This window comes from Pedobacter sp. D749 (genome assembly GCF_019317285.1).
Lineage (GTDB): Bacteria > Bacteroidota > Bacteroidia > Sphingobacteriales > Sphingobacteriaceae > Pedobacter.
Genome location: NZ_CP079218.1, coordinates 4,152,334 through 5,075,079 on the forward strand (window position 1 = coordinate 4,152,334; position 922,746 = coordinate 5,075,079).

Here is a 922,746-nt window from a genome sequence, read left to right on the forward strand (position 1 = left end):
AAGAATCATCAATAGACACATTTTTCTTACAAGCTGCAAAGCATCCTGCCAGGCATAGCAATAAAATAATATGTTTAAACTTAACCATCATCCGCAAAAATAAGCTTTTAATACGGATGCTACAATTTTTAACCTATTTTAACAATTTTAAAGAGTATAAAGAGCAAAGAAGTACTTTCAAAAAATTGATAATCCAAATTTTCTTTGAATTCTTTGGTCTTTAACCTTATTGTGTATTAGACAGCTGTATGGTAAAATCTAATACTGAATTGCCTGGAATAGAACCTACGGCTCCGCTTCCATAACCTAAACCTGGTGGAACAATTAACCTGATTTCACCACCTTTTTGGATTTTAGGAATACCTATTCTCCAGCCTTGTATTAATTCTGCCAGATTAAAGGTCTGCTCTTTGCCACCGCCATTATCAAACACAGTTCCGTCTAATAACCTGCCTTCGTATTTAATGGTGATTTTAGTATTGCTGGGATAAGTAAAAGAACCCGAACCAGGTTTAATGATCTGATAATATAAGCCAGAGTTATCTCTAACGGCATTGATATTATTTTGTTTAATAAAATCAGTAATCTGTTTTTCAGGATCCTCATCTTTTTTACAAGATGAAACTGCAACTACACATAAAAAGAGTATGGTGAGGAATCTAAATTTAATCATGCGCGAAAATAGGATTTTAATAGCATAAAGCTAAGGACTTATTATTTTTTCAACTTCTGTCATGCTGAGGCACGAAGCATCTGTTTCATCGGCTGCAGATGCTTCGTGCCTCAGCATGACAGCATTATGGATTCTGCAAGAAAAAGGATAACCTTTCAGTCAGAGCTAATTGTTCAGCCTTTGTGGTACTATTAACCCGAATCTCCAAAGCCAAACACAAAAAAAAGGTTTAGCGCTTGAGTAATGGACCCAAACCCCAAACCTTAAACCCTACACCTAAACCTACCTTAAAAAATATATTTATTTGCTTCAATAAGCTGTTGTGCAACTCTTTGACGGGCATCTTTAACATTAAACGGCTCTACTTTTGTAAATCGACGCAAGCCAACCAACATCATCCGTTGCTCATCACCTTCGGCAAAAGCCCAAAGTGCTTCTTTACCTGCTTTGGCAACACCGTCAACCGCTTCTACTAAATAAATTCTTAATAGATCCAATTGGCCTGCAACTGCTTCCTCTCCACGTGTGCTTGCCAATTTTTCTGTTCTCAAGAGTGCAGATTCTAGCACATAAACATAACTCGCCATGTCGGCAATGTTCATTAAAATTTCCTGCTCTTTGCTTAAGGTCATCATTAACTTTTGAACCGCAGCACCAGCCACCATTAAGGTTGCTTTTTTCAAATTCGAGAGTACTTTTTTCTCTGCAGCAAATAAGGTGGTATCTTCTTCACCAAAATCAGGGATGCTCATCAATTCAGCGGCAACTGCGGTAGCTGGCGTCATTAAATCCAACTCGCCTTTCATGGCGCGTTTCAGCATCATGTCAACGGTCAACAAACGGTTAATTTCGTTTGTGCCTTCGAAAATCCGGTTGATACGTGCATCGCGGTAAGCCCTATCCATTGGCGCATCGGCACTAAATCCCATTCCACCGTAAATCTGCACGCCTTCATCTACTGTGTAGTCTAATGCTTCAGAGCCCCATACTTTTAAAATGGCACACTCTACCGCAAATTGCTCTACAGATTTTAACCTGGCTTTGCCCGATTCCATTCCGCCTGCAACCAGTTGATCGTAGGTATCATCAATATTTTGTCCGGCACGATAGTTTGCCGAATCAACAGCATAAAGTTTAGCAGCAATTTCTGCAATTTTGAAACGAATGGCACCATATTTAGAAATTGGGCGACCAAACTGGATCCTTTCATTCGAATAATTAATCGCTGTGTTCAAAGTTGCTTTTGATGCACCAATAGCAGCCGCAGATAATTTGATACGGCCAATGTTTAAAATATTTACCGCGATTTTAAATCCATTTTCCCTGTCACTCAACATATTCTCAACAGGTACCATGCAATCATTAAAGAAAACCTGACGGGTTGAAGATCCTTTGATCCCCATTTTGTGCTCTTCCGGATTCATGGTGATGCCACCGAAATCTTTCTCTACAATAAATGCAGTTAAGTTTTTATCATCATCAATTTTCGCGAAAACGATAAAAATATCGGCAAAACCACCATTGGTAATCCACATTTTCTGACCAGTAATGATATAGTGTTTACTATCTTCACTTAATTTGGCCTTGGTTTTACCAGAGTTCGCATCCGAACCCGAGTTTGGCTCAGTTAAGCAGTAAGCTGCCTTCCATTCGCCCGAACCTAACTTAGGGATATATTTTGCTTTCTGTTCTTCGTTACCATAATATAGAATCGGCAAAGTGCCTATGCCTGTATGAGCAGAAAGTGCTACAGCAAAAGAGTGGCCTGCACCTACCACATCTGCAACCAGCATAGAAGTATTGAAGTTTTTACCAAAACCACCGTACTCTTCCGGTACTGAAACGCCAAGAATACCCAGTTCGCCAGCTTTGGTTAAAAGTGTTGGCATCAATTCAGGATCTTCCTGTTTGTCAATTTTGTCTAAATTGGGATAAACCTCGGCCGCAAGAAAATCGCGACAGGTTTGTGCAATCATCTGCTGCTCTTCATCAAATTCTTCAGGGATAAATACTTCCTGATAAGTGGTATCCTTAATTAAGAATTCACCGCCTTTAATTGTCTTTTTTTCAGTTGTTTCCATTTTAATAGTATCTAGTAATGAGTATCTGGTATCAAGACAAAGCTTAACACCAGATATCACCAAATTTTAATATTGGGCAGCTATTATCAGGTATCAAAACTGCGTTCAAAACTTGATATCGCTTTATTATTTTTTTCTATTATTTCCTTTTATTCAATCCGGACATTTTATACTCAAACCTTAATGCTTACACTTTGATACTTCTATCCAAAGCATAAACCATTTTTTGAATCTCAGTAGTTTTCTCAATCAAATCGGCTGATAATTCATCATCTAGTAATTCAAGTCGATTTGAAATAATCAATTGTGTCTCTAACTCAAAAGCTGAACCTTGGCTTATGTTCAAAAAATATTTGAATTGAGCACCACTTCCTCTACCAGAACCCTCAGCTATATTCGAAGGAATTGATACCGAACATCTTTTCATTTGCGAAATCAATCCAAATCTTTCTTCATTCGGCAAGAGCGATGTCGCTTTATAAACTTCAACAGCTAAGTCGATTGATTTTTTCCAAACTTTTAATTCTTTAAAATTGTGCATATTTATTAGTATTAGTGACTGAGTAATATGTTGGGATGATTTATTAACTGGTTTATTCACCTTGCTATTAAATCTTGATACTACATACTCATATCTCGATACTATCTAAAAAAGTTCAAATATCCCCGCAGCACCTTGCCCTGTTCCTACGCACATGGTTACCATTCCATATTTCTTATTTTGTCTTTTTAATTCGTTCATAATCTGCACGGTAAGTTTTGCGCCGGTACAGCCCAGCGGATGGCCGAGTGCAATTGCACCACCGTTTACATTAATTACCTCTGGATTTAAATCCAATGTTCTGATTACGGCTAACGATTGTGAGGCAAAAGCTTCATTCAGTTCAATTAAATCGATATCTTCTTTTTTCAAACCTGCTTGTTTTAATGCCTTTGGAATCGCCTCAATTGGGCCAATACCCATGATGCGCGGCGGAACACCTGCGACACCATAACTTACCAACCTGGCAATAGGCTCGGCATTCAATTCCTTCATTTTCTTTTCAGAAACCACCAAAACAAAGGCTGCACCATCAGATGTTTGCGATGAATTACCCGCAGTTACACTTCCAACCGCATCGAATACCGGTTTCAGTTTCGCCAACTTTTCTAAAGTAGTATCAGCACGCGGACCTTCATCGGTATCAACCACATAAGAACGGGTTTTCTTTTTTAGGTTGGCATCAAGATAATTTTCATTTACCGTGATTGGCAGAACACCATCTTTTAAATGACCGTTTTTTATCGCATGAATAGCTTTCTCATGAGATTTTAACGAAAATGCATCCTGATCTTCACGACTCACATTATATTCTTTAGCAACAGCCTCAGCGGTTAAGCCCATGCCCCAATACCAATCTGGATTGTTTTTTGCCACCTCTGCATTAGGCACCAGTTTCCAGCCACCGAAAGGCATTCCACTCATTACCTCAACGCCACCTGCAATGATACAATCGGCCATGCCAGCCTTAATTTTAGCAACTGCAGTGGCAATGGTATCTAAACCCGACGCACAGTAGCGGTTCACCGTAACACCAGGAACTTTATCGGTATCTAAACCCATTAGGGAGATCATACGGCCAATATTTAAGCCTTGCTCTGCCTCTGGTGTAGCGTTACCTACTATTACATCATCAATCTGTTCGTTATCTAAATTCGGAACTGATGCCACTAAAGCCCTGATTACCTCTGCGGCTAAATCATCTGCTCTTGTAAAACGGAATACGCCACGGGGTGCTTTACCCACTGCTGTACGATATCCGGCTATAATATATGCTTCCATTGTTTAGTATCTAGTAGTTAGAATCAAGTATCCAGACTTAATTCTAGCATTATTATTTTATTTGTTATTTACTATGAGTAATTTTTTTCGACAATCGTATCTTGATACTTGATACTCTTATCTTGATACTGATATCTTAATATTCAACTCACTAATTCCTCAACGGTTTCCCTTTTGTAATAATACTCTGAATCCTTTCCAAACTCTTCCTTTCACCCGCAAGTGATAGAAAAGCTTCTCTTTCCAGATCCAATAAGTATTGCTCGGTTACTTCTGTTGGCGCAGATAAATCACCACCACACATTACATAACCTAATTTCTCGGATATTTTTTTATCGTGTTCAGAAATAAAATGCCCGGCGTACATGCTGTTTGCACCTGCATAAACAATTCCTAAACCTTGCTTTCCTAATACTTTAATGTCGTTACGCTGAACGGGTTTGGTATATCCTGCATCGGCCAGTTCTATCGCTTTTGCTTTTGCATCAGCCAATAAACGGTTCCGGTTCATTGAGATCGAGAATTTATCTTTTTGCAGATAACCCAGTTCGTAGGCTTCGTAACCCGAAGTGGAAACTTTAGCCATTCCTATGGTTAGAAAGCGATCTTTCAAGGCATTCTGCACAATCTGATCGTCTTTATATTCATCAGATGCACGTAAAGCAAACTCTTTAGTACCGCCGCCGCCAGGGATAACGCCCACGCCAAATTCAACCAAACCCATATAAGTTTCGGCGGATAGCTGCACGTGATCAGCATGCAAGCTAAACTCGCAACCACCGCCTAAGGTTAAATTATGTGGTGCTACTACAACCGGAATAGAAGAATAACGGATGCGCATTGAGGTATTCTGGAACATTCTGATCGCCATGTTCAATTCATCCCACTCCTGCTCCACCGCCATCATAAAAATCATCCCCACATTTGCTCCGGCAGAAAAATTTGCCCCATCGTTCCCGATCACCAAACCGCGGTAATCTTTCTCGGCCATATCAATGGCTTTGTTGATACCTGAAATTACATCACCGCCAATGGTATTCATTTTAGTGTGGAATTCTACATTTAGAATGCCATCGCCCAGATCAATAATGGAAACACCTGAATTTTTCCAAAGGGTTTTATTTTCACGTAGGTTATCTAAAATGATAAATTCATCTGTCCCCGGTAATGCTTTATAGGTTTTAGAAGGAATATCGTAATATTTTTTAACGCCATTTTCTACTTTATAGAATGAAGTATTTCCGGCATCAAGCATTTCGTGTACCCAAGCCGCAGCTTTATTACCATATTGCTCCATTCCTTCGATGGCTTCTTTTACACCAACGGCATCCCACAATTCGAATGGGCCAAGCTCCCAGCCAAAACCAGCTCGCATGGCATCGTCAATACGATACAATTCATCAGAAATTTCAGGGATTCTGTCTGATACATATTCAAATAAACCGAAAGAAGAATGACGGAACAATTCACCTGCCTTATCTTTTCCTTTGGCAAAAATCTTCATCCGCTCACGGAGGTTCTCCACCGGTTTGGTCATTTCTAAAGTCGCCGATTTTACTTTTTGCTGAGGCTTATATTCAAGGGTTTTTAAATCTAACGCCAGGATTTCGGTTTTACCGTCAGCAGATTTGGTTTTTTTATAGAAACCTTGTTTAGTTTTATCGCCAAGCCATTTGTTCTCTTCCATTTTTTGCACGTATGCAGGAAGTTTAAACAAATCGTGTGCTTTATCATCCGGACAGTTATCATAAAGCCCTTTAGCCACCTTAATCATGGTATCTAAACCTACCACATCAGAGGTACGGAAAGTAGCCGATTTTGGTCTGCCCAACGCTGGCCCTGTAAATTTATCAACTTCTTCTACTGTCAGATCTAATTTTTCAACCAAATGCAACAATGCCATAATGGAATAAACACCTACACGGTTTGCAATAAAGGCTGGCGTATCTTTACATAAAACAGTTGTTTTGCCTAAAAATTTATCACCATAATGCATCAGGAAATCAACAATTTCTGGCTGAGTATGCGGCGTAGGAATAACCTCCAATAATTTTAAATAGCGGGGCGGATTGAAAAAGTGTGTTCCGCAGAAATGCGATTTAAAATCTTCACTTCTTCCTTCAGCCATTAAATGAATAGGAATACCAGAAGTATTTGAAGTGATTAAAGTACCTGGTTTACGGAATTGCTCTACCTGCTCGAAAACTTTTTTCTTGATATCAAGATTTTCGACTACGACTTCAATTACCCAATCGTAATCGACAATTTTCGACATATCATCGTCGAAATTTCCAGTCTTGATTTTATTTAATGCTTTTTTGGTATAAACTGGCGATGGATTTGTTTTTACAGCCGTTTGCAAAGCTGTATTTACAATTCGGTTTTTTACAGCTGGGTTATCCAGTGCTAATCCTTTTGCCTGCTCTTCAGGGCTCAAATCTTTAGGGGCAATATCCAGTAGCAAAACCTCAACACCAATATTGGCGAAGTGGCATGCAATACGAGAACCCATAATACCTGAACCTAGAACAGCAACTTTATTAATGCTTCGTTTCATCAGTATATATTTTTCTTTTATGGTCCGATGTAACCTGTTATGTAAAATTACACAGCAGATTTCATGATTATATTTATTAATCTACAGTATAGGCTACTGTGATATCATTTAGTTTGATAAGCAGGTTAATAAAAGTCTCTTTTTCTTTTTTCGAAAAATGCTCATCAAGATATTCATTAAATTTTCGAACAACCCCCTTGGCCAAATGTTTTTTCTCTTTCCCAAAATCAGTCAGAAAAACCTTTACCGAACGTTTATCACCTGCAGATGTTTCACGGTAAATGAGGTTAGCCTCTTCCATATTATTTAACATCCTAGACAAACTGGTTGCCTTAACCCCAAGCAAGCCAGCTAAATTAGAAACTGCAGTTCCTTCAGCATCATCAATATTAATAAGCATGTAACCAATGGCCTGGGTAATCCCAAAACTAGATGCCATTTGATTGTACTTATTAAACATATTTTGCCAGGCAAACTTAACATGGTAATCTATGGTTTGTTGTTGTTTCATTTTCACTAATTTATTATGCTTGCATAACAAAGCTAATGAATGTATTTTGTTAATGCAATAGAAAAATTCAAAATATTTGTCAAATTTTTCTTATCATAGTCATACACAAAATGAAAACACATTATATGTTAAAAATGAAACAAATACTCTTGTTTAGTCTGTTCATATTATGGGCTACAATTTGCCAAAGCCAGGTATCTTATTTCGGAAAAGCCCTGTTAAACAGTCAAAAATTAGAGATTTTTAAAAAAACAACCACCTTATTTACTTTGCAGTATGCTGATTATGCTGAGCTGGAAAAATTTGATCAGGCCATTAAAAAAAACTGGACCATTACACCATATAAAATTATTAAGCCCGAAGAGCTGGCCCGTTATGATACGCTTGCAAATTATTCAGTTTTTCATTTTGATGCTTATGCAGAGGAGTCGGATAGTACATCCAACCTGAATATAATTTATGCACTGAAATTATTAACACCGTCTAAAAAACCAAAAGTAAAGGAAGAAAGTATATTGGCAACAGTTGCGCTTTTTGCTGACCCTAACACCAATCTGCTTGTCAGAACGCAAGACCAACAATATGGAAGCAAAAAAAGTATAAAAAATAATATTTTATCATATTTCTATAACAAGTCTAGTTTCTTTAACTGGTCGCCAGGCTTTTTAACGGGTTATTTAAAACAGATTAATGATGGATTGCTTGCAAATGAAAACTGCAGTATAGATTATCAATTTTATAATAAAGTACGCTTACCTGAATTGGCAAAGGAAACACTTTATATACCCCAATATATTAAGGAAGTGTTTTCTTCAAGATTAACACTTTTACCAGCATCAGGTATTATTGCTGAACCTTATAATTACAAACTTAAATTCATATCGTACAAAGAACTTGATAGTTTAATTCTGAATAAAACTGCCAATGTTAAATATGTAGTTTACACACAGCGATCCAGCGATAAAATAATCAGTATATATGATAGCAAAGACGATAAGATTATTTATCAGCGCTTTTATCCGCAATCAACAAATTTTGAGATGAATGATTTAAGCGAGATTAAAAAGGTAATTGTTTCACTTAAATAAGTTGAATTCAAATAATATCTATTGCGCTGTCATTCTGAACGCAGTGAAGAATCCCTGACAAAAGAGCCACTAGTTTTATTATTTCAAAAGACTGTTGCGTTAGAGTTAGTTTAACAAAGATCCTTCACTGCACTACCATTGACAGACTCCAATAGAGTGGTCGTCATCTCTACCGCAGCAACGCGAAGTGGAGAGATCTCTCAAAACAGATTTCTCGACTGCGTTGCACTCCGCTCGAAAGGACGGTAACACGAGGAATTTTTACATGTAGATTAATTACTGTTATTTATATTGATTTTTATAAAATAAATTACCCCTCAGGATGACAAATTCGTTTTTATGAATACTAAGCAAAAAACAGCTGGTTATTATAAACAAAACCTCTTAAACCAAAAAAGTCCCGATTTTCATCGGGACTTTTTAAATGCTGTTAAAAACAGACTAGTAAAGTGTAAACTCTACACGACGGTTTTGTTGACGGCCTTTTGCTGTTTTATTGGTAGCAATTGGTTGGCCCATACCGTAACCTGTAGCTTCAATACGCGATGCATTTGCACCTTGAGAAACTAAGTAAGCTTTTACAGATTCTGCTCTATCTTTCGATAAACGCAAGTTTAATTCTTTTGAACCTGTATTATCTGTATGACCAGCTAATTTTAAGCTAAAGTTTTTCTGAATCAATAATGCAGCAACTCTGTTTAAAGAGGCATAAGATTTAGAACGGATGGTTGCTTTACCTAAATCGAATTCCAAGTTTTTAATCGCTTCGTTAACCACTTTACGATCTTCTTCAGTTACGATTACTTTTTCTACAACTTTTTCAGGAGTTTTTAATGGACAACCAGCACCATCAACAACAGTTCCTGCTGGTGTATCCGGACATTTATCTAATTTATCAGCAACACCATCTCCATCTGTATCTTTCAGGATGTCGTTCATTTCTGAACGTAGTTTTGCATTCTCAGCTTTTTGAGCATTCAAATCAGATTTTAAACCATCTGCGGTTTGTCTTGCTTTTAATGCTTCATCATAAGTTAAAGCTACCGGATTATGGAAAGCCAATTGTTTTCCGGTACCTAAAGCAAATTCTAAACCAGCATATGCATAGTTGTATTTATCATTACTGCCTCTGTAGTAACCGTCTAAGTTGTCGCCATCAAGGAATGTAATTGTCCAACCTAAATCGAGGTTAACCGCATCAGAGATTTTAAACTTAGCACCTAAACCTACAGGAATAATCAATTCGTTGATATTTTTATCACCTGCATATAAAAAAGTACCAGCTGCTGTGGTAATAGTAGGTTTATAACCTGCAATACCAGCACCGGCAGAAGCATAAAGCTGTAAAGCATTCTCTTTTTTAAACATATCGATATTGAACATGTTTACTACAGCATTTAAACTTCCTGAATAAGATAATTGAGTATCAAAATCTTTTACAGGAGAGTTGTTTACCATACCATTTTCATAAGGCTCGGTATTATCGCCTTTTAATTTACCACGAACTCCATCTAAGCGAAGAGAGAAATAAGGTGTAAATTGTTTTTTAATGTAAAGGCCATAACCGAAACCTGATTTGTTATTACTGAAATCATTTTTTCCACCCAATGGTGATAATGGTGTAAGTACACCGGCGTTTACGCCGACAGACCAGGTTCTGAAAGTTGTTGTTGAAGTTGCAGGGCTATCTTGAGCTGAGGCAACCGACCCAATTAATAAACCAGCAAGTGCAACTGGTAGGGTTTTGAATAATTGTAGTTTCATAATTTTATGTATAACGTTGGATAGCGTCTCTCAGTCTTTACAATTGCCATACCAAAAATACAATTGGGTAAAAATACTTATCAACTTTTCAACACTAATTACCTATGAAGCAAACGTGTAGAAATAAAAAAAATAGTTAAAAAAGTAAGCACACCGCTAAAAGCGCCTCATTTTATGGATTTCCATAAAAAACTTAAGTTTCAGCATTCAAAACCTGTTTAACTGCCATTTTACAGATCAATGCTGATACCGGGGATTTCTGAATAACAGATAAATATTTACAATTCTCTTCTTGGTCGATTATCACCTGATATTGTATCTACTTTATTATATATCAATTGATATCACCGGCAAATTTCCATCTGGTACTAAAATTTTCTGGCAATTGCTGGTTGGTTAATAAGGCTCTTACCATTTCTACGGGCATATTATTTTCGTGCAATATGCGATTATGAAACTCAACATTGGTCATTTTACCGCTTTCTACCAATTCTTTGTGCAACGCCCTAAATTGTAATCCGCCTAACATGTATCCAATTTGATACAACGGCCCATACCCACCGGTAAACGATCTTCGTACTTCAGCCACTGCATTGGCACGCTCAAAACCAACACGATCTACTAAAAAGTCGATACACTGCTGAGGTGTCCATTTACCTAAATGGTAATTCATCGAAAAAACAATACGCGCACAACGGTGCATGCGCCAAAAAAGCATTCCAATTTTATCTCCCGGAGATTTTGCGAAATTCTGGTCCCACAGCAACATCTCCCAGTACAGCGACCAGCCTTCCGTCCAGAAAGGAGTACCAAATACTTTGCGATAAGGCTTGTAGCGGCTTTGCATAAAATATTGAAGGTTGTGTCCCGGAATAAGTTCATGAAAAACTACGGCTCTTGAAAAATGCCTGTTATTACCGCGCAGGGTCATCATTTTCGCATCTTCGCTCATGTCTTCTGTCGGATAAGCAATTAATACGGATTCGCCACCCAGAAAAAACGGAGCAAATAATTGTTCCTTCGGACTTAACATGCGCATGCGCCAGCCTTCTTTGGCCAGGGAAGGAATGGCGATGAGTTTATTTTTTTCTACAAAATTGATGGCTTCATTGGCTAGTTCATAAACAAGTTCAGGCTGTTTACCTAATTCAGGGTAATCGGTTTTTACCTTTTCCAATGCTTTTTTCCAATCGTTACCAAAGCCCATTGATTGGGAGGCTTTTAGCATTTCGGCATCACACCAGGCAAATTCCCTCATTGCAATAGCCTCAATCTGCTCAGGTGTATAAGCAATCATCTCATCGTTTAAACTGCTTAATAGAGCCGTTCTTCCTATCGGATTACCAATAATACCACTTCCATCATCTTTGGCATTAGAGGGTTTAGCTATTTTATCCAGTACAAGAGCGTATTCCTTTAATGCGTCTACTACATCCGGATAAACTGCTTTTGTGGCTTTGGTAAATTGCGGATCGTAACCATCATAAAATTTATAAGCTTCAGTAAATACAGCCAGGTATTGATTCACAGTTTGCTCTGCCCAGGAAGCCTGTACCGGTGTCACAATCAAATCTTTATTTTTTACTGCCTTTGTGGTTTGCTGAATAGCCTCTTTCAGTTGTTCAAACTGTTGTTGAATAATTTTACCGTCTTGTTGTGTACCAATTCTTCGTTTTGCCTCAAAATCTAATACTGTTTTGGCAAAAGGCAAAGTAAAAATATTGCTTTTAAATTCGGCGTATTGCTGTTGCAAAATGGCCGAATCTGATCGGATATTGCGTTTAAGCAAAATATAATCTACCCTTTCGTTTGCAGTTAGCTTTTTAAAAGGCAATGCCCTTAACTGTTTTTGCCATTCGGTATAAAAGCTTTCCATCCGCGTAAAGTATTCATCTGATCGCTTGAGCGTATATTTACGGTTAAGCATGGTCTCGTCTGCTTGGTATTGATTAATCAGTGGACTTACCAGGCTGGCTTCATTAGTTTGAGCGTGTGATTGTACCGCAACGGTTAGAAACAAAAATATAGAAAATAGTTTGCGCATAGCGATCTGGTCATTTTGAATTGGTTGATGCAATATAACTAAACCACTAAGTATTGCTGCAGGGCAGCTATGTAACTTATTTAAAGATATTAGATTAAATTAACTCAGGCAGATCGTACTTTGTTACGCTAAAATGGCTTACCAGCCAATAGCTTTATCATCCCCTCTCGGGTCGGCACCACCCTGATAGTTACCCCAGTTTGTCCTTAAAATGGCATCAACCCTCCCAATTGGGCCTCTTTGCAAGATTTTATAACCTTTAGCTTTTAATTTTTCTATTGATAAGCTATCGATAGCATCTTTTTCTATATACACCTCATCCGGCAGCCATTGATGATGAAACTTTTTAGCAGCCACAGCAGATTGCATAGACATGTCGAAATCGATTACATTAATAATGGTTTGAAATACGGAAGTGATAATGGTTGATCCGCCTGGCGTACCCACCACCATAAATAGTTTTCCATCTTTCTCCACGATGCTCGGCGTCATAGAGCTTAACATTCGTTTATTAGGTGCAATGGCATTTGCTTCTCCCCCTACCAAGCCATACATATTGGGTGCTCCAGGTTTAACAGAAAAATCGTCCATTTCGTTATTCAACAAAAACCCAGCCCCTTTTACGGCAACTAACGATCCGTAAGAACCATTTAAAGTAGTGGTAATGGAAACGGCATTTCCATCGCGGTCTACAATGGAGAAATGTGTGGTTTCTTCGTGTTCTGCACCTTTTATTTCGCCGGCCAAAACAGCACTGCTTGGTGTTGCAGCTACCCAGCTAAAGTTTGCCATACGGTTTTTGTTATAGTCGGCGCTCAACATTTGTTGTTGTGGAACAGCATAAAAATCAGGATCGCCTAAATGTGTTGCCCGATCGGCATACACTCTTCTTTCAGCTTCTACCATTACCTGTACGGTTGAATCGGCATTGTGCCCCCATTTTTTTAAAGGATAAGGCTCTACAGATTGGAGCAATTGGATTAAGGCTATACCTCCACTCGAAGTAGGCGGCATGGTAATAATTTTATAACCTCTATAATTCCCAGTAATGGGCTTGCGCCAGGTAGCGTGATAATTTTTTAAGTCTTCTTTTGTTATAAGTCCTTTGCCACGCTTCATTTCTGCCACAAGCGAATCGGCCACAGCGCCTTCATAAAAACCTACCCTGCCTTTTTCCTGTATCTGTTTTAGGGTATTACCCAATTCTTGTTGAATCAGAAGATCATTTTCCTGCCAGGTTTTTTCTAAATTTACAAAGGCCGTTCCATTTGGATTAAAATCCATAAATTGTCTATGCAAACTATTCAATTCACCAGCCTGCCGTTTGGTAATTTTAAAACCGTTTTGCGCCAGGTCTATTGCTGGCTGCAATACCTGAGCCCAGGAAAGCTTTCCATATTTCTTGTGCGCCTCCACCATACCATCTACTGATCCTGGTACGCCCGCAGCTAAATGTCCATATAAACTTTTATCTACAATTGGATTGCCGGCCGAATCGAGATACATATCTCTGCTTGCTGCTGCGGCTGCTTTTTCTCTAAAATCTAAGGCATTTATTTCGCCGTTTGCACCCCGGTAAACCATAAAACCTCCCCCACCAATATTCCCCGCGTTTGGGTAAACCACAGCCAGCGCAAACTGAACAGCTACAGCTGCATCAACTGCATTTCCTCCCTTTTTCAAAATAGCGATCCCCACCTGTGATGCTTCGGGATGGGCAGAAACCACCATTCCATTTTTATATTCACCACTGTTGTTTTTGCCTAATTGCCCGGTTACACAACCAGCCAATAACAGCACAACACTTAGGTATATTAATGATCTTTTAAAGTTATTGAGGGGCTTTATAGCTTTCTGCATCCTTATATATTTTTTCGATTACCGCATTGTTTTTTTCGGTAATTACCTTTCTTTTTAAACTTAATTTTGGGGTAAGCTCGCCACCATCTATGCTCCACTCTTTAGGTAACAGTGCAAATCTTTTTACCTGTTCCCATTTACCAAAACCTACATTCGCAGCTTCGATAACCTCGTTATATTTAGTGAGTACCTGTTCGTTTTTAATAATCTCTTCATTCGACGTAAAGGTAATGCCTTTTCTGCCTGCCCAGGTTTTTAAGGTTTCGAAATTTGGAACAATAAGTGCAGAAGGGAATTTTCGGTTTTCACCCAGAACCATAATCTGTTCGATAAAAATTGATTCTTTATATTTATTCTCCAGCATTTGTGGGGCAACGTATTTACCGCCTGCTGTTTTAAACATTTCTTTTTTACGGTCGGTGATTTTTAAAAAACGACCATCAACCAATTCTCCAATATCTCCGGTATGGAACCATCCTTCCTGATCAACCGCCTCATCAGTTAAGTCAGGTCGGTTGTAATAGCCTTTCATTACCTGATGTCCTTTGGTTAAAACTTCACCATCTGGCGCTATTTTAACTTCCACACCTTTAATTACTTCACCAACGGTACCAAACATGGTTCCGCCTAAATGGTTAACCGTTATTACTGGTGAGGTTTCGGTTAGTCCATAGCCTTCAAAAACAGGCATACCAGCCGCCCAGAATATTCTGGCTAAACGCGGATTTAGTGCCGCCCCGCCTGATACGATCACTACAATTTCGCCGCCCAATGCTTCCTGCCATTTTTTGAAAACCAGCTTACGGGCAATCCCCAGTTTGAAGTTATACCAGGCACCCGCATCAATAGTATATTTTTCTGCTAAAGCTACCGACCAGAAGAAAATTCCTTTTTTAATTCCTTTTAATGCTTTACCCTTTTCCATTATCTTATCATACACTTTTTCGAGAAGTCTTGGAACGGTAGAGAACACATTAGGTTTTACATGTTGAATATCGGCTACAATAGTTTCCATACTTTCTGCATAGTAAATTTCTGTGTGATTGAACAGATACAAATAAATGATCATCCGCTCAAAAATATGTGATAAAGGCAGAAAACTTAAGCCTTTTTTAACGCCTTCTGGTATAACTACAGCCGAGTTTACAAAATTTGCGACTAAGTTATTATGCGTTAACATTACTCCTTTAGGTGTTCCTGTTGTACCAGAAGTATAAATTAAGGTTAAAATATCTTCGGGTGTTACTTTTGCACGATATTCTTCCAAATTAATATCGGTACTCGCCTTGCCCAGTTCAATTAACGTATTCCAGTTTTCAGTTTCCGTAATTTCGTTAAAGCTATAAATCTTAATATCCGGATTTATGGCATCGGCACAAGGTTTAATTTTTTTATACAATTCTTCATCAGCTACAAAAATAATGGCGACTTCTGCATCTTTTAGAATAAACTGAATATCATGCTCGGCTAAAGTTGGATATAAAGGAATCTGATAAGCTCCGATCTGGTTGGCTGCAAAATCGGCAATATTCCACTCAGGCCGGTTATGAGACATTACCGCAACCCTACCACCTTTGCCTATACCATTTTTAATTAATCCACGACTTAGGTTATCTACAGCATTACAAAAATCGACTGTACTATAATTTATCCATTTTCCGTTAATTTTTCCACTAATGAATTCCTGCTTAGGATTTTCGAGGCTGTATTTCAAAAGATCAAAAACCCGTTTAATTTCTGCCGCCATATGAATTGTATATTATTTGGTTAAGTTAAAAAAATCAAACATAATGATTGCTACCTATTATGCCTTTTTAATGAAAATAACACCTCGTAGTTATTAAAACGCTGTATTTACTTTCTGTTAAAATATTTTAATAAACTTAGTGATTACAAAATTACTATGCAAGCATTGTTTTTGTCCAACTGAATTTTTACCTAAAAAGTATAATCGGCATTAAAGTTGCTAGGGGATATACTTTAATTTAATAAAAAAGTACTATGAGAAAATTATTTACAATTTTAGGATGCATTGCATTATTCGCATTAACAACAACTAACGTTAAAGCGCAGAATTACAAAAACGCAATTGGTGGTCGTTTTGGAAGTTACAACGGTGTTTCTTTTAAAACTGGCCTAAATAAAGGCGCTATGTTAGAGTTAATTGGAAATTTTAGAAGTAACAGCGGTTTTAGCTGGGTACAATTAACAGGATTATATGAAGTTTATAATCCAATTAAAGGTGCTGATGGCTTAAATTGGTACTACGGTGGTGGTGCAAGTGTTGGCTCTGTGAAAAATAAAGTTATTGATGAAAGCGACATTTACTTAGGTTTAAATGGTGTTTTAGGTTTAGATTATAAATTTAAAGGCGCTCCAATTAACTTATCATTAGATTGGATTCCTACTTTAAGATTAACTCCTGATACTGATTTTTACAGTGGAGACGTTGGTTTAGGCGTTCGTTTTACTTTCTAAACATTAGAAAAAACCAAAAAAAACGCTAAGAAAACTTTTCTTGGCGGTTTTTTTACGTAAAACTTTTAATGCTGGAAGATTCGGTTCAGGTTTTGATATACTTCCAGGCTAGCGTATTGCGCTGGGCGCTAAGCGTAAATTAAAAACATAAAAAATCCCGTAGGAAATTAATCTTACGGGATTTTTTATACATACTGTTTTAACTTTAATTGATATTTTAATTATTGATAACACAAGGTAAGCCGTGTTTGGAAACTCATTGCTACATTTTTATTGTTACACCGTGCAGGTACCCAGTTCGGACAGGTTTCTAATAATTTGATCAGGTTACGATCCAATTGCGTATAATCTTTAGGTAGTTTGTTGGAAATACCAACGTTTTTTACACGGCCGGAAGCATCTATTATAAAAGTTGGAAGAACAGTTGATTGTAAACGTCCATTATTTACTCCATTTAATGAAACATTTGACATAAATTTATAAAATTTAGCAATTCCGCCTGGATACTTTGGCATTGTATCTACTTCTGAATACACGAAGAACTTCAATTGTTTGTTATAATAACCCTTACAAGATGCTTGTTGTGCAAAAACTTGATTATCCTTCAAAAATGAAAAGGTTAAAAGGCATAATATAAACAGAAAGAGCTTTATCATATTCGGTATTTGTTAAACAAATATCTTCAATAAAAAATCCTGTAAGAAATTAATCTTACAGGATTTTTTGTGCCTTGACTAAAGACTCAAGACTGAGGACTTAAGACTACGGACTAAATACCCGTCCATTTTTTTAACACTGCTTTTTGTGCTGGAGTCGCATTTTCGCTTACTGTGGTTTTTAAACGCACACTAGGATTTTCTTTCAAGGTTAAAGAGATTTCTTTTTCAAGACCGTCGCGTCTAACCTTAACTTTCAATATATCGCCAATATTCTTTTTACCTACCAATGGGATTGCATCTAAAGAAATCATCGGGCTTTTTAACCTTACCATTGCTAGTGCATCACTTAGTGAGGTATCATCTAAACTGAGTACCACATCATTTACGTTTAACCCGCTGATCCAGGCCGCAGAATTTCTTGTGGTAGAAGTAATCACCAAACCATCGTTGGTCAACTGGCCAGCAGCACCTGTAACTGGTTTGCCTGGAGTAGCATTCTCAGTCGATACATTTACACCCGCATAACCGAAGTATTTTACATATTCAACATCATCTACTCCATTCACATATTTTGCCCAGAAATTGGTAAAACTGATTCCAGCTATTTTCTCTACCATTGCTTTAAACTCTGCATCGGTGTAACCGCGTTTTAGAGTTTTGCATTGCAGGTACATGGCTTTCATTACATCATCTAAGCTTTTAGCACCTTTGGTAGCGTTGATAATTTCGAGATCCATTAAAATGCCAATCACTTCACCTTTATTGTAATAAGAGATTGAATTGTTTTTGGAGTTCTCGTTCGGGCGGTAGCCAATAATCCATGCATCATAACTAGAAGAAGCTGCCGATTGGTATTTCGCACCCGGGGTATTTAAAACTGTACCTATACCACCTGCTAAATCTTTCAAAAATTCGTCCACGTCGGTAAAACCGGCACGGTGCAAATATTTGTTCTCATAATAAGAGGTAAAACCTTCCGCAACCCAAAGATTGGTGGTGTAATTTTCGTTATCGTAATCGAACGGACCTAAAGCGACAGGGCGCAAACGTTTCACATTCCATAAGTGATGATACTCATGTGCAACCAAACTTAAAAAGCCTTTATATCCTTCAGCAGTATTGTAAGCATTTCTTGTAGCGCCTAAAGTGGTAGAGTTTAAGTGCTCTAAACCACCTCCACCTTTTAAGAAATTATGAACAATGAAGAGATAATATTTATTCGGGTTTTCGCCATAAACTGCAGTTTCTTTTTCAACAATTTTAGTCATATCTACTTTTAGCTTCTCTTTATCATAATTACCGCCACCATACATAGCTACTTCGTGGCGAACGCCCGCGGCAGTAAATTCGAAAACATCCTGGTTACCCACTTCAATAGGACTATCGTAAAGAATATCAAAATCTGTGGCTTTATAAGTAAACTGCTCACCGGCAACCGGAGTTAAACCAGTAGAAACTTTGCTCCAGGTATTGAAAGGAATAATTTTTACCGTACTTGGCGATTTGATCATGCCATCAGGATGCATAAAAATACCTGTTGGGGATAAGAAAGCATGAGATTCGTCGATAAATGGTGTACGCACTGAAATTTCAAATGCGTAAACCCGATAATTGATCCGGATATTGGTAGCCTTTGCCGAGAAAATTCTCCAGGTATTTTTCTTTACCTTTTCAACCTTAACGGCTTTACCTGCTGCAGTAGCCTTAAATTCTTCTACACTTTTTTCAAACTCGCGCACCAAATAGGAACCTGGTGTCCAAACGGGCATTTTTACATCTACATAATCTTTTACCAAGCCAGAAATATTCATCTGAACTTCAGCATAATGTGCCTGCGGTTCTTTAAAAGAAACCTCAAAGCCTATTTTTACCTGCGCCTTCGCTGCCATAATACACGTTAGTAGTAAAACTAAACTTAAAATTGATTTTTTATTAAACATATTCACTGTGTTTTGCTGCAAATTTAAATTTATTGATGAGTTTTTAATATAAAATAGCTAAATGTGGTGTAAAATAGTTGTTTCTGTCCGTTTGCGTGAGGTATTCGGCGATTGGCGGAAAATGGCTAGAACTTAGCACGGAACGTCATCAAAACTCAACTTATTGAGTTAGACTTATTATCTTGCACCCTAACTATGGATTTCCGACTTCAGACTTCGAACTAAAATCGGTAACATCCTTAATACAACAAATTTAGGACTAAACTATTTGAATATTTTTACGCTCTAATTCTAACATTAATTCAATTTAATGTTAGGATACGCACAACACAAATCATAAACATGAAGAAAAGATATATTATCTATGCTGTTTTAGCTATAGGCCTGGCCTATCTGGTCTATTACAGAATTAACGCAAATAAAAAACTTGAAGGAAAAGGTGGTGCATCTGCAGGAGCAGGAAAAGGTAAAGACGGTGGTAAAGGAGGTTCTTCTGCGCCTTTGGTGGTTGACGGAATTATAGTTAAGCCGGTATCATTTGACAACGACCTGGAGATAACCGGTGCCATTGATGCAAACGAATCGGTTGTATTGAAAAGTGAAGTATCAGGATTGGTTACCGGAATTTATTTCCAGGAAGGTACAACGGTAAGCAAAGGAAGTGTGCTGGTAAAAGTAAACGACAGAGATATACAGGCGCAATTGCAGGATGCGCTGACCAAACAAAAGCTCTCGGGCACAAACGAGAACCGGGCAAAACAATTGTTGGCCAAAGGAGCAATCAGTCAGGAAGAATACGACACCTCACTTGCAGATTTAAAATCGTTGCAGGCACAAGCGCAATTAATCAGGGCACAATTGGCAAAGACCACTATCAGAGCACCTTTTACCGGCAGAGTGGGTTTACGCAGCATCTCTGCCGGCACTTATTTAACACCTGCAACGGTAATTGCCAACCTGGTGAGTACCAATCCGGTTAAAGTTACCTTTTCTGTTCCGGAGAAATATGCAGGGCAAATTAAAGTGAATTCTGAAATCATATTTACTACCGATGGTTCTTCCAAAGAAAATAAAGGAAAAGTTTATGCGATAGAGCCAGGGATTAATGCCACTACGAGAACATTACAAATCAGGGCATTGGCACCAAATGCAGACAATGCTTTGTTACCCGGTTCTTTTGCGAAAATTAAACTGGCTTTAAGTACGGTACAGAATGCCATATTAATTCCTAATGAAGCTGTTGTCCCGGTTTTAAAAGGCAAGATTGTTTATATCCAAAAGGATGGTAAAGCAAAGGAAGTTAAGGTAGAAGCAGGTACCCGTACCGATGAAAACATTGTGATTACATCAGGATTAAAAGCTGGCGACACGGTGTTAACCACCGGATCGATGGCCTTGAAGAAAGATGCTCCTGTAAAAGTTCATTTGGTTAAAGAATAATTATGAGCATCTCAACCACGAGTATAAAAAGGCCGGTTCTGGCCATTGTGATGAACTTATTGATTGTCCTTTTCGGGATAATCGGGTATACCTTTCTAGGTGTACGGGAATATCCATCTATCGATCCAACGGTGGTTTCGGTAAGAACCTCTTATCCTGGAGCCAACTCCGATATTATCGAATCGCAAATTACCGAACCTTTAGAAAAATCGATCAATTCTATCGATGGGATCAGAAATATCTCTTCATCAAGTAACCAGGGAACAAGTAATATCACCATAGAGTTTAACCTCGATAAAAATATTGAGGAGGCCGCTAATGATGTTCGTGATAAAGTATCGCAAGCTGCAAGAACTTTACCTAAAGATATTGACGGGTTACCTGTTGTAAGTAAGGCAGATGCCAACTCTGATCCGATTTTATCGATGACGATCCAGAGCGATAAACGCAATACACTGGAGTTAAGCGATTTTGCTGAAAACGTAATTGCCGACCGTATCCAAACCATCCCGGGGGTAAGTAGTGTACAAATCCAGGGGCAAAGGAAATATGCCATGCGGATCTGGATGGATCCAAATAAACTAAGTGCTTACGGCTTAACCTCTCAAGATATTGTTACCGCCTTAGACAATGAAAATGTAGAGCTTCCATCAGGAAAAATTACCGGAGCTACTACCGAGCTAACGGTTAAAACTTTAGGAAAACTGACCAACGAAAGCGAGTTTAACAACTTGATCCTGAAAACAGATAGCAACCAGGTAATCAAATTAAAAGATGTGGGTTATGCCGTTTTAGGGCCAGAAAACGAAGAAACCATTTTGCGTGAGTCGGGCAGACCGATGGTGGCCATTGCCATTATCCCACAACCTGGAGCTAACTATCTTGATATCAGTAAAGAGTTTTACAAACGTTTTGATAAATTAAAAGCTGACATTCCACAGGACATTAAGCTAAAAGTAGCTTTAGATAATACTTTGTTTATTAAACGTTCGGTAACAGAGGTAGCCGAAACCATTGGTTTATCACTGGTACTGGTAATCCTGATCATTTACTTGTTTTTTAGGGACTGGGCCATTGCTTTCAGGCCGTTGATCGATATTCCAGTCTCCTTAGTTTTCACTTTCTTCATCATGTATGCCTTTGGCTTCTCCATAAACGTATTAAGTTTACTGGCCATTGTACTGGCTACAGGCCTAGTGGTAGATGATGGTATCGTGGTAACTGAAAATATCTTTAAAAAGGTTGAAGAAGGTATGTCGCCTTTCGAGGCCGCGATAAAAGGATCAAATGAAATCTTTTTTGCCGTAATTTCGATTTCTATTACACTTGCTGCAGTATTCTTACCCGTAATTTTCTTACAGGGTTTTGTTGGCCGTTTATTCAGGGAATTTGGTGTGGTAATTGGCGCTGCCGTATTGGTATCGGCCTTTGTATCCCTCACCTTAACCCCGATGTTGAATGCCTACCTGATGAAAAAAGGCGGACATAAACCATCAAGGTTTTACAATTGGACAGAGCCTTATTTTGTAAAGCTGAACGATGCCTACGAATCGAATTTGAATAAGTTTTTAGATAAAAGATGGCTTTCCATCCCGATTATTCTGGTATGTATGGGCTTAATTTTCTTATTCTGGAAGATCCTACCTAAGGAAACTGCTCCTTATGATGATAGAAGTGCAATCAATATCAACGTAACCACACCAGAAGGTGCATCTTTTACCTATACGGATAAGTTTATCATGAAGCTGAACCAATTGGTGATTGATTCTGTTCCGGAGAAAAATGTGAATATTACCATCACCTCACCGGGTTTTGGTGGCTCGGGTTCTGTAAATTCTGGTTTTGTAAGGATGGGTTTAATCGATCCGGAAGAACGTGAACGTTCGCAAAAAGATATTGCGGATATGCTTACCAGGGTGACTAAAAAATATACCGAAGGTAAAACCATCGTTAACCAGCAGCCTACCATTTCCGTTGGGCGCCGTGGGGGATTACCAATCAGTTATATTATCCAGGCACAGAATTTTGAAAAGCTACGTGAAAAAATCCCGTTGTTCATGGATGCAGTGGCCAAAGACCCTACATTTACGGTTTCGGATGTGAACCTGAAATTTAACAAACCCGAAATTAATCTAACCATAGACCGGGATAAAGCCAAGAATTTAGGGGTTTCTATTTCTGCCATCGCCCAAACCTTAAATCTGGGTTTAAGTGGGCAAAGGTTTTCGTACTTTTTTATGAACGGCAAACAGTATCAGGTAATTGGTCAGTTTGATCGGGGCGACAGAAAAGATCCATTGGATTTGAGCTCGGTTTACGTACGTAACGATAAAGGCGAACTGGTTCAGCTCGACAACGTCGTTACTGCTAAAGAAGAAAGTAGTCCGCCACAACTGTACAGAAACAACCGTTTTATCGCAGCAACTGTTTCGGCAGGTTTAGCACCAGGAAAAAGTATTGGCGAAGGTATAGATGCGATGGATGCCATATCTAAAAAAGTATTGGACGAAACTTTCTCTACTGATTTAAGTGGAGAATCGCGCGATTTTAAAGAAAGTTCATCAAATACTTTCTTTGCCTTCGGTTTAGCCCTCCTATTGGTTTATTTAATCCTTTCGGCACAGTTTGAGAGTTTTAAAGACCCGATTATCATTATTTTAACGGTACCAATGGCCGTTGCCGGTGCATTTTTATCACTGTGGCTCTGCGGACAGAGCTGGAATATTTTTAGCCAGATCGGAACCATTATGCTAATTGGCCTGGTAACCAAAAATGGTATTTTAATTGTCGAATTTGCCAACCAATTAAAAGAAAAAGGCACTCCGATACCAGAAGCCATCCGTGAAGCTGCTGTTTCGCGTTTACGTCCAATTTTAATGACCAGTTTGGCCATTGCAATTGGTGCTTTGCCTATTGCCTTAGCTTTAGGTGCCGCTGCAAAAAGCAGGATGAGTATGGGAACCGTAATTGTAGGTGGAACATTGTTTTCACTGGTATTAACCTTATTTGTAATCCCGGCTATTTACTCTTATTGGGCAAAGCCATACAAACCAAACAAAGAATTAAAAGAAGCCCATCGTTTTGAACAAGAAGCTTTACACACAGAAGAATAAGATGAGCAAGAAATTAAAAATATTGATCCTGTTGTTAAGCCTATCGCTTTCGGGCTTCGCACAAGAGCAACTGAGCTTACAAGAGGCCATCACCATTGCCTTACAGAATAATTACGACATCAAAATCAGCAAAAACCAGATCGATATTGCAAAGAACAACGCCAATATTGGTAATGCGGGGATGTTGCCCAATTTAACCGGAAGTTATACTAATGGTGGAAGTATCCAAAACACCCGTCAAACGCCTGCTACAGGCCCTGACCGGGTAATTACAGGTGCAAAAAGTACCAATAACAGCTATGGTGCTGATTTAAACTGGACCATTTTTGATGGTTTTAGCATGTTTGCCAATTATGACCGTTTGAAAGAATTGCAGAAGCAGGGCGAATTAAACTCCCGCTTAACCATTTTAACCACCGTTGCCGATGTAATTAATGCATATTATGATGTGGTGAGGCAACAACAACTGGTTATTGCTGCTGATAGTGCTATGGATGTTTCGGTATTGCGCACCAGTATCGCCAAAACCAAATTACAGCTTGGTCGTGGTTCTAAACTGGATGTATTAACTGCACAGGTTGATTACAATACGGATACTTCAAATTACCTGCAAACCAAAAATGCTTTACAGGTAGCTAAAATTCGTTTAAACCAATTAATGGTTCGTGATATTGGAACAACATTCTCTGTAGAGCCTAATATAGATGTAGATAAAGGCATCTTATATAGTAAAATGGCCGAAATGGCCGGGCAGCAAAACCCAAATGTGCAAAATGCATTTATTAATCAACGTATTGCTTCCTTAAATTTAAAATCTATACGTGGGGCTCGTTACCCGTCAGTTAGCCTAAACTCTGGTTACAGCAGGGCAAACAGTACAAGCCCAACAGGTTTTAACCAGAAATTTGCTGCTAATGGATTTACTTATGGCGTAACGGCAAGTATCAACTTATTTAATGGTTTTTTACAAAGGCAAAATGAGCGAAATGCCAAGATAGATATTGAAAACTCGAGTTTAACCTTAAGCAAAACCAAACTCGATGTAAACTCGCAATTGCTCACAGCTTATCAAAACTACAGCACTTACCTTGATCTGATTAAATTAGAACAGCGCAATGTGGATATTGCAAAAGAAAACTTAGATATCACTTTAGCAAAATACCGTTTAGGTAGCATAGCCCCTTTAGAACTAAGAGAAGCGCAGCGTAATGCCATCGATGCGCAAAACCGTTTCATTGAAATGCAGTATCAGGCCAAAATAGCCGAAACGAACTTAAAAGCAATTAGTGGAAATATAGATTTATCTAAATAGTTTACTGGTTTATATGTTCATTTGTTCAATAGTCATTAGCTCATTGGTACTTGTCCATTCCTTAGTCAATGGCTGACTGTTGCACAAATCAAATGGTTCGCTGTACTAATTATTTTATTGTAAAATGGATCCGTGTGCCGAGCACTAAACCCAACTGGTTCATTGGTAATTGATTGATCATTTTTTACTACTGACTGGTTATTTATTCACCTAAATAAAGTGGTTTAACAGAAGTAACGAAATTATTTCAAGTATAAAATTTCTATAATTAATTTTTATATTTAGTGCCATGATACTTGTTGCAGATAGTGGCTCATCAAAAACCGATTGGATGGGCTATCACAATGGCGAAACCATTAAATTTAGCACTCCTGGAATAAACCCTTATTTCTTAAGTGAGCAAGAAATAACCAAGCTGATTTCTAAAAATGAATCTTTATTACAATATGCCGATGAGGTAAAAGAAATCTACTTTTTTGGAGCCGGTTGTTCTTCTCCCGACAAACATGAAGTAGTCTCAAATGGTCTGTCAGCCGTTTTTGGTAATGCTTTTATTTCGGTAGACCACGATCTTCTGGGTTCGGTATATGCTACCTGCGGAAATGCCGAAGGTTTAAACTGTATTTTAGGTACGGGATCGAATATCTGTTATTTCGATGGAAAAAAAATCCATGATGGACACCATGGCCTGGGCTATGTTCTTGGCGATGAAGGTTCTGGTACTTTTTTTGGAAAAAAAGTGCTTTTAAGTTATTTGTACGATAAAATGCCATTAACGTTAGCTGCAGAATTTAAAAAGTCTTTCCCTGCAGAAAAAGAGCAAATTATTACGAATGTATATCAAAAACCTTTCCCTAATATCTATCTGGCAGGCTTTAGCCGCTTCATGGCTGATCATAAGGACCATCCATTTATTCAGGACATTTTAAGAAGCGGATTTCAGGAGTTTGTAGATACGAATGTTAAAGACTATCCCAAACACAAAAATGTACCTTGCCACTTTGTAGGCTCTATTGCCTATTATTATCAGGATGCGCTTATTTCGGTATTGGTAGAAAATGGTATCGAGCCAGGTAAAATTTTACAAAAACCGATAGATGAACTGTTTAATTTCATTTTACATAAAGAGGGCATCATACAGCAGGCCAGCTAAACCAAAATATACTTTGCCATAATAAATTGTTAAAATATGTTTAAGATTGTAAACATATCCACGAAAACTTTTGTTATACTTTTAACAGCATATAATTGCACACACATATGAAGAGAATACTGGTAGTAGATGACGATATTGAGGTTTTAGAAACCATACAATTAATACTGGAAATCGGAGGGTTTAAAGTATCAGCACTGAATGATGGTGAAGAGATTTTTAACAGAATTGAAAAATTCAATCCAGATTTAATCTTACTTGATATTTCCCTCGGGCATATTGATGGGCGTGTATTATGCGAACAATTAAAATCCATTGAAAGCACTTCTAAAATTCCAATTTTACTTATTTCTGGCTTATACGATCAAAAAGATTTTACAACCTTAAACTACGGTCAGGACGATTTCTTATCAAAACCATTCCAAATGGATGTGTTGCTTAAAAAGATTAGTAAAATCCTATCATTGGAAGAAGATAAACCAAGTTTTCATTTAAATTAATTTCCATTCGGATCCAAAATATTAGCCAGAAAGACTTTAATCTTCCTGGCTTTTTTATTTTATCTTGTATCTATCTTAAAACAAAAAACTGCATATCATGAAACCAAGTGAAGAATGGTTAAAGACCTGGAATGAAAAGCGTAACCTGCTGGCTTGCCCAAACAACCTTAACGATTATTTCGAAGAAACAACTGTAGGAGGAAAAAAAATCGATCATCTTGAACTTGGTAGCGTATCCATTCCAACAGGAGAGATTTTGGTACGCGATCCATTGGTTTATATTCAAAAAGATGCCGAGCCTTATCTGATCAAAGTACCAACGGGCGAATTCCCCGTTACTGCCGCTGTAGTGGTGCCTGATGATGATGATTGTGCCCGTTATGCCGCGGTTAAGGTGCAGTTTACCGCTCATGATGCCATCAGGTTTGAAGAAGCATTAATCGGAACGGAAGACCTTGTTGATTTTAATGAAGGCGAATTTTTCGGGTTTAATGTGGATGCGGGTTTAGGATGTGTTTTAGATAAAGAAACACTAAAACATTTCTGTGCTTTTCAGGATAAATTTCACAACGAAAATCCAGGTAAAAATCTATACGATGATCATTTCGCGATACTTTTTGCCGCTAACTACGCCGAAAATCCTATTTATCAACGCGAAGCCGGCGACTGGATCAACTGGAAAATCCCAGAAACAGATTATCACATCCCATTTTTCCAGAGTGGCTTTGGTGATGGCACCTACCCTGTTTATTATGGTTTTGATGTTGAAGATAAGGTGTGCTCGCTAATTATCCAGTTTATTGATATTGAATTGGCTTATGGTGAGGAAGAGTAAATTACGATTACTAATGATGATCTGTGCGGCAATATTATTAAGTTAAGCCAAAAATGATTTAACCACAGATAGGAAGGATACACACAGATATGAAATCTGTGTGTATCTGCGGTTAAAAACCCTTATCTTTTTAACTTAAGTACATTGGTCTGTGAGGACACAGACCTCGGAATCGACTACAGAAGAAAAGGTCTTCGACTCCGCTCAGACTGACAACGACTGTGATTAACTTAACAACATAGTGGAAATAAAGACTATGGAATAGGCGCTATGAATGGAAACCCCTCCTACTGGCACAGCACTAACGGATCTAAACCCGATGGCACTAATGCCCCCGATTTTCATCGGGGCAGAAGGTACAGCGGGGCTAATATTGATTGAAATACCGGCTTTGCTTTCCAAATGATTATAAAACTATGAAATAAAAAGAGTGGCAAGAGTAAATAATGATATTTGTAGCGGTCTGTGAGGACACAGGACCAAGGATTAGATTTCTCGGCTGCGTTGCACTGCGCTCGAAATGACGATCGCTTTTGAATCTTTACCAAAAAAATAATCATTCCTCTACATCCATTCTTTCTCCATCTTACGTTTTCCATCTTACATTTCCCATCGCACCTTCCTACTGTCATTTTGGCAAACAAATTCTTTTGGAACAACCCTTGTTATGCTCGATATAGATTTAAACAATTTATTTACATATGAGCATACAGGAAAAAGGAAATATTTCGATACATACCGAAAATATTTTCCCGATAATTAAGAAGTTTTTATACTCTGATAACGAAATTTTTCTTCGTGAGTTGGTTTCTAATGCAGTAGATGCTGTCCAGAAAATTAAAAGACTAGGTTCATTAGGCCAGTTTAATGGCGAGGTTGGTACACCATTGGTACAAGTTTCGGTTGATAAGGATGCTAAAACCATTACCATTAGTGATAATGGTTTGGGAATGACGGCCGAAGAGATTAAAAAGTACATTAACCAGGTTGCATTTTCTGGCGCAAGTGAGTTTGTAGAGAAATTTAAAGATGCTAAAGATGCCAATGAAATCATCGGTAAATTCGGTTTAGGTTTCTATTCGGCCTTTATGGTTGCAGATTTAGTGGAAATTCAAACTTTATCATACCAGGATGGCGCCGAGCCTGCACGCTGGGTTTGTGATGGAAGTACAGAATTTGAAATTACTGAAGGCACTAAAACTACCCGCGGTACCGATATTATCCTCCATGTAAACAAAGATTCGGAAGAGTTTTTAGAAGAAAGCAAACTGCAGGAAATCCTTAATAAATACGCTAAATTTTTACCAGTTCCAATTAAGTTTGGTACTAAAACAGAATCGGTTGAAGATGGCGTAGATGAAGAGGGTAAAGCTAAATATAATGATGTTGAAGTTGATAATATTATCAATACCACTAACCCGATCTGGACAAAAGCTCCTGCAGATTTGTCAGATGAGGATTATTTAAACTTTTACCGCGAATTATATCCATTTAGTGAAGAACCATTGTTCTGGATCCACTTAAATGTTGATTATCCTTTTAATTTAACAGGCGTATTGTATTTCCCTAAGTTGAAAAACGATTTTGAAATGCAACGTAACAAAATCAAATTGTACTCGCGCCAGGTATTTATTACCGATGAAGTAAAAGATATTGTTCCTGAATTCTTAATGTTATTGCATGGGGTAATCGACTCGCCAGATATTCCTTTAAATGTATCGCGTAGTTTCTTGCAGGCCGATAGCAATGTTAAAAAGATCAATAACTATATTACCAAAAAGGTTGCCGATAAATTAGGTGAGTTGTTTGCTAAAGACCGTAAAGCGTATGAAGATAAATGGAAAGACATTGGTCTTTTTGTAAAATACGGTATGATTAGCGAAGAGAAGTTTTACGACAAAGCCAAAGATTTTGCTTTGGTGGGAAATACTAAAAAAGAACTTTTCACGCTTCCTGAATATAAAGAAAAGGTATCTCCTTTGCAGACTGATAAAAACGGAACAGTAGTGTATTTATATACCAATGATGCCGCGAAACAAGATGCGTTTATCCAGTCAGTCAATAAAAAAGATTATGATGTTTTAGTGCTGGACTCGCCAATCGACAATCACTTTATTAATCAGTTAGAGCAAAAATTAGAAAAAACATCGATTAAACGTGTTGATTCGAGCGTTGCAGATAAATTAATTGAGAAAGACGAGCAGAACGAGCATGTTTTAACTGAAGACCAGGTAAAAGAAGTAACGGCTATTTTTGAAAAAGCCATAACCAAACCAGGGATGCAGGTAGAAATTGTGGCTTTACATCCTGAAGAATTACCCGTAACCATCACTATGGATGAGTTTATGCGCCGGATGAAAGATATGGCTGCTATGGGCGGTGGAATGGGCTTCTATGGCCAGATGCCAGACAATTACAAGGTTGCCATTAATGGAAACCACAAGTTGATCAGCAAGATTTTAAATGCTGATGAAGCAGAACAAAGCACCTTGGCTAAACAAGCAGTAGATTTAGCGCTATTGGCTCAAGGTATGTTAACCGGAGCAGAGTTAACCGCCTTTGTAAGCAGAAGTGTAGAATTAATTTAATCAGGAAGTCCTGTCATTATTTAGAGGGAGAAACTGAATCAGTTTCTCCCTTTTCTTTTGCTAAAACGCATAAAAAAAAGTCCTGATCAGATCAGGACTTTTAGATGGAATTTTTTGGGAACTCTTAGATTAAATTAATGTGGTTACCTTTTGGCTACTACTTTAGTTTTCTGATCTACATTGAAATAGTCTTTATGATCTTCTATCATTTTAGCAATAATAGCTGCTTTGGTATCCGTTATTTTAAACTCAAACAATGGCTCTTGATTTTTCTTTGATCTCACCATTTTCTCTGTATAAAAGCGATAAACCAAGCCATTCGTTAGTAAGCCATATTTTGCTTTTGTTTTACGGAAGTATTTGGATAGGCGTGAATCGTGAATATCCAAATTATCGTTGTGGTGTTTACATTCTACGAGAATTGCAGGCTCACCATCTTTCATAATAGTATAATCAACTTTTTTACTTTTTTTAACCCCGAAGTCTAGAACAGCTTCAGATTGAACCTCAGAGGGGTCAAATCCCAAGATTTGGATAAAAGGCATAACTAACGCATTCCGTGTTAAATCCTCAGATTGAACTTGTGGAAGCATTTTCTTAATTCTTACGGCAAACTGCCCGATTTCGTCTTTCAATTCCATATTGTTATCTATTTTAGGTAGTTAATTTTTTAAATTATATTGGTTAAATACCGAATTTGCAGTGATAATAATTTGGTCTAAACTTTGTTTGTCAAAAAAGTTTCTGTTCAACATATCAACCATATAGGTTAATTTGTTGATGTCATTTGCCTGCATCGTAAACTGAAAACTTTTCATACCGTCTTTTATAGCTTGTTGTACGTAATTACGTACAACCAAAAAAGATTTCCTGAACGCATATTCGCCATCTAACTGGCCCTTAGCAGGCTTCTGTCCATCAAGATTACTATATTCATTTTGCATTCTCTGATACATATCTGAATTGATTCCTTGATTTTTCAGAACCCCCTTGTAGTAGACTTTATTCAGTAAATACTCGTATTCGTTGTTTTTCATGTGGATGCTTGGTAGATGTAGGGAATATGTCTTTGCTTTTTGGTATTTCTTTTTTTCTTTAATCTAACCCAGTATTGTATGGCCTGTTTTTAATTTTATTATCTACAGGCTACACAAGATTGGGCAGGCAGATGTTTTCATAATTAGTAGTTTTCACCGCTAATTATTTTGTTTTTGGCAAACAGTTTAAAGATTATAAAAAGAACGGGTGCAGATAATTTTTTTACATCAACCCCGTAGAATATTACACGAAACCCTGGTTTTTTTTAGACAAAACCGGATATGAGTTTTTTTTGGGTGCAATTGTTAATTCAATTCATTTTTATTTAACTTGCATTCAAATCAAATAAACCCACATATTTATACTCATGAATCTAAAATGCGTTGTTATAGACGACGAGCAACATGCAATTGAAGTATTAACTGACCACATTGCAGAAATGCCTGGTTTAACAGTTTTTAAAACTTTTACCAGCCCTGTCCAGGCACTTACTGAGATAAGTATTGAGGACGAAATTGATTTATTATTTATGGATATTGATATGCCGGGAATCAACGGATTGGAACTGGCCAAAAATATCAGAGAAAAAGCAAAATATTTAATTTTTACAACCGCTCATCCTGATTATGCTTTGCAAGCATTTGATGTACAATCAGATCAGTACTTATTAAAACCTATTTCTTTTGCAAAATTTGCATTAGGTATTGATAGGATTTTAAAAAAGGAATCCACTAACAGTAGTAAAACTACTACGAAAGAAGCTGATCAGGTTGCGGCCCTTTACATCAAGGGCGACCATAAATATGCTTTTTCCAACATCGCTATTGACGAAATACTTTATATCAAAGCACTCCAGAACTATATACAGATTATTACTAAGTCTGAAATCCACACGACCTATCTTACACTTAAGGAAATTGAAAAGGCCTTAGAAAGCCATCCTTTTATCCGCGTTAATAAATCGAACATTGTGGCTAAATCGGCAATCAAAAAAGTAGATGGAAATATAATCCGTTTGGTAAATAATGAGATGATCCAAATTGGCGAAGGTTACAAAGAAGCTTTCTTCGGTTATGTACAAAGTAGTTTGTTAAAATCTAATCGAAATCAATAAACTACTAAAGGTCCACAATCCAGCTAGTCATTACTATTGTGTGGCTTTGGTCACCTGTAGGGTTAGTAGTAAAGTTATTTTGACCTTTAACATTCTTATAAACGAAAATAGTTTTTTTTGCAAGTTTAGTAGTGTGTTGTGCTTTCATGATATTATATATTAATAAATATTTATTGTTGTAATTAATTTCTGTAAAGATGCAGCCTAAAATTAACCACAACCATTTTTTTACACAAAACCCCAATTTTAGGAGATAAAAACCCTATTTTAATAGATTTAAAGCGAAAAAATGACTTTTTCAACCCTCAAAACATTATATAAAAAATATAAACTTCACCTGCTTATCTGGAGTATTTACATCATATATGAAGTATTTATTTTGGGTTATGCATCTAAACAATTCAAACCGCCTGGTATCTATCTTCTTATATATATCACTAATATTTCTGTTTTTTATTCACATTCATTTTTATTAAAAAAAGTATTAAATAAAAAGAATCGAGCCTTCAAATTCATCAAGGTTTCAATACTAATATTTTCCATGTTAATAGCTTATATTTTAATAAGTTATGTACTTGTATTGTTATTTGGAAAAATTGGGATAATAGAAAGTGAAAATTGGGACTTTATTGGCCGAAATTTTATATTATCATGTATTTATAGGGCATTATTATTTATAGGTTTTTCTACTGGCTACGTTTATATCATTAAATCATTTCAAGACCAAAAGAAAGTAGAAGCACTGGAACGTCAGAACCTGGTTACCCAAATAGAAAAACAGGCATTAGAGAACGATCTGGTTCAATCGCAAAACAATTATCTGCGCAGTCAAATCAATCCACACTTTCTATTTAACACGTTAAACTTTATCTATAACGATGCCCGCAAAAAGGCACCCATGGCAGCAGATGCCATTATGAATCTGTCAGAAATGATGCGTTATGCCCTAAAACGCCCTGAAGCTTCAGAGATGGTTCCGCTGAGTGAAGAAATTGAGCAGATTGAACACCTGATCAATCTCCATAAACTGCGAACGGCTAATACCATCAACCTGGAACTTGAAGTAACGGGCGATATGTTTGGATTAAGATTTCCTCCGCTTATCTTATTAACTTTGGTTGAAAATATATTTAAGCACGGAAATATTTCACACTCTACCCAACAGGCGATCATTAAAATCACTTACGAAGGAGACAAGCTGAATATCAGCACCATAAACATGATTAATGATAATAAAGGCAAACAGACAGAAAGCCATCATGTAGGGATTGACAATGTTGGCAAGCGCCTGAGCAGTTTTTATGGTAATGATTATATATTCAGGTATTATAAGGATCCACTTAACCGCTTCATTACAGAAATAGATGTGACTGTGGTTAATCCGTTGGCCAGGTTAAACCGCTAAATTTTTGTTGCATTCTGACGCTGAATATCTTTTAGTAAAAAATAGTATATCACCATTTCATGTGTTCGCTGATCTTTGTTAAAGAGTCTGTTTACGTGCATGTGTATTAAATCGGTTAACAACTTTAACACATTTTCAGGCGCACATTGTGTAAGAATCCTGATAAAAGAGTCTGAAAACACACTAAAGCCCTGCTCCTGTTCTACTGTTAACGCTGTCCATTCTGTTTTTCGAAACTCCTGATAATGAACATTTAATTGTTTAAAATCGGTTGCGTCTAACCGATGCTCTTCATTAAAGTTATCAGACATTAATCTCACAACCCTATTGATGGCGGCCTTATCTATAAGATTAGCTCCGATAATTTTTGCGACCAAAAGGCTGCACAATTTATATTTGTTAAAATCATCTGTCTGGGTTTCTAAAAGCGATACTACAAATGCACTATCTACAGCGAAGTGCCGTTCAACATCTTCAATCATATTACTGCCATAACGTTCTAGCTCACGCTTGTAGGTTTTAATCTGTACATCAGACACCAAACCTGAGTTTAAAAGCGATTCGAGATCATCCATAAGCCTTGATATTAACAGCTGCCCATCTATAGGATTGTTTAGTTGAATCCTAAACCGGATGTGGTTTCCGTTTTCATTGTAACGGATAAAAAACCACGATTTTACCTGATCTGAATGAGTGGTCAGGAATGGTGCTATGACTTCCGTCAAAATCTGATCGCTACGTTGCTGATGGCAATAAATTTCAAAATAAAGCCATTCTTTACCTGGCAGGAAAAATCGGGTTACCCCGGCATTTACTGATATTTCTACCAAGCCACGATAAATTTGCTCATCATGACTTATACTCAGAACAAACTGTGCCAGATAGGGCTTAGCTGCTTCATCAACCACGATACTATTTTGAGGGATTAGTATTTCTTCAATATAAGTACTGCCTTGTTTTTGTACGTATTGTAGAAAAGCATTGATATCATCGTCGTTTTGCAGGGCAAAGCATAAAGTTTGATCGGACATACCGGCTTTAAAATATTCGCTAACGCCTAAATTGTTTAGGTATGATCTACATTCTGCGATGGGTAGCAACTTTTGATCGGGCCCTAACAGGACTTCTTTTTTAATTTTCCATTTATTACTGCTTAAAACTATATTCTGATATTGTAACCTTGGGTAATAATCCAAATCAGGGTAAATGGTATCGAGCGGAAAGGAAAGATTTGTTTGCAAGCCTTGATGTTGCAAATCGCACAATAACCTAAATACAGAAAGATCTGAACGGATGTAGTTGTAGGCAGAAGCCATTCTTGGCACCAGCCGTTTATTTAACTGCTTAGAGCGAAGGATAATCTCTGTACCCCGAACTGAGATTTGTATATCATTTAAAGCAAGTGGCGCGGTTGAGGTATCAAAATTTAATATCGACAATTGATGCCCGTAGATTAACTTCCGCCGGTTTACATTATCTACATTGGCTTCTACCATATAGGCCACATCAAAAAACAACACCCCGGGATTTGCTTGTTGTTCTGCGGATGCAATGTCTTTAGCGTACTGCTCTACCTCCCCGGATGCCATGGTAAACCTTCCATTTAGCGCATTTGAGGTTACTCCACCGATCTGTTCTATAAAAATCAAATCATCATGAACAGACATTACCATACTGAATGAATTCGGTAAAGGTGCTGTTTTTTGATTCGGTGTCAAGACAAGTTTGTTCAGATAAACTGTTTTGCCTTTCTCAAATTTTTGTTTAGTCAGGTAGGGTTTTAGTGCCGTTCTAATATTTTCCGTCCCTACTTTTTTGGGTGGCTTATTGTTAAAGCGCGTGATAAACCCGCTATTTTGCCCAGATTGCTCCAACTCATCGTATCCTACACCCATTTCAGGATCAAGCGCCAATAAAAGCGGTACCTCCCGATCTTCGAATTTTTTCTTAAACCGAACCTGGAACTGGCTAAGGGCATCACGATCTTTAGCAGGCATTATATTATGAAGCATACTGATCAAACCTGGAATGGCCTGAAGCGAACGTTCATTAATAACACCAGATAAAGCTATGCGTTCCGCGATAAGGTATTTTGGTAACTCAGCCGTATTAGCAAGCCCTAATCGCTTAAAATAATCATCTCCGATAATATTGGGATCGTAGTTGGTAAAGACAAGCTGTAAATCGTGCATATCCTGCAGCAACCCAAACAGTGCCTTTACCTCAGTATCACTTAAATTTAATTGTTTTGCCAGGTCATTAAACCTGAGTGGCTTCAGGCAAGCCGTTAATATTTGTATTACAAAATCGTCCTGATCCAGCTCGGCCAGTTCGAAAACACCATCAGTACATGCTATATAGCGGATACTATTAGGTGTTAAATAATAACTGCTGTTACTAAATATGAGGCAGTTCTTTTGCAACAGATCTGCCAAAGGCAATTGAATATTATTTTTGTGAGGCCAATCAATCAGTTCTCGGACCTTTAAAGCTTCTTCAACTACTATTCTGCTTTCGGATGGTTTAATGGCATTACTTAACAGACTAAAACTAGCAAAAGTGCCATAAGGGGTGGCTCTGAATTTCGCACGGTTAAAATATTTCCAGATGGTAAAATAAACCTTAGGTGGAAGATCTTTGAGTTCATTTGCCTTTACTTCTTTTATGGTTTCGTAAAAGGCTGCGGAAGATATTGAAATGGCCAGTTTTAATTCCTCCCAACAATCTGCCAGTTCGGATTGATATGAAAATTTAGGTGTTCTAAAAATTACGGTTGGTTGGATATTCAGCTTCATTGTATTTAAATGATGCGTGAAAATTACAAAGATTAATTTAAAAAGTTATCAATTGACAGTTTTCAGTTTACATCTAACTGCAAATTGCCAACTGAAAACTTTTTATGCGGTTAGTATGGATTTACACCCCTTCATTAACCAAGGATCTTTCATTTTAGTGGATTGAAATCCACAGCACAATAGGTCGGGATTACAAATCCCAACCAGCCCGATAAAAAAAGCCATCTTCTTTTTAGGAAGATGGCTCGCCATGCAATGTCATTAAGTTAAGTACTGTAGTCGCTAGTCTAAGGTGTAATTTATTGTATAAAAATCAATATGAGTGACGTACAATCGTTTCCCTTGTCCTACGGCTCAGTCTTGCCTCGGCTCGCCGCCGCCGAAGGGCTCTTTCTTTTTGGCATCAAAAAGAAACAAAAACTGCCGGCTGAAAATTTTTCTTTTAAAGCCGCTTGTTCGGCCAGAAAAGTGCAGCCCGAAAAATTTGTTAGGCCGGATTTAAGTAGAACGGGAATACCGTGCTCTGGCCTAGCTGGATGGAAATGCAAAAGCAATTAAAATACTGATTAATAATAGCTTACAAAACAACGTCAACGATAGCATAGTCGAAGACTTCTTAAGATTGATAATTCGCAAATAAATACCCTTCGACTACGCTCAGGGTGACATCTTTTTGCGCTTTATCCTTTAACTTAATGACATTTATCGCAGAGCTGTTAGTATATCTTATTTTTTAGTTACTTTAAATTCTGTTCTTCTGTTTTTAGCTCTTCCTTCAGGATTATCCTTTTTCTTGCGTTTTACAACAATTTCGTTTGGCGCAATCGGCATCGATTCTCCATATCCTTTAGAAGTCATTCTGGCAGCGGCAACTCCTTTACTTTCCAAATAATCTGTACAAGATTTAGCTCTTCTGTTCGATAGGTCTAAGTTGTACTCATCTGTACCAATATTATCAGTATGAGAACCTAGTTCTATTTCCATTTCGGGATTATCTTCCATAATCGGGATCAGGAAATCTAATACTTTTTTAGAAGGTTCAGTAAGTTCTGTACTGTTAAATTCGTAATAAACATTATCCAAAGTTATCGGGATACCCAATTTGAAAGGGCTTAAACAATAATCTTTATAAATCAAGGTATCTGCCTTTGCCAGTTCTTCGTAAACGTAGTTTTTAGTAATTGAGAAATAATTATCTTTTGCAAAAAGCAATTTGACCGGTCTTTTCGAATCTACTTTAAAACTGTAAATTCCATCGGTACCTGTAGTTATTTTCTGTGATCCTTCTGCATTTGTTAAAGTTACAATGGTACCTGCCAAAGGCAATTTAGTTTTACAATCGGTTAAAAGGCCTGCAACAGAAAGGTATTCTTTTTTCACTTCAAACACCTCCAAACAACAAGATGATTCGCGATCAGAACTAATGTATCCTTTTGTTCCTTTATCATCAGTTGCGGTAAAGTAAAGATCATCTTTTGAAGAGTTGAACGGATAACCGAGATTTTTAGGCTCAGACCAATTTACCAGATCGCCCTCTGACTCAAAAAAATCAAGGCCACCGAAACCAATACGTCCATCGGTACTGAACAATAATTTTTTGGTTAATGAATTATAATACGGTGCACGTTCGTCATCTCCGGTATTAATGGTTGATCCAAAATTTACAGCCTGCCCTAATGACCCATCTTCACGTAAAGCACAATACCAAAGGTCGAATTTACCATAACCACCACTTCTATCAGACGAGAAAAGAAGGAATTTACCATCGCTGGTCACAAAAGGTTGTGAAGAATTAAAATCTCTACTGTTTACCTGTAAACCAACGGGTTGTGGATCTGCCCATTTATCACCAGTTTTTTTAGAAGAGTAAATAGCATATTTTTCTTTATCCTTCCAGGCGGTAAAGTACATTGTATTTCCGTCAGGGGTAAAAGTAACCGCAGCAATTTCCATGTTTTTAGGAAAATTGATATCGATTTTTCTTACTGCTATATCTGCCGAAGTTAATTCGCCTTTAGCTGCATAGATATTGTTGATGAATGGATTGGTTTTAGTTGATACCTGAATTTCTCCGGCATCTGTTTTAACCATATCTTTTTTACTACCCACAGCAACCGGACGTGATGAAGTGAAATATAATTCGTTATTGATTATAACGGGCGCATAGTTAGATCCTAAACCATTTACATTGCCAGGTACTTTTTTAACCTGCACTATGCGTGGAAAGCGCATTTCTTCGATTGCAAACTTACACGACTCAATTTCCTTTTGTGCTTCTTTAGCCAAAGCATCGCCAGGATTTTTCTGGATAAACTGCTGAAAAGCATCAATAGCCGGATTAAATTTTTTATTTGCCCTTAAGCTTTCAGCATAATAATACAGCGCCTTTCTAAAACGAGTATTCGTAAAGGTTATCGCTATAGCATAATATTTTTCAGCCTCATTAAATTCCCTATACAGCCTGCTGGATTCTGCAAGGTTATAAATTGATCCTTCATAATCTTCTATCACTTTATCATCAGAGGCTAATTTTCTTTCTTTACCATAAGGTAAAATGGCCTGGGTACTATCGCCGGTAATTTTTAAGGCCTTTTTATAAAAGGTAGATGCTGCATAATAATCCTTATTTTCGAAATAGGTATCTGCAACCTTTTTATAATTTACCACATACTGTGCGTTTGCAAAACCGCCAAATGCCACTAACAAAAAGAGTAATATTTTTTTCATCTTTCTAAACTTGTTTTCAATGGTGCTGAAACGATCATGGTTTTAAAGCATAATAGTTTCATTTGAATAATTATAATCTTGGGCAAAAGAAGTTTGGACCAATGATACCATTACGGCCAATTAACGAGATGGAAAGCTCTAAACCACCGTTACTGTTAGAGGCACGGTTAAAAGTAGAGGTATTTACATCATAACTTAAGCCGAAAACCATGTTATTTAATTGTAAGCCAACAAAGGCAATTGCTGCATCTTTATTGCGGTAGTTACCACCAAATAAAATATTTGCAGATGGATTAACATTAAGCTGTGCATAAGCACCCAACGAAACTTCGTTTGTATTACCCTGGTACATAAACAATGCATTGGGTACAATATCCAACAACTCCGAAGCCTTGATTCTTGCCCCACCATGAGCAGTAAAACGAATCGGAATACGTGAATTTGAGCCAGAGAAACGATCCATGGGGCGGTTTAAGTGTGCTGCACTTGCGCCTAAGAAAACGTTTACACTTTTGTTCGGGTTACCATCGAAGAACATAATACCTGCGTTTATATCAGGAACCAGCGATGATTGAGAAGAAAGCGTTTCGCCATTCATACCACCATCATAACCTGAAACTGGATTAAACTGATTGCCAAACCTGGCCTGAGAGAAATCGAAACTACGGTTAATTATACCTGCCTGTAAGCCAAAGCTCACCATCTGCAAGCCCTCGGCACCAAACCGCAAACGGTATGAGCCTGATACCAGGGCAGAGAGGTAGTTAAAATCCAGCTCTCCAGCCCTTTGATTTAAAATGGTTGCACCAAATGCCAGGTTCTTTTTGGGAGCCATATCGAAAGATGCTCCACCTGTTAAAAAAGAACTATTTAGCGCACTCCATTGTTGTTTAAAGTTTACGGTTGCACGGTAATCGCCATCTATTACACCCGTTAATGCCGGGTTAAGGTATAACGGATTTGCATAGTATTGTGAAAAATGCGGATCAGTTTGCGCAAAGGACTTGGCTGTACACAGCAGCAATCCTAGCACTGCAACATATATTTTTAAAGCCGATAGTATTTTCATGGTCTTTGATTTTATCTGTTTATTATTAATCCTCTTCTTATCTAATCAGCGTAACTGTACCTTTTCTCATTGATGTTGTTCCATTAGTGAATGTAATATCAACCATGTACACATACACACCGATTGGCTGATTTACACCTTTAAAGGTTCCATCCCATCCGTTTGCTACATTGTCTGATTGGAATATCAACTGACCCCATTGCGTGTAAATATTCATTTTCGCGCTTGATATGGTATTACCGTAGATTAAGAATATATCGTTTTTACCGTCGTTATTTGGTGTAAATGCATTTGGTATATAAACCTGATCTTCAAAAGGATTAGCTGCTTTACCAGTTGCTGAACCGTTCTGACTGGTTTCACACTCGGTCTGACCTTTTGCCCTTACCAGGATACTTACATTTTGATCTGGTTTCAAGCCCGATACCAGGTAAGTTGTTCCGGTTGCCCCACTTGTAGGATTAATCCAGGTTAAACCATTATCTAATGAAACCTGATATGATATAGCACCTGCAACCGCAGCCCATCCGAACGTAACACTGTTTGATGTAGTACTTTGTACAACGACTACTGGTTTATCTAATACCGGCAGTACCGTTACTGTAACTGCTGTTCTTGCTGGACTTGCACAGCCACCTACTGCTACTGCTTCTACATAATAAATTGTAGTAGCACTTAAGTTTGGTGGGGTAAAAGTTATACCTTCTGCCAATACCGCTCCGCCTGAACTTGCAGCGTACCATCTGTAAACTAATCCTGTTACCGGGTTATTTACAGTTAATATCGTTGAGCTACCTGAACAAAGTGTTCCATTTGCGGCTGTTACTGATGCTGGCGCAACTGGTACTGGTAAGGCAATTACATTTACCGGTGTTCTTGATGATGAGATACAGGCGCCATTTGCTCCTTCAACATAGTAAGTGATGTTTGCATTAACCGCAGGTGTTGTAAAGTTTACACCTGTTCCTGCCAATGTTCCACCTACCGCTGCTGTATACCAGTTATACATTACACCTGTTTGAGGGCTTGTAACGGTTAATGTAGCTGAGCTTCCTATACATACATTAACTAATGTTGATGCTACTGTTGGTATAGTTGGTTTTACGTTAACTGCTACTGTTACTTTAACACGGCCTCCGTTGTTGTTACACCCACCTGTTCCGATTGCTGAAATATAGTAATCTGTTGTTGTAGCTAAAGCTGTTACATTGAATGTAGTACCAGTAAATAATAAATTACCTCCAACTGCTTCATCGTACCATTCGTAAGTAACACCTGCCTCTGCATTGGCTATTGTTAGTGTGGCTCCATCTCCTGAGCATATGCCTCCGTTTGGAGCAGATACTACCGGGCTGTTTGGTAAAGCATTTACAGTAATGGCTACCACTCTTACTGTAGCTGCAGTATTTTCACATTTATTATCGCCTTTAACCGTTACATAATATGTTGTGCTTGCAGCTAATACCGGGGTAGTAAATACCGGGCCGGTAAATACTACTGTGTTTAGTGCCGCATCGCTATACCATGTAAATATTGGATTGGTTACTGTTGTACTTGTAGCAGCCAATGTTGCTGTTGAGCTAGCACATATTGATGTTGATCCGTTTACAGCTATATCTGTTGCCGCAGCAATTGGATTAACAGTAATGGTTACTGTTTTCGCATTAGCTGCAGTATTCTCACATTTATTATCGCCTTTAACCGTTACATAATACGTTGTTGTAGTGGTTAATACCGGCGTTGTAAATATAGGTCCGGTAAAGGCAACACTTGTTAATGAAGCATCGTTGTACCAGGTAAATACAGGGTTGGTTACTGTTGTCGAACTGGCATTGATTACAGCAGTTCCGGAACCACATACACTCGCTGGTGTAGATAAGGTAATATCTGCCGTTGTTGCGCCAGCATTAACATTTACGGTAACCACTTTTGCATTTGCCGCAGAACTTTCACATCTGTTATCACCTTTCACTGTGAGGTAATATTTAGTGGTTGCGGTTAACGCTGGTGTATTAAAGGTTGCGCCTGTAAATACTGGTGTTGTTAAAGCAGCATCGCTGTACCAGGTAAATACCGGGTTAGTTACAGTTGTGGTGCCCGCCACTAAGCTAGCCGACGATCCTGCACAAATGGTTGCATCAGCCGCAGTAACATCAGTTGCAGAAGCTACAGGGTTAACTACAATGTTAACAGACTTAGCTGTGACTGCACTGTTTTCGCATTTATTATCACCTTTAACCGTTACATAATAGGTGGTATTGGCAGTTAATGTTGGTGTAGTAAATACTGCTCCTACATAAGCCACGTCAGTTAAAGTTGCGTTGGTGTACCAGGTAAATACCGGATTGGTAATTGTTGTGCTACTTGCCGTTAGTACTGTTGCAGATCCTCCGCATATGTTGCTTGATCCATTTACCATAACATCACTTGCGACAGCTATTGGGTTAACTTTTATGGTAACTGTTGCTGCATTTGCTGCAATGTTTTCACATCTGTTAGTTCCTTTTACGGTTACATAATAAGTGGTTGTAGTGGTTAATACCGGCGTAGTAAATATTGGTCCGGTAAAGGCAACGCTTGTTAATGAAGCATCATTATACCAGGTAAATATTGGATTGGTTACTGTTGTTGAGCTTGCATTAATTACAGCAGTACCCGATCCACACAATAAAGTTGGTGTAGATAAAGTAATGTCTGCGGCAGTTGCAATCTGATTCACATTTACAGTTACCACTTTTGCAGTAATACCTGAGTTTTCACATTTGTTATCACCTTTAACTGTAACATAGTATTTAGTTGTTGCCGTTAATACCGGGGTAACGAATGATGTACCCACGTAAGCTACTGAAGCCAGGGTCGCATCATTGTACCAGGTGAAAACTGGGTTAGTTACTGTTGTAGTACTAGCTACCAAAGTAGTAGCCGATCCTGAACAGATGGTTGCATCATCAGCTGTAATATCCGAAGCAGTTGCAACAGGATTAACCGTAATGGTAATTACCCTTGCAGTACCAGGTGCATTTTCACATTTATTATCACCTTTTACAGTTACATAATAAGTGGTTGTGCTGGTTAATGCCGGCGTAGCATAAGTTGCCCCCATGAAACTTACATTGGTTAAGGCGGCATCACTGTACCAGGTAAATACCGGGTTAGTTACTGTTGGCGATGTTGCACTTAATACAGCAGATGATCCCGCACAAACTGATGTGCTTCCACTAAGGATAATATCAGTAGTAGTGGCCAATGGATTAACCGCTACAATTACTGCTTTAGCATCTGCAGCATTGTTTTCACATTTGTTAGCACCTTTAACAGTTACATAATACGTAGTTGTGGCTGTTAATCCGGTTACGGTAAACGTTGGGCCGGTAAATAACACGCTGGTTAACGAAGCATCGCTGTACCAGGTAAACACTGGCTGCGTTACCGTGGTGCTCGAAGCCATTAACATTACGGTAGAACCTGAACAGATTTGTGCATTGCTCACTGCAATGTCAGCAGCGGTAGCAAAATTCTTAACGGTTACGGTAACTACCTGAGCGTTGGCTGGTGAATTTTCACATTTGTTATCACCCTTAACAGTTACATAATAAGTAGTGTTTGCATTAAGTGCAGGTGTAGTAAAACTAGCGCCAACATAGGCTACTGTAGTTAAAGCAGCATTACTATACCAGGTAAATACCGGGTTAATTACTGTTGTGGTTGAAGCAGACAGTGCCGCTGTAGATCCTTTACAGATTGGGGTAATTCCGCTAATGGCAATGTCTCCATCAGTTGCCGCCGAATTAACCGTAATGGTTATCGTTTTAGCGTTTGCTGCAGTATTCTCACATTTATTATCGCCTTTAACCGTTACATAATAAGTGGTTGTGGCATTAAGCGTTGGCGTAACAAAGCTAGCCCCAGTAAATGCTACAGTAGTTAAAGCTGCATCACTGTACCAGGTAAATACCGGGTTGATTACGGTTGTACTTGTTGCATTTAAAGTAACTGAAGCGCCACCGCATATGGTACTCGTTCCCGCTAAGTTTATATCAGCTAAAGTGGCAACAGGGTTTACTGTTATCGTAACCTCTTTTGCATTACCAGCTGTGTTTGCACATTTATTTGTTCCACTAACAGTAACATAATATTTGGTAGTTACACTAATGGCTGGTGTATTAAATACTGCACCTACAAAAGCTACCTGGGTTAAAGCAGCATCGCTATACCAGGTAAACACCGGACTGGTTACTGTTGTACTGGCCGCAGTAAGTACTGCTGTTCCAGAAGCACACAACGATGTAGTTCCGCTTATTGTTACATCGGCAGCAACTGCTGATGGATTAACGGTTATAGAAATTTTAGCACGTGTAGAGTTTGAACAACCCGCTCCACTTACGGCTTCAACATAATAATCGTATGTTCCTGCTGCGAGGGATGCAGATGTAGTAAAGCTACTGTTGTTGGTTACCAACATATTTCCGGCTACAGCCGCATCATACCAGTTATAAGTTACTCCTGCAACGGCTTGCACACTTAAAGTAGCAGGTGAGCCGATACAAGTTGTAGTTGGGTTATTAGTTGATGGAATCGGCGCTACTGGTGGAGTTAAAATAGTTACTGTTACTTTGGTTCCTGGAGTCTCGCAACCATTAGCAGTTGCCGTTACTGAATAAGTATAAGTTCCGGCAGTTAGGCCCGGATCTGTTGTGAAAGTTGCCCCATCTTTTCCTGTTTGATAGGTTGAGCCTAAGTACCATTTGTACACTACGCCTGCTTGTGGGTTCTGCACACTTAATGTTGCGGATGAACCTTGACAAGCACTTGCTGTAGCAGCATTAACTGTTGGTGTGGTGATTACACGTTGTGCATAATCTAAATTAACAGATGTTAATGCCCCTAACAAACCTGAACCTAACCTCAGTTCTGCTCCATCAAATTTACTGGTTGGAACGAAAGTTAATATTGCAGATGTACCGCCAGATAATAATTTTAAGCTAATTAACGGGTTAGCAATAGAAACTGCATCGTTATTGCTGGTTGTACCCTGGAAAGTAGTTACGGTTAAGTTATTTAACACTCCTGCCGAAAGCAATGTCCCTGGAGTGGTAATTTTCACTCTTAAGGTATCGCCTACATTTGATAATCCTGTAAAGCCAACCTGGTGATAAACAGATGCACCAAGTAATCCCACTGGGATAACCAAACTGGATCCTGTATTAATATCATTATCAACCGCAAAAGTAGGGTTAAAAACACCGGCTAGTAAAGCTATCCCAGTTACGCCACTTGTAACTGTTGTTGTAGCTGCTCCACAAGGCGTAGTTATCGGTGTACCGTTAGGAATTACAGTAACCGTTACGGTTGCCCTGCTTGTTGCAGTACAGCCTCCAGGTATGGTAGCCTCTACATAATAAGTTGTTGTTGCACTTAATTGTGGTGTTACATACGTTTCACCAGTATGTACCGGAACTGTACCGTTTGCAGTAGTGTACCAGTTAATGGTTGCACCTGCTGTACCAGAAGTTGCCTTTAATACCGCAACAGCACCTTCACTGATAGTGATAGAAGGTGGTGTAATTATCGGAACATCAATAGTTCCTAAAATAACTTTACCTTCTGTTCTTGCTGATGAAGAACCACAGCCATTAACTGCTGCAACAAAATAACTGGTATTTGCAGTAATTAAAGGTGTTGTAAAGTTATCGCCGGTGAATACTAAGTTTCCCCCTACCGCAGCATCGTACCAGTTATAGGTTGTACCTGCAATTGGATCTTTAACCTGGAAGGTAGCTGATGTATTCGGACAGGTATTAACTGATGCCGAAAGCAGATCAGGTGTTACCGGTGCAGGGTTTGTAGTTACGTTTACAATTGTTTTATAGCTTACACAGCCTGTTGCAGAAACTGCTGCAACATAGAATTTGGTATCGCCTGTTAAAGCCGGAGTAGTAAATGTGATACCATCTTTTCCACTTATGTAATTACCGGCAGCATCATACCACCTGTAGGTTAAACCTGCTGATGGATTACTTACCTGCAATTGAGCGGTTGAGCCTAAACAAGCAGTAACGTTAGCAGCTGTTACTGTTGGTGCAAGCAAAATGCGTTGTGCGTAATTTAAGTTGATTGAAGTTAATGCACCCAATACACCTGAGTTTAATCTTACTTCTACTCCATCAAAAACGTTCGTTGGAACAAAAGTGATTAAGGCCTGTGTATTACCGCTCAACAACTGAACATTTAATAAGCTATTGTTTAAAAATTGCGAATCACCATTGCTGTTCGTTCCAACATAAGTGGTGATGGCCGCATTAGCTAATAATGAAAGCGACAATAATTTTCCTGGCGATGATACCAATACACGCACGGTATCACCAACAGTAGATAGTGACCCAAAACCAACTCTTTGATAAACTGATGCCCCAAGCGCTCCAACAGGCATGACCAGTGAAGATGCGGTTTCAGTATCGTTGTCAATCGCTAAAACTGGATTAAATACACCTGATAATAATGCTACGCCTGTAACACCACCAACTTGTGTTGTTGCGGCTTCGCATGGTACTGGATTTGGCGATCCATTTCCATCAACGGTAATGGTTACCTGAACACGGCTTGCCGAAGTACAACCATTGGTAGAAACCGATTCTACATAATAAGTTGTAGTAGCCAACAGCGGCGGTGTAACATAAGTAGCACCCACATAAACAGGTATAGTTGAAGTATTAGAAGTATACCAATTGAAAGTATTGGTTGGATCTGCAGAACTAGCCGTTAAAATTGCAGTTTGTCCTGCACCCACTGTTGATGAATTGGCAGTTACCACAGGTAAAACCGGACGAGGATTTACTGATACCGCAGCTGCTGCACGTGCAGCACTTGTACAGTTTCCTTGAGAAGCTTCTACATAATAAGTAGTGGCGGCTGTTAAGGCCGGAGTTTGGAATACTGCACCTGTGAAAACCAGGTTTCCACCTACCGCTGCATCGTACCATTTATAGGTTACTGCAGCATCTGGATTGGCAACTGATAAAGTTGCTGATGATCCCTCACAAACATTGGCAATTGTTGCCAATACTGGTGTTGGTAATGCTGGTGTAACGGTTACAGTTACCGGAACTCTCGTTGTGTTTGGACAACCGGCTTTGCTTACCTGAATATAATAAGTTGTAGTAGCCGTTAATGCTGTTGTAGTAAATGTTTCGCCAGTGGCTAATTGTGTGCCACCAGTTGCGGCATCGTACCACGCTAATGCCGTACCACCGTTTGCTGTTGCAGTTAAAGTTGCTGTACTTCCTGCACAAATGGTTTGTGCACCTGCTGTTACCGTTGGGTTAGGATAAATTACAGTAGCACCATAAATATCTAAACTGGTTAATGCCGATACTAATGCCCCAAAGCTTACCTGTACCCTATCGTAAACACCTCCGGCTAAAATGGTAGCCGCGAAACGAGAACCTGAAAGTAATTGAAGATTTAATAATGATGAATTTAATTGAACTGATCTAACCACTGTTGATCCGTTCAATACGTTTACAGTAACATTACCCAGTGCCGTTAAATCTAATAAACCACCTGGTAAAGCTAAATCTAAACGGATGCTATCAGTTGCAGTTCCAGCGTTAGGGAAAATTAATTGCTGGTAACCTGATGAACCAACACCTACTGACAACGATATCCGGGTAAAATTAGACGGATCCGCATCAGTAGAATTTCCGGCTCCGGTTATTCCGCACAATAAACAAATTCCGTTTATACCTGTGTTTTGCAAATTAGCAGCGTTACAGGCGGTACTACCACCGTTGTTTAATACAGTAACAGTTACTGGTACTCGGCTTGCACTTTTACAACCGCTGGCATTTGTAGTCTCTACATAATAAGTAGTAGTTGCCGATAATGTTGGGGTGGTAAATGAATTACCAGCACCTACCTGTGTTCCACCTGTAGCAGCATCGTACCATTGAATGGTATTTCCAGCGTCTGCTGTTGCCAATAAGGTAGTAGATTGACCTGCATTTATTACCTGGTTATTCGTAGTTACGGTTGCGGCAGTTGCTGGAGGGTTAACAGAAACGTTAACCGCGGTTCTTGAACTTACTGCAGTTCCTGATACTGCCTCAACATAAAATACGGTTGGAGCGGTAACTGCAGGAGTTACAAAAACACCTGTGTTATTAGTAACCAATGGTGTACTGCCGGTAGAAGCATACCAGCTATAGGTTACACCAGCTTGCAAATTGCTTACACTTAGTGTAGCCGGACTTCCAGCACAAACAGTTGCTGCAGCAACCACTGGCGCATCAACCGTTACAGTTAAGCTATAAGTTGTTGTTGCTTTGTTTCCGTTTGCGTCTGTTGCAGTTAAAGAAATTGAAAAGGTTCCACCTAAAGTTGGTGTTCCTGTAATTTCTCTTGTTGCGGTATTAAAACTTAATCCCGGAGGAAGGTTTGTAGCTAAATAAGTATATGGTGCTGTTCCACCGGTTACCGCTGGTAAAGTTTGTGTTGGGTAAGGTGTGCCTACAATACCATTAGGTAAAGTAGCACCTGGTAATGACAACACACCTATTACTTTAAGCGCGTAGGTATTACTTGCTGTTCTGCCCTCACTATCTGTAGCGGTAACACTAATCGAATAATTTCCGGCCTGTGCAGGCGTTCCGGAAACCGCTCTTGTTGCTGGATTAAAAGTTAACCCTGCCGGAAGATTGTTTGCTACATAAGTATATGGCCCAACGCCACCGGTTGCCGATGGCAAGGTTTGCGTGGCATAAACTGTTCCTTCTGTTCCATCAGGCAAAGTTGCTGCAGGTAACAATAAAGGATCAACTACTACAATTGTATAGTTATTGGTTGTTGTTTTTCCATCGGCATCTGTAACTGTTACCGGTATGGTGAAAGTTCCGGATTGCGTAGGTGTTCCGGTAATTTCTCTTGTTGCCGGGTTAAAAGCTAATCCCGGAGGAAGACCCGTTGCAGCATAAGTATATGATGTTGAACCACCTGTTGCAGACGGAATAGTTTGGATAGGATAAACTGTGCCAGTTGTTCCATTAGCTAAAGTAGCCGCCGGTAAAACCAACGGATCGGTTACTTTAAGCGTATAGTTAGCTGTAATCGTATTGCCATTAGCATCGGTTACTGTTACCGGAATCGTAAATGTTCCGATTTGAGTAGGCGTGCCCGTAATTTCTCTGGTGGCCGGATTAAAAGTCAATCCCGGAGGAAGCGCAGTAGCTGTATATGTATAAGGCCCGGTTCCACCTGTTGCAGCTGGAATTCCGTTTGTTGTATATGGTGTGCCTGTTACACCGTTAGGCAATGCTCCGGGAGCTAAAGCTAAGGCTGGCGTTACCGTTAAAGTGAATGTTGCAGTTGTACTACAAGCCTTTGTATCAGTTACTACAACATCAAATGTTGGATTACCTGCGGCAGTTGGCGTTCCACTTATCAGGCCACTTGGCGATAAAGTTAAACCAGCTGGTAAGGTACTACCTGCAGCTAAGGCATAAGTATAACCTGGTGTTCCGCCAGAAGCAACAGGAAGCTGCTTATTGTATGGAGAGGCAATTGTTGCATTTGTTAAAGTTGTACCTGCAAATACAATTGCCGGATTAACGGTAATACCTACCGGAACCCTTGTTGTATTTGAACAGGTCCCTTTAGTTACCTGAACATAATACGTAGTAGTTGTTGTTAATGCCGGAGTAGTAAAGTTTGCGCCTGTTCCCACTTGTGTTCCACCTGTTGGCGCATCGAACCAGGTTAAGGTCGTACCACCATTTGCAGTTGCACTTAATGTTGCAGCGCTGCCTGAACAGATCGATTGTGCACCAGCTATAAATGTTGGGTTTGGATAAACTACCGTTGCGCCATAAATATCTAAGCTCGTTAAAGCGGAAACCAGTGCACCAAAGCTTACCTGAACTCTATCATAAGCGCCACCCGCTAAAACAGTTGCTGCAAAACGATTGCCTGATAATAGTTGAAGACTTAATAATGCACCGTCTAATTGAACTGTTTTTACAACCGTAGTACCATTTAATACCGTAATGGTTACATTATTTAAAAGACCAACATCGGCTAAACCGGTTGGTAAAGCCAGGTCTAAACGGATGCTATCTGTAGCAACACCTGTAGAAGGGAAAATTAATTGTTGATAACCCGTTGCGGTAACGCCTACAGCAAGAGAAATCCGGGTGAAGTTGTTTGCATTGGCATCAGTAGAGTTACCTGCACCATTTATAGCACATAATAAACAGATCCCATTAATACCGGTATTCTGATTGTTTGCTGCATTGCAAGCTGTTGCGCCGCCGCCATTAATTACAGTTACAGTTACCGGAACGCGGCTTGCACTTTTACAGCCATTGCTGCTTGTGGTTTCTATATAATAAGTTTTGGTTGCAGATAAGGCTGGCGTAGTGAACGAAGTCCCTGTTCCAACCTGCGTTCCCGCTGATGGAGCATCAAACCAGGCAATGGTATTTCCAGCATCAGCAATAGCGGTTAAAGTTGTAGTTTGTCCGGAGTTGATTACCTGGTTATTAGTAGTAACTGTGGCTAAAGTTGCAGGTGGATTAACTGAAACCGTAACCGATGTTCTCGAACTGATTGCTGTTCCGGAAACAGCTTCTACATAAAATACAGTTGTTGAACTTACTGCAGGCGTTACAAAAGTACCGTTATTGCCAGTTACTAATGGTGTACTTCCTGTAGAAGCATACCAGTTATACGTAACGCCAGTTTGAAGATTGCTTACAGTTAAAGTAGCCGTACTTCCGGTACATACCGTAGCTGAAGCCACAACTGGTGCATTTACCGTTACGGTTATGGCATAAGTCGTTGTTGCTTTATTATTGTTAGCATCTGTAGCTGTTAAAGCAACATTATAAGTACCACCTTGCGTCGGTGTTCCGGTAATTTCTCTTGTTGTCGGATTAAACGACAATCCCGGAGGAAGGTTTGTTGCTGCGTATGTATACGGAGACGTTCCACCTGTTACAGCCGGTAATGTTTGCGGTAAGTAAGAAGAACCAACAATACCGTTAGGTAAAGTTTTTGTTGGTAAAATTAAGGTACCATTTACTTTTATTGGATAAGTGTTACTTACTGTTTTACCCTGACTATCGGTAACTGTAACACCAATTACATAATTACCTGCCTGGGTTGGTGTACCAGTAACCTCTCTTGTAGCTGGATTAAACGATAATCCGGCAGGGAGATTAGCACCTGCATAAGTATAAGGACCAACACCACCTGTTGCAGCCGGGAGAACTTGTGTAGCATAAGCAACGCCCTCTGTTCCATCTGGCAAAGTTGCCGCTGGTAATACCAATGGGCTATTTATAATAACACTATAATTTGTAGTTACCGTTTTTCCATCAGCATCTGTTACTGTAACGGGCACTGTATAAGTGCCAATAGTTGTTGGTGTACCGGTAATGGCTCTGGTTGATGGATTAAAAGTTAAACCTGGAGGAACACCTGTTGCCGAATAAGTATAAGGCGTAGTTCCTCCGGTTGCACCTGGAATAATCTGTGTAGTATAAACCGTTCCTGCAGTACCATCAGCTAATGTTGCTGCAGGTAAAAATAAAGGATCAGTAATTTTTACGGTATAATTAGAAGTAATGGTATTACCGTTTACATCAACAACCGTAACTGGTATCGTATATATTCCAGGTTGGGTCGGCGTTCCGGTAATTTCTCTTGTTGTTGGATTAAAAGTTAAGCCAGGAGGAATACCTGTTGCGGTATAAGTGTACGGCCCTGTTCCACCAGTTGCGGCTGGGATAGTCTGTGTTGGATAAACAGTTCCTGTTAAACCATCAGGTAATGCGCCTGGTATAAGTACCAATGCTGTGGTAACCGTTAAATTATAATTCGCGGTTGCCTTACAACCTTTGGCATCAGTTGCAACTACAGAAAAAGTGTAAGCATTGGCTACGGTTGGTGTTCCGGTAATTACGCCAGTTGATGACAAACTTAAGCCTGTTGGCAGTGTACTTCCTGCAGCCAGGGCATAAGTATAACCCGCTGTTCCACCTGTAGCTACATCTAACTGTTTAGCATAGGCAAAACCTGGAGTGGCATTTATTAATGTTGCCCCATTAAAAATAATTTGTGGATTTACGGTAATTACAACAGGTATTCTTGCCGATTCAGTTGTACAGCCTACTCTTCTTGCAGCAACATAATAAGTTTTAGTAGCCGTTAATGCTGGTGTAGTAAAAGTACCATTAAAAGCAACTGTTTGTAATGCTGTCCCTCCTTCTATTGCTTCATACCATCTTAATTCGTTGGCATTTGGAGTAGTAGCGTTTAAAGCTACTGTAGTATTATAACATGCAGCAATTGCTGTACTTGCTGGCGTTGGCCTGCCCGCAGAGCGGATTACTCCATAAACATTGATAGTTTGTGTAAGGTTTAGCGCAACTACAGAACCCAATGTAACCTTCACCCTGTCGTACACTACATTTGTACCTGGAGAAAAAGGTATCGATACTGGTTGCCCGCTATTTAGTAAGCCTAATAAATCCAGATTTAAAGTATTTGGGAATGAGCCTGTATATACCTGGGTACCGCCATTATATGCGGTTATAGAAATGTTTTGTAAAAGCCCTGCTGTTAGTAACGCAGGAGAAGCACTAAGTCGCAGGTTAATATCCTCACCAGGATTTGATGCTGTTGCAAAATAGAAATTTTGGCTAATGGATGATCCCACGCCAAGTACCCCTAAACTAAGTTGAGAAAAATTATTTGGATCTGAATCTATTGCCCTTTCACTATTTGTTACGCCAGAACTTCCCAGCTGTAAGGCATCAAGCGTAATCCCTGTTCCTTCATAACCTGTAGCAAATGCCTGGGCACAAGGATCAGTACCAGAAGTATAAAAAGAATAATAAACCTTTGTACTATTAGCAACTGAAACCAAAAGTGCATTGGTTACATCTTTTATAAATACCCTATCATAAGCCTGTGTAGGAGTTATCGCGATATAAAAAAAACCATTTGCATCTTTTACCAAACGCAGATTATCTGAAGAAAATCCGTTAACACTGTTACCGCCAATTGGGGGAACTGCAGAAGCACCGTTTCTGGCGCCCACCTGAAATGAATGGTTTCCAAGAACTACTGTTCCGCCTACATTGGCCAGCAAGGTACCCAAACTTCCACCTAATAAACTGTTCAGTACATCTCCGTCAAAATCTATTCTGATATAAGATGTTATTCCCCCAGCTACAGCTGCCGGATATTTTAATTCCAGTTCGCCACTATAAGAGCCTATACCAACGGCAATTCCGCCATACGAATTAACCGTAGCAAACGTATTGTCGTTTAAAGTTGCATTTAGTGCATTGTCCACTCTGCTCTGAGCAGATACAGTATTTGCAAAAATTTTAGTTTGAGCATACGATTTAGTATAGAAGAGCGTTAATAGAACGATGAATGCAACACAAGTATTGCGAATTATCCCTATTCGGGATGAGAAAGTACGGGTTTTCATCATGTCAGGCGTTATTTAGAAGACTTACTATGTACTACTGTTTGGTATTTTTTTTAGGTGGCATTATATTATCATGACAAATCTAAATCTACAATAGCTACCTATCCTATCCATTACTATTCATTTTTATCTGGTTGCATTTCATTCATTTTATTCATACACGGCTTTCTTAATGAATAGATTTCTTCAATTGTGAAATTATGATGACATTAGCTGAAGTCATCCCATCTGTTAATTAATGAACGCTAACGACCTCCTTATAGAACTCCGGAAGTTTGTCCTTTTAAAATCAGGTTTGAGAAATATCGACCCGGCTCATTGTAAGATTATATCTGAATATGTATATCAGGAAACCAAAAACTACGTAAGTGAAACTACGATCAAACGATTCTTTGGCTTTGCAAACACACTACATAAATTTTCCTTATTTACTTTAAATAGCCTGTCGCAGTATATAGGTTATAACGACTGGGACTCCTTTTGTAAGGATAAGAAAAACCAAACTACCTCTGTTCAAAGCATCTGGCAGGATTTAAAGCTTAAAGCACATGCCCTTACAGAAGTATCGTTAATTGCTAAAAAAAATAATTCAGGTGTCCCATTTAATGCTACTGCGAACAGAAGTTTTTTTTATCCTGACTTTGATTATTTCTTAAAAAACAATTATCAGTTTACAACCATAAGTGCCCAACCGGGTCAGGGGAAATCAATACTGCTTGCACACATGGTAGAGCATTTTTTCTTTTCAGAAAATGCCCCTTATAAAAACGATATTGTTTTACTAATTAACTCTGCTAGCCTTAATACCATTATTCAAAATGGAGGTACTGTAAAAGAGTGGTTTTTAAAAGAATTTAAATTTGGAAGCCTAAGCGAATTAATCAGTTTTTTTAAAAAAAATCCTGAAAAAAAGGAAGGTCGTTTTATTATTATTGTTGACGGTATTGATGGACATTTAGCCAAAAGTCATTATTTTAAAGCATTTATAGACTTCTTATATAGCATAGAAGAAAATAATTTTGTTAAGCTCATATTTGGATTGCGAACGGATAGCTGGATTAATCTTCAGCCTGCTATTTATGGTTCTGCATCTTTAACTAAGGCCTGGTATATGGGCTTATTTTATGATGAAGACACGCTAAGTAATGTACCATCGTTAAATGTTGAGGAGGTACTCTACACCTTAAGCCAAATAGAAAACAGGATTATCAATCGGGCAGACGTGAGTTTACCCCTGTTAATACAATTTAAAACACCATTCTGGTTACAGGTGTATTTCAAACTCAAAGATGAGCAACAGCACCTTGAGCTGAATAACCCCTTGTTATGTTATGAATTAATTAGTTATTTTTTAGAGCGGCGCGTATTTATGGCAAAAAAAAGCACCGAAAAAATATTTCTCCTCAAAAAAATAAGTGATTGCATTTCAGAAGGAAATAAGAAATTAAGGGTTGCTAAAGAAAAAATTCTGAGCTACATCAATTGTTATCCCGATGCATACGCAGAGCTTTTAAATGCTGGGATTATCATCGAAGAAAAAAGGTTAAGTACAACCATTCCTACAGAAATTGTCCGCTTTTTAAACGACGATATTTATACCTATTTTCTATTTATACAGATTACCGATAAATTTGAATATAAACCAGGGAAAGTATTTTTCGAACACATCTTAAACAGTTTCCCTGGTCAACCCCCCCAAAGAGATCATATCCTTAACTGGTCGATCAGATTCGCGATCAACCGTAACGAAATTGCTGCTTTAAAAAACATCTTTAAACTGCCATTTTCAAACCGTGAAAAGAACAGTGCTTTTGATTTTATTTGCTCTGTATCGAAATACGAACTCAGCAAACCCAATTCTAACTTCAACAAGTTGAGCATTGGTATCGATTTTATCGACCTTATGACTACAGGGCGGACGATGAGCAACCTGTATAAAGAAACCATCAGAAACATATCGGAAAATGTACTGAATGAAGACGTTCAGATTATGTTGCATGTAATAGAATGCAACCTTAATCTTATTGATGTAGATAAAGTTGGTTTAGCCAATACCATGCAACTGTTAAAGAGAAATTATAAAAGATTAAACGAACTGTTTCCGATTAATCCTTACGATTTAATCCTTTATTTTTATAACAACCTGATTAATAAACCTAACGAAAGCAAAAGTCTCGAAGATAAAATTGTAAAACTTTGCCAGGAGATAGATCAAAGTAAACCACGGAGAAATGAAGAGATCACCTCTGCCGAAATACTCTCTTACAGATTGGTATTGAATGCGTTATTTTCTCAGAAAAATTATGCAGGATGCCACCGTTTTATTATGGCCATATTGAATAAATATCCCAATATTTTTTACGTAAGACATTCGGTATTTTCTCCTTTTTTATTGCTTCATTTAGGGCAAACCTACATCAAGCTCAACTATTTTAAAAAAGCGCAGCGCATTATGCAATTCGTAGATAAAATCATCAGCAGCGATTATACTTATTATACCAACTTTATATTGGCCAGCTTTAATGTTTTTAAAGCCAGCTTTTATAATGCCACGCATCATTACGAACAAGCGCTTATAGAAACTAATACTGGCTTGAGTATTACCAGAAAGAATAATTTTAAGATGTTGCAAATAACCTTACTGTTAAGTAAGATCGATACCCTAAAACATACCGAAGAATCAGAAGAAGTATCAAGCGTTATTAAAGAACTCCTAAACTTTTTAAATACTCATAAACTCTCCATGCCCGATTATTCTAACCTAAGCAGTCATGAGTTCGATCATACCTTTAAGATTTTAAAATCTTACCGCAGGCACCAGAACCAATAAAAGAGGCCTTCTTCTCCAAAAACTATATTCTCTTAATTCCTAATTAAAAACTTTTCCCGGTTTGGAGCGCAAGGCCTGTACGAAATACTAAATTTCTTCCCGTTTTTCGCGTTTACGCTTCGCTTCCTCGTACCTCGTTGCTGCAGGGTAAATGCTTCAACCGGGGCTAATGTGGCTAATACAGTTTTTCATTTTTGAGGCTTTAGCGTGTACAAACCCTTGTGCCTAAACCCGACAGCAGCGAAAATACTTTTTGTTACAGCAACCCTGAATCTGCTGTCATGCTGAGGTACGAAGCATCTGTAACCTATGAACAGATGCTTCGTACCTACCATTGACGTTGTTTTAAAAACTATTATTAATCAGCCCTTTAGCTGCTTTAGTATTTCCCTCTAGCTAGGCCATAGCACAATATCCCCGTTCTGCTTAATCCGGCCTAACAAATTTTTCGGATTGCACTGCCTAAGCCAACCCACTAACTTCGAAAGAAAACGGCGAAGCCCTCATGAATGCAGCTGAAAGTTATAACCAACAAATGAATAAATTTTCAGCCGGTGTTTTTTGTTTTTTCATGTGTATTTATGTTTTTATTTGCATTCAAGCTAGCTTCGCTGGTCTTTTTAACACCAAAAAGAAAGAGCCCTTCGGCGGCGGCGAGCCGAGGCAAGACCGAGCTGTAGGACAAGGGAAAACGATTATACGTCACTCATATTGATTTCTATACAATAAATTACCCTTCAGCATAACAGTAGCACAAGAAGATTGAAGTGAATGGCGGGACAGCAAAATGCCAGGAACTGCTGCACCTTCATTTCCTGATCATAAAAACATGATTATTCTAATATCCTGAGTTAGATAATTATTTGCTAAAAATTTATCGTCCTGCTGAATTTATTTCAGCATCTTTTAGCGTGAAAGACCCTGAAATAAATCCGATAGCTATCGGATCAGGGTGACGACCGCTTTAACAGAAAACTTGAATGCCACAAAATGAGATTTAATAATAGAACTCAGGTTAATAGGTTCTTCTTTAGTTATTGTTATCTTATTTAATCAAATTATAAAGTTCATCCAGTTTAGGAGAAAGCACGATCTCTATCCTTCTATTTTTGCTTCTTCCATCTGCATTTGCATTTGTACCTAAGGGCTGAAATTCACCTTTACCAGTTGCCGTCATCCTTACACTTTCTACTTTTTCGTTCTCTGTTAAATAACGTACAACAGAAGTAGCCCTCAACACACTTAAATCCCAGTTGTCTTTAATCTGCCCCAGATTATTTATTTTCTGATTATCGGTATGCCCCTCAACTGCAATGTTAATTTCAGGCTGCTGTTTTAATACATTGGCCAATTGCGTTAATGCCTGTTTACCCTTTTCATCAATGATGATACTTCCAGAGGGGAATAAGAGTTTATCGGTTAGCGAAACATATACTTTTCCATTTTTAATTTCAACAGTTAAACCGCTTTTAGTAAAGCCCAATAAGGCCTGCTGTAGTTTCTCTTTGAGTGAGTTGGTGGCTTCATCACGTTTGCGCAGCACCTCTTCCACTTCTTTTAAACGTTTCTCGCGGGCAGCTAAATCGCCCGATAGCTTGGTGATCTCACTTGAAGAATTATTTTTAAGTTTTTTATAGTTCGCATCAACGGTGTTGTAATTACTTTGCAAATCGCGAAGCTCTTCAGCCATTAAAGTCGTATCCTTTTTCAATTTTGCTACTTCTTTTTCAAGGTTTTCGATTTTGATTAAACCTTCATTAAATGCGGTATATAGTGAGTCTTTGGTTCCCAACAAAGCTTTATACTTTTTTGGAGATAATACAACACAAGAAGTAAAGGAAGAAAGAAAGAGGAGAACGGCAAAGGCAAAAAAGGTATTTTTCATGTTTAAAGTTTCAAGAGTTTAGTATGTGGTATTCAGTAATAAGTATTTAGTAACAAGTATCAAGAAGGTATTCTGTTTGATCATTGCTAATTGGTTATTGGTTATTTTTAATTAGTTATTGTTCTATAGCATTTCGTAAAAATGCAACTAATGGCTGTACTGTTTTAAAAGAACTTATCAACTTATTAACGAGGTTCGGTTTTAAAAATTCTTCATCATCGATTTTTGTGGTGGCTTCGAAGCTTTTCAGCTTTAAAAATTCGATGTTTGGATCTGCAGGATCATAGCCTTTCGGTGCATTTTTAAGTGCATTATCCACACCTAGTTTAAAGTTTTTCTTAAAATCCTTGCCGTTGATAATTTCTTTAAAATCGCCAATATTATAATCAATCTCCTGTCTGATCAATTTTAAATGCGATGCTTCAGGCATCCAGTATCCACCGGCAATAAAGCTTTTTCCTGGCTGGATGTGCAGGTAATAGCCTGGTTCGTTCCCTCCTTTGCTTTTGGCCGAAAACCAGATACCGAAATTATTTTTATAGGGATCTTTATTTTTGCTGAAACGCACATCGCGGTAAATGCGCAAAAGGCTTTTTTTAGGATCAGCCTCAGCCGACAGCAATGGATCTACCTTAGCCAGTTCAGGGATTAATTTTGCTACAAGTTCGAGTACATCGACTTTTGCAGCTTCATAAACATCTTTATTGGCAGCAAACCACTCGCGGTTGTTGTTTTCGGCAACGTCTTTTATAAAGTTTAGGGTTTCTTTTTTTAACATTGCTAAAAATTGAAAGATTATATTAAAATGGTTGATCGTTCATGGTCAATAGGCTAAATGCCCATCAAATACTCCCAACAATCAACTTTTACTTATTGACTTCTGGCTCCCGACTTACTTATCGTAATATGGCTTATACTTAATGTTCGGCGATAACACATGGAGCAGTATAATTCGTGAATACCGATAGTTAAACGGGTACAGAATAAAACAGCCGGCAAAAATAACAATCAGGTAAGGCCAGAAAGTTTCATCAGTAAGCGGACCAAAAACTAAATAGGTGAGAAAACTGGCAAACAGCATTTCGATTACATTCATGGCATAACTAACGTACATGGCTGCATAAAAGTAACCGGGTTCAATTTCTATCCGTTGTGCACAATGCCCGCAAATTTCTTTGGTATGCTGAATGTTCCAGCCGTACATACTGCCTGTAAAAATAGCTCCTCTGCGGCAATGCGGACATTTACAATGTACAATGGCGTAAAGTTTCGAGGTAGTTTGCTCAGACATACTTTTAATTTAAATTAAAAGGTTCCTTTTTCATATTAAGTTGAACGTTCTTTTTACGATACTTTTTATACCAAACCACACCAACAATTACGGCCATTAAATAGGGAACAGACAAAAGATACAAAACACCCGTATTCAAACCCGCCGTTTGTGTATTGCCGTTTTTAACACCTTGTTCGGCATTAATGGTACACATCGAACACTGGGCATTAACATTTTGGCTTACCGCAAAGGTAAATACCAAAACAAACAGGATAAAAATTGCTTTCTTCTTCATGGTTTACAAATATAGGAATAAACGGGTGGAGGGGTTTAAAAATTATGTCATAAAAAAACCTCACTTTTTAGGGTGAGGTTTTCGAGAGGCAGCTATTTTACGAATTTTATCCCTTAATGATTTTAACTCCATACTCTTGGATAGAATATTTCCCATTAATATCTAAAACGGTAGGGCCAAATATATTAGGTTGAAGAACTAATGGATAGATTGATGCTTCCCAACTATTTGGGATACCAAAATATTTACCATAAACGAAATCTACATATGGAATAATTCCACTAGGTAATATTCCACCGTAGCTCAACAATTTATTCCCTCTCTCGGATCTATCCTCAGGAATTACTAGTTCACCATTTACCGTATATACAGACAATATGGTCGTACCATAAACAGCTATCTTATTCCTTACTCTTTCGAAGTCAAGAGCTGACACTGGGGTTTGCTCTCCAAGTAATCCAAAAAAATACTCCATCAAATCTTTCTTCATATCAGCGGGAACTATACATGGCAGACATTCAGTTGCAGGATAAATTGGCTTACCAGGCCCAGTACTTATATTTCCCATGAGATTTGTACCCGCCAACATTTCATCCATACACGAATCATAAGCATCATTACTACCATATGATGTGTTAAGTGGATCTGTAAAGCCAATAAAACATCCTATTGTTCCACCAACTTCGTAATTCACCTCAGAAAAGTTTTTCTCCGATTTAATTTTCTTACTAGAAACAATTGGTTTAGCACTAATTTGTTTTACTTCCTCTTTTTTGCAGGAAAGTGATAAACCTAAAAAGGTGATCATTAAGATCATTTTAATCTTTTTCATAAAATATCTTTAGATATGTTTAAAACTAATTAAGAAGGGGTTCAGGGTAAGAAAACCCTCACCAAAAGGCAAGGGTTTACAAGATTTAGCTAACGCCCTATTGAAATGTGATCCAACTTCTTGCATCTTTTACTGACACCAAATCGAAACCACTTCCTACCCGGATTACGTAAAAACCTTTAGGATCAACAAAATTTTGAGTTGTTTTATCAATAATTGTCTTCGCCGATGCATTTCCTGTAGAACCGACAATCGAAGTTACCGTGTTTAACAAAAAGCCGTTAGCTGTTATTGTAGATGTAATTTTTGATGAATAAGGAAAATTGCCAGCAGTAAAACAAACAAAATTTCCTTTGTTAGCTCCAGTAACATAATAATCTAAATCTGTAAAATCCGGAATCGTATTTATCCCGTATGCGTCTATAATGCCATCAACTGTGAAGCCGTTGTACGACTCCCACCAACTACTCCTAGGCCTTCCCGTTGCAAGAAAGCTTAATGCATCGTTTTTGTTATAGTCAATAGGAGAAATGGCTTCTTTGATTTGTAACGAGACTCCTCCATTTGTACTCGCACTAATAAACCCGGTAGATGCATCAAAAGTTACTCCACTTAATCCTGTAATTGTTGTGGATCCGATCATGATTGGATCAAACAAAACCAGTGAAGTGCCTGAAACAAAATAATTACTTGATGATGATTTTAACACACCTGCTTTATCAAGATAATTAAAACCAAAGATTCTTCGGTTGGGGTCAATCTTCACTTCGCAGTTAATCCCGCCAATTGTAGCTTGCTTAAAATAAGTTCTTAATTTAGAAAAGGTAGTAAGTACAGCCTCAGGTGCGGTAAATGCCGAAGCATTATCGGCAGCAGATTTTGACCTTACCAAAATCAGCTTGCTTTTATTAAAAGTGCCTTCCAATTTTATGGTATCGGCACTTGCTGAAAGAAAGGCAAATTCGAAATCTGAATAATAGCCTTCGCCTGTTTCGCCTCCAATAACGTCTGGTGTTGGGTCTGCTATCAAATGTAATGTTGAATAGGTATCAAACAATAAAGTTGGTCTTTGCAGAGCCTTTAAGCGGTAAGAACTTTCGTTTGGTGTTGGCTCATAATCTGCCGACATTGTGGTCCTGTTCTTATCCGTAAAACTGAATAAGAATGTAGCAAGGACTTTAGTATCTGTTAATAAATAACCTTTCCAACCAAATTGCGCTCCAGCCAACTGAGTTTTATATGCCGTTAGCGTTTCAGACAAACGGTCATCAACGTTGCCAAGTATCGGATCCGTTTTGTCTTTTTTACAAGAGCCTAAGGCCAATGCAAACAAGAATAAATATAATAAATGCTTTTTCATCAATTTTATTTTAAATTATTACAATGTGCCAAATAGGTAAGATGTAGGGTCGTTTGTTTTCACAAGTCCACCGAATATACTTTTCGATTGAGGAACGATATCATCAACCCAACGTATTGTAAATTGCTGCCCCTTAAAGTAGTTTAGTAAAGTTGGGATAGCAGCCTCTATTGCCCTTGCGTTGGCATAAGTTACGGTTGTTGGCTGCGGATTTGAATAGGCTAATGTAATGTTTCCATTAATATTGGCTATATTAAAATTAAAATCAGCATTAAAACCCACGCCTAAAGCAGCAGTAGGATCCATAAAATTCACCCTTAAAATTACTTTATTGGCCGAAGTAAAAATTAAAGAAATGTTATCGATATAATAACCAACGCCAGTTTGTAAGCCCGTATTTGCTGTGTTATAAGCCGCTAGAAACTTTGTTGACAAACCTGTTAATTTTTGAGGATTTACCGTAATTGTACTATAAGTTTTGGCTGGGCCCAATAAACTATTAAAATCTGCGGTTGGAGATTGCGATTCTATAGCAGCCTGGGTTCTGGTCTGTAGGTCAGCAATGTCGATACCCCAGCTATCTTTCATATAAGATGTTACAATAGCTTTCTTTCTTAATAACTTCGCTCTTCCATCAGCATTTTGTTCGTAAATTCCCTTGCCGTTTCTTTTAATGTATACACCATCATAGACAAATAGATTGTTTACAATATTGTCGAAATTAGCTTGCCCACCCTCTAACAAGGTTGATAGCGTTTCAACAAAATCATCATCTTTATTTGATCTTGAATAGGGTGTAATAAAGCCCTTACCCCAAAAATCTGCCTCGTACATAATTTTATCTAAAGCGGCATTTGTTGAATATGCTCCTCTAAAAATATTAAACCATGTTGCAGTATAATCGCCTGGAGTTATTCTTTGGTAATCAGGAGTTACCGCAATGTTTTGGTTAAGGATGTGACCAAATTCGTGATGCATGGTATGCAAAATTTGTCTAACTGCGGCCTTATTGTCCTGATCAAAAGTATTTAAATCAAGTAATACAATTTTTCTTCCCGATTCTGCTGTACCAAGGGTAATAGTGCCATTGCTGTTATAAGAAGGGCTACCTGCCAGATAAAACTGTTTCTGGCAATACTCTTTCATGAAATCTCCGCCTTTTACAGCTACATAAGGGTCGATCCAAGTTTTCTTAATGATATTCATTACCGGTATCACAAGATCTTCCTGAATTGGGACTACGTTTTTATAAATCTCACCTAGCTCAGATCTATCCCATTTATATTTAACCTCTATATTATATGGAGTAGTATAATTTGTACTGATCCACTCATCTATTGGTCCTTTGGTCCATGTATCTCCACCCAAACCAACTATATTCGTACTTAAATCATCTTTTTTGCTACATCCTGCCAAAAAGATTGTGGTCAATGCAACTAATGATATGCTTAATAATTTCTTTTTCATAATATTCTTATATTATAATTAACGAGGATTGGCAGCTAATCCAGCTGCAACTGCATCTTGAGGAATTTGAACTAATCTACGCGGGTCATCTGCACCCAATGAAATTTTAGTTTTTCCATCAAGGCTATTGTGTTCAATCGGGATTTTTAGCCTTAATACGTCAAGCCATCTCAAACCTTCGTGCATAAATTCCTGACGTTTAAAGTTCAAGATTGTAGCCACCAATGCGTCCTTAATAGATAATGCTGGAAAAAATGCTGTTGCTTTAGTTTCGGTAAATTTATCGGCAGTTGCAGAATAGCCTACAATTCTTTTTGATAAATAAGCATCAATATCTGCAATTGTTAACGCATTATTATTACCTAACATCGCGCTGGCCTCTGCTCTGTTAAATAAAACCTCTTCAGTTGTGAATAAAGGAACCATATTATAACCGTCGCCAAAATTGGCGCTGATGGTTTCTTTCACAAAATGTTCTCTGAATTTTGGAATGTTATACACTACATCTGTACCACCAAAAATTTTATTTGAAAATGCAAAAGCCTTTTTACTTGGATTATTTGCTGCTGTAAAAATTGGTAGAATAGAAGAACTTAAACCATAATTATAGCCTGCATAACTACGCCCCCAATACGAACTTGCTTCTTGCAACAATAAATTAGCGGGCTCTGTAGAATTGGTATACAAGGCCTGCAATTCATAATAACCTAATGCATTATAAGTGGTATTCCAAGCTCTTAAATTATCAGAGATTGTTGTTTCAGGAAAAACTGCATTAGCGTGATCGATTACTTTTTGATAATTTTTTTTAAATAAATAAAAACGTGTAGCAAAAGCATGGGCTGCCTGCGTAGTAAAGTGGTATTTAGGTACTCTATATGAATTGTTTTTAATTAAAGGTAAACCCTCCAATAAATCCTTTTCTATGTTAGCATACACGCCAGCAACAGTTCCTCTAGTGTAGTTACCTTCAACTATTTTCTGTGGTAATGTTACGTATGGAATTCCTGGATCAGAATCTGCAGTTGCCGGATCGTAAGCTTTAGCAAAAAACGTTACTAACATAAAATGTACATAAGCCCTGGCAACTAATGCTTCTCCCCTACTTGCAGAATATTCTGCAGTATTTCCAGCCTTATCAATGGCCTCCAATGCATAATTTGCAGCAGCAATAGCTTTATAACAAGAGTTCCAATAAAATGGTGGTGTATCTACCGATGTAGCATCTATTTGATCTATATAATTCCATGGAGAAGAATTTGGTAAATCTCTACCTGTTGTACCTTTATCACCGGCATTGTCGCTCATTGCCTCTGCAAAGGCAAGATAATTGCCGTGTGGATATGCATTTGCTAATAATTCGGCTACTTTAACAGAACTGTTTAACTCTGTTCGATCATCTGGTTGATGCTCTAAAAATTTCTTACAGCTCGAAGATAACAGTAAGCATGAGCATGCGATATATATGAATATTTTATTCTTTTTCATTTCTTTTCAATTTAATTAGAAGCCAACTTTTAGAGAAAGTGTATACTGTTTTGGAATTGGTAACGCTACACCACCTGAGGCAAAAAATTCTGGATCCTGTCCCTTAAGTTTTTTATCAGAATAAATCAACCAAAAATTATTTGCCACTGCACTTATTGATGCGTTGTTTGCGCCAATAGTTTTTAGGATTCTTGCAGGCAATGCGTACGACAGCGATAATTGTTTTAAACGAATAAAACCTCCATCTGCCACCCTGGCTGTTGAGTAGTTATAAGTATTATAGGGATACGTTCCATCAATATTAGCTGCTGCTTCAACATCAGGGATAGATGGGACGTTTGTTTTTAATTCATCACCTGGTAATGTCCATCTATCTTTAAACTCATTAGGCAAGGCATCTAAATCTGAATATGAAGTGGCAAAAACTGGGTTTAGCCTAATTTTATTTCCTGCAGAGAAGGTAAATAAAGAGCTAAAAGTAAATCCTTTATAACTCACACTATTGTAAAAACCACCTGTCAATTTTGGGTCTGTTGGACCTTCATATTTTAGGTATTTAGTTTCAAGGCTTTGCATATAAACATCACCACTTTTCTCACCTTTTTCATTGATAAATTCAGGAATTCCCGTATCATGATTTAAACCGGTAAAATCAACAGAGTATAAGCCACGGTATGGAAAGCCTTGCTGAGGTCCACCATCTGCAGTTACCAAACTGAATATACTCTGAGGGCTCGAAAGTTTAGTAACCTTGTTTTTATTATAGCCAAAGTTAAAATTACTTCTCCAGCTCCATTCAGTAGTTTTAATAATTGGCCCACTTAATGTCACCTCGATACCTTTAGTATTCATATCAGCATAATTCGCAGTAGTTAAATACTGTCCGCCAATCCCTGAAGTTCTTAATGGACTGATTAAATCGAACCCATTCCTGTTATATAAATCAACAGTTAGATTTAATTTATCTTTAAAAAAGCCCAGATCAAGACCAATGTTAGTTTCATATTGCTTTTCCCATGTTAAATCGCGGTTCTCAATATATTCAATATTCATAACAGATTCGTTTTCACTCGTATACGGCCTTAAGGCACTTCCATTCCTTAAAACTAATGCTGAGTTGGTAGCACTACCCAAACTTGCTGTTAAACCATATGTGGCTCTAATAGTAGCGCGGTTTAAGATTTTCTTCAATCTTTCATTTTCGAAAAATTTCTCTCTATCTATATTCCAGGCACCAGAAATATTCCAGGTAGGTAACCACCTAGCCGTAGCTGAACTTCCCAATTGGTTTGAGCCATCATATCTACCTGTAGCATTAAATGAATATTTACCATCGTAAGAATAGGCGGCCCTTGTCATAAATGCGGCGAAACGATCGTATCTGTGATTCATTGAATAATAATTCAAATTATTCAAAGTAGCCTGTTTCACAATATTTGGATCAATAAATGGAACTCCACCTTTATCGTATTGATAACCGTAACCAATCATGCTCCTGGTTTGACGATCAGCCATTCTCATTTCCTGAAAAGCATAAACATTAATTAAGTGCTTCTCATTGATAGTATTATCATACTCTATAGAGTTCCTAACCATATACGATTTAAGAAAATCGTCAGTTGTATTGTAAAATCCACCATAAGGAAGCACGACAACTGGTTGTAATTCCGGATGTTCAGGATCACGAAACAAGAATCGATTATTATCTTGAATATAAGAATCACCATTCGCTCTATAGGCGTTTGCCATATTAGAGTTTTCTTTTACTTTATGCTCATTACCACTTTTTACATATCGCATCGATGCTAAGAAATCGTACTTAAAGTGCTTTACAAACCTATAGCCTAAACCACCTTGGAGTTTAAAATCCAACATACTTAAGTCCAACGAATTATTATCCAGTTCATTCAGGATATTAAAATTGGCGAAATTTCTTGTAAAGTTTTCCCTGTTCCCGTTTTGATCAAATGCTGTTAAAGTTCTACTCGTATTTAAAGCATAACTAAAAGGATTAATATCAAAATCTCTGGAGTATGTTCCTTCAACGGGATTGCTAACACGTCCCACAGTGCCAGGTGCTTTTTGGTTACGGATTGATCCTGTAGTAATAAAATTAACTGAAAGTTTATCTGAAAGATTAAATACAGCGTTAACATTTGCAGTATAACGTTCCACATCATTTCCAATAGCCCAACCATTATCGTTTAAATAACTGGTTGAAAAATATAGTTGGGATTTTTCAGTTCCTGATGAAACACTAATGGCATGCTCTTGCATTAAAGAGTTTTTGAAAAGTACATCAAACCAATCTGTATTTGCAGTTGCATAGCGAGATAAGAATGAATTTCTTGCTTCAGGGGTATTTGCTAAAGCAAATGTACCTGAACTTGCATCGTACGTATTAATTAATTGATACATTTTGGTAAAAACACCACCGTCTGCTGCTCTCGAAGCACTAGAATGATTTAACCATCCTTTGCGGGCCAGCTCTGAATAAACAGACATTTGATCAGAAGAATTCATAATGTTATAACTGTCATACGTCGGCTTTAAATAGGTAGAAAAGTTACCTGTATAAGAGATTAGCGGTTTACCAATACGTCCTTTCTTTGTTGTGATAACCACAACACCATTCATTGCGCGTGCACCATATTGTGCAGTCGCAGCCGCATCTTTTAAGATATTGAATGATTCAATATCGTCAGCGTTTATACCAGCTACAGAAGATCCAATCAACGTACTTACATCTCCTGATGATAACTGTTCATTGGAGATATTAACAACATCCTCCAAAATCACACCATCAACTACCCATAAAGGTTTATTATCTCCAGTAATTGAGGTTGCACCGCGAACACGGATTTTTGGTGCAGCTCCAAAAGTACCAGATACATTTTGTACTGAAACCCCAGCTACACGACCTTCGAGCATACGACTTACGTCTGTAATACCATCTTGTTTAACATCAGCTCCTTTTAGTGCTGTGGCAGCTCCGGTAAATAATTTCTTGTTTAAATTCTGATAACCTGTTGAAATAATATTTACATCTTTAAGTTCATTTGCATCTTCTTCTAATACTACATTTATAGATGTTTTAGATCCAACCTCAACCTCTATTGTTTTATATCCAATAAAGCTAAAAACCAAGGTAGCACCTTCTTTAACCGAAATAGCAAAATCTCCGTTACTGCTGGTAGATACCGCATTTGCTACCCCTTTTTCCTTTACACTCACTCCAGGCAGTGCGGCTCCGTTTTTATCCTTCACTCTTCCGGTTACCTTTACAGCAACAAAATAGCTCAGCACTTTATCAAATACTGATTTTTCTTTTACTGTAATCAGAACCGTCCTATCCTCAATAGCATAGCTAAGGTCTCTGCCTGAAACAATTTTGTTCATTACTTCTTCAACCGTTAAGCTGTTAAAGTCAACATTTAAAGTGGTTGAGGTTTTAATTTTATTGGTTGATAAAAGAACATCATAACCAGATTGTTTTCTGATCTCTTTAAAAACCTTTTCTAAGGTTACATTTTTTTCTTTTAACGTAACCAGCTGGCCAAATGAAGCTGCGCTTACCTGCATTAAAGAGGCAAGCAGTATGACCGTAACTAACTTCATAATCAATAGCAATTTAGGTATGTAGCGTCGGTGCGTACATAAAATTTCAATATAAATTTTGTACATTTAATAGTCTGTTTTTTTTGCGAAGCGCAATGAAGTTTGGACGCCAAAAAGCGTTTCGCGGATTATCCAAGAAATAATTGATTTTTAATCGATTCCGGTTTACGGAATAGCTAAACAGATAATAAAGGGGTGTTGCAAGCACTCCTTTTTTTATTCATTTATCTTCGAATCGTCAGGAGGTTTGTTGAGGTCTATTCATAATTTGTAAGGTTTAGGTTAAGGTTGATTAAGTTGTTTTATTTTTAGAGATAAAGGTTAGTTATGGCTTCATCTGTTATCATTTATTCTTTGTGAACAATTAATTTATTGCCCTTAATATCAAAATGCACTTCCCCTGTTTGTTCAAACTTGGTCAGCACTTTTGATATTTTTTCGAAACGGCTTACCGTTCCATAATACATCACATCTTTGGCCTCAGGATCGGCATATTCTATTTCTACATTATACCAACGGGCAACTTTACGTAAAATGCTTTCCTGCCTTTCGTTATTAAACATAAAATAGCCCTTTTTCCACGCTATTGCTTCTTCAACATCCACTTCTTTTATGGCAATACCCGAAACAGATACCAGGGATTGTTCTCCAGGTTTAAGTATTTCGCTCTCATTGGTATTTTTATGCAAAACACGCACACTTCCTTCCAATAAAGTAGTTTTAGTTACCATTTCATCTTTATAGCTGTTAATGTTAAAGTGTGTTCCCAATACCTCAACAGCCTGTTTATCGGTCTCTACAATAAAAGGATGTGATGCATTTTTAGCGACTTCAAAATAAGCTTCACCATCTAATTTAACTACACGCTGTTTTGCGGTTCCAATGTTTAATGAGTATTGAATTGAAGAGGCTGCATTTAGCCAAACCGTAGAACCATCAGGTAGCTGGATTTGCCATTCACCTCCATTTGGGGTCGAAATGGTATTTAATCTGGTATCATTTACATTTTCTGATCCGGCAACATTATACACCAATTGGCCATCTGCAGTTTTAGTGATAGAGAAACCAGCTTCTTTTGCTATATCGCCTTTCATCGCATCTGAAAGTGAAATTTTCTTTCCGTCAGCCAGTGTAAGAATAGCTTTATTTTTTCCAGGCGCTACATCAGTTGCAAAAACATGCTCTTTCTTTTTCTGCAGAGAGAGATAAGCCGTTAAAGAAAATGCAATAAAAACAACAGCAGCGGCAGCCCATTTTAAACTATTCATTAAAATTCGCTTAGGCGACCGGGTTGGCTTGTCTATCGTCAGAATTTTATGGAGAACAGGATTCCATTTTCCCTCATCAACATGAACTGCATGCACTTCTTCTGCGATAATCATTTTCACGATTTCGTCAGAAAGTAGTGATGTGCTGTTTTCGGCCAAAACTAAAAGTTCTTCCTTTTCGGACTGACTTAAGGCCTTAGCTGTAAACTGTTGTAATAGATAATGTATACGTTCCATAAAGATTCTGATACTAAGAAGCAGCAAAACAAAATTAGGACTATCGGAATATTAATTTTTTCTATTTTATTCTCAAAAAGAAAAAAACAATTGGAAAAAAGAACACAATTCCGTGTTGATCGAGGTGTATACGTATCGATTTTAAGGCAATTACGAGTGCATTTTTAACTGTATTAGGAGAAATATTAAGTATTTCTGCTATTTCAGGGATAGTTTTACCATCGCGCCTACTCAATTGGTATATATTTTTTCGCTGATCAGGCAATTTATCAACTGCAACAGCAATAATCTTAGTTACCTCATTTAAATTAATAGCTTCCACAGTGTTATTATGGCTATTTTGTTGCTTAGCCGTAAATGCATCAACAACCCTATCTTCTTTTAATTTTTTACGCAGGTAGCTTAAACATTCATTAGAAACATATTTATATAAATAGGCTTTAACATGATCTACTTCCGCTAATTTATCGCGATTAAGCCAGACTCTTAAAAATGCATCCTGAATAATTTCTTCGGCAGCATCATCAGACTTGGTGAACTTAGCAGCAAAAATATGGAGTACAGGAAGATATTTGAAGAATAAAACAGAAAAGGCCTGCTCATCTCCCTCTACGATTTTTTCTATAAGCTTACGTTCATCTTCTATCCTTCCTTGCGCCATAAATTAGTCGATTGGTTATTCATATACAAAGTATATGAATACCTCTGTGTGATATGATATACATAAAAGTGAAAAAAAAATTGGGTTAAAGCAAATATCTTCTGCAGGCAAAACTCCTATAACCAAAAAAACCTTACGTTTTTAAGTAAGGTTTTTTAAATTTTTCATTATTAATATATCTCTAGTATTGATAATATGGCGAAATCATTAGATAAACTACCACACCAGTTATAGCAACATACAGCCATAACGGAAATGTTATCCGTGCAATTTTTCTGTGACGATCAAAACGCTCGGCTAAAGCCCTCACGTAGGTAACCAAAACCAGAGGAATAATTGCAATTGACAATAAGATATGTGTTAATAAAATAAAGAAGTAAGCATATTTTATTGCACCATCCCCCCCAAACTTAGTAGAGGGCGTAGTCATATGGTATGCGATATACATTACTAAAAACAATAAAGAACAACCTATAGCTGTTTTCATTAAATTTTGGTGCAATTGTATCTTTCCATTTTTTATTGCCCAAACAGCAATAACTAATAGTATAGCTGTAATCCCATTTATGGTAGCGTATATTGGTGGTAAAAAAGGCAAGGTTGGCGCATCAATACCTAAATCTTTTAACTTTACTACAAATAAAAAGGCTACAGCTACTGGTATTAGAATTGAAAGAATAATGATCCACTTATTATATTTTTTCTCAATCGGACTATTTTCCATGAATATTAAATCTTTTTATTATTATTATTTTGCTTCGAACCCGGACTAGAGGCTTCGGACTCTTGACTAAAGACTGCAGACTAAACTACCTACCATCTTTAACGTTCCTTAGGTATTCGGCAATAAGTACTTTTATTTCATCCTCCAGCTTAGCATTTGCTTCAGCACTATCTGCATCATAAATACCCCGTATACGGTGTAAATTATCAATCAGCACTATCTTATTGCTAAATATAAAGCTGTTCTTTCCATCGGACTCATTTGCTATTACATCAAGTAACAGGCCTTGCCTGATCAGTGGATAGGTTTGTGCAGTATCGCCAGCTAAAAAGTCCCACTTACCTTCTTTTGCTTTAAAATTAGCTGCAAAATTTTTGATTAAACCTATATCAGCCGGATCAACAGATAGGCTTACAAATTTAACCAGGGGCTTCTGTTCATAGCCATCAGATAGTTGTTTGATGTATTTACTTGCCTGCTGTTTCTTCGCTCCGGCATGAAATAAATTTAATACCACAATCTTGTTCTCAAACGATTTCCAGCTCACCGTGTCGCTATGCTGGTTTACGAGTTTAAAATCAGGAACCAGGTGGTAAATGGTATCTGGTATCTTCTTGCCCTTTACAGTATGAAAAGTTGTAGCAACAACCTTTTCACCAAAGATGGGTAAACTCTTATACCTGTTTTTTGCGAAGTGCGGCAATAAGTAAAAAAACAAAAATCCCGGTATAGCTAAAATGCTTACCAGGATTATTACCTTTTTTATAGGGTTTCTTTTCATTAATGGTTCATCATGTGGATGTTTAAAAACCCACCTTCTATCAGCATTAAAACAATAAAGTAACCAATAAAAATAAATGAAACGGTTAATGCAAGCTGCAAGCCTAATTTCTCATATTTTAAGTGCATAAAGTAAGCAACAATATAAAAAGCCTTTACAAGTGTTAAAGCAATATAAATATAGTTACCTACATGTTGAGGAATATGATGACCAGGAATTGCCCATAGTGCTATGATAAACTCAATTGCAGTAATTAAAGTTAAAATACCGGCTACTTTCCAGATTTTAGCTTTATCCAATCCTGCATGTTCTCCATGCTCGTGTCCTTCTGTTGTATGTGAGTGATCTGACATATTAAATATTTTATATAATTGAAATTAAACCAAATAGAAGAATGTAAATACAAACACCCAAACTAAATCTACGAAGTGCCAGTATAAACCAACTTTTTCTACCATTAAATAATGGCCTCTTTTTTCGAAAGTTCCATTAATCGTCATGATTAAAATAATCACATTGATCATTACCCCACTAAATACGTGGAAACCGTGGAAACCTGTAATGGTAAAGAATAAGTTTGCAAATTGTTGCGCAGCAACCAAAGAAACTGGCCCATCAAATAAATGTTTTAACTCTTCAGCAGATGGAATTGTACCCCACCAGAAACCTTCATGGTGTAAATGGGTCCACTCTAATGCCTGACAGCCTAAGAACATAAATCCTAAAACAATTGTAGGAATTAACCACGCAATTACTTCTTTTTTAGAACGACGATGTCCGGCCTCTACAGCCATAACCATAGTTACTGAGCTTAAAATCAGGATAAAAGTCATGATACCCACAAAAACTAGTGGAGCACCTGTATCTTTAATACCAGGGATAGATTGGAAAACCAAATCCGGATCTGGCCATGTTAATTTAGAAAAACGCTGAGCGCCGTAGTAGATCAATAAAGATGAAAAGGTAAAAGCATCTGATAATAGGAAAAACCACATCATGATTTTACCATATTCTACCGACCACGGAGAACGACCACCATTCCATGGTCCGGTTTTAACTTGATCTAATTGTGATACTGCATTCATTTGGAAATAGTATAATAGTTTGTTAACAAATTTAACGGTTCAAAAGTAAAAAAACATACAGATATATCCATAATATATCTATAAAATGCCAAAAAATAGAAGCAATTTCCATTCTGTACTGGACTTTCGCAATGGGCAGGCTTTTGTAGCTACCAGCTAGTGCATTAATAATAAGGCCTACTCCAGCAATAATATGCAAAAGGTGCATCCCGGATACCACATATATAAATGATATTGCAGCATTATTTCCTACCAGGGTAGCTCCGGTTCTCACCATACTTCCCCAGGCATTAAACTGCATTACACCAAAGGCGATGGCCAATATTACGGTAATACAGAGCATGTTGCGCTGTAAGCTAAAATTTAGTTTTTTTAACGCTCGCGAAGCTAACACTAAAGTGATGCTGCTTGCAATAATAACCAAACTAGAGTAAATAAAGGCATCGGGCAACACCAAACCGTGTCCCTTTCCTTTTGAAGCCGCAAATACCAGATAATAACTGGTAAAGCCTCCAAACATGATTGTTGACGATACGACAAATAACCAAACAATAAATTTCCTTGGTTTAGGGTCAAACGTATCCTGCATCTTTTCCATTGTTAGCACCATAAATTATTTTGCTATAAAATTTAATAATAAGCCCAACTGTACAGCCGGGATGTAAAAAAACGAACAGAACATCACTTTCTTCGCGTCGATCAGTTCTCTGTTCATTAAAAGTTTAAAAGCCAGCCAGCTAAATATAAGCCCGGCTACTAATGATAAGCCAGCAATGTAATAACCACCAAAACCATAAATGGTTGGCAATAAACTTACCGGGATTAAAATCAAGGTGCTTAAAAAAGTAAGCAGTGCTGATGTTTTATCTCTTTTCTTTGTTGGTAGTAGCCTAAAACCAGCTTTTTTGTAATCATCATCCAGCACCCAGGCAATGGCCCAGAAGTGTGGAAACTGCCATACAAACTGGATTAAAAATAAGATAACAGCAATGTAATAATCAATTTCGTGGAACATCTCTGCCTTTAAACTACCAAAAGCAGCTAAATAACCAATAAGCGGTGGCAATGCGCCTGGAATTGCTCCTACAAAAACAGCAATAGGCGATTTTCTCTTTAACGGTGTATAGGCAAAAGCGTATAGCAAAATTGAAAATACAGATAACAAACCTGTTTCAAGATTTAAATGACCCAATAACCAGGTACCTAGAAAAGCCATAAATACCCCCAAAATCAGTCCCTGTCCGGTTGTCATCCTACCAGCAGGCATCGGGCGGTCTTTGGTTCTCGACATTAATTTATCTAAATCTTTCTCAATAATTTCGTTAAAGCAGTTTGCCGCTGCTGTAACCAAAAATCCGCCGGCTATTAAAATTAACCAGTTTCCCCAATTGATAGTAGGAATAAGATGTCTACCCACCTGCATTTTCTGCCCAATCAAAAAAGAGATCGACGCCGAAAACACCACCGTAAACGATAGTCTGAATTTGATAAGCTTAGAAAAATCTGAAAGATATTGCTTCAATTTTCTTAAATATTATTGTTTATATGTACTTGTTCTGTAAACCAATAAGTACAGGTAAAACTGTAAACTAAATAGCAGCGTAGAAAACAAAATATGTAATGCCTGCGCTACCGGCGGGAAAGCAATGTATGCTAAAGCTAAACCACTTAATAACTGAACTAAAAGCGTAATTAAAATAAATCTGGCTGTTAACAACGGAGCAGCTTTACCACTAAAACGATCAATAACCATTTTATAAACCACACCATTGGTGATTATTACCAATATAGCCAAATCGCGGTGATAAGAAAAAACACTTCCTACTTTCGATATCCATAATGCTTTACCACTATAAGCCAGAGACTTTGCAATTACATCAACAGCTTCCCTCACATCAGTACCCAAAACGATCTGAACAATACTGACTACCAATGTAAAGAACAAAAACCCTTTCAGCCATAGTATCCTATACATAATTACCGAAGGTGCTTTATTCAGCTGTTTCGCATAATTGTAGGTATATATAGATATCGCTAAAATAACCAGTGCTAAAAGCATGTGTACCGTTACTACCCATTGTGCCAGATTGGTTGATACCACTATGGAACCTAACCAAGCCTGATAACCTACTACAAAAATGTTCAGGATACTTAGCAAAATAATCCGTTTTGCTGTTTTACGGTAAGTAAAAGAATAAACGGCTGTTAAAAACAGGAATATTCCAGCTGCTACCCCAGCTAATCTGTTTAAGTACTCCGTCCAGGTTTTAGCCGGATTAAACTCTTCGGGTACAGTAATGCTCTGATCGTGCCTGATACTATCAGCTAAGGCTACTTTACCCATACTTTCTAAATACCTGGCAAACTTTTCATTCTTTTTTAACCTGCCTGCAACATATTTTTCTTTATAGTTGGCAGGAAGCTGAGATACATCAGTTGGCGGAATGTAACGATCGAAACATTTTGGCCAATCCGGGCATCCCATGCCTGATCCGGTACTGCGGACAATACCACCGGCAAGTATAACCAATAGTGTAACTATGATGGTTATAAGATTAATTCGAATGAAACGTTGTTCTGATCTGCTGACCATATATCTATTAAGATGAAAAGGGTATCCGGATAAGCAGAAACTTAATCAGATACCCCTTTTAAAATTGTTTTTAAGCTTAAACTAGCCTTTGTTTTCTTCAACAGGATTGGCTAGTTCCCAATCTTGCTGTATTTTTTCTGCTTCTTGATTTCCTTCAAAATCGTGAGGTAAATTAGAGCTCATGGTTTGCGAGAAAGGAACAGTTTGAGGAATAAAGTCCGCATCATGTCCTGGTTTGCTATAATCGTATGGCCATCTGTAAACAGTTGGGATTTCTCCTGGCCAGTTACCATGTAAGTGCTCAACAGGTGCAGTCCATTCTAATGTGTTGGATTCCCATGGATTTTGAGGTGCAACTTTTCCTTTAAAGATTGAATAAAAGAAGTTAAACAAGAACGCTACCTGAGCAAGTGCGGCCATAATAGCTGCCCATGTTACAAAAACGTTAACAGTTAACCATTTCTTCATGAATTCGAACTCAGTAAATGCATAGTAACGACGAGGTACACCATCCAAACCTAAGAAGTGAAGCGGGAAGAATACCAGGTAAGCTGCAATAAAAGTTAACCAGAAGTGTAAATATCCCAATTTAGGGTTCATCATTCTACCGAACATTCTTGGGAACCAGTGATAAACACCTGCAAGCATACCAAAGATTGCTGCAGATCCCATTACCAGGTGGAAGTGGGCAACAACAAAATAAGTATCGTGTAAGTTAATATCCAACGAAGCATTTCCTAAGAAAATACCGGTTAAACCACCAGAGATAAAGAATGAAACTAAACCAATAGCAAATAACATTGCCGGAGTGAAACGGATATTACCACGCCATAATGTAGCCAGATAGTTGAATGTTTTTACTGCTGATGGTACCGCAATGATCAACGTGGTAATCATAAACACACCACCTAACAATGGGTTCATACCGGTTACAAACATGTGGTGACCCCAAACGATGAATGATAATACGGTAATACCAATTAACGAGTAAACCATTGCATGGTAACCGAAGATCGGTTTACGTGAGTTTACAGAGATAACTTCAGATGAGATACCCAATGCAGGCATAATTACAATATATACCTCAGGGTGACCTAAGAACCAGAATAAGTGTTGCCATAAAATTGGAGAACCACCTTCATTTGGCAAAATATCAGTACCCATTACGATATCTGATAAGTAGAAACTTGTACCAAAACTACGGTCAAATACCATTAACACTACTCCAGCCACAAGAACAGGGAATGATAAGATACCTAAAATAGCGGTTAAAAAGAAAGCCCAGATGGTTAATGGCATTTTCCAAAGGTCCATACCTTTAGTACGCATGTTTAAAATTGTACTTACGTAGTTAATACCACCCATTAAAGATGATGCTACGAAAAGTACCATACTAATTAACCACAAAGTCATACCCATTCCTGAACCTGGCATTGCCTTGGCAACAACAGAAAGCGGTGGATAAACTGTCCAACCACCTGATGCAGGACCTGTTTGGATAAAGAATGATGACATCATGATCACACAGGCCATAAAGAAGAACCAGTATGAAAGCATGTTTAAGAATGGCGAAGCCATATCTCTTGCACCGATCTGAAGTGGGATCAATAAGTTACTAAAGGTACCACTTAGTCCGGCAGTTAATACAAAGAATACCATAATGGTACCGTGAATGGTTACCAAAGCCAGGTAAAAATCTGGTTTAATACGACCGCCTGCAGCCCATTTACCTAAAAATGTTTCTAAGAAAGGGAAGTTTTGATCTGGCCATGCCAATTGAATACGGAATAAAATGGATAAGCCCATTGCTATTACCGCCATAATAATACCGGTAATCAAAAATTGCTTGGCAATCATTTTATGATCCATACTAAAGATGTACTTTGAAATCAAAGTCTCTTTATGATGCCCATGATCAGCGTGATCGTGATTGTGTTCGTCGTGTAATGCTATTGTTGACATAATTCTTTCGCTCCTGCTTAATATTATTTCTTTAAAGCCATTTGGTTAGTTTTCACAGCTGCTGAATCTTTAGCTGCTGAATCTGCTACTGATTTTACAGGTGCAGGTGCCACTGGCAAATTAAATTGTTTTCTTAAATCGTCGTTTAAGTATGTTTTCTGCTCTGCAATCCAGGTTTTGTACTCGGCCTCAGAAACTACCCGTACCACTTTCTGCATATTGTAGTGACCGGCACCACAAATTTTAGCACATAAGAAAAGGTAGTTAAAGTTAGGATCGTTAGTCTCTTGCTGCATTTCTGCAGTAGTTTTTGTCGGCGTAAACTCAAAGAAAACGCGCATACCCGGTACGGTGTTTAACTGTACCCTGAAGTGTGGCATATAAAAACTGTGAATTACATCCTTACTGGTCAAAATAAGTTTAACTGGTTTACCTACAGGCAGCACCATCTCATCTGCCATTTCATCATCACGAGAGTTGATATCTTTAAAATCGATACCCAATGTATTGCTAGCTGTAGTTAACTTGTAATTTTTGTTACCAACTATTCCATCAGCACCCGGGTAACGGATAGACCATTTAAACTGCTCAGAAGTAACTTCAATTTGTAATGGCTTGTGGTTTGGATCTTCAACTTTAAAGAAAATAGATCTCCAGGTTAAGAAACCCATTAATACCAAAACGGTTAATACTAGAGCCGGAACGATTGTCCAGATTTTTTCGATTGTATTATTGTGTGGGTAGTAGTAAGCTTTTCTTTTAGCAGAGTATTTATAGATATAAGAAAATCCGAATAATAAGATGTGTGTAGCTACAAATACAATAGTGGTAATGATTAATGTTAAATTAAACATTTCATCAATTTTCTTTCCGTGCTCAGATGCTGCAGCCGGAAGTAACATTGATCCATGCACTGTATATTCCCAATATACACCATACAAACCGATCACTAAAAACAACGCAAATAAACTTGCGTGTACCCCGTTCCAGTTAATACCAACAGGTTTACCTTGTGCTTCGCGGCTTAACTCATATACTTTTATTGCTTTACCAATAATGGCAATGAACAAGCATACAGCAAGGAAAACCAGAATATAAAATATTACCGATTTATAAACCTCGCCCATATCAACCTTCGGTGCCGCGGCAGCACCTGCTGCTGCATCTTGCGCAAATACGCTAGTGTTTGCAAAAGCAGTAATCAATACTGCTAAAGCTGCGGTCGTTTTATTCGTTATAAACTTTCTTAAACTCATTTTCTTAAAAGTAGTACGCTGTACTGCTAATTATAATAATAATTAAATATTTGCTTTATCCTATCACCACTATAGTTGATGATGCAAACTTTCTTGTAATAATGGGTGATTCTTTGCAATTAAAGGTTTTTTACTTAATGATGTAAGAACCGTAAAGGTAAACAATCCTACGAAACCTATTGCAGTACCAATTTCTACAATTCCGAAACCATTATGTCCTTCTTCTACTGCACCCGGCATAATCATTTGGTAATAATCTACCCAGTGACCTAATAATACCACGATAGAAACGAATAATAATTTTGCATCCGTCCTTTTGTTATCTCTATCCATTAACAATAATACCGGCGCTAAGAAATTCATGGCCAGATTTAAGAAAAACCAGAATTTATAATATTCAAAACGTTTGTAGAAGTATACAGTCTCCTCAGGCATGTTTGCATAGTAGATCAATAAGAATTGAGCAAACCATACATAAGTCCAGAAGATAGAGAAACCAAAAATAAACTGACCTAAATTGTGTAAGTGGCTATTGTTAACCCATTGCATATAACCTGCTCTTCTCAATAAGATAATGATAATAGCAATAGTAGCTAAACTGCTTACCCACATTGCGGCAAAGTTATACCAACCAAACATGGTTGAGAACCAGTGTGCTTCTAATGACATGATGGTATCGAAAGCAAAAATCGGTGTTGTAAAACCGTAAATTACCAGGAATACACAAGCATTTTTAAAGCTCTTTCTGTATGAATTTAAGCCACCAGTTAAATCTTCATTATATGAAAACTTAACAAACATCATTGCGAAAATACTGTAAACACCTAAAAACAATAATTGACGACCTAAAAAGAAAGGCTTATTTAAAAACACAGACTTACCGGCAATAATCGCATCATAATGTTCAGAACCTTTTTCTGCTAAACCCTGAGTTGCCCAGTGCTTATAAAGATAAGGTACGCTAATACTTTGTCCGTGTTCTACAATTGTATGCTCCATAAATAAACCTGCAGATACGATAGCAATAAGTATGACTGCTGCAATTGGCAATGTTTTGGCCATTGCCTGCGGTACACGTAAAATTGATGCAGACCAACCTGCCTGAGCAACAAATTGAACAGCTAAGAAAAACATTCCCGACATACAAACGCATGCGAAGTAATATCCCATAAGCAACAGGTTGGCGAAAGTGCGCTCTTGAATGCCACTTAAGAAACCAAAAGCAACAGCTGCAACACCTAAAGCGATACCAACTATACTTAATGTTTTTACTTTACCTGTAAACTCAAACTGTTCACTAAAATTAATATTGTGAGTTCCCATTTATATTCTGCTTTACTTATTGTTGTTTTTGTAATTCCTGAACATACATCACCACTTTCCAACGATCTGTTGGTGAGATTTGCGAAGCATGCGAGCCCATATTATTTACACCGTATGTAATGGTGTGGTAGATTTTACCGGCAGTAAGTGCTTTCATATCTCCACCTCTTGATGAACTTCCTGAGAAGTACGAAGGTACACCACTAAATTTCTCAATTTTAACCAAGTGTCCTTGTCCATCGCCTTTTTCTCCGTGGCAAGGACTACAGAAAACGGTAAATAAGTGTTTACCCTGAGCTAAATTAACAGTATCTACTGGTAAAGGGTTAACCATGCTCACTCCTGCTGCTTCGTAACCTTCTTTTGTATTAGGATACTCATCATATTCGGTAAAACCTACCGGTTTAGTATGTGCAGGTGGCAACTGAGCTGTTTTACCATCTTTAAAATTTTTGTTCGGCTGATCCGGATTGTAAGCAATCGGATCATACATGTTTCTGGCATATTCTAAACCAGTACTGCGTTTATCTTTACAAGCAGAAAAGGTAGCTGCAAAAGCGATAGCTAAAAACGCCGTGTAAACAAATTTATTCTTATTCATAGCTAATGTACTTCCTTTCATTATACTTTATTTCTAAAGCACCTGCATCTTTTAATAATCCATCAATTACAGTATGTTCTATATTGTCTTTTGCATCAACTGCAATCACAAAACGATCATCAGTAGCACGTAAATCCATCACTCTTGGTGCTCTTCCCGGAAATAAGTGAGTAGATGCATAATAAGTTAACACCATACCGAAAGCACAGAACAATACTGTAAGCTCGAACATTATCGGAATAAAATCCGGTAATGCAAATGATGGTTTACCACCTATGTTTACTCTCCAATCGATTACTGCGCAGAAATAAATCAAAGCGAACGCACAGCAAGTACCGGTAATACCAAAGCAAAATGCTGCGATATCGATTCTAGATCTTTTAATTCCTAATTTGGCTTCTATTCCGTGTATAGGCATCGGTGTATATACATCATGGATACTGATGTTATTTTCCTGAAGTTTTTCGATGCCGTGCATCATTTCATCAGGATCGCCAAAGCTGCCTAAAATATATTTGATATCACTCATTGTTATATTTTTGCGTAATCTTCTTGTTTAACACTATCAAATTTTTCTAAAGACTCTATGTACTCAGCTACATATTCTTTATTCTCATGCCCTTCTTTAATCTGTTTCATTTTGGCTTGCTCACTTGCAGTTTTCAATAATAATTTAACCTCTGCTATAGCGATTGATGGCAATACTCTTAAGAACAATAAGAATAAAGTAAAGAACAAACCAATTGAACCTACGAATACACTGATATCAACCCAGGTTGGATAAAACATTGCCCAACTTGATGGAATATAATCACGGTGTAATGAAGTAACGATAATTACGAAACGCTCGAACCACATACCCACGTTTACCACGATTGATAAAATCCAGGTCGCTTTAATGCTTAAACGGATCTTTTTGAACCATAACAACTGTGGAGAGATTACGTTGCAGGTCATCATCATCCAGTACGACCACCAGTATGGACCAGTAGATCTGTTGATAAATGCATATTGCTCGTACTCTGAACCTGAATACCAGGCGATGAAGAACTCAGTTAAATAAGCCACACCTACGATTGATCCGGTTAAGATGATGATTTTATTCATCGACTCAATGTGGAACATGGTGATGTAGTTTTCTAAGCCTAATACTTTACGTGCAACCAATAATAAGGTTAATACCATCGCAAAGCCTGAGAAGATCGCCCCAGCCACGAAGTATGGAGGGAAGATGGTGGTGTGCCATCCTGGAATTACCGATGTTGCAAAGTCCATTGATACAATCGTGTGTACCGAAAGTACCAGTGGTGTAGAGATACCTGCTAAAATTAACGACACCGCTTCGAAACGCTGCCATGTTTTAACGCTTCCACTCCATCCAAAAGAGAAGATAGAATAGATTTTTCTACGTGTACCCACTGCACGGTCGCGGATGGTAGCAATATCTGGTAATAAACCTGTGTACCAGAATAATAATGATACAGAGAAGTAAGTAGAGATCGCAAACATATCCCACACCAATGGTGAGTTAAAGTTTACCCAAAGTGATCCGAATTGGTTTGGTAAAGGTAAAACCCAATAGGCTAACCAAGGACGGCCCATGTGTGATACAACATAAGTTGCGGCACAGATTACGGCGAAAATGGTCATCGCCTCTGCCGAGCGGTTGATGGAGTTACGCCAGTTCTGACGGAAAAGTAATAGTACAGCTGAAATTAGTGTTCCAGCGTGACCGATACCTACCCACCATACGAAACCGGTGATATCCCAAGCCCAACCAACTGTTTTATTTAAGCCCCATGCACCGATACCGTTCCAGAAAGTATAGCTTACCGCTACTACCCAAAGTAAAGCACCTAATGAGGCAACGATGAAACCAATCCACCAGGCCTTGTTCGGCTTGTTTTCTACCGGGCCTAAAATATCATCCGTAATTTTTGCATACGTGATGTTATCGCCGGTAATTAATGGTTCTCTAAGTATTGATTCGTTATGTCCTGACATAATTTGTATTTTCTTTATACTAAAGCTTACGCTTGTACTGTTGTATCTGTATTTCTAATTTTTGTCATGTAGCCGATACCCGGTTTCACATTGATCTCTTCTAATACGTAGTAGATACGCTCAGAACGTAATGCTTTTGAAACCTCTGAATTTGGATCGTTTGCATCACCAAATACAATTGCATTTGCTGAACAAGCTTCCTGACAAGCCATTTTAATATCGCCATCTTTTAATGGACGTTTCTCCAGCTTAGCTTGTAATTTGCCACCTTGTATACGTTGAATACACATAGAGCATTTTTCCATTACCCCTCTTGAACGTGTAGTTACATCAGGGTTTAAAACCAATTGGGTAAACTCGTTATTTAAATAGTTATCGAAACGTGAATCGTTCCAGTAGTTAAACCAGTTGAAACGACGTACTTTATACGGACAGTTATTTGCACAGTAACGGGTACCTACGCAACGGTTGTATGCCATGTGGTTTAAACCATCACTTGAGTGTACAGTTGCCAATACTGGACAAACTGTTTCGCAAGGTGCGTGATCACAGTGTTGGCACAACATTGGTTGGTGAACCACAGAAACATGATCCAGGTCTTCTAACTTGGCAATTTCTTTCTCTTTGGTTACATCACCATCTTTAGTTTCGTAGCTGTAATAACGATCGATACGAATCCAATGCATTTCACGACGACGGCGAACCTCATCACGACCTACAACAGGAATGTTATTTTCTACGTTACAAGCAACAATACAAGAACCACAACCTGTACAAGCATTCAAATCGATTGCCATAACCCAGTTGTTACCTGGTTTTTCGTATTGATCCCAAAGATCGTAATCTTTATGCTCGCCTTTTTCGTTACCAGCACCAGGATTTTTTAAGTACTCTTTGAAAGTAGCTTCTTTAATCACTGCACGGCCCTCGAAAGAGTGGTGAGTTTGTGTTTGAGCCAATTCATAGTAACCGCCTGTTGGGGTAATGGTTACCGAAGTAGCATATTGGAATGTTCCATTTGCAAAAGAAACAAAAGGGAAAGCATTTTTACCCACATCGTTACCTGCTTTACCAACTTTGGTACGGCCATAACCTAATGCGATAGATGCAGTTCCTTGCGCTTGTCCTGGCTGGATCAATACCGGAAGATCTACTGAATATCCGTTGCTACCTTTAACCGTTACAACGTCAAATTCTTTAACTTTTAATTTCTCAGCAAATTTTGGTGCAAGTGCAACATAGTTATCCCAGGTTACTTTCGATACCGGATCAGGCAATTCTTGTAAGAATGCGTTGTTTGCATTTTTACCATCACGCATTGGGATGTTTTCGTAAACCTGCAACTGAACATCTTTATCTAAAGCTTTGCTGCTATTTACAATTGAAGTAGCAACTTGTGCTAACGATTGTGTGAATGAATAAGCACCAGCAGCTTTAGCTGTTGAAGTAACTACACCCTTTTCTAAAACCTCTTCCCATTTCAAACCAACAGCTGGTAGCATTTTAGCTTCCCAGTTGCTGCGTACAAACTGATAGTAGTCTTTAACAGGAGCATCAGCCCAGGTTAATAAACTCTCTTCAGCCTGGCGGCTATTGAAAACAGGATTGATGGTTGGCTGAACGATTGAATAATACCCTTCGTAAGCGTTTGCATCACCCCATGATTCTAAGTAGTTATGGTTAATCGCAATAGCATCACAAGCAGTAGCCGTTTCATCTGCACGATCAGAGAATGAAATTTTAGCAGGAACCTTAGCTAATGCCTCAATAAATGCTTTTGTATTTGCAGCATCGTAAACCGGGTTACTGTTCAAGAATAAAACAGCGCCAACTTCTCCACGGTTCATTTCAGCAACTAAGCCATTAAATTCGGCATCGTTACCTGCATATAAATAACAAGGGTTATCTAAATCAATAGTAGTACCATAACTTCCGATAGCGGCGTTAATGGCATTTACTAAAATCTGAGTAGAAACATCGTTCGAACCGCAAACCACAAGGCCTTTACCTTTAGCTTGTACCAATTCTTTAGCTACCAGTTTAATTACTTTATCGGCAGTAGTATTGTTACCTAACGTTCCGCCAGGTAAAGCACCACCGGTAATTGCATTATATAAAGCAATTAAAGCAGGTCCTTCTTCCGATAATTTAACCGGAACACGGGTATCTGCATTGGTACCTGTTAAGCTCATTCCACTTTCGAACTGAATGTGGCGGCTCATTTTTTTATTTTCTAACGATTTGTAGTTACGGTTAGCAGTATATTGAGCAGTAAACTCTTCTCCGCTAATCCAGGTACCTAAGAAATCGGCACTGAAACTTACAATTAAATCAGCCTTATCAAAGTTGTATTTAGGTAAAACTGCTTTACCGAAACTGTTTTGGTTAGCCTGAATAATACCTGTATAAGAAACCGCATCATACTGAACCAATTTAGCAGCAGGATATTTTGTAATAAACTGTGCAATAACGGCATTAGTTGACGGGCTGTTTACAGTTGACGCTACAATGCGGATTTTCTTTCCACCTGCCTGTGCTTTTGCCAACTCACCTTTAACAAAGCTGTCGATTTTTGCCCAGGTAGTTTCTTCAACTTTTCCATCTTTTACCAAAGCAGGTGCTTTTAGTTTAGATACATCATATAAATCTAAAACCGAAGCTTGCGCTCTCGCATCTGTACCACAGTTAAACTGACCCGCGTTTGGATTTGGTTCAATTTTAATTGGGCGTCCTTCTCTGGTTTTAACTAAAATACTCTGGCCATTAAAGCTCGAAGTATAATAGTTAGGAATACCCGGAGTAACCTCTTCAGGTTTTACCAGGTAAGGAATAGATTTATGAACAGGGGCAGTTTGACAGGCTGCTAAAGTTACTGCACCTAAACCAAAACCCAACGCCTTTAAAAAGTCGCGGCGTGGGGTAACGGTACTTAACCCTGCTTCATTTAAAACATCTTCTATTGGAAGTGGCTCGGCGAATTCGTTTTTGTTATTCTTAACAAAATCGGGTGTATTGTTATACTCCTCTAAGCCTTTCCAGTATTTTTTGTTGCTTTCCATTTAAGCTATATTACTGTTTATTCGAACGTTCTTACTAAACTCTATCTATTAATAGTGGCATTTACCACACTCTAAACCACCCAATAACGCTGGTGTAATTTTCTCGCCTTTTTTAATCTTTTCGTGCGCTTCGATCACCTTAGCGTAGAAAGCATTATTTTTCTGACCAGAAATATCTGTTTCTTTATGGCAGTTAATACACCATTTCATGGTTAATGGAGAATATTGGTAAATTTCTTCCATAGTATTAACCGGACCGTGACAAGCGAAACATACAGGTTCTGTTGGTTGCAATCCTTTTGCTTTACGAATGGCATCTTCTGCAACAACTACGTGCTGAGAGTGATTGAAATATGCAAAATCAGGAAGGTTGTGTACACGTACCCACTCCATTGGTTTAGCTTTACTTTCATCGTACTTCTGAGTTTCAGGATCGTAACCTAAAGCATTGTAGATCTTTTTAATCTCAGGAGAAATCTCACCTTCATATTTATCTCTTGCCTGAACAGCTTTATGGCAGTTCATACAAACGTTTAATGATGGGATAGTTGCATTTTTAGATTTAAATGCTCCATTGTGGCAATACTGACAATCGATCTGATTGATACCCGCATGCAATTCGTGTGAGAATTTAATTGGCTGAACTGGTTGGTAACCGGTATGAACACCAGTATTCCACATGCCCATCCAACCGAATGAACCTAAACAGATGATTAAACACAAGATAAAGAACATCACAAATTTCTTGTTCTTGAACATCTTGCGCACACCAACCTTTAATGGCACATCTTCTTCAATCTCGATACCTTGTTTTTGCAGGATCAAACGTTCTAATAATTTAGAAGCGCGACCTAAGATTACTAAAATAACAATCGCCAATACAACGATAGCTACAATACCTGCAATTGATAAACCTGAAGTTGATTCGTCTTTTGCTGCAACAGCACCACCCGGAGGATTAGCCACTTTTGGCTCACCTTCTTTAATGTATTGTAAGATGTCTTTAACTTTCGTTTCGTCTAACTCAGGAAAAGAAGTCATTGCAATTTTTCCGTTTTCGTTAAAAAGTTTAACAGCATCAGGGTTACCAGAAGCAACTAAGCCTTGCGAATTTGGAATCCATTTTAAAAGGAACTCTTCAGAGTGACGATCGCTTACACCAGTTAAGGCCGGACCAACCAATTTAGAATCTAACGCGTGGCACGAAGAACATTTTGCTTTGAAAAGCGTTCTTCCCTCTTTAGCATCCTGCGCATTTACGGTAGAAACCGCTATTACGGAAATTGCTGAAAACACGAATAACGACTTCCAAACGCTTTTTAAAATCATCGAGATATCTCTCATAATGAACACTTTATACTTATTTAATTTACTTTTTGTTGTGAAATTGATGCTGAACTAGGGGTAGCCCCACCAAAACTTGAACAAAAGTATAACTTATTAATAAATCCCATGACATAATAGTGACTTGAAATACAATTTATAATCATTCTAAACAAATGCCAATTCAAGCCACTCAGGCAATAAAAATGCCCATTTTTGATAGATTATCTCCAATGGGCATACCATAAACCAATTTGGTTTATTTATTTTTTCTGATTATTGTTTTAATATCCAGGCAAACATTAACGGTGCAACAATTGTCGCATCACTTTCTACGATAAATTTTGGCGTGTGGATATCCAGTTTACCCCAGGTAATCTTTTCGTTCGGTACGGCACCAGAATAAGAGCCATAAGAAGTGGTCGAATCGGAGATCTGGCAGAAATAACTCCAGAAAGGAATATTTTCCATTTCCATATCCTGATAAAGCATTGGTACCACACAGATCGGGAAATCGCCGGCAATACCACCACCAATCTGGAAGAAGCCAATTCCTTTACCACCACTGTTTGCAATATACCAATCGGCTAACCAGCCCATATATTCAATACCACCTTTTACTGTGGTTGCAGTAAGTTCCTTTTTCATTACATAAGAGGCGAAGATGTTACCCATAGTAGAATCTTCCCATCCTGGTACCACAATTGGCAAATTCTTTTCTGCCGCAGCTAACATCCATGAATTTTTAGGATCAATTTCATAGTATTGCTCCAAATCGCCACTTAAAAGCATTTTGTACATAAATTCATGCGGAAAATAACGCTCACCTGCAGCTTCAGCATCCATCCAGATTTTATGGATGTGCTTCTGCAAACGGCGGAAAGCTTCTTCTTCAGGAATACAGGTATCGGTAACGCGGTTATAATGGTTCTCTAAAAGATCCCATTCGTCCTGCGGACTTAAATCGCGATAGTTTGGTACACGTTTATAATGGGAGTGTGCTACCAGGTTCATAATATCTTCTTCAAGGTTTGCACCTGTACAAGAAATAATAGCCACTTTATCCTGGCGGATCATCTCTGCAAGTGAAATTCCCAATTCTGCAGTACTCATTGCACCAGCAAGTGTGATCATCATTTTACCACCTTCATCTAAATGCGTTTCGTATCCTTTAGCCGCATCCATCATTGCCGCAGCATTAAAATGGAGGTAATTACGCTCCATAAACTGAGATATTGGTCCTCTTGTATTGCTCATTTCGTTTTGTATTGTTTGCCGCAAAAATAGGTATTTAGGCCGAAAGGTGAAAACGTAAAAGCGTTTAGCGTTTGGGGCATGGCGTTTGGCGCATAGCACTTAGGGCACAGAGCCTATTTACTTATAAAAATTAGAGTTGATCATCCCCTCACGGTTTGGCATCCTGAGCGTAGTCGAAGGATCTTTTATTTGAAAAGCAGTTTTAGTGTAACTATTAAAGTTAGTCCGGCTTTCCAGTACAAGTCCTCGGTTCGTACCTCACCTGTGGGCTTTCCCCTACAATCCGGTTTAGGTGGCGGCTAGGAGAGGTAATAATACAGGTTCCAATTTCCAATGATAAATTTCAATAAAAGTGTCGTCATCTCGACTGAAACGCAGTGAAATGGAGAGATCTATCTATACAGATTTCTCGACTGCGTTGCACTCCGCTCGAAATGACGTTTTGGGTGTTTGGAATTGGGATTGAGCAGTTGCCAGATACAATTAAACAATTAACCAGTTAACCAACTTCTTACTAAATTTCCTTTTCTTTGCAGTAATGAAACCATCATGAGCAAACCACTTACAATACGAGGATATGCTCATGATAGCTTCATCGCCTATAAAATCAAAAAAACTTGATGAAAAAATATTATCTGATTATTTTCCTGGCGCTCGTTTCAGGAAGTTCATTCGCACAAATGAAACTGATCAAAAAGATGCTCTCAAACGAAAAAGATACTACCCGTAAAGCAAGCTTTTTACCTTTACCAGCCTTTGGCTATAGTCAGGAAACAGGATTTGAGTTTGGCGTGGGTGCGATTTATTCTTTTTATGTAGACCGTAAAGACACACTGAACCGCAGTTCCAATTTCGCGTTGAATACCACCTACTCCACTAAAAAGACAGCTAATTTTATGCTAAAAGGTGATATGTGGACAAAAGGAAACAAATATCACTTTATTGGCGATATCCGTTTTAAAAACCAGCCCTTTAACTTTTATGGTATCGGCAACAACGCTAAAAAGATAGATGAAGACAAACTAGACCAAAGGGTTTTTAAAACACTTTTTGATGCCGAAATGAACACTTTACCCAAAGCTTATACAGGTGTTTCATTAGGTTTTGAGAATTATCATTTTATAGACAAGCAAGCCGGAGGCATTTATACCACTAACCCACAAATTTTAGATAAAGATGGTGGTTCGGTCGCATGGATCGGCGCATCGCAGAGTTACGATACCCGAAACAGCAACAACTACCCTACCAAAGGTTTTTTCGGGAGGGCAACCTACCAATATGCACCTGATTTTTTTGGTGGAGAAAGTTTCAATGGATCACAGATCAAACTAGACCTCCGAGGTTTCTTTAGTTTGGCACCAAAAGTGGTTTTGGGCGTACAGGGCATTTATTACACCATTCAAAGCAAAAGCACGCCATTTTATTTATTACAACAGTTAGGCAACGACCAAATGATGCGTGGTTACTACAGTGGCCGCTATCGTGATGAAAACCTTATGGCGGCACAAGCCGAAATCCGCTACCGTTTTATGAACCGTTTTGGGATCGTGGCTTTCGCCGGTACGGGTAAAGTATTTGCTAACGGCCAATTTAATACCGATGGATTAAAACCAAATTTTGGTGTTGGTGGCCGTTACTTTTTCGATCCGGCTAAAGGTTTGAGCGTTAGGCTAGATTATGGTATAGGAGAAAAATTGCCAAATGAAAAACGCCAGGCCGGGTTTTATATCAGTTTGGCAGAAGCGTTTTAGGGATGGGTAATGTAAGAGGGAAAATGGATGATGGCATTTTGAGTTCTTCCCATCTGTCTTGTCATCCTGTGGGATAATTTATTGTATAAAATCAATATAAATGATAAAGAAGCTTTAGGAGATAACTACCTCAAGTAATCGTCATTTCGAGCGGAGTGCAACGCAGTTGAGAACCACGAAGTGCTCAGCGAAGCTAAATCTGCCTAGATAGATCTCTCCATTCCGCTGCGCTTCAGTCGAGATGACGACTTTTCTTTGTATCTATCATTCATAACGCAATCGAAAAATTTTAATCATAGATACACACGGATCAACACAAATCCCTTCCATCATCCATATTACATCTTCCATAATTAATTATTTCTCCTCCGCTCCTCTTCATTCCCTAACTTCCTATCCTGCTGTTTAATCTTTTCATTGCCAAAATTATAACGGAAGGTGATCCGAAGCTGACGGCTATCGTAATAGTTATTGTACTCTTGCTTGATGTCATTTACCAGACTATTAAAACGGTACCGGTTTGTTTTTAAGACATCACTTGCCGTTATCGCCAATTGTATTTTTTTATTAACGAATAAAGCTTTAATTCCCAGATCAAGGTTATATTGAGTTTTATTTTGATTCAATCCCTCAATTGTTGGGAATTGGTGCCAGAAACTGGCTTCGCCCAAAATGGTTTTAGATTGGTTAAACACAAATTGATTGAGCGTAGAAAAATAAACACCAAATCCGTTCAGGCTACTTTGGGTTTGCGCGATGCCAGAATGGGATATTGTGTAAAAAACATCCGCTTGATTGATACTCTCCCACCATTTCAAAGGATTTAGCGTAATGGCATTGCTGAATTGATAATGATACCCTGTAATAAAGTTAACGGGTTTGGCAGCCTGAATATTCGTACCAGCATCAATAAAATTGACATCATTAAAGCCGTTTGTGGTATGGCTAAAAGATAGTGTCGTGGTGAAGATATTATTGTAAGTATGAGAAATTTCGATGTTGTCGTTATACGATGGCTGTAAAAAAGGGTTTCCTTCGGTATAAGCATATTGGTTGCTGTACCAGCGGAAAGGATTTAGTTTGCGATAAGCAGGCCGGTTGATCCGGCGGCCATAATTAGCAGAAAAAGTGCTTTTGTTATTTACAAGGTAACCGATGTAAAGCGTAGGAAAAAGCCTGAAATACTCACTTCGATTTTGTTCATTAACCGAAACGCCATCAATCTGTGTGTATTCTCCTCTCAGACCAGCCTGAAAATCCCAGCGCTTTAGGCTTTTATTATAGTTAATGTAGAGGGCCTGTGTGTTTTCCTGATAATTAAAGAGATTGGTTTGGCCGGGTTCCAGCTCATAAACCGTATTGCGGACTTTATAAAAAGCAAGATCACTCTCGTTATGGATAAAACTCAATTTTGCACCAAAAGATAGCTTAAAGGTTTTATGAGGCAAATCTATATCAGCCTTTACGGTAAATAAATCTATATTTTGTTTACTGGCAGATAGATATTCGGCAAAAGAATTCGGGCTCATTATTCCATTTTGAAAATAACTGGTATTGTTAAAAAACCTTTCTTTATCATCCATGTATTTAAACCAATCGCCATTTATAAGCAGCTGTTTTCCTGCAGAATCTAAGGCTTTTTTAAAATACACATTGGCGGAATTATAATGAGATCTGATTTTGGCATTGGCATCAGAATTCAGCACTGAATCTAAACTACCTGTTTTATTATAAACAGTGGTTTTAATATTTTCTTCAGAATGGAAGTTGGTTAACCCACCGTTGTACGATAATCCTAATACCGTTTTTGGAGAAGTCTGATAATCCATTCCGATCTGTCCACTGGGCACCGTCCTAAAATTCCGGTCTTTATTTACAATGTTCCAGGTTTGGTTGGGATAAAAAACATCACTCTGCTCAAAAGGAACCAGAGATCCTTTCCGGATATTAAAGTTTGTGGAAAGCGTAATTTTATTTTTCCTGTAACTTAAACTCCCACCTGCAGATACCGTTGGATGAATAGCTTTTGTAAAAGCGGTATTTATCGACCCCTTAAATCCTTCGGCAGCAACTTTCTTTAGTACAATATTGATCAAGCCATTATTTCCCTGTGCGTCGTATTTTGCCGGGGGATTGGTAATCACTTCAATCCTGACGATGTTATCTGATGAAATTGACTTTAAATAATTAGACAGCTCATCATCAGATAAGAGCACCAATTTATCATTAATCATAATATTAACAGCACCTTTGCCCACCAATGAAACCCTATCATTCAAAACCCTAACTCCTGGCACTTTAGAAAGCAGTTCCAAAGCATCTGTTCCGATGGCAGAAACACTGTTCTCCACATTAAAAACGGTCCTATCGATCTGTTTTTCTATTAACGCTTTTCTGGCACTGATTTGAACGTCAGGAAGCTTATTTGTATTTTCCTGGAGTTGAATGTTAATCAGCGTATCTCTGCTTAAGCTCAGTAACCTGTTCTCAACTTTGAAATTGAGTGCAGCATAAGTGATCTCATATTTTCCAGACTGCAAATTGCTGAACTGGTAAAACCCGAGGCTGTCTGTTTGTGTATAATTGACCTGATTTTTAGCGTCTGAAATTTTAACAGTAATGAATGGCAAAGTTTCATGCACCTGGTCAGTTACCTTCCCTGAGAGTTTAAGTTGAGCATCGCAATTGATGATGATAAAAAATAAAACAAGAAAGCCTAATGTTCTTATCATTCAAACTATTTGTTGCCCTGCCAAACTTCAACTTTACCATTAATATCAAATTCACCATAAGAACCAATCGCTGTTATTCCGGTTAGTTTGTTTCGAAGGATAAGATTTTTAGCCGTTATTTTTTCCGTATTCTTGTTATAGGTAGCTGCCTCGGCTGATATGGTAAAATTTTTATAATCCAATTTTGCTTTCCCATAAAGCGTAACAATTGATTTGTCTCTACTCATCTTTACAGAATCCCGGGCACTATAAGCTACATCTGAATTGTCGATATTATCAATAAAAGCAATAGAATTAATCAATTTTTCAAGATCATTGCCTTTTTTAGTTTCATCACCGATATCAATACGATAATCTCCTTTTTTTAGGTCAAACGTCATGAGGTTAGACTTTACCATAACGCTTTGTTTAGAATTTTTAATCGATGCATTTTTGGCGATCATTTTATTGTTAGCCTGATCCAACTCAACATACCTGGCTTCTAACCTGCAGTTGCTAATGTCGATAACCACATTTTCCAGATAAGAAACTTTGAACTGCACATCACCGGTTATTTTAGAAAACGAGATGATTTTAGGCGTAACTGGTTTGGCAACTTCAGTTGGTTGATTTTTTACTACAGCTACTTTCTGTTTCCCATCGTTAAAGTAAAACCGATTATAAAGTGCTTCATTTTTGATTGTATATTTTTTAGGCTCAGAATACAGCACAATCATTTTATCGGTAGCATAAATATTTTTTGCCACCAATGTTTCGCCGATAAATTTAACCAATACCTCGTCGCCTACTTTAAAGTTATCATCCTTTATATTTTGAGCCTTAAGATTTAAGTTGATGGTAAAAAGGCCATCATTCAGAACGATCTTTTCAATCTTACCATTAATGTCTTTTTCTATCGTTTTAATTTTAGATGAGGCAGAACGCGCTTTATTGGCTTCATATAAAAAGGCATAATGTTCTATTTTTTGCTCGTAAATTAAACTTCCGTCAAAAGTGGTAATCTTTGTTGCATTATATATAGGTCTATTAGTCTCTGCGATAACTTTTCCATTTTTATCCATTTTTCGCATATTAAAGCCTTTAACTGATGTATAAACGATAATTTCATCTCCAACTTTAATCTTTTCTTTAAAAGTGGTGGCTTCAATCGGGTAAATCTTTCCATCCGATAATAAATGGAATGTATAAAGACCTATAGTTTCTTTTTTAATGTTAAGGACTTTCCCCTTCAAGGCTCCTTCGTAAAAGTCTTTCGAAGGTTTGCTTTTATCTTTTATATTTTGTGCATACACTACCTGAACGGCAAATAGCCAGACCAATCCCACAGCAACGGGGATGGCCAATAAGTAAATTAATTTTTTCATGTTTTTAGATTTAGCGTGGAACAACATTTTAATACGGGCTTTAATCGGGCTCTTCACAAAGTTGTGGATCAGCGGCATATTACTTTTGCTTATCGCCAGTTTTAAGAGTAGGTTGGCATATGCCTCACTGCCACAATCTGCTGAAGTAATATCATCTGCCTCATATTCATGCACCTGCTCTAAAGCTTTATCATATAGGTAAACTATGGGATTAAACCATAAAACGGATTTGAAAACCATTAAAATAATTTTATCTATCGAATGATATTGCCTGGCGTGTACCTGCTCGTGTTTAAGCAGAACCGATAAATCCGTTGCACTTAAATCCGCATCATTTATAAAAACATAGTTAAAGAAGGAGCAGTTGGTAAAACCCTCTGTTTTGGTAATCAGCTTTAGTCCACTACTATTTTTGGTATAATTCCCTGTATGTTTAAGCAAAACGAATAAGCGCCATAGGCAAAGGAGCAATAAAAGCAAAGCGATGCCACTATAAGCATAAGCCATTATGCCCACCCAATCAGTTTTAGATGTCACCTCTGGCTGGTATTCGACCATAACAGGCTGAATAAGTTGCACAGGGGCAGGTTGAATTGGTTTTAAATCAGGCATGTCTACAAGCTCAGTTTCTAACATGGGCATTTCACGTTTAACCTCAAACTGCAAAGCAGGAATAATAAAACTCAGGAACAAAGAAGCCAGCAAATAAAAACGGTTGATTTTAAAGAAGGTGAGCTTTCTTAAAACCACCAGGTAAAAACCAAAAAACAATGCCGTACAGGCAGTAACTTTAAGCAGATAGGTTAACCATTCCATAACTATAATTATTAACAGCCCCGTTTAGAAAAAGCTATAAATCCGTCCAAAATCAAATTACTGATTCTCCGGATATTTTTTTCCTGATTAATATAATTTAATGTTTTACTGTCGGATATATTGCCGAGTTCAATTAAAACTGCCGGCGCCTTTGATTCTCTCAATAAAAATAAACTTCCGTTTTTTAAAGAATCTCTTACTTCCATTCCGTTAAGCTGCTTTAACTTGTTTAAAATGCCAGCTCCCAGATCTTCCGCAAGTTTTATATTGCTGTTCTGTTTCGAAACATACACCTCAATACCATCGAAAGGTACAGGTGCATCTACCTGTGTTACATTATGATGAATAGATATAAATGCTGTAGCTTCTCCCTTAGGCAAACGGTCTCTAAGTGATAAAAATTTATCGGTACTCCTGGTTAATATTATTTTTATTCCTCTTTTTCCGGCTTCTTCCTGCAGTATTTTCACCGCCCTTAAGTTCAGGTCTTTTTCTTTTTGTCCATCAAGTGCAGAACCAGCTCCGTCTTTCCCTCCATGACCAGCATCAAGAACCAAAACAGGTTCTACTTCATTAAAAGCAGGATTTGGATTAACCTTAATGTTGCTGTTTAAGTAGTTCATAGCATAAACATTCGGCTTTACAGGTGCATCTGCAGAAGCCTGATTCCCTGTCGATTTTTTCTCAATAATAATTTCTTTTCGGTTTATAAATGCCATACAGCAAATCATTAATACCGGAATAATGGCTACATAGGCAAGCTTTTGCAGTTTTGCGTTTGGTTCTTTGTACAACATCATGATCCTGTTTTTTAGTGGAAGTTTACTAAAACTATTCATCGCTAAATTTTGGGCTGGCATAGCCAGGTTTAAAAGTAAAGAAGCATAAACCTTCTTATCTGCAACTTTAGCGGTTTCACGGTCGGCCAGAAATTCGTGGTTATGATCAATGGCATTCCGCCAGAAATAAATAATGGGGTTAAACCAAAGGATTGCCGCAACGAAATTGACTAAAAGTTTGTCGACGACATGCAGTTGCTTCACATGGACCGATTCATGTTTTATCACCAGATTCCTTTCTTCATGTTGTAAAGAGGAGTCTATAATAATCTGGTTAAAAAATGAACAGTTTTTTATGGTAGATTTCTCATTAACCAGGATAACGGCCCCGCTTCTGTTAATAGCATGTTTACGCAGCTGGATATGAATAATTACCATCACAAACAGCATTCTAAAAACAAAAAAGACTAAAATTGAGCAATAACCATACATAAGCACTTGATCCCAGTTTAGGCTATTATTGGTGGCGCTACCTTCGTCCAGAAAATCCTGCTCAACAACACCATCATTGCTATAGGCTATTTTTGATGGAATCTCCTGGTTAATTATCATTATTTCATGGCGGTTTTCGATAGTAAGCGCCGGGATACCAAAACTCAACACCAACATCAATAATAAATAAACACGGTTCAGGTTAAAAAACGTGAGCCTGGCCAGCAATAACTGATAAGCGGCAAAGAATATGAATGTACAGGCCGAAACCTTCAATAAATAAATTAAAATCATGGTTTCGAATCCTGGTTAATGATTTTCTTAATTTCTTCTATATCTTTTTCACTTAGTTTTTCCTCTTTTACCATAAATGATAACAGGCTGGTTGGAGAATTATTAAAATAGCCGGCAAAAAGCTTAGAGAAAGTAGTTTTGGCATACTCATCTTTTGTAATGGCCGGAAAATACTCGTATGTTTTCCCATAAGCCTTATAGTTAACATAGCCTTTCTTCTCTAAAAGCCTGACAATTGATGAGATGGTATTATAAGGCGGTTTAGGTTCGTCTTCAAGTTCATCAATAATATCTTTCACAAATGCCTTCTGCAGTTTCCATAAAACCTGCATAATGCGCTCTTCTGCTTTGGTTAATTCTTCCATACTCAAATCTATAACTTACTTTTCAGTTTTACAACTAAAAAACAAGTTATATTACTGAAAAATCAGTTTAAAATCATAATAATCTGATATACAGTGTTATAAAATTAAAATATACACCTATTTGAAAATGAATGACCTGTGGCTCTTGGCTATTGGAGTCCTGCCATTCGCTTTACTTCGTTACACTACGTGTTCGCTGCTGTCAGGTTTATGACCGAACGGCTTGCCCCTGGTATGGAGCCAAAAGCATTTAACTGTTGTTTCTAAACCCGATCGAAGCGGGATGCCGATTCTTCATCGGCAGAAGCGGGAGCGGGACCGAAACCTGCTAAAAAAACCGGACTGCTCATTTCCTAATCCTAAGCATTAACACTTTTTATTTGAAAATGAACGGACTGTGGTTCTTGGCTCTTGTAGCCCTGCCATTCGCTTTATCCCGATGAAGAATCGGGATGCTCGCTTCTGTCAGGTTTATGACCGAACGGCTTGCCCTGGTATGGAGCCAAAAGCATTTAACTGTTGTTTCTAAACCCGATCGAAGCGGGATGCCGATTCTTCATCGGCAGAAGCGGGAGCGGGACCGAAACCTGCTAAAAGAACCGGACTGCTCATTTCCAAAAAAACTGCTATTACTAAGAATCAGCTAAGGCCAGACCAAACTGACGAAGTTCTCCTTCGCTCAGGCATTTCTAAACTTCGTAAGTTTTCCCAGAAAGAAATTACTTGCTTAGCCCTGCCAGTGCATTAATGGTTAATGCTACAATAACAGTATTGAAAATAAAGGCGATTAAACTGTGCAAAAGGGATAGTCGTCTGATCTCCCTATTCGAAATTTCGACATCAGAAACCTGGAAAGTCATGCCCAGAACAAAAGAAAAGTAAGCAAAGTCGATAAAATCAGGTTCATCATTGCCTGGAAACTCCAACCCCGAACCATCTTTTTCCGATTTTTCCTTCTGCTTGCCGCCATAATACAAATGGGCATAACGCATGGTAAAAGTAGTATGCACTAAAAACCACGATAAAAACATGCCAAGTATGGCAATGATTAAATCTAGCGGTTCAATATCCTTGTTAATTAGCAACAGAATTACCGCCAGTAAACCTGCAAAGGTAGAAACCACTACAATAACAAAAATTTCGCCACGGGTTTCATCCTGCATTTTGGCTTTTAAATGAGTTTCGGCAGAAGAGGTATGAAAAAACATATACCAATGGAGGGTATTTAACACCACACAAAAAACATCCCACCCAAACATAATATGCGTAAGGGTATCCATTTTACAAAGAAACGAAAGCAGGTAAGCTGCGATTCCTGAGAAAAGGCTAAGCAGCAAAACAAAAAGTGCTGATCGTTTTTGAATGCCTGCTAATTTCGGTTCCTGCATGGGTTTAAAACTTAAGTTTAAAATGTTCTTTAACCTGCCCCTTTTTAAAATAAACCAATCCAATCCAAAATAAATCGATGGTTACCGTAACATCAGGGTGATTTTTAATTTCAGTCCAGGCTTCTTTCATTCCTTCGCTCCAATAAATATCGTCAAAAATGAGTAACGAATTTTCGGTAACTTTTGGCAGGCACCATTTAAAATAATTCAAAGTAGCATCTTTCCGGTGGTTTCCGTCGATATATACAAAATCGAGGCTGGGCTGGCGGGCAATAATATCGGGTAAAATCAAATCAAAGTTGCCCACATGGAGTTCGATATTCTCTAAATCTAAATCCTGGAAATTTTTCCTGGCTACCTCTGCAGTCTGCGGACAACCTTCTATGGTAATGACTTCGGTCTGTGGATCTGTCTTAGCAAGATAAGCAGTGGTAATGCCTAAACAGGTACCCAATTCAATTGCACTTTTTGCCTCGGTATTTTTAGCTAACCGATAAATAAGCTTGGCTAACTTTGGGCTTTTTAACGCATTCTTGGCAATTTGACTTACCTTCTTGGTACGGCTCTTATTAAGGTGAGAACCCGCTCCAAGATCTGTAACGTTGATTATTGAATCGTCATTAAAAAGTTTTTTTCGTTGCTCTTCTATATTTTTGTATTCAGATTTGTCGTTAAAGTCGTAAATTACCTCATCAGCGAGCTTGTACACAAATGGCGAATGCGTTCCGTGTCTGCTCTTAGCTGTTAAACGGTGTTTAAGGTAATCTTTAATAAATTGAAATAGCATAATATTGCAAAAGTAATTAAACGCCGCAAACGTATGTATGTTTTATGGAAAATATCGCAGAGATAAGTGCTTTAGTAAAACTGTTGGATGATCCGGACGAGGAAGTATTCCAGCATGTAGAAAAGAAACTGCTTGAATATGGCGGTGAAGTAATCCACTATTTAGAAAATGCCTGGGAACAATCTTTCGATGGCTTGATGCAGGAACGCATTGAAAATATTGTCCATCAAATCCAGTTCAAAACCGTTAAAGAAGACCTAAACCTTTGGTATTTAAGTGGTGCTTTTGATTTATTACAAGGCGCCCTGATTATAAACCGTTACCAATATCCTGATTTAGATGAGCAAAAAGTAATTAACCAAATTGAAGAGATAAAAAGGGATATCTGGTTGGGGCTGCAGTACGAAATGAGTTCGGTTGAGAAAGTAAAACTAATTAACCACGTGTTATACCAGCAATATGGCTTTGGCGGCAACACCAAAAACCATCACGATCCTCAAAACTCTTACTTAAATCAGGTTTTAGAAAGCAAAAAAGGCAACCAGATTTCGTTGGCCATTATTTACTCTACCCTGGCCCAAAAATTAGATCTGCCAGTATATGGGATTAATTTGCCACAGCATTTTATTTTAGGTTACATTGATGATAGTAAGCAAGAGGGCGCTGAGTATGGTGTGCTATTTTATATCAATGCCTTTAACCGTGGTAATATTTTTGGCAAACATGATGTGGATCAGTTTTTGCGTCAACTTAACTTAGAAGCTTTACCTGAATATTATAAACCCTGCAGTAATACCGATATCATCCGCCGCGTAATCAGAAACCTGATTTCGGCTTATGAAAATGCCGGAGCAACCGAAAAAGTAGCTGAATTAAACGAACTCCAAAACATTTTAGCAGAGAACAGCATTTAAATTCCCCCACCCTGTGTACAAAAATATTTATAATTTACCTAGAATTTGCCTGATGGCTTTAATGCTTTTCGCTGGTAGCCTAAAAGCGCAAACAGTAAAACCCAACGTAATTGCCTATTATAGCGGACAAAACACGGTAATAGATCGCTTCCCGATTGAAAAACTGAGCCACCTGATTTACAGCTTTGGACATTTAAAAGGTGATAGTTTAAACATCACATCTGCTGAAGATTCGGCTTTGATTTCGAAAATGGTTAAGCTCAAAAAACGTAACCCCAATTTAAAGGTTATGATTGCCATGGGGGGCTGGGGTGCCTGCGCTAATTGTTCAGAAGTATTTAGCAGAGCTGATGGGCGAAAAACATTTGCTGAAACAACTAAAGCACTTTTAGATTTCTTCAAGGCCGATGGTATAGATCTCGACTGGGAATACCCGGCTATTTCGGGTTATCCCGGGCACAGGTATACGCCTGATGATAAGCATAACTTTACTTTATTGATTAAAGAACTGAGAGAAAAGCTCGGCAAAGAAGCAGAGATTAGTTTCGCAGCCGGAGGATCTCAAAACAGCATCGATTCTTGCTTTGAATGGGATAAGGTAATGCCACTGGTAAACCGGGTAAATGTAATGAGTTACGATCTGGTAGGTGGATATGCATCGCAAAGTGGACATCATTCGCCTTTATATTCTACCCCACAACAAACTTTATCCGCCGATTATGCTGTAAAAGCTTTAATTGGTTTGGGTGTACCTGCGCAAAAAATTGCTTTAGGAGCAGCATTCTACGCCCGTATTTTTGAAAACACAACCAATGCGAACCAGGGATTATACCAGCCTACAAAATTTTTAAGCAGCCTTGCCTTTAAGGATTTCAACAAAAAGTTCTCAACGAAAAATGGCTATACCTATTATTGGGATGAGGTAGCGAAAGCTCCTTATTATTATAATCCGAAAACCCGGTATTTCGTCACTTTTGATGATCCAAAATCAATTTCATTAAAAACCAAATATGTAATTGATCAAAAATTAAATGGCATTATGTTTTGGGAATTAGCTAATGATTTGTATAGCAATGGCTTACTTAATGTAATTGATAAAACGATAAAAGATTATAAGGAACTGCCGAAGGTTACCACCCAATAATTTTGTGCCATACCTACACCAGCTTCACTACTTTTAGCATCCATCATGGCTTTACAATGGCTTACACTATTTTTCCACGCGGCAATCACCTGATCCACATCAGAATATCCTTTGGCTAAATTTTCTGTCCTAAAATGGCCTTTATAACCTGCATTTAATGTACGTTCGGCGGGAGTACCGCCATCTGGAGATAAATGATCAAAATAGTTTTGTTCTGCCATGTCTTTTGCATGCATTATTGCCGCATTTTGCAACTGGTTATTTGAAGATAAGCTGGGTACCGGGGGCATATATTCAGCACCACAATTACATCCGCTCTGTCTTAGCAGATTAATCCTGTTAATCAATAAAGCAACATTGTTTTGTGGCGTTGTTATTTCATCCTTTTTGCACTGCGTTAGTAAAACACAGAGCAATATACCGCCAAGAAAGAATAAATATTTGTTCATATTTTATTTATGATACAATGGAGGCAGCTGCAATGCTGCCTCCAAATTAATTTTTATTTAAGCAATTAGAAAGCTCTTTCTCTACCCAGGTAAATATTTTTGCCAGTGTACAAAGTATTACCAGACGGACCAGGAGCGCCACTATCTCCTTCCATTTGCATGTTGATGATTAGCCACATGGGCTTATTTACCGAATTACTCATGGTATGCTTGGCCACCCAAACATTATCAATGTAATAATGGCAATCTACATCCGTTGCACTTACTTTATTGTACCAGCATTTATAATTGTGGTAAGAGCCTGCGTTAGAAACTGCAGTAAGTTTATTTTCCCAACCACCATCATAAGTGTTTTGCCAATTGGTATTATTGCCTTTAAATTCCATAATATCGCTTTCTGGTGGCCACGAATTAACGCCCGTAATCCAGAATGCAGGCCAGGTACCTTTACTAGTTGGCACGGCAAAATCTCCTGAAATGGTATAACTGGGAAACTGATCGTTAATAAGCACCTGTTGCTTGGCATGGCATGCGCCAGAGTTATACCAAATGGCCACATTGGTAAAGCCATTAGCTGTACTGTTTCCAGGTGACGTGGCTAAACGGGTAGCTTTAATTGTTAATACGCCTCCGCTTAAAGAGATTTGATTGTGGTTAGAAGAACTACCCACCATGCGTGCCGAACCATTATGATCAGTACCCCAGGGATAGTTGTAATTCCATTGTGCCTCAAAATTAGCGTAGCTGGCAAAAGAATTGCCATCAATTAATGTTTCCCAGGCTTTAACCTGACCATTTTCGGATTTAATTTCAGCCTTATCTTTTTTGCAAGATAAAAGCCCGGTAAACAAGCATACCAATAGCAGGCACCATTTCGTTGTTTCTTTTCTCATTTTTTTTGAATTAGGTAAATATTTGGTTAATTGTAAAAGCATTACGTTTGACCTAACTTCATAAAAACTGAATACAAGCATATTAAATTCAAAACTGTAAATCTGCTTATATATTTTTACGTATGTGGTTAGATCATTTGCAGCATCAAAGTCAAAAATGACATATACGTAAGCAAATTTATACAAACCATAACTAAAAAATAAGGGGTTAAATCGTAAAAATAGAGTGGTAAAATGGGATTTATAGCTTGTTTACTGAAGAATGTAAAAACGATATAAAAGCAAAAGCCTGACCACAAATCATGATCAGGCTTTATTTAAATGTTTAAATTTCTATTTGAGTGATCAAATAAGTTTAAAGTGGCTTAAATTAAATCAGGTGAAGAGGTTAAAAATCATTGAGGATATCAAAATTTCTCTTTCTTCATCCAGGTAGCCAATAAGTTAAACCAGTCTACATCTGAAGTTTTATTAATCAGACCAAAGCCATGTCCACCTTTTTCATATAGATAAATATCAGTATCTACCTTATTCTGCTTTAGTGCCTCATTCATTAAAACACTATTTTCATAAGGAACGGTTTTATCATCTTTAGCATGTACAAAGAAAACAGGGGGTGTTTTTTTGTTCACATTTTTATTTGCCGAGAAATAATGTTTTAAACTGTCAGCAGGATTTGGCCCCAATAAATTCTTCATGGTACCAGTATGTACTGATTCTTCGAAACTAATTACAGGATAAATTAATGCAGCAAAATTTGGTCTCAGACTTACCTTTTCAGGATCAGAAATTTTAAGATCGTTATAATGAGCAACCAAAGTTGATGCAAAATGTCCACCTGCAGAAAAGCCCATAATTCCAATCTTACTGGTCTTAATCCTATATTTTTTCGCATTTTTTCTAACCAGGTAAATGGCTTGCTGTGCATCTTGCAACGGCCCATAGGTTTTATCAACCATAATTTCATCGCTCGGCAAACGGTATTTCAATACAAAGGCAGTTACTCCAATGGCATTAAAGCGTTTAGCTACATCAGTACCTTCATGACTAAAGGCCAAAGCCCCATACCCCCCACCCGGGCAGATGATTACCGCTGTACCAGTGGCAATGTCTTTAGGTGCTTCGAAAACAGTTAATGTAGGTATTGATACTTTGGTAATACTTAAAGTGCCATTTGAGCGGACTTCGGTATTTTCTACATAGGTTGCTGGCGTAGGTTTTGCACCTGGAATGTCGCCAGTATACAACGGGATTACTTCTTGTGCTTTCACATCCATCACTAAAATGGCTAGAATTAACAGGGTTAAACAAAATTTCATATCTATTTTATTTCTTTTTTAGTAGATCTAAGATAAAACAATAGCGATTTAAATTCCTCATCAGTCATTAAATGGATTGGAATAAAAAATGACGTATGCATCATCACATTTGTTATGCTGATGTATTGATCATAAACTTTGAACGATGTGAGGATATTCCATTTTGCGAAAGATCGATAATTATCGGTAATACCTTCTATGCCTTCATCAGTAATTATCAACTTACGCGTGTTTGAAGGAAATGCCAGATTCGTAGTATTTTCAAACTTAATCCAAAAACTACGTTTTGCCCTTAATAGCCTAATAAAAGCACTTAAAGCAACAACCCAACAGAAAATTAATACACTTAAATCCGTCTCTTCATTCCTTACAATGTAGTGCAAATAGCCGTACATAACAATTCCTAACACGAAGAAGACTAATGAAACAATTTTAAGTCTCTTGCTAAACGTCTTCCAGATTATCTGGTTTGACTCTAATAAGCTTTTTTTTACATTAAAGTCTTCGATAATGATATCCATATCTAATTCCTTTGCTTATATCTGATCGAAATACATTTGTTAGAACTCCATTAAATAAGCCTTTAAAAAGTCGTTAATATCACCGTTTAAAACTGCATCAGGATTGGAGGTCTGGTAATTGGTACGGTGGTCTTTCACGCGCCTGTCGTCTAAAACATAACTCCTGATTTGCGAACCCCACTCTATCTTTTTCTTCGATCCTTCTACCGCAGCAATGGCTTCATTCCGTTTACGTTCTTCGATCTCATACAATTGAGATTTAAGCAACCGAATCGCATTCTCTTTATTCTGTAATTGCGATCGCGACTCCTGGTTTTTAATAATGATACCAGATGGTTTGTGATATAAACGCACAGCTGTCTCAACTTTGTTCACATTTTGTCCGCCGGCACCGCCTGCCCTGAAAGTTTCGAACTCGATATCAGCTGGGTTAATATCAATCTGAATGGTATCATCCACTAAAGGATAAACATATACCGAGGCAAAAGAAGTATGTCTACGGGCATTCGAGTCGAAGGGAGAAATACGCACTAAACGATGTACCCCATTTTCGCCTTTCAGGTAGCCGTAAGAAAAATCGCCATCGAATTGAAGCGTTACTGATTTTATCCCTGCAACCTCCCCTTCCTGGCTATCCTGTTCGGTAATTTTGTAACCGTTCTTTTCACCCCACATCATATACATCCGCATCAGCATGTAAGCCCAATCGCAGCTTTCAGTTCCTCCAGCTCCGGCAGTAATTTGTAATACTGCAGAAAGCTGGTCTTCTTTGCTGCGCAGCATATTTTTAAGTTCGAGTTCTTCTACAGCAGTTTTGGCGATCTCGAACTGATCCTGAAGCTCAGCTTCTGAAGCATCTCCCGATTGAAAAAACTCAAACATCACCACTGCATCCTCAACCGCGTTGCTGGTTTGGTTAAAGCCATCTGTCCATTTTTTCTTTGAACTGATTTCGGCAAGAATTTTTTCTGCTTTTTTAGGGTCGTCCCAGAAATCGGGCGCCATTGTTAATTTTTCTTCTTCGCGGATAGCGTAAAGTAGCTCATCAACGTCAAAGATACCTCCTCAGCGACGTTACTCTGTCCCTTAAATCCTGAATATTTTCTTTGGTCATGGAACAAATATATAAAATCGCTTTGAGCATAGCGCATGGCGGAAAGCAATTTCAATTAAAACTGATCCTTTACTATTTGTTAAACCAATTTATTTTCTTTATTCATGCACCATGACTAATAAACCAATGACAAATGAACTAATGAACCTCTTATTTTTTCATCGACATATAATCCAGCGTTAGATTAGAGAGTAATTTAACCCCTAAAACGAAACCGCTTTCATCAAGGTAAAAATCTGGTGTGTGGTGCGATGCTGCTTTCAAAGGATCTTTGCCTTTTGGCATTCCTCCTAAAAACACAAATAAACCAGGTACTTTTTCCTGGAAAAAAGAGAAATCTTCTGCACCGGTAACCGGTGGTTTTAATTTCACGTGATTTTTACCTGCTGTTAATTCCATGCTTGGCAACATCTTTTCGGTTAGTGCAATATTATTAAAGGTAACCGGATAATGATTACTGTAAGGAATTTTCACTTCGGCTGTTGCGCCACCTGCCTCAGCTGTTTTCGTAGCGATGGTTTTAATCCTTTCGATAAACATGGCTTCATCTTCCTTACTAAAGTTGCGCACTGTACCTAACATCTCAACCTTTTCGGGGATAATGTTCGATCGCACACCACCATTAATGGCACCAATGGTAACCACTCCGGGGTTTTCGGTCACGTTTAAATTCCTACTTACAATGGTTTGAAGGCTATTGATAATCTGAGCGGAAACCACCACGGGATCGATACTGCTCCATGGGTATGCCCCATGTGCCTGCCTTCCGGTAACAGTAATCTTCATATCGTTAACTGCAGCCATTGTTCCACCCGGGCGATAAGTTACATCACCAACTTCAGTTTGAGAATTGATGTGTAAACCGAAAATCACATCAACTTTAGGATTTTCGAGCACACCTTCCTTAATCATTAATGCTGCGCCACCTTCATCTCCCACAGGCACGCCTTCCTCGGCAGGCTGAAATATAAATTTCACAGTCCCTTGAATATCTTTTTGCATAGATGCCAGCACTTCTGCTACCCCCATTAAAATAGCCACATGACTATCATGTCCACAGGCATGCATTACACCAACCTCTTGACCGTTATACTGGGTTTTCACTTTCGAGGCAAACGGAACATCTACCCGCTCGGTAACCGGTAAGCCATCCATATCAGCACGTAAAGCCACCACAGAACCTGGCTTCCCTCCTTTTAGCACACCAACTACTCCTGTTTTGGCTACGCTGGTGGTTACTTTTATCCCTAAAGATTCTAAATGTTTTGCAATAATACCGGCTGTTCTTACTTCGGTATTTCCCAACTCTGGGTGTTCGTGAAAATCGCGCCGCCAGGCAATTACTTTTTGTTCAATGGCATCCGCTTTTTTTGAAACCAATGGCCTTAAATCTGATTTTTGTGCAAAAGAATTTAACGCCAGTAGCGAAAAACCGATCAGGGATATTTTCTTCATAAATGAATGGTTTAGTTTAGGTTGCCCTAAGCTAAACAATTTTAGGGAGAGATGGAATTTGGTTTTATCTGAACAGGTAACAACAGGAGTCTGCAAGTATCGGCACTAAGGTTTCCAAAATGGATTTTAGAGTTGTCAACTTTAATGGCAGGTTTGCTATTAAAGTTGACAACTCTTCTTAGTTTAATCAACATTAAAAATTCTTATTGATTTAGAACAATAAAAAGACAATTTTAAATTTTTGCTTTATTACTTTTACAAAAAACAAAGATTATGTTACCTAAAATAAATTTCACAGAAACTGAGGCATATAAGTATTTAGCCGATCATTTTATAGATATTAATCAAAAAAGCATTAAAGATCTTTTTGCTGAAGATGCAGATCGTTTCAATAAATTTTCTGTTTTTTTTGAGGATATTCTACTGGACTACAGCAAAAACCGTATCAGCGATGAAACATTAGCACTATTGATTCAATTGGCACGCGAGTGTAAACTGGATGAAGCGATAAAATCAATGTATAACGGTGATAAGATTAATGAAACCGAAGACCGTTCGGTACTTCACATCGCCTTACGTAATTTAAGCAATACACCAATTTTAGTTGATGGCAAAGATGTAATGCCTGAAGTAAATGCAGTATTGGCTAAAATGGAGAAATTTAGTAATAGCATCATCAGTGGTGAATGGAAAGGTTATACTGGCAAAGCCATTACTGATGTGGTAAATATTGGAATCGGTGGATCGGATTTGGGGCCTGTAATGGTCACCGAAGCTTTGAAACATTATAAAAACCACTTAAATATTCACTTTGTTTCGAATATTGATGGTACACACATCGCTGAAACATTAGCGGGTCTGAATGCCGAAACAACGTTATTCCTGGTAGCATCGAAAACTTTTACCACGCAAGAAACCATGACGAATGCACACTCTGCCCGTACCTGGTTTTTAGATAAAGGTGGCAAAGAAAGTGATATTGCTAAACACTTCGCAGCATTATCTACCAATGCCAAAGATGTTTCTGCTTTTGGCATCGATACCGAAAACATGTTTGAGTTTTGGGATTGGGTTGGCGGTCGTTACTCTTTATGGAGTGCTATCGGCTTATCGATCTCATTAAGCATAGGCTTCGATAATTTTAAACAATTATTGGCTGGTGCACATGCAACTGATAACCATTTTAAAACTGCCGAATTTGAAAGTAACCTACCGGTAATATTAGGTTTGTTAGGCGTTTGGTATATCAATTTCTATAATGCAGAAACGCAGGTTATCTTACCTTACGACCAATATATGCATCGTTTTGCTGCTTATTTTCAACAGGGAGATATGGAGAGTAATGGCAAACATGTTGATAGAAACGGCAACGAGGTTGATTATGAAACCGGGCCGATTATCTGGGGCGAACCAGGTACAAATGGTCAGCATGCCTTTTATCAGTTAATTCATCAGGGTACGCGGATTATTCCTGCAGATTTTATTGCTCCGGCGCAGAGTTTAAACCCACTAGGCGATCATCACCCTATCTTACTATCGAACTTTTTTGCGCAAACAGAAGCATTAATGAACGGTAAAACCGAAGAAGAAGTAACAGCCGAGTTGAAGAAAGAAGGTAAACCTGATTCAGAAATTGAAAAAATTGCACCGTTTAAAGTATTCGAAGGCAATCGTCCAACAAACTCAATATTGTTGAAAAAAGTAACGCCATATACTTTAGGTAGCTTAGTAGCCATTTACGAACATAAAATATTTGTTCAGGGAATTATCTGGAACATCTTTAGTTTCGATCAGTGGGGAGTAGAACTTGGCAAACAATTGGCCAAAAAGATTCTTCCTGAACTGGCTGACAACGAAAAAGTTTCGAGCCATGATAGTTCTACCAACGGATTAATTAACCAATACAAAACCTGGAGAAATTAAAGCTGCAGTACGGCAAAAGTAGGTGTACTGATGTTTTTAAATAAACAAATATCACTTCCGACAAAAAGAAAATTGATTATACAACACCAAATTGGGTTTACTTGTGAAAGATAAGCGTACCATTACCAAATGGTGCGTCTGAAATTAGGCAAATTACAAGAAAGTTGGCAATATGCTATTTCCACTTACTTTAACTCAATCGGTGGTGAGTCCACAAGGTTTTCAGCTGTAATTAAAGACATTAAAATCAATCCACCCTTAAAGGCCGAAGATTTTAGCTAGGTTTTAGATAAATTTATCACGAAAGCCGTTCCGATGTAAAATCGGAACGGCTTTTTTTTGTTTTTTTTATTCCCGCAGGCAACCAATTCTTAGAAAGCTACGTAACGATTAAGATTTCAGCAGAAATTACATAAAACCATGCTTATTATAAATAACAATTATACTTTTCAAACAAACAGAACATAAATTTTAAAAAAACGGCCGTTCCTGTAAAATTTCATTGAGCGCAATCATACATGAATATATAGAAATGAATCTTCCACCAATTTTAATCTTAAATAAACACCTATGAAAAAACAAAATTCAATCTTTTTATTAGCCGTAATTACGGCCTTACTATTTGCCTGCTCAAAAAGGCAGGCTGAGGAATTAAAACCAGCAGCTCCTACAGGTCCAACAGCGGTAACCACTGCCAATGTAACCTACAACAATTTTGCAGGCGCACTATTTCAAACTAAATGTAATAGCTGCCATGGCCCTAATGGGGGATTGAAAGGCGTATGGGCATTAAATGGTTTAGCCTCTATAAAAAATGATGCGCGAGTAGCTAATGCTGTTCTGGTTACCAAAACAATGCCACAAGGTGGATCTCTAACAGCCAATGAAAGAGAGTTATTACAAGCCTGGGTTGATAAAGGTATGCCAGAATAACAAATAAACATTAACGCTAAATCAAGATGTTTCCATTAAAAATTTAAACAAAACACCGATGCAAAAACTATTTTTCACCTTAATAGCCTTGTTATTATGCACAGGCATAAAAGCGCAGATCTGGGTAAGTAAAAGCGTAACTTCTTCATTTTTTTCTTCCACACCTGTAGAAGATATCGATGCACAGAGTAAAACAGGTGCTTCGGCACTTAATACCAAAACCAACGATATCATTTTCAAAATCAACAATACTTCTTTTCAGTTTAAGAAAAAACTGATGCAGGAGCATTTTAACGAAAATTATATGGAGAGTGATAAGTTCCCAACTTCTGATTTTAAAGGAAAAATTGTAGAACAGATCGATTTTTCAAAACCGGGTACTTATCCCGTTACGGTTAAGGGTAACCTGCAGATCCATGGCATAACCAAAGAATATACAACAAAAGGATCGTTAGTAATTACCGGCGATGAGGCAAAAGCTACATCTACATTTAATGTAAAACTGGCCGATCATGGTATCAAAATCCCAACGATCGTTTTTAAACAGATTGCAGAAACCATACAGGTAAAAATGACCGCTATTTATCAACCCAAAAAATAAAACTTATGAAATTTCGTCTAAAATCTCTTTTATATCTATCTATTACCCTCTTGCCTACCTTAGCTTTTGCACAAGATTCGCTCGAAAAAGCATTGCAAATGCCTGCTGAAAAAAAGAATGTACAGGCTACTTTTAAGGCAACCAAACTGATCAACATCCAAACCAATGAAACCATTTATAAAAATGAACTGGATTTTAGGGTAGATCACCGTTTTGGCGATATTGCAGGCAGTGCAGGTGGTACCAAAAACTTTTTTGGGCTGGATCAATCAACAGATATCCGAATTGGCTTTGAATACGGAATCAGCGATAGGCTTTCCGTTGGTTTATCAAGGGCAAAAGGAGCCGGTGTGGTAACACAGCTTTACGAAGGGAATTTAAAATACCGTTTGCTGGAGCAAACCGCCGATGATAAAGTACCTGTTGCAGTAACCTTATTCGGCAGCACTACCGTTTCTGCAGCGAAAGCTTCAACCGACCCCACCGCTGCAAATGCATTTAGCGAATTCCAGGATCGCTTAACTTATGTGGTTCAAGCCGTAATTGCCCGTAAGTTTAATTCAAACTTTTCAATGCTGATAATGCCATCGTATGTACACCGCAATTTTACCGTTTTTGGTGATCAAAACGATATGCTTGCCTTGTCGGTTGGTGGCCGTATCAAAATTACCAAACGCATGGCTTTTGTAGCCGATTATACCATTCCATTCAGGGATAAAAATAAAGAGGCTTATCTCGAAAGTACATTGGGAACGAAATATTACAAAACACTTGGTGCCGGACTTGAGTTTGAAACCGGAGGGCATATTTTTCACCTCAATTTCACTAATGCTACCGCAATACAGGAATCGCAGTTTATTACCGATACGAATACTTCGTGGCTTAAAGGGCAATACCGCTGGGGCTTTAGTATAGCACGTAGGTTTTCTTTTGATAAGAAAAAAGCAAAATAGATCAGATTCAAGCAAAGTTTATCCGCTTACTGTTTTAGTAAACACATTGACCGCAACAGCTTAAGCTTTTGTTTTTGAGGATAAAGCAGTGCCAATTGGTACTGCTTTATTATGATTAAACGGTCACGCTCTGGCCTTTTACATCAAAAGCATCGCGTAAACCTATGGCAAGTACATTAAAGGCATATACCGTAAACATAATGGCTAAACCGGGCAAAACGGCGAGGTAAGCTGCGTCCATAATGATATAACCATAATGTTCTTTAATCATGCTCCCCCAGCTTGGCATGGGTGGTTGCGCACCAAAGCCTAAAAAGCTCAAGCCGGTTTCTAACAATATAGCAGATGCAAAATTGGATGAGGCAACCACTAAAATCGGACCGGCGATGTTTGGCAGTATGTGTTTGATAATGGTTCGGCTAGTGCTAAAACCTAAGGCTCTGGCAGCTTCAACAAACTCTACTTCTTTTAAAGCCATCACCTGCCCACGTACCAATCGGGCCACATCTACCCAGGTTGATAAACCGACTGCAATAAAGATCTGCCAAAAGCCTTTCCCCAAAGCGAAAGATATCGCAATAACGAGCAGCAATGATGGTAACGACCAAACCACATTCATAAACCAACTGATGGCTGCATCTATCCTGCCACCAAAATAACCCGCAATGGCTCCTAAACTCACGCCAATAAAAAGAGAGATCAGAACAGCCATTAAACCTACAGATAACGAAACTCTTATACCTAAAATCAACCGGCTTAATAAATCCCGGCCATAAATATCAGTCCCTAAAATATAGGTGCGTGTATAGATGTTATTTTCTTCGAAGAGCGCTTGTGGTGTTCCTATTTTTGAAGGTAAAACACAATTTGAACATAAATCTTTTAGTTCATACCTGGTTTCTTTGGCTTTTTCATCCTCACCAATATATTCCTGTACAAAAACATCTTTATCTTTTATCTGGTAAGAAGTAATCGGGATACTTTTAAAGCTTGGTGTCTGCCCATTCAGCATCCGCTCAAAAAAGTTAAGCTTTTCTATTTTAGGGTTCCGGCTGATAATTAAAAATGTAAATGTACTCCCCGGTTTCTTTTTATTTAATTGAAGAATCTGAATATTTGCATTTGGAGAATCGTCTGGCATAATCAGGTAGCCTAAAATGCCCATTATCATTAACAGTAAAATAAAAACCAATCCGCCGAAGGCAAATTTATTCCGTTTAAACTTTAACCATACTTTTTTTGATGGGCTATTATCCATTATCTAACCATTCTGCCTTTCCAATTGTATTTTCCGCTATTTCCGGCAATGCCGATGTACACCATGTAAATTACATGAAGCACATTTAAAACAGGTATTAAAATGAGTAAACTGCGCCTTTTAGCAAAGCCCGTTACATCCCATAAAAATAATGTTTCTAAAACCATTTTAACCAATAATTGATAAAATGTGACGGTTAAAAACCCCGGAATAAAAAGTCCGGTGATAAAATTTGCAAGAATGGATAGATTGAAGATCCAAATCAACACTCCCAAAACGATAATCGCCTTGTTTTTATAACGGGTACTCTTTGAAGCCCAACGTTTGCGCTGCTGTATAAACGAGCCTAAGGTTTCTTTTGCATGGGTGTACACAATGGCTTCTCTATTTTTAAGGAAACCAATCTGATCTGGATATTTGGCCGCAATTTTATGCAACAGCAGCTCATCATCGCCTGATGCCAGATCATCTATTCCCTGAAAGCCACCAACTTCATAAAAAGTTGTTTTTTCATAGGCCAAATTTGCACCATTACAAGTAGATGGCTGTTTGTTTCCTATGGTAGATGCGCCTAAGCCAATAAGATAAAGAAATTCTAAGGACTGTAATCGCTCAAAGAAACTTTTCTCCTGAAAATAAGCTACAGGCGAAGAGATCATTTTATAGTTCTTTTGCTCGTATAAGTTTACAATGGTAACCAGCCAATTATGTCCCATCCTGCAATCCGCATCAGTGGTAATGATCAGATCGCCGGAGCAGGTGCCGATAGCTGTTTGTATGGCTTTCTTCTTATACGAGTTTAATGCCCTATCCTCATTTAACTTAATTAGTTTCACATTACTGTCGGCATAGCTCAACACAATTTCCGCTGTTCTGTCAGTAGAATGGTCATCAATAATAATAATCTCTGTTAGAGCTTTAGGATATTGCTGAGCAATCAGGTCATTAATCGTTTTGGCAATATTCTCTTCCTCATCCCTTGCCGCAACTATAATAGAAACTTTGGTTCGGGGATCAGATTTTTGTGGTATAAAATAGACCAGGTTATGCCATCCTCTGATAAAATTAAGCACTAAAAAACCATAAATTAAGGTTAAAGCAGCAGATATAAGACTAATTAGATTTAAGATTTCCAAAAAAATTGAGTTTAAAAACGAAATAAGTGCCTAAGATAGCAGGAATTATAATATTTATGAGCCAGATACTTGCGGTACATGCAATAACAGCCACGTGTTGATCGGTTACATGTTTAAACAGCTCAACTGCAGTGACACTTCTAATACCAACATCGAAAAGATCCAGTGAAGGCAGTGCCGATTGTACCAAAAATAGCAAACAGGTCATCATCACAATATCTGTATAGTGCAATCCAGGCACAAGCCAGATAAATAGAATAAAATATTGCGAACTGAATATCAGGTAACGGGCAAAACAATAAGTAATAATCTTTAATAGTTCCCTTTTTTTGTACCTGGCCAAAATGCTATAAAATTTCTTATATTTTCTGGTGAATTTGAAAGATAATAAAATCCCGTTTAACCAACGGATGTTAAAGTAAAAAACCAGAAAAAACAGGCAAAAAATTATCACGAAAAAAACCAAAGCAATAAATATTACCCTATCAATTGGGATAAAGCGGTATACGAAAAAGCAGGCTGCAATGGCTCCGAAAACATTGGTTAGCACCAATTGACCAATGCTGCCCACACTCATGGCCACTATCCCGACAATTCTTCTTCGGGGAGAGAGGAAAAATACACGACCTCCATATTCTCCTAGTCTGTTGGGTGTAAAAATAGCAAGTGTTAAACCACAGAAAACAGATTCGATGGCCCTGTAAAAACTGATGGGTTCGATATGGCTCATTAAGTATTTCCATTTACCGGCCTCTAAAAACCAATTTACAAACATCAGAAATACCACTATCCCGATTACGGTGATTATTTCTATCTGAGGGATATCTTTTAATAGTGTACTGAAATCGTGAAGATTTTTATTTGCAACGAGCTTATGGTAAATAAACCAAAAGGCAAACATTACAATTGCAACTTTGATAAAAAGCGATAATATTTTTTTGTTCTTGCCTGTCAAGATTATCTTTTTAGTTTGCAAATATGCTTAATATTGCTGTAATGTTGAACGAAAAAAAGGAACGGGTGATTATGGGCATTGATCCAGGAACGGCGGTGATGGGTTATGGCGTAATTTTAGAAAAGGGAAATAAAACGGAATTGATCAGTTTGGGAGTGGTTAAAATGACCCACTTAGACGATCCATTCCTCAAACTTCAACGGATATTCGAAAAAACAGTGGTTTTAATCGATCAATATAAACCTGATGTTCTGGCTATCGAGGCACCATTTTATGGTAAAAATATTCAGGTGTTATTAAAACTCGGCCGTGCGCAGGGCATTGCTATTGCAGCCGCGTTGTCCAGAAATATTTCAGTTACCGAATATTCTCCACGTAAGATCAAACAATCCATTACCGGTAGTGGTAATGCCACGAAAGAACAGGTAGCAGCCATGCTGCAACGCTTATTAAATTTTAAGGAAACACCCGAATTTTTAGATGCTACCGATGGTTTGGCTGTTGCTGTTTGCCATTCTTTTCAGAAAATTACCACAGGTGGTAAATCAAAAACCTATTCGGGCTGGGAATCTTTTGTAAGTGATAATAAAACTAAGGTTAAAGGTTTAGTGGTTAAGGCAAAGAAGTAATCTTAAATGAATTCGTGGTTCGTGAGTCTCCGATCATAAGAGTGAAGCAATCTTTCTTGGTAGAGAATAAAATGGTCCGTACCGACACGGACCATGGCGCGGTAATGAAATAGCTATTTATTGTTGGGGGCCTGACCAATCCTATTTTTAGTCGCTTCTTCCATTATTAATTTATTCCTGCGAATAAAATATTTTATAGTGAAGAAGACTGCAAAACCAACCAATATTAACATCCATAAATTAGAAATTGCGATAATGATTTCTTTAAAAATCGTCCATCCGTTTACAATACCCAACCAAAGCCTGTTTACAAATGCCGGGCGGTAGTCGTACAGATTGTCATTGGCCACAATCATGGTTTTTACTGTATTGTCCTGGTAAAAATTAAGGGTAATGGTACTAAATTTCACACGGCTATCGATCTGCATGTTCTCAATTTTCTTATCTACATAATCATCTTTTATATAAAGAGACGATTCGACGTTGGCACTTTTTTTCGAGGCTACTTTATTAATTTTTTCAATCGCATCTACTCTGTTCTGCGCCTTTAATTTATTGGCTAAATAAACAATACTTTGATCATCCATCTTCATCGATTGGTGATCGACAAAAACAGCCATTCTTGCAATGGTATTGGTAAATTCATCCAGCTTCTCTGACGGAACTTTTGCCACCAGATAACCCTGGGTGCGATAGGAAGTAATTTCTTTTAGTGAATCGGTAGATTGTTTAACCTTATCGGTTTCCTGGATGGTACTTTCGATCGAGAACTCTGCAACAGTTCCCCCTTCTGATCTAATGGTTTTGCTAAGCTGTTCTTTCGTGTTTTGAACATCTTTCACCCTAAACCGCATATCAGCGGTTTTGATGATTTTCTCAGCGGCAGTACTATCTGCAGATTCTTTGCTCAACGGCTCCAGCACCGCGGTATCAGCGCTTGCATACTTTTCATTCGATTTCTGGCAGCCAAAAATTGTTAAAACTATGGCTATAGCAATAATATTCCTTTTCATGATTGTGTGGGTCAAAATAAATAATCATTTTAAATATTTGCTTCAAATGGCCATAAGAAGTGTAGCGTAATTGGTTAGTTTTAACGCTGTATTTACCCTTAATACGAAAATTATGTTTAGGTAACCCAATGTTGGGTTTAGTGACATGAGAAGGGTGTTTTAGCGGTTTTCCAGCTAGTATAAAACTCCTCAGGTTTAAAGAAGTTTTATGGTGTTTTTTTTGAAAAGCAGGTTACTGTGTATATCGGTTCCGAAAGCCCTGCCATCCGCTTTATCCCGATGAAAAATCGGGATGTCCGCTCCTGTCAGGTTTAGATTACACGGGTCTACTTCTAACCCCCTACTATTGCTCTAATTTTATTTAAACCTATCAGGTTCTAAAAACCTGATAAGTTTGGAAGGTAAACAAAAAAGCCGGTCATGTTCATTCATGACCGGCTTTATATTTTGATAGTAGAACGCTTATGCGTCTAATATTTTGAATACACCTTTAATAGCAATAATTGCACCAATGAACAAAACAATCCAGGATGCTAACGACACTTGCCATGAATCGTAAGCGAAACGTGCGTAAGTACCCACCATGCAAACCAGTACACCAAAAATCATTAATTTATAAATTCCTGGCTGGTTAGCCGTTTTCATACTTTCTGTATTGTGCTTTAATTCGTTGTTCTCCATAATGTTTATTTTTATGATGCTGCAAAAGTAATACTTATTGCTGAATAATTATAAAACTTAGTAACTTTTTAATCGTTCTAACCTTTGTTTCGCTTTATCTTTATCACTAAGTTTTTCTCCCTGATACAAAGGCTTTTCCCAATCCCCGTACATTGGGTTGGGCAACACGATATACTTTGTTCCAAACAGGTGCTGATTTGTGTTTACCTGCTCAAAGGTATTTTTATTTTCCCGATAAAAAATATTACTGAAATCGCTTAAATTATCGCCACATAGCAATAGAATATTGTGCGTTTCTGTAATTTTTTGGCGGCGCGGTTCTTTATTTGAAGTTCCTTTTGAAACCACTAAATGCGCATCATCTGCATAAGGAAAGCCAAAATGTTGAAGATTTTTCAATGTTGCAGTATAATCCTTTTCATCGCGATTACTCACATAAAAGGTTTCGATGTTTTTTGATGCTGCAAACTTTAAAAAAGCCAATGCACCCGGAACAGTATCGGCTTGGGCCAGATTGGTCCATTCTGTCCAGTCTTCAGATACATAACTTAGTCCTTTTTTAATTTCGTGCCCCTGAAAAGCAGAATTATCTAAAACGGTTTCATCAATATCGACAATTACACAATTTGGTTTTTTACTGGTATCGGCCCATAAAGCTTCTTTTAACGATAAACTGGCAAAGTTATAAGCTTGAAAGCATAATGCCCTATATTCGCCCGAGGTTTGCTGCCAAAGTACCGCATTGGTATAATCCCGTGCAGGATTTTGGGCTTTAACAAAAAACGGAACAGTTAATAAGATAATGAGGATGTGTTTTTTCATGAATTGATATTAGGCTACAAAGATATTAAAAGCCAATAATTAACCGAACCAAAAAAAATCTATAAAATTTGAAACAAAATACATTTCCGTCATAGAATAACTACTAACCTTAGCCAATAATCAGAATAATTTTCCTATGAATTAAATTTTTAGTTATAAAAATAACTATTTTTGGGTACACACAAATAAAACCAATTTAATATGAAATCTAAAAGCTTACTCGGGGTAGCTATTGCCCTATTTTTTCTTGCCGCCTGCAAGAAGAACGATCCAATTGATCCAACTATAGAAAAACCCGATCCTATAGAGTCTTTAAGAGATTCAGCTTCTTATACCATTGACGGGAAAACCTATAAGTCTATTGGTATTGAAAAAGGAGGTACATTTACAACCCAATCAAATCTCAAAATTACTTCAGGAGTAAACTTCAATTATGAATTAGAAGGAGACAAAGATTCTCTACTATTTGTAAGAGAATTTACTATTAGAGCAAGCTATACTAATATTACGATTTCATTTATTAAAATATATAATAAAAATGAAACCGAAAATACAAATGAAAATAATGGTGGATATTTAAATTATCCAAAAAATAAAACAGAGATATTCGCTCCTGGTTTTTATAAATATTCAACAGACTTTTTTAGAAAAAATTCTACATCTGGAATTGCATTTACAGTCATCAATCAACAAGGTGTATATAAATCGTATGGCCAATCAGATTTAGGTAAACCTGCATCTGTATTACAAACTGATCAAAATGGTTCGAAATTTGAAATTATAAGTTTGAAAAAACGAAAATCAGGATATCTATTAGAAGTTAAATTCAATGTAAATATTTTTGACGAAAATAAAAAACAGCTGAGAATAGAAGATGGATATTTAAGATTAAGCGTATTAAAATAACTGATATTCATTTATAAAGCAAAAGTCCCAATTCAATTTAGAAATGGGACTTTTTTTTTTGCAAAAACATTTAACGGTTCAAAAAAGTTCCCCTATCAGCTTTCGATATTAATGATGTTTCCGCATCTGGGTAAGCATGTGTAAAAGTTGCAGGAATTTTATTTTTCCCTCTTTCGCTCCATTTAAACTCGACAGCCAAAAGTTTTTCTTTTGTTTTTTCTATATAATCAATTTCCTGTTGTTGCGTGGTACGCCAGAAAAAGCATTCAGCTTCTATCTGGTGCTGGTGTAAAAACTTCATCCGTTCAGCAATCATATAATTTTCAAATAGTGCACCAACATCATTCCTGTTTGCTATCGGATTAAAATTCCGTGTAATGGCATTTACAATACCTGTATCATAAAAATAGATCTTTTTATTTTTTTTAATTTCGTTGCGCACATTACCTGCAAAGGCAGGTAAGCTAAAAACCACGAAAGATTTTTCGAGTAGGCTGATGTACTTATCAACGGTTTTCTGATCTGCCTTTACCAATTGTGCGAGTTCAGAAAAGTTAACTTCGCTCCCAACCTGCAAAGCCAGGGCCTTTACAATTTTTTCGAAGAGTAGCGGCTTTTTAACATCTTCCAAAGTAAAAAGGTCTTTATATAGATAACTATCTGCAAGTAATTTTAAGTGCTCTTCTGCGTTCTGCGGATCGTTAATAATCTCGGGATAGGAACCATAAATTAAACGTCGCTCCAGCGATCTTTCTTCGGTAATAAAGTCAGTATCATTTACCAGCTCTGCGTATGAAAATGGCAAAAGCATCATTTCATATTTTCTACCGGTTAAGGGCTCGTTTATTTTCCCTGATAACTCAAATGCTGATGAACCCGTAGCAATAACCTGAACAGGCTTAAAGCGATCCACAATAATTTTAATGAGCAAACCTACATCATTGATTCTTTGAGCCTCGTCTATAAAAAGTACTTCGTAGCCAGCGAGCATTTGTGCTATTTGTGCCGCATTGGGTTTAGCCAAAGCTTCGCGTACGTCAGCATCATCCCCGTTAAGGTACAGGGTCTTTTTAGCCACCTTAGCTAATAACTGTTCAACAAAAGTTGTTTTACCGGTTTGGCGTGGCCCAAAGATGATAAAGGCTTTCCCTTTAAAAAGCCTTGCAAAAGCATAATCCAACTGTTTACGAACAATCATAATAAAAGATTCTTATACAAAAGTATAATAATTTTGGATTACAATCCATAAAAAACATAATAATTTTGGATTACAATCCATAAAAAACATAATAATTTTGGATTTTGATTTAATTACTTATAAAAAAGCCCATCTCAATTAAGAAATGGGCTTTGTATTATTTGACTGAAGACTAAAGACTTCCGACTATAGACTAACTTATCCGTTCAATGCGGCTGCACCACTTACAATCTCAGTTAACTCAGTTGTAATTGCTGCCTGACGTGCCTGGTTGTATGAAAGTTTTAAAGCTTTCAATAACTCACCTGCGTTTTCAGTTGCTTTATCCATTGATGTCATACGTGCACCATGCTCAGAAGCATGAGAATCTAACACGGCTTTGTATAACTGGATTTTAATTGATTTAGGAATTAACTGCTCTACAATTTCTTCCTGAGAAGGCTCTAAAATGTAATCAACATTTGTTGTTTTCTTATCGACTTTTAGATCCACTGGTGCTTCTTCTGCTTTTGGCAAAGGTAATAACTGCTCAGTAGTAATAAACTGTACTGCTGCGTTTCTAAAACGGTTATAAACCACTTCTACTTTGTCAAACTCACCTTTAATAAAACCAGCCATAATCGCATCCGTAATTTTAGTTACGTTTTCGAAAGTTAAGGCCGAATATACTTCGTTATTGTTACCGATAACATTGTATTTACGTTTTTCGTAAAAATCCTGGGTTTTCTTACCGATAGAAATAATGCTAACATTACCGTTTTTCAACTGTTCGCTATATTTCTCAGCAATTAAATTGTTGGCCGCTTTAATTACGTTCATGTTAAAAGCACCAGCCAAACCGCGGTTTGATGATACCGTAACAATTAAAACCTTATTGGGCTCACGCTCCTGGATAAAAGGCGATGACGATCCCTCTAAACTTGCTGACAGATTACCTAAAATCTCTTTCAGTTTAGTTGCATAAGGACGTAAAGCGATAATTGCATTAGTAGCACGTTTCAACTTTGCTGCCGAAACCATTTTCATAGCTTTGGTAATCTGCTGTGTTGATTGTACCGATGCAATCCGGTTTCTTACTTCTTTTAAATTAGCCATTCTTTATTTCGTGAGTATCAAGAATCGAGTATCAAGTATCAAGATTAAGTTGAACTTCGTCTTGATACTTGATACTAACTACTCGATACTTATTAATATTTACTTGAAATCTCTTTTGCCACTGTATCTAAAACACCAGTAATGGTATCATCAAATTTACCAGCTTTTAATGCTGCTAAAGTTTCAGGGTGACGCATTTCCAATTGAGTTAAGAATTCGGTTTCAAATTCTTTTACTTTATTGATTGGAACACTACGCATTAAGTTTTTAGTACCAGCGTAAACAATTGCAACTTGTTTCTCAACAGTAAATGGAGAGAATTGTGCTTGTTTCAACATTTCTACGTTACGTGCACCTTTATCCAATACTGATTTTGTTGCTGCATCTAAGTCAGAACCGAATTTCGAGAAAGCCTCTAACTCGCGGTATTGAGCCTGATCTAACTTTAAAGTACCTGCTACTTTTTTCATCGATTTGATCTGTGCATTACCACCCACACGTGATACCGAGATACCTACGTTAATTGCCGGACGGATACCTGAGTTAAACAAGTTCGACTCTAAGAAGATCTGACCATCAGTAATCGAAATTACGTTGGTTGGGATATACGCTGATACGTCACCTGCCTGAGTTTCGATAATTGGTAAAGCTGTTAATGAACCACCACCTTTAACGATATGTCTGATTGATTCAGGTAAATCGTTCATAGCTTTAGCGATATCATCGTTAGCATTGATTTTTGCCGCTCTTTCTAACAAACGACTGTGTAAGTAGAAAACGTCACCTGGATATGCCTCACGGCCCGGTGGACGACGAAGTAATAAAGATACCTCACGGTAAGCAACTGCCTGTTTAGATAAATCATCATAAACAATTAAAGCTGGTCTACCTGTATCACGGAAAAACTCACCAATTGCAGCACCTGCAAACGGAGCATAAAACTGCATTGGAGCAGGATCTGCAGCCGAAGCAGCAACAACAACTGTATATGGTAAAGCGCCATTTTCTTCTAATGTACGTACAATGTTAGCTACAGTAGAGTTTTTCTGACCGATAGCAACATAAATACAGAACACTGGCTGGCCTGCTTCATAAAATTCTTTTTGATTGATAATGGTATCAATACAAACGGCAGTTTTACCAATCTGACGATCGCCAATAACCAACTCACGTTGACCACGACCGATTGGAATCATTGCATCGATTGCTTTAATACCTGTTTGTAAAGGCTCGTTTACCGGCTGACGGTAAATTACACCTGGTGCTTTACGCTCTAAAGGCATTTCGTAAGTTTCACCCAAGATTGGACCTTTACCATCTAAAGGCTCACCTAAAGTATTCACTACGCGGCCAAGCATACCTTCACCAACTTTAATAGAGGCAATTTTTTTGGTACGTTTAATCGTATCACCTTCTTTGATCTCGTCTGAAGCACCCAAAAGTACCACACCAACGTTATCTTCTTCAAGGTTTAATACAATACCTTGTAAGCCGTTTGCAAATTCAACTAACTCTCCCGATTGAACTTTAGTTAAACCGTAAACACGGGCAATACCGTCGCCCACTTGCAACACGGTACCAACTTCTTCCAGTTCGGTTTCTGATTTGAAGCCCGCCAATTGCTGTCTGATAATTGCCGATACTTCGTCTGGTCTTACCTCTACCATAATTTTACTTTATATCTTTTTGTAAATGTTTAGTGCTTAGCGCATGGCGCTTGGCATTTATTCGCCATCCGCTTATCGCAATATTTTTTTTGTTTGGCGTTTGGCGCATGGCGTTTTACGCTATACGCTTATCGCCTCGCGCTTACTGCGCAAATTCTTTTTTAAGTTTACTTAAACCGCTGGCAATACTTGCATCAAATTGCTTATCGCCAACTTTTAATATAAAACCACCAATTAGCTTCTCGTTAATTTTTTCGTTAACAATCACCTGGTTGGCACCTAATTCTTTTTTTACAATCGCTATAATCTGTTCTTTAGCCTCCGGGCTTAAAGTAGATGCAGTAGTTACATCAGCAGTAACAATACCCTTAATTAAATTATATTGTTGTATAAACTGTTTTGCTGTGGCAAATAAAATCGCAGAACGACCTTTGCTCACCACAATCTTGAAAAACGAGATGGTTAGTTTGCTTACTTTATCTGCAAAAATTCCGTTTAAAATACCAGTTTTCTTATCTAAAGGTACAATCGGGTTTTTTAATATTGCTTCTAGTTCAGGGGTTTCATCAACCACTTTTTCAAACAAAACCATATCATTATAAGAAGTTTCTAAGTCGTTGTTTTCAACGGCTAAGTCTATTAATGATTTGGCGTATCTGCCTGCAACTTTAATTTCTGACATATCTTTTGGGTTGGCGTTTAGTGTTTGGCGTTTGGTACGCTTACCGCTTTACGCAATACGCTTAGTTTAATTCAACGTCTTTTAACAAGTTTGCAACTAAAGCTTCCTGCTTGGTTTTATCATCTAACTGAGTACGTAAAACACGTTCTGCAATTTCTAATGATAAAGAAGAAACCTGGTCTTTAACTTCAGCTAAAGCGGCTTTCTTTTGGTTTTCGATTTCGATTTTAGCTTTCTCAATCAATTTAGCACCTTCTACCTGAGCTTGTTTTTTAGCTTCGTTCAAGATACCATCTTTCAAGGTTTTAGCTTCCTTTAAAATCTCATCACGTTCAGCACGTGCCTGTTGCATCAAATCCTGATTCTGACTGGTTAATCGTGCCATTTCCTGCTTCGCTAATTCAGCTTTGTTAAGGGCCTCATCAATGCTTTGCTCACGTTCGTGAATGGCACCTAAAATAGGTTTCCATGCGAATTTTCTAAGTAATATTAATAGGCAGATGAATGCTAAAGCGGTCCAAAAAACCAAACCTATGCTCGGGGTTACTAAATCCATTTTATCTAATTTTTTATTCTTAATACTTTAATAAGGCAGGGTAAATAACCAATCGTTAAATACCCTACCGAAATTTTTCAGTTTGAATTATTGAGGATTGTTACCTAATAATGCAACTACTACACCGAATAAAGCAGCACCCTCAATAAGGGCAGCAGCGATAATCATTGCAGTCTGAATTTTTGATGCAGCTTCTGGTTGACGAGCAATACCTTCCATTGCTTTACCACCTACTTGACCGATACCGATACCTGCACCGATTACTGCTAAACCGGCACCAATTGCCGCGATTGAACCTACCATAACTAATTTAATTTATATTAATTTGTAAAAAATAGTTTTCTATTAATGATGCTCTTCCACTGCCATACCAATAAACAAGGCAGTTAATAATGTAAAAATAAAGGCTTGTAAAAATGCCACCAACAATTCCAACACATCCATAAACAATACGAATGCAACTGAAACCGGAGCAATAGCCAATGTTTCGAAAATAAAGATTAAGGAAATTAAACTCAATACGATAATGTGACCGGCAGTAATGTTTGCAAACAAACGCACCATTAAAGCGAACGGTTTTGAAATGATACCGATTACCTCTACAACAACCATTAAAGGCCATAACCAAAACGGAACATCAGGTAAAAAGATGTGTTTCCAATAGTATTTGTTACCATTGATATTCACAATAATCATAGTACCCAAAGCCATCACAAAAGTTAAAGCGATATTACCGGTTACGTTAGCACCGCCTGGAAAAATTGGCACTAAACCTAATAAGTTGTTAAATAAGATAAAGAAAAACGTAGTCAACAGGTAAGGCATAAATTTAGCGTATTTATGTCCGATGTTTGGTTTAGCAATATCATCTCTTACGAAAATAATGATCGGCTCAAAGAATGACTGCAAACCTTTTGGGGCTTTACCTACACGTTTTTTATAAGCTCTCGCCACAGCAGCAAACACAATCACAATTACAAATATAGCTACAAACATTGCTGCTATATTTTTTGTAATAGATAAATCGATTACTGTATCAGATGCGTTTTCATCAATCTGACCGTCTGCACCAACAACTTTAATGTTTTTATTAAACATATCTTTCGACATGCTCTGTTTTAAACCTGTTACCAAACGGTATTTATTGTATTTACCTTGATAATCTTCTTCGCCATGATGAAAATGAGCTGAAGAAAATACCTCCAAACCATTAGCTGTATATAAAATTACCGGAAGAGGCAATGAAGTATGCCCCCAAAGATGCCACATATGCGAATCGGCAATGTGTTCCATAATTACTTTGGTAGGCTCGAATTTTTCCTCACCATGTTTAGCATCAGCTCCGTGCTCACCAGAAGTTGCATGTGCAGATTCAGCTACAACACTATCAACAGGTACAACAGCGCTATCAACCTGAGCGAAAGTATCAATTTTGATAGATAAAAACGCGATTAAAAGCGTAAAAACAATAGTTAGCCTTTTAACTTTAGACACAAAAACTCGGTTACAATCCATTTATTGGCAGTTTTTTACTTTAAATTTTGGTGGCGCAAGTTACGTAACAAACAGTAAATTTCAAAGGCCGTAAACAATAAATATAAAGAAAAAAAATTAAGCAGAAATACTAGCCCAATTCCCTTTGCTTTTATACTGTAAATCAGCACAAAAGCCATACAAAAAATCATCTTCACTGCAATTGATCCCATAATGGCCATTATACCCACTTCAGGATCTCGTTTTACACCGATATCAACCAACATGTATGCGATGTATGTGACACCTGCCAAAAAGCCAAACATCACCCAAAAATTGTTTACCAATAACTGTTTATCGGGAAATAATAAAGGTAAAACGGCAACAACGCCTATTAATAAGCCTACAAAAATGAAATAGATACTGGTAAATTTGGCTAGAGTCAAGGTATAAATTCTTAGCAGATAAAAACTTTTGCAAAGATAAGGTTTTTAGTATCAAGTAACTAGTGAGAAAAGAATTATTGTTAGATTGGTGAAGTGTTTAAATTGGTTAATCGGTTAACTGAGGTAAATACCCTATTGCTGAATTGTTAAATTGATTAATTGTTGGCTGCATCTTGTTCAACAATCTAACAATACAGCCATTTAGCAATTATTTTGTCGCCTGCCTGATGGCCTGATATAAAGCAATCCCTACACCTGCCAAAGCAAAAGCAGCAGTAATTAAGTTAGTTTTACTGTTTCTATGTTCATCGATCTTATAACCAATAAAAGTAAGCAGACCAATGGTAGCAATCATTTGGAAACCAATGGCAGAATATTTGGCGGCTGCATTTACCTTTTTCTTTGCATCTTCTTTCCGATTTTCCATTTTTTAATGCAATAATTAAATTAACTTTGAATAATTAAAATTTGTTGACAAATAAAATGTTTTTCTGCATATATTGTTAATTGTATATTAACCTAAGAGATTATCATACTTGAAAAATTACGCTAGCAAAAACCTAAATCCCTTTTTCATCTTTTTTAGTGTCCTCCTTATTTATGGCTGTGTCGCAAATAAAGATACAGCGGTAGATCGCAGGTTTCAGAACTTAACTGCAAGGTATAACTATATCTACAATGCTAATGTTTTACTAAGCGAGTATAATGAGGGTATGTTACAAAGTTATGCCGATAATTACGAAAAAACCCTATCCGTCTACCTCGATCCTGAGCCACAAATAAATTTGGTTTTAACACCTGGCGTTGCCAATAAACAATTGGACGATGTGATCACAAAAGGACAAACCATCATAAACGATAAAAGTTTTAGCAACTATATTGACGATGCCTATATGCTTTTAGGTAAGGCAAATTACCTGAAAGGCAATTATTTTATCGCTTCTGAATATTTCGATTATACGGCAAAAACCTATAATAATGATTTAAAAACATTCATTATGGCGATGAACTGGAAAGCGCGTAGCCAAATGCAATTGAACAATATGGTGCTGGCCGATAAAATTATCGACACCATGTTGCGTGCTTCTGATGAATTAAAAAAAGATCTGGCAGAACCTTTAGCTACTGCCGCTCAAATGCGTATTTATAAGAAACGCAATAAAGAAGCCATCTTATTTTTAGAATCGGCAATTGCGCTACCGGCCGAACAACAGCTTCGTATCCGCTGGCGTTTTATATTGGCGCAATTGCAGGAAAAAGAAAAAAATCTTCAGGATGCCTACGCTAACTTCACCAAGGTAGAGAAAAGCAATGCCCCTTTTGAAATGTATTTTCATGCCAATTTAAACCGCATTAAGCTGAAAGCATTATTAAGTGGCGTTAAGCTAAATAAAGAGGAACAGCTTTTAGCATTACTTAAAGACGATAAAAATTCTGACTATACCGATCAGATCTATTATCAGGTTGGAGAGCTTTTTTCTGCTGAAGGAAACTTTGTAAAGGCTGAAGAGAATTACCATAAGTCAGTTTTAAAAAGCACAAGAAACCAAACTCAGAAGGCCTTATCTTACTTAAGAATTGCAGATTTAAACTTTAAAGAGTTCAATAACTACATTAAAGCAAAACTGTATTACGACAGTACGGTAATGATTTTACCTAAAAACTTTCCTGATTACGATAATATTGTTAAAAAGGCCGATAATCTTCAATATTTAACAGATAGGTACACAATTATTACTAAAGAAGATACCGCTCAGGCCATTGCCAAACTTCCTGCCGACCAACGCGAGGCAAAGGTAAAGGCTTACTTAACACCAAAAGTAGAGGTGGTAAATACCGGGGCTGTAATTAACAACCAGTTTTTAAACGACCCAGATTTTCCTAATCAATCGCTAAATGCTTCGAATAATGTTGCTGGAAATACCTTTTATTTCAATAATAATGCAGCAATAAGCAATGGCTTTGGTGACTTCAAAAAACGTTGGGGTAACAGGCAACTGGAAGACAACTGGCGCCAGAGTGTACGTTCATCTGCACAGGAAACCAACCAGGTTTTAGCTGGCGGAAAGGTAGCTACAGAAATTATACCTGCAAATGGGCAAACGAATGCGGCTGCCACCGACCAAACTTCATTAGAAAAGCAGTTTTTGGATGCTTTACCTACTACACAGCCGCTATTGGCAATATCCAATCAAAAAATTATTGATGCCTATTTCGAAATTGCCAGTTTTTACCAACAGGAACTGAACGATAAACCAGAGGCCAATAAAATATACCTGGAACTAATTAAAAGATATCCTGAAAACAATCACCTCGTAGCTATTTATTACAGTCTTTACCTCAATTATAAAGGTTTAGATGAAGCAAAATCTGATCAGTACAAACAATTGGTGCTTACAAAATTCCCTGAATCTAATTTTGCGAAAAATATTTTAGACCCAACCTATTCTGCAAAGCAAACACAGATGGAAAACATTGCCATCAACAATTACAATGCAGCTTTTGATGCTTATGCAAGAAAAGATTATGCCAATGTAGTAAAGCAGGCTGATGATAATATTTCAGCTTTCCCAAATAACGATCTGGCACCGCAGTATGCTTATTTAAAGGCAATAGCAGTTGGCCGTACCGCAAAAGTTGATGCCTTATTGACTGAATTTAACCTGATCACCACCAATTATCCAAATGATAAAATTATTACGCCATTGGTTCGTGATCATTTAAAATACATCGAGGCCAATCTGGATGAATTTAAACAAAGGCCGGTTGCCCTTATTGATTTTGATGCAAATGAACCCCGTTTTGTAAGTCAGGCCGCCCCGGTTGCTGTTCCAACAAAGCCTTTGGTAGTTGAAAATTCTGTAGCAAAAAAGGCTGAACCAACTACGGTGGCCAAACCTGTAGAGGTTAAACCAGTTGATACAACCAAACCTGTCAGTATTTTCAGTGCTGCAAAATCAGAAGAGTATTATTATGTAATCGATGTAGCTGATGCCACTTTAACCTTAAGTTCATCGCGTTTCGGGATCGGTCAGTTCAACCGCGGAAATTATCCCGACAATGATTTGGAACATAAATTGGTAGAACTGGATAACGATCAGTTGATTTACATTACAAGTTTTATCGACCTTGAAGATGCTAAACTTTACGAATCGAGCATTACAGGCCAGCTAAAGAACATTATGAAGGTTCCGGCCAACCTGTATAAAGCTTTTATCATTAGTAAAGAGAATTTTAGTAAGCTTACCGATAGACAGCGGATTAATGAATATCTGGAGTTTTTAAAAGACAATTACTAAAAAAACAACATGAAACTGTTTTTTATTTCAGTGCTGTTCATTACGGTTGTTTGCGCTTGTAAGTTTGCTGAAGATGGAAAAAACAGCGGGAATAAAAGTGTAAAACCAACATTAAAGATTAGGTATCTCCACGAAAAAGACCCGGATTTTGACCTGCTTAATAATTACATTGTAAATATTGGCAAAGGAAAAACAAAATTATTGATCGATGTTAGGACTAAGTCTTTGGAGCATTATATTTTTGCATTCAAAGAAAACATCATCAAAATAAGTAATTACGGTGGCGATAGTGTGGATGTATATGGTTTAGATGATAAACCGGTGAGAAAGGATTACGTTGAGCCGGTTTCCGATACCACAAAAATGCTAAGTGCATTTATAATTAAAGAACAAAACAATAAATATATAAAAAAGTGCACTTTCCAAGATTCGGGTAGCGAACTTTATTATCCTACCTTTGAATATAAATATTGCCTGGCAGATGATATAGATAATGACGGACAACCCGAATTCTATTTAACTTATTTTGGTGAAAGCGACGGATTAGATGCAAAACCATTAAAAGTGATTACCTATTATCATTTCGAAAAGGTAAAAGCAACAGCATATTATCCGGCAGGGAATGAAGAAGATGAATATTATATAGATTACGACAAAAACTGGAAAACACTGCCAAAAATAATTCAGAAAAAAGTAAACCATATTTTGGAATCGCGGAAGAGTGAAACAAAACTATGACTTAATGAATTATAACAACAAATATATTAACCTGATTTATTAAAATGAACAAATCCCTTTCTGCACAAGAAACAAAAAGATATAGTTTACTCATCTGGAAAATACTGATCGGCGGAATTGCGCTCTTCGCTATTTTCATTTCTATGATCGGTTTAGGTCTGTTTGGTGCCCTACCCTCTTTCAGGGATATTGAACACCCAAAAAGTAACCAGGCATCCGAAATTATTGCCGAAGATGGCCGCCCACTAGGTACTTATTTTGTTCAGAACAGATCGAATGTTACTTATAAAGACATTTCAGAAAATGTAATTAACGGTTTAATCGCAACAGAGGATACGCGTTTTAAAGAACACTCCGGCATAGATTTTAAGCGTACGTTCACCATTATCGGTTATAATTTAATCGGCAAAAAACAAGGTGCAAGTACCATTACTCAACAATTGGCTAAAAATCTTTTTCCACGCGAATCTAACCTTAATTTTTTCTCCCTGGTATTAACAAAATTCAAAGAGTGGATTGTTGCCGTTAAACTGGAACGCAATTATACCAAAGAAGAAATTATAACCATGTATTTAAATACGGTTGATTTTGGTAACCAGGCTTATGGTATTAAATCGGCAGCCAGGGTTTATTTCAATACCACTCCTGATAAGTTAACCTTAACACAGGCCGCAACTTTAGTTGGGATGCAAAAAGGAATTACCATGTATTCACCAACCCGCCATCCTGAGCGTTCAAGAGACCGTAGAAATACTGTAATGGCTTTGATGGTTAAGGCTGAACTCTTAACCCAGGCGGAATTTGATGAACAAAAAGATAAACCGCTAAACCTGCATTTTAATGCCGCCACTGTTAATGATGGTATTGCACCATACTTCCGTTCGGTATTGAAAAATGATATCAGAAACATTTTTCAGGAGCAATCGATTACCAAACCGGATGGTACACCTTACGATTTAGACCGTGATGGTTTGAAAATTTATACCACATTAAATTATGATATGCAGGTATACGCCGAGGAAGCACAAAAAGAATATATGAAAGTGCTACAAGCACAGTTTATCGCCAGCTGGAAAGGCAGAAATCCTTTTAAGGATAAAGCTTTACAGATTGAGCAGGGCGTTAAAAGATCAGATCGTTATAAATCCTTAAAACTGGAAGGTAAATCAGACGATGAAATTAAAGATGATTTCAACACCAAAACAGAAATGACCATTTTTACCTGGAAGGGTAACATTGATACGGTAATGAAACCGATCGATTCTGTACGTTATTACAAAATGCTTTTGAGGAATGCCATGATGACGATGGACCCAACCAATGGACATGTGAAAGCATGGGTTGGTGGAATTAATTACGAACACTTTAAATACGATCAGGTTAAAATGGGAACCCGTCAGGTAGGTTCAACAGCAAAACCATTTACCTATGCGGTAGCCATTGAAAATGGTTATTCACCTTGTTACACCGTACCAAATGTACCGGTAACTATAGATGGTTACGGTGAACCATGGACGCCAAGAAATTCAGGCAAACCACTACCGGGTAGTATTACTTTGCAAAAAGCATTGGCTTACTCGCAAAACTTTGTTACCGCTTATTTAATGAAACAGGTTGGTCCTGTTGCGGTATCTACATTAGCCACAAAAATGGGAATCCCTAATGTTCCGGCATTTCCATCTATTTGTTTAGGTACGTTCGATTCTTCTGTTTATAATATGGTAGGCGCTTACGGTGCTTTTGCCAATAAAGGCACTTATACCAAGCCGATTTATTTATTAAGAATTGAAGATAAAAATGGTGTGGTACTATTTTCTCAAAAGGAAATACCAAAACCTGTAATGAGTGAAGAGGTTGCTTATGTAATGACCAGAATGCTGAAAGGTGTGGTTACCAACGGAACCGGATCAAGATTGAATTATAAATACAAGGTAAATGCACCGATCGGAGCAAAAACAGGTACTACGCAAAATAACTCTGACGGTTGGTTTATGGCCATTACCCCACAATTGGTAACTGGTATCTGGACAGGTTGCGAGGACAGGGCTTTCCACTTCATTAGCACCAGCCAAGGTGAGGGTGCAAATACTGCTTTGCCAATTTTTGCAGGTTTTATCAAAAGAGTATATGCTAATCCGGCCTTAAAAATTAGTCATGCTGATTTTGAGGCGCCAAAATCTGGTGTTTCGATTACCTACGATTGCAACCAATACCAGCAACAGGAGGAAGGTGCAACCGAATTGGATGAGAAGTTGGGTTTTTAACGTTTGGCGGTTGCGTGAAGGATAGCAGTGAAAATCCTTTTGTTGCCGACTCGGGCGTGGCCGAAGGCAACAAAAGATTGTAACGGATAGACTGACCCTTTGCGCAGCTTAGGGACACGCCCAAATTGTAAAATGTTTCACTTTGGTTCATTTTAATCAAAATTATCCCTCTCGAATCCTATTTTTGTAAATAATGAGCAGTTTCGACCATAAAACAGCATTAACAGCTATTCCACATAAACCCGGTGTTTACCAGTATTGGGACGCAGATGGAAAGCTCATGTACATTGGTAAAGCTAAAGACCTGCGCAACCGTGTAGGTTCATATTTTAATAGTGACAGAAATCAGTTTAATGGCAAAACAAGGGTACTCGTTTCCAAAATCCGGAAAATTACCTTTACCATTGTTGATACAGAGATTGATGCCTGGCTACTGGAGAACAGTCTGATTAAAAAACATCAGCCGAAATTCAACATTAACTTAAAAGACGATAAAACCTATCCGTGGATCATCGTTAAAAATGAGAACTTTCCCCGCATTTACTGGACACGTAAGGTAATAAAAGATGGCTCCACCTATTTCGGTCCTTACGGCTCGATAGGCATGATGCACACAATTTTGGACCTGATTAAGGAAACCTATCCGCTTCGTACCTGCAGTTTGCCCTTAACAGAGAAAAATATAGCTGAAGGAAAATTTAAAGTTTGTTTAGAGTATCAGATCGGTAACTGTAAGGGGCCATGCCAAAATTACCAGACTGAAACCGACTACGATAAAAACATCGGTGAGATTAAAGAAATCCTGAATGGCAAAATCGGGAATGTAATCCGGGATGTTAAAGGAGTCATTAAATCGGCATCAGAAAATCTGAACTTCGAACTGGCGCATCAATATGCAAGGAGATTAGAAGTACTGGAGAAATACCAGAGTAAATCTACCGTGGTAAATAGTGCCATTACCAATGTAGATGTGGTGAGCATTGCTTCTGATGAACGTTATGCTTTTGTGAACTACCTAAAGGTGATGAACGGAACTATTATCCAAACACAAACCATTGAGGTTAAAAAGCAGTTGGATGAAAGCGACGACGAGATTTTAACCTTGGCGATGTTAGAGTTCAGGACAAAATTTAACAGCACCTCGAAAGAAATTATTGTTCCTTTCGAACCCTCATTAGAAGATGAAAGTTTAAAATTCACCGTTCCTAAACTGGGCGAAAAGAAGAAACTTTTAGAACTCTCGCAAAAGAATGTACTGTTCTTTAAAAAAGAGAAGCTTAACCAATATGAAAAGCTGAATCCAGATTTACGTACTGACCGGATTTTAAGCACCATGCAGAAGGACCTGCGTTTGACGCAGCTTCCAAAACATATTGAATGTTTTGATAACTCCAACTTTCAGGGGAAGTATCCGGTTTCGGCAATTGTGGTATTTAAAGATGCCAAGCCATCTAAAAAAGACTATCGCCATTTTAATGTAAAAACGGTTGAAGGCCCTAACGATTTTGCGACGATGGAAGAAGCTGTTTTCCGTCGCTACAGGCGAATGTTGGACGAAAACCAGACTTTGCCACAACTCATCATTATTGATGGCGGCAAAGGCCAGCTTTCGTCGGCTGTTAAGAGCTTAAAGTTATTGGGAATAGAAAATAAAGTGACGGTGATCGGTATTGCGAAACGTTTGGAGGAACTGTTCTATCCAGGTGATTCTTACCCTTTGTATTTAGATAAAAAATCGGAAACACTGAAAATCATTCAACAACTCCGTGATGAAGCCCACCGCTTCGGAATTACCTTTCACCGCAAGAAACGCGATCAGGGTACACTTAAAACTGAACTTGAACAGATTGAAGGTATTGGAAAAACAACTGCCGATAAGTTATTGACTCATTTTAAATCAGTGAAAAAGATTAAAGAAGCTACTGAAAAAGAACTGGCAGAAGTGTTGAACAAAAAACAGATGATTACCCTTCAGGCCTATTTTAATCAGGAATAGACGCTTTAAATCTGATTCCGTAAAAGAAGAATTAAGATTTTTCCTGCTACGGCCGAAATAACAATTTATATCTGCAATTCTATGATCGATCTCCACCACACAAATCCGTCATCTCGACTAAAGCGCAGCGAAACGGAGAGATATATATGAGTAGGTTTTCTTAAAATTTAAAATCCTCCACTATATTGAAACCATTATAAACAAAAAAGCTCCGATTTTCATCGAAGCTTTTTGTAAAATTTTAATATTCCCAAAGACCTTGTTCGTAATCGAGAACAGATTTTTTAATTCTTTCTGATTCGTACAACCTTTCCCTTGGATCGCTAATAATGTCTCTGATTTTATTGTCTCCGGGGTTTGACTCTTTTACAATATAACTGCTGAATAAGCGGCGAATAAAGAAATCATCGAAACTTAATGATGAAGCATCATTATTGGTATTAATCAAACGTTTCTTTGTTAAAATCTCTCTGGCTTCCGGATAGTATACCCAAAATACAGGTTGCCATTGTTTGGAAACCTCGTTGTATTTTAATGGTGCTATACCCACAATACGCGGTTCGAAAATAGAACGTTTGGTATCGAAAATCCAGTCTTCTTTTATTCTGAATTTTAGGAATAACTCCGGGTTAAAATCATTAACAACCGTAGTAACCATTCCGGTTTTATTGTTCGAAACCTCTGCTGTTCCTAAAGCTGATTTAGCTGCAGAATCTGCAGACATTGGATTAAGGAAAGCATCATCTTCGTTTAAGGCACTATCAATTGGCGAGTATGCTGTTAGTTCATCTTTTTTAATTGCGGCAATCAAAACATCAATTAGTCGTGATTTAGGCGATTTTAAGGCCGAGTTAACTGTATCACGTAAGTCAATTTCTCTCCAGATCCGTTTTGCATAAAAAACATCCTCTTCCCTCACATCAGCCAAAGGAACCATTTCAGTACTATCAATGTCCTTACGGGCATAGAAACCATCTTTAGGTGGTACCTTTAGTTTCTTTTTAGCTGTTTTAACGGGAGCTTTCACCGTATCTGCTGCAGGAGCAGCAACTACTGGCGCAGCCTTCTTTGGCGCTAATTTGGTTGGCTTTTTTTGTGCAAAAGCAAACGCGGTTAACAAAACTAAAACAGCAATACTTAAAGTCCTTTTCATCTTCTTTTTATTTTACACTAAACGCTAATGAAGGCAAAATTCTTTGACGACCATCTGGTCCCACAGAAACAATATCTTCAAAAAACACCCTTGTTCCAGGGGTAATTGAGTTTATAGCACCTTTAACAGCACCAGCGAAATTTCCACCACTACCAGCAATGGTAACAGCATCGGAACGTGGTTTAATAATTGTTAATTTATAACGTTGTATTTTAAACTTAACATCGAAAGGAAAATCATCCAGATCTGCTTCAATTTCAGTTTCGCTTTTTAACTGTACCGAAGCGATATCACCTCCAGCGCGGCCACCAACTTTAGCAACAGGAGCTGGAATGGCTTTCACCCTGAATTTTTGTGAACCTAAGCTAACTGTTTTGCCAGCGTTATTTGCAGATACATTAATGGATACTTCCTGACCAACCATGCTACCTGGAACGTTTACATTAAAGTTCCCGTTGCCTCCACTCATCGAACCTCCGGAAATGGAAGCGCGCACACTTTCTAATGGGAAGCCAGCGGCTGAAACCGTAAATGGATTGGCAATACCTGCATAAATTACATTCAATTTGGTTGAAGAAACGGACGCTGATGGTTTTGCCACCTGATAGGTTTGCGGTTGAGTTTTGTATTCCTTTACCTGGCCATCAGTTTGACGAACGCGAACAGTACCGACCCAGGTGAACTGACCAACACTACTGGTACCGCCTGTATAAGTTCCTTTACCATCTTTAACGGATAATTTACTTCCATTAACGGTAATATCAGGATTCGATCTCGAATCACTAGCTGTTAAAAATACTTCAGCAGTATAGGGTTGACCCTGGATTACATAAGAAGTAGGTGCTACTGCAACTGCTGCAAACTGATCCAGATTAACCTGTGCTTTATCCATATTTCCGAACAATTTCTTTACAACTTCAGCTTCAGCATTTTTAGTATCTGTTTGCAGTTTGGTTAAAATTGTCATGGCGGCGGTTAATGGCGTTCCTTCACCGAAGTAAGTTTCTTGCCAGTTGCCCTTTCTTTTTCTTGCCGGATCTTTAGCTTCAAGAGAGAAAGAAACATTCGCTCTATCTGCAGGATCTAATAAAGAGATTAATTTCTCTCTGGTCGCATTGATTCTCTTCTTTAGCTCATCGGCTTTCTTTTGATTAATCATGATATTTTGTGCAATATCCTGATTAGATCTATTTACCAAATCCTCAGTTTCAGGGTCAATTCCGTCACCTGCCTGAGTAAATTCTTTTTTAATACTTTCAATATAATTATTTAAGTCATCAGCGGCTTTCTGAGCTTCTTTAGCCTTATCATAGATAGGCTGAGCACGTGCCGGCTCTTCTTTTAACTTCGAATTTTCGAAGGCAGAAAACAGCTGATTAATACTTGTATTTACATTATTTTTAGATGTATCCAAACTATCGTTGATATTCTTGAATGCATCTAAAATGGTATCTGATACGTTTAAGGCGAGCATGGCTAACAATACCAAATACATGATATTGATCATCCGCTGCCTTGTTGTTTCTTTTCCGCCTGCCATATTTGATGTAGCTTTTCTTTAAAAATTAAAAACTAAACAAATTATACACGAGGGCTATTCATAGCCGATAACATATTGCCATAAATTGCATTAAGCGATGACAGGTTTTTAGCCAGCTTATTCACCTCTTCTTTAAACTGTTTAGAATCTTCCATCGATTCGCTAAAGTTCTGCATGGTTAATGATAAGTTTGAATAGAATTCGTTCATCGATTTTAGATGTGCACTCGAATCTTTTAATTCCACTTCGTAAACAGCATTTAAAGCCGATAAGTTCTTAGCCAAATTGTTAACCTGATCGTGGTAAGCCTGAGAATCTACATTGCTTTCGCCCATTGCTTTTAAATTAGCCGTAGCTTTTTCAAAAGATGCACTTAAATTATCAAAACCAGCTGAAGCTGTTTTAATCTTACCTGTAAATTCATTTGTTGCAGTAGATGCATCTGCAACATTAGAAATCGTTGCTACCTTATCACCAAAAGTACGCAAGCCAGCACCCAGGCTTTCAATCAATTCCGGACCAATTTTAGCATCAGACAACATTTTATCTAAAGCTGCTGTATTGGCTGGAGCAACTGCTGCAACAGGCCTGGCTGAAGCTGTTGGTAATTCTCCTTTAAAATCTGCTTGTAGTTCAGGATAAACTCTTTCCCATGCTGGTTCTGGCTCTGGCGGGAAGAAACCTGTTAAAAAGAATAAAAGCGCTTCTATACCAAGACCAATACCAATCATATAGTTACCCATAATTCCACCAATATGTAGAATTTTAAATAACGCTCCGATAATTACAATACTTGCTCCCCATGAAATCGCTACGTGTAACCAGCCTGGTTGTTTCTTTGCTGCCATAAATTTTGAAGTTTTTCTTTAGTTTTTTTTTGTTCGGTTTAACGTCTTAAATCGGTGCCAGGGTAAGATGAAACGCACCTGAAACCTATATATGACCTTTGTGTATCCTGATATTCGTATGTTGCTACAGCGTTTTGAAGAAAATAGCCTGTATCTTTCCAGGAACCGCCTTTAACAACTTTACGTTTTTTGTATTTGCTGTCGTTTGCACCAGCATCATAAGTAAAGTTCGGGTTCAGGTCATGCAATAATGGACTAGCCCCTTTATTATATGCAGTTAAAGTCCATTCGGAAACGTTACCTGCCATGTTATACAAACCATAATCATTAGGAAAATATGATCTCACGCCTACGGTATAAATACCACCATCGCTCGAATAATCACCACGACCTGGTTTAAAGTTAGCCTGCAAACATCCTTTTGTATTCCTGATGTAAGGACCTCCCCAAGGATATTTGGTTTTGGTATTACCGCCTCTTGCAGCATATTCGAATTCTGTTTCAGCGGGTAATCTATAGTCTGACCTTGATCCTGCTGGCAATTTTCTTGCTGTAGCAACTCCATCGTACAATCTTGTTCTCCAGTGAGAGAATGCTTTTGCCTGCTCCCAGCTTACACCAACTACAGGATAATTATCGTAAGAAGGGTGGTTGTAGTAACCACGTACCATAGGATCGTTTTGTGAATAAGAATAATCTGTTTTCCATACCATTGTATCAGGGTAAATAGCAACGGTATAACGATCAATATAATCCTGGCGCTTGCTGTTTGGATCTTTATGTCCAATAGCAGCTTTCTCCATATTTAACTCAGCATAAGAATATTCGAATTTACGAACATCTAATTCTTTCTTGCCCGGAAGCGCATCCAAACCTGAGTAATACATACCATCCAATTGGCTGACTTGGGCTGCTGCTGCGCCCCTGCCTTTATTACGCCAAATGTTGGCACCGTTTGGTCCAACTTTTTTCCAATCGATATATTTTTCTCCACCTAAAGCAGCTGCAGCATTTCCCCTTGGGGTAATCATAAATTGTTGCGGGTTGCCCATCATCACAATTGCAATCGAATCGCGTACCCAGTTGGTAAACTGGCGGTATTCTGCATTGGAAATTTCAGTCTGATCCATGAAGAATGCACTAATGGTAACCATTTTACTTGGTCCATTCTGAGAGAAAGTAATATCTTCATCCGAACCTCCTAGCGGGGTATGTCCTGGTGGTACATAAACCATTCCTAATGGGATTCTATCGTTTTTAAATTTTCGGTTATAAGCACCAACCAGCTCACCTTGACCACCCTGGCCACAGCTTGCTAGCATTACAGTTATACCTACAATAGCTAGAAGGTAGATTTTCTTCATATGTTTATAGTGTGCATAGCACGATTAGGAGCAATTTTATCAAAAATCACTGAAATTATCTATAAAAACAAATTTTAAATAAAATGAACAACTTTATACGTTTCCTACAGTATGCGTAACCCTCTTATTAACAATTAAGTTACGCATTTAATGTGTCGACTTATAATAAATTGCTTATCGTATTATTTATTAGATATTTTAATATAATTTTCAATGGCCATTGTCATTGATGGAACGCCTGGGGTTGGCGCAGCAATATCCACTATCAAATCCATATCGGTACAAGCTTTACTGGTATTGGTTCCAAAAGCTGCAATCCGGGTGTTATTCTGTTTAAAATCGGGGAAATTTTTAAACAAAGACTGAATACTTGATGGACTAAAAAAAGCGATAACATCGTAGAATACTTCAGCTAAATCAGATAGATCGCTTACTACGGTCTTAAATAAAACTGCAGGTGTAAAATTATACCCACTTTTTTCCAAAAACTTCATAGTGTCTTCGGTAGCCATATCAGAACAAGGATATAAAAACTTTTCGTTTGCATGCTTTTTTAACACCTCTGCTAAATCAGCTGCAGTTTGTTTACCAAAAAAGATTTTACGCTTTCTATATTGGATATACTTTTGCAAATACAAAGCAATGGTTTCAGAAAGACAGAAATATTTTAATTCTGCCGGCACCTCATAACGCATTTCTTCACAGATTCTAAAAAAATGATCTGCGGCATTACGGCTGGTAAAAATCACTGCCGTAAAATCGGCCAGGTTAATCTTATCCTTTCTAAAGTCTCTTGCTGGTACACCTTCAACATGAATAAAAGACCTGAAATCAACTTTTAAGTTGTGTTTTTTGGCCAAATCGTAGTAAGGAGATTTTTCTGTTTCAGGTTTTGGTAAAGTAACCAAAATACTTTTTACTTTGCGGATTCTAGAGTCGTTCTTTTCTTGCATTTTCCTTTTCCTGCTACAGTCCTATCGTTTTAATTAGTATTAAGACGGGACATATTTCGAGGGCGCAAAAGTACAAAAATAAATGCATTTTAGAAAACTTATTGTTAGAAAGTATCGTTATGCCAGCCCGCAAAAGCTGAAATGTAAAAATGATGCCTAATAACAAGAATGCCAATACGATATAAACTGAACCATATTTAAGTGGTGATAGGGCAAAAGCAACCACCAAAGGAATAAACAGTAATGAGGCATTGAAGTAGCTGAGGTATAAAATTGAGATATATTCGCCTACCGGTTTCTGTACATTAAATAAGTAACCTAAAAAGCGCAGGAGGATTAATTTTAGCGCATAAAAAACAATAATAGTGACAGATATACTAAAGAAAAATTTAAATCCATCTTTTGCCTGGTACATATCATTCCACTGGGCCACCAGAAAAAAGAACATCCCAAAAACGAAACCAAACTGCACAAAAAGCAACAAAAATGGCCACGAACTGAACAGGTTATCTTCTTTGTTAATATTATTCAGAATCCTGTTACTGAAAAACGATTGAACGATTGCCGATAGTTGCTTCGAAAAAGCATTTTTTAGAATCGCAAAGATAATGAGCATACCAAAAATAAAGCCCAGCAAACCTACATTTCCCTTGGGAATTTTTGTACCCAACTGGTAAGGATTAGCTTTTTTCTTTAAGTGCTGGTATTTCTTGTGCCATGCCCATAAATCCAGTTTTGGAGAAAGATATTCCTTTTCAATAGTATCTAAAAGTGCGCTTTTATTAATTAAACTCTCAGGAAGTACCCAGGTGTGGCGAATTAAAGAATCGGTAGCAAACTTCTGTTTGGCCAATGTTGCAGAATCGGGCCGATATCTTTTATATTGGTATTGATTTGCAGCTATACTATCACTTTGAACAGGATTTTTTTGTGCTGCTACAAAATTAGCAACGCATACAAACGCAAATAAAAAGAAAATAAATTTCGGCATGCTGTAAATCAAAACTTAATGATGCAAAAGTAGTCGAATAATCATGGTTTACCTAAAGAAAATAAATGGATTGATGAAGAACTTATTTAGGAACTATGACTACACATCTAAAAAGTAAAGCTATTACTTGACAAAAACAATCCAAAAGTAAAGCTATTACCTTACTTTTTATGAATTAGTAATTTTATAGCCCTAATCACCGATCATATATTTATGACAATAAAGAAAATTTAACTTCACTATCTTTGCATCAATGTCTGGTATCTATATTCATATCCCTTTCTGTAAAAAGGCTTGCCACTATTGCGATTTCCATTTTAGCACCTCACTAAAATATGCTGACGAAATGGTGGAGGCTATTTGCAAGGAAATCAGAATGAAAAAAGACCGGATTAGCGGTCAGGTTGGAAGCATCTATTTGGGTGGTGGCACTCCCTCAATTTTATCTCAGGTGGCTTTGCAAAAAATTTTTGACGCCATTAACCACACTTTTTCGGTTGATGCAAGCGCTGAAATTACCATCGAAACCAATCCTGATGATTTAACCGCGCAGAAGTTAAAAGAGCTAAAGCAATTACCGGTTAACCGCTTTAGTGTGGGAATTCAATCTTTTTATGATGAAGACCTGATTTGGATGAACAGGGCACACCAGGCCCAAGAAGCAGAAGACTGCATCAGGAGAAGTCAGGATGCTGGTTTTGAAAACTTAACACTTGATCTGATTTACGGATATCCCTTATTAACGGATCAAAAATGGCTGAATAATATCCAAAAGGCAATTGAGCTTGAGGTTCCGCATATTTCGGCCTATTCGCTCACGGTTGAACCCCGGACAGCTTTAGCTCATGCCATAAAAAGCAAAAAACAAACGCCCGTAAGCGATAACCAAAGTGCAGCTCAGTTTGTAATTTTAATGGATAAACTGATTGACGCCGGATTTGAACACTACGAAATTTCAAATTTTGCTAGGCCAAACCACTATGCCGTGCACAACACCAATTACTGGAAAGGCGTAGATTATATTGGCATCGGTCCATCGGCACATGGCTTTAACGGACAGAACCGGTATATGAACCCTGCTAATAATGCCTTGTACATGGAAACATTGGGTAAAGGCAAGCTTCCTGAAATTGTTGAAGAACTGAGCTTAAACGACAGGTTTAATGAATACATCATGACTTCGCTCAGAACCATGTGGGGAACTGATTTACAAAAAATAAATGCCGATTTCGGTAAAGATTTTTTAGAAGAGACAAAACATAATCTTAAAAATTTCGAAGATAAAGACTGGCTGGTGATTGATGGCGATAAGATTTGTTTGAGTCAGAACGGAAAATTGTTTGCCGATCATATTGCTTCGGAATTATTTATTGTAGGAGATGAATGAGTGAATTGAGAAGGATTGAATTAGAGAATAACTGATTAGTGATCAAAACATTCACTCATTCAAAACTCAATCATTCAATAATTAATTAAAATATATGTCAAAAATTGTATGGATTACAGGCGCATCATCAGGTATTGGCGAAGCCCTGGTATATGAATATTTTAAAGCAGGCAACAAACTGATTATTTCAGGAAGAAACCGCGACGAATTGTTCCGCGTTAAAGGAAACTGCCAAAATTCCTTTAATGTCCACGTTCTACCATTTGATTTAAGCGAAACGACTACACTCGAAAACAAAGCTGCCGATGCCATCCGCATTTTTGGAAAAATAGATTTATTAATCAATAGTGGCGGTGTAAGTCAGCGAAGTTTAGCCTTAGAAACCAACCTGGAAACTGAACAACAAATTATGAATACCAATTTTTGGGGAACAGTTGTACTCAGTAAAGCGGTTTTACCCTTAATGATAGCCAACGGCGGTGGACAGATCGCTGTAATCAGTAGTCTTGTTGGGAAATTCGGCACGAAATTGCGTTCTAGCTACGCAGCATCAAAACATGCCTTACATGGTTATTTTGACTCACTCCGATCGGAGATTTACGACAAAAATATTGATATCACGATAATTTGTCCAGGCTTTATCAAAACAAATGTGACCTATAATGCACTTACCGCAGATGGTAAACCTTTAAATGAAATGGGCGATGCTCATGAAAATGCCATGACACCTGCTGAATGTGCCAAACAAATTGTACAGGCTGTCAGCAACAAAAAAGAAGAAGTTTACATTGGTGGAAAAGAAACAAGAGCGGTTTTATTGAAACGCTTTTTTCCAAAGATTTTTTCTAAAAAGGTGAGAACAGCGAAGGTGAATTAGGGAAGCGATTGGCGGTTAGCGTGACTAGCAAAATTTACAAAGAAGCTGACTTTAGTATGAACCAAACTACCTAAACCCAATTGCAGCGATATCCTTTTTTGGCTATTATTCTGAGGAGTAATTAATTTTATAAATCAATATGAATGACAGATTTTTTAGCGAATATAGGCTGCGAGAAATCGTCATTCCCAACTCGATTGGGAATCGTAATGCTCATGAATGCCGATAAAAAAATAATGAATAAGTAATGCAAGCGCTATAGATTAAAACATGCACGGGAACGACGACCATTTTATTGAAGATTGAGTAGTAGAAAAACAGCCGAAAGATTAAGCGAAAAATGGGATTAGTCTACCTAAAGAACCATTACCACAACTTTACAAATCAAAAAAAACAAAAATTAAAAACCTAATAACCAATAGATTAAATAATAATTTTAATTTCTAAAAACCAAGCATCTGTAAGCCGTCGTAAATGGAATCAAATAACAGAAACTTAAAATTAGAAATAATGAAAAATTTAATCTTATCAGTATTCGCCGTAATTACAATGGCTTTCACAACACAAGTTTACGCTCAAAAAAATCCAATGGTTGGTGGCGCAGCTATGTATGCAACTAAGGATATTGTAGACAATGCTGTAAACTCAAAAGACCATACTACACTGGTAGCGGCAGTTAAAGCAGCTGGCTTGGTAGAAACTTTAAAAAGTGCTGGTCCTTTTACTGTTTTTGCACCAACAAACGCCGCATTTGATAAACTTCCTGCAGGCACTGTAAACAACCTGGTTAAACCAGAAAACAAAGCAACCCTGACTAAAATTTTAACTTATCACGTTGTTGCCGGTAAAATGGATAGCAAAGCAATTGCAAAAGCAATTAAAGCAGGCGGTGGCAAAGCCGAACTTACAACAGTACAGGGTGGTAAACTTTGGGCCTGGATGGAAGGCAAAAAATTAGTTCTAAAAGACGAAAAAGGTGGTATGAGCACTGTAACCATTGCAGATGTTTACCAGAAAAATGGCGTGATACATGTTGTTGATACTGTTTTAATGCCGAAATAAATTTCAGACATCCTTATAATCAGTGTAAAACGTTCTGACTTTTGTTAGAACGTTTTTTTCTTTTATAAAAAACCTTTAAATAACTAGTTGTTTTCATAAACGCTAATAAAACACAAAAATATTTCCTTTTCCACATCATAATTTTGACTTTTTTTGATGAATTGTCAGTTTTTTTTCAAGTTTTTGTATTTGTAATATTTAGTGTTTTTTAACTATTTAATTTTGCTGCATTAATAGTTTTTTAACATGAAATTCAATTTATCTCCGATAGATGTAGTTGAAGACATATCTAAATCAGATTTCGAGCTGAACTACCTTAAACCACGTAAACCTCTGGTGATAAAAAATATGGCAAAAAAATGGCCGGCTTATCACAAATGGACGTTGGAATATATGAAAGAAGTTGTTGGCGATAAAACTGTTCCGCTATACGACAGCTCTAAAGCTGATCCTTCTAAACCGATAAATGCATCTGCTGCCGAAATGAAATTCGGCGATTATATAGATCTGATTAAAGAAACACCAACCGATCTGCGTATCTTTTTATTCGATCCGATAAAATTTGCACCGAAGCTTTTGCAAGATTACATTGCACCGAAGGATTTAATGGGCGGTTTTTTGGATAGTTACCCCAATATGTTCTTTGGCGGTAAAGGATCCGTAACATTTTTACACTACGATATTGATTTAGCACACATTTTCCATACCCACTTTAATGGCCGAAAGCATGTGATCTTGTTCGATTATAAATGGAAAGAACGTTTGTATCAGATTCCTTATGCCACTTATGCACTAGAGGATTATAATGTAGAGAACCCCGATTTTGATAAATTTCCGGCATTAAAAGGTGTTCAGGGAGTTGAAGCTTTTTTGGAACATGGCGACACCCTATTTATGCCAACCGGATACTGGCACTGGATGAAATACCTTGACGGATCTTTCTCCATTAGTTTACGGGCATGGGACAAAAGCTGGGCGGTAAAAGCAAAAAGCTTGTATAACTTAACTTTACAGCGTAAATTTGACGACTTTATGAAAGCCAACTACCGCGAAAAGTACATGCACTGGAAAGAAGAGCTCGCGGTTAAAAGAGCAAGTAGAGCACTAGAAAAGAATTTACCGAAATAAAAATCATAGAATTATTGAATGATGGAATGAGAGAACGATCTCCCCACCTAAAACATTCACTCATTCAAACATTCAACTATTAAATAGATGCATCCTAATATTATAAAAATCCAGGAAAGAATTGAGCCACTAAGGCAAGAAATCATTAACCATAAAGTTTATTCGGCCATTAGCGAACTGGAAGATCTCAGGATTTTTATGGAGCACCACATCTTTGCCGTTTGGGATTTTATGTCTCTGCTTAAGGCTTTACAAATTAATTTAACCTGTACTACCTTACCCTGGTTCCCGGTAGGCGATCCTGTTACCAGGCAACTAATTAATGAAATTGTAGCAGGTGAAGAATCGGATGTTGATGCAAATGGAGCTATTAAAAGTCATTTCGAGCTTTACTTAGATGCAATGAATCAATGTGGTGCCAATACCAAACCGATCAATACCTTCCTGGATGGGTTAAAAAATGGAAAAAGCTTTAATGATGCTTTCGAAATTGCCGGAGTACCTGCAACTGCAAAGGATTTTGTTAATGCCACTTTCGAAACCATTAACAGTGGAAAAACACATTTACAAGCTGCCAGCTTTACCTTTGGCCGTGAAGACTTGATTCCAAACATGTTTTTTAGCATGGTAAACGACCTGAACAGTACACAGGCAGATAAAGTTTCGATTTTTAAATATTACTTAGAGCGTCATATTGAAGTAGATGGCGACCACCATAGCCATTTGGCACTTTCCATGACGGAGAAACTTTGTGAAAAAGATGAAGCTTTCTGGATTGAAGCAGAAAAAACCACAAAACAAGCCTTACAAAAAAGGATCGACTTGTGGAACGCTGCCTATGCCGAGATTGTTAAAAATAAAGTTGAAGCGTAATTATTAAATTGTTAAGTATTTGCTAATTTAGATTACGTGATTTTAGTCACATTTACCTGTTAACATCAATTTTGTAAAATAAAATTTACACATTTGTTGTTCGGCACAAATAACCGATTTTAAGCGCATGAGTTTCATTTTAAAACCTGTTGATATCGTTGAGAGCATCACTCCCGAAGATTTTAAGAAAAATTATCTGAAAACCAAACGTCCGTTAGTAATCAAAGGCCTAACTAAAGATTGGCCTGCCAGAGAAAAATGGACGACTGAATATCTAAAAGAAATTGGTGGCGAGCTTGAAGTTCCACTTTACGACAACTCCAAAGCCGATCCGTCAAAACCAATTAACGCCGCTACGGCACACATGAAATTTGGCGATTACCTTGACTTAATCAAACGTGAGCCAACCGAACTGCGGATATTCTTTTTTAACCTGTTTAAAAAAGTACCTAGCTTAATCAATGATGTAAAAATCCCTAAAGATTTAATGGGTGGCTTTATTGAAAGTATGCCTGCGATGTTTTTTGGTGGTTCTAACTCGGTAACGTTCTTACATTACGATATCGATTTACCACATATTTTTCATACCCACTTCGGCGGCAGGAAACATATTGTCTTATTCGATAATAAATGGAAAGACAGATTGTATTGCCTGCCAAATGCAACCTATGCTTTGGAAGATTATGATGTGGCCAACCCTGATTTCGAAAAATTTCCGGCACTAAATGGTGTTGAAGGTTATGAAGTTTTCTTAGAGCATGGCGATACTTTATTTATGCCAACCGGAATGTGGCACTGGATGAAATATCTTGATGGTTCATTCTCACTAAGTTTAAGGGCTTGGGACCAATCGATTACACGTAAGGTAGCCAGTGTTTGGAGTTTATTTACACATGGTGCAATTGACAGTTTGATTAAAATGACTTTCAAAGAAAAATACGCCCATTGGAGAGAGAAAAAAGCTGTTAAAATAGCTGAAAAGGCTTTAGCCAAAGGCAGACCATAAAAACACTAAAAATTAAAATACAACGGGGCATTGGTAACGATAGCCCCGTTTTTGTTATCATTGCAACTCACAGTGCAAATTAAAAATCAGATTACGAATGGATACCAATATACTTACTGAAAAACAAAAAATGCTGGCAGGCAAAGCTTATCAGGCAGGAGGCGAAGAACTATCAAAAGAAAGATTAAAAGCACGTGAAATTGTTTTCGAGTTTAATAACCTCGCACCAAAATTTATCAAGCAGCGAAAAGAATTATTAAAAAGGTTATTCGGAAAAACAGAAAGAATGTTTTATGTAGAACCTCCGTTCAGGTGTGATTATGGCTATAATATCGAAATTGGTGATAATTTTTATGCAAACTTTAACCTTGTTATTTTAGATTGTGCTAAGGTAAATATTGGTAACAGCGTTTTTATTGCACCAAATGTAGCCATTTATACTGCCGGCCATCCAATGCATGGGCATTTAAGAGATCAGGAATATGAATGGGCACAAGAAGTTACTATAGGCAACAGCGTTTGGATCGGTGGAAACGTAGTAATTAATCCAGGTGTCAAAATTGGATCTAATGTGGTTATCGGATCAGGAAGTGTGGTTACAAGGGATATCCCGGATAATGTTTTTGCTGCAGGAAACCCATGTAGGGTAATCCGCCAGTTAACAGATGAGGATAAAGATTATTATTATAAGGATTTTAAACTGGGTGAATAAATTCATCATCTCCTAACTTTAGAGACGTTAATAAAAACGGCGTCATCTCGATCCGATAACTATCTGATGAAACGTAGTGGAATGGAGAGATCCATCTAAACAGATTTCTCGACTTCGTTGCACTCCGCTCGAAATGACGACCCGGGGGAGCTTCGTTACCGATGTAACCTGTAAACAGGTAAGCATACCATGAGTGAAAAATAGATAATTAAATCGGTACAAGATGCACTCAGTTTATAATGAATTCATTTAAATAGCTGAAATTTTAGGTGTTTTTTTTACCATATAAGACATTTAAGGTCACATAAGATTACATGTTCTTATATAATCTTAAATGGCAAATTTTATGCACAACCCTGCAAATGGAAGTTTAACAACTTAGATGTTCTCAGGTGCCTGAGGTGGTTAATTAAATAACGGAGCCTTTATTTTTATCACCACCTGAGCCACCTTAGTTCACCTGAGTATTGCTATCTGCACAGTATAAATCTCATAGTATGCAGCAGGCACGAAACTAAACGTCACCCCAATTTTTTCAGGTAAGGGCTTTGATTATCACTCCAAATGATGACACGAGGGGGAAATTCGTTACCAACACAACTTTGTCTCCCTCATCCATTTCCCATCCAACATCATCCATCCTTAGCTGCTATGATCGGCAACTACTTTCCATTCGCCTTTAATCTTTTTAATTAAGAGGGTAAAATAACCTTTAAGTTCGTCTTTTTCGCGTTTAACATTCCAGCTGCCTAATACAAAAGCCAGATCAGGATTTAAAAAATCGACTTTTTTAATTCCAAACACTAAAAAACCCATTGCCGATTTATCCGGATAGCCTTTTTTATAATTATCAAGCGTTTTTTGCCAGCCGTAAGTTGGTCCGCTTTTACCTACAAAAAGTAAACTATCTGATTTTTCATAACCCTGCATAAAAGATTCCACATCTCCTTTGTTCCAGTCTGTACGTTGCTTTTCGAGCAAATTAAGTATGGCCTGTTTATCTTTGTCATTTTGAGCAAAAGCGCTAAAGGAAACTAAAAACAATGCAATTACAAGTATTTTTTTCATGGTTAATTGAGTTGAGGTAAAAATTAAAGATATGAAACAAATTATTTTGTTCAATGCGTAAAAATTCTTTATTTACGTATCTATAAATCTTCTATGCAAAATAAAGTAATCACAATTGGCGAAATACTATGGGATGTTTTTCCAGAAGGCAAAAAAGCTGGCGGCTCGAGCATGAACGTTGCGCTTAATTTACACAAACAAGGGATAGAGAGCCGCTTTATTAGTGCCATAGGAAATGATGAAAACGGCAAAGAACTATTCAATTTTCTAGCCGGCAATCATTTTGCAACAGATTTGATCCAAGTTAACCATGAATTACCAACCAGTACAGTGGTGGTACAGCTGGACGAAAATCATCAGGCTACTTATACCATTAAACAACCCGTAGCATGGGATGAGATCAAAATCACAGAGGAAAACACATTAGCTGTAAAACAGGCAGATGCATTAGTATATTGTAGTTTAACCTGCAGGGAAGAAAAATCTAAAAAAACCATTCTGGCACTTTTAGAAAATGCCAGGACCAAAATATTCGACATCAATCTCCGGGCTCCTTTTTATTCAAAAGAATTAATTGAGGAGCTGTTGGCAAAAGCAGATATCCTTAAAATAAACGAGGATGAAATTGTTTGGGTAAAAGAAACATTTGGTTTAACGGGAAATACTGATGAACAGTTGTTAAAACAGCTTTCCAGTCAGTTCAATATTGAAATCATCTGCCTGACATTAGGTGATAAAGGTGCTTGTGTTTTAAAAGAAGGCAAACTGTTTAAACACCCTGGTTACAAGGTACAGGTGGCCGATACTGTTGGTGCAGGAGATGCCTTTTTAGCCACATTTATTGCCTGCTACCTGCAAGGTTACCCCATGGAAACCACTTTGGATAATGCCTGCAAAGTTGGCGCATTTGTAGCATCGCAGCCTGGTGCAAATCCTGAATATAATAAAAAGATTTACCACATGGCGCTGGGATAAGATCTTTAGGTTTTTGAAAAAGGTCAGATCAGCTGGCAATTTTTAGTTTAGACCTCGCAGGTTTTAAAAACCTGCGAGGTCTTTGCGTCGCACCAAATATGACACCGCGCTTAAATTAATGCAAATCGAAACTTTTATCTTCGATAAATCGTTAATATAAGCACATGAGAGGTTTTCGTTTTTCTGATTATAAGCCGGGCGACGCGCCAAAGGGTGGGTTTGATGAGTTGCTGAAATTATTCAGCGAACTGCTGAATTATACAGCCGGAGATGCGGCGGAGGCTTTAAGCTGGCTGAACGAGCTCGACAAACAATATAAATTAACCAATAATGATTATGGCATCGGTAATTTTATAGACGATCTTAAAGACAAAGGTTATCTTACGGAAGACAATCAATCCGGAGAGTTTAAAATTACGGCCAAAACCGAGCAGACCATCCGCAAGTCTGCCCTAGACGAAATTTTTGGCAAACTGAAAAAATCTGGTCGCGGTAACCACAACAGTAACCAATCTGGTATTGGCGAAGAGAAAAATGCGGATAGGCGGGAGTATAGTTTTGGCGATAGTTTAGACCAAATTGATATGACAGCCTCTATCCAAAATGCTCAAATAAACCATGGAATAGGCGATTTCACATTAACCGACAGAGATTTGGAGGTAGAGGAAAAGGATTTTAAAACTTTAACTTCTACGGTATTGATGATAGACATTTCGCATTCCATGATATTATATGGCGAAGACCGCATTACCCCAGCAAAAAAGGTTGCCATGGCTTTAGCCGAGCTGATTAAAACGAAGTATCCTAAAGATACTTTAGATATTGTAGTTTTCGGAAATGACGCCTGGCCGATTAGTGTTAAAGACCTGCCTTATTTACAGGTTGGCCCTTACCACACCAATACTTATGCAGGATTAGAATTGGCTGCAGATTTACTCCGCAGAAGAAAAACCCATAATAAACAGATTTTCATGATTACGGACGGAAAACCAACCTGTTTAAAGGAAAATGGCAAATACTATAAAAACAGTATGGGTTTGGATAGAAAGGTAATTAACAAAACCCTGAACATGGCGGCGCAATGTAAGCGTTTAAAGATTCCAATTACGACATTTATGATTGCGAAAGACCCTTACCTGCAACAGTTTGTGCGCCAGTTTACAGAAATTAATGGTGGCAGGGCTTTTTATAGCTCGTTAAATGGCTTGGGAGAGTACATCTTTGAAGATTACATTAAAAATAGAAGAAAAACTGTAAAATAGTCGAAATTCTTTATTCCGAAGTCGGAAGATATAGTGCAATCGCTAATTATCCAAGCCTCGGACCTCAGACTTTTCGGACTTTCAGATAAATAAAAAAAAATGCAAGAAAAAACATTAGGCGAATTAAAAACTACAGGATATAAATCAAGATCGGTAAAAGAAGAGCTCAGAGAAAATCTGATTAAAGTCCTGCGTGATAAAAAAACAGAATTCGAAGGCATTATTGGTTATGATGAAACGGTAATTCCTGAGCTACAAACGGCCATTTTATCGCGTCATAATATTTTACTTTTGGGCTTACGCGGACAGGCAAAAACACGTATTGCCCGTTTAATGGTAAACTTACTGGACGAATATGTACCATATGTTGCCGGAAGTGAAATTTTTGATGATCCGTTGAACCCAATTTCATGGTATGCTAAAAACGAAATTGCCACAAAAGGTGACGACACCGAAATTGCCTGGTTGCACCGCAGCGAAAGGTATACTGAAAAACTGGCAACACCAGATGTTACGGTTGCCGATTTAATTGGAGATGTTGACCCCATAAAGGCCGCTACCCTAAAGTTAACCTATAATGATGAACGTGTAATCCACTTTGGTTTAATTCCACGTGCACACCGCAGCATTTTCGTAATTAATGAGCTTCCAGATTTACAAGCACGAATCCAGGTGGCATTATTTAATATGTTACAGGAAAAAGATATCCAGATCCGCGGTTTCAAATTGCGTTTGCCTTTGGATATCCAGTTTGTATTTACAGCAAACCCTGAGGATTATACCAACCGTGGAAGTATTGTTACGCCGCTAAAAGATAGGATTGAAAGTCAGATTTTAACCCACTACCCAAAGACGGTCGAAATTTCGCGCAAAATCACCTTCCAGGAAGCCAAATTAACGGCTGACCAGAAAGCCAATATCGAGGCTGATGGGTTGGTAAAAGATTTGATAGAGCAGATTGCTTTCGAAGCACGTAAAAGTGAATATATCGACCAAAAATCAGGTGTATCGGCAAGATTAACGATCTCTGCTTATGAAAATTTAATCAGCACCGCCGAGAGAAGAATGCTGATTTCAGGCGAGAAAAATACTTTTGTACGTTTATCTGATCTTGCAGGAATTATCCCGGCTATAACGGGTAAAATAGAATTGGTGTACGAGGGAGAACTTGAAGGACCAGCGCACGTAGCAACAACCTTAATAGGCAAGGCAGTTAAAACGTTATTTGCACGTTATTTCCCCGACCCTGAAAAGGCAAAGAAAAGTAAAACGGCAAATCCTTATACTGAAGTAACAGAATGGTTTACCGAAGGTAATAATGTTGATGTTACGGATACTTTAACCAATTCGCAATATAAAAAGGCATTGATGCTGGTACCAGGCTTATATGATCTGGTAAAGAAGTTTCATCCTAAATTAAGCGAAAATCAAACGCTGCTCTTAATGGAATTTGTATTACATGGTTTAGCCGAATATTCACAACTAAGCAAAAACTTTTTGAATGGTGGCTTCGGCTTTTCGGATATGTTTGGCAGTTTATTTAATGCCGAATTTGACGAAGAAGAAGATGAAGACGATTTCAGATAATATTGAATTTCTCTAATTTGATTAGCTTTGACAAATTCTTCCACTAAAGAAGAATCTGTCGAAGCTTTTTTATTTACAAACCCAAATATATAATGGGAAGATTACCTTTTATTATTGCCGCCTGCATTTTTATTATTGCATTTGATATTTACTGCTTTAAAGCCATAATTGCTGTTTTTAAAAAATGGAAACCTGGCACAAAAAAAGCATTTGGCATTGCCTACTGGACATATAGCGCATTGTTGATTATTGGCGTTTTCGCAGGAATTTACCTTAATCTTTTCCTTACGCTTAGAGCCATCATTCTAGTCGCTTTCTTTTTAACAGTAGCCTGTAAAATGGCGATGCTGCCATTTCTGATTCTGGATGATTTACGAAGATTATTCATCAAACTTTTTAGAAAAAAACAAATCATAGAAGATCAGCCAATTAGCGAGGCAGAACCCATATCACGTTCACAATTTTTGGTAAAAGCAGGCTTAGTTGCCGCTGCCGTTCCTTTAACCTCTTTAAGCTGGGGCATTATTTCTGGTGCTTATGATTACCAGGTGAGAAGAGTTAACTTAATTCTTCCTAATCTGCCAAAGGCATTTGACGGCATTACTATGGGGCAAATTTCTGACATTCATTCGGGCAGTTTCTACAACAAAACCGCAGTAAAAGGCGGTGTGGAAATGTTATTGGGAGAAAAGCCTGATTTTATCTTTTTTACCGGCGATTTAGTAAACAACCTCACCAACGAAGTAAGGGATTACCAGGATATATTTTCGAAAGTTAAAGCACCACTTGGTGTATATTCATCATTAGGAAACCACGATTATGGTGACTATTATTTTGGGAAGGAATCATCGCCAGCCAAAGTAAAAAACCTGAAAGATATGGTTGATGTTCACAAAATAATGGGTTACGACTTATTGATGAACGAAAACCGGAGACTAAAAGTAGATGGAGAAGAAATCGGCATTTTAGGTATCGAAAACTGGGGAATGGGCCGGTTTCCAAAATATGGAAAAATGGAACTTGCTGTTCAAGATACAGATGATTTACCTGTCAAACTTTTGTTAAGTCACGACCCATCGCACTGGCGCGGAGAGGTTTTGCAGAAGTACCCGCAAATTGACGCCATGTTCAGTGGCCACACGCACGGCATGCAATTTGGTGTTCGTTTAAAAGAATATCAATGGAGCCCGGTGCAATACATTTACAAAGAATGGGCAGGTTTATATCAGGAGCAAAAACAACAGCTTTACGTTAACGTTGGCTACGGCTTCCTGGGTTATCCAGGTAGAGTTGGAGTTTTACCAGAGATAACTATTTTTACTTTGAAAAGAGCTTAGACTAAAAATGATTGAATTTCGAATGAGTGAATGATTGAATATTTTGGTATGACGCCTAAACATTCTCTCATTCAAAACTCAATCATTCAATCTTTTTCTTATCCCGCGTTAAAGCGATAGCCTACCCCTCTAACAGTTTGTAGCAACTGTGGATTGTCAGGATTTAATTCTATCTTTTTACGCAAGCGCACAATATGCATATCAAGCGTACGGGTGTTTACATCAGAGTTGTAGCCCCACACCACCAACATTAGTTCATCACGGTTGATTACTTTGCCCGGGTTGCGCAGGAAATAAAGGAGGATGCGGTTTTCCAATATCGTTAATTCGATCTTTTTTCCATCCCTAAACAATGTATGGATGTTAGGATGATGTTCCATATTGCCAAAACGATGAATTTCGGCAGAATCTTTATTTACAATAAATTTCACCTTGCTCTCTAACATGGCTACCAAAACATCCATATTAAATGGCTTGGTGATGTAATCAGATGCACCAAAATTATAAGCATCAATTTTATCTACATCCTGAGCCTTTGCGGTCATCATAATCACCAGGTTTTCGAAACCTTGCTTGCGCACATTCTCACAAACCTCTGCACCCTGTTTGCCAGGCATCATCCAATCTAATAAAACAATATCAGGCTGATCGGCTAAAATCATTCTTTCACCAGCTTCGCCATCATTTGCTTCAAGCATAGTATAACCTTCAGCCTTTAAACGGTGGGCGACCAGAAAGCGAAGATTTTCATCATCTTCTACGATTAATATTTTTACTTCTTTAGACATTTATGTGTGTTTATATTGTAATATTGAAATGTTGCCATGCTTGAAGGTTAATTCAACTTCACAACCTTCCAACCTTTAACTTTTCAACCTCTAAAATTTAACTATTGTATGGCAGCACGATTTTAAACTCCGTACCGCTCCCTACTTTACTTTTTACAGAGATTTCTCCCTCCATAAAGTTAACCAGTTCTTTGCAAAATGCCAAACCCAGACCTACGCTACCCATTTGGTTATATTCATTCTGTATCCTGAAAAACTTCTTAAATATATTGTTTAATTCTGACGATGCGATGCCTATCCCTTTATCGGCAAACCTGAAAACCAGTACCCCTTTAATCAGTTTTGCACTGATGTGTAATTTTTTCTGTTCTGGTTTTGAATATTTGTAGGCATTCTCTGCCAGGTTATCGAACAAACTCCCTAATAACACCGGGTCGGTGATAAAGGTTTTAAAGCCAACCACCTCGTATGTTATTTTAAAATCGGGGTGTTTTAACGTATGCGATTCGATCGTACTTTCAATAAAATCAACAATATTAACTTCTTCCTGGTTCAATTTAATGGCCTTATTTTCAATTTGCGTAAAGGCCAGTAATTTATTCATTAAACCATTCAGTTTATCGGCTTCTTCGTCCAGTATCTTACCATAGAGCTGCTGCTCCTTTTGGCTTAATGTGGCAGCACTTTTAATGTTGTTTCCTGCAATCTTAATTACGCTAACGGGTGTTTTAAACTCATGCGTTAGGTTATTCACAAAATCGTACTGCAACTTAAACATTTTACTATTGATGTTCAGATTACGGTAAATCAAAAAAGCAACCAATAAAAGCACCCCATATACCAGCAATAGCACCAGGGCAATTGGCATGAAGTAAATAAAAATTTCTTTCTTGATATAAGATTTTGATGAAATGAGGTATAACTTGAAATCAGAAAATGCACCCGGCAGCGCTATTTCTGTATTAATATTTTCGTCTGAGGTATCAATCGGATCATACGTTAGGGGTTCAATCCTGATCGTTTGGTACAACAATGGTCTGGTATTGATGATTTTAATTTTATGCGCATCAAGATTAAAAACCAGTACATCCTGTTGATAAACAGGTGCCGGATTTAACTTCCGCCTGATCATCTCTTTATAAACCCTTAAATCTTCACGTCGGGGAATATTTAAGTAAGTGATTTTATTTTCATTAGAATTAACAATAGAAAAGTTGGTAAACAGTTCTTCTTGTGTAGGTACTGATACGGTATCAAGATCCTCCACAAAAGTAGCAAGTTTAATCGCGATTGCATTAAAATCACTTCCCACATTAAAAGATCTAGTATCATCTTCTGAATACAACTTTACCGAATCGGGCTTTACCCCTTTCCCAAACTGGAAAATAGCTTTTGGACCAATACCCAGGTGATTTGCATTGATCCCATCTTTAACAGGAATGTTCTTTACTTCTGTATCGTAAAAAGTAACCTTCGAGATAAAAGGATATTTTAACATCACAGTATCTACAAATTTTGCTGCAGTGGAAGAATCCAGATAGCCATTGTAATAAGAAATCTCAGGCATTTTATTCTGGAAAAAATCATTATAAGGCTTAATACTCTGTTCCAGCACATTTACCTTTTCGGAAACAAAATCATTCTCTATCGATTTTTTGCTATAGTTGAACGCAAGAAAAAGCGATAGGATAAAAAGAATGGAGATGAGTACAATGAAGGTTACACCTAAGGAGAAATTTTTACGGTAACTGCTTTTCTTATCTAAGGCCATACCTATTTCTTACCTAGATTTTCTTTTAAAAACTCTTCCAGGGCTTTGTACAAAGCCGTTCTGCTTTGCTGGCGCACTACAGGATCAGGGCCTTCCTCTTTTTCGATATAAGTAACCTGAACATTTCTTTTTTTAAGTTCTTTGATAAACTGTACGCCTTCTGCTACATTAACACTTGGATCTTTAGGGTTTTGGGCAATAAAAACAGGAGATTTAAACCGGTCTGCATGAAAAACAGGTGAAGCAAAACGCATATAATCGGTTTCGGTTATCGGATTGCCTACAATTTCATAGTACATCTGTAATTTGGCCTTTAAAAACGGAGGAAAGGTTTTCAGGTAACTAAAAAGGTTAATCACACCAGAATTTGATCCGCCACATTTATAAAGATCGGGATTTTTATACAAACAATTTAAAGCAATATAGCCCCCAAAACCATTACCGTAAATGGCAATTTTTTTAGGATTGGCAATTTTTTCTGTAACCAGCCATTTAACACCATCGTTAACATCCTCCTGTATTTTATCGCTCCATTGTTTAAAACCTGCCGCAAAAAATGATTTTCCATAACCGGTAGAACCGCGGTAATTTACCTGCAAAACGGCATACCCTCTGTTAGCTAAAAATTGTACTTCAGCATTGTAACCCCAGCTATTTCTCGATTTAGGACCATTGTGTGGCAGCACCACTACAGGTAAGTTAAGGGCCTTTTTATTTTTAGGCAGGGTTAAATAGCCATTAATGGTTAAACCATCGCGGCTTTTGAAACTGATCGGCTTCATGGCATTCATATCTTCCGGTTTAATGGAAGGACTTACATCGGTAAGCTTTTTAAGCCTTTTATCAGCGGCCGTGTACAAATAATAAGACCCAGGATTTTTATCGGTAAAGGTGCGTATCACAAAAACTTTATCCGTTTTATCCCTATCCATAATTACCCATTCGGTACCAGGTAAAAGTTTATCAATCTTTGAGTAAGCTACTTTTGTACTGTCATCAAGGTAGAATTTTTCTCTTTTCCAGGTTTCGCAGGTTGCAAACAGCATTTTTTTCCGGAAACGGGAGTAGGTTGCATCTACCACGTTTAAGGTATCGTTTGCAAAAAGAACCTGTTTTTCTTTACCGTTTTTTAAATCAAGCGCTACCAGTGCATTTTTATCGCGGTTAACGCTTGAGATCGCATAAAGTACATTGGGTTGATCTTCTGAAAAGGCAATTGGCTGAAAAGTAGTTTCGAAATTATTGGTAATTACGGGTGCAAAAGCCTGATTTTCCTTTTCGCGGTACATCAAAGTTTCGTTCACTCCATCGCTGGCAATGGCAATTTTAAGAACACCTTTACTATCGGTCATCCATTTAGTAATATTACCAGGATTTTTTGCTGCGATCTCCATTTTTCCATCACGCACGTTTAAGCGGTACACATCAAAAACGGTCGAATCGCGTTTATTGGAAGCTACAATAATATATTTATCGTCAATCAGCTGATCCTCTATCACCCTCAGCCTGTTTTTTTCATTGGCACTCAACTGAACCTGCTTGCTCCCATCTTTATTGATCACAAAAATATCAGACCTGCGTTCTTTAGATCCATCCTCGGTATAATAAATCAGTTCATTATTGCTGGTCCAGAAATGGAAACTGATATTCTTCCCATTCAGATGGGTTAACTGAATGCTATTTCCGGTGGCAAGATCCTCAGCAAAAAGATCAAGTTTTTTATCATGAAGCTTTAAATAAGATAAACTTTTCCCATCTGGAGAAATGCGATAGTAAGCTTTATCCTGCGTTTTAAAAAAATCGTCTACAGGAATAGTATCATGGTTTGTGCCTTTACAAGCGCAAATCAATGCAACCATTAACAAGAGAAAAATCCTTTTTAGCATAAATAAATTCTTTATGGGATGGCAAAAATAAGCATCACAACTACTTAACCCCGATTTACACCAACAATGTTACCTTATGCAATCAATAATAAGTCGTGGTTCAATTTAGTATTTATAAAATATCTACAAAATAAAATACAGGTAACATTTAAAATACGTTTAATATCAATTGGCGGTTTGGCGAAAGAAGTATTAAAATGTTACATTTAAAACTTATAATTTAGGGTTTATGAACCGCTTGTTTTTCATCGTAGTCTTATTTCTATCGCTTGGGGCCAATGCGCAGATCTTTCGTCCAAATCAGCAGGTTGCACCAGATGAAAGTAGTCTGGCTATTCAATATTATCAGGATGGAGAATATGAAAAGGCCATTGTGTTACTGGAAAAACTCTATGCTATCCCCAATAACGAAGCTTATTTCGACATTTATTTCAATGCCTTGTTAAAATTGAAACGTTATGATGTTGCAGAGAAGGTGGTTAAAAGGGAAATTAAAAAAAATCCACAAAGCGAGCTTTATCCCATAGCCCTGGGCAAACTTTACCAGGAAAAAGGTGATGTACAGGCGGCCAATAAAATTTTTAATGAAGTAATTGCGAAACTCCCAAAAGAAGAATTTAGGATCAGAAACCTCGCCAACAGCTTTTATCGTTTCGAAAATTATGATTTTGCTGTTCAAACCTTTAAACAAGGGCGAAAATTGCTGGGTAACGAGCAGGCTTTCACTTTCGAACTCTTGAACATCTATCGTTTTAAAAAGGATAAACCCATGCTCATGCAAGAGTATCTTGATGTACTTGCAGCAATGCCACAGCTTTTACCACAGGCAGAAGCTGTACTATCTTCTATTTTTGAAGATAAAAACGATTATCAAATTTTTCAGATAGCTATTTTAAAAAAAGTACAGAAAGAGCCTGATGCTGAAATTTATATCCAGTTACTTACCTGGAACTATATTCAACAACAGGAATTTGACATGGCCCTGCGCCAGCTTATCGCATACGATAAACGTACCAAAGCTGACGGGGGTACCCTATTTAACGCCATTTATACCTTTGTTGATAATGGCGCTTATGAAACAGCGATTAAAGCCTACGACTATCTGCTAACCAAAGGGAAAGATAATCAGTATTATCTTCCTTCAAAAATAGAAATGCTGAATACCAGGTATAACTTACGTACTATAGGGAAATATACAGTCGCGGATCTTGATCTTCTGGCGAAAGATTATCAGGCATTGTTAAGCGAAAACGGCAAGAACAGGAACACACTTTTTGCCATTAAAAAACTGGCAAACTTGCAGGCTTATTATTTAAATCAACCTGGCAGTGCTGAAAAAGAACTGGAAGAAGCAATAAAAATGCCTGGGATTAACGATCAGGACTTAGGCCAGCTAAAACTCGATTTAGGCGACATTTACATTTTAACCAACCAACCCTGGGAAGCTTTTTTAGTGTACGAGCAGGTAAGCAAACAGTTCGAAGGTCAGCCTGTAGGCAACGAAGCCCGTTTCCGCAGCGCCAAACTCTCCTTTTATCAGGGCAATTTCGAATACAGCAATGGTCAGTGTTTGGTTTTAAAGGCCGCTACTTCACAACTGATTGCCAATGATGCATTAAACCTGAGTTTATTGATTAGCGATAATATCCAAACACCAGCTGATAGCAATGCCTTAAAAATGTATGCTGATGCAGAAATGCTTTTATTTAGAAATCTACCCGAAAAAGCGGTAAAAAAAATGGATAGCATTGCAATTGCCTATCCTCAAAATAGCTTAACTGATGCAATAATGATGAGTAAAGCGCGAATTTTTATTAAAGCGAACGATTTTCAAAAAGCTGCTGATATCCTTAAAAAAGTAACCGAAGATTTTAAAGAAGGAATCTGGACAGATGATGCACTATTTACACTGGGTGATCTTTACGAAAAGAAACTGAACGATATTGCACAAGCGAAAATATATTTCCAGAAATTAATTACAGATTATCCCGGAAGCATGTTCAGCGCTGAGGCCAGAAAAAGATTCAGGAATTTAAGGGGAGATGGGGTTTAGTTAGTTCAGTGGTTCATTAGTCATTGGTTCATTCGTAATGGTTAATGAACGCCAACACCTATCTCTATTAGTGTTTCCAATCCCAAACCACTACATTCCATTCTACATCGCTACTATCTGTATAAGTATAAATCACTTCAAATCCGATACGCTTGTGTGCATTCATCGATCTTAAATTAATACTGGCAATTTCGGTGATGGCGAAATCGTACTTCTTTTTAAAGTAATCTTTATAGACATTGTAGCATTTATCAAATAAGCCTTTCCCTCTGTAATCGTGCGCTACGCAAACCTGCCCAACTACAATATAATGATAATTAGAAATGGATTTCCCCTGATACATGATGTGATCGAAACTTTCGTACATTTCAACCAGTCTTGGAATGTCATTTTTAGATTGTTCGGTCATGGCCAACACATAAGCAACAAGCAATTCACCATCTTTTGCAATAATATTGGGTTCATGCTGATGCATTTTTTCCAGATCATCAAGCGAGTGCGAAACCGTAACAAAGCCTTGCGCTTTAATTTGCTCTGGTGTTAAATCCTGTTTTAGGTTTTGCTTTTGAAGTTCAAGAATTCCTTGAAGATCTTTAGTTAAAGATGTGGTGATGGTAATCATTATGATACTGCAGATAACTTATGCTTCCATTACAATGATAGTTAACATTAACAACAAAATGAAGCAATTATCCTACTAAAATTAAAACCTTGGCAAGGTGATTAGCCCATAAATGTAATTACGTGTGGAGTTATCTGTTTTTGAGTGGCGTTATTTTGTATCACTAAATAAAAGGTACCATGAATTTAACTGGATAATAACATTTGAAGAATAAAATCTGCTTTACTCAATTTTTTAACATTTATATATTATTTACCTTTGTTGCATGTTTTTATATAATGTTACGCTCATCCTCGAAGATGCAGCAGCCGAAGAATGGTTACAATGGATGCAGGATATTCACATCCCTGAAGTGATGGCAACAGGTCTGTTTGTTTCTAACCGTTTATTAAAAGTTGTTGATTCACCTAATGAAGGGGTTACTTACTGTACACAGTACGTTGTAGAAACATTAGATAACTACAACAAATACCAGGAAACATTTGCACCAGCTTTACAAGCCGAATTAAACGAAAAGTTTAAAAACCGTTTTGTAGCCTATAGAAGTTTGATGGAGTTCGTATCCCCAACCCCCTAAAGGGGGCTTGAATAACTAGAAATATAAGTCCCCTTCAGGGGATTTAGGGGTTTAGCTTCTCGTTATTTTTATGCCTGTCGGCATCTCGAATACTCTTTTTCTCCAGGTTCTTTTCTAAAGCATCGGTAAGGTTGATACCCGTTTGATTAGCCAGACAGATTAAAACAAACATTACATCAGCCATTTCATCGGCCAGGTTTACAGTTTCATCACTCTTTTTAAACGACTGTTCGCCATATTTACGGGCCATAATCCGTGCAACCTCCCCAACTTCTTCCATTAAAATGGCGGTATTGGTTAATTCGTTAAAATAACGGATACCTGTAGTATTAATCCAACGGTCTACCGTTTCCTGTGCTTCGTTAATGGTCATTTTTTTCTTCTTCTATTTCTGATTTTATGATACCTGTAACTTCTTTTTTAGCGCCTTCCAGTAAAAAAACTGTCGCACCTTTTTCCCTGGCATAAGGATTTTTCAATTCGCCAATTTTTGTAATTTTATCAAATAATGGCTGCTCTCTCTTCCTTTGAGGGTCTTCATCACCAGCCCATTCTATTAAAATTAAATTTTTAACCGGCTTATCCATGTTAAACCAATACAGGTAATCGGCATTGTACGATACCGCATTGATATTTTTATATTTCGAATAATAGTTAATTGCGCCGGCCTGTCCATAATTATCGGCACGTATCAACAGAGTAGATTTATCTTTAACTTTTCCGTAAGCGGAATCAACAAGTGCAGCCAATTCTTTCCAGCCCTGCATATCGGCATAATCCTGCGGCAACTCGTGATTTTTTCCATCTTCCCAGCGCAATGCCCCTACCCGCTCGAACCTTTTATGGTGCGCAATAATTTCGTCAGGACTATAAACCGGCATCAAAAGTGGTAACAGGTAAATAAACGTACCTATATTAAAAGCGAACAGCAAACCCGTAAGTATAGGTTTCTTCGCTAAAACCCGACATAAATAAACAGCACCAAAAGCCAATAAAACCGGGTATAAACCCAGGGCATAATAATCTTTTGCTTTAAAATAGCTAAATACGATTAGGGTAATGATGTAGGTCAAAATAATCCAGCTGTATTTCCTGAAATCTTTATAAAAAATCAAACTTCCGAGCCCTGCCAGAAGGATAAAAATCGAACTGATAAAAAAGAGAAACTGTCCGGTAAAAAAATCGATCCGGTTTACATGTACCAATTGCGTGGCCCGCAAAAGTTTCATGTGGGTTAACACAGGGAAGTGATGGTTAATCTGCCAGATTATATTGGGAGAAATAATTAAAAGTGCCAGTAAAACTGATAGGTAAAGGTGTTTATCGGCAAATATTTTCCGATTTGAAGTAATAATGATAGCTGGTAACAATCCAATAACCAGAAAAAGGACATTATACTTGTTTAGAAACCCCAAAGCCACAGAAACAGCAAAAGCATACAGATATTTGGTTTCTTTTTGATCGAAATATCTCAGCAAATAATAGAATATCGCAGTCCACGATAAAACATCGAAAGAGTTAGGCTGGTAAAGGGTATTTAGCCTAAGCAGAGAAGAACATATACAGGCTACGGCAACCAAACATTTGGCCAATAAATTCCCTTTTAAAAAATCGACAATTTTCCAGCAATACAATATGGTTATGGCCCCCATTAATGCAGGCACGAGTTTTACCATAAAAATACCATTGCCAAAAGCTTTAATCAGCCATGAAAAAAGCGAGGTTAGAGGCGGAACTGAGGTAAAACCTGCAGCTAAGTGGTTGGCCTGATCTAAATGCAGGAATTCATCACGTTGTAATTCGTAAACCGAATTAACCAATACAAAAGATAAAATTAGTTTTAGCCCTAAAAAAATTACCAGACAACCATATTCAGTTAAACGGCTCGGGTTTTTATCCTTCATATTCGCTTAGGTTAAAAGTTTTGGAATAAATTAATATTGTTTTTTGACCATTCAAGGCTTAATAAGTTACGCCATAATGTTCAAAATTATTCCTTATTTTTTGTATCAATCAAAATCGTAACCGGACCATCATTTAACAAAGCTATTTTCATATCGGCACCAAAAATTCCGGTTTTTACTTTTTTACCCAATAAAGCTGATAGTTTTTCGATCATTTTCTCATATAGCGGAATGGCTACATCTGGCCGCGCGGCCCTTGTAAAACCTGGACGGTTCCCTTTTTTGGTTGCGGCGAATAATGTAAACTGGCTGATCAGTAAAATATCTCCGCTCACGTTGGCAAGTGCTTTGTTCATCATGCCATTTTCATCACCAAAAACACGCATGCCGATAATTTTCTGTGCTAACCAATCCAGATCTTCTAAAGTATCGGCATCCTCAATTCCCAATAACACTAAAAATCCAGTTTCAATTGCTCCTGTAATCTCACCACTAACGGTGCAACTTGCTTGTGTAACTCTTTGTAAAACTGCCCGCATTTTATAGTACTTTTGCTAATAAAATTGATATGCGCAAGATAAGTATTTTAGTTATTTTTATATTTCTCTTGTTTGGCTGCAAACAAAAAACAGTTGTTAACCCTACATTTTATTATTGGAAAACAGATTACCAGGATAAGAAGGCAGAAACGGCTTACCTCAATCAGTTTAAATCAAAATCTTTGTATGTACGGATCATGGATGTAGATTTTAATCCGGACCTGCAACTTCCCGTACCTGTTTCGCCCATTAAATTTTCGGATCCCATACCTAAAGAAACCGATATTATACCTGTAGTATTTATTGTTAACCAGGTTTTTAATAAGATTGACACTCTGCAAACTATCGTAATGGCCGATCGAATTGCCAAATTTGTAGCTGCAAAGGTAAAACAGGCCGGAAAGCCAGGTTATCGTGAACTTCAGATTGATTGCGATTGGACCAAAGGCACCAGAAACAGGTATTTTAAATTTCTCGAACAATTAAAGGCAAATCCGCTTTTAAAGGGAAAGACCATTTCGGTAACCCTGCGCCTGCATCAGGTTAAAAATATTGTATCAAGCGGTGTGCCGCCAGTAGAAAAGGCTATTTTAATGTGTTACAACATGGGTAACCTGCGTAAATACGGTGATCAAAATTCGATATTGGATCAGCATGAAATGGATCTATACCTCAAAGATTACCTTGAACAATACCCCTTGCCACTTGATGTTGCCTTACCTCTTTTTGAATGGGCGGTGGTATTCAGGAACGGAAAATATGCAGGTATTTCTAAGCGGATTGGCAAAACTCAGATCGGTGACAAGAAGCTTTTTAAACAGCGTGAAAATTCCATTCTATACGACTTACTGACTGATTATCCTGCCGCTGGGCTGAAAAAAGGAGATGTGGTAAGATGGGAACAGGTTTCCGCTAAAGATTTACTTGCTACCTCCAAATTTTTATCCCGATATTTGGGTCCAAGAGACCGGAATCTCGTTTTCTACCATTTAGACACCGACCTTTTAAAACATTTTACCAATGAAAACCTTCAAAAAGTTATCGCTAGTTTTTAGTGTATTCCTGATTACCTTTTTCGGCGAAATTGCCGTAAATCTTGCCTGTGGCGGTGAAATAGATCCTTACGATTATTATATCACTTATTTTCACAACAATGTTGAAGGAGATGAATATTCTCCTTTTGCCTACAACCAGATGGCTTACCTGAATAGCGAAACGGATGTAGAAAGTGAGCCAGATATCAATAGCCGCGAATGGGCTAAATACCTTAATGTTAAAAAAGAGGATGTATTAAAGGTAATGTATAAAACAGACAGTGCCACTGATGTAAAGCTGGTAAATTTTGACGGCAACATTTCACAACTACCCGATAGTTTACAACAAAACAGTTTTATTCAAGCGTTAAGCAAGCGCAAGGAGCCCTTAAAGTATTATCTTTTCGCCAAGAGCTGCGAACCTTTAGCCAATGTAAATTTCGACCTTTGGGATCCAAAACCACGCGATACAGCCGCAATGACTGACAAAGCCAAAGAAGCTTTAAAATTAACGGAAGCTGCAAAAGACGATTTTCTAAAATTACGTTATGCTTACCAGTCTGAACGTATGTTCCATTTTGCAGGCCTACATACGGAGAGCAAATCAACTTACGAAACGTATATTAAAACAAGTAAGGTAAACAGTGCAATTAAGGGTTGGGCATTGGCATTATATGCCGGATCGATTCGCAGGTTGGGTAATCCGGAAGAATCGGCCTTTTTATTTTCAAAGGTTTTCGCCAGCAATCCGGAGCGAAGGATACAAGCTTATAAAAATTATTACTATACAAGTTCGCCCGTTCAAGGTGCTTTAAAATATGCCAAAACCAATAACGAAAAAGCCAATATCTGGGCCATTAACGGATTCGGAAATGCCGATTCGGGAATAGAAAGTTTGAATAAAGTGTATCAGTACGAACCGAAAAGCCAGCTGAACGGAACATTACTGGTACGCGAAGTAAATAAGTTAGAGCAAGATCTTATTGAAGCAAACGACATTGCCAAAATTGGTTATAACTATTACTTTTCTGATAATGGCAATCCTAAATATAGAGACAGTTTAAAAAATATCAACTTAAAACACCTGAATGAAATCAGGAATTTTGCCGTAAAACTGGCCACGGAGAAGAAATATCCACAGCCAGAATTGGGTACATTAACAGCTGCCTACTTATCGTGGATGGAGAATAAAGATTTCATGGCTTCAAATTACCTTGCGCTATTAAAACCTGATAAATTACCTGAAAGATTGCGCGACCAATATCGCATTACCGATTTATTAATTAAGGCTAAAAACATCAAAAAAGGCAATCCTTTTAATGAAAATGACCTATTGCCTACTTTAAAATGGCTGGACGAAAAACGTTTCGCAGAAAATAAAAGTCAGTCAAACGGACAGTATTATGATAACGATCAGGCTGAAAAGCGCTTTAGCAGAACGACCAGGAATTTCTACCAACAAATATTGGCACCAGCTTATTTGAATATGGGCGATACTGCAAAAGCAGCACTAGCAATGGTTAAAGGTGATCTAACATTTAAAACCCTGAAAGAGAACTCTCTTTTCCAGAATATGAGCTACCAGAGCATTGCTTTTTGGCAGAAAAACTTAAGTCCGAAAAGTATGCAAGGCTTAGCTGTTTATAAAACCAAATCCACCGGTAACGATGTTACCGGTTTATTGGCTTCGGCTTTAAATCAGCTTAAAAACGATGATTTTTATGAGCTTTATGGCACTACTTATCTGCGTACGCATCAATATGATAAAGCGGTGCAAATGTTTGCAAAGGTTTCGCCAGCTTATAAATACTTCAATCCGGAGAACTGGTACGGAGATGAATCCAACGCAAAACTTTATGCCAATCCTTTTATTGAGACTATTAACGATTTCCCTAAAAAGTATGTAACAGCCAAAGCATCTATTACCAAAAAGGCTTTTGCTGCAGAAATGCTCCGCTTGCAGAAATTAACCATTAGCGATAAAAAGAATGCTGCGCTTTACTATTATAAAATGGCTAATGCCGTTTACCAAACCGGTTACTATGGCAACAGTTGGTTTTTAATCAGTTACGATTGGTCATCATACGACAATAGTAACCCGTCAAAATATGTATACGATGGCGATTACAAAAAAGCGCAAACCGCAAAAGCATGGTATTTAAAGGCCAGGGCACTAAGTACCAATGTCGATTTTAAAGCAAAATGCACCTTTATGCTGGCAAAATGTTTGCAAAAACAAATCATCATGAATGCAAACCCACTTTCATTTTATTATTACGATAAAAAAGATGTGAAATGGAGAAACTTCATCAAGGCAAATTATAATAACCCTTATCTTAAAGAATTAAGATTTAATTATGCAAAAACGCCTTTTTATGCTATTGCAGCAGGAGAGTGCAGTTATCTAGGAGATTTTATTAAGCCAAAAACACAAAACTAGGCCGTTCGACAATACTCTGGGTGACAAACGAGTGCTTTAACTGAATTAAGTACGAAAGATTATTGCTGTTTCGTTTCTTGCACACTTAGGTACTTAGACCTGAAGCCAGATGGTGGTTCGCCGGTTTTAATCAAAAACAACCTGCTAAAGTATGCAGGATCGTCATAGCCTAAGCTATAAGCGATCTCTTTTGCAGATTTATCGGTATGTACCAGAAGCCGCTTTGCCTCTAATATTATCCTGTTCTTAATGATTTCGTTCGGTTGAGGAAGTCCCAGCCGCTTAAATCTATGGGTGAGGGTTTTTGGTGCGATCAATAACAAGTCGGCATAGTCGGCAACATTATGCTTTTGTTTATAGTGAGCTTCAACCAATTGTGTAAATTTCCTAAAAAACTCAAGGTCATTATTGGGCCTGGCCGCCATCACCCCTTCTAAGTGCTGTACTTTCCATAACCGGGTCGACTTGATCAACAGCTGTTTAAGATATGTTCTGATCATTTCTTCCAGCGAGCCATCCTTCAATTCAAATTCGTCTTCCATCCTAGAAAACAGGTATTCAATAAAAGTAGCATCCTGCTCGGGTATCACCGTCATTGGCATATTGTTGATATTATTAAACAAGAGCCCATCGCAGGCAACTTCTTCATCATGCAACTGTATGCAATAAAAGTCGCGGTTATAAAAAACTAAGCGACCAGGTTGCCCGCCAAGTGTTTCGATGCTCAGTACCTGATTTGGACTGATAAAGAATAGTGTCGGACCAGAAGTGTTATATATATTGAAATCTACTTTTATTTCAAATCCTTCGTTAAGATAAAGCACCTTGATATAGGATTTATATGCTTCAGAATTAATGACTTCGAGACTTTGTAAATCAACACTTAACATGCCGATGGTTTTAAGGTTTTCGTCAAAAATGCTTTGGTTCATAATATCGCTAATCAGGTGAGTTAAAGATAAAATATTCTTTGTGATGATTTTAATACTGGCTAAAACAAAAATTCCCTGCAGGTAATTACAAACCTACAGGGAACCATTGTGACTATTTTTTCGCAAATTTCTCAAGTTCATTATTAAATTTATCCATTTCCTCTACAAAAAGTGCATGTCCGCTATTCTCGAATTTTACAATGTATGAGTTTTTCAAACCTTTGTGTAATTGCTCTGCCAGGGTAAAATCAATCAATTGATCTTTTGTACCCTGGAAAATGGCTACAGGGATAGTGATATTTTTAAGTACAGGACGAAGGTCAAGGTCGCCTAGAGCAGAAATAGATTCGGTAACTACATAAGGGCTTGCTGATAGATTGATATTCTCTAACCATTTCTCTGTATTTTTTGGAAGTGTTGTGCCTTTGGCCGCAAATGCAGCACCTAATCCACCTATCATGTCTTCTCTGTTGGTCAAAGTTTGTTTGATCAGTCCGGCAGCACCTTCTTCAGATATTCCGTAGTTGTAATCTGCACGTTGTTTCCATGATGGTGCCGCTGCTGCAAATAGTGCCAGCTTGCTTACATGCGCGGATTTATATTTATTTACATAATGGATGGTAACGGCACCCCCCATAGAGAAACCACCTAAGACAGCATTTTCTATTTTTAAGGTATGAAGAACCGCATAAATATCATCAGAAAAAACATCAAAATTGTATTTTCCATAAGGCTTATCAGATTTACCGAAACCACGTAATGTAATACCGATTACCCTGAAACCTTTTCTTACCAGGTACTGATATTGATATTCGTACATTTCATCGCTAAGTGGCCATCCGTGAATCAGTACAATTGGTTGTCCTACGCCAAGATCGGTTACATGAAGTTTCACACCTGGTTCAACTTCTATATATTCTGCTCTTCCGGCAGAGGCAGGGGTTCTTTTGGTTTGTGAAAAAGCGAATTGGCTTGTAATTAAAGTAATGATCAGGCTTGTTGTTAAGATTAGATTTTTCATTGTTGCTTTTTTTAAATTAATGTTTGAAATATTTGTTGTTTGTTGACAATACAAAGGTGGGGAGAATGCTGGCCCCAGGGAATGGACATAAAGACAAGTGTCTTGTACATTTTTCCCATCACAAATATTTTTCACACTAATCAGGCTATTTATCTATACCATAGTATGGATTTTTAGCAATCAATTATGCTACCTTTTTCAGCTTTCCAAATAAATATTTGCAATATATTACAACTAAAACAAGTAAACTACAGAGATTAAAAAAAGCCCATGCTGTTTACCAGATGGGCTTTTAGTAATTTTATAAATTAGACATTCTAAATCAAAACTATCTTGATCTTAGAATTACGATTGGATGAATTCTAAAATATCTTTGTTAATTGTTGCTGCTTCCGTAGTTGGCATACCGTGAGGAAATCCCGGATAGGTAATCAGTTTACCATTTTTTAGCAATTTAGCAGACTTAACGCCGGCATTTTGATAAGGAACAATCTGGTCATCTTCCCCATGTAATACCAAAACCGGAATATCAACAGCTTTCAAATCCTCATTAAAATCAGTTTCTGAAAACGCTTTAATACCTTCGTAATGTGCCACTATACCGCCCATCATGCCCTGTCTCCACCAGTTTCTTTGCACACCTTCTTTTACAACTGCACCCTCCCTGTTGTAACCGTAGAATGGGAAAGTTAAATCGATGTAAAACTGCTGTCTGTTATTAAGCGTTTGATCTCTGATGCCATCGAAAACAGACATTGGTACGCCATCCGGGTTGCTTTCACTCTGCACCATTATTGGTGGAACTGCACTGATTAATACTGCTTTTTTAGCTCTTTCATTGGCATATTTATTCACATAGCGGATTACTTCGCCACCACCTGTAGAATGCCCGATGTGAACAACGTCCTGTAAATCCAGAAATTCGACCAACTCAGCGGCATCAGCAGCATATGTTTCTATATCATGGCCATAAATATTCTGGCTGGAACGGCCGTGACCTCTTCTATCATGCGTGATCACTCTGAAGCCTCTTTGCAGGAAAAAAATAACTTGTGCGTCCCAGTCATCTGATGATAAAGGCCATCCATGGTGAAACATTAAAGTCGGTCCCTGACCTTGATCTTTGTAAAAAATCTCTGTTCCGTCTTTTAATTTTAGCGTACTCATAATCTTAAGTTTTTAGTTTTTGTAAATTAATTTATTTTGAAGGTTTTATTTTATTCTTTGTCAAAAGTAGTCTGGTAAAAGTCTATAAATCTTGACCTATGATATAATTGTCTGATGTTATTGAGCTAATTTAAATTTCTTTAGATTTGACTCGGTTATTTTATATCTGCACCAACCAGTTGAAATAAGTCCTCAGCACCGCCTTCAAACTTTTTACCATTAACATAGAATGAAGGTGTTCCATTTACTCCGCTTACCACTCCACTTTCAAAATCTTCATCAACTTTGGCTTTCAATACTGAACTTTTCAGATCACTTTTGAATTGAGGAATATCCAGTTTCAATTCTTCTGCCAACTCTAACAGTAAATGCTCATTCAAATTTTGCTGATTTTCGTAAATGGCATCATGCATCTCCCAAAATTTATTCTGTAAAGCCGCTGCTTCCGCAGCTAGTGCCGCAGCTCTTGCATATTCGTGCATCTCAGATAGTGGGAAGTTCCTGAAAACGAATTTAATCTGACTTCCAAACTGATTCATTAATTCTTTAAGAACAGGATAAGCGGCGCCACAATAAGGGCATTGGTAATCTCCGTATTCTACGATAACAAGATCCGCATTTAAATTGCCTTGTGCATGGTCGGTATTGCTGACCGCTGGTTTTAGTGACATATTATTTTGTTTTACTAAGGTTTTGTATTTAATAATTGGATTGGAATGAACACTGAACTGATGAGCAATAAAGATGCGGGAAGAATCAGTGTCCAGTTCGCCAAAACGGGAAGTAGAAAAGTAGCACCAGCTGCACCCGATAAAAACCCAGCCCATAAAAGCAGTAAAAGGATTGAACTGGATTTGCTTTGTTTTCTTTCGATTTCGTTATTGGTCATACTCCATATCGCTGTATTTCTAGCCAAACTGTTCAATGTACCTGTAACAAAATCCGTGTTTATCTTCTGGTTTCCCACTGAAGTTACGATCGTATTCATAATTCCCATTGAAAAAGTAATGATCGCTATGGATTGGCCAACGTTGATGGTATGATAAAAAGTAAATATTGTATAAGAAGCCAATACCCCTGAAACGATAAAAACAGGCAATCTTTTCATTTTGTTTCTTTTCCAGAAAGCCAGGCAGGTACCCGCATAAACTCCAAGGAGAAAAAACGCAATTGCAGTCAGCGATGTGAATACAATACCCGAATTTCCTTTAGCCAGAGCGGCACCTAATTGTGTCGTGTTCCCACTCATAAAGGATACATAGGTTTTCCACTTGATCAGCCCCGTTGCATCAATATATCCAGCAATCAGGGCAAGAAATATCGCGAAACGCTCCTGCATCCTCGCAGTGTCTAAGGAAGCGTACAAGCCCGATGTGGGAATTATTGACTGTTCCATCTGTAAGAAATTGGACAATTAGTTAATGCTACTGACGAACAATTAATTATTAAAAGCTGCAATTGCTTTCGTGATTCCTTCACCGGCGGTAACGAAGAAAGCGGGGCCAGCCAATAAAGTTATTTTCTTTATGGGTTTCAGGTTCGACATCTTTTTATTCTTCAGGTAAACCTGGGTCCGGTAGGCATTGATTGCTCCGGTAACACCATATCCTGCAACTTCTGCAGTTGGTGAATCTATCCCGGCATCTTTCAGATCAGATGCAAAGGCATATTCTGTAACGCCAAGGCGCAATGCTTCTTCCATTCCAACGGTGGCAACCTGCTGCATTAGTGTGGGAGTGAACTTGTTCCGGTCGCCCAATCCGATAAGCAATAATTTTTTCGCGCCAATGGTTCCTGAAGGTGGTGTGATTAATATAGTTTCTAATGAATGACCTGCGAATTTGCCGGATTTCCTGAGGTCTGTGATAAGTCCATTTAAACTTTTATCCAGATGAACCATTCCATTAACAGCTTCTGGTAAAGCGGGTGGCGAATTAAAGATATCACCTTCCGTATATTCAAAAACACATGCGATTTGCAATTGGGTATTTTCGGTTGAAGGTCCCTGCACCATTCCTTCGATGGCAATGCCGTCAACTTTTCCCCAGATTTTCGAGGTGTTTACAGCTGCTGTTTGTGTGGTTGTCTGTGCAAATGATAATTGTGGTGCTGTAATAAGCATCGATACATATAAACCAATGTAAGCTGCTTTTTTAAGGGTTCTGATAATCATAACAAGAGATTTAATGGATTAATAAATGATTGAATTACTTTTTAGGTTGAATGAATATTTTATCAGTCGGAAATTTTTCTATTTCAGATGCTTTCAAACCGAAATTGGTAACAACCACATCTTTGGGATTTCCGGAAAGCCATTGGCTTAAATCAATTGATTCGTAATGACCGCTGTTGAACCCAATCAGAATCTTGCAAACTGTGTCGCCTGTATTTTTGATATAATGCCCTGCGCCCATCGGAACATAACCTACATCGCCAGCGCTAAATTGATCGGTAACAATGGTACTTTCTGCCAGGAAAACAGACATCTCTGCTTGTCCGGAAATATAATATTGCCACTCATCTGCATTGGGGTGCCAGTGCATTTCCCTAAGTGCACCTGGTTGAAGCTCTAAAACAGAACCGGCCATAGTGGTACTGATCGAAAATTCCTTACTCGAAACCAATCGCTGTAACCCGCCTCCAGGCACAATTCTTGGCTGTTGAGCATGTAAAGGGTAACGATGGAAACTTGTTAACTGAATATCTGATTCGTCAGGACGGGCAGAAGCATTGAATGACAATTCATCAGGAACCAAACCTGCTGCGAAATAGGCTTCTTTTTGTGGTAATGCGGCAACTTCTTCTAATGTTAAACCCAAATTCTGGGCAACTATCTCAGGAGGAACAGATGAAACAAAATCTGTAACACTGAAGGTATGGTCTTCAGAAAAATTACCATTATCAAAAATCAAGATAAAGTGGCATTCTTCCGTTCCGGTCGCCTGGATCGAGTGACCGTATCCTTTTGGGAAATACCATACATCACCCGGTTCAAAATTATCAATATAACTATGGCCATCAGGATGAATAATCGTTGTACGAACAGTTCCCGAAATTACGTAGGCCCATTCTGCAGCATTGGCATGCCAGTGTAATTCACGCATACTGCCCGGTTGCAATCTCATTGAAACTCCTGCAATGCCGATTGAAGCAGGAAAGTCTGTAACTGACGCACCTCGTGTTGTTCCACCATCATTGGTGCGGGGTACTTTTTTTTCCAGTTCGTATTTAAAGTTAAGTGATGCTGTATTCATAACGGTCTTTTTGGTTGATTAAATATTTTTTTTGTTTTCCTGCTGTAAATCTATCGCAGAATCAAAGCCTTTTAATTCTTAATTCGGTGAACAGGCAAAAAGAATCGTTGGAATATGAGATGTTGCTTGCTAACTGCGCTAAAAACAAAAATCACCGCCATACAGCAGTGATTCTTTAGATCTAATGATAAATAAATTGGACTTTAGCTATTATCAGCTCATTTAAACAGCCATTTCTTAATCAGCCTGGTATAATTTGGCATCACCACATAAACCATCAGCAAAACAATACAACCAGAATTTATAAAGGCATCAAAATAATGGTTAAGCGGAATGCCCAGCCATCTTAAAATTGGCAGCAACAAAACCGGAATAATTAGGGATAAGGGATAAATTGCCGACCAGGTGACCAGATACTGTTTCCAGCGAACGGGTACCTTATGACCTTCATTTTCTGCATTGAAAAGAAAATCCAGGCCGGATTTTATTTGATATCTGTCATTCTTTCTGAAGAAAGGGCTTGCCTTTTCAATGAGGTGCTTCCGGTCTTGTGATTCCATCCAGCTTTTTAGGTTTTCAATGGTATCAAAGCGGATAATAACAGTATAAACAAATGTCAATTTGGGAATAGGCCTTACGATCTGCAAATCGATAAAGCCTGTTGCGTGTTTAGAAACAGGTAAGATTTCATCTAACCATTTTTCGTATTCTTTTTGTTTACATTCCAGTATATGGTGGGTAATTACGACAGAGGCACCTGAATTTTCCATAGGAAGACGCGTTGATAAATCTAATTGAAAGCCCTTTTATATTGCCATGGCACTTCGATGTCCATTTCCAACTCCTTAGCCGAATGGATAGCAAAATAAGGATCCCGCAAATGTTCCCTGGCAATGACAACGAGATCAGCCTTGCCATCAGCAATAATCTCATTTGCTTGTTTTGCATCGGTAATCATGCCTACAGCGCCTGTGGCAATGCCCACTTGTTCCCTGATGGCGGTTGCAAAAGGAACCTGATAGCCCGGAAAAACCTTATCCCGACTTACATTTGTAAATCCTCCGCCAGATGCGGTAATAAAATCCACCCCGTTTTCTTTCAGTATTTTGGAAAGGGCAACGCTATCTTCCAAAGTCCAGGCATCTGCAGTATCTATGTAATCTACTGCGGAGATTCTAACCAGTAACGGCATGCCCTCTGGAATTGCTTTTCTTACTTCCGTTACGGTATCTACCAAAAGACGGATCCGGTTTTCAAAAGTCCCGCCATATTCATCCTGCCTTTTGTTAATAACTGCTGAATAGAACTGATGAAACAAATAACCGTGGCCGGCGTGAATTTCAATTGTATCAAAACCAGCTTCGACAGCACGACGTGCGGCATCAACAAATTTTACTTTTAATTCATCAATCTCGGCAATTGTTAGCTCCTGCGAGCGTACACCATTCAGCTCTGTTGCAGAACAGGTTTTTACAACCCAACCCCCTTCTTCCACGCTTAAGGGTTTCATACCTTCATTGGGGTGTTTCAGGCTGCCCTTTCCTCCGGCATGCCAAAGCTGAATACCGATTTTACTATCCTGTTCGTGAACAAAATCCACAATGGTTTTCCAGGCATTTTTTTGCTCATCATTCCAAATACCTACATCGCTTAAGGTCGCCAGTCCTTCAGGAGATACTGCCGTACATTCGGTAATGATTAAACCTGCACCACCAACGGCACGGCTGCCCAAATGTACCAGATGCCAGTTTCCCGGGATTCCGTTCTGTGCACTGTATTGCTGCATAGGGGATAATACGATCCTATTTTTTAAAGTGAGATTGCGAAAGGTTATGGGTGAAAATAGATCCATTTTATTTTTCTTTTATAACTGTTGTAAAAAATTTTTAGCTTCAGCAACTGCAATGGTTAAAATACTTTTTAAATCTTCTAAAACCTGCTGTAATGATGCCTTTTGTTCGGCCGCAACTTCAAGCACATCCAGTTTCTCTTCTAAGATTGTCAATAATCCCATCATGGCAATGCTGGTTTTAAAATCATGGGCCCTATGGTTTACTGTTACAAAATCATGGCTTTGATAGGCGCTTAAAAGCTCCTGCAAATGAAGTGGTACGTTATCAATAAATTGTTGGGTAACGGTTTTTTCGAAATCTGTATCTCCACCGCTTATGGAACGCATATAAGCAAGATCGAGATACTGAAAGCGGATGGTGATTTCTACCGCTTTTTTTTCTTTTTGTTGTGCATTTTCAAGGCCAAATTCGGATATAAACTTAAACAATTTTTCCTCATTAATCGGCTTGGAAAGGTATTCGTTCATCCCGCGACTGAGGCATTTTTCTCTTTCTCCAGCCATTGCATGTGCCGTCATAGCGATGATGGGAATGTCTGATTTCAGCACATCGCGTATGTGCTGCGTGGCTGCATATCCATCCATCTTTGGCATTTGGATATCCATCAACACCAGGTCGTAGGTTTGAGCGGAGAGTTGTTCAACTGCTTCCAGACCATTGGATACAATATCAAAATCGATATTCCATTGCAATAATAAGTGCTGCATTAAACTTTGATTGATGGCATTATCATCGACAACCAAAACCCGCAATGGCGCATTTGATTTATCCTTAAAATAACTGGTATTTACAGCCGGTATTACAGGGAGTTGATGCTCAGCAATGTCATAAGGAATATGAAAATTAAAGGTCGTTCCTTTTCCCTGTTCGCTGCTTACTTCAATATTTCCATTTTGTAACAAAATCAGATTTTTCACAATAGATAAACCCAAACCTGTACCTCCGTAATTTCGGGTTATCGAATCTTCGCCCTGGTTAAACCGTTCGAAAACCTCGTTTAATTTTTCCTTATCAATGCCTATTCCAGTATCAGCAACCTTGAAACCGACCGTTATTTTACTTCCTGTTTGTTCTTTTTTATATACTTCAATATCGATTTTCCCGTGCTGGGTAAACTTAATAGCATTACCTATCAAATTAACCAATATTTGAGTCAATCTTGTGGCATCGCCGATTAGTGTATCTGCAACGGATGAATCTATTTTGCTTGATATGGTCAAACCCTTTTCTCTTGCTCGCTCCTGAAAAAGCGTTTCCAAAGAATTGATTAAACCATTGATACTAAATGTTCCCGGCGTGATGCGCATCATGCCTGCTTCAATTTTGGAAAGGTCTAAAATATCATTGATGATAGCCATTAAATTTTCTCCTGAACGCTGGATAGAAGAAACAAATTCGGCAGAAGTCGTATCCATAGGTCTCTTTTGCAGTAAGTTGGTAAACCCTAAAATACCGCTTAAAGGTGTTCTGATTTCGTGGCTCATGTTGGCCAGAAAATTTTCTTTTGTCTGCGCAGCCACCGATGCTTTTTCCTCAGAAATGGCCAGTTCTTCAATCAATAAATGTTGACGGCGAAACTGGCGGACGATATGGTATCCGATGATGGCGCCACTTACAACAAGCAATGCCAGGATGGAAATGTCATAGAGCCTTGCCTTTCTCCCCATTTCTTCGCTCTGTCTGCTCAGTTTTACCATATTCAATTGCCGGCTTTCATAAATTTTCGCCGTAATTGATGTGATTTCATTGGAAATTCTTCTCGCCCGCGGATTGGCGATGGAACTTCGATCGTCCATGTTTCCAATAGAAAGATAGCGACGTAAAAGTTTCTCCTTGATTATTTTTTTGTCCAATGCCAGAACGCTTAGCCGATGGATCAGCGCTTCTTCCCTTGTATCAACATTATCTTTTGAAAGCGAATCGAGAAAGTTTTCTACCTGGTCTACCTTCTGGTCTACCCCTTCCAGGTGTGTCGTGTCATTTGTAGCTATAGAGGCCCTTATTCTACTTTCCACACCTAAAATATCTCTGTCAATCTCCCTCAGGTGATTGCTGGAACGCAATTCCTTTAAGAGTATGTTGTTGTTGTTGATCAGGGCCCTGGTATTCCGGGCCGAATTAATTTGCAACGCGATGAGGAGAATCGAATCAGCAATGAATGTAAACACAATCAGGTAAGCAAAACGTTTATTGCCCATCACTGTAGAGATATTGATCATAAACTAATGTATAAATTGATGATAGGAATGCCTCAGATCAAACGCATTTCACGGCTAAACAAATGAACACCTCAATTAAAAAACATTCATTTTTGCATTGAGTGTTTTTCGATAGGCATCGGCAACAGGAATAAATTTTCCATTGATCACGACCCCGCCATCCTGCAATGTGTCTATTTTGCCAACCGCTACAATATAAGAGCGGTGAACCCTGATAAAATTATTTTTCAGCAGGCGTTCTTCAGCAGCTTTCATTGTACCATGTATGGCAAACATTTTTTCTGAAGTATAGAACTTTACGTAATCACCCATTGCTTCCGCATAAAAAATATCATCCAGGCTCAATCGTCTCGTAATATTTGAATCTCTGACGAAGATGAACTCTTCCTTATCAAACTGCACATGCTCTTTTTTACTGTCTAATATAATCTGGGCTTTACTAACGGCCTGTAAAAACCGGGCCGGCGTAAAAGGTTTCAACAGGTAATCAGCAATATTCAGTTCGAAAGCTTCAAGCGCATATTCCTTTTTTGAAGATGTAAAAATGATAATAATATCCTTGCTTACCAGGTTTCTGGTCAATTCTATTCCTGTCATTTCGGGCATTTCAATATCCAGGAAGATCAAATCGACCTGATTGTTCTGCAAATGGTGATAGGCTTCTATAGCATTATTGTATTCATTTACAATAACAAGATTTGGGATTTGTTTCGCCAAATGGGCCAAAGTGGTTCTTGCAATATCATTGTCGTCAACAATCAGCGCTTTCATAGAGATAGTTTATTTGTAATTCAAATATAACTATTCCATTTATTTTATTCTTTTCAGAATCAATTATCTGAAGTAAGAACGGATCATCCAGGCCATTTCCTCGTGTGTTTCCATTAGTCCGGTAATAAAATCGCTGGTGCCATAATCTTTATATTTTTCCGCAAAAGGAACGATATTGCCACGCAAAAATTCGATGATGCTTTCGTGGTCCCTTAAGAGGTCTGCCATATAACCTAAACCATCATTAGTTCTTTCGCTGTATTCTGTAAGGTGAGTAAGTTCTAAATAAGTTTTCATTGTTGCAGGTGCAAAATGACCGATTTTACGCATACGTTCGGCTACACTGTCGGTTAATTCATCGAGTTGTTTGTATTGATTTTCAAAGAAAATATGGTTTGCGTGAAAATTATCACCTGTAACATTCCAATGTGCGTTTCTTGTTTTGGTGTACAATACAAATTCATCTGCCAATAATTTAGCTAATTCTACAGCAACTGCATCTGTGTTTTTTTCAGTAATTCCAATGTTAGTTTTCATGATTCAAAGTTTTTTATTTAAGCGATATTGCTCTTTTCATGGTTTAAAGATGCAGCAGGATCGGCTTAAAATCATTTGGCTTTCGATAAACAGGCAAAATGAATCGTTGAATGGTTGGTTAAAAATGTTGGTACTATTAGCTCATGCTTGCCTTTTATTTTATTTATTCGATTAAAAAAGATAAACTGAAAATTATTAAAGACTGATTATATTAACCTATCATCTAATAGATTTAGCTAAATAAAAAACATCGTACTTATTTATTGGCTGGGCTGTAGCGTCAGCCGACTATCGTCCGTTTAAGTAGCAAAACCAACTAAACATGAAATTTCTAACCAACACACTAACCTTATTTATTTGCCTAAGCTTTGCGTCTATCCTGTTGTTTTCTGGCTGTAAAAAAGAAGAAGTCACCGCTGCCCAATGGGGAGAGCGTGCTATAGCCAAACATAACGAGATCCTGGCGCTATCGGCTAATATACCATGTAGCCAAAAAGCCCAAACAGCAGTACAAACCATCCAACGCGATTGCTCGGTCCAGTTTTTCCCTGTTTTATCTTCCGACCTGCAAAAATATGAAAGGCTTAAAAAGGAATACCTCGATCTGATTGACAAACAATATGCAGCCTGGTACAAAGAGGGACTTATTGTCGAACCTTGCTTTGAAATCCTGTGGTCCACCGACCAGCCAATCAGGCTCGACTGTAAAGATGATAAAGTTTACCTGATTACCGCGGAAAACCTACCGGTTGAAGAAGCAAAATCACTAATCACCACCACCAAAAACCAAATAGACAACCTGACCGCCGCATTAACCTGTACCAGTGATGCAAACTGGAGTTTTACCAGATTGATCAATCAACAGACCATGAGCATGGAATATATTCCCTTTTCCCGCACAACAGACTTTAAAGAACTTCAGGCAAAAGTCTCTTTATATAACAGGCTAAACCTCAATGTGATCAAAGCCGAAAATAAGGGGAATAACTTCACAAATGTAAAAACGGTAGAGAAAATTGATTGCGTGGACGGCAAACCGGTAATTAAATTCAAAAATTAGCATTATAGCAAGTTTAGAGGACATCCTAGTTCAGACACTAACTTATGAGATCTAACTTGTGTTTAGCAGGCAAAGTAGAGAGAAAGCCTCCCCTTTCTATTTGCCTTTTTATAAGTAAGATCAATGAATTGTAAGGGTGTCTTTATGGAACTTTCTGACCAAACTCAATAGTAAGTTTGATCTACTAAGCAACAATTCTAATAATTGGGAAGCAGGTTAAAAAAAAAGAATGTCAGATGATATGGAGGTAAGTGCATCCCTGGAAATTTTACAGGTACGCCAATCAATAAGAAATCTTTTATTGGAACCATATTTGTACAAGTAAAGAAAAATTAATCATGAGCGTTAAACAAAATTTATTTGCCCTATCCATATTGCTAACCGGTCTGTACAGCTGTACGCAATCTAAACAAGATAGTTCCGCTAGCAACCAAGCCGCAGCAGACAGCACCGAAACCTCTATAAAAGGTTGTTACCTTCACACGGTCAACAAAGACACTTTTCAACTCGCCATTACCGCCGTTAATAAAAATGATATAGAAGGATCAATTATTTATAATTTTTCAGAGAAAGATGATTCTAAAGGCACTTTCAATGGTCATTTTGACGGAAAGATCTTAAAAGGTGACTATACTTTTCAGTCTGAAGGAAGCACATCTGTACGTGAGGTGATATTCAAAAAAACACAAACGGGTTTTGTTGAAGGAACCGGCGAAGTTAAAGTTGTAGACAACAAAGCGGTATTCTCTAAACCTGACTCGATATCTTATGAAAATGGTATAGCCTTTACAAAAAGTGAAACTTGCCTGCCTTAAATTTTGATAACTGGTTTGTTTGTGCAAAGATTGGTGCCGAATAAACTCTTATTTACAAAATTAAGATATCCGACCTTACTTACATTTCCGTTTAGTATATCTCCATGCAGCATTATTACCTGGAACTCGGTTTTTCATGAGCTATACAGGCATGTATTATGAGCCGTGCAGGCAAATTGCACATGATTTAAATTCAGAACTTTAAATCATGAAAAATAGCACAACAATTCAATTAGGCCAAAATGGGCCTTTAGTATCCAAACTTGGTTTGGGCTGTATGCGCATGTCCTCTATCTGGGGTGGATCTACCCCTAACGAGACGGAAAGCATTGCTACGATCCATGAAGCATTGGATAATGGCATTAATTTGTTGAACACCGGCGACTTTTACGGAGCTGGTCATAATGAGATCCTGGTGGGCAAAGCCATCAAAGGAAGACGTGACGAGGCGTTTATCAGCGTAAAATTCGGAGCGATCTTTCATAATGGACATTGGCTGGGACTAGATCTGCGTCCCATCGCCATTAAGAATTTTATAAACTACTCACTAACCCGTTTAGGGATCGAAACCATTGATTTATACCAACCCAGCCGGATGGATGACAGTGTACCTGTAGAAGACATCATCGGCACAGTCGCTGATCTGGTTAAAGAAGGTAAAGTTCGCCACATTGGTGTATCAGAGATCACGGCAGACCAGCTTCGCAAAGCCAATAGCGTCTACCCAATAAGTGCACTGGAGATCGGGTATTCACTGGCCGAGCGTGGGATTGAAAGCGACTTGCTTCCGGCGGCTAAAGCATTAGGTATTGGTGTGGTGGCTTTCGCTAATACAGCCGAAGGTTTATTAACTGGCGACATGAAAGCTCCGCTTGCCGAAAATGATTATCGTAATCACTTCTCTCGTTTTCAGGGCGAAAATTTAGTTCATAACCTGGAAAAAGTGGAAGTTTTAAAGCAACTGTCTGCCGATAAAGGTTATACACCAACGCAGGTGGCGATAGCCTGGGTAAAAGAGCAGGGTGACAACATTATGCCCTTAGTAAGCATGAGCCGCAGATCGCGCTTGCCTGAAAATATTGCAGCGATGGAAATTGTATTTACGCCGGAAGAAATGAATACTTTAAATGCTACTTTTGCAACAGGCGCTATCCAGGGCGGCACTTATTTACAACGCTAAATGATTAGTCCAGCAGAAATTCTTCCCGGTGTAATATTCTATTCTTACCTTTCTGCAGAGCGGAAGGAGAAAGCATGTTTTTGGAATCACCATACCTTGATCCTACAGGTCTCTGGACAGTTTACGTTAGAAACCTCTACGCAAACCATTTCAATGACCGCCGGGGAAATGCTGCTGATCGGAAAAAATCAACTGGGTACAATTACCAAAACACCGCTGCCAGGTGCAAACTACGAAACCATCGTGATATCCCTGCAGGAAGATCTGTTGCGCAGAATCGTGTTAGAAGAAAGGCTTAAAGCAGACCAGAAATATGTTGGTCCGCCAAATATTTTAATTCCTTCTAATGAATTCCTGCAAGGTTATTTTCAATCCATTGTTCCCTATGCACGTAGTTCAGGTGCAGAGATGACCGACGAAATGGGCATCCTGAAGGTAAAGGAAGGCGTCAAATTGCTGATGCTTGCCATGCCGGTGTTACTTAATTTTTTATTTGATTTTTCAGAACCATATAAGATCGACCTGGAAAAATTTATGCTGCATAATTTTCATTTCAATGTCCCTGTCGAAAAGTTTGCGCAATTAACAGGTCGCAGCCTTGCAGCCTTTAAAAGGGATTTTATGAAGACATTCGGTGCTCCACCCCGTCACTGGCTTCAGGAAAAACGGCTAAATGAGGCTAAACACCTCATCGAAGCTAAACATCAAAAGCCATCAGCTATATACCTCGACCTGGGCTTTGAAAGTTTATCGCACTTCTCCCATTCTTTTAAGAAAAAGTTCGGAAAGGCCCCAACTGAGTTCATGTAGAAATAAACACAACCTGTTAAATAAGGAAAAACAATTCAGTCCATCTTAACAACAGCCAAAATGTTGCACAATGGCCCCGCTTATTTCACTAGCTTTGGCTCAGAGATACCATACACATGAAGAAGATCCTGATCGCTTTAGCCCTTTTTACCACTACCTTCACAATGGCCAGGACACCCGTAAGATCGACCATCGATGAGCGCGTGGAACTGTTCAGTATCATCTTCCGGCTTGCGGGAAACCCCGAGTACAACATGAAGTTCGCAAAGCACTATATCGCCGACATCAATGCACATTTTGCCCCTTACAAGAACGAACCCGTAATTAGCTTTGCAAAGGAACTTGCAACGGAAAAGAACATGGGCTTCTCAAAGGTGATGTTCCTTGCCGTTCACTTAAAAAAGTCGAAAAACGGCTTCGCCATGATCCCTGAGCAAAACAGTAACCTCATTGGAAAATGGGATCCTGCTGATGCCGAAAAGTTCGTCGGGCTCGTGAACAGCTTTTACCGCCGCTCCGGTTTCAACCTGTTCTTTAGAGCCCATAAAAAACGCTACACCCAGGCCACGAAAGACTTCGACCAATCCATCGATGGATTCGACCAGCAATGGTACCTCAACTATTATGGTGACCACCAGGTCGATTATAGGGTAGCCATCGGACTTGGCAACGGCGGTGCGAACTACGGCCCCAGCGTTACCCCAATCGGAAGCAAGCGAAGGGTCTACGCCATCATGGGCTCATGGACCTTCGCCGCTGACGGCACCCCGATTTTCGCAAGGGAAACCTATCTTAGCTACCTTATCCATGAGTTCAATCATTCCTTCGTCGACCATATCCTTGAGCAAAGCCCAAAGATCGATTCTATGCTTATTGCATCAGGAGAAATTCTATTGGCAGCTAGACGCAAAGAAATGAAATTAGAGGGCTACGAGGACTGGCACAGCCTGATCAATGAATCACTTGTACGCGCCTCCGTCGTTCGTTATATGATAGACCATAAACAAAGTCAGAAGGAAATCAATAACGAGATCGCCAAACAAAGAGAAAAAGGTTTTACATGGATGGAAGACCTGGTACAATTGCTTGGTGAATATGAAACCTCAAGAGTAGACTACCCGACCTTTGAGCGTTTCTACCCACGGCTGACCACTTTTTTCGAAAAGACCGCAAAGAACATCAGCCGCTAACGAAAATCGACAAAACTTTTTGAGGGTTAAGAGAAATATGATAAGCAAACAAAACCCGACTATTTTCGAGAACAAATCTATCCGCTTTTTACTCGGCAATAAATATTTTCTTTTTGGCAATGTCAATGGTCAAAACATTTCCCAACCAATCTATACTGGTTTTACCTTCGTAAATCAGTCCGTCAACAAATGCAACATCAAGCCCTTCTACCCTACGCAGGTTATTCACTGTATTTAATTTGGAAAGCTTACCGATATAATAATTATTCTCCTTCTTAAAATCGCTTTTTACAGGGACTACTTTAAAATCTGCTTTATCTAGAGTTAAGGGTTCCATTAACTTCGAACTGAACCAAAATGATTTTTTTCCGGCTCCACTATCCAATAATGTCTGGATTTTCAAAGTATTATTCAATTTTATATAGGTAAAAATATCTAAGGCCCTGCCTGCATAATCTGCTATCTGAATATCGATGCTTTTTTCATTTTTTGTTGCTTTATCAAAAACAATCTTTTTGTTGAGATAATCAATCGTAAGCGGTGTGTTGATGAAGGGTTGCAGCGAAATAATTCCATCAATATCCCCAAAATCTAAATCGACAATTGCGTATTGCTGATCTTTAAATTTTTTGTTATTCATTTCAAACCCCGTCGCATTGTACAAATCAAGGTTCAACTCTTCTCCTGTCGCTCTGTGCCCGACAAAAAAGTTGCCTGTTTTTTCATTCTTGAGTTTTTGAGAAAATTTAGTAAAAATAGCATTAAGCCCTGCTCCGGTATCCAGAATAAAATTCCCCTCCACATTATTTATTTTTGCCTTAATGATAATATGCCCGCTGGTATTCATGGTAAAAGGCATTTGTGCATTAATTTTTAAAGAAAGAAATAGTAAGATAGAAAGGATGGTTACCGTAAATAGTCTTTTTCTCATTGTTATTTTTTTAATGATTTGTTAGCTTGTTGCGATGGCTTTATTTGCTTAAAACAAATATACTTTATTTCTAAGCAATCAGCTCAGTACAAAAAGAGCCGGATCAGGCAAAAAAATTGGGGAGTTTGAGAAGTTTATGCCAAACAAAAAGCGTAATGCATCAAATAATCCATGATCTACGCTGATTTACAGCGAAATAAGTGATAAAAAAGAAGGGCAAGCGACCGTTTTACCGTGCTTGCCCTATTGGCTCCCTCTGCTGGGCTCGAACCAGCGACCCTCTGATTAACAGTCAGATGCTCTAACCAGCTGAGCTAAGAAGGAGTGCTGGTTGTTTCCTAAAACGGGGTTATTTACACTTTTCAGTACAACTACCCTTGTTCGTTTTGGGAATGCAATATTAGGGCTTTTAAATTATTTATGCAATATTTGCAGTGAAAAATTTTAAAAAAAAATTAATACATATATATGAGCCTGATAATCATAGGTACTGTAGCTTTTGATGCTATTGAAACTCCATTCGGAAAAACAGATAAAATTGTTGGTGGTGCTGCAACGTACGCAAGTTTAGCCGCTTCTTACTTTTATAATAAAGCAAAAATTGTAGCGGTAGTGGGGGATGACTTTCATCAATCAGACATCGACATCTTAACCAAACACGGTATTGATACCGAAGGACTACAGGTTAAAACAGGTGAAAAATCATTTTTCTGGTCAGGTAAATACCACAACGACATGAACAGCCGCGATACTTTAATTACGGAATTGAATGTATTGGAAAATTTCGACCCGATTATCCCAGAGAGTTATCAGGACTGCGAATACCTGATGTTAGGCAACCTAACCCCACAGGTGCAGCAAACGGTAATTAAACGTCTTAAAAACCGCCCGAAATTAATCGTAATGGACACCATGAACTTTTGGATGGATATTATGATGGATGATTTATTGGAAACCATTAAAATGGTAGATGTATTAACCATCAATGATGCCGAAGCACGTCAGTTGTCGGGCGAATATTCATTGGTAAAAGCAGCGAAGAAAATCCTTACCATGGGTCCAAAATATTTGATCATTAAAAAAGGTGAGCATGGCGCATTATTATTCCATGAAGATCAGATTTTCTCAGCCCCAGCCTTGCCTTTGGCAGAAGTATTTGATCCTACAGGTGCTGGCGATACCTTCGCAGGAGGTTTTATCGGTTATTTGGCTAAGGTGGGCACAATCAACTTCAATAACATGAAAAATGCAATCATTTACGGTTCTGCACTGGCTTCTTTCTGTGTAGAGAAATTTGGAACAGAAAAGTTATTAAATTTAACCGATGAGGAAGTTGCAGCGAGAATACAAGAATTTGTAAGCTTAAGTGCTTTCACTATAGAAGTTTAACATAAATTAATTGTCATCCTGAGCCTGTCGAAGGACTTAACACGAGTTGTTCGACAGGCTCAACATGACATATCTTAATTGTAACGTTAAATCTACACCAACAAAAATCAACTTAGTGTAGCCAATATTGCTATCGGAACAAATTTTTCAAAAACAGCTTCGGTGTGCGGTGCATCAGGCAGCTCGTCAGTTAAATCTTGTCCGGCCCAGTGCTCATAATGTTTACCGTTCCGCCACAGCCTGCTATCGGTCATATCGTAGATCAAACCTTTATAAGCCACCCAAATCTGAGGTTTGTCCTGTCCGTTGCGCAAAGCAAGTTGTTGTTTGGTATAGCTGGGTAAATCCATTTAAATTAATTTCGGGCTGAAGATAATCAAAAAGCTTTTTAAGCATATAAGATTATGTTTTCTTTAATGTCTTATATGGTTAGTAGCTATTATTTTTAATGCAAAAAGTCAATGCAAAGTTCTCTGTCCCAATATTCATAAATCAATTTTCATATTTTGGAGCGCAATGCTTGTACAAAGCAATAAGTGTGTTCCCGTTTACGCTTATACGCTTCGCTGCCTCGTACCTCGTTGCTGCAGGGTATCGGCTTCAACCGGGGCTAGTTGGCTACGACAGCATTTCATTTTTGCTATTGCAGTGTGCAGAAACCTCGTTAATAAACCCGATTGCAATGGAAAGCCCACAGCGCAGCGAGGACTTGGAATGAAAAGCGGGACTAAACCCAGCCAAGAACTACTGAATATTTGTTTTCCAAAAAAATACAATCTTATCTTACGCCTGGCTTTTATCGCCCTTACTTTTAAAAACTTCGTACAGGTAGATATTCATCAATAATAGTCCCATTAAATAAAAATGGTCTTCGAAAGGAATGGTCCCCACTCTAAAACCAAGATTTTGCTTATCGTTGTACATCACCACAGGTATAGAAGTTAAAAATCCATTTACAATATAGAAAGGAATAAGCGAAATCAGGTAAGCCCTGTAGAACTTGTACATAAACCGAAAATCGACATTTACATACTCTACATAAGCCAGTACTATAAATAAAAAGCCAAAATTGATCAGCGTATACCACCTGTTATAACCAAAAAATAAAATGGCCACACAAAGCCCCAGGAACAGATTACTTATTGCGAAGCTATACTTCTGCAGTTCGTTTTTTGGAAAATAAGCATTCAGACATTCGTAAATAAACACACAGGCATAAGGAACCGTTAAAAAGAATAGAATTTCTTCTAAAGGTAGCCCCAAAAAGTTTACCCCAATAAGGTAATCAGGATTAAAAGACCATACCGCAAGCTTGGTAAACAGGATATCCCAAATTAAAAATATAATACCAGTAAGCAATATTGCGGGAAATACAAACTTCCATTTGCTAAAAAAATGAACCTTTTTATCGAATGATAAAACCAGTGGAAAAAAAATTACAGCAATATTAATAAGTAAATAGATATACTTCATTCTAAAGGTGTTTGGTCAAAATTTTAACTTCAGCAGAACTGCATTTTTTACTGTCTATCATAAATTTAGCTACGTTTTTAACCAGTTCACGATCGGCAAGACCAAAGTTTTCATTTTGATAATGTTTAACGATCTCTTTTTTATCCTGAACCAAATCTTTACTGAAACCGAGAAAGGAAGGTGTATAAAATTCAATTGAAAACCGCATAAAACGGATCTCCAGATTTTCCTTGTCCATATCTATAGCTTTTTGCATTGTTTTTAGCGATTGGCTCACATACTTGATCTTGTTATACGGATTCCAGGAATGTTTGGCTTTGAGCGCCTCCAGGGTTCCGGTGTAGCCGGTTATCAGGGCTGTTTTATTAGGTAGTTTGTTCAAGTTGGCAAATAACGAGTCGGTTAGCTTTGGGTTTTCCACCGCCTTAACCATATTAATTTTTAATATCGCAATTTCTTTAGTGGATAACTGAGCATAAGTAACATGGCTTGCTGCAAAGAGCAGTAAAAATATAATGCGTATTTTAATCATGGTTATGGGCAAAGGTAAGAAAAGCTAAGCGCTTTTGCTTCCACTGTCATCCTGTGGCGCAAAGGATCTACAACCTATGAAATACAACACTTAAACGATCAATCAAGGTTACATAATATTACTACTACTACAAAAGAAAGATTCTTCACTGCGTTCAGAATGGCAAATACAGAATGACAAAAAACCAAAACAAAACCCAATAAAATTCCTTTATTTACATCATGGAGAAAAAAACCACAGTTACCATCATAGGTGCCGGTTTTGCAGGCTTGGCTGCGGCAGCTTTATTGGCCAAAGATGGTTGTGATGTTACTGTTATAGAAAAGAACGAAATGGCCGGTGGCAGGGCCAGAACCTGGGAAAAAGATGGCTTTCTGTTTGACATGGGGCCGAGCTGGTATTGGATGCCAGATGTTTTCGAAAACTACTACCAGATCTTTGATAAAGCAGCGTCCGATTTTTATGAACTGAAAAGGCTAAATCCTTCTTACCGCATTTATTTTGGTAAAAGTGATACTATTGATGTTCCAGCAACATTAGATGACCTATATGCTTTATTTGAAAAATTAGAGCCCGGCAGCAGCGACAACCTAAAACATTTCCTCGATCAGGCGAAGTATAAATACGATGTAGGCATGAACGAATATGTTTTCAAGCCCTCGCATAGTGTAATGGAATATTTCGACCCACGTTTAGCTGTTAGCGGAATCAAACTGCAGCTTTTGGGCAATATGCGCAAGCACGTACACCAGTTGTTCAAAAACGAGCGTTTAAGGAAACTGTTAGAATTCCCAGTCCTATTTTTAGGTGCCACACCACAGAACACACCTGCGCTGTATAGTTTAATGAACTATGCCGATCTTGTTTTAGGTACCTGGTACCCTATGGGCGGCATGCACAAAATTGTGAATGCCATGCAGAAAATTGCCGAAGAGCAGGGTGTGAAATTTATTTTCGATACAGAAGTAACCAAAATTGAAGTAAAAAACAACCTTGCAGAATACGTAATTACGGATAAAGGAAATTTTAAAAGCGATTTTGTAGTGGGTAATGCAGATTATCAGCACATCGATCAACATCTTTTTGAACAACCTTACCGTAATTACAGTAAAAAGTATTGGGAGGAGAGAACAATGGCGCCTTCCTGTCTATTATTCTATATCGGCCTAGATAAAAAACTAGACAATATATTGCACCATAATTTATTCTTCGATGAGAATTTTGATCAACATGCTGAAGAAATCTACAGCAATCCACAATGGCCAACAAAACCATTGTTTTATGCCTGCTGTCCATCGGTTACCGACCCGGGCGTAGCGCCAGAGGGTTGCGAAAACCTTTTCTTTTTGGTTCCGCTTGCACCCGATTTAAAAGATAGCGAAAGCAAAAGGGAAGAATATTTTAATTTATTGTTAAACCGCTTCAAAAATTTAACCGGAAACGACATTAGTGGTAACATTCTGTTTAAACGGAGTTACGCCATGAACGATTTTGTTGAAGATTACCACGCTTTTAAAGGAAATGCGTATGGATTAGCAAACACTTTGAAACAAACTGCTTTCTTAAAACCCAAAATGAAAAGTAAAGTAACAAATTTTTTATATACCGGACAATTAACCGTTCCAGGCCCCGGAGTGCCACCTGCAATCATCTCCGGACAAGTGGTAGCAAAAGAAATAAAAAAAAAGTTAAAAAAAGCTTGACAAATTTAAAATTTCCCCTATCTTTATAACCACAAAACAAAAACACTGCAATAACGCTTCAAAACACATAATCACTTGAGGTTTGCATTTGTTTCGAAATAAGAGAGAAGGCAATTTGTTGAAAGAAAAAATAAGAATCAACTAACCAAATATATGATAAGTAAAAAGGCCTGGATTTTCCAGGCCTTTTGCTTTTTAGGGTATTTTGGAAAACTTTGCTCAAAAGTTCAGGCTTCATCACTGAGTTTCAAATTTATTGCAACGCTTCCTATACCCGTCAGTTCGAGCGAAATGCAACGCAGTCGAGAGCAACGTAGCACTCAGCAAAACTAAATCTGTTAGGATAGATCTCTCCATTCCGCTGCGCTTCAGTCGAGATGACGTTTCTTTTTGAAGTGATAATAAAAAAGGCCCAGATAAATCTGAGCCCCTGGTTTTTCAATAGATGTATCTTAAACCAATTCTACACTGGCAATTTCTTTTGAGTAAGTTTTAAGGTATTTTTTTAATATACCTCTTGCTACATGGATACGTGTTTTAACTGTTCCAATTGGAATTTCTAACATATCTGCAATTTCATGGTATTTATAACCTTCAAAATAGCGGATAAACGGCACATAATATTCTTCAGGTAATTGAGATAATGCTTTATCAATATCGCCTAAAACAAATTTACTTTCTGCCTGATTTTTGGTTGCACTATATGAAAGGTTTGCAGAAGAGATGTCTTCGCTCTGCGTAATTAAAGTATTTGTTTTAACTAGTCGGCGATAGTTGTTAATGAAAGTATTTTTCATGATGGTAAACAACCAGCCTTTTAAATTCGTACCCTCTTTAAACTTATTGTAATAAGTGATCGCTTTCAGCATCGTATCCTGAACCAAATCATTTGCGTCTTCTGCGTCTTTCGTAAAATTTAAAGCATAAGATCTAAGTGATACCGAGTGATGATTAACCAGATGATTGAATTCAAATTTTGTCATGATATTTAGCTTTAGGAGATTAAAAACAAATCAATTATTGTTCATTCGCTTAAACTCAAACAAACTTAATACCAAACTTTTCTGGCACGGTGTTAAAAGCGTCCAACTACCTAATAGTCAGCCTTCGTCACAGAATATTTACTTCTCTTTCTAAAGCGACTCCAAAAGTAGTCTTTACACTGTCTATTATTTGTTCAGAAAAATTATACACTTCTGTACCAGTTGCGTGCCCGTGGTTAACTAAAACCAAAGCCTGGTTTTTCCAGGTACCTGTTTGCCCAACTACTTTACCCTTCCAGCCACACTGTTCAATTAACCAGCCTGCCGCCAGTTTAATTTTATCATCAGCTGTAGGATAATGCACCACATCGGGGTGTTTAGCCACAATATCTGCAAATTCATGTTTTTCGATCACCGGATTTTTGAAGAAACTACCAGCGTTACCAATAGTTGATGGATCGGGCAGTTTACTCACACGGATATGCGATACAGCAGACGAAACATCTGCAATATTTGGATTTTCGATTCCCCTGTTCAACAGTTCGGTTTCAATTGCACCGTAAGAAGTATTAATTTTTGCCTCGGAAGACAAACGGAAAGTAACAGATATAATAATATACTGCCCCTTCAACTCGCCTTTGAAGAGACTTTCACGATAGCCGAAATGACAATCGGCATAACCGAAGGTTTTCATTTTTCCGGTTTTAATTTCAAATGCGATACAGCTTTCGAAAACGTCTTTCAACTCTACGCCATAAGCACCAATATTCTGTATGGGCGAAGCACCAACTGTACCCGGAATCAGGCTTAAATTTTCTACCCCCGCAAAATGATGTTCAACACAATAGTTTACAAAATCGTTCCAAACCTCACCCGCACCAGCAGTTACCAAAACTTTATTATCAATAACTTTAGATTGGATGCCCTTGATGCTGATTTTAATCACTAAACCATCGTAATCCTTTGTAAATAATACATTGCTACCTCCGCCTATCACTAACAGCTGCTGAGATTTTACAAGCTCGTTTTTAAATAAACTAACCAGATCTGCTTCAGAGGATATCTCAGCAAAATAACTAGCCTTAACATCTATACCAAATGAGTTATATGGTTTTAGAGAAATATTTTCCTGGATTTGAAGCATATTGATTTTGGGTTATGCTGCAAAAGTAAAATAAAAAATAATTAAGGAACGATTTTGGTAATCTCCTTATCAAAATTAAAGCTTAAAATTTCAGGCTTATCTCCGGCTACAGCTACACCAGAAAGTTTCCAGCCAATAAAAGCAGGTTTAGTTTTAGCCAACTCCAACAAATGGTATCGCTCTTTAGTTAATCTGGCACTGATTAACCCTACGCTATCCGACTCTGCCTGACTCAAATGCTCAATCTGGCTTTCTAATTCAGCCAGGGTAATATCCAACTCGTTTCCCTTTTTGATACTATCGGCATAAGCCTGGGGAGAAATATTGTACAGACTGTCCAATTTTGAACCGTCAAAATTCAAATCCTGGTTACTGGTTTCGTATTTCGATTCCACAAGTGCAATGGCGCGGTCTTTATTCGTCTTTTTGCCACAAGAATATAAGGTTGAAGAAATAATTACAAGAAGAATGAACTGATAATAATTTTTCATTTAGTATAATTTAGCTTTTTAATACTGCTTTCCGCACAAACAACAATCCAAAAGCCTTTCCCTTCTCTTTACTCCTGTTTTTATGATGAATTTTGTGTGCCTTCCGGACAGCCTGCAAATAAGCATTATTACTTTTAAAGGTTTTAAAACGACGGTGTACAAACCAATCATGCACTACAAAATAAATCAGGCCATATAAAGTAATGCCTAAGCCCACAAAAAACCGGTAGCCAAAGCCATCCCGATCGACGTACATTAAATAAAGTGATAGTCCGGCAAATAACACCGCAAACAGATCGTTCCATTCAAAAAATGATTTTGCCTTTTGGTGATGGCTTTTATGCATAAACCAGAGTGGCCCATGGAATAAATACTTGTGTATAAACCACGATAAACACTCCATAAAAATAATGGTAAATAGTAAAATAAGGATGTTAATGAATACAGACAATTTTTCTAAATTATTGGTTTTTAAAGATATAAACAGTCAAAGATGCAAAATTATGTCATTACACTGTAAGCTTAATATTGTTTTTAACAAACTTTTCATGACAAATCATTTTTTAGCACTATTTTTGACTAAAATATTAAAAAAGTCAGAAAGTAGAAAAGTAAAATGATTGTAGCTGATAAAAAGAGAGAGCAAATTATTGATGGTGCTATAAAACGCTTTATCCATTTTGGTATTGGTAAAACCACGATGAATGATATTGCAGAAGATCTATCCGTATCGAAACCATCTCTTTATTATTATTTTCCGGATAAAAAGCATTTGATTGTGGGAGTCATCGAAAGAGTCTTTAACGATTTCTTTGAATTGATTAAAAAGAAATACAACCCTGATTTGCCTGTCCAGGAAATTCTTTTTAATACCATTGATGTGCGGAACACATTTTTCCAAAAATATTACATGCTCCGCATTACGGAGGGCATTCCGGATTTATTAAACGATGAGGTGATTAAAGGCAAACTGCATTCGCTAAAAGAATCGGAAAAGGAATTTTTCGCAGAGATTTTTAGCCAGGCTAAATCAAAAGGAGAAATTGAGCATGATGATACAGCGCATGTTGCCGAATTATACCTGGAAAGTTTGATGGGCCTTTGTACCATGTGTATTATGGAAACCGGCAAGGACCTTTTCCCCGAAAAAAAAGCATTAAATAAAATGACGTTAAAGCAAAAAAATCTGACAACCATATTTATAAGAGGTTTAAGGTGTGTAGACTAAAAGCGTGACGTTAGCATCAATAAACAGCCTAAAATTAACAAGGCTGAAAAAACAGAGAAGAACCCAAAAACAAAAAAACAATACATTATGCTTAGAGTAAAAATGGTAAAATTAATGCTCATACTTATTATCGGCTCGGCTTTACCGCAGTTGGTAGTTGCTCAGCAGCAAATTACCTTAAAAGATGCGCTCACCTTTGCGCTCCAAAACAACACCAAGGTTCGGAATGCGAAACTGGATATTGAAGGCGGGCGGTATAAGGTAGAAGAAGTTAGGGCTCAGGCCTTACCTCAGCTTACAGGAAACGTAGGCTTAACCTATAACCCAATTATCGGCCAATTGGTTGCTAACTTTGGCGGCCAAACACAGGCAATTAAATTAGGTCAGAACTGGAATTCGACTGCAGGTGTTCAGCTTTCGCAGCAATTGTTTAACCAACAGGTTTTTACCGGCCTGCAAGCTGCACGTTCCAGCGAGGAATATTACAACCTTACTTCGCAATACACAGAAGAGCAGATTATCGAATTGGTTGCCAACAATTATTACCAGGTTTTGGTAAACAGACAGCAGCTAAACGTAATTGATACGAACATTAAAAATGTTAACATTGTAGAGAAAATTGTTTCAAACCAATATAAAAACGGTTTGGCCAGAAAAATCGATGTAGACAGGATTAATGTTAATTTAACCAACCTGAACACCCAACGTGAACAGGTGATTAATGCGATTACCCAATTGGAAAATCAGTTAAAATTTTCGATGGGGATGCCGGTTTCTACACCGATCAGTTTACCTGATACCGAATTAACTGAAGTAACTACTTTACCTGTTTTTACAGATTCTATTGATTTGGCGAACAGAACTGAGGTAAAACTTTTGGATAACCAGGATAAACTTTTATCGCTGCAAAGAAAAGCCTATGTTGCCGAATATTATCCATCGCTGGCTTTAACGGGCAATTATACTTACTCCAGTCAGAGCGATAGTTTCGACTTTTTAAAATCTAATGCAGCAGCAATTGGTTACGGGGCATCAGCAATTGGCTTAACCTTAAAAATTCCTATTTTCAATGGCTTTTTAACACGCTCGAAAATCCGCCAGGCAGATGTTGATATCAGAAAAGCAAAAGAAAGCAGAAAAGAATCTGTAAACTCTTTAAACCTTGCCTATGAAAATGCAAAGATTCAATTGCGCAACAACATCAATACTATAAAATCGCAGCGTAAAAATGCTGATTTAGCTCAGGAAATTTACACAAGCACCCAAAATAACTATAATAATGGTTTAGCTTCATTAACCGATCTTTTGGACACGGAAAATGCGCTTACATCGGCACAAAACAGCTATACACAGGCTTTATTAAATTATAAAATCGCCGAAATACAATTAATCAAATCAAACGGAAATATTAAATCGCTAGTACAATAGAAATGAAAAGAGTAATTACCATAATCATCGTAGTTGTTGTTGCACTTGGTGCAATAGCTTATGTTTTAAGTAACAATAAAAAGAAGAACGAAGAAAAAACTGCTTTCATTGCTAAAGGTGGTGGTGCCGTTGCCGTTCGTGTTGCTCAGGTAGAGCGTAAAGCTGTAAATTTAGATTTCAGTGCAAACGGAAACTTTATCCCTAAACAAGAACTTAACTTCTTATCAGAAAATGCTGGTCGTGTTAAGGCTATTTATGTAGATGAAGGCGACCGCGTAAGTAAGGGACAGGTTTTAGCCCGCGTTGACGCTGAAATCATCAATACAGATAGGGAAACTGCTGAAGCGACCTACCAGAATGCAGTAAGAGATGAGGCCAGATACCAAAGTTCATTCTCAACTGGTGGCGTTACACAACAACAGTTAGATCAGGCTAAATTGGCCACGAGAAATGCAAAATTGCGTTTACAGGCTTCGCAAAGAAGACTAAGTGACGCAAACATTAAATCGCCAATTAACGGCATTGTAAACAAAAGATACATCGAAGTTGGTGCTTTCGTAAATACCCAGGGTACACAATTGTTTGAGTTAGTTGATGTTTCCAAATTAAAGCTGAAAGTAAACGTTAACGAATCCCAGGTTGCCAACCTTAAAATCGGCGATCAGATCGAGATCAAATCTTCGGTTTTCCCAACTGATAATTTCTCTGGTAAAGTAACTTTCATTGCTGCTAAAGCTGATGCAACCCTAAACTTCCCTATTGAAATTGAAGTAGAGAACAGCCATAAAAACACTTTAAAAGCCGGTATGTACGGAACTGCAATATTTAAGTTCCCTAAACAAGCGCCTAGCATCCTTATTCCACGCACATCATTTGTGGGCAGTGTAAGCAGCAACCAGGTTTTCGTATTGGATAAAGCTAGCAATACTGCTAAAATCCGCAATGTTGTAGCAGGCCGTATTTTAGGAGATAATGTTGAAATTCTTGATGGCTTAAAAGAAGGTGAAACTGTAATTACCAGCGGTCAGATTAATTTAGCTGAAGGTACTGCAGTAAGTATCGTAAAATAAGTTAGAGAGATTTTTCGGCTTTTAAAACGCGGTACATCAATCGCAAAACGCAATACTAATTAAAATGAAGATAACAGACATATCTATAAAAAGGCCTTCGCTGGTTATTGTGGTGTTTACCGCACTTACCTTGCTTGGGCTACTAAGTTACTTTTCGTTGGGTTATGAATTACTTCCAAAATTCTCTAACAACGTAGTATCTATTTCAACCATCTACCCTGGTGCATCGCCAAATGAGGTTGAAAATACCGTAACCAAAAAAATTGAGGATGCGGTATCATCGATGGAAAATATTAAAAAGATCAACTCTGTATCATTTGAGAGTTTATCAACAGTTACCATCACCTTAACAGATAAGGCCAACATCGATATCTCAATGAATGATGCTCAACGTAAGGTAAATGCCATTCTTTCTCAATTGCCAGAGGATGTAAAAACACCATCGTTAAGTAAATTCTCGTTAGATGATTTACCGGTAATCACCATGACAGCTTCGGCAAATATGGATGATATTACTTTTTACGATTTAATTGATAAACGTATAGCCCCGGTAATTTCGAGGGTAACGGGTGTTGCTCAGGTAAATTTAATCGGCGGTTCGGAACGTGAAATTCAGGTTTCATTAGATGCTGATAAATTACAGGGCTATAACCTTTCTGTTCCACAGGTTCAGCAACTGATTTTAACTTCAAACTTAGATTTCCCTACCGGAAGTGTTAAAACACAAAATCAGGATGTTTTAATTCGTTTATCAGGTAAATACAGAAGCATTGAAGAATTAAGAAATCTGGTTTTAACCACCTCGAAAGATGGTGCGCAAATTCGTTTAGGCGATGTAGCAGATGTTCAGGATTCGAAAAAAGAAACCGAAAAACTGGCACGTGTTGATCGTAAAGCATCTATTGCAATTCAGATCATTAAACAAAGTGATGCAAATGCGGTAGAGGTGAGTAAAGGTACCCATGCCATTATTGCTAAACTTAAGGATGAATATAAAGCCAACAACCTTGATATTAAAATTGTTAATGATAGCTCGATTTTTACTTTAGAATCTGCAGATGCCGTTATCCACGATTTAATCCTGGCAGTTGTTTTGGTGGCCTTTGTAATGCTTTTCTTCCTGCACAGTTTACGTAATGCGTTAATTGTAATGGTATCAATCCCAGCATCATTAATTGCAACATTTATTGGTATCAACTTATTTGGTTTTACGCTGAATTTAATGTCGTTACTTGGACTTTCCCTCGTGGTAGGTATCCTGGTGGATGATGCGATTGTGGTACTGGAAAATATCCAGCGACACATGGAGATGGGTAAAAACAAAGTAAGGGCAGCTTCTGATGCAACAAGAGAAATTGGATTTACCGTAGTATCGATTACTCTGGTAATTGTGGTGGTATTCTTCCCTATTGCAATCAGTTCTGGTTTGGTATCTAACATCTTACGTCAGTTTTGTGTAGTGGTAATCATTGCAACATTGCTATCGTTAGTGGCTTCATTTACCATTGTTCCATTACTTTTCTCACGTTTTGGAAAGTTAGAGCATATAGAAGGCAAAAACATATTCGGCCGTTTTATCCTTTGGTTTGAGAAACAGCTTAAGAAATTTACGATCTGGATTACCAGCATCTTAACATGGTCTTTAAATCATAAAAGACGTACCATTGCAGCGGTAGTAGTATTATTTATTGCGGCAATGTGGTTGGCTGGAGCAGGTTTTATCGGATCGGAGTTTTTCCCTAAATCAGACAAAGGTGAGTTCCTGATTCAAATTGAATTACCTAAGGATGCTCCTTTAGAACAAACCAACTTCTTCACCCAAAGAGCAGAAGCTTACTTAGATAAACAGCCAGAAATTGTACAGTTAATTACAACAGTTGGTCAGGCCAGTGGTGACTTTGGAGGAACCCAGGCAACAGCATACAAATCAGAAATAAATGTTAAGCTGGTAGAGCGTGATAAACGCAAAGGCATGTCTTCAGATATTTTCGCAACAAAAATGAGCCGTGCTTTAGCAAAAGAACTTGTTGGTGCGAAAGTTAAAACGGTACCGATTAGTATTTTGGGTATTGCAGAAAATGCACCTATCAGTTTGGTGGTAATGGGCTCTAACCTGGATAGTGCTTTAAAATATGCAGAAGGTGCTCAAAAGCTACTTAAAACAATTCCAGGAGCAACAGAGATTAAATTATCGGTAGAAAAAGGAACGCCAGAGATTAACGTTCAGGTAGACCGCGATAAGATGTCGGCAGTTGGCCTAACGCTACAAACTGTAGGTTCTACCATGCAAACCGCTTTTGCAGGCAACACCGACGGTAAATACAGAAAAGGTGAATACGAATATGACATCAACATTCAATATCAGGATTTTAACAGAAAAAATATTGACGATGTGCGTAACCTCATTTTTGTAAATGCTGATGGCAAACAGATTAAGCTATCGCAATTTGCAACCATTACCGAAGGTTCAGGACCAAGTCAGCTAGAGCGTTTAAACAAATCTACTTCGGTATCCGTTCAGGCACAATCAATCGGTAGGCCAACAGGAACCGTGGTTGCTGAGTTTCAAACGAAACTTCAGGAAATGCAAAAAAATGGTAAGCTAAAAGCACCAATTGGTGTAAGTTATACCTGGGCTGGAGATCAGGAAAACCAGAGTGAAGGTTTCGGTACCTTAGGTATTGCTTTATTGGCCTCGATTATTTTGGTTTACCTGATTATGGTTGCGCTTTATGATAGTTTTGTTTATCCATTTGTGGTGATGTTCTCGCTACCACTGGCTTTAATTGGAGCTTTCTTAGCACTAGCCTTAACTAATAACTCTATCGGTATCTTTACTATTTTAGGTTTTATTATGCTAATGGGATTGGTGGCGAAGAATGCAATCATTCTGGTCGATTTTACCAACCATATGAAGGCAGAAGGTAAACCCACCATAGAAGCGTTAATCTTAGCTAACCATGCACGTTTACGTCCAATTTTGATGACTACGATCGCCATGATCTTTGGTATGCTTCCTATTGCATTGGCAAGTGGTGCAGGTGCTGAATGGAAAAACGGTTTGGCATGGGTTATTGTTGGTGGATTAACCAGTTCGCTATTCTTAACCTTGATCGTTGTGCCAGTTGTTTACTTAATTTTCGATATTATATTGGAGAAACTAGGTTTCAACAAAAAAGGAAAAACGATTGATGAGCTAATGGTAGAACCATACGATCATAAAGATGTACTTGAATATGATGTAGATCTAAAACATTAATAAACATCCATATTAACAATCAATTTAGCCCCGATCCCAAATCGGGGCTTTTTTGTGGAGTTTCAAACGTAACGCCGCCATGGTTCGTGTCCTCACGCACCATTTCTTTTTTGCCACGGAAACGCAGAGACACGGAAAATTTTGCCAATCCAATACCTCGCCATAAATTTGTGACTCTACGAACCACTTTATCTTTTACCACCCAATACTTAGAAGTTTTCATGCGCAGATAATTCTACAATACCGTATCCAAACAAATTATGCAACAACATTGTATATTAGGGATTATGTTCAAAATCATTCTTAGCCTTTTTCTCAGTTGCTTCACTTTTCTGCTTAAAGCTCAACACCCTCCTGTTTTCCAGGCCATGACTACAGATTCGAGCTTTGTTAAGGTATCAAACTTAGATATCACCCTGGTAAAATACAGTTACAAACCTAATGGTATTAAATTTTTAGTCGTACATGACAATGAAGATACTGGTGTAAAAGCAGGATTTGATTATATCCGTTGGAGTGGCGGCGAACTCATCGATAGTCAATATGGTGGTGTAAGAGATTATTATTTTACCTATATGGATGATCAATATCGTATAGACCCTAACGCTATTTATACCGAAATAGGTGTAAAAACAAGATTAAAAAAAGATTTTTTCAGCTCTAACGAAGCAGAAAAAGTAATACTTAATGCAGGCAAACAAATTGTCGATTTTTACGATCCAAAAGCCACTGGTTATTTTTTAACCCTCCATAACAATGCCGATGGTGGTTTTGGTATTTCTTCTTATTTACCAGGTTACGATTTAGCCAGCACCGCTGATTCTGTTTACATCAACTTCCAGATGGATGGTGATGATCTGATTTACGTAACCGAGCCAAGATTATTCAGTAGCTTAAAAAAGGCCAATGTGAATGTAATTCTTCAATCTAAATTTGTTTCCAATGATGGCTCCCTTTCAGTTTATGCCATGCAAAATAATATTCCTTATATTAATGTAGAAGTGCAACACGGGCATCTGGAAGAAAACTTGAGGCTGATCGAGCTCGCAGTTGCCACACTGAAGGAACATGGATTGGTGAAGAAAGAATAGCTTACTAAGCATTTCCATATTCCCTTACTAACTTATTTAGGTAAACGTCGTGCGCTCCAAATGAAAATGATTGTTTTAAAATTAGGAAATGATTGGCCTGTGGTTATTGGAGTGCAACGGTCCCGCCTTATGCTTTACTCCGTTGCACTTCGTATTCGCTCCAGTCGGGTTTAGAAACAAAGGTTTCTGCACCCTGCAACCCTGAAAATGAAACACCGTTTTGGCCAATTAGCCCCGGTTGAAGCGGTACCCTGCAGCAACGAGGCACGAGGAAGCGAAGCGTACAAGCGTAAAACGGGAAGGAGCCTTCTACTATGCACAAGCAGCGCGCTCCAAATAATGAATACATTGTTATTTAAAAATGAAAGCCCTATTTTATTTCTCTGTTAATCCATTCAAATTGTTAAGCCGATTACAGTCTAGTTTATCTCCTTCATTTTTGTTATAAGGAAAGTTATTAACAAACCAAATACTGAAATAATCCCGAAAGAATAACGCAGGCTGGATAATTGCGAAACATAACCAATTAATGGTGGGCCAAACAAAAAAGCAAAATAACCAATACTCGAAACCATGGTTATGGCTTTACCAGCAGGTACTTTTTTATTGTTGCCCGCTATGCTATATACCATGGGTACAATACTAGAAACACCAAGACCAATAAGCATAAAGCCAAAAATGGCAACAATCAGATTCGGGAATATTACGGCAAGTGCCATACCTATGGATATAATGGCACCACTGATCTGCAACAGGTTTTTCCGTCCAAATTTACCGATCAAATATACACCCAAAAACCTTCCGCTTGCCATCATAAACATGAACGATGCATAACCAATGATAGCCCTATTATGAGGCAACTTTACCACATCTTCGAAATAAATAGCGCTCCAATCGAACATTGTACCTTCTGTAGCCATACTACAAAATGCAATAACCCCCAATAACACTAAAATACCTTGTGGCATGGTAAAAAACCTGGTCTTCTCCATCACGGCATCTGGTTTATTATAGTTTAGCAACTTTTTCCAGTTAAGAGTTACATTGGTTAAAGATATCAGAGCAATAATCCAGAAATGGGTATACATGCCTAATTTTAGGTTAACCAAACCGAGCGCAATTAATGCACCGGTTAAATTCCCCATACTCCAGGCGCCATGAAAAGAACTCATAATGGGTTTGCCGTAATAGTTTTCGCCGGCAACACCCTGTGTATTTAAAGCGATGTTACAAAGATTACCAGTGATCCCAAATAAAACCAAAAAAGCAGCCAATTGCCAACCAGTGGTGGCTAATGCTAAAAAAGTTAAGGCAATTGCATATAATGGAGCAGTTGCCATGAGCATTTTCTTACTGCCAAAATGTGTGGTCAGTTTTGCAGAAAAAAACATGGTAATGATCTGTCCTGCAGGCAATGCAAAAAGGATAGAGCCTAATTCTGCATCGTTTAAACCCATTAAAGCTTTAAAAGTTGGAATCCTACTTGCCCAACTTGCAAAACAGACCCCTTGCATAAAGTAAAAGGCTGATATGGCTAAACGGACTTGTTTTGGAGAGCTTTGTGCTATTACAGGTTTGTCTTCTTGTTTGCTTATAATTTCCTGTTCTTGCGTACTTTCTTCCAAAATGATGTTTTAAATTATAGATTAAACTACAAAGTTCTTTAAATCTATTGGAAATACCGACTATTTTTTGACTTTATATCAAAATATTTGCACCACACAGGGTTAAAATATTAGACTTTCCATTTTTCGAGTTCATATGCACTGTCCCAAAACATCCATTCTAAGCGGGTCGCCATTTCGAAAACATCCAGCATTTTTTGTTGAGTTGCGGCATTGGCCTGTGCTGCCAGTTGATTTGTAATATCAATTGCTTGTTCTACTGCAGCAGCAAATTCGATTCCGGCATACATATCAATCCATCTTTTATAGGGATTTTGATCGTTGGTCTGTTGTGCGAAAATATGATCGCCTACTGCTTTATAAATCCAAAAGCATGGCAAAACAGCCGCTACTGCTATTTCTACATTGGCATACGCAGCCTGACTAAGAATATAATTGGTGTACAAAAGTGTAGATGGAGTAGGTTTCACTTCTTTTGCCAAACCAAATTCTATAAAGTAACTTTCGTGCAAACTACGCTCGGCAAAAATAGCACCTGTAGAAAACCCGGCAAAAGCCATTACCGAATCTGCATTTTGCATACGCCCACTAATGGCGCTTAACGTCCGCCCAAATTCTAAAAGGTAATAGGCATCCTGTGCTAAATAGAAGATAAATTTTTCTTTTGGTAAGGTACCATTGCTCAGCTCCGTATTAAAGGGCATGGTTAAAATTTTATTATAGATAGGTTTAACCCGTTCCCAGGCATCGTCGCTCCACTTCATTGGATAATTAATTTTAAAGGTTCGAAAAAGTGGTTTAACGGCCCATTACCTTCACCTGTTTTTACTTCACTACCAGTTTGTAAGGCCTGGCTGATGTAGTTTTTTGCATTTTTAATTGCGGATAATAAATTGTTGCCCTTCGCCATTTCGGCAGCTATAGCTGAAGAAAGTGTGCAACCCGTTCCGTGTAGATTTTTAGAAGCAATAAAAGCACTTTCCAATACAATAGGTGCATCTTTTCCATAAATAAAAACATCATAAATCACTGGCCCTGTTAAATGTCCTCCTTTAATCAGCACAGCATTTGCTCCTTTTTCGATGATTTTCTCCCCTGCCGCAATCATATCATCGAGGTTATTGATTTCTTGTCCCGAAAGGATTATGGCCTCATCTATATTTGGTGTAACCAAACTAACGATGGGGAATAATTTTTCTACCAATTGGTTAACGGTATCAGGTTCGATTAAGCGGTGACCGCTGGTAGCGACCATTACCGGATCTAAAATAACAGGAACAGATTGATTGTAAGCTTTTAGTTCTTTTTCAATCACCTGTACCACTTCGGCACGGTTAATCATCCCAATTTTAATGGCCACTGGCACTATATCATCCAATACAGCCTGTAACTGATCTTTAATCATTTCCGCGGGAATACCATGTACTGAACGCACCCCTAGCGTATTCTGTGCAGTTACCGCCGTAATTACCGATGTACCAAAACAGCCCAGGGCCGAAAAGGTCTTCAAATCGGCCTGAATACCAGCCCCGCCCCCACTATCTGAGCCGGCTATTGTTAATACATGAATATAATTCATTGCTAAGACTTCATTTTTGTTGTACAACTTCAGGAGTCTTCAAATGCAGAGGCATTTTATGCAATTATTGCAGACAAACTAATTTCCTACGCCGGCATGATCCGGATCAAGTTCATTTGAGATTGAAGGCTGGAGGGATTTAAGGCTAAAGGGCATTACCCTCTACCTTTTTACCTTCTACCTTTAACCTCAAAATGGGTATATTCTCAGCCAACTTATTTGAAGGCACCCCTAAAGTTTTATTTTGTAGCGCAATATAGGGCTTAGTTTTTATTCTTTGTTTATAGAAATGAATTATATGCAAAGAGATGCCTACTTAACAGCGAAAGGCCTGGTAAAGTTGACAACAAAAAAAATCCCGATATAAATACCGGGATTAATAATATATGTTTACCAATCAGCTACTGAAACAAGTTCAGTATGATGGTTGGATAATAATTAAATATGTATCGCTCTGTTATCAGTTGCCGCAAGTGCAGCTTCTTTTAAGGCTTCGGTATAAGTTGGGTGCGCATGGCAGGTACGTGCAATATCTTCTGCAGATGCGCGGAACTCCATTGCAATAACAGCTTCAGCAATCATATCCGCAGCACGCGGGCCAATCATATGTACACCTAAAACCTCATCAGTTGAAGCATCAGCCAAAACTTTAATGAAACCATCAGTATCCATACTTGCTTTCGCACGTCCGCTGGCTTTGAAAGGGAAAGATCCTGCTTTATATTTAGTTCCTTTTTCTTTCAGTTGCTCTTCTGTTAAACCAACAGATGCAACTTCAGGCCAGGTATAAACAACCCCCGGAATTAAGTTATAGTTGATATGTGGTTTTTGTCCTGCGATGGTTTCTGCCACATAAGTACCTTCATCTTCGGCTTTGTGCGCTAACATTGCACCGGTAATTACATCTCCAATGGCGTAAACACCATCAACCGAAGTCTCTAAATGCTCATTTACAGGGACTTTTTTTCCTCTTTCTTCTACTGTGATTCCTATTTTATCTAAACCCAAACCTTCGGTATATGCCGTACGGCCAACAGCCACGATGCAATAATCCGCGTCGAAATTTACGGCTTCACCTTTCGCATTTTCTGCAGTAACCGTTACTGTTTTACCATTATTTGTAGCACCGGTAACTTTATGATTCATAAAGAATTCCATGCCCAGGTTTTTCTTCAATACGCGTTGAAGTTCTTTACCTAAACTTGCATCCATTGTGGCAATGATGGATGGCAAAAACTCAATTACTGAAACTTTTGTGCCTAAACGGGCGTAAACAGAACCTAACTCCAAACCAATAACACCGCCACCAATTACAACCATCGACTTTGGAACTTCTTTAATATTTAAAGCCTCTGTTGAAGTAATGATACGTTTTTTATCAACTGGCAAAAATGGCAAGGCTGTAGGCTTAGAACCCGTAGCAATGATTACATTTTTAGCGGTTAAGGTCTCCGTAGAACCATCAGCCTTCGTGATTAAAACTGTGTTTTTATCTACAAATGAACCAACGCCTTCATAAGAATCGATTTTATTTTTCTTGAACAAATAAGTAATACCGGCCGTATTTTGTGCAACAACATCGTCTTTACGGGCGATCATTTGTGGCATATTTACTTTAAGGCTTTTTAAATCGATACCGTGAGTAGTAAATGTATGAGCAGCATTATGAAAATGCTCTGATGAATCTAACAAAGCTTTAGATGGGATACAACCAACGTTTAAGCAAGTACCTCCAAAAGTTTTATATTTTTCTACTACTGCAGTTTTTAAACCTAACTGAGCACAACGGATTGCGCCTACATAACCGCCCGGCCCTGAACCGATAACAACGACATCGTATTGCATAATTTCTTGAGAATTTTGATTAGCCAAATGTAGGGAAAAAAGGCGGAAAGCTGAAAGTCGATTAGGCTATAGAAATTGCTTATTAGTCATTTGTTTATCAGTTATGGCTTATAACATTAGCTCATGGTTCAATATAAGGCTCAATAGGATATTCTTTAAAAGTTCAGAAGTCTATAGGCTGTCTAGCATAGACAAACATTTTACTTTAAAAGGATAAAATGTTTAATCTAACCCAATGAAACTAATACCCCCTCTTAAACCGATTGCCCAAAAGTGAGTAAATTGCAATCCGGATCGAGCATAGCAAATTCCTTTTGCCCCCATGGTTTTGTTTGCAAATGCCCATTCGGATGAATGCTTTGTTTAGTATCCAGCATCCATTTGTATAAACCCTCTATATCATCTGTACGGATATAAACCTGACCATAGTTTTCTTTCGGGTCAAGTGTTTCGAATAAAAAAAAGTGAATCTGAACATGATCTTTTTGCACCATGAGGTAATCCTTAAAATTGTCGACCCCAATATCTTTAAAGCCTAATTTATTCACATAAAAATCTCTGGTGATTTCTTTATCACGCATTGGAAGTTTCGGATTGATTTCTGTTAGCATATTTTTTTATTTCAAAAATGAGGAATTTCCTCAAAAGCAGCACTTGATCGAAATCATGAAATTCAATAGTTCGCTCTAACCCTGCTTAGTGTTTCGGGAGTTATTTTGAGATAGGAAGCAATCATTTTAACCGGAAAAACCTGTACAATGAGCGGCTTTGCATTTTTTATATAATTATATTTTTGAACAGGGCTTAATGCATTATCAAAAAGGTAAGTCCGGTGATGAGCTTGATCAAAAACTCTACCCAGGCTTAAGAAAGACTGCGACCTGGCTATCAACTCGTGCAGGTTGATTAAGCTCAATTCAATGACCTCCGCATCCTCAAAAGCTTTAATCGTAGTGCCTGATGGTATTTGTCCTATCAAACTCGGGTGATTAAACATCCATTCATTGGGTAAGTGAAGATCAATGATTTTCTCAGTTTCATAATCAGACAGAAATTGAACAAAAGATCCGGACAGGATGAAATAGACAGATTGGCAAATCTCACCCTGGCCCAATACCACATCGTTTTTCTTAACTATTTTTCGCAGGACTTTTTCTTCAAAAAGAAGCAAATCATGAGATGAAAATGTTCCGACACTGACTAAAATCTCTTGGGCTGACAGCATAAACTAAATTATTCAGAGGATGGAGTACCAAAACAACTTATTGATGAGCGGTTTTTCTGATAATTAAATAACCAACAATCAAATTTGGAATCCAGCACAGCCAGGCAACCACCAGATAAGCTTTTGAAAAATCACCATAAATAATGGTCAAAATTGGTAGCCAGATTCTTAATGTTACCGCAGCAAAACAAGCGGCATAACTATAAATCATCATCTTTTGATGTTTTTCAACTTCTCCTTCTTTAATATGTAAATAAGCTTTTAAAGTAGTGTAAAACCAAATGATACCTAAACAAATAAATCCAGCGGATGAAATCCATCCACCTGTTGCAAAAAAACCAATATAAATACCAGCTAATGCACTAAGCAGCACAGCAACCACATAAACCTTACCCAGTTTTCGGTGTAATGCCATTCGCCTGTTTCGCATTTTCGAACTGAATTGTGTCCAACCGATTAATAAAGCTATTCCTCCAAAAATGATATGCGTATAAAAACCAATGTTCCAGAAAGTATTGCTTAACAACTCAACCGTCTTTGAATTTAATAAGCCAAATTTTCTATCGATCAAAAAGTAAATCATTGGATAGAGCCCAATTAGCAACGCGAAAGTTGCAAATAAAATCCATAATCCTTTTTTTACCATATTAAGTTCTTTTGCTTTATGCTAAGCTAGTTAATTTTCAAGAACTAAATCAATTCCCTCTTCTGCATAAATTCTTTGGCATTTGCAAAACTGAGGAAAAGCTCATCAGCAATTTTTAGTTTTTGGTGTGCCTGTACATTGTTCTGAATGGCGTAACAGGTTATGCCCGCTGCAAGAGCAGATTTTACTCCATTCACGGTATCTTCAAAAACGATGCATTCTTCTTTTTCTACACCTAAGCGCTCTACACAAAGGTTGTAACTTTCGGGATCAGGTTTTGATTTGCTAACATCTGTTCTGGTAATAAACAAACTGAAATATTTAGCCAAACCATTTCGTTCAAAAACAGCTTCAACATCAATTTTCGGACTAGCCGTAACCACAGCAAGTGTAAGCCCTTTTTCATAGGCAAATTGAATAAATTCTAAGGCATACGGCATTAATTCAATATCAGTCGTTCTAAAACCATCAAAAGTTATCTTTTCTCTTTTATTGATAAAGTCTTCTAACTCTTCTTTGATTTTATACCGGTCTATAATCGTTTTTGCATTTTTCGGCAGCGGAATCCCCGCATAATTGCTTAACCAATCTTTAAATTCGATATTCACATTATAGGGACATAAAAATGTATTCCAACAATCGAAATGAAATTTCTCCGAATCAATTAATGTACCATCTAAATCGAAAAGCAGGGCTTTTATTTTACGCATTATAAATTTTTAACTGAAATTAGTTTATGGGATGATCTCGAAAAGGAAAAACTGCTGCACCTGCGATTTTCCAAAATTATTATCTACACAAAATATTAAAGAATGGTGTCCGTTTGCAAGTTTTGGACCAAAAGTTACTCCTTCAAAATTATCGATGTGCCTGTTTAAGGTATCAAAATCGAAAAGTAGTTTTTTGCTAAGTGGTTTTGGTGGATTTTTAAGGAAAGATGCATTATCAATCTCATTTTCTGCATCATTCAAATCAACCAGGTAAAGTTTTAAAAAAGCATGGTCATCGTGCCCTTTTGCCCAGGCCCTTTCCATAACCAAAAGTGTATGATTGTTAATGGCTAGTATTTCAGAAATCCCATTTACATTCCAATCGTTTTCAACAGTAGGTTTAACTGGCAATGCGCCCAGGTTATAAGCATATTGGGCGATATTCTTTTTAGTTCCTACATCAAACTTTAAAATCCGGGTTAAGGCTTTATCATATTCAAAAGCAGCTTGAGGGCCATCCTGGTAAAGTGGCTCTTCTAAGCTGGCATATAATGTTTTGTACTGATCAGCATAAGTTAAGCCTTCAAACAATGCATTTTTTCGTGGGCCGCTCTCTGTTTTAGTAAAGTGAAAACCCTTAGGTATTGGAATGGTATCTAAAAATTTTCCGGTGGTAGAAATAAAAGTTAAACCGGGTTGAACAATGGTAGTATCACCGTTTTTAAACAACCTCTCCCCTTCGCTGCTCCAGATCAATTGTTTGGTAACCGGATTATAACGGACGGATTCTCCATCTGGCTTTACACTTTTATCCGTGCCATATTTGGGATATTGTTTCCCGTTTTCCTGTAAGAGGTACGTAACTCCTGTAATTCTGATGGTATCGATTTTATTTTCTTTGAGATCAATCTGTGCAGTGTAAATCCTTGCCGGACTAAATTGCGACGGATCATCACTGATCAGATAATACTGGTTCTTTTTTGCATCATAATCAATCCCCGACAAACCACCAACAACCGTATTTTGGAAAATCGGATTTAAGGGCATAATGTATTCATCCAGAAACTTTATAGACGAAATACTGGTTTCATGTTGCTTAACCTCCACATGTTTGGCTATTGAGCAGGAGGAGAATACAACAGCAAAAAGGCCATAAAAAAAGATGAGTGGGCGTCTGGGTTTCAAATCGAAATGTTTAAGCCGTAAAAATATAGAATTTTGGCTATTCACAATATTTCATACTGAATTTATTTCAATACGTGGCTTTTCACTCACTACGGGTCAGAGTCTTCTCGTAAGCAATTTTCCCCAATTAGAAACTCAGTGGCGTTGGATATTCCGATCTGACAAAAATTGAATTATAGATACTGAAACAAGTTCAGTATGACGTACAGCGAGAATTAAACGAAACAGTCGGATGATATCATCCGACTGCACATTTATATCCTGCAACCTTAATCATCTAACTCCTTAATGATAAAAACAAACTCATCATTTAGAAATAAAAAATGCTGATCCCATTTTAATAATGACCAGCATTTAATTTATAATATTGAATAGTTCTAAAACAGCTTACCAATTACACGGTAAGTAATATTTGTTCCGTCAACTACTTCTTCGTAATAAACATCATCAGGTGAAACAAAATATTTTTCATTTTTAATTGTCACTTCTCTGCATCCTTCAGGCAACTGGTTAATAATATCACCAATGTTATGTGCATCAACCGAACCTTCTGTCGTATTTAAAACGCCATCTTTTCCAGCCACGATATAAACTGTTTTACCATCGGCATTTTCTTTTTGGGTATAATAAACGCCTTTGTATTCGTAATAATCAATCCCATTAATGGTTACCTGATTTGCTTCAGATGGTAAATTCGGAACTTCAGCACCAACCGGTGGAGTTACCACTTCGTATTGATCGTTATTTTGCTGATAGAACAATCCTCCGGAATAATAAAACTGTGTTGGGCCATACCAGAATGGATAATAGCCGTAAGGTAGTACACCAATCCGGACACCTAAAAACGGCCTGTAAAAGTTGTAATAACGGTAATATGGTCTATAATAAGGCCTTCCATAACCAAATCTGTAACCATAACCTGGCCTACCATATCCCGGACGATAACCTGGCCGGTTATAAGCATAACCTGGTCTGCCAGAACGGATACCTGCAGAAAAGCTCCCTCTGCCTGGCACGCGCATAGCTGGCTGACGGGAAAAAGAGCCACCACCTCTTGACGAGCCAATTGAGCCCGATCTGCCTCCGCCGAAAGAGCCTCCTCCACCTCCGCTCCTGCTTGGCCGCTGCGCAGAAACACTTTCGATACTCAAGGTTGCGATCATCGCTGCTGCAGCGAAAACAACCAATCCTTTATTTAATAACCTGTTCATTGTTTTGTGTTTATGTCGATTGTCTATATGACGGTGAAAACTCCTAAAAGATTACCCCTTAACACTATTTAACTAAATTTTGATAAAGTGATGACGAAAACAGCTTTATAAATATCAGTAGTATGAAATTTGCAAACGAAAAAACAAAATACCTTATCCATCCCACATTTTTGATTATTTAACCACAAAGACACAAAGTTCTTTTTGCACAGCAGGCTTCTGACTTAGGTCTTCCGACTTTCGAACTATTCCATTATTCATCACACATCTTACATCGTTTACCGCTAAGACACAACGTTTTTTGCATACTTAGCTTCTGACCTCAGTCTTACGACTTTCGGACTACTCCCATTATCCATCACACATCTTCCATTATACATCTTTAACAAACCTTTTACGAGCTATTTTTTCTTATCAATCGTTAATCACCTATATTTAAATTTTATTCCTAAAAACCAGCTTAAATGAACCTTACCAGAATTTTCAGTCTTTTATTTTGTCTGTTTATTTCTAATGAATTGATGGCTCAACAAACCGATTCAGCTTATGTTAGAGAAAACTACACCAAAATAGAACGCCAGATCCCCATGCGGGATGGGGTTAAGTTGTTCACTTCAATTTACATACCTAAAAACCAGTCCAAAAAATATCCATTTTTAATAAACCGTACGCCTTATACTGTTGCCCCTTACGGCGAGGATAAATATAAGCTTAGCCTCGGCAATTTTCCAGCCATGATGCGCGAAGGATTTATTTTTGTTTACCAGGATGTACGCGGCCGTTGGATGAGTGAGGGGACTTTTGCCGATATCCGCCCTCAACTAACTGGTAAAAAGTCTAAAACCGCTATTGATGAGAGTACAGATACTTACGACACCATTGATTGGTTGATTAAAAACGTAAAAGGCAACAATGGCAATGCCGGTATTTATGGTATTTCTTACCCCGGTTTTTATTCTACCACTTCATTGCCAAATGCTCACCCGGCGTTAAAGGCCGTTTCTCCACAGGCGCCAGTTACTGATTGGCTTATGGGTGATGATTTTCACCACCGTGGTACATTATTCCTAATGGATGCTTTCAGTTTTATGGGCAGTTTTGGTGTGCCGAGGCCTAAACCGATTACACCAGATAAAGGACCTAAAGGATTTCAATTCCCCATTCAAGACAATTATCGTTTTTATTTAGAAGCCGGATCAATTAAAAACCTTAAAGACCGCTATTTTGCAGACAGCATTAAATTCTGGAACGATTTATTTAAACACCCCAACTTAGATACTTTCTGGAAAGCACGTTTAATTACCCCGCATTTAACCAATGTAAAACCTGCGGTAATGGTTGTGGGTGGCTTTTTCGATGCTGAAGATGCTTATGGAACATTTGCCACTTACAAAGCCATCGAGAAACAGAATCCTGGCGCCAATAATATCCTGGTTGCAGGTCCATGGTTCCATGGCGGCTGGGTGCGTAGTGATGGTTCTTACTTCGGCGACATCCCTTTCGGCAGAACCACCAGCACCGATTATCAGCAACAGTACGAGCTGCCTTTCTTTAAACATTATTTAAAAAACGAAGGCGACTTTAATGCTGCAGAAGCCAATATCTTTGTAACCGGAAGCAACGAATGGACAAAATTCAACACCTGGCCTCCACAAGAGGCTGAAAGCAAAAACCTGTATTTACAGCCAAACGGAAAACTCAGTTTTGAGAAAGTGGGCAGAACCGATAGCTGGGACGAATATGTGAGCGACCCGAATAATCCTGTACCTTACCAGGATGGGATTCAGGCCAAACGTACCCGCGAGTACATGATCGACGATCAGCGTTTTGCTGCACGACGCCCGGACGTTAAAACCTATCAGACTGATGCCTTAACTGAAGACATTACCTTAACTGGTCCTGTTTTAGCTAATTTAGTGGTTTCTACTACCGGAACAGATGCCGATTATGTAGTTAAACTGATTGATGTTTATCCTGAAGATGCGCCAAATCCAGAGCCTAACCCTAAAAACCTGATAATGGGCGGGTATGAAATGTTGGTGCGCGGAGAAATTATGCGTGGTAAATACCGCAACAGTTTCGAAAAACCTGAAGCTCTTGTTCCTGGCGCAATCACCAAAGTAAATTATCCGCTGCCAGATATCGCGCATACCTTTAAAAAAGGACATAAAATCATGATCCAGATCCAAAATTCATGGTTCCCTTTGGCTGATCGTAATCCGCAGAAATTTATGGATATTTACCAAGCAGAGCCACAGGACTTTCAAAAAGCAACACACAAAATTTATCACGATGTACACAACAGCTCGTTCATTACCGTTTCTGTGTTAAAATAAATGTTCAGTGCGTCGTTATGCGGTTCGTCATTCCCAACTTGATTGGGAATCTTAATGCATTACGATTCCCGCCTGCGCGGGAATGACGCCTAACATTAAAAACAAATTCTTAGCTTATTATTGTAAAAAATGAAATACTTTAAATTCATCATCATCCTGCTTTCAGCCTCTTCAGCTTTTGCGCAAAGCGATTCAGGGTATCCAGAAACAAATTATACCAAAAAAGAAGTATATATCCCCATGCGAGATGGCACCAAACTTTTTACGGCCATTTATACCCCAAAAGATGCCTCAAAGGATAAAAAATATCCGATGATGATGCAGCGCACCTGTTATAGTGTTGCCCCTTATGGCGAAGACAAATTTCCGGCACGTTTAGGTCCATCCGAACTGATGATGAAAGAAGGTTATATCGTGGTGATGCAGGATGTACGCGGCCGCTGGAAAAGTGAAGGTACATGGACCAACATGACACCCGTAATCGACAATAAAAAATCGAAAAAGGATGTTGATGAAGGTTCTGATACGTATGACACAATAGATTGGTTGGTTAAAAATGTGGCCAATAACAATGGCAAAGTGGGTCAGTGGGGCATTTCTTATCCAGGTTTTTATACCGCAGCCGGGATTTTAAGCAATCATCCTGCACTAAAAGCATCCTCGCCGCAGGCACCAATTTCCGATTTCTTTTTTGATGATTTCCACCACAACGGATCATTTTTGCAAAGTTATTTTATGACCTTTCCGGTATTTGGTGTGCAGAAAACGGATACAACTTCTAAAGCCTGGTACAACAACCAGTTAATCCTACCAAAAACAAAAGACGGCTATCAGTTTGCTTTAGATCTAGGCCCTTTAAGCAATGCAGACAAATATTATAAGGATAATTTCTTCTGGCAAGAAACTGTTAACCATCCAAACTACGATGAGTTTTGGCAAAAACGTGGATTGTTAAAACATTATAATACCGTTAAACCTGCAGTGATGTTAGTTGGCGGCTGGTACGATGCAGAAGATTTATCAGGACCGTTAAATATTTACAAAACCATCGAAAAGAAAAACCCTAACGCTTATAATACCATTGTGATGGGGCCATTCGGACACGGCAGATGGAGCCGCGAAACCGGCCACACGATGCACAGCAATGTATATTTCGGAGATAGCATTGCCACTTTTTACCAAAAAGAAATTGAAGCTAAATTTTTTAACCATTTCTTAAAGGGCAATGGAGATAAAAACTCAGGCCTGCCAGAAGCGTATATGTTTGATACCGGAAAAAAGCAATGGGAAACTTTTAGCAAATGGCCAACAGAAAAAGCAAGCAAACAAAAATTATACCTGGGTGCCGATGGTAAACTAAGCATGACCTCTCCTACAGCTGCAGGTTCTGTTAACTACATTAGTGATCCTTTAAAACCAGTTCCTTATACAGAAGATTTAACCACTACACTGGGTTTTACCCCGCATAATTACATGAGCGAAGATCAACGTTTTGCAGGCAGAAGACCAGATGTTTTGGTGTACCAAACTGATGTATTGGATAACGATATTACATTGGGTGGCGAAATCATGTCGCACCTTAAAATTGCCTCTACTGGCACAGATGCCGATTTTATTGTGAAACTGATCGATGTATATCCAGCCGATGAACCTAACAATCCTTATATGCCAAACAAGAACATTACCCTGAGCAATTACTGGCAAATGGTACGTTCGGAAGTAATGCCGGCCCGTTTCCGCAATAGTTTTGAAAAACCGGAGGCTTTAGTAGCCAATCAAAAAACAGAAGTAAACTTCCAGTTGCAGGATGTATTGCACACCTTTAAAAAAGGCCACAGGATTATGATCCAGGTGCAGAGCACAGCTTTCCCCTTATTTGCCCGTAATCCACAAAAATTTGTAGAAAATCCCTATAAAGCAACTGAAGCAGATTATATTAAAGCCACACAAACGGTTTTTAATGATAGTTTTATCGAAGTTGACGTAATAAAATAAATTTAATCGCTCACGCTCGTTTCCAAACGAGCGTGTAATAACCAATCGTTTTTAACGATTCATAAAAAACTTCCATGCCTCGGTTCATGCCCCCACGAACCGAAGGCCAACGGTCAATAACGAAACAAATGAAAAAACTATTTATCCTTTTCGCGCTTGCTTTCAGCCTTCCAGCCGCAAAGGCACAAATGCTGGCTAAAAACCAGGTAAACTCCAGTGCTGATAGCCTCCGTGGAGCACTTACCCCTTTACGTACCTGTTACGATATTAACTATTACCACTTAGACGTAAAAATCGATATTGATCAGAAATCCATCTCCGGAAGCAATGAATTTGCTTTTACCGCTACGCAAGATTTTAATAAATTACAGTTCGACCTTTTTGACAACCTCAAAGTAGAAAAAGTAGTATATAAGGGTACTGTTTTACCTTTCAAAAGGGAATATAATGCTGTTTTTGTAACCTTCCCAAAAGCGGTAAAAAAAGGAAGCAAAGATAAATTCACGGTTTTTTATTCTGGTAACCCTACTGTGGCCAAAACTCCACCATGGGATGGTGGCCTTATTTTCAAAAAAGATGCTACAGGTAATCCATTTGTTTCTGTAGCCTGTCAGGGGCTGGGCGCAAGTGTTTGGTGGCCAAATAAAGATCACCAAAGTGATGAGGTAGACAGCATGTTGATCAGCATTACTGTTCCTAAAGCTTTACAGGAAATATCTAACGGGAGACTGAGAAATACGGTAGATAAACCTGATGGTTACAAACAATATAATTGGTTTGTCTCTAACCCCATCAACAACTATGATGTAACCTTTTACATTGGCAAATACGCCCACTGGCAAGACAGTTATAATGGCGAAAACGGCAAACTGAGTATCGATTACTGGGCGCTACAAACGGATAGCGCCAAAGCCCGCCCGCATTGGGATGCTGATGTTAAACCCATGCTAAAATGTTTCGAATATTGGTTCGGTCCTTACCCATGGTACAAAGATGGCTACAAGCTCGTTCAGGCACCACATTTAGGTATGGAACATCAAAGTGCAGTAGCTTATGGCAATCAATTTAAACCGGGTTATCTGGGTAAAGATTTAAGCGGCACCGGCCACGGCTTAAAATGGGATTTCATCACCATTCACGAGAGCGGACACGAATGGTTCGGGAATAGCATCACCTCAAAAGATATTGCCGATATGTGGATTCATGAAGGTTTTACCAATTATTCGGAAGTTTTGTTTACCGAATGTAGCGAGAACAAAACTGCTGCCGACGAATATGTAATCGGATTACAGAAAATCATTCAAAACGATATTCCAGTGATTGGCCCTTACGGCGTAAACAAAGAAGGTTCTGGCGATATGTATCCAAAAGGTGCAAATCTGGTCAGCATCATCCGTCAGCTCATTAACAACGACGAGAAATTCAGACAGGTTCTCCGCGGATTAAACAAAACTTTTTATCATCAAACCGTAACTTCTGCCCAGATCGAAAATTACATTGCTAAACAAAGTGGTTTAAAACTGGATAAGATTTTCGACCAGTATTTACGTTATACAAAAATCCCGGTTCTGGAATATAAAATTGATAATGGCAACCTCTCTTACCGTTGGGTAACCGATGTTAAAGGTTTCGATATGCCTGTACGTGTAACCTTAAAAACTGGCGCCTTTACTTTAATTAAACCCACAAACGATTGGAAAACCATTAAAGTAGATGCCAATATAAATACAGATAACTTTAAACAAGATCCGCTGTTTTATATTAACCTCAAAAAAAGTTAATCCTCGTCCAGACTTACGAAGTTTCCCTGGCCCGATAGCTCGGCTAACTTCGTAAGTCGGCCACCAAAGATAATTTTCAACTTGTGCAACTTTTCTTAAATTCAACCGTCTTATAAGAAAAAGACCACTTAATTTAAAAAAATAAAATCTATAACCATGAAAAAAGTATTTGCAATATTATTGGCATCATTAACCTTAACCGCTAGCATTAATGTAATTGCGAAAGATCAGATCAGCATCAGTACTTCAAAAAATAATGGTGACGACAGAGAGGTGAAAAATTTCAACGGTGTTGCTGCAGCCGGCCCCATAAATGTAATTGTAACTTTGGGAAATAGCGAAAGTTGTCGTTTAGAAGGCGATGCAGAGGCAATTGCTTCAATCGTTACCGAAGTAAAAGGCCGTGTTTTGGTCATCCGTCCGCAAACCAGCATTACCAGCTGGTCCAGAAAATACGAAGGTAAAAAAATCACAGCCTATGTATCAGCCAGAGAATTGGCAAGTTTAACGGTTAGTGGTGATGGAAGTTTAACCGTGAATGGAAAAATCAGCACGGGTAGCCTAACCACAACCGTAAGCGGTTCAGGTAACATCAAAGCAACAGCCGATATAGATGATTATAGTGGTGTAATTAGCGGTTCAGGATCCATAAACATCACTGGCGGTGCCGATCGCGCTAAAGTGGTAATCAGCAGTTCAGGTACATTTGCCGGTAAATCTTTTTCAACAAAAACATTAAATAGTACCATTAGCGGATCAGGAACCGTAAATATTGCCGTTAGTGAAAGCATCAGGGCTGTAATAAGCGGATCAGGAAACGTAAATTATTCTGGTAATCCAACTGTCGACAAAACCATTATTGGCTCAGGTGGGGTAAGGAAAATGTAAAATCAGATTCATCATCATACAAGGAATGCCCCGAAGAAATTTGGGGCATTTTTTATATCTCTTTAACCACCACCATGGTTTATGTCTTCACGAACCACAATTCTTAGTGTATAATCTATATATACAGAAAATGACCGTTAACAGCATTTGGCGGTCTTCAGCCCTGTTTTTCATTCCAAGTCCTCGCTACGCTGTGGGCTTTCCATTCCAATCAGGTTTAGGAACAGAGGCTTGTGCTCCGCAACCTTAAAAATGAATTATTGCTCTGCCTACCTAGCCCCGGTTGAAGCGGTACCTAACATCATTAAGTTAAGAGTTTTAACCAAAGATGCACACAGATAAACACGGATTTTAATATCTGTGTGCATCCTTTCCATCTGTGATTAAATTATTTTGCTTGTGCAGAATGAAGTAAAGCAATAGTTTTACATCTCTTTACAATACCTCCACAGCCATGGTTTGTGTCCTCACGAACCATATTTTTTCGCATTAACTTACCCCCAAATATAAAATACTACTCCAGCCAGCTAGCCAAGGTTGAAGCGGTACACTGCAGCAACGAGGTACGAGGAGGCGAAGTGTACAAGCACAAAACGGGACGAAACTTATTGCACAAGCACTACGCACCAAAAAAAATGTTTTCTTTATCCCACAAAAAACATATTGATCTGTTTTTGATTTGAAACGATTATCTTCGTTTATCTACACCTCAACCATGAAAAAAATATTTTTAGCCTTTCTATTAGTCAATAGCATTAGCCTTGCTTACGCGCAGGATAAAATGCTCGATAAAAAATACCGTCCGCTAGTGATCGGTTTTACCAATGCTGTCAAAAGCGGAAATATGGAAAAGCTGAGTAGCAAAATCAAATACCCTTTAAACAGAACATATCCTATTCCGCCGATTAAAAACAAACAGGAATTTGTAAAGCGTTACAAAGAAGTTTTTGATGATAATTTAACCAAAAAGATCATTAGTGCTAAAATAGAAACCGATTGGAATGACGTTGGCTGGCGTGGCATTATGTTGTTACACGGAGAATTATGGCTTGATACCGATGGGAAATTAATTGCCGTTAATCACCAATCGAGGTTAGAAGCCAAAGAACAGGCCAGATTGATAAATATTGAAAAAAGCAGTCTTCACCCCTCAATCAGCAATTTTGTACAACCGGTTCTTGTTTTCGAAACAGCCCAGTACCGAATCAGGATTGATGACATTGGCAACAACAATTACCGCTATGCCGCATGGCCGGTAAAAAGTAAAATGAGCGATAAGCCCAAATTAATTTTAACCAATGGCAAATTTACACCTGATGGCAGTGGTGGAAACCACAATTACCAATTTAAAAGCGGCGACAATTTATATACCTGTTTCATTACCGTGATGGGCGAAAAAGGCGCTCCTCCTGCTCAATTGGTGATTAGTAAAGATGGGAAAGAAATACTATCACAACCTGCGAAAAAAATCACTCTTTAATTGAAATAGATGCTTACCGAAACACTAAAAAAACTTTTTAACCGTGATCTTACCAGGCTAAAATCCGAAATCGAAGCTTACCAAAACGAGGCGAATCTTTGGCGTATAGATTGCAACATTGCAAACTCGGCCGGGAACCTTTGCCTCCACCTCGTGGGTAACCTAAATACTTACATCGGTGTGACCTTAGGCGGTACCGATTATATCCGGAACCGAGAACTGGAATTTTCTTTAAAAGATATTCCGAAAAAAGAGTTGATTAAAATGATTGAAGCAACTATAAGCGTTGTTAACGAAGCTTTGGATCGGGTAAGCAACGAACAGATGGAGGGCGAGTATCCAATACTGGTATTTGAAGAAAAAACATCTACTGAATTTTTACTCGTTCACCTCACCACACATTTAACTTATCACCTGGGGCAAGTTAATTACCACAGAAGGTTGTTGGATGCTTAATTCGATCCGTCATTGCGAACAGAAGCGTAGGACCGAGCGTAAGAGTGAAGCAATCTTTCATACTAGTGATCCTTGCTATAAAGATTGCTTCCCCGATAATCGGGGCAGGCTGTTGGCTGAAAAAGCCTTCTCCGTGTCTCCCGTGTTTCCGTGGCAATTTTAAATGGCGCCCAAAACAAAAAAGGAGGCTTAAGCCTCCTTCCATATCTTTTTAAAACTGAACCCCAATCAGCCACATATTCTCAATGTAATTAATCTTCTGACTGGCATGATCATACTCATCCCATCCTGTGGTATGTACATTGGTTAAATTGGTAGCGCCAAATTTGGTTGTATTCTGTAAATAAACGTTTTTCCAAACATAAAACTTAAGTCCGATTTTAGCCGAAACGCCATATCCAGAAATGTTCCAATGATTGTTTCTGCCCAAACCAAATAAACGTACATCAGAACGTGGCACCATAATTCCACCACCTAAACCCGTTTCTAAAGTTAACGAAGTATTTCCACCGGGTGCTACCCAGATATCATCATAACGTTCTACCTCAATATTGGCATAGTTAAAACCATCAGTATGCTCATAAGTGAGCATGCTTTCTTTAACATTTACAAGTTGTCCATTATAATCGTCTGCCAATGCACCAGTAGCCACATTTTCAGGAGTAATATTAGCTCCTATATGTCCGGTAATGGCTACAGTTTGTGGAATATCCATTACATATTTCATGTGGTCCCAGCCAATAGAAATACTATAATTATCTTTGATAAAATACCCTACACGGATATTGTACTGTGGTACAGTGATTAAACCCGGATTTAAATAAGCCCAGCTTAGCTTCGATTGTCTATCATGTGCGACTACGTCTTTTAAAGTAAAATCGTAGTTGGGTCCCTGAAACCTGATATCACTTTTTCCATACCATGAACTGTTGTATCCCCAGTGAAAAAAGAAATCACCTTTACGCGAAAAATTCCTTTTATGTTCAGGGTTGAATAAGCTTTTTGAAGTTGGTATATGGTCTGTTGTTGAGCTTTGAGCCTCTTGTGCCTGCATCCGCTTGCCAAACAAGAGTGCTAAAAATAGAATGGTAAATCTTTTCACCTGGCAAAGTGAGTAAAAAGACCAATCATTTACAACAGGTTTAACATTTTGCAAGAGTTGTTATACAAAAAATGACTTTAAAACATTAAAACCTGGTGTAAATGGCCAGCTGAATAATGTTATTTACCGTATTATTGGAAACACCATGTGTAGCCTGGTTCATATACCCGGCTTCCAGATCAAACTGCTTCGAAAAACGATAACCCGCAGCCAGGTATAACCTGTTTTGATCGAAAACACTATTGTTGATTTTATCCTTATTTTGAAGATTTAAAAACACCTCGTTCTGCAAAGCCAAAAATGGACCTTTTGTAAACGTTGGCTGAGTTTTTTGCAATGGCTGGACTAACCTTAAGAAATAACGGAAACGCTGCGAAAAAACATCTTCAGCCGAACGACCTATAAAACGTTGTTCTAACCTAACCCTGTGACTGGCAAATGCCGAGCTGATTTTATGACTGTAAATGTACTGTTCAAAGATACGGTGTTCGTGAAACAGATTGTTATTGCCACCTGTCAGATTCATATCAGTAGTTTGCCACAAATAACCTAAAGCTACATTATGTTTATCATTAATAAAATATTGCAATGCAGGCCGCACCAAAGTATTTCTCACATAACTCCAATCATCGGCTGAACGAACCTGAACATCAAATTGCAATCCCCATTTATCATTAAATTTGGTGTTATTTAAAAACATAAACCAACCCGAATTTTGATGTTGAGTTTGTGCATATAGCTTTCCAGCAGCCATGATGAGAACCAACGTGGCAGATAATAATATTTTTTTCATAAAAAGATAAACCGGTTTTACCTGTGTGTCGCTAAATTAATAGAATTATAGCAAAATTAAAGAAGAGTTGTTAAATAGTTAGAAAGTCGGAGGTCCGGAGCCCGAAGTCTCATTTAATAATCTCTATAAGCCCAACTTGTATTTTTGTGGTTAATTAGCCCGAAAGTCAGAGGTCCGGAGTCCGAAGTCTAATCACCAAATAAATATGCTTAGTAACTATACCTCTGTGTTCTCTGCGCCTTTTCTCCGTTAACTCGGTGTTAAAAATGACACCAATCTCATCTACTTCTTTGCAAAAACCTTTGCGATCATTGCAGTTAAAAACAAATTTCATTTAACGTTAAGCGATTAAAAATTTATCTTCGTTAAAGATTTGAGCATTAAGACATCTTAATTGCGCTTATTTTTAACATTACAAAACGTAAAATAGAACAAAAATGATTATCGAACCTAGAATGAGGGGCTTTATCTGTTTGACCGCACACCCTGATGGTTGTGCGCAAAACGTAAAGAATCAAATTGAATATGTAAAATCTAAAGGAGCTATAGATGGTCCTAAAAAAGTATTGGTAATTGGTGCATCAACCGGTTTTGGTTTAGCATCGCGTATTACTGCTGCTTATGGATCAGGGGCTGCTACAATTGGCGTATTTTTCGAAAAGGCACCTTCCGAAGGTAAAACAGCATCACCAGGCTGGTACAATAGTGCGGCTTTTGAAAAAGAAGCACATGCAGCTGGTTTATATGCAAAAAGTATAAATGGTGATGCATTTTCTAAAGAAATAAAAGAAAAAACTTTAGCAACGATTAAAGCCGATTTAGGTCAGGTTGATTTAGTGATTTATAGCCTTGCCTCTCCGGTAAGAAAACATCCCGACACAGAAGTATTACACCGTTCAACTTTAAAACCTATCGGAGGCACTTACACCAATAAAACGGTCGATTTCCACACGGGTAACGTAACCGAGATTTCTATCGAACCTGCTACGGAAGAAGATATTGCCAATACAGTTGCCGTAATGGGTGGCGAAGATTGGGCCATGTGGATTGATGCCTTAAAAGCAGAAAACCTGCTTGCAGAAGGTGCAACAACAGTAGCATATTCGTACATAGGCCCGGCTTTAACCGAGCCGGTATACCGTAAAGGAACTATTGGCCGGGCTAAAGATGATTTAGAAGCAACTGCATTTACAATAGCCGATAAATTAAAGGATATTGATGGTAAAGCTTATGTATCAGTTAATAAAGCATTGGTTACACAGGCGAGTTCTGCAATTCCGGTTATTCCGCTTTACATTTCATTGTTATATAAAGTAATGAAGGCTGAAGGCGTTCATGAAGGTACTATTGAGCAGATCCAACGTTTATATGCTGACCGCTTATATACCGGCAATCCTGTTCCTGTTGATGAAAAAGGAAGAATCAGAATTGATGATTGGGAAATGCGTGAAGATATCCAGGCTAAAGTTGCCGAACTCTGGAAAGAAGCTACTACCGAAACGCTACCAGCAATAGGTGATTTACCAGGTTACAGAGCTGATTTCTTAAGCCTATTTGGCTTCGAAATTGATAAAGTAGACTATCAAAAAGATGCTCAGGAAGTGGTAGAAATTGAAGGTTTAGTAAATTAAGTTTCAAGAGATGCGTCATTCCCAACTTGATTGGGAATCGTAATGCAATCTTTAAGATTTCCACGTGCGTGGAAATGACGAATTTAAAACACACTTACAAACGGCTGGCTTTAAAGCCAGCCGTTTTTTATTCCCTAATAAAATGAATTTCGACTTACAGCCCACACTAGAAAACGATTTAATTAAAGTAGTTCCGTTAAAAGAGACTGACTTCGAAGCGCTTTTTGCAGTAGCTTCCGATCCGTTAATCTGGGAACAACACCCCAATAAAGACCGCTATAAAAGAGACGTTTTCGAAAATTTCTTTAAAGGCGCTATAGAATCGAAGGGTGCTTTTATTGTATATGAAAAAGAAACCAATAAAGTTGTGGGCAGTTCCAGATACTACGAATTAGATGAAACAGAAAATTTTGTTGCCGTTGGCTACACTTTTATATCCCGCGAGTTTTGGGGAAAAGGACATAATAAGGCTTTAAAATCTTTAATGTTTGATCATGCTTTTCAATTTGTGGATAAAGTAATTTTACATATCGGTGCTACTAATTTCCGTTCACAAAAAGCGACAGAAAAATTAGGTGCCGTTAAAATCGCTGAATTAGAGGTAGCCTATTATGGTGAGCCCTTAAAATGGAATTTTGTTTATCAGGCAGATAAAGAAAAATGGCGAAACCGGGCATCATAAAAATAAACTACAGATTTATTTTCCCTATCTGTGTTCATCCTTTTTATCTGTGGTAGAAAAATTGAGAAACAATTGCCACGGATGTTAATCTTCTTGAGGTGCCGTCCTTTCGAGCGGAGTGCAACGCAGTCGAGAAATCTAAAAATATCGATCAATCCGCTTTTTTCTGGCAAACATCTTGTCTAATTATCTGTTGTTACCATAATGACAAGCGCATAACCGAATAAAATCGTGTTTGTGCTTTAGTATTGTTATCTTTGTATAATTCTCCATTCCACTCACCTTTCAAAACAAACAATTAAATAAAATATGGCTAAATCTCAGGCAACATACAGTAAAAAAGAGAACGAAAAAAAACGGTTAAAAAAACAAAAAGACAAACAAGAGAAAAAAGAAGAGCGTCAGGCTAATGCCAAAAAAGGTTTAGCACTTGAAGATATGATGGCTTACGTTGACGAAAACGGAAACATCTCTTCTACTCCACCAGATCCGAAGAAAAAGAAAGTAATTAATACAGAAGATATTCAGATTGGTATTTCAAGACAAGAGGATATCATCGATGAAAATCCTGTTAAAAAAGGAACAGTTACTTTCTTTAACGACAGTAAAGGTTACGGTTTTATTAAAAACACTGAAACACAAGACAGTATTTTCGTTCACGCAAACGGTTTAATCACCCAGATTAAAGAAGGTGATAAAGTTACGTTTGAAGTAGAAATGGGTCAAAAAGGACCAACTGCTGTTAAAGTATCAAAGGTTTAACAGCCAACAATTCAATTCTTTTGCAATTCCTAATTGCAAAACATGATTAAAATTCTGCAGAAAACTCTGCTGCGCCAGGTTTTATAATCCTATATAATTCCGTCTATTTAAGCATAAAACCTAGCGCATAATTTTCTTCATTCTTATTTCTACCCTTAATAGAGGCTGATAAATTTTGCCAGAATTCGCTTCTAAAAATAGAATCTTAGAATTATTCCAAAATTTATACATCTAATTGCATTCTAATTTATTTTTCCCCAGCACGACAGAGGATAATTTATAGTGCTGTAAATAAACCGAATAGGCTTATTAAAAGGAAAAACTGTAGCCTTTGGGTAAGGATAAACGTTTATGAAATAAAAAATATATAATCCCGGTGTGGAATTTGTGTACGCTTTACATCATTACAGTACACACAAAGAAAAATAGATATGAAAAAGTTAATAACACTTGCACTGGTTGCATTTTTAGGTTTATCGTCAGCGATGGCTCAACAAGTAGATTTACGCAGAAAAATTAATGTTAGCGGAACTGCAGAAACAGAAGTAACACCAGATATTATTTATATCGGTATTTCACTAAAAGAATATTTAAACGGAAAGAAAAAAGTAGACATTACGGAACTGGAAAAACAACTGTTTGCCGCTGTACAAAAAGCGGGCATTGCAAAAGAAAACTTAACCATCAGCAATTTAAGCAGCTGGAACTATGAAACAGAGAAAAAGAAAAATCCTGATTTTTTAGCCAGCAAACAATACCGTTTAAAAGTGAGCGACCTGAACAAATTCAATGCAATATTAGAAGCAATTGATGCCAAAGGAATTGCCAATACAAACATTGAAAGCTACGATTATTCTAAAATTGAGAGTTTGAAAAAAGAACTTAAAATTAAAGCTTTATTGGCGGCAAAAGAGAAGGCAACTTACATGGTAGAAGCATTAGGCGATAAATTAGGCAGTGTAATTGAAATACAGGATGGCGGAGATAATGTAATACAACCGGTTTATAGAACTTTTGCGATGAAAGCTGAAATGTCGGATGCTGCTGGCGCTCCTGAAATTGATTTCAAAAAAATCAAGCTGAATTTCACAGTAAATGCTGTTTTCGAGATTAAATAAGAATTTTAATAGTTTAAATTAATGCTTTTCAAAACCTACCAGAACATTTTGGTAGTTTTTTTGTTAAGTATTGGTTGAACACTAAAAAAATTAGATATTATGAAAAAATTCATTTACACGTTAGCCTTGGTATTCTCGTTAGGTATTAGTTTTAATTCAGCTCAGGCTGCTGATAAACCTGCGAAAAACCCAACAGAATTAACTGCAGAACAAGCAGTGAAACTGGAAAGAATCAAAACCCGTGTTGAAGAGATCAGAGACATGGATAAATCAAACTTAACAAGAGCAGAACGTAAAGCTTTACGTAGCGAGTTAAGAGAATTAAAAGGTCAGGCTCGTGCTGTTTCTGGAGGTGTTTATCTTTCAGTTGGTGCAATCATTATCATCATTTTATTGTTGATCCTGATTTTATAATCATACAAAAAACACATCTATCTATAAAAACAAAAAGCTTTGCATTAATGCAAAGCTTTTTTTATTAGAAATATCGTCATTGCGAGAAGGCTTTTTCAGCCGACGAAGCAATCTTACTACAAGAGAAACTTCGTTTTCTTTAATTAATCGCCAAATACCAAAAGGTTTTGCTACAGTATTAAGATTGCTTCGTGCCTCGCAATGACGATTTATCTAAGATTAATCAATCATATCAAACCCAGTATACTTCACCAAAGCTTCCGGAATTTTAATTCCATTCTCAGTTTGGTAGTTTTCTAAAATCGAAGCCACTATACGTGGTAAAGCCAACGCACTTCCGTTTAATGAATGTGCCAGTTGCGCCTTACCTTCTTTTCCTTTAAAACGCAGTTTTAAACGATTACTCTGGTAAGTTTCGAAATTTGAAACAGAAGAAACTTCCAACCAGCGTTCTTGCGCTGCACTCCATACTTCCATGTCATATGTCATAGCAGAAGTAAAGCCCATATCGCCGCCACATAAACGCAATACGCGATAGTGCAAACCAAGTTCTTTCAATAAAGACTGAACATATTGGCTCATCTCTTCTAAAGTTTCGTAAGATTTATCCGGATGCGTAATCTGCACTACTTCAACCTTATCAAACTGGTGTAAACGGTTTAAACCACGTACATGAGCACCATATGAACCCGCTTCTCTACGGAAACAAGGGGTATAAGCAGTATTTTTAATTGGGAGATCTTCTTCTTTAACAATTACATCACGGTATAAATTGGTTACCGGAACTTCGGCAGTTGGGATTAAATATAAATCATCAACAGTTGAATGATACATCTGTCCTTCTTTATCAGGTAACTGTCCGGTACCAAAACCTGAAGCCGCATTAACCAAATGAGGAACCTGCATTTCTTTATAACCTGCCGCAGTAGCATGATCTAAAAAGAAATTGATCAATGCACGTTGTAATCTTGCTCCTTTTCCTTTATAAACCGGAAAACCAGCACCAGTAATTTTTACGCCCAATTCGAAATCGATAATATCATATTTCGCGGCAAGTTCCCAATGCGGCAAAGCTTTACTTGGTAACTGGGCAGGTTCGCCATGCGTTAAAACTACCTCATTTTCTTCTGCAGTAGAGCCTTGTTTTACCAAATGATAAGGCAAATTAGGCAATTGAACAATTAAATTGTGTTGAGCAGCTTCCAACTCATTCAATTTATCGCTTAGGTTTTTGATATTTTCTTTGTGAGAAGCAGTTTTTGCTTTAATCGCCTCGGCTTCTTCTTTTTTACCAGTACGCATTAAATCGCCAATCTGTTTGGCAGCTGCATTCGCTTCAGCAGAAATATTATCCAGGGAAGTTTGTGTAGAACGGCGGTCCTCATCAATTTTAATGATTTCATCTACCAGTTCTGGTTGTTTAAAATTACGGATACTTAAACGTTCTAAAACTTTCTCTCTATTTTCGCGGATATAGTTAACTTGCAGCATTATTTAATTTTTTAAGCAAAGATAATAATTAAGTCGTCATTGCGAACGTAGTGCGGCAATCTCTCCACAAAAAGATTGCTTCGTCGTTCCTTCTCGCAATGACGGACACAGAAAAATATGGATGGCAAACTATTTCTCGTACCAACGCCTATAGGCAATTTGGAGGATATGACCTTCAGGGCAATCCGTATATTAAAAGAATGCGATCTGATTCTCGCTGAAGATACCCGTACCAGTGCCCCAATGCTGAAACATTTTGGCATCGATAAAAGAGTTTTCTCGCACCACCAGCACAATGAACATAAGGCCACTTCAGAAATTATCAGGTTTTTAAACGAAGGACAAAAAATTGCCCTGATATCTGACGCCGGAACACCAGCCATTTCCGATCCAGGTTTTTTCCTGGTACGCGAGGCCATTAAAAATGATATTGCCGTAGAGTGTTTACCTGGCGCAACAGCTTTTGTACCTGCTTTGGTTAATTCAGGCCTACCAGCCGATGCATTCTGTTTTGAAGGTTTTTTGCCGGTAAAAAAAGGCAGACAAACAAAATTTAAAAAATTGGCAGAAGAAGACCGCACCATTATACTTTACGAAAGTCCGCACCGTTTATTAAAAACTTTAGAGGAGTTTGCGCAGTATTTGGGTGCCGACAGGCAGGCGTCGGTAAGCAGAGAACTGACCAAGATGTTCGAAGAAACCGTGAGAGGCACTTTGGTAGAAATAAAATCACATTTTGAAAACAATACTTTAAAAGGAGAATTTGTAATTTGCATAGCGGGGAAACCCAATGTTAAAAGCAAAAACAAATATGAAGATGCTGAAGAATAGCATTAAAACGTAACCACACAACAATTTAAAAATATTATGAATAGCATAGATAGATTTCTGAGTGACGAGCAAGACCCAAAAGCGGTTGAAAAAGTTATTGGAAAATTAAACGACCTTTTAACCATGGGCGAAGAACTTTTATATTTAGCGGTACAGAAAAAACCTGCTGTAAACTTGCTGCCAGATAGCATCGCGATTTCGAACAAGCGCATTTTTTATTGCGAGCCTGGTAATTTAGGTTTAACCATGAACTTTAAAGATATTTCGTGGAAAAGCATTAAAGAAGTTTCGTTTAAGGAAGAATTTTTTGGTTCTAAATTTATCTGTGTACCACAACATGGGGAAAATATCGTAACTGAGTTTATTCCGAAAGTACAGGCGCGTAAATTGCATCAGGCTGCGAACCAGCAATTGGAAGAATATAAGGAAATTCTCCGTCAGCAAAAATTGGAAGAAAACCGCGCAACGGCCTCTCCCATCAATTTAAATGCACAGCCTTTGGCCGAAATTCCTGCTTACGAACCAACTCCTGAACCAGTAGAACCTGTTATTCAAATAGCCGAAGTTGTAGAAGAGCCTGAAGATGAAGCCACTTTAAAATTACGCAAGCTTAAAACTTTGTACGATAAACACCTGATTACCCAGGAAGAATACGAAGCTAAAAAAGCAGATATTTTAGATAGTTTGTAATTCATACTGTCATGCTGAGGCACGAAGCGTTCCTAACACAGTTGCACTGTACTTACATTAGCCAAAACAAAGTCAGTTCTTTGTCGCTTAGAGATTCTTCCTGCGTCAGAATGACAAGTAATTTTATATGAAATCTAAACAAACTTACCTCCTCGCCCTCTTAAGTGCATTTTTACTTTGGCTAGCCTGGCCACCAATGCCTTTTACCTCACCTTTGTTGTTAATCGGTTTGGTACCTTTGCTCATTGCGCTCGATTCCATTTCAGGTAACGCAGAAAAAAAACAGGGAAAAAGAATTTTCCTGACTGCAGGTTTAACTTTTTTAGTCTGGAATACGGCATCAATTTATTGGGTATATAATGCGATAAATGCTTATAATGGCCCGGCAGTAGCACTTCCCGTTTCGTTAATCCCTTATGGTTTAGGTGCACTTTTAATGACCTTTGCTTTCTGGTTATACTACAGGTTGGGCAAATATGTAAATAAAAAGATCGCCTATCTTGGCTTAATTGCCTTTTATATCGCTTTAGAATATCTGCAGCAAACATGGGATTTAGCCTTCCCATGGATGACTTTAGGAAATGGTTTGGCTGGAATGCACCAATTGGCGCAATGGTACGATTATACCGGTATTTATGGTGGTTCATTATGGATTTTAGCGAGCAATATTCTCGCTTTTGAAGCTTACAAAAAACTCAAATCCCAAACTGGCTATTTAAGATTTAGAACTGCAGGAATCTGGGCTTTAGTCGTGATTATTCCGATCAGCATTTCATTAACTAAATATTTTAATGCTGAACAGAAAGGTACACCGAGTAATGTTGTGGTGGTTCAGCCTAATATCGATCCTTATCAAAAACTGGAGAATATCCCGCCTGCAGAACAAATTAAAATTTTAACCCATTTATCCGATTCGATCGGGCAATCCAATACAGAATATTTTATCTGGCCGGAAACTGCCATTCCAAATTACGCAGATGAAGATAGGATCAGAAGCAATAATGATTTCATCAACCTGCAAAGCTTTTTATCAAAGTATAAAAATGGGACATTGATCACTGGTATAGAAAGCATTAAAATTTATCAGGACAAAAAAACAATAACAGCTAAATTTGATAATCAGAAAGGCCTTTATTTCGACAATTTTAATACAGCGATGCAAGTAGAAAACTCTGCTAATGTCCAGTTTTACCATAAATCTAAGCTCGTTCCCGGGGTAGAAAAAATGCCTTTCCCAAAAGTATTTTCATTTTTAGACGGTGTTTTTGCTCAATTGGGTGGAACAGTTGGCGGCTGGGGCTGGCAAGAAAAACCAAGTGTACTTTATGCGCAAAGTGGCATCGGTGCTGCACCAGTGGTTTGTTACGAAAGCTTATGGGGCGACTGGATTGGCCAACAGGTTAAAGACGGTGCACAATTTATTGCCATTATTACGAATGATGGCTGGTGGGGAAATACCACAGGAAAAGACCAGCACATGATGTACGCCAAACTGAGAGCTATTGAAACCCATCGGGATGTAGCCCGCTCGGCAAATACCGGAATTTCGTGCTTCATCAATCAACGTGGCGATGTAACACAAAGTACCAAATGGTGGACCAGAACTGCGCTAAAAGCCAATATCAACCTGAATGACGAGATTACCTTTTATGTAAAAAGTGGAGATCTTATTGCAAAAATCTTGAGTCTTATAGCTATTGTTTTAGCTTTGATCATTCCGTTTAGAAAATGGATCAGGAAACCTAGCCATGCTTAAACAACAATACGATTTCATTTTATCATCCAGAAATACCCTTTTAAATTATATCAAAGGCATTTCAGAACAGGATTTCTTAACCAACAACAGTTCGTTTGGCAGAGGATCCATCAGAAATTTGTTGGTTCATATCTGTCAAACCTATTGCGCGTGGATTGGTGAAAGAGCATTAGGTGTTGAACAGGAGTTTTTACCTTTCGAAAATTACCAGACCTTACAAGACTGCCAAATTTATTTTAACCAGGCAGATAAATATATTGGCTTATTTATCGAAAAATTTAAAGGGAATGAGCTGCAGGAAGTGGAATTGCAGAGAAATGGAGAGATTTTAACGTTAAATCCATTGCAATTGTTTACCCATGTTATTACCCACGAATTTCATCACAAAGGGCAAATCATGTCGTTAAGCAGGCATTTAGGCTACATACCCGTTGATGCCGATATTATCAGATAAAAATTATGCAACAAATAAAAAATCTCCGCTGGTCGGTATTGCTCTTGTTATTAACTTTAAATTTTGGTTGCGATCAGATTTCTAAAAAAATTGTGCGTAATGAGATCAGCGACTACGAACATATCAGCATTATAAAAAACCATTTTACCTTAACTAAAGTAGAAAATAGTGGTGCGTTTTTAAGTCTTGGCGATAATATGCCCTATATTTTCAGACTGATTATTTTAACAGGCTTACCGCTATTATTTTTGGGCTACGGGTTATATTTTCTTTTTGCCAAACGCAATTTACCGATGACTATGCAAATTGCTTTGTGTTTTTTGATAGGTGGCGGTATTGGCAATCTATACGACCGGATTGTACATGGATCGGTTACCGATTTTATGCATATGGATTTTTACCTCTTCCAAACAGGTGTTTTTAATTTTGCTGATATTTCGATTATGATAGGTGTTGGCATATTGCTTTTTCAATCTTTAAGAAGCAAGATGGTTAAAGAAGAACCAATAGAAGAGGTTGAATAACCACATTATTTCTTAACAAAGATTGTCTCGTTTAAGCAAACATATTTTTATCTTTAGGTGTTAAACAATCTAAAAATAAAATCCAATCATGAAAAGAAATGCAACAGCCGTATGGCAAGGTTCTATTAAAGAAGGTAATGGTAACATCACTACACAAAGCACCACTTTAAATAATACTCAATATTCTTTTAATTCTCGCTTTGCAGAGGGTGTTGGTACAAATCCGGAGGAATTAATTGCGGCTGCACATGCAGGCTGTTTTACCATGAAACTATCTGCTAACTTAACTGAAGCAGGGTTTACAGCTGATAAACTGGAAACTAAATGTGAAATTAACCTTGATCCATCTAAAGGTGAAATTGTAGAATCACATTTAACCCTAACCGCTTCTGTACCTGATTTAACACAAGAAAAATTTGATGAACTGGTAGCTGATGCAGAGAAAAACTGCCCGATCTCTAAATTATTAAATACAACTATTACAGTTGATGCTACTTTAGCTTAATTGTGATGGCGGACCGGTAATAGATCGTCATTTCGAATGTAGTGCAACGCAGTCGAGAAATCTGTCTGGATAGATCTCTCCATTCCGCTGAGCTTCAGTCGAGATGACGCCCCGTCTACAGTTCACAGTTTAAACAAGTAAACAGTTTTCAATTGGCAATTCACAATTTAACAATCTCAACAATTGAACAATTAAACCTTAAACAGCTAAGCCATGTATTTCCCTACAATTGGCATTCTTCTTCCCATACCGAAGGCTTTAGGCGATACCCTTAAAATAGGTGGCGTTTGGTAACGTTTAAATTCGGCAATATTTACCATCTTTAAAATACGCAACACCAATGCCTCATCAAAACCCTGGGCAATAATGGCTTTTGAGCCCTGTTTCTTTTCGATATGCTGATATAATATTTTATCTAAGATCTCATATTCAGGCAACGAGTCAGAATCTTTCTGATCAGGTCTCAATTCTGCTGAAGGTGGTTTAACAATGGTATTAACCGGTATAATTTCCCTTTCCTTATTGATGTATCTGGCCAGCTCGAAAACCTGCATTTTATATACATCGCCAATTACCCCGATTGCGCCGCACATATCGCCATACAAGGTACCATATCCTACTGCACATTCGCTTTTATTGGATGTATTCAGTAAAATGTAACCAAATTTATTGCTCATCGCCATGTTAATAATGCCGCGGATACGGGCCTGAACATTTTCTTCAGCAAGGTTAAAAGGCAAACCCTTAAAAGCTGGTGCCAGTATATGATCAAATGCTTCTGCAACTTCTTTAATTGGGACAATTTCGTGCATGCAACCAATATTATTAACCAAATCTAAAGCATCTTGAATAGAATGGTCGGAAGAAAATTTAGAAGGCATTAAAACGGACATTACATTTTCCGGACCTAGCGCCCGACAAGCCAGGGCACATACTACGGCTGAATCAATTCCGCCGGATAAGCCTAAAACCGCTTTACTGAAACCAGATTTCCTGAAATAATCTTTTATCCCTAAAATCAATGCATCGTGAATCTGCTCAATATCAGTTAATCTTTCCGACTTCGGGTATTTATTGCGTACACTTTCAACCTCTTCCAAGTCAAAAACCTGAAGGTCTTCTTCAAAATACTTCATCTCTGCTTTCATCTCTCCATCAGCATCGAAAACCAAAGAACCGCCATCAAAAATAATTTCAGTTTGCGCACCAACCTGGTTTACATAAAATACAGGCAGGTTATACTTTTTTGCATTGTCGGCCAATACTTTTATACGTTCATCATCATGGGTATAAGAAAAAGGAGATGCAGCAATATTAATCATCACATCAGGTTGCTCCTTAATCAGCTCATCCATTGGATTAGAAACATATAGTGGATTATCGTTGATATTCCACAAGTCTTCACAAATGGTTAAGGCAATTTTTTTTTCCTTGAAATCGATACAGCTAAACTGTGTGGCAGGTTCGAAATAGCGATATTCATCAAACACATCGTATGTTGGCAATAAGGCTTTTTTAACAATTGCCTTAACTTTTCCTTCTTCTATAAAATACGCTGCATTATACAGGTCTTTTCCCTGTAAGATCTCATTTTTAACCGGTAAACCGACAATACATGCAATATCTGTACAATGTCTGGCTATTTCCTGGGCAGCACCTTCGCACAAGGCGATAAACTCATCAAACTCTAAAAAATCTCTTGGAGGATAACCACAGATAGCCAGTTCGGCAAAAACAACCAAATCAGCTCCTTTATCTTTAGCCAATTGAATATTTTCCGTTATTTTTTTTGTGTTGGCTTCAAAGTTTCCAATGTGGTAATTAAGTTGTGCTAGTGCTATTTTCATGGTTGTAGTATCAAGTATTAGGAATTGAGTATCAAGACTATTGCGCGGCTAAAAAAATACACCGAAATTAAGTGCCAGATAATGATTTCTAACATCCCTGGCTTTATCTGTTACAATGTTAGTGAAACCGTTATTAAAAGTTAAACCCGCTACAATACTGGTATTGCCAGAAATATCAAATTCGCCACCTCCACCGATGATTAATCCGGCACGGTAAAGTTTGATATTATCAGATACGTTTAAATTATCGCCAACAACCATACCGCCTGTAACTGCATCTTGCTTAGCACTGATATTGAATGAATTAGACAAACCAAACTGACCATACCAGCGTTTTCCGTCAGCCTTTACTGTTTTTAATTTAATGGTTAAAGGCAGGTCTACATATTGTAACTTATATTTTAAATCGTAAGCTTTTGGGGTAGTGCTACTACTCGTTGCATAATAAGGCAGCACGTTCGCCTCCGTACTTTTACCGTTAATAGAAGTAATGGTTAAAGCGGTAGAAAAACTATAATTAGGAGCAAAATTAAAATCGCCCATTAATCCGTAAGAAAAACCCAAAGCTATTCCATCTGTTTTCCCCTGTTCAGGCTTAATCCAACCAAAAGTTGGAGTAGCAGTTAGGCCTAACCTAAAGCCATAATTGGTTATAGGAAAATTTTGCGCCCATGCGCCAATACTTAAAACAGACAAAATTAAAATGATTGATATTCTTTTCATGCTATAAGTGTTTATATATATTTGTTGTACATGATGTATAACGTTAAACACTGGCAAATTTATCTAATTTTTCTTTTTGCCATCACATTTATTTCCTGTAAGCAAAGCAACAGACCTGATGTAAGCAATATACAGGTAAACATTAAAATCGAAAGATTTGATAAAGAACTATTTGCCGGAAAAAACAAAAACATCATTGACATAGACAAACAGCTTGGCTCGAAATATGGTGTGTTTTATGACGATTTTATCCACCGGATTCTTGACAGTAAATACTCAAACACCGAATCTTTAGCCAATTTATATAAAGATCAGGCCTATACCGATTTAAGCAAAGAAGTAGATAGTGTTTTCCCAAACTTAAAAGTACAGGAAGAGGGATTAAACGAGACTTTTAAATACATTAAATATTATTATCCAAAAGCGAAGATTCCAAAATTTATTTCTTTTGCTTCAGGTTTTGCTTACCAAATGCCAGTAGGCGATAACTATCTGGGTATTGGCTTGGACATGTTTCTGGGCAAAGACAGCAAATTTTATAGAGCGATTGTACAAAGTGTACCCCTATACCTTTCGAGGAGATTTGCACCTGAATATATTGTGCCACGTGTAGCCGAGACGTATGCACATGAAGAACTGTTTGCAGAGCCTGATGACAATAGAACCTTGTTATCTAAAATGATCTTTCAGGGAAAGGTTTTATATTTTTTAGATCAGGTACTGCCCGAAAACTTAAGCGATTCTATCAAAATCGGATATACTCAACAACAATTAGACTGGGTCCAAAATTTTGAGGGTGATATTTGGGCATATTTTTTAGAGAACAATTACCTGTATGAAACCGACTACCAAAAAATCCAGGTGTTTTTATCTGAAGGACCTTTTACCCCTGGTTTAGGCGAAAATAGAGATTCGGCACCAAAATTGGGTGTATGGATGGGTTGGCAAATTGTTAAGAAATACATGAAGGCGCATCCTGATGTTACTTTGCAACAGTTAATGGCAGATAATGATGCGCAAAAGATTTTAAATCAATCGAAGTATAAACCTAAACAACAGCGATAGTTATCAGTTTGCTGTTTTTAATTATCAGTTTTAAAGGCCAAAACAATACAACAATTAAGCAATAAAATTGATCATTTGAACTTTTAAGTAATCATCCTAAATTAAATCTATGAAAGTTGGCATTGTATTATCAGGTGGAGGCATTAGAGGAATAGCTCATTTAGGGGTTTTAAAAGCCTTTAGCAATTTAGGCATTACCTTTAGTCACATTAGTGGAACAAGTGCAGGAGCCATAGCCGGAGCCTTTTTTGCAGCTGGTATAGATCCGGAAGAAGGGTTAAATATTTTCCTTAAAACCAAACTCTGGCGCTTTGTACGCCCGGCTGTGGGTTCACTAGGTTTAATTAATATTGAGAATACTGCTTTAATTTTAAAAGAATATTTTCCGGAAGATTCAATTGAAAAACTAAAAATACCTTTAACCATTGCCGCCGTAAACTTTAGTGAAGGCCGGTTGGTTTATTTTACAAAAGGGCCGCTTATCAGAGCCATTCATGCCTCTAGTTGTATACCTGGCATTTTTAAACCCATTATGATTGATGGTCAGATGTATGTGGATGGCGGCATTTTAAATAATTTCCCGGTCGAACCTTTAATGGATGAATGCGATTTCATTATAGGCTCATCCTGTAACCACCTTAAGCCAGTTGATAAAATTACAGGTATTACCAATTTAATGGGCCGCGCAGGTATCATGTCGATCAACCACGATATGGAAAGAAAGGCTAAATTTTGTAATGTATTGATCGAACCAAAAGGTTTAGGGGCCATTAGTACGTTTGATATGAAACGTGCTGAAGATATTTATTGGCTGGCACACGAAGAAGCTTTGATTACGATTAAAAATAGTCCGACAATCTCTGAACTGATCACGAAATAATCGATCATATCAATTAGTCTATCGCTTGCTTTTTTGTATTATTAAGAGTACAATAAAATAAGTTAAATTACCCATTTAATTTATTTTAAAAAATACACATACGCAATAAAAATATTACAATTTTCTTGGTGTTGATATAATATTACTTTACTTTAGGATTGTACTTTGCAAACGCAGAGGAAATTAACCTAAATGTCTATTATGTTTTTCAACCAAATTATTCTTTTCCAAAGAAGAAGGATTCCTGTATTCACTATTTTCTAAATGAGTTTCAGTCAAAAATCAGATCATTATTAACCTAAAAAAACCTAAACATGAAATTTTTAAAATTAAATAGAACCTTATTAACTGCACTTGCCTTATCTACAGTATTATACGCTTGTAAAAAAGAAAGGCCTACAGAAACTGCAGATTTAGAAAAACCAGAAATAGCTGCTGTTAATCCACTTGGTAATATTCAGATCTGCACAGAAAAATCTTTAGATGGCACTACCCCTAGAGGCGCGGTGCTAAAATCTACAAAATGGACTCCAGGAACTACAATCAAGGTGAGTTTAAACGGAAGCACAGCAGCCATCAGGGCTAAAGTAATCCAATATGCAAAGGCTTGGGAACAGTATGCCAACATTAAATTCAACTTTGTAACAAACGACAATACAGCCAAAATCAGGGTAAGTTTTGTAGATGGAGATGGATCCTGGTCTTATATAGGAAAATCAACGCCTAGCACCGGTGCTACCATGAACTACGGCTGGTTTACTGCAAGTACAGCAGAATCTGAATATAGCCGGGTAGTAATCCACGAGTTTGGCCATGCCTTAGGAATGATCCATGAACACCAACACCCATTGGTAGCTATTCCCTGGGATAAACCTGCTGTTTATGCTTATTACGCAGCTGCTCCAAATTACTGGAGCCAGGCAGAGGTAGACAATGCCATATTTGCAAAATACACTACTACCCAAACCAATTATAGCGCTTATGATAAATATTCAATCATGCATTATGCTATTCCAAACGAATTAACCATCGGTGATTACGAAGTGGGATGGAATACTGTACTATCTCCTACTGATAAGACATTTATTGCTTCAGTATATCCATTTTAAAAATAAAAAAATTACACATAGTGGTATAATTGACCACTATGTGTAATTTACTGCTATAAAATAAAAAATTAGATATGCAGATCGCTTTGCAGATTTCCTTTATCAAACTATTTTTTGCCTGCGCAATCCTTATCCTATTCTGTAAAGTCGTATCAGCACAAGACACTCCTCAAAAGTGGAGCGTAAAACCGTATATCGGTCTCCAGCAATCTAAATTCGATTGGTCTATTGCCGGCAATGCAGCCGGAACCAGTCCAAATGTACTATCAGAACTGATCTGGAAAAATCTTAAAGGGCCTGGTTTTGGCCTGGACATCAAATACAATATTACCAGGCGGTTCAGTGTTAAAGCCATCAACCAATACAGTAACATAACTAAGGGTGAGGCAGAGGATACCGATTATGCAGATGATAACAGGCAAAATGCTTTTTATTTCGATCTGCTCAACGCAAATAAAGGTTACTTATACGATGCCGGTTTACAGTTCAGTTACCAACTGCTAAAATTTGGCGATTTTAACATCAATCCAATTGTTGGACTTTCATACCATCAACAAAAATTCCATCTGTTAGAAAGTGCAAATAACCCTGACAGCAAAGGCTTAAACTCTACATATCAAGCAAGATATAAAGGATTCGATTTTGGAGCAGAACTCGTTCTTAAAATGCAGAAATTCAGTATAGGTGCTACAGTATTAGGCGGTTTTTATACTTATTCGGCAAAAGCCAACTGGAATTTAATTACCGATTTTGCAAAACCTGTAAGCTTTACACATAAGGCAAATTCCTTTTCGTTAAGTGGCGATATCAACCTTGCTGTACCAGTAAACAAAAGTTTATATGTAGAAGTTGACTATAAGATCAATGATATCAACACTTACTCTGGTGTAGATAAAGCTTATTTTAATAGCCGGGCAACAGAGGAAACTCAATTTAATGGTGCAAATTTCAGAAAAAATGCTGTATTATTAGGGCTAAATTTCAGCTTTTAATTTTAATACTACCCCATTGTCCTCGTTTGTAACGAGGATCAAAGAGAATGGCGATTTTATCGCCAAGAGGAAACAATTCTTGTGACTGATGCAACCACATTACAAATGTGGTTCTCCACAATCCTCGTTACAAACGAGGATTATATTAATTAGTTTTTAAGGCCACCAAACGTTCACCTTCCAATACCGGAATTGTTTTGCACAGATTTAGCTGCAAACAGAAAACAACATCTTCCTCTATATTCAACTGCGCCAGGCGATGGCTGTGCGATGATTTGTGAAGGTATTTTCTCAGATCTGCTTTAGCCAAAGAATACAAATCTTCAGCAGCCACGCTGGAATCATCAAAATGTTCAAAATTTTGGCGGAGATTAGTTACCACCGCACCTGCAAAAAGGGTATCCTCTAAATTAAACTGATCTTTCCAACCTGCGCAAAGTAAAAGCACATTTTTATCCTGGCTTTTCAGATAATCGCAAAGCGAATCTAAATTAAGGAATGATCCGATCACAACCTGATAAGCTCTTTTTTGTGCCAGATGCAAAGCTTTGGTACCATTGGTAGTGGTTAAAACAACTGTTTTTCCGTTTACTTTTTCATGGGTATAAGAGAACGGCGAGTTACCAAAATCGTATCCTGCTACCACCTCTCCATTTCGTTCTGCTGCCAATAAAAATCCGCTATCGCGATAGTTTAAACAATCTTCCACCTGGGCCACTGGAATAATGGCTTCAGCACCATTATCTATCCCGTAAGTGATAGATGAGGTAGCTCTCAAAATATCAATAACCACGACAATGCTTTGCTCAATATCGTACAAATCGATTAAGGCTGGCGTTAAACAAACTTCTATTTTTTTTGACATAGGTTTAGTATCCTGTATAAAGTATCAAGTAGCAAGACAAATTCCATCTTGCTACTTGATACTGGCAACTTATCTATTTATAAAAAGGAAACTTAACCACTTTAGCTTTAATTGGCGTATTGCGGATTAAAATAAAAACTTCAGTTCCTTCTTTAGTGAAATCTTTTGCGATGTAGCCCATACCGATTGCTTTTTGCAAAGAAGGTGCCTGGGTACCGGAAGTTACTTTACCGATAATATTTCCTTCGGCATCAGCAATTTGATAATCATGGCGTGGAATACCACGGTCGATCATTTCGAAACCAACCAGTTTTTTTTGAATCCCAGCTTCTTTTTGTGCCAATAACGCCTCCGAATTGGTAAAAGATTTAGAAAATTTAGTAATCCAGCCTAAACCGGCTTCAATTGGTGAAGTAGTATCATCAATATCATTTCCGTATAAACAGAAACCCATTTCTAAGCGCAAGGTATCACGAGCACCTAAGCCAATTGGCTTAATGTTGTATGGTGCACCCGCCTTAAAAATAGCATCCCAGATCTGATCTGCATATTGGTTTTCGAAGTAAATCTCAAAACCACCAGCTCCGGTATAACCTGTTGCAGAAATAACCACGTTATCAACACCAGCAAAGGTACCTTTAACAAAAGTATAATATTCCATTGATGCCAAATCAACATCGGTTAAGCTTTGTAAAGCATCAGCCGCTTTTGGTCCTTGAATGGCTAAAAGAGAGGTTTGATCAGAGATATTGTGCATTTCAACATCTTTCGAATTGAATTGTTGAATCCAGTTCCAGTCTTTTTCAATGTTAGATGCATTTACCACTAACATATAGGTTTTATCGTCTATTTTGTAAACCAAAAGATCATCTACAATACCACCATCCTGATTTGGCAGGCAAGAGTACTGAACTTTTCCATTATATAATTTAGAGGCATCATTACTGGTTACGCGTTGAATAAGATCTAATGCATTTTCGCCTTTAAGAATAAATTCGCCCATGTGGCTTACATCAAAAACACCTACACCGTTACGAACAGTTGCATGTTCTGCATTAATACCTTCATAAGTAACAGGCATATTGTAACCTGCAAATGGAACCATTTTAGCGCTTAAAGCGATGTGTTTTTCTGTTAATGCGGTGTTTTTCATCCGTAAATTCTATTTTTATGATAATGAAGCCAGTATAGCTGATATTCTGTAATTATAACAGCTTTATTTGTTATTCTTCTTGGGGTGCAAAAGTACTAAGAAAAAGACAAAATTTTGAGGTTATTTTAAGGAGTTTTTGGACGATTTTCTAATCATCCGTCCTGCTGAACTTGTTTCAGCATCTATTATAGTGGCACTCAGAGTTGACAACTTTCACTCTTGATGCCTATTAAAGTTGTCAACTCTGAAATTCACCTATACACGCACCAATTCTTCGTAAATCTTCAGCATTTTACTAGAGATTAAATGCACACCATGGTCGTTTTCGACAGTCTTACGGGCGTTCTCTCCAATCTCTACCCAACGTTTTGGATTAATGATACATTGTAAAATTGACCGGTAAAATTCATCAGCGGTATCAGCAATTAAAATGTCGTGGCCATGCCTGCAATTAATTCCCTCAGCCGCAGTAGTGGTGGCAATGATGCATTTTTTCATAGCCATGCCTTCAATAATTTTTACACGCATTCCGGTGCCAGAAATTAAAGGAACAATCATAATCGCTTTAGAATTCATAAACTCTACCGCATCGAAAACTTCTCCCTCTACAATCAAATTTTCTGAATCGTACTCGAAGAAATGTTTTTGCATGTTTTTCCCTGCGATATAAAAACGAAGATCTTTATTTAGTTTTTCAATATCGGGCCAGATATCATCCAAAAACCATTCTAATCCTTCCTGATTTGGCCTCCAGTCCATTGCACCTAAATGAAAAAGTGTGGGAAAACTGGTTTTGGTTTTATCTACCTTGTATCTTTCTAAATCAATGGCAACCGGAAAAACCGACATCGGAATTTCGCAGCCAAACCTTAATATACTTTGCCGATCGGGCTCACTAATGGCAAAAATATGATGGAAACGGTTAATCTGATCGGTTTCATACGCCTTAAGCCGCTGGGCTAAAAAAGCCAGGTATTTACGTCTGATTAAAAACTTTTCTGAATGAGAAAGACGTTCCCAAAGGGTAAATTCGATATTGTGTGCCCGATAGATGACCCTGGCATTACTGTTTGCCTTAACCACATCCAGATAAGGAACAACAAAAAGCCCCTCAAATTGAATAACATCGAACACATTTTCGCGTAAGAGGTTTTCTAACTGACTTGCGGCATCCTCGCTGTAATACCTGGAAACATTATAAGATTCGTTGGTGAAAATATTAAAAAATGCAGACCATACATTTACATCGGTATCTAAATCACAGGTATGATATTTAATCTGTTCAAAAATAGGATCGTAAATATCTTCAACATCAATTCTTCCTTTGGTAGGGTTGAGGCTAAACAAAGTGATATCTGCACCAAGTTGTAGTAAGCCTTTTATGGTATTGTAAACCACAATAGGATAACCACTATTTGGCGGAAAGGGAATCCGCTTGGTAATCAACAGAATTTTCACAATGCTGTGAAATTACGAAATTTTAGGCGTTTTTTGAAAACAGATCCAACTGAGGATCGCTTACATTAAAAGTTCTGCGATGAAAAGGTGATAATCCGATTTCAATTACAGCCTTACGGTGTGCAATGGTTGGGTATCCTTTATTCTGCTGCCAATTGTAATGCGGAAAATCAACGTGTAGGTTAGTCATGTATTCATCCCGGTGCGTTTTTGCCAGTATAGAAGCCGCTGCGATGTTTAAATATTTACCATCGCCCTTAATGATACAGCTGTGCGGAATCTGCGGATAGGTTTTGAAGCGATTGCCATCAATTACCAGATATTGGGGCTGGGTATGTAATTTTTCTATTGCCCTGTGCATGGCCAAAAAAGAAGCATTTAAAATATTGATCTGGTCTATCTCTTCGTGATCACAAGAAGCTACAGCCCAAGCTAAAGCTTCCTGTTCTATTATCGGTCTCAAAGCGGCCCTTTGCTCATGCGATAATTGCTTAGAGTCATTTAATCCTTGTAACACAAAACCTTTTGGCAATATTACCGCCGCAGCAAAAACAGGACCAGCGAGGCAACCTCTTCCAGCTTCATCACATCCCGCCTCTAAAAATTCTTCCTGATAACAGTTTAATAACATATTGCAAATTTACTGAAATAGAGATAGTAAGGAAATTATTTTGTTCAACATCTTTTAAACATTAATTTTAAGGATAAAGGATTTATAATGCATATCATTAAATTAACGCTTATTTTTTGCCTGTTATGTTTTACGTGTTGTGCACAAAAGAAAAAATACGACATCATAAAGCCACCTGTGGAACCGCCCTCAAGAGCAGACTATGATGTTTTAGAAAAACGCATGGCTTGCATTTACCGGAACAAATATTCACCTGCACAAAGATTAAGATTTTTCCCATTTAACCAATACAAAAAGGTGATGTTGATTTCTTTTGAACCACCGGAGTTAATGGCTGAAATCATTTATAGCGATACCACTAAGGCTTCGATCAACACTCCGATTAAGGAAGAAGTTTACCATACATTATTGCAAAAAAAACAAAAATTAGATTTAACAAGATTAAAAGAAAAGAAGATTTTATCCGCTTTAGAGGTGAATAAACTTACCGATGTACTTTATAACTTTGGCTACACCTCTACCAAAAGCTACAAAGGGTTATTGATAGCTGAATCGGAGGGATATAGATGTTATGAGCCACGAAATGCAATTGTATTTTTAGATGAAAATGGCTTAGTAGCCGAATATATCGAGATCTGTTTTGAGTGCTATAACAGGAAAGAGAGTTCAGAAAAAATGAAGACTGGGCAATTTTGCAATGAAAAATATGATCTGATTAAAAAATACTTCCGTGCTACGGGTATTAGGCATGGCACAGCCAAACGTAAATAACAATTTAAACCATGAAATATAATGAAACCTTGGCGCTCTGCGTAGCCGAACGTTTAATGCATCTACAAGATGTACAGGAAAAAGAGATGTTCAATGGACTTATTTTTATGGTGAATGGTAAAATGTGCATCGGTGTTTCTAAGAATAGTATGATGGTACGGCTCGATCCCAATAGCCTGGAAAACTTATCGGATAAAGATGGCTGGCAGCAAATGGTAATGGGCAGCAGACCAATGAAGGGTTATGTTTCAGTATCAGAAGATGTTTTGGGAAGAAACGATGAACTCGATTTTTGGGTAAACCTTGCCCTGGATTTCAATCCCCATGCCAAGGCATCAAAAAAGAAATAACCATAAACACAATCTGTTGCCCGATCCCGCTGTTCAAAAACTAGCAAGAGCCATATTTTTTGATTAATTTTATATTAACTAATCAAATATTATGAAAGAACGAGCTATTATAGCAGCATTTCTGCTATACATTTCATTCACCATCCAGGCTCAGGTTAAAAGAACCAGTACATCAACAGAAAGGAAAGAAACAAATACGCAATCCTTAAGAAATCAGGCCCCAGAGGGACATTATTGCGATTACTGTAAATTAAATTACCCGGAATCGCATTTCCCTTGCATTATGAAATCGATTAAAGGCAAGCTGGATGTGACTACTGGCGAGGTAAGTTTTGTGGCCGGGCAACCAATAGGTGGCATTGTAGTTAAAGGCAGCAAAAACCTGGAGAGCAGTCCCCTTACACTTTTAACCAATCAAAATGGAGAAATAGAATTTAACAATGCCAGCGCAGGAAATTATAAATTTATCATTTCAGTACCTTCCACTAATCCCAAATCGCGGGTAGCAGGCTCCCCAATCGGGGGAATAATTGTCAAAGGCGGTAAAAATCCTGGCGGCAGTTTAATCACTTTAATTACCGACGAAAATGGCGAAATAGAACTAAATAACCTGCCTGTTGGCACTTATAAATTCACCGCATTCGGCGCTTCGGCAACTGAGAAAAATAATTCATTATATAAATCGAGTTATTCTGAAAAGGTAAATCCTTTACATAAAAACTAAAATTGTTAAATTCACGTTACCTTTCATTTTTTGGCACTATTATGGAATCTTTCAAATCTGTGCATCTTTAAATTATCACACATTTAAAACACACATTATGAAACGTTTAAATTTAATATTGAGCCTCGCATTTCTTTCGATAGGACTTCATTCTTTTGCCCAAACCAATAAAGAAACTACAGTAAAAATTGTTGCGGATAAAAATTACACTTTTATTGCCAACACAGCCGTACCGATGTCAAACAATGATGTTAATAGAGTATTGGCAATGATGCCAGGCAGTCAAGGGGGCTCTTCAATAAACCTATCTGGATCGCAATACGACGTGAAGGTTACTAAAGACAGTATTGTTGCTTATCTGCCTTATTTTGGAAGATCTTTTTCCGCTCCAATGGATCCGACACAGGGTGGCATTAAATTTACTTCAAAAAATTTCACCTATACTGAATCTAAAAATAAAAAAGGAACCTATATTATCCAGATTAATACAAAGGATGTAACAAGAGAAAATTATCGGTTTACCATCAATATTTCGACCAATGGTTATGCTTCGCTAACAGCCAGCAGCATGAATAAACAGCCCATCATTTTTAATGGTTATTTAGACGAGCCGAAGAAACAGGATTAATACGTGAATCGTCATTGCGAGAAGGAACGACGAAACAATCTTTCATGCTAGCGAATCCTTGCTATAAAGATTGCTTCGTCGGCTGAAAAAGCCTTCTCGCAATGACGATCATACTTATTTCTTAATCAGTTCGATCTGAAATATATGTGGCCATTTTTTACCGGCTACAAAAAGTCTTTTACCTGCTTTATCGTAAGCAATTCCATTTAATACATTATTGGCCTTTTCATCTTCAGTTTTAAAGTAATCAGCAGGCAACAAGCCTGATAGATCGATCTTGCTTTCAACAGCCCCAGTTTCTGGGTTGATGATCATGATTTCATTGGTTGTATATACGTTTGCATAAATTTTACCATCAATAATTTCGAGTTCATTCAGATTTTGAATCGGGCCCTTATTATCAAAAACATCAATCGAACCAATTTTCTGATAGTTATCCTTATTCAGAAAAAAGATTGTGTTAGAACCATCGGTATTTAACACTTTCTCTCCATCAAAAGCCAGGCCCCACCCTTCTCTGCCTGTGATGTAAGAAAACTCAGATAATTTCTTGAAAGTAGCTTTATCATAAACAAAACCCACTTTTTCGCGGTAGGTTAACTGAATAATTTTATTGCCGATTACCGTGATGCCCTCGCCAAAATATTGCTTATCCAAATCTGCTTTCTGAAGTATTTTACCTGTTGATGGTTCTACTTTACGCAGACTCGAATGGCCATAATCGCCGGCACTCTCGTAGAAAAAGCCGTCATGATATTCTAAACCTTCTACGTACGAAGAGGTATCGTGAGGCAAGGTCTTAATCACTTTATAAGTATACTCAACTGACGCCTGGGCCGCTAACACATTAATATTTGAGGTTAAATCCTCTGATTTCCCACCACCAAATATTCTTGCAGTGATCAGGTGATTACCCAATTTTAAACCCGCTGTTTTAAGTTTGATGGCTGAAGTATCTGCTTTTGAAACTACTTTAACAGTATCGATCAGGTAAACTACTGAGTCTACTTTCTGCTCAGCGCCAAACTGCACTTTCACATCAAATTCGTTACCAGCAGGCACATTAAGACCGGTTAATGGGGAAATAAAGCTACGGTAAGTTGTGGTAGAACTGTCTTTACAAGAACTCACGAATGCAAGCGCAATTCCGATAAATACGAAATTTTTAATGGGGTTAATCTTCAGGCCAAAACGCATCTTCTATATGGTTTAATTTATAATTTTTATTTTTTGTAAAGGTAATTGCAATAATATCAAAACGGATATCATTTTGATGATTCATGATCTCAATATAGGCATTAGCGGCCAATTCCATCTGAATTTGTTTTGCTTTGTGTACAAATTCTTCTGGCTCGCCAAAAGCAACAGAGCTCCGGGATTTAACCTCTACAAAAATTATAATGCCGTTTTTATATGCAATTAAATCGACCTCGGCTTTACCATGCGTCCAGTTTTCATCTAAAATCTCGTATCCATTATCTTCCAGATATCGCTTAGCAATCCGTTCACCTTCTCTACCTAAATCGTTGTGTAATGCCATACCTAATTATTGAATGAGTGAATTTTGAATGAGTGAATCTTTTCAAATGTATTTCTATTTTCCAATTCTATCCTTCAATATTCTATCATTCACTAATTTATTTAACGATCACAGAACCCAGAAATTTAGAAATTTCTCTTTCTACACCTTTAATCACGCCATAACGCTGCATTAAAATCATTTGGTTATCCTCGTTTTTTTCTTCCTTAATTTCTTTCAACAGGTTCATCAATATTTTTTCGACTTTACGTTTTTTGAGGTGAAAAATACCACCTAAAATAGTCGCTTTTAAATTCATCGTTTCATCTTTAACATAGATCAGGTGTTTATTTAACCAGTTTTCACTCAATGCATATTCTGAAGTTGAAAGTGTAATGGCCAAATCAGCGATATCCCTATCCTCATGTTTAACAAAGTGGTTCGACGTAGGTAATCTACCGTTGTCGATTTCTGATTTATAATAATCAATAATTCTTTTGCAAAGTGGATCATCAAATTCTACATCGCTCAGGTTCTGCATGATGAATGAACCGATGTACATATCATCAATTTTATCCCAGTTTACAAACTCGTGCCCGAAAGCCAGTAATAAACGGACAATTTCCTTTTCCTGATGCTCATTATCTTCTACAGGCTGCTCATGGCCCATCGGACCTGCGCTGTCATCCCATAAATCATCTGGCGGACCAAGCGGTTCTGGCGCACCCGAAGAATATGGTTTCGGACTTGAAGAAGGCGTCGCACGCTGGTTATTATCAAAGCTTTTTTTGAGCTTAGCCGAACGCATTTTATTTAATTCGCTCAGTAAGATATGCTCATCAATTTCGAGCAAACTGCTACACTCGCGGATAAAAACAGATGCTTTGATAGGATCTGGAATTTTAGCAATACTTTCTACAATATCCCGGATAATACCTGCTCTTTTGATCGGATCGTTGCCCGCATCTTTAAGCAGCACATTCGCCTTGTATAAAATAAAATCTTTTCTATTCTCCTCAAGATAGGTTTTAAATGCCCCGGCCCCCACATGATGCATATACGAATCAGGATCATGGCCATCGGGAAAGGAAACGATTTTAACGTTCAGCCCTTCTTCCAAAATCATATCCAAGCCACGAAGTGAGGCTTTAATACCAGCAGCATCGCCATCAAATAAAATGGTAATATTCTGGGTAAAACGGCCAATCAGTTTAATCTGCTCTACCGTTAACGAAGTACCTGATGAAGCCACTACGTTTTCTATTCCAGCCTGATGAACCGAAAGTACATCCGCATAACCTTCGGCCAGGTAACAGTTATCTAAATCACGGATGGCTTTTTTGGCATGAAATAAGCCGTAAAGCACATTCGACTTATGGTAAATCTCGCTTTCAGGCGAGTTTACATATTTTGGAACGTTTTTATCCGTTTTTAGCGTTCTGCCTCCAAAGCCTATAATCCGGCCGGTAAAGTTGTGGATAGGAAACATTACCCGGCCGCGAAAGCGATCGTAAATTTTACCATTATCGTTTTTGATCGATAATCCGGTAGCTTCTAAAAACTCTAATTTATGACCCGCATTGGTTGCGCTTTGCGTCATCGCATCCCACACATCAGGAGAATAACCAACCTCGAATTTTTTTAGGATGTCTTCTCTAAAACCACGCTCTTTAAAATAGCTGAGGCCTATGCCCCTGCCCTCGTCTGTTTCCCAAAGCTGCTTCACAAAAAATGCAGCGGCATACTGCGAAACTACGTAAAGGCTTTCTTTAGCGCTTTGTGCTTCAGCATCTTGAGGGCTTAATTCGGCTTCCTCAACTTCTATGTTGTACTTATTGGCTAAAAATTTAAGTGCTTCCGGATATGAATATTTTTCATGATCCATAATAAAGCGCACCGAATCGCCCCCTTTACCACAACCAAAACATTTATATATGCCTTTAGTTACAGATACGTGAAAGGAAGGTGTTTTTTCGCCATGGAAAGGACAATTACCAATTAAACTGGTTCCGCGTTTTTTTAAGTGCACAAAATCCCCAACTACCTCCTCAATACGGGCGGTATCCATTATCTTATCTATCGTTTCGCGGTTTATCATACTTATTATTGTCCGTCATTGCGAGGAGGCACGACGAAGCAATCTTTTTTGCTATTATATACTTTTAATCAGTTATCGCCTTGCAGGAAAGAGTGCTTCACTCCACCACATAAGCCCTTACTTCAGTTCGCAATGACGTAACTTATTATATTTACCTATTCTTCCACTATCTCCCATAAATCTTTCCATTCAGGATTCATAGATTCTATTAATTTTATTTTTTTTTTTCGGCTTCCACCCTTAATTCTCTTTTCTTCTGCAATTGCTTCCTCTATCGATTCATAAGAACAAAAATAAATAAGTTTGTCCGCATTATATTTGGCAGAAAAGGATTTCGGATATGCTTTTTCTTTATGTTCTTTTATCCTAAAAATAATGTCAGACGTAACTCCAGTATAAAACGTAGTGTGCGTAAAATTAGTAATGATGTAAACTGTTCCGCCGCATTCCATTATTATATTTTAAAATCTACTGTTAAACAGAAAGATTGCACCACTTCACATTCCCTTACTCGGTTCGCAATGATGCTACAAAATCGTCATTGCGAGAAGGTCTTTTCAGCCGACGAAGCAATCTTTTATGCTATTATATACTTTTCAATCAGTTATCGCCTTGCAGGAAAGATTGCTTCACTCCATCGCACATTCCCCTTCTTCAGTTCGCAATGACGAATATATTCTATTTAACCAAAGGCAATAACTGATCAGCCACCAATTTATTACCGGTTTCGTTCAGGTGTACTCTATCAACGGTTAAAATGCCTTTTTCTTTATCTTCCGGATTATTTTTTGCTTCGTATTCTGCGAAAATCTTTCTTAAATCGCATACCGGAAGATTATTTTTTGCAGCCAGTATTCTAATTCCTTCAGCATATTTATTCAAATCGGCATCTAACTCATTAGTACCATCTTTTTTCTCGCCAACAACTGATGGGGTAACCAATGCCACTTTGCTGCCTACACTTTGGATTTTATTGATCAAAGCCTGATAGAACTTTAAATATTTATCATAATCGGTTCCGGTATGAGATGATTGTTTATGCCAGACATCATTAATACCCACATAAATCACTACTAAATCAGGTTTCTTGTTCAAAACATCATCTTCTAAACGCAGATAAAGATCATAAACCTTATTGCCACCTATACCGGCACCAATTACGTCGTATTTTGTAGAATCGAGTGATTTTTTGATCAGGGTTATATATCCATTTTTAGAAACACCCTGTTGGGTAATCGAATCGCCGAAAAAGATAATTCGTTTTGGTTTAAATGTCATTGAGGTTAATGCAATTAAGCAAAAGCTTAGTAAAATACTCGTTTTTATTACTTTTTTCATCGTGTATAATTGGTTAGGTTATTTTTTATCGGTCTTTTTAAAATCCAGGTCCTGAAAATCGAAACTGAAATCGGTTAACGGAGATATGGCTTCTATTTTAAAACCATCGGCCAGGGCATTGTTACCTAAACTGAAATTAACAAAGGCATCAGCATCCAAACTTCTGTCATACCATTTTACAATAAAGGTATTTCCCTTATAGAAAGTCATATCACCTCTCAGTTTTGGTGCATTTTTAGCCTGAAAATGCATTTTACCGTTTACTTCACTAATGGTTACTTCGCCAAACCACGAATCGTGGAAAGTACCAAAGTAATTTTTAGCATCAGGTTTCGATGTCGATAATTTTTGTTGAGCTGCAATATCACTCCAAACTTTGGCGACCATCTCATTAGCTTGTTTTTCGTTTCTTAATCTGTTATCGTTGTAGGTTTTAATCCTATCCTGACCTTTAACTCCTAAATAACCATCTTTGATCGAATTGGTTATTGCATTAAATGCGGCTCCAGACTGCTGATTGGTTAACACAATGATCCCGAGTTTCAGTTCAGGAAGAATGGTTACCTGCGTTACAATTCCTGATAAACCACCTGTATGTGTTGCCTGAAAATTACCGTTAACATTACTCAAAAACCAGCCTAAACCATAGCTACTAAAAGCTGCCGGATTACCGCCTGCAATTATGGTTTGCGGGGTCCAGAGTTCTCTTGCTACTGCAGGGCTGAATAACTTTTTATCAAGGGCTTCTCCATATTTACCACCGTTAATCATTGCCATTACCCATTTGCTCATATCGGCAACGTTTGAGTAAATTCCTCCTGCTGCATTGGCAATTTCGCCAAAGCTTAAGCCAACGGGAAGCAGTTTACCTTCGTAAGGTGCATGTCCATCAATTACGTTCGATTTATCTTTTAAACGGTACCATGAAGCAGCAGTTTTAGTCATGCCTAATGGTTTAATGATTCTTCCTTCGATAAAATCTTCATAAGTAGCTCCCGAAATCCTTGCTATCACTTCTCCGGCAACAATGTACATCAGATTATCGTAATCATATTTGGTACGGAAAGAGGAAACAGGTTTTAGATAACGAAGGTTATGAATCAGTTGCTTTTTATCTACCGTTGATGAATCAGGCCAGATCATTAAATCACCTGCACCCAAACCTAAACCGCTGCGGTGTGTAAGCAGATCGCGGATTGTAAATTCACTGGTTACATAGGCATCGTACATTTTAAACTCCGGAATTACATCGGTCACTTTTGTATCCCAGGTAATTTTCTTTTCATCAACCAGCATACCTAAAGCGGCCGCGGTAAAAGCTTTTGTGTTTGATGCAACGCCAAAAAGGGTATTTTCATCAACCTTTTTATTGGTTTTGATTGAGCTAACACCGTAACCTTTTAAATGAATAATTTTACCATCTTTGATTACAGAAACCGCAATTCCGGGAACATTAAAGGTATTTAACGTTTTTTCAACCACGCTATCGATCTGTTTTGAAGAAAGCACCTGTGCCTGCACATGGATACCCAAAAACAGCAATAAAGCAATGGATATTTTGAATTTTACAGAAGAAAAAAGTTGCATATTAATCGGTTTAAATAATCGTTTAAAGATAATAAATCTTTTAGGCGATAGTTGAATCCTTATTTGCCCTTTTCGAGTTTATAATCTTTATGTACGATTAAAAAACTTGCTCTTTCTTCTTTCTTAAAAGGGTAATCCCAGTTACCCTGATAGGTTATTTTGGTTGGTAATTTATCCTCTCCGAAATAACCCATTTCTATATTCATCTGCACATCAAAATCAAACAGCATATTGCTGTATTTCATGTCGACATAACGGCCAAGAATATTAAAATTGCGTTTATCAAAAATGGTAACCAATTCTTTAATCATAATTCCATCTTTTGTCCAGCTGCTCAAATCAGGCTTAACTGAAACCTTGAAGCGATACACTGGTATAGAATCAAGATAAGTCCCGCTGGTAAAACCATAATCATAATATTGCCGCATATTGGCCGAAAATATTTCAGTTTTACTGCCTATAAAGGGAACTTTTACAGGTCTGCCTGGATTAAAAATCAAGGTTTTCAGCTTGTCTTTATAACTTTCATTTGTTCCACCCTTTCCATCAGGCTTGGGTGCATTGGGTACAAAATCAGTATTATAAGCATTCATAAAAATGTAATCGAACATTTCTACGGTATATAACTGGTATTTCCCGTTTTTCTTGTAAATTTTTCCGGTATCCTGTTTTACAAGGTATTCCATTTTATATGGTCCGTTATTGTTGTGACGGATTTTACGGTATATTTTCCCATCAACCTTGTTCTTTTTATCGTAACTGTAAATCCTGTTTTCGGCGATAAAAGTATAACGTTTCATATCCCTAAACGACTGATAAAAGGAAGTATCATACATTACCTTTCTGATAAATGTTTCTACATTCAACTTTTCGGCCTTAATATTTACAGCCGAATCGAGTACAATGGTTTTAATGGTATCCGGATTAAAACGGTCGATTTCCTGAGCAAAACCTTTATAAAAGAGCGGGATTAACAGTAAAAACAGAAAGACTTTTTTCATGCAAGTAAGGTATGTAAAATGGAAAATGTGAGATGGATATGTAAAACGGATGATTGAAGATAGATGATGGAACTTGAACTCCCCCATCATCCATCTTAACTATTTACATTTTCCATCCTAATTTCCTAGTTGTTTTAAAGCAATATAAGCCATTAATCCGGTTGATATTTTCAAGGCATCTTCATCCACATCAAACCTTGGTGTATGCACTGAATATTGTGTGTCTTTTGCTGCATTCCCAGTACCTAAACGATAAAAACAGGCATCTGTTACCTGCGAGTAGAAAGAAAAATCTTCAGCAGCCATCCAGATATCTAAATCGACTACATTTTCTTTACCCAAAAATTCTTCAGCAAAGGCTCTTGCATTTGCCGTTAGTTTTTCTTCGTTGATTAAAAATGGATATCCTCTGTGAATATCAAAATCGCAGCTTCCGCCCATGCTTTCAGCAATGCCTTCGGCCATTTTTTTCATGCGTTTGTGTGCTTCATCCCTCCAGTCTTCATCCAAAGTTCTGAATGTTCCTTCAATTTTTACTTCATTCGGAATAATATTGGTTGCACCGTTGGCAATTACTTTACCAAAAGACAGCACTGATGGAATACGTGGGTCGGCATTGCGGCTCACCACCTGTTGCAAAGCAATAATGATATGTGAAGCGATTACAACCGGATCAATATTTTGGTGTGGTTGTGCGCCATGGCCGCCTTTCCCGGTTACTGTAACATAAAGTTCGTCTGTAGAAGCCATGTAAATACCCGAACGGAAACCCACTTTACCGGCATCAATTAATGGCATTACATGCTGACCAACAATATGATGTGGTTTTGGATTTTCGAGTACACCTTCTTTGATCATGATGCTTGCTCCACCTGGCAAAAGTTCTTCTGCGGGCTGAAAAATCAGTTTGATGGTTCCACCGAAATCATCTTTCAACTGGTTTAAAATATATGCTGTTCCCAAAAGTGAAGAAGTGTGCACATCATGTCCGCAGGCATGCATTACGCCATAGTTTTTAGAACGGTAAGGCTTGTCGTTTGCCTCATGGATAGGTAATGCATCCATATCTGCACGTAAGGCAATAACTTTTTCAGATGGCTGGTTACCTGTAATTAAACCTACTACACCGGTATTGGCGCAGTCGGTATATTCAATTCCCCATTTCTTTAATTTATCCTTAATGAACAATGAAGTTTCAAATTCTTTAAAAGATAATTCGGGATTGGCATGAATATGTTGACGATAACCTACTACATCGTTAAAAATGTGAGCGGCCAGTTCCTGTACTTTATTTTTGATCATTGGTTGTTGTGGTATCTAAAGTTGGTGCATTTATTTTTTCCCTAAAAATAAACAGTGTAGGGAAAGTTGGTCTGAGTTCGTTGATAAGGCGCTGCGCCTCTAAACGGCTTCTGAAATCACCCACCCGAACGTAATAGTTAGGCTCTTTATAAGTGAGATAGGTATTTAACTGAGGGTATAATCCTTTGAAACGTGCCTGCTGATTAAAAACTTCACGCCGGTCTGATCCATAAAAAATCTGTACGCGGTAACCATAGCCAGAAACAATTGGTTTGCCTGGTTTTACCTCACCTGAAGTTTTATAAACTTGCAACCGTTTGGCAATTAAACTATCGATTAAAGGATCTTTTATAACGGTTACTTCGCCCTTTTGTGCAAAAGCAGTTATGGTAAGAAATAAGCAAGATATAAAAGTTATTGTAGTTTTCATGAGCAAAATAATTGGCATTTGATGAGGAGATGTATCGTCTCACTTCTTCTTAACAACAAGAATGCCGAAATCATTGCAAAAATCGGCATTCTTTATGGGTTAAGCAAATAGTTATTATTTGGGAGGTTTTGGTTCGTCCTTTCGAGCGGAGCGCTGCGAAGTCGAGAAATCTTTTAAATAGTTAGATCCGTTTAAAAATTAAATAAAATTTATTTTGTATGTCAGTCTGAGCGTAGTCGAAGACTATTTAAACGCATTAATAAAACAATCGACTACGCTACCATTAACAGAGAATCCATTAGCACGGCCGTCATTCCCGCGCAGGCGGGAATCTTAAAGCACTTGCATTACGATTATTCATAAGTTTCCCTTGTTTCAAAGGCATTCATGAGCACTCCGTGGTTCCCAATCGAGTTAGGAATGACGATCTCGCGCAGCCTACCATTTGCCAAAAAGATATGTCTTTAATATTGATTTTATGAAAAATTATCCCTCAGTGTGACAGCAAAAGGCCATTTATATTTGTTATAAAAATTTAAACAGGGTCTTAATGTTAATTTAAAGATTTATCCATTCCGCTGCCGATGAAAAATCGGCCTGCTTCAGTCGAAAGGACGATCAACTATATGATGATTACAATAAAAAAACCCAGATTCTTTTTCGAAACCTGGGTTTTTAGCATTATTTCAGATAAGTTATAATTAATTAGTTTTCTTAGGTTCTAAGGTAAATTCATAAACTTTTGGATCGTATTTCATCATTGCACCTGTAGCGGCATCAACAGCCCAACCAATCATACCCAATAAGTTTAGTACAGCGACAGGGTTAAAAGTAGTTACGGGCTGGAATGTTTTGGTTTCGTAACCATCAAGTTTTAATGAGACGGTCTGTCCGGTAAATCCTTTTTTTAAGGGTACTGCCATAGGTGTTACCCCTGCTTTAACCCCATCTACTTCGATAGTAGCGGCCGGAGGATTGGAATTGATTTGAACGGTTTGTTTTGTACCCGTAAAAATAGTCGCGCAGCTCGATAGCAGCAATGTCGCTGAAACAGCGGCAATGTTAAAAATTCTTTTCATTTTGTGTGTGTTTGTGTGTGTTTCCTACTCTTATGGCTTTTCAGTTACGCCCCGTTTTTTATGGTTTCCGGATTCCATTTTTAAGTTTATTCGTCAGTAAGAAATTGCCTACCAATTACAAATTGACCGTCCCTAAATATAAGGGTTAATTTGAGAATTAAAAATTTAGTTTTAAAAAAAGCCCCAACAAATGTTGAGGCTTGGTAAAGCATTATATATCGTGATTATAAATTAGCGCCGTGGCAATTTTTGAATTTTTTACCGCTACCGCATGGGCAAGGTTCGTTTCTGCCAACGGTTGCTTCCTTGCGGATTGGCTGTTGCGGAACAGCTTCACGTGTATCTCCAAACTCAATACCTGGTTCTTCTCTGCCAAACTCTTGTTTAGTAGTTTGCAACTTCGGTTGTTTTACCGGGGCTGGTGCCTCTCTCACCTGGTCTGGCTCTTGCTGAACCGGGATACCACCTTTATATAAGAAACTCACTACTTCTTTATTTACTGCGTTAAGCATGTTTTTAAATAAGTTGAAAGCTTCCATTTTATAAATTACCAATGGATCTTTTTGTTCGTAAACCGCATTTTGTACCGATTGCTTCAAATCGTCCATTTCGCGTAAATGCTCTTTCCAGCTATCATCGATTAAAGCTAAAACAATGGTTTTTTCGAATGATCGAACCACCTCTTTTCCTTTATTGTCAATTGCTTTCTTTAAGTCAACAGCGACCTGGATACCACGGATACCATCTGTAAACGGCACCACAATCTGTTCGATATGCTCTCCGCGCTCTTCGTAAACCTGGGTTAACACCGGTAACGATTGTTGAATAATGGCTTCTGATTTACGTGCATAAAATGCTTCTGCTTCTTCAAATAACTTTTCAGTTAACTGAGGGATATTGGTTGAAGAGAAATCTTTTTCGGTAATGGCCGTATCTAAAGAGAAGTTTTTGATTACTTCCAGTTTGAAACCATCATAATTTGCTTCTTGTTTATATTCGCTTACGATATCTTCAGCAACATCGAAAACCATATTGTTCATATCCACATCTAAACGTTCGCCAAATAAAGCGTTTTTACGTTTAGCATAAATTACGGTACGTTGTGAGTTCATCACATCATCGTACTCCAATAAACGTTTACGGATACCAAAGTTATTTTCTTCTACTTTTTTCTGCGCACGCTCGATAGATTTGGTAATCATAGAGTGTTGGATCACTTCACCATCTTCGATACCCATGCGTACCATGATACCAGAAATACGCTCTGAACCAAATAAACGCATTAAGTTATCTTCTAACGAAACGAAGAACTGAGATGAACCTGGATCGCCCTGACGACCAGCACGACCACGTAACTGTCTATCTACACGACGAGACTCGTGACGTTCGGTACCTACAATGGCTAAACCACCAACTTCTTTAACACCTGCACCCAATTTAATATCGGTACCACGACCAGCCATGTTGGTTGCAATGGTTACGGTTCCGGCCTGACCAGCTTCGGCAACAATATCGGCCTCTTTCTGGTGCATTTTTGCGTTCAATACATTGTGTTTAATTCCCCGGAGTTTAAGCATGCGGCTTAACAACTCTGAAATCTCTACAGAAGTGGTACCCACCAATACCGGGCGACCTGCTTTTGGCTCAAGTCGCCCTGTTTCAGGATTAACCGCAGGAATTAATGCGCCTTTAGCATCCAATTTAGGTACAGCTCTACCTGTTTGGTCGTATTTAACAACCGGCTTGCCATCTTTCTGTTTTACATTACCTTCTTTATCGGTTTCATATTCGGTCTCGTAATGAGAATACGGGAAAACCAGGTATTGTATCTCCTCAGCAACAGCATTATATTTTTCTCGAACAGTACGGTAAACGTAATCCTGCTCATCAATCCTCGAAATATTTCTGTTGGTTGGAATTTCTACTACGTCTAATTTATAGATCGACCAAAACTCGCCGGCTTCTGTTGTTGCGGTACCCGTCATACCACAAAGTTTGTGGTACATACGGAAATAATTTTGCAAAGTTACGGTTGCATATGTTTGGGTAGCATCCTCAACTTTTACATTCTCTTTAGCCTCAATTGCCTGGTGTAAGCCATCAGAGTAACGGCGGCCATCCATAATACGACCTGTTTGCTCATCAACAATTTTAATCTTTCCTTCATCGATGATGTACTCCACATCAATTTCGAATAAGGTATAAGCTTTTAATAATTGGTTTACCGAGTGAATACGTTCTGCTTTTACAGAATAATCGCGCATTAAAGCATCTTTTTGAACCACTTTTTCTTCTAAAGGCAGATCAGATTTTTCTAATTCGGCAACCTCAGTACCTACATCAGGCAATACAAAGAAATGTGGATCTTCGCCCGATTGGGTAATCAATTCGATACCTTTTTCAGTTAATTCAACCTGGTTGTTTTTCTCATCAATATAGAAATACAATTCAGAATCTACCTTTGGCATATTCTTAGATTGATCTGCCATATAGTGGTTTTCGGTTTTTAACAACAAACCACGAACACCACTTTCACTTAAAAACTTAATTAAAGCTTTATTTTTTGGCAAACCGCGGTATGCACGCAATAAGGCTAAACCACCTTCGCCTTCTTCCGTTCCGCTGTTACCTGCGTTGATTAATTTCTTCGCTTCGTTTAATGCCTGGGTTACATACGCTTTTTGTGCATTAACCAAACGCTCAATGCGTGGTTTCAACTCATAAAACTCGTGTTCATCTCCACGTGGGATCGGACCAGAAATAATCAAAGGGGTACGGGCATCATCAATCAAAACTGAATCGACCTCATCCACCATGGCAAAATGCAGCTTGCGCTGTACCAATTGATCTGGTGTTTGCGACATATTGTCACGCAGGTAATCAAAACCGAACTCGTTATTGGTACCGTAAGTAATATCCGCGGCATAAGCTTTTCTTCTTTCTTCAGAGTTTGGCTCATGTTTATCAATACAATCAACACTTAATCCGTGGAATTCGAATAATGGACCATTCCACTCACTATCACGACGGGCCAGGTAATCATTCACCGTTACAATGTGTACACCTTGTCCGGCTAATGCATTTAAATAAGCTGGCAATGTACTTACCAGGGTTTTACCTTCACCAGTAGCCATTTCGGCAATCTTACCACTGTGTAATACAATACCACCAATCAACTGTACATCATAATGTACCATGTTCCAGGCTACTTCCGTTCCGGCAGCATCCCATTTATTAGCCCATTGTGCCTTATCGCCAACAATTTTAACATTGTTTTTTCTTGCAGCATAATCTCTGTCAAACTGGGTAGCAGTAACCTCTAAATAATCGTTTTCGCTTAAACGACGAGAAGTTTCTTTAATTACAGCAAAAGCTTCAGGAAGGATTTCCAAAAGCACTTTTTCCAATTCTGTATCGCGGTCTTTACCTAAAGCATCAACCTGATCGTAAATAGCTGTTTTTTCGTGAAGATCTAAACTTTCACTTTCTGCATCAGCTTTTAAAGCTGCAATTTTTCCATCGATCTCGGTTAAGAAATCAGAAATTCTTTCTTTAAATTCTATTGTTTTACCACGTAACTCATCGTTGCTTAATGCAGACAGCTTACTGTATTGCTCGTTAATTTTGATAACCAATGGCTGAATAGCCTTTATATCTCTTTCTGATTTACTTCCGAAAATCTTCGCTAAAAATCCTAACATTATATTTTAAATCGTATTTATTATTAAAAAATGGTGTGTTTCAACAACCAAGCCATTGTCTTTCTTAAGTCAGTTTGGCAGTTATTGATATAAATGGGGGGCTTAAATCTTGTAAAAAGATTTTTTTGAGGAAAGGATAACTAGGGACTGTTATTCTTTGGTTTTTTCCTGATTGTTAAATCAGCAATTACCTGATTTACGCTAACATATTTTGCAACTTTTACCGGAGCCTGCGTTCCAATTAAAGCAAGCCTGGTATAGGATAATAAATAAGGGTTACGGTCTTCGTTTAGTTGAACCGAGCTTTTACCTGTAGCGTTTACGCTGATATTATGCTCATTACAATACTCATTTAATATCCTTAGCCCTTCAACGCGTTCGGCTTTCGCCAAATGTGTTAAGCTAAAAAATACAAGTGATATGGTAACGAGGTGTTTCATTAATAGCGGCAAAGCTAGTTTTAATCTTTTATAAAAAGAAATTACAGCTTAGCAAAAAGTGTACCTCAATCTTCCTGTCATTCCGAACGCAGTGAAAAATGTTTAATTCACTGGGTAGATTCTGAAACAAATTCAGAATGACGGATCGCATACGAAAGACTCTCCTCCATCACCCATCCTACATCTTCCCTCTTCCATTATTTAAAAACTACTTCAGTGGCGCCATAACCAAATTTTTCTTTCCTCGCATCCATGTATGTTTTTACATGTGGATTTTTGCTGATCAGTTTATGGATTTTATCCCTTAAGGTACCGTTACCTGAGCCGTGAATGAAGACAATTTTATCAAAATGATGTACAACCGCAGCATCCATCGACGTTTGAAAATGATTGATCTGTATCTGCAACATTTCGTCTGCTTCTAAGAAATGATGATCGTCCCTCAGTTTTTCGATGTGCAGATCAATTTCTTTTTGAGGAGCTTCAACCGTTCTTTTCTCTTCTGATGATTTAAAAAAACTTTCCTTTAATTTCTGTGGATCGATGGATACCGGAACGAGATCATCCAAACGGATGAACCAACCTTTATTCCTCAATTGAGGCAATTCCTTTTGTTCGGTACTAAAATCTTTTGCCCTAAACTTCTTACGGATTACCAATGGGTCAATCGGTTTCACATCAGCTTTGCTGAATACCAAAACCTGAAAGTTAAATTCCGGCCAAAGATCAAGATCAGCTAACGATGCAGAATAAACTAAAGTGGAGCCATAAGATGCGATTACCCCATGAAAAGCACCAGCATATTTTTCTTTACTTTCGGTGGTTAGGCTGACCAATAAAATATTCGACGAATGGTTTTGCAGGTGGAAATGCACCACATTACCAGCCTTATCATCGGTAGCAACGGCAACATAAATGCCATTTTCAATTTTGTTAATGCTGGGGATATTTGCCTGAATAGGCTTGGGAGCATCCAACTCTTCGGCTACCACACCATGACCGTGTACAGAAGTTAAATTACTTACCGCAACAGGAATTTCAAAACCATCCTCATCGGTAACACCCAAAGTTTGGCTATCAATAATTTTCGTTACATAACCCTCACGTTTTTCATCAACAAAACGCACAAAATCTCCCAGTTTAAATTTCATTTCTATTATTTTTTAACCACAAAGGCACAAAGTACACAAAGATTTTTAAGCAGTTTGTATTAAAATGTCGTGCATGAAGCTATTACTCCTTTGGTCTTTCAGCTTTTTGGCAGGGGTTTTCAATCTAATTCATTGATTCAATCATGAGATGTAGTATCACACATCACATCTTCCGACTCCAGACTTTCTACTTCTGACTCAATTAATGCCTTGTATCGTTACCATGATAAATACTCAGGTAACTTTCATATCTCGAAACCGCAATTTCACCTTCATTTACGGCTTCAATAACAGCACAGCCCGGTTCGTTAACATGTTTGCAGTTATTAAAGCGACAATCGTGCGAGGTTTTGAAGATTTCTCGAAAAAAATGTCCTAGTTCTTCCTTCTCGATATCGATCACCCCCAGTTCTCTGATACCTGGCGAATCTACAATAAAACCGCCCTGCGGCAGTTCGAACATTTCGGCAAACGTAGTGGTATGTTGGCCCTTATCGCTCCAGTCTGACACTTCACCTGTTCTTAAATCGCGATCGGGCATTAAAGCATTGATCAGACTTGATTTTCCCACTCCTGAGTGACCTGATATCAGGGTAATTTTATCGGTAATCAATTCCTGGATAACCGGAATGTTAATGCCTTTTAAAGCTGAAACTTCGTAGCAGGCGTAGCCGATATTTTCGTAGATATCTTTAAACTCCTGAAGAATTTCCAATCCTTCTTTACTAAACAGATCGAGTTTATTAAATACCAATACAGCTGGAACATCATAAGCTTCAGCAGTAACTAAAAAACGGTCGATAAAACCTAAAGAAGTACGAGGTGAAGCGAGTGTAACCACCAGCATGGCCATATCCAGATTGGCGGCCAGTATTTGCGCCTGTTTGCTCAGGTTGATCGATTTGCGGATGATGTAGTTTTTACGCGGCAGCATTTCGTTGATCAAACCCTGATTGCTATCCTTTTCCAGATCAAATTTCACCCTGTCTCCAACCGCAATCGGGTTGGTGGTTTTAAGTCCTTTAATCCTGAATTTGCCTACAATCCGGCAATCGTAGCGTTCACCATTATCGGCCAAAACACTATACCAGCTCCCTGTAGATTTAATAACTAATCCCTGCATATTTGCGGTAAAGGTATGAATATGATTTCATTGGTAGAAGTGGCCTTGCCGGATAAAAGTTTGCTTACAGGCAAAAAGAACAAGCACTTTTAACTATATTCTTTGTTATCTACCAAATATCTTACATAAATACAACGCTTTAAAAGGCAAAAAACCTAAATTTGCGACAACAAAAATCAAAAATATAATGAGTTTCAGAATAGAACACGATACCATGGGCGAGGTGCAGGTACCAGCCGACAAATACTGGGGTGCACAAACCGAACGCTCACGCAATAACTTTAAAATCGGTCCGGAAGGCTCGATGCCAAAAGAAATTATCCACGCTTTTGGATACCTGAAAAAAGCAGCAGCGCTTGCCAATACCGAACTGGGTGTATTATCAGCAGAAAAATCAGATTTGATTGCTAAAGCCTGTGATGAGATTATTGCTGGTCAATTGGATGATCAGTTTCCGTTGGTGATCTGGCAAACGGGTTCAGGTACACAAAGTAATATGAATGGCAACGAGGTGATTGCAAACCGTGCTCACGTAATAAACGGTGGCTCATTAGCTGACGATAAAAAAGTACTTCACCCTAATGATGATGTAAATAAATCACAATCATCAAACGATACTTACCCAACTGCAATGCACATTGCAGCCTATAAACTTACGGTAGAAAATACCATCCCAGGTTTAGAGAAATTAAGAAATACTCTAGCCAAAAAAGTAGAAGAATTCAGTACGATTGTTAAAACCGGCCGCACACACTTTATGGATGCGACCCCACTTACTTTAGGACAGGAATTTTCTGGTTATGTACAACAGATTGATAACAGCATCAGGGCAATTAAAAATGCTTTGGTTATGGTTTCTGAGCTGGCTTTGGGCGGAACGGCTGTTGGTACAGGCTTAAATACGCCAAAAGGATACGATGTTTTAGTGGCTAAAAAAATTGCAGATTTAACTGGTTTACCTTTTGTTACGGCTCCAAATAAATTTGAAGCGCTGGCTGCACACGATGCCATGGTAGAACTTTCTGGTGCATTAAAACGTACTGCAGTTGCTTTAATGAAGGTAGCTAATGATGTGAGAATGTTAAGTTCTGGCCCACGTTGTGGCATTGGTGAAATTGTAATTCCTGATAACGAACCGGGATCTTCAATTATGCCTGGTAAAGTTAACCCTACACAACCAGAAGCTTTAACGATGGTTTGTGCACAGGTAATTGGTAACGATGTTGCTGTTTCAGTAGGCGGCATGTCTGGCCATTTTGAACTGAATGTATTTAAACCTTTAATTGCAGCCAATGTATTACAGTCGGCCCGCTTAATTGGTGATGCCTGCGTTTCTTTCACTGATAAATGTGCAGAAGGAATTACCGCTAATTTGCCAGAAATTGAGAAACATTTACAAAATTCTTTAATGTTGGTTACGGCTCTGAATCCACATGTGGGTTACGAAAATGCAGCTAAAATTGCGAAGAAAGCACATAAAGAAAATAAAACGTTAAAAGCAGCAGCTGTAGAGTTGGGCTTGCTGACCAACGAACAGTTTGATGAGTGGGTACGCCCGGAAGACATGGTTGGAAGTTTAAAATAAGCGAAGGAGATCGTCATTCCCAATTCAATTGGGAATCTTAAAGCATATTGCATTAAGATTCCCGCCTGCGCGGGAATGACGATACTTTTAAAAATTACAGTTTTAAATCAATATGGTTAATTAAAAAACACAGGTAATATGAATTCAATACTTTCTAACCTTTTAAGCTTGACATCCATCATTTCACCTTGTGTTGTATTTGGAACCTGCTGTTTTTTTTTAATGAAAAAATCTTCAGTTGAAGCCATTTTAATGACTATTGGATCGGGTATTGGTCTGTTCATTACTATATTTTATGCTTTTTTAATGCCTTTACTAATGGCCGCGCAAAATTTAGCTTATACAGAAGTTTCTAAATACTATTCTATTGTGGGTATTATCAGTTTTATAGCCAGCCTTTGTTTTGCAGCAGGTCTTTTAATTCTGGTTATCAATACTGTTAAAAAACAAGCAGTAGTCCACAATCAATTCCCTAAAAGCACCGATTATAACCATGAGTAAACCGCAATTAGGATTAAGGCTTTGTTATATTTTCCTTTTTACATTATCCATATTACATATAGCTTGTAGCCCGCGGCCTAATGTACAGGGCAAAGGCGAAGAGTTTATGCAAGGTGTTTGGAATGAAGATTCAGTCGCTTTTAGTAACAAATTAAGCAATTACACACAACACCATTTCAAGTTCACCTGCGATTCTGTTTATATTGATATGGTTACCCATAGCAAAGTAAATTTTTACGAGGATTCTTGTTATAACAATGGCATTTGGAAAGAATATGCCAAAGGTGTTTATGTGGTTAAAGGTGATACGTTATTTATAGGCGCAACCTTTACACACGCTAATTATAAACAAAAAATATCAGGATGTTACCGCATCGGTCGCTACGAAAAAAACTTCCTCATCAACAAAAAAACTGCAGATACCTTAACTTTAGAAAGTTTGAGCGATCAGCGTGAAATTAAACTAACACTTAAAGAGAAAATTACCTGCATACCTAAAGAATTATAAAAATGATTTTAACATCAATTAAACAAAAATTAATCCTTGCTTTAGCTGTGGGGTTTTTAGCCTATTTACCTATTCGGGCAAATGCATGGGGTACCATCGGCCATCGTGTTGTTGGCGAAATTGCTGATAGTTACTTAAAGGCTAAAACACGCAAGGCTATTCAAAGTATTTTAGGTTATGAAACTTTGGCCATGAGCGCCAATTGGGGCGATTTCATTAAATCAGATTCTACTTATAACTATATGTACAACTGGCATTTTGTTAATCTTCCGGCAGGACTGAACAAAGATGGCGTTTACAACTTTTTAGAAACGGAAAAATCGCCTAACCTTTACAACAAAATTCCTGAGCTAATTGCTATACTAAAGAAAACAAGCAGCTCGGCAACTGAAAAAAAACTGGCTTTGCGCATGCTGGTTCACCTGGCAGGAGATTTATGCCAACCTATGCATGTTGCCCGTAAAGATGATTTGGGCGGTAACCGCGTTTCGGTATTGTGGTTCAATGAAAAATCCAATATCCACAGGGTTTGGGATGAACAGCTTATCGAATATCAACAGTTAAGTTATACAGAATATGCTAAGGCAATTAATCACCCTTCGGCTATTCAGTTAAGCAACTGGCAAAATACAAATCTTAGAGATTGTATTTATGAATCGTACGGTATCTGCAACAAAATTTACGCAAACACAAAACCAGATTCGAAATTAAGCTATCGTTATAATTTTGACTGGGTGGATACCCTTAATGAGCAGTTACTAAAAGGCGGCGTGCGTTTGGCTAAAATGTTAAACGATATCTACGGATAAGCCTTTCTGTTAAATATCAGATGCCCCAATGCTTCCAGGCTTGGGGCATTTTTTTTGCCAGTGTAGCATATCAACTATAAAATCCGTTTAATTAGACAAAACCAATTATAAACCATGAAAAAATTAATACTTATTTTAACTGTTTGTTTAGCGTTCGGCTGCAAAAAAGATCTCGACAAAACATTAACAAAAAAAGACTGGCGCATCGAATCGATTACGGTTAGCCCGGCAATGACAATTGGCCAAAAAACGAGTACCAACTATATGGAACTGATGGGTCCAAGCAGTTGTGTAAGTAATTCCATGATCTCTTTTTCATCGGAAGGAACTTACGTTTGGAGTTCAAATGGAGCACTTTGCGATCTGTTATCTGATACAAGCATTAAAACCTGGAGAAGAGATGGTGATCAGATTTTTTTATCTTATGCACCACAATCGCCATTAATATTAAGTGGAGATAAACTTACCCAAACCACTTCTACTCCACTACAAGAAGGAATTATTTATACATTTGTTTATGTATATAAATCCAGATAACATTGAAAATTTTAATGGTTTGCCTCGGTAACATCTGCCGTTCGCCATTGGCTGAAGGCATTATGCGACATCTGGCAGATGAACAAAACTTAAATTGGGAAATCGCTTCGGCAGGAACAGGCAATTGGCATATCGGCAAAGCACCTGACCATAGAAGTATTTCAGCAGCTCAGGCATTGGGTTACGATATCAGCAAACAACGAGCGCAACAATTTAACCACTTAATGTTTGCCAGGTATGATCTTATTTTGGTTATGGACCGGAATAATTTAGCTGACGTACAAAGTCTCGCTAAAACCGATGAGGAACGAAAAAAGGTTAAACTTTTCCTTGATAACGGCGAAGTTACAGACCCATATTGGGATAATACCCTGTTCAGCCCTGTTTGCAAGCAGGTTGAAGAAAGATGTAGGAAAATTATCAAACAACTTTCTTAAATTTAAGGCACATTATCCATCACTAACCAAGTTAAAGAAATGAAAAAGTACCTGTCCTTATGTTTATTAGTTGCAACAGTAATTTTATTCCAAAGCTATACCGTAGCAAAGAAATCGGCAAAAGTTTTAGTTTTCTCCAAAACAAAGGGCTTTAGGCATAACTCCATCGAAACCGGAAAAGAAGTGATCCAAAAATTAGGTACCGAACATCATTTTGAAGTGGATACTACCGAAAATGCCGATGTTTTTACAGAAGATAACCTTAAAAAATATGCCACTGTTATTTTCTTAAACACCACAGGCGATGTACTGGACAATAAACAACAGGTTGCTTTCGAAAGATATATCCAGGCTGGAGGAGGCTATGTGGGTATCCATGCCGCAACGGATACAGAGTACGATTGGCCTTGGTATGGTAAATTGGTTGGCGCTTATTTTATAAGTCACCCCGCTGTTCAGGAAGCCAGATTTATCATCAAAGATAAAAAACACCCATCAACCAAATTCCTTACCGATTCGATATGGATGAGAAAAGATGAGCTGTATAATTTTAAAGATATCAACCCGGATATTAAAGTGCTGATTAATTTAGACGAGAAATCGTATACTGGTGGTAAAAATGGCGATTTCCATCCCTTTAGCTGGTACCACAATTTTGACGGTGGAAGAGCTTTCTACACCTGCATGGGCCATACTAAAGAAGGCTGGGCTGACGATAAGTTCCAGAACCATTTATGGGGAGGTATTGAATACGCAATAGGCGGGCAAAAGAAACTCGACTACAGTAAAGCCCATTCGAAATTCTAAAAATTAGGTTGCGCTTGCTGAAATAATTAATCGGCAAGCCCAATCTATCTTATAATAATAAAATGATATTTTATGACTTATTCTTTTTCAGGTTAACCAAATAAATATAATTCAGCATACAGAAAGAAGCCACAGCCCCGAAAGTATGCCATAAAAAATGCGTGCCGATACTCAATATATCCCATTTATCTGCAATTCGGAAAGTTAAAGCAAATATGAAAGCGATTAGGGAAAATCCTACCCATTTGCCATTTTTCCAGTCTGTTTTAATTAAGTACCCAAACACCGGAAATAAAACCAGCGCGGCCATAAAAGCATAATTAATATTGATAAAAATCTGAAAATCGCCATTGCTAAAGAGTCGCCGCACATAAAACTGAAAGAAAGCATAAACCGCTACAATTAAAACGGCAAAATACCATTTGGTTAGTTTGGAAAGAAAGTAGACACCGGCCGAAAGGCACAAAAGCATAATCGGCATCCAATCCATCATGATAAAGATTGGCCAGCGCCTTAAGCCGTGATAAGTGGTACCTCCAATCCCACCAATATAAAGCAGCACCAACGCAATACTTAAAAAAGTGTGTTGTTTAAAATTACCCCATAGCTTAATCGTCCAATACACAGCTATAGCCAGGAAAAAGCAACTTGTTATGGTATTAAAAGGCTCTGGAAATAACTGATTCAGATTGGTTTCGGTGTACATTGTACCACCATCTGGAGGGTTCTGGGTAAAAGCGCTCATGAATAAATAACGTAAGGAGAAATTAAATGTTTCATGGATCTATGTAACGATCAAGATGTAAAAATAATTTCGTTTTTACACTTTCAAAAGGTTAAATATTGGTTAACGCTTACCTTAGCCATGGTAAATATTTGTACTTTAGTTTTAACTAAGCTATACAATTATGAAACCATTATTGATCCTTTTTTTACTCCTTTCAACTGCTATTTACGCCCAAACACCGCCTCAACCTTATGGTGCATTGCCTTCAAAAAGGCAGTTGGCCTGGCATGACATAGAAGTTTATGGCTTAATCCATTTTACACCAACTACTTTCGAAAATAAAGAATGGGGATACGGTGATGCTGACCCTAAAACATTTAACGCGACAGATTTTAATGCCGACCAGATTATTAAAGCCGCTAAAGCAGGTGGATTGAAAGGGATTATTTTAGTAGCCAAACACCATGATGGCTTTGCCTTATGGCCAACTAAAACTACAGAATACAATATCAGTAAAAGCCCGTTCAGAAAGGGAAAAGGAAATTTAGTTAAAGAAGTAGAACAGGCGGTACGCAAAAACGGTTTAAAGTTTGGAGTTTATTGCTCGCCATGGGACAGAAATAATGCAAGCTATGGGACAGATAAATACCTAGCTGTTTATCAGGCACAGTTAAAAGAGCTTTACAGCAATTTTGGGGAACTTTTTATGAGCTGGCACGATGGTGCTAACGGTGGCGATGGCTATTATGGTGGAGCAAAAGAAAAACGCTCGATAGATAACACAACTTATTACGACTGGAATAACACCTGGGCAATTACACGCAAAATGCAGCCCATGGCCAATATTTTTAGCGATATTGGTTTAGATATCCGCTGGGTAGGCAATGAAGATGGACATGCGGCACCAACTTCCTGGGCAACCTTTACACCAATGGCACCTGATGGAAAAAGCGTAGCAGTGCCCGGGCAAGCCAATTATCCGCAAAGCCCCGAAGGAATTAGAAATGGCAAATTCTGGATGCCGGCAGAATGCGATGTTCCTTTAAGGAAAGGGTGGTTTTATCATGCTAATGAAAAGCCAAAAACCCCGGAAACGTTATTCGATCTGTATTTAAAAAGTGTTGGCCGTGGGGCAGGTTTAGATCTGGGTTTAGCACCAGATACCCGTGGACAACTTCATGATGATGATGTAACTGCTTTGAAAACTTTTGGCGACATGGTTAAACATACTTTCGAGAATAACCTAGCGAAAAATGCATCGATTAAAGCGAGCAATAGCAGAGGCAAAAAGTATGATGTTGCCAAGCTGCTTGATGGTAAAAAAGCGAGCTACTGGGCCACGCAGGACGAGATCCATCAGGCAAGTTTAGAATTGGATTTGAAAATTGCTAAAACCTTTGATATTATCAGCCTGCAAGAGTACATTCCCTTAGGTCAGCGAATAGAGGCGTATACTATTGAAATATTTGAAAATAATATCTGGAAAAATGTTTACAATGGCACGAGCATTGGTGCGAAACGCCTGATTAAATTGGATAGCCCTGTTACTACCAATAAAGTAAAAATAAACATTATTAAATCGCCTGTTTGCATTACTTTAAGCGAGATTGGGCTATATAGAAAATCAGCTTAGCGTTACCATTTATACTCACTAGAACCTGCTTCGCCCCGAATAATATTAACTTCATTCGTAAGCTGTTCTATTTCATAACGGTATTTCGATGATTCTTCGAGATATTCTTTACGTAAAAGCGAAGAGATTTTGATGGCCAGATTGGTTATTTTACCATCAAAACCTCTTCGGTAGCTTTCTTTTTCTTCTAATTTGAGTTTATTCATTTCGGCAACAATCTGTTTATTTTTCTGCCAAAGCCGTATGCCATATTGCTCAATTGTTTTCACTTTTTCTGCTTTCGATAAATCGTAAGGAATAGAATAAACCTTATTAAAATCAAATGAATTCTGCTCAAATTGGAACTGTAATTTGTAGAATTTTCTATTTTGATAGTTAGGTGTAAAAATCAAAACAATGGCCGAAAATATCAGCACAATAATGCCCGTTAAACCGTATTGCCAATTGGTGGTTATTTTCCATCTCCAAAGTTTTTCATTAAAAATCACATAACATATTACAAATCCAGAAATTAGCCCACCAATATGGGCGCTATTATCTACTTTGCCGTTTATACCATTTAAAAGCATAATAGCCGTAACCAGAATGGTACTGATCAATAAGGACTTGTTGGCATTTTTCTCGAAAGCTTTACTTAGGATTAAAGCCATAAAGGCGCCAAAAACGCCCATAATAGCACCTGATGCCCCAGCCATAAAACCATATTTATGAAAGATGAGACTCACCAAACCACCGCATATTCCGCTAAGTAAATAGGTAATCAAAAATTTAAGCGAACCAAGTTTATGCTCAACCATTAAACCGATATAAACCAAGGCATACATGTTAAAAAATAGATGCGACAAACCTAAATGAACAAATTGATGGGTAATTAACCGCCAATATTGCCCCTCTAATACCAGCTCTCGGTTATTTGCTCCAATGTTTAAGTAGGCATTGGTAATTACTTCAGGAATAAGAGAATCTTCGGCCCTCAATTTAAGCACAACAGAAATAAACAACAGCGTAAAGCCAAAATAAAGAACATTTAAAATTATCAGAATCGGGGTAACTAGGTATCCCTCTTGAGGAAAAAAAAGATATAAAATATTTTTAATTTTATTCTTGGCGGTTAATGGCGCCTTTTCAAAATAAGTGTCATCCTGAGTAGCAATTAAAGCATGGAATGTGGCTAAACTTTCATCCCAGATATTTTGCAAATGGTACTGGACATACTCAAATTCATGGAAAAATTTTTCGAGATTTAAATCGTTTTTCCCATAATCGTTAAACCACATCTGAATACCTACACACTCACTCTTTACTACAGCGAAATTCCCGTGGATACGGACAGAGACTTCTTCACTGTACGACTGGAAAGATATTGGCGTGTAAGCAATTAGCCCACTCTCAGAAACATGACTAAGGCTCCAGCCTAAATTTTCAATAGCCTGCCTGGCTATAATTAAATATTTGTCTGCCGGAAAATCGGCCAATGGAATATACTTTTCAATTTTAGGCGAGTAACCCCAACTGATTGACATAGCGCGTTTAGATTTTTTTCGCTACTAAGATAATATAAGGTGATAGATTTTTGCTTTCGAATGGGATAATCTTTGTAAATACTTTTCCAGTCAGCCAAACTGCTTTCTTAAATAAACGAACACCAGCAGATTTCTGGCTCTCATTTTCCAGCCATACACTAAAACGACCAAAATAGCCCGATTTTACTTCTTTAAGTCCGGCTTGTTCGCAGATCGATTTCAACAAAGCCGGATCCATGCTATTAATATTATGTTTATCGTAGTTTTCCTTATCGAAATTCTTTTGGAACCAACCATTAACAGCCTTAAAATTCGGAAGCGTGATAAATAAAGTGCCGCCCGGTTTTACAAAGGCAATGTGGCGGTTAATAATGTCGGCAGTATCATTAAAATGTTCGATCAAACCGCAGCTTAACACCATATCATACTGTTTATCTGATACATAATTAAACAAGTCAGCTTCAACAATGTGAATATCCTTTTCGGTTAAACCGTTTTTTGCTAAAAGTTCATTAACAACGGGTGGGTGAACAAAGTAATCTAAAAGGGTAACATCAAGCTTGAAGTACTTTTTCAGAAACACAGCATAATAACCCGGGAAACCGCCCAGTTCAATAGCAGTTTTAACATTGTCTTTTTGGATGACATCTGCCAGTTGTGCATGAAATAAATAGTTTGAAGGTAACTGAACCGCAAGTCCTTTTTTACTTTCCCAATAATTTACCCAAAAAGCCCTGTCGGTTAATAAATTTGCCATGTTATTAAATAATTCCAACCCCAAAGAAACGGAAAGTATGTTAAAGTTGAAAGGTTTCGATTGCTCGATTGTTAAATTGTTTTATTGCTAGATTGTTCGGCAAATAGCTAGAAAACGAAAATTGTTTTATGATCGGTAGTCAACAATATAACAATCCGACAATAAAACAATCTTTCGGCAAATGATCGATTAACCTTACTTCAAATCCTTCAAGATCTCTGCTACTGCTTTTTCGAGTTGAGGATCTTTATCAGCCAGACGGTCTTCGAAAGTATTTTTCACAAAAATATCGGGTTTGACACCTTCTTTTTCAATGTTCTTGCCATCCATAGTATAACAGCCCCATGATGGTAAACGGTAAGAAGAGCCATCAACCAAACCTTTAGCGGACGTGAAAATAATCCAGCGGTAAGTTTCCGTACCGATAATTTTGCCCAGTTTTAATTGCTTAAAGCCTGCTGCTGTCATTTCAGCATCACTTAAAGATTGCTCGTTAACAAGTAATACAATAGGCTTAGCTGCAGGACCGAAGTTACTCTGTGGTGCCATTTTGCCTCCACGGTATTTCCATTGTAAATAAGGACGTTGAGAAAGGAATTTCAACACATCATCATGCACGTTTCCGCCGGTATTGTAACGGAGATCGAGGATAATGGCTTCCTTATTTTCTTCCTGTGCAACCATATCCAAAAGGAAAGTTTCCAGCTCGCCACCGCCCATGTTTTTCATATAAGAATAGGCAATCCGGTTATTGCTCCATTTGTCTACATTCTTATGGTTCTGGCTAATCCACTCGTCATAAAGATTTCCGCGCAAAGTGCCAGAACTTTCAGGATGTACATTTACATAAACATCCTTTCCATTGCGTTTAAAGGTTAACGTCATTTCCCGATCCAATGATGGCTTACTGAAATAATAATCGCGGTCTATTTTTTCGTCTACCTTAACGCCATTCACTTCTGTTAAAATATCCCCGGCTAAAATATTTGTTCCGGTACGGGCAGCATTACTTTTAGCGGCAATACGTTCTACCTTTAAAGGATTTTCGTTATCGAAGATGATCCCTGTTTCATTGGTAATGTAATTAAGGTTTTTGCGTTCCTCTGTACCTGCACTATTAAAACCCATGTGTGAAGAATTCAGCTCGCCAAGCATATCATTCAATAAAATTCTCAAATCACTCCGGTTATTTACATAGGGCAAATAAGCAGCATAACGTGTCCTCATTTTATCCCAATCTACGCCATGAAATTTTTCGTCGTAAAAATTTTCGTCTAAACCTACCCAGGTTTCATAAAACATCTGGTTAAATTCAGCATTTAGGTTTCTGGTAAATTTATAACCGTGGTCTACCCGATCAAGTTTATTTCCTTCCAAGCTATATTTGTTGATTGTCCCTCTTGATAAAACGAAAAATTTATCCCCTGCCGAAATAATGGAGTAATCACCCCCATCGGCAACTTTTTCAGTTTTATTGGCTTCGAAAGGTTCGATAGTAGTACGGTAAAGTCCTGGCGCACCTCCTTCATGGTTAGATGAATAAAATACATAAGTTTTATCACCCTTTGCAAAAGCATCTGTTCCGTACTGACCTCCAAAAGAAGGCCCAACCAGCTCTATCCGGTCTAAAATATCCTGTGTGTTAATGGTAATTACATTGGCAGGCTTAGGTGTAGGTTTAACTTCGGTTTTCTTTTTAGCTGTATCTGCCTTTGCCTTTTTACCATTTTTATTATCAGTTATTGCAGGCTTAACTTCCGTTGGTGCAGGTTTTGTTTCTTTAAACAAATCGTCGAACTTATCAGAACGATAAGGTTCATCATAATTATTCAAAGCCATACGGTAAATATGCGCATTCTGCATTCCCGTTGGATAAGCTGGTTTTGTACGCGCACTGGTAAAGAAAATATACCTGCCATCTGGCGACCACGCTGGACCGGTTTCCGTAACGCCGGTATTCGTTAAGTTAATGGTTTTATTGCCTTTAATATTATGCACCATGATATCCTGCTCAAAATTACGGTAAACGGTAAAAAGGACGTATTCATCATTAGGCGAAAAACTCGGTGCGGCGTTCTGTAAAGCCCAAAACTCGTCGGTGACTAATATCTTTGCGTCGAAAGTTTTAAGGTCCATCAGTTTGAGCTCATTTCTTCCGCTCAGATATACCGCCATCGTTTTGGTTTTATTTAAAGTGATGTCGCGCACATTTGCTTTATCTTTGGTAAGCTGTTTTACCGATCCTTTGCCATCACCAGTAATGGTAAACCAGTTCTGATAACCATTGGCCGTTTGGCTGAACAAAATCGTTTTGTTATCGGCCAGCCATTTACATTCAAGAGCACGTTCGCCACTATTGGTAATTTTGCGAATAAACTTTCCATCGGCATCACTCACAAACATGTCACCACGTGAGATAAAAGCCATTTTTTTCCCATCAGTAGAAACATCGAATGCAGAAATATTTCCGCGGACATCATACTCTTGCTCTTTACTCAACACTTGATTGCGCGAAGTGCTGATATTTACTTTTTCTGTCTTTTTTGAAGCTACATCATAAATGTACAATTGATAATCTTTTTCAAACACAACGGTAGTTCCATTGGCAGAAACAAATGGACGTTTAATAGAGGTATCAAAATTGGTTAGACCTGTTTTCTTGCCATTAATGAAAGTATATAGGTTATATTCATCATTTCCCTCATCCGACACAAAAAATACATTTCCCTTCTGATCAACACTCGTCCAGAAATCTTTCCCAATATAATCGGTGTAACGCTTATAGCTTTTTGATTTTGGATTGTATGATTGAATATCTGGGTTATAAGCCCCTTTATAATGTTTGCGATTGGTGAAACGGTAGCTCTCCCAGGTATCGTTAAAGAAAAGCTCTCCCGTTGGCGATTCGGCAATGTGGTGCGTAGTATTGAAATAATTGTCGAATAAGCGAACAGCCGTACCACCGCTTACATTTACTTTATAGCTCGAAAAAGAATTATAGCGACCAGAAGTGAAATAAATTGTTTTCGAATCCCAGCTCCAGTTGTCTACTTCATCCGCTGCATCGTTAAAAGTTAACTGTTTAATGTCACCACCTGTTAAAGGCATTACATACACATCATAATTACCAAACTGATTGGATGAAAAAGCCATCCATTTCCCATCAGGAGATATTTTCGGGTTAATTTCTTCCCCCTGCATGGCGGTAATCCGCGATGCAATACCTCCTTTTACCGGAACTTTCCAGATATCGCCATCATAGCTGAATACTATTGTTTGCGCATCTGGCGTTAAAGCAGGGTATGCTGCAAAGTAAGTTTGACCTTGAGCAAATAATGAATGAATGGGCAGTAAAAATGCGAATGTTGCAAATGATTTTAAAAGGGATTTGATCATGATTTATTTTGTTTGGCTTTTGATGCCTTAAATTACACAACAGATTTTATATTCGTAAACAATAAAATGTATTTTTGATCGATTTGAAAGTAGTACACCTAAATACCTATGATGGAAATGGCGGAGCAGGACGTGCCTGTTTGCGCTTAAGTGACGCCCTAAAGGCGAGTGGAATCGATTCAAAAGTATTGGTTTACTATAAATTTGGTCAAAACCCCAAAATAGATACTTTCAGCAATTCACCCTTTCAAAAAGCCAAGGCCGTTTATAACATCCTATCAGAAAGATATTTCGCCAAATGGCTCAGCAAATCGGTGAAAACGCCCTTTAGTCTGCAATGGTTTGGCCGTTCGGTTATAAACCATCCTGATGTTAAAAATGCGGATATTATCCATTTACATTGGGTAAACCATGGTTTCCTTAATCCTAAGTTTTTGGCCCAAATTGATGAACTGGAAAAACCCATTGTATGGACTTTCCATGATAGCAACGCTTTTACAGGTGGATGTCATGTACGTTACGGATGCGAAAATTTTCACCAGCAGTGTGGTAATTGCCCGATTCTGAAAATCAGTGGAAAAAACGATATTTCGCACAAAACCTGGCTACGTAAACAAAAAGCTTATACCGAATTAAATTTTCATATTGTGGCACCGAGCAAATGGATGGCCGCATCGGTAAAGTTCAGCAGTTTATTGGGTACCAGAAAAGCAACTGTTATCCCTAATACCATCGAAACTAAAATTTTCAAGCCCTATGTGAAATCAGAGGCGAAGAAAATTTTAAAAATCAATCCTGATAAGTTTGTATTGATGAGCGGATTTATGCCTTCAAAAAACGACAAACACAAAGGAACGCCCTATTTAATCGAGGCGTTGGAAATTCTATCGCGCAGGGCCGGAATACAAAAAGAGAATATTGAACTTGTTATTTTCGGAAACAAGGAAAATGCAGAAATGCCAGAATTCCCTTTCAAAACCACCTTTTTAGGCACTATTAATAAAGACGATCATTTAGCGAAGTGTTATTCTGCCGCCGATGCTTTTATTACACCTTCCCTTGAAGATAATTTACCCAATACCGTAATGGAAAGCTTGGCCTGCGCTACGCCTGTTGTTGCTTTTACCACCGGTGGGATTCCGGATATGGTGAAACACATGCAGAATGGCTACCTGGCCGAATACCAGAATGCCGAAGATCTGGCAAATGGCATTGAGTGGCTGTATCACCGCCCAAATAAAGAAGATATTCAAAAGGCAGCAAGGTTGAGTATTTTAACCGATTTCTCTGAAGAGGTTATTGCTGCAGAGCATATCCATCTTTACGAAACATTGATTGATTTACAGCCAAAATAACTCAATATCTTAATAAAATTTACGGTTTCTATTTACAATTCGGTTGGCAAAATCACATTTTCTTTTCTATAAATAAAAATTTGGTCAATCTTTATTAAATTTATAGCAACTGAAACTGTTTAATGGAAAGCATCGCAAATTATTCTGAAAGTATTAAGGCATTAAAATCGGCTATTTTATCAAGCCGGTATAAAGCTGCTACTTTAGTTAATAAAGAACTTTTGCTGTTATATTTTACGGTTGGTAAATTTATTTCGGAAAAGACAAAGAAAGAGAAATGGGGAGCAAAGGTTATTGATAACCTCTCTACCGATTTACAGGCCGAACTACCAGGTTTACGAGGATTCTCAGCTACAGGCATAAAAAGAATGAGGTTCTTTTTTGAATCCTGGGAAGAATATTTCCTCACCAAGCCATCGGCAAAGGGACAATTATCCATCATTGATATTGAAGAAATTGTATTTAGACCAACACTGTTGGACCAAATTGAAAACACTGATAATGAGATAATTAAAATTAGACCAACACTGTTGGACCAAATTGAAAATCATTTTTTTAAACTAAGCTTTTCACATCATGTAGAGCTCATCCAGGCTACTGAAAATTTAGAGGAAAAGATATACTACATCCAAAAAACAGCTACAGAATTCTGGAGCTTAGCTACCTTAAAGCATCAACTTAAAAACAAATCTTTTAGCAATTCGGGTAGTTTACCAAATAACTTTTTAAAAACGATTTCTAACGAAGAGATAAGGAACAAAGCGCTACAATCTTTCAAAGATGAATACCTGTTAGATTTTATTAATATAGAAGATACTGACGAGCCAGATGAACGGGTTTTGGAAAGTGGAATAGTACAGAATATTAAAAAGTTTTTAATGTCGTTAGGAACCGATTTTGCCTTTATTAGCAATCAATATAGGTTAATTGTTGAAGACGAGGAATATTTTTTAGACCTTTTGTTTTTTAACCGCCGTTTACAATGTTTGGTTGTTTTCGAACTAAAAACCGGAAAATTCAAACCTGAGTATTTGGGCAAAATGAATTTCTATTTATCTGCTCTTGATGAATATGTTAAACAGCCACACGAGCAGCCATCAATCGGCATCATACTTTGCAAAGAAAAGAAAAACAAAATTGTAGAATTTTCATTCCGCGATTTTAACAAAGCAATGGGTGTTTCTACCTACAAAACCAGTGCAACATTACCCAAAGCATTTAAAGGTTTAATCCCAGATGCTGAAACCTTTAAAAAACTAATGGATTAACCCATGTCCAAATTAACAATCATCACCATTGTATATAATAACGTTCGCGATATCGAACGTACCATTCAATCGATCCTTAAACAGACCTATAAAAAAATCGAATATATTGTAATAGACGGCGCATCAACTGATGGTACGCTACAGGTTGTTGAGCGTTACAAAGATCAGATTTCGAAAATCGTATCAGAACCCGATAAAGGCATTTATGATGCCATGAACAAAGGTTTGGCCCTGGCAACAGGCGATTATGTATTATTCATGAACTCAGGTGATGAGATTTATGACGAACAAACAGTAGAAGATGTTTTTGCCTCTGCTCCCGGTGCCGATATTTACTACGGGGAAACAGAAATGTACAATGATAACTGGGAAAATTTAGGCCGTAGAAGGCACGAAGCACCAGAAGAATTTAATTGGACGAGCTTTAAATATGGCATGAACATCAGTCATCAGGCCATTTATATCCGCCGCAGCATTATTACTCCTTACGATTTAACTTATAAATATAGTTCCGACATCGATTGGATTATCAAAGCAGCAAAAAAAGCTTCAAACATTGTTAATGTGCACCGTTATGTAGCCAAATACCTGGTTGGCGGCATGAGTAAGAAAAAACACCGTGAAAGCTTAAAAGAACGGTTTAAAATCTTTACCAAATATTATGGTTTAGTACCGAACATCTTTAATCATATTATCATTGCAGGTAATTTAGCCTTATATTTTGTGAAGCACCGTAAGACAAATGATTAGGTATTTAGCCCAATATGTTAATATCGAAGTATCGTCATTTCGAGCGCAGCCGAGAAATCTATGTAAATTAATTTAGTTCAAAGATCTCTCCATTTCGTTGCACTTCAGTCGAGATGACGCCGCCCTATTAGATTCTGTTAAATGGTTTGGGCTATATAAGATGCTACCCTAATTTCAAATTTATAAAAACAATAATTTCTCCAAACTGTCTTTAATACATCACCTATTAAAAATTAAAGATTATGGGACAATTAAGTAACCGCACTATTGCTGTACTTTCAGAAAGCGGATTTGAAGAAGTAGAATTAACCGAACCAGTTAAAAGGTTAAAAGAAGAAGGAGCCACCGTTCACATTATCTCCTCAAAAAGCGGAAAAATAAAAGCCTGGGATCAAGACCACTGGTCGATAGAAGTTGATGTAGACAAAACCATTGCAGAAGCAAATGCTGACGATTATAATGGTTTGCTTTTACCAGGTGGCGTAATCAATCCTGATCAGCTACGTGTTAACGAAGATGCGATCGCGTTTGTAAAAGCATTTTTTGCTGATGGAAAACCAGTTGCCGCCATTTGCCATGGCCCTCAAACTTTGATTAATGCAGATGTAGTGCAAGGCAGAAAAATGACTTCAGTGAAAAACATTTCACAGGACCTGATCAATGCCGGAGCGATATGGTCTGATGAAGAAGTAGTGGTAGATCAAGGTTTGGTTACGAGCCGTACACCTAAAGATTTACCTGCTTTTAACGATAAAATTGTAGAGGAATTTGCCGAAGGTGTTCATGAAGGGCAACACGCCTAAAAACTTTGGACGCTCTTTCTAGATTCACTCAAAAACGGTTGGCAAATTGCCAGCCGTTTTTATTTTAACCTGTTCTTTTGTGCCGTCAGATGTTACCATCTGATGGAGCATTATTCTTTATAAAATGGAATTAACTGACAGAACCGTTTTCAATGTTGGATGTAACATCCAACACCACTAAAAAGGTCAGTGAGGATTAAACAATTCTTTGTAATTACCCTTTATATTTTGGATCGTTTTTTCTGAAGCGTTCAGCTATTTTTGCTAATTCTGCATCATTTAATTTAGAGGTCTTTTTGAGCGCATCTGTAAAGGCCTTTATCTCTTCCTTAGAAGCAGGGCAACCAATGATATTTTGACCTTTTACTTCCAATCCCGTTCCCTCTGGACGGAGATGTGAATCAACAATTAATTTGCCATTGGCATCAAAAATAAACCACACCGGAATGCCGAAACCATCACTTTTGTACTTCTTCAACAATTCGGCAGCACCAGGATTTTCAAGATTTTCTTTTCCTTTCGATTCCAATACCGTTAAATGCTCAATTACGTAACTTTTCTCAAAATAAGCTTTAATTTCCGGATCGTTCATGCTATCATCCATTTTATGGCACCAGCCACACCAGGAAGCATGAAATAATACAAAAACATACTTCTTTTCTTTTTTCGCTTTGGCAATTGCGCTGGTTAATATCGCATCGGCACTTGCAGGTGGTACTTCAGGTTTAAAAGCAGTACTAACGAATAAAATAAAAAAACTGTAAAGAATTATATTTTTCATAACATAAAGGTTTGATTTTGAGAGGTAATTTAACCAATTATTTCTTAAAGCTTTACCTGCCTGATGATATTTTTAATATTCAGTTCAATAATATCGGTCATGGTTTTACAGCGCAGATAATTCGTATCCTTAAAATAATCGCTCATGCCCTGTTTTAGCAAAGCGATATTTTCCGGTGTGGTGAGTTCTTCTTTGTTCGAAACGTCGCGGAGATCAGTTAATCGATGTCGCTCGCTCCTCACCCGGTGCACAATAGACGAGCGTTCTTCCTGCTGATATTGCAATACAGTTTTCTCCGTCAATTGCTCCATGCTCATTTTTACATAAGGCAGGTTCTCTTTAAAAAACTGGGGCAAATAAACCTTCAGGTTGCCTTCGTAAAACTGCTGATCAAAATCTATAGCGCGGATACGGAACTGGATATCATCAAAATCTGGTGTAATTTGTACTACAAAATTATAAGCACGCATGTCGCCCAAAAGCATAATCAAACAGCGCTCATTAAACTTCACAAACTCTTTTGCAATACGGGTTGGGTTAAACTCTGGAGTATACAACTGTCCTTTTGTAAAAACATCTCCTGGAATCCCGGCAATATGCTCTTCTACCAAGGTATTGCCATCTACCAGGTAATTTACCTGATTTGGTGACAGGATTTCTTCCATCTCTAAACCGTAAATCCGAGAGGCATCCGCTTTTTTAATGTAGAAGTAATCATAAACATCATTCAAACGGTTTACAATCCGGATACGGAAAGGATGGGTATTGCCAAAAGTGCAATACTCTATTTTATCGATGTATTTATGTTCAACAATACGCAGGTTACCCGATGCTTTAAGATTTGCATAAATTTCTTTCAAACCATCGTGCAATCTTTCAATTAGATCCTGCGCATAAATCGGTCCTTCCCAAAGCGAGTCTTTACCAAACTTATCCATTAAAGGAAAAGCCTCGTTAAACTGCATCAGATCATTATAACCGATGGGCAATTTGGCCTCGCGCTGATAAGTGCGCAAATATTTCTGCAAAGCAGGTGTAACCGGAAAAATCGGCTTCTTTTTTGAAATTTTTACATCGTTGTTTTCCATGCAGAGGCAATGTACTGTTTTATGGAAATATGTATATATTTTTTTACCACAAAGTTCACGAAGAAATATCACAGAGAAAACAGAGAATGTTTAAATGTGAAATAATATATTGGCCACGAAAGCACGGAACACACGGAAATATTATCTATTCCTGAGTCCGTAGCGAACGAATAGTCTGCTTAACTCATTCTTTCTCTTTGAAAACTCGGTGTTCTCAGTGGTTATTAACCCTTCGGATAACTGAATGGGAATCTACTCAGATACCTGCTGATTTTACGATAAGGATAATTACCTGCTCCATGATCGGCGAATTGCACAATAATAGTATTCGTTTTCGGATCAATATACAGCCTTTGTCCCAGCATACCTTCAGCAGCATAATCTCCCTTGTCCCCTTCCTGCGGAATCCACCAAAGGTAATGATGAGCTGATTTTTGCCAGCCTTTTGCAGATGCTGGTTTTTCAGCACCAATGTTAACGGATTGATTTACCCAATCTTCAGGAACAATCTGCTTTCCATGATATTTCCCTTTATTCAAATATAAACGCCCGATTTTAGCAAAATCAATCGCCGTTACCTGAAAACGGCTGGCAGTATTGGTTAAACCGTTTACCTGATCTAATCCCCAGGTGGCGTTATATTGCGTACCAATCTGCTTCCACACCTTGGCTTCAAAATACTGCGCCACCGATTTACCCGTTGCCTTTTTTAAAACCCAACCCAATAAAATCGGATCGATACTTTTGTATACCCAAACCGTACCGGGCTTATTTACCAGTTTAACTTTCATCAACTGCGCTTTCATATCATCAGTATAATAATATTTGGCTTCATCAGAGAAAAATGCCTTTACAATCCCACCCAACGCATCCTGAAATTCAAGTCCCGATTTCATCTCCAGAAGATTTTTTAAAGTAATTTGCGCAAAGGCAGGGTTCGATTTTAATTCAGGAATGTATTGTGTTACTTTATCATCTAAGCTCTTAATACTATGATCTGCCAATGCCTGACCGATAGCAATAGAAATCATACTCTTAGCTCCCGAGAATATACTCTTTAATGTACTATCACTATAACCCTTATCATATCGTTCATATAAAACACTATCATTCCTAATTACGATAAAAACATTGACCTGTCCATTTTTTAAATAGTCTTTTAAGGAAATGGATCGGTTATTTCCATCTAATACATGAAGTGTATCCAGATCATTCCTTTGTTTTATAGGTCTGATAAAATGAAAAGCCGAATCACTTTTATGTGAAACTTCCTGCGGAAAAATTTTATAAGTTTCGGCACTAGGCGTTCTATATCTTAATACCCTTCTGAGGTATGGTTTCCAGAGCAGGAGCATAAAAAGCAATAAAAAGAAGGAATATATCAGGATTAAGAGTGTTTTTTTGAAGATTTTCATCAGCAGCATTTATGTTCTCAAATATAAAATATTTAAAAATTATGCTGTACAATATTAGATATCACTTAAAACAAAGTAATGCCTTAAGCCATTGTATCCATTATAATCTGATCTTCGGCAGTAACTTTCGAAACTTTCGGCACTGGTTTATATTTCCACCTTCGGTGACTCCACAACCAATAAGCCGGCGCTTCTTTGATCATATCTTCCAAAAAGTGGGTATGCATTTCAGTGATTTCAAATTCAGCAGTTTCATCAGGATTTAAACAGATCGGAACACAGTCTACTTCGTAATAGCCCCTTTTTAAATGATTTATCTTTAGGTAAAAAACAGGACGATTGGTTTTTTTAGCAATTTTTTCTACACCCAATTGGATCGACGATTCCTGGTTTAAAAACATGGTCCAGTAGTTTGATTCATCTTTTGAAGGAGCCTGGTCACTTCCAAAAGTAAACATGGTCGCCTCATTTTTACTCGATTGAATAGCCCTCAAAGTTTGACGCATCGACACCATATTGTTACCGAATTTACTTCTCATGTTCAGGAACCAATTGTCAAAAGCTTCACTACTCAATGGTTTATAAATTGGGTAATGTCTGCCAGAAAAGTTTAAACCAATAGCCATGCATACCCATTCATAATTGCCATAATGTGATGAACAGAAAATTACGCTTTCGTTATTTTTAAGATAAGCTTCTACCAGATCGGTATTTTTAAATTTTACCCTTTTATTTAATTCCTTTTCAGAAATGCTTTTCATTTTGATCACTTCGATAAAAAGTGAAGCCAAAAATTTATAGAACCGTTTTTCTATAGCATAAAGTTCAGCGGTGGTTTTCTCTGGAAAAGCATTAACCAGATTTTCTTTAACCACTTTTCTACGGTAGCCAAAAACATAAAAAATTAACACATAAAATACATCTGCCAATCTATATAAAATAAATAGCGGAAACAGCGAGAGCATATTTAATAAAAATATACCCATTTTGGATAACCCTTTATTAATCATGATGGGAACGATTAGTTTGCTTGGAAAGACACAAAATTAAAGCTGAGGGCAAAATTAATTGCCATCCGATTGTTAGTTTTTTATTCCCATAAGTTTTATGAAAAAATGCTGACAGAAAATGGCAGATATGATTAAAAATCAATTGGCAAACTATGCAACTCAAGTTCCGTTCTTCCAAATAAAAAAGGCCCATACACTATGCGAATGACTGTTAAACCTATGAGCACAGACCTGACGATTCTAAACCTTATTGCAGCGGTACCCCCGATTTAAGCACTATTTTTTGTTTTTTTATGATGTGCTTGCTTGTTTCACAGGTTTCATCGGGGATTTAGCGAAAAGAAGGACTGACTTTAAAAAAGGTATTCAAATTGCTTTCCTAATTATTTTTACACCTCCTAAATTCGCCCTAGACTTGATTAAACAAAAAGCAAACTTGTTTTTCTATTTCTGACCACCTAAGCCATCTTAGTTCACACTAGAAATAGACACCCAGCTCAGATGTTCTTAGATGCCTCAGGTGGTAAAACAGACAGCAATTTATTATGCTCTATTATTAATACTAATTGGTAAAACGCAAAAAAGCCCCGATTTACATCGAGGCTTTAGTAAGCTATATTGTAAATGCCCCTTTAGGGGATTTAGGGGTTAAGTGTACTATCTACCGTTATTTTTACGTTGCTGCTCTGTTAAAAGAATTTTACGTAAACGCATGCTTTGCGGCGTAACTTCGATATACTCATCAGCCTGGATATATTCCATAGCCTCTTCCAACGAGAATTTAATTGCAGGTGCGATACGAGCATTATCATCTGTACCAGAAGCACGCATGTTGGTTAATGCTTTTCCTTTAACGATGTTAATAACTAAATCGTTATCGCGGATGTGCTCTCCTAAAATCTGACCTTCGTAAATATCAGTTCCTGGATCTACAAAGAAACGACCTCTATCCTGTAATTTATCAATAGAATAAGCAGTAGTCATACCTTTATCCATAGAGATTAAAACGCCATTCAAGCGACCAGGAATTACACCTTTCCAAGGCTCGTAAGCTTTAAAACGGTGAGCCATAATCGCTTCACCAGCAGTAGCAGTTAATACGTTGTTACGTAAACCGATAATACCACGAGACGGAATTTCGAATTCTAAATGTTGTAAATCCCCTTTTGGCTCCATAATCAGCAACTCACCTTTACGTTGGGTTACCAATTCAATTACTTTACCAGAAACCTCACCCGGTACATCAACGATTAAAGTTTCAATTGGCTCATGTTTTTTACCATCGATTTCTTTAACGATAACCTGTGGCTGGCCAACTTGTAACTCGTAACCTTCACGACGCATCGTTTCGATTAATACCGATAAATGGAGAATACCACGGCCATAAACTAACCATGAATCTGCGCCTTGGGTTTCAACAACTTTAAGTGCAAGATTTTTTTCCATTTCTTTCATCAAGCGATCTTTGATACGTTGAGAAGTAACTAATTTACCTTCTTTACCAAAGAATGGGGAGTTGTTAATGGTGAACAACATATTCATTGTTGGCTCATCAATGCTAATCACTGGTAATTGCTCTGGCGCCTCGAAATCAGCGATGGTATCACCAATATCAAAACCATCAATACCCACAACTGCACAAATATCGCCAGAACTAACTTCCTGAGTACGGATTTTTCCTAAACCTTCGAAAGTGTAAAGTTCTTTAACTCTTGTTTTAACGATTTTGCCATCACGTTTAATTAAAGTAACCGGTTGGTTTTCTTTAATTGTACCACGGTGAACACGACCGATTGCAATACGACCTACGAAAGAAGAATAATCTAACGAAGTAATTTGCATTTGTAAAGTTCCATCGTTAATTGGTGCAGGTGGAATATTAGCCACAACCGCATCTAACAATGCGAAAATATCTGTAGTTGGTTTCTGCCAGTCAGTACTCATCCATCCTTGTTTAGATGAACCATAGATTACCGGGAAATCCAATTGATCTTCAGTTGCCTCAAGGTTAAAGAACAATTCGAAAATCTGCTCATAAACCTCTTCCGGGCGACAGTTTTCTTTATCCACTTTGTTTACCACCACGATTGGTTTTAAACCTAATGCCAAAGCTTTTTGCGTTACGAAACGTGTTTGAGGCATTGCACCTTCAAAAGCATCGCAAAGTAAAAGTACACCATCAGCCATTTTTAATACACGCTCAACCTCACCGCCGAAATCCGCGTGACCAGGTGTATCGATAATGTTAATTTTTACGTCTTTATATTGTACCGATACGTTTTTAGATACGATAGTGATCCCACGTTCACGCTCTAAATCGTTGTTATCTAATATCAATTCTCCTTTTTGTTCGTTATCACGAAAAACAGAACAAGAGTGTAAAATTTTATCAACCAAAGTGGTTTTACCGTGGTCAACGTGTGCTATAATAGCTATATTTCTAATCTTTTGCATAAAATGCGCCTATAAATTTGGCGCAAAGATAGTGTTTAAAAATGGTATTTCTACTATATGGCTCGCTATTTAATGCTATGATAATGTTGTAATTATCTCATCTTTAATTAGAAAAGCAATTGTAGTAGCACTTAGGTTGGCTTCGGCCCCGCTGTGCACTATAGTCCTCATAAAAAATTCGGAGCTGCCGTTTCCATCGGGTTTAAATCACTCGGCTACTCATACTATTAATGTTTTCAAACCAAGTGCTAATCAGCCTTAATTAGCGCTCATCCATTCCGAATAAGAAATCACCCCCAGTTCCGGCTTCGCTTCTCCTTCCAAAATGGCAATAAACTCCAATGCATGCCCATCAGGATCGTTAAAATAAATAGCTAAAGCCGGCATCCAGGCGAAAACCATAGGTTCGTGATTTCCACTTTTAAGAAAATTATAAGGCTGAAGGCCTTTAGATTCGAGAAATTGAACTGATTTATTCAGCACATCATCCATCTCACAACGGAATGCAAAATGCCTGATATCAATTTCGGCTTTTGGTTTTTCCCAAATCCCCAACATGGCTTCCCGGGGTTTGCCGATCCAGAAAAAGGCAATTCTGCGTTCTTCTTCATAATGGCATTGTGTTAAACCTAAAACATTGCTATAAAATTCGATCGATCTTTCTAAGTTCTCTACGTAAATGTGTGTTTCAAATAATCCTTTTATCATGCTGTTAAGATAGGAATAACTTAAAGCCGCAAAAAATCATGTTTTTCGATACTGCCATCAATAAAATCGATAGACAAAATTATTCTGCAAATTGGGTTACCAAAAATGCCGCTGGTGTATTAATCGTAACAAACAGATCAGAATGAATAAAAAGGTTTTAAAATATACAGGCAGATTTTTAATGGCTTTTATCGCATTGATTGGGATTTACTTCCTCACTGCTTTTTGCTGCTCACGTATTACCGTAAATGCCAATCCAATAAACCCAAAAGAAATTGCCATTTATATTATGACAAATGGCGTACATACAGATATTGTGGTTCCTGCGGTCACCGAACAGATCAACTGGACAAAAGAAATAAATTATCTAAATACGCTTGAAGCCGATAGCACTTATCAATTCCTGGCTATAGGTTGGGGTGATAAAAAATTCTACCTCGAAACGCCGGAATTTTCTGACCTTAAATTAAGCAATGGCTTAAGGGCAATATCCGGATTAAGCACATCGGCGATGCACACCACTTATTACAAAAACATACGGGAAGATGCCAGCTGCAAAAAAATTATGATTAGCCATTCGCAATACAAACAACTTATTAAGTATATCTTAAATAGTTTCAAAAAAGATGCAGCAGGCCATTTGATCAATGTGAAATCAAACATCCATTATGATATTGGCGATGCGTTTTATGAAGCAGAGGGGAGTTACAGCATTTTTAAAACCTGTAATACCTGGGCAAATGCAGCTTTAAAATCCTGCGGTCAACGCAGTTGTTTATGGACGATATTTGATACCGGCATTTTTTTGAAGTATAAATAGCCATGCGAACGATCGTCATTCCCAACTCGATTGGGAATCTTAAAGCGCTTGTATTACGATTCCCGCATGCGCGGGAATGACGACCATACTAATCGATTCTATCACTAAACCTCAAACGCCCAGTCCAAAAAGGCTGGCATTACACTTTCCCAGGTTGGAACATCGTGTTTGCCACCAACTTTTTCATAATAAAAAACATTTTCTGGTCTTTTGTAACCTTTATTCAGGAGGATTTTAACAACATCAATGGTATCATCTATCGAATCGATGATCATATTTTTATTCCTGTCGGCCTTTTCGTCTTCTGTTCCCGTCATTAACCAGAATTTCATATCCGGCTTGGTAGAAGTATTTTCCAGCTGCTGGTGCATAATGCGGTCGGCATCGGTATAACCCTCGGCCAGGTCTTTTTTTCTCCACCAGAATGCACCCGAAAAAACACCGATAGCATCAAAAGCCGAAGGATTATTCCAGGCAATATCAAACGCAGATAAGCCACCCAAAGAAAATCCTGCAAAACCTACCTTGCCTGTTATCGGCATCGCAATTTTCTTTTTAACGAAAGGTAAAAGTTCCTTGATCACAAAATCGGTGTATAAGTCAGCCTTTGCACCCCGGCCTTTAAAATCAGGAACCCCAGCAACACCATACTCCATCAGTCGTTCTTCCGAAGCCTTAATGGCCACAACAATTAACCTATGGTTTCTTTTACCATGGTGCGCTTCTTCCAAAATCCGGCGGAAATTCATTTTGGCCACATCCTGTCCGTCATTTAATAAAAGAAGCTCTATTTTCTCATTCCCTAGAATACCATCAGGTGTATAAATATCTATTTCTACCTCATGCTTTAAGTAAGCAGAGGGTATTTTAAAGTTGCTTGTGTTAACTTTTACCGATAAAATTGTGGTGTACATCATAATCAAATCCCCTATCACGTGGCTATTGCCTCAGAATTAGGCTGCAAAGGTACAAATCTCTGTAAACTATTAATTATCATGGGTTAATTTTTACAATAGCGTTTAATTTGTATTATTTTACTCTTTAAACAATTCCTTTTGTAGATTTTAATTTATACCTTAATCATTCAATTTTTATTATGGTTAAAGAAGAACATAAGAAATGGTATAGTCCGAATTTAAACGGCGAAATCGACATGCTCATCTTTGGTCACGGTGGTATACCTGTCCTACTGTTCCCAACAAGTATGGGTCGATATTTTGAAACTAAAGATTTCAAATTGATAGATTCTGTTGAGGGATTTATCAACGAAGGAAAAATCAAAATTTATTGTCCTGATGGCGTTGACAAATTGAGTTGGTACAACAAAGGTATCCATCCTGCCGACAGGGTCAAAAACCACATTTGGTACGACAAGTATTTACTGGAAGAGGTAGCGCCTTTGGCAAGGCACGGAACCGGACATAGTAAAATTATTACAGCTGGCTGCAGTTTTGGAGGTTATCATGCAGCAAATTTCGCTTTCCGGCATCCCTGGTTGGTTAGCCATATGTTCAGCATGAGTGGCGCTTTCGATATCTCCGGCCAACTTGACGGCTTTTACAACGATGATGTTTATTTCAATAACCCTGTAGATAACCTTTTAAACAACAGCAACCCAGAACTGCATTACATGAAAATTGTGTTGGGTACAACAGACCGTGATATGTGCAGACCAGATAATGAGCGCCTATCGGATATTTTAAACAAGAAGGGCATTGACCACTGGTTAGATATCAGACAAAATGCTGATCATGATTGGCCTATCTGGAGAGAAATGTTTCCTAATTATATTGCACAGCTTTAGTTTAGTCTAAAGTCGGCAATCTTAAGTCCCGAGTCGATTTAGGATATAATCATCAAACAATTAATCGATTAACCAGTTAAGCAATTAACCATAATGCTTAAACAATTAAAATTTAAAATTTACCAATGAAAAAAATAGGGATTTTATTCGGACAGGAGCGCTCTTTTCCTGAAGCCGTAATCGAAAGAATTAATCAAAAAGCAGAAAAAGGCATTACCGCCGAAGCTGTTAAAATCGATAAAATATTTCAGAATGTGCCATTAGGTTATTCCGTAATTATCGACCGTATTTCGCAGGATGTACCATTCTACCGCGCCTCGTTAAAAAATGCCGCCATTACCGGAACTGCCGTAATCAACAACCCATTTTGGTGGAGTGCCGATGAAAAATTTTTCAATAACGCGCTGGCCGAACAGATTGGTGTACCCGTACCCAAAACAGCATTAATACCTTCAAGAGAGCATCCTACTGGTACCACTGGTGAATCGTTTTCAAACCTCACCATGCCTTTAGATTGGGATGCCATTTTTGAGTATACTGGTTTTCCCGCCTATATGAAACCTTACGATGGTGGTGGCTGGAGAGATGTTTATAAACTTCATGATAAAGAAGATTTTTTTGATAAACACAGTGGCACCCAACAGCTGGTAATGCTTTTGCAGGAAGAAATTATTTTCGAAGAATACTTTAGGTGTTATTGCATAGGCGGCAAATACGTTCGTATTATGCAGTACGACCCACGCAATCCACATCATTTACGTTATGCAACAGAAGGTAAATCACCCGATCCGAAATTACTTAAAACAGTAGAAGAATACACCCTGAAGCTATGCAAATACCTGGGCTACGATTTCAATACAGTTGAATTCGCTGTGCGTGATGGAGTGCCTATTGCAATCGATTTCTGTAACCCTGCCCCCGATGCAGACATTAAAAGTGTTGGTCAGGAGAATTTTGATTGGGTTGTAGAAACCACAGCCAATTATGCCATAGAAAGGGCTAAAGCACAAAAAGACGGACAAGACAATTTAACCTGGGGCGAATACATTAAATCGTCAGTTGGTGGTAAACCATTAATAGCTAACTCAAATGTTGCTAAAGTAGCCGCACCAAAAAAAGTTACCGCTACTGAAAAGGCTAAAACTGCAACAACAGATAAAGCGCCTGCAAAGCCTAAAAAGGCAGCGGCAAAAAAATAATTGGGATTTAAATTCTAATCAATATAACATGAATGAGTTTACGCTGGGCATAGAAGAAGAGTACATGGTAATTGATCCCGTTACCAGAGAGCTTACTTCCCACGATCAAAAAATTGTTGAAGCTGCCCAAAAGATTCACAAAGACCAGGTTAAAGCAGAAATGCACCAGGCAGTAGTAGAAGTTGGAACAGGTATTTGTAAAACCACCACAGAAGCGCGCAAAGAGATTTCTCAACTGCGTTATACCGTTTCGCAGCTTGCCGGAGAACAAGGCTTAAGGATTGGAGCTGCTGGTACACATCCCTTCTCGCACTGGGAAAAACAGTTAATTACCGAACATCCCCGTTATAACGAGATTGTGAACGAATTACAGGAGGCCGCACGTTCTAACCTTATTTTTGGGCTGCATGTACATGTGGGATTTCAATCGCGCGAGTTGGCCATTCACATCGCCAATCAGGTTAGGTATTTTTTACCGCATGTTTTTGCCTTGTCCACCAATTCGCCTTTCTGGGAATCGCGGAACACAGGTTACAAATCTTTCAGGACTAAAATTTTCGACAAATTCCCACGTACAGGCATCCCTGATATTTTTAACAGCATTGAAGATTACGATAATTATGTAAAACTGCTTATTAAAACCAATTGCATGGATAACGCCAAAAAGATTTGGTGGGATATCCGTGTGCACCCATTTTTTGATACCGTAGAATTCAGAATATGCGATTGCCCAATGCTGATTGATGAAACCATGGCTTTTACCGCATTATTTCAGGCATTATGTGCTAAACTGTATAAACTTCGTTTGCAGAATATGGAATTTATCAGTTATTCAAGAGCATTGATCAACGAAAACAAATGGCGGGCTGCACGTTATGGGATTGATGGCAATTTGATCGATTTTGGTAAAGAAATGGAAGTTAATTGCCGCAATCTCGTTTTAGAATTATTGGATTTTGTAGATGATGTGGTGGATGATTTGGGCTGCCGCGGAGATATTAGTTATGTGCATAAAATACTGGAGCATGGCACCGGTGCAGACAGACAGTTGGCTGTTTACCAGCAAACTGGTAGCTTTGAGGCAGTGGTAGATTATATTACTACTCAAACACTTATTGGTGCAAAGTAATTTTATAATGGATAAAAGAGCGTTAAAGGTAGCCGTTATTGACATGAATAACGGCGCACCTAATCAGGGTATGCGGGGAATTCAGGAAGTTTTATCCCGTTTTAAAAAGGAAAATAATATTGATTTAAGCTTTGATATTTTTGATCTAAGGCAAAAAGGAGAAATCCCGGACATTGGTTACGATGCTTATATTTCTAGCGGCGGACCAGGGAGCCCAATTGAAAGTAAAGGCGAACAATGGGAAAATGCTTTCTTTAATCTGCTTGATCAGATTGAAGTTTTTAACCAAAAAAGCGACGAAAGAAAAAAATATGCTTTTTTAATCTGCCATTCCTTTCAATTGGCTTGTAGAAAATATGAGTTGGGCAATGTAACCGAAAGACGGTCTAATGCTTTTGGGATTTTCCCGATTACCTTGACTGAAGACGGAGAAAAAGACGAAATTTTTAATGGCATCACCAACCCTTTCTTTTCTGTCGACAGCAGAGATTGGCAAGTAATAGAACCAGATTTTGCTGCTTTTGAGAAAAAAGGCGCAAAACTGTTAGCTATCGAAAAGGAACGTAAACATGTTGATCTTGAACGCTGCATGATGTCGATCCGCTTTTCGGATGAAATCATTGGCACACAGTTCCATCCAGAAGCCGATCCGGTGGGTATGAAGATGTACTTACTTCAGGAAGAAAAGAAAAAAGCAATTGTTGACATGCATGGCGAACAAAAATACCTGGATATGTTAAACAGTTTAGACGACCCGGCAAGGATTGTACTTACGCAAAGCGTTATTTTACCTAACTTTTTACAAAAAGCAATTGGGCATTTGCAAGCGGTGTAAAAAAGGCCGTCATTTTGCTTAGTCGTCATTTCGACTGGAGCGCAGCGGAATGGAGAAATCTATTAAAAAAGTATATGATAAACGTCGATAGATTTCTCCACTACGGTCGAAATGACGATCCTCTTTTGTAATGACGGATTCGGTAACAGAAATCAAACACAAAAACCTATGATACCTTCTCAACGCCAAAAATACAACCAACAGTTTACTACAGAAAAGTATCAGAACTTTTTAAACGAGCTTAGTCAGGGTTATCCCTCAATTCCTTTCCGGGTCGCAGAAACACCTGTTTTTGTTCCGAAAGCTTTAAAAGAAAAATTAATTGCAGCAGGAGAAGAAATTATAAACCTGATTAAGCAACCCAATTTTAAAGCGCTAACTCAAAAAGCAATCCCTTCAGACTGGAACGTACCTAATGAAAATGAACAGCCACACTTTTTAACTTTCGATTTTGGCATTTGTAAAGATAAAAATGGAGAACTTACCCCTATGTTGATCGAAATGCAGGGTTTCCCCTCGTTATATGGTTTTCAGCATCATTTGGCTAAAACTTTTAAAACGAATTTCGATATAGATTCTTCCGTAAATTATTTTTTAAACGGTTTTAACGAAGAAAAATACATTAAGCTGCTTAAAGAAGTGATTATTGGCAAACATCAGCCAGAAGAAGTGGCCTTGATGGATGTGGATGCACCTAACCAAAAAACAGCCATCGATTTTTTTGTCACCCAAAAATTATTGGGCATTAAGATTTTGGCACTGGAAGACATCAAAAAAGTAGGCAAGCAGCTTTTTTACGAAAAAGATGGCAAAAATATCCAGTTGAAAAGAATTTATAACCGTTTAATTTTTGACGAAGTAGCAGATAACGCCGAAATTTTTAACAACAGTTTCGATCCGCGCGACGAACTGGATATCGAATGGGTAACACATCCCAATTGGTTTTACCGGATCAGCAAATACACCATGCCGTTTTTAAAAAGCGAATTTGTACCCGATACACGTTTTTTAAATGAGGTAAAAACGATTCCCGGCGATTTAGAAAACTATGTATTAAAGCCGCTATTTTCCTTCGCCGGCATGGGCGTTATTATTGATGTAACCGAAGCGGACATTTCCAACATCAAAGATCCTGAAAACTGGATTTTACAAAGAAAAGTAAATTACGAGCCGGCCGTACAGGCACCTGATGGTGGGGTAAAGGTCGAGATCAGGATGATGTACTTATGGCCCGATGGTGGTGAACCTCATCTCTGTATTAATTTGGCAAGGTTAAGCAAAGGAAAAATGATCGGTGTCCGTTACAATGCCGACTTTGACTGGGTTGGTGGCACAATAGGCTTTATGGAATAGTTCTCCGTATAACCGCAAAGAGGGCAAAGGGAAGACGCAAAGCAGACATACTTTTGTCAGCCTGAGCGAAGTCGAAGGCAACCACCGAGCGCACAGAGAAGAGGTACAGAGGATCACAAAGAGTAATCTTTCTTAAGCCAATGTTCGTGTCTCCACGAACATAAACAATTATTAACTCAATAATCATTCAGCCACGGAAACACGGACGGCACGGAAAACTATGCTAAATAACCCCAGTATAAAATTTGCTTTCTGTTGTGGTAAAAACCTGCTAAAGAAAAAAGAATAGTAGACAACGATACAATCCTTACGTGTTTTCTGTGAATCCGTGGCAAAATATCTCACCCCCCCTCTGTGTCCTCTGTGTAAAACTCAGTTATCTCGGTGGTAAAATGTATTAAATAAAAAACGCAACGATACAATCGCTTTGCTTATTCTGTCAATCAGTGGCAAAACACCTCAAAATCCGCTCTGTTAACTCCGTGTAAAACTCGGTTATCTCTGTGGTAAAACTTAGCGTTTCTTTGCGAAATGCTTTGCGCGCTTTGCGGTTAACTATTGATAATGCTCCAATATATTTACATTCACCTGAACACCAAAACACTAAAAGCCCTTATATTTGTATCATGGATATTCAAACGATTTTAGTCTTTTTACTTTTTGCGGTAGCACTGGTATATGTTGGCCGTTTGGTGTTTAAATCTTTACAGGTAAAAAAAGATGGTTGTGGCGGTAATTGCAAATGTGGTGTAGATTTTTCCGATATTAAGCCCGTAAAAAAATAACATTCCATCTTTATGATTCATCAGTTCCAAAAATACTTACAGGAAAAAATAGAGATCACTGATGAACAGTTCGAAAGCATATCGTCTGTTTTAAAGATTAAAAAATTCGAGAAAAACGAAATAGTTCAATATACCGGCGATAATTTCAAACACGGATATTTTGTGGGCAAAGGTTTGTTGCGTGCCTATTCGATTGATGCAAAAGGTAAAGAACACATCCTTCAGTTCGCCCCAGAAAACTGGCTGGTTTCTGATCGTAACAACATGAATAATGAGCCATCGATATTCTTTATCGATGCTATTGAAACAACCGAAGCGGTATTAATGCCTAATAATTTCATGGAAGAAGCAGCCAGAAAGGTACCTTGCTTACAGCCCATGCAAATCAAACTGTTAAATAATTCGATCCGCTTTATGCAGAAAAGAATTAACATGTTATTAAGCGCAACAGCGGAAGAAAGATACCTTGATTTTATTAAACTTTACCCTAACCTTACACTCCGTGTACCACAATGGATGATCGCATCCTATCTGGGCATTACACCCGAATCGCTTAGCCGCGTGAGAAAGGAACTTGCAAATAAACATTTCAGACCTTAGAATGAGTTAGTGAATGACTGAGTTATTGAATGACTGAATTTTGAATGAGTGAATGGCATTGTCAAATCTCACCTTTCAACGTTTCAACCTTTCTCTCATTCTATAATTCTATCATTCCATCATTCTCTCATTCCATCATTCTCTCATTCCATCATTCTATCCTTCTCTCATTCAATTATTTCCCTTTCTTACCATACATCAATATCTAATAAAAACCTGCGCTGTACTTTTGTGTTGTTAATATTAAACATCTCAAAAAACAAAAGATATGGCAACTACAAAATGGACATTAGATCCAACCCACAGCGAATTACAATTTAAAGTAAAACACTTAATGATTACTACTGTAACAGGTAGTTTAAAATCTTTTTCAGCAGAATTATTGTCTGAAGGTGATGAATTTGAAAATGCAGAGATTTCTTTCAAAGGTGATATCGGCTCGCTCGATACCGGAAACACTGACCGCGATAACCATTTAAAAAGTGGTGATTTTTTCGATGCAGAAAAATTTGCACACATCGAATTTAAATCCAGTTCGATAGAAAAAGATGGCGGCGACTACATCGTTAAAGGCGATTTAACCATTAAAGGCGAAACTAAACCTGTAAAATTAACCGCAGAATTTGGTGGCATTGCTACCGATCCATGGGGAAATACCAAAGCAGGTTTTACCTTAAGTGGAAAAATTAACCGTTCTGAATTCGGTTTAACCTGGAATGCTGCATTAGAAACTGGTGGCGTAATGGTAAGTGAAGAAGTTCGCATTTTAGGCGAATTACAGTTTGTGAAACAAGCGTAGCGCGTAGAGCTAAGCGTATGGCGGCACTATGCGCTTAGCCCCATGCCTTATCTAACTATAAAAGGTAATGGAAACAAAACAAATAGAAAAAGTGCTAAAAGCTCCGGCGCCACATATGGTTGGTGATGGGTTTAGGGTACACAATTTTTTTCCAAGCGGATATCAAATCAATATGAGTCCTTTTTTCCTGATGGATTATGGCTCAAAGATCGAATTTTCAGCAAGGAAAGAACCACGGGGCGTTGGTGTTCACCCCCATCGGGGCTTCGAAACGGTAACGATTGCCTATCACGGCGCGGTTGCCCATCACGATAGCTCTGGAAACAGTGGCGTGATTTATCCTGGCGATGTACAATGGATGACTGCCGCGAGCGGCATATTACACAAAGAATATCACGAAGAACAATACAGCCTGAATGGCGGCCCGTTTCAAATGGTTCAACTTTGGGTTAATCTACCTGCGAAGGATAAAATGGGTAAACCGAGATATCAGGCAATTAAGCAGGCAGATATGGCCCATTTTGATTTACCAGCAGACGGAGGAAAAATTGAAATTATTGCAGGTAATTATAAGGGCATAAAAGGCAATGCAAACACTTTTAGTCCTATAGAAGTTTATAATGCCCGGCTAAAGAAAGGTGGCGAAGTTACTTTTAACTTCCCAGAGAATTTTAATACCGGATTTATGGTGATTGAAGGCTCGATTAAAATAAACGGACTGGAAACCGCAGGAGCAGATGATTTTGTCCACTTCAGCAACCAAGGCACAGAAATTAACATCGAAGCTTTAGAAAACAGTGTAATTTTAGTTTTGAGCGGAGAACCAATCAACGAACCAGTTGCTCAGTACGGTCCATTTTTAATGAATACTGAAGCCGAAATCCATCAGGCCATTGAAGATTACAACCAAGGCAGGTTTGGTTATTTAGAAGAGTAACGGAAAATCTTTATCCTGAACTTGCTTCAGCATCCACCATACTGAATAAATAAATTAGCCGACATTTTTGTAATTGTCGGCTTTTTTGTGACTTTATATTACAACAGAGTCCTATCATTGCGTTATGTTAAGCTGCAGTCCTCCACAAGCACAGAACTGTACATTTCCAAAAAACCTTTTATACAATTGGCGCGGGAAGTTATGTCGCTAATTAAATTATTTTCTGTAAAAATGGTTTTAGGAGCGCAAGGACTGTACAATAAACATCGTTTGTTCCTTTGCTATGCTTGTACGCTTCGGCCGTCGTACCTCCGGGCCTGCAGGGTACCGCTCCGCCAAGGGCTAAACTGGTTAGGCCTTTGGAAGGAAAACCCCTCATAGTAGCAAGAACAGGAATCATCTAAACCCGATAGTACGAATGCCGATTTTTTATATCGGCAGTAGGGATAGCGGGGCTGCAGTCCTCCATAAGCACAGAACTGTACATTTCCAAAAAAACTTTTATCCAATTGGCGCGGGAAGTTATATGGCGCTGATTAAATTGTTTTCTGTAAAAATGGTTTTAGGAGCGCAAGTACCTTGCAAGAAACATCGTTTGTTCCTTTGCTATGCTTGTACGCTTCGGCCGTCGTACCTCCGGGCCTGCAGGGTACCGCTTCGCCAAGGGCTAAATAGGTTAGGCCTCCGGCAAGGAAAACTCTTCATAGTGGCAAGACCCGGAATAATTAAAATCCTAAATCAATTAATGATAAAGAGTATCCAAAAATTCATTCTTCAATCAATAAAATAGTATCTTAGAGAAGAACTAACGATCTAATTTCACGGCGCTTAATTTTAAATCATTCATCCAATCTTCATACTCGTTAGTGACATTTGATTAATAAATCAGAAAAGAAAAATGTCCGGAAAACAAATATTTCAAACTGAGACTAAAAGGCGCTGGCATGCATTTACATGGGTAAGCCGTACTTTTTTTTTAGTCTTCATTATCGCAATCATCTGCGTAGCGTACACGCTGTCTTCAGTACAGGCACCCAATTTGCCTTTTATCAACACAAATACACCATTAACACAAAAACAATTAGAGAAATTAAAAAAATCGCAGCGGTATAAAGATTTCACCATAGAAAAATCTAAGTTGCAAAAGATCAAAAAAGATCGTGAACATCGCATTTTAACCCATCGTGGCAATTACAAGCGTATCAACATGGCCTTTTACGTAAGTTGGGCGGCAAGTAAAGAATCATCAATATCCGATCTAAGACGCAACATCAGCCATTTGGATATGGTGGCTACAGAATCGTTCTTTTTAAATGGTGATTCTATTGTAGATAAGGCAGATACAGCGGCGTTAAAAGTAATACATGCCGGCAAAAAATCGGCTCTTGCAGTGGTTTCAAATTATAATAAAGACCATTGGGATGGTGCAGCAGTAAGAAGATTACTAAATGATCAACCTGCTCAGCAAAAATTGATCAACGATCTAATAGCAATTACAAAAAAATATGGCTATAGTGGGATCAACATAGATTTTGAAGAACTAAACCTCCAAAATAACGATGGTTTTAACGCTTTTATGAAGAATCTATATACTCAGTTTCATGCTAAAAAACTGATTGTTTCTCAGGATATTTCACCCGAAAACGACGATTATAAGCCAGAAATCCTTCAAAATTACAACGATTACCTTGTAGTAATGGCCTATGATCAGCATACCGAACAAAGTAATGCAGGCGATATTTCCCATCAGGAATGGGTAGAAGAAAAACTTGATGATATTTGCAGTAAAGTTGATGCCGGTAAAGTAATCCTTGCCTTAGCTTGCTACGGTTACGATTGGCCAAAAAATAGGATTGGGCAGCCGGTTACTTACGAGCAGGCCATGACAACGGCTGTTAATTATAAAAGTAAAATAAACTACGATCCGGCTTCTGCCAATTTAAACTACACGTACAACGATGGCAGTGGGATTAAACATGAAGTTTACTTTACCGACGCAGCAACCTATTTTAATTTAATCCGAAAAGCTGATGATTGGGATATTGCTGGTATAGCCTTATGGCGTTTAGGTTCGGAAGATAAACGTTTATGGTCATTTATTTCAAATGATCTTAGCCTGGACACACTAAAGAAAAAGCCCTTCGATTTACGCAAAATTGCTTCGTTAAATATGGGCGGAATCTCCTATTTGGGTGATGGAGAAATACTGGATCTCATTTCTACTCCTACGCCAGGTAGTGTGAAATTCACTTTAAATAAAGAAAATTTCTCTATTGCCGATCAAAAGTATATCAGACTTCCGGAACAATACGTAATTAAAAGGTTCGGAGAGGCCGACAAAAAAATCGCTTTAACTTTTGATGATGGCCCCGATCCTGTTTATACTCCACAGGTGTTGAATATTTTGAAACAGGAAAAAGTACCTGGCTGTTTCTTTGTGGTTGGCATTATGGCTGAAAAGAACATGGAATTGTTAAGGCAGGAATATAATGATGGTTACGAAATTGGAAACCATACCTTTTTTCATCCAGATATGTCTGCTATTGGTCCAACCCGCGTAAAATTTGAGCTGAATGCAACCCGTAGGTTAATTGAGGCCGTTACCGGACACAGCACAATCCTTTTCCGCGCGCCATTTAATGCCGATGCCGAGCCACAAAACATTTCTGAAATTTTACCCGTTGCACAAAGTCGCAAAGAGAATTACATCAATATAGGAGAATATATCGATCCCGAAGATTGGCAGCCGGGTAAAACTGCCGATCAGATATTTAATGAAGTAGTGAAGCAACAGGATAATGGCAATATTCTTTTATTGCATGATGCCGGCGGAAACCGTGAAGCGACTGTTGCGGCTTTACCCCGGATTATAAAATTTTTTAAAGCAAAAGGTTATACATTTACCACGGTAGGCGATTTAATGGGTAAAAAAAGATCAGAACTCATGCCTGCAGTAAAATCTACCGCAAACAGTGGCTTTTCTGGCTCTGGTGATTACTTTTTCATCAATTTCTTTTACTACGGAAATATGATTTTAAACATTGTATTTTCTGTGGCGATTGTACTTGCGATCTTAAGGACCATATTTATCGCCTACTTAGCGATCAGACAGCGAAAAAGAGCAAAACGCACTGTGAGTAAATTAATCCAGCACCCTTCAGAAAAGGTAAGCATTATCATTCCGGCTTACAATGAAGAAGTTACTGCTGTGCAAACCATTAACAGTCTTTTAAAAACCACTTACCCTGATTTTGAACTGATTTTTGTAGATGATGGCTCAAAAGATAAAACCTTTGATATCATTAATGAACACTTTGGCAATCACCCTATGGTAAAGGTTTTCCGTAAAGAAAATGGAGGTAAAGCGTCTGCTTTAAATTATGGTATATCAAAAGCTACTGCTGACTTTGTAGTCTGTATAGATGCCGATACGCAATTAAAACACGATGCGGTTACCGAACTGATGCGCTATTTCTATAACGATAAAATAGCAGCCGTAGCCGGCACTGTGAAAGTTGGAAATGCCAATAACATCATTACTAAATGGCAATCAATCGAATATATCACAGCTCAAAATATGGATAGAAGGGCCTTTGATTTATTAAACACGATTACTGTTGTACCGGGGGCAATAGGTGCCTTTAGAAAAAATGTCATCCTTGAAATTGGTGGTTTTACGATCGATACCCTTGCTGAAGATTGTGATTTAACCATGCGCATTTTAAGGGCAGGTTACAAAGTTAAAAACTGTGACAGTGCAATTGCCTATACCGAAGCACCAGAGACAGTAAATATGCTGCTAAAACAACGTTTCCGCTGGAGTTTTGGGGTAATGCAAAGTTTTTGGAAAAACAGAAAAACATTGCTTAACAAGAAGTATGGCTATTTTGGAATGGTAGGAATGCCAAATATCCTGATCTATCAGATTATTTTGCCATTATTTTCGCCGCTTGCCGATCTTTTTATGCTTATTTCTTTAATCAGTGGTATCTTTTCACTAAGCGCTATAAATAATTTAACGTTAACCGGATTTTCAGGAATTTTAAGCCTCCATAATGGTTTTGGCCAGGTACTCTTCTATTACATTATCTTCATCTTTGTAGATATGATCTTTGCTGCAATTGCTTTCCGGATGGAGAAAGAAAAGTATACCAATTTACTTTATATTTTCCCTCAGCGTTTTTTCTGGAGACAATTGATGTATGTTGTGCTCTTCCGTTCGTTCAGGAAAGCAATAAAGGGCGAGTTGGAAACCTGGGGTACGATAAAAAGAACAGGAAATGTTAAGGAACAGGTAGCCTAATACAATCCGATCCTTTAAAAGAAGTCAAGTTTAATAGCGAATGTGTTATAAAAAACCTGACTTCTTTGGCTACCGCCTCATCCATAATAATAACATTATTATTAAAGTAAAAATATTTAACCAGAATCCATTTCCCTTTAGAGGTTTCTTAACTACACTTATTACCGGATTACCGGAACATGGGATGGCTGGCAGCAATTATTTTTTAGATAGCCTGATACACCTCCGATCTTCTAAAAGAAGTCAAGTTTAATAGCCAATGTGTTATAAAAAAACTTGACCTCTTTGGCTATCCACCTCATTCATATAATAACATTATATTAAAGGAAAGATATTTAACCAGAATCCTGCACTATCTAAAAACAGAAGTTTTTTACTTTTCGATTAAGCAAACCGCATAAGAAACAACGCCCTCTTCTCTACCGATAAAGCCCATTTGCTCGTTTGTGGTTGCTTTTATTGAGATATCTTCAGTAGAAATTCCAATAGCATCAGCAATGTTTTGTTGCATGGCAGGAATATGTGGATTAATTTTTGGTGCTTCTAAACAAAGCATGGCGTCAATATTGCCAATACGCCATCCCTTTTCAGCCAGTAATTTAACCGTTTCTTTCAGCAGGATTAAGCTACTAATACCTTTCCACCTGTCATCTGTATTTTTAAAATGAAAACCGATATCACGTAAATTGGCCGCTCCTAAAAGTGCGTCGCAAATGGCATGAAGTAAAACATCAGCATCCGAATGTCCAAAAGCACCCTTGTGATGATCTAATGTAACACCACCAACAACAAAAGGATGCTGATCTTTTAATTGATGCACATCAAATCCGAAACCTACTCTAATTTTCATGTTTATTTGCTTTAATCTTTTTTATCTTTTGCTTTTATTTTCGCCAAAGTTAAACAATAGACCAAAACGAAGGGTATTTGCAAGTGGACTAGTCTGTGCATTTGCAATTAAATAAGAGAAATCAATGTTAAAAACATTGTATTTTAAACCAAGTCCTAAGGTAAAATAGCGGCTATCACCTTTCATTGGGCTCTGATAGTTGTAGCCTGCGCGAACCGCAAACTGTTGATTATACCAGTATTCAAGACCTGTTGAAATTCCGACTTCCTTCAGTTCTTCGCTAAAACCACCAGGTGCATCACTAAATGAGCCAAAAATTCCGGCGGGTACCGAACGGTTCGGATCTTTTCCACTTACAATGTTATTATTCGAATCGTATATAGGCTGGGTTGGTACCAGCAATTTGTTAAAATCAAGCGCAAAGGTTAAAGTACTCAAATCGTCTACAGTAAATGTAGATGCACCTCCGATTTTAAAATTGGTGGGTAAAAAGAAATTCTCTCCCCCATCGGAATAGCTCATTTTTGTTCCGATGTTGGAAATATTAGCACCAGCAGAAAGAATAGCCTGTTTACCAAACAACGTTGTGGCTGTTTTATACAAACCAGAAACATCAACTGCTACTGCATTTCCACTATGTACCTGCCCCGTAGAAGAAAACTGACCGGAAGCCAAATTTGAATAAATATATCTTAATGAAGTTCCCAGTGAAAACTCTTTACCAAAATTACGGGCAAAAGAAACATCAAAAGCCAATTCATTTGGATTGGAGATCCCAAGATCCTGCTGGTTAATGTCTGTAAGCTGAATGGAGCCTAGAGAAAAATATCTTAAAGATGCGCCAATGGTATTGCGGTCATCCAATTTATAAAATCCACTTAAATAAGCGAGATTAATATCGGGCACCAAACTTTTTAACCATGGACTATATGACACTGAAAAGCCATAAGGTTTATCTAGAAAAGCAAGTTTAGAAGCATTAATACTGGCTGAATTTACATCACCAGCTACGGCTACGCCAGCATCACCCATTGCACCGGCACGGGCATCGGGCGTAATGAGCAGAAATGGAACTGCCGTTACAATGTTGTTTGCCTCGCTACCATTTGTTTGAGTATTGCCTATAGTAACCTGCGCGTTTGTTTTACCAAACACCAAGGCCATAGAGAGTGCAGAAAAAGCAAGTTTACTGATGTACTTGAAATTCATCCTTTAAAGGTACGTAATTTTAGATCTTGGTGTTTAGCAATAACTGGGGAATATATCAGTAACGTAAAACCAAAACTTATATTTCACCAAAATACGAATTCTATGATTATTTACTAATTAAACCTACGATTTTTTACACACGGGTGTTAGTGAAAAGCTATAAGCACAAAATTAATAGCGATTTAGTAAATAATTTAATCCATTTTTTTTACGATTTAACCGCGGCTAAACAATAAGTAAACATTAATAACATTATCAAAATGTTATTGTATTATATCTTACTTCTAATTATCATAACCAGTTTTAATCAATTATCATGTTGTAAAATCTCACATCTAAGCAAGTTTTAATTGACCACTAAAACAATACAATAATTTTAATTTAAAAAATTTATCTTGCTTATCTATAATTATTTAGCAAAAATTTCGTTGAAAAGCAAACAGACGCTATATCATAAAAAAAGATACATTACGGCTTAGTATATAATCAATATTTTATTCTCATATTATTTATATATTCATTTATAATTGTTTAATTTTATCGATTGAATCCCTCTAGGGATGATATTCTCCGATATACTATATGAAAAAACTATTACTATATTCTTTTACTTGTTTATCGTTAGCCGCCTTGCTTTCGGGTTGTAGCTCAAAAAGCGAGAGTTCTAGCAAAACAGGTATTCCTTATGCCAATAGGAAAAGTAAAAACAACCAATCTGGTGCTTTTGCTGTGGCTACCCAATATAAAAGAGCACCAGGGCCTGGTTTGATTCCAATTGAAGGCGGGGTTTTAGTTGTTGGTGGTAGTGCCATCGATGTGCCAGGTGTTGAGCCAAATATTTACAATTATAAAAGACAGGTTACTGTTCCATCCTTTTACATGGATGAAACTGAAGTATCGAATACCGATTGGTTAGAATACTTACACTGGATCAGATACAACTATCCTGAAGATCGTGAGTTTTATTACAATGAGCTTCCTGATACTTTAGTATGGCGCCGTGCATTATCTTATAACGAACCTTACGTAGATAATTACCTAAGGCACCCGGCTTACCGTGACTATCCTGTTGTAGGTGTTTCATGGGAGCAGGCATCACGTTATTGTGAGTGGAGAACTTCAAGAGCCAACGAATTTATTCTACGCGAAAAAGGAATCTTAACTGATTATAAAACTTTAGCTGGTAACGGAAAAGGGAATGCCGCTACTACAGCTGCAGCGGCTCCAAAACCAGACAAACCTTTTAATACTGATGCTTATTTAAATGGCCAGTATGCTGACAAAGGCAAAAATGCACCGATCGATTATAATACTAAATCAGGTGCTGCTACAGCAACTGCCGGAGCAGCGACAGCCGCAACAGGCGGAAGAAATAACCAACCGAGACGAACTGCAACGCTTGAAGATGGTGTAATTATGCAACCTTACCGCTTACCAACAGAAGCAGAATGGGAATATGCTGCTTTAGGTTTAATTGGGAATACTGAATACGAGAATATCAATCAGAATAAAATCTACCCTTGGAATGGTTTAGGTGTTAGTTCTGCTAAAAAGAAAACCAGAGGTATGATTCAGGCCAACTTTAAAAGAGCTCCTGGTGATTATATGGGTGTTGGCGGTTCGCTAAACGATAAAGGAGATTTAACCGTTCCGGTTATTCAATACACACCAAACGATTTCGGCTTATATAATATGGCAGGAAACGTGAATGAATGGGTGAATGATGTTTACAGAACAGCAACATTTACTGATGCGGATGCCTTTAACCCTTACCGAGGTAATTATTTCACCAATAAAAAGTTAGAAGATTCTCAAAGCGGTAAAATTGCATTAGATAAATATGGGAATCCGATTAAGGAAAATGCTTACGCTGGAAGAAAACAAACCTGGGCCGAAAAACAGGCACAAGCGAAGCGTTCTGATTCGATTTCAAAATCAACTGATCCACAATCTCCAGTAGCCTCAACCAGTTATCAAGCCGATCAAAGAGGTTATCGTGACAGACAAAATACTTTACTTAATGAAGAAGGTGTAACGCTTGTAAACGATAAATCAAGAGTTTATAAAGGTGGCTCCTGGAATGATATGGCTTATTGGTTAAACCCGGCAACCCGTCGCTTTATGCAACAGGATGAATCATCTGCTGAAGTCGGCTTCCGTTGTGCGATGACCATGCTTGGTGCTCCAGAAATTAATACTGTCGGCAAAAGAAGTTTTAAAAATCCTCCTCAAAAACCTTACAGGGTAAGTAGAGGTAAATAAAAAAGAAAAGTTCCGGATAAAATCGGGACTTTTTTTGTGGTTTTATATTTTGTTAGATAATTTAAGTTTGACGGATCGTCATCTCGATCCGATAGCTATCGGATGGAGCGCAGCGGAATGGAGAGATCTATCTAGACAGATTAGCTTCGCTGAGCACTTGTGGTTCTCGACTGCGTTGCACTCCACTCCTCTTCTTTTATTTAGACGGATCGTCATGCTGAATTTATTTCAGCATCTTTCCTGCTTAAAAGACCCTAAAGTAAATCCGATAGCTATCGGATTAGGGTGACAACGCTACTTAATACCTTCGTGATAAAAACACGTAGCTACCTAAACTGAACCAAAATCTGGTTCTTCTCTACTTTATCTCCCTGTTTAATCAAGATCTTTTTAACCACCCCATCTGTTGATGATTTTAAAATATTTTCCATTTTCATGGCTTCCAGCACCAAAAGGTTATCGCCTTTCTTTACTTCAGCGTTTTCTTCAACCAAAACTTTAAGTACTAGACCAGGCATAGGTGCTTTAATTTCTGAAACTTTATTAGCCGCTAAATTATCCAGACCAAGTTGTTTTAATAAAACATCAAACTGATCTTCAATGCTGATCTGATAAATATTACCATTAACCTTTATTTTACAGGTTTTATTTGCTTTGTTTAGCTCAACCAGCTCTGTATTAAAAGATTTATTCTGGTATAAAACATGCGTACTATTATTCGCAATTGAACTCAGATCGAGTTGAACCTGTTCTCCATTTACAAAAAAAGCTGAATCCTTATTCTCAACCTCAAATAAAAACTGATTGTTTACTTTTACTTTATACATAAGCTTATTGAGTTAAAGCATACTGAACTAAATTAGCGCCCATTTTAAGTGCTTTTGTCCGCGTTTCCTGAGTATCCTCAGGATAAGTACCAAAGTCTTCCCAACCATTGCCCAAATCGCACTCATAGGTGTAATAACAAACAACTCTTCCCTTGTAAATCAAAGCAAATCCTTGCGGACGTTTATTATCATGCTCATGGATTTTTGGCAAGCCTCCCGGAAACTTAAACTTCTGATTATAAATGGCGTGATTGGCAGGTAATTCGACAAAACTAAGTTCCGGAAATACCTTTTTCATCTGTGGTCTGATAAATTTGTCTAAACCATAGTTATCGTCTATATGAAGAAATCCTCCACCAGTGAGGTATTGTCTTAAATTTTTGATTTCCTGATCACTAAAAACGACGTTTCCGTGGCCAGTCATATAAATAAAGGGATAATTGAAAATCTCTTTTGAGCCTACTTCTACGATGCTTTCTTCAGCATAAAAATTAGTCTTCAGATTAGTATTACAGTATGCAATTAAATTGGGCAAAGCTGTTCTGTCTGCATACCAGTCGCCACCGCCGCTATACTTTAATTTTGCCATACGGTAAGTAGGTGGAATGAAAGCGAAAAACACAAAGCTGAAAGCTAAAAGACCAAAGCTTAAAGACCAAAGCTGAAACCTGGAAAACAGAAAACTAAATACTGAAAACTTCAAATTGATTATCGGTTAAGGTAATTGATTTCAAAACAAACAGATAAAGCAGCAGTTTCTGTGCGTAATCTGTTATCACCTAAAGTTAATGCTTTAAAGCCTTTGTTCAAAGCCAAATTAACTTCATCAGGTGTGAAATCCCCTTCGGGACCGATAAGAACTAAATATTTTTGATGAGGAGTTACAAGATTGGAAATATATTGCTTCTCACCGTTATCAATGCAATGGGCTATTAATTGCTCACCATCAAAAGGAACTTTTAAAAAAGTATCTAAAGAAACAGCATCATTTAATTTTGGATGATAAGCTTTTATCGACTGTTTTACGGCAGAAGTAATCACTTTGTTTAAGCGGTCCTCTTTAATTACCCTACGCTCCGACCGATCGGTAATAATTGGCGTAACCTCATCAATGCCCAATTCTGTGGCTTTTTCTAAAAACCATTCTATCCGATCAATATTTTTTGTAGGAGCAACGGCAATATGCAGATAGTGGTTTCTTTTATGAAACTCAGTTTCTACTTTTAAAATGGATAAAGAAACCTTTTTTGGATTATCGGAGGTGATTTCAGCAGTGTAAAAGCCACCTTTACCATCAACTAAGTTAACAATTGAGCCAGTAGTAAGGCGAAGTACCCTAATGCAATGTTTGCTCTCTTCTTCGTTTAGGGTGTAAGTATTGTGGGTTATATCTGGTGTATAAAAAATATGCATAGTTGAAATTAATGATTATCAACCATATCTGCTTTATTGATTACCAATTCTAATTTAATGGTTTCGATGTTCTGTTCTGTCTTTTTAAGGATGGTAAACAGATAACCGTAAGATTCATTACTTTCACCTACCTCGGGAATACGTTCGAAGACGTGAGAAACCAATCCACCAACCGTATCAAAATCTTCATCCTCTGGTAAATCGTGAGGCAAATGTTCATTTACATCATATACAGTAGCGAAAGCATTTACGATAAATTCATTATCAGAAACCTTTTCTACCAGTGGTTTTTCTTCGTCATATTCATCCTGTATTTCTCCTACAAGTTCTTCTACAATATCTTCTAAGGTAACCATACCCGCTGTACCGCCAAACTCATCTAATACAATAGCAATCTGTATACGATTGCTTTGCAATTCGCTCATCAGATCGTTAATCTTTTTAGTTTCTGTAACGAAATAAGGTTTACGTATGATATCATTTAATGTCCAGTGCTGGTTACCTGCTGCAACCAATGGTAAAATGTCTTTTGCATGGATAATCCCGACAATTTTATCCATAATCTCATCATAAACAGGTAAACGCGAATAGCCTTCTTTAATGATGGTATCAATTACTTCCTCTTTTGGAGAAGTGAGTTCAATACCCGAAATCTTGGTTCTAGGTACCATGATATTCTTAACCACGCGCTCATTAAAATCGAATACGTTTTTAATCAGCTCATGTTCATTATTATCTAATGCACCGCTTTCTTTACCCTGATCGAGCAGGTAATGTAATTCTTCAGTGCTGTGAATTGATTCGTGACCACCTGAGGTATCGATACCGAAAGGTTTAAGGATTATTGCAGCCAAACTGTTCAGTGTCCAAATTGCAGGCCGCAATACTACGTAAAATATCTGAAGGGGAATGGCAACGAAAAGCGTTGTTGCCACTGGTCTTTGGATAGCGAACGATTTCGGAGCAAGCTCACCAAATACAATGTGCATAATGGTAATGAGCGAAAAAGCAACGATTGTTGATGAGGTATGGATGGAAGCATCGCTTAAGCCCCATTGTAAACTATCGAAAAGATTTTTAAAGATAGTATGCATAACGCCTTCACCTACCCAACCAAGGCCAAGAGATGCAAGCGTTATACCTAGCTGTGTGGCGGCCAGATATCCGTCGAGATTATGAATAATCCCTTTGGCCATTTTGCCAACACGGCTGCCTGTTTTTGCCTTAATCTCGATTTGTGATGCGCGGACTTTTACAATTGCAAACTCTGCAGCAACAAAAAAACCATTAAGTAACACCAAAAATAATGCAAAGAACAATCGCCAGCCAACAGAACCTGTATCAGGTTCTTGTAAAGCAACCAAAACTACGTTTGTGGGCAGGATTGCACTTAACTCAAAATTTAAAAACAAACATACCGTGGGTAAATCCATTAAGCCAATTCTCTAAATGTTGTGTTATAAAGTTCTATGCTTTCTTTAATTACTTTATGCGCATAACGAACACCAAGTAAATGTTCGATAGTTACATTTTTATCTTCTAATGCTTTATAATCCTGAAAGAAACGAACAATCTCTTTCATTTGATGAGGAGGCAATTCATCTAAATCGTTGATGTAATTTACAGACATATCGTGAGCAGCTACAGCAATGATTTTATCATCCTGTTCTCCATTATCAACCATGTGCATTACACCTACTACTTTAGCCTCAATCAATGTCATTGGATATACATCCACTGAGCAAAGCACTAAAATATCTAATGGATCTTTATCATCACAATAAGTTTGTGGGATAAAGCCATAATTTGCAGGATACATTACTGACGAAAAAAGAACCCTATCCAATTTAATCAGACCTGATTCTTTATCTATTTCGTATTTTGCTTTTGAACCTTTTGGAATTTCAATAATTGCATTTACAATCTCTGGAAGGTTTGAACCAGGAGATACGCTATGCCACGCGTGATGATCGTCTTTCGCCATTTTTAATTTAAATCTGTTTTATCCTCTTCAGGGCCACTTACTACTTTACTTTTTACAAAGGTAATTAATAATGGTATAGTTGTAATAAGGATAAAGCCAATAATAATATATAATAAATAATCGTTTATTTCTTTTTCAAATCTTCTGCCTAAAAAATAACCCAGCAAAGTTAAGGAACAGATCCAAAGTACCCCACCTAAGATATTATATAAAGCAAATTTTTTGAAGTCTAGTTTTACAACACCAGCAAAAATCGGTGCAAAAGTTCTAACAATTGGTACAAATCTTCCCATTATTAATGCAAAGGCACCTTGTTTTTGATAATACTCCTTTGCAGCTTTTAAATATCTCTTCTTAAAAAAGAAACTGTCTTTTCTGGTGTATAATACCGGGCCAGTTTTCCGACCGAACCAATAGCCGGTAAAATTCCCAGAAATAGCCGCTATGCATAAACCAGCCAAGAGTACCGCAATGTTCACATCAAGCTTACCTGTCGCCACAAACATTCCCGCTAAAAACAATAAATAATCACCGGGAAGAAAAAAACCAAAAAACAGGCCAGTTTCTGCATAGATAACGAATACGACTAGATAGAATCCGCCTTCCCTCAATAATTTCTCGGGATCAAGTAGCTGATGCAGGTTATTCCAAAAATCGTGCATATTCAATTATTCGTAAAACTACAAATAATTATTAAACAACAGCATACCTATATCAGGTTTAAAATAATTGCAGGATAAATACCCAAAACTAATGTAATTGCAACAGAAACCAATAAAACCACTTTGTACTGTGCCGGGGTTGAAAGTTCTGTTTCTGCACCGTCTTTAAACCACATGGCTACAATTACCCTAAAATAATAATAGAAGCCAACCAGTGCATTTAAAATCGCAAATGCAACAAGAAGGGTTTTATATTCGGTCATTACATTCAGGAACATTAAATATTTCCCTATAAAGCCCGCAGTAAGCGGAATGCCCGCCAATGAAAGCATGGCTACGGTTAAACATAATGCTACTAATGGATTCCGTTTCGCCAAACCATTGAAATTTTCGAAGCTATCACTACCCGTCTTTTGTTTCACTAATATTAATACCGCAAAAGCGATAATTGATGCGAAAGTATAAGCCGCTGCATAAACCAATACATTATTGCCAGAATTTTTGGTCAGTACAATCAGCGAAAACAACAGGTAACCCGCATGGGAAATACTTGAGTATGCCAACATACGCTTGAAGTTCTTTTGGAACAGAGCAGTTACGTTTCCGATGAATAAAGTTAAACAAACAATCACCATAAGTGGCGCAACCCAAAAATCGTGAAGTGGCGCAAATGCACCAGCAAATAATCGTAAGAATGCAGCGAAGCCAGCAGTTTTAACCACGGTACTCATAAAAGTGGTGATTAAAGACGGCGCACCTTCGTATACATCCGGAGTCCAGAAGTGGAAAGGAGCAGCACCAACCTTGAAACATAAACCAATCATCATCAGGATAACACCAGGATAAAATATTGGAGAAACAGTCTGACTATTTACCAGATAAGCTTGTATTTTATCTAAATCAAATGAGCCTGAAGCGCCATAAATTAAGGTAATACCAAACAACAGAAAGCCTGTTGAGAAAGCACCCATCAGGAAATACTTTAAAGAAGCTTCATTAGAGGCAAAATCCTTTTTACGGATACCCGCCAAGATGTATAAACTCACCGACATGATTTCCAAACCTACAAACAGCATGGCCATATTTTTATAGGATACCATCATAATCATGCCCGCAAGTGCGAAAAGAATTAAGGTATAATATTCGGCTATGTTATCGCTTTTGCTGTGAAAATAGTTCTGTGTTAATAAAAAGATTAAAAGTGTACCGATAATACAGATCCCAGAAAAGGCCAGGGCAAAATTATCCGTCTGCATCATTCCAAAATGAACAGCATTGCCGTTCCAGGCGCAGAAAGTAAACCCCAGTGCAGTAAGTAAGCCAACAACGGTAAGTGGTAGTAATGCTTTATTTGCCTTAAACAAACCTGCATAAAGCACTATAAAAGCTGTTATACTAATGGTTATAATAATATTCATTGCTTAATTTACTGTGTTTAATTTTTGATTTACCTGTTCTAATAAATGTTGTACAGATGCCTCTGTTAAATGCAAAATTGGTTTTGGATAAACACCCAAAACAATAATCAGTGCACAAATGGTATAAAGAACCAATTTTTCAGTTCCTTTAATATCCGTGAAAGTGATGGTTAAGCTATTGGTTTCGCCGAGCATTACATTTTGATACATACGTAACATGTAAACTGCACCGAAGATAATGGTCAAACCAGCGATTGCAGCTGCCCAGATACCATAATTATAAACGCCCATCAGTAATAAAAATTCACCAATAAATCCGTTTGTTCCCGGTAAAGCAACTGTTCCTAACACGATAATTAAAAATGCAATGGCTAATTGAGGTGCTATCTTCGCAATTCCGCCCAACTCTTCAATTTTATTTGTTTTTACCCGGCTAAAGATGATATCTAAAACGAAGAATAAGCCTACTACGTTAATACCATGACTCAACATCTGAACCATAGCGCCCTGCATACCTTGCTGGTTAAAAGCGAAGATACCTGCTGCGATCAATCCAACGTGTGCAATTGATGAATAGGCTACCAAACGTTTCGCATCCTTCTGTGTAAAAGCAATTAGCGAGGCATAAACAATACCAATGATCGATAAAATAATAACTAATTGCCCCCAGTCATGGACTCCTGTTGGTACAATTGGCAATAACCACCTGATTACACCATAAATACCCATTTTCAACATGATACCTGATAACAACATGGTTCCCTGTGCTGGTGCCGCAGTATACGTATCGGGCTGCCAGGTATGGAAAGGAAAAATCGGCATCTTAATGGCAAAAGCGATAAAGAACGCCCAGAAAATCCATCCCTGTTGTACACTATCTAAATTTAAAGCGTAAAAGGCTTGAATATCAAAATTGTGTGCCGGGTTTTGAAGATATAGGTAAATAATACCCATCAACATAAATAATGAACCTGCAATGGTATACACGAAAAATTTCATGTTGATGCGGATACGGTCTTTTCCTCCCCAAATGGCACAGATAAAGTAGATTGGAATTAATGCGGCTTCCCATCCAATATAGAACAAGAAAGCATCCAATGCGGTAAATACCAATAATAAGCCAGTTTGCATAAATAAAATCAGGGCATAAAAAGCAGCCGGATTTTTATACTCATGGTTATAGCTCGATAAGATAATAATCGGTACCAGTAAGTTGGTAAGCAATACCACCAATAGGCTAATGCCATCAATACCTGCGTGGAAATTAATGCCCAGATCAGCAATCCATGGCAGGTTAACCTCAAACTGGGTACTTGCATTTGGAATGAAATTACAGGCGATAACCAAAGCCAGCACCAAAGAAGCCACCGAAAATACGGTAGAAACGATTTTAGCCGACTTACCAGCAAATGCAGTAACAATTGCACCTACAAGCGGAATAAATATAAGTAGTAAAAGTTGTTCCATTATTTAATTTTGAACCCTTTTTATATGTAATAAAATGTATATGCAAGCAATGCGATGATACCAAATACCATCATAAATATATAGAAACCTACGTTTCCACTCTGTAACAAACGTACACCTTTACTGGCTTCGTTTGTGCTCCATCCTAGTCCGTTCACAATTCCATCGATAAATTTATTATCAATGATTCTGTAAAAGAATTTCGACAATGCATCTAAAGGTTTAGTGATGATGAAATCATAAATCTCATCCAGGTAAAATTTATTATAAGATAATTTTGCCAATGGCGAACGTGGCGCTTCATCAGCAACAGGAACGCGTGCTCCCTTTACATATCTGGTGTAAGCAAATAATAAAGCTATTACAGCTGATGCTACCGAAACACCCATTAACGAATATTCTGTAGTATGGCTTAAATCTAATTCGTGTTGTGCAACACCTGCTCCCGCTAGCCAATGTGCTAACCACTCGTTTCCACCAAAAACATGAGGAAGATTAATTGCTCCACCAATTGCAGCAAGTACAGCTAAGATGATTAAAGGTAAAGTCATCGCTGCTGGCGATTCGTGTATGTGGCTTTCCTCGTGATGTGTTCCACGGTATTTACCAGAAAAGGTTAAAAACATCATTCTGAACATGTAAAATGCGGTTAAGAATGCGGTTAATACCCCTACTCCCCATAAAATCGGACTCGCCTGGAAAGCATGTGCTAAAATTTCATCCTTTGAGAAGAAACCCGAGAACGGTGGTAAACCTGCAATAGCAATAGTACCGATCATCATGGTGGCAAAAGTAGTTTTAAGTTTTCCCCTTAATCCACCCATGTGGCGCATATCCTGATCATGGTGCATGGCATGGATAACTGAACCTGCACCCAAGAATAATAAAGCTTTAAAGAATGCATGGGTTAATACATGGAAAAACGAACCTGTATAAGCGCCAACGCCAAGACCCAAAAACATATATCCCAATTGAGACACCGTTGAATAAGCCAATACTTTTTTAATATCAGTTTGTGTTAAGGCGATAATTGCTGCAACTAAAGCAGTTGCTGCACCTACAATGGCAATAATGTGCTGAGTAAGCGGCGCAAGATCGAACAATACGCTTGAACGCGCAATCATATAGATACCAGCGGTAACCATCGTTGCAGCGTGGATTAAAGCTGAAACTGGCGTTGGTCCGGCCATGGCATCTGGCAACCAGGTAAACAATGGCAATTGAGCCGATTTACCACAGGCACCGATAAATAACAAAATGGTGATTAAAACCAGCGTATCATTACCAGGCAACATATTTGCAGCCTGAGGGAAAACTTTAGCAAATTCTACACTACCAAAAGTGGTAAAGATTAAGAATACCCCCAACAAAAAGCCTAAATCACCAATACGGTTCATTACAAAAGCTTTTTTAGCTGCTGATGCATAAGCATTATTGGTATACCAGAAACCGATTAATAAGTATGAGCATAAACCAACACCTTCCCAACCGATGAACATGACAATGTAATTAGAGCCCAATACCAATAAAAGCATAAAGAACACAAAAAGATTCAGATAAGCGAAAAACTTACCAAACCCTGCATCATCATGCATATAGCTGGTGGAATATAAATGGATCAGGAAACCAATTCCAGTGATGATCAAAAGCATGATTGAACTTAATGGATCAACCAGGAAAGATAATGGAATGTGTAATGCGCCTGCACTGATCCAATCGAATAAAAATACTTCGTGAGATCTTTGTGTATCGCCTTGTAAACTAAAGAAAATAACTACGCTGATAATAAAGGAGGTTAAGATTACCCCGCTTCCAATGATGCCAACAAGTCCTTTAGATAAAGAGTTTCTGCCTAGCCCATTAATTACAAATCCTAAAAAAGGAAGTAACGGAACCAACCAAATCAATTGTTCTATTGCCATTCTTATTATATATTTACCACTTAAGGCGATTTAAAACATTAATATCTATCGATTTCGTATTTCTGTAAACCATTACGATGATGGCTAAGCCTACTGCAACCTCTGCAGCTGCCAATGCCATAATGAAAAATACGAAAACCTGTCCGGATGGATCGTTGCTATGAACCGAAAACGCAGTTAAAAGTAAATTAACGGCATTAAGCATCAGCTCAACCGACATAAAAATTACGATGGCATTTCTACGGGTAAGTACACCTATTACGCCAATAGAAAAAATAATGGCACTTAAATAGATGTAGTGATTTAGCGGAACGCCTGCTGCTTGTGTGAATAAATTTTCCATTATGCTTCTACCTCATCTCTTTTAGATAATAAAACGGCTCCAACCATTGCTGCCAATAGTAATAGAGATGACAATTCGAATGGCAATAAGAATGGCCCAAAAAGCTCCTTGCCCAGATTTTCTACCAATCCCAATCCTGGATTTTTCAAAATTAATGGACTGGTAATACTTGCCGATTTTAAAGAACCAATTAAAGTTACTACCAAACACCCACCTGCAATTACGCCTACAATCTTGATCAATGGAGATTTACTTGGTTCGGTTTCGTTGTTCAGGTTAAGCAGCATCAGTACAAAAAGGAAGAGTACCATAATTGCGCCCATGTAAACAATAAAGTTTACTACTGCCAAAAACTGTGCGTTTAAAAGCACATAGTGAACAGTGAAAGTAAAAAAGGTAAGGATTAAGTACAATACACTGTGGATTGGATTTTTTGCAAAAATCACCAGCAGCGAAAAGATGATACTTAATGTGGCTACGAAATAGAATACTTGTGTACTCATTAATTGTTTATTTATTTATGTTCCATGGTTTGTGTCTCCACAAACCATTAATTATCTTTCGTTTCGTGAAGACACGAACCCAGGCCTAATGGCTTTCTTGTTTAGTCCTTCGACAGGCTCAGGATAACAATAATTATTTTTTCATTTCTAATGGTGCTTCTACCAGCTTATCTTTTCCGTAAATAAAATCTTTCCGTAAATAATCAGCAGGTACAATCGGTCCATCTAAGTAAATTGCTTCTTTAGGGCAAGCTTCTTCACATAATCCACAGAAAATACAGCGTAACATATTGATTTCGTAAGTTGCTGCATATTTTTCTTCGCGGTATAAATCTTTCTCCTCAGGTTTGCGTTCAGCGGCAATCATGGTAATGGCTTCAGCAGGACAAGATAAAGCACATAAACCACATGCAGTACAGCGTTCTTTACCATTCTCATCGCGTTTTAGCGAATGCATCCCCCTAAAGTTGGTAGAGAATTCGCGTTCTACTTCAGGATATCTTATAGTAGCCTCTTTTTTAAATAAGTGACTGATGGTAATGCCCATACCTTTAGCAATTGCTGGTAGGTACATCCTTTCCATAAAGCTCAATGGCTTTTGTTCCAGTACTTTTTTCTTATTACTTAATGATTCCATAATTAAAACTTCTCAATAATCGCAATCACAACACCTGTTATTATAATATTGGCAATAGCCAAAGGTATTAAACCTTTCCAACCTAAATTCATCAATTGATCGTAACGGAAACGAGGGATTGTCCAACGTACCCACATAAAGAAAAAGATGAAAGCACATATTTTAGCAAAGAAAACTGCTGTTCCAAAAAGTGGTGCCCAGGTTGGACCTAACCATACTGCCATCGAATCCATACCAGGGTAATTGTAACCACCCCAGTATAAAGCTGCCATTACCGCCGATGATACAAACATATTGATATACTCCGCAAATAGGTAAAAACCTAATTTCATTGAAGAGTATTCTGTATGGTAACCACCAATTAATTCTGTTTCACATTCAGGTAAATCGAATGGCGCACGGTTGGTTTCGGCAAATGAGCAAACCATAAAGATTAAAAACCCTAGTGGTTGATATAACACATTCCATCTCCAGCCATGTTGCTGATCAACAATTTCTTTTAAGCTTAAGGTATTCGTCATTAAAAGCAAAGCGATGATCGATAATCCCATTGCAATTTCATAACTGATATTCTGTGACGCTGCACGAATGGCACTCAACAAAGAATATTTGTTGTTGGATGCCCAACCACCAATCATTACACCATAAACACCTAAAGAAACTACTCCGAAAATGTATAAAACACCAACATTGATATCCGCAACTTGTAAAGAAACTGTTTTACCTGCAATTAAAACAGGGCTACCCCATGGAATAACTGCAGTACCAATACAGGCGCAGAGTAAAGCTAAACCCGGACCAGCGATAAATAAAAACCGGTTTGATGAGGTTGGAATAATTTCCTCTTTCATAAACATTTTTAAGCCATCGGCCAATGGTTGTAAAATACCAAATGGGCCAGCTCTATCTGGTCCTAAACGATCTTGTAAATATGCAGCAACCTTACGTTCTGCATAAGTAGAATACATGGCAATAACTAAACTGATGCCGAAAATTACAGCTACCAGGATAAATTTTTCTATAACAAAAGCGCTATCCATTAGTATTTAACTGTTTTATGTAATTCAATTTCATTTGCAGCCTGTAACGCCTCATTTGGCTGAATTACGTGCAAAGGTTTTAATGTTTCGTAGTGGTTTGATGCAATTACCGAAGTATCATCAATGTGCGTTGGATGTTCAATTACCCAATCAGCAGTTGCTTTTTTATCGAAGCGGCAAGTATTGCAAATAAATTCTTCTACTTCTCCAAACTGATCTTTACGGGCCGTAACACGTAAAACATCTGCTCCTTTATACCAAAGTGTTACTTTACCATTGCATTTTTCGTGATCGCAATCGCGGTGTGCATCAACTGGTTTGGTAAACCAAACACGGTTTTTGAAACGGAAAGTTTTATCGGTTAAAGCACCTACAGGGCAAACATCGATTACATTTCCTGAGAAATCGTTATCAACAGCCTGGGTGATGTAAGTAGAAATTTCAGAATGATCGCCACGGTTTAAGATACCATGAACACGTTTGTTCGTAATCTGATCGGCAGTGAAAACACAACGGTAGCACAAGATACAACGGTTCATGTGCAACTGGATCTTATCACCTATATCGATACGTTCAAAAGTACGGCGTTCAAACTCATAACGTGTTTTTTGCAAGCCATGTTCGTAGCCCAAATTCTGCAAATCGCACTCTCCTGCCTGATCACAAACAGGGCAATCTAAAGGGTGATTAATCAATAAAATCTCCACAACGCCTGCACGTGCTTCCAAAACTTCTGGTGAAGTAATGTTAAGCACTTCCATCCCATCCATTACGGTTGTGCGACAAGAAGCCACCAACTTAGGCATCGGGCGAGGATCTTTTTCCGAACCTTTTGTTACCTTAACGATACAGGTACGGCATTTGCCACCACTTCCTTCTAACTTAGAATAATAGCACATAGCTGGCGGAACAATATCACCTCCGATCTGCCTTGCAGCATTCAGAATGGTTGTTCCGTTATCAACCTCTACTGTTATCCCATCTATCGTAACCTTAACTTTTTCACTCATGGTTAATGATATTCTTTTATTTTTTGTACTTCTAACGTCATTACGAGGTATGAAGCAATCCTTTTTATTCAAGCCATGGTTCGTGTCTCCACGAACCAGTTCATTTCGCTTTCTTCTCGTGAGAACACGAATCGGGGCGCTTTTTATAAATTCTTATTTTATAAGATCGCAAATTGCGACCTTAAGATCTTATTTCTCTTCCGCTACCGGAGCTTTTTCAATCGGTGTTGCATAATTTGCAATACCGTAATTTTGGCTCTGGCTTTTAACAGGTTCTTTAATGTGCCATTCAAATTCATCTCTGAAGTGACGGATTGCACTGGCTACTGGCCAGGCTGCTGCATCACCTAATGGACAAATGGTATTACCTTCAATTTTGCGTTGGATATCCCACAGTAAATCTACATCTTCCATTTTACCATGACCATGTTCGATTTTATGCAACACTTTTTCCATCCATCCAGTACCTTCACGGCAAGGCGAACATTGTCCACAGCTTTCATGATGATAAAAACGGGAGAAATTCCAGGTATTGCGAACAATACACTGATCTTCATCAAAAGCAATAAAACCGCCAGAACCCATCATGGTTCCGGTAGCAAATCCACCTTCTGATAACGATTCGTAACTCATTAAACGAGGTTCGCCGTTGGCATATTTCAAGGTTAAATTAGCAGGCAAGATAGGCACAGATGATCCACCTGCAACCGTTGCCTTTAAACGTTTACCATTGGCAATACCGCCACAATACTCGTCTGAATAAATAAACTCTTCTACTGGTAAACCTAATTCAATTTCATACACGCCTGGTTTCACCAAATTACCGGATGCAGATATTAATTTTGTACCTGTACTTCTACCGATACCAATTTTAGCATATTCATCTCCACCATCATTGATAATTGGAACAACAGCAGCAATCGATTCAACATTATTCACCACAGTTGGACAACCATACAAACCTGCAATTGCCGGAAATGGTGGTTTAATACGTGGATTACCTCTTTTGCCTTCAAGCGATTCTAACAAAGCAGTTTCCTCACCGCAAATGTAAGCGCCACCACCTGGCTGAACATATAATTCTAAATCGTAACCTGTTCCTAAAATATTTTTGCCCAACCATCCGGCAGCTTTAGCTTCAGCAATTGCTTTTTCTAAAATGCGGATCTGCGGCATCATTTCGCCGCGTACATAGATATAAGAAACCTTTGCACCTAAAGCGAAACTCGAAACAATCATTCCCTCAATTAAAGCATGAGGGATGTAAGTCATTAAATAACGGTCTTTAAAAGTTCCTGGCTCAGACTCATCAGCATTACACACCAAATAACGTGCAACACCTTCAGGTTTAGCCAAAAAGCTCCATTTCATCCCCGTTGGGAAACCCGCACCACCGCGACCGCGTAAGCCTGATTTTTTAACCTCTTCAACAATCTCTTCAGGTGTTAAAGTTTTCAGGGCTTTTTCCACAGCACGATACCCGCCTTTTTGGCGATAGACTTCAAGTGTATTGATGCCCGGTACATTTATATGCTCAAGTAGTAATTTACGGCTCATTATTTATAGATATGAGATGTGAGATATGAGATTTTAGACCAATTGCCTATTCTCATATCTCATATCTAGTTTCTCAAATCTTATTTATTTTTCAAATCTTCAATCAATTTATCTACACTTGCTTCAGTCAGGTTTTCGTAGAAAGTATATTCCGGGCTTATTTGCAACACCGGTCCGTAACCGCAGGCAGCTAAACATTCAACTCCTCTAAAGCTGAATAAACCATCGGCAGTAACTTCACCTTCTTTAACACCTAACCTGTTTTCCAGGTGGCTTAATATTTTTTCGGCACCAACCAGGCAACAAGGGCCGGTACGGCAAACCTCTAAAGCATATTTACCTTGTGGTTTTAAAAAGTACATGGTATAAAATGTGGCCACTTCATAAACTTCAATTGGCTGAATATTTAAATATTCGGCAACTTTATCCATCGCTGGTGTACTTACCCAAAGGTATTCAGCCTGTACCAGGTGCAAAAGTGGCAACAATGCTGATTTGCTTTTATCTGCCGGATAACGGCCTTTAACTTCATCAAATTTGGCCAGCAATTCTGATGAAAACACTACAGGTGTTTGTTCTTCTACTTTAAGCATCTAATTCTCCTGCAATAATATTCATACTACTCATGTTGATAATGGCATCAGACAACAACATGCCTTCGCTCATTGGTGCAAACATCTGGTAGTTTATAAAACTTGGTCTGCGGAAGTGTAAACGATATGGTGTACGGCCTCCATCATTAATCAGATAAAATCCTAATTCACCATTTCCGCCTTCTACAGCATGATAAACTTCTGCTTTTGGGGCATCAATCTCACCCATCACAATTTTGAAGTGATAGATTAATGCTTCCATATTATTGTAAACTTCTTGTTTTGGAGGAAGGTAAAATTCAGGAACATCGGCATGGAAAATACCTTTTGGTTCTGTTTTTAACTTCACAAGCGCTTGTTCGATAATGCGGATACTTTGCCACATTTCCTCGTTACGCACTAAATACCTGTCGTAAATATCTCCACTTGTGCCTACCGGAACCTCAAAATCGAAATCCTGATAAGAAGAATATGGATCGCTTACACGAACATCATAATCTACACCAGTAGCACGTAATAACGGACCCGTCCAGCTATATTCTAAAGCAGTTTCTTTAGTTACCTCTGCAACACCAGCCGTTCTGTCAATAAAAATACGGTTACGTGTTAACAGATTTTCGAACTCTTTTAATGCTTTAGGGAACTCTTTTAAAAACTTATCGATTTTAGCAAATGCGATATCATTGAAATCCCTTTCGAAACCACCAATACGTCCAATATTTGTTGTTAAACGTGCCCCACAAACTTCTTCGAAGATTTCGTAAATGTGTTCGCGAAACTGAAAAAGGTATAAGAAAGTGGTAGTAGCTCCCGTATCCTGACCAATAATCGTATTACAGATAATGTGATCGGCAATACGCGAAAGTTCCATAATGATTACCCGAAGATAATCTACACGTTTCGGCATTTGAATATTTAACAACTTCTCAACCGTCATGTGCCATCCCATATTATTAATAGGGGAAGAGCAATAGTTTAAACGGTCTGTAAGTGGGGTAATCTGATAAAATGGGCGATGCTCGGCAATCTTTTCGAAAGCACGGTGAATGTACCCGATGGTAGAAACGCCGCTTACAATACGTTCACCATCTAATTGCAAAACGTTTTGAAAAACGCCGTGTGTTGCAGGGTGCGTTGGACCTAAGTTTAAGGTTACCAGCTCACTTTGCGGGTCGTTATCTGTAAATACCGGATGGTTATGATTCATAGTTTACCTTCCAAAAAATTCGTCTTTTTTATCTACTCTGTTCGGATCTTCCAATGGATATTGCTTCAGCATCGGGTGAACACCTAAATCATCCATATTTAAAATACGGCGTAAATCCGGGTGACCTTCAAATTTAACCCCGAACAAATCGTAAGTTTCGCGTTCCATCCAGTTGGCACCTTTCCAAACGGTTGTCGCTGTAGGGATAGTTGGATTTTGCTCTGAAATGAAAACCTTAATCCTGACCCTGACTTTCTCTACCATGTTATGCAGATGGTAAACAACAGCAATACCGTGGTCTTTACCTGGATAGTGAACTGCTGTGATATCAGTAAGGAAATTGAATTTTAATTCTTCTTTAAGATGCGAAAGCACATTGATGATCACATCTTTATAAGTTACAAAGGTTAGTAAACCATAAGGCTCAGAAACGGCAGTAACTTTTTCGCCAAACTTTTCAGTTAGCTTAACGTGGATATCGTTATTTAGTGTCGTTTCTTCCATTATTTAATGCCATATTGACCTAAAAGTTCCTTGTAATAATCAGAATTTCTTCTTCTGCCCGATTCGCTTTTCACTAAATCCTGAATACGCTGAAAACCATCTAAAATAGCTTCAGGTCTTGGCGGGCAACCCGGAACGTAAACATCCACAGGGATAACCTCATCAATACCTTGCAATACGGAATAAGTATCGAAAATACCGCCACTACTTGCACAGGCACCAACCGCCATTACCCAACGTGGCTCTGCCATTTGGATATAAACCTGTTTTAATACAGGAGCCATCTTTTTAGCGATAGTACCCATAACCATTAAAACATCTGCCTGGCGTGGAGAAAAGCTTAAACGTTCAGCACCGAAACGACCTAAATCGTAATGAGAACCCATGGTTGCCATAAACTCAATTCCGCAACAAGAAGTTGCGAAAGGTAATGGCCATAATGAATTTGAGCGGGCCAAACCAATCACTTTATCAAGAGAAGTGGCAAAAAAGCCAGATCCTTCAATTCCTGGAGGCGCATCAACTATATTAATTTCACTCATGTTTATAAACAAAAAATGCTCATCCCTTTGCAGAATGAGCAACAAATTTACAATATTTTAAAGGCAAATAAACTAGCTTTACTTGATTTAGAACCTTTCTAAATAATTAAAACAACCATAAGTTAGTGTAAGTGATACACATTTCAGTTTTCAGCTGGCAATTTTCAGTTTACAGTTTTAAACCCGGAACTATTAACGGCCAATTATGAACTGATAACTTGAACTTGATTAGTTCCAGTCTAAAACTTTTTTCTTGATTACGTAGATAAAACCAAGCAATAATGTACCCATGAAAATGAACATTTCAATCATTCCATCCATCCGTAATGCACGGAAATTAACTGCCCATGGATACATAAAGATCACCTCTATATCGAACAGTACAAATAGGATAGCTACTACAAAATATTTGATAGAGAAAGGCTGGCGGGCATTACCTACTGATTTTATACCTGCTTCAAAGGTTTCTAACTTATCACTCGTTTTGCGTTTTGGACCTAAAAAGTGAGTAGCTACCAATGTGGTTACCACAAAACCTAGAGCAACAATTACTTGAAATATAATTGGTAAAAAATCTATAGATGAACTTTGAGCTTGCATAATTATTATTTTGTGATGCAAAAGTAAAAGAAAAAGGCAGACTAACCAAACTCTGCCTTTTCTAAATTATTTAACTTTTTAAATTATTTGCCTTTACCTTTTGTCTTTGAAGCAGCTGCAGGTGACTGCAACTCTTTAAGCTTAGCCGCAGCAAAAGGGCCTTGTGGATCTAGCGCTATACTTTTGTTTAAGAAATCTATAGCTTTTGCTTTATCTTTATCAGCGTAATAAGCACCAAGATAATCGTAAGATTCTACAAGGTTTGTTTTATTTGTCGCTTGTTCTTCAGGCTTAACTAAGCTAATGTATTTTTCAAAATATGGAATAGAAGCATATTTTGGATTAGCTTTATCTTCTAACAAGTTAGCAATTCTCGCTCTTGTAAAATAACCTAAAGCAAATTCTGGAGAAACTTTATTTAAGTGACTCAATGCTGAATCTGCCTCAACCAATGCAGCTGTATTTAATGGTTTTTTATCTTTTTGAGCAAAATAACCTTCCAAGAACCTTGTTTGACCTACGTAGTAATAGTTGGTTAACGAGCCTTTACCATTTGGATTGTACTTAATTGCTAATGTATAAATCTCTGCTGCCTTACCATATTTTTTGGCTTTATACAAAGCTAAACCGGCTTCAGCTAAGGCATCAGCGTTAGTAGAATCCATTTTAGCAGCTTCTATAATATTAAGAACACCTAAGCTATCTTGACCAGCTTTCAATTGTGCTTTACCTAAATACAGGTAATCGTTACCTAAAATCTTTGTTTTATCTTTTTCTTTTGCAAAGAAATCAGTTAAGCTGGTTAAGGCCTGAGGATAGTTTCCATTTTCGTAAGCTGCCCAACCTTTCATCCTTGAAACAATGTTACCTTTAGGATCATTTGCAGGAACCTGCAATGCAGTAGCTACTTGTTCTAAGGTTTTGAAATCTTTTGCATAAAATAAGAATTGAGCATAACGTAATTGAGATTCCAAAGACTTATCTGTTAAATCCATGTACTTTTTATAATTCTCAATCGCTTTTGCTGCTTTTTCTTTATCTGTACCAAAGCTACTCCATTGTAAATATAACTCACCTAATTCGCGATAAGCAGGGCCATAGTTTGCATCAGCAGCAATTACATCCTGTAATTCTTTTTCACCTTCAGGAAAAGCCCTGGATTCTTTATACATTTTACCAATCTGCGTTTTAGCTCTTCTGTTGTTAGGATCAATATCACCAACACGCATGTATGGACCTAATGCCTCAGAATTTTTCTTTTGTAATGCATAGGCATCGCCTTGCGCCAGGAAAACTTCAGCATCTTTATCTTTAGAATCTAATTCGTCTGCTTTAGTAATGTTAGCTAAAGCATTAGTGAAATCAGGTTTTGATACATCATCACTAGGTTTATCCTGTGCTAAATAAGCTTTACCAATATACAGGTAAGTTTTGTAATTCTTTTTATCAAGTTCAACAGCTTTGTCGAAGTTTGTTTTCGCAGAGGTTGGATTATTAGACAACATATCTGCTTCACCTAAACCAATTAGGTTTAAGTTGTTTTTCGGATCTGCAGTAATACCTTTGGTAAATACAGCTCTTGCAGAGTCGATATAACCGGTTTTTAAATAAACCAAGCCAAGATTGTAATAATTATCACCATCTGAAGCTTTTGAACTCACCAATGATTTAAGCATTGATGATGCTTTTTGATACTGCTCCGCGTCGATGGCTTTTTTCGCGTCATTTAAATCTTGAGCAAAAACTGCAGAACCCATCAACACCAAACCTACATTTAAGGTTATTGCTTTCTTTAAAATTTTCATCGGATATTCTGTTTTTTATTTAATAAAAATGAAGTGTCTCTTTAGATTTACTTCGTGGTTCAATTTATAAATTTTAATTTAATTTCCTTTAGTCAGGTTAATTTGTCTTGGCATTAACTTATGTGGGCCAAGTCCGGATTTAAGTACAATCAGTTGTCCTCTCTGACTTCTTAACCATGTTGCAAATCCTGTGCCTAAACCATCTCTTCCTTCGCAATCTATAATATTTATATTTCTTAAGAAAGGATAAACGCCGTTAATCAGGTTATCTTGAGTTGGTTTATAGAACTGATCATCTCCTACCTTTCCCTTTACATTCTTGACCCCTAATACTTTTATCTTCGAAAGGTATTCGCTCATCTCTGTATCTTTTCCTGTGATCCAATTCACGCCCAAAATACCAATAAAATTTTTATCTTCTGCAATAAGTTTAATTACTTCTTTGCTTGAATTTTTTGAGTAAACACCCGTAGCTGGAAACTGGCTGATATGGGCCAACTCTTTAAAATACTGAAAGGTACTAGAATAAGCGTTATCAAAGACCAGTTTTTTATCTGATTTCTTCCCTTGCAAGATATCAATTACCTCATTAACGTTAATTGTACTATCGATATTGCCCTGATTTGTAATTAAAGCAATACCATCAATAGCAAAACGCGAAGAGTTGATCTTAATATTACGCTGATTATAATACTTCTCTTCTGCTTTAGTTAATAACCTTGGTAAAACAATTACCCTTACGCTATCATTCAGGAATGAAGGTAATAATTTTTCTTCAGGTTTAACTGTCGCCTCAAATTTTGCATCCGGGTAATCTAAACCAAAAATATTGATCTGATCTTGAACTATCGGCCCAACACTTTCATCAACCAATATTTTTAAAGTACCACTTGTTCTGGTTTCTTTAACTGCATCTGTCTTGTTTTTACGTTTGCATGATACGAGTAAAGCTAGTACACAAAATATTAAAAGGAAATTTTTCATTGAAATGATTAATCGCGCCTACCCAGGCTTAAAAGTCTTACAAAAGCATAAATAATTAAGAAGATACCAATTGCGATACGACCCCATTCCGGAATAGTGCTTAAACGAAGTGCAATAGGTTCATAAAATATGAATGCCAAACCCAATACCACGTAAAACACAAACATGATAAGGCCTAAAATGAGCAAAAACCGCTGTTTAGGCGATTTTTGCTTAAAAATATCAAAATTTAACATCTACTATTAGTTCAATGTAAAGTTAACGTTGATGTTGTATTTTACCCTTACAGGCTTACCATTTTGAATACCTGGATTCCAACGTGGACTCGCTTTTAATACACGGATGGCTTCTTCATCAGTTCCGCTACCCAAACCACGGGTAACTGTGATATCTGTTAATTTACCATCTTTTTCAACAACGAAAGATAAAAACACTTTACCTTGAACGTTGTTCTCCTGTGCCATTGGCGGGTATTTTATTGCTTTACCTAAGTAGCCATAAAATTTAGCTATACCTCCAGGGAATTCTGGTTGTTTCTCGATACTAACAAAGTCATAAACTTTGTTATCATCAACCGCAACGGCAGCTTCTCTTTTTGGTCCTTCACCTACTGGTTCAGCGATATTAATCTCTGCAGTTGGATCACCTTTGATATCTCTCTGACCTGGATCAGCTTCCTTCAATTTTTCAACCGTAGGTGGTTCATCACGAACCTCGATATCGGGTTTTACAATTGGAGGTGGCATTTTCACCTGATCTACCTTTGGTGGCGGTGGCTCTACCGGTGGTGGCGGTGGAGTTTTGGGATCCACTGGTGGTGGTGGAGCTAAAATTACTTCCTGTGCTTTTACCTGATCTTCCTGTTGATCCATTGAACCTTTGATAAGGCTATAGATTTTTGGAGAGAAAAATAATACAAGGAAGATAATAGATCCAATAATTAAGGCTTTGGTGGTATTTGCACCATTACTTTTACGCAATTGATACGCACCATAGGTTTTGTTTTTATCTGCAAAAACCACTTCAAGCCATTCTTTTCTGAATATATCTAACTTCGACATAAAATTGGTTTTACTGATTATAAAATTCCTTTTTCTTTCATGAACTGTTTCTCATTATCAAGGATGTTATCATCGTCGATCTGACGAACCTTAACTTTAAGAATTTCCAACTCATCCATCATATCTACAAAGTTTTGGAATGTAGAACCTGATGTTGGTTTTACCAGTACAACAAAGTCTCCAGCAACGCCTGAGGCGTCAGCTGCTTTTCTATTTTTAACAATAGCATCTTCGATTTGTGAACCAGATTCGATGGTTGGGGCACTTTCGCCAGCTACTCCCATGTACCATGCTACTTTATTGCTTTTACCTAATAAAATAGTCATTGTTTTACTTGCTTTCAGTTCCAATCTGTTCTCAGGTACCTTTTCGTTTTTATCCGGCTTTGCAATATCCATCGCTTGTGGCGTAGAGATTACTGTTGTTAAGATAAAGAATGTTACCAAAAGAAACATTAGATCCACCATCGGAGTCATATCAACTCTTGGGGTGGCTTTCTTCCCGCCTGTGTTTAATTCTGCCATTTCTTATTTCTTTTTAGCTTCAGAGTTGGTAACCAATAAAAACTTGTTTACACTTTGTTTCTGAAGTACATCAATAATCTTTTTAACTACCGGATATTCTTCTTTTGCATCACCTTTAATACTGATACGCATATCCTGATTATTAATCTCTTTAGTTGCTCTACGGGCGTTCAACACCCATGCATTCAACTGGTTGTCAGTCGAATCTGAAGGTATTCCAGGTTGAACCCCTGGTTTCATACGATCAGCACCATTTAAGGCAATAAGAGATTTTAAACTCTGGATCGGAACACCGAAACTTCCTATCGAAGAAAAGCGTTGTATTTCTAACGGAGTGAACGATATTTTGTACTGTTCGCCCATTAGTTCTAATGTTTTCGCTCTTACTTTGACCCCTGCTACTTCAAAGAAAACTTTCCCCTGCCCAATGGTTAATATCGCATTGTTTTCTACGGGTACCTTAAACTCATACGTTGAGGAAGGTGTAGAAACGGCTAGTGGTTCTGGTTGCCTTGCTGTAGCAGTTAAGATGAAGAAAGTAAGTAACAATGATGCCACATCACACATGGCCGTCATATCTGTTACTGTACTTGTTCTTTTAACTTTAATTCTAGGCATAATATTTTTTACTAGTTTTTAATAATGATGATCTTTTTTCCGGTTTTCCATAAAGCCGGTAAAAATTTTTTCAAAATTCTTATTTATGCGAACTAGCGTATGTTTGAACGATGCTGAAACCAGCCTCATCGATTGCGTATGTTAACTTGTCAATTTTAGAAGTTAAGATGTTGTACATGATAATTGCCACAGTAGATACCAAGATACCTGTTGCAGTATTGATCAATGCCTCAGAGATACCTACCGCTAATGCTGACTGATCTGGAGCACCAGAGTTTGCTAAACCGGCGAATGCACGGATCATACCTGTTACTGTACCCAATAAACCTACTAATGTACCGATTGATACCAAAGTTGCAATTACGGTTAAGTTTTGCTCTAACATTGGCATTTCTAAAGCTGTAGCTTCTTCAACCTCTTTTTGAATTGCAACAATTGATTGCTCAACATCCATGTTGGTATCAGCTTCAACTTCGCTGTATTTTTTCAAACCAGATTTAATTACGTTAGCAACTGAACCTTGTTGTTTATCACACTCAGCTTTTGCAGCTTCGATGTTACCTGCGCTTAATAAACCTTGTACTTTGCGGATGAAAGTATCTAAGCTAGATTTTCCACTTGCTTTACCAATAACGATGAAACGTTCGATAGAGAATACAATTACCACTAATAGTAATCCAACTAAGATTGCTACGATAGGGCCTCCTTTGTAAGCTGTTCCAAGATAGTTACCAGGTAATGGTAATTTCTCTCTGTCACCATCGATAAAGTTACTTCCTTCTCCGAATACGAATCTCCAAACACAGAATCCAATGATAATACAAATTGGAATAACGAATGTTGCAAATACATTTGAAGCACTAGAAGAGCTCTCTTTTTTAACAGTTGTTGGTTTTGGTGCGTTTGCCATTTTTTTTGAAATTTTAGTTTTAGTTCTTGTTTTTAATTTTTAGCTGTTTTTTTTCTTTTGTACAACACTCAACGTTTCATATCCGAAATTGTTGCGAAAAACAAATTTATAAATTGATTTTAAATTACAAATTAATAAATCAATAAGCAATTAAATCGTTACTTAGAATTTTGTTTCGGTAATTCACCATAGGTGTATAACAAAAAAATTGCCCCAGCCGAGGCAATTCTTTCACAATAAAAACTAAAAAAAAATCGAATTGCAAATTTTTCGTTCAAAAAATGCATTTTAAAGTGCATTTAACATAATTTTAACGCTTCGTGTCTGCTTTTTGGTACTTTTGTCAGTTCAAACTGCTTAAAATTTTCTGAGAAGGCATCTGCCAGTTGATAAGCTTTTAAAAAATATTCTTCCTGATTACCCCATGTTTTAGAAGGGTCTAAAATATTATCTGGCACACCCGGACAAATTAGGGGCATCATTAATTTAAACACATGATGTTGTTTATAATGGTGGTGATTTAAATCCCCGTTTAATGCAGCTTTGATCATTGCCCGGGTATAACTTAATTTCATCCTTTTACCAACACCGTAAGCTCCCCCACTCCATCCTGTATTTACCAGCCAAACGTGTACCTGGTGCTTTTTCATTTTCTCGCCGAGTAAAGCAGCGTATTTTGAAGGATGCAATGGAAGAAAAGCTTTTCCGAAGCAAGCAGAAAACGTTAACTGAGGCTCAGTAACACCAGCCTCAGTTCCCGCAACTTTAGCGGTATAGCCACTCATAAAGTGAAACATGGCCTGCTCTACGTTTAATTTTGATATTGGAGGCAATACACCAAATGCATCAGCGGTTAGGAAAAAAATATTTTTCGGCACTGCGGCAACAGATGGCAGGATAGCATTATCAATATAATCTATAGGATAAGCTACACGCGTATTTTCTGTTTTATCAATATTGGAGTAATCAACATCTTTTGTTCCTGGGAAAAAGTTGATGTTTTCTAATAATGAGCCAAATTTAATCGCCTTAAAAATCTGAGGTTCCTTTTCTGCTGTTAAATCAACACATTTTGCATAACAGCCACCCTCAAAGTTGAATACGGAATCGTTACCCCAGCCATGCTCATCATCTCCGATTAAACCACGTTCGGGATCGGCAGACAAAGTGGTTTTACCCGTTCCAGACAAACCGAAGAAGATGGCAGTATCTCCATCTTTGCCTACATTGGCCGAACAGTGCATAGAAAGTGTATTTTTATATACTGGAAGAATGAAATTCAGCACGGAGAAGATTCCCTTTTTAATTTCGCCTGTATAACCTGTTCCACCGATCAAAATCATTTTTTTAGTGAAATTGATGATGGAGAAATTTTCCTGACGGGTTCCATCAACAGCAGGATTGGCCAGAAAGCACGGAGCGGCAATAATCGTCCACTCTGGACTGCCTACTAAAGCATCTTCATCAGGACGGATGAATAAATTGTGAGCAAAAAGATTCTGATAAGCTGTTTCAGTAATTATGCGGATGGATATTGCATAATCCGGATCAGCACATGCCGAAGCATCACGTACATAGATTTTTTTGTCGCTAAGGTAACTGGTCAGCTTATTGAATAACTGGTCAAATTTTTCAGGACTGATTTTAATGTTTACATCTCCCCACCAAACCTGGTCTTCGGTTATACTGTCGCACACGATAAACCTGTCTTTAGGCGAACGTCCGGTAAATTTACCGGTATCAATGGCCAGCGCTCCCGATGCCGCCATTGTACCTTCTTTATTTAATAATGCTTCATCAATCAACTCTTTTGGAGACAACTGGTACTTTACAGCAATGTTCTCGCCTAGATTTAAATAGCTTAAATCTGGCGTTTGCAGTTTCTTTTTGCTCATAACAATAAGTTAGTTAGTGGAGCAAAGGTAAAGACTTATGTTGCACAAAAACGAGTTTTAAAACATAATTTTTTACATATTGTAGCAAATACACTATGATTTAAACACCTCATTTACAATATATTAAAAAGTATTTTTGATTATAAAAAATTTTAAAAAAATACACTAAGTTAAATTTGGTAAATGGTTTTAGCGTGTTTATTATTTCAAAAGATAAGACCAGACTTTAAATACTTATATATCTTTAATAACAGAGTAAAAGATTAACATACCATCTGGAAATGAATTAAAGATTATACTTTTATCTGGTAACATGATCAAAAATGAACTGGGAAATACTTAGAAAAAAGATATATTATATTGATGGCTCTTTAAGGGATATCTATGTTAAAAATACTAGCATGGAAGATTGGGAGAAATGGATAGATCTCATCAATACTAAATATGAATTGAAATTTTATAATATCCACACGGGTGAAACTGAAAGCCAGATTGATAAAAGCATGGTATTCGATTATTGGAATGGAAAAACAGACTTATTGAGTAATGTTACCATACATTTGAAAGATATCCTAATTAAGTGCTACTTTTTCGGTGGCGATGAAATTGAAAATGATATTACCCCTTCAGAAATTAATTCGATCGAAGACCATAATAGGCTGGTGGATTATTTAAAAGATGTTTCTGCCTGCTTAGGTAAAGAAGTTATTTTAACTCCTGAAAATTTTTCGGAAGACGATAAGAAATTAATTATTGTTAATGAAAACGGAATAGAGCTAGATTTACAGGATTATCCGAATTTACAAGATTGTCCAAGTCTTAATTACCTAAATCAGGATAAAATTAAAAAAGATAGCACAAAGAGTTTATCAATCATCTCGTTAGCAATCTTATTATTATTAATCTGGAATATAGTCCCAATAATACAGGCTAGAATACAGTTGGTCAATGATTTTATCCCTTACAATATTATTTATGAAGTAGCCAAACCTTATATCTACATCAGTTCTGTTTTGATTTTTGCTAACATTACAGCATTAATATTATTCTTCCTTAAGAAATACTTACCAGTTGTTATTTTGGGTAATATTACTTTTTGTATTTATGTAGTATATATATATTTGAAGTAATTATACTCGTTTATACCCCCGCCCTGCGGGCACCCTTCCAAAAGAGGGGAATAATTAGACGCAGGAAAGGCAACGCACTTCAATAGTAGCACCAACCCGTATTAAATAAACCTGATAAAAGCGGCAGCTCCCGATATCACCAACAACAAAACAGCACCACCATCGGGACTAAAGCGGTTAGCAGGACTGCACTACCCAAAAAGCTACTGCAGCATCTTTTATAAAAAGGATAAAGATTGTAATACCTTTAATTATTGAAAAATTTAAAAGGAGAAGTGATTGTAGCGTCTTTAACCACCCCGCCCTGCGGGCACCCCTCCAAAGGAGGGGAATAATACGGCTATTTCATTTACTTAAACGTTTTAATAGAAATTTCGAAATAAAATTGAAAAAACATTTGCATTTTAAAAAAATAATCTCCTACTTTACGGTGTACAAAGTACACAAAGACAAGATGAATTTTAACACTTCGATTATTACAACGATTATTATTACCACCGGTATAAACCAGCGGGGCTAATTTGTTGTAAATTGAAAAAACATAAAACACAGAGAGCGTCCCGATGAAAGTCGGGACGCTTTTTTTTTAACCATGCTGAATGAAACCTGTACAAACGAGCATTTTAAACCATAGATCGGTGTAGCAACAAACAGTTAAACCCAATATAAACTAATGAAAGTACTCAAATTCGGCGGCACATCCGTAGGTTCGGCCGAGAACATTAAAACCCTCTTACGCCTGGTTGGCGAAGAAAAACAGAAGAACAGCCCGGTAGTTGTATTATCGGCAATGAGCGGCGTAACCAATTTGCTTACCGATATGGCCGAAATGGCCGAGCGGGGTGAAGATTACGATGCCCATTTAAAAGAAATCGAAGCAAAACACTTTGCTGTAATCCGCATGCTTTTACCAGCGGCTGCACAGAACCCTGTGTTTACACGCCTAAAAATCTTTTTTAACGAACTGGAAGATCTACTACAGGCAGTGACTAATCTGCGTGAACTGAGCTTGCAGACCAAAGACCAGATTTTAAGCTATGGCGAACGTTGTTCTACTTTTATGATCAGCCACATTGCTTCTCAAAATTTTGGTGATGCGCTTTATGTAAATGGTTCTGAACTGATTAAAACAGACAGCAACTTCGGTCAGGCTAAAGTAGATACTGAATTGACCGAAATGCTGATCAACAATTTTTACCAGGAAAATAAGGATAAGGTCCTTTTTGTAACCGGTTTTATTGCCAGTAATGCGGCAGGTAGGGTAACTACATTAGGTCGTGGTGGGTCTGACTATACCGCAGCCGTTTGGGGAGCAGCCTTAAATGCAACGGAAATAGAAATCTGGACGGATGTAAATGGTATGATGACGGCTGATCCAAGAATCGTAAAAAAAGCCTTCTCTTTACCAGAGCTGAGTTATACTGAAGCTATGGAATTAAGTTATTTTGGTGCAAAAGTGATTTATCCGCCCACCATGATCCCTGCTTTTATGAAAAAAATACCGATTGTGATTAAAAACACATTCGAACCGGATTTTGCAGGAACCTATATTAAAAGTGATGTAAAAACTTCAAACTTACCTATAAAAGGAATTTCTTCTATTGATCAGATCAGCATTATCAACCTGACCGGAAGTGGCATGGTGGGTAAGGCAGGTTTTAGCGGAAGATTATTCTCACTACTTTCGCGCGAACAGATTAATGTGGTATTGATTACCCAATCTTCATCAGAACATAGCATAACTTTCGCAGTTAAACCAACGGACGCTTCGCAGGCCATTTCCCTGATCAAAAAAGAATTCGAACTGGAGCTAGATGCTAAAAAACTGGAACTACCAGAGGTTGAAAGTAACTTAGCGGTATTGGCTATTGTTGGTGAAAACATGAAACGTACCCCAGGCATGAGCGGTCGTTTATTTAATGCGCTTGGCCGTAACGGTATTAATGTTAGGGCTATTGCACAGGGCTCTTCAGAGTATAACATCTCGGTAATTATCAGCAAAGATGATTTATCTAAAGCCGTAAATGCAGTACACGATGCTTTTTTTACCGACCTGAAAAGAACATTAAATGTTTTCTGCCTGGGCACCGGAAACATTGGCAAAACCTTATTTAACCAATTGAAAGAGCAAATGCCATTCCTGGCAGAAAATAATGACTTACAGGTTAAGGTTGCAGGCATTAGCAATACAAGAAAAATGATTTTCAATTCTGATGGTCTATCGTTAGAAAATTGGGAGTCGGAATTGAATGCAAATGGTGAACAGGCCGATTTAGCTGGCTTTGTTGCTAAAATGAAAGCTTTAAACTTACCCAACTGTGTTTTTGTAGATAACACCGCAGCGGAATCGCCGATAGCATTTTATCAAGGCATTTTTGAGAGCAGCATTTCCGTAGTAACCTGCAATAAAAAAGGAAATTCGGCAGATTATGCCCAATATAAATCATTCAAAGATACCGCCCGTAAATTCGGTGTCGATTTTTATTATGAAACCAATGTTGGTGCCGGCTTACCTATTATACGCACACTAAAAGAATTAATGATGAGCGGCGATAAGGTTGCCCGGATTGAGGCTATTTTATCAGGAACCATTTCTTACATCTTCAATAATTTTAAGGGTGAAGCTGGTTTTTACGAAACCGTAAAAGAAGCACAGGAATTGGGTTATACTGAGCCAGATCCACGTGACGACCTAAACGGAAAAGATTTTATGCGTAAAATGTTAATCCTTGCACGCGATGCGGGTTATCCATTGGAAGCCAGTGATGTGAAAATCGATAACATTTTACCTGAAGCCTGTTTAAATGCAAATTCTGTAGAGGATTTCTATTCTGAATTGCAAGCGAACGCTGCTTATTTCGAAAACCTGAAGAATACCGCAGCCAATGAAGGAAAGGTTTTACGCTATATCGGTAAACTGGAAGATGGCAATGTAGAAATCAGCTTGCAAATGGTGGATGATACTCATCCTTTTTATATGCTATCTGGAAGTGATAATATTATTTCTTTCACTACAGATCGTTATAAATCTCGTCCATTGGTGGTTAAAGGCCCAGGTGCAGGTGCTGAAGTTACCGCTGCCGGTGTTTTTGCCGATATCATTAACGTAGGTACTTTAAACAACTAGTACCATGAATCCGGTTTTAGCACATAAAAATGAAATCCTAAGCTTGGTTGGTCAGGCAATGATTGATTTTGAAAGCATCACGGAAAAATCGTGGAACGATAAACCGCAGCCCTCAAAATGGTCTAAAAAAGAATTATTGGGTCATTTGATCGATAGTGCATCGAATAATATCCGTCGGTTAATTATAGGCCAGTATGAGCAGGGTGTTAAAATTGTTTATCATCAGGATGAATGGGTGCTTTATCAAAAGTATCATGAGACAGCTATCGCCGATGTTAAAATGCTTTGGAAGTTGTTGAATAATCAGATTAGCCGGGTAATTGAAAACATTCCGGAAGAAAAGCTTCAGAATAACTGTGATACCGGAAAAGGAAAAACAGAACTGCATACACTTTCTTATTTTATTGAAGATTACGTGATGCATTTAAAATATCATTTAAACCAAATAACTGCTTAACACGAGCTAAGCCAATTAATAATGAAAAATAGTATAAAAGTTTTCGCTCCGGCAACGGTTGCAAATGTAGTGTGCGGTTTCGACGTACTGGGTTTTGCCGTAAACGAACCAGGCGATGAAGTTGAGATGCGTTTTACCGACACACCCGGAGTGGTGATCAAAAAAATTACCGGTGATGATGGCCGCCTGCCTTTAGATGCCGCTAAAAATACAGTTAGTGCCAGTGTTCAGCATTACCTGCAGCACATTAACCGTTTAGATGTTGGTGTAGAAATTGAACTGCACAAAAAAATGCCTATTGGTAGTGGACTGGGCTCAAGTTCGGCCAGTACTGTTGCTGGTTTATTTGCCATTAACAAACTGATGGGCGACTTATTAACAGCTAAAGAGCTGGTTCATTTTGCCATGAAAGGTGAAGAACTTGCCTGTGGTTACGGCCATGCAGATAATGTTGCCCCTGCCTTATTGGGCGGTTTTGTACTGGTAAGAAGTTACGAACCACTTGATGTAATTTCTTTACCTACTCCAGCAGGAATGTATGTTGCAATTGTTTACCCGGAAGTTGATGTACCGACTAAAGATGCACGCCAGATGATCCGCAGTAAGGTTGCCCTAAAGGATGCGGTTACCCAATGGGGAAACGTTGCTGGTCTGGTAAGTGGATTGTTCATGAATGATTTCGACTTAATTGGAAGAAGCATGAAAGATGTCCTGGTAGAGCCTACCCGCTCAATCCTAATCCCAGGTTTTGAAGAAATGAGAAAACTGGCGATGGAAAATGGCGCAATCGGTTTCGGAATTTCAGGTTCTGGTCCTTCTGTTTTCGCCTTGACCAAAGATGAAGAAACAGCGAGAAAAATAACCAAATCGCAACAGCAGCACTTACATAAAATAAATATTAACAGCAAAGCTTTTGTTTCTCCAGTTAACGCGGAAGGACCGAAAGTTATGTAAATATGTAAAATGGGAGATGGATGATGTAAACCACATTTTCCATCATCCATCTTACCTCATCCATTCTAAACAATGAAACTATACTCAACCAACAATAAAGATTTACGCGTTTCTTTTAAAGAAGCCGTTTTTAATAGCATGCCGCAAGATAAAGGTTTATACATGCCTGTAGAAATCCCGCAGCTTGATGCCGATTTTATTGAAAATATTGAAAAATATTCTTTACCGGAAATTGCTTACAAAGTAGCTTCAACACTATTAAAAGATGAAATTCCGGCCGAAGATTTAAAGGCTTTAATTGATGATGCCATTAATTTTGAAGCCCCTGCTGTAAAACTGGATGATAAAACCTTTGTGCTCGAATTATTCCATGGTCCATCTTTAGCTTTTAAAGATTTTGGTGCCCGTTTTATGAGCCGTGTGATGGCTTATTTTTTAAAAGATGGCGAACAGCTGCTAGATGTATTAGTTGCTACTTCAGGTGATACCGGCGGCGCAGTGGCTTTGGGTTTCCTCGGAGTACCTAACACCAGGGTAACGATCCTTTATCCGGAAGGGAAAGTGAGCCCGATACAAGAACTGCAGTTAACTACGAATGGCGAAAATATCAGGGCAGTTGAGGTTAAAGGTACTTTCGATGATTGCCAGGCTTTGGTAAAACAGGCTTTTGCAGATGATGAACTGAATGACAAATTCAGGTTGACTTCGGCCAATTCAATTAACATTTCGAGATTAATTCCGCAAACCTTTTATTATTTCAATACTTACGCCCAACTGAAAAAACAAGGTTTTAAAGATATCGTATTTTCGGTTCCTAGTGGAAATTTCGGAAATATTGGCGCAGGTTTACTGGCCTATAAATTAGGATTACCTGTTAAACAATTTATTGCAGCTACCAATGTAAACGACACCGTTCCACGCTTTTTAGAAAGTGGCGTATATGAAACGAAGCCATCTACACAAACTTATTCAAATGCGATGGATGTAGGCGCACCAAGCAATTGGGTCCGCATTATGGATCTGTTTGATCAGGATGTAGTGGCAATTAAAAATGTGGTTACATCCTACCGTTTTACTGATGATGAAACATTAGCAGGCATTAAAGAACTTGACAGTAAACTAAATTATGTTGCCTGTCCGCATACTGCGATAGCTTATTTGGCAATTGAAAAATACAGAAGCGAAAATCCAACAGATGAAAGTGCGGCCGTTTTCTTATCTACTGCACACGCCTGTAAATTCCCTGATATTTTCCCGGCAGATATTGCGGCTAAAATCGAAATCCCGGAGCAAGTAAAAGCTTTGGAAAGTAAACCTACACATGCAGATCAGTTAGGTGTGGATTTTGAAGGATTTAAAAGTTATTTGCTTAAAGGGTAATAATTAGATTGATCGTCATTTCGAACGGAGTGCAACAAAGCCGAGAACCACAAAGTGCTCAGCGAAGCTAAATCTGTCTAGAGATAGATCTCTCCGTTCCGCTGCGCTACAGTCGAGATGACGATTTATAAAAATGCAAATCCATACCAACTCCTGACCTATCTCTAAAGTTAGCCGGGATTTGTAATCCTTAACCAGGAAGTCAAACACAAAGGTCCGGACTATAAATCCGGACCTACTTGAAAATATTTATTTAATTAACAGAAGCGAAAGCTGTAGAAGTAATGCTAACATTATTAAATGTAGCGCTCCCTGAAGTGGTGGTAATCGCTTGTCCATTAAATCTAAAAGTGCGTGAACCTGGGGCTGCAGTATAAATAATAACAGTATAGGTGCCGGCCGTCAACGGACCATATGAGCCTCCACTTGGGCCAAAATAAGCACTAACAGGAGTAGGTCCGTACAGGTAAATAGATCCGTTATCACCAGTTCCATTACTTAAATTTAAACCAATGCTAAAAAATTTACTGGCATTACTTTCAGCCTTAGTATTTTGCAAAGGTAACACAGCCAGCACTGTACAAAACAGGAATAATTGAATAAGCTTTTTCATAATAATTGTTTTTAATTGTAGATTTATATTTGGTTAATTATATAAAAATAAAAATTTAAGCGTTACGTAGGATCGTTTTACTTATAAAAATAAAAAAAGGTCGGAACATTACTCCGGCCTGAATCAGCTATAAAACTGAAAAAGCTATTTTGTGTTTCTGGATTTTAAACTGTTTACATCTGCCCTTAATTGTTCTATTTGCTTTTATACTTCCAACCAGGAGCGGGATTAAACTTTGGTATTGTTTAACGTTAGTCGGGATTTGTAATCCCGACTTTTTAACTAAGGATTTGTAATCCTTAATTAAAAAGAAAAAAATACATTTGCGGATTACAATTCCGGATCAACTTGAAATAAAAAAATCCCGATTTTCACCGGGATTCATTATTATTTAGCACTTTGTTGTGATTTTAGTGTTTTCAGCTCCCGCTGAAGTGCTTCAATCTGTTGCTGTTGCTCCTTAATACTGGCTACCAAAAGCGGGACTAAACTCTCGTAATCTACCTTGGTAATAGTAGCATTTTTAAATGCATTTTTGCCCGATGCATAACTTTTTGCCTGTACAGAAACAATTTCAGGAAAAGCGTCTTTAGCTTCAGCGCCTACAAAACCATACTGTGGTTTGGCAGATAGCTTTAGTTTTTCGGCCCAGGTTTTATCGTAATTAAAACTTACCGGTTGCAACTTGGTCACCTGAATAAGGGCATTTTCTACCGGCTTAACATTATTTTGCACAACTTCCTGTGCACTGATTTTTAAAGAAGCAGCGATTAATAACACTGCAAATGAAATTGCTCGTTTCATATATATTAATTTTGAAATTTTAAAACAGACTCTTTATTCCACAGGACTTGCAGAAAAAAATAAACACCAAAATATGTTTATACGGAGGGTGGTGGAGTTAGAACTTCAGGGAAGTATGCCAACTGGAAAAAATGACCAGGAATAAGTATCTTTTTTGAAGTTTGAAGCGGAAAATATAACGTTTCATGAAATACAATCTGTTGTACTACATATTCGGTTTCTACTTTCTTTTCTTCCTTCTCTGTCGCGTCATCGTTTGTAGATAAAACTTCAACATTATCGGTAGAATAGCTTAAATACGAGATCATATTACTTACCTTAAAAAACAAGGCTAAAGCAACACAGATAACGACCACATATTTAAAAGCATTTAATTTCATTGTCGCAAATATAAAGCTGTTCAGCTTTAAAACAATAATTTTAAGGTTAAAGTTCTGTAAGAATTTGAAATATTGGGCAGATGCTATCCACAAGTTTACGAGAGTAAGGATAGATTGTTCCGACTATGGGTTTGGATCAGACCTCGCAGGTTTAAAAACCTGCGAGGTCTTTTTACTAAAAAATAGCTTTTGCGATCTTTTTGGTCTGTTCAGGGCGGCCCATCGTATAAAAGTGAAGCACCGGAGCACCGAAATCGATCAATTCTTTACATTGTTTGATCATCGCTTCTGTGCCAATTTCTTTTGCCTCATTATTGTTTTTAGCATGAGATAGCGCATCGGTCAATTCATCAGGTAAATCAATATGAAAAATCTTAGGCAACACATTTAACTGCGATAAGGTGCTAATCGGCTTTAATCCCGGAATAATCGGAATGTTAATATCGTTTTCCCTGCATTTCTTTACGAAATCGAAATATTTCTGGTTGTCGAAGAACATTTGCGTTACGATAAACTCCGCACCTGCCTCTACCTTCTTTTTAAGGTATTTGAAATCCGTGCTCATATTAGGTGCCTCAAAATGTTTTTCCGGATAACCAGCTACACCGATACAAAAATCACTTTTAAAGGTTTCTACATCTTCGTGCAGAAATTTACCTTCGTTATGGTTCTTGATGTGCTCGATCAGGTCAGTAGCGTAACAATGTCCGCCTGGAGTTGGCACAAAATTCCCATCTGCCTTACGGGCATCGCCACGCAAAGCCAAAACGTTATCAATCCCCAAAAACTGTAGATCGATCAATGCATTTTCGGTTTCTTCTTTGGTAAATCCACCACAAATAAGATGTGGAACGGCATCAACTTTATATTTATGGATAATGGCTGCACAGATGGCAATAGTACCCGGACGTTTACGGTAAGATACCTTTTGTAGCAAACCATTTGCCTGTTCTTTATAAATATAATCTTCGCGGAGCGAGGTTACATCAATAAAAGGGGGATTAAACTCCAATAGTGGTTCTATCGCATCATAAATCCATTGTATACTTTGCCCTTTAACAGGTGGCAATAATTCAAAAGAGAACAAGGTTTTACCCTTCGCGTTTTTTATATGGTCTGTAATCTTCATACCCCAACCCCTAAAGGGGCTTTAAATTTTAATTTGTACGTATTCCCTCCCCTTAAGGGGCCGGGGGTTAATAAGCTAAATTCGGACTTAACCACCGCTCCACTTCTTCAATTGGCATATTCTTTCTGATGGCGTAATCTTCAATCTGATCTTTGGTAATTTTTCCCAATCCAAAATACCTCGAATCCGGATGTGCGAAATAAAACCCACTTACCGCAGCTGTTGGATACATGGCATAACTTTCTGTTAAATGCAATCCGATTTTATTCTCTGCATCAAGCAATTGGAACAAAGTGCCTTTTTCGGTATGCTCAGGGCAGGCAGGATAACCTGGCGCCGGACGAATCCCTGCGTATTCTTCCTTAATTAATTCCTGATTGCTTAGATTTTCATCCTGTGCATAGCCCCAATACTCTTTACGTACACGTTCGTGCATCCGCTCAGCAAATGCTTCAGCTAAACGATCGGCCAATGCTTTAGCCATGATACTGTTATAATCATCGTAATTGGATTCGAACTCATTTACCAGTTCATCAATCCCGATACCAGCAGTTACAGCAAAACCACCAAAATAATCCTGAATACCACTTTCTTTCGGAGCAATGAAATCAGATAAAGCATAATAAGGCTGCCCATCTACCTTTTCGGCCTGCTGGCGAAGAGTGTGAATCGTAACGGAAGATGGTTGATGTAAGCTAGATGATGGGGCTTCACTTCCATTTTCCATTTTACCTCTTACATCCAAAACAATATCGTCTCCTACCGCATTTGCAGGCCAGAAACCAATTACAGCTCTTGCCGTTAATAGTTTTTCGTCCAGAATGCGTTTTAATAAAGTCTGTGCATCATCAAAAAGTTTCTTTGCTTCATCACCAACATTTTTATCATCGAAAATTTTCGGATAACTTCCGCGGAGTTCCCAGGTATGGAAAAATGGTGTCCAATCGATGTAAGGAACCAGTTCTTCTAAGGGATAATTATCAAAAACCCTTGTACCTGTAAATTCCGGAACAGGTAGATTGAGTTGAAAATCGATCTTAAATTTATTCGCTCGTGCTTCTTCTAAAGTTTTAAAACGTTTATCCGATCGTTTATTTAAATGTGCTTCGCGGGCTTTATCATATTCAGCTCTTATTCCAGCAATATATTCATCTCTCGTATCAGGATTCATTAAAGTACTACAAACGGTAACACTTCTGGAAGCATCCAACACATGGATGGCGGGACCTGAATAATTAGGTGCTACTTTTACCGCAGCGTGGATCCTGGAAGTAGTAGCTCCACCGATGATCAAGGGAATGGTAAAACCTTCGCGTTCCATCTCTTTGGCAAAGTGAACCATTTCATCCAGTGACGGTGTAATTAAACCGCTTAGACCAATAATATCAGCTTTTATTTCTTTAGCTTTTTTGATGATTTCCTGTGCCGGAACCATCACGCCCATATCAACAATTTCGAAGTTATTACAAGCCAATACCACGCCCACAATATTTTTTCCAATATCGTGTACATCGCCTTTTACGGTGGCCATTAACACTCTTCCGGCAGATGAACTCTGATCCTGATCGGGATTATCCAGTTTTTCCTGTTCGATAAACGGCAATAAATAGGCTACCGCTTTTTTCATTACCCTCGCCGATTTTACCACCTGAGGCAGGAACATTTTTCCGGCACCAAAAAGATCACCGACAATATTCATTCCGTCCATCAATGGTCCTTCAATTACCTGAATCGGCCGGGCATATTTTTGTCTGGCTTCTTCCACATCATCATCCAGGTATTCCACAATTCCTTTTACCAGTGAATGTGATAACCTTTCTTCAACAGGACCTTTTCTCCACTCTTCATCTTTAACAACCTCTTTGCCTTTTGATTTTACGGTATCGGCATATTCTACCAAACGCTCCGTAGCATCGTCTCTTCGGTTTAAAAGCACATCTTCTACTCTTTCTAATAATTCGGGCGGAATTTCCTGATAAACCTCTAACATTCCCGCGTTTACGATCCCCATATCTAAACCGGCCTGAATGGCATGATAAAGAAATGCGGAGTGCATCGCCTCGCGAACGGTATTATTCCCTCTGAAAGAGAAAGAAATATTGGAAACCCCACCACTTACTTTAGCGTGAGGCAGGTTTTCTTTGATCCAACGGGTGGCATTAATAAAATCGACGGCATAATTATTATGCTCTTCTAATCCGGTTGCAACGGTTAAAATATTTGGGTCGAAAATAATATCCTCTGGCGGGAAACCAATTTCGTGTACCAAAATATCATAACTCCTTTTGCATATTTCTTTTCTACGCTCATAATTATCGGCCTGTCCCTGTTCATCAAAAGCCATTACAACTACGGCAGCACCATATTGCATAATTTTGCGGGCACTTTCGCGGAATTTATCTTCCCCTTCTTTTAAGGAAATCGAGTTTACAATTCCTTTTCCCTGCAAACATTTTAAGCCATTTTCAATAACCGACCATTTAGATGAATCGACCATGATAGGCAATTTGGCAATGTCCGGTTCAGAAGCGATGAGGTTTAAGAATTTAGTCATTGCTGCTTCCGAATCCAGCATCCCTTCATCCATGTTTACATCGATTACCTGTGCACCGCCTTCAACTTGCTGCAAAGCAACGGCTAATGCGGCTTCATAATCGCCACCCAAAATCAGTTTGGAGAATTTTGGAGATCCGGTAATATTGGTTCTTTCACCAATATTTACAAAAATACTATCCGGGGTGATGGTTACAGGCTCCAATCCGCTTAAACGCATGTATGGTTCAAGAACCGGTATTTTACGGGGCTCAGCTTTTCGGGCATTTTTAGCAATACAGCCAATATGATCTGGCGTGGTACCACAACAACCTCCTACTATATTCACAAAACCGGAAGCAATAAAGTCATCAACCAGATGTGCGGTTTCATGCGGCTGCTCATCGTAAGCACCAAACTCATTTGGCAAACCCGCATTTGGATAGGCGGAAACATAACATCCTGCTTTTGCCGCTAACTCTTCAATGTGCGGACGCATTTCTTTAGCCCCCAAAGCACAGTTAAAACCGATACTTAATGGTTTTGCATGCATTACAGAGTTCAAAAAAGCCTCAGCAGTTTGCCCTGAAAGTGTTCTACCCGAAGCATCGGTAATGGTACCAGAAATCATGATCTCCAGTTTACGCCCAATTACCTCTTCATATTTTTTAATGGCTACAATAGCCACTTTAGCATTCAAGGTATCGAAAATGGTTTCGATTAATAATACATCGGAACCGCCATCTACTAAACCACGTACCTGTTCGTAATAAGCTGCTTCGAGCTCATCAAAATAAACCGCCCTAAAACCAGGGTCGTTTACATTCGGCGACATGGACAGGGTACGGTTGGTTGGGCCAATAGCACCGGCAACAAAACATTTACGGTCTGGATTTGCAGCCATGAACTCGTTAACAGCTTCTTTTGCCACGCGTGCACCTTCAAAACTCATTTCGTAAGAAAGGTCTTCCATCTGGTAATCGGCCATGGAAATGCGCTGCGTACTGAAAGTATTTGTCTCAATAATATCGGCACCAGCGGCCAGGTACTCCAGGTGTATTGTTTTAATAATATCCGGACGTGTGATGTTAAGCAAATCATTATTGCCTTTTACATCACAGGGATGGTTTTTAAATCGTTCCCCTCTAAAATCTTCTTCGGTTAAGGTATATCGCTGAATCATGGTACCCATTGCACCATCAATCACCAAAATACGTTTTTCTAATTCTTCTCTTATACCCATTTGTTGTGTAAAATGTGGGATGGAAAATGGAAAATGGCAAGACACATCATACATCTTCCATTATACATCATTACATCCTAAAAGGCTTATTTAAAAAGTTGGTACGTGAATCGTAATCCTAAACTTATCTGTTTCTGCTATTTGCAGAATAGAATTTAGCACCTTGTATGGTTACAGGTTGCTAAGACTTCGTTGGGTCTAATCCCTCCGTCTTTCTTAATAAGCATACAAAAATGCAACAAAGCAACATCAATTCCAAAAATTATCGCTTCGGCACCAAATAAAATTACAAAGGCCACGCAAAACTGCGCAGCCTTAAGAATATTGTTCTGTTAATGATTACTTTCTGCTTCCGAAAATACGAAGTAAGAAAAGGAAGATATTTAAGAAATCCAGGTATAAAGACAGTGCTGCTACAATTGCCATTTTTTTAGATTCAATCTGAAGAACCTGTTCACCGCTAGCTTCGATCCCTTCGCCAATTCTTTTTATTTTTTGTACATCATAAGCGGTTAATGCCGTAAATATTGCAATACCAATAAACGCCATAAACAAACTGAATTGTTCGCTTTGAACAAACATATTTATTACACTGGCAATCACTAAACCAATTACGCCAACCATTAAAATCGGCCCAAATTTACTTAGATCGATATTGGTGGTATAGCCCATAAATGCCATAATTCCGAAGATACCTGCGGCTCCTGCAAAACAGCTCACTACTGAACCTGAAGTATAGGTTAACAAGATAAAACTTAAACTCACTCCAGTTAATAATGAATAAAGCACAAAAACGCCAATTAATGCTGGCAATGATAATCTGCTTAAACCGAATCCCATTAATAAAACCAATCCGAGTGGTGCGAACATCGCTACATAACCGAAAATTGACATGCTCACTTTACCGGTTGCTGGATTAATATTTAAAAGGTACTGCATTAACTGCTCATTGGTACCAAATAAATAAGCTGCTACAGTTGATAAACTCAACGCCACAAACATCCATAAGAAAACGTTTGCAAAGAATTTTTTAGAAACAGATTTTTCCTGTACAAAAACACTGTTGTCCTGATATTGATAATTTTGTTGTTCCATTTTAAATTTTGTGTATTTAACTATATAAAAATAAATATTTAGTTTAATCTTTTTGTCAGCAATTCTTCAACTTTTTTAAAGAACTGCAGTGGTTTTAATGTTCGCCAAGGCAAGTCATCAAATGCACCACCAAAGTTAATGTAATAATCGATGTTATTATCGCGAAACTCGGTGATAACGTGTTCCTGAAAATTCACCCCAACAATCCAGCCATCTTCTACTTCCTGAAACCATTCTTCGTAATAACTGTCATCGGAGGCATGGAAATTCAGTATATTTTCGCCGATCAGGATAAACTTATTAATGCCTTCATCCATCATCAGCTCTAAAATATCGCGCTTCATCAGCATAATGTCGTTGTTAATGGCATCGTTCCACTCGCCTATAAACTCGATAACGGCATAACTGCGATCATAATCAGCATATAATACCTTCATATATAGCGTATTAGAACCGAACTCATCCCACTGTGGGTGCAATAAAAAGTTATAAATCTGCTTATCGAAGTAAAGTTCTGAATATTCGGTATTGTAAAATGGCGAACGCTCATCTTCTGCCGAAATATAATCATCTCTCCACTGGTAATAAGGCTCAATTTCGTGCATAATTTTCTAATTATTGAATGAGCGAGTTTTGAATGAGGGAATGATTAATGCTACTTTTACATGCTATCACTCACTAATTCTTTCATTCACTCAATCCATCCTTCTCTCATTTCTTAGTGCCCTGCTTCAACAGCTTTTCGCACACTTCCATAACGGTTTAACAATTGGGCAGCTTCATCGTAGCCAATATTCAGTTCGTCGGCCACCATTTGTGTACCTCGATCGACCAATTTATGGTTAGTTAACTGCATATCGACCATTTTATTGCCAACTACACGCCCTAACTGAACCATAACGGTAGTGCTTAACATATTTAATACCATTTTCTGCGCCGTACCGGATTTCATGCGGGTTGAGCCCGTAATAAATTCAGGGCCAACCACCACTTCAACCGGAAAATCCGATTCTGCAGCAATAGGTCCGCCTGCATTACAAACAATACAGCCTGTTAAAATACCATGCTTACGTGCCGTGTTTAATCCACCGATTACATATGGCGTAGTACCTGAAGCTGCCAGGCCAACTAAACAATCTTTTTCATTAATGTCAAATTCCTTAAGATCTTTCCAGGCCTGTTCGGCATCATCTTCAGCAAATTCTACCGCTCTTCTTATCGCAGTGTCTCCGCCGGCAATAATCCCTACAACCCAATCAAAAGGAACCCCATAAGTAGGCGGACATTCTGAAGCATCTACCACGCCTAAACGACCACTTGTGCCTGCACCTATGTAAAAGAGACGGCCTCCCTTTTTCATTCGCCCCGCAATGGCCGATGTTAATTTTTCGATTTGAGGCAAAGATTTTTCGACTGCAAATGCTACAGTTTTATCTTCGTTATTAATGCCCTGCAAAACTTCTAACACCGACATCTGATCAATGTGGTCATAGTTAGATTCTTGCTCGGTAACTCTATTCATAAATTTAATTTTGATAAAATTCGGTAAATTCTTTTTAAAAACTACGCTATAAATTCAAAAAATCTGACATAAATTTTAACCAATCAATTCATTGCATTAATTAATGTTAAATATTATAAACAAAAGACATGAAAATGCAGTTAAAAAATATATCAACTCGCTAATTTTCATAAATTTGCGGTAACGCCAATGAAAAAAAACACCCGCAACAACATATTGATCGCTGTAAGCTATTCTGTAATTTTAATAGTGGGGATGTTTTTGGGCATAAAATTCATTAAAGATCAAGGCTTTGGCGTTAAAAAAAGTCCTCAATTAGCCAATAACAGCGACGAAAAATTAAACGAAATCTTACATATCATCAATGGCAATTACGTTGATGACATCAATACCGATTCGCTTCAAAACTTACCTATCGATAGTGTTTTACACCAACTCGATCCACATAGTGTTTACCTGCCTCCGACTGATGCGCAAGATATGACCGATAACCTGGAAGGAAATTTTGAAGGCGTAGGCATAGAATATTACATGCTTAACGATACCATGATGGTTACCGGTGTGGTTAAAGACGGGCCAGCGTACCAGGCGGGAATTAAACTGGGTGATAAGATCTTAAGTATTGATACCGCAGTAGTAAGCGGCCGGAACCTACCCAAAGATCAACTTACAGGTCGTTTTAAAGGTAAATCCGGAACTGGCGTGAGTGTAGTGCTTTTACACCCGGGAGTGCCACAAAGTAACCGCATTATGGTTACCCGTGGTAAAGTAAACATAAGTAGTATTGATGCAGCATATATGATTAACAACGAAACTGGTTATGTTCGGATCAGTAAGTTTGGCGCCAATACTGACAACGATTTTTCTGCTGCAGCCAATAACCTCAAGGCAAAGGGCATGAAAAAACTGATTCTTGACCTGCGCGATAACGGGGGTGGTTATTTTACAGCAGCAACAGGCCTGGCCGATCAATTTTTGGGTGAGAACAAACTCATCGTGTATACACAGGGCAAACATGAGCCACGTACCGATTATTTCTCTACCGGCACAGGGGCCTTTCAAAATGGCAAACTCGCTGTACTTATTAATGAAAATACCGCATCAGCCAGTGAAATTGTAGCTGGAGCCATCCAGGATTTGGGACGCGGGATTATTGTTGGCCGCCGCTCTTTTGGAAAAGGCCTGGTACAAGAACAATTTGCTTTTGGCGATGGCTCTGCACTGAACTTAACCATTGCTAGATATTATACCCCATCTGGCCGGAGTATCCAAAAATCGTATAAAAAAGGTTACGACGCCTACAAACACGAATTGGATGAACGTATGATGGATGGAGAGCTTACCGGAGACCGGACCTCTTTTCAGGATTCTATTGAGAAAACTGAAGGCGTAAATATTCAGCCGAATAAAAAAAACAAACCAATTGGCGGTATCCAACCAGATATATTTGTGAAATTAGATACAAATGGCTACAATAAGTTTTATAGTAATCTGGTGAGCAAGAAAATACTTTCTGATTACGTATTTAATGTACTTACCAATAAATACAGCGCTAGTTTTGTAGAACAGAATATTAATATCTTCACCATAAACGATAACGACTTTAAGGACTTTATCGGATTTCTTCAACGCAAAAACATAACAATAGATCGCTTTCAACTGTACAATTCGAAAAATGTGATTTTAAATGATCTTAAAGCTTTGCTTTGTCGCTATTATCTGGGCGATGTGGGCTACTACAAAGCAGCAAACCAAACCGATAATGCGGTAAGACAAGCACTTCTTAACCTTCAATAAAACAGGCTTAAAGAGATTGGTATTGCTGCGTGGCTAAATGCGGATGCTATCACCGTAAAATCTCCCTGCATATTGACCTATTGATTACCAATCTTAAAGCTGAAATGGTATTGCAGGATTGACACCATACAAACATTTCAAGACACCCTGATGTTTAATAACAATGTTAAATCAGTAATTACACATTAAACAGCTTAGATGAAAATAATAATTGTAGGCGCAACAGGCACACTGGGCAAAAAAGTAGCCGAAGCTTTTGCGCAAAAACACGAGATTATCCGTGTAGGAAATACCAAGGGTGATGTCCAGGTTGACATTACCGATGAAACATCGATTAAAAATATGTTTGAGCAGATTGGTGCTTTCGATGCGCTGATCAGTACGAGCGGTAAAGCTCCCTTTGCGCCTTTAAATCAGATGACGGGCGAAGTATTTAAGCATGGCTTACTGGATAAATTATTGGGACAGATTAACCTGGTGTTAATTGGTCAGCATTATATCAATAAAGGTGGTTCATTTACCTTAACTTCCGGGATATTAGCCGAAAATCCCGTCGCTGCAGGATCAGCATTGAGCACCATAAATGGAGGTTTAAATGCATTTGTTTTAGCTGCTGCTCCAGAGCTTGAAAATGGGGTTCGTATAAACGCCATTAGCCCTAATGTGGTTGAAGATTCTCCTGCGTATTTCGATTCTTTTCCCGGAGAAATTCCGGTTAGCATGGAGAAAGTGGTTAAAGCTTATGAGAAAAGTGTATTGGGCATCTTATCAGGCCAGGTAATAAAGGTTTATTAGTAATGTTCGGTATTTCAAAAAAACAAGACGTTTTTTTAATAAAAGCTTATTGTAAAATTTAGCTTATTCAAAACCCAAAGTTTTATATTAGTCTATATAACAAACTCAAGCATGATAGAAACCGAACGCCTCATTTTAAAACCACTAACGCACGATCAGCTTTTAAAATATATCAAAGATGATCATTCTTTAGAACAAGAATTTGGCCTTCTACCAACCAAAAAAAACATTTCTCCTTCACTTCAAGAGGCTTTGGAACAAACAATTTTACCTAACGTTTTTGATAAGGACAAAGATTATCTATACCATACTTTATGGACCATCATATCTAAACCCGACCATAGAATGGTAGGTGATATCTGTTTTGTTGGCGAGCCAGATCCAAATGGCGAAATCGAAATAGGTTATGGCACTTATGAGGAATTTAGAGGCAAGGGCTTTATGACTGAAGCTGTTGGCCGATTAATAGAATGGGCCAGGGAGCAACCTAAAGTGAAATCGGTTTATGCAACCACGATTAAAGACAATGTGGCCTCTTATTCTATTTTAGAAAAAAACAACTTTATCCATATTGGAGAAGTAGATGATATGTTAAGCTGGAAAATTGAATTGAAATGATGTGCAGGCAAGGATTAATGTTGTCACCGAGACACGGAAAACCACGGAATAGAATACGATTTACCGAAAGGACAGATTGCCAATATAGAAATCATTCTCTTACGATCGTCATCCTGATCCGATCGCTATCGGATTTATTTCAGGATCTGATTAGAACAACATTCTTGCCGTCAATCTGAATTTGAAATTTCATCTTTGGAGTCTAGACTTCGTGGATTTGAAATCCACAAAACAGTGCGACGAGATTACAAATCTCGACGAACAAAATATCACCTTTGCAATACGCTACAGCACAATCTCAAACAAACTTAAACTGATTCCTTCATAGTGTTTCGGCAGTCCATCAGTTTTTTCCATGCTTACTACCCCAACATAATCAAAACCACAACTTGTATAATATTCGAGCAGTTTTTCATTATCCGCCCAGGTATCCATTCTGATAAATTTAATGCTGTTTTTTGCGGAGTAATCTTTAGCCCATTTAATAATTTCTTTTACAAAAGAATAACCCCTAAATTCAGGATGGGTTACAATCTTGTGGATATAAATCGCATCCTGATCCCGCTCGCCCCAAATTAATTGGTCGTTAAATGTAACGGCAAATACACAGGCAACAACTCCATCTACCAAGATTTTATATTGACGGTTTTCATCAATTTCTGTTTGCACCATTTCTCTGCTAAAGCCCTGCCAGTGTTTGTTAAACACTTTCTTTTGATGTGCAATAGCCATATCATAAAACTCAAAAATGGTATTGATGTCAGCTGGCTGGCTATTTTGTACTTGTAATTGCATGAAGCAAAAGTAAGGGTATTTTCTGACCAGTAATAAGGAGAATCGTCCTTTCAACTGGAGCGCAGCGAAATGGATAAATCTTTAAATCCAGATAGTTGGGATTTGCAATCCCGTCTTTGCAGTTTAGACTTTCGTGGATTTCAAATCCACAGCGCATTACGACGAGATTACAAATCTCCGCGAACAAAAAATTATCTGCTGTCATTCTGAACGCAGTGAAGAATCCCTAGCCTACAAAACACTGCCATCCAAACTTTAACAACACGAACGTTAGTAAATTCACTCAAGTACACTGTAAACAACAGAAAGATTCTTCACTGCGTTCAGAATGACATGAATAGCAAAACAAAACAGGGCTGCTTCTTTAAGAAACAACCCTGTTTTTAATTATGGGAATTCGGACCTTAAGCCTTATACCTTCAAGCCCTCAACCTTAACTTATTTCTGTCTGAAATAAATCTGGATCGGTGCACCGGAAAAATCGAAGTTTTCTCTCAATTTATTCTCGATGAAACGTTTATACGGATCTTTAATGTACTGTGGCAAGTTGCAGAAAAAGGCAAACATTGGTGAAGTAGCATTAATCTGGGTGATGTATTTAATCTTAATGTGTTTTCCTTTTAATGCCGGCGGTGGGAATTTCTCAATCAGCGGCAACATTACATCATTTAGTTTAGATGTAGGAATTTTCTTGCTACGGTTTTTATAAACTTCTAAAGCGGCTTCAATTGCTTTAAAAATACGCTGCTTATTTATTACGGAAGTGAAAACGATCGGCACATCGGTAAACGGGCGAATACGCTCATGAATCTGCTCTTCGAAAGCTTTCATCGTTTGTGTATTTTTTTCGATCAAATCCCATTTGTTTACCAAAATTACAATCCCTTTTTTGTTCTTTTCGGCCAGGTGGAAAATATTAATATCCTGACTTTCGATTCCTTCTACGGCATCGATCATTAATACCACAACATCAGCTTCTTCTAAAGCTTTAATGGTACGCATTACTGAATAAAACTCTAAGTTTTCTTTAACCTTTGTTTTTTTACGTAATCCGGCAGTATCGATCAGCATAAACTCATGACCGAACTGGTTATAATGGATTTTAATTGAATCGCGGGTGGTACCTGCATTTGCAGTAACGATATTACGTTCTTTACCAATTAACGCATTAACCAAAGATGATTTACCAACATTAGGACGACCAGCAATGGTAATTTTAGGCAGTTGGTTTTCTTCTTCCGGAATATCTTCGAAATTTTTAACCACCTCATCCAACAACTCTCCTGTTCCGGAACCAGTCATTGATGATAATGCATATACTTCGCCCAATCCGAAACCATAAAAAGTATGGATTTCGTTATATAAAGCGGTATTGTCTACCTTATTTGCACAAACATAAACGGGCTTATTACTTCTGCGCAATACCTGAGCAATATCATCATCTAAATCGGTAATACCTGTAGTTACATCAACCATAAAGATTAATACACTGGCTTCTTCGATGGCGATCATTACCTGCTCGCGGATTGCCGCTTCGTAAACATCTTCTGAGTTGGCTACATAACCACCAGTATCAATTACGGTAAATTGTCTGTCGGTCCACTCACCTACTCCATAATGCCTGTCGCGGGTTACGCCGCTGATATCATCTACAATTGCCTTACGGCTTTCTGTTAATCTGTTAAAAAGGGTACTCTTGCCTACGTTTGGCCTGCCTACGATGGCTATAATATTACTCATGGGTGTTCTTTTGATAGTTAATGGCTTATAGTTAATGGTCGTGGTGTTCAGGCAAGCTGCTCAAACTATTTGGCTATCAGCCATTGACTATCAACTACTAACCGATTCATTTCGGGCTGCAAAGGTACGGTTAATTATCGTAACCAAAGCTTTTTAAGTAATTCTTTTTACTTCTCCAGTCTGGAATTACCTTCACAAACATTTCTAAGAAAACCTTATTATCTAAAAACTTCTCGATTTCTAAACGTGCTTCGGTACCAACCTTTTTTAGCATACTCCCACCAGTACCGATTAAAATATTTTTTTGCGAATCACGTTCGACCACAATTTCTGCCGTAATCCTGATCAAAGCACCTTTGCCATTTTTCATTTCCTCTTCTTTAAAACTCTTTACAATAACTTCGGTACTGTAAGGAATTTCTTTCTGATAATTAAGGAAGATTTTTTCGCGAATAATCTCTGAAACGAAGAAACGCTCAGAGCGGTCGGTTAAATCTTCTTTGTCGTAATATGGCGGATGCTCTGGCAACATTTCCAACACGCGATCCAATAATCCGTCAACATTGTGTTTATGTAAAGCTGAAATGGCATAAATAGCAACCGGATTTAGCTTCTCCTGCCAGTAGGCAATCTTCTCATCAACCTGTTCCTGTAATGCTTTATCAATTTTATTAATCAGTACAATTGTAGGGATATTACGGTTCAGAATTTTTTCCAGAACGTCTTCCTCATCGTGCTCTTCGTTGATATCGGTCACGAATAAAAGTACGTCGGCATCGGTCAAAGATCCGTTTACAAAGCTCATCATACTCTCTTGTAAACTGTATTTTGGCTTAATTATACCCGGTGTATCAGAGAAAACGATCTGATATTCTTCTTCATTTACGATCCCTAAAATGCGATGCCTTGTGGTTTGTGCCTTAGGAGTGATAATGCTAAGTCGCTCGCCTACAAGCACATTCATGAGGGTAGATTTACCTACATTTGGTTTACCTATTATACTAACAAAACCTGCTTTATGCGCCATTAAAATATTTTTAAAAAAAAATTTGCAGCACAAAGAAACGAATTATATCTTTGCATTCCAATTCGGAAACAGAGTTAAGGATTTAATTCAAAGAAAAAACGAGTTGTATAGAGTGCGGGGTGGAGCAGTTGGTAGCTCGTCGGGCTCATAACCCGAAGGTCGCACGTTCGAGTCGTGTCCCCGCTACCAATTCAGTTGGTAGTTCTCAGTTGGCTTTTTAATTGCACACTGAAAATTGGAAATTTAAAAACTGAAAAAATGGCCCGTTCGTCTAGGGGTGAGGACGCCAGATTTTCATTCTGGAAACAGGGGTTCGATTCCCCTACGGGCTACAAGTCATTAGACTAAATCTAGCTAAAACCCTGTAAATTATTGATTTGCAGGGTTTTTTGTTTTATAATTATCGTCGAAGGACACAAAATATTCAAATATTCGCAGAATTAAAGTGAGCAATCCAGTGTTGCGCTATGAAAAGCTAGTGAAGTGGGGATTGCAAATAATTATTGAGCACAAAAGCAGAACGAATGCATGAGTTACTGAAGGCATTCAAAAGTGGCACTTACCGGGCTCCCCATATCCGTCGGGTATATCCCAATGGCGTACCGATTGAAAGCGTATCCAGTATGCTAGGTCACACCAATATCAAGACCACGTAGCACTATGCGAAAACACTGGATATAAAGGTGAGCCAGGATATGGCACGCCTTAAAAAGAAGTACAGGGCTGCATAATGACTCTTATTTGTGACTGCAAAGCGTGTCCACAAATTTTAATGAATAAAATCTTAAATTTAAATATTATGATGAACGATCAGATTATTTTATTATATATCAAAACGGCGGATGAGCAAACATCAATTGATGTAAAATTGATTGCTGAAACAGTTCGGAATTAGTTGCGAATATTCGTCTAAATATTGATGCTTATACTATATGCCATATACTTCTCTTAAAATATAGATCTACTGACCACATCATCAATACATAAAATAATAAGAAAAAAAGGGGCAGTAAATAGGATAAAAAGTCCATAACCATTTTTTAAGCCTACATCACTTAATATCCAGAGCATTAAATCAAAGCTGAGCACAAATACACCATAAGTTACGAGTGTGACTAAGAAAGCCCCAATCAAAACTGCAAAATTAACTCTTAAAGGATATCCTGTTCTTCTTTGTTTTATCCACCTAAAGCAAAAAAGCAGCCAGCAAAAATGAAATTAATGGTAGACCAATTGGATGAATAAACAGCTGGATGATGTAAGGGAGAAAGTGGAGGAATGGATGGTGAATTACAATTACCATCGACCACACCAAGCATTGAACTCAAATCTCCTGTAGATTTATTGCAGGAAATTTGAGGACAATTATACTTTTGAATGGTCTGAAAAACAGGGGAGCTTGCTATATAAGATTGATGGCAACGTAAAGATCACTTGTATGCTGTCCTCATTTGAATAATTAAATGCCTGTTCCTTGCTCTTGCATACTTTAAAAATCTCTTGCCAATTCGCGTGCAGACAGAATCTGATATCAGCTTTATCTCGTCATAGATCGGATGTATGTAGTATAGGGGGATTGCGATCAACCAGTTTACTTTAAATTAAGAAAGAAGTTTACCTTACGTCTTTCAGGTTCACCTTTAATTGCTCACCATTTTCTTTAATGGTAACCACGGTTTCTATATTTGCATTAGCACCTGTAGAGGCACTGGCTGTGTTATAGACAGGCGAAGAAGAAAGTACCGCGCCGCTAGGGTGCATTAAATAAGAGGCGCCCGCATAATAACTGTAAGTATAGGAATGTGTATAGCCGAAGGAGGTCATTAAGAGATATTCTCCTGGCATCAGGTTCGTAAATTCGAAGTGACCCTGATTATCATACACTTTGGTGGTCTTAATACATGCGGAAACATTCGGATCAATAGGCACTTCAGGCAGTTTTTTACCTTTCTTTATTTTCTTGTTCACTTCTTTCCACTCCTGAATATAAGGAGAATTTGGGAGGATGGATACTACAGTTCCCTTTGGCGCATACTGGGCTTTATTGATGTTGACGATTGCAATGCCTCTTGAGGAATGATCTCTCGCGAACGCTGTACCGAGGATCACACTATTTCCTTTTTCTACCTTGGCCAGCGCCTCTTCCTTATTGAATTTGTTTTTGACAGGCTGATAGTCTAGTTCATCGTTTACACAAATTTCCCACATCCCTTTGCCCATAGACATTTCCCGTTGCCAGATAGCATGGTTTTTCTTATCAATTACATAATTATAGATGCCACCCGAACTTTCTTCCAGTACAGTTACCAGCCAGCACTCATGATTGCCGGTTTTAGGTGAGCGGTGCACATAGCTTTTTACTTCTTTAATGGTATAATAGGTTATTACCTTGTCTGATTTACCATCATAATAAAATTCTGGTACTCTGGCCGTGTAACCCGTTTTGAGAGGGAGGGCTGTAAAAAGATGTTCAGATAGATTATAATCTACATATTTCTCTTTTGGACTAAAACTTACGGATTGACCTTTTCTATTGTCGAAATAATCAAGTTTACCGTTTACCGTTGCGCCGAAAGTTAACTTAAACGTATTTTTTGGGCCTTCAAACTGGTAAGAAATTGGTGCCATCGTTTTCCCATCAGCCACTGATGTTGTTTTTTTATACCATTTATTCGCTTCATCCTTGTAATCAGCAACCAGTTTAATTTCGCTGCCTGATACCGAAAGCTCATGGGTAAATGATCCTTTTTTAGTCCACGAGGTATCTTTAACATAATAAATGATATATAAGGATTTGCCCGGAAGTAATTTGGAGGTGTTGACCTCTTCGCTTCCCGGAACTACGAGTTTCTGGGCATACACATTAACCGAAAATAAAACAGAGAGCATAAAATAAAACGGAAGTTTCATAGACTTATCATTAATAAAGTGAAAATAAGTTTTTTTTTCAAAAATAATACTTAAGCAATTGTTTACCAAAAATTAGCTAGATCATCCATGACATATTCTTTAAGGAATTTAAAACAACCTGCCTTGACTGATACCTCATACTTACAGGAAATGTAATATTGACGTATGTGGTACTGGACATTTATTTTATTTGAAGAAAATCGCTGACTTTGGCTCTTCCAAGGGAGTTAATTTGCGTTTATAATTTATTTAATAAGCTCAAAAGGTTGTTAATAAATCTTATTTGCTTTTGAAAAGCTCACCCGGGCATTACTCATTTTTTTCGCAGCCTGGATTATGCGATCATTAATATTCAGCCGTTTATCTGTTAGGGTGTATAATATTTCTGTTGCTTTTTGGGCATTGGCTTTGTCATTACTTGCTATGTCCATCAAAAGCTTTGCCTCCCTTATATCTATATCCTTAAGTGTTAGAAATAATTTATAGTAATTTAAATTGACATTTTTAAAAGATTTAGCCTCAGGTATGTTATTGATATCCATTTTTCCAATCTTATTACACAGCTCTTGCATGAGTGCCCTTTGCTCCTTGGCTATTTTAAGTGCGGCTTCAGGTTTTTTTTCCTGTATAGCCCTTAAGCGTGTACCCTCCAGGCTATCCGCTACTAATATTTTGAAAGCTTGTTTTTCTATGGAATCTGTTTCATTTCTAAATTTTACAGCATTTTGTGATCTGCACGAAGCAAATAACAAAACGAGTGATATGGCTATTAAATTATTCATAAATATTTAACCGTATTAATAAATATATGCAATTATATTATTAAAAAATGGCTATTTATCATGGATGTATATTTTCTACATCATTTTTATAAGTACCCCTATAGGCCGAAATAATATATAAAAAGATAACTGCTTAAAATGAGAAAGTACACTAAAGCCTCATTAATCGTCATTGTTTTCTATAGTCTAATTTCAGGGAGGCTTTTGCCTTCACGACAAGAGAGATATAGATCCAAATAGTACGAGCCAAACTTTTATAACGTGAGTTATGGATCTTATTTTTTCAATTATGCATTTACATTTGGCTAAGCCAAAGCAGAAATCCCCGTTCTCCCGATCCCCGGCCTAACATATTTTTCGGCATTTACAGTCAAAGCCTTACCACTGACTTTAGTAGAAAAATTTTCAGCCGGCAATTTTTGTTACTTTTTGTTGTCAAAAAGTAAAAAGCCCGTTTGGCCAAGACAAAAAATATAGCGGAAAAAGCATTAAAACCTATTTTTTATGAAAAAAAATAATTTTAAGACCCATAATTCACGTTTTATATCATTATAAGTTTGCCCAACCGCACAATAACTGCACGCCAGTATTGACAGCAATACTGAAAAACAATTGCGGATAAGCTTGATAAACATATCAAGATAAAAACACGCCGCATATACCGTCATGAATAAAAATTTGCTTTTTCTTAAATCTTTATGGAAATATCAGGGGCATGAAACAATAATGCTTCCTGCCCCTGAAAGTGGTGTCCGGAATTTTGTTGCCTAATACAATAAAGCCGTACTACCAGTTAAAATTGGTGAAAGGTAGTAATACTTTTAGCTGGAAGCGTATACGTAAATCCAGTACCTGAAACAGCAACTGACCCTATCGAAGACATGTTTTCATTACTCGATGTGCGATGAATATTCAGTGAAGTAACACCACTAACATTAGCAACCGAAAAAGATTGGCTTACAGCCGAAGTGCCTGTATTAACAGCCACAATTACCAATCCACCTCCCCGGTAGGCTGTTAAATAAATGTTAGGGGTAGGATTATAGGTACAGGCAATTCTTTGTTTTCCTGGTCTTATCCATTTGGCAAACTGACCACCGGTGTAGCCGGCTTTGTAAATTGTACCACTTTGATTAACCAGGTTAACGCTTGCATCATTGTCATTAACCCACCAAAAGTAGTAAGCACTAAATTGATTGTTCATACAATCATTAATGTTTTTAGCTAAAACTAAACAGTTATCCATATTGTCACGGCTATCGGCAACATAGTATTCTGTCATCCAAATGCGTTTTCCTTTATTAAGTGCATTTTGGTGTACATAATTACCACCACCGTAAAGATGTCCGGAAACATAAGAAATTTTAGCCACAGCGGTTGCATCGTTCAGTGTTGGGTCAGTATAGGTATCATTAAAATTAATGGCATCAGCACAAACAATGGGTTTCCCAATATTTGATCCGCCAGCTTTAATAATATCACGTATCTGAGATCCATCCAAATTTCCATCTTCCGACGAACCATCAGGCTCATTCTTTATAGACACAAAATCACATTTTATGGCTGAAGCAGCACTACCCAGCCAATTGCAGAAATTAACATACTGGTTAGATGGAATAGTATTGCCCGACCGGTAAGCGGTAGGTATTTTCCAGGGGCAGCCTAACACTCTAGCGCCCCGGGCATGTGCCGCAGCGGCATTGTTCGTTTCATCTGTCCATGCATTATCCTGGTCGAAGCGAACCCTTAACAAAGAAAAGCCCAGTGTATTATAAAGTGCATCATTTTTAGCTGTAGTAAGCGTACCACACCACGCACTGGAAAAGCCAAGCCCATCAATGGTTTGATAATAGGTATTACCATCAATAGTTGCCGCCCCTTTTAACTGTGGTTCAATATTCTCTTCAATCTGCTTTTTTTCTTTATTTTCTTCAATTTGCTGTTTTTCTTTTGCACAGCCTTGTAGTAAAAATAGCGTAATAGCGATAACACAAATTTTAAATTTCATGATTGTTTTTTTAGGTTTTTTAAAGATAGATAGTCACTTATTTTGAATAAATTATATAAAGGTTACTTACTTGAATGTCCTCCTTTCTTTTAGTGTCTGCAATTTGGTTGAATAAAATATATTTGATATTTCTGCCTGGCTATCATTGGTAAATGATGTATGTGAATATGTGTAATCATTCATAACCTGTTTTATTTGAAATTACCAGCCTTTTAAAGGTTTTGGCTAAAATATCTTCGATTAAGCTTACACAACAATTCATTAACGCTATAACTGTAAATGTTTCCTTTTATTTTGTTACAATTTCCTAAAGGTCTCTTTTGGCATTGACTATTGAAAATGTTTACAACCTATGTATTTCTCTCGTAGATTGTTAGCTGATTTTATGCAATTGTTAAATCTGTATTATCATTATAAAACATTGTCTTATGCCAAACTATAAGGAACAGTTTTCAAACGCTGCATAATTTTACCACTCCATAAAAAAATACGTTTTGGCATTCTCTCAAAAGTATGTTCAAACAATAATTTACTATACACCTAATGTTAAAATACAAATAATACATTTTTTATTATACAAAAAATTAAAATAAATAATACATATTTATTAGCTATAAAACTGGGCACATCTAAACTTAAAGCGTATATTTTTTAACTAAAACTTGTAATTACGAATATTCAAAATCATCACCAAACGAATTGAATGCATCTAAAAGCCAAATCAACGATTGATTAGCAGTTCAAATGTATTGGCTTATCATTTTAATGTATAGCAATTTTTATTAAATTTTAAGTTCAAATGTTCAATAAACATTAACTCCCATCATTAGCATTATATAAATGAAAACATCTATAATTTAGCCATATACGTCTTATTAATTATACAAAAATAATTTCCCTATTCCAGTTTATTTATAACTGAGGTTCACCAGAAATACTTTACAGTTGATGTGACATCAAAATTATTCCAGATAGTATGAAGATTGACAATCAACTGAGATGCAAGTTCTTTTCTTTATTTTCCTTTTGCAAGAGCAATACAAAAGTCAGCTGCAGCAAAAATAATCCACTACAAATCAAGCAGATAATTTAAAAATCCAATAAAATTTGGCGAAGCCTTTTGAAAAGCAAAAATATTATATACCTTTGCACTCCTTCAAACAAAGAAAATTTGAAGATATAGAGTGCGGGGTGGAGCAGTTGGTAGCTCGTCGGGCTCATAACCCGAAGGTCGCACGTTCGAGTCGTGTCCCCGCTACCAAAGAGTTGAAAGACACTCTAATTATTTAATGGCCCGTTCGTCTAGGGGTGAGGACGCCAGATTTTCATTCTGGAAACAGGGGTTCGATTCCCCTACGGGCTACGATCCCGCTTTACGATAAATAAAGCGGGATTTTTGCTTTTTATCGAATCTTCCGACGAAATCAAATCCAAAAACAATATCTGAAACAGAATAGTTTTCGCAATAATTACTCTTCAATATTTTATAATTACATTTTAAAGTTTAATTTTATTCATAAAACATCAAGGCATTATTGTGCTGATCTAATAAATTAAATTAACACCTCACACCCCATCTAAAACGCAACTCATGAGCTCCGTATTCAGAACATCCTATGCACCGGATGTAAAACCCGTAACCGAAGAAAAATTAAAAGAAATCCTCGGACAAAGAAAATGGCAAACCGTGGAGATTAAAATCTCGCATGAAGACCTCAAGGATAACATTCGTTTTTTAAACGATGCCGTTGTGATCAGAGAAAGCCGTGAGGGTGTTCCCCTGATGACTACCACAGCGATTTACGGACCTATTAAAAAAGGCGATAAAGTAGTTTTAACACCGAATGAAGGAACAGGTGTAAATATAATCGCAACAAATCCATCTGAAGTAACGCTGATTACGCAATTGGAAGCCCTGGCTGAAAGCCATACCAGCGTTAAGGAAGGCAATGCAGTATTGGTCCATTCCAACTGGGTAAGCAGTGAAGATGGCGGGAAGCTACCCAATCTCGACCCCTCATCAAACGTATTTGGCGCTACCGGCTCCTTATATGTGAATGAAAATGCAGTCATTTTCCCGGTGCTGGATGTTACCCATCCAGATTATGAAGAAACGCTTGCTTATTATGGCGCAAAACTGCTGAAACCGGAAGAAGCATTTTATCTGGGTTTTGAAGACACTTTATTTGGTATGGAATACGACACCTCCCTGCCAGATTATATCCGCAATTATGCCCTCTCTCCTATTGGTGGTGGTGGCCTGTTTGTTGAGCACCATCCTTTCCCACATATTTTTCTTCCCAAACCAACTATAAATGGAGAAGTTTTTTGTGAAGCGAAGGTTACACTGGGTCGCAAAGTTGAAAATGCAGCAAAGAGCGACCCTCAAATTAGATTTACTACGTTCAGGATCCCTGCTGATGGATCGGCACTAGCCATTAAGCCCTCTACCATCCACAATGATAGTTTTACGAACGGAAAATTAGCTGTTTTTGTGGCCAATACACCTGCAGATACGGTCGCTTTCAGGCAAACTGCACCATTTGCGAATATCGTGGTAAAGGATCATGACCCCAAGATCGAAATCCCTCAAACATCGAACTTTTAGTCTGCCGCGCAGGAGTTTGGAATGAAATAATTAGTACTCACAATGCTGCTGCCATTAAACCCTGTGATCTACAATCACAGGTGTTTTACCCGTAGTAGCATTAGTATAAAGATTTAAATCACTACCTGCTAATACCTCTAAGTTTTTCACCTGGTAACCAAATATTTCATAGAGTTGCTGAAGTTTTAGTTCAATATATTGTTCTTTGACCTTATCCATGAAATCGGTTACCAGCAAAAATTTTATTCCCATATGTCCTTCACCAGGAACAATCTGGATCTGAAACCTTTCCACACCCGCTAAAACAATATTAAAATCATCCAGTTCGTAATTGCATTCGTTAAACATAAACGACCGGTGTTCACGCCCTTTTAACTCCAGGTAAAGTTGCCCGTCAATATCAAGCCATCTACCGGTATCACCGGTATTGTATCTAAAAACGGGGAAACGCTTCCGGAACAAATTGCTTACCAGCAAATTGCCATAACCATCAGCATCTGGCGTATGGATTTCAACAATCAAACCATCAATTACCCTGAACAATGATGGCGATCGGCTATAATCGCACCAGGCCCATATCCCCGTTTCTGCAGAACCATATAAGGAATAGATCTGCCGGGTTCCGAAAACCTCCTCGAAAAGTTTGATGTGTGAGGATGGCAAAAACTCGCCACCAAATACAAGATTGGTGATGGACAAACTAAGCTGATGCTTTTTAAGGTATTGTGCAAAAAGGAATAATTTTGAAGGTGTACCCAGTAATAAATTGGGTTTAAAATTTAAAGCCATCTGGTAGGCATCTTCGTAGGGTAAACTGGCACTTGCTACCAATGCGGTTGCACTGCAGCGCTCCAAAAGATCGTCCATAATAGCAGCTGTACGGTACATATCCATGTAACCAAACATATTGAGTGCAATGGTTTTTGGGGTAAATACCCCGGCTTGTTTTAATGCGGCGGCAAGTGCTGCACGCTGTTCCAGATTTTCTGCAATATCAACCGGAAAAACTAACGGCTTTTGGGTAGACCCGCCAGAACGAACCAAATAAACACCTTGTTTCTGGCTATGCAGGTCAAAATGATCATTTAACAGATTAATCAATTCCTTTTTACCTATTATGGGGGCATTTTGATAATTTTCGTGGTTAAGATAATAGGATTTGAAAAGTTCAGACTGCCTGACAATCTGATAGTATTGATTAAGGAGTGAATAGATCATTTTTAAAATTTATCTTTTGATGAGCAGATAGCCAATGTATTTTGGCAAAAAGCTACGATAATGCCATAAAAACCGTGCTTTTTGGGTATTTGATGGTAAATTTTGTAAGGCGTGTTTATACCAGCGTTCACCAATCATGCCCATTAGCAGGCGGTCGTGCTTATCTTTACTGTTTACATACCTTGAAATTACCGATGGCAATTCGATCTGTTTAAAATGGCTATATTTTTTCCGCGAAAGGCTCCCCGGAACCTCGTTAACATAGAGATAGCCACCGGTTTGCAAAGCTATTTTACCAGGCACCTTGTTCAGTATGCCTTTTAATACCCGGTACCAAAAGTCGATACCTTCATTTAATTGCGCTTCGGCCTGGTATTGGTTATTGGCGATCCATTTACTTTTTACGATTACGTTGCTGCCAACCCCCATTATAAAATGCGGATCGCTAACTGCCATCAAAGGATCTTTAATCAGGTATAGCTCCTTATCAAGCGGCCCCAGGTACTTTTTTAATGGTTCCAGATCTGGATATATCTCATTACCTGGCATAAAAGCGATATTGAGTACCATAAAATCGAGCTGATGCGCTTTAAATGCATTTGAGGCTATTTCCAGCAGCTCTGGATGATATTCGTCATCAGCATCTAAAAAACTGACTAACTCACAATTGGTAGCGGCAAAACCAATATTCCGCGCATTACCCGGACCTTTATTTTCAGTGAGTTCAATCACTTGTATCCTGCAATTACCGAAGCGGGAAATATGATCACGCAAAAAATCATGAACTATAGAAAGACTATTATCTGTACTTAAGTCGTCGACAATAATCAACTCATCCGGCAGTTTACTTTGCCGGATGAGCGAATTTAACGTTTGGCTAACATAATCAGCTTTATTAAACAGGGGTATAACGATGGCATGTGTCATGTTTTATGATGTCGACATCATTGCGGGAAAAATAACTCCCCTGCCCTGGTGAACATTAACCACACTTTCTGCCGAACCGCGGAACAAACCAGGGCCAAAAGACCTGTTATTGTAACACAGCAGCATCCCTACTAAATTGATCAGGCTTTTCTCAGAACCAGTATCGTATTTAAACCAACGTTGGGGCACGTATTGCTGGATCATATATTCAGGCCATTGTTTGGCGATAATATCAGACCAAACTGCGGCTTCACAATCACTTTTCACATACATATCGATACCACGGCCACCACTGTTGCGCTTTAATACCCAGTTTAATGAAGAATTGCTTACCTCTATCCGTTTTTCGGCGGTATGCAAGGCATAAGTAGGGATTAAAAAAGAGCGTAAAAAGAGGTATTCCTCTTCAGAAAGGTAATCTCTCATAATCACTTCATTATACAGAACAGCGAGTATACGCTTATCGTGCACTAAGATCAGCGTACGCACATCGTTAAAATAATTTCCCTTGCTGATGATCAATTTCAATACTTCAGGATCAAAATTGCGCAGTTCTTCCCGATCCATTTCCAATATAAACTGGTTAACGGCTTTGTCTTGCAGCATTAATTCACCATTTTGGCAGCTTAGCTGAGCAGGGCTTGCAGAAATATAATTCAAGCCCTGTTTACTGAATTCATTTAACAGGTAAAATACCTCTGTACCCTTTTCTTTCTCATGCACCAGCACGATAGGCTCACGATTGTTAAACCGGTCAAAAATGGTGTTAATAAAGTCGCGCTGATGAGGAACGGCCTCTAATAAGGGCAAACTACTATCTTCAGAAATCACGTTAAGGTAATAACTCAACATCCACCCATTAATTGGATACCTTGCTCCTATTTCGCAGATTTTAATACTGCCATCTTCTGCCTGCAAAAAATCGGGGCGGTACATGCCCACTTCGTAAGGCTGTGCGTTTGCAATACTCAAAATATTGTTCAGGCGTTCATCAAAATTATAGATTGCACGTATCCTTTCATCGGAAAAATAGGCCCTTACTACACTGGTTAACGCTTTGTTCAAAACCTGACACAGTTCCTCCATCCGCACAATTTCGCCACGGTTTACAGCAACTGGCACTGGAGAAAATGAATCGGCACCATTGCAGGGTATTTCGCCGAGGTGTTTCATCAGTAATTCATTCAGTGTTTCCCTGCTACAGATCGTCTGTTCTTCTATAAGCTCGCCCGTCATAATTTATGCCATTTCTTCATCAGACATCACGGGTTCTAAGCTGGCACTAATGGTTTCCATTACTGCTGCTTTTTTACTCAAATAATCGGCAACGATTTCTCGTAAATCGTAATCAGCCAAATTAACATCCATCGCCTTAACATAATAATTAACGGCATTTACGGCATAAAAGAAATGGTTTTTCTCCGTTGGTCCACAGTGTACGGTTATCCAGGCCAAAGTATGCTTCAGGGTATCTTTGTCAAAGCCAAAATCATCTTCCAGCCAACGCGTAAACTTTGGCAATATAAATTCCACTTCGCCATGCGTATAAATTTCGTGTACCAGTGTGGTTAAAAGGCCAATCAATAAATCTTTATTGCGCAACGAATTCTGGTCTTTCCAATATTTAAAAGCACGGGCACTTGGATCAAGATATTGCCTCAACAACCATCCATCATCGCCGCAGGTATTTGTGGCCATGGTATAAAATAGATCGGAATGTAATACTTTACCAACAACAGCCAGGTCTTCATCAACAATCCTGTTCAGGCTTGCTACTGATCTGAAAAGCTGCGCTTCATCTGGCACAGGTAAGTTTTTATGGATCAGCATCGTCATGCGGTTACTCAATCCGGCAACAGTAACTGCACTATTATTGGTTTGGCTCCAGCTATGAAAAAAAGGTTTAAGGTGATCCCTATCATGCAGAATTGCCGTAAGTTTTACAAAACTGTCTTCGATTGTTGTAAAATGTTCGGCCTGTTGAGGGAAATAGGCCAGGAGTTGGTGCTTCAATGGAGACTCTTCCATCCCTTCGAGCACAGGAATAATAACTGACAATAAATTTTTCACAATTGTTTGGTTTATGGTTTATTAAAAATGTAAATTAATAAAGATAAAAATATTCTTATTTCGTTTAAAACAGAAAGCCTATAGGAAGAGTTAGCCTTTTTATCACCACATCAAAATTTCAGATACGATAACTAAGCAAATACAAATCAAATAACTGATATATAAATATTTACAGTTAAAAAATTAAATTAAATCTAATAATTGGAATAACTAATGAAAGTGCGTGTTGCATTTTGATGAGCAGCTTTAAGGTTTGGGACGATTGAAGTAGATTTTGTTTATACATAGATACGGAATTATTTTTAATAAAAAATAGACATGATAAATAAATCCTTAAATTACACATAAACACATTACAAATTACAATTAAGTATTATATATCATACAAAATATTTGATTAGTATGATCATTTTTTTTAAACACAATATTCTAAAAAAGGTAATGCCTAAGTTTTTACAAAAAATCAACGTATATTTTTATGTGCCCTATTAGATTTTTCTTTCAATTTGTATTAAGCCATGCAGACATTCAACCAAAATCAACAACTACCTATTTACACGTTAGAACCCGATGAAATTTCGGGCAATAAAAACTTCAGGCTATATCAATTTGAAGGAACTTTGCCAAACCAATCAGAGTTGCTTATTCCCCATCGAAAAGATCACTATCTTATTGTTTTGATCAGACATGCAGATAGTCGCCAATGGATCGATATGACGCCTTATATCCTTAAAGATGACACCGTTTACTTTTCGGGACCAAGCCATATCATTGTAAAAGAAGGCTTTAAGCAGTTATGGAGCACCGGCATTGCTTTTACAAAAGAGTTTCTTTCGCTCCAGGAAAATGCTTCATTAAGTAAACTACCGATTATTGAAAACCTGCACAATGGACATGAATTAGCCTTAACCGAAGCTGACCTTAACTTTGTTGAAGACATCCTTACCAAAATCAATACCGAATATCAAAAGCCCGGCGAATGGCAACAACGTATGCTTACCGCCCACCTTACTGTGCTGCTTACCTATTTAAGCCGGCTGTATACTGAACAGTTTAAAGGAAGTGATCATTCCGCAGATAAACTTTTATTGAAAAGTTTTCAGGCCAAAATAAATGAATGTTATCGCGAACTGCGCGAAGTGGGCGAATATGCCTCGAAATTGAATATTTCTGCCGGACATTTAAGCGAGGTGGTGAAAATACAAAGTGGCAAACCTGCCATTAAACATATCCACGAACGATTGATACTCGAGGCCCAGCGTTTGTTGTTTCACACTCAAAACCCTTTGAAAGAAATTGCCTTTGATTTAGGTTTCTCGGATACTTCCTATTTTAACCGATTCTTTAAACGCGAAACGGGCATTACACCTGCAGACTATAGGGTCAGCATCCGCGAAATGTACCATTAATACCGCTAGATGTGTTCCACCCGGGCTAACCAATACTTCTAAATTTGTACCATAAACATTTAAAATTATGAAAACAGCACTGATTACAGGAGCAAATAAAAGTATTGGTTTTGAAACCGCGAGACAATTATTACAACAAGGATACTATGTATATGTAGGCTCCCGAGATATTAAAAAAGGCGAAGAAGCCGTAAGCCAGTTAAAATTAGAAGGCTTAAACAACGTAGCGCCTATAGAAATTGATGTAGATAACATCGAATCTGTACAGGCTGCCGGAACGCTACTCACAAAGAAAATTAAGGTGCTTGATGTATTGATCAATAATGCAGGTATTAGTGGTCCTATGCACCCAGCTTTGGAAACAGATATTAATGTCTTCAGGCAGGTATTTGAAACTAATTTTTTTGGCGTAATTACAGTCACCCAAACTTTTATGGATTTATTAAAGCAATCAGCAGCACCAAGAATCGTGAACGTTACATCTGGCTTAGGTTCACTTACGCTACACAATGATCCGAACTGGAAATACTATGGCGTAAAGCCAGCCGGTTATGTTTCTTCGAAAGCTGCACTTAATGCGTATACCATTCTATTGGCCAATAACCTGCTGAATACCCCTTTTAAGGTGAATGCGGTTGATCCTGGCTATACTGCTACAGATTTTAATCATCACTCTGGCCCGGGAACAGTGCCTGATGCCGCAGCAAGGGTGGTGAAAGCGGCAACACTAGGAACAGATGGGCCAACAGGTCAATTTTTTAGTGATGACAATGCGCCTGAAACGGGAATTAGTCCGTGGTAAGTGTGATTGCTATTAAGATGTAAATTTTCTTTAGTAGCTTTTTATATCATTTAAAAGAGGTTGTCTCATAAATATAGTTGTCATACTGAAGGGTAATTTATTGTATAAAAATCAATGAGTGACCTACAATCGTTTCCCTTGCCCTACGGCTCGGTCTTGCCTCGGCTCGCCGCCGCCGAAGGGCTCTTTCTTTTTGGCAGCAAAAAGAAACAAAAACTGCCGGCTGAAAATTTTTCTTTCGAAGCTAGTAGGTTGGCTTAGGCAGTGCAACCCGAAAAATTTGTTAGGCCGGATTTAAGCATAACGGAGATATCGTGCTATGGCCTAGCTGTGGGGAAATACTAAAGCGGCTAAAGTGCTGATTAATATAATTTGCAAAACAACATCAATCGTAGCTTGTTGGAGGACCTGTCTAAATATAGTTTAAATTAGGAAATCGCGAAAGACTTCAGCCTTTCTCAAAATGATTATTTATTTATGAAAGATTAATTCGCACAGAGACTGAAATTTCTAAGAAATTATGAGTCAGGCTCAACTCCTTTAAATAAAATTACCTCCCCCTGATTTAGCATTTAATATCTTTGCCAGATGGAATACGTATTGGATAATCCCATTTATCATGCCTTAACTTCTGGCCATAAGCACCTGGCAAAAGGTGTAGAAACAGTAAAGTATTACACCGAAGATGTTACTGCATTTGCCGGCTTAAAAAATAATTCGCAGGAGAATTTAAATACCCTTTACCGGATTAGCCCTGCAGAAAGCCTTTTTGTTTTTTTCGCAAAAACACCGGTCGAAATTCCAGAACAGTGGAAATTATTGACACATATCGATATGTACCAGTTTATTTTCCGTGGAGTAAAAGTTCCTGATACAGATGGAGCGGAGCTCACAGATCTTGATCAGGAACATGTTGCCGAGATGATTGATCTTGTGGAATTGACTAAACCAGGACCTTTCCTGTCCAAAACTATAGAATTGAGCAATTATACGGGCATATTCGTCGATGGGAAACTGGCATCTATGGCTGGTCACCGTTTTTTCCCAAGCCCCTACCGCGAGGTAAGCGCGGTTTGTACCCATCCCGATCATTTAGGAAAAGGTTATTCCTTTAAGATCCTGAAAGAGCAGATCAAACGCATATTGCTCCGCAATGAAATCCCTTTTCTGCACGTGAGGAACGATAATGAGGCTGCTATCAAGCTTTATCAGAAACTGGATTTCGAAATCAGGACCGATATGATTGCCTACGTGATCAAAAAAGAGGCTTTATAGGTTCAAGAGAGAATGTTTCTAAATAGAAATCAGTAAAAAAATTACGGTTTTTATGGCTTAGTTTTGCCAGACAAATAACAAAACATGTCTAAAACAAAACTTACCATTAACAATAACGGCTCTGTTAAAATTGAGGGCGATTTCGAAATTGTAGATAGAAACGGAAACGTTTATGGCCTACAGGGCAGAGAAGTTCTTTCGATCTGCCGTTGTGGTTTATCAAAAAACAAACCTTTTTGCGACGGCGCACACAATGGCCACTTTGAGCATGAAGCCATTGCATTCGATCTTCCTCCTAAAAAAGTTTAATAAAAATCATTTAAAAGCATCGATCTTACAAGGTTGGTGCTTTTTGCTTCAGGTATAACGATGAAAATTAATTACCAATCTGTGATGGTGACCTGCCATAAGCCTTTTTAAATGCAAAAGAGAAATGCGATAAATCTTTAAAACCGACCTCGAGGTAAACATCTGATGATTTCCAGCCCTTTTCTGTAATAAGATAATAGGCATCATTTAAACGCTTTTTCTGTAGCCAGCGGTTCGGCGAAAGGTTAAAAATCTTTTCAAAGTCTCTTTTAAATGTGGCTAAACTTCTTCCCGTTAAATAAGCAAACCGGTTAATATCTACATTGAACTTATAATTGGCATTCATATAAGCTTCCAGATCGATTTTTCCAGGCTCCGAGAAATCAAAAAGCACATCTTTAAGCGCCGGATTGGTCTGCAATAAGATTATGACCACTTCCTTAACCTTTAAATCAACCAAAACCTGGTTAAACCCGTTATTTCCGTCTAAATACGGCCATAGCGAATCGATATAATTCTTCAGCAAGCTATTCGCCTCGAGTGCTAAACCTTTAAGATCATGATTAGGCTTTTGCATATGCAAATCATATTCGTTGCTAATGCTGTGCAAAATATCCTGATTAATATTGATGCTGATGGATTTAAACTCCCCACCTGCAGGCGGATATTTAGTATACCTTGCCAGTTGGTTACGCCTGAAAAATCTAAAATCGCCATCAGAAAACACAAATTTCTCACCACCGATAAAAATCTCAGAAGTACCTGCAATAACTAATCCTACCGAATGATTGGGAATAAACTGTTCGCCCTCGCTACTTTTTTGTGAATAGCAGGAATACAGGATCTCAGGACGTTTGGTTTGATTTGGCATGTTGATCAAATTTAAGATTTTATAGTGAGACATCGTCATCCCTGTACAGACGCTATCGTGTGGACACATCTCTGGTAATTTATATTTAGAGTCGTTGTATAGATCGATCGTCATGCTGAATTTATTTCAGCATCTTTCCTGCTAATAGCAAGCTTTGATATCTTAAAAACTATACTTTGGAGATAAATGTTTTTTTTCCGCTCTATGCCGCGGTGGCATGGTACTTTGGAGCGCCAAAGTACCCAAAGCGCTTCGTCAATCCAGCAATGAGCCTTTTGCACAATCTCACGCGCATCAAAAAAACAGCGACACTTCGTTTTGTGTTCAATGTTTTTTAAAATTAAATCTTCGGTTATGAACACAAAACCACTGCGTTTCAGGTTTGTTAATGCAATTTTTACTGTTGTGCACCTGTTTTTTTGATTTCCCCGGCTCTTGGGATTGACAGCGTCCTTGGTTAAAATCCGTGCTTTATTAAAGTTGGTTAGCATTATGCCTAAACTATTCTTTAAAAAAGATGTGTCCAAACGATAGGTGCAGATGGGGATCTTAATGCAATAAGCCATAGCAATGGCATTAAGACTCCCAATAAAGCTTATAATTAAGCACTTCGAAATACGAATGGATATTAATAGATTTTCGTACTGCGTTGCATACCATTTGAAATGACGATACAACCAGTTATTTCTTTATAAAAGATTTACCCAGATCAGTAGCTAAAAAATTCTCTGCTTCATCATGATCTGTTGATAAACTTACCGCCATCCATTTTTCCATTTCTGCAGTTCTGGCAGCATCAGCATGTTTAAGCATTCCAATGGCTTCACTTCCAAATACCAGGTGTACCGGTGGTTCAGGATTTTCTACAAGCTCCAGCATTGCTCTGGCTGCCTTTTCCGGATCACCCATCGGTACAAAATTACCACTCTGAAAAAAATCAGCTCTTTTCCCTACCGTATTTTCATACCCTGCGATATGTGGTGCATAAGACATAGAAGCGCCTGCCCAATCGGTACGGAAACCACCAGGTTCTACACTGGTTACATAAATACCCAAATCAATTACTTCTTTCGCCAGCGCTTCACTAAAACCACTAAGGCCAAATTTTGCTGCCTGATAAATACTCACCCCGGCATTCCCTACACGTCCGCCTATTGAGCTGATCTGAAGAATTCTGCCCGAACGTTGTTTGCGCATAAATGGCAATACTGCCCTGGTAATCTCTATCGGTGCATATAAATTTGTTTCGAGCTGGCTGCGAACCTGATCTTCGGTAAAAGCTTCGGCAGCACCTACAATACCAAAACCAGCATTGTTGACTAAAACATCTATTTTACCAAAGTGTGCAATGGCAGATTCAACAGCCAAGTGAACCTGATCGTAATCGGTAACATCTAATGTAATTGGCAGAATCTGATCGGTATATTTTTCTACAAAGCCTTTTAAAGCATCAGTATTTCTTGCTGTTGCAGCAACCAAATCACCTTTTGCCAGTACCTGTGCGGTTAGGTCACGTCCTAATCCACGTGAACTACCGGTTATAAACCAAACTTTTTTCATTTTTTCTATATTTTATGAATCAAAGGTAGGTCGATAATTAAGGCAAAGCTTTGCTTTAAGGCTCAATTTACTTTGTTAAAAAGCTCAACTGGTTTGCCAGAACTTTTAATTACAAACTGCTGTTATTTTAATCAGGTAGAATACAATGGGCTATGGCGAAAGAAAAGAAAAAAGGAAGTAAGAAAAAGAAAAGTGGAAAAAAGAATAAACTTGGGGTTAAAAATTCGCTGGTAAACAATATTAATGCCCGAAAGAAGAAAAAAAAATCAAGATCGAAGAAGAAATCAACCATCAGTAAAAAGGCTTATAAAAAAATGCAGAAAGGATGGAAAAAATAGCCGTTTGTTTTATTGTGGCTAAACTCATTTAGTTTACTATCTAAAAGATACTAGTATCCCAAAGGATAGTGATATCCTTTATGAAAGCTTATACCTTTGTATTATGGGACCGAGAAAAGAACACCACAATAAAGAAACCTGTACTGCAAGTTTAAACGCGGTAAAAGACGCACTATACGTGTTAAATGGCAAGTGGAAACTTCCCCTGATTATTTCTTTGCAAGAAGGACCGCAGCGCTTTAATGAGATCCAAAAATCGCTTGGAGAAATTACGCCCAAAATATTATCGAAAGAACTTAAAGATCTGGAATTAAATGAATTTGTGATCCGCAAAGTATTCTCCACCACTCCGGTTACCGTAACCTACGAACTTACCCCGTACAGCGAATCCTTAGATAAAGTAATTAATGAATTAAGAGATTGGGGACTAAAACATCGCGAACGGTTAGTTAAGAATAGAAAAACCGAATCGGCTGTAGGAGAGATAACAGCTTCTCTTTAGGAGTTAGATTTAACCTTACAGGCCATCCATTCTATCAAAAAAAGCAAAAAACTGATAATGATAAAATTCGGCTATCTTTGTACAAAATAAAATCGATGGCGGTATTACATAAAAAAGAAGAAAAAATTCAGGCAGTGCTGGGTAGGTTGCCTAAAAAATATACAGACGAACAATTTGTAGAGATGTTTATCAGACTCTACTCTAAAGATTGGGGCAAAATAAAATCAGCTTATATTAAACAATCTCAGGATAAAGAACCTGGAACCATCATCAATATGCCGAAACCAGAGGTATATTTGCGACAGATCCTGGCAAACTATCTACAACAAGATCATGCTCCGAAAGCAGCAGAGGTTAAAGAAGAACCTGTTGTTGAAATACCAGTTACCGAAGTTAAAAAAGCGAAGGCTCCAGCTAAGAAGAAAGAAGCTGTAACTGAAGAAGCGCCTGCCGAGGTTAAAAAAGCAAAAGCACCCGCTAAAAAGAAAGCTGAAGCAGTTGAAGAACCGACTGTAGAAGTTAAAAAAGCTAAGGCGCCTGCAAAGAAAAAAGCGGAAGCAATTGAAGAGACTCCAGTAGCCGAAAAGAAAGCAAAACCAGTCGCAAAAAAACCGGCAGCAAAAAAATAAAAAATATTTTACATTAAATATAATAAATCACCTTTTTGGTTGTTTATATATATGAGAGCGTTAATTTAGATGACGGGGATAGGTCGGTATGATTTATCCCCGTTCTTTTTTAGCCGTTTTTGCCCTTGCATATCTCTTTGTCATTCTGAGGGATAATTGTTTCATAAAATCAATATTAAAGACAGATCTTTTTGGCAAATGGTAGGCTGTGAGAAATCGCCATTCCCAACTTGATTGGGAATCGTAATGCAAGTGCTTTAAGATTCCCGCCTGCGCCTATCGTGTGGACACATCTTTGTTAATTCCATATTTGTTTTTTAGTACACATTCATTAAGTCGGTCATCTTTCCTGCTATTAATACCCTGAAATGAATCCGATAGCTATCGAGATCAGGGTGACGACACTAATACTAAAATACCTAAAGAATAGCTCTAAAAGCCACATTATTAATCGAACTCAAGTTAATACATAAACATTGTCTTTTCCGCTCTATGCCGCGGGGCATGGTACTTTGGAGCGCCAAAGTACCCAAAGCGCTTTGTCAATCCAGCAATGGGCCTTTTGCACACCCTTACGCACATCAAAAAAACAGAGGCACTTCGTTTTGTGTTCATAATTATTTAAAGTTTTAAATTAGCGTTTATGAACACAAAACCACTGCGTTTAGGTTTGGCAGTAGTATTTGTTCCTTTTTACACCTGTTTTTTTGATTTCTCCGGCCCTTGGGATTGACGGCGTTCCTCGGTAAAACCTGTAATTTATTAAAGCAAGCTACCAAAACGTATAAAAACCCAAACCAAAAGATGTGTCCCCACGATAGGATGAATCGGGAATGACGACCGTTCTCTAAATCTATCATATTACAATCTGTAAAAAAACATTACAACGAAGAATTTTTCACCATTTATCAAGTTTTACATCCAATTGTAAACTTTATTCTTTTAATTGGCATATCGGGAAAAGTCGATATACATTTGTACCATGGATCAGGTAGAAATATTCAAAGCCCTTTCGAACAAAACACGTTTACAGATTTTAGGTTGGCTAAAAGAGCCGGAGCTTAATTTTCCGGAACAGCCAAATGCAGATTTTGAAAACGTTGGTGTCTGTGTTGGGCAGATCCAGATTAAAAGTGGTTTATCACAAAGTACCATCTCCGAATACCTGTCTATTTTACAGCGTGCCGATTTAATCAGTTCCACGCGCGTAGGTCAGTGGACTTATTACAAACGCAATAAAGAAGGCTTAGAAAAATTAAGCGAAATCATCAATACCGCATTATAATTTAGCAATATATATGAACACAGATAGTTTATTCAGGCCATTTAGCCTTAAAACATTAAATATTAAAAACAGAATAGTAATGGCCCCAATGACGAGGTCATTTTCTCCTGGTGGCGTACCAACGGCCGATGTTGCCAGCTATTATGCAAAAAGAGCAGCAGGCGAAGTGGGTTTAATTTTATCAGAAGGAACCGTAATTAACCGTCCATCCTCTTCTGCCGATCCCAACATTCCCCATTTTTACGGTGCTGAAGCTTTAGCAGGTTGGCAGCATGTAATTAACGAAGTTCACCAGGCTGGCGGGCAAATGGGGCCGCAGATCTGGCACCAGGGTATTCATGCAAACCATGCGTCTGGCTGGTTGCCAAGTGCTCCATTTGAAGGCCCGTCATCTTTTAACAGTCCTGGTTTCGAAAACGGTGTACCGATGACAGATGCGGCTATTGCCGATACGATTGCGGCTTTTGGTCAGTCAGCAGCTGATGCCAAAGCTTTAGGTTTTGATACCGTTGAAATACATGGTGCACACCAATATTTGATCGATCAGTTTTTTTGGGATGGTACAAATAACCGCACCGATATTTATGGTGGCAAAACCTTAGCCGAGCGTACCCGTTTTGCCGTTGAAGTAATTAAAGAGGTACGGAAAAGGGTTGGTGAAGATTTCGCCTTAATTATTCGTTTATCACAATTTAAACCTGCTGCCTACGATTTTAAACTGGCTAAAAATGAGCAGGAAATGGAACAATGGTTAACCCCACTGGCTGAAGCCGGAATTGATATTTTCCACTGTTCGCAACGCCGTTTCTGGGAGCCAGAGTTTGAAGGTTCTGACTTAAATTTTGCAGGATGGGCTAAAAAAGTAACAGGAAAAACCACAATCTCAGTAGGCTCAGTTGGTTTGGACGGCGATTTCTTTGGTGCTTTCGCAGGGCAGAGTTCACAGCCTAGTTCATTAGACGAACTGGTACGCAGAATGGACCGTGGTGATTTCGATTTAGTAGCCGTTGGTCGCCCGCTTTTGGCAGATCCGAACTGGGTAGAAAAAATTAAACATAACCGCATGGAAGAATTGAAAGGCTTTAGTAAAGAAGCTTTAATGGAATTGGTATAAAACCATATTTTTTCTTTTTAAACTTAGAAAAGCATCTCGAAAGGGATGCTTTTTTTGATAAGGAGCATCGTCATCTCGACTGAAGCGCAGCGAAATGGAGAGATCTGCCCGCGCCTTCAGGTGTAACATAATGCTGAGTTTACGAATAATTTTTATGCCACGGAAGCACAGAGGGCACAGAAATTTTCTTGACAATTTGAAAAGCAGTGCCTGCAATGCTTCGGTTGCTTCAGCCCCGCCCTTTGCTTAATCCCGACTGAAAAAGTCGGAATAACGCTGTCGGTCGGGTTTATTTTACCTCTGACAGCAGCAATGCCGTGGCCACCTAAACCCGATTAAAGCGGGATGCCAATTCCTTCAAATTGGCAGAAGCGAAAGCGGGACTACAACCACCCAAAAGCTTCTGCAATTGCTTTCCAAAACCCAAAAGAGGTCCTCCTCTTGGTACCGGGTTTCGTCATCTCGACTGGAGCATCGCGGAATGGAGAGATCTATCTAGGCAGATTTCTCGACTCCGTTGCACCCGATATTGGGTTCGCTTATAATGACATGACGAATAGAATTTCAATTTAAATCCCAGCCTTTTTCCTTAAATTCACCTCTTTAAAATTGATCATCCCATGTCGAACATTAAACTCATTATTGAAGAAAGACCCGCAAATATTGGCAATTTTATGGTTGGCAGGTTGTTGCCTTTTAGAGAGAAACGCATGGTTGGTCCTTTTTCTTTTATCGACCACATGGGGCCAGCTGCAATGAGCGATCACGAAAACCTCGACGTTCCACCTCACCCACATATCGGCTTATCTACCTTAACTTTCCTGTTTGAGGGCGAGATTACACATAAGGATAGTTTGGGTTCAGATATTGTGATTAAACCCGGACAGGTAAACTGGATGACCTCGGGCAGTGGCATTGTACATTCGGAAAGAACTCCTGAATATCTCCGCCATACCGATAAAATGCTCCATGGCTTACAGATTTGGGTGGCTTTACCTAAAGATTTAGAACAAATGGAACCTGAGTTTTGCCACGTTGAAGGGGCCGACATTCCAAGCTGGACTCAAGATGGCGTTAATTTTAAACTGATTGCAGGAGAAGCTTTTGGTCACAAATCTCCGGTTCCGGTATACAGCCCTCTGTATTTTTTAGAGTTAAAAAGCACTGATCGTCAGAAAGTGAATATTGGCGATTATCTTTTCGGTGAGAGTGCTCTGTATATCTTAGAAGGCGCAATAGAGAGCGATGGGCATATTTTCGAACCCCGCCAGATTTTAATTGCCAACGATGCCAAACTGTGCGAATTTACCATGCACGCAAATACCACAGTTTACATTTTCGGCGGCGAGCCTTTCCCTGAAGAACGTTTTATCTACTGGAACTTTGTTGCCTCGGATAGGGAATTAATTGAAAAAGCCAAAATTAAATGGCTGGAGCAAAGTTTCAAACCCGTTCCTGGTGAAACAGGTTTTGTGCCTTTACCAGATCCTATTAAAAACATTAAACATTAGTTCCGTTTAAACAGGTTCATATTTACCGAAACGGCAACACCTGTGGATGATAATCTAGAGTTTCCATAGCCAATATCCGTTAACGGGATTTTCATAAATGGTTTAGCGCTTATACTTAAATTATTATTTATTTTATGCTGAAACTCCACACCGACATTGGCGATACCTAAATAATGCTGGTTCTGATTTCTTACTTCGAAATCTGCAGGACCTTGGTAAGCGCCATTATAAGAATAGCTGTATTTCTCTTTTAACATTAAATAACTAGATAGGCCTGTACTTACAAAAATAGAATTTCTACGGCCATTAAAAACTTTATAGTTTAAATTTATCGGAATATCAATAACATCGCAATTCGCATGAATATTTGTTGGTTTTATGCCGAATACATAGTCTGTATTGGGATTATACAAGCTAAAATCCGAATCGTAAATTTTCTTTGCATAGGCAGCCCCGGTAGTAACACTTAATTTTTTCGTCAGGATTACAGTCGCTTCTATGCCGAAACCACCACTTAAGCTACTTTGCCCGGATTTTTGCACGCTGGTTAAATCTGGCGCAGCCAGAATGCTCAACACAAACCGTGATTTTTTCTTAAAAATTGGATCTTTAATTCCTGGTATTTTTCCTTTGACAGATTCAATTGTAAGATTTTGTTTTTCAAATTCTACTGGTTTTGTTTCAGCACTTATTTCAGGATTATAAATAACATTGGCTAAATAGTTGATCGCATTACTGCTACCCATTTCTACAGATTTAATCGAAATTTGATTCGTAAACCCTATTTCGGCTCCTTTTTGGGAATTCCTGGCTTTATTTTTATTATTATTTCCTGCCAATAAACTTATTCCCCCATTTTCGTTTGAAGTGGTTTCATCTGCTGGCTTATTAATTAAATTGTCTTTATCATTTAAAAGCTTATCACTTTTTTTGTTTGTTTCTCTTTTTGTTTTAACCAGTGGCTTGTTCTTAGACTGATCAGCTTTCGGTTTAACCAATAAAAACACCAGCAGCAACATTGCGGCTATCCCAGCCACAGCAGTTAACCAAATTAGGGGCACAACCCTCCTTTTTGGTGTTGGATGCAATCTCTCCTCCAGATTATCCCAATCTAAATCATTAAAAGGCAGGTCGGGGTTTTCCAATCCATCCTTAAATAATTTATCAATATCTTTTCCCTCTTTCATTGCATATTTGTGTTTAACCTTACCTGTAAAAGGTTTCTATCTACTTCCGAATTCCTTACCTGGTAAGTTTTCGCATCTGTAGCTTTTAACATTTCCTGTAATTTTTGCCTTGCCTTAAACAGGTTAGATTTTGATGTACCTACCGATATCCCAAGCATTTCGGCAATTTCTTCATGGCTGTAACCATCTATTGCAAAAAGGTTAAAAACGGTACGGTATGCCGGACTGAGCTTTTGAACTAAGGTTAATAAATCATTGTAGGCAAGCTTATCGTATATAGAACTTACCTGCACAATATTTTCATGATCCTCAATATCTACGTGATCAGCAAATTTTAAATTGGCACGATAATAATCAATGGCAGTATTGGTTATTATGCGCCCAAGCCAGGGCAAAAAAGCCTTAGAAGGCTCATACTTGGTTATATTTTTAAAAGCTTTAAAAAATCCATCATTCAATATACCTGCGGCATCTAACCGATCGTTTGTATAACGCAAACAAATGCCCATAGCAAAGCTATAGAAATGTTTGTATAGTGCTTTCTGACTATCTCTTTCATTTCTAATGCAGCCCTGAATGTATTTTTGTATAATTCCTTCACTATCGCGGCTAGCGGTCACAAGTTCTCCTTTCAAAATAAATTACGATGAGGAACAACGAAAGGTTGCTTCAAAAATTACTTTTTTTTAAAATATTTTATATTATTCATTTTGGTCTAAAAATCTCCATTATACAAGCAACCATTTACAACTTGGGGGCGTAATAGCAGCATATCAATTTTTATTAAAGTTAAAACTAAAAACGAAATGTTATGCTAATCTACTTAAAAAGAAACCTATTGGCTGTTGTATGTGTAGCCATGGTATTTATGGCCTGCAAAAAAAATAATTCAGAAGACCCTACACCCGCGGGTAATAACAAAAAAGGTATCCAACTGGCAACAGATGCGAAATTCGGATCCGTAATAACGGATAAAGACGGCAAAACCCTATACTTTTTTGCAAACGATGCTGCAGGTACGCCAACCTGTACTGATGGTTGTGAAACCGCCTGGCCACTTTACTACTCAGCAGATGCCAGTACCGATTTAAACCTGAACAAAGCAGAAGTTGGTGAGGTTACCCGCGCTGACGGCCGTAAACAAAGCACTTACCGTGGTTACCCGCTTTATTATTACGCTGGTGATGCCTCAAAAGGTGAAATTAAAGGTGATGGTGTTGGTGGCATCTGGTTTGTAGCCAAACCCGATTATTCGTTAATGCTGGCTAATGCACAATTGGTTGGAGTAGTTGATGGCAAAAATATCAATTACACCAGTACTTATGCTGTTGGCGACGGAAAAACCATTTACTTAACCGATAGCAAAGGACGTACGTTGTATGCTTTTGCACCAGACAAAAATGGCGTAAATACATACACCAAGAGTGCAACACAAGAAGGTATTTGGCCAGTGTATGAATCTGAAGTGCTTAACGTACCTTCTGCGATAACAAAAACCGATGTTGGTGTAATTACTGTAGCTACAATTAGCAAAAAACAGTTAACCTATAAAGGATGGCCATTGTACTACTGGGCATCAGATGTAAAAAGAGGTGATAACCTGGGCATAGTAATCGGAAGAGGGCCAGGTTTAACTTGGCCTGTATTACAACTAAATGCTACTGTTGCCCCTGCACAATAAAATATTTGAGTTAGGCGGGTTAGGACGGTCGGCTGTGTTTTCGCAGCCGGCCTTTTTTATACAGCTAATAAAGCCTGCTTAATTTTCTCAGCAGCCTCAGCCAATTCTTCGTTCGTTGGTTTTAATTTTTCTTTGCTAAAGTTCATATCGCTTACACTATTCATCGGTATTAAATGGATATGTGCGTGCGGAACTTCTAATCCGATTACCGAAACACCTACCTTTTTACAAGGGAAAGCAATTTTTACACCTTTGGCCACAATCTTCGCGAACATCCATAAACCAACATATAAATCCTCATCCATATCGAAGATATAGTCGGTTTCAATTTTAGGGATCACCAATACATGCCCTGCAGTTAATGGATGAACATCTAAAAAAGCTAAATATTCTACAGTTTCGGCTACAACATGTGCAGGGATTTCGCCTGCGACGATTTTTGAAAAGACAGTCATAAGGTGGAAGGTTAAAAGGTGGAAGGTTTAGGGTTAAGCGTTTGGCGATAGGCGTTTTAATAATCGCTTACCGCCAAACGCTATTCGCTTATCTAGAAATTTCGAGCACTTCAAACTGCATTTTACCTGCGGGTACTTCAATTTCGGCAAACTCGCCTACCGATTTACCCAATAATCCTTGCGCAATCGGCGATTTTACAGAAATTTTCCCGGTTTTTAAATCAGCTTCACTTTCTGCCACCAACTGGTAAGTCATGGTTGCACCGTTTTTAACATTTTTTATTTTTACGATAGACAATGCCAGCACTTTTGATAAATCCAATTTAGACTCATCAATTAAACGTGCATTTGCCAGCGTATTTTTTAATTTTGAAATTTTTGCTTCATGCAAACCTTGCGCTTCTTTAGCAGCATCGTATTCTGCATTCTCCGATAAATCACCTTTATCCCTTGCTTCTGCAATTGCTTTAGATATAAGCTGACGACCGGTGGTTGTTAAATAATGAACTTCCTCTTTTAATTTATCTAACCCTTCTTGGGTGTAGTATGTTACCTCTGTCATTGCTCTATTAATTTTATTCAAACGCTATAAAAAACAAACAAGACTATATAGTTGGTTTGCTACATAGTCTTGCTTCAATTATAACGAAGATAAAATGTGGAAATTACAAAAGCAAATAAATACTCATGATTTTTACGATTTAAGGATTAATGAGATTTAATATACCTTAAAACAGGATGATGGAGAACAGATACGAATCAACACCAACCCTTTAGACTTAACCACTAAACGCAACATTAAATCACAAACTCACTTAAAATCCAATCATTAGTTTTAATTTAGCTTAAATTATTCTTAAAAAATGAAAAAGTTATTTTCTATCGCTCTGCTCCTCAGTCTGGGCGGATATATGGCTTCGGCCCAGGAGCTCTATATGCCCCGGAATATCAAAGCGGCATACGCCAAAGGCACACGCTCAATGAATGGAAAACCCGGTCAAAATTACTGGCAGAACCATGGTAAATACAACATGGATATTAAGGTAGACGCCGAAACCAAAGTAGTTAGCGGTAAAGAAGAAATTTTATACAGCAACAACAGTACCGATACCTTAAAAAACCTGGCCATCCGCTTTGTAAACAACCTGCATAAACCAACTTCGCCAAGAAGTGGCGCTGTAAGTGAAGACTTTTTGAGTACGGGTCTAAATATTATCGCTTTTTCGGTAAATGGCGAAACCTATAAAGTGGATAGCAAAAGCTGGGGAACAGTTGGTAATGTACCGCTAAGGAAACCTTTATTGCCAAAATCGAAAATTACAGTTAAAATAGAGTGGGATTACCCGTTATCAAAAGAAAGTGGCCGTGAAGGGCAGATTGACCCCAACTCGTTTTTTGTAGCTTATAGCTATCCGCGCATATCGGTATACGATGATTATAATGGTTGGGACCGCATTCCACATACTGATAGAGCCGAGTTTTATAACGATTTTAACGATTACGAATTCTCCATCAAAGCCCCTAAAAACTATGTGGTATATGCCACAGGAGATTTCCTGAACCCGGATGAGGTGTTACAACCCGAAATTTCTGCACGTTTAAAAAAATCGTACAATGGCGATGAGGTGATCCACATTGCTACCGAGCAGGAAATGAAGGATGGTAAAGTAACCCAGCAAAAAGACTGGAATACCTGGAAATTTGCGGTTAATCACATTACAGATGTTACTTTTGCCTTAAGTAACCACTATGTTTGGGATGGCGCGAGTGTAATTGTAGATAAAAAAACCAACCGCAGATCGAGCGCTCAGGCAGCATATAATCCAACCACCGGAAAAGACTTTGTTAACTCGGTTAAATACAATTTGAACGCTTTAGACTGGTTCTCAAATAATTGGCCTGGCATCCCCTATCCTTATGTAAAAACGATTGCTTTTCAGGGTTTTGCTGATATGGAATACCCAATGATGGTAAACGATTCTCAGTTTGGCGATCCTATTTTTGCACAGTTGGTTCAAGACCACGAAGTGGCGCATACTTACTTTCCCTTCTATATGGGCATTAACGAAACCCGTTACGCTTATATGGATGAAGGCTGGGCCACTACCTTCGAATATTTAATTGGTATTGCCGAGCACGGCAAGCAAGCTGCTGATGATTTTTACAAGAAATTTAGAGTTGATGAATATATTAACGATAAATCTACAGAAGAAGATCAGCCGGTAATTTCAATGTCCGACCAGGTTTCGGGAGCTGGTTATGGAAATAACTCTTATGGAAAAGCGTCGTTATCTTACCTTGCGTTAAAGGATATGCTTGGAGATGCCTTATTCAAAAAAGCATTACATACCTATATGAGCAACTGGAATGGCAAGCACCCAATTCCATGGGATTATTTTAATTCGATGAATGCAGGTTCTGGCCAGGATTTAAACTGGTTTTTCCAAAACTGGTTCTTTACCAACAACTATCTTGATTTAGCGATTAGCAAAGTAACGTCTGCACAAGGAAAATCGACAGTAGCTGTTAAAAATGTTGGTGGTTTTGTAATTCCTTTTGATGTAGTAGTCACTTATGCTGATGGAAAAGTTAATACCATACACCAAACACCAGCGGTTTGGAAAGCAAACCAGAAAGAAGTTAATATTATAGTTAACACCACTAAAAAAATAACGGCAATCAGTTTGGATAACGGCATATTTGTAGATGCTACGCCGAGAGACAATGTTTGGGAAGCAAAATAATTAACAGCTTGTAATTTTCAGTTGGCAGTTTGATATAACTGCCAACTGAAAATTGTAAACTGAAAACTGCAAACTAGTAACTCAGAACCGGCTCGTGTTTAACCGGGAAATTCAATGAATTGGCAATAAAACACATTTTGTTTGCTTCATGATGTAGCGATGCTGCAAGTTCGTAATGTGCCTTATCGGCTATTAAAACCTGCGGATGAAGCGTAACTTCTTTAAATCTCCCGCTTCCATCAGCCAATTCTTCCATTGTACCTACTGCTTCATCTTTATAATCGATAACTACGATTTCGTTCTTAGAGCATAGATGCAAATACCAGAGCATGTGGCAACTCGAAATTGATGCCAATAAGAGGTCTTCGGGATTATATTTAGATTTATCGCCCAAAAAGGCAGAATCTGATGAACCGGAAATATCAGCCTTGCCTTTTACTGAAATAACATAATCGCGATCGTACGAACGGTAATCCATCGTACCCGAGCCTTTATTGCCCGTCCAGGTAACTGTAGTTGAATATAAGTGATCTTTCGGCATGATAAAATTGGTTAGATTATATAGCCAATTTAAGAAAATAAAATGGAGATTTCCTGTTTTTTGCGCCTACTTCCAAACCTATGAGGTTTCGAAAACCTCATAGGTTTTTATAGGTGGTGAATATTATTTGAAAAGCAGGGTTCGGTTGTACTTCGGTTCCGAAAGCCCTGCTATCTCTTCAAGTCCTCGCTGCGCTGTGGGCTTTCCGCTCTATCAGGTTTAGTTAACAAAGACTTTCGAAGTCTGCAGAATAAACCTCGCAGGTTTTAAAAACCTGCGAGGTCTTGATTAGCTAAAACTAAGCCCCTTTAATTTTTCAGCTAAGACTTCCGAGATCTTACGGTACGAATCAAAGGTCCAGCCACCCACATGTGGTGTTAAAATCACTTTTTCGTTATTCTTTAATTCATTATACCAGGGCTGTTCACCTAAGGCAGGGAATTTTTCTGTCTGTAAAACATCTAGCCCTGCCCCTAATATCTTTCCAGTTTTTATCGCGTTAAGTACCGCTGGCGTGCTCACAATTTCACCCCTGGCGGTATTGATAAAAAAAATAGGCTTCTTGAAGTGGAAAAAATATTCATCATCAACCATTTGTTTGGTTTCTGCAGTTAGTGGAATATGCAAACTGAGCACATCACTGTGTTTTACAATTTCTTCCATGCTTACTTCACGGGCAAAAGCATCGCTAAAACTTGTTTTATATTTATCGTAAGCCATTACATCCACCTCAAAACCTGCCAGTTTTTTCGCAAAACTCTGCCCCATAAAGCCATAACCAATAATCCCGACTTTTTTGCCTTTCAGTTCATAACCGCGGTTTCCTTCACGGTCCCAAATACCATTTCTGATTTCCATATCGGCCCTGCGGAAGTTATTCATCAAAGATAAAAGCAAACCTGTAGCATGTTCGCCAACAGCATCACAATTGCCTTCGGGTGCATTAATCAATTCAATATTTCTTTCAAAGGCTATTTTATCATCAATATTATCCAAACCAGCCCCTGCCCTGGCTACAAACTTTAAATTCGGAGCAGCAGCAAAAATTTCGGCATCTATCCTAAATTTAGTCCTTACGGCAATACCAGTATAATCTTTTATTTTATCTAAAGTTTGTTGACGGGTAATCTGCGGTTCATCATCAACCTGGTAGCCCATAGCTATGGCCTGTTCTTTAAATACAGGGTGCAAATCATCAACAATTAATATTTTATTCATAATGAACAAAAGTAACATTTTGCACATTCACCAATTGTAATATTCCATCATTGTTTTAGGCAAAACTGAAAACTGCTAACTACGAACTACCAACTGTAAATTAACCCACAAAAATATTACTATAAAATGGCTGTAATAAAATAGTTACGGCCCATTTATTAAACTTACTTGCCGTTACTTTGTCTCCCTTTATAAAACACACGAAATTTTATTTTTAATGAGAATTTTACAATCAAGAACAATACAAATTACCCTATTACTGCTCACCCTTTCATTTAGTCTTTTTGCACAAACAGGCGGAAATGCAAAAATTACCGGAGTACTTAAAGACGCCAAAACACAAGAAACCATTCCTTTTGCCACAGCAGTCTTAATTAATAAAGCCACAGCAAAAAATGCAAAAATAGTTCAAACAGATGTGAATGGTGCATTTGTAATGACTGAAATCCCTACCGGGACTTTTACCTTTAAAATCAGTTTTGTTGGTTACCAAACCATGGTTAGGGACAATGTAACGATAACTGCCAGTACTGGTACCTTAAATTTTGGCGACATTAAAATGAATGCGGCAAAAGGAAATGTACTGAGCGAAATTACCGTGACCGGCCAGAAACAAGGCATGCAAATGGGGATCGATAAAAAGATTTTCGCGGTAGATCAGAGCGTAATCAGCGAGGGTGGTTCTGCCGGCGATTTATTGCAGAATGTTCCTTCTGTTTCGACAGATATGGATGGCAATGTGAGTTTACGTGGCTCTGCAGGTGTTAAGGTATTAATTGATGGAAAGCCATCTTTAATTGCAGGCGGTAATGTAGCACAGATTCTTCAATCCATACCTGCCAGCTCCATCGAAAGTGTGGAGGTTATTACCAATCCATCGGCAAAATACGATGCTGAAGGCCAATCAGGCATCATTAACATTGTTCTTAAGAAAAACACAAAACTTGGGTTTAATGGTTCAGTTGCTTTAACAGCAGGTAACCGCGATAATTATAATGCCAATACCAACTTAAGTTTCCAGAACAGTAAAGTTAATATTTATGGAAACTATGGCTATCGTTACGGCAATCGTGTTGGAGGTGGTTTTCAGGACATTACCTATAAATCAGATTCATTGAGAACAAGATTTGCCAGTCAAAATACAGTTTCCAACTCATTGGATAAAGGACATAATGCCAAAGCGGGTATTGATTATTATTTAGCCCCTAAAAGTGTAATTAGCTTATCAGGCGGTTTTAATTCAAGAGATAATGAGCGTAACGATCAGCTCGACATCAGACAATTAGATAAAAACCAGTCGCCAGTTCTGCTAAGCAACAGAACCAATAGCACCGATGGTTTTGGAACAAGTTATGATGCAAATTTAGATTATGTACAAAAGTTTAAGAAACCGAAGGAAGAATTAAGCTTTAATTTTGGTTATTCTTACGGCACCAATAATAGTAATCAGTATTATAGCACAAACACCACTAACCGCAATGGTGTACCCATTGATGAGACTTTAAGTTTACAACGTGTATTTAATACCGGGAACAACACCAATTATAATATTCAAACGGATTATGCATTGCCAGTAGGTAAAGCGGGTAAAATTGAAGTAGGTTACCGCAGCCAGATCCGCTTAGGGGAGAATGATCAATATGCAGATTCAATCCTAACCAATAGCAGTATCTACATCAGCAACAATAAGTTAATTAATGGTTTTGACAGCAAAGATCAGGTGCATGCATTGTATTTCAATTACCAGAACCAGATTAAAGATTTTGGTTATCAAATAGGTTTAAGGGGAGAAGATGCGCGTTTAGATACCCATTTGGAAGGCTACACGAACAATGTATTAACCACTGCGGAAGGAAACATCCATTACAAAAGAATATACCCAAGCGTGTTCTTAACTCAGAAACTGAAGGACGATAACCAGCTCCAATTGAGTTATACCCGTCGTGTAAACCGTCCTCGCCCATGGGATACCAATCCATTTTTAGATGTTTCTGATCCATTAAACTACAGAGGCGGTAACCCTAATTTATTACCGGAAGATGTACACTCTTTTGAGTTAGGTTATAGTAAATACTGGAAAAAAGTAACCTTAACTTCAAGCTTGTATTTCCGTCAAACCAACGATGTGATCCAACGCGTAAGAAGTACACCAGTTAATGGAATTATTACTTCAACCCCTCAAAATTTAACAAACCAGATTAATAGCGGTTTAGAATTAATTGGCCGTTTTGACCTGGTGAAAGCTTTAAACTTCACTACCAACGTAAACTTGTACCAGGCCAAGTTTGCTGGTGATGCACGATTTGACATTCCATCAAGCAGTGGCTTTAGCTGGAACGCCAACCTAACCGGAAATTTAACAGTAGTTAAAAGTCTATCGCTACAGGTACGCGGCGACTATAGGGCACCAGAAGTGATGGCACAGGGAAAACGTAATGCGATGTATGGAATTGATGGAGGAGCCAAATACGATTTCCCGAACAAAAAAGCATCTTTGAGTTTCAATGTCAGAGATGTATTTAATACCAGAAGATGGAGCATGACCACTGAAGATAGAGCCACAATTGTTGATTTTGAACGCCAGTTTCAGGGAACAATGGGGAATTTAACCTTCTCTTACCGCTTTGGAAAAACTACATTTACCGGTACGAACAAAAAGAAGAAAGAAGAGCAGGATAACCGTCCTGATGAAGGATCGTTCTAATTTTATCAAAGGGTGCTTAGAAAATTTAAGCACTCTTTTTTTATCCTAAATTCTCTTCAATACAAGTCCTTTCTTCTTAAAACTATAACAAGTTGTTATCTTGCGACCATGGAAGAGATTAACCCCTGGAAAACGCTCGAAAGTGAGGTAAAATACGACAACAACTGGATTCGTTTAACCGAACACCAGGTCATTAATCCATCTGGTGGGCAAGGAATTTACGGCACCGTTCATTTTAAGAATCTGGCCATCGGAATCCTTCCTTTGGATAAAAACTACAATACCTGGCTGGTAGGCCAGTACAGGTATGCACTAAATGCCTACAGCTGGGAAATTCCTGAAGGCGGTGGACCATTCCATGAAGCGCCATTAGAAAGTGCAAGAAGGGAATTACTGGAAGAAACAGGAATGAGTGCCAGAAACTGGAAAGAGATACAAAGAATGCACTTATCAAACTCTGTAAGCGATGAACTGAGCATAATCTATGTTGCTACTGATTTGATTCAAGGTATCGCGATGCCAGAAGAAACGGAACAACTCGTGATAAAAAAATTACCATTTGATGAGGCCTATCAAATGGTTTTGAATGGACAGATTACCGACTCGATGAGCGTAGCTGCAATCTTAAAAGCTAAACTGATGATGTTAAATGGTGAATTATAACCGGGGAACCACCAAATGTTCCTAACGGAACAGAAAAAATATTATATATTTTTTCTACCTAGCATATGTCCCGATGGGACATTGCATGATCAGATGTTAAAATTAACTATATTAATCTACTGAGCAACCCCTGAATATTAGTCATCCCAAAAAATTATTGGTATCCCAGAGGATATCGGCTTATTAGTTCTTTTAACAGTGGATTGTTGTAATTTACCATTAACCTCAGTTCGGTTAATATTTATTCATACTGACTAGTTTAAGCCCGTGAAACTAAGCGCGATCGTCATGCTGAATTTATTTCAGCATCTTTACTGATAAATAGACCCTGAATTAAATTCAGGGTGACGGCTATGAACGAAGAATGTCCGCAGTATGCCTTTAAAGGATATTAATAATCGAACTGAGGTTATTACCTAAAAATATTGCGTAAGCACTTGTTCTATTAAGCCATTTGCTTTAAATTGCTGATGCAATCCCTAAATATTAAATCATCCTAAAATCATTAATATCCCAGAGAAATATAGGCTTATTAGTTCTTTAACAGTGGGTTGTTATAAAATTTGCCTAGTACTTAAAAATATATTGTATTGGCACTTGTTCTATAAAGCCATTTGTTTTAAATTGTTGCTGCAATCGCAAAATATTAAATCATCCTAAAAATTATTGATGTCCCAGAGAAATATCGGCTTATTAGTTCTTTAACAGTGGGATTATAAAATTTGCCCAATACCTAAATATATTGCGTAAGCGCTTGTTCTATAAAGCCATTTGTTTTATATTGCTGCTGCAATCCCTAAATATTAAATCATCCTAACAATTATTAATGTCCAGTATGGACATTTCCTCGGTAGAAATTGCAGACGGCAATTTCCGTTCCGTAGGAACGTTTGATTATGATTTAAATTTAGAACGCTATGCCGAATACCTATACCCAATTACACATTCAGTTTGTTTTTGCTGTTAAATTTCGTGCTTCATTAATTCGTCCGGAGTGGAAAGAAAGGCTATTAAAATATCTCACAGGAATATTTCAGGCAAATAGCCATAAAATGATACAGATTAATTGTATGCCCGATCATATTCACATTTTTATTGGCATGCGGCCACATCAGTCTATCTCTAGCCTGATCCAGAATGTAAAAACTGAAAGCTCTAAATGGATTAATGATCAACGATTTTGTAAAACAAAATTTGCCTGGCAAGAAGGTTATGGTGCATTTTCATATTCGAAAAGCCATATTCAACAGGTCATTCAGTACATTCAAAACCAGGAACAGCACCATAACAAGGAGAGTTTTTTACAGGAGTACACCAGTTTCTTAAAAACATTTGAGATTGAATACGAAGAAAGATATATCTTCAAAGAACCAGAATAATTTATTATTATCTTTGCCACGTATTAATCAACCAAATGAGCAAGCTTTTCGGATATATTTTAAGCCCTATTTTTTATATTTTCTTTGGATTAACACTTTGCATCTTCCATCCTATACAATGGCTTTGTTTTAAGCTTTTTGGATATAAAGCGCACAAGGTTTCGGTAGATATCCTTAATTTTTTTCTGACCTACTGCCAGATTTTCCTTTTCAATTCAATCAGTTTTAAAAACGAATATGAGCTACCAACAGATAGACCGATTATTTTTGCAGCAAACCACCAAAGTATGTACGACATCCCTTCGTTAATTTGGTTCTTAAGGAAACACAGTGCAAAATTTATCTCTAAAATTGAGCTTACCAAAGGCATTCCATCCATATCCATTAACCTGCGTTTAGGCGGTGGGGCAAACATCAACAGGAAAGACAATAAGCAAGCCATCTCTGAAATCATAAAACTTGGCCGCAGAATGAAAGAAAATAACTGGAGTACTGTTATTTTCCCTGAGGGAACCCGTGCGAAAGATGGTCAGTTAAAAACATTTCAATTTGGGGGTATTGCTACCATATTAAAAGTAGTTCCTAATGCTTTGATCGTTCCGGTGGCGATAGAAAATTCATGGAAGATTGTCCGCTTTGGCATGTTTCCGTTAACCACAGGAAATGCTTTAAAATGGACTGTTTTAAAGCCGATAGAGCCTGGAATAAAAACGGCAAACGATATAACCTTAGAAGTAGAAAACGAGATCAGGAAAGTTTTGGGTCAGCCGATGGCACAGCCAGCTACTTTATAATTTTATTAATCACATTAAGGATCCTTCGATTTCGACACCATAGACAGATTTCCATAGGATGGTCGTCATCTCAATCCTATAGCTATCGGATGTAGCACAGCGAAATGGAGATATCTATATAAACAGATTTCTCGACTGCGTTATACTCCGCTCGAAATGACGATTTGTTGGTTAGATACTCGGTATTTCTGTGAATCCGTGGCAACAAAACGGTTAATTGATTAAGCGCTAAACGCCTAACGCCAATCGCTCTAAATATTCTTATTTCCAATCACCCTGAAAAATTCATCACGGTAAGTATCTCCAACCGGAATAATTTTTTGGTTGATGGTAATTCGGCTACGCTCAATACTTTCAATCTTATCCACCGCTACAATATAAGATTTATGCACCCTGATAAACTGGCTTTGAGGCAAAGCTTCCTCCATCTTTTTCATGCTTTGTAAAGTAATTACACGTTCATCCTTTGTAAAAATTGAAATGTAATCTTTTAAACCTTCTATGAATAAAATATCGTGCAGATAGATTTTTTGAATCTTATGTTCCGTTTTCACAAAAATATAATCCTGAACAGGGTTTGGTGAGCCAGAAAATGGTGCAGGAGTAACAATCGGCTGGGCCACACTGGCAGGAGTTTCAACCGGTTTTACCTGATTGTGAACTTTTTCTACCGCTTTATAAAAACGATCGAATGCAATTGGCTTTAACAGGTAATCGGAAACATTAAGGTCGTAACTTTCTAAAGCGTACTGTGGGTAAGCGGTAGTTAATATATAGTGGCATTTATTACCGGCAATTTTTAAAAACTGGATTCCGGTTAACTCAGGCATCTGAATATCTAAAAACACAAGATCAATCCCTCCGCCCTGAACAATCTGTAAAGCTTCAATAGGGTTTTCGCACCTTTTAACCATGGTTAAAAAAGGTACTTTCGAAATATAATCCTGTAGAATATCAAGCGCCAGAGGCTCATCATCAACAACAATGCAGTTTAAGTTCATTTTAGGTTATTATTTTAATTAATGATTTTTAATCCGGGTTATGGTTAGTTACCGGATTATATGTCAATCATCAGTTCGCAGGTATAATGGGTAGCCGAATTTACAACATTTAATTTATATCTGTCGGGATAAACCAATTGTAATCGTCGTTCTACATTGGTTAAACCAACTCCACCCTGTGCATCTTTATTCTGTTGGTTCTTTTTGTTCACTACACTAAAATGCAAAATTTTCTGATTGGCAATAATATTGATTTTTACAGGTTCAGCAGGATCGGTTACCACACCATGTTTAAATGCATTTTCCACAAACGAAATCAGCATTAAAGGAACGATTTTTTGATTGTCAATTTCGCCGTTTAAAGTAAGTTCTATATAGGCACCATCTTTAAACCTTATTTTTTGCAGTTCAATATAACTTGTTAAATAATCTACCTCTTTGCTTAATGCTACGGTTGGTGTATTGCTTTCATAGATCATGTAACGCATAATCTCAGAAAGCTTCATAATCGCATCGGCTGTTTTATCCGATTTTTGATAGGCCAGCGAATAGATGTTATTAAGCGAATTAAAAAGAAAATGTGGGTTTAACTGCGACTTTAAAAACTGGAGCTCCATTTCGCGGCGCTCACTTTCTAAATTGCGCTGAATCCTTTCGCTTGCAAACCAATCAATGGTGAATTTAATGATGCAACTGCAGATCAAGAAAAAACCAGACAAAAACGTAACCATGATCACAAAACTATGAACTGGTATTTCCATCCGCCTCCCTTTAGCACTCACAGTCGTTAATACATCATCTGGATACAATACTGCTATGGCTGTTTTAGCAATGACAGATACAGCAATTAATAATAGAAATGCCAATACGTATATAAAATATTTTTTCCTCTTCTTGATCAGTTCAGGAATTAAGAAAATATAATTAATGTAGAAAATTGAAATATTGATTATTCCATATACTACATAGCTGATAAAATAGTCATTTATCGTATGCTTTGAAGTGTCGAATACGTTGACCCCAACTATGAGCATTACAATAACTGTCCAAAAAATAGCATGTAATATTAAAGGCCCCTTATTTTGTTTCATTAGATCTATATTAAATAATCATGAAGTTAATATTAGTTGAAAAAACAGATATTCTTTCATGCATCCAAAATAAATAAAGTTTTATCGATTTACTTACACAATCTACCAACGGGCATTTTTTTTCTACGAACGGCCCAATAGGCAAATTTTATCGACAAACGCCAAAAATGTCTGTTGATCTATAATCTTGAACACTTGGTATAATAGATTTTAGCAGGTTGTTTTTCTTCAGTTTCTTTGAATCATCAAAACGAAAACAAAATGAAAACATCATCAGCAATCAACTTCAAAAATCAAACAGTAATTACCGATGGTCTTTTCGCAACCTCTCAAATAAAACTATCGATCATGAAAAAATTAGCAAACGCCTCGCCATTTTTACTTTTATTATTACCTGTATTTATGATGATTATTTTAACGCTTACCGTTAACACCAATCAGAATGATGGCGAAATAGCTGTAAAAACTACAAAAACATCTGGTTCTATTGTGAAACAGGCAACTGCTATTTTCAAATAGGAATAATGGGTAATTACGCTATCGAAACCGTAGGTCTGAACTTTAACTTTGGCAACCAGGCTATAGTAAAAGATTTGTCGTTACAAGTACCAAAAGGGAGCATCTATGGTTTTTTAGGCCCGAATGGAGCAGGCAAAACAACAACCATAAAAATCCTGTTGAACCTGCTGAAGTCGCCAGCCGATCAGGTATTTATATTTGGTAAGGAAATAAACAGTAATCGCATCGCGATTCTTAAACGCATAGGTGCTTTGGTTGAACAACCAGCCATTTATGGTCATTTAACAGGAAAAGAAAACCTGGTTAACCGTTGTATCCTGTTAGGCATTAAAAAAGCAAAAGCTGATGAAATGCTATCGCTAGTGGGCTTGGCAGAAGCAGCAAATAAAAAAGCCAGCAAATATTCGTTGGGTATGAAACAGCGTCTAGGCATAGCGCAGGCACTAATTTCAGATCCTGAATTACTGTTATTGGATGAACCTACCAATGGTTTAGATCCAAATGGCATTATCGAAGTTCGGAACCTGATGATCGATTTAGCTACAAAACACCAAAAAACAATACTGGTTTCAAGCCATTTATTGGCGGAAATAGAAAGAACAGCAACCCATGTTGGCATTATAAACAAAGGTCAATTATTATTTCAGGGAACGATTAACGAACTTCATCTACTCAGCAAACCGATGCTCCAAATCGAGGTCGATAATACCGAAAGTGCAGGTGCTTTTTTAACAAATTCTGGTTATGAAATTGTCGCAAAAACAGATAAGATGATCACCCTGCCATATGCTTCATCACAAAAAAGTGGAGAACTAAACACATTGTTGATCCAAAATGGTTTTACGGTGAGCAGTCTTTATCTGCAACGAAAAGATCTGGAAAATTTATTCTTGGATATTACTAAAACAAACTAACATGCACGCTCTTTATATTTCTTTAGTATCAGAATTTTACAAATCCCGAAAAACTTTAGCTTTCTGGGCAGCCATATTATTACCCATTATTATTTGCGGCTTAATCAGCTTTGGCTTTTATTACGACGCTGAAAAAATCATCGCCAACCATTATCCTCCAATGCTCTTATGGGCACATTATAGCGGTGCAGCACTCGGCGTAATGGGATTTTTGATCATGCCCTTTTATGTCATATTCATGGCCTTTTCAGTCAATAATATCGAGCATAAAAACGATACCTGGAAAATGTTATTTGCCCAACCCTTAAATAAATTTTCGATTTATGCGGCAAAATACCTGTATGCAGTATTGTTAATATTTATCTGCTTATTCTTATTTGCTACACTTACTTACACATTTGGCCACATATTACAGGTATTAGTCCCTAAGTTTAATTTTAATCAATACAACCCATCAAATATTCTGATTAACTCCTACGCTAAATTATTTTTAGCTTCTTTAGGCATTTTATCGCTACAGTTTATATTAAGTTTGTTATGGAGCGATTTCCTTAAACCAATGGGCATTGGTTTTGTTGGCACCATTATGGGCATTATTACAGCAAATGTAGGCTGGAAATATGCCTACCTTATCCCCTATTCGCTACCAACACTGGCTTTAAGAATATCGAAAGTAAAAAAAGGTGCTGATCCGTTAGCTCTCCCTGTTTTTACGCAAGAAATATGGACAAGTTTGATTTATGCTTCGGTTCTTTTCATCATTGGCTATTTTATTGTAACCAAAAAAAGTATTAAGTAATCCCGCTTAAATCATCAACAGAATTCAAAGCATATCCGAATAAACATACCTTACAAACAAAAGCCTGCTAATTTGACTTTAGTATCAAATAGCAGGCTTTGCTGTTTAGAATGAGAGGTTATACGTATCTTTAACTCTTATAGAGATAATATTCTTTCTTTGAATGCCCAGACAATTAACTGATAAGAATTTTTAAGATCAAGCTTTCTTACCATGTTTCTTCTGTGCGTATTAACCGTATGCTCGCTAATAAAAAGCATTGAGCCAATTTCTTTACTGTTGTAGCCCATCGATAACAGGTTTACAATTTCGACTTCCCTTTCGCTAATCGAAGTATGATTTTCCTGCAATAGGGTATTATTTATCATTTGAGAGAGTTTAATGGTGATTTTTTTTTAATAATCAAGTTTTATTAAAAAACAGACTTATTCTAACATCAGTTCAAATTGTTTGTTTTAATGAAATAGGCGACATTTGTTCTACAATCACAAAACGTTCAGTTGTTATTGTAAACCAAAATTAGGGGCAGGAGCCTATTTGATGTTAGTGCAAAATGCCCTAAATAGAAAGGTATTTTTACGGTATTTAGATTGTTTTAATCTTCGCTCCATTCAAACAATTTATAAAAATATTTATTTTGAGAATAGGGATATATGTATCTATTCGATAAGGATTTAGTCGCACTATCTGTGGATAAAAATGAGTTTCCAAAGCAGAGGAACTCTTTTTCTTATAAATCTAATTCTCATAAGTCAACACTTACTAATTAAATAGACTTAAATCAATTATTTATCTTCAAATAAACAAAAAAGCATAATTTAGTATCTTAATTTATCAATAAAATAATGTTCGAAAAAGACGCTAAAAACAGTACGAAAAATACAATACCGGTAGGTATTGCCAGCCAAATGACGGCAGCTTTCCGCAAAAGCCAGAACGCAGAAAAAGGTACTTTTACCAAAGCAGCCTGGTTTCCCGCAGAGCAAATTATATCATTAACAAAAAAATTGACAGAATTTGATGGGGATGGTATCAGGATTTATTTTGGAAGATATACTGATGATATCATTAATCAGATCAATAAGTTGGACTATGGTGATAAAATACCTGCTAGTTATGCTGAAATGGATACATTACTTCTTGTGATAACCAAGATAATTGAAGGCAAGCCCAGAACGGATTACTTTATTGATAATGGCGATATATATGGCGGTCCGATTCCATTACCTACTGACCCTTACAACAGATCTTCCTTATGTCCAGAGGTATGCGATAACGACAGTCAATTAATGCTATAATTAAATAAATGACAGTGAAAACTGCAACGCATTTTGACATACTAAACAGCTTAAAACTTATTGCATCAACCGGCAGCTCTTTTATAGAGCTGCTGTGCCTTATACTGGCAATATATTGTTTAGCCAAAGATAAGTCAACATTTTGGCTAATAACGATATGCTATATGGCTATAGTAATGTTGACTGAAATAGCTGGAAGGTATTTTGCTATAACATATCATACGAATTTATGTGTTTACAATATTTATACAATATTTGAGATTTCTTTCATCACTTATGGATTTTTCACTTTCACAAAACAACACAGAAACATAAAACACTGGCTAACTGCAACATACATAGCAACAATATTAATCTATACAATATTTACTTTTAGGTATGGTATAAACATTTACAATGCTTTTACGATAAGTATAGCGTCTGTGATTTTTGTAATCTATGGTCTATTATATTTTTACTTGTTGCTCAAAGACGAAAATTATATTGATTTAAAGTTGCACCCTGCATTTTGGTGGGTCGGCGGAACATTAATATTTTATTTCGGAAGTACACTCGCCAATTTTTTTGATGATATTATTCAGCAAAAATTCTTAGGCAAATATAACACAAGAGTAATAATCTATACTTCACTAAATCTTTTTTTATATGGCTTTTGGGCCTATTCATTTATATGCAGAGCTCGTCAACGGAAAACATGTCCCTAATAATATTGGCATCATTTGTTTTTCTTTTGATGCCAATATTTCTACTACTTTATATCAGATCTTACAACCGGCATAAGAAGAACCATTTTCTGGAAAAGCAGCATATGCAGCAAAAATTTGAGTCCGAAATGCTTCAAACCCGCATTGAGGTACAAGATCAAACAATGCAAAGTATAGCAACAGAATTACATGATAATGTTGGCCAGTTGCTCAGTCTTACCACACTCACCTTAAACTCTATAAATTTAAATGATGGAGAAAAGGCCAAAAAGAAAATCGATAATTCACTAACACTAGTTAATAAATCTATCAAAGAATTAAGGGAGCTGGCCAAGCTGTTACATGGAGAACAATTGGTAGAAAATGGCATTGGCCATGCGATAGATCAGGAAATTAACTGGCTTAATAAAGCAGGAACATATGAACTCAAAGTTAATAACCAATTGGCAGATCTTCAGATCACATCTCCTGATAAGGATCTGATCATTCTTCGTTTATTGCAGGAAATTATCAATAATATTATAAAACATGCTCAGGCAAAACATATACAGATCGATTCTTATCTCGAGAATAGTGCTTTACATTTAAAGGTAAGTGAGGATGGTATAGGCTTTGATTCAGATATGATTAAAACCAAAAAATCGGGAATGGGGCTAAATTCAATTTATAAAAGAATTGAGATGATCAATGGAAAATTAGCACTAAATTCGGTGCCTAGCGAAGGCACGTCTATTTCAATTGAAATCCCCTACCCTTAATTATGCAGAACCAAAGTATTTCTATTGCAATTGTTGATGACCACACCCTCTTCCGCTCCGGATTGGCTAGTTTATTAGCAGAATTTGATGAAATAGAAGTTATGTTCGAAGCCATGAACGGAATCGATCTTCAAACTAAAATTAATCAGCACGCTGAAGTCCAGCTTATTTTAATGGATATTAACATGCCTGTAATGGATGGTTTTGCCGCCACCAAATGGGTTAAAGCCAACCATCCAAATGTTCATGTACTTGCACTAAGCATGCTCGAAGATGAAAAAGCAATAATTGGGATGCTCAAAGCTGGTGCCGGAGGCTATATGCTAAAAGAATCTACACCATCTGATTTATTAAGGGCAATTAAAGTAATCATAGATAAAGGATTCTATGTAAATGAGCTCGTATCAGGCAGGCTTTTGGTGGCTTTAAAAGACAATGGAATTAAACCAACATTTTCTGAAAGAGAACTTACGTTTCTGCAACATTGCAGCACTGAGCTTACCTATAAAGAAATTGCTGACCTCATGAATGTCAGTCCGCGTACCGTTGACAACTATAGGGAATCTCTTTTTGCTAAACTAAACATGAAGTCGCGCACCGGATTAGTGGTATATGGCATCAAAAACAACCTAATTAACATCTAGCGTAAACAATAATCAAATCATTGTATTACAGATAAATACACTTAAAAAATCATACAATTTATTTGTAAAGAATAATCCCTAAGTAAAGAAATTTGCACCAAATTTACTTTTCAAATAATTATTAAATAAAATTTGCATAACTAACTAATTAGTTTTAACTTTAATTAAGGCAATTCATTTGCCATCATCCTTATTATTATTATTAACTATTATGGAAATTAAAGATTTAACCAAAGCCGAAGAGCAGATTATGCAGGTTTTATGGCAGTTGGAAAAGGCATTCGTTAAAGAGGTTATTGATGAACTCCCCCTTCCTAAACCGGCTTACAATACCGTATCAACCATTATTAGAATTTTAGAAACCAAAGGTTTTATTGGTCACGAAGCCTTTGGTAAGGCTCATCAGTATTACCCTTTAATCAGTAAAGAAGAGTACAAGCGCCATGCAACAGAAAAGCTGTTAGGCAATTACTTTGAAAATTCAGTAGAGAGTATGTTTTCTTTTTTCGTTAAAGAAGAAAAACTGGATTTAAGTGATGTTGACGAAATTTTAAAAATGATTAATAAAATTAAACATAAGCCAAAATGAGTTTTGCCCACTACCTATTACAGGTGAACTTATACTTAATTGTTTTTTTCGGTTTTTACAAATTACTGTTAGATAAGGAGACCTATTTTACTTTAAACCGCATTTATTTAATATCTGCGGGTGCATTATCCCTCTGCATACCATTTATCCGTTTAGAATGGCTTACGGAACAGAAAGCGGCGCAACAGGTTTATACTTCAGTTAATTGGGAAGCTGTATTAGCACAGGCAACAACTGTAACAGAACGTAACACTGGTTTTAACTGGGGAAATGCATTCGTTTACATTTATTGCGCAGGTATTTTTTTCTTCTTAGGTAGATTGGTATTTAATTTATTAGCAGTTAAAAAACTCATTACTATAAATAAAGCTGGCTCAGCTTTCTCTTTTTTTGGCAAAAAAGTAATTGATCAGGAATTACCACAAATGGATGTGATTGATATTCATGAAGAAGCACACATCAAACAATGGCATACCCTGGATGTTTTATTTTTCGAGATTATAGGGATTATTACCTGGTTAAACCCGGTGATTTATCTTTATAAGAAAGCCATTAAAAATATCCACGAATTTTTAGCTGACGAACTTGCTGCCGAATTTCAGGGTGATAAAGCTGAATATGCGATGCTGTTATTGAGCAAGTCATTTGGTATTTCACCAAATACCTTAACAAATGGCTTCTTAGAAAAATCATTGATCAAAAAAAGAATTTTCATGCTTCATAAGGAACGATCTAAAAAGATAGCAATTATGAAGTATGGAATCTTTATTCCGCTATTTGCCCTTCTCATTGTATTTTCATCGGCTACTGTTCGTAAAAACGAGAAATTGTTATCCATTACCGATCAAATCCCTATGGATAAGCCCATTGAACTGGTTGAAAACATGGTTACAGCTCCAGAGAAGATAACTATTGCACCTAAAATTTCGGTTGATGGCAAAACAGATCCAAAGTGGACAGGATTTTATCAGTTTCTAGGCAGGCACATCAAATACCCAACTGCAGCCAATAGCGATCAGATTCAGGGAAATGCCCAGATAAGGTTTAATTTAAAAGGTGGAAGAGTTACCAATGTTACATCAAATGTAGAACTAGGCGCTGGCTGTGATGAAGAAGTGATGAAAGCAGTTTTATCTTATAAAGGATTTAAAACTGTAGCTGATGGTAAATATGCTTTAACGGTTAGCTTTAGAATTCCAGAATCTTCAAAAGCGTTCAGGAATAAATTGTTACCTAAATCTGGCGAATATGTAAATCTGAACAGGATTAATATCATGTCTTTTCTGCCTAAAACTACTGACACCGAAACCAATGTCATTAAATCTGAAAATACAGATAAAGTATATGATTTCGTTTCGATTGATAAACAGCCGGAATTTCCGGGTGGCGTAACCCAATTTTATAAATACCTGGGTGGCAGCATTAAATACCCGAAGATGGCGCTGGATAATAATGTGCAAGGTAAAGTTTTCCTTAGTTTTTTAGTTGAGAAGGATGGTTCATTAACAGATGTCCAAATTACCCGGGGTTTAGGAAGTGGTACAGACGAAGAAGCAATGAGGGTTATAAAAGAATCGCCAAAGTGGAACCCAGGCATCCAGAACGGCTTAGCAGTAAGAGTTAAATATAATATTAACGTTAATTTCAAACTCAACGACCCTGTACCTGTAAAAGACACTAAAACAAGTAGCATTACCGGTGACAAGATCAGATTAAAAGATGGCAAAACTCTTAATGCGCTAATCATTGTAGATGGCGTTAAATTATCAGATAACAGTCAGTTGAATACGATAAACCCAAACAGTATCGAATCAATAGAAGTATTAAAAGATCAAACTGCAATGAATCTATATGGGCCAAAAGCCAGGGGTGGTGTAATTTTAGTTACCAGCAAAGGCGCAAAAAGCAATGTTTTCAGGCCACTTAACTCAAAAGAGCTTTCGATAGATAAGAACATTGATTTTTTCGAACTCAAAAGAAAATTTTAACTAAAATTTAATATGAAAAACGTAATCATATTTACCATGCTGATGGCCTTTAGTTTAGCCGGTTTTGCCCAAAAGGCAGATAGTACCAGAACACCTAAAGTTACACTCAGGGGAATCTCAACATTAGATACTGAACCTTTAATTGTAATTGATGGGAACAAACAATATATAAGAGGCACATCATCACTTAGCAATGTAGACCCCAATAATATCGAAGCTGTAAATATCTTAAAAGACAGTTTAGCAACAGCAAGGTATGGCGCTGATCGTTTTGCAGGTGTAATAGAGGTTAAAACCAAAAATGGTTCTCTGAGTAATAATTATGGACTTAAAACCACTCCGATAAAAACTGGCGATTCCAAATTAAAAGGGAAAGTATCGGGATTTAACGTGCGTCCATCAATACCAAATATTGATACGCCTGGAGAAGTAAGATACTTATTGAACAGAGATTTTGACCCTAAGGCAAAGCCACTTTATATTGTTGATGGGAAAGAAGCTTCAGGAATAAACAATTTGGATCAGGAGTCTATTGAATCAATAGAAGTGCTAAAGGATTCATCTGCTATAACTTTACATGGTGATAAGGGCAAAAATGGAGTGGTGATTATTACCAGCAAAAAACCAAAAGCAAGTCCCAGGAAAAACTAAATAATCAATATTTTAACAAAAAAACAATGAGAAAGCTAATCTTTTTAGCCCTAACGGGCATCGCTATGTGCTTAAATCAAACAAAAGCACAAGACAATTCAAACAAAATTTATGATTTTACTTCCCTGGAAAAGGTACCCGATTATCCTGGAGGCATTAAGAAATTTTATGAATTCTTAGGTCGCGAGATTAAGTATCCGGAAGTAGCAAAGAAAAATAGCACACAGGGAAAAGTATTTGCTTCTTTTGTAGTAGAGAAAAATGGGGCGCTAACAGATATTCAAATTACCAAAGGCCTCACAAAAGAAACGGATGACGAGGCCTTAAGAGTATTGAACAAATCGCCAAGATGGAATCCTGGGTTGTTAAATGGAAAACCTGTTCGTGTGAAATACAATATCAATATTAACTTTAGTATGAAGTAAATCCGAAATTGGCAATTGGCTTAAACGCACAAAACCCCAGCAAAATTGCCGGGGTTTTATGTTTTCTCTCCTGTCTCGGAAGACTAAATTTAGAAAAATTTTAATGCATATACAAATATTACAGAATAAAATTTCCAAATACGCAAAAATTTAATATGCAAACATAAGATTATTGCCACTTTCGCAAACTTTTATTTCGAGCCAATCTGATTATATAAGCTTTCGATTTTCAAATCGAAAGTTTCATATGTTTTCATAACAGTTGGCGGATGTTAAATATGTATCAGTTTTAATCACCAGTTTGCGAATAAACCATTAAATATTAATTCGCATATTTCCATCTGATAAAGTAAGGAATATGATAGTACCCTAGCGGCTATGAATTGGTAAACTAAAAAGCCCCCACAATGTGGAGGCTTAAGAACCCGGCACTTAAGCCAGGTGCACAGTATATTTTTAAATGGTTTCTTCTGAAATAAATTTTGCAGATGCAAAATCACGGTTCATACGAGCAATGTTTTCTAAAGAGATTCCTTTAGGACATTCGGCCTCGCAAGCACCAGTATTCGTACAGTTACCAAAACCTTCAGCATCCATCTGTGCAACCATGCTTTGTACCCTACGGTAACGCTCTGGCTGGCCTTGCGGCAATAACGCCAACTGAGAGATCTTCGCGGAAACGAATAACATTGCTGAAGCATTTTTGCAAGTTGCCACACAAGCACCACAACCAATACAAGCTGCCGCTTCGAAAGCTGCATCTGCCTGCATTTTAGGAATTGGTAAGTTATTGGCATCTTGTGCATTACCTGTATTTACCGAAATAAAACCACCAGCAGCAATAACTCTATCAAATGCAGAACGATCTACGGTTAAGTCTTTTATTACCGGAAAAGCAGCTGCTCTCCATGGCTCAACAACGATGGTATCGCCATCTTTGAAAGAACGCATGTGCAACTGACAGGTAGTAACCAGATCTTTTGGCCCGTGTGGACGCCCGTTGATAAACATCGAGCACATTCCGCAAATTCCTTCGCGGCAATCGTGATCGAATACAACTGGTTCTTCACCTTTGTTAATTAATTGTTCGTTTAATACATCGAACATCTCTAAGAAAGACATATCCGGTGAAATATCGGCCAATTTATAATCTACCAAAGCACCTTTGGTATTGTTATTTTTTTGACGCCAAACTTTTAGCGTTAAGTTCATATTTCCTGTACTCATGATATTGAGATTTAAGTATCAAGTAATGAGAACCAAGTATCAAGATTTAATTCAAGTCTTGATACTTGATACTTACCATCTTGCTACTATTTATAACTTCTTTGTGCAACTTTAATATTTTCAAACTTCAATTCTTCTTTGTGAAGTTCGAAGTTTACACCTTCTTTAAATTCCCAGGCGGCTACGTAAGCATAGTTCTCATCATCACGTAATGCTTCACCTTCTTCTGTCTGATACTCTTCACGGAAGTGACCACCACAACTTTCGTTACGGTTCAAAGCATCAATGCACATCAACTCGCCCAGTTCGATAAAATCAGCTACACGACCTGCTTTTTCGAGTTCGGTATTTAACTCATCAGCTGTTCCAGGTACACGAACATCGCTCCAAAACTCAGCGCGTAGTGCTCTGATTTCCTGAATTGCTTCATTTAAACCTTTTTCGTTACGGGCCATACCACATTTCTCCCACATAATGTGGCCTAAACGTTTGTGGAAATGATCTACTGACTTAGTTCCTTTAATATTTATCAGTGTATTTAAAATGCCTACTGCTCTAGCTTCAGCCTCTGCAAAGGCAGGGTGATCAGTAGGAATTGCTTTTACCGAAATTTCTTTCGACAAGTAAGCTCCAATAGTGTAAGGAAGAACGAAATAACCATCAGCCAAACCCTGCATCAAAGCAGATGCCCCTAAACGGTTAGCACCGTGGTCTGAGAAGTTAGCCTCACCTGTACAATATAAACCAGGTACAGAGGTCATCAGGTTATAATCAACCCATAAACCGCCCATGGTATAGTGAACAGCAGGATAGATACGCATTGGGGTTTCGTAAGGGTTCTCACCGGTAATCTGCGCATACATATCGAACAGGTTACCATATTTTGCCTTAATTACCTCAGTACCTAAACGCATGCAGGTTTCTTTGTCAGGATTGTGGTTACCTGCTTTAGAAGCTTCGATTTTTCCGTAGCGTTCTGTATTTGCTTTAAAATCTAAATATACAGCCAATTTAGAAGCTCCTACTCCATAACCTGCATCACAACGCTCTTTAGCTGCACGGGAAGCCACATCACGAGGAACCAGGTTACCAAAAGCAGGGTAACGACGTTCTAAATAATAATCTCTTTCATCTTCAGGAATTTCTGAAGCTTTGCGGTTATCATCTTTCTTTTTAGGCACCCAGATACGTCCATCGTTACGTAACGATTCAGACATCAGGGTTAATTTAGATTGGTGATCTCCAGAAACCGGAATACAGGTTGGGTGGATCTGCGTATAACAAGGGTTTGCAAAATAAGCACCTTGTTTGTGCGCTTTCCATGCTGCTGTAACGTTACTTCCCATCGCGTTGGTAGACAGATAGAATACGTTTCCGTAACCACCTGTTCCTAATACCACTGCATGACCAAAATGACGTTCGATTTCTCCTGTAATTAAGTTACGTGCAATAATGCCGCGTGCTTTGCCATCAATTTTAACAACCTCAAGCATTTCGTGGCGGGTATACATTTCCACTTTACCCATACCAATCTGGCGTTCTAAAGCAGAATATGCACCTAATAATAACTGCTGCCCAGTTTGACCTGCAGCATAGAAAGTACGTTGTACCTGTGTACCACCGAATGAACGGTTATCTAACAAGCCACCATACTCACGTGCCAAAGGCACACCCTGTGCCACACATTGATCTATAATATTAGCACTTACCTCAGCCAAACGATGCACATTGGCTTCGCGGGCGCGGTAATCGCCACCTTTAATCGTATCATAGAAAAGGCGATAAACGCTATCACCATCATTCTGATAGTTTTTTGCTGCATTAATACCACCCTGAGCAGCGATTGAATGTGCCCTACGTGGTGAATCCTGGAAGCAGAAACATTTTACTTTGTAACCCATCTCGGCTAAAGTAGCCGCTGCCGAAGCACCTGCTAAACCCGAACCTACAATGATTACTTCAATAGTTCTTTTGTTCGATGGGTTTACCAAAGGCACAGAAGACTTATATTTTGTCCATTTGCTGGTTAATTCGCCTTCTGGAATATTTGAATTAATATCTGACATATCTTTTGTGCTAAAAATTATTGAATAAGACCGAAATAAACTGCAATCGGCATGGCTGCGAAAAGGATCGAAATAATAATCGAATACCAAACGCCAGCTCCTTTAATTATACCATTATATTTTGAGTGGTTCCATCCTAATGTTTGGAATGCAGAAGCAAAACCATGCAATAAGTGATAGCATAAAGAAAACATAGCCAAAATATATACGGCAACCCTTACCGGATCCTGAAATTTTTCTTTCATTACCGCATAAAGATCTTCATGTCCGTTGGCATCAACTGTTGGGATGCCTGTAAAACGGGAAACTACCCAAAAATCTTTCAGGTGAACCACCAAAAAGATCAGCAAAAGCGTACCTAGCAAGCCCATAGAACGGCTGTACCATTTACTGTTTGCCTTACCATCGTTTACGGCATACTTAACCGGACGTGCTTTCTGATTTTGCAATGTTAAACGTAAAGCCTGAAAAATGTGTGCAAGCAAACCAATAAATAACACAATCTCGCCAGCCCGGATAATCCAGTTGGTGGCCATAAAATGTGCGCCTACGTTAAATGTCAAACCACCGTCGCTAATAAAAATTAAAGCATTAATACCGCAGTGTACAATTAAAAAAAGTATCAGGAACAAACCTGTAATACCCATTATGAATTTCTTCCCTATTGATGAAGAAAACGCATTTCCGAAACCACTCATTTGATTAGGATTTATATCTAAATTTCTTGCAAAAGTATCTAATTATGAGTTTAATTTATAAACGATTATGACAAAACAGCGATAAAACATTTATTTAGAAACATTCTAAAGCATATCCGGAATTAATCGAAAGAATAGGAGATTATTTAAGGTTTCGCTTCTGAGTATTGGTATGTGCAACATGTCCTAACGTTTTTTAACGATTAAGGAATTAGGCCGTCACGATTTAAAGCTCAAATGCATTGTAGATTATCCATGCAGGCTAATAGCTGCGCATAAATGACTGGCAAAACACTATAAATCGCTTTAATGGTAATAATCAAACTATAGACTTCAGCTCGCTAATTAATATCCCTTCAAATGTATACTACAGAGGTTTTTCATTCGTAGCGTCACCCTGAATTTATTTCAGGGTCTGTTTAGCAAGATTGTCATGCTAATTTCAAGGGCTCAAAATTAGTCAATATAAATATTAATTGAATTGAGGTTATAAGAAAGACTTAACTTTTCAAAAAATAATGGCATAAAAAAAAGTCCCGATTTTCATCGGGACTTTTTACGATTTATGTGTTCGAGTTTTCTTAAGCTACTTTAACATTTACCGCGTTTAGGCCTTTTCTACCTTCTTCTACATCGTAGTTTACGGTATCATTCTCGCGAATGTTATCGATTAAGCCTGAAGCATGAACAAAAATTTCGGCATCGCCATTAGATGGAGTGATAAATCCGAAACCTTTAGTTTCATTAAAAAATTTTACTGTTCCTTGTTGCATTATATTGTATTTTAATTTTAATCAAAGATAGAGTTAAATACCTATAAATCAATTTTTTATTTTTTTATTGTAGAATATATACTAAATACATTGACTATTTGCCTTTTAAGCCCTATTAGCGGCCAAATTTAATCCATTAATTTTTGATGTACCACCCGGTTTTATCCATAAAACATGTTCAAAACAGGCCTTGTCCAATCGCTTTTCTGCGTAAAAAAACATAAACAACAAAATGAACTACTTTTTCCCAACTGTTAATTATTGATGAATAACATTGAAAATCCTGAACCAAAAGTTACCTTACAGCAAAAAGCTTAAATTTAACTATAAACAAGATTTTCGTGCTGCTCATAATTAACCATCAGGTTTTCTGTAATTTTTACAACTAATGTTTCGTGGGCTTTGGCAGTATAGCTTAAGATTAGCAAATCACCAACGATTTCGTGTAAAATTAAATCCGGACTTGTATAGGTAATCGAAACTATATGCGCTGCTTTATTTAACAGATCAGAATTATAAATATGTAATTCGGCACAATCGAAAAGGACCGGATGATCTTCAATATCATTTAAAACAGGTATTTTATGTTCTAAAGCTGCAATGCTGTCCATAACTGAATACTGAAGTTTTTGATTTAGCGTGTTAGCCTTGTCATTCGCTTGCTGCATCTGAAAAAAGGTATGCAGGTGTTGATCCAAGCTATATATTTTGGATCTTTTTTGAAATTCTTTGTAAGTATCATGAAATATCCGCCTTTCAAAATCCGTTCTGCACATGAAATTGAAATATTGTTTTACACTTAGGTTAATGTTAGCTAAAGCCATAATATTCGGTTTTTGTTGCTGATTCAAATGAAACTATAAAAAAATAATTTAGCGTATCGGTAAAGGTTGATTATCAATCGGTAGTAGCGAAGCTAAATCTTGATTATGAAAAACGGATGAATATTAGTTAACGTATAAGAAACGTTGCTGACCAACAAAGATTTAAGATATTTTAACAAATAACCTTTACACTATACTCAAATCAATTGTCATTTTTGAACGTAGTGAAGAATCTATATCCGATGGAACACAGACGTAACATTCAGGATATTAAATTCTTCGCCTTAACCTGTGTTCATCCGTGGGCAAAAAAGATAAACAAATAGCCCTAGATAAGGTAAATTTAAAAATGCCATTGAACTATAGTAACATTGACTGACTCCTATAAAATGGTCGTCATCTCGACTGTAGCGCAGCGAAATGGAGAGATCCATTTAGCTAGATTTCCCGAAATGATGATTCGTTGATCGAATCTCACACCAAGATCCTTCACTTCGTTCAGGATGACAAATAATCTGTGGCAAAGAATATAACGCCATGGTCTTTATAGCCCACCAGTATCTACTACTTTGCGAAGAAATCTGCAGGCTTTGTGCTGCTGAATGCAGCAAACATGATCATGAACACTGCAGACAATGTGCTGTGGCTTGCGAAGAATGTGCAGATGCTTGCCACGCTAACCACGAGCCTATAAATCAAGACTAAAAAAAATGCTTCCCAGGTTTAAACCCGGGAAGCATTTTAAACTATTTATTACTATTAATTATTGTGCAGGGAAGCTGTAGTTATATGAACCTTGCTCACCAACACCAGAAATACTAACCATATTGTTTCTTCCTAAAGGCAATGCTTTTTGAACATCGGCCACAGAATTTACAGGTTGTCCGTTTACTTTGGTAATAATTAAACCTTTTTCCACCCCAATATTATCGAAAGCTTTTCCGGTGGTAACTGATGTTACAACCACACCACTGTTAATGCCATATTTCGATTTCTGCGCTTGGGTAGCCGGAGCGAAAGTTGCACCCAATTTACTTACTTCGGCACCTTTACTTGCATTATTATTTGCAGTTAAACCTACACTGGCTTCGCCTTTAAGGGTAACTGTATAGTCTTTCAAGGCACCATTACGCAGTACAGTTAATTTAACTTTATCGCCAGGGTTTAAACGACCAACTCTTTCCTGAAGATCAGGTGAATCGTTAATTACTACACCATCAACTTTTTTAATTACGTCGCCTGATTTAATGCCCGCCGCAGCAGCACCGCCGCCAGCAACTACATCATTCACATACAAACCACTGATTTCGTTGGTTTTAATACCTTCAGGTTTTTCCTCACCACTTAATGGTACAAAGTTAACGCCGATGTAACCACGTTTAACTGAACCATATTTCATAAAATCGTCAACAATTTTACGGGCTAAGTTAACTGGGATTGCAAATCCATAACCTTGATTATAACCGCTTTGTGAAGCAATTGCAGAGTTGATACCCACCAGTTCGCCATTTGCATTTACAAGGGCGCCACCGCTGTTACCAGGATTAATGGCCGCATCTGTTTGAATAAATGATTCGATACTGGTATTTGCCGGACGATCTGGTCTTTTACCAGTACGTTGGTATTCGCGGTATTCCTCTTCGGTAATTTCATTGCCTTGTTGCTCACGACCAATAATACCAATGCTACGATTTTTTGCACTTACAATACCAGCAGTTACCGTAGTATTTAAATCCAATGGGAAACCAACGGCTAAAACCCACTCTCCAACCTGCACATTATCTGAGTTACCCATTTTTACGACAGGCAAACCCGTTGCATTTACTTTAATTAATGCTAAATCCGTATTCGGATCGCGGCCAATTACTTTTGCTTCTACTTTACGCCTATCTGTTAAAACCACCTCAACCTTCTCTGCATTCTCAACCACGTGGTTGTTGGTAACGATATAACCATCCTGACTGATAATTACACCAGAACCTGATGCTGCTCTTGGCTGACGTTGCATCTGACGACCGCCGCCGCCGAAGAAATCTTCCATCATGTCAAAAGGAGAAGAAGAACCCTGCCCTTTCGATGCCGAGTAAGTTGTTTTAATGTGAACTACACCCGGCGCAACTGCTGCTGCGGCCTGTGTAAAATCTGTAGCACCTGCTGATGATACTTTTAGTGGATTATTGGCGAAATACAAATTCTGTTTTTCAGTAATGGTACTGCCTGTTTGGTTACGCTCAACTAATTTGTAACCTCCAATTGCTGCTGCCCCACCTATAAAAGCAGCTAACACGGTAATTCCTAATATTTTTTTCATGTTTCTGTATATTGTTTGTTAATGGTCATGAAGCTATTAAAAGTTTAGTATTGCTTTAAAATTGTTAGCTTTTAATGGTTTCATGTGTCTGTATGTTGTTTTTTAGCCATGATTTATTATAAACTAATTTGCCAGCTAATGGTTTAGCTTATAATATTCATTTTGTTAAATGTTGTTGTTTGCGGGAGCGTTTTTCATTTTGATCTAAGCAGGATGCTCCAGCAGTTTTTATCTGCTTAAATTTTCTTTAGTAAGTTTATTCAAATTTAATACCATATAAACGATATTTGTATCCTAACAGCACTTAGTTTTGTGTTAAAAAATGTTAAATTAAAAAACACAATCCGCTTATTACCTTTTGCAACTCAAATATTGCATTAAAAAATGAAGCTTTCATGAAAATTAATTTTTATAAATACCAGGGCGCAGGCAACGATTTCATTTTAATAGACCACACTACAAGTCCGTTAAAAGATATTGAAAATCAACTAGTTGAACAATTATGCCATAGAAGATTTGGCATTGGCGCCGACGGGTTAATGTTCATTACAAAGCACAAGGATTACGATTTTGAAATGCATTATTTTAACGCAGATGGTAAACTGGGCAGCATGTGCGGAAATGGTGGCAGATGCATTGTTGCCTTTGCCAAACAGCTTGGCATTATCGACCGCGAAACAAACTTTTTGGCAGTAGATGGGCCGCATTATGCCAGAATTTCAGAAAATGGAGAATGGGTTGATTTACAAATGATTGATGTAGATACGATTACCGAAGATGGCGAAGCTTACGTATTGAATACGGGTTCGCCACATTATGTTGCTCTGCAAAGTGATTTAAAAGATTTTGACGTTTTTACCGAAGGAAAGAACATACGTTACAATACAACTTATTCAGAAAAAGGTATAAATGTAAACTTTGTTGAAGATAAAGGTGATCATTTATTTGTTCGTACTTACGAACGTGGGGTTGAAGATGAAACCTATGCATGTGGCACCGGCGTAACGGCGGTGGCCATGGCTATGGCAAAACATAAAAACCAGACCGGTCATATTAAAACCGATATTAAGGTTTTGGGAGGTGATATTAAAATAGAATTTGATTACGATGGTAAAGCATTTACCAACGTATTTTTATGCGGACCCGCCAAATTGGTTTTTGAAGGAGAAGTGGAGTAGTCTTTTTTTATAAACCTCTTAAGTTTACTCGTAATCCAAATATCTCGTGTAAAACATACACTAACAACGCTTTTGTTTGTTAAAACAAACAGGATTAATCGTTTAAAAATTGCATAATAACAAGCAATTTTAACAGCATTTAACATCTGTCTCAAGATATTTACACATTCATTTCTGGCTTAAAACAACACTTAAAATTCTAAAAAACAGCAATTTAAAGCAAGACAGGCACAGTTTAGAACACGAAATAAATCAATCGATTGATTAAATGACAGAATTTGGACAGATTTATTTTTGGTTAGGCGCTATTTTTGGACAATTATTTGCGGAAATTGAAGTCCTAAGTTTTGACGACGCTCTTAATTCCGGAAATTCATATTTATACACACACAGAAATAGTCCATGAGAAAAGTAACAACTCTCTTTTTTAGCATGAGCATGGGTATGCTCTTAGCATCCTGCGGAAACAACGATGCTGCTAAAAAAGCCGCAGCTGCAGCAGCAGCTGGTCCACAAACTTACCCGGTTTTTACCGTAACTACACAAAACACCACTTTAGATTCTGATTATCCGGCAACGATTGAAGGTATCCAAAATATCGACATCCGCCCAAAAGTTGACGGTTTTATCGAAAAGATTTTTGTAGATGAGGGTGCAGTGGTTAAAAAAGGTCAGTTACTTTTCACCATTAATGCACCACAATACGAACAACAGGTACGCACAGCAAGAGCAGCCATCAGTAGTGCCGAAGCCGATGTTAATGCTGCCCAGTTAACAGTAAATAAAACCAGGCCTTTGGTAGAAAAAGACATCATCAGCAAATACGATCTTGATGCTGCTCAATTAACACTTCAAAGCAGAAAAGCAGCATTGGCACAGGCAAAAGCCGAATTGGTAAATGCGCAGGTTAATTTAGGTTATACTTCTGTTAAAAGTCCTGTTGACGGCGTAGTTGGCAGTATTCCTTTCAGAAATGGAAGTTTGGTAAGCAGTACCAGTACACAACCCTTAACAACAGTTTCTAACACCTCAAAGGTTTATGCTTACTTCTCTTTAAACGAGAAACAGCTTTTAGATTTTTCTAAAACCTATAAAGGGAACACTTTGGCCCAGCAGATGAAAAACATCCCTGCGGTTAGTTTGGTGCTTGCCGATGGAACAGTTTATGCACAAAATGGTAAAATCGAATCCATCAACGGACAAATTAACACCAGCACAGGTTCTGCAAGTTTAAGAGCAACCTTTCCCAACCCTACTTCTTTATTAAAAAATGGAGCAAGTGCTTCTGTAAGAATTCCTCAACACATTGAGAATGCAATTTTAATTCCTCAGAAATCGACTATTGATTTACAGGGCAAAAAATTCGTTTATGTTCTGGGCGATTCTGCTAAAGTCATTAACACCGAAATTGAGATTATGGATTTGGCCAAAGACAAATTCTATGTCGTAACTAAAGGACTTAAGGCTGGAGATAAGGTTGTTTTGGAGGGTTTCCAATCCTTAAAAGATGGAACGAAAATCAAACCTGAAGAGAAAAATGCCGATTCAGTTTATGCTGATATCAAGAAATAACAATATCATGTTGCCAATCACACTATTGTAGTGTAATCAATATTAATTATGTTTAAGAAATTTATAGAAAGACCGGTTTTATCAACGGTTATATCCATCATCATCGTTATACTCGGTGTTTTAGGTTTAGCTACGTTGCCGGTTTCACAATACCCGGAAATTGCCCCACCAACGGTGCAGGTTTCTACTTCTTACCAGGGTGCCAATGCCGATGTGGTAATGAATAGCGTTGTTGTTCCGCTGGAAGAGCAGATCAATGGTGTGGAAGACATGACCTACATGACTTCTACCGCCAGCAATGATGGTACCGCTACAATTACAGTAAACTTTAAACTGGGTACCAATCCCGATCTTGCAGCAGTAAACGTACAGAACAGGGTTGCCCGTGCTACCAGTTTATTACCTGCAGAGGTAACCAAATCGGGGGTAATTACAGCTAAAAGACAGGCGAGTAACGTATTGATCTTCGGTTTATATAGTGATGACCCTTCTTACGATCAGAAGTTTTTACAGAACTATGCAAACATCAACATCATCCCTCAGATTAAACGGATCAATGGTGTGGGTGATGCGAGTGCATTCGGAACATTGGATTACACCATGCGTATCTGGTTAAAACCTGATGTAATGGCTACTTACGGTCTGGTACCGAATGACATTAGCGTAGCCCTTGCTGATCAGAATGTGGAGGCCGCCCCAGGCCAGTTTGGAGAGCTTGGTGATCAGGCATTTCAATATACCATAAAATACACCGGTAGGTTAAAAGATGAGGCCCAATTTGGCAACATTATTATCAGGACTACCGATAATGGCCAGATTCTCCGTTTAAAAGATATTGCAAGGATCGAATTAGGTGCACAAAGTTATGCCAGTTCGGTTAAATTTAACGGAAAACAGGCTTTGGGTATCGCCATCAACCAAACGGCAGGTTCAAATGCAAAAGAGGTAATCGAAAATTCCATCAAAACCCTTGATGAAGCTCAAAAATCTTTTCCAAAAGGGGTGCATTACTCAACTTTGGTTAACGTAAACGACTTTTTGGATGCATCGATTGAAAAAGTGCTTCACACCTTAATTGAAGCATTTATTTTGGTATTCTTAGTGGTATTTATCTTCTTACAAGATTTCCGTTCAACTTTAATTCCGGCGATTAGTGTACCGGTAGCGATTATCGGAACATTCTTTTTCCTGAGTTTATTTGGATTTACCATCAACTTACTAACTTTATTTGCCCTCGTGCTTGCCATTGGTATTGTGGTGGATGATGCGATTGTGGTAGTAGAGGCTGTACACGCCAAGCTGGATGAAGGTTATACCGATGCCAAAAAAGCGACAATTGATGCCATGGATGACATTAGTGGAGCAATTATTTCGATCACTTTGGTAATGGCTGCCGTATTTATCCCGGTGAGTTTTATCTCCGGATCATCTGGTGTATTTTACAAGCAGTTTGGTTTAACACTAGCCATTTCGATCATTTTATCGGCCATTAACGCCTTAACTTTAAGTCCGGCATTATGTGCTTTATTCTTAAAGCCGCACCAAGAAGAACACAAAAAATCTAAAAACTTTTTAAACCGTTTTTACGATGCTTTTAATACTTCATTCGATGCCGTAACTGGAAAATATAAAAAATCAGTAAGCTTTCTTTCCAGAAAAAAATGGATCGTTGGATTGGCTATTGCATTCTTTGCAGTCGTATTGGTTTGGACAATGAACACCACACCGAAAGGTTTCGTGCCAAATGAGGATTTGGGAACCATCATGAGTGATATCTCATTACCAGCGGGAACTTCACAAGAGGAAACGAGTATTATAATTACCAAGATTGACAGTATTGCGCACAAAATCCCTGAAATTCAAAACACGTTAAGGATTGTGGGCCGTAGTATGATCAGTGGTTCGGGCAGTTCGTATGGTATGGTAATTTCGCGTTTAACCCCTTGGGATGAACGTAAAGGCCGCGATGTAAAAGCCATAATTGGCGAGTTGTTTGCAAAAACAGCAGGCATTAAAGGTGCTAAAATTATTTTCTTCGCTCCGCCAACTATCCAGGGTTTTGGTACCAGTGGCGGTTTTGAGTTCCAGTTACAGGATAAAACCGGCGGAGATATCAAAAAATTTAACGAAGTTGGAAATGGATTTTTAGCTGCTTTGAGTAAACGTCCTGAAATCCAATATGCATCTACCTCTTTTAACCCAAATTTCCCACAATATCAGATTGATGTAAATGTGGCAAAGGTTAAACAGGCTGGTTTAACGGTTAGTGATGTATTGGGTGTAATGCAGGGCTATTATGGTGGTGTTTATGCATCAAACTTTAATAAATTCGGTAAACAGTTCAGGGTAATGTACCAGGCAGATGCCCAGTATCGTGCAAACGAGCAAACGTTGACCCGTATTTTTGTTAGAAATTCGGCTGGCCAAATGGCACCGGTATCAGAGTTTATTACGTTAACGAAAGTATATGGACCACAGGCCATTTCGCGTTTCAATTTGTTTACTTCAATTGCGGTAACAGGTAATCCAAATCCGGGCTATAGTTCGGGGGATGCTTTAAAGGCTGTTCAGGAAGAGGCTGCTAAAAATCTCCCGGCAGGCTACGGCTATGAATTTTCTGGCTTATCACGTGAGGAGATGGCTGGCGGAAGTCAAACGGTCTTCATCTTCTTACTTTGCGTAATCTTTGTTTATTTCTTACTCGCTGCACAATACGAAAGTTATATTTTACCATTAGCGGTATTATTCTCTTTACCAGTTGGTTTAGCGGGTGTATTTGTATTTGACAAAATTTTCGGGGTAGATAATAACATTTATACGCAGATTACCCTGATCATGCTTGTGGGACTACTCGCCAAAAATGCCATTTTGATCGTAGAATATGCGGTAGACAGGAGAAGAAAAGGTATGAGCATAGCCAATGCAGCAATTGATGGTGCAACAGCACGTTTACGCCCGATTTTGATGACCTCGTTCGCCTTTATCCTTGGTTTATTACCTTTAATGTTGTCATCTGGTGTTGGTGCAGCGGGTAATACCTCAATTGGTACCGGAGCTGTAGGTGGTATGTTGATCGGAACAATATTTGGAGTTTTCGTAATTCCGGCCCTGTTTATCATATTCCAGTCTTTACAGGAGCGCATCAGTAATAAATCGCCTTTTAACGAAGGTATTGATCATGAACAAACGCCAGAGGAATATGAATTGGCTACTGCGAACAGCAAACATTAATATTAAGAAAATGAATTTTAGATATAAGCATTCCCTTTTAACCGGTTTAGCCATTGTTACCCTGAGTGCCTGCGTAACTAAAAAATACGAACGCCCCCAGGTAACAAGCGAAGGTTTATACCGCGATAATAGCACAACAGATACCACTACGATGGCAGATCTGCAGTGGAAAACGTTGTTTTCGGATACCACATTACAATCGCTGATCCAACAAGGGATAAATGAAAATTTGGACCTGAAACAGGCTATTGAACGGATTAAAATTGCCGAAGCAACACTAATACAAAGCCGTGGAGCATTGTTACCAACCTTACAGGCTGATGTAAACGTAACGGATAACAAACAATCGCAGGCCTCCTTAAACTTTCCTCCCGGGATTAACATTAATTTAGAAACTCAAACCTATAAAGCACAGCTGAGTACCAGTTGGGAAGCCGATATATGGGGGAAACTAACAAGTGCAAAACGTGGTGCATATGCAACTTTATTACAAAGCGATGCCGCAAAAAGAGCAGTCCAAACGCAATTAATTGCCACTATTGCCAACAATTATTATACATTATTGGCACTCGACAAACAATTGGCCATTACTGAACAAACCATTAAGGTTAGAACGCAGGATGTGGAAACCATGAGGGAATTAAAACAGGGAGCTGTAGTAAATGGTGCGGCAGTTGTACAAAGTGAGGCCAATTTATATGCGGCCCAGGTAACCGTACCTGATTTAAAAAGAAGCATCAAAGAGGCTGAAAATGCACTAAGTGTTTTGGTTGCCAAAGCGCCAAACATGATTAATCGCACCACTTTAGACCAGCAAACCCCTTATGCGAATTTACAAACCGGGGTTTCTGCACAATTGCTAAAAAACCGTCCGGATGTGATCGCTGCTGAATTTGGTTTCAGATCAGCTTTCGAAAACACAAACGTAGCAAAAGCTTATTTTTATCCTGCTTTAACGATTACTGCAGCAGGAGGATTATCAAGCTTACAATTACAGGATTTCTTCAGCAAATCTATCTTCTATAATTTAGTAGGAGGTTTAACGCAGCCAATTTTTGCAAGAGGAGCAAACAAAGCCCGCCTAAAAACAGCTGAAGCTAATCAACAGATTGCTTTTTATAACTTTCAACAAACGCTGTTAACTGGCGGACAGGAAGTGTCAAATGCATTGTATGCTTACCAAACTGCTGCAGAAAAAGAGGAAACAAGGGCTAAACAAATCGCCTCATTAACCAAAGCCGTAGATTTTACTAAAGAATTATTGCGCTATAGCTCAGCAACTAACTATACTGATGTTTTAACTTCAGAACAAAGTTTGTTAACCGCTCAATTAAGCGGGATTAATGATCGATTGCAAAAACTACAGTCGGTTGTTAACCTTTACCGTGCATTAGGCGGTGGCTGGAAATAAACATAAAATTAACAAGCACATTTAAGGCATTCTGAATTTCAGGATGCCTTTTTTCATTCCATTCCATGGCCTGTGTCCCCACAGGTCATCGCGTTATGCTTTTGCCATGGAGACACGGATAACACGGAGGATTTTTTCCATATTGAGGAATAATTTATTTTATAAAAATCAATTAAATGATTGGGAATTCTATTGAACTGATAGGCCTCCGCCAGGAATCGTCATTCGCAACCAGTATGTTATCGGGTTATTGGAATCCATAATGCAAGCGTTTTGAGATTCCGCATGCGCGTGAATGGCGCTGCCCTGCCAAAATCTACATATCGAATGCAGCAGGGTTATACCGTTACGTTAAAACTTCCTGCTTGGGCAGACTACCTCATTACGATTATTTATAAAATATCCAATGTAATTAGTGGTTGCCGTTATTTACCGAGCGTAAACCAGAGGTATTTACATCATAAAAATAACTCAGGTTTAAAATCCATACATTTTTTATCCCAAAAACGGTCAGTTCTTTTGATGTAATCTCAAAATATTGTAAGTTTAAAGTTTTTTAAGCGGCTTAGCTTACAAAAATTTTATATCCATCAATGTTACGTGTCGATAGTTCTAAAGCCTGTAAAGTGGTGTACTCTTTGTGCAAACATGAGTACCTGGGCTATTTAATTGAGCCACACGTAGTTCAGCTTAATCCACAGGGCGATTTTTCTTTTACCTACCAACGGATTTTTACCCACACAGCAGAAGAGTTTAATGCCTGCTTAAGTGACATCGATTATAAGCTGATCAAAATTTTAGATGATATTGAACAGGATTCGCTGATTAAAAAGTATTACAAAAAATTAATCAGGCCTACTGAATTCTTCACCAAAATTTTCGACGATAAGTTTTATGAAAATGTTCGTCCTAAAATTGAAAAGAAACTTGCCGAAGCTTTAGAAATCTTAAAGGTTAAAAATGAGCTTTATGTAATGGATAAAGATGGCTGGCCCGTTGAACGTAAGATTGAACTTGCTGATGAGCCTGCATCCATCCTGTTCCATTTCCGGAGAAATGAAACTGAAACCCGTTATTTTCCGACCATCAAGTATCAGAACCTGCGGATTGAGTTTATGTTTAAAGAAGCGCAGATTATCAGCAACAAACCTGCCTGGTTATTGCTGAACGATGTGTTATACTTTTTTGATCAGGATATTGAAGGAAAAAAACTACAACCGTTTTTAAATAAACGTTTTATTGCCATACCGAAAACAACCGAAGCTACCTACTTCGAAAAATTTGTTGCCCCTTTAATCGAGAAACACCATGTGTATGCAGAAGGTTTCGAAATCAGGACAGAACAGTTCGAGGCTACACCTGTAATCAAGGTTTTATATGTAGATGGCGGTCTTTCGCAAATCCAGTTGTACTTTAAATATGGCGAATATACTTTCCCTGTCGAAAACGCACATAAAGTAACCGTTCGTTTAGAAAAAACGGCCGATAACTATATTTTCCACCGCATTAAACGTTCGGCTGAATGGGAGAAAAAACAGTTTAATTTATTGTTATCTTTAGGACTAAAAAAAACGAGTTCATTATTCAGTAACCTTGAAGTAGCTTCAGCGGATGAAAATCCGAGCTATGGAGCAATAAATTGGGTAAATGAGCATATCGAAATCTTAGAGGCATCGGGTTTTGAAATTGAACAGGCCACCGGGCAGAAAAAATTTGTATTAGGGGCCAGTAAAATCGATCTGGAAGTTAAGGAAGGAAACGATTGGTTCGATATCCATGCCGTGGTTTGGTTTGGCAAATATCAGATTCCTTTTCTATCGTTAAAACAGCATATTTTACATAAAAAGCGTGAGTTTTTATTACCTGATGGAGAAGTTGCCATTATCCCCGATAAATGGTTTACTCAATACGGCAGCCTGTTTAGTTTGGCAGAAGCCGGCCAAACGCTCAAATTAAAGAAACACCATATCGGCTTAATCAACGATCTGGCCGAAGATAGTTTGGCTAATGTTACCCTCGAGCGTAAACTTCAGCGTCTTTCGGATTTTGAAGATATAGCGGATACGCAGATGCCCGTTCACTTTAAAGGAACTTTGCGCGATTATCAAAAGGCAGGCTATAACTGGTTTAGCTTTTTACGCGAGTATAATTTTGGCGGCTGTTTAGCTGATGATATGGGTTTGGGTAAAACCATCCAGACCTTGGCCATGCTGCAAAAAGTTAAAGAAGACGATCAACTGCTGGACACACAAACCACCTCGCTGATCATTATGCCCACCTCTTTAATTTATAACTGGTTAACAGAGGCAAAAAAGTTTACACCAAAGCTTAAAATATTAGCCCATACAGGTACCAACCGCAATAAAGATGTCGCTAATTTTGCTAATTACGACATTATCATCACTACTTATGGAGTTACGAGGGTTGATGTGGATGAAATGAAAAATTTCTATTTCAATTATATTATTCTCGACGAAAGTCAGAACATTAAAAACCCCGCATCCAAATCATTCAAAGCCGTTAGAAGCTTAAAATCGAAAAACAAACTGATTTTGAGCGGTACACCGGTAGAAAATTCAGTAAGCGATTTATGGTCACAGTTAACTTTCTTAAATCCAGGACTCTTGGGCACCCAGGCATTTTTCTTCGAAGAATATGTGCAAGCGATCGAAAAGAAAAAAGACGAAGAAAAAGCACGTAAACTGCAATCAATCATCAAACCTTTTGTACTCCGCAGAACGAAAGAACAAGTGGCCGCAGAGTTACCGCCAAAAACGGAGCAGGTAATTTATTGCGACATGAGTGAGGACCAGGCCGCTTATTACGAAAAAACCAAATCGGCCTATCGTAACGATCTATTGCAGAGCATGGATGATGGAACTTTTGCGAAAAAACAGGTGCAGCTTTTACAGGGCTTAACCGCTTTACGCCAGCTGGCCAATCACCCTGTGATGATCGATGGCGAGTACATCTCCGATTCGGGCAAATTTGAAAATGTAATCCACACTTTAGATAATGTGCTTAAGGGCGGACACAAAGTTTTGGTTTTTTCTCAGTTTGTAAAACACCTGGATATCTTTAAAAAACATTTTGAAGCAGAGCATATACCATTTGCTTATTTGGACGGATCAACCCGTAACCGTGGAGAGATCGTTTCTGAATTTCAGCAGAATACCGACTTAAAGGTTTTCCTGATTTCGATAAAAGCCGGTGGCGTAGGTTTAAACCTTACACAGGCCGATTATGTTTTTATTTTAGATCCATGGTGGAACCCTGCAGTAGAACAACAAGCTATTGACAGAACGCACCGTATCGGTCAGGACAAAAAAGTTTTTATCTATAAATTCATCGCAAAAGATACTGTTGAAGAGAAAATCCTGGCTTTACAGAACCGCAAAAAATCGTTGGCAAACTCTCTAATTACCACAGAGGAAAGTTTCTTTAAATCGCTGAGTAAAGAGGATATTAGGGATATACTGAATTAATCGCCAGAAATTTTGCCACGGAGGCACGGAAATCACGGAATTAGGATTTGCATTCTTTTATAATTCTGTATATTTAGCCACATCCCAAGTTAATAAGTTTAAACCTTTGTTAAGTCTCTTGGTATGGAAATCCGTCAATCAAACTTCCCGTTAAAAAACGAAACTGATCTAATCATTAATGCAGCTATAGAAATCCATAGCCATTTAGGGTGTGGGTTCTTAGAAATTGTTTACAAAGATGCCTTTTGTATAGAACTAAAAAACAGGGGTTATTTTTACGAAAGAGAAAAGTTATACCAAATTTATTACAAAGGTATTCTCCTACCCCATAGCTTTTATGCCGACTTTATTATATTCGATGCGGTAATATTAGAAATTAAATCAAAAAGTGCCCTTGCAAGCGCCGATGTAGCACAAACTCTAAACTACTTACGATGTTCAGGATGCAAAGTTGGGCTCATTTTAAATTTCGGCAAACCAACCCTCGAAATTAGGCGTGTTGTTTTATAATTCAATATCTATTTTATACAAATTAAGATTGCGCTATAGCAAATAGATAAATGTTTCCGTGTTAATCTGTGTCTCCGTGGCGAAACAAGAGACACGTAAATCCAAATTTTTACAGCACCTATATATTTAAATTTCTTTTCAAAACTCATTCCCTCCTAACTTGTTATACTGTAGAACATAATTTTAACCACCATGACAAATCAAGATTTTAATACTGCAGTAAATAATGTTAAAGAAGCCTGGAAATACCCGGAATTATTCGAAAACGTTTCAAAATCTGAGCGTTGGTTATCAGGCGCAGCAGGAACATATTTACTTTTTAAAGGCATTACCAGCATTTTTTCACATCCTGTAATTGGATTAACTGGTGCCGCAATTGGTGCAGGACTATTGTATCGTGGCATTACAGGTTATTGCCCAATGCGCGATTTAGCAGAACAACGCAGGGAAGATGTTGCCCCTGACGAAGTAATTATCAGTGAAACCTATGTTGTTGACGATTTAGGGTAAAATTTTAAATACTAAATTTCCATTTCTTAATAAACTGGTTAACTTTAAACAGTTAAACCACAATCATGAACAAGTACACACTATTATTTATTCCAGCACTTTTTGCAGGACAAGCTATGGCGCAAGATAAGAAACCAGACCCTGCCAATGATCCAAAAACAACGGAGGTTTGGGAGCCGGTTCCTAAAATTGTTACACCAGGTAAATTGCCTCAAGATGCACCATCTGATGCGATCATTCTTTTTAGCGGTAGAAATTTAGATGCATGGCATTCTGTTAAAGACCCATCTAAACCGGCTGCGTGGACAATTGACGATGGATTTTTTACCGTAAAAAAGGGAACAGGTAATATCGAAACCAATAAAAAGTTTACCGATTACCAATTGCATCTGGAATGGAAAATCCCTGAAAACATTTCTGGCGAAGGTCAGGCACGTGGAAATAGCGGGGTATTTTTAGCTTCAACAGGTGGTGGTGATGATGGTTATGAAATCCAGATTTTAGATGTTTATAATAACAAAACCTATGTGAACGGACAAACAGGTAGCATTTATAAACAAGCAATTCCTTTAGCTAACGCCAACAAAAAACCTGGCGAATGGCAATATTATGATATCATTTGGAACGCGCCACGTTTTAATGAAGATGGAACAGTACAAAAACCAGCAAGTGTTACCGTATTTTTAAATGGCGTACTTTTACAGAACGGATTTATATTAAAGGGTGCAACGAGGTATATTGGTGCTCCTGAATATAAAAAACATGGCCCTTCTTCAATCAAATTACAAGATCACGGAGACCCAAGCCCTGCAATCAGCTACAGAAACATTTGGGTTAGAGAACTATAATTAGATGGTCCTCGTTTGTAACGAGGATCGACGAGAATTGCGATTGTATCGCTTAAAGGAATAATAGTCACATTAAAAATGTGAACCTCATACATCCCCGTTGCAAATGGTGACGATAGCGAATTATAATTTCAACAAAACAACAATAAGGAACCTGCAGGCCAAAAGCTTGCAGGTTTTGTTTTATACAATAATTTGACTGATAATTGTAACCAGATTATTTAAGGTCGGATTTTTTATGAACAAAGGCAGATTAGAAGCATTTAGCGATGGTGTAATTGCAATTATCATCACCATTATGGTTTTGGAAATTAAAGTTCCCGAACATGGCGAAACTTTAGCAACCTTAAAACCACTCTTGCCAAAGTTTATCAGTTATATCCTAAGTTTCATTTATGTTGGCATTTACTGGAATAATCACCATCATCTATTACATGCCGTGAAAAAAGTAAATGGATCAATGCTTTGGGCTAACCTAAATTTCCTCTTCTGGCTTTCACTATTTCCATTTGCAGCCGGCTGGATGGGAGAACACCACTTTGCCTTATGGCCTGTTATTCTATATGGTGTTGCATTACTTCTTGCAGCCATTTCCTATACCTTATTGGTAATTGTGATTAAAAAAACCGAAGGTCAGCACTCTTTGGTGGTACACGCCATCGGTAATGATGCTAAAGGAAAATTCTCTTTGCTATTTTATATTGCAGGTATAGGATTAAGTTTTATCAACCCCTGGATTGGTGTTGCGCTTTATTTCGTAGTCGCCTGCATCTGGTTTATTCCGGATAGAAGAATTGAAAATGCCATGCGTGAGCAAGGTTTAACTGATGATAATAAATGAGTCCCATATACAACTCCCGGCTGATCATTTCAGCACCTAAACTCATTAAATGATCGTTTGGCAACTGACAATCGATCAAATCGATATTCATTTTACTTAAAAAAATAAGCGCAGCTTTTGAGGCATTACTTACATGGCTAAACATACTTTCACCGCAAAATACACGGTTTACTTTCAAACCATATAGGCCTCCTACCAGCTTATCTTCCAACCAAACCTCTACACTGTGTGCGTAACCCTGTTGATGGAGATTGATATAAGCTTCTTGCATTTCATTGGTAATCCAGGTACCATCCTGTCCTTTTCTTTCCGTATGAGCACAACTTTGGATCACCTCAGCAAAAGCCTGGTTAAAGGTAATTTTGAAAACCTCCTGTTTTAAAATTTTCTGCATGCTTTTACTGATTTTGATTTTATCAGGATAAATTACACAACGCTCATGTGGCGAATACCAAAGGATCGGTTCACCTTCGCTAAACCACGGAAATATACCATTAGAATAGGCAATTAACAACCGCTCTGTACTTAAATCGCCTCCAATGGCCAGCAAACCATCTTCTTCTGCCAAAGCCGGATCCGGAAAGCCTGGGTGATCATCAAGTAACTGAAAAAACATATACAAAAATAAGAAAGAAAACAAAGATTAAACCCTGACGTTTTAAATTAGTCATATTGTAAAACAGTCTATGATGAGCACAAAAGATAATTTCTTGAAAGTAAAACATCTTTACAACCGGGCCGGCTTCGGGGTTTCTTATACCGACTTACAAAAATTAAGCAAAAAAAATCTCGATAAAGTGGTCGATAATCTGATTAAAGATTCCCAAAAAGATGATCCAATTAATTTAATAAACGATTTTGAATCAAAACGGCAGCTTTTGGTACAGGCAGGTTTATATGCTAAAAAAGACCTGACGGATGATGAAAAGAAAATGCGTCAGCAGATTATACGCGAGCAAAATGAAGTGAGCCGCGACCTGAATATTGCCTTCATTACCAAGATGATTAATACAGATGCTCCCTTAAGGGAAAAGATGACGCTCTTTTGGCATGGTCATTTTGCCTGCCGCAGCAATAATCCATTCTTTGCACAACAACTAAACAACATCCAAAGAGCAAATGCTTTAGGAAGCTTTAAAACTTTGTTGGTAGAGGTGTCAAAGTCGCCAGCGATGCTGCAATACCTAAATAACCAACAGAATAAAAAAGGTAAGCCAAATGAGAATTTTGCCCGCGAACTGATGGAACTTTTCACTTTAGGAAGGGGAAATTATACCGAGCAGGATATTAAAGAATCTGCACGATCATTTACAGGCTGGATGTATGATAAAGATGGCTCATTTATTTTCAGGCAAAATCTGCACGATACCGGAACAAAGACCTTTTTTGGTAAAATCGGGAATTTTGAAGGCGAAAACATCATTGATATTATTCTGGAAAAACCAGAAACCGCGCAGTTCATTGCCAGGAAAGTGTATCAATTCTTTGTTAATGATAACCCCAATGAAGCACATGTTAAAGAACTCGCCACACATTTTTACAATTCGAAATACGACATTGCTGCAATGATGAAAAAAATGTTTACTTCCGATTGGTTTTATAGTCCGGAGAATGTAGGCACAAAAATTAAATCGCCAGCTGAATTTTTAGTGGGTTTAAGTCGAGAGTTTTATGTTACTTATAACAAACCACAGGTTTTAATACAGCTGCAAAGCAGTTTAGGGCAATATTTATTTAATCCACCTAATGTTGCGGGCTGGCCTGGCGGACAAAGCTGGATTGATAGTTCATCGTTAATGTTAAGGATGCGGATCCCATCGCTTGTGTTAAATGATGGAGAAATCGATTTTAGTGGTAAAGCCGATCCTGAAGATGAAGCCGTAATTGCTTTAAGCCGCACGGCTACCACCAATGCAAATGCCAATATGAAACCAAAATCGTATGTAAACGCAAATGCAAACTGGCCTAAATTTTTAAACACTTTACCAAAAGGATTAACACCATTAGCGCTTACCGAGTTTTTACTGCAACCGAAATTAAACAATAAAATTACGACCATGGTAAGTGATAATAAAGGACTGCGGAGTACTGCGGTTGAGATTACGAGCATGCCGGAGTATCAGTTGTGCTAGATGAATATTGGTTAATGGTTTGATGGCTCATGGTTGATAGCCATTTGGCTAAACGCCCAAGCCATGAACCATCAATTAAAAAACCATGAACCATCAACAAAAAAACTTTACACCATGAACAGAAGAAATTTTTTAAGAAATACAGGATTTGTTGCAGCAGGTTCGCTATTCGTTCCGGCTTTTATGAAACCGCTTGAGGCCATGGCACTTGATGAGTTGAGCCTTTACAAAAACCTCGTTGTGGTACAGCTCTCTGGTGGAAATGACGGTTTAAATACAGTTATTCCCTTTGGAAATGACATTTATTATCAAAAAAGGAATAGTATTGCCATTAAACCTGAAGAGGTAATTAAACTGAACGACATGCAGGGCTTAAATCCCAACATGGCTGCCTTGCAGGAAATATACGATCAAGGCTGGATGACCATCATTAATGATGTTGGCTACCCCAATCCGGATCGTTCGCATTTCCGCTCCATGGATATCTGGCAAACCGGTAGTGATAGTAATCAATTTTTATCAACCGGATGGATTGGCCGCTATTTAGATAGCAATTGCCAAACCTGCAAATTCCCTTATACGGCTATAGAAGTTGACGACTCACTTTCTCTGGCCATGAAAGGCCAAACCAAAAAAGGAATTGCACTAAAAGATCCTGCAGCCTTATTCCGTAATACGAATGACCCGTTTTTTAAGGCCATGTTGCAGAATGATAAGGAACATTTAGATGAAGATAATTTAGGTTATTTATACAAAACCATGATTGAAACTTCGTCTTCTGCCAGTTATATACAAAACACCTCCAAAGTTTATCAATCGAAATCCACTTATCCAACTTCGGGTTTTGCTAACCAATTGAAAACGGTTTCAAAATTTATCTCTTCGGGATTAAAAACCAGAGTTTATTATGTATCGCTAAGCGGTTTTGATACACACGTGAATCAGATTGGACAACAAGGTAATTTGCTTAAACAATATAGTGAGGGCATGGCTGCTTTCTTAAAAGATTTAAAATCGAATAATAAACTTGAGGATACTTTGGTGATTACCTTCTCCGAATTTGGCCGCAGGGTAGAACAAAACGCCAGTAACGGTACCGACCATGGAACGGCAAATAATATGTTTGTTTTCGGTGGAAAATTAAAGAAAAAAGGGATTTTTAACGCCGCACCAAACTTAAGCGATCTCGACACCGGCGATTTAAAATATCAACTGGATTTTAGGCAGGTTTATGGTACCATTTTAGATAAATGGCTGGATGTAAACAACGCTGATATTCTGAACAAAAAATTTAATACGCTGGATTTTATATAGGACTTGGCAAGGTAGTGTTATAAATCAATATGAATGACAGATTTTTAGGGAATTATAGGCTGCGAGGAATCGTCATTCCCAACTTGATTGGGAATCGTAATGCAAACGCTTTAAGATTCCCGCCTGCGCGGGAATGACGGCCGTATTAACGGAGCGTCCGTCAATGGTAGCCTGTCGAAGGACTGTTAAAAGCGTTTCGACAAACTCAACATGACAGATTAAATCAACTTATTTGTTTGTAAGCTCCAGCTCATCTAAAGTTCCTTTAGTTTCCTGAAGTTCCTTTAATTCAGCTTTCTTCTTTTTAATTTCGGCATCAATATCATCAACACTGTATTTTGGTAAGGATATGATTTTGCCATTGGTCGTAATACTCGATGCAATTAACTCCAGTTTCAGATCAAAATCAGCAAGTTTTGGATTAGTAAGGGGATATTTAACATTTTTCCACTTCGCTGGATTATTTTCTTTTGCTTCTCTCAGCATTACATTTCCATTCATGCTATCACCGGGATTTAAGGTACCAACCTCTTCCGCATCACCCCAAATCTGAGAGACAATCACTTTTAGTGTCGATATTTCCCTAACCTCTACCTTAACAGCTACACCTCCGGTTAGTGCTTGTTTACCTGTATAGGCATACTCAATATCCAATTCCGGAACTTTTTCTCCAAAAAAGTCATCTTCTGTTATGGTCAGGCTGGTCACTTTAAAGATATCCAGTTTCTGGTTATTAACAATAAGCTCCTTCTTCTGGATTTCGAGTGTATCGATCTCAGCAGATACTTTTGCGATTTCTTTTTTGTTATGGGCCTGCAAAAGATCTTCAGCCAGATTTACCACCGACGAATACCTTAAGCCATCAATCATTTCCAACGAAATTTTATCGAAAGATTTTCCCTTATATTTTTCGGATTCATTCCATTTTAAACGCATTGATTCTAAGGCGATCACCCTAAGGGCTTTCTCTAAATTTACCTGTTCTTCCTTATTTAGGTTTTTTACGATTCTAGCTTTAGAAGCTTCGAATTCTTTTTCAGATTTCGCGTTAAACTTTTCGCCACAGCCCGTTAAGGCGACTACAATAAATGCACAAAATACAATGGCGACCGATAATTTATTCATAGGTTAATTTTAGATGAAATAGATCATTAAAACTTTAAACGTTTAGGATAGGCTATAGTTTTATTTCCTTTTCAACACGTATACAGGCCGGTTTGATGACTGGTCTACCTGCTCTGTGTAAACACTAAACAACGCATATCCGTAAGCTTTCATCTTATTCACCGCATCAATTGCTGAATTAAATTCGAGTTTTTTATCATTGTCATCCCTGATGTATTGTTCGCTATAATCGCCAACCTTTTGCCCGTACTCCAACGCGATCCATTGTTTGTCTGCTAAAAAACTCTTTGTTGCCCTGATCTGAATATAATCCACATGGATATCGGTCAATTTCACGCCATTTACATTTTGGGCTTTGGCACGGGACAGTCCAAAGCAAGCGACGAATGCCGCAGCAAGAATAATTTTTTTCATGTTGTGTTTCTTTTGTGTGTGATTCTAAATTACGAAGAAAACAAGCAGAAAGCATTAACAGACTGTAACAAAATTCTCCGTATTAAATCTTAAACTAAAAACACAATGAACTTTTTAGGCAATATTATCTGGATTATTTTTGGCGGCATCTTTATTTTTTTCGAATACATTATCGGAGGCTTAATCCTTTGCCTAACCATTGTAGGAATTCCTTTTGGCATTCAATGTTTTAAATTTGCCATCGTAGGCCTGGCTCCTTTTGGCGTTAAAATAACCGATACATCTTCGAATACGGGCTGCCTGTCTACCATCATGAATTTGATCTGGATTTTATGCGGTGGTTTCTGGATAGCCTTAACCCACTTGTTTTTTGGAATCCTGCTTTGCATTACCATTGTTGGTATTCCATTCGGACGCCAGCATTTTAAGTTGATGAATTTAGCTTTTACACCGTTTGGGAAATCGATTTCTTAATCTGAATAAATCCAGGTAATTCCGTCATTTCCACAACTTATTCGTCATTGCGAGAAGGCTTTTCAGCCGACGAAGCAATCTCAATCGTCAATTAATATATAAGATTGCTTCGGCCCCTCGAAATTTACATTTCGTTCTATTACTCTATCATTCTTTTGAAAAGCAGGATTCTGTGTTTATCGGATCCGAAAGTCCTGCCATCCGCTTTACCGCTCTGCGTTCGGTGCCCGCTCCTGTCAGGTTTATTGAACTTTGGCCTGTTCCCATTGGCAAAAAACATTGTGCTTAGCCCCGATTGAATGGACGCCCACGATATTTCATCGGGGCAGGAAGGAAAGCGGGACTACCGCGACCGAAGAGCACAATAATTGCGCTCCAAAAACTACCGGATAAGCCCTATGGATTTAGAATGTTCAATCGCTTCCTCACTATTATTAAATAAACACGCACTCACCCCTTTATCTTCCACTTTTTTAAGCAATTGTTTGGTTTCTAATTCTTTTTCAGGACGTATATTACGGATATAGACTGCTTCGATATTTTTAGGATATTTCTCCACTATTGTGGAATAAATTGTTGGGTCCTGCTGCGAGTTATCACCAAAAAACACAAACTTCTGATTCGGAAAGGCATCTAAAATCCGCATTACCCTCAACAATTTGCCCTCATGCCCCGTTTTACCTGTTCTAACTAAATCTTTCCATCGTTTTAAGGTATTTAAAAGGAAAGCACCATTTGGCAGTTTATTAAACCTGAAAGTCTCGACCAGATAATCATATAGGTTCCATTCGCTGCTGCTTACATAAAAAAAAGGATTGGGCTGATTTGCATCGGTATGCGACAGGGCCAATTGCTGGTAGTGGGTGGCTGCATCCGGAAAGGTTTTACGGGTATGTGGATTTTTGATAAATAACTCTCTCAGCCTTCTTCCAATAGTTGCAGAATGAGAAATCATCACGGTATCATCCACGTCAGAAATAAAAGCATATTGCGTAATGTGTGGCACATATACCTTGCCTTCTCCGGCACTTAAAACTGTTCCGTCTTTATCAACAACTTCCACTTTTACAAAATGCCAGCCTGCAGGCACATCGTGCCGGGCTTTCCATTCGAACTTAAAAAAGCCATCTCCTTCGGTTTTATTGTAAACAACCTGATCAAAAAATTGCAAACGCACCTCAACAAAAGCATAAGGTTTTAGGATAAAGAGCTTTAAAAGATGTACAATGTTAACAAACAAATTATTGCTGTAAACCTGCTTTGTTTTTGCCTTGCGTTTAAAAACATGACCATAAACAACCAAATTGTGCGTGTGGCCATAACCGTGATATACTTTAACACTAACAGATTTATTCATCTGTATTAAAACAGAGTTTACCAAAAGTTGTTTGTTGATGTATAAACCATTAGGTAACACATGAAATTATTATTCATCATCAACCCGGGCTCAGGCAGTCATGATATTAACTTGAAGGAAGTAATTTCTACCTATTTCGAATCAAAAAACACAGAAACCGATCTTTTTGAACTACCAAAAGACTGCTCTTTAGAAAAGATAAAGGAGCGGATTAAAAGTTCAAAAGCAGATCGTGTGGTAGCAGTTGGTGGCGACGGCACCTTAAAACTGGTAGCTGAATGTCTGTTACATACCGAAACTCCCATTGGTATTATCCCTGCTGGTTCTGCTAATGGGATGGCCAAAGAATTAGGCATACCAACTGATATTGAACTGGCTTTAGCCATTTTAGATGAAGGCCGTTTGCAAAAAATCCATGTGGTTAAACTTAACGATGAAATCTGTATTCATTTGTCCGATTTAGGTTTTAATGCCTACCTGGTGAAGAAATTTGATACCCTGCCCGAACGTGGCATGTGGGGTTATGCAAAAGCCACCTGGCATGCCTTATGGAACCACAGCAGAATGGAGGTGCAGTTGAAACTTAAAAACGAAACCATTACCTCTAAAGCAGCCATGGTAGCCATTGCCAACGCAACCATGTATGGCTCGGGATTAAAGATAAACCCAGACGGGAAATTAGACGACGATCTTTTCGAAGTGGTTTTGGTAAAAGATTACTCCTATCTTGAAATATTAAAAATATGGATTACCAAATTGCCCTTTAATCCAAAAAAGATAGAAGTGTTTCAAACCGCTGAGGTTAAGATTTCCTCAAAACACAAAGCTCACTTCCAGGTTGATGGAGAATACATTGGCAGCGTAAATACTGTTGAAGCAAAAATTCTCCCGGCAGCCATAACAGTGGTTTTACCAAAGGCTTCAGAAGGATGAGCGATGAATTTTAATGGTAAAATACAACCTGAAGAATTCAGCAATGAAACAGATCCGAAATAAAATATCAAACCATCTTTCGCCAAGGTTTAACACTTCGGGTAAATAAGTAATAAAGCCAATAGAAAATACCCATACCACCAAACGGAATGGAAACTGAATATAATAGGTAATAAAACCGAATTTCTTAAATAAGATTAAACCTGCTGCCGATACAAAAAGCGATACAAACAAAGGCAACAGTAAAATAACTTTGGCCTGCGAAAGAATCTGATCAGGTATTTCGTTCAGGTGTGTTAAAATCTGCCAAAACTGTTTAGCAAGCAACAGGATACTGATCATATCCAATAAGGCAAAAAATCTGCTGGCGTTTTTCATTTACTTACAATACTTTGCTAAATAATCATCAGCCATTTTACTTCCCATATATTTAACAAATAAAAAATCCTCACAGGCACCTTGATTGTCGCCTTGTTTAATTTTCTTTAGTGCCATTTCTATTCGGTCGCTCAGATACTCATCATCAATGCCCAGCTGGTTTTTAATGGCAATAATCTGAGCTTCCTGCCCAGGTTTTGCCTGATCGATATTTTTATAGAAGTTAATTACAGAGTTGGTTAAACCTTCTTCAGCCAGATAAGTGCGGATTGCTTCCTGAATGGCTTCGCTTGATTTTCCTTCACAATTGTAACCCGATAGCACAAAATTTACGGGTGCTATAATCGAAACTGTTGTATCGTAACCCGCCGGAACCTGCCATTTACCACTGCTTAAACGTACCAAACGCAGGGCCTCCTCGTCCAGGTCAGACAGTATTCCTTTGCTCACTTTTGAAAAATAAACCTTGCCTTGTGCATTAAGCTTAAAACTTACGTTTACCGTTCCCTGAATACAATTATCTTTAGAAAACTGGGGATAAATGGTATTTTCTCTTAAGAAGTTTGTAAAACCACTTTTACCAGATTTAAACTGAACCTGGCCAATGGCCCATGAACAGCAGAAAAGTAAACTAATGGTGAACAGGTGTTTCATTGTACTAATTTACTAAAAAAAGCTGAAAGCATTTTACCACAGAGGAACACCGAGTTTTTCACAGAGAAAATGAGAAATTAATTTAAATAGTAAAATCGTCATCCCGCGCAGTCGGAAACCTTAAAGCGCGAGCTGGTGGCTATCGTTGTAAGATAGCTACCCCAAAATCGGAACAAGCTGTCGGTTGAAAAAGCCTTCTCAGCATTGACGATCCTCGCAGCACATCATCACAAACAAATCTCTCTGTGGCCTCAGTGCCTTCCACTTTGTGTTCTTCGTGGTTAAATTTTCTAACATCATATTGCCACGGAAGCACAGAAACGCGGAATAAATCATCGATAACTTTATCACAGAGACGTCATCTCGACTGCAGCGTAGCGGAATGGAGAGATCTATAATATATTTGTGGTTAAAAACTAATAAAAAGTATTCCTTAAAATTAAATTCGGATCAGGGCAATTGGCTAAATACTTTTCCCTTTCGCTAAACTTACAAACGCCCGGAAAATCTCCTTTTAATCCTTCCATATTTTCGATCAATTGAAAATGAAGGTGTGGCGGCCAGTAACCATTTTCTTCCTTTGTTCCCAAAGTTGCAATTTTTGCCCCGGCAGGAATGAATTTACCTTCCTTAAGACCATTTAACGAATCCAAACTTAAATGCCCGTATAATGCATTAAATTTAAAACCATCTATTTCATAAGCTAAAATAATGGTTGCGCCATAATCACCAAAGTTGCTGTTATTGGCAAAACTTTGCACAGTTGCATCGTAAAAATTGTAGATTGGCGTTCCTGCCTGCCCCCAGATATCTACACCTAAATGTAACCTGCGGGGTTCTTCTTCAGTATCAAAATGTGCGCTTCTCGAATAAATAGTGCGGTGTTCGTTGTATCCACCAATTCCGTAACGGGAATTGTTTTTAGCCAGCTTTTCATTTACCCAATTAGAAAACAGGTCGGTATCATCTAAAATTTCGTCTGTTAATTCCGTATTGGCCACTGTAAAATCCAAAGGCAGAAGCCGATCGTGTTTTACATCAAAATCAACAACTTTTTGGATCAATACAGCATTTGATTGAATAACCTGCTCGAAAGTTTGCATCTGAAATTATTTAAAGATATATACGAAATTATAAATGTAGTGCGATAAAGCACCGCCGATTACAAACAGGTGCCATAATTCATGACTGTGCATCCACCTGGAAAGCTGTTTATCCTTTGCATAATAATAAGTTCCGCCAATATAAAAAATGCCTCCAAGCAATAACCAGAAAATTGCACCGATAGGCAAAGTCCCAAGCATTTTCTGTAGCAAAGGAACAATCAAACAACCCATTAAGATATAAATGGATAAAGATATGGCTGTACTTTTTAACCGGTTGAAGATTTTGAGCAGACAACCTATAATGGCAATAATCCATACAATGGCGAACAAACTCCACCGCAGCCAGCCATCAAAAACCAGTAAAGCAGTTGGCGTATAAGAGCCTGCTATCATCAGGTAAATGCAGCAATGATCAAATTTTTGCCAAAAGCGCACACCATAATCACTAGCCGGATAACCATGGTACATGGCGCTTACACCAAAAAGGATAAAGGTGCCAATGCTATAAATCCAGGCAGCGGTATATTCAACAGGCGTATTGCATTTCTGAAGCAACATATAGCCGGCCGGAATTGCAATTAATGCCGGGATAAAGTGTGTGAAGAAATTAACGGGTTCCCTTAGCTTCCTCACAAAAAATTATTCGCTGTCTTCGTCTTTTTGTCGGGGCTCTTTGGCAATTTTATCAAAAAGATGATCCATGCGCTCAACATACTCATTGGTATCATCCACAAAGAAAGTAAGTTCTGGCACCACTCTTACCTGGTGACGGATTCTGCTTCCCAATTTATATCTGATCTCTCCGGCATGCGAATTAACGGTATTGATTGAAAGTGAGGTATTACTGGTGTTAAAAAAACTCAGGTAAACTTTGGCTACGGCCAGATCTGGCGAAACCCTTACGCGGGTAATGGTTACCAATGTATTAGGCAAAAATGCAGCACCTTCGCGCTGAAAAACCTGTGCCAACTCCTCTTGTAATACTCCTGCAAATTTCTGCTGACGTTTACTTTCCATAGTGTTATAATTATCAATTACCAATTATCAATTATCAGACCATACAAGGTAGATAATATTAAATGATAAGGTTTTAAAATTATCAATAGCCAATAATCAATTATCAGACCATCAATAGTCTGCTAATATTAAATGATATCAATAATAAATATTCTAAAAATGTAAAACTGTTGAACCCACAACCCGAGTTCGATTAATATTATTCTAGGGCGATCGTCCTGCTGAATTCATTTCAGCATATCAACTGCAAATAGACCCTGAAATAAATTCAGGGTGACGATTCTAAGTTAAAAACACCTAGAAACATCTAAATATCATCAAACTGAGGCTTATATTTAAAGCTGTAAGACTTATTTCCGCAATATATTGACGGAATTTAATCTAATATAACAAATTGCTATCATACGGATACCTCGCTACATGCGCAGCTTTAACCTTATCGTACAATAATGTTTTAAACTCTTCCAGGTTTTCTTTTTCTGTAGCCGATATAAACAAAACCGGCACTTTATCATGGCTCATCCAGCTTTTTTTGAAGTCTTCTAAAGTAAGCTTGCCATCATCCTCTTCATTGTCGACCTCTGGCGAAACATAAGCATCGATTTTATTGAAAACTAAAATAATGTCTTTATCAATTGCCCCGATATCTTTTAGGGTTTCGTTAACCGTATTGATCTGATCTTCGAAGTTTGGATGCGATACATCAACCACATGAATCAGCAAATCAGCTTCACGCACTTCATCTAACGTAGATTTAAAACATTCTACCAAATGATGAGGCAGCTTGCGGATAAACCCAACGGTATCAGAAAGTAAAAAAGGCAAATTCTCGATCACTACTTTACGAACTGTCGTATCTAAAGTGGCAAACAATTTATTTTCTGCAAATACTTCCGATTTCGACAGCATGTTCATGATGGTAGATTTACCCACGTTGGTATAACCAACCAAGGCCACCCTAATCAACTGACCACGATTTTTGCGCTGCGTTTCGTTTTGCCGGTCGATATTCCTTAAACGCTCTTTTAACAAAGAGATTTTATTTAAAATAATCCTTCTGTCACTTTCTATCTGCGTCTCACCCGGACCACGCATCCCGATACCACCTTTCTGGCGTTCCAGGTGGGTCCACATACCCGTTAAACGCGGCAGAACATATTGCAATTGTGCCAGCTCTACCTGCGTTTTTGCCTGCGCAGTTTGTGCCCTGTTGGCAAAAATATCAAGAATTAAATTACTTCTATCTAAAACCTTAACCCCAAGCTCACGGTCGATATTACGCAATTGCGACGGCGATAATTCGTCGTCAAAAACTACTACGTCAATTTCTTCCGATTTTACGTACGCTTTAATTTCTTCCAGCTTACCTGTACCCACAAATGTGGCACGCTCTGGCTTAAGCATTTTTTGCGTAAAAACCTTCTCTACCTTCCCTCCTGCTGTATCAACCAAAAAGGCCAGCTCATCTAAATATTCTTTTGTTTGGGCTTCTTTTTCGCCAGGTGTAACCACTCCAACTAAAATTGCCCGTTCCTGCACTACGGCAGTATCATATGTTTTTTGTTTTCCCATGTAATTAGGCAAATATACGAAATTTGCGAATGTGTAAATCCATTAACAAACCATGTTGATGCAATAAAAATTTTAAAGCCCTGTAGCGAAAAGTACCGATCATTGCTATGAAAGCATAACTGATGACAATACGACCAATCACAACACCAAAATACCCTCAGGTGACTTAGGTGGTCAAAATATTTTTTTTAGGAAAACAGCGATCTGTGCATTTCGGTTGCAAAAATCCTGCTATCGCTTCAATCCTCGCTCGTACCTCGCTGTGGGTTTTCCGCTTTATCAGGTTTATTTAACAAAAGACTGGAGCGCTTAGTTTAGAGGCAAAGTGCAATATAAACCTCGCAGGTTTTGGAAAACTGCGAGGTTTAACGAGACTATATCTGCGCTACAAATTCTTTAATAGCAACACCAGGATTATCCGTTTTCATAAAATTCTCTCCAATTAAAAACCCATTAAACCCTGCATTTCTTAACTCTTTAATCGTTTGCGGATTACTGATGGCGCTTTCTGAGATCTTTAAAAACTCATCCGGGATTTTGTTCACCAGTCCGAAGGAAGTCTGGATATCGACCGTAAAGTCGGTAAGGTTTCTATTATTTACACCAATAGCATCGAGGTTCGGGCAAATGCTTCGCTCCAACTCTTCCAGGTTATGCACTTCTAAAAGCACATTCAAGCCTAAGCCTTTGGCAAATTTCCCAAAATCGTTAATTTGCTGAGGGGTTAAAATTGAAGCGATCAGCAGAATAATATCAGCACCCCAGGCTTTTGCTTCCAGGATCTGGTATTCATCGATCATAAAATCCTTTCTTAAAATCGGAATATTATTTGCCGCCCGGGCAGCCAGAATATCATCGGTTTTACCACCAAAAAAATCTACATCCGTTAATACCGAAAGTGCAGATGCGCCTGCAGCGTTGTAAGCCTGAGTTACCTCTGCAACATCGGCAATTCCGTTAATTAAACCTTTTGATGGCGAGCGGCGCTTAAACTCTGCAATAATCCCCGTACGGTCTTCAGCCAATAGAAACTCCTTAAAAGAATAAGGCGTTCGGTTAAAATGCAACGAATTTTCTAAATCCTGAACAGAAACCAAAGCTTTTGCAGCAGCAATTTCTTCTTTCTTACGTAATACGATTTTATCTAATATGTTCATTTTAATAATTTTTCATGCTGACCCGATAGCTATCGGATTTGTTTCACCATCTAAAAGTTAACTCATCCCAGTAAAATCCTGAATCAAGTTCAGAATGACGACCGGATGAATAAAGCGCTAAGGAGTCGACGTTAGCCAATTCTCCATCATCTGTTTGCCATGTTCCGTTAATACACTTTCGGGATGAAACTGTACACCGCGTACATCAAACGTTTCATGTCTTAACGCCATGATTTCGTTTTTATGATCTCTGGCCGTAATTTTTAAACATGAAGGGAAATTATCTTTACTCACTACCCAGCTATGGTAGCGACCAACATTTATAGTTTGCGGGCATTCCCAAAATAAAGGCTCATCGCCATCTACAACGGTTATCGGTGTAGCTATTCCGTGCATTGGCCTGCCTAAGTTCAATAAAGTGCCTCCAAAAACTTCGGCAATGGCCTGTTGACCTAAACATACGCCAAAAATACTTTTAGTTGGCGCATAGGTTTTGATTACATCCAATAACAAGCCCGCCTCTTCCGGAATACCCGGACCCGGCGAAAGTAAAATTTTGTCATACTTTTCTACATCGGCCAGCTCGAATTTGTCGTTTCTCCAAACTTCGGCTTCGTAACCTACTTCGTTAATTAAATGCACCAGGTTGTAGGTAAAACTATCGTAGTTATCAATTACTAAAACGGTTTTTTTATCTATATTTTCCATTATATTTTGTCCTTATTTACATCATCCATCTCACATCATCCATTTTACATCTTCACTAAATCCCCTCTGCCATCTGCAACGCTTTACGCAATGCGGCAATTTTATTATTTACTTCCTGCATCTCATTTTCAGGAACAGAATCGGCTACAATACCAGCCCCTGCACGGTAATGCAGTTCATTATTTTTGCTCATAAACGTCCTGATCATGATGGCGTGGTTAAAATCATCATTGAAACCCATAAAACCAATGGCACCGGCATAAAAATTCCTGCCCAGTTTTTCGTTTTCATCAATCAACTGCATGGCTTTGTATTTTGGCGCACCACTTAAAGTTCCTGCCGGATAGGTATCGGCAACGACTTTAAAAGCACTTACATTTTCCTGCAAATGACCACTTACTTTACTCACCAGGTGGATCAGGTGCGAATAGTACTGCACTTCTTTAAAAGATTTTACTTCAACACGGTTACAGTGTCGGCTTAAATCGTTTCTGGCCAAATCAACCAGCATGACATGTTCGGCACTTTCTTTCGGGTCTTGCTCTAATTTTCGGGCCTGTTCGGCATCTTCAATGTCGTTTCCACTACGTTTAAAGGTTCCTGCGATGGGGAAAATGTTAGCTGAATTGTTTTTGATGGTAATCTGTGCCTCCGGTGAAGAGCCAAATAATTTAAAATTACCGTAATCAAAGTAAAACAGGTAAGGCGATGGGTTTATCGAACGCAGGCAACGGTACACATTAAATTCATCGCCAGAAAATGCTTGTTTAAATGCTCTTGAAGGTACAATCTGAAAAACATCACCCCGGTAAATGTGCTTTTGAAGTTTCTCCACCAAATCCATAAAACCCTGATCGGTTAAATTCGAACTTTCCTCACCACGCAGTTGGAACTTATATTCGGGATAATTTTTATTCTGGATCAGGTATTCCATTTTTTCAAGTCCACCTTCTTCTTCTCCTTCGAAAGTATTTTTGAACAGCGTAATTTCGTTTTTGAAGTGATCGATGGCAATGATATAACGGTACAAGTGGTACTGCATCTCCGGAATCTCTTCACCTTCAGGGGTTGCGGAAGTAAACTTGATATCTTCAAAATGCTGTACGGCGTTCCAGGTAAAATAACCGAATAATCCGCTCGAGATAAACTTGATTTCGGGCAGTTCAGTTTCCTTAAACTTATCCTTAAAATCAGCTATTTCATCAATCAGGTTTTTACTCTCGGTAATTTCTACTGCTCCATCGGGGAAATAGGTTTCCAACCGTGATCCCTTTAAGATAATTCCGGCAACAGGATCGGCACAAACAAAACTCATGGAGTTTTCTCTACTGTGGTAATCTGAACTCTCCAACAAGATGCTGTTCGGATACACATCACGTAAGCGTAAATAAATGCTCACTGGCGTAGTGGTATCGGCAAGCATTTTTTTGTAGGTCGTATTTATTTTATACATGATAAAGGTAAAATGGTGTAAGGCTTATGGTTTGCATTCTCGTATTTTTTCAACAATAAAAAGCCCGGCGTGTGGTTCTACGCCGGGCTTTAATGGTTCTTTAATAAGGTTTAGGTTGATAAACTATATTTTGTTCATACGCAGCCAGCGCAATTCATTCGAATTACTTTGCCAAAGCCATGTATGTATATTGTTGATCATGAGCCACAAAAATATAAAGAATTTTGAAAAACCGAAATATTTATGAAAATAATTGAGCGAACGGTTAATTTTCTTGAGAGAATAATACTTTTGAGTATTGTAATTTTTAACCTCGAAGTGTGCTAAGGGAGGCACATAGTACGCAAAGGTTTAATCTTCACGTTTTAATAAACGATCGTCATCTCGACTGAAGCGCAGCGAAATGGAGAGATCTATCTCGAGACAGATTCCTGGGCTGCGTTGCACTTCGCTCGAAATGACGGTTCGGGGGAGCTTCACCACCAATGACGACTCAGCGGTCTTCGTGGCCTTCCTCTGTGTACTTTGTGGTAAAAAAACGAATAAAAAAATCCCGCTCTTTTAAAGCAGGATCTTATATTAATTGCAAGAATATCCTTTTAAGAAACTCCAAAAAACGATCTTCCGGGAACGGCCTTAACCATTAATAGAATAGCTATAATAATTAAAATTAGCGCTAATCCGAAGAAAATAGCGATGGCACGATGTTTGGCAACAGCTTCAGTTAACTTTTTCGACTTTGCATTACCTACTGTGATTAAAATAATTGCAACGACCATCATCGTGATGTGCTCCATTTTAAAATAACGCACCGCTGGTGCACCCGCACTGCTCAACTTATACCAGCCTTCGCTAAAATAAAGCACCAAACCAATTAACAATTGAATGTGTGCACTGATTAAAGCGAAAACATTTAGCTTTCTATCGCCTTCCGTATAGGTTTTATTGCCAAACCAGCCAGACAATGCCTTAACAACGGCAATAATTAGCAAAAGAAAAACCACATAGCGCCACCCAGAGTGGGCACTTTTTAAAATATCGTTCATATTAATAAATTTCTATGATTCAAAAATAGACATTAATTGTAAAAAATAGGATATTCAACAGATTGAACGCTTATTTATATTAGTTTTAAACAAATTAAAACCTAAACTTATTATGAAGAAAATTTTACCTGTCATTTGGCTGGTATTTTCTGCTACATTTCTGTTTGCACAGCAAACCTCCTTCCCTGTTAACGGCTCTTTTGATACCAGACCAGGAATGTTTGCCTTCACCAATGCAACGATAGTAGTAAATGCCAATCAAACCTTAACAAATGCAACCCTTTTAATTAAAGGACAAACCATTCAGGCTATTGGAGCAGGCTTAACTGTGCCCAAAGGTTATGTGGTGATTGATTTAAAAGGAAAATTTATTTATCCATCACTGGTTGATGCTTTTACGAGTTATGGTCTGGCCGAGGCACCTGCACAGCAACGCAGTTTCGGCGGTCAGCGTCAATCTATTTTTGTATCCACCAAAAAAGGTGCATATGGCTGGAATGAATCCATCAGGCCAGAAACTTATGTAAAAAGCATCTTTTCTACCGACAGCAAAAAAGCGGATGAATTACGCAAAGTTGGTTTCGGGAGTGTAAATGTAATTAACCGCGACGGTATTGCACGTGGAGTTTCTGCTGTGGTAACTTTAAACGAGGGCGCCGACAATAGCGTATTTTTAAAGGACCAGACCGCAGCAAACTATTCATTTAACAAAGGAAGTTCATCAAACGATTACCCGACTTCGTTAATGGGTTCTATTGCCTTATTACGCCAAACCTACTACGATGCACAATGGTATGGCAAACAAAAAGATGAATATAATATCTCGCTGGATGAATTTGCCAAACAACAAGCCATGCCACAGATTTTTGAAGTTGATGGCTGGCAAAACATTCTGCGTGCCGATAAAATCGGGAAAGAATTCGGCAAGAAATACATCATTAAATCTACCGGCGATGAATACCAGCGCATTAATGAAGTTAAAGCTACCGGAGCAAGTTTGATCATTCCCTTAACTTTCCCTAAAGCTTATGATGTGGAAGATCCGGCAGAAGCCAGAAATATAACCTTATCACAAATGAAAGGCTGGGAACTGGCGCCAACCAATCCCGCAGCATTGGAAAAAGCGGGAATTAAATTTGCCTTGACAGCATTTGGATTAGAAAACAGCCGCGATTTTTGGGCGAACATCCGCACAGCGATAGAAAATGGTTTAACTGAAAAACAAGCATTACAATCGGTTACTGAAATCCCTGCCTCGCTTTTGGGCATCAGCGATAAAGTTGGTTCCCTGGAAAAAGGAAAAGTTGCTAACTTTTTAATCTCATCTGATAACCTGTTCAAAAACGGAAACATCATTTTCGAAAACTGGGTACAGGGCAAACGTTTCATCGTAAATAAGATGGATGTAAGCGATGTACGTGGCACTTACAATTTAAATGTTGATGGTGTTGGCGCTTTAACCTTAAAAATTACCGGCACTGGTGGCGGATCTACCGCGGTAGTTGAAAGAGCTGGTGCAGATAGCGTAAAAACTACGGCCACCTTTACCAGAAATGGCGATTGGGTAAGCATCAATTTCAACTTAAAGAAAAATCCGATAGGCGATATCCGTTTAAGTGGTTACATCACTTCGGCAAATCCGGTTACCTTAAAAGGCGAATCGGCATTGGCTGATGGTGCTACAGGTAAATTTACCGCAACCTATAAAGAAGCAGCGAAAGAAACACCTAAAAAAGAGGAGCCTAAAGCTACTTTGGCCTTGGGACCGGTCATTTATCCTTTCTCGGCCTTCGGTAGTACCGAGCTCCCTAAACAAGAAACAGTACTGATTAAAAACGGCACCGTTTGGACGAACGAAAAAGACGGCATCCTTCAAAATGCGGATGTACTTTTAGAAAACGGAAAGATTAAAGCGGTTGGTAAAAACCTTTCGGCTAGCGGCGCAAAAGTGATTGATGCTACTGGTAAACATGTTACCGCAGGCATTATCGACGAGCACTCGCATATTGCCGGCTCCGGAGGAATCAATGAAGGTGCACAATCGGTTTCTGCCGAAGTACGTGTTGCCGACATCATCAACTCAGAAGACGTAAACATTTACCGTCAACTGGCTGGCGGTGTAACCACTTCTCATATTTTACACGGTTCAGCAAACCCGATTGGTGGCCAGTCGCAATTGATTAAATTACGTTGGGGTAAATCGCCAGAGGAACTGAAATTTGCAGGTGCCGATGGGTTTATCAAATTTGCGCTTGGCGAAAATGTTAAACAGAGTAATTTTGGTACCGGCGCCCGTTTCCCGGTTACGCGTATGGGTGTTGAGCAAACTTTTGTGGATGAATTTACCCGGGCAAAAGAATATGCCAAAGCGCTTTCGGTAAAAGGAAACAGCGTACGTAAAGACCTTGAACTTGATGCCATTGTAGAAATTTTGAATAACAAACGTTTCATTACCTGCCACTCTTATGTACAAAGCGAAATTAACATGTTAATTCATGTAGCTGATAGTTTGGGTTTCAAGATCAACACCTTTACGCACATTTTAGAAGGTTATAAAGTGGCCGATAAAATGAAAGCGCATGGCATTGCAGGCTCGACCTTTTCTGATTGGTGGGCTTATAAAAACGAAGTAGCTGAGGCTATTCCTTACAACGGAAAAATTATGCACAATGTTGGTGTAACCACTGCTTTTAATTCTGATGATGCAGAAATGGCCCGTCACTTAAACCAGGAAGCGGGCAAATCAGTTTTATACGGTAATGTACCTGAAGAAGATGCCCTGAAATTTGTAACGCTTAATCCGGCAAGGATGCTGCATATTGACGACAAAGTGGGTAGCTTAAAAGCAGGCAAAGATGCCGATGTGGTGATCTGGACAGCCAATCCGCTTTCTATTTATGCCAGGGCGGAAAAAACTTTTGTAGACGGTATTGCCTACTGGGATATTGATAAAGACATGCAGGTAATTAAAACACAACAAGCAGAAAAAGCACGTCTGATCCAAAAGATGTTAGAGAACAAAAGTAAAGGTGGCCGTACCCAACGTCCAATGGGTGATGCACCACGCCTGTACAATTGCGAAACTTTAGAAAACTATTCAGCAGAATTAACCGAGAAAGAACATGCACACTAACAGATATCTACTCAGCCTGGCTTTATCGGCAACAAGCCTGATGTGTTTTGCACAGGCAAACATTTCGCCGGCTAAAAAACAAAGCAAAACCATTGCCATAACAGGTGCAACCGTACATGTGGGCAATGGAACGGTGATTGAAAACGGAACCATCCTTTTTGGGAACGGAAAAATTATTTCGGTTACGGCTAACGGACAAGTACCACAGGACGATGTAATGCGCATTGCAGCTACAGGTAAACATATTTACCCGGGTTTTATTGCAGCCACCACCAATTTAGGTTTAACAGAAATTGAAGCGGTAAAAGCAACCCTGGATTTCCAGGAAATAGGCGATTTTAATTCGCACATCCGCTCCATCGTGGCTTACAATACCGATTCGAAGGTTCCGGCCACCTTGCGCAGTAATGGTGTGTTAATGGCACAGCCAACGCCACAGGGCGGTACCGTTTCAGGCAGTTCATCAGTGGTTCAGCTTGATGCCTGGAACTGGGAAGATGCCGCACTCAAAACCGACGATGCCATGCATATGACCTGGCCGGTTACACCTCGTTTTAGAGGCGGCTTTGGAGGCTTCGGCAGACCACAGTTATCGCCGGAAGTGTTAGCAGAAAGAACGCAGGCTGCAATTGCGCAGTTGACTTCGTTTTTTGCTGAAGCAAAAGCCTATTCTGAAATGGGTAAACCCGAAGTAATCAATACCCGTTTCGAAGCGATGAAAAAGGTTTTCTCGGGAAATGAGAAATTATTTATTGCGGCAGATAGTCAGAAGGATATTGTTGCAGCAGTTAATTTCGCCAGGAAATTTGGTATCACCCCGGTAATCACCGGCGCAGATGAAGCGTATCTGATCATCGATTTCCTGAAAGACAACAACATTACCCTGGTGGTGAAACAGCCTCATGCCTTACCTAACAACAATGATGATGATGTAAACATGCCTTATAAAAATGCTGCCGTATTGGCTAATGCAGGTTTAAACGTAGTATTGAGTATTGATGGTTACTGGCAACAGCGCAATTTGCCTTTCATGGCGGGTACGGTTACAGCCTGGGGATTGGATAAAGAAAAAGCGCTATCTACCATCACCTTAAACGCAGCAAAAGCGATGGGTGTAGATAAGACCACTGGAAGCATTGAAACAGGTAAAGATGCTACGTTTTTTATCTCTGCCGGCGATGCATTAGATATGCGCACCAATAAAGTAGAACAGGCTTTTATTCAGGGCCGGGATATCAACCTGGATAATCTGCATAAACAATTGGATAAGAAATTTAGCGATAAATATGCTGGTGAAAAGAAGTAGCTAAAATAGTTTAACAGAAACGGTCAATATTAATTTATTGGCCGTTTGTTTTTAGTTAGTGTCTCACCAACCGAAATATCCAACAACAAATATGTGAGACACCAGCTGAAATATCCACATACATCTTCGTAAGACATCACCTGAAATATAATAAATCAGAAATTTTTAATTTAACATCAATCAGAAAATCGAACAATTTGCAAACCATTTCATAATATAAAATCACCATCAGCTTAACACTACAATAACACCTTTGCGGTCAGATAACAAATCAAAAAACTGATCATGATTAAAAATTTACTAATTGCAGTGATGCTGTTTTTATGCTATTCCAGTAATTCGGCTATGGCACAAACCACACAAGCATCAATCTCGGGCATTGTAACGGATGAACAAAAGAAACCCATTCCAGGCGTTTCCATCCAGATCCGGAACAACTCAACAGGTTTTACCACTAAAACTTCTACTAATGCACAAGGTGAGTACACTTTTAAAGAACTTCCTTTGGGCGGACCTTACACGGTTAAAGCCATCTACATCGGTTACGCCGAACAAAACAGAATAGGCTACATGTTAAACCAGGGTGATGCAGTAAAGGTTGCCATTAATATGCAGGAAACTGCTCAAAACCTCGGTGGTGTAGAGATTAACGGATCTTCGTTAAGAAATAAAGTGCAACAGTTTGGTGCATCTACCGAGATTTCATCTAAAACGATGAACTTATTACCGGTAAACGGCCGTAATTTCTCGAGCTTAACAGATTTATCTCCACTATCGGGAGCAAGTGGTATTGCGGGCCAGCTGGGCTCCTCTACCAACTTTACTATTGATGGTATGACGGCAAAAAACCCTACTTCAGCAGGAAGTACAACAAGCCGTAGCGGTGCGCCATATTCCATCTCTATCGAAAGTGTTCGGGAGTTTAAAGTAGTTACCAACCAATATGATGTAAGTTTAGGCCGTGCCGGTGGCGGTACAATTAGCGCTGTAACCAAATCAGGTACGAACCAGGTTACAGGTAGTGCATTCGCTTATAACAGAGCTGATTTTTTAGCGAGCCAATACGACATCAGGGGGAACAAAAGAGTGAACGATTTCTCTACATACCAGTATGGATTTAGCTTAGGCGGACCAATCATAAAAGATAAATTACATTACTTTGCCGTTTGGGATCATCAAAGAGATTCTCGTCCTTTAGTTATTGCCGATATCAATTCATCAGAAGATGAGGCCCGTTTCAACGTTACTAATACAACATTAAAAGACTTTTTAACTGTTGCCAGAAATAAATATGGCGTGGCCAATACACCTCAATATGGTTCATTCGACAAAAAAAGAGGAACCGATGCTGGTTTCTTGCGTTTAGACTGGCAAATTGATGACAAGAACTTATTAACTGTTCGGGATAATTATACCAATGATAGAAATCCACTTGGACTTGCAGATAATACTGCAATCAACTTTTACGAAAGTTACGGAAACGATAAAAATGTTGACAACAGTTTGTTAGCAACACTTCGTTCTACAGTGAGCAGCAAGGTTACCAACGAGTTAAAAGTACAGCATTTATATACTTTCCAGGCCAGTACACAGAACGATGAGTTGTCTTACGCCATACCAAGAGCAGTTGTAAATAATGTTCCTTCTACTTTATCAAACGGTAGTAATGTAACTACTGCCATCCAGATCGGCGGTCACCGTTTCGGCCAGGAAGGTTTTACCAATAACGTTTTTCAGTTGGTTGATAATATTTATTATAATACTGATAAAATTAAATACACCTTTGGTATAGATATTATGTACACCCATGCAAAATCATTGTATGGCAGTGAAGTAAACGGAAGGTTTGAATTTACTAACTCAGGTACAAAAGAAGCTGGAAACGTACAAACTTCAGTACAAAATTTTAATAATTTAATTCCTAACCGTTACTACAGGGAAGTACCATTGGTAGCTGACCCTACTGTAACCGGTAACTTATTGAACTCAGCCATTTATGGCCAAATGCAAACCAAATTGGGTAAAGGTTTAGATTTTACGGGAGGTTTACGTTTAGATTATAGCAAATACCCAACATCGCCACTTAACCAACAGTTATATGATGCGATTGGTGTAAGAACTGATAATGAATTAAAACAGTTTTTAATTCAGCCACGTATCCAGTTGGACTGGGATATTAACGAAAAACATACTGATTACGTTCGTTTAGGAGCAGGTATTTTCGGATCAGATGTGAACAACTACGTAACCATTAACAACCTTACTTTTGATGGAAAACATTTTGGAACGGTTGATATAACTAATGGTATCCCAACACCAGATTTTGCAGGCTATAGAAACGGTACTGCTACAGCACCTGCATTACCGGGCGCACAAGTGGCAACTATAAACACTTATGCTGATGATGCAAAATTACCAGTGGTTTATAAAGCCAACTTATCGTACAACAAATTAATCAACGATAAAATACGTATCGGCATTACCGGTTACGCAACATTAGCCCGCAATAACTACATGTATGTAGACAGAAACATGGCGGCCAATCCATACTTTACTTTAGCAAACGAGGGAAATAGAGGGGTATTTGTGCCTTCAATTCCATCAAACGGAGTAGCAGATTGGAAAGCAGGCCGTTTAACAACTAACACCTTTGGTAGAGTGCTAGAATTAAACAGTAAGGGTAAAGTAAACCAGTTTGCCATTGTTGTTGATGGTACCTGGAAATACTTTAAAGATGGAGAAATTACGGCAAGTTATACCTGGAATGATGCAAAGGACAATACTTCTTACAATGGTAACGTAGCCAATTCTGCAACTTTATCTTTGCCAGTAGTTGATGATCCAAGGAATTTAAGCAAAATGACTTATTCTAATGGTCAGTTCCGTAATAAGGTAATTATTTATGGTACATTACCATCATTCCATGGCATTAAAGCGGGTGTGCGTTATTCAGCTATTGGCGGTACAAGATATAGCTTACTTTCGGGAAGTAATACCAACGGCGATTTCGTATCTACAAACGATCTGGCTTTCATTTTCGACAGAAATAACCCAAGTACACCTGCAAATGTTCGCAATGGCTTACAGGCATTATTGGATAATCCACTTGCAAGCCAAAGTTTAAAAGATTATATCCTAAAATACGAAGGTACATTTGCAGAACGTAATGGTGGTATTAACGGTTTTTACGGTACGATTGATTTAAGATTGGCTTACGTGTTTAAATTCGGACCAGGTAAAAAACAAAGTGTTGAAATTTCTGGCGACTTGTTTAACGTGGCCAACTTATTTAAGAAAACCTGGGGTACTTCAGAAACCTTAGCTACACAGGCTATTTACGGTTTAGGAATTCCTGCAGTAAAAGACGCTGCAGGCAAAGAAATAACTCCGGCAGTAGCCAATTACGATACAACTAAGCGTCAGTTCAATTACCGGATCAACAATAGCGGTTTAGTGATACCATCGGGTAATCCTTGGCAGGCACAAATCGGTTTACGTTACGGATTTTAAACAAATGTTAGCTAAGTATCTTAGCTTAAAGTCATAAAAAAAGGGAATGGATTTTTATCCGTTCCCTTTTTTTATGTTTGTATTTAAAAACAACAAAACTTTAATGGGATTATTATTAGACTACCTGAAAAACCACAAGTGGATTGTGGTTCTGGCGTTATTGCTTGCAGGTTTCAATATTGGCTTTTCTTTAATGGACCCTTACTTCACCGGAAGGATTCTGGATTTATACATCAACAAAAGAGCATCTTTTAGTGATAAAAGCACCTATATCTGGGGCGCTTTAGGTTTCATTGGCCTTGCCATCGGTGCAGCAATGGTATCGCGTATTGCGAAGAACTTTCAGGATTACTTTACCAGCGTAATCGTTCAAAAAGTTGGGGCAAAAATGTATGCAGATGGTTTACAGCATTCTTTAAAATTACCCTACCAGGTTTTCGAAGATCAACGCAGTGGCGAAACACTTGGTATTTTACAAAAGGTACGTTTAGACTCCGAAAAGTTTATCACCTCGTTTATCAGTGTGCTTTTTGTAAGTTTAATTGGGATGGTTTTCGTAATCGTGTATTCGGTTTCGATCAGCTACAAAGTAACATTGGTTTATTTCGCTGCAATCCCGATCATCAGTTTTGTAAGCTGGTTTTTAAGCCGCAAAATCAAAACCATTCAACGTTCTATTGTTGGTGAAACTACGGCTTTGGCAGGTTCAACAACCGAATCGCTAAGAAACATCGAACTGGTTAAAAGTTTAGGCCTGGCCGATCAGGAGATAGAAAGATTAAACAAAACCACTTACAAAATTTTAGGTTTAGAACTTAAAAAAGTGAAGTATGTGCGTAGTATGAGTTTTGTTCAGGGTACTACGGTAAACCTGGTTAGAAGTTCTATGATTGTTGTATTGTTATTGTTAATATTCGACAATACCATTTCTCCGGGACAGTATTTCTCTTTCTTATTCTATTCATTCTTTCTTTTTGGTCCTTTGCAGGAATTAGGGAATGTAATACTCGCCTGGCGTGAGGCTGAAGTTTCGTTAGGTAACTTTAAAAAGATCTTAAGTACACCAGTTGATAAAAAACCTGAAAATCCAACTTCTATAGCAAAAATTAAGGATTTAACCTTTAGCAATGTGGGGTTCAAACACCTAACAGCTAATAGAAATGCTTTAGAGAATATTTCGTTTAAAACCCATCACGGGCAAACCATTGCATTTGTTGGTCCATCGGGTTCTGGAAAAAGCACACTGGTAAAACTATTGGTGGGTTTATATCCGGCAAAAGATGGTGAGATTTTATATAATGGTATTCCAAGTAACGATATCGATCTTGATGCCTTACGCGAAAAAATCGGTTTCGTAACACAGGATACACAGCTGTTTTCGGGAACGATAAGAGAAAACCTGTTATTTGTAAACCCTACAGCTACAGATGAGGAATGTTATAAAGTATTAAATCAGGCTGCTTGTCAAACTTTATTGGCCAGGGCTGATAAAGGTCTGGATTCGCTGATCGGTGAAGGTGGCGTGAAGGTTTCGGGAGGAGAAAAGCAACGTTTATCAATCGCCAGAGCGCTGCTCCGTCAGCCAGATATTTTGGTTTTTGATGAGGCAACTTCTTCGCTGGATTCGATTACGGAAGAAGAGATTACCAAAACCATTCGTTCGGTTTCAGATTTAACCGATCACATTACGATTTTGATTGCGCACCGTTTATCAACGATAAAACATGCCGATAAAATTTATGTTTTAGAGAAAGGCCACATTATTGAGCAGGGAAAACATGAAGAACTAATTGCACAAAATGGCTTATATCAGGCCATGTGGCGCCAACAAATTGGCGAAAGGATTGTTGAAGCTTAAGGAACAATATTCTTAATCATGTTACTGGCACAAGTAGAGAGCAATCACATCGCAATTATCATTGTTATAGCAGCTATATTATGGCTGGCCTTAATATTAACCGCATTGTACCATATATCAAGAAACAGCAGCATGGGTTTTACGGTAAAAGTACTCTGGTTTATCATTATTCTTTTCGCCCCATTTCTGGGTTCGATTATTTACCTCATGTGGGGCAAGAATAAGAAGTTTTAATTTTTGCCATGGTCCGTGCCTTCAAGGGCCATTTTTTGCTTTTCACCATAAAGACACAATAAATAGTTAATTTATTATTGATTCCAGAGTTGTCAACTTTCTAACAAACTGCTTATTAAAGTTGACAACTCTACACGGTTTTTTGGAAAGCAATTCCAGTAGTTCTTCGGTTTGGTTCTGTCCCGCTGTTCCTCCTGCCGATAGCTATTAATAAAAGAGTAATGATACGCTATCGGCATCCGTGCCATCGGGTTTAGGTAGCCAGGGTAAATGTATAACTGACGTTTTTTTAACTGCTATATGTTTTGCATGAGGGATAGCAGTGGAAATCCTTTTTTGATTTTTCTTCAAAAAAGATTGCAACGGATAGCCCGACCCTTGCGCAGCTTGGGGCATGCCCAAATTATTTGAAAAAAAATAGAACTTATCAGTAATTAAACATGAATTTCAGAGTTGTCAACTTTCTAGCAAAAGGCTATTAAAGTTGACAACTCTTTTAGTAACTAAACAGCCTTGGTGGTTTGCTCATTAATATCCTGCAAACTTAGCCTGGTTAACGACTTCGTTTTTAACCAGGTAATAAATGCGATCCCTATGGTCATACTTCCACCAAAAACGACCGCTGGAACAGTTCGCATTAATTTAGCGGTCAAACCAGATTCAAAAGCACCAATTTCATTTGACGAACCTATAAACATGCTATTTACAGCTGATACTCTTCCTCGCATCTCATCAGGCGTAAGCAATTGCATGATGGTTTGGCGTATGATCACACTCACGCTGTCGAATGACCCTTCCAGAAACAAGAAAAACAGCGTTAAATAGAAACTCTTAGATAGCCCGTAGCAAATAATACTTAAACCAAATCCGGTAACAGCAATAAGCAGGTTTCTCCAGGGCTTGCCCATTGGCGAAAAACGGGTCATTGCCAACATGGTAATCACAGAGCCTGTTGAGGCCGCAGCACGCATAAAGCCTAATCCCTCGGCTCCTACTTTTAAAATATCATTAGCGAAAACAGGCAGCAGAGCTACAGCACCGCCGAAAAATACCGAAAATAGATCCAGGCTCATCGCCCAAACCATCATTTTGGTTTTAAACACAAATTGTATCCCTTCTGTTAAGCTTTGCCCAATACTCATTTTAGGAAGGAATTTAGGCGGGTGCACTTTTAGAAAAAAGATACAGATTAATGAAATGAATATAAATGAAATAATCACGATATAGGTTATGGTAATCCCCAAAAAACCATAGATTAAACCTCCTGCTGCAGGACCTAATATTGATGCCAATTGCCAGCTGGAACTACTCCAGGTACTTGCATTTGGATATATCTCTTTAGGAACAATAGAAGCCTGCAAAGAGAAGTTTGCTGGACCGAAAAAACCTCTTGCCAGACCAATACAAAAAACCATACCATATAAAATTTTAACAATCCAATCATTAGATAGATAGGGCTTCATGTAAATGCTCGTTACGATCAGCATAGTTACCGAGCATAAAAATACAGTCGAGAATATTTTAAGCAATAGTGCTCTTTTTTCACTTTTATCTGCAATATATCCACCATAGAGTGCAATTGCTATTGCTGGAATGGCTTCGCAAAGTCCAATTAATCCTAGTGCAAGAGGATCCTTAGTTAAATGATAAATGTAGATACCAAGTACAATAGCTTGCATTTGATAAGCAAAAGTAAAAAAGAATCTCAGCCCGATGTAAGAACGAAATTCTTTATACCGCAAGGCAGCGAATGGATCTTGTTTAACGATTATGGGGTTGGAATTTGACACTGAGAAGAGTTTATCTGCAAAATTAAGCTTTGAAAATTAAATACTGGAATGGACAAAGACTTAAGATTGCTTGTTTTTCTATTGAAAAGTAAAAATATCAAATCATAAATCTTAAATGTTATTCCACAAAAAACCCGATGAATAGCCTTACACTATCCATCGGGTTAAATTTTAAATGATACGTTTAGTATCCCGGGTTTTGTTCGAGTGCGTTATTTTTGTTTACTTCATCGCGGCTAAATGGCCTGAAATAAAGTTTATCGTTCCAACTCCTATTTTCCTGTGCATTTTCTACAACTGGGGTGTAGGTATAATCGTAAACGGTATTATCGTAATGGTAAGGTGCCGACATAGTTTTGCCAAGTTTAAATTTACCAGTAACCTTAATATAAGTGGTTTTTCTGCCCAATGTTTCACCTGCAATTAACCACCTGCGGGTATCATGATAACGTTGTTCTTCGTAAGCCATTTCAATACGGCGTTCGTGACGGTAAACCTCTCTAAGTCCATCCTGATCTGTAGCGGTTACAGCTGGCATACCTGCTCTGAAACGGATTTTGTTTAACCAGGTAGTAGCATTACTTAATTCTCCAAGTTCTATACTCGCTTCGATATAATTAAAAACCGCTTCAGTATACCTAAAGAATGGCCACGGTACATTCTGCGACATCGAAGCATCAACAATAGCTGGATCCGGGTCGATAAATTTATGGTAATAATATCCTGTCCAGCTACCATTCCAGTTTTCGATTGAGCTTGCACGCGTATCTAAACCTTTAAAGTCAATTCTGCCAGAGTTATCCATTAAATCATAAATACCGGTCTGGATCTGGTTAGCCGGATCAACATCACCCGAAGCTTTATCACGCGGTTTCCAACCTGCACCATCGTATAAAATGGTTGCATAAAAACGAGGGTCTCTATCCTGATAAGGATTAGCTTTTTGTGTGGTATTTGTCCAGCTAAATTTGCTACCATCTTTCATCTCATAATCATCAACCAGCAAGCCGATAGGTGTATTTCCTGCCCAGTTATGGTAACCATTCGGGCCATTTTGCTGTGCATGTTTAATATTGTTCTGGATGATAAAATAACGGGCAAAAATGAGTTCTGATGCTGCAGTAGCATCTATTCCCGGTGCCTTACTTGCTCCACCCATGGCAATGCTTTTATAATTTAGCTGGCCATCTGTTACCGTAGCGGGCGCAGAAAGATTTAATTTATAACCTGTACCCAGATCCATCACGGCTTTAGCAGCTGTTTGTGCCAAACGGTAACGGTCTGCCTGGCTGCCACTGGCATAACTTAAAAAATCTAATTTTTGGGCAGCAATGCCTGTAATTTTCGAAGTAAGTTTTGCCCTGTCATGCAGGTCGCTTGCAGCATAAATTAATACCCTTGATTTTAAGGCCAATGCAGCAGTTGCAGTAGTACGCCCCTTATCTAACGTTTTACCTGTTAACAACCTGCTGGCTTCATCGCAGTCTTTAACAATAAAATTTACACACTCTTCGTACGTATTCCTTTTTACGTTATAGTTATCATCTAACACATAAACTTTTGTAATAAGGGGTACAGCGCCATAGAAACGCAATAACTGCTGATAGTAGTAAGCCCTTAAAAAATACGCCTCGCCCAATAACTGATCTTTTAACGATTGGCTGCTCAAACCATTATCGCCACTGGTTATTTTTTCGATCGTAATATTACAGGCCCTGATGCGATTGTACATTTGTTTATATGCCCAGGTATCGTCTACCCAACCTAATGTAGAAGGATTAATTGTAGCATTATTAACCAGATCTATACCACGGGTTGGGTGGGTAAACAGGGCTTCATCTGAAACAGAAGCCAACATTTGTTCAGAGAAACCTCCAACACCCAATCCGTTATAGATATCATTAACGAATGCCTGTGCAGTTGCAGGATCTTTCCATACTGATTCTGCAGGCACCTGGCCAGGGGATTCTACATTTAAAAAATCTTTTTTACAGGATGCTGCAAAAATGGTAGTGAAAATTAATATATAGAGCTTTATATTTTTATTTATTGCTTTCATATTCTTGATTGTAACGGTTAAACTTGATTACACTTTAAAAAGCGGCTTTAATACCAAAATTGATTACCCTGGCCTGTGGATAATATTGGCCACTCGAATTTGGTGATTCGGGATCCCATATCTTGATTTTATCCAGCGTAGCCAGGTTTAATCCGTTCGCATAAACCCTTACACTATTTAGTCCTACTTTTTCTACCAGTGTATTTGGCAAGGTATAGCCTAACTCTACGTTTTTAAGCCTGAGGTAATTATTGCTCCGCAACCAATAAGTATTGTTTAATGCATTATTGCTATCGGTATAATAGGTAGCACCACGGTTTGATAAACGTGGATTTACCGAACTTGGATTATCAATGCTCCACCGGTTTAGATATGACCACTCCAGGAAATTACCAATATCGCCAGATTCGGTTATACCCACAATCTGCATCCCACCGGTTGCGCCCTGCACGAGTACCGACAAATCGAACCCTTTATATTGCAGGTTTAAATTGAAACCTCCGGTAAAAGTTGGTGTGCCGTTTTTATCCAGGCGGATTTTATCATCGGCATTGATTTTACCATCACCATTAATATCCTTAAACTTCATATCACCAGGACGTAAGGTGCTGGTTAGCGCACTATAATTTAATGTATTGGCATTAATTTCTGCCTGATCTTTAAAAACACCATCATAATCGTATACTAACCAGGAGTTGGTTATACGACCAGTTGAGTACTGCCATTCAGGAGCACCAGGGGTTTCATCCCAAAAAATGATTTTATTTTTCGCATAACCTCCGTTTACACTCACTCCAAAGTTTAAATCACCAACCTGGTCATTGTAGCTCAATTTAAATTCAAAACCTTTGTTGTTTACCTTTCCCAGATTTACAGGTGGTAAACGATCGGTAATACCCGAGCTTTCAGGCACTGAACTACCCCTGCTAATTAGAATGTTTGTACGTTTATTATAGAAATAATCTAATTCAAGTGATAATTTATTATTTAGAAAGGATGCATCTAAACCTACGTTGGTATTATTGGCTACTTCCCATCCAAAGTTGAAATTAGGTACTTTGCCTTCTGTTAAAGTTTTAGTAACAAGATCGTTAAACGTATAGGTTCCAAAATTCATTAAACTGAGGTATTGGTATTCTTGCAGCGCATCTCCGAAATATGCCTCAGCACCCATTTGGCCATACGATGCTCTCAGTTTTAAATTGTTTACGAACTTAACATTTTCCTTGAAAAAAGGCTCTTCTGATAAGCGCCAGCCAACTGATACCCCTGGAAAGAAACCGAAACGCCTATCGGTTGGGAAGATGTAAGAACCATCTACACGCCACAAAAATTCGGCAAGGTATTTTTCCTTATAGTTATATCCTACCCTTCCAAAATAACTTAAACGTGCCCTCTTGAATAAGTTGTTTGGATCGCCGGGATTATTACCTAATGATTGCTCGCGTTCATCACCAGCCAATAATTCCTGAACAGATTGTGAAATAAAATATCTTCTGAAAGCTGTAAAACCATCATTGTCAACTTTTTCGCGGGTTACCCCAGCCATCAAACCAATATTATGATCACCAATTTTTTTATCATAATTAACCATTCCGGTCAGGTTGATGGCCAATTGCCCACCAGCAGTTTCCCTTAACCTCGGATCGGTATATTGCGACCTTATGGTACCCGTTAATACTGGCGTTACACCATCGGCCTGAAAAGTTTTTTTATCCCAATCGTAAAGTGTCCAGGGTAATTGCCAGTTTTTCTGTCTGCCAGAATATTTATCTATTGCAGCTATACCTGTTACCTTTAATCCTTCCACGCCAGGAATTTTAATTTCTACTTTACCGGTAGTTTGAAAGTAATCTCTAACATCTTTATTAGTTCCCGTTAAATCTGTAGTAGATACTACCGGGTTATAACCATATTCAATATCTTTTCCGGGCTTGCCATCTGGCCATATTGCAATTTCATTTGGACGTCCCCTCATTAAAAACCTGAAGATATCACTAGCTCCAACTGTTGGAAAATTACGGTCTTCCTCTCTGGCCGATACCCCTAACGTTGTGGTAATATATTTACTCAACTTTGCTTCGAGATTAAACCGCATATCGTACTGTTTGTAGCCTGTGGCAGAATTTTTATAATATCCATCCTGATCCAGATAGCCCAGAGAAACCAGGTATTTTACATTTTCACTACCCCCGTTAATCTGAACATTATGCCTTTGCTGAGGCGACCAGTTCTGAAAAGTCGTTTTAAACCAATCGGTATTAGGGTATCTTAGCGGATCTGAACCATCGCCAAACTTCCTGATCTCATCAGCTTTATAAGCGGCATTAATAGTTTTTCCGGTTGTAGAAGTATAAGAACCGGTAGATTTAAAACTGTTCCATGCAGCCGACCATTCATTTGGATTAATATCCGAACCAAAGATATTCAGCTCATTCAGAATTTCGGCATATTGTACGGAATTAGCCATTTTCGGTATGCGTGTAGGCTGTTGCAAGCCATAACTAAAGTCGTATGAAAACTGTGGCTTTCCTGATTTACCCAATTTAGTGGTAATTAAGATTACCCCGTTAGCCGCTTGCGAACCGTAAATAGCAGCAGATGCATCCTTTAATACCGATACACTTTCAATATCGTTTGGATTTAACCTTTCGATACCACCTGCACGGTTAGGGATACCATCAATTACAATTAGCGCATTATTGTTTCCAAGCGAGTTTGTCCCACGGATTCTGATGGTAGAACCGTCGTAACCAGGCTCTCCACTCCCCTGTAAAGCCGTTACACCCGGTAAGCGCCCGGCTAGTGAATTGGTTAAGTTTACCGATGAGGATTTAGCGAGTTCAGTACCTTTAACCGAAGCAACCGCACCAGATACAACCGCCTTTTTTTGGGTTCCATATCCTACTACTACTACTTCAGATAAGTTTTGGTTATTCTCTGATAACCTTACATTAATGTTGGTTTGGCTCTTTACCTGAACCTCCTGATCTACGTAACCTACGTAGGTAAATACCAGCGTTGCATCCTCAGGCACCTTAATGCTAAAATTTCCGGAGCCGTCGGTTACTGTAGTTGCTGTGCCTCCCTTCAACTTCACGCTTACGCCTGGAATTGGGCCCTTAGCATCTGTAACCTTCCCCTTCACAATAATATCCTGGAGGGGTATTTTGTAAAAATCAAAGGGTTCCTTTTCATGCAATGATGTTTCAGCAGACATGCTGGCAAGTGGAGAAAAGACCAGACAACCACCGCAAACAAGAAACATGCTACTTCTGGCAAAAGTCCTCAATAGATTTTTTTTCATAGTTTTTAATTTATTTTGGTTAGATATTGATTGTAATACAATTTAATATTCATGAGTAATCACGAACTGTCAGTATTTGCATTATTATAACTTGATTTATTGAGTTAATTACCTACATCAATCCCTGAGAGAACTGTTGCCCTCTGATAGATAGTCAATAAATCGCGTAAACCTTATGAATCCCCTTATCTGACACACAACTAATTATGATAAAATAAAACTACTGAAAGGTACGCCTGACATAGACTTGTCAACTAAACAGTTCATAATTGGTTACACGCAATATAGGAATATTAAGAATTTAAAAAAGGGGGTAAAATAATAATTGTAAGGGGCTGAATCGTAAAAAAACCATTACAAAACTACGGCAAGTAAGACAAATAATACAATAGCGAATTTTATTGTAAAAAGGAGAGAAAAGAAAATTATAATATTAGAAAATTAAACTCAATAAAAATTAGCTTATCTTATCAAAAGAAATTCCTCTTTCCAGCTTTTGCAGATATGCCTTTAGAATAGCATTTTCAGGTTTTTCTAATTGGGGATCTTCCGAAAAAAGTTCAATAACCGTATTCCGTGCTTCAGATAAAATTATCTGATCTTTAGCCAGATCTGCAAGTTTTAGATCAAGCACACCGCTTTGCTGTGTACCTGTAATATCTCCGGGACCACGAAGCTGAAGGTCTATTTCAGATATTTCGAACCCGTTGTTGGTCCGCACCATCGTTTCCAAACGGATTTTACCTTCCTTACTGAGTTTGTTACCACTCATTAAGATACAAAAAGATTGTTCTGCCCCGCGGCCAACCCTGCCACGCAACTGGTGAAGCTGTGAAAGACCAAACCGTTCAGCATTTTCAATCACCATTACAGAAGCATTAGGGACATTAACACCTACTTCAATTACAGTTGTAGCCACCATAATCTGACTTTTACCATCAATAAACTGTTGCATTTCGAACTGTTTATCCGCATTTGGCATTTGTCCATGTACAATACTGATCTGGTAATCGGGTCGGGGAAATTGGTAACTCAGCTGCTCAATTCCAGCTTCGAGATGTAAAAGATCTAATTTCTCGCTTTCCTTAATTAAAGGATAAACAATATAAACCTGCCTGCCTTTAGCAATTTCCTGCTTCATAAAACCAAACATTCTAAGGCGTTGGCCTTCAAAAAGGTGCTTTGTTTCGATGGGTTTTCTGCCCGCAGGTAATTCATCAATAATAGAAACATCAAGATCACCATATAAGGTCATTGCCAAAGTACGTGGAATTGGTGTAGCCGTCATCACAAGGATATGAGGAGGGATAATATTTTTCCGCCAAAGCTTAGCACGTTGTTCCACACCAAAACGGTGTTGTTCATCAATTACAACCAGCCCTAAATTTTTAAACTGAACCTTATCTTCAATCAATGCATGCGTTCCAATCAAAATATCGATTTCTCCATTCTCCAGTTGTGTGTGCAAAATAGTACGTTCCTTCTTTTTTGTATTTCCGGTAAGAATAGCAACACGCACCAGGTCTCCAGATACAAGGTCCGTAATAGAGGCATAATGCTGACGGGCCAAAATTTCGGTCGGAGCCATCATACAAGCCTGATAGCCGTTGTCATTTGCCAGAAGCATGCTCATCAACGCAACAGCTGTTTTACCACTCCCCACGTCGCCCTGAACAAGCCTGTTCATTTGCACACCACGTTGTGTATCAATCCTGATTTCCTTAACCACACGTTTTTGAGCATTGGTTAACTCGAACGGCAAAAATTCCTTATAAAAACGGTTCACCTTTTCACCAACTTTATCAAAGGTTGCACCTTTAAATTTTAATTGACGCAAGTGTTTATTATGCAGAAGCTGCAACTGAATAAAAAACAGCTCCTCAAACTTTAACCGTCTTTCAGAAGCGTTTAAGTCTTTTTGATTTTTAGGAAAATGAATGTTCAGCAAAGCCATCCTTTTATCTGGCAGCTGATATTTATCGATGATGTATTGTGGTAAATTTTCGGGCACCTGAGGTATAATCTGATCTAACAGGCCAGCGATTAAACGCTGCAGACCCTTTGAATCGAGATTAAACTTTTTAAGCTTCTCTGTTGAGTTATAAACCGGCTGCAAAGTTAAATTTCCTCTTCCCACCTGTTTGCGCTGATACAGCTCCATTTCAGGATGGGAAATACTGAATGTTCCGTTAAAGATGCTTGGTTTCCCAAAGGCGACGTAAGCTGTGCCCACGGTAATATTATCGTCAACCCATTTTAAGCTCTGGAACCAAACTAGTTCCATGATTCCGGTTTCATCTTTAAAAACAGCAATAATGCGCTTAGCCCTTTTATCGCCTATTACTTTTTTACTGATTACACGCCCGATAATCTGGATATACTGCGAATCAGGATTGATCTGATTAATCTTAAAATATTTTGTACGGTCTATATACCTAAAGGGATAGTGCGCAAGCATATCCTGATAAGTGAATAAGGCGAGATCCTTCTTCAAAACATCGGCACGACTTGGCCCAACGCCTTTCAAAAACTCAACAGGTGTATCTAATACCGAATTAAACAAAGTATTCTACTATTTCTTGTAAACAACATTTTTAGCAAAGCCGCATTAAAAATAACGATCGGTAGCAGCAAAAGCAAATAAGCAAAAAATTGATGCAGATCTATTTTCTCTTTAAAGTAGAAAAATGCGCCGTTAAAAGCAACAACTGGATTGAGATATATTAAATACCCGGGGCAGAAGAGGCATTCTCAGTAAGGTACAGGTATGTCGGAGAACCTTTTATGTAAGCAAAGGTTAGACATTGCTCCCAAGCTAATGTAAGGAACAATGTCCGCAATAAATATTTACTCTTGTTTTCTGTAAATTAACCAACAATGGCAATTACAGAGATTTCAACATTAACGTTTTTAGGTAACACCGAAACCTGAACTGTTTCGCGAGCTGGAAAATCAGCAGTAAAATACTGTCCATAAACTTCATTTACCTGAGCAAAGGTACCCATATCACTTAAGAAAATAGTAGACTTTACTACATTCTCAAAGGTTAAACCTGCCTCAAGCAAAACGGCTTTAAGGTTGCGCATCACCTGGTGAGTCTCCTCTTCAATATTGCCAATATTTAATTCTCCATTTTCAGGATTAATGGCAACCTGGCCCGATACGAATAAAAAATTTCCGGCTTGTACAGCCTGGCTATATGGTCCAATTGGAGCTGGAGCACTGTTTGTTTTAATAATTTGTTTCATAATTAGGGTTATTTAGCAAGCCACTGAACAAGCTTGTAGATGATACCTGCAAGAAAAATTAAGATGGCCAATGCATTAATAAAATGCATAATTCTCAGATTGATATTATTTGGCCTGTTTGGATCCTTTTTTCTAAAGAAGTACATGATACAAACTTAGCTAAAAAGCTTAACACAGAAAACTAAAAGGCATAAAAAAAGTCCTGATTTTCATCAGGACTTTTTTAAATCTTATATTGAAATACTAGTTTCTAGCAGTTTCAACACGACGGTTTTGGATACGACCTTCTTCAGTATCGTTAGAAGCAATTGGATTAGCTTCGCCATTACCTTTAGTAGCAACTTGACTAGCGTTAACGCCAGAGTTTACTAAGTAAGTTTTAACAGAGTTAGCTCTGTCTTTAGATAATTTCAAGTTATATGCAGCAGTACCTTCGCTTGAAGCGTAACCGTTTACAGTTACTTTACCACCGTTTTCACGTAACACTGAAGATAATTTATCTAAAGTAGGGTAAGACTCAGTTTTTAAAACTGAAGAGTTGAAATCGAAACCGATTTTTTCGAAACCTGTTACATTGCTAGTTGCAGTTGTATCAGCTACCATTTTAGGAAGTGGACAACCTGAACCATCAACAGCAGTACCAGCAGGAGTTCCTGGGCATTTGTCGAATTGATCAGCAACACCGTCACCGTCAGTATCTTTTTTCAAATCTTCAACAGATTTCTCAACAGCAGAAACACGGTTTTTCAATGCTTCAACTTCTTGACGTAAAGTTGGATCTTTTAACTCATCGTACATAGTAGCTAATGGGTTAGTCCACTCTAAACTTGGTTTAGCAGAAGAACCTAAAGAGAATTCTAAACCAGCATAACCGTAAGAGAATTTATCTTTAGTTTGACCTTTTGCATAAACTCCATCTAAGTTATCAGCATCAACAAAGTTCATGGTGTAACCTAAGTTAAAGTTAACACGCTCAGAAACTTTGAATTTAACACCAGCACCAACTGGAATGTAGAAACCTTTTACGTAATCTTTAGCATCATGTCTGTCATCAGCAGGACCAACAGCACTACCTTTCCAGTCGATAGTTTGACCAGCACTAGTAGTAATTTTTGGAGCATAAGCCATATAACCAGCACCAGCAGTTAAGAAGAAACCTACTGAATTCTCACGACGTAAGAAATCGATAGAACCTACATTTACAACACCACGTAAATCTACAGCATATTGTAATTCAGTTTCAAAATCTTTAACTGATGAAGTAATACCTTCGTTATTACCTGAAAGTTTACCACGAGTTCCGTTTAATTCTAAACCGAAAGAGTGACCTAATTGTTTACGGATGTTTAAACCGTAACCTAAGTTAGCATCCCATTTGTTGAAGTCATTAGAACCGCCGATAGCAACAACTGGCATTAAAACACCACCGTGTACACCAATAGACCAAGTTCTGTACTGTCCTCTACCGCCAAATACCTTGACAGCAGAAGTGGTTGCAGGAGCATCCTGAGCGACAGCAAGAGAAGCAACTCCTGTTAATGCCACTAAAGAAAGCGCAACACTTTTCTTTAAAGTAGAATAATTCATAATCTTTTTTCTTTTTTAAGGGTTAAACAATTTAATTGATTAATTTTTCAGTGAAGGCAAAATTAATCAAAATTTTAAATTTTCAAACTTTTATACAAACTCCGTTCCAAACTTTACCGTAACTAATCATTTTATTACATTTGGCCATTACCAATATAAAATACCATTTCCATGAAATACCCTACCATTGATCAGTCATTATTTATTTTAAATAGAAAAAAATATGCTAACAACTTAAAAAACAATTCACTAGCGATATTTAACTCAAGTGATGAATTCCCCAGGAGCGGTGACCAAAGTTTCGTTTTTAAGCAAAATCCGGATTTATTTTATTTATCAGGCATTGATCAGGAACAAACAATTCTGCTATTATATCCTGATTGTCCTAATCCTTTGTACAGAGAAGTCCTGTTTTTAAGACAGACCAACGACTATATCAAAGTTTGGGAAGGATATAAGTACACCAAAGAACAGGCAAAAGCCGCCTCTGGCATCCAATCAATATATTGGTTAGAAGATTTTGACAACATTTTACATAGTATTGTTAACTATGCTGAGCATATTTATTTAAATACAAATGAGAATGATCGGTACGCCCATGAGGTTCCTTATCGCGATATTCGTTTCATTGAGAAAATGAAATCAAAATATCCATTGCATCATTATGAACGCTCGGCGCCAATTATGAGAAATTTACGTGCCGTTAAATCAGATGTAGAGATCGAATTAACTAAAAAGGCGTGCACAATAACCCGCGATGCTTTTATCAGGGTATTAAAATTCACCAAGCCTGGGGTTAAGGAATATGAAATTGAAGCAGAGATTATACACGAATTTATCCGTCAGGGCGCAACAGGTCATGCCTATACACCTATTATTGCTTCCGGTCATAATGCAAACATCCTCCATTATAACGACAATAATCAGGTTTGTAAAGATGGAGACGTAATACTTTTCGATTTTGGTGCAGAATACGCCAATTATAATGCAGATATGAGCCGGTCTATTCCGGTTAATGGCCGGTTTACGCAAAGACAAAAGGATGTATACAATGCCGTACTGCATGTAATGAAGGCGTCGATTAAATTAATTGGCGAAGGAACTATATGGAATACCTACCACGAACAAGTTGGCGAGATTATGACAGAACAACTGATTAATCTCGGGCTTATTTCTACAACTGACGTGAAGAATCAAACCGCAACGTGGCCAGCTTATAAAAAATATTTTATGCACGGCACTTCACATCACTTAGGCATAGATGTACATGACTTTGCAGGAAGATATACTCCATTTGCCAATGGGAACATTCTTACGGTTGAACCAGGCATCTATATTCCGGAGGAAGGCTTAGGTATCCGTTTAGAAAACAATATCCTCATCACCGCAAATGGGAATATAGATTTAATGGCCGATATTCCATTGGAAGCTGAAGAAATTGAGGAGATTATGAATAGTTAATTTCAGTTAGCAGTATTCAATTTGCAGTTTACAGTTAAACAATTAGCAATAAGGCAATCTCAACAGTTAACCATTACCAAACTCATCGGCAAAACGATAAATATTAAAATCATCTTGTTTTAAGGCTGCCTGAACTTTTTCTCGCAGCCTTTTTTTATCGATATGCTGCATTTTTTGATGCTGTATGAGTTTCCATGCTTTTTCTGCAAATAAAAAAGCTCTTCGGTTATCATTAAAAACCTCTGGTTTGATCATCCATTTACACAATTCGTCGATACCTATATTTTTATCAGCAACAGTTTTTAAAATTGGAATAGCCTTTACCCCCTGATGAACTATTTTTTTTAGATTATTGGCAAAAGTATCTGCTCCTTCCCTATCCGCCTTATTAATCACAAAACAATCAGCAATTTCCATCAACCCTGATTTGATATTCTGAACTTCATCTCCGGATTCCGGCACCAATACAACAACAGTTTTATCTGCCAATCCGGCAATTTCTACTTCCGATTGCCCAACTCCAACAGTTTCAACAATAATCAGATCAAAATTAGCTGCTTTTAAAACGTCAACCATTTCGATTGTTTTTGCCGAAATGCCGCCCAAAGCACCACGTGTAGCCAAAGATCGGATAAAAACATTCGGATTATTAAACTGGCCCGCCATCCGGATACGATCGCCCAGCAAAGAGCCAAAATTAAATGGAGAGGTTGGATCTATCGCCAATATGGCAATGCGTTTCCCCTCAGCAACTAAATGATCGGTTACCACATTTACCAAAGTACTTTTGCCAGCACCGGGAGGTCCGGTAATACCCAGAACGGGAACGTTAGCCTTACTATCTAAATCTCTTAAAATCGAATCTGCAGGTTTAATATCGTTTTCAACAAGCGTTAATGTTCTTGCCAAAACCTTATAATTGCCCGCCTTTACTTCGCTTAAAATGGATAGATGCGTATTCATCAATAAAACTATCTTTGTACAAATTAACAAAAATTATCAGCTACAAGGCGCCCAATAATGAAAGTTACCGGTTTTACATTTTTAAGAAATGCTATTGTTAACGACTACCCTGCAAAAGAGGCGATACTTTCTGTGCTGCCATTGTGCGACGATTTTATCGTCGCACTGGGAAACTCTACAGACCAAACTTCTGAAATGGTTAAAAGCATTGATCCTAAAATCAAAACAATTGACACCATTTGGGATGAAAGTATAAGGGAAGGTGGTCGTGTTTTTGCTGATGAAACCAATAAGGCACTAGCTGAAATAGGGAAAGATACCGACTGGATGATCTACATTCAAGGTGATGAAGCCATACATGAAGATTATCTCCCCTTGATTAAAAAAGAAATGGAAGATGAACTTAACAATAGCAATGTTGAGGCCTTACTCTTAAAGTATAAACATTTTTATGCCTCTTATGATTACCTGGCCGAATCCAGGCGTTGGTACAGAAGAGAGGTTAGGATTATCAAAAACCTTCCGGGAGTTCACTCTTACCGGGATGCCCAGGGCTTCAGAATTAACGACAGAAAACTTAAGGTTAAGCTAATTGATGCTTACATTTATCATTATGGCTGGGTAAAACCACCAAAAGGATTACAAGGTAAAGTGCGCAACTTTAATCAGTTTTATCAAACGGAAGAGTGGATTGAAGAAAATTATCCCGTTCAGGATACCTATGATATGCACAATGCCGATCGATTGGTCCATTTTAAAAGCACCCATCCTAAAGTAATGCAGGAAAGAATTGCGGCTGCGAACTGGAAATTTGAAAAAGATTTAACCAAAGAAACCCCTAAAATGAATTTTCGCAGAAGGGTTTTACAAAAAATTGAAGACTTAACCGGATTACGTTTATTTGAGTATCGGAATTATAAAATTGTAAAGTAGACTACAATTTAAATCTATTTATATTTGCATCAAATAACATTTTAATGAAAAAGCCCAACGTTTTAGTAACTTTTGATTCGATGAAGGATGCCAATTGCGGCTATTTCTCGTTTGGAAAAGGGTTGGGTGATGCCTTAATCCATGAAAACAAAGGAAAATTTAAATTAAAATTTTATCTTTTTAAACACACGCAATACCTTTTTAATGGTTTGGTTGACCTCATTTATCTATCCAGGTTAGACCGGTTATTCTTTAAAGGGAAAAATGACTTCGATGTTGTTCATCTTTCTGATCAAACCTGCAGACTAAGACCGAGTAAAGTAAATGCAAAAAAAATAATGACTGTTCATGACATGAACAAGGTGCATTTAAAGTTTAGCAAGCCACACAGAATTCAGGTATATCTAAAAAAACTAGGCAAGCTAATAGCACAGTGTGATAAAATTGTATGCATATCGCAGTTTGTTGCAAATGATGTGAAACAATATTTCCCTGAATCAGCAAATAAAATCAGTGTAATTTATAACGGGGCCGATAAATTAGTTTCAGATGAAAATCATCAGCCAGCTTTTAAACCTGGAAAGAAATTTCTATTTACCATTGGGTTGCTCTCCGTACAAAAAGGCTTTCACTTATTACCTGCATTATTAAAAGATAACGATTTCGAACTGGTAATTTCCGGAAGAGAAACACCTCACAAACAACGAATTTTAGAGGACGCAGAAAAATATAACTGTTTGGATAGGGTACATATTACCGGGCCAATCTCTGATGAAGACAAAGCCTGGTACTATAAAAACTGTGATGCTTTCTTATTTCCTTCAGTTGCCGAAGGTTTTGGTCTTCCTGTAATCGAAGCCATGCATTTTGGGAAACCTGTGTTTCTGTCTAAATTCACTTCTTTGCCTGAGGTTGGTGGAGATGTTGCTTATTACTTCGATAATTTCGAACCTGAACACATGCAGGAAGTATTTAACAAAGGTATGAGTGATTTCGCCAAAAATAATCGTGCTAAAGAAGCAATTGCCCAGGCAGAAAAATTTTCGTGGGAAATTGCAGCCAACCAGTATCTGAATTTATATCAGGAATTTTTGAAATAACAAATTAAGTTGTAATAACAATGCCTAGCCAGTATGATACAGGCTAAATAATTAAATCCCCACAGTTAGCGCAATCCCCCCTTAAAAGGGCGCTTTAATCCATTCTAAAACCCAAGAATTGTAATTTTAATTTTGTTGGGTTTCACGATCTTATTCATATGTATGAAAAACCGTACATTTGCTCGGATTTTATTATATTTTTTCCCGACCAGGTACTTCCTGGGTTCTGTTATATATACAATACTTAATGAAAACTTATTTTCGTTTATTATCATTTGCGAAGCCTATTGAAAAGTTTGCGATACCTTATATTATTGCAACCTTACTTTCAATTCTATTCGGAACCTTTAACTTGGCTTTGTTATCGCCGCTGTTCGAAACACTTTTAAATGCAAACAAGCAAGCTTGCCAAACGCCAAGCTTAACAGATAAAGCAGCCTCCTCATTTAGCTTATTGGGCAAGTTAAGAGATTTTGTGAATTATTCAATAAAGGTTAACACTATAGAAAGTACGCTGATGTACATTTGTATTATCATTGTTATCTCTGTATTGCTTTCCAATTTATTCAGGTATTTTTCTCAGCGTTACATGGAAGATTTAAGAGTTCATACGTTGCTAAACTTTAGAAAGCGGGTCTTTAATAATGTGATGAATCTCCATGTAGGATATTTTAACAATGAGAGAAAAGGCGATATTATTTCTAAAGTTGCCTCTGATGTGCAGGTGGTCCAATTCACGGTTACCAATACATTACAGGTTGTTTTTAAAGAACCCGTAACACTAATCGTATATGTTATTCTTTTATTTAATATTTCAGCAAAGCTTACCTTATTCTCTTTACTGGTAATCCCAATTTCTGCATTTATTATCAGTAAAATTGTAAAAAGGTTGAAGCAGCAGGCAAAAGAATCACATGAATCTTTTGCGAAAATGATTGGCTTTTTAGATGAGGCATTAAGTGGGGTTAAAATCATAAAGGCCTTTAATGCAACGGAGCGAATTAAAGACAAATTTAACCAGGAAAATATATACTACTCCAACTTAACACGCAAAATGGTTAGACGCCAACAACTTGGCTCACCAGTATCTGAATTTTTAGGTGTTTTAATGATTTCTATTATCGTTTGGTATGGTGGATCATTAATATTGCATAATGATAAAAATGCCTTAACAGCATCAGATTTTATTGCTTACATCGCTATTTTTTCCCAGGTAATGCGTCCTGCAAAAGCATTAACAGATTCATTTAGTGGAATTCATTCTGGAATTGCAGCAGGAGAACGTGTTTTAGATCTGATAGACACTAAACCATTGTTGGTTAATGAACCAGATTCGAAAATTATTGATGATTTTAACAATACAATCAGCCTTCAAAATGTATCATTCAGTTACGGGGAAAAACAAATTCTTAACTCAATAACATTCGACATTGAAAAAGGGCAAACAGTAGCACTTGTAGGTCCATCCGGAGGTGGGAAAAGCACGTTGATGGATCTGCTGCCTCGTTTCCATGATCCAAAATCTGGAACGATTAAAATTGATGGCCACGATTATAGGGAGCTTACTGTTGAAAGCATTCGGGCACAAATGGGAACTGTTAATCAGGAATCTTTTCTATTTAACGATACTATTTTTAATAACATTGCCTTTGCTAAACCAGAGGCCACAATGGAAGAAGTTGTTGCCGCAGCAAAAATTGCAAATGCGCACGATTTTATAGAGAATACCGAGAACGGTTATCAATCTTTTGTTGGTGATAGAGGAAATAAACTCTCTGGGGGACAAAAACAGCGCGTGTGTATTGCAAGAGCTGTATTGGCTAATCCGCCTATCATGTTGTTAGACGAGGCTACTTCAGCCTTAGATACAGAATCTGAAAAATTAGTTCAGGATGCTTTAAATAATTTGATGAAAAACCGTACTTCAATTGTAATTGCGCACCGTTTAAGTACAATACAACATGCCGATAAAATTGTGGTAATTGATAAAGGTAGCGTAGTAGAAACCGGAAGCCATAATGAGTTAATGAATCAAAATGGCTTATATAGACGTTTAATTGACATGCAGACCTTTAACGACTAAACATTTAGATGAGGAGAGTTTTATTTTTTATGCCTGATAATCCGCTAAAAAAAAATGCGGGGAACAGAACCAGGGCTTTAAGCATGTTGAATTACTTTAAATCAAGAAATTTCGAAATTGATTTTGTTAGTGAGTATTTTACCGGACGCTGGAGTGAAACAGATATTAAAGCTTTTGAGCAATCAGGCCTGGCCAATACTACTTATGTAATTAAAAAAAAGCCTTCCAAAAAAAATATACTCTATTATCTCCTTTTTTATAAACTACCAAATTTTTTCTATCAGAATAAGGCCTGGTTTTTTCCGCTTCAATTCCCTGAATTGGTGACCTTAAGGTTTAAGAGGGTGTTCAAAAAAATTTTAAAAAACAACGATTACGATTATATCTTTATTAACTATGCCAGCTGGGCAACATTGGTAGAAAATAACGACCTGACAAAAAAAGCGATAAAAGTAATTGACACACACGATTTTATAACTGCTCAACTTCAAAAAAAAAACAATATTGGCCAATCTTTTAAAGAAGAAATCAGAAGAATTTCATTATTTGATATTGCTTTAGCCATTTCTGTTGAAGAGCAGTATGTTTTTAGTCAGTTTTGTAAAAACAAGGTTGTTTTAGCACCAATGATGCTTGATCAACCAGAAAATTTTCATGCCGCTAAAGAAAAATCGTTTGATCTGATTTATGTGGCCAGTGATAATATACATAATCAAAAAGCTGCCAATTGGTTTTTTAGCCATGTATACCCGTTATTACCAACCAGCGTACAGATATGCATCATTGGACAAATAAACGAGCATCTTTCTATAAAGGCACCTAATATTGTTTCCGTAAACTTTGCCGAAGATTTATCAACCTATTATCAAAATGCTAAAGTAGCGCTATGCCCTATGCTAACAGGCACAGGAACCAAAATAAAGGTAGTAGAGGCACTATCTTATGGCTTACCGATAGTTTGCAATACCAGAGGCATTGATGGCTTGATCAATAAAACCAACAATGGCTGTTTGGTAAGTGATGACCCGGTTGAATTTGGAAATAATATTATGAAACTACTAACAGATGAATTGGAATATAAAAAACAGGCAGAAAATGCATTGGCCGCTTTTAACACCAATTACGAAAAGGAACACTGTTATAAAAATCTTGATACTGTTTTTGAAATAGTTTAAATCTCAGCACATTATGAAAAAGATTGCCGTTATTGTACCTATTTATAAAGAAATAAGCTATTTAGAGGAAATATCCTTGCAGCAATGTTTCAAAGTTCTGTCTAAATCCTATCCAATTTTTTGTGTAAAACCGAATTCTTTAAATCTAAATACCAAGTATTCATTTAATAACTTCATTAGTTTTGATGATGCGTATTTTAGAGATATTGCTGGCTACAATAAGCTCATGTTATCAGGAGAATTTTACGAAGCATTTTTAGATTATGAGTATATCCTGATCCATCAATTAGATGCTTTTGTTTTTAAAGATGACCTAACTCTTTGGTGTGAAAAAAACATAGATTATGTTGGAGCTCCGTGGCTCAGACATAAATATCCTGATGTGATCAAAGCAGTAAAAAATCGCATTTTGAGCTACATTCACCGAAAATTCGATATTAAAGAAAAGAACACGCTTGCTCCAACCGACCTACAACGGGAGTATAAAGTAGGAAATGGTGGTTTATCCCTACGCAGAACACAGCTATTTTATGATTTAACCCAACGCTTTCAGGAAAAAATAAAAGAATATTCTTTGAGTCCTGCGGCCAACTTTAATGAAGATGTTTTTTGGAGCATAGAAGTAAACAGAAAGAAAACAAATTTAAAGATACCCTCATATAAGGAAGCCGTATATTTTGCGTTTGAAGTGCCTGTAGATCGGGCTTTCGAACTCACTAACAATTCGCTGCCTTTCGGATGCCATGCATGGAACAAAAACCTGGAGGTATGGAGGCCTATATTTAAAGACTTTGGATATGCTGTTTAATTACATTTTTTATACATTGACCTTAATAAAGACGGGAATCTATGGGCGAAATCTCGAGAAATTAATCCTCTTATATGGATTGAATCGATTTTTCAATTTGCAGGATTTAATAATTAAATGATGAATATTCCATTAATTTCGATTGCAGTATGTACTTACAATGGAGATAAGTATTTAAGGCAACAGCTTGACTCAATAGTTAATCAGACTTATCCAAATCTTGAAATTATTATAGTAGATGACGTTTCTTCTGATAAAACGATGGAAATCTTACACGAATATGATTGTATGTACACCATGATCAGAGTAATGAGAAATGAACTAAACTTAGGTTATGCTAAAAATTTTGAAAAAGCAATCGGACTTTGCAATGGTGAATATATTGCGCTATCGGATCAAGATGATATTTGGGCGCACGATAAAATTCAATTACTTAAAGATAATATTGGGGACAAGGTCATGATTTATCATGATTCTGAATTTATTGATCAAACAGGCCAGTCGATGAATAAGTACGTATCGGATGTATTCAATATGTATGAAGGAAATTCATCACTTCCTTTCCTTTTCGACAATTGCGTTTCTGGTCATGCTGTTATGTTCAAAAAGTCGTTATGCAAAAATATATTCCCGTTCCCCGAAAAACTTTATCATGATTGGTGGATGGCATTCATTGCTGCTGAAAACGGTGGAATAAAATATTACGACCGTGCATTGGTTCATTATCGTCAGCATACCAATTCGAATACCGATATGCTAAGTATAAAAATAAAGCCCGAAAGCGACAAAAAAAATCATATTCACGAAATAAAACCTAATTGGTTAATTACTTGTATGAAAAAATCGAGTGTTAGAAAAGTATACATCAAAGACTTATTAAGCTGTTTCAACATCGACTATTCCATAAAAAACCCTATAAAGTTATTTTTTCTACTCTTTAAGCACTACAAGCTTTTATTTTATCAAAAAAAGAAAGGAAATATAAGTAAAATCAATTACATTAGAAAAATGTGCTTCTCATAATTTAGCGCATTGTATTTTTTATATCTGTTATGTTATACTTTCCAGGATCTCCTCCAGAATTGAGATCTGCTTTTCGATCCGGTATTTAGCAGCCTCATTTTTAATCTTATCCACACTAAATTTTTCTGGTTGATTTTTAACAATCGTCATTGCTCCTACCAGTTCATTAAAGTTTCCTTGTTCTACAACTATCCCTGTACCCTCTTTAACAAATTCGCTAATCCCTCCAGAATTAAACCCAACAATTGGTTTACCTAAAGTTGCCGCCTCTAACATAACCAAAGGAAAAGAGTCTTCTCTTGATAATGACAGGAAAGCATCTCCACAGTTCAGATAATTATAGTAATCGTCCGCTAGCGCCCCCGTAAATTTTACTCTTCCAGGAAACTTAGATTCCAAGGTACTCTTTACATAAAAAAAAGTACCCCTTTTTTCTTCCCCACCAATCCAAAGAATTTTGACATTTTCATCGAGCAGATTTAAAAGGGGTATCAAAAAATCAATTCCTTTTATTAAAGTTGTTGTTCCTGAAACTACCCAAATAAAATCTTGTTTACTAAATCCCAAATTCGATTTTACCTCATCAGCAGATTTTCTAAAGGATACCTTATTTTGATCAATGAAGCCATAAAGGAGCCTTACATCTTTACCACCCATATCATTAATTTTCTCACATACGGCTTCCGAACACCCGATAAAACTAGTAGAATAGTTAATGATTTGTTTTAAATTATCGTAAGTAATAAAGTTATAGGCCATTGGCAGCTCATGAAAATGAGTAATAATCTTTACTCCCAACTTAGCTGCTATTGTATAGATTTCTGGATTTACAATAGTATTGAAATACCAAAAATCAGCATTTGTTTCCTTTTGTAACTGCTTCAGTTGATATTCGAGAGGTTTGATTTTTAAAATTTTTAATATAGCCCTAAAAAATCTTACCCCTCTATTCCTATTCTTTTTATATGGTATCGAATGTTTAATATGACTAGGTAAGCTATCAACGAGGGCGCCCTTTTCACTGCAAAATAAATGCGATTTAAACTTGTCTTTATTAAGATTTAATAACGAATACCATAATAACATTTCAGCTCCGGTCCGTCCTAAGTTTTGTGTAATAAATATAATCCTTTTCATTTGTATGGTTACTTGACTAGCACCTTTTTCGAGCATTATCGGATGCAAATTAATTTAAATAAAATAAATAAAGTATTATTAAAAGTATTTAGTCTATATTTTTATACTTTGTGAATATTTAGCACTTAAAGTACAATAGCGATATTAATAAGTTTACGGCTAAATTTAATGATGAATATCAGTTGATTACAATCTTAAAGATCCTTAGTATTTTTGGCAATCATATACTTCAATATTAACTCTATTTTTCGATGGCAAACAATCATAAAAAATGCTATTGTCTCTAAAAACTTAGCTGCTCCAATTACGATGATACGGATGTTCACACAATTAGATGGATCAAAATATGAAAAACCCTAAGATTACAGTATTTATGGCGGCATACAATGTCGCAGCGTTTATATCAGAATCGATTTCCAGCATCCTAAATCAAACCTTCAATGATTTTGAGCTGCTGATTGTTAATGATGGATCTACAGATGCTACTGTATCTATTGTAGAAAAGTTTAATGACAGCAGAATTAGGCTTATTCATAATGATGGGAACAAAGGGCTACCAATTACCAGAAACAGGTTATTAGCACTCGCTAGAGGCGAATATATTGCTGTATTGGACAGTGACGATATTGCTTATCCAGATCGTTTACAGGCGCAACTTGAATTTCTTAATGAACATTCTGAAATTGCATTATGTGGAGGCCATGCAAATATTATTGACGAAAATGGAATCGTACAAAATAGGAAACTAATCGTACCAACGGGCGAAAATGTAAACATGGCATTACTATTTCAAAATCCATTTGTCAACTCTAGCACTATGTTTAAAGCTAACGTTTTTCGTGAGCTTAATGGCTATAAAGACTTTGCCTTATCTGAAGATTTTGACCTATTTGTTAGAATTTCAGAAAAGTATCCTGTAACTAACCTTGATAAGTTTCTAGTAAAATACAGAATACACGGCAACAATATTACGATAAAAAGGTCTGACGAGCAATATAAGAGTGAGCGCGAAATCATTAAGAACATGCAGGAAACCTTGGGAATGCCTTCCAACTCAGCGCTAATAGATCTGCATATGGAATTATTTACGGCAAATATCCATATAGGTAATTATGCTAAATACTATCCGCTCTTTAAAGAAATGAAAATGTCTAATCAACAATCGAAAAGATACAATACTGATGGATTCAACTGTTTTCTTTTTAACAAATGGCATGAAATAATTAGCCTTCAGAGAACGAATAAACACGCATTAAGCTCGTACTTTAAAAAAGATTTATTTTCTTGGACCTACTTTAATTTTAAAGCGTTCAGGAAAGTATTTAAAACCAGTTTTAGGGGACTATTTAATTAATTTCCTACCGCCCATTTCATCTTAGTTTTACCTATAAGCCTGGCCAGATAAAAACTTAAAATATAAGTCACTAAAAATCTTAACAATAATATCCCGATATTCTCCCATACGTTATACGCCAGAACATTTAATTTTAATGGTTGAAAAATTAAGGGGAGTACACGTTCTATAATAATCACGTGAATCAAATATACACCAAAAGTTGTTTCACGCGGATACAAATTCTGCTTTATCCAATTTAAATTCCCAATCTTCAGCAATAAAGTAAACATTACCAATGAATAAATAATGTTACTGATACGCAATGTATTGTATGCATCTGATATACCTATACTATAAAGATATCTGGATTCTCCAATGGCTATAACGAAAGTAACAATGACTAAAACCAGCATCTTTAACCACGATAGAAATTTTATTGTCATCATTATTTTATCATAATAGCGGTTAAAATAAACCCCAAGCCATAAATAAAAAACAAAACCAAAAAGTGCAGTGGTGTGGTTTGTTTCTATCCACCCTTCATAAAGATTTACGCTATAAAATAGTGACAATAACAAAAGCACTAGGCCGAACCAAAGGTTATACAACTGTTTTTTAAAAACAAGTAAGATTGATATACAGATTAAAAAATTAAGAATGAACCAATATGGACTAAACAAAATTATTTGAGAAAAAAGCGTATAAATGTAAAGACCAAAATTTGATATCAATAAGCCTCCATCGCTACCTTTAGTATAAGCAATATACCTATCTAAGGCCGTTAAGAATATCAACACCAATATCCAGAATAACCATGGTCCAATAGTTTTCTTAAACCTATTTTTTAGGTATTGAAAGGGTGAATACTCTTGAAACTTATGGTTGATCAAAAAACCACCAATCAGAAAAAAAGCTATTGTACTAAATTTAAAAGATTGAATAACGCAACCTTCAATAACATTTTCGAAAGGCTTATCATAATGATTGAAGGCAACTATTGAACAATGTTCAATAACAATACCGATCATAGATATACATCTAATTGTATCAACAAAGTCAAAATTCTTTTTTACAGGAGCTACTTCTTTCGTTAATTTAGTATTCATTAAATGGTTATAGTAATTGAACCAACAAATATCTACAAAAAAAACAGCCCCAATAACATATTGAGGCTGTTTTAACATTTATGTATGTAAAATATTACAGACTAACATTTTCTAATTAGCATTCCGAAATGCGTAAAACTTAGTACCATTCTCAATCCAACCACTCCCTGTAGGATTAAGAGTTAGATCGTAAAAATATCCATGCGTAGGTTGATTAGGGTGATAAAATTGATACACCGGAGCACTGCCCTCGATTTGGCTATTGTATGCGTAGAAAACAGGATAATTTGTTGGTGCCCATATATTAAGATCGATTGTATTATCTCTTGTTAAACAATATATAGATCTTGTTCTATGTTGCATTATATATACTGGAACAGAGCCAGGTTTTTGACTTTCATAAACATAAATCGGATCATTGATGACACGGCGCCACGCTCCAGGATTTTTAGCTGGGAAATTAGGATCAATGGTATAAATATGACCAAGTGCTGGTGAATAAAAATCATATAAAGGCAGTTTTGCAGAACTTAATTTAATTTGTCTATTACTTATATATGTATCTACTGCCGCCTTTACTTGCTCCTTTTTAACTGGATCGCTTATAAATTCATAAATCGGAACTGATCTATTTATACCAATCAATGATGCATTATTAGCATTGATGCTTTGTTGCCAACTAACAAGATTTATAGATTGAGAAGTATTTCCTAACGCATCTCCCGAAAAACTAGTTCCTGAGTTATTTCCACCATAGAAAGTTCCCTCAAATAACTTCTCTGTTGTTTCGTTTGAAATTGTTGTTTTTTCTTCTGTACTTAAATCTGTACTTAGGTCTATACTGAATATTTTTGCTATACCAATAGAGAATCCCGCCTTTATAGACTTTAATTTTTTATCAAAAGTAGACTCTTTAACAACAGACCCTCTATAGTCATACTTCAAACGCCCCCCTATGTCGATACCAAGTAAAATATGCGTTCCGTACGTTTGTACTATTTGCTCTGCGCTGTAATTAGAAAGATACGCTGCAAAATCAGTCGTTAAATAATTTCTCAATAATTCAACTGTAACGTCATCTGTAAAATCTATACTTTTTATCCTATACCACGACTCATAAGTTGCATAAGAATATTTTCCATTATAGGTAGTACTATTCTGTTTATCATTAGTCAAGGAGAAATTACCTGTAGCGTAAAGGCTCGTATCAGATTTATCATCTCCACGCGTTCCTTTGCCACCAAAAGTTTGTTTCTTATTAACTTCATTCACGTAATCATAAGCATTGGCCCCATAATATACATTATATCCTCCTTTTGTATCTGTGGGTGTAACAATTTTAGTGGGGTAATCAGCATAAAACCTAGTTAGGTCAAAAATAGATACCTTCGAGGTATTTTTTCTCTCAAATAATTCCCCTGTTACATCATAACCATGTCCTAATAGATCCCATTTTCCATCACCAGCAATCGCTAAATTTTTATGATTACCTGTAAGTCCTTTCTCTTCTGCAAGTTCATTTTTCTTGCAACTGCTAAACGCTGCTGTAATTACGCACAGCAGGCAAAGAATTTTTAATTTGTAATTGTTTTTCATCAGTATTTATTTGTTGTTTTTTCACAAAACTACTGACAAGAAAAATTAATTATGACAAGGCAGGGTTATCAATATGATAATTAATAATAAATTGTAATAGAATTAAACAGATAAATTGATAAAATACAGCACACAAAATATCCTGATTTATAACTAAAAGAATTTACGTTAGTTCCCTAAATGAAAAGCTTGTTAAAACACCCGAATCTGGACCTTATGAATAAACAATATACGGTTTGTTGCTTTTGGTTTAAGAAAGAATAAAGTGATGATAAAAAAAGGGTCTCAACTAATTATTGAGACCCTTTTAAAATTTGACTATGTCTAGTCAATTAAAAAATCTGTGATATTTTTCTAATACACAATTTGTCATTTTTAATAATATGACATTTTTAAGCTAACCTAACTTTAGTTTGGAAAAGCATAAAATGCAATACCGTCATTCGTCCACTCAGCATTATAAGGATTATTATTTAAACTATAATAATGATCACGACCAACAAGAACAGAACGATTATTCGGAAATGGTAGTCTTTGAAAGCGCGACCTTACAAATGAATATACAGGTACAGTTCCCGCGACATTTGTTGTATATGCATAAAACAATATGCCATCTTGACTATATCCTCCCCATCCTGGGTTTGGATCAGTCCAAAGTATACGGTCATTTAATTGTCCATTATAATGTTGATAAATAGGAACAGCGTTATTATAAGGAGTTGAATAGGCTCTAAACGGCTGGCCATTTGGGCGCCAAGCATCACTTAGATATTGAAGGTGCATATTCGAATTTATGTTATAAGCGTGCTTGTCTAAGCTAGGAGTATAAAACTCATAAATTTCTTGAGGAGCTAGCGTTATTTGCCTATCAACGATATATTTTTCAACGGCGATTTTAACCTGCTCTTTCTTCACCGGGTCGCTAATAAATTCATAAATAGGAGCAGACCTATTTATACCAATCAATGATGCATTATTAACATTAATGCTTTGTTGCCAACTAACAAGATTGATGTTTGTAGAAGTATTTCCCAAGGCATCACCTGAAAAGCTTGTTCCCGAATTATTACCACCATAGAAAGTACCTGCAAATAATTTATCGTTCGTTTCGTTTGAAATTGTTGTTTTTTCTTCTTTGCTTATATCTGCGCTTAAGTCAATACTGAATATTTTTGCAATACCAATAGAGAATCCTGCTTTTATAGCACGTAATTTTCGATCATAAGTTGACTCTTTAAGAATAGAGCCTTTATAGTCATATTTCAAACGTCCTCCTATGTCAATACCTAATAAAATATGCGTTCCATATGTTTGCACTATCTGTTCTGCACTGTAGTTAGAGAGGTAGGCCAAAAAATCAGGTGTTAAATAGTTTTTTAATAATTCAACTGTAACGTCATCTGTAAAATCTATACTCTTTATCCTATACCATGATTCATAAGTTGCATAAGAATACTTGCTACTATAGGTGTAAGTATTTTGTTTCTCATTTGTCAACGAAAAATTATTTGTAGCATAAGCACCGGCTTTATCTCCACCAACAGCAGTAGCACCAAATGTTTGCTTGTTATTAACATCTTTCACATAGTCGTAAGCAGAAGCACCGTAATAAACGTTATATCCACCTTTTGTGTCAGTTGGTGTAACAATTCTAGTAGAATAATCTGCGTAAAATTTGTTTATATCAATAATAGAAACCTTCGAGGTATTCTTTCTTTCAAATAATTCACCTGTTACATCATAACCATGACCTAATAGATCCCATTTCCCATCTCCAGCAACTGCTAAATTATTATGGTTACCAGATAGACTCTTCTCTTCTGCAAGTTCATTTTTCTTGCAACTGCTAAACGCTGCTGTAATTACGCACAGCAGGCAAAGAATTTGTAATTTGTAATTGTTTTTCATCAGTAATTATTTAATATTTTTTCACAAAACTACCGACAAGAAAAATTAATTATGATAAGGCTAGGTTATCAATATGGTAATTAATAATAAAACGCATTAGAATTAAACAGATAAATTGATAAAATACAGCATACAAAATATCTTGATTTATAATTAAAAGAATTTACGTTAGTTCCTAAAATGAAAAGTTTGTTAAACATCCGAATCTGGAGCTTATGAATAAACAATCTACGGTTTGTTGCTTTTGGTTTAAGAAAGAATAAAAAGTGATGATAAAAAAGAGCCTCAATTATTATTGAAGCTCTTTAAAAATATAAGTAATTATTACAGTAAAATCTATTATAATGGAATATTGAACACTGGGCCTTCATTTACAAAGGCTCCGTTTCCAATTGTTGGTACATTACCTGTTCCCAGATAATGATCGCTATTCCTTGAACTATAAAACATATAAACTGGCCTTGTATTAGGCGTATTTTTAGGATATGCATAGAAAGCTATTCCCTCATTAATAAAATCCCCATTACCGATGGTAGGTTGGTTACCTAAGCCATAGTAATGATCAGCATTTCTTGAACTATAATATACATAAACAGGAACCGCACCATCAGTAGGCTTAGAAAATGCATAAAAAACAATCCCTTCATTAATAAAATAGCCATTACCGATGGTTGGTTGATTACCCAAGCCAAAGTAATGATCACCACCTGTTGAGCTATAGTAAGCATATACAGGAACTTCACCTAATTCTTTAATCTGCCTAGCAATTATATATCTTTCAACAGCCTCTTTTACTTGTTGTTTCTTAATCGGATTTTCAATGAATTCATAGATAGGTACAGCATTATCTATAGCCACTAAAGCACAATTTTTTGTATTTACACTCTGCTCCCAGCCAGATATATTAACTGATTCGGAGGAATATCCATTTGAATCAAATGAGACACTCCTGCCAGAATTTGTTCCTCCGTAAAATTGTAAACCAAAAGATCTTTCCCTACTTTCATTAAAGTTTCTAGTCATTTCTTCATTAGTTATTGTCGAAGAAATATTTATACCAAATTTTTTAACAAAAAAGCCTAATGCTCCTTCAGCCGACGTTGTTTTCTTTTCAGTAGTCGTTTCGTTTACTATTGAGCCGCTAAAATCGAAAACTAATCTTCCTCCTAAACTAATATTTGTTAAAACATGTGTACCATATCTTTCTACTAAAGCATCGGCACTAATAGTATTGACATTGCTTAAAAATTCAGGAGTTAAATAATTTTTAAGTAGGTCTATGCTAACATCTCCATTAAATTGAATAATTTTTACTCTATAAGTTTCCTCAAATCGAGCGTATGAATATTTGCTCGAAAAGCTGTATATATTTTGATTTTTATTCTTAGATGTCAAAGAGCCTGTAAAATATGACTTTCCATCCTCTGTGGGAGATTTAGTTCCTGCAGTAACTGATAAGCTAAAATTTCTTTCTTTTATTACGTCTTTTAAATACTCATTAGCAGTAGCACCATAATAATAATATTGTTTTCCTTCAGTAGTTGTTGGAGTATTAATTCGATTGAAATAATCTCTTTCAAAACTTTTCATATCTATAACAGGCGCATCTGAAGCATTTTGAAGAGCCAGTGGATCTCCCGTCATATCATAACCATAGCCTAATAAATCCCATTTCTCGTCGCCAGCAATGGCTAAGTTTTTATGATTACCTGTAAGTCCTTTTTCTTCTGCAAGTTCATTTTTCTTGCAACTGCTAAATGTTGCTGTAATTACGCACAGCATGCAAAGAATTTTTAATTTGTAATTGTTTTTCATCAGTATTATTTGTTATTTTTTCACAAAACTACCGACAAGAAAAATTAATTATGATAAGATCAGGTTATCAATATGATAATAAATATTAAGAGAATTAAACAGATAAATTGATAAAACATAAAATACAAAATATGATTTTAAAAAAATCACAGCTAATGCTTTAACTTCAATCTATTTTCAATCATCCCAATTGAATCTTTATCAATGAGCGCTAATGGCATCCTATTTAAATTTAGCCTCAAAATACTTGCACTTTTTTTGGGATGCAATTGTATTTTACCATCAATTGCAGCAATAGCCGCTTTTAAACATGCTTCTTCAGTATCGCCTAATGTTGGGTTGTTTGGCATCGTAACATTCAAATCAGGTTCCATGCCATTAAAATAATCAGACCATCCTTGTGCATTTTTAATGAGGAAACTGCTGAGATAAACCGAGTATTGATCGATATTTATTCCGAAGAAACCAACCGGTTTTCCATAAGTCTTTTCGCCGATCAACTTCACATTGAAATAAGGTTTCAAACAGCTGATCAATAATTCACTCGCTGAAGCCGTCTGACCAGATACTATAATGTACACATCTTGTATTGATTCCAAGCTTCCCTTTTTATTGAATTTATATGTATTGCCACTTTCTGTATAATCAACATCGGCCAGTGTTGCTAAGCGTCCATTATACATAATGGTTTTTCCATTCTCGTCTAGGTAGGGCTGATGACGCAGAATTGTTGCCTTACCGCTTTGAAGTATCTGATTAAATTGTTCTGAATACATTATTTTGCCATTTAATGTATTGGGTGCAATTAAATTGGCAACATACTCTGCTGTTTCAACATAGCCGCCGCCATTAGAACGTAAATCTAAAACCAGATATTTAGGTTTATCCACTGAAATTTCATCAAAAACCTGATCTAAATTAGATTTAGAGATGCTTAAGGATGGAAATGAACCTATTGCTACATAAGCGATAATCTTGTCGTCTAAACGGATAAGGCGTTTAGCCAACACAGCTTCTCCGTTGATTACCCCGGCACGATTCCCTCCACTGGTAGTTCTTCCTATTTGAAGGTATGAATATTTAGGTACACCGTTATAGTTAGAAATTTCGAATGGCTTACCAGTAGCCTGGTTAAGTTTAAATTGGGAAATATCGAAAAGTTCATTTCTAAATGCACTTATTTCAGATTGGACTTTACTATATTTTTCTCTTGGTTTAAAAGCGGCATAACCAGGTAACACATCATTCCATAAATAAACCTGTTTTGCATATAAAAAAACAGAATCAAGCGTAAATTCAGTTCTTGTACCTGTAGTTGGTGAAACAATTTCCTCCTTATCTATCTCGATCGGCCTATCTTTTTTACAGCTAGCGCAAGCCACTATTAGAAATAAAACGAGAATCCCTTTTATGAATTTATAATTATACGTACAACCTGTATTATAGATTTTCAATTTTTTAAAGCTAAAGTTTAAATTAAAATACAACAATCCTTTTGATTATTATTTGTTTTTCGACAATTTAAAACCTACACAAATAAACCGATTTTATTTGCTATTTTTGACAATTCCTTATTATCATTATTTACATTATTAATATACAATAGGTAAATAATAAAAATACATAGCCGTTAACGTTTCTTAATATGTTAGATATAGGGGTTACCTTAAGAAGGTACAGGGATAAGTATAGTTATACACAGCAATACGCTGCTGATGTAATCGGAATAAGCAGGGTTGCTTATCGAAAGTGGGAAAACAATGAAGTAGATTTTTCACTCTCGCAACTGGGCAAAATTGCCGAACTCTACGAAATCTCCATTCAGGACATCATCACTCAATCAGCCTTTAAGAAAGCTAAGATAATTTCCCAAAAACAAAAAGAGCATCCGTATTTTGATGTATCATCTGGTCAATAAACTATAACCTGATAGCCTCTATCGAATCATTATTTGTAAGTATCTTACAAACACATTCCAGATTGAAATCAGGATAAGCCTCTACAAATTTTTTATACTTATTAGGTTTAAACTGGACATCGTTATATTTAACCTCGTAAGCAAGACCCTTTTTTAATTGTTCTTCTACCACGAAATCCACTTCATTACCATCCGCAGTGCGCCAGAAATGTAAATTGTCTGAATCATGCAACTGCCTTAGCCTGCAGTAAACATAATTCTCGAGCAATTCGCCTTTATCTGCTCTATCGTTTAACTTCGTAAAATTATTTAACAAAACATTGCGCAAGCCATTATCATTAAAATAACTCTTTGGCATTTTGGTTAATTCTTTTCTCACATTACCATAAAAGGGAGAAAGCAATTGTACTATAAAAGTTTTCTGCATTAAATAAATGTAGTTTTCTACCGTAGAACTGGCCATTTGCAATATATTTCCCAGCTCATGATTATTCACCAGATTGCCTGTTTGATCGGCTAATAACCTGGCCAGTTGAAAAAACTTAAGTTCTTCCTTAATGCCTGCTTCTAAGGCATCTTTCTTCATATAGCTGTTTACAAGCTCTTTAAGCATTTCTTGCTTTTCCTGTTCCGTATCTGCTAAAACAACAGCAGGATAACCACCGTAAACCAAATATTCATCAAACAGTGCATTTATACGGTTACGCTGGAGCCCCTGGTAAGTAACTCTTTTTTTCATTTGCTCCCACTCAGCGATTAAATCATCCTCACCTTTAAAGTGCAAAAATTCATCAAATGCCAAAGGAAAAAATTCAAATACCTTTTTTCTTCCCGCTAAACTATCTTTAAAACTCTTATCAATGTAAAACGCACTGCTACCTGTAGCGATGATTTTTAATTTTGGTGAATACTTATCGTATAAAAGTTTTAAAAAATTACTGGGGTCTTTTGCATACTGAACTTCATCGATAATAACATATAACCGCTTATCTGCAGGAAAATCGGCCGGCAATAAGGTATAATTGAAAATATTTTCGGGATGGTGATTTACGGCCTCTAAAATAACAGGATCTTCGAAGGTTAAAAAATATACTAGCTCGTTATCCATTTGCAATTGCTCTGCCAGCTGCTTAACAAGCGTGGTTTTACCAATCTGCCTTGGCCCTATAATAATGGTGTGCTGAGGATTATTAAGGTGATTTTTTAGAGATTTTAATGCAGTTGATCTTTCCATATCGATAATTGACAAATACAAATATCGATAATTTTAAGATACAAATTCAATATTATCCGATAATTTTAAGATAACAACTCAATATTATCCGATAATTTTAAGATAAACACTCAACGTTAACAAAAAAAGTGGCCCTTTCGAGGCCACTTTAAATCATATTCTTAAAAGCAATTAAAGCTTTCTTGCTACTTCAACTTGTTCGTAAGCTTCTACGATATCGCCAACTTCGATGTTGTTAAAGTTCTGGATGTTTAAACCACACTCATAACCTTTATTCACCTCTTTCACATCATCTTTAAAGCGTTTTAACGATGCCAGTTCACCTGTATACACTACAACACCATCTCTAACGATACGGATCTTGCTGTTACGAGTAATCTTACCATCCAATACCATACAACCTGCAATGGTACCCACTTTAGTGATTTTGAAAGTCTCACGAATCTCAACGTTAGCCACAATTTTCTCTTCAAATTCTGGATCCAACATACCTTCCATCGCCGATTTAATCTCGTTGATTGCATCGTAGATGATAGAATATAAACGGATATCAATTTGCTCAGCTTCTGCAAGTTTACGTGCACCTGTTGATGGACGAACCTGGAAACCGATAATAATCGCATCAGAAGCCGAAGCTAGCAATACATCAGACTCTGAAATCTGACCAACACCTTTACTGATGATATTGATCTGAATCTGCTCAGTTGATAGTTTCAACAATGAATCGGCTAATGCCTCGATTGAACCATCCACATCACCTTTAACAATGATATTAAGCTCTTTAAAGTTACCGATAGCTAAACGACGACCGATTTCATCCAATGTAATATGTTTCTGCGTACGCAATCCCTGCTCGCGTTGTAACTGCATCCGTTTGTTTGCAATATCACGTGCTTCGGTTTCACTTTCTAAAGCATTAAATCTGTCACCAGCCGTTGGTGCACCTTGCATACCCAAAACCTGTACCGGTTGTGATGGACCTGCTGAATCTACTTTAGCTCCACGCTCGTTGGTTAATGCTTTTACACGTCCGCTGTAACTACCTGCTAAGATTGGATCTCCCACTCTTAACGTACCGGCCTGAACCAACACTGTGGTTACAATACCACGTCCTTTATCTAATGCTGACTCAATTACAGTACCTGTAGCTCTCTTATTCGGATTTGCTTTAAGTTCTAATAATTCAGCTTCTAATAATACTTTATCTAAAAGTAAATCAACATTTAAGCCACTTTTGCTTGAGATTTCCTGTGATTGGTATTTACCACCCCAATCTTCAACCAGGATATTCATTACCGATAACTGCTCACGTACTTTATCTGCATTTGCCCCTGGTTTATCTACTTTAGTGAAAGCAAATACCAATGGTACGCCTGCTGCCTGTGCGTGGTTAATCGCCTCTTTTGTTTGAGGCATCACTGCATCATCCGCAGCAATAACAATAATGGCAATATCTGCTGCCTTAGCACCACGTGCACGCATCGCTGTAAAGGCTTCGTGACCTGGTGTATCTAAGAAAGTTACCTTTTTACCGGTTGGCGTAGTTACCATGTAAGCACCAATGTGCTGGGTAATACCACCTGCCTCACCAGCAACCACATTTGCTTTACGGATATAATCCAGCAATGAGGTTTTACCGTGATCGACGTGTCCCATAATCGTAACAACCGGAGCTCTTTCGATTAAATCTTCTTCTTTATCTTCCTCTTCAATTACGTTCTCTTCATCTTCATCTGGTTTTACGAATTGAATTTCGTAACCAAACTCATCTGCCACAATTGTTAAAGTTTCAGCATCTAACCGCTGGTTAATGGAAACGAACATTCCAAGACTCATACAAGTACCAATAATTTTGGTAACTGGCACATCCATCATGCTCGCTAACTCATTAGCCGTAACAAATTCTGTTACTTTTAATATTTTCGATTGCGATTCAAGTTCGTTTGCGGCCTCTTCTGCATTATAAGCCACATCATCACGTTTCTGACGACGTAATTTAGCGCGTTGTGCAAATTTACCAGATTTACCCGCACCACTTAAACGGGCAAGTGTTGCTTTGATCTGATCTTGAATTTCTTTCTCAGTAGGTTCTTCTTTTGGTCCGCTTGGTGTAGCATTTCTATTTTGGAAACCTGGTCTGTTATTGTTGTTATTTCTATTTCCCTGATAAGGAGTTCCGCCTTGTCCGGCTGGTCTGTTACCCTGATATGGAGTTCCACCGGCTGGTCTGTTACCTTGATAAGGTGTACGAGGTTGCCCTGGTGTACCACCTTGGCCCTGGCCCTGACCTGCAGGATTATTCTGTCCTTGCTGCCCTTGACCACCGTGTTGACCTGGCTGGCCAGGTGCTCCCGGAGTTTTTTTGCGTTTACGCTTACGTTTAGCGGCTTCACTATCGCTAGATGATGCTACCGGACCGTTTCTTCTATCCGGTGTTGTTGGTAGAACAATTTTACCAACGATGTTCGGACCAGTTAATTTAACGCTACGTGCTTTAATTACCTCAGACTCGTTGCTTACCGGTTTTGCTTCAGCTGGTTTTTCTTCCACTTTAGGCTGTTCAACTGGTTTTACAGGCTCAGTCGCTTTAACCACAGGTGTTTCTGCAACTGGTGCTGGTGCAACAGGAACTTCTTCTTTTTTAACCTCAACCGGTTTTTCTTCCGTTTTAGGTTGTTCTACTGGCTTTACAGGTTCTGGTGCTTTAACCACTGGTGGTTCTGCAACAGGCGCTGGTGCAACAGGCGTTTCTTCTTTCTTAGCCGGGCGTGTTTTCGGGTTAAGATCATTTAAATCGATCTTTCCTACAATTTTAACGCCTGGTAATCCGGTTTCCTCTGCTTTTTCTTCTGCCTTAGTTTCTTTTACTGGCTCTGCTGCTGCCGCAGGTGCTGGTGTTGGCGCTTCTGCCTTAGGTGTTTCTACAACCTTTGGTTTTTCTACCGGAGGGGTAAATGATTGAGTATTTTTAATTAAAATCTCTTCATTTTTCTCAAAATCGGTATTTTTCTTCGGCGCTTCTACTGGCTTTTCAGTCTCAGGCTCGTCACGACGTATTTTACCAATCACTATTTGTTTGGCTTCTTCTCTTACGATCTTATCTCCCTGATACTCTTTTAACAAGGCATTATACATGTCTCCCGTAAGTTTAAACATAGGGCTTTTCTCGGCAGAGAATCCCTTTTTGTTTAAAAACTCAACGGCCGTACCCATGCCTATATTAAGTTCTTTAATAGCTTTAATTAAAATGATTGGTTTGTCGTCTGACATTTAGCTCCTGTTATTGTTTTTTATTTAATACAAAAGTAGTGTTTATTTGGCAATTACACCACTTATTCAAATTCTGACTTCAAAATTTGAACCACTTCTTTAATGGTTTCCTCTTCAAGGTCGGTGCGTTTCACTAAATCTTCTACTGTAAGTGCTAGTACACTCTTAGCAGTATCGCAACCGATAGCCTTTAATTCATCAATGATCCAGCTATCAATCTCATCTGAGAATTCTTCTAAATCAACGTCCTCATCGCTCTCTTCTCCAGCTTCACGGTACACATCAATTTCATAACCGGTTAATTTACCAGCCAGTTTAATATTATGTCCGCCACGTCCGATTGCCAATGAAACCTGATCTGGTTTTAAGTAAACCGATGCATGTTTGGTTTCATCATCCAATTTAATAGAGGTGATTTTTGCCGGGCTTAAAGCACGGGTAATGTATAATGAAATATTATTTGTGAAATTAATCACATCAATGTTTTCATTTTTCAACTCGCGAACGATACCGTGGATACGTGATCCTTTCATACCTACACACGCGCCAACCGGATCGATGCGGTCATCATATGACTCAACAGCAACTTTAGCACGCTCCCCTGGCTCACGAACAATTTTCTTAATGGTGATTAAACCATCGAAAATTTCCGGAACTTCCTGTTCGAACAGGCGTTGTAAAAATTCTGGTGCTGTTCTCGAAATGATAATTTTCGGATTGGCGTTGATCATTTCCACTTTAGAGATTACTGCTCTTACAGAATCACCTTTTTTGAAATAATCAGCCGGAATCTGCTCTGTTTTAGGCATTAAAAGTTCGTTACCTTCATCATCTAAAACCAAAGTTTCTTTCTTCCAAACCTGATAAACCTCACCTGTTACAATTTCGCCTACCCTGTCTTTATATTTTTTAAAGATTTCGTCTTTCTCTAATTCCAATACTTTAGAAACCAATGTTTGGCGTGCTGCTAAAATTGCCCTGCGACCAAAACTCTCTAAGGTAATCTGTTCGATATAATCATCTCCCACTTCTAAAGTGTTATCTAATTTAGAAACTTCAGCAAGTTCAATTTCTAAATCATCATCTTCAGAAAACCCATCTTCCATTACTTTTCTCGTTCTCCAGATCTCCAAATCCCCGTTATCCGGATTTACGATAACGTCACAATTTTCGTCTGTTCCGTATTTTTTACGCAACATGCTACGAAAAACTTCTTCCAGCACACTGATCACCGTTGGGCGATCTATATTTTTGAAATCTTTAAACTCCTGAAAAGAGTCGATCAAATTAATTGTTGTAGTACTCATTTTTACTTAAATGAAATTAACACACTTGTTTCTATTATATCATTAAACGGAACATCTGTTTGAATTGCTACCGCCTTTTTCCCTTTTTCTTTAACCGACTCTTCAATCTGCAGGTTATTTTCTGTAACCGCTAATAGTTTTCCCTCTTTTTTTAACCCTTCTTTAAGCTTAATGCTTACCGTACGGCCAATATTTTTATTGTACTGACGGATGAGTTTTAAAGGCTCGCCAACACCTGGCGAAGAAACTTCTAAATTATAAGCCTGTTCTATTGCATTTTCTTCTTCGAGATGAAAACCAACATGCCTGCTTATGGCCACACAATCCTGTATGCTAATCCCTTCGTCGCCATCAACATGAATAATTAGTTTATTGTTTGGCAACATTTTTACTTCAACCAAAAACAGTTCTGGCCGATCTGCTATTTTTTCCTCTACGAGGGCTGCAACTCTCTTTTCTACCTGCATATTTTAACCTGATTTCATAGAAAAAGGGGACACTGTCCCCTTCTCTTTTCTTCGATTACGATGCAAATGTAGTAATTTTTTACAAAAAATCAAACACCTGCACTAATTATTATGCTGATTATTACCGTTTAAGTGTTTGTCGCTGCGCTTTTAGGTTCTGTTTACCTTTCCCCATCATCAGATCGCCAGCGGTTGCAAATTTTACCCCAATATAACTTTCTACCAGATACTCTTTACCCTTAAGAAAAGGCTGATCGGGCCTGAATACGAGCGAATCACCTAGTATCTTGATCTTGCCGGGCACTTCCAGCTCATCCTGAATACTATCCAGCTCTCCTGGTTTTATCAAAACCGAAATCACATTAAGTGTATCTGCATTAGCTTTATAGGCATTTTTAACCTGTAAGAGGCTCGCCTCATCAATATTTTTAATTACTATTGATGCACTATCGCCAGCAAACTTAATTACCGGTTTGTTGTTTGTATTCGAACATGAAAGTGCAAACATGGAAACAGCAATTAAAACCGTGTATTTTAAAAAGCATTTAAACATTTACAAAAATAAACAATTATGAGATTTATTATTGAAATCCTTTTAACAGGACTGGCGTTTTTTGTCGGCGCAAAACTGGTGCCAGGGGTGAGTATTGATGGCTTCGGAAATGCCATTATCGCCTCGGTGCTGATTGCTCTTGCAAATGCAACGATCGGATTCATCCTTAGGCTATTAACTTTTCCAATCAATTTCTTAACCTTAGGGTTGGTATCATTTATCATTACCGTTTTAATGATTTTACTGGTTGATAACATGATGACCTCTTTTAACACTTCAGGTTTTATTGCTGCAGCATTTTTAGCGATTGTAGTTGCTTTGATTAAGGCGATATTTAGTGCTGTTGCCGGAGAGAAGGAATAGTTCGGAGTCGTGAGTCTGTAGTCATGAGTCGAATTGGACTAAGGACTACAGACTTTGACTAAAAGACTACCGGATAACTTCTCTAGATATCACCATTTTCTGGATCTCAGAAGTTCCTTCGTAAATCTGGGTAATTTTAGCATCGCGCATTAATCGCTCCACGTGGTATTCTTTAACGAAACCATAACCACCGTGCACCTGTACCGCTTCAATGGTTACATCCATAGCAACTTTCGAAGCAAATAACTTGGCCATAGAACCTGCCTGAGTATAGGGTAAACCCTGGTCTTTTAGCCAGGCAGCCTTATAAACCAACAACCTTGCAGCTTCAATCTGGGTGGCCATATCGGCCAGTTTAAAAGCAATAGCCTGATGTTCAGAAATGGGTTTCCCAAACGATTTACGTTCTTTAGCATACTGGGTAGCTAACTCGAAAGCACCTTGCGCAATGCCTAAAGCCTGTGCCGCTATACCAATCCTGCCCCCTTCTAATGTTTTCATGGCAAATTTGAAACCGAAGCCATCTTCGCCTATTCTATTTTCTTTAGGTACTTTAACATCATTAAACATCAGCGAATGCGTATCAGAGCCACGGATACCCAATTTATTTTCTTTTGGCCCAATGGTAAAACCTTCCATGCCTTTCTCTACAATAAAGGCATTTATACCTTTATGCCTTAACTCAGGGTGCGTTTGTGCAATAACCAGGTAAGTTGATGCAGTACTTCCGTTGGTAATCCAGTTTTTGGTGCCATTCAATAAATAATAATCCCCTTTATCTTCTGCTGTTGTACGTTGTGAGGTAGCATCAGATCCCGCTTCGGGCTCTGATAAACAAAAAGCACCTATTTTTTCGCCTGCAGCCAATGGCTTTAAATATTTTTCCTTTTGGGCCTCACTCCCATAAGCCTCTAATCCGTAACAAACCAAAGAGTTGTTTACCGAAACCACTACTGAGGCAGAGGCATCGATTTTAGACAACTCTTCCATCACCAGCACATAAGAAATGGCATCGAGTCCGCTTCCATTATATTTTTCACTCACCATCATCCCCAGGAAACCAAGTTCTCCGAGTTTTTTTACCTGTTCGGCCGGAAATTTCTGATGCTCGTCTCTTTCAATCACGCCAGGCTTTAATTCTTGCTGCGCAAAATCGCGGGCAGCCTGCTGAATCATTATTTGCTCTTCACTTAATTCAAAATGCATAACATTTATGTATAAAAGGTTAGTAAATCAAATGTAGCATTTCCGATCGAAATTACTATGGCTGCATAGCAATTTATTTTCATTTTATTTTACCTTGCTGCAAAAGCTTTGCTTAGGGATTTGGTTTGTTAACCAAAATAGTTGCACAATTTAGGCCACCTAAATCCGGCAGTAGTGGCAGCTCCAGATCCTTCATCTGGACTATAACGGATGACGGGACAGGAATCGACCTATAAGTTACTTCCCTGCTTTCCTAAACAAATATTTAATTGTTATTTTTTTGGAAAGCAAGAGCGGCAATACTTCGGTTTGGATAGCCCTGCCCTTTGCTTAATCCAGACGGAAGAATCTGGATAACGCTGCCGGTCAGGTTTATTTAACTAAAGACAGTGTACTATGGACAACCAAAAAGATATAGCGGACAGCTTGTTAAAACGCCCACAGAAGAATTATTTAATTTCTTTCTTAGTCAAGATCAAGAACAAACTTAAACTCCCTAAAACCAGAATCAATAAAACCTGCGAAGAATGGATAATGGTTGAGTAAGCCAGGCCATCTTTAAAAGATATGCCATACAAAACCAGTGATTGGGCAACCATCCAATGAAAAACACCTATGCCACCCTGAACAGGGGCTGCCATTGCAAAACCTGAGAAAACAATTGCTGTAAATGCAGCATTAAAATGTAATCCGGAAGTAGCTTGAATGGAAGAAAAAGCAAAATACATGGAAAGTGAGTAGAAAAGCCAAATCCCCAGGGTATAGGTTAAAAACAAACCTTTTTGTTTTAGCTTGCTGTATGAACCAAATCCTTGTCGCAGGTTTACAAAAATGCGCAAGAATTTTTTACTGAATTTTTGACGGAGAAAATATATCGCAATAGCAATGAGCAGCAGTATAAGAACACCTGCGCCAACTAACCACAAATAATTAATAGCACTTAATTTTTTAATGAGATTGAGATATATGGTTTGATAAAGAAAATCGGCTACAATATCATACTGAAAAATAAGCATGGCTAAACTGGTAAGAAAAAGTACCAGTACATCAAACAGCCGTTCGGTAATTACCGTACCTATGGAAGCAAACATGGGCACCTTTTCTGCTTTATGTATAACGGAACAGCGACCAATCTCTCCGAAGCGTGGCAAGGCAAGATTGGCCAAATAGCCGATCATTACCGCGTGGTATGCATTCCAGAAACTTACCTGGTAATGGATAGACTGATAGAGCATCTGCCAGCGCAAAGCCCGTAACACATGCGCAATTAAAACAGCAATAGCTGAAATTACCACCCAAAAGTAATTGGCTGTTTTAATTTCCTGCCAAATCTTTTCTAAATCCTGACCTCTAAAAGCTAAATATAAGACTCCTATTCCTATTAAAAACAGGATGATGTACTTTAGCGCTGTTTTGAGATCGAATATCACAAGGTTATTTTAGCAAATGATTGTTATCGTCAGGAAAAACCAGTATTGGATTATATTTTTTGGCATCTTCTATTGGCAATGAGCCGTATGACATGATAATGAGGATATCACCTAATTGCGCCAAACGAGCCGTGGCACCATTTAAACAAATGGTTCCGGTTCCGCGTTCGCCTTTAATTACATAGGTTTCGAAACGCGCACCATTATTATTATTTACAATCTGCACCTTCTCATTAGCGATAATGTTAGCTGCATCCATTAAATCCTCATCTATCGTAATACTGCCTACATAGTTTAATTCGGCTTGTGTTACCCTAACACGGTGTATTTTCGATTTTAATATTGTGATAACCATTTTGCAAAGTTAGTAATCAGTTTGGAGTTTCACTAACGGAAGATGTAAGTGAGATGTAATATGGAAAATGGATGATGAAAAAGGCCAATAGCCAACTACATCATCCATCTTACCTCTCCCATTTTCCATCACTTTATAATCATATTATCGATCAATCTCGTTGAGCCTACCTTTGCAGCAACGAGCGCGACAAGATTATTTTCCTCTTTCGATTTGGCGGGTTCAAGCGTATCGCTATTGGCTATAGTAAAGTAGTCGAGTTCTACACCATCTAAATTATTATAGACCGATTTTGCTTTGGTTTCTAATTCTTCTAATGAATATTCATTAAAATGATCGATCACGAATTGCAGCGATTTACTGAGTACCAGTGAATGCTTGCGATCGCTGGCTGATAAATGAATATTGCGGCTACTCATGGCCAGGCCATCATCTTCTCTAATTATCGGGCAGGTGATAATGGTAATAGGCAGCTTAAAATAAGCCAGCATATTCTTGATCATCAGTACCTGTTGAAAATCTTTTTGCCCGAACATGGCCACATCAGGCTCAACGGCATCGAACAGTTTTTTTACAATCTGTGTTACCCCTTGATAATGGCCTTTCCTAAATTCACCTTCCAATAAAAATTCGGCATTGCCTAAATCAATATGCCAGGCTTCATCTGCTCCTGCCGGATACATTTCCTCTACATCGGGCATAAACACGCCATTACAGCCTGCGTCTTCGAGCATCGCTAAATCGTGCTCAATGGGGCGCGGATATTTCTCTAAATCTTTTGGATCGGTAAACTGTGTTGGGTTTACGAAAATGCTGCAGATAATGATATCGGCATTTTGCTGGGCCAGTTTTATCAAAGATATATGGCCATTGTGCAGGGCACCCATAGTAGGCACTAATGCTATTTTTTTAGCTGATGCTTTTAAAGGTTTTAAAAAAGCTTTAAGCGCTGCTTTGGTTTTAAATATTTCCAATTTGGACAATCTAAATTAAAGCCGTAAAGGTGTAAATTAATCTAAACGAAACCAAACAAATGCTTGCTATATTGATAAATAGTATTATTATGCTTACCTTTGCAGCTCATTATCTTTTATTTAACTTAATATTTTCTTAGAATATGGAGATGGCAAAAACGAAGCTGCTGATTGTTACACACGAGATGTCGCCTTTCCTCGAGCTTACTAAAATTTCTGAAATTACGCGCCAATTACCACAGGCTATGCAAGAAAAAGGATTCGAAATCCGCATCTTGATGCCAAAATTCGGTAACATCAACGAAAGAAGAAATCGTTTACACGAAGTAATACGCTTATCGGGAATGAACATCATTATTGATGACAACGATAACCCTTTAATCATTAAAGTAGCCTCCATCCCAGCTGCACGCATGCAGGTTTATTTCTTAGACAATGAAGAATATTTCCAACGCAAACAGGTATTTAGAGATGCCAGCGGAAAATTCTTTGATGACAACGATGAACGTACAATTTTCTTTTGCAAAGGTGCATTGGAAACGGTTAAAAAATTAGGTTGGGCACCGGATATCGTTCACTGCCACGGCTGGATGAGTGCATTGGTTCCTGCTTATATCAAAACTACTTATAAAAACGATCCTACTTTTAAAAATTCTAAAGTAGTGTATTCTATTTATGAGGATGGCTTTACAGAAAAATTAAATGCCAATTTCGCTACTAAAGCTGTAATGGCGAATATGACTGAGGATGACACTAAAGCATTTTTACCATCTGATTGCGACAGCATGCACACCGGCGCTATAACTCACTCAGACGCAGTGGTTTTAGCAGATGAAAACTTAAGCAAAGATGTGTTAAAATTTGTTAAAGATTCCAATAAACCAACATTAGCTTTTAACTTAACCGAGAATTTTGAAAACTTCTATACTTTTTATGAAGAAATTTCAAATGATGAATTGGTTTCAGTAGCTTAATCAGGTATTATTATTTAAAATATGAAATTTACAAAACAAGACTTATTAACCCTGTTGATAGGTCTTTTTCTTTTTGCATCGTGTAAAAACCCAGATGGTGTTGGTTTAGATGTTGATCCAAATGCTGCCATTACCGGAACCCTGGTAGTATCTCCTGTAACCACACAATTGGTCGAGGAAACTGCGGCAAACACCTTAGGTTTAAACCGCTATCCACTAGGTTACATGACTGATCCTGTTTTTGGTAAAACAGAAGCTGGTATAGCCATGACCGTCTATCCTGTCGTTAACACAGATTTTGGAACTGCACCTCAGCTTGATTCGGCCGTTTTAGTATTAAAATTCGATGAATCCAGCACGCTAACCAAATTTTATGGCGATACCACCAATTCTAAGTACAGTATAGATGTATTTCAACTGGCCAATAAGGTAACCACTTATAAAAGTTCAGATGTTCAATCCATCAACAATACTTTATTGGGGAATTTTACCGGCAAACTGGCACCGAATACTAAAACTAAGGTATTTGATGTTATAGCAGGCAAAGACACACTAAAGACGGTTCCGGCACAGATCAGAATTCCTTTAAATAAAGCATTTATCCAAAACGCCATACTCAATCAGGGTACAGCAGGAACCGCAACTGACACTAAGTTTATAGAATCATTTAAAGGTTTGTACGCACAAATCAACAAAACATCTTCTACGGGTGTTGGCGGAATTGCATTCTTCAACTTTTCAGGAACTGACTCTTACCTGCAACTGGTTTGGAAAAAAACGAACTCCTCTAATGGCGTAGATACCACAAGTGTAAATTTCCCTATAGGAAAACTGGTTCAAAACTCCACCGGAGGCTCTTCAATTTCGGGAGTAGCGGCCAATATTAAACACGATTATGCGGGCACTCCTGTACAGGAGCAGATTTCAAATCCGAATCCTTCGGCTTCATACAATGTAACTTATTTACAGGGTTTAGCTGGTGTAAAAACCAGGTTAACGTTCCCGGAACTAACAGGTTTTACCGGCACTTACGGAAAAGCAATTATCAATAAGGCAGAGTTAGTTGTAGAGATTGGTGAAAATGCGCCGGCATACCCTTTTAATGCTGCTCAACGACTTTCTTTATATCGTTGGGATATTGCACACCAGCCTGCAAACATACCTGATTTTACCACATTTTCTGGCAGCGCTTCTGGCGGGGCAGCACTTTTTGGCGGTTATTTCGATTCGTTAAAGAAACGTTATATTTTTGTTGTAACCAGTTACGTTCAGAGCTTGATTGATAAAAACATGGAAGATTACGGCACATTCCTGGCACCCACATCATATACTGATTTTCAGAATGTTCCTAGTGCTACTTCTGCTGAAAGGTCGATTATAGGCGCCAGCAATACAACTGCAAATAAGATAAAACTGAATATTTATTATACTAAAATCAATTAACGATTTTAGTATAATCGCAAAAACTCCTGCCAGCAAAACCGGCAGGAGTTTTTTTATATCCTTATTTTAAGGCAAAGAAATAATAAGTGTATAAAAAAAAGCTACCTGATGAGCGCTAGCTTTTTTATGTATTTTTAGCTTTTAATTAAAACGGAAGATCTCCATTTTCATCTGACGGGCCGATTGTAAATTCATCATCAATTTTAGTTTCAGTGTTTTGATGGATTGGCGTTGTCGGACTTTGCTCAAAATCGCTTTTCCTACCTAACATCGTAAAGTTTTCAGCTACAATTTCTGTTACATATTTTTTAACCTTTTCTTTATCCTCAAAGGATCTTGTTCTCAACTTGCCTTCAATATAAACCAACTTGCCTTTCTGAAGGTATTTCGAAGCAACTTCTGCTAAGCCTCGCCATAATACAATATTGTGCCATTCTGTTTGTTCTACCCGCTTACCGTCTTTGTTATATGTTTCCGAGGTAGCTAATGGAAAACTGGCTACGGTTACGCCACCATCTAAATGTCGCACTTCAGGGTCTTTGCCTAAATGGCCTACTAAAATAACTTTGTTAATCCCAGACATAAATATTTTTGGTTAGTTGTTTCGTTTTCTAAATGCGCACCGAATAAGATGGTTAGTTACTCCATTTTGTCCTCATAAAAATATTCCAGAACAAAATCATGGATTACTTTTGGCTGCGGTAACTCATCTAATTTACTTAAAGAAACCCAATTAAGTTCCTTTTGTTTATTAAAGTTAAATATATAATTTTTTAATGCAAAAAATTGTATATGGATTATTTGGTGAGTTAACAAGTGCTTTTTTTTGCTGATTAACATAAAATCTGCACTGCTACCGAAGGCATTTCTCACCATATCAGCGAAAAAGACACCATCTGCATCTTCAGGTATAAGCGTTTCTATGCTTGGAAAATCGTATAAATGCTGCCAAACATCACCAGCCTGCCGTTCTCTTACCAACACCTGTTCTCCATTAAAACAAACAAAATAATTAATATAACGGTGCTTTTGTGCCGCCTTTTTTAACTTAACAGGAAGCGCATTTACCATTTTATGGTTAAAGGCATAACAGGTTTGGTTAAGCGGACAAATACCACAATTTGGCGATTTAGGCTTGCACTGCATGGCCCCAAATTCCATTATCGCCTGATTGTAAAGGGCAGGATCATCCTGATAAAGCAGTTCATTTGCCAAAGTAAAAAACTCCTTTTTCCCTGCCGGAGAATTGATTGCGGTAGCAATGCCATAATACCTGGAAAGTACCCGGAATACATTTCCATCTACCACAGCACGTGCCTCTCCGGATGAAAAAGAAGAGATTGCAGCAGCTGTATATTCACCAATTCCCTTTAATTTTATCAGTTCATCATGCAGATTTGGGAAGATTCCACGATAATCTTTCACCACAGTTTGAGCAGTTGCATGCATATTTCTTCCCCTCGAATAGTAGCCCAATCCCTGCCAAAGCTTCAAAACTTTTGCTTCGGTAGCATTGGCAAAATCATTAACAGTAGGAAAATTCTCTAAAAATTTATTGAAATAAGGAAGGCCCTGCTCTACCCTTGTTTGTTGTAATATAACCTCTGATAACCAGATGGTATAAGCATCATTGGTATGCCTCCAGGGCAGATCTCTCTTGTTAAGCAGATACCAATTGATGAGTTCATTTTGAAATGTCATTAGTGCAAATTACGGTCTATTTATCCGATTAAAAAAAAACTTGCAATAGCCTGATAAGTCTAGCAATAAAAAAATCATCTTTTATTTCCCTATCTCATTAAAAAGCAATACTTTTGCAACCCCAAAACAGTAGTAATATTAAAACATAATATATAATAAATAATAAAATATGACTAAGGCAGATATTATTTCAGAAATATCAACAAAAACCGGAATTGAGAAGGTTGATGTACAGGAAACAGTTGAGGCATTTTTCAAGGTTATCAAAACCAGCATGATTGGCGGTGAAAATGTATACGTTAGAGGCTTCGGGAGCTTTGTTGTTAAAAAGAGAGCGCAAAAAACTGCGAGAAATATCTCAAAAAACACTGCAATAATTATCCCTGAACACTTCGTTCCTAGCTTTAAACCAGCAAAAGTATTTGTTGATAAAGTTAAAAGTAATTCAAAAAAAATTAACGTAGAAGCCTAAGTCTTATATATATGAATAGCAACATCAGATCAAAACAAACCATTGTTATTGGAGCGATTGTATTGCTTGTTGCATTCTTATTTACAAGAGACATTAAGGGTTTAGTTAAACCAACTGAAGAAAATGGAAAAATGCCTTCAAGTGGCCCAATGGCCGGAGCAGCTTCTCCATCTACAGCATCGGTATTAAACCTCGAAACTTCGTCTACTGCTGCAAAAAATGTGATCAATAAAAATTTGGCCACGGATATTACAGCTTTAGAAAACAGCTACAAAGGCGCAAATGGCACAGAAAAGATCGAACTTGCCAAACAACTGGCTCAGAAATGGGACGATGTTGAACAAATTACTCCATCTGCCTTATATTTAGAAGTTGTTGCCGAAGGCGAACCATCAGCAAAATCGTGGTTAGCGGCCGGAAATCAATTTATAAAAGCTTTTGAAAGCACACAAGATAGCATAGCGCAGCCTGCTTTATTGCAGAAAGCCAATGTATCTTATAAAAATGCATTAGAGAAAGACTCTACAAACATTGAAGCTAAAACGGGCTTAGGTGTAACAATAGTAAACGGCTTAGGCGCACCAATGCAAGGTATTGCAATGTTGCTGGAGGTTGTGGCTAAAGAACCTAAAAATGTAAAAGCGAATATGAATTTAGGATTGTTCTCTATAAAATCAGGTCAGTTTGATAAAGCAATTCCTCGTTTTAACACCGTAATTGCTATAGCTCCAACTCCTGAAGCCTATTTTTATTTAGGAACAGCTTTAGAAAATTTAGGCAGAAATAAAGAAGCAGTAAATGCTTACCTATCAAGCAAAAAATTAGCGGCTAACCCAACCTTAGCATCATTCATTGATAAGAAGGTAGCTGAACTAAAGAATAAAAATTAATTAACAGATTAATAAAAACATTTAAAACTTAAAACTATGCCAAGCGGTAAAAAAAGAAAGAGACATAAAATGGCTACCCACAAACGTAAAAAACGTTTAAGAAAAAACAGACATAAGAAAAAATAGTTTCTTATTTTGATTAAGCCAATTAAACCTCATAGTAAACACTATGAGGTTTAAACCATTTATATGATTTTTTATTGTATATCTTCTGGCTATATCACTGTTTTTATTTACTATCCATTTGTTAATAGGCGAAAGCCTTAAATCTGTAGCTGTTGGTAAAAGAATTAATTATCAATTCGACTCCTGCCGGAGTTACCATAGCGTTGATTGAAGACAAACAACTTGTTGAGCTTCACAAAGAACAAATCAATATTAACTACGCTGTAGGCGATATTTATTTAGGCCGCATTAAAAAAATTATGCCTGGCCTGAATGCTGCTTTCGTGGATGTTGGTTATGAAAAAGATGCTTTTTTGCATTACTTTGATTTGGGCCCTCAGGTGCAATCTTTAATTAAGCTAACGAAGATCAAGCGTAATGGCTCGGTTACAGGCACATTATTAGACAATTTAAAGCTGGAAGCCGATATTAATAAGGCAGGCAAAATTTCTGATGTGCTCAGTAAAAACATGCTCCTACCTGTACAAATTGCCAAAGAGCCAATTTCTACAAAAGGTCCACGTTTAAGTTCCGACATTTCGATTGCCGGCAGGTATGTGGTACTGGTGCCATTCTCCAATACCATATCTGTATCAAAAAAAATTAAAAGTAATACCGAACGTAATCGTTTAAAGAAGATTATTGAAAGTATTAAACCTCAAAATTTTGGGGTCATAATCAGAACCGTTTCTGAAGGCAGAGGGGTTGCCGAAATGCAAAAAGATCTTTTAGATTTAATTGCTAAATGGGAAAATTTCATTAAAAAATTGCCTTCTACCGAACCTTCTAAAAGAGTTTGGGGAGAAATGGACAGATCATCGACGTTAATTCGTGATATTCTGAACCCTGATTTTACAAACGTTTACGTAAGTACACCAGAGCTGTACGATGATATCCGTTCTTATGTTCACGATATTTCTCCTGAAATGGAAAAAATCGTTAAACTGTACAAACAGAAAGAACCCATCTTCGACCATTTTGGTATAGAAAAGCAGATTAAAAATGCTTTCGGAAAAACAGTAAACTTACCAGGTGGTGCTTACCTTGTTGTAGAGCACACTGAAGCACTCCACGTTATAGACGTGAACAGTGGAAACCGTACTGCCAGTAAAGAAAATCAAGAAGAGAATGCTTTACAGGTAAACAAAGAGGCGGCTAAAGAAATTGCCCGTCAACTGCGCTTGCGCGACATGGGCGGTATTGTGGTAATCGATTTTATCGATATGCACAAACCAACAAACCGTAAAATACTATTCGATTATTTGCGTGAGCTGATGTTATTGGATAGAGCCAAACACACTATTTTGCCTCCAAGCAAATTTGGTTTGGTACAAATTACCAGACAACGTGTTCGTCCGGAAATGAATATTGTTACGGTAGAAAAATGTCCGGCCTGCGATGGGACCGGAGAAATTAAAGCGAGTATCGTTTTAATGGATGATATTGAAAACAACCTTAATTATATTTTAAGAGAGCAAAATGAAAAAGGCGTTACACTTTGTGTACATCCATACATTGAAGCTTATATTACAAAAGGCATTTTCAACCTTCAACGCCGCTGGTTCTTTAAATATGGCCAATGGATTAAAGTTAAAGCGCAATCATCGTATCATTTAACTGAGTTTCACTTTATCTCTGCTAAAGACGAAGAGATAAAATTATAACTTAAAAAATTAACTGAAAGCCTGGATTTTAATCCGGGCTTTTTTGTTTAAGTAAATTTCTAACCTAAAAGTTTATCAACAAAGGTTCTTCATTTCATAGTGATGTTTCAAACCTCGCAGGTTTTGAAAACCTGCGAGGTTTAACCTATAACGCGATTCGGGCAAAAGATTAATTGTTCAAAAAAATAAAACCACTTTCAATCCTGAAAGGTTAAATTCGTAATCTAAAATTTTAATCAATTGGCAAAATCAAAAAGTGCATTTTTCTGTCAGAGCTGTGGTTACGAATCGGCAAAATGGTTGGGTAAATGTCCGTCATGTAACCAATGGAATACCTTCGTAGAAGAAATTGTAGAAAAAAACTCAGCATCTGTTCCAACCTGGAAAAGCGATACCGCAAGCCGTAAGCTAAGCAAGCCAAGCAAGGTTGATGAAATCCAATCGTCAACCGAGCGGAGAATATTAACGGGCGATAAAGAATTAGATCGTGTATTGGGTGGTGGATTGGTAGAAGGATCGCTGGTATTGATCGGTGGTGAACCAGGTATCGGTAAATCGACCCTGATGTTACAATTGGCTTTAAATTTAAAGGGTAAAAAACTGTTGTATATCTCTGGCGAAGAAAGCGAACAGCAAATCAAAATGCGGGCCGAAAGGATTCAGGAAAGCCCATCGTCTAACTGTTACATCCTGACAGAAACTTCAACGCAGAATATATTTAAACAGATCGAAATTCTGGAACCTGAAATTTTGGTTGTAGATTCTATCCAGACTTTGCACTCCGCTCATATCGATTCAACCCCAGGCAGCGTATCACAGGTAAGAGAATGTACAGCCGAATTATTACGTTTTGCAAAAGAAACCGGTGTACCAGTTTTCCTCATTGGCCACATCACTAAAGATGGCGCCATTGCAGGACCGAAAATACTCGAACACATGGTTGATACGGTTTTGCAGTTTGAAGGCGACAGGCATCATGTTTACCGCATTTTACGCTCAATTAAGAACCGCTTTGGGGCTGCTGCAGAATTGGGCATCTACGAGATGCAGGGAAGCGGTTTAAGAGAAGTCTCCAATCCTTCTGAGATTTTGTTGTCGCAGCGTGATGAGGAGCTGAGCGGAATAGCTATAGCTGCAACCCTGGAAGGCGCCAGACCGATGTTAATAGAAACACAGGCGCTGGTAAGTTCGGCAGCCTACGGAACTCCTCAGCGCTCTGCAACAGGTTTCGATACCAAAAGAATGAATATGCTCCTGGCTGTTTTAGAAAAACGCTGTGGCTTTAGGTTAAGTACACAAGACGTTTTCTTAAATATTGCTGGGGGGATTAGAGTAGAAGACCCTGCAATTGATCTGGCTGTATTAATTGCCATCATATCATCGCATCAGGACATTGCCGTATCTTCCAAAAATTGTTTCGCTGCAGAGGTAGGTCTATCAGGAGAAATAAGAGCGGTAAACAGAATTGAACAACGTATTGCTGAAGCAGATAAATTGGGTTTCGAAACAATTTATATCTCTAAATACAATTTAAAAGGTATTGCCATAGAAAAATACAACCTTGAGATTAAAGCTGTAAGTAAAATAGAAGAAGTGTTCAGCCTTGTTTTTGGGTAAATAAGAAGTGGGGAAATAACTCAACAACATTACTCATAAAGAAGACAATATTCTACATTTCTACAATTTTATCTGTTATCAATAAAACTATTACATAAAATATAAATCACTGAATATAAGATAATTAAATACAACTAATACGAATATTTATGTTTTGGTTTCTGGTTTGCCTATAAAGTTAGATGTATATCATAGCATTTGATATACACAATTATAGGGATGATTTTCCTCGTTAACGGATGTTAACGAGGTTTTTTATTTTCAGTATTTAGAAAAATTTTAAATAACTTTGATTAGATCATAACCGGATAATTATAAATTCATGAAAAAAATCATTCTAAGCTTGAGTTTTTGTCTTTTGACGGCACTTTCATTTGCTCAAACCACATACACAGGTCAAAAATTTGGAGAAGAAGTTAAACCAGGTGATGTAAAACCAGCTGCCAGGATGGAAGCTGCAATGGGTGACAAAAAAACTGTCGACATGAAAATTGAAGGCAAAGTAGTGGATGTATGTAAGAAAAAAGGCTGTTGGATGACATTAGAAATGCCTAACGGTGATCCAATGCGGGTAACTTTTAAAGATTATGCTTTTTTTATGCCTATGGATATTGTTGGCAAAAAAGTAGTTTTGGATGGCTTAGCAAAAAAACAAACCATCTCTGTAGAAACTTTACGCCATTATGCCGAAGACGCTAAAAAATCTCCTGAAGAAATAGCTAAAATTACCGATCCTAGAAAAGAACTTGCATTCGAAGCTAAAGGCGTAGTGATTTTGGATAAATAACAAGAAGTAAGAGGAAAAGAAGTCCAGAGGTCGGAAGTCTAAAGAGCCAAATTTTACTAAATAAATTACCAATAATAATATCCTATAGGAAAGTCGTCATCTCTACTGAAGCGTAGCGAAATGGAGAGATCTATAATAGATTTCTCGACTGGGTTGCACTCCGCTCGAAATGACGACATTCTAAACAAAAAATAAACCCCGATGCAGATTCTGTATCGGGGTTTATCTTTTATGTTTTTCGGGTTATAAAACCCAGTTCCACCCAAATTCGTCGGGTGCTAAACCGTAACGAATATCGTTCAGTTTTTTAGCAATACCATTAGAAATATGTCTGGTTGATGGATCGGTCAATTTATAGATCTGACCATTATAGCCCATTTCGCCTACATGCGTTACTGTAGCTGCAGTTCCTGCGGCAAAAGCTTCGGTTAAGCTTCCATTTTCAACTCCTTCAATTACTTCTTTAACAGAAACCCTACGTTCTTCAACTTCTACTCCTGCATCTTTAGCCAGTTTAATAATGGTATCACGCGTTACACCATCCAAAACAGTACTGCGTACTGACGGCGTAATTAGTTTACCATTAATTACAAAAAGTAAGTTGGCTGTTCCTGCTTCTTCGATAAATTCATGGGTTACTGAATCTGTCCAGATCAATTGATCGTAGCCTTCTTTTTTAGCTTGCTCAAAAGGATATAACGAACGCGCATAATTCCCAGCAGTTTTGGCAAAGCCGACACCACCTTCATCCGCACGTGTAAATTCAGTTTCAATTTTAACCTTTAATGCACTGCTATAATATGGACCTGTTGGCGTGGTTAATAAAGCAAATTTATAGGTATCAGACGCTTTAACACCTAAATAAGGATCCATAGCGAACATTACCGGACGGATATACAAAGCGTAATCTTCCTGATCAGGCACCCATTTCTCATCAACATTGATTAATGCAGCCAAACCTTGCATAAAAATTTCTTCAGGAATACCTGGCATCGACATTCTTGCAGCTGATTTGTTAAAACGCTCGAAGTTTTTATCAGCACGAAACACACTAATCTTTCCATCTGGTTGGCGATAGGCTTTTAATCCTTCGAAAATCGCTTGTCCATAATGAAGCGCAGAAATTGCCGGACTCATTGGAATCGGGCCATAAGGAAGAATCTGTAAATTTTTCCATTCGCCATCTTCATAGTCGGCAGTAAACATGTGATCGGTAAAAACCTTACCGAACGGTAATTGTGAAAAATCAGTAACAGTCAAACGTGTTTGATCTGCCTTTGTGATTTTTATATCTAATGTCTCGGTCATTGTATTTGAATTTTGAATGGGTGAACGATCGAATGATTGAGTGTTTACACCCTCATCTCTAATTCAATAATTCCCTCGTTCTGTCATTAACTATTTTGCGCAAATTAAGAAAAAACAGGCTTTTTTAATAGCTTTTTGCAATATTAATCTTTGTTTTTGAGTGTTTTAAGTACACTAAGCACCCATCCTTTACCCCATTCTTCCATTTGCTCTTCTGTCCATAGAAATGGGTAAAAGATTCTTTTCTGAAAACGCGGAGGCAGATACTTTTGCCAGTTGGTTCCACCTGTTGCCGCAATATCAACAGGATCTTTCTCCAGATAACGTACAGCCGATTTGTAATGCGATAAAGGCCATTCTACATTAACATACAGGTCCAGCTTACGTAATTCTTCAGCAAGTGCAGAAACATCGGCTCCATTGGCTTGTAATTGGTGGTATAAAGCGGAGAAATTGGTTAAAGTACGATCTTTTGCCAGTTGTAGAAACTGAGCCGCATACTTTTTAATAAATTGCTTTAAGGTTAAGGTTTGCTTACCCGAAGCCAGTTCGGTTGCACCGAATTTCCAATAAATATTTTCGAATTGTTCTTCTATTGTTGCAGTGCTTAGTTCTTCACGTCTGGATTTGTCCACCAGTCGGATAAAATCCGTAGCGCAGATCTCAATCATCCGGTACTGTCCCGACTGGAATCCACTAGCAGGCAATAACGACATGCGGAATTTCAAAAACTGTTCTTTTTCCATACCATCAACCATCACTTCAAAAGAAGTGGTTAAGGCGTTGAAATAAGCATTGATCCGTTTTACGCGTGCCGTAAAAAATTCGACAGTTAAATTTTCATGCTCCGCAATCTGTCTGCATTCGTGCAGTGCAAGCTTAAAATAAAGTTCAGTAATCTGGTGGTACATGATGAAAATCTCTTCATCAGGTATTGGTGTTTTAGGGCTCTGCAAGCTCAGCAAAGTATCCAAATGGATATAATCCCAATAGGTTAAGAAATCGGCATATAATAGTCCATCGAGGTATGATGCCATATCTTGCCCCATTGCCGTATATTTTTCCTGTAGTTGGTGTAGTTTGTCTTTTATTTCGGGTGTAAAATCCATGGTTTAAAGTTAGCTGCACAAAGGTGATAAAGATTTTGCAACAAATAACTAAATTTTATACATTTGGGCCAATGGCGATGGGGTACCGCCAAAACCGCCCAAACAGGCTGATGACTCCTACGATTTTATTTAAAATTGAATACAAATGCCTGTTAAAAAACTAACAGAAGGATTTCTTCTGTCTATCAAACACTTTATTAAACTCGATTTCGGATTAATCTTAATCAGCACTTTAAAGTGGCTATTGATTTCTGCAATATTGGGTGGAATTATCGGCTCTGCCTCTGCCCTGTTTTTAGAAACTTTAAATTGGGCAACCAGTTATCGTGAGCAACACCTCTGGATTATTGCTTTTTTACCAATCGCTGGTATAATCATTGGTTTGGCATACCATTATTGGGGGGCAAAGGTTGTTAAAGGAAACAATCTATTGATCGAGGAATTACAATCTCCTAGGAATGTGATTCCTTTGATTATGGCACCGCTCATTTTTGCGGGTACAATCATAACCCATTTATTTGGCGGATCGGCTGGAAGAGAGGGCACAGCGGTGCAAATCGGAGGAGCCTTTGCCGATCAATTTACGAAACTATTTAAACTTAAAGCCAGAGATCGAAAAGTGATCCTCATTTGCGGGATCAGTGCTGGTTTTGCATCTGTTTTTGGAACACCATTGGCAGGTGCGGTATTCGGATTGGAGGTTTTTGTTATTGGAAGTTTAACCTACAGTGCAATTCTTCCTTCCTTTATAACGGCAATTATTGCGGATTACGCTTGCAAAGCCTGGGGCGTTGGCCATACGCATTATTCTATAACCGCTGTACCAGAAGTGGATTCGATAAACCTATTGTTATCTTTAGGTGCAGGAATTTTGTTTGGTCTTACGGCGAGAAGTTTCTCTGCGTTAAACCACGGACTATCCAACCTTTTTGCTAAAATTAAATATCCACCATTACGCCCATTTATTGGCGGAATTATTTTAATCGCCATTATTTACCTGATCGGAAATACAAGATACATAGGACTGGGTATTCCGGTTATTTCAGAATCATTTATGCAGCGAGAAGCATATTATACCTTTGCAATTAAATTATTTTTGACTGCATTTACCTTGAGTGCCGGATTTAAGGGAGGCGAAGTTACTCCACTCTTTTTCATTGGCGCCACATTAGGCAGCTTTTTGAGTTTCTTTATCCCTTTACCGGTTAGCCTGCTAGCGGGCATGGGTTTTGTAGCTGTTTTTGCAGGGGCTGCTAACACACCTCTGGCTTGTATTTTTATGGGTATAGAATTATTTGGTGCCTCATCAGGAATTTACATTGCCTTAGCCTGTGTTACTGCCTATTTATTTTCTGGCCATACCGGGATTTATCACTCGCAAACGATAGGCGCACCTAAACATTTGTTATTGAAGAGGCATCAGTTTTTGAGGTAGCTTTGACAACCTTCTCAACAAGAGGCCTGTAAGGTTGTCAAAGCTTATCGAATTCGTTTAACAATCTTTTAAAGATTTACAAAATTTGGCTTTGACAACCTTCTAGTGCTCTGCAAAATAAGGTTGTCAAAGCTCATCTAATAATATAGCCCCATGAATATCAGAATGAAATTTTAAATATGCTGCTTTTCCGCCAAACCAGTCCAATACTTCTTGTTTCTTTAGTTTGGTATCAATTTCCAATAAAATCCGATTGTATGAACTCCACTTCCAATCTCTAAAATCTGCTACAAGTTTGTGTTTCTGTGGATTTGCATGAATATAATAAATGAGTCTGCTTAAATAGAATTCATCATTTATCTCGGCGCGTTTAAATGGTGTCTGAAATAATGTCCCTATTCTCTTATGCTGAATATTAAATGCTAACGCATAGGATTGAAAAAATATTCTGAATTGTTTGCTTACAATATCATGCAATGAAAAATCACCATTTGGGTCTATAGAGGCTAAACTTTCTTTAACCCGGATTAGCAGATGAAAATGATTCCCTAATAAACAAAAAGCATAAACATCTAAAACATTTGAAAGGTACTGATCAAGTTTATTGAGAAAAAATCTATAATTGGCATCAGATTTAAAAAGTGGTTGCCTATCTATAGATCGGTTATAAATGTGATAGAATTTTCCTTCTTCAAATTTAGTATAGTAATGTTCGGTTTTTGCCATAAGAATATTGCATAAACCAATAATACTAAAAATCAGCTATAAAAGCTTTGACAACCTACTGGCAAATAGCCTATAAGGTTGTCAAAGCCTTCGATATACGACTATTAATACAACACCCTAAATTTTATTGTTTGCTCAATCTTTTTAAGTGATTTAAACAGTTGTTTATCGTACTGTGCATTGATATCGGTAATGGCATAGCCAATTTCAGGATTGGTCATTAAAAACTGGCTCACAATATTAATATCGTGTTTGGCAAAAACAGTATTAATTTTCGCCATGATGCCCGGAACGTTTTTGTGAATATGGATTAAACGGTGCGATTTCTCAATTTTTGGCAATTGTAAGTTCGGGAAATTGCTGCTCAGATATGTTGCTCCGGTATTCATAAAATCGGCAACCCGTTTCGGGATAAAATCGATGTTGCGCGGATTATTTTTCGGATCATCGAAAACCACAATACCTTGTGTTGTGCACAAACCCAGGTCTATTTTATTTTTTGCATTACCTAAATACCCAATAGTTTTCAGCTTAGCAGCATTTTTTAACTGTTCTTTATCTATTTTCTCGCCATCAGCTAGCAGGATAATCCCCACATCTTTTACATATTTGTCTTCGAATGAGGTTTTATGACGAATAGATAAACCGTCATTTTTAAGAATGGATATGGTTAAAGGATCAACATCTCCAATTACCAAACAAAGAATTCTGTTTTTTGGATAAGAAATTGCACGCGGCAGATCGTTTACATACAAAAACTCATCGAAGCTTGGTGTTACATGGTCTGCTTTGGAAACAATGCTTTCGCGGGCAATATTCTCTGTAAATGCAAAAAATTTATTGATGATCCCGCTTTCGCGCAACTGGAAATCAGAATAACCATCACCTATACCAAATAACTCGCCTTCGAGTTTTAAATGCTGAAGTAATTTTACTTTACCACCTTCTTCACTTAAAGGATTGGCATGATCGTAATCTATAATTTTGCCATCTCCGGTGGTTACAAAGGTATTGGCATAAATATTTTCCTTTTTGATGTGATATTGGCTTACTACAGGTGTAATAAATTCCTTAAACCCACCAGATACAATCAGTACCTCATCGGCATGTTTCTTAAAAAACTCGGCATTACGCGAAAAGGAAGTAGATACTTTCTTTTTTAAATGTTTAATGAGTTGTTTTAAATGATCTTCATTGGCTTCAAGCAGCTTAACACGTTGTGCCAAACTTTCGGAGAAGGAAAGTTTTCCTTCCATGGCAAAATTGGTGTAATCTTCAATCTTCTGGAAAATCGCCTCTTTATCCGGGTGGTTCTTTAGCGAAATTCGGGCTAGTTCATCAAGTGCTTCTACCTGTGTAAAGGTACTATCAAAATCGATGATGTAATAGGCTTTTTCTTTGGGCATTATCTTAAATATTGGGTAATTTCTTTTATGCTTTCAGCAACCGGCTTAAAAGTAATACCTGTTGCCGTTTTCACTTTATGGTTATTGTAATAACTTAGGGTTAAACTGCTCTTTGCAGCATCTTTGGTGATAGAAGGCTGTTTGCCAGTAAATATAGATGCAAATTTTAGTGCTCTCCAGGCAATTCCAAGCATCCATGGTTTAGCTTCTTTTGATGGTGCTTTAACGTTAAAACCCTGCGCAATTTCGCTGAACAAATCTTTGTAATGATAATCGTCTGCAGAAACGATGTAGCGCTCTCCCGAGACTTCAGCATCCATTAGCAGGATCATCGCTTTGGCTACATCTTCAACATCAACAAAACCCGAAGCTCCATCAGTATAAAATGGGAAACCATCTTTTACCAATTTAAAAATTGCTCCACTCCCCTCAAAACCCGCATTTTTGCCAATAATGACCGATGGGTTCACAATAATAGCGTCTAATCCTTCGGTGATGCCACGCCAAACCTCCATCTCTCCTTCGTATTTGGACAAACCGTAAGCATGTGCTTTTGCATCATACTCCCAAAAGTCTTTTTCGGTAATTTTATGCCCCTTTTTTGCATTGCCCAAGGCAGCAACTGAACTTACATGCAATAGTTTGCAATTATTTTCGGCAGAAAGGTTTACAATATTCGATGTACCTTCTATGTTTACATGAAAAAGCTGCTTTTTATGTTTGGGGTTAAACGATACGAATGCGGCGCAATGGTAAACTTTAGTAATCCCAGTAAAAGCATCTTCTAAAGTAGCAAGTTCATTAATATCGGCTTCGAACCATTCAATCAAAGTATTATTTTCGATCAACGCAGGGATTTTAGATTTCTCCCGCTTCAGCGCCCGAACAGTTAAACCATTGTTGGTTAGCTGCTTAATTAATTCAGATCCTAAAAATCCAGTTCCTCCGGTTACCAGTATCATTTTATTTTTTTTCGGGCTATATGTGAAAATACGCATTCAAAAATAGATATTTGAGCCGAGAGTTTTAAATATATGTCATTAACGGATTTCTTTTCCCCAATAAACCCCGATAGTTTTACGCCAAAACAAGGATTTTTTACAAGTCAGCTGGGATTAAAAGCGCAGATTTACACCGAATCGTTTCCAGATTTTGAAGAACATACTTACGATCTGGCCATTTTTGGCGTACTGGATGGAAGAGGTGCCGTTAACAATGAAGGTTGTGCCCTGGCACCCGATTATTTCAGAGAGAAATTTTACAAACTTAATGAAGGCGCTTTTAGCAGTCGGATTGTCGATTTAGGTAATATTAAACACGGTGCAACCATTTCCGATACTTACATCGCCATCAAAATGGTGGTTTCAGAACTGATCAAAAAAGACATTATTCCCATCATTATTGGTGGCGGACAAGACTTAACCTATGGCCAATACCTGGGGTATGAAGATTTAGAGCAAAAAGTAGATCTCGTTATTATAGATAATCAATTTGATATTGGTGATGATGACAATGAGGGAATTGCTACCCGATCGGATTGTTATCTGAACAAAATTTTCTTACATCAACCCAATTACCTTTTCAATTTTAGTAATGTAGGCTATCAAACTTATTTTGTAAATCAAGAAAGTTTGAGTGTTATGGATAAATTATATTTTGATGTACATCGTTTGGGTGAGTTTGCCCAAGATATTACGTTAACGGAGCCCATTATCCGAAATGCAAACATGATAAGCTTTGATCTGAGTGCCATCCGCTCTGCCGATGCTGCAGCAAATGCGAACACCACGCCGAATGGTTTTGATGGCGAAGAAGCCTGTCGCATTGCCCGCTATGCAGGCATGAATGATAAATTAACCTCAATCGGATTTTACGAGTTTAATCCTGCTTACGACAATAACGGACAAACAGCTTTCTTACTTGCCCAAATGGTATGGTATTTTGTGGAGGGCTACTACGCTCGTAAAAAGGATTTCCCGCTTACGCCTAAATCGCAGTTTATAATCTATCGAACCAGCTTAAAGGATGGTTCCGGAGAAATGATGTTTGTAAAAAGCAAAAAATCAGACCGTTGGTGGATGCAGGTACCTTATCCGTCTGGCCAAACTAAAAATGAACGTTACCACCTTGTACCTTGCAGATATGATGATTACCAAACTGCTGTTAATGGTGAGATGCCCGATTTATGGTGGAGAACCTATCAAAAACTGAATTAAAATTCTATGTAATTTCAAAGTAGAAGCTATGTAATTTCAAAGTTAGTATTGTGTTTTTTTATTTTTTGCCCGAAAACCAGCACAAAGGATTACAGTCTTATGAGCAGTCTATCATAATTTTACACAGCTATTTACGTTTTAGCCATACAGAATTCTATATTTGAACAGGATTTAACCAACCTCATAAAAACATCATGATTTTCAAAATCAAAAAGTAAAATCAACAAATCATGATAACTAATGAAAACAATTTTATACAGATGAAAAAATTATTATTATCAGCAATGGCTTTATTGCCACTTGCAGCATTGGCACAGAAGCCATTTACAGTTAATGGTGACATAAAGGGCCTAAAAACCGGAGATAAGGTTTACCTTATATATCAAACAGAAGGCAAAAGCATTACCGACTCAGCAATTGTAGCAAATGGTGCTTTTGCTTTTAAAGGAACATTAGCCAGCCCTGCTCAGGGGAGTCTTTTCTTAAACAAAAATCCTTATGTTAATCGTCCGGCACAGGGTGAGAAACTAGATGCACTATCGCTATACGTAGAGCCAGGAAATATAAAGCTATCTGCAGCAGATTCATTAAAAAAAGCAACAATTACCGGTTCCGCTGTTAATGCTGATGCAGCTAAATTAAAAGCATTAACTAAACCTGTAGCAGATAAACTTGCTGCAATTAATGCAGAATATGCGGCTTATACACCAGAGCAAAAACAAGATAAGGCTGTTATGGAGGCTTTAGGCGCTCGTTATGAAAAAGAAGCTGCAGGATTGACACCATTGTTATTGCAGTTTGCTAACAGCAACCCAAAATCATTTATAAGCTTAAATTCAATTAATGAGCTGGCTTCAGATCCAGATCAGGCGGCTGCAGCAGAGAAAACTTTTAATGCACTTTCACCTGAGCTTAAGGCAACTTACACGGGCAAAAAAATTGCTCAAATATTCGAAGCAGGAAGAAAAACAGCTATAGGTGTGATGGCTATGGATTTTACTCAGAATGACCCTGATGGTAAACCCGTTAAATTATCTGATTTTAAAGGAAAATATGTACTGGTAGATTTCTGGGCTTCATGGTGTGGTCCATGCCGTCAGGAAAATCCAAATGTGGTAGTAGCTTACAACAAATTTAAAGATAAAGGCTTTACTGTTTTAGGCGTTTCTTTAGACCGTCCGGGCAAAAAAGATGCCTGGTTAAAAGCAATTGCTGACGACAAATTAACATGGACACATGTTTCTGATTTAAAATTTTGGGATAACGAGGTAGCTCAAATGTATGGCATTCGCTCAATTCCAGCCAATTTCTTAATTGATCCAACAGGTAAAATTATTGCTAAAGGCTTAAGAGAACAAGCTTTACAAGATAAACTTCAAGAATTATTAGGAAGTAAATCGAAATAAAAAAGCATTCAAACAAAGAAAGTCCCAATTTTTAGTTGGGACTTTCTTTGTTATAGGAAAACTTATTAAGCAGATTTTAAGAAATCCAATACGTTAATGAAATAATTTTCAAGTCCCTGGTAAGGGTCTTCTCCAGGAATCCACGATGCGAATTTCCAGTATTCCCAATCTGTATTTTCGATTATCGGTGGGATTAAAAGGAAATATTGTTCTTCCGTCAGGCCACCGATTACAATACTTCTAGCCAGTTTAATTCCTACATCGAGCAATTCTATATGCTCAGTCCAGATTTCGATTAGCTGTGGGTCAACATCTTTTAGAAATGCTACATCACTTATCTTGGAAAACGATGGATCACGTTTTCATTTGGTGTAGTAAATCCATTGGTAATCAACAGAAATTCTTTATAATCCGCTGGAAGCGTTACTCCCAGCCTTATTTCAGCTTCTTGTATTTCGGCTGAGGTGGCGGGTTGATTGCCCAGCCATTTTGTTTCAGTCTGCTCAGTTGTAAAACTAAATTCTCCTTGTTTAATCGACGTTTCGGAAATCTTCTTAAGTATTTTCTTCAACTTATAATCTTTTAAATCAAGTCAAACCCGATATCTTCCCTGAAATATTTCCCGTCGAAATAAATTCTCCCAGCATCAGCAGTTGCCGATTGTAAAGCAGTAAACAAATCTTTTTGCAGACTGGTAATCGCAATTACCCTTCCTCCATTTGTTTTTACCACATCATTTTCTAATAACGTACCGGCATGAAATGCATTAGAATGACGTAGGTTCTCGATGCCCGAAATGGCTTTACCTTTCAGGTAATCGCCTGGATAACCACCTGCCACAATCATTACAGTAGCGGCCGTTTGCTCAGAAATAACCAGATTAACCTGGTTTAATTGTTTATTGGCTGTAGCTAAAAATAGCTCTACCAAGTCGTTTTCAACTCTGGGTATCACACTCTCTGTTTCAGGATCGCCCATACGTGCATTGTACTCAATTACAAAAGGCTCCTCTCCTACTTTAATCAGTCCGAAAAAGATAAAACCTGTATAATCGATATTATCTTTCTTTAAACCATCAACCGTTGGTTTAATAATGCGTTCTTCTACTTTAGCCAAAAATTCTGGTGTGGCAAAAGGAACAGGAGAAACCGAGCCCATACCACCAGTATTTAAACCAGTATCGCCCTGGCCAATCCTCTTATAATCTTTAGCAGAAGGCAGTGTAATATAATTTTCACCATCAGTTAAAATAAATACCGAAAGTTCTATCCCGCTTAAAAATTCTTCAATGACTACCGTTGCCCCAGCTGCACCAAATTTACCGCCAAGCATCAGTTTTAATTCTTCCTGAGCTTCGATGGTTTCAGTGCAGATTAACACCCCTTTACCAGCTGCCAAACCATCTGCCTTTAAAACTACCGGTAAAGCATGGTTTTGCAGATAAGCCAAACCATCTTCCAAAGTTTCGGGCGTAAAAGATTTTGAAGCCGCAGTAGGAATACCATGGCGCTCCATAAACTGTTTAGAGAAATCTTTGCTTCCTTCTAAAATGGCGCCCTCTTTTTTAGGTCCGATAACAGGAATGTGTGCAATGGCTTTGTCGGCAAGGAAAAAGTCATGAATACCATTTACCAGCGGTTCTTCAGGGCCTACTACAACAAGTCCGATGTTTTCGGTAAGCACTACTTTTTTAATGGCATCAAAATCGTTTACATTGATGTTGATGTTTGTGCCATAAGCCCCTGTACCACCGTTACCTGGAGCAATAATTAGTTTATCGCAGTGCGAAGACTGGCTCATTTTCCAAGCGAATGCGCTTTCTCTGCCGCCTGAACCTAAAAGTAAGATATTCATATCGGCAAAGATAATATTTTACCATCAAGTAGCCCAGTATGAAGAGGTAAGACTTTACGATAAAGCACTTTTGCTTTAAACTGTTCAGTATTTAAAAAAAATGAAGAGGAATACGAAACTAAAATATGCCCAAAGAATAGAAAACATGGCGTGGACGGTGGTTTCGAATAGCTTACCTTTCCATAAGTCCTTGGAATAAACAAAGAATTGAATAAAGAATCTCGTAATCCAAAATAAACCCAAACCGAGCGATATTTTTCTTCCAAGATCGGTATATATTAATTCGTTTGATGAGGTTAAACAGAGTAGTCCCATTAGGAATACGGTAAGGGCAACAAAAAATGTATGCACCAACATCATCTGCCTATTTATTAAACTCAGTAATTTAAGTTCAGTTTGCCAATTAAAATATTTCGGGAAAATGACGTGAATGAGTGCTAATGCAACCAGAACAACACCAACTATTAATAAGTGTATCTGCATTAAGGGCAACAGTTAAAAATAGACATAAATGGGGTGAGTTTAGTTTCAGAGAACGAAGAAAAACCTGCCGCTTTAAATGCTTTTTGCCAAATCCCCCTTGAGAAAAAATGAGTAAAACCTATAGAAAAAGCCATAAAATTGGGCAAATCACGTAAATGTTCTACCATAACTATCTTGCCCGTTGGTTTGCATAGCCTATAACATTCTTTTAAAAAAACAATCTTCTCTTGTTGAGATCTTATTTCATGCGCTGCCAACAACAGAAATATGATATCGACGGATTTATCGGACAAAGGAATCAAATCCGTTGTGATCTGCTTTGTATCAGGAAATAGTAAACTTACTTTTCTCGCTCTGGTTATTGCCTTTTCGGTATGCTTTTCTGGATTGTAAAAATCGAAAACTTTTAAAGTTGCTTGCGGAAAATAATCTTTTAGAATGAAACTCGTTTCATCGAACCCGGCGTTAATATTTAAGATTAAATCTGGACTGGAATTGGAAATACCTATTTTCTTTAGCCAATCGAAATTATAATATCCAGAAAAATCGTAAACATATGCAGATACGATTAATGGAATTAAAAGACCGTAAAGAAAAGCTAAAATGATTATCCAAAATAAGACAACAGGCCATGGTATTAATATTTGACTAATTATCACTAACAATAAAGCAACAAAACCAAATAGGTAAAAATGCCGGTTAAAACTTAAAATGTTTAACATACCCTGAAATTTTCTTCTTTTTACTTCCATTTTTCAATTTTTCCGCTCTTCCAATAATAAGGAATATTTTGAATGTCAAAGGCATTTGCCAAAATCGGATCTTTTAGATTCAAAGAATTTAAAAACCCAAAGTTATAATTGACAATTTTAATCGGGGCTGGTTGCCAGTTCTGCCTAACGCCCTCTATAATTAAAACTTCTTTGTTTTTTTTATTGTAGGTAAAAGTAAAGGGTAAAGGCCCGGCAAATCTTCTGGCTTCCTTCCAATCGGCAAATGGCGAATTTTCGGGCAAAGCAACTTTAGGATCTGTTTTATCTATTATGATTTTAAAATTAGACTTGGTGGAAGTAATTTCTTTAATATTTTCTCTGTCAATTATTGTAATATCCGTCGTGGTATAATTATAATGTGTAAAAATATTACCCATAAACTCCATTTTCTTTTTATTTGTTTCTGATTTTAAAATATAGAGACCACGCAGACTTTTACCCGCTTTGTTTGTATAACGCACAAATACTCGGTATCCAATAAGAAAAAAATCGTTACCCATAAATTGGGGGAAGACTTTGGGCCTCAAATTTTTGGTCTGAACCATTGCTATGGCAAGGAAAGCCCATTTATCTTCAAAGGTATCCAATGTTAAGCATTCCGGAATAAGAGGTTCTAGCGCTGCTTTTGGGACAGCAAACGTTAATACAAGGGAATTTTCAAAAAATGCATCGACTGCAAAGGGGTGGTTTTTAAGAAATGAGAACATGCTGCTTGCTGTATTATTTTTTGTTTAAATAAAACCCATTGATAAAAACAATCAGAATAAATATAAATGCAAAAAGTGAATTAAATTTCCCCCAAAGCAATAAATCTGGCGCAAAAATAAATTCGATAACATTCATTGTGGCAATTACTACAATCTGAACAATAGCATTTAGCCTGGTTTTGAAACGACTTAAAATCCAGATAGCCATCACAATTTCTGATATGCCGATAAGAATTGTTAAGCTATGGCTATAGGTGGAGGTTAAAATCCTGGCAACAATCTGTTCATGGCGAGGAACAAGGCCTAATACCTTACAAAACAATCCATTTGCAAGCCAAACTAATGCGATAAACCAAATAAGTATTTTTCTAATTAATAATTGGTTTTTGCAATTGATTACGGTTACCATATTGCATTATTTAGCGCTCCGCGTCATTTGCTCAAGCATATCCCACATTTCGTTCGGGATGGCTTCCAAACCATTCATCTGGCCTGCCCCCTGCAACCATTCGCCGCCATCAATGGTAATTACTTCTCCGTTAATGTAGCCTGAAAAATCGCTTACCAGAAACGCCGCTAAATTGGCGAGTTCCTGATGATCGCCAACTCTTTTTAACGGGACACGGTTTTTAAAGTCGAATTTTTTGGCTAAATCACCAGGCAATAAACGCTCCCATGCGCCTTTGGTTGGAAACGGGCCTGGAGCAATAGCATTGGTACGAATACCATATTTACCCCACTCTACGGCCAAAGATCTTGTTAGTGCTAAAACACCACCTTTTGCACAAGCCGATGGTACCACATAGGCTGAACCTGTAAAAGCGTAAGTGGTAATGATATTTAAAACTGTTGCAGCTTGTTTTTCCTTAATCCAGTGTTTACCAAAGGTAAGTGTACAGTTAACCGTTCCTTTTAAAACGATATCGATAATGGATGAAAAGGCATTTGCGGATAACCGTTCTGTTGGTGAGATAAAATTACCCGCAGCATTGTTCAATAATACATCAACCGAGCCAAATCTTTCTAAAGTTTTGGCCAATACGTTTTCTACCTGTTCAACCTCCCTCACATCGCAGGCTACAGCCAATACTTTGCCGCCGGTTTTTTCTTCCATTTCGTCGGCAGTTTTTTGTAATACATCCTGCTTACGGCTGGTGATCACTAAATTAGCACCTAACTTCAAAAAATAAACGCCCATCGCTTTCCCAAGTCCCGTTCCTCCACCTGTAATTACAATGGTTTTTCCTTTTAAAGCATCTTCTCTGAGCATGGGTGAATTATAATTGAACATAATATTTGGTTAAACTGGTTAATTGTTTAGATTGTTTTATTGCTATATTGCCGGGAATGGTTAATCGGTTAATTGTTGTGATTGGCTAACTGTAGAAGTTCGTAAATTGCTAACTGGAAACCGACAACTGCAAACTGATTACTTTCTCTGCAGGTTAGCTAAAATTGTTTTTAATATATGGCGCGTTGCAGGCGACCACCACTGTGCCAACATTTTCTCCAGCGTAGCCGATTGATCAGCAGATACCGCAGCAATGAGTTCTTCGCGAATATTCACTTTACTTTGCGACCAGGTATTACTTTCGAGCTCCATGTATTTTTTAATCTTGCGCTCGGCAGCCGTTAACAAACTTTCATTTTTAACCAGTTCATCAACCAAACCGACTTTTAAAGCTTCTTCGGGACTGTAAAGTTTACCCGAAAGCAAACTACGGCTTGCTTCAGCTTTACCTAACCAAAAGGCATACAACTGAAAGATACTATTCGGCACAATAATACCTACCGGAACCTCATTAAGCCCAATAATATATTGTCCTTCTGCCATTACCCGGTAATCGCAGGCTAATGCCATTACACATCCGCCAGCCGGGTTATGGCCACTAATTGCGGCTACCATTGGTTTTTTAAACGAAACCATATTGGCAGTAAAGCCCAGAAACAATTGCCAGAAAGATTTAGCCTCCTCTTCGTTATAGTTATAAAGTTCTACCAAATCCAATCCTGCAGAAAAGAACGGCGCTGTACCGGTTAAAATTACACCGCCAATGTTATCATCCGCAGAAATATTTTTAAGCATATCATCAAGCTCGGTAATCAACTCGCGGTTTAAGGCATTCGATTTCCCTCTATCTAATGTGATGGTTGCCAGGCGATCTTTTACACTTACTTTTATTGTATTCATATTTAAATAGTATCAAGATTTGAATATTCAGTATCAAGGTTTAAGTATCGGGTATCAAGATAAATATACCGCAGCATAAGCTATGCATGCATACTAATTCAAATTTATCTTTTTTTATCTATTTCACATCATAAGTGTAAACTTTTCTTGCCAAATGCCCTGCAGCGTCGATTCCTTCTATTACTACGCGGTAGGTTCCAGGCTCATCTGCATTATAAAATTCGAATTGTGCTTTTCCATCCTTATCGGTAACAACCTGTGGGTTCCAATAAATAGTAGTTCTTAAATCGGTCCTGCTGGCTGAGCTTGTTGCATCATATTTTGGTGAATAAAACTCTCTTGAGACCGTAAATCCTTTTGGATTAAAGGTTACAATTCCTGGAGCATATCTATCGGTACTTCTTCCACCGTCACCACGTTTGGTGGTAATAATAATTACACCTCCGCCGCCTTGCGAACCATAAATAGCGGTATTACCGATACTTTTTAGCAACTCGATAGATTCTACGTCGTTAGGCGTAACGTTATCCAGAAAATCGGCCTCCATTTGCATTCCATCAACAATAATACGCATTGGTGTGTCTTGACTACGCATTAAATATGGCACATTCCCCCTAAATATTACACCTGGTAAACGACCCTGCAAACATTGAGATAAGGTAACACAAGTGGATAATTGATCAGCAGTCATAATAAAATCGGCCCTACCGGCACCATTTAAATTGGATGAATTTTTCGCCGGATTTTTCTTTTCAGTAATCGTTACCTCTTCGAGTTTAATGGTCCGCTCCAGCAAACCCAAACGGGTCATCTCATTAAAATAGTTATCACTTTCTTTAATATACTTCATCAAAGTATTGTTCACATTGATATCGATATCGGCTCCATTTTTATTCTTGGTTACAATCTGCCCTGGAACAATGTCAAGATTAATATCTACAAATTTGCGTTCTGTTTTAGTTCTTGCCTGAACCACGAATTTAGTGCTGTCGCCAAAACTTAAATTATCGAAAACAAATTTTCCTTCGGCATTTGTTACCGTATCCAAAATGTACATGGTTCCTTTTGTGGCCATCAGCATTACTTTACCACCGGGCACAGGTTTATTGCCTTTCATCACCGTTCCGCTAATGCTGATAGACTGTTCTGGCTTATAGGTAATATTCGGACCAACATTATTGATAATATTTTTCCAAAGAAATCTTCTCCAGCCCTGGGTAAGCATGAGGTTGTCGAGTTCTTTTTGTGTTTGAAGATCGTCTTTTAAGAAGTAATGGTTGGGATTCTCTACATATCCGGTCAGATCAGAGGTAAGCAACAATGAAGTGAGTATATTCGATTCATTGTTTTCATCAGGGCTAACCTTTGTTGCATTGGTAACCGCAACAGAAAAGCTACCTAAAACAGGCTTATTCTCATTATTTGCATTGAAAGTAAAAGCTGCTTTTCCTCTTTTTGAGGCAGCTACTTCAGATGCATTAAGCGATACATCAATCAGTTCGGCCTTATTGTTTATAAAAACAAGGCGTTCTGCTAAAGGTTGATTATTGCCCGAAAACAATGTAAACTGAACAATACCGGCTGGGAGGTTCTTTTTTGGAATATTGGCTACCAGCACCTGTTTATCCATTTTAGCTTTAGAACCATAATATACATTGCCTCCATGCTGGCCTACAACTTTTAGTTCAGCTCCATTTACAAGATCGGCACTGGCCATAATTTTAACTACCACTTTGCCGGTATCTAAAGCATTTACAGAAAGGGCATACCCACTTTTAACGGCTACCGGAAGTTTAATTATCTTTTCAGATCCATCTTTAAACTTAACTTTTGCGGTATAAGATTTACCTGCCTGACTATTAAACACGAAATTTCCCATGCCCAGATAATTGGTAGAAAAAGAAGTAACTTCATTTCCTGTTTCATCCAGAATGCTGCCTTGAACATCCTCACCACGGCCATTAGTGCCAACGGCTTTGATAGCCACTTTTTGTGGCAGTTCTTCAATAAGGGTACCTCCTTCCGGCATAAACTGTACATCTACATCATTAGAGGTTGAAGTAATCGGGATAGATTTGATCACTTTTTGTTTATTATCAAGCGTTATGGTTGCAATAATTTTTCCAGATTTATTTTGAAATGGCTGATTATTAGTAAAACTAATCACCGCATCACCTGTTAAACTGGTTTTAACTTTTCCTTTGTTAACCGAGCGGTAATCCAACTGCACATCATAACTCACCTCATTTTCGCTATAAGCTACACCATTTTTATCTTCGAAATGAACTGTTGCTATAACTTTATCAGCGTTATTCTCTTTTGTAAAGTTATAGGTGGTCTTTGTAAAAACTTTGTTAGCCCAGCTATTTCCGATCTTAATTGTCTTATCATAAAAGAATTCTGCACCAAAATTCCGCATGTAATTGGTATAGGCCCTAATTCTATAATTGCCCTCGGCCAGTGAATCTGTGAGCTTAAAATCGCCCCAGGTAATTCCACCCATAATGGGTAATTTAACCATTTTTTTTAACGAATCTTTTTCATTAATCAGCTCTACATACAGGATTTTGCTGATGCCCGAAGGAGCCGAAGTCTTGGTATCCACAACATAGGCTTTGAACCAAATATCATCTCCAATGGCATAATAAGGCTTATCTAAATGAAGATGGACTTTTTCCTGAGGATATTTACTCGTATAATCTTCTAGTTTTTGCAAAAGCTGACTAAATGGATCATCATCCATTTTGAATGCGCCAAAAATAATAAGCAGAGATAGAAAACTGATTGCGAGAGTAATTTTGAGTTTCATGTGGTTATTAACAAATAAATACGTGTCAAGGTACAAAACCTAAGGCATACTTTTATGAAGTTAGCATGAAATTTAGCCTGACTTCTAAGCTTTTAGTTAACCGCTATAAAACGCTTAATTATAAATATACAGGATTAGAATCAATATCATAAGTTAAGAATTTTTAACCACAGATGCGCACAGATAAACACGGATTTTCATTATTTTATGCAGCCTTTCTATCTGTGGTTAAATCATTTTTGCTTGTGCCGAATGGCTTAACTTAATGACATTGGGTACGAGAGGCATTATAAGCTGCCCCATTTTTATGAAAAGATATCCTTGCACATTAAGTGATTTGGAAATGAGGGGTTCCGAGCGTTTGGCAGCATCAGCCCCGCTTTACGCTTTACTCCGCTGCGCTCCGTGCTCGCTTTAATCGGGTTTAGGAACGATGTTTAGTGCCTTGAGAACAGACTGCGAATCATAAACCCGACAGCAGCGGCGGCTCCCGATCCTTCTATCGGGACCACAGCGAATGGCGGAGCTTTCGGTACCGATGGATGCAGGACCCTGCTTTTCAAAAAAATATCAATGATTTTTCTGCTGTTTGGTGAGCCACTAAACATGGAATCAGATTAGAAAAAAAATCTGGAGTTACCAGCGTCAATCAGGTTTAGATAGGCTAGGTTTTTGCAACTATGCTAGGTTGAGCGGTGTGCCAGAAAAACTTACGAAGTTGACCCCGGCTTAGGCTAAGCGAAACTTCGTAAGTTTAAAACAAAAAAAGGCGTTTTGCAATGCTGCAAAACGCCTTTTATAAAATTTATTTGATTGATTATATGCCGAAAGCAGCTTTAACCTGATCTACGTAATCTAATTTCTCCCAAGTAAATAAATCAACCGTAACCGTTTTTTCTTCACCGTTTGGTGTTCTGAATGTTTTGGTAACCGTTTCTGGTGTACGGCCCATGTGTCCGTAAGCAGCAGTTTCGCTGTAAATTGGGTTTCTTAACTTTAAACGTTGCTCAATAAAATAAGGACGCATATCAAAAATTGATTCAACAATTTTAGCAATCTCGCCATCAGTTTTACCTACTTTACCTGTTCCGTAAGTATTAATGTAAATACCCATTGGTTTTGCAACACCGATAGCGTAAGATACCTGAACCAAAATTTCGTCAGCAATGCCGGCAGCTACTAAGTTTTTAGCGATGTGACGGGTAGCATAAGCTGCACTTCTATCTACTTTACTTGGATCTTTACCAGAAAAAGCGCCACCACCGTGAGCACCTTTACCACCATAAGTATCAACAATAATTTTTCTGCCGGTTAAACCTGTATCGCCATGCGGACCACCGATTACAAATTTACCGGTTGGATTAATGTGGTATTCAATTTTGTCGTTAAATAAATGTGCGTAAGCAGGATTGCTTTTGATGATTCTTGGAATCAGGATGTTTACCAGATCAGTTTTGATTTTGGCCAACATTGCGGCTTCTTCATCAAAATCATCATGCTGTGTAGAAATTACAATGGCATCGATGCGAACTGGTTTATTGTGATCATCGTATTCTAAAGTAACCTGGCTTTTCGCATCCGGGCGTAAATAAGTGATTTCGTTATTTTCGCGGCGTAAAACTGCCAGTTCCTGTAATAATTTATGAGAAAGGTTTAATGCCAGTGGCATGTAATCTTCCGTTTCGTTGGTTGCATAACCAAACATCATGCCCTGATCGCCTGCACCTTGTTCCTCTTTGCTGCTTCTGTCTACACCCTGGTTAATGTCTTGCGACTGCTCATGGATGGCCGATAAAATGCCGCATGAGTTGGCCTCGAACATGTATTCGCTTTTGGTGTAACCAATTTTCTTGATTACATCACGTGCAATCTGCTGTACATCTAAATATGTTTTAGATTTTACCTCACCTGCTAAAATAACCTGACCAGTAGTTACCAAAGTTTCGCAAGCTACTTTTGATTCTGGATCGAAAGCCAAAAAATTATCAATTAACGCATCCGAAATTTGATCGGCGATTTTATCTGGGTGACCTTCAGAAACAGATTCTGATGTAAATAAATATGACATTTATTAAATAATTAATTATGAGTAAACAAATTTATAATTGCCAAACCCCTTGAAAACAGGTGTTGAAATGATTGAAAGGAGGCATTAGCAATTTTTTTAAGTGGTTGCAATCCGGTCCCGTGGTATCGGGATAGCAAATCAATCCACTTTTTACTGGCGCAAAATTAGCATATTTTCTTTATTTCAAAAATTATAGATTATTTTGTGCACTCAATCTTACACTTTGCACACAAAGATCAATATCCTCTTTATCATAAACCCCATCTCTGGTGGGAGGGGAAAACTGCGTATTCCAGATTTTATCGACAAATACCTGGATAAGGAAAAGTTTAGTCCCAATTTCGTTTTTAGCGAATATGTTGGTCATGCCGGCGAGCTGGCAGACGAAGCGTCTATCAAAAATTTCGATGTAATTATTGCTGCAGGTGGCGATGGCACCATAAATGAGGTCGCTACAAAAGTGTTAAAGCATAATAAAATTTTAGGGATTTTGCCACTGGGGTCAGGTAATGGCCTTGCCCGCTTTTTAAATATTTCCAAAAACTTAAGGTATGCGCTGTCTATTATCAATAATTTTAAGATTGATGAAATTGATACGGCCGAGTTTAACAAAAAATGTTTTTTTAATCTGGCTGGAATGGGATTTGATGCCCACTTGAGTTCTGTTTTTTCGAAAGATAAAAAACGCGGATTATCAGGTTATGTAAAACTGGGTTTTAAAGAGGTTTTTAACTACAAGGCGCAAACTTATCAGCTGAATATCGACGGTACAACATATACCAGAAAAGCCTTCGCCATCAGTATTGCCAATTCTTCACAGTATGGAAACGATGTTTATATTGCACCAAATGCTTCGGTAAAAGACGGGTTGCTGGATGTTTGCATTATCAAACCATTCCCGATAATAAAATTGCCTGTTTTAGGTTATGTAATGTTAAGGGGCAAAGCAGAAAGTTCCGGTATGATTGAAATTATTAAAGGAAAAAATATTAAAATTATAAGGGAAACGGCAGGAGCGGTGCACGTAGATGGCGAGCCATTGGAGATGGGCGTTGTAATCGAAGCAGTTATTAACCCACTCTCGTTAAAAGTGATTGTTCCTTGAGTATAGCGCTAAGCGTAAAGCGGTTGGCGGAGATAATTGATCGGTTATTAAGCCATGGACTATCAACCATTGACCAATTTAGAGTTGAGCGTTTGGGGTTTGGAGTCGGGCGTCAATTAACCAATTAACGCAATAAACTAACTCTCATCCATTTTACATCTCCCACATTACATTATAAGCATGAAACCAAAGAAAAACAGTTTAAGCGATCTTGGCGGAATTATGTATTCTACCAATCCCGAATTCGAATACGAAGAAGAAGTTGATGATACCGTTACCTCGCCGAATAACCAGCAGGATTTAAGGGTAATGCTTGATAAAAAGAATCGTGGCGGTAAAGCCGTAACGTTGATTACAGGTTTCAGGGGCCGCTCAGAAGATTTAGAAGTATTGGGCAAAATGCTGAAGACCAAATGTGGCGTAGGCGGTTCTGTTAAAGATGGTGAAATTATGATTCAGGGGGATGTGCGCGATAAAGTGATGGGTATTCTGCAAAAAGATGGCTATAAAGTGAAAAAGGCAGGAGGATAATTGAAAAAGCTGTCATCCTGAGTGAAACGAAGAATCTTTTCTTGTTCATCGCGAGGCATAAAAGATTGCTTCCCCAAAAAGTTGGAATTTCTCTTCGCAACTGCGAGGCACGAAGCAATCTTGAAGCACTCGCGCGTAAGCGGTCGTTTTAAGATTACTTCCTCGTTCCTCCTCGCAACGACGAATCTTTGTTTTTAAACCTTACATTTTTGTACTTTTGCGGCTATGTCAGTTATTAAACCCTCATTAGCAAAAGGAACCCGCGATTTTACTCCGGTTGAAATGGTAAAACGCAACTTTATTTATGATACTATTAAAACGGTTTTCAGGAAATACGGTTATGCTGAAATCCAGACGCCGAGTTTTGAAAATCTTTCTACCCTAACCGGAAAGTATGGCGATGAAGGTGATAAACTGATTTTTAAAATTTTAAATAGCGGCGAATTTCTTAAAGATCCAAAAAAGAAATCGTTCGATTTTGCTGAAGAAGATAATAGCAATAAATTAATCCCTTTAATTTCAGAAAAAGCCTTACGTTACGATTTAACTGTACCTTTTGCACGTTATGTGGTAATGCACCAGCACGAAATCACCTTGCCTTTTAAACGTTTTCAGGTACAACCCGTTTGGCGTGCCGATCGTCCGCAAAAAGGTAGATACCGCGAATTTTATCAGTGTGATGTGGATGTGGTGGGATCAGAAAGTTTACTGAATGAAGCTGAATTTATTTTGATTTACAATGAAGCCTTAAGCAAATTGGGGCTAAAAGATTTCAGCATAAAAATTAATAACCGGAAAATTTTATCGGGTATTGCCGAGGTCATTGGTAAACCTGATTTAATTATTGATATGACAGTTGCCATCGATAAACTGGATAAAATCGGTTTAGATGGTGTAAGTAAAGAATTGCTAGAACGTGGTTTTACTGAAGCCGATTTGGAAAAACTCCGTCCGGTGATTTTATTGGAAGGTACCAATGAAGAAAAATTGGCCAGTCTGAAAGAAGTTTTAGCACAATCTGAAACCGGTTTAAAAGGTATTGCTGAAATTGAACAGGTTTTTGAATATGTAGAAAGCCTGATTGCTTATGGCTTGCCGTTAGTTGCCAAATTAGAACTCGATATTACTTTGGCACGTGGCTTAAATTATTATACAGGCTGTATTTTCGAGGTTAAAACCAACGAAGTGGCCATGGGTAGTATTGGGGGCGGCGGCCGTTATGATGATTTAACAGGTATGTTCGGTTTAAAAGATCTAACCGGCGTGGGTGTTTCTTTTGGTGCCGACCGTATTTATGATGTATTGGAAGAACTTAACCTGTTTCCTGCCTCAGCAGAAGTTGGAACCAAAGTATTGATCAGTAATTTCGATGCAGAAGCTGAAAAATATGCTTTGCCGATTGTGCAACAATTTAGAAATGCCGGTATAGCTGCAGAGTTATACCCAAGTTCGGCGAAATTGAAGAAACAAATGGCTTATGCCGATGCAAAAAAAATCCCTTATGTAATATTAATCGGAGGCGATGAAATTGCCAGTGGCGAACTTACATTGAAAGATATGCAAAGCGGTGAGCAGAAAAAACTAACTGTTTTAGGTATACTGGAGTTGTTGAAATAGAAGTTTAATTAACCACAGAGATCGCTGAGTTTTCACATAGTAAACGGAGGCTATTGGCTATCCCTAACTGGAAACAACTCAGTGACCTCTGTGCCGTTTCTCTGTTGCCTCTGTGGTTAATTCATCGTCCAACCCGCAATAAAATCGGGAAATGAACATCTTTCTCTGCATCGTCACCCCAGGCTTCTTTTAGCTCGGTAAACAGGTACTCGAGTGGATTGCGATCATTGGCTTTTTTGTAATGCTGCAAGGAAGACCAGGTATTTAAATAGCCAATTAACTGGTTAAAACTCCATGTGGTTTTGATCTGAAAATGTGGTGCAATTATTTCTTCAAAAGGAAATGGAATGGTTTTATAACCTTCTTCAATATAGCGACGTTCATTATCCCAGTATTTGCCTAATATATCTTCATAAAGTTTATGGATAACCTTATCTACTTTTTTATCGATAGACATAATCCCATAACCAATTACTGCAAAAAGTCCGCCTAGTTTTAGTGTTCTCTTTACTTCTGCGTAAAATGCTTCAAAATTAAACCAGTGGATGGCCTGTGCTACTGTAATCAGATCAAAACTATCATTACCAACCGATATTTGTTCTGCTGGTTCAACTTTGTAAGTGATATTTGGCAACTGTAAAGCATTTTTTAATTGATTTTCGCTAATGTCTGTTGCATAAACCGATCCGAAATGCTGAGCCAACACCCGAGCAACCTGGCCATTCCCTGTAGCACAGTCCCAGGCAGTTTCTTTGTTTTTTAGCAGACTAAAAAGATAATCGTACAATTCCGGCGGATAAGTTGGTCGGTATATGGCGTAATCGGCAGATTGGGTAGAAAAGTTATCTTTCATTTTTATTAATGATTGAATGTTGAATGGCGGAAGGAGTAAATGTAATCGCGATGAAAATAACTCCGCTCTTTCTTTATAAAATTATTATATTTTTGATTAACAACTGGGGTTAATTTAAGTTTCATATTGGGTTATTGAATCATTCATTCAATCACTTACTCATTCTCTCATTCAATATTATACTATGGAAAAAACAGGACAAAAAGACGAAATCAAGGACGTAGAATACCGGCTGAAATCTATTTTTGGTGGTTCGGTTGGCAATCTTGTTGAGTGGTACGATTGGTACACCTATTCTGCTTTTGCACTTTATTTTTCTCCGGCTTTTTTTCCGAATAGCAATCCAACGGCCCAGTTATTGAATACTGCAGGCATTTTTGCCGTGGGATTTTTAATGCGCCCTATTGGAGGTTGGTTATTTGGTAGCATTGCTGATAAATTAGGCAGAAAACGCGCGATGACACTTTCTGTGTTAATAATGGCGATAGGTTCGTTGATTATCGGTTTAACCCCAGGTTACAAACGAATCGGTATAGCCGCTCCACTGTTGCTTGTATTTGCAAGATTGATACAGGGCTTGAGTACCGGTGGCGAATATGGAACCTCTGCTACTTATCTAAGCGAAATGGCCACCAAAAAGCACCGTGGCTTTTATTCAAGTTTTCAGTACGTAACCTTGATTGGCGGACAATTATTAGCTTTAGGGATTCAGCTGATCTTGCAGAACTGGTTACTTACTCCTGCCCAGTTACACAGTTGGGGTTGGCGCATTCCTTTTTTTATTGGTGCTGTACTCTCTTTTATTGCGTTATATCTGCGTAGACATATCAATGAAACGGCAGCCTTTAAAAGTAAAAATTCAGAAGACAAAAAAGGAGGCATCGCTGTACTATTGAAATATCCGAAAGAGATTTTTACGGTTGTAGGTTTAACTTTGGGCGGTACAATTGCCTTTTACACATTTAGTACCTATATGCAAAAATTTTTGGTGAATACGGTTCACCTCAGTAAAGAGACCTCTACAACGTTATCATTCATTTCGTTGCTGGTTTTTGCCATTATGCAGCCTTTGTTTGGTTTGTTATCTGATAAAATCGGTAGAAAGCCCTTGTTAATCGGTTTTGGGGTATTGGGCACTTTATGTACCTATCCAATTTTAACAGGCTTAGCAGGCGAAACCAATACCACAATTATTTTTTTATTGATGATCGGTGCCTTGATTATTGTAAGTGGCTATACAAGTATCAATGCTGTGGTTAAAGCCGAGCTGTTCCCTGCTGAAATCAGGGCTTTGGGTGTGGGTTTGCCTTATGCTTTAACCGTTGCTATTTTCGGTGGCACGGCAGAATACTTTGCGCTTTGGTTTAAAAATATCGGTCACGAAAACTACTTCTACTGGTATGTAACCGGATGTATTTTGATTTCGCTGGTTTTGTATACGACTATGAAAGATACGAAGCACCACTCGAAGATAGAGGATTAGATTTTTTGTGCTATCTGTCGTCATTTCGAGCGGAGTGCAACGCAGCCGAGAAATCTAGCTGGATAGATCTCTCCTAAATAGTCCTCGTTTGTAACCATAGCCGTTAACTTAATTTTTAAAAGTAGATTTAAAATTAGTAAAAAGACAGGGCTTCGCCATTGTGCGAAGCAATTAGATTTTTCCCATATTTGTTTTTTTAGTTAAAAGGCGGCTAGTTCTTGGTGGAAATGCCGCCTTTTTCTATATTAAAAATACTATTTTTTTTAAAATAATGTTCCTTTTCTTAGGGAAAAAGCGCATTATTTCTATCACCGGATATTATTTCCGGAAGCTCACTGAATATTCTTTCACCAGAGCTGGACCGCCTGCTTGATACTGATAAAGTAAGGGCTACCGCACGCAGTGCAGGTTTCATGAAACGGTCTTCGAAGCTTGCCCCTGAACATTTCCTGGAATGCCTGATGTTCGCTGATCAGGAACATGGGCAGCTCAGCCTCCAGGATTCATGTGATGACATGGTGCTCCATAACGGTATCCGCGTGAGCAAGGTTGCACTGCATAAACGCTTTAACCAGAGCAGTGTGGAATTTGTCCGGGCTGTTCTTTCCGATCAGATGCAGGCCAGGATGGATTTTGTTGACGCCAGGGACTGGTCAGCCTTTTCTGCAGTTATCATCGCTGACTCCTGTAAATTCCATCTTCCAAAGGGGGCTTTCAGAAGCCTATCCACCCATGGGGCGTTTTGCAGCAGGGAATTCACTTATGAATATCCAGTATGCATTTGATATAAAGAGTGGCTGCTGGAAAACCCTTGATTTCACAAGGGCAACAGAGAACGACCAAAGATATTCGGGCGTACACATTGACCGTATAGGCAAGGGTGAACTGCACATCAGGGACCTGGGGTATGTTACCCAGGGCTATCTGTCGGGGATTGTTGAGCGGCAGGCTTATTTCCTAAACAGACTACATCCTTCCTGTAGGCCCTTGGAAGGAGAAACGGGACAGTACATCGACTGGGCAGAAAAATACCGGGCCATGGTCACTGCAGGACAGAACATAAGTGAGCTTGGTGTAACCATTGGTAAGGGTAATGAAACGGTAAAATGTAGGTTGGTAGCCGTACCTGTACCCCGGGCAGTATGGGAAGAACGGATTAGAAAAGCGAACGTCCAGGCAAAAAGACAAGGTTATGCACTAACTGATGAGTACAAAAACAGGGCAAGGTTCAGTCTGTTTATAACCAATGTTGGAAAAGATAAGCTGGGGACCGAAATGGTGGCGGAACTATACCGTTTGAGATGGCAGATAGAGCTTATGTTCAAGAACTGGAAATCACTTTTCGGGATCCATAAAGTAAAAGCGGTGAAGAAAGCCCGTGTTGAATGTCAGCTTCTCGCTAAATTGCTCAGGATAGTAATAAACTGGAAAATATACAGGTGTGTCGATTCTATAGCCGTTCAGAAGTTTAAAAACCAAGCCTGCTCAACATGGAAAGTCTTCAAGCACCTTAGAACAATCACAGAAGTCATCAGGAGAATGGCAAGAAAAGAAATTAGTGTCTTAAAATGGTATGATGAATACGTATGCCCAATAATCAAATCACTTCTATTAGAACCTAAAAAAGGCAAAAAGCCAGCATTCCAAACGTTAAATGATATATTTAGAGCTTAAGTTAACGGCTATGGTTGAAAACGAGGACAATGAAAGTTTTATGCACATAACTAAGATGATCTCAGGTGACTAAGATGGTGAATAAAAATGAACAGCTTTAATAAATGAAAACTACAAATAATTACTCACCTCAATTAAATTCATATCCGGATCGCGCAAATAAATAGAAATAATTTTACCATTTGCTCCCGTCCGTTCTACAGGCCCTTCTTCAACCTCGATACATTTTTCTTTCAGTTCATGCATCACCTCAGGAAGTGGAAAATCGGTAATAAAACATAAATCGGCCGTACCCGGCATCGGTTTAAATGCTTTTGGCTCAAACTCACTTCCATATTGGTGAAGATTGATTTTTGATTACCAAACTTCAGCGCTTTTCGGTTTTTACCAAAGTCAATAATTTCCATTCCCAAGGCAAGACTGTAAAACCTGCAGGTACTTTCTAAATTAGCAACCGTAAGTACAAGATGGTCTAAGTTTTTAATGTTCATAGTAATAAATTAGAACTAAAGCACTTGTCCTTTTGTTTTAGCTAAACCATCATTTAGGGTTTATGTATTCGATATTTGGTTAGTAAATTATCGACAAACAAAATACTCAATTTTTATATATTTACCATTATGCAAAACCTGCCTCCTTTAGCCGAACGTATGCGCCCACAAAATCTCGATGAATATGTTGGGCAAAAACATCTAGTAGGAGTTGGAGCGGTGTTACGCAAAGCGATCGAAAGCAGTCAGCTGCCATCCATGATTTTTTGGGGACCTCCGGGAGTAGGAAAAACTACTTTAGCCTATATCATTTCGCAGGCATTAGACCGACCCTTTTTTAATTTGAGTGCCATTAACAGTGGCGTGAAAGATATCCGAGAGGTAATCGATCGGGCTGCGCAGCTAAAAGATAGCTTTCTGGGTTTGCCCATTTTGTTTATTGATGAGATCCATCGGTTTAGCAAATCGCAACAGGATAGTTTGTTGGGCGCAGTTGAACGGGGTTTGGTTACTTTAATCGGTGCAACAACTGAAAATCCATCATTCGAGGTTATTTCCGCTTTGCTTTCCCGTTGTCAGGTTTACATTTTAAAATCACTCACAGAAGAGGAATTAGTCGGTTTGTTGCAAACAGCCATTAAAAAAGATGCTGTTCTTGCCGAGAAAAAAATCACGATAAAAGAGCATGAGGCCTTAATCCGGTTATCTGGTGGTGATGCACGAAAGCTCTTAAACGTACTAGAAATTGCCATCAATGGCATCGGTGGAAATAAAATCGTGCTCACTAATGAGAATGTGCTGGCCCATGCACAACAAAACCTCGCGCTGTATGATAAAGCAGGAGAACAGCATTACGATATCATTTCTGCATTTATTAAATCAATCCGTGGTAGCGACCCCAACGCTGCGGTTTACTGGTTAGCCAGGATGATTGAAGGTGGAGAAGATCCTTTATTTATTGCCCGCAGGTTATTAATCTTATCTTCAGAAGATATCGGCAATGCTAATCCGAATGCACTTTTGTTAGCCAATAATTGTTTTACGGCGGTTAATGTTATCGGATACCCGGAGGCAAGGATTATCTTATCACAATGTGTAACCTATCTGGCCAGTTCTCCAAAAAGCAATGCCTCTTATGAGGCCATTAACAAAGCGCAGGCTTTGGTTAAACAGACCGGGAATCTACCTGTACCTTTACATATCCGCAATGCACCGACCAAACTGATGAAAAATATCGGTTACGGGAAAGATTATCAGTATTCGCATGGATACGAAGGTAATTTTTCACCCCAGGAATATTTTCCGGAAGAATTAAGCGGCACAAAACTCTATGATCCGGGTAAAAATGCTGCGGAAGAGAAACTGCGCGAAAAGCTAAGGCAAAATTGGAAAGACAAATACAAATATTAGTGTAACATTTTTTCCCAAATGCATACTAATTAGGTATATTGACTAAAAATCAAATACCTAAACTAAATATGTTGAGTACTTTTTTAAGCCATCAAAGAAAATCTTTCTGGCGTTCGCGGAACAGAGGCAGTAGTATTGCTGGCCAGATTGTTTTGGGTTTCTTTATGTTATACTTTCTGGCTATTGCCGTTGGCGTAGGCTTTGGAATGTCTCATTTCCTGCCAAAAATTTTCCCAAACAAAGAGGTCATCTCCAGTTTTAACGGCATTATCCTTTATTATTTTGCATTCGATTTTATCATGCGCCTGCAGTTTCAGGAGCTGCCAACCTTAAGTATTATTCCTTATCTGCATTTGAGGATTTCGAGAAGCAAAATCATCAGTTTTTTAAATGTTAAGGCACTATTTTCCGCATTTAATCTTTGGCCGTTTTTTATTTTTCTGCCTTTCTGTTTCATTAAGATTTTGCCTGAATATGGAGCACTGGTTCTGCTGATGTATCTCGTTTCGATATTTTCGGTGATGGTTTTCAATAATTACCTGGTGTTATACATTAAGCGGAAATCAATCACCAATACACTTTACACCTTTTTCGGGCTGGTTGTAATTGCTGCTTTTGCTGCTTTAGAATATTATAAGGTAATTTCTATTATGGCCGCATCCGATTTTGTATTCAAAGCCATCATCACACATCCTTTATATGGCTTTGTGTTTACCCTGGCAGCTTTAGCTATATTTTACCTTAACTCTACTTTCTTACGTAAAAACTTATATGTAGAAGAGTTAAGTAGTAAACAAGAGAAAAAGGGCAGTACCGACTATGCTTTCCTTAACCGGTTTGGCAAGGTTGGCGAACTGGCTGCTTTAGAGTTAAAATTAATTCTCCGTCACAAACGCCCCCGCTCTGCGGTAATTCTGGGGTTCTTTTTCCTCTTTTATGGATTTATCTTCTATAAGGAAAAAGCAATCAATAGTGATGCTTTTGGCCAGATGATGTTTGGTGCTATTTTTATGACTGGCGTTTCTATCATTATTTATGGCCAGTTTATGTTTGCCTGGCAAAGTGCCCATTTTGATGGCATATTGGCCAACAAAATTAATTTTAAAGATTACATCAAGGCTAAGTTTTTGCTTTTTACTATAGGATGTACCATTATTACCCTATTGGCCAGTTTTTATGGTTTTTTAAGTCCTAAATTATTGCTCTTGCATTTAGCCGCTTATTTATACAATATTGGTTTTGGAACAGTAGTCGTGCTTTACCTAGCTACTTTAAACTATAAACGCCTGGATATTACCAAAGCCGCAAGCTTTAACTACCAGGGAACTGGTGCAACCCAATGGCTTTTAATGTTTCCTTATGCACTTACACCTATTTTAATGTATTTACCCTTTGGCATATTAAATAAACCCTATTGGGGATTGGCTGTAGTAGGCATATTCGGTTTGATTATGCTGTTGATGCGGGGCTTCTGGGTAAACTACATTGCAAAAAGACTTGAAAAACAACGATATAAAATTGCCGAAGGCTTTAGAGAATAATTATGATTTTAGAAGTTAAAAAATTACAAAAAGTTTATGGCGATAAAACCGTTGTAAACATCGAAGATCTACAGATTGCTGCCGGAGAAACCGTGGGTTTAGTAGGAAATAACGGTGCCGGTAAAACTACTTTCTTTAGGATGCTTTTAGATCTGATTCGCCCAACCACAGGCGAGGTTTTATCGAAAGGCCAAAATGTTATGCAGAATGATTCCTGGAAAGATTATACCGCATCATTTTTGGACGAAGGTTTCCTGATCGATTATTTGACGCCTGAAGAGTATTTTATTTTTATTGGCAGTTTACACAATTTAAGTGTCGCCGATGTTTCTGCATACCTTAACCAATATGGCGAGTTTTTTAATGGCGAAATTCTCAATAGTGGTAAATACATCCGCGATTTTAGCAAGGGAAACCAGGTTAAAGTGGGTATTGCTGCCGCTTTAATGCAAAAGCCAGAGATCTTAATTTTGGATGAACCTTTTGCCAACCTCGATCCAACCACCCAGATCCGCTTAAAGAATTTGTTAAAAGCACAGGCAGGCAACATGACAACTTTTATCTCCAGTCACGATTTAAACCATGTTACCGATGTTTGTAGCAGGATTGTTCTGGTAGAAAAAGGGAAAGTGATCAAAGATTTTAAAACGGACGAAAATACTTTAAAAGAATTGGAGAGTTATTTCTCTGCATAGTTTTTGTACTAAGAATGATACAATATGTCTGGGTTCAGATTTATCTGAGCCCTTTTTTTGTCTGCGAGATTGCTATTTGTAGCTTAATTGGTCAAAAAACATGGTTCCAATAGTTTTTGGCATTGTGTTTGAATATGTCGGGTAGAAATTATAAATCTATCATATCATGAGTATTTCAAAAATAAAAATAGCAACATTAAGTATAGGATTAGCAGTAGGTTCGATGGCATTCCAAAGTTGTGATAGTTTAACTAAAACACAAAAAGGAGCTGGTATTGGTGCTGCAGCGGGTGGTGTTATTGGTGCATTAATCGGTAAAAAAGCTGGTAATACAGCCGTTGGCGCTTTAATCGGTGGTGCTATTGGTGGTACAGCGGGTGCTTTTATCGGTCGTAGAATGGACAGACAGGCGGCTGAAATTCAAAAAGCCATACCTAATGCTGAAGTTATTCGTGAAGGAGAAGGTATTATTGTAAAATTTGATAGTGGTATTTTATTCGATTTCGATAAAACTGCTTTAAAAGATGCAGCTAAAACCAATATTCAGAGTTTAGCTTCGTCACTAAATCAATATCCTGATACAGATATCAAAATTATCGGCCATACCGATAGCCGTGGTACAGAACAATATAACATGGGGCTTTCAGAAAGAAGAGCAGCTGCTGTAAAAGCTTATGCCGTTTCTCAAGGTGTTCCATCATCAAGATTAGTTACCATGGGTAAAGGTTTTGCGGAACCGATTGCAGATAACACTACTGACGCAGGCCGTGCAGCTAATCGTCGTGTAGAAATTGTAATCGTGGCTAACGATGCATTAAAAGCATCAGCGCAAAAACAAGGATAATACCGCACATTCCCTCTACCTATGAGGTCATTATATATGCAGCCCTGGTGTACATTCACCGGGGTTTTTTGTGTTTAAGCGTTGGGTTGTGGTGTCTGATGTTTCCATCTGACACTGCTAGTTTATATTCTCATCTTTTTTTGAAAAGCAGGTTCCTGTTTGTATCGGTTCCGAAAGCCCCGCCATTCGCTTTACCGCTCTGCGTTCGGTGTCCGCTACTGTCGGGTTTAGTTAACTTAGGTTTGGTGCTGGCCAGGCAAACTTCGTAAGTTTTTCCAGCGCACCTGCAACCCCAAATAGCTGCACCAGCAGAATTTTTTAAACGGGATTGAAGCGGCATCCTCCCGATCCCGATTCTTCATCGGATTGGGAGATACAGCGAAAAGCCCGACTAAAGTTAAATAGATGTGAATGGCCTTGCTTTGCAAAAAAAATATATGATGCTTTCCCTGTTCGTCGCCCTGAATTAATTCTTCAGTTTACATCCACTGTTTTTTGTTTTTAAGCGTTGGGTTTTGTGGTGTCTGATGTTACCATCTGACACTGCTAGTTTTTATATTCTTTAGTTTTTTGAAAAGCAGGTTTCTGTTTGTATCGGTTCCGAAAGCCCCGTCATTCGCTTTACCGCTCTACGTTCGGTGTCCGCTGCTGTCGGGTTTAGTTAACTTAGGTTTGGTGCTGATAAGGCCAAACTGACGAAGTTTCGCTAGCCCAAGCCGGGGCCAACTTCGTGAGTTTTTCCAGCGCACCTGCAACCCCAAATAGTTGCACCAGCAGAATTTCTTAAACGGGATTGAAGCGGCATCCTCCCAATCCCGATTCTTTATCGGATTGGGAAATACAGCGAAAAGCCCGGCTAACATTAAAAAAAGCAGATGATCCTGCTTTCCAAAAGCTTTAAATAAATCTTCGAATAGATTCGTGTTAGATAGGAACATCCAACACCGTGAGGAAATTAGTCTGCAGAATAAATATCTTCGAAATAACTCACTACAAGCGATTTCATCAGCATTTCCTGCTCCAACATGGTATAAGGCGGAATGGCTTTGATTAATTTCCAGTGCGGCCAACCATCCTGATCCAAGCCCTCTAATTCATAAAAGCCCATTTCGCTCAATAAACGGCAGGTAGCAATGTGCATCAGTTCTTCTTTCTGGCGTTTACTGTATTTCTTTGGACCTTTGCCCAATTCCTGAACGCCGATGAGAAAAAGCATCACCTTTAAATCAGGAAAATCGGAATCAAATTCAGTTGAAATCCTTTCCTGTAAAACTTTCCATTTGGCATTAATCTCCGACGGCTTCATATCTGCAAAGATAGTGTAAAAACGTGTAAGCCTTAAGTAAAACGTTTAGGCTTTTTAACACTTAAGCTTGAATGGTAATGGTATTTTTGGTTACATTTATAACCTATGGATACGAATATCAATAAAACAATTCATGCAGGTTTATTAGCTTATGGCATGTCAGGTAAGGTTTTTCACGCGCCATTCCTAAATGCACATGATGGTTTCAATCTAAAGGCCGTAGTAGAGCGAAGCCATAAAAATGCAGTTAACGATTACCCCAATATTATTAGTTACAACAGCGTTGATGAACTTTTAAACGATGAAGAAATTGATTTAGTGGTGATTAATACCCCAAATAACCTTCATTACGAACATTCGAAAGCCGCATTAAATGCACATAAACATATTCTGGTTGAAAAACCTTTTACCGCTAATACTGCACAGGCTAAAGAACTTTTCGAACTGGCCGATAGCGTTGGCAAACAGATTTTCTTTTACCAGAACCGCCGTTGGGACAGCGATTTTACTTCGGTAAAAAAAGTGCTCGATAGTGGCAAGCTGGGTAAGCTGGTTGAAGTTCATTTGCGTTACGATCGTTACCGCAATGTAATCGGACCGAAGGCATTTAAAGAAAAGCCGGTAGAGGCCAGCGGATTGTTATACGATTTGGGCCCACACTTGTTAGATCAGGTGATCAGTCTATTTGGCAAGCCATTGAATTTTCATAAAATTTTGGGTAAAAACAGGGCAGGTACCTTGGTTGATGATTATTTCTCGATCCAATTGAGCTATCCCGACAATGTAAATGTTTTTGTAACCTCGAGTATGTTGGTGGTAAACCCACAGCCAGGCTTCATTTTACATGGCGTAAATGGTAGCTTTATTAAACAAAGAACAGATATTCAGGAAGAACAATTGCTGGCCGGCATGAAATTAACTGATCCGGGTTACGGCGTTGAACCTGCAAATAAAGATGGTTTATTAACCACTATTGATGCAGATGGGAACAAAACCGAGGAGACTATTCCATCTGAAGTAGGAAGTTATCTGCCCCTTTTCGAAGCTGTTTATCAGGCGATAATCAATAATCAGCCATATCCGGTTACCAGGGAAGATGTTCTGGTTCAATTAGAAATCATAGAAAGCTAACCTCCAATTCGTACAATCTATTAGATCGGTGTAATCACCTTAAATCTGCGTAATCACTCTAATCTTTGTAATCTTTATTATGAACTCGTTGCCATTTGCTTATTTAATCCCTATTTTTTTGATTGCCCTTTACCTTGTCCTTAAAAAAAAGAAGGTTGCTGTTGAGCCTTTGACGGATGTGGACAGAAAAATACTCGACGACTATGTCGGTTACTACCATAATCTCGACTCGACTGATAAACTTAGGTTTGAGCAAAAGGTAGCAGCATTTTTTAGTACGGTTAAAATTGAAGCGGTAGGTTTGGAAATGACAACTTTAGATGAATTGCTGATTGCTTCGAGTGCCGTGATTCCGATTTTTGGTTTTGATGACTGGCAATACAAAAACTTAACCAGCGTCTTATTATATCCTGATACTTTTAACAAGGATTTTCAATTTGATGGCGGGGAAAGGAATATTATGGGTATGGTGGGTACAGGTTATATGAACGGACAGATGATTTTATCGCGTTCGGCGCTGCGCCATGGTTTTTCTAAAAGTGCCGGCAAAGAAAATACAGCGATACACGAATTTGTCCATCTTTTGGATAAATCGGATGGGGCAACTGATGGCGTTCCTGAAAATTTATTGGCACATGAGTACACTTTACCATGGATTAAAATGATGCATGAAGAAATGGAAAAAATTGAGGATAACAAGTCTGATATTAATCCTTATGCCATCACCAATCAGGCTGAATTTTTTGCCGTGGTTTCTGAATATTTTTTTGAAAAGCCTGAACTGTTAAAAGATAAACATCCCGAATTGTATTTTCAGTTAAGTCGCATTTTTGCGCAACAGCCTGCCGGTTAAAATGAATTATCGAATGAGAGTATTGGCAACCATAATCTGTAGTCTGATTTCGATCAGCAGTTTTGCGCAGAAAACTTATGTATTAAGGCAAAATTATCCAACAGGTTATCGGTATGATTTCTCCATTAACTCTGATCAGATCATCAATCAGAAAATTGGCGGTCGGGATGTGCATTTAACCCAAAATATAGGCACGGATTATACTTTCGATATTACCGAAGGCCACAATGGAGAAAAAGATGTGAAAGTAACCTACAACAGGATTTTTATGAAATCGATTGCGATGGGCACTACAATGACCTATAATTCGGATGAGCAGGACAGCACCAAGAAAAATCCATTTAGTGGCTTAAAGGGCGCTTCTTTTTTTATGACGGTAACGCCAGACGGAGGGATAAAAACCGTTGCGGGCATTGATAAAATGCTTGATAATATGGCGTCAAAAATGACCACAGATACCAGCCAGGTAAAACAGATCAAAAATGCCTTAAGCAAACAGTTCAGCGAAGAAGTGGTGAAACAGACTATGGAATCATCGTTTAAGATATATCCGGAAAGAGCTGTTAAAATTGGCGATAAATGGACGGTTGATACAAAACTGCAAATGAGTATGCCTATAGAAACCATTACGGAATACACTTTGAAAGAAGTGAAAGATGGGATTGCTACCCTGAGCGTAAAAGGTGCATTAGTATCAAAAGGAAGTTTTGAGGTTATGGGCAATAAAATGGAAACCGATTTAAATGGGACCAACTCAGGGGAAACATCTATTGATATTAAAACTGGGATCGTGCTGAACAGTCACCTGCGTATAGAGTTGTATGGGAAAATGAAATCAATGGGCCAGGACATTGATTTTGATATGCAGGGTATTAATAAAATCGTGGGGAAAGAGGTGAATTAATTAGGTTTATAGTTGGATCGTCATCTCGACTGAAGAGCAACGAAACGGAGAGATCTATTTTTACTGCTTCATTTTCTTTTGACCACCTAAGCCAGCTTAGCACATCTAAGTGTTAGATTTACCTGGACTTTCATAGATATTAGACCTCGCAGGTTTAATTCGGAGTGTTTGATGTTTTTAGTGGCCTCATTCATGGCTTCGCCGTTCTGAAGCCTGCGAGGTCTTTTAAAATTACAAACTCCCCGTTAATGCCACCAGGAATTCTGTTGGAATTTCAATATGCGGAATATGGCCACAGGCATCAAACTCGATAATTTTAGCCCCTATAATTTTGGCAGCTGTCTGTTTGCCTAAAAGTTTGTACTGGCCGTGTAAAGCCTGTTGATCAGGTGTAAGTAAACCTTTGCCCACAATGGTTTTATCTTCTTTGCCGATAAATAAAACGGTAGGTACCTTTAAATTCTGAAACTCGTAAACTACAGGCTGTTCATAAATCATGGTGTAAGTTAGCGCGGCAACTTTAGCCCAGCGTGGATAATCAGCACTGTTGGTTACCCCTCCGGCAATATCAACCAGGTATTCGTATTCAGGTTTCCAATACGTAAAATAAGAGCCCTGATAATATTTTCTTACACTTTCTGCGGTAGTTTTTAGTTCGGTTTGGTATTGCTGTGCAGTGGTAACGTAAGGAACAAAAGTTTTATAATCTTCTAAACCTATCGGATTTTCAAGCAGTAGTTTTTGGGTTGTTTCGGGGTACATTAAAGCAAAGCGTGTGGCCAGCATACCACCCATACTATGGCCTAAAACCACCGTTTTTTGAATACCTAAGGTATCCAGGAGTTTTTTGTTCCAGGCCGCCATCTGGTGGAAACTGTAATGGATAAATGCTTTTGATGATTTTCCAAAACCAATCTGATCAGGAACAATAACCCGATAACCAATATTGGTTAATGCTTTAATCACGTTGCCCCAATAATAACCGCCAAAATTTTTTCCATGGAAAAGAATTGCTGTTTTGCCGTTTGCATTTGCAGTAGGTGCAACATCCATATACCCCATTTTAAGGTCTTGTCCTTCGGTGTTAATAGAAAAATATTTAACAGGATAAGGGTATTTAACGTTATCTAAGGTGATAGAAAGGGTATCTGTTTTTGCCTTTACGTGGCTAAGAACAAATAAGCTCAGGGAAAGTAAAAGGAAGTATCGCTTCATTGATGGCTAATAATGTAAAAAACTAATTGGCTCAAGTTAAACTTTTGCCAATTAGTTAGCTTAAAAATCATGCCCTTTTTACATAACCAGAAGAAAAGGTATGTGAAAATACATTATTGAATAAAAAATCCCGATACACGAATCTTATCTGGATTAAAATTATTACTTAAACAGCTGTTTAAGTAAAGGCGTTGGGATCTGTAAAGTTGTAGCATCGGAGAAATCGCCGACAAAGGATTTTACATTAACATTTTGCAATTGTACTCTAGAGGTATCTGTTGTTTTAATACTCAGATTATCAAAAGGGAATGGTGTTTTGTTGTTTTCATCCATATTTCCGATTTCAACTTCTGAATTATTTGCAATAACATACAGATCCTTAAAAGAATTTGTATAACCGCTGAATTTAGTTTTATTTAGGTTAAGGTAAAGTTTGCCAATCTTAGTTGGGTTAATTACACTTATGGTTTTTCCTTTTGCATCGTTGTTCGTAATATCCCCACTTAAAAATAGATCTTCAACATTATCTAAGTTTAAGGTTACAGCATCAGAATGTGCACTAAATTCCAAAATGTTTGAATTTGCAACTGAAACTTCGCTGATCTTCGGGCAGTAAATCACAATAACAATTTTTTCAATGCCATTATCCTCACTAAAATTTTTAATCGATAGTTGAAGTACACCTTTTGCATCTACCTCATACTTTAAATCATTTTTAAACTTTTCTTGAATCTTAAGTCCATACTGGTTATCTTCTTTTACAAAAAGTTGTACACTAAAACCCTTTGCATCTTTAATCTGAACTGCATTGAAAGGCGATTGCAATGAAATGCTAACCCTTTCTTTCGATTTTTGTTCAAAAGACTCATTGTTGATGTTTTGTGTTCCTAAATAGGTATCCTCAGGACCTTTTTCCGTATAATTTACCTTGATATTTATGCCTACCACTAAGATTGGGACAACAATTAATAGCACCGCGAGGCTGATTAATAATTTATTGCTTGTTTTCATATTTTTAAGCGTTAAAATTTTCTTTTATAAATGTTTCGTATTTGCTTTTCAGTTCATCAAATCCAATATTTAATAAATAAATGTTCCTGAATAATACCGGAAGTTCATCATCCATAAATAAAACTTTTCTGTAGCTTTTCACATGTTCAATGGCATCATCACTGACGAAAAAGCCGATTCCCCTTTTATTATTGATAATGCTTTTATTTTGTAGCAATTCGTAGGTACGCATTACTGTATTTGGGTTAACTTCAAGTTCAATCGCTAATTCCCTAACTGAGGGTACTTTTTCTTCGGCTTTCCATTTTCCGAGCAAAATATGTTCACAAACGTATTCTGCAATTTGAAGGTATATTGCCTTATTATCTCTAAATTCCATATCTATACCTTGTAATTAAACTTCTTTTTCTTTTAGACGGATGTAAGTAATCGTCCAGATAATTAGGGTGATAATGCTTGTTACCAATAAAACTATTAGCAAAATCCAGTCTCTATCTTCTTTTCTAAAATTATGATGATTGGCAACTTTACCTTCCATTAACCACATAGAAAGTTTAACCACGAGGTAAGATGCCAGGCCTGTAAAGACCATTACAGATAGCGCTGTTTTAATATAATGGAAACGATTAAAGTAGACCGATCCTAAAAGGAATACGCTGGTAATAAGAAAGGGAAATGCGAAAAAATAGCTGCAATATTTTCTATAACCTTCATCGTTAAATACCTGATAATTAATAGTTTCAACTGGTTTAACAATAGCGTTATTGGGTGACAGTCCTTTAAAAGCATCAAGGTGACCATTCAGGTATTTTACAAAAGCGAGATCTGTTAAATAAAAGATCAACAGGTAGCTAAACAAACTTATTATTGCAGTGTAAACTACCCCTGCCAGAAATTTTTCGAATACCGATGCGGGCGTCATCAGTTCTAAAATTGCTCTTGATTTTTGACCCAGCAATGCAAAATAGCTGCTGGCAACAACGCTTATAAAAATGAAACCCAGCATTAAAAATAAACCATATCTGAAACGCATATCAAGGTCGCCGTCGTAGTCAAAATTATTGCTCTTAAGAGGCGAGGGTATACTGTAACTGTAAAGCCCTACCACAATTCCCAACAATACCACAAGGCTGATCAGGTAAATTTTTCCAAAATCAAGCCATTGTCTTTTAAGCAATAAGCCAAATCGATTAATATTAAATGTGTTGTTCATCGCTTAACTGAATAGAGGTTTAAATTTGATTTTTTCTGCGAGTATGGCATTAAAAAGTAGCTCCATATCTAATTTGCTTTCTTCCTGGTGGTAGTTTGGCATTACAGCGTTATAACCAGAGAGGGATGGTTCAGCATAAATAATGCTGTCATCAATTTCTTTTACTTTTTTAAAGGTTAATTTTGCAGTAATTTCTTCTACTGTTGCTTTAAGGGCAATATCGTTCTCATCAAGCATAATCACTGTGTCGATCAGGTTATCCAAATCTCTAACCTGGTGCGTAGAAATGATAATACAGCGTTCATCTGTCATTGCTGAAGCCATAATTTTTCTGAACTGTGCTTTTGATGGAATGTCTAAACCATTAGTAGGTTCATCCATAATCACGAGTTTAGCCTGGGTGGCCAGACCGAAGGCGATAATTACTTTTTTCTTCTGTCCATAGCTCATATTGATGAGTTTCTGTTCAACCGGAATATCAAATTCTTTAATCAGATCAGTGAAATAGTTATGGTCGAAGCTTTTATAGAAAGGGGCGTTGGCTTTTATATACTCATCAATTTTTACCGATGGTAAATAAAATTCTTCCGGAATAAAACAGATCTGCTCTAAAAGTGCGGGCTGTCTTTTCGCAGGGTCATAACCCATTACCTCCAACGTACCGCTCTGTGCATACACCAAACCAGCGAGGTTTTTTAATAATGTTGATTTGCCTGCGCCGTTTTTACCGAGCAAACCGTAAATATGGCCGTTGCTTAACCGCATGCTCATATTTTTAAATAATGGCTTATGCTTACTGTAGCCAAAATTAAGATTGTTAATGTTGATCATATCTACTGTATTAGTTAAATAATACACTAAAGTATGATGTTGTTTTGTTATCTCCAAATTTTTGGTGAAAAAAGTTTAGCGAGCGTCAGGCGAATAGCGTGAGGCGTTTTCAGTCATACGCCTAACGCTCCACACTCTCCGCTCTTCGCCCTCTGCTTTCCGCCATTGAAAGGTAAAATATCAGTCTAATAATTGTTGCATTAAAACATCCTTAATGTGGAGATTGTATGTTTGTAGTACATCGATATTTATGGATAAAAAATGGGCATATTTACTTAGCCGCTTAGCAATTGGTTTAAGTTTTTTCGGACATGGTTTGGTGCGTTTACCAAAACTTGCTGGTTTTAGTAAATGGATGGTGGGGCAATTTTCGAAATCGTATTTGCCTGATGCATTGGTTATTTCTTTCAGTTATGTTTTGCCTTTTGCCGAATTTATTGCAGGCTTAATGATTATCTTAGGTTTATTTACCAGGCAAGGGTTATTATTTGCCGGAGTGATTTCGTTAGCGCTAATTTTCGGAACAACGTTAATTGAGAACTGGGAGGCACTGCCTTCTCAACTTATCCATGTGGCATTTTTATCGGTACTACTCGCTTACCTGCCGCATAACAGTTATGCGGTTGATCAAATCATTAAAAAATAATTATGGAATACAGAAAAATTGGAAACTCAGATTTAGAACTTTCGGTAATCACATTTGGCGCCTGGGCTGCTGGCGGCTGGATGTGGGGAAGCACAGATAGAAACGATGCCATTAATGCAATTAAAGCCGGTTATGATTTAGGGGTTACTTCAATTGATACGGCACCAATTTATGGTCAGGGAGATAGTGAAGAAATTGTAGGCGATGCAATAAAAGGCATTTCACGCGATAAATTACAATTAGTAACCAAATTCGGGATGCGTTGGGATCTGGCCAAAGGTGATTTCGGCTTTAAGAGTAAAAACAATGATGGAAAGGAGATCGACATTTATAAATATGCCGGAAAAGAAAGTGTAATTTACGAATGCGAGCAATCTTTGAAACGGCTGGGTACCGATTATATAGATCTTTACCAGATCCACTGGCCTGATGTAACCACACCGATCAGCGAAACTTTCGAAGCCGTGAGCAGGTTAATTGAACAGGGTAAAGTGCGTTATGCAGGCGTATGCAACTATGATGCAGCGCAATTAAAAGAAGCAGATCAGACTTTAGAAATTATTTCTAACCAGATCCCATTTAGTATGGTAAACCGTGGTGTTGAAGAGGAAACTGTTCCATATTGTATCGAAAACAATAAATCGGTTCTGGCTTATAGTCCGATGGAACGTGGTTTATTGACCGGAAAAATGACTGCTGATTATAAGTTTGAAGAAGGCGATCATCGTCAGGGTAATAAATTTTTCTCACCGGAAAGTATCGAAAAAACAAATGCGTTTTTGGCTAAAATAAAACCGTTGGCCGATGAGAAAAATGCTACCTTATCTCAGTTGGTGTTACGCTGGACGGTTGAACGCCCGGGCATAACCATAGCTTTGGTTGGCGCAAGGAATGAAAAACAAGCGGTACAAAATGCAGGAGCGATAAACGTAAAATTAAACGCTGAAGAAATTCAGTTCATTAATACCGAATTAGAGAACGCCGGTTTTTAATTGTAATATAACCACAGAGTACACGGAGTTTTTCACAGAGAAAAGCATTCGGTGTGCTCTGTGTATTTCTCCGTGCCCTCAGTGTTAAAATATTAAAAAGATATGTCCAAATTATTTTCTCCTTTAACCATAAAGGATGTAACCCTAAAAAATAGAATTGTGATCTCGCCGATGTGCCAATATTCGGCTATTGATGGCTTTGCCAACGATTGGCACCTGGTGCATTTAGGAAGCCGTGCTGTTGGTGGTGCAGGTTTAATTATCCAGGAAGCTTCTGCGGTAACAGCTGATGGAAGAATCACTTATGCCGATCTGGGCATCTGGAAAGATGAACATGTAGAAAAACTGAAACAGATCGTTTCTTTTATTCATCAGAATGGTGCTATAGCTGGGATTCAGTTGGCACATGCAGGCAGAAAAGCCAGTTGTGAGGTGCCGTGGAATGGTGGCGAACAGATTGCTGCGGGCGAAAACAGCTGGAAACCGGTTGGTCCATCGCCAATTCCTTTTAAACAAGGGCAGGTTGAACCACACGAATTAACGATATCGGAAATTCAGGATATTGTTTTTGCGTTTAGGGCAGCAGCTAAACGTTCATTGGATGCAGGCTATAAAGTAGTAGAAATACATGCTGCACATGGTTATCTACTGCATCAGTTTTTTAGTCCGCTGAGCAATAAACGTACAGATGTTTACGGTGGAAGTTTCGAAAACCGGATCCGTTTAGTCATTGATGTGGTTGAAGCTGTGCAATCGGTATGGCCCGAAAACCTGCCTTTATTTGTCCGCATTTCGGCAACCGACTGGACAGAAGGCGGATGGAACGAAAATGACTCATTGCAATTGGCTGCGGTATTAAAAGATCGGGGTGTAGATTTAATTGATACTTCTTCGGGTGGAAATGTACCTGATGCCTTTATCCCAGCCGGACCAAATTACCAGGTTCCTTTTGCTGATAAAATCAGAAATGAGATCGGCATTTATACCGGTGCTGTAGGCGTAATTGTTGAGGCGCACCAGGCAGAAGAAATTCTGGAACAGGAAAAAGCCGATTTAATTTTTATTGCCCGCGAATCGTTGCGTGATGCTTATTTTCCAACACATGCAGCCCAGGTATTAGGCGACAATACTGAATGGCCAAATCAGTATGTGAGGGCAAAAAGGGAAACGTTTAAAAAGTAGTTGAGGTGGCAGCGACTCTCCTTCAGGTTACCGTCATTTCGAGCGGAGTGCAACGCAGTCGAGAAATCTGTCTAGATAGATCTCTCCATTTCGCTACGCTTCATCCGATAGATATCGGATCGAGATGACGACGATTTATCGTAGAACATACTTAAACCAAAAAGCGGAGCTGATCGTGAGATCACTCCGCTTTTTGGTTATAAAGAAATTAATGATTTTATTTAACCACCTGGAAAGGAATATACAATCCGAAAGTGATGTTTCTACCAGGGTTGTAAACGCCTAAATTCAGGTTTTCCTGGTCAAAGCGACCTGGTTTAAACCTGCTTAAAGCATCATAATATTTCTGGTTTAACAGGTTGTTTGCCGAAACCGATAATTTAACCGGTTGTTTGCCTAAATTAAATGTAGCGCCGATACCTGCATTTAATAAGGTATAACCGCTGGTAGGCGTTTCAAAAACATCATCCACACGGGTTTGTTTAAATGCAGAGTTGATACCTACAGAAAGGTATGCATCATTTGTGCCTTTAAGTTTAGGTTCGAAACGCAGCTCATTTCTCAATGTTCCGGCGGGAATAAATGAAAGCGGTCTGTTTAAAGTATTGTTCTGTGCATGAACATATCCAAATGTGTTTTCGAAATGGATAAACGGAACCGGGTGGATGGTTAAGCTGGCCTCAGCACCATAAAGGTTGGCATTTACCTGTCCATAGCGGTAAACATCATAAAGTGTACCTTCAGCTACTCTTTGTTCCCCATTGGTAGATGCGTAAATATAATTGTGAATATAGTTGTTGTAGATACTTGCACTTGCACTCACAATTTTTCCTTCATATTCTAAAGCGGCATCCACCTGATAACTGCGTTCTGGCATTAAATTGGAGTTGCCTATTTCATAGCGGAAAGTTCCTTCATGTACACCATTTGATGCTAATTCAGCTGGATTTGGTGCACGGAAAGCAGAACCCGCATTCGCTTTAAAGTTCCATTCTTCGTTAAATTGATGCGTAAAGCCTAGTGCACCACTCACATTAGAAAATTTATTCCGAAAAGGTGCAAATTGCTCTTCATTATCTACGAATAATTGTTTCCCATTATTCTTTCTATAATCGTAACGGGCACCAATACTAAAGGTATTGTTCTCCCAATTTTTCTTGGCATAAGCAAAAACACCAATACCATAAGTATTATAATTTGGTATCAAAAATTCATCATTTGCTTTGTTTTCACTGTGACCTGCATCAGCGCTTACACCAAATACAGGTTGCCATCCGTTCGTTTCGTGGATATAGTATTTTAAATCGGCATTGTAGGTTTTAAGATCGAAGAATAATGATGGATCTGGACCATCTTCCAACTCGCGGCGCTGGTTCTGTTGATAACCAAAATCAGCTTTTAAATTGCCATTACCGATAATGAAATTGTTGTTCAAGGCAATTTTAAAGTGCCTGATATCCTGACGCGGATATTCTAAAGTACGACTCTTATTATCTTTGTTTGTGAAGGAACTACTGTCCTCTCTCACGAAATTTCCATTCGCATCTAAAGTAGGATCGTAAAAACCGATATTATTATGAAAGTTGGAAACATTTAAGTGAGTATAACCCCAGCTTTTGTTCAAGCCCACCATACCGCTTAAATCGGTTTCGTTAAAGCCGGAATTTGGGAAGTAACCTTTAGGCGTTTTAAAAGAATAGGCATTTTTATAGGTTCCACGGGCTCTCCAAACAAAGCCGTTTTCGTTACCATTTAACATTAATGAGTTAGCGGTAAGTCCGTTGTTAGTAGAGTAATTGCTAATAAATTCACCTTTTACCTGTCCTTCTGGTGCTGAACTAGGCTCTAATAAGTTAATTACACCCCCAAGTGCATCCGAACCGTACATTAATGATGCTGCACCACGTAAAACTTCGATACGGTCTGATTTAAACTGATCGATTTCGATACCATGTTCATCGCCCCATTGCTGGCCCTGTTGTTTAATTCCGTCATCTAAAGTTACAATTCTGTTGTAGCCTAAACCTCTGATAACAGGTTTGGAAATAGAAGGTCCGGTAGTGATCTGTGATACTCCAGGGATTTTGGTTAATGCATCAATTAAATTGGTGGAAGGCTGCAAAAGCTGATCTTTGCCCACTATTGCCGATGAAGCACTATTTCGTTTGCTCGTGCTACTGATTAAACTTCCTGTGATTACGATCTCTTTTGTTTCTATTGCAGTAGGCTGTAAAGAAAATTCTAATCCGTCTGCGCTGGCAAAATTTACCACTTGTGTAGCGGTTTTGTAGCCTACGTAATGTACTTCAACCAGGTAACTTCCTCTCGAAGGAAGGTTATTCAATGTAAATTCTCCATCATTGTTGGTTACGGCCGAAACCTTCAAATCCGGAATAAAAATGGTAGCACCTGGTAATGTTTGTTTTGTACTGGCATCAATAACCTTACCTTTTATATCTTTTAGCAAGGCAGCGAAAGCGGTATTGCTTAATAATGTATATAGAATTACCAAGCCAATAAGCTGTAATTTTTTCATGTGTTGTGTTTAAATAAAAATGATCGGAAAGCCCAATAAATAGCCTTTTTGAAGCTAGTTTAGGTTTCATCTAAAAAAATGGTTTAGCGCGTTTGCGCTCGAAATGAAAAAATTAAGCTAATGGGGGACCGCGTAAGCAAGTGCGCTTTATTTCGGTAAAAGCATTCTTTAACGTAGGTTCGGTACGGTTAAAGATTTTAGCTGATAAGAAGATTTTGTAAATGTGGTGCGTTTGCACATAGTTTTTTTCAAAACTCGCATTACAGATTAAACAGGTATCGCCATGGGCCTGTACGTGACTAACATGTTTACAGTTAACCTCTTTCTCCACAACCGGAAGAGGATTATGGTGGTGAAGTACACTCCAGGGAGTTAAAGCAATAGCAAATACAATCAGCATAAATACCGATAAATATTTTTGAATGTTTTGTCTATGCTTTTTCAACAGGCCAAAAGTAGTAATTCTTAATCAATTATATATATTTACAAAGTAACATTGTATTTATAGTGGTATGACCCTTTATTTAATCGATAGTTTAACGTAAGCGGTACAATAAATTATTCAAATATCAATTGCAAACCTATTTTGTTATGATTTGCGATACAGAAAACAAATAATTAATGAAGTTCATCAGGAAAAATATATTCAATGCTTTATTTGTCATTTTCCTATTGGTAATTGTTTTTGTACCCGATGCAAAAGCATTTTTTATTAAAGGATTGATGGAGATTGGTTTTTATAAGCCTACTGTTGAAACGCCGAAAGAAAATGTTGCAGGTCTCAACGGGATCCGGTTTAAAGATGTTGAAGGAAATCTGATTGATCTGGGTGATTTAAAAGGGAAGATTATTTTTCTCAATTTTTGGGCAACCTGGTGTCCGCCATGTAGGGCCGAAATGCCTTCAATTAACAAACTTTATACACAATTTAAAGAGGATAAAGATATAGTTTTTATTTTTGCAGATGCTGATGGTGATTTTGCTAAATCGGGCAAGTTTATGTCCGACCGTAAATATGCAATGCCAATCTATAAAGTAGATAGTGATATTCCAGAAAAAGTATTTGCGGGTGCCTTGCCCACAACTGTCATTTTTGATAAACAGGGCAGGCTATCTTTCAGGCATGAAGGCGTGGCAAATTATGCCGATCAAAAGATTATTGATTTCATTAATAAATTAAAAAGTAGCCGTTAGTTTCTATCAGTCTTATCAACTTTAAAATTTTAATCAATAAAATTTGATGCTGAAAATGATTTCTGTATTTGAGTGAATGTTGAACAATAGCTATGTGATTTTTGAGTAAGGTTAACCAATCATTTTGTTATTTTTGCTGCCATGATTTCATTTTTCGAGGCTTCGCTTAAGCAACTTTCCATCCACCATACCGGTAATAAACTGGTTGAAGAGTATTATAAATTATCTGATGCACCTTTAAAAATTGAAGATGAACTATTAGGAAACCTGCTGATGCAGTATTTCTTAAAGCCTTTCGAAAAAGTTAATGAAGTTTATCGTTTTTATCATCCCAATGATAATTTAGCGCTGAACGAAGTATTCCACTTTGCACATGAGATTTTTGAAAACAATACGCTTTTTCATGAAGACTCGCAGCAACTGGCCAAATATTTATATGATGTAGCCAACCACCCAAAAATTAAATCGGGTGAATTGTATGTCGCTTATTTCGAAAAAGTGCAGATAGAAGGCGAACAACTGGATGTTTTGGGGATTTTCAAATCTGAAACCAAAGATACTTACTTAAAGGTTTACCCCGAGCTCGACGGCTTTAATATGAGCTACGAGCAGGAGGCCATCAGTATTAATAAATTGGATAAGGGCTGCCTGATCTTTAATGTAGACAAAGAAGAAGGCTATAAAGTCGTGGTTTTAGATCAATCGAAAAGCAGCAACGATGCTGCCGTTTATTGGAAGGATGAGTTTTTGAAGCTGAAAATCAGGAACGATAGTTATAACCAAACCAATAACGTTTTAGGCGTTTACAAAAACTTTGTCACCCAGAAATTGGATGATGATTATGAAATCAGTAAAGCGGATAAAATCGATCTTTTAAACCGTTCAATGAAATACTTCAAAGAAAAAGAAACCTTTGATATTGAAGAATTCGGGAATGAGGTAATCGGTAATGCCGAAGGGATCGAATCGTTCAAGAATTATAAGAAAAACTACGAAGAAGAGTTCGAAAGTCCGATAGCGGATCATTTTGAAATCGCCGAATCTGCCGTTAAAAAACAAGCCCGGGCTTATAAAAGCGTGTTAAAACTGGATAAGAACTTTCACATCTATATCCACGGCAACAAAGACATGATCGAGAAAGGGTACGACGATGATAAATCAATGAACTTTTATAAAGTGTATTTTAGGGAAGAAGAGTAGGTTAGTTCTAAGTCTGATTCCTCGGTCTGTGTCCCCACAGACCGAAACAAATTCTTCATTTAACAGATTTAAATTATTGGTAGTTATTGGTTATTGGTCTGTGAGGACACAGACCAAGGGGACTTGGCGGTGTCGATTTTGGACTGATTTCAAAAAACCGATTCCTCGGTCTGTGTCCGCACAGAACGAAACAAGACTTCATTTAACGGATTTCAATTCTTAGTAGTTATAGTTTTCTATTAGGACACAAACTAGGGTCAGTATGTATTCTCATTGAAAGAAATTGAAGTTAATTTTCTATTTTTAGTAATGGAAAACGACATTTTCAGACAAGATCGTAATTCAAAGATGCTTTTGAAAGAAGTTTATTTTTGGACGGATACGGTTAAAGATTGGAAGAAGGTATTTTCTATCGACAAGTATAAAATAGTAGTAATTGATGCTTTAAGGGAATTAGTCAATAGAAAAAAGATTATTGTTTATGCTTTTGTAATTATGCCAAATCACCTGCATTTGGTATGGCAGATGGTCGAGGCGAATGGAAAAGAAATGCCGCATGCAAGCTTTAATAAATTTACTTCCCATCAGATTTTTCAGGATTTGAAGGTTCATTATCCAGATATATTACCATATTTTAAAGTATCAGATTCAGAAAGAAATTTTCGTCTGTGGCAAAGAGATCCATTAGCTATTCTTATGGATACACAGAATAAACTTGAACAGAAAATAGATTACATCAATCTTAATCCCTTACAGGAAAGATGGCAGTTATGCGAAAGGCCTGAAGATTACGAATGGTCATCTGCCAGGTTTTATGAAACAGGAATTGATAATTATGGATTTTTAACCGATTATAGAAATCTCTTGTAGGTTTTCGGTTTGTGGGGATACAGACCGAGGATAGTGCTTCAGTTTGATTCTTTTAGCAATTCAGAATATTAGCAATTGTTGTTTTTTGAAATAAGGTCTCTTGTCAATCGCTTATTTTGGACTAAGGACTTAAGACTGTGGACTATATCCGCTGCTGTGCCTTCAATGCCAAATACTGATTAATTACATTAACTGTAAGCTTTTGTGGCGGGGTAAGAATAGCCAAAATGCCATGTTTGTTCAATTCTTTAACCATCAGTTTTTTCTCGTAGATAAACTTCTCTGCAATGGTTTTATGGTAAATGCCTTCAACATCTTTGGCCGGATCGGTGCTTAATCCTTTAAGTTCGGTGTTTTCGAAAAATACAACCACCAATAAGTGGTACTTAGCGATTCTTTTTAAATAAGGTAACTGGCGTTGAAGTGCCGATAAACTTTCGAAATTGGTAAAGAAAACCAAAAGTCCGCGTTGTTTTACTACCGAACGTACAGTAGAATAAAGCGCCTCTAAGTTACTTTCCAGATACCGGGTTTTTTCTTTGTACAGTACATTCATAATACTCCCTAGCTGCGACGCTTTACGGTCAGCAGGTACTATTGAACCAATGGTTTCGGATAGGGTAATTAAACCCGCTTTATCTTCTTTCAGCATGGCTACTTTCGACAAAGCAACACTTGCATTGATGGCATAATCGAGCAGACTTAAGCCTTCGAAAGGCATCCGCATTACCCGCGATTTATCGATGATGCAATAAATATTCTGCGATTTTTCATCCGTATAGGTATTCACCATCAAACCACCTTTCCTGGCGGTGGCTTTCCAGTTAATGGTACGGATATCATCACCGCCTACATAATTTTTAATCTGGTCGAATTCGCTGCTCTGTCCAACCTTTCTGATTTTTTTGATTCCAAACTCGGTTAAATAGCGCGAAACGGCCATCAATTCGTATTGACCAAGATTGATAAATGAAGGATAAACGGGGAGAACTTTCGCTCCATCGAAATTATAACGCCGACTGATTAAGCCCAACGGTGAACTGATATAAGTCCGGATAAATCCGAAATCATATTCACCACGTTTGGTTGGTCGTAAGTTATAATGGATTGATTTTATTTCTGCAGGTTTTAAATGAAGTCTAAAATCTTTATCACGGATCTGAAACTGAAAAGGTATTTCGTCAATTACCCTTGCATTTACCCCAAAACCATAACGGTTTGCGATTTCAATCTGGATCGGATTTTCATCGCCATTGCTCAAACGCTTTGACGTAAATCTTTTTACTTCAACTCCCTTGCTATTCCGGTAGAGGATAAAAAGATCGATAAAAAACAAAACAGCTACCGCTCCAGTTGCAATTTCAGGGATATCGCCCAACCAGGCAAAAAAGAACTTTAGCAAAAAAAGTACAATACAGAAGCCTAAGGCCGTAAATAAACGATCAGTTAGGAATAGATTGGTATAATATTGCTGAAAGAATTTTTTCAATTGTAGAGATTGTTTAATTGCTAAATTGTTTAAAATGGTTAACCGTATTATGGCAATTGCTAGCCCGATCGCTGGATTTGATATTGTGATTTGATCATTGGTAATTGTTCAAATCGGTTAATTGCAAACTGCGAACTGAAAATTGACAACTGTTTTAGTTAATCGATTACCCTTCGACTCCGCTCAGGGTGACTTATTAATGGTAATTAAGACTAATGACTACAGACTCAAGACTGTGGACTTACCTCGGTACTTCAATTTTTTTAATAATCTGGTTTACAATATCGGTTGTGGTTAAGCCTTCCATTTCTTTTTCAGGAGATAACAATATTCTGTGAGCTAATACAGGGCTAGCAACGGCAATGATATCATCCGGTGTAACAAAATCGCGGCCCTGGATGGCAGCAAAAGCTTTTGCACTATGGACAATGGCTAATGATGCCCTAGGCGAAGCACCTAAATAAAGGGATGAATTGTTGCGGGTTTCGGTTACAATTTTGGCGATAAATTCTAATAACTTCGGCTCAACAAATAAATTGCGGATAATGGCCCTGGCCTCTTGTATCTGTTGCACGGATAATACCGGTTGTACATCGTTTAATAACGTTTTGTTAACCAAAGTGTGCTGTGCGGTTAAAATTGCCGTTTCTTCCTCCAGAGAAGGATATTTAACCTCAATTTTGAAAAGGAAACGATCTAGTTGAGCTTCGGGCAAACGGTAAGTTCCTTCCTGCTCAATCGGGTTCTGCGTAGCCAATACCATAAAAGGTTCATCCATCATATAGGTTTGTCCATCAATGGTTACCTGGCGTTCTTCCATCACTTCGAAAAGTGCAGATTGGGTTTTGGCCGGTGCACGGTTAATTTCGTCAACCAGAATAATATTACCGAAAATCGGACCTTTTCTGAATTCAAAATCACCTGCCTTGGTATTAAAAATCGGGGTACCCAATACATCTGAAGGCATTAGATCAGGCGTAAACTGTACCCTCGAAAATTGAGCATCGATTGATTTGGCAAGCAGTTTTGCGCTTAACGTTTTTGCTACGCCCGGAACGCCTTCAATTAAGATATGTCCATCGGCAAGTAAACCAACAATCAAAAAATCGATCACCTGTTTTTGGCCTACTATGATATTTCCAAGTACGGTTCTAATCTGATTTACAGCTGCATTTAATGCACTTAAATCGGTACGTGGGTTAAACTGTTCTTGTTCCATTGCTTTGCGTAATTTTATAAAACTGTTCTATGCTTTCGTTTAAATTGATCAATTGTGTATCGCTCAGGTTACCCATTTGAGGTATTTCGATAAAATATCTGGTTAACGTTTTGGCAAGGGCTTCGTTAATCCCTGTTTTTTCCATTAACAACTGGGCAAATTTGCTGTCGATATCATTGGTTTTAAGGTAATACCTGCTCCGCAGATGTTCCATAAAGTAGTTGATTTTTTTTAAGGCGATATCGAGGTTATTCCGCTCATGATAATACACACTACCAACCACATGAACAAAGGCCAATGACGAATTGGTAAGCGGATCGGCAATGGGGATAATCCTTTGCCTGCGTTTGATATCGTAGAAAACAAAAATAATCAAACTGAAAATGCTCAGGTAATAGGCAAATTTAAGTTCGGGATGCTTGAAAAATACCCTGAGCATATCAGTTGTGGTATTTTCCTGTCCGGCAAAATATTCATCAAAAATTATCTGGGTATTTCCCTGCAGGTAACTCAGGGTTTTGGCTGCGTATTCGGCTCCATATTTATCCAATAGGTTAAAATTGGTATAAAACCCTGGCTCCGCAATCAGGTATAGATTGCCTTTCCCATAACTGTAGCGGATGAAGTTAGGTTTCCCATCCCCGTTTACACCAAGTACAGTCGCCTTATTGGTGTCAAGTTTAGTGTAATATTGACTGCCAATTCCCCTGTCGAAACCATAGTTTGCGTCAGTTTTTAGGTTTGGGTTGGTAAAATTCAGTGTGTTGCCTTCGGCCGATATGGCGCCAACCGCTTGCAATTTAAGGGTCTTCTCTATCTTGCCAAGATCGTAACTGGCAATAAAGGCATCATTACCAGCCTGCATGTATTTAACCAGCTGGCTGAAATCCGTTTTGCTGATCTCTGCTTTTTGGGCAACGATCAAATATGCTGTTCTGTTAAATTTTTTAGCCTTTAAAGTATTGTAAATGGCGCTTTTAGATTGATGGATCGTTGCCTTTGGTAAAATATCCTTGATCCGATGGTACAAGATGTATGTTCCGTAAGGTATTTTATCCTTTATGGCATAAGTTGGTGCCCAGTTTGTTGGTGTGGGTTTGTTGTATTGGGCAACTAAATAAAGGAGGATCAGGATTGAACCAATAATCAGATATGTTTTATAACCTTTCATTTAATCTGGTTGTTAAACTGGTTAAACGATTGGTTAATGGGTTCAAATTTCACCTCATCGATAGGGAAATCGCCGTACCAGATGTAATCGAACTGTAGGGTAAGTTTACTGAAATCATTTCTGAGTTCGGGTTTAGTGATTTCCATTAAATAATTGTAGTTGGTTTTATCGGGTTGCCAATTGATGATTTCGGCATCACTTAATTTTTTTAGCGCCCTCAAATACAAAAGCCTAACTGCCAAACGGAATTTCCTTTCGGCAACCAATCTTTGCAGTTCCTGTTCATAATCGATCTCATGAATGTTTTCGGTAATTACATCATAAGGAAGAATGGTTTCTTTTGATTTTTTGCTGAATATATTTTCAGCTCCGATGATTTTGAACACGATATAAAGGATAAGCGCTATACCTAGCCCGATAAAAATATACCTCGAAATTAAGTTAGAGGTTGCCCCTTGAATCAATGACCCAATTAGATTCCAAAACCACATCCAGAATTTATCCCACCAGGAAAGCTGCTGCTGGCCAATTTCATCATATTGGAATTCTTTTTGCTCTTTATAACTGCTAATTGAATCCTTATCAAATTTTGATGGGGTAATTTTAGCACTATCAATCCTGAGTTCCTTAACAATAGTTTTCGGTTTAACAGCTTGCGCATTGCTGATTACCGGAATAAAAAACAAAAGGGAAACGAGAAGATATCGGATAAAAATACGTTGCATTTTAATATTCTTCAGGTCTGGTATCTATAGGTTTTTCGGTATTGCCAAAATTGGAAATGCGTTCCATTAGCCCTGGGTTTTCTTTCTGTTCAACCAAACTGAAATAGGTAAGTGAAATGGTGATGATCGGTATAATGGTAAAAACCTGGCAAATGGATTGTAAAACGGTGGTAATCATGGTTAATGTTAACGACATGCGAGGTGTTTTATGTGTAAACATACCGATCATATTGAATAAAGTGGTAGGTAAAATCACCATACTCATGCAGGCATATACAATAATCCATACCACAATAAGGGTTCCAAAAGTAACCCAGAAATTATCTTTGATTACAGCAAAACTTCTGGTAAAAGAATAACCCAGCGAACCATTTTCGATTACCATAATCGGAAAGATCATGGCTACGTAAGGGAATAGCCAAAAGAACGGTACAACACAGAAGAAAAAAGATATAATGAGCATCAGGATCAATAAAAGCGAACTGCCAAAAATCCTGAAAAAATAATATTTAAAATAACCCCAAACCTCTTCAGTAGTGGGCGTTTCATTCCCCTTTTTTACGTACACGGCGATATAAGAAAGTATAGCTACGCTCATACTGGCATATGTGGCCAGTGAAAATAAAATGGATAAAAAATACTCTATGCTATATACCGATGATAAGCCAAACTTGTTTGTATTTCCTTCAACACCAATGGTATTGAAAATATTAACCATTTTATATTGTTGCAACAGCATGGTAAGCATACTGGCCAATACGAACAAGCCGCAAAACGTAAAATATACCTTAATCAGCGGTTTAAAGTTTTGCCGCATAAAGGTAAACGTATCGTTTATCACCTGTCCGAAATCTCTTTTTTTTCTAAATTCTAATTTCCCGATCATGTTAATTTAGTGTGACTTGTTTACGTTGAATTTTAATAGGATAAATAAATACATACCATATCATAAATACTGCTGACGATAACAATATCAACAGGCTTAGCGCTAACGGCATTTCGGTATGGCGGGTAACAAAACTTTCGAAAAAAGCAGCGACAATAAAAATCGGAATCAGGCCGATTACAATTTTTAACCCATCTTTTGCCCCTTTTTGTATGGATGCCATGCGGGTGTAGGTTTTGGGAAATAAAAAGCTGTTGCCTAAAATTAAACCAGCCGCGCCAGCCAGCACAATGGCGGAAATTTCGAGTGTGCCATGGATCCAGATCACCAGAACAGATTGAAATCCAAGGCCTTTACTGAAAAAGAAATATTGGAAAGAGCCGAGCATAATTCCGTTCCTGAATAGGGAAACGATAGAACCAAATGAAAATAAGATACCCAAAACAAAAGTATATAAAGCAACGAAGATGTTGTTAGAGCCTATCTGCAAAAACATCATAAACTGGTTATCCTGTTTATATACACCAAATGGATCGCCTTTGGCAATGTTTTCATTGGTCATATTCACATAATTATCCCCCATAATTAAACGGACAAAGGTATCGTCGTATTTGGCTGATAAGGCACCGATGGCGCAGGAAACCAGGAAAAAAAACAAAGCATAAAATACTTGTTTCCGGTGCGCTAAAAATATAAGAGGCAATTCTGTTTTCCAGAAATGGATAAAGCGGTTCGATTTCTCTTTTTTGTTTTTATAAACCGATTGGTGCAGTTTAGCTGCTAAACCATTTAAATAAGCTGTGGTTTTCGAGTTGGGATAAAAAGTTTTTGAGTAAGCAAGATCGTTGGTAATTTCGATAAACTGATTGGCCACTTCGTCAGGATTGGCTTGTCGCATGGAATCATAATGCTGCCATTTCTCCGAATTCTGTTTAACAAATAATGCTTCTCTCATTTAAAGGCGTTACCAAATCTGGCGTTAAAATAGTTAATTTTTTATGTAAATAAAACCACGATTAATCTTGCCTGCAAAACAAATGCCATCTAAGCTTAAATATCTAATAAAACTTTAGTTATAAAAATTACGCGTAGATATACCCCAACTATCTTTAAAAAAAATTATGTTTGGAATATGGATAGCATCAGAATTAGCACTGCTCAAAATATTGATATTGATTATGAAATCGCCGGACTTGGAGAGCGCATCGCCGCAAGGTGTATTGACCTGGCCGGATTTCTGGTGATTGCTGTAATTACCATGGTAGTGATGGGCGCAGTTTCAATAGGTATATCGGGAAGTGCAGGTATGATTGTCCTGTTTGTTTTCATTGCAATATTTGCTTTTTACGACCTGGTTTGCGAGATCACGATGGATGGGCAAACATTGGGTAAAAAGGCGTTAAAAATAAAAGTAATCAGTATAGATGGCACCCAGCCAACTTTTAGTCAGTATATTTTTAGGTGGTTGTTCAGGATGATCGATTTTGGCTTCCCGTTTGGATGGGGAGTAGTGGCACTGGTATCTGTAGCGGTAACCAAAAACCACCAGCGTTTGGGCGATATATTGGCTAAAACCACATTGATTAAAACAAAACCACGTACAGCGTTTGCCAATGTCGCTTTTAGCTTTAAACTGCCTGAGGAATATGAACCAATGTTTAAAGAAGTATTACATTTAAGCGATCGTGATATAGAACTGATCCATGAAGTATTAACAGGTTATTACCAGACCGGAAATGCTGACCTGATTTATACGATGGCAGCCAAAACCAAAGAACATATTGTTGTAACCATCCCAAGTGGCATGAACGAGTTGCAGTTTTTAGAAACCGTATTAAAAGATTATAATCACCTTACAGCTAATATGAGTATTTAAGCGGCAAGATATTTAAATGGGGTATATGGCAAATTTCTCGCAATCCAGAATATCATTACGATAACAAAAATTATTTTGGGCGTATTTGGATTATACCAGAAATGCAATACCAGGTTTCTTTTGGTGAAATAAGTGTATATTTTGAAGAATAGGTGCAGAACTAGGATTGGCAAACTGAGTACAAGCAGCAGGTTATATCCCATCGCTTTCTGAAGGTTTAAATGAAGCAAGGCGTGTATAGCTCTTTGCGAACCACAGCCAGGACAATCTAAATGCAGGTATTTGTGGAAGGGGCACTCGGGAAAGAAATTGTACACCTCAGGATTGAATTTATAGTAAATTATCACAATTGATAACAATACAATCGATCCTAAGATGTACAGTAGTTTCATTATCTATAATTACTCATCATGGCACCGCCAAAACCAAGCACTACAAAGAATAATATGTATAAAACATAAACACCGATTCCAACAAAAAAGCCGATTTTTGTCCATTTTCCGGCAGCAGCAGATGCAGCCTGAGCTCCGGCATAATCGCCAGCAGCATATTTGCTATTTACATTTGCAGCATTTACAATACCAGCTATTCCGAATGGTAAGCAGCAGAATAAGGTAACAAGGATTGATTCTACAAGCCAGTTTTTTGGGATAGGATTTCCGAATGGTTGTTGTCCAAAAGGCGGTTGCCCGAAAGGTGCTTGTTCTTGAGGTTTTTGATCTTCCATAGTATCAACTTTAAAGTTATTAATTTAAATTGTTGAACTAAAGTAATTTTTTTAATTCAAAAATGGAATAAATTGTAAATTAATTATTTCAACATAGGGGCCACTTTTGTTAGTAAGGCCCCGGCCCATTGGCCATACATTTTGGCACTTGGATGCAGGCCATCATCAGCAATTAATGAAATATCTGTAGTCGCATTTCTGGAGGCTGGAGTAATATTCGTATAATTTATGCCGGCTGCAAGCGTTATTTCCTGGTTTGCAGCGTTAAAATTATCAATCTCGCTTGCTATGGTTTGCACGTTTCTTCCTGAGTTTTTACCAAAAGGGGTAACACCCCAATCGGGGATAGAAACCACAAAAACCCTGCTTTTATTGCCACCTGCATAATTAATTGCGGTTTGTAACAATTCTGCGAACTCTTTTTTGTATGTGCTGATCGGATAACCACGATACTGGTTGTTTACGCCAATCAAAAGCGTAACAAAACTATAGCTGCCGGTTAAGTTTTCCTTTTTAATGGCAGCTTGTAGTTCGTCGGTTGTCCAGCCTGTAGTGGCAATAATTTTAGGATTGGCTACGTTGATGTTTTGATTCTTTAATAGGCTTTGAAGTTGATAAGGAAAAGATTCTGTTTGTTTAACAGCTTCACCAATCGTATAAGAATCGCCAAGGGCTAAATAAGTGAAATTTCCTGTTTCGCTTGATGCATTTGCGGCTTGATTGATTGCTGGCTCGTTAATCATGGGTGCTTGTTTTGTACAGCCCGAAGTTAAGAAAGAAAATAAAATGGCGCTTAATAAAATCTTCATAGGGCAATCTACGAAGTAGTGTTTGGCTTAGTTTTATCCAGCCGATTAAATCAGTTGCATTTTAAAGAGTCCGGCAATGTGGTTCTTCAGTTTACCTTTTACTTCCTCCATATCTAACTGATAACCCAATTCTTTTGCTAAAGAGGTGACAGCTTTATCATCAATACCACATGGCACAATGTTTTTAAAGTAATCTAAATCTACGTTTACATTAAAGGCAAAACCATGCATAGTAACCCAGCGACTGCAGCGCACGCCCATAGCGCATATTTTACGAGCCTTTTCATTATCAGCATCTAACCAAACCCCGGTAAAGCCAGGGTAACGTCCCGCTTCTATCCCATAATCTTTTAAAGTAAGGATAACGGCCTCTTCCAGGGTACGTAAATATAAATGGATATCAGTAAAGAAGTTATCAAGATCAAGAATAGGGTAGCCTACCAGCTGCCCCGGGCCATGGTAAGTAATATCACCACCCCGGTTTATTTTATAGTAGGTTGCTTTTTTATCTTTTAATCCCTCCTCATCCAATAATAAATTTTCGGGATGCCCGCTTTTACCTAGAGTATAAACATGCGGATGCTCGCAAAATATGAGATGGTTCGGAGTAGGCTTATTCGTGTTATTTATACGGTTTTCTGTTTTAATGGCTACCGTTTTATTTAACAAATCTTCCTGTTTATCCCAGGCTTCCTGGTAGTCTGTTAAGCCCCAGTCTGCAAAAATAGTTGGTTTTAAGTCTGTTGCAATTGCTTTTTCCACTGTCTCGTTCATCTCCGTTTATATTAAGAATTGCTGGCTACATAGCCAAGCATGTAACCGTCTTTTGTTTTAAAGTAATTAATGGTTAACTCCCGCGTACCGGCTGGCAATTCTACCAACGCATTTAATGAACCTTCGTTTCTTAACTTAAAAGGTTTAATATGGATATGCTGTTTAAACTCCAGTCCTTTTTTGCCATGCCACTTATAAATGGCCTCTTTAGCACACCATGCTACGTATAAGCCATCGGTATTATCCCCGATTTGCTTTTGGGCAAGTTCTACATCACTTAAGAACTTGTGTTTAATGCTTTTTATTTTGTGTTTAATCAGTTCAATATCAATGCCAACAGGATGATCTTTGCTAATCATCACGGCTGCATAATCATAAGAATGACTTAATGAAATATGGTAATCGAAATTAACCAGATAGGGTTTGCCATGTTCATCAAACTGGCAGTCAATATACTCTGTTGTATTCAACATGGTTCTCAACAGCAGCCTCGTACTTAACCAGTGCAGTAGCCGCTTGCCACTGTTTAATGATGAAATAATATCATGTTCATGCTGCTTAAGCTGCAGTCCGGCCAACAACTCTTCTTCTGTTTCCTCAATTTTCCAAATTGCTAAAACAGAATGCTGATCAATATTTTTGTGGTAAATTATTGGCATTGACTAAATTGGAGATTACATGCAAAATTATCTTAAATAAATGATAATTTAGGCCAAAAATACGTATAAAAATGATATTATCTGATAGCAGGATATTAGAGGAAATTGAGAAGGGAACAATCATCATTGAGCCTTTTAAGCGCGAATGTTTAGGAACCAACTCCTATGATGTTCATTTAGGGAAATATCTGGCTACATATAAAAGCCGCGTTCTTGATGCAAAGGCGCACAACGAAATCGAACATTTCGAAATTCCTAAAGATGGCTATGTGCTTCACCCGGGTACTTTATATCTTGGTGTTACCGTAGAATACACCGAAACACACAGGCACGTACCCTTTTTAGAAGGCAAAAGCAGCACCGGCCGTTTAGGTATCGATATCCATGCAACAGCAGGTAAAGGTGACGTTGGTTTTTGTAATACCTGGACATTGGAAATATCGGTAGCACAACCTGTAAAAATTTACGCCGGAATGCCTATCGGCCAATTGATTTATTTTGTTGTTGAAGGTAAAATTGAAACAATGTATAATTCAAAAGGTAACGCTAAGTACAACAATAAAACCACCAGGCCGGTAGAAAGCATGATGTGGAAGAATAAATTTTAACAATTTGTTTAATCTGTTGGTAGCCGACAGTCAATTGAACTGACATCTTTTTCTTTTTTTTGGAAATGAAAGCCAGTATGCTGTGGCAGTCTGTAGTCCCGCCATTCGCTGTGGTCCCGATAGAAGGATCGGGAGCCGCCGCTGCTGTCGGGTTTATGATTCGCAGTCTGTTCTCAAGGCACTAAACATCATTCCTAAACCCGATTAAAGCGAACACTAAGCGCAACGGAGTAAAGCATGAGCAGGACGAACATTTAAAAGACTTACTATAATTGCTTTCCAAAAAAAAGAATCAATTGACCTTTATCATATTCAATTTATTCTTTAGCCCTAAAACATTTTATATCTATTTAAATCAGTAATTTATATGCCATTCACTTTCATAAACGATAACTCTTTCCCGTCGAAATGATCATCGTCTATGCTATAAGATTTAATATCCGCAATTTTCATTTCATCAACTGCATCAACAAAATTCTGGAACTTAGCCGTTTTGCCCGGTTTGATGATCACAATCATATACTTTGATGGATTGTTTTGATGGGTAGCTGCCACCAATAGCTTATTCGAAGCAATTTCCTTTTGGAGACTTGCCATAGGAATCACTTTCATATTGGCCTTTTCAATAGTCCCCATATAAGAAACTGCCTTGTTGTCTTTACCCAGTACAATGGTCATGGTGCGTGATTCGGGAAAAGGAGCAGGATCAGGATTATGCTCATTAACTGGCTTAGCAATATCTGCAGCATTTAATTGGCTCAACGTTGTGGTGAGCATAAAAAAAGTAGTTAATAAGAACATCAGGTCTACCATCGCAGTAAGATCTACCTTTGGTGTTGCTTTTTTGGTTCTTCCTTTTACGGCCTTGCCGCTTTGAGATTCGTTTAGAGTTGCCATAATGATTAGGTTTTTAATGATGATGACAACCTTGATCAAATTGCATAAAAAAAGCAGCTAAAAATTTAGCCGCTTAAGAAAGGTGAGTAATGACGATCATTTTAATACAGATTATTTCACTGCTTCAATAACACCACAGCCCACTCGTGGTCCGGAGTTGCCTGTAGGTTGTGTGGTATAATCATCTGTACCGCCATGTACAATAATTCCCCTACCGATAATATTTTTAACATCGCCATCTTTTATACTCCATCTATCGGTAGTAACCGAAAGTGTGGCATGGCCTTTACTATCCAACATGATATTGCCGATATCGCCACTGTGGTAAGCTGCAGATCCCCATTTTCCATGTGCTTCCTTCGTTGGATTCCAATGGCCATGTGTATTTTCGCCCATGTTGCCGCAATCGCCATGCTCGTGAAAGTGGACAGCAACATTGCTATCAGCTCGTGCAGCAAAATTCATCTCAATATCCATCTTAATTTTCCCATCGCTCAATTCGTAAAATTTTGCTGTTCCAATGGTTTTGGTATTATCAGCCGTTTCGGTTAATGTTGCCTGGGCAATTTCTTTGTCGGTTTTGGTACAGGCGCTTACAAAGGCAAGGACTGCAATGGCTATGCTTAAAAGATATTTTTTCATTTTATTAAAATTTAGTTTACATACTAAACACATTGACAATCATTTAGTTTGATCTAAAACAGATGCTGGTAAAACCATTTCGAATACCACTTGTTTAATCATTATAAAATCGTATAACTATGGAACAGCCAACTGCAATGAACACTTTGAGTCAAATTCTGGAGAAATTGAGGCTGAAAGGAAAAGATAACGAACTAAAAATGTCTGACCACGGTAAGATGCAAAGTAAATCGTTGGGTAAAATTTACAAACCTGAGGATTTAACGATTGTTAAAACCTACCGCTTTGAAGGAGATTCAGATCCTGCGGATAATTCTGTATTGTATCTTCTGGAAGATCAGGATAAAAATATTGGATATATACTAGATGCTTATGGCATCTATTCGGATAACGACGGGCCATCTTTTGACGATTTCTTAAAAAAGATCCCAACTGAAAACAGAGACGAGCAGGAATTATTCAGTTAATAAAAATTTTAAAGATGGCCCGGTTAACCGGGCCATTTCTATTTGTAAAAAACCAGAACTTTCATCTTTCGATCCTGTTTAACCAAGTCTAATCCGATATCGTTAATCGATTTCAGGATACCTTCTTTATTTCTCATCGCTACATCAGTTTTGATATTGTATCGTTTTGATAAACCTGTTTCGTCTACAACGGGGAAACTAAATTCATTACTCAGATAATCGTCGGCAAAGTTGGCTAACGTAGCACCTTGCCCATCGTAACCTTGTCCACTAAAACTATAACTCAGTTTTACATCATTTGATTCTTTTTGGTTAAAATTTTTACTGATCAGCACATAAACAGGCATCACCCGATATTCTATCCTCGCCTTTACAGGGAGTAATACCAGAAGTTTACTTCGTAGGATAATCATTAAACTATCCTTTTGTTCAGGCTTAACCAGTAAGTCTAAAGAATAGAGTGTTTCCTTGTGATCAAAGTCGGAAACTTCTTTTTCGGGGAGTTCGTAAATCAATTGTTTTTCAGAAACGATACTATAAGCATCTTTATACAAGGAAGCCATCGAAGCATTGGTAAAGGTAATCCTACGACCATCGAAAGCACTTTTGTCGGTATACCGCATACTGCCCGAATGCTGGCCTTTTATATAACCGCGCAGCGTAAAACTGTGGATCAAAGTAGAATCAACAGCAAAAATATCACTGTTGTTATTTACCGGTTTCTCTTTAAATTCTGCTGAAGATTTTACGGCTAATCCTTTTACTAACCGATCAATCATTTGTTGATTAATCGAATCGCTTCTAACCAGGGCCACAACTTTACCCTTAGCATTTATAATTGCACTCTGCCCTACATACGCAAAGGCAAACAGCTTGTAAAAAAATCCCGTGGTATCACTACAGAGCCAAACCTTCGACGGTTTTTTTGTCAGGTAATTTTGGAGCCTCGAAGGCTTTTCATCAGAAATACCAATAACCTGAATGCTTGCGGGATTATGCGACTGTAGTTTAGCCAGCATATCCATTTCGGGAATGCATGGACTACACCATGTACCCCACAAGTTTAAGATATAAATCTTATCCTGCTTTTGCCCAGGCTGAATAGACCTGACAGGCGAATTGATTAAATTTTTGATCAATATATCCGGAAATTGATCGCCGGCTTTGATCTGAATGCCCTGTGCCCATGCACCAGATGCCCATACAGATAATAATAGATTAAAAAATATTGCTTTCATCATTTTTGTTTTACCAAAACTGAGCAAAACCCATTTTAAACTAAGTTACCGGAGATGTTATTTTAGGTTATATTATGTTAATGCAATATTTAGATTTAGAGATTTAACATACATTTGATGATGCGAAAAAGTGCCAACATTTTAATTGCAATCTGTTTTTCGGTAATGGCGGCACTTTTATCGTTGCAGGTATATTGGATTGTTAACTATTACAAAGCAACTTTAAAAGATTTTGAAAAGGAAGTGAACCTTGCTTTCGAAGATGGAATAAAAAAAGAGCTCGACTTACGCTGTGATACCATTCAGAACATTATTGAAAAAAAACTTTTAGATACCAATGCTTTTTTGATTAGTGCAAAATTTGATAAAAAAGACAAAAAATATGTCTACACGGTTAGTGCAAAGGGTAATGAGAAAGATAAATTCTCATCGTCGTTTAGCTTATCAGATTATAGTAAGGCCCTTCCAAAAAACAAAAGTGATACCAGTGTGCGCAAACATGTTGCTGGCCAACTTGCAATGTTAATGAGAGAAGAAGATCTGGAAACACATACCATTTATTATAGAACACAAAAGCTTGGTCTGTTTATGGATGAACAGACCAAGAAATACCAATTCGATACTACTCGTTTAAGGCCTGCATTTAACATTTATTTAAAAGCCCGAAATATTGAAACACCTTATCGCTTTATCGTTAAAAAAGTAGACAGCACCAATAATAAGGGTATAAAAAAGCTTGATTATGCTTTTGTTACGAGAGCGTTTCAAACCTACCGTTTCACCGATGATCAACGATACGTAAGAGCAATGTTTAAAAGTCCATCTGGTTACATTCTTTCCAGGATGGCTTTGCTTCTGTTTTCTTCGTTCGCTATGATCATTATAGTATCGGGTTGTATGATCATTCTTTTAAAAAGACTTTTTTGGGAGAAAAGATTATCGACCATTAAAAACGATTTCATAAGCAATATTACCCATGAATTTAAAACACCCATATCAACCGTCTCAGTTGCCATTGAAGCCTTGAACAACCCCATCATCCGAAACGACGACGATAAATATAACCGGTACCTGATCCATGCAAAAAATGAAATTGAACGATTGAATATTTTGGTTGATAAAGTATTAAATATCGCCATTTATGAGGATCGGAAATCTCCCTTACTAAAAGAAAAGGTCTTTTTCGGCAATAAAATAATGGAAATCATACACCTGCATGAAATTAAGGCCGGGAAAAGAATTGCTATCGATTATCAAAACAGAAGTGAAATAAACGAGATATATGTTGATTCTACTCAGTTTCAGCATGCCATAAGCAACATCATAGACAATGCAATAAAGTATTCAGGTGAAGAATCTCTAATCAAGATAAGCATTCAAAAGAAAGAGGATTTTCTAACGATACAGGTTGAAGATAATGGCATTGGAATAGCTGAGAAAGACATTCCTGCCGTGTTCGAGAAATTCTATCGGGTAAGTACCGGCAATAGTCATCCGGTAAAAGGACATGGATTAGGGTTAAATTATGTGAAACAGATCATGCATTTGCACCATGGCTGGTATAAAATTGAAAGTAAACCCGGTAAAGGAACTAAAATCACTTTGGGATGGCCACTTTAAATAAAATTCTCTTTGTAGAAGACGAGCCTGCACTTGCCGAAATAGTTAAGGAAACATTAGCCTTAAAAGGATTCGAAGTGATACATACTTTAACCGCTAAAGAAACCATTAGCCAATACCATAAATCAAAGCCCGACATATTAATATTAGATGTAATGCTACCAGATGGCGATGGCTTCTCGATCGCAAAACAATTGAGACAGATTGATATGGCAACGCCGATTATATTTTTAACATCGAAAGCGCTCCCTGCCGATGTGGTAATGGGTTTCGAAAGTGGCGGCAATGACTATTTAAAAAAGCCTTTTAGTATAGAAGAGCTCACTATCAGGGTAAAAGCATTATTAAGCCAAAACCGACTTGTTTTTAAGCCGGAAAATGAAGAAAAGCAGCCAATAAAAATAGGCAACTATCAATTTTATTATCCAGAAGGCATTTTAACTACAGCGAATAGTCAGAGAACATTAACCACCCGCGAAGCTGAAATATTACAAATGCTTTTGCTCAATAAAAACAACATGCTGGAGCGTAATGTAATTTTGAATGCACTTTGGAGCAATAATGACTATTTCTCTGGCAGAAGTCTCGATGTGTTTATCACCAAACTAAGGAAATACCTGAAGGATGATCCATCTATTTTCATTATGAATATCAGGGGGCAGGGCTATAAATTGGTTTATTAAGCTTTTACCACATTATAATTCCCTAATTTTGCGCCTCAATTTACGAGTGCCCTTAATGAAAAGCAAAATCAATATTCCACCAATACCAGCAGTTTTATTATCCATTATCAGTGTGCAATGTGGAGCGGCAATTGCAAAAGGGCTTTTCCCGCAGATTGGGGCTGCTGCAACAGCATCTTTACGGATCGGCTTATCTGCGGTAATCTTACTAATTGCCTTTAGACCAAACCTATTTAAACTTAATGCTAAACAATGGAAATACGTGATCTTGTACGGTGTGTGTTTAGGCGTAATGAATATGGTTTTTTATATGGCCATAGCAAGAATTCCGATCGGTTTAGGGGTAACATTAGAATTCGTAGGACCTTTAGGACTAGCCATTTTTGGATCGAAGAAACCTGTTGATTTTCTGTGGGTGGTACTTGCTGCTACCGGTATTGTATTGATTACGCCATGGACAGGCACAGGACTTAATTTAGCCGGCGTACTGCTGGCACTTTTGGCCGGTGTTTTCTGGGCAGGCTATATCATTTTGGGAGGTAGAATTTCTAAAATAATGAAAGGTGGTGATGCTGTTGCTATTGGGATGTTATTTGCTACAATAGTAATTTTACCCTTTGGGATTTATGGTGGCGGCTTAAGCACACTAAACCCGAAATTATTGGGTTTAGGAGCAGCACTTGCACTACTTTCAAGCGCCATTCCCTTTACCCTGGAAATGAGAGCCCTTAAACAGCTTCCAGCCCGGACTTTCAGTATTTTAATGAGTTTAGAACCTGCTATGGCCTCATTAGCCGCACTTGTTTTTTTACAAGAATACCTCACATTAAAAGAGTGTTTTGCCGTGGCTTTTGTTGTCATTGCTTCAGCAGGTTCTTCATTAACAGCCAGGCACACAAAAAATAATTAGGCCAGTTTTTCTGTTTTATAAATTACAATACCATCTGTCAACTGATCAGCCTGTGCTACAAAGGCTAAAATATATGGGTGCTTATTGTGCAGATCTAAACCTGCCTGATCTTTCCATTCTTCCTGAAAAATAAAGGTATGATCAACTGTCGACTCATGCAGATCGTACTGAATGCAGGCTTCTTCCTTACGAGAATTTACCACCATATCCAGCAGCATCGTTCTTAATGCCACGGTAGTTTCTTGTTTGCTTTTAACTATTGCTGTCAAATAAATGCTCATATACTTCTGTATTTAAAAAATTTTGGGTTAAATGTTCCTGGTATAATTTAAGTGCACTCCTAATATCTGCATTCTTTTCAACATCATGAAAATGGATGCCATCTATTCGCTCCATTCCGGTAAAGGCATTCATCCTGTGGAAACCAAACAAGACACCTTCATCCACACTGGTTTCCATAAAAAATTCTCCAGGCAGAGTAAAAGCTTCTTTTGGTGCATTCCATGATGATGTTACCATATATTTCCGTCCGTGTAGCATGCCACCTGTACCATAATTTCTGGTTGGATTATCCGCCTTACGCCCATCGCTAATGTAAATTCCTTTTTTATGACCTTCGGTAAATACCACATCAATATACTTTTTAAATCCATGTGGCAACTGGAACCACCAGATTGGGGTGTGGTAAATTACAACATCCGCCCAAATATATTTCGCCACCTCTTCCCCGGGGTTATAATCGTGATTGATATTGGTTGTTTTTACTTCAAATTCTTTCATTGAAGAAAAAAAATCGACTGTTGCATTAGCTATTGTCTCGTTAAACCTGCCACCAGAATGACCAAATTTTTGTCCTCCGTTAATAATGAATATTTTTGTCATTTCGTTTTTTCTATTTGATAACACAAAATTACACTGCCTCTATCTATTATTAAAACAAGTTAATTCATAGCTTTGTATCAGAATTATAATACATCGGTTATGGTTAATTTAGAATGGTATAGAAGTTTTAAGGCAATTTATAAAACAGGAACCTTAACAGGAGCGGCAGAAAATCTGTTTATATCGCAACCTGGGGTAAGTTTGCATTTAAGTTCTTTAGAAAGTTATGTTGGCTACAAGCTGTTCGAGCGAACAGGCAGAAAAATGATTCCTACCGAAAAAGGAAAAGTATTGTATAATTTTATAGTGGAGCCTTTGACCAAACTGGAGGATGCAGAAAAACATTTCCAGAAAAGTACGGAGAAACATACCCCAACCATTAGCGTAGGCATGTGTTTCGAAACTTTTCAGATTACGCTCGAACAGTATATTTCTACCCTTCCATTTAATGTCATTATCCGTTTTGGCGAATATCCCGAAATGCTCGATCAATTGGATAAAGGCATTTTAGACCTCATTATTACTCCACAAAAAGGTAGCTCACCAAATGTGGAACATGAAGCGTTTTCTTCCGAGACTATTGTTTTAGTAGGTGGAATAGAAACTGACGGGCAGACTTTTGATTCGTTAGTTAAAAGGAAAGATCTGGCAGGAATGGAGGCCTGGTTAAAAAAGCAAAAATGGTATGGTACTGCGGGCGATATGGAACACCTTTTACGCTTCTGGCAACTTAACTTCGGCAAGCATGCAGATTTTCGCCCTAACTACATTGTACCTAATCTCAATTCAATTGTCCGCTGCCTGTCTGGTGGAAAAGGCCTGGCCATTATCCCCGATTTTCTTTGCAAAAAAGAAGTTGAAGAAGAAAAAGTAAAGGTTATTTGGGAAGGCACCTCAAAGCTCACCAACATTTTATACTTTGGTTGTAGAAAAAATACGCAGTATGCATCAGAAATTCACATAATCAAAAACCTTTTTAAAGAGGTTATGGTTAGTATATAGTTTCTATTGAAAATAGTTCCTGATTAGTCTGTTTTATTTTGAAACTTATTAAAATATTTTTTTAGATCACGTCCTAAAATTCCAGAATGAGTCAATCCAGTCCGTTTTTAAGTAATGATCAACTACTAGAAGTTTTTAATCACACCCATACCGCAACTGCTGTTCATGTTGGAGAAACAGCTATTATACAAGCCGCAAATGATGCGATGCTGCGCATTTGGGGAAAAGACAGGCGTGTGATCGGGAAATCCCTTGAAGATGCCCTGCCTGAATTAAAAGGCCAGCCTTTTGTTGAGATGTTCAGAAAAGTCTGGTTGGAAGGCCTTGTAATTTCAGGAAAAGATACTGCTGCCGACCTTGTTATTGACGGTGAGTTAAAGACCTTTTATTTTGATTTTGAATATCGGGCCATAAAAAACGACGAAGGTAAGACCATCTGTATTCTACATACCGCGATTGATGTAAGCGAGCGTGTATTGAGGAAGGAAGCTGTAGAAAGGGAGCAAGAGAAGAATGAAGCATTACAGCGCGAACAGGTACTGAACGAGGAACTTGCAGCCACAGTAGAAGAACTTGCGGCTACCAACGAAGAACTGGTGGCTACAAATGAAGAATTACAGGAAACACAGGAAACCTTACACGTTTTAAATAACGAACTCGAATTAAGGGTTGCAGAACGGTTTAACCAACTGTCGGAAAGCGAAAAACGCTTTAAAACCATGGCAGAAGGAACTGATATTTTTATTGCCGTTGGTGATGAGCAGGGAAATGCGATTTACTTTAATAAACCCTGGATTACCTTAACCGGCAGATCAATGAATGATCTCCTTGCTTTTGGCTGGGCTGATCTGATCCACCCTGAAGACCGCGAGAGGTATTTAAACATTTATTTTTCAGCACTGGCACAGAAAAAACCATTTACTGGCGAATTTAGAATCCTGACAAAAAAAGGTGATTACCGATGGTTGCTTGCAAGCGGCCCTCCACGTTTCCACACCGACGGATCTTTTGCCGGTTACATCAGTTCGTGTATTGATGTTACCGAAAGAAAATTAATCGAGTTGGAACGGTTAAATTTAAATAAACTCATCGAAGCCAGTTCAGAGTTTATCGCTTTAGTCGGTTTAGATCTGTCTATCCAATATTTGAACCCTGCAGCTTTAAGGAAATTAGGTTGGACTAATATAAAGAACCGAAATATAATGGACTGTGTTTTCCCTGCAGACAGACCGGCCGCTCAAAAGCTTTTACCTGGGGTTTTGCAGGGTATCAATTTCAAACAGGAAATCCGCTTCTGGAACGAAAAAACAGGAAATCCATTTTGGATCGAATGGAATGGTTTTGCCATAAAAGATCAGGAAACAGATAAAATAACTGCGATTGCTACGGTAAGTCCGGATATTACGGACCGAAAACTTTATCAGGAAGAACTTCAGGATATCAATATCGAAATGGCGGCGGCAAATGAGGAATTGGCCACTACCAACGAAGAACTCGCCCAAACACATGAGGACCTGATCCAATACACCAAAAAGTTGGCCGATAGTGAAGAAAGGCTACTTCAGGCCATTGATACTGGCAGAATGGGTACCTGGAGCATCGACCCAAAAACATTCGAAATTACCGTATCGGGATTTGTTAAAAATTTACTCGGTTTGCCATTAGACGGGCCTGCTAAAATTGACGTCATCATGAGCGCGATCAATCCCGATTATCATGATATACTGAATGCATCTTTAACAAACGCATTAAACAGCCACTCTTCAAGTGATAATGAATTTCCAATAAATAATTTAATCACCGGCGAAGAAAAATGGGTTAGAGCAACCGGGAGGGTATTTGTAGACCAGCATGGTAACGCAACAGAATATTCGGGTCTTTTTATTGATATCACGGAACAAAAACTAGATGAACTTCGAAAAAATGATTTCATCGGGATGGTCAGTCATGAATTAAAAACACCATTAACAGCCATCAATGGCTTTGTTCAGGTTTTGCAGCGCAAGGCTAAAAAAGATCAGGACAATTATGAAATGATCGCTCTGGAAAAAACACATAGCCAGATCAGAAAAATGAGCACCATGATCAATGGTTTCTTAAATGTATCACGTTTGGAATCTGGTAAGCTGCTTATCGAAAAAATCGACTTTAACTTAGATGAGTTGTTGAAAGAAACCATCGAAGAAACTTATATCTCACAATCTTCGCATCAAATTATATTAAATCCGGCCTGTGAGGTTAACATTAATGCCGATCGGGATAAAATCGGGAATGTGATTTCCAACCTGATCAGTAACGGAATAAAATACTCCGATAATGGAACGCGCATCGAAATAACCTGCAAACTACTTGATGCTGAGGTTGAAATCCAGATTAAGGATGAGGGAATAGGCATAAAACCTGATGATATTGACAAGCTTTTTGAACGTTATTACCGTGTTCAAGGCAATCATACGATCTCGGGCTTTGGTATAGGGCTTTATTTAAGCGCCGAAATTATTGAGCGGCATAGTGGCAGAATATGGGCTGAAAGTGAAGAAGGTAAAGGCTCTGTGTTTCATTTTACTTTGCCTTTGAGGTAATTTATAACAGCTTTTACCGCAAAGATTACTAAGGTTTTCGAAAGGGGCGCAGAGGTTTTTAAAAAAAAGCGATTAATTTCGAGGCTAATGAACTAACCCTTCGACTACGCTCAGGGTGACAATACGCGGAGGGTATTCCGTGTTTTATATGTTGCCGTGGCTAAACAAAGAGAGATCTGTCATTCTGAGTGCAACGAAGAATCTTTCTCTCTAAGCATGAAATGAAAGATTCTTCACTGCGTTCAGAATGACAACAAAAGCCTCTGTCGTAAAAAAGCCTACCCTATTCCCAAGCCATTCAATAGTTCTTCATCGACTAAGTTGGGCAGCGTAACTTTCAAAGTACCCGTGCGTTCCATTTCGCGTTCGATGGCAAAACGGGCTTCCTTATTACGGGACCAGCTTCTCCGGGCAATTCCATTGTTTACATCATAAAAAAGCATGCTCTGCAATTTTTCTGCAGCTTGTTCGGTTCCATCAAGCACCATTCCGAAACCACCGTTTATCACTTCGCCCCAGCCTACGCCACCGCCGTTGTGGATCGAAACCCAGGTTGCACCCCTAAAACTATCGCCAATCACATTATGGATGGCCATATCGGCGGTAAACCTGCTTCCATCGTAAATATTGCTGGTTTCCCTAAAAGGCGAATCTGTTCCGCTCACATCATGATGATCCCTGCCTAAAATTACAGGAGCTAATAATTCGCCGGTTTTAATGGCTTCATTAAATCGCAGTGCGATTTTTGCACGACCTTCAGCATCAGCATATAGAATGCGGGCTTTTGAACCAACCACCAACCTGTTTTCTTTTGCTGCCGTAATCCAGTTGATGTTGTCCTGTAATTGCTGCTGTATTTCTGAGGGTGCACTCAGTTTGATTTCTTCCATTACTTCTTTTGCCATGCGATCGGTTAAATCGAGATCCTTTTCATTTCCCGAGGCACAAACCCACCTGAATGGACCGAAACCATAATCGAAACATAATGGCCCTAAAATATCTTCTACATAAGATGGATACCTAAAATCGACACCATTTTCCGACATCACATCCGCACCTGCCCTACTGCATTCCAGTAAAAAAGCATTTCCATAATCGAAAAAATAAGTTCCCTTAGTAGTATGTTTGTTAACGCTGGCAGCATGCCTTTTTAACGAATCCTGAACGTTAATTCTAAATTGATCAGCTGCGTTGGCAATCATTTCATTGGCTTCTTCAAAACTTAAACCTGCGGGATAATAGCCACCAGAGTAAGGATTATGAAGCGAAGTTTGGTCGGAACCAATCGCAACCTCAATATTTTCCTGATCAAAACGCTCCCAAACATCTACAACATTTCCAATGTAAGCCAATGAAACCGTTTGTTTTTCACTTTGAGCCAATAAAACCCTTTTCACCAGCTCATCCAAATTATCAATCAGCTCATCAACCCAACCTTGTTGATGCCTTTTGGTCGCCGCTTTCGGATTTACCTCGGCACATACCGTGATACAGCCCACAATATTACCAGCTTTGGTTTGCGCTCCACTCATGCCTCCTAAGCCGGCCGTAAGGAAAATTTTACCGGCGGTATCTTTTCCATAAAAACCTTTTTTACGGAAAGCATTCATCAAAGTAATCGCAGTACCATGAACAATGCCTTGAGGCCCAATATACATATACGAACCAGCAGTCATTTGCCCATACTGGGTTACGCCTAAAGCGTTAAACTTTTCAAGATCTTCAGGCGAAGAATAATTCGGTATCATCATGCCATTAGTTACCACTACCCTGGGTGCTGCAGTGCTGGAAGGAAATAATCCCTGCGGATGTCCACTGTAAATATTCAGCGTTTGCTGATCAGTCATTGTGGCAAGATATTGCATGGTGAGTAAATATTGTGCCCAATTTTGGAATACACTACCATTGCCACCATAAGTAATCAGCTCTTCCGGATGCTGAGCGATTGCCGGATCCAGATTATTCTGGATCATGAGCATAATGGCGGCAGCATGTGGCGTACGGCAAGGATATTCAGTTATAGACCTTGCATAAATGGCATAATCGGGCATAAAACGGTACATGTAGATATGTCCGTAGTTTTCCAGTTCACTTAAAAACTCTTGCGCCAGTTCCTGATGCCATGCTTCAGGGAAATAACGCAGCGCATTTTTAATGCTCAGTTTTTTTTCCGTTGCATTTAATACCGCTCTCCTTACCGGCGCATGACTTAATTGCTCATTTCTTATTTTTTTTGCGGGTAAAACCGAAGGAATACCTGCCAATAGCTGTGCTTTAAAATCCATTTCCTGTAATTTTAACTCTTATAAATCCTGTTCTGCATTGATTGCGGTGGCTACAATTTTACCTTGCTGTACCATTTGAATGGCATTTCCCATCCTATCATACATAATCTGATCTTCTTCAAAATGATCGATTTCAGTACGCACAAAATCATGTACCGCAGCCAAAATCTTCCCAGGCTTTAATGGATGATGATAATCAACGGCCTGTGCAGCACAGAACAATTCGATACCAAGGATTTTTTCTACGTTTTCGATTACCTGTAAGGCTTTACGACCACTGATGGAACCCATGCTTACATGATCTTCCTGACCCAATGAAGTTGGTATACTATCGGCGCTGGCCGGGAAACAAAGACCTTTATTTTCGCTGGCCAAAGCTGCCGAGGTATATTGAACAATCATAAAACCAGAATTTAATCCGGTTTCTTTCATCAGCAATTTCGGCACGCCAGGCGTATTTCCTTCCAGAGAGAGGTAAATCCTTCTGTCACTGATGTTGCCGATTTCAGAAGCGGCTAAACAGGCATAATCAAGCGGTAAAGCCAATGGCTGACCGTGAAAATTACCTCCGCTGATGGTTAGATCATCGTTAAATATGACAGGATTATCGGTTACTGAATTGAGTTCGATTTCCAACGCTTCTTTTAAATGCATCCATGCCGTTCTGGAGGCACCATGTACCTGTGGAATACACCTTAAAGAATAAGGATCCTGTACTTTGGCACAATCGGCATGCGATTTCATGATTTCAGAACCTTGTAACAGCTTACGTACCTGTTCTGCCACGGCAATATTTGCGGGGTATGGTCTTAGTTGATGAAGTTGTGCATGAAAAGGTTTTTCCGATCCCTGCAAACCTTCAATCATCAATGCTGCTATAATATCAGCAGAATTCAGCACATTTTCTAAACGTTGTACTACCTTGACGGCATGCGCGGCAATAAACTGCGTTCCGTTGATTAAAGCCAAACCTTCTTTTGGGCCTAATTGCAAAGGCTGTATCCCATGTGCTGTTAAAAGTTGAGTTGTGGCAATAATTCCCCCTTTATAATGCACCTTACCCAAGCCAATTAAAGGCAAAAAGAGGTGAGATAAAGGAGCAAGATCGCCAGAGGCACCAACAGAACCTTGTTTGGGCACCACAGGAATGGCACCGGTTTCTAAAAACCAGATCATCCGGTCAAGCGTTTCGATTTTAATGCCTGAGTAGCCCTGAGCTAAAGCCTGCAGTTTTAAAACCAGCATCAGTTTTGATATTTCGCTATCTATCGGCTCGCCTACACCGACAGCATGACTCTTTAAAATATTTTCCTGTAGTTTACGGGTATCAACTGCCGAAATCATAGAAGTACAAAGTGGTCCGAAGCCCGTATTGATGCCATAAACAGCCTTACCTGAAACCGCAATACGCTCTACCACCTTGCTGCTTTCGAGTACTTTTACCCGTGTGCTTTCGCTTAATATGCCTTTCACTTCACCGTTGCTGATGGCCAAAGCCAGTTTAGCGGTTAAATGGTCTGTTCCGTAATTAAAAATCTGTTGCTCACTCATATCATAAAGGTTTTAAACAAAAATAAGCCCTATATTTGATACCTATAAATACCAATTACATCATCATGTAATAACCATGAGTTATCAGATAGAGCTTAGGCATTTAAAATATTTTCAGGTTTTGGCAGAAGAACTGAAGTTTAGAAAGGCTGCCGACCGCCTGTTTATTTCGCAACCGGGATTAAGCCGGCAGATTAAACAGATGGAGGAAATTTTTAACGCACCACTCTTTGATCGGAACAAGAAAAAAGTTACACTTACCGAAGCTGGCCTTTACCTTAAAGATGAAGTAGATTTTATGTTCAGTCATATCGAGAATATAAAAAAACAGCTGACCAATATTACAGAAGGCAAACAGGGCGAACTACGCATCGGTTTTTTAGGTTCGGCGGCACAAAAAATTGTACCGGAAGTTATTTTTAAACTGAACAAAGATTTTCCGGAGATCAGAACCAATCTGGATGAAATGCCCAATAAACTACAGATCGAATTACTGGAAAAAGACATGCTCGACATGGGTTTTGTGCGGATGCAGCAGTTTAAACCTGATATTTCTAAACACATGATCCACCAGGATACTTTTTCGCTGGTATTGCCTAAAAGCCACCCGATGAAAAAGGCAAGTTTTGAAGTGGTAAAAAAACTGGGTGACGAGCCCTTTATTTTTTTCTCGAGCGATGACAGTCCATTCTACTACGACCTGATGATGAGTATATGTGAAGATCATGGTTTTAAACCCAAAACTTACCATAAATCGGTTAACGCACTCACCATTTACAAACTGGTAGAAGAAGGTCTGGGAATTGCCATTGTGCCCACTGCCCTGCAATATGGCTATCAGGAAAATGTGAAGTTTGTGGAGCTTAAACATATTCCACAAAGAACAGAGCTATATATGATCTGGAAAGAATCTAATCGCAACCCGGCACTAAAAAATGTGATTAAACTGTTGTTGGAGGATAAAGTTTAGGCTGTTTACGCTAGAAATTCTATTTGCTTTAAAAATGAGTAAAAAAGAAGCTTAAGTTTATCTGATTATATTTTTTTTCAACTATATTTTGGAAAGCCTTTAATGTTTCGTTTGCTCTAAGAAAGTTGATAATGTTTTGTTCTTGTTCTTCCTCACGGCTTATGGCAGAGTTAATATAATCATCTCTATCAATTTTTGCGCCCGGAGATGTTAAATCCTGCTCATCATATTCTTGAGACTTCAGAATATGTATAATTTCTTCCATGTTAATCAATACTTCAGATATAGACTCAAAACCTTTATCATGATAAAATTCGATTATGGAAGCACATAATAGCGCTATTTGAACTGCAATTGTGGCATCTACTGTAGCATATTCTTCGTAAGACGGAGCCAACTCATAAAAATCCTCGGCTAGACTGTTCAGCTTTTTGTCAGGATCCGAAAACAAAACCCTAAACATTTCATCATAAAGGTTATTTATTTTTGCTTCTCCTGACTTAAACTTTGCTGAATACACCGAGGAATCATGACCAACCTCGATGCTAAACTGATGATACAATTGCTTTACACGGCCTAAACAGGTTAGCAAAAATTTCATCTGTATATTGAAATTTTCTTGATGTAAATTTTCGACAACGTTCATATATTTATTATTATTCTATTCATTATCCTAAACTTAAGAATTTAGGCTACTACTATAACAACAAATCAATATCCTCTCCAAACTGACTTTTGATTTCAGAAACAACTTCGTCGATTGTCCATTTGTTCTCGGTATCTACGGTCCTTACACGAGAGATACGGATAATTCACTATTCCCATCATTATATATTTCAAGATAACATATGCTTATTGAACTGCTAGATCCTCAATATCAAAACCTTGATCTACCTGGCAATAAATGAACATATCTGGATATTCTTCTTTTGCCTCAAAAATCATTGAAATTACATTATCAAGATAAAAGATGATATTTTTCAACTTCAATTGTGCCTTTAAATCTGAATAATCTTTAGCTCTTGTGTTATTTACAGATTCTGAATATGCAGCATCTGTCAACTCAACAGCAATGTTCATTTTTAAATTATCAAGTGTCATTTCAGTTAATTGATTAACTAATCTGCCAGCCTCATCTAACAATTCAGAAAAATCCTCAATTTTAGCATTGCTTTTTTCGGCATCAAAGATTATTGGTATATGTTCATTAATAGAAATTGAATAATTCCCTATTAACTTACCATCTAAAATTTCAAATCCGCTTAAGTGTTTATTAATTAAATCCATAATTTTTGCTACATGTAATTAAAAAATTAGGTTGGATTAAGATTAATATAGAATTCACAACCAGTTAAGGCATTATAATCAATTGGAAAAAAAGAATTGAAATTAAATAAATAGCTTCAGAACGGGCTCTTCTAATTCTCCTTTCAAGACCAATATGTATTTTTCAAAAAACTCCCCTAATGAATTAGCCAATGTGACCGGATCTTCATATTCAGGTTCACTTCCTGTAACGATATGTCCTTTATTTTCCCCGTCAAGAACAATTGCGACATACGAATAGTCGCTTTTAACAGACATCATGAAAGGTAAATGGTTGTTCCAAAATTCGATCACGCCCTTTTTCTCCTCTTCGTTCGAATATTCTAAACTTTGCAATTCAAATTCATTCCAGGCGAATCCCTCTCCATTATTTAGCTTAAAGTAATCCTTTAACGAAATAAACCATATGTTATCTTCAGCATTTGCAAGCAGATCAAAATACTCGACAAAGTCAAGAAATGATTTAGGAGTTTTAGATATTCTTTCCTTTACCATATCTTCAGCTGTAGCGGTATTTATCTTCACTTGATTTTCTTCAAATCGCCAATTACACGCTATAAGGGTATTAGTAAATTTTATATGATTCATAACAATTGGCATTTGAAAAATAAATTTTTATTACATGGCGATACCTTGTATACTAAAATTAATTCTTTCTATGATATTAATTATAAACAGTCTAATTGATATTTCGCTGATAACTTCCTGAATTGTTATTATTCGAAGTATAATCAAATTGTTTTTGATCAAGTAATTCTAATCTTAGGCCTTCGATCGAAAATCAAAAATATTTATAAGGATATTTCAAATAGAAATCATTGCTAATTTTTTCTAAACTACTAACGAATAACTCCTGGATTTCTATTGGCAAATTATCCTCATGATCGTCTAATTGTTCTTCAAGCTCCCGATATAAAAAAGCGGCCTGAAGAAATACGAGAAAATTAATATAAAAATCAAGAAATTCATCAATAGAATTATATTCACCATTATTGTGATCGTAAAACAAAATTGTTGATTTTTCTATATTAATAAACCATTCGTCTCCCTGACCACTTCGCCCAATTATCCAAATCTTATCATATAGTTCTGGATAATTTTTCTCAATATATTTATTTTCATTTAAAGCATCTTCATAGCTAAATATTTCTATGTCTGGTGTGATTTCAAGGCCTTTGTATTCCGATAAAAATTTTAAATATAGAGGATCTGATACTGGCACTTTAATCAGATCCTTGATTTTATTTTCCCTACCCTGAAATTCTTCAAAAATTAGGACTGAATTCCTTTTTTCGAACATCATTGCCACTTAATTTAGTGATTATCTGATTATATCTGTTATGCTATCTTATCACAATATCTCAATCATTAAGCATCTTGATTTCGAAACAGCTATGTCATCTTAATTATGCACCCTCTTTAGCTTTAAATTCAGCTAATTTTTTTTCGATGAAAGCAAAATCATTAATTGCTTTGTCTCTATCTTTGGCTTTATCGTATTTGGCTATCCATGCTCTTATACCAAAAAGATAAAATTTTAATCCTTCTTCAGTCAGATCACCAACCTTTATTTCTGAATCATCGTTTGCCTTTTCACCTTTTTTCAAAATCATTCTAGTTGTAAAACCATTTTCCTTTAAAAACCATACCTGATTTTCGAAAAAGCGGTACTGTCTTTCTATGTACTCTTTTGTTAAAGGAGGGGCAGACTTCATTTGCGTTACCCAACCAATTCGATTAATAATTCTATTTTTATCCATTAGGTTTAAAAGATGTAAATCATTCTTCCACATACTCTGACAAAACATCAAGAGCCTTCAAAAGATATTCAATATCATAATTGGTTGTAGATTCTATTTCAAATAAGGTATCTTGAATTTTTAAATATTGATCAGATATCACTTCCAACATCAAATTCGTAGTTGAATTTACATCTAACGCATCTACCTTCAATATCATTTTTTCAGCAATATTATAATCTTCCATATGGATTATTGTTATTTCATCAACCTTTTCTCTGTTTTCAGTATAGTAGTAATTAACCTCTTAGATAATCTTTTAGTTAACCCTAAGAATTCCGCGATTTTATCTTTCAATCATTATAGAGAATATATATAACAAAGTTCCCAAATTTTTTCTTTTGTTCCTTTTACACCAAGTTTGTTAAAAAAATCACTCATCTCTCCAGTTAATTCTGGAAATATTTTTTCGATTATCAAACCCACCTCTTTCTTACTATTTAGTTTTTTTTCTTCTTTTGCAGCTGAAATAACGATTTTGCAAAATGGCAAAATAAACGCTGTAAAAACAGTATACCTATAATTATTAAAGGAAGGTTTTTCTAATTCTTTTTTCGAACTATTAACTAAGTAAGTCAGTCTCTGACCAGATATTAAATTAATGATTTTACTTTCACAATTTTTGAAAAAATCCTCTTCTAAAACCTGTGTATATCCGATTTTAACTTTTATGTTTGCGGAAAGATTTTCAAGTCCATCATCTGGCCTATTTAAAGGGCCGACCCAGAGATCTTTTTGTAAAGAACCGTCTAACTTATTAACTCTCGCGATGATAAAACAATAAAAAATACTTTCAATATGTTTTGAAAGAACAACAATATTGTCATACCAAAGCTTCTTTGGTAACTTGAATTCATATTCTTTTATTAAAATTTCGAAATCGTTCACTACATCATGAAATCCTGATTTCATATTTATCATTTATAAGTTTTTCCATGAGTTCTTGTAATTCCATTATATATCTTTATCAATGTGATTCTTCTACAACCGCATACTGCCTTGATACCTAAATGGCACAAAGTTTCTATCACCTCTAAGTTTACGTATTTTCTATAACATCAAACCTTATTTCACTAACACAAGGCTTTAGCTGGTCTGTTTAAAAGTATTCCAAACCTTTAAACCACTTAATTCAACGGATTCCAAATCCATTTTTCTTTATGGCATTAAAGACTTATATTTTCCATAAAGCGATCAATTCCTTCGCAAATATAGATGCTGTTTTATCATCTTTCTTTTTACTAAAACCTGTTAATGCTAAACCAATTTCAAAAAAAACTTTGAAACCGACCGAGTTAAATGGCTTTTCAACCTGTTTAAGTTTCTCAATAATATCTTCAGTTTGGAAGATGTTTAAATCATTATATATAAGATTAATGGATGGATCTTTATTGAATGACACTTCATTTACTCCTGTTTTTTTTGCTAACTTAATGGATAGATCCCCATAGATAAGTTCGGATCTTTCCAGCAGATCCTTTATCTCTTTTTGAGGCTTTCCGAATAGCGTTTCTATTTCTTTTCTTGACATTCCGAATTTAATTGGACCCACCGACTGATATGGAACAATATTGAATTCTTGATTTAAAATATCCATAATTATTTACACTTAATTTTTAATGTTTTTGCTTGGCTTTTAGTGATCAGACCTTTTTTATGGGAGTAATCAATCATTTCGATTAAACCAGCATTGTATTTATTTCCAAATTGGGTTTTAATATCAACAATGTCCATTTCTAATGCCTTGTTCCATTTGCCTTTATTTATAAATTGAGATTGCCTTAATCTATACATTTTACCGGACAAACCCCTACTTCCATGACTTCCTGTTAGCTTATGGTCTGCTTTTTCCATCCACACGGCGGGCCCCTTACCATGACTCAAAGGGGATATTGAATTTGCAGGCGCATGATGAACCTCGCCACCAATATTTGATGATCTTACTTTGTAATATGATCCTCCCTGTACTAAGCCAAATACATCTAACCACAAATTTACATCAATTACATAAGAATAATGAGATAAACCTCCCTCCAATCCAATCGGATCTTTACTCATATAATTCCCACTTTCCGGATCATAATATCTAAACCTATTATAATACAGCCCCGTTTCTACATCTTCATATTGTCCCTGGTACCTAAATGGCATAAATTCCCGATCACCGCTGAGTTTACGGATTTTTCCATAAATATCAAGTTCGCAATCCCACACTTTTTTACCGGCATCATCATAAGCTTGTACTGGAGTGCCCAAATAATCACTAATAATAGAATAATACTGGCCATTAACGATTTTGGCACTTGGGGTAAATTTATTCTGATCGTACACCCAGGTAATTAAATCGTTGCCCAGTGACTCCATTTTATCGTAGCTGAGCAATCCATCTTCATCAACCACCAGGTTAGGCCGTTCGCTTAAAGGGTAATTCCATTCGTGGAGCAGTAAATTACCATCCCACACATAGCGATACACCGTATTTTTAACAATTTTGGCTTTCCTTCTGCCCAAGGCATCGTATTCGAAACTGATGATCTCGCCATGTGGATTTTTAACGGCTTTCATCATCCCGTTGGCCGCCCAGGCAAAAGCCCAGTCGCCCTCTTTCCATTCTGGTAAATCGGGTTCCGCATCTGCTAAGATATCCAGCGTTTCCGCTTTAGGGATATCAGGATCGGCCATTCCCCAGTTTAATTTTTTGCCAAATAAGCCATTATCTTCTGTTTCGGCAATTTCTTCTTTTGCCAAGCCGATAATGTTACGTTTACTTTTTTGTACCAAGTTGCCTTTGGCATCATAACGGTAATACCATTGGTCATCTTTAAGCAGTTTACCACCTTTATCGTAACGCCTATCACTGCGATCAGCAGTTTTATATAAGTTCCCGGTTTCATCAGGATTTTTATAGATCACTTTGCCATCATCGCTATAACTTGCCGAAGACAGACTGCCAAAAGTATCGTACCTGTAATTGATGCTGCCACCCGTAATGCTATTTAAGCAGCTATTCAGTTTATCATTCGGCCCCCAGGCATATTGTTTAAACGCGGTAATGGAACGGCTGGCTTCTACCTTCTGACTGATTGGATGACCTTCGTGGTCGTAATCGAATGTTGCCTTAACCCCACCGCTTAAACTGCGGCTGGTTTCCTGTCCGTTTTTGTTACGGCCAATGGTTGCAGTCCATTCTGCTGACCCGCTACTTTTCGCGGCAATACCATTCAGATAACCTATTTCGTCATAATCATATTGAATAGCTGCACCTAATGAACTTTTTAAACTGGTTAGGCTGCCAAAGACATCATATTGATAATTGATCTGATAGCCATCCTGTATTTCCTGGGTAACCATACCCAATGGGTTCCGCTTGAAATTAACTGAAGAAAGTTCGTTCTCTGCAGCAATGAGCAAACCGAGCTTATTGTATTGAAAAGCTTCGTAGGTACCATCTTCATAGCTGCTATACACCAACCGGCCGCTCAGATCGTAATTGTGGTAAATGGTCTTACCATCGGCCTGTATGGTTTTAATGACCTGCCCATCCTGGTTGCGGATGTATTGTTGCTCCTGCCCATCAAAGCCAATTTCTTTCACCACATCATCATTGGCATCCCTTAAAAAAAGATATTCTTCACCTTTTTCGTTGGTAATGGCCTTTAAATTTTCCCATTGATCATAGGTAAAATGAAGGGTCTGGATGTTCTGACTGGAGGATTGACTGCTTCTTTTTTGTGTTTTTAAGCTACCCATTGGGGTATAGGTCATGTACCATTCTTCACGCCCATCTGTAGCGTAAACCGGAAGATCGTAGGCATCGTATTCGAAGCGCAGGGCTTCTTCCCCAAAATCTTTTACCAAAACCACACGGCCCATATCATCGCGTTCCCAAATTGTGGTTTGATCACCATCCGGACTAAAACGGATCAAACGCCCATAATCATCGTAAGTCCAGCGGCGGATATTGCCTTCACTCGAAACCGATTCGGTCAGTTGATTTAAACTGTTATATGTCCAATGAACTTCATAGCCATCATTATCACGACAAAATACCGGTAATTTCTGTCCATCGGTATAATAAAAATCGACTACCCTATTGTCTTTTTGAACATGTTTAAGCAGTTGGTTCTGCTCATTATATAACCAGGTTTCATTTGAACCAGCCGGATCACTGCGCAAAATGAGGTTATTGTTTTCATCGTAGGCATATTGATATTTTTCGCCATCTGCGGTATGATAGGTAATAATATTCCCGCGTTCATCATATTCATAGCCGATTACCCTGCCCTCAGGGCTCGAAACCATTTTTTCTTCGTTATAGCGATCGTGCTCATACCAGGTTTCGCCGCCCATGGCATCCACCTTTTTGTAAACCAGATCGTTTTCATCATAATAATAACGTTCTATTTTACCATCCCGGTAGTACACTTCGTTATATTCTTCCTCCGGGAAATAGCTTATCGATCCGCTCATAAAACCATCTCTGCCCTCAGTGTGGATTACGCGGCCCTCTGCGTCATAAGTCCAGAAATAAGCCATTCCGTTTCGGTTGATTCTTTTAACTACCCGATTATGGTCATCATACTCAAAACTGATGGCTTTGCCCGCCTGATCGTAAACTTTGATCATGTTGCCACGCTGATCGTAATCGTAACTCACCAACAAGTCGCTGGTATTTTTATAGTGATAATAAACTGCGTTAATGGCAGTACCAGATTCATTATGCTTCATTTCGAGCACACGACCAGAGTTTTCGACAATCCGGGTTAAAAGTTGTTTTTGATAATAAAAGGTAAGCTGACTGCCATTGGTATATTCGATATGGTTTATACGGTAGATATCGCCATCTGGCCCCCCGCTAAAAAGAGTATAAGTATAAATATCCTGATCGATGGTAAGTATCCAAGTATTTTCATCTGGCCTTTCCATCCAGACCTTTTGTGCACGATCGTATTGTTTGCCTGAATATGGCTCAATATAAGGCAAAGGCATCACCATATTTTCAGTTGGGTGGCTAAACCCTGCAATGCCGGCTTCCGGATCAGGGTAAATGTAAAGATCATAATTGTTATATACCTGGTTGCCCAACATGCCCTTATAAGGTTTATCACTACGCCATACATTGTTCCAGGCCAATGTATGGCCACCAGGCAGTTCGAAATCCGTCCATTCAAAAAACATAGCTCCTGTAACGAAATTAACAGGTTCGAACCCCCAATGACAAAGCTTATTTGATAAGGGATTTTCTCCTAGCATGTTTTTTAAAAGCTTGTTTACACCCTTAAGCGCACCTTTTGCTAACGCCCCTCCCAATTTGGTTAGCCCCCTCATAATACCAATGGCTGCGAAGCGCATTAAATATTCTTTTAGTGTATAATTATGCGGTGCAAATGTACCACCAACCAACACCGGTTTACCAGTATTAATTTGCACGTACATGCTTAGTAAATCGCTATAAAAAGCGAAATAAGCCAATGGATTTTTCTTTAATTTATCTGGTACGGTTGGGAGCGGTTTTAAACCCATTGGCGGACACCAGCAGGTAAGAACCTGGCCTGGGTTAGAACCACTCATTTCTGAACCCTGACCTAAAACGGTAGTGGAACCCCAATATACTTCGCCTTCATGCGGTGAACCAGGAATGTTTACAATAAAATAAACGGGTATAGAGGTAATATGCCTGAATGGAAGCAAAACACCCATCACACTGGTGGTTGTAGTGGCTTTATGCCTGCCATGTACAAAAATTGAACCACCCATTGGGATACTGGGCATACCAATTAAACCCTGTGCAAATTTTGGTACGGGAATATTAAAACGGAGGTAATCCATCGGATCGAACACCATACCAATAAATGGGTGTGGTAATGGCAGTGGAATAAAGCCAAATGATGGTGGAATGGGAATGGTTGTCCAATGGAAATCGATAGCCAGTACCACATCGAAATGCTTACTTACATGCTGTACCGCAGTATTGGTCATAGCTGGCTTTTTAGCTTTTAAAAGCTTTAAGGGGCTTTTTGCTGCAGGCGGATTGCTGCCCGGGGCAACAGCACCACCGCCGCCACCCACTGCTTTTGGTTCGGCTTTGGTTAAGCTTGCAGATAGGCTTAATGACCTATCGGTAGACATATTCGGTTTACTCGCTTTAATCTTTTTCATCTGCATTTTTTTTAGGGTGATGTCATCACCGATCATCTTTAGGATAATGGATTGGCATGGTTCTTTGGCACTTCTGCCATTGATTTCCAATCCTCTCCGTAATCCTGCTGCATCTCCAGATCTAATTTTTTACCTTCGGGACTCTCTTCGCCATATTTTTTTAATATGATCGATGCGGTATAAGCCATCGAACTTTGTCGCCGCTTTTCTATCGGCATTTTCTTTGCAATTTCTAAACACTTCAAATAATAGCCCATTGCTTTTGAAGAGCCAGTTATTTTACTTTCAGAAAGCTGGCCCAGCAACCGGGTACATTCCATTGCGATAAAATTGTTCTCAATTAACTCAGCGATTTTAATCGCCTTTTCAAAATACCTTTTGGCTTCCTCCTTACCCGAGTGTGCCAAAAGGAAACTACCATAGCTCATGTGGACATGCGCGCTTAACAGCGAGCTTTCTCCGGCGCGCGCCAGGGCCAATTCGTATTGTTGCCGTGCTTCTGCTTTCTTGCTTTTTACAGCTAAGCTTTGCGCCAGCATGATCCTTGCTGCAACCACCGCTTCATGTAATCCCTGTTTTTGTGCAATTACGATTGCCCGCTCCAAAACGGCATTTGCCTGTTCATGTTTGCCTTTGCTTAAATAATTACTGGCGGTTAATATCTGTTGCTGGTAATCGGATTCGGGATCGTTCTTTTCGCGGTTGGTATGCGCCGCAGCATTTTGCATCAACTGGTTCACATCAATATTGATCCTGAATTCGGTTCCCTGTTTTAATTTTTTTAAAGTACGGTGTGTATGATGTTCCGTATAAACCAGCTTAATATTTTGGTTATTTGCCGTTTTAATACAATTGCACCATTCGTTAATCCATTCAGAAAGCCCGGAAACATCATTAATGCTTGTAGGCGCCAGCTGAACATATATTTTTTTCAACTTTAAATCAGGATAAATGTTACAGAGCCGTTCCAGAGCAACAACAGGCACATAAGCGTCGGTTTTATACGCTTCGTTTTCACCTGAATCTACATCCCAAACGATCCCTTTACCATTATCTTTCTGCCATAAATCAAAGATCTCTTTCCACTCTTTAACCAAACTTTTACCGTAATCATTTACGCTTTGAAATTCCTGGTAATGGAGCAGAAACATGTCATCGGTCCTGCTTTCTTCTGTTAACTGATATTTAAAGTAGGCCTCAAATAAATTTACCTCATGCCGCTCACCCAGGCAAAGAAAAAGCGTTTCTGATGGATGCTTCCTTACTACTTGTTGCCATTGTTTATCTATTTTAAATAATTCGAGTTGTACCGGATTCATTGAGCTTTAATGTCAAAATTAGTTTAGATTGATCGTTCCACTGCGGATATTCGTTTCGCTTTCACCCCCTACATTAATCTTCTTGGAAGCCAGGTTAGCCTCGTTTTCTCCACTCATTGAAAGTGTTTTCGTACCTATATCTAAAGTTTGGGCTTCTATACCAATGCCAGAGGTTGGTGTACCATCTTCTGGCCCCACGCCAATGCCAATACTGGTTTTGGCAGAGTTTCCGATGTTCTCGCCAAGGGTTAAAATATCTTTTCCTTTGATGATAATCTTACCGGTTTTATCCATAAAAATGCTGCTTTCGCCACATTTGATCAGAATCGATTCTTTGGTTTCGAAAACGGCTTTACCCGCTCCGTCGAGTTCGATAAAATTACTGTCTTTATCTTTCATAACCATACCTGCCCCATCATCCATGGTCAGGGTATGCCCGCTTTTAGAAGTTAAACTTTTGCTGTTGTTGCTGGAACTGCCACCACTTCCACTTTTGCCATGAAATACAGAACCCAAAACAATCGGCCGTGCAATGTTTCCTTCTTCAAAGGTTAGCGCTACCTGGTCGCCAATCTCCGGAATAAATACAAAGCCCCTGTTTTTACTCACTTTATCGCTACTTCCGGCATCTGGTGTAATTACCCGTAGCCACTCCGTTACATCATTGGTTTTGCATTCCCATTTAAATTTCACTTTAATACGGCCCTGGCCTTGCGGATCGGCATTATCAACCACATCTGCCAATTGCATATCAGGGTTTGGTTTAGTGTAGTTTTTCACCGAAAGCCGTTCTGTTGTGGCTACCACGCCTTCGAAAGTATTGTAATATTTTCCAGTACCATCAATATCGTGATTAATAGTAGTGATCAGGAATTTTCCCAGACTCTCCGTAGAAAATGAAAGTTCCTTTCTGATACTCATGGTAATTTCGGCAATACTGCCAATACCCAAAGCAGCATTATCGCCACTGGCATTTACCTTTAAAAGGTTGCTGATGTGTGCTTTTTCTTCGTTTTGCACATGGCTTTTAATATCATTGCTATTATCCACACGGATAAGTGCAGGTTGATTAAATGTTTTGCTGTACATGGTGTTTGATACCTGTATGGCATGCGCCAGGTCTGGTGATCCATCACTTGCGCCACTACTTTCGCTCTGCAACATTTCATCCTGTTTGGGATTATAGGCAAAACGTTTGTTTTTAATCGGCGCAATTTCCATGGCATACTGCAGGTTTTGCACGTCGCGGCCATAAACAAGGGCAACTTCTTTCTGATCGTCAGGCTTACCGAAATTCAGTTGTTTACCATCATAATAAAACCATTCGTGGTATTCGCCCGAAAGTCTGTTCAGGAAATCAAAATCACTTTCGCGATATTGAATCAGGTAGTCAATAGGTTCTTTTCTGGCTGCGTTGGCTACGATTTTAATATCATTCGAAGGCACATCTGAAGTGGCAAGATTTACAATGCTATTTAAATCTTTATCAAGATAAGAGCCTAAATCTGCCCCCCGATCGATCAAAATGGTTGGACTATACCCACTCACGATTAACACACCATGATAACCATGGCTTTGTGCCAGTTCTACCTTAGTTACCAAACCGACAAACTCTTGTAAATTGCCCGCATCATAACCGAAGGAAGCGGTAAGGGTTTTTCCTACAAAATCGCGACTATCATTTAAGCTAATCATTCCAGGCAATCCCATCTGATCATGGTTAAACCGCAGCTCAAAATAATGATGAACATTAAAGGCCTGCTTTAAGCTGAAGGAGGCAAAATGGGTAATTGCCTTATCTTCTATATTTATTTCGGTGATTAATTTCTTTTCCATATCAACTCAATAATAGTTTATGACTACCTGAACATTCCATCGCGAAACGTTAAAACGTTTCTTTTTCCATTAAAAATAGCTCCGTTTTTTGTTTCGTTAACGTCGGGATAGCTGATGGTTTTATCTTTAGGGTTATATTTCATGGCCAATTTGGCCGTAAGTTTTTCTTTATCCTCACCTTCTTTAAGATCGGCAGAGGCAAACAATTGTGTTTTAACTACCTTCCCGAGTTTGAACAATGGCTTTTCAATGCTAAATTCTGAATGATTAATTACTAATGTATGGCTTACACTATAGGGCTCCGTTCCACTCATTTGGCCATAGCCCGTAAAGAGATATGTTTTTTGAGGAGCGGTATCTAAACTATATATATGTTCAAAAAATGGAGTTGGGCTCCCTTCATCGTCTTTGTCTTTATAAAGGTTGTTAAATGAGATTGCGGTAACTACATTATTTTCGTTTTTATACTGAACGATATTCTGTACGTGCCACATAGAGCCCGAATAAGGTGAAAGCCAGTAAAACACTTTAAGATTTTTATCGTCGGCAATTAATACGTTAATTTCGTACGCTTTTAACGAAGCAAAGTCATTTTCAAAAGCATTTGGCTTCTCGAGCGCGCTAATGAATGCTTTGATAAAAATTTCTTCAGCTTTGGTATCGCCATCATTGAGGTAACTCTCTCTTGAAGCAACCATTTTAGCCGCTAATTTTTCAAGTGAATCTGCTTCGGTATTCTTTGTGCTTTTATTATCCTGTATTACAGAATCGGCATTATATGCTGTACTTTCCCTTTTATCTTCATGTTTTGCACCACATGAAAAAAACAGGAATACCGAAGAGAAAAATAAAATGCCTGCTATTTTCATATTATTGCCTTGGTATATTAATTAATCCCCTATTTTCCATAGCCTTTAAAATAACGGCTGTTCCGATTTGTTTATTTACATAATCGAGGCTAAAAACATGATCTCTGGGGAAACCGCCTTTAGTATAAAGGTTAGAGCCACCCCACAGATATGGCGAATTGATGTTATTATTTTGATAGGCCTTCGCTATGCCATTATATTGCTCTAAACGAAGCAAAACTTTCGGCAACGACCAAACTGTTTCTTTATCCAAACCACGTAATTTTAAAGCGTCAACAGCACTTTCTTCAAAGGTAAATGGTGGACCATGACTAATTTTTGGCCGGTTTGCAGGGTGTTGCCTGGTAAAACCACTTAGTGGATCGCCATTGTGCAGGTGTTTGGTAAAATCAGAATTGCTTTCCCTGTAATGTACGCAGGCAATAAAATACCATGGTATACCAGTTGTTTCAGAGAAAAGGCCCGTATCTGAAAATGACCTGTTAAAAAAGCTATTTGCAATTTTTGGATTCTTTTTAAGAAAGCTATCTTCCGGTTCGGTTAGAAAGCAGGCATTTCGATAAGTATATTCGGTTAAATTAAGCAGTTTATTTCTTACCGCCTGATATCTTGATTTATGATTTAAGATTTTATCATCAATAATCCGGTTGATCTCTGCAGTTTTTAACGGAGCAATTGTACAGGAATTGAACAGGTTTATGTATTCTAAATCGGTAGCCATAGGTAGCTCTTTTTATCATGCCACAAAAACAAAAAAATCGTTATTAGTGCCAGCTTAGCCGGAAACTAATAACGATTTAAATCAGATTAAGCTTTTGGCCAATCGTTTTCGTGTTCAGCATTGCCCAGTTTTAGTTTACGGGCAGATACCACAAAATTTAAAGTCATCGGTGTATTGTCATTTACTGCAATACCCTCGCTATATTGAATGATATAGGCATCTTCAAAAGTAAGTTCCTTCATCTTTGCATCTTCTTCGCCTTTTTTGAAGGTAATGCTACCAGCCTGTGGTTTGTACTGATTATTAACCATTGATTCAATCACTGAAGTATCTTCAGTTGATTCGATTTCGATGTGAATGGTACCACCATAAACACCTGACGATGGACGGCCTTTTGCGTCTACATCTCTATTTAATGAAAAGCTGCACTGTAGTACATCAAATTCTTTTGATCCTAAGTTTAAACGGGTTTTGAATGCCATTGTAGTAAAATTTAAATGTTTTTAAAATGAATGAATTGCGTTGAGCGGTTGGCGTGGAGCGAAGAGCATGGCGTTTTAAACCTTACACCTTCAACCTTTCTACCCTCAACCTTTCTCTAGGCTTTTGGCCAATCGTTAACATGCTCGGCACTGCCTAATTTAAGCTTGCGGGCAGAAATCTGGAACTTGAGCGTCATCGCGTGATCGCCAACAATGTTGATCCCTTCGGAATATTTAACAATGTAGCCATCCTCGAAGTTAACTTCTTTCATTTTGGCATCTTCTTCCGATTTTTTGATCAGAAGGGTTCCTGTAATAGGTTTGTACTGGTTGTTTACCATCGCCTCGATTATTGAGGTGTCTTCGGTTGATTCGATCTCAATATCGATGGTACCGCCGTAAACTCCGGAAGAGGGTCTTCCTTTAGCATCTACATCACGGTTTAACGCATAGGCACAATGAAGTACATCGTACTCCTTGCCTGAAAAGTTTAATCTAGCTTTGAAAGCCATAGTTTTAAAATTTAAAGGTTAAATAATTGGATTTTTCGTAGCCTCCGCTACATTAAGTATAAACCAAATATTAAGCCAATTATTGTGTATCTCACTCATATATAATGAGTAACAGAGTCGATAAAATTAAAAATCTTGGCTCACGCTATAGAAAACGCAGATTATTGTGAAGAAAAAAGTGTATTTTTTTTTCAAAATAAATTTACGTCTTATTTTTACTACATGCAATAGAGCAAAGCATTGTAGCATTTTAGGGCAAGTTGTTACTTTTTGCAACATAATTAAAGACAGCTACGAGTTTTTACATAGTAGCGTGTCTTTCCAACCGGAGACATTCTATTGAAAAGTAGAAACTTAACCCGTAATAGTGACACCCAGTCCTGGTTTGTTCGGCACTTTTACATCGCTGAGCGTAAGGGCTTGACTATATTTTGAGGATTTGCTTTTTTGCTTTGCCTGTTAAAGATGGCATTGAGGAGAAGAATTCGAAAAGCTATTTTATTTATAGTATTTGTACTGCTTAAAGACGACAACAATAGGGTTTTTTTCATCTAAATTGTCGTACGAATAAATTTTAGTAGGATTATTGTGCTCATCGAATTCCTTCATCACCATAACATCAAAGCTTTTTGTTATCTCATTTTCTGCATTTTCGTTTAATGTAATCGTCTTCTCTACCCTATTATTCTTAATCAATTCATCAGTTTTGTAATTATGCTCAACATCCCCTTGCTTAAGTTTAAAATTAATAATCCTAAAATTATTATTCAGGGTAAAGATCTGAACATCACTGGTATCATTTTGCTTTACGATTTTATAGCTCAAGTCATCTGACCAAACATATTTATAGCCTGCTTCTTCTACTTGTTTACCATCAATAATAATGCGCTCCTTGTAGGTTACATTTTTTCCTTTGCCAGCATAAATCATTTCGTATATAATTACCGCACCATTCTCATTTGTACGTTTTCTATAATTTATTTGACCATTACCCTGCTCATCAAAAGTTAATTTGTACTTCCCAAAAGCATTGCCAGTATCTGAAAGAATTCCCTGTTTATTTACTTTACACAAATAAGTAGATACTTCCTTTACAGCACCATGCAAGCCATATTCTTTCCTTAACGAATAACTTTTAGTGCCGCTATGTTGTCCCATGCAATTTGAAAAAATGAGCAATATGCTAAACAAGAATAAATATGAAATTTTCATTTTGAGCGCATTGGTTAAAATGTGGCAGTAAACCATTTTTATACTAAGGCTTAAGAGAAATCGTCAAATCTTCCACCTTTATATAAAATTTCAAAAGTGTCTTTGCCTTTAGGGATATGGAGGTATAATTTTGAAAACCATCCTCTATTTTCACCTTCAGTGGTCTTATATTTTCCCCAAATAGCTAATTCTTTTTTAAATCTTAAATCTTTACTTATTTGCTCTACTGATAACTCCATCCTTCCTGTTTCTGACCATACTTATGCCATTAATGTTGCTTTTTGGAACATAATTTAAGACAGCTACTAATTATGGCTTAAGCTGTGCAACGTTATTGCTAAATAGGAATTGAACCTCGTTTTTGTCTAACACTGTTCAAATCGCATACATTGAGCGCACTGTTGTAATATATTCTCTATTGTTCATACTTCCACATGTTTTCCAGATCTATTTTTCGGATGGTAAATTCTTTTCCTTCCTGTTTAAAAACCAGTCTGCGGTTACTTAAATCTTCATTCATTCGCAAAACGACCTCGATAGGCTTTGTAGCATCTACCTGCTTGAATAAATTAAATATTTCTTCCTCGTCGAAATATTTAATTTGAAAAACAGTTTGAGCTTTTGATTTATTCTCAAAAATAAAATCGATTAATCTTGGTACCGCCCTTGGTTTAAAAGTGTTATTTATTACTGTTTCGTTAAATAAAGTTTCTTCTTCCCCATTAAACATTTCGATTCCCACATTAATTAGTTTATGATTTGGAATTTCTATGCGGGCACGCCAGTCGTATTTTTTTCTGTATGTATCCCAAATACCATATTGAATCCCACCTTTCTTTAGGTTTTCATAGGCTTGTGGAACAGATTTGGATACATCAAAATATTCTTCCAGTGTAAGGCTGGGGTTTGATGGCACAACATCCTTTATTGCTAAGTTTGTTTCTGTTGCCTGGAAACGAGCTACTTCTATTTGTTGGTCATCGCCATAAACCCAGACTATTACAAGTCCACCTGGTGTACAGCCAACGGTTATTAATGAATAATTTGAAGGATGGGTACCATCACCTCGCCAATCTATGGTTCCTTTTTCAAAGAGTTTTTTTATTTTATCAATTGGCATATCCCAACTGCCTGTATAAAATTTTTTTTCCAGAAACGATGCCCAGGTTATGCTCAATTTTACAGGTAATGCCTTTAAATCTTCACCTTGTGAATGTAAAGGGCCTGCATAGCCCCAACCTGTATGATTTATTCCTGAGGTAGGTATATAGACACTTTTTCCATCTTCTAAAGCAAAACTGCCGTTACAGATATTCGTTGGGTATAATTCAGGTGCGCTAGATGTTGGAAGCCATTCGTATTTGACCATCATAGGTTTGTTTTTACAAGAGATTAATATTATAGCAAATAACAGTAAACAGTTAAGTATTTTTTTCATATTTATTTTGGTATTGACGTAGGCTAACTAAATCAGAAGCATCAAAAAATAAAAACACATAAATTAGCAACAGATTTCGAACTATTCTTTTTAGTGGTATTACTGTTTCTATTAAAAGAATGAAAATCAGCAGATAAAATAAGTACAACGAAATTAAGCCAAGATCACAAGTCTGTCTTTGATAATTAATTTCAACAAATGCAAAGTAAAAAGTTAAGTATGGAACCAGTAAAACTTATAACTCTAAAGATAATAAGGCTTTGACATAATTATTGTTTTAGGTTATTGCTTTGTTTGTACAGCTCATTATTGGTTTCTCGAAGGAAATCCAGATAGCTGAGATTACCTGACTTATGTTTTTATATTCAAGAAAGGCTTCGTAATAACCAAATGACACATCTATTCTGGAAGATAACAAAGCTTCCTCCCCCTTACCTACTCCATCTATATAACCTGTTTTTTTGCCTTCACCATTTAATCTGGATAACAATAAATAAGTAGTTCCATTGCTATTGGAGATAAAAACCCTTGCCCTTTCTTCGGTATCTTCCCCATCATCAAACACAAGCTTAAACTGGGTTTTATTTTTCAACAGGTAAGCTAAAGTTTTTTCGAAAGCATCAGGGCTGAACAGATTCAATGTATAACCCTGAAAAGTACTTCCTTCTTTTTAGAAAAAAAGCGGACCAATGATTCAGAGCTCGAAGCGGATTTAGGTGCAACAACATCACCAAACCCGATACTTTTATCTGCATCGGGAACATAAGAAGTATATTGCACCTCCTGTGTTCCTATACCTGCACCTGAACTTGATAGTTTTAAAGTTTTTAGATCATCACCTTTAATTGGCAATGATAATTTTTCTAAATCAAGATTTTGACCTTGACAAGACTGGAATAAAAACGGGCTACATATCAAAAAAATAAAATTCAACTTTTTCATTATACAATTATTAACTATTGGGTTTATAAATAAAAAACTCTGCCGATCTTCCTTGTTTTATCTGGAATATCTATAGGCTTTTCAGTATGAAAATAGGTCCAAATCGATAAAAACATCTAACTTACTTTGCGTATTGGTGCGGGGCGCTTTTGACGTTCCAAGACATCACCACTATTACCATCCAGTATACAAACGTGCTGAACACGATCTCCGGCCGGCAAATCTTCAATCCAGGTTACGGTCCAGACATTTTTTTTAAACCGGTCACTAAAACCCCGCTGTAAGTTGCCATCCTGATGAAAATCGACATCATTCTTTTTACCAAACGTAATCACATCGCTCAGGGTAAATTTATAACCCAAATCCTTATCCACTGTTTTGGTCAGGTTGCCCTTTTCATCGTAATATTTCCAGATGCCCACTTCAAGTTCGATCGAAAAAAATTTATTGTATTCATGAATGTCTCCATTGTTGTAATAAGAAATCAATTCATTAAACCCATCTTTATGTTCAATCCGTTCTACAAAAAGCTCAGCCGCCTTGCGGGTAAAAGGCTCTGCATCTACATTGGACTTAGGAATATAATATTCACTTAGATAAGATCCATCTTCCAATGTCCTTCCCTCATAGTCCGGATTTGCGATCATCCGCTTTTCGTAATTGTCAACATCAAACTTTCTCTTTTGTGGTTCTTTTTCCTGTACAGTTTTAATTTTTTTATTGGGTATATCCTCTTGCTTTACCTGTCCCGACTTGGTTTGCCGGCACGAACATGCTAAAACCAAGAGCCAAAGCATCAAATTTATTTGAATAACTTTTATAACTTTTCCCATAACTGCTCCCATTGCCACTTATATAACTGCCTGGCCTTTATTGCAGTTTTACCGTAATAATCCATAATGTTATCTGTTGTAAATTCTTTAAAAATATATTTATTGTCATATGCTTTAGTCTTTTGTATAAATTTAGGGTTACAATAATCGTAATCACCATTTGCTTTTTTCGGGGTCTCGTAATAGCTCATGATGTTTTTATACCACACATCACCTTTATTTAAGGAATCACCAAGCCTGACCAACCGAAACTAAATTCGCCATTGTATTTGCTATGTGGACGAAAATGCAAAAGACACTTTGTTTCTATTTCCAGTAATGTTGGCTTATAACTTTTAAGCTGAACATTTGCTATAGTCATCTGATAATTTCGAGTTTATCGCTACCTTCGGGTTTATGCAGATAGAAGGTGTGTGATTTGGGTATTGTATTTTTAGCAGTCTTAGAAATCAGCGAAGAATATCCGAAAGTAAGTGTATCTGCACACACTAAAGTTACCACTCTCCCATTTCCAAAAAATTTTAACTCTGCCTTCTTACATGGATATATAAAATTTCTTTTCTCAACGGCATAATCGCTCATATTCTTTGTAAGCTGATTTTCAATTTCCTTATTCCAGGGTTTTGATGCTGCTTCTTCATAAATTGTATTTCTAACTAATGAAAGAAATTTATTTTGATTTCCTTCTTCCAATACTTTTTTGTAATTGTCATAAAACTCATCAACTTCTCTACGGATATTTGGATCATTGATTAATTTTTTACTTTTACTCCAACCCACAATTTTCCAATTAATGTCTTTAGCATCCACTTCAAATGAAGTTTTATATTCTGAATATGGCATAGGCTTCTCTAATTGAGGTGTTTTATATACTAATGTTTCCCACTTATATTCGTTTCTTTTACTTTTAGCATTTAACTGATCGAGCATAGTCATCGGCTCTTTGTTTTTTGTAATATCTATTTTAACAAAGGAGTTCTTAGAAAGAGATGAGACAAAAAGGTTTTCCTCTTTTTTTGCAGGAAACATTCTTATTGTTATTTCCTGTTTTCCAGGCTTTAGAATATATTGGTTAATATCAACCGTTAAATCTGATCTCTCACCTAATCCAAAATAAGTAATGATCGGCATATCATTCAATAATATTTCGTACGAACAATCTAAATGCTCATACTTTAGTTTAAACAACATACCCTCTTTTTGATATTCTATTTTTTCCAGGATTCTATTTTCAGCTGCTATATCTTTTTTGTTCTGTGCACAACATTCTAAACTTATGTAAATTCCTATTGCAATTAATTTTATTAGCTTATTCATCTTCTACTTTATTTAAATTTAAAAATCTGTTTTCTTATTCAGATTCTTTATGCAGTATTTGGAAAATCCGGAAAAATATTAATCTGCAATCCATCAACAAAGATCTAGGATTCAATCTTTAAAGAATCCATTACTTAGAATTAATTCTAACAGCCTTTAATTTATTTTTATTCGAATAGCCCATAATACTGAGAAAAAGAAAAGAAAGATTAAATGCCAAACAGATGATTATCAAGGCATCAGCTTTTATCTGAAGTACAACAGAAATTAAATATAGAAATGCCGAAACTGGAACCGTTAACATAAATGCGAATAAAAATCGGAAAAACTGGGTTTTGGCATGATCAAAAGCATTGATAAAATCGTAGTAAAAGCCCAACATATTAAGGCCTAAAAACATAATTGCTATCATCAATAAGCTTGTATTTTCAATTATGTAATAGTTGGCTTTTGTAATTACATCAAGTACATTTCCTAATGCATTTTTGAGAATCAATAATGGTATCCCGAAGACGGCAAGTAGTACTCCTATATAAACGATCCAAAAAAAAGATTTTTTCGATAACTTTTCAGCTCCTCCCTTTTTGTAGCTTTTAATAATGGTTTTATTAAACCGTGATGGTCTGAAACTGTATAAAACGATAAGGAAAAAATAAAATTCAAGCTGGAAAATAGTCAGTTGATAACCATCGTTTGTATTCCTGATTAAGCTTTCGTTAGTTTCTTGGGTAATGAAGAAATAGAATAACGAGCAAACAACATAGAGCCTAAAAAGTAGGAAATAGCAGAATAGAATAGTTGAAATTCTTCTGGCAATCATACTTTAATAGCTATTTCCATCAAATTAAGAGACTAATTTAAGCCTATTTTATCCACTCCAAACTATTTATTATTTTTCCAATAATATCTTATGCTTCAACATTACTCTTTTCAAACCTAAGCCTTCCCTACTATAAACAAGTTTCATTTGCTTAAATTGTCCACCCTCATCATAAGTCATCCATGTAAAGCTATGAGCTAAATCAAGATCTTTTGTTTCAATAAGTGGAGGTAGATAAGGCTTTAACAAACTAAACATACTAGTAATAAGTTCATTGTCATAAGCGCGATAAATTCTAAATTTTTCTGTATTAAATGCTAAAAATATTTGAAATAACATTTGATAAAACCAAGATCTTCTGGTCAATTCATATTGTATCGGTTTATCAAAGTAAGTAAATAGCTTATGTTCATTCCGTCCACGATGGTATGAAATAATGATATCATCAATTGAACTAATGGCGATTTTTTCTTTTAACAAAAATGTTTCAATAATGAGATCGTTATTTTCCAAATAAATTTTATAGAACATATTCTACGTTATAATTTATCTTATTAAAGTAAGTGCATCACCTATATTCTTTCTATGGAAAATTGCCTGTTCGTAGATTACACTTTCCGTTTCATCATCAGAAATGAATTTTAATCCGATTGGTTCATTGGGAATTCTAACTGCGACTAACTTTCCTCCACCTAAAATATAATTTGATAATTTTCGATAGGCAAAGAAACTATTCAGACTTAACTTTGAAATCGACCTTGCAAGTTTAATTGGCTTTCTTCCTGCCAAACTGGGTTATCACCTTTACTTTTCAACTACTTATACTCATAACACTGCTACATAATGAATAATTTCTTCAATGGATTTATCATACCCACCAACATAATTTTTTTTCACATCACCATGATAGATAAACCTAAAATGCGTACTAGTAAACATTCCCCTCTCGTTATTAAATTCTTCTGAACAAGAAAGATCAAATATTTCTGACCAAATATATAAATGATCTTTTTCTGTAATGCCTATACTATTTATAACTATTAAAGGTTTCTTCTTAAATGTGTACTTAAAATTCCACAGGTAGCGTATGCCAATAAAAATGATGTTAAAAAAAAATACAAGCAATAAGGCCGGGTCTACAAAATATAAAAGCGCTGTAAGTAAAAGGGAAAGAATACTTAGATGTTTAAAGTCGTTATGTGCTTCAAAAATCTCCAATTGATCACTCGGATTTATTCTCGGAAAATTTGGAGAGATTTTGATCTTCAACTCATTCTCTAAATATCCATGGTCTGTTCTTTCCAATGTTATTTTAACTAATACCTTACAAAGGTTCAAATTCTGTTTTGCTTTATTTTCTAATAATTTCGAAAGTATTTGAGCCTTTAGGTTTGTGTAATAATATTCCCCAACTTGTTATCCTTCCTTTGGGCGTTTTACTTATCAAAGCAGTCCAGTTTTTATACTTACCATTGGGTATAACCAGTGTAACCAACTTGCCATTTCCATAGATTTTCATTTCATAATTATCAAATGGTTGCATATTTCCAGGGCATAGTTTCAACATTTTTTCTTTATTGTTTTGATAATCAATTTTTGAATCTTCTGGCGTGGTATAGGTAACAACATCCAATTCCTCGTCTCTCTTTTTACACAGCTTACGGAAATCATCAATTTTCCCAGTATTGAGCAAATCTTTTAGATTAGAAAAATATTCAACTACCTCCTTTTGCAGGACATTTTTATCTATTTTTTTCAAATCTTGACTTTCACTCCAACCTTTTACCTGATAAGGTAAACCTTTAACATCTACCTCCCAAGTCTGTTCCCAAAAAGGAACCTTTTCTGGAGGTGCCTGAATCTTCAACTCGCTTTTAGCATAGTCTATTTCATTTGAGTAGCCTAGTGGAGCATTTTTGTCTGAAACAATTTTTGAAAAATAAATATGCCATCTTGCGGTTTCATTAAAAATGATGTCTTTTGGCAATACCATTTGATCAGAAGAATCTTGCTTAGGAAGAAACTTGATTTTTAAGGTATGTTTTCCATTGCCTAATAAATAAGGATTCAATTCAGTTGTATTGCTTATGTTATTTCTATAATAGGAATCAATAAGTATATCATCCAAATAAAGTTCATAAGGAGATAACGCATTAACGTGAACTATATAGCCTATTTTACCTGTGGCTGGACGAGCACTTTCTTGTCTATTCATTTTTTCTGAGTTTTTATTAGTGTTATTTTGTGATTTTTGTTGGCAATTACAAAAAATCATCAGAATTGAGAATATTGTTAAACTAATTTTCATATGATATCTATATTCCATGGATCTTTAGGGTCTATTATTGAGAATTTATGATCAGGTTCTTCTTCCGGCTCTCCGTCTTCACTTTTGGCGTCATCTTTCGCGCTAAATTTTAACCAGACCTTGCCGGTCAGTCCATTAAATTTCAGCAAAGCTGGGCATTTATTATTTCTTTTATCATGGGTTGCCCTAACCTCAAATTCGGCTTTTCCTTCTATACGTGCGTCGGCGGAAGCCGAACCAATTCCTTCTATACTTGCATTTACATCAACACCTGCATTGAGATATACTTCAATAGGAATATAAAATTGGATTTCACCACCATCCCAGCCATCAACACTATGGTATTCCAAGGCTTTAATTTCTAAATTAAAATCAACTTTTGCCCCTACATTTATGTAATAATCAATCCTTACGGCTCCTAAAGTTAAATAATTTACTTTTTTAACTATTTGCGATAGTCTATACATCGCTTGGCCAATAGGCCCAATAAACTGAGCATAGAACAACAAATCTAATTCACCTTTAATTCCGAAAAGCGGTTTTGCAGCAAACTCTAAAGAATAAAATGCGCCCATTTCATTTGGTTTAGATTTACTCTGAGCAAACTTACCTTGTATTCCACCACTAAACGCAGGTGTGGATACTTCTATTCTGAGTGGAAGCCCCCTTCCTTTCCTCAGCTTCCAACGTGCCGCCATCTTTTTACTAGAAGGTGAGCCATCTGTAGTTTTTGCTGTTCCGCTTGCAATAGCGGCCTCTCCTTCTTTTGCTTCATCAGCAAAAGTAATTTCCTTAAATATTTCGTAGGCCTTCAATAAAAAATTTATAGCATTTAAAAGAGGAAATCCATCTCCGGGAATTAGGGGATTCTCTTCACCATCAATTTTAAAACCAGCTTCAAAATCCAATTCATATTTTTTTATCTTCCAGTTTTTTTCCTTTTCTTTTAACCTACTTTCTTTAAGTTTCTTATTTTGACCTTTTTCAGTAAAAAATTCTCTATGCTTGTAATTAGGGGTCTGCCTTACATATACTGGTTCTTCCGTCTCATATTTCACATTAATCCACCATTCCAAATTAGGAAAAACCCTTGTCCTTACTAATTGATTGGGATACCTGCAAGTGGATACAGGCACGAAGTACTGTTGAACAAAGTAATCTTTCCAAAAAATATATCTTGCCACCCATGCCGTTTCTTTAACTTTTAAGTTGGCCGCAGAATATTGTTCGTCAATTTCACAACCTATGGCTTTGAGGATGGCATTATCATAACTTTTGTTATAAAGATATTTGAGCTTTAGCTTTAATTTATCTTCTCCTGCATATTCATAATCCGTACCAGCAACTAAATTTTGTACTTTTTCAACATCATATGCCGGTTGCTGTTCATCAACTATAACATCGGTATCGTTTTCATTTTCTGTTGTTACTTCAATGCCCGATTTTCGTAATTGCTTTTTATGTTTTTTGTCTTCAATTCTTTCGTAATCATTTCCTAACTTTTTAGCTGCCAATACAGTATTCATTAAGAAAATATTTTCTTTGACATTGTGCTTTTGATCTTTAGGTAACATTACTCCCATGCACATTACGCTTTTATTATGTAGTTCTTTTAAAGAAATTAATACATCTTTTTTGGCATCACCCCGAATAATATCAAATGTTTGTGAAGTTTTATCTCCACTGTCTGCCAATTTATTTTCGTCAAAAACAACAAACGGCTTTCTATCTTCATCTGCCTCATCACTAATTTCAATCTTAGAATAGCCGCAAGGATCATATTCTTTCCTTGTATACTGAACATCACCAATATATTGTATCTGATTTTTCTTTTTTGCCTCAAGCTCCTTTAAGATAACATCTAAGCTATTGTACTTTACGGCAAAAAAATGACTCGTTGGTATTTCCTCTATTTTATTATCGACCGTCTGTACCCATTGCGAGTTTTTTGGCATAGACGTATAGATCTTCCCACTCTTTTTATTTTTAATGACGATCATCACATAATATTTTTTTGTGGGTTCCGCCTTATGATTTTTATGAAATTTATCTTTCCAATCTAATTCTATAGTAATAGGCACTTCAAAACTACAATTTGCATTTGTACTAACACCCGATTGTTCTTCAGCGTATTTATTTAATTCTGATTCAACCAATGGCTTGTCTAATATGAACTTATATTCAGGATCGCAGCTGTATGCCCTTGCTATGGTACTTGCCGTTGTTTGGCCATCACCAGCTTCATCTAATAGTTCAATCGTAAGGCTTAAATCTTTCCATTCGGCTGAAAGATCTAAATTAATGCCAGCTGAAATAAGATTTTTGCCATTGAGGCCTTTAATAGGGAGCATGTGGGTAGAGAAATACAGCTTGATGGTCGTATTATAATTATAAAAACCATCATTAATTCCTACCTCGGGATTATTTTCGATATTCTTTTGTCTGTCAAAATAGTGGCCCCTAATTTCAGGAGCTTGGTTCACCGCCATAAAAGGAAAAGCGATACCATCACCAGGCTCATCTATAAATAAAAGCATCACATATCCTGTACCTTCCCAAATTGGACTATCTTGTGCAACAGGTGAAAATGAAATTTGGGTTCCCTGGATATAGTTTTTATCAATCCCGTATTTCTTTATCGGAACCGTACCATTTTCCTTAATGAAATAACCCCAAACGTCTTGTTTAGCTTTATTTGTTTCAAGCTTAGAAAAGGAATAACTTAAAATATATGCCCATTTTACTTGAGTTCTAGCTGTTTCTTTTGTAGGGATAAAATTTGGTTCAAAATTCTCATTGGTTTCAAAATCCACAAAAAATTTATGGTCTTTTCCTATCAGCATCAGCACTGAAGAATTATCACCAACGACAAATTTCTTACCATCTACTTCGTAATAGCAACTTTTAATTTTTTTCATCTTACTTAGCATTTAAGTATTCATAAGGAGATGGCACATTCATTTGCTTTATATTCACCAATGGGTTAATCTGCGATTGTTGCTCTTCATCAGCATTATCAATATTTTGCTGAGAAGGTTGCCCTTTCTGCCCTGTTTTGGCAAAAAAGATACAGGGCGAACCACTAATGGTACAAACACCTTTGCTATCTTCTACCAAAACCTGTCCGCTGTTAATTAATACCATATCTTTATACATGCCCTTCCATTCGGTTAGTGCAGGCAAACAGGGTTTAAAACCACCAGGGGTTGGCTGAAGTTTACATTGGCCAAAGGTGTTTTTTTCAAAAGTCATTCCGATATCTACATGAGACGCAATTAATTTTTGTGCGCCATCTTTATCGTTCACAAAATGCTTTTGCTGGGTAAGTACTTTCAATTTATCGGTTGTGGTACCAAACTGGCATTGGCAGGTGGCACCTTGTACAATGATTTCTTTTTGTGACATTTCTCTTCTCCTTTGTTTAACCCAATATTCTTGCCCAAAATCCCTTTTTCTTTTCAGCAGGAAAATAATCGGTCTCCCCTTGAGTTAACGATTGCTGATTTGCTTCCGAAATGCTGTTTTCAATTTCATAAGCAGAGAAAAAGATGCGTTTTATACTTATTTCTTCACTGTTTTCCTTTTTATACAGGTTCCAATCAACTTGGACGTGCTTAAGCAAACCTCCATCCTGATCTAAATCGAAAGTCGCATTTAGCTTCATTTTAAGAGAACCCTTACGATTCAATAGTGTACTTTGTTCCTTAGTAACATCACTTTCTGAAGAAAAATGCATCTTGATTGTACCATAATCGGTATTGTTCGGCTCAACTGTTTGGACGCCTTCAAATGCAAGGCTATGGTAAGCGATAACCGGAAAAAAGAAGGTGCTTTGCTGAGATAAGTTACTATCGTAGGCCAGATACTGCGGATGAAAAAATACACTCCAGAACATATCTGCCCTTAGTGCATATTCCAGTTCAGAACTATTCGATATCTTTTTCTCCATCTTTTCTAAATATAGTTCGGCGTATCTGCCTTCATACTTATCAGAGATCTTTTCGGCTACCTGTTTCCAGCGGTTTAGGATTTCTCGGTGATTAACAATCCCTCTAAATATTTCGTTCCTGGAATTTACATCAACCTTTAGGGGATATATTGCACCCATGCTCATATTGGCCAGTTGTTCCCCAACAAAATCAGGCTCATGCCTGTCTATAAAAAGGTCCGTTTTATCAAAGCATAACTGCCAAACTTTATTTTCATCCCTAAATTGGTTCACCTGCAGGTGGATCTGGTAATCTAATCTTTTTGTCGCCTCTTGATTGCCTTCGTCATAATATTTAATGGTAACGCCATAACTTCTGGTAGAACGTGGTTTGGGGGCAAAATCAATAGCATGATCGATATTGAGCTTAATTTTGCCTTGAGCTGCAGAATTTGAAAGGTTACTTACTTTTTCCATAACCGAGCGTATTAATATGTAACCCTATTACCATCGGCATTGGGGGCCATAGGCTGTACGACACCGTAAGAACTTTTTCTATCTGCCGACCAATGCAAATATTTGTTCCTTAGTATGCGCAGATCTTGTTGTTGTTGTTTTTCATTTTGATAATCGGCATATTTCTGCTGCGGTATTTTTGCACCTGCATATTTCCTGTCCAAATCACCAAGCGGCTTAAAAGTATAAGGCTGTCCGTTACCCATTACATAATCTCTAAGCGTAGCTTTGACTCTAAGCAACAGGGGATTGCCATTAATAGTATATTTTGTTTCGGTTTTACTTTTAGCGAGTGGCAAATTATGATTTTGACTATACTCTGCCATATACTGTAAGGGAATATAACTGTACTCTTTGTAAATAAACCTCGTTCCCTCAAGAGCCCAGTACATATTACCGCCGGTAACTTTCAATTGATTTTCCTTATACCAGGCCTCTTCTATAAGTTTTGCTTTAAAGGCGTCCAGATTGCCTTTAAGCGTCCACGAGGTAGCCAATTCCGATACTACTTCTGTATCTGTTTCGTAACTTCCTCCAATATCACTGTGTACACCAGGAAAAACCCGTTCCCTGCCTACATTTGTATGTGTTAAAGAAAAATTCTTACGGTGCTCATTTTCAGCTACAAAATGGACAACATTTTGTGCACGACCAATTTGGTTGAGGTGTAACTCTTTAACATCGTTGAAATTAGGGGATACACTAAAATATTTTGAATACGACGATACGGTATCAAAAATACCCAAAAACCTTACATTAATCTGGTTGGGAGATATTTTCAGTCCGGCAGCGCTAAACATTTCGCCTAAACGCCCACAAGCCGGCATTACCTCTAAATTTGTTGCTTCCCCGTCTGAATCAAATCTTGACGTGATTCCAGTGTGTGGGTCTGTAATGGTACTTGACCGATATTCATTTTTACCAATCTCGTAAACAAAATTTCTTGCTGCTGCTGCACCCCTGCTAAAACCAAATACATCGAAAGTAATACTTCTTAATTTCTTTTTCCCATTGCTTTTTATCGGGACTTTCAGTTTATCGGTGAAGATTTTTTCACATGCCTTTCTCACTTTTCCCCTTATCCCTGTGCTTCCGGTACCGAAAGCATAGCCCATTTGACTATCTTTTTGCCTATCTTCAGTACCAATACCTTCCAAATAAATACTATGACTTTTATCGTAAATATCCCATAGTCTGGCGACATTAGACCAATCGTTCTGATAACTGCTATCGCTATCTGTGCCGTTACGCTGGTAAGTAGGTGTATTGGCTCTACGCTCTTGAGAATTATTCATATTGTTTTTTGTTCCATCAAAAAACACCCCTACAAAAAGATCTAAATACTCTACTTTATCGTTTGTCGGCACATAATTGCCCAATTTAACGCTCGTCATACTAATCTACTTTACTGATATCGATTTTCGCTCTTTTAAGCTGAATTTCCTCTGTACTATTTTTTAGCGATACTTTTGCTCCTTTTCCGTCTGCATTCAGCGATACAACCAGGTCTATCTCACTAGAGTTCCCCAGCTTCTCAAAAGAAGCCATTGTTTCTTTTTCATCAAAAGGTTTTATTTCAAGCCCATATTTCGTTCCGTTTTCCTTTTTCCAAACCAATGTAATGTATTTCGGTACGGCCCTGGAAACGTATGGATTAGCTGTCAGATCTTCTCCAAACCGATTTTCTTCTTCACCGTTAAGGAAGTTGTAATAGCATAATATCAACTGATCTCCAACGGGTAAATGAACTTCTGGATGCCAAGGGTATTTTTTGCGGTAAAGTTCATAGACAGCGGGATCTGGCATGCCTTCAGTTTTAATGCGTTCTAAAATTTCCGGCTTCATAATCATCTTATCTTCCAGTGTAAGTGTGATAAAATTCGGTTCCAACATGTACTTTGCATTGGAATAAGCCTGTTCTTTTGAAATAGTCGTTTCATTGGCCTCAAAAGCCCCCACTTCAGTTTGGAAACCTGGGCCGCTAAGCCAAACCACTACTTTACCTTTTGGTGCCAGGCCAATTTTTATCAATGTGTAGTTGTCTTTTTTATTGGTCAGGTTATCCTTAAATCCGTCATGAAATAACTGGGTAATACGGGCTTTATCTAATTTCCATTTACCGGTATAAAATTTCTTTTCCATCAGCGAGAGCCAGGTAAAACTTAACGAATCCGGTGCTTCCATCTGTTTGGTCGTTACGCTCATAATACCACCATCGTTCCCCCATCCAGTATTTTGTGTTCCCCAAATGGCATCAAAACCATAGGTAAAATCTTTGGCTATGATGGCTCCTTTATAAACTTCCATCGGATATTCTTCGGGAGCCGAAACCGTACCTGTCCACTCAAATTTTTCTTCCATTTTTTGTCCTTTGCAACTTGTTATCGCCAATAAAATGAACGACAGCAATAAATAGCTGTTTTTTTTAAAACTCATGATTTGTTACCGCTTGATACGATTTTCTTGTTGCTGGCCAATGATAAATTTTGCGAAGTAGCTTCAACATTCATTACCTGAGCAATCTTTTCCAATTTAACGCCAACACGCAATTCGTATTTTTGAATTACCTCTATCGTAATATTCTTTGCCTGTTTTATGATTGCCATAGCTAGAAAAGATTAGATTTTTCTGCACTGTTAAGCTCTACAATTTTACCGCTCTGCATGGTCATGTTTTCTTTTGCACTAAACATGCTGATCTCTGAAGCAATTTCGTTTGAGGTATCGGCAGTTCTTTTAAAATCCTTTGTTGCAAGCTCTGTTCTGTTGTTTGATGTTTCAGAAACATCGCCAACAGCACTTAACGAATAATTATTGCCGGCAGTGGTGGCAATATCCTTACCTGCATTGGTCGATTGGTTTTGTCCAACCTGCACATCCATATTTTCCCCTACATTAATCTGCATGTTTTTGCAGTTCAGGGTCATGTTCTCCAAAGCCGTAATGGTAATATTATTGCCTTTGGTATCAATATGAATAATATTATTATGTATATCCGTGATTTTTATCCCCTGACTGTTTGCATCATCATCAAACTCCAGCAAATGCCCGCTTCTGGTAATGATACTCTTCAAGTGGTTTTTAATTAAAGGACTACTATCTACGCTGGCGCTATGGTAAACACTGCCCATTACCACCGGGCGGGCTACATTACCTTCTTCAAAAGCAATCATTACCTGATCATCAATCTCTGGGATGGCAAAATAACCACGGTTATTCCCCCTGTCGCCTACACCTGCACTTGGCGTAACCACACGCAACCACTCGGTCACATCGTTTGTTAAACATTCCCATTTAAATTTCACTTTAATACGGCCCTGGCCCTGTGGATCGTTGTTATCGATCACATCTGCCAGTTGCATATCAGGTTGTGGCTTTTGGAAGTTTTTTACCAGAATGCGCTCGGTAGTGGCTACTTTTCCTTCAAAAGTATTGTGGTATTTACCGTTTTCATCAATATGGTGTTTAATGCTTGTAATGAGGAATTTACCCAGGCTTTCTGTCGAAAAAGAAAGCTCTTTTCTTAAACTCATTGTAATTTCTGCAATACTGCCTATGCTCAAACCTGCATTGTCTCCTCTTGCGGTTACTTTTAAAAGCTCACTGGTATTGGCCTTTTCTTCATTTTCGACCAGGCTTTTAATGTCGCCATTATTATCTACACGTATTAAAGAGGGCTGGTTGAAGGTTTTACTAAAAGTGAGGTTGGAAGCTTTAATGGCATGTGATAAATCAGGAGTACCATCTACTTTGCCTGTGCTCTCACTCAGCAACATCTCATTTTGTTTTGGATTGTAGGAAAAGCGTTTATTTTTAATCGGGGCGATTTCCATTGCATATTGCATTTCCTGAACATCTCTTCCGTAAAATAAACCGATTTCTTTTTGTGTATCGGGCTTACCAAAATTAAGCTGTTTACCATCATAGAAAAACCATTCGTGGTATTCGGCCGAAAGCCGGTTTAAAAAGGCAAAATCACTTTCTCTATATTGAATGATGTAATCGATCGGTGTGGTTCTTGCCGCATTGGCGACTACTTTTAAATCGTTGGCCGGTGTATCCTTTGTTGCTAATTTTACGATCTCATTCAGGTCTTTATCCAAATATGAACCTAGATCTGGTCCGCGATCGATTAAAATGGTCGGACTATAACCGCTTACGATTACAATGCCGTGATAACCATGGTTCTGTGATAGTTCGACTTTAGAAATCAGGCCGACAAAGTTTTGCATGCCTTCCGGCGAATGACCAAATGATGCGGTCAAGGTTTTACCCACAAAATCCCGGCTATCGTCCAAACTAATCAGCCCGGGTGCACCCATTTGATCATGGTTAAAACGCAGCTCGAAATAATGGTGTTCGTTAAAGGCCTGTGTGAGACTGAAGGAAGCAAAGTGGGTAATTTCCTTATCCTCTATATTGATTTCTGCAATGAGTTTCTTTTCCATATTAATTAATCTTGATCACAAAAAATGCCTTAAACTAAATCCAGTTGTCGATTTTTTTTTAATGCATACCTGGAAATAAATTCCATTTTATGTAGGCATGTTCAGATAAGTTTTGTGAGTGGCTGCCAAACCAAACATTTTACCTGGGTGGTAATTGTTTTTTACTACAAAATATTTGCGTTGGTTAGACATAATTGAGCTTTAATTGAGATGTCATGTGGAAATTACCGCAGGACTGAAAAGTATTAATTTTAGATGTTAGGTAGATAAAAAATAGGATTGAACTAAAAGCGACCGGTGTAAACCAGTCGCTTCAGTTTAATTATGTCTGATGACTAGGCTTTAGGCCAATCATTTTCGTGTTCTGCATTACCCAGTTTTAGTTTGCGGGCAGATACTACGAAACTTAATGTCATCGGTGTATTGTCGTTTACCGCAATACCTTCGTTATATTGAATGATGTAACCATCTTCGAAAGACAATTCCTTCATTTTTGCATCTTCTTCGCCTTTTTTGAAAACCAATGTTCCAGAAAGTGGCTTATATTGGTTATTAACCATTGATTCGATCACTGAAGTATCCTCGGTTGATTCGATTTCGATGTGAATGGTACCACCATAAACACCTGACGATGGACGGCCTTTTGCGTCAACATCTCTATTTAATGAAAAGCTGCACTGTAGTACATCAAATTCTTTTGATCCTAAGTTTAAACGGGTTTTGAATGCCATTGTAGTAAAATTTAAATGTTTTTAAATGAATGAATTGCGTTGAGCGGTTGGCGTGGAGCGAAGAGCATGGGGTTTAAACATACAACTTCAACCTTCCTACCTTCAACCTTAGACTAGGCTTTTGGCCAATCGTTAACATGCTCTGCGCTGCCTAATTTAAGCTTTCTTGCTGAAATCTGGAACTTAAGCGTCATCGCGTGATCGCCAACAATGTTTATCCCTTCGGAATATTTAACAATGTAGCCATCTTCGAAGTTAACTTCTTTCATTTTGGCATCTTCCTCTGTTTTCTTGATCAGAAGGGTTCCTGTAATAGGTTTGTACTGGTTGTTTACCATCGCCTCGATTATTGAGGTGTCTTCGGTTGATTCGATCTCAATATCGATGGTACCGCCGTAAACTCCGGAAGAAGGTCTTCCTTTAGCATCTACATCGCGGTTTAACGCATAGGCACAGTGAAGCACATCGTACTCCTTGCCCGCAAAATTTAATCTAGCTTTGAAAGCCATAGTTTTAAAATTTAAAGGTTAAAAAATTGGTTATTGTAGCCACTGCTACTGTATTCATTCAACCAAATATCAGGCCAAAACTGGGATATAATGCTCATTAATAAGCGGTAAACAAATGGTAAAAAACAGGAAATTTATGTTTATCGCCTAAAAACGCAGTTATAGATTGTGTTTTTTGTGGAAAAGATGTGGAAAAATCCGAACCTATCTTTAATGTTACAAACACATTATTAATGCAGAGTGTCTCATAAAACTGTAGCGATTATACACAAAGTGTAGCATTTTAGGACAAGCTGGGTACTAAATCATTATGATGGTCTGCGAGGTCGCAGACCATTTTGCCTTTAAATCAACTGTGATCCAAATTTTTCCATCTTGGCCAGCCATTTTTGACTATAATGATTTTCAAGGGAATGCAATTCGCCAATCGTATTGGTGAGTACAGGACTCATTCTGCATTTTTCAAAAACATTTTTTTTGATGGAAAGATAAGTCGTTTTCTTATTTGCTTTCCATTCTTTAAAGGTTGCCTCATCTAAAATAGATACAATTCTTCCTGAACGGCCGCTAAAGTTATTATTTACATTTTGCTGCTGAGCAGTAAAAATCTGATCGGGCATAAATAAGCGATCGAAAAAGCCTTTAATTTTTGCGGGAATATGATCTACGTATACCGGACAAAAAAGCACAACATGATTACTTTGCCTGATCGCCGTTAAGGCTTTCTGCAAATCGGGTTCTAACTCGGCAATCTGTCTGTTATTAAACAGTTTGTTCGAATTAAATATCAGATCGATAATGGCCAACTCCCTTACGGTAGCGCCAACACTTTCTGCACCTTGCTTATAGGCGTTAATCAGGAAATTTGTAGATGCGTTTTTTTCAATATCCCCATTCAGAATAAGTACTTGCTTCATTTTTTTTGATTAATCTGATCAGGCCGATGCATTACAAAATTATAAAGAATTTGTTAAGTGTTATGCATAACCCATAAAAAAACCCAACGCTATGGTTGGGTTTTTATTTTCAGCTATCAAAAACTATTGCTGATTATACTCTGAACTCCATGTGGTACTTTCATCTTCACCTTTATGTCCATCCAGTTTTACCACAAAACTTTTGGCCGGAAAATATGGTGTAATGTGGATATCCAGGTGGATTCTGTCTTTTTGTTGCTCATCTCTTTCGAAACGCATGATCTTAAATCTTTCGATCAAACGGTCAGCACCCTGAATACCATCTAAGAATTTCACAATCTGACCGCGTAAATCCTGTTCTGTTTTAGAAGTCCAGTTTTCGAATGCCCTTCTGTTCAGGAAATCGAATAATACTTTGGTAATGTAATCGAATACACGTACAACCGAATAAGTCTGTAAACCGATGTTATCGCCATTAAATAAGGTTTTGGCAGAAAAAGCCATTACTTTACCATATTCGTTAACCATCGGCACCAAACCTACTCTTTCCAAATGAGAGATTTCACTTTTCTTTAAATCAAATTTTACGCCATCTACTTCATTTATGGCACCATGTTTTTTACCTGCAGTAACCTGCGACATTAAGGTATAGTACATTTTACCTGCAAGTGCAGCTGATCCAGGTACAGTTAAATCATCCTCCTCACCCACTTCTGCAACCTTACCGCGGCCAACAAGCCAGTTACAGGTCATAATAACGTTCGACCTAAAGGCATCAGCTCCCGTAAAGTTAGCTGCTGTAAATAAATCAAGTACATCATCAGGCTGATCAAGATCTGCAAAATCGGTTACCAACATGGCTTTGTTGTTATGCGCAATTTTACCCCATCTTTCTACCACTTTATTAGAGCCCATGTAACCCGGCACCACCATTAACGAATAGTTATTACGAAGATCCAAACGGTCGTAATTCTGTTTTAACTCATCATCTACATAATCTATAAAACGAGGATTATCAAGATCTTTGATCTGATCCATCGATGCATTTAAAAGCACTACGTTTTTAAGTTTGTCAGATTCGGTATTTTTATAGAACAAATGCACAGAACGGTAAGCCTGCTCCAGTTCTCTGGTGCTTTCCAGCGCTGTACCAATATTTTTATTTAAGTTTTCTTCTGCAGCGTTCAGTTTTTCTGTACTTTTTTCAACCATATCAGCCACAGAGGTAGAAGACTCAAGCACATCTATCCAAAGCTGGATTTTCTTTTTCAGTTCTTCGCGCTCTTTCTTCTTTTCATCGCCGGTTAAAAAAATCTGCTTCCGTGCTTTTCTTTCAGGATTTAAATTCTGAAGGCCATCAACTGTCGCTTCTAACAAATCGAAACCACCAACCCTGGCCAGTTTTTCTAAGTTATCCTTAAGTGATGTTTTTTCTATCGTTTTGCTCTCTGCCGGTTTAAAACCTGCTTGGGACGTACTCTCGTCTGCTTTTAATTCTTGAGGATTTGACATGTTTTTTCAGCGTTTAGATTATTTATTCTGCTCCAATTCATCAACAAAGTTCTTTAAAGCGTTGATGAAAGCAGATTTAGTTTCTTCATCATCAAGTGTAGCCTTTAAGGTTTTGTTCGATTTTAATTGTTTGATTACATTAAGCGACATTTCTCTCTCAATATTCACATTGGTGAGGTAGTTACTTTGGTTGATGATGTTTTTCACACCAAAATCTCCCAGATCGTTAAAGTTTATGGTTTCGCCAACAGTTGATCCATCCTGCTTTTCAAAAGCAACCTTTACATTTGGTTTATAATGTTGGAATACATCCTTTACCGTTTTTAATCCTTCAACTTTTTCAGGTTTTATCGGATCGTTATCGGTAAGTTTTTGTACAAAAAGTGTTTTGTTGTGGGCAATTTCTGCGAAAGCTTCTGAGGTGTCAATTTTCCGCTCGTTTCCACCAATTTCATAATTAAACATAGTATGTAGATTTAGGTTTACGATTAATTTGTTTTAATAATATAATAGTTAACGTTTTAACTCAATTTTTGTTCTAATGTAACGACTTCTGGCTGAATAATATCCCATTGGAGTTTATCTTCTTCGGGATGCTTGCTTACTACAATCTTCGATCCTTTTTTCAGCTCGCCCGAAATGATGTATTTGGAAATGGGGCGACGTAAAAGATTCCTGATAACAGCAGATAACTGCCTTGCACCATATTTTGGTGTAAAACCATCTAAAGCGATCATTTTCTTGGCATCATCTGCTATTTCAAATTCGATACCCAATTTGTTCAGCGATTGCACTAAACTGCTCAGCTGAATTTCAAAAATGCGTACCACATTGCTTTCGTTAATCGGTGCAAATGGAACAATTTCAGAAATCCGGGCTAAAAACTCAGGGCGGAAATGTCCGGCCATTACCTCCATCAATTGGTTCGAAGCAGGAATAACACCTTTACCAATCTGTTCGGCAATCCATTCGCTACCAATGTTCGAGGTGAAAAGTATTAAGGAATTGCTAAAATCACCTTCCTTACCCAAGCGGTCGTGCATGTGGCCTTCATCTAAAATCTGCAGAAAGGTGTCGAAAACCGAAGGGTGTGCTTTTTCAATTTCATCAAACAATAGTACAGAGTATGGCTGCTGCCTGATTTTATTTACCAATAAGCCACCTTCTTCATAACCTACATATCCCGGAGGAGCCCCGTAAAGCAGGGCGGCACTATGCTCTTCTTTAAATTCGGACATATCAAACCTGATCATTGCCTTTTCATCGTTAAACAGGAATTCGGCAATTGATTTAGCCAATTCGGTTTTTCCCGTTCCGGTTGGCCCTAATAAAAAGAACGATCCGATGGGCTGTCCTTTTTTATTTAGTCCGCTACGCGATTCTAATATGGCGTCAGAAACAGCTTTTAAAGCCTGGTCCTGTCCTACCACACGCTTTTTAAGGTATTGCTCCATATTGAGCAGTTTTTCTTTTTCACCGGCTTGCAATTTACCCATTGGGATGCCCGTTTTATAGGCCACTATAGAAGCAATATCCTGTTTGGATATACGGTCGCTTTTTTCTGCCGCATATTTTTTTAATTCCTGAAGGCTGCTATTGATATAACCTTGGTATTCATCTGCAGTTTCGAAGGCATCGGTCTGTGTCTCATCAGTTAAACGACCCAATAAAACCGGGCTTAACTTATTCTGAAGTAATGAAAAAAGCCATTTATAATCTGCAAATCGATCAGCTTCTGATTGGTCCACGCTTGCATTCAGCGTTTCCAGCTCTGTTTCCAAACTATCAATTACCTGATCAGAGGTATCATTCATCATTTTCATCGCCGCCATAGTCCTGTCTAACAGATCAAAAGCTGAGTCAGGGAGCCTTCTATCTTTCATGTAACGTTTGGCGAGGCGTACACATTCGCCCAAAGCATCGGGTTCAATGCTTAAAGTATGGTGTTCTTCGTATTTTACAGCCAGTTTCTGCAACATTTTAATGGTGCTCTCTTCATTTGGCTCATTTACCTGAAGCACTTCAAAACGCCTGCTAAAAGCCTGTTCTGGCTCAATAATCTTACGGTATTCATCAATAGTTGTGGCGCCGATTACCGTTATTTCGCCACGGGCGAGTTCTGGTTTCAATAAATTGCCAATGCCAGCACCTAATGGGCCTTTGCTATCTAACAAAGTATGGATTTCATCAATAAAGAGTACTGCTTTTTCAAACTGTTTTATTTCTTTGATGATGTTTTTTAAACGGTCTTCGATTTCTCCTTTGTAAGATGCACCCGCGATTAACGAACCTAAATCCAATTCGAAAAGCTGAACTGGCTTTAAACTTTCAGGAACGTTCTGATTCACAATATCAATAGCAAAGCCATCTACCAAAGCTGTTTTACCCACGCCGGCATCGCCTGTAAGAATTACATTTGGCTTAGTTCTGCGGCAAAGAATTTCCATCATTTGCCTTGTTTCTTTATCTCGGCCAATTATGGGGTCAGTTTTACCATCCCGAACCAGTTGTAAGCGATCTATGCAGTATTTATACAGCGCATTACCTGTACTTTTATTTTCAGCACCAGCGGTTGTTTTATCTGGTGAAACTACCCTCGAAATTTCTTCATCATTTACATAGAGATCCAAAATTTCACGTTCCTTGATCGGAAAAGATTTTAGCTGATCGGGCTGAAAACCGATACCCGGTTTTGCAAGTGCGGTTAGCACACAAACCGGTGTAATTAAATCAAGTCCAAGCTTAATTCGTACATTATCCGATTCTTCGAAAATTACTGCAATTTCTGGCGCACCGTTAACGGTATCGCTAAGACCTGCTGATTTCGGCTGCTCATCAATCCGAACTTCAGCCCACTCGCTAATGTATTCCTCATCCTTCCCAATGGAAGTAATAAATGATCTTAATCCAACATCTTTATGCATTAATCCTTTGAGCAAATGAGCTGCAGAAAACACTTCGTTCCTGTATTCTTTTGCCAGCGACTGTGCAATGTGCAACGCTGTTTTTACCGATTCGCTTAAGTTTGTAACTGCCATAGCCTTTAGTTGGTTGTAGGCAATACTGCCGGGTTAAAATTATCTTCAGTAATGTAATAGTATATTTTGCCGTTTGAAATAAACTGTTGTTCAATCTGCGTAGCTCTTTTAATCTGCTGAACTGACTGGTTTAATAATTTAATGTAAGTTTCAAACTCTTCCAGCGGCATTTTAGAGGTGTTCTTTAAATCACTTACCATGTATTTGGATAAAAACTCATTGTTTAAAGGCAAACCTGTAACCAGCTTAATGTAGTTACTTAAAGTCATGGCCTTGATATCACTGGATGATATTTTCATACCCAAAAACTGTTTAGGCATTCTTACATAGTTTTTAACCAGTTTCCTTCTAAAAGAAGACTGATCGGCCTGAAGGTTTTGCCCCAGCATAATCGAAAATACATCTACAATCTGCTTGTACTCCATATTATTTAATACAATAGCATATTGTAAATTGGAGCGGTTATTTTTTACTACATCAGCAGATAAGTTAGCAGTAGTGTAATATTTAAAAGCATTATGCGGCATGCGGTCTGCTACTTCTGCACCAACAGGTTCTGGCAATAACCCTTCTACCTCAGTAGATAGGTTTTTACGCGATATACCTGTTAAGCGGAAGGCGCTATCCAACGAGCTGATCTGGTTATAGATATCTGAATTGGTTTCTTTTACAAAACGGCGCAGGGCGATCGTCATACTCTGGTTTGAATTTACTGATCCTTTGGTCGGGAAAACCACCCCGCCCTGGATTAAACTGTTTTTAGGATAATCTAAATAATAAGAAATAGAATCCTGTAAACTTGTATTATAAGGCTGAAAACTTTTTAAACCTTCCCCTTTTACCATCGTATTTTTTCTGTATTCTGCAGAACGGATAGCAGACTCCGAAACGAGTTTGCGCGATTGGATAACAAAATCGTTAAACGACTGGTTAAAATCACTATACACCTGTAAAGCTAAAATGCGGGCATCAGCAAGGGCAACCTGTTCGCTCAGCTCATTAATCAGATAATTGTTCGTTCCACCTGAATTTCCGGTACTACCCACCAATATAATTAAGTTGGTTTCGTTCTTTTTCGCTTTAAATAAGTTTATCCCTGCTTTTAACGCGCTAAAAACCGGTTCTTCCGAAATCTCGCCATTACACCTCATGGTATTTTTTGCCTGGTTTGATAAGAAAGTCATCAATTTCCTGTAATCGTCCTGGATCGGGCTAACAAAAATACCCTGCTGTCCACATCCGGTTTCACCACGGTACACTACACCCCCAAAGTTTACTTTGGTTCCTTTACCAAAATCGCCCATAATATTTTCGAAAGAAGCAATAGTATTCGTCATTCCGGAGAAATACTTGGTCATTGGGCTTCCGCCATCCATTACGAACACAACATTTACTTTTGTTTTATTTTTGCGCAGCTTCAGGTAATCCTGATAGGAAAGTGAAGAACCATTAATAGTTAATAGCTTATTGTCTTTTTTGTTGTAAACATCTGCAGCAATACCTACCATGTTACTACCCTCATCATTTGAAACAACAGGCACACTACGCAGGATCAGGTTTTCTCTTGACAATAAGGGATCTATTACGAAAGCTGTTCCTTTATCCATGCCATTTTTAATGGCCAGTGCGGTAGAATCATCCGTATCATAGTCGCCTGGTTTAACGGAGGTGATGTACAAACGATCTCCCCAGCTATGTATAGCCTCGGCAGAAACCCATCCATAGATACTTTTTAAGGCAGTATCTGCAACCAGCTGGTCATCAGAACCGATCAGGTATTTTTTGCCATCTTCCGATTTTTTATAGATGTAGGCAATTTCGTGCAACCTCACCTTGGTGCGTCTGTCTTTAAGTTCAGGTGTGTTGTAAACCAAAATTGAATCGGTAGTATCGAAATAGAATTTCGGCTCGGTTAACGCATTTTTTCCGTTAACTATACCAATGGCCTTTTCAGCGTAACCCGTTTTTTGGTTAGAGAACGCACGTTGCCATAAAAGTAGTTTGGATTTGGCAATCCACCCATAACTGATGGCGCTTTTTTTATCGTTAATTTTTCTTCCCCTGATCATTCCGGCTTTATACTTGATCAGTTTCAGATAGCCATTTTGCTCTTTTGAAACATAAAAAGGTTCCATAAAGCTAATTTTTTTCATGATCAGGCTTCCACCAGGTGCTGTTGTCGTATAATTATCTTCACGATCGGAAAAAACAATCCACGGCAAACTGCTGCTGCGGGTGTTCTCGTTAACATTTATGCTTTCAGCTGGCCTTTCGTATGATTTAGGCATGTATTTTACTTTTTTGCCAAAGGATGCCGGTGATTGTGCATAGGCAAACGATATTCCTAAAAACAGGATGGTTAAGGCATAATATTTTTTCATATTCTTTGTAGATGAGCTTAAAATTAGGTTAAGATGTTAATCTATTTTGTTTTTGCCGGAGCATCAGTAGCTGCTGTTGCTTCAGGCTGGGCCGTTCCTGAGTGTTGTTTAATATTTAATAAACTTGCACAGGTAGAGTTGGGCTTAATGGTCAATTGTGCTTCATCCACCGCTATTTCTCCTCCAAAAGTCAGCCCCATACAGTACGAATAAATATCAGTCTGTTTTTTCTTACCATTCATTTCTACATTTACAGTTACTTTTTCGTTGCTGCACATGTATTTGTTAATGAGATAGTAATAATTTGCATTAAAATCAGCTCCGTTTGCAATGGCTTGCAGGCGTGCTCTGATATCATCAATGGTTTTACGTTCTCCATCGCCAGGAGCAACCAGGTCATCTACGATTTCGGCATTTGGATCAGTAATTAAAATGGTTAAAAAAGCGGGCTTACGGGCTTTATCCGACCGAAGACGAACTACGTATTTCCCTGGTGTGCGGTAGGTGTATAAGGCTGTTTTCCCTTTTACATCCACACGGCCAGTTTCGCCGAAGGACCATTCGAAGTCTTTTCCTTCTCCATCACCCTCAAGCCTGATCTCTTCGTTAACCAAACCAGCGGTAGGGCCACTAATGGTTAACACACTATCTACAGCCACTGTATGAACGGTATCGCGTACAGTAACCGGAAATTCCTGGCGGAGTTCCCCATCAACAGTTAAGCGTACAATGTAGGTGTCGGGTTTGGTGTAATGGTACGAACCTGTTTTTGTTGTGGCCTTTTCGCCATTACCAAATTCCCATAACCATTTCGAGGCCTTTGGGGTATTATCGGTAAAAACTAAATCTTCGTTTAAATAAATTTCATCCTTAAGGATTCTCGCATCAATTGTCCTTTTTTCGAACAATGAACTTTTAAATAAAAAGATCAGACCTGTTAAGAGCAGTACAGCCAGCAGGATGTAGAGAATAACATAGCCTTGCGAATTTGAATTAACTTGCTTGGTGTTTGTGTCAGACATAGGTAGCGTTTTTTTATAGGTTGTTTTGGTATTTTATCTTGCAGATATTGTTTGCTGTAATTGCCGTCTGTTGGTAATGCAATCATCTAACTGCTTTTTATGCAGCTCAATATCTGAAATATTTCTGTTTTGTTCTTGTCTATCGTAAAATAATCTATCGTATAACTGTGCAGTGTGAACAAAGATTTTATAGCGTGAATCTGATGCCTTGCGGTCAAACGCAGCTTTGATTGAACCTAATGAAAGCTGGATATCGTTCTTTAAAAAAACGGCCTGCACATTTGGGTTATAACGTGTGATCTGTTTAAATGTAGTATCAATAGTTGGCATGGTTTCTTTCACCATATTTTCGAATGCTTCGTTCTCGTTAATCTTAACTTCAAGTTCTGTTTTAGAAATTTCGTACTTCGATTTATCGGTATAAAAAATCCCAAAGCTCAAAAGCCCAACAGTGAAAACGAACAACGCTGTAAAAAACAAGAATTGTTCACGTCTTTCTTTTATGCTTATTTTAATCATGATGTTTTAATTACTTGCCTTACCTACCGTTTCTAATTCTTTGTGCTGCAGATTGGTTTGCCTTTTGGCACTCGTTTATACGTTCTTTGTACCGCTGGATATCACTCCTTGATTGGAAAAGCGAATCCTGTAAATCGGCCATTGCACCAACATTATTGTTTAGTTTTCCGTACAGATCGAAACTCGGACTTGGTTCTGTTTTTTTAGAAATTAATTCTTTTATCTTATTATTAGCGCTCTGGATATCACTAAGCAGGATACTTTGCTTGCTCATTTCATTTGCATTATAATCGCGATATTGGGCAAGTTCTTTGAAACGGACCTGAATAAGGTCAAAATTTGTATTGATATCTTTTCTTAGGTAAGATAGTTTATCGCTTTCCTTTACCTTTTTATCAAGCAGAGTATATTCATAGTCTGATGCGGCAAAAAAGAGATAAATACAGAGAATGGAAAAAAGCGTTAGAAATACAAAGTTGATAATGAACCTCGTATAGGAAGTTCTGATTTCGATGGCATTGATGGGTTTCATAGAGCATTAAATAGTTTTTACATAGCATTAGTTATCATATTAATCTGACATCTCTTTCACCTTAAATCACTCAAACTTTTTCAAATTAATATTGTCTATAACAATTTTTAATATTTGTTGTTTGATAATAAAAACGATTTTATTTCTTTTACTTTTAGCAAACTTTAAGCCAAACCCTTTATGTCTGAAAATTTTTACAACAAACCCTTCAGATTTAAGTCTCTTTTCTCAGGTACTGGGCTTCAGCCAACTGACCTTGGAAGATCGATTTCGCACCATATCGAACTGATCATTTTCACACGGTATGGGGAGCACCGGTTTCGCAACGACTTTGGCTGTGAAATATGGGACCTTGATTTCGAATTAATCGTGAGTGAAAGCCTCTGGGAGGAAAAATTCCGCAAATCGTTGCTTAAATCCATTACCGATTATGAGTTCAGGATCTATAATACTTCGGTTGAAGTGCGCATTACGGAAGTAGAAAATGTATATCCTTTGCGTAAGATAACAGAGATCAAAAAAAAGGTTGATATTAGTGTACGGGCACTGATAAAAACGACAGGCGAAAAATATTTTTTCAATACAGCATTATTCCTCAGCCCGCTATCTACCTAATCTAAAACGCCCCAAATATCCTACACATGAAACCAGTTTTTTACTCATCGAAAGATGAAATCCGAAATAGAATTTTAAAAAATGCCGAAGATTTTTGGAATGTTAAAGACAGTAACGACTTCGATCCGCTGGTTAGGCTGATTATTGAAGCCTTAAGCAACGAGCTTTTTAATGTTGCCAATGATGTTAAAAATTTAGAGAACAGGATTTTTGATAAGATCAGCCGCATTTTAGCCCCCGATCATTTAACTTCTTCGTTACCTGCTCATGCCATTATGCATGCCAGACCGATTGAGCAGCAGGATTATCTTTCCCCTTATTCGCAGTTTGCATTTAAGAAAAACATCCCTCAGGAAAACGATAAGGCAAAAAAAACCGATATTTTTTTTAGTCCGCTGCATACCGTAAAAGTAAATAATGCTGCTATAAAATATATTGTTACCGGAAATACCCTGTTTAATGTAGAACAATTGGGTAAACAGCCCATTCACAATACACTTCCCGGTACTTCGGTAGAGAAAAACACGATGTATATCGGTTTTAGTGGAATTAAAGACTGGATGGATTTTAATAAACTGAACTTATTTTTCGACTGGAAAAATTATTCGGTACCTGAAAACACTTATGATCTGCTCTCGCTGGGAAAATGGTTCTACAAAAATAATGAACTCGCGGCCTATACTGAACGTTTTATGGACGAGCCTTTAACGGGTAAGGTACAGGCACCTTTTCATCACAAGCAATTGCTTAATCTGATTAAAGCAGATGTTTTACAGTTTTACAGCAATAGGTTTATTACCCTGGGCGATCTTAACGACTTCAATATCGACGAAAGCGGGGAACTCCCTCCAGCGTTTTCAAACCTGTTCCAGCCAGCGGTTTTAAACCAGATCGACAATTCGGTAAAATGGCTTAAAGTAATTTTTCCGGCAGCGATAAACCAGGAAATGCTGAACGAGCTTCATATTTATATCAACGCGTTCCCGGTAGTTAATAAACGGTTAAGCCAGATTAAACACCGGCTTAAAACAATGAAAAATATTATCCCGATTAAAACGGAATCGCTTGACCAGATGCTCGCGGTAGAAAACCTGAAGGATAATAAAGGGAAAAGTTATAACGAAATTCCATACACCAACGAGAATGAAAAAGGCGATGGTTCTTTCTCGATCAGATACGGAGGAACAGAGCGTTTTGATACCAGGAATGCAAAAGAACTGGTTGATTATCTTTTTGAGCTCTTACGGGATGAAAAAGCAGCTTTTACAGCTTATGGACCTGATTTTTTAAGTACCATCCTTAAAAACCTGGAGCAGAATATTGCCCTGATTGAACAAAAAAGTCGTTCGGCGCTGAAAGATATTAAAGAGTTGCCAAGCTACATTGTATTAAAACCGATTGATGATGCGGACATTTTATTTCTGGATATCTGGGTTACCCAGGCCGAAGAAGCCAACCACATCAATGCGGGTAGCCGTTTAGTGGTATACGATAACAATAGAGTAAATGCTGAAAGTATCTTTTTATTAAGCCAAACAAAAGGCGGCCGGTCACGGTTGAATTCCACCAACCGGGTGCAGGCTTATAAATATGGCTTAACCACTGCCGACCGGATTATTACGAAAGCCGATGTGATCAATTTTTGCCGTTACGAACTGGGCAATAAGTTAAAGGGCATTACGCTTGCCAAAGGTTTGATTATGGACAATAAACCGAATGCGGGTTTTATTAAAACGACCGATATTCTGATCGAGCCTGCAGATCAGCTGAACCTAAGCACACAGGACTGGGAAGAACTGTTGAGTTTGACACTGGCAAAATTAAATTTAAGAAGCACCATGAATATACATTATCGCTTGCTGTTGAAGCCGACGATGTACAAGGTGGTTTAAAGTTTTTGATGTGGGCTATAATCCGCTCTAATACAAAAGTCGTCCTCTCGACCGCAGCAAAGCGAAGTGGAGAGATCTATATATACAGATTTAGCTATGCTGAGCAATTGTGGTTCTTGACTTCATTGCACTCTGCCCGACGGTATTATGAAAATATCGATCGTGTGGAATTGTTTGGTGCCTCGCAAGGGCAACCTTCCTCGGCTTGCCGCAGGCCATTATTAGTTAAAGATATACCGTATAACCCAGGTAAGCACTTTCACCACCCTCACTCAATACTGTTTCCTGATAATCGGGTGCGGTAAGGAGCTCTACATTTACTTCGGCATCAACAGGCATCAAATAACTGATAGCCATATCCAAAATGGCCCTGTTTTTCTGTCCGGGGATAAATTTAATTAGTTCCTGTGGCAAAGTAGGGCCAATATTAATGTTATACGCTTCGTGTTCGGGGGTAAAACTATCGCCTATGATGGTATCAATACCAAGTGCGCTCCCACCCAATTCCATCTGCATGTCTTCAGCAATTTTTACCGGGGTAATATTGGCTGTAGCATCGACAATGGTAAGTGGCAGGTTAAATAATGCGGTTAGCACCTTCGATACAAAATCGATGTCGTTTCGTTTCTGCTGAATCTCAGGCAGCAGGTGCATCCAGATAATACTCTGCTCTTTATTGAGCAGATTAAACTCATCCCAGCCAAATTCAAAAATCTGACTTAAATCGGAATAGGTTGTTTTTTTATCGAGCATATTCTCATATAGCTCGGTCATGATCCTTACATAATTGATCTCGGCATCAAAAGGCGTAAAAAATAACCTGGCCTCTTTTTCTTCCTCCCTCCTGTCTCTGATGTCTTTGACCATCGACTCCTCATCCATGCCCGCACTACCGGTTGGTGGACGGTGAAAAAGCCCCTCAGGCAACATATCATACAAACCTTCACGGTTGGTATTGATACGAATACGTTCGTGCCTTCTTTTTTCAGAATAATAAGTATTGGCATTTTCGATATCTTTCGCAAATGCACGTTTATCAGGCCCCAATGGGATAATTTCGATCCGATCGGCATCAATCACCTTACGTTCTATCAGGTCGGCGGCGTGGGCAACGGCCTTATAATCTGTAAATAGTTCGTTATTAATCAAAGTTTCTTTTTTCATTAAACTTTAAGGCTTCATTTTTGTTATAGGTTAAATTTTAATTATCGAAAAAATAACAATTATAATCAAATACTAAGATACTATATTTGTAGTACATCACATCTATAAAAATTTAATGGACGTTCAATCATTTTTTATCCGCTTTCTCTTATTCCCGCTGATTTTCATGGTATCAACAGCGGTGCTTTCTATCATTAACAAGAAGAACCAGTTTCTCAATAACAAACGACTCATCGTAAGTGTTCTGTTAATTGGCATTATTTTGGCCATCCCGGGTTTTTTAGGCTTTCTAAACTTCAATTTTATGCCCTGGGGTTACATTATCTGCTGTATATTTTACCTTTTAATGGGAACGGTTTTCGTTTACCTGTTAACCAAATACTACCCGAAGGATATGCTGGAGCGTAAAGTTTTTATCTTTTTTGCCACATTAATTTCGACTATTTTATCTGTTTATTTATTCCAACTGGCATTTAACTGGTTAAGTGCGGTAAACTTTGGGTGGTTCGGTGCGGGCAGTATTGCCTGTTTCTTTGTGCCACTTATTTTTTGGTGGGCCTATGTTTCCTTATTGGAGATTCCGTCTGAAATTTACAAAATCTGGAGATACCCTGATACGCCACTGGATATTAACATGGACCATGTAGACTTTAACCGTTTATTGGTATTGGAACTTGAGCTTTATAAAAAAAGCAGTGATCCGGAGCCTTTGAAAGTAAAGGTAAAAGCGGTAGAAAACATGAACTTCGGGATCTGGTTCCACAAGTTTATCGACGATTATAATTTAAAGTTTGCCAAAAGTCCGGTGGAATTCAGGAGCGACGATATGGAAAATTATAAATGGATTTTCTTTATTAAAACTTCCTTCTTTAAACGGAATATCTTTATTGATCCGGATCTGGATATCATTGAAAACGGAATTACCGAAAAAATGACGATTTACGCTAAACGGGTATCTGAAAATATTAACAAACCAAATGAAGTTGGAGAAAGTGCTATCTTTATCTAATCTATAATTAAAAACATCTACCATGATAAAGCCGCTAAAATATAAATCCATTAACTGGATTAATGGCATGAAGCTCTCCAGTGATCATTTTACCTTGAGTGATCTCTACTTGCAGGACTTTGTACGCGATGCCGCCTCTCTACATTTAAACAATAGCAATTACGGTTTTTTACCCCCTTTTGCGGGTTATAAAAGTTCGCATGATATCGAAATTATCGAAAAAGCAACTAACCATATAGAGGTGAGGGTAAGGTATTGTAATGCCATTACACCTGAAGGTTGCCACATTGATATTGTACAATCGGATAATATGGACACGCTGGTACACAACCACTATTTTGGGCAGTCGGAGCCGCGTAACTACGTTATTTTATTGGTAGTGAGTCCGTTTAACCGGGCGCCCGCTGGCACACCAAATCCTGAAGAAAGCCCGATTCGCTACCCTGAACTCACTAAAAGCTATTCCATCGCTGTTTTACCGGAAAGTGAAGTGAGTTCGCAAACAGCAGACAGCTATTTTCTAACAATTGGACAGGTTTATTATGAGAATGGCAGATTATCGATCAACAATAATTATATCCCGCCAAGCTCAACCATAACAAGCCATCCGGCATTAATCAGGTATTATGAGTCATTCAGTGTTTTATTGAATGATTTACAATTGGCTGCATTTAAGATTATTGATAAAACAGCAGGCCGCGATAATATTACTCCTCTTGGTAAGAATATCCGTCTGATTTCTGAAAAGATTGTAGATTATATTGCAGGTTTATTTTACGAATACCGAAACATTGCACACCGCGAATCGCCTGTTGTTTTAGCAGGTTACTTTTCTAGTCTGGCACATATCTTTTTTACAGCTATAAAACTGATAGATCCGCGTGAACGGGAAGAGCTGCTTAAATATTTTTACGAGTGGAAAGATGTAACTCCAGGAAACTTTGAAGAGCTTTTAGCTAAAACCATTGAATTGGTTTACGATCATAAACAGATTAACAACAGCATGGTAATGGCCAACGAATTTATGAATGTGTTGGTAGCCCTCTGGAATAAATTGAGTGGATTAGAATATATCGGGCAGCGCAAGGAAAATATTGTGGTTGCCGAACAGCAGGTTGTACAACAGGTACAAGCCAGAAAAACCTGGACTTTGCTGGATTAAATTATTTCTCGGAGTAAATTTTGTAATTAAGCTGTACCCATAACCCGGGTACAGCTTTTTTAATATAAATTAAAAAGCTATTCACTGACTTATACACTGCTTTGTCCAATCTTCTTCCATGACAACGTTTTTGAATGGCAATCTTGCTTTTCCATTATTTGGCTTTCACATCTGCTTTGCATCAATGACAAGTAATGGCAAGACAAAACAGCCACAGCACTATAAAACAAAGAAGACAATCGAAGTATGAACATTTGTATTACAAATTTGTCGATTATTAGTCATTCATCAGACCTAAATACATTTACTTTGCTTCCCTAACCAATATCATTATATGAAAAAACAAAACTCACTGACAAGTGTAACCAGGAAGGTTACTTTTGTTGTGGCTGCAACCTTGGTGTTTGCAAGCGCTACATGTTTAACAGGCTGTAAAAAAGACGAAAAGATGGCGCCAGTGCCAGTTACTGCTTCTACGAAACCAGGCGCAACGGTAGAAACCTACCAATCGGGTACACATAACGGCTTCTTTTGGTCGCTTTGGAAGAGTGACGGAGCAACCGGCACAGTCAATTATGCTAATGGTGCCGCCGGAAATTACAGCATTAACTGGAACGGGTTTAACGGTAATTTTACCAGCGGGAAAGGTTATTCGGTAGGGTCAACAACCTATAAAATAGGCTATAACCTGAGCACTTATTCAAACTCCGGAGGTGGTACTTTTGGCTGGTACGGATGGAGCAGAAGCCCTTATTATGAGTATTATGTGAATGAAACCTGGGGTTCGGTTTCACCTCATACCGGTACTTTCCTGGGAACATTTAACTCCGATGGTGCTGCTTATAATGTATGGACCCGATGGATGACAGGTAAAAATATCGACGGTGGTGACGGTTTTAGACAGATTTATAGCTCAAGGGTTACAAAAACTTCTACCGGACAAAATCACGTTATTACTTTTGCCAACCACTACAACAAATGGCAAAGTTACGGATATACGCTTGGTCAGTTAAATATTCCTGCAATTATGGTTTCAGAAACATGGGGCTCTAATACGAATGGCAATATCAACTGTACCATTTGGGCACAGTAAACATTTGTTTAAAAGGTCACAACCACATACTGTCCGGCTATTGCCGGCAGTATGTACTGTAAGTAATTCTGATCACTTACCTGGATTAAAAATGCTTTTATTATTTAACAATTAGTTACCATGAGATCCATACTTTATTTCCTTGCTTGTTTCATTTTTATCCTCGCCGCCTGCAATTCGTCAAATCCTAAAAAAATAGATGGAAATAAAAAATCACTGATCGGAAAATGGCATCGGTTTTCCACAGCAAATGGATATAGCGAATTTGATATTGATTCGCAAAATGTAGTTTTCTATAATCAAAAAGTGGGCCGGTTCAAACTTCCTTATAAAATAGAAAATGATTCCTTAAAATACCTTACCAAAGATTATGTTGCCAAGATTACAAACTACGGTGACTCTATTCTTTTGGAAGGAAACGATAGTACTAAAGCCGTTTTGCACAGGTTTAAAGAACCGAATATTCCTTTTAAAACAATTCCTGAACAAACAGATTCTTTATCATTTGCATCATACATCGCAGATTTCGATAAAAGATTAATCAGTGAGTTTGAGAAAGCCGGAATAAAGATTGCTAATGGTGCGGAAAAAGATCAGGGACCGGCATACGAAGAACTGTTGAAAAAAAAATCAGCAAATAGATAATAACATGAATTAAATGCTCCCCTAACTTTGTTTAAAGGGAGCATCTTAATTTTCAGGCGAAGCGCCATTTTCTTATTAGCCAGTAAGCCAGGCCAAGTGCCACTACCAGCCCTCCATTTTCAGCATTGTAGAAAAATTTCCCCAATGGTGTAATTTGCACCACATATTCGCTATTACTGGTATCAAGCAAAAGGGTGTTTCTTGTTGCCCAGCCTTGCTGATTGGTATTTTCCTCGTTATGGCTGGATGATTGAAGTTCTTGGGTATGCAAAGACTTTTTGCTTTTTAAGGCGCCGCATGCCGAAAGTACCATACAACAAGCCATCAATAGGTTTAACTCAGTTTTCATCATCCACTCCTTTCTTATTGGTCCAATCGGCGAAGTATTTGATGGCTTTTATTGACCGCCGTTTCCGGTACCCCCCATCTCCGTCCCTGCTGCCCTCCATATTGGTATTCCCTTCAATGGTAATCAGCCAACCGCCTTCCTGCCGTTCCACAAACCCACAGTGGGCTATACGCTTCAGGTGGCTGAAGTAGATGCCGAATACTACTGCGGGGCGTACCTGTTTGGTGCGTTTATAGAATGGAAATAAGGCCGGGCTGCAAGGTGTACGTGGTGCGGCGTAGCCGGCCTGGCCGAAAACCCAGCTTACAAAAGCCGCACACCAGGGGCTGCCCTGTTCAACACCTGTATAACGCAGGTATGTAGCTACCCGCGGCCCATCGTTGTGTCCGGAAAGTTCGCGCACACCTACTTCGTTTTTTGCAATGCACAACAGCTTTGCCCTATCTGGCATGGCCATGTTCGGCGCCTGGTTTATGTTATAGCGGCCAGGCAGGCTATGCCCGCTAAAAAGAGCAAAGCAAACGATGCCCAAAAAAATCTTAACTGTTGCCATGATGTGAGTTGTTTAAATCGTAAAACCATATCTGTTAAATTAAGCAGGCCAAGGCTGAGCCAAAAGCGGTACAAAAGCCACCAGGAAATTTGCATTAGGGCCACATAACACAACAGGCCAAGCAAAATTAGCTGCCAAATACCTGCATCGAGCAGGGCAGCGGTAGGTTCGAAGGTTCTTAATAAATTAGGGAGGGTAAGCCAGCCTAGAATTAAGATGATGGCCAGCATCAGTTTTTCGAGTAGTTGCCTTTTTGGCGTTAGCGCCGTTAAAGCCAGTTTTAATGTTTTCATATCTTTTCTGTTAAATAGCCCAAACCTGCAACATTGCATGGTTTGGGCGGGTTATGAATTAAACTAAGGAATGGTATAGGTACCCAGGTACTGGCTGTTTGCCACGGCCATGGCATCGCGTTTCACTGCAAAAGCCCACCCATGAAAAACATCACCACTAAAGCCGGCGCCAATTACCGCGGTGTAAGTCATTGCGGCGCGCTGCGCGTCTTCGTACACCAGGTACATGCTTTTGGTAGCGTTAAAAAGCACTACAGTAAGCGAGTCATCGGTAAAAGAATTGTAGCGTTTAAAATGCTCTGCCAGTTCAGTACCAGATCTGCCCCTTGCAGGCTTGCATTAAGGCCATGAAAAACCGAAAGCGAACCTCTGCTAACCACCACCTGCGAAAAATCGATCACAAAATCCGGGTAGCTACCGCTAACCGCCTGGTTTAAGAAGATTTTTACCGCTGCATTGTAGCCTGTAATTTTGTTCAGCTGTTTATCTTTAAAGCCAATGTTTAAAATGTCTTTAATAGGGCTCAGGTAGAGCGCGGCGAGCGCAAATTTAGCACGCTGGGCCAGTTGGGGTTCGGTACTGGGTTTGCTGCTTTTTTTTGGCAAGCCCCTCAGGTAATCGATGCTGCGCCAGTTGCTGCCAATTACACTGCCTACTTTGCCAGAGAATGCGCCATTTGCGCCTTTTGAATAAGTTGCCATAATTTTTGTTTTTTATTGAAAAAATGTTTGTATCAAAGGATTTCTGTTTATACCGGTATGTTTAAATCCATGCTCAAACTTAGCGGCCTGGCAGCGTTATCACCTTATTTTGGACTGAAATGAGCTAAATTGAGCCAATTTGCAGGGATTGTGAGCTAAAATGGGCCGTCACAGCTAGCTCGTGGTGTATAAACCGTGGGAACTTGTGGCAGCCAACTTAAGGGCAGCATAACCATAACGAGTGTAACTGATCGGCCAAAACAGCCCCCGGCTTTACCTTTTAGGTAACCAAAGGGTAAAGCCGGGGTAACCATGGGGTAACCCTGGGGTTAACTTGGTGTACAGAAAGGGTAAACAACTGGTAAAGAAAGGGTAAACAATGTCTTATGCTGTCTTCTTCAGATACGGCCTTTTCGCTGGCTCTCCAGGTAGGCGGCCAGCAGATCCTTCAGGTAAAAACGATCGCCACCCGGTAGTTTTACAGGCTTTAACGTGCCATCTTTTACCTTACGTTTGTACGTGCTTTCGCTAATGTTTAAGTAATCTTTAACCTGCTGGCGGGTGAGTTGCACATCAGGGTCGCCGAAAAGATCGATAAAAGTAAAGGTGAGTTGTTCTTTGTTGAGTACGAGGTAAATATTGTACATTACCTGTACCAGCGCTTCAAGGTTATTCATAAGGCGTAAAATTTAAAACACGAAACCATTTTGCGAAAGGCTGATGAGGCGTTCCTCAACCAGATCCGAAAGAGGTTTCTATTCTGACATTCAAGCAGTTAAACCCATAGCACTGAAGCGGCTCAAATCGGTTAGAAATACGGTTTTTACCTGTAAATTTTAGCGCCAAACAGCACCAAAAGCTGTTTAACAATCCCAATAAAATTCAAGTTAATGGTAGATATGTAAATTCAAATTCATTGGGGCGACAACTTTTCCCAAAGTCATGGGCAGCCCCGGCTAAGGCTACGTTTTGTTAACGTTTCTTTCGGGATTCCATCTACGGTAATATGGGTTTTATGTGCTCACTGAATCGCTTACCTTTTGCTTAATCCGAAAAAATGAATAATTTGGAGTTTTCAGAAAACGAAAAAACCTGTAAACATTTTATTTACAGGTTTTTAGTTAAATATAAACTATTTTCGCGGAATGGACGGGACTCGAACCCGCGACCTCCTGCGTGACAGGCAGGCATTCTAACCAGCTGAACTACCACTCCTTTTGTTCTTCTTTAAAGTTCGAACCTCTTTCCCTTTCGGGACTGCAAATATATACACTATATTCAGTTTATCACTATAGTAACCGACTTTTTAATTAATAAATACGTAACACACTGAGCCTCATTCTACATATTTTAATCAAAATGATTATTTAACAAAAATGATTATATCACTGAGAATATTGCTATCAAGCAGGTCTTAAATAAGCATACTCATCTTTATATTCATTCGGACACATAAGCTCAACAGATTGTCCCCTCTCGTATCCCGAAGATTACTCGTTCAAAAAAACAAAATGGGAAACAAGGACGGTTTGCTGATGAAATTAAACGTTAATCTGCATATTCCTCCAATATACTTAGCGTATATTTTGATAGTTTGTATTTTACGGCTACCAGGCCGAAAAATCTTTTCAAGGTAGTTGCGCTGATCATTTTTTTAGTGCTCTTAGAAATCTCTTCCGACAAAAATCTGCAATCCCAGGAAGTAACAGAACTTAGCCCGGCTTTTAAACAGACGCGGGCTCTTAGTTCTTTTAATGCTTTATCATCCATAATTTACAAGCTTTCCTACCTTGGTGTGCCAGGTAGGAAAGTGTTATTACTAATATTTTAAAATGGTAAATTCTGTTCTTCTATTTTGCTGATGTTCTGCTGTAGAACAGCTCACGCCATTTGAGCAGCGGTTAAGCAAACGTGTTTCGCCATAGCCTTTGGCAGTCATCCTACTTCTCGCGATACCCCGGCTTACCAGGTAATTGACTACAGATCTTGCTCTCCGTTGAGAAAGGTCCAAGTTGTAGATATCTACACCACGACTATCTGTATGAGAAGCAAGTTCAATTTCCAGGGTAGGGTTGTCCCTCATGGTGCGGACCAGTTCATTCAATATTTTTGCCGCATCAGCCCGGATATTGTCCTTGTCAAAGTCGTAATGAATATTCGCAAGTCTCAGTGTTTTACCCTCTTCAAACAACGGCTCTAAGCGCAATTCGGCATATAAAGTATCTGATTTTGTCAGCCCTTTTGTGGTTAACATTGCTGAGTCTGCGTAGAACTTTATTTTGGTTCCAAGCACTTTATAGTCGCTTTCTTTATCAAGCTGAAAGAAGAAGGTACCATCCTGTTCATTGATTTTTTTTGCTACGATACCTGATCCGTCCTTCGACAGGGTAACTGTCACATCAGAAAGGCGTTCCTGAGTTTTCTTGTTAAACGCTACCCCACGTAGCGCGAGAATAATTTTCGGACGGGAATAGTTGAACGTATAGATGTCGTCAGAACCCTGTCCACCTTTACGGTTAGATGCCAGATATCCGGTAATTCCATCGGGGGTTGGCCCGGTGGTAAAGAAAGCAAAGTCATCTGCAGCAGAGTTAACAGGATACCTTAAATTTACTGCTTTCGTCCAGTTGGATTTATTACCCTTGCTGCTGAAAATATCCAGGCCGCCCATTCCGGGCAATCCGTCTGTAGAAAAGTATAGTGTACCAGTTTCACTTACCGAAGGAAACATTTCGTTGCCAGCAGTATTTACCGATGGCCCTACATTAATAGGTTTTCCCCAGGTACCGTCAGACTGCAGGTCGCTATACCAGATATCTGTTCCGCCCAATGTTCCGGGCATATCAGACACAAAATACAGCGTTTTTTCGTCGGAACTCAGACTTGCATGACCCACGGAGTATTCTTTAGGTTTGTTATACGCAAAAGGCTGCACCTGGTAATTCCCCGTCTGCTTATTCTTAGTGTAAATATAAAGTTCGAGGTTACTTGTTTTATATTTTCGTTTGCCAGCTTTACCCACTTCACCCTCGCTGCCCGTGTAAGTGCGGGTAACGTAAAAAACGTTTTGGGACTTGTCCGATACGAGCGGTCCCTGATGAAACGGAGCATCATTAAGGCCTGATTTTATCACCACAGGATTAGTGAGGTTATGCTCCATATCCGACATTGAGGCATAGATTTTAAGAAAGCTATTTCCCGTCCAGCCATAAGTTTTGTTCAATCCTTTGTTTTCCGGCTCTCCGGTAAAATACACAAGTTTTCCCACAGGGTAGGCTGAGAACTCCGAAAGCGGTGTGTTTACCCCCGTTTCATTTCTAATCTGGTAGGAGAGCGGATTTGCCATCCAGGTAATGGCAGAGTCGCAACCTGCAAGTTGCAAGGCCACCTGAGGCGTAAGGCCGATCTTAGTGGCATAGTCAGCAAACACCTTTTTTGCCTCTGCGTATTTAAGATTTGCTTTCAGCATTTCGCCATAATAGAGTAGGTTGATGGCCGAACTTTCAGGCATAGCGATAACGCGCGAGTACCAGGTTTCCGCAGCCTCAAAGTCGTTCATATTGCGGTAACACAGTGCGAGATTTTCAAGGTCTTTAAGTCGCGGATTATCCTTGTCCACCAGTTTTTGGATTAGGGTGGCAGCGTTTGCATAGCTATATTGATTTAAAAGCATCTGAGCCCTTTCACGGACCCCGGGTTGTTCTTGAGCATTTGCCGATCCGAGCAGGATTGAGAGGACAACAACGACTAAACTAAATTTCCTATAATGGTTGTTCATATTAATTTTTGGTTAAAGTGATCTTAATGTGTTCTATTAATTCTACCAGGCCAATAACGAAAGCCGACACGACTAAGATGGATAATAACATCAGCCAGACCACGCCGGCTGTTGCTTTTAGGATGTAACAAAGTATCATATTAAAAAAATCTTGGACTCAGTAAACGAATATCCTTCCGTGGGAAGGTCATACCGAGGGTGATCTCGTGCGTACCGTTTGAGATGCTTCCGAGCCTACTCAGCGCATAATCGTAAGAATAGCCGATGCGAAAACGTTTGTCCACATAAAATTGGGCGATGCCTGAAATTGCGTTCAATTGACTAAGATCCTGTCCATCAGTATATTTTTTCTTCCAGGTTTTTACACCCGTGCGGTATGCCCCACCGAACCATACTTTGCCACCGAAGATGACCATTGCGCCTACATCTAAACTGGTTGGCCCTTTAAAATCCTCTTTAATCATAATACTCGGGCGCAGTTTAGTATCTTCATTCAGATCGACCAACATGCCCGTAATCAAATACATATGACGCTGGCGCCTGATATTTTCATTACTACCATCACTCCAACGGAAGATTGCATTGTCGTAGGATTTAGAAAATAGATCCATTACAGACGCGCCAATATAAAATTTAGGACTCGAGTAGTACACTCCAAACCTGGCATCAGGAATGATATTGCTGATTTTACCAACCGGCAGCGATTGATCACCACCATCTACCGGGTTAAGCATGCTTCCATCTAAGCCATATTGTGTGAGGCCGACACCAACACCAAAACTTAATCTTCTTGTGTCCTCATCATTTAACCGGATTCGGTACGCATAATTGACATAAGCAGAATTTGCCGATTGCGGACCGAGCTTATCAGCCGTAATCTGTAAGCCCAGGCCCATTCTTTTCGTATACGGATCCAGAACCCCATCGATAGAAATCTGCCCGGTCCTCGGAGCACCTTGAATCCCTGTCCATTGGCTTCTGAGGGCCATCTGGGCAAACCATTCCTCCTTATAACCGGCATAAGCAGGGTTTACGCTCAATGAATTGAAAATATATTGTGTAAACTGGATGTTCTGCTGCGCAAGAACCGGAGTAGTTCCACAACATAGCAAAGCTGCTACCAGTATTAATTTATTTATGCCTTTTATCTTCATAGCTTTTTTGATATGGCCGGTTGCCCGGCCTATACTTATTTTTTAATTAAAACCCAACCTTTTTTAATCTGCTTATCGTTGCCGTTTCTCAGCGTGATCATGTAGTAATAGGTGCCTGCGTTTAGGCCCTGACCGTCCCATGTGTTTTTGTAGTTGCTGTTACGGTATACTTCATTACCCCATCTGTTAAAGATTGCTATTTCTACCTGTTGGTAGTTTTCGATACCTACGATTACGAACAGATCATTCTTTCCATCACCATTAGGCGTAAACACATTAGGTATAAAGAAGCCCGTTACATCGATAGTCGCGATAGCCACATTGGTCCAGTTTCCATTCTCGTCTTTTACGCGGTAAGTAAACTGATCTTTCCCGGTGTAGCCGCTATATGGCGTATAGATTACAGTTCCGTCAACATTAACTACCAGTGTTCCATGCGCCGGAGACGAGATAACTTCAACCGTCGATCTGTCGAATGGAGATCCGTCGATCCTGTCGTTGGTAAGTACAGGAATTGATACCGGCTTATTGTATTCCGTTTCTGCATGATCATCAATTGCGATCGGTTTAGAAGGAATCACCGTAATTGTTACCGTTGCAGTGTTAGAAACCTGACCGTTTTCATCGGTGACGGTATATGTAAAAGTATCCGTTCCGGTATATCCGTTATCAGGTGTATAATTTACTGTACCATCTGTATTCACCTTAACCGTACCATGAGCAGGATTGGTAATCACAGTTGTACTTGCAGGCACTAAAGGCTTGCTTCCAGGAAGATCATTAGTTTGAACATTGACGGTTACCGGTTTATTTTGCTGCGTTTTACCAGCGTCATCTTTCGCTACAGGCGGCTTAGCTAAAGGTGTTTCCGTAGCCGTATCATTGTCGGTATCTGTACCCGATGTGTCTTTCACATCGTTGCCTTTAGGATCTTTGGCCGTTGCCACTGCTGTGTTTGTTACCTTTCCGTTATCAATATCTGCAGCTGTAATTTTATAAGTTTCCTTATGAGTTACCGTGGCACCTGGTGCAAGTGCTCCAGGGATCACTTTTGTACCAGCAAAGATCAAAGGATCATTAAGAACAATATTGCTCAATGTTGTGTTTCCTGTATTAGTGATCGTGAAGGTGTATTCGATGTTGTTGTTTAACACGAAAGCACCCTGTACACCAGTTCCCACGTTAGTTACCTTTTTAACAAGTACCAAAGCACCAGTTTGTGGAAGTGGTGTAACCGTGCAATCCGGACAGGCAGGATCAACAGGAGGCGTACCAGGACCTGAAGGGTTACCGCTTTCAGACTGATCGGTAACGTTGTTTCCTTTAGGATCTTTACCCGTTGCTGTTGCAATGTTGTAAACAGCACCTTTATCAATATCCGCTTGTGTTACCGTGTAAGAAGCAGTAAATGTAGTTAAGTCGGCAGCACCAGGAAGTAAAGTTACCGGACCACCGGTTACTGTTACTTTAGGGTCAGTAATAACGATGTCACTTACCGTTACGTTACCAGTATTTTCAACTTTGAAGGTATAGCTGATCTTGTCGCCAAGGTTTACTTTACCGTCACCGTTGGTATCTGCATAAGTTCCGGTTTTAGTTAATTTAATGACCGGGGTTTGTGGAAGTGGAGTAACCGTGCAATCCGGACAGGCAGGATCAACAGGAGGCGTACCAGGACCTGAAGGATTACCACTTTCAGACTGATCGGTAACATTGTTTCCTTTAGGATCTTTACCAGTTGCTGTTGCAATGTTGTACACAGCACCTTTATCAATATCGGCCTGTGTTACAGTATAAGAAGCAGTGAATGTATTTAAGTCGGCAGCACCAGGAAGTAATGTTACCGGTCCGCCAGTTACGGTTACTTTAGGGTCAGTAATAACGATGTCACTCATCGTTACGTTACCAGTATTTTCAACTTTGAAAGTATAGCTGATCTTGTCGCCAAGGTTTACTTTACCGTCGCCATTGGTATCTGCATACGTTCCGGTTTTAGTTAATTTAATAACCGGGCTTTGTGGAAGTGGAGTAACCGTGCAATCCGGACAGGCAGGATCAACAGGAGGCGTACCAGGACCTGAAGGATTACCACTTTCAGATTGATCGGTAACATTGTTTCCTTTAGGATCTTTACCTGTTGCTGTTGCAATGTTGTAAACAGCGCCTTTATCAATATCGGCCTGTGTTACCGTATAAGAAGCAGTGAAGCTTGACAGGTCTGCTGCACCAGGAAGTAAAGTTACCGGGCCACCAGTTACGGTTACTTTAGGGTCAGTAATAACGATGTCACTCACTGTTACGTTTCCAGTGTTTTCAACTTTGAAAGTATAGCTGATCTTGTCGCCAAGGTTTACTTTACCATCGCCATTGGTATCTGCGTAAGTTCCGGTTTTAGTTAATTTAATAACAGGAGTTTGTGGAAGTGGGGTAATCGTACAATCCGGACAGGCAGGATCAACAGGAGGCGTACCAGGACCTGAAGGGTTACCACTTTCAGATTGATCGGTAACATTGTTTCCTTTAGGATCTTTACCCGTTGCTGTTGCAATGTTGTACACAGCACCTTTATCAATATCGGCCTGTGTTACCGTATAAGAAGCAGTGAAGCTTGACAGGTCGGCTGCACCAGGAAGTAAAGTTACCGGGCCACCAGTTACGGTTACTTTAGGGTCAGTAATAACGATGTCACTCACTGTTACGTTTCCAGTGTTTTCAACTTTGAAAGTATAGCTGATCTTGTCGCCAAGGTTTACTTTACCATCGCCATTGGTATCTGCGTAAGTTCCGGTTTTAGTTAATTTAATAACCGGGCTTTGTGGAAGTGGTGTGATTGTACAATCCGGACAGGCAGGATCAACAGGAGGCGTACCAGGACCTGAAGGGTTACCACTTTCAGACTGATCGGTAACGTTGTTGCCTTTAGGATCTTTACCAGTTGCTGTTGCAATGTTGTAAACAGCACCTTTATCAATATCGGCCTGTGTTACCGTATAAGAAGCAGTAAATGTATTTAAGTCTGCTGCGCCAGGAAGTAATGTTACCGGTCCGCCAGTTACGGTTACTTTAGGGTCAGTAATAACGATGTCACTCACCGTTACGTTTCCAGTGTTTTCAACTTTGAAAGTATAGCTGATCTTGTCGCCAAGGTTTACTTTACCATCGCCATTGGTATCTGCGTAAGTTCCGGTTTTAGTTAATTTAATAACCGGGCTTTGTGGAAGTGGTGTGATTGTACAATCCGGACAGGCAGGATCAACAGGAGGCGTACCAGGACCTGAAGGGTTACCACTTTCAGACTGATCGGTAACGTTGTTGCCTTTAGGATCTTTACCAGTTGCTGTTGCAATGTTGTACACAGCACCTTTATCAATATCGGCCTGTGTTACAGTATAAGAAGCAGTGAATGTATTTAAGTCGGCAGCACCAGGAAGTAATGTTACCGGTCCGCCAGTTACGGTTACTTTAGGGTCAGTAATAACGATGTCACTCATCGTTACGTTACCAGTATTTTCAACTTTGAAAGTATAGCTGATCTTGTCGCCAAGGTTTACTTTACCGTCGCCATTGGTATCTGCATACGTTCCGGTTTTAGTTAATTTAATAACCGGGCTTTGTGGAAGTGGAGTAACCGTGCAATCCGGACAGGCAGGATCAACAGGAGGCGTACCAGGACCTGAAGGATTACCACTTTCAGATTGATCGGTAACATTGTTTCCTTTAGGATCTTTACCTGTTGCTGTTGCAATGTTGTAAACAGCGCCTTTATCAATATCGGCCTGTGTTACCGTATAAGAAGCAGTGAAGCTTGACAGGTCTGCTGCACCAGGAAGTAAAGTTACCGGGCCACCAGTTACGGTTACTTTAGGGTCAGTAATAACGATGTCACTCACTGTTACGTTTCCAGTGTTTTCAACTTTGAAAGTATAGCTGATCTTGTCGCCAAGGTTTACTTTACCATCGCCATTGGTATCTGCGTAAGTTCCGGTTTTAGTTAATTTAATAACCGGAGTTTGTGGAAGTGGAGTAACCGTGCAATCCGGACAGGCAGGATCAACAGGAGGTGTACCAGGACCTGAAGGGTTACCACTTTCAGAATGATCGGTAACGTTGTTGCCTTTAGGATCTTTACCCGTTGCTGTTGCAATGTTGTAAACAGCACCTTTATCAATATCCGCTTGTGTTACCGTGTAAGAAGCAGTAAATGTAGTTAAGTCGGCAGCACCAGGAAGTAAAGTTACCGGACCACCGGTTACTGTTACTTTAGGGTCAGTAATAACGATGTCACTTACCGTTACGTTACCAGTATTTTCAACTTTGAAGGTATAGCTGATCTTGTCGCCAAGGTTTACTTTACCGTCACCGTTGGTATCTGCATAAGTTCCGGTTTTAGTTAATTTAATGACCGGGGTTTGTGGAAGTGGAGTAACCGTGCAATCCGGACAGGCAGGATCAACAGGAGGCGTACCAGGACCTGAAGGATTACCACTTTCAGACTGATCGGTAACATTGTTTCCTTTAGGATCTTTACCAGTTGCTGTTGCAATGTTGTACACAGCACCTTTATCAATATCGGCCTGTGTTACAGTATAAGAAGCAGTGAATGTATTTAAGTCGGCAGCACCAGGAAGTAATGTTACCGGTCCGCCAGTTACGGTTACTTTAGGGTCAGTAATAACGATGTCACTCATCGTTACGTTACCAGTATTTTCAACTTTGAAAGTATAGCTGATCTTGTCGCCAAGGTTTACTTTACCGTCGCCATTGGTATCTGCATACGTTCCGGTTTTAGTTAATTTAATAACCGGGCTTTGTGGAAGTGGAGTAACCGTGCAATCCGGACAGGCAGGATCAACAGGAGGCGTACCAGGACCTGAAGGATTACCACTTTCAGATTGATCGGTAACATTGTTTCCTTTAGGATCTTTACCTGTTGCTGTTGCAATGTTGTAAACAGCGCCTTTATCAATATCGGCCTGTGTTACCGTATAAGAAGCAGTGAAGCTTGACAGGTCTGCTGCACCAGGAAGTAAAGTTACCGGGCCACCAGTTACGGTTACTTTAGGGTCAGTAATAACGATGTCACTCACTGTTACGTTTCCAGTGTTTTCAACTTTGAAAGTATAGCTGATCTTGTCGCCAAGGTTTACTTTACCATCGCCATTGGTATCTGCGTAAGTTCCGGTTTTAGTTAATTTAATAACAGGAGTTTGTGGAAGTGGGGTAATCGTACAATCCGGACAGGCAGGATCAACAGGAGGCGTACCAGGACCTGAAGGGTTACCACTTTCAGATTGATCGGTAACATTGTTTCCTTTAGGATCTTTACCCGTTGCTGTTGCAATGTTGTACACAGCACCTTTATCAATATCGGCCTGTGTTACCGTATAAGAAGCAGTGAAGCTTGACAGGTCGGCTGCACCAGGAAGTAAAGTTACCGGGCCACCAGTTACGGTTACTTTAGGGTCAGTAATAACGATGTCACTCACTGTTACGTTTCCAGTGTTTTCAACTTTGAAAGTATAGCTGATCTTGTCGCCAAGGTTTACTTTACCATCGCCATTGGTATCTGCGTAAGTTCCGGTTTTAGTTAATTTAATAACCGGGCTTTGTGGAAGTGGTGTGATTGTACAATCCGGACAGGCAGGATCAACAGGAGGCGTACCAGGACCTGAAGGGTTACCACTTTCAGACTGATCGGTAACGTTGTTGCCTTTAGGATCTTTACCAGTTGCTGTTGCAATGTTGTACACAGCACCTTTATCAATATCGGCCTGTGTTACAGTATAAGAAGCAGTGAATGTATTTAAGTCGGCAGCACCAGGAAGTAATGTTACCGGTCCGCCAGTTACGGTTACTTTAGGGTCAGTAATAACGATGTCACTCATCGTTACGTTACCAGTATTTTCAACTTTGAAAGTATAGCTGATCTTGTCGCCAAGGTTTACTTTACCGTCGCCATTGGTATCTGCATACGTTCCGGTTTTAGTTAATTTAATAACCGGAGTTTGTGGAAGTGGTGTGATTGTGCAATCCGGACAGGCAGGATCAACAGGAGGCGTACCAGGACCTGAAGGGTTACCGCTTTCAGACTGATCGGTAACATTGTTTCCTTTAGGATCTTTACCCGTTGCTGTTGCAATGTTGTAAACAGCACCTTTATCAATATCGGCCTGTGTTACAGTATAAGAAGCAGTAAATGTATTTAAGTCTGCTGCGCCAGGAAGTAAAGTTACCGGTCCACCGGTTACGGTTACTTTAGGGTCAGTAATAACGATATCACTTACCGTTACGTTACCCGTATTTTCAACTTTGAAAGTATAGCTGATCTTGTCGCCAAGGTTTACTTTACCGTCGCCATTGGTATCTGCATACGTTCCGGTTTTAGTTAATTTAATAACCGGAGTTTGTGGAAGTGGTGTAATTGTACAATCCGGACAGGCAGGATCAACAGGAGGCGTACCCGGACCTGAAGGGTTACCACTTTCAGACTGATCGGTAACGTTGTTTCCTTTAGGATCTTTACCCGTTGCTGTTGCAATGTTGTAAACTGCACCTTTATCAATATCGGCCTGTGTTACCGTATAAGAAGCAGTAAATGTAGTTAAGTCTGCTGCACCAGGAAGTAAAGTTACCGGACCACCGGTTACGGTTACTTTGGGGTCAGTAATAACGATATCGCTGACCGTTACGTTACCAGTATTTTCAACTTTGAAAGTATAGCTGATCTTGTCGCCAAGGTTTACTTTACCATCGCCATTGGTATCTGCGTAAGTTCCGGTTTTAGTTAATTTAATAACCGGGGTTTGTGTGATGATCGTTTCAGTAGGCGTATCATTTAAAGCAGTAGATCCCGAAATATCACTTACAGGTGTATTGATTGGATCCTTAGCAGTAACAGTAGCCTGGTTTGTTACCTTACCAGCATCAACATTAGCCTGAGTAACCGTATATGTACCTGAGTAAGTCCATACTTCGCTAACACTAAGCAACTGATCGTTACCAGTATCGCCCGTAGGGCCAGTTAAGGTAACAAAAGGCAGACTTTCAGCTAAAGCGACCGTGTTCAATATTACATCCCCTTCGTTTTTGACTTTAAAGCTGTAATTAATCACATCACCAAGTTTGAAAGTGCCACCAGCACCGCTACCCGTATTCGTTATCGATTTAACTAAAGATATTTTCGGATTGGTACCAATGGTGATCGTTACCGTAATCGGGTCAGAATCTACCAGATCGCCCGTAGTAAGTTTGTAGGTGTATGTATCCGTACCGATATAACCATTTGTTGGCGTATAGGTAATTGTTCCATCACCATTAACCACAACAGAACCGTGCGTTGGATTAGCCACTTTACTAACAGTGGTACCCGATGCACTGACACCATCGTTAGATTTTACAACTGTTGTAACCGGAGTGTTCAATGCAGTTAAACTAGCATCATCAACACCAACCGGTTTAATGCGGACAGTAATTGTACCCTGATTACTTACAACACCTGCATTGTCTTTTACCGTGTATTTAACCGGCGTTGCAATACCGATAAAGGCAGGCTCAGGGTTAAAGGTAACTTGTCCAGTTGCCGGATCAACGGTATAAACACCCTGGTTGGCTACCGTAAGACTGGTACTATAGGTATTTGTTGTTGGGTTAAATAGTAAAACTGTTGTTTTATTGATTGTTGCGTTACCGTTTGGATCCGTATCGTTTGCAAGAACGTCAATAATCAAGTCAGTGTCTATAGTAGTAGATACTCCATCGTTTACAGCAACCGGAACCTGATCAACGGCAAAGTTTACCGCTGTTACATCCATGCTTAAACCAGGTATCACTACTGTAACCCGCATGTCAGGCACACCAGTTTCAAACCCCGTCTGACTGTTGTTAACTCCAAACGCATCACCTACAGCATTCCAGCCAGTGGGTATTGTTGGCGGGATATTAGCTATTGTATTGGTTCCGTTTACCGGCACATTAACAGTAGAAATAGCCACACTATACGTCCCCTTATTCAGGTTGGCAAATTGATAGCTGCCATCAGCGGCAACAGGCGTTTTAGCAATAATTTTATTCGTGTTATCTAATAAGTAAGCGTATAGTGGAGATCCGCCGAGCGTGTTGATTCCTGTTCCGGAGATTTGATTATCACTCAGGCCGTTTCCGTCGTTAATCACATTTCCAGAAATTGACGGACCAATAATATCTTTCAGCTTGTAATCTTCTGTTTCACCATCGGCAGCGAACGACGTACTTCGCTCATCTACCGGCGTAGCAGGATCATCAATTAGAGTACTTGTTGTTATTCTGATCCGTGCATAGAGCGGCCCGGTTTTGATGTCATTAATAAAAGACGCATTAGGATAAGTAAGCGTTACTGTATAATTGGAAGCATTGGCCGGAACAGTAACACTGATCATTTCATTGGGAGAAAAAATACCATCCCCATCAAAGTCGACCCACCCACGTACCACAGCAGGTACGTTTTTAGTATTAGTAACCGGAAATCTAATGACATAATCCCCAGCCTGATTCACCTTAACGTCGGCTAATGCCGAAGCATCAATCGTGTTTTCATCATTATTCTGCGTATTGTTATCTGCATTAGCCAGGGGCCCATGAGCACCCAGACCATCCGCATCTACATTTGGCGAACCGATATACACTGTAGCCTCAGGCGTTAATGGTGTAGTAGGGTAATTAACAGTGGCATAATCGCCGTCACCAGGAAAATAATCGGTGATCAAAAATTTATCAATATAATGGCCAACTTTATCACCATAAGAAATCGGGGCATCCCCAAGATCAAAAGGCAAGACAAAACCGATAGCCATGGCGGTAATACCAGAACCTTTCATCTCTACATCCAGCAGGTTGCTTGCATTGTGGGCAAACATAACTGCCTGGATACCAAAATTGCCTGGCGTAAGGTTAGCAGAAAGTTTAAATTTCTTACCTGCATTAGAGAGCAACATTCTATAGTGGTCATCATTAGCGTTACCATTGGTACGCTTGTTTAGCAGCTGCCAGGCAATAGAAGAAGGCGATGTTCCCTGGATATATTCACCACCAGCATCAATAGATTCAGCATCGCCGATCACCATACCTGGGTAAGTAATATTTGTCCAGACCCCGTTCATCAAGATATCAACTTTTACGTCGATATCGAACTTGATTGTTGCGCCGGTTGTGGTAGCAAGACCCGAATTTACCACACCTCTGGAATTGGGCTTAGTAAGTCCGTTTCCAGAATAGATCAGGTCGAGCCCATCACCGGAATATTGACCAGGCGTATAGGCTACCATATTTCCGCCAGCATTAGTAGTGCGGTTAGAAATGATGGCCGTAATGCGGACTGTTGGGGAGAACATCCAGCGGTACGTACCATTTACCACATTGTTACTGTTAAAAGCAGCTGGCTTTTCAGTCAGGGTAGCATTATCCCAGGTAAGCCAGTATACAGCTTTGGTAAGATCGCCAGCTGTTCCGCCAATGGCATATTGTGCCCTGGCGTTGTTTACGAAAAAAGTTAGAGCAACGAGCAATCCAATTGCGTACCGAAATCGTAAGTTTCGTTTTAAATAAAGTAAAAATTTTTCCATGCGATAAGTTTATCTTTCCCCTTACACATAGGGGAGCGTTAAGTGGGCGCAAAGATGACTTATGCAGGCATTAGTAACGGATCATCCATATGGGCAGGCGTACTTCCCACATGGATGATCTATGTTGATGTGACCTCTTGCAGGTACTCTGAAGGCGTGAGGCCAACTATCAATTTGAAGTTTCTATTAAACGAAATCTTTGAATTAAAGCCACTTGCGAGAGCAAGTTGTTCTATAGTTAGCTTGCTCCCGGATTTATTATCGAGCATATGGCAAGCATATGCTATGCGGTGCTTGTTAACGAAGCTGGTAAAATTGGTCTGCAGCTGCAAATTGAATGTTTGCGTAAGGTGGTGGGCTGGAATTTTAAGTTGGAGTGCAAGATTTTCCAGGGAAAGAGACGGATCAAGGTAAGGTTTTTGCGCATCCATCAGATCATTAAGTCTGGAAGTATATTCCTGCAGCTGGAGATCCGATAATTTCGACTTGGCATATAAAGGGGTTGCGTCTTTATCAAGAGCATCCTCTAAAGGTCGCTCGCCATCAGCGCGGTGAATCTTAAGGAACATATTTTTCAGATAACCGAGAATCAGGACTGTGATAATCAGCATGAACGTATAAATAGTTGTTCGAAACACATAGCTGCTTTGTGCGGCAGTACCATGTTTAGCTATGGAGATGCTTACAGCAATAAAGAACATACTGACAAACAGCATCATAATTCCGCCCACTAATATGATATTACGTTTCCGCTTCATGTGCAGGATTGCATTGCTTCCGTTACTAAAGATGCCCGTAAAGGTGTAGCCTAAAAGAGAGCATACCGAGCACAATGCACTTATTCGCATCACTGGCTTGAAAATATGGGGATCCTTATACCAACCGTAGATTGCCGAATGGATAAAGATAACGAAGAAGATTGCGAATGGGGTTAAATGAATCAATACCCTACCCGTAGAAATCGTCTTTCCTTTCATTGCCCGAAGCGCAAAGTAAAGAAAAGGACCGTAGACAAATATGAAAGGCATCATCCTATCCAACCACCGCTCGTGTATGTAGAAATTCTCCAGATAAAAGACATAAAATGCATGGAAAAACACAAATATGGAAAATGCGTTGATGACTTTTCCAAACAAATCTTTTTTGTTGTATTCAAATCCGATATAGATGTTTATCGCACTAACAGTTCCTGTCAACAATAGCAGGTAGGGAATCAGTGGGAATATTGCCGGTTCATTCATAGGTGCTAAGGGGTACGCTGAGGATCTAAGTAAGTTCGCTGGTATTCTTGTGGTGTTAAATTAGTGATTTGCTTAAAATATTTATTGAAAGACGTTTTTGAGTTGAAACCGCATTCATAAGCTAAAGATTCAATGGTAAGCATGCCGTTGCTGGATTTCATTTGTTCAATAGCATAGCTGATTCTATACTGAGCTACGAACTTATAAAATGTGAGCTTCATGTGCACCGTAAATATTTGAGAGAGCAGGTGTTTTGGGATGTCTAATGTTTTAGAAAGAAGCTCCAATGACAGGTCGGATTTGAGATAAATATTTGTGTTGTCAAAGCAGTCGGTGATCATTTTTCTGTAGCGCTCTGCCATCTCAGTACTCAACTGCGAATTAGCATACATAGGTGTTACGGCGTCTTCCAGCTTCGCTGGAAGCGCTTTTGGCGCATTCGCCAGGTATCGAAAAACCAGGAAACTCATGCTCAATAACAGAAAATAACTAAAGAAACGGTAGTCAATCCGCATGTCAATTTTAAATACGTTCCAGCATAAATACATCAGGATCATTAGTGTGGCAATGATGATATATATGGCAGCGCACATGACCAGCAGGTCGGCAGCAAGTGTATTTTTTGCCGAGTACAGTTTATTGAGTGTCAGGCAGCTGTATGTTATTAGTGATATAGAGATCACCAAATAGGAATTTTGGTAAAGCGCAAATGAGCTACTGGCCCATGTATAATGAAAGATTGTGGTAAACCATACATATGCATAGAGAACCGTGGTAAGCGCCGCCGGTATTAAATGTAAGCCATCTTTACTGGTCGTTCGGGGCCCAGATAGAGATCGTAAAGCAAGATGGAGCAGTGGTCCAAACAACATCCATGCGGGGTTCCATAAACGCTCATTAAACTTTATTTCATTTGTGATCCATTGAAATTTGTAAAAGACAACATAAATTCCAAGGCAAGCTGAGAGCAAAATTAATTTGTTGAAGGTATCGGCTAGCTTTAAAAGCATTTTTTATTAATCATCAAGGATATTCGACTATCAACAAAGTTACCCTTTTCTAAAATATTTTTAGTGATTTCGGTTGTTCAGTTTGTTATTAAGGAAAGGGAGCAAGCGGGATTCTTGGGGGCATTAAACAAAAAAGCCTCAACTTTTGCAAGTTAAGGCTTTTGTTGCGGAATGGACGGGACTCGAACCCGCGACCTCCTGCGTGACAGGCAGGCATTCTAACCAGCTGAACTACCACTCCTTTTGTTCTTCTTTAAAGTTCGAACCTCTTGTCTCTTTCGAGGTTGCAAATATAGAGACTATATTTTAATTCGCAAACTTTTTTTTCAAAAATATTTAACTCCTTAACCTACAGCACCTTCCTGCATCTTCTCTGCATTTTCTGCGAACTGGAGTGCGTCAATAATCTCCTGGATATCCCCATCCATAATACTTGGCAGGTTATACATCGTTAATCCGATACGGTGTTCGGTAACACGTCCTTGTGGATAGTTATAAGTTCTGATCTTAGCCGAACGATCTCCGGTTGACACCATTGTTTTACGTTTAGCAGCAATATCACCATTCTTTTTCTGCAATTCGATATCGTAAAGTTTACTACGCAACATCTCCATCGCAATTACACGGTTACCCAACTGAGAACGTTCTTGTTGACATACCACTACAATACCCGACGGTTTATGTGTTAACTGCACCTTGGTTTCTACCTTATTTACGTTCTGTCCACCGGCACCGCCCGAGCGCGAAGTTTGCAACTCAATATCAGCAGGGTTAATATACAGATCAATTTCTTCTGCTTCCGGTAAAACTGCTACTGAAGCCGCTGAGGTATGCACACGGCCCTGCGTTTCCGTATCTGGCACGCGTTGTACGCGGTGTACACCACTTTCGTACTTTAACTGACCATAAACATCATCGCCATTCACTTTCAGAATTACCTCTTTATAACCGCCCGCTGTACCTTCAGTTACATCAACAGTCTCCACTTTCCAACCCTTAGTTTCGAAATAACGGGTATACATGCGGTATAAATCGCCCGCAAATAAAGCCGCTTCATCGCCACCAGTACCTCCGCGAATCTCAAAAACTGCATTTTTAGCATCTTCAGGGTCTTTAGGAATCAACATCAAGCGGATATTGCTTTCCATTTCTTCCTGCTGTTTTAACAAAAGATCGAGTTCTTCTTTTGCCATTTCGCGCATTTCAGCATCTTTCTCTGTAGCTAAAATTTCTTTGTTGGCATCAATATTACTCATTACATTTTTGTAGATTTTATATTCATCTACAATCTTGCCTAAATCTTTATATTCTTTATTTAAAGCCGCAAAACGTTTCATATCCTGAATGACATCCGGATTGCTCAACGATTCTTCCACATCTTCCCAACGCAGCTTTATAGCTTCTAATTTATCTAACATATTTATTCTTGTTGAAATTTCCTGACGGCGGGTATAGGCCCAAAAATTCAGGAAATGCAAAAATAAGGAAAAAAGCTGAATTAGTTTGTTTAGGATTATAGGTTAATTGGTTAACTTTTTGAACTGGTTAATCGCTTGGACGTAATGCGAGATAAAATAAAACAATATGTTGTCCGTTAGTCAAAAATTCTAAAAAGTTGATTTAAGGTTTTGGAAATGAGCAGTTCCTCTCCTATGGCAGCCGGTAGCCCCGCTATCACTCCAAGTCCTCGCTGCGCTGTGGGCTTTCCGTTTTATCGGGTTTAGGAACACAGGGAGGGTGCAGTTAGGCCCAATGCGACCCTCAATAGTAGCATGAACCTGCGTAACTAAACGGGATTGTAGTGGCAGCTCCCGATTTTCCTTCAAAATCGGGACTATAACGGAAAGCCCGACGAACATTAAGAAAAGTTACATACACTGCTTTCCAAAAAAACAGACTATATAGTTGGAATAATAGTTTTAGGCTGAGAAAAGTGCTATTTAAAGGTTTTGGAAATGGGCAGTTCCTCACTTATGGCGGCCAGTAGCCCCGCTATCACTTCAAGTCCTCGCTGCGCTGTGGGCTTCCCGTTTTATCGGGTTTAGGAACAGAGGGCGGCACAGCTAGGCGATGTGCAACCCAAATAGCTAAACGGCTCAAAAATTAAGCCTCTGGCTTGTAATATTCCAATTTTAAATCAACACCATCAAAAACCCCATAAGAATTATAATTAAGCCATTCGCCAATATTTACATAGCGGCTTCCCTTACCCAAATCAATATCAAGCGGCAGGTGTCTATGTCCGAAAATAAAGTAATCGAAATGCGCTTTCTGCAGATGTTCTTTGGCATAAATGGCCAGCCATTCTTTATCCTCGCCTAAAAAAACTTCTTTTTCGGTTTGTGCAGCCCTACTGCCCTGGCTCCATCCATTTGCAATGCCGATGCCCAGGTTTGGATGCAAACGGGCAAACAACCATTGACAAAGTTTGCTTCTAAAAATTTTCCTTAAGAATTTATATTTGTTGTCTCCAGGCCCTAAACCGTCGCCATGGTGTAGATAAAATTTCTTACCTCCTCTTTCGATGATCAATTCATCACTTACAATTTCCATCCCGATTTCCTGAATGAAATAATCGCGCACCCACATATCATGGTTGCCTTTAAAAAAATAGATTTTTATCCCGGCATCAGCCATAGTTGCCAATTTACCCTGCAGGCGAATAAAGCCTTTAGGAATTACTTTCGAATACTCGAACCAGAAGTCGAAAATATCGCCCATCAAAAACAATTCGCCACAATTTGGTTCTATAAAATCTAACCAACTTACAATGCGCGCTTCACGGACACGGCTTTCGGCATAATTGGGCGTACCTAAATGAAAATCGGAAGCGAAATAAATATTTTTTGCCATGGATTTTTCAAAGGTAAGGCAAAAAGCTTAAAAAGACTAAAGAGGGGAAGACCACACAAAGACTAAAGCTTAAAGGCCAAAGAATAAAATAATGAGCCAAACTCAGTGTAAATCTGTGTTTCCGTGGCAAAAAACTTAATGCCCTTAATTTCTCAATGGTAAAAACCCTAAGGTAAAGGCTGAAAAACCAGTACAAAGACTAAAACTTAAAATATCTTAATCTGTGCAATCAACCCGAAGGTAAAAAAGCTGAAAGACTAAGGCGAAAGAATAAAATAACGAGCTAAACTCCGTGTAAATCTGTGTTTCCGTGGCAAAAAACTTAATACCCTTAATTTCTCAATGGTAAAAACCCGAAGGTAAAGGCTGAAAAACCAGTATAAAGACTAAAATTTAAAATACCTTAATCAGTGTAATCAAGCCGAAGGTAAAAACATATATTAGTAAATAAATCTGTTTCACTATGAAAAAACAAATTCTATTAAGCTTACTTGCACTAAGTCTGCTTGCATGTAACCAAGGCAAAAAACCTGCAGAAAAAATAACATTAATGAAATACCCTGAAACAAAGAAAGATAGCACAAAAGATAATTATTTCGGCACCACTATTGCCGACCCTTACAGATGGCTGGAGAATGATACCTCTATAGAGACAAAAGCCTGGGTTATAGCCGAAAATAAGGTTACCCAAAACTATCTCGAGCAAATCCCCTATCGTGCGGACATTAAAAAACGCTTAACTGAAATCTGGAACTACCCGAAAGAATCAGCTCCATTTAAGGTTGGCGAATATTATTTTTTCACAAAAAATGATGGCCTTCAAAACCAAAGTATCTGGTTTATTAAAAAAGGATTAGATGGCAAAGAAGAAGTTTTTCTTGATCCAAATACACTCACAAAAGATGGAACAGCAGCCGTTTCGCTTTTGGGCTTCTCTCACGATAAAAAATACCTGGCCTATTCGGTTGCGCAAGCTGGATCAGACTGGAGCAATATTTACATAATAGAAATAGCCAGCAAAACCAAATTAGCCGATGAGCTAAAATGGACAAAATTTTCTGGCGCAGCCTGGAAAGGCGATGGTTTTTACTACAGTAAATTTGACGAACCTGCTAAAGGAACCGATCTTTCTGCAGCCAATAAATACCAAAAAGTGTATTTCCATAAATTGGGCGATCAGCAACAAAATGATCAGTTAATTTTTGAAGATAAAACCAATCCAAATCTATATTTCGGAGCCAATGTTACCGAAGATGAACGTTTTCTGGTGGTTTATGCCAGTGCCGGCACTTCAGGCAATGCACTATATTACCAGGACTTAAAAGCACCCGGAAGCAAAATTGCCCTACTGGTTAAGGGCTTCGAAAACAACCACAGTGTTGTTGATAATATTGGTGATAAACTACTGGTAAACACCGACCTTGGTGCGGAGAACAAACAAGTGGTTTTGGTTGATCCTAAAAATTCAGATCCTAAAAACTGGCAGAAGATTATTCCTGAATCGAAATTGGCTTTAGAAGGTATTGGAACTGGCGGAGGATTTCTTTGGGCTTCTTACTTAAAAGATGCAAGCACCAATATTATTCAGTTTGATTTAACAGGAAAGAAAATTGGCGAAGTAAAACTACCAGCAATTGGAACTGTTGGAGGCTTTGGAGGCTACAAAGAAGATAAAGAATTTTTTTACACCTTTTCCAATTTCACCATTCCCGGCACCATCTACCGTTACGATGTGGGCAAAGCTGAATCGATTTTATATAAAAAGTCAGAATTAAAGTTCAATACAGACGATTTTGAAACCAAACAAGTATTTTATCCATCAAAGGATGGCACTAAAGTACCCATGTTCATTGTACACAAAAAAGGCATCAAACTGGATGGCAATAACCCGGTTTATCTTTATGCATACGGCGGTTTCCAGATTAGTTTAACGCCGGGGTTCAGCCTGTCAAGGATGTTATTTTTAGAGCGTGGTGGCATTTACGTTCAACCGAGTTTACGGGGCGGGAGCGAATATGGCGAAGCCTGGCACAAAGGCGGCATGTTAGCAAAAAAACAAAACGTTTTCGACGATTTTATTGCCGCAGCTGAATACCTGGTTAAGGAAAAATATACCAACCCATCTAAAATTGCCATTTCGGGCGGCTCAAACGGCGGTTTACTAGTTGGAGCTTGTATGACTCAACGACCTGATCTTTTCAAGGTAGCTTTACCAGCCGTTGGCGTGCTCGACATGTTGCGCTACCATAAGTTCACTGTAGGCTGGGGCTGGGCTGTTGAATACGGAACCAGCGATAAAAAAGAGGATTTTGATTACCTGATTAAATATTCACCGCTCCATAACATAAAAAGCGGGGTGAATTATCCGGCCACATTAATTACCACAGCGGATCACGATGACAGGGTGGTACCGGCACATTCATTTAAATTTGCGGCAACCTTACAGGATAAATACAAAGGTGAAAACCCGGTTTTAATCCGAATAGAAACTAAAGCGGGTCATGGAGCAGGCAAGCCGACAACGAAAATGATTGAAGAGGCGGCTGATGTATGGAGCTTTGTATTCCAGAATTTAGGAATGAGTTGGTAGCGTATTTTTTGTCATTCTGAACTCCATAGAATGTCGTCATCTCGACTGGAGCATAGCGAAATGGAGAGGTCTATCCAGACAGATTTCTCGACTGCGTTGCACTCCGCTCGAAATGACGATATCTTGTATTACTCATCACGGAAAATTATGCTTCTAATATGTCATTATTATATTTTCCCCACTAAACCCATAGACCAATTATAATTTGCTTTAAACCACTAAAAACCTTTAACTTTTGTTTTCAATTAGCTCAAAGCATATAAAATACTGAATATAATAGGATTGCAAAATTATCTAGAATATTTCTAAATAGCAGAATTGATAAGACTTTATTTTGTAACTTTGCGTCAAATTTTTCTTTAATGATCACTACTGATATAGCCGTAATAGGCGCTGGTCCGGTTGGTTTATTTGCCATTTTTGAAGCCGGTTTATTAAAAATGCGTTGTCATTTAATTGATTACCTTCCTCAGGTTGGTGGTCAGCTGTCTGAAATTTACCCTAAAAAACCGATATACGATATCCCTGGTTATCCTTCTGTGTTGGCTCAGGAACTTATCGATAATTTAATGGAACAGGCGAAACCTTTCCATCCAACCTTTACTTTAGGCGAGCGTATTGAAGGTTTAGAAAAGAGAGGCGAAGCAGACTTCGTTTTAACAACCAACATGGGTACCGTTATCGAAGCTAAAGTTGTGGTAATTGCCGGTGGTTTAGGTTGCTTTGAGCCACGTAAACCAGCTGTAGAAAATTTAGAGAACTTTGAGAACGGTAAAGGTGTAAACTATATGATCCTTGACCCGGAGAAGTACCGCGACCAGAAAATGGTAATTGCCGGTGGTGGCGACTCTGCATTAGACTGGACCATTTATTTGGCAGAAGTTTGTTCTGAATTAACTTTAGTGCACAGAAGCGAAAGTTTCCGTGGTGCTCCAGATTCGGTTGCTAAAGTAATGGCTTTAGCAGAAAGCGGAAAAATCAATTTAATTTTAAACAGCAATCTGCAAGCAGTACAAGGAACTGATAAGTTAGAGCAAGTTGAAATTGTGCAGAACCGTACCATGGAAAAAACAGTGGTAGAGGCTGATCATTTAATTCCTTTGTTTGGTTTGAGTCCTAAATTAGGCCCGATTGAAGACTGGAATTTAAATATTAACAAAAGTGCAATTGAGGTTAACGTTGATGATTATTCGACAAACATTCCTGGAATTTACGCTATTGGCGATATCAACACTTACACCAATAAACTAAAATTGATTCTTTGTGGTTTCCACGAGGCTGCATTAATGAGCCACAGCGCTTATTCTTACATGAACCCAGGTGTGAAATATACCATGAAATATACAACCGTAAACGGAGTTTCAGAATTTTAAGCTTTCTACTATATTTGTGAATCAATATAAGTAAGCTGAAAAATGGAAAACAATATTAATATATACATGCAAGAGCCGGATGGCTCGGTTACTGAACACGTTGCACCAACTGACATGGGTTTAAGCCTGATGGAGTTTTTAAAGGCATCAGAGTACGATATTTTAGCAACATGCGGTGGAATGGCACTATGTGCTACCTGCTGTGTTGATGTATTGGAAGGCGAAGAAAAACTTAACGAAATGACAGACGATGAGTATGCCATGTTAGATACTCTGCCTGACCTGTTACCAAACTCACGTTTAGCCTGCCAATTGCAGTTAAACAACAATATGGACGGATTAAAAGTGAAATTACACGGTGTAAGCTAAGACTGTAAAACATATTAAAACAAACAAGGCGATACGTAAAGTGTCGCCTTGTTTGTTTAGATCTTTTCGTTAGTCGGGATTTGCAATCTCGACTTTGAGTCTCTCAGCCGGATTAAAAATCCAAAGTTCTAAAGACGGGATTACAAATCCTGCATAACGGAGTATTTTCCTGTTACAGACCTCGCAGGTTTTTAAAACCTGCGAGGTCTAAATGGTAACTTATTGAATAGTTACTTTCTGCTTATCAACATTCCAGCCATACACTTCTACAGCTAAATTACTTTGTTTACCAGTATATTCTACCGTTACCGTTTTACTTTCTCCTGGTAAAATACTAATGTAGTTATCATCATAAAAAGCAGGTAATACGCGTTCACCAGTATTGCCATTTATTAAAGCAACACGGTTAAAAAACGCGACGGGATTTCCAGCTGCGTTACTTAAGGTTACGGCCACTTTTCCGTTTTTCTGATCAACAGCTGCAACTTTTAATTGCGTCTTTTTGATGTTTTTCAGGCCCGAATATTCGCCGTCTTTTCCGGCAAGCCAATAAAGGTTTTCACTTAAAATATTTTGCTTCTGATCTAAAATCCTTAACGAAATAAAAACACCTTCCTTTTTATCCAGCTTGGTTAAAAACTCGTTCATAGGAAAAAGTCTTCTAACTGAAGATGGACCAACCGAGTTGAAGGCCTGAGAGTAGAAATAATCTTTGCCATCCATATCGTAAGCTTTAGCCTGTACCATCAGGTTGTTTTTAGTGGTAAATCCGTTGTTTACAATAGTAACCATACTATCCAAAGGATTCATCATCACGTGCAGCGGCTCACTTCCTTTCCTTAAACCATATAAACAGGCGTTAGGATCAAGATAATAATCGTACATCTGTCCGCGCATGGCTGTCCAGGGGTTTTGAGTTTTCCAGATGATGGAACCCGTGTACCAATCCCACATTTTGTTCGAAAAACCTTCCATTAATGCCCTATACTGGTCGTAATTGGCTAGTTGAGCTTTCATTGCAAAATCTTCCGCACTTTTTGGTTTGCCATAAGGATTCAGGTATTGCTCGTAAGAAATGTATTTATGGTAATCCCATACCGAATCGGGCTTGGCTTTGTACTGTGGTGCAACCAGGTTTTCTTTCGGAATAAAACGGAGTAGTGAAGCGTAATCGCCGACTCCTACCGATCCAACTTCCGAATTGTAAGGAAAAGTCTTTGTACCCCAAAAAGTTTTAATATCCTGTATCCCGTACGGACCATCACCATTACCACCGATTGAATTGAAAGACATTTCGTCGCTGTTAGAAAAATCGAAAAGTTTTCTCGTACCATCCAAACGTGGTAGGATGTCATTTTTTAGGGGTTCCAAAATATCTTCGGGTGGGGTAATTTCGTTCCCTCCGCACCAAAAAGCAAGTGAAGCATGGTTTCTGATCATTTTGATCTGATCTTCTATAGCGGTTAAAGTGAGGTTATGGTCATCAGGATAATTTCTGCGTGTCCATTGGTCTTCCTTTTTCATCGGGTCTACCCAACGGCCATTACAATCGCCACTAAACCAGAAATCCTGAAAAACCAGCAAACCATATTTATCGCAGGCATTGTAAAATTCAGGCCTTTCCAAAATTGCTCCACCCCAGATCCTGATGAGATTGAGGTTCATGTCTTTATGGTAACGTATTTCTGCATCGTAACGGGCGTCGCTAAAACGCAGCATGGCATCAGAAATGATCCAGTTACCTCCTTTAATAAAAATCTTTTGTCCGTTTACAAAAGCGCCCATACTTTTAGTATGCTCGTTCCAGATGTTATCAATCTGACGCACTCCAACTTTAAGCTGCTCCTGATCTAATACCTGGTTGGCCGCTACAAATTCGATTTTTACATCATATAGGTTTTGTGCTCCATATCCGCTTGGCCACCACAATTTAGGGTTTTCGAGCTGTAAATCAGGAAGTTTAACGGTGGTGGTTTTATTGGCTGCAATGGTAGCAGATTGTTTGATCAACTTTCCGGCAATCTGATATTGCAAAGTACCCGAAACCGCCTGGCCTGTTGGGTTTTCTACTTCAACTGAAACTTTAACGGTTGCCGGATTTTGTTTCCCTTCGGGTAAACGTTTGCCCGGAACCAAAGTAATTACCTGCGGGTTCTGGATATTGATGCTTTTTGTTTTCTCAATGGTCACTTTATCCCAAATACCTGTGTTACGGTCGCGCGTAGGCTGTATCCAGTCCCAACCGGCAGTATATTGAGTAGTTAAACCTTTAGCAATTGTTCCATCGCCACCCTGACCTCCATTAGGATTACCTGGAAAATCTGGCGGATAAACAATTACAGCCAATCTGTTTTTTCCATTAGTAGATAACAGTTTGGTGATGTTATACTGTGCCCTAAGGTGCATACCCACCTGGGTTTTCGGATTAACTTTTTTCCCGTTTAAATAAATTTCGGCTTTATAATTTATTCCCCTAAACTGTAGCCAAACCTGTTCGTTACCTGTAGCACGTTCTTCAAAATCTTTTACAAACCAATAGGTGTAATAATCATTACCAGTTTTATATACATCAGGAATCTTTTCGTTATTCATCCCATAAAATGGATCGGGAACTTTTTTATTGTTCAGCAAGGTGGTTAAAACCGTTCCAGGAATTGTTGCGGGCATCCAGCTATTAAGCGAAAAACCAGGTTTAGAAATTTCTGAACCATTAGCAGCTTGCACATCTTTGATATTTGTACAAACCCAGCCCGAGTTTAGCTCGTATCGCTGCTGTGCATTTACAATGAAGGCTGAACAGCACAAAAGAAGTAGAAATATTTTCTTCATTTATTTAAGATATTTTAGTTGATACTTATTTATGGTTAATTTTTAATGAGGATGTATTATAAATATTAACTGTCATCCTGAGCCTGTCGAAGGACCTTCCAAAAAGCCTTACAGGGCGTTTCGACATGCTCAACGTGACAATTCCAGATAACCAGACTTAGAATATGACCTCACTCTTTATCTGGAATTATTTTCCGGATATCGGCCTGTCTTCAGGTTTTACGCCCCAGGTTGCCGATGGTGTATTGCCCATATAAATCTCCATCTTTCCACCAGCAACAATAGCTTTATGAAGAATATACGATTTACTGTAGGGCTTCCCATTCAGTACAATTTTCTGAATGTATTTGTTCTCTGCGCTATTACCTATAACCTTTATATTGAATTTCTTATTCCCAGGCAACGAAATAACCGCATCATTAACCAAAGGTGTTCCGAAAACATAAGCTCCGTTTGCCGGATTTACCGGATAGAAACCCATTGCCGTAAAAATATACCACGCGCTCATTTGCCCCACATCTTCATTGCCGCACAAACCATCAGGCTTAGCGGAATAAAAATCTTTGTCGATTTTACGGATCAGATCGGCTGTTTTCCATGGCCGACCTGCATAAGTATATAAATAAGTGATGTGGTGGTTAGGCTCATTTCCCTGTGCATAATTACCAATCAATCCACTAATATCCGGCGAACCATTGGTTCCCAAATCTAAAGGTAAGGTAAATAGCGAATCAAGTTTATTGGTAAAGGCTTTATCCCCTCCAAAAAGATTGATCAACCCTTCTACATCTTGTGGCACCAACCAGGTATATTGCCAGGCATTGCCTTCTACATAGTCATCTTCACGGTGTTTGGATGAAAAAGGATTGAAAGGGCTTCTCCAGTTTCCGTTGGCTAGTTTACCCCGCATAAACTGAACACTTGGATCGAAATATAAACTGTACAGTTTCGATCTTTTACTAAAATAAATGTAATCTGCAGTTTTGTTCAATGCCTTAGCCATTTGTGCAATACAATAGTCGTCAATAGCATATTCTAAAGCCTTACCTACTGATTCGTTTATTTTATCGGCTGGAATGTGTTTAAGCTTCTGAATATATTCTATGCCATCTGTCTTTTGCATTGCCGATTGTTTTATCGCTTCGTAGGCCAGGTTTACATCAAAGCCCCGGTATCCTTTTAAATAGGCATCAACAATAACCGGCACCGCATGGTAACCTACCATGGTGTTGGTTTCGCTTCCCATTAAATGCCAAACAGGAAGTTTTCCCTGCTGTTTATAGATGGCCAACATCGTATTTACCACATCGTTTACTTTATCCTGGTGAAGGATAGTGAAAAGCGGATTTGCTGCACGATAGGTATCCCAAAGGGAAAAAGTTGTTAAATTATTAAAAGCGGCTTTTTTGTATACCTTTTTATCTGTACCGAGATAATCTTTATTTACATCATTAAATAAAGATGGTGCAATCATAGTATGGTATAATGCCGTGTAAAATACCTTTTTAGTAGTGTTAGATGCTTCTATTTTAACTTTAGAAAGTTCTTTTCCCCATTTTGCATCGGCACTTTTAACGGTTGAAGCAAAATCCCAGCCTGGCAATTCTGTTTTCAGGTTTAAAATGGCATTTTCGATACTTACAGGAGATAAAGCAACTTTAATCTGAAGTTTATCATTATTAACGGCATTAAAACTAACTGCTGCCTTAAGTTTTTTACCAGATAACGTTTTACCGCTTTTAACCACTGTGCTATCGTAAAGCGCAAGACTTTTAATCGGTTGCGAAAGTTTGATTACAAAATACAAACGTTGATCGTCGGCCCAGCCCTTCGAATTACGATGACCTACCAGGGTTGTAGCATCTAACTGCTTAAACGAAGCAGATACAGGTGCATCCCAACCAATGCCTTCAATTAAATCGATAATAATATGGGGATTTTCAGCACCTTTTTTAAAAGTATATTTGTGAAAACCTACTCGTTCGGTTGCAGTTAATTCTGCTTTAATTTGGTATTTATCAAGCAATACACTGTAATAACCAGCTTTAGCCACTTCATTTTGATGAGAAAATTTGGAGAGATAACCTTGCTGATCATCGGCTGTTTTGCCCTTTTCTAAAAGCAGTTTACCTGTGGCAGGCATAATCGAAATATCACCTAAATCGCCAATACCCGTTCCGCTTAAATGCGTATGCGCGAAACCAGTAATGGTATTACTGCTATAATTGTAGCCACTGCACCAATCCCAGCCTTCAAAAATATTATTCGGCCCAAGTTGTACTGCACCAAACGGAACATTGGCACCAACGAAAACGTGCCCGTGTTTTGCCGATCCAATTATTGGGTCAACATATTGGGTTAATTTTGTTTTTTGTTGTGCAAAGATACTATTGGTAAAGAGAGAGGCTGTTAGAAGTAGAATAGACGAGGTTTTCCTGAACTGCATGTGTATTTATAATTTCCTACGATAGATTTAAAAATCTAAAAGTAAAACGTTTTACGTTTATTTTCTCATAAAGGTGAAAGAATTATATAAAATTCCGTCATCTCGACTGAAGCGCAGTGGAATGGAGAGATCTATACTAGTTAGATTTAGCTTCGCTGAGCCTTCGGGTTCTCGACTGCGTTGCAATCGCTCGAAATGACGATCACACAAGCAAACGTCCTCTTACCCAATCTCCAAAGCGATTACCTGATCGGGTTCCGCATTATTTAAGGTTGTGGTAATGCTTAATTTTGATTTTTTAAAGGTATAGTTTACGGGGCTTTTATCTTTTAGCAAATAGGCTTTTTTGATTTTCTTTACCGGAACGTTCTCTAAATCAAGCGTTTTCGTTTTTCCATCAACCAGGTGGATATAAACTTTGTTGTCGCTTTGCGTAATACTTCCCCAGGCCTGTGGTTTAATAAATCCTGCTTTAGTTCCGTAAATGCTTTCTCCATAAATTTTAAGCCAGTCGCCTAAGCCGGCTAAACGATCTTGAAACTCCGGCTGAATTTTACCACTCGGCATCGGACCAATGTTCAGTAAAAGATTGGAACCCAAACTTGCTGCTTTAACCAACATATGAACCAGTTCTTTATTTGATTTGTAATAGGTATCGCTCAAATTATATCCCCACGAATTTGAAATGGTTTCGCAGGTCTCAAGCGGTAATTTATCTGATGCCTTTTGAAAACTTAGACCTGATTTATTCTCTCCGGGAAGATCGCGTTCGAACATCTGGAAATCTTCGCCTGCAAAGGGTGTTAAGTGGTGGTTATTCCCAATCATACATTGTGGCTGAAGTTTGTGAATTAAGCCATAAATTTCATTGTATTTCCAATCAATTCGTGATGTTCTGTCTTTTGATCCTTCTGGTTCGGTTTGATCCCAATGCCCATCAAACCAGATTCCGCCAATTTCACCATAATTGGTCAACAACTCGGTTAACTGGTTTTTCATAAACTGCAAATAACTTGCATAATCGCCTTTGCCGGTCCTGCCTGAGTTCTGCCCTGTCCGTCCGGTCTCATGCGGATAATCTTCCCTGCGCCAATCTAAAAGTGAATAATACAGGTATAGTTTTATGCCTTGCTTATGGCACTCATCGGCCATCATTTTTACGATATCTTTTTTATAGGGCGTATTCATGATGTTGAAATCAGAATATTTAGTATCCCACATACTAAAGCCATCATGATGTCTGGTGATCAGTGTAATATACTTCATTCCGGCATTCTTCGCCATGCTCACCCATTGTTCTGCATTAAACTCAACCGGGTTAAAAAAATCTTTAAGGTTGGTGTAATTGTGAACAGTCAACTTTCGTTCGTTCATTACCCACTCACCACTTCCTGGTATGCTAAAAGGCCCCCAGTGGATAAATAAGCCAAACCGGGCATCGTTAAACCATACTCTTTGTTTTAAGTTAGAGGCCGCAGGTGTATAATCTTGTGCTTTTAACTGTAATGCGATTAATAGTACAAGGCATATTAGGGTTAATTTTTTCATCAGGAAAGCAGTATAGGTAGTTTAGGTTTAGTCTATTGATGCGGTGGCTTTGGTTGGTTTTCCAATTACCTTGTAATTTCCGTCTCCTTTTAAAATGGCCAGAATCTGCGATTGGTTGGTAAAAAGGTTTTTAGCGGCAGCCAATTCTTTATCGTATTGAAAACTCTGCTCAATTCTTCCTTTTTCGTAAAAATAACGGCTCACAATCTGTGTTTCTAAAACTCTTTTAATTTCTGCTTTATGACTAACCAGATCCGTTTTTTTAGAAGAGGTGAGTTTATATTTTAGGTTCTCCAGATCCGTTTTTACTTCTGCGGATTTGTTTTCCTTTTCGGCTTCAACACGTAAATCGGAAAGCAATCTTTCGGTACGGCTTTGGTAAGCCAAATCCTTATCGGCAAGGCTGCCAGAAAATGCAGCATAATCTGCATCAGATAACTGGAAAGTTTTGGCTGAAGTTAAATTTGGCTTTTCTTTCCTGTATTGATTTGCATAGTTAAAGAAAAGGTTTTTATTAAGCATTGAAATGGTAATTGGGCTTAATTTGGCTGCATCAACCACAATATCGGGATAAACACCATTACCGCTGTACACATTTCTTCCTGCTTTGGTCTGGTACATGACCATGGTAGAATCGGCAAAACGTTCGGCAATACCATCCGCATTTTTATGTGCATAATCTAATTTTTGAATACACCTGCCTGATGGCGTATAATACTTTGCAACAGTTACTTTAACCAGGCTGTTATAAGGCAGATTGAAAGTTTGCTGAACCAAACCCTTACCATAACTACGCTGCCCGATTACAATGGCACGATCTAAATCCTGCAGCGAACCAGCAACAATTTCTGAGGCTGAAGCCGAATTTCCATTTACAAGCACCACCAACGGAACCGATGTAGAAACTGGCGCTAAAAGTGTTTTATAGGCAATGGTTTTCTCTATATTTTTGCCTTTTTGGGTAACAATAAGCTGATCCTTATTTACAAAGAGGTTCACAATTTTCACCGCTTCCTGCAAAATACCTCCACCGTTGTTTCTCAAATCTAAAACTACACCTTTTGGATTTTCTTTTTGAATGGCCAGCAGGGCATCTTTAACTTCCTGACCAGAATTTTCCAGGAATTTATCAAGTTTAATATACCCTATTCCGTCGCCAAGCATTCCAGAATAAGAAACGTTAGGCTGTTTTATTTCATCACGGACAAGTTTTTTAGTAATTTCTTTTCCATCTCTAACCACCAACAAATCAACCGGTGTTCCTTTAGGGCCACGCAACAGCTGACTAATTTCCTGGCGGTCTTTGCCCTTTACCGCAATTCCGTTGATACTTACCACCTGATCTCCTGCCTTAATCTCACTTTTATTTGCCGGGTAACCTTCACTCACGTCGTTAATAAACAGTTTTCCATCGATAAAAACAGTGCTGGCACCAATACCTCCGTACTGCGTGCTTACATATTTTAGTTTGTAATCTTCAATTTCCGATTCGGGAACATATTCAGTATACGGATCCAAACTATCTAACATGGCATCAATGCCTGTTTTCATCAACTGAGGGGCATTGGTATCATCTACATAGTTGATATTGATTTCTTTATAGAGTGAGGCAAAAATATCCAGGTTTTTAGAAACCAGAAATAAATCTTCTTTAAATGAAAAAGATAAAGCAGCCAGCCCGAAACCTGCTGCTAAAAGACCATATTTTAGTTTCTTCATTCTCCTGTTTATTTTAATTCCAATAGTGCAGAACAATAGATTATTACCTGTTTGAAAGATTATTTAGTAATTCTGTACAAACGTAAATGTACAAAAAGCAATAAATATTAAAAACAGCTTATTTGGACCAAGCGTAAATTAAGCGTTACGCTAAAAAGGAAGCAGAAATTGGCCTTTTAAGAGAGAAACTAAAGTCTGTTGCCTTTGGTATCGGCAAGTGCTTTCTGAATTGTAAATTCGATATAGGTACGGTCGCGTTTCACCAAACGCATTAAATCTTCAATCAATTGATCTTCTTTGCCAGGAGTAAATTCTAAAGGCTCATTCGCCAGATCGCGGTATTTCCTTAAAAACTTAGTTTTTACTTTAAATGCAGTTTCAGAAGTCAGTTGAAAATTAGCCATGGCATATTTTATTTGATGCAAAAGTAAAAAATATTTGTTCAGGTTAATACTTTTTATGTGATGTGACAAAAAAAGTAGACATTCGCGGATTCTTTTTGCACGATAATTGTGTTAAAACTGCGTTATAAAACTCAGCCGGGTATTAAAGCCCATAAGATGTAAATTTTAAAATTGAAACCAGAACCTGCAAAAACACCATAAAAATGGCATTTGCAGCGATTTATGGAATCACTGAACTTAAAAAAAGCAAATTAAACAACATGAAAAAGATTATCTTCTCCATTGTTTTCCTAACCCTGGGTTGGGCAACATCACAGGCACAAACCTTTAATCTAGGTGTAAAAGCCGGCGTTAACTTAGCTAAAATTAATGCAGATTTTGCAAGTGAAGAAAACCGTTTAGGTTATCAGATCGGTGCATGGGCACGTATTGGCGGTGCAAGTTTTTATGTGCAGCCAGAGGCTTACATTGGCAGCAAAGGCAACAAATTCATCAGTATTCAGCAAAACAACGGTAATGAAGTAGCTGCTGAAGGAAAAGTAAAATTTACCACTTTAGATGTTCCTGTGTTGTTGGGAACAAAATTTGGCGCTAAAAATTTAAACTTCCGTGTAATGGCCGGCCCGGTAATTTCATTTATCCTGGATGAAAATTCGTCATTTAGCTCAGCCTATCAGCAAGCAACAGATTTCGACAATTACAAAAACCAGGCATTGGGTTTACAGGCCGGTGCCGGTGTAGATGTAGGTAATATTTCAGTTGATTTACGTTATGAAGCTGGTTTATCAAACATCAGTAGAAGTGAAAAATATAGCCAGAAACCTAATTTATTTCAATTGAGTTTAGGATTTAAGATTTTGTAAACAGCAAAAAAATGCTGTAATGCAAATTTAAAGACATAAAAAAAGCCATCAATAGATGGCTTTTTTTATAAAATTTCTCCTAATAAAAAGTAGTGTAAAATGTAACCGCGAGCGGATAAGTAGTACTGCCCGCCACCCCTCGTATATAAATGGTATACGCCCTGCCTTTGGTGAGTGTAAATGTTGAACCTGATGCAATTAGCGGAGTACCTGTTCCTGCAATGTTAACAAATAGTTTTGGAGCAGGTGCTGTACCAGGACCTAAGTTTGGTATTTCTGTCCATGTGGTAGCTGTTCCATAAGCAACATTCGAAATTATCCTGGTTCCTGCAACGGCATCTTTAACCAAATCCAGATTGGGGCTGCCATTATACAGGTTAACCATGCGTACAAAGATTTTAGACGTATCTAGTGTAGGCCTGCTATCTTCAACCATTAAAGATGATGGAATTTTTTTACTTGTTGCTGTGTATTGACCTGTTGTATAAATGGTATAATACTTTCCTGCCTCCGGTGTGATCGTTGTATTAAAAACCTCCAAATTGGGATCAGGAACAACTGTTGGGATAATTTTAGCAGTTAAATTGTGTGAGCCAGGACTTGTAACGGCATAACCTAGATCAGGAAACAGGCCATTATATGCATAACCTGCATTTTCTACACCTAAACTGGATAGTGATGACGAAAACTTAGTACCATCCATATAGAAAGTAAGCGCAGGACTACCTGGTGTAAGGTTCAGAATTTTTAGGTATGAATATTTGGGATCTGCCGGACTTATTTTTTCGTAAGCTGTATTTTCTACAAGATCGCCTTTTTTACAAGCGGAGAATAATCCAATACTAACCGCAATAAAATATAATATCTTTTTCATTTTTCTTTTTAATAATGGTGAAATTACGGTTGAGAGAACCACATTTTATAGGTGTGATAATCGTTTTTGTCAGCTCCTATTTTCTTCAGCGCTTCAACATTCCATAAGTACTCAGAGTTGTAGCGTGGACGATACCGTTGCGCTGGTTTGCCTCCGTTATCGGTAAAGAAACTGGCCGGAAACCTATACACGTTTAAGTAAGGATTATTCCCTGCAGCATCCCCAACATTATAATTATATTTTCTTAAATCGCACCATGTTTCTACAAATCCGTAGCCATACAGCGCTAAGTATTTCTGTAACATAATATCTTTTAAAGTTAAGGCTGCCGCCGTTTGCTTAACGGAAGTACTGGCCAAATAAGCTGCTTTTTCTGCAGGGGTTATGGCTGTTCCCAAAGCGCTTACAAAATCAATACTAGAGCTTATGCCATTTAGATAAGCGGTATAAGCTAAACCCAAATCGCCCTTTCTAAATGCAGCTTCTGCCTTAATAAATTGCATTTCGCTATACGTCATGATCGGAAAACCAGCATTATCTTTAAATAAATATTTTCCTTGATTTGGCCCAGGGTTAGCGCCTCCAACTACTCCCCAAACGTTTGGAATCTGGTTTTTATTTACTGCAGTTCCGCCATCTAAAGTAAATGGTGCCGTACCTCTGAAAATAAGATCTGGTGATGCTGTTAACATGTTATTGCGACGGGGATCGATAATCAGAGGCGTGTTGGCAACGGCAAAAGTAGTACCATCAAGCAAGGCAACCATTATTGCAGTTTGACGATAAGCACCCATATTTGCTCTTAACGGCCCAAAGAAATTACCATTTGCAGCTGTAGTTCCGGTATTGGGAACAATAAAATTATCCGCATTACCGGCTAAAGATTTATCAACATATTCGATCACTTTTGCCGGATCATAAATTGCTTTGTTAACCAGATTATTTGCATTTCTGGCTAAAATACCATAGTTAAACTTTATCCATTTGGCATTGTCACCAGCATAAATCAAATCAGCAGGCCCAAACTTAACTACTGTACCTGCACCATCTGTTCTGGTAAAATTGGATATTGATTGATTCGCCAGCCTTACTACTTCGGCATAAACCTCTGGTTGCGTATCGTAATCATACACGTATCGATTAACATCAAAGGCTTGTTTTAAAATAATATCGCCGTGGTAATCGGTTGTAGTTTGCCAACTCCAGGCTTTCAAGGCCTGAGCCATTCCTACATAATTCCATTCCTGTTTTGCTTCAGAATCTTCAACAATCAAGTTCAAGTTTGCACCTAAACCAAAATAATTGGTTCTCCATATCTCGCCCATGGCATCGCTACCAGAAATCCAGCCGTGTTGCTCACCCACATTCACAGCTCCTCCAAAATATTGGATAAGTCCACCTAAATATCTCGAATCGAACTGAACACCCCGCTCCATCTGAGCGAACAACGGCGGCGTTAATGTTTTGCTCGAAACTTCTTGCGGGGTAGCCGGATCTGTATTTACATCCAGATACTTTTTACACCCTGAAGTAGTTATTATTGAAGCAAAAACTGATAATAATAAATATATCTTTTTCATCTCTTTAATCTTTAAAAACCAATTTTTACACCTAAATTATAACCCCTTGGTAAGCCTACAGAACCAAAATCAATACCTGTTCCTCCTAAACCACCAGATGCAGCACTTAATCCGTTAACCGATGGATCTACACCTTTGTAATTGGTAATCAACAGCAAATCAGTACCGGTTGCAAAAACACTGGCGCTTTTAATTACCCTGCTTTTTTCGAAAATGGTTTTTGGCAGGTTATAACTTAAAGTAATATCCTTTAGCCTGATCCAATTGATATCTTTTTCTAAGAAATCGGCTGTATTGTAGAGTGTTGAATAATACGTAGTTGTGATATATGGAATAACCACAACATTGTTCTTGGTTGGGTTAGCCGAATTCTCAAGTCCATCGCGCATTACACCTGCTATAATACGGGGCACTTCACGATCGGTACTTAATTTAGATAGACCTCTGGCATATAAATATAATTCTGTCGCATTATAAATATCTCCACCCTTACGCAGATCAAGCAAAAAAGAAAGATTAAAGTTTTTATAGGTAAAGCTGTTGGATAACCCAATCATAATATCTGGCGCACGGTCGCCCATTTGAGTAAAATTAGCATCCTTAATCGGCATTCCGCTTGCCGGATTGATTAGAAGCTGGCCGTCTTTATTCCTTAAGTAATCTATACCAGCAAAAGCAGATATTGATGTACCAACGGCATATTGTGCCCTAACGTTATCAAAAAGCCAACTGTCCGACACATAAAACACATCCTGATTTGCAGGTAATGATAATATTTTACCTCTTGATCTTGATGCATTAGCCGAAATATCCCAGCTAAAGTTCTGCGTTTTAACCGGAGTACCTTTTATTAAAAGCTCAAATCCATGAACCCTTATTTTTCCGCTGTTAATGTACTGTAACACTGCTCCTGATGCATAACTTAAACGGGGTGCGGTAATTTGTTTATCAGAAAGGTTATGATAATAAGAGAAATCGAACGATAATCTGTTATTAAAGAAACCCAGTTCCATACCAATTTCTTTAGCGGTTGTAAATTCTGCCTCAAGATTTGGATTGCCCATATTTACATCTAATGCATACCCCCCGCCAGTTGTTTGTTGAGCAATAAGTTTGTTATCAGTAACATATGCTACCCTGGCATCTTTACCTGATTGCCCCCATGAACCTCTTAATTTACCATAAGATAACCATCCTAAATCTTTTACTGCCTGCAAATTAGAAAACACAAAACTTAATGATGTTGCAGGATAAAAGAATGTATTATTTTTTTGTGGTAAGGTTGATGATAAATCCTGACGACCTGACAAGGTTAGGTACAGATAATTATCATATCCTAGCTCGGCATTAGCAAAGAAACCAACTTTACGTTTTAGCTCATTTGTATAAGCAACCCTTTGCGTAGTGGGATCGATGTTATTCATGCTAAAAAAATTTGGTTGATAAAAACGCGTACCAAACTGGGCGTTAACCTGGTAAGAATCGTCTTTGATCTCTGTACCCACTCTAATTACAGGTTTAAACTTTCCAAAATCTTTTTTTGCGGTGGCTACAAAGTTGGCTGTAACCAATCTTTCATTTGCATTGTAGGTATTTAAGCCTCCACCAGCATTGGTGGTTTGAGCTTTATTGGCCTCATACGATTGAACATCATAGGCAGATAATCCGGTTTGAGAAAAAATATCTGCCCCGGCAGTTCCCTGCATACTTAACCAATTAGTTGGCGTATAGGTAAAACCGATATTGCCTAACACACGGTTCATTTTATCGTAGTTTGGATTTCTTTCTACTCCCCAGTAAGGATTATCCAGTTCGCCACTCAAGCTTCCCGTAATGGTTCTTCTTTCGCCAAGTGGTGTTAAATAATTCCGCATATCATCTGTTAATGGCCACGATAATGCACTTAACATTGGGCTACTTACTCCTTTATAGGTTTTATCTGTCCTGGATGAGATCAGGTTTAGTGAAGCATTCATGCTAATTTTATCACTAATTTTAGAAGTCGCGTTTATTTTACCGTTAATTGTATTGTACGCTGTACCCGGAATAATCCCTTTTTGATCAGTATAACTTACTGTTGTTCTGACCGAAAGTTTTTCACTTCCGCCTTCAATGGTTGCGTTATGTTTTTGTGTAAACCCTGTTTTGTAAAAATTGCCAATGTTATCGTAGATTGTTTTATTTGCCGGATACTTTGCACCAAAGAAAGTACGGGTTCTTTGTTCCTCATCGAAAACCCCTCCTGCGCCACCACCATAAGTGGTTTGCACTTCAGGATAACGGTAAGTATTTTCTAAACGAAAAGAATTGCTGTACGATACACGTGCGGTACCTGCTTTTGCTCTTTTTGTGGTGATTACCACAGCACCCGATGCTCCATCAGTTCCATATAAAGCTGAAGCTTCAGGCCCTTTCAAAATGGTTAGTGATTCTATTTCTTCCGGATTAATATCCATGGCTCTATTACCGTAGTCGTTCTGACGGTTAAAGGTTCCCTGGCCTACTAAATTATACTCACTGAAAGTACGGTTAGAAATAGGCAGTCCATCTACCACAAAAAGTGGCTGGTTATCACCATCAAGAGAGATACCTCCACGTATGATCATTGTTGCAGATGCGCCAGGGGTACCCATTGTAGGGGTAATTGTGGCTCCGGCAACCCTTCCCTGCAAGGCATTTAAAAAGTTGTCCCGCTGTGTATCAGCAATATCTGCCCCTTTTAATGTTTGTGCAGAATAGCCTAAAGCATCTTTTGATCTTTTGATACCAAAAGCTGTAACCACTACCTCGTTCAGGTTACCAGCATCAGGCGAAAGATTAACATTAATAGAAGAGTTTGAACCAACTGATCTTTCGAAAGTTTTATAACCAATGTAAGAAAAGGTAAGCACGTCTGTTTTTAATGCCTTAATAGAGTAGTTTCCATCAGCATTAGTTTGTGCAACTGTAGTGCTTCCCTTTACTCTAATGGAAACACCGGGTATAGGTCCATCAGTTGATGTAACCTTACCGGTAATGGTTATTTGTTGTGCAATGGCATGAGCCAGCAACAAAAACATACCAATAAAAATTAGTAGTAGTTTTTTTTTCATAAACTGCCTGTTTAGTTAAGGATAAGATTGTTAGTTGTTGTTAGTTAATATTAAAACACGCACAATAACGCATTTTATACTAATATCACAATTGTTTTAGAATAAAAAACTATTTAGCAAGGAGTAACAAAAATTTTATCGCAATAACACGCACAAACACGCAATATTAAAAATCTAAAAATCTTTTATACATTCGCTTAAAACCAAACACCTACTTATGCTGAAAAAAGAACGCCACGACTTCATTATGCGCCAGATCAATTTACATAACCGCGTATTAACTTCTGATCTGGTTCAATTGCTTAATGTTTCGGAAGATACCATTAGACGGGACCTACAGGAACTTGTTGATGAAAACCTGCTTTACAAGGTTCATGGAGGCGCTTTATCTAAATCGTACCACAGTTCTTTTGATGACAGTACGGTTTATGCACGTGATAGTAAAATTGCCATCGGCAAAAAAGCCGTTCAGCTGATAAAGGATGGTATGGTAGTGTTAACAGGTGGCGGAACCACAATTTTAGAGTTTGTAAAGCTGCTTCCACAGGGTTTATCTGCAACTTTTTTCACTATTAGCCCGCTGGTTGCCGTAGAATTGGCCAAATACAATAATATCGAAGTGATTTTGATTGGTGGTTTGTTTTCTAAAAATTCGCAGGTTACTTATGGTGGACAAGTAATTACACAACTATCGGAAATAAAGGCCGATTTATGCCTGATGGGAACGAGTGCCATCCATCCGGACGAAGGCCTAACAGATACTTACTGGGAAATTAACCAACTTAAAAAGGCCATGCTGGCCTGTGCAAAAAAAACAGCCGTGCTTTGCATCTCCGAGAAATTGGATATTGCTTTAAGATTGAGAGTTTGCCCGATAGAAAGTATTAGTTACTTGATAACAGAGTTAGATTTAGATCATGAATCGCTTTCGCGTTATGTAGAAAAGCAATTGAATATTTTATAAAACGAGTCCCGACGAAAATCGGGACTCGTTTTGCTAAAAAGTTGGATCAGCAGGGGTATTCGTATTATTATCTCTTTCCTGGAAAGGATAAGGAAAGAAATTCCGTTTACGATCGGCTAAAGGCTGATTGAACCTTCGCACATCCTCTATCTTCAATCCTGAAGCATACAGTTCGATCGAACGGTGTTTGTAAATAAGATCAAGCAACTGCTGCTGTGTATAAGGGCCAACTAGTGGCGGCAATGCTGCGGTTACCCCAAAAAGATCTGAAGTTTTGGTTACTACCTTGTTCAATTCAATTAATGAATTGGTTAGGTCTGGCTGTCTCGCCAGTGCTTCAGCCTTTATTAAAATCATCTCTCCTGGTAAGTATATCGGAAAAGGGCTTGCTGTTGCTGCTGCAAAACCATTCATACGTAAGGTTGGGGTTGCCCCTGCCATTACCGTATAAAAAGCTATCCTTTTATCTGCAGCATCCGGAGTGTTCGCACCGGTAAGTCCTAAATTTGCGTTTAATGGCTGAAATACATTATTTGAAGAAATGATGCTAAATAGAATATTCGGTGAGGTAGCATCAAACTTGAAAAATGATGCCTTAGTTAAATCAACAGCATTTGCTTCTGTTAATGCCAGTGGATAATTCCCTGAAAACAGTGCATATCTGGCTTTGAGTGCATGTATTGTATTTATAATATTCACATCAGAAGGAATATTACCTAAAAAGCTGGCAGAAATTGAATTTGCAGCAATAACAGTTAAAGCATTATCCAAAACAGCAATTGCTTTTGTAAAACCAGCAGAACGGGTAATAAAAGGTATGTTTTTTCCTGTTCCATCTGGAATTTTTTCCCAGTATTGGGCCATATTTCCAATTGCCAGGGCCTTGAATATGCTGGAATAGGCAATTAATCCCGCTGCATAACCTTTGTCACCCAAATTACCGGCATTAGCAATCACTAAATCTGCATCGTAAATAATCTTGTTAGCGCTTGTCCAAAGATTAAATAAAATTGTATTTGTCCCATCAACGGTACTACCACCGGTGCTTAACTGTAACTCAGGAATATTCCCTGAATTGAGTAACCGCAGCTCGTTGGTTACAAAACCATTTGCTGCCACAGAGTTGAACATAACACCTGTACGGGTTAAAGTATAAACCCGCTGTAAACCTATTGCCACTGCAGTTAACCCTTGCTGGGTGCCCAAAGCCACATCTGTTTTAGCTCTGGATGGATCCTGATATTCTTTCGTACATGAGGAAAAGCACAATGTTAACGAAAGGACTAAACAGGTTATATTTGCCGGAATATTATTTCTTAAAATTTTCATAAACTTTCCTTTAACGATTATAATTTAACTTGTAAACCCAAACTAAAAGTCCTTGGAATCGGCACCGAACCAAAATCTATATTTCTCAGTATCGTTGATTGGCCGCCAGAATTTAACTCAGGATCGTAACCCTTATAGTTGTCCCAGGAGATAAGGTTTCTACCGCTTACCGTTACAGTAAGGTCTCTTAGGAATTTTAGCTTGCCTATATTATAACTCAGCGAAATCTCTCGCAGCTTAACAAAAGATCCATCATCAATCCTCCACTCCTCAATGGCATAAACTCCGGCAACATATCCCCTGGGCAACTGGCCAAGTTGCTCTTGTTCGGCTACTTTACCATTTCCAACACCCTGGCGAGTTCTCCAATCGGCATTCCAAACGTCGCCGCCCTGTACCGCATCAAACTGTACATGAAGATTCAATTTTTTATAGGTAAAGTCGTTTACAAATGACATGTTATAATCAGGGTTTGGATTACCGATTACTTTACGAAGCGTTGTTCCGGTAGGCAAACCATTTGCATCGCGTTGTGGAGTAAACGTAGTGGCAGAATTTTGAATTCCCTTTTCTATCTGAGGAATTCCTGCTGCATTTGTTAACAGACTTCCATCCGGATTACGCGCAAAAAAGGTTCCATAGAACACACCAATGGCTTCACCATTTATAATTGCAACAGGAGCACCTGGATTTGTACTAAACAACCTTAAACCACCTACATCAAGTGCTGTATTTCTATTCCTATTGAAAACAACTGAAGTGTTCCATTTAAAATCTTTGCCTTCAACCGGAGTTCCATTCAACACAAGCTCAATCCCTTTGTTCCTTAGCGAGCCTATGTTATCTAATAAGCTGGAAAATCCTGTTGACGGCGCCTGCACACTGGCAATCAGTAAATCGCTTACTTTTTTATTGTACCAGTTAAATTGTAAACCTAATCTGTTTTTGAAGAAAGATAAATCTGTTCCCAGTTCCAATTCGCGCTGGCGTTCTGGTTTAACGTTTTCGTTAGCTAAAGTCGCACTCGAAAACAACGATGCTCTACCCAAAAACGATTGTGTAGAATAGGCATTGATCCTATCATATGCGCCAATACCGGTCAGGTTACCCGATTCTCCATAAGCCGCTCTTATTTTAAATGTATCCCACCAATCAGAAACGCCAAAGCTTTTCCAATAATCGGCAGAAGAAAGCACATAACTTAAGCTTCCTTTCAAGTATTCCTGTGTGCGGTTATCAGCCCCGAAAACTGAAGATTGATCAACCCTTAAGGCACCCGTAACAAATAAATGATCTTTATATTTAAAATTCTGCTGGATATATCCTCCACTTACAGACAACTCTGTTCTTCCATCTACACTTGGAAGCTGTGTTGCAGCAGCATTTACCGTTTCTATTAATGGGGCCAAACCTCTGCCATTTACCAACTGATATTTCGTTTTTTCGTATTGAAACGAATAACCAACCTGAGTGGTTGACGAAATCAACTCTGATAATTTAGCCTGATAAGTTGCATTAAACTCATTGTTAAACTGAAAAGCATTGTTTGTTGCTGCACTTGCGTAGCCATTTAATGTACCATCTAAAGCCGCACCACCACCATAAAAATCCGGATTTACGTTATATGCAAATGGTGGAATGTAGGTTGACCCACTCTGACCAGAATTATCAACACCTAAAGTAAAATCTAAGGTTAAATTTTTTACAGGGTACAATTTCAAATTGGCATTGGCAATAATGCGATTGGTTTCCTGACGCTGTTTTATGTCTTCTATTACCGACACAGGATTTACCCTGCCACGTTCTCCAACAGCCATTAAATTACCATTAGCATCTCTGGCAAAAATATCATGAATGTTCCCGATAATGGTAACAGAATTCATTGGTGAAAAAAACGAATTCCCATCTGGCTTTTCATTGGCCGAACTGCGGATATAATTTAAGCCGGCACTCAATTTTGCCCATTCAGTGATTTTCTGATCGATGTTTGCCCTGAAATTATAGCGTGTAAAATCGGTATTTTTAATAATCCCCTGATTACTGAAATAAGCTGCTGAAGTATAGTATTTTGTATTTTCATTACCACCGGAAACAGAAATCGTATTATCTGTACCCGTAGCAGACTGAAAGATGTAATCCTGATAATTATAACGTGTTACAGGGATTTTTTGGGTCTGCAGAAACGGAGGATCACCAACAGTCTGGATTACGTCTTGTGTAGGAAAGTTCGTAGGCGTACCAAACCTTACCGGAGATTCGTTCACCTCAACCTGTTTACGCAAATGACTCAATGTTAAACTAGTGCTGAAATTAACCTGAGCAGCACCACTTACACCTTTTTTGGTAAAGATCTGAATTACTCCCGAATTTGCCCTAGAGCCATAAATGGCTGCAGCTGCAGCTCCGTTTAACACTTCAATACGCTCAATATCTGCCGGATTAATATCAACCATCCTATTCTGCCCAATGCTTCCAACAAAGTTTCCGCCATCATAATTGGCTGAGGTATTGGTAACCCTCGTAGTTGAATTGTTCACGATTACACCATCGATAATGTAAAGTGGCTCTGATGATGAATTTACGGAGCTAATACCTCTTAAACGAACAGATAAGCCCCCTGCAGGATCACCAGAGTTCTGGCTGATTTGAGCACCAGCCGTTTTTCCCTGTAAAGATGAGAGCACATTTCCACTCGGCGCTTTGTTCAGATCATCACCTTTAACGGTACTTACATAACTTCCCAGCTCTTTTCTGGTTGTTCCCTGAGATGTTCCAGTTACAATTACTTCATCCAAACCAACAGCATCAGCACTTATGGAAGTACTTAGTTGAACCTGATCGCCTGACGCAAGATCGATCGACTGCGCTTTACTCTTGTAACCTACGTAAGAAAACTGAATCTGATATTTGCCAGGGGCTAAATCTACGGCAAACGTATAAGCCCCATTAGAATTGGTACTTGTTGCTAAACTTGTATTAAGGATTTTAACTACAACGCCTGGAATAGGCTCGTTATTTGAGGCATCAGTCACTTTCCCGCTAATGGTATAACGTTTATTTTGTGCCTGCGCCTTTTCCGTAAACAGAAGCAGCAGAAATGGGATCAACAAGATTAAGAAGAATCCTGGCGACCATTTTAGGTAACTTTTTTCCATAAAATTTGGTTTTGTTAGAAGATTAGTGTTAAAACAAATTTAACAAAATACCATATAAACCAACTTTTTAACCTGTACAAACTTATCTACAAAATTGCGACTACTTAAGCAGGCAAACTGATTTTACCCATGCAAACAGAAGGCACACCTTGCCGGTTACCAAAATTAATCGGCTCTCCACAGAGCGTTTCGTTAGCTAAAACAGCAAATAAAACAGCCTCCTTTGCATCTGGATTAATATTTAAATCTTCAGTGCTTAGGAATTTGCAAAAAGGCAGCCTGGTTTGAAGAAGCTGAACAAGCAGCGGATTGTGCATGCCACCACCACTCATAAATACCCGCACCCGGGCATGCGCTCCAAAACAACGTTTTATCGCATTGGCAATGGTTTCTGCTGAAAAATGGCACAAGGTTGTCATTACATCTTCTTTAACCAGATTTATTGTTGAAGACTGTTCTTGTGCCTTTAGTAAATATTCCAGGTTAAATAATTCGGGCCCGGTGGTTTTAGGAAAATCCAATTCAAAAAAACTACAATTCAACAATGCAGATAATAGTTCTGGATTAACTTTACCAGCCAAAGCAATACTGGCATTTTTATCATAAAACTGATTAAAATATTTTTGCATATATTGATCCATCAGCGTATTTCCGGGACCAACATCTGTCGAAAAAATTTCGCTGGCATCGGTACTCCCAGGCAAATAAGTGAAGTTTGCTATACCACCAATATTCAACATCACCCGATCTTCACCAGCCTTAGAAAACATTAAATAATCTCCGTATACAGCCAGAGGAGCCCCCTCACCCCCCGCAACTAAATGTTTCTGCCTAAAATCGGAAAGGGTAATAATTCCGGTTTTAATGGCAATATGGTCGCCATCACCAATCTGTAATGTGCCATTAGGATAATCGGCCAGTTTGTGCAAAGATTTTGGTGCATGAAAAATGGTTTGTCCATGACTGGCGATAAAGTCGATATCCTCGTTTTTATATTCCCATTCTTTTAAAACTTCATTGATTAATTGAGCATGAACATTTGCAATGTGCGCATTCATCAGGCAAACCGATTGTAAATCGACCTCTTTTTTAGAAAATATAGCCTTTATTTTTGCCCTGAAATCATCAGTATAATCGCCGGTTTTAAATTTTAAAACACGGATATCAGTTTCAGCACCGCTTCCCTTTACCAAACAGAGGGCAATATCCAATCCATCCATTGAAGTCCCACTCATCAATCCGATAATTAAACGTTCTGACTTGCCTGCTTTTGAGTATAACTTTTGGATCTGCTTGTTCATATTAATTTTTATCTTAAAAGATCAAACGTTTGTCTGCCCCTTTAATTGAATTTTATGTAAATACTTGCAATAAATGTAAATAACCTTTGTTAGAAATTGGGCATAACTCTCTATATTTACTGCTCCGTACATTAAAATCCATATAAAAAAAATGGCTAGATTAAATCTACTGGAGGAGACACGTTTCGAGAAATTACTTGTAAGCGTGTTCGAAAATCCAAAAATTGCTTCAATTAATGTAGCACATCGCATTGCCGAGCTCATTAAATCAAAACAAGCAAGCAACACACCTGCAGTACTGGGCTTAGCAACAGGTGTTACCCCAATTGCAGTTTATGCCGAACTGGTTAGACTGCACAAAGAAGAGGGCTTAAGTTTTAAAAACGTAATTACTTTTAACCTGGATGAATACTATCCAATGGCGCCAACTGCAGCGCAGAGTTATGTAACGTTTATGAACGAAAACCTCTTCAATCATATCGACATCGACAAAAAAAATGTTCACATCCCTGATGGTACGCTTGCACTGGAAGATATTCCTGCTTTCTGTCTGGAATACGAAAAGAAAATCGGCGATCTTGGCGGTCTTGACATCCAGATTTTAGGAATTGGCCGTACAGGTCACATCGGATTTAACGAGCCGGGTTCTGCGCCAAATTCTGGCACACGTTTAGTCACCTTAGATGATTTAACACGCCGTGATGCTGCACGCGATTTTGGTGGAAAAACCTTTGTACCAACAAAAGCCATTACCATGGGTATTGGTACAATTTTCAAAGCAAGAGAAATTATATTAATGGCCTGGAGCCGTAAAAAAGCTTCAATCATCAAAAAAGCCGTTGAAGGCGAAATTTCAGGTGAGGTTCCGGCAACATACCTTCAACTTTCTGAACATGTAGAGTTTATCCTCGATGCGCCTGCAGCTTCAGAATTAACCCGTTTTGATACGCCATGGCTGGTTAAAGACTGCGTTTGGACTGATGCATTGATCCGCAAGGCAGTGATCTGGCTGGCCAACACATTAAAAAAACCGATCTTAAAGTTAACGGAAGACGATTACAATAATAACGGTATGGCGCAACTGGCTACTGAAAAAGGACCAGTTTATAACATCAACATCCATATCTTTAATAAATTACAACACACCATAACTGGCTGGCCGGGTGGTAAACCCAATGCTGACGATTCTCAGCGTCCGGAAAGAGCCGAACCAGCTAAGAAAAGCGTGATTATTTTTTCTCCTCACCCGGATGATGATGTGATCTCGATGGGCGGTACTTTTCTACGTCTGGTTGATCAGGGGCACGATGTACATGTAGCTTACCAAACTTCGGGTAATACGGCAGTATGGGATGATGACGCACTTCGTTTTGTGGAGTTTAATGTGGATTTCACAGAGAAAATGGGCATGGACAATACGCACTTAAAGGAACTTTATCACAAGATGCGGGCCTTTATTGAGCAGAAAAAACCAAATCAGATTGATACTCCCGAGATCCAAACGGTTAAAGGACTCATTAGAAAAGGCGAAGCTATTGCCGGTGCAAGATATTGCGGTTTAGAAGATGACCATATTCATTTCCAGGCGCTTCCTTTCTATGAAAGCGGAAAAGTTCAGAAAAATCCGGTAACTGATACCGATATTGAACTTACAATAGCCTTATTGCAACAAGTTAAACCTCAACAGGTGTATGCTGCCGGCGATTTTGAAGACCCTCATGGAACGCACATTGTTTGTTTCAAAATTATTTTAGCAGCATTAAACCGATTACGTAAAACTGAAGCCTGGGCGCAAAATTGCTGGTTATGGATGTACCGTGGCGCATGGCATGAATTTGAAACTTATGAAATCGAAATGGCGGTTCCAATTTCTCCACAAGAGCTTGAACGCAAGAAATATGCGATTTTCAAACACCAGAGTCAGAAAGACAGGGCAGTTTTCCCTGGTGATGACTCAAGAGAGTTCTGGCAACGGGCAGAGGATCGTAACCGTGAAACGGCAAAGGCTTATGACGAACTCGGACTTGCAGAATACGAAGCTATGGAAGCTTTTGTTCGCTGGAAATTTGAAGACTAGTTTAAAATAACACCAATCCTGCTTTGTTCGCTCAAAGCAGGATTTTTTTTACCCAACCTGCGAAGTCTCAAAGGGCAAGAGCGCAGAAAGACTTCGTAGGTTTAATGAAAAACTTACGAAACTACTCTACCACACTATCTTAGATAAACTGCGTAAGTATTACTCGCTTTGTTTTATTCTAATTTTTTTATATATTCAATCCAATTAGTCTTCCCTAATTAATTATTCAATCAATTAGAATATGAAAATAGAGGAAGGCGGCTGTTACCACATTTACAACAGGGGAAACAATAAGGGTAAAATCTTTTTTGAAAAAGGAAATTACGTTTTCTTTTTAAAGCAATTTAAAAATTATGTCTTACCCTCGGTTGATGTATTTGCTTATTGTTTAATGCCAAACCATTTTCACTTTTTTATCAGGATAAATGATGGGGTGAATTATGAAAAGGGAATTAAAAACATGCTTATTTCTTATACTAAGGCAATAAACCAAAGCTATAACAGGGTTGGAAGTTTATGGCAAGGACGGTATAAATCGAAAAAAGTTGATTCTGAAGCTTATTATACCCGGATCATTATTTACATACACCAAAACCCATTAGCTTCAGGATTGGTAAAAAAAATGGAAGATTACAATTATTCTTCTTTCAGTTCATATTTATCAGACGATCTAAGTTCAATCTGTAAATCCGAAGTTTTAGAATGGTTTGGTGGCTTTGCAGGCTTTATAACTGATCATAAGTTTAAATGAGTTTCGCGTTGGCCCAAATTCCGAAGTCTTAATGGGCCGAGCGCAGAAAGACTTCGGAAGTTTTTCCAGACATTCCATAGACTTACGAAGTTAGCCTTTCACGGCTGTCCACCTAAACTTCGCAAGTAATTTCTCATTGTAATTACCAAAATATCTTTTTTTGGAAAGCAGTGTCTGCAGTTCTTCGGTCACTATAGTCCTGCCCTTTGCTTAATCCCGATAAAAAACGATAAAACAAATTAATCTTAAATCGGGATAACGCTGCCGGTCAGGTTTATTGAACATAAGTCTTTGCCGTTATGATCCCGACTTTTTTCAGTGAAACAGTCTGACCTAATCAAACTTCTCCGTGTTTCCGAGCCTCCGTGGCAAAAAATAAATATTTATCCAGCTGTCATGCTGAGCGCAGCGAAGCATCTATTCAACACAGGGGCTCTAACTACATAAAACACACCTAACAAAAGATCCTTCACTTCGTTCAGGATGACAGATCTGATCCCGCCAAGTCTTATTTATTTCTCATTCTAAAAACAATACTCTAAATTAGTTTGCTGAACCCAAATAAGCGAATCATGACCGAACCTAAACAACGATTGCTATCGCTGGATTTTTTTAGAGGATTAACCGTCGCCGCGATGATCTTAGTGAATAATCCGGGCAGTTGGGGCCATATTTATGCGCCTTTAGAGCATGCAGAATGGAACGGATGTACGCCTACTGATTTGATTTTCCCATTCTTTTTATGGATTGTTGGCGTTTCTATTGCCTTTGCCATGAGCAGTAGCAAAGCAGATCCATCTACACATCAAAAAACAATGATTAAAGCCATTAAACGTGGTATTATACTTTATTTACTTGGTTTTTTCCTCGCTATCTTCGGAAAGATTATCAGTGCAATTATGGATAACAGATCCATCTGGGAGGCCTTTCAAACCGTTAGATTGTTGGGCGTTTTGCAAAGGATAGGCATTGTTTTCATCATTAGCAGCATCATTTTTATTAAGGTTTCCAACAAAACCATATTTAAAACATTAATTGTAATACTGGCCGTTTACTGGGCACTAATGACCTTTATACCAGTTCCTGGAGTTGGGTACCCTAACCTGGAAAAAGAAACCAACTTAGCAGCCTGGATAGATCGCGGAATTTTAACAGAGGCACATACCTGGGCTTCATCAAAAACCTGGGACCCGGAGGGAATTTTAAGCACGTTACCAGCGATAGGGACCTGTTTATTTGGTATTCTCGTTGGGGTTTGGATGCGCAGAAAAGATGTAGACAATCCAACTAAAGTGGCCTGGTTATTTACCACGGGGATTGCGGCAGTTGTTTTAGGTTTACTTTGGGACCTGCAGTTCCCGATTAACAAAGCGTTATGGACAAGCTCTTATGTGTTATATGCCGGTGGCCTGGCTTCCATCGGGTTGGCACTCTGTTACTGGATCATTGATGTACAGGGCTACAAAAAATTTACCACTCCCTTTGTTGTGTATGGTGTGAATGCCATTACCGTTTTCTTTCTGGCTGGATTAATGCCAAGAGTATTAAACCTGATCCAGATTACCGATGCAGATGGTACTGAAACAGGATTATTGGTTCGGTTCTACGAAACCTGTTATACGCCATTTTTTAGCCCAATAAATGCTTCTTTGGTTTGGGCTATAACCTATGTATTGGGTTTTTATGTATTATTATATTTTATGTACAAAAAAAACATTATTATTAAGGTTTAGTAAAAAAATGCTATAATTGATTATCCCTCTCTTTAATTGAAAAAGAAAACTACCATATATGATATCGCCAAGGCGCTCAATATTACAGTATCAACTGTTTCCAGGGCGCTTAGTGGCTTTCCGGCAATAAGTGATACCACCAGAAAGGCTGTTGTTGAAATGGCTAAAAAATTAAACTATAGCCCAAATAAACTCGCATCAGCACTAAAATCCGGTAAAACCCATATCATTGGTGTAATTGTGCCAAGCGTACAGGCGCATTTCTTTGCATCTATTATCCATTGCATAGAGGATGGCCTGAAAGACAGCGGCTACCGCGTAATTATCTATCAATCTAATGAATCTGTTGAGAATGAAATTAATGGCGTAAGAACATTATTAGAAGCACAAGTAGATGGCATTATGGCTTCAATGTCTTTAGAAACGGAAGACATTTCGCACTTTGGTGAAATTATTAAGCAGAATAAGCCCCTTATATTATTTGACCGTGTAAATATAGATTTAAAAGTTCCGACCATCACACTTGACGATTTTAAGGCAGGCTATATTGCTACAAAACACTTAATCGATCAGGGTTATCAAAAAATTGCATTTATAACCACTGTTCACCAGATTAAAATATTTAACGATCGGCTGGAAGGCTACAAAGCAGCCTTATCAGACCATAACCTTCCGCTAATAGAAGACCATATTATTTTTGGTGGTTTATCCATCAAAGACGGGCGATTTGGTGCAGGTAAATTAATGCGCAGCCGCAATAAACCCGATGCTATTATTGCTGGTGATGATTTTACGGCGCTGGGGGTAATTAAAAAATTAAAAGAGATCGACGAAACACCACCTCAGGTGGGTGTAATTGGTTTTGCCAATGAAGCATTTTCCGCATACATCACCCCTAACCTATCAACAATTGACCAGCATGCCTCGCAAATGGGCCAGGAGTGTGCTAAAATGTTTCTGAAAATGATAAACCAGGAGAACCCATATACCAATATGGAGCATATTGTGCTTGATCCTGGTGTTGTAGAAAGAGAATCGACCAACAAGAAGATTTAAACATATTATTCCTTTGCTAAAGGAATTTCAACGCCAACAGGTCCGCTGGGCTCACTTTCATTTTTTAATCGATCTAATGCCGTTACGAGATAGCTGTACCGTTTTCCACTTTCTACACTGGTATCAATGAATGAAAGATAATCTTCAAAGCTTATTTTAACAATGTTTTTAGGGTCAAGTATCGAAATTTTCTCTCCTTCATTAAATCGGTAAATTACAAATCCCGAAGCCGTTTCCCCATCTTTAGCCTTTAACGGAAGCTGCCATTTTAAATGCACACCATCTTTTAGTGCATCAGCTGTTAATGCCTGAGGCTCGTTTGGCGGCACCTCATCCAGCCACGGCATTTGCGGTGGCAGAGCAGGGTATTTATAAAGATCATTCTTTAGCGAATCGCCAACTGCCTTTGCAACCGTACTTAATGATTTAGAACTAAAAAATACACTCCCCTGAATTCGGTTATTATCTCTCAGGTACCTGATCTGTCTGGGTATTTCGCTCAGGTTTTTCCAGGCGGCTTCAGCCCGCGAATTTACCAGGTAAGCACCCTGCCCAATGTAAACATGCCTGCCAAAGTTATTATTGCTCCACCAATCAACTAAAACCCCATAAGGTGCAACTCTTCTGGTAAACGTAAAATAAATTTGAGGATTAATGTAATCTACCCAGCCTTCTCTAACCCATTTACGGCTATCGGCAAAAAGCTCGGCGTAATTAGATAAACCACTGGTAGCAGAACCTTCGGGATCTTCGTATTTATTTTTCCAGATCCCAAACGGGCTGACCCCAAATTTCACCCATTTTTTATAATGGTGAATACTATCATCCAGTTGTTTAATCAACATATCGACGTTATTACGCCTCCAATCTTTTATATCGGAAAAATTATTAGGGTATTTGTAAAAAGTATTACTATCATTAATCGTTTGCCCCTCTAATTTATAGGGGTAAAAATAATCATCGAAGTGAATACCATCAACATCATAACCCTTTACCACGTCTAAAATTACCTGAACAATATATTCCCTCACATCCGGAATACCCGGATCAAACTGCTTTTTACCCCCATAGGTAAAAAACCAATCGGGATGTTTACGATAAGCATGATTTTCGCTTAACACAGTCGAGCTACTCATACTGGCTCGATAAGGGTTAAACCAAGCATGGAGTTCCATTCCCCTGAAGTGGGCTTCTTTAATGGCAAAAGCCAAAGGATCATAACCAGGAGCTGGCGCCAAACCCTGTTTCCCCATCAACCATTGGCTCCAGGGTTCTCTGGATTTTGCATAAAATGCATCGGCTGCGGGCCTAACCTGCAAAATAATGGCATTCATCCCCTGGCTTTTATGTCTTTCTAAAATACCGATCAGTTCCTGCTTTTGCTGATCAACACTTAAACCCGGCCTCGATGGCCAGTCAATATTGGTTACAGTTGCCACCCAAACACCTCTAAACTCCCTTTTTGGTGCAATTTTTGCTAAAGGTTGTGCATTTAATATATAAGGTAGTACAGTTAAGGATAAAAGTGCGTATAGGAAGTTTTTAAGCATTATTTGTGTCTTATTTTTTATTCAGGTTGTGTGTTTGTGTAAATTTGAATACAAATGAACATTAGCAATTAAACGATTTTTTTTAAAAACTCTTATAAGTTTATTAAAAATTTTAATTTGCGCCCTGCTAAAATTAATTGTGTACCCCATTTACCTATGGAGAGCAAAAGTATATTAATTTACAGAAGATACAGCGTTATTAAATGGAACCACAAAAGATTAATAAGGGTGATAGAAACAAAATTTACTTCCTGGTCATCGTTATTGCTGCTTTAATAGGCACAAATGCTTACTTGTTTTTTAAAGATCGAAAGCAAAGTGAAAAATTTGTTACCGTTAGTGCAGAGAAAGATAAACTAAGGCTTGAGGTAGAAAAGATTGAGGTTGAGTTGGATAAGGTTAATGCATTGAACCTTGATTTAAATGATAAGCTTGTTGAGGAACAGAAGCTTGCCCGGGTAAAAATTGAAGAACTTAAAGTGGCTTTAGCAAAAAACCAGATCACCCAAGCCGAAATTGACAAGGCAAATGCACAAATTAATGAGCTGAAAACATTTGTAAAGAACTACAATGATCAGATTATTCAGTTACAGAAAGACAATATTTTTCTAAAAAACAGTCGCGATAGCTTACAGAATACGCTGAGAAACATCAGCAACAGGGCATCTAACTTAGAGAACGAAAACTCGAATTTAAATGCGAAAGTTAAAACTGCCGCAGCATTAAAGCTACAATCGGCCGAAATTATTGCTTTCAGAACAAAATCAAGCGGCAAAAAAGTCGAAGTGAGCAAATCGTCTACAGCTGAGAAATTAAGCGTGCGCTTTAACGTTGTGCCGAATCATTTAGCAGAAAAAGGACATCATAACATTTACCTTCGGGTATTTGATCCGGCAGGGAATCTGCTTGCAGATGAGGGAAACCATTTTGAGGCTGACGGGCAGGATATGCAATTTAGCCATTCTATTTTTATCGACTACAATAACGATGACAGCACCTATGTTATCGACTGGGCAAACCCAAAGCCATTTATAAAGGGCATATATACCGTAATTTTATATGCTGATGGCAATACCATGGGGAAGGCCCAAGTGGAGCTGAGATAATTCACCATCTTTACCAATCTACCTTTTTTAATTTATGCTAACGGAAAGTTCAAATAGAACGTTGTTCCCAGGCCGCTTATAGAAGTAAACTTAACTGAACCGCCGGCATTTTCTACGGCCTGTTTTACAAATGCCAGGCCTAAACCTGTACCTGATGTTTTGGTAGTGAAGTTAGGTACAAATATTTTATCATGCAGAGCTGGTGGTATACCTTTTCCATTATCCTTTATTTCTATATATGCATTTTTCGCATCTACATATACAACAATGGTAATGCAGCATAAGGTTTCTTCATCTATAGCTTCTATCGCGTTTTTAAGCAGGTTATTAAACGTCCTCAACAACTGATCGTGATCAGCCATGATTTCGATATCTTTGTCGCTTTTGTTGAGCACATCAATAGTAACGTTTTCGGTGCTTTTAAATACCTCTCTTGCCTGCTCAATAATTGGAAGTAAAGAAAGCCGCTCCAGCTTGGTATCAGGCATTTTTGCAAAATTAGAAAATTCAGATGCGATTTTCGAAAGACTATCAATCTGTTCTATAAATGATTTACTAAACTTATTAAATTTAAGTTCGAAGTTTGGATCCTTCTCCTTCCACGACTTCTCTAACAATTGAACACCTAATTTTAAAGGCGTTAGTGGATTCTTGATTTCGTGAGCAACTTGTTTCGCCATTTCGCGCCAGGCACTCTCTCTTTCCGATCGGGCCAGCTTGATTGCACTATCTTCTAAGGCCGAAATCATATGGTTATATTCCTTAATTAAAGAGCCGATCTCATCATGCCTGCGCCATACAATAGGCTCATTCTTTTGCCCTATTTTAGTTTTACTGATACTTTCCTGAATAAAGGTTAAGGGATTGGTAATCTGATTAGCCAGAAATACAGCCAATACACCAATAGCCACAAATACCAACGCGTAGAGATTAATCAGGTTACTTACAAAAAGCGCAAGTTTATCACTATACTCCTCTTCGTTAGAATAGTTCGGCAAACCAATATAAGCGATTGTTTTGTTCTGCGCATTCCTGATGGGGGCATATGCAGCAGCATAAATTAAATTCCCAATATTCTCTTTAGGATTAATATATTCTGACCGATGTAAACCACTTAAAGAAAAGAAGGCTTTCGGTCCCATTTTTTTACCGATAATTTTATAATTATAGAGCTTGGGATAGGTCGTCATGATCAGGCTGCCACTCAGATCATATAAATTTAAATCGGCATTATTGATATCGGCAAAATTGTTAAAATCTGCTGCAGCATTCTCATCGTTTTCAATAATGCCACTACTAAAAACCTGCTTTTCGAAATTCTGCTGAACCTTCCTTATTTTATCCTTTAATATCGCATCTTGCTGCCCACGATACTCATTGTTCATATAGTAGTAAGTTCCCCAACCCACAATAACCAGCGTTGCCACTACAGCCAATACAATAGATACCTGGATTCTGGTTTTATACAAAATCTTGTTGGCATTGATCATTAAAGATCTGTTGATACTGAACCAGCCTACCTTATCATCATCAAGGTTTTTAATTAACCATATTAACCCATAAAGTAACAAGGAGAAGATAATAAATATCAGAAAGAAAAACGACAGCGCGGCCAAACGTTCTACATAATCCACCTTCTCTTTACTAATCACAACCATCTTGCTATCAGTAGGTTTGTAAATTAAATGGCTGTAATGAAGCTCATCATCATTACTGATTATAAAATCGTCCTTTTTGCCTTTAAACGCGCTTCCATCTAAAGGATATGTATAATTTCCAGACTGATTAAGCAATTTATTATTGCTATATAAGGCGATGGAATAACCTTTAAAATCTTCGTCTTTAATGAATTTTTGATCTCCCAGGAGATCGGGCAGCCGATTATTATAATTATATGGCTTCGACCGTAGTTCGATAACAATTGTACCCAATAAACTGCCACTGTTTACAACCGAAATGATCCCAAAGTAATCCTGATAACCAAAAGTATTGTTTACCTGATAAAAAAAGTTAGATCCATCTATTTTAACAGAGCCAGCTTCTACCAGGTTTTTATACTTATTAATGGGTGGCGTATCAGAATTTTCCATTGCAGCTCCCGTTTTATCGTATGGATAAATCTGATAATCGTATCGGTTTAAATAGCCATCCAAATAATCCTTAATATGATTTTTGAGCACCGCATAACCACCCTTCCGGTTTTGACTAAAATAGCTTGTTAGAAAAGTATCTTTAACAATTTCATCACCTAAAGTACCTAAAGCAACAATTGCATTCGGATCTTCTGACGATTGCACTTTTCTGGCCAAAGGCTCGCGCAAACTTCTTTCTTTAATATCTTTATACTTGGTGTACTTAATAGAAGTGTTAAAAGCCAGACAGAAAAATACAATGGCAAACATGCCGATTGAAAAGTTCTTCTCTTTTAAATAAACTGCCCGTGCTACTATAAATAACACTAGCGCAAAAACGATAAAAAAGGCATTAAAATCTACCAATAACTTGTAAATAAAAACGCCGGCAAAGCCGATGAGGAAAATAATAACCCGCTCTTTATTGCTCACATTTAATTGACTGCTTATCGTTGCCGAGACAGCTGTTATGAGGTAAATCTGAAACCAGGCTAAACATAAAATTACAATCCCTACCCAGCTGGTCCCGCTAAGCTTAAGGATATTAATGATATCGAAATTAATTTTTGAGTTAAAAATCAATCCGAAGAAAATATCATCGGTATCCCAAACAATCCGGCCTATAAACACCATTAATCCGGCCTGAATAACAATTCCAATTATTTTACTACGCTTAATCCATTCCGGAAATTTATATTGTTCCTTATGGTTATACATAAACAAGAGTAACCAGGTGAGTGCGATGACGTTCAACAGGAAATCGCCTAAAGAAGGCATCAGGAAATTATCTGCATATATTCTTGGATCAAACAGATCTAAGTTAAACCTGTGATTAAACCAACCGTAATATAAATCTGTTAACCTAAAGGCTAAGAAGAAAAACAACAGTAAAAAAGTACCCCAGGCAATATGTCCACGCCTGGCAATAAACGAACTTAAAGAGTTAAAAAACATGCAGATGCATAACATACCTGCAATAAACAGCCATAATTGCGTACCAGAATAATGGGTTTCTGCATATCCTGGCTTTACTTTTAGCCCGAATAAAAATTTATTTTCGAGGTTTTTTATTACATAAACATCCTTGTCTGTAAAAGAGGCAAATGTTAGTATTTTTGTTTTGGATAAAACAGGATCAATATTATTCTTAAAATACTTTGTTTCTTTAAACGGATATTGAGATTGAATAGTGATTAGGAAAATAAGGCTGAAATTTCCCTGGGTACTTTTAATCACCTCGTACCAGCCATTATAAAAAAACAGTACTGAACTGCCTTCTTTTATGGTAGTTGGATCTATTTCAGAAACCTTATAACTACTCCAAAACTTAAGCTGATTATTTTGAAAGGTTAATAGATTTATTCCATTATTCTCGCGAAAAGATGTAATAAAATCAATTGCATTTTTAGGATTCAGATGAAATTGTTTGGCTTTGGCAACTTCCTGCTTATTGGCCAAAAATGTTTGTACAGCTTTCTCTTTGATTAAAATCTTCTGTTGAATTTCTTCTGCATCGTGTTCTAACAGCTCACCCCTGGTGGTAAACCTGCTTAGCGAAATAGAAGTTACCATGAGGCAACAGCCCAAAACAAGCAATAGAAATCTTATTTTTACACCAAAGCTCATTTTCATCTACGGATAAAGATATTAAATATTGATAAAAAACAACGCCATAAACAGTTAAGTTTATGGCGCTAATATTCTATTTGAATAAATTAAGCTATTACAGCACTACTTGTCTGTACTTCGCGGCTTACTTTCTTAACCAATCCCTGTAATACATTCCCAGGGCCAACCTCTACAAATTCAGTTGCGCCATCTGCAAGCATGTTACCTACTGTCTGTGTCCAACGCACAGCACCGGTTAATTGTTTAATTAAATTAACTTTTATTTCAGCTGGATCTGTATAGGGCTTAGCATCAACATTTTGATAAACAGGGCAGATTGGTGATGCAATATTAGTGGCTTCAATAGCCGCTTGTAATTCGATTTTTGCCGGCTCCATTAAAGGAGAGTGAAAAGCACCTCCTACGTTTAATTTTAACGCTCTTTTTGCTCCGGCTTCAGTTAATTTGGCACAAGCAAGATCAATACCTTCTATGCTGCCCGAAATTACCAATTGCCCGGGGCAGTTGTAATTTGCAGGGACCACTACAGCATCAATTTCGGCACAGATTTTTTCAACCACATCATCAGCTAAACCTAAAATAGCTGCCATGGTTGATGGTTGTGCCTCACATGCTTTTTGCATGGCATTTGCCCGGGCAATAACCAGTTTTAATCCATCTTCAAAGCTTAATGCATCTGCAACCACTAAAGCAGAAAATTCGCCTAAAGAGTGACCGGCAACCATATCTGGTTTAAAATCATCGCCTAACACCTTGGCTAATATCACCGAATGCAAAAAAATCGCTGGCTGGGTTACATTGGTCTGCTTAAGCTCTTCATCTGTTCCGCTAAACATAATATCGCTAATGCGGAAACCGATAATTTCATTGGCTTGTTCAAATAATACTGCGGCTTTGGGATTTTCGTAAAGATCTTTACCCATACCTACAAACTGTGCTCCCTGTCCGGGAAAAATATATGCTTTCATACCCCTTAATCCCCTAAAGGGGAAATTAAATATTTTTTAAATGTTATCGTTAAATCCACACCCCCTTAAGGGGGCAGGGGGCTAATCTAAACTCGCTGTAATCAACCTCAAAAACTCAGACCTTGTTTTATCGTTACTTAAAAAAGTTCCTGTAAAGGCAGATGTTGTAGTTACCGAGTTTTGCTTTTGTACGCCACGCATAGACATACATAAGTGCCTGCACTCAATCACCACTGCAACGCCCATGGGGCTAAGGGTATTTTGAATACAATCTCTAATCTCGTTCGTTAAACGTTCCTGTACCTGTAAACGACGTGCAAAAGCATCAACTACACGAGGAATTTTACTTAAACCCACAATGTGTCCGTTAGGAATATAAGCAATATGTGCTTTCCCGAAGAACGGCAACATGTGGTGTTCGCACATCGAATACACTTCAATATCTTTAACCACCACCATTTGACTGTAATCCTCTTCGAACATGGCTGATCTTAGGATTTCATCGGGTTTTAAATCGTAGCCATGTGTTAAATATTGCAATGCTTTAGCCACACGTTCAGGCGTTTTTAATAAACCTTCGCGCTCAGGGTTTTCTCCTAGCTGACTAAGAATATCTTTATAATGTGTAGCTACAGCTTCAATTTTATCTTCATTGTAACGGTCTATTTTTACATAACCGTCTTTTGATTCGCCTTTTAATACGTCTTTATTGCTCATTAATTTAGGTTTTTAACCAAAGTACTCAACAAAATTATTTTCGGTTTCGTAGATTTTTACGCAATGTAAAACCGCGCCGCTCTCTGCAATAGGAGCCCAAAGTTGTTTCCAGATTTCAATGGCCAGATTTTCGGTCGAAGCCAGTTTACCTTTCATAAAATCTACATCAAGATTTAAATTTTTATGATCAACTTTATCTACCACATAATCGTTCATTACGTCTTTCAGCCATTTCAAATCAACCAGAAAACCTGTTTCCGGATTCACTTCGCCTTTAACGGTAACATATAACCAATAGTTATGGCCATGCCAGTTTGGGTTGGCACATTTACCATAAACTTCATTATTTTTATCATCATCCCAATCGGTACGGGCCAATTTGTGCGCCGCATTAAATGATGCTTTTCTCGTTATGTAAATCATTACTATAAAATAAAATGCAAATATACGGATAAAATGGATGATGGAAGAGGGATAATGGACGATGTAAATATACTCCCCTTCCATATCAGCTTGTGTCTTTCTTTCCTTTGATTACACGGATCTCCCTTTCCATCATCCATATTCCATCCCACGTCTTACATTCCTCCTATTTCCTTAACTTTACTTTATGAAAACTTTAATTGTTGCTGCTACTAAAGCCGAACTTACCTTCTTTTACCAGCATTTTAATTTACCGGACGGAGATTTTGTGGAAAGTAAAAATTTCGATTTGCTGATTACCGGAGTTGGGATGGTAGCAACAGCCTTTGCCCTGGGTAAACATCTTTCATCAAAATATAGCCTTTTGGTAAATTTCGGCATTGCCGGAAGCTTCGACCGGAATATCGCTTTAGGTACAGTATTAAATATTACTGAAGATACTTTTGCCGAACTGGGTGCCGAAAATGGAGATGAATTTTTAACCATAAGTGATTTAGGTTTTGGGGAGAACCATTATTCCCCGAAGACACAAAAAAGCCTTAACCTGCCTATAGCAAAAGGCATAACTGTGAACTGTGTAACGGGAAGCGAAAAAAGCATCAAAAATTTAATCAAGAGGTTAAATCCAACGACTGAAAGTATGGAAGGTGCGGCTGTTTTTTATGCCGGTAAACAGTTAAATATAGATTGTTTACAGATTAGAAGTATATCGAATTATGTAGAACCGAGAAATAAAGACAATTGGAAAATTGGTTTGGCCATTAAAAACTTAAACGATTGGGCCATTGCTTTTGTTGGAGAAATGAACTGATTATGACTGATTAGTTTACAACAGTACTTAATTTTGATTTATGAACCTGACACAATTAAAATAATTATTTTAATTGTCAAAGGCTCCATCTAACAACTGAAAACAAAAAAATAAATAGATGAAACTTACACTTGGATTTTCTCCCTGCCCTAACGATACCTTTATTTTCGATGCGCTTATTCACCATAAAATTGATACGGAAGGGTTAGAATTTGAGGTTTCTTACGATGATGTAGAAACCTTAAACCAAAAGGCACTCAGGGGCGAATTAGACATTACTAAACTAAGTTTTCATGCATTTGCCTACGTAGCCAACCAATACGCTTTATTGGATGCAGGCAGTGCCCTCGGATTTGGTGTAGGCCCGCTATTGATCAGTAAGAAGCATTTTAATGGCGAAAACGACACTGAACTCCAAATACCAGATTCCAAACTGAGGGTTGGAATACCAGGAAAGTATACTACTGCGAATTTTTTGTTGGGAATTGCTTATCCCCATTTACAAAACAAACAGGAACTTGTTTTTTCGGAAATTGAATCGGCTTTGCTTAATGAGCAAATTGATTTAGGACTGATTATCCACGAAAACAGGTTTACCTATCAGGATAAGGGATTAAATAAAATTGTTGATTTAGGCGATTATTGGGAAAAACTAACGGGGTGTGCCATTCCATTAGGCGGAATCGTAATTAACCGTAATTTAGACCATGATCTGCAGTTAAAAGTAAACCGTTTAGTTCGCCAGTCGGTAGAGTTTGCCTTTGCACATCCACAATCGGGGATTGATTTTATCCGCCAGCATGCCCAGGCGATGGAAGAAAGCGTGATGTACAAACACATCGAATTATATGTGAATAAATACAGTATAAACCTTGGCGAAGAAGGCCGAAAAGCAGTTGATACCTTATTTAAACTGGCGCAGGAACGTGGAATCATTCCTGCTATTCAGGAGAATTTGTATATTTAATTCGTCCCGTCATCTCGACCGCAGTGGAGAGATCTAATTTTTTCATGAAAGCCCCTGAAACAAGTTCAGGGTGACGACGCGGTGAAAAGGTCCATCTAAATAGATTTCTCGACTGCGTTGCTCTTCGCTCGAAATGACGATAGTGTGGAACATTTCAACGTTACAACATCCAACATTTAAACACCGTGCTAACTCACCAGCAACTTATAACCTTTTCCGTGTACGTTAATAATTTCTACTGTCGGATCGGCCTTAAGGTACTTGCGCAACTTACTTAAAAACACATCCATACTTCTCCCATTAAAGTAATTATCATCATGCCAGATACTTAACAATGCTTCTTCACGGGTTAAAACGGTATTCTTTTTCAAACACAATAAACGCAACAGCTCAGCTTCTTTGGTAGAGAGTTTTTGCTGATGATCACTATCGGTAATAATCTGGGTAGTATAATCGAAATGATATTGACCGATAGAAAACTGTGTTTCGGCGGTCTCATCGCTGTTATCTGTTTTATTGGCTACACGTTTAAACATCGCATTAATACGCAGTAAAAGCTCTTCTATACGGAAAGGTTTAGTGATGTAATCATCACCACCTAAATCATAGGCCGCAGATTTATCTTCCAGCATGGTTTTAGCCGTTGCAAAAATAATGGGCACTTGTGTATTTACCTTCCTGATTTCTTTACCCAAGGTAAAACCATCTTTTTTGGGCATCATCACATCTAAAATACATAAATCGAAGTTTTGCTTATTAAATGTTCTCAATCCATCCTCACCATCGGTGCATAATACTACATCAAACTTGCCTTTTAACTGCAAATAGTCTTGTAACAATAAACCTAAATTGGGGTCGTCTTCTACCAGAAGTATTTTTTTCATTTTCTTGTTTTTATTCAATAGTAGCATTCGCCACATTGGGAGTTTGATTGTGAATATGCATAACGGTTTAATTGATGCTGTAGATTAAATTAATTACGCCACAATACAAACCATAACCCGTTCAATTTTAATATATCAATAAAGCAGGCTTTTATAAAGGTAAAGATATTTCGAACGTTGTTCCTTTATCTTTTTCGCTACTTACCTTCACCGTTCCATTTAGTTTTTTAATAATATCCTGAACATAATTTAAACCCAGACCAAAACCTTTAACATCATGTAGATTACCTGTTGGCACCCTATAAAACTGATCGAAAATCCTTTTAGACTGCTCTTTGGTCATACCTATTCCTTTATCTGCTATTTCGATAATTAAATTCTTGCCGGCATTGCGGGTCCTAATGGTAATTTCCGGCGTATCACTACTATATTTATTCGCATTATCAATTAGGTTATAAATTACATTGGATAGATGCAGCTCATCGCCATATATAACGGCATTTTCTGCATCGGTATGCACATTAATAATGGCATTCCTTTTCTGCAGCTGCAATTCCATGCTATCCAACACAATCACAATTAAATCGTTCACATCTACGTCGGTGTTCTCCATTTTAAGCTCACCCTTTTCTAAGCGGGCAATACTTAAAACACGTTCGATGTGACTTCCCAGGCGAACATTTTCATCATAAATAATCCCCGCCAAACGTTTTAACCGGGCTTTATCTTCTGTCACCTCCGGATCTTTTAAAGCTTCACTGGCAATCATAATAGTAGCCACAGGCGTTTTAAACTCGTGCGTCATATTATTGATGAAATCTGTTTTCATTTCCGACAGTTTTTTCTGCTTTAAAATAGCATAAAGCGTATAAGAGAAGATAAAAACAAGCACCAGCAACAGGCTAATTGATGAGGCTAGTGTAACACTTAGATTAGCTATAATAGCCGAATTTTTATTCGGGAAACTAACGTAGAGCATTCCGGGATCGCGAAAAATATCGTTGCCAAACAAAGGTGTTTTATAGGTGTTTTCGGGTAAAAACTCTCCTTTAACGTTAGAAGCCGCCATAAAAATGGTCGAATCTTTTCTGGCTAACGAAACCCGGTAAGAAGGCACTAATGAAATATTATTGGCAAGGAGCTCTTGCTTTAATAAACGGTCTAAAGAGCTAAAATTAATGCGTTTATAAATTGGCACATTTGTTTCCTGCAGTTCTTTAGACACATCCTCAACCATGCTTAACCTTGTATACGAAAAAGTATCTTTGCCCAGCGCTGCTATTTTTAGTTCTAAATGCTTTTTAGCAATCTCATCTTCCCGTTTAAACTTTTTCTGTAAGTCGCTTGGTATTTTCGGAACATTGGCAAAACCCGGGCTACCATCCCTCGGATCGAAAACCAGGTACCTTAACGTATCGGGCAAACTTTGTAAACTTTTAAACTCGAATGCTTTTGGCGGCGTAGAAAAAGGCTTGGTACGCATGCTGTAACCTTTAATAATCAGACTTTTCATGTCCACGAAAGCATCCATCTGCAGGTCGAGCTTATCGCCGTTTTTCGAGGTTAAAGAACTGTATTCTTTTTCTGAAATTACATCAGGTGCACGGTAAGCGTTACGTATAATACTATCTTGCTGGTTAAGGTAATTTTCGATCTGATTTTCGCGCTCAACCTGGCGAAGCTCAGCCTCCTGTACATATTGCTGTCTTAAATCTTTAATATCAAGCACACGCTGCCTCGAATCCTGGAGCTGTTTCAGCTTGTTTTCTGCATCTTTGCGGTTGAGGTGATCGGCAACATTTCTACGTTGTATTTTATTAACTACCGAAGTTAGCGTTTGATTTACCTGCTCGTCAAAAAGCTGGGATTTTAGTTTATACGATTCCCGGATGTAATACAATTGCATTACAAAAACGCCCAGTAGCGCTACCGTCATTAAAACCGTAATTAACCAAAAACTTCTTTTCTTCATGAACTGGATTGGTTTTTAAACTAAAAAAACCCGGGCATAATCTTCTTAAATCTAAATAGATATCAAAAATACTGAATAGCTAAGCCAAGTGTTTGTTTTTAACATATTTTAACAGCGCGAAGCATTGGGAGACTTCCGAAGTTTGGTGGTTGCCTTAGACTTCCGAAGTTTACCCGGCCTGAGCCACACCAAACTTCGGAAGTCTGGCATGGGCAAAAAAAATGCCGAGGCTAGGCCTCGGCATGGTTCAAAATTGTTTGCTTAAAAAAGACTCTTTATTTAGAAAGGCAAATCATCATCTTCACCTGGCGCATTGCTTACATCAACCGGAGCTGCATAAGCTGGCGTAGCTGCCGGAGCACCTGCTGCAACTGCATTGATACGCCAAATAACCAAACTGTTAAAATATGATGTTTTACCCGCTTTATCTGTCCAGGGGCGACCACGTAAATTAAAGAAAACCTCAACCTCATCTCCTGCCTTAAATGTATCTAATAATGCAGTTTTATCTTGTAAAGCCTCAAAACGAATATATTCTGGGTATGTTGGATTTTCTGCGTATTCTACTATTAAATCACGTTTTTTAAACGTTTCACTTACTTGTTGTGTGGCACCTACTTCGTGTACTTTTCCTTTAATTTCCATAACTAATACTACTTAATGTACTATAAACATCAAATCTCTATAATTTTATTGATAACTTCGCATATATTATGATGCAAGTTTTCCACAATAAAAGCAAGGTAATTATTACCTGCAACAAGCGCCTTTCGCCTTATTTACAAGAAGAAGTTACAGCTTTAGGTTATACCATCGAGCGGTCTTTTGCTACGGGTGTTGAGCTCAACATCACCCTTACAGAGTGTATTAAGCTAAATTTAAACTTACGCTGCGCCAGTCAGATTCTATATGCTATAAAAAGTTTCAAAGCCATTACACCAGATGATTTATATAAAGAAATTGCAGCAATTGAGTGGGAAGAACTGATTGATTTTTCGGGTTACTTCTCCGTAACCTCAAATGTTGATAACCCAAATATTACTACGCCGCTTTTTGCAAACTTAAAAGTAAAGGATGCCATTGTAGACCGTATGAAAGAGAAAAAAGGCATCCGCCCTAACTCCGGATCGGACGCAAACAAAGCAGTAGTGCATTTATACTGGAAAGATGCCGATGCGGATGTTTTTATGGATACTTCTGGCGAAACGCTGGCCAAACACGGTTACCGGAAAATTCCAGGAAAGGCACCTATGTTAGAGGCCTTGGCAGCTGGGGTTATTTTAGCAACCAACTGGGATAAAAAATCGCCATTTATTAATCCTATGTGCGGCTCAGGAACATTAGCTATTGAAGCAGCCCTTATTGCCACCAACCGTGCCCCGGGATTATATCGCATGAATTATGGTTTTATGCATATATTAGGTTATAACGAAGAAGATTTTTTCGCTGAGCGCAGAATTTTAAAAGACCAGGTAATTAAAAATATTGATCTTAAAATTATAGCTTCCGATTTGTCGGAAGATGCGGTTGAAGTAACCCGTAGAAATGCTAAAACCGCAGGTGTTGATACTTTAATTGAATTTGAAGTTTGCGATTTTGAATTAACACCCGTTCCTGAAGACGGCAAAGGTGTTGTTGTTTTCAACCCTGAATATGGCGAACGCTTAGGTGTACACAGCAAGCTGGAATTGACGTATAAACGCATGGGCGATTTTATGAAAACGAAATGTAAAGGTTATTCGGGATATATTTTCACCGGAAATCCTGACCTTGCAAAGAAAATTGGATTAAAAGCTGCTAAAAAAGTAGAATTTTATAATGGTAAACTAGACTGTCGTTTACTAGAGTATGAATTATATGATGGCTCTCGCCGGACGCCACTAATTGAGGCCTAGTCTTTTTGATTGAAAATTAATATATTACACTCTCTTACGTACCATAACGTAAAAATTTTGAAAAAATATGGAATTTGATGACATGGATCATATGCCCGAATGGGAGCATTTTAGCCGATTTGGCCGGGATGATGAAGATGAAGAAAACCTATCAAGTGTTGATGCCGAAAAGGTTAGGCTGAAAGTAACCAGGGCTAAAAGTCTTTATAACCAGGCAAGAGCCGTGTACAAATATGCCGCCCTGTTCTGCGAAACACTGGAGGGAGAGATGGCCGAAATGACAGCCAACTTAATTATGCAGAATGCACTGATGCTTTGCCCTAAAATTGTTGGAGCAGAGGGTGCAGATATGTATATTTTGAGAATGGAAAATGCTTCTATTATCCGAACCAACTGTCGTGAATTAGAAACCCAGGTAAGAGCGGCAGATATGTTCGAAATCTGCACTCCGGAATATAAAGACATTGTTTTAGACGAAATTGAAAAATTTCGTCTACTCTTTATCGAATGGGTTAAACATTTCGAAAAAGATGAGTTTGAAGATGACTGGGGGTTATATTAACCTTTGCAGTTAATTTCTTACCCCAATCTTTTCTCTGGCAATTTTGTCCGTAACTAACACATATCTTTAAATATCCCGCATCGCTCCCATTCCCTTTCATCTCTCTAAAAAAATCACTTTAACAACCTTCCGATCAACAAAAACAAAACGCCTAAACATTTTATGCCGTTTTTTGTTATCATATTTAGTTGTCTTTCCCGGTTCGTATAATTCTTAATAGTGCTAAAAATTTACATTTTTAAAATCTATAGGAATAAAAGTTTCGTACGTAATAAAAAACATTAAAAATTTATCCCTTTTATGGAAAATGTATTGGCTTTAAAGACAAAAAATGTTGCCGGGAATATCAGAAAAATTAGAGAATACAGAGACTATACTCAGGATTATCTCGCGGCGAAATTAAAAATTTCTCAAAATGCATACAGCAAGATTGAGTTGGGCTATAGTAAACTTACTATCGACCGTTTATTTCAAATCGCAGCAATTTTAGAAGTTGAAGTCTCTCATTTATTGACCCTCAACCACAATGATTTAATTAAAATTATTGCTGATGACGAACGCAGAACAACGGCCGTGGGTTAATTCCCGGTCGTTGTTGATATCATTTCTTTTACCCTGCAAATAATTCCAATACCTTTGGGATAAATTTAGAACTATGCAGGCTACCATCCAAAAAACCATCGATTTTGTTCAGAAAACACTTGCCAATGCCGAAGCAGGGCATGATTGGTTCCATATCGAACGTGTTTTTAAAACGGCTCAAACCATTAATCAACAAGAAAATGGTGATGAACTCGTGGTAGCCTTTGCCGCATTGCTACACGATATTGCTGATCCTAAATTCAATAACGGTGATGAAGAACTGGGACCAAACATGGCTGCTTCATTTTTAGCATCAATTGCTGTTGAAACTGAGGTTATTGCGCATGTTAAGTTAATTATACAGAACATGTCGTTCAAAAATAGTTTTGATGGTTCAGGTTTTACTTCAAAAGAAATGCAAATTGTACAGGATGCGGATCGTTTAGATGCTATTGGAGCTATTGGAATTGCCAGGGCATTTACCTATGGAGGATTCAAAAACAGGGTGCTTTATGATCCGGCTATTTTACCGGAAGTGCACCTTAACAAAGAAAGTTATAAAAATACAACTGCCCCTACGATTAATCATTTTTACGAAAAACTACTCCTGTTGAAAGACATGATGAATACAGAAGCTGGAAAAACAATAGCAATAGAAAGGCACAATTTTATGCTGCTCTACCTGGAACATTTTTATAAAGAATGGGAAGGCAAATAACTCACAGCAAGACTATTTAAAACCCAGATCTTTGTAGCTGGCGGAAAAGGCATAACTTTTAAAAAAAAATCTTTTTTAAACCACTGGACGAAATTAATCTTTGGCATCAGCCCTTGCTGGACAGAAAGTTGATTATTTGAACAGTTTAATACGATTATTCCAAAATCGAATAGATTAAACAAATCAATTTGCTAATATTTTTAGTTATTAAACTATCTTTGTTAGCAAACACTACCCTATGTCTGATCGCATTCGTGAAAAATTAAATATTCTTGCTGACGCCGCTAAATACGATGTTTCTTGTTCATCAAGTGGCGGCACGAGAAAGAATGATACAAAAGGGCTTGGCAATAGTCATACCTCTGGCATTTGCCATACCTATACAGAAGATGGCAGATGCGTTTCTTTACTAAAGATCCTGCTAACCAATCATTGTATTTACGATTGTTTGTTCTGTGTTTCACGGAAAAGTAATGATATAAAACGTGCAGCCTTTACAGTAGATGAAGTGGTAGAACTCACCATGAATTTTTATCGACGGAACTATATCGAGGGATTGTTTTTAAGTTCAGGGATTTTTAAAAATGCCGATTTTACCATGGAACGTTTACTCCTGGTGGTAAAAAAATTGCGTTTGGAACAAAATTACAATGGTTATATCCATTTAAAAACTATTCCGGGAGCCAGCGATGAATTAATAAAAGAAGCTGGCTTGTATGCCGACCGAATGAGTATCAATTTAGAGATGCCTACCGAGGCCGGATTAAAGCTTTTGGCGCCAGAGAAAAACCATGCAGATGTAATTAAACCACTTGGGTTTGTACAGCAACAGATTACGCAGTTTACCGCAGATAAAAAACTGATTAAACATGTACCCAAATTTGTACCGGCAGGCCAAAGTACCCAAATGGTAATTGGTGCTACACCCGAAAGCGATAAGGATATTATGTACACGGCCAATGCTTTTTATAAAAACTTTGCACTAAAGAGGGTGTATTATTCGGGCTATGTACCCATTAGTAACGATAGCCGTATGCCGGTTTTAGGCACACAGCCACCGCTGTTAAGGGAAAACCGCTTGTACCAAACCGACTGGCTGATGCGGTTTTATGGCTTTAAAGTACAGGAAATTTTAAACGACGCCAATCCAAACCTTGATATTGATATTGATCCAAAGTTAAGCTGGGCGATTAGAAATATGCAACATTTCCCTGTCGATATTAATACAGCTGATTATAAAATGATTCTCCGGATACCGGGAATTGGCGTAATGTCGGCCAAAAAAATTGTGCAGGCCAGAAAATTCGGAAAACTCAGGATTGATCAGTTAAAGAAAATCGGGGTGGCTTATAACCGGGCCAAACATTTTATTGTTTGCCTGGACAGTCCCTATCAACTTAAAGATTATCAGGGGACTCAGATTAAAGCTTTTATTTTGGCCGAAAGCCAAAGCAAATATTTAAAAACAGATAGCAACCAGATACTTTTGTTTTAAAAGCACTGTCGTTTAAGGAGACGCGTCATTCCCAACTTGATTGGGAATCTTGAAGCTATTGCATTAAGATTCCCGCCTGCGCGGGAATGAAGACCAATATAAAAACCTGTCAATATAATATATTATGACCTACATTTTCGATGGTTCACTTCCAGGGCTTCTAACTGCCGCTTTTGAATGGTTTGAGCGCAAGCCTGGCAAAGTGATGCTCAAATCAACCGAAATGTTTCAGCCGGAAGCTTTTGCAGAAAGTTTTACCATTATTACTGATGCAGAAAAAGCAGACCGGGTTTGGGCAGGATTGGAAAAGAAACTGAGAAAGGATTGGCTCCGTAAATTTTATTGCAGTTATTTATCAGAAATCCCTGAAGCTTACAATCACCTTTTTCAGTTTGCCTTATATATTTTTCAAAATCAGTTAGGCGCCGAAAATAATTATGGCAACGAACATGTAATTGCCTTAGCTAAATATGCCAAAAGTGTAGAGCGGGAAAAACACAGGATGGAGGCATTTATCCGCTTTCAAAAAACGGGCGATGGAATATTTTATGCCAGTATCGATCCTGATTTTAATGTTTTACCTTTAATATCCAATCATTTTAAAAACCGGTATGCCGATCAGCAATGGGTAATTTATGATTTAAAACGGAAGTATGGCCTACACTATAATTTAACCACTGTTGAAGAAATCACAATTAGTTTTACCAACGGTATAAATAAACAAAACCCGCCATCAATTTTAATGGATGAAGGCGAAGCTTTATATGCAACGCTTTGGAAAGACTATTTTAAAAGTGCAAATATTGTAGCCCGCAAAAACACCAAATTGCATGTGCAGCATGTACCCAAAAGGTATTGGAAATACTTGACAGAAAAAGCACCGGTTTAGCGAACAAGAGTTGACAACTTTAATAGCATACCAGGCTAGTAAGTTGTCCACTCTGAATATACATAAGTTTGCTAAAAAAAACGAAAACTTACTGCCATGCTGACACCCGCATTCTCCATTAGTGTGAAAAGATTGACAGTTTGGTGAAAATTTGTCCCTCCAAACCACTTGGCATAAAAAGTGTTAAATGTATGCATAGTTAAAAAACTTAAAATCAAAATAAAAAATAATAGAAGTTATGGCGTTAAACCTTAAACCAATTGCTGGCAGTTCGAACAGAGTAATCGTTGAACCGGCTGCGGCAGAAGAAAAAACTGCATCAGGTTTGTATATCCCTGATACTGCAAAAGAAAAACCATCTAAAGGAACTGTAGTATCTGTTTCTGAAGAAGATTCTGAAGGTAAAAAAGCGAGTGTAAAAGTTGGCGATGTTGTAATTTATGGTAAATACGGCGGTACTGAGTTCCCTTACGAAGGTAAAGATTACCTGATTATGCGCGAAACTGATATTTACGCTGTTGTTGGGTAATAATTTAGGATTGAATGACTGAATTTATAATGAGAGAATTCAGCATTAAATCAACAAATAAAATAATAATGTTAGAATGAAAAGAATATAAATTCAATCATTCTCTCATACAATCATTCAAAATTTAAAAAATAATGTCAAAACAAGTAAAATATAACGTAGAAGCACGCGACGCCCTGAAAAGAGGTGTTGATATTCTTGCAAATGCAGTAAAAGTAACATTAGGCCCAAAAGGCCGTAACGTAATTATCGATAAAAAATTCGGTTCACCAGCAATCACTAAAGATGGTGTTACAGTAGCGAAAGAAATCGAATTGAAAGATGCTGTTGAGAACATGGGTGCTCAAATGGTTAAAGAAGTAGCTTCAAAAACAGCTGATATTGCTGGTGATGGTACAACTACGGCTACTGTATTGGCTCAGGCAATTATCACTACAGGTATTAAAAACGTTGCTGCAGGTGCAAACCCAATGGATTTAAAACGTGGTATTGATAAAGCTGTTGCTGCTGTTGTAGAAAACTTAAAAGCACAATCGCAAACTGTAGGTGAAGACAACAATAAAATCAAACAAGTTGCGTCTATCTCTGCTAACAACGATGAAGTAATCGGCGCGTTAATTGCTGAGGCAATGAGCAAAGTTGGTAAAGATGGTGTAATTACTGTTGAAGAAGCAAAAGGTACTGAAACTGAAGTTAAAACAGTAGAAGGTATGCAATTTGACAGAGGTTACTTATCTCCATATTTTGTGACTAACGCAGATAAAATGGAAGCTGAATTAGAAAATCCTTACATTTTAATCTACGACAAAAAAATCAGCAACATGAAAGAATTGTTGCCTGTTTTAGAAAAAACTGTTCAAACTGGTAAACCATTAGTCATCATTGCTGAAGATTTAGATGGCGAAGCTTTAGCTACTTTAGTAGTTAATAAAATCCGTGGTTCATTGAAGGTTGTAGCTGTTAAAGCTCCAGGTTTTGGTGACAGAAGAAAAGCGATGTTAGAAGACATCGCGATCTTAACCGGCGGTATTGTAGTATCAGAAGAAAGAGGTTATAAATTAGAAAATGCTGATTTAACTTACTTAGGTTCTGCTGAGAAAGTTGTTGTTGATAAAGACAATACAACTGTAATCAATGGTGCTGGTAACTCAGAAGATATTAAATCTCGTGTTAGCCAGATTAAATCTCAGATCGAAACGACTACATCTGATTACGACAAAGAAAAATTACAAGAGCGTTTGGCTAAATTGGCTGGTGGTGTTGCAGTTCTTTATGTAGGTGCAGCTAGTGAAGTTGAAATGAAAGAGAAAAAAGACCGTGTTGATGATGCTTTACATGCAACCCGTGCGGCTGTAGAAGAAGGTATTGTTGCTGGTGGTGGTGTTGCTTTTATCCGTGCTGTTGAAGCTTTAGCAAACTTAAAAGGTGCTAATGAAGATGAAAACACTGGTATCCAGATCATCCGTCGCGCTATTGAAGAGCCACTACGTCAAATTTGCGAAAACGCAGGTATTGAAGGTTCTATCGTAGTTCAAAAAGTTAAAGAAGGTACAGCCGATTTCGGTTATAATGCACGTACTGATGTTTACGAAAACTTAATTGGAGCAGGTGTTATTGACCCAACTAAAGTAAGCCGTGTAGCCTTAGAAAACGCAGCATCTATTGCAGCGATGTTATTAACTACAGAAGTTGTTTTAGCAGACGAACCTGAAGAAGGTGGTTCTCCAATGCCTCCAATGGGCGGCGGCGGTATGGGTGGTATGATGTAATATCCACTTGTAACGAAACGATTTCGTGTAAAAAACCTCAAGGTATAATGCCTTGAGGTTTTTTTTATGCTGTAGCAGAAAGAAGCCCCACCAACACTATAAAATGCTTTAGTTTATGGGTTACGAGAAAAATTTTCCAAATAGTTCAAATGGTGGTAGGGCAAATGGCCTGAGATGTTATGATTTTTATTAATTTGCCAGTGATAATTAAAGGCAATGAACGAAATTATAGACCAAAACCATTTCATTACCCAAAGTGAAATCAATAAATTTTTATTGGCCACCCTACTTTGCGGCATAATCGGAGCTGAGCGGGAATACAGAAGTAAATCTGCCGGACTAAAAACCATGATGATGATTGGTTTGGGTGCTACCTTATTTACTATCCTCTCCGTCAATATCGCGCCAAACAGTCAAGACCGTATTGCCTCGAATATTGTTACCGGCATTGGTTTTTTAGGCGCTGGAGTAATTTTCAAAGAAGAAAACCGCGTTAAAGGACTTACCACAGCCTGTATTATCTGGATAGTTGCCGCAATTGGAATGGCTGTTGGATCAGGTTATTACGAGCAGGCCATTGGTGTTACCATTGTGGTTATGCTGGCTTTGATTATCTTCCCATTTTTAGAAGAAATTGGCGACCGTCGTTTCACCAAGCGGATCTATCGCATCGTTAAAAAACAACATACGCATGGCGATTTAGAAAGTTACGAAGAAGTTTTCAGGGAAAGTAAGTTGAAGCCGCAACGTGGCAAGCATCAGTTGGTAAACAACATCATTACAGGAAACTGGACAGCTACCGGCACACCACAAAACCACCAGAAATTTGTAGAGCGCATGCTAAAAGACAAAGAGATTATAGAGTTTGATTTTTAAATTTACGGTTTGATGCGATCCGTTATTTCTCTCATCGAAATTGCTTTGTCATTGGGAATTTTAGTTATCCTCAGCCATTTAAAAAACAGTTCGTAACCCCAACCCGTGATCGATTTTTTATTTAAAGCGATAGCACTGTAGAGTTTTGGCAAACTGTAATAATCAAATGAACCACTTCCTATTTGCGAACATGCCTTTAAGTAACTGAGTAAGGTTTTATGGGCATTATCGTTAAATCCCTTCTCCAACTCATCGGAATATTTTTCAGCATTCTTAAAATCTTCCTTAACAATCATCAGTTCCAGTAAACTTAGCTGCAGCATTTCTGCTGCCTGTTTATTTTTTTTTGCATAACTGATCTGATCTTCATATTTCTTTATCCCTTTTTCAAACGCATCATCTGCAGCGGCATTATTACCAATAGTTCTGTACAAAAGCCCCACGTCGCCCCAGCTATCACTAAAATTTTGGGCCAGGGTTTCATAATCTTTAATGGCGCTAACCGTATCTTTTAATTTTAGGTAACTCTTGGCACGGAATTCAAAATCAGGAATAACGAAGTTCATAATCCTTACTCCTCCTGCAGTATCACGTTGTATCGCTTTGGTTAAATAGATTATTGCCTTTTCATACTCACCTATCTCGTAAGACGCTTCACCTAAATTATTCATGAATATTTTAGATAGGGTTAGGTTTTCATTGATTTTCATCGCCTTATTTGCGAGATCAACTGATCTGTTAAATTCCTTTCGATAATAATGATTATTACTTTTATTCACTAGTGCCAGCACCACTGAGTCTGTTTTGGGCAGATCATTTTCATTTATAACCCCCAAATCAATAAACCAAAGTTGTTTTTCGTATTTACTATCAACATATTGATTCAGGTTTACAGGTTGTGTTTTAAGTCTGTTCCTGTTCAAATTAATTTTATAGAGATATGGTGCCGATTTTATATTTTCAGGCACTATCGAAATCTTATTTCCACCTAGATTTAAATCACTGGCAAAAAAATTATTCCAGCCGGCTACTGGCAACTCTTGTATTCCACAATTTTCGAGTTCAACGATATAGGCTTTAGATGGAGAAGAAAATAATCCCTCAAATACTTGTACTGAATTGATGCCTGTATTATTGCTTAAAAAGATTTTTTTAAGGTTTCCCCATTTACTGAGGTTAAGGGGGAAGTTTTTCAAGTGGTTCACAGAGATTGTACGTTTTGGATTTGGATCTTCTTTCCGGTAAATCCCTCTCACAGAGCTTTTTTTCCTCGCCTCATCTATTGTAGAGGTATAAAGGTAAACTTCTTCCAGAGCCGAAAGATCTTCCATTTCATGGGGAAGTGAATCCAGATCGTTGAAACTTAAATCCAGTTTTTTTAAGGCGTTTAGTTTACCGATACTTTCAGGCAGGGTTTTAATGTTATTTGAGCCTAGCAGCAGCACATTCAATTGTGCTAAATTGCCTATTGTAGATGGCAGCATGCAAATTTGGTTATAACCAAAATTTAACACCTTTAACGATTTTAGAGAAATCAGCCCCTCTGGAAAATCACTGATCAGATTATCGTTTAAATTAATGCTTTCAAGCTTCGTTAAGCTACTAATCGTACGGGGAATTGATTGAAGATTGCAATATTGAGCTTCTAAAACAGTAAGATTTTTTAAACTACCTATTGTCGCTGGTAATTGTACCAAAGGATTGGCATTAAGCCATAAATGTTGCAAAGCCGTACAATCTCCAATTTTGGAGTTAAGCAGTTTTAATTTGTTACTGCTTAAATCTAAAAATCTTAATTTTTTTAACCGTCCTAACTCATCAGGTATTCCAGAAAAATTATTGTAATTCAGGCACAGGCTATCTAAGTTGCTGAGTTTTCCAATAGTAATGGGTATAGTACTCATTTTCGTTGAAATGGATAGTAATTTAAGCTTGCTCAGATCGCCGATTTCATCCGGCATTTCAATTGCCTCGTTGCTATAAATCTTAAATACTTCAAGATTTTTAAATTTTGAAATGCTGGCTGGCATTTTATCAAATTTCGCACCCCTTATCTCCAGGGTTTTTAAATTTTTACTGGCAGATATCGCCTGAAAAAAACTATTCGCATCGGTTAAATCCGCTGAAAAAATCTGAACATGTTCGAGTTTGCTATTTTTTAGACCCGTTGAAATATTATAATTTACCACAGGATAACCAAGGACTAAAAAATTTAAATTTTTAAGTTTTGATAGTATACCAAATCCTTGATTGTAATTTAAACTATCAAAAACAAGCTTTAATGACCGAAGGTTATCCAACCGAGAAAACCACTGGGGCAGCTCTTTTATTGATGAGCTGAGCTGTAAAGTTTCGAGTTTTTTGATCTGAAGGAGTTCAACAGGTATTGTTTTAAGATTTGAATATTCAAAAATAAGTCTTTTTAAATTGTCCAGCTTACGTAAAGTATTGAGTGCTGCAGGCAAGTCGAAATTTACCTTTCCATAAAATTTTACCGCTTCAATCTGCTTATTTGTCGAAATTGCTTCTGGTAGTACCATCTGCTCAACTGAATTCTCTCTCCAAAAAAAAGGCCCGTTAAACTGAACGGCTTTAAGGTTAATAAATTCTTTGAGTGTATTTACCAGCTGGTTAAGCTCGTCCTGATTCTTAAATTCAAGCTCCAGGTATACAATAGAAGGAAGTTTTTTGCGGTATTTTTCAAGTTTGCTGATCTCTTTTACCGATAATTTTAATCCATTTACAGGTTCTATCAAGTTATCATACTGAAGACGGTCTACAGCTGAAGCATATATTTTATCAGGGTCAGAAGGAAAATTTGAAAATGGACTTTGTGCCCTTGATAAATAAGCAAAAAATAAAATAAAGATAACTGTGCAAAAACACTTCATGAGGCTGTTTAACTTTAGAATGGCGTAAATATAATATTATCGATTTATTTAGGGCATTGCAAAAAGAAACATCCATTGTATTTGCAAAACACCATTTTTAGAGCATTCGGATTAGATTTTCTAAGGTAAAGCATTTTCATCTCCACCCAAAATTAATTTATCCAAAATCATAAAACAATCATAGCTTTGTGTAACTATATTCATAATGATCAAGGAACAAATTTCAGTTTTCGATATTTTTAAAATAGGTATTGGCCCATCCAGCTCACATACTTTAGGGCCATGGCGGGCTGCGCAACAATTTACAGCTTCACTCGCCCTAAACAATTTAATTGATGATGTTGAGGGTATCAAAATACTGCTTTATGGTTCGCTTGCTAAAACAGGTAAAGGCCACGGAACGGATGTTGCTATTTTACTCGGCTTAACAGGAGCTGATCCGGTAACTTTTGATGTTGATGCGGTTACCCCTACTTTCGAAAGCATTCAAAGAGATAAGAAATTAAATCTCGCTGGTCATTTAATTCTTGATTTCGATTACGATAACGATCTCCTTTTTCTTTTTGCCGAAAGTTTACCTTTTCACCCAAATGCGGTTACTTTCCAGGCATTTTTAAAGGATGGTAAAGCTTTTTCTGAGACCTATTACTCCATTGGGGGTGGTTTTGTAATCAAAGAAGGCGAAGACAATAGCAAAAAGGCCCAGGTAGACCTACCCTTTCCAGTAGAAAAAGCAAAAGAACTATTACACTGGTGCCTGTCAACAGGTTTAAAAGTGAGCGAAATTGTAATGGAAAACGAATTGGCCTGGCGCACTGAAGCAGAGACAAAAAAAGGCATTTTACAACATTTCGCCGTAATGCGCGATTGTATTTACCGTGGTTGTCATACTACAGGCTTTTTACCAGGTGGTTTAAATGTAGCACGACGGGCATTTCCACTAAATAAGCGGTTAATTGGAAAAAGTGAATATTCAGATTATAATAGCTGGGTAGAAGCCATTAGAAAAGGTGGAAACGGTTTTAATTATATTTTAGATTGGGTAAGCTGTTTTGCCTTAGCCGTTAATGAAGAAAATGCATCTTTTGGTCGTGTGGTAACCGCCCCTACCAACGGTGCTGCTGGGGTAATTCCAGCGGTATTGCAATATTTTATTACCTTTTGCGACGGCTATAACGAAGAAAAAATCATCCAGTTTATTGCCTGTGCTTCAGAAATAGGCAGTATTTTCAAAAAAGGAGCAACTATATCAGCCGCTATGGGTGGTTGTCAGGCCGAAATTGGCGTTTCCTCAGCCATGGCTGCCGCAGCGCTAACGGAGTGTTTAGGCGGCTCGCAAAGACAGGTTTTAATGGCCGCAGAAATTGCCATGGAACATCACCTGGGTTTAACCTGCGATCCGATTGGCGGCTTGGTACAGATTCCTTGTATCGAAAGAAATACCATGGGTGCCATTAAGGCCATTACAGCTAGTCAGCTGGCGCTACAAAGCAATCCTGATAAGGCAAAAGTAAGTTTAGATGCTGTAGTAAATACGATGTGGGAAACTGCCCTCGATATGAATGCCAAATATAAAGAAACATCTGATGGAGGATTGGCAACAAATATTCCGATCAGTTTGCCAGAGTGTTAATTCAACATTGTTGCAATAAAATGACTGATGTTATCGTTTTATTACAAACTTTCCGTTGACAAATCAACAAGTATTTTTACATTCGCTGACTTTATTAATTATTCATAAAAAATGATCAACTACACAAAAATCAGTGTGATTGGTTTGGCTTTGTCGTTATCTATATCAGCGACTTATGCGCAAGACAATCTCGTTAATTCTTTAAAAAACAACCAAAGCGAAAACAGTACTGCTTCTTTTAAATTTACAGAAGTAATTAACCTGTCCAATACCCCAGTTCAGAATCAAGGATCTTCAGGCACTTGCTGGAGCTACTCAACCAACTCATTTTTAGAATCAGAAATGATTAAAGCTGGTAAACAGCCAGTAACCTTGTCTCAGCTTTTTTCGGCCCGCAATGCCTATGTAGAAAAAGGTAAAAATTATGTGCGTATGCATGGTGCGGTTTCATTAGGCGATGGTGGCGCTTTACACGATGTAATCAACATGTACAGAAAATATGGTGCAGTTCCTCAGGAAGTATATACCGGATTAAATTACGGCACTAAAATCAATAAAACCGCAGAGCTTGGCGATATCGAAAAAGGTGTTTTAGAAGCTGTTGTAAAAAATGCAAATGGCGAGTTAACCCCAAACTGGGTAAAAGCTTATACAGGTGTAATTGATGCTTATTTAGGTGCTGTACCTGAAAACTTTACCTACAATGGCAAAAAATACACGCCAAAAACTTTCGCTCAGGAAGTGGTAGGTTTAAATGCCGATAACTATGTAGAACTTTCATCGTTCAACGATCATCCTTTTTACAGCAAGTTTACTTTATTAGTGCCTGATAACTGGTCTTTCAATCAGGTTTACAATGTTAAGGTAAACGAGTTAACCGACATTATTGATAACGCTTTAAAAGGTGGTTATACTGTTGCATGGGCTACAGATGTAAGTGAAAAAAACTTCAGCTGGAAAAACGGTGTGGCTTTTGTTCCGCAAATACCTTTCGCTGACATGACCGTGAAACAGAAAGCAGAAATGTTTAACGGCCCGCAGCCAGAGATGGAAATTACGCAGGAGAACCGTCAGCTTGCTTTCGATAACTATCAAACCACTGATGATCATGGTATGCACATTGTTGGCCTAGCCAAAGATCAGACAGGTAAAGAATATTACATCGTTAAAAACTCCTGGGGAGCAAGTAACGATTATAAAGGATACTTATACGTAACTAAAAACTATGTAAAATATAAAACAACAGCAATTTTATTAAATAAAGCAGGTATTCCATCTGCAATTGCTAAGAAATTAGCTTTGTAATTCAATCAAAATCATTTAAGGAGCCGCAGAAGAAATTTTGCGGCTTTTTTTGTTAACCACAGAGTTCACTGAGTTTTACACAGAGAAAACACAAAGAGGCGAGCAGAAAGCGTTTGGTGAGCAAGGCAAATTACACTAGAGCCTTCGTCTCTCTGTAGCGCAGCGGAATGGAGAGATCTATAAGTGAAAATGCTTTGTGCTAATCTATGTTTCCGTGGAAAATCTTAGACTCCGCTACCATTGACGTTATTTTATAAATTAATATTAATCAGTATTTTAACTATTTTGCATTTCCATCCAGCTAGGCCATAGCACGGTATCCCCGTTCTACTTAAATCCGGCTTAACAAATTTTTCGGGCTGCACTGCCTAAGCCAAACTACTAGCTTTGAAAGAAAAATTTTCAGCCGGCAGTTTTTGTTTCTTTTTGATGCCAAAAAGAAAGAGCCCTTCGGCGGCGGTGAGCCGAGGCAAGACTGCGCCGTAGGACAAGAGAAAACAATTCTACGTCACTTATATTGATTTTTATACAATAAATTATTCCTCAGACTGACAAACATGATAATCTGTGCGCTCTGTGTTTTTCTCTATGGCCTCTGTGATAAAAAACCGGAATAATTTAAACCACCCCTGAATAAGTCAACACCAACCACCATAAACCTGTAGTGATAAACGATAGCAATATCCCGATCCCCACCACCAGATTAGAAAGCTTAGGGTTAAGGTTATACTGATCGGCTACTACGCCAGCGGTCAGCAGCGTTGGCATAGCCATTTCGAAAATGGTTATTTTGGCAATTATTCCATGCATACCTAAACCGAGTGCAATAATTAACACTACCAAAGGCGCTAAAATCAGTTTATACAATAAAGCAAAGCTGATGTGTTGCAACTCGCTAAACCAACCGCCAAATTTTAGTTGTAAACCTATCGAAAACAATGCCAGTGGACCAACCGCTCCCGCTAGTTTATCGAACAATGGATCTAACGAAGAAACATCAATAAAACGTGGCAGGGTTAGTGCCAGCACACAACCAATAAGCGGCGGAAAGGTCAGTACCTTTTTCAGCACTACTTTCGGGTTTAACTTTTGATGCTGAGAAGAGCGGATAGCTACAATTACACCAATGGTAGATAAAAGCATGAAGGTTACCTGATCGCAGATAATGGCTATAGCCAATTCCTTTTCGCTGAAATAAGCCACAATTAAAGGGAAACCAACAAACGAAGTATTGCTTAAAGAACTGGTGAGTTTTAAGCCGCCGGAAGTGGCCTTATTCATATTCCGGATACGGCTATAAAGGGTAATAAATAACCAACCCAAAAGCCAGACACCAATTGGTGCCAGTGCAGGAAACAATAGATCCTTAGTCCAGGTAATATGTGGCAGATATTTAAAAGAAACAGCGGGTAGCGCTATGTAGATTATCCAGGCATTAATGCCTTTGTGGGCATCTTTAGGCAACGATTTACTTTTTCTGAAAAGAATCCCCGCCAAAATACATAAACCTATAAGAATGAAGTTTGCCATTGCTTAGCGCGAAGATAGTTTATAAACAAAAAACGCCAATAAGAATACTTATGGCGTTTTAAATAATTTATACCGAAGGTTTTGGTTTTTTCTTTTTGTTCCAAACCTTTTTCTTGCCCTTATTCTGAGGTCTCTTTTCGTCCACATGTGTAATTTCCATTGCAGCTATGCTTTCTGGCAATGGCATACGGGGAACTTCCTTCTCGATTAATTTTTCAATGTTATCAAATTTTCGCTTATCTCTTCCGTTAACCAAGGTAATGGCCGTTCCTTTGGTTGCAGCTCTTGCTGTACGGCCAATTCTGTGCACATAATCGGCCGGGTCGCCAGGAACATCATAATTGATGACCAGGTCGATTCCCTCTACGTCGATTCCGCGGGATAATACATCTGTTCCGATTAAAATCGGTAATCTACGGTTTTTGAAAGCCAGTAAAATATCTTCACGTTCTTTTTGTCCCAAGTCGGAGTGAAAAGCTTCGGCTTTAATGCCCAATCCCTTAAAAGTTTTGTATAAGGCTTTTACTTTTTCCTTTGTTGAAACGAAAATAATACTGCTCTTGTATTGTCCGCTTTTAAAAATATCGGTTAATAAGGCCTGTTTCTGCTGGTCGTGAATGTTATAAGCTCGCTGATCGATTCCCTCAGCAGGTTTAGCAATTGAAATGGTAATCTGCTTTGGTTCGTGCAAGATCTTACCCGCCATGGTTCTTATTTTCGGTGCCATCGTAGCCGAGAACAAAAGCGTTTGCCTTTTCTTTGGCAGATAGCTGATAATGCGAACAATGTCGTCGTAAAAGCCCATATCCAACATTCTATCTGCTTCATCCAAAATTAAATGCTGCAAATGCTCCAGTTTTAACACACCTGAAGATAAATGTGCCATTAATCTGCCTGGAGTGGCAATAATAATATCCACGCCATCGCGCATAGAACGTTTTTGCTGCTCATAAGCAATGCCATCTCCTCCACCGTAAACGGCTAAAGAACTGATATTGGTAAAATAAGCCAGGGCTTCTACCTGTAAATCGATCTGTTGTGCAAGCTCGCGTGTTGGTGCCAGGATTAAAGTATTATTATGTCTGTCAGCAGCTTTGCTAATTTTATCCATTACGGGTAAAAGGTAGCTGGCCGTTTTTCCTGTACCGGTTTGAGCGCAGGCAATCAGATCATGATTATCTAAAATTACCGGGATGGCTTGTTCTTGTATTGGAGTAGCGCTTTTATACCCCATAGCCATTAAGCCTTCGTATAAATCGGGGTTAAAATTAAAGTCGTTAAAATTCAATCTATTGTGTTTATGTCTTTTAGCAAAAGTACCTTAAAATACCGCTAATAGCAAACCCGATTTCAATATCCGTTTGCTTAGTAATTTAAAAGGCATTATTAAAGAAACTCTTCCTGTTTATCATAAAACAAAATAGCCCCAATTGCTTTAAAACAATCAGGGCTTGGAAATTATAATAGACGAAACTTAGTCTACCAGAATATCTTTTTCTGGTGTATTCGTTTCAGGGTTTTTAGGTAGTGTAACCTTCAAAATTCCATCAGCATAACTGGCTGAAATATTTTCTACTAAGACCTTTCCGTTTAAACCAAAAGCTCTTTCGAAAGTGCCATTGCTATATTCTCTACGGCTATACTTTTTGGCCGAATCAGCTTCTTCTTTAGGTTGATAGGAAATGGTTAATACATCATCTTTGGTAACCACCTTTAAATTCTCTTTAACCAAAGCAGGCGCAAAAAGCTCAATAATAAAGCTGGTTTCTGTTTCTTCAATGTTAGCTGGTACTTTTCTAAAGCCCTCGTTAAACATGCTGTGTTTATGGTGACCGAAAGGACCACCAAAGTGTCTTCCAAATCTTCCCTCTCCTGCGCCGAAGCGACTATGCATCTTGCCCGAATGGCATCTATGTTCTTTATACATTTTTTTTAATTTTAATTGTTATTATTCTGTTTATTTATCGGCCTGGGCCAATATTAATGATGAAGCACTTGCTCCGTTTTAGGGATACCCAACAGCTGTGTAATGATATTTGCATAGGGATAGGATGGCGACAAAACGGCGTAATCAAATTTTAAACCCCTTATCTGAACCAAAATGTCGTCGATAAATTTCATTGGCTCAAGCAGTGCGCTGATTAATCCTGATTTAGGTTTCTCTTCTTCATCAACAACCTTTTGGCCTTGAAAAACATTCAGCTCCTGACTGTAGGCTTTAAAGTCAGCACCAATTTGTTCTATAGGGGCTTTAAATTCATCTGAGCTAAAGAAAGTAACTTTCTCACCCCGGGCAATCAGTTCGTTGGCCATACCTAAAATCGGACTAACATCGGCCTGAGATGGATCGCTTAAAAAAAGTACCTGTGACATAATGTTATCTTTTTACCTGGTTTATACTGTCGGCAGAGCTAATCATGGTATCATCCATTTTTCTGTTGTGGTGACTGTAACTATGGTTTCTATAATGTTCTTGCTGGCAATCGTCATGATAATACCTGTTTTTAAAATCTAACCGATCGCGGTATCCATGCTGAATGGCCAGTGCATTTAAACTGTAAAAAGTTCCTGAAGCAACAGCCAATGCTAATAATATTCTAAATGCTCTCATGGGGGTTAATAATTTACGTTAATGCTGTTCACTGTTCCATTGCCTTGTACGGTTGGCCTGTACCATTGGTTATCGATCGGCACAATTGGGTTGTAATGGTTTTCGAAACCGTTAAAGCGGCTATGAAAATAATGGCGGCGCCTACCGATAAAGATCCTGAACATTAAACCGATCAGCATGATGCCCAATATAAATTTGAACACAAATGGTATGAAGAAAGCGACTGCACCAATTACAATCCCGAATCCTATGGTTTTTAATATTTTTTTCATTTTTTATAATTTTAAAGCACTGTAATCAATTCACCTTAAATAAGTTGAACTAGCAATACTGTTGTTTTTTGTTATTTATATAGGAAGACGGAGCAAGATTATTTTTACTTTAAAATATTTTGATTTTTTTATTTACTAAAGAATTTTGTCATCCTGAACGCAGTGAAGGATCTTTTTAATGGATTAAACTGTTGCCAGTGAGAGACCAACTGATAGAATCTACAAGTACTCGTTGATCTCTCCAATGGTCATCCTGAGGAGTAATTATTTAATAAAATCAATATAAAAGACAGATCTTTTGGCAAATGGCAGGCTGCGTGAGATAGTCATTCCCAACTAGATTGGAACCATGGAGTGCTCATGAATGCCTCTGAATAAAAGGAAAATTGATGAATAATAGTAATGCAAGTGCTTTAAGATTCCCGCCTGCGCGGGAATGACGGCCGTGCTAATGAATTCTGTCAATGGTAGCGGAGTCAAAGAATCTTTTAGTAGAGAATCCTTTCGATTGGTGAGCCACCAGCTGATAGAATAAGTAGAAAAGTCGTTATTAGAAAATCGATCGTCATTTCGACTGAAGCGCAGCGAAATGGAGAAATCTGTCTTGATAGATCTCTCCACTCCGCGTTGCTGCGGTCGAGATGACGATTTGCGGAGAGGCTTTCAAGATGTTCAGAATAACGCAAAAATAGATAACAAAAAAGCTCCGAATTAATCGAGGCTTCCAAACTATTCCTTATTGCGGTAGTGACCCCATCCGCCACATCTCCGCTTGTATTCTTCCTTAAATTTTACACGCTCCTCTTCGTTCATCGAATCCCATTTGGCACGCATTCCCCTGGCGCGCTCACGGAAACCATTATGTCCTCCATGACCACCTTTATTAAAGTTCCCAAAAAGTAACCTGCACAGTACAAGTAAACCGAGAGCCTGCCAATAATTAAGTTTGCCTGCATGTGCCACCTCAGGTAAAATCCAATTCCATAAAAACATAACCACATAACCCAATACCGCTGCAATAAGCACCGCTACGGGCAAAAAGAAAATAAATTTCTTGCGACGATTAAAATTTCTATTCATCATGTCTGCAAATTTAATAGTTAATAAATTCCTGATATAAATTTTGTAAACGGTTACGCAGGTGTTTTACCGCATAACCCTTTCTTGATATTAATGTTTTGATATTCTCTCCGCTTTCATCGGCCAGCTCCTGAAAAGTACGTTCCTCCAATTCGTTTTGAACAAACACGTAACGCTGATTCTCCGGCAGCTCTTCCAAGGCTAAAAACAGTTGATCCCAGAACAGTTTCTTTAAACTTTCCTCTTCAGGCGAATAAGCCTCGGCAAGTAAAATTTCTTTAAAATTGATTTCGCCGTCTTCACCCTCGAAAGTGAAATCTTCTAGTGATTCTTCTTTTTGTTTACGGTACTTATCGGTGATTTTATTTCTTGCCACACGGTATAGCCAGCCACTAATCTGCTCAATGGCACCAGCCTCGGGTTGGTTGCTGAGTTGAAACCAAACATCCTGTAAAATATCTTCCGCATCCTCATCCGTATTCACCCTTCCACGGATGAAACTGAATAAGCGTTTACCATAATTGGCAACCGTAGAAATGATATTTTGAGACTCGTTTGTTGGCACTAAATTTTGCTTAATAACCCAGTAAACGGATGAAACCCAATATTACTTTAAATTTTCTTAATTTTTTTCAGAAAATGGATTTTTATAAGCCAAAAGAACCTGATTTTAAGCGTCTTATATCGATTATTCTTTAAGTAATCCTTCGTATAGTTTTAGATAAGTTGGTGCAGCAATGCCAAATTTTTCGGCCTCCCGCACAATATAGCCTGTTAACGACTCAACCTCTGTTAGCGGTTTCTGATTGAGATAATCGCGGTGCATGGATGAGGTAACCTCGTAGGGCATCGATTTCATCGTATTTAATGTCTTGCCCGAAATGTCATCACTAATTGTTACGCCTTTAGCAAGGGCAAGGCTTTTTACTTCTTCAATTAATTTCAGAACAGTTTCAAGATTTTCTTCCAGTACCTTGCCGATAGTGCTATCGAAATAAGATGTAGAGGTAGCCGTAGGAGAAATAAATATAAATTTTTCCCAGATGGCTGTAGAAATTTTATCCGAAACCGCTACATCAATTCCTGCATCAAACATTAAATTTTTCAGGTGTAAAACCTCACCGTTAAGTGGTCCATCCACACCAAAAGATAGCTTTTGAATGTTGCCTGAATTTTCGATGATACCAGGCGATTTAATTTTGGAAACAATAAATGCACATCCTTTTAAAACCTTTGCTTGGGGCAATATTTCTAAAATTTCATCGCTTGCGCTAACACCGTTTAAAAGCGGCAATAATATCGTGTTATGGCCAATTAAAGGTTTTAGCTGTCCGATGGTTTGTTTTAAATCGTAGCTTTTAGTGCAAATGATAATATAATCGGCCACGCCAATTTTACTATAATCATCGGTAGCCAAATGTGGCTTAGTTATAAAACTTTCGTTTCCGTTTATTACAGTTAATCCCTTGTTTTGAATCTCATTTAAATGTTCGCCACGGGCAACAAAAACAACTTCTACATCATTTCCGTTGGCGTATCTCTTAGACACTAAGCCTCCGAAATACCCACCTACACCACCAATTCCGACAATAACAATTCTTGTTTTATTTAGCATTTTAACCTAAATATGATAAACAGATTATTTCAATGCACCCGTTGGATTATTTCCCTTATCCACTACTGTTTTAATATTCCCTTCTAAATCAGAAACATATATTTTGCTTTCGGTAAATGGTTTTTCAGCTCCGCTATAAAAAATCCGGTCATCAGCGGTAAGAAAAACATAAGGAACATTCATACCTTTAGGTGAAATCCGCTGGACTTTTTTACTGGCCAGATCTAAAATATAAACGGCTTCACTTGGTCCCGTTAATCCATCTAAACTATCGGTATTTCCTGCATTAAAAACCAGTTTCATCCCGTCTTTTGTATAAAAGAAACGGTTGCTACTTGCAATGGAAAAGTCTTTCCCAATCAAGTCGGTTATCAATTTAGTATCGATTAAATTCCCCTTGAGGTCAAAGGTGTAGAGCCTGGTAAGATCATGTCCGATGATTTCCTTTTCATTTTTCCAGGTTGGCGCATAAACATTTATTTTAGATGCGCTATCAAGCATCACATAACCAGAATTATCGGTTTTAATTACACCTATTTTCCATAGGTTTTTGCTGTTGAAAATATTGAAGGCAACCGCACGTCCATCAGGCGACCACATGGCCTGATAATAATTCTTGCTGTTTACCTGCAATTTACCCTGGCTCTTGTTTTCCATATCGGCAACCCAGATGGAACGGTTTCCGGCAGAATCGCTAAGCGTGTATGCAAGTTTATTTCCGTCAGGAGAAATAGCCGGATCGGTAGCACCACCAAACGAAATCTGTTTCATGGTATCGATACTTGTGGCCACAATTTTATCTCCATCCTGATAGGCTAGCGCGAAATTTTTACTGCTTAAAGAAACCGTATCTAAAACGGCTTTAGCATTTTCTTCTTCAGATTTATTGTTGCTGCAGGAAGTAATTAATGCAACGCACGGAATTAAAACAGAAATTAATGTGGTGCTGATTTTCGACATGTACAATTTTACAAATAGTTTTTTGTCTATTATTCAGGGATACCCTGGAGAAGCTATATTTTACTTAATACAAACTTTATGTTAGTCGATTTGCCGTGGTTCGCCTCTTCACGAGCAACAATCAATACCTACAGTTAATCTAATTTCGGTCTGTGAGACACAGACCGAGGCAATCAAATTAAACTTCCGCCATGGTTCGTGTCCTCACGAAACACAATTAAGATTAAATCTTTTCTTTATCCGCGTAACCAAATACTTTTTGCAACAGGTTGTACTTCTTGAGCTTAAGTTTCTCTTAATTTTGAGTTCTGTTGCCATGGTTCATATCTCCACGAATCACACCATATTTAAATCTTTTTCCTATCCGCGTAACCAAATACTTTTTGCAATAAGGTAGTGCTTCTTGCGCTTAAATTGCCCCTGATTTTAAGCTCTTCCTTCGCAACTTCAACAAATAAACCATCTATTGCTTTTTGCGTAACATATTCGGTTAAGTTGGTGTTTACGGGCCTTACCAAAGGCAAGCGGTTGTATTGTGTAGTTAAATCGCTGTAATACCTGGTAGCATTTACTTTATTCAGGCTTGTGGTTACAATCGGACTGAATTTCTGAATCAGCTGTGCAGTGGTGACCCTTTTAAAATATTCAGTAGCTGCGTCTTTATTTCCCAAAAGAATATTGGTGGCATCGGTTAATGTCATTTGTTTAATGGCCGATATAAAAATAGGCTTCGCTTCGGTAGCAGCGTCTTCGGCAGCACGGTTTAAGCTCACAATTACATTATCGCAAAGTTTGTTCAAACCGATGCTACGTAAAGTTTTCTCAACCTTTTGTGCTTCGGGAGGCATCAAAATTTTAACGGCCAGGTTGCCTAAAAAGCCATCTTTAACCGAAAGCCTGTCTGCACCGGCAGAAACACCGATTTGTAGCGCCTCCTTAATCCCTTGTCCTATTTCGAAAGTAGACGGCGTTCCGGTGGCAGCTGTCGTAGTACCCGGCTTTTGGGTTACTTTTTTAAATATATCACTCAATTTAATCTGCGCGCTAACATTTAGGCTTGCAAATACTAACATGGTTATTGATATCGATAAAATATTGATCCTTTTCATTTTGTGTGTTTAATCATGCTTAGCAAAACAACTGCCATAAATTCTACTCAAAGATAAACCTTTGCGTATGGCAACAATATTTAAACTGCTTAAAAGATAGCCTGCAACGTAAAATATTTAGGACCATCTCTTCCTAAAAAATTAGTTTATGTCTCATCACTCAGAAATATTTTTTATACTTGAAAGATAATTCGAAATAGCTACCATATTTTTTGAGGTTTATAAAAAACACAGCTGGAAATACCCAGCAAGAAGACGCCAAACTGATTGCCGAGTATAAAAATACGGGCGATTTAGACGCGTTGGGTTCGCTTTACAATAAATATATGCATTTGGTGTTTGGGGTTTGCTTAAACTACTTCAAAGATGAAGAACTAAGCAAGGATGCCGTAATGCAGATTTTCGAAGAACTGGTAACAAAGCTGAAAATACACGAGGTACAAAACTTCAAAAGCTGGCTTCATGTTTTAACGCGGAACCATTGCTTAATGGCATTGCGAAAATCGGCGAAGCAAAATAATATCTCCATAGACGATACTTTTGTGGAAAATAGCGAGTTTGTGCATCTGGATATAGACAACACAAAAGAAACGCAGCTTACCATTATGGAAAAGTGTATGGAAACTTTGCCCGAAGAACAGCGAAAAAGCGTAGATTTATTTTATTTACAAGAAAAATGTTATAAAGAAGTGGCCGACATTACTGGCTACGACATGCTTAAAGTTAAGAGTTACATCCAAAATGGTAAGCGGAATTTAAAGATTTGTATAGAGAAAAACAGTAGTGAATAACGATTGGTTAGATATTGATGTATTGGAAGATTACCTTGATGGTAAGCTTGATGCTAAGGCTATGCATTTTGTAGAAAGACAGGCTTTGGAGGACCCTTTCGTTGCCGAAGCATTAGAAGGCCTAAAACAATCGCCCAAACGCAAACAAACGCTTTCTATTTTACAAAAACAGCTGTACGATCGCATATCAGAAAAGCCTGTAAAGCGCAAACTGTGGGGCATTACCACCCAAAGGCTAAGTATTGCGGCAACCGCAACTGTGGCTTTTATTGTAGTAAGCATTTTATTTTTTATGCGCGAAACCAACCGCAGGAATGCAGAACTTGCTGCTCATAAAAAAGAAGGTGTGTTGGTTCAGTTAGATAGTTCAGCGAGTGTTGCTTCGATCCAACCTAAAGCCAAAGAAGATACCGTTACTCAAAATACTACAAAGGCAACTTTGATTGATAAAGCAATTGCAGACGCAAAAACAGGTGATTTGGCAAAAAACACTAAAAAAAATCCTGTTGCAATACAGGCAGAACAACAAGTTGATGAAGTAAAAGTTGCAAAAATTGCAACCGATAATAGTCGTGCTAAAGCGATGAGTCGTGTAGGCTTTGACAATTATAAACCAAATCCGGTTACGTTAAGTGAGACTGTGGTGGCAGCAGAACCGGCAATCGGCTCGAATAAAATTGCCTTTAGTGGCAACGTGGTAGACCAAAGTAATGGTCAACCTGTTCAGGGAGCAGTTGTAAAGTTAGCTGGCTCTAAAAATGTAACGGCAACCGATTCCAAAGGCTATTTCTATTTGCCTGCTGATAGCAATGCAAAAGATAAAGACTTATTGATTAATGCTATCGGTTTTAAAGAATTGCCCGTAGCTGGTTTGCAAGACCCTAATGCGATTAAAAATGCATTGAGTGGCAATAAATCATTAAATGAAATTGCTTTAATTACCGGTTCAAACGGACATAAAAAAGAAAATATTGCTGCCCCTAAAATTACGCTGCGTGCAGAACAAAACCTGGATGGAAAATCTGCCGGTGATATTACAAAGCCTGTTCCGGTTTCCACCATTAACTACAGCCAATACTTGGAGAAAAATAATAAGCTTTATAATCCTAAAGGCCCCGAGCAATTTGTAATTTTAAGCTTTAAAGTTAAACGCAACGGACGGCCAGCCAACATCGCTGTTATAAAATCACTGAACAAAAAAGCCGATTCGGAAGCGAAGCGGTTGATTCAGGAAGGTCCGGACTGGGTGTTACCTAAAAACGGAACTGATTTAGTCGAAATCAGCGTTAAATTTTAACTCCATTTATCAACCACCGAGTACACAAAGAAAAGACACAGAGGTCACGGAGATCGGTGTAAATTACAGTTAAAACCCCTTAGTGTACTTTGTGTAAAATTCAATGGCCTCTGCCGCAACAAAGCACAACTCATGTACAGAACTTCATATTCTTCAGCAGGCAATCAAGATGAAATTCTTGAGTTTATGCAACAAAATAATTTTATCACATTAATCGGCTTTGATGGCGAATATCCGGTTGTTACACAGGTACCGGTTCAAACCGTAATCCATAACGATTCGATAAAACTTATCGGCCACATCATGACCAAAACCGATCATTATAGGGCATTTGAGCAAAATCCGAGCGTGATGGCTGTTTTTACCGGTGCTCATGCTTATATCAGCGCATCAGTTTATGAAAAACCTGCTTCAGTTTCTACCTGGAATTATAAAACGGTTCAGGCCAAAGGCTCTATCAGACTCATGGATTCTGAAGAAACTTATCAGGTCGTAAAAGAACTAACAAATCAGTATGAAAATCCTGAAACAAGTCCTGCCGCATTTAATAAAATGGATGAAGCATATATTCAGAAGCATTTAAAGGCAATTACAGGATTCGAAGTTTTGGTGAAGCACATCGACCATGTTTTTAAAATGAGCCAAAACCACTCAACAAAAAATCAGGAAAGTATTATAGCAAATCTGGAGAAAAGTGAAGATCCTGTTGCAAAAGAAGTAGCGAAGGAAATGAAGAAGAATTTGTAAAATATCACCTGTTTTTTACCACAGTGAGCGCAGAGAAAATGCACAGAGGACACAGAGAGAATGATTAAATACTTGTCAGTCTTAGCGTAGTTTTGAACAACCACATACAGGGGTAGAGTTGGAATCTAAATTCAGATATATGGTGTGTGCATTCTATGGCTTTATTAACAGCGAAGCGCGTAATTCTACTGTCATCCTGAACGCAGTGAAGAATCTTTTAATGAGTAAAGTGCAGTTAAAGATCCTTCGTTTCACTCAGGATGACATTCACAAAGTAAAGCCGTCATTTCGACTGCCGTGGAGAACCCGAAGGCTCTGCGAAGCAAAATCTTTTAAATTTAACTCAACAACCTCCATTCCGGTCAATACGACCTTCTCTGTTTACTCTGTGCAAACTCAATGCCCTCTGTGGTAAAAACAAAACATCGCTTTGCGAAAACTTCGCGTTCTTTGCGGTAAAAAACACCAAACAAAAAAGACCAAAGCTAATGCCTTGGTCTTCTGAGTATATTAAAAATTCTGTTTTTATTTTAAGTAATAAATTACGGCATAAATAATGGCTGCTAATGTAGCCGAAACCGGAATGGTTAAAATCCATGCCCAGATTAAGTTGATGGTTACCCCCCAACGTACTGCAGAAACGCTTTTCACTACACCCACACCCACAATTGAACCCGTAATGGTGTGTGTAGTAGAAACCGGGATACCGAAATGTTCTGTGATACCTAATGTAATCGCACCTGCACCTTCAGCAGCAACGCCCTCAAGTGCGGTAACTTTAGTAATTTTTGAGCCCATTGTTTTCACAATTTTCCAGCCACCACTCATGGTACCTAAAGAGATTGCTGAATAACAGCAGATGGGTACCCAAGCAGGCATAGATTCAAAATTTGGAATTACTTTCGATGCAATTAATGCCGTTGCAATGATACCCATTACCTTTTGAGCATCATTACCTCCATGGAAGAAACTTAATGCAGCAGAAGATAACAATTGTAGGCGTTTAAACCATTTCTCAGCAGTTGATGGCTTAGCATAACGACAGATATTAATAATGATCAGTGTTAATACAACTGATATCACCATACCGATTATTGGGGCCAAAACAATGAAAGAAACGATTTTTATTACATAACCCATATTTACGGCGTCAAGCGGACTAGCTCCTGTAAGTAAAGCATGTGTCATACCTGCACCAGCAAAACCGCCAATTAAAGTGTGCGATGAACTTGATGGAATACCATACCACCAGGTTAAAAGGTTCCAGATAATTGCAGCAATTAAACCTGCAAGGATAACTTCTAAAGTGATATAATTTTCGATTACCGTTTTAGCAACGGTATTGGCCACTTTGTGGTCGGTAAAATAAAAGTAAGCAGCGAAATTGAATAACGCAGCCCATAAAACCGCCTGAAAAGGCGTAAGAACTTTTGTAGAAACAACTGTTGCAATCGAGTTAGCGGCATCGTGAAAGCCGTTAATGTAATCGAAAGCAATAGCCAGAATTACAACAACAACCAATAAGGTAGTTACCATGTTTGTTTTTTATTAAGCGTTTTTAACCAAGATAGTTTCAAGCACATTCGCCACATCCTCACACTTATCTGTCGCTTTTTCTATCGTTTGTAAAACCTCTTTTTGTTTAATTAATTCAATCGCATTGGTTTCATATTCGAACAAACGCGCAACCGCTAATGTAAATACATAATCAGCCTGGTTTTCGCCGCTGTTGATACGGATACAAGCATCAGCAATTACACGGATGTTTTTGAAACTGCGTAATTCTTTAATTGCTTTATCGATATCGGTACACATTTCTACCAAAAGCTCAGCAATTTTAACAATTGGCTCGTTAATGGTGTTCATGTTGTACATCTGCATACGGTTTGCAGTACCATAAATATAATCGGCAACATCATCAACGGCGGTTGCCAATTGGTGAATATCTTCTCTATCAAATGGAGTGATAAAGTTCCTGCTCAACTCAAGAAAAATTGAATGGGTAATATCATCACCAACGTGCTCTAAGCGCTCAATTTCCTTAAAAATTGTTTTTCTGCTTTCAGCATCAGCCGTGCTAACCATTTCTAAAAGGGTTTCAGCAATTTTTAATGCGTTGCTACCTGCTTGTTCGAAAAGTGGGTGAAACTTTTTGTCTTGAGGTGTAAAGAACTTAAAAATATTGTTCATGTTAATTTTTAATATGTTGCAAAGCTACAAGCCCAATGTTAAGTTAATGTTAATTTCTTAATTATATTAACTAATTATTACCTTATTTAGTCAGGCATGCGTTATTTATACACTTTCATACAGCTGAAAATGAAATAAATAGATTTTTTGGGGAAGCTGCGTGAAACAAATTCTTCAGTTACGCTTGCCCCCGTTAAATGCTTTATCCCGATGAAACTGTGCGAAATAGCATGCACACCATAAAATAGTTAAGATAACCGTTTAAATCAGGATATTTGCTAATATCGGGTTTAGCAACAATGATAAATTGCTTTTCGAAACGAAATCCGATACCATATTTCCGTGCGTTCAGTGTTTCCGTGGCAAAAATTGAAGAATGGTTATCAAGGCACTAAAGCTACCCACCTTTTTGCAAGGTAAAAGCGAAAGTTGTTCCAATGCCTGGCGTGCTACGAACCGAAATGGTTTGTTGGTGTGCCTCTAAAATATGTTTTACAATGGCCAAACCCAAACCCGTGCCGCCTACTTCTCTCGCACGGTGGGTATCAATGCGGTAAAAACGTTCAAATAAGCGTGACAAGTGCTTTTCTTCAATCCCAATACCGTTATCGGTAACTTCTATCAAAACCTGGTCGTGCAGTTCAAAAATCTTAATGGCCGTTTCCCCGCCATCAATGCCGTATTTAATGCTATTTACCATTAAGTTAATTAAAACCTGCCTCATCTTTTCTCGATCGGCAGAAACTAAGGTAATTGCAGTGTACTTATCTTTAAAAAAGAGTTTAATGTTTTTTGCTTTAGCGCGGTCTTCAAGATTTTCCATTACCTCTTTTGCCAATTGTACAAAATCGAATTTTTGGTAGTTAATTGGCGACTCTCCGGTCTCTAACTTTGAAATAACGTCTAAATCATTAATTAAATAACTTAATCGCTCAACATTATTTTCTGCTTTTTTTAGAAATAAAACGGCTTGATCAGGATCATCTACCAGGCAATCCTGTAAGGTTTCGATATAACCCTGGATAGCAAAAAGCGGGGTTTTAAATTCATGCGAAACATTTGAAAGAAACTCTCTTCTAAACTGTTCTTGTTTTTTTAACAGATCTATTTCTTTTTTCTTAGCACCGGCCCATTCTTTTACTTCTTGCTCTACATCATTAATCGGATCTGAACTCACATACTCGCCAAGTGCATCTTTTAAATCTTTACCTAATTTTAGGTTATGGATGAGCTTGTAGATGAGTTTAATTTTGGTGTAGATATACTTCTCCAGCAAATAATAAAAAACCAAAAAACTGCATAAAAACGACACGCCAAAAGAAATAGCCATATAATACAGGCTATGCTGAAAATAAAAATTAACCATCCCGATGGAAAGACCAACGGCGAGAGCAGTAAATAGAACCAGCACACTTAATTTCATGCTGCAATTTAAAGCTTTTTATGTTAAATGTGTGTTAAGAGATAAAGGGGATTGATTCATTTTTTACGCAATGTTAAAAACAAAACAGGTTGTACCATAAGTTTTGATTCCATTTGAACTTGTCACGCTGATCTCAGCCTGTACTGAGCTTTGCGAAGTATCGAAACGCTTTGCAAGGCATCTAAACAGGTCCTTCGAAAGGCTACCATTGACAGACTCCAATAGAATGGTCGTCATTGCGAGGCACGAAGCAATCTTAAAGCACACGCTGTTAGCGATCGTTGTAAGATTGCTTCGTCGGCTGAAAAAGCCTTCTCGCAATGACGATTCCTCGCCGGAACATAGCAATAGAACCCTCTGTCACTCATATTGATTTTAAACAATTAATTAACCCTCAGGATGACAATTCTATATTTATGATACAGCATCGTTAAAAAACAAAAAAGCTTTCCCTTTTGAGGAAAGCTTTCTAAATAACGGGTAAGTATTACTTATTTCTTTGTAGAATCTGTTTTAGCCGGAGTTGAAGCTGCAGGTTTAGTGCTGTTTAAATTTCCGCCAAGTGGAGATGGTGATGGCGTTTTATCTAAACGCTCCTGAATAGCTGAGTTTCCAACGGCAGCACTACCGCCACTGGTTTTAGCAATTGTAGTAACGGCAAGGGTTAATACCACTATTAGCGTTAATAATACCCAAGATCCTTTTTCTAAAACATCGCCGGTACGTTGTACACCAAACATGTTACTGCCGCCACCGCCTGTAGCTAAACCTCCACCTTTAGGATTTTGTATTAAAACAAATAAGCCTAAAGCTACACACGCAATAATTAATAAAATGATTAAAAAGGTTACCATGGTAATATTATATTTTAAAATTTCTTTTCTATAGATTGGATAAGGTCGGCAAAGTAACGGCTTTTTTCCGGATATTTCAAACTTAATTTTTTATAAGTATCTATGGCTTTGTGATAAAGCATTTGCTCGATATAAATTTTAGCTAAAGTCTCCGAAACAAGGTCGTAATTGTCTTCTGCGCTTTTCTTTGCCTTATTTTCATTGTCTATCTGTTCTGGCTTAGGCGGCTTGATGGTTGGATCTTCTTTTAAGAATTTCTCAATGATTTCGGCGCCCTTTGCATCTTTAATTTCGGCAGAAGGATATTCTGCTAAATGATCGGCTACCTCGAAAGGCGTTTGGATGTGAAAGATATGCTCCACATACTGCTGTTGAAACTCAGCTCTTTCCTGCAGTTGGTTATTTTGTGGCTGTGGTTTTACATTACCTGCATGAGGATGAGCATAAGGCTGAAAAATCTGCTCGTGCTCTTTACGGGTTTTAGCCAACCACCATAAAAATGTGTATGGAAGCTTATCGTCGTTATATTGTGAAACAAAATTTCTTTCAGGCTCGTCTGGAACAACAGTTTCAATTTCTGGTGCGGTTGTAACCACATCGGTACTTAACTTTTGTTCAAAAGCGAAGAAATCGGTAGCAGCTACACTTTCAATAAAAGAATCATCATCTGCAGGCAAGTCCATTAAATGGCTATCAATACCTGGCAGGCGGCTTGGTGTTTCTATGCTTATATCCTGATTGGTAGATGAGGGGATTTCATCTGTGGATTCACCTGTTTCTTCAAAAACTTCCGGCTCGTCATGCGTATGCTCTGTAACGACTACATTGATTTCAGATTCCTCTTCTTGCTGGTCCTCATGGACTGAAACCATATTTAGTACATGGAACAAAACATGCCCCTGACCATATAATGCAGCTTTTGGAATAAATGAAGCATTAGCTTTGGCCAAAAGTAAATGGATGGGCTGTGAATATGGAAATTGCTGAACCATTTCCTGCAACATGGATGCATGCTCTGGCCTAACCTTTCCAGGTTGCGCGAGTAAATCTGCCAGTAGCTTTTTGTTATCCATTATCAAGGTTTGCCGCTAAGTTAAAAAAATGTAGACGGGTTTTGAAAATTTTGTCTTTTAGAATCCTCCTTTATTTACCATTGCGCAAATGCACGGTTAAAAATATCTTCGGATAATTGTTTGTTAATGTTTTCGATAGCTCCAGGCAATAAGGTTTGAATTGGTGCTCCATTGATCGGAAAATCGAAAAATTTGGTAAAGCTTTCTTCAAAACTTTCTTTTTCGTGTTCTTTTATATTGTTCTTATACTTTACCGAAACGGTTATGGTTAATCTGTTTGCTCCAGAGGTTGGCGTAGCACTATTTTGAAGTGCAACCGGTTTAATATCGTAACCTGTTATTCGCCCTTCGAATGAAGCATCGCCCTCACCTGTAGGAGAAATAATCAATTTGGTTTGGTTACGGATCCGGCTTTTTAACGATTCTGTAATCTGGTTACTCAATGTTGGCACCACTAACGGTGCATTATTTTCAAATACCCGAACCACCACCGTTTTTAATCCTGTTGTTGATGCTCCACTAAATTTATAAGAGCATGCGCTAAAAACGGAGGCAAGCAGGATTAGGGTAAATATTCTAATTTTCATCATTATCGAAAATGTTATCTATGTTTTGGAAAATGTGCTTCTGCAGGAGATATTGAAATAAGCAATTTTAAAATTACAGGTTCAATTCTTTAATCTTCCTGTACAAAGTACGTTCTGAAATACCCAGCTCCTGAGCAGCAAACTTACGTTTACCCTTGTGTTTTTTCAATGCTTTTTTAATCAGGTCTGATTCTTTATCCACTAACGACAAAGATTCTTCTACTTCTTCTGCCTCGTGCGCAAAATAATCAGCATTGTTATTGTTGTTGTTATTATTATTGCCTGGTGTAGGCTGCTGAATGGTAAAGGCATGCTCCTGGCCTGACGGCAATTCTACATCGCGGTACAGCTGATTGATATATTGTGGGTTGTCAGCCAAAACAGTCGCAGTATTTCCACCATGCTGAATAATTTCGGCAACGAGTTTTTTAAGCTCAACCATATCCTTTTTCATATCAAAAAGCACCTTGTACAAAATATCTCTTTCTGTAAAATCTTCTTTGGACTGAGCGTTAATCGCCATTGGCAAATTACTTCCAGCTTCGTTCGGGATATAGTTTAAAATGGCCTGCCCGGTTACATTCCGGTCTTTTTCCAATACACAGATTTGCTCGGCAATATTTTTTAACTGGCGAACATTACCTGGCCAGCTATAATTGGTTAAAATCTGAACGGCATCTGGTTCGAGATGTAATGCCGGACTACGGTACTTATCACTAAAATCGGCAGCGAATTTTCTGAATAATAAATAAATATCTTCTTTACGCTCTTGCAAAGCCGGTATGCGCAATGGAACAGTATTTAACCTGTAATATAAATCTTCGCGAAATTTTCCGTTCTTAACGCGGTTATATACATCAACGTTAGTGGCCGCAATAATACGGACATCTGTTTTCTGTACTTTAGACGAACCCACGCGCAAATATTCGCCACTTTCTAAAATACGCAATAAACGGGCCTGTGTACCTAAAGGCAATTCAGCAACCTCGTCTAAAAAGATGGTACCACCATTCGCCACCTCAAAATATCCTTTACGGGCTTCGTGCGCACCGGTAAATGATCCTTTTTCGTGACCAAAAAGCTCAGAATCTATCGTTCCTTCAGGAATGGCACCACAGTTTACCGCAATAAAAGCACCGTGCTTACGGGCACTCATTTGATGGATAATCTGTGAGAATACCTCTTTACCACTCCCACTTTCGCCCGTTATTAATACCGACATATCGGTTGGTGCTACCTGGCTTGCAATATCTATGGCCCGGTTAAGTAGAGGCGAATTGCCAATAATACCGAAGCGTTGTTTAATATTTTGTGTATCCATTCTTTAGATTTGAGTATAGAGCTTTGAGATATGAGACCTTACGTCCCCTTACCTTCTACCCTCCACCTTTTTTAAACTATTTTACCAATTAACGTAGCAGATGTACATTTCTCGATATACACATTTGCATACTGACCTGGTTTAACGCCATCAATTGCAGGGAAAATCGCCATTGCTCCGCTATCTCCTCTTCCGCAATAATCGAGATCAGATTTCTTAGAAGTGCCTTCAATCAAAACCCGAACAGTTTTACCCACCCATTCTTGCAAACGCATTAACGAATGTGCCTGTTGTTTGGCCAAAATCTCAGCCAAACGGCGTTTTTTCACTTCCTCAGGAATATCATCTTCCAATTTACGGGCGGCTAAAGTTCCTGGTCTTTCAGAATAAGTGAAGTTATAGGCAAAATCATATTGCACATAATCCATCATGCTCAGGGTTTCCTCGTGTTCCTCTTCAGTTTCTGTACAGAAACCTGCGATGATATCGGTAGAAATTGCACAACCCGGAATAATGTTGCGGATGGCGTCAATACGATTGATATACCATTCGCGGGTATAAGTCCTGTTCATTAACTCCAATATGCGGGTATTACCTGATTGGACAGGCAAGTGGATATAATTACAGATGTTATCGTATTTAGCAATGGTATGCAAAACTTCGTCGGTAATATCTTTTGGATGTGAAGTAGAGAAACGCACCCTTAAATCCGGACTAACCAATGCTGTTTGCTCCAAAAGCTGCGCAAAATTTACAGTTTCTGTTCCATCTTCTGATGTCCAGGTGTACGAATCTACGTTTTGGCCCAAAAGTGTAACCTCCCGGTAACCAGCTTCAAATAAGCCCCTCGCTTCTTCTATAATAGAATGGGCATCGCGGCTTCGTTCGCGGCCGCGGGTAAAAGGAACCACACAGAAAGAGCACATGTTATTACAACCACGGGTAATGGAAATGAAAGCGGTTATACCGTTGCTGTTTAAACGAACCGGACTAATATCAGCATAGGTTTCCTCGCGGGATAATAAAACATTAACTGCTTTATGCCCGCTTTCTACCTGCTCAATTAAGTTAGGCAGATCGCGATAAGCATCAGGGCCAACTACTACATCAACCAAACGTTCTTCTTCCAAAAATTTAGATTTTAAACGTTCTGCCATGCAGCCCAAAACCCCAACAATTAATTTCGGGTTGCGGCGTTTTTCGACACCAAACTGCGATAGTCGGTTTCTAACCCTCGTTTCTGCGTTTTCGCGGATCGAACAGGTATTAATGAAGATTACATCGGCCTGATGATAATCCCCTGTCGTTTCAAATCCAGTTTCTGATAAAATAGAGGCAACAATTTCACTATCAGCAAAATTCATCGCACAACCGTAACTTTCGATATATAATTTACGGGCATCGGCTTTAATCGGGGTGTCTAAAATTAAAGCTTCACCTTGCCTTGCTTCATCGTGCGTCTTATCCTGTACTTGTAAATCAATCATTATTTAAAAAATATTGGGGATTGCAAAAATACATAAATATAATTAAAAGTGACAAATTGACATAGCTTGTTTAAATGTTTACAGTATGATTATGATAAAACAGTTAGCAGGCCCGATTAATCTACATTTTTACATACTGAATAAAGTTTTGGAAATGTAAGGTTTTGTGCTTGTGGAAGACTGCAGCCCCGCTATCCCTACTGCCGATAGAAAAAATCGTCATTCATACTATCGGGTTTAGATTACAGTTGTTCTTGCTACTATGAGCGGTTTTCCATGCCACCGTCCTAACCAATTTAGCCCTTGGCGAAGCGGTACCCTGCAGGCCAAGAGGTACGACGGCCGAAGCGTACAAGCGTAGCAAAGGACCAAACGATGTTTTTTTTTTGCACAGTCTTTGCGCTCCTAAAACCACTTTTACAGAAAACAAAGTGTATTAGTGCAATAGGATAAAAGTTTTTTGGAAATGTAAAGTTCTGTGCCTTTGGATGACTGCAGCCCCGCCCCCGCTTCTGCCCCAATTGAAAAAATTGAGGCATCCCGCTAAGGTTGGGTTTAGATTACAGCTGTTCTAGCCACTATGAGGGGTTTCCGTGCCTCCGCTTTAACCAATTTAGCCCTTGGCGAAGCGGCACCCAATGTCATCAAGTTAAGGCCTCGGCTTAGGTTGGCATAATTTAACCACAGATAAAAAGGATGCACACAGATAAAAAATCCGTGTTTATCTGTGTACATCTGTGGTTAAAAACCTTAAATTGATAATATTGATCGGTACGCTGCAAGTTCGGAGTACGACGGCCGAAACGTACAAGCGCAGCAAAGGAACAAACGATGTTACTTAGCCTGCCCTTGCGCTCCCAAAAAATAACTTTATCAATAAAGCATCCACCAGTATCTCCTCTTTGGTCTTTCTGCTTTAGTCTTTTGCCTTGCCCCTAAAAAACCTTTCGCTCTTCTATATGTTACGTATTGATAAGCCATAATAGATGACAGCTCAACATAAAAATAAAATTTGGATCTGGATAGGAAGCATATTCGGCATATTGGTTTTAATTGTTGCATTTGGTGCTATGTTTTTAAGCGCCAGATGGAAGCCGATATTGACCGAAAAAATTAAGGCGGGTGTTTACAATGGCTCTCATCATTTATATAGAATCGATTTTAAAAGCATTAACTTAAATGTAATTACAGGCAGCTTAGCCTTGCGCGACGTTGTTTTAACACCTGATACTGCTGTTTTTGATAGCTTAAAGAAAAAACAATTGGCTCCCGCCCATACTTTCGAACTTAAATTAAAGAAACTGCAGATTAGCCGTGTAGGTATATTAACGGCCTACTTTAAAAAGCGGGTAGATGTAAATGAAATTCTTTTACAAAAGCCATCTATCAACATGATTTTTAACAAAGTAACCAGGAAACCCGATAGCATAAAAGATGAGAAATCGCTTTACGAACAGATTTCGAAAAACTTTAAATCCGTACATGTTAAAAGCATTAGAATTGTAGATGCAGATTTCGATTACATTAACAAAACTGCAACAAAAAAAACCAAGAACTCAATCAAACACTTAGATATTAACATTAATGATTTCTTATTGGATTCGCTTTCAGGCAGTGATACCACGAGGTTTTACTATACAAAAGATGCATCATTTCAGATTGCAGGTTATAAATCGGTAACGAAAGATAAAATGTACTCCATGAAAGTGGATACCATTAAAGGTTCTACTGCATCAAAAAAAATAGCAGTTAGCGGATTTAAACTTACGCCATTATATGATGAACTTACTTTTGCAAGAAAATACAAGATCCAGAAAGACCGGTACAATTTAAGCTTTGATAAAATAGAATTTAATGGCGTGGATTTTATTGGTTTAAATACCGACGAGAAACTACATGCAAAATCGTTGAAGATTGGTCCGGCAAATGTAGAAGTATTTATGAGCCGCGAATCGCCACCGCCGCCGGGTTTTGATAAAGGCCAAAACTATCCCCATATGGCATTGAAAAGGTTGAACATGCCCATCCTGATTGATACGGTAAAAATAAGAAACGTTAATGTTAAATATGCTGAGTTCAACCCGGCAAGTAAAAAAACCGGATCAGTTGATTTTAAAGCATTAACAGGAAACATTTTAAATGTAACCAATGATAGCTTACAATTAAGCAAAAAAAACCATGCCCTGGCAGATTTAAACACACTTTTAATGGGCACCGGAAAGATGAATGTAAAAATCGATTTCAACTTAACCGATAAAAATGGCGCTTTTACCTACAGCGGGCATTTGGGCAAATTTGATATGAAAAACCTAAATCCATTGTCTAAAGCATTGGGTCTGGTTGAAATAGAAAGCGGCAACATACAACAGGTTGATTTTAAGGCGAACGGAAATTTAAGGTCTGCAACGGGATCGATGAGTATGTTGTACACCAATTTAAAGGTGAAATTACTATCGGATAATATTGATGGGGAAGGAACAAAGAAAAAAGATTTCTTGTCTTTTTTGGCTAACACCATTTTAGTTAAAGATGAAAATCCACAAAAAGGCGAAGCACCAAGAACAGCCAGCATGACGAATACCAGAATTAATTCGGCTTCCTTTTTTAACCTGATGTGGAAAACAGTTTTCGTGGGGATAAAAGATATTGTAGGGGTTGGCGTGGTACCCGAAAAAAATCCGGTAAAACAGCAAAAAGTGATTGCAAAAAAAATAAGGGAACAAAAACGGGCAGATAGAAAGGCAGCACGAAAAGCGAGGAGAGAAAAAAACTAACCTACATTTTTCAAATATATGTTTATAACCGTATATTGCTAATAAAACCACAGCCTTTCATTTTTTAATGCCTGATACCAGAAGATACCGTTATAAAGTTTTTAAATGGATTGCGTGTACACTGATCGGTGTTTTTATCGTACTTGCAGGTATAGCCTGGTTGTTAAATGTGAAGTCGCGCCCCATTTTAACCGATAGGATCAAAACACTGCTCTATAAATCAACCGACAGCTTATATACCATTAGTTTTACCAATGTTTCTACCAATGTTTTTACGGGAAATGCCACCTTACAGAACGTAAAAATAACACCTGATACCAATCGGTTTAAGCAGCTCATTGCCTTAAAAAGAGCGCCAAACAATTTATATACTGTTTCTTTAAAAAAACTGGTGGTGAAGCGCTTCCACCCGTTAACCTTATACCGCGAAAAAAAACTGCAGGTAGAGGAAATCATATTTGATAAACCTGAGGTAACCATGGTGAATCAGCAATTTGCTTTTAATGAAGGACGTGCACCCAGGCCGATTAAATCACCTTACGAGATCATCTCCAAAAACCTGAAAGAGTTTAGCATTAAAACCATCCGTTTTAAAGATGTAAGCTTTAAGTATGTGAATAAAAATGTACCCAATTCGGTACCTTTCGCTATTGATGACCTAAACATTACGCTAACCGATTTGCTGGTTGATTCTACCTCTGCTGATGATCCGAGCCGGTTTTACCTATTAAAAGATATCGTAATCAACCTGAATAACTATGTGTACCGCACGCCTGATAAAATGTACGACATTAAGCTTGATCAGCTTGATTTCAGGGCTACTACAGGTAGGCTAAAGATTAATAGCTTTGCGCTGGTTCCATTATATGATGAAATGAAATTCGGCAAGGTTGCAGGTTATGCCAGAGAACGTTTTGATATTGGCATGCGCGACATTATGCTCAATGGTATCGACTTACCGCTTTACATCAGCAAACAGGAGCTGTGGGCAAAAGAAATGGCCATTGCTAACGGTTTTATATCTGTTTTTAACCAGAATGGGCTCCCGGGTAAACCACAGGAGAATAAGATCGGTAAATTTCCCCATCAGCTTTTGCAGCTTGTTCGTGCGCCTATTCTAATCCAGAAAATCCAGCTGAAGGATGTAAACGTTAACTATTCGGTTTTTAACAGTGAAAGCAATCAAAGAGGGCGGATCAGTTTTGAAAACACCTCGGGTATTATAAAAAACGCCACCAACCTTGATAATATTAAGGCCATAAACCCGATAATGGAAGTTAACTTAAATACTTATTTATTTGGCCAGGGAAAACTTGATGTGAACTTTATGTTTAATCTTACTGCTAAAGATGGTGCATTTTCTTACCATGGAGTTTTACAAAATTTTAATGCGCGAATTTTAAATCAGATTACCAAACCACTTGGCCTGGTACGCATTAACCGGGGGAATGTAGATAAATTGAAGTTCAATTTTAAAGCAAACGATTCAGGCACAAAAGGAAAGGTAGCATTCTCTTACTATGACCTTTCTGTTGCATTGATGAAAAATGATCCCGAAAAAGATCACCTGGTTACCCGCGGTTTTCTTTCTTTCTTAGCCAATGCTTTAATCATTAAATCGGAGAACCCCGGTGCAGATGGCAAGCTGGTACCTGTAACCGTAAATTACAGCAGGCCTTCAAATTCCTCTTTTTTCAACATGATCTGGAAGAGCCTTTTTACAGGCATAAAATATAGCATCGGTATTACGGAAGAAAAGCAGAATGAAGTACGTGAGCATATTGCAAAGTTTAAGGCTATGCGGGCCAATCATTTACAACGAAAACAGAAGCGTTTAGAACGCCGGATAAAGCGCGAAAGAGAACAAAATGAAAAGCGGTAACATATTGTAACCTTTTCTTATCTTTATTCTCTAAACATTAAACTAAAATTTATGATTATTGCCCTCATTATTCTCGGATTTATATTTCTTATCGGGATTTTCTTTTACAACTCGCTTATTGGGAAGAAAAATCAGGTAACAAATGCCTTCTCGGCCATTGATGTAATGCTTAAAAAACGGTTCGACCTTATTCCAAACCTTGTTGAAGTGGTTAAACAGTATACCACTTACGAGCAGGGAACCTTAACCAAAATAGTTGAACTGAGGTCAAAAGCAGGTTTACCGAATATCAGCAATGCAGAAAAAGCAGATTTAGATGCACAATTGAGCAGCAATGTGAGGGGTTTAATGGTCAACATTGAAAATTACCCTGATTTAAAAGCCAATACCAATTTTATTAACCTGCAAACCACCTGGACGGAAAGCGAGGAACAGATTGCCGCTGCCAGAAGAACCTATAATGCTTCGGTAACGGATTACAACAATTCGATTATGATGTTTCCAGGCAGTTTATTTGCAGGGATGCTGAACTTTCAGCCAATAGCCGTTTTAGAAACCGCAGCAGAAGAACGTAAAAACATCAGCGCAAAAGAACTTTTCAATAACTAATGTCGTTCGATATTGCAAATAATGTAGCCTTACAGCAAGTTTTGGCTACAATGGAGGTAGAACGCAAAAGGATTGCCGGTACCCAAACCAAAGGCTATATTTTTATTGTTACTGGTATTGTGCTTGGCATTTTGGGCTTTGTTTTGGGTTTTCCTATTCCTGCTGTAATTGCTGGCCTGATACCTATCATTTATGGTAGTGTTTTGTTTTTCAAAATCAACGATTCTCTAACAGCTTACCAAAATGCCTATAAAACCAATGTAATTGGTGCTGCCCTTAAATTTTTAGACGAAAGTTTATCGATTAATCCCTACCAGGGAATTGAAGCTTCGGAGTTTATGTACACACAGCTGTTTAGCAATGAGCCTGATCGTTACAAAACAGAAGATTTAGTAATGGGATGTGCTGATAAAACCCGGTTTTACTTCGCTGAAGTACATGCTGAATATAAAACAGTAACCCAAACAAAAGACGGAACCCGAACAGAGTGGCACGACATTTTTAGAGGGATCCTCTTTGCGGCCGATTTTAATAAGAAATTTAATGGTGTAACCATCGTCAGGACAAAAGACTTCGGAGCAGCTTTTGGTGCATGGTTTTCAAAAAACCTGTTTTCTTTTGGCCACAATGACGTTATTCAACTGGAGAATGTAGAATTTGATAAGACCTTTGTAACTTATGGTTCAGACCAGGTCGAATCCAGGTATATCCTTACACCCGCCATGATGGAACGGATATTAAACCTCAATCATCAAAGCAAGTATAATATCAGTTTATCCTTTATCGAATCGAGGATGTATATCGCTTTCCCCTTGAACCGGAATTACTTTGAGGCACCGGTTTTTAAATCTTTACTAGATCCCGAAACTGTAAATCAGGATATTTCTACCATAAAGTTTATGTATGATATTGTTAAGGAGCTGGATCTGAATACGAGGATTTGGGGTAAGGAATAATAGATAGGGTATTCCCAAGAATTAAAAAAAAGTCGTCATCTAGACTGGAACGCAGTGAAATGGAGAGATCTGACACGATAGATTTCTCGACTTCGTTGCACTCCGCTCGAAATGACGACAATTCGAGTGGAGCTTTATATTGGAAGTTTAGCAAGGCCAGGGCCCAGACTTACGAAGTTTCCCCGGCACATGGGCCTCTTGAAACTTCGTAAGTCTTCGTTGCTAGCTCAAATGTTTTTTTACAATTTCTTCTAACGCAGCAATATCAAATGGTTTCGACAGGTAACTATCTGCGCCGGCTTCATCGGCTAATGAAGATATATCATTATTGGCCGAAAAATAAATTACCGGTATATGCTTTAAATCAGGATGGCTTTTTAAAGCTCTGGTTGCCTGTATTCCTCCCAGATCGGGTAACCAATTATCCATAAAAATTAAATCAGGCATATATGCTGCAACCTGTTCTTCTATATTATTGGCATTTTCAGATGTCTTTATCTCATACCCGGCATCTTCCAAAATAAATGTACAGAGATCAAGGATATCCCTATTATCATCAAAAACAAATATTTTTTTTGTAACTATCATATTAACCTCCGAAAAAGCAATTAATCATTTAATTTATTTATATAATCAGCCATATCGTGGCTATCCAATATTACATGCGGCTTAACATTAATAACCGCCTGTTGTGGCATATACGGCATTATGGCCGAATTTGGATTCTGTATAACTACGCTACCACCATAATTGTTTACACTTTTTAACCCCTCTACCCCATCAGCATTAGATCCTGAAAGTAAAATACAGACTAGTTTTTCTTTAAAAACCTCAGCTGCTGATTGAAAGGTAACGTCAATTGATGGTCGGGAATAGTTTATTTTTTCAGAGTAATCTAAAGAAATACTTCGGTCTTCCTCTATCAGCATATGGTAGTCTGCAGGTGCTATAAAAACTTTGCCCGGTATTAAAAATTCCTTCTCCTCTGCCTCACCAACGGCCAATGTTGTCCGCGATTTTAATAAATCGGTTAACAGAGATTCGTTACTTGCCTTACGGTGAACCACTAATATAATAGGAAAACGAATATCGTTGCGTAAGGCCGGAAAAATTTCGAGCAAAACATCTAAACTACCGGCCGAACCGCCAATAATTAATGCACTGCAAGTGGTAGAACCTATAGTTTCCGCCATATTTTCTCCATTTTAACCCTTTTGTATTCTTTGGCTTTCGGCCAAAACTCCAAACTTTCTTTGCTGCCCAGAGCAAGATAACCCAATTTTTCTATACTACCATCAAATAGGTTAAATACTTTATGTTGCAATTCTTTATCGAAATAAATTAAAACGTTTCTACATAAAATTAACTGAAACTCATTAAAAGAATGATCAGAAGCCAGGTTATGGGTAGAAAAGATCATCTTCCGATTTAAACTTTCATCAAATTTAGCCAAAGAGTAGTTCGCGGTATAATAAGTAGAAAAATCTTTTAAGCCTCCTGATTGCAAATAGTTTTCGGAATACTGCTTTAAATATGTTAATGGAAACATGCCTTTTTTTGCTTTTTCTAAAACCGATGGATTAATATCAGTAGCATAAATAAGTGATTTATGAAGCAAATTAAGTTCTTTTAAAACAATGGCAAGCGAATAAGCTTCTTCTCCGGTAGAGCAGCCAGCCACCCAAATCCGGATAAAAGGATAGGTGCCGAGTACCGGAAGTACATCATTCCGTAAAGACTTATAAAAGGAAGGATCGCGGAACATTTCGGTAACATTAACCGTAATTTCCTCTAAAAAACGCTTGAAGTATTGCTTATCTGTTTTAACCGTATAACGAAATTCGGCGAAACTCACAAAATTATCCATTCCATAAAGGCGTATAATCCTTCTTTTTATCGATGCATGGGAGTATTCCAGAAAATCATAACCGTGATTTTCTAAAACATCATTCAATAGGATTTCTACCTGCTCATTATCTATCGCGTCACTGATCACCGGCTATTTAGTAAAATTTTCTATTTGCATTAGTAACTCGTCAACATTTATTGGTTTTGAAACATAGCCCGAAGCACCTGCGTTTAAGCAACGCTCCTTATCGCCTACCATGGCCTGGGCGGTTACGGCTAAGACAGGGATATTCTGCATTTTAGCCGATTTCTTCATTACAGCAATAGCCTGATAACCATCCATATCCGGCATCATCATATCCATTAAAACAATTGAAACATTATCATGCTTTTCTAAAATGGAAAAGCCATCTTTGGCACTTATAGCAGATAAACAATCAAAACCTTTGGCCTTTAAAACAGCTTTTAAAGCAAAAATGTTTCGGTTATCATCATCAATTATGAGAATTAATTTTTGAGGCATAAAAATAAAATGGGTTATGATGTATGATGATTTTCGTATAACCAAACTCTTAATAACGAGATCAGCTGATCCATATCTACTGGTTTGCTGATGTAATCGGATGCACCTGCAGCAATACATTTTTCACGATCACCCATCATCGCTTTTGCGGTAACAGCTAAAATTGGCAGGTTGCGGTATTTGATATCCTGTCTGATGGCTGTTGTAGTTTCATAGCCATCTAGTTCCGGCATCATCATATCCATTAAAACAACATCAATTTCGGGATTTTCATTTAATAGTTTCAGGGCTTCCTTACCATCTATGGCGGCCACTACTTTCATCTGGTGCTGCTCTAACATTTTGGTTAAGGAGAAGATATTGCGCACATCATCATCCGCTACCAGAACCGTTTTTCCAACCAATACATCCTGTAGTTCGGAAAACTTTTTAGGTGTTTTGTTTTTCTCCTTGCTTTTTTCTTCTACCAGGTGCAGGAACAGGCCTGCTTCATCCAGAATACGTTGATAAGAATGTGCCGTTTTTACCACAATCGAATCAGCATATTGTTTAATCCGGTTTTCTTCTCCTTTTGAAAGGTTTTTGCCAGTAAAAATAATGATTGGTAAGTTCTCTAAACCAGGTGTTTTCTTAACTACGTCAAGTGTTTCGTAAGCATGCTTATCCGGAATGCCCATATCTAAAATCACACAGTTAACCTCTGGCTTATGCAAGGCAGAAACACCTTCGTTTACCTGGTTGACAATTTCCGTCTGGATATTAAAATTGCTTAGAAAATAACTTAACGCCTTGGCATGCTGTTCATTTTCTTCTACAATAAGTACTTTTTTCGGATGACGGCTTAAGGCATGCTCCAATTTTGAGAATATCTCTTGCATGTGCTCAAAGGCAAAAGGTTTATTAATAAAATCTACCGCGCCTTTTAACAAGCTTTCTTTCTTAACCTGCAAAGAAGACATAATGTGTACCGGAATTGGGCGTGTTGAAGGATCCGATTTTAGCTCTTCCATTACCTGCCAGCCATCTTTAACAGGGAGTTGGATATCCAGTAAAATAGCAAGCGGCTTAAAAGTCTTCGCCATTTCAATCCCTACATCACCGCGAACAGCAACCAAACCTTTATAGTTTCTTTTGCGTGTAAAATCTAGAAGTGTCTTAGCAAAAGGCGTATCGTCTTCAACAATAAGAATTACCTTATCGTCAGGTTGAATGTTATCGCGATCGTCCTCAATTTCTTGCGGAATATTGTTAACCGTTAAATGGCTAACTTTTTTTACCGGAGCCTCTAAGGCCATTACCGGTTTATCTTCTTGGGGTACTACACCTTCAAAACCTTTATTTTTATCAATGGGTAGGGTAAGTGTAAAAATACTTCCTTTCCCCTCCGCGCTTTTTAAATCAATATATCCGCCTAACAGTTTAGCCAGCTCTCTGCTAATGGAAAGCCCCAGACCTGTGCCACCAAACTTGCGGCGCGTAGAGCCGTCGGCCTGTTGAAAGGCTTCGAATACCATGCCTTGCTTTTCGGGCGCAATACCTACACCTGTATCGGTAACTTTAAATACCAGCGCACCTAATTTTTCATTTGTATTGATATTCAGGGTTACCGTACCTACTGTAGTAAATTTAATGGCATTTGAGAGCAAGTTTTTAATAATCTGCTCCAGGCGCATTTTATCAGTATGAAAAAACTCAGGAACTTCTGCCGATTTTTCGATCACAAAGTTCAGGTTCTTATCTTTAGCTAAAGGGTTAAATAGCGAACGCATGCCGGAAATGATTTCGTCAACCTGAATATTTGTCCGGTCGAGTTCCATTTTACCTGCCTCAATTTTAGAAAGATCCAGAATTTCGTCTATTAAACTTAAAAGGCCCTGACCTGAGCTTTGAATAACTTCTGCGTATTCCTGATGCTCAGGATCCATAGCCTCATTTTCGGCCATTAATCTTGATAATAACAAGATTGAGTTGAGTGGTGTTCTTAACTCGTGCGACATATTGGCCAAAAACTCTGATTTGTACCTTGTACTCAACTCCAGTGCTTCTGCCTTTTGTTGAATTTCTATATTGCGCTCTTCTATCAGTTCGTTCTTTTCTTCCAGTAAGCTGCTTCTTTCTTCCAGCTCCTGGTTACTTTGCAACAGTTCTTCTTGCTGTACACGTAATTCTTCTTCACTGGCCTGAAGTTTCTGTGCCTGTGCTTCGAGTTCTGCATTTAAACCTTCCAGCTCATTATGCTGAACCTGCAGTTCTTCTGATTGCGCCTGTGTTTCTTCCAACAATTGCTGCAGCTTTAGCCTGTTCTGTGCGCCTAACAATGCGGTACCCACATCAGATAAAACCAGGTTTAAAAAGTGCAATTGCAGATCGCTGTATTTACCAATTGTACCTAATTCTAAACCACCTATTGAAATTTCATTTCTAATAATTGGGAGCACAATTACCTGTGCTGGTTTAATATTTCCAGTGGCATGCGTAATGGTTAAATCGTTCTGCGGAACATCGTCCAACAATATTGGCTTACCTGATTTAACCGCCTGGCCAATTAAGCCCTGGCCAAGTTCTAAACTTTGGGTTAGATTTTGTTTCTTTAAAGCATATTGCCCCTTTAAATGCAGGTATCCATCATCTTTAAATAAATAAATGGCCCCTACCTGGCTTTTGGTATAATTAGCCAAAAATTCGATAATATCTTCTGCCAGATGAAAAACGTCTTTTTCGCCAACCATTTTCACGTTTAGGTTAGCAACGCCTGTTTGCAGCCATTCATTCTCTTCTAAAGTATCGAAAGATTTTTTCAATGAATATGACATGGTATTCAGCGACTCAGAAAGTTCGCCAATATCATCCTGGGTTTGGCTATCGAGTTTTACACCATAATTACCATTAGAAATTTGATAGGCAATTTCCTTAATGGCAGCAATACGTTTCTCCATCTCGTATTTTTTATCTTCAATTTCCTGCTGAAGTTTAACACGTTCATCAAAATCAATTGATACTCTCCGATAAAAAAACAAGGTGATAAGAATAGCAAGGAGCGCTGCAATTAAAATCAGAATCGGGGTATAAGAGGTAAGTTTATTTAATTCGTTGGTTCTTTCTTCCAGAAGCCTTTTCTCTTCAGTTACTATTTTACTTACAACAGCCCTGGCCTCATCCATATAAACCTTGCCCTGAAATAAAACAGTCGGATCAATAGCACCGCCCAAAGTTTTAATCTCTATGGTGGATTTAATGATATCCAATCTTTTAAAAAGAATATTTTTAAGTGTTGCTATATTTTTTTGCTGAATGCTATTATCTTTTGTATCAAGTTCAACTTTCTTTAGTATCAAAGCAGCCGAATCGCTGGCACCATAATACGGGGTTAAAAATGTTTTATTCCCGGTTAATAAAAAACCCCGCTGACCTGTCTCGGCATCTTTTAAATAGGATATAATATTCTCAGCATTTAAAATAACCTCGTCGCTATGTTTAACCAGGTCGGTGCTTTTAATAAGGTTGCCGATACTTACATAAGAGGCCAGCGAACTGATAAATAGAATAATTAGCGATAAGCCAAGGCCTAAACGTAAATTACTTTTAAGAGTTGTTTTCATTATATGGATTAAGGATAATTAAATTTGATTTTTAAGGACTTCTTCTTCTGTAGTAGGGATAATAAAATAAAATTCAGAACCTTCATCCGGCACACTGTTTACACCGATTGTGCCTCCATGACGGTTAATGATTTCTGAACAGATATACAAACCAATCCCCAGTCCGTTAAAGCGGTTACTGTTATCTTCTACCCGATAAAATTTATCGAAAATTTTATGCTGCTGTTCTTTTGAAATGCCTATTCCAAAATCTTTTACAGCCACATAAAGTTTTTCATCTTTAATGTGTGTGATTACATTAACCTGATTGGTACCCGGGGCATATTTAATGGCATTGGTAATAAAATTGATGACCACCTGCTCCAGGCGCATTTCATCACCAAATATCATTTCGTCTGTTTTGCCCAGTTTACTGATCTTAAAATCGGGATTAGATTGCTGCAACATTTCTATCGCATTATTTACCATGTTATCAGCACAAAAGCTTTTCATGTTAAACTTCATTTTTCCACTTTCAATTTTTGAGATATCGAGCAGATCGGCAATTAATTCGTTTAGTTTTTCGAGTTGGATACTCGCCTTTTCGAGATGATTCTGCGCCATGGTTTTATCATCCCTGTTAATACTACGCTGCAACAACTGGATATAGCCCTTTACACTTGTTAAGGGCGTTTTAAGTTCATGGCTGGCTATGCTGATAAATTCGTCTTTTTTATGTTCGGCCTGTTTCCTGAATTCAATTTCTTCGAGCAGTTTTTCCTGTACCTCGTTAAGCTTTCTATTCTGCTCGTAAATGCGATAAAACGTTTTTATTTTAAGGAGCAGCACATTAATATCAACTGGTTTGGTGATGTAATCCAATCCACCGCTCAGGTATCCTTTTGTAATAAATTTTAACTCTGTATTTACTGCAGAAAGAAATATAATGGCGGTATCTTTTGCCTTGCTAAAACCAGAAATGGCTTCAGCTACCTCAAAGCCGTCCATATCTGGCATTTGCACATCAAGAATAATCAGGACGTAATTATTTTTTAATACTTTTTTCAGGGCTTCTTCGCCAGATGATGCGGTATCAACCTCAAAATTGTGTGCCTGGAGTACTTTCTGTAACGAGATCAGGTTTTCAGGCCTGTCATCAACTATAAGGATCATCTTTATTAAAACAAATAAGAAGCCGGGATAATTAGTTTGGTTTTGAGATAAAAACCTCATTAACTGTAAACAAACAGTTCGCTTTTAAAAAAGTTTTGATTTTTTTATAAATTACTTGAATTAAAAGTATCTCCCTGTTTAATATCTCCTGTTTCAAAGCCTTTTTTAAACCAATACATCCGCTGCGCAGAGGTACCATGGGTAAAAGAATCGGGTTTAACTTCGCCTGTTACCTGTTTTTGCAATTTATCATCGCCTATGGCATTGGCAGCCGTTAGCGCTTCTTCTATGTCGCCTTCATCCAATTTAAAATCTTTAAGGTTCTGGGCATTGTGTGCCCAAAGTCCCGCAAAAAAATCGGCTTGTAGTTCTAATTTTACCGATAAACGATTGTATTCTTTTTCGCTAACCTGGCCACGTGCCTGGTCTAACTTTTCCGAAATTCCCAATAAATTTTGAACGTGGTGGCCAACTTCATGTGCAATTACGTAGGCCTGGGCAAAATCTCCGGCAGCACCGAAACGGTTTTTTAATTCATCATAAAATGATAAATCGATGTATACTTTATGGTCGCCAGGACAATAAAAAGGACCAACCGAAGATTGCGCATAACCACAGTTGGTTTGTACACCATCTCTAAACAACACTAATTTAGGATTTTCATAAGTTTGATTCATTTTTTGAAATTCCTGCTCCCACACTTCTCTGGTAGATTGCAGAACGTTGGATACAAAGCGACCTTCAGCATCTTCTGGAACGCCAGTTTTTGCTTCGGTTTGCTGCCCGGTACCTTCCCCAGGCAATTGACCAACTAATCCTGTCAAATCTTTTCCGAAGATAAGCCCCAATACCACTACAATGATACCGATACCGCCACCCAGGATCGTTTTGCCGCCACCGCCAGACCGCCTGTCTTCTACATCTTCACTTCCTTTACCAAACCATTGCATAATTTAATTTTTTAATTTAATGATTAACCTTAATTATGGGATAATTGTTATGCTAAAGTATAAATTATTTTTATTGATTTTTTCTTTTGCGCTTTGACAAAAAAAGAAGCCAAGTTTAAAACCTGACTTCTTGTATAATCTCCTTTATTCCTGAAGGATAAACTAGCTATTAAAAACAGCTATTGCTTTTGCTATTCTTGCTTTAGTTTCTTCTGCGCCTAACAATAAGGCTATATCGAATACCCCTGGTCCAAATTTACCACCCACCAGCATAATGCGGAAAGGCAACATCAATTCGCCCGGTTTAAACCCTTTTTCTTCGGCCAGGGCTTTAAAAGCTGTTTCGGTTGTAGATGCATCAGTTAATGTTAAGCTATCGGCGAAACTGTTAAAGAAATCAGCTTTGTCGGCTGTCCATTTTGGTTTTACCGAATTCACATCATATTCTGCCGGTGAAGTAAAGAAATAACTACTCTGCGCCACAAAATCTGGCAATAAAGTACAGCGGTCTTTAATTAGATCGATAACCGTATTTAGAAAAGTATCATCGTTAACTTCAATACCTGCTTTTTCGAGCTCAGTTTTAACGCCCGGTGCTAAACGTTCGGCGCGCTCCGCTTTGATCCACTCATGGTTATACCATTTGGCTTTTTCGAAATCGAATTTTGCGCCTGCTTTACTAATTCTTTCTATCGAGAATTTTTCTTCCAGCTCTTTTAAAGAAAATAGCTCCTGGTCGGTACCATCATTCCAGCCTAAAAGTGCCAGCATATTAATAAAAGCTTCGGGCATGAAACCCATTTCTTTAAATCCCTTGGTTATATCGCCTGTTTTAGGGTCGGTCCAGTTCATGGCATAAACCGGGAAACCTAAACGGTCGCCATCGCGTTTGCTTAATTTTCCATGTCCATCTGGCTTTAAAATTAAAGGCAAGTGTGCCCATGCAGGCATATCCGTTTCCCAGCCTAAATATTTCCAAAGTAAAATATGCACAGGTGCCGAAGGCAACCATTCTTCTCCTCTAAAAGCATGACTAATTTCCATCGCCTTATCATCAACTACAACAGCTAAATGGTAGGTTGGCATTCCGTCGGCTTTTAACAATACCTTATCGTCAACTAATGAGGTTTCGAAACTTACGTCACCACGGATTAAATCATTAAAATGTACAATTTCATCGGCTGGCACCTTAATACGGATCACGTGTGGTGTTTTGGCCGCTAATAACTCTTCAACCTCATTAATGGTAAGGGTTAAAGAATTGCGCATCTGCATACGCGTGGCCTGCCCATATTGGAAATTAGGAATTTCTTTACGTTTGGCATCTAAATCTTCAGGGGTATCGAAAGCATAATAAGCGTAACCATCGCTAATTAACTGTTCGGCAAATTTGCGGTAGCTGGGTTTGCGTTCGCTTTGACGGTACGGGCCATATGCGCCTGGGCGTGCAGGACTTTCATCTGGCGTAATGCCGCACCAATCTAAACAGTTCACAATATATTGTTCTGCGCCTTCTACAAAGCGATTTTGATCGGTATCTTCTACACGAAGTACAAAAGTTCCATTATTTTTTTTGGCAAACAAATAATTGAACAATGCAGTGCGCACACCGCCTAAATGCAAACCTCCGGTTGGGCTTGGGGCAAATCTTACTCTAACTTTTTTATCCATGGTTGAATTGTTGAGCGGTTGGCGTGAGGCGTAAAGCGCATAAAACGCCTATCCCCATACGCAAAGCGCAAGACGCTACAAAGATATATTTTTCATCCATTTTATAGCGTTTTCATCTGTGATGAAGCTACCATGCATTCAAAATGATTGTTACACGGTTGTGAAAAAGCATAATGGTTTTATGATTTTTCCGTTTTGTTATTGTAATTTGGCTAGCTAAAGCATGAATCCTTATCAAAAGAAACGCCGTTGGAAGTTTTTCCTTCTCATTTTTGCCATCTTAATTGGCATTGCATCAGTATTTTACACCGATTCTTTTGTAAAAAAAATGGAACGCGAAGAGGCAGACCAGTTTCACCTTTGGGTGCGGATTCAGGAACGGGCCATGTTTCTTTATGACAATGATGATTACCGTGATGTGGTGGAAACTGTAAGAAAAAACACCAAAACCCCTGTAATCATGATCGATTCTGCCGGAATGATTACTTCTTTTTTTGGCTTAGACAGTACTAAAACCAATTACCCTGTTGCAGATACTAAACTCACTTACGATAGTTTATATTTTGTAAGGCAGTTGAGGCAGATGAAAGCCCAGCATCCACCTGACGAAATGAATATTTTTGGCAGAAAATTTAAGGCATACTATCGCGACTCTTTCATTTTAACGCAGTTGAGGTATTTCCCCTACATTCAAATGGGGGTTATCTTCCTTTTCCTTTTAACCGCTTATGCGGCATTCAGTTCTGCACGGAAAGATGAACAAGATCATGTTTGGGTAGGTTTAGCCAAAGAAACGGCACACCAATTGGGTACACCGATATCATCGCTCATGGCCTGGACAGAACTGATGAAATCTAAATTTGATGCAGAAGATGATCCCCTGATTGCCGAAATGGAGAATGACATTAAACGATTGGAAATTATTACCGACCGTTTCTCGAAAATCGGTTCAAAACCTATACTTGAAGACCATACGGTTTACATTGTAGTGAGCGATTTTATCCGTTATTTTAAAGTGCGCACTTCAGACAAGGTTAAATTCAGCATCACCGGAGATGAACAGGTAAGGGCAATGTTAAACGTCCCATTGTTTGATTGGGTGATTGAAAATCTTTTAAAGAATGCGGCAAATGCCATTGAAAATGAAGGCTCTATTTCCATCAATATCATAGAAAATTTAGCCAAAGAGCAGGTTTTTATTGATGTGAGCGATACCGGGAAGGGTATTCCAAGATCTAAATTCGATGCGGTTTTTCAACCTGGCTATACCACACGTAAACGCGGCTGGGGTTTAGGTTTATCGCTCACCAAACGTATTGTAGAAAATTACCACAGCGGAGAAATTTTTGTAAAAGACTCCGAACTGGGCAAAGGCACAACTTTTAGAATAATATTAAAAAGCAGTTTAAGATATGAACCGACCACAGCCTAACGAATATCCTACCTGGGGAGAAACCTATATCAGCAAAGTTGATGGAGATATTTTCGAAATTTTAAATGAACAGGTTCAAAGTCTTCCGGCATTGTTCAGGGCGAACGCCGATAAAGCTGATTATGCCTATGCAGAAGGCAAATGGACACTAAAAGAAATGTTAGGCCATATTATTGATGCTGAACGTGTTTTTGCTTACCGGATTACCTGTTTTGCCCGAAAAGAACAGCAGCCCTTACCGGGTTTCGAGGAAGATGACTATGTACTGAATGCCTGCTTTGCCGAACGCGATCTGGAAGACCTGATTGAAGAGTTTGCTTCATTACGAAAAGCCAATTTATACCTTTTTAAATCTTTAAACGACGACGAATTAAACAGAAAGGGAGTTGCTTCAGGCAGAGAAATTAATGTAAAATCTATTTTGTTTATTGCGGGTGGCCATATTATCCATCATGTTTCTATTTTAAAAGAACGTTACCATGTGGTTTAAAAACTTTACCGTTGATGAGTTGAATAATCGTCCTAAAAATCATTTGGGTGCGTTACTCGATATCCGTTTTACCGAAATTGGCGAAGATTTTCTTATTGGCACCATGCCTGTTGATGAACGTACACACCAGCCTGCAGGCATATTACATGGAGGCGCTTCGGTAGTTTTGGCCGAAACTCTGGGCAGCATTGCTTCTTATATGTGCATAAACCCTGAGAAATATGTTGCTGTTGGTTTGGAAGTAAACGCTAACCATTTACGGCCTGTAAAAAGCGGTTTGGTAAAAGGAATCTGTAAACCTTTACATATTGGGGCTAAAACTCAGGTTTGGGAAATTAAGATCTATGACGAACGCGGAAAGATGAACTGCATTAGCCGCTTAACGGTTGCGATTATTAATAAGCCGCTGTAATCTGCAGTCAGATGGTAACATCTGACAACACAAGAATCAAGAGAAGTCAAGTTTAATAGCGTTGTTACTATTAAACTTGACTTCTCTGCTGATTAAACCTTGTTATTGTCAAGCCATTTCTTTTCTACCACATAAGAAACAATCAGACCGAGTCCACCGAAAATTCCGATGCAACCAAAGTAAATAGCTACAGCCTGTCCTTCTTCACTATGGGTCATGTCGCTGCCAAACACCCCTCTAACTGTGAAGAGTGCAACTAATAAGCCAAGTCCTAAGCCAACCAACAATAAACCGAACTTTAAGCTTAAAAACGGTTTTGGCGTTGCCTTATGCACACCCGGATCGATCCCCCTTTCGATCATTGCCATTTTCTCTTTATTTGATAAATAACGAATTCCGAATACCATTGCGAATGCGCCTAAAAAAAGTGAGATTGGGACTAATATTTGAGCTTGCATAATTATAATTTTTAATTTGTAAATATTCTATTGTTTAATTGAACCGTGTTCTGTGTATTATGACTACATACTTTTTAATCAGGTTACACCCTTGCTGAAAAAAAATCGATAGCTTTATAAAACATTCAAAATTTCCTTGTACAGTCAGTTAAAAAATATAGACATCTTTAAGCCACTCACTAACGAAGCTTTAGAAAGGTTAGCTGCTGTTTCCAGGCAGGTAAAACATCCTAAAGGAACGATTTTAATCCATGCAGATAAAACCGAGCCTTATTTTTATATCCTCGAAAGTGGCATTGCCAGAGCTTATTCCGATGGTGAGAACCAGCAGATAACCTTTTGGTTTGGACAAAGTGGTACTGTTCTTTTTTCTTTTAACAGCTATATTAATAATGGTCCGGGGTATGAGAACATTGAACTGTTGGAGCACTGCAGTTTAATCCAAATCAAGCTAACTGATCTTTTTTTGCTTTACAACCAACATTTAGAAATTGCCAATTGGGGCAGAAAAATTGCAGAACAGGAGTTAATTGCAACTGAAAGAAGATTAATCGAAAGGGCTTTTAAAGGCGCAACAGAACGTTATCAGGATTTTGTAGATCAATCTCCCGAACTAATTAAAAGAGTAGCTTTAAAACACATTGCCTCTTACCTGGGTGTAACACAGGTTACCCTAAGCAGAATAAGAGCCGCTCATAAATAAAATGACTTTTTAACATTTGTAAAATGTTGCCCGATAAATGTGCCTTAAATTTGCATAAACACATTTATCATGAACTGGATTATCTTAATTATTGCCGGCCTTTTTGAGGTTGGATTTACCACATGCCTTAAATTATCGAACAATTTTTCGAATATAAAATGGAGTGCAGCATTTTTTCTCTGCATTACCTTAAGCTTTTTATTGTTAAACAAAGCCACTCAAACTTTACCCATGGGAACCGCATATGCCGTTTGGACGGGCATTGGTGCCGTAGGAACGGTAATTATTGGGATTTTTTACTTCAATGAACCAGCAACCTTTTGGCGGATCTTTTTTATCTGTACCCTGATCGGTTCTATTGCCGGCTTAAAATTTTTCGCTTCACATTAGTGGATAACTTGCGAAGTTTATAAGGCCAAGAGCACAAGCAAAACTTCGCAAGTTTCGCCGGGGCCTAGCGCAATGCACATGTCATTAAGTTAAGGTTTAACCACAAATGCACACAGATAAACACGGATTTTTATATCTGCGTGCATCCTTTTTATCTGTGGTTAAATTATTTTCTCCTGTGCCAATGGCTTAATAATGACATTGGGGCAACGCTTCATCCGGTGCTAGTTGGCAAAAACAGCATTTCATTTTTTGGCTTTGCAAGTGCACACACTATGTTTAAACCTGATTGCGGCGAAATCCTTTTTGTTGTCACCCTGAGCGTAGTCGAAGGGGAACAAAAAGATTAAGCCAAAAGCAGGACTACCCGCCTCCATGAAAAACTGCCCTTTCCTTTTCAAAATACAAGAAAAATCAAATTTAAACACTCATTTCTTCCCAAACTCATAATAAATTGATGTTTCACGTGTAACCTGTTTATCTTTAATGTAGTCTTACAGCTAAAGATGGAGCAAAAACCTACAGATTTAGAGCTGATCCAAAAAGTACTGAACGGCGAAACCGATCAGTACGCTTTGTTGGTGAAACGCCATCAGCGATTTGTATTTACACTTGCTTTAAGATTTTCCAAAAACAGGGAAGACGCCGAAGAAATTGCCCAGGATTGCTTTGTAAAGGCATATAAAGCATTAGGCACCTTTAAACAAACGGCTAAATTTAGCACCTGGCTGTACACCATTACCTATACTACGGCCATGACTTTTTTAAGAAAAAACCGTTTAGACACCACATCAATACATGATGAAGGTACCGTATTACAGCTCGAAAACCAGACTTCCAGCTTTAACGCTAATGGATATGAGCGACAGGATAGCCATGCTTTTTTGAATAAGGCCATTGCCCAGCTTTTACCAGATGATGCAGTTATTATTACGCTTTTTTATAAAGGCGAACAGAGTTTAGAAGAAATTGGCGCAGCATTGCACATGGAACCCAACACGATAAAAGTAAAGTTGCACAGGGCCAGGCAAAGACTTAAAGAAAAATTACAATATTTGTTAAAAGATGAAGTAAAGGAGTTACTATGAATACAATAGAACAACAGCTTTGGGATTATATAGATGGAAATTTAGATGAATCCTCGAAAAAAGCCATCGAAGAAAAAATTGCATTAAATGCTGAGGTTAAATCGCAGTATGAGGATCTGCTAAAACTTAATTTAGTATTTGACGGGCTGGACCTTGATGAACCCTCTATGTCTTTTACCCGAAACGTAATGGAAAGCGTTGCCATGGTTCCTGCACCGGTGGCCATGAAAACCAAGGTGGATAAAAAGATTATTTACGGTATTAGCGGCTTTTTCGTGATCTCTCTGCTAGCCTTATTGGGTTATGTATTTTATAACGTTAGCCTCGAATTGCCCAAATTTGATTTGAAGGTGAATCTAGACTTCAACTTAGAGAAATACATTACACCTGCGGCTATTTATACTTTCCTTTTTGCAGACCTGGTAATTGGATTAATTTTTCTCGATCAGTTTTTAAGGAAGAAAATTGCTCAGAAGTAAGATAGCCTAAACAGCTCACGCAGATCAAAATGATTTACGCAGATTTATATTCATCTGCGCCTTTAGCGAAATCTGCGGGAACTCAGCAAGATAAATTTTAACCCAGAGTTTTTAAAATCTCCAATCCCTTTGGCCACTCACCAAAGCCCGCGGCGGCATTAATATGTCCGACATTACCGATATTAATAAACTCACTTCCCCAATTTTCAGCAAAAAGCTCAGCTCTTTCTAACGTTACCCATTCATCATCAGTACTGGCTACAACAATGGTTTTAAAGTAGATCTTATCCAAAGGTACACGATCAAAACCAGGCGTATCAAAATTGTACTTTGGTGCTTCTATATCACTTGGCGCAACCAATAAGGCACCTTTAATTTTCTTTTGGTAAGCTTTTGCCCAATTGGCAATGGCTGTACAGCCTAAACTATGACCGATTAAAACCACATCATCCAAATTATATCCGGCGAGTGCCGATTCTATGTTTTCAATCCAATCCTGATTTGCTGGTGTATCCCATTCCTTTTGGTTAATGCGGATAAAATTATCTCCTGATTTTTCGAAGTAAGTTTGCCAATGGTCCGGGCCAGAATTGCCTAAACCAGGAATGATGAAGTAATAAGTCATGATCTGAGGTAAAAAAATTAAAATAAAAAAGGCCGCCATCACAAGAAAGCAGCCTTCTCTGTAAATATGATAAATAAATTAAATTACTTTCACATTAACGGCGTTTAAGCCTTTTTTACCGTTAGCAACTTCGTACTGTACTTTGTCGTTTTCACGGATTTCGTCGATAAGACCTGTTGAATGAACAAAAATTTCGCTATCTCCATTTGCAGGTACGATAAAGCCAAAACCTTTAGTTACATTGAAGAATTTTACTGTGCCTTCTTGCATTGTATTAAATATTAAAATTAAGTATGCAAGGTAAGTTTTAATTTTTAAAATCAAAATAAATTTTAACATTTTTTTAACGTTAAAATTTTGTAAATAGCAGATTACTAAGGCTTTTTAATTGCCTTCCCAATTATTGTTAAAGTAATTTCACTATTATGCGGAATCCCGAGTGTTGTTCCCGGAGCCACATCAAAGAGGTTTCTAACATAAATATCAGCTATTCCCTGGGCCACCTTTTTTTTTGCTTCAGCATTCTCAGGAAGCACGTTGTAAACCGTTTTTACATGGATCCCACCTTGAAAATCTACAACCGCAGCAACCTGGTAAGCGAAATCTTTATAAGCCCTGTCTATCCGGATAATATACTGCGGAAACATATAATCATAAGCCTCGGTTCTGTTATTCGTCCGGTCTACCGTACTGATTTTTTCGACCCTTACAATTTTGCTTTTAGGAATAAATTGAACCGGGTTTGTAGCGGCAAAAGCACTATCACTATTGGCGTTAACCTGAGCAGATCGTTTCTCTATAAAAGCAGTATCGGCCTTGGTTGGTTTTTGCAGATCGGCAGCCTTGGCCTTCAAATTATTTTTAATATAATCCTGTGCATAAAAAGTCATATTTACATCCGAACGGACATCTGAAGCGATTACTTTTCCATCAACCTGGATCCTTTGAAAAACCAAACTATCTTTACTGATGTGTTTTACCTTAAAAAATTCGGCTGCGAAGTTATATACATTGCCATGATCGTACTGCAGGTAAAAATTCTGCATCCTATGTTTCTGCGGGCTCCAGGCCGACATGGTGTCTTCTTTAACTACCTGGATTATCCATGATGGCTTTTGCATAAAACCCTCCTTATTAAAAGAATATCCATCCTTAAACCGGCGTTTTACTTCAACATAACGGATGCCTTTAACAGGTTCAAAAGTAAAATCCCGAAGTGTTGGATCGCTGGTTTTAGTACCCATTTTACAGGCACTGAGCATGAGCACAAAAAAGGAAAAATATATTGTATTTTTAATCATTTTAACAAAATATTGGGCTAAAATAAGTTTTTTTAATCAGAGCTAAACATGCTTGTTACAGATGGGGTCTACCTTCTGGTTTGTTTTTTCACCAGGATTACATTAGCAACTTTACGCTGCCCTCCATGGTCCCATTTTTTATTATCTGTCGGATAATTGACTACACCATCATCGGGCATTCCATTTACCCACAAAGTGGTAGAGCCGCCGCCATCGAAATTTATAGCAGAAGTACATCCCAACCAGCGCATTAATCTGGTCAGTTCGAACAAACTCATGCCTGCTGACTTTTCGTTTCTACCATCAACGGTCAATAAAATTACCCTTCCATTCGGTTTTATACCCAGGCAGGTACGGGGATGGCGTAAGCGGTTAAAACCAGCGGTATCTAAAGTTTCATCAACATGGTTTAAAGTTAATAACGGGCCGTTTAGTAAAACATTTTTTTCACTCAGCTTCGTTTCCCAATCAGCTGATCCATCCCATTTTTTGATTGAAATTTTTCCATTTTCAATCACAACCGCTGCTTCCTGATGCCTGGCCCTATTTCCGTTTTTATCCAGGCGATTGGTATTAATGGTTTTTTCATTAACGCGAACAAAATCTACCGAGCCTCCATTTTTTACATCGAAAAAATTGCCGTTTACCGCAGCAATAGCCGTATCTCTTAAACCAAAATTACTGGTAGTGATGAGTTCCTTTTCTTCTGCACAAATGGCAAATAAAGCCTTACATCCGGTGTTTTTTATTTCTAAAAACGAAATATTTTCGTTAGCAGCGAAAAGGTTTTTCTGATCAAAATGATGTCTGAATAAAATTACCTGTTTGGCAATCTTGTTTCTCTGCCATTTAGCTTTTACAAGGGTAATAGAGTCGGCATTTTGGCCAAAGGCTGAGAAACAGGAGGTAAATAATGCAAGTGCACAGAAGAGTTTTTTAAGCATAACCTTATTTTGGTATAAAATTAAAAAACTGTTATGTGGTTTAAGTTAAAGCATCAAGAATTATACAATATTTTAAACCTCGCAGGTTTTAAAAACCTGCGAGGTTTGGTTGAAAAAAAAGCGGAACGATCAATTTAATGATCTGCTCCGCTTCTTTGAATTTTGCATTAGAGAATGATTGAATGGGTGAGTTGCTATTCAATCATTCTCTAATTACATCCTCCACTAATTATTTCTTCGGATCTAAAATATCTTTAATTCTGATATTTAAATCTTCGTAGTGCGCTTTTGTAATGGCATCGCCTGCTGCTGCCCTGGCTTTTGTAGTAGCCAATAAGGTTTTTAGCTCTGCTCTAACCAGCGGTCTGATATCTGATAAACCTACATTGATTGGCGTTAAACCGTAACTCGCAGCATAATCTACCGGAAAACCAACAGGAAGATCCGAATCTTTGGTCATTAAATCCTGCAAACGGTCTACATATGCACGTTGTAAATTACGTTTAAAAGCATCTGCTCTTCCAGCAACAAAAACCGACGATCTTAAATCAGTAAATAACTCAGGCAAGGTATATGCTTTTGCGGCGCCGTTTTTAGTTTCATTATCTAACAAACGAGCGATACGGGATGCTGATAGCAGGTTACCCAAAGTATTCGTTTGAACACCTTTAATCCGGTTTAAAAGCACTCCATTATCGAATTTACTTAATTGATCGTTGCTGATTAACCAAAGTGGGGTAGTAAATAATTGTTGTTTGAAAAAAGCAACAGCTTCTTTTTGTTTTGTTTTTGGCAAGTAAGCATAAACTGGTCCTTTTTGATCGTAGGTTTTAAAATTTTCGCTTAAGCCACCAACATTTGTTGCCACATGCCCCATATAGCGGTTAAACTGGCCAACAATTTCAGTATAAATTTCTTTCAAATCGCTGTAATCTTTTCCTTTTTGATAGGTCCATTTTTCTACGTTCGGAAGAATACGTTTTAAATTCGCAATACCATAAGCACTCGCTTTCATCGCATTGTCGCCCAAATCTTCGCTCTGCAAACGAGGATCTAATGAAGTTCCCTGACGGCCATAGAAATACAAAGGATTACCTGCATTTTTTAAGGTCCACTGATCTAAAATTTCTTTTTCCTGTTCTGCAGTTTTATTTCCGGGAATCCAGGAATATCCCCATTTCACTACCCATTTATCGTATTCTCCAATTTGAGGATGAAGTTTGGTTACGCCATCGCCAGGTTGAGCAATGTAATTAAAACGCGCATAATCCATAATTGATGGTGCGGTGCCATGTTTATCTGTAAACGTTTTTGAACGTAACGAATCAACCGGGTAAGCGTAGCTTGAGCCAAAGTTATGTGGCAAACCTAAAGTATGGCCAATTTCGTGCGAAGAAACAAAACGGATCAATTCGCCCATCTGTGCATCGGTAAATTGCGCTTTACGTACTTCAGGATTAATAGCTGCTGTTTGTACAAAGTACCAGTTACGCAATAGGTTCATTACATTATGGTACCAACCAATATGCGTTTCTAAAATCTGACCGGTACGAGGATCGCTAATGTGCGGGCCGTAAGCATTTGCAATATCTGAAGCAAAATAACGAACTACAGAATATCTGGAGTCTTCTACGCTAAACTGAGGATCTTGTTGCGGTGTTGGTGCTTCTTTACCCATTATCGCATTTTTAAAACCAGCGGCTTCGAATGCTACCTGCCAATCGTTAATCCCCTGGATCAAAAACGGCACCCATTTTTTTGGTGTTGCAGGGTCAATATAAATTACAATAGGTTTTACCGGTTCTACCAGTTCACCACGTTTATAAGCGTTTGTATCTTTCGGAACCAGATTCCAGCGATGAATATAGGCGGTGCGCTCTGCCCTTTGTGCGTTGCTTCCATAATCAATTTGAGATTGACCAAAAAAACCAACTCTGCTATCCATTATCCTGGCTTTTACAGGGATTTTAGGCAATAACAACATCGATGTATTAAACTCGAAAGTAACAGCTCCATTACTATTATCTGTTGGAGATTCTACTGCACGGTATGTTTTAGCTGTTTTTACTTCGATGTTGATCGGAAAGGTTTTTACTGTATCAATATAAGAACGTGACGCATCGTATATCGTAACTTTATAAGCTTTACGGATCTGATCTGTAGCGCCAATTGCCATTACATCACCATTATAAAAATCGGTAACATCAATTACAACGCCAGACGTATCTTTATTATACGCTTTAATTTCAAAGCTGGCTAAAATCTGTGCAAGATTAGAGTTTTGAACCGATTCGTACATATCGCTGTTCGGATCGGCCTTAGTTGAATAACTTGGTACGCGGATGTAAACTTGTTTTCCCCTGCGCTCCCATTTCCATACTTGCTCGTTCAATTCTTCACCACCATATTGCTGGTTGCCCACTTTTACGTCGGCTGGCGCTTTTGCCAAACGGGTAACTACAAGCATTTCACGATTGATCATCGAGTCTGGTATCTCAAAATACCATTTATCGTCTACTTTATGTGTTTTAAATAAGCCATTAGTTGTCGTGGCTTTTGCAGTAATTACTTCAGAAAATGGTTTGATTCCTTCTTTTTTGGGGGCTGCTGCCGGGGCTGCGGCTGGAGTTGTTGGAGTGGCTCCTTTAGTTGTTTTAGATTTTTTCTGGGCATATACCGAACCTGATCCGGCTACACCAAGTGCTACGATACCTGCGAGGGCAAGTACCTTAAAATTTTTCTTCATGTGTTATAAAGTTAGTTTGCTTGGCAATAAGAGGTTAAAGTTAAAGTGTTGTTACACGGCAGAACATTTGTAACTGGAAAATTACGCTTATCAGATCCTCTTTTCGAGGCGCACCACTTTAAAATAGACTTGATTATCCCTGAAAATTTCGAAAATTATATTTCTGTCTGCTTTCGATTTAAACATTTCGGTAAGATCGTTCAAAGAATAAGCATCAATGTTTTTAAAGTTTATCGCAATAATTTCATCATCGGTACACAAACCTGCTTTTTCTGCCGGGCTGTTTTCGTCTATTTCTCCAATCAGAACTCTTTTATATTCTTTCTGATCAAGATAAAGCACCATGCCCACCATATCGTGTTCGAACGGAATTTTACTTAACCCATTGGGCTTAACATAAATAAAGCCACCCTGATAGTTAAACTGAATATTAAATCTCCGAAGTAAATCGGCACCTAAATTCCCATTCCGTTTGGATAAATCAATCTTATTTGCAATGCTCTTAAAATCAGGAAACCCGGCAACAACATCTTTAAAAACATAGCCGCCAATATTAAATTTACCCACACGACCAACATATCCCTTAATCTGGCCGCTAAGGCTCATGCCTAAATTAGCTTTAATTTTTTTGTCTGGTAGCGGGAATTCAGTTCCATTTAACATTTCGAGCGACAGAGCGTGGCTGGCCCCAGTATCCATTAAAAACCTGGCTTCAACAGTTTTGTTACCTGGAGCATCAATGGCAGCTAAAATATACGGCTTCTGGTTCTCTATTTCAATAGGTATTTTTTTACCACGGTATTTAACCTTAGCATCGTGATCGTAAATAATGAGCCTATTTTCACTATACCTGATATCAACAATAAAGCTGTTAAAAAAACTGAAACCCAACAATCCGTAAATTTTCAGCCCTAAATGTCCCGACAGGTTAAAAAGATCTTCTTTTAAAATCGCTGCTGGGATATACTTAATGCTTGTACTCCCTACTTTTACATCAAGGCTTTGAGATACATAGGCCTCAACGGTTTCAATACCCAGGCCAGAAACTTTAATTTTACGGAGACCACTAAAATTTAAAGAATCGAGAATAGATGGGTCTGTAATAATCATGGGGCCAACTCCGGTATCAAGAACAAAATCATATGGACCTTTTCCATTTACAAATACCGGAATAACCATTAGGTTTTTGATACACTTAAAAGAAATAGATTGCTTTTGCCGGTTTCTTTTAAAAATAAATTCCTGTCCCGAAACTGATAACACGAAAAATACCAGGCCCAGGCAAATGCTTAGTTTACGTAAACAAATTATTACACCGGGACTATATTTGGTTAACATTAAACTAAATTTAATAAATTAGTTGATAATTATGCCCCTTAAATTTAGCACATGTTCCCCTTAAAAAATCATAATTTTATTTTTCTTGCGTTTGTTCTATCTATTTGTCTGTTAACAGGTTGTTCAACCAATAAGATCATTTCGAAAAAAGTAGCTAAAGAATTCAAAAACTCGCAGGTAATTAAGCAGTACCAGGTTGGTTTTGCACTCTACAACCCTAACGATAAAAAAATGCTTTTTGAGAAAGATGCAGATAAATATTTTACACCGGCCTCTAACACGAAATTGTACACCTTTTTTGCCAGTTTAAAAATGTTGCCTGATTTAATGCCGGCATTAAAATATATCGAACGGAATGATTCATTGATTTTTTGGGGAACAGGTGATCCTTCATTTCTACAGTTTGCCGTGAAAGATAAATCCGCTTATAATTTCCTGCTTGCCTCTAATAAAAAGCTATTTTTTGCTCCAGGACGCTATGCGGGCAATTTCTTTGGCGAAGGCTGGGCCTGGGACGATTACGACTATTATTATCAGCCAGAAATTACCGAAATGCCGATTATGGATAACATGGTAACCTCTACTTACGCGGGGCCGAATAAAATCAACATCGAACCCAAAGTTTTTGCACCATGCTTTAAAGTCGATTCGACAAAAACCAAAGGCAATTTTCAGGTAACACGTGATTTTTTAACCAATAGCTTCCATTATCCTGCCGTTGCTGTGAAACCTAGCTATAACCAGCAAAACCCATATAAAACCAGTGCACAGGTTACCGTTGAAGTATTATCTGATACCCTACACAAGCCTGTTGGCCTAATTGATCTTAAAATCCCTTCAGATGCCAAAACTTTGCAGGGTGCAAAACGCGATTCGGTTTTAAAACACATGATGCTGCCCAGCGATAATTTTATAGCAGAACATTTATTATTGGTTTGCTCCAATCAAATTGGCGATAAATTGAGCACAACGAAAGCTATTGATTACATTACGAAAAACTACCTTTCCTTTTTACCCGACAAAGTAAAGTGGGCTGATGGATCTGGTTTGTCCCGTCAGAATTTATTTACGCCGCGCGATAATGTTTACCTTCTTGATTCCATTTACAGGCTGGTAAACAATCCTGAAAAGCTTTTTAACATGTTACCTGCAGGAGGAAAAAGTGGTACTTTAAAGAACGCTTACCCTAAAACCGACAAACCTTTTGTCTTCGCAAAAACAGGTTCGCTCGGAGGGGTTCACAATCAAAGCGGATATGTAATTACCAAAAAGGGTAAAACCTATATCTATTCCTTTATGAACAATAATTTTGCAAAACCAACCGCAGAAGTACGTGCCGAGATGGTAAGGATAGTAACCTACATACATGAAAATTTTTAATGCCAAATTTTAAATCGATAAATCAGCCTTTTTCAAATACGATCAATATTGATGGAAATTCTTACCTGTATTTTAGCGGAACGGCCTATCTGGGTATTCCCAAAAATCAGGATTTTATCAATTTACATCTGGAAGGGATAAAAAAATTTGGCTTAAACAACGGCACCAGCCGTACCAACAATATTCAACTGGGTATTTATGATGAAGCAGAAAAAGTAGCCGCCGAGCGGTATGGAGCAGAAGCTGCGCTCATTACTTCAAGCGGATATTTAGCCGCTCAGCTTACCATTAAAGGTTTATCTGCATTAGGTAAAGTAATTTATGCCCCGGCCACGCATCCTGCGCTTTGGTTAACCGATCAGTCTGCCAATCAGCAAACATTTAATGATTGGAAGAAGGAAACAATAAACCTCATCAATACATCCGGAGAAAAAACATGGGTGCTGATCAGCAACTCCATGAACAATCTTTTTCCTGAAATTTATGATTTTAACTTTTTAACCGAAATACAGCCAGAAAAAAAGATTATCTTAATTGTTGATGATTCGCATGGTATAGGGATAAACAATTATGGAATGGGTGCATTTATCAATCTCCCGGTTGAAGCTAATATCGAACGGGTTGTTGTGGCCTCAATGGCAAAAGCATTAGGGGTTGATGCTGGATTGGTTCTGGGCTCAAATGCCGTTATCGCCAAACTAAAAAACAGCAATATTTTTGTTGGGGCATCCCCTCCATCTGCAGCCAGTCTTTTTGCCTTTATCCATGCCGAAAAAATATACCACGATGCACGGGCAAGATTACAGGAAAATATAAAGTTAATCATTGCCAATTTAAATGAAACATGGACGTTTGAACCAGCCTTTCCAGCATTCTTAGCACAAGATGCTACCCTGGTAAACCGCTTGTTAAAGGAAAATATCCTGATTTCATCCTTTCCTTATCCAAAACCCGAATCCGAACCGATAAATCGAATTGTTTTGAGCAGTTGGCATGAAAAAGAAGATCTTGATCACTTAATAAGGGCCTTAAATTTTTAACCTTTCCTTATCCAATTAATTTTTGAATATTTATGACATGAAAAAACTGCTTGTATTCCTGTCGTTAAGCCTACTCTTTATCAATGCGATTTCAGCGCAAACCACCACCGTTTGGATTGTCAGACATGCTGAGAAGGATAAATCAAACCCACAGGATACCGATCCTAGCTTATCGGATGAAGGAAAAATCCGTGTTGCAGATTTAGCAAAGTATTTAAAAAAGGTAAAATTTGATGTCGCCTTCGCCACTCCGACTAAAAGAACACATCAAACCTTAGATTCATTGGTGATCCCAAAAGTGATTAATTATAAAGACATTAAATCGCTTGTGGATAGCATTAAAACCAATTATGTGGGTAAAACGGTGATGGTTGCAGCTCATTCCAATACCGTACTCGAAATTATTGAAGCCCTTGGTGGCAAAAGGCCAAAAGAAGAATTAACCGATGATGATTATGATTACATTTTCGAATTATCGGTAAAAGAAGATAAAGCAAGGGTTAAAATGGACCAATACGGTAGACCACACCATTTGTAGTTAAGTGATGTCTGGTGTTACCACTTGACGCGATCGGATCGAAATGACAAAAGTATGCTATACGCTATCAGTCTAGTGACCATTAAGGAGTTAAGAAAATTAAGGTTATTCCTATTAAAGCTTCGGTTCGCTCATTTCCGGCCCGCAATGACGAATTACGCCAGACTATACTCCTAACCTAATGAACCAATGACAATTGAACTAATGAACTACAATTTCTCGAAAGGAATATCCATTAAATCATAATTTCTCCACCCCGAGAAATCATAATGCCACCATTCGTTTTCCAACACATTCATCTGGTATTTTGCCATAATAGCAATCAGGAAATCGCGGTTTTTCCTGGCCTCAGGAGATACATTTTCATATTTTGCCGCAGCCGCAGCTGAAAAACTATCATAGGGTGTTGGCATCACCAATTCTTTTCCTGTTTTCAGATTAATCAGCGTTAAATCTACCGCACAACCCCTATTGTGCTTAGATCCTTTTGCCGGATTGGCCACAAAATTCTTATCGCTTGCTTTTTTATAAAACTCAACAGTAATGGCATAAGGACGGTAGCCATCAAATATTTTTAACCCGTAACCTTTTTTATTTAATTCCTTTTGGATCTTTTTTAACGATTCTACCACTGGTTTTCGGGCAAAAGCCCTCGCCTGTTTATACATTACCTGCTGCATAAAATTGTTTCGGGTCGCGTAGCGGATATCCAGCTTAATCGTTGGAATGGCTTTTTTGATTTCAACCAGTTCATTACTCGGATTCGATTTTACAGAAGCCAGGTATTGGTTATAAGAACTTACTACAACCAGCTTTTTTATTGCAATGGGTTTATTTTGGGCATTTACAGCAACCGAAAGAAAAAAGACTAGAGCTAGCAGATTGAATTTTATCATAATAGTATCTTAGTGTAGAAATCAAGTATCAATCGTTCCCATTATCCCCTCTTACATCTCCCATTTTACATCTTTTTTATTGATTCGAAACCACCAACAATTCAAGATCCTTAAATGGCAGATTAAACATATCGGCCAGATCTTTATTGGTGCAATTACCTTGATAAATATAAAGTGCTTCACGAATACCCGGTTTATTCCAAACCATATTCACTAAACCTCCAAATTCACCGATATCTAATAAAATGGGTGCAAAAATATTCGTCAAAGCGTAAGATGCTGTTCTTGGTACACGCGAGGCAATATTTGGCACGCAATAGTGGATAACATCGTATTTTCTGAATACCGGATTGGTATGGTTGGTCACTTCAGAAGTTTCAAAACAGCCACCCTGATCAATACTGATGTCAATTACCACAGAGTGTGGTTTCATGCGGGCAACGGTTTCTTCCATCACTACGCAAGGGCTTCGCCCGTGGGTAGCCCTTATGGCACCTATCACTACATCGCAGGTTATAATCGCTTTATTTAAAACAATAGGTTGCATGACAGAGGTAAACACCCTACTACCCAAATTATTCTGCAAGCGGCGTAAGCGATAAATAGAACTATCAAAAACTTTTACTTCAGCCCCTAATGCCAAAGCTGTTCTGGCTGCATATTCCCCAACCGTTCCGGCACCCAAAATAACAATTTCTGTTGGTGGCACTCCAGTAAAACCGCCGAGCATCAAACCTTTTCCACCTGTTACATTGCTTAAATATTCTGCAGCAATTAAAATAGAGGTCGAGCCTACTATTTCGCTCATGGCACGTACCACACTGAGGATATTACCTTCGTCGCGGAGATTCTCAAAACATAAAGCATTAATTTTTTTATGCATCAATGCTTTCAGATAATCCTGCTTTAGCGTTCCGGTTTGTAAAGATGAAATAAGCGTTTGCCCCTTATGCATCATTTCAATCTCTTCCAGCATGGGAGGCGCAATTTTCACCAGGATATCAGCATCAAAAACTTCCTTTTTGTTATAGGCAATTTTAGCACCCTGCTCAGCATATTCGGTATCAGAAAAATTAGCGGCAATACCTGCACCACTTTCTAAAACAACCCGATGTCCGTTATTCACCAATAAAGCAACAGATAAAGGGGTTAATGCAATTCTATTTTCCTGGAAAGAAATTTCCTTTGGTATTCCTATGTACAGACTGTTTTTTTTATTTCTGGTTTCTAACTTTGCTTCTTGCGTTTGTAGTAAACCCTGACGAGCTATATCGGCCATTCCTTCGCGTAATCCTGTAGCCATGTTGAATTAAAATTATGATAGTTTTAGGTTGTTCAAGATAAGGAAAATCTGTTAATTTATTGATAACTAATTGTTATCCCTTCGAAAACCTGAACAATCTGCGGTTTTCATCCAGCACCTTAATCTCCACTTTTATAAGTTTTTCGGGTAATAATTCTTCCACTCTTTCCGGCCATTCTATTAAACAAACGCCACCTCCATAAAAATATTCTTCATAACCCAAATCGTATGCTTCGCGGATATCTTTTATACGGTAAAAATCGAAATGAAAAACAGGACCATTCGGACTTTCATATTCATTTACAATAGAATAGGTTGGACTCGAAACTACATCGGCTATCCCTAAATGTTTACAGAAATTTTTAATAAAAGTGGTTTTCCCTGCGCCCATATCGCCTTCAAAAATGAAGACTTTCTCATTGCCCGCAAAATCTGAAAGCTGTTGTGCTACTACAGGTAAATCGGCTAAACTATTTACTTCGATATCCATTTTAAAAAATAAAGGCAAAAGTAATACATAATTGCATTGCTTTTGCCTGATTATTTGCGATTTGTCAGTCTGAGCCTGTCGAAGACCCTACCATCGCGACAGATCCTGAAACAAGTTCAGGAGGACGATCCTATTGAAAATGAACGGTCTCATGTCTCAAATCTAATATCTCAAATCCTTAAACTACCTCGGCGAATAAGTCACTACCGGAATAATCATTTCCTCTAACGAGATCCCGCCGTGCTGGAAGGTTTCGTTGTAATAGTTCACAAACTGGTTGTAATTGTTCGGGTAAACGAAATAACTATCTTCTCTTGCAAAAATATAACTGCTGCTGATGTTGATTTTTGGCAATAAAGCATCGTGAGGGTTTTTAATCAAAAACACTTCTTTTGCATTAAAATTAAGGTTTCTTCCCTGCTTGTAACGTAAATTGGTATTTGTACTCCTATCGCCAATTACTTTAACAGGTTTTTTAACACGGATGGTTCCATGGTCGGTGGTAATGATCACTTTTACCTTCTTCTGAGAGATTTTTTTCAATAAATCCCAAAGTGGAGAATGCTCAAACCAGGATAAAGTTAACGAACGGTAAGCCGCATCATCATTAGCCAATTCACGAATCATCTGCATATCGGTACGCGCATGACTTAACATATCAACAAAGTTGAATACAATGGCATTAAAATCATTCTGCAACAGGTTATTGGTCTGCTCAACCAAATCCTTTCCCTGCTCAAAAGTTAAGATCTTATTATAACTGAACTTACAGTCTTTTCTTAAGTTGCGTTTAATATTGTCAGCCAGGAAAGCCTCTTCGTGCATATTTTTTCCTCCCTCATCATCATCGTTCTGCCAAAGCTGAGGAAAACGTTTCTCCATATCTAAAGGCATCATACCCGAAAAAATAGCATTACGGGCATATTGTGTCGCCGTTGGCAAAATACTCGTGTACATATCCTCCTCATCAATCCTGAAATATTCAGAAATTAACGGATTAATGATTTTCCATTGATCATAACGTAAATTATCAATCAGGATAAAAAATACCGGCGTATTATCGTTAATATGCGGAAAGGCTTTTTTCTTTAATAACTCATTCGAAAGCAAAGGAGCCTTGTCTTTGTTCTTAATCCAATCCAGGTAATTTTCTTCAATAAATTTTGTAAACTGTGTATTGGCCTCCTGCTTTTGCATGGTTAAAATTTCATGCATCTGCGGATCGTCCAGTTTTTCCAATTCGAGCTCCCAAAAAACGATCTTTTTGTAAACGTCAATCCACTCTTCATAATTAAGCCTGTCGCCCAAAGTCATTCCTAAACGGCGGAAATCCTGTTGATAGGCCATAGAGGTTTTTTCACTTACCAGACGTTTATTATCAATCAACTTTTTAATGGTTAGCAAAACCTGCTTAGGGTTCACAGGTTTGATCAAATAATCATCAATTTTGCTCCCTATCGCATCTTCCATCAGGTTTTCTTCTTCACTTTTGGTAATCAGCACAACCGGAACATCTGGGTTAAGGTTTTTAATGGCCGACAAAGTTTCGATACCACTCATTCCCGGCATATTCTCATCAAGAAAAACCAGGTCGAAGTGAGCTTTCCCAAATGCTTCCAAAGCGTCGTTTCCATTGGTAAATGTGGTTACGTGGTAACCTTTATCATTTAATAATAATATATGAGGTTTTAACAGGTCGATTTCATCATCGGCCCATAATATTTTAGTTTCTTGCATGTTTTTGTAAAAATAGATCAGTAATGCCGTTTAATTCCGGCAGGTAATTTAAACTACAAATAAAAATAGCAATTTTTGTACCGTATCTATCTATTTAACTATTTTTAACGATTGAACAAGAAGAAAATAATAAATGATCCGGTTTACGGATTCATCAGTATCCCATCCGAATTGGTTTACGATGTGATCTCACATCCCTATTTCCAGCGTTTGCGCTACATTAAACAGTTGGGGATGACGCACTTGGTATATCCGGGAGCTTTACATACTCGTTTTCACCATGCTTTGGGTGCCATGCATTTAATGAGTTTGGCCATCAATCTGTTAAAAAGTAAAGGACATACCATAACCGATGGCGAAGAAGAAGCCGCCATTTTGGCCATCTTATTACACGATATCGGACATGGCCCTTTTTCACATGCACTAGAGCATTCTTTGGTTACCGGAATCAGGCACGAAGATATCTCCGCAAAACTGATGCATGATCTGAATACACATTTCGATGGACGTTTAACCCATGCCATTGAGATTTTTAACGGCACCTACCCTAAAAAATTTCTTCATCAATTGATTTCTGGTCAGTTAGATCTCGATAGAATGGATTATTTAAACCGCGACAGCTTTTTTACAGGCGTAAGTGAAGGCGTAATCAGTTTCGATCGGATTATTAAAATGTTTAATGTTTACGATGATGACCTGGTGATTGAAGAGAAAGGCATTTATTCCATTGAGAAATTTTTAATTGCCCGCAGGCTGATGTATTGGCAGGTTTATCTGCACAAAACAGTAATATCAGGCGAGATGATTTTGGTGAAATTATTAGAACGTGCAAAAGAATTATCCGCAGCTGGCGAAAACTTATTTGCTTCACCATCCTTAAATTATTTTCTAAAAAACGATATCAACGAGGCTAATTTCTTTGCGCAGCACGAAAATCTCGAACATTTTACGAACCTTGATGATCAGGATATTTATGCCGCCGTTAAGGTTTGGACCAAACATGATGATAAAATTTTGTCTACATTATGTAAAATGCTCACTTCCAGAAATCTTTATAAAGTGGAAATGGGCAACGAAATGGCAAATAGCGACCGTGTAAACTTTTTGCAGGATGCTGCGGTCAGTTTATTAGAAATTAAGCCAGAAGAAGCCCGGTATTTTGTTTTTACCGATTCTATTCAAAACCGGGCATATAATGCAGGGGTCGGAAATATTAAGATTTTGATGAAAAATAACGATATTGTAGATATTGCAAAGGCCTCTGATTTGTCTAATCTGGAGTCACTGCAAAAAACTGTAGAAAAATATATCCTCTGTTATCCCAGAGGGATTTAAGGTTATTTAACAAAATATTTAACTTTTAGTGCCGTTTTAAGTCTTATTATTGCGTAAAATATACACCCTTTAACCCGAGCAGGTTTTTTTGTTCATATCAATTTAACATATACCTTTGTACGATGCAATTTACTGCCACGCAGATAAGTCAGTTTCTAAACGGTTCCATTGATGGTAACCCTGATGTAGCCGTTACCGAACTTTCAAAAATAGAAGATGGGAAAGAAGGCTCTTTGTCTTTTCTTTCTAACCCTAAGTACGAAAACTTTTTATATTCTACTCAGGCGTCAGTTGTTATCGTATCAAAAGACTTTGCTCCTACTCAGCCTTATACCAGCACCTTAATAAGGGTTGAAAATCCTTATAGTGCTTTTACGATTTTACTGGACAAATATAACGAGGCGGTAAACGCACAGGTTGCACAATCTGGAATTGATAAACTGGCATATGTACACCCATCAGCAAAAATTGGCAAAAATGTATTTATAGATGCTTTTGCTTATGTAGCTGAAAACGTTGAAATTGCAGATGGCTGTAAAATAAATGCACAAACTTTTATTGGCGCTAATTCTAAAATCGGCAATAACAGCACTTTTTTTCCCGGTGTAAAAATTTATCACAATTCAATAATTGGTGCCAGGGTTATTATTCATGCCAATACTGTTATTGGAAGCGATGGTTTTGGCTTCGCCCCACAAAAGGACGGCACTTACAATAAAATCCCTCAGATTGGAAACGTCATAATTGAAGATGATGTAGAAATCGGCGCAAATACTACTGTAGATCGTGCAACAATGGGATCAACAATTGTAAAGAAAGGTGCAAAAATCGACAACCTGATCCAGATTGCCCATAACGTTGAAATTGGCGAGAATACTGTTTTAGCCGCGCAATCGGGCATATCAGGCAGTACAAAAATAGGTCCAAACAGTGTAGTCGGTGGGCAGGTTGGTATAGCCGGTCACTTAACCTTAGCAAAGGGAACACAGATTGGTGCTCAGGCCGGTATAAATTTTAATATCACAGAAGAAAATAAACAATGGCACGGTAGTCCGGCGCAACCCTTACGCAACTGGATGCGTGCCTCGGTAATTTTCAAACATCTTCCGGATGTAGAAAAAAGAATAAACGCGCTCGAAGAGGAATTGAAAAGGCTTACAGCTGAACTGGAAAAGAATACAATACACAATGAACGTTAGACAAAAAACGATTAAGCAAGAAATATCAGCATCTGGTGTAGGTTTACACACAGGAGCTAATGTGACTTTAACATTTTGCCCGGCCCCCGAAAATCATGGCTTTAAATTTCAGCGTATTGATTTAGATGGCCACCCGATTATCGAAGCAGATGCAGATAACGTTACCGATACTTCACGCGGAACAACGCTTACCCAAAACGGCGCCAGCGTAAGCACCGTAGAACATGTAATGGCCTCTTTGGTAGGGATGGACCTTGATAACGTACTCATTAAATTAGACGGGCCGGAAACCCCGATTATGGATGGTAGTTCGATCCAGTTTGTTGATTTATTGGAAGAAGTAGGTACAGTTGAGCAAAATGCAGATCGCGAGTATTTTACCATTCCACATAACATTACCTATACCGAAGAAGATAGAAAAGTAGAAATTGTGGCCATGCCGTTAGACGATTACCGTTTTACGTGTATGATTGATTACAACTCTCCTGTTTTGGGCAGCCAGCACGCCGGCATTAATACCATTGCTGAGTTTAAGAAAGAAATTGCTTCTTGCCGTACTTTCTGCTTCTTACACGAATTAGAATATCAGCTATCGCATAATTTAATTAAAGGTGGCGATTTAAATAACGCCATTGTAATTGTAGATAAAGAGGTTACCAAAGACGAATTGAGCCATTTGGCTAAATTATTTAACCGTAAAGATATTGATGTTGCCCCGCAAGGGATTTTGAACAACATGGAATTGCGTTACCAGAATGAGCCTGCCCGTCATAAGTTGTTAGATATGATCGGCGATTTAGCTTTGGTGGGGATGCATTTAAAAGGCCACATTATGGCGGCCCGCCCAGGCCACGCAGCAAACGTTGCCTTTGCAAAAAAGATTAAAGCAGCCATTAAAAAAGAGAAAAACAAAAAAGTACAAAAGGTATACGACCCAAGTGCAAAACCATTATATGACGTTGTTCAGATTATGGATATTTTGCCACACCGTCAGCCATTTTTATTTGTAGACAAAATATTAGAGCTTTCGAAAAATCACGTGGTAGGCGTTAAAAACGTAACCATGAACGAAGAGTTTTTTAAAGGTCACTTTCCCGGTGCACCGGTTTTTCCGGGGGTAATCCAGATTGAGGCTATGGCTCAGGTTGGTGGTATTTTAGTGTTAAGCACCGTTCCGGATCCTAGAAATTATTTAACCTATTTCTTAAAAATAGATAACGTACGTTTTAGAGCCCAGGTTCTCCCTGGCGATACAATTGTTTTCCGTTGCGATTTACTTGAACCCATCAGAAGGGGCATTGCCCAGATGAAAGGAGTAGGTATGGTTGGCGAAAAAATCGTTGTCGAAGCCGAAATGATGGCTCAAATTTCAAAAATTAAACAAGCAGAACCCGCCCAATAATGATACAACCCCTAGCATATATACATCCTCAGGCAAAAATTGCCGAAAACGTGGTAATAGAACCTTTTGTAGTCATACATAAAGACGTTGTAATTGGAGAGGGAACCTGGATCGGATCGAACGTTACCATTATGGATGGCGCACGTATCGGTAAAAATTGCCGCATATTCCCTGGTGCTGTTATTTCTGGCGAACCACAGGATTTAAAATTTGCAGGAGAAATTACTACTGCAGAAATTGGCGATAATACCACCATCCGTGAGTGCGTGACCATTAACCGTGGCACTAAAGACAAATGGAAAACCACCATAGGCAGTAATTGTCTGATTCAGGCTTATTCGCATATCGCGCACGATTGCGAGGTGGGTAATAACTGTATTTTCTCCAACAGCACCACATTGGCTGGTCACATTACTATTGGAAACAATGTAGTTTTGGCAGGCTTGGTTGCTATACACCAATTCGTTAAAGTTGGTTCTTACGCCTTTGTAACTGGTGGTTCATTGGTACGTAAAGATGTTCCGCCTTATGTTAAAGCGGCTCGCGAGCCACTTTCTTATGCGGGTATTAACTCTGTGGGTTTGCGTAGAAGAGGTTTTACCAACGAACAGATTGATGAGATTCAGGAAATTTACCGTGTACTTTTTGTAAAGCACAATAACGTAACGAAAGCTTTAGACATGATCGAAGCCGAATTTAAACCAACGGAAATCCGTGATGAAATTGTAGATTTTATCCGCAATTCTAACCGTGGGGTAATGAAGGGTTTTGGCATGGGAAGCTAAGCCTAAAGCAGAGAGACCAAAGCTAAAAGCTAAAATTTTGATTTTCAATGAATGATTTAACGCTAATCAGAACAGATTCAGACCATACCGATTTTAGACAATTGGTTGTTTTGCTGGATCAGAATTTAGCTGTTAGAGATGGCGACGATCATACTTTTTATGCGCAGTTTAACAAAGTTGATGCCATTAAAGAAGTGATTGTTGCCTACCAAAATGATGTACCCGTTGGTTGTGGTGCCATAAAACCTTTCTCGGCAACCGAAGCAGAAGTAAAGAGGATGTTTGTGCATCCCGACTACCGAAATAAAGGCATAGCCGCTAAAATTTTAACCGCATTGGAAAACTGGGCAGCCGAAATAGGTTTTTCTGCCACAGTGCTCGAAACAGGCAAAAAACAACCCGAAGCCATCGCACTTTATCAAAAAGTAGGATATCATATTATCCCTAACTATGGCCAGTACATTGGCGTTGATAACAGCGTTTGTATGACTAAACCACTTAGCGCTAAACCCTAAACGCCCTACTGCAAATGAATATTACATTACAAAATGTTGGCAGAAGGTTTAATAAAGAGTGGATTTTCAGGAATTTAAGCACTGAATTTTCTTCTGGTAATAGTTATGCCATATTAGGCCCTAATGGCTCTGGCAAATCAACATTATTAAGTGTGCTCACGGGTAGCTTATCCCCTTCTGAGGGCGAAATCTCATTTTCAGACACAAAAGAGATCCCTGTAGAGAATATTTACAAGTACATCAGTTTGGCAGCACCATATCTCGAACTGGTTGAAACTTTTACCCTAAAAGAGATCATTGATTTTCATTTCAAGTTTAAAAATTTTGCTGCCGGAGTTGATGCCAAAAATCTGATCGGCATATTAGGTTTGGAAAAGGCGGCAAACAAAGAAATTAAATATTTCTCATCAGGCATGAAGCAAAGAACCAAACTAGCTTTGGCATGTTGTGCGGATACACCTATTTTATTTTTAGACGAGCCAACGAGCAATTTAGATGTTCAGGGTATAAGTTGGTACCGCGAACTGATCGAAAATTTTGGAAAAGAGCGACTTACTATAATTGGTTCAAATCAAATACAAGAATACGAATTCTGCTCTGTACAACTACAAATATCAGACTATAAGTAGGTTAACACCCAAAAAAGCCTTTTCTTAAACGTATGTTTTGTCATACATTTGTACTAAAAATAATTTTTTCAAAAAATATTTTGTAATTGATAAATTGTTCTTACCTTTGCACCACCAAAAAGAGAAACAATTATTTAATTTATCTCTCCAAGGAAACGTTCATATTTTTCCGCATTGCGGAATCAAAAATATAGCCCTTAAAAGGCAAAGAGTTTTTCATAGTTTAGTTTGAGGTTTAGGTTGATTATGCCTTTGGAGTGGTTCCCAAAGGCATTTCTTTTATGCGGAGTTTTTTTATCGTTTCCGCGGCAATTATTTTATGCACAAGCCTCTCATTTCTAAACCCGATTGCACGAAAATACTTTTTGGTGCAGACACTTTAATAAATTTACACATACGATTACAAAAAGATTGAAGAAAAAGCGGGACTGTCCTATCCGATTAATGCTGGTTTCGCTTTTCAAATCACCATTCCTTTTTTTAACTTTGGTATTCAAAACAATTGACAAAACAATATTTCATTATAAATGGCAAAAGCATCAGAAGTAAAAAGCGGAAATGTGCTTCGTTTTAACGGAGAGTTGGTAAGTGTAGAAGAGTATATCCACCGTACTCCAGGGAATTTAAGGGCTTTTTATCAGGCCCGTATGCGCAATGTAAAAACCGGCAAAATTGTAGAATACCGTTTCCGGACAGATGAAGAGGTGACCATTTGCCGTGTGGAGACCAACGATTATCAATACCTGTATGAAGATGGCGATTACCTGGTAGTAATGGACAACAACACTTACGAGCAGTACAATATCCCAAAACTTCTTTTTGGCAGTTCGATAAAATTTTTAAAAGAAGGGATGAATGTAACCATTGCTTTTGAAAGCGATGAACCGATTGTTGCCCAGCTTCCTAATAGTGTAGAGCTAGAAATCACCTACTCTGAACCCGCTGTAAAAGGCGATACCTCAACCAGCGCGCAAAAATATGCCACTGTAGAAACTGGTGCTGAAATTAGGGTCCCTTTGTTTATTAATCAAGGAGATAAGGTGAAGATTGATACCAAAACAGGTGAATATATGGAGCGGGTAAAATAGCATAACAAAAGGTTTAAATTTTCTTAAACCCTAAGCCTTCTGCCTTAAACCTTTATAGGTTTTTATCAAAATAATTTTACCTTTGCCGTCACGAAAAACTAAAATACAAAACCCAATTTGGGATAACACAATATGGCAAAAGCATCAGAAATTAAAACAGGCAACATCCTTCGTATAAACAACGAACTGGTTACTGTTGACGAATGGAATCACCGTACACCAGGAAAAGGTGGCGCATTTTATACCGGTAAATTCCGTAACATTAAATCGGGCAGAATTGTCGAGGCACGTATGAATACCGACGAGGCTGTAGAAATCTGTCGCGTAGAAACCAGTGATTACCAATATTTATACGAAGAAGGTGATTATTTGGTAGTAATGGATAACAACAGCTACGAACAGTTTAATGTTGAGAAAGCTTTATTTGGTTCTGCTATTAAATTCTTAAAAGAAGGCATGAACATCATCGTTTCAATGGAAAGCGAAGAAGCAATTATGGCCCAGTTGCCAAACTTTGCAGAATTCGAAATTACTTATTCGGAGCCTGCTGTTAAAGGTGATACTTCTACAAATGCACTAAAAGCAGCAACATTAGAAAACGGTGTTGAAGTTAAAGTACCAATGTTTGTAAACCAAGGTGATAAAATTAAAATTGATACCCGTACCGGCGAATATGTTGAGCGTGTAAAATAATTTTAAATTCATATTCAAAAGCCTCTGAATTTTTATTTTTCAGAGGCTTTTTTGTTCCTCAAAACCTGTGAGGCTTAAACCCATAATGCTAAATAAACCGCATCTCTTAGATGTACTAAGGTGACCTAGGTGGTCATCTTTTTTTGAAAAAGCAGGGTTCATGTGGTTGGGTTACAACAGTCCCGCTCCGTTTGTAGTGCCGGCGTGAAGCCAGCAGCTACCACTGCAATTGGGTTTATTTAACCAAAGCCTTTAGGTCTTAGGTCACAAAACCTCGCGGATTTTCGAAACCTAAGAGGTTTGAAAAATATTATATTTGTTTTATGTTTAAAGCCGAAACCAGAAAACAAGCGTTAAAAGACAGGTTACTGCTAACCGACCCAAAGCATCAGGCGTTAAACGAATCGCTTTTAAAACAGTTTAAAACACTCGATTTTAGCCAAACTAAAACCCTGCACATCTTTTTATCCACTACAGAAAAAAAAGAGCCGGATACTTTTTTATTGATCGAATGGCTGAACAAAACCCATCCTGAAATTAAAATCATTGTGCCTAAGGCCAATTTTGAAACAGCACTGATGACCCACCACGAATACCTGGGCGAAAAAGACCTGAAAAAAAACCTTTACAACATTTTGGAGCCACAAAAAGCGAATCCGCACGAAGGAGAAATCGATATGGTCATTATTCCACTGTTAGCCTTTGATAAACAAGGTTACCGTGTTGGTTATGGCAAAGGTTTTTATGATCGCTTTCTCCAGGATATAAATGCTCAGAAAATAGGTTTATCTTTGCAACCTGCAATTGAGAAAATCGATGATGTAAATGAACACGACATCAAATTAGATTTTTGCATCACACCAACAGAAATTATAAAATTTTAAGCTTACCGGCATGCCACAGGAAATCGTTATCAAAACCGAAAAACAGTACGAAGACAACATGATTGCGGTATTCGAATTACAAGAAAAAGAAGAATTAACCGCTGAAGACCTGAAACAGATTGAATTGATGTTAAAGGCTGGTGAGAAATACGAAGCGGAGCATTTGTAAAGGGCCTACTCTCAAATCGTCACCCTGAATTTATTTCAGGGTCTATTTATAAGGCATTTACCGCAAGAAAGATCCTGAAACAAGTTCAGGATGACGACTCGCGCAAAATACTCCGTGTTTTTTCGTATCAGGTGCCTAAACCTAAGAGATATGTGCTTTCACAAAATCACTCACTAAATAAGCGATTAACTTAGATGTGAGCTTACTCACCCTCCCATCAAGCATACGCGTAGCGCCTTCGCATATATGCAGGTAAGAAAATTTCTTAGCATGGGTTAAAATCAGTTTTCGAATATCGTTAACGGCAAATCCAGAGGGTGTTTCAGCACTCGAAAGCACATTCTGGATACAATCTAAGTCAATTTCTAAACCCGTGGCAGGTCCTAATTCATCAAAAAAACCATTGACATCGGCACCCATTAAAATATCATCAAAAAATATAGCTTTTAATTTTGGATTGTTATCAATCTGGCTTAAAATAGTTTCATTGTTATAATTCTGATGCAAGCCATACATAAAATAATTATTCAGGTAATTTTCTTTCAAAGCGTAAGAAAATCCATTTCCACTGTGTCTGCCTTCTAACTCCCTTAAATCGGCATGCGCATCTACATTTAATACGTCAATTGGGCCCCTAAAGGCTAAAGAAGTTCCTTTAATCATGCCATAAGCGTTGTTATGACCACCACCAATTACAATAGGGATTTTGCCTGCAGCTACAATTTTTTCGATGACCGGATAAACCAGTTCATCGATTTCAGCTACTTTATTTCTTAAAGCTTCAATAGAAGAATCTTCTGGTTCAGTAATTTCAAAATGTCCCAAAACCAAAATTTCTTCACCAATTAAAAAGCGGTTACTCTGGACATTCAAAAAAGCTGTTAAACTTGCGCGCCATGCCGATGCTGCTCCCGCAATACCTGCATTAGCCCTTACCCCTATATCTTCAGGGATTCCTAGCAATACAAATTTTGAATTGTTCGCTTCTAACCCTTCTATAGAGATTGCTTCATGTTGATAGGTATTAACCCTTTCGCCAAGCTTGGTTTCCCCATCACGATGGATAATCAAATGCTCAATGTCGCTTTGCGAATATATTTTAAGGTTATCCATGATAAATCTCACCGTTTAAAATCACCGTATCAACCTGGCTTTCACCAAAACTGTACGGCAAATAGGCTATTGAGGGCATTGGTTTTGTGATAAATAAATTTGCTTTTTTTCCAATGGCAATGCTTCCATAACTTTCGCTGATCTCCATTGCTGCCGCACCGTTTAGAGTAGCTGCATTGATGGCCTGTTCCGGAAACATTTTCATTTTAATACAGCCCAGCGACACCACAAAATTCATATTTCCTGAAGGTGTTGATCCCGGATTGTAATCGGTAGCCAAAGCAATAGGCAAATCGGCTTTAATAAAGCTTTTAGCATCTGCAAATGGAATACCTAAGTAAAACGAACAAGAAGGTAGTAATGTTACAACGGTATCGGCATTTCTTAACGTTTCGATGGTTTCCTCGTTACTTTCTTCCAAATGATCGACTGAAATTGCATTATTGTTAACCGCCACCTCAATAGCGCCCGAAACAGAAAGCTGATTGGCATGTATTTTAGGTTTTAAACCATATTTTGCTCCTGCTTTAAGTATCTGATCGGTTTCTTCTACAGAGAAAAAACCTTTTTCGCAGAAAACATCAATATAGTCGGCCAGGTTTTCTTCTGCTATACGAGGTAACATTTCATTAATAATCAAGTTGATATAACCTTGATGATCATTTTTAAATTCAGCCGGAAAGGCATGTGCAGCCAGAAAAGTTGCCTTGATAGGGGTTGGAAACTGATCTTTTAACCTGCGGATTACCCTAAGCATTTTGATTTCACTTTCAGTGGTTAAGCCATAACCGCTTTTTATCTCAACCGCACCTGTTCCTTGTAGAATCATCTGTTTTAACCTAATCGCAGCACTTTCAAACAATTCGTCTTCTGTTGCTTTTTGAAGCTTATTGGCCGAATTTAAAATCCCACCACCTGCCGCCGCAATTTCTTCATAACTTTTGCCCTGTATTTTCATGGCAAACTCTTCTTCCCGTGAGGCCGCAAAAACAATATGGGTATGGCTGTCGCACCAGGATGGGAAAATGTATCTGCCTTCGGCGCTGTGAGATGGAAGATGTGCAATGGAAGATGGAAAACTATCCATTTTTCCAAAATCTTTGATCAGGCCATCTTCTATCAAAAGCCAGGCATTTTCGAGAACAGGTAAATAATCAAGCTCGCTGCCACGAAGCACTAATTTATTTTTAGGGTGAATACCTGTAAGGCCTTTTATATTGGTGATTAGCATTTTGTTCGTTTATTGAGTAAAAGTATCGGGTAATAAATATCCGGATCTGATTTTGTAAACCCTGATCCATTTTACATCTTACATTATTCCATTTCCAATAGAACCGGACAATGATCAGAATGTATGGCGTCGGGTAAAATCCTTACATTTTTCAAACGGTTTTCCATTGGTCTTGTTGCCAGGTGGTAATCGATACGCCAGCCCAGGTTCTTCCCTCGTGATCCGGCACGGTAACTCCACCAGGTGTAATGATGCGGGTCTTTATTGAAATGACGAAAAGTATCGATGAAGCCGTTATCCAAAAATAATTGCATCCATTCTCTTTCCTCTGGCAAAAATCCTGAAGAATTGGCATTCGATTTTGGATTATGGATGTCAATAGCGGTGTGGCAGATGTTATAATCGCCACTTACTATCAAATTTGGGATCGCTTTACGCAAGTCTCCGATGTACCCGTCAAAAAACCGCATAAATTCGTACTTTTTCACCTGCCTTTCATCGCCGCTAGATCCGGATGGCATATATAAGCTCATTAAGGAGAAATCATCAAAATCAGCTCTTAAAATCCGTCCTTCTTTGTCGATCCATTCTTCACCGCAGCCAAATTCCACATGTTTAGGTTTAATTTTAGATAAAATGGCTACACCGCTATATCCTTTTTTCTCTGCCGGGAACCAATAATGGTGATAGCCCAGCTGCTCAATCAGTCCAATAATTTCAGGGATTTGCGAAGGCAGCGCCTTTACTTCCTGCAAACAGACCATATCAGCGTTTGTAGCTTGTAACCAGCCAAAAAAGTTTTTGGTACTTGCTGCCCTAATTCCGTTTACGTTATAGGAAATAATTTTCATCAGTTAAATTCAGTTTTCAATGGTGATGAAGCAATCATGATTTTTTATCACTGAGTGATAGTAAATCATGATAGTTTCATTCAGTAAATTTCAATTGTTGTGGGCGGTAAATTTAGAAATTAATTGAATAAATGCTTAGTAATTAAGATTTGCTTTCATTAAATTTGTTTATGAGCATCGAGGAGTTAAAAATAGAGATTGCAAAAAAAGTGTTCGAAACGGATGATGAAAATCTTTTATCAGAGTTGGACATGCTTTTAAACTACAATGAAAAGGTTGTGCTGGAAGAATTACCAAAGCACGTTCAAGAGGGAATTAAAAGAGGGCTACAACAAGCTAAAGAGGGCAAGCTAATTCCGTATGATGAAGTTAAAAGAAGACTTTCTGAAAAATGGCATTAACCGTTTCTTTTTCAGAAGAAGCATACGAAACACTGCTGGGAATTGGGATTTTCATTGAAGAAACCTGGGGATATTACCACGCTGAAAAATTTATCCAAACCGTTTATAAAAAAATTGATTTAATTGCCATCTTGCCCTTTATCTATGAGCCTATTGCACTAAATAGCCAGGTAAGAAAAGGCGTAATTTCTAAATATACTTCTTTCTACTATCACATTAACCAAGAAGAAATAAGAATTTTATTCTTTTTTGACAACAGACAAGACCCCTTGATTACATAACCATCTTATCTTCAGGGGATCTGCAATAGTTGTTTCTCCATTTTTTTTGCAGCTCTTCTTTTTAAAATGGTAACTTCCATTTTAACATCCTGTTTTGGGCGGTTGTTTTTATCGGTTTCAAGAGCGGCAATTTTATCTACCATATCCAAACCAACCACAATTTCGCCATAAACAGTATAATTGCGGTCTAAATGCGGGGTGCCTCCTATTGTTTTATAAACCTCACGCTGCCATTCAGGAATTTTAAATTTTAACCGTTTCTCTTCTATACTGTTTAACTGCTGATCAGTAAAAACCTTGCCCTGAACCAGGTAAAACTGACTACCACTTGATGCTTTGGCCGGATTAACATCATCACCTTCCCTGGCAGCAGCCAGAACGCCTTTTTTGTGAAACAAGCTATCATTAAATTCAGCTGGGATGGTGTACTTCGGCCCTCCTTCCCCCAATAAAGAATCAGGTTTGGCATTTTTAGAATCCGGATCACCACCCTGGATCATAAAATCTTTAATCACCCGGTGAAATAAAACACCGTTGTAGTAGCCTTTTTTTACCAATTTTAAAAAATTATCACGGTGTAAAGGCGTTTGGTTATATAGCTTAATAATGCATTCTCCAAATTCTGTTCTAATGCGGACATATTGATTTTTAGGCTTCGCAGCAAAGGCAGTAATGACTGAAAAAGCGCAAAGGAATAATAATATTTTCTTCATTTAACTAGTGTTTGAGGCTAAATTAAGCTAAAAAATGAAATTCAGTAAAGAAATCGCAGCTTTATTCGATAATTTTTGCTTTACCTTTGTATCAATGAAGTTAAAACAAAAAATAGCACTTTCTTTGGCTGTATTCTATGCAGTTAGTGTTATGGGTTTGGCTTTAAGCCTCCATTTCTGTGGTGGCAAACTGGAAAACGTTAAACTTTTTAGCAATGAGGCTTCGTGCAAATTCTGCAAGGATATTCCTGCTGAGAAGAAAGATGACGGTTGTTGCAAAAACACCCAGGTAACAGTTAAGGTAAAAGATAGTCATCATACAGAGGCCGAGTTACAAATGCCTAAACTGTTTTCTATTCAGCTTTTCCTCCATCCTCCGGTTTTAGCATTTCTGAGCAGCATCAGTCCGAAGTTTTTTAGTAAAATTTCGAACAAAGCACCGCCATTATCCTCGCGGATTGCTTTGCATATTTTCAATTGCATTTTTAGGAATTAGGATTTTTCTACTTTTCCGTCATCCTGAACTTGTTTCAGGATCTGTTTTGCTATAAGACCCTGAAAGGAATCCAGGGAGACGACAGTTTAAAAATTATTCTAATTCTAAAAAATCATGAAATCAATAAAAATATTCAGCATCATTATGCTATTTTTCGCCGTTAATGTTTCGGCACAACAAATATCTACAGCCGATTTACAGGTAACTGGTTTAACCTGTTCTATGTGCTCAAATGCAACACAAAAATCTTTAGAAACCCTCGGTTTTATCAGTAGCGTTAAACCTGATTTAAATAAAAATATATTCGTTTTAACTTTTAAAAAAGACGCCAATGTTAATCTTGATCTGGTCCGCAAAAAAGTTCAGGATGCAGGTTTTTCAGTAGGCGGCTTAACGGCTAACTTCAATTTTAATGATGTTAAGGTAGACGATAAAGGTCAGGCTGTTGTTAACGGCAATGTGTACCGTTTTGTAAATGTAAAAGGTAAAACGCTTAGTGGTACCGTTAAGGCCAGCGTAGTGGATAAAGATTTTATTTCGGGCTCAGCATTTAAAAAACAGGCCGCAACTGCTAATTCTGATGCTTATGCAAGCGGAACCGGTGTTGTAAATGGTAAAAAAACCCGTATTTACCATTTAATTCTTTCTTAAGATGAGGCGGATATTCGTATTGGCGCTGATGATGATCGGCGTTTACACCAGTGTTTCGGCACAAGAACTATATGTATTTACAGAGCCAGCAAGTAATATGCCTACCAAATCAATCGGTGTAAGGATTACTAATGAGGGCATGTTCAATTATCCGGGTTACGTAAGCCGGACGATCCCGGAGGTAATGATCGGTTTCAACAAAAATCTGATGATGCATGCACAGGCTTTTCTCTCGGACATGGATGGAAAATACCGTTTAGAAGGAGGAAGTTTATACGCCAAGTACCGGTTTTTATCCTTGGATGAGGCACATAGCCATTTCAGGGCATCTGCTTTTGGAAGGGTAAGCACCAGCAGGCGCCCAACATACACAAGAGACATTAATCTTGAGGGTGACAATAGTGGCGTACAAGGTGGATTGATCTTCACACAGCTGCTGCACAAACTGGCATTATCATCAACCTTGGGTTATGCACATGCTTTTGAAAACAGCAACAGTCAGATTGCAGGAATGCCGCAGCCAAAGAACATGTTATCTTACAGTTTATCGTCGGGTTATTTGGTTTTACCAGTAGTTTATAAGGATTACAAACAGCCCAATTTTAATGTATATTTAGAATTGCTGGGTAAAACCGATCCGGGCAACGGCCAGTCTTATTTAGATATCGCTCCTGCTGTACAAATGATTTTGAACAGCACAACCCGCATCGATTTTGGCTACCGCTTTCAGGCAGCCGGAAATATGGATAACCGATACACCAAAAACATGTACCTGCTTCGGGCAGAATTTAACTTCTTTAACGTTTTAAAATAAAAAAATAACGAAGCGATCATGGTTTTCATATTAAACTGAACATGAAACCATGATCGCCTCATCAGCATTAGAAACACTATAAAAAGATGAAAAAAATATTAGGATTAGTTGCCATCATGACGATCGCAACAACAGCTTTTACTTATGCACAAAGTAAAACAGATGTAGCCTTAAATCAGGTATTAACGGCATATTACGATGTAAAAAATGCATTAGCAACCGATAAAAAAGACTTAGCCATTGAAAAAGTGAAAGTTTTATCGGCAAAGGTAAATGCCGTTAATCATAAAGATTTACCAGCCGATCAACATAAAATATTTATGGAACAAGCGGCCATTATTAAAAATAAAGCCGCGCTACTTGCAGGTTCAAACGACATCAAAACACAGAGAAAAGCTTTTGAAGGGATTTCTTACGCAATGATCAAAACGTTGAAAGGCCTGAAATTTAACAGTCAAACCGTTTATATTCAATACTGCCCAATGGCGAAGGCGAGCTGGTTAAATGAAAAAGAAAACATCGAAAATCCATATTATGGAAGCATGATGTTTGATTGTGGCGACGTTTCTGAAACCATAAAATCGAACTAATGAACCTGCATATCAAAAATATGGTATGCAACCGTTGCAAAATGGTGGTTAAGGCCGAGCTGGAAAAGCTTGGCTTTAAACCGCTATTGGTTGAGCTTGGCGAAGTTACCCTTGCCGAAAATATTACAGCAGAGGATAAAATCAAAATTGCGGAGCAACTGACCCATTTTGACTTCGAACTCTTGGAGGATAAAAAAAACCAAGTTGCAGAACAGATTAAAACAGCCATTATTAACCTGGTACATTATACCAAAGAATCGTTAAAGATCAATCTTTCTGCCTACCTCAGCGAGCAGTTAAATCAGGAATACACGAGCTTAAGCAGCATTTTTTCTGAGATCGAAAACCAGACGATTGAGAAATATTTTATTGCTCAAAAAATAGAAAAAGCAAAAGAAATGCTCACTTATGGCGAACTTACCCTGAGTGAAATTGCCTACCAACTAAATTACAGCAGTGTAGCTCACCTATCGGCACAATTCAAAAAAGTAACCGAAATTACGCCTTCAGTTTATAAATCAGCATCAAAAGATAGCAGGAAAACGCTGGATAAGGTCTGAGCATGTAAAATGGAAGAGGTAAGATGGAGGATGGTTGATGGCCTATCGTCTATGGACCATGAACCAAAAAACCATTAACCAATTAACCTCTCTAAACAATTTCTTATCATACGTCAAGACTGATCGGCTGATAATCAGCTATTTTTGCACCTAAATAAAATCACTAAATATGAAAAAATTATTCTTATTTCTGATCGCTACCTCAATTAGTGTGGCATCATTTGCACAAACCAGCTGGAAGATAGATCCAATGCACTCATTTGTAAACTTTTCGGTTAAACACATGGGCATTTCTTTTGTTGATGGTTCATTCAAAAAATTCGATGGAACGGTTTCTGCATCTAAACCAGATTTAACTGATGCTAAAATCGCCTTTACCGTTGATGTAAACAGCATTACTACAGGTGTTGAAATGAGAGATGGTCACTTAAAAACAGATGATTTCTTTAATGCCGAGAAATTTCCAACGATGAAATTCGAAAGCATTTCTTTCAAAAAATTAAGTGGAAACAACTATGAGTTAAGTGGTAAATTAACCATCCGCGATGTAACTAAAGATGTAAAATTTGCGGTTGTTTATGGTGGTACAGCTAAAGATCAACAAGGCAATACTAAAGCAGGTTTCGGCGCTACTACAACCATTAACCGTTTAGATTATAATATCAAATATGATCCAACTGGTGCAGGTGTTGCAAAAGATGTTGCGATCAAATTAAATCTGGAATTTGTTCAGGGAAAATAAAACATTGGATTGTCATTCCGGGCTTGTCCCGGAATCTTTCATTTAAATAGATCCTGAAACAAGTTCAGGATGACGATTACCTAAATAAAAATGCCATGTCTGCGCTATCCCAATTCAGAAATTTTACTCAACGCTTGCCTCAAACGGATTTAATGCCAACGCTTTTTATTGGCCATGGCTCTCCTATGAACGGGATTGAAAATAATGAGTTTAGTGAGAGTTGGGTAGATTTGGCCAAACATATCCCTGTTCCAAAAGCAGTTTTGGTGGTATCGGCACATTGGTACACCCACGGTACTTTTGTAACTGCAATGGATTTCCCAAGTACCATCCACGATTTTGGTGGTTTCCCTCAGGCACTTTTCGATGTTCAATATCCTGCTCCTGGCGATCCGAAACTTGCTGCAGAAATCCCTGGTCTAATACACTCAACTCCTGTTGGTTTAGACCACGATTGGGGCCTGGATCATGGCACCTGGACAGTAGTAAGGCACATGTATCCAAATGCAGATATTCCTGTTTTGCAATTAAGTATCGATTATACCAAATCGCCTGAACAACATTATGAAATAGCCAAAGAAATTTATGCACTCCGCAAAAAAGGGGTATTGGTTATCGGCAGCGGCAATATGGTGCATAATCTACGCATGTTAAGCTGGGAAATGATTAATGGCGGCGGTTATGATTGGGCGATTGAAATGAATGATAAATTCAAAAATTTAATTGCCAATGGCGACCATAAACCCTTAATCAACTATCGCAACTTAGGTACCGATGCGATGTTGGCCATACCTACGCCAGAGCATTATTTACCCCTCATTTATACGCTTGGAATGAAAAACGATAAGGAAGAGGTTTCGTTTTTTAATGATAAAGCAGTTGGCGGTTCGTTAACCATGACTTCAGTTCTGGTGGGGTAATAACTGTCATGCTGAGGCACGAAGCATCTTTAAACGATGAAAACTTCCTTTCTATAGCAAAAGATTCTTCACTGTGTTCAGAATGACAACTACCTAAAATTCTATAAAACTTTATGATTATTCTGTAACGCTTATTGCTTCCCGAAGCGGTAAATTTGTATAAAGAATTCTATCATGACACATACCTATCAACTCACAGGCATGACCTGCAGCGGTTGCGAAAATAAAGTTAAAAGTAACCTGCTTACATTACCAGATGTAACCTCGGTTGAGGTTTCTAAAGATGCCAATACTGCTACCATTAGCATGGATAAACATATCGGTTTAGATGCCTTACAACAAGCTTTGGGCGGTAATGACAGCAAATATCAGATTTCTGCCACGCAGCACAATGAAACGCTTGAAGAAACAAAATCCTGGACCGAAACCTATAAACCCATTCTCTTGATCTTTGGGTATGTAACCGCAATATCGTTAGTGGTTTCGTGGCAGGCCAATGCCATCAATTATATGGTGTTTATGCGCATTTTTATGGCAGGTTTCTTCCTTACCTTTTCTTTCTTTAAAATGCTCAACTTAAAAGCATTTGCCGAAAGTTACGCCATGTACGATATCGTGGCTAAAAAATTCAGCGCCTGGGGTTATATCTATGCCTTTATCGAATTGGGCTTAGGCTTATCATTTGCATTAAACCTATCTCCTCTTATTGTGAATTGGGTCACCCTGATCGTAATGATCATCAGTATTTTTGGAGTTTTAGAAAGCGTTCTAAACAAAAAGAAAATTCAATGCGCTTGCTTAGGCGCGGTGTTTAACCTACCCATGAGTACGGTAACCATTGTTGAAGATGCGATTATGATTGCCATGAGCGCAGCCATGTTGATTTTGATGTAGTTAAATTTTAGTCAAAAGCTCATCAGAGGGAAGTTTTATAAACCCCAAATTCTTTATAGGTGCTTGCTTTCAAAATAATTAAGAAGTTCTAGTTTTTCATCAAAATCATTTGATAATTCAACTTTTCCTACAATATCATTTAATTTCGATGACGGAATAGGCTTTTCTTCAGACGCAATACTATCTACGCATTTTGTGCTTTCCTGATTCGAGTTTATAGTAAATATTTTGTTGGTATTCATAATTATTATTAAGCAGAATTTGAGGATATTTCAACGATTTTTTTTGGTCATGTATGACACCATCGTCATGCTGAATTTATTTCAGCATCTTTCTTGCTATGAAGACCCTGAAATAAATTCAGGGTGACGACAACTAAGATAAAATATATGCATTTACGGGTAAAATTAGAGATCTCAGTTATTGCCGCTTATATCTAAATTCCGATTTTCGGCTTTTCCCATTAAGCTCGCCTTCAATCCAGGCGAGCATTTCACTTTTCCCCTGGTTTTGGTATACTATTCTTTGTGGAAAATCGTGTGCCGCATTTTCGAAAATATAGATCTGATCTTTTGTGGAGATAAGCTTAAAACAGACTTCCTCTCCTTCATTCTGATTAGCAACCGTTGAACAATAGAAAACATTTTTTCCTATTTTTCTGATCTGTAAGGTTTCGGTAAGAACGCTATCTCCTTTTGCATTAACGCGATAACTCTTTCCTTTCAGTATTTTATCGGCACCCTGGCTCCATTGTTCCACAATTTTACCTTTGGGTGTCTGCATTTCCCATGAGCCTAATACAAAAGAAAAGGTTTTTGATGGATCTTTTTGCGCTTTAACATTGCTATAAAAACCAACTAGGAATAAAATCAAGGAGTATAAATAGATTCTTTTCATTTTGTTATGGTGTTGGTAATGTGTGCCAGGTGGTGTTTTCCGTGCCAGGCATACATGCCCAGCATATTGGCCAAAGTGAGCTCTTTATTTTGGGCCGGATGAATGTATTTTCTTTGGTAATCTTCTATTTTCAATGTTTTTAAAAAAGCAACCCAACGTTGATGTAAACCTGTTAACAGCTCAATCGATAATTTGATCTCAGCATTTTTTGCTTCTTCAGTTTCTGCCCAGCGTTCCTCATAATATGGTCTGATTACAGGAATATCCTCAGTAATCGCCTGCTTAAAACGGATATAGGCGTTGATATGACTATCCGGAACATGATGAACAACCTGCCGCAATGTCCAACCTTCGGGACGATAGGTTTGGTTCAGCTCTTCATTGGTTAAATTTTCTGTAGCTTTTTTTATTTGGCCTGGCAATGCCTCTATTTCAGAAATCCAGGTGTCAATCTGTTTTTGATCAAAAATATCAGGCATAGCAAATTGACCGATTGGGTATTTAAGCTGTTCTAAATCCATGGAGCCAAAATAAGGAGAATTATCGAGTTTTTAACCGCAAAGATCACAGAGAGGAAGGCACAAAGTACGCGAGGCTGGGACCATATTTAAAATAAAATCTGCGTCCATCTCCCTAGATCTGCGGGATATAAAATCTACATCAGTTTTTTCAACCATTTCAATAAGCCCATTTTTGGTGCATAAGGAGGATAAATCATGTTGGTTAAACCCAATTTTGATTGAAAAACAACCGCCCTTTCGTGTGAAAAGGTTTTAAAGCCAAAAATACCATGACAGTTTCCCATCCCACTGCTGTTAACTCCACCGAAAGGCAAATTCGGATTACTGATGTGAACCAGTACATCGTTTACACAGGTTCCGCCAGCGCTAGTTTCGGCAATGATTTTATGCTGATGTTGTTTGTTTTCTGAAAAGATGTAAAGTGCCAAAGGCTTGTTTTTGCTATTCACTAAATCAATAGCTTCCTCCAGGTTTTTAAAGGTGATTACAGGTAAAACCGGGCCGAATATTTCCTCCTGCATGATGGCACTGTTTTCTTTTACAGACGTTAAAAGCGTTGGCATTAGGGTTAAATTTTGTTCGTCTGCTTCGCCACCAAACGTTAATACCGCTCCATCTGCAATTGCATCTTCCTTTAATTTATCAATACGTTTAAATTGCTTATCATTAATGATTTTAGCGTAATCGTTTTTATTGATTTCAACGCCTTCAAAAAATAATTTCTGAACCGCAGCCTTGTAATATTCTACAAAATCATTTAACCGGTTTTCTTCAATTAGCACATAATCCGGTGCGATACAGGTTTGTCCGGCATTAACCAATTTGCCCCAGGCGATTTTTTCAGCAGCCTTTTTAATATCACAGGTTCCATCTACAATAGCCGGCGATTTTCCTCCAAGTTCCAAAGTAACCGAGGTGAGATTTTTAGCGGCAGCTTCCATTACCACTTTGCCAATTTCGGTGCTTCCAGTAAAAAAGATATGGTCAAACGGGAGTTTTAGCAGTTCGCTAGAAACATTGGCATCTCCTTCAAAACAGGCAATTTCCTTAGGTTCAAAAGTGGCTGCAATTAATTTACTGATCACGGCGGCTGTTGCTTCGCTTAATTCGGACGGTTTAAGGATCACACAATTTCCTGCTGCTATTGCCGAAACCAAAGGACTCATCATCAATTGTAATGGGTAATTCCATGGGGCAATAATCAAACAAACACCTTTGGGTTCATAATAAATTTTATTACTCGCAAAAAAATTACTCATGGTTCTGCCTGCCGATTTGGGTCTCATCCACCCTTTCAACTTTTTGATGCCAAAATCGATTTCGGCATAGGTAAAATATAGTTCAGTTACAGCACTTTCAAAACGGTTTTTACGCAGATCCTTTTCCAAAGCGACAAATATTTCTTCTTCGGCTTTTTCCAAAGCCTGTTTAAGTAATTTTAGCTTCCCGATACGGGTTTTAAAATCTGTTTTGCGTAGATCGAATTTATATTTTTGCTGTAAATCGAAAACCGCCTTTATTTGTTCTTCCATAATTATCTGCTTTTACACTAATCGATTTCCCTTAAAATACAAGTTAAATTTAGTTAAAATGCAGCCTTTTCATTAAAAATTCATTCATTTAAAGCATATTGCAGCAAATTTTAATAATAAAAGATGAAAAGATTGTTTTTTGTTTTCGCATTCATAATTCCACTGGTTATCCATGCCCAAACCATAAAAACAGATGTACTGGTTATCGGCAATGGCGATGCTGCTTATGCCGCATCTTTTCAGTCTTTTAAATCTGGAGTAAAAACCATCCAGCTTACCCAAAAAGAACCGTTGGAATTAAATAAAATTGCTGAAACTAAAAGGCCCCTAGTGCCTTTTTACCAAAGTTTTTTAAAGAGGGAAACTGAAAATGCGAAAAGCTTGGAAAGCCCAAAATCTAAACCGGATAAAAAAAACCGGACGAAAGTAATTGTGGTAGATAGCACGTTACTTTTAAACGTCATCAACAATACTCCTTACACAGAAATTAAACGTTCTGGCAGTGGTTGGGAAGTAAATCTCACAAAAGATAAAAGCATTAAAGCCAAAATTCTTGTGCTGGCAGATAGCCCTGAAAAGTTGCTTGCAGCACTAAAACTCTCCGCTTTAAATCCTGCGTCTTCAAGTCCGTTAAACTATAACGAAAATGCTTACCGGACAACGGTATCCGGGATTTCTTCAGGAGCCAGCTTTTTATCCCTCTACAGCCTATTGATCCCAGATCAGGAAAATTTACTTTATATCTCTAAAGATCAATTTGAAATTGGACAAGCAGCCGGGGCAACCGCAGCTTATGCCGCATTTTTCGACACCAAAATCAGTTTGTCAAATTTAAAAAGAATCCAGGGAGAATTATTGGCCTATAAGCACGCGTTAATGCCCTTTGAAGATGTAAAAATGACGGATTCCAACTGGTTAGCCATTCAAAAAGTAGGTATTACAGGGATTATTAAAGCAGAAATCACAAAGGGAAAAGCTTATTTTGCACCTGAAAAAGAAGTTACTTATCAAGAGATAAAAGAACCGATCAAAGAATATTATTATAAAGCACAGATCTGGTTCGACGATCATAAGAATATTCCCCTTAATCTGGAAAATACGATTTCTATGGTTTGTTATGTAGGCAATAAATCAATTGATGCTACAAAAGCCGAACTACAGAAAAAATGGAACAAAAATTATAGGTTCAGCTCCAAATATGATCTTAAAAAAGTGCTTAGCAGACGCGAATTTTCGGTCATCATTAACGAATACTTAAAACCTTTCGATGATGTGAATGTAGATAAAACCGGAAGGGTAATCCGCTAATTTTTGCCACAGATTTGCACACATAAACATAATTGCAAAAAATTATCTGTGTTCATCCTTTTTATCTGTGGTTAATTCATTAGGCAGAGGTTGTAACATTTCCATTTCCTTTTAAAATTAGGTAGCGCTTTGCCTAAATTGCATCCAAACCTAAAATTCATGAAGAAATATTTACTTTTCCTTTTGCTTTGCACAGGCGAATATGCTTTTGCGCAACAATTGGCCCCTTTAACTGTCGAAAAAATAATGCGCGATCCAAAATGGATGGGTATTTCGCCAACTAATTTCCGCTGGACAGCAGATAGCAAAACCCTATATTTTAACTGGAACCCTGAAAATAAAGCCAAAGAAGAATTATTCAAAGTTTCGGCAGCTTCTACAAAACCTGTTAAAGCAGTTGAAAAGGAAGATGAAAAACTATTGAGTTTAAATTACACCTACAATGCCGATCGCTCCCTTGGTTTAGTTGAAAAAAGCGGTGATATTTATTTACAGAACTTCAAAACCAATAAGGAAACGCGCTTAACCAGCACACAGGAACGGGAAAGCAGTCCGATTTTTTTAACCAATGGAAACGTTGTTTACCAATTGGGCGATAATCTTTTCGTGGTTGATTTAAAATCAGCAGAAACCAAACAGCTTACCAATTTTGTTAAAGGTAAAAAAGCCGGAAGAGCAGATAGTAAACCCGCTACCGAACAGGATAAATGGTTAAAAGTACAACAGGCCGAACTCTTCGATATTATTAAAAAACGAAATGCTGAAGCAAAAAACGGTTCACGCAGTGGAAGAGGCCGCTTTGGGAGTACCGCTGCAGATACAAAACCTTTAAAAGAACTATATACTGAAGACAAGTTCTTAAACGGCGTAATCATTAGCCCGGATGGACATTTTATTACTTATAAATTAACTACACCAGCACAGAACAACCATAATACCATTGTTCCGAATTATATTACTTCATCAGGTTATACCGAAGATATTCCGGGTAGAACAAAAGTTGGCGAAAATGAAAATATCTCGCTGGGTTTCATTTATGATACGCAACGGGATACAGTTTACGCGATCCAGACCTCGACCATTACGGGCATAAAAGACCTCCCTGATTATCTGAAAGATTATCCAAAGGAACTGGATACCTTAAAAAAGAAAAATGCCGACCGCCCTGTAAGTTTTTTTGGTCCGTTTTGGAATGATAATGGAAGTTCTGCAATTGTTGTGGCTACTTCTACCGATAATAAAGACCGCTGGACCCTAAAGCTAGATGCCTTAACAGGAAAATTTTCTTTAGTCGACCGCCAGCGCGACGAAGCATGGATTGGTGGCCCGGGCATTAGTGGTTTTTACCAGGGCAGCACAGGCTGGATCGATAATAACCGCTTTTATTATCAAAGCGAGGCGACAGGATATTCCCACCTTTATGTAGTTAATGTAGCTACAGGTGATAAAAAACAGCTTACTGCCGGTAAATGGGAAGTACAATCGGTACAGTTATCAAAAGATAGAAATACTTTTTATATCAAAGCGAATAAAGAACACCCAGGCATTACCAATTTCTTTAAAATCGGTATAAATGGCGGTGAATTTGTTCAAATTACCACCATGAAAGGCTTAAATGAGATTACCCTTTCCCCTGATGAGAAATACCTTGCCATTAATTATTCTTACATGGATAAACCCGGAGAACTATATCTCCAGCCAAATAAGGTGGGAGCTAAAGCCGTAAAAATTACGCAATCTACTTCTGCCGAATTTAATTCTTACAAATGGCGTCAACCCGATATGGTTACTTTTAAAAACCGTTACGGTGCGGATGTTTATGCAAGGGTTTACAAATCAGACAATCCACACCCTAACCACCCCGCCATAGTTTTTGTACATGGTGCAGGATATTTACAAAACGTACACTTTGGATGGAGCACCTACTTTCGCGAGTTTATGTTTAACAATTTACTAGCCGACAATGGTTATACCGTAATCGATATCGATTATACCGGAAGTTCTGGTTATGGCCGCGATCACCGTACCGGCATTTACCGCCACATGGGCGGAAAAGATTTAACCGACCAGGCCGATGGGGTTAAATTTTTGGTAGAGAAATATGGTGTTAATCCGCAGCACGTTGGTTTATACGGCGGCTCTTATGGTGGTTTTATCACGCTGATGGCCATGTTCAACGAATCGGATGTTTTTGCAAGTGGTGCTGCCTTGCGTTCCGTTACCGATTGGGCACACTATAACCATGGCTATACCTCAAATATTTTAAACGAGCCTTATAACGATCCGATTGCCTATAAAAGAAGTTCGCCGATTTATTTCGCCGATAAATTAAAGGGCAATCTTTTAATGGCACATGGCATGGTGGATGTAAATGTTCATTTTCAGGATATTGTGCGCATTACGCAGCGTTTTATAGAGCTGGGCAAAAACAATTGGGAACTTGCGGTTTACCCGGTAGAAGACCATGGTTTTATTGAGCCAAGCAGCTGGACAGATGAGTATAAAAGGATATTTAAGCTGTATGAGAATACGTTGAAGAAGTAACCTTCCATTTCGAGCGAAGAGAAGCGTAGCCGAGAACCACGAAGTGCTCAGCGAAGCTAAATCTATCAAGATGGATCTCTCCATTTCGCTACGCTTCAGTCGAGATGACGGCCATTATGTATAAATTCCTCAAAGATGCTTCCCGCCTCAGCATGACAGCAAAGAACCAAAATAGAACTCCGCTATATTTCTTATAAAGAATATAGTTTTCATCTATATCATTATCAATAAATACAATTAACAATTAGTGAAACGGGGTTGATTGACACCTGTTTTAGCCTTACCTTTGCAGTATAAAATTAAAGACAAAAATTATGGCAATAGTAGGTAAAAAATTCCCAAGTGTTAGTATTGATGCAATGTCAGACATGGGTGATGACTTGAAAATCAATGTATTTGAAGAAGCTGTAAACAAAAATAGTAAGGTGTTATTATTCTGGTATCCAAAAGATTTCACTTTTGTTTGCCCTACAGAATTACACGCTTTCCAAGCTGCTTTACCTGAATTTGAAAAAAGAAATACAATTGTTATCGGTGCATCTTGCGATACCAATGAAGTTCACTTCGCCTGGTTAAATACGCCAAAAGATAATGGTGGTATTGAAGGTGTTACTTATCCAATTTTAGCAGATACACACAGACAATTATCAGGTATCTTAGATATTTTAGATCAGGAAGTTAACTACGATGAAGAAGGAAACGAATCTTTCTCAGGCTCTAACGTAACTTTCAGAGCTACTTATTTAATCGACGAAACTGGTAAAGTTTTCCACGAAAGTGTTAACGATATGCCACTAGGTAGAAACGTTAAAGAATATTTACGTTTAATTGATGCCTACGCTCACGTGCAGAAACATGGTGAAGTTTGTCCTGCAAACTGGGAAGAAGGAAAAGAAGCAATGAATGCAAACAGAACTGGCGTAGCTGAATATTTAGCCGCTAACTAATAAAACGAAACGTTATGTTTTTAGAATTAACAGAAGATAATCTTCAACAATATTTAGCAGATAACTCAAAGGTGATGGTTCAGTATGCTGCATCGTGGTGCGGAAACTGCAGAATTATGAAACCTAAGTTTAAAAAACTGGCTTCAGAAAATGAAGATGTAGCTTTCTTAATTGTTGATGCAGAAAAACTTCCAAACTCACGCAAATTTGCGAACGTTGATAATTTACCAACTTTTGCAGCTTTTGAAGGCGGTAGCTTGGTAGATCAGGTGCAGACCAACAAAGCAGAAGGTTTAATTGAACTATTTAACAAGATAAAGTAATGAAGATTCCGGTTATAAGACAGTTATTTCAAAACACCACTCCGGCACAACTGGAGACCACTTTGGAGGTTTTAGAAGCTTTCTGCGAGTTTAGAGGCGTTAGTGAGCACGAAGTTGATGTTGCAGGCGAAATGATTACCAATATCTGTGGTGCGCTTGAAGTACACCAGATGGTAAGTGAAGGTGCTGCTGAAAAGGATGCATTAAACGCTTTCGGCCAAAAAGTGATGGGTTCGATTGATCGATAATCGTCTTAAAGCTTAATCTGGCTTTTCGAAATATAAATCCCTTGTAGATGAAAATCTGCAAGGGATTTTTGTTTTTAAATAGGCTTGTCATTCTGAACGCGGTGAAGAATCCCCAGCCGAAGCGCTACAGGATCAACGCTAAGCAATTAATTTCAGTGCAAAAGATTCTTCACTGCGTTCAGAATGACAGCAGGCAATAAAAAAGGTATTTTTAAACCTCGCAGGTTTTTGAAACCTGCGAGGTTTGTACATCATTAAGCCAAATTCCTGCCGGCATTTACAATACCAAAAACAGTTCTAACGGCAAGCTTTTCTAAAGCATGCTGGTCTTTTTCGTTCTGATCGTGCTGCAATTTTTCTAAAGCAAAATGCTGGATCAATACCAATGGTAAAATGATTTTCTCACGCGTGGCGATCGATTTTTTATCTACAGGATAATTAGCCATTAAAGTCGGTTGTCCTGAGAGTTTTAAGAGCATTTCCTTAGTTAGTTTAAACTCATCATGTAATTGAGTCCAAAAAGTACCAAACTCTTTGTCGTTTGCTAAATGGGCCGTAATTACAAAGTCTGATTTGCTCATGCTCATCATACAGTTATCTACAATGGTTTTCAGGTAATCAGAATCCTCATAAACCTTAAGCACTTTACCCCAATTACCAGCCTTTTCCTGAGTTCTCAATGCCGTTCCCATCCCATAGAAACCTGGAACGTTTTGTTTCAGCATACTCCAGGCCGTTACAAAACTAATGGCTCTTAAATCTTCGAGCTTCATTTCGCCGCCGCCGTTTCTTTTTACCGGGCGACTGCTAATATTAGCCTGAGATAACAGTTTTAAAGGAGACAGTTTCTCTAAATAACTCACAAATAATGGGTGCTCACGCAAATCCACAAAAGCTTTATAACTTTCTTCCGCCATTTCATCAAGCAGGGCTTTATTTTCAGGATCTAAAAGAATGTTGTGTTTTTCTTTCAGTCCGGAGGTTAATCCTGCATTGATCAATTGTTCTATATTAAATTCAGCACTTTCTACCGAACCGTATTGCGAACTGATGGTTTGACCCTGAACGGTTAACTGCATGTTTTTGTTGGCAATTTCTTTACCCATTGAGGCATAAAAACGGTGTGTTTTACCTCCACCACGTGCAGGAGGTCCGCCACGGCCATCGAAAAATGCCAATTGAATATTGTGTTTAGCAGAAATGGCCGACAATGAAGTCTTTCCGTTAAAAATAGACCAGTTGGCCATTAAATAACCGCCATCTTTGGTACTGTCAGAATAACCCAGCATAATATCCTGTTTATTGCCACGGCTCGCTAAATGCGCTTTATAAAAAGGATTGCTATACAAAGTGTCCATAATAGCAGCAGCGCCCTTCAAATCGTTAACGGTTTCAAAAAGCGGCACAAAATCAATCGTTAATGATTCTTTGCTCCAACCGTTCCAAAGGAAAAGTTCGATCAACTGTAAAATATCACTGGCCTGCTGGCAATTGCTGATAATAAAACGGTGACAGGCTTTTTCGCCATTGCGTTTTTGAATTCCCTTTATTTCTTTAATTACCTCAATGGTATCCTCAATTAAAGCATCAGGCTCGCTTGCATAAACAACGGTTGCTTCTTTAAAAGAAATCAGGTTTAGTTTTTCGGCTTCTGATAACTTATCATAATCAGCAGGATATAATGAAGAAATCGGTTTATTTTCACGGCAGTAAGCATGTACGCTTCTCAGTACTCGGCTATCCTGACGGATATCCAACGAAGCAAAATAGTTTCCGTATAGATCTATCTTACGAATCAGGTCGTTAACCAGGTCAACAAATAAACCTTCATGTTCCGCCAATAAGGTTTCTTTAATTTTATTCAGGTTATCCTTTAATTCATCTGAAATATCATGCAGTTCGCAGGTTTGATCAAAAGCATTTTGATAAAGCACATCATGCAGTTTTGCAATATTTTCTTCAACCCCTCTAAAAGTAATGCGGCGTTTAATTACCCTGAAATCACGGTAGTAACAGCGGAAAAGGATCTGTCGCAACATTTTAGAAACGGCTAAAGTGGTATCGGCATGGATATTCGGATTTCCATCCCTATCACCTCCCGGCCAGAAACCGAGTTCTAAAATTTTCTTGGTTTCGAGGTTGTATTCATCCAGATTCTGATCTATTTCTTCCTGAATATTTGCCGCAGCAAAATAAAAAGTATTTTCGAGGAACCAGGCCAGGTTTAGGGCTTCATCAACAGGTGTTGGCGATTTTTTATTAAAAAACGGCGTTTTACCCAACTGTTGTAAAAGCGAGTTCATAGCGGTGATGTTGTTATCCCTAATGGCCTTGGTTAAATCAGTAATGATGGCCAAAACGCTGCCGGGATAAAACTGGGTAGGGTGTGCCGTTAAAACCAAACGGAGCGAAAGCTCATCTATCAGTTTTTCAATTTTGGCCAGTGCAGGTTTATTATCGGCATTCTTTTTTAAAATAAAGGCCAATGTACTCTGCTCATCGGTAGTATTTAACTTGGTAAAAGAAGCATCTTCAACAGCATCAAAAAGCACAACCTGACGCTCTATATACTGGATAAACCGGAAAAGAAGGTCAACAATATCTTTACGCTCGGTATAACTGGTGTACTTGGCAAAAAATTCTTCGATAATCTGTGCAGGTTTTTCTCCGTTCGCAATTCCTTCTTCACAACTTTTAAAGAAAAGGGGAAGCAGTGTTCCGGTATCCTTAATTTTGTAAAAAGGCAAGGTGAGAAATAAACTGTTAAACAGTTCGAATTTTGAGATTACCTCATTGTTAAAAATAGATTCACGTTGCGTTGTTAAACGAAGTTTGGGCATAGCTTAGGCAATATTTTTGTATAGCGTAATACTACAAAAAATGCATAAGGTAATAAAATTCTATTGCTTACAATTTGGAAAATTGTAGAATAAATTTTAATTTTAAAATCTTATTTGGCCACGATGTGGTTAAGTAAGAACATTTGCAATGTTTAAGGGCATTGCATTGATTGTTAATTTTTTGGGTTAAAACAGCCGATGTAATAAAACACACCGGCTGTTTTTATTTTTTGCCATTACTTACGGCATTTCTTTGCAAATTTTAATGCGCATCCGTAACAATGTTTGCATTTTTCTTAAATTTCTGAAGATATAATAAAGGTATAGAGAATAACATAATCAATCCGGCTACCCAATAAGCATCGTTATAAGTAAGCAGCATGGTTTGTTTAATTACCGAACCTTCAATTGCTTTCATCGCCATCAATTTCGCATCAATAAATGATGATCCTTTGGCCATAAAACCGCTTGTTAATGCATTTAACTTCTGGATAAATGCGGGATTATATTCATTAACGTTGGCAAGTAAACTACTCCTATGGAAACCTGAACGGATGTGGATTAATGTAGTTAATGCTGCGATACCAAACGAACCGCCTAGTTGTCGGCTCATGTTATTCAAACCGGACCCCTGACCAATCTCTGCCCCCGACAAATCCTGCATGGCTAAAGTTGTTAGTGGCACAAACAATAAAGCCATACCGAAACCTCTAATCACCAATGGCCAGAAAAAATCTCCTGTTCCGGAAGCCAATGTAGAATTACTTAACATCCAACAGAAAACGAAAAATAAAAACATGCCTCCTGTAGCCATAAATTGTGCAGGTACACCCTTTTTGAGCATAATACCAATGAAAGGCATCATGGCAATAGTACAAATACCACCTGCAATAAACAGCTTACCTGTTTGTAAAGGAGTAAAGCCTAAAAGGTTTTGCGCAAATACAGGAAATACGAATACCGAGCCATATAATCCAAACCCTAAAATGAAGGAGGTAAACATACCGATAGAAAAGCTCCGTTTCTTCATAATCCTTAGGTTTACGATCGGGTATTCGGTAGCGGTTTCTCTCCAGATAAATAAAAGCAAACCAAAAACAGATACAACAGCTAAAGCCGTAATATAAGGTGTGGAGAACCAATCTTCGCTCTCTCCTTTTTCAAGTACCGTTTGCAAGCTACCAACTGCAATTGCCAATAATGCGATTCCCCACCAATCAACAGGCTTACCTTTTCCATCTTTTGGTGTCTCTCGAATAAAAGTATAGGTACAATAGGCGGCGAGGATTCCGACGGGAATATTTACGTAGAAAATCCAGGGCCAATCAGCAATCTCTAAAATATAACCACCAATGGTTGGACCTACGGTTGGACCAACAACGGCACCTAAACCAAACAATGCGGTAGCAATACCCACATCCTCACGCGGCCAGGTTTCGATCAAAATAGCTTGTGCTGTTGAAATTAACCCTCCACCTGCTACTCCCTGCAAAATCCTGAATAAAATAAGTTCATTTAAAGATGTTGCGTTTCCACATAAAAAGGAAACAAGAGTAAAAACAATAATGGAGGTTAAGAAATAATTTTTACGTCCGAAACGACTCCCCAACCAGCCCGACATGGGCAGGACGATTACGTTCGCAACGGCATATCCAGTAGATAACCAGGCGATATCTTCAAGAGTAGCGCCCAGGTTTCCCTGTATCTGTGGAATTGCAACGTTTACGATCGTTGTATCAATCAACTCCAACAAAGAAGCTGTGATTACCGTAAACGTAATAATCCACTTTTTTAAACCTACTTCGGCCATTTTAATATTATTTAGTAGATACTGAAGCTTTAACGCTCATTCCAGGGCGTAACTTAGCTTGCATTTCTTTTGATGGATGGATTTTGATTTTTACCGGAACACGTTGCACAACCTTAACGAAGTTACCAGTAGCATTATCAGGAGGCAATAAAGATCCTTTTGCACCGGTAATAGGTGAAAAGTTATATACTTCGCCTTCAATTTTTTGATCAGGATAAGCATCCACTTCGATCTCTACTTTAGAACCTTCTTTGATTTTCTCCAGTTGGGTTTCTTTAAAGTTAGCCGTTACATAAATACTTCCGTCGTTAACAATAGAGAATAAAGACTGACCTGCCTGAACCAATTGTCCTTTTTGAACATTCTTTTTAGAAACAATACCTGTTGCTGGTGCCTTAATATCAGTATATGATAATTGAAGTTTAGCAAAATCGATATCACTCTGACGCTGGCTGATTACATTGCTGCTTACAGCCAATTGTGATTGTGTAGTACCAACCTGTTTAACTGCAGCATTGTATTGATCCACTGCTGCCTGGTAAGCTGCCTGCGCAGATTCTTTTGAAGCTTTAGCCTGATCGAAAGCTTGTTGGGTAATCGATCCGTCTTTTACAAGGTTTGCATAACGTTCGTAATCCTTATTGGCCAGGTTTAATTTAACCCTTGCCGCAGCTACGTTCGCTTTTGCAGTACTGGTATTTGCCTGAGTTGCAATAATTTGCGATTGCGCCACTCCTACACCTGCACTCGCCCCTTTTTGGCCAGATTGTGCCTGCTCTAATTTCACTTTGTAATCGCTATCGTCAAGTTTCACTAAAACCTGTCCTTCAGTTACGTGTGTATTTTCTTCAAAATTAATATCCTTTACATAACCACCAACACGCGCAACAACAGGACTGATATCACCATCAATCTGAGCATCATCCGTATCTACGTGTTTGCTATAATAATTCCATTCCGTAATCCCGAAGATTACACCTATTACTAGTAAAACACCTAAAATGATGGGTACTACTATATTCTTTTTTTTCTTTTCAGTTGTCATTGCTGTATTTATTGCGTTATTTTTCCTGTTGATTTTAATAAGGTATAGTAAGCCAAACCTGCATCTGCCTTAGCTATCTCTAAGTTTATTTTTGCCTGATATAATAAGGTTTCAGCATCAATGCGGTCGGTAACCGAGGCCACATTGTTTTTATATTTCGATGCCAATAGTTTATCGTTTTCGGTAGCCTGTGCAATTGACGTTTCCAAAACCTGGATTTTGTTCATGGCCACCTGGTAATTTTGAAAGTTTTTGTTGATGTCGGTTTTTACCTGATCAGATAAAATATCCTTCTGAATATTAATTTCGCTTTGTTCAATTTTTGCCTGGCTTACTTTGTTTTTATTGGTCCAAAGGTTTCCGAAATTCCAGGAAACCGTTGCCCCTAAAGTAATAGGCATTAAATATTGGTTTGCCGGCGGAATAAAGTTACCGCTTGGGTTAATGTAGTAAAGGTTTGCGCCAACTCCAACGGTAGGTAAAGTATTTGCCTTAATGGTTTTGATGTTAAAATCGGCCACTTTGTTTTGAATATCAAGTTGTTTTAATTCCTGACGGTTAGCGAAAGCCTGACCGATGTATTCATTTAACGAACCCGGTGTTTTTAAGCCTAAGGTTGGGTCAACAATTTTAACTTCGGTATCTTCTGGTAAACCTAAAAGAATATCTAAGTTATAGTTGATTACTTTGCGGTTGCTCTCGATGTCCATTTGGGTTAGCGTCACGTTTGCCTGTTGCAATTGAAAACGCAGTACATCGTTTTTGGTTACAATGCCCTGTTCGAAGAAACGTTGTGCCTGTTTAATCTGAGCAGCGATCGATTCTAAATTCTGATCAACCACTTTTCTACTCTGTAAAACCTTATATAAAGAATAGTAGGTATTGATAACTGCGTAAGTGATCTCTTCCTTACTCTTATCGGCATCCAAACGTGCAACCTCTGCCAATAATTTGGTCGATTCTTTTGCATATTTCAATTTACCACCCCCGTAAACGAGTTCCTGTACTGCAGCAGTTCCGACAAAAGCATCGGCTCTTTTAGGCAGGCGAAGAGAAGATTCGCTACCTGGTAAAGTAAAAGTAGTGGTAGGGATTTCAGCGTGGTTGTATATAAAACTTGCATTTCCGGTTGGTAAAGCATTGTCTTTAACGACCTCCAACTTTGCAACAGCCTGATCAATTTTGTTCTGAGAAAGTTTTAAGTTTTTACTATTGGCTATGCCAAGTTCTATTGCCTGGTTAATATTTAATTCCTTGCTGCTCTGTGCAAACAACGCTGCCGGAATTAATGATGCCACAAGCATTAATCTAATCGATTTGGGTATCATCTTTTTGTTGTTAAATAAACTGTTGTTAGATCTTTTAAGTGGGCAACCGCCCTGTCTTTAATAATTTTTTTGTCTTTCGGGTTGTTCAGGTCGAAGTTTGAACATGACATTACCTTATGGGGGGAAATAACAATATTGGTTATAGTGCCCATAATGGTAGCGATTACCATCCGTACATCTACCTTGTTAAAGCTGCCATCTTCAATCCCATCTGTGATAATCCGATCGATAATCTGCATGTTGTGGCTCATGGCATCTTTAATCTTATCGTACATTTCTGGCCTTTGGGTTAAAGACAATTCTCTGTGCATCATTTTATGAAATGCGGTATTATTCAATATCCTATTTACATAGCCCTCTATAACCCTGTGCAATTTTTCTAATGCCGAAATCTTATCTTCATTGATGATTTTTAACTGAGAAGTAAAACCAGCAATACGCTCGTTCATAATCTCCACAAAAACCCCTTCTTTAGAACCGAAATAATAATTTATCATCGCCATGTTCGCTCCAGATTCCTTAGCAATCTGGCGGGTTGAAGTACCTTCGTACCCCGTCTCGCAAAACAGCTTTTCAGCTGCCTCAAGAATGGCCTGTCTTTTATCTACTTTTTCTGTTTTCATTTCTTTTTAACGGCACAAAATTAATCAAACGATTGATTAACTTCCAAATGTTTACCTACTTCTTTTACATTCTCTTGATAAAACCTCAATTTTTAAATAAAATAATCACCCTGGGCAACGAAATAAGCTCTTCTACTAGATGTGATATTCGTAACTCTGGCAGGCTGCACGAGATCCTCATTCCCAACTCGATTCGGAGTATAATGCAAGTGCTTTAAGATTCCCGCCTGCGCCTATCCTGTGGACATATCTTTTTTTAATATTTTTAGGCGTTTCGCTAACCAACTTTAATAAAGCACGGATTTTAACCAAGGACGCTGTCAATCCCAAGAGCCGGAGAAATCAAAAAAACAGGTGCACAACAGTAAAAATGGCATTAACAAACCTGAAACGCAGTGGTTTTGTGTTCATAGCCGATGATTTAATTTTTTAAAAAAATATTGAACACAAAACGAAGTGTCGCTGTTTTTTTGATGCGCGTGGGATTGCGAAAAAGGCTCATTGCTGGATTGACAAAGCGCTTTCGGCACTTTGGCGCTCCAAAGTACCATGCCCCGCGGCATAGAGCGATAGACGAATGTTATAATTAATTGTGTCCACATAATATGCCTGCGTGGGAATAACGATCCTGCTAATGGATTCTGTAAATGATAGCCTGCGAAGGACCTTTTTAGATCACTTGCAAGGCATTTCGACAGGCTCAACATGACAATTCGAAGCGAATTACAATTTATGATAAGCCTCGACGATCGCGGCAGTTTCAAGGATTTAAAATTTAGTCTGTGTGAATAAATATAATCGAACTGAGGTTCGTAGGGTTATATACTAGAGCAAGGTTTTCCAATTTTTCATTGTCGAACTCAGACTACATTAAACCCGACAAAGTATCGAATTGTCATAGCTGAATTATGGCTGGCCTTAAAAATAGGCCTAAGATGCAATTCTGTAGATATGATATAACCTTATTCAATGATTGAACATACCTTAAAATAAATCCTATAGTTATCGGATTTGGGTGAGAGCAGCCAGAAGCGAGATATTGATTACAGATGGGCTGGAATTGACAATTAATTATAATTTAGACATAATGACAAATTTAAAATAAATACTAACTTTGCCTCCAAATAACAGAAAACATGAGTGTACAAGAGAACAGCAGCAATAATTTCAACTGGTTATATTATGCTTTAGGTTTATTCTTCGGAGTTCTAACTGGAGCAATCATTACGCAAAACTATATTTTCGCTTTATTGGGTGGTGTTTTAGGTTTGTTAACAGCAGGCTTATTTTTAAACGCTATTGTAAAAGGAAGAAAATACTAGTTTTTAGCCCTTTTATACAATTAGATCCTTACAAGGATTTAAAATTAATTCCATAGTAAATGAGATCGTTATGACTTTACGCATAACCGTAAATCATGAATGCTCATAGCCATTGAAAACAAAAACCTAAAAATGAAAAATATCTTCATTGTTGTTTTCGCTCTTTTTTGTTTTAGCGCCAGGGCCCAACAAGCCTCTCCCGCTGAAGTAAAATTTCCTGCTGCAGACCCAAGTCCTGCAGACATTGTTTATTTTCCGCTTAATGTCCCAAAGGCAAAAGCCGGAGATCCAACAAAACCGATTATAAAGATTGTTTACTCGCGCCCACAAAAGAAAGGACGTGATATTTTTGGTGTTTTAGAACAATATGGTAATGTTTGGCGTTTTGGTGCGAACGAAAGTACAGAAGTTCGTTTCCTCAAAAAAGTAAGCATTGGCGGCAAGAAAATTAAAGCAGGTACCTATAGCCTATTCGCTATTCCTAACAAAGATACCTGGACTATTATTGTAAATAGTGAAACCGATAAATGGGGTGCTTTTACCTACAATCAAGCTAAAGATATTGTTCGTGTAAATGTTCCGGTAAAAACCCTGACTAAACCGATCGAATATTTCTCGTTAACCTTTATTGAGGTTAATGGAGGTGCTCATCTCGTTATTGGCTGGGACAGAACGCAGGTAGAACTGCCGATTAATTTTTAAGTTAAAAAGAAATAAAAATATAAGTCCCGGTTGTTGCCGGGACTTTTTTGTTTGAATCGTTTTTTATCTCTATAATCAATTAGTTATCGTTTAAGGAGGTAATTATTAAGATTATAGCTTCCTGATATATCGACGGTTTACTCTGCATACCATACAAATAAACATAGTTTCTTTCAAAAGCCATCCCCTTTTTAAGCTATTGTGTGGACACATCTAAATTAACTAGTATTTGTTTTAGCACATATTCCTTGGCGATCGTCATGCTGATCCGATAGCTATCGAATTTATTTCAGCATCTTTCCTGCAAATAACAAACTTTGAACTTAAAAACTATAGTTTGGAGACAAATGTTGATTTTTTTTCCGCTCTATGCCGCGGAGGCATGGTACTTTGGAGCGCCAAAGCGCTCTGTCAATCCAGCAATGGGCCTTTTACACAATCCTTTACACATCAAAAAAACAGTGGCACTTCGTTTAATCAGTTGTTGTCTGTGTTTTCTTTAGTCTGATTGAGCCCTTCGGGGTTTGTGTTCAATACTTCTTTAAAACTTAAATTAGCGTTTATGAACACAAAACCACTGCGTTTTAGGTTTGGCAATGCTATTTGTTCTATTCTGTACCTGTTTTTTTGATTTCTCCGGCCCTTGGGATTGACGGGCGTTCTTCGGTTAAACAGTGTGTTATTAGAGGAAGCTAGCAAAATGCCTAAAAAATTAAACGCAAAAAGATATGTACAAACGATAGCTTTTGGGATTTTTATAATGCATTGCCCATGTACGGGTCGGTTTTTGTAATTTCTCCAGTTTCTATTTTACCAGCATAACGGTGCTTAAATGTGACATTACCAGGCTGCACAATGCTGAAATCGTACCAATTGGCGTTTTTAGCCAGATTAAACGAGATCTTTGTACTTGATTTAGCCTTGATGGTTACTGTTTTACTTCCCGATTTGTATTTATTATCTACAATTTGAAGTGTTATCAAGCCGGTGCCTTTATTCTCAATAGCAAAAACCAGGTTACCTGTAAGTTTTTTGCTTACCGAACCACCTTGCTCTGGGTATGTTTTCACTAAAATGGAAGGATTCTTTTTACTGCCTGCGAAACTTCTGTAAAAACCATTTGGACCACTTACTGTAAGATCATAAATTTCACTATCAAAATCGTTCAGGTTGATGCGATCTTGCAATACATCGCCTGCTTTTACAGCATATGCCCATGTCTTGCCTACAACACCATCAAATTTAGCAATGGTATTCATGTTGAAAGGTGCACCAACAGTCTCTATTTCGCTTCCAAACAAGGTTTTTACCGATTGAAAAGTAAGTGCGATCTCATTATTAATCAAATTTGCATCAACTGTTAAATGATAAGGCAAGGCGCATGCGTGCTTCGTTCCATTCTCCTGCTTTGGAGCATGATTAGATGTTTCAGCAGAAAAGGCTTCAAATTTATTTATTTTTTCAATTTCGATTTTATTGAGTGCGGTAGGGCCTACCTGGGCAGGTTTATTTTTAGCATTCCCGATATTGGTTACCACAACATCACGCTTTAGTGGTTCAGGAGATTTGATCTCTTCTCCATGATACGGCCTAAATACTGAGGTTAAATCGCCACAGACATTCCTTCTCCAATCACTGATATTATTACTTTTAATGGTTTTTCCTGTTTTTTTAGCCAGCCATTTTTCCATAAACATTAATGATGAGGTATGATCGAAAACCTGCGAGTTGACGAAACCGCCTTTGCTCCATGGTGAGGCAATGACCAAGGGTACACGGTAACCCAAACCAATCGGACTCCCCTTTTTAGGCTCGAAATCTGTTGCATAATTAATTCCTGCAGATACCTTCCCACTGTTTGGATCATCAGGATTTGGAGCTACAAAAGGTGGCTGGTGATCAAAATAACCATCATTTTCATCATAGGTTAAAACAAAAATTGTTTTTTTCCAAACCTCAGGGTTTTTAGTTAAAATATCCAAAGCCTCACTTACATACCATGTTCCATACAAAGGCGAACTGGTATGATCAGAAAAACGTTGAGGTGCAACTAACCATGAAACCGTTGGTAACTTTCCACCATCCACGTCCTTTCTAAACTGGTGAAAAATATCTCCTTTCGGAACATTTATAGTTTCTGATTGGCCTTGATCGTTTTTAAACGTGAACGGTTCAAGTTCTAAGTAATCGTTTTGAGAAATATTGGTGGTAAAAGCTTTATCGATCAGATTTTTTTCCTTTTGAGATAATTTATCATATTTCTCCTGAACTTCTTTAGCAGATAATGCCGGTTTAACGGTATTATCGCCATTTTTTCTGAAATAAGCTGATAATTTCACGTTGTGCCTGCTGATGTATTCAACAGGATTATCGCCGTAATTTCCCAACCAATCGTCTATTTCTCCTTCCGGAAGTTTGGAAGTCCAAAGCTCGTTTTGGTAAATGCGCCAGTCAATACCATTATCTTCTAATGTTTCCTGAAAAGTTGGCCAGTCTACAAATACATTATTTTGTGATTCAGCCTGATCATTATTAACTACCGCAATCTGATTTGCACTTTTTTCTCCACGAACTGTCCCCGTAAAAAAGAATAGTCTATTTGGTGTGGTTCCGGTTAACGATGAGCAAAAATGCTGGTCACAGATCGTAAAGGCATCGGCCATGGCATAATAAAAAGGAATATCATTCCGGTCATAGTAAGCCAGCGTCATTGGGCTTTTAACAGGCAACCATTTATCGTAACGCCCGCCGTTGCGAGCTGCTACCTGGTCGTTCCATGAGTGAGGCAAACCGCCCTGCCAGGTAATTTTTGTTTTGTTAATGTCGACATGAAAGGGTGCATAAGTATAGCCCTGTCCGTCTTTTTGCAGCCAAACTTTGTTCCCATCGGGTTGGATATGCGCGTGTGGGTCATTAAATCCACGTACACCTTTCATTTTACCAAACATGTGATCAAAGGACCTGTTTTCCTGCATCAGAAAAACAATGTGCTCCGCATCGTAAAATGTACTGCCAGGTTCTGGATTAATGGCCATAGCCTTTAGTACCGAACCGGGCAAGGTATTGGCCATGCCGGTGGCTCCTGCAAATAAGGCCGCTTTTTTTAGAAATTCTCTACGTGAGTCCATAAATTACACAAAAATATAGCTTAGTATTTTCAGTTGACAATTAATTTATAGCGCTAATTAATCTGGAGTTCTGGTAGTTAATTATAACTATCGAACTAACAAACCATTACTTCTGAAACACCCTCACATAATCAACCTTCATTGTTGCCGGGAAAACAGCATCATCTATTCCTTCTTTTCCGCCCCAGCCACCACCAACAGCTACATTTAAGATTAAGTGGAAGTTTTGATCGAACGGCCAGTCGCCAGATCCTTTTTTGGTATTGTTAAAAGTGAAGTATTTTTGATCATCAACAAAGAAATCGATCCGATCTGCAAACCATTCCATAGCATAAACATGGTACTCGGTATAAGGATTATTAATTTTTAAAGCCTTGCCAAGCTGAGTTTTAATTACGTGGTTAAATTTTCCGGTGTGCACCGTTCCATGAACAGTGTCCGGATCATAACCTACATGTTCCATGATATCAATTTCGCCATTTTTTGGCCAGCTTCCATATTTCGAATCGGTTGGTAAAGCCCATATTGCAGGCCACAAACCCCTGCCTTTAGGCAATATGGCACGAACTTCTACCCTTCCGTATTTAAAATCAAATTTATTTTTAGTTACTAATCTGGCTGAAGTATAATGATTACTTTCTTTTTCTGCTTTTACGGCAGTAATATTCAAACTGCCTTTTTTTACAATTGCATTCGTGCTATCGGCATCAGTATAATATTGAAGCTCGTTATTGCCCCAACCCTTTCCACCTACATCGTAACTCCAGTTTTTTGCCAAAGGTAACCCTGCATCGTCAAATTCATCTGCCCATTTTAGCTTCCATCCCTCTGCAACAGGTGTTTTTTTTATTTGTTCAAAAAGCAGTTCAGGTTCGTTAGTGGTAATATAATCAACTTTGTGTGCTAAAAGCCACTGCATCTCGGGTACTGCATTTACCGTCCAGGCGTTTACGGTTAAACCCAGTTTTTGTGCATTTTCGATCCAGTTGTCCTTTTGGTAAATGCTATAATGATAATCAACACCTGTTAACTTATCGGCTTTCATCTGCTCAGCACTGATTTCTCCCCTCAAATAAGCCACTTTTGCTTTTGGTAATAATGCTAAAACGCGCTTGCAGTAATCGTAATCAAAACTGATGTATTCAACCCAATCGGTAACTTTTAACTTCTGCACCATTTCTACGGATTTATTGGTGACATCGATACCTCTCTCTTTACTGATAAGCGATGGTTTGATCTCTAAGATTAGTTTTGTGCTTTTCTGCTTTTTGCCTTCAAGCAAATAAGCTTCAAGCGTTGGGATTTTCTCGCCATTACTCATGGTTTTGGTCAATAGTTCATTATAACTAACTTTTTCAATCGTTAAACCCTGAAATTCCGGATCGTGGTTAATGACCAAAACACCGTCCGCCGTCATCCATACATCGAATTCTGAGCCATAACAACCCAGTTTTACGGCTTCGTTTAAAGAAGCGATGGAATTTTGAGGAAAATTATTTTTCTTCCAGGCACCGCGGTGTGCAATCACCTGGTTTTTATTCCAGTTAAATTTTTGAGCAAAAGAAGCAGTAAAAATGAACAACATCAGTGCAGAAATAAGTACTCGTTTCATGTTTTGGTATGATTATACAAAAGATCAAAAGTAGATTTTTATCAGAACACTAGTTTAAAATCAATGTAACCTTTGTATTAATAAAAACAAGATAAAGATTTTTAAATTAATGTTGTGTTCAATATTAAGACAATAGGGACTATGAGTAGAAATATTCACCATAGGACGTATATAATTATAATTAAAGACAGATTTTATCCTTTTTTATCTCACAAACAAGAAAGCGATTTGTTTTTTAGAGCGCAGGGATTGAGCTGCTATTAAAGTATGTTCCCGTTCTTCGCTATATCCCTGCGCTGCGCTTCGGGGATGCCGCTGCGCCCGGGGCTAAAAACATAGTATCTGCAAGGAAGCCAAATACCTTCACTAACCGACACCACGATGCAACCTGATTTTCAAAAAAAATAAAAAACTTGCATTTAAGAAAAGGGGCCAGTATAACAATAATTCAAGGCCTGACATTTTATCATCGCTTCTAAGATGATTAAATGCCTTTCAAAACGGCAAACTATCGCCTTAATGATAAACTATTTGAAATAAACACGTTACCTAAATATACTTTCCTTTCAATTGACTGGAACAATTTTTACATTTACGGTGACATGGTGAGCAACAACTACAGCGATTTATTACGGAAGATAGATGAGTTTATCCGCAAATTTTATTTAAATAAGATTTTGCGTGGCAGTATTTATGCCGCTGCCATACTTTTAGGGCTGTACCTCGTTGTTTTTTTAAGCCTTTATTACCTCAACCCAACAGCTGCATTTAAAACCTTTGTATTCTTTGCTTATTTACTGATTAGTGTATTGTTAATTGGTTTTTTAATCATTAAACCTTTGCTTGCCATGTTAAAGCTAGGCAAGCATCTCACTTTTGACGAAGCATCGGTTATCATCGGAAATCACTTTTCCGATATTAAGGATAAATTACTCAATACCCTGCAACTTCATCATTTATCTGAAAAACATCCGGAAAACAATCACCTCATCATTGCCAGTATAGATCAAAAGATACTTGAACTTAAACCTGTTCCATTTTATACAGCGGTTAGCATCAACGATAACAGGAAATATTTAAAGTATCTTTTTGTTCCCCTTTCGATCACTTTACTCATCGCCATTATTGCCCCAGCTATTTTACGGGAAGGCACAAACAGTTTTTTTAAATACGACGAATACATTGCACCAAAAGCGCCATTCAGCTTTTCAATTTTAAATAAAAGCTTAACAGTTACCCAAGGTGATGATTTAACCCTGAACTTAAAGCTAACCGGCGATGAACTTCCTGCCGAAATTTATGTAGAAGACGGAAAAAACACTTATAAACTGGAAAAGGAGAACATTAGTAAGTTTAATTATAGTATTAAAAATATTCAGAACGATAAAAAACTTGTTTTTAAAGGTGGAGGATTTAGTTCTGCCCTATTTACAATTACAGTTAAACCCCGCCCGGAATTGCTTAATGCAACAGCTATTTTAAATTATCCTGCTTACCTGGACAAAAAACAAGAATCGATAGCAAATGCTGGCGATATGCTCCTCCCCGAAGGCACAAAAGTTACCTGGAATTTTAAAACTGATCAGAGTAATTCGCTTTTATTTATTTTAAATGGCACTGAGAATCTACTCAAAGTTGAAGATAATGCTTCTTCCTTCCATACCACCATCAGGAACAATTCGAAATACAGCATTACCCCTAAAAATGAATATGTTACATTAAGAGATTCCCTATCACATCAGATTACCGTAATTAAAGATCAATCTCCAGGCATTTCTGTAATGGAAAAACCCGATTCAGTAAGCAATAAGGCCTTATATTTCAGTGGACAAGTGACTGATGATTATGGTTTTAGCCGTTTAACATTTAAATACAACATTAAAGAAAATAACCGGATTGTAAGCACAGTTACCAAAAATATTGCGATTAAAAGCAATGCGACAGAAAATACTTTCTTCTATTTCTGGGATTTAAAAACTGCCACCGCCAAACCCGGCCAGGAGATTGAGTATTACTTTGAAGTAGCCGATAATGATGGCGTAAATGGTGCAAAGGTTACCCGGTCAGAAATTAAAACCTTTAAACAGCCTACAAAAAAAGAAACTGCAGAACAGGTAAACGCCAGCAACCAGGCCCTAAAAAAGAAAGTACAGTCAGCCATACGTTTGGCCAATACCATCGAAAAAGAGAGTAAAAAAGTAGCTGAAAGCCTGATTGATAAAAAACAGATCTCTTTCGAAGATAAAAAGCAGATTGAGGCCCTTTTGGATAAACAAAAACAACTTGATCAAGCGGTTAAAGAAATTAAAGAACAGAACGACAAAAACATTCAGCAGCAGGAAGACCAAAAACAAACAGAAGAACTTTTAGAAAAACAAAAACAGATCAAAGATCTCTTTGATAATGTACTGGATGAAAAAACCAAAGAACTTTTGCAAAAGCTGCAGAACCTGATGAATGAGAAAAATAAAGACCAAACACAGCAGGAGCTCTCTAAAATGCAATTGGACAACAAAACCCTCAAAAATGAACTCGACAGGATTTTAGAACTTTATAAACAGTTAGAATTTGAACAAAATCTTCAAACGGATATCGATCGGCTAAATGAATTGGCCAAAGAACAAAAAGAGCTTGCAGAACAAACAAAAGGTAAAAAACAGGACAATGAATCGTTAAAGCAAAAACAGGATGCACTTAACAAGGAAATGAAAGATCTGAAAGATGATCTGAAAAAGCTGCAAGAAAAAAATCAGTCGCTTGAAAGGCCCAATCCTTTCGAAAATCCTGAAAAAGATGTGCAGGATATACAAAAAGAACAGCAGGATAGTAAAGATGCTTTAGATAAAAAGGATTCAAAAAACGCTAGCCAGAAACAGCAAAAAGCTGGTGAGCAGATGGAAAAACTATCTAAAAAAATGAGTGATATGCAGCAGCAGGGTGAAGAAATGGAAAATAACCTGAATGCTAAAGAGTTACGACGTCTATTGGAAAACTTATTAACCACCTCTTTTGATCAGGAAAAAGTAATGCTTGCTTTAAAAAAAATGACTGCGTCCGATCCATCTTATACCATCAACGTTCAGAAACAGCGCAGCATTAAAGACAACCTTAAAACTATCGCTGATAGCTTATACAGACTAAGTAAACGTGTTCCTCAAATAGAATCGACAGTTAACGAGGAGATGAACAAGATTAACTTCAACCTGGATAAAAGTTTGGAAAATTTGGGTGATAGAAGAACATCTGAGGCCAATCGTTTCCAGCAATTTACCATGACTTCTATCAATAATTTAACTTTGATGTTGAGCGAAGCATTAAGTCAACTGCAAAATATGCAGAAGAACGGTAAAGGCGGCAGCGGAAAGAAACAAAAACAAGGAATGAAGCAGCTCTCTCAAATGCAGGAACAACTGAATAAGAGCATGCAAAAAGCCAGGGAACAGATGCAAAAACAAGGGGGCAATCAAGGTACAGTTGGTAAGGGACAAATGAGCCAGGAGTTTGGTAAAATGGCGCAGCAACAGCAGATGATCCGCCAGGCACTCGAAAAGATCAACCGTGAAGAGAACAAAGATGGCACAGGTAAAATGGGCAACCTAAACGAAGCCATTAAAGAAATGAAACAGACTGAAAGCGATCTGGTTAACAAACGTTTGCAGCAAGAAACCTTAAACAGGCAAAAAGAATTATTAACCAAATTACTAGAAGCAGAAAAAGCTGAACGTGATCAGGAAGAAGATTCAAAAAGAGAAAGTAAAGCCGCTAAGGAGTTCCCTCCATCCTATCAAAAAATGGTCGATCAGTTTAAAAAACAACAACAAAATGGTAATGATGTGCTACAGAAACTACCTCCTAGTTTAAATTACTACTATAAAAACAAGATCGCTGAATATTTGAAATCGTTGAATATCGTGCGTTAATATGATGCGAGAAGTCGTCATTGCGAGGCACGAAGCAATCTTACAACGATCGCGAATAGCCTGTGCATTAAGATTGCTTCGTACCTCGCAATGACGGACCTTTATTAGTAACGAATGCTGTGTGGTTGAGATAACGACAACTATTTCTTAAATTTGCAGCAATAAACCAAAAAACAATGCCTGCAATATCATTTTTTACAGAATCAGTTAGCTATAATCTTCCTCAGAAATTGAAGGTAAAGAAGTGGATTAAAGCTACAATTGAAAAAGAAGGCTTTAAATTGCAGGAACTAAATTTCATCTTTTGTAGCGATGAGTATCTTTTAGGTATTAACCAACAATATTTAAACCACGATACTTACACTGATATCATTACTTTTGATAATTCAGAAGAAGAAAAACAGATTGTAAGCGATATTTTCATCAGCATTGAGCGCGTTAAAGAAAATGCCAAAACCTTCAAAACAATAGAATTTGATGAGGTTTGCCGCATTATGATCCATGGTACCCTGCATTTACTAGGTTACAAAGACAAAGGAAAAGCCGCTAAAATCCTGATGACCGAGAAAGAAGATGAATATTTAAGCTATAGAGCAGAAGTTGGCCTAATCTAAGTTTTCTTTAACTACACATTTATTCTTTTCAGGTGATCTACTAGCCTTTATATTTCGCATGGCAGAAACCAACTGACCACAGCAAATGACTCCCTTATATTTAACTTCCATTGATGTAAAACATTGCTTGCATTTTTTAATGCATAAATCTCGGAGTTTAAACGGGCTTTGTTCGGATGACATTGTCATAACTCCGTCTTAAGTCCGAACTAAGTCCGAACTAAACCCGTCTTAACTATTAATTTCTCGATAAGTTTTTGCCAGTTCTTTCGATCAGATTCGCAGTATACATTTTAACAGGTAATTTTAAATCTATTGTTATCAATTTGTTGGTACGCCTTCTGGCCCTTAGTCCCGTTCGTCTAACAGTTAAGGGCGTTCGTCGACAATTAGTCTGTACTGGTATAATACACCTGGATTCATGCAACATTTTCTGTCAACCGCAGTCTTATATTCAAAAAACAACAATTACATGCTGGGGTGTATATCCTGGACATTTCAAGATAAAGTTTAGTTTTAGTTAATGATTGAGACAGCGGCGGAGCGATTCCAGCCGCTGTTTTCTTTTATTGAAACTATTCACTAATACCAATAAATTACTGAATAGACAAACTAATGCATCAATATTCTGCCATTTTTAACTGGTATTAGCAGTCCTTTAAATTTAGAATATGCCGTTGCAACTAATTTATCCTTACCTTTGCACTAATTTTCCTTTATAAATCCGAAATACAAAAAAATTGAGCACACTAATTGCGGCAGAAGGCTTAGGGCATGGTTATCATGACGAATGGCTATTTAAAAATTTAACCTTAGGAATTAACTCTGGTCAGCGCGTGGCGTTGGTTGGAATTAATGGTGCGGGCAAGAGTACACTTTTGAAATTGCTGGCAGAAAGGTTCCCTCCACTCGAAGGTAAAATTGTAAAAAATAAGGCTGTTAAAATTGGTTTTCTCGATCAGGAACCACAGTTTACTGAAGGCTTCTCAATCAGCGACCATATATTTTCTTTAGAGAATAAACAGCAACAGTTGATTAAGGAATATGAAGAATTAATCGAAAACCCTAACCCAGACGAAAAAACGCTTAACCGTTTATACGAAGAGTTAAGTGAACATAATGCCTGGGAGTATGAGCACGAGATTAAAACCATTTTAAACAGAATGGGCATTACTCATCTTCAACAAAAAATATCTACCCTATCTGGTGGACAAAAGAAACGTTTAGCTCTGGCTAAACTTTTAATTGAAGATCCGGAAATTTTGGTGCTTGATGAGCCAACCAACCATCTGGATATTGATACCATTGAATGGCTGGAGAAATTATTAACTACTGGACAAAAAACTATTTTACTTGTTACGCACGACAGGTACTTTTTGGATAATGTTTGTAATACCATTGTTGAGTTAGATAGAGGTAAGATTTATAACTATAATGGAAATTACGCTTACTTCTTAGAAAAGAAAAGCGAAAGAGAAGCATTAGACGCAACAGTTTTACATAAGAACCAACAGCTATTAAAGAAAGAATTGGAATGGATGAGACGCATGCCACAGGCACGTGGAACCAAATCTAACGCCAGAATCAATGCTTTTTATGATTTAGAGGAAAAATCAAAGAAAAAGTCTGATAATCAGAGTATTAACCTCCAAATGAAGATGTCTCGTCAAGGCGGGAAAATTATTGAGGTAGATCACATTAAAAAAGCATTTGATGGCCGCCCGATCATTAACGATTTTAGTTATACCTTTAAAAAAGGAGATAGAATTGGCTTAGCAGGAAAAAATGGTACTGGTAAATCTACTTTGCTAAATATCATTACGAGTCAATTAAAGCCAGATGCTGGTAAAGTTGATACCGGAGACACTACTGTTTTTGGTTATTACAAACAAGGAGGTTTAACTTTCGATCCAAAGGAAAGGGTAATTGATATTGTAAAATCTGATGCTGAATATATTAAGATGGCTGACGGTTCTGTGATTACAGCCTCTGCCTTATTAACGTTATTTCTCTTCCCGCCGAAGAAACAACATGGCATGGTTGAGAAATTAAGTGGTGGCGAAAAGAAACGTTTGAACCTGATGAAGGTACTCATGCAAAATCCAAATTTTTTAATTTTGGATGAGCCAACCAACGATCTTGACATTGACACACTAAACGTTCTTGAAGAATTCTTAGAAAACTTTCCAGGCATATTAATGCTGGTTTCACACGATAGATACCTGCTGGATAAAATGAGTGATCAACTCTTTATCATGGAGGGCGAAGGCGTAGTTAAAATTTATAATGGCAATTATTCTGAATACCGTTTAAGTTTAGAGCAACCAAAAACTAAATTAGAAACCAAGAAAACCCCTGCCCCTGTTGTAGAACAAGCACCTATTAAAACAGTAAAAAAATTAAGTTTCAAGGAGCAAAAAGAATTAGAAGATAGCGAAAAAGGGATTGCGGAAACAGAGAAAAAAATAGCATTACTTAACGAAAGTTTGGTCAAAATCGATGCGACCGACTACGTAAAAATTCAAGAAATCTCCAGTGAAATTGAGACGCTTCAAAGTAAACTTGATGAGTACACCATGCGTTGGCTAGAACTTTCAGAATAATGATAAAGCAATTCAAACTTAATATACACGTTATGTTTCACGTGGAACGTTAAAAAAATTGTAAGTTTATTTGAATATTAAATATAGACTGGTAGGGTCTTTGACTAGGCTCGAACTAACAATGATTATAAAAATTAAAGTAAAGAAGTCTATACACTATGCTGAACTTATTTCGGCATCTCATGAAAAATTAAAACCAATTGTTCCACGTGGAACAATTAAAGAAATATAAATAAAAATGTTTGCAAAATACGATTTGATTGTTGTTGGTGCTGGTCACGCAGGCTGTGAAGCTGCTGCTGCTGCTGCCAATTTAGGATCATCTGTTTTATTAATTACAATGAACATGGGCACCATTGCGCAAATGAGTTGTAACCCTGCTATGGGTGGTGTGGCTAAAGGACAGATTGTTCGTGAGGTGGATGCAATGGGTGGTTACTCAGGTATCATCTCTGATAAATCGACCATTCAATTTAGAATGCTCAACAAATCTAAGGGTCCTGCGATGTGGAGTCCCAGAGCACAAATTGATAGAATGCGCTTTGCGGAAGAATGGCGTTTGGCATTGGAGCGAACACCTAATCTTGATATATGGCAAGATAGTGTTGTTGGTTTATTGGTAAAAGAAAATACGGTATACGGCGTTAAGACTTCTCTAGGTATCGAGATAGAAAGTAAAGCAGTAGTACTTACCAATGGAACCTTTTTAAACGGTGTAATGCATATCGGAGAAAAGAAATTTGGAGGAGGTAGAACAGCTGAAAGAGCATCAACCGGTATTACTGAACAACTGGTAGAATTAGGCATGGAAGCAGGCAGAATGAAAACTGGTACTCCCCCACGCGTAGATGGAAGAAGTTTGGATTACACCAAAATGGAAGAACAATGGGGTGATGAAAATCCAGGTAAATTTTCCTACACAGATACCGAAGTTTCAACCGATCAACGTTGCTGCTGGATCACTTATACCAATGGAGATGTTCATGAAACTTTAAAAGAAGGTTTCGAAAAATCGCCAATGTTTACCGGAAGAATTAAAGGTTTAGGTCCGAGATATTGTCCATCTATTGAAGATAAAATTAATCGTTTTGCTGAGCGTGACAGACATCAGATTTTCGTTGAACCTGAAGGATGGAATACCTGTGAAATTTATGTAAATGGATTTTCAACATCACTTCCGGAAGATGTACAATTTAAAGCACTAAGATTAATACCAGGTTTTGAGCGGGCAAAAATGTTCAGACCCGGTTATGCCATTGAATACGATTTCTTCCCACCTACCCAATTGTCTTTAACATTAGAAACAAAATTGATCAACAATTTATTTTTAGCCGGACAAATAAATGGAACTACCGGTTATGAAGAGGCGGCTTGCCAGGGTTTCATGGCTGGTATAAATGCACATCAAAAAATCACTGATAAACATGAACTGATCATGAAAAGATCTGACAGTTATATCGGTGTTTTAATTGATGACCTGGTAACGAAAGGAACAGAAGAACCTTATCGCATGTTTACCTCAAGAGCAGAACACCGGTTATTATTGAGACAAGATAATGCTGATATCCGCCTGTCTCCTATCGGACATGAACTGGGTTTAATTTCTGACGAGCGTTTAGAAAAGGTAAATGAGAAAATTGCAAATGCTGATGCTTTGGTGAAGTTCACCAAAAACCAGGGTATAGAAATGAGCGATGCCAATCCAATGCTTGAAAGTTTAGGGTCAAGTGTTTTAAATCAAAATGTTAAAATACACAGCTTGGTTGGTAGACCTCATGTTGGTTTGCCTGATCTAATTAAGGTAAGCAAAGCGCTTGCAGAAGCGACAAAAGATTTAGACAATGAGACCATTGAACAAGCAGAAATCAAAATTAAGTATGAAAGCTATTTTGAAAAGGAAAATGAAATTGTAGCGAAGATGCTGAAGATGGAAGATAAAGAAATTAAACCAGATTTCGACTACAATAAAATTGTTTCCATTTCAAAAGAGGCCAGAGAAAAATTATTTAAGATCAAACCACGTACTTTAGGTCAGGCTTCACGAATTTCCGGCGTTTCACCTTCAGATATATCAGTTTTAATGGTTTATATCAATAAGTAACTGATAATCAGATATTTAAATAATTATAAATCAGACTTAAAATAAAGCGATATAAGCTTAAAAAAATATTTTTTAATGTTACGGTTCCAAAAAGTATAAAAATTCGTCAGAACGTTTAAGATATGTCAAATTTAAAAGCTCACTATTTTAACCTTAAAAATTTAGCGGTTGTGTTAACATCGCTCCTATTTTTTGGTTGTGCAAGTATCCAAACACCACAAGGTGGGCCAAAAGATACAAAGCCACCAAAAGTTTTAAGCATGACTCCAAAAAATCAAACGAGGAATTTTAATGCTAAAAAAATTGTGATCGAGTTTGATGAATATTTTAATATCAAAGATGAGTTTAAAGAATTTTCGATTTCTCCTGATCAGGAAAAACTTCCGGTTTTAAAGAAGCGTCAAAAAAGATTAGAAATTGCACTTCAGGACTCTTTGGAAAAAAATACAACCTATACTTTAAACTTTGGAAAATCGATAGCCGATGTCAACGAAGGAAATGTTGTTAAAAATCTATCTTACGTTTTTTCAACCGGTCCAGAAATCGATTCTTTATCCATCAGTGGTAAAGTAATCAATTCGCTAACTGATGAACCAGAGAAAGAAGCAACTGTATTTATTCTTCCTTTAGAAAGAGATACTATTTTTGGAAAGAGACGTCCATCAATATATACAACTACCGATAGCGCTGGAACCTATAAATTAAACAACTTAAGAAAAGGTACCTATAAAGTTTATGCCATTAAAGAAAGCAATGGTGGTGGTGATAAAATATACCAGCAGATTTCGGATGAAGTTGGATTTATAAAAGAGCCGGTTGTAATTGACAAAAACATTGAGAACATAGATCTGCAGATCTTTAAAGAATTGGCTCCAGAATTCCGTGTATTAGACCGGAAACTAAATAATGACGGTAGCATATCGATTATATTTAATCAGCAGCTTAAAAGCCCTAAAATTACGGTTACCGATCCTCCAGCGGTTGACGTAGGTAAATATGTCCACTTTACTAAAAATAATGATACGACAAAAATATGGTTAAAAGACATGAGTTTTGATTCAGTAAAGATTGCTATTCAGGATCAAAGCAAGGTTTTGCAGACCTTAAACTTTACCAGGGGAAAAAAAGATACTTATACACGCGATGTAACCATAGCAGATAACCTGTCCGGAGGTAAATTAAATCCGTTTCAGCAATTAACGCTGATTTTTCCATTTCCCATGACAGCTGCTGATCCATCCAAAATCACCCTTTTAGAGGATTCTGTAAAAAGAACCAATTTCGAATTGGTAAAAGACAGTGTAGATCAACAAAAATACTACTTAAGATACCCCTGGAAAAATAAAAGAGCTTACGATCTAAAAATAGGCGCAGGTGCTTTTACGGCTATATTTAATGCAAAAAATAAAGATGTAACCAAACGTTTTTCACTCGAAAACCAGGACGCCTACACTACCCTGGTATTAAATGTAACTGTTCCGGATACGTCGAAAAGCTATGTAATTCAATTTCTTAATGAAAAAAAAGATATTATAAAATCTTTTCCGGTCAGTAAAAATACTAAAGTTACTTTTTCTAAATATCCTGCAGGTAAGTATATGCTCAGGGTAATTTACGATGACAATAAAAACGGAATCTGGGATACAGGAAGTGTTAAAGGCGGTTACCAACCCGAAAAAGTCTGGTACTTAAAAGCATTAATGGATTTAAAACCCAATTGGGAACGGGAAGATCCTTTGGTGATACCTGCACCTCCAACTAAGTAAAAAAATAGTCATCTCGACTGGAACGGAGAGATCTATTCCGAGACAGATTTCTCCATTCCGTTTCACTTCAGTCGAAATGACGGAAGCTATTCGGTAAACCAACCCGAATACATAACATAGTTATCAGGAAGTTTATTCAACAAAGCCCTTTGCTCATCAGTAATGGGCTTTATTTTTTTTGCAGGTGTACCAGCATACAAATAGCCTGTTTCGCAGATGGTATTTTCCAGTACTACAGATCCAGCAGCAATAATACAATACTCTTCTATCACCGCATGATCCATTACTATAGCGCCCATGCCGATCAACACATTATCCTGAACAGTACAACCATGTACGATTGCATTATGACCTACAGACACCCTATTACCGATATGTGTAGACGCTTTTAAGTAGGTCGCATGGATTACTGCACCATCTTGTATATTAGATTCATTTCCGATAGTAATTGCATTTACATCACCTCTAATCACAGCATTAAACCATACTGAACATTTATAACCTATTATTACATCACCAACTATGGTAGCATTCTCTGCAATGAAATTGTCTTTTCCAATTTCAGGATATTTATCTTTTACGGGTAGTATTAAAGGCATAATATTATAATGTAAGATGGTTGATGGAAAATGGAAAATGGACGACATGTTAAAGTCCCCTGAGGGGATTTAGGGGGTACCTAAAAAACAGTATCTACTAATTCCTTTGCATGTTCCGGATAATCGGTAGTATAATGTAATCCCCTACTCTCTTTTCTTTGCATAGCAGATTTGATCACCAGATAAGCCGTTTGAATTACATTTCTTAATTCGCAAAGTTTAACCGAAACCTTATTCTTTTTATAAAATTCTTCTGTTTCCTGGTAAATTAAAAACAAACGGCGATGTGCCCTTTCTAAACGAAAATCAGAACGTACAATACCTACATAATCGCCCATAACTTTTTGCAGTTCCCTGAGGTTATGTGTTACCAATACGTCTTCATTACTTTGTGTAACCCCTTGAGAATCCCATTCAGGAATGTGATCCGGAATAATATTATTTTTAAAGTTCTCAATAGCATCCTGGTAAATGCGGTGTGCAAAAACTGTTGCTTCTAATAAAGAATTGGAAGCCAAACGGTTAGCACCATGCAAACCAGTTGAAGAACACTCTCCACAGGCATATAAATTTTTAATTGAAGAGCGACCATATTCATCAACCAGGATACCACCACACATATAATGAGATGCAGGAGTAACCGGTATATAATCTTTTGTCATATCAATCCCTATAGATAAACATTTAGCATATATATTAGGGAAGTGTTTCAAAATATCTTCCTTCTTACGCATCGTAATATCCAGATAAACAAAATCATCACCTGATTTCTTCATTTCATTGTCTACCGCACGTGCAACAATATCGCGTGGTGCTAAAGATTTACGTTCATCATATTCATGCATAAATTCTTCACCATTCTTACGTCTTAAAACGCCACCAAAACCCCTAACAGCTTCTGATATTAGGAACGATGGATACTCTCCAGGATGATACAAAGCAGTTGGATGGAACTGAATAAACTCCATATTCCTCACTTTTCCTTTCGCCCGGTAAACCATTGCCATACCATCTCCTGTTGCAATAACCGGATTTGTTGTGGCCGAATACACATGTCCGGCACCACCCGAAGCCATTACAGTCACATTTGCCACAATCTTTTCCACATCGTTAAGCTCTGTGTTAAAGGCATATATGCCATAACAGTTAATATCTTCGGTACGTTTATCCACAAACTCACCCAGGTGATGTTGTGTTATCAACTCCAGCGCAAAGTAATGTGTTAATATCTCTATGTTGTTATTCTCATGTATTTCACTTAGCAATACCCGCTCAATCTCATATCCGGTGATATCTTTATAGTGCAAAACGCGATGTTCTGAGTGACCACCTTCTTTAGCTAAATCGTAAAAACCAGCGTTGTCCTTATCGAAATTTATACCATAGTCAATGATCTCCTGAATACGCTGAGGCCCCTCTTTTACAACGATTTCCACAATTTTTTCATCGCATAATCCGTCACCCGCTATCAGTGTATCTTCTATATGTTTTTCAAAAGAATCACCTTTATCCACCACAACTGCAACGCCCCCCTGAGCGTATTTTGTATTCGATTCGTCTTCATTCGACTTCGTAACAATTAAAACCTTACCGAACTTTGCAGCTTTAAGTGCAAAACTCAAACCCGCTATACCTGAACCGATTACCAGAAAATCTACTTTTCTCATTAATAAAAACATTTACTTTATCCACGATGTTAACAACTAGTTAATAAATGTTAACTCTATGTCTAAATTATCCTAACAAATAAATTTGAATGTTTAAAGCTACTCTAAAAACACAATTTGCCACAATCTTTTGCGCAATTTTTAAGCAGCTTTATACAAGTAATTAACTTTTTACCCACTTATAAACAATTAACATTCCAGTATTGATAAAAATTGAACCAATTTTCGATAACCCTGGAAATCAAACTTATGATATTATAAAAATGTAATCTAAATGTTAGTAAACGATTAACAACTTATATAAAAGAAAGAATTTTATCAACTTGCCAACATTACTAACACACTAATAAACAAACAAGATTTATTTATTTAAAATAACTTATTAATTATTGAGACGTGGAAAGCTTTATCTTTGGCCAACGTCAAAATTCAAAAAAGGAAAATTTTAAAATGAACATAGATGTCTTAGAAGAAATCAACAAAAAAGGTTTCGCAGAAGAAGAAATTGATCCTACACTTGATCTTTTTGCAGAGATTGAGAAATTAAAAAAGGAAAAGAATGCCATCATCCTAGCACATTATTACCAAGAACCTGACATACAGGATATTGCGGATTATATTGGCGATAGTTTAGGCTTATCTCAGGAGGCTGCAAAAACAGATGCAGATGTAATTGTTTTTGCAGGTGTCCATTTTATGGCCGAAACGGCGAAGATTTTATCGCCTAATAAAACGGTTTTATTACCTGATGTAAAGGCAGGTTGCTCATTAGCAGATAGTTGTCCGCCGCATTTATTTAGAAAGTTTAAGGAAAAATATCCGGATCACCTGGTCATCACCTATGTAAACTGCACTGCCGAATTAAAAGCTTTAAGTGATATTGTTTGTACAAGTACCAACGCGGTGCAGATTGTAGAGAGTTTACCGAAAGATCAAAAAATCATTTTTGGCCCAGATCGTAACTTAGGTGCTTACGTTGCGAAAAAAACAGGTAGGGATTTGGTATTATGGAACGGTGCCTGCATGGTACATGAAATTTTTTCGCAGGAGAAAATTACGAAACTAAAAGAACGTCACCCGAATGCGAAATTTATTGCGCATCCGGAATGTGAAGAAGTAGTTTTAAAAATGGCAGATTATATCGGTTCAACAACTGGACTTTTAAAATATACGATTACCAATCCTGCTACTGAATTTATTGTAGCTACTGAAAGTGGAATTATCCACCAGATGGAAAAAGCGAATCCGACAAAAACTTTTATACCGGCGCCGCCGAATAACAGCTGTGCCTGTAACGATTGCCCGTATATGAAAAGAAATACTTTAGAAAAACTATATTTATGTATTAAAAATGGTTTGCCAGAAGTAACTGTACCTGAGCATATTATTGAGCTTGCCCGTAAACCGATTCAAAGGATGCTGGATATTTCGGCTGAATTGGGGTTGTAAGCCTGACTTCCGAAGTTTCCCAGAGTCTGCAGGCTTGCAAAACTTCGGAAGTCTAATTTTGTATTTATGGAAAAAAACAACATCCTTAAAAATTACTCAGGCTTATTATGGCTTTTGGCAGGTATTACTGTTGGAAGTATAGTAGGTTTAATTTTTGGGAAAAGCGTTGAAAGTATAAAGCCATTAGGAGATATATTTTTGAACCTGTTGTTTACTGCTGTTATTCCGTTAGTGTTTTTTGCGGTTTCATCAGCCATTGCAAATATAGACCGGACTAAAAAACTGGGGAGATTATTAACTGTAATGGTTTTGGTTTTCCTCGCAACGGTATTGATTTCTGCAGTGTTAACATTGGCAGCCACGTGGATTTTTCCAATCCATCAACAATTGGGAAATGCAACAATACCGACAGAACCTGAAAAAATTCAATCATTTGGCGAACAAATGACGCAACTTTTAACCGTAGGTGAATTTTTCGAGATCGGAAGTAGAAAAAATATGCTGGCACTAATTATTTTTTCAGTTTTGGTGGGATTTTCTACTTTATACGCGGATAAGGAAGGTGAAGGCTTTAAAAAATTCCTTGTTTCAGGTAATGAAGTGATGAAAAAACTCATCATTTTAATCATGAAACTTGGGCCGATAGGTTTAGGTGCCTATTTTGCTTATCAGGTTGGTGTATTCGGTCCACAGCTTTTTGGAACCTATGCAAAAGCTTTAGGTTTGTATTATGGTGTTGGGGCATTTTATTTTATTGTTTTTTTCACTTTATACGCTTTCGTTGCAGGTGGATTTAAAGCCATAAAAGTATTTTGGAAAAATAATATTGTACCTTCTTTAACTTCTATAGGTACCTGTAGTAGTATTGCCACTATTCCGGCTAATTTAGAAGGGACAACAAAAATGGGAGTGCCTGCTTACATTACCAATGTGACGATTCCTTTGGGATCAACTTTGCATAAAGATGGGTCGAGCATTAGTTCCATTATAAAAATTGCGGTGGTTTTTGCCATTTTTGGTAAAGATTTGGTTCATGTAGACACCGTTATTTTAGCCTTAGGTATCACGGTTTTGGTGAGTATAGTAGAGGGTGGAATACCCAATGGTGGCTATATTGGGGAGTTATTAATGATTTCTGCCTACCAATTGCCACCGGAAGCTTTGCCACCAGCTATGATTATAGGAACTTTGGTTGATCCGATGGCTACATTGTTGAATGCGACCGGCGATAATGTTGCAGCGATGTTAATTGCCAGGTTTACGGAAGGTAAAAATTGGATGGAAAATAAGGATTTGTCATCCTGACGCAGGAAGGATCTGCTAGCTATGAAATACCAGCTTGTGCAGTTAAAGATTCTTCGCTAATGCTCAGAATGACAATTGATTTTAAAAAATAAAAATATGGGGCTTCGCCTCTAACTATTGCATATGTTTGAAAATAAAGAGCGTACAGATATTAATGAATTAGGAGAATTTGGGTTAATTAAACACCTGACCACTAATTTCAAAATTAAAAACGATTATTCGGTAAAAGGTGTGGGCGATGATGCAGCCGTTTTGGATGCAAAAGGAAAACAGACCTTGATTTCGACCGATTTATTGTTGGAGGGAATTCACTTCGATTTGGCTTATGTGCCCTTAATGCACTTGGGATATAAAGCAGTGCAGGTAAACTTGAGTGATATTTATGCGATGAATGGAAAAGCCAGTCAGATTACGGTTTCGCTGGGTTTATCAAGTAAATTTCCACTTGAAGCTGTAGAAGAAATTTATAAGGGCATTGAGCTGGCCTGCAATAAATATAACATTGATTTAATCGGTGGCGATACTTCCTCAAGTAAACAAGGTTTGGTTATCAGTATTACCAGTATTGGTTATGCTGATGCAGATAAAGTAGTGTACAGAAATGGCGCTCAGGAACATGATTTATTGTGTGTTTCGGGTGATTTGGGTGGTGCTTATTTAGGGCTGCAAATTTTAGAAAGAGAGAAATTAATTTACCTGGAAAACCCACAGATCCAACCAGATTTAGAAGGTAAAGATTATATCATCGAAAGACAATTGAAACCAGAAGCAAGGATGGATATTGTTGCACTTTTAGATGAAATGAATATTAAACCAACATCAATGATTGATGTTTCTGATGGCTTGGCTTCTGAAATACTGCACCTGGCAGAACAATCAGATAAAGGAATCACTATTTATGAAGAGAAAATTCCTTTAGATCCAATGACTTATGAAACTGCCCGCGAGTTAGGTTTAGATCCAACGGTTTGTGCTTTAAGTGGTGGCGAAGATTATGAGTTGTTGTTTACTATCAGTCAGGAGGATTATAAAAAGCTGAAACATGATGTAGATATCACCGTGATTGGACATGTTACTGATAAAAATTCTGGCTGCAAAATGGTTTCTAAATCAGAAAAAGTACATGAGCTGAAGGCTCAGGGCTGGAATGCTTTTAATAAATAGACTTTAGTTAAAAACGACATGTCGTCATCTCGACTGTAGCGTAGCGAAATGGAGAGATCTGCTGATATAGATTTAGCTTCGCTGAGCCTTCGGGTTCTCGACTCGTTGCAATCGCTCGAAATGACGACATTGTTGTTATAAAACCTTTTTTTGTATAATTTACAGAAATCTGGCGGCTTTGCCTTATAATTATGAAAATTATAAATCTTGCGTTTCGTTAATATCTAAATATTTGGTATCAATCTGTTTAGTAGCTTTCGCACCCAATTTCTTAATCTTTTCAGAAGTATTGGTTAGATTACCTGCACCGATTGATAATTTGTTAATGGCTTTATCATAAGCATCCTGTCCGTTTTTGATGTATTTGCCAATGTTTTCCATGTCGGCCACAAAACCCACAAATTTATCGTACATGCTGCCACTCAAACGGGCAATTTCCATTACGTTGCGGTTTTGGCGTTCCTGTTTCCACATACTGGCAATAGTACGTAAGGTAGCCAACAAAGTAGATGGGCTAACAATTACTACCCTTCTGTCCCATGCAAAGTTGAAAAGTTCTGCATCTTTTTGAACCGCAATACTGAAAGAAGATTCGATTGGAACAAACAATAAAACAAAATCCGGAGAATTGATTTTATATAAATCCTGATAGTTTTTAGCAGATAGTTCCTGGATGTGGTTCTTAATGGAGGCCAGGTGCTGTTTTACATAGCCTTCACGCTCTTCATCAGTATCTGCTGATACAGAACGCTCATAAGCGACCAAACTTACCTTAGCGTCAACAACAAGGTGTTTGTCATCCGGGAGGTCGATTACCACATCGGGCTGGTACCGGCTACCTTCGGCAGAGATATGAGAAGCCTGGATGCGGTATTCCTGATCGCGCACTAAACCAGAGCGCTCCAGCACCTTTTCCAGAATGATCTCGCCCCAGTTTCCCTGTTTTTTACTATCGCCTTTTAAAGCTTTGGTTAAATTATTGGCATCTTCCTGGATGAGTTTGCTTTGAATCTGCAGTTCAGAAATGACACCTTTCAAAATATTCCTTTCGTCAGATTCGGCTTTGTAAACCTTTTCTACCTTATCTTCAAAAGCTTTGATATTTTCTTTCAAAGGATTGAGGATAATATCCAGGTTGGTGCGGTTTTGTTCAATAAATTTGGTAGATTTTTCTTCCAGAATTTTATTGGCAATCAATTCAAAATCTTTATTCAGCTTTTGTTGCGATTGCTCATAACTTAATTTTTGTTCCGCCAATTTTTCTTTTTCGGCCAGGTAGAATGATCTGGTACTTTCGAGCTCACGGTTGGCGTCGGCAAGCCGATCGCGTTCAGCCTGTAATTCATCAATTAAGCGTTGTTGTTCTTCTTTTAGCAAGGCAGTAATGTGATCTTTTTCGGTAGATAAATTAGAAACACGTTCATCGGCTTTGGCTAAACTGATTTTTAAGACTTCATTTTCGCTTTTCATCCGCTCAAAATCTTCTACCGATACAACAGATAGTGCAGCCTGGGGTTTCTTTAGCAACAAAATGACAAGAACAATTAAAATGACAATTAGTAAAGCAATGCCGACAATCTCCATAATGATAAAAATTTTAGTAAAAATGGAGATTTAAAATAGATATACCAAAAAAAATTAGTCAAATTGAAACATAAAAAACCGTAAAATTTTTCTATAATTGGGCATTAGCATTTTATAAATGAACGCATTAACAGTCCTTATTTCCTGCCCCGATCAAGTTGGTTTGGTTACCAATATTACCCGTGTGCTGGCTGCACATCAATTGAATATTATCGCCATGCGCGAGTTTGTTGATGAAGCCAATAAAGCATTTTTTACAAGGATTGCCTGTACCGGAGATTTAGAAGATGCGGAAAAATTAAAGGAAAAACTTTTAGAAAATCTTCCCAATGCTGCTGAGGTAAATTTAATTACCAAACAGGAGAAACAGATTGTTGTTTTAGTAACAAAGGAGTACCACTGTTTGGCAGAAATACTGATTAAAAACCAGTTTAAAACTTTAGGTGCTAATGTTCAATGTGTCATTGGTAATTACGAAAGCCTGAGAGATTTTACCGAAAAACTAGGCATTCCTTATTTTTTCGTGGATCATAATAATAAGGATAAAAGTGAATTCGAGGCTGAAGTAAAAACTATTATCAATCGATTTGAGATAGATTATTTGGTGTTAGCTAAATTTATGCGGATTCTTTCAGTTGATTTTGTAAAAGACTATGCAGGTAAAATCATCAATATTCATCATTCTTTTTTACCTGCTTTTATTGGTGCCAATCCTTATCGACAGGCTTTTGAGCGTGGGGTAAAAATTATCGGGGCTACTGCACATTTTGTTACCAATAATTTGGATGAAGGTCCGATTATTACACAACATACCAATCACATCGACCATAATTTTGGGGTAAAAGAAATGATTCGTGCTGGTAAAGAGATAGAGAAAAAAGTATTATTAGAAGCATTGGAACTTATTTTTGAAGACCGTGTTTTTGTAAGCGGTAATAAAACGGTGGTGTTTAAATGATGTAAAATGTAAGATGGATGATGGAATTGATGTCACTCCTTTGCCACTGTTTGTCATCCTGAATGCAATGAAGGATCTTTAAAGAAAGCCAAACTCTATGTTCTCTGTGCTTTTTCTCCGTGTTCTCTGTGGTAAAAAACAACTATAATTTATTCAACAATAAATTCGCTACATCTTCTCCTGTTTGAGCGCCAATAGCAACGCCCATTCCGTTACACCTCGTGGCACAAAAGATATTCAGCTTAATCTCTTCTATAAATGGTTCAAGAGTTTTTCCAAAAGCCATGATGCCGCTCCAGCGATAATCTATTTCGAAAGCGGTTTTCGGTAAGATTACGTCTTTTAGTAAATTTTCCAACGCCAGTTGTACGGGTTCGGTTTGTCCGAATGTAGTGGTTTCTTCTGCTTTAAAATCAATGTTGCGGCCGCCACCCAATAAAATTCTGTTATTTATATTTCTGAAGTAGTAATAACCTTTATTGTAATGGAAAGTACCTGCTATCTTTAAATCTTTAATGGGTTTGGTAATTAAAACCTGTCCACGGCCTGGAGTAATATCGGCACTAGGTAATAACTCTTTAATAAATGCATTGGTGGTTAATATTAATCTCTTGCAAAAAAAGGTTGCGTTTTTGGTTATTAAATGAGAGCCATCTGTTTCCTGAATCAAACGATCTACCTTGCAACTATTAAAAATACAGATTCCGAGTTGTTGTGCATATTGGATTAAAGCAAACATCATTTTACCACTGTCAATCTGTGCCTCATATCGGTTTTCGATCAAAGTTTCAATTGATTCGAAACCAAAAGCTTTTATTTTATTATTGCTAATGCTAAAAGCATTGGCTCCAATAATGTCGTTAATAAGATAGTTATAATGTTCAATTTTGGATACACATGTGTCGGCCAAAAAATGATGTTCCTGTTTAAATAATTCGTATCCGCCTAAACATTGGTAATCAATGGTTTTATCGCCCAATAAGTTACGCAGTTTGAGCAGACCTTTCCACCTTCTTTCTATCAGTGAGGCAAGCTGTTCCTGTCCGCAGGTTTCTTCTTGCACTATGAGTTCAGAAATACTGCCAAAGCAGGCGAAACCCGCATTTTTTGTACTTGCACCAGCTGGCAAAAGGCCCCGTTCCAGTATCATAATTTTTAAGGATGGTGCTGATTTTTTAAGGTGAATGGCAGCATTTAAACCCACAATTCCGCTACCGATAATAATGACATCATAATTTAAAAAGGATTCTTTTTCCCAGTATGAAAGATCAAATAACATAATATAAATGTACTGTTTTTTAACATTCAAATAATATGGGAACGCTTTTTGATATATGCCAAACGAAAAACATACATAAGAAAATGGGAGTTTATTTAATATTAATCATCCCGGTATTATTGCTGAGCATGTTTGTACAATGGCGGTTTAGAAACAAGTTTTCCAAGTATGCCGAGATGCAATTAAGCTCTGGTTTATCGGGCAAGGAGGTAGCGGAAAGAATGCTACATGATAATGGGATATATGACGTGAAAGTGATGAGTACCGAAGGGCAATTAACAGATCATTACAATCCATCAGATAAAACCGTTAATTTAAGTACAGATGTATATTATAGCCGAAGCGTAGCAGCAGCGGCGGTGGCGGCTCACGAATGTGGACATGCAGTGCAACAGGCTAAATCCTATAACTGGTTACAGTTAAGAAGCAGCATGGTGCCGGTAGTAAGCATATCATCTAATCTTTTACAATGGGTATTATTAATTGGAGTATTGTTAATAGGTTTTACCGGAAACCCAATTGTTTTGGCCATTGGTGTAGTAGGTTTAGCATTGGTAACCATATTTAGTATCATTACCTTGCCAGTCGAATTTGATGCCAGTAACCGTGCATTGGCCTGGCTAAAAAACAATAATGGTGTAATGCAAACACAGGAAGAAAATGCACAAGCTAAAGATGCACTTTGGTGGGCAGCTATGACGTATGTGGTAGCAGCGGTTGGCGCACTTGCAAATTTATTATATTACGCATCAATGCTTTTTGGAAGAAGCAGGGATTAAGGAATATCCAATTATGAAAATACAATGCGGCTGGGATAATGATCCTGGCCGTTTTTGGTTTGAAGGTATTTTAATAAAGTTTTTTTGGAAAGCACTTTCGGTGGGAATAGGAATGCTTCGGTCCCGCTCTCGCTTCTGACTGTAGAAAATATCGGCATCCCGCTTCGATCGGGTTTAGGTGGCACGGTAAGTTGTAAATTTGGGGTTGCAGGGTGCAGAAAAAGGATTTGTACTAAATGCTGAAACTGCCTTTCTATGATATAAATCCTGTTTTTTGGAAAGCAGGTTTTGTGGTAATAGGAGTGCTTCGGTCCCGCTCCCACTTTTGCCGATAGAAAAATATCGGCATCCCGCTTCGATCGGGTTTAAGTGGCACGGTAAGTTGTAAATTTGGGGTTGCAGGGTTCAAGAAGAAGGATTTATCTGAAATGCTGAAATTGCCTTTCTATGATATAAATCCTGTTTTTTGGAAAGCAGGTTTTGTGGTAATAGGAGTGCTTCGGTCCCGCTCCCGCTTCTGCCGATAGAAAAATATCGGCATCTCGCTTCGATCGGGTTTAAGTGGCACGGTAGGTTGTAAATTTAGGGTTGCAGGGTTCAAGAATAACAGTTTACACGCCATGCTGTTAAACCTTTGATATTGGCAGAAACATTGCAATTTAAACCTGATTGAAATGGAAAGCCCTTAAGCGAGGAACGAGTGCGGACTTGAAATGGAAAGCAGGACTAACATTAAAATGAAATGCTGAAATTGCTTTTCTAAAAAATGAATGTTGGTTTCGCCCTTCGACTACGCTCAGGGTGACAAAAATAAAGAAAAAAATTAATTTAATTTATAAGGGGCTACCAATTGAAATTCGGGAATATCGACATCGAATTCTGAGCCGTCGATATCGCGTTTCATCAAATATCTACCTTTCATGCTACCCATGTCAGTTTTTAGGTTACAACCTGAAACGTACACATGCGTTTCGCCAGGTTGAATAATAGGCTGCAAACCGACAACACCCTCACCTTCTACTTCCCTGCGGCTGGAGTTCGAATCGAAAATTAACCATTGGCGGCGCATTAACTGCACAGCATAATCAGAAAGGTTGGAAATTTCTACACGATAAGCGAACATAAAATGCTCGTTGGCCGGATTTGAATATTCTGGCTGGTAAACTGTTTCAACTGAAACTTTAACCCCGTCTGTAATAGCTGTAACCATGATGATAACGAATGTAAGAAAAAACCTTTCAAAAATCAAGCCAGTACTTTAGTGGCGTCGTAGTCGGCAAATTTCTCTGCCACTTCTTCTAAAATGCTGTAAATGTTGTTAATATCGGGCTCTGCCACCAAACGCATACGGTAAGGTTTAAAATCTGGCAGACCTTTAAAATAGTTTGCGTAATGGCGGCGCATTTCGAAAATCCCTGTTTTAGGACCTTTCCATTCCAGCGATTTATCCAAATGGGTACGACAAACGTCAATCCTTTCTTCAATAGTTGGTCCGGCAAGGTGTTCGCCGGTTTTGAAGAAGTGTTTTACCTCGCGGAAAATCCAGGGGTAACCAATGGCCGCACGACCGATCATAATGCCATCTACCTCATATTCCATACGCCAGTTGGCTGCTTTTTCAGGACTATCTACATCACCATTGCCAAAAATTGGAATTTTGATGCGTGGATTGCGTTTAATTTCGCGTATAAGTGCCCAATCTGCCTCGCCTTTATATAATTGAGCCCTTGTTCGGCCATGGATGGTAAGCGCCTGGATACCCACATCCTGTAGTCGCTCGGCAACCTCATAAACATTTTTGGTATTGTCGTCCCAGCCTAAGCGGGTTTTCACGGTAACAGGCAAATGCGAAGCTTTAACTACTGCATCAGTCATTTTTACCATTTTATCAATATCTTGCAATAAGCTGGAGCCAGCACCTTTGCAAACCACATTTTTTACCGGACAGCCATAATTAATATCCACAAGATCCGGACCTGCGGCAGAAGCAATTTCTGAGGCTTCGCGCATGTGATCGATATCTCCACCAAAAATCTGGATGCCGATCGGTCTTTCGTATTCGAAAATGTCAAGTTTTTGTCTGCTTTTTGCCGCGTCGCGAATTAAGCCTTCCGAAGAAATAAACTCGGTATACATCATGTCAGCCCCGTTTTTTTTGCATACGTAACGGAAGGGTGGATCGCTTACATCCTCCATTGGAGCGAGCAATAAGGGGAACTCACCTAAATCTATATTTCCTATCTTAACAGACATTTTCTATCTTCAACAATTAATAAAACACACAAAGGTACAAATAATGAATTTTGTAACACCCATCCGCAAAGGCAGCCACCCACTTTTACAGATATTTTTACTTTGCGTTTACTGGGCCGCTGGTGCGGTAATATGCACATTATTAGGTTTTATAGCCGTTGCAATTGTTTATGGCACCTCCATATTTAACGAATTTGGGATGATATTGAGTGGTGATCCTAAGTATATAACGGCCTTAAAAATAATCCAGATTTTTAGTTCGATCGGGATGTTTATATTACCTCCTATTGTTTTAGCTTATACAGAAGGACAAAAACCAAATACTTTTTATGGGTTTAATAAGCCATCTTTTATTCCCTTGATATTGGTTTTAGCGATCATGATTTTTAGTATGCCCTTTATGGAATGGGTAGCTGTACTTAATCAAAAAATGGTGCTTCCAGAGTTTTTAAAGGGGGTAGAAAACTGGATGAAGATGAAGGAACAGGAAGCTATGAAAATGACCATTCAACTCATTACGGTGAGGAGCAATTGGGATTTTGTGGTTAACCTGATTATGATAGCGGTATTGCCTGCTATTGGCGAAGAGCTCTTTTTCAGGGCAGGGCTACAGGGTTCGTTGCAAAAAATGATGGGCAATCATCACGTCGCCATTTGGAGTACGGCCATTATCTTTAGTGCAATCCATCTCCAGTTTTATGGATTTTTGCCACGCATGTTACTGGGTGCTGGCTTTGGTTATCTGTATTATTATAGCGGAAGCATCTGGTATGCCATGGTGGCGCATTTTTTAAACAATGCTTATGCGGTTTGTGCTGCTTTTTATATGCAAAAACATCACATGCCACTCGATAAAGCTGATGAACCGATTGGTTTTCCGTGGTATGGCTATTTAATTAGTGCAATAATTACCATAGCTTTGTTTAAATTTTTTAAAGATAACGCAACACGTGAGCGAAAATTGGGTTAAAGTATATACCACCAGCGATGCCTTTGGGGCAGAGGTATTAAAACAGGGACTAACAGAGGCTGGCATCCCGGCAGTAACAATAAATAAACAGCTCTCGGCTTATAATATTGGCGAAATAAATGTTTTGGTGAATAAGGTAGATTTCGATAAAGCCATAGAATACATCGTTCAAAACGAAATTGAATAACAGGCTAAACATCATCCATTTTACATCTCCCATTTTACATTTTTAACATGAAAACCAGGGCAATAACCGCTTTCTTTTTTACCATCGTAATGCTTGGCTCTATCTTTTTGGGGAGTTATACGTTTACAGTCTTTTACCTCATTCTAAGTGTTTTATCCTTGTTCGAGTTTTATAAGCTGATTAAAAATTCAGGTATCAGGCCACATCGGAATATTGGTCTGGCAGCAGGATCTTTAATCTTTTTAATGGCTGCAGGCTTACATTACTTAGCATATGATGTTAAATACCTGTTGCTTTGCATCCCGCTCATTTTCTCCGTTTTTATTACTGAGCTGTACAAGAAAAACAAAATTCCATTCGCCAATATCTCTTACACTTTTGTTGGTTTTGTTTATGTAACCATTCCTTTCTGTTTTTTCCACGCCCTGGGCTTTTTAAAAAACTGGAATGAATATAACTTTCATTTACCACTCGCATTTTTATTGATGCTTTGGGCAAATGATACAGGTGCTTATCTGTTTGGTGTAAAATACGGTAAACGTAAATTGTTCGAACGTCATTCGCCAAAGAAAAGTTGGGAAGGATTTTTTGGGGGTATGTTCACTAGTGTTTTGGTTGGTTTTGGTTTATCTTTTCTCTTTACTGAAAGCCCGGCTTGGGTTTGGGCTGGTATGGCTGTATTAATTGCAAGTTTTGGTACACTGGGCGATTTGGTAGAATCGATGCTTAAACGCAGTTTGGATACAAAAGATAGTGGTGGATTGTTACCTGGGCATGGCGGCTTATTAGATCGTTTTGATGGATTGTTATTGGCTGCTCCGGTAGTTTACGCCTACTTGTATCTGATTTTGTATTAAAGGTTTATTTATCGTCCTCGTTTGTAACGAGGATGAATGAGATTCACATTTGTAATGTAGTTTTGTTATTAGCGATACTATCGCTATTCTCGCTAATCCTCGTTATAAACGAGGACTATAATGTGTTTCTTATGCTGTAGCCGTTACAATATAATATTCCCTCTCTATCTTTTCGTCGGTCTTACTTTGCACCCGCTCTAATTTTTTAGCAGTATCTTTAATTGTAAAACCAGCTTCTTCTAATAATTGCATTACTTTTTCTATTCCATATAGCGTAAACCCATAGGAAGTAAAAGGAAGATTTTGCATAAAGGTTTTATCGGCAAAACATAAGGCAAAAATGCCATTTGGTTTTAAAGTGCGCTTAATTTCGTTAAGGTATTTGATTGGATTGCTCCAGAAATAGAGGGTATTTACGGTAAAAATTTTATCGAACTGATTATTTTTAAAAGGTAGCGTAGCTCCATCCGTTAGTTCAAAACGGACAGTACCTTTATCAATAAGATCGTGATTGATTTCTTTTGCTTCAGCAATCATCGTTTCTGAAATATCGGCTCCGTAATATTTTAGATTTTCTGCTTTTGATAATAATTGAGCGATATGGCCACCATTCCCATGACCGATTTCTAAAACAGTTTCATTGCTTTTAAGATCTAATGCCTCAATTGCAGAAGTGGTCATGCCGACATTACTGGTATGCATCATCTCTCCTGTTTTAATGCCATGTTCACCTTCAGGACAGCTTAATTGTTTCGCAATATTCTTTAACTCTTCTTCCGTATGTTGATGCTCCATAATCAAATTTAGAGATTTAAATCTGATGATTTCTATCCACTTTATAGAAGATTTATAATATTACTTGATTACCTGTACTGGCTTTTTGTTTTCATCGATGGCCACAAAAGTAAAATCGCCATGAACGGCCAGTTCCCTTCCTTCGGCATACATCTGTTCGATATAAATCTCTACATTAACTTTTAAACTGGTGTTACCCACATGGCTTACCTTACCAATAAGCTCTATGATGGTGCCTGCAGGAATCGGTTTTTTAAAATCAATCCTGTCGCTACTTACGGTAACCATAATCTGCCGGCTAAAGCGGGTTGCGGTGACAAAAGCAACTTCGTCCATTAAATGCATCGCTGTTCCTCCGAAAAGTGTATCGTAATGGTTGGTTGTATTTGGGAAAACGGCTTTAAAAATACTGGTTTTTGAATTTTCTATTCTTTCTTCTAATGTCATGGGGTAAATATATGATGAGTAAAAAGCTTTGACAACTTTCGTAGTTATTTTAAGTAGAAAGTTGCCAAAGTAAAAGAATTAATTCGCCTGAAGATCTGCTGATAACACTTTTTCAGTTTTACGCATCTCTTTTGCAGCTTCAACCATTTCGATCAATGCTTTTTTGGTTTCGTCCCATCCGCGGGTTTTTAAGCCACAATCAGGGTTTACCCAAAGTTGCTCCTGGGGAATAACAGCCTTTGCTTTTTTGAGCAATTGAACCATTTCTTCCCTCTTCGGAACCCTTGGAGAGTGAATATCGTATACACCCGGACCAATTTCGTTTGGATATTTAAAATCAGCAAAAGCATCCAATAACTCCATTTGCGAACGCGAGGTTTCGATCGTGATCACATCGGCATCCATATCGGCAATATTCTGGATGATATCGTTAAACTCAGAATAACACATATGTGTGTGAATTTGCGTATCGTCTTTCACTCCACTCGCCGAAATTTTAAAGGCTTTAACCGCCCAGTTGAGGTAAGTTTGCCAATCAGCTTTGCGCAATGGTAAACCTTCTCTAATGGCTGGCTCATCAATTTGAATGATTTTAATGCCTGTATTTTCCAGGTCACAAACCTCATCACGGATAGCCAGGGCAATCTGTGTACAGGTTTCTGATCGTGGTTGATCATTTCGAACAAATGACCATTGTAAAATCGTTACCGGACCAGTCAACATCCCTTTCATGTATTTTGAGGTAAGTGACTGTGCATAGGCGGTCCATTTTACCGTCATCGGTTTCGGACGCGAAACATCACCAAAAATGATCGGGGGTTTTACACAGCGTGAGCCATAACTTTGTACCCAGCCATTTTTAGAGAAAGCGAAACCATCCAGTTGCTCACCGAAGTATTCAACCATATCGTTACGCTCAAATTCACCATGAACCAAAACATCCAGATCGATTTCTTCCTGCCAGGTTACGGCTTTTGCTGTTTCTTTTGCGATGAGATCATCATACTCTTCAGTGGTAAAAGTTCCGTTTTTAAGCTTTGCTCTCCAGCTTCTTACCTCTGCCGTTTGCGGAAAAGATCCGATGGTTGTAGTGGCATAAATAGGCAAATTAAGCTCCTGTTGTTTTATTTTTCTAGTCGAAAATGGACTTAAACGTTTCGAATCTTGCTCTTTTAAGGCCAAAACACGCGCTTTTACTTCCGGATTGTGGATGATTTTAGAAACTTTACGATTAGCGATCGCTTTTTTGTTTTCCTCAAGTTTTTGCAGGGTAGATGCAGGGCTTTCGTTGGTGATCAGTTTTTTTAAGGTAGCTACTTCTGCAATTTTTTGTTTCGCATAAGCCAGCCACTGTTTAATTTCTGCCGAGAGGTTTTGTTCATTGGTTTCATTGTCCAGATCAACAGGTGAGTGAATTAATGAGCAGGATGGTGCTATCCACACTTTATCCAATCCTTTTTTTTCTACCACCTGATTAATTATGGATACAGATTTTTCGAAATCACTTTTCCAGATGTTCCTTCCGTCTACTAAACCTAGTGAAAGGATCGTGTCGTCTTTTAACGAGGCTAAGACATCTGTCAATTGATCTTCTGCTCGTACCAGATCGACATGTAAAACATTTACCGGTAATGAAGAGGTTAGTGCTAAATTATTGCCTAAGCCCTCAAAATAAGTAGCCAAAACAATTTTTAACCTAGGAAAAGCTTTTCTGATCTCTTTATAAGCATATTCATAAGCTTTCTTGTCTTTTTCGGTGAGGTCTAAAGTCAAAAACGGCTCATCAAACTGAACATATTCTATATCCAAAGCATCTAAACGGGATAAAATCTCGATATAAACCGGAAGGAGATTTTTGATCAGGTCTATTTTTTCAAAGCCAGTTTCTTTTTCTTTTCCCAGTAAAAGGTAAGAAACCGGACCGATTAGAACAGGTTTGGTGGTAATACCCAATTGTTTTGCCTCGTAAAACTCATCGATAATTTTAGTTGAGAAAAGTTTAAAAGGCTGGTCTTTGTAAAACTCGGGCACAATGTAATGGTAGTTGGTATCAAACCATTTGGTCATTTCCATTGCTACCACATCCAATCCCTCTTTCTGATAGCCTCTTGCCATAGCAAAATAGAGATCAAGTTCAGAATTTCCTTTTTTCAGGATCACTTCGTTGTACCTTTTCGGTATTGCCCCAAAGGTTAATGAATGATCAAGAACATGATCATAAAAAGAAAAGTCGTTCGATGGAATGATATCAATTCCAGCTTCTTTTTGAAGTTTCCAATTTTCGTGGCGAATGTTTTTTCCCACCTGAAGTACATTTTTGTACCCAGTTTTATCTGCCCAGTAATTTTCGCAGATTTTCTTTAATTCCCTTTGGCTACCTATTCGCGGATAGCCCAGATTTTGCGTTAGCATCTCTTTTAAAGATTAAGTAAATAAATCGTTTAAAAGCTCAAATCAGTATTTTATACTTTTCTGTTAAAATAAAAAAGGAAAGGTTACAGCACAGCCTGCCGACTCATCAGCAAAAAGCTTAAAGCAAGCATATAAAATTTTAATTTTATTGTGTACAATCAGACCTGACCAATTACTTTATAACGCGAAAGCACCGTCAATTCAATATAGGCAGGTCTCCTGACTTATTCCCGATCTTATCGCCTTCCCATCCCGGTAAAACGGAACAGTGGCATGAATGATAAGACCGTTGTCTTTTTGCTAAAGACAGAATTTACAGTTGCGCGACAGCTCGTGATTTGCACACGATTCCCTATTAATCCCGGTTGTAATTCCGGGAACCTGTATCGGTTGATGAAAAATAAAGTTAAGAACTTACATCAAGGCAAATGTATGGATTAGGATTTAAAACTTGTAACAAATTTACAGCAAGCCCTTTTTGGAGCTTATTCTCTGTTATATTTGATTACCTGACTTAAACTCTTATTATGATGAAAACCTGCTATAAAGGGCTTTGCATTGCTTTTTTAATGGTAAATAGCTGTGTGGTACTGGCCCAGGAAGTGCCCACTCCAAAATCGCATTTTGGTTTTGATATCGGCGAGGATTATCAACTGGCCAATTACACCCAAACAGAAGCCTACTTTAAAAAGCTTGCAACAGCTTCTAACCGTATTAAACTAGTTGATATTGGGAAAACCGAAGAAGGCAGAAGTCAGTATATGCTGATTGTTTCTTCACCTGAAAACCTGAAGAAATTAGATCGTTATAAAGAAATTTCACAACAACTGGCCCATGCCGAAATTACGCCTGAGCAGGCCAAAGTATTGGCACAGGAAGGTAAAGCAGTAGTATGGATAGATGGAGGCCTGCATGCAAATGAAGTGGTTGGCACCCATCAGCTGATCCAAACGGTATACGAATTTGCCTCCAGAAAAGACCCTGAAACTTTGCGTATTTTGGATAATGTAATCATTTTGTTTACTCATGCAAACCCTGATGGTCAGGAGCTGGTAAGCAATTGGTACATGAGGGATAAAGATCCGAAGAAAAGAACAACTTCCGGACTTCCTGTTTTGTACGAAAAATATGCGGGACATGATAACAACCGTGATTTCTTTATGTTAAACCTTAAAGAAACACAAAATATCGGTCGTCAGCTTTTTGTAGAATGGATCCCACAGATTATGTATAACCACCATCAGGCTGGTCCGGCAGGAACCGTTGTTGCAGGCCCACCCTATCGTGATCCGTTTAATTATGTTTTCGATCCAACACTATTAACCAGTTTAGATGCTGTCGGTGCGGCCATGCACAACCGCATGAATGTAGAAAACAAGCCTGGTTATACCCAGCGGGGAGGATCGGTTTATTCTACCTGGTACAATGGCGGTTTAAGAACCACAACCTATTTTCATAACATGATCGGGCTCCTGACCGAAATTATCGGGAACCCTACCCCTTCTGAAATCCCGTTGGTTCCTTCGAGATTACTGCCGAACGGCGATTCGCCAAACCCGATTACCCCAAGGAAATGGTATTTTAAAAACTCTATCGACTATTCGGTATCGCTAAACTATGCTGTTTTAAATTATGCACAACGTTATCGCGACGAATTGTTGTATAACATTTACCAGATGGGCAAAAATTCGATCGAAAGAGGTAAAAAGGATACCTGGTCTTTCTCTCCGAAGAGAATTGAAGCCATTAACAACGCTGCAAAAGTCGAAAAAGGTGTCCCGATTACCGGTGGAGATGCTGATTTTAGCCCAAGGCGACAGATGAGCATGAAAGCTTTTGATACGGTGATGAAAGCACCGGCAAACAGAGATCCGCGCGGATACATTTTAAGTGCCGATCAGCCCGATTTTAACTCTGCCATTAAGTTTTTGAATGCATTGATCAGAACGGGAATTGTGGTGCAAAAAGCAAAGGCTTCATTTACCGTTGCGGGGAAAAATTACCCTGCAGGAAGTTATGTGGTAAAAACCGATCAGGCTTTCCGTCCGCACGTTTTGGATATGTTTGAACCGCAAGATCACCCAAATGATTTCAAATACGAAGGCGGTGCACCAATTCCTCCTTATGATGCCGCCGGATGGACTTTGGCATATCTGATGGATGTGAAGTTCGACCGTATTCTTGACGATTTTTCAGGACCGTTTGAAAAAAATCCTTATGGGGAACTCTTAAAGCCAGAGCATAAACTACCAAATGGATCAGGTTATGTCTTAAGTGCAGCACAAAATGATTCTTATACCGCAGTTAATGATCTATTGAAAAACAAAGTTGAGGTTTACCGCTCTACTGAAAATGGAGACTTTTATGTTTCATCAGTAGGAAAATCGGTGTTGGAAAAAGCAAACATTATGCTAAAAGTCGCCGCTGCCCCAAAGGATAAAATTAAAATCTTTGCCAAAAGAATTGCCCTTTGGGATACTTATGGTGGTTCTATGGCTTCGGGTTGGGTGCGGTTTTTAATGGAACAGTACCATTATAATGCTACGGTAATCTATCCGCAGGACATTGATGCGGGAAATTTAAAATCTAAATACGATGTAATCATTTTTGTGGGCGGTGCAATTCCATCGGTTCAGGGCGGAGGATTTGGAAACAGATCTTTTGGTCCAAAGGCGGAAGAAATCCCTCAGGAATTTAGAAACCGTTTAGGCAAGATCAGCACTGATAAATCAATCCATGAGTTAAAGAAATTTTTAGAAGCGGGCGGCAATATTGTAACCATTGGCAGCAGTACTAACCTGGCTTATCACTTAAATTTACCTGTTCGTAATGCAATGGTCGAAATTGTAAATGGAGAGGAAAAACGATTACCTGCTGAAAAATACTATGTTCCTGGAAGTGTTTTAAATGTTGGTGTAGATACTTCTTTGCCTACCAATTGGGGCATGGAAAAGGAAGCCGATATCTATTTTGATAATAGTCCGGTTTTTAAACTCACTGGCGACGCCATTGCTTCTGGTAAGATTAAACCTTTAATGTGGTTCAAAAACGCCACACCGCTGCGCAGCGGCTGGGCATGGGGGCAGGCTTACCTGCAAGACGGGGTAACGGCTTTTGAAGCAAAAGTTGGGAAAGGTAAATTGATTGCCTTCGGACCCGAAATTACATTTAGAGCACAAACGCACGGTACTTTTAAGTTAATATTTAACCAGTTGTATAAATAGTTATAATTGAGTTTGCCATGTTGAGCTTCCTGATCGGTCGTCATTCCCGCGCAGGCGGGAATCGTAATGCACCTGCAAACCTACCAAGGCATTAAGATTCCCAATCAAGTTGGGAATGACGGTTCGTCGTAGCAGATCAATTATTAAGATTTTCTTGTCAATGTATATGAATTTTGTACAATAAATTGTCTCTCAGAATGACATTCTATGATTAATATAGAAGCCACTATCCTAAATGATAGTAGCTTTTTACTTTGGCCTTACTATAGCCAATTATAATCACCTTAATTTTGTGCTATGAAAGTAGAAATCTGGTCGGATGTAATGTGTCCGTTTTGCTATATCGGGAAAAGACATTTTGAACAGGCGATAGAAAAATTGCCCTTCAAAAATGAAATTGAAATAGATTGGAAGAGTTTTCAGCTCAATCCGGAGTATCACAATACCAATAATGAAACGGTATACGATTACCTTTCGAGAAGTAAAGGAATGCCGGCTGAGCAAGCCAAACAAATGACTAAGCAGGTTGTTGATATGGCTGCAAATGCAGGCTTAAGCATCGATTTTGATAACAATATTCCAGCAAATACCTTTAACGCACATCGTTTGATCCACCTGGCAGCCAAACATAGTCTACAAGATTTAGCGGAAGAAAAACTGTTTGAAGCACATTTTGTAAACAGTAAAAATATTGGCGAAACCGATGTTTTAGTTGATCTTGCTGAAGAAATTGGGTTAAATCGCGCTGAAGCAGAAGAGGTTTTAAAAGGAGATCAATTTAGCGAAGCTGTTCGTTATGATATTTATGAAAGCCAGAATTTAGGTATTAGAGGGGTTCCTTATTTTGTAATGGACCGCAAATATGGCGTTTCAGGTGCTCAACCTGTTCAGGCTTTTACCGATGCGCTTACCCAGAGTTTTACAGAATGGAAAGAAACTCAACCTAAAACCACACTTACCTCATTAAATAAAAATGATGATGCGGTTTGTGATGAAAATGGTTGTGAGATATAGATTTGTTTCCCGCAGATTACGCTGATCGACGCAGATTTTTTTCTGCTAAAATCATTTTGATCTGCGGAGAATTTACCTTCCTCGTCATGCTGAATTTATTTCAGCATCTATTAAATGGTTATGCGGTTAGATCCTGAAACTAGTTCAGGATGAAGATTGTAACAGGTCTTTTGAATACACTCATAGTGACAGATTCTAGAGAACGGTCGTCTTTCCCGCGCAGGCGGGAATCTTAATGCAACCCTACTAAGGCATTACGATTCCCAATCAAGTTAGGAATGACGATTCATCTATACTATCATTCTAACTACCGATTTTGATTCTTCAATGGCGTTAACAGGTATTCTAAGCCATTCACCCGTATTTCAAACATCGTAGCCATTAAGTCGCCCAATTTACCTTTCGGGAAGCCCTTATCCTTATACCAAAGCAAATAACTTTCAGGGATATTGCAGATCAGGTAACCTTTATATTTTCCATAAGGCATTTGCATTTTCACTAAATCGAGCAATAAGGTTGGGTCTAACATTTTTATTTTAAGGTAGTGCTGATAATTTGAAAAACATTAATTCAGTCAGTTCATTGACCGAATTAACGTTAATTGAGTCAGTCCGTTGACTGAATTAATGTTTTTAGTCGATAAGTTCCAACGTTTCGATTGCTTCCTCAACGGTTTTTACATTATCAAAAGCAATCCTTAGCGTATTTTTTACTTCTTTTAAATTACACATCCGTGGATGGTTTTGTGCAAAAGTTAAAATCCTGGTAAAGGTATTCGAATCGAAATAAGCCGATTGTTTATCGCTTAGGAAATATCCCCGCAAACTATTTTTCTTGAAACTGATTTTCTCGAAGCCCAATTTCTTGCCCAGCCACTGCAAACGCACCACACTCAACATGGTTTTTACTTGTGGTGGAACTGGTCCGAAACGATCTGCCAGATGTTTTTCAAAAATGGCAAGTTCAGCTTCATTATCGAGTTTAGAAAGTTCTGTATATAAATTGTAACGCTCGGTAATATTGGTAATGTAGGCATCCGGAATATATAATTCCAGATCAGTATCTACCTGCGTAAAGCCCACAAACGGACGGGCAGGTTCATTTTCGAACAATCCCTTAAATTCAGCCTCCTTTAGTTCTTGTATGGCTTCGTCCAAGATCTTGTGGTACATTTCAAAACCGATTTCGGCAATGAAACCACTTTGCTCTGCACCCAATAGGTTTCCACTACCGCGGATGTCTAAATCGCGCATGGCTACATTAAAGCCACTGCCAAGATCAGAAAACTCTTCGATTGCGCTTAAACGCTTACGCGCTTCGGAGGTTAAAGTAGATAATGGTGGTGAGAGTAAATAGCAGAAAGCTTTTTTATTGCTCCGGCCTACTCTACCACGCATCTGGTGCAAATCGCTCAAACCAAACATGTGTGCATGGTTGATAATGATGGTATTGGCGTTCGGAATATCTAAACCAGCTTCGATAATGGTAGTGGCCACTAAAACATCTTTTTCGCCATTAATAAAATCGAGCATCACATCTTCCAGTTGGTCACCATCTAACTGTCCGTGCGCAATACCAATTCTTGCCTTTGGAACCAATTTCTGAATTAATCCACCCAATTGCATCAGGTCGTTAACCCGGTTATGGATAAAAAATACCTGTCCGCCACGGTCTAATTCGAACTGAACGGCTTCCTGGATCAATTTATCATTAAAAACATGCAATTCGGTACTTACCGGTTGGCGGTTTGGTGGTGGTGTGCTGATGATCGATAAATCCCTTGCCCCCATTAAAGAAAAATGCAAGGTTCTCGGAATTGGAGTCGCCGTAAGGGTTAAAGTATCAACATTTACCCTAACAGCTTTTAACCTTTCTTTTGCGGTAACGCCAAACTTCTGCTCTTCATCAATAATCATGATGCCGAGATCTTTAAATTTTACATCTTTGCTCAGCAAACGGTGTGTACCGATCAAAATATCAACTTTACCTGCAGCAGCTTCGGCTAAGGTATCTTTGATCTGTTTACTGGTTTTAAAACGGTTAATGTAATCAACTGTAACCGGGAAATCTTTTAAACGGGAAGAGAACGTTTTGAAATGCTGTAGGGCCAAAATGGTTGTAGGAACCAGGATCGCTGCCTGTTTGCCTTCTGCTACTGCTTTAAATGCGGCGCGTACGGCAATCTCGGTTTTTCCGAAGCCCACATCACCGCAAACCAAACGGTCCATTGGATGTGGCGATTCCATATCCTTTTTCACATCCTGCGTCGCTTTTAACTGATCAGGGGTGTCCTCGTAAATAAAAGATGCTTCCAGTTCCGTTTGTAAATAGCTATCTGGCGAAAATGCCGTTCCGGCCTGGGTTTTGCGCAAAGCATAAAGCTTGATCAGGTCCCGGGCGATATCTTTAACTTTTTTTTTAGTTGTTTTTTTTAGCTTGTCCCAGGCATCTGTACCCAGCTTATTCATTTTAGGTACACCGCTTTCCTTGCCGCTGTATTTGGCAATGCGGTTTAGGGAGTTAATGTTTACATAAAGCAGGTCGTTATCTGCATAAATTAAACGGATCATCTCCTGAGTTTTGCCATTTACCTCAACCTTTTCAAGTCCGGCATATTTGCCGATGCCATGATCGATGTGGGTAACGTAATCACCAGATTTCAGTTCCCTTAAATCTTTTAAGGTAATGGCCTGACTTTTCTGATAACCTTTTTTAAGCTTGTATTTATAGTAACGATCAAAGATCTGGTGATCTGTGTAAAATGCGGTCTGGATCTGCGGATCTACAAAACCCTCGCGCAACATGCTATTGATCGGCGTAAACTTGGCTGTTTTGTCAATATCCTCTAAAATGGCATATAAACGCTCAATCTGTTTTGGCGAATCGGTAAAAATAAAATTGATAATTCCTGCCTTTTCATTCTCCTTTAGGTTATGGATCAGCAGATTGAAATCTTTATTGAATGATGGCTGTGGTTTGGTTTCAAATTCAAAGCGGTTATCAGTTTTATAAAAAAACTGTTTGCCAAATTCTACCAAGGGGAAATCCTGAAGGTGATCGCCCAATAATTTCTCGTCGCTAAAAGCAAATTTTGGATCAATCCAATCCGGGTTTTTATTCTTATCATCAAGCGAAAGTGCTTTCCAAAGTTCAACCGCTTTTTTATATCCCGCTTTAACAATATCGAGGGTAAACTCGACATCCTTAAACCAAAGCTGGGTGTCCTGATCAATATAATCAAGAATGCTGATGTTGCTTTCCGTTAAAAACTTTGCCTGAACGTTGGGCACAATGGTAAGCGACTTAACATCGGCAACCGAAAGCTGACTTTCAATTTCAAAACTTCTGATACTTTCTACCTCATCGCCGAAAAATTCAATACGGTAAGGCAAATCAGAAGAGAAAGAAAATATATCTACAATACCCCCACGGATGGAAAATTGCCCCGGTTCGTAAACAAAATCCCTGCGGTCGAAATCGTAATCAATTAAAAACTCGTTGATAAAATCAATGCCTAACTTTGCACCTAAACTAATTTCTAATGTGTTTTTTTCTAAAGCAGAGCGGTCGATCACCTTTTCGGCAATGGCTTCCGGATAAGACACGACAATTTTTCCGTATTCAGAATCGTGGTTCAGTTCGTTCAACACCTCTGCACGGGCCAATACATTTGCTGTATCTACCTGCGTAAAATCGAAAGATTTGCGGTACGAAGAAGGAAAAAGTAAAACCTGTTTATCCAGCACACTTTCCAGGTCGGATTGAAAATAAGCCGCCTCTTCCCTATCCGGTAAAACGAACAGGATAGGTTTGTGTAACAGGAAATAAGAAGAAAGTGCAACAATAGCATCGGCCGAACCCACCAATCCCTTTAATTGTATCTTTGGGTTTTTGGTCGCATTCAACGCTTTGGTAAATTGAGTTACCCTATCGTCGGTTTTGTATCTGTTTATTAAATCGCGAATGTTCAAGGCACAAAAATAAGCTTATCTTTTAATATTAACCCGCAATTTGCGTAAAGGTTTTTTTAACTATTTTTGGCAGGGTTGCGATGTGAAAATTAAATCGGGATGAGAAATAAGTTCTTGTTGTTAGATTGCATTTCTAGTTTGGTCGAAATATATCCTCCATTCGTCGATTAAGGGCAAATTGATGTAACAAAGGTAGAGTTACAACCTCTAAATTATATAAAAAGTGAAACAATGAAACCATCATGATTTCGAATAACACTAAAAATAAATCATGATAGCTTCAGACCATTGAAAATAAATGATAACTGATGAAATACGTTAAGAGCTTTCCACTAGAACTTTTTTTCTGGGTAGCGGCTTTAGTATTACTGGCAACAGCGAATAGCCACGAGCATCATTTTACACTTTGTCCTTTAGCTAATTTAGGCTTTAAGGATTGGTGTCCGGGATGTGGTATAGGCAGGTCAATCAGTCATATTTTACATGGCGAATTTACCGAAAGCTTTTCCGAACACTGGTTTGGGTTTCCGGCACTTTTAACAATAGTTTATAGAATTTACACCTTGATAAAAAATAAAAATAAATTTAAAATTTCAACCACAAATACATAGAAACCATGGATATATTTCAATCACCTCTAATGTCGTTACCAGGTATAACACCAGAGGAATACTCATATTTACAACAAGCAACAACCGGTTTAACTGAAGAGCAGTTGCGTAATTTTCTGATGGTTTACAGCAGCAAAAGAAAAAATCCATCTGATATGCTGATTTTCTGCTTAATCGGGCTATTTGCTGTTCCAGGCTTGCAAAGGTTTATCATCGGACAGATCGGAATGGGTATTTTGTACCTTTTAACTGCAGGTTTGTGCTTCATCGGATCAATTATTGACGTAGTAAACCACAAAACACTAGCTTTTGAACACAACCAGAAAATGGTTTTTGAAAGCTTGCAGATGGTGAGAATGGGTGGTGGATTTCAACAGGCAGGAAAATTTTAGTAGAATTAAATCTTAATACTTTAAATCCGTATCTAAATGAATTGGATGCGGATTTTTTCTGTTAAATGAACTGTCATGCTGAGGTACGAAGCATCTGCTGCCGATGAAAAAGATGCTTCGTACCTCAGCATGACAGAAAAAGAAAACAATGAAATTTCTATATTTATCAAATGAAATTAGCTGAAATTACCAATTATTTAGAAAGCATTGCACCGCTTAATTATCAGGAAGATTACGATAACTCCGGTTTAATTGTGGGCGATCCTAATATGGAAATCCGTGCTGCTCTGGTGGCTTTAGATTGCGTGGAGAAAATTGTAGACGAAGCCATTTCTACAGGCTGTAACCTCATCATTACCCATCATCCGATTGTTTTTAAAGGACTAAAAAAGCTAAACGGCAAAAACTACGTGGAACGTGTAGTGCTGAAAGCCATAAAAAACAATATTGCACTTTATGCCATTCATACCAATTTAGACAGCATCCATACCGGCGTAAATGCGAGGATCTGTGAACGTTTGGGTTTAACAGGCACGAAGGTACTTTCGCCAAAAACCGGACTGTTAAAAAAACTGGTTACTTATTGTCCACAGGCACAGGCTGAACAACTGCGGTCTGCATTGTTTTATGCAGGGGCGGGAAACATTGGCAATTATAGCGAATGCAGTTTCAATGCCGATGGTTTTGGCACCTTTAAAGGTAACGAAGATTCAGACCCTTTTGTGGGTGAAAAAGGTATCCGGCACCGGGAAAATGAAGTAAGGATCGAAATGGTATACCCTACACAGGCCGAGCGCAAAATTTTGCTTGCTTTGTTCGAAAACCATCCTTACGAAGAGGTAGCTTACGATATTTATAAACTCGAAAACAAACACCAGCTGGTTGGTTCGGGCATGGTGGGTTGGTTGGAATACGACATGGATGCATACGATTTTTTACACCTGGTAAAAGACAGGATGCAGGCTAAAGTGGTTAGGCATACTGATGTAATTGGCAAAAGGATTAAAAAAGTGGCAGTTTGTGGAGGTTCAGGAAGCTTTCTGTTAAAAGAAGCCATTGCTGCCGGTGCGGATGCTTTTATTACCGCAGATTTTAAATATCACGAGTTTTTCGATGCAGAGGAAAAATTGATCATTGCGGACATCGGACACTTTGAAACTGAACAATTTACCTCAAATTTATTGCTTGAAATTATTCAGAAAAAATTTACTAACTTTGCAATCCGTTTAACGGAGCAAAATACAAACCCCATAAATTACTTGTTTTAATGGAACAAACCGTAGAACAAAAGCTAAAGGCTTTATACGAATTACAAAATATCCACACAAAAATTGATAAGATCCGCCAGGTACGTGGTGAATTACCAATGGAAGTTGCCGATCTTGAGGATGACGTTTTAGGATTAGAAACTAGAATTGCAAAAATCAAAGGTGAACTTGATGATCTTGAAGATTCGATCGTAACCCGTAAAAATACAATTAAAGATGCGCAAGGTGCCATCAAAAGATACGATACTCAATTAAAAGAAGTTAAAAACAACCGTGAATACGATGCTTTAACTAAGGAAATTGAGATTCAAGGTTTAGATATTCAGGTTTCTGAAAAGAAAATTAAAGAACACGGTTTCGAAATCACTTCTAAAACTGAAATCTACGAAGCAGCTAAAGCAGAGTTAGATGGCAGAAAGAAAGATTTAGAAGTTAAAAAAGGCGAATTGGATGTAATTACTGCAGAAACTGAAAAAGAAGAGCAGGATCTACAAAAGAAAGCTGATAAAGCTGAGCCTCAAATCGAAGAGCGTTTATTGGTTGCCTACAAACGTTTACGCAAAAATGCGGTAAATGGTTTAGCGGTAGTAACTATCGATCGCGATTCTTGCTCAGGTTGTTTCAACCAGATTCCACCTCAACGTCAGTTAGATATCCGTCAACGTAAAAAAATTATCGTTTGTGAACACTGCGGTCGTATTTTGGTTGATGAGGCTTTAACCCACGAAGTAGCCGAAGGTTAATCCGTAAAGAAAAAATAATTAAACGTCCCGATCTAATCGGGACGTTTTTTGTTTAGGTCTGTTTTTTTGCTCACACAAAACAAGAATAACTTTTTAGCGTTTAATGTAGATATTTGTTAACATGTGAAGCTGTTGCGGCAGCACAGAACCAATCCGAAATAGAATCCCTGATGAATAAAAGCTTCCTTTTTTTTATAACCTCTGCCCTGCTCCTCTCTCCTTTATTTTCACTTGCAAACTTCGATTTTAACAACAATTGTCTAAACGCTTACAAGAGCATTTTCGAATTGAAACTCGGTAACGCAAGAGCATATATTTCAACCGAAAAGAAACAGCACCCCAATAATTCTATTATTCCTCTTTTAGAAAATTATGTAGATTATTTTACGGTTTTAACTTCAGAGAGCAAAGCTGATTTTGATCGCTTAAAAGGCAATAAATCTACCCGTTTGGATCAAATAAGTGATGATGATAAAAGTTCGCCTTATTACCTGTATGCCCAGGCGGAGATCAATTTGCAATGGGCGCTCATCCGTGGGCGCTTTGGAGAGTATTTTAACGCAGCTATGGAGGTTAAAAAAGCAAACAGTCTTTTGCAGGAGAACAATAAGAAGTTTCCGAATTTTCACTTAAACTTAAAAGGCTTGGGATTGATTAATGCTGTATTGGGCAATCTTCCGGACGGTGCTTTAAAAACGGCGCTTTCAACCTTTGGCATTAAAGGAAATCTGCAGAGTGGGTTAAATATGTTCGAAAAACTAGCTGATAACTTACCAAAATCATCGTACGAGCCTTTTTATGAAGAAGTGGTGTTTTATTATGCCTATGTATTAACTGATGTGGCACATAGCCCGCAGGCCTATGCAAAAACAATGAAATATACCGTAAGGATTGCCGATACCAGTTTATTAAAAAGTTATTTGCAGAGTTATGTATGCATTAAAAACGGGCATAGCGAAGAAGCCATTGCTATTTTAGCGAAGCGGCCTGAAGGAGGAGTTTATCAGCCTTTTCCCTATTTAGATTATCTGGAGGGCATTGCGCACCTGAACAAACTTGATCTTAATTCGGGGGCTTATTTTAACCGCTTTTTGCAGACAACCAAGGGTGTTAACTTTGTGAAGGATGCTTACCTCCATTTGGGCTGGATCTCTCTTCTAAAGGGAGATAAAGCAGCTTATACGGCATTTGCAGCCAAAGCAATTAAAAATGGTTATACCTATATGGAAAAAGACAAACAGGCAAAAGCCGAAGCGACTTCAGGTACGCCAACAGTTGACCTGTTAAAAGCCCGATTATTGTTTGATGGTGGCTATTTAAGCAAGGCCCTACAGATTCTTGATGATAAGAAGGTAACGGATTACACCAACGATAAAGACAAAACAGAACTGAATTACCGTTTAGGTAGAATTTATGATGATTTAGGGAAAGACGATCAGGCATTAACAGCTTACCAGGAAACAATTAACGAAGGAAAAAACCTGAAGTATTATTTTGCTGCAAATGCTGCGGTGCAAATGGGTAAGGTTTATGAAAGAAGGAAAAATATTGCGAAAGCAAAAGAGGCTTTCAATACTGCCATTGCCATGAAAAATCATGAGTTTGAAAGCAGTATTGAAAGCCAGGCTAGGGCCGGTTTAAAACGGCTGGCAAATTAGAACCGTTGAATAAAAGCATTAATATGCATCCCTGCTCCTACTGAAGCGAAAACAGCTACATCACCAGGTTTAACTTTATAGCCTTTAACTTCACCTTTTAAAACGAGATCCAATAAGGTTGGTACAGTTGCAACCGAGCTGTTCCCCAACCAAGAAATCGTCATTGGAACCAGGTTTTCTGGCACGGTATCTTTACCATATAACTTAAACAAACGTTTCATAATGGCAGTATCCATTTTGCCGTTAGCCTGATGAACAAATACGATATTTACATCTTCAACGCTTAATCCTGCTTTATCAATGGCCTTTTTAATTACCTGAGGTACCTGAACAACTGCAAATTCGTACAGCTTACGCCCATTCATTTTTAAGTAGAGGTTTCCATTGGTTTCATCAGGATGAGCGCTCTTGCCCATAGTTAATAAATTGCCATAATTTACCGCATGCGTTTCTGTTTTATGTGCCAGTATTCCTCTTTTTTCTTCTGATTCTTCTGCTTCGAAGATTACGGCGCCTGCACCATCTGAAAAGATCATGCTATCACGGTCATGTGGATCGATAATACGGCTTAAGGTTTCCGCACCAATAACCATAACACGTTTTGCATCTCCGCTTTTAATATAGTAATCTGCCTGTATTGCACCTTGTACCCATCCAGGGCAACCAAAAATGATGTCGTAGGCAACGCAGTCTGGATTTTCAATGCCCAGTTGTTGCTTTACCTTTGAAGCTAAAGAAGGTAAAATGTCAATGCGGTTACTACCCAAAGGGATATCACCAAAATTATGACAGAATATAATATAGTCTAAAGTTTCTTTATCAATACCTGCATTTTCAATGGCTTTTTCTGCAGCTTTTGCACCAATGTGATTGCTTAACTGCTCGGGGCAGGCGTAGCGTCTTTCTACGATCTCTGTAATCTCAGAGAATTTATCAATGATCTCTGAATTCTCCTTCTCTAATAGATTTCCATTCTCAAAAAATGTTGAGTTTAAGAATTCATTACCGGAAATAATATTTTGTGGAATATAACTCCCAGTACCGGTAATTACCGTATTTATTGCTTTGCTCATAATTATAATACCGCATACCAAAACGGTATGTAGTATAAAAATATCAATTATATTCGATATTCGAAAATAAATTTAATTTTAGCGCAGCTTATTTTCAAGGGCAAACTTTAATAATCCTGCTTTTCCCGTCACGTTTAGCTTTTGTGCCATATTTTTACGGTGGGTATCAACGGTGTTTAAAGCTATAAATAATTTTTGGGCAATTTGCTGTGAAGAATAGTCTTCGCTGATCAATTTAAGGATTTCCATTTCTCTCGCTGTTAGGTTGTGGCTTTTTTGAAAATGATCTCCATCGTTAAATACAGATGGCTGGACATCAGATTTTATTTTCTGGAAATATTTTTCGCCGCGCTGCAAATCTGATATAATTCTAAACAATGTTTCTGCATCGGTATCTTTTTGAACGAAAGCTTTCACCCCTATACTTTCTAATTTTGCTGCTAATTTAACCGTATAGTACATTGATAATACCATAATTTTTACTGAAGGGAATAATTGTCTCACTTTTTCGGCGGCAATTTCTCCATCTAAAACAGGCATATTTAGATCCAGGATTAAAATATCCGGTATTTGGTGGTTTAAAAGGTGCAGGATTTCCTTTCCGTTTGATGCCATGCCGATTATCTTAAAGTCAGGTTGTTCAGAAAGGATGGCCGATAATCCTTCGGCAAATAGTTTATGATCATCTGCAATCATTAATGTGGTCGGTTTTTGTTCAATTTTGTCCATTATTTCAGCGGGATATCAATAACGATTGTGGTTCCATTTTGATTACTGTCTACCTGAATTTTCCCGTTCAAATAGCTTACCCTCGAGCGTATATTCTGCATACCTAATCCCTTTTTATCCTCTTCCTGACTAAAACCAATACCGTTGTCTTCAGCCATGATATTGATCCTTTCATCAAAAGATAAAACCTGAATGGTCGCTTTTGTTGCCAAAGAGTGCCTGTTGATATTATTTACGAGTTCGTTAACCATACGGTAGATGGTAATTTCCATGCTGCTTTCGATGGGGTGTTCTACTTGGTAAACAAATTCGAAAGCAATTTTACCCGAGTGATTTAAGGTGATGAAGTTTTCTTTCAGGGTTTCAATTAAACCCAGTTGCTCAAAGTTTTTAGGCATTAAATTGTGCGAAATTTCCCTTAAGTCGGCACATGCCTTTTCAATCATGCTAATGGTTTGGTCGTAAAATATGCGGTCATTTTCTGTAAGTTTTAAAACTTTGTGCTGAAAAGCGGTGATATTTAGTTTTATAATGGAAAGTGTGCCGCCAAGGTCATCATGAAGATCGCGGGCCAAACGTGTCCGTTCATCTTCCTGTGCGTTAAAAATGCCATCGGCCAGGTCTACCTGGTGTTTGCTTTTTTCTTCGAGCAGGATTTCTTTTTCCTTCTTTAAAAAGTTATAGCGTTGTGTTAGTGCAAAAGAAAGGAAAATAATTTCTGCTGTTAAACCTACCACTAAACCATTTGGCTTTAATAAATTAAAGTTGGTGAGTCCTAACGTGTTAAAAACATAATTAAAAACCCCAAATAACAACATCACGGTTGCAATAAAATAATACCAGCCCAACTTGTAGCCTGATCTTATTCTTTCTACCACACAAATAATAATAATGATTACCGTAAGGAGCGCAAGAAAATTGTTGATGTAAAAAACCGTTTTTTCTAAAATAATGAATGATTTGAAGAGCATAAAAACCGGAATGATCGACATGGCCCAGCAGAATCTTTTGTAATAGTTTGTAAAGCGGTATAACTTACTGTTTGAGTGATTTTGATTTACAAATAGTTGCATCACCTGGATTAACAGTCCACAGCTCAGTGAGGCCATAATTAATCGCATGTAATCCTGGAGACCAGGTAAGTTTGGGTAAAACCATTGAAAGGCCAGGCCCTCTTCTTCCAGGATAAAAATCAGGGTGCAAAAAATGTAAATGGCATAATATAAGTGGATATTATCTCTAACCGAGGCAAACAACAATAGGTTAAAAATCACTGCAAAAACAAAAATGCCTGTGTAAAACCCAAACAAGGTGTGCTGTGGAATTTCTGCCTGAATTATATCAACATCGCGTCCAATAGACATCGGCATATACATATTCTGTCCGCGTTTATCTGCCCACAAATAAAAAGTGGCTTTTTCATGAGGCAAAAGAATCATTGGATAAATGAAGCTTCTGTTGCGATAAGGACGTTGTTTAAAAGGGAAATGATCGCCGGTTAAACCTAGCGGATAAATCTTTCCCTGCTCATTTACTTTAAACAGCTGGAGTTGGTTAATGCTTGAGCTCTGCTCCTTAAACATGAGGTGCACAGATTGATTTAAGGTGTTTTCGATATCAAAAGTAACCCAGTAATAAGATTGGGTATAACCTTTACTAAAAACTTTTCCTGATGTTAATGGGGTGAGTTTACCGGCCTGCTTATATTTTATAACAGAATCGATGTTCAGGTTTAAATTTTTGTCCTCAAAGAAATACCCATGCTTGCTAATATTGAATTTTTTGGCCGTATCGATAAAAATTGGATTGCCCTGCTGTGCAAAGCATACCCGGAGTGGATTTAGGAAAAATAGAAATAAGAAGAAAACTTTATTCATTGATGAGAGAATTAGCAAACGCAATCAATATTTTATAAATATAATATATAAAACAGATACTAAATATACCGAGTAAAGGGTATATAAATCGTTTGGTTGATCGGGTATTTTTACAATAAATTAAACGAACTTAAAATGAAAAATTTCCTGACGACTATTTTGGTGCTGTTTGTGGTACAGATGGTCAATGCGCAATCGCATGTTCCGAAAAGTGAATATAACAGATATAACTGTAGGTTCGCACCCAAGGGCTCGAACAATTCAGAAGGGAAAAATATGTGCCCGGCCTGTGCAAAAGAAGATGAGGATGCTAGAAAAAAGAAGATAGCAGATGATAAAGCAGCCTATGAAGCAGGCAAAATTAGAAATGCAAAGCTTAAGGCTGAAAGGGAGGCAGACTTTAAAAAGAAACTGGCCGAGACTGCAGAAAAAAATAAAATGACCGAAGTACGCGTAACGATGGGAAAAGTGCCTGTAACAGCAAGCAAAAAGGCTGAAGTGCCCGTAAAAAAAGTACCATCTAAACCCACAAAAGATATATTGTTTTTTGCCGACTACCCAGGATCAATGTCGATGAGTGGTAAAAGTTTAAACTATTTTTTGAACGAAAATGGCGATACGGTTTTAAAAAGCAAGGATTATGACAGCACTTTCGCTGCTTTTGGAGACAATAAAAATAATTTCCCTAAGAATATAGGAATCGTGATTTTGAATGAAGAAAACACCTTAACCAATGGTAAAACGAGAAAGGTTGCAGATATAGTTGACCTGAAGGGAAAACGGCTTTTTAATGATAAGAGCATCAGTACCATCTTTCATCTAATGAACGATTATTTTGTGATTGGCAGAAGCAAAGATTTTGGAGAGGATTCTAGCTGGGGCTATAATTACAGGCGAATTCAGGAAGTAGATATTTACAATGTAAAAACGAAAAAAACCATCACTTTGGATAAAGACCGCTCCAGAGTAGAACTTTATTTAACATTTGATCATCATAAACTGGAAGATGAAGGGCTAAAACCGGTGTTATCAAGAAGATATTCTAACTATGATGAAGACATATACTGCATAAATGCTGCAGGTGAGTTGGTTGTGAAAAGGTTTCAGGGTAGATAATAACCATTACCGTATGATCATAAATTAGAAGAAATGAAATATAAAGTATTAATATTCCTTAGTTTTATTTTGCTGTTTTTAGATGTAAAAGCACAAAACTGTCATCCTGATTCATCTAAGAGGATACGTATTATGGATACCAATATTCCTAACGAATATACGTGTTATATGGAAATGACAAGGGGCTGGCATAAATATTACGGTTCTGGTGCCCTGATTCATCCAAGGGTAATTATTACGGCAGGGCATAACTTAGCCTATTTCCCTTTTGTAAAAAGAATTCCGTTTTTTCTTTTTAGGGGAACGAGAAAGGTTGATCTGTATTTTGGCTCGATAGATTCGGCACATTACACCACAAGTGCCTCATTAAAGCTTAAAAAAGGTAAAAACAAGTTTTTTAAGAGCGGCTACTGGATAAACTCAAAAACTAACAGGGATTTTTCGATCATCATACTGCCCGATTCCTCTATTTATAAAAAAGTTGGTGGGCATTATAAATTCGTTTCTGTTAAGCCAGATGAATTACAAGGAAGCGAATTGCATATAACAGGATCTCCCGGCGATCAAGACCTATTTGAAATGTGGACAGAGGGTACGAAAAATTTTTCGGTGGTGGATGCTTCTTTAAATTATGATTTATATACGGTGGTGAGAAATAGCGGTTCTCCGATCTGGATAAAAGATAATAATAATTTACCTCAATTGGTCGGGGTACATTCAAGGGGTTTTGATCATTGTAATGGATCAGTTCTCATTAATGCCGAAACCTATAAACAGGTGGTCGAATGGTGTAAAAAATCAGGAATAAATTTGGAAAAATAATCCAGAAATTTGGCTCATATTGCTACTTTACTGATTTGATGATCTCCAGTTGTATTAAAATAGCTGTTAACTAAAATCGTCAATCAAAAATACAAAAAGCTCTTTAGGCCCATGTGCACCTAAAACCAATGTTTTTTCGATATCGGCAGTTCTGCTAGGGCCTGTAATATTGCTGATCATTGATGGGATCTGATTGCCATACTTATTTCTTAACAATTGAAAACCATCTTTAAGATCCAGAACCAGTTGGCTTGTCTTTGCAATTACAATGTGGTGGTGAGGGAAAATGCTCAACCTCCTGCCGGCAGCACCGCTATTGCTAACCATTACACTTCCGTTACGGGCAACCAATGCTTCGCAAAGGGTAATGCCTACCTCTGCCTGCTCAAAATCCTTATCAGTTTGATAAAACGGGAATTCGTATTTGCTTAAAAACTGCTGTAATTCTGGTTCCCAGCAATATATTTTACGCCATTTAAACTTATCGGCCAGCTGCAACATGTTTTCAAAAAAATCAATCCCATCTTCACAAAAGATAAAATTACCCGAAATGGCAGTTAGCTGTTCGGCAAATAATATCTCCAGCTCATCTGTATTTTTTTTATACAATGCACTTTCTTCTAAATTAGGATATGGGTTTTCGCGCTTCTCTAATAGTGCTTTCCTTATCTTTTTTAGTATTTGTTCTTTCGCTGTCGTATTATCCTTCATATAAAAAAAAGCTACCCTAATGATTAAACCAGGGTAGCAAATGTAATAATAGAAATTATTTATTTAAGCCTCAACAGGGGTAATATGTCCCGGTGTTCCGCTTTCGCCTTGACTTTCGAATAAACGTTTTCCGAAAATCACTTCTAAATCATCTTTAAATAAAACTTCTTTTTCAATCAGAATATCGGCTAATTGAATCAGTTTATCTTTATTTTCTTCTAGTAAAGAAATTGCTCTTTGGTATTGGCCTTCAATTAATGCCGAAATCTCTTTGTCGATCGTTAAAGCAGTATCTTCTGAATATGGTTTAGAGAAATTATACTCGTTCTGACCAGATGAATCATAATAAGTAATGTTTCCTAATTTTTCGTTCAAGCCATAAATGGTAACCATTGCCCTGGCCTGTTTATTTACTTTTTCTAAATCGCTCAAGGCACCTGTAGAAATGGTATCGAACATTACTTTTTCAGCTGCCCTACCGCCCATTGTTGCACACATTTCATCAAGCATTTGGTGAGGACGTACAATTAAGCGCTCTTCTGGTAAATACCAGGCAGCACCTAAGCTCTGTCCGCGTGGCACAATCGTAACCTTAACTAAAGGTGCCGCATGTTCTAACAACCAGCTTACAGTGGCGTGACCAGCCTCGTGAATCGCAATAGCGCGTTTTTCGGCAGGTGTGATGATTTTGTTTTTTTTCTCTAAACCACCTACAATTCTATCTACAGCATCTAAGAAATCTTGCTTATCTACTGCCGATTTATTTTTACGGGCGGCAATTAATGCGGCTTCGTTACAAACATTTGCAATATCTGCGCCTGAGAATCCTGGCGTTTGTTTAGCTAAAAATTCGGTATCAAGCTCTTCTGATTTTTTAAGCGGGGTGATGTGTACCTCAAAAATTTGTTTACGCTCGATAACATCCGGTAAATCAACATAAATCTGTCTGTCAAATCTACCCGCTCTTAATAATGCTTTATCTAAAACATCAGCACGGTTTGTAGCGGCTAAGATAATAACATGTGTATTGGTGCCAAAGCCATCCATTTCAACCAAAAGCTGGTTTAATGTATTTTCGCGTTCGTCATTTCCTCCCATTACACCATTTTTACCACGGGCACGGCCAATAGCATCAATTTCATCAATAAAGATGATACACGGAGATTTATCTTTTGCTTGCTTAAACAAGTCGCGAACACGAGATGCGCCAACCCCAACAAACATCTCTACAAAATCAGATCCTGACAGAGAGAAGAACGGAACCTGTGCTTCACCTGCAACCGCTTTTGCCAATAAGGTTTTACCAGTACCAGGCGAACCTACCAATAAAGCACCTTTTGGGATTTTTCCACCCAGATCAGTATATTTCTTAGGATTTTTAAGGAAATCTACAATTTCCATTACCTCTGTTTTGGCTTCTTCTAAACCTGCAACATCGTTAAAAGTAATATTTACCTGACTTTCTTTGTCAAATAAAGTAGCTTTTGATTTTCCAATACTGAAAATCTGACCGCCACCGCCAGCACCGCCACCCATTCTGCGCATCATAAAAATCCAGAAACCGATTAAAAGCAATACAGGTAAAATGATGCTTAAAAACCAGCTTGCCAACGGGTTGCTGCGGCTGGTTTTCTCTGCAAGAACTCTTGGTTGGTTGGCAGGAAGATCCTTTTGAGAATCGGCAAGTTGTTTATCCAGCCCATCCATCGTTCCGGCATTGAAAAATACAACAGGACTAGCGGCATTATTTACACTAAATGTGCTAGTGCTTTTATATGCATTGTATATTGGTTTTTTTAAGCTATCTTTTTTGATGTAAACCTCTACACGGACCAAATCGTCGGATTTATAAGCAACAACTTTCTGTACGTCACCTTTAAGTAACATCTGTTGTTCAAACTTTTGGTAGGTTACTTCTTTACCGCCGTCTGTAGTAAATAAAAACTGTGCTGCAATAATGGCTATGATAATGGCCGCATACACCCAGAAAATATTAAATTTTGATCCTTTTTGTGGCTTTTTAGGGATGTTTGGTATTTTTCTTCCCTGTTTTTCGTTGGTGTTTTGATTATCGTTCATTTGTCTTTGTCAAAATGGTTCTATTAGGTTATGCGCTTTGATAATTTGTGCTTTCTGCATCCCCCCAAAGTTCTTCTATGCCATAAAAGTGGCGCTTTTCTGTTTTAAAAATGTGCACAACCACATCGAAATAATCAAGAATAATCCAATCTGCTGATTCGAAACCTTCTTTATGCCTCGGATCGGCCTGAGTGGCTTTATATATTTCTTTTTCTACACTATCGGCAATAGCTTTTACCTGAGTACCAGAGTTGGCACTCGCTATAATGAAGTAATCAGCCACTGAAGTATGAATATTTCTAAGATCTAACCGCACTATATCTTCTCCTTTTTTTTCCTGGATGCCGTGAACGGCTAACTCTGAAAGGTATGTAGAAAGGGCTACTATTTTCTTTTTTACCATTAAAATGCTTTAATTTTGGAATTACAATATTATAAATTCAACACTTGCAAAATAACACTTTTTCGACACTATTTGTTGGTCAAAATTTAATCAAATTAAAAGAAGTTGATTCTACTAATAACTTTTTAAAAAACTTGGTGTCAAAATCCGAGCCATTAGCCGAAGGTACTGTAATTATGGCAGACAATCAGTTTGCCGGAAGAGGGCAGCAGGAAAGCATTTGGCAAACCCAGGCAGGTAAAAATATTAGTACAAGTATTTATTTAAAGCCTTCTTTTTTGCCGCTAGATAAGCAGTTTTATTTAAATATTGCCGTTAGTTTGGCTGTTAGTGATGCATTAGCTTGTTTTGTGCCGGAGGGGATCAAGGTAAAATGGCCGAATGATATGTATTACCATAATAAGAAATTAGGAGGGATATTAATCGAAAATACACTGACAGGCAATTCTTTTAAATCATCAGTAATTGGCATTGGCTTAAATGTAAATCAATCACAATTTTCTGAAAGCATTAGTGAGCGTGCCACTTCAGTCATTCAAATTTTACAAAGAGATGTGCCTTTAATGGATATTATGGAGAAAATATTCATTTTTATGGAAAAATACTACTTAATTTTGAGGGCAGGGAAATACAGTATTTTACAAAATGATTACCTTGCGAGGCTGTATAACTATCAGGTTTCTGCGTTATATAAATATAACGGCGAGGTTTTTGAAGGAATCATTAAAGGAGTTGAAGACAACGGCAGACTAAACGTTGATACTGAAAAAGGTTTAAAAGTTTTTAACTTTAAAGAAATTGAATTTACACACACAAAATAAACACAAATGAAAAAAATCACCCTGGTGCTTTCGATGGTACTTTTTACTGTTGCTGGCGCATTCGCTCAAATTGAAAAACCGGTAACATGGGCTTACTCCGCAAAGAAAGTAAGTAAAACTGAGGCTATAATTTATTTAAAAGCGACAATTGATGACAGATGGCACATTTATTCTCAGAATGTGAAAGACGGAGGCCCGGTAAAAACCACGTTTACTTTTACTCCCTCTAAAGACTTCAGTCTTGTAGGTAAAACAATTGAGCCTAAAGCTATTGTTAAATATGAAAGCACTTTTAAAATGAATGTAAGTTATTTTGAAAAGTCAGTAATTTTTCAACAAAAAATTAAGCTAAACAAGGCAGCTACAGTAGTTAAAGGTGTAGTAGAGTTTATGGTTTGTAACGATAAACAATGTCTTCCACCAGAAGAAGTTGAGTTTAGTATTCCGGTTAAATAGTTGAAATCAAAATATTTGCAAACAGTCCCGAATTTTCGGGACTGTTTCTTTTTAAAGTAAAATCTACGAAGTGTTGTGGTTTAAAAAAAATCGTTTCTAAAATTATTCTTAATTTCACGGATTCAAAACACACACACAAAACACACAAATGAAAAAGGTTTTATTATTGTTGTTAATGGCTACAATGTTTATTGCATTGCCAGCTATTAAGAGTTACGCCCTTGTAACACAAGATACCACAGCAACTGCTCCTCCTGATGATATTGTTTTTACCGAAGTAGGTTCGGCACAGGATAGTGCTGCCAATAAGCAGGTAAAAACGGAAAAAGATACCCTTAAAAAGGATACGGTTAAAAAAGTAGAGAAAGCTGCGGTAGCTGGCAAAGATGCGCCAAAACAATCGCTTTGGGTAACCTTTGGTTTAGGTCTTTTGGCCGGTATTGCAGCTTTTTTTCTTCCATGTATTTTTCCGATGGTTCCGCTTACTGTTGGTTTCTTTACCAAAAGAGCCGAAAGCAGGGCAAAAGGAATCAGGAGTGCTATTATTTATGGTTTATCGATCATTGTAATTTACGTGGGCTTAGGCGTAATTATTACCTTGATCTGGGGCGCCAGTGCATTAAATGAGATCTCGACCGATGGATTTTTTAATATTTTCATCTTCCTTATCCTGATTGTTTTTGGTGTATCGTTTCTAGGCGCTTTTGAAATTACGCTACCTAGTTCGTTTGTAAATAAACTGGATGCAAAATCGGATGCGAAAGGTTTAAGCGGAATCTTTTTTATGGCAGCAACCCTGGCTGTTGTTTCCTTTTCTTGTACAGGCCCTTTAATTGGAACCTCATTGGTTGCCATTAATACCGATCTGTTAACACCTGTTATCGTCATGTTCGGCTTTTCGTTATCATTGGCGTTAATTTTTACCATGTTTGCTATTTTCCCAAGTTTAATGACGGGGCTACCAAAATCAGGTGGTTGGTTAAACTCAATCAAAGTTTTTCTTGGGTTCTTAGAATTGGGTTTATCATTAAAATTTCTTTCAACAGCCGATCTGGCCTATCACTGGGGAATATTGGACCGTGAGATATTCCTGGCCATCTGGATTGTACTTGCCTTAATTTTGGGCGTTTATTTATTAGGAAAAATTAAGTTTTCTCATGATAGCGACCTCCCTTATGTTTCAGTGCCAAGATTATTTATTGCAACAGCAACTTTTGTATTTGCCATTTATCTCATTCCGGGCTTATGGGGAGCACCTCTAAAAGCAGTGAGTGCATTGGTGCCGCCTTTATCCACTCAGGATTTTGTAATCGGACAAGATGGTGGCGGTGGCTCAAGCCCAACAGTTACACATGCTAAACGGAAATATTCAGAATTCCTGCACATTCCGCATAATATCGACGGGTTCTTCGATTACCAGGAAGCCCTTGCTTATGCTAAAGAGGTAAAAAAACCATTGTTTTTAGATTTCACCGGACATGGATGTGTAAATTGCAGAGAAATGGAAGCCAGGGTTTGGTCTGACCCAAGAGTGCTTAAAAAATTGAAAGAAGATTATATTGTGGTATCGCTTTATACAGATGATAAAACCAGTTTACCTGAAGCGGAACAATTTGACTCTAAAATTTTGGGCACAAAAGTGAATACCGTTGGTAAAAAATTCAAACATTTGCAGGCTGAAAGATTTAATACCATTTCGCAACCATATTATGTACTTTTGGGTACTGATGAAAAAGAATTAGTTTCGCCTCCTATTGGAGTAGAATTTGATATAGACAAATATTTGCAATATCTGGATAATGGATTATCAGAATTTGCTAAGAAACAAACAAATGAATAAGATTAAGAATATTGGCGTTTTAACCTCTGGCGGAGATTCGCCAGGCATGAACGCCGCAATTAGAGCCGTAGTTAGGGGCTCTATTTATTATGATATTGAAGTAACCGGATTTATCCGTGGATACGAAGGGCTGATCAACAATGATTTTATCCCTATGGACCGCAAATCTGTAGCAAATATTATCCAGCGCGGAGGAACCATTTTAAAAACTGCACGTAGTGAAGCTTTTAGAACCGTTGAGGGCAGAAAAAAAGCTTATGAAAACCTGAAAGCTAAAGGTATTGATGCTTTAGTGGTAATTGGTGGTGACGGAACATTTACGGGTGCCAATATTTTTTCTAAAGAGTTCGATTTCCCGATTGTAGGTTTACCTGGAACAATTGATAACGATTTGGCAGGTACCGATTTTACCATCGGTTATGATTCTGCCATCAATACTGTTATTGATGCGGTAGACAGGATCAGGGATACGGCTGAATCGCACGATAGATTATTCATCGTGGAAGTAATGGGCCGCGACTCCGGATTAATTGCTTTAAGAAGTGGAATTGGTGTAGGCGCAGAAGCGATTATGATCCCTGAAGCCAATATGAATGCAGATGATATATTACATAAATTAGAGCATAGCCGTAAAGATAAAGCATCGAAAATTATTATTGTTGCAGAAGGAGATGATACAGGCGGTGCATTTAAAGTTGGCGAAATTTTGCAGGAAAAATACCCACACTACGATACAAAGGTTTCGGTTTTGGGCCATATTCAGCGTGGAGGTAAACCAACATGTATGGACCGTGTATTGGCAAGCCGTTTAGGTGTTGCTGCTGTAGAGGGTTTAATTAATGGCGAAAGCGGTGTAATGGCCGGCCAGGTAAACCGCGAAATTATTTTTACCCCCTTCGATCATGCCATTAAACATATTAATGCCGAAAAAGTGAGTGCCAAATGGCTTAAACTCATTGATATACTTTCGTTTTAACGGAAACAGGATATAAAAAAGAAAAGTCTTTCCCGCACCGGAAAGACTTTCTTGTTTTTGCTTAGTTTTCGCAATAAGCAATTTCTTAATCTGCTAAAATAACAGCAGTACCATTGGCACTCACCATGAGCATGCTCCCTCCGCTACCTACAGTTTCATAATCTAAATCAACACCAACAATAGCATTTGCACCCAAAGCGGCTGCGTATTGCTGCATTTCGTTAACGGCGGTATCTTTACCCTCTCTTAAAACGCGCTCGTAAGAACTCGATCTACCCCCTACTATATCTGTTATGCCAGCAAATAAATCTTTAAAAATATTTGCGCCAATAATGGTTTCTCCGGTAACAAGACCAATATATTTTACAATTTTTCTGCCCTCAACTGTAGGCGTTGTAGTTACTAACATCGTTTCAGTTTTATTATTAGAACAAATTTTTTAAAAAATGTTACAATTTTCAAAAGCTTTTTTTACGTATTTCTGTAAGGTTTTGTCTCCTAAATATAAGGGCGCTAAGTGTTTTCTAAAAAATAAATTTATGAAATCTTTGCTGCTTTTGCATCACTATTAAAAATCAATGCTATGAGCACATCTAGAACTTTACTCCTTCTTCCCTTATTATTTGTTGCTTTTTTTGCTAAGGCGCAAATGCCAGTGTTAAAGGTACAACAGACCGAAACGGCAGAACAGAAAGAAGCCGTTAAACTTAAAAAACTGAATATCGATGTACAGATAACGGGGAATATTGCCACAACGGTGATGACAATGACCTTTCATAATAGTAGTAACCGCATTTTAGAAGGCGAACTTACTTTCCCAATGCCAGAGGGAATAAGCATTAGCCGTTATGCTTTAGATATCAACGGGAAAATGCGTGAGGCCGTACCGGTAGAAAAATCCAAAGCAACCGAAGTTTTCGAAAGCATTGAACGCAGACGGGTCGATCCGGGGTTGCTGGAGAAAGTTGAAGGGAATAACTTCCGTACCAGGATTTATCCTTTGCCCGCTAATGGCAGCAGGACCATTATTGTAGGTTACGAAGAAGAATTAAGTTTTAATAACGCCAATGTTTTAAGGTATCACCTTCCCTTAGATTATAATCAGGCCATTGAAAATTTCAGCTTAAAAACCACGGTTTTTGAAAGTATAATTAAACCCGAACTGGGCGAACAGCCCGATGGTAGCTTTGATTTAAAAGCCAATGGAAATACTTACGTTGGCGAAATTAATAAAACCAATTACCAGCCCAAAAACGACCTCACCATTAACCTGCCAAAGCGAAATAACCTGCCTGAGGTACAAATGCAAAAAGCATCATCAGGTTATTATTTTTTAGTGAATGTTTTTCCTAAAATTGAAAGCCGGGAGCGCCATTGGGCCAACCATATTGGCCTGCTCTGGGATGTATCGTTAAGTGGTCTTCAACGCAATACCGATAAAGAAATGGAATTGCTTGATTTAATCATCAGGCAAAAACAAAACTTAACTATCCAATTGGGCCTGGTAAACAACGGTTTTAAAAACGCCGGTACTTTTGCTATCACTAACGGCAATTGGTCAGCATTAAAAGATAAACTGAAAAATCTGGTTTATGATGGCGGCACAAATTTCAGCGCAATAAATGCAAAGGCCATCCAGGCAGACGAATATCTTTTATTTACAGATGGCTTATCTACCTTCGGAAGCAATAGTATTGCTTTAAATAAGCCTGTTCATTGTATTAATACGGCGCTAAAAGCAGATTACAGCACTTTAAAATATATCACCTTAAAAACTGGCGGCCAATTTGTAAACCTCAATTCCATAACCGTTAACGATGCTTTTAAACAGTTAAATCAACAAAACCTTCAGTTTATAGGGATCAAAAATGGAAACAGCATCCGGCAGACTTATCCTTCAATGAAAGTAAATGTAAACGGACATTTCTCTTTAGCTGGTATTATGAATGAATTTAATACTGAATTTACGTTGCAGTTTGGTTTTGGAAATACTGTTGTTTCAGAACAAGTGATTCGCTTAAATGCTACTGAGCATACTTTGAGCAGTATTGATGTAAGCCGCGTTTGGGCGCAGAAGAAAATTGCTGAAATGGATATCCAGTACGAAGAAAATAAAGATGATATCAGCGTTTTAAGTAAACAGTTTGGTATTGTTACCCGCAATACCAGCCTCATCGTGCTGGAAAATCTTGATGATTACCTGCGTTATGATATTGTGCCTCCTATTGAACTTCAACAGGCCTATAATGCGGTTTTGAAGCAACGCAGAACGGCTATTTTGGAACGTAAGCAAGATTTGATCGATGCTGCGGTAGCCATGACCAAAGAACTGAAAACCTGGTGGAATACCGACTTCTACTATAAAGAACCAGGAAAGAAGAAAGAGAGATACCCTGACCCTGGGCAGAGAGATGTAAATGGAATTCCGACAGCTGATATCGTAATGAGCGAACCAGTTGGTGACGCGCCAAGGCGAGAAGTTGCGAAAGCAGCTGAAATGGTAGTTCCACCTACGCCACAAGCGGTAACGCCTGCTCCAGCTACTGGAGCTGCCAGAAGAGATAATAAAGAAACGAATCAATTAAATGAAGTGGTGGTTGTAGGCTATGCCGCTCAGCAAAAAGCTGCTGTAACGGGATCGGTCACGACCATTAGAAGCAATGCTTCAAGCGCTCTTCAGGGTAGGGTTGCGGGTGTTCAGATAGCAAGAGTAGATGCCATGAAAATGCCGCCTGCACCACAACAGCAACCCGCCATCATTATCCCTGAATTTAAAAGTGATAAAGATTATATGAAGAACCTGGTCGGTAAACCAGATAGTGCTTATCAGGCTTATTTAAAAATGCGCTCAAAATACATTTCAACACCGATGTTTTATTTTGATGTGGCCAATTGGTTTTACCAGCAGAAAGACAGTGTAAGGGCCTTAACCATTTTAAGCAATATTGCCGATTTAGATTTGGAGAATGCCGATCTATATAAAACCCTGGCCTATAAATTAAAGCAGACCGGAAATTACAAAGATGAACTTTTTATTACCCAAAAAGTCTTGCAATGGCGCCCTATGGATGCACAGAGTTATAGGGATTATGCGCTGGCGCTGGCCGATAACGGGCAATATCAACCAGCATTAGATAATTTATATAAGGTACTTACCCAAAGTTATAATGCCCAGATTGCCGATAGAGATCAGGGCATCGAAGAAATCATCATTTCGGAGATGAATAACCTCCTGGCAAAACATGGCAATAAACTCAGTACAAAAGAAATTGACAAACGGTTGATCCAATCTTTACCTGTAGATGTGCGTGTGGTGCTCAACTGGAATAAAAATGATACAGATATCGACCTGTGGTTAACTGATCCAACGGGAGAAAAAGGGTATTATGGTAATTCAAAAACAAAAATAGGTGGCAGGATTAGTAACGATTTTACTTCAGGTTATGGCCCGGAGCAGTTTATGATTAAAAAAGCGATAAAAGGAAAATATAAAATTGAGGTTAACTATTATGGCGATAACCAGATTAATATTAGCGGTCCAACAACAGTTAACGCTGAGATTTATACCCGATATGCTACTGGTAAACAGCAAAGAAAAGTAATTGTATTGCCGCTCGCAGCTGAGAGTAGCGGAGGAAACCTGGTAGGTGAATTTAATTTTTAGGATTATATTGATTAATTGCATTCATGGGCGTCGACTTAAGTCGACGCCCATGAATGCAATTAATATTATAGCAACAAACCGGCAACCTCTTCCCAGTTGTTTACACGCTCGTATTCAGTTACAAGCAAATTGTGGGGCGAAGAAAATAATAAAGGTCGACCGTTAAAATTTACAAAGTTTTTAATACGGTCATCAATGATGATGTCGACATTCACAATTTTATTTCCGCAGAACATAATGTGCTGCCAATCAACGAAAGGAAAATGTTCGGCCATCCAATCGTATTTGTCGATCAATGAGTTTCGGAACTCCATTGCTGCGGAAACAATGTACACATCATATTTTTCCTGTAAGGCTTTAATTACCCTTTGGCTATCTGCAATAACTTCAAGGTCGCGAAAAAAGCCAGGTTCATTGATATATTCGAACCATTTTTGGTTAACATCCTGTGGAACATGGTGGAAAATTTCGTTTCCTGCATCGATCTTTAAGTCAAGCGGAACATTAAAATCCCGGTTATATAATTTAATAAATTTTCCAACGGCGTCGGCAATCACCTCGTCCATATCAATCGCAATTCTTTCCATTCTGTACCTGCAAATATTTTGGCGCAAATATCCTGAAAACAAAGAAATTAAACTATGTTTTTAATTTACAGTATTTTAGTTATCTTTGCAGCCCCGCAGCATGAAGCTCCGGGAACTATGTTGAATACATAAATACAAAAGAAAATGGCAACTAAAATCAGATTGCAAAGATTCGGTAAAAAAGGAAAACCTTTTTTCCACGTTGTGGTAGCAGATTCTCGCTCTCCACGTGATGGTAAATTTATTGAGCGTTTAGGTTCTTATAACCCAAATACCAATCCTGCTACCATCGAAATTAACTTCGAAAAAACTTTAGCTTGGGTTAACAGTGGTGCACAACCAACTGATACTGCTCGTGCTATCCTTTCTTACAAAGGTGTTTTGTACAAAAAACACTTAGAAGGTGGTGTTAAAAAAGGAGCTTTAACTCAAGAACAGGCAGATGAAAAATTTGCAGCTTGGTTAGATGCTAAAGCAGGTAAAATTTCTGGTAAAACAGAAGGTTTAGCTACTTCTAAAGCAGATGCGCGTAAAGCAGCATTAGCAGCAGAAGCTAAGAAAAAAGAAGATAAAGCAGCAGTTATCGCAGCTAAAAATGCACCAGTTGCAGAAGAGGTTGTTGAAGAAGAAGCTCCAGCTGTTGAGGCTGAAGCAACTGAAGAAGCTCCTGCAGCAGAAGCTACTAAAGAAGAAGGAGCAGAATAATTTTAATTATTTTGTCTCATAAAATAGCGTTCCGGATATTCGGAACGCTATTTTTATTTAAAAGATATTATTTACAGTTCGTCATGCTGAATTTATTTCAGCATCTTTCTTGTCATAGATCCTGAAATAAATTCAGGATGACGTGACTTTTTAAGGCACATTTAGTCGCTATGAAACACGAAGAAGCATTTTATATAGGTTACGTTACTAAAACGAGGGGTTTAAAGGGAGAAGTTCAGGTATTTTTCGAATTAGATGAATACGAACAACTCGAATTTGATGTGGTATTTGCTGATATGAATGGTAAGCTTGTCCCATATTTTGTGGCTTCTGCAAAACTACAGGCCAATAAAACCGGGTATTTTAATTTTGATGATGCTGATCATATCGATAAAGTGCAGCCGCTACTAAAAAAGAAACTGTACCTGCCCCTGTCGCAAATGCCAGAACGTGAAGAAGGAGAATTTTTCTATACCGACTTTAAAGGTTATTTAGCAATAGATGAAACTTTGGGTGAACTAGGTGAGATTTTGGAAGTAAACGAATACCCACAACAATTCGTGGCTACAGTGATGTATAAAGAAACCGAAATCCTGTTCCCGCTAAATGAAGATTTTATTGTAGAATACGATGAGGATGAAAAAACACTAACCCTTGATTTACCCGAAGGTTTGCTCGATATTTATCTGGAAAACTAAAAGATTAAAAAAATATTTTCTGTTTTTTTGCTGCTCCTCAGTCTGTTTGTAAAATAGAACAATCTTTTAGTAAAATTGATTAAAATATTTAATTCTGGTTTTTAGGTAGGCCATAAATGCTATATAATCAGGTAATTATGTTTCGTTTACCGCCTTGGCCTTAAAATTATCCACGTTTTTGAAAAGAGCGTAGAAGAAATATTTGAGCCATAAGAAGGTGATTAACAGGATATGTTTTTTGGAGAAAAATTATTAATTTAGATTTCATTCTAATCAAATTAACATGCTCAAAAGAACATTAAAAATCGCCATGGTTTTTCTCGCCGTGCTTACAATCATTTCTTGTAAAACTGTACAACAGGCAAATTTGAAAGAAATTAAGCCCTTTGTTGGTATCTGGAACGATACCAGTAATCCGGGGTGTAAAATCGTTTTTAAAGCGGATGGAAGTTTTTACAATCTCGCCAAGGAAGGTGGTGTGCAGATCGTCACACATAGCGGCACATTTAAAATTTTATCCGGCAACATGTATGTGCTAAATATTGCTGATGCAAGGCCCGATGCTACTTACGATCTTAAAGGCAGGCAATATGCAAACTATTATACCTTAGGCAATGACCAAAAAACAATGAAAGTAAGCGGTGTTGTTGACGGACGGAACGGTAGGAAGCCGTTACAGTGGGCGAGCAATCTGGTAAAGGTTAATACGCTGGATTAATATTTACAGCAATGAGTTGCGATAAGAGTCAAAATTGAACTAAGCGTAGCAAAATTCGACCTCGGGCTAAAGACTTCAGGTTAAAGACTTACCTTTGCGTTATGCGTTTCGATATTATAACAGTTCTGCCCGCTTTATTAGAAAGCCCGTTTGCCCATTCTATTTTGCAACGTGCACAAAAAAAAGGCATTGCCGAAATAGTGGTACATAACCTGCGGGATTACGCCACCAATAAACAAAAAAGTGTAGATGATTACCAATATGGCGGAGGAAGCGGCATGGTGATGAGTATCGAACCCTTTGCGGCCTGTATCGAAAAACTTCAGGCTGAGCGCGAATACGATGAAATTATTTTCATGAGCCCCGACGGCGTTACTTTAAACCAAAGCACGGCCAACGAACTTTCTATTAAAAAGAACATCATTATTTTATGTGGCCATTACAAAGGCATAGATCAGCGTATACGCGATATCTTTGTAACGAGGGAGGTTTCTGTGGGTGATTATGTTTTGAGTGGTGGTGAGCTTCCTGCTGCGATTGTGGTAGATGCTGTGGTGCGTTTAATCCCCGGTGTTTTAAATGATGAGACCTCTGCCCTATCTGATAGTTTTCAGGGAGAATTGCTTGATGCACCAGTTTATACGCGGCCGGCAGATTGGCGCGGATATAAAGTGCCGGATGTTTTATTAAGTGGCCACGAGGCAAAAGTGAATGAGTGGAGACACGAACAGGCCTTAGAACGGACTAAAACGCGCCGCCCTGACCTTTTGGAATAGAAGCATTTAACACAATCGAATGTGGAATTCATAAAGAATGTGGAAAAAATTAAATTAGGTTTTTTTTTATCAAAAATAATCCCTAATATTGCAATCCGATTTTCACGGGATGAAATATCGATTTAATAGCTTAAAATCATGGATTTAGTAAAATTTGTTGAAGAGCAGGCCATCGCGAAAAAAGATTTTCCTGCGTTCAAGTCTGGCGATACAGTGAGCGTACACTATAAAATTCGCGAAGGTAATAAGGAACGTATCCAAATTTACCAAGGTGTTGTGATACAACGTAACAGTGCTGGTGCTAACGAAACTTTCACAGTTCGTAAAATGAGCAACAGTATTGGGGTTGAGCGTATTTTCCCTATCAACTCTCCAAACATTGAGAAGGTAGAAGTAAATAGCTATGGTAAAGTTCGTAGAGCGAAATTGTTCTATTTACGTGCTTTAACTGGTAAAGCCGCTCGTATCAAATCTTTGAGAAAATAATATTCTTTATTATAAGATATAGCCTTCACGATTCATTTCGTGGAGGTTTTTTTGTTTATACCTTTGTTAAATGTTAGACTCTGCTTTTTTCGACCAGGTTTTTTGGGGCAATACTGTAAAAGCCTATTTTCTTTTAGGTGGCATTCTTTTTTTAGGCCTAATATTCAAAAGGATTGTATCAAAACTTTTAAGTAAACTGCTGTTTAGGCTCTTTAAAAATTTCTCTAGTCAATCTCATGACGAAGCATTTGTTGGGCTTTTACTTAAGCCGATAGAGGTTTTTATTCTTTTAACTACACTTTATCTTTCCATTAACCAGTTAAAACACCCGTTAGAGGTAGCTGTATTCCATTATAGTAAATTAATCGGTAAGGTTAAAGAGTTAATTCCGGTAACCATTGGCGATTGTATCGACCGGATATTTTTGTTTGGGATCATCCTATCTGTTTTTTGGATTATCTTAAGAATAATCGACTTCATTAGTCACGTTTGGTTATATAAAGCATCGCTTACTGAAAATAAGGCCGACGATCAACTGGTACCCTTTTTAAAAGAGCTGTTGAAAACGGTAGTGATCTTTATTGGTTTTTTTACCCTGCTGGGTTTTGTTTTCGAGGTTAATGTATTGACGCTGATTACCGGATTGGGTATTGGTGGTATTGCTATTGCATTGGCGGCTAAAGAGAGCTTAGAGAACTTAATAGGTTCGTTCACCATCTTTTTAGATAAACCTTTTACCGTTGGCGACCTGGTGAAGGTTGACGGTGTGGAAGGCACTGTAGAAAAGGTCGGTTTCAGAAGTACAAGGATCAGAACTTCCGAAAAAACCATGGCTACCCTACCCAATAGGGGCATGATCGATGGGGTTTTAGAAAACCTTTCATTGAGAAATTCACGTAAAGTATCATTTGTGATCGGACTTACATACGAAACCAGTTCCGATTCGTTAAGAAAAATTATCACCGAAATTGAAAGTTACATCAATAATCATGAGGGCACCAGCGATGATGGAAATGCCTCCTTTAAAAGCTTTGGTGATTCGGGTTTAAATGTTGAGGTCAACTATTTTGTAACGGTACTTAATTATACCGAATTCCTTAAAATCAGACAGGAAATCAACCTGGAGATTATGGATATCGTGATCCGTAATAAATCTGATTTTGCTTACCCAACACAGCGTTTAATTAGCGATAGGCCGATTGGCAATGCCACAGAAAAAGAAGTAGGTAATGATGCTACGGATTAGTTCTGATCCCGTGGTTTGTGTCTCCACAAACTACTGCGTAAATTAAAGAAAATTGCTATATAGAAGATGTAATGGATAAGGGAAAAAAGTTGCTTTTTTTGGAAAGCAGAACCTGTAGGAATGATTAAAGTTTGTTCCTGCTATCCACTACAAGTCCTCTCCCGATGAAAAATCGGGATCCGGGCTTTCCGTTGCTATCAGGTTTAGGTGGATTCTTCAGTGTTTCAAAATACTTTCAGGTTCCGTGGTCTGCGCACTCAAATAACACTACGCTAGTCCAAGGTAGTAAAAACAAAAAGCCGGTTTAGCATTAACTAAACCGGCTTTTTTATAAAATATTATATCCTTAGCTTAAAGTTGCCAATGTAGTGATTCCGCCTTTTACCACCTGGTTAAGTTCTACATTAACTTTGGTGCCTACCGGAAGAAAAACATCTACCCTCGATCCGAATTTGATAAAACCGAACTGTTCAGTTTGTATCACCTGATCGCCTTCTTTTACATACCATACAATCCTGCGGGCCAAAGCACCTGCAATTTGACGGAACAATACAGGTGTACCGTTTTTATGCTCGACAACAGTGGTTGTACGTTCATTTTCGGTCGATGATTTTGGATTCCACGCTGCAAGATATTTTCCCGGGTGATATTTGAAGAATTTTACCACTCCTGAAATTGGATTACGGTTAATGTGAACGTTTACTGGCGACATAAAAATCGAAACCTGTAAACGTTTATCTTTAAAATATTCTCCTTCTTCAGTTTCTTCAATTACCACTACTTTACCATCTGCAGGGCAAATAACAAGGTTATCGCCTGAAGAAAAGCTGCGGCTCGGATTGCGGAAAAACTGCAATACAATAATGAATAATGCAGCTGAAAAAATATAAATGAACCAACGCAACCAGGTAATGTCGTGATATTTATAATCAACAATAGCGTTGATAACGAAAATAAACAGTATGCTTAAGGCAATGGTAGTGTAACCTTCTTTATGTATGGTCATTGTGTTAAAAATTATTGGGCAAAGGTGCGAAAAATAAATTAATCCAATTTAAAAATTATGCGCCCGTTGCTCTGTAAATATCAGTCAGGTTTCTGCCAAGACCATTATAGTCTAGTCCATAGCCCACCACAAATTCGTTAGGTATTTCAAAACCAACATATTCAAGTGCTTTAATTTCATGTTTTAAAGCACTTGGTTTAAGTAAAAGAGACGCAACTTTAACTGAAGCCGGATTTTTTTCTTTTATCGTTTTTAAAATATGCGTTAAGGTTAAGCCTGTATCAACAATGTCTTCTACAATAACAATATCTCTGCCTTCGATGTTATCCGGCAATCCGATCAGTTCTTTTACATTCCCCGAACTTGCTGTTCCTTCGTAAGAAGCTACACGCATAAAAGCAACTTCGCAAGGTACATTAATCTCTTTGATCAAATCAGCCATAAATAGGAAGCTGCCATTTAGTACACCGATAAATAACGGACATTTATTTTCGTAGTCCACATTCATCTGGATACCCAGTAAACGGATCCTTTTGTTTAGGGTATCATTTTCTAAAAATATCTCGAACTCCTTATCCTCTACTTTTATTTTGTGCATGCCGCTATGGGATGGTTAATTGTATAAATTGGTTAAATGTTAATTGTTTTATAGTTTGGCTGAACTGTAAACTGCCAATCGCCAACTGTAAACTGGTTACTGCTGGGCCTTTTCCAATTCTTTTTGTCTTCTTCGTTCTTCCCTTCGCTCCTGCCTCAATTGCTTTTTGGTTTTGGTGGTATCGGCAGGTGTGGGGGTCTGTTTATTTGTCGTAGTGTCTTTTTTAGCTCCACTACCAAAAAGGCGTTCGAAGAAACCTTTATTTTTATCGTGTATAATTACAACTGGTAGTCCATCTCCATCATCGTCAAATGCAGAGGTATCAACCACGGCAGTGTCAGGTGCTAAGTAACGACGGAGTCCTTCTCTCAGGCGAACATTATAAAAGCCATAACCTGAGGTGTCGCCAGGTGTTAAGCCTTTTCTAGCCATAATATTACCCATAAACCTGAAATAGTTGAACATATAGGGTTTCAGACTACCATCAGCCATAAATTTATACATCGACGCTTTAGGTTTAGGTACAATACTGGCCAGGAACAGTCCATCGCCAATAGTTAAATCCGCAGGTTGTTTTCCAAAATAGTATCGTGATGCTTCCCCTATCCCATAAATATTCTTTCCCAACTCCATGATGTTGAAGTATACCTCCAGCATCCGCTGTTTGCTAATCAGGTGGTTATGTTCAATAAGCCAAACAATCAAAATCTCCTCGGCTTTACGGGCCAAAGTTTTCTGACGGCTTAAATATACATTCTTAACCAGTTGCATGCTGATGGTACTACCACCACGCTTAAATTTCTTTTCTTTAAAATTTACGGCGATTGATTTGCGAATCGATTCTTCAACAAAACCATTGTGCGTAAAAAATGAAGGATCTTCCGCAGTTAAAACGGCATTGATAAAATTCTTTGAAATGGCTGATAATGGTGTGAAATTAGGGTTGGATGGTCCAATGGTAATATCACGCATCGGTTTGCCATATTCGTAAGGTGTATATACAAAAGTATTGTTGATTTTTTGCAGGTTGGTTTTTCCCCACTGAACAATTTTAAAATTAACCGGTGTTAGTGTAGAATTGAAACGCACACTATCAGGTATTTTGGTGTCCAGGTAAAAGTTAAGGTTATATTTAACTTTGCCTTGCACTTTAAGTCCCTCGAGCGATTCGAACAAGCCTTGTGGAAATGCATCTAAAATCCCTTGCGCATCCTGCTCTTCAGCATTTAGCTTTAGCTCATATATTTTATTCTTTCCTAAAGTATATTTAACAAAAGGATGGATCTGGGCATTTTTCAAATAAGCTGTTGAGGTACTGTCCAAAGCAATGTAATTAGGTCCAACTAAAATATCAGCATCTAGTTTTGCGCTTTGGATAATAATATCGTTTGAAGCAATGCGGTGTTGGTTAATCAACATGTTTTTAACTGACCACGAGCCAGATATCTTATAATCATCGCCACTGTATTTGGCATTTTTTAATTCGGTTTGCAAGGTATCGAAGCTCAACTTGGCATGTAGTTTACTATTTAGGTAGGGCAATTCCAACTTTTTTCCATCAGCATACGCTATAAAGTTTAACTTTTTACTTCCCGGATTAACATAACCATTAATATGCCAGGTAGATTCGTTGTTGTTCACTTCAATGGTCGATTTTAAATCGCCGCCATCTATCGTTGCAGTGGTTGCAAAACTTAACCTGGCCGTATCGTGATCGTTTAACCTAAAAACCATGTTTTTTACATCCATATCGTCAGGGATTTTATATAAAACCTGATTTAAAATGTTGCTGGCTATTTCTGATAAATTTGCTTTCCGGTTGGTTTGAGTGCTGTCTTTTTTCTTACGTTTTAAGATGAAATCGATATTTGTAGTCGAATCTTTAAGTACCACATTAACAAAACCATCTTTCAGTTTTACTTCCGAAAGTTTTACGTTACCGAATATTAATGGAAAAAGTTTAACACTAACACTCAACTCATTAATGTTCGAAAGGGTGTCACGTTCTTTAGGAACAACAGTAATATTAGTCATTTTAACCGTGCTGAGCCCGGTGAAACCTGCTGATCCGATTTTGACGTCCAGGTCATAATCTTTATTGGCCTTGGCAACTGCTTTAGCCACCATTTTTTTAAGAAGCGCTTCCCTTTTGCTATAGGCTACCGCCCCCAGAGCAATACAAACAACTAAAAAAACACCTAAAACCCAGGCTCCGATTTTTAAATATTTTTTGGGGATCTTAATTTTTGGTATTTGCATATAGTCGTTAAAATGGTTAATTGCTTAAACGTAACAATTAAATGTTTATTTCGTGTTAAAATTACAGTTAAAAAGCCTAAATAAAAGTATTTGTGGCTATGTTTTGTTAATTTTGAATTTAAATTAATACCATGCAGATTAGCCCGCAACAAGTTTTAGATGCGCTTAAAAATGTTGAAGATCCCGATCTTAAAAAAGATCTGGTTACTTTAAACATGATTAAAGATTTACAGATTACAGATAACCTGGTCAATTTTACCTTGGAGCTTACTACACCGGCATGTCCGATGAAGGAGATGCTGAAAAATGCCTGTACAAATGCCATCAAACATTTTGTATCGCCGACGGCAGAGGTGGTAATCAATGTAACTTCAAGGGTTACTCAACCCAGCAATTCATCATCGTTAGATAACATCAAAAACATTATTTTGGTTTCATCTGGAAAAGGGGGAGTTGGTAAATCTACTGTTGCGAGCAATCTGGCTGTTGTATTGGCTAAAGATGGTGCCAAAGTTGGCCTTATCGATGCCGATATTTATGGTCCATCGGTACCAACGATGTTCGATCTGGTTGATGCCAAGCCAGGTGCAGAAGAAACCGCTGATGGTAAAACTAAAATTTTACCAATTGAAAAATACGGGATCAAGTTATTGTCTTTAGGTTTTTTTGCTGATCCCGGACAACCAGTGCCGTGGCGTGGACCAATGGCATCTAATGCAGTAAAACAATTGTTTAACGATACCAACTGGGGGGAACTGGATTATCTGATCGTTGATCTTCCTCCAGGAACAGGCGATATCCATATCACCATTACGCAAAGTTTCCCAATTTCAGGAGCAGTTGTGGTTACTACGCCGCAACAAGTTGCACTGGCTGATACACACAAAGGTTTGGCGATGTTCAGAATGCCTGGAATTAATATCCCGATTTTAGGTGTTATAGAAAACATGTCGTATTTTACTCCTGCAGAATTACCCGACAATAAATATTACATTTTCGGAAAAGGTGGTGGAACGGAGCTTGCAGCACGGTTTAATGTACCGTTTTTAGGAGAAATCCCAATTATTCAAAGCATTTCGGAGGCCGGAGATCAAGGGAAACCAGTGGCATTAAATCAAAACCCGTTATTGGATGTTGTATTTGGCGATATTGCAAGTAAGATTGCACAACAGATCTCCATCAACAATGCGCAAATGGTGAATTGCTAAAAAATTACTATTTTTATAAATTAAAATATATATAATGAATTTAACAGAACAAGTAGAACAGGCATTAGAAACTATCAGACCTTATTTAAAGGCTGACGGAGGTGATGTTTCTGTTGAAGAAATTACATCTGAAGGAACAGTAAAGCTTAAGCTTTTGGGCAACTGCGGTTCATGCCCGATGAGTTTCATGACTATGAAATCTGGAATCGAACAAGCGATTATGAAAGCTGTTCCGCAGATTACGTCGGTAGTTGCCGTTAACATGGCAGAGCAAGATTAAGCTTTAACACTATTTAACAAGGAAGTTTTATTAATAAAATTACTTTTGTCTTAATGAGATATTGTATTGTCCTGATTTGCTTAATTTTTTCTGTAACCGCTTTTGCGCAACAAAATCCGGAACAGGATAAACTCATCCAATTTTCAGGAATTATTACCGATATCGACAGTTCAAATGTGATACCTTATGTTACCATCACCAATCTTTCTGCCAAGAGTAAAAGGGTTGGTGCCGATTACAGAGGGTATTTTACCTTTATTGTTAATCCTGGCGATACGATTTTGTTTACAGCTATTGGTTACAAGAAGTTTTCTACGGTGATTCCTGAAAGTACACCAGATAGCAAGTACACGATTATGGTTAAATTGAAAGCTAATGTGATCGATTTACCTTCAGTGCGTGTTTTCCCATGGGCTACAACAGAAGAATTTACCCGTGAGTTTTTATCGATGAAACTGGCGGATGATGATATGGCCATTGCCAAAAAGAACCTTTCACGTTCGTCAATCGATGGCTTGATCCAAACGCTACCGCGCGATGGACAGGAAATCGGCAGTCAGAATTACCGCTATAATTTTGACAGGATGATCAATAAAAACATGGTTCAAACCAATCCACTACTTAATCCTTTCGCCTGGGGCAAGCTGATGCAGCAGATTTTTGATGGCGATAAGAGTAGGACGAATTAGTTTCATCGTGCCGTCATCTCGATCCTATAGCTATCGGATGAAGCGAAGCGAAATGGAGAGATCTATCGAGATAGATTTCTCGACTACGTTGCACTCCGCTCGAAATGACGACCGCGGTAATAACAGAAATAAAAAAGGGAAAACGTTTCCATTTTCCCTCTTACATCTTCCATTTTAAGCCTATCTTTTTTTGCTCTTATTCGGAAACTTCATTTTGTAATCTGTTTTGATATTTCCTTTCGAAATCGCATCCAGTTTACTTTTAAGCATGGTTTTACGCAATACACTTACTTTGTCTGTAAAGAGTTTACCTTCAATATGGTCGTATTCGTGCTGGATTACACGTGCAGGCATTCCATCAACATCATCAGTATGCTCTATCCAGTTTTCGTCGAAATAGGTGATCTTGATATTTGGCTTGCGCATAATGTTTTCGCGGATATCAGGAATGCTTAAACAACCTTCGTTAAAACTCCAGGCTTCGCCAGTTTCTTCTAAAATTCTGGCATTGATAAATACTTTTTTATAGCCTGGATTACCGTCTTCATCTTCTCCGGTATCTACAATAAACAAACGGATCGGTAAACCAATCTGAGGTGCAGCAAGACCCACCCCATTGGCGTAATACATGGTGTCGAACATATCGCTGATTAATTGTTTTAATTCCGGATAATCTTTATCGATATCGGTACCCACCTTTTTTAAAACCGGATCGCCGTAAGCTACTATTGGTAATTTCATTGTATAGTATTTTATGTTGTCCGTCATTGCGAGGCACGAAGCAATCTTAAAGCGCTGGGTGAACTAGCGATTGTTGTAGGATTGCTTCGTGCCTCGCAATGACGAAAAAAGTCAAGCAATGCAAATCGCATTTTTTTACAAAAATAACAATTATTCCTCTATTGGGCAGAAAGTAAAGATATTCAGTTGCTCAATATTTAAAATCTCATCCGTAACTTCTGCCATTTGGCTGGTTGTAACTGCATTTATTTTCTCAAAAACAGTTTCCAGAGAATCGATCTTGTTGTGATCGATCAGGCTTTTGGCCATTGAAATGATTAAACCAATCCTGTTTTCTTCTCCCAAAGCAATCTGTCCGATAAATTTATTCTTGGCTTTTTGTAACTGCAATTCATTTAGAGGATGTTCTCTCAGCTTTTTGATCTCCTTAAAGATTAAAGAGAGCGCTTTGACTTGTTTTTCTTTATCTGTTCCGAAATAAATGGAAAAAATACCAGTATCACTCAAGGGCGAAAAATTGGATTCGATGGTATAAGCAATCCCGTATTTCTCCCTGATCTGCAGGTTTAAAACAGAGCTCATTCCATTACCACCAAAGTAATTGTTAAGCAGCATTAAAGGAACTTTTTGCGACTGATAGGTAGAATAGGCCTGTGTACCTAAAATACAATGCGCCTGCATAATTGGTTTGTAAATGGTAGTATTGCTCTGTGGAAGTATGCCTGGTTTAATTCTTTTTTTAACCGGATTATTCTCTTCAGCATCAGCAAAATACTTGTTTCCTTTATTTACAACGCTGTTTAAAGTATAATTTCCTAAAACAGCCACCACAATTTCGTTGGTGCGGTAATTGGCTTTTCTGAACTTGATGACATCCTCACGGGTAAAGTTTTGAACAGATTCTGATGTACCCAAAATATTGTTTCCCAATGCATGCCCGGCGAAAAGCATATCTTCGAAATCATCATTAATAGCTTCTTCGGGCTGATCTAAATAAGATGAAATTTCGTCCAGAATTACACTTTTTTCTTTATCCATTTCTTCTTCAGGAAAAGTAGAATGGAAGATAATGTCGTTAAAGAGATCTAAAGTTCTATCTAAATAAGGATTTAAAAAAGAAGCATGTACGCAGGTATATTCTTTTGTGGTATAGGCATTTAAGTCTGCCCCAACGCTCTCCAGCCGGTTTAAAATCTGGTTGGTGCTTCGTTTTTCGGTACGCTTAAAGATCAGGTGCTCAATAAAATGTGCTAAACCTGCTTTCCCTTCAGGCTCGTCCCGCGATCCTGTATTAACGATAATGCATGCGTGGGATATGGCAGAGGCCGCAGGCACATGCAATATGCGTATGCCATTTGGCAAAGTGTGAACATTGTATTCCATTAAGGGGCAAAGATAAGGCTAATTGCTTACAAAGACTCGGTATCCGGGTATTGCAATTGTAAGGCGGAAATCAATTTATCTTTAGTTGGTCTTTTTAGGACTAGAAAAGCAAAATTAGCGAGACCAAAAATTAAAAAGAAAGCGTTCTGCGTGATAAAAAAGCCTACGATATTAAAAAGTGCCCCACCTTCTAAAAGTGCTGCGCTGATGATAAATGCACTTTGGTACATGTTGATCTTAGTATCGGCAGTAGCAGATTTATCAATTTTAGAAATTAGATTTCTGTAGAAGAAAATGCTTCCCGATATGGTAATCAGCCCCATAATCGGAAAAATCGGGTTAAAGGGCGCTGTAGTTTGCGGATTCGCATCAAAAAACATGATTTCGCGGTTAAGGAAAATGGTTACCAACGCGAAAAGTAAAACGCCTGAGCATAGTGCGAGGTGGATGATTTGGAGTGTTTTTAGTTTGGTGTTCATTGTGGATTTTAATTAAAAGGATGTTCGTCATTCCCGCGCAGGCGGGAATCTTAAAGCGGGTTGCATTAAGATTCCCAATCAAGTTGGGAATGACGAACCTGGTAAAAAATTATTTAGTTATTCCCTCCAGCGAGAATAAAAACGCCCAGCGTAAGGAGACATCTTTTAAATAATCAAAACGGCCAGAGGCACCGCCATGACCAAATTCCATGTTGGTTTTAAGCAATAGCACATTTTTGTCAGTTTTTGTGGCCCTTAATTTAGCTACCCATTTTGCCGGTTCGAAATACTGTACTTGGCTATCGTGTAAGCCTGTCGTAACCAACATATTTGGGTAAGCTTTTTTCTCAATATTTTCATATGGAGAATAACTTTTCATATAATCGTAAGCCGCTTTTTGTTTCGGATTGCCCCACTCATCAAATTCGTTTGTGGTAAGTGGAATGCTTTCATCCAGCATAGTATTAATTACATCCACAAAAGGAACATCAGCAATAAGACCGTTCCATAAATCGGGTGCCATGTTGGCTACGGCTCCCATTAATAAACCACCCGCACTGCCACCATGGGCATATAAATGGCCTTTTGAGGTATATTTCTGATCAATTAAATATTCTCCTGCAGCAATAAAATCGGTGAAGGTGTTTTTCTTTTTCATCAGTTTTCCATCTTCGTACCATTGACGGCCCATTTCCTGTCCACCACGGATATTGGCGATGGCAAATACAAAGCCTCTATTCAACAAACTCAAACGTGGCGAAGAGAAATAAACATCCGAATTTGAGCCATAAGAACCATAACCATAAAGTAACAGAGGTGATTTTCCATTCTTTTCGAAGCCCTTTTTATAAACCAGGGCAATTGGCACTTTAGTGCCATCTTTCGCCGTTGCAAAAACACGCTCAGTAACATAATCTTTCGGATTATAGCCGCCCAGAACTTCCTGTTGTTTCATTAGTTTCTGGTCTTTTTTTATCAGATCGTAATCGTAAGTAGAGTTTGGAGTAGTTAATGAGGTATAAGCATAACGTAAGGTTGTGCTGTTGTATTCGGGATTTGAGCCTACGCCAGCATCATAAACTGGTTCATCAAATTTGATATAATAATCGCTTTTGTCTTTTTTAAGTACACGCAACTCCGTTAATCCGTTTTTACGCTCAGATAAAACAGTGAAATCTTTAAATTCTTCAACGCTTTCCAATAAAACATCTGCACGGTGCGGAACCACCTCTTTCCAGTTTTCTTTTTCAGTTTTATCCAGCGGACATTCCATTAAACGGAAATTCTTGGCGTTCCAGTTGGTTAAGATCAAAAATTTGCCATCAACGGGCATTACATCATACAATACATCTTTTGATCGGGCTGCAAAAACTTTAAAAGGACTTTCCGGATGGTCGGCATCTACTATTTTATATTCCGAAGTAAGCGTTCCCTGTGAAGCGATAAAAATATACTTTCCGTTTTTCGATTTGCCTACACCGATATAGTTGGTGTTATCTTTCTCATCGTAAACTACCGCATCTGTTTTGGCATCTGAACCTAGTACATGTTTTTTAATTTTTTCACTAAGTAACGTAACAGGATTTTTTGATGTGTAAAAGAACGTTTTATTATCATTAGCCCAAGCCACCCCACCTTCTGTATTGGTAATGGCATCTTTTAACATTTCGCCAGTCTCTAAATTTTTTATGTTAATGGTGTACTGACGGCGCGAAACCTGATCAACACCAAAAGCTAAAAGTTTATTATCGGGACTAACACTAAATCCGGTGGCGCTGTAATAGGAATGGCCTTTTGCCAGTTGATCTACATCCAGCAGGATTTCTTCAGCTGCAGATAAACTTCCTTTTTTACGGCAGTATTTAAAATATTGCTGTCCATCCTCTGTGCGTGAGTAATAGTAGTAGCCATTTCTAAAAACCGGAACCGATTCGTCTTTTTCTTTGATCCGACCTTTCATTTCCTTAAATAAATCTGCCTGAAATTGATCGGTACTCTTCATCATGGTATCCAGATAAGCATTTTCGGCTTTTAAATAATCTACCACATTCGTACTGTCTGGTCCTTTTTTAAAGTAATCGATCATCCAATAATAATTATCTACTACGGTATCGCCGTGTATAACTCTTTGGTGCGGAATAATTTCCGCTATGGGTGCCTTTGCATCAGGCCACGTTATTGCTTTCATTTCTTTCTTTTGAGGGTGATTACAAGCCGTAATTGCGCTAAGCAATATAAGACCAGGTAAGATACATTTCATAGCGGGTTGATTTCGGTTCAATTGCAATTTAATAATTTAGTTCAATAGTTCATTAGCCATTGGTTGATTAGTGGCGTGATGGTTAATTGTAAAAGAGATTGTTTAATCGTTGAATGGTTAGATTGTTACCTTCAAATTGTTTTAGAGTATTAATTGTTTAACTGTTGTAGGCAACTAACACTTCTGACCTCTGTCCTCAGACTTCGGACTTAAAACAGTTAATCGACTCCAAACGCTCAACCCCAAACTCATTTCCATTTTCGCAAAAATCCATCAAGCCTATAGATAATCATCCGAATTAGAAAAATTGATGTTAAATTGCCACATCCAAACGGTTTAAATCATAATGAAATTAGGGTATAAAAAGATAGTTGTTAAAGTTGGTTCGAATGTAATTACGCAGGCGAATGGTTTGCCGGATGAGGCAAGGATCAAACACCTTGTAAATCAACTGGCAGATATTAAAACGCAGGGTATTGAAGTAATTTTGGTTTCTTCAGGTGCGGTGGCATCGGGCAGAAGTTTGATCAAAGTATCCGAAAAACAGGATGCCGTAACGACCCGACAACTATTGGCGGCCATTGGTCAGGTTAAACTGATCAACACCTACTCCAATTTCTTTGCAGCACATGCTATACAATGCGCGCAGGTTTTGGTTACCAAAGAAGATTTCCGCGACCGTGCACATTATTTAAACATGAAAAACTGTTTGCAGATCTTGCTTCAGAACGAGGTAATTCCTGTTGTGAACGAAAACGATGTGGTTTCGGTTACTGAGCTGATGTTTACCGATAACGATGAACTGGCAGGGTTAATTGCTTCGATGTTAAATGCCGATGCCCTGATTATTCTGTCGAATGTAAACGGCATCTACAACGGCGATCCGAAAATTGAAAGATCGGCTGTTATTGAGGAAATTAATGGTTCGGTTGCTAACCTGGCATCCTTTATACAAACGGGCAAATCGCAGTTTGGCCGTGGTGGAATGATTACCAAATCGACCATGGCGCAAAAAGTTGCTAAATTGGGTATAACGGTTCATATTGCCAATGGAATGAAAGATGATGTGCTGACTTCTCTATTAAACAATCAACTGGTGCATACGCGCTTTGTTCCCGAGAAAAGCAAATCGGGCAAGAAAAAATGGATTGCCCATTCCGAAACAGCAGCAACCGGTGTGGTAAAGCTAAACGATGGTGCCAAAACGGTATTAACTTCCGGTAAAGCCACCAGTTTATTACCCGTAGGAATTATCGAAATCCAAACAGACTTTTTAAAAGGTGATATTATTAAAATTATCGACGAAAAAAATAACCTGATTGGATTGGGAATAGCAGAATATGGTTCTGATAAAGCCAGAGAACGCATCGGACAGAAAAAGCAAAAAGCGCTTGTACATTACGATTATTTTTACTCAGCTATTTAAAGGTTTAACCACAGAGCACACAGAGAAAAAATCACAGAGTGGCACAGAGTTAAGCAAATTCTCTCTTTTCCTCGGTGTGAAACTCGGTAACCTCTGTGGTAGAAAAAGAAAAAAATGGATTACAAACAATATTTCGAAAAAGCAAAACTGGCTGGTCGCACTTTGATTAGCTTTGGTAAAGAAAAAACAAATGCAGTTCTAACAGATCTGGCTGAGGCTTTAGTGACCAATACAGCAGAAATCCTTACTGAAAACACAAAGGATTTAGCCAAAATGACCATCGAAGACCCCAAATACGACAGGCTAAAGTTGAGCGCCGCACGCATTGCAGATATTGCTAATGATCTTAAAAATGTTGCAGGCTTAAACAGCCCCCTAGGTAAAATTCTTTCAGATAAAACGCTGGAAAATCAGCTACATATCCAAAAGGTTAGTGTGCCTTTGGGTGTTGTAGGTGTAATTTACGAAGCACGGCCTAATGTTACTGCCGATGTGTTTTCGCTTTGTTTTAAGGCCGGGAATGTTGCCGTGTTAAAAGGTGGCAGCGACGCTGAATTTTCTAACCTGGCGATTGCAAAAGTGATACATCAGGTATTGGATAATCATAAAATCAATCGGGATGTTTTAACCTTATTACCTGCAGAGAGAACTGCAACCGAAGCTTTATTAAATGCCCAGGGTTTTGTAGATGTATTGATCCCAAGGGGAAGTCAATCGTTGATTAATTACGTCCGCGAAAACAGTAAAATCCCAGTTATCGAAACCGGTGCGGGCATTGTACATACTTATTTTGATGAATCTGGCAACTTAGATAAAGGTAAAGCAATTATTTTCAATGCGAAAACCAGGAGGGTAAGTGTATGTAATTCTTTAGATTGTGTGTTAATTAACGAAAATAGACTGAATGATCTGCCTGCACTTTTATCCCCTCTTGCAGATGGAAATGTAGAATTATACGCTGATGAGAAAAGTTATGCAATATTAAAATCTTCTTATCCTGCTCACTTACTAAATCAAGCCACACCAGAACATTTTGGAACGGAATTTTTATCATTAAAGCTGGCTGTTAAAGTTGTAGCGAATTTAGCAGAAGCATTGAACCATATTGCCGATTATAGCTCGAAACATAGTGAAGCCATTATTTCTGAAGATGCTACCAATATCGCCCAATTTTTAAATGAAGTAGATGCCGCTGCTGTATATGCCAATGCCTCTACAGGTTTTACCGATGGCGCTCAATTTGGTCTCGGTGCCGAAATTGGTATCAGCACGCAAAAACTTCATGCCCGTGGACCAATGGGTTTGGAAGAATTAACCAGTTATAAATGGGTGGTACGGGGTGATGGGCAAGTGAGGGGGTAATATTATTGTCATTCTGAGCGCAGCGAAGAATCTTTTTTGGGTTGATAGTTTATGGCCATGGTTTTTTAGCCACAATGGCCATCAACTATGAGCCAAAGGGCCATGGGCTATCAATCTAATGACCAACTGAACTAAAGTTCAAAAACCTCTCCCCTTTCAGGTACTTCTACATTAAAACCATCTTCTTGCAATGCCAGTGATAAACTTTGCAGGCTTTTATCTTCTCCGTGCACCAGGAAAACTTTTTTAGGCTGACCGGTTTGTTTAATTGTTTTCACTAAATCGTTATGGTCGCCGTGGCCGCTTAACAGATCGGTTTGGCGGATGGTGGCGTAAACCATCATTTCCCGGTCTTTAATGCGCACAATAGGTGCTCCGCTTAATAACTTATACCCAAGCGTTCCTTTTGCGCAGTAACCAATAAAAAGGATGGTACAATAATAGTTCTGAATGTTATAATACAGGTGATCCTGAATCCTTCCACCTTCTAACATGCCGGCAGATGAAATAATAATGCAGGGATCGAAATAATTAGAAACATCTTTACTTTCTTTCATGGTTTGAACGTAAGCCAGGTGCTCAAATTCAAACTCATCACCCATGGTCTGGTAAAAATCTTTTGCTTCCTGATTCACCAGGTTATGGTGTTTGCGGTAAACCTCCGTGGCTTGAATCGCCATTGGGCTGTCTACAAAGATTTGAACAGGTGGCAATAATTTTTTGGTGAATATCTGGTTTAAGGCAAATACCAGCGATTGGGTCCGGCCAATACTAAATGCCGGAATAATCAATCGTCCAGGACTTTTGATACAGGCTTCTGTAATTTCCTGAACTAATCTTTCTTCCAGTGTTTGGTCTTTGGTGTGCACCCTGCCGCCATAAGTGGCTTCACTTATAAGATAGTCAACCTCTGGCAGCGGCTCAGGATTAACCAATACTGGGTAGTTCTCTCTGCCGATATCGCCGGTAAAGGCTATTTTTTTATCTATACCGTGATCATTTATAGTTAAAATAGCTGCGGCGGCACCCAGCAAATGGCCAACAGGAACAAAGGTTAAGCTAATATCCCCATTAATCTTAAATGGTTTATTGAAAGCAATGGTTACGAAACGATCAATGGTATCCATTACGTGTTTGTGCAGGTACAACGGTTTGGGTCCGCTGAAATTACCACGTTTAGTTCTGGGTTTACGACCTGCCTTTCTTAAGAAAAGTTCAACGGAATCGAATAATAATATCGAAGTAAGATCGGCTGTGGGCGGCGTACAAAGTACCTGACCATCAAAACCCAATCGAACCAATGTAGGCAGATTACCAGAGTGATCAATATGTGCATGAGTTAAAATTACCAGGTTTATACTTGCCGGATCGAAGGGGAATTGTTGGTTTTCTTCCTGGTAGGTTTCCTTCTCGTAATCTAATCCACAATCTATCAGTATTTTATAATGCCCAATTTCGAGCAGGTGCATACTTCCTGTTACTTGTTGTGCTGCGCCCCAAAACGTTAACTTCATCTTCTTATCTATCGCGTAAAATCTTTAGCCGTAAAGTAGTATAAATGATGGGATTTTTAAACAATCATGCGTAATATTTTAATTATTATTAGTCTTGTTGTCTAAATTTTAACACCATTAATATTCCACTTTTTGCTTCCTCAGAAAAACCTTCTAAATCGGATTCTGTGATTGTTTTGTCTAAAAGCATAGCGATGACGGTATCAAAAAGCCATGAATTTCTAAGCCCGTCGTATCTTCTGGCGATGTGTTTGTCGAAATCTGTTACAGCAGTAAAAATTTTATAATAATCGGCTTTATTATCTTCAGGTTGTTGAGTTTTCCATTGGTCTAAAATTTCAGAAAAGGCCTGCATTTCTTTTTTTAATTCCCGTTGTAAAGCTACCTCGAATAATTTTCGGGCAACTTTATTATCTGCTTTTGAAAAATCCATAATGTAAATTTATGCCATAAAGATAAGAATGTCATTATATGTAACTGGCTTAACCCAAAGAAAAGATTTTTATCTTTGTAAGAAAATATCAGTTATGCAAGAACCTTTCGACATCGAAATCGGCCCAGTTAATTATTCAGTTTTTCCGGAAGGAAATGATTCATATACCATTTTTAAAGATGGAAGAGAATACATTCAGATTCAAAAAGACACTTCATCCATCTGGTTGAAAATGGATTATAAAACAGAACTTCCCATTTTTGAAGAAGATGAAGAGGTGAATGCAATTGGCCAGGCGATTGAAAAATACGTACCTGAAGAAGATGATGAAGAAGAACTATAATAAGCAATCCTCAACAAGGTTTGGCTATACCAGTCCGTGTTGAGGATTTAAATTTAGGCAAGAAGCTTTAATAATTCTTCTGCAACTTTTTCTGATGAGGCAGGATTTTGTCCGGTAATCAATAAGCCATCAACTACAGCATAGGGATTCCAATCAGCTATCTTGCTGTAATGTCCACCATTTTTTATTAACATATCCTCTACCAAGAAAGGCACTACGTTTGTTAATTGTACAGCTTCTTCTTCGGTATTGGTAAAGCCGGTTACATTTTTTCCGTTCACCAGGTATTCACCATTTATCTTTACATCCTTAAGCACTCCCGGAGCATGACATACAAAAGCAACAGGCTTGTTGGCGGTATAGAATTCGGTAATGAGCTGTTGTGAAGTTGCGCTTTCTGCTAAATCCCAAAGTGGTCCGTGGCCACCAGGATAGAAAACTGCATCATAATCATCCATTTTTATATCATCCAATGAGATGGTATTTTTTAATTTGGCCAAAAGAGCAGTGTCTTTATCCATTCTTTTCGTCGTTTCGGTTTGAAAAGAAGGATCTTCACTTTTAGGGTCAATTGGTGGCTGACCACCTTTTGGTGAGGCCAATACAATATCAATACCTTTGTCTGCTAAGGCATAATATGGCGCTGCCAATTCTTCTGACCAAAAACCTGTTTTTAAACCTGTATTTCCTAATTCGTCGTGGCTTGTAAGCACGAATAAAACTTTCTTATTCATATTTTTTATGCTAAGTGTACCACAAAATTAGTGCTGTTGATTAAGGCAGCAAAGGACTTCAATCACAAATTTAATGTGAGCAGAATCACACTTTTGCGGAAAGCCTGCTTAAGGTTTCTCTGGAAATACCCAGGTATGCTGCGATTATTGTTTTTGAAACCCGTTGCATCAATTGCGGATACTGTTGAGCGAGTTGTTCAAAACGCTCTTTCGGGCTTGTGGTTAAAAGTGATAAAATCCTTTGCTGTAAAGCTACATAGCCCAAACTGTTTTTTATCCTGAAAAAATGCTCCATTTTATGGCTTTCGCGGCAAAGCTGATCTAAATTATCTTTGGTGATGGAGAGTAGTTCGGAGTTTTCTAAGCAGCTGATGTTAGTAATCGATTTAACGTGACCATAAAAAGCCCTGAAATCGGAAAGCCACCAGTTTTCCATCGCAAACTGGATGATATACTCTTTACCATTGGCATCTGTAAATGTGGCCTTTAATAAACCTTTAACTACAAAATAAATGTGATTGACAAATTCGTCTTCCTGGATCAGGTACTGGTGTTTTTTAAGCGTTTTAGGTTTGAAATGTGCTGTTATATGTTCAAACTCCTGATCGGTGAGGGAAACGATTTCTTCGAGGTGTGTTTTTAATTCAAAACTCATGCTATAAATTTAACTAAATAAGCATGAAATTTATTTTTTGATGGAATGATTAAGACGAAAAAAAAGCCCGATTAATAAAAAATCGGGCCTTGTGTCTTTAAATGGTTTACCTCGTGCAATTTGCTGTCCAAGTTTGCCCATCTTTCGAAACCAACATTTTAAGGTTACTGGCATCAATACTAATACCGGTTAAACCCGATCCAATACTTACATAACTGTTGTCTCCTGTTTTTTCAAACTTTACACCTGTAATGTCAGGGATGCCGTTACCAAAGTAAAAATTATAAGTTTCGCCAACTTTGCTTACGGTTACTTTACCATCGCTACTGTTAGTTGTAGTCTCTCCACTACGATAGGAAACGGTTCCTTTGTAAGTACCCACGAAGAAATCCCGATCTGCAGGATCAGTATCTTTTTTACATGATACCATAACGGTTAATGCTATTAAAAGCATACTGAAAATTTGAACTGTCTTTTTCATCTCTTTCACTTTTTTTAATTTTAAATAGGTCATAAATGTAACAGCGTTATGACAACGACTGTGCCAAAGCATTTCGACCATTGGCCAAATAAGGCTTTAAAATATATTATATTGAAATTATTTTTCAATATAAAGTGTTGTTATACAGTGCTTTGATTAATTTTAAAAAAGAAAGAAAATGAAAATATTTTAAACGTTGGTCTGGGAGTTACATTAAAATTTTAACATGGTAAAACTGTTCAGTTTAAAAGAACCTGTTCAATTTCGCTATTAATAAAACCTAACATTTCAACCTAAGGTACTTTATGTTATTCCTTGGTATAGTTTGATGGACCATTAATATTAACTTTTTCGCCTAAAAAATGAGGTTGTCTACCAATCATCAAGTCGATTGTTGATTTTACAATAGCAAAGTACTCTCTAAAGGAAGCGTATTTGAAACCCTGATATGTTCCCTCGTCAGCAGCAAAACCGTAAGACTTAATACCCAGTTTATTGCCAATATTGATACACCTGTTTAGGTGATATTTTTGCGATACCAGGATCGCGGTATCGATATTGAAAATAAATTTTGACCTGTACAGCGTAGAGTAGCTATCAAAACCAGCGTAATCAAGGTAAATTTTATTGGTATCAACACCATTTTCATAGCAGTAAAGTTTCATTACTGTTAATTCGTCGTGCGCATCACTCCCATTGTCTCCTGACAACAGAATTTTATCAATTTTATGGTTTTTATAAAGTTTTATGCCAGCATCAAGCCTGTCTTTTAAATACTTACTGGGTTTATTGTTGTTTATTCCTGCTCCAAAAATAATACCCACTTTAGTTTTTGGTACATCTTGCTCATTCGAATAAATGGCCGGATTAGTCTGGTGTTTTACAAACAAGTTTATAATCAATACTATAAGGACACCCAAAATAAAAGTATAGAAGAGCAGTTTAATGATTTTTTTGATTTTCATTGTTTATCTATTTGATCTGTGGTTTTGGGCTATTGTTTTTTTAAGACTTCGGCAATCTTTTTATCCAGATCTAAATCGTCGGTATCATCGAAAGGTTTGCCAATTTTATATGGTATGTGCTTTTTATTAAGTCTATGCAACTGATAATAATTAGTGCCTGTTAAACCATAACTCACAATTACTTTGTATTTTTTGTTGTAGCTAGGGTTAACGATATTGTCGAAATTTTTGACCTTGGTTAAGGTATGGTTTTTGGAATTAACAAGGTAAAGATTGTAAAATGAATTTCCTCCCCTTCCACCTGTATCTTCGAAAATTAACAGATCTTTTATCCCGTCGTTATTATAGTCTTCGTAAGTGATATTATCAGTGATGTGGCGCATTTCTATGTTTTCTTTCCAAAAGATTTTATCGGTTTTTACGCCTCTTTTACCAAAATAGATATTGGCATGGCATAATTCTGCCGAAGGTTCTTTTTCAGTAATTAAATGCTGTATAGCGAGTACATAGTCTTTATTTTTAAAAGGATAAATGTATTGCCAAGTTCCTTTTGCGGTTGGTTGATTGAATACTTTTTGGGCAAACGAATGACTGGAAAGAAATATAAAGCATAGAATAAATATCCTGTTCATGTTTGGCATCTTGTAATAGATTGATGTTAAATTTCTGAAAGTTTTTCGGCAAGTTCTTCCGTCATTTCATCAAGTGTAAAAAATCTGCCCCAATTAAACTTTTTCCATACCGTTTTCGGTTTGTTGGTTTTGTCGCTAAACATATTGCCGCCAGAGGTTTCACTTTTTTTTCGTGTAGAGAAATTAAGGCTGGTAGTGCTTTCTTCTCCCGAAGATCGGCTATAGTTCCCCGTTTGAAAGCCTATTAGTTCCATTTTTTGATTTTGGAACCTGAATGTATAATCGACATTACTCACCCCGTAAGAACCGCAGCTTAACCAATATTGATAACTTAAAATCAGTACTCCGTTTTTTATGCTGACGGCACCGGTTTCTTGTAAAGGATCGGCGAGACAAGTGTTCTCTACGTCATTTTCAGTTGGGATAAAATTGGTGTTTTGAGCCAGTAAGCTGTAATTTCCGGATGTTTTTATCAGTACCAAAAGCATACGGGGATTCACATTCAGTGTGTCACGGCCCATACCGTCATTTTTGATGAGATTTTTTGGATTGGTATTCTGAATAATGATCGCTTCATCAGATAAATGATCTTTATTTAAATCGCCTTTGGCCCGATAAATTACTTTCCATCCTTTTGGAACAAAGGCATTTGCATTAGGGCCTGTTTTTGGGATTTGAGGATGATCTACCTGTGCATATAGCTGAATAGAAATCAGCGAAAAGAGGATGAATAAACTATTTTTCATGGTCGATTTATTTATAATCAATAATAGAAATATTTGTTGTTGGCCGGAAATTTTATTTTAACATCATTTTTTGAAGAACAGGCGCTTTACCCCGCCCAGCCATCCCTATCCAAACTTCTGTAATTAATCGATTCTGCTAAGTGTTCCATTTCTACGTTTTCACTTCCATCTAAATCGGCTATGGTCCGTGCAACTTTCAAAATCCGGTCGTAGGCACGGGCCGAAAGACCTAATTTTTCCATGGCTGATTTCAGGAGACTGTTTCCTTCATCACTGATCTGGCATACTTTGCGAACCATTTTCGGACTCATTTGGGCATTGCAATGCAGGTCTTCTCTATCTGCAAAACGTAGATCCTGAATTTCCCGTGCTTTAATTACACGTTGCCTGATAAAGTTGCTTCTTTCTGTTTCTGCAGTGGAGGCTAATTCTGTAAAGTTAACGGGTGTTACTTCTACATGAAGATCTATCCGGTCTAAAAGCGGTCCGGATATTTTACTCAGGTATTTTTGCACCACACCAGGTGCACAAACGCAATCTTTCTCGGGGTGATTGTAAAAACCACATGGGCAAGGGTTCATTGAGGCCACCAACATAAAGCTGGCTGGATATTCTACCGAAAACCTTGCCCTTGCAATAGCTACTTTACGGTCTTCTAAAGGTTGGCGCATTACCTCCAAAACAGTTCGTTTAAATTCAGGTAGTTCATCTAAAAATAAAACACCGTTATGTGCCAGTGATATTTCTCCGGGTTGTGGATTGATTCCGCCGCCTACCAGGGCTACATCGCTAATGGTATGGTGTGGTGAGCGGTACGGACGGCTTGTCATTAGTGCATCGCTTGCAGAGAGTTTTCCGGCAACAGAATGGATTTTCGTAGTTTCTAAAGCTTCGTTTAAATTTAATGGGGGCAATATCGTGGGCAGGCGCTTGGCCAGCATGGTTTTGCCTGCACCTGGTGGACCAATTAAAATAACATTATGACCACCTGCAGCGGCAATTTCCAAGGCTCTTTTAATATTTTCCTGTCCTTTAACGTCTGCAAAATCGTGTTCATAATTATTGATGTTTTTTAAGAATTCTTCTTTGGTATTCACTTTAACTTGTTCCAGCGCTTCGCTTTTATTAAAGAAAGCAATTACCTGGGCCAGGTTTTCTACGCCATAAGCCACTAAATCGTTTACAATGGCTGCTTCACGAACGTTTTGTTTCGGTAAGATGAATCCTTGAAAACCTTCCTGTTGGGCTTGTATGGCAATTGGCAAAGCTCCTTTTATGGGCTGTATGCTTCCATCTAAAGAAAGTTCGCCCATAATAAAATAATCTTCTAATTCGTCGGCTGGGATTTGGCCTGAAGCCGCTAAAATGCCGATGGCAATTGGCAGATCGTATGAGGAGCCTTCTTTTTTCATGTCGGCAGGTGCCAGGTTTACCACTATTTTCTGTTTAGGCATGCGAAAACCTGAAACATTAATGGCGCTGGCCACCCTTTGCAAACTTTCTTTTACCGCATTATCGGGCAGGCCCACCATATAGTATTTGGTGCCCGCGCTAATATTCACTTCGATTGTTATGGTTAGTGCATTTACGCCATAAACAGCACTCCCGTATGTTTTTACAAGCATTTAATTTTAATTAAATAAATTCGGATGTAAATTATTCGGGATGAATATTAATGACTAATATAAGAATATGATTAATAATTTATACTTTAAATCAATATTAAAAATGTTGAAGGTATTATTATCTATAATTTTTCTGATGTTAAGTCAACATCTTTATTCTCAAGGCAGGGATGGGAATATTACTATAAATCTGAAAAAAAGCGAAGAAAATCGCGTTTATTATTCGGACGAGGTAGGTGTAAAAGCTCACTTCCCGAATGGAGAAGGTGAATGGGGAAAATATCTTTTAAGTAATTCAAGATATCCTAAAATGCCTAAAAAGAATAAAGCCATTGGAAGAATTTTTTTATCATTTGTAATTGAAAAGGATGGAAAGATAACTGATGCGGTAATAACACGCGGGTTAAATATTAAGTGTGATGAAGAGGCATTGAGGTTATTGAGGTCATCTGGAAACTGGATTGCTGCAACCCTAAAATCAAAAAATGTCCGCTCAAAAGGGAATATCAGCATCGCTTTTGGATTGAATTAGCTTCATTAAACTACCATTGTTAAATAAACCTGATTGGACGAATGCCGATTCCTTCTATCGGCAGCAGGGAAAGCAGGGCTGCCCCCCTATGGAAAGCTGAACACTCATTTCCAAAACCTATAAAACAAAAAATCCTGACCATTACTGATCAGGATTTATATTTTCACGAAGAATAAGACCTTACGCCCTAAACCCTAAACCTTTTAACCTATCTGCCAAATGGCATTTTAGGCATACCTTTCATCATTGCCGCTGCGGCTGCCGGGTTAGAAAACTGCTTCATCATTTTACGCATATCTTCAAACTGTTTAATGAGCTTGGTTACTTCTTCTACCTTACTTCCTGAACCTTTTGCAATACGTAAACGGCGACTTTGCTGAATGCTATCCGGGTTTTCTTTCTCAAATGGTGTCATCGAATTGATGATGGCTTCGATTGATTTAAAAGCATCATCCTGGATATCTACATTCTTCATCATTTTACCCACACCTGGTATCATGCCCATCAGATCTTTCATGTTACCCATTTTCTTGATCTGCTGAATCTGGTTGTAGAAATCGTTGAAATCAAATTTATTCTTACGGATTTTCTTCTGCAGTTCTGCTGCTTCTTTCTCATCGAACTGCATTTGTGCACGTTCAACAAGCGAAACCACATCACCCATACCCAAAATACGCGATGCCATACGATCTGGATAGAAAACATCCAGTGCTTCCATTTTCTCGCCGGTACCAATAAATTTAATCGGCTTGTTTACTACCGATTTAATGGAAAGGGCCGCACCACCACGGGTATCGCCATCCAGTTTGGTTAAAACAACACCTGTAAAATCTAAACGGTCATTAAATACTTTGGCTGTATTCACCGCATCCTGACCAGTCATTGAATCCACAACAAATAAAATCTCGTGCGGTTGCGTTTTAGCTTTAACTTCAGATATTTCGTTCATTAAAGATTCGTCGATCGCTAAACGACCTGCGGTATCGATAATGATTACGTTATTTCCATTTTGTTTACCGTGTGCAATACCTTCTAAAGCGATGCCAACAGGATCGTTTGATGCGCGGTTTGCGTAAACGGATACACCAACAGAGGTTCCTAAAACCTCCAATTGATCTACAGCCGCCGGACGGTACATATCGCCTGCTACCAATAAAGGTTTTTTGCCCTTGCCTTTTAAGTGCAGGGCCAGTTTACCTGCAAAAGTAGTTTTACCCGCACCGTTTAAACCTGCAATTAAGATAATGGTAGGGTTTGCTTTAGTATCTAACTCTGTAACTTCGCCACCCATTAAGGCTGCAAGTTCATCGTTCATTATTTTGGTAAGCAGTTGGCCCGGAGAAACGGCAGTAAGTACGTTTTGCCCCAAAGCTTTTTGCCTCACATCATCAGTAAATGTTTTTGCTGTTTTATAGTTAACATCGGCATCTAATAATGCTTTGCGGATTTCTTTCATGGTTTCTGCCACGTTGATTTCCGTAATACTGCCTTGTCCTTTTAATACTTTAAACGCTCTGTCTAGCTTGTCCTGTAAATTATCAAACATCTTTTTTTAAGCTAAAAGCTTTGTGCCAAAGGGCAAAAAGCTACTTGTTTTTAATAAAAGGCAAATGTATCAAATTTTGCTTGTAAATCGCTGCACCTCAAAGTCAAAAATCTTTTTTTGAAAATGAGCAGTTTGGTTTTCATAGGTACTGTACTCCCGCCATTCACTTCAATCTTTTTGTGCCTCAGTAAGACCGCTAAGTTTGCTATCGTGTGGACACATCTTTTTTAAGTTTAGTTTAGGCGTTTTGCTAACTAACTTTAATAAAGCACTAATTTTAACCAAGGACGCTGTCAATCCCAAGAGCCGTAGAAATCAAAAAAACAGGTGCACAACAGTAAAAATGGCAGTAACAAACCTGAAACGCAGTGGTTTTGTGTTCATCACCGAGGATTTAATTTTACAAAATATTGAACACAAAACTAAGTGTCGCTGTTTTTTTGATGCGTGTAAGACTGTGCAAAAGGCTCATTGCTGGATTGACGAAGCGTTTTGGGTACTTTGGCGCTCCAAAGTACCATGCCCTGCGGCATAGAGCGATAGAAGAATATTTTACTCAATTGTGTCGATACGATAAGGTATAGAACGGAAAAAACAACATTTATCTCCAAACTAAAGTCTTTAAGCTATAAAAGCTCGTTATTTAGCAGAAAAGATGCTGAAATAAATTCAGCATGACGATCGACCTAGACAACGGCGCTAAATATGAATTAGCTGAGATGTGTCCACACGATAGCTAAGTTTGGGAGCGGTGCAACAAAAAGTATTTCCGTTTCTGTCGGGTTTAAGCACAATGGTTTCCTGCCAGGAGGAAAGGAAATACGGGCAAAAATATTGTGCTGAATAACAATAAAGTTTAAATCGTTGAATGACTTAAATTTTATGTTTTTTTCATTTGGTGCAACATTCTGGTTAAGACATAGTCTTATATCTAACTAACCTAAACAAATGAAACGCTGTATCCTCCTTTTTTTTATATTTATTTGTGCTTTTTCTCAGGCTCAGGATATTTCGAAACAGCGCCAGTTGGAAGCGAAAAGAACGCTGCAAAGCCCTAAAATAGATGGTATTCTAGATGACGAATGTTGGAACAATGTTCCCATTGCTACTGATTTTATTCAGATCAGGCCAAATCCGGGAAAGATAGAAACCCATGACCGACGTACCGAAATGAAGGTGCTTTACGATGATGTTGCCATTTATGTCTATGCGCGGATGTACGATCATCCTGACAGCGTTTCGCACGAACTTGTTTCGAGGGATAATATTGGTAATGCCGATTTCATTTCAATAATTCTTGATCCTTTTTATGATAAAATGAACGGAAACGGGTTTTTCGTAACCGCTGCCGGTGTGCAGTTTGACGCTAAATACTCACAGGTGGGCGATGAAGACGCCAACTGGAATGCAGTATGGGAAAGTGCTGTTAAATTGGATGATAAAGGCTGGACCTGTGAAATGAAAATTCCCTATTCAGCCCTTCGCTTTTCCAGTAAGGATATTCAGCACTGGGGATTGAATTTTAGCCGGAGGATACAGCGGAGCAATACGCAAACTTTTTGGAATTTCGTCGATCCGAAAGTAAATGGCTTTATTAACCAGGAAGGCCTTTGGACCGGGATAAAAGATATTAAACCGCCATTAAGGTTATCTTTTTCGCCTTATATTTCGGCCTATGTAAACCATTATCCGGTTAATTTGCCGGGGGTAAAAAACACCACCTCGCGGTTTAATGGCGGGATGGATGTAAAATACGGGATCAACAACAGTTTTACCCTCGATATGACGCTGGTGCCCGATTTCGGTCAGGTGCAATCTGATAACCGGATACTGAACCTTACCCCTTTTGAAGTAAAATTTAACGAAAACCGCCAGTTTTTTACTGAAGGGACAGAACTTTTTAACAAGGGGGATCTTTTTTATTCGAAACGGATTGGTTCTATTCCGTCCTATTACGATTATAGTGGCGTAGGCAGCGATAAAATTGTGAAGGATCAGAAAGAAGCCAAGGTGCTCAACGCTACAAAAATATCTGGAAGGACGGCGAAAGGCCTGGGTATCGGGATTTTTAATGCGATAACCAATAGTATGGAAACCGAAGTGGAAGATGCTCAGGGGAACGTGCGTATGGTGGAAACCCAACCGCTTACCAATTACAATATTCTGGTTTTCGATCAGTCGTTAAAAAACAACAGCTCGGCGACATTTATTAATACCAACGTTTTAAGGCAGGGTTCGGCTTACGATGCCAATGTAACTGCTTTACTGTTTAACCTGAACAATAAAGGCAATAAGTATTTTGTTAACGGTGCGGCTAAGATGAGCTATTTAAAGGGTAACGAAACCAGTACCGGATATAGTTACGGGCTTAAGTTTGGTAAACAGAGTGGTAATTTTACCTGGAGTTATTCTCAGCAATACGCCGACGATAAATTCGATCCGTCTGATTTAGGCTTTTTTACCAACAACAATTTTTTAGATCAGGTGGCGGATTTCCATTATAATGTTTATAAACCAGGCAGTTGGTACAATCAGTTATTAAGCTACTTTAATGTTTTATACTCGAGGAGGGCTACACCTGGCAGCTTCCAAACTTTTTCTGTAGAAGGCGGACCTTATGTTCAATTCAAAAATCTTTGGTCGGCAGAAGTAAACGGGATCTATACCGCTGCAAAAAACGATTTCTACGAATCGAGAAACGGGCAGGTATATAAGGCCCCTGAAAGCTATAGTTTCGTGTTATATGTTAATCCCAATCGTGCAAAAGCTTATAACTTCGGTGGAAATTTCCGTTACAGAGAACAGGAACTTTTTAAGGGTAAAGAATATAACTTTTACTTTTTCCAAAACCTACGGATAAATGATAAAATTGCTTTTGGTTTAGATCTTAATTTTAACCCGAATTATAATTATGTAAACTGGGTAACGGCACAGGGTGATCAAGCTATTTTCTCCAAATACGACCGCAGAACGGTAGAAAACTCTTTCGATGCCAAATATACTTTTACCAATTTAATGGGATTTACGGTGGTGTTGAGACATTATTGGAGCGACAGAAGGAATAAACAATATTTCCTGCTTAAACCTGATGGCAATTTAACCGATTATACCGGAGCGCCGCTAAATGGATTGGATAGAAATTACAATGTATTTAACATTGACTTAATTTACACCTGGCAGTTTGCGCCAGGCAGCACTTTGTCTGTTTCCTATAAAGATGCTGCAGAAACTAACGACACTTATTATACACAGCGTTATAATAAAAACCTGAGTGGAATTTTGAATGCGCCGCAAAATAACAGCCTTTCGGTTAAGGTTTTGTATTATGTAGATTATCTGGACTTTAAGAAAAAAAGGAAAAAGGTTTAGAAGGGTTTTGATCTGGACATTTCTAGCTTAGGTCTAAACCCAAGCAAGGAAATAAAAATATGCGCTGAGACTAAGGACTAACGACTATGGACTTTTGACTAGCCTAACGCGCTTTCCCCGGGCTTATGCCAAATTTCTTGCTAAAGGCATTACTAAAATGCTGTACTGAAGAATAACCCAGTTCATCAGAAATGCTTTTGATGTCCTTGCTGCTATCTGCCAATAGTTCTTTGGCCTTCAGGAGTTTATAATCACTCAAATAGCCAAAAACAGTGTTTTTAAAGACTTCTTTAAAGCCATGTTTTAGCTTAAATTCATTTATGCCTGCGGTTTTGGCCAGTTCGATTAAAGATGGCGGATGATTTGCATTGGCCAGCAGGTATTCCCTGGCATAATAGATCCTTTCTTTATCATAAGCAGATTTGAGGGCCGGTCTTTCGGTCTTTTTAGCCGCTTCTTCAAAAGCCTGGGCCTGTAGTGCCAGCAGTTCCAAACATTTAGATTGAAGAAACAATAATTTTAATCCACCTGTAAAGTTGCAGTTCATAATATCATTAATGCAGCTATGCATGGCCAGGGTAATGGGCAGGTTTTCTGACGAAATTTCTACCGAACGGCTGTTCATGATGTTTTCCGCAAAATTCTTTAACAGGATGCTGCTTTCGCAGGTTAAATCAATAAAACGTGCTCTTTCGAAATTTACTTCAAAAAATTTATGTTGCCCACCTCTATCAAACTCTGCCATCCCGTCAAAATCTGGACTATAGATAATGTTATGCTGGTTTGCTTTAATACCCAGGCGTTTATTGGTGAGGTAATTTTCCATAATGGCCCCTCCGGTGAGCGCAAAGTGGAGCTCTACCACATCAGGTTCATCAAAAGCTTTAATGCGCAGGCGGCTCTGTTTCACCACCATATCGCCGTAAACAATATAAATGCCCGAAAAAGCAATTTGTACGATCTCTGCATCGCCAAAAGGGAAACTGTATTTATCCCGCCTTTCGGTTACCAGTGGCTGATTAAATTCTGTATTGTCGAATTTGCTACCAACAGTATAGTATTTATCATCACTATCGTAAATGTTTAGGGCCATAAAATCCTTTTGATATAAACTTTAATCCTTTTGGTATAAAAAGATCCGTTTGTTAGACGACTACTTTTGTTCAAAGTTACTTAATAAAAGAATACGATGCCTAAATTACCTTCATGGCTGGCCAACACAATGGAAAAAGTGATCAGCAATAAAATATATCAAGTAGAAGTTGCAGAAACCAAAATGTTATGCAGCAACTTAAAGTGCGTTACCTTTAAAGGCGATTTTTTCGACGCTAAATTTATTCCGGGAATGGAGGTATTGTTTCGGGTTAACGCCAACGAGTACAGACATTATACATTATCAGGCTTTGACGAAGCACACGAAACCTGTGAAGTGATTTTTTACCTGAACAGGCAAGGCCCCGGTCATCATCTGGCCGTAAATATCCAAAAAGGGGATCGTTTAAAACTGATTGTAGACCGCGCAAAGGTAAAATACAATGAAGCATCCAATCAGCATTTCTTTTTTGGTGATGAAACCAGCCTTGGTTTGTACGAATCGTTAGGTAAAAAGGTAATTGATGAAGATGTAGAATATTTTGGGGTATTGGAACTTCAGGAAGAAAACCTGCATTCGGTTAAACAACTTAAACTGTTAATTGATACCGTACCCTCTGACCTGACCGCCCCTGCTAAAAATGCCATCAATTGGATGGACAATATGCATCCGCTATGTTGGGAAATGTGGCAAAATGCTACGTTTTATTTAACAGGCAGAGCGAAATCGGTACAACAGTTTAAACGTTACCTAAAACAAAGGGGCGTAAGCTTTAGACAGATTATTACCATGCCTTATTGGGAAATGGGTAGGGTTGGTGGGTAGGCTTACCTCGGGAAGGTAAACCCAAAACCAAGGGCCAGCGTTTGGTTGGCCTGTATTTTATTCGTGCCTGTATCCTTATCGAACAGGAGTACGCCAGTTAAACTTGTGTTCATAAAACGATTGATTTTTGCCGTTAATGCAACATCTAACCGGTGATCAATATTGCTCATCTTAAAATCCTGATAAGGAATGAACATTTGATAACGTGCCTTAAGATTTGTATTGGTAAATATATCCTTATCAAATGCACTTACAATCTGAAAAGCCAGCTCATTACGTACTTTTTTGCCATACGGTACCCCAAAAGCACTGTTTTTTGATGGATCGGTAGGATCAACCGGTTTAGGAAAAAGCTTTTCGTCCAGTACAAAAGTTTGGCGTGCAGTACCGGTACCTATACGGGTAGAAAAATAGGTAACAGGTTTGTACTCGAAACCGATAGACTCTGTCAAATAACCCGGACCCATAAATTTTGAAATCAGTGTGGCGGTTTCCTGGCCGTTTACCACACTGTAAGAATAACCGTTATCGAATTGGGATTCAAAACTTAAGGATCCGAAGAAGAACCAGCTTTTTGATAATTGAAAAGAGGCTTTATTGTCCCAAAAAATCCGGTCGTTGGTTTTCTTTTGCAGCTGATCTTTGTTTTTTATTTTACCATATTGCAAAACAAGCTCGCTAACATAGCTATAACTGTTTTTGTTGTATTCTGCTTTCCAGTTAACCAAACCGCCAACAGCTACAGAGTTGGTACCCCCGCCCTTCCAGTTATTGCTAAACTGTGCCTGGTTAACGTTAATGCCGATACTGGTTTTGGTTTTCCAGTAATTGATTTTTGCATTAACAACCAGAGGTTTGATTTTTACCGGCTCAAAGTTTAACGGGCCTTGTCTGCTTGGCAGTGGACTGCGTTTCAACTTAATGTTCATGTCTTTGGTATTGATGGGAATGGTATCAATTTCCTGTGCATGTAATTGGGTAGAGCAGAAACTTAGAATCAGGATGATGGCAGCTAAACAGTTCTTCATTATTACAAAGAAAAAGAAAAAATTTAGAGATAAAAAGCATTTAACAAAATGATTGCCAGATCGGCAATTCAATTTGGACAGAAAAGCGCCCTGTTATATTAATCTGATCCAGCCATACCAATTGCCATTTTTCAAGTAATTAAAGTCGGTTTCATGATCATAAGCTTCCTTTTCAAAAATAATGTTCCTATACGCCATATCGTGGTTTTGGTACTTAAACAGGTTGATCAGGTAATTAAAAAGATACAGCAGATAAAAAGGTAAAATAAGCAGTTCAATCTGCTGGCGCAAATGGATTTTTTCGTGGTTAATCATCTCCGGATCGTTTTTAAGCTTTGCCGATTTTAGCAGGATAAATGGAAAAATGGCCATACCGGCTGCCGGAAGTTTTTTAACGATCAGGATGGGCGCTTTCACAGCTTATCGATTGTTATTTTAGGCAATGCTGGCAATTGTAGCGCCCTGGGATTTAACCTGTAGCTTTTATAGGCATTTCTGATAAAAAGATTAAAGGAATAATCTGTTGCATCTAAAACAAATTGATAGGTAGGTCTATATTGCTGCATAAAATCTATCAGTTCAGCATCCTTTATACCTAATACCTGACTAACCAGACTTGCGCTGAAACGATAATCGATCAGGTCTTCACGATAATCTTTTTCCAGGATTTTTTGAAGGTGACGGGCATTTCTTCCTTGTTTGCTTAACAGGTTGTAAATGGCATCTATGCCTAAACCAACTCCACCGTTACCTAAATTCAATAAATCTTTACTACTTCCCTTCATGGTTTGGTAGCGGTATTCCTGAACATTTTTTTCGTATTGCTGCTGTGGACTTAATCTTTTTTGTTGAATTACTACATCACGAAGTCTGATGCCTAACGATCTGAGTTGAAAGTATGCAGCCGTCTGTCCTTTAAAAACAATAGTATCTACTCCATAGCCTGATAAAGCTGCAACTAAAGTATCACCAGGTAAAGCAAAAGTGCTAAACTCGCCTTTAGTATTGTTGTATAAACCATCACCCGTACGGATGTTATAGATATAAACCTTAGCCAAACGCTGCTTGGTTTCTTTATCAATAACTATTCCCTGCACGGGTTTATTCTGTGCATGAAGCCACGTAGAGAAGCCGAAAACAAGTATAAAGGGAATAAAGAATTTCATTAAGCTACAAAACTACAAATATCTGGCAGGCTATGTTTGTACTTAACATTATTTAACCTTAAGTGTTTGGCCCAGCTTAATGGCGTCGGTACTCATTTCGTTTAGCATTTTTAACTGATCGACCGTTAAATTAAAACGTTTTGCTATGTTGTACAGCGTATCTCCTTTAACAACGGTATAAGTGCCATCGGCAATAATCGGTTTGGCGCCTGCGGGTGGCGTTTCTACTGGCGCAAACTTGGCCTTCTCTTGAGGAATATTTTGATTGATTTCTGAAAAGACACGATCTTCCCGGGCGATCTTCTGCTTTTCGCTTTCTGATTGATCATACTGGTAAAGCTGGTATTTTTCGATGGTGTTAATTAACAGATCAGGATATTTAGGATTGGTTGCATATCCCGCTGTTTTTAATCCCTGCGCCCAGCTTTTGTAATCGTTTTTATCTAGCTGAAAAAGAAAACTGTAACGCTTGCGCTTTAAAAAATCAGAATGATCCCTGAAAGATTCGCGGGCATCTTTATACACCCTAAAACAGTCGTTTTTCTGGTCATCATCGCGGAAATAGTTTTTTCCCTTCCAATCTGATGTGCATTTAATACCAAAGTGATTGTTCGCATACTTAGCCAGATCGCTATTTCCACTGCCGGATTCTAAAATTCCCTGCGCCAAAGTAATACTTGCAGGGATACCGTTTGCATTCATTTCTTCTACCGCTACACCTTTAAACTCATCAATATAACTTAGCGTATTATAGCTTTTGTACGAATTGTTATTGGCTTTGTTGGCTGCTTTTTCGATCTGTTTGTTGTTTTTGGAAAATTTCCGCGTACCGCAAGAACTAAAAAGAATAAGGATTGACAAGATTAAAAGGTAATGATGGTATGAACGCATATGGGGTTAATTTTTAATCGGTTAACTGGTTAATTGTGAACTGTAATTAGACTTAGGACTCATGACTACGGACTTAAGACTAAAACTTAATCTTCTGTCCTGGTTTTAAGTTTGCCTTTTTAATACCGTTTTTCTGCATGAGTGACTTAACAGTTGTGCCTTTCTTTTTTGCTATGATACTTAAGTTATCGCCAGATTTCACAGTATAAGTTTTTGCTGTCCTTCTGCTTCTGGTGTGGCGGCGTACAGGAGTAGCATAAACAGGTTCTTCGTATCCTTCTGGCCGCTCGTCATATCGATAGAGTTCGTATTTTTTAATTAAGCCAATCACCTGGCTGGCCCAGCTTCTGCTACTGGCGTAACCACAGCGACGGATGCCATAAGCCCAACCTTTATAATCGTACTGATCGTATTTTGCAAAAAGATTGTTAAAAGGCTCACGGGTTTCCATAATTTCTACAAAATGGCTGTAAGATTCATCCGCGTTTAAATAATCCCGGTACGATGAGCGAATTTCTGCATTGTTGTTAGGCCCTTTTACACCAAAATGGTTATTGAGGTGCTGCGCAATTTTACTGTTTCCGGCTGCCGATTCATGTATGGCAACGGCTAAAATAACGCTGGCCGGAATTTTATGATCATGCATCAAACCCTGTGCATATTCTACGTGATCCGCGATATATTCTTCTGTGTCTTGCGCTTTTGCAATAATCCCCGTTAAAAGGAACAGACAAAAAGTAAAGATTTTCTTCATTTCTTTTTTGGTTAATAGACCATGGTTTAATGGTTGATAGGCTTGGCTTAGAAGCCGTGAGCCATTAACTATATGCCATCATCATTTCTTCCTAATCACAAACAAACCATCCCGAACAGGTAAGATCAGTTTCTCAACCCGTTCATCTGCAGCTATTTTATCATTAAAACTAGTAATATTTCTGGTGTCTTTATCCTGTTTCTCCTGCAGTACTTTTCCACTCCACAACACGTTATCAACAATGATAATTCCGCCCGGGCGAACGCGATCAAAAATGAGATCGTAATAGCTGCCGTTGTTTTTCTTATCAGCATCGATAAAAACAATGTCGAAAACTTCATCTAAACTTGCTATTGTAGTGGTAGCGTCGCCAAGGATGTAGTTAATCTGGTCGTTATATGCTGATTTGGCGAAGTTTCGGCGAACCATATCTTCCAGTTCTTCATTAATATCCAGGGTATACAACAGGCCATCTTTTGTTAATCCTTCAGCAAGGCACAAGGTGGCATAACCGGTAAAAGTGCCGATTTCTAAAATCCTTTTAGGGGAAATCATTTTGCTCAGCATGCTCAACACCCTACCCTGGTAATGGCCAGAGAGCATCCGTGGCATTAAAACTTTAAGATTGGTTTCGCGATCTATCTGTTGTAGCAATTCGCTTTCAGGCTCGCAATAGGCAATTAGTAAATCCTGTAAATCGTCGTTTATTAGGCTCATTTGTTGGTTATAAACGGTTACTTTCCATAAAATATTGTAAAATGATGGTTGCAGCAATGGTATCAACCCTGTCTTTATCCCTTCTGTCCATTTTTTTTAAGCCGCTTTGCATAATGGCCTGGTGGGCCAATTTAGAGGTAAAACGCTCATCAACCCAATGCCTGGGGATATCGGGGAATGATTTTTTCAACAGCGTAGCAAAGCCCTTTACATGTTGTGCAGAATCGGATGGAGAACCATCCATTTGTTTCGGATCGCCAAGTACAAATGCCTCAACCTGCTCGTTAAGCATATATTTTTTAACATATTCGATCACATCTTTAGGGTGCACTGTATCCAGACCTGTTGCAATAATCTGCAAAGGATCGGTTACCGCAATGCCGATGCGTTTTGTTCCATAATCAAATGCGAGGATCCTTGCCATAAGTTAAGCGTTGGGTGTTTGGCGCAAAGCGTTTACCACCGTTAAAAAAATAAAAGCCAAAGGTAAGGTTTTTGAAATTATAGGTAACCACAGATAAAAAGGATGGACACAGATATAAAAATCCGTGTTTATCTGTGTCCATCTGTGGTTAAAAACCTGAACTAAATGACATTGCGCTGCCGCTCCCATCAGGTTTAGTTGATGCAGACTGGTGCGGTTTGTGTAAAGTTGCAGGGTGTGCTATTTGATGTTCCCAAAGAATTACTGATTTAGTTAATAAACCTGATAGAGCGTAAAGCCCACAGCGTAGCGAGGACTTGAAGCGATAGCAGGACTTTCGGAACCGAAACGCACAGGACCTTGCTTTTCAAAATAATGTGAGCACATCAATTAACGGAAAAAATCTATTTAAATGATTCCGGCAATCTAATTCCTAAGGTTTCCCGAACATCAAAAAGTGTGTTTCAAAAGTAAGAACGTGATGACGAATGTGTGAATCTCATATCTATTTCTTATTTTGCACCAAATGCAGTTTAAAGAAATCATCGGACAGGAAAGAGTGAAGCAACAACTAGTGCAAACGGTTAAGGAAAACCGCATTAGCCATGCGCAACTGTTTTTGTCGCCTGCTGGTTCTGGGGCTTTACCCCTGGCTATTGCCTATGCACAATATATCAATTGCCTTAATAAAGGCGAAAATGATAGCTGTGGCGAATGTTCGAGTTGTAGAAAATACGAACGCCTCATTCACCCCGATCTGCATTTCTCCTATCCGTTTTTTGCTTCTGCCAGTGTAAAAACTGCTGTAGATGTGTTGGAAGAATGGCGGGGCATGTTAATGCATGATCCTTATTTTGATATGGATATCTGGCGCTCTAAACTCGATGCAGCCAATAAACAGGCAAATATTAACATCGCCGAATGCCACGATATTATTAAAAAACTAAGTTATAAAGCCTTTGAGGCAGAGACTAAAGTTTTAATCATGTGGTTGCCCGAATATTTGGATAAAGCTGGAAATGCCTTATTGAAATTGATTGAAGAACCGCCTGCAAATACCTTATTTATTTTAATCGCCCAAAGTCAGGATCAGATTTTAACCACCATTTTATCCAGGACTCAAATTGTGAAAATTCCGAAGCTTTCATCAGAAGAGGTAACCGGATATTTATTGAATGCAAGTGGATTAACTGAACATCAGGCTATTGATTATTCCTTTTTGGCGGATGGAAATTTAATTGAAGCAAAAGCCCTTGCGGCAGATACGCAAAGCGACAGTTCTGGTACGTTTACGGCCTGGTTAAGAATGGGATTTGGCAATAAAGTGCCCGATTTGATCGACTTTACCGACGAGGCAGCGAAGTGGGGAAGAGAAAACCAGAAGAATTTTTTAAAATATGGCGTAAATTATTTACGCGAATGCTGTTTAATTTTAAGTGGGGCTGAAGAATTGGTGAAATTACCCCCACTGACCTTTGAAACCGCAAAAAAACTCAGTACACACGTGCTTACCTTACCTATGGCAGAAGCCATAATTGGCGAACTGGAAAAGGCACATTACCACATTGAAAGAAACGCAAACCCGAAAATTCTGTTTTTAGATGTATCTTTACAATTGGTAAAAATTATCAAGTTTAAAACGCTCCCTGCGGGGACTCAATATATATACAATTAATATGGGATGTGGAAGTTGTTCAACAGGTGGTGGTTGCACCCCTAATGGATGCAAAAGTAATGGCTCATGTGGCACCGGTGGTTGCCAAACAATGGAAGTTCACGATTGGCTGTCTAATTTGGATATGCCTTCTAATTATAAACCTTTTCAGGTTACCGAAATCAAATTTAAAGGCTCACGTAAAGAGTTTTTCCTCAATAACGATAACATTTATCTGGAAATTGGAGAACTTGTTGCTGTTGAAGGGCCAACAGGTGGTTTTGATGTGGGGCACGTTTCGCTTACGGGCGAACTGGTAAGGATCCAGATGAAACGACGTAAAACGGCACTTGATCAGGTAACCAAAAAAATCTACCGTAAAGCTACTGAAGCTGATGTAGAGAAATGGAACGCCGCCAAAGGGATGGAATGGGAAACCATGCACAAAGCCCGTAAACTGGCATTGGATCTCCGTTTGCAGATGAAAATCAGTGATGTAGATTATCAGGCCGATAAAACCAAAGCCACTTTTTTTTATACAGCTGATGGACGTGTGGATTTTCGCGAACTGATTAAAAAAATGGCGGAGAGTTTCCGTATCCGGATTGAAATGCGCCAGATCGGGATGCGCCAGGAAGCTGGCCGTTTAGGCGGAATTGGCTCTTGCGGTCGCGAATTATGCTGCTCTACCTGGTTAACCAATTTCAAAACCGTATCTACAGCTGCGGCTCGATATCAAAATTTATCATTAAATACTTTAAAGCTTGCGGGGCAGTGCGGTAAATTAAAATGCTGCTTAAACTATGAGCTGGATACCTATCTGGATGCTTTAAAAGATATTCCCGATAGAATTGAAAACCTGGATACTGAAGCGGGTTATGCCCGTCATCAGAAAACAGATATTTTCAAAAAAATTATGTGGTTTAGTTACCAGGGCGATGAAAACTGGATTCCGGTTAAAGCTGCCCGGGTAAAAGAGATCATGGCGATGAACAAGGCGGGTAAAAAAGCACCTAACTTAAAAGAAGAAGCCGTTCAGATTGCCGCGCCAGTTGTGGTAGAAAAATCTTTCGATTATGAAAACGTAGTTGGTCAGGATAGTTTAACCCGCTTAGATGAGCGTTCTCGTGGTAAAAATAACCAGAGTAAGAACAACAACCAGAAAAATAACCGCAACAATAACCAAAATAGAAGAGAAAGAGTACCTGCTGGTGATAAGAATGTTGCGCCTATTAAGCAACAGCAACCCCAGCAAGGCGGCCAGAAGAACCAACAAAGCGGGAAACCACAGCCTAACGGGCAGAAACCACAGCAACAGGCAGTACCAAAACCACAGCATGTTAATGGGCCAAAACCTCAAAATAATAAACCAAAACCACAGCAACCACAAGCGCAAAAGCCTTTAGTGAAAGCTGAAGGAAATGTAGCTGCAGAGGGTGTTAAGCCAGAACAGAGCAAAAATAAGAATAGAAATAACCGTAGGAAAAATAATAACCGCCGAAACAACAATAATGGCTCAGAAAATAAACCTGCTGCTGAATAAAAAGCTGATAATTTCGATTGGCTTTTTATTAATGGTTACCCTATTTGTGGGCTGTATGGCCAGCGTAATCGACAGCAATGTTGAGATTGCCGATCGCCGATGGACTTACCGCAACCATATTTCGACGACATTTGAAATAAAAGACAATACCAAAGCCTATAATATTTACTTCAAGCTTAGGCATACCGCAGATTATAAATACGCCAATATATTTATTCTGGTCCATTTTAAAGACGGTAAAAAGGTAATAACCAGGCGTTACCAGTATAAACTCGCTAAAAATGATGGCGAATGGCTGGGTAGCGGCTCTGGAAATGTATTCAGTTATACCTTACCCATGCTTACCAACTATCATTTTCCAGGAAATGGTAAGTTTGAAATCGAAATTGAGCAGAATATGCGCGATAATCCACTTTTAGAGGTAAGTGATGTTGGTGTTTTAGTTGATATGGTTCAATAATACCAGGCTTACCTCATTATCTTTTTAAATTTATTTTAGAATTTAGGATTGTTTGTTAAAACGGGTATTTTTCAGAATTTTATTTTGAAATTATTTGCTATTGCATAAAAATTTGTAATTAAATTGTTATTATTGTTTATAACCTATGAACTATGATAAAAATATTACTCAAAAACATCCTGCCCCTTCTTCTTTTTTTAATTTCTACACAACTATTTGCCCAAGGTTTAAAGGGTAAGGTTACGGATTCTGCAGGATTAGCTATTCCAGGCGCTACTGTTCAGGTAGTTGGTTCAAAAATTGGAACATCTTCTGATGGAAACGGGCTATATGCCTTAAAATTTCCTTCTGCCGGAGCTTATAAAGTCAGGATTTCTTTTACTGGTTATCAAACTTCTGAAGTAGCTGTTCAAATCGACAACACTGTTAAAACGATGGATTTTGCGCTGCAGGATACAAAAGAATTATTAAGTGATGTAGTTGTGGTGGGATCGAGATCGACGCCGAGAACGAACATTGAAAGCGTGGTTCCGGTTGATCTGATTTCTACAAAAGACGTTAAAGTATTTGCGCAGACCGATTTAACACAGATTTTGAATTTTGTGGCACCATCTTTTAGCTCTAACCGGCAAACCGTTTCTGATGGTACCGATCACATCGATCCGGCATCTTTACGTGGTTTAGGGCCAGATCAGGTTTTGGTGCTGGTAAACGGAAAACGTAGGCATACCACAGCCCTTGTAAACATTAATGGTACTTTCGGCCGTGGTTCTGTTGGAACTGATTTAAACTCCATTCCTGTTTCGGCGATTGAACGCATTGAGGTGCTGCGCGACGGTGCTGCGGCACAGTATGGTTCGGATGCGATTGCGGGGGTAATCAACATTGTTTTAAAAAAGGTAACACCATATAGTTTCTCTACCTCTTTTGGTCAGTCTTCTTCAAATGCCCTTGGTCGCGATTTTAGCGATGGCAGAACTTTTCAGGTTGATTTTAGCAAAGGCTGGGCATTTAAGAATGATAAAGGTTTCATCAATTTTGCGGCCCAATATCTTCAGCGTGGATATACCAACCGTGGTGGTTTAGATACCCGTCCTTTATTGTATTCTGCAAGTCCAACGAAAGGTTCTACAGAAACAGAAGCCGCTTTTCAGGCCCGTTTTGCCAGTTTAAAAGCCGCCGATGACGCCAGGGCTGCTGCAAATGGTTTAGATAGAAACAATATGCGTGTGGGTAATTCCGACTCCAAAAATGGTGGTGGATTTTTAAATGGTCAGTTCAATTTTGGGAAAACTACCCAATTGTATTATGCTGCAGGTTTTACGCATAAAACAGGAAGTGCAGCGGGTTTTTACCGATTGCCAACGCAAACTACCCAAATAGATTTGTCGATCTACCCTAATGGATTTTTACCATTTATCGATACCAAAATCAATGATTATTCTTTTTCTGCTGGTTTAAGAGGTAAATTGGGTACATGGGATTATGACCTTAGCAATACCAGCGGCGAAAATACAATCGCGTTTAATATTAACAATACGGTTAATGCTTCCCTGCCCACAGGAACAAGTCCTACTTCATTTTATGCTGGCGAGTTGCTATTCAGACAGAACACCAGTAACCTCGATTTAAACAAAAAACATACTTTTGACGGTGGATTTTTAACTTCATTAAATACAGCTTTTGGTGGAGAATTTAGGATAGATAACTACCAGATCAAAGAAGGCGAGCTTTTATCTTATTCAAATGGCGGAAGATTGATCGGAACGTCGCCTACTGCGTCAGGTGCGCAGGTATTTCCGGGTTTTAAACCCAGTAATGCATTGGATAAATCGAGGCACAACGTTGGTGCTTATGCCGATTTTGAAGCTGAATTTGGAACGAGGGTAACTTTAGGTGCTGCGGGCCGTTACGAAAATTACAGTGATTTCGGTTCTAACTTCTCCTATAAATTTACGGGTAAGGTTAAGCTTTTTGGTGATGTTTCCATCCGTGGAGCTTATTCCACTGGATTTAGGGCACCATCTTTACACCAACAATATTTTAATAATGAAAGCACGCAATTTGTAGGTACCAATGCCACACAGGTTTTAACCGTAAATAATGCAAATCCTATTGTTGCCCAGTTTGGTGTTGGTGCATTAAAACCTGAAATTTCTAAATCGGGAAGTTTAGGTTTGGCAGGCAAAATCGCCAAAACCTTTACTTTTACCATCGATGCTTATAACATTGATATCAGCGACCGGATTGTTTTCTCCAGTCAATATGCCCGCGAACGTTCTGCTGGTGTTTTAGTGCCAACCGGTGTAGTGAACCAGATTTTAAATACGGTAGACCCAGCGGCACAGATTAACAGTGTACAATTTTTTACCAATGCCATTACCACAAATACCGCAGGGATCGATGTGGTGTTAACCAACAGGTTCAATTTGGGTGCAAAAAGCAGCTTAATCTTAAGTGTTGCCGGAAATGTAAATAAAACCGTGGTAAGAAGCATTCAGGGATCCGATAAAATTGAAAGTGACCCAACCTTGAAAGCGAAATTATTCGATCGTTTGGAACGCTCCCGTTTCGAAAGTTCGGTGCCTAAAAACAAATTAAATATTACCGCAACCTATAATGTAAGTAAATTATCATTCGTGGCAAGAACAGTCCGTTTTGGAGAAGTTACGTATTTAAACGCCATCGATCCAAATATTCCTGCCAATGGTTTGCCAACTCAGTTGGATCAAACTTTTGCCCCTAAATGGGTAACTGATTTCTCTGTAAGTTATGCTGCAAGCAAAACATGGTCGGTAACCGTAGGGGCAAATAATATTTTTGATGTTTATCCCGATAAATTATACATCGATCCAAGGAATAATGAAAATAACCTTAGCGGTGTTTCTACCAGCAATTATTCAGGTGGATTAGACAATACTTCAAATGGCAGGTTCTTGTATCCAAGGGCTGTTAGTCAGTTTGGTTTTAGTGGCCGCTATGTATATGGTAAAATTGCCTGTACGTTTTAAGGGAATGTCATCAATTTCAGTATTTAACCACAGATGCGCACAGATAAACACAGATTTTATCTGTGTGCATCCTTTTTATCTGTGGTCAATTAAGGTTGCGCTGTATAAAGTTGACGTATTTGGTCTAAGAAATTTAATTAACTATAAATATTGCAACAAACTTTCCAGTTTCATTCCCCGTGAGCCTTTTAGCAATACCAAATGATCTTCAACCGGATTTTCCTGCAAGTAAGTGGCTGCCTCGTCCGGAGTTTCGAAAAACACACCTTTAATTGCATCTTTAAAGGCATAAAAATCTTTTCCGATAAAAATTAACTGGTTTAAGCCACTTTCTGCAGCCTGTTTCGCAATGAGTTCATGCTGACCAGCAGATTCTGGTCCTAATTCGAACATATCACCCAAAATAGCTGTTTTTTTATCGGCCGATAACAGGGCGATATTTTTTAGTGCCGCAGTCATGCTGCTTGGATTGGCGTTGTAAAAATCGCAGATGACTGTATTTTTTTCAGTTTTGGTGAGTTGCGAACGATTGTTTTTTGGTTGATAGTTCGATAAACCGGTATTGATTTCTTCAGGACTCATGTCAAAAAAGTCTCCTATACAGATGGCAGCAAGGATATTTTCAAAATTATAACTACCTGTTAAATTGGTTTTTACTGATGATGAAACCTCATGATTGGTCCAGTCTACTTCAATAAAAGGATCGCTGCTTTTTAATGTACCTCTAATAGTATTGCCGTTTTCTGTTCCGTAATAAATCAGTTTGTTTAATCCTGCAGCAGTGCTCATTTCAAGTAAGTGCGGATTGTCTCTATTGATAAAAGTGTATCCTTGAGTTTCTTTTAAATAGGTATAAAGCTCAGCCTTACCCTTTTTTACACCCTCAAACCCACCAAATCCATCTAAATGTGCCATGCCTACATTGGTAATAATTCCATGGGTAGGCTGTGCTATGGTACAAAGCAGTTCTATTTCCTTTTGGTGGTTTGCACCCATTTCAATTACCGCAACCTGAACATCATCGGTAATGGATAAGATAGATAATGGAACACCAATATGATTGTTTAGGTTGCCAAAGGTTGCAAAGGTTTTGTATCGTTCGGCTAAAACAGCATTTACCAGTTCTTTGCTCGTGGTTTTTCCATTGCTACCAGTTAAACCAATTACCGGGATATTTAATTGTTTGCGGTGATGGCGCGCCAGATCCTGCAAAGTGCTTAATACATCTTCAACCAATAAGCATTGGCTGTTCATTGCATACTTTTCTTCATCTACAACTGCATAAGCTGCTCCCTTTTCAATAGCCTGAGAAGCAAATTCATTGGCATTAAAAAGATCTCCTTTTAAGGCAAAAAAGATACAACCGGGTGTAATGTTTCTTGTATCAGTAGAAATAACAGGGTTTTCTTGATAGTAATCGTATAATCTTTCAGTTGTAATCATGCCTATGGTAAAAAATATGATGTAAAATTAAGCTTTCGCATTAACAAAAAACAAAATTAGTACATTAGGTAAAATTATTACCTATGAAAAGACTCTTAACGTTCTGTCTGATCTCCCTGAGTTCCATTTTTTTTGTACATGCCCAGCTAAAATCTCCTGACGATTTTTTAGGTTACCCCCTAGGCTCGCACTTTACCCCACACCATAAAGTGGCCGATTATTTTAGGCAAACCGCTGCGGCTTCTGCTAAAAACATGAAGCTGATAGAATATGGTAAAACCAATGAGGGCCGGCCATTAATGGTGGCAGTTATCTCTTCGTCAGAAAACATAACGAAACTGGAACAGATCAGGAGCAACAATTTAATTCTGGCAACCGGCATCAATAATAGTGTTGATCTGACAAGTCAGCCTGCTATACTTTGGTTAAGTTATAATGTGCACGGTAATGAG

Annotated in this window: 800 protein-coding genes, 7 tRNA genes, 3 pseudogenes and 3 riboswitches (2 of these 813 cut by a window edge); of the genes and pseudogenes, 329 read left to right on the forward strand and 481 right to left on the reverse strand. The window is 38.1% G+C overall.

Annotated features, from left to right (window positions below):
• From KYH19_RS16795 to KYH19_RS16825, 7 genes are all read right to left on the reverse strand, one after another.
• A protein-coding gene (locus KYH19_RS16795; RefSeq protein ID WP_255562453.1) for an FKBP-type peptidyl-prolyl cis-trans isomerase crosses the window boundary here: on the reverse strand, positions 1–91 show its start. The gene continues 401 nt to the left of window position 1, outside the view; only the first 91 of its 492 coding nucleotides appear in the window; its start codon is at positions 89–91; its stop codon lies off the left edge, out of view.
• Positions 92–226: 135 nt separating this feature from the next.
• Positions 227–673, reverse strand: a complete 447-nt coding sequence (locus tag KYH19_RS16800; protein WP_219075932.1) for an FKBP-type peptidyl-prolyl cis-trans isomerase — start codon at positions 671–673, stop codon at positions 227–229.
• A gap of 287 nt (positions 674–960) precedes the next feature.
• Positions 961–2,754: an acyl-CoA dehydrogenase family protein gene (locus KYH19_RS16805; RefSeq protein ID WP_219075933.1), complete on the reverse strand. Its 1,794-nt coding sequence runs from the start codon at positions 2,752–2,754 to the stop codon at positions 961–963.
• Between the two features lie 187 nt (positions 2,755–2,941).
• Positions 2,942–3,295: a four helix bundle protein gene (locus KYH19_RS16810; RefSeq protein ID WP_219075934.1), complete on the reverse strand. Its 354-nt coding sequence runs from the start codon at positions 3,293–3,295 to the stop codon at positions 2,942–2,944.
• A gap of 105 nt (positions 3,296–3,400) precedes the next feature.
• Complete coding sequence (locus tag KYH19_RS16815) at positions 3,401–4,576, reverse strand: acetyl-CoA C-acyltransferase (protein WP_132403102.1); 1,176 nt, start codon at positions 4,574–4,576, stop codon at positions 3,401–3,403.
• 151 nt (positions 4,577–4,727) lie between these two features.
• Complete coding sequence (locus KYH19_RS16820) at positions 4,728–7,133, reverse strand: 3-hydroxyacyl-CoA dehydrogenase/enoyl-CoA hydratase family protein (protein ID WP_219075935.1); 2,406 nt, start codon at positions 7,131–7,133, stop codon at positions 4,728–4,730.
• A gap of 76 nt (positions 7,134–7,209) precedes the next feature.
• Positions 7,210–7,644 carry a MarR family winged helix-turn-helix transcriptional regulator gene (locus KYH19_RS16825; protein ID WP_132403096.1) on the reverse strand — a complete coding sequence of 145 codons (435 nt, stop codon included), beginning with the start codon at positions 7,642–7,644 and terminating at the stop codon, positions 7,210–7,212.
• A gap of 134 nt (positions 7,645–7,778) precedes the next feature.
• Here KYH19_RS16825 and KYH19_RS16830 point away from each other — a divergent pair, with 134 nt between their 5' ends.
• Positions 7,779–8,732 carry a hypothetical protein gene (locus KYH19_RS16830; protein WP_219075936.1) on the forward strand — a complete coding sequence of 318 codons (954 nt, stop codon included), beginning with the start codon at positions 7,779–7,781 and terminating at the stop codon, positions 8,730–8,732.
• Positions 8,733–9,173: 441 nt separating this feature from the next.
• On the opposite strand, the gene KYH19_RS16835 is transcribed toward KYH19_RS16830, so the two are convergent.
• From KYH19_RS16835 to KYH19_RS16850, 4 genes are all read right to left on the reverse strand, one after another.
• Positions 9,174–10,496, reverse strand: coding sequence for a DUF6089 family protein (locus KYH19_RS16835; protein WP_219075937.1), 1,323 nt, complete (start codon positions 10,494–10,496; stop codon positions 9,174–9,176).
• Positions 10,497–10,830: 334 nt separating this feature from the next.
• Complete coding sequence (locus tag KYH19_RS16840; protein ID WP_219075938.1) at positions 10,831–12,540, reverse strand: DUF885 family protein; 1,710 nt, start codon at positions 12,538–12,540, stop codon at positions 10,831–10,833.
• 138 nt (positions 12,541–12,678) lie between these two features.
• Positions 12,679–14,400: a gamma-glutamyltransferase gene (gene ggt / locus KYH19_RS16845; RefSeq protein ID WP_219075939.1), complete on the reverse strand. Its 1,722-nt coding sequence runs from the start codon at positions 14,398–14,400 to the stop codon at positions 12,679–12,681.
• Positions 14,372–16,147, reverse strand: coding sequence for a long-chain fatty acid--CoA ligase (locus tag KYH19_RS16850; RefSeq protein ID WP_219075940.1), 1,776 nt, complete (start codon positions 16,145–16,147; stop codon positions 14,372–14,374). Before KYH19_RS16850 ends, ggt begins: the two co-directional genes overlap by 29 nt.
• 254 nt (positions 16,148–16,401) lie before the next feature.
• Between KYH19_RS16850 and KYH19_RS16855 the strand changes: the two genes are divergently transcribed.
• Positions 16,402–16,878 (forward strand): hypothetical protein, encoded by a 477-nt coding sequence (locus KYH19_RS16855; protein WP_219075941.1) that lies wholly within the window; start codon positions 16,402–16,404, stop codon positions 16,876–16,878.
• 221 nt (positions 16,879–17,099) lie between these two features.
• Here the strand turns inward: KYH19_RS16855 and KYH19_RS16860 are convergent, their stop codons facing one another.
• A complete protein-coding gene (locus tag KYH19_RS16860; RefSeq protein WP_219075942.1) occupies positions 17,100–17,486 on the reverse strand; it encodes a hypothetical protein in 387 nt (128 codons plus the stop codon).
• Between the two features lie 161 nt (positions 17,487–17,647).
• A complete protein-coding gene (locus tag KYH19_RS16865) occupies positions 17,648–19,477 on the reverse strand; it encodes a M61 family metallopeptidase (protein WP_219075943.1) in 1,830 nt (609 codons plus the stop codon).
• Between the two features lie 342 nt (positions 19,478–19,819).
• On the opposite strand from KYH19_RS16865, the gene KYH19_RS16870 reads away from it, so the two are divergent.
• From KYH19_RS16870 to htpG, 7 genes are all read left to right on the forward strand, one after another.
• Positions 19,820–20,917: an efflux RND transporter periplasmic adaptor subunit gene (locus tag KYH19_RS16870; RefSeq protein WP_219075944.1), complete on the forward strand. Its 1,098-nt coding sequence runs from the start codon at positions 19,820–19,822 to the stop codon at positions 20,915–20,917.
• 2 nt (positions 20,918–20,919) lie between these two features.
• Positions 20,920–24,030, forward strand: coding sequence for an efflux RND transporter permease subunit (locus tag KYH19_RS16875; RefSeq protein ID WP_132403066.1), 3,111 nt, complete (start codon positions 20,920–20,922; stop codon positions 24,028–24,030).
• Between the two features lies 1 nt (position 24,031).
• Positions 24,032–25,342 carry a TolC family protein gene (locus tag KYH19_RS16880; RefSeq protein ID WP_132403063.1) on the forward strand — a complete coding sequence of 437 codons (1,311 nt, stop codon included), beginning with the start codon at positions 24,032–24,034 and terminating at the stop codon, positions 25,340–25,342.
• A 289-nt stretch (positions 25,343–25,631) separates the two neighbouring features.
• Positions 25,632–26,495, forward strand: a complete 864-nt coding sequence (locus tag KYH19_RS16885) for an N-acetylglucosamine kinase (RefSeq protein ID WP_255562454.1) — start codon at positions 25,632–25,634, stop codon at positions 26,493–26,495.
• A 107-nt stretch (positions 26,496–26,602) separates the two neighbouring features.
• The gene (locus KYH19_RS16890; protein ID WP_132403060.1) at positions 26,603–26,995 is read left to right on the forward strand and encodes a PleD family two-component system response regulator; all 393 of its coding nucleotides are present in this window, start codon (positions 26,603–26,605) and stop codon (positions 26,993–26,995) included.
• Between the two features lie 97 nt (positions 26,996–27,092).
• The gene (locus KYH19_RS16895) at positions 27,093–27,830 is read left to right on the forward strand and encodes a DUF4241 domain-containing protein (RefSeq protein ID WP_219075945.1); all 738 of its coding nucleotides are present in this window, start codon (positions 27,093–27,095) and stop codon (positions 27,828–27,830) included.
• 701 nt (positions 27,831–28,531) lie between these two features.
• Positions 28,532–30,418 carry a molecular chaperone HtpG gene (gene htpG, locus KYH19_RS16900; protein ID WP_219075946.1) on the forward strand — a complete coding sequence of 629 codons (1,887 nt, stop codon included), beginning with the start codon at positions 28,532–28,534 and terminating at the stop codon, positions 30,416–30,418.
• A gap of 143 nt (positions 30,419–30,561) precedes the next feature.
• On the opposite strand, the gene KYH19_RS16905 is transcribed toward htpG, so the two are convergent.
• Entirely contained in the window at positions 30,562–31,059 is a 498-nt protein-coding gene (locus KYH19_RS16905; protein ID WP_219075947.1) for a type I restriction enzyme HsdR N-terminal domain-containing protein, read from the reverse strand.
• 21 nt (positions 31,060–31,080) lie between these two features.
• On the reverse strand, positions 31,081–31,455 hold the full coding sequence (locus KYH19_RS16910) for a hypothetical protein (RefSeq protein WP_219075948.1): 375 nt from the start codon (positions 31,453–31,455) through the stop codon (positions 31,081–31,083).
• Positions 31,456–31,823: 368 nt separating this feature from the next.
• Here KYH19_RS16910 and KYH19_RS16915 point away from each other — a divergent pair, with 368 nt between their 5' ends.
• On the forward strand, positions 31,824–32,570 hold the full coding sequence (locus KYH19_RS16915) for a LytTR family DNA-binding domain-containing protein (protein ID WP_219075949.1): 747 nt from the start codon (positions 31,824–31,826) through the stop codon (positions 32,568–32,570).
• A gap of 541 nt (positions 32,571–33,111) precedes the next feature.
• Positions 33,112–33,975 (forward strand): sensor histidine kinase, encoded by an 864-nt coding sequence (locus KYH19_RS16920; protein ID WP_219075950.1) that lies wholly within the window; start codon positions 33,112–33,114, stop codon positions 33,973–33,975.
• On the opposite strand, the gene KYH19_RS16925 is transcribed toward KYH19_RS16920, so the two are convergent.
• The 4 genes from KYH19_RS16925 to KYH19_RS16940 all read right to left on the reverse strand — a co-directional run bounded on the left by KYH19_RS16925 (position 33,972) and on the right by KYH19_RS16940 (position 54,064).
• On the reverse strand, positions 33,972–36,770 hold the full coding sequence (locus tag KYH19_RS16925) for a lantibiotic dehydratase (RefSeq protein WP_219075951.1): 2,799 nt from the start codon (positions 36,768–36,770) through the stop codon (positions 33,972–33,974). The genes KYH19_RS16920 and KYH19_RS16925 overlap by 4 nt on opposite strands.
• A gap of 726 nt (positions 36,771–37,496) precedes the next feature.
• The gene (locus KYH19_RS16930; RefSeq protein ID WP_219075952.1) at positions 37,497–39,497 is read right to left on the reverse strand and encodes an OmpA family protein; all 2,001 of its coding nucleotides are present in this window, start codon (positions 39,495–39,497) and stop codon (positions 37,497–37,499) included.
• Between the two features lie 70 nt (positions 39,498–39,567).
• Entirely contained in the window at positions 39,568–40,566 is a 999-nt protein-coding gene (locus KYH19_RS16935; RefSeq protein ID WP_219075953.1) for a PorP/SprF family type IX secretion system membrane protein, read from the reverse strand.
• 37 nt (positions 40,567–40,603) lie between these two features.
• A complete protein-coding gene (locus KYH19_RS16940) occupies positions 40,604–54,064 on the reverse strand; it encodes a putative Ig domain-containing protein (RefSeq protein ID WP_219075954.1) in 13,461 nt (4,486 codons plus the stop codon).
• A 235-nt stretch (positions 54,065–54,299) separates the two neighbouring features.
• Between KYH19_RS16940 and KYH19_RS16945 the strand changes: the two genes are divergently transcribed.
• Complete coding sequence (locus KYH19_RS16945) at positions 54,300–56,891, forward strand: hypothetical protein (RefSeq protein WP_219075955.1); 2,592 nt, start codon at positions 54,300–54,302, stop codon at positions 56,889–56,891.
• A gap of 1,045 nt (positions 56,892–57,936) precedes the next feature.
• Here the strand turns inward: KYH19_RS16945 and KYH19_RS16950 are convergent.
• The 27 genes from KYH19_RS16950 to KYH19_RS17080 form a co-directional block, all read right to left on the reverse strand.
• On the reverse strand, positions 57,937–58,776 hold the full coding sequence (locus KYH19_RS16950) for a flagellar motor protein MotB (protein WP_219075956.1): 840 nt from the start codon (positions 58,774–58,776) through the stop codon (positions 57,937–57,939).
• A gap of 115 nt (positions 58,777–58,891) precedes the next feature.
• Positions 58,892–59,554 (reverse strand): DUF2461 domain-containing protein, encoded by a 663-nt coding sequence (locus KYH19_RS16955; RefSeq protein ID WP_219075957.1) that lies wholly within the window; start codon positions 59,552–59,554, stop codon positions 58,892–58,894.
• Between the two features lie 114 nt (positions 59,555–59,668).
• The gene (locus KYH19_RS16960; protein ID WP_121283982.1) at positions 59,669–60,067 is read right to left on the reverse strand and encodes a DUF983 domain-containing protein; all 399 of its coding nucleotides are present in this window, start codon (positions 60,065–60,067) and stop codon (positions 59,669–59,671) included.
• A 4-nt stretch (positions 60,068–60,071) separates the two neighbouring features.
• Positions 60,072–60,344: a hypothetical protein gene (locus tag KYH19_RS16965; RefSeq protein ID WP_219075958.1), complete on the reverse strand. Its 273-nt coding sequence runs from the start codon at positions 60,342–60,344 to the stop codon at positions 60,072–60,074.
• 106 nt (positions 60,345–60,450) lie between these two features.
• Positions 60,451–61,176, reverse strand: coding sequence for a hypothetical protein (locus KYH19_RS16970; RefSeq protein ID WP_219075959.1), 726 nt, complete (start codon positions 61,174–61,176; stop codon positions 60,451–60,453).
• 97 nt (positions 61,177–61,273) lie between these two features.
• Positions 61,274–62,536 carry a DUF4302 domain-containing protein gene (locus tag KYH19_RS16975; protein ID WP_219075960.1) on the reverse strand — a complete coding sequence of 421 codons (1,263 nt, stop codon included), beginning with the start codon at positions 62,534–62,536 and terminating at the stop codon, positions 61,274–61,276.
• 18 nt (positions 62,537–62,554) lie between these two features.
• The gene (locus tag KYH19_RS16980; RefSeq protein WP_219075961.1) at positions 62,555–64,003 is read right to left on the reverse strand and encodes a putative zinc-binding metallopeptidase; all 1,449 of its coding nucleotides are present in this window, start codon (positions 64,001–64,003) and stop codon (positions 62,555–62,557) included.
• Positions 64,004–64,021: 18 nt separating this feature from the next.
• A complete protein-coding gene (locus tag KYH19_RS16985) occupies positions 64,022–65,491 on the reverse strand; it encodes a RagB/SusD family nutrient uptake outer membrane protein (RefSeq protein WP_219075962.1) in 1,470 nt (489 codons plus the stop codon).
• Positions 65,492–65,506: 15 nt separating this feature from the next.
• Positions 65,507–69,109 carry a SusC/RagA family TonB-linked outer membrane protein gene (locus KYH19_RS16990; protein WP_219075963.1) on the reverse strand — a complete coding sequence of 1,201 codons (3,603 nt, stop codon included), beginning with the start codon at positions 69,107–69,109 and terminating at the stop codon, positions 65,507–65,509.
• 347 nt (positions 69,110–69,456) lie between these two features.
• A complete protein-coding gene (locus KYH19_RS16995) occupies positions 69,457–70,614 on the reverse strand; it encodes a FecR family protein (protein ID WP_219075964.1) in 1,158 nt (385 codons plus the stop codon).
• A 61-nt stretch (positions 70,615–70,675) separates the two neighbouring features.
• The gene (locus KYH19_RS17000; protein WP_219075965.1) at positions 70,676–71,275 is read right to left on the reverse strand and encodes an RNA polymerase sigma-70 factor; all 600 of its coding nucleotides are present in this window, start codon (positions 71,273–71,275) and stop codon (positions 70,676–70,678) included.
• A 181-nt stretch (positions 71,276–71,456) separates the two neighbouring features.
• Positions 71,457–71,999: a DUF420 domain-containing protein gene (locus KYH19_RS17005; protein ID WP_132402995.1), complete on the reverse strand. Its 543-nt coding sequence runs from the start codon at positions 71,997–71,999 to the stop codon at positions 71,457–71,459.
• Positions 72,000–72,084: 85 nt separating this feature from the next.
• The gene (locus KYH19_RS17010; protein WP_219075966.1) at positions 72,085–72,780 is read right to left on the reverse strand and encodes an SCO family protein; all 696 of its coding nucleotides are present in this window, start codon (positions 72,778–72,780) and stop codon (positions 72,085–72,087) included.
• Positions 72,780–73,133: a cytochrome C oxidase subunit IV family protein gene (locus tag KYH19_RS17015; protein WP_187591832.1), complete on the reverse strand. Its 354-nt coding sequence runs from the start codon at positions 73,131–73,133 to the stop codon at positions 72,780–72,782. The genes KYH19_RS17010 and KYH19_RS17015 overlap by 1 nt, the downstream gene beginning before the upstream one ends.
• Before the next feature lie 24 nt (positions 73,134–73,157).
• Positions 73,158–73,865, reverse strand: a complete 708-nt coding sequence (locus KYH19_RS17020; RefSeq protein WP_132402986.1) for a cytochrome c oxidase subunit 3 — start codon at positions 73,863–73,865, stop codon at positions 73,158–73,160.
• A 31-nt stretch (positions 73,866–73,896) separates the two neighbouring features.
• A complete protein-coding gene (locus KYH19_RS17025; RefSeq protein ID WP_219075967.1) occupies positions 73,897–74,463 on the reverse strand; it encodes a cytochrome c oxidase subunit 3 in 567 nt (188 codons plus the stop codon).
• A 15-nt stretch (positions 74,464–74,478) separates the two neighbouring features.
• A complete protein-coding gene (gene cyoE, locus KYH19_RS17030; protein ID WP_219075968.1) occupies positions 74,479–75,387 on the reverse strand; it encodes a heme o synthase in 909 nt (302 codons plus the stop codon).
• A 12-nt stretch (positions 75,388–75,399) separates the two neighbouring features.
• Positions 75,400–76,458, reverse strand: a complete 1,059-nt coding sequence (locus KYH19_RS17035; protein WP_219075969.1) for a heme A synthase — start codon at positions 76,456–76,458, stop codon at positions 75,400–75,402.
• Between the two features lie 81 nt (positions 76,459–76,539).
• Positions 76,540–78,420: a cbb3-type cytochrome c oxidase subunit I gene (locus KYH19_RS17040; RefSeq protein WP_207908508.1), complete on the reverse strand. Its 1,881-nt coding sequence runs from the start codon at positions 78,418–78,420 to the stop codon at positions 76,540–76,542.
• Positions 78,421–78,443: 23 nt separating this feature from the next.
• Positions 78,444–79,676, reverse strand: a complete 1,233-nt coding sequence (locus KYH19_RS17045; RefSeq protein ID WP_219075970.1) for a cytochrome c oxidase subunit II — start codon at positions 79,674–79,676, stop codon at positions 78,444–78,446.
• A 69-nt stretch (positions 79,677–79,745) separates the two neighbouring features.
• Positions 79,746–80,999, reverse strand: a complete 1,254-nt coding sequence (locus tag KYH19_RS17050; RefSeq protein WP_219075971.1) for a quinol:cytochrome C oxidoreductase — start codon at positions 80,997–80,999, stop codon at positions 79,746–79,748.
• A gap of 16 nt (positions 81,000–81,015) precedes the next feature.
• Positions 81,016–81,621, reverse strand: coding sequence for a cytochrome c (locus KYH19_RS17055; protein ID WP_132402968.1), 606 nt, complete (start codon positions 81,619–81,621; stop codon positions 81,016–81,018).
• Positions 81,593–82,129: a DUF3341 domain-containing protein gene (locus tag KYH19_RS17060; protein ID WP_132402965.1), complete on the reverse strand. Its 537-nt coding sequence runs from the start codon at positions 82,127–82,129 to the stop codon at positions 81,593–81,595. Before KYH19_RS17060 ends, KYH19_RS17055 begins: the two co-directional genes overlap by 29 nt.
• A gap of 2 nt (positions 82,130–82,131) precedes the next feature.
• Entirely contained in the window at positions 82,132–83,604 is a 1,473-nt protein-coding gene (gene nrfD / locus KYH19_RS17065; RefSeq protein WP_121284002.1) for an NrfD/PsrC family molybdoenzyme membrane anchor subunit, read from the reverse strand.
• Between the two features lie 26 nt (positions 83,605–83,630).
• The gene (locus KYH19_RS17070) at positions 83,631–86,663 is read right to left on the reverse strand and encodes a TAT-variant-translocated molybdopterin oxidoreductase (RefSeq protein ID WP_219075972.1); all 3,033 of its coding nucleotides are present in this window, start codon (positions 86,661–86,663) and stop codon (positions 83,631–83,633) included.
• 48 nt (positions 86,664–86,711) lie between these two features.
• The gene (locus tag KYH19_RS17075) at positions 86,712–88,007 is read right to left on the reverse strand and encodes a c-type cytochrome (RefSeq protein WP_219075973.1); all 1,296 of its coding nucleotides are present in this window, start codon (positions 88,005–88,007) and stop codon (positions 86,712–86,714) included.
• 255 nt (positions 88,008–88,262) lie between these two features.
• Positions 88,263–89,243: a deoxyhypusine synthase family protein gene (locus KYH19_RS17080; RefSeq protein WP_121284005.1), complete on the reverse strand. Its 981-nt coding sequence runs from the start codon at positions 89,241–89,243 to the stop codon at positions 88,263–88,265.
• Between the two features lie 620 nt (positions 89,244–89,863).
• Here KYH19_RS17080 and KYH19_RS17085 point away from each other — a divergent pair.
• The gene (locus KYH19_RS17085) at positions 89,864–90,994 is read left to right on the forward strand and encodes a BamA/TamA family outer membrane protein (RefSeq protein WP_219075974.1); all 1,131 of its coding nucleotides are present in this window, start codon (positions 89,864–89,866) and stop codon (positions 90,992–90,994) included.
• 353 nt (positions 90,995–91,347) lie between these two features.
• On the opposite strand, the gene KYH19_RS17090 is transcribed toward KYH19_RS17085, so the two are convergent.
• The 6 genes from KYH19_RS17090 to KYH19_RS17115 form a co-directional block, all read right to left on the reverse strand.
• Positions 91,348–93,726, reverse strand: coding sequence for an outer membrane beta-barrel protein (locus KYH19_RS17090; protein WP_219075975.1), 2,379 nt, complete (start codon positions 93,724–93,726; stop codon positions 91,348–91,350).
• Positions 93,727–93,731: 5 nt separating this feature from the next.
• Complete coding sequence (locus KYH19_RS17095) at positions 93,732–95,906, reverse strand: M56 family metallopeptidase (RefSeq protein ID WP_219075976.1); 2,175 nt, start codon at positions 95,904–95,906, stop codon at positions 93,732–93,734.
• Between the two features lie 11 nt (positions 95,907–95,917).
• Positions 95,918–97,471 (reverse strand): N-acetylmuramoyl-L-alanine amidase, encoded by a 1,554-nt coding sequence (locus tag KYH19_RS17100; protein WP_219075977.1) that lies wholly within the window; start codon positions 97,469–97,471, stop codon positions 95,918–95,920.
• Positions 97,468–97,836 carry a BlaI/MecI/CopY family transcriptional regulator gene (locus KYH19_RS17105; RefSeq protein ID WP_219075978.1) on the reverse strand — a complete coding sequence of 123 codons (369 nt, stop codon included), beginning with the start codon at positions 97,834–97,836 and terminating at the stop codon, positions 97,468–97,470. Before KYH19_RS17105 ends, KYH19_RS17100 begins: the two co-directional genes overlap by 4 nt.
• Positions 97,837–98,555: 719 nt before the next feature.
• The gene (locus tag KYH19_RS17110; RefSeq protein WP_219075979.1) at positions 98,556–99,224 is read right to left on the reverse strand and encodes a DUF1345 domain-containing protein; all 669 of its coding nucleotides are present in this window, start codon (positions 99,222–99,224) and stop codon (positions 98,556–98,558) included.
• 4 nt (positions 99,225–99,228) lie between these two features.
• Positions 99,229–100,011: an O-methyltransferase gene (locus tag KYH19_RS17115; protein WP_219075980.1), complete on the reverse strand. Its 783-nt coding sequence runs from the start codon at positions 100,009–100,011 to the stop codon at positions 99,229–99,231.
• A gap of 44 nt (positions 100,012–100,055) precedes the next feature.
• On the opposite strand from KYH19_RS17115, the gene KYH19_RS17120 reads away from it, so the two are divergent.
• Together KYH19_RS17120 and KYH19_RS17125 are read left to right on the forward strand one after the other, a co-directional pair.
• Complete coding sequence (locus tag KYH19_RS17120; protein WP_121284010.1) at positions 100,056–100,925, forward strand: transglutaminase-like domain-containing protein; 870 nt, start codon at positions 100,056–100,058, stop codon at positions 100,923–100,925.
• 52 nt (positions 100,926–100,977) lie between these two features.
• On the forward strand, positions 100,978–102,069 hold the full coding sequence (locus KYH19_RS17125) for a glycoside hydrolase family 18 protein (protein ID WP_219075981.1): 1,092 nt from the start codon (positions 100,978–100,980) through the stop codon (positions 102,067–102,069).
• On the opposite strand, the gene KYH19_RS17130 is transcribed toward KYH19_RS17125, so the two are convergent.
• The 6 genes from KYH19_RS17130 to KYH19_RS17155 all read right to left on the reverse strand — a co-directional run bounded on the left by KYH19_RS17130 (position 102,036) and on the right by KYH19_RS17155 (position 107,820).
• A complete protein-coding gene (locus KYH19_RS17130) occupies positions 102,036–102,518 on the reverse strand; it encodes a CAP domain-containing protein (protein WP_219075982.1) in 483 nt (160 codons plus the stop codon). The genes KYH19_RS17125 and KYH19_RS17130 overlap by 34 nt on opposite strands.
• Positions 102,519–102,583: 65 nt before the next feature.
• A complete protein-coding gene (locus KYH19_RS17135; RefSeq protein ID WP_219075983.1) occupies positions 102,584–103,411 on the reverse strand; it encodes a glycoside hydrolase in 828 nt (275 codons plus the stop codon).
• Between the two features lie 407 nt (positions 103,412–103,818).
• On the reverse strand, positions 103,819–104,730 hold the full coding sequence (locus tag KYH19_RS17140) for an alpha/beta hydrolase (RefSeq protein WP_219075984.1): 912 nt from the start codon (positions 104,728–104,730) through the stop codon (positions 103,819–103,821).
• Between the two features lie 2 nt (positions 104,731–104,732).
• Positions 104,733–105,251, reverse strand: coding sequence for a hypothetical protein (locus KYH19_RS17145; protein WP_219075985.1), 519 nt, complete (start codon positions 105,249–105,251; stop codon positions 104,733–104,735).
• Positions 105,252–105,290: 39 nt separating this feature from the next.
• Positions 105,291–106,365, reverse strand: a protein-coding gene (gene prfB, locus KYH19_RS17150; RefSeq protein ID WP_132399187.1) for a peptide chain release factor 2 whose coding sequence is annotated in 2 segments (ribosomal slippage) — positions 105,291–106,304 and positions 106,306–106,365 — 1,074 coding nt in all. Because the reading frame shifts where the segments join, the coding sequence is not laid out codon by codon here.
• A gap of 150 nt (positions 106,366–106,515) precedes the next feature.
• Entirely contained in the window at positions 106,516–107,820 is a 1,305-nt protein-coding gene (locus KYH19_RS17155) for an amidohydrolase (protein ID WP_219075986.1), read from the reverse strand.
• Between the two features lie 273 nt (positions 107,821–108,093).
• Here KYH19_RS17155 and pgi point away from each other — a divergent pair, with 273 nt between their 5' ends.
• The 4 genes from pgi to KYH19_RS17175 all read left to right on the forward strand — a co-directional run bounded on the left by pgi (position 108,094) and on the right by KYH19_RS17175 (position 112,230).
• Complete coding sequence (pgi, locus tag KYH19_RS17160) at positions 108,094–109,743, forward strand: glucose-6-phosphate isomerase (protein ID WP_219075987.1); 1,650 nt, start codon at positions 108,094–108,096, stop codon at positions 109,741–109,743.
• Between the two features lie 570 nt (positions 109,744–110,313).
• Positions 110,314–110,676, forward strand: a complete 363-nt coding sequence (locus KYH19_RS17165) for a cytochrome c (protein ID WP_219075988.1) — start codon at positions 110,314–110,316, stop codon at positions 110,674–110,676.
• A gap of 58 nt (positions 110,677–110,734) precedes the next feature.
• Complete coding sequence (locus tag KYH19_RS17170) at positions 110,735–111,277, forward strand: YceI family protein (RefSeq protein ID WP_219075989.1); 543 nt, start codon at positions 110,735–110,737, stop codon at positions 111,275–111,277.
• Between the two features lie 5 nt (positions 111,278–111,282).
• On the forward strand, positions 111,283–112,230 hold the full coding sequence (locus tag KYH19_RS17175) for a DUF5777 family beta-barrel protein (protein WP_219075990.1): 948 nt from the start codon (positions 111,283–111,285) through the stop codon (positions 112,228–112,230).
• Between the two features lie 115 nt (positions 112,231–112,345).
• Here the strand turns inward: KYH19_RS17175 and KYH19_RS17180 are convergent, their stop codons facing one another.
• Genes KYH19_RS17180 through KYH19_RS17190 form a run of 3 tightly spaced genes read right to left on the reverse strand, consistent with a single transcriptional unit; the run spans position 112,346 to position 115,579 of the window.
• The gene (locus KYH19_RS17180) at positions 112,346–113,488 is read right to left on the reverse strand and encodes an ABC transporter permease (RefSeq protein WP_219075991.1); all 1,143 of its coding nucleotides are present in this window, start codon (positions 113,486–113,488) and stop codon (positions 112,346–112,348) included.
• Positions 113,488–114,624 carry a glycosyltransferase gene (locus KYH19_RS17185; protein ID WP_132399173.1) on the reverse strand — a complete coding sequence of 379 codons (1,137 nt, stop codon included), beginning with the start codon at positions 114,622–114,624 and terminating at the stop codon, positions 113,488–113,490. Before KYH19_RS17185 ends, KYH19_RS17180 begins: the two co-directional genes overlap by 1 nt.
• Positions 114,602–115,579 carry a lysylphosphatidylglycerol synthase domain-containing protein gene (locus KYH19_RS17190; protein ID WP_219075992.1) on the reverse strand — a complete coding sequence of 326 codons (978 nt, stop codon included), beginning with the start codon at positions 115,577–115,579 and terminating at the stop codon, positions 114,602–114,604. Before KYH19_RS17190 ends, KYH19_RS17185 begins: the two co-directional genes overlap by 23 nt.
• Before the next feature lie 41 nt (positions 115,580–115,620).
• Here KYH19_RS17190 and ruvC point away from each other — a divergent pair, with 41 nt between their 5' ends.
• Positions 115,621–116,208: a crossover junction endodeoxyribonuclease RuvC gene (ruvC, locus tag KYH19_RS17195; protein WP_219075993.1), complete on the forward strand. Its 588-nt coding sequence runs from the start codon at positions 115,621–115,623 to the stop codon at positions 116,206–116,208.
• A gap of 113 nt (positions 116,209–116,321) precedes the next feature.
• Here the strand turns inward: ruvC and KYH19_RS17200 are convergent, their stop codons facing one another.
• The 3 genes from KYH19_RS17200 to KYH19_RS17210 all read right to left on the reverse strand — a co-directional run bounded on the left by KYH19_RS17200 (position 116,322) and on the right by KYH19_RS17210 (position 118,724).
• Positions 116,322–117,221, reverse strand: a complete 900-nt coding sequence (locus tag KYH19_RS17200; RefSeq protein ID WP_219075994.1) for a DUF4349 domain-containing protein — start codon at positions 117,219–117,221, stop codon at positions 116,322–116,324.
• A 462-nt stretch (positions 117,222–117,683) separates the two neighbouring features.
• Positions 117,684–117,902, reverse strand: a complete 219-nt coding sequence (locus tag KYH19_RS17205) for a hypothetical protein (protein ID WP_029278686.1) — start codon at positions 117,900–117,902, stop codon at positions 117,684–117,686.
• A gap of 57 nt (positions 117,903–117,959) precedes the next feature.
• On the reverse strand, positions 117,960–118,724 hold the full coding sequence (locus KYH19_RS17210) for a 5'-nucleotidase, lipoprotein e(P4) family (RefSeq protein ID WP_219075995.1): 765 nt from the start codon (positions 118,722–118,724) through the stop codon (positions 117,960–117,962).
• A 201-nt stretch (positions 118,725–118,925) separates the two neighbouring features.
• Between KYH19_RS17210 and KYH19_RS17215 the strand changes: the two genes are divergently transcribed.
• On the forward strand, positions 118,926–119,630 hold the full coding sequence (locus KYH19_RS17215) for a hypothetical protein (protein ID WP_219075996.1): 705 nt from the start codon (positions 118,926–118,928) through the stop codon (positions 119,628–119,630).
• A 70-nt stretch (positions 119,631–119,700) separates the two neighbouring features.
• On the opposite strand, the gene KYH19_RS17220 is transcribed toward KYH19_RS17215, so the two are convergent.
• The 9 genes from KYH19_RS17220 to KYH19_RS17260 form a co-directional block, all read right to left on the reverse strand.
• On the reverse strand, positions 119,701–120,828 hold the full coding sequence (locus KYH19_RS17220; RefSeq protein WP_219075997.1) for an ATP-binding protein: 1,128 nt from the start codon (positions 120,826–120,828) through the stop codon (positions 119,701–119,703).
• A 198-nt stretch (positions 120,829–121,026) separates the two neighbouring features.
• The gene (atpG, locus tag KYH19_RS17225) at positions 121,027–121,923 is read right to left on the reverse strand and encodes an ATP synthase F1 subunit gamma (protein ID WP_219075998.1); all 897 of its coding nucleotides are present in this window, start codon (positions 121,921–121,923) and stop codon (positions 121,027–121,029) included.
• Positions 121,924–122,015: 92 nt separating this feature from the next.
• On the reverse strand, positions 122,016–123,590 hold the full coding sequence (gene atpA, locus KYH19_RS17230) for a F0F1 ATP synthase subunit alpha (protein ID WP_219075999.1): 1,575 nt from the start codon (positions 123,588–123,590) through the stop codon (positions 122,016–122,018).
• A gap of 142 nt (positions 123,591–123,732) precedes the next feature.
• Positions 123,733–124,272 (reverse strand): ATP synthase F1 subunit delta, encoded by a 540-nt coding sequence (gene atpH, locus KYH19_RS17235; protein ID WP_219076000.1) that lies wholly within the window; start codon positions 124,270–124,272, stop codon positions 123,733–123,735.
• A 61-nt stretch (positions 124,273–124,333) separates the two neighbouring features.
• Positions 124,334–124,828, reverse strand: a complete 495-nt coding sequence (locus KYH19_RS17240) for a F0F1 ATP synthase subunit B (RefSeq protein WP_219076001.1) — start codon at positions 124,826–124,828, stop codon at positions 124,334–124,336.
• An 87-nt stretch (positions 124,829–124,915) separates the two neighbouring features.
• On the reverse strand, positions 124,916–125,131 hold the full coding sequence (gene atpE, locus KYH19_RS17245; protein ID WP_056087863.1) for an ATP synthase F0 subunit C: 216 nt from the start codon (positions 125,129–125,131) through the stop codon (positions 124,916–124,918).
• Between the two features lie 42 nt (positions 125,132–125,173).
• A complete protein-coding gene (gene atpB, locus KYH19_RS17250; RefSeq protein WP_219076002.1) occupies positions 125,174–126,343 on the reverse strand; it encodes a F0F1 ATP synthase subunit A in 1,170 nt (389 codons plus the stop codon).
• A gap of 14 nt (positions 126,344–126,357) precedes the next feature.
• Positions 126,358–126,747 carry a hypothetical protein gene (locus KYH19_RS17255; protein WP_255562455.1) on the reverse strand — a complete coding sequence of 130 codons (390 nt, stop codon included), beginning with the start codon at positions 126,745–126,747 and terminating at the stop codon, positions 126,358–126,360.
• Between the two features lie 208 nt (positions 126,748–126,955).
• The gene (locus KYH19_RS17260) at positions 126,956–127,174 is read right to left on the reverse strand and encodes an AtpZ/AtpI family protein (RefSeq protein ID WP_219076003.1); all 219 of its coding nucleotides are present in this window, start codon (positions 127,172–127,174) and stop codon (positions 126,956–126,958) included.
• Positions 127,175–127,283: 109 nt separating this feature from the next.
• Here KYH19_RS17260 and KYH19_RS17265 point away from each other — a divergent pair, with 109 nt between their 5' ends.
• The 4 genes from KYH19_RS17265 (at position 127,284) to uvrC (ending at position 135,044) form a co-directional block, all read left to right on the forward strand.
• A complete protein-coding gene (locus tag KYH19_RS17265; protein ID WP_219076004.1) occupies positions 127,284–130,046 on the forward strand; it encodes a gliding motility protein in 2,763 nt (920 codons plus the stop codon).
• 9 nt (positions 130,047–130,055) lie between these two features.
• Positions 130,056–130,784, forward strand: a complete 729-nt coding sequence (locus KYH19_RS17270) for a hypothetical protein (protein WP_219076005.1) — start codon at positions 130,056–130,058, stop codon at positions 130,782–130,784.
• Positions 130,785–130,828: 44 nt separating this feature from the next.
• A complete protein-coding gene (locus KYH19_RS17275; RefSeq protein WP_219076006.1) occupies positions 130,829–133,048 on the forward strand; it encodes a transglycosylase domain-containing protein in 2,220 nt (739 codons plus the stop codon).
• A 193-nt stretch (positions 133,049–133,241) separates the two neighbouring features.
• Positions 133,242–135,044 (forward strand): excinuclease ABC subunit UvrC, encoded by a 1,803-nt coding sequence (uvrC, locus tag KYH19_RS17280; RefSeq protein ID WP_219076007.1) that lies wholly within the window; start codon positions 133,242–133,244, stop codon positions 135,042–135,044.
• 241 nt (positions 135,045–135,285) lie between these two features.
• On the opposite strand, the gene gldN is transcribed toward uvrC, so the two are convergent.
• The 6 genes from gldN to KYH19_RS17310 form a co-directional block, all read right to left on the reverse strand.
• A complete protein-coding gene (gene gldN, locus KYH19_RS17285; RefSeq protein WP_219076008.1) occupies positions 135,286–136,197 on the reverse strand; it encodes a gliding motility protein GldN in 912 nt (303 codons plus the stop codon).
• Positions 136,198–136,204: 7 nt separating this feature from the next.
• Positions 136,205–137,737, reverse strand: a complete 1,533-nt coding sequence (gene gldM, locus KYH19_RS17290) for a gliding motility protein GldM (protein ID WP_219076009.1) — start codon at positions 137,735–137,737, stop codon at positions 136,205–136,207.
• Between the two features lie 41 nt (positions 137,738–137,778).
• Entirely contained in the window at positions 137,779–138,585 is an 807-nt protein-coding gene (gldL, locus tag KYH19_RS17295) for a gliding motility protein GldL (RefSeq protein WP_219076010.1), read from the reverse strand.
• Between the two features lie 38 nt (positions 138,586–138,623).
• Positions 138,624–139,949, reverse strand: a complete 1,326-nt coding sequence (locus KYH19_RS17300) for an SUMF1/EgtB/PvdO family nonheme iron enzyme (protein ID WP_219076011.1) — start codon at positions 139,947–139,949, stop codon at positions 138,624–138,626.
• A 182-nt stretch (positions 139,950–140,131) separates the two neighbouring features.
• Complete coding sequence (locus KYH19_RS17305) at positions 140,132–140,902, reverse strand: uroporphyrinogen-III synthase (protein WP_086547947.1); 771 nt, start codon at positions 140,900–140,902, stop codon at positions 140,132–140,134.
• A 13-nt stretch (positions 140,903–140,915) separates the two neighbouring features.
• Entirely contained in the window at positions 140,916–141,893 is a 978-nt protein-coding gene (locus tag KYH19_RS17310) for a DUF4271 domain-containing protein (RefSeq protein WP_219076012.1), read from the reverse strand.
• Between the two features lie 253 nt (positions 141,894–142,146).
• Here KYH19_RS17310 and hemW point away from each other — a divergent pair, with 253 nt between their 5' ends.
• The 7 genes from hemW (at position 142,147) to KYH19_RS17345 (ending at position 148,938) form a co-directional block, all read left to right on the forward strand.
• Positions 142,147–143,280: a radical SAM family heme chaperone HemW gene (gene hemW / locus KYH19_RS17315; protein ID WP_219076013.1), complete on the forward strand. Its 1,134-nt coding sequence runs from the start codon at positions 142,147–142,149 to the stop codon at positions 143,278–143,280.
• 94 nt (positions 143,281–143,374) lie between these two features.
• Positions 143,375–144,157 (forward strand): SDR family oxidoreductase, encoded by a 783-nt coding sequence (locus KYH19_RS17320; RefSeq protein ID WP_219076014.1) that lies wholly within the window; start codon positions 143,375–143,377, stop codon positions 144,155–144,157.
• A 510-nt stretch (positions 144,158–144,667) separates the two neighbouring features.
• Positions 144,668–145,219 (forward strand): fasciclin domain-containing protein, encoded by a 552-nt coding sequence (locus KYH19_RS17325; RefSeq protein ID WP_219076015.1) that lies wholly within the window; start codon positions 144,668–144,670, stop codon positions 145,217–145,219.
• A 246-nt stretch (positions 145,220–145,465) separates the two neighbouring features.
• On the forward strand, positions 145,466–146,347 hold the full coding sequence (locus tag KYH19_RS17330) for a cupin-like domain-containing protein (RefSeq protein WP_219076016.1): 882 nt from the start codon (positions 145,466–145,468) through the stop codon (positions 146,345–146,347).
• An 87-nt stretch (positions 146,348–146,434) separates the two neighbouring features.
• A complete protein-coding gene (locus KYH19_RS17335; RefSeq protein WP_219076017.1) occupies positions 146,435–147,220 on the forward strand; it encodes a DUF3050 domain-containing protein in 786 nt (261 codons plus the stop codon).
• A 127-nt stretch (positions 147,221–147,347) separates the two neighbouring features.
• Entirely contained in the window at positions 147,348–148,226 is an 879-nt protein-coding gene (locus tag KYH19_RS17340; protein WP_131529445.1) for a cupin-like domain-containing protein, read from the forward strand.
• Between the two features lie 97 nt (positions 148,227–148,323).
• Positions 148,324–148,938 (forward strand): sugar O-acetyltransferase, encoded by a 615-nt coding sequence (locus tag KYH19_RS17345; protein WP_255562456.1) that lies wholly within the window; start codon positions 148,324–148,326, stop codon positions 148,936–148,938.
• A gap of 642 nt (positions 148,939–149,580) precedes the next feature.
• On the opposite strand, the gene KYH19_RS17350 is transcribed toward KYH19_RS17345, so the two are convergent.
• The gene (locus tag KYH19_RS17350) at positions 149,581–150,006 is read right to left on the reverse strand and encodes a DUF4440 domain-containing protein (RefSeq protein WP_219076018.1); all 426 of its coding nucleotides are present in this window, start codon (positions 150,004–150,006) and stop codon (positions 149,581–149,583) included.
• Between the two features lie 93 nt (positions 150,007–150,099).
• Here KYH19_RS17350 and KYH19_RS17355 point away from each other — a divergent pair, with 93 nt between their 5' ends.
• The 4 genes from KYH19_RS17355 to KYH19_RS17370 all read left to right on the forward strand — a co-directional run bounded on the left by KYH19_RS17355 (position 150,100) and on the right by KYH19_RS17370 (position 155,167).
• Positions 150,100–150,981, forward strand: a complete 882-nt coding sequence (locus tag KYH19_RS17355; RefSeq protein WP_219076019.1) for a carbohydrate kinase family protein — start codon at positions 150,100–150,102, stop codon at positions 150,979–150,981.
• Positions 150,982–151,145: 164 nt separating this feature from the next.
• Positions 151,146–152,243: a VWA domain-containing protein gene (locus KYH19_RS17360; RefSeq protein WP_121284053.1), complete on the forward strand. Its 1,098-nt coding sequence runs from the start codon at positions 151,146–151,148 to the stop codon at positions 152,241–152,243.
• Positions 152,244–152,342: 99 nt separating this feature from the next.
• Positions 152,343–153,830, forward strand: a complete 1,488-nt coding sequence (locus KYH19_RS17365; protein WP_219076020.1) for a sigma 54-interacting transcriptional regulator — start codon at positions 152,343–152,345, stop codon at positions 153,828–153,830.
• A 92-nt stretch (positions 153,831–153,922) separates the two neighbouring features.
• The gene (locus tag KYH19_RS17370; protein WP_132399127.1) at positions 153,923–155,167 is read left to right on the forward strand and encodes a metallophosphoesterase; all 1,245 of its coding nucleotides are present in this window, start codon (positions 153,923–153,925) and stop codon (positions 155,165–155,167) included.
• 98 nt (positions 155,168–155,265) lie between these two features.
• Here the strand turns inward: KYH19_RS17370 and KYH19_RS17375 are convergent, their stop codons facing one another.
• The 3 genes from KYH19_RS17375 to KYH19_RS17385 all read right to left on the reverse strand — a co-directional run bounded on the left by KYH19_RS17375 (position 155,266) and on the right by KYH19_RS17385 (position 159,612).
• On the reverse strand, positions 155,266–155,955 hold the full coding sequence (locus KYH19_RS17375) for a response regulator transcription factor (protein WP_193424223.1): 690 nt from the start codon (positions 155,953–155,955) through the stop codon (positions 155,266–155,268).
• A gap of 97 nt (positions 155,956–156,052) precedes the next feature.
• Complete coding sequence (locus KYH19_RS17380; RefSeq protein ID WP_219076021.1) at positions 156,053–157,726, reverse strand: sensor histidine kinase KdpD; 1,674 nt, start codon at positions 157,724–157,726, stop codon at positions 156,053–156,055.
• Between the two features lie 2 nt (positions 157,727–157,728).
• On the reverse strand, positions 157,729–159,612 hold the full coding sequence (locus KYH19_RS17385) for a prolyl oligopeptidase family serine peptidase (protein WP_219076022.1): 1,884 nt from the start codon (positions 159,610–159,612) through the stop codon (positions 157,729–157,731).
• A 229-nt stretch (positions 159,613–159,841) separates the two neighbouring features.
• Between KYH19_RS17385 and KYH19_RS17390 the strand changes: the two genes are divergently transcribed.
• The gene (locus tag KYH19_RS17390) at positions 159,842–161,665 is read left to right on the forward strand and encodes a tetratricopeptide repeat protein (protein WP_219076023.1); all 1,824 of its coding nucleotides are present in this window, start codon (positions 159,842–159,844) and stop codon (positions 161,663–161,665) included.
• A gap of 67 nt (positions 161,666–161,732) precedes the next feature.
• On the opposite strand, the gene KYH19_RS17395 is transcribed toward KYH19_RS17390, so the two are convergent.
• Complete coding sequence (locus KYH19_RS17395) at positions 161,733–162,287, reverse strand: GNAT family N-acetyltransferase (protein ID WP_219076024.1); 555 nt, start codon at positions 162,285–162,287, stop codon at positions 161,733–161,735.
• Positions 162,288–162,552: 265 nt separating this feature from the next.
• On the opposite strand from KYH19_RS17395, the gene KYH19_RS17400 reads away from it, so the two are divergent.
• Positions 162,553–162,864: a DUF4286 family protein gene (locus tag KYH19_RS17400; protein ID WP_219076025.1), complete on the forward strand. Its 312-nt coding sequence runs from the start codon at positions 162,553–162,555 to the stop codon at positions 162,862–162,864.
• Positions 162,865–162,907: 43 nt separating this feature from the next.
• Here the strand turns inward: KYH19_RS17400 and KYH19_RS17405 are convergent, their stop codons facing one another.
• From KYH19_RS17405 to dtd, 3 genes are all read right to left on the reverse strand, one after another.
• A complete protein-coding gene (locus tag KYH19_RS17405) occupies positions 162,908–163,237 on the reverse strand; it encodes a nucleotide pyrophosphohydrolase (RefSeq protein ID WP_219076026.1) in 330 nt (109 codons plus the stop codon).
• The gene (locus KYH19_RS17410; protein ID WP_219076027.1) at positions 163,227–164,768 is read right to left on the reverse strand and encodes a glycosyltransferase family 39 protein; all 1,542 of its coding nucleotides are present in this window, start codon (positions 164,766–164,768) and stop codon (positions 163,227–163,229) included. The genes KYH19_RS17405 and KYH19_RS17410 overlap by 11 nt, the downstream gene beginning before the upstream one ends.
• 86 nt (positions 164,769–164,854) lie before the next feature.
• Positions 164,855–165,307: a D-aminoacyl-tRNA deacylase gene (dtd, locus tag KYH19_RS17415; protein ID WP_219076028.1), complete on the reverse strand. Its 453-nt coding sequence runs from the start codon at positions 165,305–165,307 to the stop codon at positions 164,855–164,857.
• Positions 165,308–165,336: 29 nt separating this feature from the next.
• Here dtd and KYH19_RS17420 point away from each other — a divergent pair, with 29 nt between their 5' ends.
• Positions 165,337–166,362 (forward strand): hypothetical protein, encoded by a 1,026-nt coding sequence (locus KYH19_RS17420; RefSeq protein WP_132399107.1) that lies wholly within the window; start codon positions 165,337–165,339, stop codon positions 166,360–166,362.
• The gene (locus KYH19_RS17425; RefSeq protein WP_219076029.1) at positions 166,328–168,781 is read left to right on the forward strand and encodes a hypothetical protein; all 2,454 of its coding nucleotides are present in this window, start codon (positions 166,328–166,330) and stop codon (positions 168,779–168,781) included. The genes KYH19_RS17420 and KYH19_RS17425 overlap by 35 nt, the downstream gene beginning before the upstream one ends.
• A 59-nt stretch (positions 168,782–168,840) precedes the next feature.
• On the opposite strand, the gene KYH19_RS17430 is transcribed toward KYH19_RS17425, so the two are convergent.
• The 12 genes from KYH19_RS17430 to KYH19_RS17485 all read right to left on the reverse strand — a co-directional run bounded on the left by KYH19_RS17430 (position 168,841) and on the right by KYH19_RS17485 (position 180,535).
• Positions 168,841–169,713, reverse strand: coding sequence for a helix-turn-helix domain-containing protein (locus KYH19_RS17430; RefSeq protein ID WP_255562457.1), 873 nt, complete (start codon positions 169,711–169,713; stop codon positions 168,841–168,843).
• 112 nt (positions 169,714–169,825) lie between these two features.
• A complete protein-coding gene (locus KYH19_RS17435; protein WP_219076030.1) occupies positions 169,826–170,734 on the reverse strand; it encodes an alpha/beta fold hydrolase in 909 nt (302 codons plus the stop codon).
• A 345-nt stretch (positions 170,735–171,079) separates the two neighbouring features.
• Positions 171,080–171,901 carry an alpha/beta fold hydrolase gene (locus tag KYH19_RS17440; RefSeq protein ID WP_219076031.1) on the reverse strand — a complete coding sequence of 274 codons (822 nt, stop codon included), beginning with the start codon at positions 171,899–171,901 and terminating at the stop codon, positions 171,080–171,082.
• Between the two features lie 155 nt (positions 171,902–172,056).
• Positions 172,057–172,572, reverse strand: coding sequence for a thioredoxin domain-containing protein (locus KYH19_RS17445; RefSeq protein ID WP_219076032.1), 516 nt, complete (start codon positions 172,570–172,572; stop codon positions 172,057–172,059).
• 14 nt (positions 172,573–172,586) lie between these two features.
• Complete coding sequence (locus KYH19_RS17450; protein WP_219076033.1) at positions 172,587–173,297, reverse strand: YoaK family protein; 711 nt, start codon at positions 173,295–173,297, stop codon at positions 172,587–172,589.
• A 42-nt stretch (positions 173,298–173,339) separates the two neighbouring features.
• A complete protein-coding gene (locus KYH19_RS17455; RefSeq protein WP_219076034.1) occupies positions 173,340–174,074 on the reverse strand; it encodes a M17 family peptidase N-terminal domain-containing protein in 735 nt (244 codons plus the stop codon).
• Positions 174,075–174,108: 34 nt separating this feature from the next.
• Entirely contained in the window at positions 174,109–175,155 is a 1,047-nt protein-coding gene (locus KYH19_RS17460) for a cupin domain-containing protein (RefSeq protein WP_219076035.1), read from the reverse strand.
• Positions 175,156–175,373: 218 nt separating this feature from the next.
• Positions 175,374–175,925, reverse strand: a complete 552-nt coding sequence (locus tag KYH19_RS17465) for a hypothetical protein (protein ID WP_219076036.1) — start codon at positions 175,923–175,925, stop codon at positions 175,374–175,376.
• Between the two features lie 20 nt (positions 175,926–175,945).
• Positions 175,946–177,007 (reverse strand): NADH:flavin oxidoreductase/NADH oxidase, encoded by a 1,062-nt coding sequence (locus KYH19_RS17470; RefSeq protein ID WP_219076037.1) that lies wholly within the window; start codon positions 177,005–177,007, stop codon positions 175,946–175,948.
• Positions 177,008–177,019: 12 nt separating this feature from the next.
• Positions 177,020–179,227: an ATP-binding protein gene (locus KYH19_RS17475; protein WP_219076038.1), complete on the reverse strand. Its 2,208-nt coding sequence runs from the start codon at positions 179,225–179,227 to the stop codon at positions 177,020–177,022.
• Positions 179,228–179,302: 75 nt separating this feature from the next.
• The gene (locus tag KYH19_RS17480) at positions 179,303–179,998 is read right to left on the reverse strand and encodes a LytTR family DNA-binding domain-containing protein (RefSeq protein ID WP_132399085.1); all 696 of its coding nucleotides are present in this window, start codon (positions 179,996–179,998) and stop codon (positions 179,303–179,305) included.
• Between the two features lie 63 nt (positions 179,999–180,061).
• The gene (locus KYH19_RS17485; RefSeq protein WP_121284077.1) at positions 180,062–180,535 is read right to left on the reverse strand and encodes a Dps family protein; all 474 of its coding nucleotides are present in this window, start codon (positions 180,533–180,535) and stop codon (positions 180,062–180,064) included.
• A 322-nt stretch (positions 180,536–180,857) separates the two neighbouring features.
• Between KYH19_RS17485 and KYH19_RS17490 the strand changes: the two genes are divergently transcribed.
• From KYH19_RS17490 to KYH19_RS17510, 5 genes are all read left to right on the forward strand, one after another.
• Positions 180,858–181,595, forward strand: coding sequence for a hypothetical protein (locus tag KYH19_RS17490; protein ID WP_132399081.1), 738 nt, complete (start codon positions 180,858–180,860; stop codon positions 181,593–181,595).
• A 338-nt stretch (positions 181,596–181,933) separates the two neighbouring features.
• Positions 181,934–182,410, forward strand: a complete 477-nt coding sequence (locus tag KYH19_RS17495) for a hypothetical protein (RefSeq protein WP_219076039.1) — start codon at positions 181,934–181,936, stop codon at positions 182,408–182,410.
• Positions 182,411–182,618: 208 nt separating this feature from the next.
• The gene (locus KYH19_RS17500; RefSeq protein WP_219076040.1) at positions 182,619–183,590 is read left to right on the forward strand and encodes an aldo/keto reductase; all 972 of its coding nucleotides are present in this window, start codon (positions 182,619–182,621) and stop codon (positions 183,588–183,590) included.
• A complete protein-coding gene (locus tag KYH19_RS17505; protein WP_193422057.1) occupies positions 183,591–184,400 on the forward strand; it encodes an AraC family transcriptional regulator in 810 nt (269 codons plus the stop codon).
• A gap of 116 nt (positions 184,401–184,516) precedes the next feature.
• Positions 184,517–185,590: a DUF4932 domain-containing protein gene (locus KYH19_RS17510; RefSeq protein ID WP_219076041.1), complete on the forward strand. Its 1,074-nt coding sequence runs from the start codon at positions 184,517–184,519 to the stop codon at positions 185,588–185,590.
• A gap of 88 nt (positions 185,591–185,678) precedes the next feature.
• Here the strand turns inward: KYH19_RS17510 and KYH19_RS17515 are convergent, their stop codons facing one another.
• Both KYH19_RS17515 and KYH19_RS17520 read right to left on the reverse strand, forming a co-directional pair.
• A complete protein-coding gene (locus tag KYH19_RS17515; protein ID WP_219076042.1) occupies positions 185,679–186,521 on the reverse strand; it encodes an aspartyl protease family protein in 843 nt (280 codons plus the stop codon).
• Positions 186,522–186,768: 247 nt separating this feature from the next.
• Positions 186,769–186,845, reverse strand: a tRNA-Asn gene (locus tag KYH19_RS17520).
• 144 nt (positions 186,846–186,989) lie between these two features.
• On the opposite strand from KYH19_RS17520, the gene KYH19_RS17525 reads away from it, so the two are divergent.
• Positions 186,990–187,910: a PfkB family carbohydrate kinase gene (locus KYH19_RS17525; protein WP_219076043.1), complete on the forward strand. Its 921-nt coding sequence runs from the start codon at positions 186,990–186,992 to the stop codon at positions 187,908–187,910.
• Positions 187,911–188,017: 107 nt separating this feature from the next.
• On the opposite strand, the gene KYH19_RS17530 is transcribed toward KYH19_RS17525, so the two are convergent.
• From KYH19_RS17530 to KYH19_RS17540, 3 genes are all read right to left on the reverse strand, one after another.
• Positions 188,018–188,260, reverse strand: a complete 243-nt coding sequence (locus KYH19_RS17530; RefSeq protein ID WP_132399067.1) for a cytochrome b5 domain-containing protein — start codon at positions 188,258–188,260, stop codon at positions 188,018–188,020.
• Between the two features lie 433 nt (positions 188,261–188,693).
• The gene (locus KYH19_RS17535) at positions 188,694–189,383 is read right to left on the reverse strand and encodes a lycopene cyclase domain-containing protein (RefSeq protein ID WP_219076044.1); all 690 of its coding nucleotides are present in this window, start codon (positions 189,381–189,383) and stop codon (positions 188,694–188,696) included.
• 1 nt (position 189,384) lies between these two features.
• Positions 189,385–189,915 (reverse strand): hypothetical protein, encoded by a 531-nt coding sequence (locus KYH19_RS17540; RefSeq protein ID WP_219076045.1) that lies wholly within the window; start codon positions 189,913–189,915, stop codon positions 189,385–189,387.
• Between the two features lie 221 nt (positions 189,916–190,136).
• Here KYH19_RS17540 and KYH19_RS17545 point away from each other — a divergent pair, with 221 nt between their 5' ends.
• Entirely contained in the window at positions 190,137–191,618 is a 1,482-nt protein-coding gene (locus tag KYH19_RS17545; protein ID WP_219076046.1) for an NAD(P)/FAD-dependent oxidoreductase, read from the forward strand.
• Positions 191,619–192,070: 452 nt separating this feature from the next.
• Here KYH19_RS17545 and KYH19_RS17550 read toward each other — a convergent pair whose 3' ends face one another.
• The 4 genes from KYH19_RS17550 to KYH19_RS17565 all read right to left on the reverse strand — a co-directional run bounded on the left by KYH19_RS17550 (position 192,071) and on the right by KYH19_RS17565 (position 194,687).
• Positions 192,071–192,601: an RNA polymerase sigma factor gene (locus tag KYH19_RS17550; RefSeq protein WP_121284155.1), complete on the reverse strand. Its 531-nt coding sequence runs from the start codon at positions 192,599–192,601 to the stop codon at positions 192,071–192,073.
• A gap of 127 nt (positions 192,602–192,728) precedes the next feature.
• A complete protein-coding gene (murB, locus tag KYH19_RS17555; RefSeq protein WP_219076047.1) occupies positions 192,729–193,745 on the reverse strand; it encodes a UDP-N-acetylmuramate dehydrogenase in 1,017 nt (338 codons plus the stop codon).
• A 41-nt stretch (positions 193,746–193,786) separates the two neighbouring features.
• Positions 193,787–194,236 (reverse strand): hypothetical protein, encoded by a 450-nt coding sequence (locus KYH19_RS17560; protein WP_219076048.1) that lies wholly within the window; start codon positions 194,234–194,236, stop codon positions 193,787–193,789.
• 10 nt (positions 194,237–194,246) lie between these two features.
• A complete protein-coding gene (locus tag KYH19_RS17565; RefSeq protein ID WP_370630251.1) occupies positions 194,247–194,687 on the reverse strand; it encodes a sterol desaturase family protein in 441 nt (146 codons plus the stop codon).
• Positions 194,688–194,852: 165 nt separating this feature from the next.
• Between KYH19_RS17565 and KYH19_RS17570 the strand changes: the two genes are divergently transcribed.
• The 5 genes from KYH19_RS17570 to KYH19_RS17590 all read left to right on the forward strand — a co-directional run bounded on the left by KYH19_RS17570 (position 194,853) and on the right by KYH19_RS17590 (position 202,312).
• On the forward strand, positions 194,853–195,464 hold the full coding sequence (locus KYH19_RS17570; RefSeq protein WP_121284165.1) for a TetR/AcrR family transcriptional regulator: 612 nt from the start codon (positions 194,853–194,855) through the stop codon (positions 195,462–195,464).
• Between the two features lie 87 nt (positions 195,465–195,551).
• On the forward strand, positions 195,552–196,892 hold the full coding sequence (locus KYH19_RS17575) for a TolC family protein (RefSeq protein ID WP_193421024.1): 1,341 nt from the start codon (positions 195,552–195,554) through the stop codon (positions 196,890–196,892).
• Between the two features lie 2 nt (positions 196,893–196,894).
• Positions 196,895–197,962 carry an efflux RND transporter periplasmic adaptor subunit gene (locus tag KYH19_RS17580; RefSeq protein ID WP_219076050.1) on the forward strand — a complete coding sequence of 356 codons (1,068 nt, stop codon included), beginning with the start codon at positions 196,895–196,897 and terminating at the stop codon, positions 197,960–197,962.
• A 64-nt stretch (positions 197,963–198,026) separates the two neighbouring features.
• Entirely contained in the window at positions 198,027–201,221 is a 3,195-nt protein-coding gene (locus tag KYH19_RS17585) for an efflux RND transporter permease subunit (protein WP_132399049.1), read from the forward strand.
• A gap of 287 nt (positions 201,222–201,508) precedes the next feature.
• The gene (locus KYH19_RS17590) at positions 201,509–202,312 is read left to right on the forward strand and encodes a hypothetical protein (protein WP_219076051.1); all 804 of its coding nucleotides are present in this window, start codon (positions 201,509–201,511) and stop codon (positions 202,310–202,312) included.
• A gap of 419 nt (positions 202,313–202,731) precedes the next feature.
• On the opposite strand, the gene KYH19_RS17595 is transcribed toward KYH19_RS17590, so the two are convergent.
• The 10 genes from KYH19_RS17595 to KYH19_RS17640 all read right to left on the reverse strand — a co-directional run bounded on the left by KYH19_RS17595 (position 202,732) and on the right by KYH19_RS17640 (position 212,338).
• Positions 202,732–203,937, reverse strand: a complete 1,206-nt coding sequence (locus KYH19_RS17595) for an MFS transporter (protein WP_219076052.1) — start codon at positions 203,935–203,937, stop codon at positions 202,732–202,734.
• A gap of 110 nt (positions 203,938–204,047) precedes the next feature.
• Positions 204,048–204,701, reverse strand: coding sequence for a TenA family protein (locus KYH19_RS17600; RefSeq protein WP_219076053.1), 654 nt, complete (start codon positions 204,699–204,701; stop codon positions 204,048–204,050).
• Positions 204,698–205,516: a bifunctional hydroxymethylpyrimidine kinase/phosphomethylpyrimidine kinase gene (gene thiD, locus KYH19_RS17605; RefSeq protein WP_219076054.1), complete on the reverse strand. Its 819-nt coding sequence runs from the start codon at positions 205,514–205,516 to the stop codon at positions 204,698–204,700. The genes KYH19_RS17600 and thiD overlap by 4 nt, the downstream gene beginning before the upstream one ends.
• Before the next feature lie 438 nt (positions 205,517–205,954).
• Entirely contained in the window at positions 205,955–207,361 is a 1,407-nt protein-coding gene (lpdA, locus tag KYH19_RS17610) for a dihydrolipoyl dehydrogenase (RefSeq protein ID WP_219076055.1), read from the reverse strand.
• Positions 207,362–207,615: 254 nt separating this feature from the next.
• Entirely contained in the window at positions 207,616–207,972 is a 357-nt protein-coding gene (locus KYH19_RS17615) for a VOC family protein (RefSeq protein WP_219076056.1), read from the reverse strand.
• Positions 207,973–208,034: 62 nt separating this feature from the next.
• Positions 208,035–208,586 (reverse strand): Crp/Fnr family transcriptional regulator, encoded by a 552-nt coding sequence (locus KYH19_RS17620; RefSeq protein ID WP_219076057.1) that lies wholly within the window; start codon positions 208,584–208,586, stop codon positions 208,035–208,037.
• Between the two features lie 37 nt (positions 208,587–208,623).
• A complete protein-coding gene (locus tag KYH19_RS17625; protein WP_219076058.1) occupies positions 208,624–209,232 on the reverse strand; it encodes a DUF2306 domain-containing protein in 609 nt (202 codons plus the stop codon).
• Between the two features lie 44 nt (positions 209,233–209,276).
• A complete protein-coding gene (locus KYH19_RS17630; protein WP_219076059.1) occupies positions 209,277–209,942 on the reverse strand; it encodes an HAD family phosphatase in 666 nt (221 codons plus the stop codon).
• 24 nt (positions 209,943–209,966) lie between these two features.
• Positions 209,967–211,127, reverse strand: coding sequence for an esterase-like activity of phytase family protein (locus KYH19_RS17635; protein WP_219076060.1), 1,161 nt, complete (start codon positions 211,125–211,127; stop codon positions 209,967–209,969).
• Positions 211,128–211,504: 377 nt separating this feature from the next.
• Complete coding sequence (locus tag KYH19_RS17640; RefSeq protein WP_219076061.1) at positions 211,505–212,338, reverse strand: DUF6515 family protein; 834 nt, start codon at positions 212,336–212,338, stop codon at positions 211,505–211,507.
• A gap of 464 nt (positions 212,339–212,802) precedes the next feature.
• On the opposite strand from KYH19_RS17640, the gene KYH19_RS17645 reads away from it, so the two are divergent.
• From KYH19_RS17645 to KYH19_RS17670, 6 genes are all read left to right on the forward strand, one after another.
• Complete coding sequence (locus KYH19_RS17645) at positions 212,803–214,674, forward strand: CocE/NonD family hydrolase (RefSeq protein ID WP_219076062.1); 1,872 nt, start codon at positions 212,803–212,805, stop codon at positions 214,672–214,674.
• Between the two features lie 129 nt (positions 214,675–214,803).
• Entirely contained in the window at positions 214,804–216,669 is a 1,866-nt protein-coding gene (locus KYH19_RS17650) for a CocE/NonD family hydrolase (RefSeq protein WP_219076063.1), read from the forward strand.
• A 128-nt stretch (positions 216,670–216,797) separates the two neighbouring features.
• Positions 216,798–218,450, forward strand: a complete 1,653-nt coding sequence (locus KYH19_RS17655) for a M1 family metallopeptidase (RefSeq protein ID WP_219076064.1) — start codon at positions 216,798–216,800, stop codon at positions 218,448–218,450.
• A gap of 156 nt (positions 218,451–218,606) precedes the next feature.
• Positions 218,607–219,338: a head GIN domain-containing protein gene (locus tag KYH19_RS17660; protein WP_219076065.1), complete on the forward strand. Its 732-nt coding sequence runs from the start codon at positions 218,607–218,609 to the stop codon at positions 219,336–219,338.
• A 715-nt stretch (positions 219,339–220,053) separates the two neighbouring features.
• Positions 220,054–220,818 (forward strand): hypothetical protein, encoded by a 765-nt coding sequence (locus KYH19_RS17665; RefSeq protein WP_219076066.1) that lies wholly within the window; start codon positions 220,054–220,056, stop codon positions 220,816–220,818.
• Between the two features lie 9 nt (positions 220,819–220,827).
• Positions 220,828–221,274 carry a DinB family protein gene (locus tag KYH19_RS17670; protein WP_219076067.1) on the forward strand — a complete coding sequence of 149 codons (447 nt, stop codon included), beginning with the start codon at positions 220,828–220,830 and terminating at the stop codon, positions 221,272–221,274.
• A 211-nt stretch (positions 221,275–221,485) separates the two neighbouring features.
• On the opposite strand, the gene KYH19_RS17675 is transcribed toward KYH19_RS17670, so the two are convergent.
• Together KYH19_RS17675 and KYH19_RS17680 are read right to left on the reverse strand one after the other, a co-directional pair.
• Complete coding sequence (locus tag KYH19_RS17675; RefSeq protein WP_255562458.1) at positions 221,486–222,430, reverse strand: hypothetical protein; 945 nt, start codon at positions 222,428–222,430, stop codon at positions 221,486–221,488.
• A gap of 31 nt (positions 222,431–222,461) precedes the next feature.
• Entirely contained in the window at positions 222,462–223,169 is a 708-nt protein-coding gene (locus KYH19_RS17680; RefSeq protein WP_219076068.1) for a DUF2490 domain-containing protein, read from the reverse strand.
• 437 nt (positions 223,170–223,606) lie between these two features.
• Between KYH19_RS17680 and fabV the strand changes: the two genes are divergently transcribed.
• From fabV to KYH19_RS17705, 5 genes are all read left to right on the forward strand, one after another.
• Positions 223,607–224,800, forward strand: a complete 1,194-nt coding sequence (gene fabV, locus KYH19_RS17685) for an enoyl-ACP reductase FabV (protein ID WP_219076069.1) — start codon at positions 223,607–223,609, stop codon at positions 224,798–224,800.
• Between the two features lie 142 nt (positions 224,801–224,942).
• The gene (locus KYH19_RS17690) at positions 224,943–225,482 is read left to right on the forward strand and encodes a GNAT family N-acetyltransferase (RefSeq protein ID WP_219076070.1); all 540 of its coding nucleotides are present in this window, start codon (positions 224,943–224,945) and stop codon (positions 225,480–225,482) included.
• A gap of 309 nt (positions 225,483–225,791) precedes the next feature.
• Positions 225,792–226,244 carry a cold-shock protein gene (locus KYH19_RS17695; protein WP_029277369.1) on the forward strand — a complete coding sequence of 151 codons (453 nt, stop codon included), beginning with the start codon at positions 225,792–225,794 and terminating at the stop codon, positions 226,242–226,244.
• Positions 226,245–226,675: 431 nt separating this feature from the next.
• Positions 226,676–227,362: an SIMPL domain-containing protein gene (locus KYH19_RS17700; protein ID WP_193421070.1), complete on the forward strand. Its 687-nt coding sequence runs from the start codon at positions 226,676–226,678 to the stop codon at positions 227,360–227,362.
• A 99-nt stretch (positions 227,363–227,461) separates the two neighbouring features.
• Positions 227,462–227,776 carry a seryl-tRNA synthetase gene (locus KYH19_RS17705; protein WP_029277363.1) on the forward strand — a complete coding sequence of 105 codons (315 nt, stop codon included), beginning with the start codon at positions 227,462–227,464 and terminating at the stop codon, positions 227,774–227,776.
• Positions 227,777–227,995: 219 nt separating this feature from the next.
• Here the strand turns inward: KYH19_RS17705 and serS are convergent, their stop codons facing one another.
• Positions 227,996–229,267 carry a serine--tRNA ligase gene (serS, locus tag KYH19_RS17710; protein WP_219076071.1) on the reverse strand — a complete coding sequence of 424 codons (1,272 nt, stop codon included), beginning with the start codon at positions 229,265–229,267 and terminating at the stop codon, positions 227,996–227,998.
• Positions 229,268–229,384: 117 nt separating this feature from the next.
• Between serS and rsmI the strand changes: the two genes are divergently transcribed.
• The 6 genes from rsmI to KYH19_RS17740 all read left to right on the forward strand — a co-directional run bounded on the left by rsmI (position 229,385) and on the right by KYH19_RS17740 (position 234,027).
• Positions 229,385–230,098 (forward strand): 16S rRNA (cytidine(1402)-2'-O)-methyltransferase, encoded by a 714-nt coding sequence (gene rsmI, locus KYH19_RS17715; protein ID WP_132399003.1) that lies wholly within the window; start codon positions 229,385–229,387, stop codon positions 230,096–230,098.
• Positions 230,099–230,134: 36 nt separating this feature from the next.
• On the forward strand, positions 230,135–230,788 hold the full coding sequence (locus tag KYH19_RS17720; protein ID WP_219076072.1) for a PH domain-containing protein: 654 nt from the start codon (positions 230,135–230,137) through the stop codon (positions 230,786–230,788).
• A gap of 127 nt (positions 230,789–230,915) precedes the next feature.
• Entirely contained in the window at positions 230,916–232,544 is a 1,629-nt protein-coding gene (gene lnt, locus KYH19_RS17725; RefSeq protein WP_219076073.1) for an apolipoprotein N-acyltransferase, read from the forward strand.
• A complete protein-coding gene (locus KYH19_RS17730; protein ID WP_219076074.1) occupies positions 232,537–232,998 on the forward strand; it encodes a DinB family protein in 462 nt (153 codons plus the stop codon). Before lnt ends, KYH19_RS17730 begins: the two co-directional genes overlap by 8 nt.
• A gap of 5 nt (positions 232,999–233,003) precedes the next feature.
• Positions 233,004–233,522, forward strand: coding sequence for a signal peptidase II (gene lspA, locus KYH19_RS17735; protein WP_219076075.1), 519 nt, complete (start codon positions 233,004–233,006; stop codon positions 233,520–233,522).
• Between the two features lie 88 nt (positions 233,523–233,610).
• Entirely contained in the window at positions 233,611–234,027 is a 417-nt protein-coding gene (locus KYH19_RS17740; RefSeq protein WP_132398993.1) for an OsmC family protein, read from the forward strand.
• Positions 234,028–234,233: 206 nt separating this feature from the next.
• On the opposite strand, the gene KYH19_RS17745 is transcribed toward KYH19_RS17740, so the two are convergent.
• Positions 234,234–235,874, reverse strand: a complete 1,641-nt coding sequence (locus tag KYH19_RS17745; protein ID WP_219076076.1) for an NAD+ synthase — start codon at positions 235,872–235,874, stop codon at positions 234,234–234,236.
• Positions 235,875–235,922: 48 nt separating this feature from the next.
• Positions 235,923–236,597, reverse strand: coding sequence for a porin family protein (locus KYH19_RS17750; protein ID WP_219076077.1), 675 nt, complete (start codon positions 236,595–236,597; stop codon positions 235,923–235,925).
• 30 nt (positions 236,598–236,627) lie between these two features.
• Between KYH19_RS17750 and gldB the strand changes: the two genes are divergently transcribed.
• From gldB to KYH19_RS17770, 4 genes are all read left to right on the forward strand, one after another.
• Positions 236,628–237,662, forward strand: a complete 1,035-nt coding sequence (gldB, locus tag KYH19_RS17755; protein ID WP_219076078.1) for a gliding motility lipoprotein GldB — start codon at positions 236,628–236,630, stop codon at positions 237,660–237,662.
• Between the two features lie 109 nt (positions 237,663–237,771).
• A complete protein-coding gene (locus KYH19_RS17760; RefSeq protein WP_108197491.1) occupies positions 237,772–238,542 on the forward strand; it encodes a patatin-like phospholipase family protein in 771 nt (256 codons plus the stop codon).
• A gap of 314 nt (positions 238,543–238,856) precedes the next feature.
• Entirely contained in the window at positions 238,857–239,651 is a 795-nt protein-coding gene (locus KYH19_RS17765) for a M12 family metallopeptidase (protein ID WP_219076079.1), read from the forward strand.
• Between the two features lie 74 nt (positions 239,652–239,725).
• On the forward strand, positions 239,726–240,643 hold the full coding sequence (locus KYH19_RS17770) for a hypothetical protein (RefSeq protein ID WP_219076080.1): 918 nt from the start codon (positions 239,726–239,728) through the stop codon (positions 240,641–240,643).
• A 145-nt stretch (positions 240,644–240,788) separates the two neighbouring features.
• On the opposite strand, the gene KYH19_RS17775 is transcribed toward KYH19_RS17770, so the two are convergent.
• From KYH19_RS17775 to KYH19_RS17790, 4 genes are all read right to left on the reverse strand, one after another.
• Positions 240,789–241,508 (reverse strand): 2-phosphosulfolactate phosphatase, encoded by a 720-nt coding sequence (locus tag KYH19_RS17775; RefSeq protein WP_219076081.1) that lies wholly within the window; start codon positions 241,506–241,508, stop codon positions 240,789–240,791.
• 73 nt (positions 241,509–241,581) lie between these two features.
• On the reverse strand, positions 241,582–242,661 hold the full coding sequence (gene gcvT, locus KYH19_RS17780) for a glycine cleavage system aminomethyltransferase GcvT (RefSeq protein WP_219076082.1): 1,080 nt from the start codon (positions 242,659–242,661) through the stop codon (positions 241,582–241,584).
• Between the two features lie 255 nt (positions 242,662–242,916).
• Entirely contained in the window at positions 242,917–244,119 is a 1,203-nt protein-coding gene (locus tag KYH19_RS17785; protein WP_219076083.1) for a glycosyltransferase, read from the reverse strand.
• 22 nt (positions 244,120–244,141) lie between these two features.
• Positions 244,142–244,750: a ribonuclease HII gene (locus KYH19_RS17790; RefSeq protein WP_219076084.1), complete on the reverse strand. Its 609-nt coding sequence runs from the start codon at positions 244,748–244,750 to the stop codon at positions 244,142–244,144.
• A 177-nt stretch (positions 244,751–244,927) separates the two neighbouring features.
• Between KYH19_RS17790 and KYH19_RS17795 the strand changes: the two genes are divergently transcribed.
• The 4 genes from KYH19_RS17795 (at position 244,928) to KYH19_RS17810 (ending at position 247,223) form a co-directional block, all read left to right on the forward strand.
• Positions 244,928–245,521, forward strand: coding sequence for a hypothetical protein (locus KYH19_RS17795; RefSeq protein ID WP_219076085.1), 594 nt, complete (start codon positions 244,928–244,930; stop codon positions 245,519–245,521).
• 11 nt (positions 245,522–245,532) lie between these two features.
• On the forward strand, positions 245,533–245,871 hold the full coding sequence (locus KYH19_RS17800; RefSeq protein WP_219076086.1) for a TfoX/Sxy family protein: 339 nt from the start codon (positions 245,533–245,535) through the stop codon (positions 245,869–245,871).
• A 91-nt stretch (positions 245,872–245,962) separates the two neighbouring features.
• Positions 245,963–246,595, forward strand: a complete 633-nt coding sequence (locus KYH19_RS17805; protein WP_219076087.1) for a prealbumin-like fold domain-containing protein — start codon at positions 245,963–245,965, stop codon at positions 246,593–246,595.
• Between the two features lie 97 nt (positions 246,596–246,692).
• A complete protein-coding gene (locus tag KYH19_RS17810) occupies positions 246,693–247,223 on the forward strand; it encodes a DUF4251 domain-containing protein (protein WP_219076088.1) in 531 nt (176 codons plus the stop codon).
• Positions 247,224–247,337: 114 nt separating this feature from the next.
• Here the strand turns inward: KYH19_RS17810 and KYH19_RS17815 are convergent, their stop codons facing one another.
• The 15 genes and pseudogenes from KYH19_RS17815 to rsgA form a co-directional block, all read right to left on the reverse strand.
• Positions 247,338–248,420: a glutaminyl-peptide cyclotransferase gene (locus KYH19_RS17815; RefSeq protein ID WP_219076089.1), complete on the reverse strand. Its 1,083-nt coding sequence runs from the start codon at positions 248,418–248,420 to the stop codon at positions 247,338–247,340.
• Positions 248,398–248,763 carry a YraN family protein gene (locus KYH19_RS17820; protein ID WP_132398963.1) on the reverse strand — a complete coding sequence of 122 codons (366 nt, stop codon included), beginning with the start codon at positions 248,761–248,763 and terminating at the stop codon, positions 248,398–248,400. The genes KYH19_RS17815 and KYH19_RS17820 overlap by 23 nt, the downstream gene beginning before the upstream one ends.
• 97 nt (positions 248,764–248,860) lie before the next feature.
• Complete coding sequence (dnaG, locus tag KYH19_RS17825) at positions 248,861–250,840, reverse strand: DNA primase (RefSeq protein WP_219076090.1); 1,980 nt, start codon at positions 250,838–250,840, stop codon at positions 248,861–248,863.
• A 155-nt stretch (positions 250,841–250,995) separates the two neighbouring features.
• The gene (locus tag KYH19_RS17830) at positions 250,996–251,292 is read right to left on the reverse strand and encodes a GIY-YIG nuclease family protein (protein ID WP_219076091.1); all 297 of its coding nucleotides are present in this window, start codon (positions 251,290–251,292) and stop codon (positions 250,996–250,998) included.
• A 226-nt stretch (positions 251,293–251,518) separates the two neighbouring features.
• Positions 251,519–252,178, reverse strand: a complete 660-nt coding sequence (locus KYH19_RS17835) for an SGNH/GDSL hydrolase family protein (protein ID WP_219076092.1) — start codon at positions 252,176–252,178, stop codon at positions 251,519–251,521.
• An 18-nt stretch (positions 252,179–252,196) separates the two neighbouring features.
• Positions 252,197–253,765 (reverse strand): serine hydrolase, encoded by a 1,569-nt coding sequence (locus KYH19_RS17840; protein WP_219076093.1) that lies wholly within the window; start codon positions 253,763–253,765, stop codon positions 252,197–252,199.
• A gap of 59 nt (positions 253,766–253,824) precedes the next feature.
• Positions 253,825–254,766, reverse strand: a complete 942-nt coding sequence (locus KYH19_RS17845; protein ID WP_219076094.1) for a hypothetical protein — start codon at positions 254,764–254,766, stop codon at positions 253,825–253,827.
• A 117-nt stretch (positions 254,767–254,883) separates the two neighbouring features.
• Entirely contained in the window at positions 254,884–256,068 is a 1,185-nt protein-coding gene (locus KYH19_RS17850) for a M20 family metallopeptidase (protein ID WP_219076095.1), read from the reverse strand.
• The gene (locus tag KYH19_RS17855) at positions 256,055–256,498 is read right to left on the reverse strand and encodes an SPOR domain-containing protein (RefSeq protein ID WP_193421118.1); all 444 of its coding nucleotides are present in this window, start codon (positions 256,496–256,498) and stop codon (positions 256,055–256,057) included. The genes KYH19_RS17850 and KYH19_RS17855 overlap by 14 nt, the downstream gene beginning before the upstream one ends.
• A gap of 701 nt (positions 256,499–257,199) precedes the next feature.
• The gene (locus tag KYH19_RS17860) at positions 257,200–257,577 is read right to left on the reverse strand and encodes a PEGA domain-containing protein (RefSeq protein WP_219076096.1); all 378 of its coding nucleotides are present in this window, start codon (positions 257,575–257,577) and stop codon (positions 257,200–257,202) included.
• A 224-nt stretch (positions 257,578–257,801) separates the two neighbouring features.
• Positions 257,802–259,217, reverse strand: a pseudogene (locus KYH19_RS24400) (SEC-C metal-binding domain-containing protein); the annotation flags it as partial.
• Positions 259,218–259,394: 177 nt separating this feature from the next.
• Positions 259,395–261,278, reverse strand: a pseudogene (secA, locus tag KYH19_RS24405) (preprotein translocase subunit SecA); the annotation flags it as partial.
• Between the two features lie 140 nt (positions 261,279–261,418).
• Entirely contained in the window at positions 261,419–261,718 is a 300-nt protein-coding gene (locus KYH19_RS17870) for a hypothetical protein (RefSeq protein ID WP_219076098.1), read from the reverse strand.
• A 197-nt stretch (positions 261,719–261,915) separates the two neighbouring features.
• Entirely contained in the window at positions 261,916–262,869 is a 954-nt protein-coding gene (locus KYH19_RS17875) for a Smr/MutS family protein (protein ID WP_219076099.1), read from the reverse strand.
• 202 nt (positions 262,870–263,071) lie between these two features.
• A complete protein-coding gene (gene rsgA / locus KYH19_RS17880) occupies positions 263,072–263,992 on the reverse strand; it encodes a ribosome small subunit-dependent GTPase A (protein ID WP_193421130.1) in 921 nt (306 codons plus the stop codon).
• Between the two features lie 187 nt (positions 263,993–264,179).
• Between rsgA and fumC the strand changes: the two genes are divergently transcribed.
• The 7 genes from fumC to KYH19_RS17915 all read left to right on the forward strand — a co-directional run bounded on the left by fumC (position 264,180) and on the right by KYH19_RS17915 (position 269,176).
• Positions 264,180–265,577, forward strand: coding sequence for a class II fumarate hydratase (gene fumC, locus KYH19_RS17885; RefSeq protein ID WP_219076100.1), 1,398 nt, complete (start codon positions 264,180–264,182; stop codon positions 265,575–265,577).
• A gap of 222 nt (positions 265,578–265,799) precedes the next feature.
• Positions 265,800–266,078: a hypothetical protein gene (locus KYH19_RS17890; protein ID WP_219076101.1), complete on the forward strand. Its 279-nt coding sequence runs from the start codon at positions 265,800–265,802 to the stop codon at positions 266,076–266,078.
• Positions 266,071–266,586, forward strand: a complete 516-nt coding sequence (locus tag KYH19_RS17895; protein ID WP_219076102.1) for a fumarate hydratase — start codon at positions 266,071–266,073, stop codon at positions 266,584–266,586. The genes KYH19_RS17890 and KYH19_RS17895 overlap by 8 nt, the downstream gene beginning before the upstream one ends.
• 2 nt (positions 266,587–266,588) lie before the next feature.
• Positions 266,589–267,395: a S1/P1 nuclease gene (locus tag KYH19_RS17900; protein ID WP_219076103.1), complete on the forward strand. Its 807-nt coding sequence runs from the start codon at positions 266,589–266,591 to the stop codon at positions 267,393–267,395.
• A 114-nt stretch (positions 267,396–267,509) separates the two neighbouring features.
• Complete coding sequence (locus KYH19_RS17905) at positions 267,510–267,932, forward strand: hypothetical protein (RefSeq protein ID WP_219076104.1); 423 nt, start codon at positions 267,510–267,512, stop codon at positions 267,930–267,932.
• A 2-nt stretch (positions 267,933–267,934) separates the two neighbouring features.
• Complete coding sequence (locus KYH19_RS17910) at positions 267,935–268,369, forward strand: low molecular weight protein-tyrosine-phosphatase (protein ID WP_219076105.1); 435 nt, start codon at positions 267,935–267,937, stop codon at positions 268,367–268,369.
• 39 nt (positions 268,370–268,408) lie between these two features.
• Complete coding sequence (locus tag KYH19_RS17915) at positions 268,409–269,176, forward strand: ThuA domain-containing protein (RefSeq protein ID WP_132398927.1); 768 nt, start codon at positions 268,409–268,411, stop codon at positions 269,174–269,176.
• A 70-nt stretch (positions 269,177–269,246) separates the two neighbouring features.
• On the opposite strand, the gene KYH19_RS17920 is transcribed toward KYH19_RS17915, so the two are convergent.
• Positions 269,247–269,921 carry a hypothetical protein gene (locus KYH19_RS17920; RefSeq protein ID WP_132398925.1) on the reverse strand — a complete coding sequence of 225 codons (675 nt, stop codon included), beginning with the start codon at positions 269,919–269,921 and terminating at the stop codon, positions 269,247–269,249.
• Between the two features lie 163 nt (positions 269,922–270,084).
• Here KYH19_RS17920 and KYH19_RS17925 point away from each other — a divergent pair, with 163 nt between their 5' ends.
• Positions 270,085–271,536: an alpha-L-fucosidase gene (locus KYH19_RS17925; RefSeq protein ID WP_132398923.1), complete on the forward strand. Its 1,452-nt coding sequence runs from the start codon at positions 270,085–270,087 to the stop codon at positions 271,534–271,536.
• Positions 271,537–271,538: 2 nt separating this feature from the next.
• On the opposite strand, the gene KYH19_RS17930 is transcribed toward KYH19_RS17925, so the two are convergent.
• The 3 genes from KYH19_RS17930 to KYH19_RS17940 form a co-directional block, all read right to left on the reverse strand.
• Entirely contained in the window at positions 271,539–273,059 is a 1,521-nt protein-coding gene (locus KYH19_RS17930) for a rhomboid family intramembrane serine protease (protein WP_219076106.1), read from the reverse strand.
• A gap of 7 nt (positions 273,060–273,066) precedes the next feature.
• Positions 273,067–273,816, reverse strand: a complete 750-nt coding sequence (locus KYH19_RS17935) for a bifunctional 2-polyprenyl-6-hydroxyphenol methylase/3-demethylubiquinol 3-O-methyltransferase UbiG (protein WP_219076107.1) — start codon at positions 273,814–273,816, stop codon at positions 273,067–273,069.
• Between the two features lie 195 nt (positions 273,817–274,011).
• A complete protein-coding gene (locus KYH19_RS17940; RefSeq protein WP_219076108.1) occupies positions 274,012–277,212 on the reverse strand; it encodes a S41 family peptidase in 3,201 nt (1,066 codons plus the stop codon).
• A 74-nt stretch (positions 277,213–277,286) separates the two neighbouring features.
• Between KYH19_RS17940 and KYH19_RS17945 the strand changes: the two genes are divergently transcribed.
• From KYH19_RS17945 to KYH19_RS17960, 4 genes are all read left to right on the forward strand, one after another.
• Positions 277,287–278,567: a glycosyltransferase family 4 protein gene (locus tag KYH19_RS17945; RefSeq protein ID WP_132398915.1), complete on the forward strand. Its 1,281-nt coding sequence runs from the start codon at positions 277,287–277,289 to the stop codon at positions 278,565–278,567.
• Between the two features lie 122 nt (positions 278,568–278,689).
• Positions 278,690–279,835 carry a YhcG family protein gene (locus tag KYH19_RS17950; RefSeq protein ID WP_219076109.1) on the forward strand — a complete coding sequence of 382 codons (1,146 nt, stop codon included), beginning with the start codon at positions 278,690–278,692 and terminating at the stop codon, positions 279,833–279,835.
• 3 nt (positions 279,836–279,838) lie between these two features.
• A complete protein-coding gene (locus KYH19_RS17955; protein ID WP_132398911.1) occupies positions 279,839–280,585 on the forward strand; it encodes a glycosyltransferase family 2 protein in 747 nt (248 codons plus the stop codon).
• 242 nt (positions 280,586–280,827) lie between these two features.
• Positions 280,828–281,388 carry a type 1 glutamine amidotransferase domain-containing protein gene (locus tag KYH19_RS17960; protein WP_132398909.1) on the forward strand — a complete coding sequence of 187 codons (561 nt, stop codon included), beginning with the start codon at positions 280,828–280,830 and terminating at the stop codon, positions 281,386–281,388.
• 214 nt (positions 281,389–281,602) lie between these two features.
• Here KYH19_RS17960 and KYH19_RS17965 read toward each other — a convergent pair whose 3' ends face one another.
• From KYH19_RS17965 to KYH19_RS17990, 6 genes are all read right to left on the reverse strand, one after another.
• Entirely contained in the window at positions 281,603–282,169 is a 567-nt protein-coding gene (locus KYH19_RS17965; protein ID WP_132398907.1) for a thioredoxin family protein, read from the reverse strand.
• Between the two features lie 44 nt (positions 282,170–282,213).
• Positions 282,214–283,257 carry a hypothetical protein gene (locus tag KYH19_RS17970; RefSeq protein ID WP_132398905.1) on the reverse strand — a complete coding sequence of 348 codons (1,044 nt, stop codon included), beginning with the start codon at positions 283,255–283,257 and terminating at the stop codon, positions 282,214–282,216.
• 224 nt (positions 283,258–283,481) lie between these two features.
• Entirely contained in the window at positions 283,482–284,672 is a 1,191-nt protein-coding gene (locus KYH19_RS17975) for a serine hydrolase (protein ID WP_165902652.1), read from the reverse strand.
• Between the two features lie 83 nt (positions 284,673–284,755).
• Positions 284,756–285,682: a lysophospholipid acyltransferase family protein gene (locus KYH19_RS17980; RefSeq protein ID WP_132398901.1), complete on the reverse strand. Its 927-nt coding sequence runs from the start codon at positions 285,680–285,682 to the stop codon at positions 284,756–284,758.
• A 657-nt stretch (positions 285,683–286,339) separates the two neighbouring features.
• Positions 286,340–288,136, reverse strand: a complete 1,797-nt coding sequence (gene typA, locus KYH19_RS17985; protein WP_121284249.1) for a translational GTPase TypA — start codon at positions 288,134–288,136, stop codon at positions 286,340–286,342.
• A gap of 258 nt (positions 288,137–288,394) precedes the next feature.
• Positions 288,395–288,844, reverse strand: a complete 450-nt coding sequence (locus KYH19_RS17990; RefSeq protein ID WP_132398899.1) for a VOC family protein — start codon at positions 288,842–288,844, stop codon at positions 288,395–288,397.
• 142 nt (positions 288,845–288,986) lie between these two features.
• On the opposite strand from KYH19_RS17990, the gene KYH19_RS17995 reads away from it, so the two are divergent.
• On the forward strand, positions 288,987–289,664 hold the full coding sequence (locus tag KYH19_RS17995) for a TIGR02117 family protein (RefSeq protein WP_132398897.1): 678 nt from the start codon (positions 288,987–288,989) through the stop codon (positions 289,662–289,664).
• A 104-nt stretch (positions 289,665–289,768) separates the two neighbouring features.
• On the opposite strand, the gene KYH19_RS18000 is transcribed toward KYH19_RS17995, so the two are convergent.
• The gene (locus tag KYH19_RS18000; protein ID WP_132398895.1) at positions 289,769–290,581 is read right to left on the reverse strand and encodes an esterase family protein; all 813 of its coding nucleotides are present in this window, start codon (positions 290,579–290,581) and stop codon (positions 289,769–289,771) included.
• A 179-nt stretch (positions 290,582–290,760) separates the two neighbouring features.
• Here KYH19_RS18000 and KYH19_RS18005 point away from each other — a divergent pair, with 179 nt between their 5' ends.
• From KYH19_RS18005 to KYH19_RS18050, 10 genes are all read left to right on the forward strand, one after another.
• Positions 290,761–291,468 carry an esterase family protein gene (locus tag KYH19_RS18005; protein WP_219076110.1) on the forward strand — a complete coding sequence of 236 codons (708 nt, stop codon included), beginning with the start codon at positions 290,761–290,763 and terminating at the stop codon, positions 291,466–291,468.
• 125 nt (positions 291,469–291,593) lie between these two features.
• Complete coding sequence (locus tag KYH19_RS18010; RefSeq protein ID WP_255562459.1) at positions 291,594–292,667, forward strand: RimK family alpha-L-glutamate ligase; 1,074 nt, start codon at positions 291,594–291,596, stop codon at positions 292,665–292,667.
• Between the two features lie 28 nt (positions 292,668–292,695).
• A complete protein-coding gene (locus tag KYH19_RS18015; protein WP_219076111.1) occupies positions 292,696–293,796 on the forward strand; it encodes a carboxylate-amine ligase in 1,101 nt (366 codons plus the stop codon).
• A gap of 7 nt (positions 293,797–293,803) precedes the next feature.
• The gene (locus tag KYH19_RS18020) at positions 293,804–294,631 is read left to right on the forward strand and encodes a type 1 glutamine amidotransferase (protein ID WP_219076112.1); all 828 of its coding nucleotides are present in this window, start codon (positions 293,804–293,806) and stop codon (positions 294,629–294,631) included.
• Between the two features lie 168 nt (positions 294,632–294,799).
• Entirely contained in the window at positions 294,800–295,984 is a 1,185-nt protein-coding gene (locus KYH19_RS18025) for a hypothetical protein (RefSeq protein WP_219076113.1), read from the forward strand.
• A 503-nt stretch (positions 295,985–296,487) separates the two neighbouring features.
• Positions 296,488–296,769 (forward strand): FeoB-associated Cys-rich membrane protein, encoded by a 282-nt coding sequence (locus KYH19_RS24410; RefSeq protein ID WP_370630252.1) that lies wholly within the window; start codon positions 296,488–296,490, stop codon positions 296,767–296,769.
• Between the two features lie 12 nt (positions 296,770–296,781).
• Positions 296,782–297,369, forward strand: coding sequence for a Crp/Fnr family transcriptional regulator (locus tag KYH19_RS18035; protein WP_121284261.1), 588 nt, complete (start codon positions 296,782–296,784; stop codon positions 297,367–297,369).
• Positions 297,370–297,637: 268 nt separating this feature from the next.
• Positions 297,638–298,168 carry a YceI family protein gene (locus KYH19_RS18040; RefSeq protein ID WP_219076114.1) on the forward strand — a complete coding sequence of 177 codons (531 nt, stop codon included), beginning with the start codon at positions 297,638–297,640 and terminating at the stop codon, positions 298,166–298,168.
• A 67-nt stretch (positions 298,169–298,235) separates the two neighbouring features.
• Positions 298,236–299,105, forward strand: a complete 870-nt coding sequence (locus KYH19_RS18045; RefSeq protein WP_219076115.1) for a pirin family protein — start codon at positions 298,236–298,238, stop codon at positions 299,103–299,105.
• A gap of 898 nt (positions 299,106–300,003) precedes the next feature.
• Positions 300,004–303,408 carry a glycosyltransferase gene (locus tag KYH19_RS18050; protein ID WP_219076116.1) on the forward strand — a complete coding sequence of 1,135 codons (3,405 nt, stop codon included), beginning with the start codon at positions 300,004–300,006 and terminating at the stop codon, positions 303,406–303,408.
• A 373-nt stretch (positions 303,409–303,781) separates the two neighbouring features.
• Here KYH19_RS18050 and ispF read toward each other — a convergent pair whose 3' ends face one another.
• Together ispF and porV are read right to left on the reverse strand one after the other, a co-directional pair.
• Positions 303,782–304,258 carry a 2-C-methyl-D-erythritol 2,4-cyclodiphosphate synthase gene (gene ispF, locus KYH19_RS18055; RefSeq protein WP_090504226.1) on the reverse strand — a complete coding sequence of 159 codons (477 nt, stop codon included), beginning with the start codon at positions 304,256–304,258 and terminating at the stop codon, positions 303,782–303,784.
• Positions 304,259–304,279: 21 nt separating this feature from the next.
• A complete protein-coding gene (gene porV, locus KYH19_RS18060; RefSeq protein WP_193421192.1) occupies positions 304,280–305,467 on the reverse strand; it encodes a type IX secretion system outer membrane channel protein PorV in 1,188 nt (395 codons plus the stop codon).
• A gap of 582 nt (positions 305,468–306,049) precedes the next feature.
• Here porV and KYH19_RS18065 point away from each other — a divergent pair.
• Positions 306,050–307,729: an SUMF1/EgtB/PvdO family nonheme iron enzyme gene (locus KYH19_RS18065; protein ID WP_219076117.1), complete on the forward strand. Its 1,680-nt coding sequence runs from the start codon at positions 306,050–306,052 to the stop codon at positions 307,727–307,729.
• A 326-nt stretch (positions 307,730–308,055) separates the two neighbouring features.
• Here the strand turns inward: KYH19_RS18065 and KYH19_RS18070 are convergent, their stop codons facing one another.
• From KYH19_RS18070 to pckA, 28 genes are all read right to left on the reverse strand, one after another.
• Entirely contained in the window at positions 308,056–308,556 is a 501-nt protein-coding gene (locus tag KYH19_RS18070; protein ID WP_219076118.1) for an acetyl-CoA carboxylase biotin carboxyl carrier protein subunit, read from the reverse strand.
• A gap of 4 nt (positions 308,557–308,560) precedes the next feature.
• Positions 308,561–309,145 carry a DUF4159 domain-containing protein gene (locus tag KYH19_RS18075; RefSeq protein ID WP_227256210.1) on the reverse strand — a complete coding sequence of 195 codons (585 nt, stop codon included), beginning with the start codon at positions 309,143–309,145 and terminating at the stop codon, positions 308,561–308,563.
• A gap of 119 nt (positions 309,146–309,264) precedes the next feature.
• Positions 309,265–309,969 (reverse strand): 16S rRNA (uracil(1498)-N(3))-methyltransferase, encoded by a 705-nt coding sequence (locus tag KYH19_RS18080; RefSeq protein WP_219076119.1) that lies wholly within the window; start codon positions 309,967–309,969, stop codon positions 309,265–309,267.
• 8 nt (positions 309,970–309,977) lie between these two features.
• Entirely contained in the window at positions 309,978–311,402 is a 1,425-nt protein-coding gene (locus tag KYH19_RS18085) for a hemolysin family protein (protein ID WP_227256211.1), read from the reverse strand.
• A complete protein-coding gene (locus tag KYH19_RS18090) occupies positions 311,402–311,953 on the reverse strand; it encodes an inorganic diphosphatase (protein ID WP_193421207.1) in 552 nt (183 codons plus the stop codon). Before KYH19_RS18090 ends, KYH19_RS18085 begins: the two co-directional genes overlap by 1 nt.
• A 2-nt stretch (positions 311,954–311,955) precedes the next feature.
• Positions 311,956–312,615 carry a DedA family protein gene (locus KYH19_RS18095; RefSeq protein WP_121284272.1) on the reverse strand — a complete coding sequence of 220 codons (660 nt, stop codon included), beginning with the start codon at positions 312,613–312,615 and terminating at the stop codon, positions 311,956–311,958.
• 47 nt (positions 312,616–312,662) lie between these two features.
• The gene (locus KYH19_RS18100; RefSeq protein WP_219076120.1) at positions 312,663–314,033 is read right to left on the reverse strand and encodes an NADH-quinone oxidoreductase subunit N; all 1,371 of its coding nucleotides are present in this window, start codon (positions 314,031–314,033) and stop codon (positions 312,663–312,665) included.
• 3 nt (positions 314,034–314,036) lie between these two features.
• The gene (locus KYH19_RS18105; RefSeq protein ID WP_219076121.1) at positions 314,037–315,500 is read right to left on the reverse strand and encodes a NuoM family protein; all 1,464 of its coding nucleotides are present in this window, start codon (positions 315,498–315,500) and stop codon (positions 314,037–314,039) included.
• Positions 315,501–315,520: 20 nt separating this feature from the next.
• Positions 315,521–317,422 carry an NADH-quinone oxidoreductase subunit L gene (gene nuoL / locus KYH19_RS18110; RefSeq protein ID WP_370630253.1) on the reverse strand — a complete coding sequence of 634 codons (1,902 nt, stop codon included), beginning with the start codon at positions 317,420–317,422 and terminating at the stop codon, positions 315,521–315,523.
• 13 nt (positions 317,423–317,435) lie between these two features.
• Positions 317,436–317,765 carry an NADH-quinone oxidoreductase subunit NuoK gene (gene nuoK / locus KYH19_RS18115; RefSeq protein WP_025146334.1) on the reverse strand — a complete coding sequence of 110 codons (330 nt, stop codon included), beginning with the start codon at positions 317,763–317,765 and terminating at the stop codon, positions 317,436–317,438.
• Positions 317,765–318,268 (reverse strand): NADH-quinone oxidoreductase subunit J, encoded by a 504-nt coding sequence (locus KYH19_RS18120; protein WP_055908796.1) that lies wholly within the window; start codon positions 318,266–318,268, stop codon positions 317,765–317,767. The genes nuoK and KYH19_RS18120 overlap by 1 nt, the downstream gene beginning before the upstream one ends.
• Positions 318,269–318,401: 133 nt before the next feature.
• Positions 318,402–318,905 (reverse strand): NADH-quinone oxidoreductase subunit I, encoded by a 504-nt coding sequence (locus tag KYH19_RS18125; protein WP_025146332.1) that lies wholly within the window; start codon positions 318,903–318,905, stop codon positions 318,402–318,404.
• A gap of 2 nt (positions 318,906–318,907) precedes the next feature.
• Positions 318,908–319,945, reverse strand: coding sequence for an NADH-quinone oxidoreductase subunit NuoH (gene nuoH, locus KYH19_RS18130; RefSeq protein WP_132398863.1), 1,038 nt, complete (start codon positions 319,943–319,945; stop codon positions 318,908–318,910).
• Positions 319,945–320,955 (reverse strand): 2Fe-2S iron-sulfur cluster-binding protein, encoded by a 1,011-nt coding sequence (locus tag KYH19_RS18135; RefSeq protein ID WP_121284277.1) that lies wholly within the window; start codon positions 320,953–320,955, stop codon positions 319,945–319,947. Before KYH19_RS18135 ends, nuoH begins: the two co-directional genes overlap by 1 nt.
• Positions 320,956–321,144: 189 nt before the next feature.
• A complete protein-coding gene (gene nuoF / locus KYH19_RS18140; RefSeq protein ID WP_219076122.1) occupies positions 321,145–322,512 on the reverse strand; it encodes an NADH-quinone oxidoreductase subunit NuoF in 1,368 nt (455 codons plus the stop codon).
• A gap of 80 nt (positions 322,513–322,592) precedes the next feature.
• Positions 322,593–323,105: an NAD(P)H-dependent oxidoreductase subunit E gene (nuoE, locus tag KYH19_RS18145; RefSeq protein ID WP_219076123.1), complete on the reverse strand. Its 513-nt coding sequence runs from the start codon at positions 323,103–323,105 to the stop codon at positions 322,593–322,595.
• Positions 323,098–324,312 (reverse strand): NADH-quinone oxidoreductase subunit D, encoded by a 1,215-nt coding sequence (locus KYH19_RS18150; RefSeq protein WP_219076124.1) that lies wholly within the window; start codon positions 324,310–324,312, stop codon positions 323,098–323,100. The genes nuoE and KYH19_RS18150 overlap by 8 nt, the downstream gene beginning before the upstream one ends.
• Before the next feature lie 3 nt (positions 324,313–324,315).
• The gene (locus KYH19_RS18155; RefSeq protein ID WP_132398859.1) at positions 324,316–324,816 is read right to left on the reverse strand and encodes an NADH-quinone oxidoreductase subunit C; all 501 of its coding nucleotides are present in this window, start codon (positions 324,814–324,816) and stop codon (positions 324,316–324,318) included.
• Positions 324,816–325,358 (reverse strand): NADH-quinone oxidoreductase subunit B, encoded by a 543-nt coding sequence (locus KYH19_RS18160; protein WP_057931427.1) that lies wholly within the window; start codon positions 325,356–325,358, stop codon positions 324,816–324,818. Before KYH19_RS18160 ends, KYH19_RS18155 begins: the two co-directional genes overlap by 1 nt.
• A gap of 228 nt (positions 325,359–325,586) precedes the next feature.
• Positions 325,587–325,958 carry an NADH-quinone oxidoreductase subunit A gene (locus KYH19_RS18165; protein ID WP_219076125.1) on the reverse strand — a complete coding sequence of 124 codons (372 nt, stop codon included), beginning with the start codon at positions 325,956–325,958 and terminating at the stop codon, positions 325,587–325,589.
• An 83-nt stretch (positions 325,959–326,041) separates the two neighbouring features.
• The gene (locus KYH19_RS18170; protein ID WP_132398855.1) at positions 326,042–327,763 is read right to left on the reverse strand and encodes a tetratricopeptide repeat protein; all 1,722 of its coding nucleotides are present in this window, start codon (positions 327,761–327,763) and stop codon (positions 326,042–326,044) included.
• A gap of 78 nt (positions 327,764–327,841) precedes the next feature.
• On the reverse strand, positions 327,842–328,747 hold the full coding sequence (locus KYH19_RS18175) for a PstS family phosphate ABC transporter substrate-binding protein (RefSeq protein WP_132398853.1): 906 nt from the start codon (positions 328,745–328,747) through the stop codon (positions 327,842–327,844).
• An 8-nt stretch (positions 328,748–328,755) separates the two neighbouring features.
• Entirely contained in the window at positions 328,756–328,983 is a 228-nt protein-coding gene (locus tag KYH19_RS18180) for a hypothetical protein (protein ID WP_219076126.1), read from the reverse strand.
• 6 nt (positions 328,984–328,989) lie between these two features.
• Positions 328,990–329,808 carry an energy transducer TonB gene (locus tag KYH19_RS18185; protein WP_219076127.1) on the reverse strand — a complete coding sequence of 273 codons (819 nt, stop codon included), beginning with the start codon at positions 329,806–329,808 and terminating at the stop codon, positions 328,990–328,992.
• A 17-nt stretch (positions 329,809–329,825) separates the two neighbouring features.
• The gene (locus KYH19_RS18190) at positions 329,826–330,332 is read right to left on the reverse strand and encodes a biopolymer transporter ExbD (RefSeq protein ID WP_121284287.1); all 507 of its coding nucleotides are present in this window, start codon (positions 330,330–330,332) and stop codon (positions 329,826–329,828) included.
• Between the two features lie 3 nt (positions 330,333–330,335).
• A complete protein-coding gene (locus tag KYH19_RS18195; protein ID WP_132398847.1) occupies positions 330,336–330,950 on the reverse strand; it encodes a biopolymer transporter ExbD in 615 nt (204 codons plus the stop codon).
• Positions 330,951–331,029: 79 nt separating this feature from the next.
• Positions 331,030–331,860, reverse strand: coding sequence for a MotA/TolQ/ExbB proton channel family protein (locus tag KYH19_RS18200; RefSeq protein WP_132398845.1), 831 nt, complete (start codon positions 331,858–331,860; stop codon positions 331,030–331,032).
• A 299-nt stretch (positions 331,861–332,159) separates the two neighbouring features.
• Positions 332,160–333,755: a phosphoenolpyruvate carboxykinase (ATP) gene (pckA, locus tag KYH19_RS18205; protein WP_219076128.1), complete on the reverse strand. Its 1,596-nt coding sequence runs from the start codon at positions 333,753–333,755 to the stop codon at positions 332,160–332,162.
• Between the two features lie 323 nt (positions 333,756–334,078).
• Between pckA and KYH19_RS18210 the strand changes: the two genes are divergently transcribed.
• From KYH19_RS18210 to thrC, 5 genes are all read left to right on the forward strand, one after another.
• On the forward strand, positions 334,079–334,885 hold the full coding sequence (locus KYH19_RS18210) for a hypothetical protein (RefSeq protein ID WP_219076129.1): 807 nt from the start codon (positions 334,079–334,081) through the stop codon (positions 334,883–334,885).
• Positions 334,886–335,558: 673 nt separating this feature from the next.
• Positions 335,559–338,012 carry a bifunctional aspartate kinase/homoserine dehydrogenase I gene (gene thrA / locus KYH19_RS18215; protein WP_219076130.1) on the forward strand — a complete coding sequence of 818 codons (2,454 nt, stop codon included), beginning with the start codon at positions 335,559–335,561 and terminating at the stop codon, positions 338,010–338,012.
• A gap of 4 nt (positions 338,013–338,016) precedes the next feature.
• Positions 338,017–338,469, forward strand: a complete 453-nt coding sequence (locus tag KYH19_RS18220; RefSeq protein WP_219076131.1) for a DinB family protein — start codon at positions 338,017–338,019, stop codon at positions 338,467–338,469.
• A 21-nt stretch (positions 338,470–338,490) separates the two neighbouring features.
• The gene (locus KYH19_RS18225; RefSeq protein ID WP_219076132.1) at positions 338,491–339,423 is read left to right on the forward strand and encodes a homoserine kinase; all 933 of its coding nucleotides are present in this window, start codon (positions 338,491–338,493) and stop codon (positions 339,421–339,423) included.
• Between the two features lie 72 nt (positions 339,424–339,495).
• Positions 339,496–340,803, forward strand: a complete 1,308-nt coding sequence (gene thrC / locus KYH19_RS18230) for a threonine synthase (protein ID WP_219076133.1) — start codon at positions 339,496–339,498, stop codon at positions 340,801–340,803.
• A 253-nt stretch (positions 340,804–341,056) separates the two neighbouring features.
• On the opposite strand, the gene KYH19_RS18235 is transcribed toward thrC, so the two are convergent.
• From KYH19_RS18235 to murQ, 8 genes are all read right to left on the reverse strand, one after another.
• The gene (locus tag KYH19_RS18235) at positions 341,057–341,416 is read right to left on the reverse strand and encodes a hypothetical protein (RefSeq protein WP_219076134.1); all 360 of its coding nucleotides are present in this window, start codon (positions 341,414–341,416) and stop codon (positions 341,057–341,059) included.
• A 387-nt stretch (positions 341,417–341,803) separates the two neighbouring features.
• The gene (locus tag KYH19_RS18240) at positions 341,804–342,220 is read right to left on the reverse strand and encodes a tail fiber domain-containing protein (RefSeq protein ID WP_132398827.1); all 417 of its coding nucleotides are present in this window, start codon (positions 342,218–342,220) and stop codon (positions 341,804–341,806) included.
• Positions 342,221–342,297: 77 nt separating this feature from the next.
• Complete coding sequence (locus KYH19_RS18245; protein WP_219076135.1) at positions 342,298–342,600, reverse strand: hypothetical protein; 303 nt, start codon at positions 342,598–342,600, stop codon at positions 342,298–342,300.
• A 175-nt stretch (positions 342,601–342,775) separates the two neighbouring features.
• Complete coding sequence (gene metF / locus KYH19_RS18250) at positions 342,776–343,729, reverse strand: methylenetetrahydrofolate reductase [NAD(P)H] (protein ID WP_121284300.1); 954 nt, start codon at positions 343,727–343,729, stop codon at positions 342,776–342,778.
• 67 nt (positions 343,730–343,796) lie between these two features.
• A complete protein-coding gene (metH, locus tag KYH19_RS18255) occupies positions 343,797–347,504 on the reverse strand; it encodes a methionine synthase (protein WP_219076136.1) in 3,708 nt (1,235 codons plus the stop codon).
• A 121-nt stretch (positions 347,505–347,625) separates the two neighbouring features.
• A riboswitch (SAM riboswitch) is annotated at positions 347,626–347,730 on the reverse strand.
• Between the two features lie 113 nt (positions 347,731–347,843).
• Positions 347,844–348,599: a Bax inhibitor-1/YccA family protein gene (locus KYH19_RS18260; RefSeq protein WP_193421246.1), complete on the reverse strand. Its 756-nt coding sequence runs from the start codon at positions 348,597–348,599 to the stop codon at positions 347,844–347,846.
• A 38-nt stretch (positions 348,600–348,637) separates the two neighbouring features.
• Positions 348,638–349,204, reverse strand: a complete 567-nt coding sequence (locus KYH19_RS18265; RefSeq protein ID WP_219076137.1) for a hypothetical protein — start codon at positions 349,202–349,204, stop codon at positions 348,638–348,640.
• 113 nt (positions 349,205–349,317) lie between these two features.
• A complete protein-coding gene (gene murQ, locus KYH19_RS18270; RefSeq protein ID WP_219076138.1) occupies positions 349,318–350,121 on the reverse strand; it encodes an N-acetylmuramic acid 6-phosphate etherase in 804 nt (267 codons plus the stop codon).
• 189 nt (positions 350,122–350,310) lie between these two features.
• On the opposite strand from murQ, the gene KYH19_RS18275 reads away from it, so the two are divergent.
• From KYH19_RS18275 to KYH19_RS18285, 3 genes are all read left to right on the forward strand, one after another.
• Complete coding sequence (locus tag KYH19_RS18275; protein ID WP_219076139.1) at positions 350,311–351,918, forward strand: S41 family peptidase; 1,608 nt, start codon at positions 350,311–350,313, stop codon at positions 351,916–351,918.
• A gap of 198 nt (positions 351,919–352,116) precedes the next feature.
• Positions 352,117–352,713, forward strand: coding sequence for a short chain dehydrogenase (locus KYH19_RS18280; protein WP_219076140.1), 597 nt, complete (start codon positions 352,117–352,119; stop codon positions 352,711–352,713).
• A 111-nt stretch (positions 352,714–352,824) separates the two neighbouring features.
• Positions 352,825–353,331, forward strand: coding sequence for a GNAT family N-acetyltransferase (locus KYH19_RS18285; RefSeq protein ID WP_132398812.1), 507 nt, complete (start codon positions 352,825–352,827; stop codon positions 353,329–353,331).
• 285 nt (positions 353,332–353,616) lie between these two features.
• On the opposite strand, the gene KYH19_RS18290 is transcribed toward KYH19_RS18285, so the two are convergent.
• The 3 genes from KYH19_RS18290 to era form a co-directional block, all read right to left on the reverse strand.
• Positions 353,617–354,126 (reverse strand): N-acetyltransferase, encoded by a 510-nt coding sequence (locus KYH19_RS18290; protein WP_219076141.1) that lies wholly within the window; start codon positions 354,124–354,126, stop codon positions 353,617–353,619.
• A gap of 438 nt (positions 354,127–354,564) precedes the next feature.
• Complete coding sequence (gene der / locus KYH19_RS18295) at positions 354,565–355,866, reverse strand: ribosome biogenesis GTPase Der (RefSeq protein WP_121284311.1); 1,302 nt, start codon at positions 355,864–355,866, stop codon at positions 354,565–354,567.
• A 130-nt stretch (positions 355,867–355,996) separates the two neighbouring features.
• Complete coding sequence (era, locus tag KYH19_RS18300; RefSeq protein ID WP_132398806.1) at positions 355,997–356,893, reverse strand: GTPase Era; 897 nt, start codon at positions 356,891–356,893, stop codon at positions 355,997–355,999.
• 113 nt (positions 356,894–357,006) lie between these two features.
• Between era and KYH19_RS18305 the strand changes: the two genes are divergently transcribed.
• The 5 genes and pseudogenes from KYH19_RS18305 (at position 357,007) to KYH19_RS24415 (ending at position 358,232) form a co-directional block, all read left to right on the forward strand.
• A tRNA-Met gene (locus KYH19_RS18305) sits at positions 357,007–357,082 on the forward strand.
• Between the two features lie 71 nt (positions 357,083–357,153).
• Positions 357,154–357,225 (forward strand) — tRNA-Glu (locus KYH19_RS18310).
• Positions 357,226–357,486: 261 nt separating this feature from the next.
• Positions 357,487–357,624, forward strand: a pseudogene (locus tag KYH19_RS18315) (site-specific integrase); the annotation flags it as partial.
• 41 nt (positions 357,625–357,665) lie between these two features.
• Complete coding sequence (locus tag KYH19_RS24235; protein ID WP_255562460.1) at positions 357,666–357,788, forward strand: hypothetical protein; 123 nt, start codon at positions 357,666–357,668, stop codon at positions 357,786–357,788.
• 342 nt (positions 357,789–358,130) lie between these two features.
• Positions 358,131–358,232, forward strand: coding sequence for an integrase core domain-containing protein (locus KYH19_RS24415; RefSeq protein WP_132398804.1), 102 nt, complete (start codon positions 358,131–358,133; stop codon positions 358,230–358,232).
• 275 nt (positions 358,233–358,507) lie between these two features.
• On the opposite strand, the gene KYH19_RS18325 is transcribed toward KYH19_RS24415, so the two are convergent.
• From KYH19_RS18325 to KYH19_RS18335, 3 genes are all read right to left on the reverse strand, one after another.
• A complete protein-coding gene (locus KYH19_RS18325) occupies positions 358,508–359,803 on the reverse strand; it encodes a hypothetical protein (protein WP_219076142.1) in 1,296 nt (431 codons plus the stop codon).
• Between the two features lie 269 nt (positions 359,804–360,072).
• Positions 360,073–360,585 (reverse strand): hypothetical protein, encoded by a 513-nt coding sequence (locus KYH19_RS18330; RefSeq protein WP_132398798.1) that lies wholly within the window; start codon positions 360,583–360,585, stop codon positions 360,073–360,075.
• 793 nt (positions 360,586–361,378) lie between these two features.
• Positions 361,379–362,593, reverse strand: a complete 1,215-nt coding sequence (locus tag KYH19_RS18335) for a glycoside hydrolase family 30 beta sandwich domain-containing protein (protein WP_219076143.1) — start codon at positions 362,591–362,593, stop codon at positions 361,379–361,381.
• A gap of 1,185 nt (positions 362,594–363,778) precedes the next feature.
• On the opposite strand from KYH19_RS18335, the gene KYH19_RS18340 reads away from it, so the two are divergent.
• The 3 genes from KYH19_RS18340 (at position 363,779) to KYH19_RS18350 (ending at position 365,201) form a co-directional block, all read left to right on the forward strand.
• A tRNA-Met gene (locus KYH19_RS18340) sits at positions 363,779–363,854 on the forward strand.
• 30 nt (positions 363,855–363,884) lie between these two features.
• Positions 363,885–363,956: transfer RNA gene (locus KYH19_RS18345), tRNA-Glu, on the forward strand.
• 228 nt (positions 363,957–364,184) lie between these two features.
• The gene (locus KYH19_RS18350) at positions 364,185–365,201 is read left to right on the forward strand and encodes a hypothetical protein (protein ID WP_132399236.1); all 1,017 of its coding nucleotides are present in this window, start codon (positions 364,185–364,187) and stop codon (positions 365,199–365,201) included.
• A gap of 54 nt (positions 365,202–365,255) precedes the next feature.
• Here KYH19_RS18350 and KYH19_RS18355 read toward each other — a convergent pair whose 3' ends face one another.
• The 4 genes from KYH19_RS18355 to KYH19_RS18370 are packed head-to-tail and all read right to left on the reverse strand — an operon-like array spanning position 365,256 to position 369,416.
• Positions 365,256–366,419 carry a hypothetical protein gene (locus KYH19_RS18355; RefSeq protein WP_219076144.1) on the reverse strand — a complete coding sequence of 388 codons (1,164 nt, stop codon included), beginning with the start codon at positions 366,417–366,419 and terminating at the stop codon, positions 365,256–365,258.
• 9 nt (positions 366,420–366,428) lie between these two features.
• Positions 366,429–367,346: a glycosyltransferase family 2 protein gene (locus KYH19_RS18360; protein WP_132399240.1), complete on the reverse strand. Its 918-nt coding sequence runs from the start codon at positions 367,344–367,346 to the stop codon at positions 366,429–366,431.
• Between the two features lie 3 nt (positions 367,347–367,349).
• Entirely contained in the window at positions 367,350–368,582 is a 1,233-nt protein-coding gene (locus KYH19_RS18365; RefSeq protein ID WP_219076145.1) for a hypothetical protein, read from the reverse strand.
• 3 nt (positions 368,583–368,585) lie between these two features.
• The gene (locus KYH19_RS18370) at positions 368,586–369,416 is read right to left on the reverse strand and encodes a hypothetical protein (RefSeq protein ID WP_219076146.1); all 831 of its coding nucleotides are present in this window, start codon (positions 369,414–369,416) and stop codon (positions 368,586–368,588) included.
• 518 nt (positions 369,417–369,934) lie between these two features.
• On the opposite strand from KYH19_RS18370, the gene KYH19_RS18375 reads away from it, so the two are divergent.
• From KYH19_RS18375 to KYH19_RS18390, 4 genes are all read left to right on the forward strand, one after another.
• On the forward strand, positions 369,935–370,825 hold the full coding sequence (locus KYH19_RS18375) for a helix-turn-helix transcriptional regulator (RefSeq protein WP_219076147.1): 891 nt from the start codon (positions 369,935–369,937) through the stop codon (positions 370,823–370,825).
• Between the two features lie 67 nt (positions 370,826–370,892).
• Entirely contained in the window at positions 370,893–371,627 is a 735-nt protein-coding gene (locus KYH19_RS18380; protein ID WP_132399248.1) for an SDR family oxidoreductase, read from the forward strand.
• 588 nt (positions 371,628–372,215) lie between these two features.
• Positions 372,216–372,902, forward strand: coding sequence for a GNAT family N-acetyltransferase (locus KYH19_RS18385; protein WP_219076148.1), 687 nt, complete (start codon positions 372,216–372,218; stop codon positions 372,900–372,902).
• A gap of 84 nt (positions 372,903–372,986) precedes the next feature.
• Positions 372,987–373,211 carry a CDGSH iron-sulfur domain-containing protein gene (locus KYH19_RS18390; RefSeq protein ID WP_010600649.1) on the forward strand — a complete coding sequence of 75 codons (225 nt, stop codon included), beginning with the start codon at positions 372,987–372,989 and terminating at the stop codon, positions 373,209–373,211.
• Between the two features lie 67 nt (positions 373,212–373,278).
• Here KYH19_RS18390 and KYH19_RS18395 read toward each other — a convergent pair whose 3' ends face one another.
• The 3 genes from KYH19_RS18395 to KYH19_RS18405 all read right to left on the reverse strand — a co-directional run bounded on the left by KYH19_RS18395 (position 373,279) and on the right by KYH19_RS18405 (position 375,642).
• Positions 373,279–374,082: an AraC family transcriptional regulator gene (locus KYH19_RS18395; RefSeq protein WP_219076149.1), complete on the reverse strand. Its 804-nt coding sequence runs from the start codon at positions 374,080–374,082 to the stop codon at positions 373,279–373,281.
• Positions 374,083–374,192: 110 nt separating this feature from the next.
• Entirely contained in the window at positions 374,193–374,648 is a 456-nt protein-coding gene (locus tag KYH19_RS18400) for a hypothetical protein (RefSeq protein ID WP_219076150.1), read from the reverse strand.
• Between the two features lie 115 nt (positions 374,649–374,763).
• On the reverse strand, positions 374,764–375,642 hold the full coding sequence (locus tag KYH19_RS18405; protein WP_219076151.1) for an oxidoreductase: 879 nt from the start codon (positions 375,640–375,642) through the stop codon (positions 374,764–374,766).
• Between the two features lie 152 nt (positions 375,643–375,794).
• Here KYH19_RS18405 and KYH19_RS18410 point away from each other — a divergent pair, with 152 nt between their 5' ends.
• From KYH19_RS18410 to KYH19_RS18435, 6 genes are all read left to right on the forward strand, one after another.
• Positions 375,795–375,980: a hypothetical protein gene (locus KYH19_RS18410; RefSeq protein WP_219076152.1), complete on the forward strand. Its 186-nt coding sequence runs from the start codon at positions 375,795–375,797 to the stop codon at positions 375,978–375,980.
• A gap of 103 nt (positions 375,981–376,083) precedes the next feature.
• A complete protein-coding gene (locus KYH19_RS18415) occupies positions 376,084–376,482 on the forward strand; it encodes a helix-turn-helix domain-containing protein (RefSeq protein WP_219076153.1) in 399 nt (132 codons plus the stop codon).
• A 95-nt stretch (positions 376,483–376,577) separates the two neighbouring features.
• On the forward strand, positions 376,578–377,111 hold the full coding sequence (locus KYH19_RS18420; RefSeq protein WP_219076154.1) for a hypothetical protein: 534 nt from the start codon (positions 376,578–376,580) through the stop codon (positions 377,109–377,111).
• Positions 377,112–378,093: 982 nt separating this feature from the next.
• A complete protein-coding gene (locus KYH19_RS18425; protein WP_132399261.1) occupies positions 378,094–378,396 on the forward strand; it encodes a helix-turn-helix transcriptional regulator in 303 nt (100 codons plus the stop codon).
• Between the two features lie 13 nt (positions 378,397–378,409).
• Positions 378,410–379,510 carry an NADH:flavin oxidoreductase gene (locus tag KYH19_RS18430; RefSeq protein WP_219076155.1) on the forward strand — a complete coding sequence of 367 codons (1,101 nt, stop codon included), beginning with the start codon at positions 378,410–378,412 and terminating at the stop codon, positions 379,508–379,510.
• A 620-nt stretch (positions 379,511–380,130) separates the two neighbouring features.
• Positions 380,131–381,021, forward strand: a complete 891-nt coding sequence (locus tag KYH19_RS18435; RefSeq protein WP_219076156.1) for a pirin family protein — start codon at positions 380,131–380,133, stop codon at positions 381,019–381,021.
• On the opposite strand, the gene KYH19_RS18440 is transcribed toward KYH19_RS18435, so the two are convergent.
• Together KYH19_RS18440 and KYH19_RS18445 are read right to left on the reverse strand one after the other, a co-directional pair.
• A complete protein-coding gene (locus KYH19_RS18440; RefSeq protein WP_219076157.1) occupies positions 381,018–382,208 on the reverse strand; it encodes a hypothetical protein in 1,191 nt (396 codons plus the stop codon). The genes KYH19_RS18435 and KYH19_RS18440 overlap by 4 nt on opposite strands.
• A complete protein-coding gene (locus KYH19_RS18445; protein ID WP_227256214.1) occupies positions 382,205–382,843 on the reverse strand; it encodes an RNA polymerase sigma factor in 639 nt (212 codons plus the stop codon). Before KYH19_RS18445 ends, KYH19_RS18440 begins: the two co-directional genes overlap by 4 nt.
• A gap of 176 nt (positions 382,844–383,019) precedes the next feature.
• Here KYH19_RS18445 and KYH19_RS18450 point away from each other — a divergent pair, with 176 nt between their 5' ends.
• Positions 383,020–383,889 (forward strand): hypothetical protein, encoded by an 870-nt coding sequence (locus KYH19_RS18450; protein ID WP_219076158.1) that lies wholly within the window; start codon positions 383,020–383,022, stop codon positions 383,887–383,889.
• A gap of 56 nt (positions 383,890–383,945) precedes the next feature.
• Here the strand turns inward: KYH19_RS18450 and KYH19_RS18455 are convergent, their stop codons facing one another.
• Complete coding sequence (locus KYH19_RS18455) at positions 383,946–384,344, reverse strand: HIT family protein (RefSeq protein ID WP_219076159.1); 399 nt, start codon at positions 384,342–384,344, stop codon at positions 383,946–383,948.
• An 88-nt stretch (positions 384,345–384,432) separates the two neighbouring features.
• Positions 384,433–384,906, reverse strand: coding sequence for a transcription elongation factor GreA (gene greA, locus KYH19_RS18460; protein WP_047798983.1), 474 nt, complete (start codon positions 384,904–384,906; stop codon positions 384,433–384,435).
• 301 nt (positions 384,907–385,207) lie between these two features.
• On the opposite strand from greA, the gene KYH19_RS18465 reads away from it, so the two are divergent.
• Entirely contained in the window at positions 385,208–387,088 is a 1,881-nt protein-coding gene (locus tag KYH19_RS18465; RefSeq protein ID WP_219076160.1) for a M1 family metallopeptidase, read from the forward strand.
• Positions 387,089–387,161: 73 nt separating this feature from the next.
• Here KYH19_RS18465 and KYH19_RS18470 read toward each other — a convergent pair whose 3' ends face one another.
• Positions 387,162–387,629 carry an OsmC family protein gene (locus KYH19_RS18470; RefSeq protein WP_219076161.1) on the reverse strand — a complete coding sequence of 156 codons (468 nt, stop codon included), beginning with the start codon at positions 387,627–387,629 and terminating at the stop codon, positions 387,162–387,164.
• Positions 387,630–387,917: 288 nt separating this feature from the next.
• Positions 387,918–388,847 (reverse strand): 2-hydroxyacid dehydrogenase, encoded by a 930-nt coding sequence (locus tag KYH19_RS18475; protein WP_219076162.1) that lies wholly within the window; start codon positions 388,845–388,847, stop codon positions 387,918–387,920.
• Positions 388,848–389,064: 217 nt separating this feature from the next.
• Here KYH19_RS18475 and KYH19_RS18480 point away from each other — a divergent pair, with 217 nt between their 5' ends.
• The 4 genes from KYH19_RS18480 to KYH19_RS18495 all read left to right on the forward strand — a co-directional run bounded on the left by KYH19_RS18480 (position 389,065) and on the right by KYH19_RS18495 (position 394,387).
• Positions 389,065–391,551: an outer membrane beta-barrel family protein gene (locus KYH19_RS18480; RefSeq protein WP_219076163.1), complete on the forward strand. Its 2,487-nt coding sequence runs from the start codon at positions 389,065–389,067 to the stop codon at positions 391,549–391,551.
• A 108-nt stretch (positions 391,552–391,659) separates the two neighbouring features.
• On the forward strand, positions 391,660–392,214 hold the full coding sequence (locus KYH19_RS18485) for an NUDIX hydrolase (RefSeq protein WP_219076164.1): 555 nt from the start codon (positions 391,660–391,662) through the stop codon (positions 392,212–392,214).
• A 917-nt stretch (positions 392,215–393,131) separates the two neighbouring features.
• Positions 393,132–393,593 carry an IS200/IS605 family transposase gene (gene tnpA, locus KYH19_RS18490; RefSeq protein WP_132399281.1) on the forward strand — a complete coding sequence of 154 codons (462 nt, stop codon included), beginning with the start codon at positions 393,132–393,134 and terminating at the stop codon, positions 393,591–393,593.
• A 35-nt stretch (positions 393,594–393,628) separates the two neighbouring features.
• A complete protein-coding gene (locus KYH19_RS18495; RefSeq protein ID WP_219076165.1) occupies positions 393,629–394,387 on the forward strand; it encodes a 1-acyl-sn-glycerol-3-phosphate acyltransferase in 759 nt (252 codons plus the stop codon).
• A gap of 251 nt (positions 394,388–394,638) precedes the next feature.
• On the opposite strand, the gene KYH19_RS18500 is transcribed toward KYH19_RS18495, so the two are convergent.
• Positions 394,639–395,388, reverse strand: a complete 750-nt coding sequence (locus KYH19_RS18500) for a LytTR family DNA-binding domain-containing protein (protein ID WP_055908986.1) — start codon at positions 395,386–395,388, stop codon at positions 394,639–394,641.
• Positions 395,389–395,444: 56 nt separating this feature from the next.
• On the reverse strand, positions 395,445–396,479 hold the full coding sequence (locus tag KYH19_RS18505; protein ID WP_255562462.1) for a sensor histidine kinase: 1,035 nt from the start codon (positions 396,477–396,479) through the stop codon (positions 395,445–395,447).
• A 261-nt stretch (positions 396,480–396,740) separates the two neighbouring features.
• Here KYH19_RS18505 and KYH19_RS18510 point away from each other — a divergent pair, with 261 nt between their 5' ends.
• Genes KYH19_RS18510 through KYH19_RS18520 form a run of 3 tightly spaced genes read left to right on the forward strand, consistent with a single transcriptional unit; the run spans position 396,741 to position 398,711 of the window.
• A complete protein-coding gene (locus KYH19_RS18510) occupies positions 396,741–396,998 on the forward strand; it encodes a hypothetical protein (protein WP_219076166.1) in 258 nt (85 codons plus the stop codon).
• Between the two features lie 5 nt (positions 396,999–397,003).
• A complete protein-coding gene (locus KYH19_RS18515; RefSeq protein WP_219076167.1) occupies positions 397,004–397,912 on the forward strand; it encodes an ABC transporter ATP-binding protein in 909 nt (302 codons plus the stop codon).
• Position 397,913: 1 nt separating this feature from the next.
• Entirely contained in the window at positions 397,914–398,711 is a 798-nt protein-coding gene (locus KYH19_RS18520) for an ABC transporter permease (protein WP_219076168.1), read from the forward strand.
• 137 nt (positions 398,712–398,848) lie between these two features.
• On the opposite strand, the gene KYH19_RS18525 is transcribed toward KYH19_RS18520, so the two are convergent.
• Entirely contained in the window at positions 398,849–399,079 is a 231-nt protein-coding gene (locus KYH19_RS18525; protein ID WP_132399293.1) for a response regulator transcription factor, read from the reverse strand.
• 477 nt (positions 399,080–399,556) lie between these two features.
• Between KYH19_RS18525 and KYH19_RS18530 the strand changes: the two genes are divergently transcribed.
• The 7 genes from KYH19_RS18530 to KYH19_RS18560 all read left to right on the forward strand — a co-directional run bounded on the left by KYH19_RS18530 (position 399,557) and on the right by KYH19_RS18560 (position 405,768).
• Positions 399,557–400,009 (forward strand): hypothetical protein, encoded by a 453-nt coding sequence (locus KYH19_RS18530; RefSeq protein WP_219076169.1) that lies wholly within the window; start codon positions 399,557–399,559, stop codon positions 400,007–400,009.
• Positions 400,010–400,877: 868 nt separating this feature from the next.
• Positions 400,878–401,471, forward strand: a complete 594-nt coding sequence (locus KYH19_RS18535; protein WP_219076170.1) for a sensor histidine kinase — start codon at positions 400,878–400,880, stop codon at positions 401,469–401,471.
• A gap of 2 nt (positions 401,472–401,473) precedes the next feature.
• Complete coding sequence (locus tag KYH19_RS18540) at positions 401,474–402,115, forward strand: response regulator transcription factor (RefSeq protein WP_193421318.1); 642 nt, start codon at positions 401,474–401,476, stop codon at positions 402,113–402,115.
• A gap of 211 nt (positions 402,116–402,326) precedes the next feature.
• Positions 402,327–402,704 carry a BlaI/MecI/CopY family transcriptional regulator gene (locus KYH19_RS18545; RefSeq protein WP_121284368.1) on the forward strand — a complete coding sequence of 126 codons (378 nt, stop codon included), beginning with the start codon at positions 402,327–402,329 and terminating at the stop codon, positions 402,702–402,704.
• Positions 402,701–404,692 carry a M56 family metallopeptidase gene (locus tag KYH19_RS18550; protein ID WP_219076171.1) on the forward strand — a complete coding sequence of 664 codons (1,992 nt, stop codon included), beginning with the start codon at positions 402,701–402,703 and terminating at the stop codon, positions 404,690–404,692. Before KYH19_RS18545 ends, KYH19_RS18550 begins: the two co-directional genes overlap by 4 nt.
• A 12-nt stretch (positions 404,693–404,704) precedes the next feature.
• Positions 404,705–405,343 (forward strand): TonB-dependent receptor plug domain-containing protein, encoded by a 639-nt coding sequence (locus KYH19_RS18555; protein ID WP_219076172.1) that lies wholly within the window; start codon positions 404,705–404,707, stop codon positions 405,341–405,343.
• A 26-nt stretch (positions 405,344–405,369) separates the two neighbouring features.
• On the forward strand, positions 405,370–405,768 hold the full coding sequence (locus KYH19_RS18560; protein WP_219076173.1) for an energy transducer TonB: 399 nt from the start codon (positions 405,370–405,372) through the stop codon (positions 405,766–405,768).
• A 456-nt stretch (positions 405,769–406,224) separates the two neighbouring features.
• On the opposite strand, the gene KYH19_RS18565 is transcribed toward KYH19_RS18560, so the two are convergent.
• The 5 genes from KYH19_RS18565 to KYH19_RS18585 all read right to left on the reverse strand — a co-directional run bounded on the left by KYH19_RS18565 (position 406,225) and on the right by KYH19_RS18585 (position 411,356).
• Positions 406,225–406,995, reverse strand: coding sequence for a succinate dehydrogenase/fumarate reductase iron-sulfur subunit (locus tag KYH19_RS18565; RefSeq protein ID WP_121284372.1), 771 nt, complete (start codon positions 406,993–406,995; stop codon positions 406,225–406,227).
• A gap of 86 nt (positions 406,996–407,081) precedes the next feature.
• A complete protein-coding gene (locus KYH19_RS18570; protein ID WP_219076174.1) occupies positions 407,082–409,061 on the reverse strand; it encodes a fumarate reductase/succinate dehydrogenase flavoprotein subunit in 1,980 nt (659 codons plus the stop codon).
• A gap of 17 nt (positions 409,062–409,078) precedes the next feature.
• Entirely contained in the window at positions 409,079–409,759 is a 681-nt protein-coding gene (locus KYH19_RS18575; RefSeq protein WP_025143313.1) for a succinate dehydrogenase cytochrome b subunit, read from the reverse strand.
• A 581-nt stretch (positions 409,760–410,340) separates the two neighbouring features.
• A complete protein-coding gene (locus tag KYH19_RS18580) occupies positions 410,341–410,532 on the reverse strand; it encodes a cold-shock protein (RefSeq protein ID WP_010599638.1) in 192 nt (63 codons plus the stop codon).
• 320 nt (positions 410,533–410,852) lie between these two features.
• Positions 410,853–411,356 (reverse strand): hypothetical protein, encoded by a 504-nt coding sequence (locus KYH19_RS18585; RefSeq protein WP_219076175.1) that lies wholly within the window; start codon positions 411,354–411,356, stop codon positions 410,853–410,855.
• Positions 411,357–411,893: 537 nt separating this feature from the next.
• Here KYH19_RS18585 and KYH19_RS18590 point away from each other — a divergent pair.
• Positions 411,894–412,061, forward strand: a complete 168-nt coding sequence (locus tag KYH19_RS18590; RefSeq protein WP_255562466.1) for a four-helix bundle copper-binding protein — start codon at positions 411,894–411,896, stop codon at positions 412,059–412,061.
• 58 nt (positions 412,062–412,119) lie between these two features.
• Here the strand turns inward: KYH19_RS18590 and KYH19_RS18595 are convergent, their stop codons facing one another.
• Entirely contained in the window at positions 412,120–413,667 is a 1,548-nt protein-coding gene (locus KYH19_RS18595; protein ID WP_219076176.1) for a trypsin-like peptidase domain-containing protein, read from the reverse strand.
• A 395-nt stretch (positions 413,668–414,062) separates the two neighbouring features.
• Between KYH19_RS18595 and dapF the strand changes: the two genes are divergently transcribed.
• The 9 genes from dapF to KYH19_RS18640 all read left to right on the forward strand — a co-directional run bounded on the left by dapF (position 414,063) and on the right by KYH19_RS18640 (position 427,253).
• Positions 414,063–414,845: a diaminopimelate epimerase gene (gene dapF, locus KYH19_RS18600; protein ID WP_219076177.1), complete on the forward strand. Its 783-nt coding sequence runs from the start codon at positions 414,063–414,065 to the stop codon at positions 414,843–414,845.
• A gap of 402 nt (positions 414,846–415,247) precedes the next feature.
• Positions 415,248–416,417 carry an efflux RND transporter periplasmic adaptor subunit gene (locus tag KYH19_RS18605; protein WP_255562468.1) on the forward strand — a complete coding sequence of 390 codons (1,170 nt, stop codon included), beginning with the start codon at positions 415,248–415,250 and terminating at the stop codon, positions 416,415–416,417.
• Between the two features lie 48 nt (positions 416,418–416,465).
• Positions 416,466–419,648, forward strand: coding sequence for an efflux RND transporter permease subunit (locus KYH19_RS18610; protein WP_219076178.1), 3,183 nt, complete (start codon positions 416,466–416,468; stop codon positions 419,646–419,648).
• A gap of 10 nt (positions 419,649–419,658) precedes the next feature.
• A complete protein-coding gene (locus KYH19_RS18615) occupies positions 419,659–421,059 on the forward strand; it encodes an efflux transporter outer membrane subunit (RefSeq protein WP_219076179.1) in 1,401 nt (466 codons plus the stop codon).
• A 593-nt stretch (positions 421,060–421,652) separates the two neighbouring features.
• Positions 421,653–424,544 (forward strand): DEAD/DEAH box helicase, encoded by a 2,892-nt coding sequence (locus KYH19_RS18620; protein WP_132399327.1) that lies wholly within the window; start codon positions 421,653–421,655, stop codon positions 424,542–424,544.
• Positions 424,545–424,667: 123 nt separating this feature from the next.
• Positions 424,668–425,054 carry a GxxExxY protein gene (locus KYH19_RS18625; protein WP_219076180.1) on the forward strand — a complete coding sequence of 129 codons (387 nt, stop codon included), beginning with the start codon at positions 424,668–424,670 and terminating at the stop codon, positions 425,052–425,054.
• 192 nt (positions 425,055–425,246) lie between these two features.
• Positions 425,247–425,564: a DUF2892 domain-containing protein gene (locus KYH19_RS18630; RefSeq protein ID WP_121284384.1), complete on the forward strand. Its 318-nt coding sequence runs from the start codon at positions 425,247–425,249 to the stop codon at positions 425,562–425,564.
• Between the two features lie 65 nt (positions 425,565–425,629).
• A complete protein-coding gene (locus KYH19_RS18635) occupies positions 425,630–426,412 on the forward strand; it encodes a DUF1080 domain-containing protein (protein WP_121284385.1) in 783 nt (260 codons plus the stop codon).
• 238 nt (positions 426,413–426,650) lie between these two features.
• Entirely contained in the window at positions 426,651–427,253 is a 603-nt protein-coding gene (locus KYH19_RS18640; RefSeq protein WP_132399331.1) for a TMEM175 family protein, read from the forward strand.
• Here the strand turns inward: KYH19_RS18640 and aat are convergent.
• Complete coding sequence (gene aat / locus KYH19_RS18645; protein ID WP_219076181.1) at positions 427,189–427,869, reverse strand: leucyl/phenylalanyl-tRNA--protein transferase; 681 nt, start codon at positions 427,867–427,869, stop codon at positions 427,189–427,191. The two genes, KYH19_RS18640 and aat, sit on opposite strands and share 65 nt — an antisense overlap.
• 73 nt (positions 427,870–427,942) lie before the next feature.
• Between aat and KYH19_RS18650 the strand changes: the two genes are divergently transcribed.
• Positions 427,943–429,385 carry a DUF1800 family protein gene (locus KYH19_RS18650; protein ID WP_219076182.1) on the forward strand — a complete coding sequence of 481 codons (1,443 nt, stop codon included), beginning with the start codon at positions 427,943–427,945 and terminating at the stop codon, positions 429,383–429,385.
• Positions 429,386–429,448: 63 nt separating this feature from the next.
• Positions 429,449–430,699 (forward strand): DUF1501 domain-containing protein, encoded by a 1,251-nt coding sequence (locus tag KYH19_RS18655; protein ID WP_255562469.1) that lies wholly within the window; start codon positions 429,449–429,451, stop codon positions 430,697–430,699.
• 228 nt (positions 430,700–430,927) lie between these two features.
• Here KYH19_RS18655 and KYH19_RS18660 read toward each other — a convergent pair whose 3' ends face one another.
• Together KYH19_RS18660 and KYH19_RS18665 are read right to left on the reverse strand one after the other, a co-directional pair.
• On the reverse strand, positions 430,928–431,824 hold the full coding sequence (locus tag KYH19_RS18660; protein WP_219076183.1) for a hypothetical protein: 897 nt from the start codon (positions 431,822–431,824) through the stop codon (positions 430,928–430,930).
• Positions 431,825–431,884: 60 nt separating this feature from the next.
• The gene (locus KYH19_RS18665) at positions 431,885–432,238 is read right to left on the reverse strand and encodes a hypothetical protein (RefSeq protein WP_219076184.1); all 354 of its coding nucleotides are present in this window, start codon (positions 432,236–432,238) and stop codon (positions 431,885–431,887) included.
• A 105-nt stretch (positions 432,239–432,343) separates the two neighbouring features.
• On the opposite strand from KYH19_RS18665, the gene KYH19_RS18670 reads away from it, so the two are divergent.
• Positions 432,344–432,712 (forward strand): YccF domain-containing protein, encoded by a 369-nt coding sequence (locus KYH19_RS18670; RefSeq protein ID WP_029274540.1) that lies wholly within the window; start codon positions 432,344–432,346, stop codon positions 432,710–432,712.
• 382 nt (positions 432,713–433,094) lie between these two features.
• Here KYH19_RS18670 and KYH19_RS18675 read toward each other — a convergent pair whose 3' ends face one another.
• Positions 433,095–434,069, reverse strand: a complete 975-nt coding sequence (locus tag KYH19_RS18675) for an App1 family protein (protein WP_219076185.1) — start codon at positions 434,067–434,069, stop codon at positions 433,095–433,097.
• Positions 434,070–434,129: 60 nt separating this feature from the next.
• On the opposite strand from KYH19_RS18675, the gene KYH19_RS18680 reads away from it, so the two are divergent.
• On the forward strand, positions 434,130–435,002 hold the full coding sequence (locus KYH19_RS18680) for a diacylglycerol kinase family protein (RefSeq protein WP_219076186.1): 873 nt from the start codon (positions 434,130–434,132) through the stop codon (positions 435,000–435,002).
• Here the strand turns inward: KYH19_RS18680 and KYH19_RS18685 are convergent.
• The 10 genes from KYH19_RS18685 to KYH19_RS18730 form a co-directional block, all read right to left on the reverse strand.
• A complete protein-coding gene (locus KYH19_RS18685; RefSeq protein WP_132399345.1) occupies positions 434,991–435,380 on the reverse strand; it encodes a hypothetical protein in 390 nt (129 codons plus the stop codon). The two genes, KYH19_RS18680 and KYH19_RS18685, sit on opposite strands and share 12 nt — an antisense overlap.
• Entirely contained in the window at positions 435,381–436,034 is a 654-nt protein-coding gene (locus KYH19_RS18690; protein ID WP_219076187.1) for a TonB family protein, read from the reverse strand.
• Between the two features lie 416 nt (positions 436,035–436,450).
• Positions 436,451–437,137: a peptidoglycan DD-metalloendopeptidase family protein gene (locus KYH19_RS18695; protein WP_219076188.1), complete on the reverse strand. Its 687-nt coding sequence runs from the start codon at positions 437,135–437,137 to the stop codon at positions 436,451–436,453.
• A gap of 6 nt (positions 437,138–437,143) precedes the next feature.
• Positions 437,144–437,773, reverse strand: coding sequence for a hemolysin III family protein (locus tag KYH19_RS18700; protein ID WP_219076189.1), 630 nt, complete (start codon positions 437,771–437,773; stop codon positions 437,144–437,146).
• Positions 437,774–437,779: 6 nt separating this feature from the next.
• Positions 437,780–438,157, reverse strand: a complete 378-nt coding sequence (rbfA, locus tag KYH19_RS18705; protein WP_219076190.1) for a 30S ribosome-binding factor RbfA — start codon at positions 438,155–438,157, stop codon at positions 437,780–437,782.
• 381 nt (positions 438,158–438,538) lie between these two features.
• Positions 438,539–439,729, reverse strand: a complete 1,191-nt coding sequence (gene hflX / locus KYH19_RS18710; RefSeq protein ID WP_219076191.1) for a GTPase HflX — start codon at positions 439,727–439,729, stop codon at positions 438,539–438,541.
• Between the two features lie 374 nt (positions 439,730–440,103).
• Positions 440,104–440,886, reverse strand: a complete 783-nt coding sequence (gene trpC, locus KYH19_RS18715) for an indole-3-glycerol phosphate synthase TrpC (RefSeq protein WP_219076192.1) — start codon at positions 440,884–440,886, stop codon at positions 440,104–440,106.
• Positions 440,887–441,003: 117 nt separating this feature from the next.
• Positions 441,004–441,594 carry an aminodeoxychorismate/anthranilate synthase component II gene (locus KYH19_RS18720; protein ID WP_219076193.1) on the reverse strand — a complete coding sequence of 197 codons (591 nt, stop codon included), beginning with the start codon at positions 441,592–441,594 and terminating at the stop codon, positions 441,004–441,006.
• Positions 441,595–441,649: 55 nt separating this feature from the next.
• The gene (locus KYH19_RS18725) at positions 441,650–443,047 is read right to left on the reverse strand and encodes an anthranilate synthase component I family protein (protein ID WP_208529779.1); all 1,398 of its coding nucleotides are present in this window, start codon (positions 443,045–443,047) and stop codon (positions 441,650–441,652) included.
• Between the two features lie 599 nt (positions 443,048–443,646).
• Positions 443,647–444,093: a cytochrome B gene (locus tag KYH19_RS18730; RefSeq protein ID WP_219076194.1), complete on the reverse strand. Its 447-nt coding sequence runs from the start codon at positions 444,091–444,093 to the stop codon at positions 443,647–443,649.
• Between the two features lie 112 nt (positions 444,094–444,205).
• Here KYH19_RS18730 and KYH19_RS18735 point away from each other — a divergent pair, with 112 nt between their 5' ends.
• The 5 genes from KYH19_RS18735 to KYH19_RS18755 all read left to right on the forward strand — a co-directional run bounded on the left by KYH19_RS18735 (position 444,206) and on the right by KYH19_RS18755 (position 454,134).
• Positions 444,206–447,226, forward strand: a complete 3,021-nt coding sequence (locus KYH19_RS18735; protein ID WP_219076195.1) for an amidohydrolase family protein — start codon at positions 444,206–444,208, stop codon at positions 447,224–447,226.
• A complete protein-coding gene (locus KYH19_RS18740; protein WP_219076196.1) occupies positions 447,216–448,532 on the forward strand; it encodes an amidohydrolase family protein in 1,317 nt (438 codons plus the stop codon). The genes KYH19_RS18735 and KYH19_RS18740 overlap by 11 nt, the downstream gene beginning before the upstream one ends.
• 285 nt (positions 448,533–448,817) lie before the next feature.
• Positions 448,818–452,042 carry a TonB-dependent receptor gene (locus tag KYH19_RS18745; RefSeq protein ID WP_219076197.1) on the forward strand — a complete coding sequence of 1,075 codons (3,225 nt, stop codon included), beginning with the start codon at positions 448,818–448,820 and terminating at the stop codon, positions 452,040–452,042.
• Between the two features lie 103 nt (positions 452,043–452,145).
• Positions 452,146–453,900 carry an ABC transporter ATP-binding protein gene (locus KYH19_RS18750; protein ID WP_132399365.1) on the forward strand — a complete coding sequence of 585 codons (1,755 nt, stop codon included), beginning with the start codon at positions 452,146–452,148 and terminating at the stop codon, positions 453,898–453,900.
• Positions 453,901–453,918: 18 nt separating this feature from the next.
• Complete coding sequence (locus KYH19_RS18755; RefSeq protein ID WP_193422945.1) at positions 453,919–454,134, forward strand: PLDc N-terminal domain-containing protein; 216 nt, start codon at positions 453,919–453,921, stop codon at positions 454,132–454,134.
• Between the two features lie 503 nt (positions 454,135–454,637).
• Here the strand turns inward: KYH19_RS18755 and KYH19_RS18760 are convergent.
• The 7 genes from KYH19_RS18760 to KYH19_RS18785 form a co-directional block, all read right to left on the reverse strand.
• A complete protein-coding gene (locus KYH19_RS18760; RefSeq protein ID WP_219076198.1) occupies positions 454,638–455,924 on the reverse strand; it encodes an MFS transporter in 1,287 nt (428 codons plus the stop codon).
• 184 nt (positions 455,925–456,108) lie between these two features.
• A complete protein-coding gene (locus tag KYH19_RS18765) occupies positions 456,109–457,983 on the reverse strand; it encodes a RagB/SusD family nutrient uptake outer membrane protein (RefSeq protein WP_219076199.1) in 1,875 nt (624 codons plus the stop codon).
• A gap of 34 nt (positions 457,984–458,017) precedes the next feature.
• Positions 458,018–461,290, reverse strand: coding sequence for a TonB-dependent receptor (locus KYH19_RS18770; protein WP_219076200.1), 3,273 nt, complete (start codon positions 461,288–461,290; stop codon positions 458,018–458,020).
• A gap of 457 nt (positions 461,291–461,747) precedes the next feature.
• The gene (gene recG / locus KYH19_RS18775; RefSeq protein WP_219076201.1) at positions 461,748–463,853 is read right to left on the reverse strand and encodes an ATP-dependent DNA helicase RecG; all 2,106 of its coding nucleotides are present in this window, start codon (positions 463,851–463,853) and stop codon (positions 461,748–461,750) included.
• Positions 463,854–464,157: 304 nt separating this feature from the next.
• Positions 464,158–464,538, reverse strand: coding sequence for a RidA family protein (locus KYH19_RS18780; RefSeq protein ID WP_219076202.1), 381 nt, complete (start codon positions 464,536–464,538; stop codon positions 464,158–464,160).
• Positions 464,539–464,546: 8 nt separating this feature from the next.
• Complete coding sequence (locus KYH19_RS24420; protein ID WP_315417948.1) at positions 464,547–464,684, reverse strand: DUF6728 family protein; 138 nt, start codon at positions 464,682–464,684, stop codon at positions 464,547–464,549.
• 97 nt (positions 464,685–464,781) lie between these two features.
• Positions 464,782–466,125 carry an OmpA family protein gene (locus KYH19_RS18785; protein ID WP_219076203.1) on the reverse strand — a complete coding sequence of 448 codons (1,344 nt, stop codon included), beginning with the start codon at positions 466,123–466,125 and terminating at the stop codon, positions 464,782–464,784.
• Between the two features lie 171 nt (positions 466,126–466,296).
• On the opposite strand from KYH19_RS18785, the gene KYH19_RS18790 reads away from it, so the two are divergent.
• Complete coding sequence (locus KYH19_RS18790) at positions 466,297–467,586, forward strand: aminopeptidase P family protein (protein WP_219076204.1); 1,290 nt, start codon at positions 466,297–466,299, stop codon at positions 467,584–467,586.
• Between the two features lie 66 nt (positions 467,587–467,652).
• On the opposite strand, the gene meaB is transcribed toward KYH19_RS18790, so the two are convergent.
• On the reverse strand, positions 467,653–468,549 hold the full coding sequence (meaB, locus tag KYH19_RS18795) for a methylmalonyl Co-A mutase-associated GTPase MeaB (protein ID WP_219076205.1): 897 nt from the start codon (positions 468,547–468,549) through the stop codon (positions 467,653–467,655).
• 57 nt (positions 468,550–468,606) lie between these two features.
• Between meaB and KYH19_RS18800 the strand changes: the two genes are divergently transcribed.
• From KYH19_RS18800 to KYH19_RS18825, 6 genes are all read left to right on the forward strand, one after another.
• The gene (locus tag KYH19_RS18800) at positions 468,607–469,482 is read left to right on the forward strand and encodes a glycosyltransferase family 2 protein (protein WP_219076206.1); all 876 of its coding nucleotides are present in this window, start codon (positions 468,607–468,609) and stop codon (positions 469,480–469,482) included.
• 44 nt (positions 469,483–469,526) lie between these two features.
• Complete coding sequence (locus KYH19_RS18805; protein WP_219076207.1) at positions 469,527–470,582, forward strand: glycosyltransferase family 1 protein; 1,056 nt, start codon at positions 469,527–469,529, stop codon at positions 470,580–470,582.
• Positions 470,583–470,829: 247 nt separating this feature from the next.
• A complete protein-coding gene (locus KYH19_RS18810) occupies positions 470,830–472,665 on the forward strand; it encodes an ABC transporter ATP-binding protein (protein ID WP_219076208.1) in 1,836 nt (611 codons plus the stop codon).
• A gap of 8 nt (positions 472,666–472,673) precedes the next feature.
• Positions 472,674–473,840, forward strand: a complete 1,167-nt coding sequence (locus KYH19_RS18815) for a glycosyltransferase (RefSeq protein WP_219076209.1) — start codon at positions 472,674–472,676, stop codon at positions 473,838–473,840.
• A gap of 13 nt (positions 473,841–473,853) precedes the next feature.
• Positions 473,854–474,648, forward strand: a complete 795-nt coding sequence (locus tag KYH19_RS18820; protein ID WP_219076210.1) for a DUF5672 family protein — start codon at positions 473,854–473,856, stop codon at positions 474,646–474,648.
• 117 nt (positions 474,649–474,765) lie between these two features.
• Positions 474,766–475,671 (forward strand): glycosyltransferase family 2 protein, encoded by a 906-nt coding sequence (locus tag KYH19_RS18825; protein WP_219076211.1) that lies wholly within the window; start codon positions 474,766–474,768, stop codon positions 475,669–475,671.
• Positions 475,672–475,698: 27 nt separating this feature from the next.
• On the opposite strand, the gene KYH19_RS18830 is transcribed toward KYH19_RS18825, so the two are convergent.
• Positions 475,699–476,844 carry a glycosyltransferase family 4 protein gene (locus KYH19_RS18830; RefSeq protein WP_219076212.1) on the reverse strand — a complete coding sequence of 382 codons (1,146 nt, stop codon included), beginning with the start codon at positions 476,842–476,844 and terminating at the stop codon, positions 475,699–475,701.
• A 310-nt stretch (positions 476,845–477,154) separates the two neighbouring features.
• Between KYH19_RS18830 and KYH19_RS18835 the strand changes: the two genes are divergently transcribed.
• Positions 477,155–478,162 carry a glycosyltransferase gene (locus tag KYH19_RS18835; protein WP_219076213.1) on the forward strand — a complete coding sequence of 336 codons (1,008 nt, stop codon included), beginning with the start codon at positions 477,155–477,157 and terminating at the stop codon, positions 478,160–478,162.
• On the opposite strand, the gene KYH19_RS18840 is transcribed toward KYH19_RS18835, so the two are convergent.
• The 5 genes from KYH19_RS18840 to KYH19_RS18860 form a co-directional block, all read right to left on the reverse strand.
• A complete protein-coding gene (locus KYH19_RS18840) occupies positions 478,159–479,250 on the reverse strand; it encodes an acyltransferase (RefSeq protein WP_219076214.1) in 1,092 nt (363 codons plus the stop codon). The two genes, KYH19_RS18835 and KYH19_RS18840, sit on opposite strands and share 4 nt — an antisense overlap.
• A 111-nt stretch (positions 479,251–479,361) precedes the next feature.
• Positions 479,362–480,846: an MAC/perforin domain-containing protein gene (locus KYH19_RS18845; protein ID WP_219076215.1), complete on the reverse strand. Its 1,485-nt coding sequence runs from the start codon at positions 480,844–480,846 to the stop codon at positions 479,362–479,364.
• A 408-nt stretch (positions 480,847–481,254) separates the two neighbouring features.
• Positions 481,255–482,754, reverse strand: coding sequence for an MAC/perforin domain-containing protein (locus KYH19_RS18850; RefSeq protein WP_219076216.1), 1,500 nt, complete (start codon positions 482,752–482,754; stop codon positions 481,255–481,257).
• 339 nt (positions 482,755–483,093) lie between these two features.
• Complete coding sequence (locus tag KYH19_RS18855) at positions 483,094–484,569, reverse strand: MAC/perforin domain-containing protein (protein WP_219076217.1); 1,476 nt, start codon at positions 484,567–484,569, stop codon at positions 483,094–483,096.
• Between the two features lie 152 nt (positions 484,570–484,721).
• Positions 484,722–486,023, reverse strand: coding sequence for a S41 family peptidase (locus tag KYH19_RS18860; RefSeq protein ID WP_219076218.1), 1,302 nt, complete (start codon positions 486,021–486,023; stop codon positions 484,722–484,724).
• Between the two features lie 191 nt (positions 486,024–486,214).
• Between KYH19_RS18860 and KYH19_RS18865 the strand changes: the two genes are divergently transcribed.
• Positions 486,215–486,487 (forward strand): helix-turn-helix transcriptional regulator, encoded by a 273-nt coding sequence (locus KYH19_RS18865; RefSeq protein WP_132399413.1) that lies wholly within the window; start codon positions 486,215–486,217, stop codon positions 486,485–486,487.
• Between the two features lies 1 nt (position 486,488).
• Here the strand turns inward: KYH19_RS18865 and KYH19_RS18870 are convergent, their stop codons facing one another.
• The 5 genes from KYH19_RS18870 to KYH19_RS18890 form a co-directional block, all read right to left on the reverse strand.
• Positions 486,489–487,721, reverse strand: coding sequence for an ATP-binding protein (locus tag KYH19_RS18870; protein ID WP_219076219.1), 1,233 nt, complete (start codon positions 487,719–487,721; stop codon positions 486,489–486,491).
• Between the two features lie 171 nt (positions 487,722–487,892).
• Positions 487,893–490,991, reverse strand: a complete 3,099-nt coding sequence (gene infB, locus KYH19_RS18875; protein ID WP_219076220.1) for a translation initiation factor IF-2 — start codon at positions 490,989–490,991, stop codon at positions 487,893–487,895.
• A gap of 62 nt (positions 490,992–491,053) precedes the next feature.
• Positions 491,054–492,298, reverse strand: a complete 1,245-nt coding sequence (gene nusA / locus KYH19_RS18880) for a transcription termination factor NusA (protein WP_219076221.1) — start codon at positions 492,296–492,298, stop codon at positions 491,054–491,056.
• Between the two features lie 2 nt (positions 492,299–492,300).
• A complete protein-coding gene (gene rimP / locus KYH19_RS18885; protein ID WP_219076222.1) occupies positions 492,301–492,765 on the reverse strand; it encodes a ribosome assembly cofactor RimP in 465 nt (154 codons plus the stop codon).
• Positions 492,766–492,886: 121 nt separating this feature from the next.
• A complete protein-coding gene (locus tag KYH19_RS18890; RefSeq protein ID WP_219076223.1) occupies positions 492,887–493,273 on the reverse strand; it encodes a hypothetical protein in 387 nt (128 codons plus the stop codon).
• A 63-nt stretch (positions 493,274–493,336) separates the two neighbouring features.
• Here KYH19_RS18890 and KYH19_RS18895 point away from each other — a divergent pair, with 63 nt between their 5' ends.
• Positions 493,337–493,681: a phage holin family protein gene (locus tag KYH19_RS18895; protein WP_219076224.1), complete on the forward strand. Its 345-nt coding sequence runs from the start codon at positions 493,337–493,339 to the stop codon at positions 493,679–493,681.
• A 66-nt stretch (positions 493,682–493,747) separates the two neighbouring features.
• On the opposite strand, the gene KYH19_RS18900 is transcribed toward KYH19_RS18895, so the two are convergent.
• From KYH19_RS18900 to panC, 4 genes are all read right to left on the reverse strand, one after another.
• The gene (locus tag KYH19_RS18900; RefSeq protein WP_132399423.1) at positions 493,748–494,887 is read right to left on the reverse strand and encodes an acyl-CoA dehydrogenase; all 1,140 of its coding nucleotides are present in this window, start codon (positions 494,885–494,887) and stop codon (positions 493,748–493,750) included.
• Between the two features lie 449 nt (positions 494,888–495,336).
• Complete coding sequence (locus KYH19_RS18905) at positions 495,337–496,317, reverse strand: lysylphosphatidylglycerol synthase transmembrane domain-containing protein (protein ID WP_219076225.1); 981 nt, start codon at positions 496,315–496,317, stop codon at positions 495,337–495,339.
• Between the two features lie 4 nt (positions 496,318–496,321).
• On the reverse strand, positions 496,322–496,672 hold the full coding sequence (gene panD / locus KYH19_RS18910; RefSeq protein WP_121284441.1) for an aspartate 1-decarboxylase: 351 nt from the start codon (positions 496,670–496,672) through the stop codon (positions 496,322–496,324).
• Positions 496,673–496,800: 128 nt separating this feature from the next.
• Positions 496,801–497,646 (reverse strand): pantoate--beta-alanine ligase, encoded by an 846-nt coding sequence (panC, locus tag KYH19_RS18915; RefSeq protein ID WP_132399427.1) that lies wholly within the window; start codon positions 497,644–497,646, stop codon positions 496,801–496,803.
• Between the two features lie 149 nt (positions 497,647–497,795).
• On the opposite strand from panC, the gene KYH19_RS18920 reads away from it, so the two are divergent.
• Together KYH19_RS18920 and KYH19_RS18925 are read left to right on the forward strand one after the other, a co-directional pair.
• Complete coding sequence (locus KYH19_RS18920) at positions 497,796–498,620, forward strand: glycogen/starch synthase (protein WP_255562472.1); 825 nt, start codon at positions 497,796–497,798, stop codon at positions 498,618–498,620.
• 21 nt (positions 498,621–498,641) lie between these two features.
• Entirely contained in the window at positions 498,642–500,063 is a 1,422-nt protein-coding gene (locus tag KYH19_RS18925) for a DUF4270 domain-containing protein (protein WP_219076227.1), read from the forward strand.
• 145 nt (positions 500,064–500,208) lie between these two features.
• On the opposite strand, the gene KYH19_RS18930 is transcribed toward KYH19_RS18925, so the two are convergent.
• Positions 500,209–500,646 carry a single-stranded DNA-binding protein gene (locus KYH19_RS18930; protein WP_193422884.1) on the reverse strand — a complete coding sequence of 146 codons (438 nt, stop codon included), beginning with the start codon at positions 500,644–500,646 and terminating at the stop codon, positions 500,209–500,211.
• 56 nt (positions 500,647–500,702) lie between these two features.
• On the reverse strand, positions 500,703–501,764 hold the full coding sequence (gene mutY / locus KYH19_RS18935; protein ID WP_219076228.1) for an A/G-specific adenine glycosylase: 1,062 nt from the start codon (positions 501,762–501,764) through the stop codon (positions 500,703–500,705).
• Between the two features lie 169 nt (positions 501,765–501,933).
• On the opposite strand from mutY, the gene KYH19_RS18940 reads away from it, so the two are divergent.
• The 5 genes from KYH19_RS18940 (at position 501,934) to KYH19_RS18960 (ending at position 507,359) form a co-directional block, all read left to right on the forward strand.
• Positions 501,934–502,236 (forward strand): HU family DNA-binding protein, encoded by a 303-nt coding sequence (locus tag KYH19_RS18940; protein WP_025143406.1) that lies wholly within the window; start codon positions 501,934–501,936, stop codon positions 502,234–502,236.
• Between the two features lie 11 nt (positions 502,237–502,247).
• Positions 502,248–503,126: a M48 family metallopeptidase gene (locus tag KYH19_RS18945; RefSeq protein WP_219076229.1), complete on the forward strand. Its 879-nt coding sequence runs from the start codon at positions 502,248–502,250 to the stop codon at positions 503,124–503,126.
• Between the two features lie 278 nt (positions 503,127–503,404).
• Positions 503,405–504,955: an Rne/Rng family ribonuclease gene (locus tag KYH19_RS18950; RefSeq protein WP_219076230.1), complete on the forward strand. Its 1,551-nt coding sequence runs from the start codon at positions 503,405–503,407 to the stop codon at positions 504,953–504,955.
• Between the two features lie 240 nt (positions 504,956–505,195).
• Complete coding sequence (radA, locus tag KYH19_RS18955) at positions 505,196–506,572, forward strand: DNA repair protein RadA (RefSeq protein WP_219076231.1); 1,377 nt, start codon at positions 505,196–505,198, stop codon at positions 506,570–506,572.
• A gap of 322 nt (positions 506,573–506,894) precedes the next feature.
• Positions 506,895–507,359 carry a DUF4920 domain-containing protein gene (locus KYH19_RS18960; RefSeq protein WP_219076232.1) on the forward strand — a complete coding sequence of 155 codons (465 nt, stop codon included), beginning with the start codon at positions 506,895–506,897 and terminating at the stop codon, positions 507,357–507,359.
• Positions 507,360–507,602: 243 nt separating this feature from the next.
• Here KYH19_RS18960 and KYH19_RS18965 read toward each other — a convergent pair whose 3' ends face one another.
• Positions 507,603–508,667, reverse strand: a complete 1,065-nt coding sequence (locus KYH19_RS18965; protein ID WP_219076233.1) for a branched-chain amino acid aminotransferase — start codon at positions 508,665–508,667, stop codon at positions 507,603–507,605.
• Positions 508,668–508,810: 143 nt separating this feature from the next.
• Positions 508,811–509,776: a tryptophan 2,3-dioxygenase family protein gene (locus KYH19_RS18970; RefSeq protein ID WP_219076234.1), complete on the reverse strand. Its 966-nt coding sequence runs from the start codon at positions 509,774–509,776 to the stop codon at positions 508,811–508,813.
• A gap of 64 nt (positions 509,777–509,840) precedes the next feature.
• Positions 509,841–509,903, forward strand: a riboswitch (Fluoride riboswitch).
• An 18-nt stretch (positions 509,904–509,921) separates the two neighbouring features.
• Here KYH19_RS18970 and KYH19_RS18975 point away from each other — a divergent pair.
• Positions 509,922–511,211, forward strand: coding sequence for a voltage-gated chloride channel family protein (locus KYH19_RS18975; protein ID WP_219076235.1), 1,290 nt, complete (start codon positions 509,922–509,924; stop codon positions 511,209–511,211).
• A 126-nt stretch (positions 511,212–511,337) separates the two neighbouring features.
• Here KYH19_RS18975 and KYH19_RS18980 read toward each other — a convergent pair whose 3' ends face one another.
• The 3 genes from KYH19_RS18980 to KYH19_RS18990 form a co-directional block, all read right to left on the reverse strand.
• On the reverse strand, positions 511,338–511,937 hold the full coding sequence (locus KYH19_RS18980; RefSeq protein WP_219076236.1) for a hypothetical protein: 600 nt from the start codon (positions 511,935–511,937) through the stop codon (positions 511,338–511,340).
• Positions 511,938–512,041: 104 nt separating this feature from the next.
• Positions 512,042–513,343, reverse strand: a complete 1,302-nt coding sequence (locus tag KYH19_RS18985; protein ID WP_219076237.1) for an HAD-IB family phosphatase — start codon at positions 513,341–513,343, stop codon at positions 512,042–512,044.
• Positions 513,343–514,341 (reverse strand): NAD-dependent epimerase/dehydratase family protein, encoded by a 999-nt coding sequence (locus tag KYH19_RS18990; protein ID WP_370630254.1) that lies wholly within the window; start codon positions 514,339–514,341, stop codon positions 513,343–513,345. The genes KYH19_RS18985 and KYH19_RS18990 overlap by 1 nt, the downstream gene beginning before the upstream one ends.
• A gap of 36 nt (positions 514,342–514,377) precedes the next feature.
• On the opposite strand from KYH19_RS18990, the gene KYH19_RS18995 reads away from it, so the two are divergent.
• Both KYH19_RS18995 and KYH19_RS19000 read left to right on the forward strand, forming a co-directional pair.
• Entirely contained in the window at positions 514,378–515,559 is a 1,182-nt protein-coding gene (locus KYH19_RS18995) for a formimidoylglutamase (protein WP_132399453.1), read from the forward strand.
• A 260-nt stretch (positions 515,560–515,819) separates the two neighbouring features.
• The gene (locus KYH19_RS19000; RefSeq protein ID WP_219076238.1) at positions 515,820–516,965 is read left to right on the forward strand and encodes a TlpA disulfide reductase family protein; all 1,146 of its coding nucleotides are present in this window, start codon (positions 515,820–515,822) and stop codon (positions 516,963–516,965) included.
• A gap of 65 nt (positions 516,966–517,030) precedes the next feature.
• Here the strand turns inward: KYH19_RS19000 and KYH19_RS19005 are convergent, their stop codons facing one another.
• The 10 genes from KYH19_RS19005 to metK form a co-directional block, all read right to left on the reverse strand.
• Positions 517,031–517,234, reverse strand: coding sequence for a hypothetical protein (locus KYH19_RS19005; RefSeq protein WP_219076239.1), 204 nt, complete (start codon positions 517,232–517,234; stop codon positions 517,031–517,033).
• Positions 517,235–517,299: 65 nt separating this feature from the next.
• Positions 517,300–517,536, reverse strand: a complete 237-nt coding sequence (locus KYH19_RS19010) for an SMI1/KNR4 family protein (RefSeq protein ID WP_219076240.1) — start codon at positions 517,534–517,536, stop codon at positions 517,300–517,302.
• 11 nt (positions 517,537–517,547) lie between these two features.
• Positions 517,548–518,819: a phosphoribosylamine--glycine ligase gene (purD, locus tag KYH19_RS19015; protein ID WP_121284457.1), complete on the reverse strand. Its 1,272-nt coding sequence runs from the start codon at positions 518,817–518,819 to the stop codon at positions 517,548–517,550.
• Positions 518,820–519,301: 482 nt separating this feature from the next.
• Positions 519,302–520,054 (reverse strand): methyltransferase domain-containing protein, encoded by a 753-nt coding sequence (locus KYH19_RS19020; protein ID WP_121284459.1) that lies wholly within the window; start codon positions 520,052–520,054, stop codon positions 519,302–519,304.
• The gene (locus KYH19_RS19025; RefSeq protein WP_219076241.1) at positions 520,045–520,782 is read right to left on the reverse strand and encodes a DUF2071 domain-containing protein; all 738 of its coding nucleotides are present in this window, start codon (positions 520,780–520,782) and stop codon (positions 520,045–520,047) included. Before KYH19_RS19025 ends, KYH19_RS19020 begins: the two co-directional genes overlap by 10 nt.
• Before the next feature lie 13 nt (positions 520,783–520,795).
• Complete coding sequence (locus tag KYH19_RS19030) at positions 520,796–521,191, reverse strand: DoxX-like family protein (protein ID WP_219076242.1); 396 nt, start codon at positions 521,189–521,191, stop codon at positions 520,796–520,798.
• A gap of 6 nt (positions 521,192–521,197) precedes the next feature.
• Positions 521,198–522,073 (reverse strand): SDR family oxidoreductase, encoded by an 876-nt coding sequence (locus KYH19_RS19035; RefSeq protein WP_219076243.1) that lies wholly within the window; start codon positions 522,071–522,073, stop codon positions 521,198–521,200.
• 138 nt (positions 522,074–522,211) lie between these two features.
• Positions 522,212–522,973 (reverse strand): enoyl-CoA hydratase/isomerase family protein, encoded by a 762-nt coding sequence (locus KYH19_RS19040; protein ID WP_219076244.1) that lies wholly within the window; start codon positions 522,971–522,973, stop codon positions 522,212–522,214.
• A gap of 118 nt (positions 522,974–523,091) precedes the next feature.
• Positions 523,092–525,782, reverse strand: a complete 2,691-nt coding sequence (locus tag KYH19_RS19045; RefSeq protein ID WP_219076245.1) for a carboxypeptidase-like regulatory domain-containing protein — start codon at positions 525,780–525,782, stop codon at positions 523,092–523,094.
• An 817-nt stretch (positions 525,783–526,599) separates the two neighbouring features.
• Positions 526,600–527,850, reverse strand: coding sequence for a methionine adenosyltransferase (gene metK, locus KYH19_RS19050; RefSeq protein WP_132399547.1), 1,251 nt, complete (start codon positions 527,848–527,850; stop codon positions 526,600–526,602).
• Between the two features lie 223 nt (positions 527,851–528,073).
• Here metK and KYH19_RS19055 point away from each other — a divergent pair, with 223 nt between their 5' ends.
• The 3 genes from KYH19_RS19055 (at position 528,074) to hisS (ending at position 531,103) form a co-directional block, all read left to right on the forward strand.
• Complete coding sequence (locus KYH19_RS19055) at positions 528,074–528,955, forward strand: diacylglycerol kinase family protein (protein ID WP_255562473.1); 882 nt, start codon at positions 528,074–528,076, stop codon at positions 528,953–528,955.
• 180 nt (positions 528,956–529,135) lie between these two features.
• Positions 529,136–529,486, forward strand: a complete 351-nt coding sequence (locus tag KYH19_RS19060) for a translation initiation factor (protein ID WP_090504011.1) — start codon at positions 529,136–529,138, stop codon at positions 529,484–529,486.
• A gap of 225 nt (positions 529,487–529,711) precedes the next feature.
• Complete coding sequence (gene hisS / locus KYH19_RS19065; RefSeq protein WP_219076247.1) at positions 529,712–531,103, forward strand: histidine--tRNA ligase; 1,392 nt, start codon at positions 529,712–529,714, stop codon at positions 531,101–531,103.
• Between the two features lie 121 nt (positions 531,104–531,224).
• Here hisS and KYH19_RS19070 read toward each other — a convergent pair whose 3' ends face one another.
• Positions 531,225–531,956 (reverse strand): class I SAM-dependent methyltransferase, encoded by a 732-nt coding sequence (locus KYH19_RS19070; protein ID WP_219076248.1) that lies wholly within the window; start codon positions 531,954–531,956, stop codon positions 531,225–531,227.
• Between the two features lie 184 nt (positions 531,957–532,140).
• On the opposite strand from KYH19_RS19070, the gene KYH19_RS19075 reads away from it, so the two are divergent.
• Together KYH19_RS19075 and KYH19_RS19080 are read left to right on the forward strand one after the other, a co-directional pair.
• On the forward strand, positions 532,141–533,439 hold the full coding sequence (locus KYH19_RS19075) for an MFS transporter (RefSeq protein WP_219076249.1): 1,299 nt from the start codon (positions 532,141–532,143) through the stop codon (positions 533,437–533,439).
• 732 nt (positions 533,440–534,171) lie between these two features.
• Entirely contained in the window at positions 534,172–535,113 is a 942-nt protein-coding gene (locus KYH19_RS19080) for an IS4 family transposase (RefSeq protein WP_255562474.1), read from the forward strand.
• A 111-nt stretch (positions 535,114–535,224) separates the two neighbouring features.
• Here the strand turns inward: KYH19_RS19080 and KYH19_RS24245 are convergent, their stop codons facing one another.
• Positions 535,225–535,413 (reverse strand): hypothetical protein, encoded by a 189-nt coding sequence (locus KYH19_RS24245; protein WP_255562475.1) that lies wholly within the window; start codon positions 535,411–535,413, stop codon positions 535,225–535,227.
• Entirely contained in the window at positions 535,359–535,604 is a 246-nt protein-coding gene (locus tag KYH19_RS24425; protein WP_370630255.1) for a VOC family protein, read from the reverse strand. Before KYH19_RS24425 ends, KYH19_RS24245 begins: the two co-directional genes overlap by 55 nt.
• A 129-nt stretch (positions 535,605–535,733) precedes the next feature.
• On the opposite strand from KYH19_RS24425, the gene KYH19_RS19090 reads away from it, so the two are divergent.
• From KYH19_RS19090 to KYH19_RS19105, 4 genes are all read left to right on the forward strand, one after another.
• Positions 535,734–537,014: a replication-associated recombination protein A gene (locus tag KYH19_RS19090; RefSeq protein ID WP_219076251.1), complete on the forward strand. Its 1,281-nt coding sequence runs from the start codon at positions 535,734–535,736 to the stop codon at positions 537,012–537,014.
• A 68-nt stretch (positions 537,015–537,082) separates the two neighbouring features.
• Positions 537,083–538,555 carry a DUF5687 family protein gene (locus KYH19_RS19095; RefSeq protein ID WP_219076252.1) on the forward strand — a complete coding sequence of 491 codons (1,473 nt, stop codon included), beginning with the start codon at positions 537,083–537,085 and terminating at the stop codon, positions 538,553–538,555.
• Between the two features lie 2 nt (positions 538,556–538,557).
• Complete coding sequence (locus KYH19_RS19100; protein WP_219076253.1) at positions 538,558–539,250, forward strand: ABC transporter ATP-binding protein; 693 nt, start codon at positions 538,558–538,560, stop codon at positions 539,248–539,250.
• A 166-nt stretch (positions 539,251–539,416) separates the two neighbouring features.
• Positions 539,417–540,094, forward strand: coding sequence for an OmpA family protein (locus KYH19_RS19105; protein ID WP_219076254.1), 678 nt, complete (start codon positions 539,417–539,419; stop codon positions 540,092–540,094).
• A 955-nt stretch (positions 540,095–541,049) separates the two neighbouring features.
• On the opposite strand, the gene KYH19_RS19110 is transcribed toward KYH19_RS19105, so the two are convergent.
• Positions 541,050–541,400: a hypothetical protein gene (locus KYH19_RS19110; RefSeq protein WP_025143454.1), complete on the reverse strand. Its 351-nt coding sequence runs from the start codon at positions 541,398–541,400 to the stop codon at positions 541,050–541,052.
• Positions 541,401–541,505: 105 nt separating this feature from the next.
• Between KYH19_RS19110 and KYH19_RS19115 the strand changes: the two genes are divergently transcribed.
• From KYH19_RS19115 to KYH19_RS19125, 3 genes are all read left to right on the forward strand, one after another.
• Positions 541,506–542,531, forward strand: a complete 1,026-nt coding sequence (locus KYH19_RS19115) for a Gfo/Idh/MocA family oxidoreductase (protein WP_219076255.1) — start codon at positions 541,506–541,508, stop codon at positions 542,529–542,531.
• A gap of 79 nt (positions 542,532–542,610) precedes the next feature.
• Entirely contained in the window at positions 542,611–543,384 is a 774-nt protein-coding gene (locus KYH19_RS19120) for a zinc-dependent peptidase (RefSeq protein ID WP_219076256.1), read from the forward strand.
• A 13-nt stretch (positions 543,385–543,397) separates the two neighbouring features.
• Entirely contained in the window at positions 543,398–544,288 is an 891-nt protein-coding gene (locus KYH19_RS19125; RefSeq protein ID WP_219076257.1) for a DUF6263 family protein, read from the forward strand.
• A gap of 231 nt (positions 544,289–544,519) precedes the next feature.
• Here KYH19_RS19125 and KYH19_RS19130 read toward each other — a convergent pair whose 3' ends face one another.
• The 5 genes from KYH19_RS19130 to KYH19_RS19150 all read right to left on the reverse strand — a co-directional run bounded on the left by KYH19_RS19130 (position 544,520) and on the right by KYH19_RS19150 (position 548,558).
• Complete coding sequence (locus KYH19_RS19130) at positions 544,520–545,503, reverse strand: alpha/beta fold hydrolase (protein WP_219076258.1); 984 nt, start codon at positions 545,501–545,503, stop codon at positions 544,520–544,522.
• Positions 545,504–545,665: 162 nt separating this feature from the next.
• The gene (locus KYH19_RS19135; protein WP_219076259.1) at positions 545,666–546,514 is read right to left on the reverse strand and encodes a hypothetical protein; all 849 of its coding nucleotides are present in this window, start codon (positions 546,512–546,514) and stop codon (positions 545,666–545,668) included.
• Positions 546,515–546,518: 4 nt separating this feature from the next.
• On the reverse strand, positions 546,519–546,893 hold the full coding sequence (locus tag KYH19_RS19140; protein ID WP_219076260.1) for a GntR family transcriptional regulator: 375 nt from the start codon (positions 546,891–546,893) through the stop codon (positions 546,519–546,521).
• A gap of 15 nt (positions 546,894–546,908) precedes the next feature.
• The gene (locus KYH19_RS19145; protein ID WP_219076261.1) at positions 546,909–547,727 is read right to left on the reverse strand and encodes a hypothetical protein; all 819 of its coding nucleotides are present in this window, start codon (positions 547,725–547,727) and stop codon (positions 546,909–546,911) included.
• 3 nt (positions 547,728–547,730) lie between these two features.
• Complete coding sequence (locus KYH19_RS19150) at positions 547,731–548,558, reverse strand: ATP-binding cassette domain-containing protein (protein ID WP_219076262.1); 828 nt, start codon at positions 548,556–548,558, stop codon at positions 547,731–547,733.
• 214 nt (positions 548,559–548,772) lie between these two features.
• Here KYH19_RS19150 and KYH19_RS19155 point away from each other — a divergent pair, with 214 nt between their 5' ends.
• From KYH19_RS19155 to KYH19_RS19165, 3 genes are all read left to right on the forward strand, one after another.
• Positions 548,773–549,204 (forward strand): DoxX family protein, encoded by a 432-nt coding sequence (locus tag KYH19_RS19155; protein WP_255562476.1) that lies wholly within the window; start codon positions 548,773–548,775, stop codon positions 549,202–549,204.
• A 2-nt stretch (positions 549,205–549,206) separates the two neighbouring features.
• Complete coding sequence (locus KYH19_RS19160) at positions 549,207–550,196, forward strand: aldo/keto reductase (protein WP_219076263.1); 990 nt, start codon at positions 549,207–549,209, stop codon at positions 550,194–550,196.
• A gap of 102 nt (positions 550,197–550,298) precedes the next feature.
• On the forward strand, positions 550,299–551,378 hold the full coding sequence (locus KYH19_RS19165; RefSeq protein ID WP_219076264.1) for an NADH:flavin oxidoreductase/NADH oxidase: 1,080 nt from the start codon (positions 550,299–550,301) through the stop codon (positions 551,376–551,378).
• A 217-nt stretch (positions 551,379–551,595) separates the two neighbouring features.
• Here KYH19_RS19165 and KYH19_RS19170 read toward each other — a convergent pair whose 3' ends face one another.
• Both KYH19_RS19170 and KYH19_RS19175 read right to left on the reverse strand, forming a co-directional pair.
• Positions 551,596–553,914, reverse strand: coding sequence for a TonB-dependent receptor (locus KYH19_RS19170; RefSeq protein WP_219076265.1), 2,319 nt, complete (start codon positions 553,912–553,914; stop codon positions 551,596–551,598).
• 112 nt (positions 553,915–554,026) lie between these two features.
• Positions 554,027–554,314, reverse strand: coding sequence for a hypothetical protein (locus KYH19_RS19175; protein ID WP_219076266.1), 288 nt, complete (start codon positions 554,312–554,314; stop codon positions 554,027–554,029).
• 221 nt (positions 554,315–554,535) lie between these two features.
• Here KYH19_RS19175 and KYH19_RS19180 point away from each other — a divergent pair, with 221 nt between their 5' ends.
• The 3 genes from KYH19_RS19180 to KYH19_RS19190 all read left to right on the forward strand — a co-directional run bounded on the left by KYH19_RS19180 (position 554,536) and on the right by KYH19_RS19190 (position 557,178).
• Positions 554,536–555,108: a TlpA disulfide reductase family protein gene (locus KYH19_RS19180; protein WP_219076267.1), complete on the forward strand. Its 573-nt coding sequence runs from the start codon at positions 554,536–554,538 to the stop codon at positions 555,106–555,108.
• A 141-nt stretch (positions 555,109–555,249) separates the two neighbouring features.
• The gene (locus KYH19_RS19185; protein ID WP_219076268.1) at positions 555,250–556,308 is read left to right on the forward strand and encodes a nucleoid-associated protein; all 1,059 of its coding nucleotides are present in this window, start codon (positions 555,250–555,252) and stop codon (positions 556,306–556,308) included.
• 309 nt (positions 556,309–556,617) lie between these two features.
• Positions 556,618–557,178 (forward strand): transposase, encoded by a 561-nt coding sequence (locus KYH19_RS19190; RefSeq protein ID WP_219076269.1) that lies wholly within the window; start codon positions 556,618–556,620, stop codon positions 557,176–557,178.
• A 142-nt stretch (positions 557,179–557,320) separates the two neighbouring features.
• Here the strand turns inward: KYH19_RS19190 and KYH19_RS19195 are convergent, their stop codons facing one another.
• From KYH19_RS19195 to KYH19_RS19220, 6 genes are all read right to left on the reverse strand, one after another.
• The gene (locus tag KYH19_RS19195; RefSeq protein WP_193422836.1) at positions 557,321–558,667 is read right to left on the reverse strand and encodes a DUF58 domain-containing protein; all 1,347 of its coding nucleotides are present in this window, start codon (positions 558,665–558,667) and stop codon (positions 557,321–557,323) included.
• A gap of 241 nt (positions 558,668–558,908) precedes the next feature.
• The gene (locus KYH19_RS19200; protein WP_132399493.1) at positions 558,909–559,886 is read right to left on the reverse strand and encodes a MoxR family ATPase; all 978 of its coding nucleotides are present in this window, start codon (positions 559,884–559,886) and stop codon (positions 558,909–558,911) included.
• The gene (locus KYH19_RS19205; protein WP_219076270.1) at positions 559,867–561,057 is read right to left on the reverse strand and encodes a DUF4350 domain-containing protein; all 1,191 of its coding nucleotides are present in this window, start codon (positions 561,055–561,057) and stop codon (positions 559,867–559,869) included. The genes KYH19_RS19200 and KYH19_RS19205 overlap by 20 nt, the downstream gene beginning before the upstream one ends.
• Positions 561,054–561,782, reverse strand: coding sequence for a DUF4129 domain-containing protein (locus tag KYH19_RS19210; protein WP_219076271.1), 729 nt, complete (start codon positions 561,780–561,782; stop codon positions 561,054–561,056). The genes KYH19_RS19205 and KYH19_RS19210 overlap by 4 nt, the downstream gene beginning before the upstream one ends.
• Before the next feature lies 1 nt (position 561,783).
• Positions 561,784–562,668 (reverse strand): hypothetical protein, encoded by an 885-nt coding sequence (locus tag KYH19_RS19215; protein WP_219076272.1) that lies wholly within the window; start codon positions 562,666–562,668, stop codon positions 561,784–561,786.
• 1 nt (position 562,669) lies between these two features.
• On the reverse strand, positions 562,670–563,623 hold the full coding sequence (locus KYH19_RS19220; RefSeq protein ID WP_219076273.1) for a stage II sporulation protein M: 954 nt from the start codon (positions 563,621–563,623) through the stop codon (positions 562,670–562,672).
• A 177-nt stretch (positions 563,624–563,800) separates the two neighbouring features.
• Between KYH19_RS19220 and KYH19_RS19225 the strand changes: the two genes are divergently transcribed.
• The gene (locus KYH19_RS19225; RefSeq protein WP_219076274.1) at positions 563,801–564,544 is read left to right on the forward strand and encodes an RDD family protein; all 744 of its coding nucleotides are present in this window, start codon (positions 563,801–563,803) and stop codon (positions 564,542–564,544) included.
• Here KYH19_RS19225 and KYH19_RS19230 read toward each other — a convergent pair.
• The 5 genes from KYH19_RS19230 to KYH19_RS19250 form a co-directional block, all read right to left on the reverse strand.
• Positions 564,541–564,936 (reverse strand): DUF2752 domain-containing protein, encoded by a 396-nt coding sequence (locus tag KYH19_RS19230; protein WP_132399481.1) that lies wholly within the window; start codon positions 564,934–564,936, stop codon positions 564,541–564,543. The two genes, KYH19_RS19225 and KYH19_RS19230, sit on opposite strands and share 4 nt — an antisense overlap.
• The gene (locus tag KYH19_RS19235; protein ID WP_132399479.1) at positions 564,936–565,271 is read right to left on the reverse strand and encodes a CD225/dispanin family protein; all 336 of its coding nucleotides are present in this window, start codon (positions 565,269–565,271) and stop codon (positions 564,936–564,938) included. Before KYH19_RS19235 ends, KYH19_RS19230 begins: the two co-directional genes overlap by 1 nt.
• 83 nt (positions 565,272–565,354) lie before the next feature.
• Positions 565,355–566,080, reverse strand: a complete 726-nt coding sequence (locus KYH19_RS19240; RefSeq protein WP_219076275.1) for an SGNH/GDSL hydrolase family protein — start codon at positions 566,078–566,080, stop codon at positions 565,355–565,357.
• Positions 566,081–566,125: 45 nt separating this feature from the next.
• Positions 566,126–566,854: a lipoyl(octanoyl) transferase LipB gene (gene lipB, locus KYH19_RS19245; protein ID WP_219076276.1), complete on the reverse strand. Its 729-nt coding sequence runs from the start codon at positions 566,852–566,854 to the stop codon at positions 566,126–566,128.
• An 11-nt stretch (positions 566,855–566,865) separates the two neighbouring features.
• Positions 566,866–567,513, reverse strand: a complete 648-nt coding sequence (locus KYH19_RS19250) for a 4'-phosphopantetheinyl transferase superfamily protein (protein ID WP_132399471.1) — start codon at positions 567,511–567,513, stop codon at positions 566,866–566,868.
• A 71-nt stretch (positions 567,514–567,584) separates the two neighbouring features.
• On the opposite strand from KYH19_RS19250, the gene dcd reads away from it, so the two are divergent.
• Positions 567,585–568,121, forward strand: a complete 537-nt coding sequence (gene dcd, locus KYH19_RS19255) for a dCTP deaminase (RefSeq protein ID WP_219076277.1) — start codon at positions 567,585–567,587, stop codon at positions 568,119–568,121.
• 363 nt (positions 568,122–568,484) lie between these two features.
• On the opposite strand, the gene KYH19_RS19260 is transcribed toward dcd, so the two are convergent.
• Together KYH19_RS19260 and KYH19_RS19265 are read right to left on the reverse strand one after the other, a co-directional pair.
• Positions 568,485–569,018: a biopolymer transporter ExbD gene (locus tag KYH19_RS19260; protein ID WP_219076278.1), complete on the reverse strand. Its 534-nt coding sequence runs from the start codon at positions 569,016–569,018 to the stop codon at positions 568,485–568,487.
• A gap of 111 nt (positions 569,019–569,129) precedes the next feature.
• Entirely contained in the window at positions 569,130–569,660 is a 531-nt protein-coding gene (locus KYH19_RS19265; RefSeq protein WP_219076279.1) for a superoxide dismutase family protein, read from the reverse strand.
• Between the two features lie 119 nt (positions 569,661–569,779).
• On the opposite strand from KYH19_RS19265, the gene KYH19_RS19270 reads away from it, so the two are divergent.
• Entirely contained in the window at positions 569,780–570,127 is a 348-nt protein-coding gene (locus KYH19_RS19270) for a hypothetical protein (protein ID WP_121284503.1), read from the forward strand.
• 38 nt (positions 570,128–570,165) lie between these two features.
• On the opposite strand, the gene KYH19_RS19275 is transcribed toward KYH19_RS19270, so the two are convergent.
• A complete protein-coding gene (locus tag KYH19_RS19275) occupies positions 570,166–571,365 on the reverse strand; it encodes a redoxin domain-containing protein (protein ID WP_219076280.1) in 1,200 nt (399 codons plus the stop codon).
• Positions 571,366–571,482: 117 nt separating this feature from the next.
• Between KYH19_RS19275 and KYH19_RS19280 the strand changes: the two genes are divergently transcribed.
• From KYH19_RS19280 to KYH19_RS19290, 3 genes are read left to right on the forward strand one after another with little or no spacing between them, the layout of a single operon-like run.
• Positions 571,483–572,985 (forward strand): sensor histidine kinase KdpD, encoded by a 1,503-nt coding sequence (locus KYH19_RS19280; protein ID WP_219076281.1) that lies wholly within the window; start codon positions 571,483–571,485, stop codon positions 572,983–572,985.
• On the forward strand, positions 572,973–573,668 hold the full coding sequence (locus tag KYH19_RS19285; protein WP_132399557.1) for a response regulator transcription factor: 696 nt from the start codon (positions 572,973–572,975) through the stop codon (positions 573,666–573,668). Before KYH19_RS19280 ends, KYH19_RS19285 begins: the two co-directional genes overlap by 13 nt.
• A 55-nt stretch (positions 573,669–573,723) precedes the next feature.
• Positions 573,724–574,578: a DMT family transporter gene (locus tag KYH19_RS19290; RefSeq protein ID WP_219076282.1), complete on the forward strand. Its 855-nt coding sequence runs from the start codon at positions 573,724–573,726 to the stop codon at positions 574,576–574,578.
• Here KYH19_RS19290 and KYH19_RS19295 read toward each other — a convergent pair.
• Positions 574,575–574,859 (reverse strand): putative quinol monooxygenase, encoded by a 285-nt coding sequence (locus KYH19_RS19295; RefSeq protein ID WP_219076283.1) that lies wholly within the window; start codon positions 574,857–574,859, stop codon positions 574,575–574,577. The genes KYH19_RS19290 and KYH19_RS19295 overlap by 4 nt on opposite strands.
• Positions 574,831–575,460, reverse strand: coding sequence for an NAD(P)H-dependent oxidoreductase (locus KYH19_RS19300; RefSeq protein ID WP_219076284.1), 630 nt, complete (start codon positions 575,458–575,460; stop codon positions 574,831–574,833). Before KYH19_RS19300 ends, KYH19_RS19295 begins: the two co-directional genes overlap by 29 nt.
• 99 nt (positions 575,461–575,559) lie before the next feature.
• Here KYH19_RS19300 and KYH19_RS19305 point away from each other — a divergent pair, with 99 nt between their 5' ends.
• Both KYH19_RS19305 and KYH19_RS19310 read left to right on the forward strand, forming a co-directional pair.
• Positions 575,560–576,462 carry a LysR family transcriptional regulator gene (locus KYH19_RS19305; protein WP_219076285.1) on the forward strand — a complete coding sequence of 301 codons (903 nt, stop codon included), beginning with the start codon at positions 575,560–575,562 and terminating at the stop codon, positions 576,460–576,462.
• Between the two features lie 86 nt (positions 576,463–576,548).
• Complete coding sequence (locus KYH19_RS19310; RefSeq protein ID WP_219076286.1) at positions 576,549–579,044, forward strand: PAS domain S-box protein; 2,496 nt, start codon at positions 576,549–576,551, stop codon at positions 579,042–579,044.
• A gap of 278 nt (positions 579,045–579,322) precedes the next feature.
• Here the strand turns inward: KYH19_RS19310 and KYH19_RS19315 are convergent, their stop codons facing one another.
• Positions 579,323–581,329 carry a urocanate hydratase gene (locus tag KYH19_RS19315; RefSeq protein WP_219076287.1) on the reverse strand — a complete coding sequence of 669 codons (2,007 nt, stop codon included), beginning with the start codon at positions 581,327–581,329 and terminating at the stop codon, positions 579,323–579,325.
• A gap of 18 nt (positions 581,330–581,347) precedes the next feature.
• Positions 581,348–582,880 carry a histidine ammonia-lyase gene (gene hutH, locus KYH19_RS19320; protein ID WP_219076288.1) on the reverse strand — a complete coding sequence of 511 codons (1,533 nt, stop codon included), beginning with the start codon at positions 582,878–582,880 and terminating at the stop codon, positions 581,348–581,350.
• A gap of 76 nt (positions 582,881–582,956) precedes the next feature.
• Between hutH and KYH19_RS19325 the strand changes: the two genes are divergently transcribed.
• The gene (locus KYH19_RS19325; protein ID WP_219076289.1) at positions 582,957–583,850 is read left to right on the forward strand and encodes a LysR family transcriptional regulator; all 894 of its coding nucleotides are present in this window, start codon (positions 582,957–582,959) and stop codon (positions 583,848–583,850) included.
• Between the two features lie 28 nt (positions 583,851–583,878).
• Here KYH19_RS19325 and KYH19_RS19330 read toward each other — a convergent pair whose 3' ends face one another.
• The 44 genes from KYH19_RS19330 to KYH19_RS19545 form a co-directional block, all read right to left on the reverse strand.
• Entirely contained in the window at positions 583,879–584,496 is a 618-nt protein-coding gene (locus tag KYH19_RS19330) for a hypothetical protein (protein ID WP_219076290.1), read from the reverse strand.
• Positions 584,497–584,702: 206 nt separating this feature from the next.
• Positions 584,703–585,137: a hypothetical protein gene (locus tag KYH19_RS19335; protein WP_219076291.1), complete on the reverse strand. Its 435-nt coding sequence runs from the start codon at positions 585,135–585,137 to the stop codon at positions 584,703–584,705.
• A gap of 102 nt (positions 585,138–585,239) precedes the next feature.
• Complete coding sequence (locus tag KYH19_RS19340; RefSeq protein ID WP_219076292.1) at positions 585,240–585,764, reverse strand: hypothetical protein; 525 nt, start codon at positions 585,762–585,764, stop codon at positions 585,240–585,242.
• Positions 585,765–585,957: 193 nt separating this feature from the next.
• Positions 585,958–586,479 carry a hypothetical protein gene (locus KYH19_RS19345; RefSeq protein ID WP_219076293.1) on the reverse strand — a complete coding sequence of 174 codons (522 nt, stop codon included), beginning with the start codon at positions 586,477–586,479 and terminating at the stop codon, positions 585,958–585,960.
• 103 nt (positions 586,480–586,582) lie between these two features.
• A complete protein-coding gene (locus KYH19_RS19350; protein WP_255562477.1) occupies positions 586,583–586,936 on the reverse strand; it encodes a cyclopropane-fatty-acyl-phospholipid synthase in 354 nt (117 codons plus the stop codon).
• Between the two features lie 19 nt (positions 586,937–586,955).
• Positions 586,956–587,162 (reverse strand): hypothetical protein, encoded by a 207-nt coding sequence (locus tag KYH19_RS19355; RefSeq protein WP_193422761.1) that lies wholly within the window; start codon positions 587,160–587,162, stop codon positions 586,956–586,958.
• A gap of 113 nt (positions 587,163–587,275) precedes the next feature.
• Positions 587,276–587,887 carry an Imm25 family immunity protein gene (locus KYH19_RS19360; protein WP_255562478.1) on the reverse strand — a complete coding sequence of 204 codons (612 nt, stop codon included), beginning with the start codon at positions 587,885–587,887 and terminating at the stop codon, positions 587,276–587,278.
• Positions 587,888–588,149: 262 nt separating this feature from the next.
• Positions 588,150–588,572: a hypothetical protein gene (locus KYH19_RS19365; RefSeq protein ID WP_193422757.1), complete on the reverse strand. Its 423-nt coding sequence runs from the start codon at positions 588,570–588,572 to the stop codon at positions 588,150–588,152.
• Positions 588,573–588,574: 2 nt separating this feature from the next.
• Positions 588,575–593,134, reverse strand: coding sequence for an RHS repeat-associated core domain-containing protein (locus tag KYH19_RS19370; RefSeq protein ID WP_193422755.1), 4,560 nt, complete (start codon positions 593,132–593,134; stop codon positions 588,575–588,577).
• Positions 593,135–593,172: 38 nt separating this feature from the next.
• Positions 593,173–594,453, reverse strand: a complete 1,281-nt coding sequence (locus tag KYH19_RS19375) for a hypothetical protein (protein ID WP_193422752.1) — start codon at positions 594,451–594,453, stop codon at positions 593,173–593,175.
• A gap of 18 nt (positions 594,454–594,471) precedes the next feature.
• Entirely contained in the window at positions 594,472–596,289 is a 1,818-nt protein-coding gene (locus KYH19_RS19380; RefSeq protein WP_193422750.1) for a type VI secretion system Vgr family protein, read from the reverse strand.
• A gap of 23 nt (positions 596,290–596,312) precedes the next feature.
• A complete protein-coding gene (locus KYH19_RS19385; protein WP_219076296.1) occupies positions 596,313–597,158 on the reverse strand; it encodes a hypothetical protein in 846 nt (281 codons plus the stop codon).
• A gap of 1 nt (position 597,159) precedes the next feature.
• Positions 597,160–597,879, reverse strand: coding sequence for a hypothetical protein (locus tag KYH19_RS19390; protein WP_219076297.1), 720 nt, complete (start codon positions 597,877–597,879; stop codon positions 597,160–597,162).
• Positions 597,880–597,965: 86 nt separating this feature from the next.
• Positions 597,966–598,361 (reverse strand): type VI secretion system tube protein TssD, encoded by a 396-nt coding sequence (gene tssD / locus KYH19_RS19395; RefSeq protein WP_132399601.1) that lies wholly within the window; start codon positions 598,359–598,361, stop codon positions 597,966–597,968.
• 116 nt (positions 598,362–598,477) lie between these two features.
• Positions 598,478–598,873, reverse strand: a complete 396-nt coding sequence (gene tssD, locus KYH19_RS19400) for a type VI secretion system tube protein TssD (RefSeq protein WP_121284523.1) — start codon at positions 598,871–598,873, stop codon at positions 598,478–598,480.
• Between the two features lie 498 nt (positions 598,874–599,371).
• Positions 599,372–600,031 carry a hypothetical protein gene (locus tag KYH19_RS19405; RefSeq protein ID WP_219076298.1) on the reverse strand — a complete coding sequence of 220 codons (660 nt, stop codon included), beginning with the start codon at positions 600,029–600,031 and terminating at the stop codon, positions 599,372–599,374.
• A 104-nt stretch (positions 600,032–600,135) separates the two neighbouring features.
• Entirely contained in the window at positions 600,136–600,324 is a 189-nt protein-coding gene (locus tag KYH19_RS19410; protein ID WP_219076299.1) for a hypothetical protein, read from the reverse strand.
• Positions 600,325–600,500: 176 nt separating this feature from the next.
• On the reverse strand, positions 600,501–601,523 hold the full coding sequence (locus tag KYH19_RS19415; RefSeq protein ID WP_219076300.1) for a DUF2931 family protein: 1,023 nt from the start codon (positions 601,521–601,523) through the stop codon (positions 600,501–600,503).
• Between the two features lie 277 nt (positions 601,524–601,800).
• Complete coding sequence (locus KYH19_RS19420) at positions 601,801–602,163, reverse strand: hypothetical protein (RefSeq protein WP_219076301.1); 363 nt, start codon at positions 602,161–602,163, stop codon at positions 601,801–601,803.
• Positions 602,160–602,465 (reverse strand): hypothetical protein, encoded by a 306-nt coding sequence (locus KYH19_RS19425; RefSeq protein ID WP_219076302.1) that lies wholly within the window; start codon positions 602,463–602,465, stop codon positions 602,160–602,162. The genes KYH19_RS19420 and KYH19_RS19425 overlap by 4 nt, the downstream gene beginning before the upstream one ends.
• 116 nt (positions 602,466–602,581) lie before the next feature.
• Complete coding sequence (locus KYH19_RS19430) at positions 602,582–603,262, reverse strand: hypothetical protein (protein ID WP_219076303.1); 681 nt, start codon at positions 603,260–603,262, stop codon at positions 602,582–602,584.
• Between the two features lie 20 nt (positions 603,263–603,282).
• On the reverse strand, positions 603,283–603,489 hold the full coding sequence (locus tag KYH19_RS19435; RefSeq protein WP_219076304.1) for a hypothetical protein: 207 nt from the start codon (positions 603,487–603,489) through the stop codon (positions 603,283–603,285).
• 166 nt (positions 603,490–603,655) lie between these two features.
• Entirely contained in the window at positions 603,656–604,615 is a 960-nt protein-coding gene (locus tag KYH19_RS19440) for a hypothetical protein (protein WP_219076305.1), read from the reverse strand.
• Between the two features lie 889 nt (positions 604,616–605,504).
• Positions 605,505–605,948 (reverse strand): hypothetical protein, encoded by a 444-nt coding sequence (locus KYH19_RS19445; RefSeq protein ID WP_219076306.1) that lies wholly within the window; start codon positions 605,946–605,948, stop codon positions 605,505–605,507.
• A 33-nt stretch (positions 605,949–605,981) separates the two neighbouring features.
• A complete protein-coding gene (locus tag KYH19_RS19450) occupies positions 605,982–606,224 on the reverse strand; it encodes a hypothetical protein (RefSeq protein WP_219076307.1) in 243 nt (80 codons plus the stop codon).
• A gap of 36 nt (positions 606,225–606,260) precedes the next feature.
• The gene (locus KYH19_RS19455) at positions 606,261–606,740 is read right to left on the reverse strand and encodes a hypothetical protein (RefSeq protein ID WP_219076308.1); all 480 of its coding nucleotides are present in this window, start codon (positions 606,738–606,740) and stop codon (positions 606,261–606,263) included.
• A gap of 46 nt (positions 606,741–606,786) precedes the next feature.
• A complete protein-coding gene (locus tag KYH19_RS19460; protein ID WP_219076309.1) occupies positions 606,787–607,650 on the reverse strand; it encodes a hypothetical protein in 864 nt (287 codons plus the stop codon).
• Positions 607,651–607,739: 89 nt separating this feature from the next.
• Positions 607,740–610,661: a hypothetical protein gene (locus tag KYH19_RS19465; protein ID WP_219076310.1), complete on the reverse strand. Its 2,922-nt coding sequence runs from the start codon at positions 610,659–610,661 to the stop codon at positions 607,740–607,742.
• A 1-nt stretch (position 610,662) separates the two neighbouring features.
• On the reverse strand, positions 610,663–611,148 hold the full coding sequence (locus KYH19_RS19470; RefSeq protein ID WP_121284531.1) for a PAAR-like protein: 486 nt from the start codon (positions 611,146–611,148) through the stop codon (positions 610,663–610,665).
• Positions 611,149–611,164: 16 nt separating this feature from the next.
• On the reverse strand, positions 611,165–612,148 hold the full coding sequence (locus KYH19_RS19475) for a hypothetical protein (RefSeq protein ID WP_219076311.1): 984 nt from the start codon (positions 612,146–612,148) through the stop codon (positions 611,165–611,167).
• Positions 612,149–612,159: 11 nt separating this feature from the next.
• Positions 612,160–613,581, reverse strand: a complete 1,422-nt coding sequence (locus KYH19_RS19480) for a DUF2235 domain-containing protein (protein ID WP_132399631.1) — start codon at positions 613,579–613,581, stop codon at positions 612,160–612,162.
• Between the two features lies 1 nt (position 613,582).
• The gene (locus KYH19_RS19485; protein WP_219076312.1) at positions 613,583–614,623 is read right to left on the reverse strand and encodes a DUF2931 family protein; all 1,041 of its coding nucleotides are present in this window, start codon (positions 614,621–614,623) and stop codon (positions 613,583–613,585) included.
• Positions 614,620–614,793, reverse strand: a complete 174-nt coding sequence (locus tag KYH19_RS19490; RefSeq protein ID WP_219076313.1) for a hypothetical protein — start codon at positions 614,791–614,793, stop codon at positions 614,620–614,622. The genes KYH19_RS19485 and KYH19_RS19490 overlap by 4 nt, the downstream gene beginning before the upstream one ends.
• A 2-nt stretch (positions 614,794–614,795) precedes the next feature.
• Positions 614,796–616,634, reverse strand: coding sequence for a type VI secretion system Vgr family protein (locus KYH19_RS19495; protein WP_219076314.1), 1,839 nt, complete (start codon positions 616,632–616,634; stop codon positions 614,796–614,798).
• 335 nt (positions 616,635–616,969) lie between these two features.
• On the reverse strand, positions 616,970–617,365 hold the full coding sequence (gene tssD, locus KYH19_RS19500; RefSeq protein ID WP_025141860.1) for a type VI secretion system tube protein TssD: 396 nt from the start codon (positions 617,363–617,365) through the stop codon (positions 616,970–616,972).
• Positions 617,366–617,478: 113 nt separating this feature from the next.
• Positions 617,479–617,874, reverse strand: a complete 396-nt coding sequence (gene tssD / locus KYH19_RS19505) for a type VI secretion system tube protein TssD (RefSeq protein WP_121284536.1) — start codon at positions 617,872–617,874, stop codon at positions 617,479–617,481.
• Positions 617,875–618,218: 344 nt separating this feature from the next.
• Positions 618,219–618,791 carry an NAD(P)H-dependent oxidoreductase gene (locus KYH19_RS19510; protein ID WP_219076315.1) on the reverse strand — a complete coding sequence of 191 codons (573 nt, stop codon included), beginning with the start codon at positions 618,789–618,791 and terminating at the stop codon, positions 618,219–618,221.
• Between the two features lie 123 nt (positions 618,792–618,914).
• Positions 618,915–620,303 carry a DUF5458 family protein gene (locus KYH19_RS19515; RefSeq protein ID WP_121284538.1) on the reverse strand — a complete coding sequence of 463 codons (1,389 nt, stop codon included), beginning with the start codon at positions 620,301–620,303 and terminating at the stop codon, positions 618,915–618,917.
• 18 nt (positions 620,304–620,321) lie between these two features.
• Positions 620,322–620,768 (reverse strand): hypothetical protein, encoded by a 447-nt coding sequence (locus KYH19_RS19520; protein ID WP_121284539.1) that lies wholly within the window; start codon positions 620,766–620,768, stop codon positions 620,322–620,324.
• A 56-nt stretch (positions 620,769–620,824) separates the two neighbouring features.
• Positions 620,825–623,341 (reverse strand): ATP-dependent Clp protease ATP-binding subunit, encoded by a 2,517-nt coding sequence (locus KYH19_RS19525; RefSeq protein ID WP_219076316.1) that lies wholly within the window; start codon positions 623,339–623,341, stop codon positions 620,825–620,827.
• Positions 623,342–623,346: 5 nt separating this feature from the next.
• Positions 623,347–625,722, reverse strand: coding sequence for a type VI secretion system protein TssR domain-containing protein (gene tssR, locus KYH19_RS19530; protein ID WP_219076317.1), 2,376 nt, complete (start codon positions 625,720–625,722; stop codon positions 623,347–623,349).
• A 41-nt stretch (positions 625,723–625,763) separates the two neighbouring features.
• Positions 625,764–626,744, reverse strand: a complete 981-nt coding sequence (locus KYH19_RS19535; RefSeq protein ID WP_219076318.1) for a PKD domain-containing protein — start codon at positions 626,742–626,744, stop codon at positions 625,764–625,766.
• A gap of 33 nt (positions 626,745–626,777) precedes the next feature.
• Positions 626,778–627,263, reverse strand: a complete 486-nt coding sequence (locus tag KYH19_RS19540; RefSeq protein ID WP_219076319.1) for a type VI secretion system transmembrane protein TssO — start codon at positions 627,261–627,263, stop codon at positions 626,778–626,780.
• Positions 627,264–627,282: 19 nt separating this feature from the next.
• Positions 627,283–627,795, reverse strand: coding sequence for a type VI secretion system transmembrane protein TssO (locus KYH19_RS19545; RefSeq protein ID WP_219076320.1), 513 nt, complete (start codon positions 627,793–627,795; stop codon positions 627,283–627,285).
• Between the two features lie 180 nt (positions 627,796–627,975).
• Between KYH19_RS19545 and KYH19_RS19550 the strand changes: the two genes are divergently transcribed.
• Both KYH19_RS19550 and KYH19_RS19555 read left to right on the forward strand, forming a co-directional pair.
• Positions 627,976–628,410: a GPW/gp25 family protein gene (locus KYH19_RS19550; RefSeq protein ID WP_121284544.1), complete on the forward strand. Its 435-nt coding sequence runs from the start codon at positions 627,976–627,978 to the stop codon at positions 628,408–628,410.
• Between the two features lie 26 nt (positions 628,411–628,436).
• Positions 628,437–630,302, forward strand: a complete 1,866-nt coding sequence (locus KYH19_RS19555; protein ID WP_219076321.1) for a hypothetical protein — start codon at positions 628,437–628,439, stop codon at positions 630,300–630,302.
• A 225-nt stretch (positions 630,303–630,527) separates the two neighbouring features.
• Here KYH19_RS19555 and KYH19_RS19560 read toward each other — a convergent pair whose 3' ends face one another.
• Entirely contained in the window at positions 630,528–631,466 is a 939-nt protein-coding gene (locus KYH19_RS19560) for a type VI secretion system baseplate subunit TssG (protein ID WP_219076322.1), read from the reverse strand.
• Positions 631,467–631,581: 115 nt separating this feature from the next.
• Here KYH19_RS19560 and KYH19_RS19565 point away from each other — a divergent pair, with 115 nt between their 5' ends.
• The 4 genes from KYH19_RS19565 to KYH19_RS19580 all read left to right on the forward strand — a co-directional run bounded on the left by KYH19_RS19565 (position 631,582) and on the right by KYH19_RS19580 (position 635,375).
• On the forward strand, positions 631,582–632,475 hold the full coding sequence (locus KYH19_RS19565; RefSeq protein WP_121284547.1) for a TssN family type VI secretion system protein: 894 nt from the start codon (positions 631,582–631,584) through the stop codon (positions 632,473–632,475).
• A gap of 22 nt (positions 632,476–632,497) precedes the next feature.
• Entirely contained in the window at positions 632,498–633,637 is a 1,140-nt protein-coding gene (locus KYH19_RS19570) for a hypothetical protein (protein ID WP_132399653.1), read from the forward strand.
• Positions 633,638–633,971: 334 nt separating this feature from the next.
• The gene (locus KYH19_RS19575) at positions 633,972–634,730 is read left to right on the forward strand and encodes a glycoside hydrolase family 11 protein (protein ID WP_132399655.1); all 759 of its coding nucleotides are present in this window, start codon (positions 633,972–633,974) and stop codon (positions 634,728–634,730) included.
• A 120-nt stretch (positions 634,731–634,850) separates the two neighbouring features.
• Entirely contained in the window at positions 634,851–635,375 is a 525-nt protein-coding gene (locus KYH19_RS19580; protein ID WP_219076323.1) for a hypothetical protein, read from the forward strand.
• A 52-nt stretch (positions 635,376–635,427) separates the two neighbouring features.
• On the opposite strand, the gene KYH19_RS19585 is transcribed toward KYH19_RS19580, so the two are convergent.
• From KYH19_RS19585 to KYH19_RS19660, 16 genes are all read right to left on the reverse strand, one after another.
• Positions 635,428–635,727: a hypothetical protein gene (locus tag KYH19_RS19585; RefSeq protein WP_219076324.1), complete on the reverse strand. Its 300-nt coding sequence runs from the start codon at positions 635,725–635,727 to the stop codon at positions 635,428–635,430.
• Positions 635,714–636,277, reverse strand: a complete 564-nt coding sequence (locus KYH19_RS19590; protein WP_219076325.1) for a peptidoglycan-binding protein — start codon at positions 636,275–636,277, stop codon at positions 635,714–635,716. Before KYH19_RS19590 ends, KYH19_RS19585 begins: the two co-directional genes overlap by 14 nt.
• Positions 636,196–636,570 carry a hypothetical protein gene (locus tag KYH19_RS19595; protein ID WP_219076326.1) on the reverse strand — a complete coding sequence of 125 codons (375 nt, stop codon included), beginning with the start codon at positions 636,568–636,570 and terminating at the stop codon, positions 636,196–636,198. Before KYH19_RS19595 ends, KYH19_RS19590 begins: the two co-directional genes overlap by 82 nt.
• Before the next feature lie 63 nt (positions 636,571–636,633).
• Entirely contained in the window at positions 636,634–636,822 is a 189-nt protein-coding gene (locus tag KYH19_RS19600; protein WP_219076327.1) for a hypothetical protein, read from the reverse strand.
• Positions 636,822–637,271: a DUF6266 family protein gene (locus KYH19_RS19605; protein ID WP_219076328.1), complete on the reverse strand. Its 450-nt coding sequence runs from the start codon at positions 637,269–637,271 to the stop codon at positions 636,822–636,824. Before KYH19_RS19605 ends, KYH19_RS19600 begins: the two co-directional genes overlap by 1 nt.
• Positions 637,272–637,669: 398 nt before the next feature.
• Entirely contained in the window at positions 637,670–637,948 is a 279-nt protein-coding gene (locus tag KYH19_RS19610; protein ID WP_219076329.1) for a helix-turn-helix domain-containing protein, read from the reverse strand.
• 464 nt (positions 637,949–638,412) lie between these two features.
• Positions 638,413–638,486, reverse strand: a tRNA-Asp gene (locus KYH19_RS19615).
• A 333-nt stretch (positions 638,487–638,819) separates the two neighbouring features.
• Positions 638,820–639,041: a hypothetical protein gene (locus tag KYH19_RS19620; protein WP_219076330.1), complete on the reverse strand. Its 222-nt coding sequence runs from the start codon at positions 639,039–639,041 to the stop codon at positions 638,820–638,822.
• Positions 639,042–639,090: 49 nt separating this feature from the next.
• Complete coding sequence (locus KYH19_RS19625) at positions 639,091–641,049, reverse strand: OmpA family protein (protein WP_219076331.1); 1,959 nt, start codon at positions 641,047–641,049, stop codon at positions 639,091–639,093.
• A gap of 140 nt (positions 641,050–641,189) precedes the next feature.
• Positions 641,190–642,203, reverse strand: coding sequence for a type IX secretion system membrane protein PorP/SprF (locus KYH19_RS19630; protein ID WP_219076332.1), 1,014 nt, complete (start codon positions 642,201–642,203; stop codon positions 641,190–641,192).
• A gap of 35 nt (positions 642,204–642,238) precedes the next feature.
• A complete protein-coding gene (locus KYH19_RS19635; protein WP_219076333.1) occupies positions 642,239–651,799 on the reverse strand; it encodes a CshA/CshB family fibrillar adhesin-related protein in 9,561 nt (3,186 codons plus the stop codon).
• 119 nt (positions 651,800–651,918) lie between these two features.
• Entirely contained in the window at positions 651,919–653,040 is a 1,122-nt protein-coding gene (locus KYH19_RS19640; RefSeq protein WP_219076334.1) for a helix-turn-helix domain-containing protein, read from the reverse strand.
• A gap of 5 nt (positions 653,041–653,045) precedes the next feature.
• Complete coding sequence (locus tag KYH19_RS19645; protein ID WP_219076335.1) at positions 653,046–654,050, reverse strand: AraC family transcriptional regulator; 1,005 nt, start codon at positions 654,048–654,050, stop codon at positions 653,046–653,048.
• 167 nt (positions 654,051–654,217) lie between these two features.
• Positions 654,218–654,291: transfer RNA gene (locus KYH19_RS19650), tRNA-Asp, on the reverse strand.
• Positions 654,292–654,394: 103 nt separating this feature from the next.
• The gene (gene prfA / locus KYH19_RS19655; protein WP_055904375.1) at positions 654,395–655,468 is read right to left on the reverse strand and encodes a peptide chain release factor 1; all 1,074 of its coding nucleotides are present in this window, start codon (positions 655,466–655,468) and stop codon (positions 654,395–654,397) included.
• A 685-nt stretch (positions 655,469–656,153) separates the two neighbouring features.
• A complete protein-coding gene (locus KYH19_RS19660; RefSeq protein ID WP_219076336.1) occupies positions 656,154–656,903 on the reverse strand; it encodes a UDP-2,3-diacylglucosamine diphosphatase in 750 nt (249 codons plus the stop codon).
• A gap of 463 nt (positions 656,904–657,366) precedes the next feature.
• Between KYH19_RS19660 and KYH19_RS19665 the strand changes: the two genes are divergently transcribed.
• The 3 genes from KYH19_RS19665 (at position 657,367) to KYH19_RS19675 (ending at position 661,235) form a co-directional block, all read left to right on the forward strand.
• Positions 657,367–659,493, forward strand: a complete 2,127-nt coding sequence (locus KYH19_RS19665) for a prolyl oligopeptidase family protein (protein ID WP_219076337.1) — start codon at positions 657,367–657,369, stop codon at positions 659,491–659,493.
• Between the two features lie 362 nt (positions 659,494–659,855).
• A complete protein-coding gene (locus KYH19_RS19670; RefSeq protein ID WP_029274634.1) occupies positions 659,856–660,866 on the forward strand; it encodes an NAD(P)/FAD-dependent oxidoreductase in 1,011 nt (336 codons plus the stop codon).
• 42 nt (positions 660,867–660,908) lie between these two features.
• Positions 660,909–661,235 carry a 2Fe-2S iron-sulfur cluster-binding protein gene (locus tag KYH19_RS19675; RefSeq protein WP_025141835.1) on the forward strand — a complete coding sequence of 109 codons (327 nt, stop codon included), beginning with the start codon at positions 660,909–660,911 and terminating at the stop codon, positions 661,233–661,235.
• A 219-nt stretch (positions 661,236–661,454) separates the two neighbouring features.
• Here KYH19_RS19675 and KYH19_RS19680 read toward each other — a convergent pair whose 3' ends face one another.
• From KYH19_RS19680 to KYH19_RS19700, 5 genes are all read right to left on the reverse strand, one after another.
• Positions 661,455–664,064: a glycoside hydrolase family 2 TIM barrel-domain containing protein gene (locus KYH19_RS19680; RefSeq protein ID WP_219076338.1), complete on the reverse strand. Its 2,610-nt coding sequence runs from the start codon at positions 664,062–664,064 to the stop codon at positions 661,455–661,457.
• Between the two features lie 187 nt (positions 664,065–664,251).
• Positions 664,252–666,510: a GH92 family glycosyl hydrolase gene (locus KYH19_RS19685; protein WP_219076339.1), complete on the reverse strand. Its 2,259-nt coding sequence runs from the start codon at positions 666,508–666,510 to the stop codon at positions 664,252–664,254.
• Positions 666,511–666,732: 222 nt separating this feature from the next.
• Positions 666,733–668,058 (reverse strand): alpha-L-fucosidase, encoded by a 1,326-nt coding sequence (locus tag KYH19_RS19690; protein ID WP_219076340.1) that lies wholly within the window; start codon positions 668,056–668,058, stop codon positions 666,733–666,735.
• 27 nt (positions 668,059–668,085) lie between these two features.
• Positions 668,086–669,777, reverse strand: a complete 1,692-nt coding sequence (locus KYH19_RS19695) for a S41 family peptidase (protein WP_219076341.1) — start codon at positions 669,775–669,777, stop codon at positions 668,086–668,088.
• Between the two features lie 188 nt (positions 669,778–669,965).
• Positions 669,966–670,181, reverse strand: a complete 216-nt coding sequence (locus KYH19_RS19700) for a hypothetical protein (RefSeq protein WP_025141830.1) — start codon at positions 670,179–670,181, stop codon at positions 669,966–669,968.
• 260 nt (positions 670,182–670,441) lie between these two features.
• On the opposite strand from KYH19_RS19700, the gene KYH19_RS19705 reads away from it, so the two are divergent.
• On the forward strand, positions 670,442–671,044 hold the full coding sequence (locus KYH19_RS19705; protein ID WP_132396038.1) for a porin family protein: 603 nt from the start codon (positions 670,442–670,444) through the stop codon (positions 671,042–671,044).
• 79 nt (positions 671,045–671,123) lie between these two features.
• Here the strand turns inward: KYH19_RS19705 and KYH19_RS19710 are convergent, their stop codons facing one another.
• The 3 genes from KYH19_RS19710 to KYH19_RS19720 are packed head-to-tail and all read right to left on the reverse strand — an operon-like array spanning position 671,124 to position 676,590.
• Complete coding sequence (locus KYH19_RS19710) at positions 671,124–671,918, reverse strand: DUF4397 domain-containing protein (protein ID WP_219076342.1); 795 nt, start codon at positions 671,916–671,918, stop codon at positions 671,124–671,126.
• A 23-nt stretch (positions 671,919–671,941) separates the two neighbouring features.
• Positions 671,942–673,498, reverse strand: a complete 1,557-nt coding sequence (locus KYH19_RS19715) for a SusD/RagB family nutrient-binding outer membrane lipoprotein (RefSeq protein WP_219076343.1) — start codon at positions 673,496–673,498, stop codon at positions 671,942–671,944.
• Positions 673,499–673,509: 11 nt separating this feature from the next.
• Positions 673,510–676,590 (reverse strand): SusC/RagA family TonB-linked outer membrane protein, encoded by a 3,081-nt coding sequence (locus KYH19_RS19720; RefSeq protein ID WP_219076344.1) that lies wholly within the window; start codon positions 676,588–676,590, stop codon positions 673,510–673,512.
• 217 nt (positions 676,591–676,807) lie between these two features.
• On the opposite strand from KYH19_RS19720, the gene KYH19_RS19725 reads away from it, so the two are divergent.
• Positions 676,808–677,554 (forward strand): DeoR/GlpR family DNA-binding transcription regulator, encoded by a 747-nt coding sequence (locus tag KYH19_RS19725; protein ID WP_121285193.1) that lies wholly within the window; start codon positions 676,808–676,810, stop codon positions 677,552–677,554.
• A gap of 33 nt (positions 677,555–677,587) precedes the next feature.
• On the opposite strand, the gene KYH19_RS19730 is transcribed toward KYH19_RS19725, so the two are convergent.
• From KYH19_RS19730 to KYH19_RS19740, 3 genes are all read right to left on the reverse strand, one after another.
• Positions 677,588–678,883 carry a RagB/SusD family nutrient uptake outer membrane protein gene (locus KYH19_RS19730; protein WP_219076345.1) on the reverse strand — a complete coding sequence of 432 codons (1,296 nt, stop codon included), beginning with the start codon at positions 678,881–678,883 and terminating at the stop codon, positions 677,588–677,590.
• A 17-nt stretch (positions 678,884–678,900) separates the two neighbouring features.
• A complete protein-coding gene (locus tag KYH19_RS19735) occupies positions 678,901–682,038 on the reverse strand; it encodes a SusC/RagA family TonB-linked outer membrane protein (RefSeq protein ID WP_219076346.1) in 3,138 nt (1,045 codons plus the stop codon).
• A gap of 104 nt (positions 682,039–682,142) precedes the next feature.
• Positions 682,143–683,339 carry an anhydro-N-acetylmuramic acid kinase gene (locus KYH19_RS19740; RefSeq protein ID WP_219076347.1) on the reverse strand — a complete coding sequence of 399 codons (1,197 nt, stop codon included), beginning with the start codon at positions 683,337–683,339 and terminating at the stop codon, positions 682,143–682,145.
• A 151-nt stretch (positions 683,340–683,490) separates the two neighbouring features.
• On the opposite strand from KYH19_RS19740, the gene nagB reads away from it, so the two are divergent.
• The 4 genes from nagB to KYH19_RS19760 all read left to right on the forward strand — a co-directional run bounded on the left by nagB (position 683,491) and on the right by KYH19_RS19760 (position 688,956).
• Positions 683,491–685,416 (forward strand): glucosamine-6-phosphate deaminase, encoded by a 1,926-nt coding sequence (gene nagB, locus KYH19_RS19745; RefSeq protein ID WP_219076348.1) that lies wholly within the window; start codon positions 683,491–683,493, stop codon positions 685,414–685,416.
• Positions 685,417–685,657: 241 nt separating this feature from the next.
• Complete coding sequence (locus KYH19_RS19750; RefSeq protein ID WP_219076349.1) at positions 685,658–686,167, forward strand: transposase; 510 nt, start codon at positions 685,658–685,660, stop codon at positions 686,165–686,167.
• Positions 686,168–686,739: 572 nt separating this feature from the next.
• A complete protein-coding gene (locus KYH19_RS19755; RefSeq protein ID WP_219076350.1) occupies positions 686,740–687,900 on the forward strand; it encodes an acyltransferase family protein in 1,161 nt (386 codons plus the stop codon).
• 36 nt (positions 687,901–687,936) lie between these two features.
• Positions 687,937–688,956 carry a LacI family DNA-binding transcriptional regulator gene (locus tag KYH19_RS19760; protein ID WP_219076351.1) on the forward strand — a complete coding sequence of 340 codons (1,020 nt, stop codon included), beginning with the start codon at positions 687,937–687,939 and terminating at the stop codon, positions 688,954–688,956.
• A 5-nt stretch (positions 688,957–688,961) separates the two neighbouring features.
• On the opposite strand, the gene KYH19_RS19765 is transcribed toward KYH19_RS19760, so the two are convergent.
• Positions 688,962–690,506, reverse strand: coding sequence for a glycoside hydrolase family 10 protein (locus tag KYH19_RS19765; RefSeq protein WP_219076352.1), 1,545 nt, complete (start codon positions 690,504–690,506; stop codon positions 688,962–688,964).
• Positions 690,507–690,709: 203 nt separating this feature from the next.
• On the opposite strand from KYH19_RS19765, the gene KYH19_RS19770 reads away from it, so the two are divergent.
• On the forward strand, positions 690,710–691,612 hold the full coding sequence (locus KYH19_RS19770; RefSeq protein WP_219076353.1) for a hypothetical protein: 903 nt from the start codon (positions 690,710–690,712) through the stop codon (positions 691,610–691,612).
• 32 nt (positions 691,613–691,644) lie between these two features.
• Here KYH19_RS19770 and KYH19_RS19775 read toward each other — a convergent pair whose 3' ends face one another.
• The 4 genes from KYH19_RS19775 to KYH19_RS19790 all read right to left on the reverse strand — a co-directional run bounded on the left by KYH19_RS19775 (position 691,645) and on the right by KYH19_RS19790 (position 697,481).
• Positions 691,645–695,376, reverse strand: coding sequence for a HAMP domain-containing sensor histidine kinase (locus KYH19_RS19775; RefSeq protein WP_219076354.1), 3,732 nt, complete (start codon positions 695,374–695,376; stop codon positions 691,645–691,647).
• Positions 695,377–695,459: 83 nt separating this feature from the next.
• Positions 695,460–696,341 carry an ACP S-malonyltransferase gene (gene fabD, locus KYH19_RS19780; protein WP_219076355.1) on the reverse strand — a complete coding sequence of 294 codons (882 nt, stop codon included), beginning with the start codon at positions 696,339–696,341 and terminating at the stop codon, positions 695,460–695,462.
• Positions 696,342–696,422: 81 nt separating this feature from the next.
• A complete protein-coding gene (gene folE, locus KYH19_RS19785) occupies positions 696,423–697,058 on the reverse strand; it encodes a GTP cyclohydrolase I FolE (RefSeq protein WP_219076356.1) in 636 nt (211 codons plus the stop codon).
• A gap of 12 nt (positions 697,059–697,070) precedes the next feature.
• The gene (locus KYH19_RS19790; RefSeq protein WP_029274209.1) at positions 697,071–697,481 is read right to left on the reverse strand and encodes a 6-carboxytetrahydropterin synthase; all 411 of its coding nucleotides are present in this window, start codon (positions 697,479–697,481) and stop codon (positions 697,071–697,073) included.
• Positions 697,482–697,668: 187 nt separating this feature from the next.
• Between KYH19_RS19790 and mqnB the strand changes: the two genes are divergently transcribed.
• Positions 697,669–698,292, forward strand: coding sequence for a futalosine hydrolase (mqnB, locus tag KYH19_RS19795; RefSeq protein WP_219076357.1), 624 nt, complete (start codon positions 697,669–697,671; stop codon positions 698,290–698,292).
• A gap of 118 nt (positions 698,293–698,410) precedes the next feature.
• Positions 698,411–699,259, forward strand: a complete 849-nt coding sequence (locus tag KYH19_RS19800; protein WP_219076358.1) for a menaquinone biosynthesis family protein — start codon at positions 698,411–698,413, stop codon at positions 699,257–699,259.
• A 188-nt stretch (positions 699,260–699,447) separates the two neighbouring features.
• On the opposite strand, the gene KYH19_RS19805 is transcribed toward KYH19_RS19800, so the two are convergent.
• The 3 genes from KYH19_RS19805 to KYH19_RS19815 all read right to left on the reverse strand — a co-directional run bounded on the left by KYH19_RS19805 (position 699,448) and on the right by KYH19_RS19815 (position 702,760).
• Positions 699,448–700,143, reverse strand: a complete 696-nt coding sequence (locus tag KYH19_RS19805; protein WP_219076359.1) for a response regulator transcription factor — start codon at positions 700,141–700,143, stop codon at positions 699,448–699,450.
• Between the two features lie 151 nt (positions 700,144–700,294).
• Positions 700,295–702,115: a sensor histidine kinase KdpD gene (locus KYH19_RS19810; RefSeq protein ID WP_219076360.1), complete on the reverse strand. Its 1,821-nt coding sequence runs from the start codon at positions 702,113–702,115 to the stop codon at positions 700,295–700,297.
• A 279-nt stretch (positions 702,116–702,394) separates the two neighbouring features.
• Positions 702,395–702,760 (reverse strand): DUF3127 domain-containing protein, encoded by a 366-nt coding sequence (locus KYH19_RS19815; RefSeq protein ID WP_057933226.1) that lies wholly within the window; start codon positions 702,758–702,760, stop codon positions 702,395–702,397.
• Positions 702,761–702,831: 71 nt separating this feature from the next.
• On the opposite strand from KYH19_RS19815, the gene KYH19_RS19820 reads away from it, so the two are divergent.
• The 9 genes from KYH19_RS19820 to KYH19_RS19860 all read left to right on the forward strand — a co-directional run bounded on the left by KYH19_RS19820 (position 702,832) and on the right by KYH19_RS19860 (position 711,430).
• Entirely contained in the window at positions 702,832–704,010 is a 1,179-nt protein-coding gene (locus tag KYH19_RS19820) for a class I SAM-dependent RNA methyltransferase (RefSeq protein WP_219078972.1), read from the forward strand.
• A 67-nt stretch (positions 704,011–704,077) separates the two neighbouring features.
• Complete coding sequence (locus KYH19_RS19825) at positions 704,078–704,572, forward strand: hypothetical protein (protein ID WP_193419536.1); 495 nt, start codon at positions 704,078–704,080, stop codon at positions 704,570–704,572.
• 300 nt (positions 704,573–704,872) lie between these two features.
• Positions 704,873–705,154 carry a helix-turn-helix domain-containing protein gene (locus tag KYH19_RS19830; protein ID WP_219076361.1) on the forward strand — a complete coding sequence of 94 codons (282 nt, stop codon included), beginning with the start codon at positions 704,873–704,875 and terminating at the stop codon, positions 705,152–705,154.
• A gap of 73 nt (positions 705,155–705,227) precedes the next feature.
• Positions 705,228–705,872, forward strand: a complete 645-nt coding sequence (locus KYH19_RS19835; protein WP_219076362.1) for an HD domain-containing protein — start codon at positions 705,228–705,230, stop codon at positions 705,870–705,872.
• Between the two features lie 238 nt (positions 705,873–706,110).
• A complete protein-coding gene (locus KYH19_RS19840) occupies positions 706,111–707,367 on the forward strand; it encodes a putative DNA modification/repair radical SAM protein (protein ID WP_219076363.1) in 1,257 nt (418 codons plus the stop codon).
• Positions 707,368–707,491: 124 nt separating this feature from the next.
• Complete coding sequence (locus KYH19_RS19845; RefSeq protein ID WP_219076364.1) at positions 707,492–708,256, forward strand: TIGR03915 family putative DNA repair protein; 765 nt, start codon at positions 707,492–707,494, stop codon at positions 708,254–708,256.
• Positions 708,257–708,494: 238 nt separating this feature from the next.
• Positions 708,495–708,785: a co-chaperone GroES gene (gene groES, locus KYH19_RS19850; protein WP_025141798.1), complete on the forward strand. Its 291-nt coding sequence runs from the start codon at positions 708,495–708,497 to the stop codon at positions 708,783–708,785.
• Between the two features lie 131 nt (positions 708,786–708,916).
• Complete coding sequence (gene groL / locus KYH19_RS19855) at positions 708,917–710,554, forward strand: chaperonin GroEL (RefSeq protein ID WP_219078973.1); 1,638 nt, start codon at positions 708,917–708,919, stop codon at positions 710,552–710,554.
• 216 nt (positions 710,555–710,770) lie between these two features.
• Positions 710,771–711,430, forward strand: a complete 660-nt coding sequence (locus tag KYH19_RS19860) for an MgtC/SapB family protein (RefSeq protein ID WP_132395990.1) — start codon at positions 710,771–710,773, stop codon at positions 711,428–711,430.
• 2 nt (positions 711,431–711,432) lie between these two features.
• Here the strand turns inward: KYH19_RS19860 and KYH19_RS19865 are convergent, their stop codons facing one another.
• Positions 711,433–714,321 (reverse strand): hypothetical protein, encoded by a 2,889-nt coding sequence (locus tag KYH19_RS19865; RefSeq protein WP_219076365.1) that lies wholly within the window; start codon positions 714,319–714,321, stop codon positions 711,433–711,435.
• Between the two features lie 205 nt (positions 714,322–714,526).
• On the opposite strand from KYH19_RS19865, the gene KYH19_RS19870 reads away from it, so the two are divergent.
• Both KYH19_RS19870 and KYH19_RS19875 read left to right on the forward strand, forming a co-directional pair.
• A complete protein-coding gene (locus tag KYH19_RS19870; protein WP_219076366.1) occupies positions 714,527–715,954 on the forward strand; it encodes an L-serine ammonia-lyase in 1,428 nt (475 codons plus the stop codon).
• A 111-nt stretch (positions 715,955–716,065) separates the two neighbouring features.
• Positions 716,066–717,259: an aminopeptidase C gene (locus KYH19_RS19875; RefSeq protein WP_219076367.1), complete on the forward strand. Its 1,194-nt coding sequence runs from the start codon at positions 716,066–716,068 to the stop codon at positions 717,257–717,259.
• A gap of 618 nt (positions 717,260–717,877) precedes the next feature.
• On the opposite strand, the gene KYH19_RS19880 is transcribed toward KYH19_RS19875, so the two are convergent.
• The 11 genes from KYH19_RS19880 to KYH19_RS19930 all read right to left on the reverse strand — a co-directional run bounded on the left by KYH19_RS19880 (position 717,878) and on the right by KYH19_RS19930 (position 726,436).
• Entirely contained in the window at positions 717,878–718,789 is a 912-nt protein-coding gene (locus tag KYH19_RS19880) for an AEC family transporter (RefSeq protein ID WP_219076368.1), read from the reverse strand.
• Between the two features lie 67 nt (positions 718,790–718,856).
• Positions 718,857–720,077 carry a DEAD/DEAH box helicase gene (locus tag KYH19_RS19885; RefSeq protein ID WP_219076369.1) on the reverse strand — a complete coding sequence of 407 codons (1,221 nt, stop codon included), beginning with the start codon at positions 720,075–720,077 and terminating at the stop codon, positions 718,857–718,859.
• Positions 720,078–720,263: 186 nt separating this feature from the next.
• Positions 720,264–720,716 carry an Hsp20/alpha crystallin family protein gene (locus KYH19_RS19890; RefSeq protein ID WP_219076370.1) on the reverse strand — a complete coding sequence of 151 codons (453 nt, stop codon included), beginning with the start codon at positions 720,714–720,716 and terminating at the stop codon, positions 720,264–720,266.
• A gap of 53 nt (positions 720,717–720,769) precedes the next feature.
• Positions 720,770–721,162, reverse strand: a complete 393-nt coding sequence (locus KYH19_RS19895) for a hypothetical protein (protein ID WP_219076371.1) — start codon at positions 721,160–721,162, stop codon at positions 720,770–720,772.
• 4 nt (positions 721,163–721,166) lie between these two features.
• Positions 721,167–721,400: a hypothetical protein gene (locus KYH19_RS19900; protein ID WP_219076372.1), complete on the reverse strand. Its 234-nt coding sequence runs from the start codon at positions 721,398–721,400 to the stop codon at positions 721,167–721,169.
• A 5-nt stretch (positions 721,401–721,405) separates the two neighbouring features.
• Entirely contained in the window at positions 721,406–721,672 is a 267-nt protein-coding gene (locus KYH19_RS19905; RefSeq protein WP_219076373.1) for a hypothetical protein, read from the reverse strand.
• Between the two features lie 729 nt (positions 721,673–722,401).
• On the reverse strand, positions 722,402–722,755 hold the full coding sequence (locus KYH19_RS19910) for a hypothetical protein (RefSeq protein ID WP_219076374.1): 354 nt from the start codon (positions 722,753–722,755) through the stop codon (positions 722,402–722,404).
• A 10-nt stretch (positions 722,756–722,765) separates the two neighbouring features.
• Complete coding sequence (locus tag KYH19_RS19915; protein WP_193419522.1) at positions 722,766–723,317, reverse strand: RNA polymerase sigma factor; 552 nt, start codon at positions 723,315–723,317, stop codon at positions 722,766–722,768.
• Positions 723,318–723,440: 123 nt separating this feature from the next.
• Entirely contained in the window at positions 723,441–724,367 is a 927-nt protein-coding gene (locus KYH19_RS19920; RefSeq protein ID WP_219076375.1) for a ketopantoate reductase family protein, read from the reverse strand.
• Positions 724,368–724,391: 24 nt separating this feature from the next.
• Positions 724,392–725,327 (reverse strand): hypothetical protein, encoded by a 936-nt coding sequence (locus KYH19_RS19925; protein ID WP_219076376.1) that lies wholly within the window; start codon positions 725,325–725,327, stop codon positions 724,392–724,394.
• A gap of 347 nt (positions 725,328–725,674) precedes the next feature.
• Entirely contained in the window at positions 725,675–726,436 is a 762-nt protein-coding gene (locus KYH19_RS19930; protein ID WP_219076377.1) for a DUF4197 domain-containing protein, read from the reverse strand.
• A gap of 212 nt (positions 726,437–726,648) precedes the next feature.
• Between KYH19_RS19930 and KYH19_RS19935 the strand changes: the two genes are divergently transcribed.
• From KYH19_RS19935 to KYH19_RS19945, 3 genes are all read left to right on the forward strand, one after another.
• A complete protein-coding gene (locus KYH19_RS19935) occupies positions 726,649–727,227 on the forward strand; it encodes an RNA polymerase sigma factor (RefSeq protein WP_132395967.1) in 579 nt (192 codons plus the stop codon).
• Positions 727,220–728,524 (forward strand): carboxypeptidase-like regulatory domain-containing protein, encoded by a 1,305-nt coding sequence (locus KYH19_RS19940; protein ID WP_219076378.1) that lies wholly within the window; start codon positions 727,220–727,222, stop codon positions 728,522–728,524. Before KYH19_RS19935 ends, KYH19_RS19940 begins: the two co-directional genes overlap by 8 nt.
• A gap of 132 nt (positions 728,525–728,656) precedes the next feature.
• The gene (locus KYH19_RS19945; RefSeq protein WP_219076379.1) at positions 728,657–729,271 is read left to right on the forward strand and encodes an FMN-binding negative transcriptional regulator; all 615 of its coding nucleotides are present in this window, start codon (positions 728,657–728,659) and stop codon (positions 729,269–729,271) included.
• 525 nt (positions 729,272–729,796) lie between these two features.
• On the opposite strand, the gene KYH19_RS19950 is transcribed toward KYH19_RS19945, so the two are convergent.
• The 8 genes from KYH19_RS19950 to miaB all read right to left on the reverse strand — a co-directional run bounded on the left by KYH19_RS19950 (position 729,797) and on the right by miaB (position 738,206).
• The gene (locus KYH19_RS19950; RefSeq protein WP_121285230.1) at positions 729,797–730,807 is read right to left on the reverse strand and encodes an inorganic phosphate transporter; all 1,011 of its coding nucleotides are present in this window, start codon (positions 730,805–730,807) and stop codon (positions 729,797–729,799) included.
• Positions 730,808–730,819: 12 nt separating this feature from the next.
• Positions 730,820–731,461, reverse strand: coding sequence for a DUF47 domain-containing protein (locus tag KYH19_RS19955; RefSeq protein WP_193419515.1), 642 nt, complete (start codon positions 731,459–731,461; stop codon positions 730,820–730,822).
• Positions 731,462–731,858: 397 nt separating this feature from the next.
• Positions 731,859–732,884: a cell wall metabolism sensor histidine kinase WalK gene (locus tag KYH19_RS19960; protein WP_132395959.1), complete on the reverse strand. Its 1,026-nt coding sequence runs from the start codon at positions 732,882–732,884 to the stop codon at positions 731,859–731,861.
• Positions 732,885–733,375: 491 nt separating this feature from the next.
• Entirely contained in the window at positions 733,376–733,738 is a 363-nt protein-coding gene (gene secG / locus KYH19_RS19965) for a preprotein translocase subunit SecG (RefSeq protein ID WP_132395957.1), read from the reverse strand.
• A 14-nt stretch (positions 733,739–733,752) separates the two neighbouring features.
• Positions 733,753–734,811: a hypothetical protein gene (locus KYH19_RS19970; RefSeq protein WP_219076380.1), complete on the reverse strand. Its 1,059-nt coding sequence runs from the start codon at positions 734,809–734,811 to the stop codon at positions 733,753–733,755.
• 74 nt (positions 734,812–734,885) lie between these two features.
• A complete protein-coding gene (locus KYH19_RS19975) occupies positions 734,886–735,401 on the reverse strand; it encodes an LptE family protein (RefSeq protein ID WP_370630256.1) in 516 nt (171 codons plus the stop codon).
• A gap of 70 nt (positions 735,402–735,471) precedes the next feature.
• On the reverse strand, positions 735,472–736,719 hold the full coding sequence (locus KYH19_RS19980; protein WP_121285236.1) for a sigma 54-interacting transcriptional regulator: 1,248 nt from the start codon (positions 736,717–736,719) through the stop codon (positions 735,472–735,474).
• A gap of 71 nt (positions 736,720–736,790) precedes the next feature.
• Complete coding sequence (gene miaB / locus KYH19_RS19985) at positions 736,791–738,206, reverse strand: tRNA (N6-isopentenyl adenosine(37)-C2)-methylthiotransferase MiaB (protein ID WP_121285237.1); 1,416 nt, start codon at positions 738,204–738,206, stop codon at positions 736,791–736,793.
• A gap of 986 nt (positions 738,207–739,192) precedes the next feature.
• Between miaB and KYH19_RS19990 the strand changes: the two genes are divergently transcribed.
• The 4 genes from KYH19_RS19990 to KYH19_RS20005 all read left to right on the forward strand — a co-directional run bounded on the left by KYH19_RS19990 (position 739,193) and on the right by KYH19_RS20005 (position 744,427).
• Positions 739,193–740,980 carry a hypothetical protein gene (locus tag KYH19_RS19990; protein ID WP_219076381.1) on the forward strand — a complete coding sequence of 596 codons (1,788 nt, stop codon included), beginning with the start codon at positions 739,193–739,195 and terminating at the stop codon, positions 740,978–740,980.
• A gap of 67 nt (positions 740,981–741,047) precedes the next feature.
• The gene (locus KYH19_RS19995; protein WP_219076382.1) at positions 741,048–742,862 is read left to right on the forward strand and encodes a hypothetical protein; all 1,815 of its coding nucleotides are present in this window, start codon (positions 741,048–741,050) and stop codon (positions 742,860–742,862) included.
• Between the two features lie 51 nt (positions 742,863–742,913).
• A complete protein-coding gene (locus tag KYH19_RS20000; protein ID WP_219076383.1) occupies positions 742,914–743,471 on the forward strand; it encodes a LemA family protein in 558 nt (185 codons plus the stop codon).
• Positions 743,471–744,427 carry a DUF3137 domain-containing protein gene (locus KYH19_RS20005; protein WP_219076384.1) on the forward strand — a complete coding sequence of 319 codons (957 nt, stop codon included), beginning with the start codon at positions 743,471–743,473 and terminating at the stop codon, positions 744,425–744,427. The genes KYH19_RS20000 and KYH19_RS20005 overlap by 1 nt, the downstream gene beginning before the upstream one ends.
• A 222-nt stretch (positions 744,428–744,649) precedes the next feature.
• Here KYH19_RS20005 and KYH19_RS20010 read toward each other — a convergent pair whose 3' ends face one another.
• The 8 genes from KYH19_RS20010 to gltX form a co-directional block, all read right to left on the reverse strand.
• Entirely contained in the window at positions 744,650–745,015 is a 366-nt protein-coding gene (locus KYH19_RS20010; protein WP_121285242.1) for a response regulator, read from the reverse strand.
• 20 nt (positions 745,016–745,035) lie between these two features.
• Positions 745,036–745,620 (reverse strand): chemotaxis protein CheB, encoded by a 585-nt coding sequence (locus KYH19_RS20015; RefSeq protein ID WP_219076385.1) that lies wholly within the window; start codon positions 745,618–745,620, stop codon positions 745,036–745,038.
• A complete protein-coding gene (locus KYH19_RS20020; RefSeq protein WP_219076386.1) occupies positions 745,605–746,423 on the reverse strand; it encodes a protein-glutamate O-methyltransferase CheR in 819 nt (272 codons plus the stop codon). Before KYH19_RS20020 ends, KYH19_RS20015 begins: the two co-directional genes overlap by 16 nt.
• 3 nt (positions 746,424–746,426) lie before the next feature.
• Positions 746,427–746,798: a two-component system response regulator gene (locus tag KYH19_RS20025; protein WP_219076387.1), complete on the reverse strand. Its 372-nt coding sequence runs from the start codon at positions 746,796–746,798 to the stop codon at positions 746,427–746,429.
• A gap of 14 nt (positions 746,799–746,812) precedes the next feature.
• The gene (locus tag KYH19_RS20030; protein WP_219076388.1) at positions 746,813–750,397 is read right to left on the reverse strand and encodes a response regulator; all 3,585 of its coding nucleotides are present in this window, start codon (positions 750,395–750,397) and stop codon (positions 746,813–746,815) included.
• A gap of 18 nt (positions 750,398–750,415) precedes the next feature.
• Positions 750,416–751,549 carry a hybrid sensor histidine kinase/response regulator gene (locus KYH19_RS20035; RefSeq protein WP_219076389.1) on the reverse strand — a complete coding sequence of 378 codons (1,134 nt, stop codon included), beginning with the start codon at positions 751,547–751,549 and terminating at the stop codon, positions 750,416–750,418.
• 104 nt (positions 751,550–751,653) lie between these two features.
• Positions 751,654–752,499: a neutral zinc metallopeptidase gene (locus tag KYH19_RS20040; RefSeq protein ID WP_219076390.1), complete on the reverse strand. Its 846-nt coding sequence runs from the start codon at positions 752,497–752,499 to the stop codon at positions 751,654–751,656.
• Positions 752,500–752,661: 162 nt separating this feature from the next.
• Positions 752,662–754,170, reverse strand: coding sequence for a glutamate--tRNA ligase (gene gltX / locus KYH19_RS20045; RefSeq protein WP_219076391.1), 1,509 nt, complete (start codon positions 754,168–754,170; stop codon positions 752,662–752,664).
• Between the two features lie 223 nt (positions 754,171–754,393).
• On the opposite strand from gltX, the gene KYH19_RS20050 reads away from it, so the two are divergent.
• The 3 genes from KYH19_RS20050 to KYH19_RS20060 are packed head-to-tail and all read left to right on the forward strand — an operon-like array spanning position 754,394 to position 756,504.
• Positions 754,394–755,602, forward strand: a complete 1,209-nt coding sequence (locus tag KYH19_RS20050; RefSeq protein ID WP_121285252.1) for a HAMP domain-containing sensor histidine kinase — start codon at positions 754,394–754,396, stop codon at positions 755,600–755,602.
• Positions 755,583–756,092, forward strand: a complete 510-nt coding sequence (locus tag KYH19_RS20055) for a DinB family protein (protein ID WP_219076392.1) — start codon at positions 755,583–755,585, stop codon at positions 756,090–756,092. The genes KYH19_RS20050 and KYH19_RS20055 overlap by 20 nt, the downstream gene beginning before the upstream one ends.
• On the forward strand, positions 756,082–756,504 hold the full coding sequence (locus tag KYH19_RS20060) for a hotdog fold thioesterase (RefSeq protein WP_219076393.1): 423 nt from the start codon (positions 756,082–756,084) through the stop codon (positions 756,502–756,504). Before KYH19_RS20055 ends, KYH19_RS20060 begins: the two co-directional genes overlap by 11 nt.
• Before the next feature lie 92 nt (positions 756,505–756,596).
• On the opposite strand, the gene KYH19_RS20065 is transcribed toward KYH19_RS20060, so the two are convergent.
• Complete coding sequence (locus tag KYH19_RS20065) at positions 756,597–756,962, reverse strand: DUF6249 domain-containing protein (RefSeq protein ID WP_255562480.1); 366 nt, start codon at positions 756,960–756,962, stop codon at positions 756,597–756,599.
• A gap of 136 nt (positions 756,963–757,098) precedes the next feature.
• Between KYH19_RS20065 and KYH19_RS20070 the strand changes: the two genes are divergently transcribed.
• From KYH19_RS20070 to KYH19_RS20085, 4 genes are all read left to right on the forward strand, one after another.
• The gene (locus KYH19_RS20070) at positions 757,099–757,665 is read left to right on the forward strand and encodes a Crp/Fnr family transcriptional regulator (protein ID WP_219076394.1); all 567 of its coding nucleotides are present in this window, start codon (positions 757,099–757,101) and stop codon (positions 757,663–757,665) included.
• Positions 757,666–757,734: 69 nt separating this feature from the next.
• A complete protein-coding gene (locus KYH19_RS20075) occupies positions 757,735–758,055 on the forward strand; it encodes a multidrug efflux SMR transporter (protein WP_121285256.1) in 321 nt (106 codons plus the stop codon).
• A gap of 506 nt (positions 758,056–758,561) precedes the next feature.
• On the forward strand, positions 758,562–759,143 hold the full coding sequence (locus KYH19_RS20080; RefSeq protein WP_132395923.1) for an RNA polymerase sigma factor: 582 nt from the start codon (positions 758,562–758,564) through the stop codon (positions 759,141–759,143).
• Positions 759,140–759,622 (forward strand): anti-sigma factor, encoded by a 483-nt coding sequence (locus tag KYH19_RS20085; protein WP_219076395.1) that lies wholly within the window; start codon positions 759,140–759,142, stop codon positions 759,620–759,622. Before KYH19_RS20080 ends, KYH19_RS20085 begins: the two co-directional genes overlap by 4 nt.
• 97 nt (positions 759,623–759,719) lie before the next feature.
• On the opposite strand, the gene KYH19_RS20090 is transcribed toward KYH19_RS20085, so the two are convergent.
• The 6 genes from KYH19_RS20090 to KYH19_RS20115 all read right to left on the reverse strand — a co-directional run bounded on the left by KYH19_RS20090 (position 759,720) and on the right by KYH19_RS20115 (position 766,576).
• Entirely contained in the window at positions 759,720–760,247 is a 528-nt protein-coding gene (locus KYH19_RS20090; RefSeq protein ID WP_219076396.1) for an alpha/beta hydrolase, read from the reverse strand.
• Positions 760,248–760,325: 78 nt separating this feature from the next.
• Positions 760,326–760,517, reverse strand: coding sequence for a cold-shock protein (locus tag KYH19_RS20095; protein WP_025141747.1), 192 nt, complete (start codon positions 760,515–760,517; stop codon positions 760,326–760,328).
• Positions 760,518–760,621: 104 nt separating this feature from the next.
• Positions 760,622–761,548 carry a hypothetical protein gene (locus KYH19_RS20100; RefSeq protein ID WP_219076397.1) on the reverse strand — a complete coding sequence of 309 codons (927 nt, stop codon included), beginning with the start codon at positions 761,546–761,548 and terminating at the stop codon, positions 760,622–760,624.
• 68 nt (positions 761,549–761,616) lie between these two features.
• On the reverse strand, positions 761,617–762,492 hold the full coding sequence (locus tag KYH19_RS20105; RefSeq protein WP_219076398.1) for a phosphodiester glycosidase family protein: 876 nt from the start codon (positions 762,490–762,492) through the stop codon (positions 761,617–761,619).
• Between the two features lie 229 nt (positions 762,493–762,721).
• Positions 762,722–765,238 carry a zinc-dependent metalloprotease gene (locus KYH19_RS20110; protein ID WP_219076399.1) on the reverse strand — a complete coding sequence of 839 codons (2,517 nt, stop codon included), beginning with the start codon at positions 765,236–765,238 and terminating at the stop codon, positions 762,722–762,724.
• Positions 765,239–765,328: 90 nt separating this feature from the next.
• Positions 765,329–766,576 carry an aspartyl protease family protein gene (locus KYH19_RS20115; RefSeq protein ID WP_219076400.1) on the reverse strand — a complete coding sequence of 416 codons (1,248 nt, stop codon included), beginning with the start codon at positions 766,574–766,576 and terminating at the stop codon, positions 765,329–765,331.
• A 51-nt stretch (positions 766,577–766,627) separates the two neighbouring features.
• On the opposite strand from KYH19_RS20115, the gene KYH19_RS20120 reads away from it, so the two are divergent.
• From KYH19_RS20120 to KYH19_RS20130, 3 genes are read left to right on the forward strand one after another with little or no spacing between them, the layout of a single operon-like run.
• Positions 766,628–767,956 carry a D-alanyl-D-alanine carboxypeptidase/D-alanyl-D-alanine-endopeptidase gene (locus tag KYH19_RS20120; protein WP_219076401.1) on the forward strand — a complete coding sequence of 443 codons (1,329 nt, stop codon included), beginning with the start codon at positions 766,628–766,630 and terminating at the stop codon, positions 767,954–767,956.
• The gene (locus KYH19_RS20125) at positions 767,956–768,996 is read left to right on the forward strand and encodes an aminotransferase class I/II-fold pyridoxal phosphate-dependent enzyme (protein WP_219076402.1); all 1,041 of its coding nucleotides are present in this window, start codon (positions 767,956–767,958) and stop codon (positions 768,994–768,996) included. The genes KYH19_RS20120 and KYH19_RS20125 overlap by 1 nt, the downstream gene beginning before the upstream one ends.
• Positions 768,997–769,033: 37 nt before the next feature.
• Positions 769,034–769,534: a phosphoglycerate mutase family protein gene (locus KYH19_RS20130; protein WP_219076403.1), complete on the forward strand. Its 501-nt coding sequence runs from the start codon at positions 769,034–769,036 to the stop codon at positions 769,532–769,534.
• 209 nt (positions 769,535–769,743) lie between these two features.
• On the opposite strand, the gene KYH19_RS20135 is transcribed toward KYH19_RS20130, so the two are convergent.
• The 4 genes from KYH19_RS20135 to KYH19_RS20150 all read right to left on the reverse strand — a co-directional run bounded on the left by KYH19_RS20135 (position 769,744) and on the right by KYH19_RS20150 (position 773,960).
• A complete protein-coding gene (locus KYH19_RS20135) occupies positions 769,744–770,430 on the reverse strand; it encodes a M15 family metallopeptidase (protein ID WP_219076404.1) in 687 nt (228 codons plus the stop codon).
• A gap of 76 nt (positions 770,431–770,506) precedes the next feature.
• Positions 770,507–771,733, reverse strand: coding sequence for an alanine dehydrogenase (locus KYH19_RS20140; protein WP_132395900.1), 1,227 nt, complete (start codon positions 771,731–771,733; stop codon positions 770,507–770,509).
• Positions 771,734–771,806: 73 nt separating this feature from the next.
• A complete protein-coding gene (tsaE, locus tag KYH19_RS20145) occupies positions 771,807–772,223 on the reverse strand; it encodes a tRNA (adenosine(37)-N6)-threonylcarbamoyltransferase complex ATPase subunit type 1 TsaE (protein WP_219076405.1) in 417 nt (138 codons plus the stop codon).
• A 183-nt stretch (positions 772,224–772,406) separates the two neighbouring features.
• Positions 772,407–773,960 (reverse strand): PglZ domain-containing protein, encoded by a 1,554-nt coding sequence (locus KYH19_RS20150; RefSeq protein ID WP_121285271.1) that lies wholly within the window; start codon positions 773,958–773,960, stop codon positions 772,407–772,409.
• 111 nt (positions 773,961–774,071) lie between these two features.
• Between KYH19_RS20150 and KYH19_RS20155 the strand changes: the two genes are divergently transcribed.
• The 10 genes from KYH19_RS20155 (at position 774,072) to KYH19_RS20200 (ending at position 782,659) form a co-directional block, all read left to right on the forward strand.
• The gene (locus tag KYH19_RS20155; RefSeq protein ID WP_219076406.1) at positions 774,072–775,295 is read left to right on the forward strand and encodes an HD domain-containing protein; all 1,224 of its coding nucleotides are present in this window, start codon (positions 774,072–774,074) and stop codon (positions 775,293–775,295) included.
• A gap of 122 nt (positions 775,296–775,417) precedes the next feature.
• Entirely contained in the window at positions 775,418–776,494 is a 1,077-nt protein-coding gene (gene lpxD / locus KYH19_RS20160) for a UDP-3-O-(3-hydroxymyristoyl)glucosamine N-acyltransferase (protein ID WP_193419477.1), read from the forward strand.
• Complete coding sequence (locus KYH19_RS20165; protein ID WP_193419476.1) at positions 776,484–777,896, forward strand: bifunctional UDP-3-O-[3-hydroxymyristoyl] N-acetylglucosamine deacetylase/3-hydroxyacyl-ACP dehydratase; 1,413 nt, start codon at positions 776,484–776,486, stop codon at positions 777,894–777,896. The genes lpxD and KYH19_RS20165 overlap by 11 nt, the downstream gene beginning before the upstream one ends.
• Complete coding sequence (gene lpxA, locus KYH19_RS20170; RefSeq protein WP_025141731.1) at positions 777,896–778,681, forward strand: acyl-ACP--UDP-N-acetylglucosamine O-acyltransferase; 786 nt, start codon at positions 777,896–777,898, stop codon at positions 778,679–778,681. The genes KYH19_RS20165 and lpxA overlap by 1 nt, the downstream gene beginning before the upstream one ends.
• Before the next feature lie 47 nt (positions 778,682–778,728).
• A complete protein-coding gene (locus KYH19_RS20175; protein ID WP_219076407.1) occupies positions 778,729–779,196 on the forward strand; it encodes a GNAT family N-acetyltransferase in 468 nt (155 codons plus the stop codon).
• Between the two features lie 14 nt (positions 779,197–779,210).
• A complete protein-coding gene (locus KYH19_RS20180; protein WP_132395888.1) occupies positions 779,211–779,825 on the forward strand; it encodes an ABC transporter ATP-binding protein in 615 nt (204 codons plus the stop codon).
• A 527-nt stretch (positions 779,826–780,352) separates the two neighbouring features.
• Positions 780,353–780,913, forward strand: coding sequence for an elongation factor P (efp, locus tag KYH19_RS20185; RefSeq protein ID WP_132395886.1), 561 nt, complete (start codon positions 780,353–780,355; stop codon positions 780,911–780,913).
• A 132-nt stretch (positions 780,914–781,045) separates the two neighbouring features.
• On the forward strand, positions 781,046–781,606 hold the full coding sequence (gene efp, locus KYH19_RS20190) for an elongation factor P (RefSeq protein WP_108197094.1): 561 nt from the start codon (positions 781,046–781,048) through the stop codon (positions 781,604–781,606).
• A 323-nt stretch (positions 781,607–781,929) separates the two neighbouring features.
• Complete coding sequence (locus tag KYH19_RS20195; protein WP_219076408.1) at positions 781,930–782,490, forward strand: 5-formyltetrahydrofolate cyclo-ligase; 561 nt, start codon at positions 781,930–781,932, stop codon at positions 782,488–782,490.
• A gap of 10 nt (positions 782,491–782,500) precedes the next feature.
• Positions 782,501–782,659, forward strand: a complete 159-nt coding sequence (locus tag KYH19_RS20200) for a hypothetical protein (RefSeq protein ID WP_157255332.1) — start codon at positions 782,501–782,503, stop codon at positions 782,657–782,659.
• Positions 782,660–782,800: 141 nt separating this feature from the next.
• Here KYH19_RS20200 and KYH19_RS20205 read toward each other — a convergent pair whose 3' ends face one another.
• From KYH19_RS20205 to KYH19_RS20215, 3 genes are all read right to left on the reverse strand, one after another.
• The gene (locus KYH19_RS20205; protein WP_219076409.1) at positions 782,801–783,772 is read right to left on the reverse strand and encodes a formimidoylglutamase; all 972 of its coding nucleotides are present in this window, start codon (positions 783,770–783,772) and stop codon (positions 782,801–782,803) included.
• Positions 783,765–785,003 (reverse strand): imidazolonepropionase, encoded by a 1,239-nt coding sequence (gene hutI, locus KYH19_RS20210; RefSeq protein ID WP_219076410.1) that lies wholly within the window; start codon positions 785,001–785,003, stop codon positions 783,765–783,767. The genes KYH19_RS20205 and hutI overlap by 8 nt, the downstream gene beginning before the upstream one ends.
• 83 nt (positions 785,004–785,086) lie before the next feature.
• Positions 785,087–785,854 (reverse strand): exodeoxyribonuclease III, encoded by a 768-nt coding sequence (locus tag KYH19_RS20215; protein WP_219076411.1) that lies wholly within the window; start codon positions 785,852–785,854, stop codon positions 785,087–785,089.
• Positions 785,855–786,024: 170 nt separating this feature from the next.
• Here KYH19_RS20215 and KYH19_RS20220 point away from each other — a divergent pair, with 170 nt between their 5' ends.
• Together KYH19_RS20220 and KYH19_RS20225 are read left to right on the forward strand one after the other, a co-directional pair.
• Positions 786,025–786,255 (forward strand): hypothetical protein, encoded by a 231-nt coding sequence (locus KYH19_RS20220; protein ID WP_121285286.1) that lies wholly within the window; start codon positions 786,025–786,027, stop codon positions 786,253–786,255.
• Positions 786,246–786,536, forward strand: coding sequence for a type II toxin-antitoxin system RelE/ParE family toxin (locus tag KYH19_RS20225; protein ID WP_219076412.1), 291 nt, complete (start codon positions 786,246–786,248; stop codon positions 786,534–786,536). Before KYH19_RS20220 ends, KYH19_RS20225 begins: the two co-directional genes overlap by 10 nt.
• An 11-nt stretch (positions 786,537–786,547) precedes the next feature.
• On the opposite strand, the gene KYH19_RS20230 is transcribed toward KYH19_RS20225, so the two are convergent.
• On the reverse strand, positions 786,548–787,249 hold the full coding sequence (locus tag KYH19_RS20230) for a peptidylprolyl isomerase (RefSeq protein ID WP_219076413.1): 702 nt from the start codon (positions 787,247–787,249) through the stop codon (positions 786,548–786,550).
• A 34-nt stretch (positions 787,250–787,283) separates the two neighbouring features.
• Between KYH19_RS20230 and KYH19_RS20235 the strand changes: the two genes are divergently transcribed.
• From KYH19_RS20235 to KYH19_RS20270, 8 genes are all read left to right on the forward strand, one after another.
• Positions 787,284–787,745: a hypothetical protein gene (locus KYH19_RS20235; protein ID WP_219076414.1), complete on the forward strand. Its 462-nt coding sequence runs from the start codon at positions 787,284–787,286 to the stop codon at positions 787,743–787,745.
• Between the two features lie 114 nt (positions 787,746–787,859).
• Positions 787,860–788,396 carry a heavy-metal-associated domain-containing protein gene (locus KYH19_RS20240; RefSeq protein ID WP_219076415.1) on the forward strand — a complete coding sequence of 179 codons (537 nt, stop codon included), beginning with the start codon at positions 787,860–787,862 and terminating at the stop codon, positions 788,394–788,396.
• A gap of 1 nt (position 788,397) precedes the next feature.
• Positions 788,398–789,210: a hypothetical protein gene (locus KYH19_RS20245; protein WP_219076416.1), complete on the forward strand. Its 813-nt coding sequence runs from the start codon at positions 788,398–788,400 to the stop codon at positions 789,208–789,210.
• An 86-nt stretch (positions 789,211–789,296) separates the two neighbouring features.
• On the forward strand, positions 789,297–789,800 hold the full coding sequence (locus KYH19_RS20250; protein ID WP_193419464.1) for a DUF3347 domain-containing protein: 504 nt from the start codon (positions 789,297–789,299) through the stop codon (positions 789,798–789,800).
• Entirely contained in the window at positions 789,800–790,360 is a 561-nt protein-coding gene (locus tag KYH19_RS20255; protein WP_193419463.1) for an AraC family transcriptional regulator, read from the forward strand. The genes KYH19_RS20250 and KYH19_RS20255 overlap by 1 nt, the downstream gene beginning before the upstream one ends.
• Positions 790,361–790,529: 169 nt before the next feature.
• Positions 790,530–791,102, forward strand: coding sequence for a YceI family protein (locus KYH19_RS20260; RefSeq protein ID WP_193419462.1), 573 nt, complete (start codon positions 790,530–790,532; stop codon positions 791,100–791,102).
• 95 nt (positions 791,103–791,197) lie between these two features.
• On the forward strand, positions 791,198–792,022 hold the full coding sequence (gene ygiD / locus KYH19_RS20265; RefSeq protein ID WP_219076417.1) for a 4,5-DOPA dioxygenase extradiol: 825 nt from the start codon (positions 791,198–791,200) through the stop codon (positions 792,020–792,022).
• 174 nt (positions 792,023–792,196) lie between these two features.
• Complete coding sequence (locus KYH19_RS20270; protein WP_219076418.1) at positions 792,197–792,916, forward strand: heavy-metal-associated domain-containing protein; 720 nt, start codon at positions 792,197–792,199, stop codon at positions 792,914–792,916.
• Positions 792,917–792,969: 53 nt separating this feature from the next.
• Here the strand turns inward: KYH19_RS20270 and KYH19_RS20275 are convergent, their stop codons facing one another.
• The 4 genes from KYH19_RS20275 to KYH19_RS20290 form a co-directional block, all read right to left on the reverse strand.
• Positions 792,970–793,158: a hypothetical protein gene (locus tag KYH19_RS20275; protein ID WP_219076419.1), complete on the reverse strand. Its 189-nt coding sequence runs from the start codon at positions 793,156–793,158 to the stop codon at positions 792,970–792,972.
• A 178-nt stretch (positions 793,159–793,336) separates the two neighbouring features.
• Positions 793,337–793,813 carry a DUF6265 family protein gene (locus tag KYH19_RS20280; protein WP_219076420.1) on the reverse strand — a complete coding sequence of 159 codons (477 nt, stop codon included), beginning with the start codon at positions 793,811–793,813 and terminating at the stop codon, positions 793,337–793,339.
• Entirely contained in the window at positions 793,810–794,334 is a 525-nt protein-coding gene (locus KYH19_RS20285) for a YfiT family bacillithiol transferase (RefSeq protein WP_219076421.1), read from the reverse strand. The genes KYH19_RS20280 and KYH19_RS20285 overlap by 4 nt, the downstream gene beginning before the upstream one ends.
• A gap of 134 nt (positions 794,335–794,468) precedes the next feature.
• On the reverse strand, positions 794,469–795,866 hold the full coding sequence (locus KYH19_RS20290) for an aldehyde dehydrogenase family protein (RefSeq protein WP_219076422.1): 1,398 nt from the start codon (positions 795,864–795,866) through the stop codon (positions 794,469–794,471).
• Positions 795,867–795,989: 123 nt separating this feature from the next.
• On the opposite strand from KYH19_RS20290, the gene KYH19_RS20295 reads away from it, so the two are divergent.
• The 5 genes from KYH19_RS20295 to KYH19_RS20315 all read left to right on the forward strand — a co-directional run bounded on the left by KYH19_RS20295 (position 795,990) and on the right by KYH19_RS20315 (position 801,236).
• Positions 795,990–797,174 (forward strand): hypothetical protein, encoded by a 1,185-nt coding sequence (locus KYH19_RS20295; protein WP_219076423.1) that lies wholly within the window; start codon positions 795,990–795,992, stop codon positions 797,172–797,174.
• Positions 797,175–797,333: 159 nt separating this feature from the next.
• On the forward strand, positions 797,334–799,718 hold the full coding sequence (locus KYH19_RS20300; protein WP_255562481.1) for a prolyl oligopeptidase family serine peptidase: 2,385 nt from the start codon (positions 797,334–797,336) through the stop codon (positions 799,716–799,718).
• A gap of 314 nt (positions 799,719–800,032) precedes the next feature.
• Positions 800,033–800,665 carry a peroxiredoxin gene (locus KYH19_RS20305; protein ID WP_039479644.1) on the forward strand — a complete coding sequence of 211 codons (633 nt, stop codon included), beginning with the start codon at positions 800,033–800,035 and terminating at the stop codon, positions 800,663–800,665.
• Between the two features lie 14 nt (positions 800,666–800,679).
• Entirely contained in the window at positions 800,680–800,988 is a 309-nt protein-coding gene (locus KYH19_RS20310; RefSeq protein ID WP_025141703.1) for a co-chaperone YbbN, read from the forward strand.
• A complete protein-coding gene (locus KYH19_RS20315; protein WP_010599336.1) occupies positions 800,988–801,236 on the forward strand; it encodes a hypothetical protein in 249 nt (82 codons plus the stop codon). The genes KYH19_RS20310 and KYH19_RS20315 overlap by 1 nt, the downstream gene beginning before the upstream one ends.
• A gap of 254 nt (positions 801,237–801,490) precedes the next feature.
• Here KYH19_RS20315 and KYH19_RS20320 read toward each other — a convergent pair whose 3' ends face one another.
• The 5 genes from KYH19_RS20320 to KYH19_RS20340 form a co-directional block, all read right to left on the reverse strand.
• Positions 801,491–804,076: a phosphoenolpyruvate carboxylase gene (locus tag KYH19_RS20320; RefSeq protein WP_219076424.1), complete on the reverse strand. Its 2,586-nt coding sequence runs from the start codon at positions 804,074–804,076 to the stop codon at positions 801,491–801,493.
• 262 nt (positions 804,077–804,338) lie between these two features.
• Positions 804,339–805,886, reverse strand: a complete 1,548-nt coding sequence (locus tag KYH19_RS20325; RefSeq protein ID WP_121285320.1) for a DHA2 family efflux MFS transporter permease subunit — start codon at positions 805,884–805,886, stop codon at positions 804,339–804,341.
• Between the two features lie 7 nt (positions 805,887–805,893).
• Entirely contained in the window at positions 805,894–806,931 is a 1,038-nt protein-coding gene (locus KYH19_RS20330; RefSeq protein WP_219076425.1) for an HlyD family secretion protein, read from the reverse strand.
• Between the two features lie 8 nt (positions 806,932–806,939).
• A complete protein-coding gene (locus KYH19_RS20335) occupies positions 806,940–808,259 on the reverse strand; it encodes a TolC family protein (RefSeq protein ID WP_219076426.1) in 1,320 nt (439 codons plus the stop codon).
• Positions 808,256–808,882 carry a TetR/AcrR family transcriptional regulator gene (locus KYH19_RS20340; RefSeq protein WP_132395843.1) on the reverse strand — a complete coding sequence of 209 codons (627 nt, stop codon included), beginning with the start codon at positions 808,880–808,882 and terminating at the stop codon, positions 808,256–808,258. Before KYH19_RS20340 ends, KYH19_RS20335 begins: the two co-directional genes overlap by 4 nt.
• A gap of 1,136 nt (positions 808,883–810,018) precedes the next feature.
• Here KYH19_RS20340 and KYH19_RS20345 point away from each other — a divergent pair.
• A complete protein-coding gene (locus tag KYH19_RS20345) occupies positions 810,019–810,204 on the forward strand; it encodes a hypothetical protein (RefSeq protein WP_025141696.1) in 186 nt (61 codons plus the stop codon).
• A 132-nt stretch (positions 810,205–810,336) separates the two neighbouring features.
• Positions 810,337–810,906 (forward strand): DUF2911 domain-containing protein, encoded by a 570-nt coding sequence (locus KYH19_RS20350; RefSeq protein WP_219076427.1) that lies wholly within the window; start codon positions 810,337–810,339, stop codon positions 810,904–810,906.
• A gap of 755 nt (positions 810,907–811,661) precedes the next feature.
• Here the strand turns inward: KYH19_RS20350 and KYH19_RS20355 are convergent.
• Together KYH19_RS20355 and KYH19_RS20360 are read right to left on the reverse strand one after the other, a co-directional pair.
• Positions 811,662–814,034, reverse strand: a complete 2,373-nt coding sequence (locus KYH19_RS20355; RefSeq protein ID WP_219076428.1) for a phosphocholine-specific phospholipase C — start codon at positions 814,032–814,034, stop codon at positions 811,662–811,664.
• A 106-nt stretch (positions 814,035–814,140) separates the two neighbouring features.
• Positions 814,141–815,646, reverse strand: a complete 1,506-nt coding sequence (locus KYH19_RS20360; protein WP_219076429.1) for a family 16 glycosylhydrolase — start codon at positions 815,644–815,646, stop codon at positions 814,141–814,143.
• Positions 815,647–816,134: 488 nt separating this feature from the next.
• Here KYH19_RS20360 and KYH19_RS20365 point away from each other — a divergent pair, with 488 nt between their 5' ends.
• The 5 genes from KYH19_RS20365 to KYH19_RS20385 all read left to right on the forward strand — a co-directional run bounded on the left by KYH19_RS20365 (position 816,135) and on the right by KYH19_RS20385 (position 826,650).
• Entirely contained in the window at positions 816,135–819,566 is a 3,432-nt protein-coding gene (locus KYH19_RS20365) for a DUF4175 family protein (protein ID WP_255562482.1), read from the forward strand.
• A 176-nt stretch (positions 819,567–819,742) separates the two neighbouring features.
• Positions 819,743–820,180: an rRNA maturation RNase YbeY gene (gene ybeY / locus KYH19_RS20370; protein WP_219076430.1), complete on the forward strand. Its 438-nt coding sequence runs from the start codon at positions 819,743–819,745 to the stop codon at positions 820,178–820,180.
• Between the two features lie 740 nt (positions 820,181–820,920).
• The gene (locus KYH19_RS20375; protein WP_219076431.1) at positions 820,921–822,783 is read left to right on the forward strand and encodes an ABC-F family ATP-binding cassette domain-containing protein; all 1,863 of its coding nucleotides are present in this window, start codon (positions 820,921–820,923) and stop codon (positions 822,781–822,783) included.
• A gap of 238 nt (positions 822,784–823,021) precedes the next feature.
• On the forward strand, positions 823,022–824,884 hold the full coding sequence (gene mnmG, locus KYH19_RS20380; protein ID WP_219076432.1) for a tRNA uridine-5-carboxymethylaminomethyl(34) synthesis enzyme MnmG: 1,863 nt from the start codon (positions 823,022–823,024) through the stop codon (positions 824,882–824,884).
• Positions 824,885–825,006: 122 nt separating this feature from the next.
• Complete coding sequence (locus KYH19_RS20385; protein WP_219076433.1) at positions 825,007–826,650, forward strand: Ig-like domain-containing protein; 1,644 nt, start codon at positions 825,007–825,009, stop codon at positions 826,648–826,650.
• Positions 826,651–826,736: 86 nt separating this feature from the next.
• Here the strand turns inward: KYH19_RS20385 and KYH19_RS20390 are convergent, their stop codons facing one another.
• Both KYH19_RS20390 and nadB read right to left on the reverse strand, forming a co-directional pair.
• Complete coding sequence (locus KYH19_RS20390) at positions 826,737–827,249, reverse strand: gamma carbonic anhydrase family protein (RefSeq protein WP_219076434.1); 513 nt, start codon at positions 827,247–827,249, stop codon at positions 826,737–826,739.
• Between the two features lie 80 nt (positions 827,250–827,329).
• Positions 827,330–828,916, reverse strand: coding sequence for an L-aspartate oxidase (gene nadB, locus KYH19_RS20395; protein WP_219076435.1), 1,587 nt, complete (start codon positions 828,914–828,916; stop codon positions 827,330–827,332).
• Between the two features lie 450 nt (positions 828,917–829,366).
• Between nadB and nadA the strand changes: the two genes are divergently transcribed.
• The 3 genes from nadA to thiL all read left to right on the forward strand — a co-directional run bounded on the left by nadA (position 829,367) and on the right by thiL (position 832,834).
• On the forward strand, positions 829,367–830,365 hold the full coding sequence (gene nadA, locus KYH19_RS20400; protein WP_025141668.1) for a quinolinate synthase NadA: 999 nt from the start codon (positions 829,367–829,369) through the stop codon (positions 830,363–830,365).
• A 66-nt stretch (positions 830,366–830,431) separates the two neighbouring features.
• Positions 830,432–831,670, forward strand: coding sequence for a dicarboxylate/amino acid:cation symporter (locus KYH19_RS20405; RefSeq protein ID WP_219076436.1), 1,239 nt, complete (start codon positions 830,432–830,434; stop codon positions 831,668–831,670).
• 123 nt (positions 831,671–831,793) lie between these two features.
• On the forward strand, positions 831,794–832,834 hold the full coding sequence (gene thiL / locus KYH19_RS20410) for a thiamine-phosphate kinase (RefSeq protein WP_086548472.1): 1,041 nt from the start codon (positions 831,794–831,796) through the stop codon (positions 832,832–832,834).
• 198 nt (positions 832,835–833,032) lie between these two features.
• On the opposite strand, the gene KYH19_RS20415 is transcribed toward thiL, so the two are convergent.
• Complete coding sequence (locus tag KYH19_RS20415; protein WP_219076437.1) at positions 833,033–834,418, reverse strand: DNA recombination protein RmuC; 1,386 nt, start codon at positions 834,416–834,418, stop codon at positions 833,033–833,035.
• A gap of 118 nt (positions 834,419–834,536) precedes the next feature.
• Here KYH19_RS20415 and purU point away from each other — a divergent pair, with 118 nt between their 5' ends.
• The gene (gene purU / locus KYH19_RS20420; RefSeq protein WP_219076438.1) at positions 834,537–835,376 is read left to right on the forward strand and encodes a formyltetrahydrofolate deformylase; all 840 of its coding nucleotides are present in this window, start codon (positions 834,537–834,539) and stop codon (positions 835,374–835,376) included.
• Positions 835,377–835,518: 142 nt separating this feature from the next.
• Here the strand turns inward: purU and KYH19_RS20425 are convergent, their stop codons facing one another.
• Entirely contained in the window at positions 835,519–836,655 is a 1,137-nt protein-coding gene (locus KYH19_RS20425) for an FAD-binding oxidoreductase (RefSeq protein ID WP_219076439.1), read from the reverse strand.
• Positions 836,656–836,738: 83 nt separating this feature from the next.
• Here KYH19_RS20425 and KYH19_RS20430 point away from each other — a divergent pair, with 83 nt between their 5' ends.
• Positions 836,739–837,434 (forward strand): zinc metallopeptidase, encoded by a 696-nt coding sequence (locus KYH19_RS20430; RefSeq protein ID WP_057930995.1) that lies wholly within the window; start codon positions 836,739–836,741, stop codon positions 837,432–837,434.
• A gap of 823 nt (positions 837,435–838,257) precedes the next feature.
• Here the strand turns inward: KYH19_RS20430 and apaG are convergent.
• Positions 838,258–838,644, reverse strand: a complete 387-nt coding sequence (gene apaG / locus KYH19_RS20435; RefSeq protein ID WP_132395811.1) for a Co2+/Mg2+ efflux protein ApaG — start codon at positions 838,642–838,644, stop codon at positions 838,258–838,260.
• 35 nt (positions 838,645–838,679) lie between these two features.
• Positions 838,680–839,687 carry a tRNA dihydrouridine synthase DusB gene (gene dusB / locus KYH19_RS20440; RefSeq protein ID WP_219076440.1) on the reverse strand — a complete coding sequence of 336 codons (1,008 nt, stop codon included), beginning with the start codon at positions 839,685–839,687 and terminating at the stop codon, positions 838,680–838,682.
• A gap of 43 nt (positions 839,688–839,730) precedes the next feature.
• Here dusB and KYH19_RS20445 point away from each other — a divergent pair, with 43 nt between their 5' ends.
• Genes KYH19_RS20445 through KYH19_RS20455 form a run of 3 tightly spaced genes read left to right on the forward strand, consistent with a single transcriptional unit; the run spans position 839,731 to position 841,701 of the window.
• Positions 839,731–840,657 (forward strand): CPBP family intramembrane glutamic endopeptidase, encoded by a 927-nt coding sequence (locus tag KYH19_RS20445; RefSeq protein WP_219076441.1) that lies wholly within the window; start codon positions 839,731–839,733, stop codon positions 840,655–840,657.
• On the forward strand, positions 840,638–840,844 hold the full coding sequence (locus KYH19_RS20450; RefSeq protein WP_165902565.1) for a putative signal transducing protein: 207 nt from the start codon (positions 840,638–840,640) through the stop codon (positions 840,842–840,844). Before KYH19_RS20445 ends, KYH19_RS20450 begins: the two co-directional genes overlap by 20 nt.
• Positions 840,845–840,891: 47 nt before the next feature.
• Positions 840,892–841,701 carry a phosphatidate cytidylyltransferase gene (locus tag KYH19_RS20455; RefSeq protein ID WP_219076442.1) on the forward strand — a complete coding sequence of 270 codons (810 nt, stop codon included), beginning with the start codon at positions 840,892–840,894 and terminating at the stop codon, positions 841,699–841,701.
• A gap of 129 nt (positions 841,702–841,830) precedes the next feature.
• Here the strand turns inward: KYH19_RS20455 and KYH19_RS20460 are convergent, their stop codons facing one another.
• The 3 genes from KYH19_RS20460 to metE all read right to left on the reverse strand — a co-directional run bounded on the left by KYH19_RS20460 (position 841,831) and on the right by metE (position 845,355).
• Positions 841,831–842,496: a class I SAM-dependent methyltransferase gene (locus KYH19_RS20460; RefSeq protein ID WP_219076443.1), complete on the reverse strand. Its 666-nt coding sequence runs from the start codon at positions 842,494–842,496 to the stop codon at positions 841,831–841,833.
• Positions 842,497–842,556: 60 nt separating this feature from the next.
• Positions 842,557–842,943: an acyl-CoA thioesterase gene (locus tag KYH19_RS20465; protein WP_219076444.1), complete on the reverse strand. Its 387-nt coding sequence runs from the start codon at positions 842,941–842,943 to the stop codon at positions 842,557–842,559.
• A 78-nt stretch (positions 842,944–843,021) separates the two neighbouring features.
• The gene (gene metE, locus KYH19_RS20470; RefSeq protein ID WP_219076445.1) at positions 843,022–845,355 is read right to left on the reverse strand and encodes a 5-methyltetrahydropteroyltriglutamate--homocysteine S-methyltransferase; all 2,334 of its coding nucleotides are present in this window, start codon (positions 845,353–845,355) and stop codon (positions 843,022–843,024) included.
• Positions 845,356–845,546: 191 nt separating this feature from the next.
• Positions 845,547–845,755: riboswitch (cobalamin riboswitch) on the reverse strand.
• Between the two features lie 127 nt (positions 845,756–845,882).
• Here metE and KYH19_RS20475 point away from each other — a divergent pair.
• Together KYH19_RS20475 and KYH19_RS20480 are read left to right on the forward strand one after the other, a co-directional pair.
• Complete coding sequence (locus KYH19_RS20475) at positions 845,883–848,579, forward strand: M14 metallopeptidase family protein (RefSeq protein ID WP_219076446.1); 2,697 nt, start codon at positions 845,883–845,885, stop codon at positions 848,577–848,579.
• A gap of 297 nt (positions 848,580–848,876) precedes the next feature.
• A complete protein-coding gene (locus KYH19_RS20480) occupies positions 848,877–849,593 on the forward strand; it encodes a DsbA family protein (RefSeq protein ID WP_219076447.1) in 717 nt (238 codons plus the stop codon).
• Positions 849,594–849,900: 307 nt separating this feature from the next.
• Here KYH19_RS20480 and KYH19_RS20485 read toward each other — a convergent pair whose 3' ends face one another.
• Both KYH19_RS20485 and mfd read right to left on the reverse strand, forming a co-directional pair.
• Positions 849,901–850,122, reverse strand: coding sequence for a DUF3820 family protein (locus KYH19_RS20485; RefSeq protein WP_029274918.1), 222 nt, complete (start codon positions 850,120–850,122; stop codon positions 849,901–849,903).
• Positions 850,123–850,225: 103 nt separating this feature from the next.
• Positions 850,226–853,564: a transcription-repair coupling factor gene (mfd, locus tag KYH19_RS20490; protein ID WP_219076448.1), complete on the reverse strand. Its 3,339-nt coding sequence runs from the start codon at positions 853,562–853,564 to the stop codon at positions 850,226–850,228.
• A gap of 308 nt (positions 853,565–853,872) precedes the next feature.
• Between mfd and KYH19_RS20495 the strand changes: the two genes are divergently transcribed.
• The 5 genes from KYH19_RS20495 (at position 853,873) to KYH19_RS20515 (ending at position 858,236) form a co-directional block, all read left to right on the forward strand.
• A complete protein-coding gene (locus KYH19_RS20495) occupies positions 853,873–854,175 on the forward strand; it encodes a DUF2752 domain-containing protein (protein ID WP_219076449.1) in 303 nt (100 codons plus the stop codon).
• 5 nt (positions 854,176–854,180) lie between these two features.
• Positions 854,181–854,567 carry a TM2 domain-containing protein gene (locus KYH19_RS20500; RefSeq protein ID WP_090497432.1) on the forward strand — a complete coding sequence of 129 codons (387 nt, stop codon included), beginning with the start codon at positions 854,181–854,183 and terminating at the stop codon, positions 854,565–854,567.
• 170 nt (positions 854,568–854,737) lie between these two features.
• Positions 854,738–855,835: a Nif3-like dinuclear metal center hexameric protein gene (locus KYH19_RS20505; RefSeq protein ID WP_219076450.1), complete on the forward strand. Its 1,098-nt coding sequence runs from the start codon at positions 854,738–854,740 to the stop codon at positions 855,833–855,835.
• On the forward strand, positions 855,835–856,578 hold the full coding sequence (locus tag KYH19_RS20510; RefSeq protein ID WP_219076451.1) for a zinc ribbon domain-containing protein: 744 nt from the start codon (positions 855,835–855,837) through the stop codon (positions 856,576–856,578). The genes KYH19_RS20505 and KYH19_RS20510 overlap by 1 nt, the downstream gene beginning before the upstream one ends.
• 170 nt (positions 856,579–856,748) lie before the next feature.
• Entirely contained in the window at positions 856,749–858,236 is a 1,488-nt protein-coding gene (locus KYH19_RS20515; RefSeq protein ID WP_219076452.1) for a tetratricopeptide repeat protein, read from the forward strand.
• On the opposite strand, the gene KYH19_RS20520 is transcribed toward KYH19_RS20515, so the two are convergent.
• The 3 genes from KYH19_RS20520 to KYH19_RS20530 form a co-directional block, all read right to left on the reverse strand.
• A complete protein-coding gene (locus KYH19_RS20520; protein ID WP_219076453.1) occupies positions 858,233–859,309 on the reverse strand; it encodes a 3-oxoacyl-ACP synthase III family protein in 1,077 nt (358 codons plus the stop codon). The two genes, KYH19_RS20515 and KYH19_RS20520, sit on opposite strands and share 4 nt — an antisense overlap.
• A gap of 78 nt (positions 859,310–859,387) precedes the next feature.
• Positions 859,388–860,038 carry a response regulator transcription factor gene (locus KYH19_RS20525; RefSeq protein ID WP_219076454.1) on the reverse strand — a complete coding sequence of 217 codons (651 nt, stop codon included), beginning with the start codon at positions 860,036–860,038 and terminating at the stop codon, positions 859,388–859,390.
• On the reverse strand, positions 860,038–861,915 hold the full coding sequence (locus KYH19_RS20530; protein ID WP_219076455.1) for a 7TM diverse intracellular signaling domain-containing protein: 1,878 nt from the start codon (positions 861,913–861,915) through the stop codon (positions 860,038–860,040). Before KYH19_RS20530 ends, KYH19_RS20525 begins: the two co-directional genes overlap by 1 nt.
• A 135-nt stretch (positions 861,916–862,050) precedes the next feature.
• Here KYH19_RS20530 and KYH19_RS20535 point away from each other — a divergent pair, with 135 nt between their 5' ends.
• Entirely contained in the window at positions 862,051–863,031 is a 981-nt protein-coding gene (locus tag KYH19_RS20535) for a cell envelope integrity protein TolA (protein WP_132395780.1), read from the forward strand.
• Positions 863,032–863,064: 33 nt separating this feature from the next.
• Positions 863,065–863,853, forward strand: coding sequence for a serine protease (locus KYH19_RS20540; protein WP_132395778.1), 789 nt, complete (start codon positions 863,065–863,067; stop codon positions 863,851–863,853).
• A gap of 66 nt (positions 863,854–863,919) precedes the next feature.
• Here KYH19_RS20540 and KYH19_RS20545 read toward each other — a convergent pair whose 3' ends face one another.
• From KYH19_RS20545 to rsfS, 3 genes are all read right to left on the reverse strand, one after another.
• A complete protein-coding gene (locus KYH19_RS20545; RefSeq protein WP_132395776.1) occupies positions 863,920–864,564 on the reverse strand; it encodes an LUD domain-containing protein in 645 nt (214 codons plus the stop codon).
• 63 nt (positions 864,565–864,627) lie between these two features.
• Positions 864,628–866,643 (reverse strand): ATP-dependent zinc metalloprotease FtsH, encoded by a 2,016-nt coding sequence (gene ftsH / locus KYH19_RS20550; RefSeq protein ID WP_132395774.1) that lies wholly within the window; start codon positions 866,641–866,643, stop codon positions 864,628–864,630.
• Positions 866,644–866,671: 28 nt separating this feature from the next.
• Positions 866,672–867,046 carry a ribosome silencing factor gene (rsfS, locus tag KYH19_RS20555; protein ID WP_057930976.1) on the reverse strand — a complete coding sequence of 125 codons (375 nt, stop codon included), beginning with the start codon at positions 867,044–867,046 and terminating at the stop codon, positions 866,672–866,674.
• A gap of 44 nt (positions 867,047–867,090) precedes the next feature.
• Between rsfS and KYH19_RS20560 the strand changes: the two genes are divergently transcribed.
• The 4 genes from KYH19_RS20560 to pfkA all read left to right on the forward strand — a co-directional run bounded on the left by KYH19_RS20560 (position 867,091) and on the right by pfkA (position 871,139).
• Complete coding sequence (locus KYH19_RS20560) at positions 867,091–867,867, forward strand: biotin--[acetyl-CoA-carboxylase] ligase (RefSeq protein ID WP_219076456.1); 777 nt, start codon at positions 867,091–867,093, stop codon at positions 867,865–867,867.
• Positions 867,868–867,873: 6 nt separating this feature from the next.
• Positions 867,874–868,323, forward strand: a complete 450-nt coding sequence (locus KYH19_RS20565) for a protein-disulfide reductase DsbD domain-containing protein (protein WP_132395770.1) — start codon at positions 867,874–867,876, stop codon at positions 868,321–868,323.
• A gap of 148 nt (positions 868,324–868,471) precedes the next feature.
• The gene (locus tag KYH19_RS20570) at positions 868,472–870,163 is read left to right on the forward strand and encodes a protein-disulfide reductase DsbD (RefSeq protein ID WP_219076457.1); all 1,692 of its coding nucleotides are present in this window, start codon (positions 868,472–868,474) and stop codon (positions 870,161–870,163) included.
• A complete protein-coding gene (gene pfkA / locus KYH19_RS20575; protein ID WP_121286192.1) occupies positions 870,156–871,139 on the forward strand; it encodes a 6-phosphofructokinase in 984 nt (327 codons plus the stop codon). Before KYH19_RS20570 ends, pfkA begins: the two co-directional genes overlap by 8 nt.
• Before the next feature lie 85 nt (positions 871,140–871,224).
• Here the strand turns inward: pfkA and KYH19_RS20580 are convergent, their stop codons facing one another.
• Positions 871,225–871,548, reverse strand: coding sequence for a heavy metal-binding domain-containing protein (locus KYH19_RS20580; RefSeq protein WP_132395766.1), 324 nt, complete (start codon positions 871,546–871,548; stop codon positions 871,225–871,227).
• A 174-nt stretch (positions 871,549–871,722) separates the two neighbouring features.
• On the opposite strand from KYH19_RS20580, the gene KYH19_RS20585 reads away from it, so the two are divergent.
• On the forward strand, positions 871,723–874,803 hold the full coding sequence (locus KYH19_RS20585; protein WP_219076458.1) for a VIT domain-containing protein: 3,081 nt from the start codon (positions 871,723–871,725) through the stop codon (positions 874,801–874,803).
• A 65-nt stretch (positions 874,804–874,868) separates the two neighbouring features.
• Here the strand turns inward: KYH19_RS20585 and KYH19_RS20590 are convergent, their stop codons facing one another.
• On the reverse strand, positions 874,869–875,390 hold the full coding sequence (locus KYH19_RS20590; protein WP_255562483.1) for a 5'(3')-deoxyribonucleotidase: 522 nt from the start codon (positions 875,388–875,390) through the stop codon (positions 874,869–874,871).
• Between the two features lie 144 nt (positions 875,391–875,534).
• Here KYH19_RS20590 and KYH19_RS20595 point away from each other — a divergent pair, with 144 nt between their 5' ends.
• From KYH19_RS20595 to KYH19_RS20620, 6 genes are all read left to right on the forward strand, one after another.
• Positions 875,535–876,095 carry a 30S ribosomal protein S16 gene (locus tag KYH19_RS20595; RefSeq protein WP_132395762.1) on the forward strand — a complete coding sequence of 187 codons (561 nt, stop codon included), beginning with the start codon at positions 875,535–875,537 and terminating at the stop codon, positions 876,093–876,095.
• A gap of 170 nt (positions 876,096–876,265) precedes the next feature.
• A complete protein-coding gene (rimM, locus tag KYH19_RS20600) occupies positions 876,266–876,793 on the forward strand; it encodes a ribosome maturation factor RimM (protein ID WP_132395760.1) in 528 nt (175 codons plus the stop codon).
• A gap of 283 nt (positions 876,794–877,076) precedes the next feature.
• On the forward strand, positions 877,077–877,511 hold the full coding sequence (locus tag KYH19_RS20605) for a hypothetical protein (protein ID WP_219076459.1): 435 nt from the start codon (positions 877,077–877,079) through the stop codon (positions 877,509–877,511).
• 101 nt (positions 877,512–877,612) lie between these two features.
• The gene (trmD, locus tag KYH19_RS20610) at positions 877,613–878,287 is read left to right on the forward strand and encodes a tRNA (guanosine(37)-N1)-methyltransferase TrmD (protein WP_219076460.1); all 675 of its coding nucleotides are present in this window, start codon (positions 877,613–877,615) and stop codon (positions 878,285–878,287) included.
• A gap of 138 nt (positions 878,288–878,425) precedes the next feature.
• Positions 878,426–878,773 (forward strand): 50S ribosomal protein L19, encoded by a 348-nt coding sequence (gene rplS, locus KYH19_RS20615; RefSeq protein ID WP_025141628.1) that lies wholly within the window; start codon positions 878,426–878,428, stop codon positions 878,771–878,773.
• Between the two features lie 70 nt (positions 878,774–878,843).
• On the forward strand, positions 878,844–880,019 hold the full coding sequence (locus KYH19_RS20620; protein ID WP_219076461.1) for a mechanosensitive ion channel family protein: 1,176 nt from the start codon (positions 878,844–878,846) through the stop codon (positions 880,017–880,019).
• Positions 880,020–880,365: 346 nt separating this feature from the next.
• Here KYH19_RS20620 and KYH19_RS20625 read toward each other — a convergent pair whose 3' ends face one another.
• From KYH19_RS20625 to KYH19_RS20635, 3 genes are all read right to left on the reverse strand, one after another.
• The gene (locus KYH19_RS20625; RefSeq protein WP_132395752.1) at positions 880,366–881,025 is read right to left on the reverse strand and encodes a phosphatidylserine decarboxylase family protein; all 660 of its coding nucleotides are present in this window, start codon (positions 881,023–881,025) and stop codon (positions 880,366–880,368) included.
• A gap of 55 nt (positions 881,026–881,080) precedes the next feature.
• Complete coding sequence (gene hpt, locus KYH19_RS20630) at positions 881,081–881,623, reverse strand: hypoxanthine phosphoribosyltransferase (protein WP_219076463.1); 543 nt, start codon at positions 881,621–881,623, stop codon at positions 881,081–881,083.
• Positions 881,624–881,719: 96 nt separating this feature from the next.
• Positions 881,720–883,882 carry a transglycosylase domain-containing protein gene (locus KYH19_RS20635; RefSeq protein ID WP_219076464.1) on the reverse strand — a complete coding sequence of 721 codons (2,163 nt, stop codon included), beginning with the start codon at positions 883,880–883,882 and terminating at the stop codon, positions 881,720–881,722.
• A gap of 131 nt (positions 883,883–884,013) precedes the next feature.
• On the opposite strand from KYH19_RS20635, the gene KYH19_RS20640 reads away from it, so the two are divergent.
• From KYH19_RS20640 to KYH19_RS20650, 3 genes are read left to right on the forward strand one after another with little or no spacing between them, the layout of a single operon-like run.
• Entirely contained in the window at positions 884,014–885,090 is a 1,077-nt protein-coding gene (locus KYH19_RS20640) for an Mrp/NBP35 family ATP-binding protein (RefSeq protein WP_219076465.1), read from the forward strand.
• A gap of 34 nt (positions 885,091–885,124) precedes the next feature.
• On the forward strand, positions 885,125–885,370 hold the full coding sequence (locus tag KYH19_RS20645) for a NifU family protein (RefSeq protein ID WP_029274884.1): 246 nt from the start codon (positions 885,125–885,127) through the stop codon (positions 885,368–885,370).
• A 53-nt stretch (positions 885,371–885,423) separates the two neighbouring features.
• The gene (locus KYH19_RS20650; RefSeq protein WP_219076466.1) at positions 885,424–886,059 is read left to right on the forward strand and encodes a hypothetical protein; all 636 of its coding nucleotides are present in this window, start codon (positions 885,424–885,426) and stop codon (positions 886,057–886,059) included.
• A 180-nt stretch (positions 886,060–886,239) separates the two neighbouring features.
• On the opposite strand, the gene def is transcribed toward KYH19_RS20650, so the two are convergent.
• From def to KYH19_RS20670, 4 genes are all read right to left on the reverse strand, one after another.
• Entirely contained in the window at positions 886,240–886,800 is a 561-nt protein-coding gene (gene def / locus KYH19_RS20655) for a peptide deformylase (RefSeq protein WP_219076467.1), read from the reverse strand.
• 150 nt (positions 886,801–886,950) lie between these two features.
• Positions 886,951–888,183, reverse strand: coding sequence for a pitrilysin family protein (locus KYH19_RS20660; RefSeq protein WP_219076468.1), 1,233 nt, complete (start codon positions 888,181–888,183; stop codon positions 886,951–886,953).
• Positions 888,184–888,209: 26 nt separating this feature from the next.
• Positions 888,210–888,662, reverse strand: coding sequence for a hypothetical protein (locus KYH19_RS20665; RefSeq protein WP_219076470.1), 453 nt, complete (start codon positions 888,660–888,662; stop codon positions 888,210–888,212).
• Positions 888,663–888,771: 109 nt separating this feature from the next.
• Positions 888,772–890,850, reverse strand: coding sequence for a S9 family peptidase (locus KYH19_RS20670; RefSeq protein WP_370630257.1), 2,079 nt, complete (start codon positions 890,848–890,850; stop codon positions 888,772–888,774).
• Between the two features lie 418 nt (positions 890,851–891,268).
• Here KYH19_RS20670 and proB point away from each other — a divergent pair, with 418 nt between their 5' ends.
• Both proB and KYH19_RS20680 read left to right on the forward strand, forming a co-directional pair.
• Positions 891,269–892,348 carry a glutamate 5-kinase gene (gene proB / locus KYH19_RS20675; protein ID WP_219076473.1) on the forward strand — a complete coding sequence of 360 codons (1,080 nt, stop codon included), beginning with the start codon at positions 891,269–891,271 and terminating at the stop codon, positions 892,346–892,348.
• A gap of 114 nt (positions 892,349–892,462) precedes the next feature.
• A complete protein-coding gene (locus KYH19_RS20680; RefSeq protein WP_219076474.1) occupies positions 892,463–893,710 on the forward strand; it encodes a glutamate-5-semialdehyde dehydrogenase in 1,248 nt (415 codons plus the stop codon).
• A gap of 131 nt (positions 893,711–893,841) precedes the next feature.
• Here the strand turns inward: KYH19_RS20680 and KYH19_RS20685 are convergent, their stop codons facing one another.
• Positions 893,842–895,224, reverse strand: a complete 1,383-nt coding sequence (locus KYH19_RS20685) for an MBL fold metallo-hydrolase RNA specificity domain-containing protein (RefSeq protein ID WP_219076475.1) — start codon at positions 895,222–895,224, stop codon at positions 893,842–893,844.
• 88 nt (positions 895,225–895,312) lie between these two features.
• Positions 895,313–895,657 (reverse strand): hypothetical protein, encoded by a 345-nt coding sequence (locus KYH19_RS20690; protein ID WP_219076476.1) that lies wholly within the window; start codon positions 895,655–895,657, stop codon positions 895,313–895,315.
• Between the two features lie 28 nt (positions 895,658–895,685).
• Between KYH19_RS20690 and KYH19_RS20695 the strand changes: the two genes are divergently transcribed.
• Positions 895,686–896,000: a hypothetical protein gene (locus KYH19_RS20695; RefSeq protein WP_370630258.1), complete on the forward strand. Its 315-nt coding sequence runs from the start codon at positions 895,686–895,688 to the stop codon at positions 895,998–896,000.
• Positions 896,001–896,053: 53 nt separating this feature from the next.
• Here the strand turns inward: KYH19_RS20695 and KYH19_RS20700 are convergent, their stop codons facing one another.
• From KYH19_RS20700 to KYH19_RS20730, 7 genes are all read right to left on the reverse strand, one after another.
• Positions 896,054–896,734, reverse strand: a complete 681-nt coding sequence (locus KYH19_RS20700; RefSeq protein WP_219076477.1) for a type 1 glutamine amidotransferase domain-containing protein — start codon at positions 896,732–896,734, stop codon at positions 896,054–896,056.
• Positions 896,735–896,819: 85 nt separating this feature from the next.
• Positions 896,820–897,389, reverse strand: a complete 570-nt coding sequence (locus KYH19_RS20705) for a Crp/Fnr family transcriptional regulator (protein ID WP_219076478.1) — start codon at positions 897,387–897,389, stop codon at positions 896,820–896,822.
• A gap of 106 nt (positions 897,390–897,495) precedes the next feature.
• Positions 897,496–897,870, reverse strand: a complete 375-nt coding sequence (locus KYH19_RS20710) for a hypothetical protein (RefSeq protein WP_121285445.1) — start codon at positions 897,868–897,870, stop codon at positions 897,496–897,498.
• Between the two features lie 308 nt (positions 897,871–898,178).
• Positions 898,179–898,835, reverse strand: a complete 657-nt coding sequence (locus KYH19_RS20715; protein ID WP_219076479.1) for a vancomycin high temperature exclusion protein — start codon at positions 898,833–898,835, stop codon at positions 898,179–898,181.
• Positions 898,836–898,864: 29 nt separating this feature from the next.
• Positions 898,865–899,467: a hypothetical protein gene (locus KYH19_RS20720; protein WP_219076480.1), complete on the reverse strand. Its 603-nt coding sequence runs from the start codon at positions 899,465–899,467 to the stop codon at positions 898,865–898,867.
• Positions 899,468–899,493: 26 nt separating this feature from the next.
• Positions 899,494–900,213, reverse strand: coding sequence for a hypothetical protein (locus KYH19_RS20725; RefSeq protein ID WP_219076481.1), 720 nt, complete (start codon positions 900,211–900,213; stop codon positions 899,494–899,496).
• Between the two features lie 86 nt (positions 900,214–900,299).
• Positions 900,300–901,838, reverse strand: coding sequence for a YifB family Mg chelatase-like AAA ATPase (locus KYH19_RS20730; protein WP_219076483.1), 1,539 nt, complete (start codon positions 901,836–901,838; stop codon positions 900,300–900,302).
• Between the two features lie 67 nt (positions 901,839–901,905).
• Here KYH19_RS20730 and KYH19_RS20735 point away from each other — a divergent pair, with 67 nt between their 5' ends.
• Complete coding sequence (locus KYH19_RS20735; RefSeq protein ID WP_219076484.1) at positions 901,906–902,370, forward strand: energy transducer TonB; 465 nt, start codon at positions 901,906–901,908, stop codon at positions 902,368–902,370.
• A 208-nt stretch (positions 902,371–902,578) separates the two neighbouring features.
• Here KYH19_RS20735 and ffh read toward each other — a convergent pair whose 3' ends face one another.
• On the reverse strand, positions 902,579–903,916 hold the full coding sequence (ffh, locus tag KYH19_RS20740) for a signal recognition particle protein (protein ID WP_121285452.1): 1,338 nt from the start codon (positions 903,914–903,916) through the stop codon (positions 902,579–902,581).
• Between the two features lie 948 nt (positions 903,917–904,864).
• On the opposite strand from ffh, the gene KYH19_RS20745 reads away from it, so the two are divergent.
• Positions 904,865–907,285 carry a DUF5916 domain-containing protein gene (locus KYH19_RS20745; RefSeq protein WP_219076485.1) on the forward strand — a complete coding sequence of 807 codons (2,421 nt, stop codon included), beginning with the start codon at positions 904,865–904,867 and terminating at the stop codon, positions 907,283–907,285.
• Positions 907,286–907,388: 103 nt separating this feature from the next.
• Here KYH19_RS20745 and KYH19_RS20750 read toward each other — a convergent pair whose 3' ends face one another.
• Positions 907,389–908,378 carry an AraC family transcriptional regulator gene (locus tag KYH19_RS20750; protein WP_219076487.1) on the reverse strand — a complete coding sequence of 330 codons (990 nt, stop codon included), beginning with the start codon at positions 908,376–908,378 and terminating at the stop codon, positions 907,389–907,391.
• A 96-nt stretch (positions 908,379–908,474) separates the two neighbouring features.
• On the opposite strand from KYH19_RS20750, the gene KYH19_RS20755 reads away from it, so the two are divergent.
• On the forward strand, positions 908,475–909,203 hold the full coding sequence (locus KYH19_RS20755) for an SIP domain-containing protein (RefSeq protein ID WP_219076488.1): 729 nt from the start codon (positions 908,475–908,477) through the stop codon (positions 909,201–909,203).
• Positions 909,204–909,205: 2 nt separating this feature from the next.
• Here KYH19_RS20755 and KYH19_RS20760 read toward each other — a convergent pair whose 3' ends face one another.
• From KYH19_RS20760 to ruvX, 7 genes are all read right to left on the reverse strand, one after another.
• Positions 909,206–910,231 carry a DUF3078 domain-containing protein gene (locus KYH19_RS20760; protein ID WP_219076489.1) on the reverse strand — a complete coding sequence of 342 codons (1,026 nt, stop codon included), beginning with the start codon at positions 910,229–910,231 and terminating at the stop codon, positions 909,206–909,208.
• Positions 910,232–910,324: 93 nt separating this feature from the next.
• A complete protein-coding gene (locus tag KYH19_RS20765; RefSeq protein WP_219076490.1) occupies positions 910,325–910,648 on the reverse strand; it encodes a hypothetical protein in 324 nt (107 codons plus the stop codon).
• On the reverse strand, positions 910,645–911,397 hold the full coding sequence (locus KYH19_RS20770) for a hypothetical protein (RefSeq protein WP_219076492.1): 753 nt from the start codon (positions 911,395–911,397) through the stop codon (positions 910,645–910,647). Before KYH19_RS20770 ends, KYH19_RS20765 begins: the two co-directional genes overlap by 4 nt.
• Before the next feature lie 48 nt (positions 911,398–911,445).
• Positions 911,446–912,258 (reverse strand): glucosaminidase domain-containing protein, encoded by an 813-nt coding sequence (locus tag KYH19_RS20775; protein WP_255562484.1) that lies wholly within the window; start codon positions 912,256–912,258, stop codon positions 911,446–911,448.
• Between the two features lie 109 nt (positions 912,259–912,367).
• Positions 912,368–913,042 (reverse strand): glucosaminidase domain-containing protein, encoded by a 675-nt coding sequence (locus tag KYH19_RS20780; RefSeq protein ID WP_219076494.1) that lies wholly within the window; start codon positions 913,040–913,042, stop codon positions 912,368–912,370.
• An 81-nt stretch (positions 913,043–913,123) separates the two neighbouring features.
• Positions 913,124–913,759: an O-methyltransferase gene (locus tag KYH19_RS20785; protein ID WP_219076495.1), complete on the reverse strand. Its 636-nt coding sequence runs from the start codon at positions 913,757–913,759 to the stop codon at positions 913,124–913,126.
• Between the two features lie 7 nt (positions 913,760–913,766).
• Positions 913,767–914,183 carry a Holliday junction resolvase RuvX gene (ruvX, locus tag KYH19_RS20790; protein WP_090497526.1) on the reverse strand — a complete coding sequence of 139 codons (417 nt, stop codon included), beginning with the start codon at positions 914,181–914,183 and terminating at the stop codon, positions 913,767–913,769.
• A 526-nt stretch (positions 914,184–914,709) separates the two neighbouring features.
• Between ruvX and KYH19_RS20795 the strand changes: the two genes are divergently transcribed.
• The 4 genes from KYH19_RS20795 (at position 914,710) to KYH19_RS20810 (ending at position 920,851) form a co-directional block, all read left to right on the forward strand.
• Positions 914,710–915,858, forward strand: a complete 1,149-nt coding sequence (locus KYH19_RS20795) for an ATP-binding protein (protein WP_121285469.1) — start codon at positions 914,710–914,712, stop codon at positions 915,856–915,858.
• Position 915,859: 1 nt separating this feature from the next.
• Positions 915,860–917,380: a regulatory iron-sulfur-containing complex subunit RicT gene (ricT, locus tag KYH19_RS20800; protein ID WP_219076496.1), complete on the forward strand. Its 1,521-nt coding sequence runs from the start codon at positions 915,860–915,862 to the stop codon at positions 917,378–917,380.
• Entirely contained in the window at positions 917,349–917,840 is a 492-nt protein-coding gene (locus tag KYH19_RS20805; RefSeq protein ID WP_219076497.1) for a gliding motility lipoprotein GldH, read from the forward strand. Before ricT ends, KYH19_RS20805 begins: the two co-directional genes overlap by 32 nt.
• Positions 917,841–917,992: 152 nt before the next feature.
• On the forward strand, positions 917,993–920,851 hold the full coding sequence (locus tag KYH19_RS20810) for a TonB-dependent receptor (RefSeq protein ID WP_219076498.1): 2,859 nt from the start codon (positions 917,993–917,995) through the stop codon (positions 920,849–920,851).
• Positions 920,852–920,992: 141 nt separating this feature from the next.
• Here KYH19_RS20810 and murF read toward each other — a convergent pair whose 3' ends face one another.
• On the reverse strand, positions 920,993–922,294 hold the full coding sequence (gene murF, locus KYH19_RS20815; protein WP_219076499.1) for a UDP-N-acetylmuramoyl-tripeptide--D-alanyl-D-alanine ligase: 1,302 nt from the start codon (positions 922,292–922,294) through the stop codon (positions 920,993–920,995).
• Positions 922,295–922,377: 83 nt separating this feature from the next.
• On the opposite strand from murF, the gene KYH19_RS20820 reads away from it, so the two are divergent.
• On the forward strand, positions 922,378–922,746 hold the 5' portion of the coding sequence (locus tag KYH19_RS20820; protein ID WP_219076500.1) for a M14 family metallopeptidase. 2,127 nt of this gene lie beyond the right edge of the window; only the first 369 of its 2,496 coding nucleotides appear in the window; the start codon lies at positions 922,378–922,380; the stop codon falls past the right edge of the window.

Bases quoted from the DNA above. Each gene is read 5' to 3' on its own strand.
- KYH19_RS16800 (WP_219075932.1), bottom strand. From the start codon at position 673: ATGATTAAATTTAGATTCCTCACCATACTCTTTTTATGTGTAGTTGCA.
- KYH19_RS16805 (WP_219075933.1), bottom strand. From the start codon at position 2,754: ATGGAAACAACTGAAAAAAAGACAATTAAAGGCGGTGAATTCTTAATT.
- KYH19_RS16810 (WP_219075934.1), bottom strand. From the start codon at position 3,295: ATGCACAATTTTAAAGAATTAAAAGTTTGGAAAAAATCAATCGACTTA.
- KYH19_RS16815 (WP_132403102.1), bottom strand. From the start codon at position 4,576: ATGGAAGCATATATTATAGCCGGATATCGTACAGCAGTGGGTAAAGCA.
- KYH19_RS16820 (WP_219075935.1), bottom strand. From the start codon at position 7,133: ATGAAACGAAGCATTAATAAAGTTGCTGTTCTAGGTTCAGGTATTATG.
- KYH19_RS16825 (WP_132403096.1), bottom strand. From the start codon at position 7,644: ATGAAACAACAACAAACCATAGATTACCATGTTAAGTTTGCCTGGCAA.
- KYH19_RS16830 (WP_219075936.1), top strand. From the start codon at position 7,779: ATGAAACAAATACTCTTGTTTAGTCTGTTCATATTATGGGCTACAATT.
- KYH19_RS16835 (WP_219075937.1), bottom strand. From the start codon at position 10,496: ATGAAACTACAATTATTCAAAACCCTACCAGTTGCACTTGCTGGTTTA.
- KYH19_RS16840 (WP_219075938.1), bottom strand. From the start codon at position 12,540: ATGCGCAAACTATTTTCTATATTTTTGTTTCTAACCGTTGCGGTACAA.
- ggt (WP_219075939.1), bottom strand. From the start codon at position 14,400: ATGCAGAAAGCTATAAAGCCCCTCAATAACTTTAAAAGATCATTAATA.
- KYH19_RS16850 (WP_219075940.1), bottom strand. From the start codon at position 16,147: ATGGCGGCAGAAATTAAACGGGTTTTTGATCTTTTGAAATACAGCCTC.
- KYH19_RS16855 (WP_219075941.1), top strand. From the start codon at position 16,402: ATGAGAAAATTATTTACAATTTTAGGATGCATTGCATTATTCGCATTA.
- KYH19_RS16865 (WP_219075943.1), bottom strand. From the start codon at position 19,477: ATGTTTAATAAAAAATCAATTTTAAGTTTAGTTTTACTACTAACGTGT.
- KYH19_RS16870 (WP_219075944.1), top strand. From the start codon at position 19,820: ATGAAGAAAAGATATATTATCTATGCTGTTTTAGCTATAGGCCTGGCC.
- KYH19_RS16875 (WP_132403066.1), top strand. From the start codon at position 20,920: ATGAGCATCTCAACCACGAGTATAAAAAGGCCGGTTCTGGCCATTGTG.
- KYH19_RS16880 (WP_132403063.1), top strand. From the start codon at position 24,032: ATGAGCAAGAAATTAAAAATATTGATCCTGTTGTTAAGCCTATCGCTT.
- KYH19_RS16885 (WP_255562454.1), top strand. From the start codon at position 25,632: ATGATACTTGTTGCAGATAGTGGCTCATCAAAAACCGATTGGATGGGC.
- KYH19_RS16890 (WP_132403060.1), top strand. From the start codon at position 26,603: ATGAAGAGAATACTGGTAGTAGATGACGATATTGAGGTTTTAGAAACC.
- KYH19_RS16895 (WP_219075945.1), top strand. From the start codon at position 27,093: ATGAAACCAAGTGAAGAATGGTTAAAGACCTGGAATGAAAAGCGTAAC.
- htpG (WP_219075946.1), top strand. From the start codon at position 28,532: ATGAGCATACAGGAAAAAGGAAATATTTCGATACATACCGAAAATATT.
- KYH19_RS16905 (WP_219075947.1), bottom strand. From the start codon at position 31,059: ATGGAATTGAAAGACGAAATCGGGCAGTTTGCCGTAAGAATTAAGAAA.
- KYH19_RS16910 (WP_219075948.1), bottom strand. From the start codon at position 31,455: ATGAAAAACAACGAATACGAGTATTTACTGAATAAAGTCTACTACAAG.
- KYH19_RS16915 (WP_219075949.1), top strand. From the start codon at position 31,824: ATGAATCTAAAATGCGTTGTTATAGACGACGAGCAACATGCAATTGAA.
- KYH19_RS16920 (WP_219075950.1), top strand. From the start codon at position 33,112: ATGTTAATAGCTTATATTTTAATAAGTTATGTACTTGTATTGTTATTT.
- KYH19_RS16925 (WP_219075951.1), bottom strand. From the start codon at position 36,770: ATGAAGCTGAATATCCAACCAACCGTAATTTTTAGAACACCTAAATTT.
- KYH19_RS16930 (WP_219075952.1), bottom strand. From the start codon at position 39,497: ATGAAAAAAATATTACTCTTTTTGTTAGTGGCATTTGGCGGTTTTGCA.
- KYH19_RS16935 (WP_219075953.1), bottom strand. From the start codon at position 40,566: ATGAAAATACTATCGGCTTTAAAAATATATGTTGCAGTGCTAGGATTG.
- KYH19_RS16940 (WP_219075954.1), bottom strand. From the start codon at position 54,064: ATGATGAAAACCCGTACTTTCTCATCCCGAATAGGGATAATTCGCAAT.
- KYH19_RS16945 (WP_219075955.1), top strand. From the start codon at position 54,300: ATGAACGCTAACGACCTCCTTATAGAACTCCGGAAGTTTGTCCTTTTA.
- KYH19_RS16950 (WP_219075956.1), bottom strand. From the start codon at position 58,776: ATGAAAAATACCTTTTTTGCCTTTGCCGTTCTCCTCTTTCTTTCTTCC.
- KYH19_RS16955 (WP_219075957.1), bottom strand. From the start codon at position 59,554: ATGTTAAAAAAAGAAACCCTAAACTTTATAAAAGACGTTGCCGAAAAC.
- KYH19_RS16960 (WP_121283982.1), bottom strand. From the start codon at position 60,067: ATGTCTGAGCAAACTACCTCGAAACTTTACGCCATTGTACATTGTAAA.
- KYH19_RS16965 (WP_219075958.1), bottom strand. From the start codon at position 60,344: ATGAAGAAGAAAGCAATTTTTATCCTGTTTGTTTTGGTATTTACCTTT.
- KYH19_RS16970 (WP_219075959.1), bottom strand. From the start codon at position 61,176: ATGAAAAAGATTAAAATGATCTTAATGATCACCTTTTTAGGTTTATCA.
- KYH19_RS16975 (WP_219075960.1), bottom strand. From the start codon at position 62,536: ATGAAAAAGCATTTATTATATTTATTCTTGTTTGCATTGGCCTTAGGC.
- KYH19_RS16980 (WP_219075961.1), bottom strand. From the start codon at position 64,003: ATGAAAAAGAAATTATTAAGCATATCATTAGTTGCATTGACCACAATC.
- KYH19_RS16985 (WP_219075962.1), bottom strand. From the start codon at position 65,491: ATGAAAAAGAATAAAATATTCATATATATCGCATGCTCATGCTTACTG.
- KYH19_RS16990 (WP_219075963.1), bottom strand. From the start codon at position 69,109: ATGAAGTTAGTTACGGTCATACTGCTTGCCTCTTTAATGCAGGTAAGC.
- KYH19_RS16995 (WP_219075964.1), bottom strand. From the start codon at position 70,614: ATGGAACGTATACATTATCTATTACAACAGTTTACAGCTAAGGCCTTA.
- KYH19_RS17000 (WP_219075965.1), bottom strand. From the start codon at position 71,275: ATGGCGCAAGGAAGGATAGAAGATGAACGTAAGCTTATAGAAAAAATC.
- KYH19_RS17005 (WP_132402995.1), bottom strand. From the start codon at position 71,999: ATGGAAAATAGTCCGATTGAGAAAAAATATAATAAGTGGATCATTATT.
- KYH19_RS17010 (WP_219075966.1), bottom strand. From the start codon at position 72,780: ATGAAAAGAAACCCTATAAAAAAGGTAATAATCCTGGTAAGCATTTTA.
- KYH19_RS17015 (WP_187591832.1), bottom strand. From the start codon at position 73,133: ATGTCAGATCACTCACATACAACAGAAGGACACGAGCATGGAGAACAT.
- KYH19_RS17020 (WP_132402986.1), bottom strand. From the start codon at position 73,865: ATGAATGCAGTATCACAATTAGATCAAGTTAAAACCGGACCATGGAAT.
- KYH19_RS17025 (WP_219075967.1), bottom strand. From the start codon at position 74,463: ATGGAAAAGATGCAGGATACGTTTGACCCTAAACCAAGGAAATTTATT.
- KYH19_RS17035 (WP_219075969.1), bottom strand. From the start codon at position 76,458: ATGGTCAGCAGATCAGAACAACGTTTCATTCGAATTAATCTTATAACC.
- KYH19_RS17040 (WP_207908508.1), bottom strand. From the start codon at position 78,420: ATGTCAACAATAGCATTACACGACGAACACAATCACGATCACGCTGAT.
- KYH19_RS17045 (WP_219075970.1), bottom strand. From the start codon at position 79,676: ATGAGTTTAAGAAAGTTTATAACGAATAAAACGACCGCAGCTTTAGCA.
- KYH19_RS17050 (WP_219075971.1), bottom strand. From the start codon at position 80,999: ATGGGAACTCACAATATTAATTTTAGTGAACAGTTTGAGTTTACAGGT.
- KYH19_RS17055 (WP_132402968.1), bottom strand. From the start codon at position 81,621: ATGAAAGGAAGTACATTAGCTATGAATAAGAATAAATTTGTTTACACG.
- KYH19_RS17060 (WP_132402965.1), bottom strand. From the start codon at position 82,129: ATGAGTGATATCAAATATATTTTAGGCAGCTTTGGCGATCCTGATGAA.
- nrfD (WP_121284002.1), bottom strand. From the start codon at position 83,604: ATGTCAGGACATAACGAATCAATACTTAGAGAACCATTAATTACCGGC.
- KYH19_RS17070 (WP_219075972.1), bottom strand. From the start codon at position 86,663: ATGGAAAGCAACAAAAAATACTGGAAAGGCTTAGAGGAGTATAACAAT.
- KYH19_RS17075 (WP_219075973.1), bottom strand. From the start codon at position 88,007: ATGAGAGATATCTCGATGATTTTAAAAAGCGTTTGGAAGTCGTTATTC.
- KYH19_RS17080 (WP_121284005.1), bottom strand. From the start codon at position 89,243: ATGAGCAATACAAGAGGACCAATATCTCAGTTTATGGAGCGTAATTAC.
- KYH19_RS17085 (WP_219075974.1), top strand. From the start codon at position 89,864: ATGAAAAAATATTATCTGATTATTTTCCTGGCGCTCGTTTCAGGAAGT.
- KYH19_RS17090 (WP_219075975.1), bottom strand. From the start codon at position 93,726: ATGATAAGAACATTAGGCTTTCTTGTTTTATTTTTTATCATCATCAAT.
- KYH19_RS17095 (WP_219075976.1), bottom strand. From the start codon at position 95,906: ATGGAATGGTTAACCTATCTGCTTAAAGTTACTGCCTGTACGGCATTG.
- KYH19_RS17100 (WP_219075977.1), bottom strand. From the start codon at position 97,471: ATGATTTTAATTTATTTATTGAAGGTTTCGGCCTGTACATTCATATTC.
- KYH19_RS17105 (WP_219075978.1), bottom strand. From the start codon at position 97,836: ATGGAAGAATTAACCAAAGCAGAAGAGCGCATTATGCAGGTTTTATGG.
- KYH19_RS17110 (WP_219075979.1), bottom strand. From the start codon at position 99,224: ATGCAGGAACCGAAATTAGCAGGCATTCAAAAACGATCAGCACTTTTT.
- KYH19_RS17115 (WP_219075980.1), bottom strand. From the start codon at position 100,011: ATGCTATTTCAATTTATTAAAGATTACCTTAAACACCGTTTAACAGCT.
- KYH19_RS17120 (WP_121284010.1), top strand. From the start codon at position 100,056: ATGGAAAATATCGCAGAGATAAGTGCTTTAGTAAAACTGTTGGATGAT.
- KYH19_RS17125 (WP_219075981.1), top strand. From the start codon at position 100,978: ATGGCTTTAATGCTTTTCGCTGGTAGCCTAAAAGCGCAAACAGTAAAA.
- KYH19_RS17130 (WP_219075982.1), bottom strand. From the start codon at position 102,518: ATGAACAAATATTTATTCTTTCTTGGCGGTATATTGCTCTGTGTTTTA.
- KYH19_RS17135 (WP_219075983.1), bottom strand. From the start codon at position 103,411: ATGAGAAAAGAAACAACGAAATGGTGCCTGCTATTGGTATGCTTGTTT.
- KYH19_RS17140 (WP_219075984.1), bottom strand. From the start codon at position 104,730: ATGAAATTTTGTTTAACCCTGTTAATTCTAGCCATTTTAGTGATGGAT.
- KYH19_RS17145 (WP_219075985.1), bottom strand. From the start codon at position 105,251: ATGGATATCATTATCGAAGACTTTAATGTAAAAAAAAGCTTATTAGAG.
- KYH19_RS17155 (WP_219075986.1), bottom strand. From the start codon at position 107,820: ATGAAGAAAATATCCCTGATCGGTTTTTCGCTACTGGCGTTAAATTCT.
- pgi (WP_219075987.1), top strand. From the start codon at position 108,094: ATGTTACCTAAAATAAATTTCACAGAAACTGAGGCATATAAGTATTTA.
- KYH19_RS17165 (WP_219075988.1), top strand. From the start codon at position 110,314: ATGAAAAAACAAAATTCAATCTTTTTATTAGCCGTAATTACGGCCTTA.
- KYH19_RS17170 (WP_219075989.1), top strand. From the start codon at position 110,735: ATGCAAAAACTATTTTTCACCTTAATAGCCTTGTTATTATGCACAGGC.
- KYH19_RS17175 (WP_219075990.1), top strand. From the start codon at position 111,283: ATGAAATTTCGTCTAAAATCTCTTTTATATCTATCTATTACCCTCTTG.
- KYH19_RS17180 (WP_219075991.1), bottom strand. From the start codon at position 113,488: ATGGATAATAGCCCATCAAAAAAAGTATGGTTAAAGTTTAAACGGAAT.
- ruvC (WP_219075993.1), top strand. From the start codon at position 115,621: ATGTTGAACGAAAAAAAGGAACGGGTGATTATGGGCATTGATCCAGGA.
- KYH19_RS17200 (WP_219075994.1), bottom strand. From the start codon at position 117,221: ATGAAAAGGAATATTATTGCTATAGCCATAGTTTTAACAATTTTTGGC.
- KYH19_RS17205 (WP_029278686.1), bottom strand. From the start codon at position 117,902: ATGGAGAACAACGAATTAAAGCACAATACAGAAAGTATGAAAACGGCT.
- KYH19_RS17210 (WP_219075995.1), bottom strand. From the start codon at position 118,724: ATGAAAAAACACATCCTCATTATCTTATTAACTGTTCCGTTTTTTGTT.
- KYH19_RS17215 (WP_219075996.1), top strand. From the start codon at position 118,926: ATGAAATCTAAAAGCTTACTCGGGGTAGCTATTGCCCTATTTTTTCTT.
- KYH19_RS17220 (WP_219075997.1), bottom strand. From the start codon at position 120,828: ATGATTGTTCGTAAACAGTTGGATTATGCTTTTGCAAGGCTTTTTAAA.
- atpG (WP_219075998.1), bottom strand. From the start codon at position 121,923: ATGGCTAATTTAAAAGAAGTAAGAAACCGGATTGCATCGGTACAATCA.
- atpA (WP_219075999.1), bottom strand. From the start codon at position 123,590: ATGGTAGAGGTAAGACCAGACGAAGTATCGGCAATTATCAGACAGCAA.
- atpH (WP_219076000.1), bottom strand. From the start codon at position 124,272: ATGTCAGAAATTAAAGTTGCAGGCAGATACGCCAAATCATTAATAGAC.
- KYH19_RS17240 (WP_219076001.1), bottom strand. From the start codon at position 124,828: ATGGATTTAGTAACCCCGAGCATAGGTTTGGTTTTTTGGACCGCTTTA.
- atpE (WP_056087863.1), bottom strand. From the start codon at position 125,131: ATGGTAGGTTCAATCGCGGCAATTGGTGCCGGTTTAGCAGTAATCGGT.
- atpB (WP_219076002.1), bottom strand. From the start codon at position 126,343: ATGGATTGTAACCGAGTTTTTGTGTCTAAAGTTAAAAGGCTAACTATT.
- KYH19_RS17260 (WP_219076003.1), bottom strand. From the start codon at position 127,174: ATGGAAAATCGGAAAGAAGATGCAAAGAAAAAGGTAAATGCAGCCGCC.
- KYH19_RS17270 (WP_219076005.1), top strand. From the start codon at position 130,056: ATGAAACTGTTTTTTATTTCAGTGCTGTTCATTACGGTTGTTTGCGCT.
- KYH19_RS17275 (WP_219076006.1), top strand. From the start codon at position 130,829: ATGAACAAATCCCTTTCTGCACAAGAAACAAAAAGATATAGTTTACTC.
- uvrC (WP_219076007.1), top strand. From the start codon at position 133,242: ATGAGCAGTTTCGACCATAAAACAGCATTAACAGCTATTCCACATAAA.
- gldN (WP_219076008.1), bottom strand. From the start codon at position 136,197: ATGAAAAGGACTTTAAGTATTGCTGTTTTAGTTTTGTTAACCGCGTTT.
- gldM (WP_219076009.1), bottom strand. From the start codon at position 137,737: ATGGCAGGCGGAAAAGAAACAACAAGGCAGCGGATGATCAATATCATG.
- gldL (WP_219076010.1), bottom strand. From the start codon at position 138,585: ATGGCAGCAAAGAAACAACCAGGCTGGTTACACGTAGCGATTTCATGG.
- KYH19_RS17300 (WP_219076011.1), bottom strand. From the start codon at position 139,949: ATGAAGAAAATCTACCTTCTAGCTATTGTAGGTATAACTGTAATGCTA.
- KYH19_RS17305 (WP_086547947.1), bottom strand. From the start codon at position 140,902: ATGCAAGAAAAGAACGACTCTAGAATCCGCAAAGTAAAAAGTATTTTG.
- KYH19_RS17310 (WP_219076012.1), bottom strand. From the start codon at position 141,893: ATGCCGAAATTTATTTTCTTTTTATTTGCGTTTGTATGCGTTGCTAAT.
- hemW (WP_219076013.1), top strand. From the start codon at position 142,147: ATGTCTGGTATCTATATTCATATCCCTTTCTGTAAAAAGGCTTGCCAC.
- KYH19_RS17320 (WP_219076014.1), top strand. From the start codon at position 143,375: ATGTCAAAAATTGTATGGATTACAGGCGCATCATCAGGTATTGGCGAA.
- KYH19_RS17325 (WP_219076015.1), top strand. From the start codon at position 144,668: ATGAAAAATTTAATCTTATCAGTATTCGCCGTAATTACAATGGCTTTC.
- KYH19_RS17330 (WP_219076016.1), top strand. From the start codon at position 145,466: ATGAAATTCAATTTATCTCCGATAGATGTAGTTGAAGACATATCTAAA.
- KYH19_RS17335 (WP_219076017.1), top strand. From the start codon at position 146,435: ATGCATCCTAATATTATAAAAATCCAGGAAAGAATTGAGCCACTAAGG.
- KYH19_RS17340 (WP_131529445.1), top strand. From the start codon at position 147,348: ATGAGTTTCATTTTAAAACCTGTTGATATCGTTGAGAGCATCACTCCC.
- KYH19_RS17345 (WP_255562456.1), top strand. From the start codon at position 148,324: ATGGATACCAATATACTTACTGAAAAACAAAAAATGCTGGCAGGCAAA.
- KYH19_RS17350 (WP_219076018.1), bottom strand. From the start codon at position 150,006: ATGAAAAAAATACTTGTAATTGCATTGTTTTTAGTTTCCTTTAGCGCT.
- KYH19_RS17355 (WP_219076019.1), top strand. From the start codon at position 150,100: ATGCAAAATAAAGTAATCACAATTGGCGAAATACTATGGGATGTTTTT.
- KYH19_RS17360 (WP_121284053.1), top strand. From the start codon at position 151,146: ATGAGAGGTTTTCGTTTTTCTGATTATAAGCCGGGCGACGCGCCAAAG.
- KYH19_RS17365 (WP_219076020.1), top strand. From the start codon at position 152,343: ATGCAAGAAAAAACATTAGGCGAATTAAAAACTACAGGATATAAATCA.
- KYH19_RS17370 (WP_132399127.1), top strand. From the start codon at position 153,923: ATGGGAAGATTACCTTTTATTATTGCCGCCTGCATTTTTATTATTGCA.
- KYH19_RS17375 (WP_193424223.1), bottom strand. From the start codon at position 155,955: ATGTCTAAAGAAGTAAAAATATTAATCGTAGAAGATGATGAAAATCTT.
- KYH19_RS17380 (WP_219076021.1), bottom strand. From the start codon at position 157,726: ATGGCCTTAGATAAGAAAAGCAGTTACCGTAAAAATTTCTCCTTAGGT.
- KYH19_RS17385 (WP_219076022.1), bottom strand. From the start codon at position 159,612: ATGCTAAAAAGGATTTTTCTCTTGTTAATGGTTGCATTGATTTGCGCT.
- KYH19_RS17390 (WP_219076023.1), top strand. From the start codon at position 159,842: ATGAACCGCTTGTTTTTCATCGTAGTCTTATTTCTATCGCTTGGGGCC.
- KYH19_RS17395 (WP_219076024.1), bottom strand. From the start codon at position 162,287: ATGATTACCATCACCACATCTTTAACTAAAGATCTTCAAGGAATTCTT.
- KYH19_RS17400 (WP_219076025.1), top strand. From the start codon at position 162,553: ATGTTTTTATATAATGTTACGCTCATCCTCGAAGATGCAGCAGCCGAA.
- KYH19_RS17405 (WP_219076026.1), bottom strand. From the start codon at position 163,237: ATGACCATTAACGAAGCACAGGAAACGGTAGACCGTTGGATTAATACT.
- KYH19_RS17410 (WP_219076027.1), bottom strand. From the start codon at position 164,768: ATGAAGGATAAAAACCCGAGCCGTTTAACTGAATATGGTTGTCTGGTA.
- dtd (WP_219076028.1), bottom strand. From the start codon at position 165,307: ATGCGGGCAGTTTTACAAAGAGTTACACAAGCAAGTTGCACCGTTAGT.
- KYH19_RS17420 (WP_132399107.1), top strand. From the start codon at position 165,337: ATGCGCAAGATAAGTATTTTAGTTATTTTTATATTTCTCTTGTTTGGC.
- KYH19_RS17425 (WP_219076029.1), top strand. From the start codon at position 166,328: ATGAAAACCTTCAAAAAGTTATCGCTAGTTTTTAGTGTATTCCTGATT.
- KYH19_RS17430 (WP_255562457.1), bottom strand. From the start codon at position 169,713: ATGAACCAAAGCATTTTTGACGAAAACCTTAAAACCATCGGCATGTTA.
- KYH19_RS17435 (WP_219076030.1), bottom strand. From the start codon at position 170,734: ATGAAAAATCTAATCTTAACAACAAGCCTGATCATTACTTTAATTACA.
- KYH19_RS17440 (WP_219076031.1), bottom strand. From the start codon at position 171,901: ATGAGTACGCTAAAATTAAAAGACGGAACAGAGATTTTTTACAAAGAT.
- KYH19_RS17445 (WP_219076032.1), bottom strand. From the start codon at position 172,572: ATGTCACTAAAACCAGCGGTCAGCAATACCGACCATGCACAAGGCAAT.
- KYH19_RS17450 (WP_219076033.1), bottom strand. From the start codon at position 173,297: ATGGAACAGTCAATAATTCCCACATCGGGCTTGTACGCTTCCTTAGAC.
- KYH19_RS17455 (WP_219076034.1), bottom strand. From the start codon at position 174,074: ATGATTATCAGAACCCTTAAAAAAGCAGCTTACATTGGTTTATATGTA.
- KYH19_RS17460 (WP_219076035.1), bottom strand. From the start codon at position 175,155: ATGAATACAGCATCACTTAACTTTAAATACGAACTGGAAAAAAAAGTA.
- KYH19_RS17465 (WP_219076036.1), bottom strand. From the start codon at position 175,925: ATGGAAAATTCAGGTGCCTCTGTCGTAATTACCCACCATATACTGGAA.
- KYH19_RS17470 (WP_219076037.1), bottom strand. From the start codon at position 177,007: ATGGATCTATTTTCACCCATAACCTTTCGCAATCTCACTTTAAAAAAT.
- KYH19_RS17475 (WP_219076038.1), bottom strand. From the start codon at position 179,227: ATGATCAATATCTCTACAGTGATGGGCAATAAACGTTTTGCTTACCTG.
- KYH19_RS17480 (WP_132399085.1), bottom strand. From the start codon at position 179,998: ATGAAAGCGCTGATTGTTGACGACAATGATATTGCAAGAACCACTTTG.
- KYH19_RS17485 (WP_121284077.1), bottom strand. From the start codon at position 180,535: ATGAAAACTAACATTGGAATTACTGAAAAAAACACAGATGCAGTTGCT.
- KYH19_RS17490 (WP_132399081.1), top strand. From the start codon at position 180,858: ATGAAATTTCTAACCAACACACTAACCTTATTTATTTGCCTAAGCTTT.
- KYH19_RS17495 (WP_219076039.1), top strand. From the start codon at position 181,934: ATGAGCGTTAAACAAAATTTATTTGCCCTATCCATATTGCTAACCGGT.
- KYH19_RS17500 (WP_219076040.1), top strand. From the start codon at position 182,619: ATGAAAAATAGCACAACAATTCAATTAGGCCAAAATGGGCCTTTAGTA.
- KYH19_RS17505 (WP_193422057.1), top strand. From the start codon at position 183,591: ATGATTAGTCCAGCAGAAATTCTTCCCGGTGTAATATTCTATTCTTAC.
- KYH19_RS17510 (WP_219076041.1), top strand. From the start codon at position 184,517: ATGAAGAAGATCCTGATCGCTTTAGCCCTTTTTACCACTACCTTCACA.
- KYH19_RS17515 (WP_219076042.1), bottom strand. From the start codon at position 186,521: ATGAGAAAAAGACTATTTACGGTAACCATCCTTTCTATCTTACTATTT.
- KYH19_RS17525 (WP_219076043.1), top strand. From the start codon at position 186,990: ATGAGCCTGATAATCATAGGTACTGTAGCTTTTGATGCTATTGAAACT.
- KYH19_RS17530 (WP_132399067.1), bottom strand. From the start codon at position 188,260: ATGGATTTACCCAGCTATACCAAACAACAACTTGCTTTGCGCAACGGA.
- KYH19_RS17535 (WP_219076044.1), bottom strand. From the start codon at position 189,383: ATGAAGTATATCTATTTACTTATTAATATTGCTGTAATTTTTTTTCCA.
- KYH19_RS17540 (WP_219076045.1), bottom strand. From the start codon at position 189,915: ATGATTAAAATACGCATTATATTTTTACTGCTCTTTGCAGCAAGCCAT.
- KYH19_RS17545 (WP_219076046.1), top strand. From the start codon at position 190,137: ATGGAGAAAAAAACCACAGTTACCATCATAGGTGCCGGTTTTGCAGGC.
- KYH19_RS17550 (WP_121284155.1), bottom strand. From the start codon at position 192,601: ATGACAAAATTTGAATTCAATCATCTGGTTAATCATCACTCGGTATCA.
- murB (WP_219076047.1), bottom strand. From the start codon at position 193,745: ATGCTTCAAATCCAGGAAAATATTTCTCTAAAACCATATAACTCATTT.
- KYH19_RS17560 (WP_219076048.1), bottom strand. From the start codon at position 194,236: ATGAAAAATTATTATCAGTTCATTCTTCTTGTAATTATTTCTTCAACC.
- KYH19_RS17570 (WP_121284165.1), top strand. From the start codon at position 194,853: ATGATTGTAGCTGATAAAAAGAGAGAGCAAATTATTGATGGTGCTATA.
- KYH19_RS17575 (WP_193421024.1), top strand. From the start codon at position 195,552: ATGCTTAGAGTAAAAATGGTAAAATTAATGCTCATACTTATTATCGGC.
- KYH19_RS17580 (WP_219076050.1), top strand. From the start codon at position 196,895: ATGAAAAGAGTAATTACCATAATCATCGTAGTTGTTGTTGCACTTGGT.
- KYH19_RS17585 (WP_132399049.1), top strand. From the start codon at position 198,027: ATGAAGATAACAGACATATCTATAAAAAGGCCTTCGCTGGTTATTGTG.
- KYH19_RS17590 (WP_219076051.1), top strand. From the start codon at position 201,509: ATGTTCAAAATCATTCTTAGCCTTTTTCTCAGTTGCTTCACTTTTCTG.
- KYH19_RS17600 (WP_219076053.1), bottom strand. From the start codon at position 204,701: ATGAAGTGGAGCGACGATGCCTGGGAACGGGTTAAACCTATCTATAAT.
- thiD (WP_219076054.1), bottom strand. From the start codon at position 205,516: ATGAATTATATTCATGTATTAACAATAGCCGGCTCAGATAGTGGGGGC.
- lpdA (WP_219076055.1), bottom strand. From the start codon at position 207,361: ATGCAATACGATGTCGTTGTTATCGGTTCAGGGCCGGGCGGTTATGTA.
- KYH19_RS17615 (WP_219076056.1), bottom strand. From the start codon at position 207,972: ATGCTAACAGAAATCAATCCGAAACTTCCAATGCGTGATAAAGAAATC.
- KYH19_RS17620 (WP_219076057.1), bottom strand. From the start codon at position 208,586: ATGCTGTCAGCCCAAGAGATTTTAGTCAGTGTCGGAACATTTTCATCT.
- KYH19_RS17625 (WP_219076058.1), bottom strand. From the start codon at position 209,232: ATGGTAAAAAAAGGATTATGGATTTTATTTGCAACTTTCGCGTTGCTA.
- KYH19_RS17630 (WP_219076059.1), bottom strand. From the start codon at position 209,942: ATGCGTAAAATAAAAGCCCTGCTTTTCGATTTAGATGGTACATTAATT.
- KYH19_RS17640 (WP_219076061.1), bottom strand. From the start codon at position 212,338: ATGAACAGGTTATTAAATAAAGGATTGGTTGTTTTCGCTGCAGCAGCG.
- KYH19_RS17645 (WP_219076062.1), top strand. From the start codon at position 212,803: ATGAACCTTACCAGAATTTTCAGTCTTTTATTTTGTCTGTTTATTTCT.
- KYH19_RS17650 (WP_219076063.1), top strand. From the start codon at position 214,804: ATGAAATACTTTAAATTCATCATCATCCTGCTTTCAGCCTCTTCAGCT.
- KYH19_RS17655 (WP_219076064.1), top strand. From the start codon at position 216,798: ATGAAAAAACTATTTATCCTTTTCGCGCTTGCTTTCAGCCTTCCAGCC.
- KYH19_RS17660 (WP_219076065.1), top strand. From the start codon at position 218,607: ATGAAAAAAGTATTTGCAATATTATTGGCATCATTAACCTTAACCGCT.
- KYH19_RS17665 (WP_219076066.1), top strand. From the start codon at position 220,054: ATGAAAAAAATATTTTTAGCCTTTCTATTAGTCAATAGCATTAGCCTT.
- KYH19_RS17670 (WP_219076067.1), top strand. From the start codon at position 220,828: ATGCTTACCGAAACACTAAAAAAACTTTTTAACCGTGATCTTACCAGG.
- KYH19_RS17680 (WP_219076068.1), bottom strand. From the start codon at position 223,169: ATGAAAAAAATATTATTATCTGCCACGTTGGTTCTCATCATGGCTGCT.
- fabV (WP_219076069.1), top strand. From the start codon at position 223,607: ATGATTATCGAACCTAGAATGAGGGGCTTTATCTGTTTGACCGCACAC.
- KYH19_RS17690 (WP_219076070.1), top strand. From the start codon at position 224,943: ATGAATTTCGACTTACAGCCCACACTAGAAAACGATTTAATTAAAGTA.
- KYH19_RS17695 (WP_029277369.1), top strand. From the start codon at position 225,792: ATGGCTAAATCTCAGGCAACATACAGTAAAAAAGAGAACGAAAAAAAA.
- KYH19_RS17700 (WP_193421070.1), top strand. From the start codon at position 226,676: ATGAAAAAGTTAATAACACTTGCACTGGTTGCATTTTTAGGTTTATCG.
- KYH19_RS17705 (WP_029277363.1), top strand. From the start codon at position 227,462: ATGAAAAAATTCATTTACACGTTAGCCTTGGTATTCTCGTTAGGTATT.
- serS (WP_219076071.1), bottom strand. From the start codon at position 229,267: ATGCTGCAAGTTAACTATATCCGCGAAAATAGAGAGAAAGTTTTAGAA.
- rsmI (WP_132399003.1), top strand. From the start codon at position 229,385: ATGGATGGCAAACTATTTCTCGTACCAACGCCTATAGGCAATTTGGAG.
- KYH19_RS17720 (WP_219076072.1), top strand. From the start codon at position 230,135: ATGAATAGCATAGATAGATTTCTGAGTGACGAGCAAGACCCAAAAGCG.
- lnt (WP_219076073.1), top strand. From the start codon at position 230,916: ATGAAATCTAAACAAACTTACCTCCTCGCCCTCTTAAGTGCATTTTTA.
- KYH19_RS17730 (WP_219076074.1), top strand. From the start codon at position 232,537: ATGCTTAAACAACAATACGATTTCATTTTATCATCCAGAAATACCCTT.
- lspA (WP_219076075.1), top strand. From the start codon at position 233,004: ATGCAACAAATAAAAAATCTCCGCTGGTCGGTATTGCTCTTGTTATTA.
- KYH19_RS17740 (WP_132398993.1), top strand. From the start codon at position 233,611: ATGAAAAGAAATGCAACAGCCGTATGGCAAGGTTCTATTAAAGAAGGT.
- KYH19_RS17745 (WP_219076076.1), bottom strand. From the start codon at position 235,874: ATGAAAATAGCACTAGCACAACTTAATTACCACATTGGAAACTTTGAA.
- KYH19_RS17750 (WP_219076077.1), bottom strand. From the start codon at position 236,597: ATGAAAAGAATATCAATCATTTTAATTTTGTCTGTTTTAAGTATTGGC.
- gldB (WP_219076078.1), top strand. From the start codon at position 236,628: ATGATGTATAACGTTAAACACTGGCAAATTTATCTAATTTTTCTTTTT.
- KYH19_RS17760 (WP_108197491.1), top strand. From the start codon at position 237,772: ATGAAAGTTGGCATTGTATTATCAGGTGGAGGCATTAGAGGAATAGCT.
- KYH19_RS17765 (WP_219076079.1), top strand. From the start codon at position 238,857: ATGAAATTTTTAAAATTAAATAGAACCTTATTAACTGCACTTGCCTTA.
- KYH19_RS17770 (WP_219076080.1), top strand. From the start codon at position 239,726: ATGCAGATCGCTTTGCAGATTTCCTTTATCAAACTATTTTTTGCCTGC.
- KYH19_RS17775 (WP_219076081.1), bottom strand. From the start codon at position 241,508: ATGTCAAAAAAAATAGAAGTTTGTTTAACGCCAGCCTTAATCGATTTG.
- gcvT (WP_219076082.1), bottom strand. From the start codon at position 242,661: ATGAAAAACACCGCATTAACAGAAAAACACATCGCTTTAAGCGCTAAA.
- KYH19_RS17790 (WP_219076084.1), bottom strand. From the start codon at position 244,750: ATGTTATTAAACTGTTATCAGGAAGAATTTTTAGAGGCGGGATGTGAT.
- KYH19_RS17800 (WP_219076086.1), top strand. From the start codon at position 245,533: ATGAAATATAATGAAACCTTGGCGCTCTGCGTAGCCGAACGTTTAATG.
- KYH19_RS17805 (WP_219076087.1), top strand. From the start codon at position 245,963: ATGAAAGAACGAGCTATTATAGCAGCATTTCTGCTATACATTTCATTC.
- KYH19_RS17810 (WP_219076088.1), top strand. From the start codon at position 246,693: ATGAAACGTTTAAATTTAATATTGAGCCTCGCATTTCTTTCGATAGGA.
- KYH19_RS17815 (WP_219076089.1), bottom strand. From the start codon at position 248,420: ATGCGTTTTGGCCTGAAGATTAACCCCATTAAAAATTTCGTATTTATC.
- KYH19_RS17820 (WP_132398963.1), bottom strand. From the start codon at position 248,763: ATGGCATTACACAACGATTTAGGTAGAGAAGGTGAACGGATTGCTAAG.
- dnaG (WP_219076090.1), bottom strand. From the start codon at position 250,840: ATGATAAACCGCGAAACGATAGATAAGATAATGGATACCGCCCGTATT.
- KYH19_RS17830 (WP_219076091.1), bottom strand. From the start codon at position 251,292: ATGGAATGCGGCGGAACAGTTTACATCATTACTAATTTTACGCACACT.
- KYH19_RS17835 (WP_219076092.1), bottom strand. From the start codon at position 252,178: ATGAAAAAAGTAATAAAAACGAGTATTTTACTAAGCTTTTGCTTAATT.
- KYH19_RS17840 (WP_219076093.1), bottom strand. From the start codon at position 253,765: ATGCAACTTTTTTCTTCTGTAAAATTCAAAATATCCATTGCTTTATTG.
- KYH19_RS17845 (WP_219076094.1), bottom strand. From the start codon at position 254,766: ATGAAAAAAGTCTTTCTGTTTTTACTGTTAATCCCGCTCTTTTATAAA.
- KYH19_RS17850 (WP_219076095.1), bottom strand. From the start codon at position 256,068: ATGATCAAAAATAAAGTACAGGAACTGGCCGCTCACATTTTTAACGAT.
- KYH19_RS17855 (WP_193421118.1), bottom strand. From the start codon at position 256,498: ATGAAAACTACAATAACTTTTATATCTTGCTTATTTCTTACCATAACT.
- KYH19_RS17860 (WP_219076096.1), bottom strand. From the start codon at position 257,577: ATGAAAAGAATTTTTAACATTGCCGCTGTTTCAGCGACATTGCTGCTA.
- KYH19_RS17870 (WP_219076098.1), bottom strand. From the start codon at position 261,718: ATGAAACACCTCGTTACCATATCACTTGTATTTTTTAGCTTAACACAT.
- KYH19_RS17875 (WP_219076099.1), bottom strand. From the start codon at position 262,869: ATGAAATTTAAACTGGGAGATTTTGTGCGTTTTGTTGATGAAAAACGT.
- rsgA (WP_193421130.1), bottom strand. From the start codon at position 263,992: ATGCAGGGATTAGTTATTAAATCTACAGGGAGCTGGTATAGTGTTTTG.
- fumC (WP_219076100.1), top strand. From the start codon at position 264,180: ATGAGTTTCAGAATAGAACACGATACCATGGGCGAGGTGCAGGTACCA.
- KYH19_RS17890 (WP_219076101.1), top strand. From the start codon at position 265,800: ATGAAAAAATCTTCAGTTGAAGCCATTTTAATGACTATTGGATCGGGT.
- KYH19_RS17895 (WP_219076102.1), top strand. From the start codon at position 266,071: ATGAGTAAACCGCAATTAGGATTAAGGCTTTGTTATATTTTCCTTTTT.
- KYH19_RS17900 (WP_219076103.1), top strand. From the start codon at position 266,589: ATGATTTTAACATCAATTAAACAAAAATTAATCCTTGCTTTAGCTGTG.
- KYH19_RS17905 (WP_219076104.1), top strand. From the start codon at position 267,510: ATGAAAAAATTAATACTTATTTTAACTGTTTGTTTAGCGTTCGGCTGC.
- KYH19_RS17915 (WP_132398927.1), top strand. From the start codon at position 268,409: ATGAAAAAGTACCTGTCCTTATGTTTATTAGTTGCAACAGTAATTTTA.
- KYH19_RS17920 (WP_132398925.1), bottom strand. From the start codon at position 269,921: ATGAGCGCTTTTACCCAGAACCCTCCAGATGGTGGTACAATGTACACC.
- KYH19_RS17925 (WP_132398923.1), top strand. From the start codon at position 270,085: ATGAAACCATTATTGATCCTTTTTTTACTCCTTTCAACTGCTATTTAC.
- KYH19_RS17930 (WP_219076106.1), bottom strand. From the start codon at position 273,059: ATGTCAATCAGTTGGGGTTACTCGCCTAAAATTGAAAAGTATATTCCA.
- KYH19_RS17935 (WP_219076107.1), bottom strand. From the start codon at position 273,816: ATGGCAAATTTATTAACCGACAGGGCTTTTTGGGTAAATTATTGGGAA.
- KYH19_RS17940 (WP_219076108.1), bottom strand. From the start codon at position 277,212: ATGATCAAATCCCTTTTAAAATCATTTGCAACATTCGCATTTTTACTG.
- KYH19_RS17950 (WP_219076109.1), top strand. From the start codon at position 278,690: ATGGAAAGCATCGCAAATTATTCTGAAAGTATTAAGGCATTAAAATCG.
- KYH19_RS17955 (WP_132398911.1), top strand. From the start codon at position 279,839: ATGTCCAAATTAACAATCATCACCATTGTATATAATAACGTTCGCGAT.
- KYH19_RS17960 (WP_132398909.1), top strand. From the start codon at position 280,828: ATGGGACAATTAAGTAACCGCACTATTGCTGTACTTTCAGAAAGCGGA.
- KYH19_RS17965 (WP_132398907.1), bottom strand. From the start codon at position 282,169: ATGAAAAATATAATTCTTTACAGTTTTTTTATTTTATTCGTTAGTACT.
- KYH19_RS17970 (WP_132398905.1), bottom strand. From the start codon at position 283,257: ATGGAAAACAACGATGTAAAAATTTCAAAAAAGAAGCCGATTTTTCCG.
- KYH19_RS17975 (WP_165902652.1), bottom strand. From the start codon at position 284,672: ATGAAAATCTTCAAAAAAACACTCTTAATCCTGATATATTCCTTCTTT.
- KYH19_RS17980 (WP_132398901.1), bottom strand. From the start codon at position 285,682: ATGATTAATAAAGGGTTATCCAAAATGGGTATATTTTTATTAAATATG.
- typA (WP_121284249.1), bottom strand. From the start codon at position 288,136: ATGCAAAAGATTAGAAATATAGCTATTATAGCACACGTTGACCACGGT.
- KYH19_RS17990 (WP_132398899.1), bottom strand. From the start codon at position 288,844: ATGATAAAAGGATTATTTGAAACACACATTTACGTAGAGAACTTAGAA.
- KYH19_RS17995 (WP_132398897.1), top strand. From the start codon at position 288,987: ATGAATAAAAAGGTTTTAAAATATACAGGCAGATTTTTAATGGCTTTT.
- KYH19_RS18000 (WP_132398895.1), bottom strand. From the start codon at position 290,581: ATGATGTACACCACAATTTTATCGGTAAAAGTTAACACAAGCAACTTT.
- KYH19_RS18005 (WP_219076110.1), top strand. From the start codon at position 290,761: ATGGTTAAAGAAGAACATAAGAAATGGTATAGTCCGAATTTAAACGGC.
- KYH19_RS18010 (WP_255562459.1), top strand. From the start codon at position 291,594: ATGAAAAAAATAGGGATTTTATTCGGACAGGAGCGCTCTTTTCCTGAA.
- KYH19_RS18015 (WP_219076111.1), top strand. From the start codon at position 292,696: ATGAATGAGTTTACGCTGGGCATAGAAGAAGAGTACATGGTAATTGAT.
- KYH19_RS18020 (WP_219076112.1), top strand. From the start codon at position 293,804: ATGGATAAAAGAGCGTTAAAGGTAGCCGTTATTGACATGAATAACGGC.
- KYH19_RS18025 (WP_219076113.1), top strand. From the start codon at position 294,800: ATGATACCTTCTCAACGCCAAAAATACAACCAACAGTTTACTACAGAA.
- KYH19_RS18035 (WP_121284261.1), top strand. From the start codon at position 296,782: ATGATTCATCAGTTCCAAAAATACTTACAGGAAAAAATAGAGATCACT.
- KYH19_RS18040 (WP_219076114.1), top strand. From the start codon at position 297,638: ATGGCAACTACAAAATGGACATTAGATCCAACCCACAGCGAATTACAA.
- KYH19_RS18045 (WP_219076115.1), top strand. From the start codon at position 298,236: ATGGAAACAAAACAAATAGAAAAAGTGCTAAAAGCTCCGGCGCCACAT.
- KYH19_RS18050 (WP_219076116.1), top strand. From the start codon at position 300,004: ATGTCCGGAAAACAAATATTTCAAACTGAGACTAAAAGGCGCTGGCAT.
- ispF (WP_090504226.1), bottom strand. From the start codon at position 304,258: ATGAAAATTAGAGTAGGTTTCGGATTTGATGTGCATCAATTAAAAGAT.
- porV (WP_193421192.1), bottom strand. From the start codon at position 305,467: ATGAATTTCAAGTACATCAGTAAACTTGCTTTTTCTGCACTCTCTATG.
- KYH19_RS18065 (WP_219076117.1), top strand. From the start codon at position 306,050: ATGAAAAAACTATTACTATATTCTTTTACTTGTTTATCGTTAGCCGCC.
- KYH19_RS18070 (WP_219076118.1), bottom strand. From the start codon at position 308,556: ATGTATAAAGTAAAAGTAAACAATCAGTTTTTATTTGAGGTTGAGAAT.
- KYH19_RS18075 (WP_227256210.1), bottom strand. From the start codon at position 309,145: ATGGCAAAATTAAAGTATAGCGGCGGTGGCGACTGGTATGCAGACAGA.
- KYH19_RS18080 (WP_219076119.1), bottom strand. From the start codon at position 309,969: ATGCATATTTTTTATACACCAGATATAACCCACAATACTTACACCCTA.
- KYH19_RS18085 (WP_227256211.1), bottom strand. From the start codon at position 311,402: ATGGATTTACCCACGGTATGTTTGTTTTTAAATTTTGAGTTAAGTGCA.
- KYH19_RS18090 (WP_193421207.1), bottom strand. From the start codon at position 311,953: ATGGCGAAAGACGATCATCACGCGTGGCATAGCGTATCTCCTGGTTCA.
- KYH19_RS18095 (WP_121284272.1), bottom strand. From the start codon at position 312,615: ATGCACGATTTTTGGAATAACCTGCATCAGCTACTTGATCCCGAGAAA.
- KYH19_RS18100 (WP_219076120.1), bottom strand. From the start codon at position 314,033: ATGAATATTATTATAACCATTAGTATAACAGCTTTTATAGTGCTTTAT.
- KYH19_RS18105 (WP_219076121.1), bottom strand. From the start codon at position 315,500: ATGGAACAACTTTTACTACTTATATTTATTCCGCTTGTAGGTGCAATT.
- nuoL (WP_370630253.1), bottom strand. From the start codon at position 317,422: ATGGCAATAGAACAATTGATTTGGTTGGTTCCGTTACTTCCTTTTTTA.
- nuoK (WP_025146334.1), bottom strand. From the start codon at position 317,765: ATGGAAAATTTATTCACACAAGCAGCAGGCGTTCCGCTAAATCACTAC.
- KYH19_RS18120 (WP_055908796.1), bottom strand. From the start codon at position 318,268: ATGAGTACACAAGTATTCTATTTCGTAGCCACATTAAGTATCATCTTT.
- KYH19_RS18125 (WP_025146332.1), bottom strand. From the start codon at position 318,905: ATGGAATCATTAAGTAATAAGAAAAAAGTACTGGAACAAAAGCCATTG.
- nuoH (WP_132398863.1), bottom strand. From the start codon at position 319,945: ATGGATAGCGCTTTTGTTATAGAAAAATTTATCCTGGTAGCTGTAATT.
- KYH19_RS18135 (WP_121284277.1), bottom strand. From the start codon at position 320,955: ATGAGTGAAAAAGTTAAGGTTACGATAGATGGGATAACAGTAGAGGTT.
- nuoF (WP_219076122.1), bottom strand. From the start codon at position 322,512: ATGAGCCGTAAATTACTACTTGAGCATATAAATGTACCGGGCATCAAT.
- nuoE (WP_219076123.1), bottom strand. From the start codon at position 323,105: ATGCTTAAAGTAGAAGAACAAACACCTGTAGTGTTTTCATCAGAATTG.
- KYH19_RS18150 (WP_219076124.1), bottom strand. From the start codon at position 324,312: ATGAATCATAACCATCCGGTATTTACAGATAACGACCCGCAAAGTGAG.
- KYH19_RS18155 (WP_132398859.1), bottom strand. From the start codon at position 324,816: ATGGAAGAAACGACACTAAATAACGATATCCACGTTAAGCTAACTGAA.
- KYH19_RS18160 (WP_057931427.1), bottom strand. From the start codon at position 325,358: ATGAGTGAAATTAATATAGTTGATGCGCCTCCAGGAATTGAAGGATCT.
- KYH19_RS18165 (WP_219076125.1), bottom strand. From the start codon at position 325,958: ATGCAAGCTCAAAGTTCATCTATAGATTTTTTACCAATTATATTTCAA.
- KYH19_RS18170 (WP_132398855.1), bottom strand. From the start codon at position 327,763: ATGAAAATTTTAAAGAAAGCAATAACCTTAAATGTAGGTTTGGTGTTG.
- KYH19_RS18175 (WP_132398853.1), bottom strand. From the start codon at position 328,747: ATGAAAAATTTCCTTTTAATATTTTGTGTACTAGCTTTACTCGTATCA.
- KYH19_RS18180 (WP_219076126.1), bottom strand. From the start codon at position 328,983: ATGTTAAATTTTGATATTTTTAAGCAAAAATCGCCTAAACAGCGGTTT.
- KYH19_RS18185 (WP_219076127.1), bottom strand. From the start codon at position 329,808: ATGTCGAAGTTAGATATATTCAGAAAAGAATGGCTTGAAGTGGTTTTT.
- KYH19_RS18190 (WP_121284287.1), bottom strand. From the start codon at position 330,332: ATGGCAGAATTAAACACAGGCGGGAAGAAAGCCACCCCAAGAGTTGAT.
- KYH19_RS18195 (WP_132398847.1), bottom strand. From the start codon at position 330,950: ATGCCTAGAATTAAAGTTAAAAGAACAAGTACAGTAACAGATATGACG.
- KYH19_RS18200 (WP_132398845.1), bottom strand. From the start codon at position 331,860: ATGGCAAACGCACCAAAACCAACAACTGTTAAAAAAGAGAGCTCTTCT.
- pckA (WP_219076128.1), bottom strand. From the start codon at position 333,755: ATGAGCAAAAAGAAACTGCAAACGCCAGATTTAAGCTATTTAAATCTA.
- KYH19_RS18210 (WP_219076129.1), top strand. From the start codon at position 334,079: ATGAACTGGGAAATACTTAGAAAAAAGATATATTATATTGATGGCTCT.
- thrA (WP_219076130.1), top strand. From the start codon at position 335,559: ATGAAAGTACTCAAATTCGGCGGCACATCCGTAGGTTCGGCCGAGAAC.
- KYH19_RS18220 (WP_219076131.1), top strand. From the start codon at position 338,017: ATGAATCCGGTTTTAGCACATAAAAATGAAATCCTAAGCTTGGTTGGT.
- KYH19_RS18225 (WP_219076132.1), top strand. From the start codon at position 338,491: ATGAAAAATAGTATAAAAGTTTTCGCTCCGGCAACGGTTGCAAATGTA.
- thrC (WP_219076133.1), top strand. From the start codon at position 339,496: ATGAAACTATACTCAACCAACAATAAAGATTTACGCGTTTCTTTTAAA.
- KYH19_RS18235 (WP_219076134.1), bottom strand. From the start codon at position 341,416: ATGAAAAAGCTTATTCAATTATTCCTGTTTTGTACAGTGCTGGCTGTG.
- KYH19_RS18240 (WP_132398827.1), bottom strand. From the start codon at position 342,220: ATGAAACGAGCAATTTCATTTGCAGTGTTATTAATCGCTGCTTCTTTA.
- KYH19_RS18245 (WP_219076135.1), bottom strand. From the start codon at position 342,600: ATGAAATTAAATGCTTTTAAATATGTGGTCGTTATCTGTGTTGCTTTA.
- metF (WP_121284300.1), bottom strand. From the start codon at position 343,729: ATGAAGATTACAGACCATATAAAAAACGCGAAGGGTAAAACCTTGTTC.
- metH (WP_219076136.1), bottom strand. From the start codon at position 347,504: ATGGGTATAAGAGAAGAATTAGAAAAACGTATTTTGGTGATTGATGGT.
- KYH19_RS18260 (WP_193421246.1), bottom strand. From the start codon at position 348,599: ATGGAACAACAAAATTATCAATATCAGGACAACAGTGTTTTTGTACAG.
- KYH19_RS18265 (WP_219076137.1), bottom strand. From the start codon at position 349,204: ATGCACGAAATTGAGCCTTATTACCAGTGGAGAGATGATTATATTTCG.
- murQ (WP_219076138.1), bottom strand. From the start codon at position 350,121: ATGAATAGAGTTACCGAGCAAGAATCTAACTATGACCACATTGATCAG.
- KYH19_RS18275 (WP_219076139.1), top strand. From the start codon at position 350,311: ATGAAAAAAAACACCCGCAACAACATATTGATCGCTGTAAGCTATTCT.
- KYH19_RS18280 (WP_219076140.1), top strand. From the start codon at position 352,117: ATGAAAATAATAATTGTAGGCGCAACAGGCACACTGGGCAAAAAAGTA.
- KYH19_RS18285 (WP_132398812.1), top strand. From the start codon at position 352,825: ATGATAGAAACCGAACGCCTCATTTTAAAACCACTAACGCACGATCAG.
- KYH19_RS18290 (WP_219076141.1), bottom strand. From the start codon at position 354,126: ATGCAATTACAAGTACAAAATAGCCAGCCAGCTGACATCAATACCATT.
- der (WP_121284311.1), bottom strand. From the start codon at position 355,866: ATGAGTAATATTATAGCCATCGTAGGCAGGCCAAACGTAGGCAAGAGT.
- era (WP_132398806.1), bottom strand. From the start codon at position 356,893: ATGGCGCATAAAGCAGGTTTTGTTAGTATAATAGGTAAACCAAATGTA.
- KYH19_RS24235 (WP_255562460.1), top strand. From the start codon at position 357,666: ATGAATAAAATCTTAAATTTAAATATTATGATGAACGATCAGATTATT.
- KYH19_RS24415 (WP_132398804.1), top strand. From the start codon at position 358,131: ATGAATAAACAGCTGGATGATGTAAGGGAGAAAGTGGAGGAATGGATG.
- KYH19_RS18325 (WP_219076142.1), bottom strand. From the start codon at position 359,803: ATGAAACTTCCGTTTTATTTTATGCTCTCTGTTTTATTTTCGGTTAAT.
- KYH19_RS18330 (WP_132398798.1), bottom strand. From the start codon at position 360,585: ATGAATAATTTAATAGCCATATCACTCGTTTTGTTATTTGCTTCGTGC.
- KYH19_RS18335 (WP_219076143.1), bottom strand. From the start codon at position 362,593: ATGAAATTTAAAATTTGTGTTATCGCTATTACGCTATTTTTACTACAA.
- KYH19_RS18350 (WP_132399236.1), top strand. From the start codon at position 364,185: ATGAGCTCCGTATTCAGAACATCCTATGCACCGGATGTAAAACCCGTA.
- KYH19_RS18355 (WP_219076144.1), bottom strand. From the start codon at position 366,419: ATGATCTATTCACTCCTTAATCAATACTATCAGATTGTCAGGCAGTCT.
- KYH19_RS18360 (WP_132399240.1), bottom strand. From the start codon at position 367,346: ATGACACATGCCATCGTTATACCCCTGTTTAATAAAGCTGATTATGTT.
- KYH19_RS18365 (WP_219076145.1), bottom strand. From the start codon at position 368,582: ATGACGGGCGAGCTTATAGAAGAACAGACGATCTGTAGCAGGGAAACA.
- KYH19_RS18375 (WP_219076147.1), top strand. From the start codon at position 369,935: ATGCAGACATTCAACCAAAATCAACAACTACCTATTTACACGTTAGAA.
- KYH19_RS18380 (WP_132399248.1), top strand. From the start codon at position 370,893: ATGAAAACAGCACTGATTACAGGAGCAAATAAAAGTATTGGTTTTGAA.
- KYH19_RS18385 (WP_219076148.1), top strand. From the start codon at position 372,216: ATGGAATACGTATTGGATAATCCCATTTATCATGCCTTAACTTCTGGC.
- KYH19_RS18390 (WP_010600649.1), top strand. From the start codon at position 372,987: ATGTCTAAAACAAAACTTACCATTAACAATAACGGCTCTGTTAAAATT.
- KYH19_RS18395 (WP_219076149.1), bottom strand. From the start codon at position 374,082: ATGCCAAATCAAACCAAACGTCCTGAGATCCTGTATTCCTGCTATTCA.
- KYH19_RS18400 (WP_219076150.1), bottom strand. From the start codon at position 374,648: ATGGCTTATTGCATTAAGATCCCCATCTGCACCTATCGTTTGGACACA.
- KYH19_RS18405 (WP_219076151.1), bottom strand. From the start codon at position 375,642: ATGAAAAAAGTTTGGTTTATAACCGGTAGTTCACGTGGATTAGGACGT.
- KYH19_RS18410 (WP_219076152.1), top strand. From the start codon at position 375,795: ATGGCGAAAGAAAAGAAAAAAGGAAGTAAGAAAAAGAAAAGTGGAAAA.
- KYH19_RS18415 (WP_219076153.1), top strand. From the start codon at position 376,084: ATGGGACCGAGAAAAGAACACCACAATAAAGAAACCTGTACTGCAAGT.
- KYH19_RS18420 (WP_219076154.1), top strand. From the start codon at position 376,578: ATGGCGGTATTACATAAAAAAGAAGAAAAAATTCAGGCAGTGCTGGGT.
- KYH19_RS18425 (WP_132399261.1), top strand. From the start codon at position 378,094: ATGGATCAGGTAGAAATATTCAAAGCCCTTTCGAACAAAACACGTTTA.
- KYH19_RS18430 (WP_219076155.1), top strand. From the start codon at position 378,410: ATGAACACAGATAGTTTATTCAGGCCATTTAGCCTTAAAACATTAAAT.
- KYH19_RS18435 (WP_219076156.1), top strand. From the start codon at position 380,131: ATGTCGAACATTAAACTCATTATTGAAGAAAGACCCGCAAATATTGGC.
- KYH19_RS18440 (WP_219076157.1), bottom strand. From the start codon at position 382,208: ATGAAAGAGGGAAAAGATATTGATAAATTATTTAAGGATGGATTGGAA.
- KYH19_RS18450 (WP_219076158.1), top strand. From the start codon at position 383,020: ATGCTAATCTACTTAAAAAGAAACCTATTGGCTGTTGTATGTGTAGCC.
- KYH19_RS18455 (WP_219076159.1), bottom strand. From the start codon at position 384,344: ATGACTGTCTTTTCAAAAATCGTCGCAGGCGAAATCCCTGCACATGTT.
- greA (WP_047798983.1), bottom strand. From the start codon at position 384,906: ATGACAGAGGTAACATACTACACCCAAGAAGGGTTAGATAAATTAAAA.
- KYH19_RS18465 (WP_219076160.1), top strand. From the start codon at position 385,208: ATGAAAAAGTTATTTTCTATCGCTCTGCTCCTCAGTCTGGGCGGATAT.
- KYH19_RS18470 (WP_219076161.1), bottom strand. From the start codon at position 387,629: ATGCCGAAAGATCACTTATATTCAACTACAGTTACCTGGACGGGCAAT.
- KYH19_RS18475 (WP_219076162.1), bottom strand. From the start codon at position 388,847: ATGAATAAAATATTAATTGTTGATGATTTGCACCCTGTATTTAAAGAA.
- KYH19_RS18480 (WP_219076163.1), top strand. From the start codon at position 389,065: ATGAGAATTTTACAATCAAGAACAATACAAATTACCCTATTACTGCTC.
- KYH19_RS18485 (WP_219076164.1), top strand. From the start codon at position 391,660: ATGGAAGAGATTAACCCCTGGAAAACGCTCGAAAGTGAGGTAAAATAC.
- tnpA (WP_132399281.1), top strand. From the start codon at position 393,132: ATGCCGAATACCTATACCCAATTACACATTCAGTTTGTTTTTGCTGTT.
- KYH19_RS18495 (WP_219076165.1), top strand. From the start codon at position 393,629: ATGAGCAAGCTTTTCGGATATATTTTAAGCCCTATTTTTTATATTTTC.
- KYH19_RS18500 (WP_055908986.1), bottom strand. From the start codon at position 395,388: ATGAACTTAAACTGCATTGTTGTTGATGATGAGCCTCTGGCGCTTGAT.
- KYH19_RS18505 (WP_255562462.1), bottom strand. From the start codon at position 396,479: ATGAAACAAAATAAGGGGCCTTTAATATTACATGCTATTTTTTGGACA.
- KYH19_RS18510 (WP_219076166.1), top strand. From the start codon at position 396,741: ATGAAAACATCATCAGCAATCAACTTCAAAAATCAAACAGTAATTACC.
- KYH19_RS18515 (WP_219076167.1), top strand. From the start codon at position 397,004: ATGGGTAATTACGCTATCGAAACCGTAGGTCTGAACTTTAACTTTGGC.
- KYH19_RS18520 (WP_219076168.1), top strand. From the start codon at position 397,914: ATGCACGCTCTTTATATTTCTTTAGTATCAGAATTTTACAAATCCCGA.
- KYH19_RS18525 (WP_132399293.1), bottom strand. From the start codon at position 399,079: ATGATAAATAATACCCTATTGCAGGAAAATCATACTTCGATTAGCGAA.
- KYH19_RS18530 (WP_219076169.1), top strand. From the start codon at position 399,557: ATGTTCGAAAAAGACGCTAAAAACAGTACGAAAAATACAATACCGGTA.
- KYH19_RS18535 (WP_219076170.1), top strand. From the start codon at position 400,878: ATGCAAAGTATAGCAACAGAATTACATGATAATGTTGGCCAGTTGCTC.
- KYH19_RS18540 (WP_193421318.1), top strand. From the start codon at position 401,474: ATGCAGAACCAAAGTATTTCTATTGCAATTGTTGATGACCACACCCTC.
- KYH19_RS18545 (WP_121284368.1), top strand. From the start codon at position 402,327: ATGGAAATTAAAGATTTAACCAAAGCCGAAGAGCAGATTATGCAGGTT.
- KYH19_RS18550 (WP_219076171.1), top strand. From the start codon at position 402,701: ATGAGTTTTGCCCACTACCTATTACAGGTGAACTTATACTTAATTGTT.
- KYH19_RS18555 (WP_219076172.1), top strand. From the start codon at position 404,705: ATGAAAAACGTAATCATATTTACCATGCTGATGGCCTTTAGTTTAGCC.
- KYH19_RS18560 (WP_219076173.1), top strand. From the start codon at position 405,370: ATGAGAAAGCTAATCTTTTTAGCCCTAACGGGCATCGCTATGTGCTTA.
- KYH19_RS18565 (WP_121284372.1), bottom strand. From the start codon at position 406,995: ATGAGTACAGGAAATATGAACTTAACGCTAAAAGTTTGGCGTCAAAAA.
- KYH19_RS18570 (WP_219076174.1), bottom strand. From the start codon at position 409,061: ATGTCAGATATTAATTCAAATATTCCAGAAGGCGAATTAACCAGCAAA.
- KYH19_RS18575 (WP_025143313.1), bottom strand. From the start codon at position 409,759: ATGAGTGGTTTCGGAAATGCGTTTTCTTCATCAATAGGGAAGAAATTC.
- KYH19_RS18580 (WP_010599638.1), bottom strand. From the start codon at position 410,532: ATGCAACAAGGAACAGTAAAATTTTTTAATGAAACTAAAGGTTTCGGA.
- KYH19_RS18585 (WP_219076175.1), bottom strand. From the start codon at position 411,356: ATGGCTTTAGCTAACATTAACCTAAGTGTAAAACAATATTTCAATTTC.
- KYH19_RS18590 (WP_255562466.1), top strand. From the start codon at position 411,894: ATGGTCTTTATAGCCCACCAGTATCTACTACTTTGCGAAGAAATCTGC.
- KYH19_RS18595 (WP_219076176.1), bottom strand. From the start codon at position 413,667: ATGAAAAAAATATTAGGAATTACCGTGTTAGCTGCTTTTATAGGTGGG.
- dapF (WP_219076177.1), top strand. From the start codon at position 414,063: ATGAAAATTAATTTTTATAAATACCAGGGCGCAGGCAACGATTTCATT.
- KYH19_RS18605 (WP_255562468.1), top strand. From the start codon at position 415,248: ATGAGAAAAGTAACAACTCTCTTTTTTAGCATGAGCATGGGTATGCTC.
- KYH19_RS18610 (WP_219076178.1), top strand. From the start codon at position 416,466: ATGTTTAAGAAATTTATAGAAAGACCGGTTTTATCAACGGTTATATCC.
- KYH19_RS18615 (WP_219076179.1), top strand. From the start codon at position 419,659: ATGAATTTTAGATATAAGCATTCCCTTTTAACCGGTTTAGCCATTGTT.
- KYH19_RS18620 (WP_132399327.1), top strand. From the start codon at position 421,653: ATGTTACGTGTCGATAGTTCTAAAGCCTGTAAAGTGGTGTACTCTTTG.
- KYH19_RS18625 (WP_219076180.1), top strand. From the start codon at position 424,668: ATGGAAATCCGTCAATCAAACTTCCCGTTAAAAAACGAAACTGATCTA.
- KYH19_RS18630 (WP_121284384.1), top strand. From the start codon at position 425,247: ATGACAAATCAAGATTTTAATACTGCAGTAAATAATGTTAAAGAAGCC.
- KYH19_RS18635 (WP_121284385.1), top strand. From the start codon at position 425,630: ATGAACAAGTACACACTATTATTTATTCCAGCACTTTTTGCAGGACAA.
- KYH19_RS18640 (WP_132399331.1), top strand. From the start codon at position 426,651: ATGAACAAAGGCAGATTAGAAGCATTTAGCGATGGTGTAATTGCAATT.
- aat (WP_219076181.1), bottom strand. From the start codon at position 427,869: ATGTTTTTTCAGTTACTTGATGATCACCCAGGCTTTCCGGATCCGGCT.
- KYH19_RS18650 (WP_219076182.1), top strand. From the start codon at position 427,943: ATGAGCACAAAAGATAATTTCTTGAAAGTAAAACATCTTTACAACCGG.
- KYH19_RS18655 (WP_255562469.1), top strand. From the start codon at position 429,449: ATGAACCATCAATTAAAAAACCATGAACCATCAACAAAAAAACTTTAC.
- KYH19_RS18660 (WP_219076183.1), bottom strand. From the start codon at position 431,824: ATGAATAAATTATCGGTCGCCATTGTATTTTGTGCATTTATTGTAGTC.
- KYH19_RS18665 (WP_219076184.1), bottom strand. From the start codon at position 432,238: ATGAAAAAAATTATTCTTGCTGCGGCATTCGTCGCTTGCTTTGGACTG.
- KYH19_RS18670 (WP_029274540.1), top strand. From the start codon at position 432,344: ATGAACTTTTTAGGCAATATTATCTGGATTATTTTTGGCGGCATCTTT.
- KYH19_RS18675 (WP_219076185.1), bottom strand. From the start codon at position 434,069: ATGAATAAATCTGTTAGTGTTAAAGTATATCACGGTTATGGCCACACG.
- KYH19_RS18680 (WP_219076186.1), top strand. From the start codon at position 434,130: ATGAAATTATTATTCATCATCAACCCGGGCTCAGGCAGTCATGATATT.
- KYH19_RS18685 (WP_132399345.1), bottom strand. From the start codon at position 435,380: ATGAAAAACGCCAGCAGATTTTTTGCCTTATTGGATATGATCAGTATC.
- KYH19_RS18690 (WP_219076187.1), bottom strand. From the start codon at position 436,034: ATGAAACACCTGTTCACCATTAGTTTACTTTTCTGCTGTTCATGGGCC.
- KYH19_RS18695 (WP_219076188.1), bottom strand. From the start codon at position 437,137: ATGCAAACTTTCGAGCAGGTTATTCAATCAAATGCTGTATTGATCCAA.
- rbfA (WP_219076190.1), bottom strand. From the start codon at position 438,157: ATGGAAAGTAAACGTCAGCAGAAATTTGCAGGAGTATTACAAGAGGAG.
- hflX (WP_219076191.1), bottom strand. From the start codon at position 439,729: ATGGGAAAACAAAAAACATATGATACTGCCGTAGTGCAGGAACGGGCA.
- trpC (WP_219076192.1), bottom strand. From the start codon at position 440,886: ATGAACATATTAGATAAAATCGTATTACGTAAGAAAGAAGAAATTGCT.
- KYH19_RS18720 (WP_219076193.1), bottom strand. From the start codon at position 441,594: ATGGAAAATATAGATAAAAAAACCGTTTTAGTAATTGATAACTACGAT.
- KYH19_RS18725 (WP_208529779.1), bottom strand. From the start codon at position 443,047: ATGTATAAAATAAATACGACCTACAAAAAAATGCTTGCCGATACCACT.
- KYH19_RS18730 (WP_219076194.1), bottom strand. From the start codon at position 444,093: ATGAACGATATTTTAAAAAGTGCCCACTCTGGGTGGCGCTATGTGGTT.
- KYH19_RS18735 (WP_219076195.1), top strand. From the start codon at position 444,206: ATGAAGAAAATTTTACCTGTCATTTGGCTGGTATTTTCTGCTACATTT.
- KYH19_RS18740 (WP_219076196.1), top strand. From the start codon at position 447,216: ATGCACACTAACAGATATCTACTCAGCCTGGCTTTATCGGCAACAAGC.
- KYH19_RS18745 (WP_219076197.1), top strand. From the start codon at position 448,818: ATGATTAAAAATTTACTAATTGCAGTGATGCTGTTTTTATGCTATTCC.
- KYH19_RS18750 (WP_132399365.1), top strand. From the start codon at position 452,146: ATGGGATTATTATTAGACTACCTGAAAAACCACAAGTGGATTGTGGTT.
- KYH19_RS18755 (WP_193422945.1), top strand. From the start codon at position 453,919: ATGTTACTGGCACAAGTAGAGAGCAATCACATCGCAATTATCATTGTT.
- KYH19_RS18765 (WP_219076199.1), bottom strand. From the start codon at position 457,983: ATGAAAGCAATAAATAAAAATATAAAGCTCTATATATTAATTTTCACT.
- KYH19_RS18770 (WP_219076200.1), bottom strand. From the start codon at position 461,290: ATGAAAAAAAATCTATTGAGGACTTTTGCCAGAAGTAGCATGTTTCTT.
- KYH19_RS18780 (WP_219076202.1), bottom strand. From the start codon at position 464,538: ATGAAACAAATTATTAAAACAAACAGTGCTCCAGCTCCAATTGGACCA.
- KYH19_RS24420 (WP_315417948.1), bottom strand. From the start codon at position 464,684: ATGTACTTCTTTAGAAAAAAGGATCCAAACAGGCCAAATAATATCAAT.
- KYH19_RS18785 (WP_219076203.1), bottom strand. From the start codon at position 466,125: ATGAATTATTCTACTTTAAAGAAAAGTGTTGCGCTTTCTTTAGTGGCA.
- KYH19_RS18790 (WP_219076204.1), top strand. From the start codon at position 466,297: ATGAAATACCCTACCATTGATCAGTCATTATTTATTTTAAATAGAAAA.
- meaB (WP_219076205.1), bottom strand. From the start codon at position 468,549: ATGAATACGCATCTATCCATTTTAAGCGAAGTAAAGGCGGGCAATTAT.
- KYH19_RS18800 (WP_219076206.1), top strand. From the start codon at position 468,607: ATGAAAGTTACCGGTTTTACATTTTTAAGAAATGCTATTGTTAACGAC.
- KYH19_RS18805 (WP_219076207.1), top strand. From the start codon at position 469,527: ATGAAAAAGCCCAACGTTTTAGTAACTTTTGATTCGATGAAGGATGCC.
- KYH19_RS18810 (WP_219076208.1), top strand. From the start codon at position 470,830: ATGAAAACTTATTTTCGTTTATTATCATTTGCGAAGCCTATTGAAAAG.
- KYH19_RS18815 (WP_219076209.1), top strand. From the start codon at position 472,674: ATGAGGAGAGTTTTATTTTTTATGCCTGATAATCCGCTAAAAAAAAAT.
- KYH19_RS18820 (WP_219076210.1), top strand. From the start codon at position 473,854: ATGAAAAAGATTGCCGTTATTGTACCTATTTATAAAGAAATAAGCTAT.
- KYH19_RS18825 (WP_219076211.1), top strand. From the start codon at position 474,766: ATGATGAATATTCCATTAATTTCGATTGCAGTATGTACTTACAATGGA.
- KYH19_RS18830 (WP_219076212.1), bottom strand. From the start codon at position 476,844: ATGCTCGAAAAAGGTGCTAGTCAAGTAACCATACAAATGAAAAGGATT.
- KYH19_RS18835 (WP_219076213.1), top strand. From the start codon at position 477,155: ATGAAAAACCCTAAGATTACAGTATTTATGGCGGCATACAATGTCGCA.
- KYH19_RS18840 (WP_219076214.1), bottom strand. From the start codon at position 479,250: ATGAATACTAAATTAACGAAAGAAGTAGCTCCTGTAAAAAAGAATTTT.
- KYH19_RS18845 (WP_219076215.1), bottom strand. From the start codon at position 480,846: ATGAAAAACAATTACAAATTAAAAATTCTTTGCCTGCTGTGCGTAATT.
- KYH19_RS18850 (WP_219076216.1), bottom strand. From the start codon at position 482,754: ATGAAAAACAATTACAAATTACAAATTCTTTGCCTGCTGTGCGTAATT.
- KYH19_RS18855 (WP_219076217.1), bottom strand. From the start codon at position 484,569: ATGAAAAACAATTACAAATTAAAAATTCTTTGCATGCTGTGCGTAATT.
- KYH19_RS18865 (WP_132399413.1), top strand. From the start codon at position 486,215: ATGTTAGATATAGGGGTTACCTTAAGAAGGTACAGGGATAAGTATAGT.
- KYH19_RS18870 (WP_219076219.1), bottom strand. From the start codon at position 487,721: ATGGAAAGATCAACTGCATTAAAATCTCTAAAAAATCACCTTAATAAT.
- infB (WP_219076220.1), bottom strand. From the start codon at position 490,991: ATGTCAGACGACAAACCAATCATTTTAATTAAAGCTATTAAAGAACTT.
- nusA (WP_219076221.1), bottom strand. From the start codon at position 492,298: ATGAGTACTACAACAATTAATTTGATCGACTCTTTTCAGGAGTTTAAA.
- rimP (WP_219076222.1), bottom strand. From the start codon at position 492,765: ATGCAGGTAGAAAAGAGAGTTGCAGCCCTCGTAGAGGAAAAAATAGCA.
- KYH19_RS18890 (WP_219076223.1), bottom strand. From the start codon at position 493,273: ATGTTTGCACTTTCATGTTCGAATACAAACAACAAACCGGTAATTAAG.
- KYH19_RS18895 (WP_219076224.1), top strand. From the start codon at position 493,337: ATGAGATTTATTATTGAAATCCTTTTAACAGGACTGGCGTTTTTTGTC.
- KYH19_RS18900 (WP_132399423.1), bottom strand. From the start codon at position 494,887: ATGCATTTTGAATTAAGTGAAGAGCAAATAATGATTCAGCAGGCTGCC.
- panD (WP_121284441.1), bottom strand. From the start codon at position 496,672: ATGGTTATCACAATATTAAAATCGAAAATACACCGTGTTAGGGTAACA.
- KYH19_RS18920 (WP_255562472.1), top strand. From the start codon at position 497,796: ATGGCAAAAACGAAGCTGCTGATTGTTACACACGAGATGTCGCCTTTC.
- KYH19_RS18925 (WP_219076227.1), top strand. From the start codon at position 498,642: ATGAAATTTACAAAACAAGACTTATTAACCCTGTTGATAGGTCTTTTT.
- KYH19_RS18930 (WP_193422884.1), bottom strand. From the start codon at position 500,646: ATGTCTGGGATTAACAAAGTTATTTTAGTAGGCCATTTAGGCAAAGAC.
- mutY (WP_219076228.1), bottom strand. From the start codon at position 501,764: ATGACATTTCAAAATGAACTCATCAATTGGTATCTGCTTAACAAGAGA.
- KYH19_RS18940 (WP_025143406.1), top strand. From the start codon at position 501,934: ATGACTAAGGCAGATATTATTTCAGAAATATCAACAAAAACCGGAATT.
- KYH19_RS18945 (WP_219076229.1), top strand. From the start codon at position 502,248: ATGAATAGCAACATCAGATCAAAACAAACCATTGTTATTGGAGCGATT.
- KYH19_RS18960 (WP_219076232.1), top strand. From the start codon at position 506,895: ATGAAAAAAATCATTCTAAGCTTGAGTTTTTGTCTTTTGACGGCACTT.
- KYH19_RS18965 (WP_219076233.1), bottom strand. From the start codon at position 508,667: ATGACCGAGACATTAGATATAAAAATCACAAAGGCAGATCAAACACGT.
- KYH19_RS18970 (WP_219076234.1), bottom strand. From the start codon at position 509,776: ATGGATTTTACACCCGAAATAAAAGACAAACTACACCAACTACAGGAA.
- KYH19_RS18975 (WP_219076235.1), top strand. From the start codon at position 509,922: ATGCCTGTTAAAAAACTAACAGAAGGATTTCTTCTGTCTATCAAACAC.
- KYH19_RS18980 (WP_219076236.1), bottom strand. From the start codon at position 511,937: ATGGCAAAAACCGAACATTACTATACTAAATTTGAAGAAGGAAAATTC.
- KYH19_RS18985 (WP_219076237.1), bottom strand. From the start codon at position 513,343: ATGCCCAAAGAAAAAGCCTATTACATCATCGATTTTGATAGTACCTTT.
- KYH19_RS18990 (WP_370630254.1), bottom strand. From the start codon at position 514,341: ATGCGTATTTTCACATATAGCCCGAAAAAAAATAAAATGATACTGGTA.
- KYH19_RS18995 (WP_132399453.1), top strand. From the start codon at position 514,378: ATGTCATTAACGGATTTCTTTTCCCCAATAAACCCCGATAGTTTTACG.
- KYH19_RS19000 (WP_219076238.1), top strand. From the start codon at position 515,820: ATGAAAAAATTATTATTATCAGCAATGGCTTTATTGCCACTTGCAGCA.
- purD (WP_121284457.1), bottom strand. From the start codon at position 518,819: ATGAATATCTTACTTTTAGGTTCAGGCGGCAGAGAAAGCGCATTCGCT.
- KYH19_RS19020 (WP_121284459.1), bottom strand. From the start codon at position 520,054: ATGGAAGTAAAAAGAAGAAAATTTCAGGGTATGTTAAACATTTTAAGT.
- KYH19_RS19025 (WP_219076241.1), bottom strand. From the start codon at position 520,782: ATGTTCTCATTTCTTAAAAACCACCCCTTTGCAGTCGATGCATTTTTT.
- KYH19_RS19030 (WP_219076242.1), bottom strand. From the start codon at position 521,191: ATGGTAACCGTAATCAATTGCAAAAACCAATTATTAATTAGAAAAATA.
- KYH19_RS19035 (WP_219076243.1), bottom strand. From the start codon at position 522,073: ATGTTCAATTATAATTCACCCATGCTCAGAGAAGATGCTTTAAAAGGA.
- KYH19_RS19040 (WP_219076244.1), bottom strand. From the start codon at position 522,973: ATGAATACAATAAAAGTAAGTGTAAAAGATCGCCTGGCAACCATCACA.
- KYH19_RS19045 (WP_219076245.1), bottom strand. From the start codon at position 525,782: ATGAAACTCAAAATTACTCTCGCAATCAGTTTTCTATCTCTGCTTATT.
- metK (WP_132399547.1), bottom strand. From the start codon at position 527,850: ATGTCATATTTATTTACATCAGAATCTGTTTCTGAAGGTCACCCAGAT.
- KYH19_RS19060 (WP_090504011.1), top strand. From the start codon at position 529,136: ATGAAACCAAAGAAAAACAGTTTAAGCGATCTTGGCGGAATTATGTAT.
- hisS (WP_219076247.1), top strand. From the start codon at position 529,712: ATGTCAGTTATTAAACCCTCATTAGCAAAAGGAACCCGCGATTTTACT.
- KYH19_RS19070 (WP_219076248.1), bottom strand. From the start codon at position 531,956: ATGAAAGATAACTTTTCTACCCAATCTGCCGATTACGCCATATACCGA.
- KYH19_RS19075 (WP_219076249.1), top strand. From the start codon at position 532,141: ATGGAAAAAACAGGACAAAAAGACGAAATCAAGGACGTAGAATACCGG.
- KYH19_RS19080 (WP_255562474.1), top strand. From the start codon at position 534,172: ATGGGGCGTTTTGCAGCAGGGAATTCACTTATGAATATCCAGTATGCA.
- KYH19_RS24245 (WP_255562475.1), bottom strand. From the start codon at position 535,413: ATGCCGGGTACGGCCGATTTATGTTTTATTACCGATTTTCCACTTCCT.
- KYH19_RS24425 (WP_370630255.1), bottom strand. From the start codon at position 535,604: ATGAACATTAAAAACTTAGACCATCTTGTACTTACGGTTGCTAATTTA.
- KYH19_RS19090 (WP_219076251.1), top strand. From the start codon at position 535,734: ATGCAAAACCTGCCTCCTTTAGCCGAACGTATGCGCCCACAAAATCTC.
- KYH19_RS19095 (WP_219076252.1), top strand. From the start codon at position 537,083: ATGTTGAGTACTTTTTTAAGCCATCAAAGAAAATCTTTCTGGCGTTCG.
- KYH19_RS19100 (WP_219076253.1), top strand. From the start codon at position 538,558: ATGATTTTAGAAGTTAAAAAATTACAAAAAGTTTATGGCGATAAAACC.
- KYH19_RS19105 (WP_219076254.1), top strand. From the start codon at position 539,417: ATGAGTATTTCAAAAATAAAAATAGCAACATTAAGTATAGGATTAGCA.
- KYH19_RS19110 (WP_025143454.1), bottom strand. From the start codon at position 541,400: ATGAAGCCGTCGGAGATTAATGCCAAATGGAAAGTTTTACAGGAAAGG.
- KYH19_RS19115 (WP_219076255.1), top strand. From the start codon at position 541,506: ATGGATACGAATATCAATAAAACAATTCATGCAGGTTTATTAGCTTAT.
- KYH19_RS19120 (WP_219076256.1), top strand. From the start codon at position 542,611: ATGAACTCGTTGCCATTTGCTTATTTAATCCCTATTTTTTTGATTGCC.
- KYH19_RS19125 (WP_219076257.1), top strand. From the start codon at position 543,398: ATGAGAGTATTGGCAACCATAATCTGTAGTCTGATTTCGATCAGCAGT.
- KYH19_RS19130 (WP_219076258.1), bottom strand. From the start codon at position 545,503: ATGAAGCGATACTTCCTTTTACTTTCCCTGAGCTTATTTGTTCTTAGC.
- KYH19_RS19135 (WP_219076259.1), bottom strand. From the start codon at position 546,514: ATGAAAACAAGCAATAAATTATTAATCAGCCTCGCGGTGCTATTAATT.
- KYH19_RS19140 (WP_219076260.1), bottom strand. From the start codon at position 546,893: ATGGAATTTAGAGATAATAAGGCAATATACCTTCAAATTGCAGAATAC.
- KYH19_RS19145 (WP_219076261.1), bottom strand. From the start codon at position 547,727: ATGAACAACACATTTAATATTAATCGATTTGGCTTATTGCTTAAAAGA.
- KYH19_RS19150 (WP_219076262.1), bottom strand. From the start codon at position 548,558: ATGATCAACATTAACAATCTTAATTTTGGCTACAGTAAGCATAAGCCA.
- KYH19_RS19155 (WP_255562476.1), top strand. From the start codon at position 548,773: ATGTGGAGATTGTATGTTTGTAGTACATCGATATTTATGGATAAAAAA.
- KYH19_RS19160 (WP_219076263.1), top strand. From the start codon at position 549,207: ATGGAATACAGAAAAATTGGAAACTCAGATTTAGAACTTTCGGTAATC.
- KYH19_RS19165 (WP_219076264.1), top strand. From the start codon at position 550,299: ATGTCCAAATTATTTTCTCCTTTAACCATAAAGGATGTAACCCTAAAA.
- KYH19_RS19170 (WP_219076265.1), bottom strand. From the start codon at position 553,914: ATGAAAAAATTACAGCTTATTGGCTTGGTAATTCTATATACATTATTA.
- KYH19_RS19175 (WP_219076266.1), bottom strand. From the start codon at position 554,314: ATGCTGATTGTATTTGCTATTGCTTTAACTCCCTGGAGTGTACTTCAC.
- KYH19_RS19180 (WP_219076267.1), top strand. From the start codon at position 554,536: ATGAAGTTCATCAGGAAAAATATATTCAATGCTTTATTTGTCATTTTC.
- KYH19_RS19185 (WP_219076268.1), top strand. From the start codon at position 555,250: ATGATTTCATTTTTCGAGGCTTCGCTTAAGCAACTTTCCATCCACCAT.
- KYH19_RS19190 (WP_219076269.1), top strand. From the start codon at position 556,618: ATGGAAAACGACATTTTCAGACAAGATCGTAATTCAAAGATGCTTTTG.
- KYH19_RS19200 (WP_132399493.1), bottom strand. From the start codon at position 559,886: ATGGAACAAGAACAGTTTAACCCACGTACCGATTTAAGTGCATTAAAT.
- KYH19_RS19205 (WP_219076270.1), bottom strand. From the start codon at position 561,057: ATGAAAGGTTATAAAACATATCTGATTATTGGTTCAATCCTGATCCTC.
- KYH19_RS19210 (WP_219076271.1), bottom strand. From the start codon at position 561,782: ATGCAACGTATTTTTATCCGATATCTTCTCGTTTCCCTTTTGTTTTTT.
- KYH19_RS19215 (WP_219076272.1), bottom strand. From the start codon at position 562,668: ATGATCGGGAAATTAGAATTTAGAAAAAAAAGAGATTTCGGACAGGTG.
- KYH19_RS19220 (WP_219076273.1), bottom strand. From the start codon at position 563,623: ATGAGAGAAGCATTATTTGTTAAACAGAATTCGGAGAAATGGCAGCAT.
- KYH19_RS19225 (WP_219076274.1), top strand. From the start codon at position 563,801: ATGGATAGCATCAGAATTAGCACTGCTCAAAATATTGATATTGATTAT.
- KYH19_RS19230 (WP_132399481.1), bottom strand. From the start codon at position 564,936: ATGAAACTACTGTACATCTTAGGATCGATTGTATTGTTATCAATTGTG.
- KYH19_RS19235 (WP_132399479.1), bottom strand. From the start codon at position 565,271: ATGGAAGATCAAAAACCTCAAGAACAAGCACCTTTCGGGCAACCGCCT.
- KYH19_RS19240 (WP_219076275.1), bottom strand. From the start codon at position 566,080: ATGAAGATTTTATTAAGCGCCATTTTATTTTCTTTCTTAACTTCGGGC.
- lipB (WP_219076276.1), bottom strand. From the start codon at position 566,854: ATGAACGAGACAGTGGAAAAAGCAATTGCAACAGACTTAAAACCAACT.
- KYH19_RS19250 (WP_132399471.1), bottom strand. From the start codon at position 567,513: ATGCCAATAATTTACCACAAAAATATTGATCAGCATTCTGTTTTAGCA.
- dcd (WP_219076277.1), top strand. From the start codon at position 567,585: ATGATATTATCTGATAGCAGGATATTAGAGGAAATTGAGAAGGGAACA.
- KYH19_RS19260 (WP_219076278.1), bottom strand. From the start codon at position 569,018: ATGGCAACTCTAAACGAATCTCAAAGCGGCAAGGCCGTAAAAGGAAGA.
- KYH19_RS19265 (WP_219076279.1), bottom strand. From the start codon at position 569,660: ATGAAAAAATATCTTTTAAGCATAGCCATTGCAGTCCTTGCCTTTGTA.
- KYH19_RS19270 (WP_121284503.1), top strand. From the start codon at position 569,780: ATGGAACAGCCAACTGCAATGAACACTTTGAGTCAAATTCTGGAGAAA.
- KYH19_RS19275 (WP_219076280.1), bottom strand. From the start codon at position 571,365: ATGAAAGCAATATTTTTTAATCTATTATTATCTGTATGGGCATCTGGT.
- KYH19_RS19280 (WP_219076281.1), top strand. From the start codon at position 571,483: ATGATGCGAAAAAGTGCCAACATTTTAATTGCAATCTGTTTTTCGGTA.
- KYH19_RS19285 (WP_132399557.1), top strand. From the start codon at position 572,973: ATGGCCACTTTAAATAAAATTCTCTTTGTAGAAGACGAGCCTGCACTT.
- KYH19_RS19290 (WP_219076282.1), top strand. From the start codon at position 573,724: ATGAAAAGCAAAATCAATATTCCACCAATACCAGCAGTTTTATTATCC.
- KYH19_RS19295 (WP_219076283.1), bottom strand. From the start codon at position 574,859: ATGAGCATTTATTTGACAGCAATAGTTAAAAGCAAACAAGAAACTACC.
- KYH19_RS19300 (WP_219076284.1), bottom strand. From the start codon at position 575,460: ATGACAAAAATATTCATTATTAACGGAGGACAAAAATTTGGTCATTCT.
- KYH19_RS19305 (WP_219076285.1), top strand. From the start codon at position 575,560: ATGGTTAATTTAGAATGGTATAGAAGTTTTAAGGCAATTTATAAAACA.
- KYH19_RS19310 (WP_219076286.1), top strand. From the start codon at position 576,549: ATGAGTCAATCCAGTCCGTTTTTAAGTAATGATCAACTACTAGAAGTT.
- KYH19_RS19315 (WP_219076287.1), bottom strand. From the start codon at position 581,329: ATGGATTTTAAAGCACAGCTATTGGCAGGTATTCCTTCGGTTTTACCC.
- hutH (WP_219076288.1), bottom strand. From the start codon at position 582,880: ATGAGTGAGCAACAGATTTTTAATTACGGAACAGACCATTTAACCGCT.
- KYH19_RS19325 (WP_219076289.1), top strand. From the start codon at position 582,957: ATGAGTTATCAGATAGAGCTTAGGCATTTAAAATATTTTCAGGTTTTG.
- KYH19_RS19330 (WP_219076290.1), bottom strand. From the start codon at position 584,496: ATGAACGTTGTCGAAAATTTACATCAAGAAAATTTCAATATACAGATG.
- KYH19_RS19335 (WP_219076291.1), bottom strand. From the start codon at position 585,137: ATGGATTTAATTAATAAACACTTAAGCGGATTTGAAATTTTAGATGGT.
- KYH19_RS19340 (WP_219076292.1), bottom strand. From the start codon at position 585,764: ATGAATCATATAAAATTTACTAATACCCTTATAGCGTGTAATTGGCGA.
- KYH19_RS19345 (WP_219076293.1), bottom strand. From the start codon at position 586,479: ATGATGTTCGAAAAAAGGAATTCAGTCCTAATTTTTGAAGAATTTCAG.
- KYH19_RS19350 (WP_255562477.1), bottom strand. From the start codon at position 586,936: ATGGATAAAAATAGAATTATTAATCGAATTGGTTGGGTAACGCAAATG.
- KYH19_RS19355 (WP_193422761.1), bottom strand. From the start codon at position 587,162: ATGGAAGATTATAATATTGCTGAAAAAATGATATTGAAGGTAGATGCG.
- KYH19_RS19360 (WP_255562478.1), bottom strand. From the start codon at position 587,887: ATGAAATCAGGATTTCATGATGTAGTGAACGATTTCGAAATTTTAATA.
- KYH19_RS19365 (WP_193422757.1), bottom strand. From the start codon at position 588,572: ATGGATATTTTAAATCAAGAATTCAATATTGTTCCATATCAGTCGGTG.
- KYH19_RS19370 (WP_193422755.1), bottom strand. From the start codon at position 593,134: ATGAAAAAGATTAAAGCGAGTAAACCGAATATGTCTACCGATAGGTCA.
- KYH19_RS19375 (WP_193422752.1), bottom strand. From the start codon at position 594,453: ATGAATCCGGTACAACTCGAATTATTTAAAATAGATAAACAATGGCAA.
- KYH19_RS19380 (WP_193422750.1), bottom strand. From the start codon at position 596,289: ATGGAAAAGAAATTAATCACCGAAATAAATATAGAAGATAAGGCAATT.
- KYH19_RS19385 (WP_219076296.1), bottom strand. From the start codon at position 597,158: ATGAAAATAGCAGGCATTTTATTTTTCTCTTCGGTATTCCTGTTTTTT.
- KYH19_RS19390 (WP_219076297.1), bottom strand. From the start codon at position 597,879: ATGGCTACCGATTTAGAATACATAAACCTGTTCAATTCCTGTACAATT.
- tssD (WP_132399601.1), bottom strand. From the start codon at position 598,361: ATGGCATTCAAAACCCGTTTAAACTTAGGATCAAAAGAATTTGATGTA.
- tssD (WP_121284523.1), bottom strand. From the start codon at position 598,873: ATGGCTTTCAAAGCTAGATTAAACTTTTCAGGCAAGGAGTACGATGTA.
- KYH19_RS19405 (WP_219076298.1), bottom strand. From the start codon at position 600,031: ATGGGACAACATAGCGGCACTAAAAGTTATTCGTTAAGGAAAGAATAT.
- KYH19_RS19410 (WP_219076299.1), bottom strand. From the start codon at position 600,324: ATGGAGTTATCAGTAGAGCAAATAAGTAAAGATTTAAGATTTAAAAAA.
- KYH19_RS19415 (WP_219076300.1), bottom strand. From the start codon at position 601,523: ATGAAAAAAATACTTAACTGTTTACTGTTATTTGCTATAATATTAATC.
- KYH19_RS19425 (WP_219076302.1), bottom strand. From the start codon at position 602,465: ATGAAAAAGTTGAATTTTATTTTTTTGATATGTAGCCCGTTTTTATTC.
- KYH19_RS19430 (WP_219076303.1), bottom strand. From the start codon at position 603,262: ATGCTTTGGCTCTTGGTTTTAGCATGTTCGTGCCGGCAAACCAAGTCG.
- KYH19_RS19435 (WP_219076304.1), bottom strand. From the start codon at position 603,489: ATGAGCTATTACGAGACCCCGAAAAAAGCAAATGGTGATTACGATTAT.
- KYH19_RS19440 (WP_219076305.1), bottom strand. From the start codon at position 604,615: ATGAATAAGCTAATAAAATTAATTGCAATAGGAATTTACATAAGTTTA.
- KYH19_RS19460 (WP_219076309.1), bottom strand. From the start codon at position 607,650: ATGAATAGACAAGAAAGTGCTCGTCCAGCCACAGGTAAAATAGGCTAT.
- KYH19_RS19465 (WP_219076310.1), bottom strand. From the start codon at position 610,661: ATGAAAAAAATTAAAAGTTGCTATTACGAAGTAGATGGTAAGAAATTT.
- KYH19_RS19470 (WP_121284531.1), bottom strand. From the start codon at position 611,148: ATGTCACAAAAAGAAATCATTGTACAAGGTGCCACCTGCCAATGCCAG.
- KYH19_RS19475 (WP_219076311.1), bottom strand. From the start codon at position 612,148: ATGGAAAAAGTAAGTAACCTTTCAAATTCTGCAGCTCAAGGCAAAATT.
- KYH19_RS19480 (WP_132399631.1), bottom strand. From the start codon at position 613,581: ATGACGAGCGTTAAATTGGGCAATTATGTGCCGACAAACGATAAAGTA.
- KYH19_RS19485 (WP_219076312.1), bottom strand. From the start codon at position 614,623: ATGAGTTTTAAAAAAAACAGCTATTTATTGCTGTCGTTCATTTTATTG.
- KYH19_RS19490 (WP_219076313.1), bottom strand. From the start codon at position 614,793: ATGGCAATCATAAAACAGGCAAAGAATATTACGATAGAGGTAATTCAA.
- KYH19_RS19495 (WP_219076314.1), bottom strand. From the start codon at position 616,634: ATGGAAAAGAAACTCATTGCAGAAATCAATATAGAGGATAAGGAAATT.
- tssD (WP_025141860.1), bottom strand. From the start codon at position 617,365: ATGGCATTCAAAACCCGTTTAAACTTAGGATCAAAAGAATTTGATGTA.
- tssD (WP_121284536.1), bottom strand. From the start codon at position 617,874: ATGGCTTTCAAAGCTAGATTAAATTTTGCGGGCAAGGAGTACGATGTG.
- KYH19_RS19510 (WP_219076315.1), bottom strand. From the start codon at position 618,791: ATGAAGCAAGTACTTATTCTGAATGGGGATATTGAAAAAAACGCATCT.
- KYH19_RS19515 (WP_121284538.1), bottom strand. From the start codon at position 620,303: ATGTCAAATCCTCAAGAATTAAAAGCAGACGAGAGTACGTCCCAAGCA.
- KYH19_RS19520 (WP_121284539.1), bottom strand. From the start codon at position 620,768: ATGTTTAATTATGAAATTGGTGGAAACGAGCGGAAAATTGACACCTCA.
- KYH19_RS19525 (WP_219076316.1), bottom strand. From the start codon at position 623,341: ATGGCAGTTACAAACTTAAGCGAATCGGTAAAAACAGCGTTGCACATT.
- tssR (WP_219076317.1), bottom strand. From the start codon at position 625,722: ATGAAAAAATATTATGCCTTAACCATCCTGTTTTTAGGAATATCGTTT.
- KYH19_RS19535 (WP_219076318.1), bottom strand. From the start codon at position 626,744: ATGTCTGACACAAACACCAAGCAAGTTAATTCAAATTCGCAAGGCTAT.
- KYH19_RS19540 (WP_219076319.1), bottom strand. From the start codon at position 627,263: ATGATTAAAATAAGCATAAAAGAAAGACGTGAACAATTCTTGTTTTTT.
- KYH19_RS19545 (WP_219076320.1), bottom strand. From the start codon at position 627,795: ATGAAACCCATCAATGCCATCGAAATCAGAACTTCCTATACGAGGTTC.
- KYH19_RS19550 (WP_121284544.1), top strand. From the start codon at position 627,976: ATGTCTGAAAATTTTTACAACAAACCCTTCAGATTTAAGTCTCTTTTC.
- KYH19_RS19555 (WP_219076321.1), top strand. From the start codon at position 628,437: ATGAAACCAGTTTTTTACTCATCGAAAGATGAAATCCGAAATAGAATT.
- KYH19_RS19560 (WP_219076322.1), bottom strand. From the start codon at position 631,466: ATGAAAAAAGAAACTTTGATTAATAACGAACTATTTACAGATTATAAG.
- KYH19_RS19565 (WP_121284547.1), top strand. From the start codon at position 631,582: ATGGACGTTCAATCATTTTTTATCCGCTTTCTCTTATTCCCGCTGATT.
- KYH19_RS19570 (WP_132399653.1), top strand. From the start codon at position 632,498: ATGATAAAGCCGCTAAAATATAAATCCATTAACTGGATTAATGGCATG.
- KYH19_RS19575 (WP_132399655.1), top strand. From the start codon at position 633,972: ATGAAAAAACAAAACTCACTGACAAGTGTAACCAGGAAGGTTACTTTT.
- KYH19_RS19580 (WP_219076323.1), top strand. From the start codon at position 634,851: ATGAGATCCATACTTTATTTCCTTGCTTGTTTCATTTTTATCCTCGCC.
- KYH19_RS19585 (WP_219076324.1), bottom strand. From the start codon at position 635,727: ATGATGAAAACTGAGTTAAACCTATTGATGGCTTGTTGTATGGTACTT.
- KYH19_RS19590 (WP_219076325.1), bottom strand. From the start codon at position 636,277: ATGGCAACAGTTAAGATTTTTTTGGGCATCGTTTGCTTTGCTCTTTTT.
- KYH19_RS19595 (WP_219076326.1), bottom strand. From the start codon at position 636,570: ATGAAAACATTAAAACTGGCTTTAACGGCGCTAACGCCAAAAAGGCAA.
- KYH19_RS19605 (WP_219076328.1), bottom strand. From the start codon at position 637,271: ATGGCAACTTATTCAAAAGGCGCAAATGGCGCATTCTCTGGCAAAGTA.
- KYH19_RS19610 (WP_219076329.1), bottom strand. From the start codon at position 637,948: ATGAATAACCTTGAAGCGCTGGTACAGGTAATGTACAATATTTACCTC.
- KYH19_RS19620 (WP_219076330.1), bottom strand. From the start codon at position 639,041: ATGGATGATAAAGCATTAAAAGAACTAAGAGCCCGCGTCTGTTTAAAA.
- KYH19_RS19625 (WP_219076331.1), bottom strand. From the start codon at position 641,049: ATGAACAACCATTATAGGAAATTTAGTTTAGTCGTTGTTGTCCTCTCA.
- KYH19_RS19630 (WP_219076332.1), bottom strand. From the start codon at position 642,203: ATGAAGATAAAAGGCATAAATAAATTAATACTGGTAGCAGCTTTGCTA.
- KYH19_RS19635 (WP_219076333.1), bottom strand. From the start codon at position 651,799: ATGGAAAAATTTTTACTTTATTTAAAACGAAACTTACGATTTCGGTAC.
- KYH19_RS19640 (WP_219076334.1), bottom strand. From the start codon at position 653,040: ATGAATGAACCGGCAATATTCCCACTGATTCCCTACCTGCTATTGTTG.
- KYH19_RS19645 (WP_219076335.1), bottom strand. From the start codon at position 654,050: ATGCTTTTAAAGCTAGCCGATACCTTCAACAAATTAATTTTGCTCTCA.
- prfA (WP_055904375.1), bottom strand. From the start codon at position 655,468: ATGTTAGATAAATTAGAAGCTATAAAGCTGCGTTGGGAAGATGTGGAA.
- KYH19_RS19660 (WP_219076336.1), bottom strand. From the start codon at position 656,903: ATGGCAAAAAATATTTATTTCGCTTCCGATTTTCATTTAGGTACGCCC.
- KYH19_RS19665 (WP_219076337.1), top strand. From the start codon at position 657,367: ATGAAAAAACAAATTCTATTAAGCTTACTTGCACTAAGTCTGCTTGCA.
- KYH19_RS19670 (WP_029274634.1), top strand. From the start codon at position 659,856: ATGATCACTACTGATATAGCCGTAATAGGCGCTGGTCCGGTTGGTTTA.
- KYH19_RS19675 (WP_025141835.1), top strand. From the start codon at position 660,909: ATGGAAAACAATATTAATATATACATGCAAGAGCCGGATGGCTCGGTT.
- KYH19_RS19680 (WP_219076338.1), bottom strand. From the start codon at position 664,064: ATGAAGAAAATATTTCTACTTCTTTTGTGCTGTTCAGCCTTCATTGTA.
- KYH19_RS19685 (WP_219076339.1), bottom strand. From the start codon at position 666,510: ATGCAGTTCAGGAAAACCTCGTCTATTCTACTTCTAACAGCCTCTCTC.
- KYH19_RS19690 (WP_219076340.1), bottom strand. From the start codon at position 668,058: ATGAAAAAATTAACCCTAATATGCCTTGTACTATTAATCGCATTACAG.
- KYH19_RS19695 (WP_219076341.1), bottom strand. From the start codon at position 669,777: ATGAAGAAACTAAAATATGGTCTTTTAGCAGCAGGTTTCGGGCTGGCT.
- KYH19_RS19700 (WP_025141830.1), bottom strand. From the start codon at position 670,181: ATGGCTAATTTTCAACTGACTTCTGAAACTGCATTTAAAGTAAAAACT.
- KYH19_RS19705 (WP_132396038.1), top strand. From the start codon at position 670,442: ATGAAAAAGATTATCTTCTCCATTGTTTTCCTAACCCTGGGTTGGGCA.
- KYH19_RS19710 (WP_219076342.1), bottom strand. From the start codon at position 671,918: ATGAAAAAGATATTATATTTTATTGCGGTTAGTATTGGATTATTCTCC.
- KYH19_RS19715 (WP_219076343.1), bottom strand. From the start codon at position 673,498: ATGAAAAAGATATATTTATTATTATCAGTTTTTGCTTCAATAATAACT.
- KYH19_RS19720 (WP_219076344.1), bottom strand. From the start codon at position 676,590: ATGAAAAAAAAACTACTACTAATTTTTATTGGTATGTTTTTGTTGCTG.
- KYH19_RS19725 (WP_121285193.1), top strand. From the start codon at position 676,808: ATGCTGAAAAAAGAACGCCACGACTTCATTATGCGCCAGATCAATTTA.
- KYH19_RS19730 (WP_219076345.1), bottom strand. From the start codon at position 678,883: ATGAAAATTTTAAGAAATAATATTCCGGCAAATATAACCTGTTTAGTC.
- KYH19_RS19735 (WP_219076346.1), bottom strand. From the start codon at position 682,038: ATGGAAAAAAGTTACCTAAAATGGTCGCCAGGATTCTTCTTAATCTTG.
- KYH19_RS19740 (WP_219076347.1), bottom strand. From the start codon at position 683,339: ATGAACAAGCAGATCCAAAAGTTATACTCAAAAGCAGGCAAGTCAGAA.
- nagB (WP_219076348.1), top strand. From the start codon at position 683,491: ATGGCTAGATTAAATCTACTGGAGGAGACACGTTTCGAGAAATTACTT.
- KYH19_RS19750 (WP_219076349.1), top strand. From the start codon at position 685,658: ATGAAAATAGAGGAAGGCGGCTGTTACCACATTTACAACAGGGGAAAC.
- KYH19_RS19755 (WP_219076350.1), top strand. From the start codon at position 686,740: ATGACCGAACCTAAACAACGATTGCTATCGCTGGATTTTTTTAGAGGA.
- KYH19_RS19765 (WP_219076352.1), bottom strand. From the start codon at position 690,506: ATGCTTAAAAACTTCCTATACGCACTTTTATCCTTAACTGTACTACCT.
- KYH19_RS19770 (WP_219076353.1), top strand. From the start codon at position 690,710: ATGGAACCACAAAAGATTAATAAGGGTGATAGAAACAAAATTTACTTC.
- KYH19_RS19775 (WP_219076354.1), bottom strand. From the start codon at position 695,376: ATGAAAATGAGCTTTGGTGTAAAAATAAGATTTCTATTGCTTGTTTTG.
- fabD (WP_219076355.1), bottom strand. From the start codon at position 696,341: ATGAAAGCATATATTTTTCCCGGACAGGGAGCACAGTTTGTAGGTATG.
- folE (WP_219076356.1), bottom strand. From the start codon at position 697,058: ATGAGCAATAAAGACGTATTAAAAGGCGAATCAAAAGACGGTTATGTA.
- KYH19_RS19790 (WP_029274209.1), bottom strand. From the start codon at position 697,481: ATGATTTACATAACGAGAAAAGCATCATTTAATGCGGCGCACAAATTG.
- mqnB (WP_219076357.1), top strand. From the start codon at position 697,669: ATGAAAACTTTAATTGTTGCTGCTACTAAAGCCGAACTTACCTTCTTT.
- KYH19_RS19800 (WP_219076358.1), top strand. From the start codon at position 698,411: ATGAAACTTACACTTGGATTTTCTCCCTGCCCTAACGATACCTTTATT.
- KYH19_RS19805 (WP_219076359.1), bottom strand. From the start codon at position 700,143: ATGAAAAAAATACTTCTGGTAGAAGACGACCCCAATTTAGGTTTATTG.
- KYH19_RS19810 (WP_219076360.1), bottom strand. From the start codon at position 702,115: ATGAAGAAAAGAAGTTTTTGGTTAATTACGGTTTTAATGACGGTAGCG.
- KYH19_RS19815 (WP_057933226.1), bottom strand. From the start codon at position 702,760: ATGGAAATTAAAGGAAAAGTACACGAAGTAGGTGCCACACAACAAGTA.
- KYH19_RS19820 (WP_219078972.1), top strand. From the start codon at position 702,832: ATGCAAGTTTTCCACAATAAAAGCAAGGTAATTATTACCTGCAACAAG.
- KYH19_RS19825 (WP_193419536.1), top strand. From the start codon at position 704,078: ATGGAATTTGATGACATGGATCATATGCCCGAATGGGAGCATTTTAGC.
- KYH19_RS19830 (WP_219076361.1), top strand. From the start codon at position 704,873: ATGGAAAATGTATTGGCTTTAAAGACAAAAAATGTTGCCGGGAATATC.
- KYH19_RS19835 (WP_219076362.1), top strand. From the start codon at position 705,228: ATGCAGGCTACCATCCAAAAAACCATCGATTTTGTTCAGAAAACACTT.
- KYH19_RS19840 (WP_219076363.1), top strand. From the start codon at position 706,111: ATGTCTGATCGCATTCGTGAAAAATTAAATATTCTTGCTGACGCCGCT.
- KYH19_RS19845 (WP_219076364.1), top strand. From the start codon at position 707,492: ATGACCTACATTTTCGATGGTTCACTTCCAGGGCTTCTAACTGCCGCT.
- groES (WP_025141798.1), top strand. From the start codon at position 708,495: ATGGCGTTAAACCTTAAACCAATTGCTGGCAGTTCGAACAGAGTAATC.
- KYH19_RS19860 (WP_132395990.1), top strand. From the start codon at position 710,771: ATGAACGAAATTATAGACCAAAACCATTTCATTACCCAAAGTGAAATC.
- KYH19_RS19865 (WP_219076365.1), bottom strand. From the start codon at position 714,321: ATGAAGTGTTTTTGCACAGTTATCTTTATTTTATTTTTTGCTTATTTA.
- KYH19_RS19870 (WP_219076366.1), top strand. From the start codon at position 714,527: ATGATCAAGGAACAAATTTCAGTTTTCGATATTTTTAAAATAGGTATT.
- KYH19_RS19875 (WP_219076367.1), top strand. From the start codon at position 716,066: ATGATCAACTACACAAAAATCAGTGTGATTGGTTTGGCTTTGTCGTTA.
- KYH19_RS19880 (WP_219076368.1), bottom strand. From the start codon at position 718,789: ATGGCAAACTTCATTCTTATAGGTTTATGTATTTTGGCGGGGATTCTT.
- KYH19_RS19890 (WP_219076370.1), bottom strand. From the start codon at position 720,716: ATGTATAAAGAACATAGATGCCATTCGGGCAAGATGCATAGTCGCTTC.
- KYH19_RS19895 (WP_219076371.1), bottom strand. From the start codon at position 721,162: ATGTCACAGGTACTTTTTTTAAGCGATCCATCTCAGGCCGATGTTAGT.
- KYH19_RS19900 (WP_219076372.1), bottom strand. From the start codon at position 721,400: ATGAGAGCATTTAGAATATTATTAGCATTGGCTGTTGCTTCAGGAACT.
- KYH19_RS19905 (WP_219076373.1), bottom strand. From the start codon at position 721,672: ATGAAAAAAATATTAAAAACCATAGGATTCGGGATTGTAATTGGTGCA.
- KYH19_RS19910 (WP_219076374.1), bottom strand. From the start codon at position 722,755: ATGATGAATAGAAATTTTAATCGTCGCAAGAAATTTATTTTCTTTTTG.
- KYH19_RS19920 (WP_219076375.1), bottom strand. From the start codon at position 724,367: ATGCTAAATAAAACAAGAATTGTTATTGTCGGAATTGGTGGTGTAGGT.
- KYH19_RS19925 (WP_219076376.1), bottom strand. From the start codon at position 725,327: ATGTCGAAAATCAGCACCACATTAATTTCTGTTTTAATTCCGTGCGTT.
- KYH19_RS19930 (WP_219076377.1), bottom strand. From the start codon at position 726,436: ATGAAAAGGATCAATATTTTATCGATATCAATAACCATGTTAGTATTT.
- KYH19_RS19945 (WP_219076379.1), top strand. From the start codon at position 728,657: ATGTACAGAACTTCATATTCTTCAGCAGGCAATCAAGATGAAATTCTT.
- KYH19_RS19950 (WP_121285230.1), bottom strand. From the start codon at position 730,807: ATGGTAACTACCTTATTGGTTGTTGTTGTAATTCTGGCTATTGCTTTC.
- KYH19_RS19955 (WP_193419515.1), bottom strand. From the start codon at position 731,461: ATGAACAATATTTTTAAGTTCTTTACACCTCAAGACAAAAAGTTTCAC.
- KYH19_RS19960 (WP_132395959.1), bottom strand. From the start codon at position 732,884: ATGAAATTAAGTGTGCTGGTTCTATTTACTGCTCTCGCCGTTGGTCTT.
- secG (WP_132395957.1), bottom strand. From the start codon at position 733,738: ATGGTAACCTTTTTAATCATTTTATTAATTATTGCGTGTGTAGCTTTA.
- KYH19_RS19970 (WP_219076380.1), bottom strand. From the start codon at position 734,811: ATGGATAACAAAAAGCTACTGGCAGATTTACTCGCGCAACCTGGAAAG.
- KYH19_RS19975 (WP_370630256.1), bottom strand. From the start codon at position 735,401: ATGATGAAAATTAGAATATTTACCCTAATCCTGCTTGCCTCCGTTTTT.
- KYH19_RS19980 (WP_121285236.1), bottom strand. From the start codon at position 736,719: ATGGATACACAAAATATTAAACAACGCTTCGGTATTATTGGCAATTCG.
- miaB (WP_121285237.1), bottom strand. From the start codon at position 738,206: ATGATTGATTTACAAGTACAGGATAAGACGCACGATGAAGCAAGGCAA.
- KYH19_RS19990 (WP_219076381.1), top strand. From the start codon at position 739,193: ATGACAGCTCAACATAAAAATAAAATTTGGATCTGGATAGGAAGCATA.
- KYH19_RS19995 (WP_219076382.1), top strand. From the start codon at position 741,048: ATGCCTGATACCAGAAGATACCGTTATAAAGTTTTTAAATGGATTGCG.
- KYH19_RS20000 (WP_219076383.1), top strand. From the start codon at position 742,914: ATGATTATTGCCCTCATTATTCTCGGATTTATATTTCTTATCGGGATT.
- KYH19_RS20005 (WP_219076384.1), top strand. From the start codon at position 743,471: ATGTCGTTCGATATTGCAAATAATGTAGCCTTACAGCAAGTTTTGGCT.
- KYH19_RS20010 (WP_121285242.1), bottom strand. From the start codon at position 745,015: ATGATAGTTACAAAAAAAATATTTGTTTTTGATGATAATAGGGATATC.
- KYH19_RS20015 (WP_219076385.1), bottom strand. From the start codon at position 745,620: ATGGCGGAAACTATAGGTTCTACCACTTGCAGTGCATTAATTATTGGC.
- KYH19_RS20025 (WP_219076387.1), bottom strand. From the start codon at position 746,798: ATGCCTCAAAAATTAATTCTCATAATTGATGATGATAACCGAAACATT.
- KYH19_RS20030 (WP_219076388.1), bottom strand. From the start codon at position 750,397: ATGAAAACAACTCTTAAAAGTAATTTACGTTTAGGCCTTGGCTTATCG.
- KYH19_RS20035 (WP_219076389.1), bottom strand. From the start codon at position 751,549: ATGATCCTTATAGTTGATGACAGGCCTGAAAACCTGATCTCGTTACAG.
- KYH19_RS20040 (WP_219076390.1), bottom strand. From the start codon at position 752,499: ATGCAATGGTTTGGTAAAGGAAGTGAAGATGTAGAAGACAGGCGGTCT.
- gltX (WP_219076391.1), bottom strand. From the start codon at position 754,170: ATGGATAAAAAAGTTAGAGTAAGATTTGCCCCAAGCCCAACCGGAGGT.
- KYH19_RS20050 (WP_121285252.1), top strand. From the start codon at position 754,394: ATGAATCCTTATCAAAAGAAACGCCGTTGGAAGTTTTTCCTTCTCATT.
- KYH19_RS20055 (WP_219076392.1), top strand. From the start codon at position 755,583: ATGAACCGACCACAGCCTAACGAATATCCTACCTGGGGAGAAACCTAT.
- KYH19_RS20060 (WP_219076393.1), top strand. From the start codon at position 756,082: ATGTGGTTTAAAAACTTTACCGTTGATGAGTTGAATAATCGTCCTAAA.
- KYH19_RS20065 (WP_255562480.1), bottom strand. From the start codon at position 756,962: ATGCAAGCTCAAATATTAGTCCCAATCTCACTTTTTTTAGGCGCATTC.
- KYH19_RS20075 (WP_121285256.1), top strand. From the start codon at position 757,735: ATGAACTGGATTATCTTAATTATTGCCGGCCTTTTTGAGGTTGGATTT.
- KYH19_RS20080 (WP_132395923.1), top strand. From the start codon at position 758,562: ATGGAGCAAAAACCTACAGATTTAGAGCTGATCCAAAAAGTACTGAAC.
- KYH19_RS20085 (WP_219076395.1), top strand. From the start codon at position 759,140: ATGAATACAATAGAACAACAGCTTTGGGATTATATAGATGGAAATTTA.
- KYH19_RS20090 (WP_219076396.1), bottom strand. From the start codon at position 760,247: ATGACTTATTACTTCATCATTCCTGGTTTAGGCAATTCTGGCCCGGAC.
- KYH19_RS20095 (WP_025141747.1), bottom strand. From the start codon at position 760,517: ATGCAAGAAGGCACAGTAAAATTCTTCAATGTAACTAAAGGTTTTGGC.
- KYH19_RS20100 (WP_219076397.1), bottom strand. From the start codon at position 761,548: ATGATTAAAAATACAATATATTTTTCCTTTTTTGTGCTCATGCTCAGT.
- KYH19_RS20105 (WP_219076398.1), bottom strand. From the start codon at position 762,492: ATGCTTAAAAAACTCTTCTGTGCACTTGCATTATTTACCTCCTGTTTC.
- KYH19_RS20110 (WP_219076399.1), bottom strand. From the start codon at position 765,238: ATGAAGAAAAATTTTAAGGTACTTGCCCTCGCAGGTATCGTAGCACTT.
- KYH19_RS20115 (WP_219076400.1), bottom strand. From the start codon at position 766,576: ATGTTAACCAAATATAGTCCCGGTGTAATAATTTGTTTACGTAAACTA.
- KYH19_RS20120 (WP_219076401.1), top strand. From the start codon at position 766,628: ATGTTCCCCTTAAAAAATCATAATTTTATTTTTCTTGCGTTTGTTCTA.
- KYH19_RS20125 (WP_219076402.1), top strand. From the start codon at position 767,956: ATGCCAAATTTTAAATCGATAAATCAGCCTTTTTCAAATACGATCAAT.
- KYH19_RS20130 (WP_219076403.1), top strand. From the start codon at position 769,034: ATGAAAAAACTGCTTGTATTCCTGTCGTTAAGCCTACTCTTTATCAAT.
- KYH19_RS20135 (WP_219076404.1), bottom strand. From the start codon at position 770,430: ATGATAAAATTCAATCTGCTAGCTCTAGTCTTTTTTCTTTCGGTTGCT.
- KYH19_RS20140 (WP_132395900.1), bottom strand. From the start codon at position 771,733: ATGGCTACAGGATTACGCGAAGGAATGGCCGATATAGCTCGTCAGGGT.
- tsaE (WP_219076405.1), bottom strand. From the start codon at position 772,223: ATGGATATCGAAGTAAATAGTTTAGCCGATTTACCTGTAGTAGCACAA.
- KYH19_RS20150 (WP_121285271.1), bottom strand. From the start codon at position 773,960: ATGCAAGAAACTAAAATATTATGGGCCGATGATGAAATCGACCTGTTA.
- lpxD (WP_193419477.1), top strand. From the start codon at position 775,418: ATGCAATTTACTGCCACGCAGATAAGTCAGTTTCTAAACGGTTCCATT.
- KYH19_RS20165 (WP_193419476.1), top strand. From the start codon at position 776,484: ATGAACGTTAGACAAAAAACGATTAAGCAAGAAATATCAGCATCTGGT.
- lpxA (WP_025141731.1), top strand. From the start codon at position 777,896: ATGATACAACCCCTAGCATATATACATCCTCAGGCAAAAATTGCCGAA.
- KYH19_RS20175 (WP_219076407.1), top strand. From the start codon at position 778,729: ATGAATGATTTAACGCTAATCAGAACAGATTCAGACCATACCGATTTT.
- KYH19_RS20180 (WP_132395888.1), top strand. From the start codon at position 779,211: ATGAATATTACATTACAAAATGTTGGCAGAAGGTTTAATAAAGAGTGG.
- efp (WP_132395886.1), top strand. From the start codon at position 780,353: ATGGCAAAAGCATCAGAAGTAAAAAGCGGAAATGTGCTTCGTTTTAAC.
- efp (WP_108197094.1), top strand. From the start codon at position 781,046: ATGGCAAAAGCATCAGAAATTAAAACAGGCAACATCCTTCGTATAAAC.
- KYH19_RS20195 (WP_219076408.1), top strand. From the start codon at position 781,930: ATGTTTAAAGCCGAAACCAGAAAACAAGCGTTAAAAGACAGGTTACTG.
- KYH19_RS20200 (WP_157255332.1), top strand. From the start codon at position 782,501: ATGCCACAGGAAATCGTTATCAAAACCGAAAAACAGTACGAAGACAAC.
- KYH19_RS20205 (WP_219076409.1), bottom strand. From the start codon at position 783,772: ATGGATAACCTTAAAATATATTCGCAAAGCGACATTGAGCATTTGATT.
- hutI (WP_219076410.1), bottom strand. From the start codon at position 785,003: ATGCTAATCACCAATATAAAAGGCCTTACAGGTATTCACCCTAAAAAT.
- KYH19_RS20215 (WP_219076411.1), bottom strand. From the start codon at position 785,854: ATGAAAATTATTTCCTATAACGTAAACGGAATTAGGGCAGCAAGTACC.
- KYH19_RS20220 (WP_121285286.1), top strand. From the start codon at position 786,025: ATGAGCATCGAGGAGTTAAAAATAGAGATTGCAAAAAAAGTGTTCGAA.
- KYH19_RS20225 (WP_219076412.1), top strand. From the start codon at position 786,246: ATGGCATTAACCGTTTCTTTTTCAGAAGAAGCATACGAAACACTGCTG.
- KYH19_RS20230 (WP_219076413.1), bottom strand. From the start codon at position 787,249: ATGAAGAAAATATTATTATTCCTTTGCGCTTTTTCAGTCATTACTGCC.
- KYH19_RS20235 (WP_219076414.1), top strand. From the start codon at position 787,284: ATGAAATTCAGTAAAGAAATCGCAGCTTTATTCGATAATTTTTGCTTT.
- KYH19_RS20240 (WP_219076415.1), top strand. From the start codon at position 787,860: ATGAAATCAATAAAAATATTCAGCATCATTATGCTATTTTTCGCCGTT.
- KYH19_RS20245 (WP_219076416.1), top strand. From the start codon at position 788,398: ATGAGGCGGATATTCGTATTGGCGCTGATGATGATCGGCGTTTACACC.
- KYH19_RS20250 (WP_193419464.1), top strand. From the start codon at position 789,297: ATGAAAAAAATATTAGGATTAGTTGCCATCATGACGATCGCAACAACA.
- KYH19_RS20255 (WP_193419463.1), top strand. From the start codon at position 789,800: ATGAACCTGCATATCAAAAATATGGTATGCAACCGTTGCAAAATGGTG.
- KYH19_RS20260 (WP_193419462.1), top strand. From the start codon at position 790,530: ATGAAAAAATTATTCTTATTTCTGATCGCTACCTCAATTAGTGTGGCA.
- ygiD (WP_219076417.1), top strand. From the start codon at position 791,198: ATGTCTGCGCTATCCCAATTCAGAAATTTTACTCAACGCTTGCCTCAA.
- KYH19_RS20270 (WP_219076418.1), top strand. From the start codon at position 792,197: ATGACACATACCTATCAACTCACAGGCATGACCTGCAGCGGTTGCGAA.
- KYH19_RS20275 (WP_219076419.1), bottom strand. From the start codon at position 793,158: ATGAATACCAACAAAATATTTACTATAAACTCGAATCAGGAAAGCACA.
- KYH19_RS20280 (WP_219076420.1), bottom strand. From the start codon at position 793,813: ATGAAAAGAATCTATTTATACTCCTTGATTTTATTCCTAGTTGGTTTT.
- KYH19_RS20285 (WP_219076421.1), bottom strand. From the start codon at position 794,334: ATGGATTTAGAACAGCTTAAATACCCAATCGGTCAATTTGCTATGCCT.
- KYH19_RS20290 (WP_219076422.1), bottom strand. From the start codon at position 795,866: ATGGAAGAACAAATAAAGGCGGTTTTCGATTTACAGCAAAAATATAAA.
- KYH19_RS20295 (WP_219076423.1), top strand. From the start codon at position 795,990: ATGAAAAGATTGTTTTTTGTTTTCGCATTCATAATTCCACTGGTTATC.
- KYH19_RS20300 (WP_255562481.1), top strand. From the start codon at position 797,334: ATGAAGAAATATTTACTTTTCCTTTTGCTTTGCACAGGCGAATATGCT.
- KYH19_RS20305 (WP_039479644.1), top strand. From the start codon at position 800,033: ATGGCAATAGTAGGTAAAAAATTCCCAAGTGTTAGTATTGATGCAATG.
- KYH19_RS20310 (WP_025141703.1), top strand. From the start codon at position 800,680: ATGTTTTTAGAATTAACAGAAGATAATCTTCAACAATATTTAGCAGAT.
- KYH19_RS20315 (WP_010599336.1), top strand. From the start codon at position 800,988: ATGAAGATTCCGGTTATAAGACAGTTATTTCAAAACACCACTCCGGCA.
- KYH19_RS20320 (WP_219076424.1), bottom strand. From the start codon at position 804,076: ATGCCCAAACTTCGTTTAACAACGCAACGTGAATCTATTTTTAACAAT.
- KYH19_RS20325 (WP_121285320.1), bottom strand. From the start codon at position 805,886: ATGGCCGAAGTAGGTTTAAAAAAGTGGATTATTACGTTTACGGTAATC.
- KYH19_RS20330 (WP_219076425.1), bottom strand. From the start codon at position 806,931: ATGACAACTGAAAAGAAAAAAAAGAATATAGTAGTACCCATCATTTTA.
- KYH19_RS20335 (WP_219076426.1), bottom strand. From the start codon at position 808,259: ATGATACCCAAATCGATTAGATTAATGCTTGTGGCATCATTAATTCCG.
- KYH19_RS20340 (WP_132395843.1), bottom strand. From the start codon at position 808,882: ATGAAAACAGAAAAAGTAGATAAAAGACAGGCCATTCTTGAGGCAGCT.
- KYH19_RS20345 (WP_025141696.1), top strand. From the start codon at position 810,019: ATGAGTGTACAAGAGAACAGCAGCAATAATTTCAACTGGTTATATTAT.
- KYH19_RS20350 (WP_219076427.1), top strand. From the start codon at position 810,337: ATGAAAAATATCTTCATTGTTGTTTTCGCTCTTTTTTGTTTTAGCGCC.
- KYH19_RS20355 (WP_219076428.1), bottom strand. From the start codon at position 814,034: ATGGACTCACGTAGAGAATTTCTAAAAAAAGCGGCCTTATTTGCAGGA.
- KYH19_RS20360 (WP_219076429.1), bottom strand. From the start codon at position 815,646: ATGAAACGAGTACTTATTTCTGCACTGATGTTGTTCATTTTTACTGCT.
- KYH19_RS20365 (WP_255562482.1), top strand. From the start codon at position 816,135: ATGCCTTTCAAAACGGCAAACTATCGCCTTAATGATAAACTATTTGAA.
- ybeY (WP_219076430.1), top strand. From the start codon at position 819,743: ATGCCTGCAATATCATTTTTTACAGAATCAGTTAGCTATAATCTTCCT.
- mnmG (WP_219076432.1), top strand. From the start codon at position 823,022: ATGTTTGCAAAATACGATTTGATTGTTGTTGGTGCTGGTCACGCAGGC.
- KYH19_RS20385 (WP_219076433.1), top strand. From the start codon at position 825,007: ATGTCAAATTTAAAAGCTCACTATTTTAACCTTAAAAATTTAGCGGTT.
- KYH19_RS20390 (WP_219076434.1), bottom strand. From the start codon at position 827,249: ATGCCTTTAATACTACCCGTAAAAGATAAATATCCTGAAATTGGAAAA.
- nadB (WP_219076435.1), bottom strand. From the start codon at position 828,916: ATGAGAAAAGTAGATTTTCTGGTAATCGGTTCAGGTATAGCGGGTTTG.
- nadA (WP_025141668.1), top strand. From the start codon at position 829,367: ATGAACATAGATGTCTTAGAAGAAATCAACAAAAAAGGTTTCGCAGAA.
- KYH19_RS20405 (WP_219076436.1), top strand. From the start codon at position 830,432: ATGGAAAAAAACAACATCCTTAAAAATTACTCAGGCTTATTATGGCTT.
- thiL (WP_086548472.1), top strand. From the start codon at position 831,794: ATGTTTGAAAATAAAGAGCGTACAGATATTAATGAATTAGGAGAATTT.
- KYH19_RS20415 (WP_219076437.1), bottom strand. From the start codon at position 834,418: ATGGAGATTGTCGGCATTGCTTTACTAATTGTCATTTTAATTGTTCTT.
- purU (WP_219076438.1), top strand. From the start codon at position 834,537: ATGAACGCATTAACAGTCCTTATTTCCTGCCCCGATCAAGTTGGTTTG.
- KYH19_RS20425 (WP_219076439.1), bottom strand. From the start codon at position 836,655: ATGTTATTTGATCTTTCATACTGGGAAAAAGAATCCTTTTTAAATTAT.
- KYH19_RS20430 (WP_057930995.1), top strand. From the start codon at position 836,739: ATGGGAGTTTATTTAATATTAATCATCCCGGTATTATTGCTGAGCATG.
- apaG (WP_132395811.1), bottom strand. From the start codon at position 838,644: ATGGTTACAGCTATTACAGACGGGGTTAAAGTTTCAGTTGAAACAGTT.
- dusB (WP_219076440.1), bottom strand. From the start codon at position 839,687: ATGTCTGTTAAGATAGGAAATATAGATTTAGGTGAGTTCCCCTTATTG.
- KYH19_RS20445 (WP_219076441.1), top strand. From the start codon at position 839,731: ATGAATTTTGTAACACCCATCCGCAAAGGCAGCCACCCACTTTTACAG.
- KYH19_RS20455 (WP_219076442.1), top strand. From the start codon at position 840,892: ATGAAAACCAGGGCAATAACCGCTTTCTTTTTTACCATCGTAATGCTT.
- KYH19_RS20460 (WP_219076443.1), bottom strand. From the start codon at position 842,496: ATGGAGCATCAACATACGGAAGAAGAGTTAAAGAATATTGCGAAACAA.
- KYH19_RS20465 (WP_219076444.1), bottom strand. From the start codon at position 842,943: ATGACATTAGAAGAAAGAATAGAAAATTCAAAAACCAGTATTTTTAAA.
- metE (WP_219076445.1), bottom strand. From the start codon at position 845,355: ATGCTAACGCAAAATCTGGGCTATCCGCGAATAGGTAGCCAAAGGGAA.
- KYH19_RS20475 (WP_219076446.1), top strand. From the start codon at position 845,883: ATGATGAAAACCTGCTATAAAGGGCTTTGCATTGCTTTTTTAATGGTA.
- KYH19_RS20480 (WP_219076447.1), top strand. From the start codon at position 848,877: ATGAAAGTAGAAATCTGGTCGGATGTAATGTGTCCGTTTTGCTATATC.
- KYH19_RS20485 (WP_029274918.1), bottom strand. From the start codon at position 850,122: ATGTTAGACCCAACCTTATTGCTCGATTTAGTGAAAATGCAAATGCCT.
- KYH19_RS20495 (WP_219076449.1), top strand. From the start codon at position 853,873: ATGAAATACGTTAAGAGCTTTCCACTAGAACTTTTTTTCTGGGTAGCG.
- KYH19_RS20500 (WP_090497432.1), top strand. From the start codon at position 854,181: ATGGATATATTTCAATCACCTCTAATGTCGTTACCAGGTATAACACCA.
- KYH19_RS20505 (WP_219076450.1), top strand. From the start codon at position 854,738: ATGAAATTAGCTGAAATTACCAATTATTTAGAAAGCATTGCACCGCTT.
- KYH19_RS20510 (WP_219076451.1), top strand. From the start codon at position 855,835: ATGGAACAAACCGTAGAACAAAAGCTAAAGGCTTTATACGAATTACAA.
- KYH19_RS20515 (WP_219076452.1), top strand. From the start codon at position 856,749: ATGAATAAAAGCTTCCTTTTTTTTATAACCTCTGCCCTGCTCCTCTCT.
- KYH19_RS20520 (WP_219076453.1), bottom strand. From the start codon at position 859,309: ATGAGCAAAGCAATAAATACGGTAATTACCGGTACTGGGAGTTATATT.
- KYH19_RS20525 (WP_219076454.1), bottom strand. From the start codon at position 860,038: ATGGACAAAATTGAACAAAAACCGACCACATTAATGATTGCAGATGAT.
- KYH19_RS20530 (WP_219076455.1), bottom strand. From the start codon at position 861,915: ATGAATAAAGTTTTCTTCTTATTTCTATTTTTCCTAAATCCACTCCGG.
- KYH19_RS20535 (WP_132395780.1), top strand. From the start codon at position 862,051: ATGAAAAATTTCCTGACGACTATTTTGGTGCTGTTTGTGGTACAGATG.
- KYH19_RS20540 (WP_132395778.1), top strand. From the start codon at position 863,065: ATGAAATATAAAGTATTAATATTCCTTAGTTTTATTTTGCTGTTTTTA.
- KYH19_RS20545 (WP_132395776.1), bottom strand. From the start codon at position 864,564: ATGAAGGATAATACGACAGCGAAAGAACAAATACTAAAAAAGATAAGG.
- ftsH (WP_132395774.1), bottom strand. From the start codon at position 866,643: ATGAACGATAATCAAAACACCAACGAAAAACAGGGAAGAAAAATACCA.
- rsfS (WP_057930976.1), bottom strand. From the start codon at position 867,046: ATGGTAAAAAAGAAAATAGTAGCCCTTTCTACATACCTTTCAGAGTTA.
- KYH19_RS20565 (WP_132395770.1), top strand. From the start codon at position 867,874: ATGAAAAAAATCACCCTGGTGCTTTCGATGGTACTTTTTACTGTTGCT.
- KYH19_RS20570 (WP_219076457.1), top strand. From the start codon at position 868,472: ATGAAAAAGGTTTTATTATTGTTGTTAATGGCTACAATGTTTATTGCA.
- pfkA (WP_121286192.1), top strand. From the start codon at position 870,156: ATGAATAAGATTAAGAATATTGGCGTTTTAACCTCTGGCGGAGATTCG.
- KYH19_RS20580 (WP_132395766.1), bottom strand. From the start codon at position 871,548: ATGTTAGTAACTACAACGCCTACAGTTGAGGGCAGAAAAATTGTAAAA.
- KYH19_RS20585 (WP_219076458.1), top strand. From the start codon at position 871,723: ATGAGCACATCTAGAACTTTACTCCTTCTTCCCTTATTATTTGTTGCT.
- KYH19_RS20590 (WP_255562483.1), bottom strand. From the start codon at position 875,390: ATGGAAAGAATTGCGATTGATATGGACGAGGTGATTGCCGACGCCGTT.
- KYH19_RS20595 (WP_132395762.1), top strand. From the start codon at position 875,535: ATGGCAACTAAAATCAGATTGCAAAGATTCGGTAAAAAAGGAAAACCT.
- rimM (WP_132395760.1), top strand. From the start codon at position 876,266: ATGAAACACGAAGAAGCATTTTATATAGGTTACGTTACTAAAACGAGG.
- KYH19_RS20605 (WP_219076459.1), top strand. From the start codon at position 877,077: ATGCTCAAAAGAACATTAAAAATCGCCATGGTTTTTCTCGCCGTGCTT.
- trmD (WP_219076460.1), top strand. From the start codon at position 877,613: ATGCGTTTCGATATTATAACAGTTCTGCCCGCTTTATTAGAAAGCCCG.
- rplS (WP_025141628.1), top strand. From the start codon at position 878,426: ATGGATTTAGTAAAATTTGTTGAAGAGCAGGCCATCGCGAAAAAAGAT.
- KYH19_RS20620 (WP_219076461.1), top strand. From the start codon at position 878,844: ATGTTAGACTCTGCTTTTTTCGACCAGGTTTTTTGGGGCAATACTGTA.
- KYH19_RS20625 (WP_132395752.1), bottom strand. From the start codon at position 881,025: ATGACCATACATAAAGAAGGTTACACTACCATTGCCTTAAGCATACTG.
- hpt (WP_219076463.1), bottom strand. From the start codon at position 881,623: ATGCACAAAATAAAAGTAGAGGATAAGGAGTTCGAGATATTTTTAGAA.
- KYH19_RS20635 (WP_219076464.1), bottom strand. From the start codon at position 883,882: ATGCAAATACCAAAAATTAAGATCCCCAAAAAATATTTAAAAATCGGA.
- KYH19_RS20640 (WP_219076465.1), top strand. From the start codon at position 884,014: ATGCAGATTAGCCCGCAACAAGTTTTAGATGCGCTTAAAAATGTTGAA.
- KYH19_RS20645 (WP_029274884.1), top strand. From the start codon at position 885,125: ATGAATTTAACAGAACAAGTAGAACAGGCATTAGAAACTATCAGACCT.
- KYH19_RS20650 (WP_219076466.1), top strand. From the start codon at position 885,424: ATGAGATATTGTATTGTCCTGATTTGCTTAATTTTTTCTGTAACCGCT.
- def (WP_219076467.1), bottom strand. From the start codon at position 886,800: ATGAAATTACCAATAGTAGCTTACGGCGATCCGGTTTTAAAAAAGGTG.
- KYH19_RS20660 (WP_219076468.1), bottom strand. From the start codon at position 888,183: ATGGAATACAATGTTCACACTTTGCCAAATGGCATACGCATATTGCAT.
- KYH19_RS20665 (WP_219076470.1), bottom strand. From the start codon at position 888,662: ATGAACACCAAACTAAAAACACTCCAAATCATCCACCTCGCACTATGC.
- KYH19_RS20670 (WP_370630257.1), bottom strand. From the start codon at position 890,850: ATGAAAGCAATAACGTGGCCTGATGCAAAGGCACCCATAGCGGAAATT.
- proB (WP_219076473.1), top strand. From the start codon at position 891,269: ATGAAATTAGGGTATAAAAAGATAGTTGTTAAAGTTGGTTCGAATGTA.
- KYH19_RS20680 (WP_219076474.1), top strand. From the start codon at position 892,463: ATGGATTACAAACAATATTTCGAAAAAGCAAAACTGGCTGGTCGCACT.
- KYH19_RS20685 (WP_219076475.1), bottom strand. From the start codon at position 895,224: ATGAAGTTAACGTTTTGGGGCGCAGCACAACAAGTAACAGGAAGTATG.
- KYH19_RS20690 (WP_219076476.1), bottom strand. From the start codon at position 895,657: ATGGATTTTTCAAAAGCAGATAATAAAGTTGCCCGAAAATTATTCGAG.
- KYH19_RS20695 (WP_370630258.1), top strand. From the start codon at position 895,686: ATGTCATTATATGTAACTGGCTTAACCCAAAGAAAAGATTTTTATCTT.
- KYH19_RS20700 (WP_219076477.1), bottom strand. From the start codon at position 896,734: ATGAATAAGAAAGTTTTATTCGTGCTTACAAGCCACGACGAATTAGGA.
- KYH19_RS20705 (WP_219076478.1), bottom strand. From the start codon at position 897,389: ATGAGTTTTGAATTAAAAACACACCTCGAAGAAATCGTTTCCCTCACC.
- KYH19_RS20710 (WP_121285445.1), bottom strand. From the start codon at position 897,870: ATGAAAAAGACAGTTCAAATTTTCAGTATGCTTTTAATAGCATTAACC.
- KYH19_RS20715 (WP_219076479.1), bottom strand. From the start codon at position 898,835: ATGAAAATCAAAAAAATCATTAAACTGCTCTTCTATACTTTTATTTTG.
- KYH19_RS20720 (WP_219076480.1), bottom strand. From the start codon at position 899,467: ATGAACAGGATATTTATTCTATGCTTTATATTTCTTTCCAGTCATTCG.
- KYH19_RS20725 (WP_219076481.1), bottom strand. From the start codon at position 900,213: ATGAAAAATAGTTTATTCATCCTCTTTTCGCTGATTTCTATTCAGCTA.
- KYH19_RS20730 (WP_219076483.1), bottom strand. From the start codon at position 901,838: ATGCTTGTAAAAACATACGGGAGTGCTGTTTATGGCGTAAATGCACTA.
- KYH19_RS20735 (WP_219076484.1), top strand. From the start codon at position 901,906: ATGATTAATAATTTATACTTTAAATCAATATTAAAAATGTTGAAGGTA.
- ffh (WP_121285452.1), bottom strand. From the start codon at position 903,916: ATGTTTGATAATTTACAGGACAAGCTAGACAGAGCGTTTAAAGTATTA.
- KYH19_RS20745 (WP_219076485.1), top strand. From the start codon at position 904,865: ATGAAACGCTGTATCCTCCTTTTTTTTATATTTATTTGTGCTTTTTCT.
- KYH19_RS20750 (WP_219076487.1), bottom strand. From the start codon at position 908,378: ATGGCCCTAAACATTTACGATAGTGATGATAAATACTATACTGTTGGT.
- KYH19_RS20755 (WP_219076488.1), top strand. From the start codon at position 908,475: ATGCCTAAATTACCTTCATGGCTGGCCAACACAATGGAAAAAGTGATC.
- KYH19_RS20760 (WP_219076489.1), bottom strand. From the start codon at position 910,231: ATGAAGAACTGTTTAGCTGCCATCATCCTGATTCTAAGTTTCTGCTCT.
- KYH19_RS20770 (WP_219076492.1), bottom strand. From the start codon at position 911,397: ATGAAATTCTTTATTCCCTTTATACTTGTTTTCGGCTTCTCTACGTGG.
- KYH19_RS20780 (WP_219076494.1), bottom strand. From the start codon at position 913,042: ATGAAGAAAATCTTTACTTTTTGTCTGTTCCTTTTAACGGGGATTATT.
- KYH19_RS20785 (WP_219076495.1), bottom strand. From the start codon at position 913,759: ATGAGCCTAATAAACGACGATTTACAGGATTTACTAATTGCCTATTGC.
- ruvX (WP_090497526.1), bottom strand. From the start codon at position 914,183: ATGGCAAGGATCCTCGCATTTGATTATGGAACAAAACGCATCGGCATT.
- KYH19_RS20795 (WP_121285469.1), top strand. From the start codon at position 914,710: ATGCAGTTTAAAGAAATCATCGGACAGGAAAGAGTGAAGCAACAACTA.
- ricT (WP_219076496.1), top strand. From the start codon at position 915,860: ATGGGATGTGGAAGTTGTTCAACAGGTGGTGGTTGCACCCCTAATGGA.
- KYH19_RS20805 (WP_219076497.1), top strand. From the start codon at position 917,349: ATGGCTCAGAAAATAAACCTGCTGCTGAATAAAAAGCTGATAATTTCG.
- KYH19_RS20810 (WP_219076498.1), top strand. From the start codon at position 917,993: ATGATAAAAATATTACTCAAAAACATCCTGCCCCTTCTTCTTTTTTTA.
- murF (WP_219076499.1), bottom strand. From the start codon at position 922,294: ATGATTACAACTGAAAGATTATACGATTACTATCAAGAAAACCCTGTT.